The following is a 693426-nucleotide window of genomic DNA, read 5'->3' as shown; positions in this document are numbered from 1 at the left end:
CCAACGCCAATATCTGGGTCGATACCATCACTAAAGACGGAATCATCAATGATGACGAGGCCCAAGCCAATGTCACTATTAGTGGTTATGTCACTGGTGACGCTCAGCCTGGTGATACGGTCAGCATCTGGTTGAACGAGGAGAGTGGCGTTTCATTGGCCGAGGTACAAGTCTCAGAGGTGAAGGATGACCAAGGCCGCTACACATTCTCAGCTATCGTTGCTGGTTCCGAGTTAGCAAATAACAACGCAACATCACCTCAGGTATTTGCAAAAGTTACTGGTACAGATGCTGCAGGCAACACGTTCGAGGCCAGTGAAAACGAATCGTACCAAGTTGACCGTAGTATTGTGTTTGATTTCACTCCTACAGACGGAACCTTTAATGATGGTGATAACATTATTAATTTCACTGAACAAACCAGTGTTAACGTCAGTGGGTTTGTCAACGAATCTGCGACAATAAACTCTATTACATTCACTGACTCTAATGGAGATGCCGTGTTTATCGATGGCTCTTTCGTAGTGCAAGGGGTGATTGATAATGGTGATGGTACTTCGTATACCGACTTCGTTATTACGGGCGTTGATGTGAGCGACTTAGAAGACGGAGATTTGTCCGTTGTGGTCAATGCAACAGATGAAGCGGGTAATACTTTTGATTCTTTGGCGAAAACTATAGAGAAAGACGCCATAACCCCAGATGAACCGGTCATTACCAATATTACCGACGATTCATCTGATGACGATTATTCAGTTGTTACCTTACATGGTACAGGTGAGCCAGGTCTCGAGATTAAGATATTTGATGAAGCTCGAAACCTAATTAATCAAAACAGTACCGTTACTGTGGATGGCGAGGGGAATTGGTCGTTTGATATTTCAGACTTAACCAATACTCAAGTCAACGACAATGAATTCTTCACGGCTACCCAAGTCGACGCAGCAGGTAACGAAAGCGATGCAAGCGAGACGGTGCATTATTACCACGGTGACTTTGACCCTGCGCTTAATGAAGGCAGTGACGACTTTGTCCTGCTTGGTGAGGGTGATGATGTTCTCAAAGTTGACGTTAACGATGCTAATGATCTAATGGTTGCCGATGGCGGCGCGGGTAATGACAAAGCTGTCTTTGATTTTAATATTGACCAGGCGCATATCGTACTCAATGCTGATGCCTCTGTGACTATTTCTGAGAATACAGGTAGCGGAGATGTGAATACCTTCATCGAGTTTGAAGAGTTCGAGTTTGAAGGCGGTGATAAGAAGACTTTTGATGAGCTGTTCTCACCAACGATTGAGATCAAACGCGATGAAGATGAAGTAATCAATAGCGATCGTAGTACCATTAATTATACGGTTGGTTTACCGGCCGGAGCTGTTACCGGCGCGACGTTGATAATCATGGCGGAAGGACAAGCAATAGCACAAAGCCCAATCACGTTAACCGATGACCACATCAGTACTGGTACTTTAAACTTCGACATTGATGCTGCCTTAATTGACTCAGAGCTTAACGTGTCAGCGACCCTTGATTATGGCAACAACGATACGTTCAGCGATAACGACGCTTTGGCGATGAATGATGCGCCTGACGCAGACGACTTCACAGTTGACCTTGGCAGTGAGTCAAGCGCTAGCTTTAGCTTCGATGAGCATGTTACTGACCAAGAAGATGAAGATGCGTTGACTGTGTCAATTGATCAAGATCCAGAGTTAGGCACTCTGTACATTGTTGACGGTGATGTTCGAACTGAAGTAACTACTGGGATGCAAGTTAGTGAAAGTGACGTCGTAGAATATCAACTTCGTGATGATATCAACGAGTTTATGAGTTTTGATGCGTCTGTTGATTTTAACGCTGATAACAATACCGTATCGGAGTTTGAAGCTAGTAATGGTATTGTTATTTCTGGCGGCCGATTTGAAGGTGTTCGCCCAGATGGCAGTGGTAACGAAACGAGTAGCAAGCTATACAATGGTCAAGAAGGCAGCGTTAAGGCTGGTGCCGAAGGACTGGGAGTTGGCGACCAAGAAATCGATGTGAGTCAGAAAGATTTTATTGCCGTAGACTTTACTCACGTCGGCGGGGACAACACAGATATTACGATTACACAAGCTAATGTGAAGATCGGTAGTATCTGGGGTAACTATGAAGACGGTGATAGCGCAGACGCTCAGATCCACATATTACTGTTTAAAGATGGTCAAGTTGTTACAGGTGCAAACGGAGACCCTGTTGAGTTTGTTTTCGATGATAGTGTTGACCCGTCAGTCTATGATGGCTCAGGCGAGTTTGTTGCCAATATCTATTATGAGGGCGGTTTTGATGAAATCCGCGTGTTTACGACGAAAGGTGGTACAGAAGATACCAGTCATAACTCAAACATCACCTTACAAGGCGTCGATATAATTGATGCAGCTGTATCGGAAGAGATTGCTTACACCGCTACGGATAGCGATAAAGGCGAAGATAGCGGTGTGATCACCGTGAACAGTTCAACAACAGATAGCTCAATTACTAAACCAACGATTGATCTTGTTGCATCAAGTGATATGGGGGACAGTGATACAGATAATATCACTAAAGATACAACGCCAACCTTTGCTCTGGGTAATGTTGACAGCGACGTCGTAGCCCAAGGTATTGAGGTACTTAAAGATGGCGTCGTCGTTCAAGGAGATTTAGATCAGATTGATGGGGTCTGGTACTTTACTCCAGAAAATGAAGTCAACGCTGGTAATCAGAAGTGGAGTGTCCAGGTCACTGATGATGTTGGTAATACAGCGACCTCCACTGAGCTAGAAGTGACCGTTGACACTCGTGCTGGGGCTACTATATCGATTGACACGATTGCTGACGACGACATTCTTGATGCGCAAGAGGCATCCGAAGACGTTACTATTACAGGCCGTATCGGTGGCGATGCTGAGCTGGGTGACAAGGTGACATTGACTCTGGATGCTGGCGACGGTAGCCCTGTTAGTACGTATACCGGTGATGTTTTATTAGATGGTACATACCGTATTAGTGTTCCGGGCAGCGAGTTATCATCAGACGCCGACGCAACCTTGGTAGCAAGTGTCTCTGGTGAGGATGAGGCTGGAAACGCATTTACCGCAACGACAGAGGTTAGCGGAGACAATAAAGATGGCGGTTATCATGTAGATACCGCGCCAGTCGTTAATCCAACTGACGTCAGCACCGATGAAGACCAATCGATGTTTATTTCCTGGGACTCTTTAGGTGTGGCTGACAGTGATTCCAGTGAATCCTCATTGTCAGTTACCATCACCGCTTTACCTGAAGGTGGACTGTTAAAATATTATGATGAGATTGATGGCTGGCAAGCGGTAGCAGCAGATCAAGAGTTGGATAAGTCAGTATTTGACAACAACCAGGTACGATTTGTACCAGACAATAACCTGTCTGGTAGCAGCCAAATTGGTTTTGAGGCGTCTGACGGTGTCAACATGAGTGAATCAGCCACGTTGACTATCAATGTGACACCTGTCGCTGATGCACCAAACCTAAGCCTAAAAACGCAAGATCCTGACTTGCCGTCGCAGGAGTTTAATGTCTCGACTTGGGACAATGTGGTCATCGATGATTCGACGTATGGTAGCGGCAGTGGGGTGCCAGGTAGTTATTTGGTTGCGCAGCTATCTCAACTGGGTACAGCGGATGCGGCGCAGTCTACGACGGCGAATGCTGAGGATAGTGCAAGCAATGCTACTGATCCGGATCAAGCGGTAATAGTAACTGGACTCGTTTACTTGGAAGCCAACGTTTCTTACGATTTTGTTGGGCGCGGGGATGATAGCATTGCGATTACTTTGGGTGGACAGCTGGTCGATGAGGGCCGTTGGGGCGACTCGAGCGGTGATATTCAGGGTGCGGCATTTACGCCAACCGAGTCAGGCTACTATCCAATCGCGATTTACCACCATAACCAAAGTGGACAGGGCAACTTTAACGTTGATGTATCTATTAATGGCGCTGATCCTGTTGACTTGGCGAATAGCCAGCTTTCGATCGTGACTGACGTCGATTCAGCGCAAGGTACAGACGTTCGTCTTTCTGCGTTGCAGACTGATGATAAGGGTTTCGATTATTATGAGACATATTCTGTTAATGAAGGGCGTCAAGACACTGCCATTCCATTGTCGGAAATTGACGCATCATTGACTGATGATTCAGAAACCTTGTCTGTTCTACTTTCTGGTATTCCTGTGGGTGCCACTATCAGTGATGGTAGTAATACTATCACCATAAACGGTGAGACAGATGAAAATGGTCAGCCTATTCAGCCTATTCAGCCAATTACCGTGACTGATTGGGCTCTCGATAATTTGACGGTCACGCCGCCTCCTGGGAGCCACGAAGACTTCACTTTGACAGTAACGGCTGTGAGCTCAGAGAATGCTAATGATAGCCAAGCTCAATCCACACTCGATATCGAGGTAGTGGTGCATGAAAGTGAGCCTACACTAACAGAAAGCGACACCAACTCTGCCAATGAAGATCAGATGATTACTGGTAATGTATTAGCGAACGACAGCGATGCTGACGATGTGCTGCAAGTGGTAGGCGTTAAGATCGATGGCACTGACTATCAGGTGGATCAGTCGATAACCCTTGATGAAGGTACGTTTACTATCGATGCTAATGGTAATTATAGCTTTGAACCGAAAGACGATTGGTCAGGCAGTGTTCCAACAGTCGAGTACACCACTAATACAGGGGCCACTGAGTCGCTTAACCTAGAAGTTATGCCAGTAACAGATGCGCCGAATCTCACTGTGAGTCTTGGTGATTCGACTTACAGTAATACGACAATCAACTCTAGCCTTTATCAAAAGCTAATTTTTGCTGATTCATCGACAAACCTATCTGATCCAGAGCACGCAGAGTTAGGTCATAGCGATATCGGTAAACAAACCAGTGATATTAAAGTTGGAACAGACCAAGTCGATCAATTAACTGGTGATACCGGGAGTTGGGTTAAAGATGGCAATGACTGGGTGATGCAGACTAATGGAGATGACGTCTTTGTTGGTGGTCAGGGCAATGACAATATTGTAGGTGGTGATGGCTCATCACTTGATTTAGGTCTGGATACAGTGGTTTACACTGGTAATCTTTCCGACTATACGTTTGATTTTTATAATAATCATGGGAATACTGACAAACCATATTGGCATGTTGTAGATAAACGCGGTATTGATACTCAAGACGACAATACTCCAGTATCAGAAGGCGAGCACCTTTATGAAATAGAGCGCCTAATCTTTGCTGATGCCATCGTAGAGCTCAATACAGATGGTACGCCCACTGTACTTCAAGAGGTTGTAACAGAGCTGAATATCTCAGCTTCCGTATCGGACCGTGATGGTAGTGAGTATCTTGATGAAGTACGTATTAGTGGCTTGCCGGGTGATGCCCAAATCTTCGATAAGGGCACGGGTCAAGTTGTTGGTATTAAAGATGGTGATGACTGGGTGATCGATGTAACAGGACAGTCAACTCAGGCTGTGAATTACGACACCCTAGCTGTTAAGTACCAATCAACAGATACCCTAGACATTGACGTCACTGCCGTGGCCAAAGAAATCGGCTTGGATAGTGACCAAGCTGGCAATACGACCACGGTTAATAGTGGTGCTAGTGCGGATGCTATAGCCGATCAAGGCGGTGATGTGCCAATAACACTTATCTCTCTAGTCATTGACTCTTCTGGATCTATGGATGATGTCCCAAGCGGGCTCTCCGACATGAGAATTGAATACGTGTTGGAGGCATCCATTTCTTTATTAGATAATGTTAAAAGCCAACATGGTAGTGGTGATGTCTTAGTACAGCTTGTTGATTTTGATACGAGCGCATCTTTAGTCGAGAGTGGTAGAGGAGCGAATACCAGTGTTTGGATGACGGTATCCGAGGCGATTTCCATATTGCAAAAAGCGTCAGATACTGTAGATAAGTGGAACTATGATGGTGAGTTCGATCCAGATGGCTGGACTAACTATGATTCTGGCTTGGATGCAGTGATGGAGGGCTATAATGAAAGCCAAGTGACTAATATCAAAGGTGAAACCAATGATGTTATTTACTTCTTGAGTGATGGTGAAAGTAATAGGGGTAATATTGGTTCAGACTGGGCTCAGTTTATGGCGGATAAACAGGTAACTGCAGTTGGAGTGGGCGATCCTAATCGGGTACCGGCTGACGGTCTTATTAAGGTAGCAGGTAGTGCAGAAAATGTTGTTTATATTCCTGACTCAAAAATCACTACAGATCTACCTAAATTGCGGCCAACTATTGGTGTTTCTGGCTCGTTGCTGATGGCGATAGCGGGGGCTGCCATCGTGATTGATGAGTCGAATGCACAAGTGGCTCAGTTTATTAACCAAGATGGCGATGTATCTGTTGCACCTTCTGGATTAAGCTTCACCAAAGATACTGTCGGCAATGAGCTGGTTGTTGATACCGATTATGGTGTATTCCGTATTGGTTCAGATGGTTCTTACTATTTCCAACCAAGTGACACTGCTCCGACAATTGACGAAGGTAAGGCTGTTGGTTTCGAGATCGTGCTTTTGGTCGAAGGTAGCAATGGTCAAACGACTGAACAGTTGGTTACACTGAATGTCAGCCACAATGGTCAGGTCAACCGTGTTGAGTCCTCGTCTTTCACTGCTTCCACTGGCGATGACCAAGTAAGAGGAACCGATGGTGATGACGTCATCCTCGGTCATGCAGGTAATGATGTCCTCGATGGTGGCTTAGGTGATGACTTCCTTATGGGCGGCACTGGTGATGACATCCTAATTGGTGGTTTGGGTAATGATATTCTGACCGGCGGTGCGGATGCGGACTTGTTCAAGTGGGTCGATATGGATAGCTCAACCGATACCGTTACCGACTTTGATTATGATGAAGGTGACCGTATTGATTTAGCTGACTTATTTGCTGACCTCAAGGATGATCAGCAAGAGCTTGCCGACTTGCTTACTTCATTGCAAGATAGTGACCCGCACTCTGGTGAAGGTGGTAGTTACACTGTCACTATTAGTGAGCATAATGACGTAGCAGAACTGACGATTACGAAAGGTGATCAGACTATGCAGATTGACTTTAATGGAGCGGATACCACGGACATTACCAGCAGTTTGCTGGATAGTTTGAAAACACTAACTAATGATTGACCAGTCAGAGTTTCAGGCGCTTAATCAACGCCTGAACTCGCTTGATTACCCTTGGGCTGTGTTTATCCCACGCTAATATAGCTAGAAGTTCAGTAGTTTAGGCTGGATAGGCCGAAAAGAATAAGGCCACCATTTTCAATGGTGGTCTTTTTTATGATAAATGTTTGGCTCGAAAGCTTGAGAGCGAGTCAAGGAACTCGATTACAAGACCTTACAAGCAAAACCTTTTAGGTAGAAACCTTCTGGATAGGCTGTATCTGTTAAGTGATCGGCTGCTTGCTCGAAGCGCTCGACAAATTTTACGGTTCTGCCTGCGTCTAGTGCCGCATCAGCAATGATTTTTTGGAATAAGTCAGCGCCCATTAAGCCTGAACAAGAATAGGTGAGTAGAGTGCCACCTGGTTTCAGTATTTGCATCGCAAGCATGTTAACGTCTTTATAGCCGTTCGCGCCAGATGTCAGGTTGTTCTTACTTGAAACGAATTTTGGTGGATCCATGATCACTACGTCGAACTTCGTGCCTTGATCTCGGTATTCGCGAAGTAGTTTGAATACGTCTGCGTTTAGGAATACTGCACGCTTTTTCGAGATGTCGAACTCATTCAGCTCAGCGTTGAACTTAGCTGTATCAAGAGCTAATTGAGAAACGTCTGCATTGATTACACGCTTAGCATCACCTTTAAGGGCATACAGACCAAAACCACCTGTGTACGAGAAACAGTTAAGGACATCTTTGCCTTTAACGTATTTCATCGATTCTTTACGGCTATCACGTTGGTCCATATAGAAGCCCGTTTTATGGCCTTCGATAATGTTTACGCTGATTTTCACACCGTTTTCTTCAATGACCACTGATTTAGGTGGTTCTTCACCGTGAAGTACGCCAACAACTTGTTCTAAGCCTTCTTTTTTACGGACTGCTACGTCAGAACGCTCATAAATATTGCAGTCAGGGAAACATTCAATTAAAGCTTCAACAAGTATGTTCTTATTAAACTCAGCTCCGGCGCTAAGTAATTGGCATACGAGGAAATCTTGATATTTGTCGATTGTGATACCGGGAAGGCCATCAGACTCTGCTGCAGTAAGGCGGTAGCCAGTTAGACCATCACGTTCAATGATATCTTCACGCAAAGATTGCGCGTCTTGAATTCGTTTTACGAAGAATGCTTTATTGATTTCTTCTTTTTCAAATGTCCAAACACGAGCTCGAATTTGAGATTCCGGTGAGTAAGCCGCTTTTGCAAGCCACTGACCATTTTGAGTGTATACGTCTACAGTTTCACCTGATTTTGGCTCGCCTTCGACTTTATCGATACCGCGTGAAAATACCCATGGGTGTTTACGGCGTAGTGATTTGTCACGGCCTTTAGCTAGATGAATTGAAGGAGTCATAATTTACTCTGTTTGTTGAATTTGAAGGAGGGGTATTGTCGAGGAAGTACAGTTGAAAAGCAAATAAGAAAGGGCTGCACAAGCAGCCCTAGTAATGATTAATCAGCACATACTGGCTAGATATAAGTATTAAGCTTTGAGACCTGTCAGCAAACCTTCCATCGTATCACTTTGTTTACGAAGTTGGTCAACATTGGAATTGCTCTTACTGATCATTTCACAGATGCTATCTGACTGATGACGAATATCCTCAACACTTTGAGCTATGTTATCTGCAACAACACCTTGCTCTTCCGCGGCTGTAGCAATCTGAGTACTACTGTCTGAGATAGATTGATTCTTTTCTGCTAAAGAGCCGATCTCGACATTCACTTCTGACATCAGTGTCTGGCCTTCATTAGCGTTGTTTACCGTTATTTCCATCAGTTTGGTTAGTGATTGGCTGTTACGTTGTAATGATTCAATCATGCTTTGGATTTCAACAGTTGCTTGTTGAGTACGACCTGCAAGGGCACGAACTTCATCGGCAACAACAGCGAATCCACGACCTTGCTCGCCGGCACGAGCGGCTTCGATAGCCGCGTTCAATGCGAGTAGATTGGTCTGCTCTGAAATGCCATTGATGGTTGCGACCACCTCATCGATCTGCGCCGCGTTGGCATCAAGCTCTTCTACTGCTTGTGAAGCGGATTGGATCTCTTGAGATAGGTTAGAGATAGACTCCAATGTGTTTGAAACTTTTACTTGACCGCTCTGGGCCACGCCGCGAGCGTCCATCGTTTGTGAGCTAGACTCATGAGCAAGGGTAGCGACTTCACGAATTGTCGCTGCCATTTGTTCCGTCGCACTTGCCAAACTATTCAGGTGTTCTTGTTGATTACCTGAAATATCTGAGCTTTGTTGTGTTGACTGATTCAAATCCGAACTGATCTGTTGCATGAGTGCGACAGACTCTTGGATTGATAGAACCATATTTTGCTCACGTTCGGCAACCTTATCAATAGTGATCGCAATTTCGCTGAACTCATCACGAACTAAGAAGTAGTTCATACGGCAAGTTAAATCACCATTGGCGAGAGTGTTCAATGCTTTGTTCATGGAGAACATCGCTCCGCCAATGAAAGTCATGATGTAATAAACGCCAAGCGCAATTAAGGTCAGAGTAACCGCAATGATAGAAACTTGCTTTGTAGATAAAGCCGACCATAGGTTTTGATCATGGTTTGCGACTAAGCTGAACGCGCCGTTCATCACTGAAACGGATCCCGTACCATAGCCTAGAGAAATGCTTTCAGAATGACTAACAAGCTGAGCGACTTGATCTTTAGTGAGTTGGCCTGCTTCGATAAGGCCTTTCATCAAGAGCATTTCTTCTTGATAAAGGTGGGCAAGTAAAGAGTCCGCTGCGCTATCTAAAACGAGAGTTAATATCACTAGGGCGAGAAGAGGCAATAAGAAGAGTAGATAGAACTTTTCTTGGATTTTTAGGTGAATGAGATATTTGTCAATCCAACGAAATGGGATTTCTTTCATAATCGTTATACTCGAAGTAAGTCCACCAATAAGCGGTGAATGAATAGAATGGCAACTATATCATTCATATAATTTATGAGGCAACGTTATGAAAAATTCACAATGTATATTTGTCGTGTCGGGCGTCGTTCAATGTGTTGGTTTTCGCTATCACACCAGTAGACAAGCACAAGCTTTGGATATTTCAGGATACGCCATGAATTTGAATGATGGGCGAGTTGAAGTGTTAGCTGTCGGAGAGATGGAGCAGATTAATAAGTTGTACGCTTGGTTACAAATAGGACCTGCTAGTGCGACAGTCGACCATGTTGTCAAATATGATGTTACAGAAGCAGATCTTAGAGTGGTACGTGTTGGCGAATTCAAAATACTGTAGTTAACGCACTACAGTATTGATATTGAGGGTTACCTTAAACAGCTAGTCTTTTACAGGCACTTTGCTGGTTTAGGTAAACCGGCAAGTTTGGTTGCTTGCTTCGCAGGACCTTTCTTGAATAACTTGAAAAGGTATTTGCTGTTACCTTTCTCTGGGCCGTGAGCTTTTTCCATCGCCTTCACAAGCATACGAACGGCTGGAGAAGTCTTGAATTCTTCGTAAAAGCTTCTTACAAAATGTACGACTTCCAAATGTGCATCAGTCAGTTCAATAGCTTCATCTTGAGCAAGAATTTCGATCATGCCTTCTTCCCATTGTGTGTAGTCCAATAGGTAGCCTTGAGCGTCGGTTTCGATTTGCTTACCGTTATATTCAAACATGTTTAGTCCAGAATCAAATTATACTATAAGAATAGGGTACATGACCCAGTTTACCTTACTCAATAGATATTGTAGTCATCTAGAAAAATATTGTACTTACAGGTATAAAAAAGCCCAAGAGATAGTCTCTTGGGCTTAAGTTTTCAACGCTAGGTAATTAGTCGTTGCTGTTCATAATGCCTAAGATGCTTAATAGGCTGATGAAGATGTTGTAGATAGAAACATACAAGCTGATCGTTGCTGAGATGTAGTTCGTTTCGCCACCACGTATGATGCTTTGCGTTGTTAGCAAGATAACACCAGTAGAGAATAGGATGAACATACCGCTCATTGCCAAAGATAGTAGAGGCATTTGTAGGAAGATGTTTGCAACCATACCGACTAGCAGTACAACGAAACCGGCCATTAACATACCGTTAAGGAATGAAAGGTCGCGCTTTGTTGTAAGAGCGTAAGCTGACGCTCCCATGAATGCCAATGCCGTACCACCTAGTGCCGTAAGGATGACATCACCCATACCTGCACCAACATACATGTTTAAGATTGGACCGATGGTATAGCCTAAGAAACCTGTAAACATGAATGTGAAGACTAGACCCATGCTGTTGTCACGGTTCTTTTCAGTCAAGAAAAGTAGGCCGTAGAAACCAACTAGCATGATAATAAGACCAGGACGAGGAAGGTTCATCGCCATAGATACGCCTGCTACAACAGCAGACCAAAGTAGTGTCATAGACAGTAGTGCGTAAGTATTACGCAATACTTTATTGGTTTGCAGAGCACTTTCTTGAGATGTTGTGCGTGAAAACATAGGGCTGTTCATAATCTTCCTCGTAAGGTGACTTCAATAGTTATTAGTACATTTATGGGGGTGAAAGTTCGAAAAATCAAGTCTTTCATTCCTCTTGTATACCTAAAATAATAATCAAAATAGTCGGTTAAGTGTTTCTGAAGATGTAACAAATTATTTCTTAATGGGGAATAAAACGTTGCATTAGATCGATATTCTAATTTTCAATGATATTGAATGCCGTTCTTTGTCTTGACCTTGAATCACAAAGAGGCGACCGAAGCCGCCTCTTTAGTTTATGCATCATAACACATTAATGGTGCAGAATTTGGCTCAAGAAGTTTTGTGTTCTATCTGATTGTGGGTTTTCAAAGAAATCGACAGGATTGTTTTCTTCAATAATCTCACCTGCATCCATGAAGATTACTCTATCGGCGACCTCTTTAGCAAAACCCATCTCGTGCGTTACACATAGCATGGTCATGCCTTCTTCAGCTAGCTCGACCATTACATCTAGCACTTCGCGAACCATTTCTGGATCGAGTGCCGACGTTGGTTCATCAAAAAGCATAACTTGAGGATTCATACATAGAGAACGAGCGATCGCCACACGTTGCTGCTGACCACCTGAAAGCTGACCTGGGAATTTGTCTGCTTGCTCAGGGATTTTTACGCGCTCTAGGTATTTCATTGCAATCGCTTCAGCTTCTTCCTTAGGCATCTTTTTCACCCAAATAGGAGCGAGCGTGCAATTTTCCAAAACCGTTAGGTGAGGGAATAGGTTGAAGTGTTGGAAACACATGCCGACATCTCTGCGCACGGCTTCAATGTTTTTTAAGTCTTCAGTCAGCTCATTACCTGAAACGAAGATATCGCCTTTTTGGTGCTCTTCCAATCGGTTGATACAACGAATCATCGTTGATTTACCTGAGCCAGAAGGGCCACAGATAACGATTTTCTCACCTTTTTTAACTTCAAGGTTAATGTTCTTTAGTACGTGAAACTCACCGTACCACTTGTTCATGTCTTTCAACTCAATCATAAGACCTTGAGAGTTGTTTTCTGTTTGCTGCGTCATAATACGTCCTTGATCTTGTTAATTATCGTTTGTGACCGGTGTGAAGTTTGTTTTCTAGCCATATCGAATATCTCGACATGCCAAAACAAAATACCCAGAACACTAACGCGACAAATACATAGCTTTCTGTTGAATACCCTAGCCATTCAGGGTCGGTATTCGCGGCTTGGCCAATTCCCAAAACATCAAACATACCGATAATCAATACAAGACTAGTATCTTTGAATAAACCAATGAAGGTGTTCACAATTGAAGGAATCGTGATTTTTAAGGCTTGAGGTAGAATGATAAGCCCGGTCTTTTTCCAGTAGCTTAATCCCAGTGCATCCGCGGCTTCGTATTGGCCTTTTGGTATTGCTTGTAAACCACCTCGAATTACTTCTGCCATATAAGCGGCACTGAATAACACAACACCTACAAGTGCTCTGATCAGTTTGTCGGTTTCTGTTCCCTCAGATAAGAAGAGTGGAAGCATTACTGATGCCATGAACAGAACCGTAATAAGCGGAACGCCACGCCAGATCTCAATGTAAACGGTACACATACTGCGTATGATTGGCATCTCTGAACGACGACCCAGAGCCAACGCGACACCAATAGGCAGCGATACAACAATACCGACAAGAGCAATGATCAGTGTAACCAGTAATCCGCCCCATTTGTGTGTATCAACCACTTCCAATCCGAAGATACCGCCGTAAAGAAGACCAGCAATCAAGAAAGGGTAGATGTTTACAAAAAATAACCAAATCCACGTACGCTTAGGTGTTTTTTCGTAAGCTAATATCGCGACAAAAAAAGCTAACGTTGCGTAGAAAAGGCGAGGTCGCCACAGCTCGGCTTCAGGGTAGAAGCCATACATGAACTGATCCCAACGAACGCTAATGAAAACCCAACAAGCGCCGTCACTAGTACAGGCATCTCGTGTTGTTCCTATCCAATCTGCACTTAGGAATGCCCAGTCTGCTACAGCCCATAAAAGGGTAAAAGCGAAGTAGGCTAGAACCACAGTAACAACGCTGTTTACTGGACCATTAAATAGATTTTTTCGTAACCAACCGACAGGTCCAACGGTGTTCGCTGGAGGCGGAAGGTCCGGTTGAAATTGATGTGTACTCATCTTATCTCTCCACCAACGCTACTTTGCGGTTGTATATGTTCATTAGAGCGGATGTTAATAGGCTCAGGGTTAAGTAGACGCCCATTGTCATCGCAATTACTTCAATAGCTTGTCCAGTTTGATTCAACGTTGTTCCTGCAAAAACGGACACAAGATCAGGGTAACCAATGGCCATCGCAAGTGATGAGTTTTTAGTTAGGTTCAAATATTGACTGGTTAGAGGTGGGATAATGATTCTTAAGGCTTGTGGAATAATTACCAGCTTAAGTGTTCTTGAACGAGGGATGCCTAGAGACATTGCAGCCTCTGTTTGCCCATGGTTCACCGCGTTAATACCTGAACGCACGATCTCCGCGATGAATGCCGCTGTGTAGATACTTAAAGCAAGCATTAATGCAGCAAGCTCTGGGATAATGCTAATACCACCTTTGAAGTTAAACCCTTTCAATACTGGGTAATCTGCCGAGATAGGCATACCCATAATGAAGTAAGTAACCAGTGGTAAACCAATAATTAACGCTGCCGCAATACGCAACATAGGTGTTTGTTGGCCAGTTAACTTCTGTTTGTTTTTAGCCCAAATATTGATGATAAAAGTAGCGATAACACCGGCAATTAATGAAGCGATGACAATGCTACTGCCTTGTTCCAATACTGGCGCAGGAAAATACAAACCACGCACGTTCAAGAAAATGGCTTCACCGAGGCTCATACTTTGACGAGCGGAAGGTAATGCTTGAAGAACGGCGAAATACCAGAAAAAGATTTGTAGAAGAAGAGGGATATTTCGGAATATCTCAATGTAGATAGCTGCAAATCGGCTAACTAACCAATTCGAAGAGAGTCTAGCGATACCCATACTAAAGCCTAGTACTGTGGCTAACATGATGCCTAGTACTGAAACTAAAGCGGTATTGAGAAGACCGATAAAGAAAGTACGACCGTATGAGAATGTTTCGTCGTATTCGATGAGTGTTAAGCCGATACCAAAACCAGCTTCTTGGGAGAGAAAATCAAAACCAGTGGCAATACCACGGGAATCTAAGTTAGTGAGTGCGTTGTTTACAATCGTGTAAAAGAAGGCACAAAGAGCTCCGACAGCGATAATTTGAAAAATGACTGAGCGAAAAGTGGGGTTGTATAACAGGTTGGCACTTTTGGGCTGTGGCTTTGTCTGAGCTGGAGAAATAGTTTCATTAGGTTTCATACTACTATAACCTCAAATCCATTTAATAAATAGGGCGGAAAACTCCGCCCTAGTTGATGCTTGAAAATTTATTAACGGATTGGTGGAGCGTACATAAAGCCGCCCGCATTCCATAATGCATTTACACCACGAGAAATTTGAAGTGGAGAACCTGTACCAACAGTACGTTCAAAACTCTCACCGTAGTTACCAACTTGTTTAATTACTTGGTAACCCCAATCATCACGAATACCAAGGCCTTTACCTTTAGGACCGTCTACACCAAGAATACGTTTGATGTTTGGATCTTTCGACTTCAGCATTTCGTCAGCGTTTTTAGAAGAGATACCGTACTCTTCCGCATTAATCATTGCTGAAAGTGTCCATTTAGCAACGTTAAACCATTTGTCATCATCTTGGCGAACCACAGGGCCTAGAGGCTCTTTAGAGATGATTTCAGGAAGTACTTGTGCAGATTTAGGATCAGCTAGGTTTAAGCGAAGTGCATACAAGCCAGATTGGTCTGTAGTAAGAACGTCACAACGACCCGCGTCGAAACCTTTAGATGTCTGCGCTGCTGTATCAAATACCACTGGCTTGTAAGACATGCCGCTGTTACGGAAGTAATCGGCTAGGTTAAGCTCAGTCGTTGTACCTGATTGAACACATACTGAAGCGCCATCAAGTTCTTGAGCACTTGTAAGACCAAGATCTTTCTTAACCATGAAGCCTTGACCATCGTAGTAGTTAACGCCAACGAAGTTCAGACCAAGAGCCGTGTCACGATGTAATGTCCATGTTGTGTTACGAGATAGTACGTCGATTTCGCCAGATTGAAGCGCAGTAAAACGTTCTTTAGCTGTTAGAGGTACATACTTAACTTTAGTCTTGTCACCGAGTACAGCCGCTGCAAGCGCTTGACAATACTCAACATCGATTCCTTCCCATTCACCTTTTGAGTTAGGGTTAGAGAACCCTGGAAGACCTGTACTTACACCACAAGTTAGAAAGCCTTGAGATGTGACTTTGTCCAGAGTGCTTTCTGCCGCTGATGCTGATGTTGCCATCATCGCAGTTGATGCAGCTACTACTGAAGCAAGAAGTGTTAGTTTATTTGTCATTTGTATCCTTCCTTGTTAACCAGGTGACACCTGATACTCGTGCTCGTTTGAGTTTTTCTATATGTGTTGCGTTTTCTATGACCTTGTTACTCAAATCAAACCTGTTGCATTTTGCAAATGAAACTGTGTGCGATTTAAGCAACTGTTTATAAGGTTAGGAAAGGATCCGTACTTTCACAAATGTATAATTTAAAAAGAATTTTGAATGAAATCACAAATCCGAACACAATTAGAATGACCAAATGTTAAGTGAATGTAAATAGTGCAACGGTTCACACTGTTGGTGCAACAAGATTTAGATTTTTATATTGATAATCGACTAGATAAATATTCTGAATCAACATCACAATGATGAAACATTAAACTTAAGAAATGTTGAAATTTGGTGAATAAATATTTTTATTACACTTGGATAGTTATTAATGTGCTCCAAATTTGGTAGCATGGTTGAATAGTTATTGAAGTAGTCTCAAGGAAGAACATGCGTTATTTCCCAATGTTTTTGGATGTAGAGAATAAGCCAATTCTAGTGGTTGGTGGGGGTGAGGTTGCTTGCCGAAAAGTAGATAGCTTATTAAGAGCAGGGGCTAATGTGACTTTGGTGTCTCCCAAGGTTGCACCATACTTAAAGCAGCTAGTTGACGAGAGTAAACTTCATTGGGTACAAAACTTTTACTCGTCACAAATTATCTCAAAAGATTATCTACAAGTTTGGGCGACTACAGACAATCCAAGTCTTAACCATCAAGTACATAATGATGCGAAAAAACTGGGTATTTTAGTCAATGTGGTCGATGATTTGCCTTATTGTGACTTCATTACTCCTTCGATGATAAATCGCGGAAGAATCCAAATTGCGATCTCTAGCGGCGGTGCATCACCTGTTTTAGTGAGAAATATTAGAGAAAAACTCGAAACGATACTTCCGCAAAACATAGGGTTGATCGCAGATTTTGGTGCATCAAAACGCAATTCGATCAAAGAGTCATTCCCAACTGTCGACGAGCGTCGTAAGTTTTGGGAACGGTTTCTGTCATCAAGTTTTATAGAGCAGGTGGCAGACAGAGAGCAATTAGAAGCGTATTACCAACAAGCGTTGACTGAAGGCATTGACAATGAAGGACAGGTCACTTGGATTGAGTTCGAGCAAGATATTGAGCTGTTGCCAATGAAAGCTTTACGTTTGATGCAAGAAGCGGAGCTTGTTCTTGCTCCGAATGATTGTCCATTCGAGTTCGTCGATTTGTGTCGTCGAGACGCGGAAAGGGAGAGCTATGCTAACAGTGGTGAGCTTTCTACCAAGTTAGAGCAAGCAAGAGCGGAAAACTTAAGAGTGTGTGTCTTCATTCCACCAGCAAGCGTAGAGTTTAATTTACTGGCAGGTAAAGATCTGAAACTGTCTTCTGCGAGAGTATTAGATTGAGGAAAGAGCTTTTCGGAAAAATCTAAATAGACTGTCGATGTTCTGGAAAAATGCTCCGACAAATAAAAAGCCACTTCCCTAAAAGAAGTGGCTTTTTTCCAATTGCATCTTCGATAATTGTTTATGTATCGAAATCACCTTCTGCGGTGCTGCCTATTCGCGATCGGTGATTAAAGCCGTCGCTTTATTGTCAGTATAATTAATCGCGGAAGTTATCAAATTGGAAAGGTTGACCAAGCTCAGCGCTACGAACTAAGGCCATAACCGCTTGCAGATCATCGCGCTTCTTGCCCGTTACTCGAACTTTGTCGCCTTGGATAGCGGCTTGAACTTTCACTTTATTGTCTTTGATTAGCTTGACGATTTTTTTAGCGACATCCGTTTCGATACCTTGCTTAAAAATAACCGTTTGGTGCCAAGTTCGACCTGTTTGATCAGCGGCTTTTGCTTCCATCGCGTTAGGATCAACATTACGCTTTGTCAGGTTGCTACGAAGAATATCGCGCATCTGCTTTAGCTGAAAATCGTCTTGAGCGCTCAGTTTTACTGATTCATCTTTGTAATCAAAGCTAGCCTCTACGCCACGGAAATCGAAACGAGTCGATAGTTCACGGTTAGCGTTGTCTACAGCGTTGCGTAGTTCTACTGATTCTACTTCAGAGATAATGTCAAATGATGGCATTGTGTTGTGTCCTTAAGCTAAATTTCTATCTTTAATTGCCGTTGCAAGCATGTCGAGCATTGTTGCAGTATCTTCCCAGCTAAGGCATGGGTCGGTAATAGATTTGCCGTATTCTAGGTTATTGATGTCTGTCATTGGCTGGTTGCCTTCAACAATGAAGCTTTCCGCCATGATGCCTGCAATTTGATTCTTGTTAGATTTTATCTGTTCACAAATATCTTGTGCAACGTCTAACTGCTTACGGTGTTGTTTCTGACAGTTAGCATGGCTAAAGTCTACAACCAAGCGTTGAGGAAGTTCGAATTCAGCTAATTGCTTACATGCGTTATCGACAGATTCAGCATCGAAGTTCGGGCCTTTGTCACCACCACGTAGAATTACGTGACCGTATGGGTTACCAGAAGTACGGTAAACTGTCATGCGGCCATTCTTATCTGGAGAATAGAAGTAGTGTGAAGCATGCGCAGCGCGAATAGCATCAATAGCAATCTTGATGTTGCCATTAGTTGCGTTCTTGAAACCAACAGGGCAAGACAGTGCAGAAGCCATTTCACGGTGAATTTGAGATTCTGTTGTACGAGCGCCAATCGCGCCCCAAGTGATCAGGTCTGCAATGTATTGGCCAGTGATCATATCAAGGAACTCAGTTGCAGTAGCAAGGCCAAGTTTATTGATGTCTAGCAAAAGCTTACGAGCCTTGTTTAAGCCCGTTTCAAGAGCATACGAGCCGTCAAGGTTAGGATCGGTGATCAAACCTTTCCATCCTACAACGGTACGAGGTTTCTCAAAGTAGGTTCTCATTACGACGAACAGTTCATCTTTATACTGTTCTTGAATTTGGCTTAGACGCTCTGCGTAATCAAGAGCTGCATCTGTGTCATGTACAGAGCAAGGGCCAACGATAACTAACAAGCGGTTATCACGACCCGTTAGGATATCTTCGATTTGGCGGCGAGAATTTTTAATGCGCTCAGCAACGTCGTCAGTAATAGGGTGTGCATTGCCTAATTCGGCAGGAGTTGGCATAGGACCCAGAGCTTGGGTTCTCAACTCATCAGTTTTTAATGGCATGTGATAGCTTTTTTTATTCTATTGCGAAGTGGTTAAGATAACGGAATTGAACAGAGGAATAAACTCTCTTAAGTCAAAGTTATCTCTGTTATTGCTAATATTCTTATTATTATCAGCAGCGCGGCGGCAAATAGGGGATTTTCACTTGTATTAACAGGCAGCTATCGGTATTTTCGTTTGAACACAATATAAAAATGCTGGAGCAGCAATGACTCAAGAAAATCAAAGCACTTTGCACCCAGAACTTGTCTTAGGTGATGTGCTGCCTTCTTATAACGATAATAATAATTCCAACCATCTCTACGTTTCATTATCTGAATTGGTTATGGACCGTGTTTTCTATCACCCAAGTATTGAAAGTCATATAGAGACTCTTTCTGATATAGAGAAAACCTCGTTAAATGCCATTCTTGGTGATAAGACTGTCGATGAACATTTTGTATCTACACTTGTCGTGGCAATTCAAGCGGCAATTCAACCTAGTCACACTAAAGTTCGGATTGCTTTGAGCAGCGCAGATAGTTATGGCTTCCGTTCATTGCTAGGTGGTCATTGTGAAGTAGAAGAAGTTAACCCAGCGCTTGGGGTTCGTGGTGTGGCTCGCTACGCGACACAGGAATACAGCAAGGCATTCGCGCTAGAGTGTCAGGTGATCAAAACATTGCGAGAGCAGGGTATCAACGTTGAAGTGGTTGTTCCTTACGTTCGCGCATTGAGTGATGCCGCGAAGATTATCGATTTGCTTGCCGAGCAAGGCTTACCACGTGGCCTCAACGGTTTGAAAGTTCTGTTCTCTTGCGATGTACCATCAGCGGTATTGTTGAGTGAACGATTACTGCATTATTTTGATGGTGTAGTGGTTAATGTTGATAGCTTGGCATCTTTTACATTAGGTGTAGATAAACAAAATGAAGCTCAACAACATGCTTTTGACCCTCAAAATGAGGCCGTTATTACCCTATTGGATATGATCGTTAAAGCAACGTTGCACGCGAAGAAACCTGTATTGCTGGTGACTCAAGGTTTGGTTGATTACCCTCGTTTACAAGGCTATATCGCAGATCTTGAAGGCGTTGAAACGGTGATTACCGCGTAATTCAATTCGCAACGTTTATAAGTTTGATTTGAAACACTAATGCTTTAAGAATGAAAGAGATATCATTGCCGATGATATCTCTTTTTTGTAACATTTTTTTGACATTTTGATCTTGAATCTATTAACTGGTCAGAGGACTAATTATGCTAGGTGACTCGGATGCTAACCCCTCTACAAAAAGCAAATCTCTACTTAACTATGTTTGGCATGTTCAAAGTGCCATTAATTTGGTTATGCAGGCCGAAGTTACTCGCCCTTGATGACAAGCATGTCGAGCTTAAGATCCCCCTAAAAAGACGAACGAAGAATCACTTAAATAGTATGTATTTTGGTGTATTAGCTGTGGGCGCAGATGTTGCCGGGGGCTTTCTTGCGATGAGTAAATCCCAACAGCAAGGGGAAAAAATATCGTTAGCATTTAAAGAGGTGACGGGAAACTTCTTAAAGCGTCCTGAAGCTGATGTGCATTTTACATGTAATGACGGTGAACTCATCAATACTATGCTGGCTGAAACAATGTCGACTGGCGAACGTGTTAATCAAACCGTAACGATCATCGCGACTTGTCCTTCTTTACATGGTGATGAACCCATGGCGGAGTTTCAATTGACACTGTCTATTAAAAAAGTTCCTTCAAAGCGTTAAATTTCATATCGAACAATAACAAACCAAAATCGCAGTATGTGATTACCACATACTGCGGCGTTCTACGATTCTTGGCTAATCTCTTCAATATCAACAATTTTTGAACGGTTCATAACGATTTTCCAACGGTAATATGTTGGTTCGTTGTCGTGATTGTTCTCTTTGATGATCAAGTTGAGTAGATGGCGCTTTTCTACTGATTCACGACTCACTTGCCCCTCGTTCAAGCGATAAACCTTGTTCGACCCTTTATCCATTAGACGAGTTAGAGCTCTCAAGCTGATAGAAAGCGTTTCACGAGTCTCTTCGTAACCACTCATGAAGGTTGAGGTAGACATTTCTGTATGTGAACGATAGTGCAGAATTTGTTCTTCACGCTGTACCACGCGCTTCTTACGGATCGACTGAATACGATCAGCTAGCTTAGAAAAGCTCGCGTAGTCCAGCCATTCTAATTTGTGGCCAACTGATTTGTTGGTCGTCGGATCAAAGTAGCGACGTTTCCATTTTGGCTTGCCCTTACGAAGCCAGCGCCAAAGGATATCTCTTAAGTCATCTTTGAAGATCTCGCGCAACGCATAGATAAATGACATCGAAACGATAAAAGAAGCGGTAATCTCGCCCAAGAAATCACGAGCTAATATAACGGTTGTTGTCACGACCACCATCACCAAACCGGTAGCGATACCTTTAACTGCACGCTTTACGTTTTTTCCCATCGAGGTGGTCTTTTCTTTGAGCACGATAGGGTGTTCAATCAAGCGGCGCAATAAACGCATCTTGTTGCTCAAACGAGTGACGTCTTCTCGAACTCTCGTGGAGTTGTAGCGATTGAGCTTCCGGTGAGCCGTCTCTTTTTCGCATAGTATTAAAAGGCGTTCTTTGATGGTTGAATATTCACTGCCACGTGGCATATGTGAGACCAGTGACAAGAACTTTTGCTCTGTGTACCAAGAAAGGTAGTTATCAATGTTTGCGTAGTAGCGTTTGAGGTTTTCTTCATAAGGAATGCTTCGGCGGAGCTTTTTCAAGATATCTAACGCAAGCTCAATGACTTCGTCGACCTCATCAGCCGTTACGTCGTCACTATCTGTCTTGTTTAAGCTGCTCACGGCTTTATCTAAAGCAATAACGTATTGATATGCGAACAAACTCAAACTCACACGATATTGAGTCGTTGATAAGCGTCCACGTTTTGCCAAACGACTGTGTACGAGTGGTAACAGTGTTTTATCACTATAGTAGGCACGGTTTTGTGTAATCGAGCTATAAAAAAATGCACTTTCAGAAAGCACTTCAGGCGTCAGCCCGAGTTCACCGGGAATGAATAGATAAACGTCCATGTCGAGCTTTTTTGTTTTTGCCATCGCATGGTTAATTTTAAGTGTTATCGCATCTTGTTTATCAACGGTGATCAACGATGTCTCCTAGAATGTAAAAATATGAATGAAACTAGCGAAAGCATATCAGAGATCACGTATAATCACCGCCAAATTTAAAGTAGAGACAATCTTGATGATTAATATTGGTCAAATAAACAATTTAGAAGTAGTAAAACAAGCAGACTTCGGTGTATTCCTTGACGCTAGCGACTATGGAACTGTGTTGCTTCCGAAACGGTTTACTCCTGAAGGTGTTGAAATTGGTCAAAAGTTAGATGTTTTCTTATACATTGATTCTGACAATCAGATCGCAGCAACCACTGAAAAACCCATAGCTCAAGTAGGGCAGTTTGGCCTAATGACGGTTGAAGGTGTAAACAGTACCGGTGCATTTATGAGCTGGGGCGTGAAAGGAAAAGATCTACTGGTTCCTTTCAGCGAGCAGCGCGGACGTTTAAACGAAGGTCAATCAATCTTAGTATATGTGTATATTGATAAAGCATCTAGCCGCATTGTTGGTACAACGAAGTTTAACAAGTGGTTAGACAACACGCCTGCGACTTATAAGCAAAATGAGCAAGTAGATCTTATCATCGCTGAGCGCAGCCAACTTGGTTACAAAGCGATCGTGAACGGTGAACACTGGGGCATGATCTTCCCATCAGATATCATCGGTAAGTTGTTCATTGGTAAAACGTTGAAAGGCTACATCAAGAACGTTCGTGAAGAAGACGGAAAAATCGATCTGTCTCTTCAAAAAATCGGTGTGGCCAAGATGGATGATCTAAGCACTAAGATTTTGGATTTGCTTGAGAAGAAAGGTGGCTTCTTGCCTTTGAATGACAAGTCTTCACCTGAAGCGATTTTCTCTGCATTCAGAACCAGTAAAGGCACATTCAAAAAGACGATCGGCGGTTTGTACAAGTCAGGCAAGATTGCTATCGATAAAGAAGGCATCCGTTTAGCTGAATAAGCGAAACTATAGGTAAAAAAAAGCCCAAACCTTCCTGTTTGGGCTTAGGGGAAAGGGCTCCGAAGAGCCTACGCTAATCGTTGTAGTTCTGTGTCTAATAGAGCAAAGTCTAGTTTAAATTCTCCATTATGCGATTTTTCATCACACAAATAGTGACTTGAATTGATGGTTATGTAATTAAACGTTGATTTGACAATGTTTTAATTTGCGCTAATCGCACTGTTGCTATAAAACAGTTAATAGTTTCTCAAGTGAAATAGAAAAAGCCCAAACAACTCACGTTGTTTGGGCTTTTTGTTTTTTGCGCATAAAAGACGGCGGTGCCTTTAATTGTAGGATTAGAAAAGATTTTTATCGCGTACCAGCTCTCGTGGTAAGCCATTTTTAACTCGGTTACCTACCCACTTACCAAGGCCGATGATTGCGCCGTTATACTTCACCAATACTTCTCCTTTGCCCGATAGGCCTTCAGGACGTACATCGCGACCCATAAACCATTCTCGAGCGTCTTCAATACATAGCTCTACAATATTAGTTTCGTTGCCTGTAGCCAGTGTTGTCGCCACCTGGTGTTGCCATCGGTAGCCTTTTTTATGAGTTTCAGCGATCTTGATGCCCATACGAGAGAAGCGGAACTCACCAATCATTGGCTCTAATGCTTCAGGGAACAACCAAACGTCTTTATCGCGAATCCATACTTGAGTATCAGTTGGTAATTCTATATCAAGCGTGCTCATCAGTTGTTCAGCGACTTCTTGTTGAACTTTCTTTGACGCTTTTTCAAATGGGAATTTACCCAGGCGTTTTTTAACTTCTGGTGGAGTAACAGATGCCAGTTTACGGATGCGTGCGACAAAGAAACCTTCAGAGTCATACACCTGTGGGAATATATGAAGAAAGCCTTCTTCCGTCGTGGTTGCTTTTGCGTTGTCGAATAGTGATTCAAGAGATTCAAATTCTACTGCGTCACCAAAAGTCTCTTTTAGGTGATGACATACTTGTTGGTTTTCTTCTGTGCTTAATGTGCAAGTCGAGTAAACTAATACGCCGTTAGGCTTTAGCGCGTGGAACGCACTTTCAATCAGGTCTTTCTGGGTATTAGCAATATCGACCACTGATTGATACGTCCAGTTTTTCATGGCATCCGCGTCTTTACGAATCGTACCTTCACCAGAGCAGGGGGCGTCTAGTAATACGGCATCAAACTGTTCTGGTAACCAGCCGCCGAATACACGTCCATCAAAATTGCTCAGCGCTGTATTGCGAACGCCACAACGCTCGATGTTAGCGTGAAGTACTTTCACTCGGCTTGCAGCGTACTCATTGGCAACCAGTACGCCGCGATTATTCATTAGCGCCGCGATTTGCGTTGTTTTAGAGCCGGGTGCAGCTGCTGTATCTAACACGGCTTGATAGTCTTCTTCGCCTTGAAACAATGCAGAAGGTGGCATCATAGAGCTGGCTTCTTGGATATAAAATAAGCCAGACATGTGTTCAGCTGTATTGCCTAAAGGCGCCTCGCTTTCATTAGCGGTGATCCAAAATCCCGTTTCACACCACGGCACAGGTTCCAGTTCCCAACCTTTATCTTTCGCACGTACGAGAAAGTCTTCGACACTGATTTTTAGTGTGTTTACTCGAATACTTTTACGAAGTGGCTTTTGACAAGATGCGATAAAAGAAGCCATGTCTAAGTGGCTTGGCATAATGCCTTTAATGTGAGTTAGGAATTCTTCTGGGATATATACGTTAGCGTGCAAAAGGGTATCTCGATTTATAGCGTTAATGCGGGCAGTTTAAAGCAAAATGAGATTGTCCTAAACCATATTTGTTTCAAACAATAAAAATGCAGCTCAATGGCTGCACTTTTAGTTAAATTTATATGTACCGTAACAGAGGTTCGGCTTATGGCTTTGGTATAGCCGTTCTCCATGATTTCCATTCATCTTCCGCTTGCGGATATAAGTAGAAAGACTGGTCTTCACTTGCCAAAGGTTGTAGTTCATTCGTTGGTGGCGTTGAGAAAGTTATCCCACCTCTGATTAGGCTATCAACGGTCCCAGCTTTGATGTTTGCACCTGTGAGGCCAATAGAAACATCTACACCAGAAACGTTCCAAAATACACTGTTTGCACGGATCAAGTATGCGAATTCAGGCTTAATTTGAATCGTTGAGATAATGCGGTCTGCAAATTCGCCGAGCTGGACATCTATAACGGTACCTATTTCTAACTCACGAAATAAGATAGGCGTTCCTTCCGATACAGACCCTCGTGTTTCACTTTGCAGTTGGAATATCTTTCCTTCTGGCTGGACAGGCCCTTTGCTCAGTTTGAACTTCGTTTTTCTTTCACCTTGGCCCGGTTCGACGTTGATATATTTGGATATTAATGCGGAAACGTTCTTAATACCATTCAACCCAATCTCTGGTTCTGCGAGCCAGAAATGACTGTTAGCGACCGCAATTTTGTCGACATACTCGGGTAAAATGCGAGCCGTAATCTCAATGCCACCTTTGTTAAAGTTAGGAATAACTAAGGTCACTTCACCAACTGTGACACCTTGATATTTGATGGTAGTACCTTTGCTGACTTCTTGATCGCCTGCAGAAGTAATCGTAATGGCACGACCAAATTTACGAGCTGACTTCGAATCGTTGTATAATTTCCATACGTCGCCTAGTTTGTTGTCGATTCCAGGTAACGAATCAAAGGCGATACCACCTTGAATCAGTGTTTTTACCGGTGCAGCTTTAATACTGATCCCAGCCAAAGACGCATCTACTTCTACACCAGATCGGTTCCAGAAAACAGTATGCTTGTTGATTAGGTGCGTATAGCGGTTTTCAATCGTAACTTTAATTCTTACGCCGCCATCAGCGAGTTGGAAATCTGAGATACTGCCGACTTGAAGATTACGATAGAGCAGTGGGCTTCCTTTGGAAATTGAAGGTAACTCACTAGCAAACAATGACAATGTTTTTGAACCAGTCTGATTGAACTTTGCTATCTCTGCCAATGATTTACTTTGAAATAGTTGATAATGGGTGCGAGATTGGTTTTTACCTTCGCTCACAAAGCTGATGGAGCCTGACAGTAATTGTTTAGCAGGTGGTACTGTTACACTTAATCCAGACTCTGTTAGTTCTGCAGTCGCGCTGCCTGTAACAAAGAATCGATTGTGGCTTTTAATCAAGTGAGAGTATTCGTTGTCGATTAAAGCATCCATGAACACTTCGTGCTTGTCGCTTCCAGTACCGACACCTTCTACTAACCCTACGTTAATGATAGAGCCCACAGCGATTCCCTTGTATAACAACTGGGTTCCAACATCTAAACCAAATGAATTGTTCGACGTTAGACGAATCGAGACCGACTTCTCCTGTTCCTGACTGAACTCATTCTTACGAATAGCAGTAAACTTGCGAGCCTTGTCACCTTCACCGGGTACCAAGGTAAGGAAATTGCCGGTTACCAAATTCGCGATGTTTTTCATCCCTGTTAGCGACAGTTCCGCTTCTTCTAGAACGAATTTACTGCCGCTGTTTAAAAAGTCACTGAATGCAGGTTGGATAGCAGCAGAAGCAATCACGTGTTCGCGACCTTCGCTCAAAGATAAGTTGGTGATTTGTCCAATTTCAATGCCTCTATACATGATTGGAGCGCCAGTCGCACTGATCTTGTTGTCGTCCGGAACGGCGATTTGGATCGAAATACCACGACCCGCAGTTTTCAAATCAGGGTAGAGCTTGAATTTGGTGTTCATCTCGACCGGTTGACCTTCTCCAGGTGAATCAACCGCAATTGAGCCTCCTAATAGAGCACTTAAGCTTTCTAAGCGAACATCAACGCCAGAGAAACCAATACTCGCCCCCAAGCCACTTACATTCCAGAAACGGCTTTGATCAGTGATTATGTGGCTATATTCATCTTTAATTGCAGCTTGAATTGTCACTGATTTCGCGTTGTCGTTGAGCTGGTAATTGTAGACTTCACCAATTGGAATCTTGCGATAGACTATTTGAGAACCAATAGACACGCCGCCGAGATCTTTAGTTGTAAGAGAGATGTTAAGCCCCTCAGACGCCAAGAGATCGGAAGGGGATGACTCCAATGCATGAAATACGGTTTCAGGTTCTTCTTTGGTTTCACTTGGGTGAATCGCAATATAGTTACCGGACACCAGCGCATCTAACCCAGAGATACCGGATAAGCTCGCCGTTGGTTTCACTAACCAAAAGCGCGTGCCTTTCGACAGTAACTTTTTAGCTTCAGGGTAGATATCAGCATCAACGTAAATATTAGATAGGTCTTTAGATAATGTGATGTCACGAACCATACCGACCTCTAAGCCTTGGTATCGAATGGTTGTGCGTCCTGCGACTAACCCCGCAGCGTCTGAGAAGTAGATTTGCACACGTTGACCAGCATCGTGTATTGACTTCATTACCAGCCAACCGGCGAGCACGACAGTCAAAATAGGAAGAATCCACAAAGGCGAGATGCCCTTGTTTTTCCTGACTTCTGGTGAATATGACGTTTGTGATTGGTTATTGTTGTTCATTCACTGACTCATCTTTAGAGGTGTAGTTATCCCAAATTAGCCTAGGATCTAAGCTTTCAGCTGCCAACATCGTGAGAACAACCACGACGCCAAAAGCCACAGCACCATAACCTGGTGTAAAATTTAAAATTTGCCCACGGTCGACCAAGGTCATCATGATCGAAATAACGAACAGATCCATTACGGACCATTTCCCCACCCATTTAACAATAAAGTAGATGGTCATACGTTGTCTGTGGTAGACCGCGCGCTTCGTTTGAATACAAATTAGGATGTAAGCAAGGCCAAGAATTTTTGCCACAGGCACGACAATACTGGCAACAAAAATGATCACTGCAATGCCATACATATCGCTATTAATTAGTGAAGCAACGCCTGAGAGAATCGTATCTTCCAGTCTTTGTCCGTTGGTAATCAGGATCGATATTGGAATGACGTTTGCCGGTATGATGGCGACGGTCGCTGCAAACAACAACGCCCACGTCTTTTGTACAGAGTAGGGCTTACGGTGATACAACTCATGATGACAACGCACACAAGCATGTCCATCAGGTTGAGATAGGTGGCAGTTATGACAATGAACGTTCTTACTCTCGGCGAACGCGTAGTCTGACTCTTTGGCCCATGCTTCCCAATAACGTCTCACACTAATACGACTTACCAGTAACACGCTACACAACTGCAATAGAATTAAACCTATCAATCCTGGGCCGACAAAAATGTCAGAGTAATCTTGTAGTTTGAAACAGGAAATCGCGACGCTTACCAAGAATACGTCTAACATCATCCAGTGTTTAAGGGTTTGGATAATCGCTAGCGAATAGCGAAATGGCACAAAAATCTTAAAACGTAGTGATACATGGGTGATGAGTACAGAACTGCACACCAGTAACGGTGCTATTGAGCTACAGAATAATATTAGTAAACCAAGTAGTGGGAAGCCTTCTCCCATTAACGTAAATACACCGGATGGCAATGTAGCTGGAATCATCACCCCAATCAGACGGATACTAATGAATTCAAAAAAGTGAGAAGGGATAAACAGCAACAGACAAGTGATGGCGATTGCTAGATTTCCGGAAAGACTCGGTGTACCACCTCGATAAAGTTGGGTGCCACATCTAGGGCAATACGCGGATTTGCCGTGTGGGATGTCCATTTTATCAACCGGGAGTTCGCAACCCTGACAAAGACGTACGGAGCTGCTGTCGCACTGGTGCTCGGTTGTTAACGAAGATTCAGCTGTTAACGGAGATTTAGTTGACAACTGGTGTTGAGTTGATAAAGGGGTAGTTAATGATGGGGAGGTCACGCGACCTCCCAAGTTGAAACGTAAGCCAGGCTTTTTATCTCACTTAAACGCTCGGAACAACATACATCAGGCGTGCGATTGCACACTGCCATAGAGTGTTTGATATAGTCCTTGCTGTTCAACCAATTCACCATGTGTTCCCGTTTGTGTCACTTGCCCGTCTTCTAAAACATAGATTAGATCGGCCTGTTTCACCGCTGATAATCGATGAGCCACAATCAAAGTTGTGCGATCTTTCAAAAATTCGCTTAATGCTTTGTGTAGTGCCGCCTCTGTTGCAGTATCTAATGCCGATGTTGCTTCATCAAGAATAACAAACTTCGGATTACTCAACACCATGCGGGCAATGGCTAGGCGTTGTCTTTGACCGCCAGATAAGCGAACGCCATTTCGGCCTATTTGAGTATCAAGACCATTACTCAGTTGCTTGATCACGTCTTGCATTTGAGCAACTTCTAGAGATCGCCATAACGACATGTCATCGTATTCGGCTCCAAGGGTCAGATTATGCCTCAATGTATCGTTAAAGAGTATAGGTTGTTGTAAAACAACGGCAATTTGACTTCGAATTACGTCAAAGCTAATGTCATCGGTGGTTTCACCGTTAAAGCGTATACAACCTGAATCTGCTTGATAAACCCCAATGAGCAGCTGGATCAGTGTTGATTTTCCACCACCACTAGCGCCGACTAAAGCGACTTTTTTACCTGCTGGAATATGCAGCGATAGTTTATTTAAAACAGTGTTTTCTGATGTGTAAGAAAATGTAACGTTGTCTATGTCTACTGTCACTTCTTTATCTTCATTGAACGGATTGATCTTACTTATCGGTCGTTTTTCTTCTTCTAATTGAAGTAAGTCGTTGATACGTTGCAATGCGGCTTTGGCGCTATACCAAGAGAATTGAATTCCCAGCAATTCTTGGACGGGACCTAACATGAACCATAAGTAACCAAATACCGCGAATATTTGACCAATGGTTAAGTCACTAAATAATACCATTAGCATCGCAACCGCACGGAAAAGCTCGAAGCCTAGTAAAAACAGCAAAAATGAAACACGACCTGCAGCTTCAGATTGCCATGCGTACTTGTCGGCATCGATTCTTACTTGGTTCGCTTGGACCTTAAGTTCATCTAGGAAAATTCGTTCTTTATTGGCTGCTCGTAGCTGATAAATGCCATCTAAGGTTTCTACTAAGCGGTTTTGAAAACGTTCGAAAGACTGATTTTCATACTTCTTAAGGTGTTTTACCTTGCTGCCTAGTTTACGAGAAAAATAAATAACAACAGGATTGACCAGTAAGATAAAGAGACCTAGTCGCCATTCTAACCACAGTAGAACGATCGCCGTTCCGAGCACAGTTAAAAAGCTGATGATAAATTTAGATAGGGTAGAACCAATGAACTTATCAATGGTCTCTATGTCTGTAATTAGGTGAGCATTAATACCTCCGCTGCCTTTGGTCTCGTATTGTCGAATACTGATTCGCCCAAGCTTATCTATCATCTTACTACGCATTTGGTAGGTGATTGTTTTGGATACAAGCGTAAACTGACGTCCCTGCAGAATATTCAATGCTTGACTGGTCGTTCGCATGAGGATGACTAACAGCAAAGTTAGCGCAATGTAACCTGTGGGTGTTTGTAACGATGATGGAAGCAGGTGATTCATCATTTCTAAGCCAGAGGCCGGCTTATCAAGTAAAACTTCATCAACCATTAGTGGCATCAGCAACGGGATAGGGACACTAATGAGAGTTGCAAAAATGGCAATAATGTTAGCAAACAGTAATTTGGACTTGTGTTTTTTTACTTGAGTTATTAACCAAGAACGGCTAATAGTGTCTTCTGAATTGTTCATTGTAATGAGAATAAGTCCTATTTAGCTTGATGGCCGCATTTTACTGCGTTCTCTTGATAATGGAAGTCTCAATTTAATTGGAAGCTAATATGAAAATAGAACATTACCAACGCTTAACCAAACAAGCTGTTGCATTAATTGAATCAGAAACCGATCTAACTGCTAATCTAGCTAATATAAGTTCACTGTTGTTTATGGAATTGGATGAATTGAACTGGGCGGGTTTCTATTTAATAAAGCAAGACCAAGCTAAGGAAAAAGACGAACTAGTACTTGGTCCTTTTCAAGGTCAACCTGCTTGTGTGCGAATTCCTGTAGGGCGTGGTGTGTGTGGAACTGCGGTTGCGACGAATACAGTTCAACGCATTCATGATGTTCATGAGTTTGAAGGTCACATCGCTTGTGATGCTGCGAGTAACTCAGAAATCGTTATTCCGTTCTCAATTGACGGAAAAGTAGCGGGCGTTCTTGATATAGATAGCCCAAATGTTGGTCGTTTTTCGCAAATAGACGAAGACGGATTGACATTTTTCATGGCAGAAGTGGAAAAGCTGCTTAATTCGCACGCGAACAAGGCATAAATTATTCTCTTACTGTGGTTTTTCCCAAGCATCTCTCTATAATACGTAAAAATATTTTCTTAATGCTCGCGGAAAACCGCAAAAACCAGGAACCCACATGGAAAACACTGAAAAGTTAAAAAACAGCAAAGAAGTTATCGCATATATTGCTGAATGTTTCCCTAAATGCTTTACTCTAGAAGGTGAAGCAAAACCACTTAAAATTGGTATTTTTCAAGATCTTGCTGAACGTCTAAATGAAGACGAAAAAGTCAGTAAGACTCAGCTTCGTGCAGCGTTAAGACAGTACACATCATCATGGCGTTACCTGCACGGCGTAAAAGCTGGCGCAGATCGTGTTGACCTAGACGGCAACGCGTGTGGCACATTAGAAGAAGAGCATGTAGAGCACGCTAAAGCTACACTTGCAGAAAGCAAAGCTAAAGTGCAAGCTCGTCGTAAAGAACAAGCACAGAAAGCTCGTGAAGAAGGCAAAGCGAAACCTAAGGCGAAGAAAGCTCAACAGCCTCGTCGTCAAGCGCCTAAAGCTCCAAAAGTAGAAAAGCCTGTTGAAACACGCGCTTTGAACGCTGACGAATTTGTCGCTGGCAACGAAGTAAATGTGAACATGGGTAAAGGAAACATGGCTGCGACCATTGTTGAAATCAATAAGGAAGATGTGCGTGTTCAGTTAGCAAACGGCCTACAAATGGTTGTTAAAGCGGAGCACTTGCGCGCTTAAAGGAGATACTCCTACGCATGAAATGCCGTTCAAAATTGACACTGATTGCTGCTAGCTTTTGGCTAGCAGCTTCAGCTCAGGCTCTCGAAGCCAAATTAGATCAGGACGATTTACCTCTACTCGCTCCTGAGGTCCAACACGAAACTGCTAGTAAACGTGTTACTTCTCGATTTACTCGTTCTCACTATAAACACTTCAATCTCAACGATGATTTCTCTCAAGCTATCTTTAATCGTTACTTAGAGATGCTGGATTATAATCGTAATATCTTCACTCAAGCTGATATTGACTCTTTCGCTGCTTCATCCATACAAATTGATGATCAGTTGAAAGCAGGCAATAACCAGATTGCATTTGATGTTTATAATTTGTCTATGCAGAAGCGTTTTGAACGTTTTCAATATGCATTGTCTTTGCTTGATACAGAGATTAAGTTTGATACCGATGAAAGTATTGAACTCAATCGTAGTGAAGCTGAATGGCCAAAAGATATCGCTGAAGTGAATGAGCTTTGGAGAAAACGCGTTAAATACGATGCGTTGAATCTAAAACTCACTGGTAAAGAGTGGCCAGAGATTCAAGAAGTTTTGGAAAAGCGTTACAACAATGCGATGAAGCGTATTACGCAATCGCACAATGAAGATGCTTTTCAAATCTACATGAACGCATTCGCGCGTGAAGTTGATCCGCACACCAGTTACCTTTCTCCAAGAAATGCAGAGCAATTCCAATCTGAGATGAACCTATCTTTAGAAGGTATTGGCGCTGTGCTTCAGATGACAGATGATTACACCATTATTCGCTCATTAGTTGCTGGTGGCCCAGCGTCAAATAGCAAACAACTAAGTGATGGCGATCGTATTGTTGGTGTTGGTCAAGATGGCGAAGAGATAGTAGATGTTATCGGCTGGCGTTTAGACGATGTAGTGCAATTGATTAAAGGCCCGAAAGGGACCAAAGTTAAGCTACAGATTTTGCCTGATGGTAAAGATGCAAAAAGTCACGTTGTCACAATTGTACGCGATAAGATTCGTTTAGAAGACCGAGCTGTTAAATCAGAAGTCATCGAGAAAGATGGCAAGAAGATTGGTGTACTCGAAGTACCAAGTTTCTATGTTGGTCTATCTAAAGATACCGATAAACTGATCACCGAACTTAAAGAGCAAGGTGTCGATGGTATCATTGTCGATCTTCGAAATAATGGTGGTGGTGCACTCACTGAAGCAACCGAACTTTCTGGGTTGTTTATCAAAGAGGGCCCCGTTGTCCAGGTTCGTGATAGCTACGGTCGTGTCAAAGTGAACAGCGATACTGATGGTCAAATCAGTTACCAAGGTCCGTTGACGGTATTGGTGAATCGCTATAGTGCTTCAGCATCTGAAATCTTTGCAGCCGCGATGCAAGATTACGGTCGTGCAATCATTTTGGGTGAAAACTCTTTCGGTAAAGGTACGGTGCAACAGCATCGCTCTTTGAATCATATTTATGATTTGTTCGATAAAGAGTTGGGTTACGTTCAATACACAATCCAGAAATTCTACCGAATCAATGGTGGCAGTACGCAAAACAAAGGTGTAGTGCCTGATATTGCTTACCCAACGCCAATTGACCCGGCAGATACTGGGGAAAGTGTTGAAGATAACGCTCTGCCTTGGGATAGTATCGATAAAGCGAATTACTCAGTGTTACAGCGTAACGATGAAAAAGTTGCAGCTTTAACCGCTCAACACCAAGCTCGTATCGCGACTGACATGGAGTTTGGCTTTATTGCACAAGATATTGAAAAGTATAAAGCAGATAAAGATGATAACGACCTTTCTCTTAATGAAAAGATTCGTCAGCAAGAAAGCGATGAAGCAGATGTACTCCGCTTAGAACGTATTAATCAACGTCAAAAGGCTGCTAAGCAAGAAGCTTTTAAAACGTTGGATGATATTCCTAAAGACTACGAAGCTCCCGATGCTTACCTTGATGAGTCTGTTGCTATCATGCTGGATATGATCAAAAAGTAGAGCAGTTACCTATCAAAGGTGATTGTTTAAAGATACATAATTTAAAAAGCGAGCTTAGGCTCGCTTTTTTTATACCTAATATTTGACAGAAATATTTGACCGTATCGGTCGGGATCGACGCAAAACACATCCAATATTCAGGGTACCTAGCTCTATTTTGCGTTTAATAATGACATTTAAGTTACTTCGCATTTAAAATTTAGTGACTTGGATCGTATTTTTTCGCTTTCTATTCATTACGTGCCTAAGCTTAAAGAAAACGAGGGGACGTTTATGAAATGGATTCTACTATTTTTATCTTGTGTAAGTTTTGTTGCTTTTGGGAGCGAGGTTGCTTCAAGCACGCAACAATCAAAAAGCGACAGTAATCTATCCCATTTTGATCTTCCTTTATTGCTTGGTGATTGGTATTTAATGAATCCGGAACCAGATCAAGGCACTGAAAATTTCAGGGCGATCAAATTGACCCTTGATTCTAATTACTCGTTCACCATTGATATTCAGAAGAAAGACTACAGCGTTGACCATTGGGAAGGTTTGTATAACGCCAATGAAGATACGCTCATCCTTGGTTTGAATACTTCAGAACCTCAGGTTTACGCCTATAGCAGTAATCACAATATGCTGAACCTTAATGGTGTTATGTTTACCAAAGCGTTGCCAAACGCCTTGGCTGGGATTTGGTCAAGTGCCGAACTTTCAGGTAGTGACTTGCGGGCAAGTAACATTCAAAAAATGGATTTAGTACTTCAACCTGACTTTGTATTTATGTTCCGAGTATCCGATGAAGTGGGCAGTGAAGTGGTTCGTCGTGGTGTTTATTACACAGAGGGTGATCAGTTGGTGCTCTTATATGAAAATGGTGAACACGGTACGCGTTACACACTAAATAGCGATGTGTTGACCCTTCAAGGTGAAGAGGGAGATATGTTTGCGGTGCTCAATCGTATTCGATAAGTATTCGGTTTATTTGTAAAACGCCGTTCGTTGATAATATGGTGTGCAGGTCATTTCTTAGGCGTTCCTTTCTGATTTGATTGAAAAAATAGCAAAACATGGAGGCATTTTCCAACAATGCCTTCTTTTTTTAACTTTCCTCTTGTGTTCTTGGCGTTCAACCTTTAGATATATACAGTTAAGAAAAATTACGTATAACGATCAAAAGGAACCCGTCATGGCACATACACCTCAAGCCAAGTATCGTAAAGATTATCAATCACCATCTCACACTATTTCTCAAATCGACCTTACTTTCGATTTGTACGATTCAGCATCCATCATTACGGCGGTGTCTAGTGTTAAGCAAGAGAGAGATAGCTCGACCTTAGTACTTGATGGTGAAGGCTTGAAGCTGGTTTCTGTTGTAGTTGAAGGTAACGAGTGGACTCAGTACGAGCTATCTGAAACTCAGCTTATTCTGAACGCTTTACCGAAAGACTTTACGTTGACCATCGTGACTGAGGTGAACCCTGAGGGGAACAGTGCGCTTGAAGGCCTATACAAATCGGGTGGTGCTTTCTGCACTCAATGTGAAGCTGAAGGTTTCCGTCGTATTACTTACTACATGGATCGCCCAGATGTTCTGGCTAAGTTCACGACAACTGTCATTGCGGACAAAGCAGAGAATCCATTCTTACTCAGTAACGGTAACCGAGTAGATCAAGGCGAAGCTGAAAATGGTCGTCACTGGGTGAAATGGCAAGACCCACATCCAAAACCAGCGTACTTGTTTGCTTTAGTTGCGGGTGACTTCGATGTACTTCGTGACGCATACACCACAAAATCTGGTCGTAATGTTGATTTGGAAATCTTTGTCGACAAAGGCAATCTAGACCGCGCAAACCACGCGATGGTTTCTTTGATTAACTCCATGAAGTGGGACGAAGAGCGTTTCAATCTTGAGTATGACTTAGACATCTACATGATCGTAGCCGTTGATTTCTTCAATATGGGTGCGATGGAAAACAAAGGCTTGAACGTATTCAACTCTAAGTTCGTTTTAGCTAATGACCAAACAGCAACAGATACAGACTACCTAGGTATTGAAGCTGTAATCGGTCACGAATACTTCCATAACTGGACGGGTAACCGAGTTACTTGTCGTGATTGGTTCCAGTTAAGCTTGAAAGAAGGTTTAACGGTGTTCCGTGACCAGGAGTTCTCTTCTGATCTTGGCTCTCGCGCAGTAAATCGTATCAACAATGTTCGTATTATCCGCGGGCCACAATTCGCTGAAGATGCGAGTCCAATGTCTCACCCAATTCGCCCAGAAAAAGTGATAGAAATGAATAACTTCTACACATTAACGGTATACGAAAAGGGCAGTGAAGTGATCCGAATGATCCACACATTGTTGGGTGAGGAAGGTTTCCAAAAAGGCATGAAGTTGTACTTTGAACGTCACGATGGCACGGCAGCAACGTGTGAAGACTTCGTAGCGGCAATGGAAGATGCGTCGGGTGTTGATCTGTCTCAGTTCCGTTTATGGTATAGCCAATCAGGTACGCCGACACTTTCGGTTGAAAGCCATTACGATGCAGAGAAGAAACAGTACACGTTAACAACTCGCCAAGTAACGGCTCCAACTCATGAGCAAACGGAAAAGCAAGCTCTACATATTCCTTTTGATATAGAACTGTACACAGCTACGGGTAATGTGATTGAGTTACAACGTAACGGAAGGTCAGTTCACAATGTGCTAGATGTGAAAGAGGCGGAACAGACTTTCGTGTTTGAAAACGTTTCTGAGCAACCGATCCCATCATTACTTCGTGAATTCTCTGCACCAGTGAAACTTCAGTACGATTACTCAGATGAAGAGCTGATCTTCTTGATGGTTAATGCTCGCAACGAGTTTTCTCGTTGGGATGCGGGTCAAATGCTACTGGCTAAGTACATCCGCAGTAACGTTGAAAGAGTTCAACAAGGTGAAGAGTTTGAACTTTCAATTTCTGTTGTAGATGCGTTCCGTGGAGTACTGCTTAGTGACTCATTGGAGCCTGCATTTATTGCAGAGATGCTTTCATTGCCAAGTCACAACGAAGTTTCTGGTTGGTATGATCGCGTCGATATCGATGCAGTTGCGTCGGTATTAAATGCGATGAAAGTGACATTAGCGAAAGAGTTGGAAGATGAACTGTCTGCGGTTTATCACAGTCATGCATTAACTGAATACACAATTGATCATGATTCGATTGGTAAGCGTACTCTGCGTAAAGTTTGCCTAAGTTACTTAGCACATACTGAACAGGGTAATGATTTGGTTGTGACTATGTATCAACAGGCAAACAACATGACAGATACTATGGCTGCAATGGGGGCGGCCAACAGTGCACAGCTAGCATGTCGTGAAACCTTGATGGCAGATTACAGTGACAAGTGGAAACGCGATGGCCTTGTTATGGACAAATGGTTTGCCTTGCAAGGTACAAACCCAAGTGCAAGCGCGCTTGACGTGATCAAAGCGTCGATGTCGCACCAAGCGTTCAGTTTGAAGAACCCGAACCGTACCCGTAATTTGGTTGGCTCATTCCTAAATATGAACCCGGTTCAATTTCATGACAAGTCAGGTCAAGGTTATGCGTTTGCTGGTGAAATCTTACGCGAGCTTAACAGCAGCAACCCGCAAGTGGCGTCGCGTTTAATAGACCCACTGCTTAAGTTCCGTAAATACGACGATGAGCGTCAAGCTTTGATCATAAAAGAACTTGAGACGCTCAAGAACATGGATAACTTAGCTAAAGATCTGTTTGAAAAAGTGAATAAAGCACTAGAGGCTTAAGTTAAGCGATAAAACAGGTAAACTAAATCAGTGACAGAGGAATCTGTCACTGATTTTTTGCTTTCAATGCTATTCAGTTTGTTAGAAGCCTAAATGTCGTTTTAAATCTTAAACATAGTATATGGACCATAGACATATACGAACATAGGCATGTGCGAACATAGCTATAAGCGCTAACACTTTGCTAATTTTAACCCATTTGTGCCAAAAAATACCGGCACTGTATATTTATACAGGTATCGTATGAATCACTATATTTTCCAACTTAACATTTCGTATCAGCAATTCTTGGTGAGTTATTCTGGGGCGGCAAGCAAAGTTCAAGTGATAACAACGACAGGTTTACGTCTACAGTTACCTGCAACTCGATTCAGACCATTTCTTACACAAATAGGTGTTAGAGGGCGGTTTAGACTGACAACTGACCAAAAAAATAAGTTTATTAAGTTAGAAGCTCTGTAAAGCTTGGCATGCCTAGTGAGTTAAAAGGAATCTTAATCACATAATCAAACATTTCACCTCCTACCACCTCCAAAACAATTAACTATTTTTCAATAATGCTTTTACAATAAATGAATGCATTACCTTTACTTAACTCGTTAGTAGAAAAGCGCTCAACAGCGAGTTTCAAACACCAGATTAAGTGATCCCCCTAATAATAAAATATAATTCTAATTGTGGAGTGTGACTATGACCGCACGTGAAACTGTGGTTCCAGTTTTACTTGAAAAAGTTTACAAACTGATTCAAGACAAACTTGACCTTGCTCATCGACCTCTCGTAACTCAACTTGCTCAACACTTGTTTAGTAATGTTTCTCACGACGACTTGACTCAGAGAAACGAATCCGATTTATATGGTGCTGTAGTTAGCTTATGGCATCACATCAATGAAAAAAAAGCCGACGAAATCTCTGTTCGAGTATTTAACCCAACAGTAAGTCGTCAAGGTTGGCAGTCTACTCACACAATCGTAGAGATTGTAGTACCAGACAGCCCATTCCTGGTTGATTCAGTAAAAATGGCATTAACCCGTCTCGATCTTTCTTCTCACCTTATGCTTCACAACCCAACTCAAATATCTCGCTCTGATAAGGGCAGTGTTGTCGGCGTTAGCAATAACGAAGGTGCATTCCAATCGCTTTTCCATATCGAAGTTGACCGTCTTAGCAGCAAAGCTGAAATGACAGCACTCAAAACGGAACTTCTGGATATTTTTACCGACACTGGGCTTGTTGTTAACGATTGGCTGAAAATGGTAGAAAGACTTGGAGAAGTTACTAACCAAGTTGAAGAGCAGAAAGATACCATTCCTGTCGACAGCCAGCGCTTTGATGAAACATTGGCATTTCTTCGTTGGTTAGGTGAGCACAACTTTACGTTTATGGGCTACAAGGAATATGACCTTGTTTCTGTGAATGGCGACACTGAATTGCAACCGACTAAAGAGCAAGGCCTTGGTTTGTTCGCAAATTCAGATCGCGTTCGCAATGTTAAGCTGTCTGAATTTTCTGACTCGGCACGTCTAGAAGCGAAAAAACCTTATGTACTTATCGTAACTAAAGGTAACACGGCTTCTCGCATTCATCGCCCAGCTTACAATGACTACATTGGCATTAAGAAATTCGACAAGAACGGTAAGGTCATTGGCGAGCACCGCTTTACAGGCCTTTACACTTCAGCCGTTTATAACCAAACCGTTGAAAGTATTCCTCTAGTTCGTGAAAAAGTAGAGCGTATCTTAGACGCGAGTGGTTACCGTGAGGGTTCATATTCTTACAAAGCACTGCACAATATTCTTGAAAACTACCCACGAGATGAATTGCTTCAAGCTCGAGAAGAAGAGCTACTCGAAGTGGGCACTGGTGTCGTACAAATGCAAGATCGTGATCTTCTGCGCTTGTTTGTTCGCAAAGACCCGTTTGGCCGTTTCTTTAGTTGTATGGTTTACGTAACAAAAGATCGTTACAACACTGAGCTTCGCCGTCAAACACAACGCATCTTGAAGCAGTACTTTGGTTGTGAGCAGGAAGTGGAATTCACAACATACTTCTCTGAAAGCCCACTGGCGAGAACGCATTATATTGTTCGTGTTGATAACAACAACATGGATGTGGACGTGAAAACAATTGAGCAAAATTTAATGGAAGTATCGTCTACATGGGATGACCGTCTCTCTGAATCAATCATTGCAAACTTTGGTGAAAGCAAAGGCCTTCCATTGTCGAAAGAGTATATGCGTGCATTCCCACGTTCGTACAAAGAGGACATGATGCCAGGCTCAGCTGTTGCTGACATCGAACGTTTAGAAGCGTTAAGTGTAGACAACAAACTGGGTATGCTTTTCTACCGTCCTCAAGAAGAAGCGGCGGATTCAAAAGCCGTTCGTTTGAAGTTGTTCTATCACAGTGATGAGCCAATCCACCTTTCAGATGTAATGCCAATGCTTGAAAATTTTGGCCTGCGCGTTATCGGTGAATCTCCATATGAAGTCCGTAAAACCAATGGTGTGACATATTGGATCTTGGATTTCTCAATGCTGCATAAGAGTGACAAGACAATTGATCTTCGTGAAGCTCGTGATCTTTTCCAACAAGCGTTTGCGGCAATTTGGGCGGGCGAGTTAGACAGCGATGGTTTCAACCGCTTGGTGCTAGGCGCGGGTCTTTCTGGTCGTGAAATTTCAATTTTACGTGCTTATGCACGCTACATGCGCCAAGTTGGCTTCCCATTCAGTCAACAATATATTGAAGACACACTGTCTCATTACCCAGATTTAGCAAAAGGTCTAGTCAGCTTATTTGGCAAGCGTTTTGATCCTAAACTCAAGGGTAGCGCGAAGGGCCAACAAGATCTTATCAAGAAGATCACTGAGCAGTTGGATCACGTAGAAAGCTTGGATGATGATCGTATCATTCGTCGCTACATGGAAATGATCACTGCCACGCTGCGTACTAACTACTACCAAGTAGATGAAAATAAGCAATCTAAGCCTTGGTTGGCTCTGAAAATGAGACCAAGTGAGATTCCAGATATCCCGGCACCGGTTCCTGTATTTGAGATTTTCGTTTACGCACCGGACATTGAAGGTGTGCATCTACGTGGCGGCAAAGTTGCGCGTGGTGGTTTACGTTGGTCAGACCGTCAAGAGGATTTCCGTACGGAGATTCTAGGCCTAGTTAAAGCACAGCAAGTTAAGAATACGGTGATTGTGCCCGTTGGTGCAAAAGGTGGTTTCGTTTGTAAGCGTCAGCATATGATGTCTGGCCGTGATGAAATCTTCGCTGAAGGTCAACGTTGTTATAAGCGCTTCATCCGTGCATTACTCGACGTATCAGACAACATCATCGAGGGTGAGGTTATCCCACCTAAGAGCGTCGTTCGTCATGATGAAGACGATCCATATTTAGTTGTTGCTGCGGATAAAGGTACCGCGACATTCTCAGATCTGGCTAACTCAGTTGCTGCAGAGTACAACTTCTGGCTAGGAGACGCGTTTGCATCGGGTGGTTCTAATGGTTATGACCATAAAGCCATGGGGATTACAGCAAAAGGTGGTTGGGAATCGGTTAAGCGTCACTTCCGTGAGATGGGTATTAACTGTCAAACCACAGACTTCACTGCGATAGGTGTTGGTGATATGGCTGGTGACGTGTTTGGTAACGGCATGCTGTTATCTAAGCACATCCGTTTACAAGCTGCGTTTAACCACATGCACATCTTCATTGATCCTAACCCAGAATCAGCGTCAAGCTGGGTAGAGCGTGATCGTCTATTTAATCTACCTCGCTCAAGCTGGGAAGATTATAATAAAGACCTGATTTCTCAAGGTGGTGGCATCTTCTCTCGCCGAGCGAAGTCTATCTCTCTGACACCTGAAATACAGAAAATGCTGGGCACGAAGAAAGCATCAATGGCACCAAATGACTTGATCAAAGCGATCCTGTCTATGAACGTTGATCTACTTTGGAACGGTGGTATTGGTACTTATGTTAAGTCTTCAAGCGAGACTCATACTGATGTAGGTGACCGTGCAAATGACGTTCTACGTATCGATGGTCGCGACCTAAAGGCCAAGGTTGTTGGCGAAGGTGGGAACTTGGGTATGACTCAATTGGGTCGTATTGAATACGCTCTAACGGGCGGTCGAGTTAATACTGACTTCGTTGATAACGTTGGTGGTGTAGACTGCTCGGATAACGAAGTTAACATTAAGATCTTCTTGAATGGTTTGGTGTCTAATGGTGATCTAACCGTCAAACAACGTAACCAAGTTCTTGAGTCTATGGAAGACGAAGTAGGCGAAATCGTACTAGACGACGCATACTGCCAAGCCGAATCTATTTCGGTTACTGAGCACCAAGGTGTTGGCTTAGTCAAAGAGCAAATCCGCTTTATTCACACAATGGAAAAAGCAGGGTACTTGGATCGTGGTTTGGAATATATCCCAGATGACGAAACATTGCTTGAGCGCGAAAAGCAGGGTCAAGGCCTAACAAGACCAGAGCTTTCTGTACTTGTTGCTTACGGTAAAATGGTACTTAAAGAAGATCTTGTGAGTGATGATATTGCGAATGATGAGTTCCATGCTCGACAGTTGATGCAATACTTTCCAACTGCGTTACGTCGTAACTACTCTCAGCATATGGATAACCATCCATTGCGTGCAGAAATCATTGCGACTGCACTCGCTAACCAAATGGTTAACGAAATGGGATGCAATTTTGTGACTCGCTTGCAAGAAGAGACGGGCGCAAATATTGTAGATATCGCTAATGCTTACGCAGCATCTCGCGAAATCTACGGTTTAGGTCAGGTGCTTAAGAGTATTCGTGAACTCGATAACATCTCAAGCTCTGAAGCTCAATACGAGTTGCTTTACCATGTACGCCGTACTCTTCGTCGACTCGCTCGTTGGTTGCTAAGAAATCGTACAGGTAAGCAATCGGTGAATGCATTGATTGAGTTATACCAAGGTGATGTAGTTACGATAACTGAGAATCTGGATGAAAATCTTGTGGCTTCAGAAGTAGAAGAGCATCAAGCAATGGCTCAAGTGTGGATTGACCAGGGCGTGAATGCAGAACTGGCTAATTCAGTCGCACGTTTGTCTAGCTTATACTCAGCGCTGGATATATCCACAGTAGCTCGTGAAACCGGTAAAACAGTACAACAAGCGTCTAAGCTTTACTTCAACCTTGGCGACCGTTTGTCATTGCACTGGTTCTTGAAGCAAATCAATGGCCAAGCTGTAGACAACAACTGGCAAGCACTGGCGCGTGCAGCATTCAGAGAAGATCTGGATTGGCAACAACGTCAGTTAACTGGCCAAGTACTCAACTGTGGTTGTGCTTCGGACATCGATGTGATTAAAGCGCTTGATGATTGGATGGAAAATAACTCTGTTTCTCTACATCGCTGGGAAAGTATCTTGAACGAATTCAAAGTAGGTTCGGTTCACGAGTTTGCTAAGTTCTCAGTGGCATTGCGTGAATTGATGCTGTTAAATCTTAATTGCATGTCTAAAGATTAGCGATTAGATAAAGACGATAATACAAAGGCAGGCCATAAGGCCTGCCTTTTTTGTTTGGAAAAGTCGAACTACTCATTTGATTGAGTGATTATGCTTAGGTTAAAGGGAACAAAGTGAAGTAGTAGGGTGAATGATACTCAAACTCAGCGAGTGTTTATAGAAACGGTATCGTTTGCTTAATAAAGAACCTCATTCGCTAACAAACTCGATTATCTTACCCCTACAGACAGTAATAGATTGAATAGTTGAGTAAATAAGTAAATAATATCGCCCCGTTTACACGGGGCTTTTTTCTATCGGAGGCACAATGCTTTACCGTCTAGCCAGAACTGGCTTTTTCCAACTTGATGCCGAAAAGGCACATGATCTTGCAATTCAAAATTTCAAACGCTTCACAGGCACACCTATTGATCTTTTGTATCGCCAACAGTTACCTCACCGACCTGTAGAATGCATGGGTCTTACTTTTAAAAACCCAGTTGGCCTTGCTGCTGGCCTAGATAAAAACGGCGAATGTATTGATGCATTTGGCGCAATGGGTTTTGGTTTCGTTGAAGTCGGGACTGTTACTCCTCGTCCACAAGCGGGTAACGACAAACCTCGTTTATTCCGTCTTGTTGAGGCTGAAGGTATCATCAACCGCATGGGCTTCAATAACCTAGGCGTCGACAATCTGATTGATAACGTTAAGAAGTCAAACTACGACGGCATCTTAGGTATCAATATCGGCAAGAACAAAGACACACCAATTGAAAAGGGCGCAGAAGATTACCTGATTTGTATGGAGAAGGTATATCAATACGCGGGTTACATTGCTGTGAATATCTCTTCACCAAATACTCCTGGACTTCGTTCTCTGCAATACGGTGAAGCTCTAGACGATCTGTTGTCTGAACTTAAAGCGAAACAATCTGAACTGGAGGAGAAGCATGGCAAGTATGTTCCTCTTGCTCTTAAGATTGCTCCGGATCTAAGCGACGACGAGATTAAACAAATTTGTGAATCATTGGTCAAAAATGAGATTGATGGTGTGATCGCAACCAACACGACGTTGGATCGTTCAATTGTTGAAGGCATGAAGCATTGCGATGAAGCGGGTGGCCTTAGTGGGCGTCCAGTTCAATCTCGTAGTACAGAAGTGGTTCGTAAACTTCACGAAGAACTTGGTGACAAACTGCCGATCATTGGGGTAGGTGGCATTGACTCTTATGTCGCAGCAAAAGAGAAAATGATGGCAGGTGCTAAACTTGTCCAAGTTTATTCTGGCTTTATCTATAAAGGCCCAGGTCTTGTAGGCGATATTGTCAAAAATCTATAGTTCGTAAAATCGATCGTAGTCAAAGGCTATAATCCGGTATCGTCTTACTAAAAGAGACACTGTAACTCAATGAGTTGTAGAGAAAAGCGATAAGAAAGAGGAATTCATTTCCTCTTTTTTTTTGCCTATTGCTCAGTAAAATTACTGTAATTGAAGGTAATTTTGCGTTTTACCTAATGGAATGGTTCAACAGTGTGAGACGAAATGATGCTTAAACCTAGCGATACATGGAATTGGTATTACGATGAGCAGCAATGTTCATTAATGCTAAGCCTCGGAGAGGATATGATTTTCAAAACGAATCTGGTCCGCAATAAGCTGGTGGACTGCGCGTTTAGAGATAATGAATTCACCGTTGATGACGCATCCTCATACCAAACCTTCAAAGAACAAATTTCTGGCTTAGAACTGTCTGAGCCTCGTCAAGCTGAACTTGCACTTTATTGTGTGGCAGCAAAGCGCTTCCACAAGCCTGTGCAGCCTAAGAGTTGGTTTTTCGACTCACAAGGTACAGGCCATGAACACCCTCAAGAAGGGGACATAGTACAAATGAGTAACGAGCATAGCTTAGGTTACTTCATCGTACTAGAAGTGGGAGAGTGTGCGAGCCTATGTGCTTTTGTAGACCTAGAAGAGTTCTTACTTACCCCTTCAAAAGGACTTCGATTTGGTGACTCTATTAAGGTGATGCATGACAGAATGGTAAACGCGAACGCTATTCTTCATCACGGCCACATAGCGATGGTCGGTTAAGCTCCAATCTAGAGCATTATTTCTAGCACATATTACAGCGCACAATTCACAAAACCTTCCTCAGAATCGGCTTAATAGCCGATTTTTTTGTGCCTAAAAAACCTCATTCTGATAAATACATCACCTGTTATCCATTTAAATAGTGAACACTCGACTATTTTTTCGCCTTAATTCCTGCCTGTTTTTATCACCAAAAGTGTAAATAACTCTAATTTATTCCTTGTTTATTGTCATTTGTAGCTAACTTTCACTCATAAGTTTAACCTGGTATATACCAATTTTGATGTGAATATAAATTCAAATCACCACTTTGGGCGATGTTAGGTCACAAATCATGTTGGTTTAGTAAGTCTTATGTCCTAAGGGAATGTGGGTAAGCGATCGCTTCGACACTGTGCACTTGCTAGCCAGTTAGTCGAAAGATTCAATGAAAAGACGAGTTTAGTGTGATGCTCTGGTAATAAATTCAGGTATAATCGAGCTCATTTTTATCAATAAAAGAACACTATGAATCAATATCTAGCGGTTACCTCAAATGGCCTTGAGAATTTATTAGTTGAAGAACTAACCCAACTAGGGATTACAAACGCAAAACCTGTTCAAGCAGGTGTTAAATTCAAAGCCACCAATGAGCAAATTTATCGTTGTTGTTTGTGGAGCCGTTTGGCTTCTCGATTTGTACGTGTCCTTTCTGAATTCACTTGTATGGACGACATGGATTTGTACCTATCAACCACAGCGGTTAACTGGGTAAATCAATTCCATAGCTCTAAGCGTTTTGTTGTTGACTTCAATGGTACGAACAACGAAATCCGTAATAGCCAATACGGTGCGATGAAAGTAAAAGATGCCGTTGTTGATTGCTTTGAGAAGAAGTCTTTACCTCGTCCTTCTATTAGCAAAGAGAACCCAGACATTCGTATCCACGTTCGTTTACACCGTGATAAAGCGATTCTTGGTGTTGATATGGTAGGTAGCGGTCTTCACCAACGTGGTTACCGTCCTGAATCAGGTCGAGCACCACTACGTGAAACTCTTGCTGCCGCGATTCTTCTTCGTAGTGGTTGGGACGCAACTAAGCCTTTCCTAGATCCAATGTGTGGTTCAGGTACGTTAGTGATTGAAGCGGCGATGATGGCTGCAAACATGGCTCCAGGTGTTAAACGTCAGAAGTGGTGTTTTGAATCACTAGAAGATTTCGAACCAGAACTATGGGCTGAAGTGAAAGCTGAAGCGAACGTTCAAGGTCGTCGTGGTGTTAAGAAAGTGGAATGTAAGTTCTATGGCTACGACAATGATGAACGTATGATCAAAACTGCGCGTGACAATGCTCGTCGTGCCGGTGTTGAAGAGTTGATTGAATTCGAAGTAGGCGATGCTGCAAAGCTTAAGCGTCCTACAGAGTTTACTGATGGTGTGATTGTTTCTAACCCGCCTTACGGTGAACGTCTTGGTACCGAGCCGGGTCTTATTGCTCTTTACACAGCATTCGGCGCGCAGCTTAAAGCTGAATTTGGTGGCTGTAACGCGTCTATCTTTTCTAGTTCAGACGAACTACTTAGCTGTTTACGCATGCGCGCAGAAAAACAGTTCAAATTGAACAACGGTGCGTTACCGTGTCACCAAAAAAACTATTCAATTTCAGATCGTCCGATGTCAGAACGTCCAACGGGCGAGCAAGAACAGCTGATTGCGCCTGATTTCGCAAACCGTCTTAAAAAGAACATCGGTAAAATTGGCAAGTGGGCTAAGAAAGAGCAATTAGATTGCTACCGTATCTATGATGCTGACTTACCAGAATACAATGTAGCGATTGATGTATACCCAGGCCACCTTGTGATTCAAGAATACGCAGCGCCTAAAGATGTACCAGAAGATAAAGCAAAGCGCCGTCTAACCGACATTATCCGTGCTTCTATTCAAGTAACGGGCGTTGAAGCAAACAACGTGGTTCTTAAGGTTCGTCAGAAGCAGAAAGGCCGTTCTCAATATCAAAAAATGGCTCAAGATTCATCTAACCTAGAAGTGAACGAGTACGGCGTTAAACTCATTGTTAATCTTCATGATTACTTAGATACAGGCTTGTTCTTAGACCATAAGGTCACTCGTCGTCGTATCGGTGAGATGGCTGCAGGTAAAGATTTCCTAAACCTGTTTGCTTACACTGGCAGTGCATCTGTGCATGCTGCAGTAGGTGGCGCACGCTCTACAACAACGGTTGACATGTCGAATACCTACCTTGAGTGGGCAAAACAGAACATGGAGCTTAATGGTCGTGTTGGTCGTCAACATCAGTTTGTGCAAGCTGACTGCTTACAATGGTTGGTTAAAGAGCAGGGTTCTTACGATCTGATCTTTATTGATCCACCTACGTTCTCAAACTCTAAGCGTATGGATCAATCTTTCGATGTTCAACGTGATCACATTCAGTTGATGGAAAACCTTAAGCGTCTTCTTCGTGAAGAAGGTACGATTGTGTTTTCCAACAACAAGCGTCACTTTAAGATGGATCTAGAAGGTCTAGAAGCGTTAGGTCTTAAAGCTCAGAATATCTCAGCTAAGACGCTTCCATTAGATTTCTCTCGTAATAAGCATATTCATAACTGCTGGTTGATTACACACAAATAATCAAAGAGATTGTATAAGGATATAGAGTGCTGACTCTCTACAGTACAGAAGGGTGCCATCTATGTGAGATGGCATTCAAACTCACGGAACAGTTAAACATTAGCCATCACGTCAACGTTGTCGACATTGCATTTGATGATGAGCTCTTTTCCCGTTACGGGGTCACTATTCCGGTGCTCAAATTTGAAAGCTCTGACTTCTCTCAAAGCTCAGAGCTTAACTGGCCATTTGGCTTGTTAGAACTTAATGATTGGTTAAAAAAGAATGGCATTACTTACAATTCATAACGGGCAATTAGCGTTTGGCGATCACCCGTTATTAGATCGTGCGGACTTTGCACTGCAAGAAAATGAACGTGTGTGTTTAGTAGGGCGCAATGGCGCGGGTAAGTCTACGTTGATGAAGATCCTGTCAGGGAATATCATCATGGACGACGGTAAGATGCAAATCACACAAGATGTAGTTGTATCTCGCTTAGAGCAAGATCCCCCGCGTAATGAGCAAGGTACCGTCTATGACTACGTTGCTGGTGGCTTAGCTGAAATTGGCGAGCAACTGAAGATCTATCATGATCTTTTGGATCTCATTGGTACTGACCCAAGTGAAAAGAACCTAAACCGTCTTACTCGTGTTCAAGAGCAGTTAGATCACGCAAACGCATGGCGTTTCGAAGATCGTGTAAGTAACGTAATGGCGGCGCTTAAGCTGACTGCTGAAACCAAACTGACCGATTTGTCTGGTGGTTGGCAACGTAAAGCTGCGCTTGCGCGTGCATTAGTGTGTGATCCAGACGTTCTACTTCTAGACGAACCGACTAACCACTTGGATGTTGCAACTATTGAATGGTTAGAAGGCTTCCTGAAAGACTTCCGTGGTTCAATCATCTTTATCTCGCATGACCGTGCGTTCATTAAATCGATGGCAACACGTATCGTTGATCTTGATCGCGGTAAACTGAGCTCTTTCCCGGGGGATTACGAAAACTACCTATTAGAGAAAGAAGAAGCGTTGCGTGTTGAGGAAATGCAGAACGCTGAATTTGATAAAAAGCTTGCTCAAGAAGAAGTTTGGATTCGTCAGGGTATCAAAGCTCGTCGAACTCGTAACGAAGGCCGTGTGCGTGCTCTCAAGAAGCTGCGTGAAGAACGTATCAATCGTCGTGAAGTGCAGGGTAAAGCGGTTATCCAGATTGATGATGGTCAACGCTCAGGCAAGATTGTATTCGAAGCAGAAAATCTTAACTTTGGTTTTGAAGGCAAAGAGATTGTTAAAGACTTTAGCTTCAACATCATGCGTGGTGATCGTATTGCTCTGATCGGTCCTAATGGCTGTGGTAAGAGTACGGTGCTTAAACTGCTTCTTGATCAACTTAAGCCAGATTCAGGTCGCCTGCATTGTGGTACTAAGCTGGAAGTGGCTTACTTCGACCAATATCGTGAAATCCTAGACCCTGAGAAGTCTGTAATTGATAATCTAGCGGATGGTAAGCAAGAAGTGACAGTAGGCGGCCGTGAGCGCCATGCACTGAGTTACCTGCAAGATTTCTTATTCTCTCCTAAACGTGCTCGTACTCCTGTAAAGGCACTATCTGGTGGTGAGAAAAACCGTCTGTTATTAGCTCGTATCTTCCTTAAGTCGAACAACTTATTGATTCTCGATGAGCCGACCAACGATCTAGATATAGAAACTTTGGAACTTTTAGAAGATTTGCTTGCCAACTATCAGGGTACACTTCTTTTAGTGAGCCACGATCGTCAGTTTGTTGATAATACGGTGATGACAAGTTGGATCTTTGAAGGTAATGGCGTTATTGAAGAATTTGTTGGTGGTTACCATGATGCCCAGCAGCAAAGAAAGCAGGCATTAGAGTACCGACAGGTTGAAAAGCCATCAAAGCCCGAGAAAGTAGTTGAGGAAACTCCCAAAACTGCGCCAGTTAAGGCTAAACCTAAGAAGTTATCGTATAAGCTACAACGAGAACTAGAAGCGCTACCAATGCGTTTAGAAGAATTGGAAACTCAAATTGAAACTCTTCAGGAAGAAGTCAACGATCCCAGCTTCTTTTCAAAATCTGTAGAGCAGACACAACCAGTTTTAGATAAGCTATCTGCAGCAGAGCAGGAGCTTGAAGTTGCTTTTGAGCGCTGGGAAGAGCTCGAGGCACTACAACAGGAAAGTTAAGAAGTAATAATGACTTGTACTAAATTTAAATTAACTACAGTTGCAGCATTAGTTTTAGCTGCAACTAATGCCAATGCTGCGCTTTACAAGGTCGTTGAAGTCACTCCTTCAATTACAGGTGCCTCTGAAATCTATGGTGTGGCGATTCAACCTGGTGTTGCGACAGACGGAACGAATGAGCTTGCGTTAGGTTGCTTCGATTCAGCTGCAACCAACTGTACCGATAGTGCATTTAAACTTGCTGGTGAGACTCGCGATACGCTTGAAGCGGTAAGTTATCGTGAAGAAGTACCATTCGCAATGGATGCACCATTTCAGTACATTCAAGAGAGTGATGATTTCGAAAACTATTGTTATCGAGAGCTGAGATATTCTACATGTGAAAGTTGGGCTGAAAACCGTTGGAATGACACTTGGAGTAAGGAAAGAAATGACCTTACTCACGTAAATGCGAAAGCGTTTGTTGAAGGTGGGGATACTTTTGAAACTCGCAATACGGTAATCAATTCTTTAGATGAGAATGCCCAACCTGTGGGGATCAAATCCAAAGATGATATTCGCAATAATGCATTGTTTACGACGACAGCGGCGCCAACTGGAGCTTCAGAAACTCGTGCTTGGAAAGCGATAACGGCAAGCAACGGTACCGTTTACAATGTAGGTAGTATCTCTGAAGAGTTTGATCCGACTGACACTTCTGAACCAGATAAGGCGTTTGCTTCTAAAGCGGCAATTTGGGATGGCACAACAACAAAAGAAATTGATTGGGTAAGAAGTGGTAATGCCCAACAAGGCGATTATTTTGCTCAAGGCAGTATGCGTTCAATTGTTGAGTCGAGTTCGATCTTTTATGGTGTCGGTTACAACACTGTAGATGGGAATGGCGACCTTCAAGACATGAACGCAAGTGTTTTTGTTAGTGATTCATTAGACATTTCAGGCTCTTGGTCAACGAAAGTTATTAGCGGTGCAGAGGTTAAGTCTGGTTCATCTAACGATGATGCAAGATACAGTAACTCCGTTGCTACTGACATCAACGATAACTTGTTTGCTGTGGGTTATTCTAAGCGTAATGGTTTTGTACCAGAGAGCGGTAGTGCAGGTAACAAGATTTTCGTTGTTACGGATGCATCTGCAGTGACTCCGACGGCAACATACCTGTCTGGTGGTATTTTCTTTGGTGGCTCAAGTGGTGAAGCTAAAGCCGTTAACAACTTCAATGAGTTTGTCGGTCAAATAGATGCAGAAACCACTCGTGAGGTTGATGGTAGTGAGCGTAGACATAGAGGCTTTATCTACCCATACAATGTCGACTCCTCGAAAGATGAGCGTCGTGTAGACATCTTTAATGGCCAAGCTTGGTGGTTAGATGATCTAACAAATGACGGCAACGCGTCTGGAGATAACAACAAGTTCAGAATTATTGATGCTTCCGATATCAATGATGCAGGTGTGATCTCAGCTACAGCTATCAAGTGTACCGTTGGTGGAACAACACAACCATACGATACAACGTCACATAACTCGTATTGTGGCGGTGCAGCAACTAATGCAGTTGAAGAGGTTGTTGCTGTTAAGTTGATTCCTATCGCTGGTAAAGGTAAAGCCGATATCCAAACTCGCAGCGCTGATACAGAAAAAGTTGATCGTCAAGGCGGTAGTCTAGGTTGGTTAACTTTGACTGTTCTTGGTCTATTAGGGTTCCGTAGAAAATTTAAATAATTTTATCTCTTGAGCCCGAGTTCACATTTCTGAATTCGGGCTTTTTTTCGCCTTGAGAAAAGTAAAAAATTGTTCGATTCTTAAAGTTGGAGTCACAAAAACTCCGCTAAGTTGTAATCATTGTATGTTAGTAAATCAACACCCGTATGAGGACTGCACTATGAAGAGACAAAAGCGTGATCGACTAGAACGAGCACAATCTCAAGGCTACAAAGCTGGTTTAAATGGTAGGTCGCAAGAAGCTTGCCCATACAGCCAAATGGATTCTCGGTCTTATTGGTTAGGTGGTTGGCGTGATGCCAAAGATGATAAAAATGCAGGACTCTATAAATAGATAGGGCGCAAAGAATTCAAGGTCAAGGCTCCATTGTTGATTGAAACATTGGAGCCTTGTTAGTTTCAGACGAGTGCTAAGCTCCCCAGAGCTATAAAGTATTATAGTTTCGCTATCACAAGAGCGTTTTGCTGGTGGATTTAACTTATTTCATATTTAGGTCTAGGTACCCTGATGCACTATAACTGAATTTATTGGAGCAAAAATAAAGCAGCCTTTGGCTGCTTTATTAAAATACATCAAGCCGATTAGAACGCTGACGTATCTTGGAAAAGGCCAACTTTCAAGTCTTTAGCAACATAGATCTCTTTACCATCAACAAGTACGCGACCATCAGCAAGGCCCATAACTAGGCGACGGTTAACAACACGCTTCATGTGGATCTCGTAAGTTACTTTTTTCGCTGTAGGTAGAATTTGACCTGTGAATTTCACTTCGCCTACACCTAAAGCTCGGCCTTTACCTTTGCCGCCAACCCAACCAAGGTAGAAGCCAACAAGCTGCCACATTGCGTCAAGGCCTAGACAACCAGGCATTACTGGATCACCAGGGAAGTGACAGTCGAAGAACCATAGGTCAGGAGTAATATCCAGTTCAGCAAGAATCAAACCTTTACCGAAATCACCTTCAGTTTCAGACATTTTAGTGATGCGATCCATCATCAACATGTTCGGTGCTGGTAGTTGAGGACCTTCTGGCCATAGTTCGCCTTGGCTTGATGCTAGAAGATCTTCGCGAGTGTAAGAATCACGTTTGTTTTGCATTATCAATTACTCCGATTTTTGATAGGTGCATATTAGTGAACAGGTGTACGCTAAACAAGTCCGATCAGTACTAGACAAACCAGTTTTTGATGCGTCCAACAATTCCAATAGGGTGCTCATGTCTTTCAAAGTTTTCAATACGTTCCGCGATTTTACTCAGAACGCTTTCTTGTTCATCGTCTCTAAATGGTTTGTTCATAATCAGAGGAATCGCTTCATCTACATTAGAAACAGACCAAATATGGAATTCTTCATTTTTGATGCTTTCAATAAGGTCAGGTTTAAGAGCCAGATGCCTTAAGTTAGATTTTGGAAGGATCACGCCTTGCTCGCCGGTTAAGCCATTGTGCTTACACACATGATAGAATCCTTCGATTTTCTCGTTTAACCCACCAACCGCTTGTACACGACCAAACTGATCGACAGCCCCTGTTACCGCAATATGCTGATTGATAGGGTACTCAGAAAGCGCACTCACTAGAGAGCACAGTTCAGCAAGAGAAGCGCTATCGCCATCAACTTCACAATACGACTGTTCAAACACCACAGAAGCTGCGTACGGCAGGGGATCTTCAAGGTTTAGTGCACTGCTAACAAAAGCTTGCATGATCATCATCCCTTTAGCGTGCAGGTTACCACCAAGCTCAGCTTTACGTTCAACGTCAGCAATGTCGCCATCACCGAAGTGAATAACACAAGAAATACGAGCGGGTTCCCCATAAGAGACAGGGTGTCCAGGCACATCGATAACAGTTAATCCATTTACTTGACCAACTTGTTCACCTTCAGTTTCGATAATGACCTGTCCATCTCGAATATCATCAAGAGCGCGTTCAGGTAGATACGACTCTCGGTTATATTTGTGTTGTAATGCTTGTTGGATATGGTGAATATCAATCTCACCGTTGCTCGCTTCCACGAGTGCTTCGTTCAATAGCGCATTGTGCCAAATTGGGCACAGCGGGATATAACTTTGATCTTCAGTTTCTCTTGCTCCGGCGGTAAGAATCCCCGTCAACGCTTGCTGTGTGATGTTAGGTAATTCATAGCGTTGCTGAAGCCACTTTAGATATCCAAGATATTGCGTCAAAGTGTCTTGTGAAAGCTTGATGTCTTGCTCAATTTCACTGAACAGGCAAAACCCTGTTTGAATATCACTGTCGAGATAATCAAGGTCACCTAATTGGGCTCTGTCTCCAACAACAATGAGTTTAATGTTGTAGGCAAGGGGTAAAGTAGGTGATTGATTTAAGTGTTCAGGATTACTACTGACCGGCTCTACAGCTTCACCAAGCAGGGCTGATTTTAGCAACAACCAGCTTCCAGGATTCGCTAAGATCAAGTTAGCTGAAACGATCAAATAGCCGTTGTTTGCTCTTGCGAGTAAGCCGGGTTTTGTCACGATGACTTTACCGTCTTTTGATTGAACTTGATCAAACAAAGAAACAGCATTTAAAGATTCGGTTTTTATAACCGGCAGAGTGTGATCATCTAATGCAGTGACTAAAGATTCAACAATCATTTGACGATAGATTGAGTTGTCCTGGGCGTTTACAAGTAAAACACGCGAAAGGTTGGACAAGCGGACAAAGCGGGTTAGCGCATCGTTAAATCGATGTTGAATGTCTGAAAATGGGAAAGGCGAGATGTCAGGGAATTGCTCTAATTGAGCACTATATTCGTCATACTGAGGCGTTACATGTCGCCAATCTACTTGAGTCATTTAGGTTTCTGATTATGGTAATAAGGTACGGAGTATATAGAAAAACCGATCTCGCTTGTAGCTCTATGTTGTAGTTACTAATCACTAAGCTAATATAAGTATGATCTTGGTCTATTCTTTCAAGACAATAATTGTTAATTAGCCCGCTTTGGGTTACGCTGTCACTAGGTTTTACACTCGAGATTAGACATGAAATATCAGCAACTTGAAAACTTGGAATGTGGTTGGAAATGGAACTATTTGGTCAAGAAATGGAAAGAAGGCGAATCGATCACTTGCCATATTGATTCAAGCGAAGCTGACGTTGCTGTACAAGCCTTATTGAAGCTTGAACACCAACCTACAGGCGTTCTCGAATGGATCTCTAACAACATGTCTCCTGAGCTCGATAACAAGCTTAAACAAGCGATCAGAGCGAAGCGAAAACGCCATTTCAATGCTGAACAAGTTCACACAAAAAAGAAATCAATCGACCTTGATTACCGCGTCTGGGAAAAGTTATCTCAACGCGCGAACGAATTGGGCTGCACGTTATCGGATGCCATTGAATACCTTGTGAGCGAAGCCTCTCGTAGTGAGCAGGCTAGTAAGACAGTAACAAGCCTTAAAGAAGACTTGAGTAAACTTCTTTCTGACGACAAGTAATCATCAATAAGTGGTGACATTATGATGTATGTAATCTTAATCGGTGCAGTCTTGGTTTTTTGGTTAGTGGCAATAGATAGACCCGTGTTGAAAATCAAATTCAACGACGGCGTTATTGAACAGGTTAAAGGTCATCTTCCTCCGAGTTTTAAGCATAACCTTCAAGAAATTGGTAATAACAACGCCTTTAAAGGTGAACTAAAAGTGTACGCAAAACGCTCTGGCTATAATCTTAAGTTCACTAAAGAGGTACCTAAAAATGTTCAACAACGTATTCGTAACGTGTTTCCGCACAACGGCTTCAAGTCTAGAGGTTCAAAGAAAGCGTAATTGTCGAAAATTGAGCCTCGGTTGGTGAATAGCCATACTTAGTTAGTCCTCAATTTATCTCAATTACTTGCATACTGTTCTCCAACTTAATAATTGAGACCAGTATGAAATACCTAATATTCTTTTTTTATTTCTTATCCTTACACGTACTCAGCGATGATGCATTGACTAATCCAGTAGCAAAGAAGATTAAAGCGACTGTCATCAAAGGAGTCAGCAAGAGCAATGTTGACGTAGTGGGCTATTGCGACCTGATGATTGAGATGAAGCATTTCAAAGGCTATACAAGAATCAAAAGAGTAAGAACATCGGGCGATCCTCAAATCTGTAAACAGGCCAAAAAGCATTTACCAAAAAAGAAAAAGTACAAATACAGCTTTCCTGAGAAGTTTATCCGGTTACATATCACAGAATGATAGCTATAACGCACTATAACTAGATAACCTTAATTTAATTGAAACAATTTCGTGAACCAATCTCTGATTTCCATTAATATTAGTTTTATTATAAAGGCAGAATATGCAGACGGAAAACACTTAGGGCAAAGGAAAGTCACGGTTGTTGTTAGCAAATAAAAATTACACTCCGGAAGTCATTGAGATTTCTAGAAAGGTCTCAATTAATATTGAGGCTCGCTTTAATCGATGGTTAATCTCTCCAGAGTATAAGCTTGAGCAAGCCACAGTAGACACATTACTGAGTTTAGAAAATCGATACTGTGATAGCGTCATATTCGATGAGTGTGACCGAATATCTCACAATCAACGTGTTTTGCTGCGTTGTGAGCAGGACAGAGTTAATGCACATCGAGAGAAAGTCGTCGCGAAGCAACAAACATTGCGATACGTTATCGATGATGTGAGCAATGTAGCCTCAGCTCTGATGCTGGAAAAGCTTCAAAGCACCTTAATAAGTTCTTTGTTTTCTGATCTACCAGATTACAATCAATTCGCTAGTACTGCTTATTCGCCATCCTTAAATTTTTCTAAGCTCCATGAGATATCGGCCAAAAGTAGGTCATTGAGCTCAAGCTTAATAGAGTTTGTTTCTAACCGTGAATTCACAGACAAGTACGGTAAGAAAGCAAAGGTCATTCTTGACCCCAAAGTTGCAGCACGACAGATAGGTATTGAAAATTGCCGTTTATTGTTTCCTTTACTGATGAGCCAGCAGCTTATCAAGTGGAATGATGGCAATATTAAACATATCGTCCCTAAGGTCTGGCAACATCTAGTAGTAACGTCAAACGTGACGCGACTTCGACTTCAAGAAACCTCAGTAAAAGAGCCTAATGTTGGTATTCTTCTTGGTGTGTTGAGAGTGCTGCCTTTGTTCTTAATTTGTAACCACTTTTCTTCAACGTTTGAAGATGCACTAGTGAAAACTATGTTGGGTTACCGAGATGCAAGTGACAAGCATGATGAATATTACGCTTGCACTGAAGTACTACCAAACACACAGTTTCTTGAGGCTATGGTAGAGCAATTGGAACTCAAATTACTTAAAAATCTTGTTGATTTCATTGACTGGAGCCCAAGTAACCAATTTATAAAGCGTGCGCTTCTTGAGGAAGTTAATGATATTCCTGCTCTTGAACGAACGGTTTATGGCGCAGCACTGGCTCAAGGAAGGAAGTTTTCTATATATGAGGCGTTAGATAATAGTGATTTGTTCAACGCTAAACATCGCCCGTATTGGTTCTCTACAGTGCAAATGGCAGCGGCGACGATTAGCCAGGTACAAAGCAAAGTTCCAGGCAAGTTAACGACTCATATGTAGGTGTAGAAAACCAAAAGAGCCACAATTTATGTGGCGATTATTGTTGCGGTGTAACTTTTTATAATGCCATATTCCGTGACAGTAGAGCTTAGTTCATTGCTTGGAAAGTAAATGAATTCTGCTGAGCAATAGCATGCTTGACTGGAATGCCGAGGCTTTGGCATGTCATCAGAACTTTCAGTTTCCTATCAACAGGAGCGTGTTCCGAAAGAATCACAGATCTCAAGCATTCTCTATTCAGATACAATTTATGCCCGACAATCTCTTCATTAGGCAGTACCCATCGATATTCTTGTTCGTAACGCCAATTTGCATGCTTAATCTTAAACAGTTCGGCTCCCAGTTTAGCTGTTTTCAAATGAGTCTTGAAGTCGATGATAGGAGACGAATTAAAAATGGTTGGGTCATCTTCATACTGGACTTCAAAGCAGTTGAGTTTAGCTTTGCCACGATAAAAATTAAGATCATATTCGATACACATACCTTTAAAATTATCGCCATATTGTGACCACAATATAGGGTGGTCACTGGACTGAGAAAAGCACATGACTTTGAAATCGTTTTGAAGGTTTTCGTTGAACGCATGGTTAGATTCAAAAGGGTTATTAAAGGTTTTCGCGTAATCAAACCACAGCGAGCATTCAGATATCGATTGTATATTTCTATCATTAAGGGATCTGAACTTATAAAGCTTGGGTAACATATCAAACACCTATTTTACAAAATTGCCTGATGTTAACATTTTAAATTACAATGTAAGTGCGAATGCATTGCATTTGATTGCTTAAGTGCCTTGTTTGTTCTTATAACTGATTGATAGATCAAAGTTTAAACACAAAATAGCTTCTGCTGTTAGTAGTTTTTTTGCATTGTTTATCGTTAGCGTTGATGTATTGTGGAGAAAGTTACAACGTAACGGAATAGAGTGCACAGGTAAGGTTAAAAAGCATGGATAAACTCAATTTAACGATTAACTCAAAGCCGAACTAAATGAGTTCGGCTTAATTTGTATAGTTCTTCATATTGAAGGTGGTTTAAAAGTGGTACCTTGCGCCAAGGTAAGCAGTTTGAGGTGAGACATCTATAGATTCAATTTCGACCTGTGCAAAGCGATAGCCAACATGAATGTCAATATTGTCTGTAACTATGGCGCCAAACTCACCACCAACTTGGTAACCAACTTCTGATTTAGAGTCGGAGGTTCCAAAGGCACGCGCTTCCATGTCCATAGAGCCTATACCAGCTAGAAGGGATACGTATAAATCTAATACATCACCTTTAACAATGAATTTTGGTTTTACGTTTAAGAAGAAAGCTTGTCCTTCAATATCCATTACATCACTAAAGTTCACTTTACCTATTTTTCGGTATTCAGCTTCTACTCCTAGTTTTACAACATCGTGGGTATTGAATTCATAACCTCCAACTAAATTATAACTAAGGTCGGATAGGTCAGATGAATCTTCAATTGCACTCCCGCGATATTCTAATTCAGTTTCATTATAAAAACCGATATCAACTCCAGTATAAAAGCTACCAAGATCTTTAGAAGGTTTTTCATTGTCATTAGCAAGAGCCTGAGAGCTGATACCAAAAGCGGTGAAGAAGGATAGAGCGACCATGCGGATTTTCATATTAAGCCTTTAATATAATGAGTTATTTATCTGGGGAATATGTTATCAAATACAAGCTTTTTAAATCAATGAGAATGCCCGTTAACTATCTGATTTTTAATGCTTATCATTAATAAAAACATCAATACCGTAGTTTTTTAACGGGTGAGATCAGACAATTTAATTATGTTACGATGTAACTTATTGTCGGATGGTCATTTGGCAAATATCGTCGAGTCCTTACTTTGACTCTCGAACCTGACGATGCATGTTTTTCAGGTATTGAGCGGGCTTAGCAAAGCGATGGATAAAATCGTCGATGAAGTAGGGAAGCCAGGCGTTGGCTTGTTCGATGGTGTCGATACTTTGTAAGCGCATCTCTTTAACCAGTCGGTCTTGCAGCGTGAGGTTGGCTCGCTCAACGCGGCCTTTAGCTTGAGAGCTCTTGGCACAGATGCGTTCTATGGCCAGTTTTTTCAACACACGGCCGTATTGAGTTTGGCCAACTTGTTTGTGTTTCTCCTGGTTCACTCGAAAAATAGAGTGCTTGTCACTGTAAAATGCGATGGGTTTACCGTGCTCATTAAGGTATTCATGCGTGGTCATCATGTAGTCAAACGCGGATTCTGTCTCGCTGAATCTTAGGTTCATCAGACGGCCAGTCGCATCATCAATGAACACCAATAGGCAGCATTTGTCACAGCGGCCTTCAAACCAGTCATGATGGGATCCGCCAATTTGGATAAGTTCACCCAAGCAATCACGACGGTAACGAGGCTGATAGACCCGAGGTTTGCGTTGTGAATGTGGAAGCCACAGTCCGTCGGCGATCATCCATTGACGTAAAGTTTCGTTTGATATGGGCAAGTTGTGCAGCTCAGATAACTTTTCTTGAGCGAGTGTTGGTGAGAAGTCGCTGTAGTTTTCACGGACAAGGCTTAGCACCGAGTTTCGATAACCACTTGAATAACGATGATTGCTAGGCTTACCGCGAGCGCGATGAGCCAATCCGCTCGCACCGTATTTACGAAGTCGGTTCATCAGGCGTTGGATGTGAAGGACATTCAAGCTGAGGATCTCGGCAGCATCGGCCCGACGTATCCGTCGCTGACACATCTTCAATTACTTTAAAACGATTGATCTCTGAATCACTCATAGTCACCAGCATGTTGTTATGTCCATAGCGTTTACCAATATCAATTAAGCCTAGTGGTGATGAGCTAAAGGGACATTTTAACTTTGCGCTTACAAGCTTAGTGCGTATTATGTATAACAGGGTAAACGAGAAAAAGAGAGTTTTAGACAGGGGCACCCGCTTGTAATGCATTGATTAGGCGGGAGTTTTTGTATTTATCATCGAGTAAACCGTACACTACTTTTTGATCATCCATCTCAAGTAAATCAGCCACTTGAAACGCAACTTCCCAATCCATAGAACACACCTCAGTACGCCAGTTCGCAAGGCGACCCGTACCAATACCCAGTTTTTTAGCCAATTTGTAGTCTGAACTCAGTTCATACTTGGCTTTGACTCGGTCTAAAAGTGCATTTGTGTAATTCATCCGTGAGTGCTCGAAAAATCGACAGTTGTTAAATTATAGAGGTTTAACCCCCTAATTTCATTAGCTCAGGCGGTTTGAGTGCTTAAAAAACTTTCGCTATGGTTTCCATGTTCAAAAAAGATACAGCTTGCGGAGGCTATGACATGGAACACATCACTAACCCAATTCACTTACCTTGCCCAGACATGGCAGGGTGTGTAAACCCAGACCCTAAATTAACTCAAAACTCACTCGCAATGGTGGCAAAGTTACGTGCCGAACTTAAGGGGCGTTTAAAAAAGAAAGCTAAACCTTTCATTCCTGCAAGACTTGGCGGGGGTGTCGCATGAAAATTTTAAGTTCAAGAGATTTCAGACTTTTGGTTCTGGATGTTGAAGGCGCATTAAAAACAAACCATTACTTGAGAATTGTTAATATTGCACATGGAATAGAACTCGGCCACACCGAGCAGGCCGCGCGCATTGACATTGCAATTAATAAAATAATACTCAATCGTAGTGGGGATTTAACGTTTGAAGAGACTCAAGCCTCTAGACTGTGTAAAAATTTTGGGTTACGCCAAAGATTAAAAAAGTACAAGCCATCGCTAAGAAGACAAATTCGCGAAGCTAACAGAATCCGCAAGCAACAAGAGGATGCGCCCGCACAGGGCGCTGAATCTCATGCTTTAGGCGGTGCAGTATGACTTATTGCATTCAAAGGACGATTAATGAGAAAACCAAGCTTGATATTAAGATATCTGAGCTGGAGTTATTCATAAACTCGGCGACTTTCTCCAACTTAGAGTTGAGTGATAGAGAACTTTTAAAGGTGCAATTTGATTGCATGAAAATTTACTCTCGAATTTTACGCTTACGGATAGGTGGCTAACATGAATCACCTCTATGACGCTCAACCAGAGCGAGAAATTCTCAACACTTTAAGCCCGCAGGATGTGGGCTTCATTGCTGGCGTCACTCAAGACGTCACGAAAACTAATCAAAATATAGCCGCTATTGATAGCGGTTTTTTTAGTGCTATTGATAATTCTTGGTTAGAAACTGAGCAGCGAAAACTCAAAGAGTACGAACAATTTCATTTTGTGGCGACGAATAAATCCGCAAAAATTGGGCGCGAAGCGCAGGGCGAAGCCCTGAAAGACATAGGCTCGTCAAAGGGCGCAAAAGTCCGACAAGGGAAAAGCCGCAAACAGATTGACCGCTTAATCACGCGTTCTCGCAAGTGTCAGCCTCGTCACAAGACCCAAAGCACTTGCGCTGAAAACCATGATGCGATGTATAACCAAGCGCAAAACGCTAACCAGAAAGGAAAATCCCGCGCGTATTTGATGCACCGTCCTTGGTCTGAGCAAATCAAGATGCAAATGATTTACCAACCGCGCCCGAGTGATGCACCGAGCGCCAATGATGGTGAGCGTTATACCGACAAGCTCACCTCAAGAGCCGTTCGCCAAATCTTTGAATCGGGTGCGTATGTCGCGGCCTGTCATGGTGGGTTCAAAACCTTTTTGACCTTAACGTTTGATGAAGTCCAACGTGACCGAATCTTTTCGGGTGAGATTACATTGGGTTCGGAGGTTTCACGCTTTCTCGATGGGGCGAAAAAACTCTTTCAACGTGGGTTTACTGCCACGCTTCGCAGTAATCGAGATAACCATTCACAGCGCAATATTGATGAATGTGAACGGGTCGAGATTATCGAGGGGAGCAACGCATCGTTTCATTATATTTGGGTGGCAGAATGCCCGATGAATGAAGATGGTGAGCCGAATCCACATGTGCATATCTTGCTTGATTGGTCGGTGGAAAGAAGCGTTTTTGGTACATGGGCCCAGCGCCTAGAAAGTATTTGGGGGCATGGCTTTGCGAATCTGCAGCGCATTAAGTTACCCAAAGCGGCTGGCTCTTATCTTATTAAGGCGGTGGGTTACGCGGCCAAAGGTGGTAATGCCAATCAAGGGTTAATTCGTGGTAATCGCTACAACATCGCTCGTTGTTCACGCGCACCTAAATGGGAAGTGCTCGCGGCTTTTGATGCTGACAACATGGCCGCAATTATTAAAGAGTGCGGTTACCGCTTAGAACGTTGGCGTAAACCGTTAGAAAAAGAAGTGCGCCGCAAACAATTTAAACGTGATGAAGCCATTCGAGCGAGCGCAATAGCCAAAGACAAAACCCCTCAAAAATTCAAGCTTCAACGACTCATCAAAATGCTCGATGGCGAAATTCGCGATTACAAAGAGCAAATCAAGAGTCGTGGTGTATTTGCTCGCACTGATAACACTTTTTCAATTTGTTTTGAGGGTGGAACTGCCTCAGAAAAAATGGACGAGTTTTTATTGTGGGCGCATGGCGCGCGTGATTGGTCAATGAATACAAACGATGTTGAGCTGGGCGACTTACGCACTGTGGCCATCATGAAATATAACGATGAATACGAGCGTTTTCTATGTAGTCGCGCCAATTGGCAATCGCAATTACATCAAGAGTTACCGCCACAACATGACGATTTAGAAGCCTTGAAAAGCCATCATTTAGAATTGGTTGAAAGCTACTACATCAACAAAAAACACGATTAACCCCTTTGGGGATTGCTTGCACGGAAATTTAATAACACTCATTAGGCTAGGAAAAGGAAAACCAACATGGAAAAAGCAACACAGATTACCGACCAATTGGAAAAGGAAGTCGAAAGCGCATCAAAGAACCCGTTCGCAAGCAAACTCATGTCTCCACTGCGTTTGTTTTTGGTGTGGATGAAACTCAACAATCAACGAATGGCGGATTTAGAGCGCCAATTCAGTGAGCGATTGCAGCATGGCGAGTAAAAACCCCATAAAGGGCTTTATTCGCTGTCATATGCCGGACTGTGGCGCCATCGCCACGGTTCACGCAGTCGGTGAGCACCGAATTTTGACTGAGGGAAATCCCCCTAAAAACAAGCGCAATACAGGCCGACTTTATTACAACTGCCCGTGTTGCGGTTTTCAGCAAGGCAAGGGCGCGACATTCCAAGCGCACATTGAAAGCCAGATGAAATCGACCAAAGCCGAGCTTAAACCGCAGGAAGCCGCACCAGAAAAGGCTGTGACAAGTCACCCTGTAACTGAAATTAAACCAGAGGTTAAACCGATTGTAACGGCTTCGGAAATGTCGTTAAAACCAGATACAGCAAGGCTTCAAGCCGCTAAACCTTACATTTATGGATTGCTCGCATTAGTTGGGCTTTTCTTCCTACTCAATAAAAAGGACATACCCGCCAATGGATAAACCAGAAAACCCAGCGCTTGAAGCCGAGCAACAAGCATCAAGCGCGACCACCGACGAACTCGATTATCAAGCGGGTTTCGCAGATTTAGATTCTATGGATTCGGTCGCTCATGGTGAGCCTGAGCAAACCGCCGAACCTGAGCAGGAAGCCGAAACCATGGATAGCGCCGCCGCTGTTGGTATGGTGAGTATGGGCTTATTCATGTCAGAGCAATACATTTCGGGTGCGGCGGGGGTTGATTTCGAATTTAACCCCGAAGCGAAAGCTAAGTTCCTCGAAGCCAGTGGCCCACTGATTGAGAAATACGGTTTAACATGGCTCAGTTGGTTTGATGCCTACAAAGAAGAAATCTTTTTTGGTGTGGCTGCGTTTGGTTTGGGTTACTCCGGTATTAATACCGTGAAGCGACTGAAAGCTTTACAGGAAAAGGAGGCTGAAAACGATGGCGAAACCAAAGAAGCCGCCGCTTAGATTACCAATGCCCGTAAACAGCAACACCGCCTTAAACGCGGAGCATTGCGTTTACATTGGGACTACGGGCAGCGGAAAAACCACTGCCGTTCGCAAGCTTGGACTTATCCCGAAAAAGAGCCAAGTGGCCTTTTTTGACCCGTACCAAAACTATGCGGGTAAAGTCTTCCAAGGGCAAAAAGTGAAGATGTTCACCGAGTTTGGCGCGTTCGCTCGCGCTTTGGTGACAGCACGTAACAAGAAAACAGGCTTCAAACTGGCGCTGGTCAAAGAAGCCAATGCAGACAACCTAGAAACGTTCGCGTCTATCGTGTGGAGTTGTGGGGATGGGAGTAAGCCGCCGTTATATGTTGCTATTGAAGAACTCGCAAGCACCGTTGAAACGACGGGAAAACTGAAAGGCAAATCGGGTGAACTATGGCGTGGTGGTCGCCAGTTTGGATTAATTGTTCATTCGATGTTTCAACGAACGCAAGAAGTACCGAAAACCGTGAGCAGTCAATCGCCGATTTGGTGGGTGGGCGGCTTATCTTCCATGGCCGATGCGACCTATATCGCCAAGCAAAAGGAGCATGACATCAGTGAGTTAGTGGCACTTAAAACCGCTAAAACCAATAACGGGGTGGCTCAATATGTGCTGTTCCGTGATGGTATTGGTAATGTTGAGCGAGGTGAAATCGACTGCAATTCTTAGCTTTAAGCCTAATAGGTTAAACCCCAAACCTATTAGGCTCACCCCTCTATTTAATTTTCCTTATCTCATCAACACTAAAATCCGTTTTTAACCCACAACAAACGGATAACTTCCTATGAAATTGAACAAAACCACGCTTGTTCCAATGTTTGCCACGGCCGCAATCACAATTGCACTTTTAACTGTGATTAATAACGTGTCGGCGCTGGGCAGCGTGAAAGACTCAGTAAACGGCAATAAGGGGTGGTTCTAATATGGAAATGATGAACACACCATTTAATCCACGTCCTCGTGAGCTCGACCCAGTTGAAGGTGTTAATTGGGGCAACCAAGCAACGCTGCGTGTCGTGACGGGTCCTACTTACCAGAACATTGAGCTGGTGACAGACATTACAGACCCTGCCGACATTGAGCGCATCACGCTGAAACTGAACGGTAAAGAAATCATTGGCGTATCTGGTCAAGATTTAGTGGACTTCCAAGAGCACCGCAAACAGTTCACACAGACAGGTCGTTACATCATCCCATTCGCTGATTTAACGCTACGTACCAAAGCGGGCGTTCGTACGGGTGAGCTGGTCACACTGCAGGGTGAAATCTGGATGCTCTACATTCAGCTTAAATCGAAATCAGGTGTCGCAGCTCCAAGCATCAAAGCGCGCGCTCATACAACGGCGGCTCAAACTCGCCGTATTTACTTACCGCGCCTTTACTCACTGACTTGGTACGCGGCGGCGTCCGGTCGCACACCGTTTGATTTTGCCGAGCGTTCACCGTTCCTTTCAATCAAGCGTATTCACTTCAAAGACTCAACCATTGAACGCGTTCGCGTCATGCGTGACGAGCGCGAAGAAATTAACGTGTCAAAAGCGGATAACGCGTATGACTTAGCGGTGGCGGGTCTTGAGCAAAATACGGGTTGGTTCTCTTTGGACTTCATTCGTACGGGTTTCGGTGTTGAGGGGCGTTTGCCAACCAACGCAGCTAACCAACTTCAATTTGAACTTGAGAAATCAAGCGCGGGCAGTGTACCGGTGATTATCGAAGCCATTGAACAAGTGGGCGAGATTAACCCGCAAGGGGCGTAAATCATGGATTGGTTCTACGATATTTTGGAAACGGGCGGTGAGCTGATTGGTGGTGCTGTCGATACCGTGGGCGAGTTGGCGGGTGGTGTCATTGATTTGAAACTGCAGCAAGAAACGAATCGCGCAACATCGGCAGACCCAAGCACACATCGCGCCGAAGAAAACAACTATCAGCAACCTAATGGCGATGTGGTAACGCCAGTCAATCCGCACTCCAATTACGCGATGTATGCAGCGGTTGGCGGTGGCGTTTTGCTGCTGCTTGGCGCGGTCTACTTAGCCACTAAGAAAGGGGGTTAATGTGCCTTTATTCATTCCAGTCTTGGCGGGTGCGGCGGGCTTATGGGGTGGCTTTGTTATCAGTGATGGTACAAAGCGCCTTTCATGGCTGATTGTTTTAGGTTTAGTGGTGTTCGGATTGTTCAAAATGGGGGTGATTTAGATGTTACCTGGTCTAGGTTCTCTGACGAACAGCGGCTCAATGCCTATTACTGGCGGTGCTGCTACGGCAACCGCCACCAATACCACCAACGCGGGGCAAACTGTTGGCGGGATTAGCATGGGCTCAAGCAATCGAGGCGGTGTGAATCCTTGGGTAATTGGCGGTATTGGCGCACTGGTCTTGGCTTATGTGGTGCTTAAAAAATGATTGAATTGGTTTCTGATAATCCCAACGCATTAAAGCGTTTGAAAGTCGCGTTCAGAGCGTGCCCGCAAGACTTTGCCAAGTTGCAAAGAGAAGTGAAAGCAGGGCGCGTCAGCGTTTACGAGTTAAGTGGTGATAGTTACCGCGTAACTGTGGCGGGCGAGGTTGACGGTGATTCTTACTTCTTATGGGGCGTATCAGGTCGCGGGGTTGTACCTGCTATGCGTGAACTCTCGAAGTACGTCAAAGAGTCCGGCTTAACGTCTATCAGCGCAGAAACCTATTTTCCATTGGTGGCTAAATTGTGTCGCCGCCTAAGTACCAAAGAACATGAACGCGGGGAAGTAACTCGCATGGAAATGAGGGTTTAGTTATGGGCGGTAAGTCCAAATCAAGCAGTTCAAGTAACACCACCAATGTCACAGGTCAAAATGCCATTAGCGGCGACAACCTTGGGACCGCAATCAGTGGCGTGAACAACTCAACGATTAACGTGGAATCGGTCGACCACGGTGCGGTGCAAGGTGCGTTGAAACTTGGTGAGGAAATTATTTTTTCTGCTGAAAGTATGCATGAAACGAACGCCGAGTATTTAGCAAAACTCAACGGGCAAAGCATGCAATTTGCCAACTCTTCATTGGAAGAATACAGCGCGACCAATAGCGAAAACTTGCAGATGATGGCAGGACTTGCGGGCAATCAAGCCGCGCAGAACTCTGAAAATCTAGGTGCTGTCATGGAGCTTGCAAAGTTCAACCACGACGGCGGGCAAAGTGAACAAAGCGAAATGAACTTGTATTTGATGATGTTCATTGCAGCGGTACTTGGCTTTGTGACCTATAAGGCGGTGCGCTAATGGAGTTTGAATTGATTCAAGGGCAGAAAGTCCCTGTCACGCTGGATTCTGAGTGGATTTTCATTGAGCACGCTACAGGTAAAGTTCAGTTTGAAATTGAAGCAACAGGTCAAATTTTTTCGCTAACTCAAAAGTCACTCTACAAATACACAGGCACTCGATTTGGGCGCATTTTTGTATCTGGCGTTGGTCGTTTGGTGTTCGAGCATGGTGTGGGTACATTCACACCGCCGATTGAGGGGCAAGCTGTCACGGTGAGTACCATGCCAGCGATTCAACTGGCTGAGAATCAACAAATCAAAGCCTTGATTGAGGCTTTGCCGTTAATTGGTTTACAGCCTGACCAGCGCATCCATGTAGACAGCATACCGGAATTGATACTCGCGGCAGGTCAGCGCGTGGCTATTGATTCGATGCCTGTCATGCGTATGGCTTCCAATCAAGTGATTGGCTTTCAAGCCTCCAATCTACTGGCAAGCCAAAAACAGGTCATGCCGTATTCATTGCCTAGAAATAATGACCGCCGCAACTTGGTGCTATCCGCGCCGAAAAGTAATGTCGGGGTGATTGTGGTCAATGGCGGGTATGAATTGGAAGCGGGCGAAAAGCTAGAGCTGGCAACGCGAGAAGCGGTGACCTTTACAGGTGACGCCACCGACCATATCAGCATCATTGAAGTGTGAGATAACCATGAACTCAATTATTAAAAACATGCCGCAAGGCAATGAACGCAACAAAATCGAATACCTCGCTGAAAATATTCATTTGCTCAGTGGCAATTTTCAATTACTCGATGAAACGCAAAAAACCATTTTATTGGGGCTTGCGGGCATAGAAACCGCGCCGAAAAATCTACTCACTAATCCTAATTTCTCTATGTCAGGCATGAGTGAGATTGATGCTACGAGCTTTAATATTAGCCAATGGCATGACCAAACCAATGTCGTTCGTGCGGTGCAACCTGTTGGCGCGATGGCCATCGGTGACAGTCGCGGCGGGATTGCGCCATACGGTTGGGGTTTGGAAGTTGCGCCCGCGACTGTTGATGATGGTTATTATTCTTCATCAGTTCGCCAAGGTACAGATTCCACATTCCCCATTGAAAAGGAATACAACGCTGAATGGAAACTCTACGGGCGCAAAGTGAAATTCATTGCGTTCAATGTCTTTTCAGTTGGATTTAGCCAAAGCACCATTGGCATTGGTGCGGGTCGTTACCGTAAATACTCCGCTTATTTATCAGGGCGCTACCACAAGGCGAGCCGATTTGGCGTGTGCAAGCTGAACGCCAACGGTGAATTGGATTCAATCGTGGCTGAAATGCCACTCAACAATGACACTGCAGGTATGAGCTATACCGCGTCCAATGTCTGGCTGCATAACATCGAACTTGAGCAAGGGCATGTCTACGCCTTTTTTGTTGAAGTTGATTACCCTAGCACTAGTGGTCAGCGATTATTTGAGCCCTCCGAAGCGGGCGTGTTTGAAAATGATTCTGGTGAAGACATCGTGCCATCAATGACCAGTCAACGAGCCATGACCGTCGCCGCGACTAAATACCAGATTGCTAAACCAACCAGTGCAGAAATGGCGAGTGGATTAACAATGAATGCACCGCCTTATCCATGCCCATTAGGTATAGAAAAGCACCTCATATTTGCCAGTACTAAAACCCAAGGCAAAGAAGTGAATTTGGCTGCTAATGCCCTTATTGCTACGCAGTCAGGTTACGGGCATGACGTGTTGATTTCCGGTGATATTGGCAATCTAAGTCATGGGGATATTCGCGCTCATTATTCAGATACTCCGCTGTATCTGAATTTTTACTAAGGACAGTTTATGCGTTTGTACTTACTCATTTTCATTCTATTTGGAGGGTTCTTATTCGTCATGACTAAGAAAACTATTCGCGGTATTCGTAACAACAATCCACTGAACATTCGTAAAGGTAACAACTGGCAAGGTGAAAGTTCGGTGTCACGAGATACGGCATTTGAAACATTCAAACACCACAAGTTCGGCTTTCGAGCGGGCGCCAAGGTCATGCGGAATTATCAGCGGTTGTATGGTCTAGATAACCTAGGCGAAATGATTAACCGTTTCGCACCGCCAGTAGAAAACGACACCAAGAACTATGCGCAGTTCGTGGCGAAACAGGTCGGCGTGGGCGTCAATGAATCCATCAATTTGCAAGACGATGAACTTTTGGCTGATGTGCTCCACGCCATGTCGATTATGGAAGTGGGTCACCATTACTCACGAGCTGACGCCATGCAAGGCGTCAAACTAGCATAAGGAATGCAACATGATATTTGAAAACTCGACCTTTAAAGGTTTGGCATTGTTGGGTTCAGTGGTTGCTGCTGTGACTGGGTATGGTCATTTGTTCAGTGTCGAAGTGACGGAAACAGGCGTTAATTACGGCGGTGCGGTTGGTCTGGCCATTCCTGCGGTTCTTGGCGTATGGGAAGCTTTACCTGACTCATGGAAACCAGAAAAAAGAGCAGGGGATTTGTATGGAAAGCGTGATATTTAGTGCCCTAAGTGACTGGGGTTTTTCACCTCAGTTCTTAGCGTTAGCGGGCTTGATGGTGGTGAACTTGAGAAATCAGAACCACATTATCAAAGAAATCACCAAGGGCATGAGAAACGTATCTGACCGTGTTTTAGTGCTCGAAACCAAACAAAATGAAAGCACTTAACTTGTAAAATGATGTTGATAAAGGGCTAGGGCATGCGAGCCGATTCAAACCCTACCTATTAATAATTTACACAGTATTAATTAGGCTGATAAGTTACTTGTGTTTATTCATATCCTTGTTAACGAAACAGTGCTCCTTTGCTTGCTGCACTGGAACCCAAAAGGCGAACTCGATAACTGAGTTCGCCTTTTTTTTTTGATATTTGTGCTAGGTCGACGTTTAGTAAATATCAAAAATAGGTAAAATATAATAAATACTTCACACTAGAGCCATCATGTTAGATCAAATGTTAGGAGCCGCTGTTACGGGTGGTTTGAGTACTTTAGCAAGTAAAATAATTAAGTCATCCGGCGGGGCTATAAGTAAAAAATTAGAACAAACTTTATCTGAAAGGAATTTAAAAACGTTCCGAGAAAGGTCTGAAAGGGTTGGGTATGTTAAAACAATATTAAACCCAGACTCAATAGAGCCTCTAGATAGAATCTTTTTCGAAAACGCGACTCTTTGTGACGGTGATAAAATTGAGACTTTTACTCAATTTAGTCGAAAACATGTATTAGTTGAAGGTGGTCCTGGGCAAGGGAAATCATTACTCCTTAGGCGGGCTTGCATCAATGAAAGTGAAAGCAGCTCTTACATTCCTATCTTTATAGAGTTCAGGAATCTTGCTTACTCTAAATCTCTCAAAATAGAAATTATTGATGCAATTAATGAGTTAGGGGTTCCGATTGAAACTTCCGTTTTTGATTACATTGCTAAAAAAGGAAATGTAATCTTATTTTTGGATGGTTTTGACGAAATCCCCAATGATAAAAAAAATAAGGCAGCTCGAGACCTTGAAGCGTTAGCCAGAGTCTTCCCAAACTTGCGACTAGTTGTGAGCTCTAGACCAAATGCAGGAATGGGTGGGACTGTTCATTTTTCAAAAGTGAAATTGGACCCAATGACTCTTACGGTTCAAACTGAATTTATTGATCACCTTTACAAAAATTCGAAAGAATCTGAGAATATAAAAAATCTTTTACTCAACAGTCCGTTTTTATCTGAAGTTACAACTTCACCACTCTTGCTAACCTTGTTTTTCATAACTTACAACGCAAGGCAATTTAAACCTGACAGTCTTTCTGAATTCTACAGTCTTATTTTTCCAACCATGCTGTATAGGCACGACAGAATGAAAGTGGGGTTTGAAAGGCATAGACGTTCGGGTCTCACAGACTATCAAATGCAAAAAGTATTCGATAGCTTAAGCTTCCTTTCATTACATGAGAACAATACTCGATTTTCAGCAGGCCAATTCCGTCAATACTTGGAGTCAGCATCAAAGTTAGAAAGGCTCGGCGATAATCTAGAAGATGATTTAATGTGCGACATATCGAGCATCACTGCTTTGATTGTCAGTGATGGATTTGATTATTACTCATACACACATAAAAGTATCCAAGAGTACTTTGCTGCAGTTTTTATACAGCGGTTGAATGAAGAAAAGAAACAAAAATTTTACAGTAAAGTGGTGCTTGATATAAATGAATTTAGGAAGTGGCAAAACGTACTTAACTTCCTAGGAACAATTGATGAGAGAAACTACACTAAATACTTCCTTATTCCTTACAAGAGAAGTGTACTATCCCTAAACGACAAAAATAACATTTCAATTAGTTTTAGTTCGCTGTCACGTTTTGTTGGCAGTAACACTAAGGTACTCGTTAATGAAGAAGGAAAGTTAGTACAAACATTCTGGGAAGATACTCTCATCAATTCTTTGTACCCTGAATATGCCGAGCATGCTCAAAGTAGTTTAAATGAGTTTATAAGTTCAATTTCACTCGAGATTGCGGAGATGCTTTCTTATTGTGACGAAAGTGATTATGAAAAATTTCAAACTCTAGATAATTGCTTTGCTGTGCAACTTGAATTTCTGATTGGTTACTTGGACAACAAAAAAGATTTATGTGATTTTATTTCAGAGAAATTTGAACAAACACACTTCAAGCGAGATGTGCTTAGGTTAGAGTCTGAACTTGTCCATTCGGATGATATGATGAATGAGATATTGCCATTTTAGAGCAAGATTTGAGATAAAAAGAAAAAGCCCGAGTCTATCGGGCTTTTTGTCACTACTTAAACTTATGTTTACTTGGAATCCACGGAGCAGCTTTACTGCGGCGTCCACCTCGAAAAGGCAGTAGATTATCTTTAGCGGGTTGCTTGATTGGATTATCAATGCGGCCATGTAATTCAACAAGCTGACGGTGCTCATCACGCCAATGCACAAAGCTGTCCAATTCCTTTGGGCTAAATTCTCGGCTTTCGGGTGTGATGAAGACACCACGAGCTTCATCAATTCTAAAACCACGCCAACGAATATCATTAGGTAAATAGCCAAGCGCTTTAATCAATAAAAGCTTTTCAGCCATTGGGTTTATCGCAACGGTGCCATCTAGCCAGCGACGAACGGTCGCAACATTGACATGAAAGTACTCAGAGCCTTCACGAATCGAATTGAATTCACGCCAGAACAATTCCTTGAACGAATGATGAAACATGAAGTGCCTCACAAAGTGGTTAGCGGACAAAAAATAATTTTCGGCTATAAAAAGTAAAACCGAACGCGACATTTTGCAGCGGTCCATTTTTGGGGTGCAAAACGATAACTGTCAGAAGTTGAACACTGATAACCATAGCTAACTCAAATGACTTGAATAGACACCAAGTGGAATAATGCGTGAGAGTTATCAAAGACTTACAAAAACAAACCCAAAGTTTTTACTAACCATTTCAGTATGTTAAAAATCGTTACCTCACTGCGTATTATGTCTGATTATGTTTAATGGTGCATATCTTATAAATTCAGTGCAACCTCTTGTATTTAGAGGTTTTATCATTGAAGTATCGCGAAATGAGTAAGAATTACATTTTTCGAGAGTTAGAATGCCAAATGACAAAGGAAGAGGTTGCTGAACTGTGTTTTAAATCTGTGAGAACTGTCACAGGTTGGGATGAGGGCAATCCAATTCCCCCCGAGTGTAAAAGGCTCATGCGAATGGCTAAAGGTCGAGAACTAAGCATTAGTGAAGATTGGATACAGTTCAAAATGTTATATGACAGAATGGAACTACCAACAGGCCAAATAGTGAGGCCGCAACAAATATTAGCAGGGATTGCGTTGTTGGGGATTCAATCAGAGTTAGAGATTAAGACTTCAACACACCTACTTGGATTAGCTAGGGCGATAGCGAATATTAAGAAATAGGGTTAGAAAAGTATGGTTTTCCTAGAGTGGGTTCTAAGTTGAATGACCGCAATTAACATGATGTGATTCTTATAGGTAAACTAGCTGCGACTGGAACATCTAATTCCTTGTATGGGTATCCAGTCCTCCTTTTTGGTCATATCAAGGAGAAAGAAGCCGGACTCATTGAGTTCGGCTTTTTTACAAATAGAGTTTTTAAATCACATTAATTACTTTATATATCTTTGACACCTGACATTTTTGCGATAAAGAAAGCTAATTTTTTTTGTAAGTCTCGGTTGGCCGATATTGATTCATCATAAGCTGTAATGTGGTCAACACCGTACATGTTTACGCCCTCGTCAAGATCATCATTGATACGTTTCGCAACGTTTAATGCTTCGATTAAATCTCTATCCATAAGTAATCCGTACACCTCTAACGCGTATTCACGTTTATGAGAAAAATCTTGATAAACATTATCAAGGGGCTTAACAAGAGAACTGGAAATCTTGTGGTCGTAACGATCTGCATATTCACAATTAAGATAGTACTCAGAAGCTTTTATTACATCTGAAAGTGACTTACTCAACCCCAACAAAATTGGTTTATTTATATCCCATAGGCGGTCTCTACGCTGTTGCTTTATCGAATTGAAATGAATGATAGTAGCGATTACAGTTGCAAACGCTATGACAATGTTGGTGATAACTGGCATGTTAATTTCAACATTGTTAGTAAGTAGTAAGACAAGGATTGTGAACCCACCAAATAAACCAACCATGCAGCCAACTAAAAATTGAAACATCTGTGCTCCTATAGCTATATGAATAGCGATTTACGTTACTTGCCGTAACAATTGAATTTGGATACATTTAATACGGTTAATAAACTCTTTAAAGATACTTTCGAAGTTATTTTCGCCATTGAAGTGACAAGCTAGATTAACATTAAGGGCAGCAAGATTAGGCTGATTAGATATCAACTGTCCTTCGATAAACTCAAGTTCAAACCCATCTGAAGTAAGACCATCAAGCTTGTTAGTCATAAGAATCAATGACTTTAAATCGTAAAAAATCTCACCTTCTATAGGGAATGCTGTATCTCTATTTATGTTGGATATAGCTGGGTAAGGTTCTAGTACATAATATTTTCGTATTAACTGGCTCATAGTTTCTGCATGCTGACTCATCTTTTTTAAGTGGATTCGTTCATCTTGGTTAGGTATAGAAAGACGAGCAAAGTTCGATTCAAGCGATGGATTGTTGATTAACCTAAGCTCATTTAAGCACACTCTACCAAACAGCTTACGTACGACGTTGTTTAGCTCTGCCAACTCTAATAATAGATCTCTCAACGTTTGTTTCTGAGCACTAATCGTATCCTTAAGAGTCCAATAAACATAAGCATGGTACGCAAAAATAAAGCCTACGATAGTACTCACATTCGCAAAGAAAGATATCGTCAAACTCAGGTTGGTTCCGAAAAAATAGCCAATACAAGAACCGATGAGTAAAAGTGTAAAAATGCAATAATAAATACTGAAGTATTCGAAATTGCGATTCTTCAATATAAACATGTTTAATCGGTTAATTAGATTCATTCATACCTCTCCAAATAAAAAATACTTATAACACCTAAGTTTGAGAAAGGGTACGTTATTAAAACACCGAGTCATAATTACTTGAAAAAGACTAGTCCGTATAGCGCTGATAAGTTGGTCGAATTTACCCCCGTGATACAAAACGAGGGTGAGGGCAATCAATTTCATTTTTCAGCTTTTGGTAAATGTTCTCAGAGTCATAAGTCCAAGAAGCTTTGAAACGGATTAGCTTGTGGTGTCCATCAAGAGCTTCATTAACGTATTTATCGCGCTTTTTTCGGTCAGCTCGTTGATGAGAACGATCATCTAGTTCAATTACGCATATAACTTTGGTGGTGCTATCAGTTACAACGAAGTCCATGCGCTTTGCCCAAGTTCTTGAATTGTTTTTCCATTCTACAGGTTGAATTAATGCCATTAATGAGGTTTGGCAATGAATCATGTAGTCATCAGGTAAGGCTTCTCTTAGGGCGATATAAAAATTACGTTCATTTTTTGAAGTTAGGTACTCCGAACGCTTATGCTCAACCTTGTTCGAGAATACATCGGTTCTATTTCTTGTAATCGACAGCTTTTTTTCAGTTGTACAAGGTATTGGGACATTGTCTGAACGCGGTGACTGAGGTCGTCGAATTGGTTCAACTTTAGGCTCTACTCGATGTGTGGTGTTTGTCTTGTTGGTCCATGGGTCTTGTTTAGGAGTATCTTCTGTAAGCTTATAGACGACATAGCCGATTGCTAGTAGTCCAATCAATAATGTAAACACAATTCCCCTCCTTAAAATGATCAACAAGTAGCATACTGGTTTCACATCTAAGGGTATAAAGGTTTTGTATTATAGTGTTACCGAAATCCAATAATTCGATATACGTTATTAGGAATATCTAACGCGCTACGCTTGTTTGCTCCTTTATGCTCTACAAGCAAGCTTATAGCAGCAGAAAGCGAGCTGGATTAAAGAATCGTAGTCTTAATAACGACTTTGAGTTCTTTTTTGATTTGGCTTGTACCCTCAGAGCGGAATAGGCCACCAAGCAGGGGAATATCCATAAGTAAAGGCACGCCTGAAACGGACTTTCGTTCCTCGCTCGATATGAGTCCACCTAGCGCGATTGTTTGTCTATCTCTAACCTTAACAACAGTTTGCAAGGTTCGTTTGTTGGTAATGATATCGGAAGCTATAGCAGAGTTAGTAACAGAGCTAGACTCTTGATTGATGATCAATACAACATCGTCACCAAGGACATGAGGCACAACCTCAAGAGAAACGCCGACGTCTTGACGTTCTATGCGTTGGATAGTGTTACCACCGTCTGTAACTTCACTGGAAGTAAGGAAAGGGACGTTTTGACCTACCGTAATATAGCCCTTTTCCCTATCCATAATTAACATGTTAGGTCGTGATAATAGCTCAGTGTCTTCACTTGATTGAACGGCCTTGACTAGTGCCGAGAAATCGCCGCTATCATAGAAAAGTAAGTTATCAACTGCTTTATCAATGGCGATTGGCTGAGTAATGAAACCAGCGTTATCCAGTGCTAATTCCAAATTTACACCAAACTCCTCACTATCATCAATCAGCGTTTCAGTAATGATAGCCTCAATGAAAACTTGTTTTTGAGGTCGGTCTATCCCTGCTATGAGTGCATCAATTTTTGTTATTTGGTCGGGGGAACCAGTCACAATAATAGAATTGGTCGTAGGGAGAATTTGAACATCATAATTAGAGTTAGATTGCTTCTGTGTCGTTTGCGCTTGCGTTGCTCTCAACATCGAATTAACAAGCTCAGTGACCTTTGTGTTTCTGACATTTTGAAAACGGTAAAGCTTAACGACTGGCGGTTCTGTAGGTAAAAACGTATCAGTATCAACGGACACGGTATACACACCGTTTGAATACCCGAGTTCGTAACCATGAGAGCGCAAAACCGAATCGAAAAAGGATGCGTACTCAGATTGTTTAAGTTCAGGGGCGGTAAAACTAACTTTACCCGTCACACCTTGACCAAGTACAACGGTTTGCCCCGTATAGGTAGCAAACCATGATACAAACTCAGCGATTGGAGTGTCGCGAGACTCAAATACAGCCGGAGCAGATGCGCGAACCGGAAGTGATAAGCAAAAGGTGATTAAAAGGATTACACGAAGCATTAGCAATGTACCTCATAAGAAGTTGTACCACTGGATACAGATACGCGGCAGCTAGAGAAAACAGTCACATCAAACCCCATCGAACGGAGTTCAACACTCGTTATGCGATTACCCGATTTATCCAACTCAAAAGACGGCAATTGATTGGGCGGATTCCAAGCGCTGACAATCCGATAACCGTCCAATAGGTCTTTCAGTTGGTCAGTGTCCTGTTTTGTTTCAACAATCTGAACCGTTGTTTCTGGCGTTTCTGGCATCAGCAACATAGACATTCCAAGCGTCAGTAAAGCGCCAAGGGCGAAGCAAAGAAAGCGTGAATATTTACGAGCGTGAATTTTAGTAAGTCTCATAATATTCCTTAAATTGTAAGGGACAGCATAACGGCCGTGAGTGTAGTAGGGAGGAAGAACGCTATAAACACCGTCCTCATAGTTAGAGCGGAACATCTGTTTAGTGTCGTAAGCCGTGTATAGGTCTTTACCAAAAAACACCCACTTATCAACCGTGAGAGAGTTTTGATTATCGCCATACTTAACAATGCCAATATGGAGTTTTGGAAAAGGTACGCGGCCTTGACCAAGCGTTAAAATCCATATAAGCGTAGATATAATAGGAACTGTCATTCTATCCAAACGACGGCAAAAAACAGTGTGTTCAGCCAGAGCAAGACGCGCTTGTTTATCAACGATAGAGATATCTTGAACAATGAAAATTACATCCCAACCAAGTTTTCGAATATGCAAAAGGTGATCAATTAGCTTTTGTCGGTTCTTATCGTTCCACGTTCTAGAGTTGAACCAGGTGCCGCATTCATCAAGAACAATTAGCCCGTCCTTTGTGACATCATAACTTTTATTAGCAGAGCCGAGCGCGGTCAAATCCTCAACGACAGGCTTATCAGGGATACGATACAAACGCGTATTTTTCTTTTTAGCGCCTAACATTTCTTTGAGGTTGATATCTAGATTGGTAGCAACTGGAACGCCGCGCTGAAACGCCTCCCGTATCTTACCAACAGCGGTAAGAGTTTTACCGGAACCAAGCTTACCCGTAACAAAATAAACGCTAGCCATTACGGAGCAATCCTTGTGACCGCGTACACTTGCCATTCCCACGCCCAACGCATAACACGAGCGCTTAAAATGGTACTGGCGCAAGGAACGGCAACATCTGGAACAAAGAACCCCCAAGCTTGTGATAAAAATGGAGGCACCAAAAAATGCAAACCCGTGAGCATGGCATAAATAGCGTAACTGGTAGCCGTAGCCATACCTATAATCATTGTGACAATGGTGAGGTTAATAGCCATTTGCTTTGTAAATTTGAGAAAGAAAAACTCAAACACTTTAGTAGCAAGGCCACCAAGAAAAGCAGCTAAAGCGGGCAGGGATAAGGCACTACCCACGCTAGATAAAATAGGAAGTAAAGCAATAGCCATTATGCAAACCTCGTTGCTGATGGTTTACGGCCTAAAGGTGTAATGCCATCCAGTAAAATATCTGTGAGTGTCATAAGCGTATACATGCCAATCAAGAAAGAGAGAATGAGCTTTATTTTCTCGCTAACCTCACAACCGATAGAATAATTTTTCCCGTTAGCCTCAAATGTCAAAGGGGAGCATGAATCGTTGTAACCAAGCGCATTTAAAAGCACGTTAGTTGAGTTATTCATTATTGATTCATTTTCATCATTCAAAGGGCTATCTATAACGTCTTGAATAAAGCCCTCAATTAAACCATGACTATCATCAATGGTGTCATTAGTTGCTGAATCCATTTGATAAAACAAATCACCAATATAAGATTCATCTAGACCGTGGGGATTTTCACAAAAATTATTAGTTGCATCAGGAATACATTGCTCAGGCAGCTTCGAGGCAAGCTCTCCAATAGCATCAGTTAAAGCACCTGTTTGTTCACCTAGAGCGCCCGTTAAAGCGCCAGTTTGAGAACCTAACGCGTCAGTAACACTAGAAGCACCCGCAGTAATAGCGCCAGTTTGCTGTAGGGCTAAATCCTTATTAGCCTGATATATCTCATAATCTTGATTCATTTGATCAACAACAGATTCGCCTATAGCGGTATTCGTAGCATTAAGATTTGATAATGAATTATTAATATCAGTAAAGCCGTTGTTTAAATCTGTACTAAGAGCCTTGAAACCCTCGTTAGAATCTCTATTTGCATTCTGAATAGCCTCCAATACAGCCTCATCTGTAGTGTCAGTTGAAGTAACTTCGTCAGGCTCTGGCTTATCAAAAGTAGGGCCATCAGGATTAGCAGTAGGGCCAGAACCCGGATTAAAGCCACCACTAGGCGGTGTAATATCATCAGTTGGATCTAAATCTTGAATACAATCCGGCCAACCGGGGAAACCGATTGCACACTTATCTGACTGAGTGCAGCGAGTCTCTAACGATTCAAGAAAATCAGAACATTGATAAGAGAAAATACCGCCCTCAGCCGCACAAGATTGTTCAGCCTCAAATAATGATTCAGTTGTTGATTCTCTGTCACAAAAAGCAGGAACATAGCATTCGTTAGTATCAGGATTTAATTCAGAGGGAGGGGAACAAATAACCTCTTCTTTACACTCACCGCTAGATTCATTAAAGGTTTGACCAACTGGACAACTAGAAACAGCACGAATATAAAATGCAGTTCTTTCAGGGTTTCTACCTGGTAGGGTAAGAGATACCCAACCGTTACCATAGGGAAAGCCTACGCCAGTAACATTAACTCCATGAAGCTGACTATCAATACAAGAATTTTGAATGGCCGATTTAGATGCAGTATGGCCATTGGAAAAACCACAAGCCTCATAGCTCACATCCTCAATCTGATAAAGTTGAGCAGCAAAAGAAAAACTACAAAAACAGAAAAACAAAAAGAAAACTAATAAAAAATTTCTCACACCACCCCCCCAAGAAATCAGCAAAAGCATTAGCAAAAAAAAAGGGAGCAGAGTCTGCCCCCTTTATTAATACTATTAAGTTGCTTTGTTTGCCGCTTTCTTGAATAGCTTGATACCAACAAAACCAACAACAACGATAGGAACAATTGTCCAAGCCATTGCAATGTAATCCGTTGCGGCTGTAGTCATTGCCGTTGCAGCCGCTTCGGCCTCAGTTGAAAGAGCAGCGTTAGCAGAGCCAACCATTAGAGAAGAGCCCGCAACAACAGCGACTTTTGAAGCGTGACGCTTAACGACGTTCATGTATTTCATAGGAATGATCCTTTTTTTAGAGTGATTAAATAAAATTAACTAGATACTTCAGCTGCTTTCTTGAAAGTTAAGAAAGTAGCTCCGCACACGTACCCAAAGACGGAAGAAGTCAGGAGGGCACCAATAACAAATTCAATTGTTGGCATTAGCGTTGCCCCCCATACATGCAACCAAGAAGAAAGCAGACCATAAGACCAACACAAAATTGCATGATGTAACTCGTTTCGTTTAGTGCATAAAGCGCGTCAAATTGGTCAGCAGTCATATTGATTAACCTTTTGCTTTCGGTAAGTCGAACAAGTGGAAGCCGTTTAACGCAACGTGCTTGCCCTCATCATTACCAAAGCTAAATTCTTTGTATTCAACGTTAAATTGCATACGTTGACCGACACAAGATTTCAGCACTTCACCTGCTTTTCCACCGTTCCAAAGCTCAGAGGAGATCTTTACTTCAATAGTGTTGGTCGGATTAGTGGTGATTAGTTTCAACTTACCCACAGTCAAAGCTTCACCCGTACCACGGGCGGGTTTAGTTTCTTGAATGATATCGGTATCGTCTAAAATTAAGCCTTCGAGTTTCATATTGTGTTTCCTTTCTTGACGTAAATTTTTTGGTTAAAAGAGAAAAAGACAGTTATTGACACAAGTCCAAGGAACCTAATGGAACGTGTCCGGCGGGGCTGCGCCCACCGAACACGCCCCATGAGGTTCTAAAGAGCCAAAGAGAACAAGTGCCTCTATCTCATCCATACGGGCTAGGTGCTTCTCGTATTGCTCATACTGGCTATCTAGCATGTATTCATATTCTTTCTCGCGTTCCAAAGCATCAAACCAGTCCACAGTTCCAGACATGATTTTCTGTTGGGAAGCGATGAATTTATCTTTGTTTTCAACTTTCCAAGACTTGAAGCGAGTAATCACAAGAACGTCACGGAACATCAGGCCAGAGATACGGGCTTGAGCGGCGTCACCATAGCGAGTCGTAGAGTATTCACCACCGGATTCGATGAGCTTTTCAATAGTGTTAGTCACTTCATAAGCAGCCTTAACCGTTTGGTCTTTGCGCTTGACGAACACACCACCCATGGCATAACAAAACGCTTCCCAATCACCGGCATCCGCAGCCCTGCGAACGTTTTCTAGTGTTAGATGTTCTTCGTTGTTTAAGTCTGAAAACATGGCGTCTTCCTCGTTAAGTTCTTCGCGTAAGCGTCTAAGCTCACGCCAAACAGTGACAGAAGCACCGCCTATAAATTGAAATTGTCTAATACGATTCACACGCGCCCAAGTGACCACGCGCTCAGCAGCTGCAATGCCATCTAGATTTGAACTGCGGTCTTTGTCGATATGCTTACCGTCCACGTTTTTACTCACGTACTTAGCCACGTAACCAACAGCCGAACCTTTACTAAAATCAATTAGCTCTGATTTGAAACGGTACTTTTTAGCGCCTGATTCGTTAGGTGTATCAGCAAGGGCTAGGCGGTTAAATTCTGATGTAACAAAGGCGCGGTGTTCTTTTTCCATAAACAGCAGCATATGGTGATGCGGTGTGCCGTCTTGATGAGGCTCGACAATGCGCATGCCATAGATTTTGATATCGTTCTTATCTAGAATTTTACGAAGCGAAGACCAACCGCCAATCAAATGATCATGTGATTGTTTCGCGTCCGGTCGTCCTGCTTTTTCCCATTTGGGATTAGTCACACCACCAGAAATAGCGTGAAATCTTGACGGAGCAGTAACGGTATAAAAAACCGCGTCATGGCCTGATTTTTTAGCGATGTTTTCGAAGCCATTTAGACGGGCGAACATTTCATTACGTCTTAATTCTGGATTCGAAACTGATTTAGCCGACAACTCAGAAAGAGTAAAAAACGTTTGAGGGTCGTTCTCATCAAATGCCACTGTTTTATCCAGTGCAATCTCATTTGATTTCATACGGTCACGGTGTCTGCGAACTGAAAAATCAGAGCAGTAAATTTGCTTATGACGTTCAACAAGTGCCAAGTCTCTCGCCACTTGTTCAACTTCATAAGCACACTTTCTACGTAACTGGCGAACAAGCCAGTTGTTATCAATCGCACGAGCAACAAGAGAATGAAGCTCATTGTTCGATTCAGCTTTTTTAATCGCATCCTCACGAAAACCAAGACCAAGAGAGGCTAGAAGTTCAACGCAAGTTTCAAATTGTGTTTCAACATCAGGAAGACTCGAAACGATGCGTCCGAACTGCTTAGATTTGTTTTCCGCAAGCTGGCGAATATCATCATCCGGCATTGCCGCGCTGTAACCGTTTTTAGTCAGCCGTTCGTGAGCGCGGTGTAAAGCATAAGCCGCTTCAATCTCTTCCTTTTGCTTACACATATCTTTATAAGCACGAAGCATATGACGAGTAAAATCACCGTTACGCTTTAGGCCAAACGGTAAAGAATTACAAAGCAATGGAGCAGGGTGGTATGAAGCAGAAGAAAGCCCTGTCACATCATGAGCGTAAATTTGATGATTTAACGCAGGAACAACCGAAGCAGCCAAAGGATAAGCAGGGCGCGTATGGTCTTTGTATGAAGACAAGTAATCAAAACGGTTGTCATGGATACGGTCAGCCGTTGCCCATGATTGAGCTTGAACGAAATCAATCATTTCAAAGCTTTTTGTTTTGAGGTCAAACACACGTTCGTAAGCCATGATTAATCTCTACTAATGCTTTGTTTTTGACGATTAAGCGAACCAATTTCAGATAAAAGAAAATCTCTTTTAATCTCTAAATTTCGAATAGTTCTCGTTAAAAGCAAGCGGTCAATCCAATCAAGTAAAAACGAGCAAGCGCGGCCAAAGACTGAGCAAGCAATTACGATAATAATTAGGGCTTGAATAAGACCGTCTAAATCATCGGAAGTTAATTGATAAACGATAGAATCCATATTTAAGCCTCAATCACTTTTGCTAGAGGCCAAACACGAGACAGATTATTTAAAGCAAAGTTAGCGTCATGCTTAGTCATTGGCAGTGCATTAGATTTTGAAACGGTGATAACAGGAGTCAATTCCGGTTCAGTCAGAAGATAATGAGAAAGGTAGCGAGGAAGAACACCAGAGCAAACTTGAATAATATACATAACAATCACCTTGACTGATTATTGAGTTGGGATTGACCGTCTAAGCCGAGCCGTAAGCGTCAAGGGCGAACAGCCCAGACCTAGACAGTCAAAATACTTAAATAAGTAAATTTGGTTCGTTGATGAGGATTATAGGCACGAAAAGTTGTGCCTGTTAAGCACGGAAAATCATGCCTAATCAGCTAGAATGTAGCTAAAGGGAGAATGTCTTATGTATCAAAATGAACTGTTAGACGCCTACAAAAAGGCTCAAAACTACGTACAAGATAAGCAGATTGCACATGATTTGAATCTGCCTAGACAACGGATTGGTGAAATGCGAAAAGGAACTCGCTATATATCTGATTCAGAAGCAGTTTTTCTTGCGGAAAGCGCAGGAATTGATCCAGAGATGGCATTGCTTGGTTGTCACGTTGACCGCAACGAAAATCCAGAGATTAAACAGCTATGGGAACACATAGCAAAAAAGTGCAACGGGCTAGGATTAAAAGCGATTTCAATGACTTGCGCGGGATTAGCACTGATGACAGCCACCCCAAATAAAGCACTAGCTAACTGCGTATTATGTATATTATGTTAAATTGAGTTTAACAAGCATAGTATTAGTCTCTTTCTATAACGCCCCATCATTCCATTAGGCTTCAAATTAGGAGTCTATTTAACAGTGAGGCTATTTACCATAAAATACCTAATAAACATATTTCCTAATCTTCGATTAAGAATACGTTTATTAGATCTCAAGCATCAGTCTATCAATTGCCTCGGTGATTTCTTTGGTTCTCACTGGTTTGGTAACGAAATCATTCATACCAGCATCTAAGCAGGAATATTTATCTTCTATTGATGTGTGTGCTGTTAGCGCGACGATTGGCGTTTGAATGTTTGCGTCTCTCATACATTTGGTTGTGGTCAAGCCATCCATTACTGGCATAGAAACATCCATTAAAATAATGTCTATCGAATCATTGCCTCTTTCAACAAAGCCAATCGCTTCCTCACCGTTGCTTGCAATAAATACTTCGTGACCTTGTCGCGTTAGGATCAGTTTGATTACCATCTGATTCGTTGGGTTGTCTTCGACAACTAATACTGAATAACGGCTTCTTAGTTCTTGTGCACATTCATTCTGTTCGTCGTTTACGAGATCGTTAATTACTCTGGTAAGTACCGGCAACTGTACTTCAAATTTCGAGCCTTTGTCCGGTTCACTTTCTACAGATATACGCCCACGCATGAGTTCAACAAGTCGTTTCGTGATGGCCAAACCCAAACCGGTGCCGCCAAATCTACGAGTTATTGTGCTATCGGCCTGAATGAACGGACTAAATAATGAAGAAAGTTTCTGTGAACTGATACCAATCCCGGTGTCTTCAACTGTTATGTAGAATGAACTCTGTCGGTATTCAATAGAAACATGAACATGTCCGCGGTTAGTGAACTTAATCGCATTGCCAATTAGGTTAAAGAGAATCTGTGCCAAGCGGCTCGGGTCAATATAATGAAGTTCACCTTCAGGGATATCGCTGGTCACGGTGAGTTGAAGCCCTTTTTCGTCTGCTGCTTTTATTTGTTCAGATAAAACAAAAGTTACAGTGTCTCTAACATTGGTCCATTGAGGTGCAAGTGAGAAACATCCCGATTCTATTTTGGAAAAGTCCAATACGTCACTAATGATCGCTAATAGAAGCTCAGATGATGTGCTCATATTAAGCAGTATAGATTGTTGTTCTTCATTTAACTGTGTGGATTTTAATGCGTCAATCAATCCTATAATAGCGTTTAAAGGCGTTCTCAGTTCATGGCTCATCATAGCTAAGAATTCAGACTTTGCCTTGTTCGCTCGTTCCGCGTCTTTTCTTGCTGTAACAAGCTCTGCAGTACGTTCTCGAACAGTGGCTTCAAGCTTTTCTTTGTTCTCAATATCGAAAACAGCACGCTCTATCAGTGGTCGAAAACGGTTTAGGGTTGCTTTGGTCTCAATACTAAAGTGCTTGGTGTTGGAATGGACGAAAATAATAACAGATTGTGTCAGCCCACTATCAATACCTGTAATGAGAACTGAATTAATTTGGTCGAGAACGATGGGATGCAAAGAGTTGAATTCACCCAATGATTTGGGTTCAAAAAGGATGGCACATTCTCCGTTGATGACACGCGATAGCTTGCCACAATCAGTCCACAACATCTGTTCGAAGACTTTGTTATTGGTCAGCAGGGTTTTGAAATCACCTTCCTTCCCTACCCTTGATACCACAATAAAGTCATCAAACTTAATGTATTTTTTGAGTACATATTCCAAGCTTGAGAATATCTCTGATATGTTACTTGCCTTGCTGATCGCAGAGATAGTAGACAAGATCACTCTATTCTCTTCAGCCAGTTTACGCTCACGGGATTTTAGCTTTTGCAGTTCAATACGAGCTTCTTGCAGTGCTTCTTGACCTTCAGAACTCATTACTTTTTTAACCTATAGAAAGTTGCAGATGACACCATTAAATTTCCGTGTGCATTTTCGCCACCAGAGAGTCTTCCTTGCTCGCCAAAAGTAAATGGGCAGATGTATGGCAGCCCATTAAGTGCTTGATTTATTTGATCGCAAACCTCGTCCATGTCTTGTTTCAGATGTAGCATAGGTCCTGCACAAAATATGTTGATAGCGCCTAATTTTTCCTCGAGATCCATATCATTATAGTAAGAAGAATGGATTATGTTTGCAGCTCGGCTGATTAACTGTTGCTTAGAACCTTGCATCAAATAAATAGTATCGCCCTTATTGATGTCAGTGAACAGCTCGATTCCATTGCATTCTGTTTCTCTAATTGAATGTGATAATTTGAAATATGGATAATCGTATGAAGAACCGACTTTTCTGCCCAGTGGATAGACAGAGGATTTTTCGAAAATATATCCATCATCGCTACCGCCTAAATGGAAGTTTGTCCATTCGTTGTAAACGGTTGTGGCCGGCCGGTGGTCTATTTCCAGCAAAATTCTGTTTCTTACTTTGGTCACTATACCTGAATAACCAGTGGGAGTATGACCAGCACTGAAGGATGAGTAGATAGATTGAGAGGCAAAAATGACGGTTAGTGACACGCCATTGATAGAGATCGATTCTTCAGTAAATATGCTCCAATTTCCAGAAACCTGGTTGTCGGCAGCGCTTCCACCAATAATAGGCACCTCAGTACCGAATTTCTTATCGATCGCTGTCATCACTTTTTCTTCATTGCCAGGCGTCGAGTGAAGCAAGATGAGGTCGGGTATTTCACCTTCTCGATTGGCGTTCTGTAGTGCTTTATCGATGGCGTTGAAGGTACTGTGCTCTATGGTTTCACCAAAGTGCTCAATACCAGTACCATAAGCGTTGATCCCTGAGTCATAGATGATAAGTACACCAATCACAGGTCCAGAATGGAACCCAGTTTCGGTCATGATACCGTGGCAGGTGGTACATCCGTGTATCGGACTGTTTGGAAGAGCATCTACTAAATAGCGCTGTACAGCGAGCGTCGAGTACTCTTCTGTGCAGTAGCAAATAAGACAAGCAATTTCCTCGGCGTTTTCGACCCCGCTGAGCAACTCATCTATCGCGATGTTTTCACTTAAGGCATAAGAGACTTTTGATAGAAATTTCATAGATTTCTGGAAACTTTATTAATGCACTCTTTATAACACTTAAATGCATTGTGTTTCACTGATTTGGTACATATTTCTATCAAAAGAACCGAGGAGTAACTCAGTTTTGGCCTTATTACTCTTTTGAAAGGTTTACAGAAAACGTACTTACCTGTTGTGGAAATGTAACTGTTATTGAGGAGGTCTTAGCACTAGTTTGTAAAAGCCAATTGGTTGGGCTTTTTTCTTCTAAAATTTCGCTTCCATTATTACTAATGATAAATTTGCCAGTTTCAGATGTTTCAATTGAATACCCTAGGCTATCACCCGAAATCAAAACATTATGTTTATCAATACCAAATTCACAAGGTTTTGAAATTATACAGTTCACCGTCTTGTCGTTGTTGTATGTTACTGTTCTCCAAGTAAATGCAGCTATTAAAATAACCAACATGACGATAATTTGAACAAGCCTGCCCTTTGTTAGCTTTTGTGCCGCCATTATAATCTTTACTCCTTGTTACAAAGTTCAAAGTTTTTAAATAAAAATCCAATTCCAGACCAAGCGTAAGGTTACTACTCTGTCATTGATTTGTTAATTCAAGTATAGTGTCGCGTTGAAAATGCCACTTTTTTTTAAAATCAGCAAGTGGAAATAAAGCCCTGAATAGGCTGAATTTCCTTTTCTAATTTGGGTGGCATTACGACGTGAGTCGTGTTGGAAGTAAAGTGTAGTAAATAAGAAATTGGAAGCATGCAAATGAGCCAAGAAAAGCAGCTTGAACAAAACTACAACTATACGGTCGTCCGTCAATTTACCCTCGTTACAATTTTGTGGGGTATTGTCGGTATGGGCGTTGGTGTTTTGATTGCCGCTCAATTAGTTTGGCCACAGCTAAACTTTGATACGCCGTGGCTGACGTACAGTCGTTTACGTCCCCTGCATACTAATGCGGTTATTTTTGCGTTCGGTACAAGTGCGCTGTTTGCAACATCATATTATGTTGTACAACGTACCTGTCAGACGCGTCTCTTTGGTGGTCCTCTCGTAGCCTTTACCTTTTGGGGTTGGCAAGCGATTATCCTGTCCGCTGCAATTACTTTACCGTTAGGTTTAACCTCTGGTAAAGAATACGCAGAACTTGAATGGCCAATCGATATTGCTATTACTCTTGTGTGGGTAGCTTATGCGGTCGTGTTCTTCGGAACCATGATTAAGCGTAAGACATCGCACATTTATGTAGCTAACTGGTTCTTCGGAGCCTTCATCATCACGGTTGCCGTGTTGCACATCGTTAACAGCCTGGCTGTTCCTGTATCTGCGTTTAAATCGTACTCGATTTACTCCGGTGCGATCGATGCAATGGTGCAATGGTGGTACGGACACAATGCGGTAGGCTTCCTATTGACAGCTGGTTTCCTAGGTATGATGTATTACTTCGTCCCTAAACAAGCTGGTCGCCCTGTTTACTCTTACCGTTTGTCGATTGTTCACTTCTGGGCTCTTGTGTCATTGTATATCTGGGCTGGTCCTCACCACCTACACTACACTGCACTTCCAGACTGGACTCAATCTCTAGGTATGGTTATGTCTTTGGTACTGTTTGCTCCATCTTGGGGTGGCATGATCAACGGTATCATGACTCTATCTGGTGCGTGGCATAAGCTACGTTACGATCCGATCCTACGTTTCCTAATCGTTTCTCTATCATTCTACGGCATGTCGACTTTCGAAGGCCCTATGATGGCAATTAAAACGGTTAACGCACTATCTCACTACACGGACTGGACTATCGGTCACGTTCACTCTGGTGCGTTAGGTTGGGTTGCTATGGTTTCTATCGGTTCGGTTTACCACTTAGTTCCTAAACTATTTGGTCAAGAGCGTATGTACTCTGTATCTCTAATTAATGTTCACTTCTGGTTAGCAACGATTGGTACGGTTTTCTACATTGTTGCAATGTGGATTTCTGGTGTGATGCAAGGTCTGATGTGGCGTGCAGTTAACTCTGACGGTACATTGACTTACAGCTTTGTAGAGTCTGTAGAAGCCTCTTACCCGTTCTACTTTGTACGTTTCTTAGGTGGTTTCATCTTCCTATCTGGTATGTTCTTATTGGCATACAACACGTACAAAACTGTTTCAGCACCTAAAGATAGCCTTAAAGCTATCCCTCAACCGGCTTAAGGAGATTTAGAATGAGCTCAAATTCAAATAATCGCCATGAGTTGGTCGAGAAAAACGTTGGCTTACTAGCGATCTTGATCGTTATTGCTATCAGCTTTGGTGCTTTAGTAGAAATCACCCCTCTTATTTTCCAAAAGCAGACAACAGAACCTGTAGAAAACCTACGCGTTTACTCTGCTCTGGAAATGGAAGGTCGTGATATCTATATCCGCGAAGGTTGTAACGTATGTCACAGTCAAATGATTCGCCCTTTCCGCTCTGAAACTGAACGTTATGGTCACTACTCTGTAGCTGGCGAAAGCGTTTGGGAACACCCATTCTTATGGGGTTCTAAGCGTACAGGTCCTGATCTGGCGCGTGTTGGTGATCGTTACTCTGATGAGTGGCACCGTGTTCACCTTCTAGACCCTCGAGAACTTGTTCCTGAATCAAACATGCCTGGTTTCCCATGGCTTGCTGAGAACGTACTTGATGGCAAATTGACTAAACAGAAGCTTGAACTCTTCCGTAATCAATTTGGTGTTCCTTACACAGACGAACAAATTGCTAACGCTAAACAAGATGTTGAAGGAAAAACAGAGATGGATGCAATCATCGCTTACCTTCAATCGCTTGGCCACGCAATGAAATAAGGAATAATTATGGATATTATTACATTTCAAAGTGTTTGGACTGTTACTGTTTTTGCTTGTTTCATTGGCATCGTTTGGTGGGCATATGGCAAGAATCGTAAATCACGTTTCGACGAAGACGCGAACCTTGTGTTCGCAGACGACGAGCCGGCAACAAGTTCTAAAAATCAAGGAGTGACAAAGTAATGAGTACATTCTGGAGTATCTGGGTTAGTGCGATTACGATTGGTACCCTAATTGGTTGTGCGGTCTTACTTCGTTGGTGTTTTAAAGATAGAACAGGCGTAGAAGAAGGTCATGATATGGGCCACGAATACGATGGTATTCGCGAGCTTAATAACCCACTACCAAAATGGTGGACATACCTTTTCATCAGTACAATTGTGTTTGCAGCGGTTTACCTTGCTCTATACCCTGGCCTTGGCAACTTTAAAGGCCTACTCGGTTGGACAAGTTCAAACCAAGAAGTTCGCAGTATCGAAGAGTCTCGCTCTTCAATCGCTGCGGCTCAAGCAAACAAACAATTAGACGAGTACGCGAAAGAGCTTGATGATGCTAACACCTACTTTGGTGAAGCGTTCAAAAAGCTAGCTCACGACGAAAATGGTTTACGTTCTGTCCCTGATATTGCATCAGACTCTGACGCAATCAAAGTAGGCCAACGTTTATTCTTGCAAAACTGTTCTCAGTGTCACGGCTCTGATGCTCGTGGTCAGAAAGGTTTTCCTAACCTAACTGATGACGCATGGCTATATGGTGGTGAACCACAAGCTATCGTTACGACGATCATGCACGGTCGTGTTGGTCAAATGCCAGCGTGGAAAGACGCTCTAGGCGAGCAAGGTGTTAAAGAAGTAGTTAGCTATACTCTTAGCCTTTCTGGTCGTAGTGTTAATGTACGTGAAGCTGAAGCAGGTAAAGCACGTTTCGTCGTGTGTGCTGCATGTCACGGTACTGATGGTAAGGGTAACCCTGCAGTAGGTGCACCTGACCTAACAGACCGCGATTGGTTGTTCGGCGATTCTCGTGCTGATGTAACTGAAACAGTAATGAACGGACGTTCTGGCGTAATGCCCGCTTGGAAAGATATTCTAGGCGAAGACAAAGTTCAGCTTGTTGCATCGTACGTTTGGAGCTTAAGCAACTCGGATAATAAGTAACATTTCAATAACAGCCTCTTTCTAAGGGGCTGTCTTTCCTTTATTTTATAACCCCTTCTTTTTATTCTTTTTTGAGATATTTTTTATGGTAAAGCCTTGGTATAAACAGTTTTGGCCGTGGTTCTTAATCGCGTTGCCGGCGACAGTTGTGATTTGGACGATTATGACGGTGATTGTGTTCACTCAAAACTCTGTCGATTTAGTGACTGAGGATTACTATAAAAAAGGAAAAGGCATTAACGTCGATATTTCAAAAGTAAATATTGCAAAGGAACTCGGCCTATCAGCTACCGTTAACGAGAAAGGTAACTCAGTTGTCATTACTCTCGACAAAGGTAAGCTTGACCACTTCCCTGCTATTAACGCTATGTTCGTGCACAGAACATTGCCTGACCGCGATTTCACGCAGCTTCTTACTGCTGATGCGAAGGGTAACTATACGCTGACTCTAGACCACGAAATGCAAGGTCCATGGTTTATTGAACTATCTCCGCATGACTCTGAATGGTTGGTGCAAGGCCGCATGAACTTTCCTATTGATACACCTACTCAACTAACGAATTAAAGCTTATGTGTGAATCCTGTTATCACTGCGGTGAAGATGTACCAGCGGAAACGGATTTTGAAGTTGAGATTCTAGGATCGGCTCGTAAGATGTGTTGTCCGGGCTGCGAGACCGTAGCTCAGACCATCGTTGATAGCGGTTTGGTTTCTTATTATCAATACCGCACCGCTCCAGCTGAGAAAGCTGATCTTGTGCCAGAGCAACTTCTAGCACTCAGTCATTATGATAATGAAGATGTTCAATTAGAGTTCGTTCGTAACTCAGAAAACACCTCAGAAGTGACGCTGTCACTTGATGGTGTGTCTTGTGCTGCCTGTGCATGGCTGATTGAGAAGCAAGTATCCTCAAAACATGGTGTTGGCAGTATTCGTGTAAATACAACCACTAATCGTGCTTTGCTTAGCTGGGATAATACGCAAGTGAAACTTAGCGAGTTGTTATCGGCAATACATACACTAGGTTACAAAGCTGCACCTTTTGAAGCCGATCAACAAGAAGCCGCCTATCATCGCTCGATGAAAAACTATCTCTATCGTCTTGGTGTTGCTGGTTTGGCGACCATGCAAGTCATGATGTTGGCTGTGGCACTTTATCTTGAAGTGTTTGGTAGCTTGGAACCTGAATTCAAAAGTTACTTCCGCTGGGTTAGTTTGATCTTTGCAACGCCTGTACTGCTCTATTCTGCGTTACCTTTCTATGTCAATGCTTGGCGCAGTATTAAAGGCCGAACACTGGGTATGGATGTTCCGGTGTCGATCGCTTTGCTATTTGCCTACATCGCGAGTTTAGTGGCAACGGTAACCGAGCAAGGTGAAGTATTCTTCGAATCGATTTCGATGTTCACCTTCTTTTTATTGCTTGGCCGTTTCCTTGAAATGCGAGCACGCCGAAAAGCTGCGGCTGCGAGCGGAAACCTACTAAAGCTAGTTCCTGCTATGGCGACAACGCTAGACGGTGAACAAGTTCCGGTTAAAACTTTGAAGGTTGGCGATCAAATTCGCGTTCTACCGGGTGAACATATTCCCGCAGATGGCAAAGTATTGTCTGGCAGAATTCATATCGATGAATCCATGCTGACAGGCGAATCTATCCATGTGTTTAAGAATGAGGGTGATACGGTCTTCGCTGGTACATTGAATGGCGATGAATCGTTTGAATTGGAAGTGATGACGTCAAAAGCGGACTCAGTGATTTCCAATATAGTTCGCCTTCAAGATGAAGCTCAACTTTCTAAACCTAGAATTGCTGAAATTGCCGATGTAGTGGCTAGATATTTTGTGGCGGTAATTTTAATTATCTCATTCGGTACCTGGTTTTACTGGCACCAAACACGTCCAGAAGATGCTTTCTGGATCATGCTTTCAGTTTTAGTAGCGACGTGCCCTTGTGCTCTCTCTCTTGCGACACCTACAGCGATTACGTGTTCAACTTCCCGCATGGGTAACTTCGGTATTTTGCTGCGCAAAGGCCACGTATTTGAAACGCTTTGCAAAGTGAATCACTTGATCATTGATAAGACGGGAACCTTAACTGAAGGTGATATTCGTATCAGCCAAGTTGAAACTTTTGCAAATCTCGATAAAGACACTTGTTTACAAATAGCAGCTAGTCTCGAACAACACGCTAACCACCCTATTGCCAAAGCGTTCAAAGCCTTCATTGCAGATGATGTTGAAGTTGAATCTGTTAACAACGTGATTGGCTCAGGCATCACTGGTGAATGGAACGGACAAAAAGTTGCGATTGGCAGTAGCGAGTTTATTCTAGGTGAATCTCAACCATCTAAAAGCAATGGTATTTATTTGTCGATGACAGGTCGTCATATCGCAACGTTTACTTATGAAGACCCAATTCGTAAAGAAAGTATTGAGTTTATAAAAAAGTTCAAAGAAGCAGGTATCAAAACTACGTTGCTTACTGGGGATTCTTTGATTAACGCGAAACCTGTTGCGGAAGAAATTGGTATTGCCGATATTGTTGCTAACGCGAAACCAGAAGATAAGCTTGCTTACCTCAACTCTAGAGACGCAAGCGACATCACAATGATGGTTGGCGATGGCATTAATGATGCGCCTATCCTTGCTGGCGCCCACCTATCCGTTGCGATGGGTGGTGGTACGGATGTAGCGAAAGCCTCGGCTGACATGGTGCTCTTAGGTGATAAACTCGATAGATTACTTAAGTCGCGTACATTGGCACTAAAAACGCGTAAGATAATCCGTGAAAACTTAGCGTGGTCATTGGGATACAACTTACTTATCCTTCCACTGGCTGTCGCAGGTTTGGTTGCTCCATACATTGCCGTTGTTGGCATGTCTGCTAGCTCTATTATTGTTGTGTCTAACTCGTTAAGGCTTTTAAAAGAGCAAGGTAAATAATGGAAAGTTTATATATCCTCATTCCAATCGCGATCGTGCTTGTTTGTATCGCTGTCGGAATCTTTCTATGGGCCGTTAAAAGTGAGCAGTTTGAAGACCTTGAACGCCAAGGCCACAATATTCTTTTTGATGAAGACAGCCATGCTCACAATAACTCCGACAGCAAACCTGTTGTGAAAAGAAAAGCCGAAGTGATTACTCTTACCTCTGAGGAAAATCACGTTGACTTAGAAATCCAAACAGACTTAGAAAAAAAGAATGATGACGCCTGATTGGATCGGAGCCTTTCTTGTTGGGTTGATCGGTGCAGGCCATTGCATGGGAATGTGTGGTGGTATTGCTTCGCTTCTATCGATTGGCAACGCTAAACCTTCTCCTTTCATTCCCCTACTTTACAACCTCGGCCGTTTATCAAGTTATGCCGTTATTGGCGGTCTGATTGGTGGTGCCATTTCTTCTATTGGACAGTTGAGCGATTTCAATACCTTGTTAGCTTGGCTTCGCCTGTTTGCTGCGGTGTTCATGATCATCTTGGGACTATATATTGGTAAGTGGTGGTTTGGTTTGCTGTTCTTTGAAAAAGTTGGGCAAAAACTATGGCGCTATATATCTCCTCTTGGGAAATCATTTTTGCCGCTAAAACACCCTAGTCATGCGTTGCCGTTTGGCTTCATTTGGGGTTGGTTACCATGTGGCCTTGTTTACTCAATGCTTACGTGGGCTGCGGTATCAGGAAGTTGGTATAACGGAGCGGGAATTATGCTCGCATTTGGCTTAGGCACTCTTCCTGCCATGTTAACGGTGGGAATGGGCGCTAGTTTTCTCAAGAAACTGCAACAAGCTGACTTATTTCGCCAACTAGGCGCAATTTTAATCCTCATTTATGGCATCTATAGCGGATATATGGCGCTACAGCTCATTATTTATACCGTATAGAGCTTCCTTTAATCCGGTTTTTTTACTACCCAACCGGGTGAAGGAATGCTAAAATATTGACGTATATCAAATAGTGAAAGATTGTTATGATTTCTGAAAAGCCTGTGACGAAACGAGTTCAGTCTGGTGGCTGTGCAATCCACTGCCAGGATTGTAGTATTAGCCAGCTCTGTATCCCATTTACTTTGAATGAATCTGAACTCGATCAACTTGATCAGATCATTGAGAGAAAGAAACCTATTCAAAAAGGCCAAGAGCTATTTAAAGCCGGCGACGAGCTTAAATCTCTATACGCTATTCGCTCTGGAACGATCAAGAGCTACACGATTACCGAACAAGGTGATGAGCAGATTACTGCATTCCACCTAGCGGGCGATCTTGTTGGCTTTGACGCGATTACGGGTGATGTACACCCTAGTTTCGCTCAAGCACTAGAAACTTCTATGGTATGTGAAATTCCATATGAGATTCTTGATGACTTGTCAGGGAAAATGCCTAAATTGCGTCAGCAAATTATGCGCTTGATGAGTAATGAAATTAAAGGTGACCAAGAAATGATTCTGCTTCTTTCTAAGAAGAACGCGGAAGAACGTCTTGCAGCATTCCTTTACAACCTTTCTACACGCTTCTCTCAACGTGGTTTCAGCCCTAGAGAGTTCCGCTTAACGATGACTCGTGGCGACATTGGTAACTACTTAGGTCTAACTGTCGAGACAATTAGCCGTCTTTTAGGTCGTTTCCAAAAAGCAGACATCTTGAGCGTTAAAGGCAAATACATCACTATCGAAGATCACGATGCGCTGATGGAACTTGCTGGCGTTTCAAAAGAATAGTCTAGATATCAATGATGTAGTTCAATAATGAGCTACATCATGTTTCTCTCTTAAAACCTCTTATATTTCTCTTAATCTCCCCATAACTACGCTACATTATTTATATGTTCGGTCTAAAAAGTAGGCTTAGTTATGAGTATCTATAACAAAATTCTAGTTGTCGCAGACATTAATCACGATGAGCAACCTGCTCTGGTTCGTGCTATCCAACTCGCCAAGAAAAGCACTTCAACGAGTCGTATCACTTTCTTTTTGTCTATCTATGATTTCTCATATGAGATGACATCGATGCTTTCTGTCGACGAAAGAGACGCAATGCGCAAAGGTGTCATTCATCAGCGTGAGATCTGGATGAATAAAGTCGCAGAACCTTACCTTGATGATGCTATCGAATTCAACGTTCAAGTGGTCTGGCATAATCGCCCTTATGAGGCCATCATTGCAGAAATCTACAGTGGTGAGCACGATATTTTGATCAAAGGCACGCGTAAGCACGATACCTTAGAATCCGTGATCTTCACTCCAACGGATTGGCATCTATTGCGAAAATGCCCTAGCCCAGTGCTACTGGTTAAGAATGAGTTCTGGCCAGAGCATGCGAAGATTTTTGCTTCCGTTCACGTAGGTTCTGAAACTGAAGCTCACTTAGAGCTTAATGATACAATGGTCGACCGATTACTTGAGATCACTGGTCGTTTGGATGCTGAACCGTTCTTGGTTAACGCCTACCCGGTCACACCAGCGAATATCACAATCGAATTGCCCGAGTTTGACCCAACCTCTTATACTGATGCAGTTCGTGGCCATCACTTAACCGCGATGAAAGCACTACGCCAGAAACACGGTATGTGTGAAGAGCAAACCGTGGTTGAGCAAGGCTTGCCTGAAGATGTTATCCCACGTGTTGCGTCTGAAAACAGCGCTGCGATGGTTATTCTTGGTACAACTGGCCGTACTGGCTTGTCTGCTGTGTTTATCGGTAACACCGCGGAACATGTTATCGACAAGATTAACTGTGACGTGTTGGCTCTTAAACCGTCAGGTTACGTGAGCCCACTAGACCCTAACCTTTCGAAAGGTTAAGTCAGCGGCAAATTTAACTTATAAAAAACGCCTCAAGCATTGCTTGAGGCGTTTTTGTTTATCTAGAGCTGTGCCATTCCAAATACAGAATGGTTAACATCGTCTTTATCGACTCAAATGGCTAAACATTCGTTACGTCGATGAACATAGACTCATCAATGTTTGAAGATGAAATTTCAGCTTCTTCGAATTCGTACGCTTTACGGTCTTCACTACGGTCTAGTGGAAGATTCACGAAGTCAAACAACTCGCGGTCAGCTAGTTGGCTTGGGCTTACGTTTTGAATTGACTTGAAGATCTTCTCAACACGACCTGGCGTTTTAGTATCCCAATCAATTAGCATTGCTTTAATGTTCTGACGCTGTAGGTTCTCTTGAGAGCCACACAGGTTACAAGGAATAATCGGAAACTCTTTGTGCTCAGCGTATTGGATTAGGTCCGTTTCACGGCAGTAAGTCAGTGGACGAATAACAACGTTACGTCCATCATCTGAACGAAGCTTTGGTGGCATAGCCTTTAAGCGTGCACCGTGGAACATATTCAGGAACATGGTCTCAACGATGTCGTCCAGGTGGTGACCTAGTGCGATCTTAGTTGCGCCAATCTTTTCTGCGAACGAGTACAAAGTACCACGACGAAGACGAGAACATAGGCCACACGTTGTTTTGCCTTCTGGCACTTTCTCTTTAACCACTGAATACGTATCTTTATCTACGATGTAGTAAGGAATGTTCAGCGTTTCAAAATACTCAGGAAGAATGTGTTCAGGGAACCCAGGTTGTTTTTGATCTAGGTTTACTGCCACAACATCAAATTTGATCGGTGCTGCTTCACGTAAACGTAGCAAAATGTCTAGCATCGCAAATGAATCTTTACCACCACTAATACATGCCATTACCACGTCATTCTCTTCGATCATGTTGTAGTCGATGATGGCATTTCCAACATTTCTTCTCAGACGTTTCTGAAGTTTGTTGAATTCAAGTGTTTCTTTTCTATTATCGTTTTGGTTCATTGCGACTCTCACACCGTCGTATTACCGACTGTAGATTGCTAGTGGGACTGTTTTAGGGCGTGGATTATACGGATTTTTATTTCATGTTGAAATAGTAACGGTAGGATAAACAAGCTGAGTAATAGAAAGTTTCTGCTTTTATTATTCGATAAGCTCCCTAAACGGCTAGAGAAACGCGTCTAGGCCAGATTTAGGTTTGTATTGCTGATAAAGAAAAGCAGCCTGCTCTAATTCGACGGGGCTGCTTAAGGGTATGTCATGAAAGCTTAGGGGAAGGATTCTGCTAACGCTTACCCCATTAACAAAGATTCCGTTTAAAATTATTGCGCGGGAATGTACGGCAATACGCGAACCGTTGGCTCTGGGAACGTGATGCTGTCACTACCGTTCAGCTCTTCTAAAGTGAATTTAGCACGCCCTTGTGTGATTGGGATTTGCTTACCGTTAGACAGCGCGATGTTGCCTTCAAGCTTGTTATCAAATTCCAAGGTTAACCCTTCAACATCTGGCGTGAACCAACTAGAGAACATGCCGCTGACGTCTTCTAACATCGCTTGCATCTGTGGTAACAGGCTTTCCAGTAGTGCAACCTCAACTGTTCCAGCCAAAGGTTCTTGAGTCATTACAACCAAAGAATACGCACACTCTTGCTCTTGAGTTTGAACAAAGATAAGCGGGTTTGCTGAACGAAGGTTTTGATCTACAGGTAAAAGTAGTTCATGTGTTGGAGACACTTTTAGCTCTTCGTAGTGCTCTTCTTTTTCCATCCACGCTTTGCTGATGTGGCAGATTGTTTGAGCTTGTTGATCAACAAAGAAGACCGCAACTTTGACGTCATCGTGCCCTTCTTTGGTATTGTTCTTAAGTTGTGTGTAGAGCTTAGAATACGTGAACATGTACTCTTGCGCTGCAGCGGGTAAAGAGACCCCAAGGCTTAATGAGGCTAATAAAGCGAGTGCTGTCTTTTTCATTATTATAATCTTGTTGAAGTTGAGCGTTTATAAATAGAAAGAGCAGCCATGAGCTGCTCTTTATGTAATGCCGATTGGTCATAACCTACTATGAAAGGCAACCAACTGATATCAAATCGAGTTACTTTTTCCAGTATACCGCGTTATGACGGATCATAGCTTGTAAATCAGTCACATAGTCTGAACCTCGCTCAGAATATTTTAACAAGCCATTGGTGAGCTCTGTCGCTGTTTCAGTTGTTAAAATATCATCACCTTGTACAGCAAGTTTTGCACGAATCGCTCTTAGATCGGCGTAAGCACGGTTGCGATTAAGGTTCATGAAGTAACGGTGTACGGATTCTTGGCTTGAAGAGAATGTGGCGACTTCATGAGAGCTACCTTCGTTACGTTGTAGCGGAACAAGGCCACAGCCCTTGGTGTAACACCAGTGTCCGAAATAGTTATTCGCTTTAGTGGCGAAGCGCGATGTCCCCCAAGCCGACTCATTTGCTGCCTGTGTCAGTACAAGCGCCTCTGGCAGTACGTTTACGCGGTTCAGCATTTCAGTTAGCCAAGATTGATCTAAACCTGAAGATGGCACTGGTAAACTGTACAATTTCCCTAGCCTTTTTGCATACGACGTACCTTCAGCGTCAATATTACTCAAACCTGACTCTGAAATCTTGGTCAAAAATACACGCTCTTTCGTAATACGTTTATTTTCAATATTGATGCTTGGACGTAAGAACGAAAAGAAAGTGTCTTTTTTCTCGTTTACATCTTCGATAGCAGCAAAATCAGGTGTGCTTGAAGAAACCGACAAGTCACCAAATTGATTGATTGAATTAGAACTTTGCTCTGTTGTGCGTCGACGCTCTTCTTCTTGGTAAATGTATGGGCCAACTAATGAGATAGAACCAACGATCGCCAGTGCGGTTACTTTTAACGCCAGAGATTTTCCAACGCCTGCTTGAGCATTATTACGCATCGAACACCTGTGGATTTTTGTTGTTATCGTCGCTGTTACTGTTGTTGCCATCATTGTTACTGTCGTCATCGTTACTTGGACGATCTGACGCAATAAGCTTCAACTTGATGCCAAACATTTCACGATAAAGAATACCTTTCACGTGGAAAAAGAATGGAAGTACGAAGATCAAACCAATGCCGTACATCATCGCTGCAACAATAAACATCAACATCACCATTAAATAAATAGACGCAACGGTGAAGATTTTCTTATTTACTGCTCGTAGAGAAAGCAATAAAGATTGCATAGGAGGCACTTTCTTATCACAAATCAACAGAATTGAATGGCTGAAAGCTAATGAGAAGTAGATAGAAAGAAACGGTAATAGCATACCTGCGATACCTTGCAACATTAGGCTGAACAAGGTCACTAAGATGACAGGCACAGTAAATTGCAAACCTTTACCAATATGACGCGTTTTGGTTCGCAAGCCTGCCGCATGGCTCATTGCCATTAGGCTGATGCCTGCGTAAATAGGTGCACTCACTACTTCATAGCTAAAGTTAGCAATGAAAATAGATTCAACAATCTGTGGTGTAAACGCTTCTGGGTCGATAACGGCATCTAGGATGATGGCAGGATCACCCAGTTGTAATTTCAATGCTATATAGAAAATAGCCAGTTGCACGAACATAAGAGCAACAATCGCAGGAGAAAACGAAAGAAAGTGACTAACGGTATGCTTCCAAGCTTCTTGGAATACAGCTGTTGCTTTAAGCTCATAATCCCCTGAAAGAGCACGGTTGATATTACCGCCTAAATTAAAATCTTTTTCGATGTCGTTGTTCATAATGATACCTAGGTGTGCTTACTTTATCGAAGCTACCTAACTTATTGATAAAAAATTGGCTTCATTATACTCATATGTCGAATACAAACTAAAATATGAATCTGTAACAAGCCTTGCTTTTATGCCTTAATGGTTAATAATTAGACACTTATTAGGATGTAAACCTTGTAAATTACAGTATGGTAAAGGATGTTTACTTTTACCTGCGAAATTTTTTGTCTTCTAATAACAAAAAAGGCTTTGAATTCACGTTTTTGGTGATTATGATGCGCGCCTTAAAAGTGTATAGCAACAGGTCTCAAAAAGAACCAAGGTGGAGAAAAACAGACGTTGAACGCTAAAAAATCAGTAGGAAAGCCAGTCGTACAGCTTACTGGCATTAGTAAAAGTTTCGATGGCAAAGAAGTCATCGGCAATCTTGATCTAAATGTAAATCATGGTGAGTTTCTCACGATCTTAGGCCCATCAGGTTGTGGTAAAACAACCGTACTAAGAATGATTGCGGGTTTTGAAACGGCAGATAGTGGTCAAATATTATTAGCTGATCAGAATGTAACACAAGTTCCTGCTGAACAAAGGCATGTTAACACTGTATTCCAAAGCTATGCCCTATTCCCACATATGACCGTTTTCGACAATGTGGCGTTTGGCTTACGCATGCAGAAAGTTCCAAGTACCGAGATTGAACCTCGCGTAATGGACGCTTTGAAAATGGTGCGCTTAGAACAAATGGCACAACGAAAGCCACACCAGTTATCTGGTGGTCAACAGCAACGTATCGCAATCGCTCGTGCTGTCGTTAATAAGCCTAAAGTTCTTTTACTGGACGAATCTCTTTCTGCTCTTGATTACAAACTTCGTAAACAAATGCAGATCGAACTTAAGCAACTGCAACGCCAACTTGGTATCACGTTTATTTTTGTAACACATGACCAAGAAGAAGCGTTGTCCATGTCAGACCGTATTATAGTTATGCGTGATGGTGTGATTGAACAAGATGGAACACCAAGAGAAATTTACGAAGAGCCTAAGAACTTATTTGTTGCTCGTTTCATTGGTGAAATTAACGTATTCGAAGCGACAGCGAAATCTCGTCAAGATGAAAAACGCATTGTTGCGACAATCGAAGGTGAAGAATCAATTATCTATCACGATAAAGACGTAACACCGGGCCAAAAACTGCAAGTATTGCTTCGCCCTGAAGATCTTCGTATCGAAGAAATCAAAGAGTCGGAGCAACGCGGTATTGTTGGCCACATTGTCGAGCGAACCTATAAAGGAATGACACTAGATTCAGTGGTAGAACTTGAATCTGGTATGCGTGTCATGGTTAGCGAATTCTTCAACGAAGATGACCCTGATGTTGATCACTCACTGGGCCAAAAAGTTGCAGTAACTTGGGTTGAGAGCTGGGAAGTGGTACTAGAAGATGAGCAAGAAGTTTAATTTACAAAGCGCGATTGTTGCTTTAGTTACAGGGTGGCTGGTTTTGTTCGTGATGATTCCAAACATCATGATCATCGGGACGAGCTTTTTAACTCGTGATGAAGCAAACTTGATCGAGATGACTTTCACTCTCGATAACTACTTGCGTTTGGCTGACCCGCTGTATTTTAAAGTGTTAATGCACTCTTTCTATATGGCAATTGTCGCAACCCTACTTTGTTTAATTGTTGGTTACCCGTTCGCTTACATCGTGGCAAAAATGCCTGTGAAGTGGCGTCCGATCATGTTGTTCCTAGTGATAGTGCCATTCTGGACTAACTCTTTGATTCGTACATACGGATTGAAGATTGTACTGGGTACGCAAGGTGTCTTAAACAAAGGCTTGTTAGCGTTAGACATTATCGATAAGCCGCTACGTATCATGTACTCAGAAACAGCAGTAATGATCGGTTTGGTGTATATCCTACTTCCGTTTATGATTCTGCCGTTGTATTCAGCGATTGAAAAACTGGATGATACGTATTTAGAAGCCGCGAAAGATTTAGGCGCGAACAAACTGCAAACGCTATTGAAAGTGGTACTTCCTTTGACAATGCCAGGCATCATCGGTGGTTGTTTATTAGTACTTCTTCCTGCGTTAGGCATGTTCTACATCTCTGACCTATTAGGCGGAGCTAAAAACCTATTGATTGGTAATGTGATTAAGAGCCAGGTGCTCAACGCTCGAGACTGGCCGTTTGGCGCAGCGACGAGTATCGCACTGACCATGGCAATGGCTGTGATGCTGTATGCCTACTACCGAGCAGGTAAGCTATTGAACAAGAAAGTGGAGCTAGACTAATGGGTCGCACAGTTAAGTTCAGCTTTATGGCGCTGGTATACGCCTTTCTATACCTACCTATTGTCGTATTGATTGCTAACTCGTTTAATGCCAATAAGTTTGGTATGAAATGGGGTGGTTTCACGACTAAATGGTATGACGCGCTTATTAACAACGACAGCCTAATGCAGGCAGCATGGCACTCGATCAACGTAGCGGTATTCTCAGCAACAGCTGCCACAATTGTAGGGAGCCTAACTGCGGTTGCCCTATTCCGTTACCAGTTTAAAGGTAAAGGCATCGTCAATGGCATGTTGTTCATCGTGATGATGTCACCAGATATCGTAATGGCGATTTCGCTTCTTGCGCTATTCTTGGTAATGGGTGTACAACTTGGGTTCTTTACCCTGCTTGCAGCACATATTACTTTCTGTTTGCCGTTTGTTGTTGTAACGGTCTACAGTCGCTTGAATGGCTTTGATGTGAAGATGCTAGAAGCCGCAAAAGACTTAGGGGCAAGCGAGTGGACGATTCTAAAACAGATCATCCTTCCACTTGCTAAGCCAGCGGTTGCTGCGGGTTGGTTATTGAGCTTCACTCTGTCTTTGGACGATGTGATCATAAGCTCTTTCGTAACTGGCCCAACCTATGAAATATTACCACTGAAGATTTACTCAATGGTTAAAGTGGGTATCTCTCCTGAGGTCAACGCCCTAGCAACAGTGATGTTAGTGGTGTCGTTAGTACTGGTGATTATTTCCCAGTTGTTAGCAAGAGAGAAAATCAAGTAAGTCTCCTACTCTATACAAAGGCTGACTTGATAAGAAGTTAAGATACTTGAAGTTTAACAAAAGTGTTATTCATAAACAGAATGGTAAATTGCCATTCTGTTTTTCTATCTACTGCCTTCGGGCAACGTTTAGTTTGGAGCTAACGTCAATGAAAAAATGGGCTACTCTATTAGCTGGTAGTGCATGTGCGCTTTCAATGTTATCTGCACCATCGTTTGCAAAAGATAACAAAGAGTTGGTATTCATGAACTGGGGACCTTACATCAACAGTGAGATCTTAGAACAGTTCACTGATGAAACTGGCATCAAAGTGATTTACTCGACTTACGAATCGAATGAAACTTTGTACGCAAAATTGAAAACGCACAATAAAGGTTACGACCTTGTGGTTCCTTCAACTTACTTCGTGTCTAAAATGCGCGACGAAGGCATGCTTCAAAAGATCGACAAAACCAAGCTAAACAATTTTGCGAACCTAGATACAAATTACTTAGATAAGCCATATGACCCGAACAACGACTACTCTATTCCACATGTTGTCGCTATTACGGGCCTAGCTGTTAACACTGATATGTACGATCCAGAAGATTTCCAAAGCTGGGCTGATTTATGGAAGCCTGAGCTTGAAGGTCAACTGATGATGATGGACGACACTCGTGAAGTGTTCCACATTGCGCTACGTAAGTTAGGTTACTCTGGTAACACAACAAACGAGAAAGAGATCGACGAAGCCTACGCTGAGCTAAAAAAGCTAATGCCAAACGTTCTAGTATTTAACTCAGACAACCCAGGCTCGCCTTACATGTCTGGTGAAGTGGGTCTTGGTATGCTGTGGAACGGTTCTGCTGCTGCTGCGCAAAACGAAGGTCTACCAATTCAATTGGTTTTCCCTAAAGAAGGTGGCATCGGTTGGGTTGATAACTTTGCCATCAGTTCTGGCGCGGTAAACGTAGAAGCAGCTCATAAGATGATCGACTTCCTACTTCGCCCTGAAATTGCTGAGCAAATCTCTCGTGATACAGGCTACCTAACAGCCGTTAAAGCGTCTAATGAGAAGTTCAAAGACAGCCCGGCTCTGTTCCCATCGCAAGAAGACCTTGACCGCGTTGAATGGCAAGCTGCGGTTGGCGACAAGACTGTGAAGTACGAAGATTACTTCATGAAGCTTAAAGCCGGCCAGTAAATTAACTCGTTTGGCCGTTATCCAATTGGTTGTAAGCCACTGGTTTACATAACAACCCAACCTAGATAATCAATAAGTTAAAAAGAAGAATAACAATGAACAGGCAGCTTAGGCTGCCTATTTTGTTATATCACTGCTATAATATAGCGCGATTTTTAGAAATCCTTTTACTTTGGGTTCACTACCCAGCTCCAAATCAAACAAATGAACGGAACAGTAATGAAAAAAACACTGTATACCGGCGCATTGTGTGCTGCTACTTTACTTTCTACACCCTCTTTCGCAGCTGACCAAGAACTGTATTTTTACAACTGGTCTGAATATATTCCAAATGAAGTTTTAGAAGACTTCACAGAAGAGACTGGCATCAAAGTCTATTACTCAACTTATGAGTCTAACGAAAGCATGTACGCTAAGTTAAAAACTCAAGGTACGGGTTACGACTTAGTGGTTCCTTCTACTTACTTCGTTTCTAAGATGCGTAAAGAAGGCATGCTTCAAGAGCTTGATAAAACTAAGCTAAGCCACTTTGCTGATTTGGATCCAAATTACTTAGATAAGCCATTTGACCCAAACAACAACTACTCGATCCCATACATCTGGGGCGCAACGGGTATTGGTATCAACTCAGATATGCTAGACAAGTCTTCAGTTAAAAACTGGGGCGATCTGTGGGATACGCAGTGGGAAGGTCAATTGATGATGATGGATGACTCTCGTGAGGTTTTCCATATCGCTCTATCTAAACTGGGCTACTCTCCAAACACGACTAACCCTGAAGAAATCAAAGAAGCCTACGAAGAACTTCGTAAGCTAATGCCAAACGTATTGGTATTTAACTCAGATTTCCCAGCGAACCCTTACCTAGCTGGTGAAGTGTCTCTTGGTATGCTTTGGAATGGCTCTGCTTACATGGCACGCCAAGAAGGCGCAACGATTGACATTATCTGGCCAGAAAAAGGCGCTATCTTCTGGATGGACAGCCTAGCAATTCCAGCAGGTGCTAAGAACACTGAAGCGGCTCATAAGATGATCGACTTCCTTCTTCGCCCAGAGAACGCTGCGAAAATTGCTCTAGAGATCGGTTACCCAACGCCAGTTAAAACAGCTTACCCTCTTCTTCCGAAAGAATTTTCTGAAGATAAGAACGTTTTTCCACCACAGTCAGTAATGGATAACGGTGTATGGCAAGATGAAGTTGGTGAAGCGAGCGTTATCTACGACGAGTATTTCCAAAAACTTAAAGTAAATAACTAAGTTTTTGTTAGGTAATCAGTTAAGTAAATAAAGCGGCGTAAGCCGCTTTATTTTTTCAGATTAAGAAACTGATGTGCTTTATTAAAGACAAGGCCTAGGCCGTTAAAGAACCCTTCTCTGTACATAATAATTCACCCACCAGTTTAGGCACTTCAATGCTTGCCTTACCGTAACGCTTCTCTTCAAACTCACTCTCTACTGCACTTGGTTCAAGGTTGATTTCTATTGTATGTGCACCATGCATTTTCGCATCATGTACAAATCCTGCCGCTGGGTAGACGACGCCAGATGTACCAATCGAGATAAAAAGGTCTGCTTCTTCTAATGCCGAGTAGATATCCCCCATTCTTAATGGCATTTCACCAAACCAAACAATATGTGGACGCATCTGTGCGGGAATCTGACAGCAGTGACAAAGCTCGCCTGTCTCGATGTTGTCTTTATGGTCGATAACCTGATTCGACTCACTGCAGCGCGCTTTAAGCAGTTCACCGTGCATGTGAATAATGTTGTTGCTACCGCCTCTCTCGTGCAGATTGTCGATATTCTGTGTGATGATTGTTACTTTTCCATCAAGTTTGTCTTCAAGCTCGCCTAGCGCCTTATGGGCCGAATTTGGTTGGATGTTTTCGCTTTGCAGGCCGTGACGACGCTTGTTATAGAACGCTTGTACCAAATCCGGATCTTTCTCGAACCCTTCAGGTGTCGCAACGTCTTCGATTTTATGGTTTTCCCATAATCCGTCTTGTGCTCGGAATGTTTGTATTCCTGATTCCGCAGAGATGCCGGCGCCAGTAAGAATTACGATATTTCGATATGGGAAATGCATATAACGTCCTTTTCAATATGTCACTTTGTAACAGCTTAGCACTGTTCAAATTCCAACAATAGTTTTAGGGATTAGACCATAGTCTTAGCCAACTGAATTCATTAGTTATTTGTGACAGAACTCGCTTGTCTATCATTTGGCTCTGTTATTAAAACTCTTAGTTGTTTTCACCAGACACAAAAAAAGCGACCGAAGCCGCTTAGTTTTTTCACTGATATTGATTCGAAGAGTCTATGAATCTTCGAAGTGACCAACGTTAGTCTTCGTTGATCGATGAGATCTTATGAATTGAAAGGTCAGCACCGTTGAATTCATCTTCTTCACTCAAGCGTAGACCTGTCACTTTGCTAAGTACGCCATAAACAATCAAAGCGCCAATCAGAGCAACAGCGATACCCGCTAATGTACCAACAACCTGAGACGCGAAACTCACACCCCCTAGCCCCCAGAATGCTTGCTGACCGAAGATACCTGCCGCAATGCCACCCCAAGCGCCACATACGCCGTGTAGAGGCCAAACACCCAGTACATCATCAATCTGAGTTTTGTTTTGCATGTAAGTAAATAAGTAAACAAACAGCGCGCCTGCCACGCCGCCAGTCACTAAAGCGCCAAGTGGGTGCATTAAGTCAGAACCGGCACAAATAGCGACTAAGCCAGCCAAAGGTCCATTATGGATGAAGCCTGGGTCATTTTTACCTGCGACTAGAGCCGCAAGAATACCGCCAACCATTGCCATTAATGAGTTCATCGCTACTAGGCCACTGATCCCATTAATAGCTTGAGCAGACATCACGTTAAAGCCAAACCAACCTACGCATAAAATCCAAGAACCTAACGCTAAGAATGGAATGTTCGATGGCGCGAAGTTGGTGTGCTTACCTGCACGGATTCGACCTCTGCGCATGCCAAGGAAGTAAACTGCGACCAATGCAATCCAACCGCCAACACCGTGAACCACAACAGAGCCTGCGAAGTCATGGAATCCATAACCAAACTGATTTTCTAGCCAAGCTTGGAAACCAAAATTGCCGTTCCAGATGATGCCTTCGAAGAATGGGTAAACGAAACCAACGGTAAACAAAGTTGCGATAAGGATTGGATAGAAACGAGCACGCTCTGCAATACCACCAGAAACAATGGCAGGAATGGCGGCTGCAAACGTCATTAAGAAAAAGAACTTAACCAACTCATACCCATTGCCTTGCGATAACGTCTCTGCGTCAGCAAAGAAATGCGCGCCGTAAGCGACCCAATAACCGATAAAGAAATAAGCTATAGCAGAGACGCCAAAATCAGAGAGGATTTTAACTAATGCATTAACTTGGTTTTTCTTTCTTACTGTACCAACTTCCAAAAATGCAAAGCCTGCGTGCATTAAGAAGACCATGATCGCGCCTAATAATAGAAATAGAGTGTCTGAACTCTGCGTCAAGCTTTCTACTGCGCTATTAACTTGGGTAACCGTTTGACTCATTAAAGCTTTCTCCCTTAGCTTTGTCTCAATTGCACTAGATTCGTGCGAATTGATGCTGCAATTAATTAAAGACTCAACAGTAAACGCAAGATGCGTTCCAACTTGGTTACGCAAAAAACGTGCAACAGAGTTTGATTTTAAGTTATTGATTTTTCGTGGTTAATTTCTAAAGTGCACTTTATTGGTTCTCAGAGAGAGAAAATATTTGATAACTGATTGCACCAATTGAGGGATTTGCACTATATTGATGCGGTCATTGTAGGGCATTAGATCAGTTACCTAGCGACCAAACGACAAAAAGCCCAGAGAAATGAATCACTGGGCTTTTAATGTCTTTCGCTGATTAGAGTTAACTCATCGACAAAGGAGTTATTATCGAGTTTGGTAACCTAAACGACTTACATATAAACGCTTAAAGGTTTGGACCTGTTGTCGGGTTTTGCGGTAGGTTTTGACTTAAACGCTGCATGCCTTGATACATACGAATAAACCAAACCACAATCGCCACACCACCAAATAACATGCCTACATATGGAATGTAGTAAGCGATGTCATCGATAATATGGTTTTGATACCAGTAATCGTTCACACCGATCAATACGCCGTTAGAGGTCGCTACCGTGACGATAAGCACAACAAAAAACGTCAGGTTCAAGAAGAACGAGCGAATCAAGCCGTAGTAATGGGTATCCACGACTTCGCCGTCTTCGCCTTTATCTAAACGATAGCCCGCGTAGATAATGGCAATCACACCAGAGAGAAGACAAGTAAATGGTGTAAAGCAGCTTAGGATGTAAGCAACCCAAATACCCTTATGAGGTTTGTTCATTCTTATTCACCCCTTCCGTTTTCTCTGTTGCTACGTTAGCGCTTTGTTCAACGCCGTTTTTCTCTTGTTCCATCACTTCTTTGTACCAAAGGTCATGGTGCTCTTTAGCCCAGGTTTCATCAACTTCGCCTGTTACCATACCTTCTAATGCGCCTTCCATACCGAACAAACCGATATAAATGTGGAACACAAAGCCACAAATAAGGATAAGAGCGGCGATCATATGAACAAGGTTTGAAAGTTCCATATGGCGGCGTGTTTGACCGAATATTGGGAAATCCAACACCAAACCACTGATTGCCGCCACACTGCCCATCACAATTAACAGCCAAAACAGCGCTTTTTCACCCGCGTTCGAGAATTCTGCCGATGGATGAGAACCTTTATGTTTCCCGACCATACCACCCAGTTTGATGAACCACTGGACATCCACCATCTTAAATATCGACTTGCGCCACCACTTGATAAGAACAGCCATCAACAGCACATAGAAAATCGGGCCGATGTAGTTGTGGTATTGCTTCGCCAATAGAACGATAAAGCCCCAAAGGTCAGTTGGAATGTAGGGTTTCAAAAAGTGCTTGCCGTAAACCAACATCAAACCACTGAACGCGAGCGTTAAGAAAGTAAACGCCATGCTCCAGTGCAACGCACGATCCAGTCGAGACCAACGTTTGATCTTACGACCCGTTCTTGGCGCACTTAGCATTAATGGGCCAATCACAACATACATTAAAGTAACGAAAGCAATACTACCAAAGATAGCGACAGCACCGGCTGGTGACATCCACTTCTCTTTCAATATGTACCACGTTTGACCTGGAGTACTGATCAACACACCGTGCTCAGCAGATTGAGAGGTGGTGTAACCTTCCTCACCGTTTCTTACTTGTCGCCAAAAATCAGCGCCAGCAAGTTGTGTGATTTCTCTTTCAGCAGAGCTCGATTGAGTTTGTGATGAGTTTGTCTCAGATGCATGACTCAAAGGAGACAGCATTGTTAGTGCTGCCAACATCGGCAGCACAACAAGGAAGAGACGCTTAAACATTGTAAGCATATGTCTCTCCTAACTAGCTCTTCATCGCATCGTAAGAAAGGTCGTTGCCGTCTGTCCAACCAGCACCTTTCGCACCACGCTCAACAACACGCTGACGGAAGATATCAGAGACTTGCTCAGCATCACCTGCAAGCAGCGCTTTTGTTGAACAAAGCGAAGCACACATTGGCAGCTTGCCTTCAGCAATACGGTTCGCACCGTACTTCTGACGCTCTTCTACAGAACCTGGCTCTGTTTCAGGGCCGCCAGCACAGAAGGTACATTTGTCCATCTTACCGCGCTCACCAAATGCTTCCTGTTTAGGGAATTGAGGTGCGCCAAACGGACAAGCAAACAAGCAGTAACCACAACCGATACATAGATCTTTATTGTGAAGTACGATGCCGTCTTCTGTATGTTCAAAACAGTCTGCAGGGCAAACTGCCATACAAGGTGCATCAGTACAGTGCATACATGCTACTGAGATAGAGTTTTCACCCGGTTCACCGTCGTTCAGTGTTACAACGCGGCGACGTTGAATACCCCATTCCAGAGCATCATCATTTTCATTCTTACATGCAGTGACACAACCGTTACATTCAATACAACGTTTGGTGTCACAAAGAAATTTCATTCTAGCCATTTTAAGACTCCTTACGCTTTACGAATATTACAAAGGGTTACTTTCGTTTCCTGCATCAACGTGACAGGGTCGTAACCATATGTGGTTGCGGTATTGGCTGATTCACCAATAACGTAAGGATCAGTGCCTTCAGGGTACTTAGAACGCAAATCTTCGCCTTCGAACTTACCACCGAAGTGGAACGGCAAGAACGCTAAACCCGGTTTAACACGACGAGTCACCATCGCTTTGACCTTGATACGGCCTTTCTCTGCACCTTCAACCCAAACATCATCGCCATCTTTGAAGCCAATGTCGTTTGCGTCTTTCGGGTTCACTTCAACAAACATCTCTTGTTGAAGTTCTGCTAGCCAAGGGTTAGAACGTGTTTCTTCACCACCACCTTCGTACTCAACCAGACGACCAGAAGTCAGAATGATTGGGTATTCACCAGACTTGTCTTGGTCTTGAATTGACTTGTACAACGTAGGAACACGGAAAATCGCTTCTTTGTCATCCCAAGTTGGGTAATCAGCAACAAGGTCACGACGTGGTGTGTAAAGTGGCTCACGGTGCAGAGGTACGCGATCTGGGAATGTCCAAACAATTGCACGTGCTTTCGCATTACCAAACGGGATACAACCATGCTTGATAGCCACACGTTGGATGCCACCAGAAACGTCGGTCTTCCAGTTCTTACCTTCCGCTGAAGCTTTCTCTTCTGCGGTTAGATCGTCCCACCAACCCAGTTGCTTCAGAAGTTTGTCACTGAATTCTGGGTAACCGTCTTTGATTTCGCTGCCTTTCGAGTAGCTGTCTTCCGCCAAGATACTTTGACCTTCGAACTCCACACCGAAACGAGTACGGAAGTTACCGCCGCCCTCTGCTACCGGTTTAGACGTATCGTAAAGGATGTGCGTACCTGGGTGTTTCATTTCTGGGTTGCCCCAACATGGCCACGGAAGACCGTAAGTCTCGCCATTTGCTGGACCGCCTTCTGCTGCAAGCGTGGTTTTGTGGAACGTGTGCCAGTTTTGTTGGTGCTCTTTCAAACGTTCTGGGCTTTGACCTGTGTAGCCGATTGTCCACATACCCTTGTTGAATTCACGAGTGATGTCTTCAATCAGTGGTTGGTTGTTCTCAACACGGATGTTTTTGAACAACTGATCAGAGAAACCAAGCTTCTTAGAAAGAAGGTACATAATTTCGTGGTCAGGTTTAGATTCGAACAGAGGATCAACAACCTTGTCACGCCACTGTAGAGAACGGTTTGACGCCGTTACACTGCCGTAGGTTTCAAATTGAGTGGTTGCTGGAAGCAAGTAAACGCCGTCGGAGCGATCGTTCATTACTGCCGCGACTGTTGGGTATGGGTCAACAATAACCATCATATCCAGCTTCTGCATCGCCTTCTTCATCTCTGGACCACGAGTCTGAGAGTTCACCGCGTGACCCCAGTAGAACATGGCGCGGATGTTTTCGCGTTGGCGAATCTTGTCTTTGTCTTCAAGCACGCCATCAACCCAACGAGAGACAGGAATACCTGCACTGTTCATTGGTTTTTGACCGCCGTATGCGTTGTCGTCAAAGCGTCCTTTGATCCAGTCAAAGTCAACTTCCCAGACTTTAGACCAGTGACGCCAAGAACCTTCAGACAAGCCGTAGTAGCCTGGAAGTGTGTCAGACAGTACGCCAAGGTCAGTTGCGCCTTGTACGTTATCGTGTCCACGGAAAATGTTTGCACCGCCGCCTGATTTACCGATGTTACCTAGCGCAAGCTCAAGGACACAGTAAGCACGTGTGTTGTTGTTACCAGTAGTATGTTGAGTACCACCCATACACCAAACAATACACCCTGGGCGGTTTTCAGAAAGTAGTTTCGCAGTTTGGTAAACGTCTTCTTCGCTTACGCCTGTCACACGTTCAACTTCTGCTGGGTTCCATTTCGCCACTTCTTCACGGATTTCTTCCATACCGAATACACGTTGGCGAATGAACTCTTTGTCTTCCCATTGGTTTCCAAATACATGCCATAAGATGCCCCAAATGAAGGCAACATCTGAACCCGGGCGAAGAGAAACATAGTGATCAGATTTCGCAGCAGTACGCGTACGACGAGGATCCGCAACTACGATTTTACAGTTGTTCTTCTCTTTCGCGATCAGGATGTGTTGCATCGCAACCGGGTGAGCTTCTGCAGGGTTCGAGCCAATGAATAGCATTGATTTACAGTTGTGCATGTCATTGAACGAGTTTGTCATCGCACCGTAACCCCAAGTGTTCGCAACACCGGCTACTGTGGTTGAGTGACAAATACGAGCTTGGTGGTCAACGTTGTTTGTTCCCCACAAAGACGCCATCTTACGGAATGCGTAAGCTTGCTCGTTACTGTGTTTTGCACTGCCGAGGAAGTAAACCGAATCAGGGCCAGATTCCTTACGCAGTTCTAGCGCCTTGTTGCCGATTTCTTCAATCGCTTGTTCCCAGGAAAGCTTCTTCCACTTACCGCCTTCCAATTTCATTGGGTACTTAAGACGACGTTCACCGTGGCCGTGCTCACGTAGTGCTGCACCTTTCGCACAGTGTCCACCAGCGTTAAATGGGTGATCGAAAGCAGGCTCTTGACCCGTCCATACACCATTTTGAACTTCAGCGTAGATACCACAACCTACGGAGCAGTGAGAACAGATAGTACGTTTTACTTCTGTTTTCGCTTCTGGGTCGACTGATTTAGCCTGTGCTTTCTTCATCATGCCCGGTGCGAATAGACTTGCGCCTACCACTGCGCCACCAGCAGCAAGTGAAGTGTTTTTCATGAAGGCGCGACGAGACACACCTAGCTGATTGGTTTCTTTGCTCACACTATCGGAGCGTTTGACAAGTTTCATCCGTTATCTCCTAAAGTGTGTCGTAGTAATCGCGAATATGTTGCGTTTCACGATAGCCCGTCTTCTTCACGTCTTTTTCAGGTATTTCAACCGTTTCTGAAGCGGTTGCCACTTTGGTTGTACCAGCGACAACGGCACCAGCAACGGCTGCAGTCGTTAAACCTTTGAGTAAGTCTCTACGGCTTGTATCTATTTCTTTATTATCTTTCATCATTGCTTCCTTACCTTGCGGTAGATCTTTTTGGAGGCTTCATGCCCCTCTATCGATATAATCGCGTACTGCTCAATTACTCGTAATCAGTGACGTTTTTCACATCAATCTTTAATTTGTGTTTACTGCTTTTTGTATTCACGCTGAAACGAACCTGCTCCAACGTTAAGAATGCTTCACATAGCTGAGCTGCAGATTTGTAGAAGTTGGCACTCTCTGCTGCTTCAAGCTGACGTGTAAATGAGTTAAACCAAGGACCGATATGTTTATTGAAAACGGCTTGTTGTAACGCGTCTTCTTCATCGGTTAGCATCGCCATTACTTCACAAAGAGCCGCGATATGATCTTCAGGCTCTTTAACCTGCTCATCACGCTCAATGCCAAGCAATTCAAGATCGTGACGGATCTCAGCTAATGGTTTCTCCATCATCGATCCTGTTCTATGCCAAGACCCAAATGGAACAATCTCCCCACGACCAATGCCAATGAACAAGTCTTGATATTCGTCTTCTAATGCTTCGCGGTTTGATTCGGTTGCTGCTTGTTGAATCGCAATCCAAGCCTTCTGCATCGCGCTTTCTGATGCTTCAATGTCTAGCGTCTTGAGAAAGTCGATCACCTCTTCAGAAGGTGCGCTACGAAACAATGCAGAAAGAACCAGATAGATTTCAGTTCTTAGTGTCTGTTCTTGATCTAAATGAGTATCCAAGGCGAACTCCTAGTATTTCAATTGTTTCAATGGGTCTTGAGCCATTGAATCGAACATGTCTACCACACGGCAGTCTTCACACATCGCAATACGATTAATTGCTGTCTCATCCGAGAAATGAGAGTGACCGCGTAACTTGTTCTGTAGCATGTCAATCATAGACTGTGGTGCGAATGGCTTATGACAACGTAAACATTCCGCTGCTTTCTCTTCATGAATTACAACCGCCTTCTGACGTTCTTCTTTCACCCAATTCATACGAGGAGTCAGAGTAAGTACGTTCTCAGGACATGCCTTTTCACACAGACCACATTGAATACAGTCTTGTTCTACAAACTTAAGCGATGGAGACGCACCGTCGGTATGCAGAGCACGTGTTGGACACACCGCCACACAACTCATACACAAAGTACAATCTTTGCTTTCACATGAAACCGTGCCGTATGGTGCATTCGAAGGAAGCTCAACAATGTTCTCAACTGGAATACGAGATGAAGACATCGCATCAAGTGCTGTGAACAAACGTTGACGCTTATTGCCTTGAAGATCGCCAAGTGCAAGGTCAAACGAATCCACACACAATGTCGGAGGACCTTCGCGAAGCGATTCTAGATAAAGGATATCAATGGTTTCTTTTGGAATACCGATTTGGTCAAGAAGCTCTTGAGCGATCCCGACTTCGTTATTCAGAACACGAATGATGGTTTCTGGCATGAAGCGAGAAGCCGCAAACAGAACCTGAGTCGCGCCATTAACCAAAGCTGCAAACCACGTATCGATACCAATAGAAGGCAGTTCTTCGACGACAACCGGAATCACGTTATCCGGCAGAGCTTTAAGCGCCATTACATTGTAGGTTTCATGACGTGAGCTACAGATAAGCACGATAGGATCCAGACCGCCCGCTTGCTCATAGTTAGCTAGCGTACGTTCAATGAACTTTTGAGTATCGTCAGGATTTGGAAGCGCATAGGTAATCGCTTCTGTAGGACAGCTTGTTGCACAAGTCCCAACGCCTTGACATAGATAGGGGTTAATCTCGATCTTGTGACCTGTTTTATCTGAACCTTCACTCGACAGTGCGCCAGCAGGACAAGCGTCAACACAACGCTCACAGCCTTTAACGCCACGTGAACTGTGTGCGCAAAGATCTGTGTCTAAACGGAAGAATTTAGGCTTATCAAACGTGCCCATTAACGTTGGAATCTCTTCTAACGCTTCAGCTAGCTTTGGATAGCCGCGGCCTACTGGGTAATAACCCGGTACAGGGACTTCTTCTGTCATGCAGCTATTCAGACATAAGTCCAGAACAACATCGAAACAATCGTGATTAATCGCGACTTTCGCCAGATTACTTGATGTGCCTTTACTTTCGATCACGATTTCAAACGTACCAAGGAAACCGGATACTTGAACCGAATTCGCGAAGTACAGTTCCGGGTTTGTGCCCTTCTCGCCGTCTGTTGACAATAAGGTTAGGCTCGTCAATTGAGGTAATTGAGCTGCAGCACTTTCAATGATCGCAGTTGGACCAATAATAAGAGTGTTACCGCCGCTTTCGTAGCTAACAGTAGGTGGAATCAGATTTGTTAACTCAACTGTATTTTCAAAGGCATACAGTCTTGCTTTAGCGTTATTTGAAGTTGCTTGTTCTAATAATTGTTTAAGCATTGCTCAGTTCCATCTTTGGACATGGATAATCTGTTCAACCTTCATTGTAGTTAGCGTTCGAGAACTTGCTGAGTAATCGCTTAACCGTTTGAGATTGCTCAACAAGTCAATCTTACTCAGGCTATCTACAAAAAAGTTGATAATAAACGTTATTTAGCAAATGCCATGCCAATTTAATATCCATTTCATTTCAATAGGTTAGAGTGAATTCTTGCGTGATTATCATTTGAATTAAGAATAAAAAAACCGCTTGGGACATTTTGTCGCAAGCGGTTCATTGAGTGTTTAGTCAAAATGTACCTATTCTTTGTGTGGTATATTTTGTCCCATTTTTTTCAGGTCAGCTTCGTCTGATATTGCAGCGCCAATATCGGGCGCTGTGTTTTTATACAGTTCTTTTTCTTCTTCGGCTATTTCGGCACTTTCTGACGTTTCAAGTTCATTGTCAGAGACCTCAAGATCGCTTTCAGTACCTTCTAAAACGTCACCCTCATCTTTATTATCAATGACTTGCTCTTCTTCTAGCGTAGTTTCTTCTTCTGTTTTATCTTTAACCCAATCACGCAAGGTTTCCGCAACCCCTTCAGAAAGAGACTTCAAATTACTGTAATCATCGTCGTAATCATCTAAACCATCACGAACGTTGAACTCTTCTGAGAGGAATAATTTACGCAACGCCGCTTTTTTTACGCTTTCTGATGCTTCTGAAACCAATAATTGAGCAACAGAAACGTCTTCTTCTGGCGCTAAACCTTGAACATCAGTCGCCTCTTCAGCGCCTGCTGATGACAACGTCGTTTCAGTAGAAGCTTCAGTATCGACTTGTTCGATCTCAGAGGATGCATTTGACTGACCTGACGAAATCTCAGAAGAAGATTCAGTTATCTCAAGCGTTTGTTCTGTTTCCTGAGACTCGTCAGTAGATTCATCAAGCTTTCGTTGAGACCAACGACTAAAAAAGTTAGTTGCCATTTGATCGACCCGCGCCTTTGCGTTTTTTACGTCTTGCTTCTAATAACTCGCCATGACGACCGATGAACGCTTCCATCCAAGCTTGTACAGGCAACGGAATGTCGTATGAAAGTACTTGGTTGTCACCGTCCATGTATTGCCCTGCAACGGTTTGTGATGCCGTAAGTAACTGAATCACAGGCTTAACACCAGAATCGACGTTATCCATCACTAAGAATAGCTTAGGTTGCTGAGAGCTTAGGTTGAAACGGTAGTCTGTACGCTCGTCTTTATGTAATTGAAGCAAACAAACGTCTTGGGTATCGTATTCTGGCGACAGTTCAAATCCCGTCAATTCCCATTGCGTGGTTACCCAGATACCTGTTTTGATCTCTTTCTCTATTCTTTGGACACCGATTGGCCAAGCTGCTTCAGTTTTTTCATATTGTTCTTTGAATTCTTTTGTCTCAGACATACTTCACCCAATTGATTTTCTTTGGTCTGAATGCACTTTGGACATTTTGTACTGTGCGCAATCATATACACCCCATAAAGCAATAAACACGCCAATATGGATTAATTGCGAGAGCGTATCTATAGCGTCCGCCATCAAGTTGTCACTATAACGTTAGTTGATAGCGGTTGTTTCATACAACTCCACACGATGAACTCTCATATTTTGCGCTATTTTAATCTAATGCTTCATGTTTCCATCAATCCCCGTTATTTTGGAATGAGATTTGCTTTAAGTATGAACTAAAGAATCAATTAACAGAGCGGTGCTAGACCTCCTTGTTACAAACCTATCTCATTAAGTAGGAAGTGATTGTGGTAAAACCAAACATAATAAAAACCAGCGAAAACCCACTTCAGACAATCGAAGTTGAAGTGTTCGACGAATATGGTGAGAAACTAACTAAACAGATCGCTTGCGAACGCCCTCTTACCGTGATGTTGAACTGGAAAGAGATCGTAACCCTGATGACACTCGGCTCTCGTCCTGAGTCATTAGTATTAGGTTATTTGAAAAACCAGAGCTTCCTTTCCGATCCCGAAGCGGTTGAATCTATCATCATCGATTGGGAAACCAGCTCTGCTGCGGTTATTACCAAAGAAGATACGAGCCAACTTGAGCAAGCGCTTAAGAAGAAAACAGTGACCTCTGGCTGCGGTCAGGGCACCATGTATGGCAACGTGATGAAGCAGTTGGAAGATTACCAAGTGCCTCAAAACAAGATCAAGCAATCTGAAATCTACACAGCGCTTGAAGCATTGACTCATTATAATGATACCTACAAGAAAGCCGGCGCGGTGCACGGTTGTGCGGTTTGCAAAGACGACAAGGTTCTATCGTTTGTTGAAGATGTTGGCCGACACAATGCCGTTGATACATTGGCTGGTGAGATGTGGCTTAACAAAGAGTCAGGTGAAGATAAGATCTTCTATACCACAGGGCGTTTAACGTCTGAGATGGTGATTAAGGTTGCGCAGATGGGTATCCCTGTTCTGCTCTCACGCTCTGGCGTAACGCAAATGGGCTTAGACTTGGCTCAGAAGTTCGGTATCACAACGATTGCTCGTGCTAAAGGTTTACGTTTCCAAGTGTTCACCGGTGCAGACAAGATCGATTTTGATGTGAAAGGTGAACAATCAGCACCCGGACAAAAAGCGTGAGTTTGACTTGGTGATTCACTAACTGCTTTTAATGTGAAATTCTGATGTGAAGAGTTAGTGGCTCACAATATATAGATACAAAAACGCCGTCATGCTTTTCAGTATGACGGCGTTTTCTTAGTTAAAGCTTCAAGTTTCCCACCTGCTGAGTAGGAAACTAAGGTCAGCTTAATGCTTAGCCACGAGCTTTCAAGAATTCAGCGTATGTACCGCGGAAGTCGTTGATCTTGCCATCTTTGATTTCAAGAACACGGGTCGCTAGCGAGTCTACAAATACACGGTCGTGAGATACGAAGAACAATGTGCCTTTGTAGTTCTCAAGAGCCAAGTTAAGCGCTTCGATAGACTCCATATCCATGTGGTTTGTTGGTTCATCCATTAGTAGGATGTTTGGCTTATGCATCATAATCTTACCAAGAAGCATACGACCTTGCTCACCACCAGAAATAACCTTTACAGATTTCTTAATGTCATCTTGACCAAACAACATACGACCTAGGAAACCACGAACAACCTGCTCGTCTTCACCTTCTTGGCGCCATTGACTCATCCAATCAAACAGGTTCATGTCTTCTTCGAAATCATGAGCATGATCTTGAGCGTAGTAACCGATGTTTGAGTTTTCAGACCACTTGTACTCACCAGTGCGAGGCTCAAGAGCGCCAGCTAGTGTGTTAAGTAGTGTTGTTTTACCTACACCGTTTTCACCGATGATAGCAACACGCTCACCAACTTCGAAGATTGCATCGAACTTGCTGTATAGGTCTTCTTCAAAACCTTGAGATAGGTTTTCAACCACAAGCGCGTTACGGAATAGCTCTTTTGACTGTTCGAAACGGATGAATGGGTTTTGACGGCTAGACGCTTTAACTTCGTCTAGTTGAATTTTATCGATTTGTTTAGCACGAGACGTCGCTTGTTTCGCTTTAGATGCGTTAGCAGAGAAACGAGAAACGAACGTTTGAAGTTCAGCGATTTGTGCTTTCTTCTTAGCATTGTCAGACAGTAGACGCTCACGAGCTTGAGTCGCAGCCGTCATGTACTCATCGTAGTTACCTGGGAATAGACGAAGTTCGCCGTAATCAAGGTCAGCCATGTGTGTACAAACAGAGTTTAGGAAGTGACGGTCGTGCGAAATGATGATCATTGTGCAGTTACGTTGGTTTAGCGTATCTTCCAACCACTTGATCGTGTCCATGTCCAAGTTGTTCGTTGGTTCGTCAAGAAGCATGATATGCGGGTCTGCAAACAGTACTTGAGACAATAGAACACGAAGTTTCCAACCCGGTGCTACTTCGCTCATCAGGCCGAAGTGCATTGATTCTTCAATACCTACCGCAAGAAGAAGCTCACCCGCTTTCGCTTCTGCCATGTAGCCGTCCATTTCAGCGAACTGAACTTCAAGGTCAGCCACTTTCATGCCGTCTTCTTCGCTCATTTCTGGCAAAGAGTAAATGCGGTCACGCTCTTGTTTAATAGCCCAAAGCTCTTTGTGACCCATGATAACCGTGTCGATTACCGTGAATTCTTCGTAAGCGAATTGGTCTTGGTTTAGCTTTGCAACGCGCTCATTTGGATCGTAGCTTACGTTACCGGCAGTCGGCTCAAGTTCACCTGATAGGATCTTCATGAATGTCGATTTACCACAGCCATTCGCGCCGATTAGACCGTAGCGGTTGCCTTCGCCGAACTTAACTGAAATATTTTCGAAAAGTGGCTTAGCGCCGAATTGTTGGGTGATATTTGCTGTGGAGATCAATGCCGTTACCTTTTTAATGTGAAAAACGCCGCAACGTTACTTGTTCAGGGCTTTAACTGCAAGTATTGATTGCAATTACTGACCATTAAGTGAGTGATAACCTTGCCAAATCATAGTTTGAGCTGACTCACACTTTTGATTTTCTATTTTGCAGAGAAAAAACGTCTTTCTTCAAGAGAAACAAAGTAGCGAACACCAGTCGTTATTGGGTTTTATATTACGACTGATGTAATGCTGATAATTGAATATATCGCATGGCGCATTGTTACAGTTGAACCTGCTTTCAGCCTAGCAACCAGCGACATAGCTAACTGCTCAAATACTAGCCCAATCCCTGACAATTTCATGACAATGATGAAAGAAACAGGAATAAAGTACTCGCCCCCGAAAAGTGGTTAGATTTCACAAAGCAAGATTAACTAACTATAGTAATCCTAACCTCATAATTCTAAGAGATTTTTATGCGTTCACTATCGCGCTTCTTATTGCTTTTATTAGCCATGCTCTCTTGGCCCAGTCATGCCAACTTGGAATATGACTTACAATCACAACCTCAGGTATCGAACGCAGTCAAAGATCTGGACAACCGTATCAATGCCCTACCCGATCCTTTGTTTATGGATGAATTGGATAAACGCAAAGTCAACACTCTATTGGCTGAAGTGCTTCGAGTTCAAAATCAGCAAATCACGACATTTGACCAGCAGTTGTTAGCCTACAAAGAAAACAACAATGTCGATCTGTGGTTTGCGGTTGAGTCAAGCTACGTGACATTGAATAGTTTGAACGTCAGTAAGCAGCACCTGCTTGAACAGACGACCACTGCAAACAAAGAACGCTTGACAGGTTTTGGCCCTTATGGGGTAACTCAGTTTAAACAAGAGTGGGATCTGACTAAGCTCAACGTTGAATATCTGGTCTATTTTCAGATCCGTAGCTTCAAGGCGTTAGTTAACGATATCTTTATTTCGCCCGTACCTGTGATTGGCGCGTCGTTAAAAGTGTTGTTCATCTACTCCGGTTTAGTGTGGTGGCTTGCCAACAGCACTCGCTTGATTGAGTTGTTTCGAATTAACTTTCTTGAAGCGAAAACGAACCCTCCTTTCCTAGTTCGCGTGATTTGGTATATCAGCCGCGCTGATCGAGCGATTGCTTGGCTAATTGCCATCACACTTTCATTGAGAGTACTTTCTAGCATCTCTAGCCTGCAACACCTGATTTTCCTTGAGATCTTCACATGGTGGATTCTTGGTGGCTCGATTGCGATTAGCTTTATCCTCGAATTTGCTTACCGTTTAGGCCGCACATCGAATCAAGAAGTGATTGCTCTGCGTCTATCAACAATTCGCCGTTATGTGTGGAGCTTCATTATTGCGGGTGTGATTCTGCAAATATCGAGCATAACCCTGGGCAAAGGCACGATCTACAGTTGGATATACAGCGTTCTGTTTTTCTGGTTTGTGTTGGTTACTATCTCAGTTCTTCGATTATGGCGAGCAAAAGTATTCGATACATTACAACACATCTCCGATCGACCAGTATGGGTCAATTGGGCGGTAAACCGTAAGGACACTTTTCTCCTTAATATTGTTGCAACAGCGCTGGGGATCGCTTGGTTGAGTGTTTATAACTTTCAGCATCGAATCATGGCTCTACTTTCTAACTACACTCTGTTTAGTCAAGCCTTAGCTTATTTGTTTCGAATTGAAGTGGCGAAACAGTCTGACCTTGATAAGAACCAACAGAATTTAGTGAGGATAAAAGGCGACCAAACCTTTGAATACATTTTACCGGGTTCAATAGACAGCACACTTATTGATTATGCCGGCGACGAGGTGAAACAGCTTTCTCGCTACCTCATGTCAGATAGCCCTGCAATTTGTATCGTGTCTGGCGAGCGTGGTGTTGGCTCAACGACTCTGCTTTATACCCTGCTGCACAAGGTGTCAAATGCCGAGCCAGTCTACGTAAGCTGCCCATATGCGGGGTACCAAGAGTTCCTAGCCCATCTAGCAGTGAGTATTGGTTTGGATGAGGAAGCCACCGAGATTCAGATTTTGGCGCATCTACGTAAAAGCGAAACCACTTATCTTATTGCGATTGATAATGCACAGCGCTTAGTCAAGCCTATGGTGGGCGGATTATCTGATCTTATCCGCCTAACAAACTTGCTTCGTCGTTCTAAAAAAAATCACCGTGTAGTCATGTCGATTGCCAAATCAAGCTGGCGCTTTGTTGATCGAGCTCGTGGTGAGCGCTTGTTGTTTGACCTGGTTTGCTTCCTTCCTCGTTGGACAGAAAAACAAGTGAGTGAGCTTTTAACGAGTCGCATCAACAACGAGTTAGAAAAGCCGTTGTCATTTGATGGCTTGGTGGTTCCTAAGCAGTGGGATCAAGATGACATGACAGAAGAGGAACGCGCTCGTAAAGGGTTTTATCGAATTCTATGGCATTACTCCGATGGTAACCCTACCGTTGCCCTGCGCTTCTTCCGTTTATCTCTGAATCGAAATAAAGAGACAGATCAAGCCGTGGTACGCTTGTTCCACGTACCAGAAGCTCAAGAGCTAGAAAACATGCCTAAACCTATGCTGGCTGTGCTTCGTTCTATCGTGCAGTTGGAAATCGCGTCGCCAGAAGTGCTGTCTGAATGTACTCAGTTGAGTATTGCTGAGATTACCGGGATTCTGCGTTATTTCGAAAGTCGCGGTTACATTGGTTGGAATGAAGACAAGGCTAAGATATCGGATCACTGGTTCCGTCACATTACTAACGTTCTCGACCGTCAACATTTATTGGTGAAGTGAAATGAAGAAGTTATTTGTCCTATTACTTGTTGGCTTAGCGACTACCGTGAGTTTTCCGACCTATGCAACGGAAGAGTTAGCCAACGTAGAGAACATCTCTAAGATTGCAAGCTTGGTACGATGGAGCGGTGTGTTCTTCTCCATGATCGTTATTGCAGCAATGTGGCTGTTGCTTAAGTTCATCAATTCGTTGGTGACCAGCTTTGGTAGCCAGTTTGTGCAATATAGAATGTTGCTACAAAAACTGCAGTCGTTTACTCAGTTCTTTATCTACGTAAGCACGGGTCTTATCGTGTTCATGATGAGTTTTAGAATTAACGACCAAATACTGGCTTTGATTGGGGGTACTCTTGCTGTTTCAGTAGGCTTTGCGCTTAAAGACTTGGCAGCATCATTTATCGCGGGTATCACGGTGATGATCGATAGACCCTTTCAAGTTGGTGATCGCGTCACGTTTGAAGGTAATTACGGCGACATAATTACGATTGGTTTGCGTTCTGTGCGCATGAGAACTTTGAATGATGACATCATCACAATTCCAAACAACAAGTTCTTAAATGAAGTCACTACCAGTGGTAACTATGGTGCGTTGGATATGCAGGTGGTGATTCCGTTTTACGTCGGAATGAATGAAGACATCACTCTAGCCCGTGACTTAATCCAAGAAGCGGCTTCTTCAAGTCGCTATATTCATTTACCTAAGCCGGTAACGGTTTTAGTAAAACAGACGATTACGGATAACTACTTAGCGATACAACTAACTTGTAAAGCTTACGTAGTGGACACCGCATATGAGAAGTTGTTTGAAACTGACATTACTTTGCGTGTAATGAAGGAGTTCAGAAAGCACAATATCAACCCTCCGAAAATTTCAGTGGCTGCGCATTAATCGAAGTCGGTTTAACGCTTGGAGAGTGAATTAACCTTCTCGTTATCGATAAACAAAAACACCTCCTAACTTATCTCAAGTGCGGAGGTGTTTTTTTATGAGGTTTCTATGTGCGGAAAGACTAAGAGTTGTTGGGTTTATACCTTAAAGTACTTCAACTGTTCTGTTAGGTACTCTGTGGTGTTAGCCATTTTCTGACTGTCTTCTGCCAGTGATTGTGATGCTTGTAGAACTTCATTCGCGGCTAAATGAATGCCAGTGACACTTTCACTCATTTCTGTTGCTACCGCACTCTGCTGCTCCGAGGCTGCAGCAATCTGTGCCACCATGTCGTTCGCGTTATGTAATTCAGTAACAATCACATCAAGTTGTTGGCGCGTGTCATTGGAAGCGACGACACTATGATCGACCTTCTCATTACTGCTTTGCATCGCTTTGTAGGTTCGTTCTGCTTGCTGAGTGAGTTTCTCTATTGTGTGTTGGACTTCGTTGGTTGAATTTTGAGTACGACTCGCAAGGTTACGAACTTCATCTGCAACCACTGCAAACCCTCTTCCTTGCTCACCAGCACGTGCCGCTTCAATCGCAGCATTTAGCGCCAATAAGTTGGTTTGTTCGGATACATCACGTATCACACTCACCACTTGGCTTATCTCAGTCACACCGGATTGTAGGTCTCTCACAAGGTCATTCGCTGTCGAAATGTTTTCTGAAACTTGAGATATCGTTTTGGAGGTCACCTGCATGTTTTGGTCGTTTTGATTCGCATGATCCACCACTTTATTGGTGCTCTCTGCTGTGTTTTCGGCATTTACGGCAACATCAGAAATGGTCGCACTCATTTCTGTCATCGCGGTAGACAATAACTCAAGTTGTGCATGTTGAGAGTTAACACTGGTTGCGGCTTCTTCACTCGCTTGAGCTATGTGGCTCGCCATATTGCTGGATAAGTCGGCAGACTCATTCGCGGTTCGCAACGTACTTTGAAGTTTATCTAACATGGTATCGATCTGATGGCTCATATCGCCGAGTTCATCTTTTCGCATCATGTTCATGCGGACACGAAGATCGCCATCGGCAATTTTATGAGTGTTACCGATAAGCTTGTCGAGTGGTACAAGAATATTATTGGAAATCGCATAACCCATCGCAAACAAAAGGACTGAGAACACCACGGCAACCAGCCCTTCTTTGATTGCTAATGCGTAAAATGCCTCTTGTATGTCTGCGACTAATATTCCAGAGCCAACCACCCAGTTCCATTCAGGAAATAATTGTACATATGAAATCTTGTCTTTGAGTTCACCTTGAGGGCTCATCCATTGATAATCGAGAAAGCCTTTTTCCGCAGGAGAACGAGAAATGGTGACCATTTCGCGCCAGTGATGTTTACCCGCACCATCTTTTAAGTTGCCCGCATTCGTATCGTTCAGTTCGGGCTTTAATGGGTGGCTAATAATGTTGAGCTGCTGATTTAAGATCCAGAAATAGTTGGTGCTGTCATAGCGAAGTGTCTCGATTGCGCGTAGAGCCTGTTCTTTTGCGACTGCTTCGCCAAGCACGTTACGTTGGCTGTAATAGTAGCTCGCCAAACTGACTGCAGTTTCAACTTGAGCACTTAGCTTATCTTGCCGTTCCTCCATGGAGCTCGCGCGCTGCTGTATTAGATTAAAAGTAGACGTCATTACCAAGAGAACAACCGATAAGATGACAATGGATACGAGTTTTGATTTGATAGAAAGGTTACTTAATTTCATAGCTGACTGACTTTATTATTTGTTTTGATTATGAATTTTCGACCAAGGTATCAAAATTTCATACAGTTCAGATGATATGCATCAAGACTGAAGAATATACACTGTGTTACATAATCAAAAAGAGGCACTCGTCAAACAGGCAGAGGTTGAGATTTAGCTTGTGATAGATTAGTAGGACGTGATTTGCGTGCCTGGGCAGAAAAAAGAGAGAAGCCCAGGAACGTTAGAGGTCTAATTAGGTAACCTCTAACGGAGGATCGAATCTAAGCGTAAGTAACGGTTCGATCAGGTATTTAGTTTAGAGGTTGGACACCAGCAATTGCGGTTTTGCTTTTTGTTGAAGGTAGATACTAAAGCAACTTCCCTTGCCTACCTCAGATTCAACTCGGATTTCACCACCAGTCTGACTCAAGATACTTTGAGAGACTGATAAGCCTAAGCCTGTACCGTCGCGTTTGGTGGTATAAAAAGGCGAGAAAATACGTTTTAGTTGTTCTTCCTTAATACCACAGCCTTCATCTTTAACATGAACGATAGCGCCATGAGACACACCATTTTCAACCCAATCTTCACTTGAAATCGTCAATGTACCTTGCCCATCCATGGCATGAATCGCGTTCATTTGTAAGTTCACGAGGATCTGTAGCAGTTGATTTCGATTAACTTCAACAGATGTTTTTGCACTAAGGTTAGAGACATAAACAATACCTTTCTTCTTAGCGCCCGTTTTCACTAATGTGATGCTCTCATCTACTATCGGGTTGATATGTTGCCATGTGACTTCGTCTTGAACACCGCCATGTCGGCTGTATTGAAGCAGGCTTCGTGTGATGTTTCGAATTCGATCGATTTGTTCCATGATAGCTTGGACTTCTTCGTTGACTCGACCAATGTCATCTCCTAGTTCAAACTTCATCAACTCTACGTTGCCTAAAATCACGGCTGTTGGGTTATTAATCTCGTGCGCAATTCCTGCGGTTAACTCGCCTAGTGCTGCCAACTTTTCATTGACCACCAGCTTATCTCTCGCTTGGTTGAGTAGTTGAATGTGAAGCTCAAGCTCTTCAGTTTTCTCTTTCAAACTCGCGGTACGAGAATGAACTTTGCATTCCAATTCTGACGCCGCTTGTTGAATCTCTTGATTACGCTCGTGTAGAAGATCCAACATCTTGTCAAACTGTTTAGCGAGCAGTGTCAGTTCGTGTTGATCATCCAATCCTAGCGTACCAATTCGCTTGTCTTGCCCCATTTGGACAAGCTTGACGACTTTATGAATGCGTTCAATTGGGTTGAAAAGATCACGCGCGCCACGATGGACGATCAAACCCGAAGCTAGCAATAGCAATACAATGGTGATGCTTATTTCACCAAGATTAGTTAAATAAGTTTGTATGAGAGGCCAAATTAGATAACCGGTGTAAAGCATGCCAATGACGTTGTCGAAATGGTCATGGATCGGCTGGTAAGCGGTGATGTACCACGCATCGTAAACATATGCACGGTCAAGCCACTCTTTGCCTTCATTGAGCACTTTTGTGTGAACTTCGTTGGAGACGCGAGTACCAATAGCGCGTCCTGCACTGTCCTCGCTACTTAGCGGAACGTTCGTGCTAACGCGAAGATCATCTAGAAATACAGTAACGGTACCAATACGTCGATTAAAACCATCGCGTTGTGGGTATATCAGATTGCTGATCTGATCAACTAATTGGGTACTATTATTGAGTAAAATACCGCCATCAAGAAAACCAATTACATGGTCATGTTTGTCTCTAATTGACACAACAGTGCGACTGACCAAACCTCGAGTTTCGACATCGTGCCCGTTGAGCATTGGTACTTCGGCTTGTTTCGCTAGATTGCGATCGAGTTCATTCAGTTCATCTTGAGTAAGCACATTAAAAAAGGACTCTTTGTGCGTAAGATCAAGGTATTCAAGCTTTTTGTCCATTTGCTCAACACTGCGCCAGCGTAGAAAATCGAGCTTATAGCGTTTCTTGTTCTCTGACACCCAGCGAGTGAAGTCTTCTTTCGAACCATTACTGGTGAGCTTTACTCGGAAATTGTAAGATTCAGCAAACGCTTGAACATTATAAGCTTGTTGGCTTTGAATCAAATGAATACTGTTGTCTGCGACATCCAAACGCTCATCGACATCAATTAACGCACCCTGCCACGTATAATGAACCGACCAATACAAGGTAATGGCAACCAATGCGCAGAGCGTTAAGATAATCGGAGCGGATGTCAGGAACAATAAGCGATAACGTACCATTGTTTTGAAACGGAACGTCCACTTAGACCACCAAAGACGTCTAATCGGCATATTCAGAACCTTCTGTGTTCCAATCTTTGTACTTACGTTCTAACGTTTTTCGTGCAACACCGAGATCTCTCGCTGCAGCAGATTTGTTGCCATCGTGAAAACTCACTAGTTGCTCAATATGTGCTTTTTCCACTTCTTTGAGTGTCCAACTGTTTGGATACCCTTCTGCAGCGTCATAGTTTTCCAAGTTAGGCACTTCAGACCCATGTGACACCGTCACTGATATGCTCGTTGGTGCTGGATCACCGTTAATCTCACGCCAATAGTGAGCTGGTGGCTTGTCTAATAGAATGCATCGTTCGACTAAGTTTTTAAGCTCACGGATATTCCCCGGCCATTCGTACTCGTTCATTGCCAAGATATCTTCATGCGCCCAATTAGGGACAGGCATACCAAGTTCACTTGATAATAAACGTGTAAAGTACGGAACAAGCTCAATCAAATCAGATGGACGTTCTCTAAGAGGAACAACATCTATCTTAAGTACATTGAGTCGATAGAAGAGATCACGGCGAAAATGTCCTTTGTCGACCTCATCCTGTAAGTTTCGGTTGGTCGCAGCGACAACTCGAACGTCGACGGCGATCTCTTTCTCGCTGCCGACAGGACGAATCGTACGTTGCTCTAAAACTCGTAATAAAGCTGCTTGCATTGGTAATGGCATCTCACCTATTTCGTCAAGGAACAGTGTGCCACCACTTGCGACTCTAAAGAGACCCTCTCTATTTTTTTTCGCGCCAGTAAATGCACCAGATGTATGACCAAACAACTCACTTTCTAAAAGCTCTGGTGCAATCGCGCCGCAGTTAATCGGTACAAATGGCCCCGTACGTTTGCTGGCTTCATGTACACCACGCGCGACCAGTTCCTTACCGGTTCCGGATTCACCTTCGATAAGCACTGAGGCTCTTGATGGCGCAAACTGACTAATAAGTTGTTTAAGCTGTTTGGTTTTGTCTGAATTACCGATCAATTCGGTTTTAATATGACGGCTAACATCACGCTTTAGCGCATATTGCATTCGTTGGTCTAAGCGCTTATCCATGCAGCGAAGTACGGCTTGTATCATCTGCTCCAAATTGAACGGCTTTAGAATGAAATCAGAAGCGCCAAGCTTAAGCGCTGATATGGTCATCTCTAGATCGGCGTAACCAGTCATGAAAATGACATCTGCACGCTTATCTGCATCATTAAAGGCTTCTTCCCACTCAATACCAGAACGACCTGGAAGATTAATATCGAGAACGATCAGATCAAAATGCTCATTGCAACGGAGGACCTCAGCCTCTTCTACAGAACCCGCACTTGAGACCTTACCAAAGAACTTACCTAGTGCTTTTTTTAAAATGGCCTGCATGCCAATTTCATCGTCGACCACCAAGACAGAAAATGCTTGATATTGAGTCAATGTGTTTGGGTTGAGATTAGATGCAGTTGAACTAGGTAAAGACATATTGATAAGCCCACAGTGAAAGTTGGGACAGAGTGTACCAATTAACCTTCTGTGCTACAGGGGCAATATGCGACATTTTGTCCTAGCTCATATTTTGGTTCAATTTTTCGCGTCAAATGGCGCAACTTAGTCCGAAATAACAGTAATTTAATGAAATCTGATGCATGATTTATTGGCATCAAGCTTGCTTGTAAGGTGATGGTTTCTAATTACAACAATTAGCATCTTATGTACATGACCTTCTTTGAGCCCTTTATACTGAAGGCATGTCATTCATTTATAACAGAATGGACATAATAATAATGAAAGCAATTCCCTTAACCCTTGCAGCTCTATCTATCGTCAGTTACACGGCTAGCAGCGCAGAAGACACCACTCATATCAAACTTGCAACCACGACAAGTACTTATCATTCTGGTTTGCTCGATTACTTATTACCTCAATTTGAAAAGGATTCTGGTATCAAAGTCGACGTACTCGCTGCAGGTACAGGCAAATCACTTCGCATGGGCGAAAATGGTGATGTTGATCTTGTGATGACGCACGCTCCTAAGGCCGAAGCGAACTTCGTTGAAAAAGGCTACGGTGTTCTACCTCGCAAGCTGATGTACAACGATTTTGTTATCGTTGGCCCTCAAACGGATCCTGCTAAGGTTGCGTCTCAAGAAAACGTCGCTGAAGTATTCAAAGCCATTGCAGAAAACAACGTTACTTTTGTTTCTCGTGGCGACGATTCAGGTACTCACAAAAAAGAGATGGGTATTTGGGCTCAAACTAAAATGGAACCCAACTTCGGTGGTTATCGCAGCGTTGGTCAAGGTATGGGGCCTACCCTAAACATGGCATCAGAGATGCAAGGCTATACCATGACAGACCGCGGAACTTGGTTGGCTTATCAAAACAAACTTGATCTTAAAGTGTTGTTCCAAGGCGACAAAAACCTTTTCAACCCTTACCAAGTTATTTTGGTGAACCCAGAACGTTACCCAAGCATCAACTACCAAGCAGCGAAAGTTTTCAGTGATTGGTTGGTGAACCCGAAAGGTCAAAAGCTAATCAACGACTTTAAGCTTCACGGTAAGCAGTTGTTTGTTGCTAGCGCAGAGTAGTCAACAAAGCACTATCCTTTACCAAGTGACATTAATGAAGAAATAATGTTCATGAAAGTTACTTGGTAAAAGCTGTTAGCTTTTGTTAACAACGACTCTTGCAAAAGACCACTTTAAGATACGATAGCTGACCAATTAAGCCTCAAGCAAATTCAGTCAGCTATGATTAAATCAGTCATACCTACTAAGACTTATTGTCGATCGAAACGAGATACATCATGACCCTATGGCAAACAACGCTTGATGCATTGAATTTACTAATCAGTTTCGACCAAGAACTGTGGCAAATTGTAGCGGTATCCTTCAGCGTATCTTTGTCCGCCATTTCATTGGTGATTATTCCTGCAATCATCATGGCTTTCATCTTGGCTTATACCGAGTTCCCCGGTAAATGGGCGCTGCTTTCCGTGATTAACACCTTACAAGCTATTCCGACTGTCGTAATCGGCTTGCTGATGTACATGATGCTATCGCGCTCTGGCCCTTTGGGCGATTGGCAACTGCTGTTCACGCAACAGGCGATGATCTTAGGTCAGATGCTGATCTGTTTCCCGATCCTTGTCGCAATGATGCATGGTGCGCTGCAAGCTAGTGACCGTCGCGCGGTTGAAACTGCACGTACCCTGGGAGTATCAACCACTCGAGTGGCATGTACTTTAATTTGGGAAACTCGCTTTCCTTTAATGGCTGCCACCATCGCTGCATTTTCTCGCATCGTCACTGAAGTGGGCTGTTCGATGATGGTTGGTGGCAACATTATGGGGATGACAAGAAATATCCCAACGGCTATTGCCATGGAGAGTCATAAAGGCGCTTTCGCACAAGGTGTCGCGCTGGGTATGGTTTTACTTGCACTGGCATTAGCCCTTAACTTTTTTCTCTCTAGTGTGAGAGGAAAAGGCTATTTAAGAACTTAGGAACGCTGTCATGAGTATAAAAATAACAACGCAGCAAATCTCAATGCGCTACAAAGAGCGTGTTTTGTTCCATATTCCCGAATTGTCGATTGGCCCTAATGATGCCATTTATCTTAAAGGTGATAATGGTGTTGGTAAAACGACCCTACTTAAAATCTTGTCAGGACTTATCCAACCTAGCTCTGGACGCATTCAATCTCCTACCCAAAGTTGGCAGCAGATTTTATTCCCGAGACTGAAGTTCAAGGACATCATCTATTTACACCAAACCCCTTATCTTTTTGATGGTTCGGTGTACCAAAATGTCGCTTATGGTATTCGCTTTAATAAAGAGAGCCAAAAAGATAAGCGAGCTCAAATAATTAACGCGCTGAGAATGGTAGGTTTGGAAACCTTAGCAGACGAGCACATCTCTGTGCTGTCTGGTGGTGAACGTCAACGCGTTGCCATGGCGCGCGCTTGGATTCTAAAGCCCTCAATCTTGCTTATGGATGAACCAAGTGCCTCTTTAGATAAAGAATCTATTGAAAGATTGGTGATTATGGCTGAAGATCTTCTTCAGAGAGGCGCAAGTTTGGTCATTACTAGCCATCAAACCAACGCGTTAACCGATTTATGTAAGAAGCAATGGTGGATTAAAGACAACACTTTGACTGAATCACCGCTTCTGCAAATTATTCAAAAAAACAGAGCACAAGAGAATATTTATGCTGCTTCCCACGCAAACTAGTTGGGTTATTTTGGCTGGCGGACAGGCCAGTCGTATGGGCGGGAAAGATAAAGGACTCGTTGAGCTCAACGGGTCTCCGCTTATTCAATACGTAATTAACAAACTGTCACAGCAAGATGTCAGCATTACTATCAATGCCAATCGCAACCTAGACAGTTACCAGGCATTTGCTCCGGTTGTTTCCGATTCATTTCCTGACTATCCAGGACCTTTAGGTGGCATTCATGCTGGCCTTCAAAACGCGACCACAGATTGGGTCGGCTTTGTCCCTTGTGACAGCCCACAAATCAGTGACGACCTTGTTGAGCGTTTTTGTTCTGCAGTTAAAGAAGACAGTGACATTCTTGTCGCGCATGATGGCGAATTTAAGCAACCTGTATTCACCCTATTCCACAAACGTGTTCTGCCAAAGCTAGAAGCGTTTTTGGAACGTGGTGATCGTAAGATCATCTTGCTATACAAAGAGTGTGTCACGGAATATGTCGATTTTAGCGATTCACCTAACTGCTTTGTTAATCTGAACACGCCAGAAGAACTCACCCAATTCGGAACGCTTCAATAATGAAAGATTCAACACAACGCCCTAACCTTCCTCTATTGGGCTTTGCTGCTTATAGCGGTACAGGAAAAACAACGGTACTTGAAGCTCTGCTTCCGTTATTGACTGAATCGGGTTTAAAAGTTGGTGTGTTAAAACATGCTCACCACGATTTTGATGTCGATAAGCCGGGTAAAGACAGTTACCGCTTACGTAAGGCTGGAGCCAATCAAATGCTGATCGCTTCGCGTAACCGTCACGTGATGATGACAGAAACGCCAGAAGCCGAAGCTGACTTTGATTACCTGCTGACTCGCTTTGATACCAACACACTTGATCTGATTTTGGTTGAAGGCTGTAAGAACATCGCTTTTCCTAAAATTGAATTGCACCGAGATGAAGTAGGTAAACCATGGTTATATCCGAATGATGACAACATTATTGCCATTGCTGCAGACAGACAAGTGGAATCCGAACTGCCACAAATGGCGATCAGCGACTTAGACGCGATTCGTGATTTCATCATCGAATATGCTCAGTCATTTGATTCTTCATCGACAACAAGCAAAACAGCGTCGTGTTCATCTTCAAAAGACGATACACCTGTTGTGTGCTGTGACTCATTCTCTCCTGCTGGCCTAAGCGTTACGCAAGGCCAACAAAAGATCGTCGATAGTATTGACGCGCTCGAACTCACAGAGAGTGTTGAATTACTACAAGGCTACGGTCGCGTATTGGCTGAAGATGTTATTTCACCAATCAATGTGCCTCAAAACATCAACTCTGCAATGGACGGCTACGCGATTCGCAGTGAAGACTTAGAATTGGATAGCTACCAACTGGTTGCTGAAGTTATGGCTGGCCATAGCTACGACAAAACCGTTAAACAGGGTGAAGCTGTTAAGATCATGACGGGCGCACCAATGCCAGAAGGCGTTGATGTGGTTGTTATGCGTGAGCAAGCTGTTCAAGAAGGCTACACAGTTAGTTTTCCAGATGCGAAAATCTCAGTAGGACAAAATGTCCGTATGGCGGGTGAAGATTTAGAAATCGGCCAACCCGTCTTTACACGTGGCACACGCATCGAAGCACCAGAAATGGGCATGATGGCGTCGTTAGGTTTTGGTACATGTCCTGTTCTACGTAAAGTAAAAGTGGGCGTGTTCTCGACGGGTGATGAAGTTCAAGCGCCCGGTAGCGAGCAAAAACCAAACTCTATCTACGATTCAAACCGTTTTACTATTATCGGCATGCTTCAAAAGCTTGGCTGTGACATTGTCGATTACGGCATCATCGAAGATGACGAACAAAAGATGATGGATGTGCTTCATGCTGCGTCGTTGGAAACTGATATGGTACTAACGTCTGGGGGTGTTTCAGTTGGTGATGCCGACTACATTAAACTCGCGCTAGACAAACTAGGTGAAATTAACTTCTGGCGTATCAATATGCGTCCAGGTCGCCCTCTTGCTTACGGTAAGATTGAAAACAAACCATTCTTCGGTTTACCGGGCAACCCTGTCGCGGTAATGGTGTCGTTTATTAATTTCGTTGAACCTGCAATCCGTAAACTGCAAGGACAAACCAACTGGACACCAGTGAAAGCAAACGCGGTAGCGACTGAGCAATTACGTTCACGCCAAGGTCGTACTGAGTTCAGCCGTGGTGTGTTCTCGATGAGTGAATTTGGTGTGCTTGAAGTGAAAACTACTGGCAAACAAGGTTCAGGCATTCTGCGCTCTATGAGCGAAGCGAACTGCTTAATCGAAATCTCGCCAGCGGTTGATACAGTGAAAGTTGGTGAGACAGTCACGATTATTCCACTGCAGGGTCGTGTTTAATTTAAAGCTCATTAGCTTAAATTTGAATTAGCAGACTTTACTAAAAGATAGACGAAGCCCCTATATTGATAGTTCGATACTAAGGGGCTTTCTGTTTATTCGTTTCGTGAAAGACAACCTGTTCGTTTCCTGACAGACAAAAAGCTTAGATCGCGATAAGCGATAATCTTAAGATTTCTTACCATTGCCTTGAGCCACGTACGGTTTTTATGTAGAGTGCGCGCAAAGTAATAATTCTATTGGAGAGCATCATGGCTCGTACCATTCTGTACACTTATAAAGACGAAGACAAAGAGTTACTGTTTTCTAAACAAGAACACCGCACGATTCAAGAAGCTGTAGCGGCAGCTGAAGGTATCGACATCACTGAGTATCTAAAAACTGAGCAACAGCTTGAGTTTATTTCTGATACTAAAGCTGTTCGTAACTACCAAGATAACTATTTCCGTAAGCTTGGCTTTACCAAGCTTACGTTGAAGCAAAAAGATAACCTTGGTGTTGGCAAAAAGAAGAAGTAAGTCCTCTTGGAGCTTGTTTCTTTGCTGCTTCTAGCTTCTAGCTTCTAGCTTCTAGCAACAAAAACACTAAATCATAAAAAATGCCGCAACCTCTTTCGAGATTGCGGCATTTTTATTTATAGTTTTTAATCGCTTAACGTTAAGTTGAGATTACTTAATGTTAAGGAATGCAGCACCACGAACGCCACCTGAATCACCGTGTTTTGCTTTGATGATTTTCGGACATTTCGCCACAGGCAACAAGTATTTAGGAATACGTTTTGGCATCTCTTCGTAGATAAGCTCAAAGTTAGACAAGCCACCACCAAGCGCAACAACATGCGGGTCAAGCGCTGTGAATAGGTTTGCAAAACAGATAGCCAATAACTCCATGAAACGATCTACGTGCTCAACAGCTTTTGCTTCACCTTCGTTGTAAGCTTGAATAATTTCAACTGCTTTTTTCTTCTCACCAAAATAGTGATCATAAATCAGCTCAAAGCCACGACCTGACAAGTAACTGTCTAAACAGCCCTTTTTGCCGCAACCACAACCAAGTAACGGTGCGTTATCGCCAAGGTGAAGCCAAGCATCAAGAGGTAAGCGCATATGGCCTAGCTCACCTGCCACGTGGTTACGACCGGAGAATACCTTACCGTCGAAGACTAAACCGCCACCGAAACCAGTACCAAGAATCAGGCCGGCAACTGAAGGTTCATCTTTAAGTTCGTCATCCCATGCTTCTGAAAGCGCAAAACAGTTCGCATCATTTTCGATTTTCACACTACGACCGATAAGCGCTTCTAGATCTGTACGTAGCGGCTTACCTGTTGATGCAGGTACGTTAACAACAAGCATAGTGCCATCGTCTGCGTTTTCCATGCCAGGAAGGCCAAGGCCAATTTTGCCTTCGCAAGACAGTTCGTTATCGTACTTTTTTACTAAACCAGCAATCGTATCAAGTAATAATTGATAGTTATCAGTTGGCGTCGGTACACGCTCTGTTGCCACTCGCTCAAGTTTCTCGTTGAATGCACCAAACTCAATTTTTGTGCCGCCAACATCGAAGCCGTAATACATGAAATCTCTCCAATTCTTCCCTAAATTCGGGCAAATAAAATTTTGTAAATAAACAACTAAGGAGCATTATCCATAACACTCCCCCTACAAACCGTGATAGATAACAAACTTATCTTGTGTTCGAGTCTGTTTGAACAACAAGTCAGCACATAGCGGTTAAAGGTTAGAGTGACTTCTCATTTTTGCTGTGTTCTATGAAAGCATTCAAGCTAGGTTTAGTCGGATCTGACTTATAACGCGTCTTACTTAACATGTAGCTTTCACGAAATACTTCAAACCAAAGTTGTAAAGTCTTCGCGCCCTCTTCTTCGCCAGCTTGCTTTAAAACTAAGCTGGCGACTTCTGCCGTTGAGAGGTGTTGTTCGTTATCTGACTTTCTCATCATGTATTGAGAAACCGATTCAGGCTCAATCGACAACACAGGTAAATCTTGCAGATACTCTGAACGGCGGAAGATGCGTCTCGCTTCACGCCAACTACCATCGATGAAGATAAGAAGAAGTGTTTTATTAGGATCGCGCATTTGTGGTAAATCTTGAACCACTCGCGTTTTGTCATCGGTGTAGCCTTCAGGGAATACAACAACGGGTTGATATTTACCATCCTTTAGAACATCAAGCATCTCTTGATTCGGCTCAGTACGGTGCCAAAGGTAGGCATAGCTGTCTTTGACCGTATCAACAATCAATCGGCCTGTATTGCTTGGCTTCAAGATTTCGTTGTCTGACAAGATCAACATCGTAGCGACATTCGTATCTATATTCGGTTGATGCTCGCAGATGCAGCTGTCTTGTTTTATTTTGCAGTATTCGCATCGCACGACTTTGCACCCGCGCGCGTTAAACGGCTTAGTAGCAATAGACAAGCGGTGTTGATATAAACGGTGAAAAGCGTGGATTCTCATGGATAATAACGATAGATCTAGAAAAGTTGCACGATTGTACTTACAGTGACCTTAGAATGATAGAAGGAATTCCCATGCAAGACCCATCACTGCTTCGCCTTGTTTGTTTTATTGTCGTTTTTGGATTATGTGCGATTTGGGAGTACCGTTTTCCACGCAAAACGCTAACTCAAAATAAGTGGTTCCGTTGGGGGAACAACTTTGCGTTGGTTGCACTCAACAGTTTTCTGCTAGCCACACTTATTCCTATTGCTGCATTCCAAGCGGCTGTCATTGCACAAGACAACCAATGGGGTTTATTTAATACCCTGTCACTTCCTAAAGAACTCGTTGTACTGATCTGTGTATTGCTGTTGGATTGCGCCATTTACCTGCAACACTTGGTGTTTCATCGTGTGTCTTGGCTTTGGAGATTACATCGAGTGCATCATGCCGACCTAGATATTGATGTCACAACAGGTACACGATTTCATCCAATTGAGATGATGCTTTCTATGCTTATCAAAGTGAGTTTAGTGATCACCCTTGGGGTTCCAGTGATTGCCGTGGTGATATTTGAAATTGTGCTTAACGCGAGCGCGATGTTTAACCACAGTAATGCACGTCTACCACTTTGGATTGATAAGCGATTGAGAAAAGTGATTGTGACACCAGACATGCATCGTGTTCATCACTCGGTCATTGTGAAAGAAACCCATTCTAATTTTGGCTTCTTTTTATCGGTTTGGGATATCTGGTTTAAGACTTATCGTGCCCAGCCTATGCTTGGACACGATCACGTCCACATTGGCGTGCCTGAGATACAAGATGGCAAAGAACAGAGATTGGATTTCATGCTGCGTCAACCATTTGTCCATTACCCACATTCAAGAAAATCAAAGTAGCGGTTTGTTTTCTACATGCCATCTTTCAATATAAGGCCCAAAAAAAGCAGGCGCTCAAACCATTTATTAGTCATTCCGCGCTAATAATGAGTTTAAGCGCCTTGCTCTTGGTATCGAGACGCTGGCTTGTTATTCAGAGAAATCTTTTCTAACTGGTTATCTACTTAATACGTACTTATGAAGCATCGCTTGTTGATGCCCTGCAATGTCAGCAACTTGCTCTGAGCTTTCAATCATAGACTCTAGCTGTAGCTTAGTGTTTTCGCCCTGCTCTGACACGCGTGTAATGGAATGGGTTACATCAACAGTAGCGCGAGCTTGCTGTTCGGTTGCGACCATGATTTGCTCAACTCTACCTTTTATCTGGCTGACTGCTACGTCGATTTTCTCAAAAGCTTGTTTTACATCACCACTGGTTTTCAATGCATTAGCCATTTCGCTTCGAGACTCGCTGACTGACATACGAGATCGATCAGCTGCAGCCACCAGCTCATTCATCATGCTGCGAATATTGGTGGTTTGCTGGGATGTACCGCTCGCCAGTTTTCTTACTTCATCTGCAACCACTGCAAAGCCACGGCCCTGTTCTCCGGCACGTGCAGCTTCAATCGCAGCATTAAGGGCTAATAGGTTGGTGTTTTCAGCAATGCCACTGATCATATCAACCATTTCACGAATTTGTTTTACTCGCCCGTCTAGATCTGCCATCGATTCTTCGTTCAAGCTTAACGAGTGCTCTAATGCCTGAAGACGCTGTTGATTCAAGCCAACCACCTGACTTCCGGTGACCGATTCATCTTCCGCTAATTGAGCGTCATCGTTCGATGCATTCGAGATACGTGCAATTTCGCCTATAGAAGCTTCAAGTTGAGTAATCGTTGTGATCATGTTTTGCAGAGATTCATTCTGCTCGTTTAAGCTTGAATTCGTCTGCTCTGCAGCATCGTGACTAACTTCTGCTGTTTGATAAAGTGTTTCACAGTTTCGAGTGACCAAGCGAACTGAGTCGGCGGTGGAATCTACGACGGTATTTAACTGTGATGCGATAACCTGCAGCTCTAATGGCCCTACTAATTCGCTTTGTTTAGAAAAGTCATGTTCGGCGAGTAAATTCAGCTGCTGGGTAATATTTTTTAAGCCTTTGTTGACCCAATGACGTAGCACAAGCCACGAAATAATAATGATCACAGCGATCACTAAACCGCTAGTGAATAACACCCTGTCAATGTTAGTGATGGTTTGGTTTACAACCAACTCACTTGCATCAATCAAGTGTGAAGCCGTCGATGATAATTGATTCAGTGTGCCGATAACCTTGTTCGCTAAGGTAATGACTTCAGCTAAATTCTGTTTTTGTTTTTCAGCTAACTCTAATTTCCAGAGGATCTGTTTGATCACCCCTTCTTCTGTGAATCCTTCTTTCACCATGTCATAAGGTGCAGTCAGGCTGGCAAACTCAACAATATCTGGATGCCATTCTGAAAAATCGTCGTACGCTAAGTTTATTCCTGCAATGCGATTTCTTAACTCTCGAAATTCATCTTCCGCTTTGTCTAAGTCAGATTGCATCAACAGCATTAAGAATGTGTTCGCCATTGCCGAAGCACTTGCCGTGAATCGGTTAGCGGCATCATGTGCTTCGGGGTTATTCTGAACTAAAAAAGAGCTAATACGATTCATTTCAGGCCCAATAGAACTAACACCGTAGCGAAACCCTCCTATTTGGCTATCAATGAGGTTTTGTTTACCTTGAATATCAATCTGAGCCAATAACACGCTGTTGGTCATATGTTGTAGCTGAGCCATATCATCAATCAGGCTTTGCTTTTGCTCTAGAGAAATCGCATCGGGGAAGGATTGAGAAATAAAAAGAAGTTCGTCTAGCGTTTGATTGCTCTCTGCAGCTAATTGCTCAATTGCTGATCGTGTTGTGTTGAGTGTGTCTAAATCGGTTGATTGCGTGCTGTAGGTAAGGAGTTTTACTTGTTCTAATACGCTCTGCGTCAACTGAGCGTTGTTTAGTGCTAGGGGCAATGCTTGTTCAGACAACGTATCAAAATGCCCTCCAACCCGCTCTACACCTCGAATACTGACCATCGATAAAAAGGTGACGAGCAAAAGAATCGAAATAAATACAGCAGTGACGGTTTGAATGAGCGAGAATGTATAACGTGAAGGTTTTATTGATAAATTTGTGTCGGGCATGTGAAATCCAGTTTGACTACGAAAAGAGATATCCTTAAGTTGTTCCGTATACTAGAAGTCGTTGATGACGTTTTTATTTCAGTTTTTTGTCAGAAGAGTTACATATGAAAATCAGAAAAATGCTTGCAGTTACAATAACTTTAGTAACATTGACTGCTTGTAGCTCTACGCCACCGCCTTTTAGTTACAATAAAGTACCGTCAAAACCCTTATCGAAATCAGAGCAAGCTACCGCAAATGCGTATTTGAGCGTGTACGAGCAATGGAAAGGTGTCCCTTATCATTTTGGCGGCACTTCATTTCGAGGAATAGATTGTTCGGCTTTCGTTCAAATCGCTGTTCAGAATGCAACGCAACAGGCTTTGCCGCGCACGACCAAAGATCAGAGTAAACAAGGTGTAGAAATTGCGTATGAGCAAGCAATAAGTGGTGACTTAGTATTTTTCAAAACCTCACCAAAAGTACGACATGTAGGTGTTTATCTGGGAAACAAACAGTTCTTACATGCGTCGACATCTAAAGGTGTGATTATCTCAAGGTTGGATAACCCTTATTGGGCTTCGAAGTTTTGGCACTTTAGGCGCATATAACGCGTCAGTCTTTCACCTCTTTGATAACGCTTACGACCCGGTGAATAGATGTACGTAAGAAGCACTAACGCTTAAAATATTAGTGCTTCAAATAGAGTCGTTCAAAATACTGGTGCTTAAAACTTCTAATGCTTAAAGAAATAAGCTCTGACGGTTAATCGTATTTAGCGACAGCAGTATCAAATAAGTTTTTAACTAAGGCGATGTATTCGTCTAGGAACACAATCTGCTCGTTAGTTGCTTTCTTTGCCCAAACGCCCGCAAGCACTTCACCTAAATCAGCGACTACGGCATCTGCTTCTTTCAACAATTGAAAGCGCACGCTAGAGTGCAGTTCAGGATTTTGTTCAAAGATAGCCATGATGTTGGTTGAAATCATGTCAGTAACAATGTCTTCTACACTTTCATTTCCTGTATCACCATTACTGTTGGTAAATACATCCAAATTGAACGATAAGTGCTCGATTAAAGCCAAATAGCCATCGGTTTCTACAACCACAATAAATCTCCGTTTTAAGCTCTAGAGCAGATTAATACGTATTAAGCTAATACTATGTAAATGAAGTCATTTGTCATCATTTTATTATCAAAAGTCGTATTTAAATGATCCCTGTTAGCATTTAAGCTCAAAATTGAATCAATATACAAATAAAGCCAGAAAGTTCGACTTAGCAATAGCTTTCAACATTTTTAAATACGCAAGAACATAAGTTTTGCTATCCATGACTTACCCTAGCATGAGTACCTACTAAAATTTAAGCGTAAACAATAACAACCCATGCGCACTTTTCTAGTTAGTAGCCTAACATTGAACGTCAACTGTGAGGTTTATTCCAAAGTGCATATGGCTACCATTTGTCATTTTTTATCGAGTTATCAATGGTATTGAATTAGCTTGAGTTCACAGATTAGCCAATTCATTCATCATAAGAAGGCTTAGAATTAAGAACATTGACTAGTGCGTCTATAAATCGCTCAGTTTTATCCTAAACTATTGTTAATCAACAAACCGTATTTCTAACCAACCGTTCTTTGAGGATTTCCTATGTGGCAGGCCATTTCTCAACAGCTTTCAGATACACTTTTATTCAACTTTCAGATCACTGAACGTACTAAGGTTTCTGGTGGTGACATTAACGATTGCTATATGATTAGCGACGGCAATGAGCGTTATTTTGTTAAGGTAAATCAACGAGAGTTTCTACCTAAATTTGAAATAGAAGCTGAGAACCTGCGCTTATTAAGAGATACCTCCACCGTTTATGTACCTGAGCTTGTGCTTATTGGTAAGACTAAGGAGTGCTCGTTCATTATCCTGAATTACTTGCCAACTAAGCCGCTTGAAACTGGCAATAACAGCTTTGATTTTGGTGTACAGCTTGCCCGACTTCATCAATGGGGAGAGCAAAAAGAGTTCGGTTGCGATCAAGACAATTACATAGGCATTACTCTTCAACCTAATCCGTGGCATAAAAAATGGGGACGTTTTTTCTCTGAACAACGTATTGGTTTCCAACTTCAGCTGTTGAAAGAAAAAGGCATCGAATTTGGCGACATTGACGATATAGTCGACGTGGTGAATATGCGACTAGCGAGCCGTAACCCACCCCCTTCACTACTTCATGGCGATCTTTGGAATGGTAACGTGGCTAATTCAGCGTTTGGCCCTATCTGTTACGACCCTGCATGTTATTGGGGTGACCATGAATGTGATATTGCATTAACAGAATTGTTTCATGGGTTCCCTCAAGAGTTTTATGAAGGCTATCAAAGCGTCATGCCTTTGGACGTTGGCTATACTGATCGAAAAGACATTTATAACTTGTACCATCTTCTCAATCACTGCAATCAATTTGGCGGCGAATACTTAGCGCAAACCGAAGCATGTATTCAGAAGATTCAAGCCGTTTAGTACCAATCACGGTGGTTGACCAAAACGATTCAAGCTATCACGATCGATATAAGCGACTTAGGTTAGTATCAGTTACAGTGAGGAGAACTTGCCATGCATAAATACACAGAAAAACACGTGTCCTGCCCTCATTGCGGGCATGCAATCAGCATAACGCTCGACGCCTCCAATGGCAGTCAGGATTTTTACGATGACTGCCCCGCTTGCTGCAACGCCATTCACTTGGACATGCAGGTCGACGAAGTTAGAGATAGGATAAACCTATCGATTGATGCCGATGACGAACAGGTTTTCTAAAAAAGGTTTGCTAACAAGTATGACTGTTGCCACATGCCTAAAGTCATACTAGCAACAACAAAGCTAAAAAGAGCACATCAAGTGCTCTTTTTATTGTTTAAGCCATCGAATGATACAGCTTGTGATTTTCACTAGTTATTCAGCCGCCAGCTTCAACTTTTATTCGTTTAACCATCATAGTTAAACGTGCAAGCCAGCCTAAAGCTAACGGTTCAGGCTACTTTTTGTTCGCCATAATACGTTCAACGGTATCGACGATCGCTTGTGTTTGAGGGTCGAATTCAATATTGACCTCATCTCCGACTTCACGTCCTCCAAACAAAGTTCGATTCAATGTTTCTGGAATGAGATGCACAGAGAAACGGTTGTCTTCGACTTCACCAATAGTCAGTGAACATCCATCAACACCAATGTAGCCTTTACTTAGCACGTACTTCATCGACGCTTCTGGCATTTCAAACCATAGTGTACGGTTGTTTTCCGTTTTGATGACTTCAACCAGTTTTGCCATTAGCGTAATGTGTCCGGACATGCTGTGGCCACCAATTTCATCACCGAACTTAGCTGCACGCTCTACGTTTACTTCGTCCCCAATATTCAACTGACCGAGATTAGTTAATCTTAACGTTGCTTGCATTAAATCAAACGCAACACGGTTTCCTGAAATTTCAGTTACCGTTAAACAACAGCCATTATGAGCTACTGAAGCACCAATCGCTAAGCCCTCTACCATTTTGTCTGTCAACTCAATGGTATGGGTTTGAAACGACTCTTTTTTGTTTATCGCAACCAGTGTTGCCATACCTTGAACGATACCTGTAAACATAAGATTCCTATTTAGCATTTTAGTAACAGTTTTTCATAGCAGTTATTGTGACATTTCTTTATGATTCGTCCAGTGGAAGCTTAATGATCAGCGTCTTTGATTTCTTCAGAGTGTCCATTCCCACATTTTCAATCTAATTTAATCTCTAATCTGGAGTAATTTGTGCATCGTTACAAAGAAGAAGCCTTGAATCTAATCAAACTTGCGACCCCAGTGTTGATCGCATCTGTGGCACAAACCGGAATGGGTTTTGTCGATACTGTGATGGCAGGTGGCGTAAGTGCGATTGATATGGCCGCAGTATCTATTGCTGCGAGTATTTGGTTGCCTTCGATTTTGTTCGGTGTCGGCTTGCTGATGGCATTGGTCCCTGTTGTTGCTCAACTTAACGGTTCTGGTAGACAAGCAAAGATTCCATACGAAATTCAACAAGGCATAGTGCTTGCGTTAATTATCTCATTACCAATCATCGGTGTACTGTTCCAAACTCAAGCAATACTTGAGCTGATGGATATAGAAGTCTTAATGGCGAAAAAAACCATTGGCTACATGTATGCAGTCATGTTTGCGGTACCAGCCTTCTTACTTTTTCAAACTTTGAGAAGTTTTACTGACGGCATGTCTTTGACGAAACCCGCGATGGTCATTGGTTTTATCGGTTTGTTATTGAATATCCCGCTCAACTGGATGTTTGTATACGGTAAGCTTGGCGCACCGGCTCTTGGTGGTGTTGGCTGTGGCGTCGCAACCGCTATCGTATACTGGATAATGTTTGCTCTGTTGTTTGCGTATGTGCTGACTTCAAAACGACTAGCGAAGATCAACATCTTTGGTCAATTCCATAAACCAGAGTTAAAGGCACAAATTCGACTGTTCAAACTCGGCTTTCCTGTTGCTGCTGCTCTGTTCTTTGAAGTGACCTTGTTTGCTGTTGTTGCGCTTCTGGTCGCTCCATTAGGCTCATTGATTGTTGCTGCGCACCAAGTTGCGATCAACTTCTCGTCTTTGATATTCATGATTCCAATGAGTATAGGCGCAGCTGTCAGTATTCGTGTTGGTCATAAGTTAGGTGAAAACAATACCGAAGGCGCAAAGATTGCTACACATGTTGGCATAATCGTTGGTTTGGTGACTGCATTGATGACAGCGGCCTTGACAGTGTTGTTCAGAGAGCAAGTATCATTGCTTTACACAGAAAACACAGCAGTAATCACCATTGCAATGCAGCTGCTTATTTTCGCTGCGGTTTATCAATGTACTGATGCAATTCAAGTGATAGCTGCGGGCGCTCTTCGTGGATACAAAGACATGCGATCGATTTTTAACATTACTTTCGTCGCATACTGGTTACTTGGCCTACCGATCGGTTACATTTTAGGTATGACAGATTGGATTGTTGAGCCTATGGGCGCTCACGGCTTTTGGATTGGTTTCATTATCGGTCTAACATCAGCCGCTATTATGCTAGGCATGCGTCTTCATTGGATGCATAAACAGGATGATGACGTGCAGCTCGAGTTTAGTTCTCGTTAATTTAGCTCTCAACAAACAGCAAGAATCGATACCGCATACAAAAAGAGCTCTGATTTTCAGGGCTCTTTTTATAAGGTAAGCGTAGACAGGCATTTATTTCTAAGTCGATATAGCATTTGTCGGGTCACTATATCGAGTATGTCTTAATATTCACTTTTCTCTCTGACAAAACGCGCAAATTTGGGCTTGCCATTTTGAGTGAATCCGTTGTATCGAAAGGTAATTCGACTACCAATCTCTGGCGGCGCCAATCTCAATTTATCGCTAAACCCGCTTCCTATGTAAAACTCAACACCCCCTTCGGTATGAACCAGTATCGAACCCATCATTCCTTTGTATTTACCCGTCCCACCTTTATAGCCAATCACCGTTGCTTCGGCATCGTGGTGCCTTTTCAATTTCAACAAATCATTACTTCGACCTGCTTGATAGCGACTGGTGATTTTACGCAGCATCAAACCTTCACCATTACGTTCATCCACATTGTCTAATTGGTGAAACAAGGTCTCTTCGTTATGAATTGGATAATGCTCGACATAACCAACGTGGGACTCATTAATCACACTGACCCAATGAATAATATTGTAATAGCGTTTCTGATAATCACCTGCTGCGCCAGGCATATCAAACAACATAAGATCAATCTTTCTCCATGCGGTATCACTGGGTATATGATCCAAAACAGTTTGTTGAACGATATGAAAATTACCTCTTCCAGCCCACAACTCTCCTTCTAACTGAACTTTTGGCAGTTTTTCTATAAACCAATTAGGTGCATAAATTCGGTTGCCATTGCGAGTATAAAGATGTTCGCCATCCCACAAGGCTCGAATACCATCTAGCTTTTCACTGGTCCAGTATTGAGAAACATCGATGCCTTGCTGGTAGTTGTTGGCTAAAACCAAGTGTTCTGGTGGTAAGTAAGAAGAATGAGATGTGAATGAACAAGCCCAAAGGGTCGCAATCGCCAATTTCGTTAATCTCATTGTTTGCTCTCTTTTTATCCCAAGTACGCTATATCCTAAATGGTCCTTAGTTTCAGTATGTGGTATTTAATTAAAGATGCGACTCAACCATCAACCTTATTCGGACTAGCGTTTCATTCGCAAAACTAATTGGTTATAGCTCTCAAAAAGCCACTCATTTTTAGTTCTCAGAATGAGAATTTAACTTTCTCAATATGATAACCAATTCAAACACCAATTTAAGCTATTGAAAATAAACAATATAAAAGTTGGCATATTACGTGCTCTTGTTAACTCATACATTCAAGGAGATAACGCTATGGAATTACGTAAGATTGACTTAAACACAACCACATTGACTCTTTCAATTTTTGGTAACCTAGACGCAGCGGGTAGCCGAGATGCTCAAACCGATATTGATGATGTTATTTCAAACGATGGTCACCAAGAAATCGAAGTTGATTTCAGCCAAGTTCAGTTTCTTGATTCATCAGGCGTGGGGGCTATTGTATACATGTTCAAACGTCTTACTGAGCGAGAAAGGAACATGCGCTTAGAAAATGTATCAGGCCAACCACTTGAAATCATGAATTTATTACGCATCGGTCACGCGATCCCAGTTAACTCAAAAAATCCTACTAATTCATGAAGATCCACTAAGCTAGAAGTAACAAAAAATAATAATAAAAAAAAAAAACAAGGACGTTGGCATGAAAATACTGAAAAACTACATAGCCCTTTCTCTGTCTGCTCTACTTCTGGGTTGCACAAGCTACCCAGAACATGGTACCGGCGGATTAGCTGAAAGTTACGATTCCACAAACTATCAAAATTCAGATTTCTCGCCTGTTATGCCAGACGAACCTCTAGGCCCAGAACACGGCCTGCGTTTCGATTGGCAACTAGCAAAACTCCATCTAGATGCCCTAATACAAGAAGGGGCACGTTGGTGCTTCCCTGCGGCTGTCGTTCAAGCTATCGAAAAACAAAACCGTATCGCTCGTGAACTGCAAGGCGGATTGCTGTTAGATGCAGCTAACGATTTGGTTATCCAAAGAAAGCGCTTGAATGAACTGGAAGTTCAACTTGATTACGTGACTTCTCAAGCGCGTTGCGAGCCACCTAAAAACGAAAACCAATTCCGTATGCAACTTTCTGTCATTCAGCAACTGTACGATTTACTCAACGTCGACAACCAATTCGCTGAAAACTCAACTGAAGTTAACCCAAAATACATGGGACGACTTGCTGAAGCGACCAACCTATTGAAAGAACACAAATCGCTGGACTTAGTTGTCACTGGTCATGCCGATGCTTCAGGTCCTGAAGAATACAACGACAAACTGGCACTTGGACGTGCTAAACAAGTAGAACGTTACCTAACTATATTTGGGTTAGATGCTCTTAGAATTAAAGCTGTTTCTGTTGGTGAAACCGTACCACTTTTCGAAGGTGAAACAGACGGGACACACCTGACCAATCGCCGAGTAAGTATTGAAATTATTTCGCCTGAAAATGCTGAGAAAATGGGAGGTGCGCTATGAAAATTATAATGACGCTGATTTTCAGCATCTCGCTTTGTTTTTCGACACTGACCACTGCTGAAGATGAGTTTACAGGTGCAGTACAAGTGGGCGATCTTATTCAAGTTAATGTACCCGGTGAAAGCACTTTGAACACAGGCTTCCAAGTCGACAAGCGCGGCCGAATTACCCTTCCTGAAGTCGGCACTGTGTTTGTTGCGGGTTACGATAATGACCAATTAAATAAAGTAGTGTTAGAGGCACTGGCAACCGCTTACAAAGATCTATCAAACGCTTCCGTTTATGTGAAAGAACAGCAAATTATTATCTCTGTCCAAGGTTACGTTGAGCAACCTGGTGAGTACACATTGTCACTGGGTTCTAGCATTCAGATGGCATTGTATGCTGCGGGTGGTTTACGTCCCGGTGCACAATTAGACAAACTCATCCTAAAGCGTGGCTCCGATAACACAGAATTTAACTACAAACGTTTCTTAGATTCAGGGGACGAATCAACTCTTCCAACCCTTCAATCGCTCGATTCGTTGTTTGTTCCAGCGTCTCCTTTAGTGGGCAACATTGAACAAGAGTTTGATGCCGCGAAGCTTGCTAACTCAGGTGATAGCGCTGATTCTCGTAACTCTATCAAGGTTTTTGGTGAAGTAAATGCTCCAGGCTCTTTTACCTATAAAGAAAACTCAGACTTAGTCGACGTATTGATGCGATCTGGTGGCGTAACGCGTTACGCAAGTGTCGAGCAAATCCGTGTTATCTCGAACAACACACCGACTCTGTTCAACTTAAAGCGCTATCTAGATTCTGGCGATGAAAGCATGCTTCCAATTCTCCGTCCGGGTTCAACGGTTTTTGTCCCTAAACAGGAAGAAGAGATTAAATCTGGTGCGAACACGGTTTATGTCATGGGTGAAGTTGCTGCGCCTGGTGCTTTTGAAGGAAAAAAAGGCGCGACCTTTATGGATATATTGGCTAACGCAGGAGGCCCTACTCGCTTTGCTGAATCGAGACAAATCCGTGTGATCAAATCCAACGGTCGCGTACTTAAGTTCGATCTGGCCGCTTATACAGAAGGTCTTGCAAATTCAGCTCCCCCTTCAATTCAAGCGGGTGATGCGATTTTTGTTCCTGAGAAAACAGACATGAACGAAAAATCATGGTTAAAAATCACACCAGACAGAGCCGTTAACGTGATTGGTGAAGTGAACCGACCTGGCCGTATCGAATGGTCAGATGAAATGAACTTCATGGGCTTGTTAGCACACGTTGGCGGTCCAACACTACGTGCAGACACCTCAAAGATTGAAGTTGTGACAGGTAGAAAGTTAGTTGTGTTTAATCTTGATGAGTTCATTAAAAATGGCGCACCGCGTGATCAAATGCCTTATATACGATCAGGTTCTATCGTAAGAGTGCACGACTTACCACAAGACCCATCCGACAATAAATCACAATGGGTACGTCAAAGCTCAGACGCTTCAATCTACATTTTTGGACAAGTGAATGCGCCAGGTCGTTACCGCTTTACAAAAGACATGCACTTCTTAGATATCTTGTCAGCAGCTGATGGTCCAACTAAGGACGCTGACATACATAATGTTCGTGTTACACACCGCGATAAAACTTATTCTAAGGTCAGTAAACTGAACCTGTCGCTGTATTTTGAAACAGGTGATGAATCGTTACTGCCAAACGTAACTACTGGGGATACAATCTACATCCCAGAAAAAGGCAAAAACTGGTTAGATACACCAAAAGAAGAGACGGTTCGTGTCCTTGGTGCCATTAACAACCCTGGTCGATATGTGTTTAATGACAACATGACCATTCTTGATATCTTGGCCGAAGCCGCAGGCCCTACAGACAGTGCTTACGTAGAAAAAATTACCATTGTGAACATGTCTTGCTGCCAAGGGCAAGCTCGCACCTTTGACCTTGTTGAATTTAGTAAAACTGCCAATATTTACAACCTACCGGTGCTGCGCGCAGGAGACACGATTTACATCCCTGACCGCCGTGAAAGCTTTATTGAAAAAGCACGTGTAGGTTTAGACGACATCTTACGCATCACGACCACTATCGTCCTAATAGGAGCGTTATAATGACTATTTCAGCAACACATGCCGAAGTTGAACAATTGTACCTAGCTTCAGAACTTAACGATCAACGTTCAATTTGTGTCACTGCTTGCCACTCTGGTGACGGCGTAACATCTGTTGCTACTGCACTTGCAGAGCGTTTCTTATTGGCGGGTCATTCGACTCTATATGTTGATCTTAACTTGTTTAATCCCGCTTTTAAGAATGTGAACGTGCTTGAAGAAGATCAGTCGGGGCAACTTATTGAACACATCGAATCACAGCGCATGTTCATAGGCGTCCCAGCTCCGGACGTGGTATCGACTCAATTGGCATATAAAGACCCAGCAACGCTTCAAAAAGCAGTGACTCAATGGTTAGAAAAGTATGACCGTGTGATCGTTGACACCTCACCTTTGCTCAATATTAATAAAGGCAATATTCCAGCTCAATCGGTTGCGAGTGCTTGTGATGGTGCGCTGCTGGTTGTTGCTTACGGAGAAACATCAATCCATCACCTTGCTCAAGCGAAGAAATTACTCGAAGCGAAGAGTATTTCTATGATGGGTTGTGTGATGAACATGAAACAACACCCTAGTTTTGCTCAAGAGCTTGTTAGACAGGTGAATCGGATGAAGTTTATCCCTCAAAAAGTTCGCGACAACTTGGCGAATAGACTTCATCGCAATGAATTCTTGAATTTACCAATGTGATGGCCTAATTCTTCAACAGAATTAGGTTTCGGCACCATTTGTATCAAATACTTCGAGCTCGTCAGATAATAAGATTTAAATAGCATTTACTCGCTGCCATTCTAAAGTGACAGAGACCTGTTTAGTCGTTTCCCTTTACTTTTCACTCAAATCAAAATTGATAATTTTTGCCGAAATTAACTGTTAAAATCAGATTTTAAAGCAAATTCAACGCATTTCACACTCGCCAATCATGGTCTTAGCACCTTCAAATCCACTCTAAAATCAACACCTCTGTGCCTAATTTCGCTGGAATGTGACCCAGACTGTTAAAGTGCCACGTAGATCGCATCAAAGATGGAATTTGTACGATTATTCCCTAAGATTATAAATAGAGGTGGTTTTTGACGAATTTGTAATAGTTTGACAAAGTTATCCGATGGCTGTGAAACACAGTGGATGAATCAAGCGAATCACACTTATCTGCTTTGCGCGCTTATCTACTCTGTTTTATCCCATCCCTCCTTCTGCTCAAATGGTTCAATACACAGAAAGGATCACCATCGAGCAATTTAGTTAGTCAAGTGACCTTGATTAGCTTGGTTGTATTATTAAAGAGAAAGGAAACTCAATATGAAATACAAGTTAAGCTCCGTATTTTTGTTAGTAGCAGCAGCCAGCGGTAATGCTAACGCTGGAGAATGTGGCAGCGTAACAATCGCAGATATGAACTGGAACTCTGCAACACTGATCGCCAATATCGACCAATTCATCTTAGAACATGGTTATGGTTGTGACGCTGAACTTATCCCTGGTGACACCATGCCAACTGGCACTTCTATGATTGAAAAAGGCCAACCCGATGTCGCACCAGAACTTTGGAGTAACAGCCTTAAAGACGCACTTGATAAAGGTGTGAACGAGAAACGCCTCCGCTATGCAGGAAAAGCACTAGTAAACGGTGGTGAAGAAGGCTTTTGGGTTCCAGCTTACTTAGTTAAACAGTACCCGGAGATGGCGACCATCGAAGGTGTACGTAAAAACGCAAGCATGTTTAAACACCCTGAGGACCCAGATACATCTGCATTCTACAGCTGTCCAGCTGGTTGGAACTGCCAAATTAGTGCCGGAAACTTGTTTGAAGCGCTTAAGTTAGAAGATAGCGGCTTCACTATTGTTGACCCAGGATCGAGTGCCGGTTTATCTGGGTCGATCGCAAAAGCTTACGAACGCGAAGAAGCTTGGTTTGGTTATTACTGGGCACCGACTGCCGTTCTTGGTAAATACGACATGGTGAAAGTTGACTTTGGAAGTGGCGTTGACGAACAAGAGTTCCTTAACTGTACAACTAAAGAAGACTGTGACTCACCGAAAGCTACCATGTACCCGCCTTCGCCAGTCCATACTATTACGACAGAAAGTTTTGCGTCACGCGCACCCGAAGCGTACGACTACTTTACTAAGCGTGGTTTCACTAACGACAAAATGAACTCACTTCTTGCTTGGATGGAAGATAACCAAGCAGATGGTGAAGAAGCGAGTATCCATTTCTTGAGCGAGTTCCCAGAAGTGTGGCACCCATGGGTTTCGGAAGAAGTGGCTAAGAAAGTTGAAGCTGAGCTGTAATACTACGTTTGGCAATAGCCAAACTTACTAAGTTTGATCGCCGTTATTTTTGAACATCGCTAGATTCACTGATAGCTAGGAGTCAACGATAACTGCAGTTCAACAATCATTACGCTCAATAAAATGGAAATAACGTCGCTATACTTGATGTTATTCATGATTCGGAGCCTTGTTCGCTAACACTACTTTAATTACCCCTAACTTATAAAAATGGGGTTAGCTTAACGAACAAGTGGCTCCGGACTATAAGGATATAAAAATGGCTGACAGCAATTGGTTATCAAGCTTTCCTGAGATGGAACGCTCTGATTTGCGAGCAATAAAAAAGGCGCTAGATGGCGCATACCGTGAATTTTCCCGTGAATACGGAGAAATGATCGAATCACTATTTGATCCCCTTCTTTCCTTCCTTGTTTGGTTTGAAAAACTCCTTATTTCGACCCCTTGGCTTATCGTACTTGGCGTTTGTACCGCTCTAGTTTACGCCGCGAGTCGTTCTTGGAAATTGGCTTTGGGTTGTGTCTGCTCCCTGCTTCTCATCGGTTACTTTGGTATGTGGGAAGATACGATGCGGACACTCAGTATTATAACAGTATGTACTTTAGTCTCCATTTTCCTAGGGATCCCAATTGGTATCGCGATGGCTCGTTCTAATCGCGTGCAATCAATCGTGACACCACTCCTCGACATCATGCAGACCATGCCTGCGTTCGTTTACCTAATCCCAGTAGTGATGCTTTTGGGTATTGGTAAAATCCCAGGTTTAATCGCCGTTGTGATTTACGCTATCCCACCAGTAATTCGTCTTACTAACCTTGGTATACGCTTAGTAGATAAAGAAGTGTTAGAAGCCGCGACAGCATTCGGGGCAAGTAAGAAACAACGTTTGTGGGGTGTTCAGTTACCGCTTGCGATGCCAACGATTATGGCCGGTATCAACCAAACCATCATGATGGCACTGTCTATGGTTGTTATCGCCTCAATGATTGGCGTTAAAGGCTTAGGGCAACCGGTTCTTAAATCAATCACTAACCAATATTTCACTTTAGGCCTAATGAATGGTTTCGCGATTGTGGCTTTGGCTATCTTATTTGACCGAGCTTCACAAGCTTATGCACGTAGAACCAACGCACACCTAGGAGGATTCAAACATGACTAAACCATTGATTGAAATTAGTGGTCTATACAAAGTGTTTGGACCAAAACCAATGTCAGTGATGAACCGAGTTACCAACGGCGAGCACAAAGATGCCATATTGGCAGACACTGGTCACACTGTTGGTTTAAAAGAGATTAACCTAGAAATTAACCGTGGCGAGATATTCGTTATCATGGGGCTTTCTGGTTCTGGTAAATCGACACTAATTCGTCACTTCAACCGCCTAATTGACCCGACTCAAGGTAAGATCACCGTCGAAGGTATTGATGTCATGAACCTTAATACCAAAGAACTAGAAGAGTTTCGACGCCATAAAATGTCGATGGTTTTTCAACGTTTTGGTTTAATGCCCCATCGAACGGTCATTGAAAACGTTGCGTACGGTCTCGAAGTTCAAGGGATCAAGAAACAGCAGCGGCTAGCAAAGGCGACTGAGTGGCTTGAAACCGTTGGGCTTAAGGGTTATGAGCAACAATACCCTGCTCAACTCTCTGGCGGTCAACAACAACGTGTCGGCTTATCGCGTGCTTTATGTACTGACGCTGAAATTCTACTGATGGATGAAGCCTTCTCGGCGCTCGATCCGTTGATTCGAAGCGAAATGCAAGATCAACTGATCGAGCTACAAGAGAAACTTCATAAAACGATTATCTTCATCACCCACGATCTCGACGAGGCACTACGTTTAGGTGACCGAATTGCAATTTTGAAAGATGGTGAGTTGGTCCAACAAGGTACGCCTCACGAAATTCTGCTTAACCCTGCGGATGATTATGTTGAAGCATTTGTAAAAGACGTGAACCGCGCGCGTGCATTAACGGTTGAGACGGTGATGCAGCCTCCTCTTTACCGCATCACTTCAGAAACGATTGAAGGTGCGCTTGCTCAAATGAAGATGCTGAAAAACGATTACGCTTACCACGTAACAGATGAGGGCTATCAAGGCTTAGTCACTCAAGAAAGCCTGCAAGACGCCGTGGAAGATGTGTCAGTACACGACTTCAGTGAAGAGATATATGAGGAAGTACCAGCGGTACTTCCTGATGCTGTTATCGAAGAAATATTGCCTGATACAATGTCATGTGATTACTCCCTACCTGTTGTTGATGAAGATGGTAATCTTAAAGGCGAACTAGAACGAAGTGCTGTTGCTGAAATATTCACTGAGAATAGCGAGGAAGAAGTAGAGCCAGCCCCAAAGCCGAAACCAAAGATTGATATTGATAAGGCTTCTTAGCTTAATTTGTTCGCTCTTAAGCTTTTAAGCTTCGGAGTTTATCGTTAGTTGGCACTTAACTAACTGCAATAGCCTAGGCCACTGTATGAATAAATGCAGTGGCCTTTTTCTTTTCTTAGCTTTCAGCGTGCGTCTCTTTGCTTGTCATTCTGACTCAATCTAATGCAAATTCGTTTACTAATCACCTAAGTTCATATTTCTTGAGTAAATATTAGAAAAATCAGAGTATTACTTCTATAACTTTACTAGATACACACTTCCATATTAACTGATTCATGCCATAGTTTTTAAGCCAAGCAGTTGAAATTATTCTAGAAAATGACTAAAACTTAATAATACTCATGGATATTAGCCTCAAGCTAACGTATTTCCTCAACACACAATGAAAGGATTTAGTGTGAATAATTCGACTTTAGCTTCAGAAACATCTGCTGGTTTGAATGAACAAGCGAATGCACAACTGGCCGATACAGAGCTTGTAGATGAAAGTATCTTAGAACAAATGATTCGTGATACGAGTGCAGAGATTATTCCAATTTTAATCGATCATTACGTAGAAGAATCACAAATCCGTTTGGCCGCAGTAAGACAAGCAGCCAAAAATAACGATATTCAAGCTCTAGAGTTTGAAGTTCATACCGTCGGCAGCACTGCACTCGCGTTAGGTAACCGCCCTCTGTCTGTGCTCGCTCGAACGTTAGAAAAACAATGTTTAGAACAAAAGCATGATGAAGTATTTCTTAGAGTTGATGAACTGTTAGAGCTTGCAGAACGTTCGATTAAAGCCCTACTAAAAAGAAAAGACCAAGGCTTTGGTTAAACCTATTTGAATATCAATATTGGCTAGTTGCCGCTATAACATCACTCTTGTAAAGACAAGCTTAAGCATAGTCAGTGTCAGCGATCGCTAAAGCCAATTGTTTATTAGAATATTGCATGCGGTAGGTAACAATTACACTAGTTTCGTATTGATGGTCACATATCACTATGTTATTGATTGGTTAGGATAAAGTTTCAAAAGGAATTATACAATGCGCCCTAAAGTATTGTTGGTTGAAGACTCCACCTCCCTTGCCGTACTTTATAAACAGTACGTTAAAGATGAGCCATACGACATATTTCATGTCGAAACTGGCGCTGAAGCCAAAACATTTATAAAGAGACATGCACCACAGCTCGTCATCCTCGATTTAAAACTACCGGATATGCCAGGCGAAGAGGTCTTAGATTGGATCAGTGAGAACGAGGTTCCGACTGCGGTTATCATTGCAACAGCACACGGCTCTGTGAATATCGCCGTTGACCTCATTCAACGAGGTGCAGAAGATTTCTTGGAAAAACCCATTCAAGCAGATCGCTTAAAAACATCGGTTAATCTTCACTTGCGCAGAGCAAAGCTCGAAAACTTGGTCGACGATATTCAAACCAAATTCGATCGTGACCGATTCCATAATTTCATAGGCTCTTGCCTACCGATGCAAGCCGTTTACAAAATCATTGACTCAGTTGCGCCAACTACAGCCAGTGTTTTTATCAATGGTGAGAGTGGTACAGGTAAAGAAGTCTGTGCGGAAGCGATACACCAAGAAAGTCAACGTAGCGATAAACCGTTCGTTGCGATTAACTGTGGCGCTATACCTAGAGACCTAATGGAAAGTGAAATCTTCGGTCATATCAAAGGTGCTTTTACTGGTGCGACAACCGATCGAAAAGGTTCAGCCATGCAAGCTCATGGCGGCACCTTATTTCTCGATGAGCTTTGTGAAATGGAACTGGAGATGCAGAAAAAGCTCCTCAGGTTCTTACAAACAGGTACTTTCACACCACTCGGTGGTAACCGCGAGATTAAAGTCGACGTTCGAATCATCTGCGCAACCAACCGCGATCCACTGGTTGAAGTGGAAGAAGGCCGGTTCCGTGAAGATCTATACTACCGTGTGCACGTTGTGCCTATCGAGATGCCACCACTAAGAGAACGCGGGAGTGACATTGTCACCTTGGCGAACCACTTCTTAAAGCTATATGCCAAGCAAGATAAGAAAAAATTCAGATCGATAGATAAAGAGACGCAAGCGTTGTTGAAGCGTTATCCTTGGCCAGGCAATGTTCGTCAATTGCAGAATGTCATTAGAAATATCGTGGTGTTGAACAATGAAACCAGTGTGACTAAAGATATGGTGCCGCCACCAATTAATAAAACGGACATCAGAACGTCCAAAAGTGTCAATCCGATACGAAATATGTCGCCAGTAGCAGTCCCCCAACATTCAGCGCCCCCTGAAACCAAGTTACCACCCTTGACACCAGAGGAACTCGAACTCAACTCTGCAACTCAACATCATCAAATACCAGCGCAACAGGCACCAATGACACCGCCATTAATGACCACCGACGGTGCAATTCGTCCGATGTGGCAAATTGAACGCGAAGCCATTCAACACGCGATTAATCATTGTGATGGTAATGTACTAAATGCAGCAGTATTGCTAGAGCTAAGCCCTTCTACTGTTTATCGTAAGAAACAGGCTTGGGAATCGGAAGATGAGTACAATCAAGCCTAGTCATACGGTCCTAACACACCTTACATCGGATCAAGAACAATTGGCTCTTGATCCAAATAAAATTAAGTCAAACGAGATTTGGTTGTTGATCGACAGCCAAACCTTTGGAGGAATCGAAACTCATGTTATTGAATTAGCCCTCGGTTTAATTGAGCACCAAAAACAAGTAAGAGTCGTCCTTCTCACCAAGTTCACCCAAGAACCTCCAATCATTCAACGCTTAACTCAATTACAAATCCCCTTTTGTAACCTTTGCGATCTTGCACCGAATGGTTCGAATGTGTTGTCGCAGATCAGACAAGCAGTTGACCAACATAGACCATGTCTCATTCATGCTCACGGCTATAAAGCGAGTATCATGAGTAAGGTGACAAAGTTATCCTTGGTCAAGCCCAACAAGTTGTATCAGGTATCCACTTACCATGCCGGTGAAACGCCAACAGGAAAAGTGTGGTTGTACGATTTTTTAGATCGATACAGTGGTTTTATCTCAAATCACTCTTTAGTAGTGAGCGACAAAATAAAGGATAAGATCCCCTCTCAAACGACACTGCTCAATAATTTCATTTCAATTCCAGAAAGCCCATCGTCCCTTTTTGCTTCTGGTTTCGTTAAAGATGTTAAAGAAGATACGACAACTATCTATGATATAGGTTTTGTTGGGCGTTTGAGTCACGAAAAAGCAGCCGATAGGTTCGTGACGCTGGCCAACTCACACCCAAGTCATCGATTTCATATTTTCGGAGATGGCCCAGAAAGGCAAATATTAGAGAACAACCCGTCTACCAATCTTACTTTCCATGGACACCAATCATGTATGGATTATGCTTGGCAAATCATCGATGTGTTGGTGATACCTTCTCGATATGAAGGATTACCGATGGCGGCACTCGAAGCAATGGTACGTGGTATTCCAGTAATCGCGGCTGCGGTTGGTAATTTACCACAATTGATTGAACATCAAACCAGTGGTTACATTGCCAAAAATGAAACTGAACTCAACACTTGCTTAGAAAATTGGTTGCGACTTTCACTTAAAGGAAAAACAGCGATGAGTCATAAAGCAAGAAACACGATCGTCGAAAGGTACTCTCCACAAGCGGTTATTCCCCAAATATTGGATTGCTATGATTGCTAATTGTCATCGAATCAACGCTTTTCGTCGATAGATCCTGTCTAGTTAACCAATTCGATCTCTGTAACGCTTCTATTCAATCTGATTCTCAATTTGAAATAACCTCAAAACCCATCGAAACCTGCCAGGTAAATAATCATTAAATTCAATGATTTAATTACAATTCACATGTGGCACTCACCTTGCTATCTATTAATACGCGCAAAATTTTTCTATTGAGTTTAGAAGCCGATATTTCGTAAATTTTAATCATGATAGTTTTCAGAAAGTTCGACTACCTGAATCCGTTGATGTGCAAGCCGCAAGGAGATGCGATGAACTACCAAGCCAACAGAACACCACTCATTATTGGGCTTTCAACCATGAGTCTAATAATTGGTGCTGCTTGGTATTTAGTTCCTCATCCTGCGGTGGTTATCGTGCTTGCCTTTATACCGCTGGGCGCTTTATTCGTTATCAATAAAGCGTTTTGGTTTGTGCTTTTGTTCGTCGTATTTTCATTCTTCAGAATTCATGAGGCACTACCTCAACTTTACCCATTAAAGATACCTCTACTATTATCTTTGGGAGCATTATCGGCACTGCTATGGCATTCGTTAATCAGTAGAGAGCTTAAGATATTCTGGCACCATTCACTGAGCTGGCTGGCCATCTTTTGGTTGCTGACCATTGTTGGCCTTGTGTTCGCATCTAGCCGTTCAATCGCATTTGCAGAATTTAAAAGCATTTATTGGAAGATCATCGTCATGACGCTCGCCATTACTTGGTTGGTTAATACGACGGAAAACCTCGCAAAGACAGCGATGACTATTATCTATGCAGGGGCTTTAGTGAGTATCATCGCTGTTTATAATTCAGTAAACGGTATTGGTATTGTCGAAGGTTCTAGGGTGACTATTGGACGAGATTTAGGCTCGATGCTCGGTGACCCGAACGATCTCGCCTTGGTGTTGCTTTTCCCGCTCGCATTCGCCATTAGCCAAACCATTACACCCGGTATTTCCAATTTCAAGCGGATAATTAGTGCATTAGTTTGTGTCTTATTGTTAGTTGCGATTATCGCTACTCAAAGCCGAGGTGGGTTACTTGGCTCGATTGCGGTTGTTGGTATCTTTGCTCTGAAACTCATTCGTTCAAAAGTGCTATTAATATCATTGGGGGCGGTCGGCGCGATAGTACTCTATTTTGTCGCAGGTATAGGCGATAGATCATCTGGAGGGGCAGCGGAACAAGGTATTGATGAATCTGCCATGGGGAGAATTTACGCTTGGGAAGCGGCCTTTAAAATGGCGGTAGAAAATCCATTGACAGGTGTTGGCTTAAATAACTTCTACTCAAACTACTTCTTCTATAGCTCCTATTGGGACGGCTTGAATCACGCAGTTCACAGCACATGGTTTGGCGTTCTGGCAGAAACAGGCTTTATTGGCTTAGTCATTTTTGTCACTTTGATTATCTCGTTAATCAGAACCTCAAGAGCCACACTAGCACGGTTATCTCAAGCCAGTACGTCTGTCGTACCCGAACTTAATGCCGTCGCTTATGCCGTGTATGCCGGTTTAGTCGGTACCATAGTATCTGGCACCTTCCTCACACAAGGCTTCAACTGGCCAATTTACATTCTAGCTGCACTTACAGTTTGCGTATCAAACGTGTCTCATACTGCTTGTCAAAATGAGAAAACCTAAAAGAAAAACTCTAACTAACTGAAATAAATAAATAAATTTAGTGGCACGTAATGTGAAAGTACATCTATATAACAACATAGAAGGAACTTCATTATGACGTCAGCATCCATACATCAATTCAAACATTGGCTTAAATTTCATCCTAATTCTCGAATTAGAAATGTATTTTTCATTTTGAAAGACCTAAGAAGCGCCGAGCTACCTACCCCACAAATACTTAATCGCTGCCTATACCAAGCACACAAGTTGGTTGCAAATATGGTTTCTGGCTTTACCCGATTCTTCTACTGGACGCCCACATTCAAAGGCAGAATCGCTCAATGTGGAAAGCATTTGTATCTATACGGTGGCTTGCCATTTGTGAGCGGTCCACTACAGATTTCAATTGGCGATAACTGTCGTATCTCTGGCCACAGTACATTTTCAGGCTGTACTCAGCCATTAGAGAGCTTAGAGCACCCTCTTCTTTCCATTGGTAATAATGTCGATATTGGTTGGCAGTCAACAATTGCCGTGGGAGGTAAAGTCATCATTTCAGACAATGTTCGCATCGCTGGCGGTGCATTCTTGTTTGGGTACTCTGGCCACCCGCTTGATGCAAAACGTCGAGCTGCAGGTGAAGGTGACGACCCTCAACAAATCGGCGACATTGTTCTTGAGCAAGACGTGTGGTTAGGTACTAACGTCACTATAAAAGGTGGCGTGACCATTGGCGAAGGCGCTGTTGTTGCAGCTGGTAGTGTGGTTACGAAAAATATCCCTTCGTTTTCAATCGCCGCAGGTAATCCTGCTCGAGTCGTTGGTCAAATTAAGTCCGAAGAAGTGACGAAATCTGATGCATTTGATTCATTTGAAACTCGTGGAGGTGATCATGCGTGATTTAATCGTATTCGGTGAAGACTTTGGCGGTCTTCCGTCATCGACTCAACATCTTGTTCGTCATCTTGCTAAAACACACAAAGTGCTTTGGGTAAATTCAATTGGTTTGAGACAGCCTAAACTTTCAGTAAAAGATGTCTCTCGTGCGTTCAACAAACTATTGGGTAAGACAAACGCAGTAACACAGAATATGCTCGACTCAAATGGGCAAAGCAACATTACAGTCGTCAATTTAAAGACGATACCGGCACCAGCGTCTAAATTATCGAGAAAGCTGGCGCAACGAATGATGTTGAAACAACTTAAGCCGATTATTGCAGAGCTCAACCTTTACGCTCCAATTCTTTGGACATCACTTCCCACGGCTGTTGACCTATGTGGTCACCTTGGCGAATCTGCAGTGGTTTATTATTGTGGAGACGATTTCAGCGCCTTAGCCGGTGTTGACCATCAAACCATTACTGAGCATGAATCTGAACTCATCGAAAAGTCAGATCTAATCTTTGCAGCAAGCAAGAAGCTCATGACTAAATTTCCTGAAGATAAATCTCAACTATTGCCACACGGAGTCGATGTTGGTCTCTTCTCAACACCAACAGTTAGAGCGGACGATTTGCCGAGTAATCATCGACCAATCGCGGGCTTTTATGGCAGCTTATCTAAGTGGTTAGATTATGAAATGATTGGACATGTTGCTAGCGCAATGCCGGAATGGGATTTCGTCTTTATTGGCCCAAACGAATTAGATAACTTAGCGCTGCCGACACTTAATAACGTGCATTACCTTGGACCACGACCACATCATACGTTACCAAGTTATTCCCAGCACTGGGATGTGAGTCTGCTGCCTTTCGTTGATAACGAACAAATTCGCGCATGTAGTCCATTAAAACTCATGGAATACCTAGCAGCAGGAACGCCTATTGTTACAACGCCATTCCCTGCTCTCTTGCCTTATCAAGAACACGTTACAACCGTTAACAACGCACAACAAATGATAAAGGCACTCGATAGAGCTCGCCAACTTTCAAATTCACCGATATCAATCGTTGAAAAAGACAGCTGGCAGAACCGTGGTAACTTCGTACATTGGATGTTGGAGCTATTATGAATAATCTTAAATTGCGACTATTAGTTCTTTTGAACGCGGCGTGGCGTCAGCGTTACGTAATTATGGTACCGATTCTTATCCTTCCTTTCGTTGGTTTCGGCGTGAGTAAGCTAGCGCCGACAAAATATGATGCTCATACCAGTATGTTGATTCAAGAAACGGCGAAGATGAACCCTTTTTTAGAGGACATTGCCGTTTCAACTATGCTTAAAGATCGCATCAGTGCACTTAGAACACTGCTTCATAGCCGTCATGTCCTCTATTCGGTAGCAGAAGAGCTTGAACTGATTACTCCAAAGATGTCGAGTTTGGACCGTGAGGAAATTATATCTGATTTGTCTAAACGTTTATCCGTGACTCAGCTAGGCAAAGATTTTCTCAAAATCAGCCTAAGCTCAAACACATCGATTGGTATGGAAGCGACCCTTCAGTCTGTCAGCGAACACTTTATTGAGCAGTTGTTAGCCCCGGAACGTTCATCCATTCAAGATTCTAGTGACTTTTTGAAAATTCATATTGATGAACGCAGTGCCGAACTCGCTGATGCAGAAGAAGCATTAGCGCTCTATGTGAATGAAAACGTACACTCAACACCAGAAGTGCAAAGTCAGAGCTTGAATCGTTTAGCTTCACTCAAACAAACACTTGCAGAAAAAGAAGCGGAATTATCTGGTGTTAAAAAAAGTTTAGGTTCGATTGATCAACAATTATCAAAAACCAACCCCGTGATTGGGCGCTTAGAAGATCAGATTATTGATATTCGTAGTGAACTCACTTTGCTACAAGCCAAATACACCGACAGACACAGTGCCGTGCAAGCAAAAGTTCGTGAATTAGATCGCCTTGAGAACGAAAGAAAAATGCTACTCGATCTAAAACAACCGAGTATGAACAGTGATCAGTTATGGGACATTGCCAGTAGCACCACATTGAACAAGTTATCAGATACTCAACCACTTCTTGTGACCCAATTACACAGCTTGCAATTAGTTCGAGCTCAATTTGAATCATTAACCGAAGAGACCAAGAGCCTGAAAACAATGATCTTTGAGTTAGAAAACAAGGCTAACAATTTCGGTGAAAACGCCAAAGAGATGTATCGACTTCAACGTGATGTGAATATCAAACGTCAACTGTACGATGAGTTGACGGAACGTTATGAAATGGCGCAGCTAACCGGGTCGTTAGGTGTATTCGAACAGAACAAACGAGTTAAAATCATCGATTTACCGTTCACTCCGAGCGTAAAGTCAAACATGCCAACCTTCGTGTTTGTCCTAGCAGGACTAGTAGCTGGAATTGGTTTAGGTATAGGTTTGGCAGTGTTATTCGAATTGTTCGACTCTTCCATTAAACGTAAGGAAGAAATCGAAGACATTTTAGGTGTGCCAGTGATCACTGTTATTCCGAGAATGAGCTAGTTCAAAAACCAGCTACGCCGATTTAAATTTGAACCAAGACACCAGCTCAGTGCTGGTGTTTCTCTTTCTAAACGTATTCACTCTTCGACTATTATTTATTCCTGATCTTTGAGCATCTGCCAGTTTAAGCATGTACTTTACCTTCGCTTTCACTCACTCATTCCATCATTGTGTTTTGATTCCTATATTGAGAATGACAAAGCAACAACATAAGAAAAAACATAAGGCCATGATAAATAACAATTAATAAGTTGGCATAACTCGTGCAATTGTCTAATGAGAAAATAACATCGAACAAACTTAGACCATTTTATTGCAGGGAGAAAATTATGGGAAACCAACTCGCTAAACATGGAAAGAAGGTAATACATGTTGTTCAGCACCTTGCACCCGGAGGTCTAGAGACACTTACCTTAGATTTGCTTCGCTTTGCTAAACCGTATGACCAGGTGCTGATTGTAAGCTTAGAGGGAACAAAGCAAGAATCTATCGATAATTGGCCGAAACTAGAGTCTTACCACAACCAAATCGTATTTCTAGACAAAGAGCCAGGCGTTCAATTCAATGTCATTCTCAAGCTAATTAAAGCGTTCAAAGCTATCCGCCCAGACGTGGTTCACACTCATCACATTGGCCCATTGCTGTACGCCGGCTATGCTGCACGCATAACGGGAGTGCCAACACGAATTCACACCGAGCACGACGCATGGCACCTAAACAACACTAAACGTCGTCGCCTGCAAGCTCTTGCATTGAAAGCCGCTCAGCCCACTCTCGTTGCTGATGCTACTCGTGTTTACAAACAACTTTGCCGCGCCTTCTCTTACAAAAACATCATTACTATTAAAAATGGCGTCGATTGTGACAAATTTAGACCGCAGCCAATAACAGAGGCCAGAGCGAAACTCAATCTGCCACTCGACAAACATATTATTGGTTGCGCAGGTCGACTAGAACAAGTTAAGGGCCAAGACCAACTCATCAAAGCGCTTGCCCTACTACCAGCCAATACCATAGTGGCATTTGCTGGAGTCGGTTCTAAGCGTGAACAATTGGCAGCATTAACCAACAAACTGCAATTAAATGAGCGCGTAATATTTCTTGGTTTAGTTGAAGACATGGCAACCTTCTATGGTGCATTAAACGTATTCTGCCTTCCATCCCGATATGAAGGTTTACCGCTTTCAACGCTTGAAGCTCAAGCCTGCAACATCCCGACGGTCGCAATGAACGTTGGAGCGGTTGATGAAACTTTATGCCCAGTGAGTGGCACACTTGTTAAAAGTGGCAGCATTACTGGGCTCGCCAACGCATTGTTAGAAAACCAAAATGAATGCTTTTTATCCCCACGGAGTTACGTACTTGAACATTTCGACATTGTAAAAATGGTCTCCTCTTACAACGACATTTCTAAAGGAGCCTTCGCATGAACGATTGGATACTCGCTGGCTTATTTTTGTTTTCTAGCGCTTTGATTGTTTATCACCACGCAGCATATCCAATACTGTTACGTTGGTATGCACGACACCATCCAGCTCGTACTGTAAGCGAAAACTCTCGTTGCTATAAAGATGTAGAGCAAGACTGCACACTTCCAACTATCACTATCCTTGTGCCTGCATTTAATGAAGAACAATGGATAGCAGATAAGATTCGTAACCTATCCGCTCTTGATTACCCTAAAAAGAAATTGCAAGTGATTATTGCCTGCGACGGATGTACTGACAACACGGTCGAAATCGCGCAGATGACCATTCAAGAAGCGATGTGCAGCGATATTTACTTTGAAATACATGACCATGTACAAAACAGAGGAAAAGTTTCTGTTATCAACGAAGAAGTGACGAGCATAACAAGTGACATCACAGCATTGAGTGACGTTTCAGCGTTGATATCATTGGATGCACTGTTAATCGCAAGTGCGCATTTTGAAAGTGACAAGGTTGGTGTTGTTAATGCGACTTATCAACTATGCCCTACTGGAAACGAAGGTGAAAACACTTACTGGAAGTATCAAACCGTTGTTAAAGAGTGCGAAGCGTCGATGGGCTCTAGTTTAGGTTCTCACGGTGCTTTCTATTTATTTAGAACGAGTTTGTTTGAGCCACTGCCTCTAAATACCATCAATGATGACTTCATTTTACCTATGCAAATCGTAAAACAAGGCTTCATCGCGGTCTACGAAGCACAGATGGTGGCATTAGAGCTTGAAGCATCCAACTTGAGAACTGACTTTAAACGTCGATTAAGGATTTCTGCAGGCAATATGCAGCAAGCAATTCGATTAGTTGGCCTATTCAACCCCAAATTTAAAGGTATCGCGTTTGCGTTCTTCTCCGGAAAAGGATTAAGACTGTTAACACCCTATTTAATGATTGTTTGCTTAGTGTGCTCAGTTCTTCTTAGAGATTATTTAGTATTCGAAGTCATGCTTTGGGCGCAAATTGCTGTTTATAGCATCGGCGTACTGGGTTGCATCATGCCTAAGAATCTCACTAATAAACCGATTTCTTTAATTTCATATTTAATCGTTGGTCATTATGCCAACTTCATTGGTGGCATACGTTACCTACTAGGACTCGAAAACGCCCCTTGGACTCGAGCTAATCGTTAAGGACTGACCATGATGAACATTGACCAACTATCTAACCAAAACTTATACCAAAATAAAATTGCTCGCGCGAAACGTACTTTTGATTTTGTAAGCTCTTTATTCGCGTTAGTTATCTTATCTCCGGTGTTCCCATTTATAGCACTGGCTATTGTGCTAACCTCACGCGGGCCGGTCTTCTATCGTCAATTGCGCGTTGGTAAATCAACACCTGAGAAGATGGAAATATTTGAAATCATGAAGTTTCGCAGCATGTACGAAGATGCAGAAACACGTTCTGGTGCGGTTTGGGCGACTCAGAACGATCCTCGCATCACCCCTGTTGGGCGGTTTCTGAGAAAGATGCGTCTTGATGAACTTCCACAACTATTTAATGTATTAAAAGGTGAGATGTCGCTGATCGGCCCTCGCCCTGAGCGTCCAACCTTTTACAACAAATTGGAAAATGAAATTCCATACTTCGCTGACCGCACATACGGCGTAATGCCTGGTATCACGGGGCTAGCTCAAGTTAATCAAGGTTATGACACGTGCATAGATGATGTTCGTCGTAAAGTCGGTTTTGATCACAGTTACGCTCTGAGTCTATGCTCTGTTAAATCTTGGATTGCAGCAGATCTAAGCATCATTACTAAAACAATTGTTGTTATGTTGGACGGACGCGGTCGCTAAACTTTGGATTTTGTTGCTTAACATTGCTCGATTCTAATTTAACTAAAACCGATGAGTACATAATTACTCATCGGTTTTTTCGATTTTATATACCATTTGATATACGATACCAATCAATTATCCCAAGTCAGCATTCGAACACGTCCATCATTATGAAAATCGAAGACCTTAAACTATTCACGACCGTTGTTGAACTTGGTAGCTTTACCGCTGCAGCTAACGCATTAGATCTACCACGTGCGAATGTCAGTCGACGGATCAACGATTTAGAGAAAACACTCAATATCCAATTGTTCTTTCGTACCACTCGAAGTTTATCGGTCACTAAGTCAGGTGAGCTTTATTATAACGAGTTACTGAAAGCATTAAGTGCACTTGAAAAAGCCAACCACATGGCATCTAACCTTTTAGAAGTTCCACACGGTCGTGTGAAAATTGGTTTGCTTCCAGAGACAGGCGATATCGTTCAATCTACGCTCTTTAAATTCCAAGATTTATACCCTGAGGTTGAACTCGATATAAGAAGTATCAGTAACGGCTTTCTTGACATGTACCGCCAAGGACTAGATCTCGCCATGCATGGTGGCCGCTTAAGTGACTCCAACGTGGTGGCGCGTAAGGTGATGGATTTACAACGTATTTTTGTTGCTAGTCCAGAATACATTGAGAAATATGGCAAACCCTCAACGATTGAAGAACTCTCTCGTTTTCCGTGTGTTTGTTTTCGCTGGCCAAGCGGCGATATAGACAAAGAATGGGAGATATCAGGCCAAGTAGTTAAGGTCGAACCTTCTATCGTCAGCGACAGTATCGGTTTCGTAAAAGGCGCATCAACACGTCATCGAGGTATCGCTCTATTACCAGAACTCATGGTGAGGCAAGAGCTCAAAGACGGTTCACTGATTAACCTTTTCCCGACCGATACTATGCGAAAAGATGAGGCTTGGTTGTTGTATCCACAACGCAAGGCATTGAGTCATGCTAGCCAATTATTGATTGATTTCTTGTTACAAGAACTGCCAAATCTTTAGTTATTGTCATGATTAGCATGACAGTGTTATACCGTTAACACTGATTATCTCTGACTTACATCTAGATACAATTGCTCTATCAATATTTAGGAGCAATTCATGATGCCAATCTATCGCTATTCCCTACTTGCAGCGACTCTTCTGTCTCTTATCGGTTGTAACCAATCCGTTGTAACCACACCATCTGGCATGGGTCAGAAGAAAAAACAAGATCGCCCGATTCAAGTCGTTCAGCTAGAACCACTAGCGAATCAAACTCACAAATCGTTTACAGGTAAACTGAAATCTTCTGAAACCGCAGGCGTGGCATTTCGTGTTCCCGGCACCATCCAAAAGATCCTAGTGTCGACCGGTGATACCGTAGTTAAAGGTCAACCTTTAGCAGAACTTGACCCGCACGACTACCAAGTTGCGTTAGAGGAGTTACAAGCTCGCGCATTAGAGGCGAAATCAGCACACAAACTTGCCAAGGCAGAACTCGCACGCGTAAAACAAGCGATTGATGACAACGCCATTGCTAACGTTAACCTAGACAGAGCAATTAGTGGTTACGAGCGTAGCGAAGCAGCCGTTAAAGTCGTTGAGCAAAACATTCGCCGTGCCAAAGACGCCATTCGTTATACTCAACTGCTCGCGCCTTTCGATGGAATCGTTGCTTCTTCCAACTTCGATCAGTACGAGCAAGTTCTACCGGGCATCTCTGTGTTTACGATTCACAACCCGGACCAACTTGAAGTTAAAATTGATGTCCCTGAAAATCTCATTCATAAATTCAGCTCAGATCAACAATCGCAAATCAGTTGGTATGGGTCAAAACATCAACTAACGGCTTACGCCAGTGAGATCTCGACTCAGCCACATCCAATCAAGCAAACCTACTCAGTGACTTACCGTTTAGCGTTACTCACTGATGAACAAGTATCTGGACAACTCTTACCGGGCAAAGCAGTAACCTTGTCGACTCAGCTAGGTGAAATCTCTAACAACTTCTGTCTACCTTATTCAGCCATCGTGAATCAATCGGGTATCGAGCAAGTGTTCACGATCGAAAACGAACAAGCACAAGGTGTAATGGTTAATGTTGTATCGCTTAACAAAGACTCAGCATGTGTTGAATCGACATTGAAAGATGGCGACTACGTGATCGTTAGCGGATCTCAGTACGTGATCGAAGGTCAGCATTTCTCAAATATCCAAGTCAAGAGCCTGTAGGTAGACCATGATGAATCTAGCTGATTTTGCGATCAAACAACGCACCTTCATCCTGTTTTTCACTGCATTGAGTGTGATCGCAGGCCTATTCTCTTATTTCGATTTAGGCAAGCTTGAAGATCCAAGCTTCACCATCAAAACCGCTGTGGTCGTCACTCTATACCCTGGCGCTTCAGCTGAAGAAGTTGAACAACAAGTCACTGACACCGTCGAAACTAAGCTTCAAGAAATGGCGACATTAAACCGACTTCGTTCGCTGTCTCGCCCTGGTATGTCGATGGTATTTGTAGACTTGAAGGAGTCACTACAATCAGACCAATTACCACAAGAGTGGGATCTATTGCGTCGTAAAGTGTCTGATATGAAGATACTTCTGCCCAGTACCGCCCAAATCAGCGTTGTACAAGACGAATTCTCTGAAGTGTATGGCATGCTTTTCTCAATACACAGTGAAGATGCATCACCTGTCGAATTGCGCCGTTACGCAGAAGAATTACAACGACGCATCAAAACCGTTGATGGCATTAAAAAAGTCGAGCTACACGGCGTTCAACCTCGCGTCGTGCATATTGATATCCCAGACGAACGGCTGGCTCAATACGGTCTATCGATGGCACAAGTTTGGAGTCAACTGAACACGCAAAACACAACATTTGAAGCGGGTAAGTTTTCCGCGGGTAGCGAAAGAATCCGGGTTCAACAATCCAGTGAGTTTTCGTCTCTGGAAGACATCAAAAACTTAATGCTTAAAGGCGGTGTAAGTGAATTTGGCACAGGCCTAATTCGCCTGGGTGATATTGCTGAAGTCACCATGGGTTACCAAGAACCAATGATGACTGAAAATCGCTATAACGGCTCACCCGCGGTGACCTTAGCGATGAGCCCTGTTACTGGCGTTAACGTTGTTTCGTTAGGCGATGACATCAACCGTATCGTGAATGATTTCCAAGCGACTCTTCCACTCGGTGTTGATATCGCAACCGTTGCCAATCAACCAGATGAAGTGCAAAAATCGATTGATAATTTCGTCAACAACTTAGTTGAAAGTGTCGCGATTGTATTTATCGTACTTGCCGTTTTCATGGGACTAAAGAGTGCCACGATCGTTGGTACTAGCTTGATCCTGACTATCCTACTGACCCTAATCTACATGAACTTAACTTCTATTGATTTGCATAGGGTTTCGTTAGGCACGTTCATCTTGGCGTTAGGTATGTTGGTCGATAACGCGATTGTTATAACCGATATGATGATTGTTAAAATCAACAAAGGGATTGACCGTACTAAAGCGGCAATAGATTCAGTAAAAGAAACGGCTACACCGCTGTTTGGTGCAACCGTCATCGCTATCATGGGTGCAAGCCCAGTTATCTTCTCAAAAACAGATGCCGCCGAGTTTTCTAGCTCAGTATTCCTAATCATCGCTTCATCTCTGTTGTTATCTTGGTTTGTCGCGATGACCTTCACTGCACTGATGTGTTGGATCTTCATCAAGCCAACGAAGCAAAAAGAAAATACTAAAATCAGCTTATACCGTAAGAGTGTTAATTGGACCGTAGATAACCCGCTAAAAGCATTGAGCGCTCTGGTTCCATTGATATTAGTAACGGCGCTCGCAATTCCAAGTATTGCTGTTAACTTTATTCCACAAGCCGACCGACCTATCCTGTTTTTGGATTATTGGCTACCGAATGGCGCAAAGGTGGAGCAAACATCGGAAGACATGAAGCGTATCGAAGCTTGGTTATTAGAACAACCGGAAGTGACCAGCATTTCAACCTATGTCGGTGCCGGTGCCCCACGTTTCTCCGTAACCATTGAACCAGAACCGTTTGACCCTGCGTACGGCCAAATTTTAATCAACGCGACTGACTTCCCTTCATTGAGTCCATTAATTGCTCGTGGTGACAAATGGTTAACTGAGGAATTTCCAAACGCCGACCCACGCTTTAGAAGCTTAAAACTCGCAACCTCAGATAAATTCAGCGTTGAAGCTCGTTTCTCAGGCCCTGATGTTAACGTTCTACACAACCTATCTGAACAAGCTCAAGCGATTCTAGCGGAGCACCCCGATACCAAGTACGTTCGTGATGACTGGCGCCAGAAAAGTAAAGTGCTTGAACCTATCATCAACCAAGACAAAATTCGCCTAGCGGGTATTAATAGAGCAGATATCGCCTTTGCAATGAAGCGTGCGTCTGAAGGCATGCCTCTTGGCCGCATGAACCTAAACGATGAGTTGGTGACGATCCAACTACGTGGAACTGAAAGCTCAATTGAATCACTAGAAACACTGCCTGTGCGTTCACTACTTGGTGTGCACAGCGTGCCTCTAGGTCAAGTTATTGATGGGTTCGAACTCACCAGTGAAGAAACTATGATTTGGCGTCGTGACCGTGTGAAAACTATCACAGCACAAGCAGGTGTGGGTCGTTACACCACGCCAGCGGCAGTCAGAAACTCCATCAAAGATCAAATCGAAGCGATTCACCTACCTCATGGTTACAGCCTTGAATGGGGTGGCGAATATTATGACGAACACAAAGCCGTAAGCGATATTCTCAAGCAACTTCCAAAAGCAATCTTGTTGATGGTGATTATCTTGGTCGCGATGTTCAATGGTTTCAAACAGCCCGTTATCATATTCACTACCTTGCCATTAGCTGCAACTGGCGCAACGTTCAGCTTATTGCTGTTAGATAAACCGTTCGGATTTATGGCATTGATTGGTGCAGTAACACTCACGGGGATGATCATCAAAAACGGCATCGTGTTGATGGATCAAATTGAGCTTGAGCGTACCAATGGTCGTTCATTATCAGACGCGATTAAAGAAGCTACCGTAAACCGAACCATGGCAATTTCAATGGGGGCGTTAACCACTGCTCTTGGCATGATTCCACTGTTAACCGACCTGCTATTCGATCAAATGGCCGCAACCATTATCGGTGGTCTTGCCGCTGCAACCGTATTGTCACTATTCGTAATGCCTGCGTTATATAAGCTCTTCTATCGTTCAGAAGAGAGTGCGACTACGGTCAACGAAGCCATTCAAGATGCAATTGTCACCCTTGAAGCAACACCCAATTGTACAGTCAGTGGAACTCCAAATGATAACCAACCAAACATTAACAAATAAGGAGCATAAACATGTATCTATTACCTCGGTTTAAAGTGGCTCCTATTGCCCTAGCACTACTGCTTACAGGTTGTGCGGTTGGACCTGATTACGAAGAACCACAAACAACAATGGCTGAAACTTTTCTCTACAGCCAGAATAGCGAGAACCACAGCGAGACAAACCAACAACACCGTCACTGGTGGACGCAATTTAATGATCCTACGCTAAACCAATTAGTGACCGACGTTCAAAACCAAAACATCCCTCTTAAATTGGCGGCAGAACGCATCAAGATCGCTAACTCGTACAAGAGTGTCGTTGAATCGTTCAAAGTACCCACAGTGAACGTTGGCGGCGGTTACTACAACTATCAACTGAGTGAGAACGACTCCCTACTCGGCCCAGTCTTTGGGGCGTCAGACGAAGTTGAATCTGCAACAGGCATGTCGTTATTGGAAGCGCAACACGATGGTAGTTTCTTAGGTGCGAGCATCGCATGGGAAATGGACTTGTTTGGTCGAATTGACAAACAATCCAACGCCGCAACGATTCGTATTGAACAAGCTGAAATATTCCAATCAGGTTTGAACACACTGATCACCGCAGATGTGATTCACAACTATCTGCAATACCGTGGCGCTCAAGAACGTAAAGCGATTGCCCTTGAGAACATTCAAGATCAAAAGCAAACACTGGAACTGGTCACCAAGGTTGTAAGAAGTGGTTATGGTTCTGAACTAGACCTTGCTCAAGCCAAAGCAATGCTTGCCGGAACAGAGTCTATCGTGCCGCAACTGGAGATAGCAGAGCAAGTTCACAAGCAGCGTATGGCAGTATTGTTAGGTCAATCACTCATAAGCGTGAATCAGCGTTTAGCTGTCGAATTTACCTTGCCAAGAATGACAGACATTATCCCTACAGGGTTACCTTCTGACTTGTTGGAACAACGCCCAGACATCCGAATCGCAGAACGTGAAATGGCGGCGATTAACGAAGAACTCGGCGCCAGCATTGCTAATCGCTATCCGAAGTTCTTCCTAACGGGCACACCAGGTATCACCGCAGGTAGCTTTGATGATCTGTTCAGTAGCGACTCGTTCGGTTGGGCTGCATCTGCAGGCATCAGTTGGAATGTATTCGATGGTGGCAGGGGTGAAGCCATGGTGGAAATGAACGAAGCTAGATTCCGTTCTGCTGCGCTTAACTACCAACACTCGGTAGACAGCGCGTTTGCAGAAGTAGACTCAACATTGTTCGCTTATGGCAGAAGCCAAGAAAACCAAAAGCGGATAGATGAAGCAACAGCCGCCGTGGACAACGCCGTAAGCAAAGCGAAGTCATTATACAAAGCGGGTCTAGTTGATTACTTGTCGGTACTCGACGCACAAAGACAACAAAAAGCGATGCAAGATCGTCAAGTAGCCGCCAAGCTTCAAACGGCCAACACCACGATTGCGGTATATAAAGCGTTAGGTGGAGATTGGAAAGTTGCTAGTGAAACACAAAGTGTCGAATTAGCTTCTGCAAACTAGGAAATCTATACACACCCCTTCAAACCAATGATCTCAATAAAAATACCGCTGACTCGATCAGCGGTATTTTTGTCATTATATAAAACTCAACTATCTTTACCTGCTCAACATGAAGATGCAGGTTTCAATCTCTGAACACTATCCGTAATTCCGGATGTCAACGGGCCTGTAACCTCAGGCAACACCAATCCGTACAAAAAAACCATGCTGTACTGAATGCATAATTAATAACTAGGCCTACCAAGTAGCTGATTGATATATCTTTCTCTTTAAGCGAAGTGCTTCTCCCAGCTTGGTGGTGTACCAATGATCTCTTGAACGATTTCAATAAAGGCCAACACCAGCGGCGACTGCTTTCGATGAGTGTACATAGCATAGATATCACCAAAAGACGGAATTTCGCGCTCTGGCAACAATTGCACCAAACCTTGCTCAGCCAAACCTTCATTCAGCATAAATTGGCCTATCTGACCAAAACCGAGCGAGGCTTTTATACTTTCGACAATTAACTCAGGCTCGTTCACTCGGTAGTTGCCTTTTAGGGCGTAAGTTTCAAGCTCCCCAGTGTTACTCTCTAGATAGAACTGAACTTTGTCCGCAACAAAACCTGCATGTGAGTAGATAATGCTTGGTAACATCGTCAGCTCTTCTGGGCTGCGTGGCATACCGTGCTTATCAATAAATGCTTCTGAGGCAACTATGACCGTTTTGTTGTCGGCAAGCTTCTTGGCAATCATCGACGAATCTCTCATTGGGCCAATACGAAAGACAATATCAAACCCCTCGCCCACCAAATCAACACGGCTATCATCTAGTATCAATTCAATCGACGCTCTTGGGTAACGAGTTAGAAACTCCTCAACTGCTTTTTGCAGAAACCGACGACCGAACAGAGTCGTGCTCGATATACGGAGATTGCCGATAGGTTCTTTATAGAAACACGCGGCTATATTTTCCGTATCTTCAAGCAACTCACTCACCTTCACTGCTTGCTCTACGATCTGTTTTCCTACATGAGTAAACGAAAGTGAGCGGGTTGTGCGATTGATCAACCTTACACCCAAGTGCTCCTCTAGTTGTTTTACCTGCTTTGATAAAACAGAGCGATCAACGTTCAGCCTATCTGCAGCTTTGGCAAAAGATCCTGCTTTGGAAACTTCAAGAAGCAGTTCTAATCGTGTTGCTAAGTCCATTGTTTCGTCCAACTTTGACACTTTGTACAAGATATTACTGCACATGAAGTGTCACTTAAATTTATAAAATTATTAGGCAGCGCCTAATACAGTAATAAGTACTATGTAGTTAATCTTCAAGCCCAAGCCATGAGGCGATCGGTCGTTTTTCATGTACCACAACAAAATGAGTTCATACGCAAGGAAAAAGCAATACAGTCTGCTAACCCCACACAAGACAACTAAAAAGATCACCAACAAGTAAAATTAGAAAGATATAAACAGAAAAACATCAATCAAGTCAGTGAGCTAACGCAGAAAACTATTAATGGTATGCTTTCCCGAGAAAGGTAACCCCTTTATTCGACAGACAACAGATATCAAAAACAAAGCCCCTTACGACAAACGTTAGAGGGCTTTTCAATTTAGGCCTAATCTTCAATTAGAATTAGATTCAATTCCGCTTTCTATTCACCAACATATAAAAGACTGGCGTTAACAATAACCCAAATACGGTTACGCCAAGCATGCCATAGAAAACCGCGGTTCCCATCGCTTGACGCATTTCTGCACCAGCACCAGTGGCAAGCATTAACGGAATAACACCCGCAGTGAAAGCAATGGAAGTCATTAAGATTGGACGTAAACGCAACCGACACGCCTCCACAATAGCATCTAGTGGGCTTTGTCCCTGATCTTTTAGCTCTTTTGCAAACTCAACCATTAAGATCGCGTTCTTACTTGCCAAGGCTACCAACACAATCAAGGCGATTTGAGTGAAAATGTTGTTATCTCCCCCAACATACCAAACCCCAGCCAACGCCGATAAGATGGTCATAGGCACAATCAAAATAATAGAGAATGGCAAAGTTAAACTCTCATACTGAGACGCCAGAACCATAAACACCAGTAGCACGACCAATGGGAAGATATAGACCATGGTATTACCCGCAATGATCTGTTGGTATGTCACCTCCGTCCATTCATAAGCCATACCTTCAGATAGGGTTTGCGCCAGTACCTCTTCAATAGCACTTTGAGCCTGATCAGAGCTGTAACCAAATGCTGGGCTACCGTTAAGCTCTGCACTTGGGTATCCGTTGTAGTGCATCACTCGGTCTGGACCAATTGATGGAACGACTTCCAGCACAGCTCCTAAAGGCACCATGTCACCGCGAGCGTTTCTCACTTCATATTTCAAAATCTGTTTCGGATCGACCCTAAAATTCGCGTCCGCTTGTGCGTTCACTTGATAAGTGCGACCAAACAAATTGAAATCATTGACATATAAAGAGCCAAGGTAAACCTGTAATGCATCAAACACTTGCTCAAGCGGAATGCCTTGTAACATAGCCTGCTCGCGGTCAATGTTGATCTCCATTTGCGGAACTTGAACCCTAAAGGTCGAATACAAACCTATGAGCTCAGGGCGAGCGCGCGCTTCCACAATCACTTGGTTTAACTGATTGAATAGCTCTTCGAATCCTTTATTCGAACGGTCTTCAATCTGCAATTTAAATCCACCTGTAGAGCCCAGGCCTTGAATTGGAGGGGGTGGGAAAATCCCAACAAACGCTTCATCAATAGCAGAAAAACGCTTATTGAGCTCAGCAACAATAGCATTAGCATAGAGATCCGGCGTCGTACGCTTATCAAAAGACTCCAAACTAACAAAAACAATGCCGCTATTTGGGCTGTTAGTGAAACCATTCACTGAAAGCCCAGGGAAAGAGATTGTCTGCGCCACCCCCGGAATTTCGAGCGCCATTTGCTCCATTTCACGGATTACTGCATCGGTTCTGTCTAAGCTCGCTGCATCAGGTAATTGAGCTATTGCAACCAAGTATTGTTTATCTTGCTGCGGGATGAAGCCTCCCGGCACTGCGTTAAACAAGGTCGCTGTGCTACCGAGTAAACCAAAGTAGATCACGACAACAATCGCACTCATTCGAATGAGCTTTTTAACCAAGCTTTGGTATTGATTTGAGCTTGCATCAAACAGTCTATTGAACGGTGCAAATAAAAAACGCCCAAAGATGGTATCTAATACACGTGTCAACCAATCTGGCTTGGCGTCCTTCTCTTTAAGCAGAAGAGCAGAAAGCGCAGGCGACAGCGTCAAAGAGTTGAACGCAGAGATGATGGTCGAGATCGTAATCGTCAATGCGAACTGTTTATAGAACTGGCCAGATAAACCAGTAATAAAGGTCGTTGGTACAAATACCGCACACAAGACCAAAGCGATCGCGATAATTGGCCCTGTAACTTCCGACATTGCTTGTTTTGTCGCATCCAATGGAGAGAGACCGTTATGAATATTCCGCTCAACATTCTCAACCACCACAATCGCATCATCGACAACAATGCCTATTGCGAGCACTAAACCAAACAGAGACAAGGTATTAATAGACACGCCTAACCACTGCATGACTGCAAATGTCCCGACCAAAGACACTGGGACTGCAATAATCGGTATGATTGATGCTCGCCATGTTTGCAGAAACAATATCACCACAATCACAACGAGAATGATCGCTTCCAACAACGTGTGAATGACTGCATCAATAGACTCTCGTACGAAGACGGTAGGGTCATACGCGATCTCATAAGAGACACCTTGTGGAAACTTCTCAGATAAATTCGCCATAACAGAACGTACATCATCAGACAACTGAATTGCATTAGAACCCGGTCGCTGGAAAATCGGCATCGCCACTGCAGGTTTGCCATTCAGCATTGCTCTTAACGCATAGGTATTCTGACCTAACTCGACCTCAGCGACATCGCGAAGACGTGTTATTCCACCGTTTTTGCCAACTTTGACTACGATATCTCGAAATTCATCAAGGTCTGCCAAACGGCCTTTTACATTTAACAGAATCTGAAATTGGTTATCGATACTAGCAGGTTGCGCACCCAACGAGCCTGCTGCAACTTGCTGGTTTTGGGCACGTACAGCATTAACCACATCCATCGCGGTTAGGTTACGAGAAGCGAGTTCATCTGGGTTAAGCCAGAGGCGCATCGAGTATTCACCGCCGCCGAATAGCCGCACGTCACCCACACCACCTAATCTTGCGACTTCATCCTTGATGTAGAGATTTGTGTAGTTGGACAGGTAACTGATTTCTCGACTCTCATCTGGCGAGTAGATATGAACCACCATCGTTAAGTCGGGTGACGCTTTCTCTGCGATAACACCTAGGCGTTGAACCGCTTGCGGTAGACGCGGAAGCGCACTATTCACACGGTTTTGTACCTGTACTTGAGCCTTATCCAGATCAGTCCCTAGAGAAAAAGTAACCGTTAGTGTCATACGACCGTCACTCGTCGCTTGAGAAAACATGTACAGCATATTCTCGGTGCCGGTGATCTCCTGCTCTAATGGTGTAGCAACCGTTTCAGCAATCACTTTCGGGTTGGCACCTGGATAATTGGCTGTCACCACTACGGTTGGAGGAACTACTTCAGGATACTCACTGACCGGCAATTGAAACAGAGAAATACCACCGGCAATAAGAATGAGTAGTGAAAGCATAGATGCGAAAATGGGTCTCTGAATAAAGAAGTGCGCAAATTTCATAATTCTCTACTCCTATTGACCTTGCATCGAAGAGACACTTTGCTCTCGCGTTTCTAGCTTCGCCAATGTCAATCGCGTACTTGAAAGATCAAGATCCACAGGACGTGGAATAATCTCAGTATTTGGCCCAACCTTTGCTGGACCATTTACCGCAATGTAATCACTGCTCTCTAGGCCACTAATAACAGCTCGATACTTACCGTAGCGCTCGCCCAGCTCTATAGGTCGGTATTCTAAAACATTTGCTTCATTCATCGTTAAAACAAAACGGTTTTCTAGGTCTGTACCTATTGCTCGCTCTGGAACCAATAAAACATCTTGCTCATCACTGGTTGTGATTTGCACACGGCCAAACGAACCTACCAACAAAGGATGTTTATTTGAATCGAAAACGGCGCGCACAGTCAACGTACCCGTATTAATGTCAATGGCGTTATCAACGAAGTCAACTCTCCCCGTGACCGATGTATCAGATAGCCCAGATAGAGTAAGACGAGCTGGTAATTCAGACTCTACAGTCGTTCTAGAAAAATATCGGTTCCAAGTACGTTCATCCACATTAAAGTACGCATATACCTTTCCATTAGAGACGATGTCTGTAAGCACACTCTGGTTGGGATTAACGTTGTTACCTTCAGTGATAAAAGCATGAGAAATTGTGCCACTGATGGGCGCATAGATACGTGTAAAATCCAAGTCTAGTTGAGCTAATTTCAATTGAGCCACAATCGCTGACAGCTCCGCCGCACGTTGCTTCACCGCTGTAGAACGCGTTTCAGCCTGCTCTGCAGATATAGCTTTGCGTTTAATCAACTCGTCCGCACGCTTAAGTTCACTCTTGGCTTGAGAAAGTGCGGCTAGTGCACTCGACTTCTGAGCCTTAAGCTGTTCAACACGAGCAGCAAATGGACGAGCATCTAGTGTCACTAACAGATCGCCTTTTTCCACTCGTTGTCCATCCTGAAACTCAATCGTCTCGATCATTCCCGACACTCGGGGCATTAAAGACACTTCTTTAGGCGCTTCTATGCGTGTGGTGTAAGTAAACCACTGTTGTACTGGCTCTTGCGCCACTTGTGCAATATCGAGTTCAGGAAGAACCTTCGATGGCGCTAAGGCCTTTACCTCTTCGCCACTGCACCCATTAAGCACTGCTAACAACACGCTAGCAGCAATCATTTTTTTATACATAAATAACCTCACCTATTTGCGGCGGCTATTCTAAGAAGGTGCGGTGATGCAGAAAAGCCCCCAATTCAAACATTTAGTAATGCCTAATTTGCACGATTGAAAACCCGACTTGATCGTTGAACCCGTGTTATCACGGGTTCAACGCACTTTCAGCCTCTTTACCAGCAAGCTATTACCGTTATTGTATTTTCATCTACAAAATAACCATTACGTCTAACTAGAGGACATTTGCATACTCTTTGTACACTTTCATGGCCTAACGGAAGAGTTATCGAAGTATCTCGATATTGGTGCACAAAACACACTAGTAAAGTGCAAATAAAACCATAATTTTTGCGAATAGGTTTTGTAGAATGCGCACTTCATCACATCTAATTGCAAAAATATTACTAGGAGTTTGAGTATGGACTTAGCTACTCAACTGGAACTACTGCTCGACGTATCTGAATACGGCACCTTTGCAAAGGCGGCCGATAGGAACCACATTGACCGTTCCGCACTGTCTAAACAGATAAAAAAATTAGAAGACAGCCTAGGGCTAAGACTGCTCAACCGCTCGACCCGATCGCTATCACTCACCAATGCTGGCGAAGAGATGGTCCAACAGGCGAAGAAAATACGTGAGCTGCTGACTGAGACCAAAAAGCTTGCAGACACTTTTCACGCTGAGCCGCGGGGTCATTTAAAGATCTCGAGTTCGTCGTTCTTTGGTCGTACATACCTTAAAAAAGCCGTCAAAAGCTTCATGCACAAGTACCCCTACATTACGGTAGAAGTTTTACTCTCTGATCATAAAGTTGACGTGATCAGTGAAGGTTACGACGTTGTATTTCGCATCGGCCCAATTCGCGAGTCGAACATGATTGTGCGCAAACTTGCGACCAATAAATTAGCCATCATTGCTTCAGAAGGTTTCTTAGCAAGACACGGTAATCCGCAAACACTGGAAAAGTTGATAGAGCTACCAGCGGTGGTTTACTCAAGTGAATCTTTCATATCGGACAAGATTAGAATTGTCGATGACGAACAAGCTGGTGAAATCAAAACCTTCAATATGAATGCCAAGTACAAGGTAAACGAAACTGATCTCATCATGGACGCAGTGAAAGACGGCCTTGGCTATGCTGTTATTGGGCAATTCATGCTACAGGAAGAACTAGAAAAACAAGGACTTGTACAACTTCTACCTGAATACCAACTATCAACTCACAGCGATATATTTGCTATGTACTCACACCGTAATCAACAACCTCTCGCCAAGCTGTTTATCGACTCAATACAGAATGAAATTGGTACAACGCCGATTTGGGAAACCTACTTGTAACAAGGCTCCCGTTTTACTCTATCGTTTTACCACTTTCTGGATTCATATAATGCAATATATCAGCCCAATTTATGACGAACGACGCGGCAACCGCATTTTTGATACGTTCATTATTTTACATAGCTTCGTACTCACATTAGTCATTGCTTACATTAGTATTCACTTTGACTCTCATACCAAAGAGAGCTCTGTACTTGAGATCAGCCAGGTTGTTATCCTTCTAGGCACTGCACTAATCAGTTACTTCAAAGCGCGAGAGAGTCATGCCTTTTCATCGATATTAAAAATTCATTCTCTGATCATGTTACTGCTCGTTTCGAGAGAACTTGACCAAGTGTTTGAGTTGTTCTTTTTTCATGGCTTTTGGAAGGTCCCCGCTAGTGTCATATCAGCAATAATCTTCTATAAACTGCTCTCCAATCAAAAAAGCATCATTGCTGGAGCAAACCGATTTTTCACTACAGATAGTTTTCTTATCTGGGTCATCGGTTTCTTTATGTTCTTTATATTTTCTCGCATTGCCGGCTACAAAGGCTTCTGGATGGATTTTTTAGGTGATGGCTACAACAGAGATATAAAAACACTAGTTGAAGAAGGACTAGAATTCTTCGGTTACTCTTTCCTTCTCTCTGGAATTATATTAATAAGAGAAAAAAGATAACCAAGTTCCTATCATTTTTTATAAAAGATCGAAAAATAATAAGATAGAATATTTTATACCAAATATTTGTGCTTATTATTTACCATAGTTAATTGATAATTACTCACTTTTAAATAATCCATGTGTATAGATAATTACTTCGACTTAAAACACAATGTAGTGGTAATTAAAATATGGACAAGAAAATCATTTCGCTGGCAATTGGTGCCGCAATCTTTGGCTCTGCAGTTAATGCAGCACAAGTTTACTCTGATTCAGAAACTGAACTGAATATTCACGGTAGAGCTCAAGGTGCTTACTATTTTTCTAGTGATAAAAATATCGATGGAGACCAAAGCTACATCCGTGTTGGCCTAGACGGAAAATCTCAAATTAATGATGATTTATATGCATTCGGTTTGTACGAGCTGCAATTTAAATCTAATAGCGGCAACGAAAACGAAGACGAATTTGACGTACGTAAAGGTTACGTAGGTGTGGGTTCTGAGCTTTGGACGGTTAGCTACGGTCGCCAATTTGGTGCAGTAACACTAGTGTCTGATTACACAGATATCTTCCCAGAGTTTGGTAACGAAGCTGCAGGTGTAAGTGCTGATCTATTTGGTACTGGCCGTTCAGATTCTGTATTCAAAGCAACGGGTTCTTACGATGCTCTGAATGTACACGTAAGCTACCAAGGCGAGAATGACCAAGTTTCAACAGATGCCTCTTCATACGGCATTGCAGCAGACTATGCACTGCCGTTTGGCATGAAAGTAGCACTAGGTTACAACGAAGGTGAAGGTGCAGCTGCTGGCGCAGATTCTGAACTTCTAACGGCAGCAGTTTCATACACCTACGAAGATCTGTACGCTGCAGTAGTGTTCAGCGATGGCGAGAACTGGGAAAAAGATGGTACGGATAACGATATTGACTACGAAGGTATTGAAGCAGTCGTTACTTACCAGGTAACTAAAGAGCTTAACGCTCTAATCGGTTATAACAACCTAGAGAAAGACGGTGTAGATACAGTTGATTACTACTCACTAGGTGGTGAATACAACCTAACTCCTAACTTCAAAACACTTGCTGAATACAAGATCACCGACGTAGACGGTGAAGATGATATTTTAGCGTTAGCACTTCGCTACTCGTTCTAATATCAATCAAGAAAAAGCCCACTTATAGTGGGCTTTTTTATATCTAAAGATAGCTTGATGCAAGTATTACCACAATGTATGGTTATTTATTATCGAGACAAATCACTATATTTAAAATATTATTTACCTCGTTGACTTTCCCCACTGCCTTTGAAAGTTACTTATTAACTACGAAATATTCTAGCAGCAATTTATTGCTGCTTTTTTTACCTATCAAACACCCGCCACTTTCACTTTCACTTTCACTTTCACTTTCACTTTCACTTTCACTTTCAATAAAAACATAAACCTCTCAAAGAAAAAATCGAAAATATAAAATTATTACGTAGCTATACCTTTAGCAGCATTGTCACTAGATGATCTCTTCATTTAATAGTTTCTATAAGCTTCACAAACTGTATAAAAACACCTCCAACATTAAAAATGTCACCACACCTGGTTCAAAAATGGAAAACCAAGCCTTTATTCGTGCATTTTTGACATCAGTGAAAAGAAGAATGTGATATTTATCACGCTTAAATTCTGCATAATAATAGCGTTGTACCGAGGCAAAGCGCCTCAAGAAAATAAAATTATTTGAGGATTACATTATGAAACGCATTATTACTCTTGCAGCAAGTATTGCATTTACTTCAGCTTCTTTCGCTTCATCTTCTTGGGTTCAAATTGATCGTGAAGCCGATCTAAATGTGGGTGTTTTTGCCACTCAGAAACAGGCACAAAACGCTGCTGAAGAGTTTGCTTCTTCACTAAATACAATGAGCAATCAAGAGCTAAAAGCAACGTTACCAACGAATCAACATCACTTTGTACGTAACGTACACCTAGGTGAATCAAATGTATCAGTTGAACAAATAGAAAGTGGTAAATATCAAGCAAACCTACAGCAAGACTACGCATTCACTGCGTTTGACCGTGACTAATCTAGAAACCCAAACGCATAGATGAAGCAACAGACGCCGTGGATAACGCCGTAAGCAAAGCGAAGTCATTATATAAAGCGGGCCTAGTCGATTATTTGCCTTTGTTCGACGCACAAAGCAACAAAAGTGATACGAGAGCGCCAAGTGGCCGAAAAGCTTCAAATAATCAACACCACGATTGCGGTATATAAAGCGTTAGGTGGAGATTGGCAAGTTGCTAGTGAAATACAAAGTGTCGAATTAGTTTCTGCAAACTAGAGAAGCTATACGCGACTCTTCAAACCAATGCTCTCAATAAAAAATACCGCTGACTCGATCAGCGGTATTTTTGTCATTATATAAAACTCAACTGTCTGGATGTCGCTTAGCCCATTCTTTCAAGGCATCACCCATTGTCAACCCAGTCGCACTTTTCATCCAAAGCATAAAATCACGGTTGAATTTAAACTGCTCACCAAATTGGGATTTGAAATATCGGCGAACATTCTGAGTCGTTTTGTAGCTATCTGTAATAACGGTACTGTCGTCAATTTTATTCTTATGCCAATCAACCTTTTCCATGGCTTTAACCTCTTCTATTCGCTCAATACATGAATCACGCGTTTCGAGGACCAAACATGATAATCGCCATACCAAGTAGAGCGATTGAGCCACCTACCATATCCCACGTTGTCGGTTTTTCGCCATCAACCAACCACAGCCATATCAATGCAACCGAGATATACACACCGCCATATGCCGCATAAACCCGACCTGTCGCTGTCGGATGTAGAGTGAGTAACCAAGCAAACGCAGCAAGACTAATTGCAGCCGGAATTAAAATCAGAATACTCTTATCTTGCCTAAGCCAAAGGTAAGGTAAATAACAGCCGACGATTTCCGCTATCGCAGTTAATACAAAAAGACCTACTGTTTTAAATTCAATCACAAAATACCTTATCGGCTAACCAATCAAGCTAGCAGAAATATAGAGCCACCTTAGGATCGAGACTCAAAATAAAAACTAGATATTGAAAGCTAGAGAACAGTTACGCCTTCAACTTCAATCACTGAGTTAACATTAGCGCGTTCGATTACCTTGAGTAAGGTTGTTTGAATGAGCTCATTATCTCTAATTTCAGTTTCACAAGAAAAACGCTCTTCTTGAACACTGTCTCCCTCGCCCATTACAAATTGGACGGCTACTTGAGTTGCAACCTCTTTTGTTGGGCCAAAGTACGCTAACGTAATTTTAGGGTAGCCGTTGTCGCCTTTCTTAACCTGTTTAGCAATCCGTTTCTTCGCTTTATCTAAATTCATACCACTTCCTTTTTAAGCTGAAACTCAAGATGACACTAACGTCTTGTTATGTCGATGCTTCACTATAAAGTATTACCACAATCGCCACATGATTTTATGGCCGAGAATCCGCTTTTTCTTGTGTTAGTTTTTCCACATGAACTACAAAATTTTACAGAGTGGACATTGTAAATGGAAACTAAAGTGACCAATGGAACCCAGACCAACAATTTTGCTCCTCCACCACCCGATAAATAGATATATCCAATTAAGAAAATACCAAAAGTAACATTCTGGAAAGTCCACAACGCTTGTTTGAACTTAGCGTTTTTGATGACAAAAAATGTAAAAAATCCAATAACGCTACTGATAAGCCCATAAGCAATAAACCCTATAAAGATTTCTTGTTGACTCATAAACTGTCCTTGTTCATATACCACTTTACGGTCCGAGCAACGCCACTAACCTAAACCATAAGACGTTAAACACTAACCTAGCATTAAACGAGAAGTGCCAAGCCTTGTAAATCAGTTGCAAGCGTACTTTTCAAATTCGAATCACATTCAGTTAAGCACATGACAGCGCGTGAGAATTACGCGCCAAGAAGCGGTAGATGTTTGCGTTGCTGATAAGTTAAGGCGAGCTCTAAGCACTGCTTAATAGGCGCCTTTGGAAGTGGTTCAGTTAGGTTCAAGATGATTGACCGATTACCTTGAAATGCCAACGTACCATCATGTAACTCTCTGAATGTGTCGACTAGCTTTGTTTGACAGTTAAAAAACAAGAAATAGTTGTTTGGCGATTTCAATTTCCAGTCGATTCGAATTGGGCTGCCTGTCTTATCGGCTCACCCCATTTCAGAGACTCTTCGACGTCACCTAAACCCAAATCAGAGGAAAGCTCAAAGATTAATGAACGTAACTCTTCAAGCCGGCCCCGAACATCATCAGGATACTCGTCGAAATGTGTTTTGATTGCTTTGTCCATTGAACCTCCGATTCACTTGTTGCGATATAAAGGCGTTGCTAACTCAAACGATGCTTGGCTATATAGCTTGCTAAGTTTCCTGTTGAACCCAAACCATATTTTCAAGAAGCAGCGCTCCTATATATTCGAAGAAATACTCTAGATCAGACCGACTTGCTTCCACTATTCTCACGCAGTCTCCTTTTTGCGCATGATTATTTCTTTTAGAACGGTACCAATACTGCTAACTACAAACGTAAAAGCAGACACCACAATTGGCCCATAAAAATCAAACGCACCGTCTGTCATAAAAAAGTACTGATAGATCGCAAAACCAGATCCAATACTTACAGCTAACTGCATATTTCTGAATATTCGTTGTTTCATGTTGATTCCCTTGGTTTCTTTGTCGTGACCATCGTTCAACTGTTGTACTTAGACCTGGTGCGTCAATGACTCTATGCTTATTCAAGAGACAGTTCTACTTAAGTATTTGTTACGCTTGCAGCTCCATCAAGTACTCATCATCCGCTTTTTTCACAATCACAAAACCCATCTGCAAATACAACTGTTGAGCTGGATTGGTTTTAATGACACTTAAACCTATTTTAGAGCTCGTTATTGCAGCTTTCTCGATCAATCCATTAATCAACGTCCTACCAATCTTTAAACCTTGGTATTCGGGATCAATTTGAATTTGTACCAAATGCCAGTAGTTAAGATCTTTATTGTAGGTAGCCTTGAATAATCCAATGGGTTCATTGTCCAACTCAACGATTTTCGCATGCGCAAATTCATAGCGTATTCGCTTTTCATGCTCTTCGTTAGTTGTTGATATACCAACATCTTCCAAATATTGGTTCATCGTTTTATCGCGCAGTGAAAGTAAAAAAGGAATATCTTTTTCACTTGCCTGTCTGAGGGAAATATCCATTCCTACTCCGTAAGCCTAATAGCTGCATAACACGTTCTCTGCTATGCGATTAAGTCCAAACTTACCACTCAACGCGGTAAACCAAAAGTAGCCTAGAGTGGCGAAGGTCGCAAATTGGGTGGGTGTGCTATCTCGAGAATGTTAAGTGACTATTTTCTTTGACATATTGTAGCCAGAAATAGCAAAGCCAATTTCTTGATACAGCTTTAACGCTCTCTGATTTTGGTAAGCGACTCTCAGCTTTATCTGTTCAATACCAACCGATTTCAATTGCGATTCAAGAACAGAGATTGCCAATTTTCCGTAACCATTATTACGGAAGTTTGGAAAAATAAAGAAGTCATAAATAAACGTGGATTTGTCAGCTGCATTAATTGAATGCCACAAATAACCAACCAATTCTGAACCCGATTCAACGCACAACAACGCATGATCGTTAGTTTCTAAACCATTTGGAAAACTACGAAGAAGATCCTGATTAGCCAATTCAATCGCCCTATCCAATGAATGACCATAGTTTTCAACAATTTCACGACTGTAATCATCAATAAAATAATCACAATAAGCTGGATATTCACTTGAGGTCATTGGTCTGAGCTTAATCATGTCTAATCCTTTAAAACGATGAACTTAGAAAACGATATAACGCCTTGTTTTGAAATTCAATGTGAGTTCTGAACAAATTTGGAATTTAAAATACCACGTGTTGGCTGTCTGCTTGGATTGATCAAATGGCTTGTTAGCATCGCGTTTTAGCATAAATCATCGTGCTATCGATCTCACCTGACGGCAGTCGCCTAGAGTTAATTAGTGTTGCTTCAGCCTCATAACCACAACGCTTTGCAACAGCCTGACTCTTAAGGTTTGACGCTGCCATTCTAATTTCTAATCGTAGTGCTAATAAGTCATGAAAAGCGTATTGTTCAACCAAACCAACAGCTTCAGTTATGTAGCCAAAACCAGTTTTTGAAGTTTGTAACCAATAGCCAATTTCAAAATATGGTACGGATTTATCTCTGGCAATAAAACCTACAACGCCGATAAACAACCCTGTTTTCTTTTCAATGATATTAAACCAAAATTCACCAGTACAGCTGGCAAAATTCACCATTGCTTCTTTAGTGTTATCTTCTAAAGTTTGTTTAGATAATAAGCCTGAAACCCAAGGCAAAAACTGGGAGAGATCTTGCTTACATTCCTCAATGACTCCATACATAGCATCGATATAATTTAAGGAAGGAGGTTCCAATTTTAATCTTTCACTTTCCATCTAAACTCCGATGTTAACAAGTGCTTATAAACCGTTTGTCAGTACTAAAATTCATCACATGTATCACGCTCTTCATATTCAGGGAAATCAATTTCAATGGAACCGTTATCATTGAGGACAAACAGTACCCTTCCATGCTCGATACCAGCGTCATTCATGTCAGAGCAACCACGATAGACTTCCCAATCGTATGAATAGTCGAGTTGATATTGATTGGAACTCACGTAAGAAATCTTTACAACTTCAATACCATTAACATTGTGAGCCATATGATCTATGTGAGACAGATCTGGAACTAGTTTCTGTTCAAAGTTACTTTTGTTTTTGGATAAAAACCTAGCCAACTCTTCACACAAATGAGTGCCATTAACTAAGGGTTGATATGAACTAGAAAAAAACATTTTCAATACTCCTAAACCTACCATTGTAAACACAAAACCCAACGTATCGTAAAATACCAAGCATTGACGTTCTGCTTTACTACTTGTTATGTGAATTCTCGGTTGAAACGCCGAACTTTAGTACGTATGTTTTTCATAGGTGATGACGTATTAAACTGAATCATGCGCCCCAAAGTCCATTGTTCATACCACGCAACACCATACAAATCATGGTCACTTAAGCTTGAAATGAGTAAAAGTATCTCGTTAACCGTCGACTCAAGTTCAATGAGTAAATCATCGTATTTCCAATCACGATACTCCTCGTGGAAGCTTTCGGCGAGTGGGCCTAATTGGTTCCATTTGTAACCAGTTTCCGGGAAATCTACCTGTTGATGCTGAGATCTTTGGTGATGCCATTTAAGAACGAGCTTACCCCAACCAATCAAGTAAGCCGCTGTATCACTAACGCTAATGGTTGTACCTTTGACGTTCCCCTCTACTCCAAATGTACGAACTTTCCTTTCTGGAGTTGAACGATAATCAGCCATGAGTTTCGGAAATATCGAGTTTATAGCTAGCTCCAATTCATCCTTATTTCTTGGTACAGAAGACATTTTAACCTCCATTAACATAACGAATGACATGGATTCGCCCTACAGGGGGGGATCTGCCACACTTATGTGGTGCTTAATTGTGCCGTAATCCCTAAAGCTGATTTAAACCTTAAATGCCAAGCGTTGAGAATCTACTTAAATGATTTGTTATAAATTTGAGTATGGATTCATCCATGCCTTAGGAAATTTAGAGAACAACGTATAACTAATTGCTTCACGTAAACTAAACTTGCCTAAAAGGCACATTACTAAAGAAAAAACACTCGCGACACATACAACACCGGCATACACCGACAATACTAGCACTAAGATCTGTGAACCTAGAAATTGATAAACACCATACTCTGAACCATCTAATTGGCTTAACGGTAAATTAAGATCAACGCCAAACCAACCTGTTAACAGCATGCTTGATTTAATACAGAAGAAGATGCCCAAAATTACACCAAAAAAGCCAACATAAGACGTGATTTTTTGATATTTCATCGGTAATCGATACTGTGCTTTAACCGCTTTAATAACCATTACACCGCCTCATTTATAGCGCTAAGCTAGGCGAAAAAATACGGTTGGCTAAAATGTGCGAGCACAAGCGAGAGCTAACAGTAATCTTTCCGTTTTTGAGTGACTTGTTAGATTTTTGAACAGTCAGCCGTTTTCACATTAGCTTCCGTGATGTATTTACTATCTTTATCGTAGTAATGGTAAGAAATATCGATAGCATTATCTACAAAATATTCCATCCCTGGCGAAGTACAAACAAAACCGGTTACTTGCTTAGTAATTATTTCTTGGGCTTTTTCAGTATCGAAATCATCCACGCTGCAATTTATCAAGGTGTATTTATACACCAACTTATTTTCAACTGCATACGAACTATCAATTCGGGTCTCACTATCAACCATTTGTGGTGCAATTTTGTTAATTGCGTTAACTGAAGCTTTTAACACATCAGCTATTGTCGTTTCTTCATTCTGAACCGGTGTAGACTGGCAACCAGCGACCATTATTAAAGCAGTAGTTGATAACAATAATTTTTTCATATAATTCTCGATAAAAAATATAACGAATGATATAGACTCCTTCTACCTGACACTCTGTGTGGCATACTTATTTAGTACACGCTTAAGAACTAGAAGTTACTATACCCACCATTCAAACTATTGACGTGACCTCGACAAGAATGCGTTTAGTATTCACATCGTTGATGCATATGGCAAGTGCATCCTACGCAAAACTGTTAAAAAAACAAAATCTTAGACACATTCGCTAAGTTACCGCTCTGCCTCATTTGCATCGAGACTTGCTCTGGTGCACACCTTTGAGCGAGAGAACTGCTTCAAGATCTATCGAACAAGATTTAATACCTTAACCTAGAAATACTGCACTATGATCGCAGAGTCTCTGGTTTAGTCCCTGAGATGGCTTCAGCCAAAGCCCTGATGGATATGGATATTCCAGGAGTCGATGAACACAGTGCCAGTGTCGAGACCGTAAATGACGCCAAACAATTTGGCTCTAGCCGCCAATTTGCCGCTTGGATAGAGTTGGTTCCAAGACAATACTCAACAGGTGATCATGTCCATCTTGGTCGCATTAGCAAAAGAGGCGAAAAACACATTCGCACTCTACTTATTCATAGCGTAAGAACTGTTATTGCACGATGTAAAGAGAAAACCGATCGCAACAGTATTTGGTTAAATCAACTCGTTGAACGACGAGGCTATAAACGAGCAGCTGTCGCCCTAGCAGCAAAGAATGCTCGTATAATATGGGCATGATTAACAACAGGAAAAGAGTACAAGAATAACTATGTAAACGGTTAACACTCACCGAGTCAAAGCAATATCACATGATGACAATACGACCAGACGGGGTCGCCTAGACCGAGAAACCTAAACCTGTTTAATTGGGAAATAATAAATACTGTTTGACGAATGAGGCAGGCATCAACGAATATCATCAAAGTGACCGAACGGTTCCGATTAAACACCGAATGTAGAGCTGCTGTCCGATCCACGGTTGTCAGCGGGCGCTATTGTTGACAAAAGAGGGAGTCCATCGAGCCCAATTAAGTAGCTGACAACGCTACCAATACACTCAAACTTACCACCTGAATCACTGAAGCTAAACCGAGTTAAAAATGCCAAGCGTTGACAGTCTGCTTAAATGCTTATTAGGTTTATTGGCAAAGGAGTCGTATGTTTCCTGTTTTTTTGTCATATTCGTGGTTAGGAATAAGCAATGGCAGTTTTGACAACTCCAAACCTTTTGATTTAGCTCCCCATTTAACGGGTCTACCTGTCGTGTCGTAGTACACTTGATTTTCGTAATCGATAAGGCCAGATTGCCACTTATCGCCTAGATAACTCAGGTCTTCTGATTCATCGTACCATTCTGGATTAATCAGAGTTATTATCGCACCGTTAATAGGGCTGCGGTCCCAAAAGACAAAATACTCTGGAACAACTGAACGCTCTGCTACGGAAAAATAGTTAAGTGGGTATTTATCTTTAGGCCACCAAGAGGGGTATCGTTCATCGAAACTGCCACCAACATGTTTCTTTGCCTTAGCAATTTCTATCTCACTCCGTCTGTAGACATTGACCCTTAGCTTTCCTTGTTGAACTCTAACCATCTGACCTGCTTCCAATCTATTTGATTGAATAACTGTCTCAGAGCAATATTCTGAACTTACTGGGGTGCTATGTGCGATAAATGCGACAAACACTCCCGCCAACACTAGTAATCTGTTGATAACAACTCCTTAGACCTAACGCCCGCTTAAGGTGTGATCGACGCTTGGCTATACTTGAGCGAAGCGAAAATACCAAGCGTTGCGAATGATCTTCACCCGATAAAATGGACACCCTATCTTCATTAACCCGTCATGACTTCATATTCATGCGGGCTTCGATATCCAAGACTTGAGTGCAGTCTATAACGGTTATAAAAATGCTGGATATAACCGACAAGTTTATCTCTAAGCTGCTTCTCACTTTTAAAGCTATTTTTCCTAATCATGTCGCCTTTGAGCGTATGGAAGAACGACTCCACCTCTGCATTATCAGTACAATGACCTGGGCGATTCATGCTTGGGACAATTCCATTTTTTGATAGTAAAGCTTGAACTTCATGGGCTCGATATTCAGAGCCTCTGTCAGTATGAAATAACAGGCGCTCTTGTGGCTTTCGATTTCTAATGGCCATTCTCAGCGAACTCATCGTTAGTTGTGTACTCTTCTTACTACCAAGCGACCAACCGACGACTTTACACGAGTAAAGATCAATAACGACCGCTAGATACATCCAACGTTTGCCTTGCCTGATATACGTTAGATCTCCAGACCACTGTTGATTAACTGCCGTTGGTTTTGGTGTGTCTTTTTTAATATTCTTAATCGATTGATAGAACCGATGTAGCTTGGCCATTTTCATGTAAATGCGATAACTTCGTGCTCTTAGCCCTTGCTCTCTCATGATCCGAGCCACACGCTTGCGGCTAACCAAAACTCCTTGGCGCCTCAGTTCTGCATGAACTCGTGGGCTGCCGTAAGTCTCTCGACTCTGGGTAAACACTTTAATTATACGCTTCTTCAAAGCCTGCTCTTCTTGATCGTAGCGGCTTGGTTCTCTATCAAGCCATGCGTAGTAACCCGACTTAGAAACAGATAGAAAACGGCACATCAATACAATGGAATAACGTGTTTTGTAATGGGCTATGAATCGGAATTTTGTCGATTTTCTTGGGCAACGAATCGTTGCCACTTTTTTAGCAAGTCATTCTCGAGCTTAAGTTGTTCGTTCTGACGTTCGAGCTCTGCAATCCGACTAGACTCAGTTTTCTGGCTCGGGATCTGAGTCCTTTTCTTACGTTTATCTTCCATAATAACCCCTTCTCTATAGTCCTTTCGCCATTTAGAAAGCATATAAGGGTGGATATCTAATGATAGCGCCACGCTTTTAACTGTAGCTCCTTCTCGAAGCGAAAGTCGGACAGCAGTTACCTTAAATTCCGTAAGATATTGTTGAGTTTTTTTACCTGATTTATAAGCTGGCATAATCACCTCCAATTACAATTGAAGGTGTCCATTAGATCGGGTCAACTACAGAATCACTCTTAAGCAACTTGTTATGCCTAATTTATCCATATAGACAAATTAGCAAACTCTCCAACTAGCCTTTTTAAATTAGCGTGACCGATTGAAATGCCAACGCTTGTAAGGCTAAAGCTCTGCATGTCAGAATCAGCCCAAACATCAAATACATTTTCCATATATGGCCTTATTTCTATGCATTTACTCTTAATTTCTTGATTATTCATTTTCCCCTGATTAAAAAGAGCCAAGATTTTTGGTCTATCCGTTTGTGGGACATTCAACGTTTCCATTTTCTTTTCAAGGATTTCTTTAGAGTTAGCTCTAACTTGCCATTTTTCACGATCATTCAAACACGGTATAAAAAAGTCGTGACTTTGCCCAATAGAGATCTCCCTATTTGCAATTTCTTGAATATCAAACCCTTTAAGGAATAGTCCTTGATATGTTTCACCAATGATCTGTTCAAGTGAAATTGAACCCATACTTACAGACCCACACCCTGAGAACTGAAGATGTTGATAAGATGCTGAGTTTTTAGGCAGACTGCTTGAGAATGGCTGTACATGTTTATCAAAATAGTCACCCAATAACTGATGATTACCAACAGCATAGTTTTGTGTGTACCTAAACAAGAAATTTATCGCAAGGGCAGAGAGTTGATCTTTAGTCAACTTAGGTGCGATAGAAAGTGATTCATTCAGTACTATTTGTAAGATGTCTCTTTGTTCTTGCTTACTTCGATCAACCAGTAGATCAACGAGTAAGTCACCAAGGTCTTCATCACCAGTTCGAGCATATTCCTTTTGTACGGTGAACAGTGCATGCTGAAAATCAGGATCCTGTGACTTAGTAAACCCATGAGGGTTTTCTTTTTGTAATTTGTTTAGAAAGTCTTCTGTGACTTGCTCTGCTCGCTCAGCTGCTATGACCTTCGCTTCACCTGCCAGTTCGTAGAAATTAGCTTTAAAAACGTCAATAGCGACCTGCCTAACTTCGGGGTAACTTAATCCTTGAACAACATTTAATTCCTCTACTTGAAAGTTCGTAGAGTTCGCTCCGCCTTTTTGCACTTGCTTATTCATTTTTTCCCTTAGAGCTGATATTGACACTTCCACCAACTTGAATATTTGTAGAGTTTTTTCCGCCTTTTTGCACTTGCTTTTGACTACGGTTAGAAAGTAGCCAGCCTATGATTGCTAGAGGAATAGAAATTGCTATACCACTAAATAACCACTCTTTATTTGCGATAATCCAGTCCATTATAAACTCCGTTGAAAATTCACTTTTAGGCATAACGCCCTGTTAAGGTGTGAGCAACGCAATACCGATGCTACCGCATACCACCTTAAACACTGAAACCAACGCATAGTAAAAATGCCACGCGTTGCGAATCACTCTTAAACAGATTGTTATACAGCGGTTACTGCCAATGCTGTTTTTCAAGCCATGTGCAAAACACCTCTATTGCATCTATTGCTTGATTAAAGTTACTTTCATCAACATGAACACGAACCCAGTTAAACCCTGCATTTACCTTTGGTACATCAGCAGATTTTACAAATACATGAGATTGAAACTTATCTAGATCTCGTTTTAGGTGGGTTACTGAATTTGAGGTAATATCCTCACTATGTTGCGTTCTATTGCGGGCTAAGACTAGCTGTTCAAGCACATCAACATCTATTGGGCATTGAGTAAAATCCACGCCATGAGAAGCGATTCCGTCTTTCAATGCATGAAACCAACCTTTGTTTCCTTTTCTTGAAACGGCTTCAACACCTTTAGGGGCTTCTTGACGATCAAGCCACCCATTCATGTATAGTTGCAATGCTGATGATAGCATCGACAAAGAAGCCAAACCGACAGCTTCAATGCCATCTTGAGCTTGAATCCATTCATAAATATATTGAGGCTCACCAGACTCATCATATGTTGGAACATATGGTTCTTGTTCATTTTCTATGAGGCTTATGATTGATTTGAAAGGCTTGACTCCCTCTGAATAAAAGAAACGAGCAAATTTCAGCCTTTCGTCTGTAAATACATGTATATCCAAAGATTACTCCTAATTCGTAGCTGTATAACGCCTGCATAACACGTTTGCTACGATACAGACTCAACTGAATTTGACTGCCTTAATCACTGAAACTAAAGGCAAACTGACAACGCCGAGTGTAGCAAATCGTGTTGATGCATTTGTTATGTGTGTTCAAAAAGAGAATTCAATTTTTTCAAGACCGAGTGGAATTACCAATTTACAATTAACAACTTTAATTATCGCGTGGCAAGCCAAAGCTAAGTCTTGCAAAGAAATATCTTTAGTTTGGTTTGCAGTTAAGTGAGCAACGCCATCATTTGTTTTTAGCACAGTTTCCGTAATAGCTTCTATTTCATCAATACTTAAACCATTGAATATATAATTAGCATCACTGGGGTCTGAAGAAAGCTGAGGCAACCCGAAACTTTCAATTACCACATTATTTTCCCTTACTGTTGGTCTATGCAATTCTCTATCTGAAGGCCAAATAGTAAATCCTAAAAATTGAATCATAACTCTAACCATCGTAATTCCAGAATCTAAAATAGGATCGGTTAAACTACGATGCTCAGTACCAAAGTCAAAATCGAGACTGCCAATTGACATATTCGTTGACTCAAAACTCTCACTATTAAGTGACATATGTTCACTCACCTTAGCGCAAAGGTATAACTCTCTGAGTCGAGGTGCAATTCTCGAATTTATCGCATCTAATTTTTCATTATGTAAATATGTATGCATAACAACACTTCCCACTCAAACACATAACGCCGCATTAAGCGGACAAAAATAGTGGGTTAAAATGTGTAGCGAAGCGAAACGTAACCCACTGTTTTTGTTCCGTTTAAATGCCTTGTTATGTTTTTGGTAACTGAGCCATTTGTTTTTTTAACCAAGATTTGAAACGATTTTTCTTAGTATATTTTTGCAGGTCAAACTCTTCTGGAAACTTAGAGCGAAATCGTGACTCAAAGCGTTCATATGCGAACCCAACTTTCAAACTATCGGCTACCTCAATAAGTTTTTGTGTTAATTCGGGATCTGCATATACCTTTGCTTTTTTAGGTTTAGTCACATCTACACCAAAACGTACTAGGCGCTGAAAAGCAGTGTCTCTTACCTCGTTTACTAGATCTGAGTCCATCGCAGTCATAAAAGCTTCGATTACTTCATTACATTTGAACTTACCAAGCTTGTTAATGGCATCAATTCTATTTTCATAACTGCTTCTGTCCTGCAATTGCTTAATCCACTGTTCAAGTTTTGGAGGTGTTTCTTCTGTGAATTTAGGTTTAGGAGTATTGATTTCAATTAAAAGCTCATTTAAATCTTTACCATTCGCGTATTGCTCTCTAATTTTTTTAGAAGCGTTTAACATATATTGGTGTGGGTGAGCCATTGGGTGGCTTTTACCATCTTTAGTTAGCCGTTCATGTTCATTAAATCTTTTTATGACCCGCTTCCAGTCATCAGGGTAAACTTCTTTGAATTTTTCAACAAAATTGTCCGCTGATACACTTGGTTGCAAGGTCAAAAGAACGTTAATAACTTTTTCATCTTTCTTCTGAATTATCTGTCCTTTTGAAACTCTTTTTCTACTCACTCGATGATCTCCAAATTTTTGATGAAAAAACATAACGCCCGCTTAAGCGGACAAAAGTAGTTGGCTATAATTGTTGAGGCACGAAACAAAGCCAACTGTTTTTGTTCCGTTTAAAGCGCTTGTTATATGCCTAATTCTCCACGAACAATGGCATATTCTTTTTTCAATGGTTTTGGATAGAGTTCCCAAGCCCAACTTCTATTTAACTTTTTCGTATCATTAAAATCTAGGCATTCAGCATAACTAGTAGCAATTGCAGATCTAACTTTTTGATTGCCGTTAATTAGATACTTGTTGGCGATGCTGAAACACAATTTAACTTTTTCAACGTGACCGTCATTTATTAATGACTGAGTGTATTTGTAAAAAGCTTCAACCTCAAAAACTAGCAAACCTTGTTCTACATTGATCAAGGGAGTTAATTCAGGAAATTGTTCTTTTAATTCTCTCAGTAGAGAGCTTCTATCTAACATTAAAAACACCTGGCATATAACAGCTATATTAGACAGAAAAATTCTGCATTTAAATACAGAATCATTCTATCTAGTTTCATATGGTCAGAACTCTACCATGATTAATCACCGCATTTCAGTGACTTAAAACATAGATAAACTCATTGAATGATAAAATGCAGAATATTTCTATATAGTATGATTTTAGCGAAAACCGCACTAAACTGTATATAATCGCAGTACCCCTACACCTACCCCAAACACAAAAAAGCCTGCCATCTATGTGAACATAAATGGCAGGCTTTATACGTTAGTTAAGCTTGTGAGTAGTTAGCTTATACCGCTTCGAATGCGAGGGCTTTCTTCTCTACTTGGCGGAAGATCAGCGTTAATACACCGTTCACGGCTAAGTAGAATGCGCCAGCAATACCGAACACGGTGAGCGTGTCGTAGGTTTGGCCGTTGATACGCTGAGCGTAGCCCATCAAATCCATGATGGTGATGGTGCTTGCCAGTGAGGTGCCTTTGAAGACTAAAATCACTTCGTTTGAATAAGCAGGAACCGCGCGGCGCAGTGCGTATGGCAGTAACACTTTAAGCGTTGCGATTTTGTCCATACCTAGCGCACGACATGCTTCCCATTGCCCAGAAGGAATCGCGTTGAATGCGCCTCTGAATAGTAGCGTGCTGTACGCTGCGGTGTTCAAAGCTAATGCTAACATCGCGCAGAACCAAGGTTGGCTTAACCATGTCCACAGGAAGCTTTCACGAATCCAATCGAATTGACCCGGACCGTAATACACCAAGAAGATTTGAACCAATAATGGTGTGCCGGTGAACAGCGTAATGATGCCACGAGTTAACCAGTGAATCGCAGGTATTCTTAAGATTAACGTTACTGTCATCAGCAATGACAAAATACAACCAACAAGCAATGAAGCACCTGTCAGTTGAAGACTGGTCGCCAAGCCTTCAAGCATTTGAGAGAGGTATTGTTGATTCATGCCATTGCCCCTTTGCTACCCAAACCTTGAATAGAGAACTTACCATCAATCACTTTTACTAATCTTTGTGTGATTAAAGTGATGACCAAGTAGATTGCTGCTGCTGTCGCGTACCAAGTGAATGCTTCGTGCGTTGCTGCAGATGTTAATTGTGCTTGTTTCAATAGATCGGTTACGCCAATCAGTGAAACCAATGCGGTGTCTTTTAATAGAACCAACCATTGGTTCGTTAAACCTGGTAGTGAGTGTCTTACTGCTTGTGGCAATACAACTCTGAAGAAGGCGCGAGATTGAGGAATACCCAATGCACTCGCCGCTTCTCTCTGCCCTTTACTTACTGCTTTCAATGCACCACGAATGGTTTGTGAAGCGTAAGAAGCGAAGATAAGTGACAGTGCAACAACTCCAGATAAGAACGGGCTAACTTCAACAAAGTCACCAGTGATCATAAAAAGCACTTGTGTTGAGCCAAAGTAGATAAACAGAACCACCAAAATTTCTGGTAGACCACGTACGATAGTCACGAACGCGGTTGTCGGCCATTTGATTGCAATACGACGAGACATTTCACCGCCAGCAAACAGTACCGCTAAAACTAATCCGACCAATAGACTTACGGACGCAAGCTGAACTGTCATCCAGCTTGCTTCGACGAGCCCTAAAGAGTAACCCGTTAACTGCATATTACTTACCGAAATACTTGTTGAAGATCTTGTCGTATTCGCCGTTCGCTTTCACGGCTGCAAGTGCTGTGTTCAGCTGGTCTACAAGTTCTTGATTGCTCTTGTTTACTGCGATACCAAAGCCGTTACCGAAGTACTCTTGGTTTGTTACTTGGTCGCCAACGTACGTTAGGTTGTCTTGCTTCTTGAACCATTCTGCTACAACGGCTGTGTCACCGAATACAGAATCGATACGACCATTTTTCATGTCGATGAATGCATCTTGGTAGCTTGAGTAAGGTACCGCTGTTACGCCAGTCATTTGCTCAAGTAGGAAGCTCTGGTGAGTAGAACCGTTTTGAACACCAACACGCTTACCTTCTAATGCCGCTTGGTCTGCTACTTTGCCTTCGATAGAGATGAACGCTGCAGAGTTGTCGTAGTACGCATCAGAGAAGTTCACTTGTTGAAGACGCGCTTCAGTGATGTCCATTGCTGAGATAGCTGCATCGTAACGTTTGAACTTAAGAGCCGGGATCAAGCTATCGAATGCTTGGTTGTGGAAAGTACAGGTTGCTTTCAATTCTTCACAAAGTGCGTTTGCTAGGTCTACGTCAAAACCTTGAATTTGGTTGTTCTCATCCATGTACTCGAATGGTGCGTAAGTTGCTTCCATTGCGAATTTGATTTCTTCTTGCGCCGCTGCGTTGAAAGAAGCAAGGCCGATAAGTGAAGCTAGTAGAATCTTTTTCATTTTGTTACTCCGAATACTGTTAGATAGTGGCCTTTGGCCATTCTTATAATTTGATTGTTTTTTCTAAATGTTATTTTTGAACGAAATCATCTTGTTTTAGCTGAATCTAATGAGTTAAATACTCGGCAAACTCAGGTGTCTGCGGATTAACGAATGAATCGCTGGTGCCGTGTTCGACGATGTACCCTTTCTCTAGGTACAGAACGTGGCTAGCAATCTTCTTCGCGAAATCGACTTCATGCGTCACGACCACTTGGGTAATGCCCGTTCCACTCAATTCTTTAATAATGCTCACGACTTGGTTAGTAATCTCAGGATCAAGCGCTGCCGTTGGTTCATCAAACATCAGCACGTCTGGCTTCATCATCAATGCACGTGCAATCGCGACACGCTGTTGTTGGCCGCCAGAGAGTTGAAGTGGCCAAGCGTCTGCTTTGTCTGCAAGCTGTAACGTGGTTAATACCGTTTTCGCTTGTTTAATGGCTTCTTGTTTGTCTAAGCCTGCAACCTTGGTCGGGGCTTCAATTAAGTTCTCCATTACCGTCATGTGTGGCCATAAGTTGTATTGCTGGAACACCATGCCGACTTTACGACGTAATTTCAGACCCTGTTTTTCTTGGATCTGACCTGCAAAATCGAATTGCTCGTTCGCAATGTCTAATTCGCCGTTGTCCGCGATTTCCAGTAGGTTCAAAACACGCAGTAGTGAACTCTTGCCTGCACCACTTGGGCCAAGCAGTACCAAGGTTTCGCCGCTTTCACAGTTAAAACTGATGTCGTGAAGAACTTGGGTATCACCGTATGATTTGTTGATGCTCTTTACTTGAATACTCATGCCACAATACTGCATTAATTGTCATTTGTTGGTTATTCTATTCAAACTGAAGTTTTATGCAAGATAAATGTATAAAAAACTACTTTGTTGAATTTATGTAACAAATATTGCGCAAAAAACAGTCTCAATGACTGGTCATACATCTATAAATCGCAACTCGTTGATTAAGGTGAAGAACGGGACAAATAGCAAACGTTTTACTCATGTTCTATAAATCACAGTTCAGTATCAACTCTATGAATACACTCTTGTATTCGCGTCAATTTGCCTGCATAAAAATCAGGGATAAATAACCAGTTGGGATGCCTAACCTAAGTACTAGGTAATGCTTAATTTTTCTTTTAGTTTCCTCGCTCCTATTCACTTCACGTATATGAAATATTGGAAATTGAGTTTCCTAGGGAGCGTCACGCGGCAATAAATGCTTTAATGGCTCGTACTTACCAACAACGAATCGTTATCTACAAAAGATATTTGCCCAGAACAAGTACTAACGAATAACGAGTATTTGTTAGCAACAGATAAGCACCAGCGACAAGTCATCATTCTTAAAGCGACAACACACTAAGGCCGTCATATGCAAAACGATGTCTCTTCTACGTTCGACTCAAACCAACAACAGACTCAGCGATCGACTCAACAAGCACCAGAACCCAAACCTGAGAAGAAAAGCCTCAGCATTTTGTTTGAGCTAAGTAAGTTCATTCAACCCTATAAAGGGAGAGTGATCACCGCTCTGCTCGCGTTGATCTTTACGGCAAGCTTAACGCTGTCTGTTGGCCACGGTATTCGTCTGCTTATCGATCAGGGGTTTAGCCAACGTTCATTAGAAGATTTAGGCAGTGCGATTCAATTCATCATGGTGGTCGTGGTATTAATCTCGATTGGTACCTTTTTCCGCTTTTATTTGGTCTCTTCTGTTGGGGAGCGTGTGAGTGCGGATATTCGCCTATCGGTTTTCAACCACGTTGTGACGCTGCACCCGAGTTACTTCGAAACCAATGGCAGTGGCGACATCATGTCGCGTATCACAACCGACACAACTCTGCTTCAAAGCATCATTGGTTCGTCATTTTCTATGGCGATGCGAAGCGCGCTAATGTGTATTGGCGCAATCATCATGTTGTTTGCGACCAACATTAAGCTAACGCTGATCGTGTTGGCCTCTGTTCCGTTTATCTTGATCCCGATTTTGGTATACGGACGACGTGTGAGAGCTCTCTCTCGCCAAAGCCAGGATTCGATGTCTGATGTAGGCTCTTATGCTGGCGAAGCGATTGAACACATCAAAACAGTGCAAAGCTACAGCCGAGAAGCACAGGAGAAAGCATCATTCGCAATTGAAGTAGAAAAGGCTTACGAAATTGGTCGCCAACGCGTAAAGCAGCGTGCGATTCTTATCTCTGGTGTGATTGTTATCGTGTTCAGCGCGATTGCAGGCATGCTTTGGGTTGGCGGCAGTGACGTTATTAACGGCACGATGTCGGCGGGTGATCTGGCTGCATTTGTCTTCTATGCGATTATGGTTGCTTCATCGCTAGGTACGATTTCTGAAGTGATGGGTGAATTGCAACGTGCGGCAGGCGCAACAGAGCGTTTGATCGAGATTCTACAAGTTGAAAGCCACATTGTTGCGCCTGTAGATAACCCAATGTCACTGGATAACGTGACACCAGAAGTCGCTTTTGATGATGTGACTTTCTGTTACCCATCAAGGCCGGACCAGCCCGCAACAAGCAACCTCACGCTAACGGCCCATGAAGGTAAAGTATTGGCATTGGTTGGCCCGTCTGGCGCAGGTAAAACCACCCTATTCGAACTGCTGCAACGTTTCTACGACCCACAAGTGGGTAAAGTAACGTTAGGCGGTGTTGAACTGAATCAGTTTGATCCGAACGAATTAAGAAAGCAGATGGCGTTAGTTCCTCAGCAACCCGCCCTGTTCAGTAACGATGTGTTCCATAACATCCGATACGGAAACCCAGAAGCAACGGACGAGCAAGTTATCGAGGCGGCGAAAAAAGCGCATGCGCACGAGTTCATTCAGAACTTACCTGAAGGCTATCACAGCTTTCTTGGTGAACGTGGCGTGAGATTGTCTGGCGGTCAGCGTCAGCGTATTGCCATCGCACGAGCCATCTTAAAAGATCCGAATATTCTATTATTGGATGAAGCAACCAGTGCGCTAGACAGCGAAAGTGAACATCATGTTCAACAAGCTTTGGAAGAATTAATGCGTGGCAGAACGACCATCATTATCGCGCACCGTTTATCAACAATTAAACACGCCGACCAAATTGCAGTACTCGATAAAGGACAGCTAGTAGACATCGGCGACCACCAGTCGCTCATCAATAGCTGCGAATTGTACCAACGCTTGGTTGAGCTGCAATTCAAACACCTTAGTCGATAAGTTATAGATCAAAGACGCTTAAATCATTAAGTAAACTAGGGGCTAGTCATTAAGTCATGGAAGACTAAGTCCCTGACATTATGTGGTTTCAAGCTTCAAAAACTTAAATCACACGTGTTGCAGTTTTGTTAATTTAACGGTAGGGTTTTTATTCCAATAACAACTTATCCCGATGAAGGGTAAGTAAATAACAATAAGAGAGTTCGCATGGAAGCACTATTATCTGACTACCCGGTAGTAACAGAAATCCCTGTCGCTTGGGGAGAAATGGACGCACTCAATCACGTTAATAACGCCGTATATTTTCGCTATTTCGAAACCGCTCGCTTAGACTTTTTCAAGCACGTCGAGCTGATGGAAGAGATGGCGATTACCAAAGTTGGCCCTGTTCTTGGCGACACTTATTGTAAATATTTCCGCCCGGTCACTTATCCAGACACGCTGATGATTGGTTCTCGTGTTACAGACATTCAAGACGACCGATTCACCATGGAATACGCGATTGTCAGTAAGGCTCAACAGAAACTGACGACAGTTGGTACTGCGACCATCGTGATGTTTGATTTTGCTTCAAACCAAAAAGCTCTGCTCTCGTTGCGCTTAACCAATGAAATCGAGAAGATGAACACATTAAAGAGTCCATGCTTTAAACAGGAAGCGGTGACGGAATAACGCATTCGCCGATTAAGAATACTCAGATACAAAAAAGCCACTCGATTGAGTGGCTTTTTGTTTGGTCTTCTGGACTTATAAGCTTTTAGCTATAAACGTTGGAGCTTATAGACCTTTAACCCTATAGACCTTCGACCGTATAGACCTTGCACGCTATAGACCTTGAACGCTATAGACCTTGAATGTATTGAGCGTTAGTACGAATTTCGACTAGCTGCTCTAGGTTCTGTTGTGAACCATCAACGCCATCAATCAAACCTTGGAAGTGTTTAATCAGCTCTACTTTGTCTTGTACTTCTTTCGAACCTGCACCGATGTTGGTTAGGTCGATGAAGAACTCGTCGAACAGGCCCGAGAAATCCGTTACAGCGTCATGGTTTAAGAACTGCTCGTGGTTGTAAATGCTTGGGTAGCCACCCTTCTGCTTATCAACCGCGAAAGAGATGCCTTTAACGTTAGTAATCGTGGTCGCTTTCTCACATTTCAACATGCAACCCGCTTCGATGCTTGGCTTGTTACAACCGACGGTTCTTTGGAAGAAACACTGACGGCTAGTCATCATCAAGATTGGGTGGTAGATGCTGTAGAACAGTTTGAAGTTCTCTGGGCGGCGAATATGACGAATCTGACCTTTGTTGATCTCGTTCGAAATGAATGCGCCTGCACAGTTAAGCTCTTCTTTCAGAGTAACCAGTGCGTGAGAGTTGGTTGTGTTCATGAACGGGCCGGCAACCCACTCAATACCCATCTCGTAAGCTTTGTAAGCAATACCCGTGTTGTTGGTCACGATGCGAGCTGGCTTGATCTCTTCAAGAATACGAACAGCTTCGTCGTAGTCTTTACCGATCAATACTGCAGGGAACCAAGGGATCAAACGTGGGTTTTCGGCCAAGATATCGATGTACTTGTTGCAACGCTTCTTGAAGCTTTCCGGCAGTTTGAAGTAAACATCTGCGTCAGTCACATCACATAGGTGCAAGTCTTCCACATCCGCGATAAGCATCGACATAGTCGGCTTCTCATTCACTTTAGGGTGCTGAGGCAGTGCTGGCACTTCAACGTGCTTAATTACTTCTACAGAACCGTTCAGAATGAAGTCGATTTCATCTTTAAGATTGGACACTTCTTTCAAAGGAACAATCAGGCCAGCATCAAGGTTATCGAAGTTGTAGCTTTCTAGTGTATGAACCGCACTCTTCACAGTTTTAAAACGCTTCTCAAGTAGCTCTTGATCGATCGCCTTCTCACTTGCCGCTATCAATAACGATTTAGATTGAACCGTAAAGTTCTCTTTTGATGTGTTCACTGTCACCGTGAATGGTTGACCAAGCTTCGCGCTAAACGACAATGACACGGGTGTTTTACGAATATCAAGGAACTCGATCTTGTCGCGCATTTCGCTGCCTAGCGCATTCTTAGCTTCGTAAAGATCGCTGGTCACTTCTTGAATTTGCACAACAGAGATTTCATTGTTCTCTTTCGTCGCTTTATCAACGGCGTAGTTCATGCTGTTGTCACGCGGGTTATCGATGAACATGTCTTTCGTTAGGTTACCCTTAAGGAAAGAGTTGGTGAAATCACGGTTGAATACTTTGTGCAGGTTCGAATCATCTTCGATCAACAAACCACTTTCTACAAAGCTATCAATCTGTTTGCGCCACGTATCTACTACTGTGTATACGTAGTGTGCGCCTTTAATACGGCCTTCTACTTTCAACGAGTCAACTTTTGCGTCAACCAGTTCAGGTAGGTCGTAGTAAGCGGAGTTATCTTTCAAGTTAAGTGGGAACTTGTTGCCCGCATTGGTGATTTCGTATTCATCACGACACGCTTGGCTACAACGGCCACGGTTACCTGAGTTACCCACACTTACAGAGCTTGAGTAACATTGACCAGAGAATGCGATACACAAAGCACCGTGTACGAACACTTCGGTTAGTACATCGTGATCGTGTGCTACTTCTGTCAGCATCTTGATTTCAGGTAGGTTCAACTCTCGAGACAAGTTAACGCGTGTTGCGCCAATTTTAGACAAGAACTTAATCTGGCCTTCGTTGTGCGTTGTTAACTGAGTCGACGCGTGAACATCTAATGATGGGAAATGCTTTTTCACCAAATCGAACAAACCAAGATCTTGAACGATGATGCCGTCTAGTTTGGTGTTCACTAATTGATTTAGCAGTTTAGTGATGCTCTTAATTTCATGTTCCAGCAGCACAACGTTAAGAGTCAGAAACACTTCACAGCCATATTCATGAGCAAGGCGAATCACACCATTCAACTCATCTAACGACAGGTTAGAGGCTCTGTTACGAGCGTTGAAGGTGTCTAAACCGCAATAAACTGCATTGGCACCGGCCACGATAGCTGCTTTAATCGCCTCTACATCGCCACCTGGGGCTAATAACTCAATCTTTCTGCTCATTTTTGAAGTCGCTCACTTACTTATAATTTTTAAGCCGCGTATTCTACCTACATCACGATCTCTTTACCACCTAACAACACTTTTCAAACTAAATGACCTCAATAATGCCAAACGAATCCGATTTACCTATCCTTTATTCTTTACGTCGCTGCCCTTACGCAATGCGCGGACGAATGGGCATCGCACTATCACAGCAAAAAGTGTTACTCAGGGAAATCATTACCAAAGACAAGCCTAGCGAACTATTAACCAGTTCGCCAAAAGGTACCGTTCCGGTCTTGGTGTTGCCAAATGGACACATCATTGAACAAAGCATAGATGTCATGAACTGGGCTCTTCAACAAAACGATCCTCAAGATCTTCTTCGTTCAAGTAATCCAACACTGAGCGAACAAGTCCACCAGCTCATCAAAACCAACGATGAAGATTTTATTGGCCACTTAGAAAAGTATCGCGCGTCGGTTCGTTATCGAAACATCGATGTTGAACAACGTCGACAAGCCTGCGAAGCGTTCATTAATCAATTAGAAGTGCTACTCACCGATCGGCCCTACTTTTTTGGAGTAACCCCAAGCTTGGCCGATTTTGCGGTAATGCCTTTTGTCAGCCAGTTTGTGCGGGTCGAAAAGAAGTGGTTTGTACAATCTGAATACAAAAACGTAGGACGTTGGTTAAGAGCGCGCTTGGAAAGTAAGCTCTACACCCAAGTCATGAAGCAATACCCTTTGTGGAATGAAACCAAGCAAGATTGTGTTTTTGGGTGACTTAAGGGTATTTGAGGTACTCTAGGGGAATTCAGGGTTAGATAAGCGTAAGTATTAAGATAATTACGTGACACTGTATCTTCTTTGTAATTAAAATATATTCAAAGGCTTAACGGATGGCCGTAGTCTCTTGACCGGCTACCACCATCTCCTAACTAGTAACACAACCTAAGTTAAGCCTGTTGTTTATTTTAAACTGATCACTGAATCGCTATCGAAATCTCGACTTCAGTTTCGCCTTTGTAGAATTCAAAATCTGTCGTGTAAGTTCGAACGTGTGAACAATCAGGTGAGTTGAAATACGTCCACACTTCTCCCCATAGATCGATGACCGCTTGAGGAAGTTCACCTTCAGCAGAAAACGTCAGATATTTGCCTGCTTCAATCTTGGTTTCAATAAGATTATTTAAGTCTTGATCCGTTAACGCATTAGTACACGCGATAACATCAAACTCACCCGTAAAATCAGACTCGTAATTAGTGTAGACACCGTACACTTTTGAATCCGGCGTCAGTTTGGGAAAAGCCTGATCAAAAAAGCCCTGCCACAATTGACCTATCTTCGCTTTAGTTGGGTCAACCTCATCCTGATTAGTGGTTCTTACTGAAAACCCATACGCCTTTACGGCTTCAATCGTTTCTACTTTCATTCGTTTTATTCCTAAGCCAACGATGGTTTGAGCATATTGAATCGATACCTAATCTTCAATCTCTTTATGACCACACTTCTCACACACTATATGACGAGAAAATTCGTCCATAGATGCGATAAATGGGCCAAGAAACCAACCTTTTATCATGCCTGCCCAAAACTCGCTTCGCTTTTGGTTAGGTTTCTCTGCAAACGCACTCGTCTTTCTGACCAACACCACAACGTGCTGTGTATCTTCTCGGCATGCGGTGCAATAGCATTGTTCTATGGTGTTATTCATTTGAAAGCCTATGACGTTTTGAATGAAATCTGCTGAAAATGAGGGTTGTCGACACAAACTTCTAGTGTGGAAAGGTCTGTGAGTATGACAAGTTGTTCTACACCTTGAATACTGACCTTAATGCACTCTTCACGGCTATCATTGCGTTGAGTATCTAATCCGACACATTCAATCTGCTCGCCAGATTTCAGCGTTAATTTGATTGGGTATCGGTGCATACACACAATCTCAATATAATCGTAATCGTTGCAACTAATCATAATACCCTTCCAATTCATCCACCACGCTAATGCGACATGCCATACTATTCAATATCCTTACAATCAATAAGTTACTCGTATCACAATCGCATTGCCATAATCAGATTATTGAGTAATTTGTTAAATTTAATCTCGTTCTCACCATTCACATTTCATCTGTGAACGACAATTTAAGGCTTCAAGAATCCTTTCCAATAATGGTACAAACCACCAATGTCTGAAGAACACATTAGCGACATTGCGCCTTTGATTTGTTCTTCGCACCATTCCCACCATTTCATTTCTAACAACTGAGCCATTTCAGTCTCATTGAAACGATAGCGAATATGACGTGCTGGGTTTGAACCGACAATGGAATAAGGTGCGACGTCTTTCGTAACAACAGCTCTACTTGCGATAATGGCACCGTCACCGACTTTAATGCCACTCATGATCATAGCTTCTGTGCCAATCCAAACGTCATTACCTATCACGGTGTCGCCAGAACGTTCAAAACCATCAACCGCACGTTCGAACTTTTCATCGTCTTGATAGAAGAATGGGAAGGTACTCACCCATTGATTTTGGTGGCCTTGGTTGCCCGCCATCATAAATACAGCACCAGAGCCAATTGAACAGTAACGACCAATAATTAGCTTGTCGATATCAGTTCTATCAGGCAACAAGTAACGTGCACAGTCATCAAAACTGTGATTATGGTAATAGCCTGAATAGTAACTGTGCTCACCGACGATGATATTCGGGTTGGTCACTTGCTCTTTCAGTGATTTACCAACAAACGGACTTTCAAAATAGTTTTTCATGTTTGTACTCTTAGTTTCATTCTTTTAGTTTGGTACTTTTAATGGCCTGTTGATGGTTAACTGAGTTCTCTGAATGTTATGGACGCTGGCCTCTATCGCCCACCTGCAATATCTATAAACGAACCTGTCACATAGGAAGCTTCGTCTGATAATAACCACGCTATTGAGTTCGCAACTTCTTCTGGCGTACCACCACGTTGTAATGGCAATTGTGCCGCTAATCGGTCAACGCGATCAGGTTCTCCACCGTCTGCATGCATTTCGGTATAAATACACCCCGGCCTTACACCATTAACTCGGATATTACGGGACGCTAGCTCAAGCGACAGACCTTTGGTCAATGAATCCATCGCACCTTTCGAAGCAGCATAATCGACATATTCAAATGGTGCACCGGTTCGAGATGCTGCAGAGGATACATTCACAATCGAACCTGCGTCTCCAGCTTGTTTGATAAAGGCTTTACTACATAAAAAGCAGCTCGATACATTCGACTTCATGACCTTTTCAAAGCGGTCTAATTCGATATCAACCAATGCTGATTGGGTAAATAAAATCCCGGCGTTATTAACCAAATGAGTTACAGGGCCTAGTTTATTACGAGCGATCTCAAACAAGGATTTGACGTCTGATTCAACAGACACATCCGCACGTACGCTGATAGCAGTTCCACCCTGTTCACGAATTTCATTAACCAGATCTTCGGCTCTTGTTTCGTTGTGAATAAAGTTAACACATACCGCATAGCCTTTACTGGCCAACAGTTTCGACGTCGCTGCGCCAATGCCTCGGCTCCCGCCCGTTACTATTACTACCTTGTTCAATGAAATCTCCTAATGCTTACTTATTCGACGCAACTTTATTATTCAACGCAACTTTATTATTCGATGCAAGCTGATTGTTCGATATAGCCTGATTGTTCGTCACAATCTGAACCCACTGTGATCGCCACGCTGGCGCTTCAAATGGAACTGGCCAAAACTCCGTTTGCTTTTGAATCAAGCCATCGACAACCGTGTGAAAAGTAATCACGCGATCTTTCAATACGCTGTCAGTGACCGAGACATCCGTCACCACCGTATCACCTTCACAGACAATCGAGTTGAGCTCGAACTCCCAAACTCCGTTAGCTGGGTATTCAGAATTGATTGCTGTAAAGTTGCTTCGACCAGTCGTCAACTCAGACGACTGAGGCCAATGTCCTTGAAAATCGTCTGCCAACCATTCACTCGCCTTTGCAAAATCATTGGTCCTCATTGCGTCCCAAAAACCAAGTACCACTTGTTTTGGTTTCATTGCTCTTCCTTAATTAGCTCAATGTAGCGAAGTATCTCAATATGATGATTACACGCACTTCCGCTCTGACCGCTAAAAGAACATTCACATCACTGCTTTATCAATTTCAATATATCAGTATAATCCCCCGCTCTATAACGCTCTCCCGTTGGAATAGCGTCATCCCAATTTGTAATGAGTACCCAATGTCGAAACTATTTTTCAAAGGCCGTATCGAGACAAGACAAAATCACGTTCTTGCTGGCTACAACGTAAACCGCGATGTTAAAGCGGGTACTGAAGAGTCACCAATCGCAGTAATGGTTCAAACTGAAGCTCGTAAAGCAGAAGTTGAAGCTCTAGCAGCAAACAGCGCTATCTTTGTAAACATTACAGTAGATGCAAACAAAGAAGAAAACACGCTTGAACTAGATACGCTATTAAACAAGCCAAAAACGATGACGTTTGAAAAAACACCTAATCGTAACGATCCATGTTCATGTGGTAGCGGCAAGAAATACAAGAAGTGCTGCGCTTAAGCGTTCTGAATTTCAATAACCAAGACTGTGATTGAGATTAGCGATTAAAAGACGGGTAGATCACAAGATCTGCCTGTTTTTTTATGTCCTTTTTATAATAAACACTTTGTTTATTGTTCGACTTTGGCACAACATTTGTCTAGAACTCTAAACTGAGTAACTAAGAAACTAGCCATCAAAAGACGTTAATCAAGGTTATCGGGAGTACGTAAATTAGTACCACACTTTGTGCATTTGTAGTCACCAGTTCCACCACTTAAGGCTAACGACGATAAAATCAGTCCAAGCAATCCAGGTTTCTTTGCTTCTTGAGGTGCTTTTTGAACTTGGTTACTAAACATGGTGTATTTATGACGAGTCAGTACTTTGCAATTACAGCAAAATGCTCTGGTTTCTTCACTCCCGTACATGTCGGAGTATTCCTTTAATCGTTTACTTATGTTGTTTTAATCGCATTGTGAATGTTGGCCGAAGATCTATGCCAAAGGCATCAATTCAATGGCGGTCCTGACAAAATCGAAATAAGTAGCCATCTGGCGTTTGAACAATGAATTGCTTTTGAATCGCGACACGGTCATCGCATGAGTACGATTTAGACTCTAATGTTAAGTAAATAGACGCTTTAGACTGGTCACTAACTTGTTGATACAAGGTATCGATGTCCGACACATCCCATTGAAAGTTTACCCCTCGCCCAAACGGTACTTCTAGCTTATCTGTAATCCACTTACGACTATCGCCATTAAGCCCTTCGAGCATGACATCGACACCATCCAGAGTCAGATAAGCAAAGGCTTCTTCTGGACGTTCGTATTTAACCGAAAAACCCAACACTTCCACAAAGAATGACTTACTCACCTCTATATCTAAACAATAAAGTTCAGGTACTACTCGTAATGTCATGATGTCCCTATTTCGTTATTCCTGATGACGTGCAAAGTAAAACCTACACTCTATAAGAAACCCACCATATTGGGTGGGCTTCATCGTTCACTTCTTGTCTAAGCAGTTTAACTGAATGGCGTTAAACAAGGTTTCAGGCTCGAAATCATCATTACTTAGCGATTGTCGCTTCCGATAATTTACTCAGCACACCTGATATTTTCTTAATCACCTCATCACAGCCGTTAATAGCATGACGTTCCATCAAGTAATTAGGATCGTTGTAAGACAACCAGACTTTCTTATTCGAATCTTCGGTTACAAGCACTTTCTGTGGTAAATCAATCGCCACATCTTGCTGGCACTGCATCAATGGCGTACCAACCTTAGGGTTTCCAAAAATAATAACTTCGGTTGGTCTCAATTCAAGATCAACACTGCTCGCGTTTTTCTGATGGTCGATTCTTGCGAACAACGTTAAGCCTTTGCTTTTAGCGATACTTTCAAAACGGTCAGCGGTTTCTTTTACCGAGTAATTACTTTGGTACTTAATCAAACCGTCAGAAGCGGCGACTGAAAATGATGCCGCAAGTAAAACGGCGCCTAGTGATAGTAATTTTTTCATTGTTACCTCTGAGAGTTAGCCTAGTTAAACACATCATTTCTAACGCCACTTTAAGGTAAGTAGCACAACCAATACCAGTATAGACACGTTTCAATACTCAATTTGCCCAGAGGCTCACCTTTCTTGTTCATCACTCAGCCCCGTCTAAACCCTTCAATCATAAAAACCACAAGCCTCATCGACACATTAATGCCACGATGTTGTGTTGCATTTTTCACATTCGTATCGTTGCTCTTCTTCAACAAAGAAACTGCTAGAATGAGAGTCTGATTTAAACAGTGTCGTCATCAAGAACTCGATCAACATACCAAACTTAAATTGCTTCATTTCTGATGCAGAATCGTCAGGTTTGGTTATTGGGAGATGAGGCGTCAAAGCGTTGCACTTCTCGCAGTTGTACGGGTGTTTAATGTATTTGTTATCAAGCATTTATATAAGTCAATCAACAATATAGTGTAGATTTTATATTATCAACTTATGAATCCTACCCCTAACATATTATAAATAATTAAGAACGAATAGTGATGCATAGCAAAAATGTGCTGATTCGGACTCAAAACCGATAATTACTTAGTTGACCTCGTTTTTAATCCTTTCATAAGCTTCCCATAAGGCGATGCGATTAGAATCATACTCTAAGAGCCGGCAAGCCTCTTGGTAGCAGAACCAACGAAGTTCTGTATGCTCATTCGATGGCCGAGGTTCATTAGATACTTGAAACGGCACTCTCATCGATGTTCCTTAATCATGCACTTCAATACAAAATCATTTAACTCCGCAACAGTTTTGATTACATGAACTTCTTTCTCAGGCGACTTTCCAAGTACCTTTAACATAAAGTCATCGTTCCAAAATTTTGGACACAATTTTAGTATTTTGTAGCTTTGTAATGTGCCTTTAAAAATAGAGCTTCCATCAGGCCAACCTTCTGGTTTGACGAATAACCCTTTTAGCAAACGCTTGGCGACGAACCAATAACTGACTGAATACGGAAGGTCGATATACACAAGCGTGTCGGCTTCTTCTAAACGTTGATAGAACAAACTGATCGGCCCTAACCCATCCATGATCCAAGTTTCTGAATTGATTATCTTATCGTGAATGTCTTTAAATACTTCTTTATCGACTAATTCACCACTTGGTTTGTATACCAAGGAATCCAATTGATGAAGTGGCAAATTGGTAACAGAAGCAAGTACTTTGCTTACTGTCGATTTTCCACTGCCTGGCTTACCAAAAACGGCTACTTTTTTCATGTAAACTTCTCCAAGAGTCTATTTCCCCGAAAGATAGATACACAAAACCCACCTTTACGGGTGGGTTGATTAGTCTAGAGCGTATCGAATCCCACCATTCTATGGAATGATGATAATTCGGTAATTAACGTGCTTTAGACTAGTTTTCATACAGCCACTTTCATATATTGGAAGTAACATGTCAATTGGATTCATTTAAAAAATACAGAATGAGCCTAGCGATATTATTAGCTCAACTCCCGTTAATAGGCAGCGGAACAATAAAGTTATGCAAACACACAAAAAACCAGAGGTACTAAGCTGGCGATCAAGAAACGGCTTCCTAAGTTCGTGTTTTCCAACTTATTCACTACCGTCGTTTTGGCTGAATCATTATCGATCAGACTACTCGCAGTCACTCCTGCCACATTGCTTGGATCACTATATCCAACGGTATGTCCAGTAAATGAAAACAACGTTCCTAACCCAAGGAGAACCAGCATCGTATAAAATGCGTAGTCACTTAAAAAGTGAATAGAGAGATAACCAAACTGCCACTCAAGCACATAAATCGATCCAAACGTGACAAGATTGGAACAGGCAATAAACGCTATTAACTTCTTCAAAATTTTATACCTCAGTGTATTGTTAGTTCTCTGTGAGTTTATTCTGTTCAAGCAACCGTTCTAGTGTGCTGAGCCCAAACTTCCGTCGTGCTCTAGCAACCTCAAGAGCAGAGCATAACCCGGTAAATAAACCGAAGAACAAAGAGCAATACACTTGGAATGTTGTGAAACCTTCAAACTGCCAAAATAACAACCACATAAATCCACCCCAAAAAACAGAGCCAAATATAGCTTGAAGAAAAAACAACTTAAACGGGCTTTCAAATACCCGAGGCTTCGCTTCAATACGAAGTAACTTCCACCATAGGTAAAAGTATGGATTCGTTAATTGAGGTTTCACGCCCTTTTCTACCAGTAGGACTCTTACAAACTCCATTTTCTGCATAAATAATCCTTACCTTGAAACCAATAAACCAGGACGCCTTTTAATGACAACGGTATTGAACCGCACAAACAACTTCCCTGGTACATTTGATCTCCTTAACTGAAAGTCCCTAATTCACCCGTGTAATATATGGGTAACGTTGTGACCTAGCCTAACTCATTAGGCCATGAACGAACACTGAATTGGGCCAAAAATGCCACGCATATTGAATCAGTTAAATATATTCATAATGTTAAACGTTGCTGTTACTAGAACTATTAAATGAATACATTCGAACTTCGTCACGTGGAAACCAGCCCAGCTTTTCGTAAAACTGTTGAGCGTTGATACTGTCGTTATAAACAAATAAATGGGACACTACTTGGGTCAATGATACAAAACTCAAGCATTCCCCAAGGCTGCTCAACAACCTCGGAAACGGTAACTTAAAATTCCGACACTACATTAGAGTTTTGGATGTGTTGAGACCAACTTTTTACGTCTTCAACCAGCAAGTGCATCATGTAATTGTGACAATGCGCAGGTTCATAAAAGTTTTGCAGAAGGAAGGCACAACTGCCATGTCGTAAATATCGTGAAATTCAGACATAACTTCAAAGCCGATTGACTGGTAAAAACGCTTAGATAAACTGAGGTCTTTCGCGGGTACGAAAGACTTAATTTCTGAGACTTTGAGGTTTTACATCCTACATCCTACATCCTACATCCTACATCCTTATAGTATTGATATTCTGATGCTAACTCGCTTTAAGAGATTAAAACATTTATTCCGAGCCCTGCTGAAATGAGTCGACTTCGGCTTTGGTTAGATAACGCCACTGACCTACTTCAACATCTAAACGAACATCACCAATCTGTTCACGGTGAAGACCAACAACTCGATTCCCTACCGCAGCAAACATTCGTTTTACTTGGTGAAACTTACCTTCTGTAATAGTCAACAGCACTTCTTTACTGGTAATCACTTCAAGCTCTGCCGGACGCGTCGGTTTTTGTTCGCCTTGCAATTGAATGCCCGCTTTGAACTTATCAGCGACATCATCTTTGATATCTCGTGACAATGTCACGCGGTATACCTTCTTACATGACTTGGTTGGCAGCGTAATATTGAATGACCATCGCCCATCATCGGTAATCAAAACTAAGCCTGTGGTGTCAGCATCTAAGCGCCCTACTATGTGCAATTCTGATACTTTGCCTATCTCGATGTAGTTGAACAGCGAGGGATAGACTTCGTCGATATTGGAGCAAATAGTACCCGCAGGCTTGTGCATTAAGAGGTAACGAAATTCACGTAAATGAAGCGGCGTGCTGTTTAACAAGATGGTGTTGCTTTCGTGAACCTGAGTCGATTCGTCGGTGACAGTCTCACTGTTTACATTCACCTCGCTATTACGGATGCGTTCAATCGCTTCAGGCTTGGTTAGTTCAGTGCTTTTACATAGGTATTTATCAAGGCGCATTAATCGTCGGCACCACATTTAGCACAAGGCTTATAAGTTCGTTCACCTTGCTCGATAACCACATAATCACCTATGCACTTGTCACATAAAGCGAGCTTTGGGTAAGCGTCTTTTTGTTTCTTTGCGTTGATGTTGCCTTCGGTGGTGTATACCGTTCTCATTTTGATGCCTTTGCTTGAATAACGTGAGAGGCACAAATTGTATCACTGTTTACAGCTTTGATTGGAGTGGTCGTGCATAGATAAATTAATTTTAAGTATCGCTATTCCAAGTTCGCGCCCCTTAACGGTATAAGCATGAACAACTAAGGCAACGTGCCACGCCTATCAGTGGTAAAATGACAAAAGCTCACCAACCAATGAAGTCACTAATGAAAAATTGTAATCAATGCGGGAAATGCTGTATCAAATACGGAGATGGCGACCTTGCCGCAACGCAAGAAGAGATTGATTTGTGGGAGTTGTTCAATCCAGACATCTTTGAATATGTTCGTGGAAGCGAGATCTGGTTCGACCCTGAATCTGGTGAACGTTTAAGCCGTTGCCCTTTTCTGGAACTGGTTCCGACGAAAGATACCAAGGCTCAAGCCAGGTACACCTGTAGCATCTATTTAGACCGACCAGAAGATTGCAGACATTATCCAAGCCTGATTAATGAGATGGTACGAGATGAGTGTGAAATGATTGAGGTAGTGGATTTACAAGACACGAAGAAAGCTCAAAGGAAACTCGATCTATTGATGAAAGACAGCCGCCCTTCAAGCTATTCTTAAGTGATGATCTTTTAAAGATCAGTCTGCAACATTAGCTAATTAGCACTAATACAGCTGATAGATGCTAAAACCTTAAGCCAAATACTGGTTCGCTTCTAACCAATCAAGCGCAACCAGTGCTGCCAATGAGCATACCGCTCTGTCGTTACCATCAACAAACTTAAGCTCTTCGATTTCAGCATCTGGAGACAGTTCGCCAGTATAATCAGCAAGATAACAAGTCAATTGCACCGATACGCCTTCCGCTTTGCCATCAGCTTGGCCTGTAAAGGTCTCAACGTATTTAATGGAGTCTGACACTAAATCGACAGAGATCTCTTCTTTGATTTCGCGAACTAGTGCTTGCTCATCACTTTCGCCAGCTTCACGCTTACCACCCGGTAGATAGAATAGTTCTTTGCCTTTTGATCTCACCATCAACAACTTGCCGTCTTTGATGAATATCCAAGCCAGCTTATCAATTACCTTATGCATGTCGTTAGACCTTATTTTTGTTTTAGTTCTCGTTTTACTGAATCTGGTCACACTATTACTCTCGACCAAACAAAGCCTGGGTATGTTACACGCTGGAATGAATATACTCTATGGAGTCGAATAGGAATTATCATAGCCAAAATGAAAAATGACAGCTTTCGAGACAATGAGCGTCAACTGTCATTAGTGTTGTTTACAGATTGATCTATAACTGTCTGCGAATAGGATCAATCGACTAGCCACTTAAGTGCAGAGTCGTGATCTTCAAATGACTTAATCTCACCCGACACAAACCAACTGCCGACTTTTGATGCCATTTCTTGCCAACTTTTATCGCCGTAAATAGCAATTTTGTCTATCTTCGAATTGAGCTCTAATCCCAATTTGAAATCGTCCCAAGCAGCCCGCAACTCCCAACCTGTTAAAGATGATATATCGACCAGCATCTTAAGTTCAGATGAATCGAGTTCTTCTAATGTTGTATTTAGAATTGGTATCATTGCTTGGTAATCATTGTGTGTGAGTTTTCCTTTCGCTTTAAACACAACAATGGTTTCACCGTTAACACGTTCAATTCCAACCGATATTCCGTGACGTTCGATACTCATAATCTAGCCCTCATAGTGGAAACTAGAGTTAGCTTAAAGGATTAAACAACAAAGAGATGGGAGATTGACGTCAAAACAGACAAGTGCTTTATCTAGGCTGAATTTCAGAGAGTTAATCGCGCTTCTCCAACAGTTCGCTTAGGTTTTTAATTTGCACGATACGGGGGGGCTCTGACTTAAAATCAACTCGACTAGTGTTCAACCACACCGCTTGCAAACCCGCTTCAAGTGCTGGGTAAATGTCTTTCTCTAATGTATCACCTACCATGGTGATATCTTGAGGTTCAACACCAAGCTTAGAAATGATGGCGGGATAAAAATCCGAGTCGTATTTAGATAAGCCAAGGGTAGCTTTGCAAAAATAACCCGATAAATACCGAGTGAGCCCTACTCGTTCAAAAGCTTTGATGATGTCTTGCTCGCTTGAGTCTAATGCGTTAGTCGCAACATAAAGCTGGTGGGTTTTAGATAGTTCACAAAGTATTTCCCGAGCACACTCGACCACTTTAACTCTCTCCCAGTCACACATCTTCCCTTGTGCATCTGGGAAATCGACCATCAGCGTATTGCCCCAGTCGAATAACACGATTTTTGTTAGATCGATTTGCTTTGTAATATTGTTCATCTTGCCTCCTGCATGCGATGAATTATCTAGCCCTCAAGCGAGCTTATAAGAACTTCTCGAACAGTTAGGCTCATTGTGGTCAACCTTGTTGCTGTTTATTGAGCACGATCTCCTAAACACAAAATTTCACGTATTGTGAATCAACAAAATACCCTTTATTGATAAACCACTTTGAAGCGCTCTAATACGAGTAACATGTCTTCAGCTGGCGATATTTTGAGCTCTTCACATTCACGCGAGAAGAAGTTCCAGTGCGCTTCTTTCCACCATTCGAGTGTTTTATCACCCTCACCTTCCGCGGCAGCAAATTCAGCAGTGACTTCGTTGTATTTGCACTGTGAGACTGAAGTAATCTCTACAATACAAACTGGCTTGCCATCCCAATCAGTGACGACTTGCAAATGCCCTACGACAGGCATCGCTTCCCCTTCATGGCTGTACCAATATTCAAGGCTGCAAGACGCCTGTTTTTCGCCTTTGAGAATCAACTGAGCGCAGAGATTGGCGTTGTATTCATCAGCGCAGTAATAGTCGGAACTAAAAGACGTATATTGAGAAGCCACTTCGGTTGGCAATGTATTGAGGTAACTATCGAGATAATCTTTGCTTCTTTCTTCCATGATTTTTCCAGTTTGAATATAAGGTTCAGTCAGTGAGAAATAACAGACTGTAGTGAGAAATAACAGACTGTAATGTTGGTAAGCTATCAAGGGGAGAGATTGGTGTAAACCTAGGAATTTCAAAATGGTAATTACAGTGAGAACGAGGCTCACAAGGAAGAACTAAAAGCATTTTTAAGTTTTACTTTTAGCTCTTCGTATCTCGTTATTAGTGCTTCGTAACTGGAAGGGAATTAACGGTTAAGGAACTCTACCGCTTTGTCTGGGAAGTCGGTAAACACGCCATCGACTTTAACTTGGTTGTAAAAGACATCCAACATACCATCAAAGTTATCAGCATAGGCTGGGATTCTTCCTGGATCGGCACGGAACGTATACGGGTGAACGTCTAAGCCCGCGTCTTTTGCTGACTTCATCAATGGTTTAATAATGATGTTATCTTCGGTCGATGCATCGTCTACCAACATAGGTTTCCAAGGACCAATGCCGTCAGCATAGCTAGCGACTTTTGCCATGCCGCCTTTCTCAAACATCCAGTCGTAGCTGTACGGCGTCGCTTTCTCACCTTTATAAGTCATGGTTTCGTTCCAATCGGTATAAGCCATCAACTGAACGAGCTTGAGATCCATTTCCATGGCCGGCATAAGTTCATCATTGATACGCTGAAGTTCATTGGCATCAAAACACTGTAAATACACTTTGTCGCCTTTCGATAGGTAACCATATTGATGTAAAGTCGCAAGCACTGCTTTAGAAATATCTTTGCCTTCGTGACGATGGAACCAAGGTGCTTTGATTTCAGGATAAATGCCTACGTCATAACCGAGCGTCTTGTTTAAGCCTTGGATCAGCTCGATTTCTTCTGCAAAAGTAGCGACCCGGAAATCAGACTGCCACATAGGGAAACGTGTTGGGTACCCTGCCACTCTGTTGCCTTGTTCATCGAGGTTAAAGCCTTCAGTCACTTTTAATGATTTGATCTCGGCAAGCGTAAAATCAATGGCATAGTAGCGGCCATCAGCGCGTGCTCGTGTTGGAAAGCGGTCAGCAACATCGGTGACTCTATCTAAATAGTGATCATGTAACACCACCAATTGATCGTCTTTGGTCATCACCACGTCTTGTTCGATATAGTCAGGTTTCATTGCATAGGCAAGTGCTTTGGCAGGCAACGTATGTTCAGGTAAATAACCTGATGCACCGCGATGCGCAATCACTAAAGGTTCAGCAAATGCGTTTGCTGATAAGCTCAATGCCAAAAGAGTCATACACATTGACGTTGTTTTCATTATTTCCATTCCTTTGATAGAAAAGAGGCAGGAATATCCTGCCTCTTTGATTTATTGACGTTGTTTTATTAGGTTAAAGAGCCGTTAAGCTAACGCTTCTTTCTCTTTTTCAAGATTTTTTTGTTTATGATGTGCTCGCTCACCCATGAAGGCATAAAGCAAACAAATTAATGATGCAATACAAGCGCCCACCAAAATAATGAAACCACCATCCCAACCGTAATGGTCAACCATAAACCCAAGCACTGCGTTTGCAGCAACCGCACCACCTAAGTAACCAAACAGACCTGTTAAGCCTGCCGCTGTACCTGCAGCTTTTTTAGGAGCAAGCTCTAGCGCGTATAAGCCGATGAGCATTACCGGACCATAGATAAGGAAACCAATTGCAATCAGCGCCAACATGTCAATCGTTGGGTTACCTGCTGGGTTTAGCCAATAAACTAATACAGCGATAGTAACCAAAACCATGAATAAGATACCTGCAGGTGCGCGTCGGCCTTTAAACAATTTATCTGAAATCCAACCACACAATAGCGTGCCAGGTATACCCGCCCACTCATACAAGAAGTAAGCCCAAGAAGATTTATCTACTGAGAAGTCTTTTGCTTCTTTCAAGTAGACCGGAGCCCAATCAAGTACACCATAACGAATAAGGTAAACAAACGCATTAGCAATCGCGATTGACCACAACAACTTGTTAGAGAAAACGTACTTAAAGAAAATCTCTTTCGCCGTCATTTCTTTCTCATGGGATTTATCGTAGTCGTCTGGGTAATCGTCTTTGTGTTCTTCAATTGGTGGTAAGCCACAAGACTGAGGTGTATCTCTTACAGTGAACCAAACAAAAATAGCAACGAGAGTGGCAAAAAATGCAGGAACATAAAAAGCGGTTCGCCAGTCGTCATTAAAAGCCCAAAGCCCCAATAGGAACATTGGGCCGATCAAGCCGCCACCGACATTGTGTGCCACGTTCCATACGGAGACTATCTCGCCGCGTTCTTTTCGTGACCACCAGTGAACCATGGTTCGCCCACAGGCCGGCCAACCCATACCTTGAAACCAACCATTTAGAAACAACAGGATAAACATCGCAGTAATACTACCTGTCGCCCATGGCATAAAACCAAAGCAGAACATCACCAATGCCGACATCAACAAGCCGCCACTGAGGAAATAACGAGGGTTAGAACGGTCCGACACGCTCCCCATTAAAAACTTAGATAAACCGTAAGCGATGGATACTGCGGCTAAAGCAACCCCTAGTTCGCCTCGGCTATACCCTTGTTCAATAAGGTATGGCATCGCCAAACTGAAGTTTTTGCGTACTAAGTAGTACCCTGCATAACCAACAAAGATGCCGAGAAAAAGCTGCCATCGTAAACGTGTGTAGGTGCTATCAATCTTATCTGACGATAAACGATCGATATGCGCCATAGGTTTGAATATTCCAAACATAGGAACCTCATAATTATTGGGCGATAGAAATTTAAAATGCTCGAACGAAAAAATTAAACGCTCATTCGAAATCAGGGGAATTGTATGTGCTTCAGGATTATTTTCTGTGATATAGCTATCTATTAACAATAAATAACTTTAAATACAGCATATTAGTTTCATTTAATTAGACTGCGCTTCATATTTTCGTTTTTGTATATCTAACTTCAGGAAACATTAAGTGGGTACATTTTGTTCGAATGAGCAAATATCGAACAAGTTATTCATTAAAAACAAATCAAGGTGTAGAAACTCCACCATCCCACCAACCTACAATCGCACTTATATTCTATGGCTTTCTTTTGAATCTTAAATACATAACCAATCGTGATGTCAAACCTATGCTTCCGTTTATTTATTGAACGCTGGTGATTACGTATCGTACAACCTCAAGTGATGCAGCAATGCCCAAAACAACTTTATTTGTTCGCCCAATATTTTGGGTATGGTGTGCAGTCATCAGCTTCTTACTAATTAATTAAACGATAGGAAATATCATGAACAAATCACTTATCGCTCTTGTACTTGCTACTGTTTTAGCTGGCTGTTCATCAGGTGGTACATCTGAACCGACACAACCTGAATTTGATGGTGACTACGGTTTTGAAAATATCGATCCCGGTTTCGGGCAAGATGATACCGATAACGATGGCGGTTATGAGAACGTAGACCCTGAATATGGTGTAGATGCACCCGGTCTAAAAGACAAAATTGCACAAGCTGATTTGGGTTTCGTACATATCCCTGAGTTGGGTGATATTCCATTTTTTAATACGGATACTGATGAAGCGCACATCGGGGCTGTAAAAGAGCGCTCTAGTGAAGAAGAAACCCTCTATAGCATCTATGTGGATGACAAGCGTGTTGGTGAAATCATCATTCGTGATAACTATGTCACGATTAGCTCTGGAGACAAGATGATCTCAGGCAGAAAAGATTCAATCACTTATGCCGACAATGATTACACCTTCTGGACAGTGCGAGATACGAGCGGAAATGTAGTTGGTGACTTTAAACGTCTCGATGACGGTGTTTGGGTATTCCGTGAGGAGATGAGCAGAGAAACATTTGTGGTGAAGTATCACAACGGCCAATGGAACTTCATCCCAGTAGCAGAGATAAAGAGCAAGGTAAAAGATAACTTACCTTCGCAAGCAGCCGTTACCAAAGTTCGAGCAAAGATACAGGCAAATAAGCTTCGTACGCTGAAGTAATCATTCTTAATAAAACAGAACTGCCGGGCATTCAAACAGTACGTTTGAGTGCCCTTCTTTTCCTACCAATATTTCTACGTAGCTCTTTCAGTAAAATGCTTCAATCTTTCAAGGATGATTCGAATTACGTGACCAATTTAATGGTTGTCTAGGTTTATACCGAGATCGCCAATATTCTGTAAACATAAGCGAGTGATCAAATGACCATCAAAAACCTTCCTCTATTGGCTCTAACCGCTTTATTGTTGTTATCTATTACCAATGTTCACGCTTATGAGCAAAATCAAGATGAAACCGCGATTACATTTGGTCTATCTGCTGAACGTGGTTGGCGTGATTGGTCTGCTTCTTACATCAAATACCGTGGTGTTGGTTCTCTGGGGTATGGCTTTGAATTTACACGCTCTGCATACAATGATGACACCTCTTCTTATGAATACAAACAACGCGACAATGAATACCAGTTTCACGTCCCTATTGGTATAACCGAAAACCTTTACATAACACCGGGCTACGGCATTAAACGCACCCATACTGATGTCACATTTGATAGGAACAAGTTCTCAGACAGTTCAACCAAACAAGTTGGCGGCTTAGATGCAACCTACATTATGGACAGTGGTTTTGTGGTAACGGCCGGTTTCGACAAAGCAGAAGGTGAAGACTTGGAGTTTTCAATTGGTGCAGGTATCGCATGGTAAGCGAAGGTTTTGGAATAATGGTAAACACAGAAAAACAAAAAAGGCCTAGATTTTTCTAGGCCTTTTCTAGTAATAACGCTTGGTAACTCAGTATTGGCAAGTGACACCAAGGATTAGCGAGTTACTCCAACAATTATTCTTCGATGTAAAAAGCTTCTACAGTGCCTTTTAGAGTAATAAGCATTGGTTGACCAAAGCGATCTAGCGCTTTAGGTGAAGGGATCTTAACCCAACCTTCGCTGATGCAGTATTCTTCAACATCAGTACGCTCTTTACCATTTAGACGAATGCCGATTGGGTATTCGAAACACTCAGCAACGTGGTGTGGGCTGCGTGGGTTACCTGCAAGATGATCTGGTAAAGCTGGTCTTGAATTAGTATCGCTCATGTTCATTACCTGTATGTACGTAAATAAAAAAAGTGCGTCATTCTAGTCAATATAGGCTTTGTGCTCAACAACTGCTGCAATAAATCGTAGTGATCGTTTTAATCAACAGCTAGTTGTTTGATTTAAAGGCGATATCAACACAAATTTCATCGATACATTAACAAATTTGCGGCAAGCCATAATTCTCTAACCTAGGCAGCTAGGCCGATAAATGGGATAGCACACAACTGGCGACTCTATGGATTGAATTAATATTTAAGAACAAAAACGCCAATATAATATTGGCGTTTGCGTTTTGGCTATATGTGCTTCGAAACACGTGATAAACAAATATGCTGCGAACAAATACCACAACATTGTTCACATACAGAATCTAAGCTTTTTCTAGCTCGTTCTGTGAGTTTTCGAGAAGCGCATCTACGATCTCTTGAGAACGAACAGCCAACACAGAAAGAAGCGTATCACTCAGGCCATGAGAAGATTCACAACACCCCTGCAGGAAGATCTTAACTTCACAACTTGGCTTCATGTCTAATTGGTATGAACGCGCTACCGATTTACTATCAATCAAGGGTTCAATCGAGCTGAGCATTTGGTTGAACTCATCGTAACGATAGCCCGTAGCAAGAATGATCGCATCGTATTCCTTCCATAACTGTGTTTTGTTTATCGTGTCATTCAGACGCAACGCTACTTTGTCATCTTTCATAGCAACTTCTTGGATGTCATGACAACGTAGATGTTGATGGTTACCCTCACCCGTTACTTTTTGCAAATAAAGCAGCTCGTAAATGGCGTTAAGTTCTTCTGTATCCACAACTGAATAGTTAGTCGCGCTAAATCGAGAAAGGATGTGGTCACGCTGCTCTTGCGTGCTTTCATACATGTGATCGGTAAACTCAGGATCAAACACCTCGTTTACAAACGGACTGTCATCAGCCGGGTGCAATGCAAAGCGGCGGTTAACCATGTGAACTTCACCATCAGCATAACGATTGGTGAGATCAACGAATATTTCAGCAGCACTTTGCCCAGCACCCACGATCGCGATTTTTGGCTCTGAGTTTGGCTTAAAGGTTTCACGCCACGCTTTGTACTTCGAGGAGTGGATGATTTGTTCGTTATCATGGCCTTCAAACAGTTTTGGAAGTTTCGGCATCCCGCCCATACCGACAATAAGGTTCTTAGCGATTCGAACCGTCTGGTTGCCGTGTATATCGGTAGAGGTAACTTTTACTTTTGAGCTTTGACCATTTTCATCAATCGCTTCAATATCAATGACTCGCTGGCCGTAATTTACACGTTCTGAAAATTGATTAGCAACCCAAGTCAGATAGTCGTTAAACTCAACACGAGAAGGGTTCATACTACCTAAGTTGATAAACGCATTAAGCCTATCTTTGGTGTGCAAATAATTAACGAATGAATAAGGACTGGTTGGATTTCGTAATGTCACCAGATCTTTCAAACAAGATATTTGCATTCTTGTTCCATCTAACAACATACCACCGTGCCATTCAAAATGAGGCTTTTGCTCCAAGAAGCAATAACTTAAGCCTTTATCTTTAGCTTGCTCTTCCAAAGCAATAGCTATCGATAAATTAGCAGGACCAAAGCCCACTCCGAGAACATCATATTCCTTAATTTGTTTCGTCATGTATAACCTCATGAAAATTTTGCAGGCGCAAACAAGCGCCCTATTCCGACTCCTTGTTTCAGTACAAACTGCTCTCGATTAGAACTCGTTACTGAAAAAGCTGTCTTTTAACTGACACATTAAAGCCGCACGCTTATGCGGAAATTCAAATTCTTTAACTTTGGCAAAGCCGTATTTTTGTAGATACCCAATCATTTTGTTGTTATCGGCTCTTGGCTCGCTAACAATCTTTTCTGTGCGAGGATCCGATAGATAGATGAAGTGACAAACAGAAGGCAACCAAGCAGCAACTTTATGTGCTCCGCGGTGAGACTCTTCGCCTACCAACATATGTATCCCACGATCGTAGTCGCCAGCTGCATAGTAAGGCGCGATACGATCTTCTTTTGTCCAATACACTTCGATATAAGCAAAAGGCTGGTTGTCTAAACATACAATTAGCAGTTGATTTTTATGGTTTTTGCAGGATTCTTCTAAATAAAACTTGTGCTCTTCTAACGAACCAGTCTGTTCCCAGAAATTGGCAACACGCTTTGTGTTCTGCCATTTATTGAACAACGTTAGATGTTTATCAACGTCTAACCCTTCTAATGTAAGTACAGCGTTTAGCTCTGGAATGTAGCGACGATATAGCTCCCCATACAAAGGCTTTGGCCTTGCCGGATGATACCCTGCAGCGTCAAGAACTTGCTTATGTGGGTAAAGGGCGTGATTTCGATTCTTAAGCCATAACTCCGGAGTTTGCATAACGGCTTCACGCCATAGCACTTTTAAGCCTTCGGCAGTTTCAAAGGACAAAGAATCCAACACTTCGCTTTTAAATTGTCCGAGTTCAATAGTTCGAATATCTGAGTTAGCGGAAAACAAAAGCGCAAACGCTGAGAGAGCTTCTTGTTCGGTAGCCGTCATCTCTGTAAGTCGCCAAAAATGATCCGTTTCTCGTACTACTTCGAGAGAACCGCTACTCACTTCAACACTATATCTATCTAGCCCTTCAGTTAAAGAAACACTCTGCCCATCGGGCAGAGTGTTCGCAGGCTGGTGGCTACCAGTCATAGGTTACGCTCGCAATCACGTTACGACGGTCACCGTAGAAACAGTAGTAATCACATGTAGCAACGTACTCTTTATCTGCTAGGTTTTTCGCTGCAACTTGGAACTTATAATCTTCAATACGGTAGCTTAACGTAGCGTCAAACAATGTATATGAAGGAACAACGTTTGTTTCGGTATTATCGGCATATGAATCACCAACGTAACGAGCACCCGCACCAATCGTTAAGCCATCTAATGGACCATTTAGGAAGCGGTAATTTGCCCAAGCTGAAGCGAGTTGGTCAGCAATTTGTGATGGCGTGTTGCCTACATTACTGCTTGTCGAATCTGCTGTTATTTCAGAATCAATGAATGAAACGTTACCAATCAAGGTTAATGCTTCAGTCACGTTTGCAACAGCTTCTAGCTCTAAACCACGGTTACGAACCTCACCAATTTGCGTTAGTTGGCCAGCGACCTGACGCGCTAAGTTTTCTTTCGATACTTCAAACGCAGCAATGTTGAAGTAACCGTCAAAGCTACGCGGTTGGTATTTCAAGCCAAGTTCGTACTGTTCGCCACGTTCTGGCTTCGCAGGGTCACCATTGGCGTCAAGTTGAATTATTGGGTCAAACGACTGAGCGTAGCTCGCATAAGGTGTAAAGCCGCTATCCATCAAATAAGCAACACCGAAGTTAGTTGTCCACTCTTCGTTGTCGACCTTAGTTTTTGCGCCCGTTGTCGTGTTATGTGTCTTATTTTGGGAATCGTCGTAACGAACACCTATTTGCACTGCCCACTTGTCCGCAATCATCATTTGGTCTTGTAAATACAGGCCTAGTTGATTGTTTTTAGTTTTAGTGGTTTGGCGGTCAGATTCATCAACAACACTAAAGTTAGAATCCAGCAAAGTGACATTGTTACTATAGGACGGGTTGAAAACATCAAACAATGGGTTTGCGATCGAAACGAAAGTCCCTCCAGCTGGAACAATAATCGAGCTATTACCATCGGCAACAAATGGGTCTGAAGCATAATCTTTACTGTCAATATCGATACTTTGATAATCGATACCAGCTAGCAAAGTATGTTCTACAACGCCAGTTTTAAAGGTGTGTACAACGCGGTTGTCTATATTAAACGCGTCAGACGTGCCTTCCTCTGTGGAAGCCCCGCGTAGAACCTTGCTGTTTGTTGGGTCATAAACACCTAAACCATAATCTGTCGCATAGCCAAGCGAATACATTTGACGGAGGTTAATGTCCATCTTACTGTAACGCGTATTCTGCATGAAGTAAGTACTGTCATTGAAATGATGTTCAAATTCATAGCCTACTGACAGTTGTTCACGCTCGAACGTTTCCCAATCGGTATTGCCTACCGCAGTGCTATCACTGATTTTCCCGTTTGGATTCGATGTTAACGTTCCTTCCATTGGCAAAAATTGCAGATACGGGTCGGAATCATCTTTTTGGTAACTGGTTAACAATGTTAATTTGGTGTCGTCTGTGAATTTATAAGCCAGAGAAGGGGCGATGAAAATACGTTCAGCTTCTACTCCATCAACACGGCTGCCATTTTTGCGACCAAGCGCTTGTAGGCGGAATGCCATTTTTTCGTTAACTTCAGAGTTCACATCTAAGCTAATTTGCTTACGATCGTCAGTGCCGTATTCAATAGCAAACTGACCAGAACCACCGTCAAATTGAGGGCGCTTGCTCACGACATTTATGACGCCACCTGGAGGAGTTTGGCCGTACAATGCAGAACCAGGACCACGTAAAATTTCTACTCGCTCCAACCCAAATGGGTCGATTTGCCAGCTGTAAAAGCCAGATGAGTACAAACGCGTTCCGTCTTGATACAAGCCGCTGTTTGCTTGCTTAAAGCCACGAATCACAAACCAATCTTGCTTGTTATCTTCACCGAAGTAATTTGCTTGGATACTCGGTGTGTATTGCAATGCATCGGCAATACTGATCGACGCTCTGTCGTCCATTTGCTCACGCGTCACAATGGAAATAGCACGAGGTGTTTCACCTATCGCAACGTCGGTTTTTGTTGCCGTGCGACTACTTAATCCTACGTAGCTAAAATCTGGACCTACTGAGCTGTCTTCAAGCTGCTGCCCAAGAACAACAACGGTTTCATCTTCGTTGGCCTGAACCATTCCTGACGATATAACTAAAGCGACCGCAAGTGCTGTTGGGGTGCGCATAAAGTGCCGATTCATATATTTCTCCTTCAATACGGCTATGAACCAATTGTAATAAAAACACAAACAATAACGATAATAGTTATCATTGCGATTAATAATAACGAGAAGTGTACCACGTAATTTTCAAAATAAAACATCTTAGTAATGGATATTTATAAAATTATTCACAATACAAATGTCTGTATAAGTCTTTGATTACTGTGTTGTTCTGAACAATACCTAAATGATCCGTGTCCACAGTGACGGAATATCTCTGCGCGTTGAGCTTATTCAACCCTTTGGATAACAGGTCGGAGCGACCATTTGGTTGCCCTGCCCACCAACAATGCAACTTGGTTTTTATGCTTGGTAATTGATATCCACGGCATAAAGAACGCATATGTTGTTCTACAGACCAGCTGTAGAGCATTTGTTTCGCGTTATCTGCCATATGTGGATCAAAGTGATTTTCCGCTAGCCATGTATTAAATACCTCTGGCCACATTGGTGGAGATACTGAATCGAGTAAGTCTATACATCGTGCCCCTTGCTGTACGGTAACCGTCCCTAGCAACAAGGAAATATGCTCTAATAATTTCGCTTTTGATGATGGGGAATCCCACTGATCACTCGCTATTTCTGTACCTGGGACATAACAATCTAGCAAGCCGGCAAACCTAATTTCGTCTCCATTTTTCTCGAGGCGACTCGCGATTTCTTGAGTAAGTGCACCACCGAGTGACCAACCAACTAAGCGATATGGACCACGTGGTTGTAACTGCTTGATTGTTTGAAAATAGGTGTCTGCCATATCGGTTAGTGAGGTATCAAAAGCATTATCTAAAACAAAGCTCTTCGACTTTATCCCATAAACTGATCGCTTCCCTTCCAATGATTGCGCCAAGCGTTGATAACCAGTAACACGCCCAGTAACCGGATGAATACAAAAAACGGGCTCATGCTCATTAGATGTAGTGTTAAGTTTTTCGATAAGTCGTTTGTCCGGCTTGACCGTTGGTTTCTCTTTAACGATTCGCATCACAGACACAAACTCAGTTAAACACTCTACATATCGTGTAGCGATTTCTTCTATCTTTTGGTGCGAGTAATGCGTAGTCGCATACTCCCACGCAAGGCTCAACTTGCCTGATACAATTTGGGCGTTGACAACAAGTGGGGTCAACATCTGGTTTAATTCGGATTGAGGTGAGCTACCTTCTTCTATCGGTGAACACCACTGCGCGAATCCGTGACTAGAATACTGACCAAGATAGTTAAAGGTAGCGACCATGCTTTGCTCCTCCAGTGTTCCTTGTTCTCGTTGTTCTAGGTACCTCAGTCCGTAACCAATACCACCATCTTCCTTAATACGTTCGAGAGCATCATGTGTTTTATCAACCATACTAATAATGTCTGGATGATATTGCCCAATAATTGGATACAAGCTAGTCGTCCACCCAACCATTCGCGATAGGTCGGTATTTGCAAAAACAGATGGTTCGCGTCCATGCCCCTCAAGATAGATAGGTACATTCGGATGCTCTTCACTTGCTAAGGCTGATACAAGCGCAGTTATCAAAGCGCTTTGGATATTAGCACCCAACTCCGAGCCTGAGATTCGCAATAATGCTTGAGTGAGATCATTAGATAACTCGGTTTTTTGACTTTGCTTATCTCGGTAAAGAGGCAACTTGAGGCCTAGTTCAGTACTCCCCAAGTCGTCGGTTATTTCCGACAAAAAATGCCAAGCCTCCCGCATCAATTTACCTTTTTCGCTCGATGACCACCTCTCAACAGCATTGACCGCTTCATCTAACGAACTTGAGTTCGGCATCAAATCTATATCTTGGCCCGCGACTAACTGCTGATAAGCTTTCCATAGATCATCTAATAGAATTCTCCAAGACACACCATCTACAGCCAGGTGGTGGATTGCGATCATCAAGCGGTTAGGCGCGTCGGAAAATTTGGCAATGCCCGCTTGAATCAAGCGTCCAGAACTAATATCCATGCTTTGTTGGATTTCTTGCGTGAACGCTGAAAAAGCCTGTTCAGAATCGACGTTACTGACCCAAAGATATTGACGTTTTTGGTAAAGTTGAAATTGCTGCTTCCATTTACCTGATTCCTGGCTGAATGACAGCCTGAGGCTTGGATGCTGTTTCACCAAGGCTTGAATAGCCGACTCTAAGTAACCAATTTCCATATCTTGTTTAAGCTCAACGCAAATATGTTGGTTCCAATGATTTGGCTCTGGAAACTCTTGGGCAAAGAAATGCGCCTGTATCGGCATTAATTCAAAAGGTAAATCACTAAGCTCACGCTCTTTGGCTGTTTTATGAATGCTAAGCACACTCGCCAAATCACGTAATGTCTTGGCTTCAAACACTTGTTGTGGTGTTAAGTTGTAACCCGTAACACGGACTTTGCTGACCATTTGCAAACAAAGGATGGAATCACCGCCCAATGCGAAAAAGTTATCGGAGCAACTCACCTGCTCAGCACCAAGAAGTTGCTGCCATGTGTCCACCAACAAGGCTTCTTGTTCCGTTTCAGGTGTAACAAACGTTGCTTCAGATTCGAATTTACTTCCAAGAAAAGGGAGAGACGCTCTATCAACTTTTCCTGCAGGCGTGAGCGGAAGCTTTTCCAATACTAATAATTGGCTTGGTACCATGTAATCTGGCAGCACTGTGGATAATTGGTCGAGAATGTCATCAAGATCGAATCGTTCAGGCTCACTGCTTTGGAGGTAACCAAACAATTGCTTCTGTGCCCCAACCTCTTGAAGTGCGACGACACAGTGTTCAACTTTTGATATAGATTGAAGTCGACTTTCTATTTCTCCCAACTCGACACGAAAGCCTCGAATCTTGATCTGCTGATCTACCCGACCTATGTATTCCATCACTCCATCATCGTTCCACCGCACCAAGTCCCCTGTACGATACATTCGCTCACCTACATGTTCGCGAAACGGGTCTGGTAGAAAACGTTCGGACGTTAGGTCTGGTTGATCGAGATAGCCTCTAGCCAACCCGACCTCGGCGCCAATGTACAATTCGCCGACTTTGCCAAACGCGACTTTATTCAATTGAGCATCTAAGACGTACAAGCGACGCTCACCGACAGGTTGCCCAATCGGAGCGTACGCACTGGTTAATTTATCTTGTGGATATGCTCGCCAAATCATTGGGGTAACAACGGTTTCTGTCGGTCCATAACCATTAATTATGCGTGGCGGGTTAACAACCTTTTGCAAACGCTGATAGGTTTCTGCGGTAAATGCTTCACCTCCTAGTGTCCAAGATCTGACACTGAGGGGAGGCTTTTGATAATCAATCCAATCCAATAATGGGCCAACATAGCTCGGCGGGAAGCACGCAATCGTGACTTTTTCTTTGCTGAGCACATCGCAAGTTTGTTCAGCGCTCCATAATTCCTGATCTCGAATAACCAACTTACTGCCAAATGCCAAAGGTACCGCCCAACGTTCAACGGCGCCATCAAAGCTAATCGATGCGAAATGCAGCTCTATGTCCTCTGGCGTCATGCCATACTGATGACCAATGGTTTGAACATGCATCGATAATCCAACATGATTAACCGCGACTCCTTTTGGTTTCCCTGTCGAACCCGATGTATAGATAATATAGGCCAATTGTTCAGGATGAAGTTTTGCTGCTGTTGTTTGTTCCTCTTCACGTTGTTGCTTTTTTGATCTCACAAGCAACAACTCTCCGTTTGAAGATCGTAGCTCACACTCATCAACACTCTCCCCTACCCCATAAAACAGAGGATTCGGTTGTGATAATGAAGCCTTAAATGTTGATTGAATGCTATGCCAACGAGATCCCAACCTATGCTGTGTAACCACAAAGCGAGCTTGAGAGTCCTGTATCATGTAAGCCAAGCGCTCGGTTGGATAATCAGGATCTAACGGCAAGAACGCCCCACCCGCTTTCATGACCGCTACCATTGCAACGATCATCTGTACCCCTCTCTCAAAGAGCACACCAACCGCTTGGTCACGTCTTACACCTTGAGCTTTGAGTTTGGATGCAAGATCGGATGATGAATGCGCTAACCCTGCAAAAGTAAGCTGTTGATCTTGATGCTTTAAGGCAATCGCATCGGGCCTTACTCGTGCTTGATTTTCCAGTAACTCGATAATTGACTGAAAATGCCAATTGCCTTCTGGTTGCGATAGATTTCTAAGGACAGCTTCATCATGCGGTGATAAATGCTTCATCTGAGCCAGGCTACAACCTAAATTAACGTCTAAGTCTCGTATTAGGTTTTCAAGAACTGCATTCAATTCGGCCATCTTGTCTTCGTCTATTCGGTCTTTCGAATAAGTTAATACGACACGTGTTTTGCTCTGGCTTTCACGTACATCTAATGCAACGTCGAATAGTGCGAACTCTCCCTTTTGGTCTTGAGCAGACAAAATCAGTTCGTTATCTAAGTGGATATCCCCAGACAAAGTGCTTTGATGATTAAACAACACTTGAAACAACGGCGTCTGCCCAGCCTTTCTTTCTATCAACTTATGCTCATCGGACAATGCCGTGACAAGCTGATCAAATGGCAGCAGTTGATGTTCTTGTGCTTCGAGTACTTTGTCATGAGCACCTGCAATTGCTTTCGCGATCGAACATTTAGGTGAAATAGTTTGTTGAATCACCATGGTATTAACAAAGAAGCCAATCAGGTTCGACACTTCGTGTCGGGTTCTATTTGCCATAGGGACGCCGACTGATATGTCAGAGCGATGTGTCACCGTGGCTAAAGCCGCTTGCCAAACGCCTAACCACAAACTCGAATTCGTTACCGATAATTGGCGAGCCACTTGGTTGATCTTGTTAGATTGAGTTTTACTCAGCTCATAGCTGATCGAATCGGCAGCACGCCTTTGATTTGGTGCGATTTCGCAACACCAAGGGAATAATAGCTCCGAGTTAGAATCTTTTAGTTCTCGCTTCCAATAATCAATGTGGTGAGCACCTTTACCAGCGTCAAGCAAAGCCGTTTGCCACTGGGAGTAATCACGATACTGAATCGGTAATTTCGGCAAATCACCTTGCTGATAGAGTGAAACAAGCTCACTCACGAACACGCCAATCGACCATCCATCTGATACGATATGATGCATTACGAGCTGCAACTTCCATGAACCATTGTTGAGCTTCAAGCATAGCATCCGAATCGGCAGTTCAGTTTCGAGATCAAATGCGTTTCCTATAAAATCTCGCTGTGTATCTTGAATTTGCTGTTGACTCCAACCTTGAGCATCTACAATCACCGGAAACATGACTGCCGATCGGTCGACAAACTGAACTACGGCACTGTCGGACTCATGAACAAAACGCGTTCTTAATACCTCATGCCGATCCAATACTTTATTTACTAAGTTACCTAGCTGTGTTGTGTCTAACTTGCCTTTAACATCGAACGTACCTGACATATGGTAGGCACTGTTTCCTTTATCTAAACAATAAATATCCCACAGTCGCTGCTGCGCTGGAGAGAGCCCCACTTTCTGTTCAGCACCGACGGACACAATCGGTAGCTTTTCAAAATCTAATCCTTTATTCCTCAGTAGCTCGATGAACTTGACCTGCTCCGGCTTACCTAATTGAAGAAACCGTTTTGCTAACGCATGCTTATCAATTTTTCCTGCACTGTTCGCACTTTGTTTCTCGGTATCGTTCTTCTTGCTAACAACATTCGATTTCGCAGTCGCCTCTGCTTGGACTGCAGATGTTGGTTGGTTTAACTCGTTTAAATCACTCATAGCAGCTCCAATTCGTCCATCAATGCTGCCATGGCATCGAATTCGTCTTGTTCATGTTGGTTTTGTGTTTGATATTGAGCTTGTAAGCTGTCTGATAAAGCTTGTAGGCTCTTGGCTTCGAAAAAATCTTTTAGAGCCACTTCTAGCCCCAACTCTTGGTGCGCTTTTGCGACTACGCGAGTCGCCAATAAAGAGTGGCCACCTAAGGCAAAGAAGTTGTCGTCCAAGCCTACTTGGGATATTTCTAAAACTTCGGCCCAATTTGCAGCGAACCAACGTTCCAACTCCGTTTCCGGAGCGCGATACTCAATTGATTGCCACTCAGGCGCAGGCAGTGCCTTTCTGTCTCGTTTACCGTTTGGAGAAAGCGGCATTTCACTCAAACCTAGCAATATAGTTGGCACCATATAATCGGGCAGTTGTTCCGACAGATGTTGTTTTACTATTTCTAACTTGAGTTCGTTGTCTTGCTTGAGCTCATTCCACATAGGGTCGACGACATAACCAATGAGTTGGTCACCCGTTTGATGTTTAAACGCAACAACCGCCGACTCTTCAACCCAATCGAGCTGGTTAATCACATTCTCAATTTCTTCTAGCTCAATCCTCAAGCCACGGATTTTCACTTGGTTATCCAAGCGACCGAGATACTCTAAACGTCCGTCTGCATATTGAACGACTTGGTCGCCCGTCCGATACATGCGAGAGCCCGGACCTCCGAACGGGTTAGGCACGAAACGGTCTGCAGTCAGGTCAGGTCGTGACAAATACTCACGCGCTAAACCGACACCAGCTAAATACAACTCGCCAGGCACACCAACAGGCACTGGGTTCCAGTTATCATCCAGAACATGTAGTTGCGTATTGCTGATTGCATAGCCGATAGGGATTCGCTTCGATACAGGTAATTCACAAGGCCAGTACGTTACGTCGATCGCAGCCTCTGTTGGCCCGTAAAGGTTATGTAGCTCAACAGGCGCATGACTCAGTACTTGTTCTACAAGATCCGCAGGAAGCGCCTCACCACTACAGATAATGCGTCTTAGCGAAGTACATTCAGATATCGTCGTTTCTATTGAAAAGGCATTCAGCATCGAAGGAACAAAGTGAATGGTTGTCACTTTCTCTTTTTGGAGAACCTCAGAAAGTAGACGAGGCTGGCGGTGTGCTTCAGGAGGAGCAATAGCAAGGCGAGCTCCTGTCATTAATGGCCAGAAGAACTCCCATACCGAGACATCAAAACTAAAAGGCGTTTTCTGGAGTACACAATCGGACTCGTTCAGCGCATATTCTTGTTGCATCCAATTCAAACGGTTTTGCAACGCAACTTGAGTATTCACCACGCCTTTCGGCAAACCTGTAGATCCAGAAGTAAATATCACATACAACGCCTGATCAGGCTGCCAATCGACGTGAGGTGCTTGGAATGGTTGGTTGGACACATCAAGCTTAGTCAAATCAATATACTCACAACCCTCAGTCTCTGGCCACAAGTGCATTGAATTGGAGTCAGTCAATAACAAGTCGATATTAGCTGATCGCAAAATATACTGCAGTCGATCCTCTGGATAACTCGGATCTAATGGCACGTATGCGCCACCAGCACGAGTGATAGCATGCAATCCAATCACTAAATCGAATGAACGTTCAAGACCTAAACCGACACGTGTTTCAGAGTTCACTCCTTTTCCACGTAGCCAATTCGCCATTTGATTTACACGCAGGTCAAACTCTTGATAAGTCAGGGCCTGATCTTGCATTGATAGCGCTATCGAGTCAGGTGCAGTCTGAGCTTGTTGTTGAATCCTTTGTGACGGCGTCACTAAACTGCCCCACTCAAGTTCAGTGTTGTTAAACGCAATGCATTGTTGCTTCGCGGTGTTGTCTGTTAAGTGAAGCTGGTTGATTGAGCAACGATTATCTCGCGAAACCTTCTCGAGAAGAAGTTGCCAATGATCAAGAAGTGCCTGAGCAAAGTCTGTGGTAAATATAGGTGAGGCATAGCTTATGAATCCAAGCCATTTATGTTCCGACATTTGCTGAATATCTAACCCAATTTCGAGCTGAGCATTCACTACGCCGGGGTCAAAGGGCTCGACATCAATATCATTCCAATCGAAAATCGCGTTCTCATCAAAACGTTGGAAGTTGAAACTGGTTTGGAACACGGGGTGATACTGTAAATTACCTTTGATACCCAATGACTCGACCAACATTTCAAATGGGAAGTCTTGTCTTTCCAATGCTTTTTCGCTGAAGGACTTCACTTGCATTAGCAAATCAGAAAACGTTTGTGATTCGCTAAATTGTGCGGGGATCACCAAGCTATTGATAAAACAACCCTGCATCACTTGTGTTTCTGCTTGAGTCCGCCCTGCGACTGGCACACCGACGCGTATTTGCTCTTGGCCAGAATACTTGTGCATCAACAAATGCCACAATGTCAGCATCACATTGAATGGCGTAGTGCTGTGCGATTTTGCCAGTTGGCTGATACTCGCAATCTGCTCGCAAGACAGTTCAAAATGAAGACGGTTGCCGCTCGTTTCGGTTTGCTCTCTTGGTACATCGCTGTGTAGCACTAATGGTTCAATATCGTATTTCAACGCATCTAACCACCAGCCTTTTTGCCTACTTGTATCTTCTGATTCAAGCCACTGTTTTTGCCACTGTGCGTAATCGATATATTGGAGCTCGCTTGGCGTTTCGCTTCCTTTATAAGTTGGATCAACTAGCGATTGATAACAGCCCGACAACTCCTTTAGGAGCAACTGCATAGAGATACCATCAGAGATAATATGGTGCACTACAATAAGCAATTCAGCCTTCTCGTCTTGCTCGCCTAGCTTACAAAACTCATCGAGGTCAGAAGTTTGCGGCATCCAATCAAATCGAATAAGCGCCCCATCAGCGAAGTTGAACGGTTTGGCTATTAAATCTTTGTAATGAGACAAGCGATCTTGATCATTAACAGCAGCTTCATGGATGCCAAGTTCAATGTAACGCTCAGGACGCACCTGTTGCATCAATTCTCCGTCGACCTGCGCAAAATTGGTTCTCAATATTTCGTGGCGAGAAACCAAGGTATTAATAGCTTGTTTAAGTACCGCAACGTTAACACGCCCAGTAAACTTCAAGCCCAGTGGCATGTGATAAGCAGCACTGGTTGGTAGTAGTTGTTGAACAAACCATAGCCGCTGCTGTACCGCTGACGTAGGCATATTCGGTAATCGAGGAGCTCGAGCGAAAACAGCGAGGTCTTGCGTTCCATGAGCCGACGACGAAGAAAGTTCAGAGATACATTGAGACGCAAGATCTTTGAGTACAGGCGTATCGAACACCGCTTGTAGCGATAACCTGATGCTGTCTTGCTGCTTTAATCTGCCAACTAACTGAGTCGCTAATAGTGATTGACCACCTAAAGCAAAGAAATCGTCCTCTCTGCCTATTTGGTCTTTTTCAAACAGCGCGCACCATTGCTTAGCTAACGCTTGCTCTATCTTGCCAACTGGTTCGATGTAGTCACTTTTATTAGTTGCTAACCAATCCGGAGCGGGTAAACGTTTCTTATCAACTTTACTCGCAGGAGTAAGTGGTATTTTATCTAACTTTATGAATTGGCTTGGGACCATGTATTCTGGAAGATCTTTTGCTAGATCACTTCGCATATCTGACATTGATAGTGAACTATCACTCTGTAGATACGCGACAAGCTGTTTGCCACTCGGGCTATCACAAGCGACAACCGCACACAGTTCTGAGTCAGTTAACTTCTGAAGTCTAGATTCAATTTCACCAAGCTCTACACGGAAGCCACGAATCTTAACTTGTTCATCACTACGCCCGAGGTACTCCATCACACCATCTGAGCGCCATTTCACAACATCGCCAGTTCGATACATTCGCTCCCCGTTACTCGCGAATGGATCTGGTAAGAAACGCTCTGAAGTTAGGTCAGGTCGCTCAAAGTAACCTCTCGCTAACCCTACCTCTTCGCCAACATAGAGTTCACCCGCAACGCCTGCTGGTAACCTATTCAGCGCGCTATCCAATACATACAAGGTTCTACAGCCGACAGCTTTACCTATCGGGGCATACGCACTGTCTAAGCCAGTATCGAGATACGCTTCCCAAATCATTGGCGTTACAACGGTTTCGGTCGGGCCGTAACCATTGATTATTCTTTGCGGTTTCAATACTTGTTGCAGTTTGAAATAAGTATCTCGAGTAAAGGCTTCACCTCCTAATGTCCATGAACGAACCGATAACTCTGGTTGAGTTCCTTCAATCCACTCTAGCAATGGGAGCACGTAACTCGGAGGGAAACATGCGATGGTCACTCGCTCCCGTGCCAATACATCACACGTTTGTTGAGCACTCCATAGCGATTGGTCTCGAATCACGAGGCGAGAACCAAATGCCAACGGCACAGTCCAGCGCTCTATCGCACCATCAAAGCTGATCGAAGCAAAATGAAGCTCGACGTCGTCAGGCGTCATTCCGTAACGTTGACCAATAGTCTGAACATGCATGCTCAAACCTTGCTGTGATACACACACGCCTTTGGGCTTACCTGTAGAACCAGATGTGTAAATCATATACGCCAGCTGATCAGATAAAATCGCAGGCTTATCGATTAACTTGGCGTTGAGATCCAACGCGTTGAAGCTTACAGCCTTGGCTTGATTACAAATCTCATTTGCTAGGACCCCGCTAAGTGCATCGTGCACCAGTATCCGTGCTCGACTATCTTTAACCATGAACTCAAGACGCTCTTGCGGATAAGCCGGATCCAAAGGTAAGAATGCCCCTCCTGCTTTCATTACCCCCATCATCGTAACCAACATGTTGCAATCACGTTCAAATAACACGCCGACGATATCGTCACGTGTTATACCTTCGCTAATCAATCGAGCAGCGACGGCATCACTTTGTTCAACCAACTGCTTAAACGTTAGCGACGCTTTATGAACACCAAGTTCATGCTCAACATTAGAAACCAATGCCACATTATCAGGACGCAATAACATCTGCTTAGAAACTAAATCGGTAAAAGGTTCAAACGTCCAAGGTTCTGATACACGGTCGAACTTCGCCAATTCATTAAGCTGACCTTTCGCTAACACAGGGATAGAACCTAACTCTTTCGATAGGTGCTCAACCAACTTATTTAAGTAATGTCGATTTGTAGCACACAGCGTTTCAATTTGCTGTTGAGAGAATTTGCTTTCATCGTAGGCAAAAACGATACGAAGTGATTCGCTCGGCAGAATCGCCAACGTCAGTGGGTAGTGGGTAAACTCGTAGCTTTCAGGTTCCCCGATGCTCAGTTCCCCTTCGCGATTACTTTTAAGAAGCGCCTCGTCCAGTGGGTAATTTTCAAATACGACCAAGGTGTCAAATAAGTTATCGCCAGTCCAACCTGTTTGCGCTTGGATATCAGACAGAGATGAATAGCTGAACTCACGCTGTTCACTTGATGAGTTTTGAATATCCAACAGCCATTGCGAAACTGATTTGGAAAGGTCGACTTGGTGTGCGATTGGCAGCGTATTAATAAATAGACCAACCATAGAATCACTGTGTGCTAGATCCGTTGGTCGCCCCGCTACGGTATTACCAAACACAGGTGTCTGTTGCCCCGTGAATCGGTGTAATGTCAGCAACCACGCCGCTTGCGTCAAGGTATTCAACGTCACACCCGCTGCGCTGAGTTTTGGCAACCATTCACCGACAGTCTCTTGTGAGTAATCATCATTGAATCGATTATATTTAGACTCCAGAGAATCCGAACTGCCGACAGACTCCACCAAACGCGTTGGAGATTCCATATTTTGCAAGTAACGTTGCCAGTATGCGTTCGACTGCTGGTGATCTTGTTGACACGCCCAAGCGAGGTAATCTGAAAACTGACCTTTAACCGGTGTAATCGTGCGTCTTTGATAAATAGCAAACAGGTCACTGAGCAGCACCCCAGTGCTCCATCCATCCATTAAGATATGATGAATCGTAAATACGCATTGAATTTGATGATCTTCCGTTTGCACGAAGTCAACACGCCATAAGGGGTTGACCTGCGAGCGTTCTAAACGCTGCTCAAGCTGGAAGCCTTGTTCAATGATTTGTTGTTTATATTCAGCCATATCGAATTGGCTGCGTAGACGCACATCTAACACAGCGTAACTCAGATCCAGTTGTTGCCATTCAGCTAAATACGCGTTGCCATCCAACGAGAACAATGTCGAACGCAACATTTGATGTCGTTGCATTACACCTTGCCAAGCTTCAATCATTCTCGGCAGTTCAACGTGATTTAACGGCAACGTAATTTGGTTTACATAGGTACTGTCACTATCTGAGAGTTTTGCGTGGAAATACAGCCCCTGCTGCAAGGTAGATAATGGTAGGATCGTATTTGGTAGCGACTCTGGTTGCTTTATCCCTTGACACAATTGATTCAACTGAGATTGGGTCAATTCCACCAAAGGCGCATCGGTTTTCGTTAAGATAGGATCCACTTCAATAAACAGATCGTGTAAGCGTTCAATAGAGTTGTTAAGTGCCGCGTGTAACACCTCAATTTCAGTTTCATTGAAGCAACCACTGTCGAACTCGACATCCCACTGCAAATGATCATTAACAACGGAAGCATTGATAACAACAGCAGCGTCTGCAACGTTGGATTTATCTCGCCATAGCCCCGAGCCCGTTATATCGACTTTTCCATTTGTTTGCTGTGTAGCATTGCCAAGGTAGTTGAACAATACATCCATATTGCCAACATTTGGCCATAAGTTTTGCGCCACTCCCGCGTGGAAAGTGATACCGCCTACGTGGTCGCTATCGAAGCTATCTTTTAGAGACTTGACCCACTCCATTAACGTTCCGAGTTCTGGTATAGCTTGTGGATAAAGAGAGGTGTACCAACCGATGGTACGACTTAGATCTAAGCCCATATTGTCAGTAAAACGACCATGAGACTCACGATGAATGGTTAGCGCCTGACCTTGGTTCTGCGTGCTGACTGTTAACGCACAGACAATAAAGACCACTTGTTCTTGTGTGAGTCGGGCAAAGCTCTGCCCAGCTTTGGTCAACGACTCTATTTTAGACAGTGGCGTCAACCACTGTGTCGAGATCGGCAGAGCACGCTCTGTAGAATAGATAGGTGCTTGCATTTGATCGAGCCAATAAGCTTGTCGTTGCTCGGTTATTAGCAGAGTATTTAAGTTATTTACCCAATTCCCTTGATTGTGGGTCTTTGGTGAAAGCGTATTGGTAGCTTCATCGTTTTCTGGTAACGCTTCATAAAGCTTACTAAGGTCTTCAATAATCATTGGCCATGACAACGCATCAACCACCAAGTGATGAATCGCTATAAGAACTTCACTGCCTTCTGTTGAGCCTTTCAAATTGCGTATACCAACCGCGCCGGTAATAGCCTTTTCAAGGTCGATGCTTGATTGCACCTGCTCGATGTTTATTTCGTCATCGAATGGGTGAATCGCAAACCGAGCCTCTTCTTGATACTCAGCAGTGACTCCAAACGAAGCGTTATGGCTCAACGAGTTTGAGAAATTAAGTCTAAGCGCATCATGATGATCAGCAAGTTGGTTTAACGCATGACTTAAACGCTCAATATTAAGAGCGTGACGCCATGTAAACTGAATATATTGATTACATCGACTCAACTCAAATTGTTCAATAAACCGTTGCTGGATAGGTAACAATGCAACACGACCTTGTAGCTTACTTTGATCGGCTAGAACCCGTTGACTCTCTTCTAAGAGCTCCGCCATGTCTTGAAGCTTTGGAAAATCGAAAACTTGTTTAGGCGATAGCATGAAACCTTGTTGGCGAAGCTTCCCTACAAGTTGAAGAGCCATAATCGAATCGCCACCTAGAGCGAAAAAGTGACTATCAGCCCCAACGCCCTCTAACTTCAACAATTCACACCATACCGTGGCAAGTATTTGCTGACGTTTGGTTTCAAGCGTTCCTTGGTTACTCAGATTTTCTGACCAGTCAGGGGCAAGCAACTGCTTTCTATCTACTTTCCCGGCTGGCGTCAGTGGCATTTCATCTTGCACAATAATGCAAACAGGTACCATGTAATCTGGAAGCGCCTTTGCTAACTCATCTAGCCAACGCGTTTCTTGAATATTTTTATCATCGAGTGATGATGTGTCCCTTAACTGCACATAACCAACAAGTTTTTTACCTGTTTGCGATTCGTGAGCGACCACAGAACAGAATTCAGCGCCGGACAGGGTTTGTAACTGAGATTCAATTTCTCCTAGCTCAACGCGGAAACCACGGATCTTAACCTGTTGATCGACACGACCTAGATACTCCATAACGCCATCATCACGCCACCGAACTAAGTCACCCGTTCGGTACATTCTTTCGCCGTTAGCTAAGAATGGATCAGGCAGAAAACGCTCTGCGGTTAGATTAGGTTGTCTCAAATAGCCTTGCGCTAAACCGACTTCAGAACCTATATATAACTCACCGCTGCTACCCAGAGGTACTGGACTTAACTCAGAATCCAATACGTACAATTTCCTATCACCAACTCGAGTTCCAATTGGTGCATAAGCACTATTCATAGTGTCATTGGTATACGCTTCCCAGATCATCGGTGTAATCACCGTTTCTGTTGGCCCGTAACCATTAATGATTCTAGGGGGGGCCAACACTGCCTGAATACGGTCAAAAGTCTCGCGAGTAAAGGCTTCACCGCCTAAGGTGATAGAACGTAGAGAGAGTGATGGTTTGGTTTGTTCGACCCAATCAAGCAATGGGCCAATGTAGCTAGGTGGAAAACAAGCAATGGTGATTTTTTCTTTCTGTAACGCTTCGCATGTCTGTTCTGCGGTCCACAACTCTTGGTCGCGAATAACTAAGCGTGAACCGAATGCCAATGGAACAGTCCAGCGCTCAACGGCACCATCAAAGCTGATTGAAGCGAAATGTAATTCAATATCTTGTGCCGTCATTCCATATCGCTGGCCAATGGTTTGAACATGCATACTCAAACCTTCATGCGAAATGGTGACCCCTTTGGGTTTTCCCGTTGAACCAGAGGTATAGATTATGTAGGCCAGTTCTTCAGCCAACGGTTGTGTAAAAGAGTTATCAGATGGAAAGTCTGCAAGCGCTGCCCTCTCAACACAGAACGGAGTGACACCGTCACTAGATTCAAGAATGTCAGAACATCGGTCTTGAGATTTAGGATGCGTTAATAACAGTTCAGCCCCACTATCTTCAAGCATGAAACTCAATCTTTCTGTTGGATAATCAGGGTCTAGTGGTAAGAATGGCGAACCTGATTTGAGCACGGCAATCATCGACACGATCATATCGACACCACGTTCCATCATCACACCAATAGGTGATTGTGACGTTACGCGCTTAGACAAAATGGAGTGAGCCAACTGATTAGAGCGAGTTTCCAACTCTAAATAGCTCATCGATTCGTCTTGGTGTTTCAACGCGATGCTGTCTGGACTACTCTTCGCCTGTTCAGTAACCAAATCTGTAAACGGTCGGTAATGCCATTCATGCTCGCCCGAACCATACTGGTCGATTAAACGCATATCCTTGCTAGAAATCGCATTCACTGACGCCACAGCTGTATATGGTGACTGCACGATAGCCTCAAGATTCACCTTAAAGCTCTCGATAAATTTAGTAATAAAAGGGCGAGTGAACTTCTCTTTCCCGTAAACAAACCTAAGTGGCGCACTGCTCTTGTTGATCACATCCAACACTAACTCAAACGGGGTTTCCAATACTGGAAACTCTTCAAATTGTGCAGACACTCCATTGGTGTTAATTGATAGTTTGTCACCGTGGTTTCTAAAATTCAGAGCCGTTGTGGGTAACGGTAAATCGCCGACGAGCGCTTCTAACGGTGTACTTTCAAACGCGAGAGATGCTTTCATTGAGTCACGTGTTTGGCTGACTAACTGAGACAGCGTCATTTCTGCATCAATTCGATAACCCATCACCGTACTATTCACATAAAGCCCGACAGTTCTACGGTTTTTTGCATTACGGTTTAACGCAGGGACACAAATCGATGGATGCACATTAGACGAGTACTGGCGCAACGTGAGCATCATCGCAGACGCAAAGATCTCAAACTTGGTTACACCTAATTCTTTACCTAACTGCTTTATTGATTCGTCTATGTCACTTGGTAATTCAACAAGCTCATGTCTAGCCCCATAGGTATCTTGCGATTGCGCGTTTAGGTTTGATATCGAAACAGATTCTTCATTAAGGAACTGAAGCTGTTGCCAGAATGACTTCTGTTTTGAATAGCGTTCTGACTTTTCTTCACTGGCTTGCTCTGTGGCATAATCGAGGTAACTTTGAACCTCTCTAGTTTGATACGCTTTGCCTGCCACTGAGTTAACTAGCATCTTAATCGTGAGCTGGAATGACCAAGCATCAGTCACAATATGGTGAGTCGAAAGTAGCACTCCAAAACGATGCTCAGTGACTTGATAAATACAGCATCGTGCTAACTGACCTTCCATTAAATTGAAAGGCTGCTGCCAACGTCTACGAGCATCTTGATTGATGATCTTAATCGAGTTGGTGTCATTGCGCAGATCGACTGTATCAAATTCAATACGACGAAGCGGCAGGACACGCTGAACGGCCTTACCTTCAACTTCTGCAAACTGGCTGCGTAACGAAGGAAACGCCGATACCATTTCGTTAAGTGAGTGCTGAAGCTTATCGAGGGTAACCTCTTCACCTTCAAACCAAAGTAAGCCCCCCAGGTTGTAAGCCAAACTCATTGGTTGCAATTGTTGAAATAACCACAAACGTTGTTGAGAGTATGAGAGCGGGCTCCAAGGGCTTACGGAGTCCAAAATTTGTTCATCATCCACTGACATTTTATTACCTAAACATGAAATTTGGTTGCAGAAATCCACAATTCGCCCGCTACAGGCGAAAAGTACAGGTACTGACTAAAGGTTAAACGGGTTTAGTTTTCTAGAGCATCTATCGCGTCACGCAGACTTTTCGGACGCATATCGGTCCAGACTTCGCGGATATGTTCAAGGCAGTGTTCTTTATTGCCCTTTACGCCTACTTCAGTCCAACCATTTGGTACTAAGTGGTACGTTGGCCAAATGCTGTATTGTTCTTGCGCGTTAATAACAACGGTGAATTCTGTATTTGGGCTATCAATACTCATGTTTTCCTCAACTAACTTTATTTATTGTGTTTTCTGAACCTAAACCGGTTCTTAAATACTCAAGCCACAACACTTTCTAGTGCTTGGTGTGCTTGAGCCAAATTCCCTTTACTCAACTCAATAAGATTGCCGCTATCCATTTTGAAAATACGGTCTGCGACATCAAAATAAGCATCATCATGAGTAATGGCGATAACCGTTACGCCACGTTCTTTTAATAGAGGCAGCAACTTGCGGTAAAAGAGCTTTCTAAAACGTGGGTCCTGATCAGCGGCCCACTCATCAAGCAAAATACAGCCGCGTTTCTCTAGAACAGACATCATGAGTGCTAGGCGCTTTCGTTGCCCTTGTGAGTAACGAACATCACTCAAGGTGCCCTGCTTGTGGTCGACTTTATGAGCCATTTCTAACCTAACCATCCACTCGTCTATGTCCTTGCTATCAATGTCTTGACCTTCTCCATCGACAATTTGATGAAACAGATGAAAATCACTGAACACAGCAGAGAATTGCTGTCTGTAATCCTGCCAATGCTGCTGTGTTACCTCATTGCCATCAACATACACTTGCCCGGCATGGGGTCGGTAAAGACCGGTCAGCAAGCGAGCAAAAGTTGATTTACCACTACCATTGCCACCAATAACGAAGATGTGTTCGCCACGTTCGATTTTGAAGTTAATTGGACCGACTCCGAATGAGTCACCATCTGAATCTGAACGGTATCGATAGCTCGCTTCGACCAACGACAACGACTTAAAGACTTTCGTTTGTGCAGATTTAGGATTGAGCGTTCGATTAGGACTCAAATCCAAAGACGACAGCTTTCGCATTGAAATATTTGCGGTGATTAGCGTTGGAATTGAACCGACCGCCGACATTAATGGAGTTCTCATAAACAGCACGACTAAAGCGAAGGTCGACGCGACTTCGACTGTCGCCCAACCTAGCCCAATTGCGAGGTAAAAATTTAAGCCAATCAAAGCTAGCACTACCGTGTTCGCCATGTTTGCCGCAAAACCATTTAAGATATCGGCCTGCGTCACTTCCTTTCGATAGCCTTCAGCATTAATCGAAAAGGTTTCGTCGAAATAACGTTTGGCTCTGAACGGGTTCAACGACAGCTCTTTTCGACCATCAATCAAAGACTGATAGTCGTGATACAAGTTATCGTCGTACTCACGGACCTGTTTAACGTGTTTGGTGATACGCGTAACGAGCATGTAACCTATGACACCGGTTAAAGAGAGCATTAAAACGCTGATACCAAACAAGGGCATAGATAAGAAAGCTAAATAAGCTAGAGCAACAAAGGTAAGCACCAAGCCATAAATCAATTCAGGCAAATGGACAAATGCGATCGTGATATTTCGAATATCGGTGTTAAGCGAAGCTAGGACGCCGGCACTCCCTACCTTCTCCACTTGCTCAATATCGGTATTTAACAGTTGAGAAACCAACTCACACCGCTTGTTGTACACGAATTGGTGTCCAAGCTTATGGAGTGCCACTTGTGCGACGGTCGCCGTAACTAAAAGGCCAATCAGCAACAACGAAAACTGAATCAAAGTATCAGAAAGCACACCACTGTTTTCCAGTAGTTTGTGTTGGATAAACGCGATAACGCCCACACTCAGAAATGCACTCGCGATACTCAACAAGATCACCAGACACAGTGATTTTTTCTGTTTTTCCGCTAGCAGTAGGATCAATCCCATTTCATACACACCAGTTAATTAATTATTATTGTGATTATCATTATCAACAACATTGAAAGATAACCTCGTTTACGTTGAATCATGCAAACACTGAACCATAGAGCCTATTGCGACACGGCTCTAATGGCGCTGCTAAAGCCTTCTTAAGCCCCACATCAGGTACATGCCACCGATGATAGAAGCCACCAGCCCTGCTGGGATTTCTTGCGGATAAAGCCATTGTCTACCGAGCCAATCAGAAAACAACATCAGTGCCATACCGATCAACGATGAACAAATGAGGTGCTCTTTAGCACGGCTATAACCAAACAATCTCGCCATGTGCGGTGCCATTAAACCAACGAAGCTCAACGGGCCAACCACCAATGTCGCACTCACGGTTAAACATGCCACCAGCACCAACAATAGGATTCGAGATCGAGACACGTTCACGCCAAGTGACTGCGCACTAGCCTGCCCTAGTGGTAAAACATCTAACCAACGAGCGCACACAAAACCGAGCGAAATAAATACAACCGAAGACAAAAGCAATGGCATTAACGTTACTTCAGTCACGTAATAAGTAGAGCCAGCTAACCACGCCAACACTTGATAGCTTCTCGGATCGCCCCCTGCCAACACGAAGCTTTGTACTGCATTCATCAGAGCCGTTATCGCGACGCCGGTAAGCAACACTCTTTCAGGTTGAAAGCCCGACTTTTGATTGAGTACAACTATGATGCCTAACGTACAGGCCGCACCAATAAAACCACCGGTGTAAAGACCAACAACGCTACTTCCTAGACCGGAAAAAATGGCAATGATCAAACCAAGAGCTGTACCAGAGCTTATACCAATCACTTCTGGGCTCGCCATTGGGTTGCCACTCAAACGCTGAACAATAGTTCCTGCGACCGCTAACATTCCTCCAGCTAGTGCAGCCGCCATTAATCGAGGTAAACGCCACTCAAGCAATGCCCAATCGCGCGTTTGAAACAACCAACGCCAACCTTCACTCTGGACTGAAAACAGACTGAACACGATGAGCGAAAGAACAATCAACACTGTCGCCAACAACACAGAGCTTTTATTCAGGCGAGAAGCAATTTCATTATGACGCGTCAATACTGTTTGTGTTTGTGACTGGCTTTTCATCGACAGTTTCGGCAGTAACCACAACAGAAGCGGCGCGCCCAAAGCCGCTGTCGCTGCCCCTGTCGGAATAAACATCGACATAATGCCTGGCAGTTGTTGAATCAGGAGATCGGTTAGGCTCAATAGTAAACCGCCTAACATCATCGACACCAGCAACTTAGGTACTAAGCGGTGAATGCCCATTAAACGTGTCAAAGCCGGAGCCGCCAAGCCAACAAAACCAATCACACCAACTGCGCTCACAACCCAAGCAGTCAGCAATACTGCCAGCCCTAAGCAGACGACTCTCAACTTCGCCAGTGACACACCTAAGCTTTTAGCACCCTGCTCTGATAACTGGAGCAAACTTAAAGGCTTTACGAACAGAAACGCTATAAGTGTTGCGATAACCAAACGCGGTGCAAGATATTGAACATCCTCCCACCCAGTTTGGACCAAGGAACCTGCGCCCCAGATCATCAAACCATTGAGTTTGTCCTGGTTGATCATCAGAAGGACTGTGCTTACTGCGCCAAAATAGAGATTGACAACTAAACCAGAAACAATCACCACAGTTGGAGACAAGGCACGTCGCCACGATAGCGCAAACACCAAGCCAATGGTCGCAACGCCACCGATAAGTGCCACGAAGGAGTATGACCACTCTAAAAGCCAAGGGGCATAAAGTGTTGCGAGCATCAACGCAAAGCTTGAACCGCTTGCAACACCTAAGGTCGATGGCGAAGCTAATGGGTTTCTGAGCACTTGTTGCATCAACACACCAGCAACTGCCAGAGCTGCTCCTGACAATAAAGTGGTAAATAACCTAGGCCACCAAGCCAAATGCAGCTTAACCGACTCAGGTGAAGCAAAATCGGCCACCCACAGACTCGATATTCGATCTAACCCGAACTGAGGTACGGATAAATGCAACCCAATGAGCATCAATGTAGAAACCATCAACAGAGTCAAGACTCCGAACGAGAGAACTCTCATAACACCTTCCCGTCATTCAGCTCAGAAACAATGAACCTTGCAAAGCGAGTGGCTGAAGGGATAGACCCAAAGCTCCATACCGCAGGAATCTGCAGTGCCGGATAACCCGACTCTTTCACTATATATTGCCAAAACTGATTCTTTTTAAGGTGCGCTTTTGTGCCCGCTGGCATAGGAGAAATAATTACAATCTGCCCTTCAACACCAATCAGTTGATCGACACCGACTAAGCTATAGCCCCACCCATTAGTCTGCCCTTTCCAAGCCGCTTGAAGGCCAATCTTATTTATCGACGCTTTATACAAACTGTTGTCACCAAAAACGCGAACGTGGTTGGTATCCATGAACTGAACCATTAATAACGCAGGTACGTCTTGTGGCAATGAGGAAGCCAAGCGGTCCATTTCGCGATTGGCTTTTTCGATTAGGATCTCAGCTTGTTGACTGACCTCAGTGACCTGGGCCAATAGACGAGTCACTCGCTCTAGCGCTGACCAATCCACATCTCCACTTCGGTACAAACCAATAGTGGTAACAGGTGCGATTTTGCTTAGTTGGGGCTCCAATGTTGAAAACATCGGAGAGAGTAATATTTTGTCTGGCTTGAGCTCATGAATACGCTCAAGATTTGGTTGGGTTCTTAGCCCAACATCAGCAACAGCATGAGGGATTTCTGGCGATTTAACCCAAGAGTTATAGTCTGGAATTTGCGCGACAGCAACAGGCGTAACACCAAGCGCTAATAGCGTTTCAGTATGGGTCCAATCAATCGAAACCATCCGCGGTGCATGGTGATTATTGGCATTAAGCGATTCTTGCTCGGCCATTGAAAAGGGAGATAACGTCATCAAGATAGATAAAAGTGTCACCGTCTTAATGCGGCTTGATCTCCGCAGACCGACGTAACTTAATAAGCAGTGATTGTTGAATGTACGAGAGCTAAACGGACACATCATGCTGGCTCCAAATCACCTGGCATCGCGACAGGGTAGCCTGCTGCATGCTGGGTAATGTGCATCGGAACGCCGTAGATATCTTGTAATACCGGCTCTCTAAATACCTCGTCAACCTCACCTTCAATCAGTAACTCCCCACTATGTAAGGCAATGATATGGTCGCAGAAACGTGCTGCCATGTTGATGTCGTGTATTACGATGATCACGCCAATATTCAAAGTGCTACTCAGGCGTTTAATCAAGGTCAGCATCTCAATCTGGTGGCCGATATCGAGTGCAGACAATGGCTCATCAAGTAATAGATACTTGGTTCGCTGTGCTAACAACATAGCTAGCCAAACACGCTGGCGTTCACCACCAGATAAAGTGTCAACCAAACGATCGGCGTACTTAGCCGTATCAGTTAGTTGCATCGCCTCTTGAACGTACTGTTTGTCTTTACTCGAAAGGCGCCCTAATAAGCCATGCCATGGATAACGACCAAAGCTGACTAAGTCTTGTCCAGACAAGCTGTCAGTGGCTGGTAAATGTTGTGGTAAGTATGCGATCTGCTTGGCGAAATCTTTATCCGACCACTTAGCGATCGATTTGTCTTTTAGAATGATGTCGCCAGATGTGGCGTTCTGTTGCTTTGCCAACAACTTCAATAACGTCGATTTCCCCGAACCATTGTGCCCAACCAAAGCGTAAATTTTTCCTTGCTCAAACGATACATTGAACGCCTTGAGTAGCTGTTTATCCCCGACGCTAAAACCGAGCCCTCTTGCTTCGATCATATCTTCAACCTTAAAACACACCATTCACTAAAAAATTAATGAAATATGAACATATTCATAAAATCATTAACAGACACGCTTTTATACACTTGCAAAAATTCAAATGCAAACGATTTTCATTTAGATTAAACTATATGCCATACTAGCTTTTCCCCTATAATTTAAAGGGTTAGAAGCTTAACTTTAGAATATAAAGCTTAGAGTCAATTATTCACCTTGTTGCAAAATGGTAAACTCAATGATGAACAACCCCTTTCGTCCGCTTCCTGGAAATTTTGGCTTTATGAGCAATGAACTAGCCCTTGATACTGAAACAGCGCTATGGCCTTTTGGATACGCCAACACCGGGGTGAACAATACAACGGCGCGAAGCGACGGTGTCGACATCCAGCTAACACAGTTCGACTACACGCGCTTTTGCGACAGTATGTTTGAACAAACCAATATTTATTGCCCTGAAGCTATCATCCGCTCCATTAACAAGAGAAAAGCTGAGTATTTTGTTGGTCGCTATTTAGTGGCGAGCAAGCTAGAGGAATTAGGCTTCGAACATTGCACTCTTGAGCCGAACATCGACCGTAGCCCTCAATTCCCTGTTGGCACTATTGGATCCATTTCGCACTGCGAAAGCTTGGCATGCGTTGCAGTTACCCCCTCCTATCATTCAGATCGAGAGAATCTTGGTATCGATGTGCAAAAGATCATTTCGAGTGGTGTTTGCAACGAAATTGGAAGCATGATTGTAGAGGGACAAGAAGTCGATTTAGCAATGAGTGCAAGGTTAACCAAAGCGCAAGCCATCACACTGCTCTTTTCAGCTAAAGAGTCGATATACAAAGCACTCGTTAAGTTCTCTACGCGAGATTTGAATTTTAAAGATGCGAAATTGAAGCAAATAACCCAAAATGCAATGGAGTTTGGGATAAGTGAAAGCGTTAATCTGAGAAATAGCGCATTGAAGGAAATAAGCTGCGAATACTGGTACTTAGAATCGCACAAAGCCTTTTTAACCTTTTGTTACTACTCACATGACAAGTAGCTGCTGTGCTATAAAGATTCTAAAATAAGACGCTTACTACATGGTGCGCGGGGTCCGATTCTATATCAACAATTGACCAGTCGAGTGAAAGATATAACGGTGCAGTATTAGTGTAGGCGTACAACTTAGAAGTTGAGTCAGTCTCGGGTTGAGATTGATAATAGTCTGGCATTTGTGCGAGTGCTCGCTTAATCAATTCACTGGCAATACCTTGACCACGCCATTTCTCATCAACATAAACCGCATTAATCCAAACCACATCATTCACTTGATGAGGTTCCTGAAAGTGGGAGTACGCCAAGCCACCAATGACCACATTATCGCTAAGTGCTGTTATAACAGGAGGGAGTTGTATGTTTTCTTTATAGGTGTCTTTAAAATTAAAATCAGACCATTCACTTTGAAATAAGCCTTCTAACACACTCCAATAAGGTGAGCTTTCATCACAATTTCTAAATATTACTTTCTGCATTTTTTCCGTCCTTTGAAAGGGAGTAATTTGGCCATCCTAGCCTTGTTTAATCTAAGTGTAGGTAAAGCTACTCTTCTTCGTCGTATTCGTCTGCTGGGTCTTGATTTATCTCTTCCCCACACCCTAGGCATTCGCCTTGTAGATCCGTAGGCATCACAATAATCAAACCACAATGTGGGCATAGATCGCCTTGTTGATACATATAAGCGGTCCCTTTACTTCATGTACTTGTGTTTACTTTCTTCTAACCAGTCGTGAATCACTTGCCGTGCGGATTTCGATGGTTGTACATTTCTTTTTCCGCAGATTTGGTCAATTTCAAACGGAAATGCTTTGCTCGGAACACGGCGCAAACCTATAGTTAGTCTTTGGGGTTTAAGCATGCGGAATACCACATAACGATCGCTCATGATTCGGTTGTGATAGACACCAATACAGTGCTTCTGCTCAATGCCTTCGCGTTCCAAATCGTAATAATCAGTGAGGGGATGAATATTGTCGTTCCCTAGCAAAGGAACGGGATAAGGAATGTCTTTATCCATTGGTCGGTTACCTTCTAAGCGACGTAATTGACGCTGTTCCGTCCAACGGTCGTGAAGTTGTTCAAACATCGCAAAAGAGTTCTGACTGGTAATGGCACGAAGCGGATCTCCTATCTCCAAATCTTGCCCTAGCAATATCGCATCTTGGAACATCGCCATTTTCGATGGTGCATTAAGTCTGCCTTCTTTAACCATAGCAATACCTAATCGGCTGCCAGTTAAAAACGGATGAACCTGATCCAAACGCAACGCTGTGTAGCCTACTTTGGAATAATGCTTAAACTTCAATACGCGTCTTTGCAGAGGTTCAAGAATACGCATTATATGGTCAAGCTCATCACCCACATTGTAGTGAAGCTCTAATTTATCGATGAATTTGAGGGTGGCCTTACTGCTATCTAAGCCCAATTTCTCAAGGATCTTCTTTTGCCCTAAACGGCTAAGCGCCAACGCCTTTTGGTTATCAACGCTGTATTTCATGCAAATCAACGCCAAGATGACCGGACGCAACTCCAATAATTGCCCAGCCTCATAGGTATTCGCAGCCAACCACAGCATTTGATATTGGTACTCTGGGAAATCGTCTGTGATCTCACGATAGCGAACCGGCAATGAGTTTAACCAACGACCGTCAACATCAAATTGCTCGACAAGATTTAAGCTTAAACCAATGCCACCATCAAGTGGCCGCCTACCACCTTCAAACACATGAAAGCCGGCCAGCTTTTGAGACCAGTCACTGATTTCAATGTCATAATCAAAGCCTAATGTTCGAGTAGGAATGGTAAGTAATGCTGTCATTAGTGCCTCTTAGTTATTAGCGCATTAGTTTGTTGAATCGCGTAGAACATCGAGCGCGCTTCACTATAACAACCTTTTGTAAATTTCTTATCAATCAAAGCGATATAAATATCACAATGCTTAGAAGATCTTTGAATGACGTTTTTGCGCAATATGGGACCTCTTCGATATAATTTACGCCAACAAAAACTATGCTTGTAAAAGAAATCACAATAAGAGGCTTTAATTATGGAATACCGACATATTCTGGTCGCACTTGAACTGTCTGAAGACACTAAAATTCTCATTGATAGAGCGACCTTCTTTGCGAACAAACTAGAGGCTAGTATTTCGTTTGTTTATATCGATGGTACACACGGAGAAATTTATCCAGAACTCGTTGATATTCAGGGAAATAGCAGTGATCTACCTTTCAATGAAGATACCTTAGCAAAATTGAAAGAGTTCGAGACTTACGCCAAACATCCAATCAACCATATCTTTGTGGGTACTGGTGATTTGAACAACAAGCTCAAAAATACCATCGAGGCAAACAAAGTCGACCTGTTGCTATGTGGTCACCACCATGATTTTTGGCATAAGATCATCTCCCATTCGAAACAAATTATCGACACCTCTCCAGTCGATATCTTAGTCGTCCCAATGGAGTAGGCTGATTTTAAAATATACGATGTCTAAGAGAAAGGACGTTGAAGCCAAACACGATTAGCCAACCTCTCTCCGTGTTATTGGTTGGCTTGTGCGCTCTTTCGCTTCTATCTTCTTTCGGTTATGTACTCTTTAACCTCGTTCTCGTGTCCACTTTAAATCGCCCACTACTATCATCGACGTCCAGCATTCATTTGTGATCTTAGCGCCCGATCAACTCGTAAGCGTCTAATAATTAACAAAACAGAGTGTAAACAATGAAGAAGATTGGCCTCTATCTTTTCACCAACGATTTAAGAGCCGACGATAACGAGTTGCTTGGTAAAGCGTCTCGGCTCGTTGATGAACTGATATGTGTAGTGATCGAGCCGAATTTGTCCGTATTCTCTCGCAAGTTTGCGAAAGAGCAACAATATGGGGCAGAGCGAGCAAAATTCATTTCTCAGTCTATTACTGATTTAGAAAGCCGCCTAGCTAACCTAGGGCAAGAGCTCATCGTTCTGCGATCTTCAACATTAACTGATGAGGAAATGAGTAGAGACTTCGCACTGAGTGAAATTATCAAATCACAGCAAGCCACACACTTGTTTGTGAGTCATCATTGTGGCTTTGACGAGCGACATCTTGTGCAATCGATACAGTTTAACTTTCCAAAATTAATTTTAATGCAGCAGCATCATTCAACTCTGTTAGAGCTGGAGCAGCTTCCCTTTGAGTTATCTAAGTTACCTCGCTCGTTCACCAAGTTTAGAAAATTAGTCGAGCACTTACCTATTGATACACAAAGCCTAAGCATCACCACACTACCACCAATGCCTAAAGCTTTGTCACACTGTCACTCGAAACAGGCCTCTAATTCAAAGTTCGATGAACACTGCCTAAACATCAGCAACACAAACGTAAACGGTTTACACAACAGCAGCTTCATTGGCGGAGAGCAAGCCGGCCTAGCTCATTTGCACGACTATTTTTCACATCCCTATGCTCACCAATATAAACAGACCAGAAACGCGTTCGATGGCAAAGAAAATTCAACCAAGTTCTCACCATGGTTAGCGCTCGGCTGTGTCTCACCAAAGACGGTCTACCGCAACCTTGTCCAATTTGAAGCGAAACATGGCTCAAACGATTCAACCTATTGGATTTTCTTTGAGCTACTTTGGCGTGAGTATTTTTATTGGAAGTGCTTATCTTTAGGGTCATCCCTGTTTCAAAACGGCACAGACAACCCAAGCATCGATTCGGTCCTGGCAACCAACACGACTCAACAAAACTTCGCTAATTGGAAATGCGGCAATACGGGCTATCCGATTGTCGACGCCTGCATGCGCCAACTTAATACTACGGGGTACGTGTCTAATCGTGGCCGACAATTGGCCGCAAGTTGTTTGATTTATGAATTAGGAGTGGATTGGCGAAACGGCGCCGCTTATTTCGAAAGCCAACTCGTTGACTATGACGTGGCATCGAACTGGGGAAATTGGGCGTATATCGCTGGGGATCTTAATCAACCAGTCCACAACACTCAATCAAGCCATAACAACCGATCAATCCATAACAACCAATCAATCCACAAGGATCAAAGTATAAACCAATCACAGCCTAAATCACGCCACTTTGATCTAGCAAAACAGACAGAGATGTACGATCCAGACCACGTCTTTATTAATCAATGGAAAGAGACGGGCCAACATACAACCTCCGCCTCTAAGCAGGACAAGCTATGAAATTCAAAACTGTACGCCTTATTTTTGGTGATCAACTCAACATTGAACACTCTTGGTTTCAGCAAGTCGACGATAGTGTGATTTATATGATCGCTGAGCTCAAACAAGAAACGGATTATGTCGCGTCTCACATTCAGAAAGTCGCTGCATTTTTCTCTGCCATGTCCTATTTCGCCAACGAACTCACTCAACAAGGTCATCAGGTACTGCATTTAACATTGGATGACACAGCGCAATTCGAAAACCTGGATGCCCTGCTTCAACATTATGTAAGCGAGTTCGACGCCGAAAAATTTGAATACCAAAGACCGGATGAATATCGCTTACTTCAGCAAATGGCAAAACTCAAACTAACCAATGTTACCAAAGGATGTTGTGATACTGAGCACTTCTTATTTCCGTTTGAGGAAATTGAAAGGCAGTTTCCGAAAGACAAACACATTATGATGGAACACTTCTATCGTCGGATGAGAAAACGTTTCGACATTTTGTTGGAGGATGACAAACCGGTTGGTGGTAAGTGGAACTACGATGCCAACAATCGTAAAAAGCTTAAGAAGCAAGACATCGCCAACTTACCGCAGCCTTTGATGTTCTCTAACGATATCTCGGACCTTTTGAAGCGCATCGAGCGTCATCATGTACAAACCATTGGCGAAGTTGGTGAGCAACTCTTATGGCCAGTAAACCGAGCTCAAAGCTTGTCTCTACTCGCTCATTTTTGCCAAGTTTGCTTGCCACTGTTTGGTCAATTTCAAGATGCAATGACTACAGAACACGATTCAAAGTGGAGCTTGTATCATTGTCGTCTCTCTTTTTCTTTGAACAGCAAGTTGCTTAGCCCTCGCGAAGTCATTGATGCGGCACTCTCGGCTTTTGAAGCGTCAAAGGCTCAAGATAAACCAAGCATCGATATCGCTCAGGTCGAAGGTTTCGTACGCCAAATACTTGGTTGGCGTGAGTACATTCGAGGCGTGTATTGGGCCAACATGCCCGCTTATGCCAATAAAAACTATTATTCAGCCGACCGACAATTACCTCATTACTTTTGGGATGGTCAAACCAAAATGAATTGCATGAAGCACGCGATTGGTCAATCCCTTGAGTTTGCTTATGCACATCACATTCAGAGGCTGATGATCACTGGCAACTTCTGCTTGATAACTGGCATAGCACCTGACCAAGTCGACAGTTGGTACCTTGGCATTTACGTAGATGCGATTGAATGGGTCGAAATGCCAAATACGCGAGGTATGGCACTGTTTGCGGATGGCGGCATCGTAGGAACCAAACCATACTCTGCCAGCGGTTCGTACATCAACCGTATGAGTGATTACTGTAAAGGATGCCACTATCAGATAAAAGAGCGCAGCGGTGAATCCTCTTGCCCATTCAATAGCTTGTACTGGCGCTTCATGAATCAACATCGCGATGCGTTAAACCGTAACCCGCGCATGGGCATGTTATATCGATCTTGGGACAATATGGATCAGCACGACCAACAAGCAATTCTCGATACTGCAGAACAACGACTGACTAACTTGGAGAACTTATAATGGTGGAACAACTCAGATTACAAATATTAGTCATTGGTGGCAGCGGCGGAATTGGTTTCGCAGTGGTTCAACACCTACTGTCTGAGCTGTCTCATTTTGATTTTCTCGATGTTCAGGTTGATGCAACTTACCACTCGCAATGCCCCACTCTTGAAGACACGCGACTTCACTGGCATCAACTCGATGCAACCAACGAAACAGAAGTCGCACAACTAAGCGCGAGGTTCAATAAACTTGATTGGTTAATCAACTGCGTAGGGATGCTTCACACGCCAAACCTTGGGCCGGAAAAGAACTTATCGTCTATCGACCCTGAATTTTTTCTGAAAAACATCTCTGTTAATACACTACCAAGCTTACTGTTGGCTAAACATTTCACACCTGTTCTAAGATTCAGTGACAATCCAAAATTCGCGGTCGTCTCAGCTAAGGTAGGCAGTATTTCAGATAACAGATTAGGCGGTTGGTACAGCTATCGCTCATCAAAAGCAGCGTTAAACATGTTTATCAAAACCATGTCGATTGAATGGCAACGAACGGTTAAGAAAGGAACCGTGTTAGTACTGCATCCAGGTACAACTGATACCGCGTTGTCAAAGCCATTTCAAGCGAATGTGCCTGAAGGAAAGCTGTTTGAATCGAGCTACGTCGCCCACCAACTGGTCGACATAATCAGCAGTGCAATACCGGAAAACAGTGGCAACTTTTACGCGTATGATGGTGAGCAATTGACTTGGTGATAAGGACTACCGATCGTGGTAAATAATTCTGACCATAGATCGTTAAAAAATCCGATAACCTCGTCTGAACTTTTGATTCTAGAATCATTACTTATCGAAAAACACGGCTTCGTTCTCTACCGTTTCTAAGCTATCGTTGTTAAATCACTTACTGTGATTGGTATAAAAACAGAAAACCCAACAGAGTTTTGGCTCTATTGGGTTTAGTCGTCTGGAAGAAGCAGTTCGTTACAGTTAACGTTGTCTTATCAAAAGAGGCATAGCTTAGGTTCAGCTTTGATTTAATTGGTCTTTACTAAGACTCAGACCAATTAAATTTGCTGTCGTCGACACCTTCTTTTTCTTCTTTAACACGTTCACGACGGTGTTGTTCTTCAACTCTTGCCGCATCTATCTCTTGCATGATAGCTTCGATATCCGCTAATTCATCGGTTTCTGTAAACTCACCGGTTAGCTTAGTATCTGGCTTAAGGTCGCCCTTCTCGTACAGAGCCCATATTTCCTTAGCATACTCTGTCGTTGATAACTCTGGTGCAAACTGAGCGTAATAATCACGAATATTATTTACGTCGCGAGTCAACATCCACTCTGCATTATTATTGGCAGATGCATCAACCGCTTGTGGTAAATCAATGATCACTGGACCATATTCATCCACAAGCACGTTGAACTCAGACAAGTCGCCATGAATCAAACCAACACACAGCATTTTGACCACGTAGGTCATCATGACTTGGTGATCTTCAATCGCTTGTTCAGCTGGCATCACGACATCGTTTAGTCTTGGCGCGACATAACCGTCATCATCAGTGACTAGCTCCATAAGAAGCACGCCGTCGAAACAGCCATAAGGAATGGGTACACGAACGCCTGCCTCTGCCAATTTATATAAAGCATCAACTTCAGCGCTTTGCCATACTTTTTCTTGTTGCTCACGACCGAAACCCGAGCCCTTTTCCATGGCTCTAGCTCGACGGCTATTACGGACTTTGCGCCCTTCTCGATATGCTGTCGCTTTCTTGAAGCTACGTTGGCTTATTTCTTTATAAACCTTGGCACAACGGATCGTATCGCCGCAGCGTACTATATACACTGACGCTTCTTTGCCACTCATCAGTTGGCTTGTTACCTCGTCGACTAAACCATCGTCAACTAAAGGCTGTATTCTTTTTGGTATCTTCATGCCGCCTTTATACAGCAGTTATCTTACAGATAGAAATATTAACTTAAGAAATGAAGAAGTGATTATCAATTGGTTCTTAAAACCATTAAGAATTGGGGTGATTGTTTTTTTAAACAGCGATTTGGTGTTGATGTCACTTGATTGGAGTAATGGCTGTGTTTGTAGATCGGTAGGCTTTTAAGTCTAACACTTTAAGTGTCACTGGTTGGATCATATCGATCTAAATTAGGATTTGTTGCGACGACAGCGCTCTGAACAGTAGATGACATTTTCCCAGCAACGCTCCCACTTCTTGCGCCATCCAAATGGTTTTTGGCAAACCGGACATATCTTCGTGGGTAGATATGGTTTCTTGTGCATTGATGCTTCCTTATCGCTGAATGAACTTTCTTCGTTTACTAGAGATTCCCCATTACGCTCGCCCCTCGCTTCGATGAATGACGGCGGTGAAAGATAACAGCCCAACGCCGTCAACCTCCAGAAGGGAGAGCGACAGAGCCGATGAGCTGTTTTATCTTTATCTATGCCTGCATGTATTTGTACACATAGCGAAAAGTTTAACTAAACAACAACCTTGTATTGTTCTTCCATCTCACTGAAGCCAAGGCCTGAGTGTTTGGTCACCTTGAGCTGCACAGGCACGCGCTCTTTCAATGCTTCTACGTGGCTTATCACACCAATCATCTTGCCTGAAGCGTTCAAGTTATCTAATGCGTTAAGCGCTATATCCAAGGTATCACTGTCTAGCGTTCCGAAACCCTCATCGAGGAACAACGAATCAATACTGGTTTTGTGGCTTACAAGATCAGATAGCGCTAACGCTAGTGCCAAACTCACCAAGAAGCTTTCACCACCCGAGAGCGTTTTGGTATCTCGCATCACATCGCCCTGCCAAGTATCTAGCACTTGCAACTCTAAAGCATCATCAACCTTACGTTTCAATTCATAGCGCCCATGCAAACGTTGTAGCTGTTTATTGGCTAAGTACACCAAGTTCTCAAGTGTTAAGCCCTGAGCGAACTTACGGAACTTGTCACCATTTCTTGAGCCAATCAAAGAATTCAAACGTGATATGTCATCAAACTCCAATTGCTGTTCTTCTATCTGTTTGAACAAGTCTTGTTGGTTGCTGCGATTCTGACGGTCGGTCTCTAGATTCGCAGAAATTACACCTATTTGAGTAGCATGTTGTTGCTGTTCATTTTGACATTGAGCCGTCGCTAGCTCTACTTCATTTTGCGGTAAGGCGCTCCATGTTTCGGCTTTCTCGTGAGCTTGCAGTTCAACTCTATTCGCTTTAGCACTGTTCAATCTCGCCTGTGCGCTTACGATTGCTTCTTCAAGTGTCTTCTTCAAGCTTTGAAGTTGAGTTCTAACCTCTTCGTCTAGTAACGCAGCTTCAAAATCAGCCTCACTTTCAAATGGGCTAGCTTTCATTGCTTCTAACCAAGCACGCTGCGCTTGCGTATGAGCTGATTGCTTGCTCATCAACTCTTCAGAGAAGCTTGTGTGTTTGGTTTGTTCGGTTCGATGTTCAAGTTCGCAACGGTTAAGCACCAACTGAGCGGCATCAAATGTACTCACCGCTTCAGTGACTTTTTGCTTCATCGCATTGCTGGTGGTTTGAATGTCTTTATCACCAAATAACTCTGTCCTTTCAGCAGTTACACGAGTGAGCTCTGACACTAAAGACTCACTCTCTTGCGTCAATGTCGCAAGCTCTTTCTCAAGGCTGCTCAACTTGTCATCTAGCGTTTTCAATTCAGCATTTTGAGTGAGTAGCTGCTTCTCAATATCGGCCTGTTGCTGTTTAGTTTGCTGCCATGTGTTTGATGCTTGCGATTTTGCAGTAAACCAATCATCAATATGCTCAAGTTCAGGTGCTTCAATAGAAGTTTGAACAATACTCTCTTTCAAAGAGTTCCATTGCTGCTCTTTCGTTTGAGCGATCTGAGCCACTTGTTTAATTGTGCTGTGGTTTTGCTTATTCAAGTCAGCTAAGCGTTGCTCGGCCAACTCAAGGTTAGATTGCGCCTTGTCAGCCATAACACTTACAGATAAGCGTTGTTTCTCAGCTTCGGCATAGTGAGCTTTAGCATCACCTAGCGCTTTGAGTTGCTGCGAGATCTGACTTAGTAGAAGTTCACACTGCTGAGCGAAAGTCGCAACTGAAGCTTCATTGCCTAAATCGCTTACCGTCAACAATGCTAATTCTGGAGCCGTGCCAACGAAATCCGATAAGCTCTGCTGAAGCTTACCAACAATGCCTTGCCAGTTAAGTTGAGCTTGCTGAATATCCTCTTGCGCACGTTGAATGTCATCGTTAAGCCCCGTAATCATTGGTGCTAGAGAATCTAACTGTTGACGGTGCTCTTGGCCGTCCTTTTTAATAACCGCTAGCTCATGCTTTTCACGTTCTTGTTGAGCAACTAAGTTGGCAATATCTTGTGACTGCTCAATATAATGGTCTGTTGAACCACACAGTGGGCATTCAGATCCAGATTCTAATGCTGCACGATATTTTGCCAGTTCGCCTTCTTGATCAATCAAGCGCGTTAATCGCTCAAGTGAAGTCTCTTTTTCTTTGTATCGCTCCACCAGCACTGCACGCTCTTTCGAAAGCTTGTCGACCAACTGAGTGTTAGTTCGATGACCCTGAGTTTTAGCGTGCAGCTGTTGCTGGGCATTTAAGAAGCCACGATTAACCTCAAGCAATGAGTGCGTATTGCGATTCCAAAACTCCAACAGATTTTTTTGTGCATTCAACACTTGTTCACTGGTGTTGCCTTGCAATGCTTCCCATTGTTGCTCTGCATTGCTTTCCTTTACAACCAGTTCAGCTAATGCTTTGTCTTGCGATGCTTTTTCTTCTTGAGCTGACTTGATCACTGATTGCTGAGCATCAACCGCAGACAAGGCTTGCTTCGCTAAGTTCAACTGCTCTGAATGCTGACGCTCAAGGGTGCGAACTTGCTCTACTTTGGCTTGCCACTGACCTAAGTATTTTTCTAGATGTTGGTCAGCTTGATGAGTATTTAGGTAATCAGTGCTGAGTTGCTCTTGTTGTTTCAGCTCATCAGTTTTTTGCACTAAAACGAGCTGTTGATTACGCTGTTGCATTTGTTGGTCGTTTAGCGTGTTCGCTGCGTTAACGGCCGCTGTCTGTTTATCTTTGAGCACTGCAATTTGGTTATCGAGTGGGCGAACTTGCTCAATGATCTTCTCCTGATCTTGCTGCTCGGCTTTGACTTGTTCGACAATCACACTGCTTTGAGTCAGTTTAGTCTGTGCGTCTTGTTTTTCTGCATCACGGACAGCAAGTAACTTGGTACTGTTGCCTAAGTTAGCTTGAGTAGTGTTGACCTCTTGCTCGCAACGCTTTAGATCTTTGTGCATTGGACGCAGTTTTTCAGCAGGTTCACTGTTTGCTAAACGAACTAATGATGTTTGGTTGCGATCTAGTTCATCTTGAGCCGTTTTAAGATCGTGCTCACTGGTCGTGATAGTTTGCTCAGCTTTGGTCACTTCTTTCCACCAACTGAGATGTGCTTGCCACTCTTTCAGCTGATCGGCTAAACGCTTCTGTTCAGCTTCGAGAGCCTCTCGCTCGCCAGTCAGTTCTTGGATTTGCTCTTCAGACAGTAAACTCACGCCTTCTGCTTTCGCTTTAAGGTGATTAAGTGACTCTTCGCTCGATTTGAAGTGATCATAAATACGCTCTGAAATCAGGCTGTAGACTTCTGTACCAGTCAGCTCTTCAAGGAGTTCTGCTCGATCATTTGCATTGGCATTTAGGAACGCTGCAAACTCACCTTGTGAAAGCATGATCGATTTAGTGAAGCGAGAAAAGTCCAAACCCGTTACGGTTTCAACCATCTTAATTTTCTTAGTCAGCTGCGTTTCTAAAACCACATCGCTGTCTGCATCTGCAAACTCACAAGTTGGCGTTTGCAGCGCGCCATCGTGCTTACCACGAGCTCTTTTATGATGAAAGTTCGAACGGTAAGTTTTTCCTTTTACTTCAAATTCAATCTCAGCAAAACATTCGCCAGTGCCGCGCGTCATCAGCTCATTAGTGCCTTTGGCGATACTTCTTAACCGTGGTGTACGATGAAACAATGCCAAACAAATCGCATCAAGAATCGTCGTCTTACCGGCCCCGGTAGGGCCGGTGATCGCAAACAAGCCGTTTTCGGCAAAAGGCGACTGTGTGAAATCGAGCTTCCAACGCCCTTTCAAAGAGTTTAAGTTTTCAAATTCTAAGCTTAAGATTTTCATTCTTGATTACTCTTCTGTACCGTTTAAATCATCAGTTCCATGAGACACTTCGACAATTACTTGCTTGAACTTCACCGTCATTCTTTCTAAGCGCGCTTTCTCTGTATCGCTTTCAAACTCCTCGAGTGCGATACGTTTCTCAAACACATCTATTGGCGTGAGTTCCGCTAATGTCTCTGCTGATTCTTGCTCTAACGATTGGTTTCGGCGCTCTCTTGCTCTTCTTAACTGAAGTACTTCAACGTTTAAGTCTTCGGTTAAGGCACGCATGCGTTCTTGTAAATCCGATAGATAGTCTTGTGCTCGAACTTCAATAGACAACCACACGCTTTGGCCTTCTTCCAAACCAATATATTGATTCAGTTGAGATTCAATCTCGCTCAAATCACCTTTGATTTCGGCCAACAGTTGGAATGTCGGGACAGACAATTGAGAAATGGTGCGTTCGCCTTCAACAAACTCAACCACACACACTTGCTTTTGAGATTTCAATTCATCAAAACTGAGCGGGATTGGCGAGCCGCAGTAACGAATGTGTTCTCGCTTAGCAACAACTTGAGGTCGGTGAATATGTCCAAGCGCGATGTAATCGGCATTTGGAAAACCGTCGGCAGCAAAACCATCCAAATTACCAACGTATATATCACGCACCGAGTCAGATTGCTTCACACCCATTGCGGTTAAGTGCCCTGTCGCAATGATCGGCATTGTGTCGCGGTTAGCAAAAGTATCGCGTTTTTCGACTGCTGCATCGTAGACATCTTTATAATGCTGCTTAATCGCGTCGCCCAACTGTTTCTGACGCTCAACACCCGACACGCCTGCTTGGCTGGTTAAAACATCACGAGGGCGGATGAAAGGGATCGCACAAACTAGCGCTTCAACCTCGCCGCCCTTACCTTTCAGCTCGACAACCTGAGTCGCATGATCTTCATTGGTATTTGGAATCACGTCCGCGCCCATATACTTCAACAATTGCTGTGTTTCTTTAAGTACCGACACAGAATCATGGTTACCGCCCAATAGCACTAACTGGCAACCAATTTTATTCGAGTCGACAACAAACTTGTTGTACATCTCACGGGCATAACTTGGCGGTGTGCTGGTATCGAAGATGTCACCAGCCACGATAATTGCGTCGATATCGTGATCAGTAACTTGCTCTAGCAACCATTGTAAAAACCGTTCATGTTCGTTTTTGCGGCTTTTATTGTAGAAGTTTTGGCCAAGATGCCAATCTGACGTGTGAAGAATTTTCATTGCGGCTCACTGGATGTCTATAATAGCTTTAATTTATCAAAATACCGATCAACTACCAAATGGGTTAGCATTATTTTCCTTTTATAAGCTTGTGAAAAACAATAAAATTCAGGCTTTATAGGCTTTGTTTTCAACGTACCATCAATCGATACTTTTCATATGAAAAAACCGCTCAAAGTTAGAGCGGTTTTGATGTGTAAATCGAGTTAACTTAGAACTTAATGGTTGGGACGATTCAACTGTAGCAAGTCCCACTTAGTACCATACAGATCTTGGAAAACCACGACCGTTCCGTACGCTTCTTCTCGTGGCTCTTCATTAAACACAACACCTTTCGCTTTCATTAGCTCATAATCACGCCAAAAATCATTGGTCTGCAAAAACAAGAATACACGGCCGCCAGTTTGGTTGCCGATCGCTTTTTTCTGTTCCTCATTGCTCGCCTGAGCTATTAGCAAGTTAGTACCGTTCGAGTTGGGTGGCGACACCTGAACCCAACGCTTACCACCACCTAAATCAGTGTCTTCAACCAAAGTAAACTGAAGTTTCTTAGTATAAAATTCGATTGCATCGTCATAGTTTTCGACGACTAGTGCGATATTTCCAATTTGTTGTTGGATTAGTTCAGACATCTAGCATTCTCGGTTTTGTCAAAGATGAGATTCTACACATTATACCTTCTTTACGAATCTACTGAGCTACAAAAAAGCCCACGGTATCGCTTGATAACGTGGGCTCAAAACTAACGGGTCACTTTGTAAACCAATTAGTTAGTCACTCATTCAATTCACTTAACTAATCATTAAATTATCTGATGATTGAATCAACTGACGACTAAAATTTAAGCTATTTTATGACCCAAAATATGAAGCTGTTAGAAGTTGTACGAAGCACCTAAAGTAACGCTGCTGAACGCCACATCTCTGCTCGCGATTCTATTGCCATTGTTATTAAAGAGTTCGATGTTTACGGCATCTGCCTGTGAAATTAGACGCAGTGTAAGGTTCTCAACCGGGGTATATTCAACACCAACACCGAAGTGAAAACCAGCACCAGAATCGTCATCAATGTAGCTCGAACCATGAGCGTTTAGGTCAACATAGCTCAGGCCAGCCAACACGAAAGGTCGGATTGAGTTATCAAATGTGTAACCTACATTTGCAGCAACAGAAAAAGAGGTCGGCGACAACACTTTAGTACCAAATTTTTCGTAGTCAGCGTAATCCGTGTAACCAAGTTCGATACCTACAATACGGTTAAATTGGTAACCGCCGTAAAGGTTATAACCCATGCTTTCAGCATCTAAACTACCAGCCCCGTCAGTGTCTGAATCTTGGTAGACACCAAGGCCTGCACCAATGTATGGACCGCCTTCGATACCAGCAGCATAAGTAGGAAGTGAAACCAAGCCAACTAGGCCTAATAGAAATGTTGATTTAAGCATGTAAATACCCTTTTTAGTCTGTCCTACAATAGCGCTGTCACTGTCTTTGGATGTATTCCGACACCAATCCAACTGTTGCGCTACTGTTTAAAAAAATGAAAAACAAAGCCTCCCATGAATAATAAAACAGTGTTCATTTAGAAAGCGAATGGGAAACTAGCACAACATTTTAGTGCTATCAAGCGAACCTGTAGCCATATTTTATCAGTCTCAAAAGTGAGACTTTGCCCTCACCATGGTTAATATTCAGAGCGTCACTGTTCAAATAACACTCGAAAAAGGCAAAAATAAACAAATTAGAAATAAGTTAAACAGGCATGAAATGTCATGTGGAACAGAAAGTTAGACAACAAAAATTAGAAGGCCGTAAACTAAACGGCCTCACAGTTCGATACGCAAGAACTAAATAACTAAAGAAACCGCAATCGACGCCATGATCATACCAATCACAAACTCCAACACTTTCCACGCTCTTGGATTCTTAAACAGCGGAGCTAAAAAGCGAGCGCCATAGCCAAGAGAGAAAAAGAACACAAATGATCCGGTGATCGCGCCCGCACCAAATAGCATGTGGTTAGGTTGATATTGCGTAGAGATCGACCCTAGCAAGACTACAGTATCCAAATAAACGTGCGGGTTCAGCCATTTAAACGCTAAACACATCGCCATCGCCTTTATTAGTGATTCCTTGGTATCTCCAACTCCCTCAAGCGCATGAGTCTCGGTGAAAGACGAACGTAAACTCAAGAACGCATACACGCCTAAAAATACTGCCCCACCGTAACGAGCAAATTGCTCGATTTGTGGAAACTGCTTCACAATCGCGCCGAAGCCTGTCACACCGAAGCTAATCAAAAGGGCATCTGAAATAGCGCAGACCAAACAAATGGCAAACACATGTTGATTCTTCAGACCTTGTCTAAGAACAAAAGCATTTTGAGAGCCGATCGCGAGGATCAACGAAAGCCCGAGAGTGAAACCAGCAAAGTAAGTCGACATTAAACTAAATCTTTAAGTTTGAATGAGTTGAAAGTAACAACGGTTTTAGCACTAATTGTTGTCTTGAAAGATCAGTTGGCATTAATTGAGCTCAATAGTCATAAATTGGCTGTGAGGATCAAGCGAATAATCCGAAAAGGGTTGGCAGTAATCAAAGCCAAACTTCTCATACAAACTACGAGCAGGTTGAAAGTACACTTCTGAACCGGTTTCTAGGCTAATACGTTGATACTGGCGGGCCGTTGCGGTTTCCAAAACGTGTTGCAATAGTTTGCTTGCGACACCGGATTTCCTTGCAAACTGACTCGTTCTCATCGATTTAAGTTCGGCGTGTTGGGTATCAAGTTCTTTGATTGCCACACAACCAAGTAACTGGTTCTCTTTCCAAGCACTGAAAAAGGTAACATCTGGCGACTTTAAACCCTTAATATCCAGTGCGTGTACACTTTCTGGTGGAGATGTCGCATACATATCCGCCAAATGCTCTTCAAGCAATGCAATCACTTCTCCACCCGACAAGTCGTCAATTTTTATTTCCATAACTGATTCATTTTCCTTAATAAATTATTAATCAACTTTCGATACCGTAAAATTACTCTATCCTAATACCTAGCGAATAACACACTGTAACGATGGAGTGTCGCTGTATTTCTCGTGTACCCTTTTTGACACATACATGACAACAAGACAAGTCTTAGCACGAGCACGAGCACGACATTAGCTTTTGCTTAAAGCACCTGTTTTCAATGAAAAATAAGCAGTCAGGTCGATATGGGTATCTAACTAGATTTAACCGCCGTAATACCTTGTCGGAATTTCGATTCTTCACAAGGGCGTATGACACTTCAAAATCACCGAAGAATCGATGTCGACAATCAGAACGCTCATATCTTCGGTTACCAAGACCGAGTAAAAAGCGTTATCTAGACGCTATCAGGGTAAGCTTACAAAAGGAAAGTTGTACACTGACATCCCAACTAGTAAATGTTAGATATTGACGATTTTTAAGTTGACTAACGATACCGATGCTCACACTGTTGGTGGCATGGTCATTAAGTGCTTGGCTAGTCATCAAGAACAGTACTGAATACACATGAATTTATCGAAGATTTGCTTGTTATTTTTAGGTTCTAGTTTACTATGCGCCACCCCAATTATTTCAGCAAATGCTGTAGGCCACTATGTCCGCCAACGCACTCTACACCGACCTATCGGGTTATTATGATTTAATGTGTGTCGATATTGACTACCAAGCGCAAAGTAACTGTGTTCGTAGGCTACATCAAATTTTCGGAAATGATGGAAAAACTCACTTAGACCTTGGTTGTGGCACCGGCCCACACGTTCGTCACTTCATTAACTATGGCTACCAAAGTAGTGGGCTTGATCTGAACAAACCAATGTTAGACATCGCTCAAGCTCGCTGCCCAGAAGCCAGCTTTTCAGTGCAGAATATGAGTAATTTTGAAGTATCTGAGCCACTAGATCTGATCACTTGTTTCTTATACTCCATCCATTACAACGATGGCATCGAGAATTTGAAAGCGTGCATTACAAGCGTTCATAAAGCGCTTAAACCTGGCGGTGTATTCTGCTTTAACGTGGTAGATAAAGATAAGATCAGCAACGATCTGTTTGTTCGACATACCACAAACCAAGCGCAAGACGATTTTACGTTCCGTTCAGGTTGGTATTACTCTGGCGAAGGTGATAAGCAAGCGCTGAAACTCAGCATTGAAAAAACGACCGCAGGTGAAACGCAAATATGGAATGATGAACACCCAATGGTGGCGTTCAACTTCAAAGCGCTGTTCGAAATATTGAAGCCCTATTTTGAGGTTCATACTTTCGAACACGATTACGACAAACTTTTGCCTTGGGATCTAATTTCAGGCAACGCGCTGATAACTTGCGTCAAAGCCTAATGGATTCCTAGCTATATAGCTTATTAGCTTATTAGCTTACATTACCGACATTATTTAACTAAGTAATGTATGAGCATTAGATCTAAAGAACCCACACGATGTTAAGTCGTGTGGGTTCGTTATTTTATCAGGCTCTATTTATCGAGTTACAAACAGACGGATTAGAAATCAGCGGTCATACCAACATAGTAAGTACGTGGCTGTTCAACATAACCTAAGTATTCTAGTTCGTTTGATACTGATTCGTCAGTTAAATTCGAGATACCCGCACGCAGACGTACTGAATCGTTCACATTATAAACGGTACCAATATTTAACGTCGTGTAAGCATCTTGAATTAGATCGGCTTCGATTTGGCGCTCGCCACGGTAACGCGCACTCACGAATGTGTTGAGGTCATACGTAGGATTCCAGCTCAATTTAACTAAACCTGAATGCTTGTAACGCTCAAGAAGTTCATCACCCGTAGATTTATCTTCCGTATCTAGATATGTGTAGTTACCCGATACGCCCCACTCGTCTGAAATTTGGTACTGACCCGCAATTTCAACACCTTGAATGATCGCTTCGGCTACGTTCTCGTATGTTTTTGCGCCGAGTTCACCCGTTGATGAACCATCAGGATTTTCACACTGACGAGCGCTTTCGTTCCAATCACCACCTTGTGGGCAATAACCTTCTGTTCTGTCGATCAGATCATTGATTTCGTTACGGAATAACGCAGCTTCTACATTCCAACGTGGTTGCGTGTACACGGCTGCCAACTCGTAGTTCAAACTTGTCTCAGGTTTTAGATCTTCATTACCAACCAGAGCACAGCCTCCCTTGCAACTTGATACTTGATAATCAGGTTGGTTTTGAGTCAATGATGGTGCTTTAAACGCTTTACCGACACCACCCTTAATGATTAAGTCATTGGTAGTTTGGTGAACAAGGTACACACGCGGGCTAAACTCTTCGCCGTAAAGTTCATGTTTATCTAAGCGACCACCGATCGTTGCTGTCAGTTGCTCGGTCATCAGCCATTGGTCTTGAATAAATAATGCACCTTGATACGCTTCGGACGTGCCGCTCACTAGGTTTTCTTTATTGGTCAACTCACTCAGTTGGTAATCCATACCAAACGTTAATGTGTGACTATCGCCAAGATAAGTCGTTGCAGACGCTTCAACAATTTGAGTCAGTTCTTCGATATCGCTGCTGAAGTTGTTTCCTAAATCGGCTGCATCGTTATCCGTTACGTTCTCGCGAGAATAACGTACTTGAGTATCGCCCCAACTCCAGTAACCGCTGTGTGTAATAGCTTGGCTATGACGAACCACGTGAGTATTGGACTCAATCACTGAGCTAGAACTTTCAGCGGCAGATTCACGCTCGTCATCACTGTAACCAAAGTCGAAATCGAGAGTTTGGTTGTCTGTTGCATGCCATGTCAGGCTTGCTAACATGCTCAGCGTATCTCGGCCTTCTAATGCTGTTACATCTTCACGATCGTAACCTGAATTATGCGTACCTGAGTATGGTTGCCATGCATTACGGCTCGTTTGGTTAACAGACACTCGAGCAAATAACTCATCTTCAATCAGCGCACCTGAAGTAGTTAAGCCAACTGAGTATTCTTGTCCCCCGTTGCCATCCATAGGGGATGAGTTATCCATGCTTACTGTAGAGCTCCAGTCATTTTCTGGTGCTTTAGTAATGATGTTGATTGTACCGCCCATACCATCAGAGCCGTAAAGCGCCGACATTGGGCCACGAATAATCTCAACACGTTCAATTGAGTCAGCTGGAATAGTAGATAAGTCAAAATCGTTACCGCGGATAATCGCGCTTGCTGAACTTAGACGACGGCCATTAACCATGATAAGCGTATAATCAGAATCCATACCACGAATCGAGATCATCTGACGACCAGCACGAGTGCTGTCAAAATCAGACTCCACACTGGTTGACTCAGCAACGATGTCAGCCAAAGTAATACCAGGGCTGTCTTCTATGTCTTGGGCAGTGATAACCGACATTGAGGCTGGTGCTTTTTTCAAAGCCATTTCAGTACGAGTCGCCGTAACAACCATCTGTTCATCCGTGTCAGTCACTTTTGTTTCCGCTAACACGTTAGCCGAAAGTGACGAACAAAGAACAGCAATTGCGATCGATAAAGGTGTACGAGTTAAAAGAGATCTCTCAGACATGATATGCATTCTTATATGTAATTGGTAATGATAATGGTTTGCATTAGACATTCACTTACCATTGTTATCAATGAAAGTTTCATACCAAAAATTGATTTTCGCTATTCAATATTCACATACATAAAAATAAGCATATTCAATATCTTTCAATAACCAAGCTCACATTTTACATACCTATTAATATCAGATTTAAAGCCATAGTAAGGTTAATAACTTGCGCTGAAAGCCGCTCGCTAAGCATAAACCTCTTTAAAGAGGTCCCTTACCCAGCGACACATTGGGTCGTTGTGAAAACGTTTATGCCAGTATAAATACACATCTTCAGATGGGTGGCGAAGTGCTTTAGGAACGCGTTTACAAATGAGGTTCCTCTGCTTTGCAGCTTGCAGTGCAAAAGGCGTAGGCAAGTGGAAGATGATGTCGGTCGCTTCCGCCATGTCAGGCGCTACGTTAAAATTCGACAACTGGATGGGAATCGAGAGCTGACGTTGCTTATCAATCAAACCGAGATCTTTAAATCGACTCTCAATTGAGAGCTTCTTGTCTCCTTGCAAAGAAATTTGACCAAGATGACTGTTGAGCAAATCATCGACCGTAATTTCTTTATCAGCCAAGGGATGGTCTTTATTCATCAATAAGCGGTAATCGCGACTGATCACGAACATTCGATACAGGTTCTGTTCTGAACTCAATGGTTCATGAGTCGACAATACAAAGTGTGCATCCCCAGACAACAAAGGGTCGAAGTGTCTTTTAGGAATAGAATCAATATCGACAATCATGTTCGGTGCTTGCTTACGTATCTCCGCGACCACTTTAGGAAGCAAGTGTGACACTTGAGGAACAAGGCCGAAAAATCGAACCGTTGTGTCACTGTTGTGAGGTTCGAACACATCGCCATGCACCAACTTTTCTAACCGAGTCAGTACCGAATTCAAATCTTGCTTAATCGCTTCTGCTTTTGGCGTCAATTCATAGCCATATGCCGCTCTCACCAACAAGTCATCGTTAAATACCGTTCGCAGTTTTTGCAGTGAACGACTCACTGTTGGTTGGCTCATATCAAGAGCTAATGCCGTGTTAGAAACATGCTTCTCTTCTAACAGGTGTTTGAGGATGACTAATAAATTGAGGTCGACTTGTGCAATATTCATTTTTTAAATAATTAGATCACATAAAATTCAGTGTACGCATAGTGCATTTTCTCAATAAATAATACAATTGATAATCACTCTTATTTTGATCTAAAGCAAACATGATTTACTTGATTTGAGCTTAAAAACGACTTTAGCAATGTCTAGTCTCATTAACTTTCGGCCTTCCACATCTACCAACTGTATTAAGAACTACAGATAAAAAAAGAGAGGCAAAATGCCTCTCTTCTATCGTTGTTTGTTATCTTATCACTAACTTCTAACGAGCTTACAGCTTTGTCCAAGCATCTTGCCAGTATTGGCTGACTGCAGGGGCGTAAGCTGGGCTTGCACACCATGCAGTGTATGGCCAAGGCTTACATTCGTATAAGGCATTGTCGCTACCCATTACAATGTCACCCGCTGCGTAACTTGTACCCGCAACATATGGAGGATAATTGCCTGGAGGTGGTGTTGTGCCGCCGTTTGCCTTTACAGAGAATAAATTGTTTACCATCACTATTTCACCGTCGGCTGCCTTACCAACCGCTTCAAATGAGTATTGTCCCTCGGCTACATCATAGAGATCCATTGTAATAGTACGGCTATCAACCAAGTTCACTTTCTCCTGTTCAACAACAGTACCTGCGCTATTTATCACCATTGTTGTAACATCAAGTGCTTCGCTTGAAGTCAGTGTCACCTCTAAATGTACATGGCCGTTCTCCGGTGCGTATTCAGATTGTAGGCCCGCTACTTGAAGTTCTAAGTCACCGGCTGGATCTGGATTTTCACCACCACATGAACTTTCTGAAACCTTTTTCCAAACGCCCCACTCACCTGTCGTCCCTGGCTCTTCGCCACGAGTATACCAACCCGCAGCCCACGTTGAGCCGTCATGCGAAACTTGGTCACCTTCAACATAAACGGTGTCAGTATCCCATGCCGTAGCACAGTTAGACCCATCAGTCACAGACACTTTACGTTCAGCAGTGACGGTTTGGTGAGCACTGTCTGTCACACTATATACAAGCGAGTAGCTGCCTATTTCATTCACATCGACACTGCCAGAATGTGAGATGGTACTTGTTAGATCGCCATCTTCAGCATCATTCGCCGTCACTCCTGCCATAGCATCAAACGATGCGCCTAGCATGACCGTGGTATCAGATACGCCGCCAAACGTAGGCTTTTGGCTGTACACTTCAACCATTCTTGCATTAGCCGTTTCGTTATTGTCGCTGTCTTTTACACGGTAAGTCAGAACATAAGTGCCAATAACTGCTGTTTCAACATAGCCCTCTACGTCGATTGATGGCGTTAGATCACCGTCTTCTTTATCTGTTGCAGTCACACCTTCCATTGGTTCAAAGACAACACCGTGCAGAACTCGTGCATTCTCGATACCTTTCAGTACTGGTTCGCCTTCAACGGGTGGTGGCGTCACTTGACCATGAACAAACGGGCCATAATCTTTAATAAACTGTTCGCTGTACTCGTGACCGTTCTTGTTGGTGCCCATGTCCCAGTTGATAGACCAGGTCATCACGCCTCGCAAAGGTTGACCTTGAGCTGTTAAGGTTTCGAACGCGGCGTATAAATCTTGAGGGTCTTTTACAAAACCCGTCGCTGCTGCGTCAATGCTTGAAGGAATACCAAACACAAGTTTGTCGTGTGGAATCTTGTCGAAACCGCGTGTTCCGTTGATAAGAGAGTCAGATATGTAGTAGATAAACTCTTCTTTTAACGCATCGTTGTTCTGAGCAATCCAACCTACACCTTCAACCCAGATACCATCGCCACCTTGATTGTAAAACTGCGGGTTAATCCAATCGTAGTAACCTTCTAGATTATCGATGTAAGGGACATATTTGCCACCTGACGTTAAATAGGGAAACTCTGGAGCCATCGTAATTAGGAAGTTTTTATCTTCAGTGCGGTAGTGGTCTTTCACAAGCTTAAGCGCGTCTGGAATCACGGTTTGGTTGTTGGCTGCCGTCACTGCCGCTTGTTCTAAGTCGATGTCTAGGCCATCAAAACCGTAGTGTTCAGTTAGACGAATAATCTCGTCAGCAAACGCTCTTTCATCACCTGTTTTTAATTCTATGTGTGCATCCGCACCACCCAGAGCTAACAGTACAGAGCGGCCTTGTTTGTTAAGTTCAGAAATTTGATCGATAAATTGTTGTTCTGAAACCCCAATAATTGGGTCCAGTTTGAAAGTAGGAATTCGACCATCAGCCACATCGTACACTTTCATGAATGACACATTCACAATGTTGTACATTGGGTTCACTTCATCCAATGTTACGCAAGGCGCATTACCACCTTGGTAACCCGCACCATCACACCAATTGTGCCAGTAACCAACCACAACGCCCGAATCTGGATTTGTCATGTCCGATCCATTCGCATAAACAGCGCCAGACATTGCGGCCATGCCGACCGATACTGCTAATTGCAGAGCTTTACGTTTCAACATTTATCCCACTTCCTAACCAACAGTTGTGCCAATCACAACCAAACCAATTCATTTTAGTCATGAATATTTATGGATCAGTAATGGAATTTTTATAAAAATTGAGGCTTTGATTTAACTTGTGATTTTAAGTCACAGATTGAATAACAAAATCAATTTGATTTTGACTTTTCATTGAAAATATAACGCTAAAATGCTGAATTTCATGCATTTAATATTGATAGAAGAAATGGTTAAATGGACTTAATTCACATCGATAATTATTACAAAGTTAGAATCATGGGTCAATTCAAAGTTGCATATAGACTTTTAAACATGCCGTTGTTAAGGCTTCCAAATGGCCAATGACAAGTCTCTGTCAAACATTAGTTAACCATCATACCTATCCATCAGTTTTAATAACTGTTGTGTTAACCTTTCGTCTCAAATTTCTGGAGATATGTATGGGACGAATCACCAAAAACCAACGCGAGGACAATTTCGCTTCTTACAACGCTCTTATTCTCGATATTTTCCTCAACGAGGGTTGGGATCACGTCACTTATGATCGACTAAGCAAAGAAACCGGCCTTAGAAAAAGTACCTTGCAAGGCTACTACCCAAGTAATGCCGATTTCGAAGTTGCAATCAAAGGAAAGGTATTCCCTATCATTTTGCAGCACCTTGATTTCACGTCAAAGCCCCTCCTTCTTGAGTCTTGGAAGAAAGCCATGAAAGTTACTCAATTTAAAATGATCATGCGCATGTTTGTAATGCAGGCTCACAAAAAAGGTTCTGAAGGTTCAGGTCGATTAGGGGTACTTGGCCTAGCAAAATATATCTCAGACAGGCTCCCGACCGAAGACCCACTCGAAATTATCCAATTACTGTTCGGCCTTACCGTAACCGAGCTGTTAAATATAGATCGTTCTCATATGCCAACATAGAAGCTCAATTAAAGTTCCATTCGTCACACAGCACGCGTTAAAAGTTTTACCCCTTCGGTATGAAATGGAAATAAACTGGGCGTTATAAAGCCCTAATTTATTTCACCACTAGGGTTTATTTGAATAGTAACTGGTTAGAGTGTTGATAAAACGTTGCTTATCCGTTTCTGGCAGTTGATTTATTCCCGCAGCTGCTTTTCTACCACCCCCCGTATCAAAGCTCGCGCAAATTTCATCTGCACCTGTTCGATTTGATAATGGAGCACGTAAGCTTACGGTGTAAGATTTATCGTCTTGATTCTTCGTTAAAACGGCTTGTGCTCGACTTGGATCTTGATTCACGATTTCATTGCCAAAGACACCACTAATGCGACGCGCCCAAGTCTCACCGGGTAGCTCAAACACTCGAGCAAATTCACTCTCATGGACAGGTGTAATGCTCATGAGTTTTTGGTGGTCATTTTTATAAGCATTGCGTAATTGGTAAAACACAGAATCTTGATCTGCTAGAAGATCAAATGGGTTGGGGTACTGGTAAAGAGCTTGGTAAAGTTCAATTGGCGTGAAATGTAAATCACTCAACGAACTGCCATATCCGTTGTAGTTAACTAAAGTCCCTAACTCCTCTAAGAAATCAATTTCAGCTTGATCCAATCCATTCTCAACAGCTAACTGAACAGCGACAGCTTTTAGGTTATCACCAAAGGCGGCAGCAATTGCCCATGCCACATGCTCACCCTTTAACTTTCGATTTATCAACAAACTAGTGCAGCATTCAGGTGCAGTATCAATCAAAGTTTCAAGATATCTAGATTTCGGCACTTCTCCCGTACGATGGTGATCGCAATAGAAAACGTCGATACTTGCGTCTAGTAGTGAATGGAGTGCGGATAGATTTTTCTCCATAGATACATCTAAGACCGTAACAGATGAACTATCACCTTGTTTACCTTGCCCCATCATCTGATTAACGACTTGAGATACCAACTTGATATCGCGCTTCACACCAGTAACGAGTACACTCTCTTTAGGCTGACTTAGGCGAAGTTGTAACAACGCGATGATGCCGTCTGCGTCTCCATTAAATACGTCGTAGTGCATTTTGTTCCCCTCATTTAAATAGACACTGGCTGCATTGCGTTCTGAGTTTGCTAATTCAGCTAAGCTTAGTTCATTGCTTATACCAATCACGGTCGATACATACAAACCCATGAAGTATTAAAGTAGCCTAACAAACGAGTTCGTTTCTTATCAATATCATGTTGTTAGGTGATATAACATTACTGAAGCAACCTGATTGAGCGTGGACAGCGATAGTTGGATGTTCCAATACGAAATTAGGCGCAAGTAAAGCTACCTATAACCTGAGAACACCAAAGGTTCATCTATTCATTCCATAAACCTTTGTTCAAACACATAAAAACCAAGGTTCGCAAATAGTTACCCTTTGATACAATCATCGATGTATTAGTTAGGTTTTTACTCGAATTGATATTTATATGCGTTTACAATGGGTTTCTGATTAATTCAGAACTTTCATTTACACCACAGATCCAAAGGTAACCTGCATTTCCATGATCAACTTCGAACCCAAACGCCCTTATCAAACCCTCGGTCTTATCTTGAGAAAAGAACTATCTGATGGTCTTTACCCGATTGGAAGTCGTTTACCGCCCGAGCGAGATATTGCTGAGCGTCTATCCGTGAGCAGAGCTGTGGTTAGAGAAGCAATCATCATGCTGGAACTTGAGGGACTCGTTGAAGTAAAGAAAGGCTCGGGAGTGTACATCGTTAACTTACCGACTACATCAACAGTGGCACAAAATGAAGATGTAGGTCCTTTTGAAATGCTTCAAGCAAGACAGTTATTGGAAAGCAGTATTGCTGAGTTTGCTGCAACACAAGCAACCCCTGCTGATATCGAAAAAATGCGTGAAGCTCTAGAAATTGAGCGCCGCGAAATTGAAAACAATGTCCAAAATCCGGTTGGTGACAGAATGTTCCATCAGCGTATTGCCGAAGCGACACAGAATTCTGTGCTGGTCGATATTCTAAAGGAATCGTGGGAACGTCGTGAGTCTAGCCCTATGTGGAAGACACTGCATACACATATCGAGATCCAAGACTATAGGAAAGAGTGGCTAGATGATCATGCTGCTATTTTGCTAGCGATGAGACGCAAGAACCCAATCGAAGCCAAGCAAGCGATGTGGCAACATCTAGAACATGTGAAGATTAGGCTTTTAGAGCTTTCTGATTTTACCGACCCTAATTTTGATGGTTATCTGTTTAACTCCATTCCCGCTATCGCGACATCAAAAGACAATCTTTAGAAAATAGGTGACATAAAATACTTATGTCACCTGATTTTTACGGAGTGATCTCCTCACCAGTTTCTACATTGAGCTTAAAAGACTGGCCCGCATGGGCAAGTATCAAAGTATTTTCGTCAGTTAACACGTAATCTATTGGTTGTTTTAAGCAACTCATAACCACTTGATGTTGCTGCTGTTCTTCTATGAACCATTCTAGATGTTTAATATCTTTCTGAGCGTCAGATTCAACATTCCCTTTGAAACCATCACCGTCATCAATTTCACTTGTTAACTTAACTACACAAGAAGGATCACTCATCATTCCAAGATAATAAGTTTCTTGTTCATGGTGCAAATCAACACTCCCCCCCTTAATAACAACTTCGAGCGGGGTATGGGCTCGCCATTGCATCGATTTGGGTTCAGATAGCCTAATGTTGTCGACAATAACGACCCCGTTATCTGCAACTTGTATTATTGTTCGCACAAACGACTCACAACTCTCATAAGCATTCGCGAGATCTAGAACGACACATTGAAACTCATTGCTATCAATTCGAGTGATTACTGTTGCTTGAGCTGTTGCGCAATCTATCTTCTGACCTTCAGTCGCGTTGGTAACGCTATCGTCTAAATTGACACCACCAAATAAGGGTAAATTATGCGCCTGCGTAGTTCGAGTCCATAAACTATGATGTTTGCTACCAAACCTATAGCCATAACTGCCACTCGGAGTAAGAACATTAACGCCATCATCGACTAGTGCAACATTCCCTTGATCAGCATGGCGATGAGAACTATTACCAAACTTACTTGCTCGGTAGTACACCGACATTTTACTATGGGCAGTTTTACCTAACCCTGCGTATGAATAGTAAATATTGTTCGACGCAGGGCTCACACACAGAGCAGTCTCGTCAGAAACAAACGCCTCATTTGAAGTCATTAACGTATTAGAAACGGTTGAATGTTGATCCGATTTTTCAAATTGTAACTGCGGATACGTCGGTACTATATCTAATAAATGGAGCTTGTAAGTCTCAATATTGGACTCTAACTTCTTGGACTCTAATATCGACTTCGTACAACCATACCGTGGTGCATATATTCTGAGTGGATTTTGCGCAAAGAAACCAGGCCACTCTTTACCTTCTCTCTTACACCAGAAGCCATCACCAAAGGGATGAATTCGATCGTTATTCGCCACAAAGTCCAAAGCAAACTTAACGTAATTCTTATAAAACGGGTGATTATAGAAAGAAAAGCCACTTAAACGCTCAACCGACAAGAAAAACGGATGGTGCCACTTGGTATAGGAAGAAGAATAAAAAGGCCCCTCAACCCAACTGCCATCTTTTCCGCCATAGAAAGGCAACACACCTCGGTAAATCATTAAGGCGTAATTAAGCCAACGTTCACAAGTTTTAATTTCAAACTCTTTGTGTAACACAAGGGCAGCAACGCCTAAGTAAGCAGGCAAACGCGATGTATGAGAATGTCCCGGGTACTGTTTAAACTTATCTTGCTCTAAGCGCTCTTCCATTTGATAGGCATATCGAATTAAGAGCGGCCTGACGAATGAACACTCGTCGGTCGTCAGCAATGGAGACAACCAATGATAGGCAAGATACAAATTTCGCGTCATTGACAGGCCAATTTCATCTCCCCACGTGCAAGGCCTTAACAGTGACGCCGGGCCTTCAGGGCTCCACTCGGATAAGCGCAATAAAATTTGGCATGCCTTGTGTCCTGCCACCTCATCACCCCACACCTTATATAGTAATGTTAGTGCGATAAGATCGCGATCAATCCAACGTCTTACGTTAGCGATAGCTGTACGCTTCCCTTCTTCATTACCACGGCGATAATGATTAGAATATAAAATGTCATCTATATCAGTTAGTTCAACACTATTGCGTAACTTGTCTCTTGCACTTAATGAAGTATTGCTGACTGCGTCAATATCTTCATCGAGATACATCATAAACTGGTCTTTATTAGCACACAGTGAGAATAGTGACATAGCGTCCGGTGCCAAGTAGTTTTCTGACTCCGTCGTGATTTCAAAAACAATCCAATCAGATTTTGCTAGAGTATTGAGGCAAGTCACTCTCCAGCGATAGCTGCCTTGAGGTAACTGAAATGTCGGTTGTAAAGGAGACTGCACCGATTTCCAATCCCATGTTTGCTCACCGTCTTTGTCTTCAAGTTCGATGTTATACGCAGAACCATACTCTCCTTGAGGCCAATTGAAACTTGGGGGATTGACTGAGGAAATTTCGTTACAAGGCGACAAAAAAACTTGGAAATCATGCGTTCTTTCTAGTTGTAGCATGTGTTACTCCTCTATTTCGACCAATGATATTGCCCTGTCTCTGCATCAATATGACCAATTTGCTTCGCTGGGGTCCCTGCAAAAATCGAATATGGGGGCACATCGGATGTCACTACCGAATTAGCACAAATCAATGAACATTTACCGATGCTCACTCCTGGAGTGACAACAACACCAGATGTCAACCAAACACCCTTTGCGATTGTGACCTTTCCGCTTTCCAAATCACTACGACCACTAAAGCTCTCTGAAGTCGGGTCAAATAAATGATTAGACGCAACGACAGAAACATGTGGCCCTACCAAAACGTCTTCACCAACCTCCACATCACCATTGATGTAACTGTATAGGCCTATATAACTTCGTGTTCCGATTTGGTTTTCACCAATGCGAACGATAGCTCCTGGAGCAACTCGAACATTATTGTTGGTGAAGCCTAAGATTTGAGCTCTCGACTCGTCATCATGTTTATTATTACTTTGTGTTGTATATAGGGTGAATTTTCTAAATTCCTCATCCGAAAGTTCACCGCCAAATTTTTGTTGAACCGACACATCATCACCTATAAATAAAGGGAAGTAACAGTAATGACTTCCCTTATTGATTATCAATATTTTCACTGACACTAAATAAGCTAAGCCGATAATATCCCTGGGTTAGCTTAATTTAAAAACCCAATATCGAATTGAAAACACATTAATTAAAATGAGACCGAGTCAATGCATACTCGACACCACGAATCTCAGCTAAGCCTTTTAAACGGCCTATGCAAGAATACCCTGGGTTTGTTTTTTTATTTAAGTCGTCAATAATTTGGTGACCATGATCAGGCCGCATTGGAATTAAATCACGTTGTCCATTATTAGTACGACGATTTTCTTCTTTAAGAAGTGCAAATATCACTTCATACATATCAACATCACCATTGAGATGAGCTGCTTCATGGAAGTTGCAGGGGTCTTCTTCACGCTTGGTTGAACGTAGGTGCGTGAAATAAATTCGGTCGCCAAAAGTTTCAATCATCTTCACAAGATCGTTATCGTCTCGCACACCATAAGATCCGGTACACATAGTAATACCGTTCATTTTGCTCGGTACTCGATGCGTCAAGAATTCGATATCTTCAATCGTAGATACCACTCGCGGTAAACCAAGAATTGGGCGTGGTGGATCATCAGGGTGAATGGCCAACTTAACACCATACTCTTCACACACTGGGGTAATTTCGTTTAGGAAGTAGACTAAATGTTCACGTAATTTATTGCCATCAATGTGTTGGTACTGATCCAATTGCTCTCTAAACTGCTGAAGAGTATAGCCTTCTTCCGCGCCTGGTAGACCAGCAATGATATTCGATGTTAGCTGTGCAATTTTATCATCGGGCATGTTAGAAAAACGAGTTCGAGCAAGTGCAATGTCTTCTTTTGAATACTCTTCATGTGCACCTTCTCGTTCTAGTATGCATAGTTCAAAAACAGCAAAGTCAATATGGTCAAACCTTAATGCTTTTGAGCCATCTGGGAGTACATACTCTAAATCTGTTCTCGTCCAATCAAGAACTGGCATAAAGTTATAGCAAACTGTATCAACTCCGCATTCAGATAAATTGATAATAGATTGCTTATAGTGCTCTATCCATTGAATGAAATTTCCAGTTTGAGTCTTGATCTCTTCATGAACCGGGATACTTTCGACAACTTCCCATGTAAGTGAATTTTCTTCTATTAGCTTTTTGCGTTTTAGTATTTCTTCTTTAGGCCATATGTCACCATTCTTAATATGATGTAATGCCGTTACGATTCCTGTTGCCCCAGCCTGACGAATATCATTAAGCGTTACAATATCATTTGGACCATACCATCGCCAAGTTTGCTTCATAAGTTATTACCTATTATTGATTTTTTGATGAAGCCTTATTAAGGCTTCATCTGATATTTTATTTAATTAGACAGTGTAAGCTTTTAGTTTTACATCATTTAACTTACCAGCTCGTAGTAATAGCCAAGATATAAACCCGACAATCGCTGCCATTAATACAAATAACATTCTTCCCCACATAGGGTTTGGTATCAGCGTTAATAGAAGAAGCGCGGCACTTGTCGCCAATAACACTCGACCAAGTAAGATGTACTGTTGTCTATCAGCTTCGAAGCTTTGAGGCGAATCTTCGACAATTACTGGAGTTTCTGCATTACTAAAGAACTCTGCGATTTCTTCAGCACGCTTACCTGTTGGCTCTTTATAGAAAAGTTGAGTCAGCAAGAAGAAACCACCTGTGATAATAATGTGCCCTGTTACACCCATGGTTATCGATTTCATTTCAGCGAATTCACGACTAGACAATGGTTCAGATAAATTAAACAGGCTTTCGATCATTGGTGCATTTGTTGAAGCAATAACGGCTGAAACACAAGCGCCTACGGCAATGGTTGCCCAACATGACCAATCTGGAGTCTTCTTGATAAAGAAACAAAGCAGTGAAGGAATAAGCACAGGGAACGCGACAAGCGTACTCACCATCATAAGTGCATCAAATAGACCAAAATCTTGCAGTTTGCTCATGAACAAGCCACAAACAATAATCAATAAGCCGAATACCACGGTAGAAACTTTACTTGCAAACAAGATCGATTTATCTGATTTGTCTTTTGCAATGTAAGGTTCATAAACGTTTTTAATGAATATGCCAGCATTTCTATTTAATGCTGAGTCCATTGACGACATGGTTGCAGCAAACATAGCTGACATCATCAAGCCAACCATCCCAACGGGCATCTCGTTACGAACGAAGACAAAATAGGTGGCGTTAGATATATCTTTGCCTAGAACATCGAGGCCCCATGTAGACATATCTGGGTAATTTCCGCTTACATACCAAGCAGGAAGGAACCAAATGAAAGGCCCAAACGCCATTAGACAACACGCCAGGATTGCAGCTTTACGTGCATTATTAGTATCTTTTGCTGCAATATAGCGGTAAGAATCAATCATATTGTTTGTACTGAAGAACTGTTTGATGAAAATACAGATAAACCAGCCAACAAATAAATAGGTATAGCTATACCCTTCTCCAACAAAACCTTGATCAGGCAAACCCGCTTCTAGGATTGGTGTTACACCACCAGATTTGTATATCGCTACGATTGTCGCTATGAAGGTAACAACAGTAATGATGATCATCTGTATAAAGTCTGATGCAACTACAGCCCAACTTCCACCGACCAGAGACATGAGAAGTACAACCATACCTGCAGCAACTATCGTTGTTTCAATTGGGATATTAAATACCGCACTTGCAAAGATCGCTAATGCATTTAGCCATAGCGCAGCCTGAAGTACACTCGACGGTACTGTCGCCCACGTTACAACTTGCTCACTGACAGGACCAAAACGTTTGCGAATGCCTTGGATTGGGCTGATAACTCGCATTTGTCGAGCTCTTGCAGCAAAGAATAAGTAGTTACAAAAGTAACCGAGAGCATTCGCAAAAAAGATAACAGAGATGGATAAGCCAACATCAAGAGCTTTTCCCATTACGCCAGTAAACGTCATAGCACTCAGTGCTTGAAGAAATGCTGTGGACCCAACCATCCACCACAACATTTTGCCTCCCCCCCTAAAGTAATCACTTGTCGATGACGTTGCTGATCGAAACATCCAACCTACTCCGAGGAGGAAAACGAAGTAGCCTATAACTATAAGTATATCGATATTCATAATGAGCCCTAACCGTGATATTCAAAAACTAAACACCTTTCGCTTTCTTTTATATCGCCCCTAGATATTGGTTGTCAAAATTGGTCTACCAATTGGTTGACGCTTCTCACAAAAAAACAAACCTCTGATGATATGCCATTTAAATCATACAAATAAATGCTACCCTCTAGTGGTAATTTTTATAGCCGTCTAATTTCAAAATTAGGGTAAGAGTTCAATAAAATGAATAAAAACGTTAATAATCAATACATAAAGGAAGATCAAGAAATCATTCATATTGGTTTAGGGGCTTTTCATCGAGCTCATCAAGCTTTATATACAAGTGAATTGTTAGACAATAAAAAGTCTAACTGGACGATCTGTTCCATTAACTTATTTGGTTCACAATCGCTTATTCAGCAGTTAAGAGAGCAAGGTCATTGCTACACTGTTTTGGAGAGAGGTGCGACAAGCGAGCAAATAAAAATATCAAAGGCAATCACTCAATCCTTACATCCAGATCTAGACGGTCAGTCGACTATCATCGAAAAAATTGCGAATCCAAACGTTCGTATAGTCTCAATGACTATCACAGAAAAAGGCTATTGCATTGAACCAAGTACTGGTTCTCTTGATGTTAACAACCGTCTTATCCAGCTCGATCTCGACTCACCTTCTCGTCCAGTATCCGCCATCGGTTATATCGTTGAAGGTTTAAGACTGAGAAAAGAAAGGAATATTAACGCGTTCACCGTATTGTCTTGCGACAATATTCAAAACAATGGAGAAGTAGCGAAGTCGGCTATTCTTAGTTTTGCAAAATTGGTCGACTTGGAGCTGTATTCTTGGATAGAGGCTAATGTCACATTCCCAAACACCATGGTTGACCGTATTGTTCCAGCGGCGAGTAAAGAAAGCTTATCTTATATAGAAACAGCTATCGGCTACTCGGATCCATGTTCCATCGCTTGTGAACCTTTTCGACAATGGGTAATAGAAGATAATTTTGTAATTGGTCGACCAAATTGGGATGAAGTGGGCGCGCAATTCGTCGATGATGTCATACCTTTTGAAGAGATGAAGTTACGCATGCTAAATGGTAGTCACTCACTTCTTGCGTACTTGGGATACTTGAGTGGTTATAAGTATGTGTCAGAAGCGATTTCAGACCCATATTTTAAGAAGGTGATCCTAGACTTCATGATGAATGAGCAAGCGCCTTCATTGTCGTTACCAAAGGAAACTGACATTGCAGCTTACGCAAATTCGCTGATTGAACGTTTCTCTAACCCAAATTTAAAGCACCTTACCTCTCAGATAGCAACCGACGGAAGTCAGAAATTACCACCTCGATTTTGTGAATCTCTCAAATATAACCGTAAAAATGCGGTTCAAACAACTTGGTTAGAGTTGGGCATTGCAGGGTGGATGGCTTATGTGATTGGCACGGATGACAACGGCTATGCTATCGAGGTTCATGATCCAATGGCTAGCGTGTTCAAGCAAATCAAACAAGAAAGCAAAACGCCTAGTGAGGCTGTCGTTTCTTTATTAAGTATTGATAGTATTTTTGAATCTAGCCTTCTTGCAGATGCCGAATTCGTAAATAAGATAGTCGACCTTTTCGAACGTATTCAAGAGGTTGGTGCAATGCAAACTTTACATAACTTAACAAAAACACTGAACTTAAAGGGCTAGACATGGAATACAAAAATAAGTTAATTCGATTTGGTCAAAACCGCGTTTGGCGCTCTTACAGTGGCGGTAGAGTTTTAGACCAAATTAATAACGAAAGCGTTCCGGTCGACTCTCATTTTCCTGAAGACTGGATTGCATCGGTCACTAAAGCCGTTAATCCAGGTCGAGAAACAATCAGTGAAGGTCAATCAACTGCGATTATCGGCGATCACTCACTCGATTTCGCCGAGTTATTAGATCAAGATCCTGAGTATTTTTTAGGTAAAGAGCACTTCAGTAGATTCGGTCCTAACCCTATGGTTTTGATTAAGTTTCTAGACTCTTCAATTCGCTTACATTTCCAAGCACACCCAACCAGAGAGTTTGCCCAAAAGCACCTAGATTCAAATTCAGGTAAGGCTGAAGCCTACTATATTTTGCAAGTTCGTGAAGAAATTGATGATCCTTATATTTATCTCGGATTTCAGACGCCTCCGACGAAAGAAACGTTAAAAGAGATTATTGTTGAACAAGACATTAACCGGCTGAAAACTTGCTTCGAAAAAATCAAAGTCTCTCCTGGTGAGTGTTACTTTATTCCAGGAGGAATGCCTCACGCGATTGGCGAAGGCATTCTAATGATTGAGATAATGGAACCATCGGACTGGGCTGTTCGATTTGAGTTTGAACGAGCCGGTTATACACTTCCTGAAGAAGCTCGCTACATGAAGCGAGATTTGGACTTTTGCCTTGATGTTTTTGACTATTCAGAGAAGTCGGTTGAAACTGTGGCAACTCAGAACAAGAAGACACCTCAACTATTAACAACTTATGCTGACGGATCGGTAAAAGAATCTCTCATTGATGACAAAACAACAGACAGATATCGAGTTTGTCGCACAAAAGTCATTAGCAACATCATCAAATCTGAGAGCGACTTTTATGTCGGTGTTATTTCTGCTGGCAGTTGCACGATTAAATTAGACGAAGAAATTTTAGTACTCAATAAGTACGATAGATTTTTCTGTCCGGCTGGCATTGAAAATATCACGATAGAAACAGACGATGGCGTCGAGATTATTGAATGCTACCCACCATTAACGAATTAATCATGAGTTAACGTATTGAAATGGAACCAATAAACCTTTATTACGACGCCTTTATCTTTGATATGGATGGAACATTAGTAAACTCCGAGCCTCTCAAAGGCCAAGCATTAGCGCTGACCTGTAAAGACTATGGTTCCATCGTTGACTACCGTATTTATCAAAATGTAATGGGTATGAAATGGGAAAATGTCGTCCAATATTTTTTCAAAATTGGTGGAATCGAACCAGAGATACAAGAGTTTAACGACAAATTTAGAGAACATTATCAATTACTCCTTTCACAAAAATTATCTATCAATAAAGGGGTTATTAGCCTTCTAAAGCAACTAAAATCTTCAGGCAAGCAATGTGCGGTTGTCACCTCTGCACAGCAGTGGATGGCTAACCAAATACTAAAAGCTTGTAAACTTGATCGCTTGTTTGATCTTGTCATCGCTAAAGAGCATGTTTCAATGCACAAGCCAGATCCTGAAGCTTATTTGTTGGCGCTATCCAGATTAAATGTAACATCAGATAAAGCCATTATCTTTGAAGACTCCACCCCAGGGCTTAAAGCTGGATTAGCAAGTGGTTGTGAGGTCATTGCATTTCAACATTCTTTCAACATAAACAATGATTTTTCAGGTGCGTTAAAAATCATTGATGATTTCTCACTTGTCAGTTAAGACCAAAATGCCCACTCTAAGTTTATTTGACTTATTGTATGATATATATCACAGCAACTTGTACCCAAATGATATTAAAATAGAAATCCCCCACTCAAAGATAAAGCGCCATATGAACACTACCACCACTCTTGTTTATGACACTTTAAAAAGCCTTGCTGCACACGCTCCTGAGCAGCATGCCGAGATTAGACAGCGATTATATGAGCAGTTGAGCCTGCCATTTAATAAGCAGATCTCGTTATACGCTAACGTTTTGGGCCCGATTAGTTCAGGTAAGTTAGCCGGATGCGACAACATCGACAAAGCGGTCGAGCTTGCACTCGAAGTGTTGGAAGGCCGAAGTAAATAACAACGCGACAGTAATAGTTACAGCAACAGTAACAAGCGTTCTTGAACCAAAGACCCTGCTCTCCCCCGAGCAGGGTCTTTTTTTGACAAGGCAAATCATATCTAAGGCACTCAAAATACAAAAAGGCGCAGATTATCTGCGCCTTTGTTTTCATCCCACTTAAATCTCGTTTTCCCGTTTATTAAGAGCTTTTCAAATCATTATCAATTACGACGTCTTGAACTGCGCCACGGCTTTATCCATGTCATGGGCTTGCTCTGCGACTTTATCGACTTCAACTAGACAGTGCTGCGCTGAAGCATTGTTGTCGTTAGAGATAGTGTTTAACTCGGTGATTGAGTCACTCACTTGCGCCATTACAGCACCCTGCTCTTCAATCGCTGATGCAATACGTTCTGAATTACCTTGAATGCTTTCCATGTCGCTCAAGATAAGCTGCAAGCTAGCGTCTAGCTCCTCAGAATCTTTCAGAGTCAATTGGCCCTGTTGGTTACACTCTCCAATCTCGGTCATCGAAGCGTTCATTTGACTTTGGATTGCGGTGACTACACTGGTGATTTCAGTGGTTGACTGGTGCGTTCTACTCGCCAGCGCTCGTACTTCATCCGCAACCACAGCGAAGCCACGGCCTTGTTCACCTGCTCGCGCGGCTTCAATGGCTGCATTCAATGCTAGCAGATTGGTTTGCTCTGCAATCCCTTGAATGATATTGACCGCGTCGCCAATTTGATCAACATGATGGTTCAATGAACTGATCGAGTCTTGGCTGCTTGAAAGACGTTCAGACAGCTGGGTAATATTGTTTATAGTGTCTACAACCACTTCACGACCTTTATCAGCATTCACTTTGGCTTGCTGGACACCCTCCGCAGCCACAGATGTACTTTCTGAGATTTCACCGATGGTGAGCACCATTTCTTGCACTGAAGTGGTCATGGTTGAAGTATGGTCAGCTTGCACTTCAAACTGTTTGATGACCGATTCAAGCTCATCATGCATGTTCGACGTGCTTTGCGTCAGTTGCAGTGACTTAGATTGAGACGCCGCGATTAAGCCTTCCAACTGATCAAGCAATTGGTTGAAATATTGGCCTAGCGTGCTGAGTTCATCTTTGCCATCAATGTGTGAACGAATGGACACATCGTTAGAATCGACAATGTTACGAATCACCGAAAGTAGAGATTCAATTTTACCGATGATAGAGCGGACAATTAACCAGCTGAACAGAATGATCGACACAAGCAATGTGACGCAAAGGATATTGTTAATCAGCGATAGCTTGTCCATCTCTTGTTGCGTTTGTTGCTCTAACACCGCTGAGAACTCTTTAAACTGAGTTTCTATAGCATGAGAACCGGAGCGTGCTTGTCCTAACAGACCTTCGTTGTGCTTCAAGCCAATGACTTGCTTCTGTGCGACCACTTGTTTAGCGGTATCTAACAACTTGCTTGAACTAACTGAAAGACCACTTGGATCGAATATGCCCTTTTCAATCAGATCATTAAACAAGTACAGTTCGACTTGTTGCTCTGCTTTGACTGTTGCACCGATGCTGTCTAGTTCTTCATGAAATCGACCGAGTAAGCCTTTATCTCGTGCTAATCCGTAGACTTCATAAGCTTTCGCCAATTCAACGAAGCTTACCTGGTAGGCTTCAATGTCATCACGTAACCGTGCTCTGTTGGCCAAACCCAAATCGCTAAGTACGGTATTGAGCTGAGATTCAGATTCTAAAAATTGGTTGTAGTTAACATCGAAGTTATCGAGATATTTTAAATCGCTACGTAACAAAAAATCTTTTTCGTTGCGGCGAAGGTTAAGCAATCGTACTTCAAGTTCCTTGGTGATTTGTTTAGCTTGGCTCATTTGAGCCGTGGTATCTGCAAATTGTGAAGTGGTAAACAGCAATGCAATCATGCCGAAAATGGAAAATATTCCCAATGAATAGAGCTTGTTCTTTATGTTCATGTATGTGACTCGTCTTTACTAATCTAATAATAGGTATCTAAGTTTTTGTGTAACTTTTGTTATCTTATTTTTATGTTTATCTAGCTTCAGTTATCTATCTAGCTCTAGTCGTTTGCATAACCTAGGTTATTTATATAGTGATTAACTCGTACTGTTCTCAATTGGATTTGAGCTACCAATGAGAGCGCACCTAAAGTTAGAATTATCAATAACACAAATTTCTAACATGTACATTAGTTGAATTATAGATTTGGGAGGCAGCTATTTGACGGGTCGAACAAGGCTTAAACAGCAGGCTACGTAAGGCTTTGAATCAAATAACTTTCATACTGCATTGACCTCGGTTGCTATAATGACATTATTTGGGCTCATCAGAGGAACCAAAATTATGCTCAATTTCTTCGATTCATAAAAAATGGACCGCCCCTACTCGGGTACGATCCACTTATCTATGTTCTTGCTAGCGGTTAGTTGTCGCTATTCGTTCTCAGCTTTATACTCACTCGAACTAAAATGCTTTTACCATTTTTGTCAGACATTTCAGCAATACGACTTTTTCGTCTTCTTCGAATTCTTGTGTGAGTTCATTGACCAAATTCAAGTGAAGCTGATTGTGATGAAGGTGGATCTTCTGCCCTTCATCGGTCAACGCTACGACTATCGCACGTCGGTCGGTTGGGTGTTCATGGCGCTCTATCAATTCGGCTTTCACTAGCTTTTCGATTTGAACAGTGAGTGTGCCTGTAGTGATGCCGAGCTTTTCTGCGAGTTCTTTCATTCTCAACGCGCCATGCATACCAAGCACTTCGATGGTATGAACTTGCGCTAAGGAGTAACCCGTTTCTTTGACAACAGATTGCTCCCACGAAGACATTTTATCGTAGAACTCGGTTAGTATTTGATTAAGCTGTTCTATATTTCGCATGGCCGTTTGAGTGCACTTCAAGAGTAAGATGGTTAATCTTATCAAACTTGGCGAGCATTTGTTTATATTCAGAGATGGTTTTATCACTGTTTGATTCAAGAGTAATCGCCGCTGAGTAGTGATGCCCGCTCACCTTCCACATGTGAAAATCTGTTACAATGGCGTAAGAAGCCAAAGCTTCGGTGATGCTTTGACGGTAGTCGTCACCAATATTCTCATCCAGTAGGATTGGACTGGTCTGCTTCATCAGGTTCATCGTCCACTTTGCAATTACTAGTGCGCCAATCATACCCATTGCGGCATCCAACCAGTTCCAACCGTAGAACTTACCAAATAACAGTGCAACAATCGCAAGCAGAGACGTCAGAGTATCCGCCAACACATGCATGTAGGCTGCGCGTAGGTTATGGTCATGATGGTGCTCACCATGCTTATGACTATGGTCGCTGTCGTGATCATGGCTATGTGAATGATCATGATTCTTACTATGATTGTGGCCATGCTCGTGTCCGTGGTCATGATGGTGATCGCCGAGTAAAAACATACTCACCACATTCACGGTTAAGCCAATACAGGCAACGATGATCGCTTCATTGAACTGAATTGCTTGTGGGTTAAACAAACGATGCACCGATTCCACCAGCATCAATAGTGCCACTATCCCCAATGCAATCGCACTGGTGTAGCCCCCTAACACGCTAACTTTACCTGTACCAAAAGAGAAACGTTCGCTCTCGGCATGTTTCTTCGCATAACGGTATGCAAATAAGGTGATGCCAAACGCTGCAGCATGCGTCCCCATGTGCCAACCATCGGCGAGTAATGCCATAGAGCCGTAAATGGTACCCGCAATAATTTCGACAATCATAGTAACGACGGTCAATAACAAGACATAGAATGTGCGTTTCTCACCTTGGCTGTTATGTGAAGAAAAGTTGTGTTGGTGACGTGTTGGAAAACTCAAAATAGCGTCCTTAGTTGGTATTGTGGTTAGGGCTATCTGTCATTAGGGCATGGTGCTGACAAATTCCCTTTGACTCACAAGTAATTTGATTATCAAATCAATTGATTGAAATTTAGTTTGATTGTCAAACTTTGTCAACGACGAATTTCAAAGCTCTGGTTTGCGAAAGTAATAATTGATGTGCGCTCCAATTAGCCCTATAGCCCATTGGTTGCAAAAGAACTGCGCTTGTTAAGCACAAAAAAGCCCATACTAGGCAGGCTTAGGTAAGTCAAAGTCAATGATGGCGCTTATTTGTTTTGCAGCAGACTAATCTCATCATTCACCCAACCTAACAATTGCTTGGTCGCTTTCGACAATACTTGGTTCTGGCGAACAATATAGCCAAGGCTCGTACTAGAAAAGTTCGTTAATGGTGTCACTTTCGAATGCAGATGCTGCTTGGTGGATACCGCGAATTCTGGAACAATCGCCACACCAAACCCCGCTTCCGCCCAATCGATTTGAGCATCGACACTCCCTACTTCCATCACCCTGTAATTTGGTAGATTCAGGTTTGGTAAACCTTCATCAATGAAATCACGCGTTCTCGTATCGTGGCCAAGTAGAATTAAGGTGAGCTCAGAATCTTCTTCTGCGCCTTTAACCTCATTCTCTATATTTCTTTCAGCCCCTTGAATATCAAACCCATCGCCTAGCGCACACCAAGAAAGATCCTGCAGCTTAGTGAAATATAACGACTCATTGTGTTGTTCTTTAGCGATAACAAAACCAAGATCCGCTTGAGCGTTTTTGATTAGGCTCGATGCTTGAGATGATGTGGTATTCAACAATGTTAGGTCTATACCCGGATACTGTGCTTTGAACTTCTGGAAAGGACGAATCAACAAGAATCGAGAAATGATGTCGCTGACAGCAATAGTCAAAGTGCCAATTTTGAGATCGTTAATAGCATTGAGATCTGCCTGGCAAATCTGTAGTTCGAGTAACGTTCTTTGGCTCGTTTCCAATAGCCGTTCACCCGCTTGAGTCAATTGAAATGGGCTTCTGTCTATCAACTTTATGCGTGTTTGTTGTTCTAGTTGTTTTAGGTGCAAACTCACATTGGGTTGTGTCATGTGTAGTGCATTGGCTGCTTTCCCAAAATGCTTGTACTCCGCAAGCGTTACAAACGTCTTCAACAAATTAATATCGAGCATCATATCTCTCCTGTGTTCCTTGCATCATTCTCTAAAATGAGAGACGAACCCAATAGGGAATCTCGCTTATGGTTTAAGACTTTAGAGATATATGAAATTCTTATCAAGATAATAAAGATAATTAATTTCTCTTATCCACCTTGTAGGCCTAACATGATTTCTCAATCAGTTAGGAGAAAAATTATGCCATCTATCGTTGTTGTGGGCGCAAACTGGGGTGATGAAGGCAAAGGCCGCATCGTCGATTTTTTAGCAGACCAAGCTTCTGCTAGCATTCGTTTTCAAGGCGGAAACAATGCAGGCCATACCGTAGTAAATGACTTCGGTACATTTAAACTGCACCAACTACCAAGTGGTATTTTTAATCCTGATTGTACAGCGGTTCTTGGCCCAGGCATGGTGATCAGCCCTGCTGCGCTAACTCAAGAGATTGCAGAAGTTCAAGAGGCTGGCATCAAAGTTAAAATGGCGATCTCAGATCGTGCGACACTGTGTCTCCCTTTACACGCCCTTGAAGATACGCTTGAAGAAGAGCGTTTGGGCGACGGCGCTTACGGTTCAACACGTCAAGGTATTGCACCAGCGTACGGCGATCGTGTAATGAAAAAAGGCATTCTTGTGGGCTGGTTGAATCAACCTGAGATTTTAGAGCAACGCATTCAATTCCTGCTTGATTGGAAGATGCCTCAACTTAAAGCGCTATACCCTCAATGTGATTTCACTCAGACAGCTTCTGAAATGACAGAATGGCTACTTGAAGTGACTAAGGCTTGGCGCCCATTCATCTGCAACGTGACTGAGCCTCTTAAAGCACTGCAATCACAAGACGCAAACCTACTTTTTGAAGCTCAACTTGGTGCAGGCCGTGACCTTGTCTACGGTGAATACCCTTGGACGACGTCTTCTAATGTAACCGCAGCTTACGCGGGTATCGGTAGTGGCTTACCTGCCCTTCGCCCTGAGCGTGTTATTGCTGTTGCTAAATCGTTCAGCTCGTCTGTTGGTACTGGTACGCTAGTAACTGCAATGGAAGAGCAAGACAGCTTCCGCGAAAGCTCCAACGAATATGGTGCAACTACGGGTCGCCCACGTGATATGGGGTACTTTGATGCAGTAGCTACTCGCAACGGTGTTGACCTACAAGCCGCGACTGAAATCGCACTAACTAAGATTGATTGCCTATCTGGTTTATCCGAACTTAAGATCTGTACTGCTTACTCAGGTGAGCACACTGAGAATCCAATTTGGCCACAGACAGCTGAGCTAAAGCCCGTGTATGAAGACATGGCAGGCTGGGATGAAGACATCACTGGCTGCCGCACGTTTGAAAGCCTTCCTCAAGCGGCACAAGATTACGTAACTCGCATCGAAGAGTTGATGGGCGTACCAATCGTGATGGTATCGGTAGGTCCTGAGCGCGAGCAAATGATCATTCGAGGCTAAATCCCTCTAGGTATTTAGCTATGACGGCTAGTTCTAGCTAAATACGACAGGCACAAAAAAGCCCACGCTAGGTGGGCTTTCTTTTGAATTTGGTGCCCGCTACTGGACTCGAACCAGTGACACCTTGCATGTCATGCAAGTACTCTAACCAACTGAGCTAAGCGGGCAATGCTGTGAAACTTAACTAACCGCTTTACTAAGTGGCTAACGCTTCAGAACGAGATGGATAATAACGAGTGAATGGGTAGCGTGCAAGGATAAATTTGCACAAAACTGTTCGTTTGCTTTTAAAAACAACAATCAGAATAAATTTTAAACACAAAGCAGATCAACGGGTTGAGATAGATCACATTTCAAGTCAACTTTACTGGCTAGCTACATAGACATGCTTTGTGTCTTTTAAACCTCCAACGGAACTTTTAGCTTGAGATATTAGTTTGACTCTTCTTCGCTATCGAACACCACGTTGTAGTTCTCAGTATAAGTACAGTTAGGCTGGCGACTGCAAGTAAAAAAGCGTCGTCCTTTATAGTCGCCTTGGCTAGCCAATTTTATGATCATCGGGCTACCACACTTTTTACAGAAGCGAACTTCCTTTGATGGTTCGATAAGATCGATATGTGCCGCCAACAATCTCTTTAAGCGACTCACTTGATAACTGTGTTTCACCGATGCACCGATCAACGGCAGGCCTGCTGACTTGCAAACGTGAATGAGCAGCTTTTCTCGGTCAACTTTGCCTTTGTTCAACTCTTTCCCATTATCGAGTTCAATGATGACACGTGGCTCTAATGTTCTTGGGTCGCACACTACAAAATCAAAATAGCTACGAGATATCTTGTTATTGGCAATAAACCAGTTTTTCTTAGTATTGCTTTTTGCAGGAGCAAGCACGTTCGCCATGTTCACTTTTGCAAACACCACGCCATGATTACCCACTGCTGAGATCAAGGCCGTATAAAAAGTGGCTTGCTGTACGTTGAGCAATGCCCCTTTTTTTTGATAAGCGTGGTCTTTTGTGTCGTCATGTTTAAATACGTACTTCTGAATGAAGTAAAAGAAGACGACAAGCACCACTACAACGATAAAAATATTAGTCATGTTCCACGCAAGTAGGGAGATTAAAGTGATTGTAGCGTAAGTAGAAAAGCATCATGTGGCAAGAAAAAGAGAATCAGTTGTTAACTCGAATCACGACCTTTCTCTTAGAGTTGTTCGCTAACTGCTTGATTTGAGATTTTAGATAACCGACACAGCTCTCTTATTTGAGTATTCGGTTATTATTTAGCCTCAAAATTGATATAGATCAATTAGTGCCAGTTTGTGATCAATTAGCCTGAAAAACGTTAGGCAAATGTTAATAAGGAAATTGATATGGAACTTAAACAAGACCCAAGATGTTATACCGACGTGTGTGTAAGTGGTAAATGGTTCCACTATGATCACTGCGGAACGCAAGCTTATATGTTAAAAGGCGGTTCTTCAGCAGTCATTGAACTGTCTAAAGAACCGACTACAGAAGGTGAGCTGGTCGAAATGCTGCAAGGTATCGCCAAATAAGCCGAATTGAACAAGACTGATATAGACAAATTCAAGATATCGCTAAGTAAAACCCATATTTAACTCAAACTTTGATATTAGCGTTCTGAAAGTATTCCAAAAGCCATTCTTGTCTCACGAAGATCAGAATGGCTTTATGTTTTCTAATCAGTAATTAACTTTCAGCGATGATGACTTGATTCCTACCCGACTCTTTCGCTTAATATAATGCATCATCCGCGGCTTTAAGGTACTTTTTGTAAGTATCTTGGTTGAGTTGGTTTTGAGAAATACCAATCGATGCCCCTATCGATGTAGTGAGGTTTAGAGAGCCGGAGTGCCTATCAATGGAACCAGACAACAACAGAACAAATTCTTCCACCCCCAGCGAGCCACTACGTCATTTGGGTATAAGTGTTACTTTACACTCCTTCCAACTTCCACTAATACCTCATCACCAACATCATGTCCAAAGGTGTCATTAACACGCTTAAAGTGGTCGAGATCTAGAATGACTATACAGATTCCAAACTGCGAAGTATCAAATGGCATTGGCTGAGTCAATAATTGCTCTAGATAACGTCGGTTGTATAACCCCATTAACTCACACGTTGTCGATTAAGTGATAAGAGCCTTATTTTTGCTTAGAATACTGCGAAGCCTAATCGCCAGCAATATAGCACTAATGCTGACCATTATAATTAATGCGATCACGATTCTGTTTCTAAGTTGTTCCTTTTGAAGTAATAATTCGTTGAGGTCTTTTTCAGTATTGAGTAGCTCATTTTCTTTGGCGAGTGTCGCGGTTGCATAATCTTGTTCTAATAAGAAAATGTCGCTCTGCCTTTTATCAAACAGCAGCGCTTTGTTGCCATGATAATATTGTTTGTAGTATTTCTGGGCAGTATCAAGGTCACCCTGGGATTCGTAATATTCAGCCAGTGTTTTTAAGCTTAGCACTTTCCAACTTCTGCTCCCAACCACTTCAAAAAATGCAAATACTCGTTCAAGATCACTCAATATCATGTATTAAGACCGTTACAAATTGAGTGATCATATCACTGCTGTTTACTTATATTAGAAACTTATTATACCGATCACTATGCAGATTAAAATATCGCTATTTAGCAGAATGACGACGTGTATTTCTCACTAATTAGAATAATCAGGCGACTTTCTTGATTTAACTCAGGCAATCATCTACCTCATTGGCGTTATAGTGATTTTCCTGTTCCTACCTCCGCGGATTTTTTAGAACAAGCGGAAGCATAATGAGAATTAACAATGACCCAAATTAATGAACAACGCCTTGTCGACCATTTCTGCGATCTTGTGAAAATCGATAGTGAATCACGTAACGAAAAAGCCATTGCTGAAGCGCTGGCTGAGCAGCTAGGCGAATTAGGCTTTGACGTACATAAACTGGCTGTTCCAGAAGAAGTGTCGAACGGTTTCAATATTTATGCACGTTTAGATGGCACTCTTTCAGGCAGCACTGTATTCAGCTGCCACATGGATACAGTAACGCCAGGTATCGGCATTGAGCCAATCATAGAAGACGGCATCATCCGTTCAAAAGGCAACACTATTCTGGGTGGCGACGATAAGTCTGGTATCGCAGCTATCATGGAAGCGGTTCGCGTAATTAAAGCGGAAGGCAAAGAACACAAAACTATTGAGATTGCATTTACTGTATTCGAAGAGGGCGGTCTATTCGGCTCTTTGAACTTCGATATGTCTTACATCAAATCTGAGCACGCTATCGTGCTTGATACAGGTGGCCCGATTGGTACCATCGTAAACGCAGCGCCTGGACAGCAAAAAATTGTTGCGAAGATCAAAGGTCGCCCTGCTCACGCTGGTTTAGCGCCAGAAGAAGGCATCAGCGCAATTCAAGTGGCTGCAGACGCAATCACTAAGATGAACCTGCTTCGTATCGATGAAGAAACAACAGCAAATGTTGGTATTGTTGAAGGCGGTCAAGCGACTAACATCGTAATGCCAGAGCTTAAAGTCGTGGCTGAAGCTCGTTCTCTAAGCGGCGAAAAGCTAACAGCTCAAGTTGAGCACATGATCTCTACATTCCAAGAGAGTGCGAAGCAGTTCGGCGCTGAAGTAGAAATCGACTCTACTCGAGCTTACGATGCATTCGTTATTGCAGACGATCACCCGCATATTCTTTCTATCAAATCAGCGTTTGAGAAGCTTGGCGTAACCGCAAACACCAAACGCACTGGTGGTGGTAGCGATGCAAACAACTTCAACGCGAAAGGCCTAACAACGGTTAACCTTTCTACTGGTATGGCGAAAGTTCACACCACTGAAGAATACATTGCAGTGAAAGACATGGTCGCAATCACTGAGTTTGTAGTGGCTTACGTAACACAATAATCTTACTTGTTAGCGAGGTGGTGAAAGCCATTTAGCCAATATCAAAAAGCCGAGTTCACATGTGACTCGGCTTTTTTGTATCTGAATTTAGCCAGAAGTTCTAGCCTAAAAACCTCTACGCTTCCAAAACTGGCTTTCGTCTTTTGCTACTAGGTCGAATGTCTTGTCGGCGATGATGTTGCCTTTTAGCTCAACCGTCATGCGCCATTTGCCCAGCTTGTTCGAGACAGGCGCCCAGATAGTGTCACCTAAGTAGAAATCCCAATCATTGTTACCGACATACTCTTCGCCATCGAACGGTTCGAGCACTTCACCTTTGTCTGTAGTGATATTGGGGTGATAAATGCAGTAACGGATCTTCTCACCTTTGGCTTTTTTGATATTCAGAATATAACCAAATTCGACATCGATTTCAGCGTCGACAATGGTGGTGAACTCTTGGATTTTTGGAAGATCTTTTGATTTGGAATCCCAAGTGGAATAGATACCATAAGAAGTCATGTCGACCATGACAGAGCGCTTTGCCATTTCAATCGTTACCTTGATGTTGTTCTATATAATTGATGTTGTTTGTCATTCACTATGAGTACAGACATTAAACCCCGAACACGGCTATTCTTGCCAGTCTTTCGCCATACGTTTAATCACTGACGGTTCAATATCGTGAATACTGCCATATTGCTCTCGGCACACTTCGATAACCAATTCTGCTTTATATTTGAGTGCAAGTTGGCGGTAGGCCTTCATTTCCCAATGCTTAACAAAGGTATTCGAAACAACCACATCTAGCCCTTGTTTCAAGCCGTTTTCTACAGTGTTCTGACACCACTTATGTGCCTGCTGTAACTGCTTAGGGTCAAAACGGTACTCACCTTTCTCATTCACGTAATACATATCGGCTTCGACGTGGAGTGCATCGTAGGTTTTTGCTTTTGTTGACTTGCCAGAACCGGGCAACCCTCGAATGAGTATTAACTTCATCAGATACTTTATGGTCTGTTTAAAAGCGTGAGTTTATCTTAAATGCCAACGAGTTGCTTTGATAACTGACATTTGGCAATCTGCCAGTTTTCAAACCGACGCACTGAGCTATAACGCCAAGTTTACGTTTGAAAGACCAGACTTCAGTTCTCCAAGAAACTCGGTATCTCAACTGGTATAAAACACAAAATATTTACATCTATCCACTTTGCATGTCGACAAGCGTATCAAACTACTATAGATTTAGAAGTATAGACGTCTACATATCTAGCTTAGGGAGAAAGCTGTGCCTATTCGCATTCCAGACCAATTGCCAGCATCCGATGTTCTTCGTGAAGAAAACATCTTTATTATGCCGTTATCAAGAGCATCGACACAGGAAATTCGTCCACTTCGAGTCTTGATCCTCAACCTAATGCCGAAGAAGATTGAAACTGAAACTCAATTCTTACGCCTACTGTCAAACAGCCCATTGCAAGTCGATGTAGAACTGTTGCGCATTGATGACCGACCAAGTAAAAACACGCCAACTGAACACCTTGATAACTTTTATCGTCAATTTGAGATGGTAAAAAACCGCAACTTTGATGGACTGATCATCACTGGAGCACCACTTGGTTTGGTTCAATTTGAAGATGTTATCTATTGGGACCATCTAAAAACAATCATGGAATGGGCAAACAAACATGTCACTTCTACTTTGTATGTATGTTGGGCCGCTCAAGCAGGATTAAAGCTCTTATATGATCTGCCAAAGCGCACTCGTAAAGAGAAGCTGTCTGGTGTTTATAACCACGAGATACACAATCCATTCCACCCTATATTACGTGGCTTCGACGATACATTCTTAGCTCCGCACTCTCGCTATGCTGATTTCTCTCAGGAATACTTAGCAGAGCATACTGATCTCGATGTTCTCGCGACTTCAGATGTTGCAGGCGTATATTTAGCCGCAACCAAAGACAAACGAAATGTCTTCGTAACGGGTCACCCTGAGTATGATGCTCATACGCTTCACAATGAGTACATCCGCGACTTAGGCGAAGGGATGGAGCCGGTTATTCCAATCAACTACTATCCGAACAACAATCCAGACAACAAGCCCGTTGCAAGTTGGCGTAGTCATGGTCACTTATTATTCTCAAACTGGTTGAACTACTGCGTTTATCAACAAACGCCTTACGATTTGGATCACTTCAGCGAAGACAACTTTACCAAAGACGATTAAGTTTTTTCTTCCGATTCACAAACATATAAAGCCGCGTTCATTAGGTTGTTGATAAAACACCGAATTGGGCGCGGTTTTTTTATGGTGTGTGGGTCGCATTCCATAATAGATTTACCACTTCAATGGGTTTGATTTCATATGATGGGTTGGTGTTCATAAGGAGCTTCACATGCCTGCCAAGCCATTATTACCTAAACCCTTTTCGTTATCCCGCCCCCTTTCATTATCAAGTATGGTACTCCTCGCCTCGCTTTCATTAGTCGGTTGCGTCTCTGTCACTGAAGGTCCACCAAAGATTGAAAGTGATCCTATCGCTATGTCGGAATCTCGAATCGAATTGGGCTTGGGCTACATGGGACAAGGCAATATGGTGAGAGCGCGTGAAAATCTTGAGCTCGCAATTAGACACGCACCTAGTTACTACCGTGCTCGGCTTTCAATGGCGCATTACTACGAACGAGTGGGCGAAGTAGACGAAGCAAGATCTACTTATCGAAAGGCATTGAGTCTAGATTCTAGAAACGGCAATGTATTGAACAACTACGGTACATTTTTGTGTAAACAGGGTGAATACGAACAAGCCGATAAGTACTTCAATCGCGCCATCGACCAGCCCTACTACTATCTCGTCTCAGCAAGTTATGAAAACGCGGCGTTTTGTGCATTTAAGGCTGGTAATACCGACCAAGCAAAATACTACTTCAGCAGAGCGATTGACCATGACCCAAACCGCGTAAAATCGATACTACAGTTATCAAAAATCGAAGTGAGTGACGCCGATTACAATGAAGCTCGACTTCGTTTATTCAAATTCCACCAGCGTTATGGCTATCAAATTCCATCGCTTAAAATCTTGGTCGATCTCGAAAATAAAGCGGGTAATAGTGCTCTAGAGCAGAAGTATCAGAGTAAATTAGATGAATTGCTTTCTGCTTAACGATTATGCAAAACACAAAAAACGGGCTTGTTGCGTTAACAACAAGCCCGTCCATATTTCAGCTTAATGTCTTAACTAAGTGCGGCCACTATTTAAGCGCAATCCACTCTTGTCTTTGCTCATCGTCCATAAAGGTCCATGCGATAAAGCGACTCACCTTCTGGCCTTGCGACATCTCGACCACTTTCACTTGTTTAGCGCGTAGCTTACCTAGCTCAGAGCGAACCATACCGATGTTGTCTTTCTTAGAAATCAATGTCGTAAACCACAAGACTTGAGTAGCAAAAAGTTGACTCTCTCTCGCCATCTTCATAATGAAAGCGGCTTCACCACCCGGACACCAAAGTTCAGACTTTTGGCCACCAAAGTTTAAGGTTGGTTTCTCTTGCTTAGTTGATTTATCTAACTTAACTGACTTTTTGTTCGTCTCTGGCTTGAACGACTGACCGGCTTTCTTAGCACGGTTTGCCGCTAGGTTATCCAGCTTACGTTGTGAACCCTTTTCCGCTTCTTCTAGAGAGCTATGGAATGGAGGGTTACAAATTGTGACATCGTAACGTTCATTATCTTTAATCACGCCCTTAAAGATAGATTCAGAGTCGGCTTGTAAGCGAGTACGGATCTTACCTTTTAGGTTCGCATTACTCTCCGCAATGAAGTTTGCTGTTTTTACTGAGACAGGATCTACATCCGTCCCCGTACAGCGCCACTTATACTCTGTCGCGCCAATGATTGGGTAAATACAGTTCGCGCCAACACCAATATCCAACGCTTTAACAGAAGCATGGTTATAAGGTTCACCTTGGCCATCGCTATTCAGGAGATCTGCCACTCTGTGGATGTAATCAGCACGGCCAGGAATTGGCGGGCACAAGTAACCCGCAGGAATATCCCAATGCTTCACACCGTAATGATGGGCAAGTAAGGCTTTGTTCAAAAGCTTGACCGCCAGAGGATCAGAAAAGTTAACCGTATCTTCCCCTACTGGATTCTTAATCAGGTGTTCTTTCAATTCAGGCAGTGCTGCGACCAACAGGTCAAAATCGTATCGGCCTGTATGTTGATTTCTTGGGTGCAATCCGCCTTGAGGTTTTTCAGCGGAACGTCTTTTCTGCGCTGCGTTTTCGTTAAAAGCCGTTTTATTGAAAGAACCCTTATTCAATGAACCTTTATTCGCACCCTGCTTCCCTTTGTTATCTTTAGCAAAAGGTCGCTTTGCTTTGTTATTACCAGCGCCTTTAGATACGCTGTTCTTGCGACTTTTATCAGATGTGTTCTTTGTAGAAATACGCTTGTCGCTATCTTCTTTATTTTGATTGTCTTTTGTTTTTACTGATGAAGTGCTGTTTTTCGACAGGCTTAGCGTAGTTCTATTTTGTGATTGGCTCATTGGGCTACTTCTTTAAATCTAAATACATCATGAATAAACGGGCATCCAACTCAAGTTGATGATATTCCGGTTCCATGTGACAGCATAGTTGGTAAAAGGCTTTGTCGTGCTCTTTCTCTTTGATATGCGCCAGTTCGTGTACCACAAGCATTCTCAGCAAAGGTTCTGGTGCATTTTTAAAAACACTGGCGATACGAATCTCGTTCTTCGATTTGATCTTTCCACCGTGATTCTTAGCAACGTAAGTGTGAAGACCTAGTGCATTATTGATTAGGTGGATCTTACCGTCGTAAACCACTTTGCTAATCGGCGGTGTTTTTTTCATATAGCGATTTTTTATCTCAATCGCATAGTCAAACAGGGCTTTCTCGCTTTTTATTCCATGATTCTTTGGGTAGCGAGCTTCAAACCACGTCACCAATTTACCCGACTCAACAAGTTGAGTCACAGGATCAATAATGTGCTTAGGATAGCCTTGAATATAGCGTAAAGAAGGATGCATGCTGAAAGACCGTACAAGTTACACCACGACAATACGTTGTGGTCTTGAAAATTGAGCCGCATAGTGTAACTGATCACACTTTTCTAATCACCTAGGATTCGTTACACTTTAGTGAGATTCACCAAGAGCTAGACTCAAAAAGAGATTGTAAAAATGAAACGTGTTGTATTGTACGTCGCAGACAAATGCCCGCACTGTAAAGATGCGCAACGCTATTTGGACTCCAAGAAAATTGAATATCGTCTAACGAATGCAAAAATGCAGCGTGGTCGTAAAGAGTTACAGGCAATGGGTGCTCGCTCTATCCCTGTGCTGAAAATCGGTGACCAAGTGATGGTCGGCTGGAATCAGAAAAACTTCGATAAGATGTATAACTCAAAGAACACCTAACGTGTTTTGAGCCAGTCATACTTCTATACAACAAAGCCCGAATATCCAATCGAGGATGTTCGGGCTTTGTTTATTTAAATCTTACTAAATCACACATACCGCTTAACGAAATCAATAAAGGTTCTGTCGGCTTTCGACAAATACCCTTCCTTTCTCCAGGCCAAAGACAGATTCAGTTTTACAGGGTCTTTAAATGGCACACCTACCACATCTTTCTCGTATTCCGTCACTAAGCTCAAAAGTGCGGTGATCGCAAACTCTTGTTTAACGATAGAAAGAATCATAGGAAGCAAGTTGGTCTCGAACGCGATAGTCATATCGAGGTTGTATTTCTTGCAGGTCGCATCAATAAAGTCACGATGGAAATAGCCTGATTTGAACATGATTAGCTCTTGAGCAAAGAACTCTTCAAAGGTCATCGAAAGCTGTTGTGCTAGCGGATGCTCCTTACCGACAACGGCGACCATCTCAGAACTTAACAGATGATCCGTTTCCAAATCATCAGGGACGTTCTCATGATTAATTACACCAATATCGAGTTCGCCGTTTAACAGCATTTCACGAATCGATGCGGTGCCAGCATCAATCAACGTCAACTTTAGATTTGGGTATTGGCTCTTAAATGCCATCACGACTTGCGGGAAAAAGTAGCTCCCCATCATACTCGGAGCGCCTAATCGAACCTCGCCTTTTTCTAGTCCCTTTAGCTCATTCATCGCAAGTTGAGCATCATCGAACTGCTGGGATATCCGCTTCGCATGTTCAAACAACACCTTTCCCTCTTCCGTTAAGGTGACGGATTTATCTCCGCGACGAAACAGAATTAACTCGAGTGTCTGTTCTAGTTTTTTAATGGAGATACTCAATGCAGGCTGTGCGATATGCAGCGCTTTGGCGGCTTGAGTGAAGTTACCAAACTGCGCAACAGCTAAGAAATGACGAAGTGGTTTTGATTCAAGCATGGCGATATATTAAATATATAGAGGTGATATTTTAATATATTTCTTAAATCACCACGGTACTGATACCTTGTTCACATAGCGCTAAATAAATAGCACATGTCTAGCGAGATTTGTAAAACAAACTGTGTATTGTCTATCTCAATGCCCGTACATTCATACGATGTACGGGCATGTATCTTTTTAACCATTCAATAAATGGCTTTCTAACTACCGTCCTTTGACCTTAAATATGGTATGGCAGAGCACACACCTATACTTTTCTTTGATGCCAAGTATCTTATCAACAAAAGTTCTTTGGACTCTTATAATTCTTTGTTCTTTACACTTACACTTCATCATTTAGAAATAAAAACGCCATACTGTTGGTTCGAGGATTATCAAACAAACACATGCGTTCGGTAAATGTAATTATTAAAAAACCAACACCATAATTAGACTTAAATCACAAAAATGAATTATATTTCAGTGATACCCAGCCCATAAATATAAAAATAATGCCGAGTAGCGGTTAAATAATCTCTGATTATGTAAATTAAGGGGAATTTTACAAACAAAAACACGATCAATTTTCAACCAACATCTTAGCTTATTCACTAAGTTTACCCTTTCTTGGATCTTTTCGTTATGCGGTGATATAGCTAAATTAAACATCATATCGGTTCCAACTTTTCAGTAAAAAATCAAAGTCGATTGGTAATATGCAGCGCTTTGGCGGCTTGAGTGAAGTTACCAAACTGCGCAACAGCTAAGAAATGACGAAGTGGTTTTGATTCAAGCATGGCGATATATTAAATATATAGAGGTGATATTTTTAATATATTTCTTTAATTACGCTTGTGCTGATAACTTGTTCACAAATAGCTTACTAACTCGCGCAGGCTCAACGTAAATGTTTGATAAAGGCAGTCCTCAATACAAACGCATCACCCAATCATTGGCAATTGGCTCGTTTATCATTTTCTGTAACCTTTACCTCTTCCAGCCAATCTTGCCGCACATGGCGGAGCACTTCCAAGTATCGGAAACTCAGATCAACTGGCTGTTTGCCGCGACAACACTTGGACTTTCCATCAGCTTGGTGCCTTGGGCAATCGCTTCTGAAACCTTTGGCCGAAAACCTATCATCTTGTTCAGTCTATTTGCGATTCCTCTAATTGGGCTAACCATGGTATTCACAACAACTCTGTTGCAACTTGTAATTGCAAGGGCGTTTATGGGCATTGCTGTCGCTGCGTTTGCTGGAGTAGCTGTTGCTTATATGGTTGAAGAGCTATCTCCTAAGGCATTTGCGGTGGCAATTGGTGGTTATATTGCAGCGAACTCACTGGGGGGGATTTTCGGACGTGTATTGGGAGGCTTGATTACGGATTATTTTGACTGGCACTCAACGGTTTTGTTTTTCGTTGTCGGCTCTTTGCTTGGCGCACTCTATATTGCGTATAGCCTGCCTGACCAACAAAACTTCAAACCGCAGAAAGGGCTGTTCTTTCACCATAACCGCTCGGTAGTTATGCATTTAAAAAACCGTACTTTATGGCTCGCGATGTTGATTGGTGGCGCTAACTTCGCCCTGTTCGTTAACCTGTATTCGGTTATGGGCTTTAGGTTGGTCTCTGATCCTCACTCAGTACCTGTGGGTTTAGCATCGCTGATATTCCTATGTTACTTGGCCGGAACGGTCAGTTCTAAGCTCTCCAACAGATGGACGCTTCGCTTTGATCCGCTAAACGGTATCTTGATGGGCGTGTGCATTAGCTTAATCGGAATGCTCATTTCTGCGGTCGATAAAGTCCCATTCATGTTAGCTGGTTTGTTATTGATTAGCGGCGGCGCGTTCTTCGCCCATACCCTTGCCTACTCTTGGGTAAGTCAAAAAGCGCCGAGCGCTAAGGCCACAGCAACCGCACTTTACTTAGTCCACTATTACATAGGCGGGAGCCTAGGTGGTTTCTTACTCTTGTATTGTTGGCAACTATTCGGTTGGAATGGCGTAATTGCAGGCGGCTCTATCTTCTATGTTGCGATTTTTGCATGGGTCTATCAGTTGAAACAGTTACAAGTATCGGCTTCCAAACTCGCACAAGCATAGGTATGACTGAGTTTGTAACTCAATTATTGCTTTTGATTAACGTCCGTTCTGATATCCTACGCAAAATTTCATTTCGGAACCTGTTATGTCGAACACTCAAAGCACTGATCTTCAAACCATCCACGACCAAGTAAAACAGTGGTTAGACGATGTCGTTATTGGCCTAAACCTGTGTCCATTCGCAGCTAAGCCACAACGGAATAAGCAAATTAAGATCTTTGTGAGCGAAGCAGAAACCGAAGAAGTGTTACTAGAAGACATCATGACGCATTTTGTTGAGTTAGATAACACACCTGTTGCCGAGTTAGAGACGACTTTGGTGGTTGTTCCTAACATGCTACTAGATTTTTTCGACTACAACATGTTCATTGATTGGATTGAAGCCCTGATCAAACAAGAAGATTGGGAAGGTACTTATCAAGTGGCCACCTTCCATCCAGACTACTGTTTTGGTGGCGCAGACCCAGAAGACGATGAGAACCTAACGAATCGTTCTCCTTATCCGGTTTACCACTTAATTCGCGAAGCAAGCATGGAAAAAGTGCTGAAGCACTACCCTAACCCTGAAGCGATCCCTGATACCAACATCGCGAGAGTTGAATCTTTAACGCAGGAAGAACGTCGTAAGCTGTTCCCATATCTGTTTAGTTAATCTCTAAGGCTTAAAGGCAGTATACCGTAATAAATCGCCAAACTTTAACTTACGAACCTAAGCGCTCTTGATAAAATGGACGAGCAACAAACTGATCTCGTCCATTTTCTTTTGCCATGTACAAACAATCGTCAGCCACTTTGATCAAAGAATCCAATGCCGACATTCTTTCAGATTTGCTCTCGCCCGCACTCATTTCAAAATGACACGCACCTACGGAGATGGTGACCGGCTTTCTATCGAGCGTAATCGCCTTCACCTTCTCCAGCAAAATCCTGATCTTATCTTCCACATGAGCAGGGGTAGCATGAGGATACCAAATAACAAACTCTTCGCCTCCAAAGCGAGCGGCGAACTCCCCAGCTTTAACGTTATTGCGCAGTATATCAGCGACTTTTTTCAACACGTTATCACCCATTTGGTGGCCATAAGTATCATTGACTTGCTTAAATAAATCGATGTCCACCACCGCAAGCGTTCCACTTCCAGTAGAGCCTTTCAGTTTTTCTACTTCAATATTAAGAGTCCGGAATAAGCAACGTCTATTGGGTAAACGAGTCAGGGGATCATAAAAAGCTTGGTATTCTAGCTTTTCGTTCAACTCTTGCAGTTTGCGTTCCTGTTTCCTTCTCACTAGCTCCACTTCTATCCATGAAGCCATTAATCTCATTACGTCTATATCGAACTCTTTGAATTCTCTGTAGTAAGGTCTAGGACTTGAAAAGTTTAGGGTGCCGTAAAGCTCTTCGTTAACGAAAATAGGAATGCCTATATAGGATTCTAATCCAAAAGACTGATAAGCAGGATGAGTCGCATACTTATCATGTTTACCACAATGTTCTATACCGATAGGGCCGATAGATTTACACGTAATTTCGCAGTAGGTCGACCGATAATCAAAAGTATCACCACTTTGCAGTTCCACGCCGTCAGGGGCAATGCAGTGTTCAACTCGGTAGTGATTGCCTTCTACTTTTGACAGAATACCAATATCTAGATCAAAGCGTTCGAGTCCCATCATAAGCAGCTGAGCGATCTGGGTATCAAAACCTTTTCGGTACTCATTAGTAATTTGATATAAGCGTCGTATAACAATTTCGCTTTCACTAGCTTTATACATAACTGGATCTCATTGCTGTCGAATTTAATGACAACATTAACATTTGGTATATAAAGGAGAGTAAAAGGTAAAAAAACATAATAATCAATTGGTTTTTATGCAAAATACCTCATTGGTCAAACGAATATAGGTCGACTTCTTCTACTTTGCGTTAGCACCCTATTCCTAGCTTTGGTAAAATAATTCATTAACGAAACAAAATGGATAGGAAAATGAACCTTTCTCAACTAAACCAAGAAATCTACGATCACCTTTACCGCGATATTGAAGAGTTCCGCAGCACTTTTGATCTGCCGGTTGCTGATCCTGAAACAATGGACGAAAAAGGCGATACGCTACATACATCTCTAGCGATAGAAGAACTAACAGAACTAGCGGAAGCTGACTCTAAAATTGAGCAAGCTGACGCTATCGTAGACAGCGTTTATGTTTTGATGGGGCGTTTAGTTCACCTTGGCCAAGCTAAGGTTGAAGATAACCTAGCGATCAGCTATTTGATCGACTTGCTATTGAATGTTTGTAATAACCGTTCGATCGACTTTTTACCTTGCTGGGACGAAGTACATTCAAGCAACATGAGCAAAGTATGTCGTAACGAAACAGAATACGCAGAAACAGAAGCTTTCTATGCTGAACAAAACATCAAACTGATGGCGGTTCAAAAAGGCGAATACATCATCGCTAAATGTGCAGAAGATTTTATATCTGAAGGTAAGACGATTCGCCAAGGTAAAGTACTTAAATCAGTACACTACCGACCGGCAAATCTTGAACCACTAACGGCTTAAGCGAATCTTTTAGATTTATAAATTATTCACTTTTTGGTTAGCTAAACAACAAACGCCACGTTTAAATAACGTGGCGTTTTATTATCTGTCAGTTAATTTTAGCTGTTTGAGTTGTAGCCGAATGTTATACCAATCGCGCCATATGATAAACCGCTACATATTCGCCGTTTCTAAAGGCAAACCCTGCCGATTCCCCTTCAATAACAAAGCCGAATTTCTTGTAGAGATTAATCGCTCTCTCATTGTCGGTATAGACCGTTAATTCCATTCGCTTGATGTTAATCCAGTTATCACACAGATCGATTGCTGTTGCGAGCAGTTGACTACCAACGCCTCTGCCTAACACATCGTCTTTAACACCCATGCCAAATGAAGCGACATGTCGCCTTCTCGGATTTACACATACTTCCATGCCCAAATTTCCAACAATCTCGCCTTCCAGTAATGCGACGTAAGAGTAGACATTATCAGGCATATTGGAGATTCGCTTCTGCCAGCTTTCCAGAGATGGGTTTGGGAGTTGCAACGTACCGGTATAAGCATTAGTGCATTCGTAAACTTCTTTGATTCCCTTTGCATCTGACGGCTCAGACCGTCTCACGATAATACTCATCGCAACTCCTACTATTGTCTCGCTAAATATGAAACACATCCTTAATGTGCACCTAGACACATTATCAAATAGTAAATATTTAACAATAGGTTAGGAAAGATTGTTTTGATTAAATCTGATATAGAGTTGAGATACTGGTGTTCTGAAAAGAATGAAGTTCAATCGATTCGAATTTTACCATTTTGTTCTACGAATAAAGAACTAAACCTTACGCAATTTAGGAAGGATAATAAAGCAAGCCACTGATTTTAAAGGGATGCGACTTGAGTGACCACCAATACTAAGCACAGCACGACCGTTGAATAGAAGGTTAATGCAAAACCAAAAGCCCTTGCCGGTGCTCCATGACTGTAGCCTTTGAAAAAGAAGATTCGCCCCATAAAAAACAACACTGAACACACGAGTCCCGCCGATAACCAAGCGGAGGGCATCAACAAACACCACGCCGTATACACACCGACTGCAATAACTACTTGCTCTAAGGTATTTTGAAGCATGCTTTGCAAAATGATGGCTCGCTTTGTTCCAGACGTTAACCCACTGCCATCGATATCTTCTGGGCTGAAGAACCGATACTTGGCTAAGCACCCAATAGAGACGATTAACATCAAGGTCGGCAGTATCAGAGAAAGCCCTAAAACTGTCACCCTATCTTCTAGCATACTGGCTTGGGCGTAATTAAAGGGGTCTAAAACGATGGCTGCCCAGATTGCAACAATGGCGGTTAACATAGCCAACGCCATTCCTTTAAAGACTCCAACTTGCTTACTGGTTAGTTCCATAAAACCCTCGCCACCCATTGAACAGATTTACAATTATTACTTATCGACCAGTTGATGTTTGTGACGCTCTTTTACTATATGGAAGGATAAAACCAACAGAAATCAAACCTATTTCGTTTATTAAGCCTTTCCAATAAAAAAAGACACCACACTCGTAAAAAAGTGTGGTGTCTTGATTATTACTTTAAAGCTAATTAACTAACGATAGCTAAGACTAGTTAGCTGGACGCCAAACGCCCCATTTGTCGCTTTCGTATGTTGCTTGAGGGTTTGTACCACCCTGAACCCACCACTGCGCTTTCCATGACTGGTTCGAGTAAGTCACTACTTCACCGCCTAGGTAAGTCGCTGATGAATCCCATGTGCCTGGGTCAGGAGTCGGATCTGGATCCGGCGTTGGATCTGGGTCTGGTGTTACGCCACCGTCATCAGCAATTACTTCAAAAGTGAAGGTTTCAACACTCTCGCTTTCAATCGAGCTAGCCATAAACGATAGAGTTTCGTTTGCAGTGATGCCAGTGGTATCAACTACGATAGAAGCCGTGCCGTTATTTTGAATACTTACTGAAGAGCCTTGTGTCTGAATTAGATTTGCCGCTTCGCTTGTTGCAATCACAACTTTGTCGCCAGCATTCACTACATTATCACTCTTCACTAGCTCGTAGATGTCGCCTTTCAATGGCTCAACACCACCGTCACCACCATCAATCAATGTTAGTTTCCCTGACGCACGGCTATCTTTTGAGTTGAAGAAGTTACGTGAAGGATCGTTTTGAAAGTACATGTAGTGCTGCATTTCAGCATGCCAATCACCAATGAAAATCGCACCATCTTTAAACTCTTCATGCCAGCCGTTAATTTCTGAAGCTAACAAGCGAGCCCAATCGTTAACGTTTGAAGCGTCGATAGCGATGTCGAAGCTACGCGCTACTTCACCATACTTGTTGATGATGTCGTACTTAACGGTGTCGCCAACTTGTGGGGTACCAAAAATTTCTGAAATGAATAGGTCGCCACGTACCAGATCAGGTTCAGGACCCGGCTCTGGCGGAGGGGTTGTGCCACCCGCGATAGTGATGTCTGAACAGTTGTAGAAACCTTCGCCCGCCGAATCATCACGTTGCCAGCGCACATACAAGATTGCGTCGCCAGAGCGGTCCGAAGGAATCGTTACGTTGATACGATATTTGCCACCGCTTACAGGAACATTCCCCACTTCTTGGATAAGATCTAAGTCACCCCACGCTAGGCCTTTGCTTAGATCTGCGTTTGGTTTCGTTAGGTAGAACTCCCAAAATGACGGATTGTGTGGCGCAGTCGCATTGAATACATATTCAAATGTACCAGTATTAAGCTCAGTGCGAGTCCAGCCTGTATGAGGTGCACCCATGCCGCGTTTTTGCGAATCATTGGCGTAACATAAAGTGCCGTCAGGAATCGCCGCTTTTACAGCATTGATGTTGTTGAAATCTTGGATATTTTTCGCGTACTCGTTACGTTGAACGAACGGGTATGAACCCGAAATATCTTTTGCTTGAGCACATGCAGCATTGGGTGGTGTACCTGACCAAACCCCGCCTTGCTCGTAACACGTGTTCTGACGTGCGCTTGGAAATTCAGACCAGCCATGAGCGTTTGCCACTGACGGCACACTCGATAGCATAGCCATACCTACTGCTACTTTTAGAATATTATTATTTATTGTTGTCACTTTCCCACTCTCTATTATTTTACCCTAAACACAAAACTAATTGGTTACTAACCAACCAGCACTGTAATTCGAGGGTTTATAGTTTCTGACTTAAAGAACAACGAAAAATATATACGTCAATTATATCAATGACAGCGGGTTTTATACTGATAGGAATCAGAGTCACACAACTCAAACAAAAGCGTTGTAGATAGATGATGTTGCTTCGAATTATGAAATTTCAGTATTCCGTGTTGATATAGGAAAAACCATCCGAGATGCATAAAAAAGCGACTTAATGATTAAGGAGCTTTGGAGCTAGGCACTAAGTACACTGCACGAGTTGTACACTAGTTCAGTAATAAGAAGAGAGTTAGTAGCGGCTGTTCATACCAAAGCGATGTGACATGTCATCGTCCATACGGCCACCCTTCCAGCCGCCTCCGCCTCCGCCTAAGAGATTGAGCACATCACGCGCGGTGTAATTCTCGCCGCCGAAGAAGTCATTAGACACATCATTACGTAACAGCTGGATAGTGGGAACTAATTCAACATCTAAATCTTGTGAATCAGCAAACAAAGCCAATGCGATTTGTTGTTGACGCTTACTCAACTCGCGAGAACTCGTTTCAACTTGTCCAATCGAGAAGAAATCACGACTTCCATAGCTCTTTACCAACCTTACAGACAGTAGCTTAATGACCTTTTTGATTCGTCGTCTTTGGATGTATCTAAACATATTTGATCCTTTACTCACTCCTCTTTAACCCAATGACCTTTAGCAAACGCCCTCTCTAACCAAATAGCAGATAGGTTTGATTATCTACAGAGATGCTTTTCACTTGCGTATTGAACACCGACTCAAGCTGCTCGGGAGTAAGAACTTGTTCTGCACTACCTGATGCTTGAAGTACACCTTTGTCGAGCAACAACACTTGGTCTGCGTGTCTTAGGGTTCTGTTCAGGTCGTGATTGGCCATGATCACCGCAATGCCCTTCTCTGCCACTCGAACAATCAGCTTGTATAACAAGCCTTCTTGAGCAATATCCAACGGAGCTGCGGGTTCATCGAGGATCAGCAGCTTTGCGTAAGGATTAAGCGTCGGCCAAATTTGCAGGCACATTCCGGCCAAACGTACGCGTTGCCATTCACCTCCAGACAGTGTCTGAATTGAACGATGAAGTTTGTCTGTGATGTCCAACATCTGGCTTATTTCGTCCAAAGCTGCGTTGATTTCAGTATTAAGTCCATGTGATGAACTTGGTAATGAGAGCGCGAGATATTGGAACACTTCTAAGTTGAAGGCAGGCCTTGCGCTTTGACACAGATAAGCACGGTGTAATGATAAGTCTTGTAACGACAACACAGATAAGTCTTGCTCATCGATCTTTATATCGCCTTTGTAACCATCACCAATACCAGATATCGCTTCTAGTAAGGTACTTTTACCGCTGCCATTAGGACCGATGACATGAGTCACCTGCCCTTGCTTGAGCTCAAATGATAGCGGTAATAAACGAGCGCCTACGCTCAGGCTCTTAATTTGAATCATGATTTTTGATTAACATCCAAATGAAGATAGGCGCACCGATACTGGTGGTCATCACACCCAAAGGTAATTCTGCAGAATCAAGTAATGTACGCGCACAAATATCAGCAAACACCAGCAGTGCCGCACCAGCAACCGCGGACAAAGGAAGCAGGTATTTGTTGTCAGTACCAATCGCTAAGCGCAACAAGTGTGGCACAACCAAACCAACAAAACTGATCACGCCACCTAAAGCTACTGCGCAGCCGACTAAAATAGAGACAGCGAAGATCAAGCGCCAGCGTAATCTCGGAACGTTAACACCCAATTGTGCAGCATGAGTCTCGCCAATCATCAGCTTATCGAGCTTGCTACCTTGCAGACACAACCAAATAATCACGGGAATCATCACTAAGGTAAGCGAGTGTTGATACCAAGTCACACCACCCAAACTGCCCATTAACCAATACATCAGCAAGCGAAGGCTTAGGTCATCACTAAAATAGAATGCCCATGTCACCATCGCGCCTGAAAGAATGCCTAACGCCACACCCACCAGCAATAATTTGGCCGTGGTCAGTCGCATCGTTTTGACCATGCTCACCAGAATCACGGTGAAACAGAGCGAGCCTAAAACGGCAGCAATCATGAACAGTTCTGGAGTTGGAGCAAACGGTAAGAAGAACAGCACTATCACCATGGCCAAGCTCGCGCCACCGGAAATACCAAGCACGCCGGGTTCGGCTAATACGTTACCGAGTAAGACTTGCAAACTTGCGCCTGAAACGGCTAATCCAGCCCCGATAGCAATAGCAGCCAATAGTCGAGGTAAGCGTAAATCAATCAGTAGTTTTTGTTCTAACGTGGACAAGGTGCCCAGAGGGGAAATGAAGAGATCGCCAACCATTAGGTAAATTGCACTCAGCGCGACAAGCAATGCTGCCATCAAATAAATGGCTCGCGTCCATTTGTGCTGTTTTTGGTGAAGAAGTTGTTGGAAATCCATATCAAGCTACTTTGAAAATGTTCGCGTAACCTTACCTGTATACCCAAATAAACTCAAGGCTCACACCGTAATGTGAACCTTGATATTTCAACCAGTTGAGTAGTTGTTTTAGTCGATTAAATCCGACTGGATATTAATCGTACACAAGCTGACCGTGGTCGAATCGTGTTTCAACTTCGCACACCATTAAGGCCGCTCGTTGACCAATAGCCACGTTGCGATTTGGGAATACCACGGCTTCGTTTTCATTCTTCGCCATCAATGGTTTATCACCATCATGACCGAACACTTCACCGTGCTTAAACGCGGTAAAATTCTCAACGTCATCAGAGAACATGAAATCAAAGTCATCGTGCAAACGAACAATCGTTCGGCTTACGCGATAGGTAATGGTTTTCTTTGGCAAATGCTCTGGTTCTATTTCAGCAATCAGGTTGCGCATCGCCAGGTCAAAAGCAGTGAGCTTATCAAGCTGGTTCTCACCAATTCGCGCAACCTGCCCTAGCTCCATTGTCAGTGCTTGAGCTGCAAAATTTTCAGCGCTGTACCAACTGAAGGTGCTGGTTGGTGCGTTCGACAACAACACCGCTTCAACATGCGCGCTATTAATGAAATCAAACAGCTCTTTATTGCGAACTTCATGTCGAACCTTGGGGCTCACGGCGAACGAATAATGCTTAGACAAGCGGATCGCACAATGCAGATCGAGGTGCCAGCGAGTGGCAGGTTCCGTTTGTTTATAAAACTCAGTCACTAAGAACTTTAAGTTCTTCGCAATATCCACTTCTCGATTGCTCTCGTGCTGTTTTTCATCAAACAGACGATTCATATTCACATCAAGAAAACGGGTATGCGCGTTGGTTGCTTCAGGGTGAGCGATGATAAACAAGCATCTCGCGTTCACTTCCTGAAAGCCTGTTTCTATATCCTCAATGAGCTTATCGATAAGCTCCATTGGAGAGGTTTCGTCGCCATGAACACCTGTTGAAAAGATGATGTTTTTGGTTTCAGAATTGTACTCTGCGGGAATCACTTCCAATACACCGCGTTGATGAAGCTTAATTTGAACACCGTTACTCAGTACGGTCTGTCCTGCAACCACTTCTTGCTCAAGATCTAGGCTGTCAAAAAGAAATGATTGGCGAAAGAGGGTCTTCGTCATGCGCTACTCCTTAATTGCACGGCCGTATGTTAATAAATTGTACATAGAAATTGTGTTGCTAGGATCGCACTTATCAACAGAAACTCCGTTATCACTCACAAATACTGCCCATATATTTTAGATTTCTTGCTTATCAACAAACCGACGTCTGTTCCAAATAATGATTTTTTAATTCTGTTCTAGATGATCATTTTAAGTTTAGTCATTTCAGCAAGATAAGAGCCACGTAAGCTAACACAGCTCTTACCCGCGATGAACAGATTGAGATCAATTAATCTTTCTGATTCAGTAATCTTTCAAATTCATCAATTTGAACTTTGACCATATCGATGCTTTGTTGCCAAAAATCGGCTTCAGTCAGATCCATGCCAAGGTGTTTTTTTACCACTTCTTCTGCCATCATGCTGCCAGTATCACGAAGCAATGAGACATAATCACCGTAGAATTGTTCGCCCTTAGAATCACGTTGTGCATAAACGCCTTTACTGAATAAGTAACCGAACAGGTATGGGTAGTTGTAGAAGCTCACTTGAGAGATGCTGAAGTGCAGCTTGCTCGCCCAGAAGTAAGGGTCGGCTTCTGTCATTGCATCTCCGTACCAATCTTTCCAAGTGTTTTCCATTAGGTCGCAAAGCTGCTGAGCCGTCAGTTCGCCTTTTTCACGCTGCTCGTAGAAGGCTTTTTCAAATTCGAAGCGAACGGGAATGTTCACCATTAATGCCAAAGAAGAAGAGAGCTCTTCCCACAGCATTTCCAATTTTTCATTTCGTGTTTGTGCTTGCTTCAACAAGTGGTCACGAACAATATTCTCAGCAAAGATCGAAGCGGTTTCAGCAAGTGTCATTGGGTAACGAGTTTGACACAATGGCATGTCTTTCATTACCCAGTTATGGAAAGCGTGGCCCAATTCATGAGCTAGTGTCATTAAATCTGAGCGACTACCACTCCAAGTCATGAAAACTAATGGCGTGCGAGTGGCTGCAAACTTAGTACAGTACGCACCTAGGCGTTTGTTCGCAGCAGGCGCGGCATCAATCCAACCGTTCTCAACCATTAATGCGACAAAATCAGACATCTCTGGATTGACTTCAGAGAAAGCCGTTTTGATCACTTCGATCGCTTCATCAAATGGGTAAACTTTAGATTCATTGTCACCCAGTGGTGGCATCGCGGCTAAATGGTTCCAAGGTTTCATTTCATCCAAGCCGTGAACTCTTGCCATCAACAAACCTGCTTTCTGACCAACAGCTCGATTGGCTTTTGCCACCGACATCATGGTATCTAGCGTTTCTGGTACAATGCGGCTTCCATGCAGGCTTGGATCAAGGAAATGCACATCGCTAATTTTCGAACGCTTTTTGTTTTCCGTCAGTCGCCAACCTGCCAATGCATTTAGAATCGAAGCAAATGACTCTTGATGCGTTTTCATTGCGCCTTGAACAGCACGCCATGCCGTTTCTTGTTTGTCGAACTCGCTGCCATACAACAAACTCGCCGCTTGTGAAAAACCTAGAGTTTCATCTTCGCCGTCCAGCTTTAGTGACAGTTTTAAAGAACCCGTCAGGTTATCGTATAAACGCCCCCATGCATCGCGGCCATCGACTTTCATTGCGGCTAGCAACTGCTCTTCAGCTACACTCAGTCTACTACTTGCAAGTTTACGAGAGCTTTCAATCGCAAACCCTTGCCCTGCTACATCAGCACTATCATGCTCTAAAACGGCATTGATAAATTCCGGCTCAGCATGAATTAACGTATCTTCATAAGGGCTGAACGCTTGAGACATCTCAGAGTTCAGTTTCGCGACACGACCAAGCAATGCTTTCGCTTCAGTATGTGTTGCGTCTACCGATGCGTGACAGTTAGCAAACGTGTTGATGGTGCTAAGTAACGTACCTGCCGCTTCTGAAGTTTGAATCGCGTTTTGCATCGCTAGAATGATGTGGCGCTTTTCAACATGCACATACAAAAGTTCAATACACTGCTGAATGAGTTCAATATCTTGTTCTATCTTCGCATCATCCAGATCGCGATAAGCGATGCTTAGATCCCAACTAGGTGTTGTCATGACAAAATTCCTTTCACGTAAATAGCGATTGTAAGCATCGCTTTATACTTCTAATATTTTTAATAAATTGTTAATTATTAAACTATGTTTCTGAACACTCAGAGAACTGGTAGCCCTATCGACTTTACGCTGACAAAGCTCTGTGCAAACTGAGTGATTTGAATATGGGTTATCGAGGCATTCTCAATCGATAGCTTCGAATACAAACTCGGGTTTTTCCAATCAATATCGAGACAATGTGCCAAGATCATTCGGATCACACCACCATGGGTAACGAGTAATAGATTGTCACTTTCATTGGTCAGAAGTTGCGACCAACCTTGGGTAACCCTGTCATGGAAGTTCTGTAAACTTTCAGCGCCAGACAGCTGATGGTTTGCGGGATCTTCCCAGAAAGTTTCTAACTTTGCCCATTTATCATCAAGCTCATCGAACGCAACACCATCGACTTCACCAAAGTTCATTTCCTGAAATTCAGGCTCAATCGACAGAGGCAAAGCCATACGTTTCGCATATAAGTTGGCTAAGTCGCTGCATCGTCTCAATGGCGAAGTGACAACGCAATCCAGAAAGAGGTTTTGCTCAATCAGCGACTCACAAATACGTTGTTGTATTTCAGTCTGAACCAACACGTCAGAGAAACCATTGAGCGCGGCTTTGCCTTCGACCTTGCCGTGTCTGAGCAAATAGATATTTTTGATGGCTCCGTTTTCCATGAACTCGACCTAACCTTCGGAATGTATAGAGTGGATTGACGGTTTTAAGTTCAACGGCAACCCTGCTGCAATCAATGTAACTCGCTCAACAACACGAGCCAGTGATTGATTCATGCGCCCTGCGTTGTCCACAAATAAACGCGACACTTTGCCCAACGGCACGACACCAAGCCCCACTTCGTTTGAAACCATGATAATTTGCGCCGGGCTTTGCTCTACGCTTTTGACCAATACTTCAACCACAGCTTCAACCTGTTCATTAGTTGCGTCATCACCCAATTCAAATATGACGTTGTTCAACCACAATGTTAGGCAATCAATCAACACCACATCATCTTGGTCAAAAGACTGCAGTTTTTCGGCTAGCTCAACGGGTACTTCATGCTCAGCCCACAGCTCATCACGACGTTGTTGATGGTGCGCGATTCGTTCTCGCATTTCATCGTCTAAATAAGTGGCTGTCGCAATATAATGTAGGCGTCCATTTGAACATGCTTCCAACGCACATAATGCTTGTTGCTCTGCAAAACTCGACTTGCCAGAACGAGCTCCCCCCAATACCAGGAGGCTGCTTCTCTGACTTGCTTGATTAATTTGACTAGCTTGATTCGTGTTTGTCATAAGAAGCCATTAAAGAAAACCATTGTAAAAAGCAGCAGTGAACACAAGGTAAATCAGTAACTCCATCAACTGTTGAGCTGCACCCAAGCAATCTCCAGTGAAGCCACCAATTCGAGCCATCAACCACTTTTTGAAACCTGTTCTGAACAGATAGGCAACGACAGATAAAATCAAAGCGAATTCAAGACCAAACCACAGGCTAGGTAATACGCCTACAAGCAAGAGAAAAACGAGCTCGCCCTTAGTTTGCTTGTTGGCCAATGGCTTGCTTTTACTGGTATCCAAATCGCTAACATAAGGCATGTCGTAAATCAGCGATGCAGCAATCGCACGGCTAAAGGTGTAGCTCGTCACAATGACCAAAAACAATCCAGTCATGCTGATGAGTTCATTGAGCAGAACCCACTTGCCAAGCAGAGCCATGATCAGCGCAGACGCGCCGTATGTACCGATGCGGCTATCTTTCATGATGGTCAAGCGGCGTTCTAAAGTCATGCCACCACCAATGCCATCCGCCATGTCGGTCAAGCCGTCCTCATGGAAAGCGCCAGTGAGCATCAAGCTAAAACTCATCATCAAAAAGATGGCCACTGCACTCGGCAGTACCGTATCGAGTAACAAGAATACACCGCCACACAGAACACCAAGTAACAAACCAACCGTTGAAAAGTAGCGTCCAGAACGATTCATTCGCTCTGATGAATAGGGAGTATTCTTCGGCATTGGCAAACGAGAAAAGAAGCCCATCGCCAATGTAAAAAGCTCCCACTGATAAGTAGCTCGATCTTTTAATGATCTTTCTGGTGCATCACTCATTAAACCGTGACTCCAGCACTTTCGAAGCTCGCCATGTTGTTATAGAACTCAGCTGCCGCACGAATAATTGGCATAGCCAGTGCAGCGCCTGTGCCCTCGCCCAATCTCAATCCAAGATCGAGCAGTGGCTCAGCGTCTAGCAGCTCTAACAAAATTTTGTGCCCCGATTCTTCAGAGCGATGCGCAAAGATCATGTAATCACGACAATTCGGGTCAATTAGGGTCGCGACATACGCAGCGACTGATACGATAAAGCCATCGACCAACACAGGGGTTTTGTTTTGGTACGCACCAAGGAAAGCACCGACCATTTGAACTATCTCAAAGCCGCCTACTTGAGCAAGTACTTCTTTAGGATCTAAACCTTTGCAACGAGCAACACCTTGTTTCACAACCACTTTCTTGTGTTCCAGTTGTTCACAGCTAATCCCTGTACCTAAACCAACGCACTCCTGCGTGGGGCGATTAGCTAATGCACTCAAAATCGCTGACGCACTGCTGGTATTGCCAATGCCCATTTCACCAAACATGATGATATTAGTGCCATTCGAAATGGTTCTAGAAGCAAGCTCTGCACCCAATTCAATCCCACGTTCCATCGTTTCTAAACTCATTGCCGCTTCGTTGGCAAAGTTATTGGTTCCCGTACCCAAGCGCTGTGAAATTAACATGTCGCTATCGGATTCGACTGGTAACAAAATCCCAGTATCCACCACCGTAATATCGATGTTGTTCACCGCGCAAAAGCAATTAATCGCTGCGCCGCCGTTTAAGAAATTCAACACCATCTGTTGTGTGACAGCACTTGGGCCAATACTCACGCCTTCGTCAGCAATGCCATGGTCGCCAGCAAATATGATGATACTTGGCTTGTTCAATTCGATGTGTTCAACCGCAGCTTCTTTGCCTTGGCTCTGAATCAATGCCAGTTGATGTGCAACCTTTTCTAGTAGGCCAAGCGCACCGAGTGGCTTGGTTTTTTGGTCAATGCGATGTTGGATGTAGTGCGAGTGTTTGGTATCTAACATAAATTGAGGAGTACTTAAATTTAAGAAAACGAGTTTGAGAGCGCTTATTCTGCTTGAGCTAAATGGGTAAACTATTTAGGGCGAGCGACAGAGAACACATTGGAAAGCGTGGCGTATTCACCCCCGCCCAATCGAGATAAAGGATCCAGTGCTAACGCATCGATCTTAAGACGCTCACTGTCTTTGTCGATGACATCCTCCGATATATACACGGCCTCAACTTGAGCAAAGATAAGGCTTTGTGGCACCTCTCCAACTTCTTTTACTTCGTACAAGGTGCAGCCAAAAGCGACCGCGCACTCTTTTACTCTCGGTAAAGAAAAGCCATCAAATTCAACCAACTCGATATTATTCGCAGTCACTTCTGATTCACCATGATCAAGTGTGGCCGCTGTTGCTGTTATTGCTTCTGCAGAGCTTGCTGATGCTATATGAATGACAAGCTTACCTGTTTCGAGCGAATTGCGAGTCGTATCCTTAATCTCACCACTTGGCTTCTTACCAACGGACAGCATTAATAAAGGCGGGTTACTCGATACTGGAGTGAAATAAGAGAAAGGCGCTAAGTTGAACTCTTGTTCTGAAGATTCCGTCAATGCCCACGCAATAGGGCGAGGAACAACGGTTTGTGTCATCAGGTGATAAATCTGAGTGGGAGCAAGAGTATCAAGCTTGAGGTTCATAGCACGTCCTTGTCTATGTGAAATTCAAATCAGTTTACGTGTTAAAAAGAGTCGTATCTATGGCTATCTGGCAGAAAATGCAGAGAGTGTTCTTTATTTGAACAAATACACCTCATTATTTCTCAAATTGAGAATCAAAAAGACATAAAAGTAACACTAAGCAACCACTTAAAAGAAAAATCAATAACTTACGTTTTGGCACCGATTATGCTTTAAATAAAGTAACTTATTAACCTCTCTCCGTTGGTAAGTTAACAACAAAGTAAGTTAAGCAATAAGGTAACAAGTATCAAAAGTGATTGCCCTCACTAAGAAACAAAAATCGACTGCTAAACAACAGACACAAAGAAAGAGATAAAGATTTAGGAGGTGTAATGTTCGTAAACCAAAGCAAAAAAAAACCAATTAAATCAAAGAAGAAAAACAGTAAAAAGGTGAAGAAACTCCCACTAGCCTTCACCTAGAAAGTGAAAAGCCCGTTGCCCAGCGGGCTTTTCGCTGTTTGGTGCTTTATGTCCAAACATCCAGTGACCAACACCTGTCACCCTTCACCATCACTGGATTACTTTGCCGCCATCATTGTTTTGTGTAAGTTTTGTTCGCTTAAAATTCAAACACTGTTTATATTAAACAAGCACTTGCAAAGCGTTAAGGATAGCTATGAGTATTTCTGGAGACAAAACATCGGTCGTAGTGGCTGGAGCAACTGGGCTAATTGGACATCATGTCATGACGTTACTTATCGACGAGCCCGCGGTCGAAAAAATCTATGCCTTATCCCGAAGAGCATTAGATTCGCAGTTCAGTTCCAAAAAACTCCGTACTCTTATTCACAGTGACTTGCAGATAACGAGCTGGGATGACGCAAAAACAACTCCAACACTTGGCGTTATCTGTTTAGGCACCACCAAGAAAAAGGCCGGGTCAAAAGAAGCGCTACGTAAAGTAGATGTTGAATTAGTCAGCCAGGTTGCTCAATCGATGAAATTTCTCGGCGTTCAAAGAGTCGCAGTAGTCTCCAGCTACGGCGCTTCAATTGATTCCTATTCACACTACCTTCGTTGCAAAGGGCAAATGGAACAGAACTTAAAACGAATTGGTTTTAAACAACTATTTATTGCTCGTCCAGGGCCACTTGTTGGTGAAAGAGATGAACCCAGAGCTGACGAAAAGCTTCTGCAACGTGTTTTCCCTCTCCTCTCTCCCTTTATGTTTGGTAAGTTCAAAAACCTGCGCCCTATTCAATCGAAAGATGTTGCTCAAGCCATGTTGTTCAGATTATTCGAAAATAACTTCCAAAATGTAGAAATTTACTCGTCAAGTAACATGCTCAATTTATTGGCAAAATATCGCTAAAAAGCTCACCTATTCACCACAATGTTGAATATCCACTCATCTTATTAGGTGGATATTACTAATTGTTCTATTAAATTACTTTTCCTTATTTTACGTTTTATAACAGAACGTTATTTTAGCGGCAGTACTTGCACCTATACATCCAGGTGCCTAATCGATTTAGAGCTATTCATAAGGAAAGCAAATGTCATTTTCAGCTATCGCTGCATTAGCGGTATTCACGGGTATCCTCTTTTTTCTCTACGGACAACAAAGAAAAGAAAACACGTTATCGCGTTTAGTTCTATTCGGTTTAGTCTTCGGTAGTGCTTTTGGTCTTGGCCTTCAGCTTCTATTTGGCGAAGGTAATCCGGTAATCAAAGAAACTTTAGACTGGGTAAACATTGTTGGTCGCGGTTACGTTGGCCTACTGAAAATGGTGATCATGCCATTGGTATTGGTTTCAATGATTGCGGCAGTCGTGAAACTTGAAAAAGGCGGTTCGCTAGGCAAGATATCTGGTATCACGATCTCTGTATTGTTAGCAACAACAGCGATTTCTGCGATTGTGGGTATTGCGGTCGCTCAAGCATTCGGCCTTTCGGCTGAAGGCTTAACAGAAGGTGCTCGTGAGACAGCTCGTATTGCAACACTAGAAAGCCGCATGGGAAGTGTTTCAGACCTAACTATTCCACAAATGCTGGTTAGTTTCATTCCGACTAACCCGTTTGCAGATCTAACGGGCGCTCGCTCTACGTCTATCATTGCGGTTGTTATCTTCGGCGTTCTAACAGGTATTGCTGCTCGTAAAGTAATGGCTGAGAAAGAAGAGCTAGAATCACCGATCCGTACTTTCGTTGACGCTGCGCAATCTATCGTTATGCGCTTAGTTAAGATGATTATGGCACTCACGCCATACGGCATCGCTGCGTTAATGGCGAAAGTTGTAGCAACATCAAGCGCTTCTGACATCCTAAGCTTACTGGGCTTCATCGTTGCTTCTTACGTCGCAATCATCCTGATGTTTGTTGTCCACGGTGTGTTGGTTTCTTTTGTTGGCGTAAACCCGAAGGAGTACTTCCAAAAAATCTGGCCAGTACTAACGTTCGCTTTCACATCACGTAGTTCTGCTGCAACGATTCCACTTAACGTTGATGCTCAAATCACTAAGCTAAATGTGCCACCAGCGATTGCTAACCTGTCTGCAACGTTCGGCGCGACGATTGGACAGAATGGTTGTGCGGGTATTTACCCTGCAATGCTAGCAGTAATGGTTGCGCCAACAGTCGGCATCGACCCAATGGACATCAACTTCATTCTGTCTCTGATTGCGATTATTACGGTGAGCTCATTCGGTATCGCGGGTGTGGGTGGCGGTGCAACGTTCGCGGCGCTTATCGTACTACCAGCGATGGGCCTTCCTGTAACTATCGCGGCACTGCTTATCTCTATCGAGCCACTTATCGATATGGCACGTACAGCGCTTAACGTATCTGGTGCAATGACAGCCGGTACAATCACCAGCCGCCTATTAGGTAAGAAGGACAAGCAACAAGATCTGGAACAAGCGAACGCTTAATAGGTTCGATTGATTCATTAACTTGAGTCTCGTTAAACAAAAAACCGATGCCCACGCATCGGTTTTTTATTATCTGTCTTTTATCAGAGTCACTTTGTAAACGGCAGAACTTAAAGCAACAACTGAATCACTTTCTCAGCCAGTGCTTCATCGTCATCTTCACTCAATCCACTGATACCAATAGCGCCAATCACCTGCCCCTTTATCTCAATGGGAACACCACCTTTAAAGCCAGTGATCTTTGGGTCGGTCCAGTAACTTAAGTCTTTACCAGTTTCTCTCGCCCAAGCGCCTAAGTTACCGCTTGGCTGCCTGTCTCTTGCAGACGTGTAAGCTTTGTTCTGTGCTAACAATCCGGCTTGTACACTCACATTATCCGTGCGAATAAACGCCAGTAACTCACCATGCGTATCACACACGCTCACCGCGATTGCTTGTTGATTATGCTCTGCAATGTTGAGAGCGCTAGACATCAATTGCTTTACGAGCTTTTGATTCAACATACTCATTCCTTAAGGCAGTGCTTGACCACGCGAATACACGTATAAGTTGTACCACTCTTCACGAGACAGATTTATCTGAGTCGCTACTGCCGAAGCTTTGATTCGCTCTAAATTAGTCGTGCCAATAACAGGCTGAATACTTGAGGGATGACGAAGCAAAAATGCCAACACAATCGCTTCACTTTCTACGCCATATTGGTTCGCTAACTGAGCTACGTAATGCGCGGTCTTTTTCACGTTGTCATGTTCTGAATACAAACCTTGCTCAGCAAATCGACCTTGCGCCAAGCAGCCCCACGCTTGTAATTGAATCCCCTTCATTTGGCAATGCTCAAGTGTACCTGCAGCAAAATCAGATTGATGGTGACCTTGCGAGTTGATCATCACACCATCATTCAACCAATCCAATTTAGCTAAACTCATCTCAATTTGGTTTGCGACAATGGGTTGCCCAAGCGCAGATTGCAGGTACTGAATTTGGTGGCTGTTCATGTTAGAGACACCGAAGAAATCGACCTTTCCCTGAGCTTTCAGGTTCTCAAGCATTCTTGCCAACTCATCGAGTTCCATGAGCGGATCAGGGCGATGCAAAAGCAACACGTCGAGCTTTTCTGTATTCAATCGGTTGAGAATGCCGTCTACCGATTGGCTTACCCAATCTGCCGAGAAATCATAGCGACCAACATTGCCCTCGCCTTCAAAACGAATACCACATTTAGATTGAATGAATATCTGATCACGTAATTCAGGGGCTTGTTGCAGTGCTTGACCAAAAGCTTGCTCTGCTTTGCTGAAGGTATAAATGTCTGCATGGTCGAACAGATTGATTCCTGACTCTAATGCTGTGTCGATTACGCTGCGTGTTTGCGCTGCATCAGCCGCCGTTACTGGATTATTATTCCAGCCACCACCTAATCCCATGCAGCCGTAGGCAACCTGCCCGACATTCGGTAGATAGTTTGATAACGGAATGCTCTTTTTATCATTCGTTTTGTTTGTAGATTCAATGCTGTTCGTCATACCTGATCTCGCTTTGAAGATTTGATGCCAATAAATATGCCTCTATCATATTGTTCTTTTTAGAAAACAGAATATGCTATTTACGAAATGATTGTTTTATATGGCGAACAATGGAACTAACCAGTTTTGAAGGCATACACACATGAACGAGCACAAGAGAATAGAACGACTGATCCTATTTGTAGAACTTGCTCAGCAACTTAACTTTACCAAAGCAGCCGAAAAGCTCGGTATCTCTAAGAGCTACCTTTCTGAGCAGATCAAACGTTTAGAGAATGATTTACAGTGCCCTCTTTTGGTCAGAACCACGCGCAGTGTTCGTTTAACCCAAGAAGGCGTACGCGCGTTACAACAAGGCTTAACGATTCGTTCTCAAGTGTTGCAGCTTGAACGTAGCGTTTCAGAGCAGCATGACATCGTAAAAGGTCTATTGCGTCTCACCGCGCCAAAGATGTTTACTGAGGTATATCTATTCGATATCTGCCAACAGTTTAGGCAGCAATATCCAGAGATCCGTTTTGAGATAAATAGCAGCTACACCAACTTTAATCTCAACCAAGATGATATCGATATCGCGTTTCGCGCCACCAATACCCCACCAGACAACATGGTGGCGAAACATTTGATTAACTATCAGCATGATTTAGTCGCAACGCCCGGTTATCTTGATCAATTTGGTCGTCCAACCAATGTGAGTGACTTAAGTGATCATCAATGCTTAGCAACGCTGCATCAAACCGAGTGGCCTTTAAAGTCTGCAAATATTGATGTGTCCGGCTGGCTTTCAAGTAATGACAATCACTTACTTAAGCAACAAGCCATGGTAGGAAGCGGTATTATTCGTATCGCGAGTTACTACGTTGCGAAAGAGGTTGAGCTTGGAGAGTTAGAACGAGTGCTGCCTAATGAATGTCTGCCACAAGGCAATAGTATTTACCTGTTCTATCCGCAAGTTATTTATCCGGCAAAGAAACACCAAGTGTTCGTTAAATTTGTTCAGAATTACTTTGAAAGCTTAAGTCGATAAAATGATGCACAGCTCACTAGGGCTTGTTGGTTTCATCTGGCCAACATATTCGTCGTAGCGAGCTCTACTTCAACCTCTTCGGCTGAATGTGATACCAGTGAAAGTCGACTATATGGCCGATCTACTTTCAAGCCTACTCGTCCTAGTTCTTTTATTTTTTCTTGCTCTTACATTTACATTAATACCTAAACATTCACTCTACGAATCGTTTTTTATTGACTTAAAAATGAAATCATAACGACACACTAATTTGCGTAACTTAGGGTGCAAATAGGCAATCATATTACAGTGCCTATCAGGAGGATGTATGAAACCAAATCGATCTACGGTACTCACTGGACATGTAAAGCACTGCCCATGCTGTTCTACCGAACTGGTCATTAAAGACCACATTCATGTTTGCCCGCGTAATGAAATTGGCGACTGTTACTTCGATGGCTATGACCAACACGAGCAACGTGCTAATACCGATTTCATCGATCATGCAAGTACCAATGATAGCCTTGTTTACGGCATGTCAGAGCATTAAGTGTTAGTCCACATTTGCTTAAGTCATTTCGCGCCAAAAAAAATGCAGCGACAATCGAGTGATTGTTCGCTGCATTCTTAGATCCTGTAAACTTAGCTAGCCATTAGAATGGAGCTAGGTAAAACGGATTACCACATTAGATCATCTGGGATCACAAAGTCTTTGTACGGGTCGTCTTCGTCTACTTCATCTGTGCTGCCTGCCTGCGTATCAACGATAGATTCTTCGTCGCGCATAGCAATCTTGTTCGCTACTGCTGTTGGAATAACAACATAGCTCTCGCCTTGACGAGCAATACTTAGAATGCCTTTACTTAGTTGCTTTTGAGTCAGCTCTTCTACGTAAAGGTATTTAACTAGCGTACCGTCGGTGAAGTTGTATTTGATCTCACCGTTCTTCTGTTCGATCTTGTTCATCTCAATCAGTTGCTTCACTTGAGCTTTAATTTCTTTGCTCAACTGCTGTTCTTTCAACTGTTGGTTTAGCTCTTTGTCTTTCGCTTGCTGCGCCAGTTTAGTTTCTTCTGCTGCCGCTTTTGCTTCACGAGACTGAACGCGAGACTTTTTAGAGCCTTTTTTCGCCTTCTTTAATTTTTTCTCATTTACCAAGCCAGCTTTAAGCATTTGCTCTTGGAGTGTTAACTTTGCCATGACTTTCCCAGTTCAGGATTAAAAACGACACTATCATACCTGTTTTTGAGGAATCTGTTTACTGAACAATGGCAAAATTTTTGCTGGTAGAGCAAGGCGGTTAGCGTTATTCCTTATCGTGATTCACAGCATCCATTTCTGGTTATTTACCGACCTATGATTTCCACAAAAACACCCACTAGTGACTTACCCTCATACCCAATCCTTCCTCTATTTTTTAGCGTGCGCGCGTATCACTTATCATTCAGGCAAAGCAATATGTTAATTTTCAATGAGTAATATAATTTATAAAACCATGGCATATATCTAATATTTGGGTAATTCCCATAGAGTTATAACTCCAATGTCACAACTCTTTACTACGTTATTCTTTAAACCAATCAGTAAGGATAACGTAAAAATGAAAACTCAATGGGCTTGCCTTAGTGCAATACTTGCATCTGCTTCATTCATTTCAACCTCGGCTATTGCAGATACCGATGTGTACCTGACCAATAACACTAGCCAAGCAATGACGATTCAAACCAATCACACAGGTACCGACCAGCTTCAATTCGGTGATGAGTGGCAACAGCATGTTGAACAGATTGGCCCTTGGGAGACGAAGAAGCTGATCAGTTTCAATCGCTGGACTGGTGTGAAATCTGGGAAGACCTACGAGTTTGACACTGTAGTATCGAACGCTGTCGGTGAGAGCCTCACGCTCAACCAAACCATGAAGGGACATTGGTATAACTCGACACTACAACATGGCCTAAGTGCTGCAGATGTCAACCTAACGCTGCATGACGACCGTAATATTCATCGCAGCACGACCGATGCATTCGGGGTCAATGCAGAGCTAGCACTTAAAGCCGATTCTACGGCGCGCTACGATGATATCTATTACACCATCACCCCACCAAAAGTGGATGAGCAACCAGAGCCAGGTGCCAATACACTCAAAGTCATGACCTACAACATCTGGGCGCTACCTGCCATCGCTTCTCACATCGGTGATCGTTACGACCTCATTCCTCAATACGTTAAGGGCTACGACGTGTTAGCGCTTCAAGAAGTGTTTGCCAACGGACGAGATGAGTTCCTGCGTGAACTAGCAAAAGAGTATCCTTATCAAACCAAGATGCTCAATAAAGATGGCATCAACATCTATGACGGCGGCGTGATCATTGTGAGCCGTTACCCTATCGTCAATGAAGCGCAATACGTGTTCCCTGATTGTACAGGCACAGATTGCTTCGCTGACAAAGGCGTGAATTACGCTGAAGTCATCAAAAATGGTCAGGCTTACCACGTGTTTGGCACTCACACGGCATCATTCGATACGGACACGGCTCGTGACTACCGACAGCGCCAATTTAAACAAATGCGTCAGCTTGCTCAATCACTGGAAATACCAACTTCAGAAACGGTTATTTACAGTGGTGACTTCAACGTGAACAAGCTGAAGTTCCCAGGCGACTACCAGCAGATGTTCGCTAACCTACAAGCCGCTGAGCCGGAGTATTCAGGTTATACCGCTTCAACCTTTGATCCTCGCATCAATAACTTTGCTGGCGAACCTATGTCTGGCGGGGAAAATGTTGAATACTTGGATTACGTGGTGGTGAGTTCGGAGTACGCGCAAAAAGCTCACAACAATAACCGCGTTGATGTTCCTCGCTCTACAAGCAGTGAATTATGGAAGCACTACAACCTTTCAGACCACTTCCCTGTCAGTGCTGTCATCAAGTAGCGCGGTAAACGGATAATGCATCGAGTTATATTAACCCTAATGCTCGTCGCTGTGACGAGCATTGTTGGCTATTCATGGTCATCAAAATCGATTGAAGCATCGCAATCTTCTGTCCAACACACAGAAGCAAAAAAGCACGTTTCTAAAACGACTGATGACAATAGTCCCCCATCAAAGACAGCAAGCTTTTCAGACAATACCGTTTCGCAAGGAAAACAAGTCCAAGCTGAAAACCTTCACGGAAAAGCGTATGCAGAAGACCTAATTGAACTTGAAAGTAAGGTGCTGCTTGATGAGCTCGATGAGTTTTGGACGCTTTGCCAACAAGTGGGCAATTGCACTGAACAACTCGCGCAGTTGAAATCTGAATTACCGATAGAATGGTTTGAACTATTGAGTGATTACCCGAAGCTCTCTGCTGATTGGCAAGTAAGGGAAAGTACGATTCCGCTCGAATCCATAGAAACTCTTGAAGAGCGTGTTGCCCTATTCAAACAATCTGCACAGCAAGTATGGGGAGAGTTGGCCCACCAGCTATTCGCAGACCAGTTTGCACATCTAGATTTTACGCTCGACGCAAACACCCTTAAAGAAAACGAAGCGAGCCAGTTTTTGGCCAACTATCAATATTTACTTAGTGAATGGCAAAACAATACGGGCACATTAAACGCCGAGACAGCGCTTCAAAAATATGAACTGGCAGTCTCTTTGATACCCAGCAGCTATAGCCCTGCTGAAATAGTTTCACTCAAAGCCGACCTTCAAGAGACCTACTTAGATGAAATGCAAGCCAGCAACATTACCGCAAGAGAACACCAAATCGCGAAACAGCAACAAACAGTGATGACTTACCACGAGCAACTGGATCAGCTCAAAGCGACCTTAGACTCTCAGCGTTCCTCAAGTTATGCCACTTGGACTCAACAAGATTGGGACAGTTACTATCAGCAGCAAGTATCCGATTTCAGGGAGCAATTTTTTAGCAAGTAACGCTTTAACTTAAACCGTCACGAAACTGCGCAGGTGTTTTATTGAGCCAACCTTTAAACGCCCTTCTGAAGTTTGCAGGGTCGCTATAACCGAGCCTTTCACCGATGTCATCAATGCTCATGGTTGTACCGAGCAATAGTTCTTTAGCGAGTTCCACTCGAACTTCGGTAAGCAATATTTGATAACTGGAATCATGGGTCACTAGCTCTCGCCTGAGCGTGCGAGAGCTACACCCAAATTCGTCAGCGAGTTGTTCAATATTCGGGAAACTGCCTGCAGTTTGATAAAAAATCGTTTTGATCTGGTTAGTCAGCAGATGCTCAGAGTCCAGCGTTTTCACTATCGACTGGCAAGACGCGAGATAGCGCTTCAGTGTCGCAGCATCATGAGTCAATAAGGTTTGTGATAAAACCGAGACATCAAAACGCAGTTCACAATAGTTTTGCTCAAAAATCACCGGGCACTGGAAGCGGTTGTCATAAAGCTTGGTGTAATTGGGACGAGCGTAAGGCAAAGCCAAAGTATGAATATCCAACTCATGACCAGTCAGTTCTTTGAACAAAGAGACGATTGAACTTAAGAAGTACTCACTACAGAAAGGAAGGAGATCACCCACTTCCAAGGTGTTCTCGATCTGAATCACAGCTTGCTCGGAATCTAGAAACAATTTAACCGAGAAGATAGGCCCATTCAGGCGCAAATACTTGAAGCCCGACTTGATGGCCTCCCCGACATTTTGACTGGTTGATAGCGCATAACCCAACACACCAAAGTGACTTAGACTTGCATGCTCTCCCAACCAAAGACCTAGACCATCGTGAGGAAAACTCTGATTAGCCGCGCTAAACAACGCAAGTTTATCAGCGTAAGTCAGCTTTCCATTCGGGTCTCGCCAATCCATGGCTTCCAAACCCACATCCATGAGTAGCTTTTCAATATCGATAACTCGTTGCTCTAAGGTATTCAACAGTAGCGCGATATCTAATGTGCCCAACTGATGCCGATGTGCGGTTGGCTTATACTCCGCGATAATCTCCAATCGTCTCTCCTTATATCTAACCCATTCCCATAAGCATGACTACTCAGCTTCAACAACACTGCTGACAAAATCGTGATTGGTAACGTGCTCTTGTCCGAATATGACCTCCCAATTCTACGCTACTCATCGCACAATGGCTTTAATTGTTAAATTTATGTGAACCATCGCAATGATAAAAACGAACCCTGCCCCACACAGTTTGATTGATTCTAATGGTCAGCCGATCATTGGACATTTAGATGGCATCCCAAAACAACTGAACATCGAGAACTTTGACTACCGAAACTCGATGGATTCAAAAGCAGGTCCTTGGCAGAAGCACTTTCACTACAAGCAATTTCAATTTGTCAGCATCGTCACCGGCACGCACATTATTGGTGCCGCTATCGCGGATATTCGCTACTTAGGTTCTGCGTTTTGTTATGTGTACGATATCGAGAGTAACAAACTAGAAGAGTGTTCATGGTTACGACCACTGGGTGTTGATAAACAAGTAACACCTTCACCATTTAAAGGAAAGACAAGCATTGCAAGCCAAAGTATGACTTTCGACATCGAAGACGGACAATGGCAAGTTCACTTGAATACCAAACTCATCAAGGCCGATATCGCTTTAAAGCCTGAAGCCGAAAGCTTGCCCATGGCGATGTGCAGCCCAACGGGTTATTCAGGTTGGACTTACACCCAAAAGCACAATGCTGTGCGAATAATCGGAGACATCCAAATCAAGGGCACATCATTAAACCTCACGCAAGCTCTTGCTGGGTATGACTTTTCAGCAGGCTACATGAGGCGTGAAACCAGTTGGCGCTGGGCAAGCATCAACACTCAATCCAATGGCACTGATATTGGCCTGAACCTCGCAGCGGGCGTCAATGAAACTGGAGGCTGCGAAAACGTATTGTGGGTAAATGGAACCAGACACTTACTTAACCCGGTACAGTTTACGTTTAGTCGCCAAGATACAAACTTGCCTTGGCAGATAACATCACAAGATGGACGTATAAACCTGATCTTTACGCCCTTAAATAACCGCAGCGAAAAGCTCAATTTATGGCTGTTAAAGAGTAACTTTCGTCAGTTCATTGGTCACTTTTCTGGCTCAATTCAAGACAACGACGGCATAACTCATCAACTCGATGGCGTTCTTGGCCTAACGGAAGATCACTTTGCTCGCTGGTAAGCCTCTACCTAAAAAATAATACGCTAAACCAATTCATCAACTCAGTCAGACATTACACAACTATCGCGCCACAAGGATTAGCGAATGGACATCGACTCATTGATCAATCACCCAGAATGGCTGCTGTTAGTATTGGCGCCCTTGTTCGTAATCTGTATGTTGGCCGAATATTTCATTGGTCAGAAACAAGGCCGATTACCGAGCAATTCTCATTACAAACTGCCAGAAGTGATGTGTAATTTCGTGTTAGCAGGCATGCATCAACTCTCCGACTTATTAACTGGTTTATTCGTGGTTCAGCTGTATCTTTGGCTATTCGGCTGGCGCTTAATGGACATTGAGATGGGCGTGCTGAGTTTTGTTGTATTGATGGTGTTACAAGATTTTTTCTATTACTGGTTCCATAGATCAAGTCATCGTATTCGCTGGATGTGGGCCGCGCACGTCGCACACCACAGTTCAGAAAAAATGAACTTTAGCACAGCTTTTCGTCAGAGTTTGATGTACCCATTCGCAGGCATGTGGCTATTTTGGGTACCGCTCGTCATCATAGGTTTCGACCCTAGATGGGTGATCTTTGTGGTGCTTCTGAATTTAGGTTTGCAGTTCTTCGTCCATACACAATGGATACGAAGCTTGGGGCCACTTGAATACATCTTTAACACCCCTTCGCATCATCGAGTACATCACGGCAAAAACCCGCAATACATCGATAAGAACTACGCTGGCGTTTTGATCATTTGGGATAAGTTGTTTAGTACGTTCGAACCTGAAGTTGAAACTGTACGTTACGGCGTCACTAAACCAGTAAACAGTTTTAACCCGATAGTGGTTACCTTTCAAGAATGGAAGGTTATATTCAAAGATTTGAGGAGCCGAAAGTTGACCATGAAACAAAAAATCCAATTGATACTCTCACCTCCTTCAGATTAATCAAAGCGATCGGATTTAGTACACCTTATGAAAATCAATTAGGTTGAATGTGAGGTCACTTACCCAGAAATCTCCGTTCAAGTCGGCGCCTTGCACGTATCGCTTGTCTCCCATTTCTAAAGTCACAATGTATTTGCCCGCGATGAGCCCCTCTACCATGTAAAAGCCATCACTCTCAATTTCGCTCGAATACTCAGTGCCTTTCTGAATGTGTTTAAAGTGCAGATAAGCATTGTTTTCTATGTCGCCTTCTACTGTGCCATCGACACCAAATGACACCACCATTTCAATGTGTGCATGAGTCAGGCCTACCTGTTTGGTATTCACAAATACAGGGTTTTGTATTGGCGTTAGGTTCAAGTCAAGCGCTCCCTCATCTACGTAGATAGGTAGACTATCTCTGGCTGGGACGCTGGTGAATTCAAATCGGCCTTTTGCGTCACTGACTGCTCGTTGATCCAAGATTTGTAGGCTTACCCCTTGTATGGGCTGTTTGTGGTGATCGTAAACAATCCCAGTTAGCTTTGAATGATTGTACTTATTCCACTCAACAAACTCTCCGATGTTCTCATCAAAATAGGTTTTCGCGCCAAATTCAGTGGTCATTTCTACGCCGTATCTGTCTTCATTTCCTTCTAACTTGAACACGAAATAAGGATTCACACGTGCTTCTACCGAAGCCGTAAACGAGATATCCTGCTTTTGATACCGGGCTGATACGTTAGTGGTGAGTTCTTGGAAAACATTAAGCGGATCCAATACACATTCTTTGCAGGCATTCCTTAGAGAGAGTTCCGTGCGTTCATGGTGACCAGACCCATTGACCGTTCCTGACACATTCCACGACGTGTCTGAAAAACCACTTTTGGCCAAACCAATGGTGTGTAAATAGTCATCTTGATGAGAAACCTTGGTGTAGCGATAATCACCTGAATATGACAGAAACAGATTGCGCGAGACCTTGGAATTCAGTTTCGGCTCAACACTCAATTCATCTTCGTCGTTTCTCACTGTTAGAAATGCCGTAATGTTGGCAAGAGACAGATTATATTTGAACACATCGTATTCCATCGACTCCAAGTCCAACTCGTCAGTTTTATTGAGTTCAATAGAGGCAGACTGGTCGCTGCCCAGCAAAACATCAAACTCCATTGGAAAACGATTAAAGTCCGGCAGCCAACCAATATGGCCCGCAAACCAATGTGTTGGTAAGTATCGCCCCTGCAAGCCGATAAGATCTTTTCCATCTTGCCTAATAAAAGCACTGCCCACCGTGAAGTAATCAGCCAAACCATATTCCAGTGACACTGCACCCGCTCGGTCGGCCCCTTCGTTACCAACCACTTCAACGCCCCACTCATTACTAGGCAAGAATGCATCTTCTAAACCCGCGACCGTAATCTCTTCTTCTCTCCACACACCTTTGGACAAGTAATAGCGGAACTTAATAGTGTCGCCAGGGGAAATATTGTCTTCTTCGACAACAAAACGTCCAAATTCATCAGAGCGATAGGTGTTTTGATAAATTCCGTTTACCAGTACATCGATACTGATATTCGGTTCAGTCGTACGCTCTAATTGCAGGTTACCAAACTCCAACTGACGCTTTCTATTGGTGTAGTAAAGACCATCTTCTAGGGTTTGATTAACGGTAAAAACACTGCCATCTAACAGCACATGCCCTACTTCTAATGACCCTTCGCCGTCATGCGCTTCTACCGCGATATTGTAATAAACGACAGGGTTATCTTCGCGAGTATCGATTGATAACCGCGACAAGGAATGTTCAGTCGTTAATAGAGTGTCAGAGATAGCGTAAACGTCGGTGCCTGTCTCACTGTCCTGATAAACAGAGGTAGCAAATCGAGCCGCTAACCCCACACTAGCCAGTGGTTCAATAGCAGGGATATTACCAACCTGTTTTAAGGCTTCTGCTTTTTGTCGAGACTCGCTCTTTATCTTAGAGATGACAGCTTCGAGCTCAGTCAGTGAACTGAATTCAGGAGTAACAGTAAGGCGATAATCATCAATGTCCCAACGGACTTTAGCAGGGATACAGGCTTGCAAACTGTACCAATGTATATAGGTTTTCGAGTCAATCACTTCGTATTTGATCGTCTGGATATTATTGTCATCTCGATAACAGATGGCTTGTTGGGTATCCACGATATACGGCGGTGATTCTCTTCCTACATCTTGCGGTAAGTAGATTTCACAGTACCCGCTTTCATCACACTGGCCATTCATTTCTAACAAATAAAAGGCCGCATTGGAGATCGAGATAAACGGCTCTTCGTATTCATCCATCATTACGCGATAAAAACTGTCACCCACTCTCCCGACTCGAACTTCAATGTGCGCGGGGTAAAGTTCGCTTGCATCATCACTAGGTGATGACTGTGCACCTAAAGGTAACAAAGACAAGAATAAAGAGAGCGACAAGAGAACTTGCCAGACCATGTGTTTGAACATTCTGTTTTACACGATTCGCTATTACGACACAGGATCTGGTTGGAACGATATCAACCGCACAAATGCCAAAAACACAAATGTCACAAACACAGACGTTAACAGCATACACGGCACCAAGAATGCAAACATTACAAAATGCATTCGTGCAGCGACTGATCGTCTTGAAGCAAAGACACCTTGGATCCTATAGGGAAAGATTTCGTTAGCTCAGCATTACGCAGCAACACCAATTTTTCGCTGTGATCATCGACATTCAACTTAGCATTGAACTGAAAGTTACCATCGTTGCGAATGGTAAGGCTCTGGTTTTCACAAGTAAACTTTACGTCTTGTATCTGCTTACCTTTCTGCACATAAACAGGCACGTAGCTGTTTATGTGAAAGTTAAGCTGGAATGCTGACCCATTATTGGATTGGCCCTTAGCCGACAAATCCAATTCAGATAACTCTTTCGCCTTTGCGATAGGAGAAAACCACAAGTAAGCACGGTACTCGCCGTCAGGCATATCATCAGGAAGCGCGTTCATACGCAGACGAACTGTACGTCTTTGATTAGGTTTTAGCTCTCGAATAATAGGTGGTGACACCTTGATCCAATTGGCGATATTTTCAGACTCCGTCACGTTTGCATCGGTTCGTACCAAGCCAGTGGCCTTAATTGGACGATAGATCGGTTTAATCTCAAGACGAATGGGTTGATCAGAATTGTTTTCAACCACGATTTTTTCCGTCACAGATGTATCAGCATCTAAAACAAAACGAGTTGGCGCGATAAGGAGTTGGGCATGAGCTTGAGCAGAGAAGAGTAAGCCGAGGACACATGAGATGAACAACTTCATTTATAATTAACCTCAAAAGGGATAGTACTGGTGTAAATGCCAGCAGGATGATTAGCGCCAATTTTCACTTTTGCACCAATACACAGTAATTTGCTTCTTCCGTTACTTTGGATTTTTGCTCTACCTCGTTTTGATAAACCACAACCAAAATAAAACTTTCGAATACGGAGACGTTTAGATTTACGTGAGTGATTGAGGTATTGTTTAGACGGGAGAGATACCACAATTTTCTTGCCTGGTTCTCCTTCAGCGTAAAAACGCACCACATAGACCTGACCATTGGCTGGATTTGCATCTGCATTTTGTCCTGATCCAGAAATATACATACCCGGAAATTTCACTTCCATATTTTCAGGAATAATTTCTAAAGCATGAAATGGACTTGAATAAATAATTAGGCCAATACAGGCAACGTATTTTAAAAAAAAGTTCATAGTAAAAACGGCTGATAAGTAACAGCCGTAAGTATTAGACTTGTTTTATATAATTACTGGTAAGTTACATCAACTGCAACGTTTGCAGTATAAGTACCAGCAACTAATGTCGCACTTGAAGTACGAGCTGTACCGCCAATTTTAAGATCCGCAGAACCACCGGTTAGAGTGATTGCATTATTAAAGTCAAATTCAGCTGCGATTGTATTTGCACCGTTAGCCAAGTTTGTATCAGAAATACTAACGGTCACTGCATCACCAGACTCTCCAGAAAGAGTAAACGCTGCCGCCCCTGCATCTGCTTGAGCAATAACAACATCCGTTGTGTTATCTGAAGTGATGACACCAAAATCAAGATCACTTGTTTTTATCATTGTAATTGCTTGTTTTACTTCGAGTGTTGCATCAAAAGTGTCACTTACCGCGAAAACGTTCGCAGAAGAGATAGAAAGTGCAGATACAGCAACAACCTTAAAAACTTTGTTCATTTTTTTAATCCTTTATATAAAATTGACTTATTTTCAGAGTCACTTAACCATTAATAACGTTAACAATTAAGTAACATACAATCCTATTTAGAAAGCGTAAACATTGACACTTATTTATAAACAAATGAGGAACAGTGAGAATAAGATCACGCAAATTGATATAAATAACATTAGTGAAATTACTGATATTAGAGTATTTGTGTTAATCATATATAAAACTCGTTTTACATTTAACTCCCGAACCTCTACAGAATATTAATTTTATAAAAGTTGATTTGATACCTTATAAATCACTAGGAATTTTCAGTAACAAAAAATTAATTAATACTAATAAAACTAATTGACTGTCCTAATTGATTTTATAGATCACCGTTCTGCAATAAAGTCTCAACAATGAAACAGGCGCACATTAAACCTATACTTGTAATAAAATTGAAATATATCGTTATGTAAAAGACTGGCAGTGAAAATATTGGTTATAAATTTGAGTACCCAGATGGAGTCATTCAAAGAGACAAACTAATAGACGTCAATGCCTACTTTCTAGTTGAACTAAGATCATTGTTTGTTGGTGCCATTTCCTGCCAATATCACAAGCTTGAGCTGCGGATTTACGTGTTAATAAATGACCAAAATTGAACTCAAAACTCAGTACAGCGACGTGATCGAATACGAATGCACCGTTTTACTGTAATTTATTTGTGATCTGGGTTGCACGCGTACCGCATCCTGTCAGATACTGAACAAAACTAACCTTCAGCCACAGTAGACGGTCTTCGCTTACTGTTCAGGAAATTCAATGAGTTCAGATAATCAGCCAACCTATTTCTTTTTCGATTACGAAACGTGGGGCGTCAGCCCAGCGAAAGATCGCCCGAGTCAGTTCGCCGGTGTTCGTACCGACCAAGATTTCAACGTTATCGGAGAGCCATTGGTCATCTATTGCCAACCTCCTGCTGATTACTTACCAGCGCCGGAAGCTGCACTCATTACTCGCATTACACCTCAAAAAGCGATGTCTCAAGGCTTACCTGAACCTGAATTTATCGCGAAGATCCACGCAGAGCTTGCTAAGCCGAACACAACTAGCCTTGGCTACAACAGCATTCGATTCGACGACGAAGTAACACGCTATACCTGTTACCGTAATTTCATCGATCCATATGCATGGAGCTGGCAGAACGGCAACTCTCGTTGGGATCTACTCGACGTGATGCGCGCGGTACATGCACTTCGCCCTGAAGGTATTGTTTGGCCAGAGAATGAAGAAGGTTACCCAAGCTTCAAACTGGAACATTTGTCAGTGGCAAATGGCATTGAACACGAAAACGCGCACGATGCGATGGCCGATGTTATTGCTACCATTGAATTAGCAAAGAAGTTGAAGGCTGCACAGCCTAAAATGTTTGATTACCTTTACAGCATGCGTCACAAACGCAAATTGAATGAGTTAGTTGACATTGTAAACATGACGCCTTTAATGCACGTTTCAGGCATGTTTGGTCGTGATTGTAATTACACGAGTTGGATTGTGCCGATGGCTTGGCACCCAACCAACCAAAATGCGGTTATCGTAGTCGACTTAGCCAAAGATCCTAGCCCGCTGCTGGAGCTTGATTCTGACGCCCTCCGTGAAAGGCTCTACACTAAACGCAGTGAACTTGGTGAAGACGAGTTACCCGTACCCATCAAATTGGTTCAACTGAACAAGTGCCCTATTCTCGCACCCGCCAAAACTCTGACGGCTGAAAATGCGGAAACGATAGGTATCGATCGCCAACAGTGCTTAAAGAACTTAGCGCTATTACGCGAACACCCAGAGATCCGCGAAAAACTGATCGGTTTGTATTCACAAGAACGCGAATACGAGAAAAGTGATGACGTAGACACTCATCTGTATGACGGCTTCTTCTCGCCAGGCGACAAAACCGCAATGGACATCATTCGTCAAACTGACCCAAATAACTTGGCTGCTTTAGACATCACTTTTGGTGACGAACGTATTAAACCTTTGTTGTTCCGTTACCGTGCTCGTCATTTCCCGTGGACGTTAGACGAAGCGGAACAACTGAAATGGGCTAACCACTGTCGAGAGTTTTACGAAAGTCGCTTAGAAGAGTACATGCTGAACCTAGAAAACCTCGCACACGAGCATGAAAGTGACGAGAAGAAAATGGCTATCTTGAAAGCGGTTTATCAATACGTAGAAAAGCTAGCGAGCTAATTCCATTATCAAGAGATGTGACACTTTGAAAGAAAGATTGATCAAACTCGTGTACTGCTTAATCTCCTTCACCTTAATCATAGGTGCACTCACAGCAGGTAACGCGTTACAGCATTTATTAGACACCTCAATTCCTGGCAGTATTTTTGGCATGTTGATTCTGTTTACCGCTATGGTGATTGGTATTGTCCCTGAGCATTGGGTTCAGCCTGGTGCAAGCTTGATTATCCGTTTGATGATCTTATTGTTTGTCCCTATTAGTGTCGGGCTCATGGATCATTTTGACATGCTTATCGCCAATGCTTTACCAATTATGGCAAGCGCCGTTGGCGGAACCTTAATCGTGTTAGTTTCCTTATCATGGTTCTTAGACCGCTTGCTTTCGAGAGGTAAATAATCATGTGGATTCTACTGACCATTGTGGTTTTCTTGTTTGCTCGTTGGGTAAGCCAAAAAGTTAATTCGCCATTTTGTAATCCTCTACTCATCAGTATTGGTATCATCATTCCAATTCTGTTGTTTTTCAAAGTACCTTTTGAAACCTATTACGCAGACAATACTTGGATTACCTATATGCTCCAACCTGCGGTAGTGGCGCTGGCTTTTCCTCTATATGAACAGTTACCTCAAATCAGATCCAACTGGCGTATCATCACATTTGCTTGCACGCTAGGCAGTGTAATGTCGATGACCACTACCGCATTGATCGCCGTGGCTTTTAAAGCGGATTTAAGTTTGATCGCGAGTTTGTTGGGTAAGTCGGTCACCACACCGATCGCAATGGAGGTCTCAAGCCATTTAGGCGGCGAAGCTGCAATTGCAGCAATTCTGGTATTGATTGTCGGTTTGTTCGGGGCAATCTTTGCTTACCCTATCTACAATTTGATCGGTATCAAGAGCCCTATCGCACGAGGTTTAACCATGGGCACAGTATCGCATGCGTTGGGAACGGCAACTTGCGCTGAAAAGAATCCACAAGATGCTGCATTCAGTTCACTAGCTTTAGTACTTTGTGGCGTCATTACCTCGATTATTGCACCGACCATATTTTCTATCGTGGTTTGGATCTATGCTTAAGCTAGTAACTAAAAGCTAACGTTAATGATCTACAACTTCAGTTAATGGCTACAGCTCAAGCTAATAGATTCATAGATTCATAGATTGGGACTTAAGCTTTAAAAACATCCAATAAGCCCAAGCGAAACTCTGAGCATTTCAGTGTCTGTTTGGGCTTTTTGTTCTCATTTGTTCAGCAATTTTTAGCTAAACATACCCCGATTTCAGACAACAAATGAGAGATCAAGGGTAGTTTTTGTCCTTGCAATCGATTTCATCTGTGACCTCACTCTAATTATGCAAGCCAATGTAACAACAACAGCACAATGGTGATCACTATCACAGAAAAATCCTGAGTATTGCATAAAATTAAAGCCTAAGGTCAATTAAGGATTCAACATGAACAGTCGTATTACCCTGGCGCTGGAAAGTGCTCCAACATCAATAAAAGCGCTTTTGAGTGACATCGTATTAGCAGACAACTTTGACGCCACTATCTCTAAAGAGCAGTTTCAAAGCTTACTGGATGCAAGCGGCCTTTCTGATAAAGAAGCTCGCCTAGCTTTACTGCCAATCGCAGCAGCATACTCTTATGCGCCACTTTCTGACTTCTATGTTGGTGCCATCGTGCGTGGCCTATCTGGTCGCCTGTACTTCGGTGCAAACTTGGAAATTGCAGGTGCACAACTTGGTCAAACAGTTCATGCTGAACAATCAGCCATCAGCCACGCTTGGATGAAGGGTGAAGAAGGCCTTTCTGATATCACGATCAACTTCAGCCCTTGTGGTCACTGTCGCCAATTCATGAACGAACTGACAACGGCAAAAGAACTTAAAGTTCAATTACCACAGCGTGATGAAATGTCACTGCAAGAATACCTACCTGACTCTTTCGGCCCTGCTGATTTGGGCATCACAACTGGCCTAATGACTAAGCTGGATCACCAGTACACATCAGAAGAAACGAGCCCTGTTGTGGTAAGCGCACTAACAGCATTAAACCGTAGCCATGCTCCCTACACAAAGAACCTAAGTGGCGTCTCGCTACAACTGACAACAGGTGAAATCTTTACAGGTGCATACGCAGAAAACGCGGCATTCAACCCTAGCCTACCGCCATTACAAGTCGCGCTTGTTCAACTTAAACTGGCTGGCTTCGATTTCGAGCAGATCGAAAACGCTGCCTTAGTTGAAATTGCCGATGGTAGCATCAGTCACCTAGCCGATACTCAGTCTACGTTAGAGGCGATTAACCCTGACATTCCAGTTACTTACTTAGCAATCTAAGTACATCTGGTTAACAATATTTTAAATAAGCAGCCCTATTTTATAGAGCTGCTTTTTTTATACTTCAAATTCATGCGACAACCCGCGCAAACGTTTGCTTTTATCCTTTAAATAAGTATGATCACCCCGTTTAAATCAATCGTTCAAAAGATCGGAAGGAATTTCTATGTTTGGTACCGCTACTCGTGAAAATGCTACTCGTGTACTTCTATTAGGTTCAGGTGAACTGGGTAAAGAAGTTGCTATCGAGTGCCAACGTTTAGGTTTGGAAGTTATTGCATGTGACCGTTACGCTGATGCACCGGCTATGCAAGTTGCACATCGTAGCCATGTATTAGACATGTTGGACAGCGATGCACTGCAAGCTGTCATTGAACTAGAAAAACCAGATTATGTGGTTCCAGAAATCGAAGCTATTGCCACCAGCAAGCTGGTAGAGATGGAAGCGCAAGGCCTAAATGTCGTTCCCACAGCGAACGCGACTAAGTTGACGATGAACCGAGAAGGTATCCGTCGTCTAGCGGCTGAAGAGTTAAAACTGAGCACATCTCCATATCGCTTCGCGGACACATTTGAAGATTTCTCAGCAGCGGTAGAATTCGTAGGTATGCCTTGTGTGGTTAAGCCTGTTATGAGTTCATCAGGCAAAGGCCAAAGCGTTATTAAAACACAAGACGATATTCAAAAGTCTTGGGATTACGCACAAGAAGGTGGTCGCACTGGCGCTGGTCGTGTGATCGTTGAAGGCTTTATCGATTTTGATTACGAAATCACGCTGCTGACTGTTCGTGCTGTTGATGGTGTTCATTTCTGCGCGCCTATCGGTCACCGCCAAGAAGACGGTGATTACCGTGAATCATGGCAACCGCAATTAATGTCAGACAACGCACTAAAAGCGGCGCAATACACTGCAGAGCAAGTCGTTAACGCACTGGGCGGTCACGGTATCTTTGGTGTGGAACTGTTCGTTAAAGGCGACCATGTTATCTTCAACGAAGTATCCCCTCGCCCACACGATACTGGCTTAGTGACTTTAATGTCTCAAGATTCCTCTGAATTCGCGCTACACGTTCGCGCATTTACTGGCATGCCGATTAAGTCAATTACTCAATATGGTCCGTGTGCATCTGCCGTTATCTTAGGCCAAGGCACTTCAAACAACATTCGTTTCGAAGGTCTTACAGAGGCGCTAGACGCACCACAAACGCAAGTTCGTTTGTTTGGTAAGCCTGACATCGATGGTCGCCGTCGTCTAGGTGTGGCGTTGACTCGTCGTAAGAGCACTGAAACAGCGATTGAAGATGCTATTGAGAGTGCTTCAAAAGTAAAAGTGATTTACTAGACAGCTATTTAATTCTCAACAATCACAACTTCAAATCTGAACAATAAAAAAGACGGGCTACTAAGCCCGTCTTTTTGTTGGTATCATTTTTTATATTGAAATAGTTTTTTCACTTGAGAGCTAGTTGAGTTTAAGATTCAGACTCAATCAAATACACTTCTTCACTAAATCGAGATAAGCCTTTCTTGGCAATCTTAGGATGTTCATCGTCTGCGATATCTTGATTCAACAGTGTGATCTTATAACCTGAGAACAACTGTTCGATCTCTAACTTAGGTACGCTAAACGGAGGTCCTGCCATCTCGTTCTGAGCGTAATCTAATGTCACAAGTAAGATCTTGCCGCCCGGCTTTAACCGTTGCTTCAAGCACTCTACATACTGCACACGCATGTCAGCAGGTAAAGCTACCAAAGAGGCACGATCATAGATAATGTCTACAGGCTGAATCGGTGCTGAGAAATAATCACCCGTATAAATATTAAGTTCATCGAATTGATAAAGCTCATGCTGACCACTAATTTGAGTCACAGTCGGCGTGTAAAGATGCTCTGCAAAAAATGCGCGAACCGCAATCTGGCTTAATTCGACACCTTGAACATCTTCATGCTTCGTCGCTAACCAAATCAGATCTTCACTCTTACCACATAGAGGCACGAACACACTCTTCTCGTAGCTAGGTTCCGTCTTTTCCCAAAATTCAATCAGAAGTGGGTTTACATCTTCAAGGTGGAAGCCTATTTGGTTGGCTGCCCATTTATTGTGCCAAAATTCAGGATTATTCATCTTTCGTTCATGTTAAACAGTCATAATGCAAGGGTACAGTATAGAGAGGTAAGAGCAACCTTACCTTGGTTTAAAGTTCATCGTTGGTCTCACTAAAAGTTAAACACTGGCTGAGTTCAAAATTCTTAAAACCGAGGAACAAATGCTTGAATTATTTGTCTATATGTTCACATTTTAAAGCAATATTAAACGTTAGAGTTGGTTTCTGCCTTAGCTAGCCCCATTTAATATATAGTGAGTTTAGTTAAGCTATTTTTACTCTTATGCGTTACTGGTTACCCCCTTTGACTACCCGTTTTTGTAACCTTGTATTTTGGAGTTTGAATGAGTGTATTTCTCCGTACAACGGCCCTAATGCTTTTAGTATTGAGCCGAGCGCCTGCATTCGCAGCAGCACCTGTTTCAACAAGTTCAACCGATCAAACGCGCACACCTGCGCAAAATCAAGTATCGTCAAACGTATTCCGTCACAGCCTAAGCGGCCTATACGGTATCAAAGCATTCGACTCGCGTCCGACTCAGCCCTACACCGACTTCGACATTCTGTACAGCAAAGCACACCAAGGCCAAGCCGAGCTAGAAACTATTTGTAAAAGTACTGCCCTACTAACGAATTCTGAGGCGCTATTTTCTGGCGTTAAATCTCAAGCTCGTGCGGAAGAGAAAATCGAATTGGAACTGGATGGCGACGTCACAAGAATTACCGACTTAGCTCGTGCCACTATCATCGCAAACGATGTAGAGAGCTTGGTTGAAGTCTACGAAGCGCTGAGCCGTGAAGCAGATGTTGTCAAATTGAAAAACAAATTCAAATCTCCTGCTGATTCTGGCTACCGTGACCTTAACCTATTGGTTCGTCTGCCAAAGACCAACATCATTGCTGAAGTTCAACTTCACCTTAAAGCAATTGCAGATGTGAAAAGCGGTCCTGAACACGAACTGTATGAAATCATTCAAGGTATTGAACGTCATGCCATTGCAGAAAAACGTCCAATCAACGATATCGAGGCGGCGCAAATTAATAGCCTTAGACGCCAATCTCTAGAGCTTTACCAGCAAGCATGGCAGCCGTATATTACGACTCATATTAAAGCCGCGTAAACCGTTTAGAACGCCACCGAATATCAACTTAAAGGGCTGCATTAATTTGCAGCCCTTTCTTTTTGGCTATATTACATTTTGGAGATCAGTTAGGCAGCGTAGCTAGCCGAAAAGCTCAAAGTGAATCTATCGGCTTATAGCTCTAGAAAGTCTAGAAAGCTAGACGAGATAGAGATAGAGATAGAGATAGAGATAAGAATAAAGGGAATAGTTTTAACGCAGTTTAAAATTAGACGTCACATACAAAAAGACCACGCTGTGCGTGGTCTATTGCTTGGCTACTTCTCGATTTTAATATTCTCGACTCGGGCCTTTAGTTTTTGTCCCGGTCTAAAAGTAACAACACGTCGAGCAGAAATTGGAATGTCTTCACCAGTTTTTGGGTTACGACCTGGTCGTTCGTTTTTCTCGCGAAGATCAAAGTTACCAAAACCAGACAGTTTTACCTGTTCGCCATTTTCGAGTGCTTTACGAACTTCTTCGAAAAACACTTCAACCGTTTCCTTGGCATCCCGCTTGCTGTATCCGAGTGTTTCAAACAGGTTCTCAGCCAAATCGGCCTTCGTGAGTGCCATAAAACTTTCCTCAAAGCTATGTTAAACATTGCTACTATCGCCAGTAGCGCCAAAGCATTTACCCTATTCAATCAATGAGATAAGGTCATTTACAAGGAAAGTGTATGCCAAGCTTCTGATTTTCGCCAACTTTTTTATCTCAACTATTGAATTATTCTTTCAAATCAGAAAGATAACTCTCTTAAAAACTCACATATATAGCTAAAAAACATCTACTTACCCGCCATGAAATAGAGTTATAAACTAACAATAAGACAATAATAAGAATTTAAAACTTTAGTTTTCTAAATGTTAATTTCTGAGACTTTTCTCCTATACCCAATAAAATCAGCCACTTGATTTGATATCGAACTCAACAGAGGTTACTTAACAACCGATATTAAATATGAGATTTGTATCATTTCAGAATTTAATTCGATTGGGTCAATAGTCGCTATTGGTATGCATCGCAGAACTGCGACTTTTTAAGCTATGCTTTCAGCTCATGCCAGGCATTGAGCCATGCTACCGCACATATTACCTACCCCATTCAGAACTTCTCTCAAACACCTCTAAATCTTGATTCTAGGTAACAACAAAGTAAAAAGTACGTTTCACACCTCAACTTGATATGTTATAACATATCAATACCATCACTAATTATGTAGATTGAATGAGAGACATTGAAGCGATCATTGAGCACGTAAAACAAAGCTGTAAAACCAATGGCCAACAATTTACGGCAAAGAGACTATTGATATTGCGGGCGCTGGTTCATGCAGACAAAGCGCTGTCTGCGTATGAGCTCGTCGATTATTGTAAAGTACACTTTGACCAGCATGTTCAAGCAATGTCGGTTTATAGAGTATTGGATTTTCTTGAACAGCAACATTTAGCGCACAAACTGCAAGTATCGAATAAGTACATACTTTGTGACCATATTCTTTGTGAACATGAACATGGTATCCCTCAATTTTTGATTTGCTCTAAGTGCGACAAGATCAGTGAGCAGACAATCAACCCTACGATTATTCAAGATCTTCAATCCCACGCAAAACAGGAAGGTTTTACCGTGGTCACGCCTCAATTAGAGATCAATTGCGTGTGCGACGAATGTGCAGATACAGAGGAACCCAATACCAATACCAATACCAATACCAATACCAATACCAATACCAATACCAATACCAATACCAATAAAAGGTAACCCTTATCTCTCATACGTATCTACTGCATAGACCGAACTATAAGGAGAAATTGAAACGTTATGTCTGCAATGCTCATCAAAAATGCCCGAGTGGTTAATGAAGGCATCACCACCAAGACGGACTTATTAATCGTCGGCAAACGAATTGAACGGATCGCCAAGAACATTCCCCCAAAACCAAACGATGAAGTCATTGATGCTCAAGGTTGTTACCTGATACCAGGCATGATTGATGACCAAGTTCACTTTCGCGAGCCAGGGCTTACTCATAAAGGCTCCATCGCCACAGAATCACGCGCTGCGGTTGCTGGCGGTATTACGAGCTATATGGAGATGCCGAACGTAAATCCGGCCACCACAACCATCGAAGCCTTAGAAAGAAAGTTTGAAATCGCATCACAAAACTCACTTGCGAATTACTCGTTTTATCTTGGTGCGACTGAAGACAACCTAGAACAAATCAAGCAACTTGACCCTGCACGACATTGTGGCGTGAAGGTGTTTATGGGCGCTTCAACAGGCGACCTGCTCGTTGAAGATCCTCAAGCTCTGGATGATATATTCCGAGATTCTCCGGTGCTCATCGTCACCCATTGTGAGAGCGGGCCAATCATCGCTCAAAACCAAGAACAATTACGACAAAAAAAAGCCGATTTCACCATCCAAGACCACCCTATTCTTCGAGACGACAAAGCGTGTTACGCCTCCTCGTCTTATGCCATAGAACTGGCAAAGAAACACAATAGCCAACTGCATGTATTACACATCACCACAGCCAAAGAACTGGCTCTGTTTAGTGAAGGTGCAATTCAAGGTAAACGTATTACCGCAGAGGCCTGTGTGCACCACCTTTGGTTTACGAACAATGACTATGCCGTCCTAGGAAACCAAATCAAATGTAATCCCGCCATTAAATACCCAAGTGATCGCGACGCGCTGTTAGCGGCATTAAGCACCGGCCAAATCGACATCATCGCCACTGATCACGCTCCACATACATGGGGTGAAAAACAAGCTCCTTATGAGCACGCACCTGCTGGCTTACCTTTGGTACAACACGCCCTGCTGAGCCTGTTTGAGCATGTGCGATTGGGAACAATGACCGTCACTCAAGTTGTCGAGAAAACCGCACATAACCCGTCTATTCGTTATGCGATACAAAAACGCGGCTTTATTCGCGAAGGCTATTATGCCGACCTAGTCTTGGTTGATCCTCAAGCTCCAACTATGGTCAGCAACGAAAACAGTTTGTATCAATGCGGATGGTCACCATTCGCAGGACACGAATTCTCCGCTCAAATAAAACATACCTGGGTGAATGGGAGCATGGTTTATACCAATCCAGATGCGTGTAAGAACAAAAATACACATGTTCCTCAAGGGCAAAGCGATAACGAAATGCCAGCAATGAGACTGTCATTCGAACGCTAGTTCAACCGGACTTATCTATCTATTCAAAGTCGTTATACGGAAATAATTCATATATAAAGCAATTAGCATCTAAAACAGTTAGTACGCAAGCAATTAGTACGCAAACAATCAATAAATTAAGCACTCAACAAAAGAATTCAATATGTTAAGAAGAAACCCTAGCGGTCATATGCCAGAGGTGTCGGAGACGGCCTTCATTGACCCAACCGCCATCATCTGTGGCAAGGTGATCATCGAAGATAATGTGTTCATTGGCCCTTACGCCGTGATCCGAGCTGATGAAGTTAATGAACAAGATGACATGGAGCCCATAGTAATTAAGCGCGATACCAACATTCAAGATGGTGTGGTTATTCACTCTAAAGCTGGTGCGGCGGTAACGATTGGAGAACGATCATCGATCGCTCATCGTTCTATCATTCACGGTCCTTGTGAAGTCAGTGATGACGTATTTATTGGCTTTAACTCGGTAGTGTTTAATGCCTTTATAGGCAAAGGCTGTGTGATTCGCCATAACTGCGTGGTAGACGGGCATGATTTGCCTGAAAACTTCCATGTACCACCGATGACCAATATTGGCTCAGGGTTTGATTTGAATAACATCTCAAAGGTGCCACCTGAATATTCAGCATTTTCAGAATCAGTGGTTTCTGCCAACCATACTTTGGTTCAAGGTTATAGGAGAATGGCTAATGAGCTCTGATCATTCACCTGTATTAGGGGTTCCAACCAACATCATTACCGGGTTCCTTGGCGTAGGTAAAACCTCGGCAATCCTCAACTTAATGAAACACAAACCAACAAATGAGCGCTGGGCGGTCTTGGTGAATGAGTTTGGGGAAATTGGCGTCGATGGTAGCTTGTTTCAAGGCAACCAAAGCAAACAACAACAAATTTTCATTCGAGAAGTGCCCGGTGGTTGTATGTGTTGCGCGGCTGGCTTGCCTATGCAGATAGCACTTAATCAGTTATTGTCAGAAGCGAAACCGGATCGCTTATTGATTGAGCCAACGGGGCTTGGTCACCCTAAAGAAGTGTTGCAGGTCTTATCTTCAGAGCATTACCGACAAGTGTTATCGCTACAGAAGAACATTACTTTGGTCGATGCACGTAAACTTTCAGATACCCGCTACTCTGATCACGATACCTTCAATCAACAAATCGCCATTGCTGATACCATCGTAGGGAACAAAGTCGATCTCTACCAAAATGGTGACGCTGAAAAACTGGCGGAGTACGTCGCTCAATTTTGTCACCCCGAGACAAAACTAGTTTTCGCTCACCACGGCAATATTCCTCAAGCTGAATTTGATGGAAACACCAGCTTTTATCGTCATCAAGCAGATGAACACCATCATCATCACCATCACCAAAACGATAAGCCGCTCGCCTCTGAGTTGCCGATGCCAAAAAGTGGCATGATAAGAGCAACTAACCAAGGTGAAGGATTTGAAAGTGTGGGTTGGCGATTTTCACCCGAAAAACAGTTCGACCACCAGCGCTTACGAAATTTTTTAGTGGGCTTGAAAGCGGAACGAATGAAAGCGGTGTTCATTACACAAAGTGGTATCTTCGGTTACAACTTAACAGAAGATGGTTTGACGGAGTCGGAGCTGGATGATTGTCTTGAAACCAGAATTGAAGTGATCGGACATAACATAGACAATGACTTAGAAAGCCAATTACTCACGTGCTTGGTTAACTGATTAAGCGCGCAGCAAAACACTGATAATCCAAAGTACTCATGAGTGTAGCGAATCGCGGCACTCATGAGTTTTGCTAACAGTTAACTGGTTATTAGATTAACGATTTAATCGATTAACTTATCAACGCACTAACTGACCGAAACTAACCGTTTCTCTGCCAATGCCATTGCAACGTTCGCTTTAGCATAAGCGCTCTCGTTAATGAAGTGTGGGTATATGTCTTGCTCACGCTCCCAAGAAACATCATAGCCAAAGAATGTCGCTAACAACGGTTCACCTTGCTTGACTACCTCGAAGTCTCGGCCACATATTTTGGGGTGCACCGTAGCGATTCTCATACCATCTTTATCAAGTGGTACATTCACCTCTTCAACATAGAAAAACGCACTGTAATCTTTCAATTCTTTAATCTGTTTAAGGTTTTGCTTCTCTACGTAATCCAATACAGCAGTCAACATCTGCTTCATCAGTGTAAGCGTTTCGAACCTGAGCGAACCATGTGCTTGAGCCCCGACTTCGATCATCACGCCATACTTCCCTGCTGTGCAAAGGTATGGCTGTTCATCCCACGGTTTCCTATCTTCAAACAAAATGTTGGCATCAGGCATACGCTGCTTCACGTATGAACCCATTTTTTGATAGAAAGAATCATTCGATAGCAAAATCAATGTCGCGCCCATATTGCTGGTTGTATTGTGTAGATCAACAATTAACTGTTGCTCACTTCCCACATGTTGATCAACAAACCATTGCGCGACCGCATGCTCAGCGGAATCTGAAGAAAGGTCTTCATTTACACTTGAAAATAGACGATTTAGATCCGTTTCAATATATCGCACATTCTGCTCTACTGCCTTTGGATTAGCGATGACAGAAGTAGTAGAAAACGTCGAACGATCCGCCGAATACAAACGATCTTTAATCAGCTTATTCAGGTAGATACCTGAAAGTTCGTTACCGTGAGTTCCGGCAACCAGTAAGAGTTGGTTAATGCTATCCATGTAATTGATGTCCAAATATTTAGTGATAAAACCACACGTTAAAATGATACGATATAACATAACAATTACTGATACAATTCTCCAGACAACTCCGAAATATTTTCTGTAGTTATTCCAGAACAAACATTCCAAAACAGATGGTTCTCGGCTGACACCCCAAAGCAGAATTGATAAATGGAGATGAATAAGGCCTCGTATTTACGAGGCCTTAAATTTTAAACTCAACGTTGTAACTTGGTTTGCAGCGTTCTATTTGATTTACAACGCTGCACCGAGCTTAATACGTGTTACATCAAGGCTTTATCGTTTACGACTGTTTCGCGAGTTTATCTGTCACGGTAGAGCTATTGGTTTTTTCTGGTCTTACTATCAAGCCAATCCCCACAAGAAACAGCGCAGACGCAACAACTTGAGCCACAGATAACACTTCGTCATACATAAAGTAGCCACTGATTAGCGCAAAGATTGGCACAAGTAAGGTTAACGGCGCTGTCGTACTAAGTGGATACTGAATCAACATCTTGTTCCAGACCCAATAACCAAACAAGGTGGTTGGGTACGCTTGGAAAACAACCGCGACGGTGGTGCTCCAATCCCACAACTCTATTCCCTGCCAAATAATCTGCTCACCATGCAACATCACAGCAAACAACACCAATGGAATGGGCGCAAACAACATGCCCCACACGTTAAACGCAAAAGCTTGAGTCGTTTTCGATGCCTTTACAATTACACCCATTAAAGTCCAACTGCACGCCGCAATCATAATCAAGATAACACCATTCAGGGTCACATTACCCGTAGCAGCAGATACCAATACCGCTAGTGCGCACATCGCTAACACAGCTCCCATTAGCTTACGTACTGACGCACTCTCTTTGAAAACCCATACACCCACCGCCATACCAATTAATACATTAGTTGAAAGCAACACTGATGACAGCCCCGAAGACAAGCCCGCTGTAATAGACCACGAAGCCATGCCCCAGATGCCAACACCGAACACAAAGCCGTAACTCACTAGATAGCGCCAAGCGACATTAGGTCTCGCCACGAAAAAGATCACCGGAATCACTGCCAAAGCGAAGCGGGCCGCCGTTGCTAACAGGGGGTGGACATTCGTAACACCCATTTTGATCATTGAGAAATTGAACCCCCAAATTGCCATGACAAACACAGCTAACAACAAATCATTTCTTTTCATACTCACCCCTCTTTTATGTTGGAAGAGTATCCCTTGAACAATAAAACCAGTACAGATACAATTTTTACAATAAAAACCAGTACAGTTAGTGATAGGTCGTGCCGATGAGTATCTACAGAAAGCTTGCTAATCAGTTTATTGATGAGATTGAAGCAGGGAAAAGACCCGAAGGTGGGCGTATGCCTTCGCTTCGTCAGTTGGCGAAACAACAAGCGATCAGTATGTCGACGGTGGTGAGCTGTTACCAAGAGCTTGAATCTCAAGGTTGGATCCACTCACGACCTCAAGCTGGGTATTTTGTTTCACCACATAAACCTTCTCATTCAACCCCTGAATGGGCACAGTTTGAAAGCAAGGTGTCCATCGTTAAGCAAACCTCTTCGACACATAACACCACTAATGGCCCTTTGGGTGTATCCAGTACCACCAACGATGAGCAAACAACCATTGAGTTGGAGCGCAGCTTTCGTCGCTCAATCAAACGGATGGGTGGTAGGCTCAATCATTATCCTGATACACAGGGTGAGCCGATGTTACGACAGGCGCTTTCTACCCACTTCGCCAAACTCGACCTACACTTTGCGTCCGAGGATATGGTGGTAACCGCTGGTTGTATGTCGGCCATTAAAGCGGCTCTGGAATCGTGTACCAAACAAGGCGACACGATTGCGATAAGCTCGCCTTGCTTCAATGGGATACTAGAATTATTGGGAAGAATGTCGCGCAAGATCATAGAGATCCCGTCTTTAGATGACGGCGTCGACCTACAACAACTGGAAACCCATCTTAAAAACAAACAGGTTGATGCTGCGATATTCTGTACGTCACATATGAATCCTCAAGGGATCAATATGTCAGCAAACCAAAAACAAAAACTCGCTGAGTTAGCTAACCAATATCAAACCCCGATCATTGAAGATGATGTCTATCTAGAGCTTTCCTATTCCTCGCATACCCCGCTACCTGCAAAATATTATGACAAAGGTGGTTATGTATTATGGTGTGGTTCAGTGTCTAAGAGCCTTTCGCCAAGCTATCGGTTAGGGTGGTGTCTACCCGGCAGATACATCGAGGAATACAAGGCTCAGTTCTCTGCAGCGAGTTATGGTGTTGCTCTGCCCACGCAACTTGCTGTTGCTGACTTTATTGAATCAGGCCAATACGCGAAACATGTTAGAAGAAGACGTACTCAGCTCCTTTTATTAAGGCAGCAATACCTGAGCTATTTAACCCAACACCTTCCTAAAGGCGTGAAAATAAGTAATCCTCAAGGTGGAATGGTGTTGTGGTTACAAATCCCAAGCCTTGATCAACACACTTTTTCAGAAGGTATCGTTCAGCAACAGATAGATATCCGACTTGGGCAACTATTCAGCACTCTAGATCTGTATAGCAACTGCCTACGGATCAATATGGGTTACTCCATTGAAGGGCAAACAAAGCAGCAATTGGATGATTTGATTCAACTTATCCACCAATGTTCAAATGCCAAGTCCGTATGACTTTTAACGGAAAAATAGTGATTATTCTGCATAAAAAACCAAGTTAGAATTCCGAACAGTAAGGAGAAACACACGCCTTAAAACCCTTAAATGTCGAGTTTGCAAGGGTGCGCCAAATTATGCAACTTGACTAATGACAGCTCATTTATTTTCTTCAATATACCTCCCGTCAGCGCTGGCGTTTTTTTGTATTCGAAGAGAACTTATTATGAGTGATAAATCTAAAAACAAACCACTACCTTCCTTTATTGAAGAACGCTTGAACTTCTATATTCAAGATCTCATTACACAAAACGAAAGCCAAAAACATTTGGTATTGGGGAGTCACCCCAGCCATGACGCAGTGGTAATGCAAAGCAACGATTACCTATCTTTGTCGCACAATGAACAAATCCAGAAAGCACATCGGGACGCAATTTCACAACACGATGACAATGTGGTGATGTCTGCCATCTTCTTACAAGATGAACAGTCGAAACCTGCATTTGAAACCGATCTGGCTAACTTTATGGGAATGGAAAGCTGCTTGCTCTCTCAATCAGGTTGGGCGGCTAACATTGGCTTATTGCAAACGATCTGCCCTCCTAATATGCCTGTGTATATCGATTTTTTTGCACACATGTCCCTATGGGAGGGTATTCGTGCCGCTGGTGCAACTGGCCACCCATTTATGCACAACAACATGAATCACCTTCGTAAACAGATTCAACGTTATGGTTCGGGTGTGATTGTAGTCGACTCGGTTTACAGCACCATAGGTACGGTAGCCCCACTCCGCGACATCTACGAAATGGCGCAAGAGTTTGACTGTGCCTTGGTCGTCGATGAATCCCATTCACTAGGCACTCATGGTTCAAATGGTGCTGGTTTGGTTCAGGCATTAGGGCTGACTAACAAAGTGGATTTCATTACCGTCAGCTTGGCCAAAACCTTTGCCTATCGCGCTGGCGCTATACTCGGCCCTAAGCGATTATCGGAGACATTACCCTTTGTCGCTTACCCTGCTATTTTTAGCTCGACCGTACTACCACAAGAAGTTATCCGCTTAGAAAAGACTTTAGAGGTTATTAAAGCCTCTGATGATAAGCGAGACACCTTGTTCAAACGCGCTAAAGCACTGACTACAGGGCTAAAGCGAATCGGTTTTAACATTCGCAGTGAATCTCAGATTGTGGCATTAGAATGTGGCAGTGAAAGCAACACTGAGCGTGTACGTGACTTCTTAGAAGAGCGTGACGTGTTTGGTGCGGTATTTTGTCGGCCAGCAACAGGAAGAAACAAAAACATCATCCGCTTTTCGATTAACGCAGACATGACGCCGCGGGACATCGACCATGTTCTCACAGCATGCCAAGAGGCTTTTAATCACCCTGACTTAGAGTTCGTATAAACAGCCACGCTAATCAATAAAACGGCAGGACGGAATGGAAGCTATCATGTCCAATACAAAAAGAGCCCAGCATATCGCTGAGCTCTTTCTTGTCGTCTTATCTGTTTTGAACGATTAAAAGCTAAATCCACAGCGCGATTTTGTCAAACAGTCGGTTCTTGTCTGCTGGCTTAACAATGAAATCAGACATACCGGAAGAATCCATCTTCTCTAAGGTGACGGGAGAACTGTCTCCAGTATGTGCAATAATAGGCACCGATGAGTACGCTTTGTTAGCATTTCTAATACGGCGAGAAGCTTCAACACCATCCATAATTGGCATTTCAATATCCATCAGGATCAAATCGATATCGTCGGTATCCAACGCATCTAGTGCCTGCTGGCCATCCTCTTTCTGGATCACATCAAAGCCCTGTTTTTCCAAAAGCATCGCAGTAAAGCGGCGTAAAGATTCATTGTCATCGACCACCATAATGGTGCGTTTGTTCGCGGTATCTAACGGCGCCGCAGACGCAGCTGGTATCACATAGTTCGAATCAAACAACAATCGGTCCATTGTCGGCTGCGTATTCAAAAGCCAAACTTGCGTTTCGACCCATATAGGTTCAAAAGAGACATTACGAACCCGTTTAATTGGGTGACTCTCAAACAAGTAGACGATTCGAGACTCTGTGAATGAAAGCAACGACTCAATTTTATCAAGACAACTGGCTCTTAAATCTAAACTCTCCATATCGACAAAAATCAAATCGAACTCAAATTGATACTCTTTTTTATTGAGCGTTGATGCTATGTCTAGAATCGTCAGCTCAAACCCCATCGTGCCAGCTAATTCCTTAGCTTTCGTGACCAATATATTTTGCTCACTCACAAACAACACATTTTTTAACTTAGCCAGTTCACTCTTAATATCTTTCACTGTATTTGAAGTCAACGCCGGGAAAATCATCGTAAACTGGGTCCATTCATCGACTTCAGACTGACACTTAATTTCGCCACCAAACGAGCTCATTACCTTTTGGCAGAAGGGTAAGCCCAATCCATAGTTACCCGATTTACCCGTTGTATAAAAATCTTGAAAGATACGGCGAATCTCATCACTTGGAATACCTGAACCGTTATCTGTCACCACGATTTGGTTGACCATCTCATCGCTTTGCATAGTGACATGAATATGAAAATCTTCAGGACTACGATGATGGAACGCGTTCTTGAACAAGTTATACATCACATACTTCAGTAACGTGTCGCTGCCTAAGAAACTAAACTCACCCTTCACATCCAAAGATATTGCTTGTCTGTCTAATGCACGCTTGTAGTTGAAACTCTCTATCGCATCCTCGACGACCGTTTTAGCTGAATGCTTCTTGAAGGTAGAACGAGAGACACGGTTTTCATCGATGGAAGTCAGTAACAGATCAATGGTTTCGTTGCCAGAATGAATGATCTCCATTGCCTCGTCACCCACCTCGCGAAGCTGCCTTACTTCTTGATCGCTCAGCTCATATTGTCCTTTGTGATGACCAGCTTTTGGATTCGGTAATATCGATTGCATTACATCTATAGACGTCAATAAACCACTTAAAGGGTTTCGCATTTCATGCGCAATACCCGCACCAAAAGACTTAGCCAACGACACCTTGGCTTCGTGCTCTACCTGGTTTCGGAAGTAGAATAAGTTACCGAACAAATAGATGAACAAAAAGATAGGCACATGCGTCCAATCCATTGAGAGTTCGAGATAGAAACCTTGAGCGACCCATGCGCCCAATGTGGCGATGGCTATTCCAGCAAAAGTCTGTGCGAACATCACTTTTGTTACATGAACCAGCAAGATATGCAGGAAGATGGCAGACATGAACGACATTACCCAAACATTGGACCAATTGTTCATTAACAACATGAAGAAAAAGAAACACGGCAAGCAGAGTGTAATGGCAACTTGATAATAAGCCGGAAGATATTTTCGCCATTCAAACGGGACTCGATTACGATAAATGATCCCAAAGAACAGTACCGAGCATAACAAACGTACGGTCAGGTTTTCATATGGCTGAGGGAACAAAAACTCCCAAACAACATAATAAGCCGGAAAGCCGATAAGGCCCATCCAACCCACCAAGGTGAGGTTTGGTTCTGCGTACTGGTAAACTTTACGAATCGCATTCATATAAAATACTTTTCTTCCTAAGCCCTAACGTTTGATTATTTTATGATTCAATTTTGTTTTTATATTTGTGCGCGGATTATATTATATATCTCTTCCACTCAGTGTGGTTTCAATCAAATATATATCAGTGTTTTGCTTTTTAAGGGTAGATTTGTGGTCAGTGTAAGTTCTCATAAAAGCAATAAGACCCTCTAGCCGATACAATACCATATTCCCTATCTAATATATCAACCAACTTTATGAGTGAATCCGTATCCTGCCAATCTACTATTGCTGGGCCCACAACAAATAGTAGCAACTGCAACAAGGCAAGGTACGATCTTTGACACATTTTAGTGTCCTTCGAATATCGACTTTATAGAGCAGTAATAGGTTTGGCGTAATCCAACATTTCGTCAAAATATAGGTTATAGGCAAGCCTTGCTGGACCCTCCCTAGCTCCTTTTATCCCCAACGGTTCATCACTATTCAAACAAGCTTTATAGTCAAGAGGAGCAGTGCTGTTACGACGCATCTGGAATTGACCATTAGCGCCATAATAGAAGTTGTCTTCACGGTACAACAAGCTCATATGAGAGAAGTTACTGATGCGTTTTGACGGTACGCGACTATCAAATGGCTAGCCAATTGCTATCGCTGAGTTATACACATGCCTCACCTCAATAAGAGATTGACTATCGGCATACCTTTATTGAACCAACGCAGTGCAAAAAAAAGCGCTCCTAAATAGGAGCACTTTTTGTTTTTTGATACTTCCTGTATCCGTAGACAAGTCCAATCTGTAGTACCTTCACTGAAAGCCAGATCATCGATATCTCCAGTTTTGTATCAACTTAAATCTAGCACACAATCTTCAAGCTTTTCTGAGATACAACCGAGATAAAGAACTTAGTGCCACTCCATCTCACCACTTAGCACCTTGGCACCCAGTTCTAGGTCGCCTTCTGTTGCCTTAAATTGTGGGTATGCTTTCTTCATGTGATCACTGATATCAATAGACGTTGGATTACTTGTGCTTACCAGTGCCTTTTCAATGTCTGCCACATAATCCACCGTAAATTGAACACCGTTAGTGCCCGTTGGCATTTCACCTAAGTAGTGGCCTGGAATAACAACTTCAGGCTCAAGTGCCTTCATGCGTTCTAAAGATTGTGACCACTGGCTACGAATCTCTTTCGATGCAGTATCAGCCATCCATACATGCACTCCACTGTATACCGACACGCCACCAAACACCGTTTGTTCTGATGGCACCCACAAGTAAGCTTGGTGTGTGTTGATTTCTTTTACTTCGATAGTTTCGCCTTCTAGGCTGAGTGTTGTGTCGTTCAATACCGTCGGAACAATCACTTTAGATGGCGCACTGTCATCCAAGATTGGGCCCCAATATGCCAACTTCGCGTCTTTAGTGCGCTTAATGTGTGCAACTACCGCTTCGCTAGCGACAACATCTACGTGAGGAAATGCCGAAACTAACGGTTCCAAACCAAAGTAAAAATCCGGATCGCCACTGCTGATGTAAATCATTGATAGCTCTTTACCAGTAGCTTTAATTTGTTCAACCAACTTTTCTCCATCTGCGACACTAAACTGAGCATCGAACAGAATCACTTCCTTTTCACCTGAGACTAAGACTGAACTTGCTGGAAATATCGCATTTTCACCGGGATTATAGTGAGTGATCGTTAAATCCCCCGCAGACACTGCACTTGATGCCGCCAGTATGGTTCCTAGACTCATCGTTCTTAACAGCGCGGTTTTTGATAAAAGGATCTTAGATAACTTTGTCATAGTTTTATTCCGTAATTTAAAACTGAATATCGGTCAGCTCATTGAGTATGTGAACATCTTATTTGATTGAATTTAGATTAAATAGGCATCATATTGACTTTCACTGTTGCACTTTTCGAACATATCGTAGTTTTCAGAGACATTGATTTCAGAGATACTGGTTTATAAACAAGTAATCAGACCAATTAGATTCTTTAGGCGGAACAACAATGGATAAACTTGAAGCAATGAATGTCTTTGTCACCATAGTCGAACGTGGCAGTTTGAGTGCAGCGGCAGAGCACCTTGATCTTTCTCGGACCAAGGTTACGCGCTATTTGGGAGAACTGGAAAGCTGGATGGACACACGCTTGCTTCATCGAACGACTCGTAGACTGAGTTTAACCAGCGCCGGAAAAGAGACACTAGAAGTCGCCAGAGAGCTACTGACCCTTGAGGCATCATTAGCGGGAATCAGAAACCAAAATCGAGAAGACTTGAAAGGGCAACTTCGAATCACCGCGAGCTACTCCATTGTCGATAGTTTCTTGATGGATGCAATCAACCGATTTATTACCAAATGGCCAGAGGTTTCTATCGATGTTATTTCTACCGACCAAACCGTTAATCTCGTTGAGTCACGTATCGATTTGGCCATTCGAATCACTAACGAACTGACACCCAATATTGTCGCTAAACAGCTAGGTGAATGTCGCTCCGTGATATGTGCCTCGCCGCAGTATTTGCAAAAAAAGGGAACACCAGCAAACGCACAAGATTTAGCTCATCACAATTGTCTATCGTTCAGTTACTTTGGTCGAACAGCTTGGACGTTCCATGGTCCTAACGGTTCTGAATCAGTACCAATCAAAGGGAATATCAGTGCCAACACATCTGAAGTATTATTGTCGGCCACACTAAAGGGTAATGGAATCAGCATGTTACCCTTCCCTTCTGTCGAGGCCTTAGTGCGTCAAGGCCAATTAGTACAGCTATTGCCAGAGTGGAAACCAAAAATACTTGGTGTGCATGCTATTTATGGAACACGTAAACAAGTAACACCATTGTTAAGAGCTTTTATCGATCACTTATCCAGTGAAATGGAACAATCTAAAAACTGGTAGGCTGCCTACGTTATTAATATAACTGATGACTAATTAGAATTATTAATTTTACTTATAACCAGCTAAATCCTATCGTGGTGACATGATTCAAAGCACATCAAAGTTCATCTATACCCATAAGGAAAGAGATTATGACCGCCATTACCGATTTAGATATTCTGCTGAAATCGATGTCACCAGAGCTCATTGAAGGTAGCTATGTTTTTTGTACTGTTGACGGAGTGTTAGCTGACTATGTTGAGTTAAACCCGATCTCAACTTTTCGCGAAAAAGAAGGCTTAACGTTGGTATTAACTGAAGACGCTGCGACTCAAGCTCAACTCAATTTTGAAGGCGTGTTTAGCCTTATTACTTTATCCGTACACTCTAGCCTTGAAGCAGTTGGCTTAACGGCTGCTTTTGCTACCAAGCTTGGTTCATATGGTATTAGTGCCAACGTTATTGCGGGTTACTATCACGACCATATCTTCGTTCAAAAAGACAAAGCGGATGCGGCAATGAGCGCACTTAGAGAGTTTTCAGAAGCAGAATAAAGCTTGAGCAAACAATTAAGATACAAAAAAAGCGACGTAATATACGTCGCTTTGGCGCGTTGCTAACCACTCGTTCACCGATCAGGCATCAGCGAACAAAGCGATTAAGCAAGCTTAAACGTTGCTACTTTGTCACTTAGGCCAGCAGCTTGGTTCTTAAGTTCGTTAGACTCAGCCAAACTGTCTTGTGCACCCACAACCAAGTGGTCAGTCACATCCTTGATGGTCGTTATGTTTTGAGTAATCTCACCCGTCACGTGTGTTTGTTCTTCCGCTGCGGTTGCAATTTGCGTCGCCATATCGCTTATCAAAGCTACAGCCGTGTTGATCTCTTCCAGGGCATGCGAAGCTCTATCGGCATCTTCTACTGAATGCAATGCGAGCTTAGAACTACTCTCCATTAGTTCAACGGCTTGGCCTGTAGTTTTTTGCAGAATATCAATCGTCGATTTAATCTCTTCAGTCGAAGAATGAGTACGCTGCGAAAGCACCCGCACTTCATCAGCTACGACCGCAAAACCACGCCCTTGTTCACCAGCGCGAGCCGCTTCAATCGCAGCATTCAAAGCAAGTAAGTTGGTTTGTTCGGCAATGCCTTGGATCGTTGCCAATACCGTCGAGATCTCTTGAGCATGTTTGTTCAGTTCACTGATTACATTACCCGCTTCGTTCACCTCATTAGCTAAGTTATTGATCGAACCTTTGGTGTCGACTACCAGAGCGTGACCACTGTTGGTGCTCGTCGCTGAGTCTTGCGCTGCTTTTGCGGTTTGTTCTGCGTGTGAGGCAATCTCTTGCGTTGCACTAGCCATTTCTGTCACAGCTGTCGCGACCATCGTGATTTCTTGCTGTTGGTGATTGAGCTCGTTCACCGAACGGTTCGCACGCTGAGTACTTTGCTCTGATTGGCTGTTGAGTTGTTCTGATTGACCACGAATATGACCAATCAACTGCTGTAAACTACCAACAAACGTATTGAAGTTATTGGCTAACTCGCCGACTTCGTCTTGGTTTTCAACATGAATACGCTGAGTTAAATCACCACTACCATTGGCAATTTGTGCCAAGGCTTTCGAAACATGGTTAAGTGGACGGAATAGAATCGTACACAACAGGTTAAACAACACAGTACATACAATAACAACCAGTAACGTCACCAAAACTTGCCCCATCACTGCATCAAACAGTGGCGCTACCAACGAATTATGGTTCACCACGCTAACCGTAATCAGGTTGGTTCCCTCAATCGCGCTTGCATAAAGCACGTAATCAGTGCCATTCAACTCAATACTTATATCTTTTCTACTCGCTAGCGCTTTTTGTACATCCGAAAAGTCCAATCCTAGCGAGCTAATATCTTTGTTCAGTAACTTAGTGTCTGGGTGAGTGTAGACCGTGCCCTTGTTGGTCGCGATAAACATATACCCTTCACCAGGAAGAATCACTTTTTCAAGGCTGTTAAGAATGTCGGTAATCTCAACATCTGCACCTAACACCACTTGTTGACCATGCAATTGCATTGCGGTTCCTAGTGAAACAACATTAGCGCCCGTCGCAGCGGCCACCGTTGGATTGTCCATGAAGACTTTACTTGGGTTCGCTACCGCGTTTGTGTACCAACCCCATTGACGAGGGTCATCATTACCCGGTGGCAGTACCACTCCGTTCGCGTTCTTTTGTGAGCCATCCGGAAAGGCCAAGAACACATTATCAAAAGATGCGGAATCACGAACTTGTTTAAGGTGAGTTACCAAACTTTCTTGTTTTGATTCTTTCGAAAGAGAAGTCAGCGCGCGCTCTTTAGATAAGATCCAATCCGAAACATATTGATTGTAAGATGCCGACGTGCCTTCTAAACGTTGTGCAACTTCAACATCAAGTCGTTGTAATGAAGCACGAAAAGATAGAGCTTCGACCAAAATCCCCCCCAGGATGATGGCCATGCTAGCTGAGATCGCTAACTTATTCTTAAGCGAGAGTTTCTTGAACATAGGAAACCTATAATGTGGAAGTAAAAAAACGTGGCGAACAAATTGGTTGCCAAAACGGTTGCAAGCTGAATATATTTTACGCTTTAAAATAAATAATGAAACCGACGACAGGTTGTATTATTGATATGTGTGAACGATGACAGCCTTTGCAAGTGGCTTGCGCTGCTTCCAGCCCTGATCCCGCTAACGATACATCACGACTTTGACTGCCTCGGTAGAGTTTCTGAAAACCCTGATCCATTTGCCCAAGTAGTCGATTGAATTTCTCCGGTTGGTTCCAAACACTCTCTTTTTCTTGACTGCCCAACGGAAACAACGTCAATAACGCTTGGCTATGCGTTGTTAGCTTTAAACTGGTTTATTCCAGCGTCTGCTAATTTGTATCGTTACCATCCAAAGTGTCATTGGCTTTCTTAACTAAGGTTTCAACCTGTGTAAAAGCGTATTGGCGGTGTTCAATCTAGAGCAGAAGAACGAACCAATAAATGAAGCGCTTAATAAACAGCAAACCACTCGTTGGTTAAGCCATGTAATTGCGAATGATGCAGCAAGGGCATTTAACACAGAACTCAAGAAACATGGATTAACCATCGCTCTTTGAATACTGATCTAACCGACAATGGGCGTGCGATCCAAGAAGGTCTATTACCGTTCCCTGCTCAGATCCATCGACAATACCTAAGTGTATTAGAACCCGGGAACAACAAGAGATGAGTCGTTTACTGAAAATAGTCTCGCGAATGTAGTGTGACTAACCAAAATCCAAAGTCAACAATAGCCGCGTCTCGTCTGGAGCAGTGACTGGTGACCGATGGACAAGGCCAGCGTTTTCGTTTCCACCCCAGCGCTCACCCTTTAACAGAGCAACATCGCCACTTGAGAGTTCCTGAATATCAGACTCGTGACTGTACAGCCCTGAAGCTGAATCAGGTTGTCCGTTGCTTCCACGACCTAGCTTTGAGCGATCTACCGCATAGTTCGGCAGCCATTGAGTTGCAGTGCCGTGATAGGTAGTTACTAGGCGACAAGGCACTTGGTCAAAATGGAAGCGTGGACACATCGCTTGATTCAAAACCGCTAAACGTAACCCTACTTCTTCAAGCTCGAACAAACAACAAAACATATCCACCAGCTCCACCATATTACCTAACAGAGCCTTTGAAGCCGTTCCATCTGTCGCAAACTCTAGCTTCTCATAAGCATTCTCTGGTGACAGGTTAATAGATTTACTGAAGTTTGGGTTCAAAGCGATAAATTCACTGATTTCACCCGTTAGTTCTTGATCAAAGTTACGCTGCCAAATCGCGATATTGATATCACTTTGATAGATGTCGGCTAATACAGTTGGCTGCTCAGAAGCACTAGAACCCGCATTGTGACTCGCTTGAACTTTGATACTTACGGCTGAACTAATGTTGGGTGGCTGATTGCTATTGCTTGCCAAAGGCTTCGTTAAAACGGCATTCATTACGTAATCTCCTTGCGCATTCTTTTCGCCTCACTCTTACTTTTATCATTAATATCTAAATGTAAGAGTGAAATTATAGATATGTTATAACATAACAAATGGTATACGAACAACTAGCAGATCATGGTTCCAATAATATGGCGATGTACTCACTTACCTAGGGTAATTTGTTGCACGCTGGTCTAAGCTTTTATTTATCTTTCTTTTCAAAAAGATATTCAAAAAGCAAACTGGTTTATAACGTTAGACTGGTAAATTCAGCAACTTGGTGACCCAACTATGAAAAAACTAATCTCTACGCTCGGTCTCTTTTATGCCGTTATCTCCGCTCAATCTTTCGCGGAAAGCGGCTACACGTTAGATTCAGAATTATCAAATATCACCTTCGCAACCATTAAAAAGCAGTTTGTTGTTGAGCCCGCGTCGATCAAAGCGTCATCAGGAGGGCTCACAAAAGATGGCCAGTTTGCTATAATGTTGGACCTAAAGAGCCTAAGCACTGGCATAGCGATTCGTGACCAAAGACTCAATGAACTCTACTTTGAATCCATGACTTTCCCTGAGGTGAAGATAGCCGGGAAAATTGACCCATCAATACTTTCTAGCGATCCGCAAAACACGACCATCTCAGCCGAAGTCACTTTACATGGTATGACAAAGAAAATTGATTTCCCTGTTGTTGTAATTCCGACGGACGGTTTTGTTATGGTCAATTCTGCTTCTACCATCATTGTAAACGGCGCTGATTTTGGAATATCGACAGATAACCTAAACAAGCTTTCAGCGACGGTTGGCGGATTAGCCCTTTCAGACAAGATCCCATTAAGTTTCAATCTTATCTTCGAGAAATAGTTTTTTACCCCCCCCCCTTAGCTCCCCTTCAGTCAGTCACACTCACTTATTTTTGTGATTGGCATTTGAAGGGGAAACATTCAGTTATTCTCAATGTCTATAAAATTCAAAACTGAACACATATAAACCAAACATGAGTCGAATTACTCGGAACAGTCGACAAAATAAGACATACTAAAACCATCATTTAAAAGAAGTAACCAATAGCGTATGAATTCGATCAACCTCAGCAAACCGTTCACCCTTTCCAACGGCCAAATCATCAAAAATCGACTCTTCAAATCAGCGATGAGTGAACAACTTGGCGACAAACAGCATAACCCTAAGACTGGTTTAACAACCCTTTATCAGCGTTGGGCTGAAGGTGGCATCGGTTTATCCATGACAGGTAACGTGATGGTTGATAGAAATGCACTTGGTGAACCTAGCAACGTCGTCTTGGACGAGCAAAGTGACCTCACCATCTTTCGTGATTGGGCTAGTGCCGGAAAGCAAAACGACTCTCAGATATGGATGCAGCTAAACCATCCTGGTAAACAGATCCCTAAATTCCTTTGTGACCAGCCTGTCGCCCCTTCAGCTATCTCTTTAGAACGCGGATTAGAAAAAGGCTTTAACACCCCACGAGCACTAACAGACTCAGAAATACATGAAGTAATTAATAAGTTTGCCTTAAGCGCAAAATTGGCAAAACAGGCAGGATTTACTGGCGTGCAAATTCATGGTGCTCATGGTTACCTTGTGAGTCAATTCTTATCCTCAAGACACAATCAACGCGACGATAAATGGGGTGGTTCATTAGGGAACCGACTCAGATTCGTGCTCGAAGTCTACCGTGCGATCCGTAAAGAAGTAGGTAATGACTTTCCTGTGGGGATTAAGCTCAACAGTGCTGATTTCATGAAAGGTGGCTTCACTGAAGAAGAGTCGATGCAAGTTGTACAAACGCTCAGTAGCGACGGTATCGACTTAATTGAAATATCCGGTGGCACATATGAAAGCCCTTCGATGATGGGATCTAAAAATAAAACCCCACCTTTAAAGGCAAGTACATTGAAGCGCGAGGCCTACTTTATGGATTACATGATGAAGGTGAGAAAGCTTGTAGATACACCTTTGGTGGTCACTGGTGGCTTTCGAACAGCACCAGCAATGAACGACGCGTTACAAACCTTTGCGACTGACTTTATTGGAATTGCACGAACCATGGCGGTTGACCCAGACTTCCCCAATCGATTGATAAAAGATCCAAACCACGGCATGCCGTTAACTGTGCCAACGACAGGCAAGCCAACACTAGATAAAATGGCGATGGTTGGACTGGTTTGGTACGAGCATCAAATGTGGCGTATTGCCGCAGGAAAAAATGCAGATCCTCAGTTAAGTGCGCTTAGTGTAGTCATAAAAACGATTCTCAGTGCTGGCTGGCACGCCTTTAAGAAGCGCAGAGCCTAACGAGTTTCTTACCTTAAATTCAAAGACTTAAACAGTAAATGACGTGCTAAATGTCACATGTCGTTACACAGCATGATACCTTAGGGCTTTACATCTTGGGCGAGGTAAACAACAATCCCTGAGAATAAATCCATAACATAATGTATTTAGAAATTATGAGTAACACAGAAAACAAAAAATCTAGCCCTCTTTTCGAAATCGTTTTTAACGTCTTTCTTCCATCATTCATCTTGATGAAATTCAGTGGAGAGGAGCACCTAGGAACAGGTTTAGCACTGCTTGTGGCACTGGCTTTCCCTATCGCTTACGGTGGTATGGAACTAATCCGCAACAAGAAGTTTAATTTCATCGCGGCACTTGGTTTTGTGAGTGTGTTATTAACAGGTGGCATTGGTTTCTTCGAATTGGACACGCGTTGGTTAGCATTAAAAGAAGCGTTAATCCCAGGCATAATTGGTTTAGCGGTTCTTGGTTCTACTTTTACTCGCTATCCGTTCATCCAAAAAGTCATCTTCACGCCAGCACTGCTAAACATCTCTCTCATTGAAGAACGTTTAAAACAGTTCGGCCACCAAGCAAAGTTCGACCGCTGTTTAATGACGTCAAATTACATGTTCGCGAGTACTTTCGCTTTCTCTTCTGCGATGAACTACTTCTTAGCGACGTGGATTGTGACAAGCCCAGCGGGCACAGCCGCTTTTAATGAAGAGCTTGGCAAGCTGACACTTTACAGCTACCCAGCCATTGCAATCCCAAGCATGCTGATGATGTTAGGTATTTTCTACTATATTTGGCGTCAAGTTCGCGTTATGACGTCACTAGAAACAGAACAAATCTTTATTACTAAATAGTTCTGCATTGCAAGCTCAAAATCAAAGCTCAGCACTCTCGCTGGGCTTTTTTATTTCTGCGCCTAGTTTAACTAACTAATTAATCAATTAACTAATAACCCTACTCATTTATAAACAAAGTGCTGACTTATTATTGACTCTCTTAACCCAATAGAAGATAGATGCTCGCCTTTTTCATATCAGTTTAATAACGAGTATTTAAATTACCAATAGCTAAAGAATTACATTCAGTTATAATAAAAGGCGAGTTAACGCTCAATCTTGTTGATTACTTTACAAAACCCTACCCAGACGTTAACACTATTTCAGTCCTTATTGCTAAGATGGAACAAGCTCGGCCTTAAAAATAAGCGCCACTCGTACTCAATAAGGAATATAGAATATGAACAAATCTCAGTTAGTTGATCACATTGCCACTTCAGCAGATATCTCGAAGGAACAAGCAGGTTCAGCGTTAAACGCACTTGTTGAAGGTATTTCTAATACATTGGCTAAGGGTGATGATGTTGCCATCCTAGGTTTTGGTAGTTTCAAAGTTAATTCTCGTGCTGCTCGTACTGGTCGTAACCCACGAACGGGCGAAGAGATTCAAATTTCAGCATCAAAAACGCCTGCATTTAAAGCAGGTAAAGCACTAAAAGAGTCATGTAACGCTTAGGGTAAATAATAACTCAAAGCAGAATCCAAGGAAGATTACGATGTCTATAACTAAAGTAAAAGTTCAAGCTAGCCGCAGTAAAAAAGCAGGCAAGTCAACCAAAGCACAAGCCGAAACGCCTAAGACTCGTCAACGTATTGAAGAGCTTCTCGAAGAGCGCGAATTGGCCAAACTGTTAGAGTTATAGTTTGTTATCCTTCTAATGCCACTGCAGCTCTGCAGTGGCATTCTTTTTTAAAAACCTAGCCAGGCTGAATCCTAAATAATCCCTCCCCCAAGCCACTAGTAATAGTGCAGTCATAAGCTTGAAAGTTCTCACTTAATTAAACCCGGTCATTGATAACAAGTAATCGCGCACGATTTGAACACTAAGTAACAGACTCGATTACATTGTCATACATACCCATACGTACCCAACTTTCACTTTTCATTATCATCATCGGCATTAATGTTTATGAGAATAAAAGAAGCAGTTCGGAACGCTAGCGTGTTCAGGCAACGCTTCTTTACTGAGGTGATTATGAATGTAGTTCGTATGGGAATTGACGCTAATGTCCATAAAAATAAAGGCAAATACAAAGCGATAGTGAAGTTTGCAGTTCGAGCGTTATTTTTTTACTCAGACACAAGAAAAATGAATGACAATTTCAGCTCTATCGAGAGAAAGCTTTTATTTAAAAAACAGCCGAACTTCCTATCTAAATTTGTCACACCTTACTTATGTACCGATTTTAGTAAGAAAGAAAAAATTGACATACTATCAAAGCATTATGACTGGTTTGAAGATAAGTTCACCTCAACAGCTCGCCATCAAATATATAACGAGAGACTTAATCTTTTAGAGCTGAAAATTGATGAAAAAGCTTATTTTCTAAACCTAAGTTTTGAGAGAAATGCTAGAAAAGAAGGTGAACTGACCCTTTCCCTAACCGACTCAATCTTCAACAAAATGTACACCATATCATTCACCGTATTTAATAATGATATCTACATTGGCGGAATACAAGGGGGAGTAAACGACAACGGATTTAGCCGCTCGTTCACAAAAGCATTCTATGGTTTGAGACCGAAATCATTCATGGTTGAAACTCTTCGATTATTGGCCACCAGTTTGGAGATTGACCACATTTACGCCGTCAACGAATCTGGGCATGTTTCTAACTCATTACGATACGGCAAGAAGGGTAAAACAATCAGCCTGAAGTACAATTGCTTATGGGAAGAACACGACGGACAACAACACGACAAGTGTTTCTACGCTCTACCACTACAACCTACCAGGAAAGATCTTGAGGCTCTTAAGCGCCAAAAACGAAAACTGTATCGTGAACGTTACGCGTGGTTGGATCAATATGATCAAGATCTGAAAAATGTAATGAGTCAGCACACCCATGGTCCTGTTAATTATGCTCATGCGAGTTAATTTGGCTAACCTCTACTCAACTAGCTAACGCGTATTACCTTCATTAGCGTGCTTTAGTCTAATCACTGCTCTTAGACCAAACGCTCAAACCCGAGGTGACAGCTTCAAACTAACCTCTCCCCTCACCGACTAAGGCGTCTTTCAATAGAATAGAGTCGTCTTAGTCGGCAATGCATCTTCAAATAATCCGAATTTAAAGCGCGCCAAAGTAATCACCGTTATAGGGTTTACAGTCTTTTACATTAGTAAGAGCTAATAAATCAAAGCAAACATTAGACAGTGCTAATTTACACCTTTATAGTATCTAGGTATTTCGAAAACTACTCAATCGCCGGCGATTAGCCAGTCCTGATCATTAGGAAGATACAAGCTCTATGCTCGGCAATTTGTATAGTTAAACTTAGAGACAGTAATAGGTAAACGTATGACTAAAATTGTAATCATCGGAGGCGTAGCTGGCGGTGCTTCAGCTGCTGCACGCGCTCGTCGCCTTAGTGAAGAAGCCGAAATCATAATGTTTGAGCGAGGACCATTCGTCTCTTTTGCCAACTGTGGATTGCCATACCACATAGGTGGCGATATCGAGGATAGAAGCAAACTTCTGTTACAAACACCTGAAAGCTTCTTAGCTCGCTTCAACGTTGACGCACGAGTGATGAACGAAGTTACCTCAATTGATCGCACCAATAAAACCGTTACAGTCAAAAATCTTGTTGATGGTAGCCACTACAGCGAGAGTTACGACTTCTTATTACTCAGCCCAGGAGCCAGTGCCGTCGTTCCTCCCATCTCAGGAATCGATAACCCCCTCACCCATTCGCTACGCAATATTCCAGACATGGACCGCATCATCGAGACAATCCAAATGAATAAGCCTGAGCACGCGACAGTTGTTGGCGGTGGCTTTATCGGCTTGGAAATGATGGAAGCGTTTCATCAGCTTGGGATCAAAACTTCATTGATTGAGATGGCCGATCAAGTAATGACACCAGTAGACCGAGAAATGGCCGGCTTTGCCCATGCGGAGATTCGTGAAAAAGGCATCGACCTAAAACTCGGCGTCGCACTTGAATCTGTGAAATATATACCTAACGAACACATCGCAAGCTTTGATTCAGGCGAGAGCGAGAAGCACCAACACCTAGAGGGTGAATTAGAATTAACACTTAATAACGGTGAAACTCTCACAACCGATATTTTGATCATGGCTATTGGTGTACGTCCAGAAACAAAATTGGCGCAAGAAGCAGGCCTTCAACTAGGCGCTTTTGGTGGTATTTACACTAACGAATTTATGCAAACGAGCGATCCTTCAATTTACTCGGTCGGCGATGCAATAGAAGACAAAGACTTTGTAACAGGAGAGCAAACGCTCGTCCCATTAGCAGGCCCTGCCAACCGTCAAGGTCGAATGGCGGCAGACAACATGCTTGGTCGCCAAGAAGCTTATCAAGGCACTCAGGGGACCGCAATTTGTAAGATTTTTGACCTTGCAGTCGCTTCAACAGGTAAAAATGAGAAGCAACTAAAACAATCAGGAATCAGTTACGAAAAAGTATACGTCCATACAGCAAGCCATGCGAGCTACTACCCCGGCGCACAAGTTGTCTCGTTCAAGATGTTATTCGCTCCTAAGACAGGGAAAATACTGGGTGCGCAAGCCGTCGGTAAAGATGGCGTTGATAAGCGCATTGATGTTATGGCAGTAGCTCAACGTGCAGGTATGACCGTTGATCAACTTCAACACCTAGAATTAACCTATGCACCACCTTACGGGAGTGCTAAGGACGTGATTAACCAAGCCGCATTTGTTGCCAACAATATTATTAAAGGTGACGCGACACCTATTCATTTCGATGAGATTGAAACATTAAGCGACAACCAACTCCTACTCGATGTTCGTAACCCTGGCGAACTAGAAAATGGTGGCTTTATTGAAGGAGCAATCAACATTCCAGTCGACCAACTGCGTCATCGAATGAGTGAGCTTCCAATAGACAAAGAGATTGTAATCTACTGCCAAGTAGGGTTACGTGGTAACGTAGCTTATCGCCAACTCGTCAACAACGGCTTTAAAGCACGTAACTTAATCGGTGGTTATAGAACACTCATGTATGCAAAAGCTTAAGGACTAATACTTAGTCGCCGGTAATGGTTCGCGGACACTTACCGGCTAATTGCTAATTGCTAATTGCTAATTGCTAAGAGTAAGTCGACCATAAATAGATGTGAGTAGTTTATAGTAAACATTGAAAACAGAGCTTGGCATTTGAGTAAGTGCCAAGCTCTATTATTATTCGTAGGAGTCAATAAAAGATTGCAGTGCTTGCTAATCGACAATCTCTAACCCTTGCAAGCCCAAATCATAATAATAAATGGAAAATTCGAAATTCATCGTAATAAGTTCAACGGTTTCTCGCACACTCAATCCCCAACTATCTCTTCATTAATGAAAAGTGTCACTTCCAAAAACGAAACTTTAGCTTACTGGTTTTTGGCTGATATCGCGTTGACGAGCGGGTTTGAGAAGCGCATTCTTTAATTTCGAACAGAACAAGTTTTAACCTCGCGAGAGTGTGATTAAGTCATCCTTTGTTTTGTATAACGCATCTAATTGAACGGCAGGTCACATGAATAAAATTGTTATGTTAGTAATGGGGCTCTTTTTTACCAGTCGATTGTTTGCGAGTATTGTGCCGCATGTTAGTCAATTAGAACATGATGCACCTATCCTTATTCGTTCAGCATTGATTGTTGGTGTTGCGGCTTATGCCGTCTGGACTGCATTTAAATACTTTAAAAAGAACAAAGCTTCTGGCTCAGAACTGTAGAAATAAAAACTTAGAAAGCTTTGTAGTACTTAGCAGGTTTCGATTACTGATCCGCAAAATAGTCGACCAATATTTTACGCCACTTTCGCGACTCACGAATTTTCAAATCGCCCATTGGTTCTGCCGTGATCAATCATATATTTGAGCACTACATCATCAGCGACGATGGCTTCAACCTCGCCGTCCTCTAAAGCCGCTAACAACCTTGGCATATCTACATAACTCTTGTGTCGGATTTCAAAGCCGGTGAGCATCAAAGAAGAAGTTGTTGCGACTTTTTCCCCTACTTCTACGTTCACAAGATCATTAGAACTTAGGTTCGATGACTAAAGTGACGACATGAACTGACTTTTTGCCGATGAACATAACTTGCCACCTTGAGTAATCTGACTCTCTAAAAAGTAAATATTGCGTTTACTTTTTACCCATTGAGCGCGGATCTCTAACTCTTGGCCAATCAAAATTGGATGATGGAAACGAGACGTCAAGCTGACCGTCATAGCGGTGATATTATTTTGGAACAAGCAGTGCAACATGGTGGCATCGTGTAACGCGGTAACAATGCCGCCCTGCATAATGCCATCATAGCCCTCAGCTTTATCTGTTGGTACAATCTTGGCTAAGGCTTCATGCTTAGCTAAGTTCTCGTTATTGCTAGCAACTTCAAAGCAAATCGGGCTATCTGAAAAGAAGCCTTGGCTGCATACTTGGCAGCGGCGATGGTTGTGAGGAATGAAAACTTTCATACTTATCCTTATTCCTTTTACCCTTAGATTTCTAGAGATTGATATGGCTCGACCAAAAAAACATCGACAGTTATGTACTCGTGCGGCTTACTCTTGTTTTAAGCCTAATGGCGTCCCTATGGACGAGCTTCATCAAGAAGAGCTGCTATTAGAAGAGTTGGAAGCGCTACGCTTGGCTGATCAAGAAGGCCTAAGCCAGCTTGAAGCCGCCGAGCAGATGCAGGTGTCTCGCCAAACGTTCGGTAACATCATTAAACGTGCACGAGCCAAGGTTGCTAAATGCATCGTCAACGGCCACGCGTTAGTCATTCAAAACTCTTAACTGACACCCTAGCCTTAACTCTAGATCCCACTCTCACTGCTGGATACCGAACTCGTCACTGAGCGATTCAACTATCTGATTTAGCTGTTTAGCTGTTTATCTGTTTATCTATTGACTTAGCTATATGGCGGCTTGTTTGAGCTCTCTAGCTTGAGGGTTCTGAGATCTGATACAGCTTACGGCTATGTTCCTCACACACCTCTTTGCAATTGCATTCACGCTCAATATCGATCTGCGCTAGCCCCCCGCAGCTGCCTTTGATTGGCTGGCGTGAAAAAAACACACCGATCGCCATCAACGCCACGATTCCGACAAAGCCTAATAATGTTAGTAGGAATGTCATTTACGGAACCCTCGAATAGCCCCCAATTTGTGGGGTCGTGACATGAAAATTGCGCCGTCTCTCCTACGCTCTTTCTTACCACACCCATGATTGCGAGGCTCTCGACCGTAATCTAAATCGGTCACTTCTTGTAGGTGATCAAAATCTAATGCTTCGATTTCAACCTTTCCTGTCGAGGCTAACACTTTAATATCGTTTTTAAACAAGTGCGCCAGCATCCTTTTTCCTATGTGACGGACAACAACTGCTTGCACGCCGTAAGAGTGGATCACTGAAATCCATTGCTTCTTTTTATTACAAGATGAGTCGGATTCAACCAAAGAAACAACCTGCTTTATTTGTCGTTGGTCATCCACAATCGCTATCTGTGGTGAACGAGCAAAATGATTGCCGACATGGAGATTAAGACAAGGTACTGCGTATAACATGGTAACTCCCTGTTATTGGTGATCAGGCATTCAGTATATTCCTCATTATTAGCATATGCCAATAACTATAGTGTGAAAAATTAGATTTACAGAATAGAGAAATAGCACTTTCAGCAAGAACTATAGAGTAGACGGAGCTACAAGGTAGCTTGGAAAAGAAAAGTTTATTGAGACGAAAAGATTCATAGAAACAGAAAGGTTTATGAGAAAGACGTTACCCGCCAACGCTCTAAGGTCTATGGCTCTACCTTTGAGATAAACCATTGTTGTCACAGGTGTTGTTTTTAATGTGCTTCTTATCCTCTTTCAAAGTGAATAAATGCTTAAATTGTTATATTATAACATCACAACAAATAACCGTCTGTCTTCATGAAACTGTTCTCTACTCTAATCAATGTATTCGATCGCCTCTCTTTGGGCTGTGTAAGCCGCTTTTCGATGTGTTTTCATTTTCTAAAATGCTTACCTCTTGGCATTGCATTGCTATCTTTTGCTCCAAACCTATATGCCCACCCTCACTCCTGGGTTGAAATGAAGACCCACATCGAAGGTGAGAATGGCCTAATAACTGGCCTGTCGATGGAATGGTCGTTTGATGCTATGACGTCGATGTATATGTTAGATGGTGAAGACGTATCTCCAGACAAAGAAGAAGAAACGTTCAAAAACCTGGCAGCATCCGTTATCGAAAACATGATGTACGAGCACTACTTCACCTACTTCTATGACAATGAAGAGCCAATCAAATATCAAGTAGCAGAGCATGCCAAATTTGAACGTGACAAAGCCAAAATGGTGCTCACTTTTGACCTACCGCTTGCCAAACCAAAACCGGTGACAAGAGACACACTTCGTGTATTGATCTTTGACCCTAGCTACTTTGTCGATATGTCGTGGTTATCTAAGGGGGATGTGACCTTATCGCCAGAACTCGCGAGACAATGTCAGTTAGAACTCGTTGAGCCTAACCCGACTCCAGAACAAATGAGCTATGCGATGTCTTTGCCAACCGATGCGGATCCAGATAACACGCTCGGCCAACTGTTTACTCAATCGGTCAAGCTTCATTGTGCTGCGCTTCCCACTTCCTAACCGCAGCGACTCGTTTGAGCTATTAAACGTCTTAACTCAAACGAGTTAAACCTGCCAAATTAACGAAAATAGTAATCTCTAATTCAGGTTCTTGTTATATGAAGAAAAATCAATTCAAAGCCAACCATGCCCTCATTGGTATCGGTGCATTATTATTTGTTGCTGTTGGCGCGTATCAATTATGGTCGATGTGGCCATCACTCGTTATCACCAGTATCCAATGGCAAAGAGAGGTCAATTCAGAACTTGCAGACCTACTCTACCAAACCAAGTCAAACCCTTGGGGAGCAGGCTGTTACCTGATTGGATTCAGTTTTATCTATGGAATGCTGCACTCTTTGGGGCCTGGCCATGGCAAAGTCATCGTTTCAACATACTTAGCCACTCACCCAACCAAAGCAAAAGCCAGCTTGATTCTTACGGTGGTCTCCGCTTTGTTACAAGCACTGGTCGCTGTCTTATTAGTCAGCGTTTTGTTGTGGGGCTTTAATGCTTCAATGCGAGTAGTGAACGACAAAGCCAACCTATTTGTTTCATTGAGCTTTGCCTTAGTGGCCGTGGTGGGTACATTGATCTGCTGGAAAGCTCTGAAAAACATCTACTCAACGGTGCGCAAACCAAAGTTGAAAGTGAAGACCATCACCGCATTCGCAACAGATATGCCTTCTCCTATGGCCGCTCGTTCACCGATCTCGACCCAATCACCAATGGCGCGTCGCTCATCAGTATCTGATGGTTCCGCGATGTTGAACCCCATTCGTACAATACAATCAGCAGAACACTCGCACGCAGATCACTCTCATGCCGACTGCGGATGCGGCCACCAGCACGTCGCCGATGCAGACGCGATAAATAAAGCTTCAACGCTCCGTGAATATGCAGGAATCATTATCACCATAGGGGTAAGGCCGTGTACTGGAGCTATTATGGTTCTGCTTTTCGCTAACATGGTCGGCTTGTATTGGATGGGTGTTCTTAGTGCGTTGGCAATGGCGGTTGGTACGGCATTAACAACCTCACTAATTGCAATGATGACGCTAACAGGCAAACATTTGGTGAAACGCTACTTAGCCGCAGGTAACAAGAATAGCAGTGCCTCATTAAAAGTCGCTGGTCATTATTTGCAGCTATTTGGCGGTCTATTACTTATTGTGATTGGACTACTATTAATGAACGGACAAGACAGCGGCATGTCGCCAGTCTTCACCATGTAATTAGTGGAAGCGTTTAATTAATATCCAGTGAATTCTACAATCCTCATACGACAAGGCCTCGCAAACGTGAGGCCTTATTTTTATCTATCACTAACGGTTAAAGAAATCTTTTCTCTTAACGATAAAGTTCGTCGAGTTTTCGTCACTGTGATTTAGTGTAATCAGATAATCGCTTGCGAAAGCAGATCCAATACTTTGGAGTTATATACCCCACCTAGTAATAACATCAATTTAACTTCTCCTTTAACAAACCTATTGACCCAATCGCATTAATAGATAATATAGACGTCTAGGCACCCATATGTCTTTTGGTTAATTAAATGGAGTTATCATGAAAAGCTACAAAAAAATCACCGCATCCCTGTTGGCATTGGCATTCACATTAGGTGTGACAGGATGTGGAAAAAAAGACGAGGCAGTCATCAAGATTGGTGCAACAGTAGGTCCACACGCACAAGTTGTACAGGCCGTCGCTATTGAAGCAGCGAAGCAAGGGATTAACATCGAATTAGTTGAATTCTCAGACTACATCACCCCTAACGCAGCACTGGATGACGGAAGTATCCAACTTAATAGCTACCAACATCAGCCATTTCTCGACAACTTTAACGACAATCATGATAGTAAGTTGGTTTCTATCGGACGTTCAATTTTGATGCGTATGGGCGTTTACTCTAACAAGTACACTTCACTTGACTCTATTCCTGACAACGCAAGAATTGCGATTCCAAACGATCCAACAAATGGCGGACGCGGACTATTACTATTAGAAGATGCAGGGCTTATTTCACTGAGAGAAAACGTTGGATTCAATGCATCTCTAACCGATATTGTCTCCAATCCAAAGAATATTCGATTTGTCGAAGTTGATGCCGCACAGTTGCCCCGCTCTCTTGACGATGTAGACGCTGCAGCTATTACTATGAACTACGTGATGTCTGCAGGGTTAGATCCTAAGAAACAAGGTATCTACTTAGAGAAGAAAGACGCACCTTTAGCTGTGATGGTTGTTGCGGCGCGAGAAGAAGACAAAAATAATGAAGTCTATAAAAAGATCATTTCGATTTATCACTCTCAAGAGATCAATGACTTTTTGAACAGCACCTTCAAAGGCACCATAGAAGCGGCAAATTAAGCTAAAAGAATAACCTTAGATTTGGCGTTGTATGTGAAGCAATTAAGCAACGTCCTGATCTTAAGTTTATCGGCTGTTATTACGAAACTAAGCTATTGAATACTTTAATTCGTAATCCTAAACTCGTTATGGCTTGCTAACCTAGTTCGTTCCCAATAATTTGTTAGAGATCGGTTTTTGTTAGAGATCGGTTTTTGCAAGATCTGAAATAAAAAGGCCTCGCACATGCGAGGCCTTAGTTTTATCTATCAAACGAAAATACACCCTACTTAACTGGCTTAACCACTTGCATCAGTGTTGTATTGAACGGCTCTGATTAAAGAGACACTGCTAGTTAACTAAAAACGGCTACAAACTAGAAACTGCTATAAGAATGGGGAAGGCGTTTTTCTTCATTCCAACCGGACAACTCAATATTGATCAATAATTTGCGCTTCTCATTACACAGTGAAGCGATATTGATAATAGGTAGCTGGCTGCGAAACTGCGCGGTAAGTATGACCTTTTTACCGTCACTAAGGCCGCTTCGACATTGCGACACAATCGCTTCGGTGTCTAATTGGTGTGCGTTCTCGATAATTTGGGTATCAGCGTTCTCTTGATAGCCATCGATCAGCCAAGATACGGCTGGCACTTCTAAGCTTGTGAGAACGATGACATCTTTTGTTGACATAAGCTCGTGGAGTTCAGTTTGCATAAATCCCCCTCTTAGTTAGCCTGTTGCCTAACCATAAAAATTAACGACCAGCCCATTAAAGTCGGTTACCCAGATTAGCCTGTGCCAAATGGTAGCCTCTATCTATCATCTCTTGTGAGCGATCAAACTCTAAGGTGCCACAGGCATTACGTGGGATCTCAAGCGTAATATCTGCGGGATAAGCGGCCAATTTTTGACGAGCAATGGTTGATTGCATCGCATCAAACGCTTGGTTGGCAATGTCGTAGGCAGCAAAATTGAAGCTCATTTTACTTTTTACACTGCTACCTAGATTATCGATAAAAAGAGTAACCTTCTCATGTAGGTTACTCTGTTTTGTTGGTAGAGAAACCGGTATCACTTCCTGTTGAAGCATCTCAGGTTCACCACCTAAGTTCACAGCCAGAGTAAAGTCTGTCTTATCACTAAAGGTAGGCGCAATCGGTACGGGATTGAGCACTCCTCCATCGATCAGCACTTCACCATTGATGACGTGAGGCGTGAAGAACAATGGCAAAGAGATAGAAGCACGAATAGCATCAAACAAAGAACCCGATTGCAACCAAACCTCTTTTTCATCAGCGACGTTGGCAGCAACTGCGGTATAAGGGATAGGCAGATCTTCAATTGAAATTTCGCCGATCAGCCTACGCAGTGTGTCGATGATCTTGTCCCCTTTGAAGATACCACTTGATTGCCATGAAAAGTCCAACATCATAGCCATATCCGATTGGTCGATACTGGTGACCCACTCTTCAAATTCATCCAACTTACCCGCCGCGTAGACACCACCGATAAGTGCACCAATTGAACAGCCAGAGATGGATTTTATCTGAAAGCCGTGCTCAATTAGCCAGCGGATGATGCCAACGTGAACCAAGCCTCTTGCGCCACCACTGCCAAGTACCAATGAGATCGTTTTTGCCATCGTACTAATCCTTTAATATTTTTATTCAAGACTGGTTCACTCGTTGATTTTCCGATTCGCTAGCCTCAAATGAGTGAATCTTTTCAGTCCATGCGAGTGATAAAGGTTTGCTCGTCATCGACAAAAGCCACATAGTCGCCGTGATAGATAAACACCCGACCACGCCCTTCAACGATACAGGCAAGCTGTGGGTTCAAATCTTCTTCAAGATCTTTACTTTGATACGTGCCGGTATCGGTGATTACACCGCGGAGTGTCGGCAAAAATCCATAGCTGCGCTTGGCTTGATCAATCAGGCTCAATTCACTGGCGGTAGAGAAGTAAGCCGGGATTGGGCCTGCATCTTCGATAAACATCGTTTTCAGTTCTTCAAAAGCTGTAATCACCAGCCAGTCGATGCCATTAACGTGATGGATAAACATTGTTTATAAATACCTAGATTCTCGATAATTCTAATGCGGGGATTCTATCACTATCAGGCGCAGAACGTGGTAGAGATTTGGTTGCTAACGACAAGGCCTTTCCCTGTTTGTCGCCCAATATATTCAGAATAAAACTGGAACAGATATCCATTATCAAATTACCCCAAGAACACAAGAAATCTTGAGTCGATGAATTTTATAAGGGCCTTTAGAGCCGAACGTTTTCTTGTTAAACCTTCGTTTATTGCTCCTTAAAGTAATGGCCTATAAATTAGTTTAAAGCGGAAACATTACTTCCAGAAGGATTTAAGGTTCAGCTTGAAAGGACTTAACGCTCTACTTGAAAAGACTTAAGGCTCTGCTTGAAATGACCTAAAGCAACAAACGCCCGATTGGTCTTGAGTCACTTTACACTCACTCACCAAAATGGTTTTGAGTTCTATACGGGCTCGACGTAAACGTGCCTTAACGGCTGGTAGGCTGAGCTGGTGTTTCTCTGCGTAGTCTTTTTGTGTCATACCATTGAGGTCACATTGTTCTATCACATCACGATCTTGCTCGGTGAGTTTGACCAATACCTGGGGAAGGCAGCGTTGAAGCTGAACCATCGCAGGGGAAATATCCGTGGGCATCACAAATTCTTCGATGTCTACCGAATATATTTTCCGTCTCAGCTGATCAACAAGGTGGTTTCTGGTCATCTTAAACAGCCATGATTTACCGTTCTGCAATGTACAGAAACGCTCGCTATTTCCCATGGCCTTCAGAAACACTTCTTGCATGATGTCTTCCGCTTCGTGCGGATTTTGGGTCTGTTTTAGTAGCCAACCATAAAGGCTAGGTTCCGCATGATTCCACGCATTCATCAAACATTTCATTCTTGAACCTCGATAATCCGTCGCGCATGCTCATTCAAAAAACTCTGCATGCGCGACGCTCTTTCCTTACTTTTACGCTACAACATTTTCCTTGAGTAAATCGCGAACCAGATCAACAGATGGCACCGACCCCGTGTGTTTTAACTCACCATTAATCGCGATACCCGGTGTGCTCATAATGCCAGCTTTCATAATGGCTTCCAAACTGGTGACTTTTTCAATATTGATTTGCTGCCCTAACTCTTGTGCGACCTCGGCAAACCGTTCTGCGGTAACGACGCAGTTCTTACAACCTGAACCATAAACTTGAATGCTTTTCATATCAGACTCCTGTGAGCATTTGCTCTGCTGTGATTAATAGAAGAAATTAAACAACCAACCGGTGATGGAAATCGCCACCAGCAAGTAACCCGCGATTACACCAAGCAATCGGTATTGCATCACTTGTTTGAGCATCATGAACTCTGGCAAGCTCACTGCGACCGCTCCCATACAAAACGCCAGCGTGGTTCCTAGTGGCATACCTTTGTCTATCAAAGACGCCATGATTGGAACTATGCCCGTTGCGTTGGTGTAAATCGGAATCGCACTAAGTGTCGCGAGGGGCACCGTCCACCACTGGCCGTGTGCGAGGTTTTGCTCGAACCAATCCGCCGGAACAAAACCATGAATAAACGCACCAATACCCACACCAACAAAGACCCAAATCCAAATGCGTTTGAAGATGGTACTGGTGTCGTTCACAGCAAATTCATGGCGCTGTTTAAACGTCATTGGGGTTGATTCAATCGCCGTTTGAGGCTGTTCATCTAACTCATTGGCTTTTTGATACGCTTCGGCAAGGAAAGGTTGTAACCAACGGTGGGCTTTAAAAGCATCTAAGACAAAGCCTGCAAAAATGCCAAGCGACATACCAATCACAACGTACATGATGGTGAATTTCAGCCCAAGGACACTGCCAAGCATGATGATCACCACCTCATTGATCAGAGGCGATGTAATAAGAAATGCGATAGTCACACCAATGGGAATACGTGCTGAGACAAAACCCATAAACAGAGGAATAGAACTGCACGAGCAAAACGGTGTAATCGCACCAAATAGCGAGCCAAGGAAGTAACCCACACCGCGGCGCTTACCTTGTAGATATTGTCGAACTTTGTCCACACTCAAACTGGCTCTCAGCGCGGAGATAACGTAAATCAACACGACCAATAAGACTAAGATCTTACTGGTGTCTTCGATAAAGAAATGAACGCCTGTTGCCATTGAAGTACTGGCTTCCAAGTTAAAAATGGAATACGTCAGCCAGTCGGCAAAGTAAGTAAAAACGTCCAACATAGTGGCACCCTCTAAACGATTTACCTCTAACACGTTTGACGTCGCGAAAGGATGCACACTTTTCTAAATTATTTTTGAGTTTTGATTTTTAGGCTCAATTGCAGAACAGGTCCACTCGGCCGTTCGTTGTTGAAAGTGACTTTATTGTTCCTGTAATTAATGGCCTATAAACAAGCGAACTCACCCTCTTTACCGTCTCTCATATTTGCCATCAAACTCTACGACTAATGTCTAACTAACTGAGACTATTTGTTTTTTTTGGTTTGGTATAAGGTACTAACAACTAAATGTTAATGAATTTTTAATAATAAGTTGACACATTGTTTGCGCTTCTGCGTGAGTCAATAACGTTTGTTGGAATAACACGCCTTAGAGTGTGAACGAAAGGAATCAACATGAGCAGTACTTTAGAGTCCGTACATATACAAGCAGATAAGCCTCAAGCCAATGAGGATGAACTCACTTATGAACAACAACACAAACCAAGATCAGAATTTGATTCCCGCGAACAATATTTAGAACATGAATTACAAATCATGTCGCCTAAGCGTTGGCGTCCAAATTTACCGTTTAAAGATTATCGATTCGAGATAGAAGATACTATCCCAGCGATGGCAGCCACGATTGGTAAAGTGGTTATGGTGGGCGCGATTGCTGCTACCTTTGCGGGAGCACTCGGATTAAATGAAGACTTCATTCTAGAAAACGTTCGTTATGAACTCCTCATCGCCTCTGTTTTCATTATTATTTTCTCTGGCTTCCTATTGCCGACCGCGAACCTCGCAGGTACACATGGTCCACTCATTCCTTTAATTCCGATTGTCGTTGCAGCAGGCGGCCACCCTATGGCCTTTGGCTTGTTGATTGGCGCTTTTGGCCTCATCTTAGCCATCAGTAAAGGTGGCAGTATGCTGGCCAACCTCACCAGTAAAGGCGTGTGTGGCGGCTTATTGCTCTACCTTGGCTTTGTTGGAACCGCTTCCCAAGTGAAAAAGCTGTTTGCTTGGGCTGAGGGAATCGGCATGAGCCATATCGCTTTTGTCGTGATCTTCTGCACCATAATTTTGTACGCGCTATTGGAACATTTCCGTAAGCGCTGGTTAGCCGTCCCTCTTAGCTGCTTACTGGGTGGTACGTTAGCATTTGCCATGGGCGCGCCGTTCTCTTTTCAAACCGAGCCAGGTTTACCCAACATGAACCCTATGTATTGGTGGGGAGAAAACACAGGTTGGATGCTAGGCCTACCAACGATTGAACATTTCATGGTGGTATTGCCGTTTGCGATTCTAGCCGTAGCGATGTGGTCACCAGATTTCTTAGGCCATCAAGTATTTCAAAAGATCAGCTACCCAGAACGTACCGAAAAAGTACACATGAACATCGACGACACCATGACCACGGCTTCAATTCGTCAAACGTTCGGCTCTCTACTTGGCGGCACTAACTTTACGTCTTCATGGGGTACTTACATCGTACCGGCGGCGATTGCTAAACGCCCTATTCCTGCTGGCGCTTTGCTCACAGCTCTGTTCTGTATCATCGCCGCTGTTTGGGGTTACCCAATGGATTTAGCTATCTGGCAACCTGTGCTTTGTGTCGCGCTCATTGTTGGGGTATTTGTGCCATTGCTAGAAGCTGGAATGGAAATGACGCGTGAAGGGAAAACCACCCAATCGGCCGCGATTGTCGTGTTCTCTTCAGCACTGGTTAACCCTGCATTTGGTTGGGCTCTCACCATGCTGTTGGATAACTTAGGCTTAGTCGGTTGTAAAGAACGTAGTAGTGAGCTTAGTAAAATGAGCCGTTGGGTGTTGCCTGGAACTATGTTTATTGTGCTAACTGGTGTGATGGCGTTGGTTGGCCTTCTACCGGGGATTCCAGCGATTATCCCGAGCTTTCGCTAGGCTCGATTAATATTGAGTTTCAGTCGGACCACAAAAAGGCCTCGCAATCGCGAGGCCTTGTTTTATCTATCAACGATTACAACTTAAACGCTTTCATCAACGTTATATTGAACGGATCTAGCATCAAAGCCTCTCAAATGAACTTAAACGCTCTCTTTAGATTAACGTTCGAGGGAGAGATCATTCTTTGCTATTGAACATATGGCTATAGTTGTAACGATCGATATTCAGTTACTCCCCCTCTCCCATTAGCTTTTACCTATACTAGCTAGAGATTAGAGATGTAAATGACCAATCTGACACTTACAAAAAATGTAAGTTGTCATCAAACCTTAAACATTAGAGCAAAAACTCAGCTTAGATAGTTCAAGTTTAAATGTTAGCGTAATGTTACATATGCAAACCAACAGTACGAGATATGCAGCACGTAAAACTCTTAAACCGCAACACCTTCGCTGGGCTCGCAGCAACATTAGTTGGGAACGGGATTGGTCGCTTTGCCTACATAGCATTAATGCCTGTGCTCATTCAAAGTGGGTGGTTCTCAAGCGAAGATGCCTCCATACTCGGCGCAGCAACACTGATTGGCTATATATTCGGAGCTCCTGCATCGAGCTTTTTACAAAGATATTATTCAACAGGCACACTCATACGTGCCTCTTTGTTGTTAAGTAGCTTTAGCTATCTTGGTTGTGCCTTAAAATCTGCGCCCTTTGAATGGTTTTTAACGCTTAGAACCATTGCGGGTATATCAGGTGCCGTACTCATGGTACTCGCACCACCCGTGATCACCAGCCTTCACCCGCAAGAAATGAAAGCAAGAATCAGTGGCGTCGTGTTTTCAGGCATTGGTATTGGCGCGATGATTTCAGGAACCATCATACCTTTACTTATCTACCAAAGCGTTGAAAGTGCATGGTTAGGTATGGGAGCGATCGCTTTCGTTGCAACTGTCCTGACGTGGAACGCATGGTCTCTTGAGGTTAAGCCAAACCATTGCGATAAAAGTCCATCGACGTTTAATGCCTTATCTAAGAATGAGCGTATCAGTGTTAGCTGTGTACTTTTAGCCTATACCTTCAACGCTATTGGCTATTTACCTCATACTCTTTTCTGGGTCGACTATATTGTTCGAGAGCTGAAAATGAGTTTTGCGAGTGGTGGTTTTTATTGGGCTGTCTTTGGCATAGGAGCAGCGATTGGGCCAATAGTAACCGGGATACTAGGTGATAAATTTGGACTTAAAAAAGCACTATTAGCGGCGTTTATTTGTAAAGCTGTGGGGGTTGCTCTTCCGCTATTAAGCACCAGCGAAATAGCACTTTTTGCTTCATCTCTGTTGGTAGGTATGTTTACTCCTGGCACCGTAACACTGGTCTCAACTTATACCTTAGAGATCGTTGGGACACAGCTCCATACGAAATCTTGGGGAGCAATGACAATGGCTTTTGCGATATCGCAAGGAATAGTCGGCTTTGTTATGGCTCATTACGCCCCGCAACTCACCAGTTATAACCTCTTATTTATGATCAGCGCGAGTGCACTCATTTTGTCGGTACTCTGCATTACGTTTACATCAACCAAACAACAGACTTTAAACACTGCTCAAATAAATTCTTAGCAAAGGAATCGCTCATGAAACTGTATTTAAACGACACCTCCCCATTCTCCAGAGCAGTGTTAGCCACGGCCTATCTGTGTGATGCTCCAATAGTTCTTGAATGGATCGACCCATGGCAAACGCCCAACACATTGGTCACAATCAATCCATTCAGTACCATTCCGGTTCTAGAAACCAGTGATGAGGTTGCACTCACCGAGAGCTTAACGATCTGCGAGTTTCTCATGCAAGCTTACCCAACTGAAAAACTAGCAGCGACCAAGGCTAGCGACACTCAACGCATGTCGTTATTGGGAGTGAGCAAAACGCTGATGGAAGTGGCCTTTCGGTGCGCTGCACTGAGCCGTTTCGAAGCTGAGCAAAACGAGCTAACGATTAGGGGAAAGGAAGGTATTCAAAGGTGCGTTAAAGCGCTTATCGGGCAGTTGAATAACAATCATGATTTGCTTCACGCTGACTTCTCAACATTGTACCTGCACATAGCATTAGATTACGTTCTATTCAGGCACGCTAGTTTGCTTTCAGCAGAGGAGCACGACATCCTCACGACTGCCTTACACAATTCGCCGTTTAAAGACACATTGGCCAAATTTAACCTAGAGTCGCTTTCAAAAAAACTTAGCTATTGCGAATACAAAAATTCTTAATCACTTTGATCAGTGTTGTGTTGAATGAGTCTAGCAAGGCCTCGTACACGCGAGACCTTAGCTTTTCTATCGAACGGTTAACTGCTCTACTAAACCAAATCAACTCGAGAGCCATTCATCCAATACTTTGGTGAATTTAGGATTAATGAGATAACCGATGGAAGCGTGCGGATTGCTTTTTCCGTTTCGAATATTGAGGTTATAAATCGGGTGGATATCTTTCACTCCGCCGGGTATCAGATCCAGTTTGAGCATATCCTTAAAGTCATTTCTAATTTTGCTGTCATGAGAGATAAAATCATCTTCTGCCGATATGTTTATCCACTGCTGAATATTTAACGGGTACTTCTTCTCATCTTTCAAGCGACTCCCTTTTAGCCTGTCTTTTACGTTTTCATCGCCTAACGGTGACCCGAGCGTGAGCAATAAGTTGACCTTCTTATCCGCACCATAGTCGTGTCTATACTCTCCGTAATGAGACAGCTTCCACAACACGTCATAACTGATCATCGACCCTAGACTGTGCGATACAATCATCACATCATCCTGATTATCAAGCGCTTCCTTCAGTTCAACCATTAGCCGATGCCTAACATCGCTGCCAAAATAGGTATCTTCATACCAATAATGCGCCATATCTGGCGCGACCTTCGTTATAAGTGTCTCAGCCACACCCAGCTTTCCAAATAGCGATGAAAAGGTATCTGCTAGCGCCTCTTTTAGAAAACCAATTTTAGACACCTTGTTATACGTTGTTTTATTGAACTGGCTTGTCTTGTACTTTTTGAGTTCAGACAGCGCTTGTTGTCGACTTGCAGGGTCTTCCGTTGGTTTCTCTAACAATGTGTTCGATAGTTCACCGTAATAGACAAACCGTTTATCGACATCTTTAAAAGCTTGTAATGAACTTGAGTATCCACAATCTCGCTGTAAGCCATGTTCTATAGCCTCGTACCAAAGTGCTTGAAAGGAATCTTTATCGGGCTTTTGAGCGCGACCATGAATGAATATTATTTTCTTAGCCATAGCAGAACGTCCTAAACACATAGTTAAAGTGATTATCAGTAGAAAACACCTACTAGATTCGGTCAGCCCTTACTAATAACAGTGATGCTGATTACATATCTAGGGATGGTTGATAGAGCATTTATATAACTATGAGGCCGCCGTTTAAGGACCATAAACGAATGAACGATGCGATCATTACTCGCAAATTGAAATGAATGTAGCTAGCAAAACCTCCAACGACCAAAAAGGCCTCGCACACGCGAGGCCTTAGTTTCCAATTAAGGGCTACAACCGCCCTACTTGCTTTCAGCAACGTTGTATTGAACTGGTCTGAATGCTCTAGATTTGGGAAGTGGCCTAAATATTTGATGTAATAAATGCTGTAATCCTTGATGTATTCTTGTTCGACCCTAAATCCGTCAACCTCAAAATTTCTTGCTAAAAAGGTAGAAAAGTTTATAGTATTTTTCAGATAAAGTTGAGAATCGATATGTCATTACAGAAAAAACAATCCAAAGTATCACTGAACATCAAAATCTCATCAGACTTAGATGTTCGTCTTAAACGAGCGAGAAAAGCAGCGCGTGAACAGGGCTTAATGTTCAACGTATCTCAAGAAGTTGAAAAGTTTCTTGAGAAGGAAATAAAGAAAGTGGAACGCCAGCTATCAATCGATGAAGAGATTAAGAATAACCTCGAGGATCTTGGTGGGCTTAATATAGATAAAATGATGAAATCAATGGATTAATCAAAACACTAACGTATTGATTAAAATGAATTTAGAAAATGCTAAAGCGTGGAGATGATTATGGGCACAATAATTGGGCTGTTAATTTTGGCTGGTATCAGTGTATTCCTAAAGCGTCAAACGGGACTTCATTTGCATGAGTGGATTGCAAAAAAATATAAAGAATCTCAAGACAAAAAGTAATGGGCTCTCACAGAGTGACAGACTCCATCGATTAGATTTAAAAAACGAAGGCCTCATTCATGCGAAACCCTAGTTTTATTTATAGAGTGATTACAACCGCCCTACTTAACTGTCTTTAATCCATTCGAGTAATGAAGGTTTGCTCGTCATCGGCAAAAGCCACGTAATCACCGTGATAGATAAACACGCGACCACGCCCTTCAACAATACACGCTAACTGCGGGTTCAAGTCTTCTTCAAGATCTTTACTTTGATAGGAGCCGGTGTCAGTGATCACGCCGCGAAGTGTCGGCAAAAAACCATAGCTGCGCTTGGCTTGGTCAATCAGGCTAAGCTCGCTGTTGATAGAGAAGTACGATGGGATTGGGCCAGCTTCTTCGATAAACATCGGCTTCAGTTCTTCAAAGGCGGTAATCACCAGCCAGTCGATGCCGTTTACATGATGGATAAACATAGTGGTTCTCGATATTTCTAATGCGGGGATTCTATTACTATCGAGCAGTGAGCGTGGGAGAAATTGAGTGGCTTAAAGCGGTTATTGTGGCAGGTGATGATGCACTTATCATCCAACAGGAATGGTTTGATCGAATAATAATCCTAACGTCATAAAATACAAGAGTATCATATGCACTCAGGGCGCCACGCTTGAAAAACAATGATCTAAAAAATAGCGGAATATACCTATATTGTAATTAGCGACTGCAGTAATTCACCATTCAAATACCATAAATAGCTTATTCATTGGAAAACCTCGAGACTCGACTAGTCGCATTTAGTCCATTGGACATCGACTCTCCAGTCCTTAGCCATAGAATCATAATATTCAACCGAGTGTGTGCTATTGGCTACTATACTAAACTTTCCTTCAACTTTTTTATGCCAATCTTCGCTAGATGATGAACTAAATAGTTTTCCAAAATACTCAAGTTTTATAAAACTTTCGCAAGTTTGGTCACTATCATTTTCAAACTTAAGAATTATATAGTTATCACCGTTAGTGGTTTCTTCAAGAAACACGGTGTTAGCCCAAACGATATTTGACGCAAAAACAATCAGAATTAGAGTGAATTTTTTTATCATGTTACTTATCTCTTATGACGTAATATTGATGACTATAAACTGACCTGTTTCGCCTCTTTTACCGCTAGCGCCTGGTGGACCTATTTTACCTGGAGGTCGAGAGCCTCTTTTGTAGCCTATGCATTTTTTTCCTGGAGCACCATCACCTCCTTGACCTCCAGTACCGCCTTCACCTCCTTTTCCCGCGACAAAATCTACCGTGTAGTCCAATTCATTTTTCGGGGAAGCTGTATAAAGAACGATATTGTTATTACTACTACCCTTACCCCCAACTCCACCTCTCCCTCCATTTTCCGCTGGCCAACCATCTCCGGAGCTGCACTTTTTTTGGCCAGCGTTTTTTCCTTTTACTCCTGTTGCCCCTTTGGCTCCGTCACCTCCCACAGCCTTGAAGTAAGCCCCATTCATTTTCAATTCCGGAAATGTAAGTGTAAGCGGTGGACTAGGGTAACCATCTTCACCAACTTTATGACCATCTTTGCCTTCAACGATTATTGATGAACCTTCGTCAAAAGTGGCCTCTAAAGCCTCGATTCTCGTATACCCTGCACTATAATCAATAATAAGTACTGAACCCTTCTTCATATGTAGTGATTTTAGCTTTATAGACGTATCTGCATTTACAAAAGAAGAGTTAGACACACCATGTTTAATAGTTAAAGTTTGTTCATCTTGGATAACGATCCCAAAGTCGCTAGAAAAATTAGGGTCAAAGTCAGTTGCTAAGACCATTGGGCTAGCTATTAGCAGTGACACCAAAATTAATTTCATTTAACGCGCTCCCTATCATATGCAACATTTATATTAGTAGAGCAAACGTATAAATTGTAGGTTTGGTAGCTAAATTTATTTTGAAATCTATTTTATTCAATCATTTAACATCATTAGCTAAAGACATCCTTTAAAATTAATACTCAACGCCTGACTGAACCGCTTTCATCAAGGTTGCGTTGAACCGCTGTGGTTGCTCTAATTGGGTAGTTATATGTCGTTCCGATGGCCATAGAGTTAATCGGCGTTCCCACTAATTTAATTTTATTGGCCTAATGGCTAGAAGTATGACCTCAATGATCAAGCTGAAAATTCTTACGTTGGAAGCGTGTTTCACCACCCAATAAAGCCTGCAGCCTATCTTTATTTGGCAACGCCATCATACCTTGACGTTCCGCATTACTTTTATTGCCATGCGCATTGTATTCATACAGAAAACGCCGTGAAAATCCGCTATTAGAAAATAGCTCAATAAGTGCATTTGTTGCGCAGGGTCGAGCACTCCTAAGAACTTCAATTCGTGCTTGTGTATAGCCCGACGAACATGCTGTGGTTTGTCACACTCTTCTTTGTTGCACTGGCGGTGCTAGCAAGTTGATATAAAATCAGTGTATTACATGGGATTATGGTAATTACAGTGCACTTACCCCTGATTCGTGGACTATGTTTGACTCGATATAGCTCAAACATAGTCCACGTTCACTCGCAGGTGAGCTTGGCGTTATAGGTCAACATCATCTAATAAGGAGATTAGCATGAACATGATAAAACTAGTTGCTCTTACCCTCGTTTTGACAGGATGCAACTTTGATAGCAAGGAACCTGATAGACTCAATATTGACACTACTCCAAAAATAGATGAGTCATCAATATCACTTCCTATATCTATTCAGGCTGGTGAAATCCAATCCTTGCTACAAGAAGCAATTAATGAAAACAGCAACGGGAATCAGCTTTTTTTTGAAAGCGGCCGGAAAGTTGGGAATGGAGTTTCTATCCAAACAGATGTAAAGACCCGTGGAAACGTAACTGTATACGCTCGAAATAATAATATTGAAGCTCATTTGCCGCTACTCGTGGATTTACGAGCAGACTGGGAAAAATGTACGCGTATAAATCTTTTGGTCGGTAGTAAACGTGTATGTGTTAAACACCATGAAGATACTAATGCACAATTTACTGTAAAAGCAAAGCTAAGCCCAAGACTCAATAGTGAGTATAAATTAGAGCCAAATATTGACCTTGACTATTCTCTGGATAGAGGGGCGCAGATCAAAGTTGGCCCAATCAAGATAAATTTAGTGTCTAAAACTAGAGAAGCACTAAATAAACAAATGGAAAAATTCAAAGCAAAGCTTGATGCTTCTTTGCAAGGTAAGATTAATGCTAAAGCCCAAGCTCAGAAAGCGTGGGACATGACTCAGAAGCCAATACCATTGATTAAAGACGAAGTTTGGTTATTGAGTGATGTTTCGAGCCTTCATGGCACCCCGCTGTTCACAAGTGACAATGCAGCGCATATAGGTATTGGTATTATGGGGCATTTTTCGATTTATCTCGGGGAACCAGACGATAGTCGTCAAATAAAGCCTCTCCCGGCTCTGGAAACGACCCTGACAACGTCAGGTTTTATATTGAATATTCCCGTGAACGCTGACTATTCAGAGTTAGAAATGCAAGCGAATAAACGTTTGAAAGAATATCAAATCGACTACGAAGGCAATATGGTAACAGTTAAAAAAGTCTCTGTGTTTGGTGCATCTAGCGGCAGGCTAGTTGTTGGTGCAAAAGTTAACCTAAAGTCTTCTGGCGACTGGTTTGGAAGCACTGGTTGGGTATACATCTTAGGCACCCCAGAGTTCAGTCAAAGCAAAAATGAATTAATCGTTACCGATATTGAATACGATGTAAATACTGAGAGTGCAATTCTAGATACAGCTGCATGGGCTGCATCACCTTTCATTAAAGGAAAGATCCAGGAAGCCTTAAAATTTGATATTTCAAAGGATTTAACTAAAGCAAAAAAACTAGCTAACGAGCAGATGAAAGATATATCAATAGAAAATATCGGAAATTTGACAGGAAGCCTTTCTACTTTTGAAATCAATTCAGTTACGGTGCAAAGCAAAGGTGTTCAAGTTACTGCAAAAGCATCCGGTGATATGAGGATAAATCTAACCAATCTATAAGTAATTGGCCATAATCAAGCCCAGGGTTCTAGAGGTTTATAACAATCTTGGTGGGGGCTCAGACACTATTAATGGGTTTATTTCTACCATGTTGCAAACACAACAAGAACTTGAAGTCACTCAAAAGTGGGGGGATAAAAAAGGCCTCGCAATGCGAGGCCTTTGGTTTTTCTATCTATCAGAAGAGATTAGTCGCGAAGTGCTGCGCCAAATTTCTCTGAGATTGAAGCTACGATAGCATCTACTGAACCAGCGATGTCTGCATCTTCAAGTGTGCGCTCTACAGACTGTAGGCTAAGTGCGATTGCTAGGCTCTTCTTACCTTCTTCAACGCCTTGACCAACGTATACGTCGAACAGTTTAGCGCCTGTTAGGAATTCGCCACCAGCAGCGATACACGCTTCTACGATGTCGCCAGAAGCGACTGCTTCGTCAACAACTACTGCGATATCACGACGGTTTGCAGGGAACTTAGATACGGCTACTGCTTCTGGAAGCACGCGAGTGTTGATAGCTGCCCATTCGATTTCGAATACGATAGTACGGCCGTTAAGACCAAACTTGCGCTCTAGTTCTGGGTGAACAGTACCAATGATACCCACTTCTTTACCGTCTACTACGATAGCCGCAGTTTGACCTGGGTGAAGTGCTGGGTGCTTCGCAGCTTTGAAGCTGTATGCGATTTCGTTTGCAGAAAGCTCAAGAACGGCTTCTAGGTCACCTTTAAGATCGAAGAAATCTACAGTGTTAGTTGCAATGTCCCAGTGCTCTTCGCCACGAGTACCAGAGATAACGCCCGCAAGCATCATTTCTTGGCGCATGCCGTTTTCAGCTGTTGCTTCAGGGATGAAACGTAGGCCTGATTCGAATAGACGAACGCGAGACTGTTGACGCTTCTGGTTGTGAACAACTGTGTTTAGAAGACCTTGGATTAGGCCAAGACGCATCGCTGACATGTCCGCAGAGATTGGGAATGGCAGGATTAGCGGCTCAACACCAGGTACAACAAGCTTTTGCTGTTCTGGTTCTACGAAGCTGTATGTGATTGCTTCGTGGTAGCCACGGTCTACAAGAAGGTCACGAACGCGCTTAAGCGGTTGGTTAGCTTCTTTGTGGTCATTCATTTTAAGTGCCGCTTTAGGCGCTTGGTTTGGAATGTTATCGTAACCGTAGATACGACCTACTTCTTCAATTAGGTCTTGCTCGATTGCGATATCAAAACGCCAAGATGGAGACGTTGCCGTCCAACCAGCTTCTGTCGTTTCAACTTCACAACCTAGGCGAGTAAGAATTTCCACTACGTCTGTAGATGGGATTTCGTGACCTAGTAGGCTGTCTAGCTTAGCGCGACGTAGAGCAACTACGTTTGCTTTAGGAAGATCAGCTTCAGATTCGCTGCCGTTTACTGGCGCAACTTCACCACCACAGATTTCAACTAGAAGCTGTGTTGCACGCTCCATTGCTGCTGCTTGAAGTGTTGAATCAACACCACGTTCGAAACGTAGAGAAGAATCGGTGTGAAGGCCGTAAGCACGTGCGCGACCACGGATGTGATCCGGTGCGAAGAATGCAGCTTCAAGAAGTACGTCTGTAGTTTCAGTAGTAACACCTGAATCTTGACCGCCAAAGATGCCAGCGATTGCTAGTGCTTTGTTTTGGTCAGCGATAACAAGTGTGTTGCTGTTTAGTTCAGCTTCGTTGCCATCTAGAAGTGTTAGCTTTTCGCCCTGCTCTGCTAGACGAACCACAATACCGCCTTCGATCTTAGCAAGATCAAATGCGTGCATTGGTTGGCCTTGCTCTAGCATCACGTAGTTTGTGATGTCTACAACTGGGTCGATTGAACGGATACCACAACGGCGCAGTTTTTCTTGCATCCAGATTGGAGATTCCGCTTTCACGTTTACGTTCTTAACCACACGGCCAAGGTAACGTGGACAAGCATCAGCTGCTTTGATTTCAACAGATACTGTGTCTTCAATGCTTGTTACAACAGTTTCAACTGTTGGCTCTGTAACGTCTGCGCGGTTTAGTACGCCAACTTCACGAGCAAGGCCACGGATGCTGAAGCAGTCTGCGCGGTTTGCTGTTAGGTCTACGTCGATAGTTACGTCGTTAAGCTCTAGAAGCTCACGTACGTCCATACCTAGCGTTGTGCCTTCAGGCAGCTCAAGGATGCCGTCTGACTCTACGTCGATACCTAGCTCAGAGAAAGAACAAAGCATGCCGTTCGATGGAACGCCACGTAGTTTTGCTTTCTTGATTTTGAAGTCACCAGGAAGTACTGCGCCAACTGTTGCTACTGCTACCGTTAGGCCAAGACGACAGTTAGATGCACCACATACGATGTCTAAAAGCTCTTTATTACCTTCTGCATCAACAGCGCCGATATCAATTTTTGTAACTTGTAGTTTGTCTGCGTCTGGGTGCTGACCGCACTCAACCACTTTACCTACTTTAACGCCGGTGAATTCACCAGCAACAGGTTCTACATCGTCAACTTCCAAACCAGCCATAGTGATTTGGTGAGCTAGCTCTTCGCTGTTAATTGCAGGTTTAACCCACTCGCGTAGCCAAGATTCACTGAATTTCATAGTTTTGACTGCCCCGGATTACTTGAATTGTTTAAGGAAACGAAGGTCGTTCTCGAAGAACGCACGAAGGTCATTTACGCCGTAACGAAGCATCGTTAGACGCTCTACACCCATACCGAATGCAAAACCAGAGTATTTCTCAGGGTCGATGCCAACAGAGCGAAGTACGTTAGGGTGAACCATGCCACAGCCTAGAACTTCTAGCCATTTGCCATCTTTACGTTTCACGTCAACTTCAGCTGAAGGCTCTGTGAACGGGAAGAATGAAGGACGGAAACGCACTTCAACTTCTTCTTCAAAGAAGTTACAAAGGAAATCGTTAAGAATGCCTTTAAGTTGTGCGAAGTTTACGTTCTCATCAACTAACATACCTTCCACTTGGTGGAACATTGGCGTGTGAGTTTGATCGTAGTCGTTACGGTAAACACGACCCGGAGCAATGAAGCGGAATGGCGGTTTGCCGTTTTCCATCGTACGGATTTGAACACCAGAAGTGTGCGTACGTAGCATTAGATCAGGGTTGAAGAAGAAAGTATCGTGATCAGTACGAGCTGGGTGATCGTCTGCGATATTTAGTGCATCAAAGTTGTGGAATGCATCTTCGATCTCAGGGCCAGACTCAGTGCTAAAGCCAAGCTCACCAAAGAACTGTTCGATACGCTCAACAGTGCGAGTCACTGGGTGAAGACCACCGTTCTCAATGCGACGACCTGGTAGGCTCACATCGATAGTTTCTTCAGCTAGTTTCGCTTCAAGCTCTGCACGTTGAAGTGCGTCTTTGCGAGCTGCGATCGCTTGTTGAACAGCACCTTTCGCTTTGTTGATCTCTTGACCAGCAGTGCGACGCTCTTCAGGTGGAAGTTTACCTAGGCTTTGTAGTTGAAGAGTTAATTCACCCTTCTTACCTAAATACTGAACTCGCACTTCATCAAGTGCGACTAACGAATCTGCTGTATCAATAGCAGTCGTTGCATTAGCAATGATCTCTTCTAGATGTTGCATCATTTCCTCATCTACCAGTTGGTAGTGTCCGTATCGGATGATTAGTTTTTTTAGATAGCTACACATACTAATCAAACACGCAACCAATGCCAAATTGAATCGCTAAAAGAACAAGTTATTGACTAAAAACACGGCAAATTTAACAGGATATTAATGAGGAATAGGAAGAAGTGGAACAATTACTGGTACCACTCCTTAATTTGGAACTGAGCGAAGCGCTCGATTTAAAGTCTCATGAGAACTAAAACTAAGGTGACCTGAGAACTAAAACTAAAGTAACCTGAGCGCTAAAACTGACGTGAGCTATATTTTAAATTTAACGCGAACTATGCTCTCAACTTGAAATAAACCCGTTCTAAATCTGAATCGAACAAACGCGGTTTTTGCCCGCTTTTTTCGCTAAATAAACGGACTCATCAGCTACTTTAATCAATTCATTCATTGTTTCGAATTCTTGGGTCATTTCAGCCACACCGACACTAATGCTACCAAGCCAAGCTTGCTCGCCGGTGTCGACCTGTAATTCAGACACTTTCTGTCGAGTGGTTTCTGCGATGTGCATGCCCCCTTTAAGATCGGTATCGGGGCAGATCACCAAGAACTCATCGCCCCCTAATCGACACACGATATCATCATTGCGAAATGTGTTTTTCAGTTCGTGTGCGAGGGTTTGTAACACCAAATCACCTGCATCGTGTCCGCAAGTGTCATTAATGCGCTTGAAGTGGTCGGCATCAATCATAATGCACACCAAAGGCATACCAAGTTCTTTGGACTCTTGCCAATGCACCGCTAACTGTTTAAAAGCACACCGGCGGTTAGGCAAATTAGTGAGCGAGTCAGTTAAGGAGAGTTCTTCGAGCTTCTTGTTCGCTCGTTTTAGCTCTGCGGTTCTTTCCTCGACTTTGTCTTCGAGTAGCTGGTTGAACCGTAACAACTCTTTATTACGTTCGGAGACTTGCTCAAATAGGCCTTTAAGAGCAGCTAATAGAGGAATGGTTGAAGAATCGTTCTGTTTTCCTTCGGCTTCAAACGCTTGTTTAGGGGTCGCTCCTTCCTCTATCGCGGCCACTTGTCGAGCCATGTTTTGGTCAATACCGAGGATATGATACGCAAGCCAATGAATTAAGAAATCGAGTAGCTGCCGTGCAGACGCCTGATCTTCTTCTAAAATGAAAGCTTGCATGCTGTAGATATCTTGCATAAAAACACGATGCACTTTGATGTGTTCTTCGATGTGAGAGCGATATAAATTACGAGCTCTCATCAAAGATTCTTCTTCTTTAAAGTGAAACTCGGCATAGCTCGTGAGATCGAGTAAAGCAATGCTAATATCTTCGATTGAGATAGTGTTTTCAGACAGCAGATTGCCATAGTGGTTGATAAAACCGACGAGGTATTGATGTTGTTCATCTACGACACCAATGCCTGTTTCGAAGTATCTATTCCAAGTAAATGAATTCATAAATCCCTTAACGCCCAAATCACACTTGTTTACCAGCAGTTACCAGTAGTCAAAAGCGTGCATATGTAGAGGTTATATATACATGTAAAATATAACCATACTACCTGTAGGCCTACCTGATTGCTTACTCCTTTTATAAAAAGACGACTTCGATCTCTACAAATATAAATTAACACTGGGTTTGGGGCGTTCAATTCAACAAGAACACCCCAATAAACCAACATTAACTTAACTTATTGAAAATACTAAAAGTAATATTCCAACGCCATCTCAACAAAATCATCTTTGCGAGCGAAGAACAATAAGTCTTCTGGGGTTTCATTCTCAAACAACCACGCGTTCAACCGCCACTTAAGGTTGTTGTTGATACGACTTGAGGCTTCGAGCTTTGCACTGTAAACATCACTGTTATCTAGATCCTGAGTGATGCCCGTTAACACCTCGGTCCCGTCTTCATCATTTAAGGCGAAACGTGCCCCAAGGAACACGTCGTTTTGACCGACACTCTGCGCATTGTTGCCTCGACTGTCGTACAAGTATTCAGCAATAAAACCGATATCCCAATACGACTCTAGCGCCCCAACCCATGTATACTCAAAGCCTGTTGCTACGCCTGTGTGGTTGTCGTAGCTGTCGCGATAAATGCTTTCAAGCTTCCATAACCAATCACCCATAATCCCCTGAACATCAAGGCCGAAATGCTGCATTTGCGCGTAATAGGGCTTAAGATTATTACCATCAACACGATAATAAGGGTCACGATTGGTACCGCCTAAGTAGCTTAACCCGACATCCCAATCACCATACATTTGGCTATAGCGCAGTGCCACATCAACGTGCTTTTCTTCTCTTGATGATTCATACAGCGCATCGTCTGAAACGGGTACGGGCGTTCTTAACCGACCGTCTTCCCCTGCAAAGGTACGCTCTCGAAAATACGGCAGTAACATGGCATCGATGGTTCCCCAGTCTTTAATCGACGTGAAGTGAACCATTGGCTGACCCAGTTTCGATTCGCCATCGACGGACTCAATCGCATCGGTTTGGTTTACCACGTCCACTAAGTGTGCTGATTCGGTCACACCCCAGAACACTTTGCCAACACCTGCGCGCAGTTCGTAGTCATCCCAGTAGGTAAGGAACAAAGCTTCACGAACGTCACCATGGGTTCGCTCATCGTCTTCGCTGTCTAAGCGATAAAATGGCGTGAAGGTAAAACTGCCATTGCCTTCTTGTTGCTCCCAGTAAAACTCCGGTTGTAACACCAGTGAGCTTTGTCCTTTGTTCTGCCCCTGTAAACCGTCGCTAAAGAACTGCCTGTGTTCAAGGTTAACTTGCCCTGCGAGTTCTGGGGTGACTTGCTCTACGAACTCAGAGCTAAAGCCTGCCGCCACACATGGCAACGACACCTGCATAAGCCCAACTGTCGCTGCCAAGGTTAAAGATAACTGCGTTCCTGTTAACAGAATCCTTTTCATATTCTTGCCTTACTTTGCACGTTTAAGTGTATTTTTCTGAAAGTCCTTATCCTTAAGACCGGTCTGGAACGCTAAATCTGTCGTGGTTAATACAGTACTCTTACCTGTTTGGTGGTTTTGCATCGACATGGTGTGCGCGCGCCAGTACTGGTTTAGGTATTGTTTGTAGTCTTGGAACGATAGAGTTTTCAGCAATGCGCCTTTACGGTCGTAAAACTCCACTTGAACTGGGCGGTAATATTGCTGGTCTAGCCATACTTTTTGCATGGTGTAACCAGAGTTTTTGTCGGTCGGAACTTGCTCTAAAACAAAGGTATCAACACCTTCAATATTGGCGTCTTCGATGTAGTTGAAGGTGTACTTTTCTAACTCAAACGAACTTAGGTCTTCGTAAGCAAATTCACTGCCCATAAACGGGCCAGACTTGTTGCGAGAAGAGATACGCTTTACACGTTTCAATGCCGGCAGATACAACCATTGATCATCCGATTTGGTGATGTGTGAATGGTTTAAAAAAGCCGTGCCTTTTACGTCGCGGGGCTCATCAAATATGGTCAGTCCTTTATCGCCATCGTCGTCAACCTCTAGCGACTTCAATCGCATTAGACGAGAGCTGCTTTCACCTTGTTTATTGCGAAGTAGCATTTCCATGGTCGCAACAGAATCGCCCCACCCCATATCAACGGCTTTACGTTGCTCGGCGATCTCTAGGCCTTTTTCAGGATCGGCTAACGCAGGGAAAGCCGAGAATGCGCCAATGGTTATCAATGACGTTATGAGTGTTTTCTTTGTCATAAAGTGTTTAATAATTTTCATAAATTAATCCTTAAGTCAGCCCACCGCAGTAGGCTGACGTTTTCTTATTTGATTGAAGTCGACAGTTCAGCCGTCGTATTAGGTTTAGCTTTAACAGACGGTTTTGATTCGTATTGGGGTTGGTCTGAGTAATGGGTCTGTTTGTCGAAGATCATCAGCAGGCTTGGCAGCAAAATGAAGTCGACCACCAACGCAATGAAAATCACAATCGCACTGAGTAAGCCCATATCGGAATTGAGTCTGAAGCTCGACATTGCCAATACAGAGAAACCGGCCACTAGCACAACAGTGGTGATCCACAAAGCGCGACCTACGGTGTGGAAGGCGTAACGAACCGCTTCCTCCGCTGATTGCCCTTCCATTCTTGCGCGTTGGTATTTACTCAAGAAGTGCACCGCATCATCGACGACGATACCCAAAGTAAGGGTGACCACGACCGACAATCCAAGGTTGATCTCACCAGAGATAAGCGCCCATAAACCAAAGCCAATAATCGCAGGCGCAATGTTGGGCACTAGGCTTATCATGCCTAAGCGAACCGAGCGCAATGCGAAGATCATCAAACCAGAGATAAGCACTAAGGTGATTGGCAGAGTCGATAGCATGCTCGCCATGTTGGTTTCACCAATGTGAGCAAACATCAATGATGGGCTCGACGCGACCACTTCATACTGAGGTGCATTGGCGGCAAACCATGAGTAGATACGCTCTTCGAGTTCAACCAATTCCACACTGCCGAGGTTATCAACCGTCAGTACCATTTTGATCGATGATTTATCAACGTTGATCTGGTTATTCAAATCCAAACCATAAGGTAGAGACATCTCGTAAAGCAGTAGATATTGCGCGGCTAACTCTCGGTTAAGTGGCAGTTGGTAATAACGGTCATCATCACCATGCATGTTCTTATTCAGACGCATGTAAACATCAGAAAGCGTAGCAACATGGTCGGTTTCTGGTTGAACACGTAGCCAATCGGTAAAATCACCAATCGCTTGTAAGAACAAGGGGTCAGCAATCGCTTGAGACTCGTTAGTTTTGACCGCAATACTGATGGTCGTCATACCGCTTACAGTCTGTTCCATGAAGTCGGCTGCTTGTCTGAATTCGCTTGAGGTATCGAAATACTTCACCGATTCATCATTCACTTTGTTCAGTGGAATTAATGCCGCGGCGCCGACGATAACTAGAGTAGAAATAGGCAATAACGCTTTGCGATTAGTTACCACAAAGTCACCGAGCTTATCCATGAAGGTCACTTTACTTTGTGCCACTTCATTCGTTGGTAAAGTCTTAACTGGTAGCAGTTTTAATAGCGCAGGTAGCATAGTCACGGATAGGAAACATGCGATGATCACGCCCAATGCCGATAAGTTACCGAAGTCTCGTAATACGGGGGAGTCCGACATGTTCATCATCAAGAAACCAATCGCGGTGGTCACTGAGGTAATCAAAATCGGCATCGCATTAAGCTTGATGCTGTATTGAATAGCTTGTGCTTTTTCCATGCCACGCTGCATGGCTTGTCTCATGGTCACAATCACATGAACACAATCGGCCACCGCTAGGGTCAGTACCAAAGTTGGGACGTTAACCGTTGCGGTGCTGAGGAACATCCCTGCCCAGCCAGACAACCCCATGGTCGCGACAATCGAAGAGATAATCACAACTAAGGTCGCCACCACGCTAAAGAATGAGCGCAGCATAAAGGTCAGGAATACCAACACCACCAATAGCATTAATGGCACCAGTGTTGAGCTGTCTTCTTGAGCCGACATCATGAAAGCATTGTTCATAGCAATGATGCCCGCTTTATGGAATTCGACGTTAGGATAGTCCGCTTGATACTTGGCGATCATAGTGTTGATTGCTGCTATGACTTCTTGCACTTCCGCGGTTTTATCTACTTCAGGTAATTGCACGGTCACGTTAACAATGGTCACATCACCAGAAGCCGACACCAACGCATTCTTAAGCAGAGGTTCGTTTAGCGCGATCTGTTTCACTTTGGCGATTCGCTCGGGCGTATGTTCGTATTCTTCATACAGCAGATCTTCCACCAATAAGTCGTCTTCAACAGCTTCGGTGTGCTGATAATTGGCCAAAGAATCGACACGGCTTGAGTACGGGATCTGCCACGCATCAACGGTGAGATTTTGAATTAAGGTCAGGGTTTCTGGGGTGAAGACGTTGCCGCCATCAGGTGCGACAACAATCGCGAGATTGTCGGTTTTCGCAAAGGTAGTTTGGATTTCATCGAACGCCATCAACTGTTTGTTGTTGCCTTCGAAGAAGATGTTGTAATCCCCTCTAAAGTAGAGGTTCTTCGCCCCTAATGCAGAGAGCATGATGATTGAAAAAACCACCAGCAGAACGATAAACGAACGCTTGGTCGGTATTGAGTGCCAACGGTTATTGAGATCCCCGTTTACGCTATCGATATTACGGTTATCTCGATTTTGGTGATCGAAAGCGGGCTTTTGGCTGTCATGTTCCATCACAGTCTCCATTTGTGACGATTCGTCATAGTTGTATCATAAAAAGCCAGCCGAAGCTGACAAAAGACACAATTCTTGGTCATACACTCAAGAAAACCTAAACCACATTAGGCTAAACTTAAGTTTGTGACGAATCGTCATAAATGGTTATTAATAAACCCACATAAGTGGGCTTAATAGAAGCTATCGACCTACTGATTCTAAGTAAGCGATCTCTTCACTGAACAGTTCTTGTTCTACACGACGCCAGGTTTTACGGTAGTCCCAATCGGTAGAAAGGGGCTGCCAGTTCAGGCCGTCGAGTAGCATATTCGCGTTATGTAATACTGAATACGGGTCTTGTAACCGCTTAATACAATGACTGTTTGATGCGTTCTGTGACAAGGCATTTGAACCAAATGCGATTGACCAGTTTGCAAACACGATGGCATCTGAACCCACACCAGAAGAGAACTTTAGGTCACCCACTTCTACTGCTTGGTTAACCATTGAATCGGCTTGTTCAATCACCAATTCTTCGAGTTCGTTCATCTCGGTTACACGTGCACTAGACGCTTTCTCTAGTACCCACGGGCTTTTTGCCATGATCGCACAAGTTGACAGTACCGGCTCCATGCGCGCATAGATTCGATAAGCAACGTGCAGTGCGACGATCTTTTCGCGTGTGTTACCTTCAAACTCTCCAGAACGAGTAAACATCAGTGCCTCGGCCTTTAAAGAATGAATACACAACGCTAAAACCACGTCTTCTTTGCTACAAAAGTGATTATATATCGTACCTTTCGAATAAGAGCTCGCTGCCGTTAGCTTATCCATCGTGAGGTTTCCGAACCCTTGCTCTCGAACCAGATCTTTCGCTAACAACATCAATTCTACTTCTCGGTCTGCAATAGACTGCTGCTTTTTAGACAAGCCGCCTTTACAACCAAAGATACTTTGCTTATCGCCTTTACAACCAAAGCCAAACATAATTTCTCAGTCCGTATTTTCGCTTAGCTATCACCTAAGCTGAGTCAGTATTTAAAACACTCCTGTTTAATATATTAACACGAATAGCAAATTCATGTACTTAACCATTTTGTGACGCTTCGTCATTTCTGACTTATCGTCATAATAGCGCAAATATTGATCATATCAAGGTGTTTTATAAATTAAATACACTTTATGTATGGACGGGTAAGTAAACGGGCGAGTAAGTGAGAGAACGGTCAATGAATATCAATAAAAACGAGCTGTTTTTGACGAACCGAATACCAAAGTAAATTGGCCATTCTTAGCCGAAAAAGAGTGCTAGCACTTTAAATCGTTATCGATATTTGCTTAGTGAATCCAGGCATAACCCACGAGAATGAATGAGTGTAGGCTTACTTTTTGGGGCAGACCTCTCCTTATGGTCAATATTTGGCTTACTAATGTCGTTTTCTGTTAAGTTGCTATAAATTCGATAAGGGGTGACTTACAATAGTGACAACGACTTACCTTTTTGAGAACACGATATTGAGCGCCAAATATTCTTATTTAGCTTGGCAAGTGAATACTTCTAGCCCAGCAGAAAAACTGGTTTTATTGATGCTTGCAGATGGTGCTGATGAGTTCGGTTTCACCAATGTGTGCCTACAATCAGCAAGTCAACTTTGTGCTCTCTCGACGTTCGGTTTAGCCGATTGCCTTAAGTGTCTAGTCGACCAAGGTTTCCTCGATAAAGTAAAAGTAGATTATCGAGACAAGAAAGAGATACACGTGTTCAAAATGCTCATTGAGCAAGAGCAAGCTGCGGTTCAAGTTGAAACTCAACCGGTCAATAGTATTCCGGTTTACTCTACTGCACCTGCACCTGCACCTGCACCTGCACCTGCACCTGCACCTGCACCCAAGTTTCAGCCTGCTCCGGCACCAATGCAAAACACGCAATATGCTCCTCGCCCACAAGGCCGAGGCTCAATGAACAGCAACACCGTTTCTACTCATGATCTCAACGAAGAAGAGATCCCATCATGGGCAGAACGTGCGTTTAAATTCTCCGGCTTGGCCGGTGACCATAGTTTAGTATGGAAGAAATTTGTCCTTTGGTATAAAGCCAAAGCTAATGAATTAATGCCACTATCTCGGATTGAATCCAAGCTGCAGTACTGGCTAGTTAACGAGAAGCAAAATGAAAGACAACAACAGCAGAAGACCGCTCAATATTCAGGAAATGCAGGACAAGCTCAAGGAAATGGGTATAGACAAAAGCTTAGCCCATCTGAACGCTTCAGGCAGCAGCTCATTCAAAAAGGCAAAAAGCCAACCTTCTGAGCCTGTTGTATCTGACGTTCCTGCACGATCTGAAATAATTGAAGCAAAAAGCACTGAAGTTAATGTAGCGACACCTAACGCTACCGACGCAGGCTCGTCTCAAAAAGTGCCTGTTGTCGATCAAGATCCGGCAGAGTTAGAGCTGACTGATTGGTGTATCCATGTGTTTGGTTCTTTCTTAAGCGTGTACGAAACACAATGGGAATACCAATACGGGAGCGAGCCGAGCGGTAAGTTTATTGAATTTGCTAACTCAGTCGATTCAGACGGCCTTAACCGCGTGCTAATGCACTGTCATGAACGTATTCAACTTGGCAACAGTTGGCCGCCGCAAATGGGTGAGCTTTGGATCCTGAAAGATTCTTTGACTGAAGAAGAGTTGTTGGATAGCCGTATTCGAGTGTTGTCACGCTCTGCAGATAATAAGATTGAGCAATGGTTAATCCAGAATAAACTGTACGATTTAAAGCGTACGGCTGAAAACAAACTCGATGGCCTGTTCAAGAAGTATTACTTGGAAGCGAAACGTTTAGATGAGAAAGGCATGCTTGAAACTGAGTTACCAGAATTCCTTCTTGCCGCTAACTCTGTAAAGAACCTGAACGATTTAAAACGTGAAGAGTACGAAAGTAAACACGGTAAAGCGATAAACCCAAGAATTCAGCGTATTCTGAACAGTAAAAAATAACCATCCGCTTGCTATCTGTTATAAGAAAACAGAGTAGCGATTACACGGTTAACAGATACAAAAATGCCAGCTATCAAGCTGGCATTTTTTACGAATTCTTACGAACTCTACAAATATCCGTGACCAACGGTACGTCCGTCACTGACTGCAAGTAATTACAGTAGGTGGATAGTTGCGTTTAGCGTGAATACGCCAGAGTCGTCATCTTTCATTTTGAAGTTTTGGTAGCTAGCGCCTACAGATAGTGGACCAAAGATGAAGTATTCAGCGCCTACACCGTACATGATATCAACATCGTCTTGCTTGAAGCCATCAGCTTTAAGCTCGTAAGAGTGAAGACCACCCTTCGCGTATACGTGAAGAGGACCAAAATCGATGCTTGGTTTAATCGCTAAGTAAGCAGTGCTTGCGTCTAAATTCTTAAGATCGCGGTTGCCGTAATTAACGCTGCCGAAAGAACCAAGATCCCAGTAACCCGCTTCAACGCCGATTAATGGAAGAATACCAGTACCTACGTGGATACCCATCGCTGTCTCTTCTTTATTGCCTAATGAGTTTTGACCACCCATTACACCACCGTACAACCAAGAATCAGCCATTGCTGTTGAAGATGCACCTAGTAGTGCTAATGCCAATAACGTTTTTTTCATATTCGACCTTTTTCGTCCTAGTGGCAGGCCTTGAGTGGTAATAAATTGCCACCAAGTCGCCCTGTATGTAATAACTATTCAATTAGTAATGTAATAAGCAAGATTTATACCCAAACCTTGCTATTGCGTCTAGCTTTATTCCTTTAGCAAGCATCAATCGCGTTTTTAACACGCTTATCTGATACTGGGTAAGGCGTACCGAGCTGCTGTGCGAAGAAGCTTACACGAAGCTCTTCAATCATCCAACGCACCTCTTTTACGTTTTCTGGAACCGCGATCCCTTTTGGAATTTTATTCAGCAGTTCTTTGTAATCATTCATTACCGACTCAACTTTGATCATATGTAGGCGATCTTTGTTAGGGTCAATCGGCAGTTTTTCCATTCGACGCTCAATAGCTTTCATATAGCGTAGAATATCCGGCAAGCGTTTCCACCCGCATTCTGTGGCAAACCCCTTAAAAATCAAACCTTCTACCTGAGCTTTGATGTCTGAAAGTGCAAATGCCATCGAAAGATCTACGCGGCCCTTCAGCTTCTTACTGATACTGAACGCCGTAGTTAGAATAGTTTCTACCTGTTGAGCAATCTCAACAACCGTATCGCCTAACTCTGCACGTACGTGTTCTTTCAGTGCTTCAAACTGCTCTGGTTCCCAAACCAAACCGCCCTTCTCTTCAATTAGCTTATCAATACCACAAGCGATACAGTCATCGATAAGATCGAGTACTTGTCCGTATGGGTTGAAGTATAAGCCTAATTTAGATTTGTTCGGCAAGTTAGAGTGCAGGTATTTGATCGGCGATGGCACGTTCAACAGGATTAAACGACGCTGACCCGATTTCATTGCCGAGATCTGCTCTTGTTCGGTTTCGAACAGTTTGATCTCTACGCTGTCTTTAGAATCCACCAGCGCTGGGAAGGCTTTAACATCGTAGCCGCCGCGTTTCTGCTGATACACTTTTGGTAACTCACCAAAGCTCCAGGTATGCAGGTTCTGTTGTTCAATATCGTCGTCAGCAACCTTAGAAAGCGTTTCTTGAACCTTGTCTTTCAGACTTTCTTTTAGCTCATGCAGGTCTTTCTGTTCTTTCAGCTTACGCTTGCGATGATCTACAGCGCGGAATGTTACCTTTAAGTGCTCAGGGATCTGGTCTAACTTCCAGTCGTCACGTACCACTTCAACACCTGTCATGCGGCGTAGCTCTTTCTCAAGAGAATCCAACAACGGTGCTTCTAATGGGGTTACACGTGCCAAGAAAGCATCGGCATAGTTTGGCGCAGGCACAAAGTTACGGCGTAGCGTTTTTGGTAGTGACTTAATTAGGCTAATCACCAGTTCCTGACGCAGGCCTGGGATCTGCCAATCAAAACCGTTTTGGTCAATTTGGTTCAAGATAGGCAGCGGAATGTGTACCGTTACACCATCATTGTCGTCACCTGGCTCAAATTGGTAGCTCAGTTTCAACTTAATACCGTTTTGGTGCCAGAAGTTCGGATAATCCAAATCAGTAACGTGGCTAGCATCGCCTCGGAACAGCATCGACTTTTCAAAGTTAAGCAGCTCAGGTGTTTTCTGACTGGTCTTCTTCCACCACGTATCAAAATGACGGCCTGACACTGCCTCTTCGCCAACACGTTGATCATAGAAGTCGAACAGTTCATCATCATCGATCAAGATGTCGCGACGACGCGATTTATGCTCAAGCTCTTCCACTTCTTGCAGGAGCTTGCGGTTCTGTTTGAAGAACGTATGTTTGGTTTCCCACTCACCTTCAACCAATGCACTGCGTACAAACAATTCACGGCTGACAGTGGCATCAATCGCACCGTAGTTAACTAAGCGTTTTGGAATGATTGGGATTCCGTAAAGCATCACTTTTTCGTGTGCCATTACTGCCGCTTGCTTCTTCGACCAATGTGGTTCGCTGTAACTACGTTTAATCAGGTGTTTCGCTAGCGGTTCAATCCATTCCGGTTGAATCTTCGCGATAACACGACCCCATAGTTTTGAGGTTTCCACCAGCTCAGCAGACATGATCCACTTAGGCTGCTTCTTGAATAAGCCAGACGCAGGGAAGATATGGAAGCGTGCGTTACGAGCACCTTGATATTCATTCTTCTCTTGGTCTTTCATACCGATGTGCGAAAGCAGACCTGATAGCAGAGACATATGAATACCATCGTAGCTACCCGGCTCAGTATTCAGCTTGGTATCCAATTCACGCATTGCTTGGTGAATTTGGAAGTACACATCTTGCCATTCACGAATACGTAAATAGTTCAGGTAATCTTGCTTACACTGTTTGCGGAACTGATTACTCGACAGCGCTTTTTGCTGCTGCTTGATGTAATCCCACAGGTTCACAAACGTGATGAAGTCCGACTCTTTATCGAAGAAGCGCTTGTGTTTATCGTCAGACGATTGCTGCTTATCCGATGGACGCTCACGCGGATCTTGAATCGACAACGCAGACGCAATCACCATGACTTCGTGCAAGCATCGGTTGCGTGGCGCTTCAATTACCATACGAGCCAAACGCGGATCAATCGGCAACTTAGCCAATTTACGACCAATAGCGGTTAGCTTCTTCTTGTCGTCGCCTTGATTCTTATTTTTGTTCGCAGCGGGTTCGGCTGTCGCTATCGCACCTAGCTCTTCAAGTAGCCTTACACCATCTTGAATGTTGCGCTTATCTGGCGCTTCAACAAATGGGAACGCTTGAATGTCGCCTAGGCCAAGAGCTGTCATCTGAAGGATAACGGAGGCTAAGTTAGTGCGGAGAATCTCTGGGTCGGTAAACTCTGGGCGTGATTCGAAATCTTCCTCAGAGTAAAGACGAATACAGATACCTTCAGCAACACGTCCACAACGACCTTTACGCTGGTTTGCGCTTGCTTGAGACACTGGCTCAATCGGTAGGCGTTGTACTTTGGTGCGGTAGCTGTATCGGCTAATACGTGCTGTACCCGGGTCGATGACATACTTAATACCAGGAACGGTTAACGAAGTTTCTGCCACGTTGGTTGCCAGAACGATACGTCGGCCAGTATGAGACTGAAAGATACGGTTCTGCTCGCCCGCCGATAGACGTGCGTAAAGCGGAACTATTTCAGTATCACGCAGGTTACGTTTACTTAATGCATCTGCGGTATCTCGAATCTCTCGCTCACCGTTCATGAAGATCAAGATATCGCCTTGCCCTTCATCACACAGTTCATCAACAGCTTCAAAGATGCCTTCAATTTGGTCGCGATCGGAATCACTTTCATCACCACCTAACGGGCGGTAACGCGTATCTACAGGATAAGTACGACCTGATACCTCGATGATAGGCGCATTATTGAAGTGTTTAGAGAAACGCTCTGGATCGATGGTTGCCGATGTGATGACCACTTTCAGATCTGGACGCTTTGGCAGCAACTCTTTCAGGTAACCCATGATGAAATCTATGTTAAGGCTACGCTCGTGCGCTTCATCGATGATGATGGTGTCGTACTGATTTAAGAAACGGTCGTGTTGGATTTCCGCCAGTAGAATACCGTCGGTCATCAATTTGATTTGTGTGTTCTCAGAAATTTGGTCGTTAAAACGAACCTTATAACCAACAAACTCACCCAGTTGCGTTTCCATCTCTTCGGCAATACGGTTCGCAACCGAACGGGCCGCAAGACGACGAGGCTGAGTGTGACCAATTAAACCAAAGCGGCCACGACCAAGCTCAGAACAGATTTTTGGTAACTGCGTGGTTTTACCTGAACCTGTTTCACCCGCCACGATAACCACTTGGTTTTCAGCGATGGCTTTCGCGATGTCTTCGCGCTTCTGGCTGACGGGTAGAATTTCTGGGTATTCAATCGTTGGCTTTTGCGCAGCACGCTGGGTTGCCGTCATCATCGACTTGGCAATGTCCAATGCAATCTCATCAAAGACAGCATTTTTAGATTGTTCATTTTTGATTCTGCTTGCACCAGCAATTCGCTTACTCAAACGGAAGCGATCGCGCATCATACATTCGTTGAGCGCTTTACGAAGAGAAGCTGGGCTATTCTGAGAAGTTTTAGCAGGTTTTACTGATTGTTTGGCAGACGAGTTCGATGCAGGTTGAGTCGATGTCGACTTTTTGTTTGTCGCTTGAGATTGCACTGCATTCTTGTTGTTGTCTGCTTTTTCCGGAGACGAAGTCAAAGCGTGTCCTATTATTGTACTTATTAAACTCGCGCGATTGTACCACAACTCTTCAACAAAAAAGCCTGACATAAAAGGGAAAACCTTTTGCTATCAGGCTGATTGTTCAAGCCAACACTAACGAAGGCTATGAAAGCTAACTCGGATACACATCATATTTATCCAAACGATGGTTAAAAATGACAACATAAACCATCGTTAAAACACGGCTGAAACCGCGCTTAAAATTCGTATTGGAAGTAAACCGTGTTGTAGTTACTACCGCCTTTGATACGTCCAAACTGAGAGGCGTTTTCAAAGATCGCAGAACGATGATGCAACGAATAACCGAACCATAAATTGTTTAAGTCGTTCTTGCCGATCAAATCACCCACATTGACATCAAATGAGAAGTCTAGGTAATTCAACAAGTGGCTTGCGGTGTAACCTTTACGATCCATCTCAGAGCCTTCGATGTAGGTGATCGAGTCGATGTACGACATACCTTCAGCCACACCAAATCGCCACTGTGTCGGCCAATCAAAGGTGTAATACGCTTTGATCGCAATAATGTACTCGGTGCTACTCGATTGAACATCTGAATTCCAGTGATGCGCGATACCCGGTGTTAGGTAGATATCCAGCGGGAGACCAAAGATTTCGTCTGTTAGCGGGTGGCCGTAGAAAAACGAGGTCAGTTGGTTATTGTATTCGTCTTTCTCAGTATTGAACTTCATAATCTCGCCAATATTCGATGGCGTTGCCCAACCGTGCGCGACACGTAAATACGGCGCGTTACTCAATTTCGGTTTCGGCGCTTTCTCTTTGTCATTGAAGAAACCAAAACCAAGATAAAGTTCACCTTGATAACGATCTTCAACTACTGATGAATCATAAGCGTTGTCGTCTAATCGAGTGACACTAGTTGAACCAAGTAGGTATAAGTTGGAAACCACGTGGTAACGTGCTTCAACACCCACATTAAGATCGATACCTGCGCCAATCGACTCGCCTTCGGCTGAATAGTAAGCACTATTGAAATCGGCACTTTTATAACGAAGTGTCGCACTCGGAGTAAACTCCCAATCGCCCGTTTCATACTTTACTTTGGCGCGTAGATTTCCGTGAAAATTGTATTCACTGTCGCTCATTAGCTCGGTTTCAAGCTTCCACTGCTCATCCCACTGATAACTGACTTGCGCACCAAAATCGGCAGTATCACCCTCAATGGCATTTTGTTCTGAAGCAGGGATATCAATAAAACGCATACGCGATATCGCATTAAGAGACCATTTTTCGTCGTCAGTCTGGTAGAGGTAAGCCCCCATTTCAGTACCGTCGATAAATACATAGTCATTCTTAAAAAATAGCATCGGAACAAAAGAACCGACGGTTTGATCCCCACCTGATGTATCGTAGGGAATACTCGCACTGCGGAACATTGCAGCAATGCCCCATTCTTGCTCTTCGGCAGCCCAGGCTACGCTATTACCTAGAAAAGCGTTACTTAATAAAACCGCTCCATACGAAATGAGCTTCGGTGAAAATTTGTGCTTCATTCTTGTGTAATTACTCTTTGTAATAATTTTTGTGTTACTGAATAGACATTTATTGGCCATGCCAGCCAACTAGTTTTAGGTTTGATCGACTTTGACCGTTACAATGAAGAATATTCTCGGTTAAATGAAAGTATTGTGAAAGTCTCAGAATTACAAAACATTATAGACCACTTACCCCAAGATTCCGATCCAGATATTGTCATGGGCGAAGAGTGGTTGCCTGAGCGTTTGGTTAACACCAGACTCGATAGCGACATGCTGTTTCTTGAGTTTGATAATGCCCCTGAAGAAAACCAAGGGGACGATGAAGGCCGTGGTTTCGTCGAACACGAAATCGCTATGATTCGAGAAAGACTCGAACAAGTACTGGACGATCCGTCCGATACCAAAACAAAAGCCGATGCCCTATTGGCAATATTTCTAATGGGCCATGAACTTTCTAGTTCAGAAGTTATCGAAATACTTGAAATGACAGAGCTTGAGGCAACGGAGTCTGAAATGCCAGATCAGGCAACGACAGAAGCTGAAACAACGGAACTCGAAGCAAATCAATCTGAAGCGATAGAGCAGGACATCTCTGCTCTCGAAATTAACGAGCCTGATACACCAGAGTTCGAAACCTCTGATCTTGAAACGAGACAACTCAAAGACTAACGCTACCGATTTAGGAACCGCATTGAAACGTTCGACGACATCATCTCTTCCCTTCTTACTTGCAGGCCCAATTTTAAGAAAAACCACCGCCAACGAGGTGGTACTGTGGATGGTGACGAGTTCACAACCTACAGGCTCAACTGAACTATTCAACGCAGAGCAAGATTCGCCTTTTTATTCGTCGCCACTTGATGAACAAGGGTCAATTCAAGTGGGGACACATGCTTGGGTAACCCTGATTCAATTAAAGGGTGAGTTCCCTACCAATACGCCCCTTGAATATGACATTCACACCGAACTAGGGTCACTGGCCACATGGGCTCCTCACCTTGTTTATAGCGACAAGTCTCGCGTTGAATTTAAGATCTCAACGACTGCTGATTATATCCTGCATGGCTCTTGTCGTAACCCTCATCACCCGAGCAAAGACAGCCTAGTTGCTGCAGATAACAAGGTCGGAAAGCAAACGGTACTTGAACGGCCAGATATGCTAATGATGAGCGGCGACCAGATCTACGCCGATCATGTAGCAGGTCCAACGCTTGATGCTATTCAACAAGTGATTCAACTGCTTGGTCTTGTGGGCGAGAGCTTGCCGACGGATTCACAGGTAAGCACAATCGACAGTAGTGAAGCCTTGTTCAAGAGTGAATATCAGCTGTATCGACGTCATCATTTACTGCCACACCACAACACCTCTGATTCGTTGCTTGATAAGCTATTTCCTAAGCGCGGAATCCCTATTTTCAGCTCGACCGATTGTGAGAATCACTTGGTCACCTTGTCAGAATTCATCGCGATGTATTTGCTGGTTTGGTCTCCGACATTGTGGCAATGCATCAACCGAGAGCAATTGATCGAAAATGATTTCACAGAAGGTGGACGTCAATTATCACCGGCAGAGCAACAACAATGGCGTGACGAGAGCATTATCATTGATGACTTCATAGCAGGTCTACCGAAAGTGCAGCGTCTGTTCGCTCATATTCCAACGTACATGATCTTCGACGATCACGATGTCACCGATGATTGGAACCTGACTGTGGGTTGGGAACATGCTGTCGATCAAAATCAGTTTGCTACTCAAGTGATTGGTAACGGCCTTGCCGCCTACTGGATGTGTCAGGGTTGGGGCAACAAACCGGAGAGCTTTAACAAAGAGTTCATCAAGCAAGCAAAACAGCTCTTTGGTTTTCAATGGCATGCTGAAAATCAAGCGCAGAATGAAACTGGCGGCAACAATACTGAACACTCTGTTGGCAACATAGAACCAAACAAACACCAGGCCTTCATTGAGATGCTCGGTCGCTTTGAAGAGTGGCATTACACGATAGATACGTCTCCAAAAGTCATTGTGTTGGATACTCGAACGCGTCGCTGGCGATCAGAATCTCGCATGAATAAACCTTCTGGTTTGATGGACTGGGAAGCCTTAATTGAGTTTCAGCACCAGCTGCTCCATCAAGATAAGGTGGTGATTGTTTCTGCTGCGCCGATGTTTGGCGTGAAGTTTATTGAAACACTGCAAAAAATGGCGACCACAATCGGTAAACCATTGGTGATTGATGCGGAAAACTGGATGGCACATCCGGGCAGTGCTAACACACTCATCAGTATCTTTACCCACACCAAAACACCAACCAAATTCGTCGTGCTTTCTGGTGATGTTCACTACTCTTTTGCTTACGACATTAAACTTAGATACCGCCGTAACAGCCCGAATATCTATCAGATTACTTGCAGTGGTATTAAAAACCAGTTCCCTACTTCATTGCTTAAATTCTGTGATGTATGGGACCGATTGCTGTATAGCCCACGCTCAATTCTGAACTATTTCACCAAGCGAAAACGCTTAAAGATTGAAAAACGTAGCCCTGATAATCAGACTTTCTATCGACTTTCAAACCGAAGTGCGATTGGTGAATTAAAGTTAGATAGCGAAGGCAAACCGCAAGCAATAACGACACTAAGTGGTGATGGGAAAGTCACACGATTCCCTGAGCCTGATTAACAAGTGTTCTTTATTGCTCGCTCATCCGTAATGTCAGTTTTGAGTAAAGACGCTTGCGATCACACTCTGTAGGCCCAATAGTAATAATATTCATCATAACTGGAATGATCTTATGTTTAACTCACTTACCTCGTTATTTAAACAATTAGTTGAAGGCTCTGATTTAGGTAAAACGCCAACCGCCTCTCCTAACTTAGCTATCGCCAGCTTGTTATGTGAAGTCGCCGGTGCAGACCACGCGATTAACGAATCCGAACAAGAAGCTAAACTTCACTTGCTTCAACGCCTGCTGAACATAACTGAAGACGAATCCAAAGCCTTATTGGCGCAAGCTGAACCTCAAGTTGAACAATCTGTCTCTCTTTACGACTTTACTTCTCAACTGCGAGAGCTGTCTCAACCAGTCCGCATAGATCTAATAAAGGCAATGTGGGAAGTGGCACATGCTGATGGAGAGATTGATCCACTTGAAGATTCAGTGATCCGCAAAACCGCAGAACTGCTTTACGTTGACCACAGTGACTTTATTAAGACCAAGCTGAACGTCTTGGGTAAAAGCTAACCAAAGGCTTTCTACTCGTTGATACTCTCAACTAGAGTAAGCGATCACCATACATTATGCCTTTCAGCTCTAACGGCGTGCCTTTTTTTGTCACATAAAGGCCACGCTGATTTGACACCAACACACTGCGCTTGCCTTGCGTTTGTTGGATGTATAAGTGTTTGATATTGAAAGTCTGTTTATCTTGGGTTTGGTCTTGGTCCAATTGATAAAGGTAGTAGTGATTCCCCCAGCGAAAGAACACTCCAAACATTTGCTTAGTTTGAGCAACATTTCCATCGATGTCGTAACCAATGTACTGCATTTTTACCCGACCACTTTCCAATCGAAGTGAGATTTTTTCCCAGCCTACCATTGGATACTCTGCGGAAAATTTATAGGTACTTTTAGTTGCGAGCCCAGAGATTAAGCCTACATTTATAATCACAAAAAGCGTGAGCAAGATAGGCATCCAAAACTTACGATTCATATCGGTTAGCCTCGCTCATCGTCATTATCGCCATCACAAGAGAGAGATTTAAACTGATGACTCATCTCTCTCCAGCGCCCATTTATCAGCGCAACGGCTTGAATATTCTGGCACCCAACTCCGATACGATGTAGGTAAAGTAAATCAACACCGAGTTTTGAGACAGTGTTCAACTCAGTTAACAGCGATTGATCAAAGTTCAAATTATCGTGATAAACATCCATGCCACGATAACGACTCTTATCCATAAAAAACGCAAACTGATAAAACAACATGACGAGAAACAAGCTGACTACGATTCCAGCGATACGAGATTGATGACGAGTGATAAAGTGCTTCACTATAGACTGATGAGATTGTGGGTACTGTTGCTTTGATTTTCCACCTTGTCTGTTCATGCCAGAAGGCGTGAGCTTTGCTACAAATGTTAAGTCATCTGTGGTGGCGGCATTCTCTGAAAATGTCGATTCAACAATTGCCGATTCAACATGTATGTCAGTCGTAGGCGTTGGCATCGATAAATAACTACCAACCTGTCTCGGGCCATTGAAGCTATACCCTTCCTTTTGAACCGTTAAAATTTTGCAATCACACTCAAGCGAATTTAATGCTGTACGAATGTTCTTGACCGCAACATTCAGTGAACTGCCCGTCACCACCCGTCCCGGCCAGCCGTGTTCAAGTAAAAAGTTACGACCAACGGCTTTTGGGCTGTTCTTCACTAAATGTTCAAGGATCAAGCTTTCTGAGGGAGATAAGGTGGCCTGATTACCTGATTCAGAATCAATGAGTGTGTTATTAATCAGCTCGATACCCGAAGCGTCTAAGGTGATTTTTCAGGGCTATTGGCGTTCATTTCAGCGAGGAGTTCATAAATAAAAAGGTCATCAAAAAGATGTTTGCTTGGTTATTCTAATGCCAAGCTATACATAGAAAAGAGTGGCGCGAAGTTTAACCAATAATTCAGTCAAATATAAGTTCGACGAGTAACAAGATGAAATAACGACAAGGTGAGTCAGTCACGTAAACTCACTCACCTTTAAACATAGCCAAGGTTTAACTCTAAACTTGCCATGGAATAGACAGGCCTGATCATCGCTTTTTGGTTTGGCTTCTCTTGTGCTATTTGTTTTGGGTGAACTAACGCTACCATCTAGCTCTGCCCAATCAAGGTCGAAACCTGCGATTTAATATTAATTAAAGCGCTTCTGACATTTATTAAGAATTAACATTCTTTTCATTCTGTTTGTGTTGATGTAAAAACCGATACCCACCACCTATTGAACAAGAGAAATACCAGTCAAATGTCTCTTATTACAGATTCAACTTTCCTCACTCAGCATTCGTGAAAACTGAATCTAATTCCCTATCCAATCTCATTATCAGGCCGTCATTTATTCGTTATCGTCAGATTGATTCTCTAATTGAGATGCTGATATACAATTAATTTCAAACCACATCAAAAAATCAAATTTTTCCTTTTTTATCAACAACATAAAAACTGGCACAGTCATTGCTCTTTAAGTTTTACACGGCCTCAATTAATTACGGAAGATTATGATGATGAAATTAAAAACACTCCTCTTAACATCGGTCACATCAATGTCTCTCATCGCCTGCGGCGGTGGTGGTGGCGGGTCCGGCAGTTCTGGTGGCGGAGGTGGTGCAAGCGGCTCAACTGACAGCGCTGCGAGTCCTGCCGCAACAGCTGCCAATACGACTTTTGTTGATATTGCTGTACCAGACAGTTTTGAGTGGCGTGGAACGGCTTCGCGAACAATGAGCGTCATTGTCGTCAGTAGTTTTTCATACAAAGACGGTGAGCCGGCTCCGATTCGCGGTTCCCACATCATCAAATTATACAGCGTGACCTCAGACCAAACAGATTCTCAAGCCTTCTACTCTGGTATGTCGAACCGCGATGGTGAATTAGTGAGTGACTTTAGCATTCCAACCAACTGGGAAGGATTGGAAATCGTTGCTCAGGTGCGTGGTCAAGAGTGTAGAAGTACCGTTGACCTAGATAACGTCACTACTGATTTGCTAGTTTCTTGCGACATTGTTCTGGATTCTGACTAAGGATAGCTGCCATGAAAAATATTAAAAAATCTCTAATGGTGATGGGTTCAGTCGCTATGTGTTCTTTCTCGCAACAGACGTTTGCAGCTGCAACAGAAAACACAACAACCACTAACGGTGATGGCTCAATAACAGTGACTCAAAAGATCGATGCAAGTAGTACCTCACCACATTACATCGCGCCTTCTGGTTATGGTTTCGACATCTACAGCCGAGCAAACGAAGACTACTCTTGGCAACATAATTTGACGGTCCCTGATGGCGCACAGATTACCGCAGCGACACTCACTATTTACGCTTATGATGTTGATTCAGAAGCACACCACGGAGAAAACGGAGAATACGACAGTATCGCTGTTGACGGTTCTTTACTTACTCCCGGGTTCTTACAAGGTACCAACAATAACTGGTCGACAACCGTTTTTGACCTCCCTATCGCTTCACTTGACGACAGTCTTGTGAATGTAGACCTAGATATTGATGTGAATAACGACGGTTGGCTAACCACGCTGGATTACAGCCTTATCAGTGTTACTTATGTCACCATTGCTAATAACCCTCCTTCTACACCAACTCTAAGTCGCAGCACTGGACTCGGTGATAATGACGACTTGGTTGTGACAGTAACCGGTCCAACACCGGAAGACCCAGACGGTGATTCTGTAACTTATAGCTACCGTTGGTTTGTCGATGTAGGTCAAGGGTTCTATGTGGATGATGAGTTTGTCGGAAAAAATGACAACAGTAATGCTACGTTGCCGGCCAGTGAAACTGAAGTTGGAGAACTTTGGAAGGTTCAGGTCATCGCTATTGACCAGAATGGGCTGATCAGTGAAATCGCTGAGATTGCATGGCCTTCAATTGGGGATAGTGACGGTGATGGTGTATCAGATGCAAACGACTACGCACCAAACGATCCGACAATCGCTTTTTATAGCCGAACACCAACCAGTGGATGGTACACATTAGCCTACGAAGATTTATGGCCAAATGAAGGTGACTACGATCTAAATGACTTTGTTAGCCACTACGCATTAGGTGTTTATACAAACGCGAATAACCAAATAACTCGTTTTGATTACTACGGTCAAGCTATTGCTCGTGGAGCGGCTGAAGACAATGGTTTCGCTATTTCGTTAGCAGGGCTTGAAGACACGGATGTCACTTCACTGACCAAAACATACAACGGCTCTACCGTAGCGTTAACACCAGAGGCCGGTCACTCAGGCGAGTTGGTATTTGTTGTGATTGATAGTGTCGCGGCGATGCTGCCAAGTACAAGCACTTATAGCTTTTACAACACAGAGTCGGGTGATGTACGAAGCTTAATCGATTACAGTGTCTCGCTGGTGATTGATGGTTCAATTCCTGCGCTAAGCAATACGGATTTTAACCCGTTCATTTACAAAGCCAACGCGAGAGGCAGAGAGATTCACTTGATGAACTATCCAAATACAGATGTAGCAGATACCGCAATATTCGGTGCTGGTGATGATGATACAGTAACAAGTGAAGGTGAATACTATCAAAACACGACTGGCCACCCATGGGCTCTAGATATCCCAGGCCAATGGTCTCACCCATACGAACGTATTGATACTTGTGAAGCATATGAACATCTAACCACGTGGGCAGAGTCTGGCGGTACACTTCAAACGGACTGGTTCACATCACCGACAGGGTCGAAGGTATGGTAAGTAACTCGAGCTTGGTCATTAAAAAATGAGTTAATCTTTAGAAATACCGATAAAAATTAAACCAAAAAGCCATCTACAAGTAGATGGCTTTTCTATGTTCGGGTGTTCACTGCTGCTATCTAGAGCATCGTTAACGCCAACTTCGCGAGGTTATACGCATCGACATACCCAGAGTGCTGACGGCCTTCCCACTCAATATTTTTCGCTTCTTGAGCCGCGCGGTGACCAATGCGTTTTTCTTTCAAACGATTCTGAATTCGATAAAGTGTTGCGATATTTATAAACTCGCTAAACGGAGGTTCTATGCCTTTCTCTTTACACTCTTTATGTAAGATCAGATCATCTCGTCCCCACGCTGCATAGATTTTCTTTGGGCCACCGAAGTTCTTAATCATCGACTTGATAACAGACTCTAATGGGCGCCCCTGTTTTTCGATTTTACGAGGTGTAATGCCCGTTAACTCGGCGCAGAACAGAGAGACTTCGTCTTTCTCTGGCTTAACGTAGTATTGCGCTCGCTTCACGATAGTGCCAGATGCTAGATCAATCTCAGCAAGACCCACTTCAATGATCTCCCCTGTTGTTCCTACACCATTTTCGCTCCAACAGCACATTTCCAAATCGAAACACACCACTCGATTGTGATTCATACGTCGCCTAATTCTCTCGTCAAAAATTTCGTGAAATTGTACATGAGGACAGTCAGGAACTCGACCCTTGTTACATCAAGTGCTCATTTAGCCTGCAATTGTGACTCGATTTCGACCGTTTAGTTTACTTTGATACAAGATGCTGTCGGTTCGCTGCTGAATTTCTTCGGTATTTTCATTGCTACGAATAGAAGCGCCAATACTAAGCGTACAACTCAATTGGCGACCTTTGTGCTCACAATGAGAGCGGCTAACAGTATTTAGGATACATTCTAAATAACGCTCCAACGCTTCGTGATCTGAGATACTCGAAATGATGCAAAATTCATCACCTCCTAAACGGAACAGGTCATCACCATCTTTCAAATTAACAGAGATCAGTTTGACGACGTGAATCAGCAATGCATCACCCGCTGGATGACCAAATTGATCGTTGATGTTTTTGAACTTATCGATATCAAAACCAATAAGGCTAAATGGTTTATCGCTGTCGATCGCTTTGTCTAATTTCTTATTAAACGCTCGTCGGTTGTAGACCTCGGTTAAGCTGTCATGATTGGCTAAAAAGCGCAGCTCTTCCGTCCTCTCATATAGCATTTGGTACAAACGTTGTTTCTCACGAACTTGTAGATTAACTATGTAGGCCAACAGTAAAGAGATAGTGGTCCCAACTAAAGCAATGCCGGCGAGTACCAAGTAGCCTGAAAATGAGATGCATGAACCTATCTTGTAATCAATTTTCCAATCACGGTTGGTTAGGCTAATGGTTTTGGTAATAAGGTGCCCAGTTACGCCTTCAAAACCTTCAGTTTCAAACAAAATGGGAGAATCTTCTGCTTCAAAACCGGTATCGGTCACTCGCACATATACATTCATATCACCCGCAGTGGATGCCAGTAAGTTCTCAAAATAATAAGTCGTACGAACCACACCAATCACAACACCGAGCAAATTGTCACTTTCACCCTCAAATACAGGGTGATACACCAACATGCCACTTTTCGGTGTTTTTGGGTCTAAACCATCTTGTATTAAACGAACTTTGTCTGAAATATTCGCTTGGCGTGTATGTTTAATATTGTCTAAAACACGCTTAAATCGTTCACGAGAAGAGTAGAAACCAAGAACTCTGTTATTAGGTTCGGTATTTGGGTAGATATCAGTCGCAACAAAGGCTGGCTCACCATCTAAGATGTAACCAAAAGCTTTTGATTCATGTTTTGGAATAGTGAATAACTTATATGATGGGTACTTTTCTTCCATCCGAGCAGTGTGTTCTTCAATCTCATCGGCTGTCACTTTTTGCATCCATTGCAAGCCAATTAGACTTTTTGAAACATTAATCGTTTGTTGCGCAAAACGATCAAACTTATCCCAGTTTTCAGGATCATTTGCGTAGAAAAAATTAGCACCAGAACCAATGTAAGCAACATCGTTATCAATAAACGCTTTTAGGCTTAGAGTTTGGTTTTTAGCAAAGCTCTCCAAATTCATGTTCAAGGCACGATTTTGGTTAAGAGCTACCAACACAAAGCATAACACCGTAATCAGAAAGGTGACCAAAAAAGCAACTACTGGCAAGGTTCTTCTCTTCAACCCTGTCAACGGGTCGATTGTATGCGGCATACATATCTCATGTCGGATTATATAAAGTCATAAGTATATAACGTTAAGGAACCCTGCTCCATTCATGTTTAGTCCTAAATCTGACACAAAATGGGCAATGTTTACCTTCCCCTTACATCAAAGGCTATTATTCAAACAAATCTCGACTAATTTTCACGCTAACACACTAAAAACCCACTTGAATAAAAACATTAAATACAGCCCTTAAGCCTTGAATATGCTAGTATCCATCCATATTTATAGCTTGAAAGATACCGTTTTGCCTGAGTGCGACAGAGTTTTCTTTCCAACCCGTATGTTCAACTTAACCAATGAATATACCGTTAAATCAATTTAAAGAGAAAATCACTATGATCGTTGATTTGAACCTAATTCCACAAACGTTTGATATGCTTCACGCAGGCCTCACTGCATCAAGCGTTTTACTGCTGCTTATTGCCGTTTCTCGTAAATCCAAAGTGGTTGAGAAAGTCGTAGAAAAACCAGTAGAAAAGATCGTTGAAGTTGAAAAACCAGTAGAAAAAATTGTCGAAGTAGAGAAAGTTGTTGAAGTTGAAAAAGTGATTGAAAGAGTCGTTGAAGTTGAATCAAAACTAGCAACAGCACCGACCGATTCAGCAATGCAGCTATTGTCTATCATGCAGCAAGAAGCACGTTTAATTGACTTCCTAAAAGAAGATCTCACTTCGTTCTCTGACGAAGAAGTTGGCGCAGCTGCACGTGTAATCCACACTGGCGGTCAAAAAGTACTTGCTGATTACGTAACCCTCTCTCACATCCGTACGGAAGATGAAGAAACGCGTATCACGGTAGTCGAAGGCTTCAACCCACAAGAAATTCGCCTAACAGGCAACGTAACAGGCAACGCACCATTCAATGGCACATTGGTTCACAAAGGTTGGAAAGCCACTGACATGAACCTGCCTAAGCTTGCTGAAAATTACGATGCATCTGTCATTGCACCGGCAGAGGTGGAGCTATAATGGAACACCAAAACCATTCTTCATCGCAAGAGCATTCACAAGAGCCATCTTCTCAAGAGCAACATCAGGCGCCTAAGTTCAGTGTTGGTATCGATTTAGGTACTACACACTGCGTTTTGTCGTTCATCGACACAACGAATGAAGACGCTCGCGTAGAGGTAATGCAAATACCTCAACTCACGGCTCCTGGTACAGTAGAAACTCGCAGCCAACTAGGCTCATTCCTATACCAACCGCACGAACATGAAATGAATGCGGGCTCTCGCGTTCTACCTTGGTCTTCTGAGCCTAAAGCACTGGTTGGTGCTATTGCTCGTAACCTAGGTTCTAAAACCCCTATCCGTTTGGTCGCAAGCGCAAAATCTTGGCTATGCCACGGTGGTGTGAACCGTCGTGATGCGTTCCTTCCTGCAGGCAGCCCTGAAGAAGTTGAAAAAGTATCTCCGCTTAAGACCACTGAATTGTACCTTGAGCACCTTAAAGACGCTTGGAACCACGCTAACCCAGAACACAAACTGGCAGACCAAGATGTAACGATCACGGTTCCTGCTTCGTTTGATCCTGCGGCTCGTGACCTAACAGCAGAAGCTGCACGTAATGTGGGTTTCACTCACCTAACGCTTCTTGAAGAGCCACAAGCGGCTCTTTACAGCTGGATTGATAACAGCAACGACACATGGCGTGATGAAGTGAACGTTGGTGACATCGTTCTTGTTGTCGATATCGGTGGTGGTACAACCGACCTTTCGCTAGTTGAAGTAACACAAGATGACGGCAACCTAAGCCTGAACCGTATCGCAGTAGGTGAACATATCCTACTTGGCGGCGACAACATGGACCTAGCACTGGCTTACCGTCTGAAAATGAAACTGGCTCAAGAAGGCAAAGAGTTGGCTCCTTGGCAGGTTCAAGCAATGACTCACGCATGTCGTGATGCAAAAGAAGCACTGCTTAACGATGCTGAACTGCAATCTGTGCCTATCGTTGTACCTAGCCGTGGCTCTAAACTACTTGGCGCAACACTAAAAACAGAATTGACTCAGCAAGAAGTACAACAAACATTGGTTGATGGCTTCTTCCCGAAAGTAGCCGTGAATGAGCACCCAGTTCAAAAGACGCGTGGCGCACTGACTCAAATGGGTCTGCCTTACGCTCAAGATGCGGGTATCACTCGTCATATAGCTGCATTTCTTTCTAAGCAAGCCAATGCGCTTTCTGGAAATAGCGAAACGGCTCAGCAAGATTTCAACCCGTTTGCAAACATGCCCGGTATGCCAGGTGCTGAAGCGCCAGCGGCAGATTTTATCAAACCAACAGCGGTACTGTTCAATGGTGGTGTTCTAAAATCTAACCTACTTGCTGATCGTCTTTCAGATACGATCAACGAATGGTTGATCAATGCTGATGCAGAATTTGCTAAACAGCTTTCAGGTTTGGATCTAGACCTAGCGGTTGCAAGTGGCGCTTCTTACTACGGAGCAGTGCGTCGCGGCCAAGGCGTTCGTATCCGTGGTGGTATCGCTTCTTCTTACTACGTAGGAATTGAAAGCGCGATGCCAGCTATCCCAGGTATGGCTCCGCCAATGGAAGCACTGTGTGTTGCGCCATTTGGTATGGAAGAAGGTTCAAGCGTTCAAGTGCCTAGCCAAGAGTTTGGTTTGGTGATTGGCCAGCCAGTTCACTTCCAATTCTTCGGTTCAACCACTCGTCGTGAAGACGTAGCGGGTACGCACCTTGATCATTGGGCACCAGAAGACCTTGATGAACTTCCAGAGATTCAAGTGACACTGCCAGTATCTGAAGGTCGCCGTGAGGGTGAAGTGGTTCCGGTAACCCTAGCCTCTCGTGTTACTGAACTCGGCACGCTTTACCTAGAAGCAATTGCTGCTGATAACGGTCAGAAATGGCACGTTGAGTTTGATGTTCGTGAAGACGTGAATAACGACTCAAACGACCAAGCATAACGAATCAACGGCACCTTAACGGGTGCCGTTACTTTATCAATGCGATTCCCTACCGCAAGTACGAACAAACTAGGGAATCTGTTTTAACCCCTGTGTTTTTTAACCGCTCTGTTTTAACTTATAGGTTCTAATTTTTCGGTCTTAAACACAGTGTGATGATATTCCCGACTCAGTCGTACCTTCTTCTCGGGAATGACGTTCACGAATAGCAACAATAAGACCAAAACTATCAATAAACTGGTCATCACTTTGGCAGAATAAGGTTTTGTATGGCATCTCCTCGTTTTTTAGTCGGCATTGACTTAGGCACAACCAATACCGTTGTTGCTTACTGTGAAATCAACGACGACCTACAACACGCTCCCGTTTCTCTTTTCGATATTGACCAACTCATCGGCCCTGGTGAAGTGGTTCGAAAAACCCTACTTCCATCATTTCGTTACCACCCAGCACAAGGTCAGATCTCCCCTTCCGACCTCACCATGCCTTGGGCACCGAACTTAGTTGAAGGCGATATTAAAAACGTTATCGTCGGTGAATGGGCACGTGAATTGGGTGCTAAAGTCGAAGGCCGTCAAGTATCCAGTGCTAAAAGCTGGCTGTCACACCAAGCCGTCGATCGTAGTTCAGATATCCTTCCTTGGGCTGGCGCAGCTGATGTCGATAAAGTATCGCCGGTTGTCGCGAGTGCGAGCTACCTGAATCACATCCGCCAAGCGTGGAACTACCGTAATCCAAGCAACAAACTTGAAGACCAAGATGTTGTTGTAACGGTTCCTGCATCATTCGATGAGACAGCACGTAAGCTGACACTTGAAGCCGCAGAACTTGCTGGCTTAGGTAAGATTTTATTACTCGAAGAGCCTCAAGCTGTTTGTTATGACTGGTATGCTCGTCATCAACAAACGGCTGCGGAAGAGCTTCAACAGATCCCATTGATCTTAGTGTGTGATGTCGGCGGTGGTACTACCGACTTGAGCTTAATCGAGGCTAAGTTCGATTCGAACAACGATGGAATTAACGAGTTAGCACTTGATCGTATCGGTGTTGGTGAACACTTGATGCTTGGTGGTGATAACCTCGATTTAGCGCTTGCTCACCTTGCTGAGCAACGCTTCAATCAAAACAAAAAGCTCAACGCGTCTAGTCTAACCAAATTGATTCAACAAACTCGCGCTGCAAAAGAGAGCCTGCTTTCTGCCAATGCGCCAGAAGACGTGAAGATCACCATGCTCGGTAGTGGTTCGAAGCTACTAGGTGGTACCAAGAGCATTGGCTTAACTAAGCAAGAAGTTCATCAAATCGCTTTGGAAGGTTTCTTCCCGCTTTCTGAGTTTACTGAAACACCCGACAAACGCCGCAGCGCCGTGGTTGAATTCGGTCTGCCTTACGTGGCTGACCCTGCGGTGAGTAAGCACGTTGCAGAATTCCTAACGACACACCAACAAGTGTCTAAAGCCGCATTGGAAAACTCAGGCTCTGTTGAGTTCGATGACACCAAACCTGCAATTCCTGTAGGTGTACTACTCAATGGTGGTGTGTTCAACAGTGAACTTGTGACTGAGCGTATTACTCAGCTACTAGGCAATTGGAACGGTTCTCCAATCACAGTGCTTGATAACCCTCACCCTGATTGGTCTGTTGCCCTTGGCGCGGTCGCCTTTGGTAAAGCCCGCCGTGGTGCACAACTGAAAATCGGTGGCGGTGCTGCGCGTTCTTACTTCTTGCATCTACAAGAGAAGAACAAGATGGGTAAAGCACTTTGTTTGCTTGCCAAAGGTACTGAGGAAGGCCAAGAGATACGCTTAAACAGTCGTCGTTTTTCGTTGACGTTAGGTGAGCCAGTACGATTTAATCTACTGACTTCAACACACGACCAAATAGCTCACGACACTGCTATTCAAAATGGTGTGATGGTCAATGTGGATGCCGACTTGTTCTCGCCTCTCCCACCGTATATTTCTACGTTGGAAGGCTCAGGTACTGCAGAACTTCAAGCCAACCAAAAAGAGCGTGTTGAAGTACTGCTCGCTTGTCAGTTAACCGAAGTCGGCACACTAAAAATGGAGTGTGTGAGTACAGAAGATGACTCTAAGCGTTGGTTGCTCGAGTTTGAAGTAAGAAACAAGCAAGGCGATGAATCCGATAACTCTAAACTTCATCCAAGACTGGACGAATGTAAGGAGCTAATTTCTCGCCTATACAGCGGTAACAAGAAGAGTGCTGAATCTAAAGAGATCAAAACACTTGCTAAAGATCTTGAAAAGCGACTCGGTAAGCGCGAAGAGTGGGACTTTACTACTCTCCGTCACCTGTTTGATTCGTTCTCTTTAGGTCGTAAACGCCGTCGTCGCTCTGAAGCGCATGAGAAAAACTGGCTTCGTTTGGCGGGTTACTCTATGCGACCTGGCTTTGGTGACCCAACTGACTCATGGCGTATTGAACAAATTTGGGGACTTTACCAACAAAACATCCAATTCCAGAACCATCAAGGTTGGACAGATTGGTGGGTATTCTGGCGTCGTGTTGCTGGAGGCCTGAATCAAGAACAGCAAGAAACTATCTTGGCTGATATCGCGAAGTACCTTCACCCAGGCGCAATGAAGAACCCTAAAACAGCTAAAGATGCGCAAGACAATGGTTATGAAGCCATGGTTCGTTTAGCGGCATCACTTGAGCAACTGGAAGTGGAAGACAAAGTGCTGCTGGCAAGCTGGTTCTTGAGCAAAGCGATTAACCATAACCAATTTGAACAAGCTCACTGGTGGGCGCTAGGTCGATTAGCATCAAGAACGCCTTTGTATGGCAGCCAACATAGTGTGATTCCAAGAGAACAAGCTGAACAGTGGCTACCGAAACTGCTTGAGCAGAACTGGCACAAAGAACAAATGATAGCCTTCGCTGCTGTGATGATTTGTCGTAAAACCGGTGACCGTCAGTTTGATATCTCTGATGACTATCGCAATCAAGTGATTGAGAAGCTTAAACAAAGCAAGGTCCCTGATTCATGGTTAACACTGGTGAATGAAGTGACAGAACTTTCTGAAAGTGAGTCTAAGCGCGTATTTGGCGATGCATTACCAAGCGGATTAAGCCTGATCAATAGCTAGTTTTAAAAGCTGTTAGTTTTATAGCGATTAGCTTTAGTCACAAGTTAGAAAAGAAAAAGCCACTTTCGATTCGTTGAAAGTGGCTTTTTTATAGGTGGCTAAAGGCCTGTTTGCAAGTGTCTGGTTGGCTAGTGTTTCGCTGGCCAATATCTAATTGATTAGAGGCTCGCTGTTTAAAGGCCTTAGCCGTGTTGCAGTTCATCATTATTAATGTTTCGTTCCTGTTGGGTTAATCGGAAAATCCGTGTTTTCATAAATATCTGATAGTTTTTTCGGTTTCTTATCCTTGGCTCCTTTAGTTGATTGGTTATGAGTTTCGCTTAAAAGCCATTGCTCATGCATTTTTGCCGAATCCAAAAATTCTGGATCCTCCATTGCTTCCTTGCGAAGTTTATTTACACGTTCGAGAGTATCCCAAATCATAATACTTCACCTCCACTAAGGCAGTAATATAAATATAGCCAAACCTCTTAAAACTTCAAGTGAGCCAATGGGATAGCGGTCTCAATTTCGTAAATCACCCGATCGACACAAACAGAAATACACATCAAAAGCAGGGCTCAAATAGTCGTAAACCCTCAACGATCATTAAAGATCATCGCGCACAAAAAAAGCGAGCTAAGTGCTCGCTTTTTATCTATAGCCCATACAACACAAGCTTAATTAAGCCACGTTGAGTTTAAGCGCGGTTACCGATTTTCACCGTGCCGTTTGTTGCAAACCAAAGCGCTTCCGAACGACGACGACCTAGCAAAATTGGTCCATCATCGTAGAACAAAAAGTTCTTCCAATGTTTCTTAAATACTGACCATTTAGTTTCAAGGACGTTGTATTTTTCGTAACAAAAATAAACAGTTACGTCATCTTGCCAATCAATGAAGTTTAAGATTTCTTCAGGCATTTCTGGTTCGTCGGCTTCCCAATTCGCCATCCAGCTGATCTCTTCGTTCCAGTTCGACGATTTGCTTGGCCAGTCTTGTGAACTCAGTCTTTCTGCATCTGGGCTTTGAGGGCTTACGTTCTCTTTCCAGAACTGAGACGCTCTTGCCTGAGTCATTGGCTTGATCTTTTCCAAGTCTTCCGCTGGCAGCGGCATTGACTGATGAGTGAAAATCCATTTTCTTTGGTATTCGTCCAAAGTTGTATATGACATCAAAATTCCTCAAATATCTTCTAAGGCAAGTGGATAACCATGCCTATATGTACTTTTTGATGCAGCGGCGACTTCATGGTCGCTTAAATGATTGCTGCCTCTAAAATTCTTTTATGTATGCGACGCTATTAGCGTTAAAAATCACTAGGTCTAAGTATTATTGGCGTTTAAAGAACGCGCTTATCTTCCCAGTTTGGGTTAACTAATGCCGTTAGTATATGATCTTCCCATTTACCGTTAATCTGTAGGTAATCTTTGGCAAAACCTTCGCGAACAAAACCAAGATGCTCCAATACACTCGCACTGCGTTCATTGTGAGGCATATAGCCCGCCATTAAGCGGTGCATGTTCTGCACATCAAACATGTAGTCTTTTGCCATGCTCAAGCCTCTCCGCATGTAACCGTGGCCTTGTGCACTTTCAGCCAATGAGTAGCCCACATTACAAGCGTAGAACGGGAACCGTGACAAGTTGCTGAAAGATATTGTCCCTAGCATCTCGTTTGAGTCTGCATTGATCAATAAACAGTAGTAGCCAAGCCCCATTTTATGAAGCTCATTTAACTTGATCAGTCGCTGAGCCCAACCTTCTCTTTCGAAGAACGCATCTTCGCGAATCGGTTCCCATGGCTTGAGGTGCTTTCTATTAATCTGAAAGTACTCACTGATCATACTCGCGTCGTCAACTTGCGCTGTACGTAGAATAAGGTTTCCATCGTGCTTATAAACGCGGGCTGGTGTACTTAAATCTTCCATTCGTTTTTCTTAATCCGTCAACTTGTCTTGTTTTTTTGCTCAGTACGATGGCTAAGCAGGTTCAATCAGTTTTTTCTGATCCCATAGTCACGAAGCTTGTTCGCAATTGAGGTATGAGAGACGTTCAAACGTTTTGCTAACTTACGGCTCGATGGGAAAGACTGATAGAGCTTTTCAAGGATCTGAGATTCATAATCTTTCATGATCTCGTCCAGAGAACCATCCAAGCTCAGATTCGCCATTCCAGCGGTCATGGTTTCAAGTTGAGGCAGATGGAATTGCTCAACCGTTAACGTGTCAGAATCTAATTCAGTGAGTGCACGCAAAACCATGTTGTCCAATTGACGAATGTTGCCCGGCCATTGATAGTTGCCCAATTGGTCGATCAATTCTGGAGTTAACTTTGGCTTTAGCATACCTAACTGCTGTGCGTACTTAGCAACAAACAACTCCAATAACGGTGCTACGTCGTTAGAGCGCTCACGTAAGGCTGGAATTGATAGCGTCAGTACATTCAAGCGGTAGAACAGGTCTTCACGAAACGAGCCTGAGTCAGCTAATTCAGAAAGACGGTGGCGCGTTGATGCAATAATACGAACATCAGCGTGCATCTCTTCTTCTTCACCAACACGACGGAATGAACCATCCTGTAGGAAGCGTAAAAGTTTGATTTGTAGATGCGGGCTCATTTCGCCAATTTCATCTAAAAATACAGTACCGCCATTTGCTTGTTCGAAAATGCCTTTATGTCCTTGTTCATGGTTGAATGAACCCGGAGCATGACCAAACAGTTCCGTTTCTGCCACGTCATCAGGCATTGATGCACAGCTTAAAATCAAGAATGGGAAAGACGATCGGTTTGAGCGGTTATGGCATGCTTTTGCAAGCATCTCTTTACCTGTCCCCGTATCACCTTCAATCAGAAGAGGTTGATCCAACATCGCCAACTTCTTAGCTTGACTGATCAAGGCTTTGTGACGATTAGAGACACCGACAAAATGTTCAAAGCCCAGGTTGTTCTGTTCTGGGATCGCATCTGTCGAGTTAATCTCTTGGTTGCAAGAACGAATCGTCATTACGGCGCTAGCCAGTACCGCTTCGTTCACGTCACCCCCAAGATAAATAGGCAGTATCTCGATAGAAAAATCCAAACCGTCTAGTACTACGACTTCACGATGACGTGTTACATCACCGTCGATCCAACGAGCAAAATTGAAGCTAGGAACAAACGTTGATAACGGCTCGCCAATAACTTCACTTTCTTGCTTACCAAAAAGGTTGAGTGCTGCGTGGTTTGCCATGTCGACTGAACCTTTAAGGTCAATCGCAATCACTGGATCTGGTAGGTTTGCAAGCAGTGCAATCAGCTCGGTGTTATGCCTTTCGCTCGGCATAAATTGGATTTTACGTACATCCTTCACACCTGAAATTCGGCGAATTTCAGCCATAAGTTCACTAAAAGCATCAAAATTAATATCAGGGCAATTTAGGTAAATAATGCCTTTTACATCAATTTCGATTCCTCTTAAATCAATGCTTTTTGAGGCCAAGATATCGAGCAACTCACGCGTTAAGCCGAGTCTGTCTTCACACAATACTTCAAGACGCACAAATAGTCCTATTATAGGTGTCAGGATAAGTTGACAGTAGTGTGGATTAAGGTCTGAGTTCAGTCAAGAAGAAGAGTAAACATATGTTTACCCTTCTTCTCAAACTATTGAGCCTCAAATACTTTATTTGAGAGTAATACGCTTTATTTCAGAAAGGACGGCTTTACGAAGGTCCGATAATTTTACTTTTCGCTCTTTATGCCAAGGCATAGGACGAAGCAAAGTCATGGCTTTTAAGCCCAGTCGAGCGGTTAAAATACCAACACCGAGCCCCTGCCCTGCTCTTGCAGAAATTTTGCCTGCTAAGTCCATCGATACGAGGTCCATGCTCGCATCAATCGCCAATTCACTTGCCCCTGCCGCTGCCATGTTGATTAACACTAATTTAAACAGCTTAATGCGCGACCAGTAGCCAAGTTCAATACCATACACATCGGCTAGCTTGTCTATCATGGTGAAATTACGCCACGCCACCAACAACATGTCTGCAGCAGCCAATGGGCTCACTGCAACCAAAGCTGCAGATTCAGTAGAAAACTTAGTCACGATCTGAGTGGCGACTTTATCCTGATGGCTAACGACCAACGCATCGTACATATCCAGCACTTCGGCATCGCTATGTGCCGGGTTGATACTGTTCCGCCACTTATCGTATGAAGGAGACTCGGCAACAATGCCCCCTTGTTTAGCGATGTGTTCACAAAACGCTTTTCCCTTACCAACGCTTTGACTTTGGAGTAGCTCTTCGCTCTGCTCTTGCACACTGAAATGGTCTTTCAGTGAACGTAGCTTCCATAGCTCTTTACCTATTGCACCAAGGCCTAATGACGCGATTGCAGCAATAAAACCGGCCCAACCTAATGCTAACCAGTCAGCGGCTTGAATCGCGGTGATCACAGAATCGACCGCTTGCCAGCCCACTAAGCCAGAGAAAGCGACCAACAAGCCAGAAGTAAACCACTTTTTCTTTTTACTCGGGCGTATCACTTGCTCCAGTTGTTGCTCAGCTTCGCCATCTAGGTCAATTTCTACTTGTGGTGCGACAGGTACAAATTTTTCTTGTTCGGTGAACATTTGTTGAGCACCTAAATCTGGGCTAACTTCATTCTTATCTTGCTCATCGAACGAGGTCTTCAACGGTTCATCAAAGACTTGTTTCGTTTTTAATTCACTCATTTTGATTGCCTCAATTACTTCAACTTATCGCCAATGAGATACTCTAAAACCTTATCGACTCGTAAGTGCTGACAAGGCTCATCGGAATGTTGTTCCATTGGCCTAAAGCTCGTGAAATCAAACTGATTGGTTTCCCAATATTGTTTGTTCGGCAGCTTACGCGGCACCTCGCCAGGATACATGGTTTGAGACACGTTATCTAAAGTGACCCCTTGCAACGCAGGAACATTGTCTGAACCTGACGAAATATAACCCGCACTGGTCGCTTGAATAGACGCGATGCTCATGCAACTCATGTCGATATGTTCAAACGCCGCCTGTTGCCACGCTGGGTGTACCATCTGTTGTAACAGCGACACCAAGTTCGGATGTTGATCCGGTGTCACATGGTCAGCTTTGGTGGCTGCAAACAAGATCTTGTCGATCTTCGGCGCAAACAGGCGTCTTAAGATATTGCTTCGGCCGTACTTAAAGCTCTTTAATAGCTGCTCTAATGCACCACGCATATCCATGAAAGAGTCGTAGCCCGCATTGAGCGGCTGTAAGCAGTCCACCAGCACGATTTGTCTATCGAACGTCGCGAAGTGATTCTTATAGAACGCCTTTACGACCTTTTGCTGATACTCTTCATAACGTGCTTTTAAAACCGCATAGTTACTTGTTTTTGAGAACTTGCCCTCAGGTGCGATGCACGGGAAAAATTGCAGCACAGGCGCACCTTCAAGCTCACCCGGTAATACGAATCGACCCGGTTGCACCCAATGCAGTCCGTTACTTTTACAAGTATGCAGGTACTGGGTGTAGCTATCGGCAATCGCGACCAGTTTTTTTTCGTCGGCTTCGGCTAGCAAGTCAATGTCACCGCGCATTGCGTTCCACTGTTGCGAGTAGACTTCTCTATCGCCTTTCAATGCGGAAAATTGAGATTGACTCCAAGTATCGAAATCCATATCCAGTAGGGGTAAATCAAGTAGCCACTCGCCTGGGTAGTCGACAATATCGAGATAAAGGGTGCTGTTTTTACTCAGCAGCTTCTTCGCGCCTTTGGCTGGTTTATATTTGATGGCTAAGCGAATCTCACTGACATCACGCGTTGGCACGGGCCATTCTGGTGGCTCCGCATTGAGTGACTCCATCGCTTCATCGTAAGAAAAACGCGGGATCATCATGTTATGTTGTGGAATACGTTTAGCACCAATGATTCTTCCATCTCTCGCCGAGGCAAGTAGAGGCAGATTTTTGTGGGTAGACGTATGAAGAAGTTGATTAACCAGCGAAGTAATGAATGCTGTCTTACCCGCACGAGAAAGCCCCGTGACCGCTACTCGAATATGAGAATCCGTTCCTCTGCTTATAAAGTCACTCATTTCTTGAGTTAGGTGTTTCATTTGAACGACTCCGTAATAGTTAAGCTAACTGATATAGTAATAGAAACGTTAGCCTGTGCTCTTTCCCAGTTGGGTTAGTTTGTATGCTTATGCTTGTTCTTTTGCTAATAGTAGTGAGTATGCAATACACATTCTTAATGCTAGATGAATAAAAGCCCCTGACTACATTCATAATCAGGGGCTTTAAAATTTTCAGTTAATGTCAGACTAATCGTCTTCTATCAGCTTGTAGATAACGAACAGTGTGATCTCAGAAATCAACCATAATACACATGTGATAGTTACGTACTTTTCGTTAAAGATGCTGATTCCGTGCAAGATCAAATCGTAACCAATGAAACTACCAATCACCACTGCCAAGATAATCTGTAGGATCTGAATAAAACGAGGCATTCCTCTCTCCTATGTTCTTATATCAAACGATGTGTTTATAACTATATCATTGATAATAAGACAAAAGTGCAGACAATGCTGCACTTTTATTCTTAAGTTTCTGTCAAAAATTGCAATTCAAACACTCAGGTCAAGGTTAATTGCGCCTTTCTAGCGTTCGTTAATTACGCTTTTTCGGCTTCTGCAATTTTCACTTTCCACGTGTCAGGGCCGATCTGGTGTGCGTTTACGCCGTTAGAGTCAACCGCTACCGTTACCGGCATGTCCTCAACTTCAAACTCGTAAATCGCTTCCATACCGAGATCTTCAAACGCAACCACGCGTGCTTTTTTAATTGCCTTCGCGACTAAATAAGCTGCACCACCAACGGCCATTAGGTAAACCGATTTATGCTGTTTGATTGACTCAACCGTTGCAGGGCCACGCTCGGCTTTACCAATCATGCCCATAATACCGGTTTCTTCTAGCATCATGTCGGTGAACTTATCCATGCGAGTAGACGTTGTTGGGCCCGCAGGACCTACCGCTTCGTCACCCACAGCATCGACAGGGCCAACGTAGTATATGAACTTGCCTTTCAGGTCGACGCCTTCTGGTAAACCTTCACCACTTTCAAGCATGCCTTGAATACGCTTATGAGCAGCATCACGACCGGTTAAGATCTTGCCTGATAGAAGAACCGTTTCGCCAGTCTTCCACTCTTGAACGTCTTCTTTAGTAATTTCATCAAGGTTAACACGGCGTGTATTTGCGCCTGCTTCCCAAGTAATGTCTGGCCACTCTTCTAACTTAGGTGGTGTTAGTTCTGCAGGGCCGCTGCCGTCTAGCGTAAAGTGAACGTGACGCGTTGCCGCACAATTCGGGATCAAGCAAACAGGCTTTGAAGCTGCATGCGTTGGCGCTGTTTTGATTTTAACGTCAACCACAGTCGTTAGACCGCCAAGGCCTTGTGCACCAATACCAAGCTTGTTTACACGGTTGAAGATGTCTAAACGAAGCTCTTCTTCTGCGTTCTCTGGACCTTTGTCGATAAGGTCTTGAATATCGATGTGTTCCATCAGAGATTCTTTAGCGAGTACCGCGGCTTTCTCAGCCGTACCGCCAATGCCTATACCAAGCATGCCCGGTGGACACCAGCCCGCGCCCATTGTTGGTAGCGTCTTCTCTACCCACTCTGCAATATCATCAGAAGGGTTAAGCATTACCATCTTGGTTTTGTTCTCAGAACCGCCGCCTTTTGCCGCGATTTGAATTTCAACTTTGTTGCCTGGAACCATATTAATGTGAACAACTGCTGGTGTGTTGTCTTTGGTATTAATACGCTTACCTGCAGGGTCCATTAGGACAGATGCACGCAATGGGTTATCTGGATTGTTGTAAGCTTGACGAACGCCTTCATCAACCATCTGTTGTACTGTTTGATCCGTTTCCCACCTAACATCCATACCGATGTTCACGAAACAAGTAACAATACCCGTATCCTGACAAATTGGACGATGACCTTCCGCAGACATACGCGAGTTAATAAGAATCTGAGCGATAGCATCTTTTGCTGCTTGGCTTTCTTCTTTCTCGTACGCTGTTTCTAGGGCTTGGACAAAGTCTAAAGGGTGATAATAAGAAATGTACTGAAGTGCGTCAGCGACACTGCTGATCACATCTTGCTTACGAATAACCGTCATTGCATGCCTCTTTATTGTTCTGGTTCCATGTGGGATCTTGGTTTAACTGTTTTTGTCTAACCGAATTAGTTGGCTTAGCTTTTTATTATGTTGAGCTGTATTTAGTTGCTGTAGCAATCGCTTGCATAGCTTTAAACTAAACCATGTGGTTTGCACCGTTCTAATCAAGAACCCATTTTATTTTCAATTTATGATACTCTTGCTTCCTCTCACACGCCATGCAGTGATCGAACTCTTTGTCACAAATTAAACAAATGAATAACAACGAATTTCGCTCTATCCAAATCAAGCCGCTTGAATATCAATCAACTTTAGCTAAACATCTGTTTTCTCATATTGAAAACCTACCGTGGGCAATGCTATTACGCTCCGCTTCAGAAAGCCATGTTGATAGTCGATACGATATTTTAGTTGCTCAACCCATCGCCACCTTCGAGACTATCGGTGCAGAAACGACCGTTAATGTTAATGAAGAAACTCTTGTTAGCAAAAAGCATTTCGTTTCAAAGTCGGATCCTTTCGAACTACTCGACCAATATCAACAGCAGTTATTACCGGCGACCAAAGAGCATGCTGATTTGCCATTCGTTGGCGGCGCTTTAGGCTACTTCAGTTACGATTTAGGGCGACGAGTAGAAGCTCTTCCCTCTCTTGCTAAGCATGATATTTCTGCGCCCGACATGGCGGTTGGTTTATATGAATGGGCAGTGATCGTTGACCATCAATTAAAAACAGCGTGTATTGTCGGCTGCAATATCGATGAACATCATGATTGGCTGATACAACAGGCCTCTAGGCCAAACCGAACACATGTGCGCTTTGGATTAACCACACCGTGGCAATCCAATATGAGCGAAGAGAGCTACGCCAATAAGTTTAATAGCGTGCAAGAGTATTTGTTATCGGGTGACTGTTATCAAATTAACTTAGCTCAGCGCTTCAATGCTCAATACCAAGGTAGTGAATGGCTCGCTTATGAGAAACTTGAACAGTACAACTCGGCGCCCTTTTCTGGTTTTATCCGATTGGCAGAGTGCGCAATCATTAGTGTTTCTCCGGAGCGTTTCTTAGAGCTTAAAGACAACATCATCGAAACTAAGCCAATTAAAGGTACGCGCCCTCGTTCTGAGGATCGTAAAGTTGATGATGCCCATGCTCAAGATTTGTTGAGTGCAGAAAAAGATCAGGCCGAAAACCTGATGATCGTTGACCTGTTACGTAATGATATTGGCCGTGTGGCAAAACCTGGTACGGTGCATGTCCCTAAACTGTTTGATATCGAAAGCTTCCCTGCTGTGCATCACTTAGTTAGTACAATCAGAGCCGACCTAGATTCTAAATACTCAGCAACCGACTTACTGAGAGCTTGCTTCCCTGGAGGTTCAATTACTGGCGCTCCAAAAGTGCGCGCTATGCAGATCATTGAAGAGTTGGAACCGCATCGACGCTCAGCGTATTGCGGCAGTATCGGCTACATCAGTAGAAATGGCAGAATGGACACCAGCATTACCATTCGTACGTTAGTTGCCGAGAACAACACGCTTTATGCTTGGGCTGGTGGTGGTGTGGTATTCGATAGTGATTGCGCCTCTGAATATCAAGAAACATTAGATAAGCTGAGTCGCATCCTTCCTGTGCTTGAAGAGTGTTAGGTAACGACACTGAAGGCTATTTAGTCATAGGCAAAAGCTCGATATAAAAAAACCGAAGGATCATAAGATCACTTCGGTTTTTTAGTATTTGAGTCTGAGTCTGAGTAGATAATTGACCACTCACTATTAACGTGACTTACGCTACCTTCACAGCAGAAACACCCCACTTCTTGAGCATCTCTGTGAGGTCGTTCGCGGTATAAGGTTTACTAAGGATGTCATCCATTCCACACTGAATACAACGTTCACGCTCTTCTAATGTTGTGCCGGCAGTCAGTGCCACTATAGATTTGGCGTAACCTTTCTCTCTGAGCTTTTCTGTCGCTTCAAAGCCATCCATAACCGGCATTCTGCAATCCATAAAAACAATGTCGTAATCATTATTTGAGGCTAGCTCGAACCCTTCTACACCATTACTAGCGATAACAGGTTCAATCTCATGCTTACGTAGCATTTGTTGGATGATGATTTGGTTCATTTTGATATCATCAACTACCAGAACTTTCAATAAAGACAGCTCAACGTTTGATTCGACATTTTTGGCCACCCGTTCATCTTCACGCGATATATCGATAACTTTTAAAGGTATAGAAATAGTAAAAGTTGTTCCGACTTCAACCACACTAGACACACTAATATGACCATTCATCAAAGCGACCAACTTACGGCAAATCGCTAAGCCAAGTCCGGTACCCTCATAGTTTCGGCTACTCGAATTATCAGCTTGAGTAAAAGGTTCAAACAAAGTTTTGTGTGCAGATTCGGCAATCCCAACCCCGGTATCTTCTACAGAAAAAACGAATTGGCTGTTGTTCCATTCGATACCAACATTCACATGTCCCTCTTCTGTGAATTTAATCGCATTACCTATTAGGTTTACAAATAGCTGAGTGATGCGTTCTAAATCCCCATTAAAATGAGTAGGTACATTTGAGGACACGCTGATATTAAATTCAAGCTGCTTCTCAATCGCACGATTGGTGAAGATGCTTTGAATCGTGTTTCTCAAATCATCCAGTGCAAATGTCTTGGGAATCAGCTCCAACATACCCGCATTAATCTTACTGTAATCAAGTAAGTCATTAATGATGGTTCTTAGGAACTCACCAGATTGACTTAGGTTGTTGACTATTTCACGCTGAGAAAAGGTCAAGTCGGTGTCGCTGATCAATTCAGCACTACCTAACAAGCCGTTGAGTGGGGTTCTTAATTCGTGGTTAATCATTGCAACGAAATCACGAGTTGCTCTTTCGGACTCTTCTGCTCGTTTGCGTGATTCAATATTTCGGTTAATCGCGAGCTGATGAGTTAGCGCACTGCATATCAAATCCGTTACTAACAAAAGTTGACTCTCAATAAACTCATAGTCTTGATCGAGCAACCTAACCTTAACGATCAGTGCACCAACGATCACCTTCTCCACTTCAAGAGGCACCGTCAACAAGTTACCTTGCCATTGAGGTTCCTGAATCTCTTGATCTAACCCACCGACCGTTTCGTCGCCGTAATCATATGTGAGAAGTTGAGGTATGAGTTTAGGTGGCAGTATCAGACGACTGGCTTCAATTAAATAACTGTTCGTCACGTTTGTCGTTAATTCAGACAACATGATGTCATCGAGATCATTCCTAAGAAACGCGCGCCCAAAATCGATCAACAAATTGTCGATTTGCTCTTGAAACTCAATGCGGCGAATATTCGCGTTCGAACGTTTTTCTAACTGACGCAAAGCAAGCTCAAGCTGTTGGTTTGCCTCAAACAATTCAAGACTCTTTTGTTCCAACAATGCTTCAGCCGCTTTCCGTGCCGCGACTTGACGTTTAAGCTTCTTCTCTAAGGCTGATGCCAGATCCATATTACTTTTCGACTTTCAAATTAAACCTAACCACGCTTTGGTCATCATTCTGAGGTGTCATTTCTACCAAGATAGACTCCCCGTGATATTCAGCGCATCCTTCAATTAGCCCCAAACAAACATGAGACATACACCTTGCGCTTTTGTAGTCAAAAATAAGTTGTGCTTCGGTCGTAGTAATAAAACTGAATTCTGGTGGTTCAGCGTCGGGATAGAGCTTCTTCACTTCTACATGAATATAGCGCTCTACGTGTTGAATAAATTGAAAAGTGGTATTGCTATGTGCAAGGCTGGCTTTGTTCGGCAAAGAGGCTAACAGGTTTTTAAATACAGATTGCCCAAATACGCGTTGCAAACTTCCTGCATCGATATCGGTTTTCTTACTCAGGTTAATGATGAGTTTCACGAGATCTTTGTGGTCGTAACTTCCGACCGATGTATAGATCCCCTCGTCTTCTGACATCTCTAAAACTTCTTCCAAAAGTTCTAAACCAAACTTTTCTTCAACAAGCTCTAAAAATTCGGTGAATATGATTCCTTTCATCTCATACCTTTTATTCTATTTCTTTTTAGAATGAGCCACTAAGTGAGGGTTATCAAATTCTTAAGGACAAAATAACCATCCACCACTCAATTTTATGACATGAGTAACGCTTACCGGCTCATATGATCCTATTGAATATAGCAAAAGCCACTGAATTTTAGATACACCCCTCCTGATTGGGTGGACGTATCACATATCAACCTGCTATTTGCGATTTAAGAGTGCCAATAAAAATAGACAATGAAGACATTAGTACAACGTTAAAACTGGTACCAAACAAATCGTTCAGCAAACAGAAAAGCGAGATTGGCTTTCGACTCGGTGTTGTGACTATACTTAAAAGCATAACAATCAATATATTGGCATGATATGAATAAAGATAACTTCCTTCAGCAATTCCAACTTAACCCAACCGTTGGCTATCACCCAGAGTCTGTTGAGCGTGTTTCTCACATAACAGAGGATCAACTTCGTAAAGCAGCAGTAGTGGTAGGTTTAGTTGAAAGAGAGGATGGTTTACATGTCATTTTTACTAAAAGAGCAGCTCACCTTAAGCACCATCCTGGCCAAGTCAGTTTTCCTGGAGGGAAGCACGAACTTTCCGACCCATCCATGCAGTTTACGGCACTGAGAGAGCTCCACGAAGAGGTCGGAATTCGATCAGATCAAGTTAAAATTGTTGGGCAATTACCAGCATTGAGTACCATTAGTAAATTTTCTGTGACACCGATTGTTGCCATGGTCGATCCTGACTATGAAGCCATCATCGATGAGAACGAAGTTGCCTCAATTTTTGAGGTTCCAGCCACCTATGTTTTAGACCAAGCCAAGTTGCACAGTCACACGATGAATTTTAAGAAAATTAAGCATCGTGTTTTTGCGATGCCCTTCGAAGAGCACCTAATTTGGGGCGTTACGGCTCAAATCATCCAATCACTGCAGCGACACGTAGTGCAACAAATTACATAGCAACTACGTTTTGTTTAATCTCTGTTAACAAAATCCTGTCTTTCCATGGAACAGATTTATTAATGCAATTTTACGCAAACGATTCCCTGGTATAAAACTATACAAGCCCCGCCAATTCATAAGAAAAACTAATACCCAAGCCAAATATAAATCACCTGTAGCACACCATTTTCGTGATCAAAAATCCGTTTTTCGCATATCATGTGCCACGCCGTTTCATTACATGATTTAGATCTATTTTTTGCAGAAGAAAATTCTGCAGAATTGGCGCCGACTTATTTCCTGTTCCCAAAAAATGAGTAATTTAACATGAACACAACAACTTCTTCGGCAAATGCCGTTAAAGATTCAAGCAAGTTTAACTACAAAGATTTTACCTGGTGTTTATCACTATTTGGTACAGCAGTTGGTGCTGGCGTACTATTTCTTCCAATCAAAGCTGGTGCGGGTGGTTTTTGGCCATTAGTTATCCTAGCTCTAATCGCGGCACCAATGACTTGGTTCGCACACAAATCTCTAGCTCGTTTCGTACTGTCTGCTAAAAACCCTGAAGCCGATATTACAGACACAGTTGAAGAACATTTCGGTAAGACTGGCGCAAACATTATTACTTTTGCTTACTTCTTCGCTATCTACCCGATCGTTCTAATCTACGGTGTTGGTATCACAAACACGGTTGACTCTTTCTTAGTAAACCAAATGGGTATGGAATCCATTCCACGTCCTCTTCTTTCTGGTGCACTTATCCTTGCTATGACAGCGGGTGTTGTATTCGGTAAAGAGTTGATGCTTAAAGCAACTTCAGCGATGGTTTACCCACTAGTATTCATCTTACTAGCGTTATCTTTCTACCTAGTTCCTGATTGGAACACTTCAATGATGGAAACAAGCCCAGAATGGTCAGCAATGCCTTCTATTATCTGGCTTGCGATTCCAATCATCGTGTTCTCTTTCAACCACAGCCCAATCATTTCACAGTTCTCTAAAGAGCAACGTCGTGTATACGGTGAAGACGCAGTTAAGAAAACTGACGCGATCACTGGCGGCGCAGCAATGATGCTGATGGGTTTTGTAATGTTCTTCGTATTCTCTGTAGTGCTTTCTCTATCTCCAGAGCAACTAGCAACAGCACAAGCACAAAACATCTCTGTTCTTTCTTACCTAGCTAATGTTCACGAGTCTCCACTTATCTCTTACATGGGTCCTCTTGTAGCGTTTGCAGCGATTACTTCTAGCTACTTCGGTCACTTCCTAGGTGCTCACGAAGGTCTTGTTGGCCTAATCAAGTCTCGCTCTGGTTCTTCAATCAGCACGATTGAGAAAGCATCTCTAGCATTCATCGTTGTTACAACTTGGATTGTTGCGGTAGTTAACCCAAGCATCCTAGGTATGATTGAAACAATGGGTGCTCCAATGATTGCAGCTATCCTGTTCCTAATGCCTGTATTCGCGATGCAAAAAGTACCAGCAATGGCTAAGTACAAAACTTCAGCACCTGTGCAAATCTTTACAGCTTTATGTGGTCTAGCGGCTATTAGTTCTGTAATCTACGGCGCTCTTTAATCTCCGCTACTTTTTATAAGATGACATCCATCTTATATCGCGAGATTAGACAAAAAATATAATGATAATAAATGAGCCTCCCTACTCGACGTGGGAGGCTCTCTTTTTGAGGTAATCGCTATGATTAGTGTATTTGATATCTATAAAATCGGTGTTGGTCCATCGAGCTCACACACAGTTGGACCAATGAAAGCGGGTAAAGAATTTATTGATGACCTACGTTCAATGGGAAAATTGCGCGACATCACTAAAATCACCGTGGACGTATATGGATCACTATCACTGACAGGGAAAGGTCACCACACAGATATCGCAATCATCATGGGTCTTGCTGGCAATACTCCTGAGCGTGTTGATATCGACTCTATTGCTGGCTTCATTGCTCGCGTAGAAGAAACTGAACGCCTACCTGTTGGTATGCACTGTCATACTGTTTCATTCCCACGCGATGGTGGAATGAACTTCCACACTAGCAACCTTTCTCTGCACGAGAATGGCATGAGCATTCATGCTTGGGTTGATGACGAAGTAGCATACTCAAAAACATACTACTCCATTGGTGGCGGTTTCATCGTTGACGAAGAGAACTTCGGCAAAGAAGAAGAAAACCCAATCAAAGCACCTTACGAATTCACAACAGCTGAAGAGCTGGTTAATCAGTGTAAAGAAAGCGGCCTTTCTATCAGTACATTGGTTATGAAAAACCAAGCGGCTTTCCACTCAGACGAAGAGTCTCGCACTTACTTCGCTAACATCTGGAAAACGATGCGTGAGTGTATGGACCGCGGTATGAATACTGAAGGTATCCTACCTGGTCCACTGCGTGTGCCTCGTCGTGCAGCAGCACTTCGCCAACAGCTAATGACTTCAGAAAAAACAACCAATGACCCAATGACGGTTGTTGACTGGGTAAACATGTTTGCTTTCGCCGTAAACGAAGAAAACGCAGCTGGCGGCCGTGTAGTAACGGCACCAACAAACGGCGCATGTGGCATCATCCCTGCTGTATTAGCTTACTACGATAAGTTCATCCAAACGGTGACAGAGAAAGACTACATCCGTTACTTCGCAGCTTCTGGCGCGATCGGTGGTCTTTACAAACGTAACGCTTCTATCTCTGGCGCTGAAGTTGGCTGTCAGGGTGAAGTTGGCGTGGCATGTTCTATGGCGGCGGCTGGACTTGCTGAACTTATGGGTGGTAGCCCAGAGCAAGTATGTATGGCTGCAGAAATCGGTATGGAGCACAACCTAGGTCTAACGTGTGACCCAGTTGCTGGCCAAGTACAAGTTCCATGTATCGAGCGTAACGGTATTGCTGCAGTGAAAGCAATCAACTCGACTCGTATGGCACTGCGTCGTTCTTCTGCTCCCACTGTTTCTCTAGATAAAGTTATCGAAACGATGCTAGAAACAGGCAAAGACATGAACGCTAAATACCGTGAGACGTCTCAAGGTGGTTTGGCTGTTAAGGTTGTTTGTTAATTAACATTCGTTTGTTAGTTAGCATTGGCTTGCTAGTCCGTATTAATTTATTGGCCAGCATCAGTTAAAAAACCAACGCTTAACTCAGTTTGCTTGATAACGAGCAGATAATGAAAAGGAACGCCGATGCGTTCCTTTTTTTGTTTCTGAAGCTTCTGTATCTGAAGGAAGCTTGGTGACTGATTTATTCAACCCACCAAATTGTTTTGTTAAATCACTTGTGAAACAAGCAAGAAGCAACCAAACAACAGTGAAAACAGCATCATTACGTTGCCACCTTCGGCGCGGTACCTATCGTCAGCAACTTTCATGAAACGCTGCTTGTGAACCATTACTAAAGGAACAAACACCGCCAAGAATACCAAAATGATGCCTGCGTAGTTCAAGACTTGTAGGAACTTATCTGCAGCAAGTAATGAGCCCACCAACGGTAAGATGAAGCTAATGCAATAAGTTACCGCCGTATTTTGATTGAACATATCTTTGTTCTGGTTGAACAACGCCATCGCCACACCAAAGAAAGAGGTTAACAACGCCAAACCTGTAAAGGTAGAAAGTATATTACCCACCCAAGGAGACTGAGCCTCAAACGCCGCCATCAAATCTGATACGTTTTTGAAGCTTCTGAATTGCTCTTCGCTCAAGTTACCCACTACCGCAAACAACCAACATAAGTAACACACTAATGGGATCAGAGAACCGACGATCACCATGTTACGCAGCTGTTTGTCTGTCGCTTCATGGTTGTAAGAAACCAAAGTTGGAATCACAACCATAAAACCAAAACTGGTAAACAGAATTGCACTGGTTTTAATGAGATCAACGTGGTCATGACTTGTCACCTGCATCAGGTTTTCTTGAGTCATACTCGGCGCCAAAAAAGTCATGGTTGCAAACAAGCTCGCTAACATCACGAAGAACAGTGCACGGTTGAGCTTATCAATTACGCCAGTACCACTTGCGACGACGGCTCCGGCAATAAGCGTGAACACGATTTGGCTCGTGGTCGCGGTGATCTCTATGCCAAAGTTAGACAGTAACTTACTCAGCAAGTCACCTGCGCCCAAAATATAAGCCATCAATAGGCAAATCAATAACGCGTATAGCAAGCCGTTAGTGAGTAGCTGGCCTTGTCTACCCAAGGTTTTTCGGGCAATAGAATTTAATCCTAAACCGCCACCCGCTTTGATGGTCGCTTCTAGAAGTAATAATGCTGCGTAAGTGGTGCCGAAACAGATCAGAACCATCAGCAGTGTGCCGTAAAGCAATCCAAATTGAGCTAATACCATTGGGATCGCAAGCATACCAGCACCGAGAGCGGTACCAGCGATAATTAGGGAGCTCCCTATCATTTTAATATTCATTGTCTTTAACTTATTTGTTTAGTTTTTATAGGTGTAAGTCTTCGTACATCGAGCAGATGACAAAGGTGTTCAGATAGAAATAAAGTTATAAAACGAATAACAATAGGAGCGATAAGCGGTAGAGAAGCGTGCAGAGACATTGTCGAACAGGGCGTTCAAAGGGGAGCTTGTTTTAAAAGAGGTAAAACGAGAAGCGTGAGTGAGCGTTAGCTGATGTGGTGAACCTTCCGTAGGTTCAATAATCGGCGATGTAATCTTGAATTTCATGTATGTGTCCAATAAGTCACATTCCATAGTATTTGAAGCAGCGTATCCGTTGCTGCCTTACCTCTCTCATAGAGGTCTTTTCATCTTATAGAATGAGCCTCGAAACACAACGCTATAGCCACAATTTTTGCTATTAAATTAAACAAAATGGCCATTTGAATACAAATTAACCACTTAACTTTGTAAAACAATAATCATTATTGATAAAAAGCCGCTCCATAAATACATCAAACCCAATAAAATCAGAGCTTGTGCGCAGAGTAACCAAACCAGATAACAAGCACAAAAAAGGCGCTCTTGTGAGCGCCTTTCGTAACTTTGAAACTTTGAAACTTTGAAACTTTGAAACTTTGAAACTTTGAAAACTATAACCTTAAATGCGATATTGAATACTATCGTATTGAAGTTAATTGCTTTGAAAATACAGTTTTCTAAGTGCAGTCTCAAAATTACAGTATTGAAAACTTATTCACCGCGGTAGATACAACCTGCAGTACATGTTTCTTTAATCTCAACTTTGCTTAGAAGCGGCAAGTTTGGTTTTAGCTCGTTCCAGATCCATTTAGCTAATACTTCACTCGTTGGGTTCTCTAAACCTTCAATATCGTTCAAGTAATAGTGGTCGAGACGGTCGTAGATTGGTTTGAATACGGCTTTGATTTCAGAAAAGTCGATTACCCAACCAGTATGCGGATCAACTTCGCCTTCTACGTACAAACGAACAAGAAAAGAGTGGCCATGCAAACGACCGCACTTATGCCCTTCCGGCACGTGTGGAAGATGGTGGGCTGCTTCAAACATAAACTCTTTGTATAACTCAGATCTCATTGTGTTTCTCAGGCTAAAAAAATGACACGCAATTTTACGTAAAACCCTGCCACTTCACAAGTTCTATCAATAGTAAGCCCTCAAACTGATTTATAAAACCAAACACCATCAATCGCATCTATTAATAGATTTAACATTTAAAGTTCGAGAACACGGAAACAAGGTCATACTTATCGCTATTTAATGATAAATTACTGACACTTACGCGCCAAAAAAACAACACAAACTTGTTACATCACAGAAACATCATCATAAGCGGAGAATGGTCACACTATTTGTTATACCCCATAGGTAGTAGGGTCTCTGACACGTAAAGTATGCGCGTCATTATAAATAATAAAAACTATTCCCTATGCGCTCAACAATCACTTTCAAAATCCTGGTGGCTTTGGCCGTCGTGTTTACCTTCCTGCTTGCCATATCGACGTATTTTCAATATTCGCAACAAAAAGAGTTGGTTAACTCGGTACTCAGTGAACAACTACACGACAAAGCGAGTAACTATTTCGATAGCCTCAATATGATGATGCTCACTGGTACCATGGCGCAAAAAGAGACACTCCGTCAAAAAGCGCTAGCTCAAGACGGTATTGAAAATGTTCGAGTCTTGCGTGCAGACGCAGTGAGTAAACTATACGGTCCCGGCAATGAAAACCAAATACCCGTTGATGATATCGACAAGCGCGCATTGGCTGGCGAAACCGTTATCGAACCATTTTCTTCTGATTGGGGAAAAGGCCTTGTTATCGCCCTACCAATGAAATCGAGTGAAAACTATCGCGGTACAAACTGCATCACTTGTCACATGGCACCGGAGGGGGAAGTTTTAGGGGCGATTCGACTTGAATATAACCTTAGCCATGTCAACTCGCTGATCAATACTCAAACGATGACCGCGATCGGTATTATGGCGGTGATCTCTTTTGCTGGTTTCGTGTTAACCATGGGGCTGATTCGTAAAATCATCGTTCGCCCTCTTCAACAGACATCTCGCTTTATGACCCAAGTCAGCAGCGATAAAAACCTATCCACTCGGCTGCCCGAACAAAGTAAAGATGAGATTGGAACACTGGCTAACTCTATTAACTCGTTCATGGGCACCGTTTCCGACAGTTTGGAAAAGGTACAAAACACCTCACATAAGTTGAATGCGTCTGCCAATCAACTGACCAGCGTTGCGCACATTACCGAACAAGCAGCCAGTGATCAGCAGAATGAAACGGCTGAAGTACAAAACAATGTTGAAGGGATACAAGCTCAGCAGATCAACGTAGAACAAGCGACGTTAACGGCCTCCGAACTCATCAACCACACAGCTGATGTAGCGTGCAAAAGTGCCAACCAGGCACATGACGCAAGTGGTGAAATAAAGAACCTAGTCACCAGCATTGAAGAGGTGAAACACAAAATACTGACACTCAATGAGCAAACTGGAGAGGTTTCTTCAATATTGAGTGTTATTCGAGGCATTGCCGATCAAACTAACCTTCTTGCCTTGAATGCAGCAATTGAAGCCGCTCGCGCAGGTGAACAAGGTCGTGGCTTTGCGGTAGTTGCTGATGAGGTTCGTAATCTTGCCTCACGAACGGCTGAAGCGACAGGCAGTATTGAATCGATTATCCATCAGTTCCAACAAGGTAGCGAAGAATCTTTAACTTCGGCCGACCGAGTTTGCGAGCAAGCACATCAAAGCTCAACAGATATCGATGCACTATCGCATGAAATGAACAGTGTCGTGGAAGAGATGAAACAAGTGCTGGCCCATGCACAAAATATCCAGCAGCAAACGCAATCCACCACACTGGCGACCAAAGACGTTCAGCAGAAGGTCGAGACCATCACTTCACATGCCGATAATACGTCACAATCTGCTGGTGAAACCCGCGGGATCAGTAATGACCTTGAAGAGCTGTCTGACCACCTTGAATCACTGATAAATCAATTCACTTTGTCGAGCGCAAACGCCAGAGATAAGAAAAGGTCATAACGCCTAACGCCATAACGCCATAACGCCATAACGCCGCAGTGTGGCGCTGTTTTTGAAGTTGCTTTTCTTTCCTTTTCAACAAAAAAAGCGCTCAATTTTGAGCGCTTTAAGTTATTAGCTTTCTTTATTTAGGACTCGAATTCCCAATTAAACAATCATTTAGTGTGTAATAGAAACCGCAGTTAGGTCTTTATGCTTATGGTACATCGCATGTTTGAAAATAAGATTCGCACTCACAGTATCCATTCCAGAGACTTCAACGTAAGCGCCCTTTTTACGGAACTTGAACACCACCTTATCAAGCGCCTCAACAGAGGTATTATCTAAGAATGACGCATCCGATATATCGATGGTCACTAAAGAGGTCGCGTTGTCATAATCAAATAGATCGACAAACGCATCTGACGAAGCAAAGAAGACATGGCCTTTTACTCGGTGAATGGTGTGCAGTTCGTTAGTCACTACTTCATCGGATATAAACACCATAGATTTGCTGGCATGTGCATAAAACAGAGCCGACAGCACCACGCCAACCGCCACACCTATCGCTAAGTTATGAGTAAACACCACCACCGCCACGGTTGCCAACATGGTTACATTAGTTGGCAGTGTATGGTCTTTAAGCTCAACAACAGAACGCCATGAGAATGTGCCGATAGAAACCATGATCATCACAGACACTAACGCCGCCATCGGTATCAGCTTCAACCAATCAGAAACAAACACCACCATTAGCAGTAAAACCACCCCAGCGATCATACTGGATAATCGGGTTAAGCCACCTGATTTGATGTTAATGATCGACTGACCGATCATTGCGCAGCCCGCCATTCCACCAAAAAGGGAAGCCACGATGTTCGCAACGCCCTGCCCTTTACATTCATTGTTTTTATTACTTTCAGTATCGGTCAGATCATCGACTATGGTTGCTGTCATCAAGGATTCCAACAAGCCAACTAGAGATAGAGCAATCGAATATGGAAGGATGGTTGCGAGCGTATCAAACGTGAATGGAATATTAGGAATCAAGAACACTGGCAGTGAATCCGGAAGCTTGCCCATGTCGCCAATCGTTCTCACATCTAATCCGAACAACAAACTAATGATTGTCAGGGTGACAATAGCGACCAGTGGAGAAGGTATCGTGCGACCAAACTTTGGAAAATAAGGAAGCAGATAAATAATCGCTAAACCCAAAGCGACTAACACGTAAACACTTGAAGGGACATTGATCAATTCAGGAAGTTGGGCCATGAAAATTAGAATGGCGAGCGCGTTAACAAATCCTGTAATCACCGATTTGGAAACGAAGTTCATTAGGTTGCCGAGCTTGAGATATCCAGCCGCGATTTGAATGACGCCAGCAAGAAACGAAGCGGCGAGTAGATATTCTAGCCCGTGGTCTTTAACTAAGGTGACCATTAATAGCGCCATTGCACCTGTTGCACCGGAAATCATTCCCGGACGACTGCCAACCAAAGCAGTGACGACACAAATACAGAACGAGGCATAGAGTCCTACTTTAGGGTCAACGCCTGCAATAATTGAAAATGCGATAGCTTCAGGGATCAATGCAAGTGCAACCACAATCCCAGATAATGAATCTCCTTTAACGTTTGATAACCAGTGTTTTTTTAAATAATTAAGCATGTAATTCTCTTTTACTTGTACAGCCAGTCCTGCCTTGTTGAGACATAATTTGATCGACTGTTTTTCTTGAATGAGCGAGCGCTCGAAAAATGCGGGTGTAGAGAGAATGCAGGGGTTAAGGCGGCGTAATTAACACGTGAATATTAAACTCCTCTTGTTTGTGATTTATTTGCTATTGATTCAGTATGCCCAAACCGCTGGATAATAAGTACTGAGCGATATACCAAGCATTCATCTAAATAGTAAGCATTAACCTAATTAGTAAGTCTTGAGCTAGCTTGAGCCGCGCCAATATAAAGTGAGTCTTGATGCAATCACACATTCATTATTGCAAACAAAGATTCCAAACCTATACCACCTCGTCAACGGTTACGGCTATTCATTAAAACGGTTACTGCTATTTACTAAAACCGTTACTAACCTAGTTTAATAAGCTAACTCCGACATAACGTTTATAAACGTCCAACGGCAATTGCACCGCATGAAATCGAACAAAAAAACAACCCTTAGTGGTTTTTCTTGTCTGCAGACACAATATTTCTTTCGTCGAGCAAGAATAAAGGTTGAAGCTGTCCGTATGACAGGTAATATGTTCAATCGATTTAAAAAGTTTATACAACTCGATGTTTCGGCTAATTATTGTGCGAATATCTATATATTTGCAGTAACGCTAGTAACTTTGAGTTGAATTTGTCCCTCAATGGAGAATGAAATCAACATGACTTACGCGCCTGTAACAGACGTACTTGGCGGCAAGCTAGCGGTAGACAGTGAAGTAACTGTTCGCGGCTGGATCCGTTCACGTCGTGATTCCAAAGCTGGAATCTCTTTCCTTGCCATTTATGACGGCTCTTGTTTCGACCCGATTCAGGCCGTGGTTCCTAATAATCTTAATAATTACGAAAACGAAGTATTAAAGCTAACAACTGGCTGCTCTGTTGAAGTAACTGGTAAGATTGTTGAGTCTCCTGCGAAAGGTCAAGACTTCGAACTAGCAGCAACTGACGTTAAAGTTGTAGGCTGGGTTGAAGACGCTGACACTTACCCAATGGCTAAGACACGTCACTCTATCGAATACCTTCGTGAAGTTGCTCACCTACGCCCACGTACAAACGTGATTGGCGCAGTAGCACGTGTACGTAACTGTCTATCGCAAGCGATTCACCGTTTCTACCACGAGCAAGGTTTCTTCTGGACTTCAGCTCCGCTTATCACTGCATCTGATGCAGAAGGCGCTGGTGAAATGTTCCGCGTATCTACGCTAGACATGGAAAACCTACCTCGCACTGACGATGGCAAAGTTGACTTCAACGAAGATTTCTTCGGTAAAGAAACTTTCCTAACAGTATCTGGCCAACTTAATGCTGAAGCTTACGCTTGTGCATTAAGCAAAGTTTACACGTTCGGTCCTACGTTCCGTGCTGAAAACTCAAACACAAGCCGCCACCTAGCTGAGTTCTGGATGGTTGAGCCTGAAGTTGCGTTTGCAGACCTTGACGATGTAGCAAAACTGGCTGAAGACATGCTTAAGTACGTTTTCGCAGCTGTTCTTGAAGAGCGCCGTGACGACCTTGAGTTCTTCGCTTCTCGCATCGACAAGCAAGCAATCACTCGTCTAGAGCAATTCGTAGACGCTGATTTCGCACAAGTTGACTACACTGACGCAATCCAAATCCTACTAGATTCTGGTAAGAAATTTGAATTCGACGTTGAGTGGGGCATCGACATGTCTTCTGAGCATGAGCGTTACCTAGCTGAAGAGCACTTCAAAGCACCTGTTATCGTTAAGAACTACCCGAAAGACATCAAAGCTTTCTACATGCGCTTAAACGACGACGGCAAAACAGTTGCGGCAATGGACGTACTTGCACCAGGCATCGGTGAAATCATCGGTGGTGCACAACGTGAAGAGCGTCTAGACATTCTAGACGAGCGTATGATTGCTATGGGTATCGACCCTGAGCACATGAGCTGGTACCGCGACCTACGTAAATACGGCACAGTGCCACACGCTGGTTTCGGTCTTGGTTTCGAGCGTCTAGTATCTTACGTAACAGGTATGGGCAACGTTCGTGACGTGATTCCATTCCCACGTACACCACGCTCTGCAAACTTCTAATTCGATATTGAGAGCTTAGCTCTTACTAGAATCTAAAAGTTAAGAACAAATAAAAACCTCCGTAATTTGCGGAGGTTTTTTATATTCGGAATAAAAGAAACGACTGATGCTTCGGCATACCACCAGCAGAAACTAATCATTCAAAAGCTAATCGACATCTTGGTCTTTCGCGTATTTAATGGCAAAGCCACAGATTGCCATCATAACGAATGGGATTGCTGCAGTTGTATATTCAGCCCAAGCCATATCTGCGAATGCTTTGGCCAATAAAACATGGCCGATGATAAGCAGAAGTGCGCACACAATCGCGACAATAATAAGCTTAACTTCGTTTCCCATAGTCACTTTCAACATAACGGTATCTCCAAAATTTGGTCTACCGTTATTGAATCACAACTCTTTGATCAACAAGGCGTACAGTTACAGCGTAATCAGCCCGTACAGTTGAAATCACTCGCTGTTTTATGAGTAACTTAACCTTTTGAGCAAGCTGCCAGACTATGAATTCGTTAATTGATGCGCCAATTGCCCAAGTAACTTCAGAGCTTGCTCTTTCTCTTTAGTCAGTTCATACGAAAAGTTCAACCGAATCGCGTTGTCTACTCTGCCCTGTTCGCTAAACAAATCGCCAGATGCGACGCTAATACCTTGCTCAATAGCCAGTTGATGAAATTGTTGGCTGTCGAATTTCTCAACAAAACGAATCCAGACAAAATAACCGCCAGTGGGCTCTTCAATTTGGATAGAATGTGGAAAGTATTGCCTGATCACGTTGATAAAACTCTCTTTTCTTAGCAACAGGTTTTTGCGCAGTTTACGAAGGTGGTTATCGTAGCTTTCATGCGTCAGAAAGTGTGCGACTCCGAGCTGAACAGGCGCGCTACTCGACAGTGTAGAAAGAAGCTGAAGCTTTTGAATGGCATCATTGAAACGCGTGTTCACAACCCAGCCGACCCGATAACCCGGACACAGACTTTTTGAGTACGAACCACAAAGCAGAACAGAATCAGTCTTATCGAAGGCTTTTAGTGGTTTGGGTTTATGACCCTCGAAGTAGAGGTCACCATATACGTCATCTTCAATAATGTAGGTTTCGTGTTGTTCTGCAATCTCAACCACACGGCGCTTTGCCTCTTCAGACAAACTTGTCCCTGTCGGGTTTTGAAAAGTCGTCATCAGCCAACACGCTTTTACATCTTGGTTTTGTAGTGCGCTTTCAAACTGATCAATATTCAATCCATTGATTGGACAAACATCCACTTCAATCGGATTGAGCCCCAACCTCTCTACGGCCTGTAAAGCGCCATAGAAAGCTGGAGATTCAATCACAACGTTGTCACCTGAATTGGTGACCGTTTGTAGGCTCAAGTTGAGCGCTTCCATCGCACCTGAAGTAATCACGATGTCTTGATGATTCACCGTAATACCCTGCTGCAAATATCGTTGGGCAATTTGCCTTCTGAGTGACTCACTGCCCGGCGGCAAATTATTAATGACACTCGCTCCCGTCATCTTTCTTCCTGCACTCGCGAGGTTTCGGGTCAAGGTAGGCAAAGGAAAAAGGTCAGGATCTGGGAAGGCTGAGCCAAAAGGTATTACACCTTCTGCGGAACTCGATTTTAAGAAATCAAACAAGCGGTCATTGATCGCTTTCTTCTCACGCTCTGGCGTTAATAGGTAATCCATATCATCCATTCTGGGCGCGACAAAATAGCCAGATTGAGGCTTGGCGATAATCCAACCTTCACTTTCTAACAATTGATAGGCTTGTAGAACAGTACTATTACTGACGTTGTAATTTCGACAACTCATGCGCACAGAAGGGATCTTCTCCCCGGACCGCCAAGTGTTGTTAGCAATCTGAGTTCGAATGTCCTTTGCAAGCTCTTCATAACGCGCCATCTAACTGTACTACCTAGATAAATTCTAATAAGCCGGAGATTTTATCACTAACGTTAACAACTATTGCTGCTATCCATATGATTACCCCTGATTTCTATAATTGTGTGAATTGGTTCACAGATAACTTTGTAAGCTTTGCTAAGTTTGTAATCAGGGCGAGAGCCAAGTTCGCTCTAAGCCTCAATAATTTGATGTAACCCAAAAAACATGCGAGATAACAATGACAAAAATAAAAGCAGACCAATTAAGTTATAAAGGAGAGTCAAACGGTGTTCATAGTTGGACGACACCGAGTGGCCAGCCATATTACTGGCACCCAGACTGGCTTCATATCGCTGAAGATGCAACAGGTTCGCATCCAAAGCAGAAGATCGACGTAGGGCAAGATCAAGCGCCGACAGAGAAACACGCGGTGTCTGCAATTCTTAAGCACTTAAACCAGTGGGCAACTGACAAACTGGCGTCTCATCCTGATATTGAAACCAGTTCTATTGAAGCTGAGATCAATCTAAAAAAATAATACACAATTAAACGTAACGGCTTTCGCTGTTCTTCAAGAGCAAGCCAAGATCGACCACAGAATAGCCTCGACTCTCTATCGAGGCTATTAACGTATACTCATAGTAATGCTGTAATAATCCCCACTTAGTTAACAAATCACTTACACACATCAATTTCTTGTATCAATCAACGAAAGCTATCGATAGAATTTCCGGTCTTATTTACGCAAGTCATTCAAGTTATTTATATTTCAATACAGGCAATGCGTATTTCACAGCAAGTATGCGTGCTTAAAACTCGTGAATCTAATAAGCATTATGTAGATCAGAAACGAAAACGAATAAAGGCTTATCGATGGATACATCAAACTATAATCAGTCGCTAACAACTCAACTGTACGTTATCGCTGGCGTACTTTTTGGCACCTATTGCAGTCGAGTATGCCCTATGCTCGACACCTTAACGACCCTAGAAATATTCACTCAAGTGAGCATCGTTTTTGCCTTGGTTTGGCTTGTGCGCCATTTCCTGTTTGCACACCACACTTTGGTTAAACAAGGTCGGTTTGCACAACTCGATTCCCTGTTGTTTTTTGTAGCAAGCGTCCCTTTCGCTCTTTATTACAACTTGAGTTACGACTTCACTATCGATAGTAATTTAAAAGTGGTCTTCGGAATGACGTTGTTCGGCTTTTTTACGGGAAGCATTCTGCAACTGAAAGCCAAATTGAATCAGATAGACAAGATGGAAAAATCTGGGCAATTTGACTTCCAACTAGTAGGAGAGCGAAGTTCATTAGTGAATCAGATGATCGGTTTAGTCATCGTACTTCTAATCACACTGACCACTATGCTGACGATGGTGGCTGTTAAAGATATTTTTTGGCTGGAGAACAACCCTGAACGCTTGTTGGATGGCACCGGCAAAGTCAGCGTGATTAAAGAGTTCATCTATTTAGCGCTAGTACTTGGTGGATACGCGATAACCATAATGACACTTTGGAACAAGTTGATTAAACGTATTCTCCTTAGCCAAGAGTGCGCCTTGAATAAAGTTACCCAAGGTGAACCAGGCATTCGTCTACCGATTTTCGGCTACAACGAGCTAGGTTCTATGGCATCCATGACTAACATCATGCTAGATAGCCTTGAAACCGCGCAGAACGAAGTAAAAACCACACGTGATGTTGCGATTGTTAGCTTGTCGGCGCTTGCAGAGTCTCGAGATAATGAAACGGGTGCTCACATTCTAAGAACTCAAGAGTACGTAAAGGTACTGGCACAAGAGCTTAGCAGGTCGGAAACACACGCTAATTTGTTAACTCCGAATTATATCGAATTACTTTATAAATCGGCTCCCCTACATGACGTCGGCAAGGTAGGTATTCCTGACAAGGTTTTACTAAAACCCGGTAAATTAACCGATGAAGAATTTGAAATAATGAAAGGTCACCCTGCAATTGGTGCTGAAGCCCTGTCTATTGCAGAAAAGCAGTTGGGAAGCTGCTCATTCTTAAAAGTCGCGAAAGAGATATCACTGACGCATCATGAGAAATGGAATGGCAGCGGCTATCCAAATCAGTTGTCCGGTGAAGAAATCCCGTTATCTGGCCGATTAATGGCATTAGCAGATGTTTATGATGCGCTCATATCGAAGCGCGTGTACAAGCCAGCCTTTACTCACGAGCAAGCTAAACAGATTATCTTGGAGGGCAATGGGACGCATTTTGATCCGCAAGTTGTTCAAGCATTTCTTACTGTTGAACAGCGGTTTGTCGAGATTGCAGCGACCTATAAAGATGGCAAAAACATCCCAAGTGAACTTGAACGCGAGAGCTTCATTGCTCAACCAGCATAATCTATTCAAAAATCACTAACTTCTTACACCCTATAGGTTAACCCGTAGGGTGTTTTGTTATCAAATACCCTCTTTAGTCAATAAATCTGATTGAAATGGATTTTTTTTGGTCTTTCTGTTCACTTCGTATTGTCTTAAAAATTCCATACAGGTATAACTACCAGTAGATACTATCCCCTCTCAATTGACATGGATGAAGATTATGTTTGAAAAAGTGTTAGCTGCTCCCGCCGACCCTATCCTCGGCCTTACTGAAGAGTTTAAAAAAGACTCTCGCGCAGAGAAAATCAACCTTGGTGTTGGCATCTACAAAAATGAAGATGGTCAAACGCCTGTACTTAAAACAGTAAAGAAAGCAGAAGCTGCACTTCTTGAAAACGAAAAAACCAAATCTTACCTAACAATTGAAGGCACGGCTGAATACGGTCTAGCCGTTCAGAAACTTCTTTTCGGTTCAGATGCAGAAATCGTAACGTCTCAGCGTGCTAAAACAGCACAAGCTCCAGGTGGTACGGGTGCACTTCGCGTAGCAGGTGAATTCATCAAGCGCCAACTGGGCGACGTGAAAATCTGGATCAGTAACCCAACTTGGGCTAACCACAACGGCGTTTTCGCTGCGGCAGGTATCGAAACCGCTCAATACAGCTACTACAACGCTGAAACAAAAGACAAAGATTTCGCAGGCATGGTTGCTGACCTAGAGAAAGCTTCTGCTGGCGATATCGTTCTTCTTCACGGCTGCTGTCATAACCCAACAGGTATCGACCCAACAACTGAAGAGTGGGAAGTACTGGCTAAACTAGTTGCAGAGAAGAAACTGCTTCCTCTATTCGATTTTGCTTACCAAGGTTTTGCAAAAGGCGTTGAAGAAGATGCGGCTGGCTTACGTATTTTTGCTCAATACAACAAGGAGATCCTTGTTGCTAGCTCATTCTCTAAGAACTTCGGCTTGTACAACGAACGCGTAGGTGCATTCACTCTTGTTGCTGAATCTGCAGACGTAGCAACGACAGCGTTCTCTCAAGTTAAGAGCATCATTCGCTCTATCTACTCTAACCCACCAGCGCACGGTAGTGCTGTAGTAACTCACATCCTTGGTGATGCTGATCTACGTGCTGAATGGGAAGCGGAAGTAGCAGAAATGCGTGATCGTATCCAAGAGATGCGTGAGCTGTTCGTAACAACACTGAAATCTGAAGGTGTTGATGCAGACTTCACATTCATCGAACGCCAAAACGGCATGTTCTCGTTCTCTGGCCTAAGCAAAGAGCAAGTAACTCGCCTGAAAGACGAATTCGCTATCTACATTGTTGGCTCTGGCCGTATTAGTGTTGCTGGTATGACTAAGTCAAACATGGGTCCTCTGTGTAAAGGTATCGCTGCGGTTCTTTAATCGTAAAGCATAAACCTGTACTTGAAGACGTATAGATATCAAAAAGCCAGCAGTTACGCTGGCTTTTTTACGTCTGAGTTTTGATGTATGAATCACTTACTTTGTGTATCAAACACTTAGCCTTCATATCGTTGACTAATACTCTAGAACAAACTCCACTCCAAGCTCATTGGTGCGTTCACTGCGAATCTTACCTTCACCGTCTCGGTGTTGATAAGAGCCACCAATCGCAAACTTATTGGTCACTAGATAACGTAAACCCACGTGGTAAATTTCTTCATCAAACAGGTCACTGCGATTCACTTGCACACTGCCGTTTGCAATCCAACGTTTCGCAAATCCATAGTTAAGTTCGGCTTTTATCCCTTGGATGAACTCAGTGTCCGAAGATTCAGTTCGGTTGGTATCATTATCTTCAACCTTACCCTTAGTAATACCAAGCAGGTAGTAAGCCACCACATCTAAATCTTTTTTAATACTATATCGATAACCAACACCCGGCATAAGCGTATCAATTCGAGTTGTCGTTTCATCCGGGTGGATGAAACGTGCACTGTAGTCACCTAGCAACAACCAGTCGTCAGTCATGGCGTAACTCACACCCAACCCATATGACGAAGCATTGTTATTACTGCCGGCATCTTCATTTAAACTGCCCGAATGCGCGGTGGCGTATATATGGTCATAATCAAGAATATCCACACTATGAGTTTCTGCCCACAAATTTGGAGAAAACATAAAAACTGCAGATACCAAACTAAGCTTCCACTTCGACATTCCTATTATCCTTAAGCAATCACTCCATTAACTGAAAGATTAGTCTATCCATAAGACTTTAAAAAGGTTTTAGCTCACAGATTGATTTGTCACGGCAAATTATTATCAAATGTTGTACCATGAAATCATACAAACTAATGGATGATCATTATGGATGCTGAGTTATTAGAGATTCAGAACTTTCTGGCACAATACCCACCTTTCACAGAACTCCCTGAGGAGGCCTTGATGAAAGTGACCAGTAGCGTAGAAATTTCTTATTACCGCCAAGATACACCTATCATTCACTTTGGTGACCAAATTCATGATCTCTATATCGTTCGAAGCGGTGAAGTAGAAGTTTATCGTCGTAAAGGCGAACTCTATAACCGCCTTGATGAAGGGCACTTGTTCGGCCAAATGGGCTTGCTGACCAACAACAAGGTTCGTTTTCCAGTGAAAGCGACCGAAGATACCCTACTCTATTGCATTCCTGAGCCAATCTTCCAAGAACTCTATGACAACTATGACTCTTTTGCCGACTTCGTTGAAGTCGAAGACAACGCCCGCCTTCGTCAAGCTAATTCAGACAGCAACGACGCTAATGATTTAACGACCTCTAAGGTGAAAACACTGCTCACCAGTGAAGCACCGATGATCGAAAAAACGCGCACGATTCAGCAAGCTGCCACCATGATGGCCGAAGACAACGTCTCTTCACTGCTCATTATTGACCCAGATATTGTTGAAGACGATGAAGACGACTCAACGCCTGTTATCGGCATTATCACGGACCGAGACTTGTGTACACGCGTTCTCGCAGAAGGCCTCGACCCATCCGATGAAGTATCAAGCGTAATGACAGCCGAGGTTATCTCGCTAGACCATAACGCCTATGTATACGAAGCAATGATGACTATGCTTCGCTACAACGTGCATCACCTACCAGTACTAAAAGACAAGAAGCCAATCGGTATAATCGAAGCAACTGATATCGTGCGTTACGAATCTCAAAACTCCCTATTATTGGTAAGCAGTATCTTCCAACAGCAGAGTATTGAAGATCTCAAAGTGCTCTCAGAACAAGTAAAAGACAGCTTTGTTCGTCTAGTCAACGAAGACGCCAACGCACATATGGTTGGTACCGCTATGTCAGTAATTGGCCGTAGCTTTAAACAACGTATTATCGAGTTAGGTGAAGAGAAACTGGGTAAAGCGCCCATTCCTTATTGTTTCCTTGCACTCGGCTCTATGGGCCGTGACGAACAGCTGCTAGTCACAGACCAAGATAATGCCATCATTCTTGACGATACGTACGACGAGAAAAAGCATGGTAAATACTTTGAAGAGCTTTCCACTTTTATCTGTGACGGTTTAGATCAATGTGGTTACGTTTACTGTACTGGCGACATCATGGCGACAAATCCTACTTGGCGCATGACACGTCGCCAATGGGAAGAGTGCTTTGCCGATTGGATTGATGATCCGAACCCGAAAGCACTACTAAATGCTTCCATCTTCTTTGATTTAGATGGCGTGTATGGCCGCTTAAAATGGGCTGAGCAATTGAACAGCTTCATCGTAAGACGTGCACGTAAGAATAATCGCTTCTTAGCGTGTCTTGCTCGTAACGCGCTCAACCGCACACCGCCTCTGGGTTTCTTCAAAGATTTCGTAATGGAGAAAGATGGCCGTCACAACAACTCGATCAACCTTAAACGTCGTGGCACCGCGCCACTCGCAGACTTAATTCGTGTTCACTCTTTAGCGGTGGCTTCTCGTTCAAAGAACTCATTTGAACGTTTGGATGACATTATCGACGCCGGTATTTTGCCAAAAGGTAGAGCACAAGACTTGAAAGACGCCATGGAGTTTATCTCTCTAGTTCGTATTCGTCATCAAGCACACGATGTTGACAATAACATCGAGCCTGATAACAACATTGAACCCGAAAACCTTTCAGATTTTGAACGTCGTAACTTGAAGGACGCATTCCAAATTCTTAGCAACGCGCAAAACTTCCTTAAGTTCCGTTATCAAGCTAGCAATAAGTTTAAGTAGGGACTATGAGTAAATTATTTAGAACTCCTGCGGTGGACTGGCCTTTTAAGTTTGCGCAAAAGCTAGAGCGTTCAAAAGATGAGCGTTTGCAGAAATTTTATAGTGAGCCACTTCCGGCTTCAGATACACCACTTTCTGAAGTGACCTTTTTAGCAGTGGACTTTGAAACCACAGGCTTAAACCCTGTTAAAGATGGCATCATTACCATTGGGTTAGTCCCGTTTACGCTCAATCGTATTTATCTACGACAGGCAAGACACTGGACACTTAGGCCTAAACAAAAACTAGAAGAAGAATCAGTCGTCATCCATGGCATTACTCACAATGACATTATTGATGCTCCAGATTTAAATGAAGTGCTTGAAGATATTTTGGGGGCAATGGCAGGCCACATTCCAGTTGTTCATTACCGTCGAATTGAGCGTGATTTCTTGGACAACGCGTTAAAAGTAAGGCTAGGCGAAGGCATTGAGTTTCCAGTATTAGATACACTAGAAATAGAATCTCAAATTCAGCATAAATTGGCCGGTGGCTTGTGGAATAAACTCAAAGGCAAGAAGCCGGCATCAGTAAGACTTGGGCAAAGTCGTCGTCGATACCACTTACCGGACTACACGCCACACCACGCACTAGTGGATGCCATTGCAACCGCAGAGCTACTCCAAGCGCAGATTGCTCATCACTACAGCGATGACATGCCTTTAAAGGATTTCTGGCTGTAGTGGCTGCTACATGGCGAATCGGTGGCAGAAGAGCAATATAGAGTTAGATATATGAAAAAAGAGGTGCATCATGCTCCTCTTTCTCTATTCATTGTTATTTGTCTGTCGAAAGCAAAGACTGATAATAATGACGTTTCTGTTTATACATATCCTCATCGGCGACAGCGAACAGATTATCGAGATCGGTAGATTCGCTGCACGAAGACCCGATAGAAAATCGAACCGGAATAGAGATACCAGCTTTAGCTTCAATAACTTGTCCTTCTTGGTCCGCATACAGACACTGCACCAATGAACCTGCACTTTGAAGATCTTGACCGTGACCGCTTAAAGTGAGGATCCCAAACTCGTCTCCTCCTAAACGGTACAAATTACTCATACTATCCAGTCGCTTACGAATAACTTCCACACTACACTGTATCAACTGATCTCCGACCTCATGCCCGTAGACGTCATTCGTATTTTTCAATCCGTTGATATCAATAATAAATAAAGACAGTGTATCTCGGTTGTTGACGACACACCGCTTACTAAACTCAAAATCTTCGTTAAACGCTTTTCGGTTATAGCAGCCTGTCTGCATGTTAACTCGAGTGATGTTTTCTAGCTCTATCCAACCGGCTAACTGTTTTTGGTACAAATCGAAAATTAATACGTCTTCTTCGCTCAGACGATCAAACTCTTTAGAAACAAAGTAGCCAATAGTGGCGCCTTTAGAATCCACCAATACTTTAGAATCCAAGAGCACTTTAGAACCCAACAGCGCTTTAGAATCCAATAGCGCTTTGCTGCTCTCGGGCTTATCACTAAAACTGAACTGCATACAACAGTTAGGCAATATCGATACAAGTTGTACATTAACCAGCTCTGGAATTAGGCGATATTCAACACTTTTTCTCATCGAAGCAAACTGAACAATCTTGAGAATTCGATGCTTATGTGATTCTTCACGGGCTAATGAATACGCTAGGCTGCTGGTTTTCTCTTCTACCGTTTTCTCTAACTGTATATTGAAATTTTCTAGCTTGTTATTACTCTCGGCGATCTGATAGTTAGCAGAAATTAACTGCTCATTTCGTACCGTTAATTCACTGAGTTGATGCTGTATTCGAGCCCACATTTTTCCTAATAAACTGCTGAGAGTGAAGAATTCCGTAAAACGATGCTCTTCTAGTTTATGATTAGGCAACTTATTACTCGAATATGACCCAACCGACTCTGTTAGCAAGTTCAACTGTTGTGAGAACAAACGACTTAAAAGCAGAGCACACACAATAGCAATGGCTAATGTTGCGAATAGAATTTTGACAAACACCGCCTCTGATTGCTGCATTTCTAACAATCGAGCACTGTCAGAAACATTATGTTTTATCGAGAGCCTTAAAGGTGCTGAAAACAAGTCGTTGCCTATTGAAACGAGCTTCGTTTCAGACGCAGTGTTCTCTGCATTAGTGCGTTCGACGCTAGTGCGTTCTAAACCAGAGTGAGGAACGTGATTAAACTCGACCGACTCATTCTCATATAGGAAGGGGGTGACTTTGGACTCCAACCGGTCGTAACCCATCAGTACAACCAAATAACCTTGCGGTGTATAACTAGAACCTTCAATAAGCCGATAAGGCAAAATGGGAGCAACAAACGCAATGCCTGCACTGGCATCATCCACTAACTCAGGTTCAGTAAATTCAGTGTGAAACAGCTTTCCTTGCTTATAGGTTAAAAGCGGCTGCTTCAAATCTTCGAGTAACTGACTTTTCTCAAAGTGATACAAACTGCCCTTGCTGTCATAAATAGGTTTCCAGTAACGATCCAGTATGTACGTGGCTGACACGCTATCAGCCAACGAATTAAAACTATCCATCTTGTCCCAGACTACGCTCGAGAAAAAGATATTCCCTCCCGCCTTAATCAAAGAGCGATCCTGCGAATACCATTGTGTAAGGCTTGCGATGAGATTAACTTTGTCAAATACCGTTTGCTCAATACCGATAGTCGAATTGGCCAACTTGATTTCTTTTTGCTCTAGAGAGCTTTGGCTTTGTTGATTCAATATAAGCTGTCCAGCGACATAAACAGGAAGCAATGAACAAGCAAGTAGTACTAACCCCATGGTGTACTTTAGAGAAAGTTTCAATTGCCGGACCTCATCGTCGCCGAGTAATAGAGCACGAATTCATCATAGAACTTATGCAACTCTCCCTTTGGCATACCTGACTTGAATCGCTCATATGCCCTTGCAGACGCTTCCCATACAATCGCCATTCGGTAATCACTCGACATCATTTGCGACGACTGAAACTCATCGTACATATTGGAAAAGGTGTGATTCCCCTCTTTTACTCGACGTTGATTCACTTCGTAAAATGGAGAGATCATTGCATTTGAGTGAGCTAAGTAGGTGAAGCGATTCGATTGTAAGTATTCAACCACCTCCTTCAATGCCTCTCTTTTCTCTGGGTTTTCCATACCTTTTTTGGTGATAGCGAACACTTTCGCGCCACTAAAAGAGGACATAGATCTTCCTTGATACGTCGGCAATGAATTCACGTGTAAAGCCTCACCAAAAGCCGAATCAAGTTCACTAAACGCCCAATCTCCATCAATTAGAAACTCAACTTCACCATTAATGAATTGCTGCCTAGCGCATACTTCATCACAAGATCGTTCAATAGTATTTGTCTTTTCAAGCATCTCGATAAACTCAAAAACCGAGACCAAACCTTTGCCATTGACATTCTGCGCTGAAAGCAAATTTTTTGAAAATAGCTGATAAAATGCCAAATAGAAGTACATATTTGGATTAGGGAAAAGAAGGCTTACCTGCTTCGTATCTGCAGAACGTTGGATTAACGACTCCCAAGTAATGACTTGAGATTGTGGTTTATTTGAATACAACACTATCTGATTACCAATACCAACAGGCAGCGCTTTAAGCTCACCGTCGATAAGCACTGCATCAAGCGCTTTCTTCTCATAGCGTGAGGTATTAACCCAATTTTCAGGGAGGGTAGCAAGATCGATATATTCACTTAACCCTAGGAAATCGGAAGGCACCCAAATAGCATCTGGGAAGATATTATCCCTAGGATCTGCAACAAGAAGCTCTGAACGAATACTGTTGACGTTGAATGGGCGAATTTCAACGTAATGCTCGGTCATCGACTCAATATGTTCTTTGACATAGTCGGCGGTTTCATAGTTGATACCCGCCCATATTTCGAGTGTAGAGGCACAAGTAAACATCGGAAAAAACGCCGGCAAGATACTCAGTAGTCTCACACATCACTCCAATAGGTAAAAAAACATCAGGGTCAAACTTAATTATTCGAACACAAACCAACCTCATCATTACGCGATCACTTGCTAGTTGTTATTTTTTGGCGATACGTTATATAGCAAAAAACCATGAAGAAATAGGACAACGTGACAACATATCATACCCTTAAGTATTGCCTAGGCAAAAAAAAATACCGCAAAAGCGGCATTCATCTCATTTGGTGCTATTGAATTAGTTGACCAATGTTGGCCCAACTAATCGCATTTCCCAATCTTCAACCTCACCCGTTTCCAAACGTCGTTCAACAAGCTTTCCCCAGGATTCAACTAACGGCAAATCAGCTAATTGGCTTAACTCTCTTTTGTCGAGACAACCAGTGAAGACCGCTCCCATGATTCGAGCTAGAGACCAGTCAGGATAAGGTCTTTCGCACAAAATAATCTCGTCACCAGCTCCAATATTCCCGTGTTCCAATACTCGAAAGTACCAACCAGTACGAAGAGTATCTTGCAGTCTTCTTGCCATATCATTTTGCTCGAATCTTACGTTCAACTTCCAACAAGGCATACGTCCCTGTGAGACTTCCAACATTGTTGAACCAATGCGAATCTTATCTTTCAAACAAATTGACGCTTCAGTTATACCACTTGAGCTGAGGTTCTCGCCAAATGCGCCTGCAGCTTGGAAAATCGATTTGTCGCCTAGCTCGCGTTGCCAAGCTGGGTAGTGTTCACTTGGATAAATATGAAGGGCTTTTTGAATACCACCATGGAAACGAGGATCGCCTTGCTCGTCATTTGTAAAGCCAAGCTCTGTGGCATGTTGACGACTAGGCACAACTTGTTTGTTAATGGCACTTTTTGATCCGTGTGCAAAGTCCACAGTCTTGCCTGTTAATACACTATTCACTACGCCTAACTTTTTCATATCCCTTCCCTTTTAACCGTAACTTGTCTGCTGAACTTTATCGCTTGATCTATCGTTTGATTAACGTTGCCGCTTGCTTAAACATGCCGTTTTCTTTGGATATTCCAACTTGATATCGCATACATTTTCTTTCGCGGCTTCATTCACGTTTCCCAACATGATAGCCTAGTGAACCTGTGTCAGGGTAGGGATGTAAGGACAGTTAACAATGCTAACCCGCCAAATTGATTCTCAATCCGATGTCATGAGTTCAAATGAAATGATGGCTACCAGTTTCCATTCACCTGCATTGGTGAAGACCATCGACATGCCCAAAGGGTATATTGACAAAATGCATCAGCACACATGGCATCAAGTTATCTTTCCCATCAAAGGGCTGTTGCAAACCAAAACCGATCACTACCAACACCTTGTGCCACACACCTCAGCCTTGTTTGTTCCTGCCAGTATCCCACATGAATCTATCGCACTTAGTCATACGACGTTTGTCGGCATTTATATCAATCCTGATTTTGGCACGACCTATGATCCTCAAGTGCGAACCATTACGCTCACGCCGTTCTTAAATGAACTGTTACAAGAGCTCCGAAGGCAGTGTGAAGGACACAAAAGTGATGAGGAAGTATCACGTTTGCTCGCGGTTTTACATGACCAAATCATGAAAGGTAATGTACAGACCTTTCAACTATTATTACCCGAAGACAGACGCTTAAAACTAATATTTGAAGCGCTTACAGATATTCCAGCATTAGATTGGTCGCTCAGTGAATGGGGGAAGAAAGTAGGCGCATCAGAGCGCACGTTATCGCGGTTATTCTCAAAAGAATTCAATACGTCGTTTCAATTATGGCGACAGCAAATACGACTGATTTACTCGCTGTCTTTATTGGATGAAGAACTCTCAATTCAAAATATTGCCGACAAAGTGGGTTATCAGAACGACTCTTCATACATCAAAGCTTTCAAGGCCTATTTTGATGTTACCCCACAGCAGTTTCGTGTTAATGGTCAACGGAGAGTGTAAGTGCTAATGGTGAGATACGAGCAGTGATGGGGCTTAATAAAACAAGTGAAGTGTTACTTTCTACTTTGTAATAACTTGTCGTACAAGAGCCTAGTTAGAAGCTAAGAAGGCAGGCTTACCGCTTCAAAGAAATAAAAAAAGAGGAGCATCAAGCTCCTCTTTCGAATTGTGAATATTGAAGTTCGCTTACTAAGCGTATTTTTCTTCAAACTCTTTCATAAAGCTCACCAATGCTTGAACACCTTCTAGTGTCATTGCGTTGTATAACGAAGCTCTCATACCGCCAACAGCGCGGTGACCTTTAAGTGATTTAAGGCCTGCAGCGTCAGCTAGCTCAAGGAACTTGCTATCCAGTTCTGGTTTCGCCAATTGAAATGGCACATTCATTCTTGAGCGGTTTGCTGTGTGAACATCGTTTCTGTAGAAAGCAGAATCATCAATCGCGTTGTAAAGTAGCGCCGCTTTTTCTTGATTGACGCGCTCCATTGCTTCAACACCACCTTCAGCTTTCAGCCATTTAAATACAAGGCCCGATAAGTACCAAGCATACGTTGGTGGCGTGTTGAACATTGAGTCTTTTTCAGCAAGCACTTTGTAGTTAAGAATACTCGGTAGCACATCGTTTGCAAGATCGAGTAGATCATCACGAACGATAGCAATGCAGATACCCGCAGGACCAATATTCTTTTGAGCGCCCGCGTAGATAACGCCGTACTGAGAAACATCGATTTGACGAGACAATATATTTGATGACATGTCGGCAACGATTGGTTTATCAGTTTGCGGTAGCTCGCTGATCTCAATGCCATCTATAGTTTCATTTGGGCAGAAGTGCACGTAAGCTGCTTTCGGATCGATTTTCCAATCTTTAGCTGGTACAACCGCCGCTTTACCATCAATTGATGTTTTCGCGTTGAATACATCGATTTCACAGTACTTACTTGCTTCTGTCACTGCGCTTTCTGCCCAGTAACCCGCATCAATATAAGTCGCAGTCTTTGCGTCACCCAGAAGGTTTAGAGGCACAGCAGCGAATTGAGCACGAGCGCCCCCCTGACAAAAAAGAACTTTGTAGTTGTCTGGGATATTCAAAAGATCACGTAGGTCTTGCTCAGATTCGTCGGCAACTTTAATAAACTCTTTGCTTCGATGGCTGATTTCCATAACGGAAGTACCCAAACCATTCCAATCAATGAAATCAGCTTGTGCTTGTTTCATTACTGGTTTAGGCAGTGCCGCTGGACCAGCACTAAAGTTAAAGACGTTATCTAATGTAAGTTCCATGGGGGTAATTGCTCCTGCTAAATAATAACTAAGCAAGTAATACCATGTTTTCCCCAACATAAAAACCACAAAAGAGGTCTTAAGACCTCTTTTGTTTCGTACCGTACAAAATGTTTAACTTAACTCGTTAAAACACCCTACCAGTATTCAGGCCTGTTCTTTTTATTGAACAAAAACCGGCATAAGTAGCGCAATTAATGGAATTTCTTGTCCATTTTCAAACACTAGATTTCCGTTTGCTATGTCAGCGCTGATTTCATAACCACTTTCTGTTTGCTTGATCATCTCCATTACGATCAATTCATCTATACCTTCACGGATGAATGGGTACTCCTCGACAAGTCCATTTGAGAAACTCGAGTGAATATTACCCGTTAATGCAGGAACAATCATAGAAGGATTACTACTGATGTTTTCAGTTCCTTCGGGTACGCTCAGCAACCATTTAGAGTCAAATTCACCCTGACCTAGCTGTAGAGACATATTATTCATTGAAAGGTCAAACCCTTTAGCAAACAGGATATCGATGAATGGAATGATCTCTGCAACATCATCTTGAGTCAGAACCGGATTTGATTGGTAGATTTCAAAGATCTTCTCAAACGATTCACTGTCCAGTTTCGCCATTTCGAAATCGACGTTTAAGTTATTCACTTGACCTTCGTTGGTCTCGATATTGGCGATATCCAACTTGAGATTACTGCGCAGACGTTTAGTCGCTTCATCAAGGTGAGATTCAAAATCGTACTTTGAATTTTCGATAGTCATGAATGGCTGCATAGCCGAATCCGAAACTAGGAAGCTATCGATAGTAAAATTCTGTGAGCCTAACCAATAGCCTTTTGCTTGCTGGCCAGAACCAACACCCGTCAGGTTCGACAGTGTCACTTCTTCACCGGTTTCAAAATCAATTTGCACAGAAGGAACCGTAAGCTTGTAATCGACTTGCCCTAATACAGTGGCATGGCCAGACAGGTTCGATTTCGTGATAGAGACTGAGGTACCATTATCATCAGAACCTTGATAATTAAACTGACTCAACTCGAAATTAAAATCAGTGTTGCCGTTTAACTCGGTGCTGGTAGTAAGAGTCAGAGGAAGAATATCTGCATTTTCAAATGTCGACAGCGCACCTAGGCTGACTAGACCATGGCTAACCGCGCTGTTGATAACAAACTCACTCGGAATCCCATCAAGCGCGAGTTGCTCTTTGAGATTTTCATCCGTCACCGTTAAACGTGTTTTAACATTAGAAGATAAATAACCTCTATCGTATTCCACGATCTCAGCTTGAATGCTTGAATTGTTAAGCTTTGCAACGCCATCAGTAATCGCGTTTTGTCCAATTTGCCCAACCGCTAGTGGCCAACAAAGTGCCAATGAGATTGCTCCGCCGATTGCGCCAATTTTTCTTAACTGTTCCATGAGTTCTCTTTCTACACGTGTCTGTTTTTTTTAGTCTAACCCATCAGTAGCAAACAAGAAACATTGAGTTAAATCAGTCTATTGCTCGATACTTCGATTGCCTCAATAAATTAACGGTTAGCTCTCATCCTTATTCGTCGGTTCTTGCTAGGCTAGAAGCGTCGCTACTATTAAGGTTGAGCTGTGAATCAATACGCTGTTATCTGTTTGGACAATAATCCGGTTAGCATTGAAAGAATACATTTGGAGCTGGCTCCGTTGGCTTCTGTATTCGATATTTATACTGCCGAGAACATAGAAGACGCACATCACGCATTAGAAGATATCCATGATCACAACCAAACCGTTGCCTTGGTGATCACTCATCATCATTCTGAATTTAATGGCGTGCAATTTCTTATTGAACTTGAACAGCTGCCCCATAGTAATACCGCAAGAACGATATTAGTCAGCGCCTCGTCAGACATTCAATCCATTCTAACCGCTGTGAATGAAGGTCGACTCAATCACTGTCTAACCAAACCAGTTCAAGATCAGGTTCTATTCAAATCAGCGCAAAAAGAGCTGACTTCTTTTGTTATCCAATACGACTCAGAAAACCTGCTCTCTTACAGTGATGCATTGGATCAACAGCGCTTACTCAGAGCGCACATTGAACAAAAGATTCACTCTTTTCAATCGGGGTTCATTCACGACTACCACCAGCTTTCTGATAATGCTCTAGCTGAGCGCGTAGTTAGTGCCCTGCAAGATGTCTTCTCTAAAGACGATAAAACCAAAGCAATTCGTGATTATTCACCAGAGCATTTACTGACGGTTGAGGGCGAAGACAATCGCTTTCTGTGGTTGCTCATTGAGGGTGAAGCTGCACTCTACAAGAAAGATGAATTAGGGCAACAGCGAGAAGTAGTACGTCACTCCAAAGGGAACATTGTCGGTGGGATGTCCTTCGTGACTGGTGAGCCTTCGTTTTCTACCGCGATAACTCTGACTCAAACACGAGTGATTAAGCTTGATAAAGACAGTTTCGCTCAGGTTATGCACTCAAACAGCACTCTGTTACCGCTGTTTACTAATTTATTGCTTCGTCACTTTAACCGACGCTTGCAAAGAAGCATCACCAATAAGATTAAGCTCCAACAAACGCTCGAATCTTTGGAATCCGCACATCAACAGCTAATAGAAAAAGAGAAGATGGCGATGTTGGGTCAACTCGTCGCGGGCGTCGCTCATGAGTTAAACAACCCTATCGCAGCAATATTGAGAAGTATTGAAACCTTATCTGAACATCTCGATCAGATACTCGAAAACTCGTCTCTCCCAGAGTCAAACAAAGGGACCGAAGTATTAGCGCATTCGAAGTTGGCCAAGCCACTATCGACGGCTCAAGAAAGACAGCTAGTAAAACATTTGACCTCAACGATCGATGATCGGGCGCTAGCCAAAAAAGCAGTCAGGCTTAACCTATGCCAAGATTCTACGGTTCTAGAGACCTTGAAAGACTCCCCTGTCGCAGGTAAAGAGCTGCTCAATGATTTAGAGCATTATCACTATGTTGGAAACTCGATTCGCTCAATTCAAGTGTGCAGCAAACGCATTGCCGACATGGTCAAAAGCCTAAAAAGCTACGCCCGAGAAGATGAAGAGGTTCGCCACTACGCGGACATTCACGAAGGGCTAGAAGATACGCTAGTTATTTTTGAAAACAGGCTTAAATTTCACGAGCTAGAAAAACACTACGATACCGACCTCCCCCCTTTATTGTGTCAGTCACTCGCACTGCAACAGGTGTGGACGAACCTTATCTCCAACGCGCTCGACGCACTTTCAGAAAGAGGAAAAGTCTCGATCACAACGTCTCAGCAAAAAAAAGGGGATGACTCTTTTTTGGTTGTGCAAATATCCGACACTGGCCACGGTATCGACAAAGAACATATCAATACGATTTTCGACCCAAATTTTACGACCAAAAAAGAAGGCAACTTTGGTTTAGGAATTGGATTATCCATCTCTCAACAAATTGTTTCGACTCATCAAGGATTTATTTTGGTGGAGTCTGAGGTAGGAAGCCATACTAACATGCAGGTTTGGCTTCCATTCAAACAAGAAGGAGCACCTCATGAATAAGTACCTAATTTTATGTGTCGATGATGAACCGGAAGTTCTCAACAGTGTGCTTCAAGACTTGGCGGTATTTGAAGAAAACTTTATCGTTGAAGGTGCAGAATCGGTCGATGAAGCCAAACAAGTAATCAAAGAGATGGGCCAGGATGGCATTAAGCTCGCTTTAATTTTATGTGACCACATCATGCCGGACAAAACAGGGATCGATTTCCTTATTGAACTCAACCAACACGACTTCACTAAACCGACACGTAAACTGCTACTCACAGGACAAGCAGGGTTAGAAGATACCGTGACGGCAATTAATAACGCTGCACTCGATTTCTATATATCTAAACCTTGGCAGGGTGATCAACTCCGAGACACGATTACTCAACAGTTGACTGACTATGTCATTGCTAACGACAAGCAATTGCTAAACTGGACTTCCATTTTGGATACCGAGCGCATACTGACCGCCATGGCAGACAAACGAACAAGTTTTGGCGAATAGCTCCCAGCCCCATACGGGTGGTAATGACGATTAGAAGCAAGTGGTCAGACTAAACTTTTCTGATAGCTATTAAAGCAAGGGATAGCCGTTCAAGCTGAGCGAACAAAGATTAAATTAGGTCAAATAGAGATTTAATCTCGGCGAGTCGCATTTTAGCTTGCACAGCATAGCACTGAGATTTTATTTATTAACGCTTACATTTTGATGAATTGTATCTAAAACATGAGATCTCAGTTGCAGAGTAACCCTTGATTTGGTCATTTTTTAGTTAATTGACAAATGAATGGCATTTTTATGGATTACTTTTCCGTGAGTTAGATTAAACTGTCTCAATGTTTATGGTTTGCCTGATTTATCTCAAACCAAAGGAATTAACACAAATAAAGGTTTACTGTCGTTATGCGCAAAATTCTACTTACTACCGCTATGCTACTGGCATCTAGCCAAGCACTAGCTGTTGATGAACAACCACAAGTAATGAGCAACTTTAACTACGATTACTTTGAAGCACGTATCGGTGCTAGCCCAGTAACGTTTGGTGGCGCGTTCAGTAAGTCAATTCACCCGAATGCTCACGCTATCGCACGTATCGATTCAGAATTTGAAGGCGATTACGATTCAGCTGTAGGTCTTGGTTTCCACGCACCATTAAACAACTGGGCAGATCTAACAGGTGAAATGCTAGCGCGCATCGTTCAACCTGAGAACTCTAGTTCGACGGATATAGGTATGGAAATAAACGTTGGTGTTCGCCAATGGCTTGGTCCACAACTAGAAGTGGGTGGTAAAGGTGGTTACGTTTCAATCGATGACAATGATGATTGGACTGGTTCTGTTTACGCACGTTTCCACTCTACAGAGCTATTTTCTCTAGGTGCAGAAGCTCGTATCAACGACTTCTACGGTGATCAGCTAATGTTCACAGCTCGTTTCAAGTACTAATACTTGAAGAGATTGCTCTCAATGGGCACTTAGCTTTCCAATAATCAAGGCTAAGACAGAAACAAAAAAACCGAGGATATTCCTCGGTTTTTATTTATTAACAATAATCTTAAGCATATAGGAACAACTTCTTTAGTGGCAGCTCTTTAATAATTGCTGCTTGCGTGGTTCTTGTAACAGTTTCCAATGGATACCATCAATTGCACCCGCAAATTTCCAAAGTAGTTTTAGGTCAACATCATTGCCGTACGCTTTGCGAACCTTACTAAACACTTCAGGTGCGCCTAGCTGCATAAACATTGAAACATCATCCACACCCGCCTTCTTAACCATGCGCTCTAGTGTAAGTTGCATGTTCGGAAGATCTCTCAATCGACGGCTAGCTGATGATTTTTTGAAGCTACGTTGCTGAATTGAATTATCGATTGAAGTACGAATAATGCTATCCAAATCAGGGTGTTCACATGTAAACAAGTCAGTAATATCGTAATAGTTTACGGTTGCTGTCGTCTGTTTTTTTACATGACGATACTTTTCACAATCAAGATCTGCCAGTTTTTTATCTAATGACTTTCCACCTCTAATAAATAAACAACCTTCGCTCAACAAAGCGAACATAGCGTCATTTTGAAAGAGGCCCATACCTCCGAACATAGAACGTTTTTGATGCTTACCAAATTGATTCATGTAATTAATAAATGCTGTCTCGGTCATATCCGTTGATCCTTAATCAAATTACCCCGATTAGGTTGATCACCAGACAAGCAGCTTTTTATGCGAAAAATTTTTAATCTATTTTTTATTGTTTAGGTGAATATTATGTTTCGTCTCTCACCTTTAAAATAAATGATACTTCGAAAAGAAAAATAAGTCTGGACTTAGTTCACATCAATTAATTGTCTATTCCAGTATTTCATGATTGACTTCACAGTAAACTATCAAATTTGAGTAGAATACTGACATTTGGTGATACATCGGTTCAAACTTTCGGAGCTTATGTGGCCCGATCAGTATTGCCTCTCAGCATCGTGGCTTGTAAAATAGTACGACATACCTGCTGTTGTTTTTTATATGAATCATTTATCGTTTTTCTGGCTACCACAAAATAAAGCTCTTCTATTAAAGGGTCTAGAATCAGAGTTTGCCCAATTAGTTGGTCATTCTATCTCAGCGGGAAAAATAACACTTCCTCCTATACCTAACGTTGTACTCAAAATTCAGAAACTTTGTACCCTCGATTCAACCGGGATTGCCGAAGTTGCCGAGTGCTTACTTGAGGACCCGGGCCTCACGGCCGTTGTGATTCGCGTTGCTAACTCTGTCGTCTTTAACAGACGCAACATTACTTGCGTCGATATTGTGACAGCGGTTTCTCGCCTCGGTATATTGAGAGTACGCGACATTGTTACAGCTCAAGCAATTGAGCAACTCAAGCATTCAGTAAACCTTAGCAACGAATGTAACCAACTTTTGGTCCAGAGTGCTTCTGTGTCCAAAGAGCTTGGCGCGACCATGGTTCTCGTGACCAATGGATTCAAAGAGCTTTCCCCTATTGAATATCGCTATCTTGAACATGAAAAATCATTGCTTGTTGGGTTATTAGCAGACATAGGTTTGTTCTGTTTAGTCAGCGAATATCACCTCTATCTCGAAAACGGTAACTACCTCAACCACGATATCGCCCTGCAAATCTTCCAAGGTCAGTGTTCGGCGACAAGTAAGCTAGTTTTACGACGTTGGGGTTTCGATAGCGACTTTATTGATGTGTGTAGCAACACCATCAATATACAAGAAGAGCGTGAAGTGTCTTACCTGGATATCGCTAGAATTGCTAACCACCTATTGATGTTCAGAAACAAGGACGAGAACATCGACGAGCACGAAGTTGAACTGAATGTGACTGGTGCAGAGGTGCTTTATAAATTAAGCAACTTGAGTAAACATGATTTTAATGCAAAGCTAAACGACGTTATAAACACTAGCGGTTTCTAGGCAACCGTTAAAAGCTAAGTATATGTAATATTAAGTAAATGCAATGGGGAAAGCATGTTTACAGGGATGATCTTTATATTTGCACCACTCGTCGTGGGGTATCTTTTTTCTATTTCAAATATTCAAACGCTAGAGTTTATCAACCGCTCTACCTCGCGTTTAATTTACGTGATCTTGGCGCTTATGGGCCTAAGCTTAGCCGCGCTTGATAACCTAGGTAGCAACCTGCAGACAATCCTTCTTTATACTGTCACTTTCTTTGTTTGCTTGGGTGCTTGTAACCTAATGGCACTGCCTGCTATTGATAAATTACTGCCACTTCAAACTGACAGCAGCAAAAAGAAGCTCCCTCTGTCCTCTATGGCGATGGAATCGGCCAAGCTAATCTTAGTGGTGGGCTCTGGCCTTATCGCTGGCTTGGTGTTGCCTATCGGCCTGGATTGGGTCGATACCGCCAGTGAATGGATTTTGTTTGTACTTCTGTTCTTCATCGGCATCCAACTTCGTAATAGCGGACTAACGCTTCGGCAAATCTTGCTCAACAAGCACGGCATGGTTATCGCGGTAACAATCGTCATCACCTCATTGGTAGGTGGCGTTATCGCGGCTTATCTTCTTGATATACCTCTGTTCAAAGCTTTGGCGATGTCTTCAGGTTTTGGTTGGTACTCATTGGCCGGTATTTTGATGGGTGACGCCTTTGGTCCAGTCTATGGGGGGGCGTCCTTCATGCTTGAGCTGCTAAGAGAACTGGTTGCCTTGGTGTTGATCCCAGTTCTGATTCGTAGCTATCCATGCACCTCGATTGGTTATGCGGGGGCAACGGCGATGGACTTCACCTTACCTGTGATTCAAACCACAGGAGGCGTTAGATGCGTTCCTATCGCGATTGTCAGTGGCTTTATTTTAAGCTTGCTTGTCCCGATTTTGATGTTGTTCTTTGTATCTCTTGCTAACTAGATCGCAGGAATAGTAATTGTTTTAGATTAGAATGCATCTCGAATTGAAATGCCCAAGATACCGATACAGTTACCGAAATAAAAAGACACGAAGTGTCATTGCTCAACAAATAATGATCACGGTACTCTGTAACGACAAAGTTATAAAAAGAATAAACTTACAAAAGGAACCACTATGAAACGCCTTTGCGTCGCATTACTGCTAGCTTCAACTTCTACTTTCTCTTTTGCAGCAGATTCTATGTCTGAAACAAATCAGTGCCAAGCAACAAAATATGATGCGTACATCGACGCTTCTTTGAATTGGTATGCCGACCTTGCTGCTTTAACGTCTGAACAGTACCCAGAGTTAACAGAAGTCAGTGAGTGGTTCCTAGAAGGTCGTAAACACCACTTTGAACTTAATCGTGCCGCGGTCAATTACTACCTAGTTAACGACTCAAGTAAAGTCGCTACTGAGCAGCCAGTTGAAGGTTGGTTGCAATTAGAACAACACGACATTAAGACACTTTCAACGCGTAATGATGAGCTTGGCCAAATCGCAAAAACAACGTTCGATGACCGCCAATCCACGCCTCACGCTCAAAACTACGAACTACGTTCAGCGTTTGCAGAATTGCTTAGTCACCCTAAGCAGATCGACACAGCACTGCAGCGCTACAACCAGTCAATTGCTAAACTTGAAGCGATTAAATGTAAATAACCCCTCATTTAATATGCTTTTTTGAGAAGTTGGATTTCATAATTAAGACGGGACATTGTTCCCGTTTTCGTTTAGATTGTCCCGCTCGCGTCAATATAAAAAAAAATAACTCGCTTGCTATGGTTACGGAACAAAAAACAGCAGATGTTAGCTTCGACAGTCTTTTACGTATCTTCACGGTACCTGAAGGCCCAGATTCAACACTCACTCAAATTGAAGACAAACTTTCACGAAACCTGAATCAATTCTTACGTGAACACATTGTGGCTGAAGAAAAGCCGCTGCGTGAAATTGAGAAAGATTTTTCAAATGCTCATATCCCTGAGCAGCCTGAATTTGTTTCTGAACATACTGAGCATCTACTCGATTCTCTCGTGTCTCATTCGGTACATACGTCGTCGCCAAGTTTTATTGGCCACATGACTTCTGCCCTGCCGTATTTCTTGATGCCGCTTTCTAAGATAATGATTGCCCTCAATCAGAATCTAGTAAAAATCGAGACCTCAAAAGCTTTTACTCCCCTAGAACGTCAAGTTCTGGGCATGCTACATCGCTTGATTTATCAAGATAGTGATCAGTTTTACTCTCGTTGGATGCACAGCGCAAACCACTCTCTAGGTGCGTTTTGTTCTGGAGGTACCATCGCGAACATTACTGCGCTTTGGGTTGCACGTAACAATGCACTGAAAGCACAAGGTTCGTTCAAAGGTGTCGAGAAAGAAGGCTTATTCAAAGCCATGAAGCACTACGACTATGAAGGCCTTGCCATCTTAGTCTCTGAACGTGGTCACTACTCTCTTAAAAAAGCCGCTGATGTACTCGGTATCGGTCAAGAAGGCCTAGTGTCTGTTAAAACCGACAACAACAACCGAATTTGCACAGACGATCTAAGACTGAAAATAGAACAACTCAAGCAGAACAAGATAAAACCTTTCGCTGTTATTGGCGTAGCGGGTACAACAGAAACCGGTAATATCGATCCGTTAAGAGACATTGCCGAGGTATGTGCTGAATCTGATTGCCACTTCCATGTGGATGCTGCTTGGGGCGGCGCGACTTTAATGTCGAATAATTATCGCCACCTGCTTGATGGCATTGAGCTGGCGGATTCAGTTACGATTGATGCACATAAACAGCTTTATATCCCTATGGGTGCGGGTATGGTTCTGTTTAAAAAACCAGACGCAATGACTGCTATTGAACATCATGCTCAATATATTTTGCGTAAAGGATCTAAAGATCTCGGCAGCCATACGTTAGAAGGCTCTCGCTCAGGCATGGCCATGCTGGTTTATGCTTCGATGCACATCATCAGTCGTCCAGGTTATGAGCTACTGATCGACCAGAGTATTAACAAAGCGCGCTACTTTGCCGACCTGATCAAGCAACAAAACGATTTTGAATTGGTATCAGAGCCTGAACTTTGCCTACTGACTTACCGCTATGTGCCTGAATCAGTTAAAGCCGCCCTACTTAAAGCCGATGCAAAAGAACGTATTGAACTGAATGAGTTACTGAACGAGCTCACTAAGTTCATTCAGAAAAAACAACGTGAAACAGGTCGATCTTTTGTTTCAAGAACTCGTTTGAACCCTGAAGTTTGGGCGCATCAACCAATCATCGTTTTCCGTGTTGTGTTAGCGAACCCACTAACAGGCAACGACATTCTTTCTTCGGTACTTGAAGAACAGCGCGAAATATCGACACTAGCCCCTAACTTGATGGGTAAAATCACCAAGTTGGTTACGCAAATCAACACATAGCCATTCAATTTTAGTTGCATCAAATTGAAAATTTCTTTCTTTTTGATGTAACTAAGCTGTCAGTTCGTACTCAATTTGCACTCTTTTTACTCAAAATCTCTTCCAGTTCTGTAGTTTTCTAAAATTTTGTTGAGGTTTGTCATATTCTTAAGCATTCATGCCGTGTTTTTGTATTAGTAAATAGTATGTTGGGTTTATACTGACTATATGGTGCTAGTTAGCTTGATATCTATTTGAAGCAGCGGTATTTACATGCAAAAAAATATTTTGAGTCATGTTTTACTGATATTTGTTTCAGCCATACCCCCTGGTAAAAAGATATTAACTAGCAAGTTGTTCTCTATACCCTTGTGAACACTATGAATACATTAGAAAAAATACAAAAAAACCTGGAAAATTTCAGCAAGTCTGAGCGTAAGGTAGCCGAAGTAATTATGGCTTCCCCTCAAACTGCAATTCATTCTAGCATTGCTACCTTAGCTAAAATGGCTGACGTGAGTGAGCCAACAGTTAACCGCTTCTGTCGTCGTTTAGACACAAAAGGCTTCCCTGACTTTAAACTTCACCTAGCTCAAAGCTTGGCGAACGGTACACCTTACGTGAACCGTAACGTTGAAGAAGATGATGGCCCAGATGCTTATACACACAAGATTTTCGAATCGACTATGGCTTGTTTAGACGTTGCTAAAAACAGTCTCGACGCGATGCAGGTAAACCGTGCGGTTGACTTGCTGACTCAAGCAAAACGCATTTCGTTCTTCGGACTGGGTGCCTCTTCTGCTGTAGCCAAAGATGCTCAAAACAAGTTCATCCGTTTTAATATTCCGATCACATGTTTCGAAGACATCGTGATGCAACGAATGAGCTGCATTAACTGCAGTGATAACGACGTTATTGTTCTTATCTCTCATACAGGCCGAACTAAAAGCCAAGTTGAGATCGCGAACTTAGCGCGTGAAAACGGTGCGACAGTTATTGCTATCACAGCAAAAGACTCTCCACTAGATAAAGCGAGTTCACTGTCTATCTCATTGGATGTACCGGAAGACACAGACGTTTACATGCCAATGGCAAGCCGTGTCGTTCAAATGACGGTTATCGATGTGCTAGCAACAGGCTTTACGCTTCGTCGTGGCTCTGGTTTCAGAGAGAACCTAAAACGCGTTAAAGAGTCACTTCGTGATTCACGTTACGAGAAGTACTCTCAGTTCTAACCTGCTAAGACATGAACAGAAAGCACATGACTTGAGAACAAGTCGAATTAAAAAACGGAGCCTAGTGCTCCGTTTTTATTTGTCTTTCCGAAAGAATCTTTTTAATGTTCTCTTTACCAAAACAAATACGGTTAAATAGTCCAACTATTGCCTTTTTCAACCACTCCGTTTTCAGACGCATAAGAATTAATATATGTAAAACTCGACTCAACCTCTTGAGACCGATCTTTTTGATTCAATAAAGCGTTCTTATCAGAGCTCTGATCACAACAGCACTCCTCACAAACTTGCTGTAAAATATGTACTAACCTTTCTCGATTCAGCGGTAGCGGATTGCCTTTAATTGCGACCGATTTTAATGCATCGGCTGACACTTCATCAAACTGAGCGGCACACACACCAAATTCGAGTAGACTTGGTAACTGGAGAGTATTTAATGTTCCAGATAACCAAGAAACGGCCTCTTCCTCTTTAGCCTCTATATTATACGTCACTATTTGAGCAATTCGTTTATAACGTACTAAGATGTCGTCTCGTTTCTGTTCTCTTGCTACGGCAATGTTTTCTAACATTACATATGGCGCTAACCGAGCCGTAATAATACTGTGTGGCGCAGAAATTTTACCACCTAGCGCAGACGCTAAACCATGAGCAGCACCAAGCTTAGCATTAGTGATTGCCATTCCACCAAGCATAGAGGCAAACGCTAGATCACAACGTGCTTGTGGCTCATCATCAATACATGCCCGAACCACAGATGAACTCAATTTACGCAGCCCTTCCTCGCAAATCATATCGGTCAGCGGGTTAGGTTCACCACACACATAGGCTTCCATTAAATGAGTAAATGCATCCATCGCACCACGCCCCGATAGATACAGATTAGTGCCATGAGTTAAAGTAGGGTCAACAATCGCAACGTTCGCCAGCATGTCTGGGCTTCTAAGGCTAACCTTGACTTGATCTTGGCCTGATTTGAGCACCGCATTCTTAGTTACTTCTGCCCCCGTACTCGCCGTTGTAGGGATAGCGATAAACGGAATAGGTTTGGTTTTCAAAGGAACATTACGACCAACCACTTCTACATAGTCGTATAAATTACCTTGATTAGGTAGAACCGCCGCTAAAGCTTTCCCCATATCAATCGCACTGCCTCCACCCATGGCCACTACCATGTCAGGTTTAAATCGACGAGCAGAAATGGCGGCTTCTTCTACCATTTTTATGTTGGGTTCACCTGAGACCGCAATGTGTTGATAACGTATGCTTTGCGCATCAAAGTAATCGGTGACGATTGAAGTTCGTTCTAACGTATTACCAGTAACCAATAGAACACTGTAGCCATATTGATTAAAGAGAGACAATGAAGCCTTTAATGCCCCATCACCAAAGATGATCTTTGTAGATGTCATAAACTGAAACATGGTGCCTCCTGCGCCTATGTATGACTAAACAAAACTGCGAACTCTTGGTATTTGGAATATGACGTTTGTGTTTCAAACATAACCACGATATTGACGTAGTAACATCAGCGAAGAATACAGAGTGTGGTTCTATATCTGTTTCTAAGATGCCTCGTTCTGCAGCTGATTTTTTTGACGAGGTGCAACTTGTCGTATTAAAGACAGATTAAAGTCCTATTTTTAGGGGTAATTCACATTCTTATAGTAAGGGTACTCATCGTCAACATTCACAAGAGAACAGCCATGTTGTTTTTTATGAACATTATTTGCTCTGATAGGCAAAACCTATTGTATTAAGAGGCAATTCCATCTTTATTTCCCTAAGGCATTAGGGCATAGTTGGTTTCAAGAATTTTTGAGTCGTATTCAGTTTAAGAATAGTTGACATATTTAGGTTAACGAGCCTCATCCCGTATTTAGGAGAAATGAAATGTTTGTAGTTATTTTTGGTCGCCCAGCTTGCCCATTCTGTGTTCGTGCAAAAGAGCATGCTGAAACTCTTAAAGCGAAGCGTGATGATTTCAACTACCGTTATGTTGATATTCACGCTGAAGGCATCAGCAAAGCTGACCTGGAAAAAACAGTAGGTAAGCCGGTAGATACAGTGCCACAAATTTTCATCGACCAAGACCACATTGGCGGTTGCACAGAATTTGAAGCATACGCAAAAGAAAACTTAGGCCTTTTTGACTAAGCTAAATTGTCTCTTACGAGCATCGAGGTTAAAGCCTTAAGCAGCTAACCAGTTTACCGTTAGACTGTCAGATTTATATAAAGCCCGCTCCCTGTAGCGGGCTTTTTTCATAACAAGTTTTCGTACCGAATAAGAATCAGGTCAAAATCAAGTAAAATAGCAAAATATCGCTTATAATTTATTTATATTTAGATACAATTCACCTCTCAAACTTACCCTGTGTTTCACGCCAATTATTGAGCGACCGCTGTGAATATCGACGTTGTTTTTCTGCTAGAACAAAACCCTATCCTTCTCATCTTTGTTGTTTTATCGATTGGTTTAGCCATTGGTAAAATTCGTTTCGGTAGCCTCCAACTCGGCAACTCAATCGGTGTTCTGATTACTTCCCTTATCATGGGACATCTGGGTTTTTCGTTTAATGCAGATGCGCTCACTATTGGCTTTATGCTCTTCATTTACTGTGTTGGTATCGAAGCCGGGCCTAATTTCTTCGGTATCTTCTTCAGAGACGGTAAGCATTACCTTATTCTTAGCCTTGTCGTACTCTCTACCGCAATTGCTTTAACGTATTTCAGCAGCCACTACCTTGGTTTAGACTTTGGCTTATCAGCAGGCATGATGGCGGGAGCCCTAACGGCAACGCCGATATTAGTTGGTGCTCAAGATGCTCTCAATTCTGGGATTGCAGAATTACCAAGAAACATGGATTTAGGTTTGATCATCGAAAACCTTTCTGTGGGTTATGCGATGGCTTACTTAGTCGGCTTAATCAGTATGATTATGTTCGCTCGCCTCATTCCAAAACTTCAAAAAGTAAACCTGCATGACTCAGCAGAGCAAATCGCTCAAGAACGCGGTCTAGGGGCATCTGGCCAACGTAAGGTTTATCTTCCAATAATTCGTGCTTACCGCGTGGGACCAGAGCTTATATCTTGGACAGACGGTAAGAACCTGCGTGAACTAGGTATCTATCGTCAAACGGGTTGTTACATTGAACGTATTCGCCGTAACGGTATTCTCGCCCACCCTGATGGTGACGCAATTTTGCAAGAAGGCGATGAGATTGCATTGGTAGGCTTCCCTGATAGCCACGCTCGTCTCGACCCAAGCTTCCGTAATGGTAAAGAAGTTTTCGACCGTAACCTTCTCGATCTACGAATCGTAGAAGAAGAGATCGTCGTTAAAAGTGACAATATCGCAGGTAAACGTCTTTCAGATCTCAATCTGTCTGAGTATGGCTGTTTCCTTAACCGCGTAGTTCGAGCTCAAATTGAAATGCCGATGGACTTAAACATCGTGCTTTCCAAAGGCGACGTGCTGCAAGTGAGTGGTGAAAAGAGTCGTGTTCACGGCTTAGCTGAGAAAATTGGTTTCATCTCGATCCACAGCCAAATGGCAGACTTGATGGCTTTCTGTAGCTTCTTCATTCTGGGCATTTTGTTTGGTTTGATCACCATGACATTCGGTCAGGTTTCGTTTGGCTTAGGCAATGCAGTCGGCCTGCTATTGTCGGGGATCATGCTTGGCTTCTTAAGAGCAAACCACCCTACCTTTGGTTACGTACCTCAGGGTGCGTTAAACATGGTCAAAGACCTCGGTTTAATGTTCTTTATGGTCGGTATAGGCTTAAGCGCCGGTGGCAAGATATTCGAGCACTTAACCCAAGTTGGACCACAGGTCATTGGTATTGCTCTGGTGGTGAGTGTTCTACCAGTATTCTTCGCCTACTTGGTCGGCGCTTATGTGCTGAAGATGAACCGAGCTTTATTATTTGGAGCCATCATTGGCGCTCGAACCTGCGCGCCTGCGATGGATATCGTAAACGACCACGCTCGCTCAACCATTCCGGCTCTGGGTTATGCAGGTACCTATGCGATAGCCAATATATTGATGACCTTAGCGGGTACCTTCATCATCATTATTAGCTAATCTCTTAGGTGTTAAGAGCGCTTTAGGTTAGATATTTTTAATGCACTAATTCACCTTTGGATTAGTGCATTTTTATTACTCGTTATATTCTTCTCTTTACCCTATCTTTCTCATCTGTCTTTTAGCTCTCTGCACATATCAAATCAGCTCGTCATTTTTCTCAAACTACAGATAAAAAAATAGGCGCTCAATGAGCGCCTATTTCGTTTTATTCGATTGTTCGAATTAGATGTCAGCTACATCAAATTCAACCGCTGTATCAACGTCAGCTTCGTAATCCACACCTTCAACACCAAAACCGAATAACTTCAAGAACTCTTCTTTGTACTCGACGTAGTCTGTCAGTTCTTTTAGGTTTTCAGTTGTGATTTGAGGCCATAGGTTACGGCAATGTTCTTGGATGTCGTCACGAAGTTCTAGGTCGTCTAGGCGTAGACGGTTCACTTCATCAACTTCTGCAGCGCTACCGTCTTCTTTGTATAGACGTTGGCTGAACATGCGGAAGATCTGTTCCATACAACCTTCGTGGATACCTTCTTCACGCATCTTCTTGAACACCATAGCGATGTAAAGAGGCATAACAGGGATAGCCGAGCTTGCTTGAGTCACAACAGACTTAAGGACAGCAACGTTTGCTGTACCGCCAGTTTGGCCTAGCTTCTCGTTTAGCACTGATGCTGCACGGTCTAGATCCATCTTCGCTTTACCTAGCGCGCCATCCCAGTAGATTGGCCACGTTAGTTCAGTACCGATGTAGCTGTAAGCAACTGTCTTACAACCGTCAGCTAGAACACCAGCTTCTGAAAGTGCGTTGATCCAAAGTTCCCAATCTTCACCGCCCATTACAGTAACAGTGTCTTTAATCTCTTCTTCAGTAGCAGGCTCTACGCTTGCTTCAATGATCAGGTCTTTGTTCGTATCAACAGCCGTTGATGTGTATGTTTCACCGATAGGTTTTAGAGCTGAACGAATCACTTCACCAGTCTCTGGCATTTTACGCACTGGAGATGCCAGTGAGTACACAACCATATCGATTTGGCCTAGATCTTCTTTGATCAGGTCAATTGTTTTCTGTTTCGCTTCGTTAGAGAAAGCATCACCATTAAGGCTCTTTGAATACAGGCCTTCTTCTTTAGCAAGCTTGTCGAACGCTGCTGAGTTGTAATAACCAGCTGTGCCCGGCTTTTTCTCAGTACCGGCTTTCTCGAAGAAAACACCGATAGTTGAAGCGCCGCCACCAAATGCAGCCGCAATACGTGAAGACAAGCCGTAGCCACTTGAAGAGCCAACAACTAATACACGTTTAGGTGCGTTTGCGATTGGACCTTGAGCTTTTGTGTAAGCAATTTGTTCTTTTACATTAGCTTCACAACCGACTGGATGTGTTGTAGTACAGATGAATCCGCGAATTCGAGGTTTGATGATCATATTCAACTTCCTTAAAAAATCAGGTTAAGGATAAAAGTTTCGTACGCAAATGGCATCTAATTTCTGTAAAAATGTGGTGAAAATGCAAGTGGTTGGAGCACTCAACTGATATTTGCTGACTAAGTCACCATTTGTTAACGCATCTATTGCGACTTCTGCGACAAAAACAAAAAAGGCACCTTATTAGGTGCCTTTTATCGTTTCTTTATCTAAGCAACGCTATTTAGCTTAGGTTTTAACTCTTTTCGCGTCAAAGTTTCACTAAAGTCATGACTGAAGTGGTCAACTTGAATCGCGGTGTAACGCAGTTTATCAGCAGCGACAATTTGGTCGACTTCTTCTTGCGTTAGAACATCGGCAGCAAGTGCTTGAGCCAGTTTGTCGGCCAGCAAGCCTTTACGAGCCACTTTGCCTTCTTTCACTGCTTTGAAGATCTTACGTTCCAGAGGCTTGATGCTGTACATCGCGTTAAAAGCGTTCTCCATAAGACCAATACTGTCATCCTCTTCCTTGCCGATGTAGCAAAGATGAGTCAGACGTTCACGGTGCGCTCCCGGAGTCATCAAGCTTTCAGCTAATTGAACCGTTAGATTGTCACTCGGTTTTTCGAAGTGGTTACCTACAGGGAAAACTAAACCTTTCAGCACTTTCCCAACCATCTTGTTAGGGAAGTTACGGTACGCTTCTTGTAGTGACTTAGCCGCATTGTGGAAACAGTGTTGAACTGCGTAGTGTACGTAGTCTAGATCAGCTTGTTGACGACCTTCATCCTCGTACTTCTTAAGCGCAGCCGAAGCCATGTATAGGTAACTTAGGCCATCGCCCAAACGTGCAGAGATAAGTTCTTTACGTTTCAGCTCACCACCTAGCGTCAGCATTGCGAAATCCGCACTGACAGCAAGCGCACGGCTCAAACGAGTTAGATCTTGGTAGTAAGGTTTCGTTGGACCACTCATGTCGGCTTTAATAAATTTAGAGCCAGTTAATGCTGCACCAAAAGCACCGAATGTGTTCTTAGTTGCGTGTGAGATATGCTTGAACAACAAGCTATCAAAGTCTTTTGCACCTTGCTTCTCATCTGGGTTCGCAGCCGCTTCCATTTCGCTCAATACGTATGGGTGACAACGTGTCGCACCTTGACCGAAGATCATCAGGTTACGAGTTAGAATGTTCGCACCTTCTACTGTGATTGCAACTGGAATACCTAGGTAAGGCGCAGCCAAGTAGTTCATTGGGCCATCTTGAATTGCACGACCTGAATGGATATCCATTGAGTCATTCAAAATAGTACGTGCCATTTCTGTCATGTGATATTTCGCGATAGCCGTTACGATACCCGGCTTCTCTTTCATATCAAGTGAAGTGGTTGTCAGTGTACGAGTCGCTTCTAATAGATACGTTAAGCCACCAATACGGCCTAGGCTCTCTGCAACACCTTCAAACTTACCAATCGACATACCGAACTGCTTACGAACATAAGCGTACGCACCGGTCGTTTTCGCTGTTAGGTGGCCCATCGCCGTGCCAAGTGCGGGTAATGAGATACCGCGACCTGCAGACAGACATTCCACCAGCATACGCCAGCCTTTACCTGCGTAATCTGCGCCACCGATTAGCCATTCCATAGGAATAAATACATCGTGACCGCGTGTTGGACCATTCATAAACGCAAGACCAAGTGGATCATGACGCTCACCGATCACAACACCTTCGTGGTCTGCTGGGATAAGCGCACAAGTGATACCGATGTCTTCTTTGTCACCCAGTAGCTTTTCTGGATCGTGCAGTTTGAAAGCCAGGCCAAGTACCGTAGCCACTGGTGCTAGCGTAATGTAACGCTTGTTCCAGTTAAGCTTGATGCCAAGTGTCTCTTTGCCTTCGTGCATACCCATACACACAGTGCCTACATCAGGGATACCGCCTGCATCAGAACCCGCTTCAGGGCCTGTTAATGCGAAACATGGTATATCTGTACCGTCAGCTAGACGTGGAAGCCAGTAATCTTTTTGAGCTTGAGTACCGTAGTGAGACAGTAGCTCACCAGGCCCAAGAGAGTTTGGAACCATTACTGAAACCGCAGTACTGATACTGCGAGTCGCAATCTTAGTTACGATAGTAGAGTTTGCGTGCGCTGAAAATTCACGACCGCCGTACCCTTTCGCAATAATTAACGAGAAGAAACGCTCTTTGCGTAAGAAGTTCCAAACTTCCTCGGGAAGGTCTCGGTCTTCTTTTACAATTTGGTGGTCATCAAGCATAGCGAGCAGGGTCTCAAGTTCATTGTCCATGAACGATTGCTCTTCTGCTGTTAGCTGAGGTTTTGGATATTGATGCAGCTTAGTGAAATCTGGTTTACCAGAAAACAGCTCTCCGTCCCACCAAACACTACCCGCTTCCATCGCTTCTTTCTCGGTGCTAGATAGTGGTGGTAGTACTTTTTTAAAGAGTTTAAAAGCTGGGTCACTTACCCATTTTTGTCTTAGAGAGCTCATAGTTCAGATCCTTTTGTTCACTATATTGTTTGTGAATATTTTACTTTTTATTGTTTTATTCTTTTGCTGACATACCAGCGGCTAAATATGGAATGAGAATATCGACCACTGATTTCGCATCTATCTTTCTGTCATAGTCATTCTCTGCAATTTCTATGAGGGCTTGGCTAGATGCCATGGTGAACACACAAGTCCCTAGGGTGAAGTGCAATCGCCAAAATAACTGTTCTTGAGTAAGGTTCGGATTCGCCTTCATTACTGATGTCGTAAACAAAGAAAGTACTTCGCTATAACGAGTAGTAATAAACCAACGCAGGTGCCCTTGCACATCCGTATAGCCTCTACCGATAAGCAACATGAAGCGACTCGTACCGTTTGGTCTAACATCGTTGAGTGCTCTTAATGGCTGTCTTAAAGACTCAAACACGTCACTCATAGAATACGTTTCGTTCAAGTTTAAGTTCACTAGCGCATCTTGTAGAGCTGGCATGAATGCCTCTAAGTACCGATTGAGTACCGCACGAACCAGAGTTTTCTTATCGCCAAAGTGGTAATTCACTGAAGCTAAATTGACATTGGCTTTACCCGTAATGGTACGTAAAGAGGTGTCATTAAAACCGTGCTCAGCGAATAAGCCTTCAGCCACATCTAAGATTTTGTCTTTGGTTGTACTTCTTGGTGCCATTTCAATCACTCGTATTAAACAACTGTTTGAAATATACTCTTAGTACATTTATTTAACAAGCAAGCAACATCACATTTTCACAAATTGGTCGTACCAGTTGGAAGAAGTCGACACTAACCAATTGAATCGATGTGTGTTTACAAAAAAAGGAAAAATTAATGAATTTTCTTGGAACTGAAATAGAAATGGAGGGTCATAAATTAAGTAGAAAACAGAGTATTTAGAAGTTTAACAGGCCGTCAAACTTGTTCTTCTCACTGCTTTCTTAATTACTGCATTTTCCTTATTAACTCCTATACTTGTATCCGCCCAAACCGTGTTGGTTTGGGCTTTTTTTTGTTTGTTGTTTAGAGTGAAACCTTACTTGCCCTTCTTCACAGCTACAACTACAAACTAAACAGCGCGATCGATTCTTTATATATTGTCATTTTTTACTGAAAATCGAACTACCACGCTTGGCACATTGCTATCACTGAGATACGTATTTCAAACAACCCCCTAACCAACGTTTATCAATCTCTGCCCAAGCCGAATTCTAGCCTTGCATTTATTTTCAACACATTTACTCGAAGCTTGGCACCTGTCACAACTGGTAAATTAATCAATAGCGATAGAGACTTACATTCGAAATAAAGCCAACAAACTTAGCAATTTCTAGCAGATGTCCTAAGCTTCGTTTAATACCCTTCTCAATTAATTAGTTAAACGCTAGTTGGGAGGAGGCGGGAGCTTTTAAAAGTAGAAGGAGACCTACTTTGAGACTGTTTAAATTACCCATCATCTGTTGCTTAGCTATTGCAACCCCACTCTCTGCTCAGACTTTAGAACAGGCTGTTGCCATTACCTTGGCTACCAATCCTGAGATAAAAAGTATTTTTAATGAGTTTGTGAGTGTACAAAAACGAAACGATGCCGCAGGTGGTGCTTATAGGCCGAGTATCGATCTTGATGCTGGTATTGGCTATGAAGGCATAAACCCTGCGCCAAACAACGGTCCTGATACCGATCTCACACGAAAGGAAGCCACCATATCCCTCACTCAGTTGTTGTGGGATGGTTCGTCGACTCTCAATGATATTGACCGTACTGCCGCAGAAGCGGAATCGGTTCGCTTACAATTACTCGCGGATGCCGAAGACAAAGCGCTAGAGGTCACACAGATCTACCTGGATGCAGTCAAAGCAACTGAAGTTTTAGCCCTTTCGGAAAGTAACCTTGCTATCCACAAGAAAATCTATAAAGACATCAAAAAACGAGCAGCCTCAGGCATAGGCTCAACCGCAGATGTATCTCAAGTAGAAGCTAGGATTGCAAAAGCGCACGGCAATTTATTAGCCGCACAGAACAACCTAATTGATACCCACACTCAATTTAGAAGAATAGTGGGTCAAGAACCGCTTGGCTTGGTCTACCCAAGAGCCGATATTTCTATGATTCCTCTGTCATTATCAGACGCCCTTGTTAATGCTCTGGACCAACACCCGGTAATCAAAGTCGCAACTGCAGATGTCGATTCGGCGCACTTCCAGTACAAACAATCAAAAGGGGTTAACTACCCGACTTTCTCTATCGAGGCATCTCAATCATGGCGCGATGATGCGGGAGGCGATGAAGGTTCGAGCCAAGAGACGTTGGCAATGTTAAGAATGCGATACAACCTCTACAACGGTGGTACCGATAGTGCTAATTCAGAAGCTGCAGCTTACCAACTTAATAAAGCGAAGGATCTAAGAGATCGTGCTTATCGACAAGTGGAAGAAGGCCTTCGCCTATCTTGGAGTGCATTGGATCTGACGTTGCAACAAAAGAACTTCTTGTCTGATCACGTGGATTCGGCGTCAGAAACCGTTATCGCTTATGAGAAACAATATCGAATCGGCAAACGTACACTCCTTGACCTGCTTAACACTGAAAACGAATTGTTTGAAGCCCGTAAAGATTACTTAGATGCGCATTACTCTGAACAGTACGCTAAATACCGTGTAATGAACGCGACAGGCTCTCTATTGAACGCTCTACTGGTCGACATTCCAGACGAGTGGACAACGGCCGTGGAGTATTAATGATGAAAATACCTTACTTATTGCTTTCCGCATTAACGATAACGCTATGTGCATGCTCTAGCCAAAATGAAGAGCCCTACATAGAAACGCCAGAAGCGGAGCAAATTTCAGACCTGCAAGACGATGATAATGATGGGGTGGTCAATGCACGAGATACCTGCCCAAGTACACCTAGAGCGTCATTAGTTGATAATGAAGGTTGTGGCGAGACTATACGCTCAGAAGAAATCAGACAGCTGAACATCCTTTTCGCCAATGACTCTTATGAAGTTAACCCTATCTTCTCAGATCAAATCACTACCATGGCTGAGTTCTTAGAAACCTACCAAAGTGCATCGATAGAAATTCAAGGTTACGCCAGTAAAGTCGGCGCGAGTGAATACAACTTAGAGTTATCAAAGAAGCGCGCTCACCACGTTGAAGATGAATTATTGTCGAATGGTATAGACCCGAGCCGAGTAAGAGTTGTCGGTTACGGTGAAAACCGCTTAGAGAGCGATGGCAACGATGCTACTTCTCATGCACTGAACCGTCGAGTAACAGCAACGGTTGTCGGGCTGAATGAGCAGATCGTCGAGGAGTGGACCATATTTACCACGCTAGAAAAATAACATGACACTGTCACTCTGGTCATCCAAAACGATCCGCAATTCATGCCGATCAAAATAATGAGTTGAATCTAGGAGTTTTAGATCATCAATAACTAACCAAACTAAAAATACTAGCAGTTAGGATCAATAAAGCCGTGATAGGAAACCCTATCACGGCTTTTTTGTTCTTTGCTGTCACATGAATCGGGGAGGATGATTCTGTGACTCGTCTTGCTACTCAGAAGTTAGCTTGTTAATCAGTGAATAGGCTCGCCGTTAAACGAGCCTACCGCTGATTATAGTTTTACTTCTTGTTGCTTTGCTGTTTTCGGTAAAGAAACGCTTAGCAGGAAGTAACCTAGAATTGCAGCTGTTGTAGATCCCATCAGGATGCCTAGTCGAGCTAGTGTGTCAAACTCTACATTCGTTGGGCCAAACGCTAACGAAGAGATAAAGATAGACATTGTAAAACCAATACCACACAGGACAGATACTGCGAAGATGTTCATAAAGTTCACACCTTCAGGGAGCTTAGCAACACCCAATTTCACCGCACCCCAGCTGAATGCAAAGATACCAAGAGGCTTACCAATCAATAGACCCATAGCGATACCAAGCGGTAGCATACCTGTTAGGCTTGAGATTGAGATACCTTCCAATGAAATACCTGCGTTTGCAAAAGCAAAGACTGGCAAGATTGCAAAAGCGACGTATGGGTGCAGAGCATGTTCTAGATGCTTCAGCGGAGAATGTTCACCTTTATTGCCTTTCAGTGGGATAGCAAAACCAATCACTACACCAGCCAGCGTTGCATGAACACCAGACTTCAATACTGCAAACCACAGAATTGCACCAACAATGAGATACACACTCAGCTTAGTTACATGCTTGTTGTTTAGCATGAACAGCACACCCGTTGCGATGAAACCAACCGTTAGCGCAAGCGTTGATAGGTCGCCTGAGTAGAACAGTGCAATGATAACAACAACGCCAAGGTCATCGATAATTGCTAAAGCCAATAGGAACACCTTCAAGCTAACCGGTACACGGTTACCAAGAAGCGCCATGATACCTAATGCGAATGCAATATCAGTTGCCGCTGGGATAGCCCAACCTTGAAGCGCTTCTGGGTTACTTGAGTTAAATAGCACGTAAATAAGTGCCGGAGCTAGCATACCGCCAACGGCTGCGATAGCTGGGAAGATTGCTGTCTCTTTAGATTTTAATGCACCTTCTAAAAGCTCACGCTTAACCTCTAAGCCGATTAGAAGGAAGAACACTGCCATTAAGCCATCGTTAATCCAGTGAGACACAGACATACCCAAAACGTAACTATGTAATACGCCTTGGTACATTTCGTTCAGTGGTGAGTTTGCTACAAACATTGCGATCGCCGCAGCGATGACTAGTATGATGCCGCCAGCAGATTCCATTTTAAAGAAGTCACGGATGACGTCGGTCATGATTTCGCCCTTATATTTATTATTTAAATAAACGAATAACAAAGAATAGCCATGAGTTTATATCCAAGCTTTCTCGATAGATAATCACTTCTTCGGATGTTTAACTTCGGTTTTTCCTACAAATACTAAACAATACGTCGTATATTCCATAATGTTATTATGTCACATAAATTAAGTATAGATGAGATAGCCGAGTCTGTATGCACATTTAGTTTAAGCTTTTTAGAAACCTCAAGCATAAAAAAGGCTATCAAATGATAGCCTTAGGTGTTTTTCAGTAGCCGGTTAACTGCATAAAGCCCGTCGCTTCATGGCTTCCGCTGGCCATTATTGGCCCTTCCCAATATGGTATGACAAATGGAAGCCACATATCTCTGCGTTTAATGCGCGTTGTGAGATTGATATTGTGCTGTGGCACGTTGATTATCCATTGAAGGGGCATTCTTCTGCCATTCAATAACGTTGTGTTCTGCAGAGGCTTGATAGAGATATCAGAGTCTGTTAAGTGATAAACCTTACCTGAGCGAGTTGCCAATGTACCAAAAACATAAGGCAATTGTTGGTTGTGACGATAGCGATTGATACTTAACGCGGTGCCATCATCAAGATTAAACACAAACCAATCCCAACCTTGTTGACCCACTCCAAGTAAGCCACTGCCCCACTCTTTATGCACCCACGCCGTACCTTCAACTTCTTTGGTAACACCATCAAGGTTCAACACTCCACTCAATGATAAAAAGGGTGCGCTAAAGTTGTAAGAAGCGACAGGTAGTAGATCGTGTTTTTTCTGATAACCATTGTCCCCGTTAAGCACGTATGGCCCTTTAGCCACAGTGTCCAACTCGAGACCAAATGTATCGGTTTTGACTTGAAGACGGCCAGGAAACGGCGTATTACCCAATGCTCGCCAGTTCCAATTATCAATCCAAATTCTAAACGGTCGATTTGTCATTCCCGCTTGACCAATGCCACCACGAGCTAAACGTTGCTCTTTCCAAACTTTCATCTCAGAAGAGATCACCACATTTGAAATATAGATTTGCGGGCTTTGCCACCCCGGAGTTTCGCGTTCATCTGTTGCGATACGAAAGAAACTCCATTGAACCGAGTACTTTTTACCATCTTTCCCTTTTAGGGACGCAAAATAATGCCACCATTCGTGTTGAAACTCTGGATGAAATTGGAAATCTCGCGGCAGAGAAACCGTTCTATCGGGTAACACTGGTTCAAATACATTGAAATGCTCACTGACCAGTACCGAGTTAACTTCATTGACGCCCTTTTCACCGACGTCAACGAAATAGGAGTAGTAAGCCCAGATACTTAAAAGCGCACCAAAGAAGCAGATCAACAAAACAGAAGAGATCAATCGGTGCCTGAATTTAATTGAATTATCGCGTTGAAGCATATTAAAGCGCATCCCTTAATGATTTCATCGGTGTGTTCCGAATCATTCTCATCACTGGTAAAGCACCAGCAAGCATTAATGCTGCCATGGCCCATGCAAATGTCACTAAATAATCCCATGGAATCACTTGTAACTCGAGTGACCAACCAAAAGATTGCTTAATCACGATATCCACGATCAAGCTCGCTAACGCTAAGCCAAGCGGAATGGCGATTAGTGAGGAAATAAGTCCAAATACAAACAACTGTAAACTACCAGTTAGGATCAGCTCTTTAGCCGAAACTCCCAAACAACGCTGTAATGAAATATGCCTTTGACGCGATACCTCGCCCGCAACAGTCGCAAAGAAGATACCGAAAACCGCAATCACTAAAGTGATGTTGCCTAGAGTGTCGGCAATAGCGAAAGTTCTATCAAACACACGCATCGCTTGGCTATGGATATTGTTATTATCGAAAATACGTTCCGACCCCAGCCTGAATACATTCTCTAGTCGGCTACGTAAGCCTATTGCATTCACGTCGTCTTTTAAAATGACGCCAAGCCCCACATTACCCCTGCCAGCAAAACCATACAGCCAGTTTCGATGGGACATCATTACTTGATGGTAAGGATTACCATAATCGTAATACACACCCACAACCTGCCAACCAGAGCCTAGGCTGTCATAAAGATCAATGTAGTCACCAGGACGAATACCCAGTTTCAAAGACATAGATTCACTGATCAATACGCCTTTAGAATGATGCAAGTGATACCAATAATTCGGAATACCTAACTTAATCGTTAGTGCTTCTAGTTCACCTTCTGATGGGCCAGTACTAACAACTTGAATACTGCCTACAGGTGAAGCGACGTCTTTTTCCCAACGCCACCACACAGAATCCACTTCAGGTTGATCTGACAACCAGTTGCTCATGCGAGCAGCGGCATTGTTAGTTGGGTATATATAGAGATCAGCGGCCAAACGCTGCGTTAGCCATTTATCCGTAGTATCTCTGAAACTGCCCACCATGGTTTCAACGCCAATATTAGCTGTTAACGCCAACATAAAGGCCATTGTCGCCACACCACGATAGCTCATACTCGAGGCTGCATCAGCAAAGAACCAACGAGCACGAACCCAACGCAAAGAGTAAGACAAACTATTGAACAGCTTCCACATCAAGAATGGCGTAAACAACGCGACACTCACCAGCATCAGGGCAATAATTGCAAAACCCGTTTCTTGGGTTTGGGGCGCTTGATACACAGCAACCGCAGCGACACAGAACCCACAACCCATTAAGGCTTGCCAAGTAAACTCGGTGCCAGCGAAGCGCATTAATGACAGTCGAGAGGTCAAACGAATAGGCTGAGATTTAAGCAAACGTACCAACGGCCAAGCGCACGCTAAGAATGCCCCAAGTAATGCCATTAATAAGCTGTAACCACTCCAACGCCAACTCCAGCTCAGCGTTAAGCCCACATTAGCATCATAAAGATCGCCCAAGCTTGAAGAAACTGCAGGTAACAGTTGATTCGCGAGCATCAAGCCAAAAATATTGCCGCATATCCAGCTGAGTAAAACTAAGATCAATAGCTCTAAACAAAGCGCTTTCGCAAGTTGCCAACCGGATACACCTGTTTGTCTTAATATTCCAACTAACGGCTGACGTTGAATAAATGAAAGCGACATCGCTTGATAAAAAATAAACAAGCCCACCACAAACGACAACATACCCATGGCGGTTAAGTTCAAGTGGAAGGCACTGGTAAGAGATTCCAGCTCCGCCTTTGAACTACGAGTAATCGTTAATCCATTTGGTAGCATGTTCTTAAGACGCTCAAACTTTTCAGTTGGCATATCTGAACACGCAATCACCGAAAGCCCTGCACTGCGTTTTAGCATTCTGAGCAATGAGATATCCGCAATCAGGCGAGTACCATTAATAATATTGTCTTGATCGACAGCCACTGGCCCTAACTCAGATCCATCCATCAGATGGATGTAGTCGCCGTGTTTCCATTCCATGTGTTCAGCGAGATCATCACTGACTAGGATCGGGTATGGCGGTTTCATTAGATTTAAGGTAGTGAGATCTTTTAATGCAACACCCGGCTGTAGCTGAAGCATAGACACAGGGTCTAAGCCAATTAGCATGAAGTTCGCGCCGTTTTCATCAGTGATACGATGGTGGTCAAAAGGAGAGCACTGTTGAAAGCCTTCACGGCGAAGTTGGATATAAAAACCTTGCGGGATTTTATTAGCGTTGTGTTTTGGTCGAATACGATAAGGAAGAGGATTCGAAAAAAGTTTCTCGCCATGCGCATAGCTTTGCTTGGCGTGTTGGTTGATGGCAGTAACACCAACCAAAAGTGATACGCCAAGGGTTAAACCAAGCCATACCAAAATAATCTGAAGTGGGTAACGTCGATAGTGACCGAGTAGTGCCTTAACTACGGGCCATGACATGCAGTTGCCCTCCTTGTAGACGGATACGACCATCCATATGGAGCGCTACTTTTTCACTGTGCGTCACCAATAACAAGGTACACTCTAACTGACGAGCCAAAGAAGTAAGCAAACGCATTACCGCTTCCGCATTACGTTCATCTAAGCTTCCTGTTGGTTCATCGGCCAACAAAATTTTAGGTTCCATATACAAAGCACGAGCAATTGCCGCACGTTGTTGTTGGCCACCAGACGCCTCTTCAGGATAACGCCCCAGTAAAGGCATAAGGTCTAAAGCAGAAAGAATTTGTCTCCAGAGTCCTTTATCTTCTGGTAAACCCTTTAATTGACGGCAAAAGCGAATGTTATCGGCAATATTAAGCGTTGGCAGTAAGTTGAATTGCTGGAAGATATGGCCAATATTATTTCGGCGATAAGCAGTACGATCACGTTCAGTGGAGGCGTGCATGTTGAAATGAGGAAAAGCAATTTCACCTGAGTCTGCTAGGTCTAAACCCGCGATAAGATTCAATAATGTACTTTTCCCTGAACCGCTTTCTCCCATTAATGCGAGTTGATCGCCTTGGTTTAATGTTAACTCAGCACCTTGCAAAACAGGGTGGAACTCCCCCCCGTCGACATAGCCTTTACATAGGTCTGACAGCTTTAACATTAAACAGCTCACATTAGTTAGAATTTGGAAGGAGAATCTACACTAATTCCCTGTTAGGAGGAAGTATTTTGAAAGATAGATCACACGCCAACGAGAAAGTCATTAGATTGATGCGCCTCACTTCAACTTCCTATTAAGTTCTTAATCCATTTTCTTGTTTTCATTCGATAGAGCGAACCGCCCCACTTTATGACTTCTTCGGTAAGAAACAGTAAATACACCCATTCAGGCGGGAACTTGAAATAAATAGCAGCGATCGCGGCCAATGGAATGCCAATCACCCACTGAGCAATTAAGTCTTGATAGAGGCAGAACTTAACATCACCACCCGCTCTCAATACACCTACAATCACTGTCATTGGGATAGAACGGATAACAATTCCGACACTTAAAATGAGAATAAACTTCTCTGAGAGCGCTCTGGTTTCTTCAGTCAACGCGCTGAACGCATTAAGTATTGGTACTTGCACAAAATAAAGGAAGACCGCCACAACAATACTGGTCAAGAAACACAAAATGGTTAGGCCGAGAGCTTGATAGTAAACCGCTTCATTATTCTTTGCGCCAAGTTGATTCCCGACCAAAACAGAAGCTGCATTCGACATGCCAATCAATAGACTCAACGAGATAGACTCAACCGGCGTCATTACTGACAGTGCCGCCAAACCTTGTACACCTGATTGCCCCATGATTGCGTGATAAGCAAAAAGACCACCAGCCCAAGCTAAGAAATTAAACGTCGTCGGCAACGATAACTTCAAAAAGCGAATCACTTTTTCAACGGTCGCTGCCGCTTTGATATCACAGAATTTAAAGGCTAATAAATGTTTAGAGAAATAGAGGTAACCAAACAAGGTCGCTACTTCAATAGCCCCACTCATTACCGTCGCAATCGCTGCGCCTTTTATTCCAAGAGCAGGAAAGCCCCAATTACCAAAGATCAGTACCCAGTTTAAGAACACATTAGAAAGGATGCCAATACCACTAAAGAAAGTACTGAGCCCTGGTTTATGCATCGCTCTCAAGCCAACAGCCATACTGCTCACACAGGATACCGCCAACATGCTAAATGAAGTGATAACGATGTATTCCATACCCAAGTTAATGACTTCTTGAGAGTCTGTCGTCACACCCATGATTTGCGCTGGGAAAGAGACAAAGAAAACAATAGTCAGTAAGGCAAACAACGTCGAAACCAACCAGGTCAGAGCGGTACTTTCTCTCACACCTTGTTTGTCCCCCGCTCCCCAGTATTGTGCCGTCAACAACGCGCCACCCGTGGTAACACCAACTAACATAATGGTCGTCACAAACATCGCACGGCTTGCTACTCCAACCGCCGCAATGTCTGCTTCTCCAAGCTGACCCAACATCAACACATCCACTAAGCCTCGGCTTGAAAACATAATGCTCTGCAAAGTGATAGGCAAAGCAATCGCAATAAGCCTACGAACAAAATCACCGCGAGTGTGATGAAGAATGGAAGAGAGCAACATAGAGATACCTAAACGGAACGTATTGATGAATAAAGATAAATATCGCGCTATTATATCAATGTTCGGTTTTTAACCACAGATATAAATGGAGTAACAATGAAGAAAGTACTGGTTTTAGGCGCTTCTGGATATGTTGGTTCACAGCTCCTCCCCCTCCTGCTTGAACAAGGCTATCAAGTTACTGCAGCAGCAAGGCATATCGACTATTTAAAGGCACGAACAGAACCTCACGACAACTTGTCACTGGAATACCTTGATCTCGCAGATCAAGCGGCGACACAAGCATTGGTACCCGATTTTGATCTTATCTTCTTTCTAGTTCATGGCATGGCAGAAGGCCATGATTTCATTGATTACGAGCTCAACTTGGCGCGTAACTTTGTTTCGGCACTTGGACCGAAGAATCAACACATTATCTATCTCAGTTCTCTTCAGCCTCAAACGGGCGATTCAGAACACCTTCAAGCTAGAAAAAAAACCGGACAGCTACTTCGAAAAGGCCCCGTTCCAGTAACCGAACTCCAAGCCGGTGTTATCATCGGTCCAGGCTCCGCAGCATTCGAGATCATGCGAGATTTCGTTTACAACCTACCCATCATGATTGCGCCAATATGGGTGGACTCCAAAGCCAACCCTATCGCCTTGCAGAACCTTAACCACTACTTGCTGAAACTCGCACAGGAAACACCCAATGAAAGCCAAACGTTTGAGGTTGGCGGACCTGATATTGTCTCTTACCGAAACCAGTTTGCTCATATAGCCAAAACAGCCGATCGCCCACTCAGGCTTTGGGCAACGTCATTACTAACGCCTCAAATCGCTTCCTATTGGTTAGGGGTAGTCACCTCCGTCCCTTCTAACATCGGCAGAGCGCTTCTCGCAGGCTTAAAGCATGACTTCATTGCCAGTTCGACCACCATTAGAGAAAAGTACCCTCAAAAGCTTATATCGTTCGAGAGCATGGTTGAGCAAGCCATTCACGCTGAAGGAAATTTCGTTAAAAGTAATGTCTGGGGCTTTGATAAAACCGCGTTCAAACGATGGCAAGCTGGATATGGCTACTACCCCAAGAAAACCGGTGCAAGCATCACTTCAACCGCGTCACTGGAATCACTGTGGAATGTCGCACAGCAGATAGGAAGCCCCAAGCAAGGTTACTTCTTTGCTAACGCTTTATGGCGCACACGAGAATGGCTAGATGTTCTGTTTGGTGGCGGTATACCGGTTCGACAAATGCCTGAAGGCCCAAACTTAAAAGTGGGTGACAAAATCGACTCGTGGAAAGTGATCCGTTGCGAAGAGAATCGGTTCTTATCTCTGCTTTTCGGAATGAAAGGCCCTGGTTTAGGTAGGCTGGAAATTACCGTATCTGACCACGGAGATGCTCGTGAACTGAATATCTCAGCTTGGTGGCATCCAAAGGGCTTTCTAGGATTACTGTATTGGTTTGCGATGATGCCGGCCCACCTGTTTATCTTTAAAGGCATGGTAAAGGCGATAGAAAAGCAGGCTAAAAAAGCTGATAAAAAACCATAACAGCACATGAAACATTAGAGTAAAGAGATGCTAAGACAGTAAAAACGAATGATGTAGCCCGTTGCTATCATTAAAAAAAAGACCGCCAATTCGGCGGTCTTTTGATAAATATCGATAGTCACTTAGTTAACCAATAACACTGATTGGAATTTCCGCTAACTGATTACCTTGGTTAGCAGGATACACGATGTATTCACCGTGATACTTCACCGCTGACTTATAGTCTGTAACTTTGTGAAGCATAAAGCCTGCTTCCATCGCTGCTTGAATAAACTCTGCGTGATTACCACGCACAAACCAGTTCATCGGCTTAACCATCAACTCACCGTCGAAAGAGTCGTCACACTGTTTACCACACAAGGCAAAAGAATGTTCGCCATCGGTGAAGAATTGAATCTTACCGCCAGTGGTCAGTTCATCTTCACTCGATACGCTCCAACCCATCTCATACATTTTGTCCATAAATGCTTCAACATCACTGTCTTTTAGCGCTTTAGGCTCTTCGCCTTCAGGGAAAAAACGTCCGTAAAACGCAGAAATACGTTTGAAGGTAAAAGTTAAATCAGAGTTGTTGCCTTTTGAGCGACCCTGTTTCTGCCAGCGAACCAAGTCAGGCACAATCACGCGATCATAAGCTTGAGATTTAATCGTCTTTGTTACCCAACGAACAAGGTAAAGGTTGTTCGCGATAGGTGCGTCAATGGCCTTGCCAGATTTATGTAAAGCATATAGCTCGCCTAGCGCATCATTCACTAACTTCTGAATTTCAATATAGTATTTTGACATTATGCCTTCTTTCCTAATGTCCAATATAGTAATGCTGACATTACTGCACACGCAGCCATTACCATAGCCATAGACCCAGCACTGTCACTTGGTAGCATCGCAACGATCGCTCCAACGACAGAACCAGTACCAAATCTCAATGTTCCCGCAAGCGATGAAGCCGTGCCTGCCATATTAGGGTAACCACTTAGCAGTAGACCCATAGAGTTACTGCCAATCGTAGAAATAGTGCCGATAAACAGCATCACAAACGGTACAACACCCCAAAGCCCGAGATCCAATGCCCAACCAGCCAGTAAACCCACACCAGCCAGTAATTGAATGACCAGCGCTGCTCTCAGCATGGTATGAGAACCGACCTTCTTAACGATTCGACCATTGATTGTCGTCATCAGAATCATCGCAACAATGTTCAAGCCAAATAAGTAACCAAACAAATCAGGACGTACGCCATAAATGTCGATATAAACAAAAGAGCCTGCGGTTAAGAATGCAAACATCCCAGAAAAAGAGAATGCACCAGAGAAAATCAGGCCCATAGCCGTAGGGTTTTTACATAAACGAGCGTAATTACGAATCGTCGTTTTAAAGCGCAGTGGCTGGCGATTTTCAACAGGCAGTGTCTCAGGGATTTTGATTATTACCGCGAGAATCACAATCACCGCAAAAATGGCCAAGACCCAAAAGATTGAACGCCAGCCAAACCACAATGCCAAGTAACCACCAATCATAGGTGCGATAAGTGGCGCAACCGTCATCACCAAGGTAACGAACGACATGGTTCTTGCAAAATCTTCACGGTCGAACATATCACGCACAACGGCCTGGATAATGACCGCTGCCGCTGCCCCTGCGAAACCTTGAGCAGTACGAACTAACGTTAGCGCTTCAATGCCATGAGTAGTAGCACTCACAACAGACGCAATTGCAAAGAAGAAGACACCAATCAGTAAAACAGGCTTGCGACCATAACTGTCGGCTAACGGGCCATGTAACAACTGACCTAACGCAAAACCTGCGGTGTACGCTGTGAGTGTGATTTGTACTTCACCCGCTGTTACGCCGAGATCTTTGGCGATCGTTGGCATTGCGGGCAGGTACATATCGATGGCGAGTGGTGTCAGTGCACCAATCGCACCCAGAACCAAAAATAGCATCCAACCTAACTGAGGAGTTTGTGGTTGTGATTTTGGGGTCTGTTGGGTAGACGTTTGCATAACTCTCCGACTAAGTACTAGGTTTTATGTGAGCATGAACATGCACACAGTGATACGCGAATATACACATAGCGATATATAAATACGCAAATAGTAATAATGGCTGAAACTGTCCTAGTACCAGTCACAATAATCAGCCGACGCTATCCTTGGTCGGCCACATTTTACAATAGAAAAAACTACTTCCAGATAGAGTCGACTTCTTCTTGTGTTAGATAACGGTATTCACCCAACTCCAGAGATTCGTCCATCTCGATTTCACCGATACGCTCGCGATGCAATGCTTCAACCTTGTTACCAAGCGCCGCAAACATGCGTTTTACTTGATGGTATTTGCCTTCGTGAATCGTTAAAAGCACTTCACGCTCAGCACGTACATCAAGGTGTGCAGGAAGTGTTAGGCCATCTTCGCTCTTAAGCTGAATGCCTTCTTTGAATTTTTCAACGTAGTCCGCTTCAACAGGTTCAACAAGCCATACACGGTATGTTTTTTCGCACTTGTGCTTTGGCGACGTGATGCGGTGAGACCACTTACCATCGTCAGTAATCAATACAAGACCAGTGGTATCAACATCGAGACGACCTGCAAAGTGCAGCTTGTCCATTTTGATTTCATCAAGCAATTCAAACGCAATACGATTTGCGCCATCTTCATGCGAACAAACAAAGCCTTCTGGCTTATAAAGCATGATGTAACGTGGGCCGTGAACGTGAAGTTCATTGCCTTGCCATTCCACAACGCACTCTTCAGTTACCTTAAGTGAGCCGCTTTTTTGAATGACATCATTAACAGTCACTGCTTTTGATTTTAATAAGTGTGTTGCTTCTCTTCGAGTGACGCCTAACGCATCGCACAGAAATTTATCTAAACGCATGAATACCTCAACTAATCTAAGTCGGGTATTATAGTCACCTTTGCTCAATTAGTTGAGCTATTTCACACTATTTGTTTTTCACCATACAAGACTCGATATGTATACACTCCGCCCATACCAAGCTGACTCCGTAAAATCAGTGATTCATTACTTCAGAAAACACCAAACTCCAGCAGTTTTGGTGCTGCCAACGGGTGCAGGAAAAAGCCTAGTCATTGCAGAGCTAGCAAGGCTTGCCAAAGGCCGCGTTTTGGTGCTTGCTCACGTTAAAGAGTTAGTAGAGCAAAACCATGAAAAATATGAAGGTTATGGGTTAAAAGGTTCGATTTTTTCTGCCGGTTTAGGCCGTAAAGAAACCGACCAGCAAGTGGTATTCGCGTCGGTTCAATCCGTGGTTCGCAATCTCGATTCATTTTCTAACCAGTTTTCATTATTGGTTATCGATGAATGCCACCGTGTACCGGATGAAAAGACCAGTAGCTACCAGAAAGTGATCACTCACTTGCGCGAGAACAATCCAGGTATCAAAGTGCTTGGGCTGACTGCAACCCCATATCGTCTTGGTATGGGTTGGCTTTATCAATACCACACACGTGGCCAAGTGCGTTCTGAAGAACCGAGATTTTTCAGAGACTGTATTTTCGAACTGCCGATCCGCTACTTATTAGACGAAGGCTTTCTTACGCCAGCACGCATGATTGATGCTCCGGTTTTGAGTTATGACTTCTCTAAGTTAAAGCCAGCAAGCACTGGTCGCTATAAAGAAGCTGAGCTCGATATGGTGATCGAACAATCGAAACGCGCCACGCCACAAATTGTCGACCAAATCATTGAGCTGGCCAAAGACAAACTCGGCATCATGGTATTCGCTGCAACCGTTAGACACGCACAAGAGATCCTGAGCTTACTCCCTGAAGGTGAATCATCCATCGTGATTGGTGACACACCTACGCTAGAGCGCGACCAAATCATCAACGATTTCAAAGAACGTAAAATCAAATTCTTAGTTAACGTATCGGTATTAACCACAGGTTTTGACGCGCCACATGTGGATTTAATCGCAATTTTACGACCGACAGAGTCCATCAGTTTATATCAACAAATTGTTGGTCGTGGATTACGTTTGTCTCCAGGCAAAAAAGAGTGTTTGGTATTAGATTATGCAGGCAACAGTTACGACCTCTACCAACCTGAAGTCGGCGATCCTAAGCCGGATTCAGACAGTGAGATCATCACCATTCCCTGCCCTGCTTGCGGCTTCAATAATAACTTCTGGGGCAAGCTAGACAGCAACGGCTTCTTACTCGAACACTTTGGGCGAAAATGCCAAGGCTACTTTACCGATGAAGACACAGGGGAACGCGAGCACTGTAACTATCGCTTTCGAGCTAAATATTGCGGTGAATGCGGCGCGGACAACGACATTGCCGCACGTATTTGCCACGAATGCGATGCCACCTTAGTTGACCCAGATAAAAAGCTTAAAGAAGCGTTAAACCTCAAAGATGCGTTGGTGTTTGAGTGTTTAGAAATGGACCTTAACGTTCTCAAGGACGAAAAAGGCAAGTCGCAGCTTAAGGTCACTTATCGTGGAGAAAACCAAGCACAAGTGCATGAGTTTTGGTCATTAACCACCAAGAAACAGAAGCAGAACTTTAAGGATCAGTTTGTTCGCCCTCACCTTGCCGACAGGCACAGACCGTTTGAGGAAGCGTCACCAACCAAGGTTGTTGCTCACCAACATCGATTTCGCCCGCCTCAATTTGTGATTGCACGTAAAGTGGGACGCTTTTGGAAGATGAGAGACAAGATATTCGAAGACGAGCTTCAACAGCGCTAATACCTCATTTTTTGAGAACCTAAAACTCATAATTAATCAGGTTCACTTTCTGTTCAGAATTACTTTTTTATACTGAACGCTATCAACCTTCTCTAGGATTCGCTATGTTTAGTAAAGCTATGATTTCTTTGTTTTCTATAAGCTTCGGCTTATTGGTTTCTGCCAGTGTCTGGGCCGACTCTGATCATAACGGTCATGACCTCGTACAAGATGTCCACAAAGCAGGAACTCGTATCGAATTTGAAGAAGATCAAGACGAAGTCTACGACGCAGTACAAGAAGGCTATATCCGCCCTTTCTCAGAAATGTACGCGGCAGTGGAAAACGATCTGCATGGTCGAATCATTAAAGTAGAGCTTGAAGAAGATGACGACGTTTGGGTTTACGAACTCAAAATTAATCATCAAAACAACATTATCAAAGTCGAATACAACGCTGAAACGCTAGAAATGTTAATGATAAAAGGCCGAAACTTTAAAGACGCTATAAAAAGCGCTAATTAGTAGTTCATAAAAATAAGAAGAGTAAACATGAAAATTTTAGTCGTTGAAGACGAACCTCGTTTAGGCCAACAAATTATTGAAACACTTGAGGGAGCCGACTGGGTACCCGAGCTTTCTCAAGATGGTATTGACGCACTGTATCGGGCAACATCTGAAGAGTGGGACGTGATTGTTCTCGACTTAGGCTTACCAAAATTAGATGGCTTAACCGTATTGAAAGGCATTCGAGACGAAAACATCAATACACCCGTAGTTATTTTAAGTGCTAGAGACACATTAACTCAACGAGTAGAAGGCTTGAATGCTGGCGCTGACGATTATCTAACCAAGCCATTTGAAATGGTAGAGCTGATTGCTCGAATCCGCGCTCAGTTACGCCGAGCATCTGGCAGTGCCGCTCCAGTGCTACAGATTGGCGATCTCAGCTTAGACACGCGCAGTTCAAAAGTTTTGTGGCAAGGTCAAGCTGTCAGCTTAACCGCACTCGAATACAAAGTAGTCGCGTATTTCATGCATAACCAAAACAAGGTTATTTCACGTACGGAATTGGTTGAACACATTTACAAACAAGATTTTGACCGCGATTCAAACACCGTGGAAGTGTTTATCGGGCGTATTCGTAAGAAAATCGCACCAAAGATCATAAAAACCGTTCGTGGCCTCGGCTACCAACTGAATGCTGAATAGCGCGATCGTCAATTAACAAGCGCCATCATTAATCAAATACACATCAAATAAGTGGATAGCCTGTTCTGATCACCGTAATACTGATAAATCGCGACGAGCAAAGGCAGGCTAGAAATGCATGAATCTAAAAAAAAGAACGCTTAAAAACATCAGTCTAAAAAGCCGCTTGCTTCTCGCTGCGGCTTTTTGGTTGGGTGCAATGATACTTGCTGCTGGTATCGGTATACCAAAATTGGTTAATGATTACTTGGTCGATGACGTAAAGCAGCAATTGAGTCTTACTATGGACGAGTTAACTGCAAACATCGAAACAAGTAACAGCGGCAACCTTATCATGGCCGAACGTCTTTCCGATCCAAGATTCAACCAACCGTACAGCGGGATCTATTGGCGTGCATCCACTCAAGATCAGATCATTCGTTCTCGTTCTCTATGGGATAAAGATCTTACCATCAAGCGTTCACCCATTCACACCTCCGTTAAGGGACCTCAAGACGATAAGTTGATTTACATCGAGCAAGACATTTACTTACCTGAACTGAGTGAGCCTGTCACCATTACTATTGGCCTCGATGAAGACCCACTAGAGTCAACACTCAATCAGTTAACACGCCAGGTTTGGCTTATTTTGATGTTGTTGTTTGTAGGGGTGCTACTGCTCATCGGCATTCAAGTCAGTTGGTCACTACTGCCACTAAGTAAAATGCAGCGCGAACTGGTGATGCTAAGAAAAGGCGAACAACAAGGGTTAAGTGATAACTACCCGAAAGAAGTGTCTCCGCTAGTCTCTGACCTTAATGCCCTACTCTTCCATTACCAAGAGCTATTGGAGCGAGCTCGAAACCACGCAGGTAACCTTTCTCACGCGTTAAAAACACCGTTATCGGTTTTGAAAAATGAGATAGAAATGCTTCCCGATAACGAGAAGAAACTCTTACAGCAACCCATTTATCAAATTCAAAGCCAAATTGACTATCACCTTGGCCGCGCACGCATGGCGGGTGCAATGAATATCCTTTCCGTGAAGTCATCACCTTGTGAACGTGTCGAAGCTATCGCGATGGCTTTTGATAAAGTCTATGCCGCTAACGACGTCACCATGATCAATGAGCTGGATTCTGAACTTGAAGTCGCCGTAGAAAAAACTGACCTAGATGAAATGGTCGGCAACCTGCTTGAAAATAGCTATAAATGGGCGAGCAGTATTATTCGAGTTCACGCCAACGCGCTTGCAGACGGTAATATTGAATTGGTCATTGAAGATGACGGAAAAGGCATTCCTGAAGAGAAACTCGCGCAAGTCACCAAGCGAGGCGTTCGACTTGACGAAACAACGCCAGGTACAGGTTTGGGGCTCAATATAGTGAACGAAATGGCCCACAGCTATCGAGGCAGTTTAACTCTAAGCAAGAGCTCTATGGGGGGGTTAAAAGCCTCTCTCATTCTAAAGGCCTCTCAAGCTTCTTAGGCTTCTTAGGCTTCTTAGGCTTCTTAGGCTTCTTAGGCTTCTTAAAAACAATAAAGCTTCTGGGCGCGAAAAGCAGGCGTTTGCCTATCATTTGCAAACTCCTGCTCTTTTTTCTTACTTAATTAGAGCTCACTTTAACTCATAGAATGCAACCCTATCGTATTGCCCTCAGTATCACTGACAACACTAATGAAACCATGTTGACCAATGGCCATTTTGGGCACTTGTAAGGCACCACCATTCGCTGCTGCTAAGCTCGCTTCGGTCTCACAGTCTTCACAAGAGAAATAAACCATCGTGCTGTTACCACCAGCTTTGACACCAGACATAGAACACAGCGCCCCTGTTGCACCGTAACTGTCCATCTCACAAGGAAATACCCACATTTCAATGTCGATTTCAGTTTCGTTATCTAACTTCTCTAGCCTCACTTTAAACACAGCTTCGTAAAAAGCCTTCGCTCTCGCCATATCATCGACATAAATTTCAAACCAACCAATCGGATTCATTTGCATAACGTTGTCCTTGGCTTTCGCCGCTTACTCGCCCTTAATTAGCATAGACAAAGAAAACAGATTATCGCTGAGAAGTAGCTTATAAGAGGGTTAAGTTGCTTAACTTAAAATAAGCGCTGAAGAAAAGGCAAGGCCCTGTTCGATTTAAGAATTAAACAAGGCTCATATTATTGGCTGTTCTAGGATGGGTAGACCAGAAAGAAGCGAGAGAAAGATAAGCAGTTAGTTAACTACTATATGGGTGCATATCACTAGAACGATGGATAATGAGCCAAAAACCAAAGCAACAGGTTTCCTTTAACAAGCTTTGTACCACTCTTCTATATATCGTTCACTGCCACATTTAAAGCTGGCGATTTAACGCCGTACGTCGTTGCTCCAATCATCAGAATTTTGCCATCAGTATAATAATCGTGATTATCATTCAAAGCTTCTGCGTTAGCGAGTGGCAAGTGCACCAAACCAATATTTGGATAAGTCGATTTGATCTGTTTGGCAAACCTATCGCGTTCTTCATCCACATTCGGGTCAATTTTATGAAGTATGGTGACAATACCTGAGTACGGCGTCACTTTAAGCCCATCATCGTAGCTGATTGCCCCTAACCACTTAAGTTGATTGCTATTACTGTCTAGCCCTGCGTTCCACCAACGTATGTGGCTTCTTTTCATTAGGTTTCCAGGCAATTGAAATGCCATATCTTGAGGCTGATTTCGCCAATACAAGTCAGAAACCGGAGGAGTATTCGCTTTTAACAAGGCTAAATAATGTGTCCATTCAATCTCATGTCGAGAAAAGGTTTGGTTCTCTATCCAACCAAGTTGATTCATCAATTCACGGGGGGACTCCCCGACATACACAACATTGATCGCTTGTGCATCGTAAACGGGAGACAAGCCAGGAAATGCTTTATAAATCACTTGCTCTAAGTCAATAGAGGCCGTTTCTTCTGGCGCTTGTTGAGTTTGAAAATCATCGGCCTTCCAGAAGAAGTGCGCGTAATTTGCGTAGCATAACCAAACGACCAAAAGTGTACTGGTCTTCAGCGTCAGTCTGCGCCACTTGAACTTATATCCGATTGTGACAAAGGCAATAACGACGACCAAGCCAATCATTAAGCTTTGATGTTCAGTAAGAAAAACCTTAACAGTATTCAATAATGGAAACTGTTCAACTCCATGTGCCAATAACATGCCCCATGCAATAAATTGTCCACCACCAAGCAACAACCCAATCGATGAAAGCAGCGTAAAGCTACTCCACTTAACGCGATGAGAGCCCGCAATAAAAGGTACGACCCAAGCAATAGGTCCAAGAAGGCGAGCAGCCACAATAATGTAATTGCCCTTCTTTGCGATTAGGTAACGGCATCGAGCCATAAGCCTTTTGGTTTTAGGGCGGAATTTTATAAGTTTCTTTTGTGCGGTTGCACCCCATTTTGATCCAATAAAATAGCTCAACTGGTCTCCGATGAAGCCACCCAACATCACTAGCACCAACGCCATCCATGCACCTGAATACAGTTGAAAGCCCGCAGCGATAAAAAAGGGCTCTCCCGGTACAAATAGGTTCGGGCCTATGAGTGCGTCACCTAATGCACCCAAAAACAGCCCTAGTCCATCAAACATAACAACCTCAGCGCTTACTGTTCTTTATAATGACCAAACTTGTAGTTCATCTCGTTGTCACGCATTTCACCCTTAAAGAAACGTCTTACATTGGCTTTAAGGTAAGTTGATCCCGTTTTAACAACACCATCTTGGTCTAACCGACGAGGGTCAAAGCCAAAAGTCATATTCAGGAATCTAAATCGCCATGTCTTGCTCGCACGTTTTACGTAATCACAGTCTTCGCACAATACAATTTCTTCATCGAACCCGCCGATTTCATCGTGTACTCGCTTAGTCGAGAAAATACACGCGCCAATCGCTGTTGGAAAAAAGAACTGAGTGGCAAATAGCCCGGCGTTAAACACCCCATAACCAAACTTGTGAACAAGCGGCAAACCCTTAGAGCTCATGTACACGCCTGCGACTTCGAGTTTCTTCTCGTCCAATTCATAAAGCGCTTTGGCAAGAAAGTTTCGAGGTAAGCTTACATCAGCGTCTAAAAAGAGGATTCTGTTGTACTGAGCCAAAGAAGCTCCCGTGTTTCTGCCCAAGCTCACACCACGTGTTTCCATGTGGTGAACCGTTAAGTTTGGCAATGCACTTTCATAGGCCTGCGCCACTTCTCTTGTGTTGTCTTCGCTGTTTGAATCGACAACGATAACTTCAAACTCCTGATGGGTTTGGACGCTCAACTTTTCCATCAAGCGTCCAATGCGTTTTTCTTCGTTTAAAGTAATAACGATAATGCTAACCGGTTCCATATGTTCACCTATTTATTCTGCTGTTTAATTAACACTAAGATTAACTAACAGAGTCTTAACCAATCCTTAGTTGAACATTCATTTTCCGTTCATTAGCTGATGATATAAATAGATAAGGTCTGTGATACAAAGGGCGAGAAAGGCAAAAATGAAGACCAATGAACATTTTATCGTCAAACGAGCTGAATATCGAAGGAATTTCCCTTTGTGATAGGCTTCTGACTTGCTCCGATTTGAATGTAATGTTAGTATCCGCGCTCGCTTAAGCATGAACTCGTTTATGCATAAGCATTACCACATACTCAAGGTCGCATTGAGGTGTGAAGTTAATTTTTACTAATTTGAGAGTAAAACTATGAAATTTGAAGCAGTAGTACGTACTGAACTAGGTAAAGGTGCGAGCCGCCGCCTACGTCACGCTGGTAAATTCCCAGCTGTAATCTACGGTGGCGAAGCAGCAGCTGTAGCTATCGAACTTGTTCACGCTGACGTGATCAACCAAATGGATAAGCCTGAATTCTACGAAGCAATCACTCTACTGATTGACGGCGCAGAAGTTAAGGTTAAGCCGCAAGACGTTCAACGTCACGCGTTCAAGCCTAAAGTTGAGCACATGGACTTCATCCGTATCTAATTCCCTACCAAGGAATAAGATTGGATTAATCCAAGCCTTCTGCATAGAAAAGATAATCGATCTTACCAGTCGAGAAATCTAGAAATTCGAAACCCCGATGCTACCAACATCGGGGTTTCACCGTTTTTGAGCCATCAAAAACGTCGTAAATCTCGCGCAATATACTGAAACAATTACTGCCTCTTTGTACCTACCTTTCTGTCGGGATATTTATAGTAAGAAGGATTGAAGACTTACGTGTTTTGCCCCCTATTCCAAGTTCTCCAACCCTGATGTATCGATACCTTTCAATGCTTCTTTTGCTACATCATCAGAGCTCGTCGATTTAGTCTTTTGTGGATAACTACCTGCTAAACCTTTACCAATCGAAGTTGCTTCATCTTGAAGTTTTTTACCCTCAGACTCGCCCGCAAGCCAGCCTTGTTTGTAGTCGGTATCTGAATTGAAACGCTTTTCATCTTTTATATAGTCTTCGAAGTCATTACCAGTTTCTTGCATTCCGCTGTGTCTACCGTCATGGAAACCTTGTATGTAAGATTCGTTATGGCCACTCTTCATTAAAGCACTGTCACTGGTTCCGCAACCAGTAGAAATAAGCATAAACAATATTACCAATACAAACCTTGTCATTTCCGAACCCTCAACTAAGTATCACTGTAACTTAACAATAGTCTAATATTTCAAGCATATAAATACTGTGGTAATAGATAGTTAACGACAGTTCGAAGTGAACCTAATGTGTAAGGATATCCACTTGTCCATCCACGCACCAAACAAGTTCACTGCTCGTCTAGTTCGTGGAAATACCGTTCGCCTCAAGCAACAAACTCTGCAGCGATTGACCCTGTATTTTCGATATCCTCAATTCAAGACGAACAAGGAAAGCTTAACTACCCTGCATTTTGGAGTAACACGACTCACCTCCGCGTTGGTCCAAAGTCACAATCACAAGCTGCCTACTTCTGCTTCGACGAATGCTTAGGTTATATGAAGAGACCAAAATCAAAAACGTGCACTCTACTTGATGTACATGGCGCGGGCGCTCAACGCGCAGAACCGAAAACAGGCAACGCGAAAGATTACCCTAACGGGTACGGACCTCAAGGTGATGTCATTCGGATTGAAAACGACGTTCGTGCTGTTCGTCATTTGTCTTCTTAACTTATCTTCGATATTTGTTAAAAGTATTAAGGAAATAAAATCGCACACAGTGATGGTTAAGTCTTCTTTGAAAGCTGTGAACAAAATGGTTAAGCGCAAAGCCAACTGACCTTTAATTCAGTTTGATAGATTAGTGTGGATGAATTCATCATCCACTAAGCTGTACAAATTCAAGCGCGATAACACAGCGCTAAGGTATGAACACTCTAACGCTGCTTATACTGGGTCGGGCAATAACCTCTCGAAACATCCGACCTACGAAGCTTTAAATGCTTTGTTGATCGCCCGGAAACACGCGACCGCCACAACTTGAAACTCCCCAGCTTTAATTTGGCACGCATAAAGCGAATCACTTCAGATTCATTCAAACCAAATTGTAACTCAATGGCCTCAAATGGCGTTCTGTCTTCCCACGCCATCTCTATAATTCTTGATTCACTTTCTCTCGATAACTTCATTGCACACTCATCCTAGTTAAACTAGACAAAAATACGCTCGTTCTCGATTTTTAGATCAAAGAGTTATCCGTTATATTTACAAGTCGTTAATGGCGTTCCAACCACTCACAACGCAACAGGCCATACTTAACTGAATCATAATACTCGCCTTTATAAAAGCGTACTTTTCTTAGTCTCGCTTCCTGTTGAAAACCCAACTTCAACGCCAGTGACATCATCCGCGGATTACCCGACCAAGTCGTTAAACCCACACGCTCTATCTGCTTATTTTCGAATAAATAAGAGACCCAAAAAGGAAGTGCTAACGCTGCAATGCCCTTACCCCAATATTTAGAATCATAAATAACAACGCCAGCTTCAAGCCAATGGGTCTCTTCACACTCCCAATAACAATTGACGGTTCCTACAGGCACACCGTCTACAACCACCAGCTGTAAATCAGCTCCATTGAGTAACCGTCGGAACGAACAACTTTCAAACTGTTCAAATGATGGGTGGGAGTACGGGAAATAAGGGCCGTTAAACTTCGTCCACTCATCGTTTGAGGTGACCAAAGCATAAATAGCGGCCAATTCACTTGGCATGGCGGGCCTAATAGTGACTTTCATATACTTTCCAAACCTGATTAAAAGGGTTATCAATCTCAACGATAACTATCATTAGGAGCCAATGTAAACCGTACAGTTCAAATCCCAGCCTAGAAATTGAATATAGTCCCTTTGACGTTTTAACAATCACTACATCTAAGAACAAAACCAAATCATAAATGCCACAACTCAAGAATCATACGAATAACAATCGTTGTTAAATAATGGAATACTTTATTCATGCTATTCAGAAAACAAAAAGCTCGTCAAATAATGACGAGCTTTGTTTTCACAAGCGTAGTTAGAGTGATGCTATCTACATTACGAAAACTAGTTTACGAATAAACCTGGTCACGTAACTCCAACTCAACGTTTTTCAAGACTTTGAATTCTTCGCGAGTACAACCACGAGCGACAGACACCCAATGATCGCCCGTTTCATCTGACCCTTTAAACTCTACACGCAACTCATATCTTCGCCATGAGATAAAGGCCAAAATAAAAGTCAGTGCAAGCATAGGCAAACCAAACTGAGGTACAAATGCCCAAGTAGCAGCGGAAAGCACCAAAGCCAATGAAACGATATTGATTGCGTTTTCTTTAAGGCCTAACTGACGAACTTCTAACTGTTTAATTTTCCGTAAGCTATAAACGTCCTTCTTAACTCGTAATTCACTGTCATTTACAAGAAAATCAGTCTCCTTATAAGACTTACGAAATCGCATTATATTCGCCAACCTATTGCGCTTATGGTTCTTATTCATCGCTTTTCTGCATGTTATTAAAGGTTAGTAAAAGCTAATATAATCATGAAGTTATTAATGAACGGTGAATTTATAAATCAAGCCAATATTAAAATCAAGCTTATATGGTTAATAACATTTATCATAATTAGAAGGGGCCTGAGCATTAGTGACACCCATGTAATGCTTCACCCGAACTACCGCTGAGTATCAGATTAATGCACAGATGATATTAGCCTGCAAAACCTACAACTTTGTAAGCATATGTTTCACTCATAATTATACTGGTTGCTAAAACGCACAAAGCCGCTTGAAGCCACATCACAAAATTCTTGAAATTCAATAAGTAAACGTAAAAAAAACACCCCGTTCTATCACAATAAAACATACCTGAATAATACTAAATAACACATTAACCATGACTATCTATTAAGCAATTGATCTCATAAATTGGAAGCTGTACCTTTGCTTTATGCATACGGTTACTCAAGGGAAATAATAATGGACAAGCTACTGACAAACGCAATGGAACAAAAACAACGCACAATTGTGACGAGCTTATTCGCAAGAAATGGATTTAAAATTGCGACAACAGATTTTGATGATGTGACTTTTAAACGTGAAGATGTACTTGTTAATGTTCGCTTCGATCTATCTTCAAATGTTGAGTCAATCTCAGTAGTGAATAACTAAATATTAGATTCAATTACTTAGATGGTGGGCTTAGATAATATAGCTCACCGTTTATTGATTAGAGATAAAAGCATGACTCTGCACTTCACCTGCTTCCGCCTTCTCGTGATAAGCGCTACTTATTATTCATATTCAAACCACTAGTTAGCCAGTTGTAAACATCGCAAATACTATACCTCTATCAATGGAAAGTTATCGATAAGCCATCATTGAAAGATAATGCTTGTCACATAGTTAGGATACTTTTTTCTAAAGTAGAGAGTAGTTTCAAAATGAAAAGAACAGCTTTATTTGCCTCCTTAATAGCGGCGTTACTGACCGGATGTAACAGCTCAAATGATTCTAATTCAGTTGATGGTTCAGCACCTCATAACCCTGAAAAACCGATCTTACCACCAGAAGGCGGCGATGGCTCTGCGGGCGATCAAACCAATCCTGATGAAGATACAGACTTAAATCCATCTAAAGACGCGTTAATAGTTGAAGCAGCCCAACGCTGGGGAACAAGTTACGACGAGATGTACAATGCGTGTCAACTTTGGAGCTGCAACCTTGCGGACATACAAGAAAGAATCATATTTACTATAGAGCGTGAAACACAATTATTAGAAGGCTTAGCTAAAGTGACCTTCATTCTTTCTCATAACACCGCTGACTTATGGCCTACTTACGTATTTTACAGTGATTTAATTGGAAATACCGAAATCGAAATTGAACACTCTTCATCAAGTTTTCATTACATAGATGACGATAAAATCGTAAGTGAAGGCTCTACACTATTGGGTTGGAAGACTGGATTTGGCAGTTGGGCCACTCAAAACCCACGAAATTGTATCGACGCTTATTGTGCCGAATTCAAGACCTCTTGGTTAGAAACCGGCACCTACTCAAGTGCTATGGCTGTATACCGAGAAAATGGAGAAGTCATCAAGACTCAACGTGGCTACCTTAGCCAAGATGAGCTGAGAGCACTCTACCCTGTATTTAGTCCGACATTCCCTGGTCACTACTAACGTCAGTCTAAATATCATGAAAAGTGAACAAGGAGTATTGTTATGATACTCCTTGTTCATAAAATTCCGCACTAACAAGCCAATTAGATTCTGATAATTACTGACTAATCAATCATTAGAACACCCTGTTTTGTCGCTGAATTCGCAATTCCATCAACTTGGCTTATATTTGTAGGTAACCTTTAAACAAAAATTGAAGTGGTGTTTATGTTCCTAACTCGGTTGATTTATGTCAGTACGCTTTGCGAAAGTTGCGACGCCAAAGCTTTAGATGATATTTTGGATATTTCCCGTGACCACAATAAACAAAGCCATTTAACTGGGCTACTTAGTCATAATCAAAAGTATTTTCTTCAGTGTATAGAGGGGTCGAGAGATGCGGTCAATCATACCTACAACCATATTCTCAATGACCATCGCCACAACAACGTGACAATTCTCTATTACAAAGAAATTGATAGCCGACAGTTTGGTGATTGGTCAATGGGTGATATTCCCCAATCTAGCTTGACTGAATTGTTGAACTTACAATTTTCGGCCTCTAACCAATTTAACCCATATGAAATGTCTGGGGAAAGCGCGTATCAAATGTTATTAGAGCTGAAGCAGAACCTGCCATCTGAGTAATCTCCCTTAACATCGAGTAGACGGTTATTAAGATGAAAACCTCACACCAATTAAATGAAGTCATTTTTGAGTCTATCTTCCAATGCTTGAACACATAGTTTAATGGCGATCGGTGTGTTTGCAGCGAATGGGGTTAACGCATAGACCGTGTTAGTTGGCAATTGAAAGTTCGGTATGACATCGACCACATCATCGGATAGCTGATGAAGGTAGAAATCTGGTATTACACCAATACCAACGCCTGATTTGATTAAGGCAAGACAGCTGTGGAATGAGTTAGTGGTGCAACTGGCTTGTTGTTGGTAAACAAAGTCTTGCTCACTGTTAGAAGTGAAAGAATGAGTCACCTGCTTTCCCTGCCACGAGTTTGCAATGTATGGAATAGAAGTAAGTTCACTATCTCGCATACTTTCGACGCCACATAACACGTCTTTGAACTCACCCAAACGCTTCTGCTTAAGGTTACTGTCACGTGAGCTTCCCACTCGTACCGCGAGATCAATATCGTGCTCCATGAAGTCCAAGTGCTGGTCATCACCAATCAGTTCTGGTTCTAATTTCGGGTATTGCTTCATTAGCTCTGCAATAACAGGCGCGACGAGCAAGTCCATCAGCGCATTCGGCGCCGTGATTCTAATCCGACCTTGTGGCTCTTCTAATTCTGCTTTCGCCATATCCCAAGCAGAGTCAGCGATCACGTTGATGTCTTTACAGCTTAGATAAAAACGCTCCCCCATACTGGTCAGGATCTGTCTCCGCGTTGTTCGTTTAAGAAGTGAGGCGCCTAACTCTTGTTCCAGTATTTTAAGGTGCTGGCTGACGACAGACTTAGATAGTTCAAGCTTTTCAGCCGCCGCTGATACTGAACCCTGCTCTACAATATGAGCGAAAATAGACATCTGCTTTAGCTTATTCATTTAATTGTTCTCTTTTTACATACAGTCTTTTTTATTATCTCTGTTTTTCCATTCAATTTATAGAACTAAACTGAATCCAACTTATCAAGATACCCAAATCAAAACACAGTGTTTGAAAGAAGACTGTTATGGAGAGAATAATGTTAAACAACCAAATATTAGAAGCATGCAAGCAAGGCATTGACGCATGGCAGAAAGCATTCAACAGCCAAGATGCCAAAGAGTGTGCAGCTCAATACACTGAAGTATGTGTGATGGAAGCGCGTCCGTTTGGTGTTTTTGAAGGTCGTGAAGCGATTCAAGCATTTTGGCAGAATATTATTGACCAAGGCTTCAAAGACGTTGATTACACAGACGTGACGTGGGCAGAACACCCAGAAGGTGGTTACATCCTGACTGCAAGCTGGACGATGAACAAGGCATTCGGTGTCGTGCACCGTGAGCACTGGGCTTTGGAAGGCGATGGCCATGCTCGCCTAGTAAGCGACTACTTTGAAGTTCAAGGCGAACGCTAGAAGCTCAAGAGTAAAACAGAAAGCAAAAAGCCAGCAGTCCAAATAAGACTACTGGCTTTTTTTAGTGATTAACACTTGCCATTGCTTTACTTAATTTGATGGTGATTCGGCGACTCTACACTGGCGCTAAACACGCTCATAATATCAAATTAAAGGGCCAGATATTGTCTGGACGAATACAAGTAAGTGTTATTAAAGTGCTGCTTTCTTCGATTCTGCAATCCAAGCATCAAACGTACTTTGATTCGCTTTAATCCAACCGTTTACATGCGCTTCAATATCAGCAGAGCTGTTTTTGCCTTTGCTCATCATCATGTTCTGAGCACTTACATCGTTGATGTTCAATTTGATGATTTCGAAAAGCTTCGCCGCCGCTGGGTTATTCTTAGCAAACTCTTTGTTCGCGATAATGCGCATCGAGTTCATTTGGAAACCGTAGTTTTTACCATTCGACAACGTTGTATCGACATCAGCACGATCGCCAGGAAGAGATGAGAATGGTACTTCTAGCCACACTACATCTTCATTTGGAACCAACACGCCACTCACCCAGTATGGAGTCCAAGTGTAGTAAAGAATCGACTCACCCTTTTGGTAACGCGAAATCGTATCAGCAATAATGGCGGCATAGTTACCTTGGTTATGCGTAACTGTATCATCAAGTTTGAATGCTGAAAGTTGATGTTCGATAACCATCTCACAACCCCAGCCAGGGTTACAGCCCGTTAAGTCTGCTTTACCATCACCGTTTGCATCAAACAGTTTTGCAATTTTCGGGTCGGTCAGTTGGCCAATGTTAGTAATGTTGTACTGTTCTGCCGTTTTTTTATCAATTAGGTAACCTTGTGCCGCGCCACTTACATACTGACCTTCACGATAGAATTTGTCATCGCCACCAGCCATTTTGTATTTATCAGCATGAAGTGGGAACCAACCTACTGTTAAGAACGTTGCATCACCTTTTGCGATAGAAGTGTAAGCTACGTTGTAGTCCACTTCTTGTGTCGCTTTTACGTCGTAGCCAAGTTCTTCTAACGCACGGTTTACGATCAACGTTTGAAATGTTTCCTCAGCGACAGAAGATTGAACTGGCTGAACAGATACACCTTCACCCGGTAAGCTTGCAGCCCAAAGGTTCGTTGATACTGCTAATGTAGAAACGATGCTAACAGCAAGTTTACTCTTCCATGAATTATTCATTGGTTTTTTTCCTTAATTGTAGTTCTGATTTGTTGCCGAGATTGAATGCGTTAAGTACAAGAGAAACAGGTCCCATCTGGTACCAGCGTAATTTTGTGTTGCCTGCGTTAGCGCCTAAAACTTGAGTAATGCGATCAAGCAAGATAGCAAGAATAACGATGCCCAGACCGCCGACAGCCGCAAGTCCCATATCTAGACGGCCGATACCTCTCAATACCATCTGGCCTAAACCACCGACTGCGATCATTGACGCGATAACGACCATAGATAGCGACAGCATCAACGTTTGGTTCACGCCTGCCATGATAGTTGGCAATGCCAATGGCAATTGAATTCGATATAACATCTGCTTTTTGCTGGCACCAAATGAGTGACCTGCTTCTATCAGCTCTTCAGGTACCTGCTGAATGCCCAAGATGGTCAAACGTACCACTGGTGGTAGTGCAAATATGATGGTTACCACTACGCCCGGCACATTACCAATACCAAATAACATAACAATTGGTACCAAATAAACGAAAGCTGGCGTGGTTTGCATAGCATCTAGAATTGGACGCACAAATTTAGCAGCAGTATTACTTCGGGCGAGCCAGATACCCATTGGTAAGCCTATCAATAAACAGAAGAATACCGATGTCATAACCAATGAAAGAGTGGTCATCGCTTCAGACCAAGCACCAATCAAACCGATAAAAGTAAGCGATACTGCAGTCGCAAGACCCAACTTCAAGTTTGAAAACTGCCATGCCAACAAAAATAGAATGATAAGCATAAACGGGGCTGGCGTAGAAACTAATGCCGTTTCAAATGAACTTAGAATGAAGTCGATAGGAATTCGTATTGCCTGAAATAACGGACGCCCGTGTTCAACTAACCAATTCAAACCAGATTCAACCCAAGTATCGACAGGCAATACTGCTTCGGCAAATGGGTTAAGTGGGTCAAAAGGTATGGTTTCTACCGTTTCACTGCTTAACCAATCCGCTGATGGTGAGGTGTCAGTTGCTTGACCCCAAGGATCACTTGATGGCTGGGTCGATTGCTCTGAAACAGTAGATTGTGACCATGGGTCATTATTCGTTTGTTCTGATGACATGATCTACCCCTTATCCAATGTTTGTAACAGTCGTGATTTAGTCACCACACCGAAGTAATTGCCTTGTTCATCCACAACAGGGACTGAATAAGGCACACCACCAACAAGGCCAAGTACATCATTGATAGGTAAATCTGGGCTCAGCGTTAAACCATCATCGAGCTGCGCACTAACCAAAGATTTGTTCTCTTTGTGAGCTTGACGAAGAGAATCGACAGAAACGATGCCTGAGTAAAGGCTGCTTTTATCGATAACGATGCCGTATTCACGGTCATTATCCATCAGAATTTGCAGAGCAGAAGCTGGGCCATCGTGTTCCGATTTCTTAAATACTGCAGCCGGTTTCTTACGTGCGATATCTTTCACAGTAAGAACACTTGCTACATTTACGCCTCGGAAAAAGGCTTCAACGTAATCGTTAGCCGGATTGTTAAGAATTTCGTCAGGGGTGCCTACTTGAACCACTTCACCATTTTGCATAATCGCAATTCGGTCACCAATACGCATTGCTTCATCCAAATCATGCGAAATGAACACAATCGTACGTTTGTCATCGTTTTGAAGGCGAATCAATTCATCCTGCATTTCAGTACGAATCAAAGGGTCGAGTGCAGAAAATGCTTCATCCATTAACAAGATATCTGGGTCACATGCTAGGGCACGAGCCAAACCAACACGTTGCTTCATACCACCAGATAATTCATCTGGGTAAGATTCCGAATACGGCCCAAGACCTACTCGCTCCAAGGCTTCAAATGCAGATTGTTTGCGTTTACTTAGCTCAACACCCGCAAGCTCAAGGCCAAATGCTGCGTTTTCTATCACCGTCATGTGTGGCATCAAAGCGAAATTTTGGAAAACCATAGAGATGTTGTTGCGGCGAACTTCGCGGAGTTCGTCTTCTGAGATGTGGGCAATATCTTTGCCTCGAAGAAGCACATTACCTTTGGTGGGTTCAATTAAGCGATTAAGAAGGCGTACTAGGGTTGATTTGCCAGATCCTGACAGTCCCATTATTACGAAAATCTCGCCTTCTTTGATACTAAGAGAAACATCGTTAACGCCGATCGTTAGACCTGTTTCTTCGAAAACTTTGTCTTTGTTTGCGCCTTCACTGATCATCGTAAAAGCACGGTCGGTGTCTTCACCAAACACCTTGTACAGTCCCTTAACTTCCAGTATGGGATCCATGAAATCTAATCCTTTGTTAGTTATTTAAACTTAAAAATGGTTATTTAAACTTAAAAATGGTCATCTAAATTCAAAAAAACAATTAGCACTCTAAGCAATCCAGCAGAGTAAATCAAGGGGTTGCATTCGGTAAAGGCCAGTGAAAACTACCAAATAACATATAAAAAACAAGGTTAAAATAAAAAGAGTAATTCAATAAAATACTGATAATAAAAGACATTAAGCAATCACAAATGCGCACGGAATTATGTATTACTTACTGACAGATTATTGAATATTTATTTTACATTAGTACAAGGAATAGGCTGAACGAACCAAGATTAAGCATAAATAGTTCGTGTACAAATAATTCGAATACAAACTATTGGTTAAGTTTTTCGGGTGCTTAAAAACTGGAAGTTCAAGCGAACAGAAAAGTGGCAAAATCACGGCATAAAGGGAAAAAGTCGATAAAGCCAATTCTATTAAGATGAACCCAGGTTGGTCGAAATATCTTCAACCTTTAAAAATACAACACCAGTTGTGATACTTGCTGCAAACTATCAAATATCGATTATCTAGACCAAAAGACGACTTGTAGAGTACTAGCAGCTGAGCCATTCTTTATGCAAGGCGTCGATCTTTTCTGCCTATCGATTAAAGAAAAAAAAGGGATTCTGATGATAAAAATGTTGGTGTGTGACTTTGATGGGACACTTGATGGAGGCTCATCTCATGGAGTAAATCAGTTATCTGACTACTTAGCTGACCAAACAGATATCCGCTTTATCATTGCGACAGGTAGAACCTTACCTTCCATCAGGGTTGGATTAGCTTCAAACAACTACCCAAAACCCCACAGTATTATCAGCGATGTTGGTACAAGAATTCATCACAACCACTCCCAATTGCCTGATCATATTTGGCATAACCAGTTAGAAGCTTCTTGGAACAAATCAAAAGTAGAGTTGGCACTCGCATCACTGAATTTCATGGGTGAACGTTTGGAAAACCATCAAGGCGATTACAAAATTACTTTTGAAGGGAAATTATCTGAACCTCAACAAACGCTGATTGGATTGAGCTTGAAATCGCACGGCCTAGACGTCCATCTCACTTACTCTCACGACTGGTACTTAGATATAACGCCCAAAGGAGTTAATAAAGCCACGGCGATTCGTCATCTGCTCCAACAGCATGATTTGAGTGTTGAAGAAGTGTGCGTTGCAGGTGACTCTGCGAACGACACATCTATGCTTACTATAGAAGGCGTCAACTCAATATTGGTGGCGAACCATTATCCGGAAGTTGCTCACCTGTCCGACAGAGAAAATGTTTACACCAGCACAGCAACACACGCCGCGGGCGTTTTAGAGGGGCTGAAGTACTGGCAAAAACGAGCATCTGTAAACAAACATCTGTAAATAGTGGATAGGTACTAGCTCGTGAGCCACGAACCTGTTTCTTAATCAAGGGAAAAGGCTTCTCGATTACTTTTCTTACTCCTACTTCCAACCTGGGAGCCAATGTTGGTTGTCGGTTAGCTCTCGCCAGTTAATAGCTTCCTCTCGTTTGGTCATCACTGCCTCTATTAAGCAACGAATTACCTCCCCTTCTTCAAATTCAACCTCTGTGATCATAAAGTGCTTTTCTTTTTTTACTGGGCTAACGGCAGTCCATTTACTGCGAAGTAATTTCTTTGGATTAATTCGATTCATGGGTTATCTCTCGCTGTGATGTTTCAAACTATAAGTACGCAATAACAAAAGGGATCACTTTAATCTGTAAGTTGACACTTAAAACTGGGGAGCTCATAACTAAGGTCAATAAATCAAACCATAGGCTTAGTACAATACCTGTTATTGATGAGTCACAAATAAGCTCCCCATGAATCAAACAGAGTTCCAACAAAAAATAACGAGCTTCACTTCTATCGAACAAGCGCTTGATTACTTTGAAATTGGGTTTGATAGCAAGTTCATCGACCAAAACAGAATAGAACTGATGAAGCGTTTTAACGGTTATCTCATTCTGTCAAAGCCCGACGATTGGTTTTCTGGACGAAGAGCATTGAAAAACGCCTACTGTAAGGTTCAACGTAGTAAGTTAGATCGCCACACACGTTCTGCCTGTCGTGGTTGTACTACTTGCCAACGTCGCTAGTTTCAAGTCAGAAAACTCAAAGGTAGATAATAAGAAATAGATAATTGAAATAACATCTCATTGCGATCTCGCTAGTGGTTTGCTCGAAAAAAAGTGTGCTAGTCTTACGGCAACTCAACTACGAGATAAAAACTACAATGAAAATTTTCAGCAATTTCGAAAGCGGCAACATTCACGTCGTTTCAGCAGATTCACCACAAAACATTCAACTGACGATCCCAGCAGACAACCAGACTGAAATCTCTCAATGGTTTCACTTCCGTTTAGAAAGTGAAGATCAACAAGCTCACCACTTTGAAATCGGCCAATTGGCAACATCAGCCTATCCTGAAGGCTGGAAAGATTACGATGTTGTTGCATCTTATGATCGTGAAGAGTGGTTCCGTGTTCCATCTCAGTTCGATGGCGATACACTAAGCTTTGATATCATTCCTGAACACGATTCAATGTACTTCGCCTATTTCGCGCCTTACTCATATGATCGTCACCAAGATCTCCTGCACAGTGCTCAAACGCACCCGGCTTGTAAGTTAGAAACGCTGGGTCACACGCTAGACAACAATGACATCACTTTGCTAACCATTGGTGAGCCAAGTGAAGAGAAGAAAAACATCTGGGTTATTGGTCGCCAACACCCGGGCGAGACTATGGCTGAATGGCTGATCGAAGGCTTGCTGCAACGTTTACTTGATGAAACAGACACAGTAGGTCGTTCTCTTCTAGATAACGTTGTTTTCCACGTTGTACCGAACATGAACCCAGATGGCAGTATCCGTGGTCACCTACGTACCAACGCGATTGGCGTTAACCTTAACCGTGAATGGCAATCGCCATCTCTAGAACGTAGTCCTGAAGTTTTCCTTGTGCGTGAGCGTATGCTAGAAACTGGCGTTGACATGTGTCTAGACATTCACGGCGACGAAGCAATCCCATATAACTTTGTTGCGGGTAGCGAAGGTACGCCGTCATACAGTGAGCGCATTGAAAAACTAGAGAACCACTTCAAGCAAGCCCTTCTGACTATCACTCCCGAATTCCAAGATGAATTTGGTTACGATAAAGACGAACCAGGAAAAGCGAATATGACAGTGGGCACAAACTGGATAAGCGAACAGTTCAAGTGTTTGGCTTATACAGTGGAGATGCCATTTAAAGACCACATCAGCCACGCTGATGAACTTTACGGTTGGTCTCCAGAGCGTAGCGTTGCATTCGGTCACGACATGCTAGCGGCAGTTTGGGCGACAGCAGGCAAACTCTAATTGACGTCACGCTAACCTAACCAAAGACATATTTTTTGCGATTTTGGTTAGAAGTGCTGCGTAAAGATATTGCTATACAAAAACGACAAAGCCCGGTGCATTCAGATGCGCCGGGCTTTTTGATTTCTTATCTACTTATCTACTTGTTTAATCTACTAATCTACTAATTAGCTTAGGCCACTCTCAAGTTAGCAAAGAAGACCGGGTATCTCTGCCGAATATGCCTTTGTTCTGACACCATATCTTTGAAGCTTGGGCCTTGAGACAATTGAACAATCACTTCATCGCCCTCTTGTCGCAACACAGCCCCACTAATATCAACACTATTGTTGTCGTGTAGTCTTAACGTTCCCGCCATTGAAAAGCCGCGGTAAACAGGAATGACGTTTTGCATCATTAGACGCACACCCTTTTCAGAAACCTCACTGACATGAAAAAGCTCATCCTTAATTCGCATCACCGGACGTGCCCTTTTAGGGTACTTTAAACGATAATATTGGCGTTTCTGGGTGAACGATTCTTCACACATCAGTGACTCCCGTCTCTTTTGATTGATCAGTAATAAGCTATCGATTAGTTTCAGTTAACGCTTTAAAATTGATGTATTCATTGCATTAATATCTAGTAATTATATCGACTTAATGAACGAATACTTTAAGTAATTTGAGCTGGGAGCTTGGTATTACCTAAAACTCTGCAAAAACTGAGATGTCGGTCATATACTACGAGCGGAACATCATATCTAAACAAAAATCCAAACCTAAATCATTACTCATAAAATATCCTGAACGTTTTTCACACTTATACTCGAAAAGTTTGTCACGAAGATAGCAAAACTCATTCTCTAACTTTTACAGCCCTGTTAGACTCCACATCCACTTTGATACTTGGTTCATTTATGTCGTTTGATAAACTAACCCTTAACGCAAAAACTGTCGCAGCCATTCCTTCTCGATTCAATACACCGACTGAGATACAGCAAGCGACCGTACCCAAGATTGTCGCAGGCCAAGATGTTCTTGCGCTCGCGCAGACGGGCAGTGGAAAAACGTTGGCGTTCGGCTTACCTTTATTGAACAACATCAATATCGACTTGAATGAACTGCAAGCCATCATCATAGTTCCAACTCGTGAACTCGCATCACAAGTGGCTGAAGCTCTTCAACCCATTGCAACAGAACTCTCAATTAAAACCATCACATTAAGCGGTGGTGTCAACATAGATAATCAGCAACAGCTGTTATCAGAGAAACCGCAACTTGCTATTGCTACGCCTGGCCGCTTACTCGCTGTGATCCAAACTGGGGAGCTTGAGTTAGCTCGCTGCGTATCTTTGGTGCTTGATGAAGCAGACCGTTTGCTCGATATGGGTTTCTGGCCCGATATTCAAAGCATTACTGATGCTCTTCCAGTGAAACGTCAATCATCGCTGTTTTCAGCTACGCTTCCCCAAGAACTGGTTAGCCAAGCGGAAGCACTTCTCAGTCATCCAGTAAAAATTGCGGCACACCAAGAGAATAGCGTTGTCTCTGCCATTGATGAAACGCTCTATCTCGTGAACAAAGGCAGTAAAGCTCAAGCGCTCCTTGCTCTACTTAATCAGAACGATTGGTCACAGGTTTTGGTGTTTATCGGAGCAAAAGATAACGCTGACGCACTAACCAAACGTTTAAACAAAGCAAAAATCAGTGTCTGTGCACTGCATGGAAACAAGAACCAAGAAGAACGTACCTTAGCACTAGAGAGTTTCAAGAATGGTGAAACACGAGTTCTCATTGCGACCGATGTGATGGCTAGAGGTATTCATATCGAGCAACTGCCGGTCGTGATCAACTTTGATTTACCTGCACACTCGGCAACTTACGTACATCGTGTTGGACGAACAGCAAGAGCAGGAAGTGCTGGAGTCGCAATATCTCTTGTTAGTCACAGTGAGAATGAATGTTTAAACGCGATTCGTTCTTTGACCAATAAACCGTTATCGTTACAATCACTGGAAGGGTTCCCTGTCACAGACAAGCCAGCGTCAGAAGCAACCGCTCGTAAGCGCCCACCCAAAGACAAAATGGCCAACCGCAGAACCGCAAAGAAAAAAAGTGTGAAGCAATTTAAGAGCAAGCCAAATCACACTAAATAGTTCCTTGTTCTAAATTGAATCCTCCCATAAGCGCCCAAATTTTTCTGGGCGTTTTTACGTTCGCTGTTGAGCTTGAGCAATAAATATTTTAGGAAGAGATAAGCATTTTTATTGAAGAATAATGCACCTCTGCGCGCCATTTTAAATGACACTTTTGTGAATTATGATGCCAACGTATTGATTCTTGGTTGCTCAAAAAAAATACTTTCTGATCACGTTGACGCCCCTATATTTGGCAACTAGATTTTTCTACTAGTGTCTAAAAACCGGGAGGTCATCGAAATGAAACGTGCAAGCTCTACATACCGATTACAACTGATTAAGGAAGTGGCTACTCGCCGAGATCGTCAACGTTCGAATGACCCGATGGCAAACTACATACAAAACCTGATAGATAACAAAGATGAGTGTGATACTTCTGTAGAACGTAACCACAGATTCAGTGGCAGTCATTTTGATGAGCATATTGGTGGTTGGGTTAGCGATCATTGGGGTAGCAAATAGCAGTGTCATTAGGCAAACCCATGTTATTAGGTAAGCTGATCAATAAGAGCACCCAACAAATGAACTAGATTTGTCGCTGTAGAATTTATCTCCGCATTAACCTATCATCTGCAACAATTCCCCCTCATTGAGTAAGCAGAAAGTGTCTGAGTTAAAAAGAGAAAAACAAGTGATGGTTGCCTTCCAAGTGATTCCTCGCGTTAAAGAAGGCAACAATTTCGAAGTGGTTGATAAGGCACTTGAAGTGGTTAAGGCAGCGGATGTTCCTTTCCAAATCGGCGCGATGGAAACCACGATGAAAGGTGAACTCAACCAACTACTCGATATAATTAAAAAGGCTGAACAAGCTTGTTACGATGCCGATGCTGTCGAAGTCATCACAAACATCAAAATTCACAGTAAAACCACCGATGCCGATGATACATTCTGTACTTATCATCGTGGTGTAACGAAAGCGAATCACATGTTTGTATAAGTTTACCTATTAGCCATGTTTAGCCTTTAGGCGATTTTAATCTGTCGAAGAGGTTCTGAAGAATCTGTGATGTTATTGAAAAGGCATATCTGAAAGATGTGAAAGGATTTCCATTCTCTCTTCTTCGGTCATTGAATGCCAATCACGCGCGCTTTGTTCAGGGTCATCTTTCGCCCCAATAGGTTTTCGATCCAATGCTTTGATTGGTTTCTTTTTGAGTTTTGCGTGCTTTTTATTCATACCGACATCACTCCTTCTGGTACAAAGGTACCTACCTTAATATTACACGCCAACCATTATGTAAAGTAATAGTTGCTTCGGAGTTAAATAAAATATTGATAGTTCCACATTAGCCGAAAAGTTCTCTTTGAGGAGTGGTACTTCCCTCTTCGTCAACTGGCTCACCCTGTGTATTATTTTTATTACCAACTAGGTTAGTTTTGCTATCGATTAAGTTCTTTTGCTTCATTATTTTTCTTCTATAACGCTGACGACATAACTTAATAACGTGCAACTGCTCAGACGGCGTCATCGCCATCCAGTTAAAGCGCTCCTCTCTTTTGCGCATGCAACCATTGCAATAACCTTTATCATCGCTTGAACACACCCCAACGCAAGGGCTTGGAACTTGAAAAAACTCTAACTGCTCCACCATGTCTCCTCACTTCCTGAAACAATAAAAGTTAAGCTTACTAATTAAAAAGTAAGCGATTAATTTGTCGCCTCGCTCATAAAATTCATACTAAACTATGACCTTATACTGACACATATAGTGTTTTGTAAACTATACTTTGAACCCATCAAGTTACACCTTTTTCAGTAACTTCGTTTTTTCTTTTGGAGCCTTTTAATATGAAGTTTAGTTCAAAAAAATTACTAGCAGTAGCCGCTTTACCTATGTTGCTAGCAGCATGCACAACAACAGGTGATAACGCGATGCAAGTAACACCAACCGATCTACAGCACCATAACTGGGAACTTGCTCAAATTGATGGCAAGGACATTGAGAAAAGCGAAAACCAAGCGACTCCTCGTCTGGAAATCGGTGAAAAGATGACTGCGAACGGCATCGCTGGCTGTAACAACTTCTTTGGCCAAGGCGAGCTGAAAGACGGCCAGTTCCGTATTAAGCAAATGGGCATGACAATGAAGATGTGTCACGGCTCTGCAATGGAAATCGAACAGTCGGTTTCAGCGACTCTTAGCGAGTGGAGTGACGTAACCCTAACAAAAGACATACTAGTATTGAAAAACGACGTGCATACGCTAACGTACACCATTCGTGATTGGGTAAACTAGCCTCGATTAACAATATACTGTCGATACCAGACATTGATCAAAGGAGCCTTATCGGCTCCTTTTTTATTGCTTAAAATCGCCCTTTTCTTCACCAAAACTTTACTTCTCATCGAATTTTCGTACTCACGTCCAATAAACATTAAAAATCTCTCATTTAGGTGCAATTAATTCACTGGTTTAACGGTCTGTTGTTAGGATGGCAGAAGCCTCTAATTCACTGTTGAATTAGAAATTATTTCAGAAACAGATAGAATAACTGTTAGGGAATTCGAAATAGCAAAGCTCTTGCCCGTTCACTACCAAATGGAAAAGTTTATGAACAAGATAGTAAGTACGTTAGGAATCATGGCAACCGTTGCATACAGTGCAACTATTTATGCTGATGAAGTAACATCAACAGATAATTGGAACCAAATTGAACAGCAAGCAGAAGGACAAACTGTTTACTTTCACGCTTGGGGCGGTAGCCAAGAGATCAATCGTTACATACAGTGGGCAGGCAAGCAGTTACAAAATGAGTATGGTGTCACTTTAAAGCACGTAAAAGTAACCGATATCGCAGAAACAACCACGCGTTTGATTGCTGAAAAAGCAGCAGGAAAAAACAGTGAAGGCAGTGTTGATATTGTTTGGATCAACGGTGAGAATTTCCGCTCAATGAAAGACAATAGTCTACTCTTTGGGCCGTTTACTCAATCACTTCCAAACTGGCAGTACGTTGATAAATCTCTACCAATTGATGTCGACTTCTCTGAACCAACCGAAGGTCTAGAAGCACCTTGGGGTGTAGGGCAACTGGTTTTCATCCATGATCAAGAGACGCTACACAACCCTCCTCAGTCATTTTCGGAAATGTTGAGTTACGCTCAAGCTTTTCCTAATCGCCTAAGTTACCCTCGACCACCTGAGTTTCACGGTACTAGCTTTATCAAGTCTCTACTCATTGAGTTGACCAACAATAACCCTGCACTATCTAAACCGGTTTCAGAAGACGATTTTCAATCCGTTACCGCTCCACTATGGGCTTACTTAGATAAATTCCATAAAGTCGCTTGGCGTGGTGGCAAACAGTTCCCGGCTGGTACATCAGAGAGCATTCAACTGCTTGATGACGGGCAGATCGACCTTGCGATCACGTTCAATCCAAATGCTGTGTTCTCTGCGCAATCTAGCGGAAAACTGGCAGAAAGCACCAAAGCTTATGCGCTAGAGAGTGGCGCACTCTCAAACATTCACTTCTTAGCGATCCCTTGGAATGCCAACTCTTCTGCTGGTGCACAAGTAGCCATCAACTTCTTACTCAGCCCAGAAGCACAATCACGTAAAGGTGACCTGAATATTTGGGGTGACCCTTCAGTATTAAGTAGTAAATACTTAACTGGCAGCGCTAAAAATACTCAGCAATTCAAATCGGTTGATGAGCCTCACCCTAGTTGGCAAGCTGCACTCGAAAAAGAGTGGCTTAAGCGATACGGTAACTAAATTTGATGCTACACGCCCTATATTTTGTTGTTATAGCAGTGTGCATAATCCCAACGATCCCTGGGGTTGCGGGAGTAGTGGCTTCATCACTAAGCTATATCCCGCCCTTGGGTCTAGTGGAGCCTTCGCTCAACGGTTTTGAACAAGTCTTTCAATGGGAAGGCGTTTGGCACTCTATTGCTCTGAGTTTATCTTCTGCCTTTGCGAGCAGTTACATCGCCTGCTTTCTCACTTTTTGTATTATCCAAGCAACCTGGGGAAAGCCTTTTTGGAAAAAAATTGAGCTAACGTTGTCCCCAATGCTCGCTATTCCGCATGTTGCTTTTGCAATCGGGTTTGCTTTTTTGTTTAGCCCTACCGGCCTTGGCGCCAGAGCTTTACATCAATTAGTCGGAGAAGCTGGCAACAGTTCTGAGCTTGCATTATTGGTCAAAGACCCTTATGCATTCGGGCTAATCATTATGCTCGCAATAAAAGAAATTCCATTTTTATTGCTAATGAGCTTATCGATACTTCAACAGATCGATGTTGAACGCATTACTAAAGTCAGTGCTTCATTGGGCTACAGTCGTTCTCAAATTTGGTGGAAGGTTATTTTCCCACAGTGGTTTACCAAGCTTCGCTTCCCAATGCTGGCGGTACTCGCTTATAGTTTATCGGTTGTCGACATTGCACTGATTCTCGGGCCAACCAATCCCCCAACTTTTGCAGTATTAGTATGGCAGTGGTTTAACGACCCAGATCTGAGCTTATTACCACGCGCTGCGGCTGGTGCTATTGTCTTGTTTGTTTTGGCGTCACTTATCATTGCCACAGCACGACTGATTGAGTGGTCATTGCTAAAACAGTTCAAGTTTTGGCAGTTTTCTGGTCGCACAGGAATTAACTTACCAGGAAAAACAGTCTTCACGATTCTTGCTGCATTATCGTTACTCATTATCCCGTTAATGATTATATGGAGCATAGCTCAACGCTGGCGTTTTCCAGACTTATTGCCAAGCCGATATAGCCTAAAATTTTGGGAGTATGAGTGGGACGGTATCTTAAGTACCGTCGGACAAAGCTTATGGATTGCTCTTGCTTCAGCGTCAGTTGCATTATTGTTAGCGTTGGTTGCTCATGAATATCGAATCAGGCACAGATGGCAAGTGCCAGGTTTTATTATCGCGATCCCAATGTTAATCCCTCAGCTTTCAGTGTTATTCGGACTACAGGTGACAACACTCTATATTGGCAGTAGTGCTTACGAGCTGTGGGTGATTTGGGCTCATGTTTTCTTTGCCTTCCCGTTTGTTTATTTATCTTTGGATGGCCCATGGAAAAGCTTCAATGATGGCTTGATAAAAGCCTCACTCAGCCTAGGAAAATCACCATTTCAGAGTTGGTGCTCAATCAAGCTACCAATCCTGCTCCCTGCTATTGCTTTTGCATGGGCAGTTGGAATCAGTGTGAGTTTGGCTCAGTACTTGCCAACATTAATGTTAGGCGCTGGCAGAATTAGCACCATTACTACAGAAGCTGTCGCACTTACCAGTGGCTTCGACCGCAGGGTAACCGCTATTTATGCCATCTGGCAGGCTCTATTACCTCTGTTCTTTTTCTCTTTAGCGATAGTTGTCAGTCGACTTCAGCTTAGATATCGCCGTCTTACTTTTAAAGGTTTTCTCACCAATGAGTCTGTATCTCAACGACCTCGCCATCCATAAAAAAGGAGGCGATTCGCTATTTTCAGCGCTAAACGTAACGCTAGAATCAGGCCAAGTATTGGCTTTGATGGGGCCTAGTGGCTGTGGAAAATCGACCTTATTAGATGCCATCGCTGGACATCTCAATGGCGAGTTTTCGTATACCGGGAGTGTTGTTTTAAACGACATTCACCTTGATAACATCCCCTCACATCAACGTAAGGTTGGGATATTATTTCAAGACGATTTATTGTTCCCTCACCTCAAGGTATGGGAAAACTTAGCATTCTCACTTCCAAATTCAATTAGGGGCTCGGCTCGTCAAAATCAAGCGATGAAAGCACTCCAGGATATTGAACTGACACACTTAGCTGAATCGTTCCCTGACCAAATATCAGGGGGCCAAAGGGCAAGAGTAAGCTTAGCTCGTATGCTATTAGCTAAGCCAAAACTAGCTCTGCTTGACGAACCGTTCAGTAAGTTAGATCAGGAGTTGAGAGCACAGTTTCGCGATTGGGTGTTTGAGCAACTCAGCAAAGCCAATATACCAACGTTGATGGTGACGCACGACGAAACCGATGTACCAAAAGGAGCCCAAGTACTTTCTTGGCCGTGGAGGAGTCATCATGCTGGATAAGTATTCCATCAAGATCATCAAGTGGCCACTTAACCAATCAGCTAAGCTATTGAATCAAGTAGGCATCACAGCAAACCAAACGACCTTGTTTGGCTTTTTGGTTGGCTGTTTAGCTTTTCCTGCGCTTGCATTACAACAATACGATTGGGCTTTGGGCTTCATTGTATTGAATAGAGTTTGCGACGGACTGGATGGAGCTTTGGCTCGAATCCAAGGAATTAGTGATGCTGGTGGCTTTCTCGATATCAGCTTGGACTTTTTATTCTATTCACTCATTCCTTTTGGCTTTGTTGTTGCCAACCCAGAACACAATGCCATTGCAGGCGCGTTTTTGATCTTTTCATTTATCGGCACAGGCAGTAGTTTCTTAGCGTTTGCAGTGATGGCAGGCAAACGCGGTATCGAGAACCCAGTCTACAAACATAAGTCTCTGTACTACATGTCAGGGCTAACCGAAGGCACAGAAACTATCGCTTGTTTTATTGTGTTTTGTATTTTTCCTCAGCACTTTGCCGTTATTGCCTATATTTTTGGCGCAGCGTGTTGGCTAACGACGTTCATGCGTATTTATTTTGGTTTTCAGACACTAAAAAACCAAGCTAGTTAATAAATGAGTTAGTTTCTTGCACCTATAAAAACGCCGCTCATTGTGAGCGGCGTTTTCTATATTAGTATGGATAATGCCCACTAAATCATGATATCAAGCTTCAGCTGAAGCCGTGATTTTAAACCTCAATACCTTCAGGCTTGAATCAAGGTCGACATCGACAAACTCAGGCGGGTTGTCTAAACGTTCAATAAACTCAACGCTTGGCGCTTCTTCTGCCATCGTTTCAATCAAGAAGTTGGGTGATACTGCTGGTGAGTTAACACAAGCAATCACTTCTCCACCTTCCGTTAGAAGTTCAGGCAAACGACGTAGGATCTTTTTGTAATCTTTGGTTAAAGCAAAACTGCCTTTCTGGAAAGATGGCGGATCGATGATAACCAACTCGTATGGACCGCCTTTCTTGATTTTCCCCCACGACTTAAAGATATCGTAACCAAGGAAGTTTACCGAGCGCATATCGTGGTCATTCAAACGATGATTATCACGGCCTTTATTCAATGAACCACGCGACATATCAACATTCATACATTGACGAGCGCCACCAGCGATAGCCGCGACAGAGAAACCACAAGTGTATGCGAACAGGTTAAGAACATTCTTATCCTTGGCATTATCTTGTACCCACTGACGACCATTACGCATGTCTAGGAACAGACCGAAGTTCTGATTACGGCCAATGTCTAATTGATATTTAAGACCGTGCTCAACCACAACGGGTGAGTCATTGAGTTCGCCCCATAAAACCTCTGAAGGCGCGCCATCGGCATAACGGTGTTGCAGAACAATACTTGTGCCCTGTTTTGCTTGCCAGATGTCTTTATTAGTCAGATCAACCAATCCAGCTTTAAGCGATGATAAGAATTCGCCGTCCACCTCTTTGAATACGTTAACCAATAACTGCCCATCAACCCAGTCACATGTCAGTTGTTCTAGGCCCGGCCAAAACTTACCACGACCGTGAAAAATACGGCGTAGCTCATTCGGCACTTCATTAAGTTGCTGTTCAATATGACTAAAAAACAGAGGTAAAGCTGATGCTTCCATTATTTCACTCACTTAGTATTTAGCTTCGGCCAAGTTAATGACCAAGGTTCAAGCCAACTGTCTAAACCATTAGACACGGTTTCTTGATGCCACTTCTCACCCAAGGAATCAAGGTTCCTCGGGTCACAGACATATTCATAGGCTTGGGATTGATAGGTAAATCGAATCGCGAAAGCGTGCAGATAGCCTCTGTCAGCCTCACTCGATGGATTATAAATAGGGTCACCAACAATAGCGGAGCCGATCGACTTCATCGCGACACGGATCTGATGCGTCCTTCCTGTATAGGGCTTACATAATAGCAAACGCTCGCCGGGTTCTGCCGTTGCCGATAAAAACTGGGTAATCGCTGGGTTGTCTTTGGATGTCAGAAGCTTCCAACTAGAACGTCTTGAACGTTCCATATCACCTGAAATCAAACCCTGCTTTTTCTTTGGCTTTTTAGAACCAATCGCAAGGTAATATTTCTCAACCTCACGCTTTGCGAACAACTGCGAAAGCTCGCTTGCTGCCGAAGCATTCTTTGCTAGCAGTAGAATACCTGAAGTCATTTTATCAAGGCGATGTACAAGATATAACTTAGGCTCATTAATCGCTTTAACAACTTCTTGAAGCAACATGGTATCGCCATCGTCTTTATGAACGCTGACGCCAGGATGCTTGTTAATAAGTAAAAAATCAGGATGGTTCAGAAGGATATCGAACATGTAAAGGCTAGCTCCATTGTAGAACGGGGAGTATACCGCGTCTGAACCCAGATTCCAGCTAGGAAAAAGCCCAATCGACTCAATAAACATTGAATAATTGGGCTCATTTTTCGTCTGACTGTTTAGGTGATGAATCTTTAATCTCTATCCAACACGTACTAACCGCTAAGCCAGTTTAAACTTACCGACTAATGCTTCGAGCTCAGCAACCTTAGCGTTCAGGCCTGAAGTGTTTTCAGAACTGCGCGTCGCTAGCTGCAAGGATTGCTCAGATATATCACTGATTGCCGTAATGTCCGCTGCAATTTCTTTGGTTACAGCTGTCTGCTCTTCTGCTGCAGTAGCAATAGAGTTGACCATGCTTTGTACGTTACCAGCGCCGCTAACAATCGCTTCCAATGCTGAAACCGCACCTGAACTTTTCTCTACGCCAATCTCAACTAACCGACAGTTATCCTGCGTGTAAGTAACGGCTTCTTGCGTACCAGATTGAATTGATTGAATAATGCCCGACACTTCTTGTGTCGCTTTGGTTGTTCTCTCTGCCAACGCTCTCACTTCATCAGCAACTACAGCAAACCCACGCCCAAACTCGCCAGCACGCGCAGCCTCAATCGCAGCATTCAGAGCTAATAAGTTGGTTTGCCCAGCAATGTCCTCAATCACTTTAATAACGCTACCAATCTGCTCACCATGTGAACCGAGCGTATTCATTTGCACCGACATATCACTCATTTGAGCCGACACTTGCTCGATACTCGCAACCATTTCGACGATGACATTACGGCCATCTTCAGCCGAAGTTTCTGAACGACGTGCTTCTTCATAAGTCGAAGTGCCCTGCTGTGCTACCTCAGAAATAGTTAAGCTTAGTTCTTCAGCCGCTGTCGCTATCAGGTTTGCTTTGTCCGCTTGAGCAGATGCGCCAGAAACGATGTCTTGGCTAATTGACGACAACTCGCCTGTCACTGATTGGACTTGGTGAGTCACCGAAGAGATAGAACTTAGAAGGTCAACCAGCGATTTCTGCATCTGATTAATTGACTTAGCTAGATCGGCTAACTCATCACCTGAATCATCAACAATATCCCCAGTAGTAAGGTCGCCATTTGCTACGCGTCGTGCCACTTGTTCAACGCGAGTTAAGCGGTTGGTAATCGAACTAGACAATACAAATGCAATCACACCACCAAATACCATCGCAAAGGCAGACAGTAACATGATGGTTTGTTCAATAGTGGTAAACGAATCCGTCAAGGTAAGCAGTGATTGTTCCGTATCTGCACGCTCACTTGCCGATGCCTGATCAAGTAAGTTTTCAATGGGGATAAGGTTCTTTTCATACAAGGCTCTAAGCTGTTGGATATTGGATAACAGCGCAGCCTCATTATTGATCTTAGGTACGAGTTTCGATTCAAACTCATGAGTAAAACGTCCCATCAGCTCTTCTATTCTCTGAATACGGCGATGGTCTTCAGATCCTCGACTCTCCAAACGTTTTGCTTGTTCGATTGCTTGAGTAAATTCGTTCTTGTTGGTTCGATAATCATTGAGTGCATTATCGACCAGAGTGATTGCACCCAGAGCATCTCGATAGACATCTCCAGCTTCATCGATCAAAACAAGGTAGGTAACGGTACCCGGTACATCATCTAATCTAATCTCATCGGCGCTCTTATGAGCGCCAATCACTTCCATCCATACAATACCGACTAACGTGACAAGCACCGCCAATATAGAGCCAAAACCGGCATACAGTTTCTTTCTCACTGACAATTTCAAACAACACCTACCTAAATCAAAATATAGCTCTAACAGCTATTCGTTCCATTTATATCGGCTATCAGACGGATACCTTTAATAATTATTTTTCTTAGATAATTAAGTTCCAGACATAAAAAAACGGGAGCTAATGAGCTCCCGTTTATCAAATTACTTTATCTTGCGATTAGAACTTCTTAGAAATCAGCGCAAAACCAGCAATGATACCAATACCTAGTAGCATGATTGCACCTTTACCGCTATCGAAGCCAGAAGAGATACCCATGAACGCAACGATTGCGATAGCTACAGGGATGATGTACTTAACTAGTGTGTACCATAGACCAAATAGTGGGAAAGAGACTTCACCGTCGTTAGTGATTTCTTTCTCTAGGTCTGCACGGTTTAGTCTCCAACCAGCGAAGATACATACCAACATACCGCCAACCGCTAGGAAAATCTTATCCGTTAGTAGGTCGAAAATGTCGAACGCGCCAGTATCAAACAGTGTTGGACCGAAGCCGCCAAGTGATAGAGAAGCGAAGATACATAAAATCGCCATTACAACACTTGCAGACAGTACCGCTGTTACACGCTTCATGCCTTTCTCATCGATTAGGTAAGAAACCACAACTTCAAGTAGAGATACTGAAGATGTTAGTGCCGCAACACTCAAACCAACGAAGAACATAAGAGCAAATAGAAGACCGATTACGCCGCCCATTTCAGCGAATAGCTGAGGAACAACAACGAATACTAAACCAGGGCCCGCTGCAGGTTCCATACCGAATGCGAACATTGCAGGGAACATTGCAACACCAGCTAGAATAGCAACACCAGTATCCATTGCGGTTACCATTGCTGTTGTCTGAACTAGGTTCTCTTTCTTCTTAAGGTAAGAACCGTATGTCATCATACAACCCATACCAAGACTTAGAGAGAAGAATGCTTGACCTAGCGCGGCTAGGATTACATTGCTGTCTACTTTAGAGAAGTCAGGACTGAATAGGAACTCAAGACCAGCCATCGCGCCCGGAAGCATAATGCCTTTGATTGATACTACAATAAGGATAATGAAAAGAAGCGGCATCAGGATCTTACCTGCTTTCTCAATACCACCAGAGATACCTTTCATAACGATAACAACGTTAAGTAGTAGGTATAAGCCCATCCACATTAGTGGTTGAACTGGGTTTGAGATAAAGCCACCAAAGCTATCACCAATTGCTTCTGGTGCGTCTAGAAGACCACCTGCAATTTTACCGATGTATGCGATTGACCAACCGCCTACTACTGGGTAGAACCCCATGATAAGTAGACCACTGAATACGCCGATAACGCCAGCGAACGTCCAACGACGGTCAGTTGTTTTAAATGCACCTACTGCTGATTTTTGCGTATGACGGCCAATCGCAAATTCAGTCAGCATGACACTGAAACCAATAAAAATTACAAAAAACAGGTAAATGGCAACGAATGCACCACCGCCACTTTCACCTGCTGTGTATGGGAATTTCCAAATGTTACCTAAGCCAACAGCAGAACCTGCTGCAGCCATTACGAATCCTAACTTCGAACCCCAGGTATCGCGGGGTGTTGTGGTTGTATTACTAGTAGCCACGTGTACTCCAAACTTTTGTGTTATGTGATGTTGTGTTTTGCTTTGGGTGGCGTCTTTAAAAGGAAGGTGTATAAATAAATTTACACACCTAAAAGATTTGATTGACGCTCGTTGTCTAGCAAGTAAACCAGTTTAAGAATAAAATTGGAAGTGCATACCGTACAAATTTCGTTAAAGATGTAAATTCTTATGGTTAAATGCCGACTTTTCATACAAAACAATCGTTTTCTTCTTAAGTTAACCAAAACTTAACAACTTTAACCTATTTACAGCTTTTGCTCTATTTTGTAAATAGTTGATTCCTTAAATTCCCATATCCGTTAAATAGCATTACTATCTAAGTGTCTCTTTTTTCGAGTATTCAATGTGGATAAGCTTTATCATTTTTTAACTTTGGCCTCTGTTGTTTTGTACTGGGTTCTCGTAGCCGGTGTGACGTTTCGTGTTGTACTAAAACGACGCTCTGTCAGCGTTTCTCTTGCTTGGCTAATGGTTATCTACATTATCCCGATTGTTGGCGTAGCTTGTTACTTCCTTTTTGGTGAGCTAAACCTAGGCCGAAAAAGGGCTGAGCGCGCACATCGTATGTTTACTCCCTTTGGTGACTGGTTCCGCCAATTAAATGATTGCCAACTGCATCTTCCCGGCAAAGTGGGATCCCCTATCCACAAAATCGATGAACTCTGTAATAACAGAATGGGTATTCCTGCTCTTAGTGGAAACACACTTTCACTGCAATCTTCACCCAATGAGATCCTACACGCCATTATCGAAGATATAGAAAACGCCCAGACCAGCATCAAGATGGTTTTCTACATTTGGCACCCTGGTGGCCTAACCGATTCCGTAGCTTCAGCTCTTATTCGAGCAGCCAAACGTGGTGTAGATGTTAAGGTCCTACTTGACTCAGCCGGTAGCCCTCGCTTTTTCAAAAGCCACTGGCAGTCAATGATGAAGGACGCAGGCGTTCAAGTCGTACAAGCACTAGAAGTGAGCCCATGGCGTATTTTTTTACGTCGCCTAGATTTAAGACAACACCGCAAAATCATTGTGATTGACGAGACTATCGCCTATACGGGTTCAATGAACATGGTCGATCCTGCTCACTTCAAACAAAGTTCCGGCGTTGGTCAGTGGATTGATGTAATGGTCAGAGTGACTGGGCCAACCGTTAATGTGTTATCCGCTATTCATGGCTGGGATTGGGAAGTTGAGACTGGTGAACGCATTCTCCCTGATATACCTGAATGCCCAGTTGAAGAAATCATGACACATCATCCGGTTCAAGTAGTGCCGTCTGGCCCTGGCATGCCTGAATATTTGATCTTACAAGTACTGACCATCGCCATCAATCAAGCGAATCATTCTGTACGTATTACTACACCTTATTTTGTGCCAAGTGCTGACTTACTCGAAACACTTAAGATGACAGCTCAACGCGGCGTAACTGTAGAACTGATCATTCCACACAATAACGATTCACTAATGGTTAAATGGGCATCTCGCGCCTTTTATACAGAACTACTTGAAGCTGGCGTGAAAATTTACGAGTTTTATGGCGGCCTTCTTCACACCAAATCAGTAGTGATCGATGAAGAGTTTTGCTTGATCGGAACCGTCAATATCGACATGCGTAGTTTGTGGCTCAACTTTGAAGTAACCCTTGCCGTTGACGACGTACACTTCACCAAGCAATTGTTTGATTTACAGCAATCCTATATTGAATCATCTCATCCCGTGGAATTAGAGCAGTGGGAACAGAGAAATTTACGTAACCGTTTCTTTGAGAGACTGTTCTATTTATTCAACCCGTTGCTTTAATACTCCTCGCTCGCCGACCACCATTGGCAACGAATAGTATCTTTGCGATCGCTTTTTAACTTTTCATCACAAATCGAGGAAAAGTTAAAAAGCAAAAGAAAACGTTAAAAACTCTCTCTCCCCTCTTGCTTTGATGGCTACTCGCATGTTTTAAATAGGACATAACCGATTGATAAGGAATTCACAGCATGTCCGAGAACAAAACCACTAAGCTCATCACTGCAGGTCGTGATAAGAAGTGGACCAATGGTGTCGTTAATCCACCAGTACAACGCGCTTCCACTGTCGTTTTCAACTCAGTAGAAGAAAAGCGCAAAGCTACGATTAATCGCGCTAACAAGACGCTTTTTTACGGACGTCGTGGAACCACCACTCATTTCGCTTTCCAAGATGCCATGGTTGAAGTTGAAGGGGGCGCGGGTTGTGCACTGTACCCGTGTGGTACAGCAGCAATTTCGAATGCCATTCTCTCTTTTGTAGAAACAGGTGATCATATTTTAATGGTTGACACCTGCTACGAACCTACTCGTGATTTCTGTGACACCATCATGAAAAAGATGGGGGTAGAGACAACTTACTACGAGCCAACGATTGGTGAAGGTATCCAAGACCTTATCAAGCCAAACACTAAGGTGCTGTTTACTGAGTCTCCAGGCTCTGTCACCATGGAAGTGCAGGATATTCCAACACTAGCACGTATCGCTCATGAACATGACATCATCGTTATGCTAGACAATACTTGGGCGGCTGGCGTGAACTTCTCACCGTTTGATTTTGGTGTTGATATCTCGATTCAAGCAGCGACCAAATACATCGTGGGTCACTCTGATGTGATGCTAGGTACGGCAGTCGCCAATGAGAAATGCTGGGATCAACTAAGAGAGCAAAGTTACTTGATGGGGCAATGTGTCTCACCTGATGATGCTTATTTAGGGCTTCGCGGCATTCGTACTCTTGATGTGCGTCTACGCCAACACGCAGAAAGCAGCTTGAAGGTCGCAAAATGGTTAGAGAGTCGTCCTGAAGTTAACCATGTTCGTCATCCTGCTCTTGAGTCTTGCCCAGGCCATGAATTCTTCAAACGAGATTTTACTGGCGGTAATGGCTTGTTCTCTTTTGTACTAAACAACTCTAATATCAAAGCGACGACAGCGTTACTTGATGGAATGACACATTTTAGTATGGGTTACTCTTGGGGTGGATTTGAAAGTTTGATTCTAGCTAACGAACCAAGCAGTTTTGACAGCTTGAGAACTGTTGCCAATCCTAATTTCGAAGGTACCTTGATACGTGTTCATATTGGATTAGAAGATGTTGATGACCTGATTGCTGATCTAGAGGCGGGATTAGAACGTTATAGCGCTCTGATTTAATCTGAAACGATAGGTCTAATATGCAAAAAAGGCAGGATATTCCTGCCTTTTTCTGTTTAAAGCATAACTCAAAAACAAATGTATCTACTCATATTCAGATACTTCAGCTCATAATACAAACCGCTCATAGTCCAGAAGCCTTCATAATCCAGAAGCTTTCAAAGCCAATATTGAACCTTAAAGCACATCCACTTAAAGAGCTCAGAGCGATGAAAAAATGGCTATGAACTTTTCAATTTCTAAGTGATTGTTCCGCTGAAATAAATAACACTTTATTTGTGTGGGCAACCGACTAAATGATCATTGACCATACCTGTTGCTTGCATAAACGCGTAACAGATTGTCTCACCAACAAATTTAAACCCTCTCTTCTTTAAAAACTTACTCATCGCTTTGGATTGCTCTGTAGAGGCGGGAACTTGAGACATCTCGGTCCATTGATTTTTAATCACCTTATTATCGACAAACTGCCATAAAGCATTGGATAGGGATCCAAACTCTTTCTGAAGCTCAAGGGTTGCACGAGCATTGTTGTATACCGAAGCAATCTTGCCCTTATGCTTAACCACATCGAAGTGTTCGATAATATTCGGCACATTGTCTTCATTCAACGCAGCTAACTTATTAAGGTCATAATTGTCAAAAGCGGCACGATAACCCTCGCGCTTTTTAAGTATCGTGATCCAACTAAGGCCAGCCTGAGCTCCCTCTAAAGTAATGAACTCAAACAAAACTTGGTCATCATAAACAGGTACACCCCACTCAGCATCGTGATATTCCCTCTCAAGTTCGTGTTTAAGCGCCCATGCGCAGGTTCTATCTGATGTGTTTGTTTCCATTTAAAGTTCTCATTTGTATTCGTATATAAAAATAGTGCCCCAATTGGGAGCATTATTTCAAAGGTTAAATAGGGCGCGCTGACCTTTTGTAGTTAAATTTTGTTCGAAATAAAAGCTTTTTAATCGAGGCGAGGGGGAAGTAGCCTATTCATCCTAAGCAAATTATCCCTCAACAAAGAGTAAAACGCTTTTTGCGGGGCGCCCAGCTCGAACCCTTCGGGCAGCGTTTGCTGGTCAACACGCCCTAGCGTTAAGCCACTTCAATCTTATGGAATAGACGATACAACACAGGTACTACGATTAGCGTCAGTACAGTCGCAAAGCCTAAACCAAACATAATGGTTACTGCCATTGGCTTGAAAAAGATATCAGGCAGTAACGGGATCATACCTAAAATGGTCGTAATCGCGGCCATGCATACCGGACGAACACGGCTTAATGCCGCGTCAACAACCGCTATGTACGGATCTTTACCTGACTTCATTTCAATCTCAATTTGATCAAGTAATACGATACCGTTCTTAAGTAGCATCCCGGATAAACTCAAGAAGCCTAGCAATGCCATAAAGCCAAATGGTGTATTCAAGGCTAATAAGCCTGTCGTTACCCCAATTAGTGCTAATGGAACCGTCAACCAAACAATTAATGGTTCTTTTACAGAGTTAAACAAGAACACAGTAATCAAGAACATGAACAAGTAACCCAAAGGCATGGTTGTGAAAAGTGACGCCTGTGCATCAGCAGATGACTCATATTCACCACCCCACTCAAGTGAGTAACCCGGTGGCATCTCAATCGCTTCAATTTGCGGCTGTAAGCGCTTCTGCAGGGTTGAAGCGGTTTCTTCACCCAACAGGTCATTGTCGGCCATCACCGTTAGCATACGCTTACGGTTCTTACGAATGATCAGTGGGTCTTCCCATTCCAACTCGTAGCCTAGCGTGACTTGTTGCAGTGGGATGTATTCACTTAATGCTGGGCTCCAAATCTTCATGCCTTCAATGTTACGAATATCGATACGCTCATCTTCCGGTAAACGCGCGACGATAGGCATCAACGTAGTACCATCGCGGTACACACCAATCGATTTACCAGAGAAAGACATTGCTAGGAAATCATCAACGTCAGATTTGGTAATACCATAACGGCGAGCTTGGCTTTCATTGAACTGAGGCTCTAACACCTTGGTTCTTTCACGCCAATCGTGACGAATATTAAACGCACCGTCATCAGCACGCATGATATCCATAACTTGCGCAGCAATTGAACGCAGTACCGTTGGATCAGAACCTACAATTCTTGCTTCAATTTTTGCACCGCCACCTGGACCTAATTCAATTTGTTTCAGCTTGTAGTCTATTTCAGGGAACTGACTGTTTACGTGTTCTCGAAAACGCAGCATTAGTCCCTCAAGCACTTCATAACTCTTCACACGAACGGTTATCTCACCGTATGCGCTATAACTTTTTTCTGGAGAGTAAGTCAGCATGAAACGTTGTAAGCCTTTACCCGCCGTCGTCGTGATATGTTCGACTTCATCCTGCTCCGCTAACCAACCTTCAAGCACTTTAAGCTTGGTGTTGGTTGCTCGAATATCGGTACCTTCTGGCATCCACACATCCACTTGGAACATTGGTGTAGTTGAAGATGGGAAGAAGGCCTGTTTCACAAAACCAAAACCATAAACACTCGCGCCTAAACCAATAATCAGAACAAACATGGTAAGCCACGCGCGCTTCATACAGAACTCAAGGAAGTTTTTATAGATAACAAAAACCATCCCGTTGTATGGGTCCTTACCTTCGCTATCTGGGTCAATTTTTTGACCTTTAAAGAAAATATCAGCAAAGAACGGCGTAATTGAGATAGCAGTAAACCAACTCAGCATTAACGAGATAAGTAGAACCGTGAACAAGGTGCCACAGTATTCACCTGTTGAGTCTTCAGACAAGCCTATCGGTGCAAAAGCGGTGACCGCAATAACAGTTGCACCCAGCAGCGGCCATTTAGTTTGGGTAACGATATCGGTGGCGGCCTGCATCCGGGTTCGCCCCTTCTGCGTGCCAATCAATATCCCTTCCACCACCACAATGGCATTATCCACCAGCATCCCCAAGGCGATAACCAGGGCGCCTAGCGAGATACGTTGTAAATCGATTTTGAAATACTGCATAAAAATGAAAGTGCCAAAAACGGTCAACAACAGTATCAAACCGATCAACAAACCAGAGCGAAGCCCCATGAAGAACAACAACACAATAATTACGATGGCAACCGCTTGTCCGAGGCTGACCACAAATCCACTTACCGATTTATCGACTTCTTTTGGCTGGTTATAAACCTCTGAGATATCAATACCGACAGGTTGTTGATATTTCAGTTCTGCAAGTCGTCTATCAAAAGCCTCCCCCACCGCAACCACGTTCACTCCCTGAGCAAAGGAGACACCCAGGTTAAGCGCAAGTTTTCCGTTGTAACCAATAATGTTACTCGGTACTTCAACATAGCCACGCGTTACATCAGCAACATCTTTTAGATAGATAAGCCCTTGAGCGCCACCTTCGGTAAGAATCAAATCGCCAAGTTGTTCTACGTTTTGGAACTCACCCGTTGGGTGGATCCGTATGTATTCGTCGCCAATCCTTACCGCACCAGCACTAGAAACGATGTTCTGAGTCGATAAAAGATTAAACACGGTTGTTGGCGACAGCCCCAAGGAGCTTATCCGCTTCATCGATATCTCAATGAAGACTTGTTCTTGCTGTTGACCAGAAACAGAAACTTTACTGACCCCATCGACCAACTCGAGTTCTCTTCTTAGGTAATCAATGTAATCCAACAGTTCTTTGTAGCTGTAACCATCACCCGTCACTGCAAGCAAAATACCGTAAACGTCACCGAAGTCATCGATGACTTGAGGATCATTAACGCCGGGTGGCAGTTCAACCTTGAGATCATTCACTTTTCGGCGAAGCTCATCCCAGATTTGCGGAAGATCATCTGGACCATAGTTATTCTTCATAGTTACCGTTACCTGAGATAGGCCACGGCTAGAGATAGAGTTCACTTCGTCTACATAGGTAAGCTGTTGAATGGCTTTCTCTAATGGGTAGGTAACTTCTTCTTCCACTTGCTGAGGCGTAGCCCCTGGGTAAGAGGTCACGACCATTGCATCTTTGATGGTAAAAGCAGGGTCTTCTAAACGCCCTAACCCAAAAAATGCAGAGACACCACCAATAAGAAAGATCAGAGACAGCATCCAGCTAATGACTTTGTTACGTATAAAGTAAGAAGCAACACCTGTGATCTGATCATCACCCTGTTGATCGTCATTTTGGGGCTTGTTATTTACTTCACTCATTGTTCGTCTCCTGAGACAATACTTCCACTGTCATCCCATCTCGCAATCGCGATACGCCTGCAACAACGACATGCTGCCCCACTTCCAATCCTTTCATTATCTGCAACGTTTTCTGGTTTGCTTTTCCTAACACAACTTGCTGCTTCGAGACGGTGTTGTCGTCATTGAGTACCCAAACATAAGAGTTTTGACGCGTTAACTCATCGCCATCGGCATTAAACACAGCTTCAATTGGAATCAAAACTCCAGCTTTCAATTCCAAGCCGATATCTCGCCCGTTTGAAGTCACTTCCACAGCCATACCATCAAGAATCAAGTCATCTTCTGGCATAGGTAAAGCAAGTGTCACTGTAAAGGTACCCGTACTTGGGTCCGGTTCGGTTGTGAACTCTTTAATACCTGCGGTGTATTCGTTACCGCTTGGAACTCTCACTACGGCTTCAACATTCGAGAGCAATGTTTCATTGGGTTGATTCACATAGATTTGATCGGGCAGCTGGATCACCACCTCGACATCTTCAATGCTGTGAATATTTACGATTTGTTGGCCAACCTGAATGTTTTCATATTGGTCGACACTGACTCGAGAGATAATTCCATCAACTGGGGCGCGAAGCTTAGTGAACGACAAGCGCAGTTTTGCTAATTCAAGTTCGGCGTAAGCAATTTGTCGTTGAGCGGCAATTTCATCAAACTGAGACTTAGCCAATAGGCCTTTTTTAACAAGTGGACTTGAACGTCGGTACTGGCTATTGATTACTGTGTATCGTGCTTGAGTGTTATCCACCTCCAATTGGTAGTCGGTAGGATCCAACTCAGCAATAATATCTCCAGCTTTAACCCGCTCACCCTCTTTCACATCGAGCTTATTGATTTCACCTGCAACTCGAAAACTGAGATGAGCTTTCTCCGCAGCGTTTGCGACTGCGGGGAAGTAGAGTTTATCGCTAAAATCGATGACTGAGATCTCAATAGCTTTAACCAAAGGAGTGTTATTGACTTCCACAACTTGCTTATCTTCACAAGCTGTAAGTAAGGCCAAACACGACATTCCTGCAACTACCTTAAGTGCTTTCATGTTATAGCCCCCTCTCCTTGATCCACTCACGAACTTTGACGCCAGCTTCAAGCCCATTAACACCAGAAGTCACTACTCGGTCGCCATCGTTTAGGCCAGACACGATATGACGCTTTTCATCAATCACAATGGCTACGTTTTCAACAATACCGTCGCTATCTACGCGCCAGACTGAGACGTCATCCCCATCGGTCATCATTGCTGACGTTGGAATTTTGGTTGCTGCCGCCTGTGCTGAAACCAAATTTACCGTGCCAGACATACCCGGTAAAATGCCGACATCAGTTGGTCTTTCCATAACCATAGTGACTTTGTATGAGCCTGTTGTAGGGTCGGCTTCAGTATCCACTTCTTGGAAGGTTAAAACGTAAGAGTTTTCAGGAAACGCATCAAAAACCATGGTTGCATCTGTCTCAAACCCTGAAGAAAAGCGCGTAATAAGTTGGTCGGGCAATAAGAATACGACTTTAAGAATTTGATTGGTTTGAATATTCATCACACCTTGCTTGGCTGCGATGTATTCATGGTTTTCAGCGGGAATAATGGAAATCGTTCCATCGTAAGGCGCAACCAAAGTGGTATAGCGAAGGTTCGCTTTTGCTTGGTTAAGAACCGCTTTAGCCGAATTATGATTTGCTTTGGCCTGATCGAAATCTTGCTCTGATACCACTCGGTCTTTACGCAACTTTATTGAACGTTGGTATTGAACATCGGCTAATTTAAAATTCGCTCTCGCTTGCTTTTCTAACAACTGATATTCATCAGGATTGAGCGTTGCAAGTTCATCACCCTTGTTAACCTGCTGACCAGACGTAACGTCAATGCTCTGCAATAAACCAGGAACACGAAATGCAAGTACCGCTTTGTCGCCGGCTTCAGTGGTGGCAGGGAAACTACGTTCAAAGGCATTATTGCCAACGGAGACAGTGAAGAGTTTGGCGGGTCTAGATTCAGGCTCAGGTACCGGAGGAAGCTCCTTACCACACCCAGACAACCCAGCTAAGGCTGTCAAAAGGACAACGGAGGCTCTATACATTGGTGATCATCCATATCTATAAATATTTTTATAACATAGATTAATCACATGTAACTTACCAGTTATCGTAAGATTTATTTAGACAAAATTATTAAAAAAAATAACGGCTTGGAATAAATTTTCCTAAACCGTTATCTAATCTTTTTTAGGTTTACCGTTACATGTTCTTAAATGCGCGGTCGACTTTAAAAGTGTCTGAGGTTACATAGGCTTCCATATTACGCACACTGGTCTCTAACTTCTGTAAATCATCTTCTAAAGTGCCTAATAGAGTCTCTGCCGTTTGCCCTTTTTCCCAAGGTTTTTGCTTCAGCGTGTGCTCTTGTTTAGCTTTCATTTCATCGACATACTGAGGTGGTTGTTTTTCAATCATAAATGTCAAAGCAATATACGCCAGTAAGACAAGAAAGCTTCCGCCAAGTAGCGCCGCAGAGATAACTAAGATACGAACCAACCAAACTTCCAGGCCAAAATAGTTCGCTAACCCGGCACATACTCCAGAAAGCTTACCGTTAATGGGATCGCGATACAGTTCTCTACTCATAGTTTCGTCTCCAGTTAGGTGACTCCGCATCCAGTATTTTTTCTAGCGTTTTCACGCGATCTTGCATCGATTCAGCTTGAGCAGAAAGCTTGTGTAAACGTTGAAGATCCGTCTCTGAAAGACCATTGCTGGATTTCTTCTTGCTGCGGTAATGTAAGAACAACCATAGCGGTGCCACGAAGATTAAAAAGACAATCAGTGGACCTGCAATTAGAAATGTTGACATAGACAACTCCTAAAATTATTTATCGCGGTTTTCAACTTGCTGCTTCAGTTTCGCCAGCTCTTTTTCAATTTCATCTTGAGCTTGTAGTTCGGCAAATTCTTGATCTAAAGATTTTGCATTGCCTGTCTTAGCGTAAACGTCTGCTTCAGCTTCTAATTCATCAACTTTACGCGAGAATTGCTCAAACTTCGCCATTGCTTCGTTGGTTTTGCTTGAGTGCAAGTGTTTTTGAACATCACGACGATTACTCGCAGCGTTATTACGAATCATAAGTGCTTGCTGCTTTGCACGAGTTTCTGCGATCTTTGTTTCAAGTTTACCAATTTCACTCGTCAATTTTTCGATGGTTTCATGAACCAAGGTTTGTTCGGTGTGAAGGCTCTTGATGATGTCTTCCAGTTTTTGCTTTTCGATTAGCGCCGCTCTCGCCAAATCTTCGCGTTGTTTGGTCAGGGCAAGTGTCGCTTTATTTTGCCAATCTAGAATCTGTGTTTCGATAGCTTCTACTTTACGCGCTAGCTCTTTCTTGTCAGCAATTGCTTTTGCTGAGTTGGTACGAACTTCAACTAAGGTGTCTTCCATTTCTTGGATAATAAGACGAATCATCTTTTCTGGATCTTCAGCCTTATCTAATAGTGCACTGATGTTTGAATTTACAATGTCTGCAAAGCGAGAAAAAATACCCATGAGGAACTCCTTAATTACAATGATGGCAAATGTGTTTTAAATCGTTGTTCGACTTCTCAATCCACCTGCTCACAAATTTACGTTTATTGTTAAACCTACTATGAGTAATCCAAGTAGCGTGCCAACTTTTAAGCCATTTATTATCAATAACTTATAATAAAATGGTGATTAAGTTTATACATGCTATGATGAATTTAGCCAAGTAATGGTATTTTTCGCCACTACTCTTTTGCTTAAGCTATTTAAATTGAGCCCTCTAATAGCATCAACCAGCGCTCAAACCACACAAGGAACCGCTATGCAGCAGAATCTTATTGGTGAATCACCTAGCTTTCTCTCTGTTTTGGATAAAGTGTCTCAGTTAGCCCACATTGAAAGGCCGATTCTGATCATAGGAGAGCGTGGTACGGGTAAAGAGCTAATCGCTCAAAGGCTGCATTACCTTTCAAGACGCTGGGATCAACCCTTGATCTCACTGAACTGCTCAACACTCAGTGAAGGATTGATTGATTCAGAACTGTTTGGTCATGAATCTGGTTCTTTTACTGGTTCAAAAGGACGCCATCAAGGTCGTTTTGAAAGAGCTGAAAGTGGAACCCTTTTTCTAGATGAACTGGCTACAACTCCCCTTGCTGTTCAAGAGAAGCTATTGCGTGTAATTGAATACGGTCAGTATGAGCGTGTGGGCGGGCAAAAAGCACTAAGTGCCAATGTAAGGCTAGTCTGCGCAACCAATGCCGACCTACCCGCTATGGCATTGAAGGGAGAATTCAGAGCCGATTTATTGGACAGGCTGGCGTTTGACGTGATTACTATCCCGCCGCTTCGTGAGCGCAAAGAAGACATCACACTGCTCGCCGAGTATTACGCCATCAAGATGTGTCGAGAATTGGAACTAGAATTGTTTGTCGGCTTCTCACCTTCAGCCGTTGATGCGTTGTTGGATTATTCTTGGCCAGGAAATGTGAGAGAACTCAAAAACGTTATTGAACGTGCTATCTATCAACACGGTAAGAATCCATATCCTATTGAAACTTTAGTGTTTAACCCGTTTGAGCCAGCATGGAAAACTGAGCAAAATTCCACACTAGAAATTGGCAATGATCCATCCACCAACCATACTTCATCTGAAGGGACATTTTCTTTGCCGCTTGACTACAAAGCATGGCAAGAACAACAAGACATCCAGCTGCTCAATCAAGCCTTAAAACAAAGCAAGTATAACCAAAAGCAAGCAGCAGAATTACTCGGGTTAACCTACAACCAATTACGAGGAATGGTGAGGAAGTACGCGATTGTTGGACAAGCTAACGATAAATAGCTGTCCACACTTGATTATTATTTGGAGCCGAATAAATAAAATGTTAAATTGTCCGGATCTTGAGGCTCCTCTAATGCCTCGTTTCGAAAAGTATTTCTTTTTATGAAAGCACTAATAAGACTATCACTGAGCATCTGTACGCTGAGCTTTTTAGCTGGATGTGGTGAGAGTGTCGATCACGAACAAATCCGTGAAAAAGGCTTCATCTATTGCGGCCAAGGTAATCCTAGCACCTTCAACCCACAACTGGTTGATAGTGGCATTACTTCTGAGTCACTGAGCCCTCAAATTTTCGACACACTGCTAACGCTTGACCCTATGACGTACCGACCAAAAGAGAACTTGGCAACAAGTTGGTCTGTCGACAAGTCAGGTACTGAGTACACTTTCACTCTTCGCCCCAATGTTGCGTTTCAAACCACAGACTGGTTTGCCCCAACTCGCAGCATGAACGCGGAAGACGTAGTCTTTAGTTTTGAACGAATCATTGATAGTTCGAACCCATTTCATTATGTGGGTGGCGGCCTATACCCATGGTTTGCAGGCATCGATTTCCAAAACTTAATTGTCGATATCACTGCAGTTGATAACCTAACGGTAAAATTCCGATTAAGCCACCCAGACAACTCGTTCCTCAACAATATTGCCACCAGTTACGCGGTGATTCATTCCAAAGAATACGCCAACAAGTTGATTGCGACTGACGAGAAAAATGAGATCGATTCTAAACCTGTTGGTACTGGTCCTTTTTACCTAGATGAATATCAGATCAACGATCTAGTGCGCTTGAAAAAGAACAAGCGTTACTGGAAAGGTGACGTTCAAATGGACCAAGTTGTATTCGACACATCGCAACGTGGAACAGGCACGCTTGCCAAGCTGCTTCGCAATGAGTGTGATGTCTTGAACTCGCCAATTTCTAGCCAGATCCCAGTCATTCAAGCCCGTGAAGAATTAAAGATTTCAGCAACCCCTGCTGTCAATGTCTCTTTCATTGCGCTTAACACTGAACACCCAGCACTGCATGACTCTCGAGTCCGTAAAGCACTCAATTTAGCAATCAATCGTCAGAACATACTCGACTCTGTGTACTACGGTACAGGTACCAAGGCCTACACCTTATTGCCACCAACGTCTTGGGCTCATCAGAAAGACAGCGTTCAGGTTCGCTATGACCGAAACTACGCCTTAGCGCTTCTTAAAGAAGCCGGTGTTGAACCAGGTTTAGAGCTTTCAATGTGGGTGCCGCTAGAACCAAGAGCATACAACCCAAGCCCGAGAAAAACGGCAGAGCTTATCCAAGCTAACTTTGCCGATATCGGTGTTGAACTGAAACTCTATACCGACGACCGATTCGACCGTACACAGCTATCATCGATTGCCTCAACAGATCTGCTTCTTACTGGTTGGATAGGCAATACCGGAGATCCTGATAATTTCTTGCGTCCTTTACTCTCTTGCAGCTCTGAACGTGCCGGGCTAAACGTCTCTATGTGGTGTAATTCGGATTTTGATTTCCTTCTCGACTTAGCCTTGGAAATAAATCAACAAAGGCACCGTGTGAACCTGTATCGACAAGCCCAAAACATATTGAACGAAGAAGTTCCTGTGATACCTCTCGCACACGGCGTGCAATTCCGCGTCCACGACCGTTCACTGACCGGTTTCAAACAGAGCCCGTTCAACGCTCAACCTTTTGATCAAGTCAGAAGAGAGGTGAACTGATGTTTTGGTATACATTAAGACGTGTAAATTTATTTGTTATTACGCTTGCGATCCTGACTTTAGTGGGCTTTTCGCTACTTCGACTAGACCAAACTTCTCCTTGGGCAATTCAAGATTTCTGGCCCGGTTGGATTAGCTATATTACAGAGTTATCGACCCTTAATTTTGGCCTAAGTAAACACGGTGCACCTATCATCGATGAACTTGCCATCGTATTCCCAGCAACGTTAGAACTGTGTTTCTTTGCTTTCGTTCTGGCTCTATTTATTGGCATTCCTTTCGGCACCATCGCCGGTATGAGACAAGGTAAATTGGTCGATACCACGATCTCGTTTACCTCAATGGCAGGTTACTCTGCTCCTATATTTTGGGTCGCGTTGTTGATGATCATGGTGTTTTCACTGCACTTTGAAATGTTCCCTGTTGGCGGTCGCTATGATCTGCTTTACGAGATTGAACACGTAACTGGGTTTGCCATGATCGATGCCTTTTTTGCAGAAGGTCGATACCGAGCACATGCACTACAAAGTGTTATCGAGCATATGGCGTTACCTTGTCTTGTTTTAGCGTTAGCCCCGACAACTCAAGTTATCCGACTGATGAGATCATCGGTGGCTGAAGTGATGACGCAAAACTACATCCGCGCGGCACGTATTAAAGGTCTGTCTACCAGAGAGATCGTCATGCAACACGTATTAAGAAATGCGATCCCACCGATCATTCCGAAAGTCGGCGTTCAACTATCAAGTATGTTAACGCTCGCTATTATTACCGAATCCATCTTTAACTGGCCTGGTATTGGCCGCTGGTTGCTAGATGCTCTTTCGAATCAAGATTACGTTTCGATTCAAGCTGGCGTAATTGTAGTAGCGACACTGGTTTTGACCGCAAACATTCTGTCCGATCTATTGGGCGCAATGGTTAACCCACTGGTAAGGAAGGAATGGTATGCTAACAAATAACGTCTACCAAGAAGAGCAAGTTCCAACCCAGTTCGAACGTTTCTGGCGCAGCTTTCGTGGTAATAACCTCGCGATGTTCGGGTTGTGGTGCTTAGTCTTTATCATCCTAATCACGGTCACTTCGCCTTGGTTGGCACCGCACGATTCCCACGAACAAACAGGTCACCTTTTAACCCCGCCATCTTGGGATCCAGCAGGCACGGTGGAATATTTCCTAGGTACCGACGACTTGGGCCGAGATATCCTTTCTCGCCTCATTATTGGTTCTCAGTTGACCTTCGGTGCTGCTGTTGTCATCACATTCATTGCTGCTGTGATTGGTTGTTTAATTGGCGTGCTCGCAGGTATGACTCGTGGGCTACTATCAAGCACACTTAATCACCTGCTCGATACCGTTATGTCAATTCCGTCTCTGCTGCTAGCGATTATTTTTGTGGCTTTTTTAGGCTTCGGTGAATTTAATATCTTACTAGCGATATGTTTGGCGCTTATACCGCGCTTTATCCGCTCGGTCTACATTGCTGTGCATGCTGAGGTAGAGAAAGACTATATTCTGGCTTCTCGCCTTGATGGTGCAAACGATTTCTATCTGTTATGGAATTCGATTGTTCCCAACATTCTCACCGTCGTCGCACTTGAAATTACGCTAGCACTGTCAGTTGCCATTTTAGATATCACCGCTTTAGGTTTCTTAGGGCTTGGCGCTCAAGCGCCGAGCACTGAGTGGGGTTCTATCTTAGGTGACTCTGTAGAGCTGATTTATCTTGCACCATGGACAGTGACGCTACCCGGCCTAGCCATTATGTTTACAGTGATCGTAATTAACCTCGTCGGTGAAGGTGTTCGCCAAGCACTAAATGCAGGAATCGAATAATGCCGTTACTTGATATTCGACATCTAACCATCGAAATTGAGACTCCTCAAGGGTTGGTTAAAGCTGTAGATCGGATGAGTATTACCCTAAATGAAGGGGAAATTCGTGGCCTTGTAGGTGAATCAGGCTCAGGTAAGAGTTTGGTCGCCAAAGCTATCGTAGGTGTTTGTAAGGAAAACTGGAAAGTATCAGCCGATCGAATGCGCTTAGGCAATATCGACCTACTTCAACTAACGCCTAAAGAAAGGCGTCGTGTAATTGCACGCGATATTGCGATGATATTCCAAGAACCATCGAGTTGTCTTGACCCATCGGAAAAAGTGGGACACCAGCTCATTGAATCAATTCCTTCCCATGCATTCGACGGTCGCTGGTGGCAACGATTTAAATGGCGTAAGAAACAAGCAATCGCCCTGCTGCACAAAGTCGGTATCAAAAATCACTCTCGCTTGATGGATAGCTACTCTTACGAGTTAACCGATGGCGAATGTCAAAAGATCATGATTGCAATGGCCATCGCAGCTAAACCTAAAGTGCTGATAGCTGACGAGCCTACTAACGATTTGGATCCGATAACTCAGTCTCAAATATTGCGCCTATTGAGCCGCATGAACCAGATTAACAACACAACTATCGTACTGATCGGCCATGACTTAACCACCATAACTCAGTGGGCAACTCGCATTACCGTTATGTACTGTGGTCAATCGGTCGAATCTTCGGATACGCAGAAATTGTTGGCTGCACCAAAACACCCTTATACCGTTGCTTTGTTGAAAGCGATGCCAGACTTCAATAACTGGATCCCTCACAAAGAAAAATTACAGTCATTGCCAGGATCGATTCCACCATTACAACATCTACCTATTGGTTGTCGATTGGGGCCTCGTTGCCCATATGCACAAAGGCAATGTGTAGAGATCCCGCATACCAAGCGAATTAAAAACCATAAGTTTAACTGTCACTTCCCTCTGAATATGGAGAAGAAAAAGAAATCATGAGTGCATTATTAGAAGTCAGTGATCTATCTAAAGACTTTACGACTCGCTCTGGTCTTTTCCGTAAAAAGATTCATCAAGCAGTGAAGCCTGTAAGTTTTACCCTTGAAGCCGGACAAACAATTGGCTTTATCGGTCAGAATGGTTCAGGAAAGTCGACATTAGCAAGAATGCTAGCCGGTATGGTTGAGCCCACTGCGGGCGAGATTCGTGTGAATGGTGAAAAGCTAGAACACAAAGATTATTCGACTCGCTGTAAGCTGATTCGCATGATCTTCCAGGATCCCAATACTTCACTTAACCCTCGCATACAGATTGGTCGTATTCTTGAAGGCCCATTGAAGCGAAACACCAACATGCTACCAGAAGCCCGAATGCGCCGTGTGAAAGACACACTATTGCGTGTTGGCCTGTTACCAGAACATGCCTACTTCTATCCTCAGATGCTTGCTGCGGGCCAGAAACAGAGGGTTTGTTTGGCTCGCGCGCTGATACTTCAACCATCAATCATTGTTGCCGATGAAGCGTTGAATGGTTTGGATATGGCGATGCGCTCTCAAATCATCAACCTTTTCTTAGAACTACAAGAAGAGATGGGAGTATCGTTCGTTTATGTATCTCAACACCTCGGTATTGTTAAACACATTACCGACAAGATCATTGTCATGCACGAAGGTAATGTGGTTGAGAGTGGAGAAACGGATCAAGTGTTGACCAATCCAACTCACCAAATCACGCAACGATTAGTTGAGAGCCATTTTTCCAAAGCGCCGAGCCATTAATTCATATCGCGCTATATTTTACAAAGGGGAAAGGTATGTTACGAATAGCTTCAATGCTTCCCCTCTTGCTCGGGCTGTTTTCCTTTAACGTTGCAAGCACATCGCTCACCTGGCTAGATAAAACCTTTGTAGAAACAGCGTTTTATAATGTTGCACTTCAACACGAATATACCGAAGGAAACAAACCACTCGCTAAATGGACCCAACCGATCAAAATTTGGATCGACCATCGAGTTGGCGACAAAGAGTTGCATCAAGAGCTTGCAGAACTCCATATTCAACACCTATCTCAGGTTACCCGGCACCCCATTGAAATAGTCACTAAAGAGTCCGATGCCAATGTTAAGTGGATATACACAAGACAAAGCCAGTGGGTCTCCGAAGCCAAATCGATACTCAAACTTAAATCGACTCAACATTTGGGCAGCGCTATCTGTACCGCAGGCTATCGTGCAAATTCAAAAGGAGAGATTGTTTATGCAGGCGTTATTATTCCCGTGGATCAAGCCAGATCTCGAGGCAAGCTGGTCGCATGTATCGTAGAAGAGATCACACAAGTTCTCGGCCTGCCTAATGATTCAGATAAGGCATACCCTTCTATTTTCAATGACCATACACCAGAAGACTTATTATCACCTTTAGATGTGGTGCTACTGCAACTACTGTATGAACCCGAGCTGAAAGCTGGAATGACAAAATCTGAAGTAAAACCTATCGTTCGAAAGATACTCGAGAGGTACAGCAAAACAAGCGTACTTCAACAAGCGTCAAAGAACGCGCAACAGGCTCCTTTATATCAGCTCATAGGATACTAATTTAAGCGGTCGTTACTAGACGAAAAGGGAGTTACTGGATAAAAAGGTGGTCATTGGACGTAGAAATGGGTGATGGGCAAAGAAGCAGGCACCGACTTTAACACGTATTCATTTGGTGGCTGAGTGTTGAAGCGTAGTATCAGAAAGAGAGCAACAGCGCTGCCTAAAGGAAGGCAACGCTAACTTACCGTTTAACGAGAGGATTATCGCTTAGTCGCTTGTTTCTTCAGCTCGAAGTCGAACTCATCCGGGAACAAGATAACACCTTCTTCTTGCTCGTTCGGGAATACCACAACAGCAAGTTCATCGTCTTCAAGACCATTCGTCCAGCGGCTGTGCCACTTGTTCAACGAAATAGACTCAGCTTTACACTCAGACCAATCACCCGTTGCCCACGATTCTGCGAACTCTTGGTTTGGCCATACTGGAACACAATCTTCATCTTCTGTGTTCAACATTACACAACCGTGCTCATCGGTTAAGATCCATACTTCACGGTTCGCTACGATTTCTTTCACACAGTATTTTAAGCGTTGCTCACCCGTATACTTGTTGATTTCAGCGATTTTTTTATCGTCTAGCTGTGTAGTCATCTTAATTTCCTACTTTAGTCAGTAACTTTGTTCTTAAAGTTATTTTATGCCGAGTGTTCTTAACTTCAACTAATACCTCTGAAGAAGAAAGTCGACTTCAAAGAAAAACGCCTGCTAGATAAGCAGGCGTTTACTATTAAAGCGACTTGATTAAGCTAGCTCACCTTGAAGCCAAGGCCAACCTTGCTTCTTACGGCTTAATGTATTTTCCATCATCAATACACCATTTTGCTCATGCTTAACCAATTTCTCAGCCCACTCACCTTTGTAAAGTAGACGAGTTTGTGCAGTAGTAATGTCTGTTAGCATTACCGCAGCGAATGCTAGACCGTCTTTCTCACAACGCTCTTCAAGATCCGCTTCTAATGCTTCGATCATGCCGTCTACTTGCTCAAGAGTCGCAAGTTCAACTTGACCAACAACAACATCACGACCGTTGAATGGGTAGCCTTTAAGGTCTTTTTCTACTAGCTGTGCAGCAGATAGGCCTTCGATGTTTGTCTTAGCGATTAGAAGCGCTTTGATGAATGCATCAACGTCAGTCACGCCAGCGATTTCAGCAAGCTCAGCAACGGCGTCTTTGTCTTTTTGAGTACATGTTGGAGAAGCAAAACCGACAGTGTCTGAAAGAATTGCAGACATCATTAGTTTAGCGATTTGTTGAGAGATAGCGTGACCTTCAATCTTGAACATGTTGAATAGTACAGTGTTTGTACAACCAACGGGCCAGATCCAAGCTTCCATTGGGTTAACTGTCATCACATCGCCTAGACGGTGGTGATCGACAATACCTACGATCTCTGCATCAGCAACATCATCTGGTGCTTGTGCTAGATCTGAGTAGTCAACTAGCCAGATTTTCTCACCAGCAACAGAAGTACGAAGCTCTGGCTTTTCAGCACCAGCGACTTCTAGAATGTGTTGAGTTTCGCGGTTGATCTCGCCTTGGCGAATTGGTGTCGCTTCCTCGCCACGAGCTTTAAGAAGCTCAGTTGCAACTAACGCACTACAAATACTGTCACTATCAGGGTTTTTGTGACCAACAACTAAAATCATGTTTCTTCCTATTACACTAACAATTATGACTCTACCTTTAGAGCCTCTCTTTATTGGCCATACTTTACCTCATTTTTTTAGATTGGTCATGTTTCGTAGGTTTAACCAATAGTAACAATAGATAAAAAAACAACAAATGCAATTGATAATTATTATCATTCGTATATATTTATCTTAAGCCACTAATTTTGAGTAACACCTATGGATCGACTAATCTCTTTTTTGCCAAGCAATCGTGCTTCGAAAACAACTCAGTTTTCACTCTCATTTAAGCGACTGCTATTGCCTATCTCACTTGTAGCCTTAGTGGCAGCCCCTGCCACACGTGAATTGACGGTGACCACTTTGTCAGATGCCTTCTGGGCCGTGTCTTGTTACGTCGCGTTAACCTTGGCTATTTACCACTGGTTAAGCTTCTACATCAACAAAGATAACGTCTTCAACAAGCTCGTTCATCAATCTCGCTCAAATCAAGTGGTATTCGCGGCTCTCATGGGGGCGCTACCCGGCTGTGGCGGTGCGATAGTGGTGACCACACAATTTATCTCAGGAAAACTCGGATTTGGTGCCGTGGTTGCGGTGCTCGTCTCGACCATGGGTGACGCGGCGTTCTTACTCATAGCGAGCGAGCCTAAGACAGGTTTAGCCATGATGGCGATGGGCGTCATTGTAGGCACTGCGTCAGGCCGAATCATTAACTTATTTCACGCCGACGACTTCTTACGCCCGAAACCGGCAGAAAAAAGTGAAGTCACTTACAGCTGCGCTTCTCAATCTCAAGACAAAGAAGCGGTCTCTAAAAAAGCGATAAACCTACAAGGTTACCTTTGGTCTGTACTGATTGTTCCTGGTGCTGCCGTTGCCCTACTCGGCTCTTTTCAAGTCGATGTTAACGAGTTACTCGCTTTGCCTGAAATGTCGATGGAGTGGGCAGGAACAATTTTGCTGATCAGCTCCATGTTTCTGTGGGGGCTGACCCGTGAAATTGAGGATTACAAATCTGCCGTGAGTGAAGACGAAAAGTGTGTGGGCTCTCATCCACTACAAAAAACGGCTCAAGATACTAATTTCGTAACAGCGTGGGTTGTGGTGGCCTTTCTTTTCTTTGAATTTGGCTCTGTGATAGCAAATGTGGATTTTGCGACGCTATTCTCGAGTTGGGGCATGATGATCCCCCTGGCGGGTGTGTTGATGGGGTTATTACCTGGCTGTGGTCCTCAGCTATTGGTGACTAGCCTTTATCTCTCAGGCGCACTGCCACTCTCGGCTCAGGTCGGTAACGCTATTTCGAATGATGGTGATGCGCTATTCCCAGCGATTGCAATGGCACCGAAAGCAGCGCTTGTCGCGACCTTCTATTCGAGTGTTCCTGCTTTGATTTGCGCATACGGTTATTGGTTTATGTTCGAAGCTTAAGTTTCTATTTAGGGCTCCGCTTTATATCCCAGGTTCAAGCTTCTCCAATAGGTTTTTATTAGGTCAGTACTTTGTATTGACCTTTTTTCCATCGGTCTAAGTTCTTATAACAGGTTATTTTTACATTCCCTTACTGCTTCATTGCTTCTACAAACTACCTCAAACACACATTAAAGCCTGTATCAAAAACACCCTAAATTGGCGCTGTGACAATGCTTAGTTAGAAATCCCAACACGTACACTAGAAAAACAAAAAGCCCCTGTAAGAATGCTTACAGGGGCTTTAATTCAAGCTTTCGTACTTAAGTTACCCAACTAAGAAGCTAGGCTACTTAACAAGAACTTAAGAAACTTCGATTGGACCACCGAATGAAGTTACTGGAGGCAGTTTGCCTTGGAACTTCTCGAAGTTAACCAAACATGTGTTTGCTGAAGTCGCTTGAGCAAGTTCAGACGTACCGATGTCTTGAGTTAGTGTGTTTGGATCGCCGTAAGTATCTAGCGCGCCCACTTTCTCGTTGATCGGACCGTACCAAGCACCTTCTTCGATACGAACAACACCAGGAGCGTAGCTATCCATTAGAACAGCACCTGCCAGTAGTTGACCACGGTCATTGAACACACGTACTACATCGCCATCTTTGATGCCTTTCTTCTTAGCATCGACTGGATTGATGTAGATTGGCTCACGGCCTTGCACCGCGTAAGTCGCACGCCACTCTTCAGATTCACACATTTGAGAGTGAAGGCGCTTGTCTGGGTGACAAGATTGTAGCCAATACGGGTGTTTGTCAGAGCCTGGACCACCGTGTGAACGTTCAGATTTCTCGAACCACATTGGGTGTTCTTGACAGTGCTCGTAACCCATATTACCCACAGTACGGCTTGTGATTTCAATGAAACCAGAAGGAGTACCTAGTGCATTGATCTCTGGATCTTCACGGAATGAAGCGTGACGAGTCCATGGCTTGCCTTTACCGAAGTCTAGGAAACCTTTTTCCCAGAACTCAGCAAACTCAGGCATTTCAAAGCTACCTTCGTTAGCAGCACGACATTCGTCGTACAGAGATTTAACCCACTGCATTTCGTCCATGCCACGCGTGTAATCGTCGTAACGACCCCAACGTTTAGTAAGGCTAGACATGATCTCGAAGTCAGTTTTAGACTGGAACAGAGGATCCACTAGCTTGTGCATTGCGATCAAACCACGGCCAGAGTACGCACCGTAACCATCAATATCGTTACGTTCCCACTGAGTACATGCTGGAAGCACGATATCAGAGTGACGACAAGTTGCAGTCCAAGCGAAATCAACAGCTACTACCGTTTGTAGGCTCTTGAATGCTTTACGCATCTTATTGCGATCTTGGTGGTGGTGCCACGGGTTGTTACCACTGAATACCATCATCTTGATGTCAGGTAGTGTTACTGTAGAACCGTTCGCTTTGATCTTCTTACCAGGCTCTAGCAAGCTATCTACCCAACGAGCAACAGGGATTACACGGCTGTAACCGTTGTAATCTGTGTTGGTGTGTTTAGGCGATTGACCTTGGTCGATGTTCAACGGGAAAGAACCTGGAGCAGCGAAACCAGTTGAAGATACACCGATACCAGAGTAATGGTGACCGTAAGAGATACCACCGCCTGGAAGACCAATTTGGCCAACCATTGCTGCAATAACTGCACACATCCAGTAAGGCTGCTCACCGTGTTGTTGACGTTGGATACTCCAACCCACAAGGATCTGTGTACGACCGTTAACCAGCATCTTAGCGAAGTCACGAATTGAATCCGCGCTTGCGCCACAGATAGCTGAAGCCCATTCAGGAGTCTTCTCAACTTTATCTTTCGTTTCACCTTGAACGTACTTGATGAAGTCTTCAAAACCTAAACAATAAGTCTCGATGAACTCTTTGTCGTACAAGTCTTCGTTATAAAGAACGTGAGCAACACCTAGCATGAACGCCACATCAGTTTGTGGGTTGATGTACATTTGCTCGTTTTCTAGGTAACGACCTGTTTTGTTTTTAACAGGGTCAACAGAAACAACGTTGATCTCTTTCTTAGCAACTTTCTCTTTCAGCTGTTCTAGATATGCAAACGACTCGTGAGTCTCACATGTCCAACCTACTTGAAGGTTTTTCACTGGATCGTTACCCCAAAGAACAATATTGTCACTGTTTTCTAAGATAAGTTCCCAAGATGTGCCTTGTGCATAAACTTCGGTCGAACCTAACACATAAGGCATGATCGTTTGACCAGCACCTGTTGAGTAGTCACCGATTTTCTTCACAGAGTAACCGTGAAGTGCCATTGCACGTTGCATGTGGTTAGTACAGCTGTGGAACTGACCTGTTTGTCTCCAACCAGTTTGACCGGTGTGAAGTGCCCATGGACCGTAATCTTTCTGTACGCGCTCTAGTTCGCGGTAAACAAGATCTAGTGCCTCATCCCAAGTCACACGAATGAAACGGTTGTTACCACGCGTGTCAGCGCTGTACTTGTGCTTCTTCAACCAATCTAGGCGAACCATAGGGTAACGCACACGAGATGGGCTGTAGATAATACCTTTAATACCTTTCAGCATCTCTGTTGGGTGCTGATCGATTTCTAGAGGTTTAATTTCTTGTACTTTACCCGCGTAAACACGAGCTCGGAATGCACCCCAGTGAGAACCAGAGACTTTCCACGCGCCGTCTGTTTCTGCAGCAGACGCTGATGCCGACGCCAATAAGCTTGGACCGATAACCGATGCCGCACTTGTTGTAGCGACACCTTTCAGAAAACTTCTTCTTGTAATTGCCATTGTGTTACTCCAATTGACGTCTTATTAGTGATGGCCTTCAGAAAAATCTGATGAGTGCTTCTGTAGATACTTAAGAACAAGTGCTTCTGTATCTGTATCGAAGTTAACGAATGCAATCATGCCATCTAGCATACCGACCCAACCGTTAGCGCTGAAGTGAGCTTCATCTGGCTGTGAGTGACACGTTGAACAGTTAGATTGGTACGCTTGACCCGCTGCGTTCCAGATTGGATCGAAGTTATCAACCATAGACTCTTTCTTCATCCAAAGTGCTAGGTTAACTTCTTCCCATGGAAGGCCAGTAAGCTCATCTTCTTTCTTCTCACCAACAGTGATTGCGTCACTTTGAGAGACTTCTTTCGTCAAGATTGCAGTCGAGATATTCATACCGAAGTCTTCTTGGATTACACGTCCGAAGCCTTTCGCTTTACGCCAACCGTCAATTTGAATCTTGATCATGTCGCCTTTTTCATCGATCACAGCAACTTTACTTGCAGGGCTTAGTAGACCCGCTTCAACTTCAGCAGTCTCATCTGTATACATTGGAAGATGACGAATAGAAATAACGTCGCTACCCGATGCGTAAGATGTGCTGCTTGCAACATTTTCTAGCTCACCAACAATACCGCTTGCCGATGCCATATCTAATGGAAGGTTGTGAGCAATACCTTTGTGACAGTCAACACAGCTTTGGTCGCGCTCTGCTGCGTTTTTCATCTGAATGCGCGCTGTTGGGCGCATGTTGTCGAAATCCATTGAATCGTAGTTGTGACAATTTTTACACTCTAGAGATTTGTTCGAAGAGAAACGATCCCATTCATGTTTAGCCAGTTCAATACGACGCGCTTCGAATTTCTCTGGTGTGTCTAGGTCACCAAATACTTGAGCGAATACTTCTTTAGATGCTTGCATCTTACGAGCAATTTTTGCTGTCCATTCATGTGGAACGTGACAGTCAGGACAAGTTGCACGTACACCTGAAGTGTTTTTCCAGTGAACCGTTTCTTGTAGCTCTACGTACACGTTGTCACGCATAGTGTGACAGCTTACACAGAACTCTTCTGTATTTGTGTGTTCTAGCGCTGTATTGAAACCGCCCCAGAAAATAACACCGGCGATAAAGCCACCCATAGTTAGTACACCAAGACTGATGTGTACTGCTGGGCGAGTCATTGTGCGCCATAATTTAACTAAAAATGATTTCATGTTTAGCTCTCTTAAATATTGATTTTAAAAAATGTTGTTACTAGAGGGCATTACATGCCGCCATGAGCACCAGGAGGTCCGAATACAAATACTTGCAGTGCCCAAACTATGAAGCCGTAACCGCCTACAAAAGCCACACTTAATATTGGAAAGAGAACAACCGCAATGAAGAGGAATGACTTCCACTCCAACGAGCGTTTTTCGCCAGTTTCAATTTTTTTAACATCACTCATACATTTTGCCTATTTTGTATTTAGTAATTCTGAGTAGCTCATTCTAAGGAGCTAAAGTTCTTGAGTATCTAACAACAAATTTTAGACCATACACAAAGTAAGGTTCAATCAAATCCCCCGTTATAACCCTTGCTAATCAATACTTTTTTGAGCTCATCCAAACTTGTTTTCAGTTAAACAAAGTTATTAAAAACTATTAACAAATGTGAAGAATTAAGTATATTTCACAAATGTTAAAAACAAACATTTGCACAACTATTTAGCAACCAATTTTAACCTTTTACCTACTAAGTAGTAGCTAAAAAAGCCTAAAATCACCAATATTTTGTGTTTTGTTTGTTAAATCATTGGGTGTTTTTTGAGTAAGCTGGAATGAAGCTAAAATGCATCATTTAACACTTTCATATATGATGTGTATCCACTTAAAAGGAAGCACTATGCAAGACGTTATTGATATATCTTGGTGGCAATTGTTGTTATTCAGTACACTTCTAGTACTCCCCATAGGGATAAATTACTGGCTAAAACTGGGCCTTGGCAAAGAAGCTTTTATCGGTATTGTTCGCATGGTTGTGCAGCTGTTTCTTGTCGGTCTCTACCTAGAATATTTGTTCACTCTGAACAGTTTGTGGATCAATGTATTGTGGCTGTTCACCATGATAATCGTCGGTGCAAGCTCGATTGTTGAAAAGTCTAAACTACCGAAAAACCTACTTTTGGCCCCAGTTGCCGTGAGCCTCTCTGTTACATGTGTGCCCGTAGTCATGTTTATCTGCTTCTTTATTATTAAACCGACACCGATTTTGAACGCGCAATACCTTATCCCTATCGCAGGAATGTTATTGGGTAATAGCTTGAGCAGTAATATTGTGGCACTGCAGAACTTGTTTGGCGCTTTTGAGACGCAGAAGTCAGAATATGAAGCGGCAATCGCTTTAGGCGCTGCTCCAACCTATGCTGCAGCGCCTTTTATACGTAATGCTATACAGAAGGCGATGTCTCCTATTATGGCTTCCATGGCAACCACAGGCTTAGTGACACTTCCAGGAATGATGACAGGACAAATCCTAGGTGGTGCTTCACCAATGATTGCTATCAAATATCAGCTTATGATCATGTTGGCGATTTTCGTGATGATGAGCTGTTCTTTGGCACTCTCACTTCACCTAGCTTTGAAGACCTCTCTAACAAAAGAAGGTCGAGTTCTCGCCCGTATACAACCAACAAACTAGCTACCTCCTCCCCTCAGTTCTGGTTACTCACCGAATTTGAGACAGGTTATCCACAGAAATTGTGGATAACCAAATCAACATCGATCCTTTTTTGGTCACTTTGACTCAACAAAAGATCATTGCCATTGATCCTTGGGGGTTTTCAAAGACATATACACACATGAAAATCAGCGTTGTTGGGCGTTCGTTTCAATAATTAGAGAAATGAATAAGTAAGTTTTCCACAAATAAAAAACGGCCTGCAATGCAGACCGTCTTGTAAATGTCATAAGTCAGTTCAGCGTTTTTACTGAACCCGAGTTAATTTTGTAAACTGGATTAATCGCGTAAGTAAATTAGCCAATACCACATACCCACAAAGATACCGCCGCCAATGATGTTGCCTAAAGTCACAGGTAACAGGTTGTTCATTAAGAAATCCATCATGTTTAGGTCAACATAGTCGGCAGGGTTAGCACCCGTCATTGTCCAGAATTCAGCGGGAGCAAAGGTTTTAATTCCGATAGCGAGTGGTACTTGGAACATGTTCGCAATACAGTGCTCAAAGCCTGCCGACACGAACATCGCGACAGGTAAAATCATTACTGCGATTTTGTCCGTTAATGTACGGCCACTGAATGTCATCCACACCGCAATACAAACCAAAACATTACACATGATGCCTAACGCGATAGCTTGGATAAAATCATGGTGCATCTTGTGTTGTGAAATAGCCATGGCATTCAAGCCCACTTGTCCGTTGTCGAACATGTATTGTTTGGTCAGAAGCATACAAGCTACTAGTAGCAACGCGCCAATCAAGTTACCGATATAAACCGTAGCCCAGTTCTTCATCAGGGTACGCCAGCTAATTTTTCCGCTCGCTCTTGCCACTAACGTTAAAACAGAGCTAGTAAATAGCTCACCACCAGTCACGACGACTAGAATCAAGCCCAAGCTAAATGCAAGGCCACCCAATAAGCGAGTAATACCCCATGGTAAATCACCCGCACCCGTCGTTACGATGGTATAGAATACAAAGGCAATACCGATATGAATACCCGCAGAAATAGCGAGAAGAAAAGATTTAATGGGATCTTTGGTTGCTTTACCTACGCCAATATCTGCAGCGCGCTCAGCCATTTGTGGCGGTAATAATGAGTCAAATTGATTTAGATTCATGTGATTTACATTTTGAAACATGTTGTCGGGGAGCGCGATAATCCTCTCTTTCATTTCTTAATTCAAGAGCTATTTTTCTCACAAATTCACTTTAACTATGCATAAAGCACTAAATTCTGAATGATATTAAAATTTCATACGACTTTAGTAGTAAAATCAAAACTATTATGAATGAATCGTTATCAACAATAAAAATAACACATCCATAAATATCAACAGGTTACGAAAAAACCAAAAGAATAACGTACACTCTAACCGTATTTAACGGGCTTTTATTTAGAGATTTTGATATAGATCAACAGAACGTAAAAAAGCACCCTTAGGCGCTTTTAAGTCAGTCACAAATAAAGACATTAGTTATGCTAAACTGCTGGCTCAATCACTTCTTCTGATGGTTGTGTTAAAGTCTCATCTTCAAGGTTAGATTCAACGTTAGAAGGAACAAGATCAGAATCGCTTCCGTTAGCAACTTTACCATCTAATCCTTTCAAACTATCCACCAGCTCTTCTAAGCTCTTTATGTGTGCATCGCTCTTGGTGACCTGCTCACCTAATAACTCATTGTGCTTAGTCGCTTCAAACAATTGCTGAGCTTGCTTTTGATTATCGCTTTCTAACTTAACTAATTGTTCAGTCAAAGCTTCAATCTCTGACTTTAATAAAGATGTCATATCCGAACTTTTTAATGCCTTAACGCTAGCAACAATCTTTTGAGATTGGAGGCGCAACACAACATCACGATAGTCCTTGTCATTAATTACCTGAGAAATACTTAACAATTGGTTCTCTGCATTCAATACCGTTTGCTCAAATCGATCACCTTTCACGCTCGCAAGTAGCTTTACTTCGTGCGCTACACTACGTACATGGTTCAATTCAAACTCTGCAGCTTGAACGGCATCTTCAATAATCGATTTTTCGCGTGGGCTCGCTTTCACTTGGCTTTCAGCTAATGCTATTTGAGAAGCGGCCTTTGCAAACGTTAAGGGAACCACATCATCAAAATCTTCGTCTTCCAAAAATTCTAATTCGTTCTTCAAAGGCTCAATATATTTTTTATGAGCAACTTTGACTTCTAACAGACGAGCACTATTGAGGAATTCGATCTGTGCTTCCTGAGCATCTTCTAACTCATCAACCAATACATATTCGAATAGCTCGCTGTACTCTGAATACAACTTCTTATAGCTCGATGTAAACATGGTGTCCGCACCAAGAAACTGAAGGTATTCCATTTGTACTATCGAATCGGCTAGCACTCGATCGGCTTTTTTCTTCAAAACTAAAATCGAATCATAGTTAGATTTGATCAGAGCAATTTTTTCATCAAAAGCTTCGGCATAAGTTAGGCTCGAGAAAATCGAATAACTTTTAGATAATCGACTCTCATCTTTCAGTAAATCTGCATAAATATTTTCAGCATCATCCCATGCATCTAGAAGTTCATGGTAATTCTCCGGAGCATAAAGAGACAATTGAGCATGATCTTCAAGTTTAATTTCCCATTGGGAGTAAACACTTTGGAGAGACTGAAAAGAACGGACCTCTGTTGTAGATTCATTATTATTTGTGATTTGGTTCGCGTCTGTCTGCTCTGAGGGTGTGCTTTGACAACCTGAGATAGCAAATAGCATACTAATTACCAATGCTACTTTGTTAACTCTCACTGATGCATTTCCTTTTTGTACAATATTAGCTGCATGCAATATCTTTCTAGTCACACAATATATTACAACCACTTAGCAATAGACATCACTCATGATGTAAACGTGTGTAAATTACCCAATTTAACCAAAATAAGTCCTTCATGCGATGATTAATCATTCAATTTGGTATCACTTATCAATTCTATTTATTTGCTATTGCCTGAGCTGTCAATGCGCACTAAGGTGAAGGTAGAGAACGTTATGAATATATAGGTTAATTATGAAGTACAACGCTGAACATATTGCTGATTTAAACCTCCTTCTTCAATTTGATGTAAGTAGCGCTGCTACCGGAATTAAAGTTCATCAAGAGGCTGCTCAAGAAACTCAAGACGCCGTTAAGCGCCTATTCGAAAAAAACCTTTGCACTCAGCCAGACGGCGGTTACCTAACAGATGAAGGTATCGAGATGGCAGAACGCGCAGATAAGCTCATTCGCGTACTAAACTAAAGCTCGATTGTTCTAGAAAAAACTCCACTTGCTTCGGCCGTGGAGTTTTTTCATTTTTAGCCAAAGGTTTGTTAGGCTTAATGTAAATTCGTCATTTGCAGTTGTGAGGAACACATGGCTTCTATATTTATTGTTGGTGCAGGCTGGGTTGGTGTCCCCTTATCTGAACATCTCGTCAAACATGGTCACCGAGTCGTCGTTACGAAGACCACTCAGTCAGGCGCTGATGCTATTGGCAACGAATGCATTCCTTGTGAAGTGTTCAGTTTTGATGCCGCGCAACCTGAACGCTCTATTGGCCGACTCTACTCACTCCTACTGGAAAACAACACTGAAATCGTCATTGGCAGCTTCCCTCCAGGCTTTAGAAAAGGCGCGGGACAAGAGTATGCCACTTACTGGAAACAGTTAACGACGGCTTGCAAAAAAGCTAACATAAAGAAACTGCTCATGGTCAGTTCAACAACGGTCTACCCTACTAAGCCCGGCGTTCTGCACGAACCGGATGCGTCACTGAATCTATCAAACTCAGATAACGGCCATGCACCTTCATTTTCTGATAACGCACGAGTCATGTTGCGAGCTGAGCAGTCAGTGATTGATTCAGGTATCGATTATACCATTCTTCGCTTTAGTGGATTAATTGGTCCGAATCGTCATCCGTCAAGATTTGCCAGTAGACTTAGACAAGTCAGCTCTCAGGCTCCCGCCAACATGCTTCACCTTGATGACGCAATTAACGCGGTCGACTTCGCTATTAGTCAGCTGCACAACGAAGTGGTCAACGTGACGACGCCAAATACGGTCAGTAAGGCGGAATTTTATGCCGCGGCATTGAAAAGCGCCAACAGTAGTGAACCTTTACCGCCCATTGTTGATACACCAGACAAGCTGATCTCTTCGAAAAAGATTCTCGACTTAGGCTACTCGTTTAAGTTCAATTCCACACTGGACGCACTTCATGACTGAACTATCGATTATAAACCCTAAGGTTAAATTGCATCGTTCCATAGACATCCTTTGGAATTTTATGTCGATGAACCATAACGTAGAAACTTCAGACTGCATTTTTGTGTTATGTAGCAACGATACTCGGGTTGCTGAATACGCGGCAGATCTCTATCACCAAAAAGTAGCGCCTTACATCGTTTTCTCAGGCGGAGTGGGACGTTTTACTGAGGGAAATTTTGAATGCTCAGAAGCTGAAACATTTGCCGCTATTGCCAGAGATTGTGGAGTACCTGATTCAGACATTTTGATTGAAAAACACGCGACTAATACTGGCGAAAATGTTCGTTTTACCTATGACTTGCTTACAAAACGTGGGCTATCACCGAAGCGACTGACCTTGGTACAAAAGCCCTTTATGGAAAAACGTACCTACGCAACATTCAGCAAACAATGGCCAGAACAGGCGGCGGAAATTAGAGTGACTTCGCAATGGCAAAGTTGGGTCGATTACTTTAACGAAGAGTTGCCACTGGACATGGTACTAGGGGCTTTAGTTGCCGACTTTGAAAGAATCAAAACGTACCCTGCTCAAGGGTTTCAGATTGAAATGCCAATCCCTGATGACGTTGACCATGCTTACAAAGTATTGAAGAAACTGGGTTTAGAATAAAGCTTTAGGTAACGTAATAGTACGTTTCAGGAAACAAAAACGGTGGCACTTGGCCACCGTTTATTATTCTTAGCTTTTTACTTTAGATTGCTAATCTTTGCTTTGTTCTCTAAGCAAAATCAACCAAAGAGCCGTTTATTTACCTAACGCTTCTTTGTAGTGCAGACGGCAAGCAGAAACATATTGGTCATTACCACCGATGGCCACTTGGTCACCTTCAGCAATCGCAACACCGTGCTCATCAGTACGAATCACCATATTCGCTTTACGACCACAGTGGCAAATCGTTTTCAGCTCAACTAACTTGTCGGCCCAAGACAATAAGTAACGGCTACCTTCAAACAGCTCACCCAAGAAGTCAGTGCGCAAACCGTAGCAAAGTACAGGAATGTGCAGCTTATCTACGACTTCTGTTAGTTGGTAAACCTGCTCTTTCGATAAAAACTGACACTCATCGATCAAAACACAATGACGCTTTTCTTCTTCATTAAGTTTTTGGATAGCGTCAAACATATTAGTGTCGTTTTTAAACAGTTGAGCTTCAGATTGCAGACCAATTCGTGAGCTCACTTTACCAATACCATAGCGGTCGTCTAACGCTGCGGTAAAGATCACTGGCGTCATACCACGCTCTTGATAGTTAAAAGAAGATTGAAGAAGCGTTGTTGATTTACCCGCATTCATTGCCGAGTAATAAAAATACATCTGAGCCACAGAAATATTCCTGTTAATTAAAAGTTGAAGATAAAAGCAAAGGTGAAATTAAAGAATTTTTGCTAGAAAAAAGGGCTGAAAATCAGCCCTTTTTTATAAAGTTTACTTACGACGCCAAGTCGTGCCTTCTGGACCATCTTCCAGAACAATACCCAACTCGTTCAACTTGTCACGTGCAAGGTCAGCGTTAGCCCAATCCTTTGAAGCACGAGAATCATTACGTAGCTTAATCAATGCTTCAATTTCTGCTACTTCGTCGTCATTACCAGCAGCATCACCTTTAAGGAAAGCTTCTGGGTCTTGATGAAGAATACCGATGATGTCGGCAAGTTCACGCATCAATGCACCGAGAGCGCTTGCTTTTTCAATACTTTCTGTCTTGATACGGTTAATATCACGAGCCATTTCAAACAGCACTGAATAAGCTTCAGGTGTGTTGAAATCATCGTTCATCGCAGTAGAGAAACGAGTTACATATTCTTCACCACCAGCCGGAGCTGCTGTTAGATCCAAGCCACGAAGTGACGTGTAGAGGCGTTCTAATGAAGCACGTGCTTGATTTAGGTTATCTTCACTGTAGTTTAGTTGGCTACGGTAGTGGCCAGACATTAGAAAGTAACGTACCGTTTCGGCATCGTAATGAGCTAGCACATCACGAATCGTGAAGAAGTTGCCTAATGATTTAGACATTTTTTCTTTGTCTACCATTACCATACCACTGTGCATCCAAGTATTTACATACTGAGTACCATGTGCGCAGCAAGATTGTGCAATCTCGTTTTCGTGGTGAGGGAATTGTAGATCTGAACCGCCGCCGTGGATATCGAAGTGATTACCAAGAATAGAAGAGTTCATTGCTGAACATTCAATGTGCCAACCTGGACGACCTGGACCCCATGGCGATTCCCACGTAGGTTCACCTGGCTTAGACATTTTCCAAAGAACAAAATCTAATGGGCTGCGTTTTGCAGAGTCAACATCGACACGAGCACCAGCTTGAAGCTGATCTAAGTCTTGCTTTGAAAGCTTACCGTATTCATCGAACTTCTTAACTTCGAACATCACATCGCCATTGCTTGCTACGTAAGCAAAGCCGCGTTGAATTAGCTTTTCTACTAACTCAATGATCTCAGTGATGAATTCTGTTGCACGAGGCTCTACATCTGGGCGTTTCATATTCAATGCATCGAAATCTGCATGCATTTCACCAATCAAGCGCTCAGTTAAAGAATCACAAGACTCGCCGTTTTCGTTAGCGCGTTTGATGATCTTGTCATCGATATCAGTAATGTTACGAACGAAGTTCAAATCGTAACCAAGGTAACGAAGGTAACGAGTTACTACGTCGAAAGAAACGAACGTACGGCCATGACCAATATGACAGAGATCGTATATGGTTACCCCACAGACATACATACCGACTTTGCCAGCTGTAATTGGTTTGAATTCCTCTTTCTGTCTTGTGAGCGTGTTATATATCTTCAGCATGATCTCTATCTATTTTATGGATTAATCAAAAATAAGCTCGCAGTATAACAAGTCATACCTTAATAGGTAATCCCCCAAAGCAGGAATTACCTCAAACATCTGAGTTAAGTGAATGATTTGGTGATTTGAAAGTCCGCCAACATGCGCTAGAATTCGAACTTCATATTAAAAAGACAGTAAGGTAACAATCATGATCATCCTTCACACAAATTTTGGTGACATCAAAGTTCAACTTAACGAAGAAAAAGCACCAGAAACAAGCGCAAACTTTCTACAGTATTGCCGTGACGGTTTCTACGACAACACACTATTCCACCGTGTTATCGATGGTTTCATGATTCAAGGCGGTGGCATGACTTCTGGCCTTAAAGAAAAAACGACTCGCGCTACAATCAAGAACGAAGCAAACAACGGCCTAGCTAACAAAGTAGGTACACTTGCAATGGCTCGTACTATGGAACCACATTCAGCGAGCTCTCAGTTCTTCATCAACGTGAACGACAATTCTTTCCTAAACTTCCGTAGCGAAAGCCTAGACGGTTGGGGTTACTGTGTATTCGCAGAAGTTGTTGAAGGTATGGACATCGTAAACAAGATTAAAGGTGTTAGCACTGGTTCTATGGGTATGCACCAAGATGTACCTCTAGAAGAAGTGATCATCACTGGTACTACAATCGAAGCTTAATTACTCGCTTTCGATTAGTATTAATCATTACCATTGGTGAACCGATAAATCAGGATACAGGGAGCGAATCGCTCCCTTTTTTAGACCTATGAAAACATATTTTATATCAGATCTGCACTTAGCCCCGTCGCGACCAGACATCACAGATTGTTTCTTAACCTTCATGAAAAACGAAGCCGTAGAAGCGGATGCACTGTATGTACTTGGTGACCTTTTCGAGTTCTGGATTGGTGACGACGATACGAGCGATTTCGCTACTTCCATTCGCCAAGCATTTATTGATCTAGTTAACACTGGCGTGCCTTGTTATTTCACTCAGGGCAACCGGGACTTTTTAGTTGGTAAAAAGTTTGCCAAACAAACGGGCGTCCAACTACTAGATGAAGTTTCAACGATCGATATCTACGGACAAAAAGCCGTGGTATTACACGGTGATACCTTGTGCACTGAAGATGTAAAGTATCTCGCCTTCCGTGAAAAAGTACATCAGCCCTGGCTACAATGGGTATTCAATAGAATTCCATTCTTTATCAAAAAGAAAATTGTTTCTAAGGTTCAATCCGATATCAAGGACGACAAGCAGACTAAGTCTTTAGACATCATGGACGTAACACAACAAGAAGTTGAAAATGTGATGGCGCAAAATAATGTAGATCTCATGATCCACGGTCACACGCACCGCCCAGACATTCATAGGTTCAATACCAATAGTTGCACTAAAACTCGTATCGTACTTGGTGATTGGTACACGCAGGGCTCAGTTCTGGTATTCACTCCGCAAAGTTTTGAACTACAGAATCGTGAGTTTAGCAACCGCTTTTAACGTCACTCCTCATCTTTCACATTGATTATTATTATGGGTCAGACTTTCTAAGATTGTAGATGGTAATTTTTCTCCAATTAGCTATTATCTCTGTATCAGAACTAAACCGAACACAGTACGAAGTTGAAATATTCATATGTAGCGCGTCAGCCAATACTCGATGCTGACAAGAAAACCATAGGTTACGAGTTGCTATTCAGGGACGGTCCTAAGAACACTTTCCCTGAAGTAGAACCGGAACTCGCTACAAGCCGCTTGCTTTCCGATCACTTCCTATCAACTCACTATAATACGCTTGGTGATAAGTTGGGGTTCGTGAATTTTCCTTATGCAAGTCTGATTAACTTAGTCCCTACCCTCTTTCCGAAAGAAAGCCTCGTTGTTGAGGTTCTTGAAGATTGTGAACCAACGGACGAATTGCTTGAAGCGATCAAAACCATTTACGACGCGGGTTATACCATCGCGTTGGACGACTTTGTGCCAAGCAAAGCATGGAAACGTTTCTTGCCTTACGTATCTATCATTAAATTTGATATTCGTTTGATCTCAATAACAAAAGCATCAATGTTCATGAACTCTATGAGAGAATTGGATATCAAGTTTCTTGCCGAAAAAGTTGAAACTTACGATGAGTATCAAGAAGCGAAACAAGCCGGATTTTCTTATTTTCAGGGTTACTTCTTCAGTAAACCGGAAATGATCCAAACTCGCGCACTTAGTCCTGCTTTTCTGACTATCGTTCAGTTACTAAAAGAAATAGCCCACGATCCTATCGATTTCAGTGAAGTCGAACGTTTGATCACATTGGATGTAACACTCTCTTATAAGCTACTCACCTACGTAAACTCTGCGGGCGGTTCAGCGACGACTATCCGTTCATTTCGCCAAGCACTCATTTACCTTGGGGAACAGAAACTGCGTAAGTTCGTTTCACTAGTGGCAATCGCATCTGCGAAAGAAGATAAACCGGATTCACTTTATGGTTTAGCGGTACTGCGCGCTCGTCAATGTGAACTGTTAGTAGAAAAGATGAATGTGAAAGTTGAACCTGGACAAGCCTTTTTAACCGGCATGTTCTCGCTACTCGATTCACTCTTTGATCAGCCTTTAAAGCAAGTATTGGACTCAGTACCCATCGATGAAGAAATCAAACAAGCTCTTATTCAGCGTAAAGGTGTACTTGGTGCGATCATGGCGATGGTCATTGCGTACGAGCAAGCTCGCTGGGATGAAGCGACACGCATTCGTAAGCTGCTCAAACTGAGCGAAGCAGACCTCGGACAAGCGTATGATGAGGCCACTACTTGGGCTCAAGATCTGTTATCACCTTCATTGAAATAATACACTCCCTACAAAAACAGCAATAGAAACTAAGCTTTGGTGAGCGATCGTTTCTTGCTAAACTCCAATGCATTCATTTATGGCCTCTTAATCGAGGCCATTTTTACAGGAACTGACTATGTCTTTATGCCCTTGTGGTAGCAAAAATACTTACCAACAGTGCTGTGAATCCGCACATCTTGACCACAATTCAGTCGAAACACCTGAACAATTGATGCGCTCACGCTATTCTGCACATGTACTTGGTTTGGTTGATTATGTGGTTGCTACTTACCACCCGACTTGTAATGCAGAAGCGCAGAGAGAAGGTATTGCTGAATCCATTGATAGTGATTGGGCGGGTTTAGAAGTCATCGATACTGCCGCAGGTTCACATGAGAACGAAGGCTTTGTTGAGTTTAAAGCTTACTTCAACGACGGGGCTGAGCAGTTCTGTATGCAAGAACGTTCTCGCTTTGTTCGTGAAGACGGTATTTGGTTCTACATTGATGGCGCTTTCCCCAATCAAGAAAATGAACAAGAAGACGCAACACAACCAGAGATAGATCCTCGCCTAAACCAAACTGTAGAGAGCTTCAAGATCGGCCGCAATGACCCGTGTATTTGTGGTAGCAGTAAGAAGTATAAAAAGTGCTGCGGCTAACTCATGTGTCTAGGAAGTTAGATTAAGAGGAGAGTTTCCTGATGTCGCTTAGACTCCTCGGAATGACGAGGCCTAAAGTCGAAGAGATATTCTCAAGAATTGAATGCTAAAAAAGCCCCGTAAACATAATTGTTTAAAGGGCTTTTATTTATCTGTTACGTAGTCGATTAATCTAAAGAGAGCTTACTTATGGCGCTCTTTTAATTTGTTCACCACATCGTTCATCGATAAGCCTTGGTCTTGTAAAAGAACCATCAAGTGGTAAATCAAATCTGCTGATTCACACACTAATTCCGCCTTATCGCCCGACGTCGCCGCAAGCGCGACTTCAACGCCTTCTTCGCCCACTTTTTGCGAAATACGCTTGGTGCCACGGGCATATAAACTGGCAGTATAAGAAGACTCAGGGTCTGCGTCCTTGCGGGCAGCCAGTAGCTGCTCAAGCTGATGAAGCCACACCATCTGTGTTTCTTCTTGTTTGTCTCCATCCCAACACGTTGTTGTACCTGTGTGGCACGTTGGGCCAATGGGATTTACCTTAACAAGTAAAGTATCGTTATCGCAGTCCAAAGCGATGTTTTTCAGTTGCAATACGTTGCCCGACGTTTCACCTTTCGTCCAAAGACGCTCTTTAGTACGAGAGAAAAACGTAACATTGCCAGTTTCACCGGTTTTCTCAAGTGCTGCAGGGTTCATGTATCCCATCATTAACACTTGGCTAGATTGGTAATCTTGAACAATGGCAGGAACTAAACCATCTACTTTTTCCCAGTTAATACGCTCTGATAATGCGCCTACTGTTGTTTTTGATAAGCTTGCGGTTTCAAAACTCATAGTCGCACCTCTACATCTTGTTGTTTTAAATACTGTTTAAGTTCACCAATATTGATGACTTGTTTGTGGAATACCGAAGCCGCTAGTGCCCCGTCCACGTTTGTCTTCTTGTAGGCTTCAGCAAAGTGTTCCATCGCTCCTGCACCACCAGACGCAATCAAAGGTACATTACACACTTCGCGTACCATGTTTAACTGATCAATATCGTAGCCATTACGAACACCATCTTGGTTCATCATGTTTAACACAATCTCACCTGCGCCACGCTTTTGTACTTCCTTCACCCAATCTTTGGTTTCCCACTTGGTTGCTTTAGTACGCGCTTCATCGCCAGTGAACTGGTAAACCTGATATTTACCGGTATCTTTATCGAAGTATGAATCGATACCAACAACAATACACTGCACGCCAAACTTATCAGCAAGGTCAGTAATCAGTTGTGGGTTAGCCAATGCAGGCGAGTTAATTGAGACTTTATCTGCACCAAACTCAAGAATGCGTGCTGCATCTTCCGCTGACTTGATACCACCAGCCACACAGAAAGGAATATCAATCACTTCTGCTACGCGTTTCACCCAGCTTTTATCGACCACACGTCCATCACTTGATGCAGTGATATCGTAAAACACTAATTCATCAGCGCCCTCTTCTGCATAGCGTTGTGCTAGCGGAACGATGTCACCAATAATTTCGTGGTTGCGGAATTGAACGCCCTTAACCACTTGCCCATCACGGACATCCAAACAAGGGATTATTCGCTTTGCCAGCATGCAAATGCCTCCTCTGCGGTGAATTTGCCATCAAGCAGTGCGCGACCAACAATCACACCCGCAACGCCGCTGCCTTTCAGAGCTTCGATATCAGCTAGGCTGCCAATACCACCCGATGATTGAAATTGTACTTGTGGGTACTGCTTACAAAGGTCAATGTATAACTCTACGTTTGATCCTTCTAGCGTGCCATCACGTGAAATATCTGTACAGAGAACGTGTTTGAGGCCAACCGTTAGGTAATCTTCAATTAGCGCTTCGATGGTCACACCTGAATCTTCTTGCCAACCTGAAATCGCCACTTTACGTGTGCCGTTTTCATCAATGTTGATGTCCAGAGCAAGTACGATTTTTTCAGCGCCGTATTTTTCCATCCAACCTTTCACAAGTTCAGGTTGTTTAACAGCAGTCGAGCCAACCACAACGCGCTGTGCGCCGGCTTCTAGCAAATCAATTACATCTTGTTCATTGCGAACACCACCACCAATTTGAATATTGGCTGGTGTGCTTGCAAGTAGCTTGGCGATTAAGTCTAGCTGGCGAGCTGTTGTATCTTTTGCGCCGGTTAAGTCTACTAGGTGAAGCCAACCTGCGCCTGCTTGGTGATACAGATTAAACTGCTCTGCTGGGTCTACTTTGTATTCTGTTACTTGCCCGTAATCGCCTTGGAATAAGCGAACTACTTGGCCTTCAATTAAATCTAATGCGGGAATAATCATTTACATTCCTTATAGGGCAACGTTAGCCGTTGCCTAATCCTTATTACAATTCCAAGAAGTTCTGAATCAGCTTAGAGCCAGCTTTTGACGAACGCTCTGGGTGGAACTGAACACCATAATAGTTGCCACTTTGCACTGCAGCTGTGAACGGATTACCGTAATCACATTGTGCGATAGTGTAGTCACCCACTGGCATTGCGAAGCTGTGGACAAAGTAGAAGTACTCGCCCTCTTCAATATCTTTGAATAAAGGGTGGTTAGGTGTCGCGGTAACTGTGTTCCAACCCATGTGTGGTAGCGGTAAATCACCCGTCTCAAGTAAACGAACTTCACCATCACACAAGCCTAAACATTCAACCAACGCGTCAGCCTTTTGGCCCTTCTCTTGAGACAGTTTGCCTAACAGTTGCATACCTAAACAGATACCTAATAGAGGCTTCTCTACTTGCTTCACAAGAGAGACAAGGTCACGCTCTTGCAGGTTATTCATTGCCTCACTTGCTGTACCTACACCGGGTAGGAATAGCTTGTCGGCAGCAAGAACCACTTCTGGCTCTTTTGAAATTTCAACCGCATAGCCCAAACGTTCAATGGCAAATTTCACCGAAGAAACGTTGGCACAACCAGTATCAATAATGACGACTTTTTGATCTTTCATGGTTTTTTCCTTGCTAACGTTAGCCTTACAGGACGCCTTTGCTGCTTGGTAACTCGTTACCTTCAACTTTGATTGCTTGGCGAAGAGTACGACCAAACGCTTTAAACAGGCTCTCAATGATGTGGTGGTCATTATTGCCATTAGAAGAAAGGTGTAGCGTACAAGCCAATGTATCGGTTAGAGAACGGAAGAAGTGAACCACCATCTCTGTTGAAAGATCACCCACTTGCTCACGGCTGAACTTAGCATCGAACTTTAGGTATGGGCGACCAGAAAGGTCTAGCGCACACTGAGCTAAACACTCATCCATTGGTAGGCTGAAACCAAAGCGACCAATACCACGTTTGTCGCCTAGCGCATCTTTCAATGCTTGGCCTAGCGCAAGCGCTGTGTCTTCTACTGTGTGGTGATCATCAATGTGTAGATCGCCCTTCACAGTCAGGTTCATTTGGAAACCGCCGTGTGTCGCGATTTGATCAAGCATGTGATCGAAGAAACCCATGCCAGTGTCGATCTTGTTACCACCGGTTTCGTCAAGGTTTACTGCAACCTTGATATCAGTTTCTTTAGTCGTACGAACCACTTCAGCAACACGTGCATTAACCGTCAGATCTTTAACAATCTGTGGCCAGTTAAGCGTACCTTCCGTTTCCGCATCTGGGCCATATTGAATCCCGCGAATTGCCATGTTCTCAGCAAGTTGAAGATCAGTCATTCGATCGCCAATCACAACAGAATGTTGAAAGTCGACTTTACCGCCCTGTAGATACTCTTTAACCATACCCAACTTAGGCTTGCGGCAAGAGCAGTTGTCTTCGTCAAAGTGAGGACAAATAAGCACGTCGTCAAACTTAACGCCTTGAGACTCGAAAAACTCCATCATCATATTGTGTGGTGCATCGAAATCTTCTTGTGGGTAGCTATCGGTACCTAGACCATCTTGGTTAGTCACCATCACTAAACGGTAGCCCGCATCTTGCAATGCTAACAAGCTAGGAATCACGAGCGGTTCGAATTTTAATTTGTCTAAACGGTCTACTTGAAAATCGACTGGCGGCTCAACAATTAAGGTGCCATCACGGTCTATAAAAAGTATTTTCTGTTGTTTACTCACTTGAACTTCCTTTTAATTTTAAATCTGGTGGCCTAGCTAAAATCAACCGCTAACCCAAATGTCTGATTCATTGGCCAGCTATGTTGATTAAACACAGCTGTCCAATGTGATTACTGGTAAGCCTTCGTTACTGAAAAAAGTTACGAATGAATCCAAGTGTCTTTTCGCACTCTTCTCGATTACCAATACTAATACGAACACAATCTTCAATTGGCGAATTACGCAAGATGATGCCAGTGTCCCATGCCGCTTTGAACAATTCGTCACCGTTAGGGAATTTAACCAATAAATAGTTACCCCAACCATCAAATACCGTTACTTGAGGTATACCAAGTAGGCCAGCTTGTAAATAAGCGCGATTAGCACTTAAATCGAGAACTTGAAACTTAGCTCTTGCTAAACCTTGCTCTGAAAGGGCTTGAACCGCAATGTCAGCAACAGGGATTGGCACTGGGTATGGTGCAATCACTTTCAACAGTACATCGATAAGCTCTTTGTTTGCTAGCGTAAAGCCACAGCGTAGTCCCGCTAATGCGAAAGCTTTGGAAAGAGTACGCAAAATCGCTAAATTCGGATATTGAGCAAGCAAATCGACCGTTGACGCTTCAGGGCAGAAGTCGATATACGCTTCATCCATCACCACAATCGCTTTGTCTTGCGTCATTTCAAGCAATTTAATGATGTCTTTACGATCAACTAAGTTACCCGTTGGGTTGTTTGGGCTACAAACAAATATCACTTTCACGTTGTCTAGTTGAGCTTCAATAGAGGGAAGATCTAATTGCCATTCAGAGGTCAGAGGCACCACTTTACGTTCGACACCAATGGTTTCGGCGCTGATCGCATACATACCGTAAGTGGGTGGACAGTAAAGAATTGCATCTTCGTTTGGCTCACAGAAAGCGCGAATCAGTAACTCAATGCCTTCGTCAGCCCCACGTGTTGTCAATGTTTGCTCTGGTGTTACACCTGCATATTGTGCGTAAGCATCGATTAATTCTTTTGGCTGACATTCACTGTAGCGGTTAAGGCGAGTCAGATTTAAGCTGTACTCGTTATCAAACGGAGATTCATTGGCGTTCAACCATACATCTCCGCTACCGCCAATGCGCCTTGCAGACAAGTAAGGTGTTAGAGCCTGAACTTGTTTTCTTGCTAACTTTTCCATGCTCCGCCCCTACTTCGCTCTATTTAACTTTTCAACTCGGATAGTCACAGCACGCTTGTGAGCATCCAAACCTTCGGCTTCAGCCATCGTCACCACTGTCGGTGCTAGACCTTTCAAGCCATCGGCTGTTAGTTCTTGTACTGTCATACGTTTAGAGAAATCTGCTAAACCTAGGCTCGAATAGGTTTTGGTGTAACCGTAGGTTGGCAATACGTGGTTTGTACCTGATGCATAATCACCTGCAGACTCTGGAGACCAGTCACCCAAGAATATTGAACCTGCATTGTCTAGCAACGGCAACAACTCACGTGGATTCTTGGTTTGAACAATTAAGTGCTCAGGACCGTAGAAGTTCGAAATTGCGATAGCTTGAGTGATTGATTCTGAGATGATAATCAAGCTAGATGCTAATGCTTGCTGAGCGATGTTAGCGCGAGACAACTCTTTCAGTTGTTTCTGCACCGCATCCGTTACTTGATCAGCAATAACCGGAGACGGCGTAACCAAGACAACCTGAGAATCAGGGCCGTGTTCCGCTTGGCTCAATAAATCCGCAGCGATGAAGTCTGCATCTGCAGTTTCATCTGCAATCACCATCACTTCTGATGGACCAGCAGGCATGTCAATTGCAGCACCACGGAAGTCATTGCTGACTTGGCGTTTCGCTTCCGTTACATAGGCATTACCCGGGCCGAAGATCTTATCGACTTTAGCCACACTCTCGGTACCGTAAGCCATTGCCGCAACCGCTTGACCACCACCAACGTTGTAAACCTCGTCGATCTTACAAAGCTTAGCGACATACAAGATTTCATCAGCAATTGGTGGAGGCGAACACAAGACAACTTTACGACAACCCGCAATCTGAGCGGGTACACCTAACATAAGAACCGTTGACGGAAGTGGCGCACTGCCACCAGGAATATAAAGACCAACCGTATTAATCGCGCGCGTTACCTGCTCACACAAAACGCCAGGTTGAGTTTCAACCTTAATTGACTGAGGCTTCTGAGCTTCATGAAACTTGGCAATATTGCTATAAGCTTGCTCTAGCGCTTGCTTCATTTCTGGTGTTAGACGAGCACACGCCTCTTCAATCTCATTCGAAGTAACTCGAATTGATTCAGGAGTCACACGATCGAACTTTTCAGTCAGTTCTTTGAGTGCGGCGTCGCCTTCATTTCGTACTTTTGCAATAACATCAGAAACAGTCGCTGTGATGTTTGCACCTTCAGTAATAGCTGGACGCTCTAATACCGAGTCTTGCTGTGATTCACTTAAAGATTGCCAAACAACGGTTCTCATCGTCACTACCCCATCATTTTTTCGATTGGTAATACTAGAATCGAGCTTGCACCCAACTCTTTCAGCTGTTCCATAGTTTCCCAGAACAAGTTCTCAGTACTTACTAGGTGAACGGCAACTTTGTCTTTATCTGTAGATAGAGGAAGAACAGTAGGATCTTCAGCTCCAGGCAATAGCGCTTTAATTTGCTCTAATTGAGACGTTGGTGCGTGAAGCATGATGTACTTCGACTCTTTCGCTTGCTGAACACCTTGCATACGAGTCAGTAGTTTTTCAATTAATGCTTCTTTGTCTGCATCAAATTCGCCGGTGCGTTGAATTAACGTTGCTTTAGATTGAAAAATAGCTTCTGCTTCTTTTAGGCCATTCGCTTCTAGCGTAGCGCCTGTAGAAACCAAATCTGCGATAGCGTCCGCTAGTCCAGCTCGAGGTGCTACTTCAACTGAGCCTGTTAGCATACAAGTGCTGAATTCAACACCCTGCTCATCCATGTAGGCTTTTAGTAGTTGTGGGTAGGTTGTTGCAATACGTTTACCCGCTAGGTCTTGTGGGCCGTTGTATTCTTCATCTTTGTTGATAGCGATAGAAAGGCGGCAACCACCGAAATCTAAACGACGTAGTGTGCGAAATTGCGATGGCTCTTTTAGAGCAACGCGGTCTAGGCGAACTTCTTCTAGCTCATTTTCACCAATGAAACCTAGGTCAACCACACCGTCCATGATAAGACCTGGGATGTCATCATCACGAACCAGTAACAAGTCGATTGGCATATTAAGTGAATGAACCACTAGGCGCTCACCCATGATGTTAAATTTAACACCACATTTTTTAAGTAAGTCTTGGCACTCTTTACTTAAGCGACCTTTCTTTTGAATTGCGATTCTTAGGCGTTGTGTCTGCATTGCTGTATCCCTGTGCAAATATTTGAATTTATTGATTATTTAAAAGTGCTAAAACTAAAAAACCCTCGGAAGACTTTGTCGTCCCGAGGGTTTAAATCTAAATTCTTTGACTTAACCTCCGGGAGAATTCTTGCTCCCGGGTATACGTAAATCTCCCCGAAAGACTAGATAGGGTGATGATGGTGATGAATGTTCATTACTAATTTACGCATACTTATAAGCTCTTAGGTTGTTTGCTGTCTTGTCTCCACACTAACTAAGCTGACATCCTTTTTCAACCATTTATTCGAACTTTTTTCACTAAAACTCAAATTAATTTAACAGGTACAAAAAAGGGAAGCCGCAGCCTCCCTTTTCATTATTCAATCAGATGATGATTAGCTGTTGCACGTCGCCATTTTGCAGCGAGAGAAATAAGCCAATGCAAAGCATACAGCAACAAACGTTAGAGACGCCGCACCAAATGCGATGCCAGTTGATGATGTCATACCTAAGGTAATGAAACCAACACACGATACGAAGGCCACAGACAGCGCATAAGGAAGCTGAGTCGATACGTGGTCAATGTGGTTACAACGAGCACCGGTAGAAGAGAGAATCGTCGTATCAGAGATTGGAGAACAGTGATCACCAAACACAGAACCCGCAAGAACCGCACTTAACATAGGCAGAATCAGAGCGATGTCAGAGGCTGCAGCCATGTCACCCGCGATAGGAAGCATGATACCAAATGTACCCCATGATGTGCCTGTCGAGAATGCCATCAGGCCAGCAAGAAGGAACAAAATAACAGGTAGCCAGTGGTAATCAATGTTACCTGTTGCTAGAGACGAAAGGTAAGAACCGGTTTTCATGTCACCGATAACAGAACCGATAGTCCATGCAAACACAAGAATCAGGATAGCGCCAAACATAGAGCTAGCACCGATCCACATTGTTCTTGCGATATCAGACATTGGCAGCTTTTGCTTAAACACTGTCGCTAGCGCAACAAGCAGGCCAACAACACCACCGTAAACAAGAGACTTGCCTACATCTGTATTTTCAAACGCACCAAGCAAGTTGAATGCTTGACCGTCAGCGGTAAGCGCTTGACCACCGGTATAAAGCATTGCAGCTACCGTCGCTACGATTAACGATACGATTGGCATAACGAGATCAGAGACAGAGCCGTTTTCACTCTCTTGAATGTCTAGCTCTTCATTTAGGTCGTGAGCTTGCTTTTGATCGTTGTCACCTTCAAAGCCACGGCCTTGAGATGCTTCGATCTCATGTTCACGCATTTTACCAACATCTAGACCGAACCATGCAACGGCAAATACCATTAATAGTGCGAACACAGCGTAGAAATTCATCGGGATAAGACGAACGTAAGCACCCAATGCTGAGTACTCTGTCACACCGTGTGTTACTAAGATGCCACCAATAATAGTAATGATGTAAGCACCCCAGCTAGAAGCCGGCATGATCACACACATTGGAGCAGCAGTAGAATCCAGAATATAAGCAAGCTTAGCGCGAGATACGTAAAAGCGGTCTGTAACAGGACGAGAGATAGCACCTACCGCTAAGCTGTTGAAGTAATCATCAACAAAAATGAACACACCCAAGAAAGCAGCAAGTAGTTTTGAACCACGTTTGCTCTTAACACGAGACTGGGCCCACTCAGCGAATGCTCGCGTACCACCAGATAATGTTAATAAGGCGGTTGTCATTCCAAGAATAATTAGGAATGCGACGATGCTCATGTTCCAGGTATTAATGCCACCATCTTCGATGAAAACACCAGAAGCTTTAGTAAACACGTAGCTAGCTGCGTTACCTACTGAGTAATCAGCAAGTAAAATCGCACCCATAACGATACCGACACCCAAGGAAACCAATACACGGCGGGTAACAATAGCGAGAGTTAAGGCCACAAGGGGAGGAAGCAAAGATAAAGGTGATGTTGCAAAATCTATTAAATTCATGATCTTCAAAAACCAGTTTTTTATTTGGCTAGAGATCTACTGCAGACAAACTTGATACGGCTTATCAAGCTCATGTTGAACTAAGCGAAAGGGAAGTGAACACTTCACCCAACCCTACAGTAGCGCTCCATAGTTTAAAATTAAGACTATGGCAGTGTTGTACCTATTGAGCACAACCCCAGCAAATTGCTTAGATATACAATTTACTTCGGCAATTAGACCTTTCATTCCCGTTCATTGGCATCACCCCAACGAAAACTACTTTTTATAATTGCACCTCTACGTGCGATAACATTATTAACCGTTGAAACCAAAGTTTAACAACAAATCAACCAAAGCATCGCATCAGGTAGCCGCAATTGTACTCATCAAGGGCAGCATTGCAACATATCATTCCGACAAAAATAGTTTTTTGTTAATGAAGTAATCAATAGAAGAATAGTCAACTTAAGGTAATTACTCCACCAGTCACATATCAGTTTTTTAGATATTCTTAATAATTATTATAAATTCACTAGGAGTTCGCCTTTTCATTTTCAACTATTCATCTCAATTCTTTATTTAAATATGTAATAGAAGAAATACTATTTGTTTTATTCCTAGGCTCTGTTTATTATTAGGAGGATTATTTAGTTTACCTTGATGGGAAATATCATGTCTGAATTAACAAAAACTTTATTAAATATCCGCAGCCTTCGTGCATTCTCACGTGAATTAACTCTTGAGCAACTTGAAGAAGCGCTAGACAAGCTGACTATTGTTGTACAAGAGCGTCAAGAGTCTGAAGCTGAAGAACGTGCTGCTAAAGCAGAGCAAGAAGCTAAGCTTTCTGCTATCGCTGAACAAATTGCAAAAGACGGAATTGATGTTGCTGATCTTATCGCTGCACTTTCTGGTGAAGCAAAATCTAAAACGACAAAAGCTAAACGTGCTCCTCGCCCAGCTAAATACAAATATGTAGATGCAAACGGCAACGAGAAAACTTGGACAGGTCAAGGCCGTACGCCTTCAGCTATCCAAGAACAACTAGATGCTGGTAAATCTCTAGAAGAGTTTGCTCTTTAACGCATCGTGTTTGCTAAGTGAATAATCAATAACACACTAAGCAATAGAATTAATATTTAAGTCGACCAAAGTATTATTTACGGCTTGAATATATTCAGAAACAAAAAAGGCTCCTTTCGGAGCCTTTTTTATATTTTGTTATTCGTTACTGGATTTGATAAACACAGTAGCGTACTTAATAAACCGAGAAGTTCATTTGATAAGTACGACACCTTATCTTTCCCAGTAAGCTTCTTCTAAACTGTCTTCTCTTTCAGGAAGACCACGAGATAAACGTGGAGAGTGTTGAACTAACACTTCATAACTTGCTCGGTTTGAATATTTACAAACTTGCGAGAAAGACGAATACGTCAAAAATGAATGTTGGTGCTTACTTGAGTTAGGCACGTTTTCTTTGTGGTATTTATTCGCAGCCATATCATGCAATAAAGCCGATAACGCAGCATCACCTGCACCATTGGTATTCTTGATCTTTTCAGGGCCACCCATATAAGGTGCAATGTGCGAATAGATCTTAGTCGGGTTGTCACATAAGTTTTTATGAGCAGGACGGCTAAACTCGTAACGGTTAAATTCCGCAATAGAACCCGGTAATAGAGGTAAAGACGTTTCACGCTTTGCGGCGTCTTCTGTGTAACCCGCCATAAATAGGCCAACAGGGCCTGCAGTACATAGAACTAAGTCAACCCACTCTAGCGCTTTGTCAGAAGCGGCAAGAGGATCACTTTCACCAGTTAACGCTTCCGCTTCGTCTTCGTTCATTGCAACAACTGTTACATGCTGCTCAAGGAAATCTTTCCAAAACTCTGGATCATCTTGAATAACGAATTTAGTTCCCAACGTTAATACAACGGGTACATCATATTTCTTCGCGTACTCGATCGCTTTCATTGTTGCATCAGGCATTGGGTCGCCAGGTTTACAACGAACTAAATAAGCGGTTAATACCAAAGCAGAAGCACTTTTGAAGATCTTTTCAGGAATACTCTCAGGTTTTAGTTGGTTCATTTGACCTTCGCTAATTGCGAAAGTACGTTCACCATCTTCAGTAATTAATGCAAAGCAGCGACCAATTGCGCCATCTACCCCTTGTAAATGATTCAGATCCATTCTGCTTGATGTATTACATAAATAACGATAACCATAGCTACCAATCTTAATATCTTGGCTCATTACACCTAGCAGCGTTGAACGGTCATCTGCCAGCACTGAATAGTTGTGTAATGTATTGCCGATCGTACCACCAGCATATTCATTGGTAATCAAGCACTGCTCTTTTAATTCTTGATATAAAGACTCTGCAGCTTCGTCACCGATGACTAGCGAATGTCCCTTACTTAAGCCATATTTTTCGATTAGCTCAGAACTCACTTTCGCTTCGATATCCACCAATGTTTGGTCAATGCCGATAATATGAGTACGTGACATTCTTTTACTAGTTTGAGCTTGGCTAACTAAAGGGTCACGAGCGTGAACCGGAAAATAGTGCTTTGATTTACGTTGTCCAGGGAATTTCATAGGGCTAGTCTAAGTCAAGGGGAAATAGGTGGCGGATTCTACCGCGCAATATTTAACGCGGCAATCTTTCAAACTATAGCAAACGTTTGCTGTACTATTTTTTTATTCGCCTTCCATAAAGCTTAAATCAGGCAGCATACCCAAATGCTCTGCATAACGTTTTTGATTGAACTCTGCACCATTTTTCATTACGTCAAATACTTCAATAGCCAGTGCACATGCCATAGCCGCAATTGCTTCTTCACGCGGTGTACCAGTCATCATTAAACGCATCAACGTCTCTTTCACTTTCACTGGTTCACCATCCTCAAGCTGGTTCTCGATGATCTCAATCAGCTCTTCTTCTTGCATAAATTCATTTTGTTCAGACATTTTTTTATCTCAGGTCTTGGATTTCGAGCGACTATGCCACATATACTTCTGACATCCTAGCGACTCACCTCGCTCTCATGCGATTCTCTAACAAAGTCAGCGCACTATTTGTGCAAATGAAACTGTGATTCCGGTCTCGGATCTGTCACGGCGTTTCTCTTTCTGTTAGAATCTGCGACCAAGTAATAGTAACGGTGTTTAGACATGTCAGATATCAGCTCTGGAAACAGCGAAAAGAAAGTAATTGTCGGTATGTCCGGCGGTGTAGATTCGTCAGTATCGGCGTATCTTCTTCAGCAACAAGGCTATCAGGTAGAAGGCCTTTTCATGAAAAACTGGGAAGAAGACGATAACGAAGAATACTGCACGGCAGCTGAAGATCTTGCTGATGCTCAAGCGGTATGTGACAAATTAGGTATCCACCTTCACACTATCAACTTTGCCGCAGAGTACTGGGACAATGTATTCGAATACTTCCTTGCTGAGTACAAAGCAGGTCGTACGCCAAACCCAGACATTCTTTGTAATAAAGAAATCAAATTCAAAGCATTCTTAGAGTTTGCAGATGAAGTATTAGACGCAGACTACATTGCGATGGGTCACTACGTTCGTCGTACTTTTCCTACTCAAGAAGAGCTAGACGCTGGTGTGAAACCAGAAATGCTACGTGGCCTAGACAGCAACAAAGATCAAAGCTATTTCTTATACACATTAAGCTCAGACCAAGTGGCACGCAGCCTATTCCCAGTTGGTGAATTAGAGAAACCTGAAGTGCGACGTATTGCTGAAGAACAAGATTTGATTACAGCAAAGAAAAAAGACTCAACGGGCATCTGCTTTATTGGTGAACGTAAGTTCACTGAATTCTTAGGCAAGTACCTACCAGCACAGCCGGGTAACATCGAGACACCTGAAGGCCAAGTAATTGGTCAACACCAAGGTTTGATGTACCACACATTAGGTCAACGTAAAGGCCTGCATATTGGTGGCACCAAAGGTGGTGGTGGTAATGAAGAACCATGGTTTGTTGGTGAAAAAGATCTGAAGCGTAATGTGCTGATCGCAGTACAAGGTAAAGACCACCCTCTTTTGAAATCAGAGGGTTTGATTGCTTCTCAGCTTCACTGGGTAAATCGCACACCAATTACTGAAGTTATGACATGCACGGTAAAAACTCGTTACCGTCAAACCGATATTCCTTGTACAATCATCCCAATTGATGACGAGAACATTAAGGTTATTTTTGATGAACCACAGATTGCTGTGACCCCTGGTCAATCGGCAGTATTCTATCTAGACGACGTTTGTCTTGGTGGTGGTATCATCGAAAAGCGCATCTAACTATTATCAAACGAACGATAGAAGACAACTAGGAGTTACTACGTGGCTAATACACTTTATGACCGTACTATTGCTTTCGCCGGAATTTGCCAAGCTGTGGCTTTGGTTCAACAAGTAGCGAAAGACGGCCATTGTGATAAAGATGCCTTCGAAGCTTCACTCAGTGCTATTTTGAATACCAATCCGGTGAATACTGTGGGCGTATTTGGACGTGAAGCGAACCTAAAGCTTGGCCTTGAGTGCTTAGTAAAAGGTATCGATAGTACTCCAGCTGGTAGCGATATCACGCGCTACATCATCAGCTTGATGGCGCTTGAGCGTAAACTATCTTCTCGTAACGATTCGATGTCTCAACTTGGCGACCGTATACAAACGGCAGAACGCCAAACTGAACACTTTGATCTGTTTGACGAGCAAATGATCAGTAACTTAGCGAGCATCTACCTAGATGTTGTGAGTCCTATCGGCCCTCGCATTCAGGTATCTGGGACACCATCAGTACTTCAACAGACGTCGAGCCAACATAAGGTTCGTGCGCTTCTTCTATCAGGGATTCGAAGCGCTGTGCTTTGGCGCCAGGTTGGCGGTAAACGTCGCCACCTAATCTTCGGTCGTAAGAAGATGATCGAGCAAGCTCAAATCTTATTAGCTCGAATGTGATTTATTAGCTCGCGCCTCGTCGCGAGCTTGTTTTTTGTATCAACACAACTCTCACGCAAACGTTTGCGCAATGTGCGTGACAATTGAGATTGTTACTGGTATAAACCTCTCAAAATTTAGAAAACTCAATTCAGGAGAACACCATGGAACTGTCAGCATTGACTGCTGTTTCACCAGTAGACGGCCGTTACGGAAGTAAGACTATTGCACTACGCAGCATCTTTAGTGAATTTGGCCTACTAAAATACCGCTCTATCGTTGAAATTCGTTGGTTACAAAAGCTTGCACAAACTGATGCAATCGCAGAAGTACCAGCGTTCAGTGCAGAAGCTAACCAGTTTCTTGATGAACTAGCAGCTAACTTCAGTGAAGAAGACGCTCTGCGTATCAAAGAGATCGAACGCACGACAAACCACGACGTTAAAGCGGTTGAATACTTCTTGAAAGAGAAAGTAGCTGGCGTTCCTGAACTTCACGCAGTAAATGAATTCATTCACTTTGCATGTACTTCTGAAGACATCAATAACACATCTCACGCACTTATGCTTAAAGAAGCTCGTGACACTGTGATTCTTCCAGAAATCCGTAACGTAATTGATGCTATCAAAGCACTTGCGAACGAGTACCGTGATATTCCTCTATTGTCTCGTACACATGGTCAGCCAGCTTCTCCTTCTACTATGGGTAAAGAGATGGCTAACGTTGCGTACCGTATGGAACGTCAATTCAAGCAAATCGAAAACGTTGAGATCCTAGCGAAAATCAACGGCGCTGTAGGTAACTACAACGCACACCTTTCTGCATACCCAGAAGTTGAATGGCACAAGTTCAGCGAAGAGTTCATCACTGAATCTCTTGGCGTAACTTGGAACCCGTACACAACTCAAATCGAACCTCACGATTACATCGCTGAGCTATTCGATGCAATTGCTCGTTTCAACACGATCCTTCTTGACTTCGACCGTGACGTTTGGGGCTACATCGCTCTTGGTCACTTCAAGCAGAAGACTATTGCTGGCGAAATCGGCTCTTCTACTATGCCGCATAAAGTTAACCCAATTGACTTCGAAAACTCTGAAGGCAACCTTGGTCTAGCTAACGCAGTATTCAGCCACCTTGCACAAAAACTTCCAGTTTCTCGCTGGCAGCGTGACCTTACTGACTCTACGGTTCTTCGTAACCTAGGTGTGGGTGTTGGCTACGCAATCATTGCATACACTTCGACTCTGAAAGGTATTAGCAAGCTTGAAGTTAACCGTGCTGCGCTACTTGCTGAACTAGACAAGAACTGGGAAGTATTGGCTGAACCAGTACAAACAGTAATGCGTCGTTATGGCATCGAGAAGCCATACGAGAAGCTAAAAGAGCTAACTCGTGGTAAACGTGTAGATGGCGAAGGCATGCGTGCATTCATCGATGGTCTAGAGATCCCTGAAGACGAGAAAGTTCGCCTAAAAGAGATGACTCCAGCGAACTACATCGGTCAAGCAATCGAGCTAACTGACAAGCTGTAAGGTTCGAATTTCGAATCACAGAATAGACTAAGGCTTCCCATGTGGAAGCCTTTTTGTTGAGCGGAACAAAATGTATTGAGCACAAGAACCGCCAGCAAAATAATACAAAGCAAACCAGTATCATTGACCTACTCATCTTAATCCGTTCGATATAATCCATTCCATATCGTAACGCTTTATCACCAGACACATAACTCCCGGAGACTTACTCTCTTGAATGACAAGATCAAAAAAGGCCTCCCGAAGGAAGCCTTTCAAATGTATCTTGTCGATTAGTGACAAAAGAATACGTAGCGATTACATGTTACGTAGAGACGCAATACGCTTATCTAACGGTGGATGGCTCATTAGTAGCTCAGTAAGAGACTTCTTACCGTTGATACCAAACGCCATCATAGAACCTTCTAGTTGTGGTTCGTGGCTCACCTTTAGACGCTCCAGAGCGGCAATCATCTTCTCTTTACCCACTAGGTTCGCTGCACCTGCATCGGCATGGAATTCACGATGACGGCTGTACCACATCGTAATGAAGCTTGCTAAGAAACCAAATACCAATTCCAACACCATAGACACACCGAAGTACACCATCATGTTGCTGCCGCCCTCTTCTTCGTTGTCATTCGACGCAACAATGTTAGCGATGAAACGAGATAAGAAGATAACGAACGTGTTCACAACACCCTGCATTAACGTCATGGTCACCATGTCTCCGTTCGCAATGTGGCTAACTTCATGTGCTAATACTGCTTCAGCTTCATCACGCGTCATGTTGTGTAGAAGACCTGTTGATACTGCGACCAATGAATCATCACGCTTAGCACCCGTCGCGAATGCATTGATGTCTGGCGAGTCGTAGATCGCCACTGTTGGCATACCAATACCAACTTGTTGAGATTGACGGCTTACCGTCTCCATCAACCAATGTTCTGTTTCGTTACGTGGGCTTTCAATGACCATGCCGCCTACTGAGCGTAGTGCCATTTTCTTTGACATCATTAATGAAATGAATGAACCGCCAAAACCAAATACTGCAGCCATTAACAACAAGCCTGAAAGGCTTCCTGGTTGCATACCTGTAACTGCATATACAATATTAAGAACAACACTTAGTACCAATACAACCGCAAGGTTGGTTGCAAGGAACAACATTACTCGCTTCATTACTTATCTCCGCATGAAAGCTATTTTTATAAAACTTATTGTTATAGGCAAGGCAGACAGCAATTGATTCCAGCCTTGAAGACTTATACTTACTTATACATATAGTCTTAGATTAAGAAAACAAGGTTAAGCATTAAATTGCAACATTTGATTACGAGATTGTAGCCGCGTTAATTATGGTCTATTAGACCTAAGTCGTATGGTGTCGATATAACAATCCGTTTACAGTGACTTCAGATGATTTATTGGCTAGTCCATGTACAAAAAGGGAACGATCATGGTTGAAGGTACTAACACTCAAATGGCTATCGATTTACTGTGCTGTCACCTAGGGATTACTGAAGAAGAAGCGAAAAAGCAGATTGGAATTCTAACACCGCAAACGGCTCAGGCAGAAATCACAGAAACACAGCAAGCGCTAATGGGACTAACAAAAGAACATTGATCCTAAGCTTGCTTATGTAACAGACCAATTGTTTATAAACCAATGGTCAAAGGCTTAACAGAGAAAAAGGGCTGCAATCGCAGCCCTTTTCTTGTTTGACGTATAACTTGAGATTTAAAGATCAAGTAGTGGTTGAACATTAATGTACTTACCAATGTTCTTTGACTTCGCTTTTGGTACGTAAGGAATTTCACCTAACTTCGGTGCACCTAGCTTATCCTCAAGCATCGCAATAATATCAGCATAATGTTCAGTGCCTGGATTAATACGGTTCGCTACCCAACCTACTAGATTTAGGCCGTCAGCACGAATCGCTTCTGCCGTTAATAGAGCATGGCTCAAACAACCCAGTTTAATACCTACAGTCAAAACCACTGGAAGCTGTTCTTTTTTAACCCAGCTAGACAGATATTCGTCGTCTGAAACCGGAACACGCCAACCACCAGCACCTTCAACTAGAACGATATCAGAATTTTGCTTATGCGCTTCAAGCTTCGCTGATAATATCGCTGTATCAATCACTACGCCGTCATGCTTTGCCGCGATGTGAGGCGATGACGGTAGCAATAACGCATATGGATTCACGTCTTCGTAAGCAATATCTTGCGTTGCCGCTTCTTGAAGGTGCAATGCATCACTATTACGCAACCCTTCTGGGTATTGCTCGCTTCCGGCAGCAACTGGCTTATAGCCAATTGTTGATAAATCTTGCGCGGCTAAAGCTTGAAGAATCGCTTTTGAAACCACAGTCTTTCCAACTTCGGTATCCGTACCTGCAATGAATAATGCATCAATCATAATTGAATAACCCCTAAACAAACTTGATATGTTGCTGGCAAGAAACCTTGATGGTTTTTAAACTCTCGATATTCCCGTTCAACGAGCTGCAACATGCGGCGACTTGTTAAACCTTGTGAGCGACCACTTACGTGATTAGCGCCGATACCTTTAAGGTCGCGCATCAGTTCAAACGCAGTGTCGTACCAAACGGTGATGGTGGGCAAGTCTAGTTGATGAGCCGTACAGCTAGATTGCGCTAACGCAATTTTTACCTGATTGATTGTAATAAAATGGTTAACGTGTTGATGTGTGTCAATTTTAGACCATGATTTTTCTAACTCAAACAGTGACCCATAAAGCAAAGTTGAGAAAATCACAGACCCACCAGCCGCAGTGACACGCTTCATCTCTTTCAAAGGCGACGACAAGTCGTCACACCATTGCAACGCAAGGCTAGAGAAAACGATGTCAAAACACCCATCTTCAAACGGTAATTGTTCGGCATCGGCTTGTTGGTATAAAGAGACAGATGCGCCACAACGTTTTTCTGCTGTTTCCAACATTCCAACAGAAAGATCAGCGCATACTACTTCGGCCCCTCGTTTTACAAGTTGCTCTGAGAAATAACCAGTCCCACAACCTAAATCGAGCACCTTTAACCCTGATAGATCACTCGGTAACTTATCCAGTAGTCGGTGGCCGACATCTCGCTGAAACTCAGCGTGTTTGTCATAGGTTGTTGCTGCGTTTCCGAAGGCTTTGGCAATCGCACTTTTGTCTTGGCCTACGTAATTATTCACTACTGCTTCTTGTGACATTTACTGAGCCTCTTTATTTGATTCTAAGCTTGGATCGATGCCCGATTCACTGCTTCGGTCAATTGCCTGATGCAACGACCTGGTTAACTGATGAATCTGATCCTCACTGTGATTCGCCGTTAAGGTAATACGCAAACGAGCTGTCCCTTTCGGAACGGTTGGCGGCCTTATCGCCGTTACCCAAACTTGTTTACGCTTTAATTCTTCAGCAACAGACAGTGCCGCCTGTGCTTCACCGATTACAAACGGCTTAATCGGAGTCTGAGTATCTATAAAACCTTTCACGCCACTCATCTCCTCCGCATAGATCGCACCTAGCTTCATGAGCTTCTCTCGACGCCACTCTTGCGTCTGAATCATCTGACACGCATGAGACAAAGCCACTGCTTGTGAAGGTGGCATCGCCGTCGAGTACACATGATGACGAGCAAACTGAGTTAAGTAATCACCCACTTCTAACGAACAAAGAATCGCAGCACCAGAAAGGCCAAATGCTTTGCCAAAGGTCACCACCAAAATATCCGGTGAGATTTGTGCTGCACTGCAACTCCCAGCCCCTTTATCACCTAATACGCCGATACCGTGGGCATCATCAACCACCAACCAACTGTCGTATTGATGAGTCAGGTTAAAGATCTGGCTGAGAGGCGCTTGATCGCCATCCATGCTGAAAACGCCCTCAGTCACGACCAAGGATTGTGGAGATTGGCTTAGTAGAGACTCTAGATGCTGCGTGTCGTTGTGCTTAAAGCGTTTCATGGTTGCAGGTGAAAGCATCCCCGCTTCCATTAAAGAGGCGTGGTTAAGTTTGTCTTGCAACAGAGAGTCGTCTTTTTCGAGCAGAGAAAACAACAAAGCTTGATTAGCGCTGAAACCAGAACTAAAGAGTATGGCTCGTTCAAATCCAAGCCATTCACACAGCTGAGCCTCTAAATTTAGATGAGCAGGACTAAAACCTGTGACCAATGGCGATGCCGCACTGCCGGCACCATATTGGGAAAGTCCGGTTTGCCATGCATCGACCAGTTCAGGATCGTTTGCCAAGCCTAAATAGTCATTACTCGAAAAATTAATGAAGTTAGAACCTTCACTATTAAGCAAAGGGCTATTGCTGTTTTCGAGTACCTTAAGTTGACGAGTTAGCCCTTGCTCGCGACGATGAACAAGGGCACTTTTGATGCGAGATTTAAACAGTGGCATCGTAGAACATGTCATCTTTCGTTGGACGAGCAGCAACGCGCTCCACCACTTGATCTAACAGTTCATTTTCTTGAATTTCGTCAGGCTTTTGAGCCACCTGTTGGCTATTGATACCCAACTTCTTAAACAACTGCATATCCGTGTCTTCGTCTGGGTTTGGCGTAGTAAGTAACTTACAGCCGTAGAAGATAGAATTTGCACCCGCCATGAAACACATCGCTTGCATCTGTTCATTCATGTTCTCACGACCTGCAGATAGACGAACCGCAGACATTGGCATCATGATGCGAGCAATCGCAATAAGCTTAATGAAGTCAAAAGACTCAACATCATCAACGTTTTCCATCGGTGTGCCTTTCACTTTTACGAGCATGTTGATTGGCACACTCTCAGGGTGTACTGGAAGGTTAGCCAGTTCTACAAGTAGACCCGCACGATCATTGGTGCTTTCACCCATACCAATAATACCACCAGAACAGATCTTCATACCGGCATCACGCACGTGAGATAATGTATCTAAACGATCTTGGTAAGTACGAGTAGTAATGATGCTGCCGTAGAACTCCGGAGAAGTATCAAGGTTGTGGTTGTAGTAATCCAGACCTGCATCCGCTAACTCGCCAGCTTGATCGGGCGTTAGCATACCTAGCGTCATACAGGTTTCTAGGCCCATGCCTTTCACACCTTTGATCATGTCAGTTAGGTGAGGCATATCGCGTTCTTTCGGATTTTTCCATGCCGCGCCCATACAGAAACGAGTCGAACCCGCGTTTTTGGCTTTTTGCGCCGCATCCAAAACACGCTCGACTTCCATTAAGCGTTCTTTGTCGACATCCGTTCGGTAGTGAGCACTTTGAGGGCAGTATTTACAGTCTTCAGGACAAGCACCGGTTTTAATCGATAGAAGCGTACTCACCTGCACGTGGTTGTGCTCTTGGTACTGTCTATGAACCACTTGAGCTTCAAACATTAAATCCATAAACGGTTTTTCAAGCAGTGCTCTTACTTCAGCAACTGTCCAGTCATGACGAACTTCCACGTGTCGATCCTTTTTATTATTTGATATTACATCTCTATCAATAGAGATTGTATTTATGCTTGGATAGTCTACCGACAAGCTTTAGACTGTCAACACATTGATAATATAAAAAGTTTACATATGGTTACTTTTTAACCAAAAAGAATGGGAGTTACTATGGATCTCGCCTTTGATCGCCAGCATATCTGGCATCCCTACACATCAACGTTAACACCTCTGACCTGCTATCCAGTCACCAATGCAGACGGTGTTTACCTAGAATTAGAAGGTGGAAAACGCATTATTGATGGCATGTCATCTTGGTGGTCAACCATCCATGGCTATAACCACCCAGCATTAAATGCGGCCGCTCACAGCCAAATCGATAAAGTTTCACACGTTATGTTCGGTGGTATCACCCACCAACCCGCTATCGATCTATGTAAAAAGCTTTTGAATCTCGCGCCAAATAATCTTGAACATGTATTTTTGGCCGACTCTGGCTCGGTAGCCGTGGAAGTTAGCCTAAAAATGGCACTGCAGTATTGGCACGCTAAAGGGCAACCTCGTTCAAAGTTTCTCACGCTAAGAGATGGCTACCATGGCGATACCTTTGCAGCGATGTCAGTCACTGACCCAGATAACTCAATGCATAGCCTTTACAAAGGTTTTTTGCCTGAACACATTTTTGCAGACTCTCCGAAAACAGGTTTTTGGGATCAATGGAATGCGAGCGACATAAACAGCTTTCGAGAAAAGCTAGCCGCACACCACCAAGAAGTTGCTGCCGTGATCTTAGAGCCAATCGTCCAAGGTGCTGGCGGTATGCGTATCTACCATCCTGAATTTCTGAGACAGGTTCGCTTGCTGTGTGATGAATTCAACGTCTTGCTGATCTTGGATGAGATTGCGACCGGGTTTGGCCGTACAGGGAAACTTTTTGCTTGCGAACATGCCGATATTCAACCGGATATCTTATGTGTAGGTAAGGCGCTAACTGGTGGCTACATGACCCTTTCAGCAACGCTTGCGAGTAAAGAAGTTGCTGACACAGTATGTGGCGGTGAAGCGGGTTGTTTTATGCACGGTCCAACATTTATGGGTAACCCATTAGCTTGCGCGGTAGGTGCGGCAAGCTTGTCCATCATAGAGCAAGGCGATTGGCAAAATCAGACTCAACAAATTGAGCAACTTTTCTCTGAGTTGCTACCGCCTTTGCGAGAGCATAATCTTGTCAAAGATGTTCGTTGGTTGGGCGCTATTGGCGTCGTTGAAACCCATACACCTGTCGATATGGAAACCATCCAAGCTCACTTTGTTGAACAAGGGGTTTGGATTCGTCCATTTGGTAAGTTGATTTATATGATGCCTCCCTTCATTAGCAAACCGGAACATATTCAACAACTTGTGAAATCAATCGATTCAGCAATCAAGGATCCAGCTTGCTTTAAATAAACCAGTAACAACAGATAGAAGCGCCTTAATTGGATGTTTCTATCTGTTATTTTTGAAAGTATAAAATCGACAAATAAGATTAATCTTAACCATAGAAATAAATAGAAAAAGAGTATTACCTATTGGATAAATGCTCATCATAAAATGCCGAGACTTTATATTGTCTCGAATATTATGAAAAACTTTTTAATCTGCTTTTTTTCTCTACTGCCTTTTTCTTTTCAAAGCCTTGCCTCTGAAATAAACCTCAGTGATGAACAACTCAATTATCTACGTTCAAAGAAAACGATTGTTATTGCCAAACCTACCTACGTCTATAAACGAATGTGGGAAGATCTCATTGTAAATAAGAATCACAGATCCGAATCCGAAATTGTTGAATTATTAGAACAAAAACTGGGTATCGACATAGTTGTTAAAGATTACTTATCTTCTCGAACTCTACATAAGGCCATTAAGAACGGAGAGGCCGATCTAACCTTTGGTTATGCTCAAACAAAAGAGCGTGATGAGCATTTCGCTTTTTCTAGCAGCCTGTACGAAATACCCAATGTGTATTGGTACCGAGACGAAAACACGCAAAATAATTCGAAGAAAGATCTAACGTGGGCTTGTATTCGCAATTCAATGTTTTGTCAGGTCATCAAAGACCAAGGTAACTCTAAAATCATATTTGTAAACAATACCCCCGAGTTAATTACTGCTCTTTCGGTAGGTAATGCGGACGCTACCGTTCTCGATTTGACATCCATACAAAGCTATTACTCTGTTGTGACCCCTGGAGAATGGCAAGGTAATTTGGAATACTCGAGAGAGATACCTTCTTTTAGTATTCAAATAATGATGAGAAAAGAAGATAAGCAACTGAAATCAATCGTCGATCGCTTACTCATTAGTAACGCCAAAGATATTGCCCTACGTTACTCAGATTATTTCTTCCATTTTTATGATGATTTGATTAATCAAGTACTAGAAGGTGAATATGATCGTCACACTATTCGATACACCGTAAGTGAAAACACATACCCATATTCTTATTTGGATCCTGCAAGTAAAAAAACGGTTGGATTTATTCATGACGCAGTAGCATTAATCTCAAGAAAGCTTGGTGTTTCTTTTGAATACATCCCACCAGACGGCAAAGACATTGTCGATATGTTGAGAAACAGAGAGGTCGAATTCCTACCGGGGTTCGATGTCGAGCAACCCAACAATCAAGAGTTCCAATTCAGCCAACCTTTTATGACGCTTGATTGGGCTTACACAGAAGCCAATAAACCGTGGGATGTTAAACGCACTGCGATACTCGATAGAACCGGTTATTTTATTCAAAAAGACTCTCTCAATGCTGACTTGGCAGACGCAGTCCTATATCAAGATATTGACTCTCTAATCAATGATATGAGCAATGGAAAGATCACTCACGCGTACATTCCTCAAAGCATCGCGAATCTTTATGTCTATAACGGGTATGGCAATATCTTTCATATTATCGCGAGTGACGAAAGCGCACCACTTTCTCGAAAAATGGGCGTCATTCTTCGTAAAGACTCTACATTCTTACAGAATGTGATTAATTCAGCGGTGTCATTGACCACACAAAATGAAATCGACTTATTGACCCTGAAGCATCACAACATCACTGCACAATATGGCTACAGTAAAGAGCGTATTATCGCTTATACCCTAATGATCTCATGCATAGTGTTCGCGTTGATCATTTTTGGTTTGGTAAGAACACGTAGACTGTCTTTATCACTAACGCGTGCTCAGTTATCAGAGCAACGTAGCTACGATCAGATCCAGTGGTTAACTGATCTACTAGACAACCTACCTAGCCTCATTGCTATTCATGACCAAAATGGTCAATTGATTCTAGCGAACAGCGCTTTCGATAAGCAGATGTCTGCATGCCGTTCTCTGGCTCATGGAGAAAGACCAAGTTTTTGCTGGCTCAATGATCAGGATGAACAATTGAGTGACAAACTTGGTATCTGGAGCACCATAAAATGTAATTGCAGTAGCGGCGAGCAACACTTTAGGGTGATTCGCCAATACCTCGAAAACGCACCGAAAGATGATTCTTACATAGTGACCGTGCTCGATGACCTGACAAAGTGGGAGAAACAGCAGCGTGAGCTCGAAGTTTCAAATAAAAAAGCTCAAGAGGCGATCAAAGCTCGAGATCTATTCTTAGCGATCGTTAGCCATGAACTGCGTACACCGATTGCAGCCATGATTGGCCTTATGGAACTGCTGAGTACCAAAATAGAAAATAAAGATGACGTGGAGCTTCTTAGCAATGCTCAGTTATCTGCGGAGCGCTTAAAGCTGCTTGTCAGCGATATTCTCGACATCTCAAAAATGGAGGCTAATCAGCTTCATTTAGAGTCTAAGGTGAGCAACATCTATGAAGAACTGTGTCCTATTTTTAGAACCTTTGAGACAAATGCGCGATTAAACAATCTTCAATTCAAACTTGATTGGAAAATGAACGCAATCGCGAGCGCAAGTTTAGACTGGTTAAGAGTGACACAAATACTCAATAACCTTCTAAATAATGCCATTAAATTCACTGAAGATGGCTTCATTTTAGTTTCCGTTAAAGCATCTGCCACGCAACTGCAATTAACGATTACAGATACAGGTTGCGGAATGTCAGATCAGCAGATCACTCGAGCTTTTCAACCTTTCGCACAGGGTGACCACAGTATCAGCCGACGTTACGGCGGTACAGGCCTTGGCATAACAGTGGTTCAACGCCTTGTGAACATGATGAACGGCAAGTTGAACATCGAAAGTAAACTAGGCTTGGGGACAAAAGTCACTATTACGCTGCCAATCAAAGGCGGCACAGTTCCTATCATCGTCAACACTCCAATCTCTTGCGAAGACAGAGAAGTATTGTCGTGGCTTAAAGCTTGGAAAATCGATAGTCAAATGAATGATTATGGTCCGGTGATTGAGCGCTCCACACAGTGGCAGAACTTGTATCCAGATTTACTGCTCAGCGATATCACTTCGCAAGGTAAAAGTGTGGCTCACACGCCGGCTATCGAATACCACTTTGCTGGTACCGTGCTGATCGCCGATGACGATCCCATTAACCGCTTGCTATTTGCCAAACAGCTCAAGCGCTTTGGCTTAACAACGATCATTGTAAAAGATGGGCAAGAAGCGATGGAAGAACTAGAGAGCAACGAAAGACTCGTGGACATCATCATCACGGATTGTCATATGCCGAACATAGATGGTTATCAACTGACTGAAAAGATTCGCTCGATCGATAAGTTTAAGCACCTACCCATTATTGGTTGTACCGCCGAAGACTCAAAGTTAGTGATAGAGAAAGCTGAACACGTGGGAATGGATCAAGTGATTTATAAGCCCTACTCGTTTGAAGAGCTCGCATACGCACTCGAAACGTTACTGCCTCAGCAAGAAAAAGCAGCAGATCAATCCTGGGCGAAAAACTACAGCCCGGAAGAACAACTTCAGATGGCGACCGTCATCTTGGACTCGTTCAGCTTAGACAAAGCGATGCTGTTAGAGGCAAACCCAAACATCAAAGCAATAGCGCATAGGATAAAGGGATCAGCGAGTTTACTAGGATTAGACTCTCTAAATTATGCTGCAAAGGATTGTGAACAAAATACGGAAAACCCTATGTATTGTCACAAGCTAATTGAAGAGTTGGATTTGGCTATTGCCTCAGCTCATGCAGTTATAAACAGGTTAAATTCACTATGAAAATTCTCATCGTTGAGGATTCACTCTTACAAGCGACGCAAATTCAGATCCTACTCAAACGCTATAGCGTTGACGAAGTCTACACCGCATACAATGGTGAAGATGCGATAGAGCTATGTAAACAACATCGTTTTGATATTGCATTCTGTGATCTTCAGCTACCACAAATAGATGGCGTAACACTGTTGGCTTCCCCAGAGGCACAGGCATCCATACAAACGGTCGTCATTTTGAGCGCTATGGCTGATGCTGCACTGGATTCGACAAAAAGCATGTGCAATCTCATTGGTTACAACGAAGTGGAAGCAATACCGAAGCCGGTAGATGAAACACATATACAACGCTTACTGTCGACATACAAACGCACTCAAACCGCTAAATCTATCTTGCCAACCGCAGTAACGTTGAGTGAGCAGCAAACGATTGAAGCCTTTGAAAAGGAGTGGTTTACCAACGCTTATCAGACGCAACACTCCGTAGAACAATCGACACTGATTGGGGTTGAGGTACTTGCACGTATTATGCACCCTGAATTGGGATTGCTAACCCCTTTCCATTTTATGGATGCTTTGCGCCAACTTAGCTTAATGGATCGACTTTTCTTTACTGTGCTTGAACTGGCTCTCAAAGACATTTCATCAATGCGTAAGCCGATTCACTTCGCGATCAACATTGAGCAATCGACGTTAAAACTCGAAATTGCGGATCAAGTTGCAAGCTTATGTAACAAGTACAAAATCGAGCCATCACTGCTGACTCTAGAGATCACAGAGCATGAAACGATCTTGCTTGACGCGCACTGTTATAAAAATATCGCGAAACTGAGCATGTTAGGTGTTGGGCTATCGGTTGACGACTTCGGCACCGGCTACGCCTCTCTGTCACAACTATCAAGCCTGCCATTTACTGAATTAAAAGTAGATCGCAGTTTTGTAAACAATATTAGCGAAAACAAAAAGAATCAGATTCTAACAAAAGCTTGCATCAACTTAGCAGAAAACCTAGGGCTTTCTTGTATCGTCGAAGGTGTTGAACAACAACAAGACCTTGAATACTTAAAAACAATTGGCATGACCAAATACCAAGGTTTTATTACGTCCAAGCCAGCAAGCTTTTCGGAATTCACGTCAGCAAACAACTTAAAATAAACATGAAATTAACTCATTTAAATGCACTCATCGTTGACGACTCTGCGATAGTGCTATCGACCATCCGTAACATGTTAGTCCACATCGGATTTTCAGAGCGACTGATTTCAATCGCCAAGTCACCACGCATCGCTATGGCTTTCACAAGCGATACAACGTTTGATGTGATTATTTGTGACTACAACTTTGGTAACACCATCAACGGCAAACAGCTCTTTGAAGAGTTGAAACAGTCTAAAAGATTAAAAGATGACGGGATATTTATCCTAGTAACGGGCGAGAACTCAGCACTGACCATACGCCCAATACTCGAGCTCAGACCTGACAACTATCTATTAAAACCATTTAACCGTGAAACGTTGAAACAACGCATCACAAGCTCACTCACCAAAAAGTCAGTGTTGCAAAACATCTATAAAGCCGAACGCGACAACAACTACGAACAGGGGCTTGAATACTGTGAAGAACTTATCGCGTTTCACCCAGAGTACTTTGCCACCATTCAACAATTTAAAGGCTGTTTCCTCTCTAAACTCAAGCTCTATGAACAAGCCAAACGTGTCTATGAGAATGCACTTGATGAAGGTAGTTTTGATTGGGCACAGGCAGGATTAGCAAACAGCCTTGCGAATTTAGGTCGACTCGATGAAGCGCAATGTATGATCGAGAGTTTAATCGACTCTGCGCCCTCTAGCACTTTGTACCAAGACCAAGCGGCTCAAGTGAATCTGATCAGCAACAAGGTGCCAGACGCCATTGTTCATTTTAAGTTAGCCAGTGAGCTCACACCCGGTAACTCTGAGAGAGAGTTAGCCATCGCCAATTTATGCTTATCAGTCAACGATTCAAAGTCAGCACTGGCTCACTATCAAAACTATATACAAATCAATAGAGGTACCTTTCGCGATAATCTCTACATGAAACTCAATCATATTCGCTTTTTACTCTATTGCGCGTCTGATGAAGTAAACAACCAAGCAACGTTGGATCAGGTTAACTACCTAATATCAAAGATACCAACGGAGGAAAGAACCGAGTTACAAGTGGACTTAGCGCTTATAGCTGCGCACATTGCAATGGAATCAAAACAGTACCAAAAAGCTGTCACCATTTTGAACACGCTGCACGACAAGAATGACTTCAATGCTTTTCCTGTCATTTATCATCACACATGGCTACTCGACAAGATGAGCTGTGAGAATGAATTCAAAGTCGCAGACAACCGTTGTGGCATGTTGATCATCAAAACGGCCAATGAGACGGTGATATCGAGTCAGATGACCATGTGCGCTGAAATGAAGCGCCGAAACACAGAAAAGATGGAATGGCTAAAGCAAAAAAACATCACGATCAAACAAGCGTCTTCGGATTACAAGCAGGTACTAGGGGCTTACTTAGATATTCATAAGCGCTGTCCGATGATCAAGAACGTGTGCATGAACATCGTAAAGCTACTCTCTGTTATCTGGCCTGATTCGATGGGAGCTAAACAGGTTCTGAGTATTATTCAGCAATGTGATGAGGTCATTACACAGCTGTATACCCTAGATGAGCTGACTAAAAACAATTACCAAAATTACTATCGCAAAGCCTTGCTGGCCTGCAAACAAGCAGATAATGAAGCCAAAGCGAACTTCTCTTACATGTAGCTTCTGTTGATGTAATATCAGCTTTGGTAACCTCCAGAAATGAAAAAGGCTTTGCCATAACAGCAAAGCCTTTTGAGTCATCTATTTTTAGGGCAATGCCTAAAACATTAGATTAACCGATGTGCGTTACGCCGCCCATGTATGGCTGAAGTACTGCTGGGATAGCAATACGGCCATCTGCTTCTTGGTTGTTCTCAAGAATAGCAACCATAGTACGACCAACAGCAAGACCAGAACCGTTAAGTGTGTGTACAAGTTCAGGTTTCTTCTCGCCTTTACGACGGAAACGAGCTTGCATACGACGTGCTTGGAAATCCCACATGTTTGAACAAGAAGAAATTTCGCGGTAAGTCTCTTGCGCTGGAACCCAGACTTCTAAGTCGTAAGTTTTCGCAGAACCGAAGCCCATGTCACCAGTACATAGAATCACTTTACGGTAAGGAAGCTCTAGAAGTTGAAGTACTTTCTCAGCGTGACCTGTTAGCTCTTCAAGCGCTGCCATTGAGTCTTCTGGCTTAGTGATTTGTACTAATTCAACTTTGTCGAATTGGTGCATACGGATAAGACCACGAGTGTCACGACCGTAAGAACCCGCCTCAGAACGGAAACATGGTGTGTGAGCTGTCATCTTAAGTGGCAGTTCGGCTTCATCAGTAATCGTGTCACGAACCATGTTCGTTACCGGAACTTCCGCAGTTGGGATAAGCGATAGAGTCTTAAGAGGCACGTCACTTACTTGCTCAGTTAGCGGGCTTGTGTGGAACAAGTCTTCGCCGAACTTAGGAAGCTGACCAGTACCGTAAAGGCTATCGTGGTTCACTAGGTACGGTACGTACATTTCTGTGTAGCCGTGCTCATCAGTGTGAAGATCAAGCATGAACTGAGCAATAGCACGGTGTAGGCGTGCGAATTTTCCTTTCATCACGATGAAACGAGAACCCGAGATTTTTACTGCGCTAGCAAAATCAAGACCGCCAGACATTTCGCCAAGATCTACATGATCTTTCACTTCGAAGTCGTAAGTCTTAGGTTGACCCCAACGAGAAACTTCTACGTTGTCATCTTCATCTTTACCATCTGGCACTTCTGCATCAGGTAGGTTAGGAATAGACATTGTGATCGTTTCTAGCTCAGATTGAAGATCAGCCAATGCTACTTTAGCTTGGTCTAGTTCTGCGCCTAAGTTGCCTACTTCTGCAAGGATACGCTCAGCTTCTTCATGGTCGCCTTTTGCTTTCGCTTGACCAATGGACTTCGATCGAGAGTTACGTAACGCTTGTAGCTCTTCAGTTTTCATCTGAAGGGACTTACGTTTTTCTTCAAGTTCACGAATTGTCTCTACATCAAGGGTGAAGCCTCGACGTGCTAATTTTGCCGCTGTTTCATCCAGCTCAGCTCGAAGTAATTTAGAATCCAGCATTGCTAATCCTATGCTTTAGTTATTTGAATATTCAGTAGATTGCTACTGAATCACTGCTAAACCCCTAAAACTGGTGCTATTTCAACCAATTTATAACGATTTAATTGAATTTTTATGACTAGGTAACGATATCCAAAAAAGACTACTTTTCATAGCGTTTTTGTGGGCTTTTTGCGTCCAAATCCGCCAGATAATCTAGCTTCTCGCCAATTTTTGTCTCTAAGCCTCGTTTTGTTGGGAAATAGTATTGCTTCTCTCCCATTTCAGGAGGCAGATACTTTTCACCAGCCGCGTAGGCTCCTGGTTCGTCATGAGCATAACGGTATTCTTGCCCATAGCCCATGTCCTTCATCAAAGTTGTAGGTGCATTTCGCAAATGATGAGGGACTTCATATTCAGGAAGGTTGTGAGCATCTGCTAGAGCTTGCTTCCAAGCAGTGTAAACAGCATTACTCTTTGGTGCACACGCAAGATAAACTACCGCCTGCGCAATAGCACGTTCCCCTTCTGCTGGGCCAATGCGAGTGAAACAATCCCAAGCCGACATTGCGACCTGCATTGCTCTTGGATCAGCATTGCCAATATCTTCAGAAGCAATCGCCAGCAAACGCCTTACGATATACAAAGGGTCACAACCCGCTGCAATCATTCTTGCTGACCAATACAAAGCCGCGTCAGGGTTTGAACCACGAATCGATTTATGAACAGCGGAGATCAAGTCGTACCAAATATCACCCTTGTTATCGAAACGAGCAACCTTCTCGCCAGCCACTTCAGCTAACAACTGCAACGTTATCGCTTTCTCGCCTTTATCGTTGTCTTCTGCCATGTCATATAAAAGCTCAAGATAGTTGAGCGACATGCGTGCATCACCGTTGACCAGTTCAGCAAGGCGATCTAATACATTATCAGCAAAATTGGCCGACATATCACCTAACCCACGCTGTTTATCTTCGATAGCTTGGCGAATGACAAGGGAGATATCATCTGTATTCAGCGAAGTCAGTTTGTAAACACGCGCACGCGACAACAAAGCGTTGTTCAATTCAAAAGATGGGTTTTCAGTCGTCGCGCCAATAAAGGTTACAGTGCCATCTTCAATATGCGGCAGAAAGGCATCTTGCTGGCTTTTATTAAAGCGATGGACTTCGTCCACGAACAGGATAGTTCTGCGTCCTGCTTGCTTGTTCTCACGCGCTTTTTCAATGGCGATACGAATGTCTTTTACACCCGAGGTTACTGCCGATACGCGTTCAACCTCTGCGTTAGCATAGTTTGCTGCTACTTCCGCTAACGTGGTTTTACCGGTGCCAGGAGGCCCCCACAAAACCATCGAGTGGATATGGCCCGCTTCCAATGCCCTGCGAAGTGGTTTACCTGGACCTAATATATGCTGCTGACCTATGTACTGTTCGACAGTTTCAGGCCTCATACGAGCAGCAAGGGGACGAAAATCTTCGTCCCCTGCAAAATCTAAGCTGTAATTACTCAATTGCAATCTCTTGATTCATTGATGGCACCAATGCCTATCGACGCGCTACCAAACGATCTGCTGTCTAGATCAGTTTCTTTGGTCGTCGACCTCGACACCTTCCGGCGCCACAAAAGTAAAGCGGTCTGCTGCAGGTTTACCTAAGTCGACGTTGCTAAAGGTAAACTCACCTTTCTGACCATCTTGTTCAATCACATTAAAGCCCTGAACAATGCCTTTTTCGTTGATATTAATCTGGAAGTCACCCTGATTCGAGTCGACTGCCGTTGGTGTTAGTGTAAATTGATTACCCGACTGCGCTACGTTGTAGTTATCCCAATCGTTTTCTTGGTTACGTGTCAGCAGCACAAAAGGTGTTTGCGATGTTGCTTGTTCTTGCCAGTAAATACTCACTTGCTCAATGAATGGGCTGTAATACCACAAGCTTTGACCGTCAGATACCAGTAGGTTTTCATCAGGGAAAGTGGTTTCCCAACGGAATAAGCTTGGGCGTGCAATCTCTACCGTGCCCTCACCTTCCATAACGACATCACCATCAGGGCTCGTCACGACTTGTTTAAAGTCAGCGCTAAAACCTGCGTTCAATGCTAAGCGACTACTCAGCTCTTCTTTCGGAGAAGCCAACACTGAGAAACTCATAAATAGAAGTGCGAATACTTTTTTCATCAATAATCCTGTTAGAACATACGTCGGTCATATTTTCGATTTGACCGACTTAATGGGTATAAGTTCATAGGGCGTGTTGACCTTTCGTGGTTGAACTTTGTTCGAATGGGGACGCCTAGTCAAAAGCGTTTTAATCGCGGCGAGGGGGAAGTAGCCTAGTCATTCTAAGCAAATCTCCCTCAACAAAGAGTAAAACGCTTTTTGCGGGGGCGCCCAGCTCGAACCCTTCGGGCAGCGTTTGCTGGTCATTTCTACTACGTTATCGCCTTCTCATGTAGGCTAGCTACACATCAAAGCCTCTGCCTTGTATAAATACCCAGCAACTCGCTGCAAAAAACAGCTCGAAAGATCTACACGCCCTAGTAGAACTAATCTTTTGGTGGAGCTGGTGCCAAGACTTCTCTGTTACCGTTATGTCCAGGAGCACTGACGATACCTTGAGCTTCAAGTTGCTCGACAATTCTTGCTGCACGGTTGTAGCCAATCTTAAATCGACGTTGGACACCAGAAACTGAACCACGACGCGAATGGACCACATGTTCAACAACTTGGTCAAACAAAGGGTCGACTTCTTCATCGCCTTCCATTTTCTCACCTGGCAGCAAAGTTTCAGGCGTCTGTTCACCGTTAGTGATCTCATCAATATAGTTTGGCTTACCGCGTGCTTTCCAGTTATTCACGACTGCATGTACATCATCATCAGATGCAAAGGCACCGTGTACACGAGTTGTATGACTAGAACCCGGAGGCAAGTACAGCATATCACCCATACCCAATAGTGACTCGGCACCACCTTGATCAAGGATAGTTCTTGAATCCGTTTTGGTTGATACCGTAAAGGCCACACGCGTTGGGATGTTAGCTTTGATAAGACCGGTAATAACATCCACTGATGGACGTTGAGTCGCTAAGATCAAGTGGACGCCAGCCGCACGTGCCTTCTGCGCCAAACGAGCAATAAGTTCTTCAACTTTCTTACCAACGACCATAATTAGGTCGGCAAATTCATCGACGATAACCACAATGTAAGGCAACTTCTCTAGCAATGGCGCTTCAGGATCCATGCTGTCACCCGGTTTCCACAGTGGGTCATGGATTGGATGACCCGCTTCCGCGGCCATCTTCAATTTGTCGTTGTAGCCTTTAATGTTACGAACACCAAGTGCTGACATCAGTTTATAACGACGTTCCATTTCGCCTACACACCAACGAAGGGCATTAGACGCATCTTTCATGTCGGTTACCACTTCAGACAACAGATGAGGGATACCTTCGTAAACCGATAGTTCAAGCATTTTCGGGTCAATCATAATGAAACGAACATCTTCAGGTGATGCTTTGTATAGCATACTCAAGATCATCACGTTCACACCTACCGATTTACCAGAGCCGGTTGTACCTGCAACCAGAACATGTGGCATCTTAGACAGATCAGCAATAACCGCTTCACCTGCGATGTCTTGTCCTAGAACGACTGTCGTTGGTGATTTTGCTTCTTGGAACTGAGGGCTCGCAACCACATCAGAGAAGAATACCGTTTGACGACTCATGTTTGGCAGTTCTAAGCCAACATAAGGTTTACCCGGGATTACCTCTACGACACGCACTGCCAAAGCAGACAATGAACGCGCTAAGTCCATAGATAGGCCAGAGATACGGCTCACTTTTACACCAGGGGCAAGGTCGAGCTCAAATCGGGTGATCACTGGGCCAGGGAAAATATCAACGACTTCGGCTTTAATCTTGTAATCGGCAAGTTTAGACTCAACAAGACGAGCAATGGCTTCTAGCGCATCACGATCAATAAAGGTTTCACGCTTTTCAGGGTGGAACAGTAATTCAAGCGTCGGCAATGGCTCTGCAGGTTTCGGCAAGTTAACATCTTGTTGAACTAAAAACGGGTTTTGTGTCGCCGCGATATTCGCTTGGGCTTCAGAAACAAGGTTTTGGAATGCCGCGACATCTTGGTCTTGATGTACAGGTTCTTCTTCTGTTACCTCTTCCCAAGGAAGATCAACAACTGGTGCTTGGTTCTGCTCAGTCGTTTGCGTCAGCTCTTGTTCATAAGATGACGGAGCAAGTGGCCCTTCATCATTATCAATAGGTTCAGCGTCTAGCTCTGAATTAGGTTCAAAGCTTTGCTCTTCCGTTGTCTCGAAAGGCGCTGAGAATTCTTGTGGTGTTTCTTCTATTTCACCCATTGGCGAAGCGTATAGAGATTCTGGTTGAACATCTTCCGCATCGAACTCGTTATTTACTTCTGGTGAGCTATCCATTACTGGTTCTACACTGTCAACAACCGTTTCAGTAGGATGAACTGCTGGTTGCTCTTCCTGCATGTATTGCTGATACGCGATCTGAGATTCATGCGCGTCAACCTGATCCTGTTCTGCGAGGTCATCTTCATACATAGCCGCATTTTCTAGCTGCTCTATCGTTGCATTCAACTGCTTAGAACGCTCAACACCTTCTTCTAAAGTCTCCTCTGGCGCTTGGTAAACAGGAGCTACAGAGATCGGTTGTGCTGTAGCACTTTCGTTTTGAATGGATGCTTGCTCATGGGTAGAATCGTCTTGCTTCTTCACTGCCTCTAAAGGCATGTGAATATTGTACTGGCGCTTCTGTGGCACAGCATTATCAATGGTATTGCTCGCCGCTCCTGAAGATTCAGCCGTTGCAGAGAAGCTCATGGTTGGATCAAGGGAGTCTTGTTCTGCTTCTTTACTCTGTTCTTCAGCATTGTCTTCTATAGCGGGTAAATCTCGATAATTTGGCTGCTTATGACGATCTTCCAATCGTTCTCGGTCGGCAGATTCTTTCAGTTCAGGTTCGAGCAACTCTTGATCTTGTCCACGAACTTTGTTTACAGCAGACGTAAAGAATTTAATTGCACCTTCACCCAACCATTCAACAATGCTTAACCAAGAAATCCCCGTTAGCAGAGTAAAGCCAGCTCCCCATAAGAAAAGCAGAACCAATGTACTGCCAAGAACGTTTAACGTTGGAAGCGCAAGACTCGACAATACGTCACCCACTACGCCACCTGACGAAAAGTACCAAATATCGTCAAAGTTGATATCCGCTAGGCCACAACTCGTAAGAATAAGAACCGTAAGACCAAGTAAGCGAGTACCCCACAGCATAAAATCAATCTGTTCGTCTTCATTGCGCTTACGGAACAGTACCCACGCAGTCACCGTCACCAATATAGGTAATGGGTAAGCCAGAGAACCAAACACAAAGAAAAGTGTATCAGCCAACCATGCACCTACATAGCCACCGGCATTTTGAATGTCACCACCCCATGCAGTTTGCGACCATGATGGGTCAGCTGGGCTGAAAGTTAATAACGCAACGGCAAGTAGAATAGAGAAGAGAACGCCCAGAATCAGGCTGCACTCTCTAAGACGTTGAGAACCATTTAAACGAGGAGACTGAGGCTCTTCACTCGTTTTAATGATTGTTTCTACTTTATTACTGCTCTGCTTGAACATAAACCAACTTAATAATTGAACGAGATGAAAATGTCGCGAGCAGCTCGAGCCACTCGTTCCAATGAAACTACTGTTGATTTAACCATATCAAACAGAAAAACCCAATTCCAGAAAGCAAGAAAGCGGAACAAATGTCCGCTTTCTTTCATTTCACCAATTGTGATTAACGAGTTTTAATCACAAGTTGATTAGTTTGTTTCACTTCTTCCATTACAACGTAAGTTCGAGTGTCGTTTACGCCTGGTAGACGCAGTAACGTATCACCGAGCAACTTACGGTAAGCACCCATATCCGATACACGTGTTTTTAGAAGATAGTCAAAATCACCCGACACTAAATGACACTCTTGGATGTCATCTAGTTTCTGAACAGCGGTGTTGAATTGTTCGAACACATCTGGAGCACCACGGTTCAACGTAATTTCAACAAACACTAAAAGTGAAGCATCAAGGTACTGTGGGTTCAGCAACGCTGTATACCCAGTAATGTAACCTTGACGTTCTAAACGACGAACACGTTCAAGACATGGAGTTGGAGAAAGTCCTACTCGTTTTGAGAGTTCAACGTTTGAGATACGACCGTCTTTTTGCAACTCATTAAGAATGTTGCGGTCAATACGATCTAGTTCCTTGGACGGCTTCTTATAATTGTCTGCCATTTTTTATTCCACCTTATTACTTCCTTGCAAAAAAATATACTACAACTTTTTAATATTCAGTATCAAATTTTATTTAAACATATCTATACTAGATATTAATTCGACAGAATTACCCTACGCATAGATAAAACAACCAAATTATATTGAGGAGTCAGGATGATCATTGGCGTACCGAAGGAAATCAAGAACCACGAATACCGCGTTGGTATGACCCCAGCTAGCGTGAGAGAGCTAATCTCACACAGCCACCAAGTTTTTGTAGAAACCAATGCCGGTAATGGTATCGGTTTTTCAGACGATGATTACATCGCTGTAGGCGCATCCATTCTTCCTACTGCTGCTGACGTTTTCGCGAAAGCAGAGATGATTGTAAAGGTTAAAGAACCCCAAGCTGTCGAGCGAGCTATGCTTCGCGAAGGGCAAATATTATTTACTTATTTACACCTTGCACCAGATTTTCCACAAACTGAAGAGCTTATCAAGAGCAAAGCTGTCTGTGTAGCCTACGAGACTGTAACAGATAATATGGGTCGCTTGCCACTATTAGCACCAATGTCTGAAGTCGCTGGTCGCATGTCTATTCAAGCTGGTGCACAAACGTTAGAGAAGTCTAACGGTGGTTGTGGTCTTCTTCTTGGCGGCGTTCCTGGTGTAGAACCAGCAAAAGTTGTTGTTGTTGGCGGTGGTGTTGTAGGTGCTAACGCTGCACGTATGGCTGTTGGCCTTCGCGCTGATGTAACCATTCTTGACCGCAACGTGGATACGCTTCGTCGCCTAGATGAAGAATTCCAAGGTCGTGCAAAAGTGGTTTATTCTACAGAAGACGCTATTGAGAAGCATGTTCTAGCAGCAGACCTAGTGATTGGTGCAGTACTAATTCCTGGTGCAGCAGCACCTAAATTGGTAACTAAAGACCACATCGCAAAAATGAAACCTGGCTCTGCAGTTGTTGACGTTGCGATCGACCAAGGCGGTTGTTTCGAAACTTCACACGCGACGACTCACGCTGACCCGACTTACATTGTTGATGACGTAGTTCACTACTGTGTTGCTAACATGCCAGGTGCAGTTGCTCGTACTTCTACTTACGCGCTAAACAATGCAACACTTCCTTACATTGTTAAGTTAGCGAACAAAGGCTACCGCGAAGCACTTCTATCTGATGAAGGCTTCCTAGAAGGTCTAAACGTAATCCACGGTAAAGTAACTTGTAAAGAAGTTGCAGAAAGCTTTGACCTAGAGTACGTAGACCCAGCTGAAGCAATCGCAATGTTTAACTAATGATGTAATGGCTAACTGAACGCAATAATCTTCTCGTTGAAGCGTTCAGTTAACTCATACACATTAAACAAAAAGCCAGTACGACATGATGTCGCACTGGCTTTTTTATTTATGATTTTATTTGCATTAATGAATTACAATCGTAAAAAAACGTAACAGTACCGCATACAGTTAGCGATCGAGCTTAACTCCATGAATCAATAGGTTTCTTGGTGTAATACTGCGTTCACAAAACTCTTCAATCGAAGCTTCATAGCCTTGTTCTTGTAGATAGATGGCTCGATCTAAGGCCAACCATATCTCTAATGGTCGTCTGAAAACTTGTTGAACTAAACTCAGCTTTTCCATTTCCCAAAAAAGCGCTTCACCTTGCTCTAAATATAAACCAAAGTTGATACCTGCACCGAGTGACATGCCTTTCACTTCAGACGCCCAACCACAAAATGACTCAAAGCCTTCAGATAACTCTGATTTTTTGATACTTGGTATGGGGATGTATTCGTCGATACCGAGTTCAGCTTTAAGCAATTGGCAAAAACCTAGTCGATAGCTCATCTCCAGCTGACGATGCCTCTTTACTCTCTCACCACCCGTCACCGTTTCTTGAAGTGGGATTCTTAAATCGCTCTTGCTTAAGGTCAAAGCAGAGCTTCTCGCAACACAAGACATCGCTTGATAAACATCTTCTCTAATCAGATGGTAACAGCAAGGTGAAATAGTCACGGCTGGCAATCCATGAAAAACAGATTTCTTGACTAACTCAACGTGGAGATCACCACACGCGTGAAGTGCAACAGCATGTTGGTCTATATTAAACACTTCTTCTGCGTCTTCTGTAAATGCATCCCCCTGAACAAAGGTCATATCTAGTTGCTGAGCGTCAGCAATAGCTTGCCCGCTCTCACACAAAGATTGTTGCCATTCAAAACTGGTGACTTTTTGTTTCGATTGTTGAGACAAGATTCGCCCAAGAAAACCTTTACCAGAACACCATTCCAACCACTCTTTCCCATAATGGTTCTCAAGCACAGCTTCTCCCATCGAAACAATTTGTTGCAACTTTCTTCCAGGAATACCATCTCCAGTACCGCGAGCAAGCTTTAACCCGGCAAGTGTCGCTCTATCAAACTGGATATTTTGGTTAACGGAATATAATTGAGGGAGGAAAAGAGTCAATTCATCGGCCACTAGCTGAGGTTGCTCTTTCAACGTTTGAATGCGCTGAATACTCAAGCCTTCTAACCAATCAACAAGAGGACGATTCACATTGCGCCATGGTGTTTGCTGAGTTCGACATAGATGGAAGGGATCTGAACGCCAATAAATTTGGTGCTCTAACAAAAATGAGTCGAGTATTTTAAATCGTGAATGCATGCTTCCCCCTATGATGGGTGGATTGTAGGGGGTAGAGGCCGAAATAGAAAGGCACTATATGAGATGCGGCGCAAAGAGAGGCAGTGTAAAGAAAAGTTATCGAGATGCGAACGTTTGGGGATGACACATAATTAAAACAAAAATCGGCCTGATAACAGACCGATTTAAAATTTAGAAATGCTTCCGAGCTTCTAGTCTTGTAATGTTCTAATAACTATCTCACCGGCAGATCGATATCCTTAAACATCTCTTCGATCTCATCATTCGATTTTAAAGAGATAGCTTGTTCAACAACAGGTCGAGTTAAATGCGGGGCGAAACGCTCCATGAAATCAAACATGTACGAACGCAGAAAAGTGCCTTTTCTAAAGCCAATGCTTGTGGTGCTTGCACCAAACAAATGACTAGCATCAATAGCGACCAGGTCAGTATCTTGTTCTTGGTCGATGGCCATACTTGCAATGACACCGACACCGATCCCCATACGTACATAAGTTTTAATAACGTCGGCATCAGTTGCTGTAAACACAACGCGAGGTGTTAAACCGACTTTATTGAAAGCGGTATCTAACTCAGAACGCCCCGTAAAACCAAATACGTAAGTCACTAGAGAGTAGGCCGCAAGATCTTCTATCGTAATATTTCGCTTTTGTGCCAGAGGATGGTCTTTAGTCACGACGATTGAACGATTCCAGTGATAACAAGGCAGCATAATCGCATCTTGATAGAGGTGAAGGGCCTCCGTTGCGATAGCAAAATTCGCCGTCCCCTTAGCGACAGCTTCTGACATTTGGCTAGGCGTGCCTTGGTGCATGTGAAGTGACACTTTTGGATAGCGCGCGGTAAAGCCCTTGATCACATCAGGGAGTGCATAGCGAGCTTGAGTATGCGTAGTCGAAATGTTCAATGTGCCCATCTCAGGATGAGTATGCTCACCCGCTACTGCTTTAATACTCTCAACACGAGCCAAGATCTCTTGTGAGATGCGAATGATATCTTCGCCAGCTTGAGTTACCTGCGTTAAATGCTTACCGCTACGCTCAAAAATCTGAATACCTAGTTCATCTTCTAGCAATCGAACTTGCTTACTGATACCAGGTTGAGATGTGTATAAACTCTCTGCCGTTGCAGAAACATTTAGGTTATGGTTAACAACCTCAACAATGTACTTCAGTTGCTGTAACTTCATATCTAACCTCGTAATCCTTTACTCATTTCTGTGCTAACTTATTTGCAAAGAGAGCGTTATAGTCTTGTGTAATATAATTAATAGTTATAACGCTTCAAGCACAAAAATGACAGAAAAATTGAGCTTTTAGACACTAACAAACATAAATATCACTAACGCTTTGCAACCCACTCCTCATTCTCATACATTAGTAGGTAAGTTTTGATTGCCGATTTCGCTCAACAAGAGATAATCAGAAATTGCAATTTACGAGTGCCGATACACAATGGAATCGTGTATCCTCTCCAGTTAGCTATAGAAAATAACAAGCAGACACAAATATATGAATATTGGTTTAATAATCACCTTAGTAGCCGTTCTTTTGGTGTTGGTTTTAGGCTACAACATCATGCTTCAATACAAAGTTAAGGTAGAGACAGCGAAGAAACAGGAAGCTTCTCGTTATCTAACCATTATTGATGGAACAGAAGAATTGATTGGCAACGCTCATCACATGCCTTTTAGCCAAGATCTTCTTGTATGCTTAAACAATCGAATTCTTGATGCATTAGAAAACATGTATCAACTCGACCCTAAAAATAAGCAACTTGCTCAACGAATCGAAAGCGTAAAACAACAAATCACTCAGCTTAAGGAAAACTACCAAGGTGGCGAAAGCACAGCTTTCCGAGTACCAAGTAGTGATAAGCAAGCGATAATGATGCTGAAGCTTGTTAAACGCCTACGTGATACAGTGCGCAACGAACACAATAAAGGCCGTTTTGAAACGCAAGCTTATGTCGTAGAAAACGCTCGCTTAGAAACCATTCAGATCCGCATCAATATCGAGAACGTTATCAAGCGTGCAAATGACTCAATATCTCGCGGACAGCCGGGTACGGCCATTCAGTTACTGCGAAAAGGCATTGATGCACTAGCAACGAAAAACGATTCATACTCGAATCAAGCAAAAGAAAAGCTTCAACAGATGCTTAACGATCTTGACCAGAAACGCCAAGACAAAAACGCACAAGATTTACAACAAATGGAATCTAAAGAGCGTGACGACGATATGGATGCTCTATTTGGTCAGAAGAAGAAATGGTAATCGTCTAACCCAAACAAGAAAAGGCCGCCATATTTACTTAAATAGGCGGTCTTTTTTGTACCAAATGAATTTCCTTTCTCTGTATAGGGAGTTCTAGTGAGCTGTGATAAAATCTCGCATTATCAACAAACTTGCCCCTACCATGTATCAAGAACTATTAGCTCCAATTAACTCCTTTCTTAAAGCTGAAACGCCAGATTCATGGATCGATGAAGCCAAAAAGCCAGAAAATCTGCACATCATTCTACGCGATCACATGCTTTGTGAGCTTAAAGCGGCTCAAAGCGCTCTGTTCCTTATCCGCAAGTACGCGGTTGATAAAGAGAGTGCCAAGCAACTGAATGAATGGATCTTGCCATACGAGCAGTTTGCTTACCGCCGTATTGGAGACCTAGAGTCACTTCGTGGTAAGAGCAACGTATCCAAACAAATCACAGCGAAAGAAGGGTGTAACTACGGTGCTGACCTGATCGACAAAATGGTGCTGTTGATTAAAGAAGAACTGCATCACTTCTATCAAGTGATGGAATTGATGGAAAAGAAAGGCGTTACTTATCAACCGATTGAAGCAGGTCGTTATGCGAAAGGTTTGATCAAGCAAGTTAAAACTTACGAGCCAGATGCTCTGGTTGATAAGCTGATCATCGGTGCGTTTATTGAGGCTCGTTCATGTGAACGCTTCGCTAAGTTAGCTCCTTTCTTAGAAGAAGACATGGAAAAATTTTATGTGTCTCTACTTCGTTCAGAAGCTCGCCACTACCAAGACTACCTTGAGCTAGCAGAACAGATCGCAGGGAAAGATATTTCAGAGCGTATTGCCCACTTCGCTCAAGTGGAAGCTGACCTTATTACTTCAGAAGACAGTGATTTCAAATTCCATAGTGGCGCTCCGGTTTAAAAGTAAGCCAATCTAGCCCAAACAAATTCTGTTTCTCAAAAACAAACAAGAAGGCCAGCAATTTGCTGGCCTTCTTTATTCGTATCGCTAACTATAAGAGAAACTTAAGCTAGAGTACCGTTAATCTCAGCAAGAACCGCTGCAGGGTCTGGAGCTTGAGTAATTGGACGACCGATAACAAGATAGTCAGACCCTGAATCAATCGCTTTAGAAGGCGTCATAATACGCTTCTGGTCGCCAACATCAGCGCCTACAGGACGAATACCTGGAGTCACTAACTTGAACTCCTGACCAAGAGTGCCTTTCAACAAAGAAGCCTCTTGTGCAGAACATACAACACCGTCTAAACCTGAGTTTTTCGTCAGAGAAGCCAAACGCATAACTTGTTGTTGTGGTTCAAGATCCAAACCAATACCCGCCAAATCAGATTGCTCCATGCTGGTTAGTACCGTCACCCCGATTAGCAATGGACGTTCTTTACCATATGGTTCTAAGATCTCACGCGAAGCGGTCATCATACGTTCGCCGCCACTGGCGTGTACATTAACCATCCATACGCCTAATTCAGCGGCGGCACGAACGGCTTTTGAGCATGTGTTCGGGATATCGTGGAACTTTAGGTCTAAGAAGACTGAAAAACCACGTTTATGCAATTCACGAACAAATTCAGGGCCAAACAAGGTAAACATCTCTTTGCCGACTTTTAAGCGGCAAGATGCTGGGTCAATACGATCAACAAAGGCTAACGCATCCGCTTGGTTGTCATAATCCAAGGCTACAATGATTTTTTGGTCGTTCATTTCATCTCCTAACGCAGTTAACTTTCTACAAAATATTTACTCACCTACACATAGCGGGTGATAAATAACAGTCATAAAAATGCAGCCCGAAAGCTGCAATTAAAAATTTGGTCTTAAAATGACCACAAATCTATTCACCATCAAGCCCACGAATAGGCTTGATCGTCCCCCACCCTTTACATGAAGGACAGTGCCAATACATTGAGTGTGTTGAGAAACCACATTGGCGGCAACGGTAATGAGGCTTAACTTTAAGCTGCTCACCAACCATTGATTGAAGCGTGGTTAAGCTATCTTTCGCTCGACCTTCTTCTGCTTCTGCTAGGTGATAATCAATTAATCGATAGAAGCCTTTCATGGTTGGGTTTTTAACAAGCTGCTTGGTGAGTAGCTCTTGAGCAGAGCCAACATCTTCATGGTGAGCAACTAATTGAGCAAGCATCAATTCCGCAGATACGCCGGCTTTCTTTTGGATACACGCTTTAAGGAATTCGACCAGTTGAGCTTCTTGTCCAAGCTTGTGGTAACACTCAGCAAGGGTTGGCAACACCTCACTAATGAAATCGATATCTTGCTCGAGTACCGATTCCAGACAGTCTATTGTCTTTTGGTAGTCTTCGTTCGCTAAATGGAATTTGCCTAAAGCAATACTAGCACGGACACATTTGGGGTCTTCGGAAAGCGCCTTTTTAAAATGCTGAAGCGCTTTAGAGCGATTGCCATCAGCTTGTTCTTGCATCGCAAGTTCACACCAGAAGTGCGCAACAGTCGCACGCATCTTCATCTTTTTCTTACCGAGCTTAACTAGAATATTTCCATAATGGATAGCCTTGTTCCACTCACGAGTTTGTTGGTAGATAGCAACCAATTGCTGTAAAGCACCCTCTTTATGATCGGGTTCTTCTACAAGTTGTTCAAAGATTTTTTCGGCGCGATCAAGAAAGCCAGAGACCATATAGTCTTTAGCTAACTGTTGTAAGGCGAGGTTTTTCTGATCGAGAGTAAGCCCCGAACGTGAGATAAGATTTTGGTGGATACGAATAGCGCGGTCAACTTCACCTCTTGAACGGAACAGATTACCCAAGGCCAAATGAGTATCAATGGTCTCATTATCTACCTGAAGTAGTTCAATAAAGTGGTCAACGGCTTTATCAGATTGATCCGACAGTAATAGGTTCAAACCCGTCACATATTGACGGGAGATCTGGTGTGATTGTTTCTGTTTTTCTTGCTGAGCATTACGATTACCCATATACCAACCGTAAGCGGCAGCAATAGGTAAAAGTAAGAACAGTAACTCTAACATCAAATAAGACCTTTAAGCTTTGGTATCAGCAGCTACCTGCTTTGATTGCTTATTGAGTTGTTTCTTCAAACGATGAATTTTCAGTTGAGATCGCATATGCATATTGCCGAAGACTAACCAAGCAAGACCAAAACCTGAAACGAAGACCACACCTAGTAAGCTTGATAGGTGGAAGTCACCTTGCGCTAGCAGATAGTTAAAGTTCACCGTCGTTTGGTTTTGAGAGCCTAAAGCCAGTGCAATTAGGAAAAGTGCGATAACGGCGACTATTTTTATAATTTTCATAGTTCATCACTCATTGGTTAGTTAGCTGTACGATTATGCAGGAAAATTACTAATCAGACCACCATATTATGGTCATAAAAAAGCGGCATACATTATAGTATGCCGCTTTTCTTAATTCCGATAAGTAGGCTACAGTCCTGAGTTTACTCGCTCACGTAGCTCTTTACCTGGTTTAAAGTGAGGAACGTATTTACCTTCCAACTCAACCTTGTCACCAGTTTTAGGATTACGTCCAACACGAGGTTCACGGTAATGCAGAGAAAAACTGCCAAAGCCGCGAATTTCGATTCGATCACCACTTTCTAGTGTTGAAGCCATGTGCTCTAAAATGTCTTTTACAGCGTCTTCAATTTCTTTTGCAGAAAGATGCGTTTGCTCAGCGCATAGTCTTTCAATCAATTCAGACTTAGTCATAGTTACCCTCGTTGGTTTTCTTTTTAGAAATTATAGACCTATCGGAAAAATAAGCAAAAAAAAAGGAGCCTTACGGCTCCTTTCTTGGCTAGATAGCTATAATTCTCTTAATGAGAAGCTATTATTCGCCTTTAGCAGCTTTGAATGCGTCTGCCATTGCGTTACCGAACGCGCCTTCTTCAGACTTGTTCAGTGAAGCCATTGCTTCTTGCTCATCAGCTTCATCTTTAGCTTTGATAGATAGGTTGATTACGCGGTTCTTACGGTCTACACCAGTGAACTTCGCTTCAACGCTGTCGCCAACGCTTAGGATTAGAGATGCATCTTCGATACGGTCGCGAGAAACTTCAGAAGCGCGGATGTAACCTTCAACGCCTTCGATTAGCTCGATAGTAGCGCCTTTCGCGTCAACTGCAGTAACAGTACCGTTTACAAGAACACCTTTCTTGTTGTCAGCAACGTATGCGTTGAACGGGTCGTTTTCCATTTGCTTAACGCCAAGAGAAATACGCTCACGCTCTGCATCTACTGCTAGAACAACAGCAGAGATTTCGTCGCCTTTCTTGTATTCACGTACAGCTTCTTCGCCTGCAGCGTTCCAAGAAATGTCAGATAGGTGTACTAGACCGTCGATACCGCCTTCTAGACCGATGAAGATACCAAAGTCAGTGATAGACTTGATCTTACCAGTAACTTTGTCGCCCTTAGCTTGCATTTCTGCAAATGACTGCCATGGGTTAGCTTTACACTGTTTCAGACCTAGAGAGATACGACGACGCTCTTCGTCGATATCAAGAACCATAACCTCAACTTCGTCGCCAACATTAACAACTTTAGAAGGGTGGATGTTCTTGTTAGTCCAATCCATTTCAGAAACGTGTACTAGACCTTCAACGCCTTCTTCGATTTCAACGAAGCAGCCGTAGTCAGTTAGGTTTGTAACACGACCAGAAAGCTTGTGACCTTCTGGGTAACGCTTAGCGATTGCTACCCATGGATCTTCGCCTAGTTGCTTAAGACCTAGTGAAACACGAGTGCGCTCACGATCGAACTTAAGAACTTTAACTAGGATTTCGTCACCAACGTTAACGATCTCTGATGGGTGCTTAACGCGCTTCCAAGCCATATCTGTGATATGTAGAAGACCGTCAACACCGCCAAGGTCAACGAATGCACCGTAGTCAGTAAGGTTCTTAACGATACCTTTAACTTCAGTACCTTCTTGTAGAGTTTCAAGAAGTTCGTCACGCTCAACACTGTTTTCAGATTCGATAACAGCACGACGAGAAACAACAACGTTGTTACGCTTCTGGTCTAGCTTGATTACTTTGAACTCTAGCTCTTTGTTTTCTAGGTGAGCAGTGTCACGGATAGGACGTACGTCTACTAGAGAACCTGGAAGGAAAGCACGGATACCGTTAAGTTCAACAGTGAAACCGCCTTTAACTTTACCGTTGATGATACCAACAACAGTTTCAGCTTCTTCACAAGCTTTCTCAAGTACGATCCAAGCTTCGTGGCGCTTAGCTTTCTCACGAGAAAGTTGAGTCTCACCGAAACCATCTTCAACAGCGTCTAGAGCTACGTCTACTTCAGCACCAACTTCAACTTCAAGTTCGCCAGCAGCGTTCTTGAATTGTTCAGCAGGGATAGCAGATTCAGACTTAAGACCAGCATCTACAAGAACGAAACCGTTCTCGATAGCTACTACAGTACCTTTAACGATGCTGCCTTGTTGGAATTCAGTTTCAGATAGAAACTCTTCAAAGAGTTGAGCAAAAGATTCAGTCATTATTTAATCTTCAATAATTAAACGTCCATGGGTATCCTACCGCATGGGGTTGATAAATTCGCCGGTCATCATCCTTGCGACCAACGTTCGTACTAGCTCGGCGAAATTACCCAGCCAGTTTCGATTCAATATAGTGTAGTGCTTTTTCTACTACCTGCTCAATATTCATTGAGGTGGAATCAAGCACTAGAGCATCCTCTGCAGGGCGAAGTGGCGCCACTGGGCGATTACGATCTCTATCGTCTCGCTCTTGGATCTCGCTCAAAAGGTCGTCAAATTTAACATCTAACCCCTTCTGTTGCAACTGTTTAAGGCGGCGACTCGCACGCTCTTCAGCACTTGCATCTAAAAATATTTTGGCTTCAGCTTCAGGAAACACAACAGTTCCCATATCACGGCCATCAGCAACTAAACCTGGAGCAGCATTGAATGCGCGTTGACGACGAAGCAGTGCTTCACGAACGCGAGGTAAGGCAGCCACTTTTGAAGCCGCCATACCAGTCTCTTCCTTACGAAGCTCACCAGACACATCTTCACCTTCAAGGATAACCTTAACCAAATCGCCTTCAGCAATAAACTGAACATCTAGATGGGTCGCAAGCGGCACCAAAACATCTTCTGATTCAGTATCCACACCATGGTGAATTGCTGCTAAAGCCAATACGCGATAGATAGCACCTGAGTCTAGAAGATGAAAGCCTAGCTTATCTGCTAGTAACATACACAGGGTACCTTTACCTGCACCACTTGGTCCATCAACCGTAATCACTGGGCTTTGAGAAGGCATCTTTTACTCCACGTTTTGTCGTAAGTTTTATTATGTACTAGCAATTAGCCACTACTTTGTAGGCGGCATATTATAGAGAAAAATTGAAAGTCGAGCGAGGTAAATCTCAGATAATTCAAACTTGATGATGCATCAACGAATGCAACCGACTCAATATCAATCACCTTAGGTCAATAAGACTCGCACCGGCTTTGTCTTGATATAAAAAAGCCCCGTAATTGACGAGGCTTAGAGATCTTGTATGGAGACTCAAAGAAGCTTAACCAATAATGGCACGAACCGCTTCCAAATCTTCTGGAGTATCCACGCCAGCTGCAGGAGCTTCCATTGCTACGTCTACGTGAATTTTCTCGCCGTACCAAAGCACTCTCAATTGCTCCAAGCACTCTATACGTTCTAGCGTACTAGGCTCCCAATTAATGTACGTATTGATAAACCCAGCTCGGTAAGCATAGATACCAATGTGTCGTAGTAAAGGAGACTTCGCAGCGGTGCCATTGTTAGCGTAAGCATCGCGATCCCAAGGGATGGTTGCTCGGCTAAAATACAGAGCGTAACCGTCTTTGTCGGTCACAACTTTAACAGCATTTGGATTAAACACTTCATCAGCATGAGTAATTTCCACACCGAGTGTTGCCATTGGTGCTGTGCTGTTCGCGAGGTTATTCGCAACCTGATTAATAATCGCAGGTGGGATTAGTGGCTCATCCCCCTGAACATTCACGATAATATGGTCATCAGGAATGTTCATCACTTCAATCACTTCAGCTAAACGCTCTGTACCTGATTCGTGATTCGGAGATGTCATACAAACGGTCGCACCAAATGCTTTAACCGCTTTCTCAACTCGAGCGTCATCGGTAGCGATAATAACGTTATCAGCACCCGCCTTCATTGACTGCTCGTAAACCCATTGTATCATCGGCTTTCCACCAATATCAGCCAATGGTTTTCCTGGCAAACGGCTCGATTGATATCTTGCCGGAATGACAACCGTAAACGACATTATTTACCCTCATCCATTGAAACGGTGCGAGCTTCAGGTTCTAAAAGAACAGGAATACCCTCTTTAATTGGGTAAGCAAGGCGATCAATTTTACAAACAAGCTCTTGCTTATCCTTGTCAAAAGTTAGTTTACCTTTACATACAGGGCAAGCAACGATCTCAAGCAGACGGTGATCCATAGTATTCCATAACCTCTTTTATTCTTTTTAAAATTTGCTGTTGCGAATCTTCATCGAACTGCGCAGATACCGGAAGATACCACCAGTTCTCTTGCGCATATTCTTCGCATTTTACAGCGTCTTTTTCTGTCATAATCATATTCATACCTTTCTTTGCTAAGGCATAAAGTTCATCTTTATCGAAATCTTGATGGTCGGCGAAACCCTGTGTGAAAACCACATCACCATCAAGATCTTCTAATGTTTTAAAAAAGCGTGGCGGATGACCAATACCAGCAAAAGCGACCAACTTATTTAGTTCTGCTACCGATATTTTCTGACCCGTCTTTAGGTTAACGGCTTGGCTTGCTCGCAAAGACATAGAGAACTCCCGTCCCTGCACTTCACCGCCATTGTTAACCAAAAAATCTACGTCATCTAAACGAGATACTGGCTCTCTTAACGGACCCAAAGGAATGAGGCATTCACTACCAAAGCGTCTCGCACCATCGATAACCGCAAACTCAATATCGCGTTCAAGTGCATAATGCTGAAGGCCATCATCAGTGATAATGACATTAACACCTTCATTCAATAAAGCTTTCACCGCGTTTGCACGCACAGGGTCAACCGCTACAGGCGCACCCGTTCGCTTTCTGATTAAACGAGGTTCATCACCAGAATGTTCAGCCGGCGTGCTCTCATCCAACACTAACGGGTAGCTTGGTGCTTTTGCCCCATAGCCTCGGGAAACGACTCCGGGTTTAAAGCCGTTAGCCTGCAGCATCTCGACCAACCAAATCACAACCGGTGTTTTACCATTGCCACCAGCAGTAATATTACCAACAACAATCACAGGCAATGGTGGACGGTAGGTCTCTTTTTTCCTCGATAGATAAGCGTCACGACGTCGGCTACTGATCATTTTGAACAGCAAACTCAATGGCCATAATAACGGCCAGAGAATGTATTTTAACGGGTGATTGTTAAACCAAATCTTTTCGATCACAACAAGACCTAATCTTATCCGCTAAACTGAATTCGGTGCAGTTGAGCATAAGCGCCATCATGTGCAATTAGCTCAGCGTGTGCACCTCTTTCGACAATGTGACCGTCATCAACCACTAAAATCTCATCAGCTTGCTCGATGGTCGATAGTCGGTGAGCGATCACCAGTACTGTTTTGTCTTTTTGTAGCTCTTCTAGGGCAGATTGAATGGCTCTTTCTGATTCTGTATCCAGTGCAGACGTTGCTTCATCAAGAATCAACACAGGGGCATCTCTCAATAAAGCTCGTGCAATCGCAATCCGCTGTCTTTGTCCACCAGAAAGACTCGCACCATTCTCACCTACAACCGTATCAATGCCATTTTCCATGCCCTCAATAAACTCACTCGCATGAGCAAGTTTAGCCGCGTGTTCAATCTGTTCGCGAGAATATTTTTCTTCAGCTGCATACGCGATGTTGTTCGCTACCGAGTCGTTAAACAAGTGCACATTCTGAGAAACAAGGGCAAAGTGCTCACGTAGATTCCTCAATTCGTAATCACGAATATCATGTCCATCAAGTTCGATAGAGCCTGAATCTACGTCATAAAAACGAGTAAACAGGTTGGCAATGGTACTCTTGCCCGAACCTGAACGCCCAACAAGTGCAACCGTTTTACCTTTGGGAATTTTGAAACTCACCTTGTCGAGTGCTGGTTTCTCTGCTCCGTCATAGGTAAAAGTCACATCTTTAACCGCAACTTCACCCGTTACCGTTTCAGGCTTCAACGTACCTTTATTTTGCTCTGTATCTAGATCCATCAAACCAAATAGAGTGGTACTTGCTGCCATACCACGTTGGAATTCAGACGTTACGTTGGTTAATGCTTTTAGCGGACGTAGTAAACCAAACATTGCAGAGAAGACAACGGTAAACGTACCAGGGGTAAGCTCAGCTTTAATAGAGTCAACACTAGCAAGGAATAGAACAACAACAATCGCCACTGACGCGATCATCTGAATGATTGGGTTAGCAGCCGCTTGAGCAGTGATTAGTTTCATGCTTTGTTGGCGCATTTGATTACTAACTTTATCAAAGCGATGTTTTTCTAGGTCTTGACCACCGTAAGTTAGAACCACTTTATGCCCTTTCAGCATTTGTTCAGCTGAAGAAGCAACATGACCCATACTGGTTTGCATATTCTTGGAGATCTTTCTGAATCGCTTCGATACGATACTGATCGCCCACGCGACAAGAGGCGCTACAGCGAATAACACCAAAGACAACTGCCAACTATTCCAGAACATCAGCGTCAGTAAGCCAATAATACTTGCACCTTCACGAACAATACTGACTAACGCTTTACTGGTGGCAGCAGACACTTGTTCTGAATCGTACGTAATTCGAGATAACAATGCGCCTGTCTGTTCTTTATCAAAGAAAGAAACCGGCATATGCATGAAATGGCTAAAGATTTTTCGACGAATTTCCATCACCACATTGCCAGAGACCCAGCTCAAGCAATAGGTTGACACAAAACCACTGACGCCACGAACGAACATCATGACAAAGATGATAATTGGAAGCGTGCGTAAAAAGTCAGATTCAGCATTACCAAAGCCTTCATCAAGTAACGGCTTTAGTAAGGAAATCATATAGGTATCAGAGACGGCATTTATAATAAGCGCAATAACCGCAACACCTAGGCCTGCCTTATATAGTCGAATATAAGTCCAAAGTCTTTTAAATGTGACCCAGGTAGTTTCATCTGTTTGTGTTGACATAGAATCGCTTAATTTTCTCACAATAATCTATCTATTCTACTCCCTTACGAAGCATCTGCCTATACCACTGCCAGCCTTGTTGTTCTCTAATCGCATGATATTGCCAACCTTCTTTACTAAGAGTGATGGTTATTTGCCCACTCTCTCCAGTATCAAGCCAAACACTCCCCGCCTCTTTATACCGTCCGACAACTGATTCGTTCGGCATTCCCCATTGATTACCTTTGGCCAGAGAAGCTATCGCTAGTTGAGGAGATACGGCTTTAATAAAGGACTTGATCGACGATGAGTCACTACCGTGATGTGGAACCAACATGACATCACTTTGAAGTTGGTCACCTTCACGAGAAAGTAACCACTCACTGACCAATTCAATATCACCAGTGAGCAACATTGAGAACTCTGAATCGGGAGCAGAAAGCCTTACGACACACGAATGTGGGTTGTACGCCCTCTTCGCTCTTTGAGGTGGCCATAAAACCTTAAAATCGACACCTTGCCAGTTCCAACTTTCTCCGAGAATACATGCTTGAAGATTAAGGTGGGCTTGAGTATTAAGATGAGTTTGTTCATTGAAACTCTGACTGACCCTTACCCACTTTGGCGTGTAGTTTTCAAGTAACGCCGGATAGCCACCAGCATGGTCGGAATCAAAATGGCTAACAATAACACCGTCCAATTCATGAATTCCCCTCTGATTTAAAGTAGGGATCAGTAAAGACTCTACAATTGAGCCCCCAGGCCACGCGTTACCAAGGTCATAGACCACAACTTGAGTGTTCTTTTCCAAAACCAAAGACAGTCCATGTCCAACATCCAAAATATCAATTCTTAATGTGTCATGCTTGAACTTGCCAAACTCCCACCACAATACAAAGACTATAACGACAAATATCGATAACGTTCGTTGGAGGTATCGGCTACAAAAACCGAAAAACAAGATGAGTAATACAGATAGCTCAATGGTGTGGTTATCAACTTGAATCCAAAACCTTTCCGAAAATGGCAGGCTAAAGACAAGGGGCTCAAGCGACAAATCAACCAGCTCCCACAAATGACCAGCAAAGCCCTTGCCTAACAACTCCCACTCGCTTGCTAACAACACTGATCCACTTGCACCGAATACCGACTCAGATAAGAAACTGATAAACATTGCCAAAAACAATAATGGAATGGTTACCAACGATACCCAAGGCAGAAGTAGTAAGTTATAGAAAACCGAGATCAGGCTAACCCCTTCAAAGAACAACATAGAAAAGGGAGCGATAAGTATTGTCAGCATTAGCTGTATTTTGATGAGTTGTAATACTCGGCTCGTAAGCGTGACATCTAAAGAAGATGGGGCATTGTTTGAAGCAATATAGAGAACAGCGCCCAAGGCACCAAAGGACAACCAAAAGCTACTCGACAATGCTGAGAATGGCCAAATCAATAAGACCACGCACAGACTTAAAGCCACATAACGGACCAAGCTGATATTTTGACCACGCCACAAGAAATAGCTTGCGATAACACACATCACAAGCGCCCTTAACGTCGGTAATGTAAAGCCAGCAAACCAACTGTAAAAGTACGCCAACCCTAACCCGAACAGTGTAGGTAGCCAAAGAAGCTGAGGGGATAATAATCTAACTAACTTCCCCAACTGATAACCAATGCCGAAGGCTATACTGATATGCAATCCAGAAATAGCCATCAAGTGAATCAACCCACTGCTTTTAAGCAAATCCCATCGCTGGGGCGGAATAAGGTCTCGATAACCAAAACTCAACGCCATAATGAGGTCGGCATTCGCTAGTTGGCTCAATCTTTCTAAACTGCTTTCAAACCACTGAGAACGTAAGTTGGTGCTTGAGTGAATTCGATATTTAGTCTCTGCTCGGTAACTTGCGTTGGCCACCACTCCAGCACTAAACAGATGCTTTTCGAGATCAAAGCCCGCTTCATTGAGTTTGCCCCATACGGGCTTTATTGACATCGATAAATAGACACGGTCTCCAAGCGTTAACTTGAATGGAGTAAATAATCTCAGTTTTATCAATTGAGGGAAGATTAATTTTTCGCCGCCAATTGATCTAGCTACTATTACGCTTTCAAAACCATGGCTATTTTCACTAAAAAGGCTAACAACTGACGCATTTATGGTAGTATTCTGCCCTGATTGAAATAATCGACTTGTCTGCATTTCAATCACATTCCCTAGACAGATAACTAGTATCAAGGCTGTTACTGAACCTCTTGCTCTCCGGAAAACGCTATACTTTGTTGATGCTAAAAGTAACAACAGCATCAATGGTGCCCAAACCCAATGTGGCATCACAGGCCAAAAGCTAGCTGACACAACTGTCACAGCGAATGAAATCAAGAACCAAGAGTTAAACAAGAGAGTAGCTTCCTCCTATGCCAAGAAAGTTTATTAAACGATTTATGCCTGACCATGAGCTAATCAAGCGTCAGAAAGCATTGAAAGTTTTTGGCAATGTTTTGTACAACCCCAACTTATGGTGCCTTAATCGTCGCTCTGCGGCTGGTGCGTTTGCTGTTGGGTTATTCATGGCGTTTGTCCCTCTTCCAAGTCAAATGATTATGTCTGCTGGTCTTGCTGTCGCATGTGGCGTGAACCTACCTTTGGCCGTCGCACTCGTTTGGATCAGCAACCCGGTCACCATGCCAGTACTCTTCTACTTTGCTTATAAAGTCGGAGCGTTTGTGATGCATGTTCCGCCTCAAGCTTTTCATTTCGAACTGTCTTGGGATTTCATCTTGGCGCAAATGAGCACAATCGGGCCACCATTCTTACTGGGTTGTCTGATTTGTGGTGTGGTTTCAGCAATGATTGGCTACTTTGGTATTCGAGGTTTATGGCGTTACTCAGTAGTAAGAAGTTGGAAGAAGCGACAAGCAAGGTATTGAACCTATACTCATTTACTCGTTATTTTAAACGGACAACAGTAAAAATCAGATGAGTCACGGATCTCTACAAGATTGCTATGTAATCAGAGTTGTAAATATTACAGTTTGAATTCAATAAAAAAGGATCCCGCTAGGGATCCTTTTTTATATCTGTCGAAGTGCGGCTTATTCCTTATTAAGAACCAAGGCTATTAATAAGACATGTTATTTTGAACTAAGCACCGCTGCTGGGTTCAACTTAGCCGCTCGTGATGCTGGGTACCACGTAGCCAGTAGGCTCAGAACAATAGCAGTACCAGAAACGACAACAACATCTGTCATATCGAGCTGCGAAGGCAAGAAGTCGACAAAATAGATATCACCGGACAAAAATTGGTGATCAATAAGCTTCTCAAGCCCTTTGATAATAGTCGTTAGATTAAGCGCGACTAAGACACCTATCGCACTGCCAATTAAGCTACCTAATACGCCCGAAAACACGCCCTGCCAAACAAAAATGCGTTTCACAAGTCCATCCGATGCGCCCATGGTTCTTAAAATGGCAATTTCTGATGCTCTGTCTTTTACTGCCATCATTAGAGTCGAGACAATATTGAAACAAGCCACACCGATAACCAGTACCATTACTAGATACATGATGGTGCGAACCAACTGAATATCGCGGTATAAGAAACCAAACTTCTGTTGCCAGCTGCGAAGATACACATACACGTCAAGCTGATTGCCAACTTCACGCACAATCGAGTTTGCATTCAGAACATCGATCACTTTTAAAGAAACCCCAGTCACTGCCTCCCCTAAGTTAGCGTAAACTTGAGCATCGCCAATAGGGATTAGAGCCAAGCTGTGGTCTATTTGGCCATTTAGAGTCAGCAAGCCTACCACTTTAACGCGAACACGCTTTGGCGCCTGAACCTTCACAGAACCGTTTACCGTTGGAATCATCAAAGTCAGGTAATCACCCACTTTCGCACCCAATACATTCGCTACACCAGAGCCCAGAATGATCTGTTGTTGTCCTGCCTTAAACTCGCTCCAAGCTTGTTTATCGATAAAACTCGATAGGCTTGATACCTGTTGTTCAAGTTGTGGATCAACACCGCGAACTTCAATTGCTTTGAGCTCTTTGCCTTTTTCGGCAAGCGCAGTAATTTTCACATAAGGCGCAGCCGCTACCACATCATCATGTTGGGTCGCTTGCTCGATCACATGCTCCCAACGTGTCACAGGTTCATTGACTCCCTCAAATTCTCCATGCGGGATAACAGAAAGTACTCGGGACTGCAGTTCACGCTCAAAGCCATTCATCGCAGATAAACCAATGATGATCACCGCGACGCCGACAGCAATACCGATCGTCGAAGACAAAGAGATGAACGAGACCATCTTGTCTCGTTGCTTTGCTCGACTAAATCGGCCGCCTATCAACAGAGATAAAGAAGAAAACACTTAGCTCTCCTCTTTTTCTACGTTAACCAATAAACCGTCTTGCATGTGCAGTTGGCGGTCCATCTTACCCGCAAGCTCACCATCATGCGTTACAACCAAGAAAGCAGTATCGTATTCGTGGTTCAATTCGCGCATTAAGTCATAGATAGAGAGTGCGGTGTTGTGGTCGAGGTTACCTGTCGGCTCATCCGCTAACACTAACGCGGGTTTGTTAACTAAAGCTCGTGCAATCGCCACTCGTTGTCTTTCACCACCAGAAAGCTCTGAAGGTCGGTGGTCGACACGATGACTTAGCCCCACTTTATCTAGTAAACGTTGTGCTTCTTCTTTTGCTTTAGCTGGTTTCTCGCCTCCAATAAGCAGAGGCATTGCCACATTTTCCAACGCTGAAAAGTCCGAAAGAAGGTGATGGAATTGATAAACAAAGCCGAGATGTTGGTTGCGAAGCTTCGCCTGCTTATTCGAACTCAAAGATGCTAAGTCTTGCCCGAGAAAGCTCACACTGCCCGCCGAAGCATCATCTAACGCACCAAGGATATGCAGTAAGGTACTTTTACCGGAACCAGAGGTACCAATGATAGCAACCAATTCACCTTTTTCGATTTCAAAGCTGACTCCCTTAAGAACCTCTGTATCCAACGAGCCTTCACGGTACGTTTTACGGATATCATTACATTGAAGAAAATTACTCATAACGAAGGGCCTCAGCAGGTTTCACAGATGATGCACGATAAGAAGGGAACACAGTGGCAATCAGGCTAAGTGCAATAGCCAACACCACAACAACGGCGATTTGAACTGGGTTGATCATGATTGGCAGTTGCCCACCAAACGAGAACAGAGCCACGCCCATCGCTTCTAAAATAGTATTTAGGTTCATGGCTAAGATAATACCTATTACACCACCAGATAACGCGCCAATAACGCCACTGCTGGCACCTTGAACCATGAAAATCCCCATCACTTGACCATCGGTCATGCCTTGGGTTTTAAGAATAGCCACTTCAGACTGTTTCTCCATCACCACCATGATAAGTGCGGAGATAATATTGAATGCAGCAACACCAATGATCAGCCCAAGCATCAAACCCATCATGTTTTTTTCCATGCGAACGGCTTGGAATAGTTCACCGCGTTGATCACGCCAGTCGCTCCATACCCAACCTTCAGGCAGAGGCTGGTTTGATAATTCTGCTACTTCAAACGGGTCATCAAAAAACAGTCGCCAACCTGAAATCGTGTCAGACTTGTAACGCATCAAACGCCCGGCATCTTGGATATCTGTCACCATCAATTGAGCATCGATATCAGATCCCGTATTGAAAATACCCGCTACTGTGAAGTTTCTTTGACTTGGGATTCGTCCTAGAGGCGTATATTGGCTAGCACTGGTCACCATTAGGCGAACTTTGTCACCCATAGATACTTTCAAGTTTCTCGCCAAAGTATGGCCAAGGAACAACTGATACTGACCCGCTTTCAGTGAAGACAATCTACCCGCAATCAAGTGGTTCTGAAGAGGGTCATCTGAATTAGGTTCGATGCCAATCAAAAGGCCTGCAGACAGTTGAGCCGGACTTTGAATTACCGCCTCACTGCGTACAATCGGCTCAACATGACCATTGAGAGAAATCTGCTCTGCAAAGCTTGGCGCTTGTTCAGAAAAAGAAGTTGTCCCTCCTTGCTCATAAACCACAGCTTGAGGAAGAACGCCAAGAATTCGGTCTTTTAACTGCGCTTCGAATCCATTCATTACCGATAAAACAGTAATCAGAGACAGCACACCAATGGTGATACCTGCTGTCGACATATAAGAAACAAAACGGCTAAAGCGATCACCTGAACGGCCTTTCAAATAACGCAGGCCAACAAACACTGAAATAGGATGAAACATACTTTGAACCATCAAAAAGGGATGCGGGTTAATGTAACGGGTATTGCTGTTACTGTGTAGGGGGTAATTGAAAATATAGAGTGAATTAACTCAATTAGTTAGGCTTGAAAAACAGAACCTTGTCAAATTGACAAATTTCAAACAACTATTTAGGACTTTCAATTAACTGACCTTGATTACTGCGGCCACATAGCGATAATCAATAGATCACTTCAAGGAACTAACGCATGACAGAACAAGAGTTTTTCACCGTTCACCACAGCCTTACTGCTAATATAGAGCCAATGGAAAGTAACTTCACTTTACCCTCTCAAATTCAGTTCGAATCCGAGATCCCTGCTCCCTTTGTTGTGGCAAGTGAATTTAGCCAGTTGGACCTGTTAGCCGACAGTGCTCGCGCTGAACTGAAAAATAGCGACTTGAAGAATGTCACCAGCTTATTAGACGCGCAAAACTCTAAGTTAAACCTCTTGTTGAGCTTCATGTTATCGCAACAAGATGATGAGAAGTTTCGAACTCACACCTACTCATTCGGTGCGAGTCAGTTTTCCTGTTTTTCAAAAGCAGACATAGAACCGGGTCGTTTGGTAAAAGCCAAGCTTTTTTTAGAACACCCAGCGGCTGCCATTTATTGTTATGCGGAAGTGTTTGCTAGCGAAGCTAAAGATTCAGGTTTCGAAATCAAATTTAAATATGCTCACCTTCGCGATACAGACCAAGATCTGCTCATCAAAGCGGCGCTTCATCAACAGCAAAAGCTCTTGCGTCAACGCTCTTTAGAACGAGATAACAAGTAAATAAACATGACTAAACAATCTATTTTTACATTACCTACATTCAAAGGAGCCGGTGACAAAAAGCACATCGGTAACCTCGTTGGTTCGTCTCTCGCTCTTGCCATTGCCAAACTCGCAGAGCAACACAATAGCCATACTTTATTGGCTGTTCCGGACCCACAAATTGCGCTTAAACTTCAATCTGAAATTGAACAATTTACAGCGGCAGAAGTTGCTCTATTTCCTGATTGGGAAACACTACCATACGACAGCTTCTCGCCACACCAAGAGATCATTTCTGACCGTATCGCGCGCCTTTATGCACTACCGACACTAAAAGATGGCATCACGATCGTTCCGATCAGCACGCTACTGCAGCGTCAGTCGCCGCGTGACTTTTTGTTACAACACACTCTAATGGTAAAAACAGGCGATCTGTACTCGTTAGAGAAACTGCGTCTTCAACTTGAAAAGTCGGGCTATCGCTACGTTGATCAGGTATTTGGCCCTGGTGAATACGCAAGCCGTGGTTCGATTCTTGACCTGTTCCCGATGGGCAGTAAAGATCCTTATCGTATCGACTTTTTCGATGACGAAATCGACACAATTCGTACTTTCGATCCTGAGAACCAACGATCGATCGAAGACATTTCCGAGATCCGACTGCTGCCTGCTCACGAGTTCCCAACCTCAGAAAGTGCCATTGAAGATTTCCGCATTCGCTGGCGTCAACAGTTCGATGCCCGCCGCGAACCAGAATCTGTCTACATGCAAGTTTCTAAAGGCACTTGGCCTGCTGGTATTGAATATTGGCAGCCCCTGTTTTTCGAGCATACCGAAACCTTATTCGACTATGTTGCCGACGAAGCGCAAATCTTAATTCTCGGTGATGTCGAAACTGCAGTTGATGCTTTCCTAACCGACGTGGCTCACCGATACGAACAGCGCGGTGTCGATCCATTACGACCACTGCTGACACCTGAGCAACTTTGGCTGAAAAAAGACGAACTATTCGCGCATTTCAAACAGAAGCCACAGGTCAGTCTGAGCTTAGACACGATTGAAGAGAAAGCCGGACGTGTCAATTTACCTATTGCGCCTCTACCGGATCTCAGTGTTCAACATCAGAACAAAGAGCCACTCGCAAACCTAAGAAAGTTCACTGAAGCCTTCGACGGCAAAGTGGTCTTTTCGGTTGAGTCTGAAGGCCGCCGTGAAGCCCTAAGTGAATTGCTTCGAGGCATCAAAATTCGTCCAAGCGAAGTTGAAAACCTCGACGCGGCAATTAAAGGCAAAGACAAGTTCAGCCTGATCCTCGGTTCTGCTGAGCATGGCTTTATCCACGAAGAGCAAAATATCGCCCTGATCTGTGAAAGCGACCTGTTGGGTGATCGTGTTGTTCAGCGCCGCAAAAAAGACAAAAAAAGCGTTAACAGCGACACCGTCATCCGTCATTTGGCCGAACTTAAACCGGGTCAGCCCGTTGTTCACATTGACCACGGTATTGGTCGCTATATTGGCCTGCAAACATTAGAAGCCGGTGGAATGAAAACCGAATACGTAACGCTTGAGTATCAAAATGATGCCAAGCTCTACGTACCTGTTGCTTCTCTGAACTTAATCGGCCGCTACTCTGGTGGCGCTGAAGATTCTGCACCGCTACATAAACTCGGTGGTGAAGCCTGGCAGAAAGCTCGTAAACGAGCGGCAGAGAAAGTCCGTGACGTTGCAGCCGAACTCCTTGATGTTTACGCCAAGCGCGAGCTAAAACCTGGCTACAAGTTTGTACTCGACCGTGGCCAATACGCGACCTTCAAGTCGGGTTTCCCATTTGAAGAGACCGATGACCAAGCAATGGCGATCAATGCCGTTATGTCTGACATGTGCCAAGCAAAAGCAATGGATCGCTTAGTGTGTGGTGACGTTGGCTTTGGTAAAACCGAAGTCGCGATGCGCGCGGCATTCGTATGTACCGACAACAGCAAACAAGTGGCTGTGTTAGTACCAACGACGCTACTTGCTCAGCAACACTTTGAAAACTTCCGCGACCGTTTCGCGAACCAACCGATACGTGTCGAAGTGCTATCGCGATTTAAGTCGGCTAAAGAACAGAAATTGATTATGCAAGATGTCGCCGACGGTAAAGTCGACATCTTAGTGGGTACTCACAAGTTACTTTCTAGTGACCTCAAGTTTAAAGATCTTGGCTTGTTAGTCGTCGATGAAGAACACCGCTTCGGTGTGCGTCAGAAAGAGAAAGTGAAAGCCATGCGTGCGGATGTCGATATCCTAACGCTAACCGCCACACCTATTCCTCGTACATTAAACATGGCGATGAGCGGCATGCGTGACTTATCAATCATCGCAACACCACCAGCTCGACGCTTGGCGATAAAAACCTTCGTTCGCGAAAATGATGATGCCATCGTCAGAGAAGCGGTGCTGCGTGAAATCATGCGTGGTGGTCAAGTTTACTTCTTACACAATCAAGTAGACACCATTGAAAAGACGGCTGAGTCACTGCAAAAACTGATCCCAGAAGCACGTGTCACTGTTGCTCATGGTCAGATGCGAGAGCGAGAGCTAGAGCGCATCATGAATGACTTCTACCATCAACGCTTTAACTTGTTGGTTTGTACCACGATTATTGAAACCGGTATCGATGTACCTACGGCAAACACCATTTTGATGGACAGAGCCGATAATCTTGGATTAGCACAATTGCACCAACTGCGTGGACGTGTGGGTCGTTCTCACCATCAAGCTTATGCTTACTTGCTAACGCCACATCCAAAAGCAATGACGAAAGATGCAATCAAGCGATTAGATGCGATTGCTTCTTTAGAAGACCTAGGCGCAGGCTTCACTCTCGCAACCCATGACTTAGAGATTCGTGGTGCAGGAGAGCTGTTAGGTGATGAACAGAGCGGTCAGATTCAGTCGGTCGGCTTTACGCTTTACATGGAAATGCTCGAACAAGCCGTTGAAGCATTGAAAGAGGGTCGAGAACCATCACTTGATGACTTATTGCGTGAACAAACAGAAATTGAGATGCGTCTACCAGCACTATTGCCAGACGATTATATCCCGGACATCAATACCCGCTTGTCTACGTACAAACGTATCGCGAGCGTAAGTGATACCGATGAGTTAGCCGAGTTGAAAGTCGAGTTAATTGATCGCTTCGGTCTTCTACCTGATGCAACCAAGAACTTGTTATCGGTTTCAGAGCTTAAATTATCCGCAGCGTCTATCAAGGTGAAGAAAATTGAGGCTCACGAAAAGGGTGGATTCTTAGAATTCTACCCAGACGCTGACATAAACCCAACCTACCTTGTTAAACTGTTGCAATCTCAACCGCAAAAGTTTTCAATGGAAGGACCAACTAAGTTCAAGTTTACGGTACCATTGGTCGACAGACGGAAGCGAATTCAATTTGTTAGTGATCTATTGGGCGAATTCAGACAGAACTTACTGCCATCAGCATAAGACCCAATACACTTGCACATATAAATTATCCAGCCGACAGATCGGTTGGAAGACGGAGTAAAAATGAAAAGACTGATCCCACTGCTACTATTGTTCGTCTCATTGCCAAGTTTGGCTCAGAGACAATTTGATATAGAAGTGATCATTTTTAAGCGCGCAGTTGATGCAGAGAAAGTGAACGAATCTTGGCCAAACACACAGCCTAAAATTTCACTTGAGCGCGTTGGTTCATTTCAAGACACCCAGTATCGAGCAAAGAAAGGTGTACAAATGCTTCCTTACTCGGAATATAAACTAACGCCTCAGAAAGACAAACTGCGTAAACACGCGGGGTTTGAAGTTCTAATGCATACGGCTTGGCGTCAAGGTGACCAAGGTAAGAGCTCTGCACCTGTTTTCCACATTCAAGCAGGTAAAGATTTTTCTAAAGAATTTAATGTCGATGGTTCTGAAAAAGGTGCGGTTACAACCACCACAGCTACCACGACAGGTGCTGATGGCTTCCAAGAAGAGACTATTGATAAGCCACTATACGAATTAGACGGCAAGCTACAAATCTACGTTCAGCATTACCTATACGCTGAAACGACATTGGATTTAAAAGCACCAAGTGTTCGTGAAGTGACTCTACAAGAACAACAAATCGAACTAGACTCACCAGTAAGCGGCGCAGAAAGCAATGTTCAAGTCGGTAACCTTACGGAGGTTTCACCTACCGTTGAAGTAGAAGAATTCCTCAAAAGCTACCGTATGGACCAAAAACGTCGTATGCGCAGTACAGAAACTCACTACCTAGACCATCCGCTTTTAGGTATGGTGATCCAAGTTCGCCGCGTAGCGCAGTAAGCTAATTGGCTTTGCCTAGAGGGCTATTTGATTCTTAGCGCTTTAGCTTGAGTTCTTGGGCCTAGCTAAATAGCTATCAAATAACGCTCCAACTATACATAAATAACAATTCAAGACGCCCTCCATTGCGAGGGCGTCTTGTTAAGTACTTTACTTTATAAGTACTCTCTTTATTTGGTACTTCTTATGAGCCCTGATTTTCAAATCAACACACAACGTCTCAATCTCAAGATAATTGAAGCTTGTGATGCTCCAGAGTTTGCTCAATTGGTTCAATCATCTCAAAGCTTGTTTCCTTGGGTTGATTGGTGTCATGACACGTTTTCTATCGTAGAAGCCGAAAAATTCATTTTGGCGACTCGTTTAAACTGGGTTAAAGCCGATGCGTTTGGCTTTGGTATTTTCGAACGCAGCAGCGGAAAACTGGTCGGTATGGTGGCCATCAACGAGCTCTACCATACCTTTAATATGGCGAGTTTGGGTTACTGGGTTGGCGATCAATTTCAAAGAAAAGGGTTCGCCAAAGAAGCGATGCAGGCATTATTTGAGTTTTGCTTTGCTCAACTGAAATTAACACGATTAGAGATTGTATGTGATACAGAAAACCTACCAAGTCAAAAACTGATCGAGAAATGCGGTGCTGAGCGAGAAACGATTGCCAAGAATCGATTTGTCTTTAACGGCAAACCAAAAGATGGTGTGGTTTACTCAGTATTACCGCCAACTGCTTAACTGCGGCTTTACTGCTTTACTGCTTTACTGCTTTACTGCTTTACTGCTTTACTGCTTTACTGCTTTAAAAGATGATAAGCCGTTCAATTTTCAGATATGACGGTACACACAATTAAAAAAGAGCTCCGAAGAGCTCTTTTTTATTATCAACGTAATGCCTTTAACAAGTTTACCTGATTAGTGAAGTTTCAGATTTGGACGAAGCACACGGTTAATACGACCAACCAACATCATTAGCGATGTTTTTATTAGTCCATGCAGTGCCATTTGGTGCATTCGGTACAAAGAGATGTAGACGATACGAGCGATACGGCCTTCAACCATCATAGAGCCTTTAGTAAGGTTACCCATCAGGCTACCGACTGTTGAGAAACGGCTTAATGAAACCAATGAGCCTTTATCTTTGTATACGTAATCTTTCAGGTCACGACCATTCATCTTAGCAATGATGTTAGTGAATGCGCAGCTTGCCATTTGGTGAGCGGCTTGTGCACGAGGTGGAACAAATGAACCATCCGCCTGCGTACATTGCGCCAAATCGCCGATAGCAAAGATGTTGTCATCAAGCGTGGTTTGCAGCGTGTTTTTAACAACCAGTTGATTAATTCGGTTAGTCTCAAGACCGCCAATATCTTTCATGAAATCTGGTGCTTTGATACCTGCGGCCCATACCATGATTTGTGCCGGAATCTTATCGCCGTCTTTGGTAGTTAAGCCTTCAGAATCCGCTTGCGTCACCATGGTGTTGGTACGCACGTTTACACCAAGCTTAGTTAGCTCAGAGTGTGCTGCACTCGAAATACGAGGAGGTAGAGCTGGAAGGATACGCTCTCCCGCTTCAACAAGGTTTACGTTCAGCTTGCTTGAATCTAGGTCACCAAAGCCGTAAGTACGAAGTTCTTTCACTGCATTATGTAGCTCTGCAGAAAGCTCAACACCCGTTGCACCAGCACCAACAATCGCGATATCTACCGTGCCTTGACCGTTCTTAGCGTGCAGCTTTAAAAACTGGTTATTCATTTCGGTACGGAAACGGTGCGCTTGTTCTGGGCTATCAAGGAAAATACAGTTATCACGAACGCCAGGAGTGTTGAAATCGTTTGACGTTGAACCCAAAGCCATCACTAGAATATCGTATTCAAGTTCGCGGCTTGGCATAAGCAGTTCACCGTGATCATCTGTTAGCTCGCTCAGTGCAATCACTTTGCGCTCACGATCGATGTTGTTCAAGCTGCCCATTTGAAAATCGAAGTAATGGTTTTTTGCATGCGCACGATAGCTCAATGCATCAACACCTTCATCCAATGAACCCGTTGCTACTTCATGAAGTAATGGTTTCCATAGGTGACTCGCTTTACGGTCTACCAGAGTAATCTGGGCACGTTTTTTACGACCTAAAGTGCGGCCTAGCTTGGTTGCTAGTTCTAAACCACCAGCACCGCCGCCTACTACGATAATTTTTGTCACAATGACAATCCTCTACAAAATGAATAAATGGGGTTCGGCTCGATTACTCCAACCGATAAATTCTATGTATCTACTCGCCTGCGCTCAAAGGCTATGGCTTATCTAATAATTGCGAAAACGAATAACAGCAACTCACGAGTAGTTAGAGGGATACGAACAACAAACTCAGGTTTGAAGTCCTGTTTACATGGATAAAAGGTGACTACCTGAGAGGTAGAACACAAATAATGGGCAAGTTTTATCACTCGCTCTCAATTTTTCTTGATATTTATCAAAATATTTTGCTTCAGAACATTATATATAGCAAAAAGATGACCGCAACAAAAATCCTTATCCTTAATGAGGATTCGGCACGAATTAGTTAACGATTGCGCAAACTCGTCGATAAACCATATACAACAGATTTATCAATATCACCCCAACAGTTTCAGATGTAAAAAAGCAGCACTCATGGGTGCTGCTTTTATAAAATAAAACGAAGTAATTAGGCGTTTTTGAAGGCTTTCATTGCTTGAAGGTGTTGAGAGATTTTTTTGAACTTATGGTTCTCTTTCTCATCCCAGATAATGTCGTAGTAATCTTCGAGCGCCGCTTCGGTTTTAGTATTGTCGTGAATTTCATCTTCACGAGATAGCACCACTAAACAGCGTCCTTTATTTTTCATACGATATTGCGCGACGCACTTAGTTGCGATGTCTTCATACTCTTCTGGACGGTCAATTCGACCAACCATATTGTTCTCAGGTTGCAGGTTAGGGTTAAACACCACCTGCTTAATGCCGCACAAAAAACCAATTCGTTCAGACCAAAAACCACCTAAACCGACGCCACAGATAATAGGATGCGGATCATCTGATTGTTCAATCACTTTATGCACTTCTTTGAGAAGATGTTGCATATCGTGTTTGGGGTGCAAAGTACTGTAGTTAATGAAACGAACGTCATCATCAATGAATTGCAACTGCAGTATTTTTTCGTGATTGCCAGGGCTTGTAGAATCGAAGCCGTGCAGGTAAATAATCATTTGTACCTCCTCCGTTGAATGCTGGTACGCTTAGATAAATCTAACATGAAAAATAAGGTTTTAAAGGGAAGAGCCCCGAAATTATATATTTCACTTCCTAAACGTGATCCTAACTACAGAAAGTGCAGCTGAGTGCCTCTGCTTCGCGCAAGTAACTTTCATCGCCCCACAGTTGGTGAGCCAGTAAGTACCATAACATCGCCATCATTCTACTTCTTGGTAACCATGCTTCTACACCATCTAGCCATGGTTGAACATCATGGATCCCTCTTAGTTGACAGTACTTGTTAACGGCTTCAATCACCGGGACATCCGCAACCGCAATGGTTAACGTAAGATCAAGCCTTGGGTCAGCTAACGAGGCATATTCCCAATCAATGATCTTAATCCCGTCACTGTTTCGCACTAGGTTGTACCCACCTAAATCAAAATGACACAAAGATAAGTCGACATGTGGAATACTCGGAGCAATACGCCATTGTTGATAAATTTGAGTGTAAACCTCAGTCTTGTGAATAGCATCTAGCTGGAGCCAATAATGATCGACTCGCGAAGTAAAACTAAATGGTTGGAGGGGTAATCGCTTGGTGTTAACTAAATGTACTGAGAGCAACGTTTTCAATAATTCATCAAGATCTAAACCTTCGTAGAGCGTATCGCCAGCAATCCACTCGACCAATAACCCACTCTCATTAATGACGATAGGGCTTGGCCCTATACCAAGGCGTTCAATAGTTGAGAGCACTTGATACTCTTCATGACGAGAAATGAAAAACGCTTTGGTGATCGGTGTGATTGGACGCCATACATACTCAGTACCCCCTGCTGAAACCAATTTCCAACAACGATTAGTCAAACCGCCAGTCAAAGTCTGTGCTCTAATGGGAGGTTCAGAGAAGTGGCTATCAAGAGAACTCAAACTGGTATCAAGAAGTTTAGCTTCAGACCAAGAAAAAATTGCCATTGCTCATCCCTATAACGTATTAATTTCCATATAAAAAAAGACACTAACCAAAAGCCAGTGTCTTTTTACTAACAGCGTATAACACACTGAATTGGCATGTGACCAAGCTAGGTGCAGCCAAGATTAGACGCTATCAATACTGGCTGCGTTTGGTTGGCGAGTAAGCGAAATTAAAGACCCAATAGACTCTTAGATTGTTGCTTACGGATTTCAGTCTCGTCAGCCCATTCAATCAGGCCAGACTCAAGATCCATTAGACGCATTGTCATTTTGTAGTATACGTCTTCATCGCTACCCGCTTTCTTAACGATACTTGATAGATTGCCATACAACATGTATTGAGCACCTACCATTTTACCGAACTGGATCGCTGAGCTTTGATTTACAAGCTCATCATTGTTTTGGAAGTTCAGTTGATCTCGAACCGATTCTACGCGGTCCATATCAACAAAACGGAACTTACCAGAGTTCAGCATCTTAGTACTGATAGTGTCAGTGATTGACTCAGTATCAATGTGCTCACTTGTTTTGTTCTTAATACGCTCTACGAACACGATTGGACGCTGCTCACTAGTAATGTAAGACACTGAACCTGAAGCCATCATGCTATCAACCATCTCACCAGCAATCGTTTGAAGATCAGTTGAACCGAAATCGATTGTCGTGGTTTCTACAGCTTGTGCATCACCGTAGCTTACCTTGTTCGAACAACCGCCTAAAATAACCGCTAAACCTAGTAGCGCAATGACACTCTTTTTCATTTTCTTTCCTCAATTTATCACTGAATGGGGCATCACCCTCACTCTTAAATACTTACATAGGCAAATCAATCGATCCGCTTCTTAAATCTGAGTTACTGCTCTCGGAACTGAACTCGGAACTGAGTTGCGCTCGGGTTTACCGACACTTCCGACAACGAAATACTTTCAAAACCACGAACAATTGCTTGCTTCCAAGGACCTTGTTTTAAATTGACCTCAAGACCAGCATCGTCGTACCAGTAGAAACGATAAAGGATATTTTGATCGCCTTTATAGTTACTGTTCAAACGAACAATTCCTCTAGTATGACCATCGATTTGATCAGTACGGATATCTTCAACCAATAAACGGCTACCCAATACCTTGTCACCAAAGAAAACGTTCTGAGTCAGGCTATCAACTCTTACGCCAGCTGTATTATCAGCACACCCAGCCAGAGCCATAACCGCTGCGAAGCTCACTAACCACTTTTTCATTACAGCCTCCCTAGCTGTTTATGCCACATTGTTGCGTTGTTCCCTTGTCGAGAAATCCAAACCAAGGTGGTCTGCCCTTCTCGTATATCGAAATTATACGTTTTAGCGCCTGCTTCTAACGTATATTGACCACTATTTGCTACAAACGTGCTGCTCTTAATCTCGGCAGGTAATGATTGCCAACTGCGCGTGTCTGGTTGCTCAGTAAAGGTGTTCCACACATTAAACAGAATGTTACCTACATCGTTACCTTGAGTGGTTTCTTTACGGATGCGATCTTTTGCCACAACACGCAGCGCTTGGCGAATAACGATACTCGTCATTCGTTCAGACAAATCATTCTGAGCCATCGCGTTCACGTCAGTAATTAAGCTTTCAGACAAAGGCTGCCCATTGATTCTTAAAGCAGAAAAACGTTCGACGTTTTGGTTTGGATAGTATGGCAGCGCCAAAGAGTATATTGCTCCCTGATCACGACTGTCATAAATAGGTAAATCTAGTCGCCAACTATCCATCGCTTGCACTGAGCTTTGCTCTTGAAGCACAATCACTCGCCCTTGTCCGTTACCAAGCTTCGACGATTGCTTATAGCGCTTTTCTAGCGTTGCTAAATCTTGTCGCATTCCTAAACGAGCGGCTGTCGACATTGTTCTATCGATAATTTCTTGGTTTTCTGGCATCACGGCCAGAGCACGTCGATAGTCAACGTAGGCACTGTTTAAATCATTTGATGCTTCATAAAGCAGCCCAGACAAAAACATCAAATAGGCATTTTGTACCGATTGCAGCTTTTTACCCGCATCAGGGTAATTCGCAAGAATGCTGCCTACATTGGCTGATAAACCTTGAGACTTGGCATCACTCGCTGCTCTTTCTAACTCAGCTTCACGTTGTTTCTTTGCTTGTTCTTGTACTTGGTTGGCGCGACGCATTTCGATCACCGCACCTTCTAAATCGTTTTTCTTCAAGTAATTTAAGCCGAGATAAAGATGAAGAAAACCCAATTCATAATCTGGCGGGACATACTCGGTAATATTGTCATTCACAGCCAATGCACCAACGCTGGTCGCACTGTCTGAGATTGAGATCACGGCTTTGCTTTGTTGATCTCTTACTGCCTGGTCGGCCAACTCAAACGAAGACTTACTCTCCGGATACTTTTGATCAAGCAGGTTAATTCTGCCCCTTTCAAAATTATCAAGAATGTCTCCTGCTGCGTAATCTGGTAACTCTTGTTGAGCCTCTGAATAATCTCCAGACTTCACTGCTTGGTATATCTCTTTGTTTTGAGCGCTATAATGGCTGAACAGACTTCCTGCCGACATACTCGCGCATCCCGCAGTCAACGCCGACAGCAGGGCAATGGAAGCGAATCTAAACTGTTGCTTCACTTAACGTCTCCGTGCATGTTTAAAATGCCAACTTCTATACGATTAATGGCGAATCAATACTCTCAAAATAAATACGTTGAAAAGTATCGCCTCGCCTAATTGATGCCGTTATTCAGACAACAGATGAAGTTTAAAGTTGGCATATAACCTACAATTTATCCAACAAGCCAATCATTTAACTGGCTAAGCATTCAGCGACATGTTTACTAAACCAACTGATCACTTAACCAACTAATTGTTCAACTAGCTAATCAATAGCGGTCCAAGCGGGCGACCACCAACCAAGTGCATGTGGATATGGTATACCTCTTGGCCACCGTGAGAGTTACAGTTTACGATAAGACGATAGCCATCTTCTGCGATGCCTTCTTCTTTTGCTAACTTACGAGCCACGGTAAACATGCGCCCCATCATGGCTTCATCTTCCACTTCAACATCATTCGTTGTCGGAATCAGCTTGTTAGGGATAATTAGAATATGACTTGGCGCGCGAGGGTTAATATCGCGAAACGCCGTTACTAAGTCGTCTTGATATAGTAGATCTGCAGGGATTTCTTTATTAATGATCTTACTAAAGATGGTTTCTTCAGCCATGTTTTTCTCCGATAAAACATTGAGTTTTTAATGTTTTGAGTATGCGCTATGCCGCAACAAACCACAATAAATCCTCTTTAAAGCATAATAAAAAACACCGTTCAAATCAAAGAAAACGAGCCTTACCTCTCAAGAATGGCATGTTGGTTATAAGTAAGGGTTATTTTTGACGTGTGCGTCATAAAATGCGTAAGTCGAGCTCAATAGAATGCTGATAATTTTGTTAGTTTTACTTTGACCTGACATTAGGTCTGCATTTTATTTAGGGAGAAAGCCATGAAGGGATCTGTGATCAAGCGTATGTACGCTGGTTTCGCACTGATCATCATCATGTTCGCAGTCACGATAACCATCATGATGAACAGCATGAATCAGATACATAGCAATTTTGAGAGTGTCTCAGAAACCTCACTACCACTTGTTGCGCTTTCAAATCAAACAAGTGTTCAACTACTTTCTGCTGATAAGTCATTCAAGGACTTCCTAACCACACAAAACGCTGAGCGTATGTCTGCAATGCGTACAGAGTTTGCCTCATCACAAAACTCTTTTTCTGAAGTGCTTGGAAGCTTGGAAACCGCGAGTCAAAACAACGCTACACTTGTTGAACGTATTGCCCAGTTGAGAGCGATGGAACAGCGTTACTTCGCCGAAGCCGATGAAGCGATGAACAACTACGTGGCAATGTTCGAAGCACAAGAACAAGTACAAAAAGCATCACGTGATTTTCAACGTCTACACTCCGAATTGACTGTAGGTATGAAAGAGTACGTTGCTGACCAAAAAAGCATTTCTGTAAAAGTAATGGCGAAAAGCTACTTCATTAAACTGCAAGACGCTGAGGTGATTACTTCAGATGCGCTAGCTAGTTCTGATGTGGCATTTGTGCAAAAAGCCGTTAACCAAAACAAAAAGGCCGTTACTCACCTTAACTACGCTTATCGCGGGCTATCAACGCAATTACCTGCACTTAAAAATGTCTTCGATGAGTCAGTTCAAAAATTCACAAAAGACGTTGGTCAAAAAGGCGGTGTCTTAGACAAGCACAACAACTACTTACAGGCGAAACAAGCGTTATACGTCAACATTGCCAACTTAGCCGTTGAAGTAGACCAAGCCATGGCCGTACTTGATTCATTCAATGTAACCGCAGAAGAACAACTTAACTCTTCATTGGCAGACGCAAGCAGCATTTACGACAAGGGTTTGTTCAATGCCATTGCAATCGGCGTTGTGGTGACGCTGTTTGCTGCAGCGATTGGATACCATATTGCCAACAGTGTAAGAGAGCCATTAACACGCATTCTGAAAACACTTGAAGGCTTAACTGAAGGTGATATGACGCAACGCATCGATATTCGTTATAACAACGAGTTCAGTCGTGTAAGTGGCCACATAAACACCCTAGCCGACAACCTTCACAATATCTTAGTTAAGTTGAATGATGCTTCAGATGACCTAACTAAAACGGCAAGCGTGAACCAAAAAACCTCATCAGAGACTCAGGCTCAATTGAACAGCCAGCGCGAGCAAACAGCGACAGTCGCGACGGCAATGACAGAAATGTCTCACTCGGTACAAGAGGTAGCGAACAGCGCGCAAAGTTCATTGACTATGGTTCAACAAGTGGAATCGGCTTCTGAGTCTGGTCGCCAGATCATGAACACCAATATCAGCACTATCAATCAACTTGAATCACGTCTTACTGAATCGGTCAGCGCGGTGGGCGAACTTCAACAAATGAGTAGCCAAATTGGATCGATTCTTGATGTCATCCGCGGCATTGCTGAACAAACCAATCTACTTGCATTGAATGCAGCGATTGAAGCAGCACGCGCCGGCGAACAAGGTCGAGGCTTTGCAGTCGTTGCCGATGAAGTTCGAGTGCTGGCGCAAAAGACCACACAATCGACCTCGGAAATCGAGACGATGATCAGCAATCTGCAATCAAGCTCGAAAACAGCAAGCAATGTGATTGAAAGCTGCATGAGTGATATGGACATGTCGGTTGAACAAGCTTCAAGTGCCAACAGTGCGATGGAAGAGATCCAAGCATTGATTCTAGAGATTAGCCACATGAGTACACACATATCTCAAGCAGCCGCTGAGCAAAGTGAAACATCTGGCGATATTGCACGTAACATCGAAGACATCAACCATATCGCTGATGCAAGTTACCAAGCAATGTCGTCGATTGCAGAAGCCAGCCAAAACCTAACAGTACTTGCGAATCAGCAAGGCGATTTAGTTCATCAGTTCAAACTATAGGTAACCAAAGAATCTATAGATATAAACCTAAAATGTTGGGATATTTAACCCAATAGTGATAACTAATTGAACAAGGGCAACTTTTATCAAGGGTTGCCCTTGTTTTTTATGAGCTTTGTCATTATATGATTATTAAGGCTTGCTGTTTTCCGTTTATCTTTCACCTTTATGAGCGAGCCGCTAATAAGGAATTTATATGGCTGTTCATGTTGGCATTATCGATCAAGACCCCATTCGCTTGCTCACCCCACTACTTGATAACCGAACGATCAGTACTCACATCGTGTTTATCGGAGATAAGAATCAAGTCAGTATGTACAAACGTTTAGAAAGCGTTTTACAAAAACGCGACATTACCAGTGAGTTTTTCGAAATTCCTACCCTCGTAAATACATCCGCAATTAAAGAGTCTATCCAAAACCTTGCTGAAGACCTCAAAGCTCGTGGAGAAGAAGTGAAACTCAACGCAAGTTGTGGTCTTCGTCACCGCCTACTTTCTGTCTACGAAGTATTTCGTACTTACCACTGGCCAATCTTTGTTGTTGAACCAAACAGTGACAAGCTGTGCTGGCTTTATCCGAATGGCAAAGAAGACGCACAAGTACAAGACCGTATTACCATCGACGACTACCTAACGGTGTTCGGTGCTCGTGGTGAATTCAGCGATGTACAGCTGTCTCCTCAACTTGATCAGAAGCTTTATGAACTGGGCGAACGCTGGGCAAGTAATGCACTAGAACTCGGCCCTGGCCTCGCTACATTGAACTACCTTGCAACGACTTGCCGTAAAGAACAGAGGCTTGATGTGGGGTTGTCTGAGAAGCAACAAGGTTATCGCGAGCTAAACATGCTGTTAAGTGATTTGGTGGAAGCTAAAATTGCCACTTATGATAATGGTATTTTGACGTTCGCCAATGAAGATGCACGACGCTTCTCTAATGGCGAATGGCTAGAGACTTTGGTTCACAGTACCGTTAAGCAAATCCAAGATGACATGCCAACCATTCAAGATCGCTCTTTAAATGTTCAGGTATACCGCCAATTAGGTGAACGCGAGGTGCGTAACGAGCTTGATGTTGCTTCTGTAGTGAACAATAAGCTGCACATCATCGAGTGTAAGACCAAAGGTATGCGTGATGATGGCGATGATACCTTGTACAAACTGGAATCGCTTAGAGACCTTCTGGGTGGCCTACAAGCACGTGCAATGTTAGTGAGTTTCCGACCTCTTCGTCATAACGACATCACACGAGCAGAAGATCTTGGCCTTGCATTGATTGGCCCTGACGAATTAAAAGATCTTAAAACACACCTAGCGGCATGGTTTACCGCCGCCGGTGGTGATGAAGATTTAGAGTGCTAAAAATAAATAGACTCTTGAGAGCTGAACGCTCTTAAGTAAATCTAAAAAGGCGAATGACTATTGAGTCACTCGCCTTTTTGTCTCCAGCTATTCGTCTGTTTTGCTCTATTTTCATCTTTCAACTATCTATGCCTTTAATTTCTTTGCCTCATAAAAAATGGCCGCATCATTCGATGCGGCCATTTTTAAATCTTGGAAACAGACTTAAAGCACTTTAAGACTAAAAGTATTTTTACAACTTAAAGCATTTTACGAGCAGCTTCTACAACCACTTTGATTGAACGAGCTTCTGTTACTTTTAGTGTTTCGTGATCAGGCGTCTCTTTTTGAGTACGGTTGATGATTACACCAGCAACACAACCCGCTTTAAGACCAGAACTTGCACACATAGTTAGAAGCGTTGCAGATTCCATTTCGAAGTTTAGAACGCCCATGTCTTGCCATTCTTGCATAGAGCCTTGGAAACGCTTAACAACGCGACCAGAGAACGTGTCGTAACGCTCTTGACCTGGGTAGAACGTATCACTTGAAGCCGTTACGCCCATGTGAACTGTTGCACCTGATTCATCAACTGCCGCTTTCATTGCTGTTGCAACTTCGAAGTCAGCAACTGCTGGGAACTCCATTGGCGCAAAGTGCAGGCTAGCACCGTCTAAACGAACAGAACCTGTAGAAACGATCATGTCACCCACGTTTACATGTGGCTGGATAGCACCAGTAGTACCAACACGAAGGAAAGTGCGAACACCAAGTTGAGCAAGCTCTTCAACTGCGATAGAAGTAGATGGACCACCGATACCTGTTGAACATACAACAACTGGCTTGCCGTCTAGCTCTGCGCGGTAAAGCGTGTATTCACGGTGACTAGCAAGAAATACAGGATTCTCCATCTCTTCGGCAATTTTTTGCACACGAGCAGGATCACCAGGAATGATCGCAAGAGTAGCACCGTTAAGATCTGCTTCAGTAACACCTAAATGGAAAACAGCTTGAGACATAGTTCGCTCCTTTTGGCTTATTGGGCTTTGTTAACCCTTATTTAAGCTCATAGTAAATTCGTGGGGTACACACACACTCTAACCAAGCCTATAACAAAATGAAGTGACATAGGTCACACCAATGATCGCAACAAGATTTCAAGTTTCACGAAAAACCGATTGGCATCACAAAAATAAGCAATCCATACGCCTATGTTGCATACTAATGAGACAAAAAGCGCCTTTAACGTATTACCGCTAAAGACGCTTTTTATAGTAGCTGCTTGTTATTTGTAGAGCGAGCTATGTCTGGGAGCTGAACCTAATCTGCTTTAGATTTGAATCGAAGAAGACGCAAAGCATTCAATGTCACCAGTGCCGTCGCACCACTATCGGCTAACACCGCAACCCACAAACCGGTAATACCGAGTAAACTCGTCACCAAGAAAACACCTTTCAAACCGAGTGCAAGTGCTACGTTTTGACGGATATTATTCATGGTCGCTTGCGACAGTTCAATCATCGCAGGGAGTTCCGTTAAGCGATTGTGAGTCAGTGCAGAGTCAGCCGTTTCCAACGCCACATCCGTACCACCACCCATTGCAATACCTACGTTAGCGGTTTTCATCGCTGGTGCATCATTGATACCATCTCCAACCATTGCGACATGCGACTGTTGAGATAACTCTTCAACGTAAGTCACTTTATCGCTTGGAAGTAGACTTGCCTTATATTGCATACCAATCTTGCTGCTGATCGCTGCTGCACTGCGCGGGTTATCACCAGTAAGCATGATAGATTGAATACCCAAGTCGTTAAGTCGTTCGATCGCCAGCTTAGCATCACTACGTAAGGTATCTTGCCACGCTATCAATCCAATCACTGTCGCCACTTGACCTGTTGATTCTGCTTGATGCTTAAGCTCTAGAGCAACCACAACCGTCTTACCCTCGCCCTCTAATGTTTCAATCTGAGAAACAACATCAGCACCAAGATCAAACGTCACCTTAGAAGGCGATAAAACCTGATACTTAATTCCATCGACATCACCTTCGACGCCACTGCCGATCAATGCTTTCTTATTATGCGATTCTGGGATCTCAACATTCAGTTCTTTTACTTTCGCCACTAGCGATTGCGCCAATGGATGCGTAGAGCCAACTTCAATAGCACCAACTACACGTAGCATTGCATCTTGCTGCCAACCTGATAGAGCCTGAATATCCGTAACCTGAGGCTTACCTTCCGTCAAAGTACCCGTCTTGTCGAATGCAATGGTTTGGATTTTTCCAAGCTGTTCTAGCGCAGCGCCACCTTTGATTAAAGCACCACGCTTCGCTGCTGCTGCTAAACCAGAGGTAATCGCTGCTGGCGTTGAGATAACCAAAGCACAAGGACACGCAATCAATAGTAAGGCCAAACCACGATATACCCATGTTTCCCAAGGTTGGGAAAACAACAACGGTGGCGTAATAATCACTAACAATGCAACCAACATCATTAACGGTGTGTACCAACGGCTGAATTTATCGAGGAAGCGTTCTAGAGGTGCTTTACGGGATTCCGCCTCTTCAATAAGATGGAGGATTCGGTCAATCGCATTTTCGCCCTGTTTAGACGTTATCGTAATGCGCACAACTTTATCGACAACCACGGCGCCCGCCATGATGCTGTTACCTTCGATATGTTCAACAGGAACAGACTCACCGGTTAACGCACTTTCATCAAAGCTTGCTGCGTCGGTAATCAGTTTGCCATCAGCAGGTAAACGAGAGCCCGCCGCCACTTCAATCACATCACCGGGAACCAGTTCACTGACTGCAACTTCAACACGCTCGCCGTTGATAATCTTAGTCGCGTTTTCTGGTACCAATGCCATTAGCGCTTGAACGCCACTTCTTGCTCTTGATGAAGCAAACGCTTCTAAGCGCTCACCAATCAAAAACAACAGTAAAACCATCGCCGCTTCCGCGGTTTCGCCCAGATACAAGGCACCCAGCGCGGCAACACTCATTAGAGTTTCTATTGCGAAAGGTGTACCTGAACGTGCCAACTGAACCGCTTTCTTAGCAACCGGATATAACCCGAGTAAGCAAGTTACGGTAAACAAACCTTCACTTAGTTGAGGAGAAGTACTTTTCAGAAGTGCAGCGAACAACATTGCAGCCGCAATCGCTATAATCTGTAAATTAGGTTGGATATGGGCTTGCCAAAAAGTCTCAGGTTGTTGTTTTTCTTTCTTAGAACCGACTTCCGTAAGAGGGAAACCCGTTTTGATAGAGACCTGTTCAATGGTATCAGCAAGACTTTCATCGTCGAATTTAACCACCAGTTTTTCGGTAGCGAATAGCACTTTAGCTTCAATAACACCTTTGATGTTACTGACCGCTTTTTCTATTTTTCGAGCACAAGCTGGACAGTCCATTCCCGAGACTAGCCAACTTTTTGAAAATTGGGCGTTAAGAGGTTCAGTTAAGGGCAGCCGGTCTTCTTCTCCACTGTCTGAACCACAACAACCATCTGCTAGGGCAGAAGCCGTCGCAGAACTACAGCATGTTGATGAAGAGCTTGCGGCTGTAATGCTGGTAATTTTCGGACTAGAACAGGTCGCCCCAGTCGCTTGCGATTGAACGTCCACTTTTGTTGAGCGGCACGCTGCATGTTTTGCGCACATAATCTATCTCCTTAATACTCAAAAGCCTTGAGGTTTTAGCTAACCAATGACGGTAACAAAACCTTAAGTTCTTTAGAATTATAAACCTTGGAGCTAACTCCAAGGTCAAGAAGAAGTTATCAGGCAATTCAATTTTTTCGAAAAACCTTATTCGAATACGACAGGATTATCAGCGTTGCTTAAGTTCTACGCACTCTTCTCTATTCGCAGACACATCATCAATCAGAACGGCATCATGAGAACAAAAAGGCTGCGTATTCAAACTCACGATAGATACGTCTTCTTCGCCATGATCAACTTCAGAGCCTTGCATCAACTCAGCGATATGATAACGAAGCACCAAAATCCCCAACAGTCCAAACAAGACATTACCTAAAGCTTGTCCATACAACACACCCAACGCGCCATACCACTGCGAACCCAAGTATACGAACGGCAAAGTGCCCAAAGTCGCTTTACCCAGGTTGAGAGCCGTAGAATACAAAGGTTTCCCGAGGTTATTAAAAGACGTATTTGCGACAAATAACGCACCGTTAAAAGTAAAAGTCAAAGCAACATAAGTACAAAAAGCCGCAACAATTATGGCAGCATCACCTTGGAGGCTAAAGCCTTGAATCACGAGATCTTGTAAGAAATACAGCAAAATACAGACTGCGATGGTGTAAGCCGTGGTAACCAGCAGAGAATTGTTCAAGGTTTCTTTAACTCTATCCATACGCTCAGCGCCAAAGTTCTGACCAATGATTGGCCCCACAGCACCAGATAACGCGAAGATCACAGCGAAACACACCGGCGTCAACCGACCAATAACAGCAAAGCCAGCAACGAAATCCTCGCCATATTGGGCGATACCTGTGGTCACTATCGCATTGCCAATCGGCGTTGCCGTATTGGTGATAATAGCGGGAATGGCAATAGCAAGAATAGGACGAAGGTTAATACGCCATTGCAACAAAGAAGGAGGAGCAACAAGTTGATGGCTACGTATTAAAGGATAAAGCGAGAAAAACAACACCGAAAAGCGAGCAAAAACAGAAGCGATAGCCGCCCCTTCAATGTTCCAACCAAAACCAAAGATAAAGAGTGGATCCAATATCGCATTAACGATACCGCCTGATAACGTTGCCCACATTGAACGCTTTGCATCACCTGCTGCTCTTAAACCTGCACCTGCCGCCATTGCCAGCGCTAGAAATGGGCCACTGGGTAATAGAATTTGTAGATAAGCTTGGGCACGTTCGGCCGCTACCCCTTTCGCACCAATCGCGGCCAGTAATTCAGGAATATAAGTAAACATCACCACGGTAATTGTCGAGCTAATAACAAACGCGGTTAACATGATACTGGTACTGAGGTTTCGAGCTTGCTCCTTATCTTTGGAACCAATTGCTTTTGAAACCAGAGCGCCCATCGCAATGGAGGTGCCTATCGAGACAGAAGTCGAAAAGAACGTCAATGTCCCAGCAAAACCCACCGCAGCTGCTAGTTCAACTTGTCCCAACATACTAATGAACAACATATCAAGTAAATCGACGACAAATAAGGCCATCAAACCTACAGAGCCTGCTCCCGACATCACCAATATATGGCGCATCGTTGAACCTTCTACAAACTTTGCAGTTTGATTTGACATGAAACCTCCAAAAACTGAAATATCACAAGCTAAAGCTCGACAAACTTTAGATCTTTTAAACGATCGACTAAGAGAGCTCCTACAAACTAAAACCTTATAAAGACAAGCTTCATGCAAAACGTTCGACAAAGAAAAAGGCGCCAAAGCGCCTTTTCTAATTATAGGATATTAAGAAGAATAATCGTTCTCAACACGCTACTATACCTGATGTTTGAAGCATTCATCCAAGTTCTTACCAATTGCTCTTAAAACATCGGTTCTGGTGATAATACCTACTAGCTTTTTGTTATCGAGTACAGGGTAAGCTTTTGGCTTCCCGACTTGCATCATATCCGCCAATTCAATAATGGATAGGTCTGGCGATACCGAGAGTACCTCTTGGTACATACAATCACCGACAATGTGTGTGTCTTGGCAGAAATAGCTCACCTTAACTAATTTCTCTAATAAATCTTGTTCAGAAAGGAAGCCAATAACTTGCTCATTCTCATCAATTACTGGACCGCCCATGTGGTGGCTACGCATTACTCTGTCTAACGCGAGACTTAACGGCATATCAGGAGTGAATGTCACAACCTGCGGCGTCATGTAATCTTTCACTTTTATTGAATGCATTGTGCTCTCCCTAAATACTTTTCGTTATGTCTTTTTCTATCTTGTTAAGTTAATTGTTGTCTAAAATCTTGATTTTACTAAATGGATTTCAACAATTTTATTGATAGGTAAAACCTACTAAGACGAAAAAACAAGGTCACAAAAGGCTTGTGAGCATTTTCCCACCGTCAAAAAAATAAAAAATAGAGCTCTTACAAAGCCTTACTTTTCCTTTCTTAGGCTTACTTAGCCGCGCTAGCTTGGGCAAATAAACCCTGTAATCTTCACCATACAAAAAATGAAGAGTCAGATTCAGGTAACTTATGCAACACGACAACAACATGTACGCGTACATTTATTCAGGTAGTGACGGGACAGAGAACACTCTCGTCGCCATTGTTGATAACGAAGAGAAACCTCTGATATCAAGCTGTGTGAACGAAATCAAACGCATGTCGACTCTAGCGATTAATCTGGCTGCCAAGCACAACCTGAAAGTCAAGCTTGTTAAATATCATAGAGAACAAGAGATCGATTTCGGCTTATTCATGAAATAGCTAACTTATCACTCGCAAACATTGTTAACGACACACAAATACCGTATTTTGTGACAACCTTTCGAGTAGGTAATCGCACTAATAATGCTTGCCTATTGTCTCCAATAAGCGATAGACCTAGATGAACAAACCTCATATCGCTTTTATTGCCTAAATACGGTCAACTATGATTTCGCTACGTTCACCTCAAACCTACCTATCTGGCCATTTATCTGAGCTAAAAAGCTACTTTAGCGAGCTATTGGATTTCCAATCGCGTATCTGGGTTGTGCACATCTTTGAAGACTCAATTACCGATCAATCGTTTGTAATTAATGAAGATGGTTTTAAAGAACCGTTAGAGTGGATGAAGAAGAAAGCATATACAGCGGCAATGTTAGAACGTGTCGAAAAAATGAAAGTCTCACAAATTATCGAGATCCAATTTGAAGATAAAATGCATCGACTGATGCGAGTGAAGTAACCTTTATATTATTTACTCAATCTATATCATTTTACCATCAGTCGAAACGAACATTAATAAAGTTCAGGGAGAAAAAAGGCCAGCAATCGCTGACCTTCTCTCATTTCATGCTCTTCACTATCGGCTAGCGAGCACAATACGCTTCCCATAAACGCAGAGCCTTTGCATAAGCTTCAGCCTTGTCGTGCGTTTCTGCAAATAAAATCGCCGTCATGCTGTCAACGACACTATTCGCCATCAACTCCATCTCATCTTCCGGCGTGCCTAATACACACTCCTTAGGAAGAGGAAGTGCCGGGTTCATGGTTCCTTCCCAGTAGAATGACTCTACTTTTTCAGGAGAACTCATCCACACGGTTTGGCTCACTTTCGGGTTGTATTCCGACTCACCATTCATACCTTTAAATGAAATCACTGAGTGGGACTTGTTACCAATGACATGCTCAACTTCCGCATGCAATTGTGGAAAACCTGGGTGGAAACTACCACGTAAGCCCAAGCGTCCACCACCAGGGTTTAATGCTCGAACCACAGTATTAATCGGGGTACGTAAACCGTAACGATGCTTCCAGCCAATCATAGTCTGAGCTTCTGGAGCAAAATTCGCCAAAGGTAAATAGGCAATACCGTCTTCTTCAAGGATCTGTTTCGCATCTTGAGGGTCTACAGCGCGGCGAACACCCACAAGGTCTAAATGAGTCTCTGCGTGCGTGCGACCACTTGGCTTATCCATATAGCCATGCATCAACACTTTGTAGCCGTCGTCTGCTAATATTTTTGCTGCAAGCAAGTTCCACGGTTTACCACTCGCCGTATCATTGCGTTTTCCGGCATAACACGGCCAATCAATATCTGCGCCCAAATCCGGCACTCGAGATTGAAACGCTTTTACAAAGCCTGCAATTTCTTCATTAGTTTCATTCTGCACACGAATTAACATCAGTAGCATAGCCATTTGATCGTCTCCGACCTCACCGCTTAAATACTCATCCATGATGCGATAAGCTTGTTCGAACGACAAAGGCTTGCGCCCTCTTTCCCCTCGTCCAACAGTACGAATACACTCTAAAATACTACTCATTGACTATTAATTCTCTTCCGTAGATATCAATAAAATTTAATACGTCTCCGATTCTATGACACCCATAGCTCATTGCAAAGCGATTCAACCACTATCAACAACAGTGCAATTGATCCAAACCGGGGTAGCCATGTCTTACTGGAGTAACAAACCGGCAACTGACCAGCATTTTAAAAGTAAACTTATTGGTGTAAAATTGATAAATACAAAGCTAAACGTGACCTATTGAGTAGTGCCGAATGACTGTAAAAAAAACACTGAGCCAAAAGAAACGTGAATCGATCGTTGCTGCTGCTATCGCTGAATTTACCGAGCACGGCTATAAATCGACAAGCATGGACAAAATATCAAACCGTGCAGAAGTGTCTAAGCGCACTGTTTACAATCACTTTGCCAGTAAAGAGATGTTATTGGACGAAATACTCAACAGCATTTGGGCTAAAACACTCTCGGCGACCCATTTCCCATATCAGACCAATCTACCACTAATCGATCAACTAGAAGCTATCGCCAATCAAGAACTTGAGCTCCTTGAGTCAGAGGGCTTTATCGACTTGTCTCGTGTGTTGTTTTCTGAGTACTTTCACAATGCAGAGCTTGCACATCAAGCCATGGAAAAATACTCGCAAGCGGAAAGTGGCCTAACGCTCTGGATAAAAGCGGCTTTGGCCGACGGTCGTTTGATTGAATTAGATCCATTGTTTGCATCCACTCAGTTCATTGCTCTGCTTAAGTCGTTTGCCTTTTGGCCACAAATCATAGGTCATGCACCATCACCAGACGAGCAGCAAAAGCAAGTAATTGTTAATTCAAGTGTTGAGATGTTCCTCAAACAGTATCAGGCGTGATTTTGGCGATTATCTGGAATTCAACCACAATGAAACCATCACTGGTATCCATTTTTATTTTCCCTATACTTCAACCCACTTTCGTCATTACGACTCAGTAAAACTTCAACTTTAGGTAGCACTATGATTACTTTCACCACCAACTTTGGCGATATCGAGATTGAACTGAACCTTGAAAAAGCGCCAGTAACGTCGAAAAACTTCCTTAAGTATTGCCAGGATGGCTTTTATGAAGGCACTACATTTCACCGTGTTATCGACGGTTTCATGATCCAAGGTGGCGGACACACGCTCGACATGACAGAAAAACCAACACGAGCACCGATTGTCAACGAAGCTAATCGCGGATTGAAAAATGTGATTGGTTCGGTAGCAATGGCTCGTACTGACGCACCGCATTCAGCGACAGCGCAATTCTTTATCAACCTTGATGACAATGACTTCTTAGATCATACCTCAACAACCAATGCTGGTTGGGGCTACGCGGTGTTTGGTAAAGTATCGGCAGGTATGGATATCGTAAACAAAATTGCTGCAGCGCCAACGACCACCCGCTGGGGACACGAAGATGTACCTTGCGAAGATATTGTGATCACCAAGGTCACTATAAACGGTTAAATCACACTCTCAGCTGGCGACTAAAATAATTTTTGTCCAAACGAATTTACGTAACCATGATGTTTGGCGAAGAAACTGAAATGGGCAACCAAGATATAATTGTCAAATTATTATTAGAATACCACTCCAAGTAAATGGTAGTCAGTGGACATTTTACCTAAATAGAAAAACGTTGTTGATGCTAATTGCATCTATATTAGTTACGATGAAAAAAGCAGAAACAAAGCCCTTGCTTCAGCTGCGAGGGTTTTTATTTTCTTCTCGACCATTTGATATAACAGAAAAGCGAGGCAATGATCACTGCCCCTCCGACTAATTTTTGCATCTCCACTGTTTCTTCCAACATACTCACACTCAACAACAACGTCCAAACTGGCTCAAGAATCATAATCAGCGCTGCCACTTCCATATTCACTGAATGTTGACCCACCGTTTGCAATAAGTAACGGATCGATGTTGCGACAACCGCAGAGACAATAAACCAGAAGATGAGCGTTTTGGTTATTTCAAACTCCGGCTGAGCCGTCATCGACGCAAACGCCATTCCACTGATACCCACCACAAAAAGCTGTACGCAAATCGAAGCAATTGGCTTGATGTTAGTGATAACACGCTTATTCATCACAAAATGGACAGAGAGCAACATTGAAGCCAATAGGAAGTAGATCTGGCTTTGTTCAACGTGCCAACCGTTCGTTAAAGTCAGTAATAACATACCAATAATTGCAATTGGAAATGACATCCAGAAGGCGCGATTAGGCTTAACACGAAATATTATCCAAGAAACAAACGGGGCAATGATCATGGCCAAACTCATGATAAACGCCCCTTCAGATAAACTTTCGGTCACCGACACCGCAAACACCCACACTTGCAATGAAGCAGACAATAACAATCCAACACCACAGAGAGAGAGAATCTGCTTAAAAGAAAGCTTACGGATATGATGAATACAGAACGGTAACAAAATCAAACTTGCGACAAAGAATCGCACGCCAATGAACACAGGCCCAGGCATTTCCAATACCACCAGCTTAGATGCAATCCACCCAACTCCAGCCAGTAAAGTTGCACATAACAGGTAAAGCTCGCCGCGCATCGCTTTTACGTTCATCATTTTTATTCGATCCAATAACAAAAAAGCAACCCGACTCTGCAAGGTTGCTTTTTATAAACATTCAACAGGATCAAGATACTATCTCAATACTCTGCTTCAGACAGCTGTTTTTAGCCTGCGTATTCTGGGTAATCGGTTAAGCCTTTTTCAGCACCGCCAAACAAGGTATTTGGATCGTGCAGAGCAAGCGGATGACCATTTTGAATACGAGCGGGTAAATCAGGGTTAGCAACAAATGGACGACCAAAACCAACCATATCGGTTACGCCTTCCGCGACCGCTTTTGCTCCGCGCTCACTGTCGTACTTACCAGCATAGATCAGTACACCGTCATAAGCTGCACGAACGGCGGCCTTAAATGCTTTTGGCGTTTCAGGCGCATCGTCCCAGTCTACTTCTGCGATGTGCAGGTAAACGATCTTGTATAGGTTTAAGTACGCAGCTGCCGCTGTGTAAGTTTCAACTGGCGTCGCGTCAACCGTACCATTTAGTGAAGTAAAAGGAGCAAGACGAACACCAACACGGTCAGCACCAATCGCTTCAACCATAGCTTCAACCACCTCACCTAAGAAACGTAGGCGGTTTTCAATTGAACCACCGTATTCATCGGTACGGTTGTTTGCTTCAGAATCAATAAATTGGTTAATCAGGTAGCCATTTGCCGCGTGAAGTTCAATGCCATCAAAGCCAGCTTCGATCGCATTAAGTGCAGCTTGGCGATACTGTTCAACCACTTCTTTGATGTCTTCTTTCGTCATCTCACGAGGTTCAACCACATCAACAAAGCCCGGTTCATCTGTACCGTTATCGATAAATACTTTTACATTTTCTGCTTTTAGTGCAGAAGATGAAATGGGTTGCTCACCGCCAATGTTGTCTGGGTGCGTAACACGGCCAACATGCCAAAGCTGTGCGAAGATAACACCGCCTTTTTCATGTACTGCATCGGTTACTTTTTTCCAACCAACGATCTGCTCGTCAGAGTAGATACCCGGTGTCCAAGCGTAACCTTGGCCCATAGGTGAAATTTGTGTACCTTCTGCCACAATCAAACCTGCAGAGGCGCGTTGAGCATAGTAAGCCGCCATCATTTCGTTTGCTGAATTACCAGGTTGCGTTGCACGAGAACGAGTCATCGGAGGCATAACAATACGGTTTTTTAGTTCGATGTTACCCAGTTGAATGGGTTGAAATAGTGCGTTTGTCATTGTCATTTCCTCGATTAACCTAGTTGAATCAGTTCGATTTGGTAGCCATCTGGGTCAGTGATAAAAGCGATGCGCGTTGAACCGCCTTTCACTGGGCCCGCTTCGCGAGTCACGTTGCCACCCAGCGATTTGATCTTGTCGCATGCCGCGTAAATATCTTCCACACCCAATGCTAAATGGCCAAAAGCGTTACCCATTTCATATTCATTAGTATCCCAGTTGTGCGTCAATTCGATAGTCGTACCGCCTTGCTGATAGCCAACAAAAACCAATGTGTAACGGTATTCGGTATTGTCATGGCGTTCTAGTTCTTTCATCCCCAATACTTTGGTGTAGAACTCAATAGACTTATCTAGATCAGCAACTCGAATCATTGTGTGTAGGAATTTCATATTTCGCCCTTCGTACTTGAACCTAAGCCTCGTAATACGAAGCGAATAAATGTTCGTTTAGGTTTGCCATAAAGGCTACCTATCTCTGTTGTTATTCATACTACTGAAGTCTTCAAAATCAGTGAAATTATTAAATATTCTTATTTTGATAATTATTTATTATTAAGTGACACAGGCGTGGATCGATGAAATTAAAAGGGGAAGCTAGCGCTCCCCCCTTGAATTGATACTTTCTGTCAGATACGCACTTAGAACCTCAAGCGTCTATCTTTAAGCGTTTTCGACATCGCATCAGATGTGCGGATGACTTGCTCTCTAAACCATTTATGTGCGGGATCGTTATTCTGCTTCTTAAGCCAAATTAAGTAATGAGACATCTGCTCATAAACAAACGGAGGCTTAAACAACTGCAGACCAAGCCTCTCTTGAAACTGGAGAGCCATAGAAAGTGGGACAACCGTTATATAATCCGACTGGCTACATAAGAGGATATTACTAAACAGTGATCGTCCGTGAAACGCTATTTTGCGCTTAGATAAATCCAAAGAAGTGTAATGGCTCAAGCTACGAACTTTACGGCGAGTTCGGTCTAGTACCGCATGCTTTTCAGTCATAAACTGAGCCTCGCTGATCTCACCTTGAATTCGAGGGTGACCCTCACGACACACAATAGCAAAGTCACCTTGATAAAGGACTTCACTGGCTATACTTGGATGCTCAGGAACCAAAATTTCAATCATAGCATCGAATTCTTGGGTCAGAAGATCTTCATAAATACGATCATCATTGTCTGGTTGGTCAAACACTTCAAGCGACAAATTTTGGTTAGGAAGCGCGGCAAAGCTATTGAGTAAAACCCATTGAAGATGCTCTGGTGAAGAGATAACAAACTTACGTTCAGAGGCTTGCTCATCAAAGCTCGCCATAGATTGAAATACACCGTTCAATTCATTAATTGGCGTTTTGATCTGTTCATACAAGCTTTGTGCATACGATGTAGGAACCACACCTCGTCCTTTACGGACAAAAAGCTCTTGGCCAATCTCTTTTTTTAGGCGTATTAGTGCGGTACTGATGGTCGACTGATTAGTACTGAGTTGATCAGCGGCCTTACTTAAACTGCCTTGCTCCATTACAGCAGAAAACACCGCAAGTAAATTAAAGTTTGGAATGTCGTTGCTCATATATAATTACTCATTAGGCGACCATAAACACCATGCTATCGTAAAAACGATAGAATGAAATAGGAATCCGTCATTAGAGCGGTAAATTGAGACACTAACATCCCACGTAATAAGTATCTCAATAGGTTTAGCAGCAAAAACATTAACTTGCTATTCCTAGCGAGATGATGACGAGCAGCGTGATGCTTTCAAACCCAATAAGGACAGCAGCACTCCTTCTTCCTGAGCTTACTTATTTATAAGTGAGTACCGCAAGAGCCAACTCACTAACTTTTACTTAATCTACCGTTCACCAAGTATCTTAAACTCAAATGGCAACTGATTGGTTTAGATTCTAGTTTCAATACGTTGAAAAAAACATGATATTGTCTCATTAAATGTGACACTGTGTTCTGATTGGATTTGGTATACATTTGATTATTATTAGCTACAATGCTTCGAATTCAACGATTGAAAGTCGCGTTTACTCATTATTGAAAGCATGTATTTTTAACACCTCATAGTGATGCCTCATTCGTCACTGATTTTCATTTCTCTCTTATTGTAAATAATCATGAAAAAAATAAATTTCACTCAGTTACTTATTGATGCTTTTATTAATCATTTCATTGATCCAAGCCAACTTAAGCAACGATGTTTTCAAGCCGAATTTGAGCGCTAGCAAATAAATCAACTAACCGATTTAAAATTAAAGTAACTTATCGTAATTACGATATTATCAAATCGTAATTCTGGGTGGATACTGTTCAAAACTCTTCCTATTATCCTGCCAACAAATCAATTCTTAGCCAAAACAGAACGCTGACAAATATCTAACTGCAATGCGTCAATGATCATGGAAGACCCCCTCGATAGCTGAGGAACTACACGTAATAAGATAATTGCTCATTAGCCATTCAGTTTCGGTCTGCTGGCTGACAACAAGTGTTGATTTATAGGGAAGCATTCGCTTCTTGATACCGAGAATCCGTTGTCTAGACTAAGTAGTCTCACTTTAAAGGCCATCTAATACTCTTGTTTATTATGCGCACCCATATTCAAGATAATAAGCACCTATTTTTCAAGATGTCATCAAAAGTTAGACTTCTAGGCTACAAATTCTCTCTCCTTATTTGTGTAGGTTGAGATATGAATTTTATTAAAATCGTTTTCCAGAAAGTCTGGGCCATTGCTTTGGTCTTGATTAAGTTCTGCCTGTTTATGGCAGTGATGTTAGCTGGTGCATGGGCTCTTGCTCCGTTAGGCACAATCCACTCTAAAGACATCGACATGTCTCAATTCAATAGTCATCCCAACGAAATGATGATGAACTTCTTCCAGACAGAATACTTCTCTGGTTACCTATTCTCGGTCACGATAGCGGTCGTCTTAGCTATCATTTATGGCATGTGGCAAATACATGAATTGGGCGTGCATAAAGCGAAAGAACACAAAAGTGCTCACGTACAAATCGTGTTTGCACTGTCACTTTGTGGTCTATTCATTAGCAAAACATTCTGGGTTATTGCATTAGTTATCGCGTTGGCGAACTGGAAGCATATTGGTCAATCACTGAGTGATGTTATTCGCCGTGGCGTACAGCCTAAACAAGACACTACCAATACAGAAACTGCTGTAGTCCGCGTATCATCCGAAAAACCGTCTCAAACAAAACAGTCTCCAGTAGAACAATCTTCAGAAAAAAAGTCTGCCGATGAAAAGACTCCAACAAAACCATCCCCTACAGAAAAAGAGGTCGCATAATGAAAGAGATGATGATCCCATACATCCTAATCGTATGGTCACTATTTGCGACAGGTGCACTTAAAAAGAGCATCAAAAACTATACATGGGCTGCCATTGGTGGCGTGGTAATTCTAGCAGTGTTAGCGGTAATTTCTCGCTTGTGGGCCCCTGTTGATCTAACAAACTCAACCGCTGTGAAAGCACCACACGCGGTAATGTCACCTATCTTTGGTCAGCAGATCGACAAAGTGCTTGTTAAGCACAACCAAATGGTTAAAGAAGGCGATATAATCTACACCCTTGTCGACATAGATTCTGCCGCAGACAAAGCAAAGATCGAATCTTCAATTGTTCAGAAAGAAGAACAGATTAAGCAAATGACTCGCGACTTAGAGCGCGCTGAAACTTCACCTGAAATTTTCAATCTGCGTGACGTAGAAAAGTACGACTCAGACCTTCGAGTGCTGCACGCTCAACTTGTGTCGTTAAAAGCCGATCTACAAAAAGTAAATTGGGCGCAAGAGAAGAAAACGATTAGAGCTGAATTTGACGGTCAGGTATCGATAGTGAATATTGCTGAGGGGTCTGTAATGGGGAACATGCACCTTTACAACACCAGCAAAAAGTTCCTTGAGATGCGTATTTCAGACCAAACTTACGGATATGTTCAAGTAGGCGATTTTGCAGAGTTCTTCGTTGATGCATACCCAGGGCACGTGTTCAGAGCAAAAGTACACAGTTTCAACGCAGGTACGGGAGAGTCGAGTATTTCTCCACTTCAGGGGCCACAAAGCGTCGGTCAACACGTGGTCAGAAACGGTAATGGTTTAGGTCGTACTATCGTACTTGAGATCATCGAACCAGAAGGTTACAACATCCCTATTGGTTCAACTGGCGCGGCTTGGATTTCAGCAGAAAAACCACATCCTTTCTGGGGCTTCATTGATGTTATTGGCGCAGCAACCGTTCGCCTACAATCATACAAGTCTTACTTAGGCGCTTGGTAAACACGCTGGCACTGGATGGTATCATCACCTGCTGAACGCTCGCATGAGCTTCAAAATCAGGTGTGATTTCTTTTCATTCATAGAATACCCAATGCCCCGATTTTCGGGGCATTTTTGTATCTGAGATGAACCCATAGCCCTAATTGATTCAAATCAAAATAAATCGTTTATGTAATCATTCAAAGAACCAATCATCGTAAAAACGATAATTTAAAATATCATTACCTCGTAGATAGCCCCCTCTCTCACCTCTATCATTCAAACCAAGAAATCCAATTCCTGTATCCAAATATAAGGTCACTTCATGACTAATACATTCAAAAAAATGGCACTTCCTGTTGCTATTGCGAGCGCTTTATTGGTGTCTGGTTTTACATCAGCGACCCCAGTGGTAGAAGCAACGTCAAAAGTAGGTCAAGAACTGCAAACAAGTTCAGCGGCTCAATACCAAAATATTGATCTAAACGCACGCTACAAAAACGATGTTTTGTTCGAACATGAATCAAACCTATTTTGGGGTAAAGGCGATCGTATTAAGGTTCTTTCTAAAACCGGTGAAACATTGGCGTACACAGAAGAGTCTGAACACGTGCACCCAACGCTAACAAAACACAGTCGTAAAATGGACCAAGCGGTTATACAAGTCGATGACAATGTTTACTTAGCTTACGGTTTTGGCCTAGATACTCCAGTCATGATTGAAGGCGATGACGGTATCATCATTGTCGATCCAGGCGAATCTGTTCAAATGGCAGAAGCAGCAAAAGCGCAGTTCCGCCAGATTACCGATAAACCAGTCACTGCAATTATTTACTCTCATAACCACATTGACCACATCTCTGGTGTTCGAGCATGGACAACTGATGAGAAAGTAGCTTCTGGTGAAGTTAAGATCATTGCTCAAGAGGGCCTAACTGAAGCAGTGGCAAACTGGTCTTCAAACCTAGGTACGCTATTTGGCCACCGCACCTCTTACACCGGAGCAAAACACGTTGAAGAAGGTGAACACGGCACTGTAAACGATGGCCTCGGTCCGCGTTTCATGCAAGGCGATATCTCTTTCATTGAACCAAACACACTTATTGAAGCTAATGGTACGCTAGACATCACTATCTCTGGCGTACGTATGCAAATCGTAAACGTACCGTCTGAAACTAAAGATGAAGTCGTGGTTTATCTGCCTGAACAGAAAATTCTGCACGCCGCAGAGGTTTTACAAGGTGAAAACTTCCCGAACCTACACACCATTCGTGGTACTAAGTTCCGCGATCCGAGCATGTGGTTCAAAGGCATCGACGTAATGCGTCAATTCGATACAGAGGTCATGATCAACTCTCATGGTCGCCCTGTTGAAGGTAAAGAAGCAGTAGCAGATGTACTAACCGCTTATCGCGATGCGATTCAATACACGCATGACCAAACCATTCGCCACATGAACAAAGGCTTAACACCTGACGAGCTAGTTGAAGTAGTTAAACTGCCTAAACACCTAGCTGAACACCCTTGGTTGGGTGAGCATTATGGTACTGTTGCACACGCTGTTCGCCAAATTTACGTAGGCTACAACGGTTTCTTCGAAGCCGATCCGTGGCAACTAGAGCCAATGGCTTATGAGCAGCGTGCTAAAGCTTTCGTAGAAATCATGGGCGGCCGTGATAACATCATCGACACAGCAAAAGCAGCGATGAAAGCAGAGAACTACACTTTTGCAGCGGAGATTCTTTCTTACCCTATCACGGTAAACAAAGATGACATGGAAGCGCGCTTACTAAAGGCACAAGCTTACAAAGCATGGTCTGCCGATCAAGTGAACATCAACTGGCGTAACTGGGCGTTGAATGCTGCAGCTGAACTAGAAGGTAATCGTGACTTCTCTAACATGATCAGTTTTGCTTCTGTAGACGTTCTAACTGCCCTACCAAGTAAACAAATCTTCGATATGATGACATCGACGTTAATCGCAGAGAACACGCTAGATGTGAACACTGCGCTAACTTACAACTTCTCTGATACCAACGAGTCATTCACTATCGAAGTGCGTAACGGTATTGCTCAGCTTCATGAAACGGCACTAGAAGGCGCTGATGTTCAAATCAACACTTCTCGTCAAGTATTGAACCAAATCTTGATGGCTGGTCCAAACGCTCAACAAGTGATTGGTACCAACATGCAGTCTGGTGCGTTTAAGTTCTCGAATGGCGACATTCAAGCCTTTGGTCTATTCATGAGCTACTTCGATAAGCCTCTTTCCCCTGAAGAGCTGATGCTTATCGTTCGTTAACTGACACACGTTAGTTAAGGGCTCGCTAGGATAGCAAACGGATAAACATAGGGACCCTTCGCGGTCCCTTTATCTTTTGCTTATTATATAATTCAAACTCCTCCGCTCACATCAACTTTACTGATGGCGTGATGTGAAATATATACGTTCGACTCAAGGTTTCTAGATGCTAAAACGTTTCGCTCTGCTACTTTCACTCAGTTCATCTTTGGTTTTTGCTTGCGGCCTGCATCAAGATACTGGACTTAGCTTGATCACTGAACCGGGCTCTCTCGAAGTCTTTGGCAACATAATCAATGCAAGACAAGATGACGAATTTGGCAATTTAAATAAGCCTGATCATTTCCGCCTTTTTGCGATACAAGCAGCACTTGGCAAAGCACATCCAAACAAAATTGAGTTCAATCTATTTGAAGCAATCAAAGGCCACTACAGCGAAATCAGCTTTGCTAAAGGTGTCAAAGTTTCAGGAAGAGATACATTACCAACCGAGGAAGATTTACTTCTGATCACAGAGTTAGACGTGTTCGATGCGCTAGCAACAGGAACCATTTCTTGGGATCAAGCAAGCTTGCAACGTTTAATCGTCATCAACGGCCCCCAAGATAAACGTGAGCAATTGGAAGCTTGGTTTAATGACATTTTTGCTGAGTAAGCAACTCATTCTAACCTTACTTGCTCAATGGCACTCCCCTCAACATTGAGCACAAACGATAACGATCCGATAGCAAGAAAACATTGTGCTAACTAAGCAAAAACACTTCGAAACCACAAACAAATCCCCTCTCAATTATATAAAGCCACCATTATTGGAATTAACATCACCGTATTGAAAGCCCACCTCGCAATTTTGTTCAAAATTCAACATAAAAACAAATAGTTACAAAATACCCTCTGTAATTGGTGAAAAAGAAATCAATTACAGTAATATCCACAAAAAAATGTGACTTCCTGCGAATCTCCAAAATAAATTTGTGGTTAAATACGGCACATCATGAATCAAAAATAAGAGAAAGCATGTCTACAAAAGCATTTGGTGACTTCTATTGCTATTTACACTGCCTCACTTTACTTTCAACAAAGGAGCAGGGGCTCACACCTAAAGAGTATCTTGATGATGTTCGAAAAGAGCCTTTTTATTACCGTGGAGACACCTCACAAGAGGCTCAACAAAAGTGGGCAGAGCGCATATTAGACTCCGTATATAAATACCATGGAGTCCAAGGTTCTGGTCCGGCCGGGCATTCGGAGTTATTAGTACGTGACGGGACTGCATCGAAAGCTCGTTATAAAGTAAAAGAAGGCGTTGATTTTGATGTAAACCCTGGATTAAGTGATTCAATCTCAATGTTAGGTAGTATTGGCAATCAATTGCGAGAACGGCTTTTGCCGTCAGCAGGAGCGAAACTCAACGACGCCCTAAGGCTTATTTCAAGAGCAAAAACAACGCTAAATAGCGCACCATTCAAAATTCAAGTAAGTTGCTACGACTTTGTAGCGCCACAGGTTGAACAATCCGTGCTTTATGACATAGAAAGTGCACTTGAAAATAGACAAGTACTCTCATTTGATTACAACAATCATCGCTGTGAGGTTGATCCATACGCTTCGTTTGTCTATCAAAAAGTCTTTTATCTTGTCGCTCGAGAGCGTTACAAAAGAAGCTCTAACGGTAGCTCCATGTCTGGAGAAATGCGTACCTATACGATGCACAAGATAAACAACATTGAAATACGCTCAAATCAAAGTTTTTCAATGGGTAACAAGTCTGAATTTTGCCTCCACGCTTATCTATCGACGACAAAGGGTAAATGGGTTAACGGCGGTGAAACGTTCGAAGTATTACTTAAAATGATGAGAGGTTCTGAAGGTAACAGCAAGTTTGTAAATGAATTTAAACTGAGTGAATGCCAGGAAATAGAAGAAACATCGAAAAGCCACTACATTGTCAGAGCAAGGGCTAGAGATAGCTTAGATTTTAAACATTGGCTCATTCACAACGCAGATTGTGTGGAAATTTTAGAGCCATTAAAACTACGTCAAGATGTAATACGAGACCTTAAACAAGCGATGAATGTCTATTCACATTAGATAGCATAGTCATCATATATTAATTTCAACCTTGGCTCCTCCAAGTGAAAATCTAATACACATTCATGCCATGATATATTTATCATAATTTATAAACATATCAAATAAAATTAATTTTAAAAAAATATTTTAACTAATTTCCAGTTTTAGACAAAAAACGTCAGATTTTACTGCCACAATCTACACACTAAAATAATAAATTAGGCTTATCCGTGGTTAAAAAAATATTACAGATTTTTGTTGATGAACTTTATCGTCTCAACTATAAATCGACTAGCATTACACATCGTCTTCCATTTTATTGGTATCGACCATTTAAATTAATGAGCCGATTACTTGTTTTACCCATCATATTTCTATTTATGGTTTAATTGTAATGAACAAAAACTTATCAAAATTAGAATGGTCACTATTGGTGACAACAATTACTTTCATTAGTCTTAGTGTCTTCCTTTACTACTTCTTATGTAAGAACTTGTTTAATGGTGGATTCAACGATGTTCTTGAAATCATTGCTGTATTAGCGCTGACTTATGGCTCATTTATTTTTGCAAACTACAGCGTAACATTATTGGCCGAGAAGTATTGCAGCCGTAGGGTTCAACATGAAGATCATTAAATGGGTAATCTCGGCATCAACTTCGCTAACATTCTGGATTTTCATACTATGTTACTACTTCTCTAACTCAATCAACGCCAACACTGGAGCAAGTATGGCGCCTACTTTTGAAGGTAAGTACTGGACTATGGTCAATGGTGTTCGTTTGGGTAGATACAATCCTGAACACGGTGATGTCATTCGGTTCCTGCACCCTCCAAAGCACCGTTCTGAAAAATCTCTTTCAGAAAAAGAGTGATTGGTATACCAGGTGATACTGTTATGTTAGATATGGGAAAACTTTATATCAATGGTATAAAGGCATCTCATGGAATAACGAATGAAGAAGATGGTTACATATATATAAACGAGAAAGTTGGTCTTCAAGATTATAATGTAAGGTATTCGAAAGAAAAAGCAAAATTATTAAAAAGTAATCTTACTTGGCACGTTCCAGAAGGTAAAATAATGGTATTAGGTGATAATCGTGATCACTCCTATGATTCAACCTTTGATAGTTTCGGATATGCAGACATTAATAATGTTAACGGTATCTATAACAAAGTGATACTCAACGTAGCAAACGGTAGCCGTAAGTTAAATTGTAATTTAAGAAGCTCATCTGATTACAACATCCTCAACAGAAATTGTTAAACATTGTGATGACAGATGTAAATTAACCGGGCTAACTTCAATAGCTAATTTTTAGATTATAAATAACGATAGTAGCTGTCTATTAATAATAGGTAACGCGGGGTATCCCACGTTACCTTTATTATTTATATGGGCTTACAGAAAGTGCAACGGAATCAACTCCAGTCCTAGCACACCACTGATGCTCATGACCACCAGCAAAGAAACTTTAAACACTGTCTTTGACCATTGGATGTAGTTAAGGCAATCAACCTTACGGAACGTCACTTTGGTCCACATAAAGCAAACCGCTGCCGATACCGCTAGGTATTCATAACCCGCTTCTCCAAGCAAAAATAGCCCCAGAGCAACCGCACCAAACGCCACGACATACGCTTTCATGTGTTGATGCGCTTTATCAACGCCCTCTTTGACCGGTAACACGGGAATGCCTGCATCGCGATAATCTTGAATGCGGAACATCGCAATCGCATACGAGTGTGGCATTTGCCATAAGCAGAACATGATGAACAGCAAAACCGCTTCTAAGCTTAAGTAATTCGTCACACCAAGGTAACCAACTAATGGCGGAACTGCGCCAGAGATACTGCCCACTAAGGTGCCGTAAACCGAATTACGCTTGTACCACATGGTGTAGAAAAAGACGTAAAACACATAGCCAAGCAACACCACAACCGCAGACATCGGATTAACAAATTGAAACAGCAACGCTGTGCCTGCCAACAACATAACTAACGCATAGATAAATGCCACGTCTGTATTGATATTGCCCTGAACCAACTCTCGGTTTTGGGTGCGTTTCATTTTTTGATCGATATCTCGGTCAAAAATGTTGTTCACCACGCAACCTGATGCAATCACCAGCCCCACACCCGCTAATATTGTAAGTAACAACATCGCACTGGCTGGTTCTGTTTTCGCGGCGAGGAAGAACCCCGCCGCAACAGAAATCAGGTTGCCGAAAATGATGCCCGGTTTGGTAATAGACAAATAACTTTTCAGCATACCCTAGCCTACAACTTCATGTTGACGTTCATGTTGTAGATGATCCATACCGAGCCAGCGATAAGAATCAATACAACAATGGCGGTAAACATCAGTGACACCAAGTTCCAACGCCCATCGGAAGATTTCGCTTCCATATGCAAGAAGTACTTAAAGTGCACAAAGATTTGCACCAGCGCACAACCGAACAAGATCACGTAAGTTTCAGTGCTTGGCAACGCATGTGCCCACACAATGTAGAACGGAATAATGGTCAGAATTAGTGACGCAATAAAGCCTTTCACGTAATCCGTTGCACCGCTGTCTAGATGCTGTTCCATTACATCACCCCCATTAAGTACACGATGGTAAATACACAAATCCAAACAATATCAAGGAAGTGCCAGAACAAGCTCAAGCACTGGAAACGCATCGACATGTTGTCGTTCAAGCCTTTGGTTGAAAGCTGGTGATACGCCACCGCCATCCAGATAAGACCGAACGTTACGTGCAAACCGTGTGTACCAACCAAGGTAAAGAACGCAGAAAGGAACGCACTCTCTTGAGGGCCATAGCCTTCTGCAATCAAGTGATGGAACTCATACACTTCCATACAGATAAAGGCTAAACCCAGTACGAAAGTCACTTTTATCCATCGCTTCAGCCCGGTAACGTCTTTGCGCTTCATTGCAATCATGCCAAAACCGAAGGTGATACTACTGAACAGCAGCATCATGGTTTCGACAAACACGAACGGCAGTTCAAAGATGTCTTTGCCTGTCGGCCCTGCGATTGATCCACTCTCAAGCACGGCATAAGTCGCGAAAAGCGTGGCAAACAGGACACAGTCACTCATCAGGTAAACCCAGAAGCCAAACAACTTATTGCCCGCAGCTTCGTGGTGATGATCATGCGAGTGTGCAAGATCATAAGTGTGTGACGGAGTATTAGCTTGCATACGTCGTCTCCAAATCATCTTTATTGTCGTTGTTATCACTGTCAGCGCTGTTACCACGACCAGAGTTGTCGCCTTTCACTGACTGTTTCTTCGCTTCTTCAAGCTGTGCACGTCGAGCCGCCTCAATCGCTTTGATCTCTTCAACTTCCACGTAGTAATCCACATCGTCGTTGTAGCTGTGTTGAATACATGTCACCACGATGCCTACTAGGCTTGCAGCCGCTAGCCACCAGATGTACCAGATCATTGCGAAGCCAAATGCCAACGCCCATGCAGAAACATAAATACCTGTCGGGGTGTTCTTCGGCATGTGAATACGCTCGTATTCTTCTTCCTGAGTAGGGTCAAACTCACCACTTTGCTTTTGATACCAGAACGAATCGATCTCATCGCCCTTAGGCAGTTTTGCAAAGTTGTAGAACGGCGGTGGTGAAGACGTTGCCCATTCAAATGTGCGTCCGCCCCACGGGTCACCGGTTAGATCTCGGTTTTGGTCGCGGTCACGAACACTCACATAGATCTGCACGAACTGACAAACAACACCCATCGCAATCACGCCCGTACCTGCAGCCGCAACCGCCAGTAAAGGGAAGAACTCAGGGTTGATGTCTTGGCTCAAACGACGCGTCATGCCCATAAAGCCCAGAGCGTAAAGCGGCAAGAACGCCATCAAGAAACCGATGATCCAGCAGTAGAATGCGCGTTTGCCCCAAAGCTCGTTCAGAGTGAAACCAGTCGCTTTCGGGAACCAGTAACCAATCGCAGCAAAACAACCGAAGACAACGCCACCGATGATTACGTTGTGGAAGTGCGCAATCAGGAATACCGAGTTATGCAGAATGAAATCTGCGCCCGGTACCGCCATCAACACGCCCGTCATACCACCAACGGTAAAGGTGATTAGGAAGCCCACCGTCCACATCATTGGTGTGGTAAAGCGGATACGACCTTTGTACATGGTGAATAGCCAGTTGAAGATCTTAACCCCAGTTGGGATAGAGATAATCATGGTCGCGATGCCGAAGAAGGCATTCACATTGGCGCCAGAACCCATGGTGAAGAAGTGATGCAGCCAAACCACAAACGCTAAAATAGTGATAGCCACTGTCGCCCATACCAACGAGGTATAACCAAACAGTTTTTTGCGTGAGAAGGTTGCAGTCACTTCAGAGAACACACCGAAGATAGGCAAAATTAGGATGTACACCTCAGGGTGTCCCCATGCCCAAATCAAGTTCACATACATCATCACGTTGCCACCAAGGTCATTGGTGAAGAAGTGCGTGCCGATGTATCTATCCAAAGTCAGTAACGCGATGGTTACCGTAAGGATTGGGAAAGAGATGATGATCAGGATGTTGGCACACAAAGACGCCCACGTGAATACTGGCATCTTCATCATTGGCATAGACGGAGTACGCATGCGCAAAATAGTCGCGAAGAAGTTCACACCCGTTAACGTGGTACCCACACCGGATATTTGCAACGCCCATATCCAATAATCGACCCCGACTCCCGGACTTGCCTCAATGCCAGACAACGGCGGATACGCCAACCAACCCGTACGGCCAAATTCACCTAAGCCCAGTGACATGTTGGTTAGGATGATACCTACTACAAACAGCCAGAAGCTCAGGTTATTGAGGTAAGGGAACGCAACATCACGAGCACCAATTTGCAGTGGCACAATGATGTTCATCAAACCGATAACCAAAGGCATCGCGACGAAGAAAATCATGATCACGCCGTGAGCCGTGAAGATCTGGTCATAGTGATGTGGCGGTAAATAGCCTGTCTCACCCGCTGCGGATAGCAATTGCTGACTACGCATCATGACGGCATCGGCAAAGCCACGGACTAACATCACCATCGCGACCGCAATGTACATGAAGCCCAATTTTTTGTGGTCTACAGAAGTAAACCATTCATTCCAAAGGTATTGCCACTTACCGGCTTTTGTTACCGCATACACCACTAAACCACCCACTAAAGCGATCATGGTTAACGTGAACAAAATAATGGGTTCGTGGTAGGGAATTGAGTCTAGAGTTAATCTTCCAAACATGACGATTATCCTTGGGTTTCCGGCAAACAGTTCATTGAACCAGGGTGCTGGGTCACAACATCAGTGAATAAAAATGGTGGGATACTGGAGAACAGAGTCACAGGTTCAGCCACACTCGGCGCAGCCAAAGAACGGAATTGCTCCCAGTCTTCAATACGGTCCGGGCTTGCTTTCACTTTTTCCACCCAGTTTAGAAACGCCACTTGATCAGGCATGGCTGATGCGGTGAATTTCATTTGAGAGAACCCTTTACCACTGTAGTTCGATGCAAAACCTTTGAAGTCACCTTCGTGGTTCGCGATCAAATTCAGCTTGGTCACCATTCCCGGCATCGCGTAGATCTGCGAACCAAGACGCGGGATAAAGAACGCGTTCATGATGTTGTCTGAAGTTAGCTTAAACGTCACCGGTACATCTTTCGGGAACGCAACATAGTTAACCGTCGCAATATTTTGCTCCGGATAGATGAACAGCCACTTCCAGTCCAGAGACACCACTTCGATCACCATTGGTTGCACATCACTTTCCAGAGGCTTAGAGGGCTCTAGTTCGTGTGTTGTTCGCCAAGTGATGGTGGCCAGAATCGCGATGATGATTATTGGAATCGTCCATACCACCACTTCGATCTTGGTTGAGTGCGCCCAGTCAGGTGCATACTCTTCTGTGGTATTACTTTCGCGGTATCTATAGGCAAAGTAGATGGTCATCAGAATCACGGGGATGACGACAATCAGCATCAGTAACAGAGCCGTAATAATCAGCTCCTTTTCCTGAACGCCAACGCTACCTTTTGGGTCGAGCAATGCGGAGTTACATCCTTCGAGCATCAGGACGGTTCCCACCAAACCAATCCTCGACAGATTTGCTCTCGATAAAATGCGTTTATATCTTGAAGCTTCCATTAACTTTCTCGATGGTTATCCAGCCTCAGAACGAACGCCCGAGTACTGGTTGTCATGGTCATTAGAATATTTATGTGTTGAGCATGTGAAACGACGCATCTCAAAGCGAAACGGAATTAGCCACGATTTTGAACAGTTGATAGTTGAACCGTTGAACTGACAAGTTAAAACGACAGTGCTGCGCAGCCGAAACATTGCCGCACGGTTAAAACCACACAAAAAATATGACTTAATTGTTACACTTTGAAATACATTGTTACATTTGGCGCATTATGAGGAGTTGAAATTGAAAGCTCACCAAACAAACTTGGAAACTAACCTTCCAGTTATGAAAGTGAGATATGGGAAATTGATGCAATTCAGACGCACGATATAGGCGTGCCACACGAGTCGAGCCATGTGCGGAAAAGGATTAAGGCGAAACGGAAGAGAGAAAAGTAAACACGCAGTAAAAACAATAATGATTGATTACATTAGAAAGAGCGAATTAAGCAAAGTGTGATGATCGTCAAATTTATGAATTCACATACGATTTCAAAGGTATTTACAAAAGATATCACTCTAGACAACGACCCATCAGCCACTCGAATGACACGTTGATTATTATGATAATCATGTCAATTATACGCAGTAGAAAACGGGCAAAGATGAAGATAAAAAGCCGATTTTTGGGTATTAAGAGATGTTTCAAGCGGGTATTACTCCCCTCAAGGGAGGGGAGTAATCGTCTTTAAGAGAGAGATTATGCTGTTGGTTCGATGACGGTTTTGCGCTGATTTTTAGTCATCAAATGATAAACCACAGGCACAAAGTAGAACGAGATAAGAGTAGTTAATACTGTACCGCCGACAATCGCGACTGCAAATGGAGGCCAGAAACCGCCACCAGCAATAATCAACGGCATAAAGCCACCAACGGTTGTAATCGTGGTCGAGCTGATATGACGAGTACACGACATCACAGCTTCTACCACCGCATCCACATTGCCTGATGAGGCTTGCTTATCGAGTTTCAATTCGGTCAAAATCACGATGGCGGCGTTAATCGCTAAGCCCGCAATCCCGAGCATGGCGATGATCACCGTGAAGCCGAACGGATAACCGAAGATCCATACCGACAACAGCCCTAGCCCACCAGCCAATCCTGCTACCATGAAGATGATACTACTCATTCGGAACGAGTTGAACGACATCACCACCACCAAAACCATCAATACCACCACAACGGCGACATTCGAGATCAGGCTATTGACTGAATTGTCTCGCTCCGCTGATTCGCCACCAAAACCAATGGTGTAACCCGATGGCATCTCGTAGCCTGCTAAGCGTTTTTGGAATTCATTAAGTACGGTTTGAGGTAAGACACCCGCTTCAATATAACCCTCGATGGTATTCACACGTTGCCCATTTCTACGGGTAATCGCACCACGACTGGTCGTCAGTTCAAGCTCAGCCAGAGTCGACACATTGATACCGGTTGAGTAGACATCTGAACTGATCGGCAAACGAATATTACTCAGGTGCGAAAGATCCTCACGCGCGTCATCCGCGACACGAACACGAATCGGCACCGATTCACTGCCCTCAATCACAGAGCCACTTTCACGACCTGTAAGCGTCGTTTGAAGCATGCCAGCAAACTGATTGAGTGAAATACCGTTAAGTTTTGCGGTATCTTCATCGACCTTCAACCACACCTTAGGCGTACCCGGCTGCAATGTTTCCCTTGTGTGAGTCACATGAGGAACACCTGCCAGAATCAAGCGCACATCCTCACCAATCGCTTTCAACGTATCAAGGTTTTCACCATACACACGCAGTTCAACGGGCGCGGTAAATGGAGGCCCTTGGTTGAGCTTTCTCACCAAGATCTGCGCCTGTGGTACTTCTTTATCTAGCACCTTTTGAAGTTCTGGAATTAACGTATTTGCTTGTTCAAAGTTCTCTGTTTTCACCATTGCTTGCGAGAAGTACGGCGCATTATTTTGCCTTGCTTGCAGGTTGTAATAGAAAGATGGGAAGTTAGCGCCCACTAGCCAATCAATGCGCTCCACTTCTGGATAGCGATGAATGATATCGTCGATTTTTTCAGAAGTATTTTTAGTGGCATAAATGCTCGCTTGAGGTGGCATATAAACCTGAATCTCAAACATGTCTCGGTCTGATGGCGGGAAGAATTGCTCAGTCAGCTGAGACATACTCCAGTAACCAGTAAACGGAACCAACAACACCAAAGCAATCGTGATAATTGGATGCGTGACACCAAAACGGACAGAAGACGAGAACCAGCGCGTCAAAGCAGGAATTCTCAAACCCGTCATGTACCAATGGTGCTGCCCTTTCTTGTCGACATCACTGAGTTGTTTCGGCAGTAGCTTAGTCGCTAAGCCCGCAATCAAGGTGTGCGAAATGATGTAAGAACCGATCAACGAGAAAGAAACGGTAATCGCAATTCCTCCCACAAACTCACCCGATGCGCCCGGCATCAGAATGATCGGGGCAAACGCCAATACCGTGGTTAATGTTGACCCCAGTAGCGGCACCCATAAATGTTTCAACGCATTCATGGTTGCTTCAGCGCGCTGTTGCCCTTTCAGGCGGTAAGCTTGAATGGTGTCGACCATCACCACCGCGTTATCTACCATGATTCCGAGCGCCACAATTAGGCCCGTCACCGACATTTGGTTAATCGGAACACCGGTCATTTTCATGATCGACAGGGTCAATAATGAGGTTAACGGCAGAGAAATTGCCACTAAGATGGCGGCGCGAACGCCCAAGGTGACGAACAGTACAATTAAGATCAAGCCGAAACCGATCATCAAGCTTTTGCCTAAATCGTCTAAGCGAGTTTCGGTATAACCTTGCTGATTAAAGAGCACCGTCACCTTAACGTTACTTGGTAATTCTTGCTCAAATTTACCAATCAGAGCATTAGCTCGCGACGTCCAATTATCAACTCGCAGATCCGGATGCATTCTTGCCGCGACAATCACACCCGGCTCACCATCAATAATAGCAATCTGGTCTTGTGGGGTTTTCTCACCACGTTTCACAGAAGCAATGTCTTCCATACGGATGATGTGACCATTGCTATCAGTGGCTATTGGCACTTGCTTAATGCGTTCAATAGAATCGAGTTCAGATTTAATTTCTAAGCCAAAGCGAGAATAATCACTCACTAACTCACCGGCGGAGTTCTTGGCGTCTGCCCCTTCTAGCGACTCAGCAATATTAGCACTCGAACGCCCAAGCGCTGCGGCATCAGCAGTTCTTAGACTTATCTGGATTTCTTCTTGTGGCATTCCGTATTCATCTACGAATTCAGTACCCGACAAAGTTCGTAATCGCTTAGCGAGTTCTTTGGCATAGCGCCCGAGGGTTAATCGGTCAGGCTCACCGGCACCCGACCAAGTCAGAGAAGCAATGGTTGTAAATGCGTAGGTATGGTCGCTGTCGAGATCGGGAGAATGCGCACCCGCAGGTAAAATGGATTCGATGTCAGACAGCTTGTCACGAGCCTGAGACCAAACCGGCTCTGGCTCGGTGATGGTGTCATTCAATTCTAGCGTGACAATAGACACGCCCGGCCTTGAGGTTGAGCTCACCAGTTTAACTTCACTCAGCTCACGCAGCTTATTCTCGATCACCTCAGTAACTAAGGTTTCAACACGTTCGGCACTGGCACCGGGAAAACTGGTGGTAATGTTGGCGTAACGGTTGATGATGACTGGATCTTCTGCGCGAGGCAGCGTCATGAACGCAGAAATACCACTCACCATCAGCAGTGCCGTCATTAAGATAAGCAGTCGAGTATTGGAAATAATCTCTATGATTTTCATGCTATTTCCTATTCAGCAGTAACGCTGGCTGGCTTCACGGTTTGTCCGGGAACCAAGCGGTGCAACCCACTGGCGATCACTTGCTCGCCTTCGGTAATGGCACCGCTGACATAGGCTTGTTGGTTATTAGCAAACAGAACCTGAACACTTCTACGTTCAACCTTGTTGTCTTCACCAATCACAAAGATGTTCCACACCCCGCGTAATCCATCAATCAAACCAGTTATTGGCACCCAGTAGCCTTGGTCATCAATCTGTTCATCAAATTTAAGGTAGGCAAGTTGCCCTTCTAATACCGACGATTGTTCAGGAAAAAGATAACGTAAGCCGACACTTCGAGAGCGAGTGTCGACCATCGCACCAGGGTTCAGCAGAGTCACAGAGAAATCATCTCGCCCGACACGAATACTTGGTGCGGAAAGTGAAGTAACCTTTTTCATTTGATGGGCAGGAATACCGATGAAGGCTTCTTTCCCTTCAGAGGCAAGCAAAGTCAGAGTTGGATTACCCACATTCACTACATCTCCCAAAGAGACAAAACGCGTTGAAATAGTGCCCGAATAAGGCGCAAGAATTGTCGATTTCACTAGCTTCAATTGATTGCCTTTTACTGAGGCATCAATACGCAGCAAGTTAGCCTGCAATACGCGTTGCTCACTAGTCAGCGAGTCAATTTCCGCCTCTGCACTGAAGCCTTTAGCTTTCAATGAACGCTGACGTTTAAGGTTCGCAGCCACCAAACTCAACTGAGCTTTGACTTCTTCAGCTTGAGCTTTCAACTGGCTAGATTCAGTTTCCAAAAGTTGGGTATCCAATCGAATCAACGGCTGACCCATTGTGACTGTGTCACCGACATCAACCAGAATCTCGTTTACTTTGCCCGCCAGTTCGAAACCTAAATTAGCTTGTTGACCCGCCTTAACCACACCGACATATTCGCGCTGTACTGCATAAGAGGAAGATAGCGCCAAAGCGATCGTTTCTACAGTTAAAATGGTTTGGACGCTCGAAGCCGTTTCAGTGGTTGAATCAACCGACTCTTCGGCTTGTTCCTTTTCGCCACATCCAACAAGAAAAGTCGACAACGCCACTGCCAATGCCAATGCGCTTCCCTTCATCAATTTATACATACGTACTGTTCCTATGCGGTACTCAATTATGTTCTTTTTTTAGACTAACCAAATCAAACTAGACTGTCTAGTTTGATTGTGTTAAAAATAAGTTTCATCGTTAATGATTGATAAAACCATCACAAAAAGCATAATGCTTAGCGCAGAATGAAATGCATTGAACTGAGTAACGTCAAGTACCAAGCAAGCAACGAGAAACAGCACGTGACTAAAATCATCAAGAGTGAACAGAAGAGATCGCAGATCTTAACCGCAGCCAGCCAACTTTTCTCTGAACATGGCTTTAAGATCAATATGGATCAGATAGCCAAAGCAGCGAACGTTTCCAAGCAAACGGTCTACTCTCACTTTAAAAACAAAGACGAACTTTTCGAAACCTGCATGCAAACCAAGTGTGCGGAGCGAGAACTCAGTCCTTCTGCCTTTGATATGGATGCAGAGGTGGGTGATGAGTTGGTGAAATTTGGTGTGAAATTTCAGGATTTGTTACTTGATGAGCAATCTAGACAAACCTTCCAAAATGCCATTAGCCAAGCGAATACGCATCCAGAGATCGCCTCAATCTATTTAGAAACTGGGCCTCAGAAAACCACAAAATTACTCGCCGATTACCTACAGTCGAAAATAGAATCTGGTGATCTCACACTGTCGACATCAAGCTCGCCAGTCATTGCTGCACGCCAACTGTTGCTGATGTTTCACGGCAAATCGGCGTATTGGGGATTCTTCGGACACGATAGCGGTGAGTCACAAGATGAAAGACTTCACTACACGCGTGAATGTGTCGCACTATTCTTAAACGGCAACCAACCTCGCTAGTTTAAGTATCGCAAACAAAAAGCACTCGGTATATGCCGGTAAACCAATGAAAAATAACAGCTTGTTTTGACAATGACTTGTTCATAATGACCACTCTATGTCTCTGACCTAAGTGTTATTTAGACTCATTATCATTATCATTATCATTATCATTATCATTATATTTAACATGGTCTTTACGTGAGATAACGTAAAGACCAATAAACCGCTATGTACCGTTATTTGGAATGCTCCACATAAATCAATTCATCGGTATTGAAGCCTCGCTCTTTAGACATCCTTGTGAATTTCTCCATGACCTCAGATGAGACTTCTGGGGTTCGAGAAAGTAACCATAAGTAATCGGTGTCTGGGCCAGAGACAAACGCGTATTGGTAGTTCTCTTTGTCCAATTCAAACACCACATAAGCGCCATAGAATGGGCCAAAGAATGATACCTTCAAATAGCCCTGATCACTGCCTTCGACAAAATAGGCTTTACCTTCCGCTTCGTTCCATTCGCCATCTTCATCTGAATAGCCGCGGTTAATCACCTTCACACCACCATCATCACGCAGGCTATATTCGGCACTGATGCTATTGAGGCCTCGCTCAAACGAGTGGTCCAAACGAGCAACTTCGTACCATTTACCCAAGTATCTATCCAATTCAAACTGTTGAACGGGCTTTACTGTTTCAGGCATACCGACACACCCACCCAATAAGATGACACTTAGCAGCAATAATATTTTCTTCATCCTAACCTCGACTTGTTTTAATAGTAATTCGAGTAAGTCATGTGAGAGCCTTAACTTACATCCTTGGTAATACGTTAAATCCGTTTAATTGGTTCATATAACAGTAAATTATTCAGAAGCTTATGTGAATCGTTTTGTCAGTGAATGAATCAGTGATGCTTCATTGCTGACCGGTACTGAGTCGGTGTTACTTGCTTATACGATTTAAACTGACGATTGAAGTTGGCTTGGTTGTCGTATCCCACTTTCTCCAAAATCAAATTCACTGGCAATGAGGTGTTAATCAATAAATCACACACCACATTGAGCCTAATTTTCTTCAATCGCTGACTAAAACTCTCGTTGTAGTGTTTTTGAAATAGGCGCCTAACGCTACTCTCACTAATGTAGAGATGCTTGGCTAAGTCATTAACCGAGATGTCGTGATTAAAATTGTTCACCAAGAAAGCTTCAACCTTGCCGAGCTTATCACTGGCCTCATCTTCATCATCCGAGCTGAAGAGTGGGTTAATCAACTGCACGATCTCTAGATCATCAAGCAACAACGAAAACAGAGAGAATAGCGTAATCAATTGTTGATGTGGTGGCTGGTTCATCACCTTGTTCAACAATTCCGTCGCTTTCTCTGCAGTAGCGGGTGAAAACTGGAGCCCTTTCTTTGATTCTTCTAGCAATACACGTATCGGTTCGAGCTCTCGACAGCACGCGATTAGTTGCTCTATCCAATCTTTACGAAACCAAACCACGTGCGTTTCACATATTCGCGAGTCGTCTGCGCTCTCTTCTGAATAAATAGCATGAGGCAAATCTGGCCCCACCAAAATCATGTGATTGTGAAACACATCGCTTTGATGGTGCCCAATAAAACTATGACCAGCAAAGTGACGATGAATCGCGATCTCGTACTCTTCATGTCTATGCCAACCATAGCTTTTGCTGTTCTCGACAATTTTCTTATAGCGCCATGACGTGCCAATTCGTTGTGGCACTTTTTCCAAGTAACCTTTCATTGCGATGCTCAGTGACTTTTTAATATTGAAAGTATACGCATCAAACCATTCAAATGAGTACATTGACTGAAAAGTATTGAACATTGCGCTAACGATACTCATCCGGTTATCACCGCTAAATATACTGCAAGTGAACTTAACCAGGAGAGCAACTATGGACACTTTATTATTAAAAATCCGCGATATGATTCTTGCCACTCGTCAACAGTGGATAGGCGAGATCACCTACAACCACAACATTAAAGGTGAGAACACTTGGAAACTTTATGGCTATAACTCTCATGAAGAATACAAAAAAGATCTACGTAACAGCCTAAGAGAAGAGTCGTAACTAGAAGCTCATTCAAACGACAGCTTGTTGATTAATCGCAGTTTTTATTTGTCATTCATGTAGAGTTTCACACTGGCCACTCGCTTTCTATACTTATTAAACAGTGGAACATGGGAAATATAAGAATGAACAACAAGCTCACTTTGCCGCGCACTGCATGGATTGCATTACTCGCTAGCTTAGGCACTATTTCGCCGGTACTTGGACAAGACAGCACAGCTGCTCAAAGCCAACCGACTATTCAAAATCAAGTAGAGACGAATAGCCAAACCGCAGACCAGATCTTCACCAATGCCGACATCTACGGGCATCGCGAATCGGACTCGATCATTACCCATAAAGGCAAGATCATTTTCATTGGCGACCACTCACAAGCGAAAGCTTTTCAAGGGCATAGTACCGATGTCATCGACTTAGAGAATGCCTTTGTTCTGCCGGGGTTCATTGATAACCATAACCATGTTTTTGAAGCCGCCTCAGAGTTGGGTGGTAATTGCGAACTGGATTCTGAAGCCACACTCGAAGAACAAATCCCTTACTTAGAAGCCTGTAAAATCAATGCCGAAACCGATGGTCGAGGCTGGTTAATGGGTTATGGTTTTTCTCTGGAGTCGACACTCGACAGCGACTCTGAATACACACCACTTGAGATCATCGATAGTATTTTTCCAGACCGCCCCGTGGTGATTATGGAGCAAACTTCACACTCAATGTGGGTCAACTCAAAGGCACTGAAAATCGCCCGAATCAGCCAGCAATCGCCAGATCCACAAGGTGGCGCTTATTTAAAAGACCAAGACAGCGGCAAGCTTAACGGCATCTTACTAGACAACGCTGGCGACCAAATTATGGAGATGGCGTGGAACAGCCAAAGCAAGCTCTTTGAGCAAAGTTACCAAGGCTTAATGTTCGGGCTTGAAGAAGCCGCTGCGCACGGCATTACCACCATTGGTGACGGCCGGATGTATTGGAAACGAGGTTGGTACGACGTTTGGCTAGAAGCGGAGCAAAACCAAGATTTGACTGCTCGCGTGTCATTGCGCCCTTGGGTTTACCCATCAATGGCGATTCCCTCTCAATTAGAAGTCTTTGAGAAGATGTACTCCGATGACAAAAACCGCTTGCTGCTTGTCGATCAGGTAAAAATGTACAGCGATGGCATCTTCATTAACGGTACAGCAAAAACACTCGCGCCCTATTTAGATACCTATCTGCCACAATCTCCCAATGGCCTAAACTATATTCCACCAGCACAGATGACAGAGTGGCTAACCGCGCTCGATAAAATTGGTTTTAGTGCGCACATTCATGCGATTGGTGATGGCGCCGTTCGTGAATCACTTGATGCGATAGAAAGCATTCGCAAACAAGGTTCAACCAAACCCTACACCCTAACCCATGTCGAATTAATCAATGATGAAGATGTGCCACGCTTTCGCCAATTAGACGTAACCGCAGATTTCCAAGTCGGCTCTGATTACGTTGCAAGGCATCAACACCAATGGGCCGAAGCCTTCCTTGGTGCTCGCCGTGCCAAAGCCATGATGAACCTAAACGCGATACTTAAGACTGATGCCAATATCACCTTGAGCAGTGACTGGAACGTACACGACATCAACCCTCTAGTTGGAATCGCAAATAGCTTAATCATGGGCAAAACCGGCCTAACCGATATCTACACCGCTATCGACGCTTACACGCTCAATGCAGCCAAAAGTCTTGGAATTGAAGATATAACCGGTTCAATTGAGGTGGGAAAATCGGCTGACTTTGCCATTCTCGACCGAGACATCACCACAGTATCGGCAAGACAAATAGCCAAAACTCAGGTGTTGATGACAGTATTACGAGGAGATGTGGTTTACGAAAAATAGAACCAACAAACACGTCGAATTGGTTATCACCACACAAACGAAAACGAGCCAGCTTATTCAGCTGGCTCGTCTGTTATTCACATATGTATTTTAGTTCTGTTACGCGTTGGGCTCTTTTAGTGCTTTCTCATTTGATTCTTGCTTTTCATCCAGAGCAAAGTAGATTTTTGATACAATCACTTCAGCAACCAGAATCGTAAATACCACAGCGAAGAACGCTACCACACCGCCCCAAGGGCCTGTGAAGCTCACCTTGTCACCGAACATAAGGTTTATCGCTTCTAGCATGACGAATTTTGAGCCAACAAGAATAATGTATGTCGACAGCGCTCGATACACCTTAGGTGCCGTTCCAGATTTCTGTTTGAAGTAATCCGCTACCTTGTGTTCTAAGCCAATAGAGAGCTTCAACAATAACTGCAGTAACAACGCCGCTATCAAAGAAATAGTGAAAGATTCAATGTTGACGAAGTCCCAGTACTCATCGAAAAAGTTAAGCACTACTAAGTCCACCAGCACGGCTAACGTGTAACCTACAAATAGACGTTGTGGTGTGTTGAACCCGTAAACTTTATCTGATTTAGTCATTCTGTCTCTCTAATTTGTTAAGTAGCCTTGATTTGAAATACATCTTAGCGTTCGAATCGAAGCAAAACTTACCATTTCATGACACTACTCAAAATCATTCACAACATAAATGAATCTCTTTATGGTATCACTGTTGTATAAACGACAATGACACCTCGATGGAGTTTAAGCGTACTTAAGCAGTGATCGACTTAATTGAAATCTTGCGTCCAATAAGACACCTTCGACGAGTCAGACTTACTGGTTTTAGAGCCGATCCCCATCTTTGTGTGCGCGCTGTTCATAATATTTTGACAGTGCCCTTGATGACCTGCCCAACTATTAAGACCTGCATTGTTAACTTTGCCATCCGTGCGTGGGCTTGTATAACCAAAAATAGGGATGACCACCGAGTTCGATGAAAGGACAAACGCATTCTGACCTGAACTGTTCACAACAAAGTGACCTTGAGCGTCTCTTTGATACTGCTCGTCTGAATTTAGCTGGGCATTACTGGCGGTGTTGTTGTCCCAAGCGACAGGGGCTACTGGAGGGTAATCTCCACTCGCGAATGATGAACCAAATGCATCACAATAGCGCTGTGTCGATCTTGCACAGTTTGTCGAAATAACCGATTGATACTTAATGCTGTCTTGGTTTAGATCATCTGGAATATTCACAATTCGGCACCATCTTTCATCGGCAACACCTTGGCCAGGCATGCCCCACACTGAGCCATTCAATATTTGATTTTTATCGAGCAATGCGAAATCTATCAGAGTATCGCTAGTAAGCTGACCTAAATCCAAATTGATATTTCCTGATGAAGCATCTAACTCAAAGATTGATGCCCCGGCTTCCTTGGCTGCTGCATTAATTTTGTCACGTTGTAATAACGCCCAAGAATCACCAAGCCGATCTTCGGACTGCTGTTCATATGCCTTAGCGATAAATTCGTAAGTCGGTAATTCGGCTTCAACACCACTCTCGTCTTTACTCACGACGCTACCAACAGTTTCAAATTCCAAAGAACTGTCGATGACAGCATTGTTAAATACATACGTTCCAAGGTGCTCACTAGAACAAGAGTTGCTATTCATATCGTATCGGTATTCTGTAAGCGTTCCATCCACAAGCAATTTATTACTTTGTCTTTGTGCGCTTAACCCAACCGCTTCATAACAATGCCAGTCGTCAACAAAACTGCTTCCATTATCGATAATGATAGTGGGTGCAGAGATAACCACATCCACCTTTTGGGTATCTGAACCTTTAAACGCGGGAAGTTCGTTTTTAACGGTAATAGATGAGTAGTTTCTGATGGGATCCGAGCTATCGACAAAGCCTTCAATTGCAAAGAGCATATTGCTACCGAGCGCTTTAATGTTGGGCTGCTGCGAGGTAGTGTTTGATGAATTATCGGAGTTCCCAAGGCTGCCTGGCGTATTAGAGTTACTAGGGTTATTAGCGCTATCAGAAGTTGTGCTGTCACCTCCAGATGAACTTTCTCCTCCGCACCCAGACATAGTAATTGCAATAAGTACTGCTGCTGACACATGTTGCTTTCTCATAAGTTATTCCTTAACCATACATGAATCTTTGGAATTAGAATGTTGCCTTATGAATCTGGCTTAAACTTCAGGTCAATGTCAGAGCCCAAAAATATTAACATCGAGTTTACAGTTTGGTAGGTATTGTCAAGTAGAGGTTTGGCTAAACGCTTTGTGTATAATTCATGTAATTTAATGATTAGCGTGACGACCAACAAGCAACGCTAGTGCACCTCTTCTCATTAAAATCAGATTCATCTCGCTCCAATTCAACGACCTTTAAAGATCTTGCGATCCTCATTGTTGTATATTATCCGCACTATAAAATTACAGACTGGATAGTCGCTCTGTAAAATAATTGAGTGATATCCATGGACAAGAAGCAACAAGCAATCCAAGCCGCGATTGAATTATTCGCGACACAAGGCTTTGAAAAAACGTCTATCGCACAGGTGTGTGAAACGGCGAAAGTATCGAAAGGTTTAGTTTTTCATCATTTCAAAAACAAAGATGACCTACTAAGAAAAGTGTTTGTTCGCATGGCAGAGATTATTAGCGAAGTCGGCGAAAACTCCGATTTATCGAGTGAAGGAATATCAGCAAAAGAGAGGTTAATTAACCTTATCGAGCACATCTTTTTGTCTATTGCGGATCCGCAACAAAAGCTGTTTTATCAACTTGACTACCAAGTGAAGTGTCAACTGTCGTTAAGACTGATATTAAAAGACCTGTTGGACGAACGCTACCAACTGATGATGGATTCTTTTGAAGTTCTTCTATGTGACATTCCAAATGCCAACAGTATTGTCGATAGCCACATGTTGATCGCCGATATCGATGGTATCACACTCAGTTACTTGTTCTCGGATTGTGATTACCCGTTAGAACAAATTAAAGAAGGCTTCATAGCTAAGTACTTACTGTTGCTGAATTTATAAGTACCTCGCTTAAAGCTCAATAGAACGTTGTTGGCTATCTAAAGTAACTCTCTATCTAAAGGTATCTATCAGGCACGTTCAGGCTGATCTGGTAACCCTTTCCCCTCTAGCTCCTCTCTCAAGTTAAGTTCATCACCCCCTTTAGATTGACGACCGAGGGGAAGAACCTTCTTTGGCGCTGAAGATATAATTGCGCACGAAACGACCGGCATTCTATTCCTCCCCTTTCCACGATCCACAATGAACCGAAGATGCTAATTAAGAGGAGACTCGGAAAGGATTTTTGGGGTAAGGCTAACTCAGAATTGCCCCTTTCCGAGTTGCTCGATCAAATTTAGTAAATCGAACTATGTGTTTTTTCCATAGATAATCTACCGCAAAAA

Annotated in this window: 619 protein-coding genes, 1 tRNA gene, 11 pseudogenes, 1 riboswitch and 1 other annotated feature; of the genes and pseudogenes, 279 read left to right on the top strand and 352 right to left on the bottom strand. The window is 43.1% G+C overall.

Annotation, left to right across the window (positions count from 1 at the left end):
• Nucleotides 1-7208, top strand: a 7208-nt coding sequence (locus tag ACFI6G_RS03155; protein ID WP_462710134.1) for an Ig-like domain-containing protein, incomplete at its 5' end; no start/stop codon positions are given.
• 201 nt (nucleotides 7209-7409) lie between these two features.
• Here the strand turns inward: ACFI6G_RS03155 and ACFI6G_RS03150 are convergent.
• Complete coding sequence (locus ACFI6G_RS03150) at nucleotides 7410-8603, bottom strand: class I SAM-dependent methyltransferase (RefSeq protein WP_010440717.1); 1194 nt, start codon at nucleotides 8601-8603, stop codon at nucleotides 7410-7412.
• 129 nt (nucleotides 8604-8732) lie between these two features.
• Nucleotides 8733-10136 (bottom strand): methyl-accepting chemotaxis protein, encoded by a 1404-nt coding sequence (locus tag ACFI6G_RS03145; RefSeq protein WP_016792144.1) that lies wholly within the window; start codon nucleotides 10134-10136, stop codon nucleotides 8733-8735.
• An 88-nt stretch (nucleotides 10137-10224) separates the two neighbouring features.
• Here ACFI6G_RS03145 and yccX point away from each other — a divergent pair, with 88 nt between their 5' ends.
• Complete coding sequence (yccX, locus tag ACFI6G_RS03140; protein ID WP_010440721.1) at nucleotides 10225-10512, top strand: acylphosphatase; 288 nt, start codon at nucleotides 10225-10227, stop codon at nucleotides 10510-10512.
• Nucleotides 10513-10562: 50 nt separating this feature from the next.
• On the opposite strand, the gene ACFI6G_RS03135 is transcribed toward yccX, so the two are convergent.
• The 6 genes from ACFI6G_RS03135 to ACFI6G_RS03110 form a co-directional block, all read right to left on the bottom strand.
• Entirely contained in the window at nucleotides 10563-10892 is a 330-nt protein-coding gene (locus tag ACFI6G_RS03135; RefSeq protein WP_004733621.1) for a TusE/DsrC/DsvC family sulfur relay protein, read from the bottom strand.
• A 157-nt stretch (nucleotides 10893-11049) separates the two neighbouring features.
• Complete coding sequence (locus ACFI6G_RS03130) at nucleotides 11050-11715, bottom strand: Bax inhibitor-1/YccA family protein (protein WP_010440723.1); 666 nt, start codon at nucleotides 11713-11715, stop codon at nucleotides 11050-11052.
• 280 nt (nucleotides 11716-11995) lie between these two features.
• Nucleotides 11996-12760, bottom strand: a complete 765-nt coding sequence (locus tag ACFI6G_RS03125) for an amino acid ABC transporter ATP-binding protein (RefSeq protein ID WP_010440725.1) — start codon at nucleotides 12758-12760, stop codon at nucleotides 11996-11998.
• 22 nt (nucleotides 12761-12782) lie between these two features.
• Nucleotides 12783-13880 carry an amino acid ABC transporter permease gene (locus ACFI6G_RS03120; RefSeq protein ID WP_010440727.1) on the bottom strand — a complete coding sequence of 366 codons (1098 nt, stop codon included), beginning with the start codon at nucleotides 13878-13880 and terminating at the stop codon, nucleotides 12783-12785.
• Between the two features lies 1 nt (nucleotide 13881).
• Nucleotides 13882-15087, bottom strand: coding sequence for an amino acid ABC transporter permease (locus ACFI6G_RS03115; protein ID WP_010440729.1), 1206 nt, complete (start codon nucleotides 15085-15087; stop codon nucleotides 13882-13884).
• A 71-nt stretch (nucleotides 15088-15158) separates the two neighbouring features.
• The gene (locus ACFI6G_RS03110) at nucleotides 15159-16187 is read right to left on the bottom strand and encodes an amino acid ABC transporter substrate-binding protein (protein WP_010440731.1); all 1029 of its coding nucleotides are present in this window, start codon (nucleotides 16185-16187) and stop codon (nucleotides 15159-15161) included.
• 481 nt (nucleotides 16188-16668) lie between these two features.
• On the opposite strand from ACFI6G_RS03110, the gene ACFI6G_RS03105 reads away from it, so the two are divergent.
• Nucleotides 16669-17610: a precorrin-2 dehydrogenase/sirohydrochlorin ferrochelatase family protein gene (locus tag ACFI6G_RS03105; protein WP_010440733.1), complete on the top strand. Its 942-nt coding sequence runs from the start codon at nucleotides 16669-16671 to the stop codon at nucleotides 17608-17610.
• Nucleotides 17611-17809: 199 nt separating this feature from the next.
• On the opposite strand, the gene ACFI6G_RS03100 is transcribed toward ACFI6G_RS03105, so the two are convergent.
• Together ACFI6G_RS03100 and ACFI6G_RS03095 are read right to left on the bottom strand one after the other, a co-directional pair.
• Entirely contained in the window at nucleotides 17810-18292 is a 483-nt protein-coding gene (locus ACFI6G_RS03100; protein WP_010440735.1) for a YajQ family cyclic di-GMP-binding protein, read from the bottom strand.
• 12 nt (nucleotides 18293-18304) lie between these two features.
• Nucleotides 18305-19363, bottom strand: coding sequence for a 3-deoxy-7-phosphoheptulonate synthase (locus ACFI6G_RS03095; protein WP_010440737.1), 1059 nt, complete (start codon nucleotides 19361-19363; stop codon nucleotides 18305-18307).
• A gap of 208 nt (nucleotides 19364-19571) precedes the next feature.
• On the opposite strand from ACFI6G_RS03095, the gene ACFI6G_RS03090 reads away from it, so the two are divergent.
• Both ACFI6G_RS03090 and ACFI6G_RS03085 read left to right on the top strand, forming a co-directional pair.
• Nucleotides 19572-20459 (top strand): putative PEP-binding protein, encoded by an 888-nt coding sequence (locus ACFI6G_RS03090; RefSeq protein WP_010440739.1) that lies wholly within the window; start codon nucleotides 19572-19574, stop codon nucleotides 20457-20459.
• 159 nt (nucleotides 20460-20618) lie between these two features.
• Nucleotides 20619-21104, top strand: a complete 486-nt coding sequence (locus ACFI6G_RS03085) for a PaaI family thioesterase (RefSeq protein WP_010440741.1) — start codon at nucleotides 20619-20621, stop codon at nucleotides 21102-21104.
• A gap of 62 nt (nucleotides 21105-21166) precedes the next feature.
• On the opposite strand, the gene ACFI6G_RS03080 is transcribed toward ACFI6G_RS03085, so the two are convergent.
• Nucleotides 21167-22522, bottom strand: a complete 1356-nt coding sequence (locus ACFI6G_RS03080) for a hypothetical protein (protein WP_010440743.1) — start codon at nucleotides 22520-22522, stop codon at nucleotides 21167-21169.
• Between the two features lie 28 nt (nucleotides 22523-22550).
• On the opposite strand from ACFI6G_RS03080, the gene ACFI6G_RS03075 reads away from it, so the two are divergent.
• Nucleotides 22551-23459 carry a CvfB family protein gene (locus ACFI6G_RS03075; protein ID WP_016767702.1) on the top strand — a complete coding sequence of 303 codons (909 nt, stop codon included), beginning with the start codon at nucleotides 22551-22553 and terminating at the stop codon, nucleotides 23457-23459.
• Nucleotides 23460-23797: 338 nt separating this feature from the next.
• Here ACFI6G_RS03075 and rsmF read toward each other — a convergent pair whose 3' ends face one another.
• The 4 genes from rsmF to ACFI6G_RS03055 form a co-directional block, all read right to left on the bottom strand.
• Nucleotides 23798-25219 (bottom strand): 16S rRNA (cytosine(1407)-C(5))-methyltransferase RsmF, encoded by a 1422-nt coding sequence (gene rsmF, locus ACFI6G_RS03070; protein ID WP_016788265.1) that lies wholly within the window; start codon nucleotides 25217-25219, stop codon nucleotides 23798-23800.
• Nucleotides 25220-25364: 145 nt separating this feature from the next.
• Nucleotides 25365-28022: an MlaD family protein gene (locus ACFI6G_RS03065; RefSeq protein WP_010440750.1), complete on the bottom strand. Its 2658-nt coding sequence runs from the start codon at nucleotides 28020-28022 to the stop codon at nucleotides 25365-25367.
• Nucleotides 28009-29346, bottom strand: coding sequence for a paraquat-inducible protein A (locus ACFI6G_RS03060; protein ID WP_029189206.1), 1338 nt, complete (start codon nucleotides 29344-29346; stop codon nucleotides 28009-28011). Before ACFI6G_RS03060 ends, ACFI6G_RS03065 begins: the two co-directional genes overlap by 14 nt.
• 54 nt (nucleotides 29347-29400) lie before the next feature.
• Nucleotides 29401-31197, bottom strand: a complete 1797-nt coding sequence (locus tag ACFI6G_RS03055) for an ABC transporter ATP-binding protein (protein ID WP_016790398.1) — start codon at nucleotides 31195-31197, stop codon at nucleotides 29401-29403.
• An 89-nt stretch (nucleotides 31198-31286) separates the two neighbouring features.
• Here ACFI6G_RS03055 and ACFI6G_RS03050 point away from each other — a divergent pair, with 89 nt between their 5' ends.
• The 14 genes from ACFI6G_RS03050 to rmf all read left to right on the top strand — a co-directional run bounded on the left by ACFI6G_RS03050 (nucleotide 31287) and on the right by rmf (nucleotide 52760).
• Complete coding sequence (locus tag ACFI6G_RS03050) at nucleotides 31287-31778, top strand: GAF domain-containing protein (protein ID WP_010440756.1); 492 nt, start codon at nucleotides 31287-31289, stop codon at nucleotides 31776-31778.
• 97 nt (nucleotides 31779-31875) lie between these two features.
• Nucleotides 31876-32499, top strand: a complete 624-nt coding sequence (gene proQ, locus ACFI6G_RS03045; protein WP_010440758.1) for an RNA chaperone ProQ — start codon at nucleotides 31876-31878, stop codon at nucleotides 32497-32499.
• 17 nt (nucleotides 32500-32516) lie between these two features.
• Nucleotides 32517-34511: a carboxy terminal-processing peptidase gene (prc, locus tag ACFI6G_RS03040; RefSeq protein ID WP_016767706.1), complete on the top strand. Its 1995-nt coding sequence runs from the start codon at nucleotides 32517-32519 to the stop codon at nucleotides 34509-34511.
• A 273-nt stretch (nucleotides 34512-34784) separates the two neighbouring features.
• Nucleotides 34785-35468: a hypothetical protein gene (locus ACFI6G_RS03035; protein ID WP_010440762.1), complete on the top strand. Its 684-nt coding sequence runs from the start codon at nucleotides 34785-34787 to the stop codon at nucleotides 35466-35468.
• Nucleotides 35469-35685: 217 nt separating this feature from the next.
• Nucleotides 35686-38292 (top strand): aminopeptidase N, encoded by a 2607-nt coding sequence (gene pepN, locus ACFI6G_RS03030; RefSeq protein ID WP_016791435.1) that lies wholly within the window; start codon nucleotides 35686-35688, stop codon nucleotides 38290-38292.
• 243 nt (nucleotides 38293-38535) lie between these two features.
• Nucleotides 38536-38754 (top strand): DUF2835 domain-containing protein, encoded by a 219-nt coding sequence (locus ACFI6G_RS03025; protein ID WP_010440766.1) that lies wholly within the window; start codon nucleotides 38536-38538, stop codon nucleotides 38752-38754.
• Nucleotides 38755-38982: 228 nt separating this feature from the next.
• Nucleotides 38983-43824, top strand: coding sequence for an NAD-glutamate dehydrogenase (locus ACFI6G_RS03020; protein WP_016783652.1), 4842 nt, complete (start codon nucleotides 38983-38985; stop codon nucleotides 43822-43824).
• 307 nt (nucleotides 43825-44131) lie between these two features.
• Entirely contained in the window at nucleotides 44132-45142 is a 1011-nt protein-coding gene (gene pyrD / locus ACFI6G_RS03015; protein ID WP_016789214.1) for a quinone-dependent dihydroorotate dehydrogenase, read from the top strand.
• A 204-nt stretch (nucleotides 45143-45346) separates the two neighbouring features.
• Nucleotides 45347-45895 (top strand): cell division protein ZapC, encoded by a 549-nt coding sequence (locus tag ACFI6G_RS03010; RefSeq protein WP_016767709.1) that lies wholly within the window; start codon nucleotides 45347-45349, stop codon nucleotides 45893-45895.
• 507 nt (nucleotides 45896-46402) lie between these two features.
• On the top strand, nucleotides 46403-48523 hold the full coding sequence (gene rlmKL / locus ACFI6G_RS03005) for a bifunctional 23S rRNA (guanine(2069)-N(7))-methyltransferase RlmK/23S rRNA (guanine(2445)-N(2))-methyltransferase RlmL (protein ID WP_016767710.1): 2121 nt from the start codon (nucleotides 46403-46405) through the stop codon (nucleotides 48521-48523).
• Between the two features lie 26 nt (nucleotides 48524-48549).
• Entirely contained in the window at nucleotides 48550-48810 is a 261-nt protein-coding gene (locus tag ACFI6G_RS03000) for a glutaredoxin family protein (RefSeq protein WP_012603885.1), read from the top strand.
• Nucleotides 48788-50704: an ABC transporter ATP-binding protein gene (locus ACFI6G_RS02995; RefSeq protein WP_016767711.1), complete on the top strand. Its 1917-nt coding sequence runs from the start codon at nucleotides 48788-48790 to the stop codon at nucleotides 50702-50704. The genes ACFI6G_RS03000 and ACFI6G_RS02995 overlap by 23 nt, the downstream gene beginning before the upstream one ends.
• A 9-nt stretch (nucleotides 50705-50713) precedes the next feature.
• Nucleotides 50714-52426 carry a DUF3466 family protein gene (locus ACFI6G_RS02990; protein ID WP_462710133.1) on the top strand — a complete coding sequence of 571 codons (1713 nt, stop codon included), beginning with the start codon at nucleotides 50714-50716 and terminating at the stop codon, nucleotides 52424-52426.
• A 160-nt stretch (nucleotides 52427-52586) separates the two neighbouring features.
• Nucleotides 52587-52760: a ribosome modulation factor gene (gene rmf, locus ACFI6G_RS02985; RefSeq protein WP_016767713.1), complete on the top strand. Its 174-nt coding sequence runs from the start codon at nucleotides 52587-52589 to the stop codon at nucleotides 52758-52760.
• 248 nt (nucleotides 52761-53008) lie between these two features.
• On the opposite strand, the gene fabA is transcribed toward rmf, so the two are convergent.
• Both fabA and ACFI6G_RS02975 read right to left on the bottom strand, forming a co-directional pair.
• On the bottom strand, nucleotides 53009-53524 hold the full coding sequence (gene fabA, locus ACFI6G_RS02980) for a bifunctional 3-hydroxydecanoyl-ACP dehydratase/trans-2-decenoyl-ACP isomerase (protein ID WP_010440782.1): 516 nt from the start codon (nucleotides 53522-53524) through the stop codon (nucleotides 53009-53011).
• 70 nt (nucleotides 53525-53594) lie between these two features.
• Nucleotides 53595-55247: an AAA family ATPase gene (locus tag ACFI6G_RS02975; protein WP_010440784.1), complete on the bottom strand. Its 1653-nt coding sequence runs from the start codon at nucleotides 55245-55247 to the stop codon at nucleotides 53595-53597.
• A 189-nt stretch (nucleotides 55248-55436) separates the two neighbouring features.
• Between ACFI6G_RS02975 and matP the strand changes: the two genes are divergently transcribed.
• From matP to ACFI6G_RS02955, 4 genes are all read left to right on the top strand, one after another.
• Nucleotides 55437-55892 carry a macrodomain Ter protein MatP gene (gene matP / locus ACFI6G_RS02970; protein ID WP_010440786.1) on the top strand — a complete coding sequence of 152 codons (456 nt, stop codon included), beginning with the start codon at nucleotides 55437-55439 and terminating at the stop codon, nucleotides 55890-55892.
• A 21-nt stretch (nucleotides 55893-55913) separates the two neighbouring features.
• Nucleotides 55914-56222 (top strand): DUF3634 family protein, encoded by a 309-nt coding sequence (locus ACFI6G_RS02965; protein WP_010440789.1) that lies wholly within the window; start codon nucleotides 55914-55916, stop codon nucleotides 56220-56222.
• A 104-nt stretch (nucleotides 56223-56326) separates the two neighbouring features.
• Complete coding sequence (locus tag ACFI6G_RS02960; protein ID WP_010440791.1) at nucleotides 56327-56638, top strand: hypothetical protein; 312 nt, start codon at nucleotides 56327-56329, stop codon at nucleotides 56636-56638.
• A gap of 142 nt (nucleotides 56639-56780) precedes the next feature.
• On the top strand, nucleotides 56781-58001 hold the full coding sequence (locus ACFI6G_RS02955) for a hypothetical protein (RefSeq protein WP_016767715.1): 1221 nt from the start codon (nucleotides 56781-56783) through the stop codon (nucleotides 57999-58001).
• Between the two features lie 88 nt (nucleotides 58002-58089).
• Here the strand turns inward: ACFI6G_RS02955 and ACFI6G_RS02950 are convergent, their stop codons facing one another.
• The 4 genes and pseudogenes from ACFI6G_RS02950 to ACFI6G_RS02935 all read right to left on the bottom strand — a co-directional run bounded on the left by ACFI6G_RS02950 (nucleotide 58090) and on the right by ACFI6G_RS02935 (nucleotide 61176).
• The gene (locus ACFI6G_RS02950; protein ID WP_016789218.1) at nucleotides 58090-58704 is read right to left on the bottom strand and encodes a DUF2971 domain-containing protein; all 615 of its coding nucleotides are present in this window, start codon (nucleotides 58702-58704) and stop codon (nucleotides 58090-58092) included.
• A 331-nt stretch (nucleotides 58705-59035) separates the two neighbouring features.
• Entirely contained in the window at nucleotides 59036-59635 is a 600-nt protein-coding gene (locus ACFI6G_RS02945; protein ID WP_010440796.1) for a porin family protein, read from the bottom strand.
• Between the two features lie 225 nt (nucleotides 59636-59860).
• Nucleotides 59861-60770 (bottom strand): annotated as a pseudogene (locus ACFI6G_RS02940) (ISNCY family transposase); the annotation flags it as partial.
• Between the two features lie 142 nt (nucleotides 60771-60912).
• Nucleotides 60913-61176, bottom strand: a complete 264-nt coding sequence (locus ACFI6G_RS02935; RefSeq protein WP_102292125.1) for a transcriptional regulator — start codon at nucleotides 61174-61176, stop codon at nucleotides 60913-60915.
• 143 nt (nucleotides 61177-61319) lie between these two features.
• On the opposite strand from ACFI6G_RS02935, the gene ACFI6G_RS02930 reads away from it, so the two are divergent.
• From ACFI6G_RS02930 to ACFI6G_RS02835, 20 genes are all read left to right on the top strand, one after another.
• Nucleotides 61320-61505, top strand: a complete 186-nt coding sequence (locus ACFI6G_RS02930) for a hypothetical protein (RefSeq protein WP_171733031.1) — start codon at nucleotides 61320-61322, stop codon at nucleotides 61503-61505.
• A complete protein-coding gene (locus ACFI6G_RS02925) occupies nucleotides 61502-61861 on the top strand; it encodes a hypothetical protein (protein WP_372036089.1) in 360 nt (119 codons plus the stop codon). Before ACFI6G_RS02930 ends, ACFI6G_RS02925 begins: the two co-directional genes overlap by 4 nt.
• Nucleotides 61858-62046 (top strand): crAss001_48 related protein, encoded by a 189-nt coding sequence (locus tag ACFI6G_RS02920; protein WP_016789796.1) that lies wholly within the window; start codon nucleotides 61858-61860, stop codon nucleotides 62044-62046. The genes ACFI6G_RS02925 and ACFI6G_RS02920 overlap by 4 nt, the downstream gene beginning before the upstream one ends.
• A gap of 1 nt (nucleotide 62047) precedes the next feature.
• Entirely contained in the window at nucleotides 62048-63754 is a 1707-nt protein-coding gene (locus ACFI6G_RS02915; RefSeq protein WP_462710132.1) for a rolling circle replication-associated protein, read from the top strand.
• A gap of 66 nt (nucleotides 63755-63820) precedes the next feature.
• The gene (locus tag ACFI6G_RS02910; protein ID WP_016789798.1) at nucleotides 63821-64003 is read left to right on the top strand and encodes a hypothetical protein; all 183 of its coding nucleotides are present in this window, start codon (nucleotides 63821-63823) and stop codon (nucleotides 64001-64003) included.
• Nucleotides 63993-64445 carry a hypothetical protein gene (locus tag ACFI6G_RS02905; protein ID WP_462710131.1) on the top strand — a complete coding sequence of 151 codons (453 nt, stop codon included), beginning with the start codon at nucleotides 63993-63995 and terminating at the stop codon, nucleotides 64443-64445. The genes ACFI6G_RS02910 and ACFI6G_RS02905 overlap by 11 nt, the downstream gene beginning before the upstream one ends.
• Nucleotides 64438-64917: a hypothetical protein gene (locus ACFI6G_RS02900; protein WP_171733028.1), complete on the top strand. Its 480-nt coding sequence runs from the start codon at nucleotides 64438-64440 to the stop codon at nucleotides 64915-64917. The genes ACFI6G_RS02905 and ACFI6G_RS02900 overlap by 8 nt, the downstream gene beginning before the upstream one ends.
• Nucleotides 64889-65611 carry a hypothetical protein gene (locus ACFI6G_RS02895; protein WP_462710130.1) on the top strand — a complete coding sequence of 241 codons (723 nt, stop codon included), beginning with the start codon at nucleotides 64889-64891 and terminating at the stop codon, nucleotides 65609-65611. Before ACFI6G_RS02900 ends, ACFI6G_RS02895 begins: the two co-directional genes overlap by 29 nt.
• Before the next feature lie 254 nt (nucleotides 65612-65865).
• Nucleotides 65866-66699 carry a major capsid protein P2 gene (locus ACFI6G_RS02890; RefSeq protein ID WP_016789803.1) on the top strand — a complete coding sequence of 278 codons (834 nt, stop codon included), beginning with the start codon at nucleotides 65866-65868 and terminating at the stop codon, nucleotides 66697-66699.
• A 3-nt stretch (nucleotides 66700-66702) separates the two neighbouring features.
• Nucleotides 66703-66999: a hypothetical protein gene (locus tag ACFI6G_RS02885; protein ID WP_016789804.1), complete on the top strand. Its 297-nt coding sequence runs from the start codon at nucleotides 66703-66705 to the stop codon at nucleotides 66997-66999.
• Between the two features lies 1 nt (nucleotide 67000).
• Nucleotides 67001-67141 carry a hypothetical protein gene (locus ACFI6G_RS02880; RefSeq protein WP_016789805.1) on the top strand — a complete coding sequence of 47 codons (141 nt, stop codon included), beginning with the start codon at nucleotides 67001-67003 and terminating at the stop codon, nucleotides 67139-67141.
• Nucleotides 67142-67348 carry a hypothetical protein gene (locus ACFI6G_RS02875; RefSeq protein ID WP_016789806.1) on the top strand — a complete coding sequence of 69 codons (207 nt, stop codon included), beginning with the start codon at nucleotides 67142-67144 and terminating at the stop codon, nucleotides 67346-67348.
• Nucleotides 67345-67716, top strand: coding sequence for a hypothetical protein (locus tag ACFI6G_RS02870; RefSeq protein WP_016789807.1), 372 nt, complete (start codon nucleotides 67345-67347; stop codon nucleotides 67714-67716). Before ACFI6G_RS02875 ends, ACFI6G_RS02870 begins: the two co-directional genes overlap by 4 nt.
• A 2-nt stretch (nucleotides 67717-67718) precedes the next feature.
• On the top strand, nucleotides 67719-68201 hold the full coding sequence (locus ACFI6G_RS02865) for a chemotaxis protein (RefSeq protein WP_462710129.1): 483 nt from the start codon (nucleotides 67719-67721) through the stop codon (nucleotides 68199-68201).
• Nucleotides 68201-68884 carry a hypothetical protein gene (locus ACFI6G_RS02860; RefSeq protein WP_016789809.1) on the top strand — a complete coding sequence of 228 codons (684 nt, stop codon included), beginning with the start codon at nucleotides 68201-68203 and terminating at the stop codon, nucleotides 68882-68884. The genes ACFI6G_RS02865 and ACFI6G_RS02860 overlap by 1 nt, the downstream gene beginning before the upstream one ends.
• A 7-nt stretch (nucleotides 68885-68891) precedes the next feature.
• Nucleotides 68892-70031, top strand: a complete 1140-nt coding sequence (locus ACFI6G_RS02855) for a hypothetical protein (protein ID WP_408103921.1) — start codon at nucleotides 68892-68894, stop codon at nucleotides 70029-70031.
• A 9-nt stretch (nucleotides 70032-70040) separates the two neighbouring features.
• Nucleotides 70041-70496, top strand: a complete 456-nt coding sequence (locus ACFI6G_RS02850) for a structural protein P5 (RefSeq protein ID WP_016793502.1) — start codon at nucleotides 70041-70043, stop codon at nucleotides 70494-70496.
• 13 nt (nucleotides 70497-70509) lie between these two features.
• Nucleotides 70510-70737, top strand: coding sequence for a hypothetical protein (locus ACFI6G_RS02845; RefSeq protein WP_029189506.1), 228 nt, complete (start codon nucleotides 70510-70512; stop codon nucleotides 70735-70737).
• Complete coding sequence (locus ACFI6G_RS02840; RefSeq protein ID WP_016789813.1) at nucleotides 70718-70903, top strand: hypothetical protein; 186 nt, start codon at nucleotides 70718-70720, stop codon at nucleotides 70901-70903. The genes ACFI6G_RS02845 and ACFI6G_RS02840 overlap by 20 nt, the downstream gene beginning before the upstream one ends.
• A gap of 274 nt (nucleotides 70904-71177) precedes the next feature.
• Nucleotides 71178-72968 (top strand): NACHT domain-containing protein, encoded by a 1791-nt coding sequence (locus ACFI6G_RS02835; RefSeq protein WP_462710128.1) that lies wholly within the window; start codon nucleotides 71178-71180, stop codon nucleotides 72966-72968.
• A 52-nt stretch (nucleotides 72969-73020) separates the two neighbouring features.
• Here the strand turns inward: ACFI6G_RS02835 and ACFI6G_RS02830 are convergent, their stop codons facing one another.
• Complete coding sequence (locus ACFI6G_RS02830) at nucleotides 73021-73449, bottom strand: phage protein (protein ID WP_462710127.1); 429 nt, start codon at nucleotides 73447-73449, stop codon at nucleotides 73021-73023.
• 338 nt (nucleotides 73450-73787) lie between these two features.
• Between ACFI6G_RS02830 and ACFI6G_RS02825 the strand changes: the two genes are divergently transcribed.
• Nucleotides 73788-74156: a regulator gene (locus tag ACFI6G_RS02825; RefSeq protein WP_462710126.1), complete on the top strand. Its 369-nt coding sequence runs from the start codon at nucleotides 73788-73790 to the stop codon at nucleotides 74154-74156.
• A gap of 214 nt (nucleotides 74157-74370) precedes the next feature.
• On the opposite strand, the gene ACFI6G_RS02820 is transcribed toward ACFI6G_RS02825, so the two are convergent.
• The 12 genes from ACFI6G_RS02820 to ACFI6G_RS02765 all read right to left on the bottom strand — a co-directional run bounded on the left by ACFI6G_RS02820 (nucleotide 74371) and on the right by ACFI6G_RS02765 (nucleotide 84232).
• On the bottom strand, nucleotides 74371-74943 hold the full coding sequence (locus tag ACFI6G_RS02820; RefSeq protein ID WP_462710125.1) for a hypothetical protein: 573 nt from the start codon (nucleotides 74941-74943) through the stop codon (nucleotides 74371-74373).
• 30 nt (nucleotides 74944-74973) lie between these two features.
• Nucleotides 74974-75738 (bottom strand): hypothetical protein, encoded by a 765-nt coding sequence (locus ACFI6G_RS02815; RefSeq protein ID WP_462710124.1) that lies wholly within the window; start codon nucleotides 75736-75738, stop codon nucleotides 74974-74976.
• Nucleotides 75739-75862: 124 nt separating this feature from the next.
• Nucleotides 75863-76504, bottom strand: coding sequence for a DUF2726 domain-containing protein (locus ACFI6G_RS02810; RefSeq protein ID WP_261382786.1), 642 nt, complete (start codon nucleotides 76502-76504; stop codon nucleotides 75863-75865).
• A gap of 188 nt (nucleotides 76505-76692) precedes the next feature.
• Nucleotides 76693-77889: a secretin N-terminal domain-containing protein gene (locus ACFI6G_RS02805; RefSeq protein WP_146446900.1), complete on the bottom strand. Its 1197-nt coding sequence runs from the start codon at nucleotides 77887-77889 to the stop codon at nucleotides 76693-76695.
• On the bottom strand, nucleotides 77889-78962 hold the full coding sequence (locus tag ACFI6G_RS02800) for a zonular occludens toxin domain-containing protein (RefSeq protein WP_462710123.1): 1074 nt from the start codon (nucleotides 78960-78962) through the stop codon (nucleotides 77889-77891). The genes ACFI6G_RS02805 and ACFI6G_RS02800 overlap by 1 nt, the downstream gene beginning before the upstream one ends.
• Complete coding sequence (locus ACFI6G_RS02795; protein WP_146446898.1) at nucleotides 78962-79327, bottom strand: DUF5455 family protein; 366 nt, start codon at nucleotides 79325-79327, stop codon at nucleotides 78962-78964. The genes ACFI6G_RS02800 and ACFI6G_RS02795 overlap by 1 nt, the downstream gene beginning before the upstream one ends.
• Entirely contained in the window at nucleotides 79327-80802 is a 1476-nt protein-coding gene (locus tag ACFI6G_RS02790; protein WP_462710122.1) for a hypothetical protein, read from the bottom strand. The genes ACFI6G_RS02795 and ACFI6G_RS02790 overlap by 1 nt, the downstream gene beginning before the upstream one ends.
• A gap of 75 nt (nucleotides 80803-80877) precedes the next feature.
• Nucleotides 80878-81114: a major coat protein gene (locus ACFI6G_RS02785; RefSeq protein WP_462710121.1), complete on the bottom strand. Its 237-nt coding sequence runs from the start codon at nucleotides 81112-81114 to the stop codon at nucleotides 80878-80880.
• Between the two features lie 270 nt (nucleotides 81115-81384).
• The gene (locus ACFI6G_RS02780) at nucleotides 81385-81696 is read right to left on the bottom strand and encodes a chemotaxis protein (RefSeq protein WP_171387080.1); all 312 of its coding nucleotides are present in this window, start codon (nucleotides 81694-81696) and stop codon (nucleotides 81385-81387) included.
• 75 nt (nucleotides 81697-81771) lie between these two features.
• Nucleotides 81772-83802: a replication endonuclease gene (locus ACFI6G_RS02775; RefSeq protein WP_462710120.1), complete on the bottom strand. Its 2031-nt coding sequence runs from the start codon at nucleotides 83800-83802 to the stop codon at nucleotides 81772-81774.
• A 2-nt stretch (nucleotides 83803-83804) separates the two neighbouring features.
• Nucleotides 83805-84038 carry a hypothetical protein gene (locus ACFI6G_RS02770; protein WP_102277897.1) on the bottom strand — a complete coding sequence of 78 codons (234 nt, stop codon included), beginning with the start codon at nucleotides 84036-84038 and terminating at the stop codon, nucleotides 83805-83807.
• Nucleotides 84039-84040: 2 nt separating this feature from the next.
• The gene (locus ACFI6G_RS02765; RefSeq protein WP_016785243.1) at nucleotides 84041-84232 is read right to left on the bottom strand and encodes a hypothetical protein; all 192 of its coding nucleotides are present in this window, start codon (nucleotides 84230-84232) and stop codon (nucleotides 84041-84043) included.
• 211 nt (nucleotides 84233-84443) lie between these two features.
• Between ACFI6G_RS02765 and ACFI6G_RS02760 the strand changes: the two genes are divergently transcribed.
• Nucleotides 84444-84812, top strand: coding sequence for a DUF3693 domain-containing protein (locus tag ACFI6G_RS02760; RefSeq protein ID WP_102277898.1), 369 nt, complete (start codon nucleotides 84444-84446; stop codon nucleotides 84810-84812).
• 150 nt (nucleotides 84813-84962) lie between these two features.
• Here ACFI6G_RS02760 and ACFI6G_RS02755 read toward each other — a convergent pair whose 3' ends face one another.
• The 3 genes from ACFI6G_RS02755 to ACFI6G_RS02745 all read right to left on the bottom strand — a co-directional run bounded on the left by ACFI6G_RS02755 (nucleotide 84963) and on the right by ACFI6G_RS02745 (nucleotide 88352).
• Nucleotides 84963-86687 (bottom strand): ATP-binding protein, encoded by a 1725-nt coding sequence (locus tag ACFI6G_RS02755; RefSeq protein WP_010440805.1) that lies wholly within the window; start codon nucleotides 86685-86687, stop codon nucleotides 84963-84965.
• Complete coding sequence (locus ACFI6G_RS02750; protein ID WP_016767202.1) at nucleotides 86687-87871, bottom strand: FIST signal transduction protein; 1185 nt, start codon at nucleotides 87869-87871, stop codon at nucleotides 86687-86689. Before ACFI6G_RS02750 ends, ACFI6G_RS02755 begins: the two co-directional genes overlap by 1 nt.
• Nucleotides 87872-87986: 115 nt before the next feature.
• Nucleotides 87987-88352 carry a hypothetical protein gene (locus ACFI6G_RS02745; protein ID WP_016767203.1) on the bottom strand — a complete coding sequence of 122 codons (366 nt, stop codon included), beginning with the start codon at nucleotides 88350-88352 and terminating at the stop codon, nucleotides 87987-87989.
• A 252-nt stretch (nucleotides 88353-88604) separates the two neighbouring features.
• On the opposite strand from ACFI6G_RS02745, the gene ccoN reads away from it, so the two are divergent.
• The 10 genes from ccoN (at nucleotide 88605) to uspE (ending at nucleotide 97625) form a co-directional block, all read left to right on the top strand.
• Nucleotides 88605-90038, top strand: a complete 1434-nt coding sequence (ccoN, locus tag ACFI6G_RS02740) for a cytochrome-c oxidase, cbb3-type subunit I (RefSeq protein ID WP_008221953.1) — start codon at nucleotides 88605-88607, stop codon at nucleotides 90036-90038.
• Nucleotides 90039-90049: 11 nt separating this feature from the next.
• Entirely contained in the window at nucleotides 90050-90670 is a 621-nt protein-coding gene (gene ccoO, locus ACFI6G_RS02735; protein WP_016767204.1) for a cytochrome-c oxidase, cbb3-type subunit II, read from the top strand.
• Between the two features lie 9 nt (nucleotides 90671-90679).
• Nucleotides 90680-90856 (top strand): CcoQ/FixQ family Cbb3-type cytochrome c oxidase assembly chaperone, encoded by a 177-nt coding sequence (locus tag ACFI6G_RS02730; RefSeq protein ID WP_009846708.1) that lies wholly within the window; start codon nucleotides 90680-90682, stop codon nucleotides 90854-90856.
• Nucleotides 90856-91830 (top strand): cytochrome-c oxidase, cbb3-type subunit III, encoded by a 975-nt coding sequence (ccoP, locus tag ACFI6G_RS02725; protein ID WP_010440814.1) that lies wholly within the window; start codon nucleotides 90856-90858, stop codon nucleotides 91828-91830. Before ACFI6G_RS02730 ends, ccoP begins: the two co-directional genes overlap by 1 nt.
• A gap of 85 nt (nucleotides 91831-91915) precedes the next feature.
• A complete protein-coding gene (locus ACFI6G_RS02720; protein ID WP_010440816.1) occupies nucleotides 91916-92395 on the top strand; it encodes a FixH family protein in 480 nt (159 codons plus the stop codon).
• Between the two features lie 5 nt (nucleotides 92396-92400).
• A complete protein-coding gene (locus ACFI6G_RS02715) occupies nucleotides 92401-94773 on the top strand; it encodes a heavy metal translocating P-type ATPase (RefSeq protein WP_016784891.1) in 2373 nt (790 codons plus the stop codon).
• Entirely contained in the window at nucleotides 94773-95045 is a 273-nt protein-coding gene (gene ccoS, locus ACFI6G_RS02710; protein ID WP_010440820.1) for a cbb3-type cytochrome oxidase assembly protein CcoS, read from the top strand. The genes ACFI6G_RS02715 and ccoS overlap by 1 nt, the downstream gene beginning before the upstream one ends.
• The gene (locus ACFI6G_RS02705; RefSeq protein WP_010440823.1) at nucleotides 95035-95709 is read left to right on the top strand and encodes a sulfite exporter TauE/SafE family protein; all 675 of its coding nucleotides are present in this window, start codon (nucleotides 95035-95037) and stop codon (nucleotides 95707-95709) included. Before ccoS ends, ACFI6G_RS02705 begins: the two co-directional genes overlap by 11 nt.
• Before the next feature lie 86 nt (nucleotides 95710-95795).
• Entirely contained in the window at nucleotides 95796-96542 is a 747-nt protein-coding gene (locus ACFI6G_RS02700) for an FNR family transcription factor (protein ID WP_010440825.1), read from the top strand.
• Nucleotides 96543-96674: 132 nt separating this feature from the next.
• Complete coding sequence (uspE, locus tag ACFI6G_RS02695; protein WP_010440827.1) at nucleotides 96675-97625, top strand: universal stress protein UspE; 951 nt, start codon at nucleotides 96675-96677, stop codon at nucleotides 97623-97625.
• 121 nt (nucleotides 97626-97746) lie between these two features.
• On the opposite strand, the gene ttcA is transcribed toward uspE, so the two are convergent.
• The 4 genes from ttcA to ACFI6G_RS02675 all read right to left on the bottom strand — a co-directional run bounded on the left by ttcA (nucleotide 97747) and on the right by ACFI6G_RS02675 (nucleotide 101413).
• The gene (gene ttcA, locus ACFI6G_RS02690; RefSeq protein WP_010440828.1) at nucleotides 97747-98640 is read right to left on the bottom strand and encodes a tRNA 2-thiocytidine(32) synthetase TtcA; all 894 of its coding nucleotides are present in this window, start codon (nucleotides 98638-98640) and stop codon (nucleotides 97747-97749) included.
• A gap of 320 nt (nucleotides 98641-98960) precedes the next feature.
• Nucleotides 98961-99611, bottom strand: a complete 651-nt coding sequence (locus ACFI6G_RS02685; protein ID WP_462710119.1) for a DUF2987 domain-containing protein — start codon at nucleotides 99609-99611, stop codon at nucleotides 98961-98963.
• A 121-nt stretch (nucleotides 99612-99732) separates the two neighbouring features.
• Nucleotides 99733-100581, bottom strand: a complete 849-nt coding sequence (locus tag ACFI6G_RS02680; RefSeq protein ID WP_065100837.1) for a glucosaminidase domain-containing protein — start codon at nucleotides 100579-100581, stop codon at nucleotides 99733-99735.
• Nucleotides 100574-101413: a DUF2189 domain-containing protein gene (locus ACFI6G_RS02675; protein WP_010440834.1), complete on the bottom strand. Its 840-nt coding sequence runs from the start codon at nucleotides 101411-101413 to the stop codon at nucleotides 100574-100576. Before ACFI6G_RS02675 ends, ACFI6G_RS02680 begins: the two co-directional genes overlap by 8 nt.
• 330 nt (nucleotides 101414-101743) lie before the next feature.
• Here ACFI6G_RS02675 and potA point away from each other — a divergent pair, with 330 nt between their 5' ends.
• The 5 genes from potA to ACFI6G_RS02650 all read left to right on the top strand — a co-directional run bounded on the left by potA (nucleotide 101744) and on the right by ACFI6G_RS02650 (nucleotide 106910).
• Complete coding sequence (gene potA / locus ACFI6G_RS02670) at nucleotides 101744-102859, top strand: spermidine/putrescine ABC transporter ATP-binding protein PotA (protein ID WP_010440836.1); 1116 nt, start codon at nucleotides 101744-101746, stop codon at nucleotides 102857-102859.
• Entirely contained in the window at nucleotides 102843-103700 is an 858-nt protein-coding gene (gene potB / locus ACFI6G_RS02665; protein WP_462710118.1) for a spermidine/putrescine ABC transporter permease PotB, read from the top strand. The genes potA and potB overlap by 17 nt, the downstream gene beginning before the upstream one ends.
• The gene (potC, locus tag ACFI6G_RS02660; protein ID WP_010440840.1) at nucleotides 103700-104470 is read left to right on the top strand and encodes a spermidine/putrescine ABC transporter permease PotC; all 771 of its coding nucleotides are present in this window, start codon (nucleotides 103700-103702) and stop codon (nucleotides 104468-104470) included. Before potB ends, potC begins: the two co-directional genes overlap by 1 nt.
• A gap of 148 nt (nucleotides 104471-104618) precedes the next feature.
• Nucleotides 104619-105653: an extracellular solute-binding protein gene (locus tag ACFI6G_RS02655; protein ID WP_010440842.1), complete on the top strand. Its 1035-nt coding sequence runs from the start codon at nucleotides 104619-104621 to the stop codon at nucleotides 105651-105653.
• 219 nt (nucleotides 105654-105872) lie between these two features.
• Nucleotides 105873-106910, top strand: a complete 1038-nt coding sequence (locus tag ACFI6G_RS02650) for an extracellular solute-binding protein (protein ID WP_016767212.1) — start codon at nucleotides 105873-105875, stop codon at nucleotides 106908-106910.
• A gap of 94 nt (nucleotides 106911-107004) precedes the next feature.
• On the opposite strand, the gene cobB is transcribed toward ACFI6G_RS02650, so the two are convergent.
• The 11 genes from cobB to ACFI6G_RS02595 form a co-directional block, all read right to left on the bottom strand.
• Nucleotides 107005-107739, bottom strand: a complete 735-nt coding sequence (cobB, locus tag ACFI6G_RS02645) for a Sir2 family NAD+-dependent deacetylase (protein WP_010440846.1) — start codon at nucleotides 107737-107739, stop codon at nucleotides 107005-107007.
• Between the two features lie 256 nt (nucleotides 107740-107995).
• Nucleotides 107996-109216, bottom strand: a complete 1221-nt coding sequence (locus ACFI6G_RS02640) for an ammonium transporter (RefSeq protein ID WP_016768064.1) — start codon at nucleotides 109214-109216, stop codon at nucleotides 107996-107998.
• A 412-nt stretch (nucleotides 109217-109628) separates the two neighbouring features.
• The gene (locus ACFI6G_RS02635) at nucleotides 109629-110045 is read right to left on the bottom strand and encodes a hypothetical protein (RefSeq protein WP_010440849.1); all 417 of its coding nucleotides are present in this window, start codon (nucleotides 110043-110045) and stop codon (nucleotides 109629-109631) included.
• Entirely contained in the window at nucleotides 110029-111102 is a 1074-nt protein-coding gene (locus ACFI6G_RS02630) for a formate dehydrogenase subunit gamma (protein ID WP_016768065.1), read from the bottom strand. Before ACFI6G_RS02630 ends, ACFI6G_RS02635 begins: the two co-directional genes overlap by 17 nt.
• Nucleotides 111103-111115: 13 nt before the next feature.
• Nucleotides 111116-111724, bottom strand: coding sequence for a formate dehydrogenase FDH3 subunit beta (gene fdh3B / locus ACFI6G_RS02625; protein WP_010440854.1), 609 nt, complete (start codon nucleotides 111722-111724; stop codon nucleotides 111116-111118).
• An 11-nt stretch (nucleotides 111725-111735) separates the two neighbouring features.
• Nucleotides 111736-114591, bottom strand: a complete 2856-nt coding sequence (locus tag ACFI6G_RS02620) for a formate dehydrogenase subunit alpha (RefSeq protein ID WP_010440856.1) — start codon at nucleotides 114589-114591, stop codon at nucleotides 111736-111738.
• Between the two features lie 10 nt (nucleotides 114592-114601).
• A complete protein-coding gene (locus tag ACFI6G_RS02615; protein ID WP_016768068.1) occupies nucleotides 114602-114802 on the bottom strand; it encodes a twin-arginine translocation signal domain-containing protein in 201 nt (66 codons plus the stop codon).
• 76 nt (nucleotides 114803-114878) lie between these two features.
• Nucleotides 114879-115511 (bottom strand): TorD/DmsD family molecular chaperone, encoded by a 633-nt coding sequence (locus ACFI6G_RS02610; RefSeq protein ID WP_010440860.1) that lies wholly within the window; start codon nucleotides 115509-115511, stop codon nucleotides 114879-114881.
• Between the two features lie 9 nt (nucleotides 115512-115520).
• Complete coding sequence (locus ACFI6G_RS02605; RefSeq protein WP_016768069.1) at nucleotides 115521-117182, bottom strand: 4Fe-4S dicluster domain-containing protein; 1662 nt, start codon at nucleotides 117180-117182, stop codon at nucleotides 115521-115523.
• Nucleotides 117183-117482: 300 nt separating this feature from the next.
• Complete coding sequence (locus tag ACFI6G_RS02600; RefSeq protein ID WP_102336787.1) at nucleotides 117483-118154, bottom strand: DUF3306 domain-containing protein; 672 nt, start codon at nucleotides 118152-118154, stop codon at nucleotides 117483-117485.
• A complete protein-coding gene (locus ACFI6G_RS02595) occupies nucleotides 118144-118608 on the bottom strand; it encodes a DUF3305 domain-containing protein (protein ID WP_010440867.1) in 465 nt (154 codons plus the stop codon). Before ACFI6G_RS02595 ends, ACFI6G_RS02600 begins: the two co-directional genes overlap by 11 nt.
• Before the next feature lie 353 nt (nucleotides 118609-118961).
• Between ACFI6G_RS02595 and fdhD the strand changes: the two genes are divergently transcribed.
• Complete coding sequence (gene fdhD, locus ACFI6G_RS02590) at nucleotides 118962-119807, top strand: formate dehydrogenase accessory sulfurtransferase FdhD (protein WP_010440869.1); 846 nt, start codon at nucleotides 118962-118964, stop codon at nucleotides 119805-119807.
• 175 nt (nucleotides 119808-119982) lie between these two features.
• On the opposite strand, the gene ACFI6G_RS02585 is transcribed toward fdhD, so the two are convergent.
• Nucleotides 119983-121566 (bottom strand): ABC-F family ATPase, encoded by a 1584-nt coding sequence (locus ACFI6G_RS02585; protein WP_010440871.1) that lies wholly within the window; start codon nucleotides 121564-121566, stop codon nucleotides 119983-119985.
• A gap of 461 nt (nucleotides 121567-122027) precedes the next feature.
• On the opposite strand from ACFI6G_RS02585, the gene ACFI6G_RS02580 reads away from it, so the two are divergent.
• On the top strand, nucleotides 122028-124373 hold the full coding sequence (locus tag ACFI6G_RS02580) for an ATP-binding protein (RefSeq protein ID WP_016786346.1): 2346 nt from the start codon (nucleotides 122028-122030) through the stop codon (nucleotides 124371-124373).
• A gap of 1 nt (nucleotide 124374) precedes the next feature.
• Nucleotides 124375-125262 carry a mechanosensitive ion channel family protein gene (locus ACFI6G_RS02575; protein WP_010440875.1) on the top strand — a complete coding sequence of 296 codons (888 nt, stop codon included), beginning with the start codon at nucleotides 124375-124377 and terminating at the stop codon, nucleotides 125260-125262.
• A 137-nt stretch (nucleotides 125263-125399) separates the two neighbouring features.
• Here the strand turns inward: ACFI6G_RS02575 and ACFI6G_RS02570 are convergent, their stop codons facing one another.
• The 3 genes from ACFI6G_RS02570 to ACFI6G_RS02560 form a co-directional block, all read right to left on the bottom strand.
• The gene (locus ACFI6G_RS02570) at nucleotides 125400-127019 is read right to left on the bottom strand and encodes a methyl-accepting chemotaxis protein (RefSeq protein WP_016791633.1); all 1620 of its coding nucleotides are present in this window, start codon (nucleotides 127017-127019) and stop codon (nucleotides 125400-125402) included.
• Nucleotides 127020-127317: 298 nt separating this feature from the next.
• Complete coding sequence (locus ACFI6G_RS02565; protein WP_102290606.1) at nucleotides 127318-129345, bottom strand: sensor histidine kinase; 2028 nt, start codon at nucleotides 129343-129345, stop codon at nucleotides 127318-127320.
• On the bottom strand, nucleotides 129335-130798 hold the full coding sequence (locus ACFI6G_RS02560; RefSeq protein WP_016768074.1) for a sigma-54-dependent transcriptional regulator: 1464 nt from the start codon (nucleotides 130796-130798) through the stop codon (nucleotides 129335-129337). Before ACFI6G_RS02560 ends, ACFI6G_RS02565 begins: the two co-directional genes overlap by 11 nt.
• 302 nt (nucleotides 130799-131100) lie before the next feature.
• Between ACFI6G_RS02560 and ACFI6G_RS02555 the strand changes: the two genes are divergently transcribed.
• The 6 genes from ACFI6G_RS02555 to ACFI6G_RS02530 all read left to right on the top strand — a co-directional run bounded on the left by ACFI6G_RS02555 (nucleotide 131101) and on the right by ACFI6G_RS02530 (nucleotide 136451).
• Nucleotides 131101-131907, top strand: coding sequence for an ABC transporter substrate-binding protein (locus ACFI6G_RS02555; protein ID WP_016789308.1), 807 nt, complete (start codon nucleotides 131101-131103; stop codon nucleotides 131905-131907).
• 218 nt (nucleotides 131908-132125) lie between these two features.
• A complete protein-coding gene (locus tag ACFI6G_RS02550; RefSeq protein WP_016768076.1) occupies nucleotides 132126-132824 on the top strand; it encodes an ABC transporter permease in 699 nt (232 codons plus the stop codon).
• A 10-nt stretch (nucleotides 132825-132834) separates the two neighbouring features.
• Nucleotides 132835-133554, top strand: a complete 720-nt coding sequence (locus ACFI6G_RS02545; protein ID WP_010440897.1) for an energy-coupling factor ABC transporter ATP-binding protein — start codon at nucleotides 132835-132837, stop codon at nucleotides 133552-133554.
• A complete protein-coding gene (mobA, locus tag ACFI6G_RS02540) occupies nucleotides 133532-134116 on the top strand; it encodes a molybdenum cofactor guanylyltransferase MobA (RefSeq protein ID WP_010440899.1) in 585 nt (194 codons plus the stop codon). Before ACFI6G_RS02545 ends, mobA begins: the two co-directional genes overlap by 23 nt.
• Nucleotides 134116-135933, top strand: a complete 1818-nt coding sequence (locus ACFI6G_RS02535) for a bifunctional molybdopterin-guanine dinucleotide biosynthesis adaptor protein MobB/molybdopterin molybdotransferase MoeA (protein ID WP_102357586.1) — start codon at nucleotides 134116-134118, stop codon at nucleotides 135931-135933. The genes mobA and ACFI6G_RS02535 overlap by 1 nt, the downstream gene beginning before the upstream one ends.
• A 251-nt stretch (nucleotides 135934-136184) precedes the next feature.
• Nucleotides 136185-136451, top strand: coding sequence for a DUF2960 family protein (locus tag ACFI6G_RS02530; RefSeq protein WP_004733780.1), 267 nt, complete (start codon nucleotides 136185-136187; stop codon nucleotides 136449-136451).
• A 150-nt stretch (nucleotides 136452-136601) separates the two neighbouring features.
• Here ACFI6G_RS02530 and nagK read toward each other — a convergent pair whose 3' ends face one another.
• Entirely contained in the window at nucleotides 136602-137510 is a 909-nt protein-coding gene (nagK, locus tag ACFI6G_RS02525) for an N-acetylglucosamine kinase (RefSeq protein ID WP_010440902.1), read from the bottom strand.
• Between the two features lie 163 nt (nucleotides 137511-137673).
• Nucleotides 137674-138414, bottom strand: coding sequence for a tRNA-uridine aminocarboxypropyltransferase (locus ACFI6G_RS02520; RefSeq protein ID WP_198589677.1), 741 nt, complete (start codon nucleotides 138412-138414; stop codon nucleotides 137674-137676).
• A gap of 74 nt (nucleotides 138415-138488) precedes the next feature.
• Here ACFI6G_RS02520 and ACFI6G_RS02515 point away from each other — a divergent pair, with 74 nt between their 5' ends.
• Nucleotides 138489-139298: a sterol desaturase family protein gene (locus tag ACFI6G_RS02515; RefSeq protein WP_016784874.1), complete on the top strand. Its 810-nt coding sequence runs from the start codon at nucleotides 138489-138491 to the stop codon at nucleotides 139296-139298.
• 156 nt (nucleotides 139299-139454) lie between these two features.
• Here ACFI6G_RS02515 and ACFI6G_RS02510 read toward each other — a convergent pair whose 3' ends face one another.
• The gene (locus ACFI6G_RS02510; RefSeq protein WP_016768082.1) at nucleotides 139455-141503 is read right to left on the bottom strand and encodes a methyl-accepting chemotaxis protein; all 2049 of its coding nucleotides are present in this window, start codon (nucleotides 141501-141503) and stop codon (nucleotides 139455-139457) included.
• Between the two features lie 104 nt (nucleotides 141504-141607).
• On the opposite strand from ACFI6G_RS02510, the gene ACFI6G_RS02505 reads away from it, so the two are divergent.
• Complete coding sequence (locus ACFI6G_RS02505) at nucleotides 141608-142093, top strand: C40 family peptidase (RefSeq protein ID WP_016768083.1); 486 nt, start codon at nucleotides 141608-141610, stop codon at nucleotides 142091-142093.
• 154 nt (nucleotides 142094-142247) lie between these two features.
• Here ACFI6G_RS02505 and ACFI6G_RS02500 read toward each other — a convergent pair whose 3' ends face one another.
• A complete protein-coding gene (locus tag ACFI6G_RS02500; protein WP_010440912.1) occupies nucleotides 142248-142592 on the bottom strand; it encodes a DUF3802 family protein in 345 nt (114 codons plus the stop codon).
• 546 nt (nucleotides 142593-143138) lie between these two features.
• Between ACFI6G_RS02500 and ACFI6G_RS02495 the strand changes: the two genes are divergently transcribed.
• Both ACFI6G_RS02495 and ACFI6G_RS02490 read left to right on the top strand, forming a co-directional pair.
• A complete protein-coding gene (locus tag ACFI6G_RS02495; protein WP_016768084.1) occupies nucleotides 143139-144005 on the top strand; it encodes a fructosamine kinase family protein in 867 nt (288 codons plus the stop codon).
• Nucleotides 144006-144098: 93 nt separating this feature from the next.
• On the top strand, nucleotides 144099-144302 hold the full coding sequence (locus ACFI6G_RS02490; protein WP_004733789.1) for a CPXCG motif-containing cysteine-rich protein: 204 nt from the start codon (nucleotides 144099-144101) through the stop codon (nucleotides 144300-144302).
• Between the two features lie 217 nt (nucleotides 144303-144519).
• Here ACFI6G_RS02490 and ACFI6G_RS02485 read toward each other — a convergent pair whose 3' ends face one another.
• Nucleotides 144520-145128: a riboflavin synthase gene (locus tag ACFI6G_RS02485; protein WP_016793299.1), complete on the bottom strand. Its 609-nt coding sequence runs from the start codon at nucleotides 145126-145128 to the stop codon at nucleotides 144520-144522.
• A 162-nt stretch (nucleotides 145129-145290) separates the two neighbouring features.
• On the opposite strand from ACFI6G_RS02485, the gene ACFI6G_RS02480 reads away from it, so the two are divergent.
• Entirely contained in the window at nucleotides 145291-146661 is a 1371-nt protein-coding gene (locus ACFI6G_RS02480) for an MATE family efflux transporter (RefSeq protein ID WP_010440918.1), read from the top strand.
• A 143-nt stretch (nucleotides 146662-146804) separates the two neighbouring features.
• Here the strand turns inward: ACFI6G_RS02480 and ACFI6G_RS02475 are convergent, their stop codons facing one another.
• Nucleotides 146805-147647: a DNA ligase gene (locus ACFI6G_RS02475; protein WP_016793298.1), complete on the bottom strand. Its 843-nt coding sequence runs from the start codon at nucleotides 147645-147647 to the stop codon at nucleotides 146805-146807.
• A gap of 298 nt (nucleotides 147648-147945) precedes the next feature.
• On the opposite strand from ACFI6G_RS02475, the gene ACFI6G_RS02470 reads away from it, so the two are divergent.
• The 21 genes from ACFI6G_RS02470 to ACFI6G_RS02370 all read left to right on the top strand — a co-directional run bounded on the left by ACFI6G_RS02470 (nucleotide 147946) and on the right by ACFI6G_RS02370 (nucleotide 174930).
• The gene (locus ACFI6G_RS02470; protein WP_010440922.1) at nucleotides 147946-148275 is read left to right on the top strand and encodes an STAS domain-containing protein; all 330 of its coding nucleotides are present in this window, start codon (nucleotides 147946-147948) and stop codon (nucleotides 148273-148275) included.
• A 61-nt stretch (nucleotides 148276-148336) separates the two neighbouring features.
• Nucleotides 148337-149170 carry an OmpA family protein gene (locus ACFI6G_RS02465; protein WP_016790727.1) on the top strand — a complete coding sequence of 278 codons (834 nt, stop codon included), beginning with the start codon at nucleotides 148337-148339 and terminating at the stop codon, nucleotides 149168-149170.
• Nucleotides 149167-151266 (top strand): SLBB domain-containing protein, encoded by a 2100-nt coding sequence (locus tag ACFI6G_RS02460; protein WP_010440926.1) that lies wholly within the window; start codon nucleotides 149167-149169, stop codon nucleotides 151264-151266. Before ACFI6G_RS02465 ends, ACFI6G_RS02460 begins: the two co-directional genes overlap by 4 nt.
• Nucleotides 151266-151955 carry a P-loop NTPase family protein gene (locus ACFI6G_RS02455; RefSeq protein ID WP_010440929.1) on the top strand — a complete coding sequence of 230 codons (690 nt, stop codon included), beginning with the start codon at nucleotides 151266-151268 and terminating at the stop codon, nucleotides 151953-151955. Before ACFI6G_RS02460 ends, ACFI6G_RS02455 begins: the two co-directional genes overlap by 1 nt.
• A 612-nt stretch (nucleotides 151956-152567) precedes the next feature.
• Nucleotides 152568-153560: an ABC transporter substrate-binding protein gene (locus tag ACFI6G_RS02450; protein ID WP_010440931.1), complete on the top strand. Its 993-nt coding sequence runs from the start codon at nucleotides 152568-152570 to the stop codon at nucleotides 153558-153560.
• 259 nt (nucleotides 153561-153819) lie between these two features.
• Entirely contained in the window at nucleotides 153820-154719 is a 900-nt protein-coding gene (locus ACFI6G_RS02445) for an ABC transporter permease (protein ID WP_010440933.1), read from the top strand.
• Nucleotides 154712-155956 (top strand): quaternary amine ABC transporter ATP-binding protein, encoded by a 1245-nt coding sequence (locus tag ACFI6G_RS02440; protein WP_010440936.1) that lies wholly within the window; start codon nucleotides 154712-154714, stop codon nucleotides 155954-155956. Before ACFI6G_RS02445 ends, ACFI6G_RS02440 begins: the two co-directional genes overlap by 8 nt.
• 397 nt (nucleotides 155957-156353) lie before the next feature.
• On the top strand, nucleotides 156354-156776 hold the full coding sequence (locus ACFI6G_RS02435; RefSeq protein WP_010440937.1) for an Hpt domain-containing protein: 423 nt from the start codon (nucleotides 156354-156356) through the stop codon (nucleotides 156774-156776).
• Nucleotides 156777-156987: 211 nt separating this feature from the next.
• Nucleotides 156988-158517, top strand: a complete 1530-nt coding sequence (locus ACFI6G_RS02430) for a sigma-54-dependent transcriptional regulator (RefSeq protein ID WP_016793297.1) — start codon at nucleotides 156988-156990, stop codon at nucleotides 158515-158517.
• Complete coding sequence (locus tag ACFI6G_RS02425) at nucleotides 158498-159655, top strand: glycosyltransferase family 4 protein (protein WP_016793296.1); 1158 nt, start codon at nucleotides 158498-158500, stop codon at nucleotides 159653-159655. The genes ACFI6G_RS02430 and ACFI6G_RS02425 overlap by 20 nt, the downstream gene beginning before the upstream one ends.
• Before the next feature lie 311 nt (nucleotides 159656-159966).
• Entirely contained in the window at nucleotides 159967-161340 is a 1374-nt protein-coding gene (locus ACFI6G_RS02420) for an O-antigen ligase family protein (protein ID WP_016793295.1), read from the top strand.
• A gap of 93 nt (nucleotides 161341-161433) precedes the next feature.
• Nucleotides 161434-162219, top strand: a complete 786-nt coding sequence (locus ACFI6G_RS02415) for an acyltransferase (RefSeq protein ID WP_016793294.1) — start codon at nucleotides 161434-161436, stop codon at nucleotides 162217-162219.
• Nucleotides 162212-163330 carry a glycosyltransferase gene (locus tag ACFI6G_RS02410; RefSeq protein ID WP_010440947.1) on the top strand — a complete coding sequence of 373 codons (1119 nt, stop codon included), beginning with the start codon at nucleotides 162212-162214 and terminating at the stop codon, nucleotides 163328-163330. The genes ACFI6G_RS02415 and ACFI6G_RS02410 overlap by 8 nt, the downstream gene beginning before the upstream one ends.
• Nucleotides 163327-164751, top strand: a complete 1425-nt coding sequence (locus ACFI6G_RS02405) for a GumC family protein (protein WP_016793293.1) — start codon at nucleotides 163327-163329, stop codon at nucleotides 164749-164751. The genes ACFI6G_RS02410 and ACFI6G_RS02405 overlap by 4 nt, the downstream gene beginning before the upstream one ends.
• A 329-nt stretch (nucleotides 164752-165080) precedes the next feature.
• Entirely contained in the window at nucleotides 165081-166181 is a 1101-nt protein-coding gene (locus tag ACFI6G_RS02400) for a glycosyltransferase (protein WP_016788676.1), read from the top strand.
• A complete protein-coding gene (locus ACFI6G_RS02395) occupies nucleotides 166178-167365 on the top strand; it encodes a glycosyltransferase family 2 protein (RefSeq protein WP_016789317.1) in 1188 nt (395 codons plus the stop codon). Before ACFI6G_RS02400 ends, ACFI6G_RS02395 begins: the two co-directional genes overlap by 4 nt.
• Nucleotides 167366-167374: 9 nt before the next feature.
• A complete protein-coding gene (locus ACFI6G_RS02390) occupies nucleotides 167375-168034 on the top strand; it encodes a sugar transferase (protein ID WP_016788678.1) in 660 nt (219 codons plus the stop codon).
• Nucleotides 168035-168186: 152 nt separating this feature from the next.
• On the top strand, nucleotides 168187-169065 hold the full coding sequence (locus tag ACFI6G_RS02385; RefSeq protein ID WP_010440956.1) for a LysR family transcriptional regulator: 879 nt from the start codon (nucleotides 168187-168189) through the stop codon (nucleotides 169063-169065).
• 99 nt (nucleotides 169066-169164) lie between these two features.
• Complete coding sequence (locus ACFI6G_RS02380) at nucleotides 169165-170277, top strand: efflux RND transporter periplasmic adaptor subunit (protein WP_016786446.1); 1113 nt, start codon at nucleotides 169165-169167, stop codon at nucleotides 170275-170277.
• Between the two features lie 10 nt (nucleotides 170278-170287).
• The gene (locus ACFI6G_RS02375; RefSeq protein WP_016795299.1) at nucleotides 170288-173416 is read left to right on the top strand and encodes an efflux RND transporter permease subunit; all 3129 of its coding nucleotides are present in this window, start codon (nucleotides 170288-170290) and stop codon (nucleotides 173414-173416) included.
• Between the two features lie 11 nt (nucleotides 173417-173427).
• Entirely contained in the window at nucleotides 173428-174930 is a 1503-nt protein-coding gene (locus tag ACFI6G_RS02370; protein ID WP_462710117.1) for an efflux transporter outer membrane subunit, read from the top strand.
• A gap of 269 nt (nucleotides 174931-175199) precedes the next feature.
• Here the strand turns inward: ACFI6G_RS02370 and ACFI6G_RS02365 are convergent, their stop codons facing one another.
• The 3 genes from ACFI6G_RS02365 to ACFI6G_RS02355 all read right to left on the bottom strand — a co-directional run bounded on the left by ACFI6G_RS02365 (nucleotide 175200) and on the right by ACFI6G_RS02355 (nucleotide 180876).
• Entirely contained in the window at nucleotides 175200-176123 is a 924-nt protein-coding gene (locus ACFI6G_RS02365; protein ID WP_010440963.1) for a LysR family transcriptional regulator, read from the bottom strand.
• 433 nt (nucleotides 176124-176556) lie between these two features.
• Complete coding sequence (locus tag ACFI6G_RS02360; protein ID WP_065106940.1) at nucleotides 176557-179685, bottom strand: efflux RND transporter permease subunit; 3129 nt, start codon at nucleotides 179683-179685, stop codon at nucleotides 176557-176559.
• A 12-nt stretch (nucleotides 179686-179697) separates the two neighbouring features.
• Nucleotides 179698-180876 (bottom strand): efflux RND transporter periplasmic adaptor subunit, encoded by a 1179-nt coding sequence (locus tag ACFI6G_RS02355; protein ID WP_065106941.1) that lies wholly within the window; start codon nucleotides 180874-180876, stop codon nucleotides 179698-179700.
• Between the two features lie 403 nt (nucleotides 180877-181279).
• On the opposite strand from ACFI6G_RS02355, the gene ACFI6G_RS02350 reads away from it, so the two are divergent.
• From ACFI6G_RS02350 to ACFI6G_RS02330, 5 genes and pseudogenes are all read left to right on the top strand, one after another.
• Nucleotides 181280-182200: a LysR family transcriptional regulator gene (locus ACFI6G_RS02350; RefSeq protein WP_016766855.1), complete on the top strand. Its 921-nt coding sequence runs from the start codon at nucleotides 181280-181282 to the stop codon at nucleotides 182198-182200.
• Nucleotides 182201-182249: 49 nt separating this feature from the next.
• Nucleotides 182250-182861 (top strand): hypothetical protein, encoded by a 612-nt coding sequence (locus tag ACFI6G_RS02345; RefSeq protein WP_016786442.1) that lies wholly within the window; start codon nucleotides 182250-182252, stop codon nucleotides 182859-182861.
• A 173-nt stretch (nucleotides 182862-183034) separates the two neighbouring features.
• Nucleotides 183035-184000 carry a porin gene (locus ACFI6G_RS02340; RefSeq protein ID WP_016788682.1) on the top strand — a complete coding sequence of 322 codons (966 nt, stop codon included), beginning with the start codon at nucleotides 183035-183037 and terminating at the stop codon, nucleotides 183998-184000.
• 590 nt (nucleotides 184001-184590) lie between these two features.
• On the top strand, nucleotides 184591-184923 hold the full coding sequence (locus ACFI6G_RS02335) for a DUF3316 domain-containing protein (RefSeq protein WP_102370583.1): 333 nt from the start codon (nucleotides 184591-184593) through the stop codon (nucleotides 184921-184923).
• An 11-nt stretch (nucleotides 184924-184934) separates the two neighbouring features.
• A pseudogene (locus ACFI6G_RS02330) lies at nucleotides 184935-185181 on the top strand (efflux transporter outer membrane subunit); the annotation flags it as partial.
• A gap of 87 nt (nucleotides 185182-185268) precedes the next feature.
• On the opposite strand, the gene ACFI6G_RS02325 reads toward ACFI6G_RS02330, so the two are convergent.
• The 13 genes and pseudogenes from ACFI6G_RS02325 to ACFI6G_RS02265 all read right to left on the bottom strand — a co-directional run bounded on the left by ACFI6G_RS02325 (nucleotide 185269) and on the right by ACFI6G_RS02265 (nucleotide 191411).
• A complete protein-coding gene (locus ACFI6G_RS02325; RefSeq protein WP_010440981.1) occupies nucleotides 185269-185484 on the bottom strand; it encodes a DUF6434 domain-containing protein in 216 nt (71 codons plus the stop codon).
• A 34-nt stretch (nucleotides 185485-185518) separates the two neighbouring features.
• Nucleotides 185519-185851: a YnfA family protein gene (locus ACFI6G_RS02320; RefSeq protein WP_010440983.1), complete on the bottom strand. Its 333-nt coding sequence runs from the start codon at nucleotides 185849-185851 to the stop codon at nucleotides 185519-185521.
• An 89-nt stretch (nucleotides 185852-185940) separates the two neighbouring features.
• A complete protein-coding gene (locus ACFI6G_RS02315) occupies nucleotides 185941-186222 on the bottom strand; it encodes a hypothetical protein (protein ID WP_010440984.1) in 282 nt (93 codons plus the stop codon).
• Between the two features lie 62 nt (nucleotides 186223-186284).
• The gene (locus tag ACFI6G_RS02310) at nucleotides 186285-186617 is read right to left on the bottom strand and encodes a hypothetical protein (protein WP_016768469.1); all 333 of its coding nucleotides are present in this window, start codon (nucleotides 186615-186617) and stop codon (nucleotides 186285-186287) included.
• Nucleotides 186618-186793: 176 nt separating this feature from the next.
• Nucleotides 186794-187188 (bottom strand): annotated as a pseudogene (locus ACFI6G_RS02305) (DUF1801 domain-containing protein).
• A 168-nt stretch (nucleotides 187189-187356) separates the two neighbouring features.
• A complete protein-coding gene (locus ACFI6G_RS02300; RefSeq protein WP_016768471.1) occupies nucleotides 187357-187554 on the bottom strand; it encodes a hypothetical protein in 198 nt (65 codons plus the stop codon).
• Nucleotides 187555-187663: 109 nt separating this feature from the next.
• Nucleotides 187664-188101, bottom strand: coding sequence for a GNAT family N-acetyltransferase (locus ACFI6G_RS02295; RefSeq protein ID WP_010440993.1), 438 nt, complete (start codon nucleotides 188099-188101; stop codon nucleotides 187664-187666).
• A 141-nt stretch (nucleotides 188102-188242) separates the two neighbouring features.
• Nucleotides 188243-188707, bottom strand: coding sequence for a GNAT family N-acetyltransferase (locus ACFI6G_RS02290; RefSeq protein ID WP_010440995.1), 465 nt, complete (start codon nucleotides 188705-188707; stop codon nucleotides 188243-188245).
• A gap of 133 nt (nucleotides 188708-188840) precedes the next feature.
• Nucleotides 188841-189371, bottom strand: coding sequence for a GNAT family N-acetyltransferase (locus ACFI6G_RS02285; RefSeq protein ID WP_016793282.1), 531 nt, complete (start codon nucleotides 189369-189371; stop codon nucleotides 188841-188843).
• A gap of 44 nt (nucleotides 189372-189415) precedes the next feature.
• Complete coding sequence (locus ACFI6G_RS02280) at nucleotides 189416-189772, bottom strand: hypothetical protein (protein WP_016789330.1); 357 nt, start codon at nucleotides 189770-189772, stop codon at nucleotides 189416-189418.
• 86 nt (nucleotides 189773-189858) lie between these two features.
• Nucleotides 189859-190368, bottom strand: a complete 510-nt coding sequence (locus tag ACFI6G_RS02275) for a ClbS/DfsB family four-helix bundle protein (RefSeq protein WP_065612501.1) — start codon at nucleotides 190366-190368, stop codon at nucleotides 189859-189861.
• Nucleotides 190369-190515: 147 nt separating this feature from the next.
• Complete coding sequence (locus ACFI6G_RS02270) at nucleotides 190516-190893, bottom strand: hypothetical protein (protein ID WP_016768474.1); 378 nt, start codon at nucleotides 190891-190893, stop codon at nucleotides 190516-190518.
• Nucleotides 190894-191000: 107 nt separating this feature from the next.
• Entirely contained in the window at nucleotides 191001-191411 is a 411-nt protein-coding gene (locus tag ACFI6G_RS02265) for a hypothetical protein (protein WP_462710116.1), read from the bottom strand.
• 282 nt (nucleotides 191412-191693) lie between these two features.
• Here ACFI6G_RS02265 and ACFI6G_RS02260 point away from each other — a divergent pair.
• Nucleotides 191694-192149 (top strand): annotated as a pseudogene (locus tag ACFI6G_RS02260) (transposase); the annotation flags it as partial.
• Between the two features lie 401 nt (nucleotides 192150-192550).
• On the opposite strand, the gene ACFI6G_RS02255 reads toward ACFI6G_RS02260, so the two are convergent.
• The 12 genes from ACFI6G_RS02255 to artP all read right to left on the bottom strand — a co-directional run bounded on the left by ACFI6G_RS02255 (nucleotide 192551) and on the right by artP (nucleotide 201816).
• Entirely contained in the window at nucleotides 192551-193111 is a 561-nt protein-coding gene (locus ACFI6G_RS02255; protein ID WP_016799005.1) for a hypothetical protein, read from the bottom strand.
• A 137-nt stretch (nucleotides 193112-193248) separates the two neighbouring features.
• A protein-coding gene (locus ACFI6G_RS02250) for an IS3 family transposase (protein WP_102457063.1) occupies nucleotides 193249-194429 on the bottom strand; the annotation gives its coding sequence in 2 pieces (ribosomal slippage) (nucleotides 193249-194144 and nucleotides 194144-194429; 1182 coding nt in all).
• Nucleotides 194430-194506: 77 nt separating this feature from the next.
• Entirely contained in the window at nucleotides 194507-195550 is a 1044-nt protein-coding gene (locus ACFI6G_RS02245) for an LPO_1073/Vpar_1526 family protein (protein ID WP_102315663.1), read from the bottom strand.
• Entirely contained in the window at nucleotides 195543-195728 is a 186-nt protein-coding gene (locus ACFI6G_RS02240) for a hypothetical protein (protein WP_102315664.1), read from the bottom strand. The genes ACFI6G_RS02245 and ACFI6G_RS02240 overlap by 8 nt, the downstream gene beginning before the upstream one ends.
• Before the next feature lie 160 nt (nucleotides 195729-195888).
• Nucleotides 195889-196524: a hypothetical protein gene (locus ACFI6G_RS02235; protein ID WP_102315665.1), complete on the bottom strand. Its 636-nt coding sequence runs from the start codon at nucleotides 196522-196524 to the stop codon at nucleotides 195889-195891.
• Nucleotides 196525-196677: 153 nt separating this feature from the next.
• Nucleotides 196678-197247 carry a hypothetical protein gene (locus ACFI6G_RS02230; RefSeq protein WP_133126502.1) on the bottom strand — a complete coding sequence of 190 codons (570 nt, stop codon included), beginning with the start codon at nucleotides 197245-197247 and terminating at the stop codon, nucleotides 196678-196680.
• A gap of 115 nt (nucleotides 197248-197362) precedes the next feature.
• A complete protein-coding gene (locus ACFI6G_RS02225) occupies nucleotides 197363-198142 on the bottom strand; it encodes a HEAT repeat domain-containing protein (protein ID WP_198591283.1) in 780 nt (259 codons plus the stop codon).
• 89 nt (nucleotides 198143-198231) lie between these two features.
• Nucleotides 198232-198582, bottom strand: coding sequence for a DUF7674 family protein (locus ACFI6G_RS02220; RefSeq protein ID WP_102386531.1), 351 nt, complete (start codon nucleotides 198580-198582; stop codon nucleotides 198232-198234).
• 314 nt (nucleotides 198583-198896) lie between these two features.
• Nucleotides 198897-199565 (bottom strand): arginine ABC transporter permease ArtM, encoded by a 669-nt coding sequence (gene artM / locus ACFI6G_RS02215; protein ID WP_102315667.1) that lies wholly within the window; start codon nucleotides 199563-199565, stop codon nucleotides 198897-198899.
• A complete protein-coding gene (gene artQ / locus ACFI6G_RS02210; RefSeq protein WP_102386532.1) occupies nucleotides 199562-200248 on the bottom strand; it encodes an arginine ABC transporter permease ArtQ in 687 nt (228 codons plus the stop codon). The genes artM and artQ overlap by 4 nt, the downstream gene beginning before the upstream one ends.
• A gap of 1 nt (nucleotide 200249) precedes the next feature.
• The gene (locus ACFI6G_RS02205; protein WP_016769264.1) at nucleotides 200250-200981 is read right to left on the bottom strand and encodes a lysine/arginine/ornithine ABC transporter substrate-binding protein; all 732 of its coding nucleotides are present in this window, start codon (nucleotides 200979-200981) and stop codon (nucleotides 200250-200252) included.
• Between the two features lie 106 nt (nucleotides 200982-201087).
• Nucleotides 201088-201816 carry an arginine ABC transporter ATP-binding protein ArtP gene (gene artP, locus ACFI6G_RS02200; RefSeq protein WP_032546671.1) on the bottom strand — a complete coding sequence of 243 codons (729 nt, stop codon included), beginning with the start codon at nucleotides 201814-201816 and terminating at the stop codon, nucleotides 201088-201090.
• Nucleotides 201817-202393: 577 nt separating this feature from the next.
• Between artP and ACFI6G_RS02195 the strand changes: the two genes are divergently transcribed.
• Nucleotides 202394-204229, top strand: a complete 1836-nt coding sequence (locus ACFI6G_RS02195; protein WP_016784449.1) for an ABC transporter ATP-binding protein/permease — start codon at nucleotides 202394-202396, stop codon at nucleotides 204227-204229.
• A gap of 207 nt (nucleotides 204230-204436) precedes the next feature.
• Nucleotides 204437-204901 (top strand): acyl-CoA thioesterase, encoded by a 465-nt coding sequence (locus tag ACFI6G_RS02190; RefSeq protein ID WP_010441044.1) that lies wholly within the window; start codon nucleotides 204437-204439, stop codon nucleotides 204899-204901.
• 169 nt (nucleotides 204902-205070) lie between these two features.
• Here the strand turns inward: ACFI6G_RS02190 and ACFI6G_RS02185 are convergent, their stop codons facing one another.
• A complete protein-coding gene (locus tag ACFI6G_RS02185; protein ID WP_016793517.1) occupies nucleotides 205071-207326 on the bottom strand; it encodes a peptidase U32 family protein in 2256 nt (751 codons plus the stop codon).
• Between the two features lie 173 nt (nucleotides 207327-207499).
• Between ACFI6G_RS02185 and ACFI6G_RS02180 the strand changes: the two genes are divergently transcribed.
• On the top strand, nucleotides 207500-208090 hold the full coding sequence (locus ACFI6G_RS02180) for a glutathione S-transferase (protein WP_241901796.1): 591 nt from the start codon (nucleotides 207500-207502) through the stop codon (nucleotides 208088-208090).
• Between the two features lie 200 nt (nucleotides 208091-208290).
• Here ACFI6G_RS02180 and ACFI6G_RS02175 read toward each other — a convergent pair whose 3' ends face one another.
• The 6 genes from ACFI6G_RS02175 to ACFI6G_RS02150 form a co-directional block, all read right to left on the bottom strand.
• Entirely contained in the window at nucleotides 208291-208740 is a 450-nt protein-coding gene (locus ACFI6G_RS02175; RefSeq protein ID WP_102285912.1) for a GyrI-like domain-containing protein, read from the bottom strand.
• A gap of 48 nt (nucleotides 208741-208788) precedes the next feature.
• Nucleotides 208789-209022 (bottom strand): hypothetical protein, encoded by a 234-nt coding sequence (locus ACFI6G_RS02170; RefSeq protein WP_010441052.1) that lies wholly within the window; start codon nucleotides 209020-209022, stop codon nucleotides 208789-208791.
• 8 nt (nucleotides 209023-209030) lie between these two features.
• Nucleotides 209031-209282, bottom strand: a complete 252-nt coding sequence (locus tag ACFI6G_RS02165) for a Rho-binding antiterminator (RefSeq protein WP_016788695.1) — start codon at nucleotides 209280-209282, stop codon at nucleotides 209031-209033.
• A 170-nt stretch (nucleotides 209283-209452) separates the two neighbouring features.
• The gene (catB, locus tag ACFI6G_RS02160) at nucleotides 209453-210085 is read right to left on the bottom strand and encodes a type B chloramphenicol O-acetyltransferase (protein WP_016798567.1); all 633 of its coding nucleotides are present in this window, start codon (nucleotides 210083-210085) and stop codon (nucleotides 209453-209455) included.
• Between the two features lie 92 nt (nucleotides 210086-210177).
• Nucleotides 210178-210909 (bottom strand): SDR family oxidoreductase, encoded by a 732-nt coding sequence (locus ACFI6G_RS02155; protein ID WP_016769258.1) that lies wholly within the window; start codon nucleotides 210907-210909, stop codon nucleotides 210178-210180.
• Between the two features lie 16 nt (nucleotides 210910-210925).
• Nucleotides 210926-211381 carry a nuclear transport factor 2 family protein gene (locus ACFI6G_RS02150; protein ID WP_016784453.1) on the bottom strand — a complete coding sequence of 152 codons (456 nt, stop codon included), beginning with the start codon at nucleotides 211379-211381 and terminating at the stop codon, nucleotides 210926-210928.
• A 185-nt stretch (nucleotides 211382-211566) separates the two neighbouring features.
• On the opposite strand from ACFI6G_RS02150, the gene ACFI6G_RS02145 reads away from it, so the two are divergent.
• Nucleotides 211567-211899: a PBPRA1643 family SWIM/SEC-C metal-binding motif protein gene (locus ACFI6G_RS02145; protein WP_010441062.1), complete on the top strand. Its 333-nt coding sequence runs from the start codon at nucleotides 211567-211569 to the stop codon at nucleotides 211897-211899.
• 185 nt (nucleotides 211900-212084) lie between these two features.
• Here the strand turns inward: ACFI6G_RS02145 and ACFI6G_RS02140 are convergent, their stop codons facing one another.
• The 12 genes and pseudogenes from ACFI6G_RS02140 to ACFI6G_RS02085 form a co-directional block, all read right to left on the bottom strand.
• Nucleotides 212085-212309: a hypothetical protein gene (locus ACFI6G_RS02140; RefSeq protein ID WP_102386534.1), complete on the bottom strand. Its 225-nt coding sequence runs from the start codon at nucleotides 212307-212309 to the stop codon at nucleotides 212085-212087.
• 85 nt (nucleotides 212310-212394) lie between these two features.
• On the bottom strand, nucleotides 212395-212802 hold the full coding sequence (locus tag ACFI6G_RS02135) for a bleomycin resistance protein (protein WP_016793989.1): 408 nt from the start codon (nucleotides 212800-212802) through the stop codon (nucleotides 212395-212397).
• Between the two features lie 151 nt (nucleotides 212803-212953).
• Nucleotides 212954-213406 (bottom strand): DUF302 domain-containing protein, encoded by a 453-nt coding sequence (locus ACFI6G_RS02130; RefSeq protein WP_010441067.1) that lies wholly within the window; start codon nucleotides 213404-213406, stop codon nucleotides 212954-212956.
• Nucleotides 213407-213592: 186 nt separating this feature from the next.
• Complete coding sequence (locus ACFI6G_RS02125; RefSeq protein ID WP_010441069.1) at nucleotides 213593-213835, bottom strand: hypothetical protein; 243 nt, start codon at nucleotides 213833-213835, stop codon at nucleotides 213593-213595.
• 141 nt (nucleotides 213836-213976) lie between these two features.
• Nucleotides 213977-214138, bottom strand: a complete 162-nt coding sequence (locus ACFI6G_RS02120; RefSeq protein WP_010441071.1) for an NUDIX hydrolase — start codon at nucleotides 214136-214138, stop codon at nucleotides 213977-213979.
• Complete coding sequence (locus tag ACFI6G_RS02115; RefSeq protein ID WP_016793521.1) at nucleotides 214135-214662, bottom strand: P-loop NTPase family protein; 528 nt, start codon at nucleotides 214660-214662, stop codon at nucleotides 214135-214137. The genes ACFI6G_RS02120 and ACFI6G_RS02115 overlap by 4 nt, the downstream gene beginning before the upstream one ends.
• Before the next feature lie 266 nt (nucleotides 214663-214928).
• Entirely contained in the window at nucleotides 214929-215207 is a 279-nt protein-coding gene (locus tag ACFI6G_RS02110; protein ID WP_016769253.1) for a hypothetical protein, read from the bottom strand.
• An 82-nt stretch (nucleotides 215208-215289) separates the two neighbouring features.
• Nucleotides 215290-215652, bottom strand: a complete 363-nt coding sequence (locus ACFI6G_RS02105) for a DUF6404 family protein (RefSeq protein ID WP_016793523.1) — start codon at nucleotides 215650-215652, stop codon at nucleotides 215290-215292.
• A gap of 232 nt (nucleotides 215653-215884) precedes the next feature.
• Nucleotides 215885-216007, bottom strand: a pseudogene (locus tag ACFI6G_RS02100) (GNAT family N-acetyltransferase); the annotation flags it as partial.
• A pseudogene (locus tag ACFI6G_RS02095) lies at nucleotides 215988-216313 on the bottom strand (VOC family protein). The pseudogenes ACFI6G_RS02095 and ACFI6G_RS02100, both read right to left, overlap by 20 nt.
• A gap of 103 nt (nucleotides 216314-216416) precedes the next feature.
• The gene (locus tag ACFI6G_RS02090) at nucleotides 216417-217115 is read right to left on the bottom strand and encodes a pseudouridine synthase (protein WP_016799745.1); all 699 of its coding nucleotides are present in this window, start codon (nucleotides 217113-217115) and stop codon (nucleotides 216417-216419) included.
• Nucleotides 217115-217276, bottom strand: a complete 162-nt coding sequence (locus tag ACFI6G_RS02085) for a hypothetical protein (protein WP_010441083.1) — start codon at nucleotides 217274-217276, stop codon at nucleotides 217115-217117. The genes ACFI6G_RS02090 and ACFI6G_RS02085 overlap by 1 nt, the downstream gene beginning before the upstream one ends.
• A gap of 209 nt (nucleotides 217277-217485) precedes the next feature.
• Between ACFI6G_RS02085 and ACFI6G_RS02080 the strand changes: the two genes are divergently transcribed.
• Nucleotides 217486-217887 carry a YkgJ family cysteine cluster protein gene (locus ACFI6G_RS02080; RefSeq protein WP_032546566.1) on the top strand — a complete coding sequence of 134 codons (402 nt, stop codon included), beginning with the start codon at nucleotides 217486-217488 and terminating at the stop codon, nucleotides 217885-217887.
• 72 nt (nucleotides 217888-217959) lie between these two features.
• Here the strand turns inward: ACFI6G_RS02080 and ACFI6G_RS02075 are convergent, their stop codons facing one another.
• The 6 genes from ACFI6G_RS02075 to glpT all read right to left on the bottom strand — a co-directional run bounded on the left by ACFI6G_RS02075 (nucleotide 217960) and on the right by glpT (nucleotide 222958).
• Nucleotides 217960-218361, bottom strand: coding sequence for an NUDIX hydrolase (locus ACFI6G_RS02075; RefSeq protein WP_010441089.1), 402 nt, complete (start codon nucleotides 218359-218361; stop codon nucleotides 217960-217962).
• Between the two features lie 227 nt (nucleotides 218362-218588).
• Nucleotides 218589-218969: a SpoIIAA family protein gene (locus ACFI6G_RS02070; protein WP_010441092.1), complete on the bottom strand. Its 381-nt coding sequence runs from the start codon at nucleotides 218967-218969 to the stop codon at nucleotides 218589-218591.
• Between the two features lie 112 nt (nucleotides 218970-219081).
• Complete coding sequence (locus ACFI6G_RS02065) at nucleotides 219082-219594, bottom strand: HAD family hydrolase (RefSeq protein WP_016793525.1); 513 nt, start codon at nucleotides 219592-219594, stop codon at nucleotides 219082-219084.
• A gap of 155 nt (nucleotides 219595-219749) precedes the next feature.
• Nucleotides 219750-220214, bottom strand: a complete 465-nt coding sequence (locus ACFI6G_RS02060) for an ASCH domain-containing protein (RefSeq protein WP_016788702.1) — start codon at nucleotides 220212-220214, stop codon at nucleotides 219750-219752.
• A gap of 233 nt (nucleotides 220215-220447) precedes the next feature.
• Nucleotides 220448-221503: a glycerophosphodiester phosphodiesterase gene (gene glpQ / locus ACFI6G_RS02055; RefSeq protein ID WP_016784463.1), complete on the bottom strand. Its 1056-nt coding sequence runs from the start codon at nucleotides 221501-221503 to the stop codon at nucleotides 220448-220450.
• An 84-nt stretch (nucleotides 221504-221587) separates the two neighbouring features.
• Complete coding sequence (gene glpT, locus ACFI6G_RS02050; protein ID WP_016769248.1) at nucleotides 221588-222958, bottom strand: glycerol-3-phosphate transporter; 1371 nt, start codon at nucleotides 222956-222958, stop codon at nucleotides 221588-221590.
• 536 nt (nucleotides 222959-223494) lie between these two features.
• Between glpT and ACFI6G_RS02045 the strand changes: the two genes are divergently transcribed.
• Nucleotides 223495-224211 carry a lipoprotein gene (locus ACFI6G_RS02045; RefSeq protein WP_016769247.1) on the top strand — a complete coding sequence of 239 codons (717 nt, stop codon included), beginning with the start codon at nucleotides 223495-223497 and terminating at the stop codon, nucleotides 224209-224211.
• Nucleotides 224212-224411: 200 nt separating this feature from the next.
• Entirely contained in the window at nucleotides 224412-224912 is a 501-nt protein-coding gene (locus ACFI6G_RS02040; protein ID WP_016784466.1) for a hypothetical protein, read from the top strand.
• A gap of 133 nt (nucleotides 224913-225045) precedes the next feature.
• Here ACFI6G_RS02040 and ACFI6G_RS02035 read toward each other — a convergent pair whose 3' ends face one another.
• From ACFI6G_RS02035 to ACFI6G_RS01985, 11 genes are all read right to left on the bottom strand, one after another.
• Nucleotides 225046-225300 carry a DUF3297 family protein gene (locus tag ACFI6G_RS02035; protein ID WP_010441105.1) on the bottom strand — a complete coding sequence of 85 codons (255 nt, stop codon included), beginning with the start codon at nucleotides 225298-225300 and terminating at the stop codon, nucleotides 225046-225048.
• Between the two features lie 373 nt (nucleotides 225301-225673).
• Nucleotides 225674-226957 carry a lysine N(6)-hydroxylase/L-ornithine N(5)-oxygenase family protein gene (locus ACFI6G_RS02030; RefSeq protein ID WP_016769245.1) on the bottom strand — a complete coding sequence of 428 codons (1284 nt, stop codon included), beginning with the start codon at nucleotides 226955-226957 and terminating at the stop codon, nucleotides 225674-225676.
• A 78-nt stretch (nucleotides 226958-227035) separates the two neighbouring features.
• Complete coding sequence (locus ACFI6G_RS02025; RefSeq protein WP_010441109.1) at nucleotides 227036-228013, bottom strand: GNAT family N-acetyltransferase; 978 nt, start codon at nucleotides 228011-228013, stop codon at nucleotides 227036-227038.
• The gene (locus ACFI6G_RS02020; RefSeq protein ID WP_010441111.1) at nucleotides 228003-230210 is read right to left on the bottom strand and encodes a TonB-dependent siderophore receptor; all 2208 of its coding nucleotides are present in this window, start codon (nucleotides 230208-230210) and stop codon (nucleotides 228003-228005) included. Before ACFI6G_RS02020 ends, ACFI6G_RS02025 begins: the two co-directional genes overlap by 11 nt.
• Before the next feature lie 160 nt (nucleotides 230211-230370).
• Nucleotides 230371-235986 carry a non-ribosomal peptide synthetase gene (locus ACFI6G_RS02015; RefSeq protein ID WP_462710115.1) on the bottom strand — a complete coding sequence of 1872 codons (5616 nt, stop codon included), beginning with the start codon at nucleotides 235984-235986 and terminating at the stop codon, nucleotides 230371-230373.
• Nucleotides 235983-246899, bottom strand: a complete 10917-nt coding sequence (locus ACFI6G_RS02010) for an amino acid adenylation domain-containing protein (protein ID WP_462710114.1) — start codon at nucleotides 246897-246899, stop codon at nucleotides 235983-235985. The genes ACFI6G_RS02015 and ACFI6G_RS02010 overlap by 4 nt, the downstream gene beginning before the upstream one ends.
• A 92-nt stretch (nucleotides 246900-246991) precedes the next feature.
• Nucleotides 246992-247204: an MbtH family protein gene (locus ACFI6G_RS02005; RefSeq protein ID WP_010441117.1), complete on the bottom strand. Its 213-nt coding sequence runs from the start codon at nucleotides 247202-247204 to the stop codon at nucleotides 246992-246994.
• 59 nt (nucleotides 247205-247263) lie between these two features.
• Complete coding sequence (locus ACFI6G_RS02000) at nucleotides 247264-248919, bottom strand: multidrug ABC transporter permease/ATP-binding protein (protein WP_010441119.1); 1656 nt, start codon at nucleotides 248917-248919, stop codon at nucleotides 247264-247266.
• A 132-nt stretch (nucleotides 248920-249051) separates the two neighbouring features.
• Nucleotides 249052-251028, bottom strand: coding sequence for a Fe(3+)-hydroxamate ABC transporter permease FhuB (gene fhuB / locus ACFI6G_RS01995; RefSeq protein ID WP_010441121.1), 1977 nt, complete (start codon nucleotides 251026-251028; stop codon nucleotides 249052-249054).
• Nucleotides 251025-251984 carry an ABC transporter substrate-binding protein gene (locus ACFI6G_RS01990; RefSeq protein ID WP_016769239.1) on the bottom strand — a complete coding sequence of 320 codons (960 nt, stop codon included), beginning with the start codon at nucleotides 251982-251984 and terminating at the stop codon, nucleotides 251025-251027. The genes fhuB and ACFI6G_RS01990 overlap by 4 nt, the downstream gene beginning before the upstream one ends.
• Nucleotides 251981-252760 carry an ABC transporter ATP-binding protein gene (locus tag ACFI6G_RS01985; RefSeq protein ID WP_010441125.1) on the bottom strand — a complete coding sequence of 260 codons (780 nt, stop codon included), beginning with the start codon at nucleotides 252758-252760 and terminating at the stop codon, nucleotides 251981-251983. The genes ACFI6G_RS01990 and ACFI6G_RS01985 overlap by 4 nt, the downstream gene beginning before the upstream one ends.
• Before the next feature lie 238 nt (nucleotides 252761-252998).
• On the opposite strand from ACFI6G_RS01985, the gene ACFI6G_RS01980 reads away from it, so the two are divergent.
• Nucleotides 252999-253799, top strand: coding sequence for a 4'-phosphopantetheinyl transferase family protein (locus ACFI6G_RS01980; RefSeq protein WP_010441127.1), 801 nt, complete (start codon nucleotides 252999-253001; stop codon nucleotides 253797-253799).
• 19 nt (nucleotides 253800-253818) lie between these two features.
• On the opposite strand, the gene ACFI6G_RS01975 is transcribed toward ACFI6G_RS01980, so the two are convergent.
• From ACFI6G_RS01975 to ACFI6G_RS01965, 3 genes are all read right to left on the bottom strand, one after another.
• Nucleotides 253819-254271, bottom strand: coding sequence for a GNAT family N-acetyltransferase (locus ACFI6G_RS01975; protein WP_010441129.1), 453 nt, complete (start codon nucleotides 254269-254271; stop codon nucleotides 253819-253821).
• A gap of 67 nt (nucleotides 254272-254338) precedes the next feature.
• Nucleotides 254339-254473, bottom strand: coding sequence for a hypothetical protein (locus ACFI6G_RS01970; RefSeq protein WP_016784477.1), 135 nt, complete (start codon nucleotides 254471-254473; stop codon nucleotides 254339-254341).
• Nucleotides 254474-254486: 13 nt separating this feature from the next.
• A complete protein-coding gene (locus ACFI6G_RS01965) occupies nucleotides 254487-255614 on the bottom strand; it encodes a PcfJ domain-containing protein (protein WP_010441132.1) in 1128 nt (375 codons plus the stop codon).
• Between the two features lie 228 nt (nucleotides 255615-255842).
• Here ACFI6G_RS01965 and ACFI6G_RS01960 point away from each other — a divergent pair, with 228 nt between their 5' ends.
• From ACFI6G_RS01960 to ACFI6G_RS01945, 4 genes are all read left to right on the top strand, one after another.
• Complete coding sequence (locus ACFI6G_RS01960; RefSeq protein ID WP_010441133.1) at nucleotides 255843-256265, top strand: universal stress protein; 423 nt, start codon at nucleotides 255843-255845, stop codon at nucleotides 256263-256265.
• A gap of 254 nt (nucleotides 256266-256519) precedes the next feature.
• Complete coding sequence (locus ACFI6G_RS01955) at nucleotides 256520-257989, top strand: DASH family cryptochrome (RefSeq protein ID WP_016788709.1); 1470 nt, start codon at nucleotides 256520-256522, stop codon at nucleotides 257987-257989.
• Nucleotides 257986-259545 (top strand): cryptochrome/photolyase family protein, encoded by a 1560-nt coding sequence (locus ACFI6G_RS01950; protein WP_016799750.1) that lies wholly within the window; start codon nucleotides 257986-257988, stop codon nucleotides 259543-259545. The genes ACFI6G_RS01955 and ACFI6G_RS01950 overlap by 4 nt, the downstream gene beginning before the upstream one ends.
• The gene (locus tag ACFI6G_RS01945) at nucleotides 259545-260285 is read left to right on the top strand and encodes an SDR family oxidoreductase (RefSeq protein ID WP_010441136.1); all 741 of its coding nucleotides are present in this window, start codon (nucleotides 259545-259547) and stop codon (nucleotides 260283-260285) included. Before ACFI6G_RS01950 ends, ACFI6G_RS01945 begins: the two co-directional genes overlap by 1 nt.
• Nucleotides 260286-260580: 295 nt before the next feature.
• Here the strand turns inward: ACFI6G_RS01945 and ACFI6G_RS01940 are convergent, their stop codons facing one another.
• The 8 genes from ACFI6G_RS01940 to ACFI6G_RS01905 all read right to left on the bottom strand — a co-directional run bounded on the left by ACFI6G_RS01940 (nucleotide 260581) and on the right by ACFI6G_RS01905 (nucleotide 269989).
• On the bottom strand, nucleotides 260581-261468 hold the full coding sequence (locus ACFI6G_RS01940) for a PA4780 family RIO1-like protein kinase (protein ID WP_010441137.1): 888 nt from the start codon (nucleotides 261466-261468) through the stop codon (nucleotides 260581-260583).
• 225 nt (nucleotides 261469-261693) lie between these two features.
• Nucleotides 261694-261828 carry a DUF2256 domain-containing protein gene (locus tag ACFI6G_RS01935; protein WP_081275620.1) on the bottom strand — a complete coding sequence of 45 codons (135 nt, stop codon included), beginning with the start codon at nucleotides 261826-261828 and terminating at the stop codon, nucleotides 261694-261696.
• A 201-nt stretch (nucleotides 261829-262029) separates the two neighbouring features.
• Complete coding sequence (locus tag ACFI6G_RS01930) at nucleotides 262030-265746, bottom strand: AAA family ATPase (protein WP_462710113.1); 3717 nt, start codon at nucleotides 265744-265746, stop codon at nucleotides 262030-262032.
• Nucleotides 265747-265752: 6 nt separating this feature from the next.
• The gene (gene sbcD, locus ACFI6G_RS01925) at nucleotides 265753-267006 is read right to left on the bottom strand and encodes an exonuclease subunit SbcD (protein ID WP_016769231.1); all 1254 of its coding nucleotides are present in this window, start codon (nucleotides 267004-267006) and stop codon (nucleotides 265753-265755) included.
• Between the two features lie 218 nt (nucleotides 267007-267224).
• On the bottom strand, nucleotides 267225-267638 hold the full coding sequence (locus ACFI6G_RS01920; RefSeq protein WP_016769230.1) for a VOC family protein: 414 nt from the start codon (nucleotides 267636-267638) through the stop codon (nucleotides 267225-267227).
• A gap of 242 nt (nucleotides 267639-267880) precedes the next feature.
• A complete protein-coding gene (locus tag ACFI6G_RS01915; protein WP_010441142.1) occupies nucleotides 267881-268450 on the bottom strand; it encodes a porin family protein in 570 nt (189 codons plus the stop codon).
• A 402-nt stretch (nucleotides 268451-268852) separates the two neighbouring features.
• Complete coding sequence (locus tag ACFI6G_RS01910) at nucleotides 268853-269449, bottom strand: LysE/ArgO family amino acid transporter (RefSeq protein ID WP_462710112.1); 597 nt, start codon at nucleotides 269447-269449, stop codon at nucleotides 268853-268855.
• Between the two features lie 81 nt (nucleotides 269450-269530).
• Complete coding sequence (locus tag ACFI6G_RS01905; protein ID WP_010441144.1) at nucleotides 269531-269989, bottom strand: GNAT family N-acetyltransferase; 459 nt, start codon at nucleotides 269987-269989, stop codon at nucleotides 269531-269533.
• 641 nt (nucleotides 269990-270630) lie between these two features.
• Between ACFI6G_RS01905 and ACFI6G_RS01900 the strand changes: the two genes are divergently transcribed.
• On the top strand, nucleotides 270631-271374 hold the full coding sequence (locus ACFI6G_RS01900; RefSeq protein WP_010441145.1) for a class I SAM-dependent DNA methyltransferase: 744 nt from the start codon (nucleotides 270631-270633) through the stop codon (nucleotides 271372-271374).
• Between the two features lie 161 nt (nucleotides 271375-271535).
• Here the strand turns inward: ACFI6G_RS01900 and ACFI6G_RS01895 are convergent, their stop codons facing one another.
• The 3 genes from ACFI6G_RS01895 to ACFI6G_RS01885 form a co-directional block, all read right to left on the bottom strand.
• Entirely contained in the window at nucleotides 271536-273566 is a 2031-nt protein-coding gene (locus ACFI6G_RS01895; RefSeq protein WP_016769227.1) for a TonB-dependent receptor domain-containing protein, read from the bottom strand.
• 233 nt (nucleotides 273567-273799) lie between these two features.
• Nucleotides 273800-274720 (bottom strand): LysR family transcriptional regulator, encoded by a 921-nt coding sequence (locus ACFI6G_RS01890; RefSeq protein WP_010441149.1) that lies wholly within the window; start codon nucleotides 274718-274720, stop codon nucleotides 273800-273802.
• A gap of 268 nt (nucleotides 274721-274988) precedes the next feature.
• Nucleotides 274989-277181: an immunoglobulin-like domain-containing protein gene (locus tag ACFI6G_RS01885; RefSeq protein WP_462710111.1), complete on the bottom strand. Its 2193-nt coding sequence runs from the start codon at nucleotides 277179-277181 to the stop codon at nucleotides 274989-274991.
• A 440-nt stretch (nucleotides 277182-277621) separates the two neighbouring features.
• On the opposite strand from ACFI6G_RS01885, the gene ACFI6G_RS01880 reads away from it, so the two are divergent.
• Entirely contained in the window at nucleotides 277622-278104 is a 483-nt protein-coding gene (locus ACFI6G_RS01880) for a hypothetical protein (protein WP_010441152.1), read from the top strand.
• Nucleotides 278105-278212: 108 nt separating this feature from the next.
• Here the strand turns inward: ACFI6G_RS01880 and ACFI6G_RS01875 are convergent, their stop codons facing one another.
• Entirely contained in the window at nucleotides 278213-279205 is a 993-nt protein-coding gene (locus ACFI6G_RS01875; protein WP_010441154.1) for a hypothetical protein, read from the bottom strand.
• Nucleotides 279206-279678: 473 nt separating this feature from the next.
• Between ACFI6G_RS01875 and ACFI6G_RS01870 the strand changes: the two genes are divergently transcribed.
• Nucleotides 279679-280437 carry an FCD domain-containing protein gene (locus tag ACFI6G_RS01870; RefSeq protein ID WP_065101255.1) on the top strand — a complete coding sequence of 253 codons (759 nt, stop codon included), beginning with the start codon at nucleotides 279679-279681 and terminating at the stop codon, nucleotides 280435-280437.
• Between the two features lie 37 nt (nucleotides 280438-280474).
• On the opposite strand, the gene ACFI6G_RS01865 is transcribed toward ACFI6G_RS01870, so the two are convergent.
• From ACFI6G_RS01865 to ACFI6G_RS01850, 4 genes are all read right to left on the bottom strand, one after another.
• Nucleotides 280475-282754: a heparinase II/III domain-containing protein gene (locus ACFI6G_RS01865; RefSeq protein ID WP_349662990.1), complete on the bottom strand. Its 2280-nt coding sequence runs from the start codon at nucleotides 282752-282754 to the stop codon at nucleotides 280475-280477.
• An 11-nt stretch (nucleotides 282755-282765) separates the two neighbouring features.
• Nucleotides 282766-283308, bottom strand: coding sequence for an acyltransferase (locus ACFI6G_RS01860; RefSeq protein ID WP_065101257.1), 543 nt, complete (start codon nucleotides 283306-283308; stop codon nucleotides 282766-282768).
• A gap of 142 nt (nucleotides 283309-283450) precedes the next feature.
• On the bottom strand, nucleotides 283451-284632 hold the full coding sequence (gene uxuA, locus ACFI6G_RS01855) for a mannonate dehydratase (RefSeq protein ID WP_248392561.1): 1182 nt from the start codon (nucleotides 284630-284632) through the stop codon (nucleotides 283451-283453).
• A gap of 66 nt (nucleotides 284633-284698) precedes the next feature.
• Nucleotides 284699-286471 carry a sodium:solute symporter family transporter gene (locus tag ACFI6G_RS01850; protein ID WP_462710110.1) on the bottom strand — a complete coding sequence of 591 codons (1773 nt, stop codon included), beginning with the start codon at nucleotides 286469-286471 and terminating at the stop codon, nucleotides 284699-284701.
• 222 nt (nucleotides 286472-286693) lie between these two features.
• Between ACFI6G_RS01850 and ACFI6G_RS01845 the strand changes: the two genes are divergently transcribed.
• The 4 genes from ACFI6G_RS01845 (at nucleotide 286694) to ACFI6G_RS01830 (ending at nucleotide 290253) form a co-directional block, all read left to right on the top strand.
• Nucleotides 286694-288148, top strand: a complete 1455-nt coding sequence (locus ACFI6G_RS01845) for a mannitol dehydrogenase family protein (protein ID WP_462710109.1) — start codon at nucleotides 286694-286696, stop codon at nucleotides 288146-288148.
• A 2-nt stretch (nucleotides 288149-288150) separates the two neighbouring features.
• Complete coding sequence (locus ACFI6G_RS01840; RefSeq protein ID WP_248392559.1) at nucleotides 288151-289236, top strand: class I mannose-6-phosphate isomerase; 1086 nt, start codon at nucleotides 288151-288153, stop codon at nucleotides 289234-289236.
• Nucleotides 289237-289256: 20 nt separating this feature from the next.
• On the top strand, nucleotides 289257-289901 hold the full coding sequence (locus tag ACFI6G_RS01835; protein ID WP_462710108.1) for an HAD family hydrolase: 645 nt from the start codon (nucleotides 289257-289259) through the stop codon (nucleotides 289899-289901).
• 112 nt (nucleotides 289902-290013) lie between these two features.
• Complete coding sequence (locus ACFI6G_RS01830; protein ID WP_065101261.1) at nucleotides 290014-290253, top strand: PAS factor family protein; 240 nt, start codon at nucleotides 290014-290016, stop codon at nucleotides 290251-290253.
• 207 nt (nucleotides 290254-290460) lie between these two features.
• Here ACFI6G_RS01830 and ACFI6G_RS01825 read toward each other — a convergent pair whose 3' ends face one another.
• The 4 genes from ACFI6G_RS01825 to ACFI6G_RS01810 form a co-directional block, all read right to left on the bottom strand.
• A complete protein-coding gene (locus ACFI6G_RS01825; RefSeq protein WP_102357462.1) occupies nucleotides 290461-292170 on the bottom strand; it encodes a methyl-accepting chemotaxis protein in 1710 nt (569 codons plus the stop codon).
• Between the two features lie 559 nt (nucleotides 292171-292729).
• Complete coding sequence (locus tag ACFI6G_RS01820) at nucleotides 292730-293146, bottom strand: MarR family winged helix-turn-helix transcriptional regulator (RefSeq protein WP_010441160.1); 417 nt, start codon at nucleotides 293144-293146, stop codon at nucleotides 292730-292732.
• Nucleotides 293124-294110 carry a CDF family Co(II)/Ni(II) efflux transporter DmeF gene (gene dmeF, locus ACFI6G_RS01815; RefSeq protein WP_016789535.1) on the bottom strand — a complete coding sequence of 329 codons (987 nt, stop codon included), beginning with the start codon at nucleotides 294108-294110 and terminating at the stop codon, nucleotides 293124-293126. The genes ACFI6G_RS01820 and dmeF overlap by 23 nt, the downstream gene beginning before the upstream one ends.
• Before the next feature lie 290 nt (nucleotides 294111-294400).
• Nucleotides 294401-295312 (bottom strand): LysR family transcriptional regulator, encoded by a 912-nt coding sequence (locus tag ACFI6G_RS01810; protein ID WP_016784492.1) that lies wholly within the window; start codon nucleotides 295310-295312, stop codon nucleotides 294401-294403.
• Between the two features lie 180 nt (nucleotides 295313-295492).
• Between ACFI6G_RS01810 and ACFI6G_RS01805 the strand changes: the two genes are divergently transcribed.
• Nucleotides 295493-296752, top strand: coding sequence for an adenylosuccinate synthase (locus ACFI6G_RS01805; protein ID WP_010441165.1), 1260 nt, complete (start codon nucleotides 295493-295495; stop codon nucleotides 296750-296752).
• 90 nt (nucleotides 296753-296842) lie between these two features.
• On the opposite strand, the gene ACFI6G_RS01800 is transcribed toward ACFI6G_RS01805, so the two are convergent.
• Together ACFI6G_RS01800 and ACFI6G_RS01795 are read right to left on the bottom strand one after the other, a co-directional pair.
• Nucleotides 296843-296919, bottom strand: a tRNA-Val gene (locus ACFI6G_RS01800).
• A 265-nt stretch (nucleotides 296920-297184) separates the two neighbouring features.
• Nucleotides 297185-297853 carry a DUF2726 domain-containing protein gene (locus ACFI6G_RS01795; protein ID WP_010441166.1) on the bottom strand — a complete coding sequence of 223 codons (669 nt, stop codon included), beginning with the start codon at nucleotides 297851-297853 and terminating at the stop codon, nucleotides 297185-297187.
• 273 nt (nucleotides 297854-298126) lie between these two features.
• Between ACFI6G_RS01795 and ACFI6G_RS01790 the strand changes: the two genes are divergently transcribed.
• Nucleotides 298127-298312 (top strand): hypothetical protein, encoded by a 186-nt coding sequence (locus ACFI6G_RS01790; RefSeq protein ID WP_010441167.1) that lies wholly within the window; start codon nucleotides 298127-298129, stop codon nucleotides 298310-298312.
• Between the two features lie 199 nt (nucleotides 298313-298511).
• Here the strand turns inward: ACFI6G_RS01790 and ACFI6G_RS01785 are convergent.
• A pseudogene (locus ACFI6G_RS01785) lies at nucleotides 298512-299314 on the bottom strand (GGDEF domain-containing protein); the annotation flags it as partial.
• Nucleotides 299315-299575: 261 nt separating this feature from the next.
• Here ACFI6G_RS01785 and ACFI6G_RS01780 point away from each other — a divergent pair.
• Nucleotides 299576-300682: a M20/M25/M40 family metallo-hydrolase gene (locus ACFI6G_RS01780; protein WP_010441169.1), complete on the top strand. Its 1107-nt coding sequence runs from the start codon at nucleotides 299576-299578 to the stop codon at nucleotides 300680-300682.
• Nucleotides 300683-300787: 105 nt separating this feature from the next.
• Here ACFI6G_RS01780 and ACFI6G_RS01775 read toward each other — a convergent pair whose 3' ends face one another.
• Both ACFI6G_RS01775 and ACFI6G_RS01770 read right to left on the bottom strand, forming a co-directional pair.
• The gene (locus ACFI6G_RS01775) at nucleotides 300788-301210 is read right to left on the bottom strand and encodes a DUF3859 domain-containing protein (RefSeq protein ID WP_010441170.1); all 423 of its coding nucleotides are present in this window, start codon (nucleotides 301208-301210) and stop codon (nucleotides 300788-300790) included.
• Nucleotides 301211-301294: 84 nt separating this feature from the next.
• On the bottom strand, nucleotides 301295-301663 hold the full coding sequence (locus ACFI6G_RS01770; protein WP_010441171.1) for an ATP-binding protein: 369 nt from the start codon (nucleotides 301661-301663) through the stop codon (nucleotides 301295-301297).
• Between the two features lie 286 nt (nucleotides 301664-301949).
• On the opposite strand from ACFI6G_RS01770, the gene metA reads away from it, so the two are divergent.
• The gene (metA, locus tag ACFI6G_RS01765; RefSeq protein WP_010441172.1) at nucleotides 301950-302891 is read left to right on the top strand and encodes a homoserine O-acetyltransferase MetA; all 942 of its coding nucleotides are present in this window, start codon (nucleotides 301950-301952) and stop codon (nucleotides 302889-302891) included.
• 169 nt (nucleotides 302892-303060) lie between these two features.
• A complete protein-coding gene (pilW, locus tag ACFI6G_RS01760) occupies nucleotides 303061-303828 on the top strand; it encodes a type IV pilus biogenesis/stability protein PilW (protein ID WP_010441173.1) in 768 nt (255 codons plus the stop codon).
• 88 nt (nucleotides 303829-303916) lie between these two features.
• On the opposite strand, the gene rlmF is transcribed toward pilW, so the two are convergent.
• Together rlmF and ACFI6G_RS01750 are read right to left on the bottom strand one after the other, a co-directional pair.
• Nucleotides 303917-305218 (bottom strand): 23S rRNA (adenine(1618)-N(6))-methyltransferase RlmF, encoded by a 1302-nt coding sequence (gene rlmF, locus ACFI6G_RS01755; RefSeq protein WP_462710107.1) that lies wholly within the window; start codon nucleotides 305216-305218, stop codon nucleotides 303917-303919.
• A gap of 4 nt (nucleotides 305219-305222) precedes the next feature.
• Nucleotides 305223-305720, bottom strand: a complete 498-nt coding sequence (locus ACFI6G_RS01750) for a YgjP-like metallopeptidase domain-containing protein (RefSeq protein WP_016768041.1) — start codon at nucleotides 305718-305720, stop codon at nucleotides 305223-305225.
• 153 nt (nucleotides 305721-305873) lie between these two features.
• On the opposite strand from ACFI6G_RS01750, the gene ACFI6G_RS01745 reads away from it, so the two are divergent.
• The gene (locus ACFI6G_RS01745; protein WP_004734934.1) at nucleotides 305874-306110 is read left to right on the top strand and encodes a glutaredoxin family protein; all 237 of its coding nucleotides are present in this window, start codon (nucleotides 305874-305876) and stop codon (nucleotides 306108-306110) included.
• An 89-nt stretch (nucleotides 306111-306199) separates the two neighbouring features.
• On the opposite strand, the gene ACFI6G_RS01740 is transcribed toward ACFI6G_RS01745, so the two are convergent.
• Nucleotides 306200-307072, bottom strand: a complete 873-nt coding sequence (locus ACFI6G_RS01740; protein ID WP_016788727.1) for a LysR family transcriptional regulator — start codon at nucleotides 307070-307072, stop codon at nucleotides 306200-306202.
• Between the two features lie 695 nt (nucleotides 307073-307767).
• A pseudogene (locus tag ACFI6G_RS01735) lies at nucleotides 307768-307851 on the bottom strand (hypothetical protein); the annotation flags it as partial.
• A gap of 110 nt (nucleotides 307852-307961) precedes the next feature.
• On the opposite strand from ACFI6G_RS01735, the gene ACFI6G_RS01730 reads away from it, so the two are divergent.
• Entirely contained in the window at nucleotides 307962-309161 is a 1200-nt protein-coding gene (locus ACFI6G_RS01730) for an MFS transporter (RefSeq protein WP_010441184.1), read from the top strand.
• An 85-nt stretch (nucleotides 309162-309246) separates the two neighbouring features.
• Complete coding sequence (locus ACFI6G_RS01725; RefSeq protein WP_010441186.1) at nucleotides 309247-309813, top strand: DUF1415 domain-containing protein; 567 nt, start codon at nucleotides 309247-309249, stop codon at nucleotides 309811-309813.
• 49 nt (nucleotides 309814-309862) lie between these two features.
• Here the strand turns inward: ACFI6G_RS01725 and ACFI6G_RS01720 are convergent, their stop codons facing one another.
• Nucleotides 309863-310933, bottom strand: a complete 1071-nt coding sequence (locus ACFI6G_RS01720) for a sensor domain-containing diguanylate cyclase (RefSeq protein WP_010441188.1) — start codon at nucleotides 310931-310933, stop codon at nucleotides 309863-309865.
• Between the two features lie 212 nt (nucleotides 310934-311145).
• Between ACFI6G_RS01720 and ACFI6G_RS01715 the strand changes: the two genes are divergently transcribed.
• Nucleotides 311146-311721: a nucleoside triphosphate pyrophosphohydrolase family protein gene (locus ACFI6G_RS01715; RefSeq protein WP_010441189.1), complete on the top strand. Its 576-nt coding sequence runs from the start codon at nucleotides 311146-311148 to the stop codon at nucleotides 311719-311721.
• 124 nt (nucleotides 311722-311845) lie between these two features.
• Here ACFI6G_RS01715 and ACFI6G_RS01710 read toward each other — a convergent pair whose 3' ends face one another.
• From ACFI6G_RS01710 to ACFI6G_RS01650, 13 genes are all read right to left on the bottom strand, one after another.
• Nucleotides 311846-312334: a GNAT family N-acetyltransferase gene (locus ACFI6G_RS01710; protein WP_016784503.1), complete on the bottom strand. Its 489-nt coding sequence runs from the start codon at nucleotides 312332-312334 to the stop codon at nucleotides 311846-311848.
• Nucleotides 312335-312582: 248 nt separating this feature from the next.
• A complete protein-coding gene (locus ACFI6G_RS01705) occupies nucleotides 312583-313134 on the bottom strand; it encodes an MAPEG family protein (RefSeq protein ID WP_010441193.1) in 552 nt (183 codons plus the stop codon).
• A gap of 196 nt (nucleotides 313135-313330) precedes the next feature.
• Nucleotides 313331-314785 (bottom strand): lytic polysaccharide monooxygenase, encoded by a 1455-nt coding sequence (locus ACFI6G_RS01700; RefSeq protein WP_010441194.1) that lies wholly within the window; start codon nucleotides 314783-314785, stop codon nucleotides 313331-313333.
• A 394-nt stretch (nucleotides 314786-315179) separates the two neighbouring features.
• The gene (locus ACFI6G_RS01695) at nucleotides 315180-315545 is read right to left on the bottom strand and encodes a DUF6559 family protein (RefSeq protein ID WP_102392931.1); all 366 of its coding nucleotides are present in this window, start codon (nucleotides 315543-315545) and stop codon (nucleotides 315180-315182) included.
• 55 nt (nucleotides 315546-315600) lie between these two features.
• Nucleotides 315601-316359, bottom strand: a complete 759-nt coding sequence (gene btuD / locus ACFI6G_RS01690) for a vitamin B12 ABC transporter ATP-binding protein BtuD (protein ID WP_016768035.1) — start codon at nucleotides 316357-316359, stop codon at nucleotides 315601-315603.
• The gene (btuC, locus tag ACFI6G_RS01685; protein WP_010441197.1) at nucleotides 316346-317341 is read right to left on the bottom strand and encodes a vitamin B12 ABC transporter permease BtuC; all 996 of its coding nucleotides are present in this window, start codon (nucleotides 317339-317341) and stop codon (nucleotides 316346-316348) included. The genes btuD and btuC overlap by 14 nt, the downstream gene beginning before the upstream one ends.
• Before the next feature lie 133 nt (nucleotides 317342-317474).
• Nucleotides 317475-318503, bottom strand: a complete 1029-nt coding sequence (locus ACFI6G_RS01680; protein WP_010441198.1) for a succinylglutamate desuccinylase — start codon at nucleotides 318501-318503, stop codon at nucleotides 317475-317477.
• 271 nt (nucleotides 318504-318774) lie between these two features.
• Complete coding sequence (locus ACFI6G_RS01675; protein WP_010441199.1) at nucleotides 318775-320571, bottom strand: M3 family oligoendopeptidase; 1797 nt, start codon at nucleotides 320569-320571, stop codon at nucleotides 318775-318777.
• Between the two features lie 98 nt (nucleotides 320572-320669).
• A complete protein-coding gene (locus ACFI6G_RS01670) occupies nucleotides 320670-321287 on the bottom strand; it encodes a histidine phosphatase family protein (protein ID WP_010441200.1) in 618 nt (205 codons plus the stop codon).
• A 9-nt stretch (nucleotides 321288-321296) separates the two neighbouring features.
• Complete coding sequence (gene cobU, locus ACFI6G_RS01665; protein ID WP_010441201.1) at nucleotides 321297-321908, bottom strand: bifunctional adenosylcobinamide kinase/adenosylcobinamide-phosphate guanylyltransferase; 612 nt, start codon at nucleotides 321906-321908, stop codon at nucleotides 321297-321299.
• Between the two features lie 9 nt (nucleotides 321909-321917).
• A complete protein-coding gene (locus ACFI6G_RS01660; RefSeq protein WP_372047052.1) occupies nucleotides 321918-322724 on the bottom strand; it encodes an adenosylcobinamide-GDP ribazoletransferase in 807 nt (268 codons plus the stop codon).
• Complete coding sequence (cobT, locus tag ACFI6G_RS01655; RefSeq protein WP_010441204.1) at nucleotides 322724-323752, bottom strand: nicotinate-nucleotide--dimethylbenzimidazole phosphoribosyltransferase; 1029 nt, start codon at nucleotides 323750-323752, stop codon at nucleotides 322724-322726. Before cobT ends, ACFI6G_RS01660 begins: the two co-directional genes overlap by 1 nt.
• A gap of 71 nt (nucleotides 323753-323823) precedes the next feature.
• Nucleotides 323824-324435 (bottom strand): flavin reductase family protein, encoded by a 612-nt coding sequence (locus ACFI6G_RS01650; protein WP_010441206.1) that lies wholly within the window; start codon nucleotides 324433-324435, stop codon nucleotides 323824-323826.
• 660 nt (nucleotides 324436-325095) lie between these two features.
• Between ACFI6G_RS01650 and ACFI6G_RS01645 the strand changes: the two genes are divergently transcribed.
• The gene (locus ACFI6G_RS01645; protein ID WP_016768028.1) at nucleotides 325096-325791 is read left to right on the top strand and encodes an NAD-dependent epimerase/dehydratase family protein; all 696 of its coding nucleotides are present in this window, start codon (nucleotides 325096-325098) and stop codon (nucleotides 325789-325791) included.
• Between the two features lie 184 nt (nucleotides 325792-325975).
• Nucleotides 325976-327349, top strand: a complete 1374-nt coding sequence (locus ACFI6G_RS01640) for an L-cystine transporter (RefSeq protein ID WP_010441208.1) — start codon at nucleotides 325976-325978, stop codon at nucleotides 327347-327349.
• Nucleotides 327350-327459: 110 nt separating this feature from the next.
• Here ACFI6G_RS01640 and ACFI6G_RS01635 read toward each other — a convergent pair whose 3' ends face one another.
• Both ACFI6G_RS01635 and ACFI6G_RS01630 read right to left on the bottom strand, forming a co-directional pair.
• Nucleotides 327460-327852: a GlcG/HbpS family heme-binding protein gene (locus ACFI6G_RS01635; RefSeq protein ID WP_016768027.1), complete on the bottom strand. Its 393-nt coding sequence runs from the start codon at nucleotides 327850-327852 to the stop codon at nucleotides 327460-327462.
• Nucleotides 327853-327861: 9 nt separating this feature from the next.
• On the bottom strand, nucleotides 327862-328872 hold the full coding sequence (locus ACFI6G_RS01630; protein ID WP_016768026.1) for an aldo/keto reductase: 1011 nt from the start codon (nucleotides 328870-328872) through the stop codon (nucleotides 327862-327864).
• A 142-nt stretch (nucleotides 328873-329014) separates the two neighbouring features.
• Here ACFI6G_RS01630 and ACFI6G_RS01625 point away from each other — a divergent pair, with 142 nt between their 5' ends.
• Together ACFI6G_RS01625 and ACFI6G_RS01620 are read left to right on the top strand one after the other, a co-directional pair.
• Entirely contained in the window at nucleotides 329015-329899 is an 885-nt protein-coding gene (locus ACFI6G_RS01625) for a LysR family transcriptional regulator (RefSeq protein ID WP_016788740.1), read from the top strand.
• Between the two features lie 307 nt (nucleotides 329900-330206).
• The gene (locus ACFI6G_RS01620) at nucleotides 330207-330428 is read left to right on the top strand and encodes a hypothetical protein (protein WP_010441212.1); all 222 of its coding nucleotides are present in this window, start codon (nucleotides 330207-330209) and stop codon (nucleotides 330426-330428) included.
• Between the two features lie 128 nt (nucleotides 330429-330556).
• On the opposite strand, the gene ACFI6G_RS01615 is transcribed toward ACFI6G_RS01620, so the two are convergent.
• Nucleotides 330557-331078 carry a DUF2058 domain-containing protein gene (locus ACFI6G_RS01615; RefSeq protein WP_010441213.1) on the bottom strand — a complete coding sequence of 174 codons (522 nt, stop codon included), beginning with the start codon at nucleotides 331076-331078 and terminating at the stop codon, nucleotides 330557-330559.
• Between the two features lie 400 nt (nucleotides 331079-331478).
• On the opposite strand from ACFI6G_RS01615, the gene ACFI6G_RS01610 reads away from it, so the two are divergent.
• Both ACFI6G_RS01610 and ACFI6G_RS01605 read left to right on the top strand, forming a co-directional pair.
• A complete protein-coding gene (locus tag ACFI6G_RS01610; RefSeq protein WP_046208900.1) occupies nucleotides 331479-332813 on the top strand; it encodes a sphingomyelin phosphodiesterase in 1335 nt (444 codons plus the stop codon).
• A 39-nt stretch (nucleotides 332814-332852) separates the two neighbouring features.
• Nucleotides 332853-333803: a chromosome partitioning protein ParA gene (locus ACFI6G_RS01605; RefSeq protein ID WP_462710135.1), complete on the top strand. Its 951-nt coding sequence runs from the start codon at nucleotides 332853-332855 to the stop codon at nucleotides 333801-333803.
• A gap of 4 nt (nucleotides 333804-333807) precedes the next feature.
• Here ACFI6G_RS01605 and ACFI6G_RS01600 read toward each other — a convergent pair whose 3' ends face one another.
• Nucleotides 333808-334842 (bottom strand): AraC family transcriptional regulator, encoded by a 1035-nt coding sequence (locus ACFI6G_RS01600; protein ID WP_372047048.1) that lies wholly within the window; start codon nucleotides 334840-334842, stop codon nucleotides 333808-333810.
• 169 nt (nucleotides 334843-335011) lie between these two features.
• On the opposite strand from ACFI6G_RS01600, the gene ACFI6G_RS01595 reads away from it, so the two are divergent.
• Both ACFI6G_RS01595 and ACFI6G_RS01590 read left to right on the top strand, forming a co-directional pair.
• Nucleotides 335012-336025 carry a DUF2804 domain-containing protein gene (locus ACFI6G_RS01595; protein WP_010441218.1) on the top strand — a complete coding sequence of 338 codons (1014 nt, stop codon included), beginning with the start codon at nucleotides 335012-335014 and terminating at the stop codon, nucleotides 336023-336025.
• Nucleotides 336026-336109: 84 nt separating this feature from the next.
• Entirely contained in the window at nucleotides 336110-336958 is an 849-nt protein-coding gene (locus tag ACFI6G_RS01590; protein WP_016768020.1) for a sterol desaturase family protein, read from the top strand.
• A 15-nt stretch (nucleotides 336959-336973) separates the two neighbouring features.
• Here the strand turns inward: ACFI6G_RS01590 and ACFI6G_RS01585 are convergent, their stop codons facing one another.
• From ACFI6G_RS01585 to ACFI6G_RS01570, 4 genes are all read right to left on the bottom strand, one after another.
• On the bottom strand, nucleotides 336974-339430 hold the full coding sequence (locus tag ACFI6G_RS01585; RefSeq protein WP_372047046.1) for a carboxypeptidase-like regulatory domain-containing protein: 2457 nt from the start codon (nucleotides 339428-339430) through the stop codon (nucleotides 336974-336976).
• A 128-nt stretch (nucleotides 339431-339558) separates the two neighbouring features.
• Complete coding sequence (locus ACFI6G_RS01580; RefSeq protein WP_010441221.1) at nucleotides 339559-340269, bottom strand: fimbrial biogenesis chaperone; 711 nt, start codon at nucleotides 340267-340269, stop codon at nucleotides 339559-339561.
• The gene (locus ACFI6G_RS01575; RefSeq protein ID WP_016786202.1) at nucleotides 340266-340703 is read right to left on the bottom strand and encodes a DUF4402 domain-containing protein; all 438 of its coding nucleotides are present in this window, start codon (nucleotides 340701-340703) and stop codon (nucleotides 340266-340268) included. The genes ACFI6G_RS01580 and ACFI6G_RS01575 overlap by 4 nt, the downstream gene beginning before the upstream one ends.
• Nucleotides 340704-340756: 53 nt before the next feature.
• Nucleotides 340757-341191: a DUF4402 domain-containing protein gene (locus tag ACFI6G_RS01570; protein ID WP_010441224.1), complete on the bottom strand. Its 435-nt coding sequence runs from the start codon at nucleotides 341189-341191 to the stop codon at nucleotides 340757-340759.
• 799 nt (nucleotides 341192-341990) lie between these two features.
• Here ACFI6G_RS01570 and sbcB point away from each other — a divergent pair.
• The 5 genes from sbcB (at nucleotide 341991) to purT (ending at nucleotide 347100) form a co-directional block, all read left to right on the top strand.
• Nucleotides 341991-343415: an exodeoxyribonuclease I gene (gene sbcB / locus ACFI6G_RS01565; RefSeq protein WP_010441226.1), complete on the top strand. Its 1425-nt coding sequence runs from the start codon at nucleotides 341991-341993 to the stop codon at nucleotides 343413-343415.
• A 25-nt stretch (nucleotides 343416-343440) separates the two neighbouring features.
• A complete protein-coding gene (locus ACFI6G_RS01560; protein WP_010441228.1) occupies nucleotides 343441-343812 on the top strand; it encodes a CidA/LrgA family protein in 372 nt (123 codons plus the stop codon).
• 2 nt (nucleotides 343813-343814) lie between these two features.
• The gene (locus ACFI6G_RS01555; protein ID WP_010441230.1) at nucleotides 343815-344492 is read left to right on the top strand and encodes an LrgB family protein; all 678 of its coding nucleotides are present in this window, start codon (nucleotides 343815-343817) and stop codon (nucleotides 344490-344492) included.
• Nucleotides 344493-344870: 378 nt separating this feature from the next.
• Nucleotides 344871-345758, top strand: coding sequence for a cytidine deaminase (gene cdd / locus ACFI6G_RS01550; protein ID WP_010441232.1), 888 nt, complete (start codon nucleotides 344871-344873; stop codon nucleotides 345756-345758).
• Between the two features lie 166 nt (nucleotides 345759-345924).
• Nucleotides 345925-347100: a formate-dependent phosphoribosylglycinamide formyltransferase gene (gene purT / locus ACFI6G_RS01545; RefSeq protein WP_010441234.1), complete on the top strand. Its 1176-nt coding sequence runs from the start codon at nucleotides 345925-345927 to the stop codon at nucleotides 347098-347100.
• Between the two features lie 130 nt (nucleotides 347101-347230).
• Here purT and ACFI6G_RS01540 read toward each other — a convergent pair whose 3' ends face one another.
• Nucleotides 347231-347884 (bottom strand): thiopurine S-methyltransferase, encoded by a 654-nt coding sequence (locus ACFI6G_RS01540; protein ID WP_010441236.1) that lies wholly within the window; start codon nucleotides 347882-347884, stop codon nucleotides 347231-347233.
• A 324-nt stretch (nucleotides 347885-348208) separates the two neighbouring features.
• Between ACFI6G_RS01540 and ACFI6G_RS01535 the strand changes: the two genes are divergently transcribed.
• The gene (locus tag ACFI6G_RS01535) at nucleotides 348209-348985 is read left to right on the top strand and encodes a RelA/SpoT domain-containing protein (RefSeq protein WP_010441238.1); all 777 of its coding nucleotides are present in this window, start codon (nucleotides 348209-348211) and stop codon (nucleotides 348983-348985) included.
• Nucleotides 348986-349263: 278 nt separating this feature from the next.
• Here the strand turns inward: ACFI6G_RS01535 and ihfA are convergent, their stop codons facing one another.
• Complete coding sequence (gene ihfA, locus ACFI6G_RS01530; RefSeq protein WP_004734853.1) at nucleotides 349264-349560, bottom strand: integration host factor subunit alpha; 297 nt, start codon at nucleotides 349558-349560, stop codon at nucleotides 349264-349266.
• Between the two features lie 652 nt (nucleotides 349561-350212).
• Here ihfA and ACFI6G_RS01525 point away from each other — a divergent pair.
• The 4 genes from ACFI6G_RS01525 to ACFI6G_RS01510 all read left to right on the top strand — a co-directional run bounded on the left by ACFI6G_RS01525 (nucleotide 350213) and on the right by ACFI6G_RS01510 (nucleotide 353883).
• Nucleotides 350213-350746, top strand: coding sequence for a Fur family transcriptional regulator (locus ACFI6G_RS01525; RefSeq protein WP_462710106.1), 534 nt, complete (start codon nucleotides 350213-350215; stop codon nucleotides 350744-350746).
• Nucleotides 350747-350806: 60 nt separating this feature from the next.
• Nucleotides 350807-352177 carry a dihydroorotase gene (locus tag ACFI6G_RS01520; protein ID WP_016793552.1) on the top strand — a complete coding sequence of 457 codons (1371 nt, stop codon included), beginning with the start codon at nucleotides 350807-350809 and terminating at the stop codon, nucleotides 352175-352177.
• A gap of 142 nt (nucleotides 352178-352319) precedes the next feature.
• On the top strand, nucleotides 352320-352880 hold the full coding sequence (locus ACFI6G_RS01515) for an LbetaH domain-containing protein (RefSeq protein WP_010441247.1): 561 nt from the start codon (nucleotides 352320-352322) through the stop codon (nucleotides 352878-352880).
• Nucleotides 352870-353883 carry a CobW family GTP-binding protein gene (locus tag ACFI6G_RS01510; protein ID WP_016784524.1) on the top strand — a complete coding sequence of 338 codons (1014 nt, stop codon included), beginning with the start codon at nucleotides 352870-352872 and terminating at the stop codon, nucleotides 353881-353883. The genes ACFI6G_RS01515 and ACFI6G_RS01510 overlap by 11 nt, the downstream gene beginning before the upstream one ends.
• 128 nt (nucleotides 353884-354011) lie before the next feature.
• Here the strand turns inward: ACFI6G_RS01510 and ACFI6G_RS01505 are convergent, their stop codons facing one another.
• Nucleotides 354012-354944: an aspartoacylase gene (locus tag ACFI6G_RS01505; RefSeq protein WP_462710105.1), complete on the bottom strand. Its 933-nt coding sequence runs from the start codon at nucleotides 354942-354944 to the stop codon at nucleotides 354012-354014.
• 247 nt (nucleotides 354945-355191) lie between these two features.
• Entirely contained in the window at nucleotides 355192-356088 is an 897-nt protein-coding gene (locus ACFI6G_RS01500; RefSeq protein ID WP_010441252.1) for an EamA family transporter, read from the bottom strand.
• A gap of 104 nt (nucleotides 356089-356192) precedes the next feature.
• Between ACFI6G_RS01500 and ACFI6G_RS01495 the strand changes: the two genes are divergently transcribed.
• Both ACFI6G_RS01495 and cqsA read left to right on the top strand, forming a co-directional pair.
• Nucleotides 356193-357590 carry an aminotransferase-like domain-containing protein gene (locus ACFI6G_RS01495; protein ID WP_016793554.1) on the top strand — a complete coding sequence of 466 codons (1398 nt, stop codon included), beginning with the start codon at nucleotides 356193-356195 and terminating at the stop codon, nucleotides 357588-357590.
• A gap of 208 nt (nucleotides 357591-357798) precedes the next feature.
• Nucleotides 357799-358980 (top strand): alpha-hydroxyketone-type quorum-sensing autoinducer synthase, encoded by a 1182-nt coding sequence (cqsA, locus tag ACFI6G_RS01490; protein WP_016788746.1) that lies wholly within the window; start codon nucleotides 357799-357801, stop codon nucleotides 358978-358980.
• A gap of 121 nt (nucleotides 358981-359101) precedes the next feature.
• Here cqsA and ACFI6G_RS01485 read toward each other — a convergent pair whose 3' ends face one another.
• The 3 genes from ACFI6G_RS01485 to ACFI6G_RS01475 all read right to left on the bottom strand — a co-directional run bounded on the left by ACFI6G_RS01485 (nucleotide 359102) and on the right by ACFI6G_RS01475 (nucleotide 362941).
• Entirely contained in the window at nucleotides 359102-361150 is a 2049-nt protein-coding gene (locus ACFI6G_RS01485) for a hybrid sensor histidine kinase/response regulator (protein WP_016793555.1), read from the bottom strand.
• A gap of 355 nt (nucleotides 361151-361505) precedes the next feature.
• Nucleotides 361506-361721, bottom strand: a complete 216-nt coding sequence (locus ACFI6G_RS01480) for a hypothetical protein (RefSeq protein WP_016798712.1) — start codon at nucleotides 361719-361721, stop codon at nucleotides 361506-361508.
• 317 nt (nucleotides 361722-362038) lie between these two features.
• A complete protein-coding gene (locus ACFI6G_RS01475) occupies nucleotides 362039-362941 on the bottom strand; it encodes a Vmh family MBL fold metallo-hydrolase (protein WP_016768008.1) in 903 nt (300 codons plus the stop codon).
• 209 nt (nucleotides 362942-363150) lie between these two features.
• Between ACFI6G_RS01475 and ACFI6G_RS01470 the strand changes: the two genes are divergently transcribed.
• The gene (locus ACFI6G_RS01470; RefSeq protein ID WP_016793557.1) at nucleotides 363151-364044 is read left to right on the top strand and encodes a LysR family transcriptional regulator; all 894 of its coding nucleotides are present in this window, start codon (nucleotides 363151-363153) and stop codon (nucleotides 364042-364044) included.
• A 131-nt stretch (nucleotides 364045-364175) separates the two neighbouring features.
• Complete coding sequence (locus ACFI6G_RS01465; protein WP_010441262.1) at nucleotides 364176-364577, top strand: ACT domain-containing protein; 402 nt, start codon at nucleotides 364176-364178, stop codon at nucleotides 364575-364577.
• Between the two features lie 104 nt (nucleotides 364578-364681).
• Here ACFI6G_RS01465 and ACFI6G_RS01460 read toward each other — a convergent pair whose 3' ends face one another.
• The 3 genes and pseudogenes from ACFI6G_RS01460 to ACFI6G_RS01450 all read right to left on the bottom strand — a co-directional run bounded on the left by ACFI6G_RS01460 (nucleotide 364682) and on the right by ACFI6G_RS01450 (nucleotide 368036).
• Nucleotides 364682-366568 carry a methyl-accepting chemotaxis protein gene (locus ACFI6G_RS01460; protein ID WP_010441264.1) on the bottom strand — a complete coding sequence of 629 codons (1887 nt, stop codon included), beginning with the start codon at nucleotides 366566-366568 and terminating at the stop codon, nucleotides 364682-364684.
• A 76-nt stretch (nucleotides 366569-366644) separates the two neighbouring features.
• A pseudogene (locus ACFI6G_RS01455) lies at nucleotides 366645-366905 on the bottom strand (cytochrome c); the annotation flags it as partial.
• Between the two features lie 414 nt (nucleotides 366906-367319).
• On the bottom strand, nucleotides 367320-368036 hold the full coding sequence (locus tag ACFI6G_RS01450) for a DUF1826 domain-containing protein (RefSeq protein ID WP_016793558.1): 717 nt from the start codon (nucleotides 368034-368036) through the stop codon (nucleotides 367320-367322).
• 279 nt (nucleotides 368037-368315) lie between these two features.
• Between ACFI6G_RS01450 and ACFI6G_RS01445 the strand changes: the two genes are divergently transcribed.
• The 8 genes from ACFI6G_RS01445 to ACFI6G_RS01410 all read left to right on the top strand — a co-directional run bounded on the left by ACFI6G_RS01445 (nucleotide 368316) and on the right by ACFI6G_RS01410 (nucleotide 376106).
• The gene (locus tag ACFI6G_RS01445; protein WP_016793559.1) at nucleotides 368316-368888 is read left to right on the top strand and encodes a YceI family protein; all 573 of its coding nucleotides are present in this window, start codon (nucleotides 368316-368318) and stop codon (nucleotides 368886-368888) included.
• 210 nt (nucleotides 368889-369098) lie between these two features.
• A complete protein-coding gene (locus tag ACFI6G_RS01440; RefSeq protein ID WP_010441270.1) occupies nucleotides 369099-370343 on the top strand; it encodes an NADH:flavin oxidoreductase/NADH oxidase family protein in 1245 nt (414 codons plus the stop codon).
• 155 nt (nucleotides 370344-370498) lie between these two features.
• Nucleotides 370499-371194, top strand: coding sequence for a VC0807 family protein (locus ACFI6G_RS01435; protein ID WP_010441278.1), 696 nt, complete (start codon nucleotides 370499-370501; stop codon nucleotides 371192-371194).
• 382 nt (nucleotides 371195-371576) lie between these two features.
• Nucleotides 371577-371852 carry an HU family DNA-binding protein gene (locus ACFI6G_RS01430; protein ID WP_010441280.1) on the top strand — a complete coding sequence of 92 codons (276 nt, stop codon included), beginning with the start codon at nucleotides 371577-371579 and terminating at the stop codon, nucleotides 371850-371852.
• 40 nt (nucleotides 371853-371892) lie between these two features.
• Nucleotides 371893-372039 carry a hypothetical protein gene (locus ACFI6G_RS01425; protein ID WP_016790589.1) on the top strand — a complete coding sequence of 49 codons (147 nt, stop codon included), beginning with the start codon at nucleotides 371893-371895 and terminating at the stop codon, nucleotides 372037-372039.
• Nucleotides 372040-372372: 333 nt separating this feature from the next.
• Entirely contained in the window at nucleotides 372373-373275 is a 903-nt protein-coding gene (locus ACFI6G_RS01420; protein WP_133126655.1) for a VirK/YbjX family protein, read from the top strand.
• Nucleotides 373276-373699: 424 nt separating this feature from the next.
• Nucleotides 373700-375403, top strand: coding sequence for an FAD-dependent oxidoreductase (locus tag ACFI6G_RS01415; RefSeq protein WP_010441285.1), 1704 nt, complete (start codon nucleotides 373700-373702; stop codon nucleotides 375401-375403).
• Nucleotides 375404-375905: 502 nt separating this feature from the next.
• Nucleotides 375906-376106 carry a hypothetical protein gene (locus ACFI6G_RS01410; RefSeq protein ID WP_010441287.1) on the top strand — a complete coding sequence of 67 codons (201 nt, stop codon included), beginning with the start codon at nucleotides 375906-375908 and terminating at the stop codon, nucleotides 376104-376106.
• A 43-nt stretch (nucleotides 376107-376149) separates the two neighbouring features.
• Here ACFI6G_RS01410 and ACFI6G_RS01405 read toward each other — a convergent pair.
• Together ACFI6G_RS01405 and ACFI6G_RS01400 are read right to left on the bottom strand one after the other, a co-directional pair.
• A pseudogene (locus ACFI6G_RS01405) lies at nucleotides 376150-376414 on the bottom strand (ABC transporter substrate-binding protein); the annotation flags it as partial.
• A gap of 18 nt (nucleotides 376415-376432) precedes the next feature.
• A complete protein-coding gene (locus ACFI6G_RS01400) occupies nucleotides 376433-376852 on the bottom strand; it encodes a PaaI family thioesterase (protein ID WP_010441290.1) in 420 nt (139 codons plus the stop codon).
• A 43-nt stretch (nucleotides 376853-376895) separates the two neighbouring features.
• On the opposite strand from ACFI6G_RS01400, the gene ACFI6G_RS01395 reads away from it, so the two are divergent.
• Nucleotides 376896-377174, top strand: coding sequence for a DUF134 domain-containing protein (locus ACFI6G_RS01395; RefSeq protein ID WP_010441291.1), 279 nt, complete (start codon nucleotides 376896-376898; stop codon nucleotides 377172-377174).
• 145 nt (nucleotides 377175-377319) lie between these two features.
• Here the strand turns inward: ACFI6G_RS01395 and nqrM are convergent, their stop codons facing one another.
• Entirely contained in the window at nucleotides 377320-377517 is a 198-nt protein-coding gene (nqrM, locus tag ACFI6G_RS01390) for a (Na+)-NQR maturation NqrM (RefSeq protein ID WP_010441292.1), read from the bottom strand.
• The gene (locus tag ACFI6G_RS01385; protein WP_010441294.1) at nucleotides 377514-377945 is read right to left on the bottom strand and encodes a NifB/NifX family molybdenum-iron cluster-binding protein; all 432 of its coding nucleotides are present in this window, start codon (nucleotides 377943-377945) and stop codon (nucleotides 377514-377516) included. Before ACFI6G_RS01385 ends, nqrM begins: the two co-directional genes overlap by 4 nt.
• Nucleotides 377946-378314: 369 nt before the next feature.
• Between ACFI6G_RS01385 and ACFI6G_RS01380 the strand changes: the two genes are divergently transcribed.
• The 3 genes from ACFI6G_RS01380 to ACFI6G_RS01370 all read left to right on the top strand — a co-directional run bounded on the left by ACFI6G_RS01380 (nucleotide 378315) and on the right by ACFI6G_RS01370 (nucleotide 381386).
• Nucleotides 378315-379037: a DUF1007 family protein gene (locus tag ACFI6G_RS01380; protein WP_016788752.1), complete on the top strand. Its 723-nt coding sequence runs from the start codon at nucleotides 378315-378317 to the stop codon at nucleotides 379035-379037.
• A gap of 98 nt (nucleotides 379038-379135) precedes the next feature.
• The gene (locus tag ACFI6G_RS01375; protein ID WP_016793561.1) at nucleotides 379136-380251 is read left to right on the top strand and encodes a nickel/cobalt transporter; all 1116 of its coding nucleotides are present in this window, start codon (nucleotides 379136-379138) and stop codon (nucleotides 380249-380251) included.
• 331 nt (nucleotides 380252-380582) lie between these two features.
• Complete coding sequence (locus tag ACFI6G_RS01370; protein WP_010441300.1) at nucleotides 380583-381386, top strand: MetQ/NlpA family ABC transporter substrate-binding protein; 804 nt, start codon at nucleotides 380583-380585, stop codon at nucleotides 381384-381386.
• 355 nt (nucleotides 381387-381741) lie between these two features.
• Here ACFI6G_RS01370 and ACFI6G_RS01365 read toward each other — a convergent pair whose 3' ends face one another.
• The 6 genes from ACFI6G_RS01365 to ACFI6G_RS01340 form a co-directional block, all read right to left on the bottom strand.
• Nucleotides 381742-382083, bottom strand: a complete 342-nt coding sequence (locus ACFI6G_RS01365) for a hypothetical protein (RefSeq protein ID WP_016767282.1) — start codon at nucleotides 382081-382083, stop codon at nucleotides 381742-381744.
• Between the two features lie 55 nt (nucleotides 382084-382138).
• Nucleotides 382139-383011 carry a patatin-like phospholipase family protein gene (locus ACFI6G_RS01360; RefSeq protein ID WP_010441304.1) on the bottom strand — a complete coding sequence of 291 codons (873 nt, stop codon included), beginning with the start codon at nucleotides 383009-383011 and terminating at the stop codon, nucleotides 382139-382141.
• 83 nt (nucleotides 383012-383094) lie between these two features.
• On the bottom strand, nucleotides 383095-383433 hold the full coding sequence (locus ACFI6G_RS01355) for a hypothetical protein (RefSeq protein ID WP_010441305.1): 339 nt from the start codon (nucleotides 383431-383433) through the stop codon (nucleotides 383095-383097).
• A 350-nt stretch (nucleotides 383434-383783) separates the two neighbouring features.
• Nucleotides 383784-384299 (bottom strand): sigma-70 family RNA polymerase sigma factor, encoded by a 516-nt coding sequence (locus tag ACFI6G_RS01350; RefSeq protein WP_016767281.1) that lies wholly within the window; start codon nucleotides 384297-384299, stop codon nucleotides 383784-383786.
• A gap of 84 nt (nucleotides 384300-384383) precedes the next feature.
• Nucleotides 384384-384632 carry a thioredoxin family protein gene (locus ACFI6G_RS01345; protein WP_010441308.1) on the bottom strand — a complete coding sequence of 83 codons (249 nt, stop codon included), beginning with the start codon at nucleotides 384630-384632 and terminating at the stop codon, nucleotides 384384-384386.
• A 33-nt stretch (nucleotides 384633-384665) separates the two neighbouring features.
• Nucleotides 384666-385652 (bottom strand): permease, encoded by a 987-nt coding sequence (locus ACFI6G_RS01340; protein ID WP_016767280.1) that lies wholly within the window; start codon nucleotides 385650-385652, stop codon nucleotides 384666-384668.
• Nucleotides 385653-386047: 395 nt separating this feature from the next.
• Here ACFI6G_RS01340 and ACFI6G_RS01335 point away from each other — a divergent pair, with 395 nt between their 5' ends.
• The 3 genes from ACFI6G_RS01335 (at nucleotide 386048) to ACFI6G_RS01325 (ending at nucleotide 389824) form a co-directional block, all read left to right on the top strand.
• Nucleotides 386048-387556 (top strand): DUF3360 domain-containing protein, encoded by a 1509-nt coding sequence (locus ACFI6G_RS01335; RefSeq protein WP_016784542.1) that lies wholly within the window; start codon nucleotides 386048-386050, stop codon nucleotides 387554-387556.
• A gap of 418 nt (nucleotides 387557-387974) precedes the next feature.
• Nucleotides 387975-389177: a YbfB/YjiJ family MFS transporter gene (locus tag ACFI6G_RS01330; protein WP_016792387.1), complete on the top strand. Its 1203-nt coding sequence runs from the start codon at nucleotides 387975-387977 to the stop codon at nucleotides 389175-389177.
• Between the two features lie 14 nt (nucleotides 389178-389191).
• Nucleotides 389192-389824, top strand: a complete 633-nt coding sequence (locus ACFI6G_RS01325) for a glutathione S-transferase family protein (protein ID WP_016792386.1) — start codon at nucleotides 389192-389194, stop codon at nucleotides 389822-389824.
• A gap of 99 nt (nucleotides 389825-389923) precedes the next feature.
• Here ACFI6G_RS01325 and ACFI6G_RS01320 read toward each other — a convergent pair whose 3' ends face one another.
• The gene (locus tag ACFI6G_RS01320; protein ID WP_462710104.1) at nucleotides 389924-390850 is read right to left on the bottom strand and encodes a hypothetical protein; all 927 of its coding nucleotides are present in this window, start codon (nucleotides 390848-390850) and stop codon (nucleotides 389924-389926) included.
• Nucleotides 390851-391322: 472 nt separating this feature from the next.
• On the opposite strand from ACFI6G_RS01320, the gene ACFI6G_RS01315 reads away from it, so the two are divergent.
• On the top strand, nucleotides 391323-391580 hold the full coding sequence (locus tag ACFI6G_RS01315) for a hypothetical protein (protein ID WP_017085640.1): 258 nt from the start codon (nucleotides 391323-391325) through the stop codon (nucleotides 391578-391580).
• A 298-nt stretch (nucleotides 391581-391878) separates the two neighbouring features.
• On the opposite strand, the gene ACFI6G_RS01310 is transcribed toward ACFI6G_RS01315, so the two are convergent.
• The 3 genes from ACFI6G_RS01310 to ACFI6G_RS01300 form a co-directional block, all read right to left on the bottom strand.
• The gene (locus ACFI6G_RS01310) at nucleotides 391879-392217 is read right to left on the bottom strand and encodes a cytosolic protein (RefSeq protein ID WP_102402263.1); all 339 of its coding nucleotides are present in this window, start codon (nucleotides 392215-392217) and stop codon (nucleotides 391879-391881) included.
• A 308-nt stretch (nucleotides 392218-392525) separates the two neighbouring features.
• Nucleotides 392526-392843 carry a hypothetical protein gene (locus ACFI6G_RS01305; protein WP_102402262.1) on the bottom strand — a complete coding sequence of 106 codons (318 nt, stop codon included), beginning with the start codon at nucleotides 392841-392843 and terminating at the stop codon, nucleotides 392526-392528.
• Between the two features lie 12 nt (nucleotides 392844-392855).
• Nucleotides 392856-393614 (bottom strand): hypothetical protein, encoded by a 759-nt coding sequence (locus ACFI6G_RS01300; protein ID WP_462710103.1) that lies wholly within the window; start codon nucleotides 393612-393614, stop codon nucleotides 392856-392858.
• A gap of 755 nt (nucleotides 393615-394369) precedes the next feature.
• On the opposite strand from ACFI6G_RS01300, the gene ACFI6G_RS01295 reads away from it, so the two are divergent.
• A complete protein-coding gene (locus ACFI6G_RS01295) occupies nucleotides 394370-395803 on the top strand; it encodes a DUF4403 family protein (RefSeq protein WP_102402260.1) in 1434 nt (477 codons plus the stop codon).
• A 188-nt stretch (nucleotides 395804-395991) separates the two neighbouring features.
• On the opposite strand, the gene pheT is transcribed toward ACFI6G_RS01295, so the two are convergent.
• The 7 genes from pheT to ACFI6G_RS01260 form a co-directional block, all read right to left on the bottom strand.
• On the bottom strand, nucleotides 395992-398397 hold the full coding sequence (gene pheT, locus ACFI6G_RS01290; RefSeq protein ID WP_462710102.1) for a phenylalanine--tRNA ligase subunit beta: 2406 nt from the start codon (nucleotides 398395-398397) through the stop codon (nucleotides 395992-395994).
• 18 nt (nucleotides 398398-398415) lie between these two features.
• Entirely contained in the window at nucleotides 398416-399399 is a 984-nt protein-coding gene (gene pheS / locus ACFI6G_RS01285) for a phenylalanine--tRNA ligase subunit alpha (RefSeq protein ID WP_004734764.1), read from the bottom strand.
• 355 nt (nucleotides 399400-399754) lie between these two features.
• Nucleotides 399755-400864: a GGDEF domain-containing protein gene (locus ACFI6G_RS01280; protein WP_010441333.1), complete on the bottom strand. Its 1110-nt coding sequence runs from the start codon at nucleotides 400862-400864 to the stop codon at nucleotides 399755-399757.
• Between the two features lie 245 nt (nucleotides 400865-401109).
• A complete protein-coding gene (locus ACFI6G_RS01275; protein WP_102285861.1) occupies nucleotides 401110-402342 on the bottom strand; it encodes a hypothetical protein in 1233 nt (410 codons plus the stop codon).
• 9 nt (nucleotides 402343-402351) lie between these two features.
• Nucleotides 402352-403137, bottom strand: coding sequence for an outer membrane lipoprotein-sorting protein (locus tag ACFI6G_RS01270; protein WP_371956733.1), 786 nt, complete (start codon nucleotides 403135-403137; stop codon nucleotides 402352-402354).
• A gap of 65 nt (nucleotides 403138-403202) precedes the next feature.
• Nucleotides 403203-405668: an efflux RND transporter permease subunit gene (locus ACFI6G_RS01265; protein WP_330216766.1), complete on the bottom strand. Its 2466-nt coding sequence runs from the start codon at nucleotides 405666-405668 to the stop codon at nucleotides 403203-403205.
• Between the two features lie 171 nt (nucleotides 405669-405839).
• Nucleotides 405840-406625: a TetR/AcrR family transcriptional regulator gene (locus ACFI6G_RS01260; protein ID WP_010441341.1), complete on the bottom strand. Its 786-nt coding sequence runs from the start codon at nucleotides 406623-406625 to the stop codon at nucleotides 405840-405842.
• Between the two features lie 495 nt (nucleotides 406626-407120).
• Between ACFI6G_RS01260 and ACFI6G_RS01255 the strand changes: the two genes are divergently transcribed.
• The gene (locus tag ACFI6G_RS01255) at nucleotides 407121-407951 is read left to right on the top strand and encodes a hypothetical protein (protein WP_102351217.1); all 831 of its coding nucleotides are present in this window, start codon (nucleotides 407121-407123) and stop codon (nucleotides 407949-407951) included.
• The gene (locus ACFI6G_RS01250) at nucleotides 407872-408639 is read left to right on the top strand and encodes a hypothetical protein (protein ID WP_010441345.1); all 768 of its coding nucleotides are present in this window, start codon (nucleotides 407872-407874) and stop codon (nucleotides 408637-408639) included. Before ACFI6G_RS01255 ends, ACFI6G_RS01250 begins: the two co-directional genes overlap by 80 nt.
• 155 nt (nucleotides 408640-408794) lie before the next feature.
• Here the strand turns inward: ACFI6G_RS01250 and ACFI6G_RS01245 are convergent, their stop codons facing one another.
• From ACFI6G_RS01245 to ACFI6G_RS01235, 3 genes are all read right to left on the bottom strand, one after another.
• A complete protein-coding gene (locus ACFI6G_RS01245) occupies nucleotides 408795-409289 on the bottom strand; it encodes an outer membrane beta-barrel protein (protein WP_010441347.1) in 495 nt (164 codons plus the stop codon).
• A gap of 143 nt (nucleotides 409290-409432) precedes the next feature.
• Entirely contained in the window at nucleotides 409433-413476 is a 4044-nt protein-coding gene (gene hrpA / locus ACFI6G_RS01240) for an ATP-dependent RNA helicase HrpA (RefSeq protein WP_102270586.1), read from the bottom strand.
• 221 nt (nucleotides 413477-413697) lie between these two features.
• Nucleotides 413698-415014 carry a MipA/OmpV family protein gene (locus tag ACFI6G_RS01235; RefSeq protein ID WP_016767264.1) on the bottom strand — a complete coding sequence of 439 codons (1317 nt, stop codon included), beginning with the start codon at nucleotides 415012-415014 and terminating at the stop codon, nucleotides 413698-413700.
• Between the two features lie 135 nt (nucleotides 415015-415149).
• Between ACFI6G_RS01235 and ACFI6G_RS01230 the strand changes: the two genes are divergently transcribed.
• The 3 genes from ACFI6G_RS01230 to ACFI6G_RS01220 all read left to right on the top strand — a co-directional run bounded on the left by ACFI6G_RS01230 (nucleotide 415150) and on the right by ACFI6G_RS01220 (nucleotide 418241).
• Entirely contained in the window at nucleotides 415150-415668 is a 519-nt protein-coding gene (locus ACFI6G_RS01230; protein ID WP_462710101.1) for a VC1380 family protein, read from the top strand.
• Nucleotides 415669-415690: 22 nt separating this feature from the next.
• Complete coding sequence (locus ACFI6G_RS01225) at nucleotides 415691-417679, top strand: metallophosphoesterase family protein (protein WP_462710100.1); 1989 nt, start codon at nucleotides 415691-415693, stop codon at nucleotides 417677-417679.
• 112 nt (nucleotides 417680-417791) lie between these two features.
• Complete coding sequence (locus ACFI6G_RS01220) at nucleotides 417792-418241, top strand: tellurite resistance TerB family protein (protein WP_010441358.1); 450 nt, start codon at nucleotides 417792-417794, stop codon at nucleotides 418239-418241.
• 31 nt (nucleotides 418242-418272) lie between these two features.
• Here ACFI6G_RS01220 and ACFI6G_RS01215 read toward each other — a convergent pair whose 3' ends face one another.
• Nucleotides 418273-418710: a hypothetical protein gene (locus ACFI6G_RS01215; protein WP_016796393.1), complete on the bottom strand. Its 438-nt coding sequence runs from the start codon at nucleotides 418708-418710 to the stop codon at nucleotides 418273-418275.
• 5 nt (nucleotides 418711-418715) lie between these two features.
• Nucleotides 418716-419432: a winged helix-turn-helix domain-containing protein gene (locus ACFI6G_RS01210; protein ID WP_462710099.1), complete on the bottom strand. Its 717-nt coding sequence runs from the start codon at nucleotides 419430-419432 to the stop codon at nucleotides 418716-418718.
• A gap of 835 nt (nucleotides 419433-420267) precedes the next feature.
• On the opposite strand from ACFI6G_RS01210, the gene ACFI6G_RS01205 reads away from it, so the two are divergent.
• Both ACFI6G_RS01205 and ACFI6G_RS01200 read left to right on the top strand, forming a co-directional pair.
• Entirely contained in the window at nucleotides 420268-420789 is a 522-nt protein-coding gene (locus tag ACFI6G_RS01205) for a hypothetical protein (RefSeq protein ID WP_016784558.1), read from the top strand.
• A gap of 11 nt (nucleotides 420790-420800) precedes the next feature.
• On the top strand, nucleotides 420801-422486 hold the full coding sequence (locus tag ACFI6G_RS01200) for an LruC domain-containing protein (protein ID WP_462710098.1): 1686 nt from the start codon (nucleotides 420801-420803) through the stop codon (nucleotides 422484-422486).
• Nucleotides 422487-422605: 119 nt separating this feature from the next.
• Here the strand turns inward: ACFI6G_RS01200 and ACFI6G_RS01195 are convergent, their stop codons facing one another.
• Nucleotides 422606-423136 (bottom strand): 3'-5' exonuclease, encoded by a 531-nt coding sequence (locus tag ACFI6G_RS01195; RefSeq protein ID WP_016767256.1) that lies wholly within the window; start codon nucleotides 423134-423136, stop codon nucleotides 422606-422608.
• Nucleotides 423137-423223: 87 nt separating this feature from the next.
• Nucleotides 423224-424762 carry a sensor domain-containing diguanylate cyclase gene (locus ACFI6G_RS01190; RefSeq protein ID WP_462710097.1) on the bottom strand — a complete coding sequence of 513 codons (1539 nt, stop codon included), beginning with the start codon at nucleotides 424760-424762 and terminating at the stop codon, nucleotides 423224-423226.
• Nucleotides 424763-425112: 350 nt separating this feature from the next.
• Here ACFI6G_RS01190 and ACFI6G_RS01185 point away from each other — a divergent pair, with 350 nt between their 5' ends.
• The 3 genes from ACFI6G_RS01185 to ACFI6G_RS01175 all read left to right on the top strand — a co-directional run bounded on the left by ACFI6G_RS01185 (nucleotide 425113) and on the right by ACFI6G_RS01175 (nucleotide 430819).
• Nucleotides 425113-425745, top strand: a complete 633-nt coding sequence (locus ACFI6G_RS01185; RefSeq protein WP_010441373.1) for a DUF2760 domain-containing protein — start codon at nucleotides 425113-425115, stop codon at nucleotides 425743-425745.
• Nucleotides 425745-427709, top strand: a complete 1965-nt coding sequence (locus tag ACFI6G_RS01180; protein WP_065106985.1) for an Hsp70 family protein — start codon at nucleotides 425745-425747, stop codon at nucleotides 427707-427709. Before ACFI6G_RS01185 ends, ACFI6G_RS01180 begins: the two co-directional genes overlap by 1 nt.
• Nucleotides 427710-427978: 269 nt before the next feature.
• Complete coding sequence (locus tag ACFI6G_RS01175; protein WP_065100306.1) at nucleotides 427979-430819, top strand: Hsp70 family protein; 2841 nt, start codon at nucleotides 427979-427981, stop codon at nucleotides 430817-430819.
• Nucleotides 430820-431026: 207 nt separating this feature from the next.
• Here the strand turns inward: ACFI6G_RS01175 and ACFI6G_RS01170 are convergent, their stop codons facing one another.
• The 8 genes from ACFI6G_RS01170 to ACFI6G_RS01135 all read right to left on the bottom strand — a co-directional run bounded on the left by ACFI6G_RS01170 (nucleotide 431027) and on the right by ACFI6G_RS01135 (nucleotide 438976).
• A complete protein-coding gene (locus tag ACFI6G_RS01170) occupies nucleotides 431027-431242 on the bottom strand; it encodes a hypothetical protein (RefSeq protein WP_016784563.1) in 216 nt (71 codons plus the stop codon).
• 256 nt (nucleotides 431243-431498) lie between these two features.
• Nucleotides 431499-431972 (bottom strand): DUF2947 domain-containing protein, encoded by a 474-nt coding sequence (locus tag ACFI6G_RS01165; RefSeq protein WP_010441382.1) that lies wholly within the window; start codon nucleotides 431970-431972, stop codon nucleotides 431499-431501.
• Between the two features lie 167 nt (nucleotides 431973-432139).
• On the bottom strand, nucleotides 432140-432727 hold the full coding sequence (rimJ, locus tag ACFI6G_RS01160) for a ribosomal protein S5-alanine N-acetyltransferase (protein WP_010441383.1): 588 nt from the start codon (nucleotides 432725-432727) through the stop codon (nucleotides 432140-432142).
• Nucleotides 432728-432792: 65 nt separating this feature from the next.
• A complete protein-coding gene (gene tyrR, locus ACFI6G_RS01155; RefSeq protein WP_372035147.1) occupies nucleotides 432793-434337 on the bottom strand; it encodes a transcriptional regulator TyrR in 1545 nt (514 codons plus the stop codon).
• Nucleotides 434338-434460: 123 nt separating this feature from the next.
• Entirely contained in the window at nucleotides 434461-435513 is a 1053-nt protein-coding gene (locus ACFI6G_RS01150; protein WP_016793763.1) for a YcjF family protein, read from the bottom strand.
• A gap of 14 nt (nucleotides 435514-435527) precedes the next feature.
• On the bottom strand, nucleotides 435528-436901 hold the full coding sequence (locus ACFI6G_RS01145) for a YcjX family GTP-binding protein (RefSeq protein ID WP_016795314.1): 1374 nt from the start codon (nucleotides 436899-436901) through the stop codon (nucleotides 435528-435530).
• Between the two features lie 207 nt (nucleotides 436902-437108).
• Nucleotides 437109-437294, bottom strand: coding sequence for a hypothetical protein (locus tag ACFI6G_RS01140; protein ID WP_010441392.1), 186 nt, complete (start codon nucleotides 437292-437294; stop codon nucleotides 437109-437111).
• A gap of 164 nt (nucleotides 437295-437458) precedes the next feature.
• Nucleotides 437459-438976, bottom strand: a complete 1518-nt coding sequence (locus ACFI6G_RS01135) for a fumarate hydratase (RefSeq protein ID WP_248370427.1) — start codon at nucleotides 438974-438976, stop codon at nucleotides 437459-437461.
• Nucleotides 438977-439230: 254 nt separating this feature from the next.
• Here ACFI6G_RS01135 and pabB point away from each other — a divergent pair, with 254 nt between their 5' ends.
• On the top strand, nucleotides 439231-440628 hold the full coding sequence (pabB, locus tag ACFI6G_RS01130; protein ID WP_016789486.1) for an aminodeoxychorismate synthase component I: 1398 nt from the start codon (nucleotides 439231-439233) through the stop codon (nucleotides 440626-440628).
• A 136-nt stretch (nucleotides 440629-440764) separates the two neighbouring features.
• Here pabB and ACFI6G_RS01125 read toward each other — a convergent pair whose 3' ends face one another.
• Both ACFI6G_RS01125 and ACFI6G_RS01120 read right to left on the bottom strand, forming a co-directional pair.
• The gene (locus ACFI6G_RS01125) at nucleotides 440765-442483 is read right to left on the bottom strand and encodes an ATP-binding protein (RefSeq protein WP_010441398.1); all 1719 of its coding nucleotides are present in this window, start codon (nucleotides 442481-442483) and stop codon (nucleotides 440765-440767) included.
• Between the two features lies 1 nt (nucleotide 442484).
• Nucleotides 442485-443027: a heme NO-binding domain-containing protein gene (locus ACFI6G_RS01120; RefSeq protein ID WP_010441399.1), complete on the bottom strand. Its 543-nt coding sequence runs from the start codon at nucleotides 443025-443027 to the stop codon at nucleotides 442485-442487.
• Between the two features lie 369 nt (nucleotides 443028-443396).
• Between ACFI6G_RS01120 and ACFI6G_RS01115 the strand changes: the two genes are divergently transcribed.
• The 3 genes from ACFI6G_RS01115 to ACFI6G_RS01105 all read left to right on the top strand — a co-directional run bounded on the left by ACFI6G_RS01115 (nucleotide 443397) and on the right by ACFI6G_RS01105 (nucleotide 447041).
• The gene (locus ACFI6G_RS01115; protein WP_016789485.1) at nucleotides 443397-443996 is read left to right on the top strand and encodes a CoA pyrophosphatase; all 600 of its coding nucleotides are present in this window, start codon (nucleotides 443397-443399) and stop codon (nucleotides 443994-443996) included.
• Nucleotides 443997-444305: 309 nt separating this feature from the next.
• Nucleotides 444306-445559, top strand: coding sequence for an aromatic amino acid transport family protein (locus ACFI6G_RS01110; protein WP_010441402.1), 1254 nt, complete (start codon nucleotides 444306-444308; stop codon nucleotides 445557-445559).
• A gap of 120 nt (nucleotides 445560-445679) precedes the next feature.
• Complete coding sequence (locus ACFI6G_RS01105; protein WP_010441404.1) at nucleotides 445680-447041, top strand: L-serine ammonia-lyase; 1362 nt, start codon at nucleotides 445680-445682, stop codon at nucleotides 447039-447041.
• Nucleotides 447042-447250: 209 nt separating this feature from the next.
• Here ACFI6G_RS01105 and ACFI6G_RS01100 read toward each other — a convergent pair whose 3' ends face one another.
• From ACFI6G_RS01100 to queD, 3 genes are all read right to left on the bottom strand, one after another.
• Nucleotides 447251-448393, bottom strand: coding sequence for an amino acid permease (locus ACFI6G_RS01100; RefSeq protein ID WP_016767250.1), 1143 nt, complete (start codon nucleotides 448391-448393; stop codon nucleotides 447251-447253).
• 81 nt (nucleotides 448394-448474) lie between these two features.
• On the bottom strand, nucleotides 448475-448672 hold the full coding sequence (locus ACFI6G_RS01095; RefSeq protein WP_022570769.1) for a hypothetical protein: 198 nt from the start codon (nucleotides 448670-448672) through the stop codon (nucleotides 448475-448477).
• Nucleotides 448673-449137: 465 nt separating this feature from the next.
• On the bottom strand, nucleotides 449138-449500 hold the full coding sequence (gene queD / locus ACFI6G_RS01090) for a 6-carboxytetrahydropterin synthase QueD (protein ID WP_010441408.1): 363 nt from the start codon (nucleotides 449498-449500) through the stop codon (nucleotides 449138-449140).
• Nucleotides 449501-449852: 352 nt separating this feature from the next.
• Between queD and ACFI6G_RS01085 the strand changes: the two genes are divergently transcribed.
• On the top strand, nucleotides 449853-451487 hold the full coding sequence (locus ACFI6G_RS01085; RefSeq protein WP_010441410.1) for a methyl-accepting chemotaxis protein: 1635 nt from the start codon (nucleotides 449853-449855) through the stop codon (nucleotides 451485-451487).
• A gap of 159 nt (nucleotides 451488-451646) precedes the next feature.
• Here ACFI6G_RS01085 and ACFI6G_RS01080 read toward each other — a convergent pair whose 3' ends face one another.
• On the bottom strand, nucleotides 451647-453137 hold the full coding sequence (locus ACFI6G_RS01080; protein WP_016784567.1) for a SulP family inorganic anion transporter: 1491 nt from the start codon (nucleotides 453135-453137) through the stop codon (nucleotides 451647-451649).
• A gap of 718 nt (nucleotides 453138-453855) precedes the next feature.
• Here ACFI6G_RS01080 and asnS point away from each other — a divergent pair.
• Nucleotides 453856-455256, top strand: a complete 1401-nt coding sequence (gene asnS / locus ACFI6G_RS01075) for an asparagine--tRNA ligase (protein WP_010441414.1) — start codon at nucleotides 453856-453858, stop codon at nucleotides 455254-455256.
• Between the two features lie 147 nt (nucleotides 455257-455403).
• Here asnS and ACFI6G_RS01070 read toward each other — a convergent pair whose 3' ends face one another.
• Together ACFI6G_RS01070 and ACFI6G_RS01065 are read right to left on the bottom strand one after the other, a co-directional pair.
• Entirely contained in the window at nucleotides 455404-455610 is a 207-nt protein-coding gene (locus tag ACFI6G_RS01070) for a hypothetical protein (protein WP_016784568.1), read from the bottom strand.
• Between the two features lie 144 nt (nucleotides 455611-455754).
• Nucleotides 455755-457158: an aminotransferase-like domain-containing protein gene (locus ACFI6G_RS01065; RefSeq protein ID WP_010441418.1), complete on the bottom strand. Its 1404-nt coding sequence runs from the start codon at nucleotides 457156-457158 to the stop codon at nucleotides 455755-455757.
• A 220-nt stretch (nucleotides 457159-457378) separates the two neighbouring features.
• Between ACFI6G_RS01065 and ACFI6G_RS01060 the strand changes: the two genes are divergently transcribed.
• The 3 genes from ACFI6G_RS01060 (at nucleotide 457379) to ACFI6G_RS01050 (ending at nucleotide 460909) form a co-directional block, all read left to right on the top strand.
• Nucleotides 457379-457678, top strand: a complete 300-nt coding sequence (locus ACFI6G_RS01060) for a hypothetical protein (RefSeq protein WP_016784569.1) — start codon at nucleotides 457379-457381, stop codon at nucleotides 457676-457678.
• 335 nt (nucleotides 457679-458013) lie between these two features.
• A complete protein-coding gene (locus ACFI6G_RS01055; RefSeq protein WP_010441426.1) occupies nucleotides 458014-459516 on the top strand; it encodes an HD-GYP domain-containing protein in 1503 nt (500 codons plus the stop codon).
• 202 nt (nucleotides 459517-459718) lie between these two features.
• Nucleotides 459719-460909 (top strand): amino acid aminotransferase, encoded by a 1191-nt coding sequence (locus ACFI6G_RS01050; RefSeq protein WP_010441428.1) that lies wholly within the window; start codon nucleotides 459719-459721, stop codon nucleotides 460907-460909.
• Nucleotides 460910-461044: 135 nt separating this feature from the next.
• Here the strand turns inward: ACFI6G_RS01050 and ACFI6G_RS01045 are convergent, their stop codons facing one another.
• Nucleotides 461045-461686, bottom strand: coding sequence for an outer membrane beta-barrel protein (locus ACFI6G_RS01045; protein WP_016767243.1), 642 nt, complete (start codon nucleotides 461684-461686; stop codon nucleotides 461045-461047).
• A gap of 150 nt (nucleotides 461687-461836) precedes the next feature.
• Here ACFI6G_RS01045 and ACFI6G_RS01040 point away from each other — a divergent pair, with 150 nt between their 5' ends.
• Both ACFI6G_RS01040 and ACFI6G_RS01035 read left to right on the top strand, forming a co-directional pair.
• Complete coding sequence (locus ACFI6G_RS01040) at nucleotides 461837-463726, top strand: DUF294 nucleotidyltransferase-like domain-containing protein (RefSeq protein WP_010441436.1); 1890 nt, start codon at nucleotides 461837-461839, stop codon at nucleotides 463724-463726.
• 5 nt (nucleotides 463727-463731) lie between these two features.
• Nucleotides 463732-464448: a 3'-5' exonuclease gene (locus tag ACFI6G_RS01035; protein ID WP_016784570.1), complete on the top strand. Its 717-nt coding sequence runs from the start codon at nucleotides 463732-463734 to the stop codon at nucleotides 464446-464448.
• A gap of 94 nt (nucleotides 464449-464542) precedes the next feature.
• On the opposite strand, the gene ACFI6G_RS01030 is transcribed toward ACFI6G_RS01035, so the two are convergent.
• From ACFI6G_RS01030 to ACFI6G_RS01020, 3 genes are all read right to left on the bottom strand, one after another.
• A complete protein-coding gene (locus ACFI6G_RS01030) occupies nucleotides 464543-466558 on the bottom strand; it encodes a GGDEF domain-containing protein (RefSeq protein WP_010441438.1) in 2016 nt (671 codons plus the stop codon).
• A gap of 20 nt (nucleotides 466559-466578) precedes the next feature.
• Nucleotides 466579-467727, bottom strand: a complete 1149-nt coding sequence (locus tag ACFI6G_RS01025; RefSeq protein WP_016767240.1) for a sugar ABC transporter substrate-binding protein — start codon at nucleotides 467725-467727, stop codon at nucleotides 466579-466581.
• A 229-nt stretch (nucleotides 467728-467956) separates the two neighbouring features.
• Entirely contained in the window at nucleotides 467957-468652 is a 696-nt protein-coding gene (locus ACFI6G_RS01020; protein WP_016784572.1) for an MOSC domain-containing protein, read from the bottom strand.
• 208 nt (nucleotides 468653-468860) lie between these two features.
• Between ACFI6G_RS01020 and ACFI6G_RS01015 the strand changes: the two genes are divergently transcribed.
• A complete protein-coding gene (locus ACFI6G_RS01015) occupies nucleotides 468861-469676 on the top strand; it encodes an AraC family transcriptional regulator (protein WP_016767239.1) in 816 nt (271 codons plus the stop codon).
• A gap of 189 nt (nucleotides 469677-469865) precedes the next feature.
• On the opposite strand, the gene serC is transcribed toward ACFI6G_RS01015, so the two are convergent.
• Both serC and ACFI6G_RS01005 read right to left on the bottom strand, forming a co-directional pair.
• Nucleotides 469866-470960, bottom strand: a complete 1095-nt coding sequence (gene serC, locus ACFI6G_RS01010) for a 3-phosphoserine/phosphohydroxythreonine transaminase (RefSeq protein ID WP_010441446.1) — start codon at nucleotides 470958-470960, stop codon at nucleotides 469866-469868.
• A gap of 162 nt (nucleotides 470961-471122) precedes the next feature.
• Nucleotides 471123-472385 carry a DUF945 family protein gene (locus ACFI6G_RS01005; protein ID WP_010441447.1) on the bottom strand — a complete coding sequence of 421 codons (1263 nt, stop codon included), beginning with the start codon at nucleotides 472383-472385 and terminating at the stop codon, nucleotides 471123-471125.
• A 183-nt stretch (nucleotides 472386-472568) separates the two neighbouring features.
• On the opposite strand from ACFI6G_RS01005, the gene ACFI6G_RS01000 reads away from it, so the two are divergent.
• From ACFI6G_RS01000 to ACFI6G_RS00990, 3 genes are all read left to right on the top strand, one after another.
• Nucleotides 472569-474512, top strand: a complete 1944-nt coding sequence (locus ACFI6G_RS01000) for an ATP-binding protein (protein WP_032545401.1) — start codon at nucleotides 472569-472571, stop codon at nucleotides 474510-474512.
• Complete coding sequence (locus tag ACFI6G_RS00995) at nucleotides 474505-475002, top strand: response regulator (RefSeq protein ID WP_010441451.1); 498 nt, start codon at nucleotides 474505-474507, stop codon at nucleotides 475000-475002. The genes ACFI6G_RS01000 and ACFI6G_RS00995 overlap by 8 nt, the downstream gene beginning before the upstream one ends.
• 399 nt (nucleotides 475003-475401) lie before the next feature.
• Nucleotides 475402-475944, top strand: a complete 543-nt coding sequence (locus tag ACFI6G_RS00990; RefSeq protein WP_004734692.1) for a hypothetical protein — start codon at nucleotides 475402-475404, stop codon at nucleotides 475942-475944.
• A gap of 132 nt (nucleotides 475945-476076) precedes the next feature.
• Here the strand turns inward: ACFI6G_RS00990 and ACFI6G_RS00985 are convergent, their stop codons facing one another.
• Complete coding sequence (locus tag ACFI6G_RS00985; RefSeq protein WP_016788025.1) at nucleotides 476077-476658, bottom strand: TfoX/Sxy family DNA transformation protein; 582 nt, start codon at nucleotides 476656-476658, stop codon at nucleotides 476077-476079.
• Nucleotides 476659-477015: 357 nt separating this feature from the next.
• Here ACFI6G_RS00985 and ACFI6G_RS00980 point away from each other — a divergent pair, with 357 nt between their 5' ends.
• From ACFI6G_RS00980 to ACFI6G_RS00960, 5 genes are all read left to right on the top strand, one after another.
• Nucleotides 477016-477936, top strand: a complete 921-nt coding sequence (locus ACFI6G_RS00980) for an HDOD domain-containing protein (protein ID WP_010441455.1) — start codon at nucleotides 477016-477018, stop codon at nucleotides 477934-477936.
• Between the two features lie 54 nt (nucleotides 477937-477990).
• Nucleotides 477991-478896, top strand: coding sequence for a LysO family transporter (locus tag ACFI6G_RS00975; RefSeq protein ID WP_010441460.1), 906 nt, complete (start codon nucleotides 477991-477993; stop codon nucleotides 478894-478896).
• Nucleotides 478897-479070: 174 nt separating this feature from the next.
• On the top strand, nucleotides 479071-479598 hold the full coding sequence (locus ACFI6G_RS00970) for a hypothetical protein (RefSeq protein ID WP_010441462.1): 528 nt from the start codon (nucleotides 479071-479073) through the stop codon (nucleotides 479596-479598).
• A 119-nt stretch (nucleotides 479599-479717) separates the two neighbouring features.
• A complete protein-coding gene (gene panP, locus ACFI6G_RS00965; RefSeq protein WP_010441464.1) occupies nucleotides 479718-481361 on the top strand; it encodes a pyridoxal-dependent aspartate 1-decarboxylase PanP in 1644 nt (547 codons plus the stop codon).
• Between the two features lie 359 nt (nucleotides 481362-481720).
• On the top strand, nucleotides 481721-482575 hold the full coding sequence (locus ACFI6G_RS00960; protein ID WP_004734686.1) for a MurR/RpiR family transcriptional regulator: 855 nt from the start codon (nucleotides 481721-481723) through the stop codon (nucleotides 482573-482575).
• A 131-nt stretch (nucleotides 482576-482706) separates the two neighbouring features.
• Here ACFI6G_RS00960 and ACFI6G_RS00955 read toward each other — a convergent pair whose 3' ends face one another.
• The gene (locus tag ACFI6G_RS00955) at nucleotides 482707-483999 is read right to left on the bottom strand and encodes an iron-containing alcohol dehydrogenase (protein ID WP_010441470.1); all 1293 of its coding nucleotides are present in this window, start codon (nucleotides 483997-483999) and stop codon (nucleotides 482707-482709) included.
• A gap of 469 nt (nucleotides 484000-484468) precedes the next feature.
• On the opposite strand from ACFI6G_RS00955, the gene ACFI6G_RS00950 reads away from it, so the two are divergent.
• Together ACFI6G_RS00950 and ACFI6G_RS00945 are read left to right on the top strand one after the other, a co-directional pair.
• Entirely contained in the window at nucleotides 484469-484732 is a 264-nt protein-coding gene (locus ACFI6G_RS00950) for a GrxA family glutaredoxin (RefSeq protein ID WP_009847069.1), read from the top strand.
• A gap of 249 nt (nucleotides 484733-484981) precedes the next feature.
• Nucleotides 484982-486664 (top strand): aspartate:alanine antiporter, encoded by a 1683-nt coding sequence (locus ACFI6G_RS00945; RefSeq protein WP_010441471.1) that lies wholly within the window; start codon nucleotides 484982-484984, stop codon nucleotides 486662-486664.
• Nucleotides 486665-486889: 225 nt separating this feature from the next.
• Here the strand turns inward: ACFI6G_RS00945 and fabV are convergent, their stop codons facing one another.
• The 3 genes from fabV to psrA all read right to left on the bottom strand — a co-directional run bounded on the left by fabV (nucleotide 486890) and on the right by psrA (nucleotide 491269).
• Nucleotides 486890-488092, bottom strand: a complete 1203-nt coding sequence (gene fabV, locus ACFI6G_RS00940) for an enoyl-ACP reductase FabV (protein WP_010441474.1) — start codon at nucleotides 488090-488092, stop codon at nucleotides 486890-486892.
• Between the two features lie 209 nt (nucleotides 488093-488301).
• On the bottom strand, nucleotides 488302-490584 hold the full coding sequence (locus ACFI6G_RS00935; RefSeq protein WP_050612745.1) for an acyl-CoA dehydrogenase: 2283 nt from the start codon (nucleotides 490582-490584) through the stop codon (nucleotides 488302-488304).
• A 55-nt stretch (nucleotides 490585-490639) separates the two neighbouring features.
• A complete protein-coding gene (gene psrA, locus ACFI6G_RS00930) occupies nucleotides 490640-491269 on the bottom strand; it encodes a TetR family transcriptional repressor PsrA (RefSeq protein ID WP_010441478.1) in 630 nt (209 codons plus the stop codon).
• 755 nt (nucleotides 491270-492024) lie between these two features.
• On the opposite strand from psrA, the gene ACFI6G_RS00925 reads away from it, so the two are divergent.
• Both ACFI6G_RS00925 and ACFI6G_RS00920 read left to right on the top strand, forming a co-directional pair.
• A complete protein-coding gene (locus ACFI6G_RS00925; protein WP_010441480.1) occupies nucleotides 492025-493332 on the top strand; it encodes a TolC family outer membrane protein in 1308 nt (435 codons plus the stop codon).
• Nucleotides 493332-493943, top strand: a complete 612-nt coding sequence (locus tag ACFI6G_RS00920; RefSeq protein ID WP_010441482.1) for an OmpA family protein — start codon at nucleotides 493332-493334, stop codon at nucleotides 493941-493943. Before ACFI6G_RS00925 ends, ACFI6G_RS00920 begins: the two co-directional genes overlap by 1 nt.
• A gap of 275 nt (nucleotides 493944-494218) precedes the next feature.
• Here the strand turns inward: ACFI6G_RS00920 and nhaA are convergent, their stop codons facing one another.
• From nhaA to ACFI6G_RS00895, 5 genes are all read right to left on the bottom strand, one after another.
• The gene (nhaA, locus tag ACFI6G_RS00915; protein ID WP_010441484.1) at nucleotides 494219-495385 is read right to left on the bottom strand and encodes a Na+/H+ antiporter NhaA; all 1167 of its coding nucleotides are present in this window, start codon (nucleotides 495383-495385) and stop codon (nucleotides 494219-494221) included.
• A 274-nt stretch (nucleotides 495386-495659) separates the two neighbouring features.
• A complete protein-coding gene (locus ACFI6G_RS00910; RefSeq protein WP_016784577.1) occupies nucleotides 495660-496808 on the bottom strand; it encodes a lipocalin-like domain-containing protein in 1149 nt (382 codons plus the stop codon).
• On the bottom strand, nucleotides 496798-499251 hold the full coding sequence (locus ACFI6G_RS00905; protein WP_010441487.1) for an ABC transporter permease: 2454 nt from the start codon (nucleotides 499249-499251) through the stop codon (nucleotides 496798-496800). Before ACFI6G_RS00905 ends, ACFI6G_RS00910 begins: the two co-directional genes overlap by 11 nt.
• Nucleotides 499232-499903 (bottom strand): ABC transporter ATP-binding protein, encoded by a 672-nt coding sequence (locus ACFI6G_RS00900; protein WP_010441489.1) that lies wholly within the window; start codon nucleotides 499901-499903, stop codon nucleotides 499232-499234. The genes ACFI6G_RS00905 and ACFI6G_RS00900 overlap by 20 nt, the downstream gene beginning before the upstream one ends.
• 122 nt (nucleotides 499904-500025) lie before the next feature.
• Complete coding sequence (locus tag ACFI6G_RS00895) at nucleotides 500026-501399, bottom strand: MATE family efflux transporter (RefSeq protein WP_010441491.1); 1374 nt, start codon at nucleotides 501397-501399, stop codon at nucleotides 500026-500028.
• Between the two features lie 96 nt (nucleotides 501400-501495).
• Between ACFI6G_RS00895 and ACFI6G_RS00890 the strand changes: the two genes are divergently transcribed.
• Nucleotides 501496-502935 carry a DUF2867 domain-containing protein gene (locus ACFI6G_RS00890; RefSeq protein WP_462710096.1) on the top strand — a complete coding sequence of 480 codons (1440 nt, stop codon included), beginning with the start codon at nucleotides 501496-501498 and terminating at the stop codon, nucleotides 502933-502935.
• A gap of 126 nt (nucleotides 502936-503061) precedes the next feature.
• Here the strand turns inward: ACFI6G_RS00890 and ACFI6G_RS00885 are convergent, their stop codons facing one another.
• From ACFI6G_RS00885 to rsuA, 3 genes are all read right to left on the bottom strand, one after another.
• Nucleotides 503062-503721 (bottom strand): DUF2913 family protein, encoded by a 660-nt coding sequence (locus ACFI6G_RS00885; RefSeq protein WP_462710095.1) that lies wholly within the window; start codon nucleotides 503719-503721, stop codon nucleotides 503062-503064.
• Complete coding sequence (locus ACFI6G_RS00880; RefSeq protein ID WP_016786251.1) at nucleotides 503721-504938, bottom strand: Bcr/CflA family multidrug efflux MFS transporter; 1218 nt, start codon at nucleotides 504936-504938, stop codon at nucleotides 503721-503723. The genes ACFI6G_RS00885 and ACFI6G_RS00880 overlap by 1 nt, the downstream gene beginning before the upstream one ends.
• Nucleotides 504939-505117: 179 nt before the next feature.
• Nucleotides 505118-505813 carry a 16S rRNA pseudouridine(516) synthase RsuA gene (rsuA, locus tag ACFI6G_RS00875; RefSeq protein ID WP_010441500.1) on the bottom strand — a complete coding sequence of 232 codons (696 nt, stop codon included), beginning with the start codon at nucleotides 505811-505813 and terminating at the stop codon, nucleotides 505118-505120.
• A 97-nt stretch (nucleotides 505814-505910) separates the two neighbouring features.
• On the opposite strand from rsuA, the gene ACFI6G_RS00870 reads away from it, so the two are divergent.
• From ACFI6G_RS00870 to ACFI6G_RS00855, 4 genes are all read left to right on the top strand, one after another.
• Nucleotides 505911-507653: a DEAD/DEAH box helicase gene (locus tag ACFI6G_RS00870; RefSeq protein ID WP_349662971.1), complete on the top strand. Its 1743-nt coding sequence runs from the start codon at nucleotides 505911-505913 to the stop codon at nucleotides 507651-507653.
• Between the two features lie 104 nt (nucleotides 507654-507757).
• Nucleotides 507758-508156, top strand: coding sequence for a PepSY domain-containing protein (locus tag ACFI6G_RS00865; protein WP_010441504.1), 399 nt, complete (start codon nucleotides 507758-507760; stop codon nucleotides 508154-508156).
• A 27-nt stretch (nucleotides 508157-508183) separates the two neighbouring features.
• Nucleotides 508184-508843, top strand: a complete 660-nt coding sequence (locus ACFI6G_RS00860) for a response regulator transcription factor (RefSeq protein WP_010441506.1) — start codon at nucleotides 508184-508186, stop codon at nucleotides 508841-508843.
• Between the two features lie 118 nt (nucleotides 508844-508961).
• The gene (locus ACFI6G_RS00855; RefSeq protein ID WP_010441508.1) at nucleotides 508962-510311 is read left to right on the top strand and encodes an ATP-binding protein; all 1350 of its coding nucleotides are present in this window, start codon (nucleotides 508962-508964) and stop codon (nucleotides 510309-510311) included.
• 134 nt (nucleotides 510312-510445) lie between these two features.
• On the opposite strand, the gene ACFI6G_RS00850 is transcribed toward ACFI6G_RS00855, so the two are convergent.
• The 3 genes from ACFI6G_RS00850 to ACFI6G_RS00840 form a co-directional block, all read right to left on the bottom strand.
• The gene (locus tag ACFI6G_RS00850) at nucleotides 510446-510826 is read right to left on the bottom strand and encodes a VOC family protein (protein WP_010441510.1); all 381 of its coding nucleotides are present in this window, start codon (nucleotides 510824-510826) and stop codon (nucleotides 510446-510448) included.
• 320 nt (nucleotides 510827-511146) lie between these two features.
• Nucleotides 511147-512454, bottom strand: coding sequence for an LssY C-terminal domain-containing protein (locus ACFI6G_RS00845; protein WP_016786253.1), 1308 nt, complete (start codon nucleotides 512452-512454; stop codon nucleotides 511147-511149).
• A gap of 14 nt (nucleotides 512455-512468) precedes the next feature.
• Nucleotides 512469-513197, bottom strand: a complete 729-nt coding sequence (locus tag ACFI6G_RS00840; RefSeq protein ID WP_462710094.1) for a glycosyltransferase family 2 protein — start codon at nucleotides 513195-513197, stop codon at nucleotides 512469-512471.
• 355 nt (nucleotides 513198-513552) lie between these two features.
• On the opposite strand from ACFI6G_RS00840, the gene rplY reads away from it, so the two are divergent.
• Nucleotides 513553-513831: a 50S ribosomal protein L25 gene (gene rplY / locus ACFI6G_RS00835; RefSeq protein WP_010441516.1), complete on the top strand. Its 279-nt coding sequence runs from the start codon at nucleotides 513553-513555 to the stop codon at nucleotides 513829-513831.
• Between the two features lie 249 nt (nucleotides 513832-514080).
• Here the strand turns inward: rplY and ACFI6G_RS00830 are convergent, their stop codons facing one another.
• Entirely contained in the window at nucleotides 514081-514431 is a 351-nt protein-coding gene (locus ACFI6G_RS00830; protein WP_010440416.1) for a hypothetical protein, read from the bottom strand.
• A 387-nt stretch (nucleotides 514432-514818) separates the two neighbouring features.
• Here ACFI6G_RS00830 and ACFI6G_RS00825 point away from each other — a divergent pair, with 387 nt between their 5' ends.
• Entirely contained in the window at nucleotides 514819-514992 is a 174-nt protein-coding gene (locus tag ACFI6G_RS00825; RefSeq protein ID WP_010440413.1) for a hypothetical protein, read from the top strand.
• Nucleotides 514910-515101, top strand: coding sequence for a hypothetical protein (locus tag ACFI6G_RS00820; protein ID WP_229632042.1), 192 nt, complete (start codon nucleotides 514910-514912; stop codon nucleotides 515099-515101). Before ACFI6G_RS00825 ends, ACFI6G_RS00820 begins: the two co-directional genes overlap by 83 nt.
• 97 nt (nucleotides 515102-515198) lie before the next feature.
• Here the strand turns inward: ACFI6G_RS00820 and ACFI6G_RS00815 are convergent, their stop codons facing one another.
• The 3 genes from ACFI6G_RS00815 to ACFI6G_RS00805 all read right to left on the bottom strand — a co-directional run bounded on the left by ACFI6G_RS00815 (nucleotide 515199) and on the right by ACFI6G_RS00805 (nucleotide 516801).
• Nucleotides 515199-515450, bottom strand: a complete 252-nt coding sequence (locus ACFI6G_RS00815) for a TIGR03643 family protein (protein WP_016786255.1) — start codon at nucleotides 515448-515450, stop codon at nucleotides 515199-515201.
• A gap of 86 nt (nucleotides 515451-515536) precedes the next feature.
• Entirely contained in the window at nucleotides 515537-516058 is a 522-nt protein-coding gene (locus ACFI6G_RS00810) for a GNAT family N-acetyltransferase (protein ID WP_010440408.1), read from the bottom strand.
• 314 nt (nucleotides 516059-516372) lie between these two features.
• Nucleotides 516373-516801 carry a hypothetical protein gene (locus ACFI6G_RS00805; protein ID WP_016768598.1) on the bottom strand — a complete coding sequence of 143 codons (429 nt, stop codon included), beginning with the start codon at nucleotides 516799-516801 and terminating at the stop codon, nucleotides 516373-516375.
• 480 nt (nucleotides 516802-517281) lie between these two features.
• On the opposite strand from ACFI6G_RS00805, the gene ACFI6G_RS00800 reads away from it, so the two are divergent.
• The 3 genes from ACFI6G_RS00800 to ACFI6G_RS00790 all read left to right on the top strand — a co-directional run bounded on the left by ACFI6G_RS00800 (nucleotide 517282) and on the right by ACFI6G_RS00790 (nucleotide 519113).
• Nucleotides 517282-517473, top strand: coding sequence for a hypothetical protein (locus ACFI6G_RS00800; RefSeq protein WP_010440405.1), 192 nt, complete (start codon nucleotides 517282-517284; stop codon nucleotides 517471-517473).
• A 272-nt stretch (nucleotides 517474-517745) separates the two neighbouring features.
• Nucleotides 517746-518486 carry a hypothetical protein gene (locus tag ACFI6G_RS00795; protein ID WP_102292297.1) on the top strand — a complete coding sequence of 247 codons (741 nt, stop codon included), beginning with the start codon at nucleotides 517746-517748 and terminating at the stop codon, nucleotides 518484-518486.
• A 207-nt stretch (nucleotides 518487-518693) separates the two neighbouring features.
• Nucleotides 518694-519113, top strand: a complete 420-nt coding sequence (locus ACFI6G_RS00790; protein WP_016768597.1) for a BLUF domain-containing protein — start codon at nucleotides 518694-518696, stop codon at nucleotides 519111-519113.
• Between the two features lie 50 nt (nucleotides 519114-519163).
• On the opposite strand, the gene ACFI6G_RS00785 is transcribed toward ACFI6G_RS00790, so the two are convergent.
• Nucleotides 519164-520030: a LysR family transcriptional regulator gene (locus tag ACFI6G_RS00785; RefSeq protein ID WP_016786256.1), complete on the bottom strand. Its 867-nt coding sequence runs from the start codon at nucleotides 520028-520030 to the stop codon at nucleotides 519164-519166.
• Between the two features lie 140 nt (nucleotides 520031-520170).
• Here ACFI6G_RS00785 and ACFI6G_RS00780 point away from each other — a divergent pair, with 140 nt between their 5' ends.
• Nucleotides 520171-520545 carry a YybH family protein gene (locus tag ACFI6G_RS00780; protein WP_010440397.1) on the top strand — a complete coding sequence of 125 codons (375 nt, stop codon included), beginning with the start codon at nucleotides 520171-520173 and terminating at the stop codon, nucleotides 520543-520545.
• Between the two features lie 192 nt (nucleotides 520546-520737).
• On the opposite strand, the gene proX is transcribed toward ACFI6G_RS00780, so the two are convergent.
• Genes proX through proV form a run of 3 tightly spaced genes read right to left on the bottom strand, consistent with a single transcriptional unit; the run spans nucleotide 520738 to nucleotide 524032 of the window.
• On the bottom strand, nucleotides 520738-521745 hold the full coding sequence (gene proX / locus ACFI6G_RS00775) for a glycine betaine/L-proline ABC transporter substrate-binding protein ProX (RefSeq protein ID WP_010440395.1): 1008 nt from the start codon (nucleotides 521743-521745) through the stop codon (nucleotides 520738-520740).
• Nucleotides 521738-522841 carry a glycine betaine/L-proline ABC transporter permease ProW gene (gene proW, locus ACFI6G_RS00770; protein ID WP_010440393.1) on the bottom strand — a complete coding sequence of 368 codons (1104 nt, stop codon included), beginning with the start codon at nucleotides 522839-522841 and terminating at the stop codon, nucleotides 521738-521740. The genes proX and proW overlap by 8 nt, the downstream gene beginning before the upstream one ends.
• A 3-nt stretch (nucleotides 522842-522844) precedes the next feature.
• A complete protein-coding gene (proV, locus tag ACFI6G_RS00765; protein ID WP_010440391.1) occupies nucleotides 522845-524032 on the bottom strand; it encodes a glycine betaine/L-proline ABC transporter ATP-binding protein ProV in 1188 nt (395 codons plus the stop codon).
• 659 nt (nucleotides 524033-524691) lie between these two features.
• On the opposite strand from proV, the gene ACFI6G_RS00760 reads away from it, so the two are divergent.
• Nucleotides 524692-525435, top strand: a complete 744-nt coding sequence (locus ACFI6G_RS00760; RefSeq protein WP_010440389.1) for an HAD-IIB family hydrolase — start codon at nucleotides 524692-524694, stop codon at nucleotides 525433-525435.
• Between the two features lie 81 nt (nucleotides 525436-525516).
• Here the strand turns inward: ACFI6G_RS00760 and ACFI6G_RS00755 are convergent, their stop codons facing one another.
• The gene (locus ACFI6G_RS00755) at nucleotides 525517-525729 is read right to left on the bottom strand and encodes a TIGR02450 family Trp-rich protein (RefSeq protein ID WP_010440387.1); all 213 of its coding nucleotides are present in this window, start codon (nucleotides 525727-525729) and stop codon (nucleotides 525517-525519) included.
• A gap of 169 nt (nucleotides 525730-525898) precedes the next feature.
• On the opposite strand from ACFI6G_RS00755, the gene ACFI6G_RS00750 reads away from it, so the two are divergent.
• Together ACFI6G_RS00750 and ACFI6G_RS00745 are read left to right on the top strand one after the other, a co-directional pair.
• Nucleotides 525899-526174, top strand: a complete 276-nt coding sequence (locus ACFI6G_RS00750) for a nitrogenase-stabilizing/protective protein NifW (protein ID WP_010440385.1) — start codon at nucleotides 525899-525901, stop codon at nucleotides 526172-526174.
• A 137-nt stretch (nucleotides 526175-526311) separates the two neighbouring features.
• Nucleotides 526312-527436 carry a M14 family metallopeptidase gene (locus ACFI6G_RS00745; RefSeq protein WP_010440171.1) on the top strand — a complete coding sequence of 375 codons (1125 nt, stop codon included), beginning with the start codon at nucleotides 526312-526314 and terminating at the stop codon, nucleotides 527434-527436.
• A gap of 172 nt (nucleotides 527437-527608) precedes the next feature.
• On the opposite strand, the gene ACFI6G_RS00740 is transcribed toward ACFI6G_RS00745, so the two are convergent.
• Entirely contained in the window at nucleotides 527609-527965 is a 357-nt protein-coding gene (locus ACFI6G_RS00740) for a hypothetical protein (RefSeq protein WP_010440166.1), read from the bottom strand.
• 369 nt (nucleotides 527966-528334) lie between these two features.
• Between ACFI6G_RS00740 and ACFI6G_RS00735 the strand changes: the two genes are divergently transcribed.
• The 3 genes from ACFI6G_RS00735 to ACFI6G_RS00725 all read left to right on the top strand — a co-directional run bounded on the left by ACFI6G_RS00735 (nucleotide 528335) and on the right by ACFI6G_RS00725 (nucleotide 530552).
• Nucleotides 528335-529573 carry a DEAD/DEAH box helicase gene (locus ACFI6G_RS00735; protein ID WP_016796373.1) on the top strand — a complete coding sequence of 413 codons (1239 nt, stop codon included), beginning with the start codon at nucleotides 528335-528337 and terminating at the stop codon, nucleotides 529571-529573.
• Nucleotides 529574-529855: 282 nt separating this feature from the next.
• Complete coding sequence (locus ACFI6G_RS00730) at nucleotides 529856-530077, top strand: hypothetical protein (RefSeq protein WP_010440159.1); 222 nt, start codon at nucleotides 529856-529858, stop codon at nucleotides 530075-530077.
• 172 nt (nucleotides 530078-530249) lie between these two features.
• A complete protein-coding gene (locus tag ACFI6G_RS00725) occupies nucleotides 530250-530552 on the top strand; it encodes a thiamine-binding protein (protein WP_016796372.1) in 303 nt (100 codons plus the stop codon).
• Nucleotides 530553-530624: 72 nt separating this feature from the next.
• On the opposite strand, the gene ACFI6G_RS00720 is transcribed toward ACFI6G_RS00725, so the two are convergent.
• Together ACFI6G_RS00720 and ACFI6G_RS00715 are read right to left on the bottom strand one after the other, a co-directional pair.
• Nucleotides 530625-530792 carry a hypothetical protein gene (locus tag ACFI6G_RS00720; protein WP_010440154.1) on the bottom strand — a complete coding sequence of 56 codons (168 nt, stop codon included), beginning with the start codon at nucleotides 530790-530792 and terminating at the stop codon, nucleotides 530625-530627.
• Nucleotides 530793-530901: 109 nt separating this feature from the next.
• A complete protein-coding gene (locus ACFI6G_RS00715; protein ID WP_016768591.1) occupies nucleotides 530902-531207 on the bottom strand; it encodes a DUF1289 domain-containing protein in 306 nt (101 codons plus the stop codon).
• Nucleotides 531208-531404: 197 nt separating this feature from the next.
• Between ACFI6G_RS00715 and ACFI6G_RS00710 the strand changes: the two genes are divergently transcribed.
• The 5 genes from ACFI6G_RS00710 to ACFI6G_RS00690 all read left to right on the top strand — a co-directional run bounded on the left by ACFI6G_RS00710 (nucleotide 531405) and on the right by ACFI6G_RS00690 (nucleotide 536262).
• Nucleotides 531405-531851: an META domain-containing protein gene (locus tag ACFI6G_RS00710; RefSeq protein ID WP_016784619.1), complete on the top strand. Its 447-nt coding sequence runs from the start codon at nucleotides 531405-531407 to the stop codon at nucleotides 531849-531851.
• A gap of 315 nt (nucleotides 531852-532166) precedes the next feature.
• The gene (locus ACFI6G_RS00705) at nucleotides 532167-533333 is read left to right on the top strand and encodes an ABC transporter substrate-binding protein (protein WP_010440144.1); all 1167 of its coding nucleotides are present in this window, start codon (nucleotides 532167-532169) and stop codon (nucleotides 533331-533333) included.
• Between the two features lie 5 nt (nucleotides 533334-533338).
• Nucleotides 533339-535039: an ABC transporter permease gene (locus ACFI6G_RS00700; protein WP_016784620.1), complete on the top strand. Its 1701-nt coding sequence runs from the start codon at nucleotides 533339-533341 to the stop codon at nucleotides 535037-535039.
• Nucleotides 535005-535655, top strand: coding sequence for an ATP-binding cassette domain-containing protein (locus tag ACFI6G_RS00695; protein WP_016768588.1), 651 nt, complete (start codon nucleotides 535005-535007; stop codon nucleotides 535653-535655). Before ACFI6G_RS00700 ends, ACFI6G_RS00695 begins: the two co-directional genes overlap by 35 nt.
• Complete coding sequence (locus ACFI6G_RS00690) at nucleotides 535645-536262, top strand: CDP-alcohol phosphatidyltransferase family protein (RefSeq protein WP_010440135.1); 618 nt, start codon at nucleotides 535645-535647, stop codon at nucleotides 536260-536262. The genes ACFI6G_RS00695 and ACFI6G_RS00690 overlap by 11 nt, the downstream gene beginning before the upstream one ends.
• 93 nt (nucleotides 536263-536355) lie before the next feature.
• On the opposite strand, the gene ACFI6G_RS00685 is transcribed toward ACFI6G_RS00690, so the two are convergent.
• From ACFI6G_RS00685 to ACFI6G_RS00670, 4 genes are all read right to left on the bottom strand, one after another.
• Complete coding sequence (locus ACFI6G_RS00685; protein WP_065100419.1) at nucleotides 536356-537309, bottom strand: class I SAM-dependent methyltransferase; 954 nt, start codon at nucleotides 537307-537309, stop codon at nucleotides 536356-536358.
• An 8-nt stretch (nucleotides 537310-537317) separates the two neighbouring features.
• A complete protein-coding gene (locus ACFI6G_RS00680; RefSeq protein ID WP_010440123.1) occupies nucleotides 537318-538016 on the bottom strand; it encodes a TIGR01621 family pseudouridine synthase in 699 nt (232 codons plus the stop codon).
• 165 nt (nucleotides 538017-538181) lie between these two features.
• On the bottom strand, nucleotides 538182-539798 hold the full coding sequence (locus tag ACFI6G_RS00675) for a methyl-accepting chemotaxis protein (RefSeq protein WP_102286143.1): 1617 nt from the start codon (nucleotides 539796-539798) through the stop codon (nucleotides 538182-538184).
• A gap of 166 nt (nucleotides 539799-539964) precedes the next feature.
• Nucleotides 539965-541398 carry a sodium-dependent transporter gene (locus tag ACFI6G_RS00670; RefSeq protein ID WP_050543975.1) on the bottom strand — a complete coding sequence of 478 codons (1434 nt, stop codon included), beginning with the start codon at nucleotides 541396-541398 and terminating at the stop codon, nucleotides 539965-539967.
• 366 nt (nucleotides 541399-541764) lie between these two features.
• Here ACFI6G_RS00670 and cls point away from each other — a divergent pair, with 366 nt between their 5' ends.
• The 3 genes from cls (at nucleotide 541765) to ACFI6G_RS00655 (ending at nucleotide 544819) form a co-directional block, all read left to right on the top strand.
• Entirely contained in the window at nucleotides 541765-543219 is a 1455-nt protein-coding gene (cls, locus tag ACFI6G_RS00665) for a cardiolipin synthase (protein WP_016768581.1), read from the top strand.
• Nucleotides 543220-543407: 188 nt separating this feature from the next.
• The gene (locus ACFI6G_RS00660; protein ID WP_016768580.1) at nucleotides 543408-544592 is read left to right on the top strand and encodes a cystathionine beta-lyase; all 1185 of its coding nucleotides are present in this window, start codon (nucleotides 543408-543410) and stop codon (nucleotides 544590-544592) included.
• 20 nt (nucleotides 544593-544612) lie between these two features.
• Nucleotides 544613-544819, top strand: a complete 207-nt coding sequence (locus ACFI6G_RS00655) for a hypothetical protein (protein ID WP_462710093.1) — start codon at nucleotides 544613-544615, stop codon at nucleotides 544817-544819.
• A gap of 45 nt (nucleotides 544820-544864) precedes the next feature.
• Here the strand turns inward: ACFI6G_RS00655 and ACFI6G_RS00650 are convergent, their stop codons facing one another.
• From ACFI6G_RS00650 to pspA, 7 genes are all read right to left on the bottom strand, one after another.
• Nucleotides 544865-545431, bottom strand: a complete 567-nt coding sequence (locus ACFI6G_RS00650) for a DNA-3-methyladenine glycosylase I (RefSeq protein ID WP_010440106.1) — start codon at nucleotides 545429-545431, stop codon at nucleotides 544865-544867.
• Nucleotides 545432-545681: 250 nt separating this feature from the next.
• The gene (locus tag ACFI6G_RS00645; protein WP_010440101.1) at nucleotides 545682-548792 is read right to left on the bottom strand and encodes an efflux RND transporter permease subunit; all 3111 of its coding nucleotides are present in this window, start codon (nucleotides 548790-548792) and stop codon (nucleotides 545682-545684) included.
• A complete protein-coding gene (locus ACFI6G_RS00640; RefSeq protein WP_010440097.1) occupies nucleotides 548785-549870 on the bottom strand; it encodes an efflux RND transporter periplasmic adaptor subunit in 1086 nt (361 codons plus the stop codon). Before ACFI6G_RS00640 ends, ACFI6G_RS00645 begins: the two co-directional genes overlap by 8 nt.
• A gap of 1 nt (nucleotide 549871) precedes the next feature.
• A complete protein-coding gene (locus ACFI6G_RS00635; RefSeq protein ID WP_010440094.1) occupies nucleotides 549872-550906 on the bottom strand; it encodes an efflux RND transporter periplasmic adaptor subunit in 1035 nt (344 codons plus the stop codon).
• A gap of 157 nt (nucleotides 550907-551063) precedes the next feature.
• Nucleotides 551064-551450 (bottom strand): envelope stress response membrane protein PspC, encoded by a 387-nt coding sequence (pspC, locus tag ACFI6G_RS00630; RefSeq protein WP_016790799.1) that lies wholly within the window; start codon nucleotides 551448-551450, stop codon nucleotides 551064-551066.
• Nucleotides 551443-551676, bottom strand: a complete 234-nt coding sequence (gene pspB / locus ACFI6G_RS00625; RefSeq protein ID WP_004734605.1) for an envelope stress response membrane protein PspB — start codon at nucleotides 551674-551676, stop codon at nucleotides 551443-551445. Before pspB ends, pspC begins: the two co-directional genes overlap by 8 nt.
• A gap of 15 nt (nucleotides 551677-551691) precedes the next feature.
• The gene (pspA, locus tag ACFI6G_RS00620; protein ID WP_010440091.1) at nucleotides 551692-552363 is read right to left on the bottom strand and encodes a phage shock protein PspA; all 672 of its coding nucleotides are present in this window, start codon (nucleotides 552361-552363) and stop codon (nucleotides 551692-551694) included.
• Between the two features lie 298 nt (nucleotides 552364-552661).
• Between pspA and pspF the strand changes: the two genes are divergently transcribed.
• The 7 genes from pspF to ACFI6G_RS00585 all read left to right on the top strand — a co-directional run bounded on the left by pspF (nucleotide 552662) and on the right by ACFI6G_RS00585 (nucleotide 559840).
• A complete protein-coding gene (pspF, locus tag ACFI6G_RS00615) occupies nucleotides 552662-553684 on the top strand; it encodes a phage shock protein operon transcriptional activator (RefSeq protein WP_010440089.1) in 1023 nt (340 codons plus the stop codon).
• Between the two features lie 102 nt (nucleotides 553685-553786).
• Nucleotides 553787-555409, top strand: coding sequence for an ABC transporter substrate-binding protein SapA (gene sapA / locus ACFI6G_RS00610; protein WP_462710092.1), 1623 nt, complete (start codon nucleotides 553787-553789; stop codon nucleotides 555407-555409).
• Nucleotides 555409-556371 carry an ABC transporter permease gene (locus ACFI6G_RS00605; RefSeq protein WP_010440077.1) on the top strand — a complete coding sequence of 321 codons (963 nt, stop codon included), beginning with the start codon at nucleotides 555409-555411 and terminating at the stop codon, nucleotides 556369-556371. The genes sapA and ACFI6G_RS00605 overlap by 1 nt, the downstream gene beginning before the upstream one ends.
• Nucleotides 556358-557245, top strand: coding sequence for an ABC transporter permease subunit (locus tag ACFI6G_RS00600; protein WP_010440075.1), 888 nt, complete (start codon nucleotides 556358-556360; stop codon nucleotides 557243-557245). The genes ACFI6G_RS00605 and ACFI6G_RS00600 overlap by 14 nt, the downstream gene beginning before the upstream one ends.
• Nucleotides 557245-558246 (top strand): peptide ABC transporter ATP-binding protein, encoded by a 1002-nt coding sequence (locus ACFI6G_RS00595; RefSeq protein ID WP_010440073.1) that lies wholly within the window; start codon nucleotides 557245-557247, stop codon nucleotides 558244-558246. Before ACFI6G_RS00600 ends, ACFI6G_RS00595 begins: the two co-directional genes overlap by 1 nt.
• Nucleotides 558243-559025: a peptide ABC transporter ATP-binding protein gene (locus ACFI6G_RS00590; protein WP_010440070.1), complete on the top strand. Its 783-nt coding sequence runs from the start codon at nucleotides 558243-558245 to the stop codon at nucleotides 559023-559025. The genes ACFI6G_RS00595 and ACFI6G_RS00590 overlap by 4 nt, the downstream gene beginning before the upstream one ends.
• A 35-nt stretch (nucleotides 559026-559060) precedes the next feature.
• Entirely contained in the window at nucleotides 559061-559840 is a 780-nt protein-coding gene (locus ACFI6G_RS00585) for a DUF2927 domain-containing protein (RefSeq protein ID WP_016784625.1), read from the top strand.
• Nucleotides 559841-560043: 203 nt separating this feature from the next.
• On the opposite strand, the gene ACFI6G_RS00580 is transcribed toward ACFI6G_RS00585, so the two are convergent.
• Nucleotides 560044-560433, bottom strand: a complete 390-nt coding sequence (locus ACFI6G_RS00580) for a DUF2750 domain-containing protein (RefSeq protein ID WP_010440063.1) — start codon at nucleotides 560431-560433, stop codon at nucleotides 560044-560046.
• A 150-nt stretch (nucleotides 560434-560583) separates the two neighbouring features.
• On the bottom strand, nucleotides 560584-561489 hold the full coding sequence (locus ACFI6G_RS00575) for a manganese-dependent inorganic pyrophosphatase (protein ID WP_010440060.1): 906 nt from the start codon (nucleotides 561487-561489) through the stop codon (nucleotides 560584-560586).
• 201 nt (nucleotides 561490-561690) lie between these two features.
• Here ACFI6G_RS00575 and ACFI6G_RS00570 point away from each other — a divergent pair, with 201 nt between their 5' ends.
• A complete protein-coding gene (locus ACFI6G_RS00570) occupies nucleotides 561691-562905 on the top strand; it encodes a putative manganese transporter (protein ID WP_016796370.1) in 1215 nt (404 codons plus the stop codon).
• 343 nt (nucleotides 562906-563248) lie between these two features.
• On the opposite strand, the gene torA is transcribed toward ACFI6G_RS00570, so the two are convergent.
• The 3 genes from torA to torE are packed head-to-tail and all read right to left on the bottom strand — an operon-like array spanning nucleotide 563249 to nucleotide 567150.
• Nucleotides 563249-565711: a trimethylamine-N-oxide reductase TorA gene (torA, locus tag ACFI6G_RS00565; protein WP_010440056.1), complete on the bottom strand. Its 2463-nt coding sequence runs from the start codon at nucleotides 565709-565711 to the stop codon at nucleotides 563249-563251.
• Between the two features lie 24 nt (nucleotides 565712-565735).
• Nucleotides 565736-566917: a pentaheme c-type cytochrome TorC gene (gene torC / locus ACFI6G_RS00560; protein WP_010440053.1), complete on the bottom strand. Its 1182-nt coding sequence runs from the start codon at nucleotides 566915-566917 to the stop codon at nucleotides 565736-565738.
• A gap of 50 nt (nucleotides 566918-566967) precedes the next feature.
• Complete coding sequence (gene torE / locus ACFI6G_RS00555; protein WP_010440051.1) at nucleotides 566968-567150, bottom strand: trimethylamine N-oxide reductase system protein TorE; 183 nt, start codon at nucleotides 567148-567150, stop codon at nucleotides 566968-566970.
• A 437-nt stretch (nucleotides 567151-567587) separates the two neighbouring features.
• On the opposite strand from torE, the gene ACFI6G_RS00550 reads away from it, so the two are divergent.
• A complete protein-coding gene (locus ACFI6G_RS00550) occupies nucleotides 567588-568382 on the top strand; it encodes an ABC transporter permease (protein WP_010440050.1) in 795 nt (264 codons plus the stop codon).
• Between the two features lie 318 nt (nucleotides 568383-568700).
• On the opposite strand, the gene focA is transcribed toward ACFI6G_RS00550, so the two are convergent.
• Entirely contained in the window at nucleotides 568701-569543 is an 843-nt protein-coding gene (gene focA, locus ACFI6G_RS00545) for a formate transporter FocA (protein WP_010440048.1), read from the bottom strand.
• A 362-nt stretch (nucleotides 569544-569905) separates the two neighbouring features.
• On the bottom strand, nucleotides 569906-571210 hold the full coding sequence (locus ACFI6G_RS00540; protein WP_016768568.1) for a hypothetical protein: 1305 nt from the start codon (nucleotides 571208-571210) through the stop codon (nucleotides 569906-569908).
• A gap of 259 nt (nucleotides 571211-571469) precedes the next feature.
• Between ACFI6G_RS00540 and ACFI6G_RS00535 the strand changes: the two genes are divergently transcribed.
• From ACFI6G_RS00535 to ACFI6G_RS00525, 3 genes are all read left to right on the top strand, one after another.
• A complete protein-coding gene (locus ACFI6G_RS00535) occupies nucleotides 571470-571700 on the top strand; it encodes a TIGR02647 family protein (RefSeq protein WP_010440041.1) in 231 nt (76 codons plus the stop codon).
• A 114-nt stretch (nucleotides 571701-571814) separates the two neighbouring features.
• Nucleotides 571815-572669, top strand: a complete 855-nt coding sequence (locus ACFI6G_RS00530) for an NAD(P)H-binding protein (protein WP_010440036.1) — start codon at nucleotides 571815-571817, stop codon at nucleotides 572667-572669.
• 61 nt (nucleotides 572670-572730) lie between these two features.
• On the top strand, nucleotides 572731-573321 hold the full coding sequence (locus ACFI6G_RS00525; RefSeq protein ID WP_016768566.1) for a YdcF family protein: 591 nt from the start codon (nucleotides 572731-572733) through the stop codon (nucleotides 573319-573321).
• A gap of 135 nt (nucleotides 573322-573456) precedes the next feature.
• Here the strand turns inward: ACFI6G_RS00525 and ACFI6G_RS00520 are convergent, their stop codons facing one another.
• On the bottom strand, nucleotides 573457-574035 hold the full coding sequence (locus tag ACFI6G_RS00520) for a thymidine kinase (protein ID WP_004734584.1): 579 nt from the start codon (nucleotides 574033-574035) through the stop codon (nucleotides 573457-573459).
• A 102-nt stretch (nucleotides 574036-574137) separates the two neighbouring features.
• Complete coding sequence (gene cysS, locus ACFI6G_RS00515) at nucleotides 574138-575523, bottom strand: cysteine--tRNA ligase (RefSeq protein WP_010440031.1); 1386 nt, start codon at nucleotides 575521-575523, stop codon at nucleotides 574138-574140.
• A gap of 190 nt (nucleotides 575524-575713) precedes the next feature.
• Here cysS and ACFI6G_RS00510 point away from each other — a divergent pair, with 190 nt between their 5' ends.
• The 4 genes from ACFI6G_RS00510 to ACFI6G_RS00495 all read left to right on the top strand — a co-directional run bounded on the left by ACFI6G_RS00510 (nucleotide 575714) and on the right by ACFI6G_RS00495 (nucleotide 579015).
• Nucleotides 575714-576208 carry a peptidylprolyl isomerase gene (locus ACFI6G_RS00510; protein WP_010440028.1) on the top strand — a complete coding sequence of 165 codons (495 nt, stop codon included), beginning with the start codon at nucleotides 575714-575716 and terminating at the stop codon, nucleotides 576206-576208.
• An 88-nt stretch (nucleotides 576209-576296) separates the two neighbouring features.
• Nucleotides 576297-577031, top strand: coding sequence for a UDP-2,3-diacylglucosamine diphosphatase (gene lpxH / locus ACFI6G_RS00505; protein ID WP_010440026.1), 735 nt, complete (start codon nucleotides 576297-576299; stop codon nucleotides 577029-577031).
• A gap of 123 nt (nucleotides 577032-577154) precedes the next feature.
• Nucleotides 577155-578372, top strand: a complete 1218-nt coding sequence (locus ACFI6G_RS00500) for an EAL and HDOD domain-containing protein (RefSeq protein ID WP_010440023.1) — start codon at nucleotides 577155-577157, stop codon at nucleotides 578370-578372.
• Between the two features lie 118 nt (nucleotides 578373-578490).
• Nucleotides 578491-579015, top strand: coding sequence for a YchJ family protein (locus tag ACFI6G_RS00495; protein ID WP_016784629.1), 525 nt, complete (start codon nucleotides 578491-578493; stop codon nucleotides 579013-579015).
• Nucleotides 579016-579198: 183 nt separating this feature from the next.
• Here ACFI6G_RS00495 and hisIE read toward each other — a convergent pair whose 3' ends face one another.
• From hisIE to ACFI6G_RS00450, 9 genes are all read right to left on the bottom strand, one after another.
• The gene (hisIE, locus tag ACFI6G_RS00490) at nucleotides 579199-579849 is read right to left on the bottom strand and encodes a bifunctional phosphoribosyl-AMP cyclohydrolase/phosphoribosyl-ATP diphosphatase HisIE (RefSeq protein ID WP_010440017.1); all 651 of its coding nucleotides are present in this window, start codon (nucleotides 579847-579849) and stop codon (nucleotides 579199-579201) included.
• Complete coding sequence (gene hisF, locus ACFI6G_RS00485) at nucleotides 579846-580619, bottom strand: imidazole glycerol phosphate synthase subunit HisF (protein ID WP_010440014.1); 774 nt, start codon at nucleotides 580617-580619, stop codon at nucleotides 579846-579848. The genes hisIE and hisF overlap by 4 nt, the downstream gene beginning before the upstream one ends.
• A complete protein-coding gene (hisA, locus tag ACFI6G_RS00480) occupies nucleotides 580601-581338 on the bottom strand; it encodes a 1-(5-phosphoribosyl)-5-[(5-phosphoribosylamino)methylideneamino]imidazole-4-carboxamide isomerase (RefSeq protein WP_010440012.1) in 738 nt (245 codons plus the stop codon). The genes hisF and hisA overlap by 19 nt, the downstream gene beginning before the upstream one ends.
• A gap of 43 nt (nucleotides 581339-581381) precedes the next feature.
• Nucleotides 581382-581996 carry an imidazole glycerol phosphate synthase subunit HisH gene (gene hisH, locus ACFI6G_RS00475; RefSeq protein WP_016786272.1) on the bottom strand — a complete coding sequence of 205 codons (615 nt, stop codon included), beginning with the start codon at nucleotides 581994-581996 and terminating at the stop codon, nucleotides 581382-581384.
• 25 nt (nucleotides 581997-582021) lie between these two features.
• Nucleotides 582022-583110 (bottom strand): bifunctional histidinol-phosphatase/imidazoleglycerol-phosphate dehydratase HisB, encoded by a 1089-nt coding sequence (hisB, locus tag ACFI6G_RS00470; protein WP_010440001.1) that lies wholly within the window; start codon nucleotides 583108-583110, stop codon nucleotides 582022-582024.
• A gap of 127 nt (nucleotides 583111-583237) precedes the next feature.
• Complete coding sequence (gene hisC, locus ACFI6G_RS00465; protein ID WP_010439993.1) at nucleotides 583238-584278, bottom strand: histidinol-phosphate transaminase; 1041 nt, start codon at nucleotides 584276-584278, stop codon at nucleotides 583238-583240.
• A gap of 9 nt (nucleotides 584279-584287) precedes the next feature.
• On the bottom strand, nucleotides 584288-585589 hold the full coding sequence (hisD, locus tag ACFI6G_RS00460; protein WP_016768564.1) for a histidinol dehydrogenase: 1302 nt from the start codon (nucleotides 585587-585589) through the stop codon (nucleotides 584288-584290).
• Nucleotides 585589-586485: an ATP phosphoribosyltransferase gene (gene hisG / locus ACFI6G_RS00455; RefSeq protein WP_016768563.1), complete on the bottom strand. Its 897-nt coding sequence runs from the start codon at nucleotides 586483-586485 to the stop codon at nucleotides 585589-585591. The genes hisD and hisG overlap by 1 nt, the downstream gene beginning before the upstream one ends.
• Before the next feature lie 53 nt (nucleotides 586486-586538).
• Nucleotides 586539-586674, bottom strand: a sequence feature (His leader region).
• A gap of 188 nt (nucleotides 586675-586862) precedes the next feature.
• The gene (locus ACFI6G_RS00450; RefSeq protein WP_010439990.1) at nucleotides 586863-588455 is read right to left on the bottom strand and encodes a Na+/H+ antiporter NhaC family protein; all 1593 of its coding nucleotides are present in this window, start codon (nucleotides 588453-588455) and stop codon (nucleotides 586863-586865) included.
• Between the two features lie 112 nt (nucleotides 588456-588567).
• Nucleotides 588568-588745: riboswitch (Lysine riboswitch) on the bottom strand.
• A gap of 364 nt (nucleotides 588746-589109) precedes the next feature.
• Between ACFI6G_RS00450 and ACFI6G_RS00445 the strand changes: the two genes are divergently transcribed.
• The gene (locus ACFI6G_RS00445) at nucleotides 589110-589520 is read left to right on the top strand and encodes an H-NS family histone-like protein (RefSeq protein ID WP_010439989.1); all 411 of its coding nucleotides are present in this window, start codon (nucleotides 589110-589112) and stop codon (nucleotides 589518-589520) included.
• 213 nt (nucleotides 589521-589733) lie between these two features.
• Here the strand turns inward: ACFI6G_RS00445 and ACFI6G_RS00440 are convergent, their stop codons facing one another.
• The gene (locus ACFI6G_RS00440) at nucleotides 589734-591038 is read right to left on the bottom strand and encodes an inosine/guanosine kinase (RefSeq protein WP_010439988.1); all 1305 of its coding nucleotides are present in this window, start codon (nucleotides 591036-591038) and stop codon (nucleotides 589734-589736) included.
• 102 nt (nucleotides 591039-591140) lie between these two features.
• Entirely contained in the window at nucleotides 591141-591410 is a 270-nt protein-coding gene (locus tag ACFI6G_RS00435; RefSeq protein WP_010439986.1) for a hypothetical protein, read from the bottom strand.
• Between the two features lie 204 nt (nucleotides 591411-591614).
• On the opposite strand from ACFI6G_RS00435, the gene mnmA reads away from it, so the two are divergent.
• The 3 genes from mnmA (at nucleotide 591615) to purB (ending at nucleotide 594925) form a co-directional block, all read left to right on the top strand.
• The gene (gene mnmA, locus ACFI6G_RS00430; protein ID WP_010439984.1) at nucleotides 591615-592751 is read left to right on the top strand and encodes a tRNA 2-thiouridine(34) synthase MnmA; all 1137 of its coding nucleotides are present in this window, start codon (nucleotides 591615-591617) and stop codon (nucleotides 592749-592751) included.
• A gap of 42 nt (nucleotides 592752-592793) precedes the next feature.
• A complete protein-coding gene (gene hflD / locus ACFI6G_RS00425) occupies nucleotides 592794-593411 on the top strand; it encodes a high frequency lysogenization protein HflD (RefSeq protein ID WP_010439981.1) in 618 nt (205 codons plus the stop codon).
• Nucleotides 593412-593554: 143 nt separating this feature from the next.
• Nucleotides 593555-594925 carry an adenylosuccinate lyase gene (gene purB / locus ACFI6G_RS00420; RefSeq protein WP_016768562.1) on the top strand — a complete coding sequence of 457 codons (1371 nt, stop codon included), beginning with the start codon at nucleotides 593555-593557 and terminating at the stop codon, nucleotides 594923-594925.
• A gap of 297 nt (nucleotides 594926-595222) precedes the next feature.
• On the opposite strand, the gene htpX is transcribed toward purB, so the two are convergent.
• Nucleotides 595223-596086 (bottom strand): protease HtpX, encoded by an 864-nt coding sequence (htpX, locus tag ACFI6G_RS00415; RefSeq protein WP_010439977.1) that lies wholly within the window; start codon nucleotides 596084-596086, stop codon nucleotides 595223-595225.
• A 256-nt stretch (nucleotides 596087-596342) separates the two neighbouring features.
• Here htpX and ACFI6G_RS00410 point away from each other — a divergent pair, with 256 nt between their 5' ends.
• On the top strand, nucleotides 596343-596531 hold the full coding sequence (locus ACFI6G_RS00410) for a hypothetical protein (RefSeq protein WP_133126295.1): 189 nt from the start codon (nucleotides 596343-596345) through the stop codon (nucleotides 596529-596531).
• A gap of 114 nt (nucleotides 596532-596645) precedes the next feature.
• On the opposite strand, the gene bioD is transcribed toward ACFI6G_RS00410, so the two are convergent.
• From bioD to bioB, 4 genes are read right to left on the bottom strand one after another with little or no spacing between them, the layout of a single operon-like run.
• Entirely contained in the window at nucleotides 596646-597329 is a 684-nt protein-coding gene (bioD, locus tag ACFI6G_RS00405) for a dethiobiotin synthase (protein ID WP_010439972.1), read from the bottom strand.
• Nucleotides 597326-598129, bottom strand: a complete 804-nt coding sequence (gene bioC, locus ACFI6G_RS00400; protein WP_010439970.1) for a malonyl-ACP O-methyltransferase BioC — start codon at nucleotides 598127-598129, stop codon at nucleotides 597326-597328. The genes bioD and bioC overlap by 4 nt, the downstream gene beginning before the upstream one ends.
• Nucleotides 598130-599329 (bottom strand): 8-amino-7-oxononanoate synthase, encoded by a 1200-nt coding sequence (gene bioF / locus ACFI6G_RS00395; protein ID WP_371964272.1) that lies wholly within the window; start codon nucleotides 599327-599329, stop codon nucleotides 598130-598132.
• On the bottom strand, nucleotides 599316-600368 hold the full coding sequence (gene bioB / locus ACFI6G_RS00390; protein WP_010439965.1) for a biotin synthase BioB: 1053 nt from the start codon (nucleotides 600366-600368) through the stop codon (nucleotides 599316-599318). The genes bioF and bioB overlap by 14 nt, the downstream gene beginning before the upstream one ends.
• Before the next feature lie 156 nt (nucleotides 600369-600524).
• Here bioB and bioA point away from each other — a divergent pair, with 156 nt between their 5' ends.
• The 4 genes from bioA (at nucleotide 600525) to ACFI6G_RS00370 (ending at nucleotide 608349) form a co-directional block, all read left to right on the top strand.
• Nucleotides 600525-601802 carry an adenosylmethionine--8-amino-7-oxononanoate transaminase gene (gene bioA / locus ACFI6G_RS00385; RefSeq protein ID WP_016784635.1) on the top strand — a complete coding sequence of 426 codons (1278 nt, stop codon included), beginning with the start codon at nucleotides 600525-600527 and terminating at the stop codon, nucleotides 601800-601802.
• 144 nt (nucleotides 601803-601946) lie between these two features.
• On the top strand, nucleotides 601947-605552 hold the full coding sequence (locus ACFI6G_RS00380; protein WP_016784636.1) for a hybrid sensor histidine kinase/response regulator: 3606 nt from the start codon (nucleotides 601947-601949) through the stop codon (nucleotides 605550-605552).
• Nucleotides 605549-606700 (top strand): EAL domain-containing response regulator, encoded by a 1152-nt coding sequence (locus tag ACFI6G_RS00375; RefSeq protein WP_016784637.1) that lies wholly within the window; start codon nucleotides 605549-605551, stop codon nucleotides 606698-606700. Before ACFI6G_RS00380 ends, ACFI6G_RS00375 begins: the two co-directional genes overlap by 4 nt.
• Nucleotides 606701-606702: 2 nt before the next feature.
• Complete coding sequence (locus ACFI6G_RS00370; protein ID WP_371964271.1) at nucleotides 606703-608349, top strand: response regulator; 1647 nt, start codon at nucleotides 606703-606705, stop codon at nucleotides 608347-608349.
• Between the two features lie 112 nt (nucleotides 608350-608461).
• Here ACFI6G_RS00370 and serS read toward each other — a convergent pair whose 3' ends face one another.
• The 5 genes from serS to lrp all read right to left on the bottom strand — a co-directional run bounded on the left by serS (nucleotide 608462) and on the right by lrp (nucleotide 616079).
• Nucleotides 608462-609769 (bottom strand): serine--tRNA ligase, encoded by a 1308-nt coding sequence (gene serS / locus ACFI6G_RS00365; protein ID WP_010439959.1) that lies wholly within the window; start codon nucleotides 609767-609769, stop codon nucleotides 608462-608464.
• A 142-nt stretch (nucleotides 609770-609911) separates the two neighbouring features.
• Nucleotides 609912-611267 carry a replication-associated recombination protein A gene (locus ACFI6G_RS00360; protein ID WP_016768557.1) on the bottom strand — a complete coding sequence of 452 codons (1356 nt, stop codon included), beginning with the start codon at nucleotides 611265-611267 and terminating at the stop codon, nucleotides 609912-609914.
• 63 nt (nucleotides 611268-611330) lie between these two features.
• A complete protein-coding gene (gene lolA, locus ACFI6G_RS00355) occupies nucleotides 611331-611927 on the bottom strand; it encodes an outer membrane lipoprotein periplasmic chaperone LolA (RefSeq protein ID WP_016768556.1) in 597 nt (198 codons plus the stop codon).
• A 368-nt stretch (nucleotides 611928-612295) separates the two neighbouring features.
• On the bottom strand, nucleotides 612296-615421 hold the full coding sequence (locus tag ACFI6G_RS00350; protein WP_016784639.1) for a DNA translocase FtsK: 3126 nt from the start codon (nucleotides 615419-615421) through the stop codon (nucleotides 612296-612298).
• 163 nt (nucleotides 615422-615584) lie between these two features.
• A complete protein-coding gene (lrp, locus tag ACFI6G_RS00345) occupies nucleotides 615585-616079 on the bottom strand; it encodes a leucine-responsive transcriptional regulator Lrp (protein WP_004734558.1) in 495 nt (164 codons plus the stop codon).
• A 156-nt stretch (nucleotides 616080-616235) separates the two neighbouring features.
• Here lrp and ald point away from each other — a divergent pair, with 156 nt between their 5' ends.
• Nucleotides 616236-617360 carry an alanine dehydrogenase gene (ald, locus tag ACFI6G_RS00340; RefSeq protein WP_010439944.1) on the top strand — a complete coding sequence of 375 codons (1125 nt, stop codon included), beginning with the start codon at nucleotides 616236-616238 and terminating at the stop codon, nucleotides 617358-617360.
• Between the two features lie 171 nt (nucleotides 617361-617531).
• Here the strand turns inward: ald and ACFI6G_RS00335 are convergent, their stop codons facing one another.
• The gene (locus ACFI6G_RS00335) at nucleotides 617532-618734 is read right to left on the bottom strand and encodes a methyltransferase (RefSeq protein ID WP_016788953.1); all 1203 of its coding nucleotides are present in this window, start codon (nucleotides 618732-618734) and stop codon (nucleotides 617532-617534) included.
• 214 nt (nucleotides 618735-618948) lie between these two features.
• Nucleotides 618949-619923: an HTH-type transcriptional regulator CysB gene (cysB, locus tag ACFI6G_RS00330; protein ID WP_010439939.1), complete on the bottom strand. Its 975-nt coding sequence runs from the start codon at nucleotides 619921-619923 to the stop codon at nucleotides 618949-618951.
• Nucleotides 619924-620245: 322 nt separating this feature from the next.
• On the opposite strand from cysB, the gene ACFI6G_RS00325 reads away from it, so the two are divergent.
• On the top strand, nucleotides 620246-621010 hold the full coding sequence (locus ACFI6G_RS00325) for a hypothetical protein (protein ID WP_010439937.1): 765 nt from the start codon (nucleotides 620246-620248) through the stop codon (nucleotides 621008-621010).
• A 103-nt stretch (nucleotides 621011-621113) separates the two neighbouring features.
• Entirely contained in the window at nucleotides 621114-621908 is a 795-nt protein-coding gene (miaE, locus tag ACFI6G_RS00320) for a tRNA isopentenyl-2-thiomethyl-A-37 hydroxylase MiaE (protein ID WP_016788954.1), read from the top strand.
• Nucleotides 621909-622012: 104 nt separating this feature from the next.
• Here the strand turns inward: miaE and pyrF are convergent, their stop codons facing one another.
• From pyrF to ACFI6G_RS00265, 11 genes are all read right to left on the bottom strand, one after another.
• Nucleotides 622013-622708 carry an orotidine-5'-phosphate decarboxylase gene (gene pyrF, locus ACFI6G_RS00315; protein ID WP_010439929.1) on the bottom strand — a complete coding sequence of 232 codons (696 nt, stop codon included), beginning with the start codon at nucleotides 622706-622708 and terminating at the stop codon, nucleotides 622013-622015.
• Between the two features lie 130 nt (nucleotides 622709-622838).
• Nucleotides 622839-624014, bottom strand: a complete 1176-nt coding sequence (gene lapB, locus ACFI6G_RS00310) for a lipopolysaccharide assembly protein LapB (protein ID WP_016769333.1) — start codon at nucleotides 624012-624014, stop codon at nucleotides 622839-622841.
• 12 nt (nucleotides 624015-624026) lie between these two features.
• Nucleotides 624027-624299, bottom strand: coding sequence for a LapA family protein (locus tag ACFI6G_RS00305; RefSeq protein ID WP_010439925.1), 273 nt, complete (start codon nucleotides 624297-624299; stop codon nucleotides 624027-624029).
• A 129-nt stretch (nucleotides 624300-624428) separates the two neighbouring features.
• The gene (gene ihfB / locus ACFI6G_RS00300) at nucleotides 624429-624713 is read right to left on the bottom strand and encodes an integration host factor subunit beta (protein ID WP_010439923.1); all 285 of its coding nucleotides are present in this window, start codon (nucleotides 624711-624713) and stop codon (nucleotides 624429-624431) included.
• 121 nt (nucleotides 624714-624834) lie between these two features.
• Nucleotides 624835-626505 carry a 30S ribosomal protein S1 gene (rpsA, locus tag ACFI6G_RS00295; protein ID WP_010439921.1) on the bottom strand — a complete coding sequence of 557 codons (1671 nt, stop codon included), beginning with the start codon at nucleotides 626503-626505 and terminating at the stop codon, nucleotides 624835-624837.
• A 106-nt stretch (nucleotides 626506-626611) separates the two neighbouring features.
• Nucleotides 626612-627292, bottom strand: coding sequence for a (d)CMP kinase (gene cmk / locus ACFI6G_RS00290; RefSeq protein ID WP_010439919.1), 681 nt, complete (start codon nucleotides 627290-627292; stop codon nucleotides 626612-626614).
• Nucleotides 627293-627551: 259 nt separating this feature from the next.
• Nucleotides 627552-628298, bottom strand: coding sequence for a 3-deoxy-manno-octulosonate cytidylyltransferase (kdsB, locus tag ACFI6G_RS00285; protein WP_010439916.1), 747 nt, complete (start codon nucleotides 628296-628298; stop codon nucleotides 627552-627554).
• Entirely contained in the window at nucleotides 628298-628477 is a 180-nt protein-coding gene (locus ACFI6G_RS00280) for a Trm112 family protein (protein WP_004736429.1), read from the bottom strand. The genes kdsB and ACFI6G_RS00280 overlap by 1 nt, the downstream gene beginning before the upstream one ends.
• Complete coding sequence (gene lpxK, locus ACFI6G_RS00275; RefSeq protein ID WP_016769331.1) at nucleotides 628458-629465, bottom strand: tetraacyldisaccharide 4'-kinase; 1008 nt, start codon at nucleotides 629463-629465, stop codon at nucleotides 628458-628460. The genes ACFI6G_RS00280 and lpxK overlap by 20 nt, the downstream gene beginning before the upstream one ends.
• Nucleotides 629466-629479: 14 nt before the next feature.
• Nucleotides 629480-631228, bottom strand: coding sequence for a lipid A ABC transporter ATP-binding protein/permease MsbA (msbA, locus tag ACFI6G_RS00270; RefSeq protein ID WP_010439908.1), 1749 nt, complete (start codon nucleotides 631226-631228; stop codon nucleotides 629480-629482).
• Between the two features lie 31 nt (nucleotides 631229-631259).
• The gene (locus ACFI6G_RS00265) at nucleotides 631260-633413 is read right to left on the bottom strand and encodes a DNA internalization-related competence protein ComEC/Rec2 (protein ID WP_462710091.1); all 2154 of its coding nucleotides are present in this window, start codon (nucleotides 633411-633413) and stop codon (nucleotides 631260-631262) included.
• 215 nt (nucleotides 633414-633628) lie between these two features.
• Between ACFI6G_RS00265 and ACFI6G_RS00260 the strand changes: the two genes are divergently transcribed.
• Nucleotides 633629-634141: a DUF2062 domain-containing protein gene (locus tag ACFI6G_RS00260; RefSeq protein WP_010439904.1), complete on the top strand. Its 513-nt coding sequence runs from the start codon at nucleotides 633629-633631 to the stop codon at nucleotides 634139-634141.
• A gap of 204 nt (nucleotides 634142-634345) precedes the next feature.
• Here the strand turns inward: ACFI6G_RS00260 and lolE are convergent, their stop codons facing one another.
• From lolE to lolC, 3 genes are read right to left on the bottom strand one after another with little or no spacing between them, the layout of a single operon-like run.
• Nucleotides 634346-635590 carry a lipoprotein-releasing ABC transporter permease subunit LolE gene (gene lolE, locus ACFI6G_RS00255; protein ID WP_010439903.1) on the bottom strand — a complete coding sequence of 415 codons (1245 nt, stop codon included), beginning with the start codon at nucleotides 635588-635590 and terminating at the stop codon, nucleotides 634346-634348.
• Nucleotides 635591-636283, bottom strand: a complete 693-nt coding sequence (lolD, locus tag ACFI6G_RS00250; RefSeq protein WP_010439900.1) for a lipoprotein-releasing ABC transporter ATP-binding protein LolD — start codon at nucleotides 636281-636283, stop codon at nucleotides 635591-635593.
• Entirely contained in the window at nucleotides 636276-637484 is a 1209-nt protein-coding gene (gene lolC / locus ACFI6G_RS00245) for a lipoprotein-releasing ABC transporter permease subunit LolC (protein ID WP_371976383.1), read from the bottom strand. Before lolC ends, lolD begins: the two co-directional genes overlap by 8 nt.
• A 227-nt stretch (nucleotides 637485-637711) precedes the next feature.
• Here lolC and ACFI6G_RS00240 point away from each other — a divergent pair, with 227 nt between their 5' ends.
• The 4 genes from ACFI6G_RS00240 (at nucleotide 637712) to ACFI6G_RS00225 (ending at nucleotide 643327) form a co-directional block, all read left to right on the top strand.
• Complete coding sequence (locus ACFI6G_RS00240; protein WP_010439898.1) at nucleotides 637712-638281, top strand: hypothetical protein; 570 nt, start codon at nucleotides 637712-637714, stop codon at nucleotides 638279-638281.
• A 6-nt stretch (nucleotides 638282-638287) separates the two neighbouring features.
• The gene (mfd, locus tag ACFI6G_RS00235; protein WP_016794332.1) at nucleotides 638288-641749 is read left to right on the top strand and encodes a transcription-repair coupling factor; all 3462 of its coding nucleotides are present in this window, start codon (nucleotides 638288-638290) and stop codon (nucleotides 641747-641749) included.
• 63 nt (nucleotides 641750-641812) lie between these two features.
• The gene (locus ACFI6G_RS00230) at nucleotides 641813-642595 is read left to right on the top strand and encodes a peptidoglycan binding protein CsiV (RefSeq protein WP_016768551.1); all 783 of its coding nucleotides are present in this window, start codon (nucleotides 641813-641815) and stop codon (nucleotides 642593-642595) included.
• A 186-nt stretch (nucleotides 642596-642781) separates the two neighbouring features.
• Nucleotides 642782-643327 carry a GNAT family N-acetyltransferase gene (locus ACFI6G_RS00225; protein ID WP_016788958.1) on the top strand — a complete coding sequence of 182 codons (546 nt, stop codon included), beginning with the start codon at nucleotides 642782-642784 and terminating at the stop codon, nucleotides 643325-643327.
• A 177-nt stretch (nucleotides 643328-643504) separates the two neighbouring features.
• On the opposite strand, the gene ACFI6G_RS00220 is transcribed toward ACFI6G_RS00225, so the two are convergent.
• The 7 genes from ACFI6G_RS00220 to hinT all read right to left on the bottom strand — a co-directional run bounded on the left by ACFI6G_RS00220 (nucleotide 643505) and on the right by hinT (nucleotide 650004).
• A complete protein-coding gene (locus tag ACFI6G_RS00220; protein ID WP_010439890.1) occupies nucleotides 643505-644794 on the bottom strand; it encodes an NAD(P)/FAD-dependent oxidoreductase in 1290 nt (429 codons plus the stop codon).
• Nucleotides 644795-645278: 484 nt separating this feature from the next.
• Complete coding sequence (ycfP, locus tag ACFI6G_RS00215; RefSeq protein WP_010439888.1) at nucleotides 645279-645818, bottom strand: alpha/beta hydrolase YcfP; 540 nt, start codon at nucleotides 645816-645818, stop codon at nucleotides 645279-645281.
• Nucleotides 645819-645927: 109 nt separating this feature from the next.
• Nucleotides 645928-646782, bottom strand: coding sequence for a phosphotransferase (locus ACFI6G_RS00210; RefSeq protein ID WP_016788959.1), 855 nt, complete (start codon nucleotides 646780-646782; stop codon nucleotides 645928-645930).
• A gap of 170 nt (nucleotides 646783-646952) precedes the next feature.
• Nucleotides 646953-647543, bottom strand: coding sequence for a penicillin-binding protein activator LpoB (lpoB, locus tag ACFI6G_RS00205; RefSeq protein WP_010439883.1), 591 nt, complete (start codon nucleotides 647541-647543; stop codon nucleotides 646953-646955).
• 92 nt (nucleotides 647544-647635) lie between these two features.
• On the bottom strand, nucleotides 647636-648019 hold the full coding sequence (locus tag ACFI6G_RS00200) for a YcfL family protein (RefSeq protein WP_010439879.1): 384 nt from the start codon (nucleotides 648017-648019) through the stop codon (nucleotides 647636-647638).
• Complete coding sequence (locus ACFI6G_RS00195) at nucleotides 648019-649410, bottom strand: COG3014 family protein (RefSeq protein WP_010439876.1); 1392 nt, start codon at nucleotides 649408-649410, stop codon at nucleotides 648019-648021. The genes ACFI6G_RS00200 and ACFI6G_RS00195 overlap by 1 nt, the downstream gene beginning before the upstream one ends.
• A 243-nt stretch (nucleotides 649411-649653) precedes the next feature.
• The gene (hinT, locus tag ACFI6G_RS00190) at nucleotides 649654-650004 is read right to left on the bottom strand and encodes a purine nucleoside phosphoramidase (protein ID WP_010439874.1); all 351 of its coding nucleotides are present in this window, start codon (nucleotides 650002-650004) and stop codon (nucleotides 649654-649656) included.
• A 276-nt stretch (nucleotides 650005-650280) separates the two neighbouring features.
• Here hinT and ACFI6G_RS00185 point away from each other — a divergent pair, with 276 nt between their 5' ends.
• Together ACFI6G_RS00185 and ACFI6G_RS00180 are read left to right on the top strand one after the other, a co-directional pair.
• A complete protein-coding gene (locus tag ACFI6G_RS00185; RefSeq protein WP_010439872.1) occupies nucleotides 650281-652272 on the top strand; it encodes a methyl-accepting chemotaxis protein in 1992 nt (663 codons plus the stop codon).
• Nucleotides 652273-652468: 196 nt separating this feature from the next.
• Entirely contained in the window at nucleotides 652469-653635 is a 1167-nt protein-coding gene (locus tag ACFI6G_RS00180) for a DUF1887 family protein (protein WP_010439869.1), read from the top strand.
• Between the two features lie 239 nt (nucleotides 653636-653874).
• Here ACFI6G_RS00180 and udp read toward each other — a convergent pair whose 3' ends face one another.
• From udp to ACFI6G_RS00160, 4 genes are all read right to left on the bottom strand, one after another.
• Nucleotides 653875-654633 carry a uridine phosphorylase gene (gene udp, locus ACFI6G_RS00175; RefSeq protein WP_004736272.1) on the bottom strand — a complete coding sequence of 253 codons (759 nt, stop codon included), beginning with the start codon at nucleotides 654631-654633 and terminating at the stop codon, nucleotides 653875-653877.
• A gap of 301 nt (nucleotides 654634-654934) precedes the next feature.
• Nucleotides 654935-657286 carry a zinc/cadmium/mercury/lead-transporting ATPase gene (locus ACFI6G_RS00170; protein WP_016788960.1) on the bottom strand — a complete coding sequence of 784 codons (2352 nt, stop codon included), beginning with the start codon at nucleotides 657284-657286 and terminating at the stop codon, nucleotides 654935-654937.
• 169 nt (nucleotides 657287-657455) lie between these two features.
• Nucleotides 657456-658919, bottom strand: a complete 1464-nt coding sequence (locus ACFI6G_RS00165; RefSeq protein WP_010439856.1) for an MATE family efflux transporter — start codon at nucleotides 658917-658919, stop codon at nucleotides 657456-657458.
• A gap of 198 nt (nucleotides 658920-659117) precedes the next feature.
• Nucleotides 659118-659534, bottom strand: coding sequence for a CBS domain-containing protein (locus ACFI6G_RS00160; RefSeq protein WP_010439854.1), 417 nt, complete (start codon nucleotides 659532-659534; stop codon nucleotides 659118-659120).
• Nucleotides 659535-659836: 302 nt separating this feature from the next.
• Between ACFI6G_RS00160 and ACFI6G_RS00155 the strand changes: the two genes are divergently transcribed.
• Both ACFI6G_RS00155 and ACFI6G_RS00150 read left to right on the top strand, forming a co-directional pair.
• A complete protein-coding gene (locus tag ACFI6G_RS00155) occupies nucleotides 659837-660070 on the top strand; it encodes a hypothetical protein (RefSeq protein ID WP_010439851.1) in 234 nt (77 codons plus the stop codon).
• Between the two features lie 166 nt (nucleotides 660071-660236).
• On the top strand, nucleotides 660237-660533 hold the full coding sequence (locus ACFI6G_RS00150) for a hypothetical protein (RefSeq protein ID WP_010439849.1): 297 nt from the start codon (nucleotides 660237-660239) through the stop codon (nucleotides 660531-660533).
• 124 nt (nucleotides 660534-660657) lie between these two features.
• Here ACFI6G_RS00150 and ACFI6G_RS00145 read toward each other — a convergent pair whose 3' ends face one another.
• Entirely contained in the window at nucleotides 660658-661614 is a 957-nt protein-coding gene (locus ACFI6G_RS00145) for a glycosyl transferase family protein (protein ID WP_022570806.1), read from the bottom strand.
• Nucleotides 661615-661853: 239 nt separating this feature from the next.
• Between ACFI6G_RS00145 and ACFI6G_RS00140 the strand changes: the two genes are divergently transcribed.
• Together ACFI6G_RS00140 and ACFI6G_RS00135 are read left to right on the top strand one after the other, a co-directional pair.
• Nucleotides 661854-662462, top strand: a complete 609-nt coding sequence (locus ACFI6G_RS00140) for a TetR/AcrR family transcriptional regulator (protein ID WP_016768545.1) — start codon at nucleotides 661854-661856, stop codon at nucleotides 662460-662462.
• Between the two features lie 123 nt (nucleotides 662463-662585).
• Nucleotides 662586-663080 carry a peptidylprolyl isomerase gene (locus ACFI6G_RS00135; protein ID WP_010439843.1) on the top strand — a complete coding sequence of 165 codons (495 nt, stop codon included), beginning with the start codon at nucleotides 662586-662588 and terminating at the stop codon, nucleotides 663078-663080.
• 250 nt (nucleotides 663081-663330) lie between these two features.
• On the opposite strand, the gene ACFI6G_RS00130 is transcribed toward ACFI6G_RS00135, so the two are convergent.
• The 4 genes from ACFI6G_RS00130 to ACFI6G_RS00115 all read right to left on the bottom strand — a co-directional run bounded on the left by ACFI6G_RS00130 (nucleotide 663331) and on the right by ACFI6G_RS00115 (nucleotide 666981).
• Nucleotides 663331-664197 (bottom strand): DMT family transporter, encoded by an 867-nt coding sequence (locus ACFI6G_RS00130; RefSeq protein ID WP_016784656.1) that lies wholly within the window; start codon nucleotides 664195-664197, stop codon nucleotides 663331-663333.
• Between the two features lie 110 nt (nucleotides 664198-664307).
• Nucleotides 664308-665405 carry an alkene reductase gene (locus tag ACFI6G_RS00125; RefSeq protein ID WP_010439838.1) on the bottom strand — a complete coding sequence of 366 codons (1098 nt, stop codon included), beginning with the start codon at nucleotides 665403-665405 and terminating at the stop codon, nucleotides 664308-664310.
• 14 nt (nucleotides 665406-665419) lie between these two features.
• A complete protein-coding gene (gloA, locus tag ACFI6G_RS00120; RefSeq protein WP_010439836.1) occupies nucleotides 665420-665797 on the bottom strand; it encodes a lactoylglutathione lyase in 378 nt (125 codons plus the stop codon).
• Between the two features lie 248 nt (nucleotides 665798-666045).
• A complete protein-coding gene (locus ACFI6G_RS00115; RefSeq protein ID WP_010439834.1) occupies nucleotides 666046-666981 on the bottom strand; it encodes a LysR family transcriptional regulator in 936 nt (311 codons plus the stop codon).
• 1128 nt (nucleotides 666982-668109) lie between these two features.
• Here ACFI6G_RS00115 and ACFI6G_RS00110 point away from each other — a divergent pair.
• From ACFI6G_RS00110 to lepB, 7 genes and pseudogenes are all read left to right on the top strand, one after another.
• Complete coding sequence (locus ACFI6G_RS00110) at nucleotides 668110-668724, top strand: magnesium transporter (protein WP_462710090.1); 615 nt, start codon at nucleotides 668110-668112, stop codon at nucleotides 668722-668724.
• Nucleotides 668724-669713, top strand: coding sequence for an efflux RND transporter periplasmic adaptor subunit (locus ACFI6G_RS00105; protein WP_462710089.1), 990 nt, complete (start codon nucleotides 668724-668726; stop codon nucleotides 669711-669713). The genes ACFI6G_RS00110 and ACFI6G_RS00105 overlap by 1 nt, the downstream gene beginning before the upstream one ends.
• A gap of 304 nt (nucleotides 669714-670017) precedes the next feature.
• Nucleotides 670018-671994 (top strand): alkyl sulfatase dimerization domain-containing protein, encoded by a 1977-nt coding sequence (locus ACFI6G_RS00100; RefSeq protein WP_371983168.1) that lies wholly within the window; start codon nucleotides 670018-670020, stop codon nucleotides 671992-671994.
• 166 nt (nucleotides 671995-672160) lie between these two features.
• Nucleotides 672161-672649 carry a hypothetical protein gene (locus ACFI6G_RS00095; RefSeq protein WP_046208841.1) on the top strand — a complete coding sequence of 163 codons (489 nt, stop codon included), beginning with the start codon at nucleotides 672161-672163 and terminating at the stop codon, nucleotides 672647-672649.
• Between the two features lie 362 nt (nucleotides 672650-673011).
• Complete coding sequence (locus ACFI6G_RS00090) at nucleotides 673012-674085, top strand: helix-turn-helix transcriptional regulator (protein WP_016800918.1); 1074 nt, start codon at nucleotides 673012-673014, stop codon at nucleotides 674083-674085.
• A 376-nt stretch (nucleotides 674086-674461) separates the two neighbouring features.
• Nucleotides 674462-674704 carry a hypothetical protein gene (locus ACFI6G_RS00085; RefSeq protein WP_016790815.1) on the top strand — a complete coding sequence of 81 codons (243 nt, stop codon included), beginning with the start codon at nucleotides 674462-674464 and terminating at the stop codon, nucleotides 674702-674704.
• A pseudogene (lepB, locus tag ACFI6G_RS00080) lies at nucleotides 674691-675337 on the top strand (signal peptidase I). Before ACFI6G_RS00085 ends, lepB begins: the two are co-directional and overlap by 14 nt.
• A 135-nt stretch (nucleotides 675338-675472) precedes the next feature.
• Here the strand turns inward: lepB and cyoE are convergent.
• The 7 genes from cyoE to ACFI6G_RS00045 all read right to left on the bottom strand — a co-directional run bounded on the left by cyoE (nucleotide 675473) and on the right by ACFI6G_RS00045 (nucleotide 685217).
• Nucleotides 675473-676342 carry a heme o synthase gene (cyoE, locus tag ACFI6G_RS00075; protein ID WP_371983166.1) on the bottom strand — a complete coding sequence of 290 codons (870 nt, stop codon included), beginning with the start codon at nucleotides 676340-676342 and terminating at the stop codon, nucleotides 675473-675475.
• Nucleotides 676343-676350: 8 nt separating this feature from the next.
• Nucleotides 676351-676662, bottom strand: coding sequence for a cytochrome o ubiquinol oxidase subunit IV (gene cyoD / locus ACFI6G_RS00070; protein WP_016786088.1), 312 nt, complete (start codon nucleotides 676660-676662; stop codon nucleotides 676351-676353).
• Entirely contained in the window at nucleotides 676662-677297 is a 636-nt protein-coding gene (cyoC, locus tag ACFI6G_RS00065) for a cytochrome o ubiquinol oxidase subunit III (RefSeq protein WP_076671315.1), read from the bottom strand. Before cyoC ends, cyoD begins: the two co-directional genes overlap by 1 nt.
• On the bottom strand, nucleotides 677269-679344 hold the full coding sequence (gene cyoB, locus ACFI6G_RS00060) for a cytochrome o ubiquinol oxidase subunit I (protein WP_050612784.1): 2076 nt from the start codon (nucleotides 679342-679344) through the stop codon (nucleotides 677269-677271). Before cyoB ends, cyoC begins: the two co-directional genes overlap by 29 nt.
• Nucleotides 679345-679349: 5 nt before the next feature.
• Nucleotides 679350-680246 (bottom strand): ubiquinol oxidase subunit II, encoded by an 897-nt coding sequence (gene cyoA / locus ACFI6G_RS00055; RefSeq protein WP_080968015.1) that lies wholly within the window; start codon nucleotides 680244-680246, stop codon nucleotides 679350-679352.
• 742 nt (nucleotides 680247-680988) lie between these two features.
• The gene (locus ACFI6G_RS00050; protein WP_065100431.1) at nucleotides 680989-684087 is read right to left on the bottom strand and encodes an efflux RND transporter permease subunit; all 3099 of its coding nucleotides are present in this window, start codon (nucleotides 684085-684087) and stop codon (nucleotides 680989-680991) included.
• Nucleotides 684088-684095: 8 nt separating this feature from the next.
• Entirely contained in the window at nucleotides 684096-685217 is a 1122-nt protein-coding gene (locus ACFI6G_RS00045; protein ID WP_010439780.1) for an efflux RND transporter periplasmic adaptor subunit, read from the bottom strand.
• A gap of 204 nt (nucleotides 685218-685421) precedes the next feature.
• On the opposite strand from ACFI6G_RS00045, the gene ACFI6G_RS00040 reads away from it, so the two are divergent.
• Complete coding sequence (locus ACFI6G_RS00040) at nucleotides 685422-686036, top strand: TetR/AcrR family transcriptional regulator (RefSeq protein WP_016784665.1); 615 nt, start codon at nucleotides 685422-685424, stop codon at nucleotides 686034-686036.
• A 218-nt stretch (nucleotides 686037-686254) separates the two neighbouring features.
• On the opposite strand, the gene ACFI6G_RS00035 is transcribed toward ACFI6G_RS00040, so the two are convergent.
• Nucleotides 686255-686773: a lipocalin family protein gene (locus tag ACFI6G_RS00035; RefSeq protein ID WP_010439773.1), complete on the bottom strand. Its 519-nt coding sequence runs from the start codon at nucleotides 686771-686773 to the stop codon at nucleotides 686255-686257.
• Between the two features lie 149 nt (nucleotides 686774-686922).
• Complete coding sequence (locus ACFI6G_RS00030) at nucleotides 686923-687885, bottom strand: helix-turn-helix transcriptional regulator (protein ID WP_462710088.1); 963 nt, start codon at nucleotides 687883-687885, stop codon at nucleotides 686923-686925.
• 52 nt (nucleotides 687886-687937) lie between these two features.
• On the opposite strand from ACFI6G_RS00030, the gene ACFI6G_RS00025 reads away from it, so the two are divergent.
• Together ACFI6G_RS00025 and ACFI6G_RS00020 are read left to right on the top strand one after the other, a co-directional pair.
• Nucleotides 687938-688114: a hypothetical protein gene (locus tag ACFI6G_RS00025; protein WP_016786079.1), complete on the top strand. Its 177-nt coding sequence runs from the start codon at nucleotides 687938-687940 to the stop codon at nucleotides 688112-688114.
• A 125-nt stretch (nucleotides 688115-688239) separates the two neighbouring features.
• Nucleotides 688240-689988: an amidohydrolase gene (locus ACFI6G_RS00020; RefSeq protein WP_372014875.1), complete on the top strand. Its 1749-nt coding sequence runs from the start codon at nucleotides 688240-688242 to the stop codon at nucleotides 689986-689988.
• Nucleotides 689989-690087: 99 nt separating this feature from the next.
• On the opposite strand, the gene ACFI6G_RS00015 is transcribed toward ACFI6G_RS00020, so the two are convergent.
• Complete coding sequence (locus tag ACFI6G_RS00015) at nucleotides 690088-690576, bottom strand: hypothetical protein (protein WP_010439759.1); 489 nt, start codon at nucleotides 690574-690576, stop codon at nucleotides 690088-690090.
• Nucleotides 690577-690767: 191 nt separating this feature from the next.
• Nucleotides 690768-692126, bottom strand: a complete 1359-nt coding sequence (locus ACFI6G_RS00010) for a CAP domain-containing protein (RefSeq protein ID WP_010439756.1) — start codon at nucleotides 692124-692126, stop codon at nucleotides 690768-690770.
• A 431-nt stretch (nucleotides 692127-692557) separates the two neighbouring features.
• Between ACFI6G_RS00010 and ACFI6G_RS00005 the strand changes: the two genes are divergently transcribed.
• Nucleotides 692558-693043 carry a TetR/AcrR family transcriptional regulator gene (locus ACFI6G_RS00005; RefSeq protein WP_321162862.1) on the top strand — a complete coding sequence of 162 codons (486 nt, stop codon included), beginning with the start codon at nucleotides 692558-692560 and terminating at the stop codon, nucleotides 693041-693043.
• The last annotated feature ends 383 nt before the right edge of the window (nucleotides 693044-693426 follow it).

It is taken from the genome of Vibrio sp. PSi01 (assembly GCF_054960695.1).
This window is presented reverse-complemented; position numbering and strand designations above follow the sequence as displayed.

Excerpts from the sequence above, each read along its gene's own strand:
- ACFI6G_RS00640 (WP_010440097.1), bottom strand. The coding sequence starts at position 549,870 with ATGAAAGCACTTAAGGTAGTTGCAGGAATGTCGTGTTTGGCCTTACTT.
- ACFI6G_RS01105 (WP_010441404.1), top strand. The coding sequence starts at position 445,680 with ATGATTAGTGTATTTGATATCTATAAAATCGGTGTTGGTCCATCGAGC.
- ACFI6G_RS00140 (WP_016768545.1), top strand. The coding sequence starts at position 661,854 with ATGACTGTAAAAAAAACACTGAGCCAAAAGAAACGTGAATCGATCGTT.
- ACFI6G_RS02470 (WP_010440922.1), top strand. The coding sequence starts at position 147,946 with ATGGAATTACGTAAGATTGACTTAAACACAACCACATTGACTCTTTCA.
- ACFI6G_RS01340 (WP_016767280.1), bottom strand. The coding sequence starts at position 385,652 with ATGTTGGACGTTTTTACTTACTTTGCCGACTGGCTGACGTATTCCATT.
- ACFI6G_RS01850 (WP_462710110.1), bottom strand. The coding sequence starts at position 286,471 with ATGAATATCGATATACTTATAGTTATAGGCTACTTCGTTTTCCTCCTC.
- ACFI6G_RS02925 (WP_372036089.1), top strand. The coding sequence starts at position 61,502 with ATGAAAATTTTAAGTTCAAGAGATTTCAGACTTTTGGTTCTGGATGTT.
- ACFI6G_RS02855 (WP_408103921.1), top strand. The coding sequence starts at position 68,892 with ATGAACTCAATTATTAAAAACATGCCGCAAGGCAATGAACGCAACAAA.
- ACFI6G_RS01125 (WP_010441398.1), bottom strand. The coding sequence starts at position 442,483 with ATGGATCTGGCATCAGCCTTAGAGAAGAAGCTTAAACGTCAAGTCGCG.
- ACFI6G_RS00155 (WP_010439851.1), top strand. The coding sequence starts at position 659,837 with ATGCAACACGACAACAACATGTACGCGTACATTTATTCAGGTAGTGAC.
- ACFI6G_RS01265 (WP_330216766.1), bottom strand. The coding sequence starts at position 405,668 with ATGGAGACTGTGATGGAACATGACAGCCAAAAGCCCGCTTTCGATCAC.
- ACFI6G_RS01580 (WP_010441221.1), bottom strand. The coding sequence starts at position 340,269 with ATGAAGTTGTTCATCTCATGTGTCCTCGGCTTACTCTTCTCTGCTCAA.
- mobA (WP_010440899.1), top strand. The coding sequence starts at position 133,532 with ATGCTGCTTCCCACGCAAACTAGTTGGGTTATTTTGGCTGGCGGACAG.
- ACFI6G_RS00900 (WP_010441489.1), bottom strand. The coding sequence starts at position 499,903 with ATGTTAAAGCTGTCAGACCTATGTAAAGGCTATGTCGACGGGGGGGAG.
- ACFI6G_RS01570 (WP_010441224.1), bottom strand. The coding sequence starts at position 341,191 with ATGAACAAAGTTTTTAAGGTTGTTGCTGTATCTGCACTTTCTATCTCT.
- ACFI6G_RS02785 (WP_462710121.1), bottom strand. The coding sequence starts at position 81,114 with ATGAAATACATGAACGTCGTTAAGCGTCACGCTTCAAAAGTCGCTGTT.
- ACFI6G_RS00960 (WP_004734686.1), top strand. The coding sequence starts at position 481,721 with ATGAATACATTAGAAAAAATACAAAAAAACCTGGAAAATTTCAGCAAG.
- rimJ (WP_010441383.1), bottom strand. The coding sequence starts at position 432,727 with ATGGAAGATTTAAGTACACCAGCCCGCGTTTATAAGCACGATGGAAAC.
- ACFI6G_RS01170 (WP_016784563.1), bottom strand. The coding sequence starts at position 431,242 with ATGATTTGGGATACTCTCGAACGTGTAAATAAACTTCGCAAGGAAGCA.
- ACFI6G_RS02270 (WP_016768474.1), bottom strand. The coding sequence starts at position 190,893 with ATGGTTATTAAAGCGGTTAAAGCACAGTATCGATTACCGATGAAATAT.
- ACFI6G_RS01190 (WP_462710097.1), bottom strand. The coding sequence starts at position 424,762 with ATGCCGCATACAATCGACCCGTTGACAGGGTTGAAGAGAAGAACCTTG.
- ACFI6G_RS02535 (WP_102357586.1), top strand. The coding sequence starts at position 134,116 with ATGAAAGATTCAACACAACGCCCTAACCTTCCTCTATTGGGCTTTGCT.
- ACFI6G_RS03010 (WP_016767709.1), top strand. The coding sequence starts at position 45,347 with ATGATGCTTAAACCTAGCGATACATGGAATTGGTATTACGATGAGCAG.
- ACFI6G_RS01965 (WP_010441132.1), bottom strand. The coding sequence starts at position 255,614 with ATGACAGCATTACTTACCATTCCTACTCGAACATTAGGCTTTGATTAT.
- ACFI6G_RS02860 (WP_016789809.1), top strand. The coding sequence starts at position 68,201 with ATGGAGTTTGAATTGATTCAAGGGCAGAAAGTCCCTGTCACGCTGGAT.
- ACFI6G_RS01980 (WP_010441127.1), top strand. The coding sequence starts at position 252,999 with ATGATGAACAACCCCTTTCGTCCGCTTCCTGGAAATTTTGGCTTTATG.
- hisF (WP_010440014.1), bottom strand. The coding sequence starts at position 580,619 with ATGCTGGCAAAGCGAATAATCCCTTGTTTGGATGTCCGTGATGGGCAA.
- ACFI6G_RS02150 (WP_016784453.1), bottom strand. The coding sequence starts at position 211,381 with ATGAAACCAAAACAAGTGGTACTTGGTTTTTGGGACGCAATGAGGACC.
- ACFI6G_RS02545 (WP_010440897.1), top strand. The coding sequence starts at position 132,835 with ATGAGTATAAAAATAACAACGCAGCAAATCTCAATGCGCTACAAAGAG.
- pepN (WP_016791435.1), top strand. The coding sequence starts at position 35,686 with ATGGCACATACACCTCAAGCCAAGTATCGTAAAGATTATCAATCACCA.
- ACFI6G_RS00380 (WP_016784636.1), top strand. The coding sequence starts at position 601,947 with ATGCCGAGACTTTATATTGTCTCGAATATTATGAAAAACTTTTTAATC.
- ACFI6G_RS01595 (WP_010441218.1), top strand. The coding sequence starts at position 335,012 with ATGATAAAAACGAACCCTGCCCCACACAGTTTGATTGATTCTAATGGT.
- ACFI6G_RS00435 (WP_010439986.1), bottom strand. The coding sequence starts at position 591,410 with ATGTCTGAACAAAATGAATTTATGCAAGAAGAAGAGCTGATTGAGATC.
- ACFI6G_RS02085 (WP_010441083.1), bottom strand. The coding sequence starts at position 217,276 with ATGAGAACGGTATACACCACCGAAGGCAACATCAACGCAAAGAAACAA.
- ACFI6G_RS02030 (WP_016769245.1), bottom strand. The coding sequence starts at position 226,957 with ATGACGAAACAAATTAAGGAATATGATGTTCTCGGAGTGGGCTTTGGT.
- ACFI6G_RS00785 (WP_016786256.1), bottom strand. The coding sequence starts at position 520,030 with ATGAATAAGCTAAAGCAGATGTCTATTTTCGCTCATATTGTAGAGCAG.
- ACFI6G_RS01430 (WP_010441280.1), top strand. The coding sequence starts at position 371,577 with ATGAACAAATCTCAGTTAGTTGATCACATTGCCACTTCAGCAGATATC.
- rmf (WP_016767713.1), top strand. The coding sequence starts at position 52,587 with ATGAAGAGACAAAAGCGTGATCGACTAGAACGAGCACAATCTCAAGGC.
- cobT (WP_010441204.1), bottom strand. The coding sequence starts at position 323,752 with ATGTTAGATACCAAACACTCGCACTACATCCAACATCGCATTGACCAA.
- ACFI6G_RS00440 (WP_010439988.1), bottom strand. The coding sequence starts at position 591,038 with ATGAAATTCCCTGGACAACGTAAATCAAAGCACTATTTTCCGGTTCAC.
- serC (WP_010441446.1), bottom strand. The coding sequence starts at position 470,960 with ATGGAACTTACATTAGATAACGTCTTTAACTTTAGTGCTGGTCCAGCG.
- ACFI6G_RS01110 (WP_010441402.1), top strand. The coding sequence starts at position 444,306 with ATGAACACAACAACTTCTTCGGCAAATGCCGTTAAAGATTCAAGCAAG.
- cmk (WP_010439919.1), bottom strand. The coding sequence starts at position 627,292 with ATGCCTTCTCAAAGCCCAGTGATTACGGTTGATGGACCAAGTGGTGCA.
- ACFI6G_RS01920 (WP_016769230.1), bottom strand. The coding sequence starts at position 267,638 with ATGTCTGAACTAATCCAACAACAAATTGGAAATATCGCACTAGTCGTC.
- ACFI6G_RS02090 (WP_016799745.1), bottom strand. The coding sequence starts at position 217,115 with ATGCGCCTTGATAAATACCTATGTAAAAGCACTGAACTAACCAAGCCT.
- ACFI6G_RS01425 (WP_016790589.1), top strand. The coding sequence starts at position 371,893 with ATGTCTATAACTAAAGTAAAAGTTCAAGCTAGCCGCAGTAAAAAAGCA.
- ycfP (WP_010439888.1), bottom strand. The coding sequence starts at position 645,818 with ATGATTATTTACCTGCACGGCTTCGATTCTACAAGCCCTGGCAATCAC.
- ACFI6G_RS00970 (WP_010441462.1), top strand. The coding sequence starts at position 479,071 with ATGAAACGCCTTTGCGTCGCATTACTGCTAGCTTCAACTTCTACTTTC.
- ACFI6G_RS02570 (WP_016791633.1), bottom strand. The coding sequence starts at position 127,019 with ATGAAATTAAGTAACCTTTCTATCAAATCAAAACTCGTATCCATTGTC.
- ACFI6G_RS01380 (WP_016788752.1), top strand. The coding sequence starts at position 378,315 with ATGAAACTGTTCTCTACTCTAATCAATGTATTCGATCGCCTCTCTTTG.
- ACFI6G_RS02700 (WP_010440825.1), top strand. The coding sequence starts at position 95,796 with ATGATTTCTGAAAAGCCTGTGACGAAACGAGTTCAGTCTGGTGGCTGT.
- ACFI6G_RS01080 (WP_016784567.1), bottom strand. The coding sequence starts at position 453,137 with ATGCTTAATTATTTAAAAAAACACTGGTTATCAAACGTTAAAGGAGAT.
- ACFI6G_RS02455 (WP_010440929.1), top strand. The coding sequence starts at position 151,266 with ATGACTATTTCAGCAACACATGCCGAAGTTGAACAATTGTACCTAGCT.
- ACFI6G_RS00715 (WP_016768591.1), bottom strand. The coding sequence starts at position 531,207 with ATGGTGGAGCAGTTAGAGTTTTTTCAAGTTCCAAGCCCTTGCGTTGGG.
- ACFI6G_RS01205 (WP_016784558.1), top strand. The coding sequence starts at position 420,268 with ATGATGATGAAATTAAAAACACTCCTCTTAACATCGGTCACATCAATG.
- ACFI6G_RS03025 (WP_010440766.1), top strand. The coding sequence starts at position 38,536 with ATGAATCACTATATTTTCCAACTTAACATTTCGTATCAGCAATTCTTG.
- lolD (WP_010439900.1), bottom strand. The coding sequence starts at position 636,283 with ATGAGTAATTTTCTTCAATGTAATGATATCCGTAAAACGTACCGTGAA.
- ACFI6G_RS00370 (WP_371964271.1), top strand. The coding sequence starts at position 606,703 with ATGAAATTAACTCATTTAAATGCACTCATCGTTGACGACTCTGCGATA.
- ACFI6G_RS02635 (WP_010440849.1), bottom strand. The coding sequence starts at position 110,045 with ATGAACAAACCTCATAAGGGTATTTGGGTTGCTTACATCCTAAGCTGC.
- ACFI6G_RS01060 (WP_016784569.1), top strand. The coding sequence starts at position 457,379 with ATGACAAAAATAAAAGCAGACCAATTAAGTTATAAAGGAGAGTCAAAC.
- ACFI6G_RS00280 (WP_004736429.1), bottom strand. The coding sequence starts at position 628,477 with ATGGATCACCGTCTGCTTGAGATCGTTGCTTGCCCTGTATGTAAAGGT.
- serS (WP_010439959.1), bottom strand. The coding sequence starts at position 609,769 with ATGCTGGATTCTAAATTACTTCGAGCTGAGCTGGATGAAACAGCGGCA.
- ACFI6G_RS00760 (WP_010440389.1), top strand. The coding sequence starts at position 524,692 with ATGATAAAAATGTTGGTGTGTGACTTTGATGGGACACTTGATGGAGGC.
- ACFI6G_RS01635 (WP_016768027.1), bottom strand. The coding sequence starts at position 327,852 with ATGTTGAATCAAAAGCTCGTAAAGCAATTGATGTCTAGCGCTCTCAAC.
- ACFI6G_RS02395 (WP_016789317.1), top strand. The coding sequence starts at position 166,178 with ATGAACGATTGGATACTCGCTGGCTTATTTTTGTTTTCTAGCGCTTTG.
- bioF (WP_371964272.1), bottom strand. The coding sequence starts at position 599,329 with ATGCCACTGTTTAAATCTCGCATCAAAAGTGCCCTTGTTCATCGTCGC.
- ACFI6G_RS01415 (WP_010441285.1), top strand. The coding sequence starts at position 373,700 with ATGACTAAAATTGTAATCATCGGAGGCGTAGCTGGCGGTGCTTCAGCT.
- rlmF (WP_462710107.1), bottom strand. The coding sequence starts at position 305,218 with ATGAGCCAATCACAAAATAGAACTACGCTAAGCCTGTCGAAAAACAGC.
- ACFI6G_RS01470 (WP_016793557.1), top strand. The coding sequence starts at position 363,151 with ATGGATAAACTTGAAGCAATGAATGTCTTTGTCACCATAGTCGAACGT.
- cysS (WP_010440031.1), bottom strand. The coding sequence starts at position 575,523 with ATGCTGAAGATATATAACACGCTCACAAGACAGAAAGAGGAATTCAAA.
- ACFI6G_RS01750 (WP_016768041.1), bottom strand. The coding sequence starts at position 305,720 with ATGCATCCTTCTTTACGCTATATTCAAGGCTATCCTAAGCACATTATT.
- ACFI6G_RS01180 (WP_065106985.1), top strand. The coding sequence starts at position 425,745 with ATGGAACACCAAAACCATTCTTCATCGCAAGAGCATTCACAAGAGCCA.
- ACFI6G_RS02945 (WP_010440796.1), bottom strand. The coding sequence starts at position 59,635 with ATGAAAATCCGCATGGTCGCTCTATCCTTCTTCACCGCTTTTGGTATC.
- ACFI6G_RS02640 (WP_016768064.1), bottom strand. The coding sequence starts at position 109,216 with ATGAGTCAAACGGTTACCCAAGTTAATAGCGCAGTAGAAAGCTTGACG.
- ACFI6G_RS01640 (WP_010441208.1), top strand. The coding sequence starts at position 325,976 with ATGTCATTTTCAGCTATCGCTGCATTAGCGGTATTCACGGGTATCCTC.
- ACFI6G_RS02035 (WP_010441105.1), bottom strand. The coding sequence starts at position 225,300 with ATGAGCGATACTAATTCAAGACCAGCTTTACCAGATCATCTTGCAGGT.
- ACFI6G_RS01050 (WP_010441428.1), top strand. The coding sequence starts at position 459,719 with ATGTTTGAAAAAGTGTTAGCTGCTCCCGCCGACCCTATCCTCGGCCTT.
- ACFI6G_RS02560 (WP_016768074.1), bottom strand. The coding sequence starts at position 130,798 with ATGTCTTTACCTAGTTCAACTGCATCTAATCTCAACCCAAACACATTG.
- ACFI6G_RS00635 (WP_010440094.1), bottom strand. The coding sequence starts at position 550,906 with ATGTATAGAGCCTCCGTTGTCCTTTTGACAGCCTTAGCTGGGTTGTCT.
- ACFI6G_RS00150 (WP_010439849.1), top strand. The coding sequence starts at position 660,237 with ATGATTTCGCTACGTTCACCTCAAACCTACCTATCTGGCCATTTATCT.
- ACFI6G_RS01585 (WP_372047046.1), bottom strand. The coding sequence starts at position 339,430 with ATGTTCAAACACATGGTCTGGCAAGTTCTCTTGTCGCTCTCTTTATTC.
- ACFI6G_RS01305 (WP_102402262.1), bottom strand. The coding sequence starts at position 392,843 with ATGATAAAAAAATTCACTCTAATTCTGATTGTTTTTGCGTCAAATATC.
- ACFI6G_RS01445 (WP_016793559.1), top strand. The coding sequence starts at position 368,316 with ATGAAAAAACTAATCTCTACGCTCGGTCTCTTTTATGCCGTTATCTCC.
- ACFI6G_RS00605 (WP_010440077.1), top strand. The coding sequence starts at position 555,409 with ATGTTTTGGTATACATTAAGACGTGTAAATTTATTTGTTATTACGCTT.
- potB (WP_462710118.1), top strand. The coding sequence starts at position 102,843 with ATGAGCAAGAAGTTTAATTTACAAAGCGCGATTGTTGCTTTAGTTACA.
- ACFI6G_RS01195 (WP_016767256.1), bottom strand. The coding sequence starts at position 423,136 with ATGAATCACAATCGAGTGGTGTGTTTCGATTTGGAAATGTGCTGTTGG.
- ACFI6G_RS02140 (WP_102386534.1), bottom strand. The coding sequence starts at position 212,309 with ATGTACGGGAGTGAAGAAACCAGAGCATTTTGCTGTAATTGCAAAGTA.
- ACFI6G_RS02680 (WP_065100837.1), bottom strand. The coding sequence starts at position 100,581 with ATGCGTAATAATGCTCAAGCAGGCGTTGGAAAATCTCTGGCGTTAAAA.
- mnmA (WP_010439984.1), top strand. The coding sequence starts at position 591,615 with ATGTCAGATATCAGCTCTGGAAACAGCGAAAAGAAAGTAATTGTCGGT.
- torA (WP_010440056.1), bottom strand. The coding sequence starts at position 565,711 with ATGGCAATTACAAGAAGAAGTTTTCTGAAAGGTGTCGCTACAACAAGT.
- ACFI6G_RS02795 (WP_146446898.1), bottom strand. The coding sequence starts at position 79,327 with ATGGCTATTGCTTTACTTCCTATTTTATCTAGCGTGGGTAGTGCCTTA.
- ACFI6G_RS01270 (WP_371956733.1), bottom strand. The coding sequence starts at position 403,137 with ATGACAAAGAAAACACTCATAACGTCATTGATAACCATTGGCGCATTC.
- ACFI6G_RS02805 (WP_146446900.1), bottom strand. The coding sequence starts at position 77,889 with ATGCTTCGTGTAATCCTTTTAATCACCTTTTGCTTATCACTTCCGGTT.
- ACFI6G_RS00895 (WP_010441491.1), bottom strand. The coding sequence starts at position 501,399 with ATGTTGCTCTCTTCCATTCTTCATCACACTCGCGGTGATTTTGTTCGT.
- ACFI6G_RS02875 (WP_016789806.1), top strand. The coding sequence starts at position 67,142 with ATGTTACCTGGTCTAGGTTCTCTGACGAACAGCGGCTCAATGCCTATT.
- ACFI6G_RS02870 (WP_016789807.1), top strand. The coding sequence starts at position 67,345 with ATGATTGAATTGGTTTCTGATAATCCCAACGCATTAAAGCGTTTGAAA.
- artM (WP_102315667.1), bottom strand. The coding sequence starts at position 199,565 with ATGAATCAACAATACCTCTCTCAAATGCTTGAAGGCTTGGCGACCAGT.
- ACFI6G_RS02415 (WP_016793294.1), top strand. The coding sequence starts at position 161,434 with ATGACGTCAGCATCCATACATCAATTCAAACATTGGCTTAAATTTCAT.
- ACFI6G_RS01045 (WP_016767243.1), bottom strand. The coding sequence starts at position 461,686 with ATGTCGAAGTGGAAGCTTAGTTTGGTATCTGCAGTTTTTATGTTTTCT.
- ACFI6G_RS02265 (WP_462710116.1), bottom strand. The coding sequence starts at position 191,411 with ATGAAAAAATTATTGTTATCAACTACTGCTTTAATAATGGTCGCTGGT.
- ACFI6G_RS02120 (WP_010441071.1), bottom strand. The coding sequence starts at position 214,138 with ATGAGAGTGCCGTTTCAAGTATCTAATGAACCTCGGCCATCGAATGAG.
- ACFI6G_RS02345 (WP_016786442.1), top strand. The coding sequence starts at position 182,250 with ATGCAATATATCAGCCCAATTTATGACGAACGACGCGGCAACCGCATT.
- ACFI6G_RS01030 (WP_010441438.1), bottom strand. The coding sequence starts at position 466,558 with ATGGGGTTAGTACTACTTGCTTGTTCATTGCTTCCTGTTTATGTCGCT.
- ACFI6G_RS02685 (WP_462710119.1), bottom strand. The coding sequence starts at position 99,611 with ATGAAAAAGACAGCACTCGCTTTATTAGCCTCATTAAGCCTTGGGGTC.
- ACFI6G_RS02390 (WP_016788678.1), top strand. The coding sequence starts at position 167,375 with ATGATGAACATTGACCAACTATCTAACCAAAACTTATACCAAAATAAA.
- ACFI6G_RS01100 (WP_016767250.1), bottom strand. The coding sequence starts at position 448,393 with ATGATAGGGAGCTCCCTAATTATCGCTGGTACCGCTCTCGGTGCTGGT.
- ACFI6G_RS01435 (WP_010441278.1), top strand. The coding sequence starts at position 370,499 with ATGAGTAACACAGAAAACAAAAAATCTAGCCCTCTTTTCGAAATCGTT.
- hisIE (WP_010440017.1), bottom strand. The coding sequence starts at position 579,849 with ATGAGTTTTGAAACCGCAAGCTTATCAAAAACAACAGTAGGCGCATTA.
- ACFI6G_RS03090 (WP_010440739.1), top strand. The coding sequence starts at position 19,572 with ATGACTCAAGAAAATCAAAGCACTTTGCACCCAGAACTTGTCTTAGGT.
- ACFI6G_RS00160 (WP_010439854.1), bottom strand. The coding sequence starts at position 659,534 with ATGCATTCAATAAAAGTGAAAGATTACATGACGCCGCAGGTTGTGACA.
- ACFI6G_RS00790 (WP_016768597.1), top strand. The coding sequence starts at position 518,694 with ATGTTCCTAACTCGGTTGATTTATGTCAGTACGCTTTGCGAAAGTTGC.
- ACFI6G_RS01790 (WP_010441167.1), top strand. The coding sequence starts at position 298,127 with ATGGAACTTAAACAAGACCCAAGATGTTATACCGACGTGTGTGTAAGT.
- ACFI6G_RS02920 (WP_016789796.1), top strand. The coding sequence starts at position 61,858 with ATGACTTATTGCATTCAAAGGACGATTAATGAGAAAACCAAGCTTGAT.
- ACFI6G_RS01165 (WP_010441382.1), bottom strand. The coding sequence starts at position 431,972 with ATGTCATATACAACTTTGGACGAATACCAAAGAAAATGGATTTTCACT.
- ACFI6G_RS02750 (WP_016767202.1), bottom strand. The coding sequence starts at position 87,871 with ATGAAATTTCTATCAAAAGTCTCTTATGCCTTAAGTGAAAACATCGCG.
- ACFI6G_RS01505 (WP_462710105.1), bottom strand. The coding sequence starts at position 354,944 with ATGTTATATCGTATCATTTTAACGTGTGGTTTTATCACTAAATATTTG.
- ACFI6G_RS01730 (WP_010441184.1), top strand. The coding sequence starts at position 307,962 with ATGTTTGATAAAGGCAGTCCTCAATACAAACGCATCACCCAATCATTG.
- ACFI6G_RS00020 (WP_372014875.1), top strand. The coding sequence starts at position 688,240 with ATGAACAACAAGCTCACTTTGCCGCGCACTGCATGGATTGCATTACTC.
- ACFI6G_RS01745 (WP_004734934.1), top strand. The coding sequence starts at position 305,874 with ATGAAACGTGTTGTATTGTACGTCGCAGACAAATGCCCGCACTGTAAA.
- ACFI6G_RS00865 (WP_010441504.1), top strand. The coding sequence starts at position 507,758 with ATGTTTAGTAAAGCTATGATTTCTTTGTTTTCTATAAGCTTCGGCTTA.
- purT (WP_010441234.1), top strand. The coding sequence starts at position 345,925 with ATGTTTGGTACCGCTACTCGTGAAAATGCTACTCGTGTACTTCTATTA.
- ACFI6G_RS02505 (WP_016768083.1), top strand. The coding sequence starts at position 141,608 with ATGAAAATCAGAAAAATGCTTGCAGTTACAATAACTTTAGTAACATTG.
- ACFI6G_RS02425 (WP_016793296.1), top strand. The coding sequence starts at position 158,498 with ATGAGTACAATCAAGCCTAGTCATACGGTCCTAACACACCTTACATCG.
- ACFI6G_RS02630 (WP_016768065.1), bottom strand. The coding sequence starts at position 111,102 with ATGCTTACAATGTTTAAGCGTCTCTTCCTTGTTGTGCTGCCGATGTTG.
- ACFI6G_RS00450 (WP_010439990.1), bottom strand. The coding sequence starts at position 588,455 with ATGAATTTAATAGATTTTGCAACATCACCTTTATCTTTGCTTCCTCCC.
- ttcA (WP_010440828.1), bottom strand. The coding sequence starts at position 98,640 with ATGAACCAAAACGATAATAGAAAAGAAACACTTGAATTCAACAAACTT.
- ACFI6G_RS01885 (WP_462710111.1), bottom strand. The coding sequence starts at position 277,181 with ATGTTGAAACGTAAAGCTCTGCAATTAGCAGTATCGGTCGGCATGGCC.
- potC (WP_010440840.1), top strand. The coding sequence starts at position 103,700 with ATGGGTCGCACAGTTAAGTTCAGCTTTATGGCGCTGGTATACGCCTTT.
- ACFI6G_RS00350 (WP_016784639.1), bottom strand. The coding sequence starts at position 615,421 with ATGTTCAAGCAGAGCAGTAATAAAGTAGAAACAATCATTAAAACGAGT.
- ACFI6G_RS02325 (WP_010440981.1), bottom strand. The coding sequence starts at position 185,484 with ATGGAAAAGGTTGATTGGCATAAGAATAAAATTGACGACAGTACCGTT.
- ACFI6G_RS02960 (WP_010440791.1), top strand. The coding sequence starts at position 56,327 with ATGAAATACCTAATATTCTTTTTTTATTTCTTATCCTTACACGTACTC.
- ACFI6G_RS02775 (WP_462710120.1), bottom strand. The coding sequence starts at position 83,802 with ATGGCTTACGAACGTGTGTTTGACCTCAAAACAAAAAGCTTTGAAATG.
- nhaA (WP_010441484.1), bottom strand. The coding sequence starts at position 495,385 with ATGACCGACGTCATCCGTGACTTCTTTAAAATGGAATCTGCTGGCGGC.
- ACFI6G_RS00700 (WP_016784620.1), top strand. The coding sequence starts at position 533,339 with ATGCTACACGCCCTATATTTTGTTGTTATAGCAGTGTGCATAATCCCA.
- ACFI6G_RS02205 (WP_016769264.1), bottom strand. The coding sequence starts at position 200,981 with ATGAAAAAGATTCTACTAGCTTCACTTATCGGCCTTGCTTCTTTCAAC.
- ACFI6G_RS01450 (WP_016793558.1), bottom strand. The coding sequence starts at position 368,036 with ATGAATGCCGTTTTAACGAAGCCTTTGGCAAGCAATAGCAATCAGCCA.
- ACFI6G_RS02900 (WP_171733028.1), top strand. The coding sequence starts at position 64,438 with ATGGATAAACCAGAAAACCCAGCGCTTGAAGCCGAGCAACAAGCATCA.
- proX (WP_010440395.1), bottom strand. The coding sequence starts at position 521,745 with ATGAATAATTCATGGAAGAGTAAACTTGCTGTTAGCATCGTTTCTACA.
- yccX (WP_010440721.1), top strand. The coding sequence starts at position 10,225 with ATGAAAAATTCACAATGTATATTTGTCGTGTCGGGCGTCGTTCAATGT.
- ACFI6G_RS02135 (WP_016793989.1), bottom strand. The coding sequence starts at position 212,802 with ATGACATTACGAGTAGTACCTGAACTTTATTGTTTAGATATAGAGGTG.
- ACFI6G_RS01280 (WP_010441333.1), bottom strand. The coding sequence starts at position 400,864 with ATGAATTCATTTACTTGGAATAGATACTTCGAAACAGGCATTGGTGTC.
- ACFI6G_RS02045 (WP_016769247.1), top strand. The coding sequence starts at position 223,495 with ATGAACAAATCACTTATCGCTCTTGTACTTGCTACTGTTTTAGCTGGC.
- ACFI6G_RS00510 (WP_010440028.1), top strand. The coding sequence starts at position 575,714 with ATGATCATCCTTCACACAAATTTTGGTGACATCAAAGTTCAACTTAAC.
- fdh3B (WP_010440854.1), bottom strand. The coding sequence starts at position 111,724 with ATGGCTAGAATGAAATTTCTTTGTGACACCAAACGTTGTATTGAATGT.
- ACFI6G_RS00690 (WP_010440135.1), top strand. The coding sequence starts at position 535,645 with ATGCTGGATAAGTATTCCATCAAGATCATCAAGTGGCCACTTAACCAA.
- ACFI6G_RS00680 (WP_010440123.1), bottom strand. The coding sequence starts at position 538,016 with ATGTTCGATATCCTTCTGAACCATCCTGATTTTTTACTTATTAACAAG.
- ACFI6G_RS00135 (WP_010439843.1), top strand. The coding sequence starts at position 662,586 with ATGATTACTTTCACCACCAACTTTGGCGATATCGAGATTGAACTGAAC.
- ACFI6G_RS02350 (WP_016766855.1), top strand. The coding sequence starts at position 181,280 with ATGGACTTAGCTACTCAACTGGAACTACTGCTCGACGTATCTGAATAC.
- ACFI6G_RS02865 (WP_462710129.1), top strand. The coding sequence starts at position 67,719 with ATGGGCGGTAAGTCCAAATCAAGCAGTTCAAGTAACACCACCAATGTC.
- ACFI6G_RS02830 (WP_462710127.1), bottom strand. The coding sequence starts at position 73,449 with ATGTTTCATCATTCGTTCAAGGAATTGTTCTGGCGTGAATTCAATTCG.
- proQ (WP_010440758.1), top strand. The coding sequence starts at position 31,876 with ATGGAAAACACTGAAAAGTTAAAAAACAGCAAAGAAGTTATCGCATAT.
- ACFI6G_RS01515 (WP_010441247.1), top strand. The coding sequence starts at position 352,320 with ATGTTAAGAAGAAACCCTAGCGGTCATATGCCAGAGGTGTCGGAGACG.
- lrp (WP_004734558.1), bottom strand. The coding sequence starts at position 616,079 with ATGGCAGACAATTATAAGAAGCCGTCCAAGGAACTAGATCGTATTGAC.
- ACFI6G_RS02380 (WP_016786446.1), top strand. The coding sequence starts at position 169,165 with ATGATGCCAATCTATCGCTATTCCCTACTTGCAGCGACTCTTCTGTCT.
- ACFI6G_RS02565 (WP_102290606.1), bottom strand. The coding sequence starts at position 129,345 with ATGCCGATTAGACGTCTTTGGTGGTCTAAGTGGACGTTCCGTTTCAAA.
- ACFI6G_RS01825 (WP_102357462.1), bottom strand. The coding sequence starts at position 292,170 with ATGATTGCATTGCTGTTTACCACTTCACAATTTGCAGATACCACGGCT.
- ACFI6G_RS02995 (WP_016767711.1), top strand. The coding sequence starts at position 48,788 with ATGGCATTACTTACAATTCATAACGGGCAATTAGCGTTTGGCGATCAC.
- ACFI6G_RS00805 (WP_016768598.1), bottom strand. The coding sequence starts at position 516,801 with ATGAATAAGAACCATAAGCGCAATAGGTTGGCGAATATAATGCGATTT.
- ACFI6G_RS03055 (WP_016790398.1), bottom strand. The coding sequence starts at position 31,197 with ATGAACAATTCAGAAGACACTATTAGCCGTTCTTGGTTAATAACTCAA.
- ACFI6G_RS03095 (WP_010440737.1), bottom strand. The coding sequence starts at position 19,363 with ATGCCATTAAAAACTGATGAGTTGAGAACCCAAGCTCTGGGTCCTATG.
- ACFI6G_RS03050 (WP_010440756.1), top strand. The coding sequence starts at position 31,287 with ATGAAAATAGAACATTACCAACGCTTAACCAAACAAGCTGTTGCATTA.
- ACFI6G_RS02375 (WP_016795299.1), top strand. The coding sequence starts at position 170,288 with ATGAATCTAGCTGATTTTGCGATCAAACAACGCACCTTCATCCTGTTT.
- ACFI6G_RS01475 (WP_016768008.1), bottom strand. The coding sequence starts at position 362,941 with ATGACAAAGTTATCTAAGATCCTTTTATCAAAAACCGCGCTGTTAAGA.
- cobB (WP_010440846.1), bottom strand. The coding sequence starts at position 107,739 with ATGCATTTCCCATATCGAAATATCGTAATTCTTACTGGCGCCGGCATC.
- ACFI6G_RS01250 (WP_010441345.1), top strand. The coding sequence starts at position 407,872 with ATGGGTATAGACAAAAGCTTAGCCCATCTGAACGCTTCAGGCAGCAGC.
- ACFI6G_RS02015 (WP_462710115.1), bottom strand. The coding sequence starts at position 235,986 with ATGAGTGATTTAAACGAGTTAAACCAACCAACATCTGCAGTCCAAGCA.
- ACFI6G_RS02595 (WP_010440867.1), bottom strand. The coding sequence starts at position 118,608 with ATGTCTGAGACAAAAGAATTCAAAGAACAATATGAAAAAACTGAAGCA.
- ACFI6G_RS00825 (WP_010440413.1), top strand. The coding sequence starts at position 514,819 with ATGAAGAGACCAAAATCAAAAACGTGCACTCTACTTGATGTACATGGC.
- ACFI6G_RS03125 (WP_010440725.1), bottom strand. The coding sequence starts at position 12,760 with ATGACGCAGCAAACAGAAAACAACTCTCAAGGTCTTATGATTGAGTTG.
- ACFI6G_RS00110 (WP_462710090.1), top strand. The coding sequence starts at position 668,110 with ATGAATTTTATTAAAATCGTTTTCCAGAAAGTCTGGGCCATTGCTTTG.
- ACFI6G_RS02295 (WP_010440993.1), bottom strand. The coding sequence starts at position 188,101 with ATGGATATTTCCCTCAGACAGGCAAGTGAAAAAGATATTCCTTTTTTA.
- ACFI6G_RS01950 (WP_016799750.1), top strand. The coding sequence starts at position 257,986 with ATGAAATTCAAAACTGTACGCCTTATTTTTGGTGATCAACTCAACATT.
- ACFI6G_RS01480 (WP_016798712.1), bottom strand. The coding sequence starts at position 361,721 with ATGAGCTTGTTGTACCGTGAAGACAACTTCTATTATGGCGCTAATGGT.
- ACFI6G_RS01680 (WP_010441198.1), bottom strand. The coding sequence starts at position 318,503 with ATGACGAAGACCCTCTTTCGCCAATCATTTCTTTTTGACAGCCTAGAT.
- ACFI6G_RS01905 (WP_010441144.1), bottom strand. The coding sequence starts at position 269,989 with ATGGAAATAAAAATTGACGACTTGTCGGGTGGAGAAGTGATTGCATTG.
- ACFI6G_RS02770 (WP_102277897.1), bottom strand. The coding sequence starts at position 84,038 with ATGGATTCTATCGTTTATCAATTAACTTCCGATGATTTAGACGGTCTT.
- ACFI6G_RS03100 (WP_010440735.1), bottom strand. The coding sequence starts at position 18,292 with ATGCCATCATTTGACATTATCTCTGAAGTAGAATCAGTAGAACTACGC.
- ACFI6G_RS01375 (WP_016793561.1), top strand. The coding sequence starts at position 379,136 with ATGAAGAAAAATCAATTCAAAGCCAACCATGCCCTCATTGGTATCGGT.
- ACFI6G_RS00950 (WP_009847069.1), top strand. The coding sequence starts at position 484,469 with ATGTTTGTAGTTATTTTTGGTCGCCCAGCTTGCCCATTCTGTGTTCGT.
- ACFI6G_RS01740 (WP_016788727.1), bottom strand. The coding sequence starts at position 307,072 with ATGCTTGAATCAAAACCACTTCGTCATTTCTTAGCTGTTGCGCAGTTT.
- ACFI6G_RS01315 (WP_017085640.1), top strand. The coding sequence starts at position 391,323 with ATGTCATTACAGAAAAAACAATCCAAAGTATCACTGAACATCAAAATC.
- ACFI6G_RS02340 (WP_016788682.1), top strand. The coding sequence starts at position 183,035 with ATGGACAAGAAAATCATTTCGCTGGCAATTGGTGCCGCAATCTTTGGC.
- ACFI6G_RS02905 (WP_462710131.1), top strand. The coding sequence starts at position 63,993 with ATGGCGAGTAAAAACCCCATAAAGGGCTTTATTCGCTGTCATATGCCG.
- ACFI6G_RS01275 (WP_102285861.1), bottom strand. The coding sequence starts at position 402,342 with ATGAAAAGGATTCTGTTAACAGGAACGCAGTTATCTTTAACCTTGGCA.
- ACFI6G_RS01675 (WP_010441199.1), bottom strand. The coding sequence starts at position 320,571 with ATGACAACACCTAGTTGGGATCTAAGCATCGCTTATCGCGATCTGGAT.
- ACFI6G_RS01020 (WP_016784572.1), bottom strand. The coding sequence starts at position 468,652 with ATGAAAAAGTTAGGCGTAGTGAATAGTGTATTAACAGGCAAGACTGTG.
- ACFI6G_RS01015 (WP_016767239.1), top strand. The coding sequence starts at position 468,861 with ATGCTAACCCGCCAAATTGATTCTCAATCCGATGTCATGAGTTCAAAT.
- ACFI6G_RS00980 (WP_010441455.1), top strand. The coding sequence starts at position 477,016 with ATGAATCATTTATCGTTTTTCTGGCTACCACAAAATAAAGCTCTTCTA.
- ACFI6G_RS00185 (WP_010439872.1), top strand. The coding sequence starts at position 650,281 with ATGAAGGGATCTGTGATCAAGCGTATGTACGCTGGTTTCGCACTGATC.
- ACFI6G_RS01915 (WP_010441142.1), bottom strand. The coding sequence starts at position 268,450 with ATGCTTAAATCAACATTTCTATTAGGCCTAGTTGGCTTGGTTTCACTT.
- ACFI6G_RS00830 (WP_010440416.1), bottom strand. The coding sequence starts at position 514,431 with ATGCTTATTTCTACTGGTTGCGGAACCAGTGACAGTGCTTTAATGAAG.
- bioD (WP_010439972.1), bottom strand. The coding sequence starts at position 597,329 with ATGATTGATGCATTATTCATTGCAGGTACGGATACCGAAGTTGGAAAG.
- ACFI6G_RS00050 (WP_065100431.1), bottom strand. The coding sequence starts at position 684,087 with ATGAAAATCATAGAGATTATTTCCAATACTCGACTGCTTATCTTAATG.
- rplY (WP_010441516.1), top strand. The coding sequence starts at position 513,553 with ATGAAATTTGAAGCAGTAGTACGTACTGAACTAGGTAAAGGTGCGAGC.
- ACFI6G_RS01040 (WP_010441436.1), top strand. The coding sequence starts at position 461,837 with ATGGATGCTGAGTTATTAGAGATTCAGAACTTTCTGGCACAATACCCA.
- ACFI6G_RS00645 (WP_010440101.1), bottom strand. The coding sequence starts at position 548,792 with ATGAGTGAAGTAAATAACAAGCCCCAAAATGACGATCAACAGGGTGAT.
- ACFI6G_RS01245 (WP_010441347.1), bottom strand. The coding sequence starts at position 409,289 with ATGAAAAAAACGTTATTGGCATTAGCACTACTAGGTGCATCTTCAACA.
- ACFI6G_RS01540 (WP_010441236.1), bottom strand. The coding sequence starts at position 347,884 with ATGAATAATCCTGAATTTTGGCACAATAAATGGGCAGCCAACCAAATA.
- ACFI6G_RS02360 (WP_065106940.1), bottom strand. The coding sequence starts at position 179,685 with ATGAAATTTGCGCACTTCTTTATTCAGAGACCCATTTTCGCATCTATG.
- ACFI6G_RS00870 (WP_349662971.1), top strand. The coding sequence starts at position 505,911 with ATGTATACACTCCGCCCATACCAAGCTGACTCCGTAAAATCAGTGATT.
- hisH (WP_016786272.1), bottom strand. The coding sequence starts at position 581,996 with ATGAAAGATCAAAAAGTCGTCATTATTGATACTGGTTGTGCCAACGTT.
- ACFI6G_RS00750 (WP_010440385.1), top strand. The coding sequence starts at position 525,899 with ATGAATCAAACAGAGTTCCAACAAAAAATAACGAGCTTCACTTCTATC.
- ACFI6G_RS01510 (WP_016784524.1), top strand. The coding sequence starts at position 352,870 with ATGAGCTCTGATCATTCACCTGTATTAGGGGTTCCAACCAACATCATT.
- ACFI6G_RS02080 (WP_032546566.1), top strand. The coding sequence starts at position 217,486 with ATGAAAAATTGTAATCAATGCGGGAAATGCTGTATCAAATACGGAGAT.
- ACFI6G_RS01520 (WP_016793552.1), top strand. The coding sequence starts at position 350,807 with ATGTCTGCAATGCTCATCAAAAATGCCCGAGTGGTTAATGAAGGCATC.
- ACFI6G_RS02890 (WP_016789803.1), top strand. The coding sequence starts at position 65,866 with ATGGAAATGATGAACACACCATTTAATCCACGTCCTCGTGAGCTCGAC.
- ACFI6G_RS01990 (WP_016769239.1), bottom strand. The coding sequence starts at position 251,984 with ATGATGTGTCCGTTTAGCTCTCGTACATTCAACAATCACTGCTTATTA.
- ACFI6G_RS00045 (WP_010439780.1), bottom strand. The coding sequence starts at position 685,217 with ATGTATAAATTGATGAAGGGAAGCGCATTGGCATTGGCAGTGGCGTTG.
- ACFI6G_RS00725 (WP_016796372.1), top strand. The coding sequence starts at position 530,250 with ATGGTTGCCTTCCAAGTGATTCCTCGCGTTAAAGAAGGCAACAATTTC.
- ACFI6G_RS01395 (WP_010441291.1), top strand. The coding sequence starts at position 376,896 with ATGGCTCGACCAAAAAAACATCGACAGTTATGTACTCGTGCGGCTTAC.
- ACFI6G_RS02230 (WP_133126502.1), bottom strand. The coding sequence starts at position 197,247 with ATGCATACATATTTACATAATGAAAAATTAGATGCGATAAATTCGAGA.
- ACFI6G_RS00100 (WP_371983168.1), top strand. The coding sequence starts at position 670,018 with ATGACTAATACATTCAAAAAAATGGCACTTCCTGTTGCTATTGCGAGC.
- rlmKL (WP_016767710.1), top strand. The coding sequence starts at position 46,403 with ATGAATCAATATCTAGCGGTTACCTCAAATGGCCTTGAGAATTTATTA.
- ACFI6G_RS01135 (WP_248370427.1), bottom strand. The coding sequence starts at position 438,976 with ATGACGGTTATTCGTAAGCAAGATGTGATCAGCAGTGTCGCTGACGCA.
- glpT (WP_016769248.1), bottom strand. The coding sequence starts at position 222,958 with ATGTTTGGAATATTCAAACCTATGGCGCATATCGATCGTTTATCGTCA.
- ACFI6G_RS01820 (WP_010441160.1), bottom strand. The coding sequence starts at position 293,146 with ATGCGAAATATAGAACAGCTTAATCAAATACTAACCGAGTTCTACGAT.
- ACFI6G_RS02485 (WP_016793299.1), bottom strand. The coding sequence starts at position 145,128 with ATGTTTACAGGTATCGTTCAAGGTATGGCAACACTGGTTGCGATAAAC.
- torE (WP_010440051.1), bottom strand. The coding sequence starts at position 567,150 with ATGAGTGATGTTAAAAAAATTGAAACTGGCGAAAAACGCTCGTTGGAG.
- ACFI6G_RS00815 (WP_016786255.1), bottom strand. The coding sequence starts at position 515,450 with ATGAAGTTATCGAGAGAAAGTGAATCAAGAATTATAGAGATGGCGTGG.
- torC (WP_010440053.1), bottom strand. The coding sequence starts at position 566,917 with ATGAAATCATTTTTAGTTAAATTATGGCGCACAATGACTCGCCCAGCA.
- bioA (WP_016784635.1), top strand. The coding sequence starts at position 600,525 with ATGGATCTCGCCTTTGATCGCCAGCATATCTGGCATCCCTACACATCA.
- ACFI6G_RS00495 (WP_016784629.1), top strand. The coding sequence starts at position 578,491 with ATGTCTTTATGCCCTTGTGGTAGCAAAAATACTTACCAACAGTGCTGT.
- nqrM (WP_010441292.1), bottom strand. The coding sequence starts at position 377,517 with ATGACATTCCTACTAACATTATTAGGCTTTGTCGGAATCGTGGCGTTG.
- ACFI6G_RS01220 (WP_010441358.1), top strand. The coding sequence starts at position 417,792 with ATGTTTAACTCACTTACCTCGTTATTTAAACAATTAGTTGAAGGCTCT.
- ACFI6G_RS01985 (WP_010441125.1), bottom strand. The coding sequence starts at position 252,760 with ATGATCGAAGCAAGAGGGCTCGGTTTTAGCGTCGGGGATAAACAGCTA.
- ACFI6G_RS02515 (WP_016784874.1), top strand. The coding sequence starts at position 138,489 with ATGCAAGACCCATCACTGCTTCGCCTTGTTTGTTTTATTGTCGTTTTT.
- ACFI6G_RS02675 (WP_010440834.1), bottom strand. The coding sequence starts at position 101,413 with ATGAACAACGACATCGAAAAAGATTTTAATTTAGGCGGTAATATCAAC.
- ACFI6G_RS00535 (WP_010440041.1), top strand. The coding sequence starts at position 571,470 with ATGAAGTACAACGCTGAACATATTGCTGATTTAAACCTCCTTCTTCAA.
- kdsB (WP_010439916.1), bottom strand. The coding sequence starts at position 628,298 with ATGTCGTTTACGGTTGTCATTCCGGCAAGATATCAATCGAGCCGTTTG.
- ACFI6G_RS01115 (WP_016789485.1), top strand. The coding sequence starts at position 443,397 with ATGAATAAAGATAACTTCCTTCAGCAATTCCAACTTAACCCAACCGTT.
- ACFI6G_RS00525 (WP_016768566.1), top strand. The coding sequence starts at position 572,731 with ATGTCGATGAACCATAACGTAGAAACTTCAGACTGCATTTTTGTGTTA.
- ACFI6G_RS02605 (WP_016768069.1), bottom strand. The coding sequence starts at position 117,182 with ATGCTTAAACAATTATTAGAACAAGCAACTTCAAATAACGCTAAAGCA.
- ACFI6G_RS02720 (WP_010440816.1), top strand. The coding sequence starts at position 91,916 with ATGGTAAAGCCTTGGTATAAACAGTTTTGGCCGTGGTTCTTAATCGCG.
- ACFI6G_RS01930 (WP_462710113.1), bottom strand. The coding sequence starts at position 265,746 with ATGAAAATCTTAAGCTTAGAATTTGAAAACTTAAACTCTTTGAAAGGG.
- ACFI6G_RS00990 (WP_004734692.1), top strand. The coding sequence starts at position 475,402 with ATGCGCAAAATTCTACTTACTACCGCTATGCTACTGGCATCTAGCCAA.
- ACFI6G_RS01795 (WP_010441166.1), bottom strand. The coding sequence starts at position 297,853 with ATGACTAATATTTTTATCGTTGTAGTGGTGCTTGTCGTCTTCTTTTAC.
- ACFI6G_RS01365 (WP_016767282.1), bottom strand. The coding sequence starts at position 382,083 with ATGCAAACTGAACTCCACGAGCTTATGTCAACAAAAGATGTCATCGTT.
- ACFI6G_RS01310 (WP_102402263.1), bottom strand. The coding sequence starts at position 392,217 with ATGTTTATCCATCATGTAAACGGCATCGACTGGCTGGTGATTACCGCC.
- ACFI6G_RS03085 (WP_010440741.1), top strand. The coding sequence starts at position 20,619 with ATGCTAACCCCTCTACAAAAAGCAAATCTCTACTTAACTATGTTTGGC.
- ACFI6G_RS03150 (WP_010440717.1), bottom strand. The coding sequence starts at position 8,603 with ATGACTCCTTCAATTCATCTAGCTAAAGGCCGTGACAAATCACTACGC.
- ACFI6G_RS00010 (WP_010439756.1), bottom strand. The coding sequence starts at position 692,126 with ATGAGAAAGCAACATGTGTCAGCAGCAGTACTTATTGCAATTACTATG.
- ACFI6G_RS01720 (WP_010441188.1), bottom strand. The coding sequence starts at position 310,933 with ATGTATAAAGCTAGTGAAAGCGAAATTGTTATACGACGCTTATATCAA.
- ACFI6G_RS00755 (WP_010440387.1), bottom strand. The coding sequence starts at position 525,729 with ATGAATCGAATTAATCCAAAGAAATTACTTCGCAGTAAATGGACTGCC.
- cqsA (WP_016788746.1), top strand. The coding sequence starts at position 357,799 with ATGAGTGATAAATCTAAAAACAAACCACTACCTTCCTTTATTGAAGAA.
- cyoD (WP_016786088.1), bottom strand. The coding sequence starts at position 676,662 with ATGGAACAGCATCTAGACAGCGGTGCAACGGATTACGTGAAAGGCTTT.
- ACFI6G_RS02275 (WP_065612501.1), bottom strand. The coding sequence starts at position 190,368 with ATGTCTTCTGTACCAAGAAATAAGGATGAATTGGAGCTAGCTATAAAC.
- ACFI6G_RS00935 (WP_050612745.1), bottom strand. The coding sequence starts at position 490,584 with ATGAGCTCTCTAAGACAAAAATGGGTAAGTGACCCAGCTTTTAAACTC.
- cyoE (WP_371983166.1), bottom strand. The coding sequence starts at position 676,342 with ATGCTGAAAAGTTATTTGTCTATTACCAAACCGGGCATCATTTTCGGC.
- ccoO (WP_016767204.1), top strand. The coding sequence starts at position 90,050 with ATGAGCTCAAATTCAAATAATCGCCATGAGTTGGTCGAGAAAAACGTT.
- ACFI6G_RS01215 (WP_016796393.1), bottom strand. The coding sequence starts at position 418,710 with ATGAATCGTAAGTTTTGGATGCCTATCTTGCTCACGCTTTTTGTGATT.
- ACFI6G_RS01845 (WP_462710109.1), top strand. The coding sequence starts at position 286,694 with ATGAATAAAAACGTTAATAATCAATACATAAAGGAAGATCAAGAAATC.
- ACFI6G_RS00735 (WP_016796373.1), top strand. The coding sequence starts at position 528,335 with ATGTCGTTTGATAAACTAACCCTTAACGCAAAAACTGTCGCAGCCATT.
- ACFI6G_RS00920 (WP_010441482.1), top strand. The coding sequence starts at position 493,332 with ATGATGAAAATACCTTACTTATTGCTTTCCGCATTAACGATAACGCTA.
- ACFI6G_RS00730 (WP_010440159.1), top strand. The coding sequence starts at position 529,856 with ATGAAACGTGCAAGCTCTACATACCGATTACAACTGATTAAGGAAGTG.
- pheT (WP_462710102.1), bottom strand. The coding sequence starts at position 398,397 with ATGAAATTCAGTGAATCTTGGCTACGCGAGTGGGTTAAACCTGCAATT.
- lpoB (WP_010439883.1), bottom strand. The coding sequence starts at position 647,543 with ATGAAAAAGAGTGTCATTGCGCTACTAGGTTTAGCGGTTATTTTAGGC.
- ACFI6G_RS02895 (WP_462710130.1), top strand. The coding sequence starts at position 64,889 with ATGGCGAAACCAAAGAAGCCGCCGCTTAGATTACCAATGCCCGTAAAC.
- ACFI6G_RS01900 (WP_010441145.1), top strand. The coding sequence starts at position 270,631 with ATGTCCGCCAACGCACTCTACACCGACCTATCGGGTTATTATGATTTA.
- ACFI6G_RS02950 (WP_016789218.1), bottom strand. The coding sequence starts at position 58,704 with ATGTTACCCAAGCTTTATAAGTTCAGATCCCTTAATGATAGAAATATA.
- ACFI6G_RS00035 (WP_010439773.1), bottom strand. The coding sequence starts at position 686,773 with ATGAAGAAAATATTATTGCTGCTAAGTGTCATCTTATTGGGTGGGTGT.
- ACFI6G_RS00800 (WP_010440405.1), top strand. The coding sequence starts at position 517,282 with ATGGACAAGCTACTGACAAACGCAATGGAACAAAAACAACGCACAATT.
- ACFI6G_RS00840 (WP_462710094.1), bottom strand. The coding sequence starts at position 513,197 with ATGGAACCGGTTAGCATTATCGTTATTACTTTAAACGAAGAAAAACGC.
- ACFI6G_RS01235 (WP_016767264.1), bottom strand. The coding sequence starts at position 415,014 with ATGAAGCACAAATTTTCACCGAAGCTCATTTCGTATGGAGCGGTTTTA.
- ACFI6G_RS01910 (WP_462710112.1), bottom strand. The coding sequence starts at position 269,449 with ATGTCGACTTACTTTGCTGGTTTCACTCTCGGGCTTTCGTTGATCCTC.
- ACFI6G_RS02010 (WP_462710114.1), bottom strand. The coding sequence starts at position 246,899 with ATGTCAGTGGATGATGAACAAATTTTGGACTCCGTAAGCCCTTGGAGC.
- ACFI6G_RS01460 (WP_010441264.1), bottom strand. The coding sequence starts at position 366,568 with ATGTTCAAGAAACTCTCGCTTAAGAATAAGTTAGCGATCTCAGCTAGC.
- ACFI6G_RS00230 (WP_016768551.1), top strand. The coding sequence starts at position 641,813 with ATGAAAAGACTGATCCCACTGCTACTATTGTTCGTCTCATTGCCAAGT.
- ACFI6G_RS02915 (WP_462710132.1), top strand. The coding sequence starts at position 62,048 with ATGAATCACCTCTATGACGCTCAACCAGAGCGAGAAATTCTCAACACT.
- ACFI6G_RS00740 (WP_010440166.1), bottom strand. The coding sequence starts at position 527,965 with ATGTGTGAAGAATCGTTCACCCAGAAACGCCAATATTATCGTTTAAAG.
- ACFI6G_RS00860 (WP_010441506.1), top strand. The coding sequence starts at position 508,184 with ATGAAAATTTTAGTCGTTGAAGACGAACCTCGTTTAGGCCAACAAATT.
- ACFI6G_RS02245 (WP_102315663.1), bottom strand. The coding sequence starts at position 195,550 with ATGAATAAGCAAGTGCAAAAAGGCGGAGCGAACTCTACGAACTTTCAA.
- ACFI6G_RS02225 (WP_198591283.1), bottom strand. The coding sequence starts at position 198,142 with ATGTTTTTTCATCAAAAATTTGGAGATCATCGAGTGAGTAGAAAAAGA.
- ACFI6G_RS01140 (WP_010441392.1), bottom strand. The coding sequence starts at position 437,294 with ATGCCTCGTTTTATTCAGATCCTACAGATTATCTTGGCAGTGGTGATT.
- ACFI6G_RS02125 (WP_010441069.1), bottom strand. The coding sequence starts at position 213,835 with ATGCTTGATAACAAATACATTAAACACCCGTACAACTGCGAGAAGTGC.
- ACFI6G_RS00015 (WP_010439759.1), bottom strand. The coding sequence starts at position 690,576 with ATGACTAAATCAGATAAAGTTTACGGGTTCAACACACCACAACGTCTA.
- ACFI6G_RS00660 (WP_016768580.1), top strand. The coding sequence starts at position 543,408 with ATGTCCGAGAACAAAACCACTAAGCTCATCACTGCAGGTCGTGATAAG.
- pspB (WP_004734605.1), bottom strand. The coding sequence starts at position 551,676 with ATGTCAACATTTCTAATTGCAGGTCCACTGATTGTCTTTTTAATCTTC.
- ACFI6G_RS02510 (WP_016768082.1), bottom strand. The coding sequence starts at position 141,503 with ATGCCCGACACAAATTTATCAATAAAACCTTCACGTTATACATTCTCG.
- ACFI6G_RS01120 (WP_010441399.1), bottom strand. The coding sequence starts at position 443,027 with ATGAAAGGAATCATATTCACCGAATTTTTAGAGCTTGTTGAAGAAAAG.
- ACFI6G_RS00115 (WP_010439834.1), bottom strand. The coding sequence starts at position 666,981 with ATGAGCAACGACATTCCAAACTTTAATTTACTTGCGGTGTTTTCTGCT.
- ACFI6G_RS00145 (WP_022570806.1), bottom strand. The coding sequence starts at position 661,614 with ATGAGTAGTATTTTAGAGTGTATTCGTACTGTTGGACGAGGGGAAAGA.
- cyoA (WP_080968015.1), bottom strand. The coding sequence starts at position 680,246 with ATGGAAGCTTCAAGATATAAACGCATTTTATCGAGAGCAAATCTGTCG.
- ACFI6G_RS02175 (WP_102285912.1), bottom strand. The coding sequence starts at position 208,740 with ATGAAAGTAGAAACGATTGAAGCCGTAAAGGCGTATGGGTTTTCAGTA.
- lpxH (WP_010440026.1), top strand. The coding sequence starts at position 576,297 with ATGAAAACATATTTTATATCAGATCTGCACTTAGCCCCGTCGCGACCA.
- ACFI6G_RS01710 (WP_016784503.1), bottom strand. The coding sequence starts at position 312,334 with ATGAGTATTATCGTGAGACGGTCTGAGCCGTCAGATGCAAAGGGAATC.
- ACFI6G_RS03065 (WP_010440750.1), bottom strand. The coding sequence starts at position 28,022 with ATGAACAACAATAACCAATCACAAACGTCATATTCACCAGAAGTCAGG.
- ACFI6G_RS00655 (WP_462710093.1), top strand. The coding sequence starts at position 544,613 with ATGCAAAAAAGGCAGGATATTCCTGCCTTTTTCTGTTTAAAGCATAAC.
- ACFI6G_RS01775 (WP_010441170.1), bottom strand. The coding sequence starts at position 301,210 with ATGGCAAAGCGCTCTGTCATGGTCGACATGACTTCTTATGGTATCTAT.
- ACFI6G_RS00905 (WP_010441487.1), bottom strand. The coding sequence starts at position 499,251 with ATGTCATGGCCCGTAGTTAAGGCACTACTCGGTCACTATCGACGTTAC.
- ACFI6G_RS01420 (WP_133126655.1), top strand. The coding sequence starts at position 372,373 with ATGAATGTAGTTCGTATGGGAATTGACGCTAATGTCCATAAAAATAAA.
- ACFI6G_RS00955 (WP_010441470.1), bottom strand. The coding sequence starts at position 483,999 with ATGTTTCAGTTTATGACATCTACAAAGATCATCTTTGGTGATGGGGCA.
- ACFI6G_RS00095 (WP_046208841.1), top strand. The coding sequence starts at position 672,161 with ATGCTAAAACGTTTCGCTCTGCTACTTTCACTCAGTTCATCTTTGGTT.
- ACFI6G_RS02935 (WP_102292125.1), bottom strand. The coding sequence starts at position 61,176 with ATGAATTACACAAATGCACTTTTAGACCGAGTCAAAGCCAAGTATGAA.
- ihfB (WP_010439923.1), bottom strand. The coding sequence starts at position 624,713 with ATGACTAAGTCTGAATTGATTGAAAGACTATGCGCTGAGCAAACGCAT.
- ACFI6G_RS00240 (WP_010439898.1), top strand. The coding sequence starts at position 637,712 with ATGACAGAACAAGAGTTTTTCACCGTTCACCACAGCCTTACTGCTAAT.
- ACFI6G_RS02445 (WP_010440933.1), top strand. The coding sequence starts at position 153,820 with ATGGCTGACAGCAATTGGTTATCAAGCTTTCCTGAGATGGAACGCTCT.
- bioC (WP_010439970.1), bottom strand. The coding sequence starts at position 598,129 with ATGTCACAAGAAGCAGTAGTGAATAATTACGTAGGCCAAGACAAAAGT.
- hisA (WP_010440012.1), bottom strand. The coding sequence starts at position 581,338 with ATGATTATTCCCGCATTAGATTTAATTGAAGGCCAAGTAGTTCGCTTA.
- ACFI6G_RS02450 (WP_010440931.1), top strand. The coding sequence starts at position 152,568 with ATGAAATACAAGTTAAGCTCCGTATTTTTGTTAGTAGCAGCAGCCAGC.
- ACFI6G_RS01865 (WP_349662990.1), bottom strand. The coding sequence starts at position 282,754 with ATGCTACAACTAGAAAGAACGCATGATTTCCAAGTTTTTTTGTCGCCT.
- ACFI6G_RS01500 (WP_010441252.1), bottom strand. The coding sequence starts at position 356,088 with ATGAAAAGAAATGATTTGTTGTTAGCTGTGTTTGTCATGGCAATTTGG.
- ACFI6G_RS01870 (WP_065101255.1), top strand. The coding sequence starts at position 279,679 with ATGATCAACTTCGAACCCAAACGCCCTTATCAAACCCTCGGTCTTATC.
- ACFI6G_RS01575 (WP_016786202.1), bottom strand. The coding sequence starts at position 340,703 with ATGAACTTTTTTTTAAAATACGTTGCCTGTATTGGCCTAATTATTTAT.
- ACFI6G_RS01400 (WP_010441290.1), bottom strand. The coding sequence starts at position 376,852 with ATGAAAGTTTTCATTCCTCACAACCATCGCCGCTGCCAAGTATGCAGC.
- ACFI6G_RS00030 (WP_462710088.1), bottom strand. The coding sequence starts at position 687,885 with ATGAGTATCGTTAGCGCAATGTTCAATACTTTTCAGTCAATGTACTCA.
- ald (WP_010439944.1), top strand. The coding sequence starts at position 616,236 with ATGATCATTGGCGTACCGAAGGAAATCAAGAACCACGAATACCGCGTT.
- artQ (WP_102386532.1), bottom strand. The coding sequence starts at position 200,248 with ATGCAGTTAACGGGTTACTCTTTAGGGCTCGTCGAAGCAAGCTGGATG.
- ACFI6G_RS01955 (WP_016788709.1), top strand. The coding sequence starts at position 256,520 with ATGAAGAAGATTGGCCTCTATCTTTTCACCAACGATTTAAGAGCCGAC.
- ACFI6G_RS01350 (WP_016767281.1), bottom strand. The coding sequence starts at position 384,299 with ATGAATGCGTGGAATCATGCGGAACCTAGCCTTTATGGTTGGCTACTA.
- ACFI6G_RS02065 (WP_016793525.1), bottom strand. The coding sequence starts at position 219,594 with ATGAACAATATTACAAAGCAAATCGATCTAACAAAAATCGTGTTATTC.
- ACFI6G_RS02765 (WP_016785243.1), bottom strand. The coding sequence starts at position 84,232 with ATGTATATTATTCAAGTTTGCTCTGGTGTTCTTCCTCGCTACCTTTCT.
- ACFI6G_RS01345 (WP_010441308.1), bottom strand. The coding sequence starts at position 384,632 with ATGAAAAGCATTCAAGTTTATGGTTCAGGTTGTAAGAACTGCGTCGTT.
- ACFI6G_RS02655 (WP_010440842.1), top strand. The coding sequence starts at position 104,619 with ATGAAAAAATGGGCTACTCTATTAGCTGGTAGTGCATGTGCGCTTTCA.
- ACFI6G_RS02840 (WP_016789813.1), top strand. The coding sequence starts at position 70,718 with ATGGAAAGCGTGATATTTAGTGCCCTAAGTGACTGGGGTTTTTCACCT.
- ACFI6G_RS01840 (WP_248392559.1), top strand. The coding sequence starts at position 288,151 with ATGGAATACAAAAATAAGTTAATTCGATTTGGTCAAAACCGCGTTTGG.
- ACFI6G_RS02165 (WP_016788695.1), bottom strand. The coding sequence starts at position 209,282 with ATGATTAGTTGCAACGATTACGATTATATTGAGATTGTGTGTATGCAC.
- cysB (WP_010439939.1), bottom strand. The coding sequence starts at position 619,923 with ATGAAGTTACAGCAACTGAAGTACATTGTTGAGGTTGTTAACCATAAC.
- ACFI6G_RS03075 (WP_016767702.1), top strand. The coding sequence starts at position 22,551 with ATGAAACTAGCGAAAGCATATCAGAGATCACGTATAATCACCGCCAAA.
- ACFI6G_RS01150 (WP_016793763.1), bottom strand. The coding sequence starts at position 435,513 with ATGAGTGAATTAAAAACGAAACAAGTCTTTGATGAACCGTTGAAGACC.
- ACFI6G_RS02745 (WP_016767203.1), bottom strand. The coding sequence starts at position 88,352 with ATGGCGGCACAAAAGCTAACAAAGGGCAGGCTTGTTCAAATTATCGTC.
- ACFI6G_RS02965 (WP_010440789.1), top strand. The coding sequence starts at position 55,914 with ATGATGTATGTAATCTTAATCGGTGCAGTCTTGGTTTTTTGGTTAGTG.
- ACFI6G_RS01670 (WP_010441200.1), bottom strand. The coding sequence starts at position 321,287 with ATGGAAAACGGAGCCATCAAAAATATCTATTTGCTCAGACACGGCAAG.
- ACFI6G_RS00985 (WP_016788025.1), bottom strand. The coding sequence starts at position 476,658 with ATGACCGAGACAGCATTTATTAATTACATGAATCAATTTGGTAAGCAT.
- ACFI6G_RS00025 (WP_016786079.1), top strand. The coding sequence starts at position 687,938 with ATGGACACTTTATTATTAAAAATCCGCGATATGATTCTTGCCACTCGT.
- asnS (WP_010441414.1), top strand. The coding sequence starts at position 453,856 with ATGACTTACGCGCCTGTAACAGACGTACTTGGCGGCAAGCTAGCGGTA.
- ACFI6G_RS03145 (WP_016792144.1), bottom strand. The coding sequence starts at position 10,136 with ATGAAAGAAATCCCATTTCGTTGGATTGACAAATATCTCATTCACCTA.
- ACFI6G_RS00855 (WP_010441508.1), top strand. The coding sequence starts at position 508,962 with ATGAATCTAAAAAAAAGAACGCTTAAAAACATCAGTCTAAAAAGCCGC.
- pyrD (WP_016789214.1), top strand. The coding sequence starts at position 44,132 with ATGCTTTACCGTCTAGCCAGAACTGGCTTTTTCCAACTTGATGCCGAA.
- ACFI6G_RS00890 (WP_462710096.1), top strand. The coding sequence starts at position 501,496 with ATGAAGAAAGTACTGGTTTTAGGCGCTTCTGGATATGTTGGTTCACAG.
- ACFI6G_RS01320 (WP_462710104.1), bottom strand. The coding sequence starts at position 390,850 with ATGGCTAAGAAAATAATATTCATTCATGGTCGCGCTCAAAAGCCCGAT.
- ACFI6G_RS00975 (WP_010441460.1), top strand. The coding sequence starts at position 477,991 with ATGTTTACAGGGATGATCTTTATATTTGCACCACTCGTCGTGGGGTAT.
- ccoS (WP_010440820.1), top strand. The coding sequence starts at position 94,773 with ATGGAAAGTTTATATATCCTCATTCCAATCGCGATCGTGCTTGTTTGT.
- ACFI6G_RS02475 (WP_016793298.1), bottom strand. The coding sequence starts at position 147,647 with ATGAGATTAACGAAATTGGCGATTGCGACCCTTTGGGCTTGTTCATTC.
- hisC (WP_010439993.1), bottom strand. The coding sequence starts at position 584,278 with ATGGAAAAGTTAGCAAGAAAACAAGTTCAGGCTCTAACACCTTACTTG.
- ACFI6G_RS00710 (WP_016784619.1), top strand. The coding sequence starts at position 531,405 with ATGAAGTTTAGTTCAAAAAAATTACTAGCAGTAGCCGCTTTACCTATG.
- ACFI6G_RS01260 (WP_010441341.1), bottom strand. The coding sequence starts at position 406,625 with ATGTTTGGCTTTGGTTGTAAAGGCGATAAGCAAAGTATCTTTGGTTGT.
- ACFI6G_RS02315 (WP_010440984.1), bottom strand. The coding sequence starts at position 186,222 with ATGAATTTAGATAAAGCGAAGAAACGGATTGCTAAACAGGTTAAGAAA.
- ACFI6G_RS01145 (WP_016795314.1), bottom strand. The coding sequence starts at position 436,901 with ATGAAACACCTAACTCAAGAAATGAGTGACTTTATAAGCAGAGGAACG.
- ACFI6G_RS01360 (WP_010441304.1), bottom strand. The coding sequence starts at position 383,011 with ATGGCAAAAACGATCTCATTGGTACTTGGCAGTGGTGGCGCAAGAGGC.
- ACFI6G_RS02495 (WP_016768084.1), top strand. The coding sequence starts at position 143,139 with ATGTGGCAGGCCATTTCTCAACAGCTTTCAGATACACTTTTATTCAAC.
- ACFI6G_RS00880 (WP_016786251.1), bottom strand. The coding sequence starts at position 504,938 with ATGCAAACGTCTACCCAACAGACCCCAAAATCACAACCACAAACTCCT.
- panP (WP_010441464.1), top strand. The coding sequence starts at position 479,718 with ATGGTTACGGAACAAAAAACAGCAGATGTTAGCTTCGACAGTCTTTTA.
- ACFI6G_RS01325 (WP_016792386.1), top strand. The coding sequence starts at position 389,192 with ATGAAACTGTATTTAAACGACACCTCCCCATTCTCCAGAGCAGTGTTA.
- ACFI6G_RS02580 (WP_016786346.1), top strand. The coding sequence starts at position 122,028 with ATGCGTTCACTATCGCGCTTCTTATTGCTTTTATTAGCCATGCTCTCT.
- ACFI6G_RS00445 (WP_010439989.1), top strand. The coding sequence starts at position 589,110 with ATGTCTGAATTAACAAAAACTTTATTAAATATCCGCAGCCTTCGTGCA.
- ACFI6G_RS00745 (WP_010440171.1), top strand. The coding sequence starts at position 526,312 with ATGAAAATTTTCAGCAATTTCGAAAGCGGCAACATTCACGTCGTTTCA.
- ACFI6G_RS01335 (WP_016784542.1), top strand. The coding sequence starts at position 386,048 with ATGAGCAGTACTTTAGAGTCCGTACATATACAAGCAGATAAGCCTCAA.
- ACFI6G_RS01805 (WP_010441165.1), top strand. The coding sequence starts at position 295,493 with ATGCCATCTATCGTTGTTGTGGGCGCAAACTGGGGTGATGAAGGCAAA.
- ACFI6G_RS02195 (WP_016784449.1), top strand. The coding sequence starts at position 202,394 with ATGCAAAACGATGTCTCTTCTACGTTCGACTCAAACCAACAACAGACT.
- ACFI6G_RS02465 (WP_016790727.1), top strand. The coding sequence starts at position 148,337 with ATGAAAATACTGAAAAACTACATAGCCCTTTCTCTGTCTGCTCTACTT.
- pabB (WP_016789486.1), top strand. The coding sequence starts at position 439,231 with ATGAATAACAACGAATTTCGCTCTATCCAAATCAAGCCGCTTGAATAT.
- ACFI6G_RS02835 (WP_462710128.1), top strand. The coding sequence starts at position 71,178 with ATGTTAGATCAAATGTTAGGAGCCGCTGTTACGGGTGGTTTGAGTACT.
- ACFI6G_RS01355 (WP_010441305.1), bottom strand. The coding sequence starts at position 383,433 with ATGTTTATCCATCACGTTAATGGCATCGACTGGCTGGTGATTACAGCT.
- focA (WP_010440048.1), bottom strand. The coding sequence starts at position 569,543 with ATGAATCTAAATCAATTTGACTCATTATTACCGCCACAAATGGCTGAG.
- ACFI6G_RS00595 (WP_010440073.1), top strand. The coding sequence starts at position 557,245 with ATGCCGTTACTTGATATTCGACATCTAACCATCGAAATTGAGACTCCT.
- ACFI6G_RS00585 (WP_016784625.1), top strand. The coding sequence starts at position 559,061 with ATGTTACGAATAGCTTCAATGCTTCCCCTCTTGCTCGGGCTGTTTTCC.
- ACFI6G_RS01005 (WP_010441447.1), bottom strand. The coding sequence starts at position 472,385 with ATGGAACAGTTAAGAAAAATTGGCGCAATCGGCGGAGCAATCTCATTG.
- ACFI6G_RS02405 (WP_016793293.1), top strand. The coding sequence starts at position 163,327 with ATGAATAATCTTAAATTGCGACTATTAGTTCTTTTGAACGCGGCGTGG.
- ACFI6G_RS02930 (WP_171733031.1), top strand. The coding sequence starts at position 61,320 with ATGGAACACATCACTAACCCAATTCACTTACCTTGCCCAGACATGGCA.
- ACFI6G_RS02410 (WP_010440947.1), top strand. The coding sequence starts at position 162,212 with ATGCGTGATTTAATCGTATTCGGTGAAGACTTTGGCGGTCTTCCGTCA.
- ACFI6G_RS02310 (WP_016768469.1), bottom strand. The coding sequence starts at position 186,617 with ATGAGTCAACAAGAAATCTTTATAGGGTTTATTGCTTATGGGCTTATC.
- ACFI6G_RS01555 (WP_010441230.1), top strand. The coding sequence starts at position 343,815 with ATGTGGATTCTACTGACCATTGTGGTTTTCTTGTTTGCTCGTTGGGTA.
- ACFI6G_RS02620 (WP_010440856.1), bottom strand. The coding sequence starts at position 114,591 with ATGAAACTTGTCAAACGCTCCGATAGTGTGAGCAAAGAAACCAATCAG.
- ACFI6G_RS01645 (WP_016768028.1), top strand. The coding sequence starts at position 325,096 with ATGAGTATTTCTGGAGACAAAACATCGGTCGTAGTGGCTGGAGCAACT.
- ACFI6G_RS00795 (WP_102292297.1), top strand. The coding sequence starts at position 517,746 with ATGAAAAGAACAGCTTTATTTGCCTCCTTAATAGCGGCGTTACTGACC.
- prc (WP_016767706.1), top strand. The coding sequence starts at position 32,517 with ATGAAATGCCGTTCAAAATTGACACTGATTGCTGCTAGCTTTTGGCTA.
- ACFI6G_RS01960 (WP_010441133.1), top strand. The coding sequence starts at position 255,843 with ATGGAATACCGACATATTCTGGTCGCACTTGAACTGTCTGAAGACACT.
- ACFI6G_RS00995 (WP_010441451.1), top strand. The coding sequence starts at position 474,505 with ATGAATAAGTACCTAATTTTATGTGTCGATGATGAACCGGAAGTTCTC.
- ACFI6G_RS03110 (WP_010440731.1), bottom strand. The coding sequence starts at position 16,187 with ATGACAAATAAACTAACACTTCTTGCTTCAGTAGTAGCTGCATCAACT.
- uxuA (WP_248392561.1), bottom strand. The coding sequence starts at position 284,632 with ATGAAGCAAACTTGGCGATGGTATGGTCCAAATGATATTGTAACGCTT.
- ccoN (WP_008221953.1), top strand. The coding sequence starts at position 88,605 with ATGCAAATGAGCCAAGAAAAGCAGCTTGAACAAAACTACAACTATACG.
- ACFI6G_RS02355 (WP_065106941.1), bottom strand. The coding sequence starts at position 180,876 with ATGTATAAAAAAATGATTGCTGCTAGCGTGTTGTTAGCAGTGCTTAAT.
- ACFI6G_RS01875 (WP_010441154.1), bottom strand. The coding sequence starts at position 279,205 with ATGCACTACGACGTATTTAATGGAGACGCAGACGGCATCATCGCGTTG.
- ACFI6G_RS01660 (WP_372047052.1), bottom strand. The coding sequence starts at position 322,724 with ATGAGTGATGCACCAGAAAGATCATTAAAAGATCGAGCTACTTATCAG.
- purB (WP_016768562.1), top strand. The coding sequence starts at position 593,555 with ATGGAACTGTCAGCATTGACTGCTGTTTCACCAGTAGACGGCCGTTAC.
- ACFI6G_RS02400 (WP_016788676.1), top strand. The coding sequence starts at position 165,081 with ATGGGAAACCAACTCGCTAAACATGGAAAGAAGGTAATACATGTTGTT.
- ACFI6G_RS01295 (WP_102402260.1), top strand. The coding sequence starts at position 394,370 with ATGAACATGATAAAACTAGTTGCTCTTACCCTCGTTTTGACAGGATGC.
- ACFI6G_RS00845 (WP_016786253.1), bottom strand. The coding sequence starts at position 512,454 with ATGTTTGATGGACTAGGGCTGTTTTTGGGTGCATTAGGTGACGCACTC.
- ACFI6G_RS01495 (WP_016793554.1), top strand. The coding sequence starts at position 356,193 with ATGAGTATCTACAGAAAGCTTGCTAATCAGTTTATTGATGAGATTGAA.
- proW (WP_010440393.1), bottom strand. The coding sequence starts at position 522,841 with ATGTCATCAGAACAAACGAATAATGACCCATGGTCACAATCTACTGTT.
- ACFI6G_RS01630 (WP_016768026.1), bottom strand. The coding sequence starts at position 328,872 with ATGACGAACAGCATTGAATCTACAAACAAAACGAATGATAAAAAGAGC.
- rsuA (WP_010441500.1), bottom strand. The coding sequence starts at position 505,813 with ATGCGTTTAGATAAATTTCTGTGCGATGCGTTAGGCGTCACTCGAAGA.
- ACFI6G_RS02365 (WP_010440963.1), bottom strand. The coding sequence starts at position 176,123 with ATGGACTTAGCAACACGATTAGAACTGCTTCTTGAAGTTTCCAAAGCA.
- ACFI6G_RS01650 (WP_010441206.1), bottom strand. The coding sequence starts at position 324,435 with ATGAACCTCAAGCTTGATACTCTTGCTCCCACTCAGATTTATCACCTG.
- ACFI6G_RS02440 (WP_010440936.1), top strand. The coding sequence starts at position 154,712 with ATGACTAAACCATTGATTGAAATTAGTGGTCTATACAAAGTGTTTGGA.
- ACFI6G_RS03035 (WP_010440762.1), top strand. The coding sequence starts at position 34,785 with ATGAAATGGATTCTACTATTTTTATCTTGTGTAAGTTTTGTTGCTTTT.
- ACFI6G_RS02285 (WP_016793282.1), bottom strand. The coding sequence starts at position 189,371 with ATGGAAAGTGAAAGATTAAAATTGGAACCTCCTTCCTTAAATTATATC.
- ACFI6G_RS02800 (WP_462710123.1), bottom strand. The coding sequence starts at position 78,962 with ATGGCTAGCGTTTATTTTGTTACGGGTAAGCTTGGTTCCGGTAAAACT.
- ACFI6G_RS01895 (WP_016769227.1), bottom strand. The coding sequence starts at position 273,566 with ATGTCTGAGAGATCTCTTTTAACTCGTACACCTTTATCGATCGCAATT.
- ACFI6G_RS02885 (WP_016789804.1), top strand. The coding sequence starts at position 66,703 with ATGGATTGGTTCTACGATATTTTGGAAACGGGCGGTGAGCTGATTGGT.
- ACFI6G_RS02240 (WP_102315664.1), bottom strand. The coding sequence starts at position 195,728 with ATGGACTGGATTATCGCAAATAAAGAGTGGTTATTTAGTGGTATAGCA.
- ACFI6G_RS02755 (WP_010440805.1), bottom strand. The coding sequence starts at position 86,687 with ATGAGTTCTGAAGGTCAAGAAGCACTGCAAGAAGCTCGTATTGAACTG.
- ACFI6G_RS00580 (WP_010440063.1), bottom strand. The coding sequence starts at position 560,433 with ATGACTACACAGCTAGACGATAAAAAAATCGCTGAAATCAACAAGTAT.
- ACFI6G_RS03115 (WP_010440729.1), bottom strand. The coding sequence starts at position 15,087 with ATGAAACCTAATGAAACTATTTCTCCAGCTCAGACAAAGCCACAGCCC.
- ACFI6G_RS02420 (WP_016793295.1), top strand. The coding sequence starts at position 159,967 with ATGAACTACCAAGCCAACAGAACACCACTCATTATTGGGCTTTCAACC.
- ACFI6G_RS01465 (WP_010441262.1), top strand. The coding sequence starts at position 364,176 with ATGACCGCCATTACCGATTTAGATATTCTGCTGAAATCGATGTCACCA.
- ACFI6G_RS01810 (WP_016784492.1), bottom strand. The coding sequence starts at position 295,312 with ATGATGCTCGATATTAATTTGTTGAAGACGTTTGTAACGCTTGCGGAG.
- ACFI6G_RS01370 (WP_010441300.1), top strand. The coding sequence starts at position 380,583 with ATGAAAAGCTACAAAAAAATCACCGCATCCCTGTTGGCATTGGCATTC.
- ACFI6G_RS01055 (WP_010441426.1), top strand. The coding sequence starts at position 458,014 with ATGGATACATCAAACTATAATCAGTCGCTAACAACTCAACTGTACGTT.
- pheS (WP_004734764.1), bottom strand. The coding sequence starts at position 399,399 with ATGCAACATCTAGAAGAGATCATTGCTAATGCAACGACTGCTATTGAT.
- ACFI6G_RS03120 (WP_010440727.1), bottom strand. The coding sequence starts at position 13,880 with ATGAGTACACATCAATTTCAACCGGACCTTCCGCCTCCAGCGAACACC.
- ACFI6G_RS01945 (WP_010441136.1), top strand. The coding sequence starts at position 259,545 with ATGGTGGAACAACTCAGATTACAAATATTAGTCATTGGTGGCAGCGGC.
- ACFI6G_RS02705 (WP_010440823.1), top strand. The coding sequence starts at position 95,035 with ATGACGCCTGATTGGATCGGAGCCTTTCTTGTTGGGTTGATCGGTGCA.
- ACFI6G_RS02370 (WP_462710117.1), top strand. The coding sequence starts at position 173,428 with ATGTATCTATTACCTCGGTTTAAAGTGGCTCCTATTGCCCTAGCACTA.
- ACFI6G_RS02975 (WP_010440784.1), bottom strand. The coding sequence starts at position 55,247 with ATGACTCAAGTAGATTGGCGACATGTAACGCCTCAGTATGACGAATAT.
- ACFI6G_RS02990 (WP_462710133.1), top strand. The coding sequence starts at position 50,714 with ATGACTTGTACTAAATTTAAATTAACTACAGTTGCAGCATTAGTTTTA.
- ACFI6G_RS01185 (WP_010441373.1), top strand. The coding sequence starts at position 425,113 with ATGATCGTTGATTTGAACCTAATTCCACAAACGTTTGATATGCTTCAC.
- proV (WP_010440391.1), bottom strand. The coding sequence starts at position 524,032 with ATGGATCCCATACTGGAAGTTAAGGGACTGTACAAGGTGTTTGGTGAA.
- ACFI6G_RS03130 (WP_010440723.1), bottom strand. The coding sequence starts at position 11,715 with ATGAACAGCCCTATGTTTTCACGCACAACATCTCAAGAAAGTGCTCTG.
- ACFI6G_RS00850 (WP_010441510.1), bottom strand. The coding sequence starts at position 510,826 with ATGCAAATGAATCCGATTGGTTGGTTTGAAATTTATGTCGATGATATG.
- ACFI6G_RS03105 (WP_010440733.1), top strand. The coding sequence starts at position 16,669 with ATGCGTTATTTCCCAATGTTTTTGGATGTAGAGAATAAGCCAATTCTA.
- ACFI6G_RS01300 (WP_462710103.1), bottom strand. The coding sequence starts at position 393,614 with ATGAAATTAATTTTGGTGTCACTGCTAATAGCTAGCCCAATGGTCTTA.
- ACFI6G_RS02070 (WP_010441092.1), bottom strand. The coding sequence starts at position 218,969 with ATGAGTATCGAACGTCACGGAATATCGGTTGGAATTGAACGTGTTAAC.
- pyrF (WP_010439929.1), bottom strand. The coding sequence starts at position 622,708 with ATGAACGACCAAAAAATCATTGTAGCCTTGGATTATGACAACCAAGCG.
- queD (WP_010441408.1), bottom strand. The coding sequence starts at position 449,500 with ATGAGATCTGAGTTATACAAAGAGTTTATGTTTGAAGCAGCCCACCAT.
- ACFI6G_RS00260 (WP_010439904.1), top strand. The coding sequence starts at position 633,629 with ATGCCAAGAAAGTTTATTAAACGATTTATGCCTGACCATGAGCTAATC.
- ACFI6G_RS00685 (WP_065100419.1), bottom strand. The coding sequence starts at position 537,309 with ATGGAAGCATCAGCTTTACCTCTGTTTTTTAGTCATATTGAACAGCAA.
- cyoC (WP_076671315.1), bottom strand. The coding sequence starts at position 677,297 with ATGATTTGGAGACGACGTATGCAAGCTAATACTCCGTCACACACTTAT.
- ACFI6G_RS01085 (WP_010441410.1), top strand. The coding sequence starts at position 449,853 with ATGCGCTCAACAATCACTTTCAAAATCCTGGTGGCTTTGGCCGTCGTG.
- ACFI6G_RS00130 (WP_016784656.1), bottom strand. The coding sequence starts at position 664,197 with ATGATGAACGTAAAAGCGATGCGCGGCGAGCTTTACCTGTTATGTGCA.
- ACFI6G_RS02145 (WP_010441062.1), top strand. The coding sequence starts at position 211,567 with ATGTCGAAACTATTTTTCAAAGGCCGTATCGAGACAAGACAAAATCAC.
- ACFI6G_RS01535 (WP_010441238.1), top strand. The coding sequence starts at position 348,209 with ATGAGTGTATTTCTCCGTACAACGGCCCTAATGCTTTTAGTATTGAGC.
- ihfA (WP_004734853.1), bottom strand. The coding sequence starts at position 349,560 with ATGGCACTCACGAAGGCCGATTTGGCTGAGAACCTGTTTGAAACACTC.
- ACFI6G_RS03135 (WP_004733621.1), bottom strand. The coding sequence starts at position 10,892 with ATGTTTGAATATAACGGTAAGCAAATCGAAACCGACGCTCAAGGCTAC.
- ccoP (WP_010440814.1), top strand. The coding sequence starts at position 90,856 with ATGAGTACATTCTGGAGTATCTGGGTTAGTGCGATTACGATTGGTACC.
- ACFI6G_RS01200 (WP_462710098.1), top strand. The coding sequence starts at position 420,801 with ATGAAAAATATTAAAAAATCTCTAATGGTGATGGGTTCAGTCGCTATG.
- ACFI6G_RS01975 (WP_010441129.1), bottom strand. The coding sequence starts at position 254,271 with ATGCAGAAAGTAATATTTAGAAATTGTGATGAAAGCTCACCTTATTGG.
- ACFI6G_RS01695 (WP_102392931.1), bottom strand. The coding sequence starts at position 315,545 with ATGTTTAGATACATCCAAAGACGACGAATCAAAAAGGTCATTAAGCTA.
- ACFI6G_RS00810 (WP_010440408.1), bottom strand. The coding sequence starts at position 516,058 with ATGAAAGTCACTATTAGGCCCGCCATGCCAAGTGAATTGGCCGCTATT.
- ACFI6G_RS01525 (WP_462710106.1), top strand. The coding sequence starts at position 350,213 with ATGAGAGACATTGAAGCGATCATTGAGCACGTAAAACAAAGCTGTAAA.
- ACFI6G_RS01715 (WP_010441189.1), top strand. The coding sequence starts at position 311,146 with ATGAACCTTTCTCAACTAAACCAAGAAATCTACGATCACCTTTACCGC.
- fabV (WP_010441474.1), bottom strand. The coding sequence starts at position 488,092 with ATGATCATCAAACCTCGAATTCGCGGATTCATCTGTACTACAACACAT.
- ACFI6G_RS01610 (WP_046208900.1), top strand. The coding sequence starts at position 331,479 with ATGAAAACTCAATGGGCTTGCCTTAGTGCAATACTTGCATCTGCTTCA.
- ACFI6G_RS02530 (WP_004733780.1), top strand. The coding sequence starts at position 136,185 with ATGGCTCGTACCATTCTGTACACTTATAAAGACGAAGACAAAGAGTTA.
- ACFI6G_RS02600 (WP_102336787.1), bottom strand. The coding sequence starts at position 118,154 with ATGGCAACTAACTTTTTTAGTCGTTGGTCTCAACGAAAGCTTGATGAA.
- ACFI6G_RS02105 (WP_016793523.1), bottom strand. The coding sequence starts at position 215,652 with ATGCAGAAAATGGAGTTTGTAAGAGTCCTACTGGTAGAAAAGGGCGTG.
- ACFI6G_RS00570 (WP_016796370.1), top strand. The coding sequence starts at position 561,691 with ATGGATCGACTAATCTCTTTTTTGCCAAGCAATCGTGCTTCGAAAACA.
- ACFI6G_RS01970 (WP_016784477.1), bottom strand. The coding sequence starts at position 254,473 with ATGTATCAACAAGGCGATCTATGCCCACATTGTGGTTTGATTATTGTG.
- ACFI6G_RS01615 (WP_010441213.1), bottom strand. The coding sequence starts at position 331,078 with ATGGCAAAGTTAACACTCCAAGAGCAAATGCTTAAAGCTGGCTTGGTA.
- ACFI6G_RS01065 (WP_010441418.1), bottom strand. The coding sequence starts at position 457,158 with ATGGCGCGTTATGAAGAGCTTGCAAAGGACATTCGAACTCAGATTGCT.
- ACFI6G_RS00695 (WP_016768588.1), top strand. The coding sequence starts at position 535,005 with ATGAGTCTGTATCTCAACGACCTCGCCATCCATAAAAAAGGAGGCGAT.
- pspC (WP_016790799.1), bottom strand. The coding sequence starts at position 551,450 with ATGAGTAGAGAACTGTATCGCGATCCCATTAACGGTAAGCTTTCTGGA.
- ACFI6G_RS00200 (WP_010439879.1), bottom strand. The coding sequence starts at position 648,019 with ATGAAAAAGTGGTTAGTGAGCTTCGCAGCGGTTATGGCTCTGGCTGGG.
- ACFI6G_RS00410 (WP_133126295.1), top strand. The coding sequence starts at position 596,343 with ATGTACAAAAAGGGAACGATCATGGTTGAAGGTACTAACACTCAAATG.
- matP (WP_010440786.1), top strand. The coding sequence starts at position 55,437 with ATGAAATATCAGCAACTTGAAAACTTGGAATGTGGTTGGAAATGGAAC.
- ACFI6G_RS01830 (WP_065101261.1), top strand. The coding sequence starts at position 290,014 with ATGAACACTACCACCACTCTTGTTTATGACACTTTAAAAAGCCTTGCT.
- ACFI6G_RS02300 (WP_016768471.1), bottom strand. The coding sequence starts at position 187,554 with ATGAAACAACGAATATTCAGAAATATGCAGTTAGCTGTAAGTATTGGA.
- sbcD (WP_016769231.1), bottom strand. The coding sequence starts at position 267,006 with ATGAAAATTCTTCACACGTCAGATTGGCATCTTGGCCAAAACTTCTAC.
- artP (WP_032546671.1), bottom strand. The coding sequence starts at position 201,816 with ATGAGTATTCAAGTAAAGAGCATCAACAAATCATACGGTGATACCCAA.
- ACFI6G_RS02650 (WP_016767212.1), top strand. The coding sequence starts at position 105,873 with ATGAAAAAAACACTGTATACCGGCGCATTGTGTGCTGCTACTTTACTT.
- ACFI6G_RS02075 (WP_010441089.1), bottom strand. The coding sequence starts at position 218,361 with ATGCATAAGGTAATTGATAAGCTGGCTTGGATATTCATCAAAGACGGC.
- fhuB (WP_010441121.1), bottom strand. The coding sequence starts at position 251,028 with ATGAGAGTTCTCTCGTTCGGAGTCTTGACTCTGTTGATGGTTTCTACA.
- ACFI6G_RS00335 (WP_016788953.1), bottom strand. The coding sequence starts at position 618,734 with ATGCATTCACGATTTAAAATACTCGACTCATTTTTGTTAGAGCACCAA.
- ACFI6G_RS02850 (WP_016793502.1), top strand. The coding sequence starts at position 70,041 with ATGCGTTTGTACTTACTCATTTTCATTCTATTTGGAGGGTTCTTATTC.
- ACFI6G_RS02430 (WP_016793297.1), top strand. The coding sequence starts at position 156,988 with ATGCGCCCTAAAGTATTGTTGGTTGAAGACTCCACCTCCCTTGCCGTA.
- ACFI6G_RS01605 (WP_462710135.1), top strand. The coding sequence starts at position 332,853 with ATGCTCGTCGCTGTGACGAGCATTGTTGGCTATTCATGGTCATCAAAA.
- ACFI6G_RS01880 (WP_010441152.1), top strand. The coding sequence starts at position 277,622 with ATGGGACGAATCACCAAAAACCAACGCGAGGACAATTTCGCTTCTTAC.
- fabA (WP_010440782.1), bottom strand. The coding sequence starts at position 53,524 with ATGCAAAACAAACGTGATTCTTACACTCGCGAAGATCTTCTAGCATCA.
- cobU (WP_010441201.1), bottom strand. The coding sequence starts at position 321,908 with ATGACAAACACGAATCAAGCTAGTCAAATTAATCAAGCAAGTCAGAGA.
- ACFI6G_RS02780 (WP_171387080.1), bottom strand. The coding sequence starts at position 81,696 with ATGAAACTCGAAGGCTTAATTTTAGACGATACCGATATCATTCAAGAA.
- ACFI6G_RS00105 (WP_462710089.1), top strand. The coding sequence starts at position 668,724 with ATGAAAGAGATGATGATCCCATACATCCTAATCGTATGGTCACTATTT.
- htpX (WP_010439977.1), bottom strand. The coding sequence starts at position 596,086 with ATGAAGCGAGTAATGTTGTTCCTTGCAACCAACCTTGCGGTTGTATTG.
- ACFI6G_RS00575 (WP_010440060.1), bottom strand. The coding sequence starts at position 561,489 with ATGATTTTAGTTGTTGGTCACAAAAACCCTGATAGTGACAGTATTTGT.
- ACFI6G_RS01940 (WP_010441137.1), bottom strand. The coding sequence starts at position 261,468 with ATGAAGATACCAAAAAGAATACAGCCTTTAGTTGACGATGGTTTAGTC.
- ACFI6G_RS00210 (WP_016788959.1), bottom strand. The coding sequence starts at position 646,782 with ATGGCAATTTTTTCTTGGTCTGAAGCTAAACTTCTTGATACCAGTTTG.
- ACFI6G_RS02730 (WP_009846708.1), top strand. The coding sequence starts at position 90,680 with ATGGATATTATTACATTTCAAAGTGTTTGGACTGTTACTGTTTTTGCT.
- pilW (WP_010441173.1), top strand. The coding sequence starts at position 303,061 with ATGCCTGCCAAGCCATTATTACCTAAACCCTTTTCGTTATCCCGCCCC.
- ACFI6G_RS00325 (WP_010439937.1), top strand. The coding sequence starts at position 620,246 with ATGAATATTGGTTTAATAATCACCTTAGTAGCCGTTCTTTTGGTGTTG.
- ACFI6G_RS00705 (WP_010440144.1), top strand. The coding sequence starts at position 532,167 with ATGAACAAGATAGTAAGTACGTTAGGAATCATGGCAACCGTTGCATAC.
- ACFI6G_RS01620 (WP_010441212.1), top strand. The coding sequence starts at position 330,207 with ATGAAACCAAATCGATCTACGGTACTCACTGGACATGTAAAGCACTGC.
- ACFI6G_RS02220 (WP_102386531.1), bottom strand. The coding sequence starts at position 198,582 with ATGTTAGATAGAAGCTCTCTACTGAGAGAATTAAAAGAACAATTTCCT.
- ACFI6G_RS03020 (WP_016783652.1), top strand. The coding sequence starts at position 38,983 with ATGACCGCACGTGAAACTGTGGTTCCAGTTTTACTTGAAAAAGTTTAC.
- glpQ (WP_016784463.1), bottom strand. The coding sequence starts at position 221,503 with ATGAAAACAACGTCAATGTGTATGACTCTTTTGGCATTGAGCTTATCA.
- ACFI6G_RS02190 (WP_010441044.1), top strand. The coding sequence starts at position 204,437 with ATGGAAGCACTATTATCTGACTACCCGGTAGTAACAGAAATCCCTGTC.
- hinT (WP_010439874.1), bottom strand. The coding sequence starts at position 650,004 with ATGGCTGAAGAAACCATCTTTAGTAAGATCATTAATAAAGAAATCCCT.
- btuD (WP_016768035.1), bottom strand. The coding sequence starts at position 316,359 with ATGATTCAAATTAAGAGCCTGAGCGTAGGCGCTCGTTTATTACCGCTA.
- ACFI6G_RS02020 (WP_010441111.1), bottom strand. The coding sequence starts at position 230,210 with ATGCGCACCCCAACAGCACTTGCGGTCGCTTTAGTTATATCGTCAGGA.
- cdd (WP_010441232.1), top strand. The coding sequence starts at position 344,871 with ATGAACAGTCGTATTACCCTGGCGCTGGAAAGTGCTCCAACATCAATA.
- ACFI6G_RS02170 (WP_010441052.1), bottom strand. The coding sequence starts at position 209,022 with ATGAATAACACCATAGAACAATGCTATTGCACCGCATGCCGAGAAGAT.
- ACFI6G_RS01890 (WP_010441149.1), bottom strand. The coding sequence starts at position 274,720 with ATGAATATTGCACAAGTCGACCTCAATTTATTAGTCATCCTCAAACAC.
- ACFI6G_RS02385 (WP_010440956.1), top strand. The coding sequence starts at position 168,187 with ATGAAAATCGAAGACCTTAAACTATTCACGACCGTTGTTGAACTTGGT.
- ACFI6G_RS02005 (WP_010441117.1), bottom strand. The coding sequence starts at position 247,204 with ATGAGTATTGATAGCCCAAATACAGAATTCACCGTTGTTATTAACGCG.
- ACFI6G_RS00180 (WP_010439869.1), top strand. The coding sequence starts at position 652,469 with ATGGCTGTTCATGTTGGCATTATCGATCAAGACCCCATTCGCTTGCTC.
- mfd (WP_016794332.1), top strand. The coding sequence starts at position 638,288 with ATGACTAAACAATCTATTTTTACATTACCTACATTCAAAGGAGCCGGT.
- ACFI6G_RS00910 (WP_016784577.1), bottom strand. The coding sequence starts at position 496,808 with ATGCGCTTTAATATGCTTCAACGCGATAATTCAATTAAATTCAGGCAC.
- ACFI6G_RS02060 (WP_016788702.1), bottom strand. The coding sequence starts at position 220,214 with ATGGAAGAAAGAAGCAAAGATTATCTCGATAGTTACCTCAATACATTG.
- cyoB (WP_050612784.1), bottom strand. The coding sequence starts at position 679,344 with ATGTTTGGAAGATTAACTCTAGACTCAATTCCCTACCACGAACCCATT.
- hisG (WP_016768563.1), bottom strand. The coding sequence starts at position 586,485 with ATGCAGACACAACGCCTAAGAATCGCAATTCAAAAGAAAGGTCGCTTA.
- ACFI6G_RS02615 (WP_016768068.1), bottom strand. The coding sequence starts at position 114,802 with ATGAAAGATAATAAAGAAATAGATACAAGCCGTAGAGACTTACTCAAA.
- lolC (WP_371976383.1), bottom strand. The coding sequence starts at position 637,484 with ATGTTTCATCCTATTTCAGTGTTTGTTGGCCTGCGTTATTTGAAAGGC.
- ACFI6G_RS01590 (WP_016768020.1), top strand. The coding sequence starts at position 336,110 with ATGGACATCGACTCATTGATCAATCACCCAGAATGGCTGCTGTTAGTA.
- ACFI6G_RS01440 (WP_010441270.1), top strand. The coding sequence starts at position 369,099 with ATGAATTCGATCAACCTCAGCAAACCGTTCACCCTTTCCAACGGCCAA.
- ACFI6G_RS00165 (WP_010439856.1), bottom strand. The coding sequence starts at position 658,919 with ATGTCAAATCAAACTGCAAAGTTTGTAGAAGGTTCAACGATGCGCCAT.
- ACFI6G_RS02115 (WP_016793521.1), bottom strand. The coding sequence starts at position 214,662 with ATGAAAAAAGTAGCCGTTTTTGGTAAGCCAGGCAGTGGAAAATCGACA.
- ACFI6G_RS02815 (WP_462710124.1), bottom strand. The coding sequence starts at position 75,738 with ATGAATCTAATTAACCGATTAAACATGTTTATATTGAAGAATCGCAAT.
- ACFI6G_RS01070 (WP_016784568.1), bottom strand. The coding sequence starts at position 455,610 with ATGTTGAAAGTGACTATGGGAAACGAAGTTAAGCTTATTATTGTCGCG.
- ACFI6G_RS02040 (WP_016784466.1), top strand. The coding sequence starts at position 224,412 with ATGACCATCAAAAACCTTCCTCTATTGGCTCTAACCGCTTTATTGTTG.
- ACFI6G_RS00600 (WP_010440075.1), top strand. The coding sequence starts at position 556,358 with ATGCTAACAAATAACGTCTACCAAGAAGAGCAAGTTCCAACCCAGTTC.
- ACFI6G_RS00650 (WP_010440106.1), bottom strand. The coding sequence starts at position 545,431 with ATGGAAACAAACACATCAGATAGAACCTGCGCATGGGCGCTTAAACAC.
- ACFI6G_RS02130 (WP_010441067.1), bottom strand. The coding sequence starts at position 213,406 with ATGAAAAAATTACTATCACTAGGCGCCGTTTTACTTGCGGCATCATTT.
- ACFI6G_RS02280 (WP_016789330.1), bottom strand. The coding sequence starts at position 189,772 with ATGTTTTTTTCTAGTTCATATCAACCCTTAGTTAATGGCACTCATTTG.
- pspF (WP_010440089.1), top strand. The coding sequence starts at position 552,662 with ATGCAGCAGAATCTTATTGGTGAATCACCTAGCTTTCTCTCTGTTTTG.
- ACFI6G_RS01935 (WP_081275620.1), bottom strand. The coding sequence starts at position 261,828 with ATGCACAAGAAACCATATCTACCCACGAAGATATGTCCGGTTTGCCAA.
- nagK (WP_010440902.1), bottom strand. The coding sequence starts at position 137,510 with ATGTATTACGGCTTCGATGTTGGCGGCACAAAAATTGAGTTTGGTGCA.
- ACFI6G_RS00265 (WP_462710091.1), bottom strand. The coding sequence starts at position 633,413 with ATGCAGACAAGTCGATTATTTCAATCAGGGCAGAATACTACCATAAAT.
- ACFI6G_RS01175 (WP_065100306.1), top strand. The coding sequence starts at position 427,979 with ATGGCATCTCCTCGTTTTTTAGTCGGCATTGACTTAGGCACAACCAAT.
- ACFI6G_RS00225 (WP_016788958.1), top strand. The coding sequence starts at position 642,782 with ATGAGCCCTGATTTTCAAATCAACACACAACGTCTCAATCTCAAGATA.
- rpsA (WP_010439921.1), bottom strand. The coding sequence starts at position 626,505 with ATGACTGAATCTTTTGCTCAACTCTTTGAAGAGTTTCTATCTGAAACT.
- ACFI6G_RS00885 (WP_462710095.1), bottom strand. The coding sequence starts at position 503,721 with ATGTCAAAATACTATATTGAAATTCAGAAGTTAGTGAATGATGCGCTA.
- ACFI6G_RS01385 (WP_010441294.1), bottom strand. The coding sequence starts at position 377,945 with ATGTTATACGCAGTACCTTGTCTTAATCTCCATGTCGGCAATCATTTT.
- uspE (WP_010440827.1), top strand. The coding sequence starts at position 96,675 with ATGAGTATCTATAACAAAATTCTAGTTGTCGCAGACATTAATCACGAT.
- ACFI6G_RS02910 (WP_016789798.1), top strand. The coding sequence starts at position 63,821 with ATGGAAAAAGCAACACAGATTACCGACCAATTGGAAAAGGAAGTCGAA.
- ACFI6G_RS02715 (WP_016784891.1), top strand. The coding sequence starts at position 92,401 with ATGTGTGAATCCTGTTATCACTGCGGTGAAGATGTACCAGCGGAAACG.
- ACFI6G_RS01035 (WP_016784570.1), top strand. The coding sequence starts at position 463,732 with ATGAGTAAATTATTTAGAACTCCTGCGGTGGACTGGCCTTTTAAGTTT.
- ACFI6G_RS00305 (WP_010439925.1), bottom strand. The coding sequence starts at position 624,299 with ATGAAAATTATAAAAATAGTCGCCGTTATCGCACTTTTCCTAATTGCA.
- sapA (WP_462710092.1), top strand. The coding sequence starts at position 553,787 with ATGAAAGCACTAATAAGACTATCACTGAGCATCTGTACGCTGAGCTTT.
- ACFI6G_RS02335 (WP_102370583.1), top strand. The coding sequence starts at position 184,591 with ATGAAACGCATTATTACTCTTGCAGCAAGTATTGCATTTACTTCAGCT.
- ACFI6G_RS02760 (WP_102277898.1), top strand. The coding sequence starts at position 84,444 with ATGTATCAAAATGAACTGTTAGACGCCTACAAAAAGGCTCAAAACTAC.
- udp (WP_004736272.1), bottom strand. The coding sequence starts at position 654,633 with ATGTCTCAAGCTGTTTTCCATTTAGGTGTTACTGAAGCAGATCTTAAC.
- ACFI6G_RS02180 (WP_241901796.1), top strand. The coding sequence starts at position 207,500 with ATGGGCATCGCACTATCACAGCAAAAAGTGTTACTCAGGGAAATCATT.
- ACFI6G_RS02000 (WP_010441119.1), bottom strand. The coding sequence starts at position 248,919 with ATGGGATTGATCCTACTGCTAGCGGAAAAACAGAAAAAATCACTGTGT.
- ACFI6G_RS00550 (WP_010440050.1), top strand. The coding sequence starts at position 567,588 with ATGCAAGACGTTATTGATATATCTTGGTGGCAATTGTTGTTATTCAGT.
- ACFI6G_RS00090 (WP_016800918.1), top strand. The coding sequence starts at position 673,012 with ATGTCTACAAAAGCATTTGGTGACTTCTATTGCTATTTACACTGCCTC.
- ACFI6G_RS00085 (WP_016790815.1), top strand. The coding sequence starts at position 674,462 with ATGAACAAAAACTTATCAAAATTAGAATGGTCACTATTGGTGACAACA.
- ACFI6G_RS01770 (WP_010441171.1), bottom strand. The coding sequence starts at position 301,663 with ATGAAGTTAATACTCATTCGAGGGTTGCCCGGTTCTGGCAAGTCAACA.
- ACFI6G_RS00530 (WP_010440036.1), top strand. The coding sequence starts at position 571,815 with ATGGCTTCTATATTTATTGTTGGTGCAGGCTGGGTTGGTGTCCCCTTA.
- psrA (WP_010441478.1), bottom strand. The coding sequence starts at position 491,269 with ATGGCACCAAGAAGTACAACCAAAGACAAAATCTTAGATGTGGCTGAA.
- ACFI6G_RS01485 (WP_016793555.1), bottom strand. The coding sequence starts at position 361,150 with ATGAATGCGATTCGTAAAGTTTACCAGTACGCAGAACCAAACCTCACC.
- ACFI6G_RS01330 (WP_016792387.1), top strand. The coding sequence starts at position 387,975 with ATGCAGCACGTAAAACTCTTAAACCGCAACACCTTCGCTGGGCTCGCA.
- ACFI6G_RS01410 (WP_010441287.1), top strand. The coding sequence starts at position 375,906 with ATGAATAAAATTGTTATGTTAGTAATGGGGCTCTTTTTTACCAGTCGA.
- ACFI6G_RS00720 (WP_010440154.1), bottom strand. The coding sequence starts at position 530,792 with ATGAATAAAAAGCACGCAAAACTCAAAAAGAAACCAATCAAAGCATTG.
- ACFI6G_RS02025 (WP_010441109.1), bottom strand. The coding sequence starts at position 228,013 with ATGACTGGTAGCCACCAGCCTGCGAACACTCTGCCCGATGGGCAGAGT.
- ACFI6G_RS01095 (WP_022570769.1), bottom strand. The coding sequence starts at position 448,672 with ATGAAATTCAAGATTACATCGCCGATTATTGAACCTACGGAAGGTTCA.
- ACFI6G_RS02460 (WP_010440926.1), top strand. The coding sequence starts at position 149,167 with ATGAAAATTATAATGACGCTGATTTTCAGCATCTCGCTTTGTTTTTCG.
- msbA (WP_010439908.1), bottom strand. The coding sequence starts at position 631,228 with ATGTCAACACAAACAGATGAAACTACCTGGGTCACATTTAAAAGACTT.
- ACFI6G_RS00590 (WP_010440070.1), top strand. The coding sequence starts at position 558,243 with ATGAGTGCATTATTAGAAGTCAGTGATCTATCTAAAGACTTTACGACT.
- ACFI6G_RS00375 (WP_016784637.1), top strand. The coding sequence starts at position 605,549 with ATGAAAATTCTCATCGTTGAGGATTCACTCTTACAAGCGACGCAAATT.
- ACFI6G_RS02185 (WP_016793517.1), bottom strand. The coding sequence starts at position 207,326 with ATGAGCAGAAAGATTGAGTTATTAGCCCCAGGTGGCGATGTAGAGGCG.
- lolA (WP_016768556.1), bottom strand. The coding sequence starts at position 611,927 with ATGAAAAAAGTATTCGCACTTCTATTTATGAGTTTCTCAGTGTTGGCT.
- ACFI6G_RS00170 (WP_016788960.1), bottom strand. The coding sequence starts at position 657,286 with ATGTGCGCAAAACATGCAGCGTGCCGCTCAACAAAAGTGGACGTTCAA.
- ACFI6G_RS00780 (WP_010440397.1), top strand. The coding sequence starts at position 520,171 with ATGTTAAACAACCAAATATTAGAAGCATGCAAGCAAGGCATTGACGCA.
- ACFI6G_RS01835 (WP_462710108.1), top strand. The coding sequence starts at position 289,257 with ATGGAACCAATAAACCTTTATTACGACGCCTTTATCTTTGATATGGAT.
- gloA (WP_010439836.1), bottom strand. The coding sequence starts at position 665,797 with ATGAAATTCCTACACACAATGATTCGAGTTGCTGATCTAGATAAGTCT.
- ACFI6G_RS00125 (WP_010439838.1), bottom strand. The coding sequence starts at position 665,405 with ATGACAAACGCACTATTTCAACCCATTCAACTGGGTAACATCGAACTA.
- lapB (WP_016769333.1), bottom strand. The coding sequence starts at position 624,014 with ATGTTAGAGTTACTGTTCTTACTTTTACCTATTGCTGCCGCTTACGGT.
- ACFI6G_RS02575 (WP_010440875.1), top strand. The coding sequence starts at position 124,375 with ATGAAGAAGTTATTTGTCCTATTACTTGTTGGCTTAGCGACTACCGTG.
- ACFI6G_RS02555 (WP_016789308.1), top strand. The coding sequence starts at position 131,101 with ATGAAAGCAATTCCCTTAACCCTTGCAGCTCTATCTATCGTCAGTTAC.
- pspA (WP_010440091.1), bottom strand. The coding sequence starts at position 552,363 with ATGGGTATTTTTTCTCGCTTTGCAGACATTGTAAATTCAAACATCAGT.
- ACFI6G_RS01700 (WP_010441194.1), bottom strand. The coding sequence starts at position 314,785 with ATGGCTATGCTATCGAGTGTGCCGTCAGTGGCAAACGCTCATGGCTGG.
- sbcB (WP_010441226.1), top strand. The coding sequence starts at position 341,991 with ATGAGTTCAGATAATCAGCCAACCTATTTCTTTTTCGATTACGAAACG.
- btuC (WP_010441197.1), bottom strand. The coding sequence starts at position 317,341 with ATGGATTTCCAACAACTTCTTCACCAAAAACAGCACAAATGGACGCGA.
- ACFI6G_RS02490 (WP_004733789.1), top strand. The coding sequence starts at position 144,099 with ATGCATAAATACACAGAAAAACACGTGTCCTGCCCTCATTGCGGGCAT.
- ACFI6G_RS01780 (WP_010441169.1), top strand. The coding sequence starts at position 299,576 with ATGACCCAAATTAATGAACAACGCCTTGTCGACCATTTCTGCGATCTT.
- ACFI6G_RS01705 (WP_010441193.1), bottom strand. The coding sequence starts at position 313,134 with ATGGGTGGCGAGGGTTTTATGGAACTAACCAGTAAGCAAGTTGGAGTC.
- catB (WP_016798567.1), bottom strand. The coding sequence starts at position 210,085 with ATGAAAAACTATTTTGAAAGTCCGTTTGTTGGTAAATCACTGAAAGAG.
- ACFI6G_RS01625 (WP_016788740.1), top strand. The coding sequence starts at position 329,015 with ATGAACGAGCACAAGAGAATAGAACGACTGATCCTATTTGTAGAACTT.
- ACFI6G_RS02820 (WP_462710125.1), bottom strand. The coding sequence starts at position 74,943 with ATGTTTCAATTTTTAGTTGGCTGCATGGTTGGTTTATTTGGTGGGTTC.
- ACFI6G_RS02550 (WP_016768076.1), top strand. The coding sequence starts at position 132,126 with ATGACCCTATGGCAAACAACGCTTGATGCATTGAATTTACTAATCAGT.
- ACFI6G_RS02520 (WP_198589677.1), bottom strand. The coding sequence starts at position 138,414 with ATGAGAATCCACGCTTTTCACCGTTTATATCAACACCGCTTGTCTATT.
- ACFI6G_RS02290 (WP_010440995.1), bottom strand. The coding sequence starts at position 188,707 with ATGATTAAGCTCAGACCAATGACCTCAAGTGAATATCCAGCTTATTGT.
- ACFI6G_RS01725 (WP_010441186.1), top strand. The coding sequence starts at position 309,247 with ATGTCGAACACTCAAAGCACTGATCTTCAAACCATCCACGACCAAGTA.